The sequence below is a fragment of the Pseudomonas sp. 2hn genome, assembly GCF_019646095.1.
In the GTDB taxonomy this organism is placed as follows: domain Bacteria; phylum Pseudomonadota; class Gammaproteobacteria; order Pseudomonadales; family Pseudomonadaceae; genus Aquipseudomonas; species Aquipseudomonas peradeniyensis.
Genome location: NZ_CP081016.1, coordinates 2,952,776 through 3,861,337, shown reverse-complemented (window position 1 = coordinate 3,861,337; position 908,562 = coordinate 2,952,776). Strand labels below are relative to the sequence as shown.

The window sequence follows — 908,562 nt, the reverse complement described above, 5'->3', positions numbered from 1 at the left end:
TTGCACGGTGGCAGGGCCGCGTGGCCGCCCAGTTCGCCGACGAGATGGATGGGGTTGTCGCTTTCCATCACCTGGCGGTAACCGGGGATCAGCACCCGCACGTCGTGCAGGTGCGCCAGGGCGCGGGGCAGGGCGGAGGACACGTCACCCAGGCCGCCGGTCTTGACCAGGTCGGCGATCTCCGAGGTGACGAACAGGATCTTGCGCTTGTTCGGATTGTGCTGGCGCTGGGCGCCGGGTGCCTTGACTGTCGGGGCGAGCGCCGATGGCAGCGGCTCGCGGCTATCCGGGTTGAATGACTCTACGTGAGGTTCGACAGCGGCACTGATCATACTTCTCTCCGTCCCTTGTTCTGGTGTGTGCTTAACGTTGGCTCGTGGGTGTGCTCTCTGATCGTTGTTGCATCTTCGTAGTGCGGTCCTTGCCCCAGATTCGTGCGCGCAGGCACGGCACGTTCGGCATTCCGGCCGAAAGACGTATGGACTGGTTGGGGTGGGCGGGCCTGACGTGAGGAAGTCCTTTTGCGTCGGCCCACTTAAGTCCTGACCTGCCCGTGTTCTGCAAAGTTCGACTTTTTTACGTCACTTTTTTATGAGCAAAACGCGGGCCGAAACTGGAGTGTAGGAGACGAAATGCGAGAAAAGTGACCCGTTGGTCATTTTTCTCGAGGGCGTTTGTCCGCGCAAACGTTGGCTAGTTGTTGCAAAATATGAGGGTCGCAGCGCAACGCAACGGGTTCGACCCGCGACGGGCGTGATACGGCAACAGGAAAGGTCGTCAGCGAGAGGGTGGGAGCCAGGGCGCTCCCACACGGGATGGGTGGATCAGAGACCGGCGGCCTTGCCTTGCACGCGGGCCTGCTCCAGCAGCAGGTTCAGCTGGGCGACCTGCTGGCGCAGCTGGTCACGTTCGTCCTTCAACTGGCGCAGCTCGTCGCGGCGCACGGTGACGTAGAGGGTCTGGGTGGGAGTGGCTGGCATCAGGGTACCCATGGCACACCTCGCATGGCTGGTGACAATTTGAAGCGTAGTCGCTTCGCGCGGCGCGCATTCTGAATTCTTCGCAGGCCCTTGGGAACTTTTTTGTTTATCGTTGTCGCCCCGTTCGTCGGTGAACCCTACGCCAGAACGCTGGACTAATCTGAAATCGTCAATTGTTGTAAAGCAAAACCAACGGGAGCGTCGTCACATGCAACTGGGAATCATCGGGCTTGGCCGCATGGGCGGCAATATCGCAAGGCGCCTGATGCGCGCAGGTCACAGCACTGTGGTCCACGATCGCAACCGCGAAGCCATCACCACCCTGGAAGGCGAAGGTGCCGTGGGCGCCCACGACCTCGGTGCGCTGGTGCAGAAACTCAAGGCGCCGCGGGCAGTGTGGGTCATGCTGCCGGCGGGTGAAATCACCGAGCAGACCATCGCCCAGCTGGCCGACCTGCTCGAGCCGGGCGACGCCATCATCGATGGCGGCAACACCTTCTACAAGGACGACGTGCGTCGTGCCGCCGAGCTGGGCAAGCGTGGCCTGCACTACCTCGACGTCGGCACCTCCGGCGGCGTGTGGGGCCTGGACCGTGGCTACTGCATGATGATCGGCGGCGAGAAGGCGGTGTTCGAACGCCTGGAGCCGCTGTTCAAGGCCCTCGCCCCGGGCGTTGGTGACATTCCGCGCACCCAGGGCCGCAGCGGCGAGCACGAGCGCGCCGAGCACGGCTACATCCACGCCGGCCCGCCCGGTGCCGGCCACTACGTGAAGATGGTGCACAACGGCATCGAGTACGGCCTGATGCAGGCCTACGCCGAAGGCTTCGACCTGCTGCGCAGCAAGGGCGGCCCGGAACTGCCGGAGGACCAGCGCTTCGACCTGAATGTGGCCGAGATCGCCGAAGTGTGGCGCCGTGGCAGCGTGGTCACCTCCTGGCTGCTGGACCTGACCGCCGACGCGCTGGTCGCCGACCCGCAACTGACCGAATTCAGCGGTTCGGTGTCCGACAGCGGCGAAGGCCGCTGGACCATCGACGCCGCCGTCGAGCAGGCGGTGCCGGTGCCGGTGCTGTCCAGCGCGCTGTTCGCCCGCTTCCGCTCGCGCCAGCAGCAGGGCACCTACGGTGACAAGATCCTTTCCGCCATGCGCCTGGGCTTTGGCGGCCACGTCGAGAAGAAGAAGGACTGAATGAACAAATCGACCATCCCCGCTGCGCCGCCGTGCACCCTGTTCCTGTTCGGCGCCAGCGGCGACCTGGTCAAGCGCCTGCTGATGCCAGCGCTGTACAACCTCAGCCGTGACGGCCTGCTCGATCGCAACATGCGTATCGTCGGGGTCGATCACAACGCCGCCACGGCCGAGGCGTTCGCCGAGCGCCTGCATGCCTTCATGGCCGAGCGTGACGCCGGCAAGTGCCTGGACGAAAAACTCTGGGCACGCCTGGCCAAGCGCCTGGACTACCAGACCGGCGATTTCCTCGATCCGCAGACCTACCAGGCCCTGGCCCGGCGCATCGACAAGACGCGCCACGGCAACGCCATCTTCTACCTGGCCACCTCGCCACGCTTCTTCCCCGAGGTGGCCCAGCGCCTGGGCGATGCCGGCCTGCTCGACGAGTCGGGCGGGGGCTTTCGCCGGGTGGTGGTGGAAAAGCCCTTCGGCACTGACCTGGCCAGCGCCGAGGCGCTCAACGCCCGCCTGCTCAAGGTGATGAACGAGCGGCAGATCTACCGCATCGACCATTACCTGGGCAAGGAGACCGTCCAGAACATCCTGGTCAGCCGTTTCTCCAACGGCCTGTTCGAATCGTTCTGGAACAATCATTACATCGACCACGTGCAGATCACCGCCGCCGAGACCGTCGGCGTCGAGACGCGCGGGGCGTTCTACGACAACACCGGCGCCCTGCGCGACATGGTGCCCAACCACCTGTTCCAGCTGCTGGCCATGGTCGCCATGGAGCCGCCGGCGGCCTTCGGCGCCGACGCCGTGCGCGGTGAAAAGGCCAAGGTGATCGGCGCCATCCGCCCCTGGTCGCAGAAGATGGCCCTGCGCAATTCCGTACGTGGCCAGTACAGTGCCGGCAAGCAGGGCCGCAAGCAGCTGCCCGGCTACCGCGAGGAGGCCAACGTCGCCCCGCACAGCCAGACCGAGACCTACGTCGCCCTCAAGGTGATGATCGACAACTGGCGCTGGGCCGGGGTGCCGTTCTACCTGCGCACCGGCAAGCGCATGAGCGTGCGCGACACCGAGATCGCCATCTGCTTCAAGCCGGCGCCCTACGCGCAGTTTCGCGAAAGCGAGCTGGAGCGGCCCAAGCCGAACTACCTGAAGATCCAGATCCAGCCCAACGAGGGCATGTGGTTCGACCTGCAGGCCAAGCGCCCGGGGCCGGAGCTGGTGATGGAGAATGTCGAGATGGGCTTCGCCTACAAGGACTTCTTCAAGATGACCCCGGCGACCGGTTACGAGACGCTGATCTACGACTGCCTCACCGGTGACCAGACCCTGTTCCAGCGTGCCGACAACATCGAGAACGGCTGGCGCGCGGTGCAACCGTTCCTCGATGCCTGGGCGGCCGAGGGCGGCGAGGTGCACGGGTATGCGGCGGGGGAGGATGGCCCCGAGGCCGGCGACGAGCTGCTGGCGCGGGACAAGCGCGAGTGGCATACGCTGGGGTGACGCCAGCGGAGATAGCGACCTGCCGCCGTTGCAGCACGGCGGCAGGATTTCAGAGCAGCCCTACAAGGTAAACGACAGCGCCGAGAACACCATCCCGCCACTGCCCGCCCAGCCCATGCAGAACTGGCCTGGCTCGGCTTCGCCGCGGCTCATGGCATCAAAGATGCCGAAGGGAATCGACGCGGTAATGATGTTGCCGGTCTTGTGCCCGACGTGATGCAACTTGTGATCGACGCCGATCATCTGGCCAATGTGTTCCCACATCTTTGGCGAGCCGGTATGGATGAACACCTTGTGCACGTCGTCCGCGCTGAGTTTCTGCAGGTTGAAGACTTTGATCGCTTCGTTGCGCCCGTCTTCATGCAAGGCGGCGGCATAGGAGTTGAACTGGTACTGGCCACCGGTCGGTTCGATCTTGGCGATATCGGCCTCGTTGCAGAACAGCTTCCAGTCCGGCAAGGAGATCGTCGACAAGTCACTCAGGTCGGGCCTATTGATATAGGAGAACTTGAAGTTCCCCGGTGCCTCGTTACTCAGGATGGTGACGACGGCGGCCTCGCCAATGGTAAAGCTCGGGAACTTGTAGGCCAGTTCGGCCGACGACTGCAACGAGAAGTTCTTGGGCATCACCGGCCCGCCTTCCGACATGCCGAACTCCATGTTGACGATGGCGGCGTAGCGGATTTCACCGGCTTGCATCTTGCTGTTGATGACGTCCATGGCCGTCACCCAGCCGTTGCAGGCATCGACCACATCGAAGTTGCGGCAGTTCAGGCCCAGCGCCTTGGCGATGAAGGTACTGTTGGCCGGCTCGATGAAGCCGCGGGTGACATTGGGATAGATCAACAGGTCCAGGTCGGCCTTGCTGATATTGGCCTGGGCCAGCGCCGCGTCGAACGCCGTTTCCATGAGTGCCATCGGCGTCTCGTCAGCCGCCAGCCAATGGCGGGTGTCGCTGCCGCTTTTTTCCAGCAACTTGCCGATGGTCTTCAAGGTTTTCGGCAAGTCCTCCTGGAAGGTGTCCCTGGAGTGTTGTTCGACCAGGTCGATGACGTCCTGGTTGGTGACTTGGCGTGACGGCAGTATTGCGGAAAGTCCGACGATCTTCATATAACGTCCTTGTTGAGGGGGTTGATCCTGCGCGGTATATGCGCATGAGTGGAGGCGTGCTCATCCGTGTAAGCAGCCAATGGCCTGATGCCAGTCGGTTAAACGAAAGGGGCTGCGTAGCAGCCCCGGTGACGCCAACTGACCGGCATATTTCTAGCACAGGGCAATGTCCCACCCATGCCGTGGATCAATGTTCTTGCGTCTCGCCAGCGGCATGCGATTGAGCGTGTAGATCAAATCCTATGCGGCTGGGGGCGTGGTATTGCACATCACTTGGGGCATTCACTTAACGCTCTCGGTCGGACATGCAAGTGCAACTGTATGGTTAACCAAAGAAGTACCGCCGTCTAGGAGCAGGCTACTGAAAACTGGTGGAAAGCTTTATTGCGATGGTCATACTGGCTGGCGACGGTGCCTGTGGTTATTGCTTTTACTGCAGCACCAATAGGCGGTAGTGAGATTTCAATGGTTTTCAGACAGATGCTAGTGCTCTGCCTCGGAAATGCGTTCTGTTTTGGTGAGCGGCAACGCCGGCCGCGCGCCCAAGACCCTGCAAAAAGTGAACAGCTTATTTTCGAGGTAGGACACTAGAGTGGTAATGGTATGATGGGGTGAGTTATTTTCTGGAGGCTAATGTAAAGTATTTTAGGCCTCAATTTAGTCTATTTTCCAACAGTTGTCTTCGTTCTCTAATACTCCTCCATGGTTGGTTAAGTCCCCTGCGCGCGCAACGGGGGATCCCGCTATCATCATTAATGATGAACCGCTTACTATCACTGCTCCACAGTCAAGGTGATCACCCACGCAAGCAACGGGCCGGTTATTGATGGTAACTGACTTCGCTCCACTGGTAACGGTCGTGAGGCCACAGCGTGGGCAATTGTGCGAGTGGCCGACTAAAATTATGGCAGGCATATTGAATGGCTCAAGGTTTATAGTGAGAGGGAGTGCCGTTGAGAAAGGAGTCGAATAATAAACGATCCTCTTCCATCTTCTTCATTTCTGCGGTTGAATAGCGGTAGTATTTTCTTGGTGTCGCAGGTGTGCTGTGTCCTGGAGGGAGGTCAAAGCGGCGCATCCACAAATTACTTGTGCGGACGTTGAGACGAATTTCGCCTGAGGTGGAACCATAATGTAAAGAGCCGATGTTGGTGACCCTGAGAGGTTTAATAACTTCGTTCACTTTTACGTATAGCTCTGGTAGAGGATTTGTGTCCGACTTTCCTAAGGCTGGCCAGTTGCCAGCTTTGATGATTGTGGTGGGGGCGTCCTCTGTAATTATTATACGTGTGTCTTTGAGTAGCTCTGTGAGTGGTTTCTGGATAGTCAGTGAGCTGATCCAGTCATTGTTAATGTAAGTGTACCAATTCAATCCTACGTAGCCGGTGCGCCAGCTTTCATTTGTAATGAGTAAGCTTAAGTCTACGCCTCTATATGCGCTCAATATTTCGCGTTCGGTGTGCTGGTAGTTTTGATGTTCATGGCAGTTCTGTATGCCAAAGCCTGCGCTGCCGTGTAGCGGCTCCAGCAGACGGCATAGGGATTTTATCAGTGTGTCGAAGACGCTTGCATTTTCTCGCAGTGCGTCGATAGGTAAGTAAACTCTAACAACGCTCAGTGCATGATGAATCTGTTCAAACCAGTCGGCTGGTGAGAATGCTTGAAATAAAAAATCACCCGTAGTGTTAAAGCCTTTCGCGGAAGACCACATGAATGATACTGGTTCTGAAGGGCTTTCAGAACAAGTATAGGTTATGCATTTTTGCTTAATTGTGGCGCTGAATTCATGTGTTGTAATAGTTTCACCGCCCATGTAACCCCAGTTAAGTTTCTCCTCGTAAAGCTGGCAGTAGATCTTGAATGCTTCGGCGATCGCCATCCGCTTTAAGGGGGTGTATGCACCTTTCATGTAGAAGGCGGCAACAATTCCTACCTGGACAACAGGTTGGTCGTCGTGTGCTTCATCTGCATATACAAGATCCCAGTGGTGTTTGTCGAAATTTTCAAAAAAATCAATTTCAGTCATGTAGTTTCTCCGGAAGATTTTCCCAAATTACGTAGTTTTGAAGAGTGGTGGACTGATGGCGTTGGTAAGTATTCCATTGCTCTATTTGAATAGTTGATGTTTGATTGCCTGTAGTGGAGGCTGGAAGGTCATTGGCGGTTGCGAAAGCGGGTGAAGCTGCACCCGCTCCTAATATTCCAGTAATTAATTCTTTGGGCGAAATATTTAGCAATGGGGCGATGCGGACCGCCTGGCCGCCAGCATGCGCAACTAACGCACTCCCCTCAGAGGCCGCTGCCACAGGAGTTGCTGCGATCGCCATCATTGCAGCACCTACCGCAACAAATGGGGCGGCGAGGGTAAGTTCAATCCCGGCCATAGCTCGTCGATTTTCAATCGAAGAAACGTTTTTAGGCGTGGCGCTCAACTGTGGTCCGGAAGCTGATGGCTGCGAAGTTAGTAGCCTTATGGCTAGCGCATGCTCCGCATCGATCTGGCCGATTAGCAGCTTGTGTTTTTCAGCGGACGCCCTCGATGCCAGGCTCATGACCTGGCCAACCGGTCGGTATACGGGTTCGCTAACATTGGCTCTTACCCATTCACGCCATTTCTTCTTATCCCCAATTTCGCACTGCTTTGTTTCGAGCAGTCTCAGGTTTCCGGGGTCTCCTGCAATCCGTTGGTAAGCCAGTTGTTGAGCGGGTGACAAGGTATCGCCTGGAAATTTCATCTCTATCACAGATAATAGATTTTTTTGGCTGTATTGAAGTTTTCCTGGTTGTTGGAATGACTTCAGTCTTACGACGTCTGGTATTCTTACGAGCCCTGTGAGTCTTTTTTTTGAGTCTGGCTGAAAAATCTCCGTTTTAGTCGGAAAAATGCTAGATAGGATGGACTCTAGCTCAGGCTTGCTTAGGAGGTCTGTTTCGATCTTTAATGTTGGGAAATTTCCAAGTAATTTGTTTGTTATTTGTTGGTACTGTGAGATGGGGAATGTGCTAGGGCGGAACGGTTCTCGTTCGCTCATTATGGGTTGTGGTGGGCTTACAGTCATGTTGTACCCTACCTCTCCGCAGTAAGGGAATTTATAACGGAAGGAGATATTGTCAGCTCTTATGAGTTGCGATACGGTACGTTGGTACATGGGCCGACTGTCTTTCGCACGTCTGAATGGCGTGTTTTTTGCGTAGGCCGCTTTCTCGCATAGATACCAGAGGTCGAAAGGGTTTGTTACAGGAAGTGGGGTTCCGGTCGCTGTAAGCTTGGTGGTCGTACGCCTTTCTCCAGTGGGGGTGGAGGTTGTTTTTAGGGGTGGTGTGCTGGAGTTCATTTAGGAACCTGATTTTTTCTTAGGTTTTGGCAAAGTCGAGATCTGCAACTGAGAAACTGTCCCAATAGGAGGCTTCGATGATCAGCGTGTCATCGGGGTTGTGAAGTGCTTGGGCATTGATGATCTCTGTCTCGGCTGAGATGACTGTTTGTGTTCTACCATTTCCATCTGTAATGCCTCGGAAAATATGCCCGCTCTCTCTACGTATTTCGTAAGGGTGACCAATCAGCGGCTCTCCAGATTCGGCGCTTTCCAAAAAGAAAAAAGCCTCAAGACTGCCTGTTGCTGGCTTGCCATCACCTATCCAGGAAATATCGCCGCGGCCATCGCATGGAACACTTATTTCTCCTTTTATTGTGATTGATAATCCCTCGATGCTTACACCAGAGTCATCTAGTGTGATGCGCCCTCCCGGGCTTTGTAATGTGATGCTCTGGCCCGCGCTGACTTTTAGATGCTGAGTGAGCTGCTCGATTTCGTGGTCTGCTTTAAGTGTGAGTTTTCCTAGCGTGTGGTGAATTGTGTTGCCTTCAGTTAAAGTGTGGTGATTGTTTTTTGTTTTTTCGTGGCGATCATTGCCAACCGTGTCAGTTTTATTTTTCTGGGTGATGGATTCGTAGTTTCTGCCAGTTTGACGGATGTAGTCTTGGTTGGTGCGCTGGATTTTGTCGTTTCCAACGTTATTTTCATCGTTTCTTTCAATGTGACAGTATCTGTTGTTGCCAATTTTTAAGGTTTCATTATTTACAACCTCCTCATTGCGGTCATTGCCGACAACGGTGCTTTCGTTGTTCTTGACGACGTTGTTCTGGTCCTTTTCGGCATGGATGAATACCTCCTGCTTGCCCAGTTCATCCTCAAAACGTAGTTCGTTGAAGCCTTTGCCCTTGTGGGTCTGGCTCTTGATGGTCATGCGGGTCTTATGATCGGGCAGGTCGTAGGGTGGCAACTGGTCGCCGCAATAGGTGCGCCCGGTGATCATGGGTTGGTCAGGGTCGCCGTTGACGTACTGGATGATCACATCCTGGCCAATGCGCGGAATGGCCATCGAGCCCCAGCTTCCCCCGGCCCATCCTTGGGACACGCGGACCCAGCACGAACTGAACTCATTGTTCTGGCTCTCCCTATCCCAGGGAAAACTGACTTTGACCCGGCCCCATTCGTCGCAGTAGATCTCCTCGCCGGGTGGGCCGACCACGGTGGCCATGTGCGGGCCATCGACGCGGGGCTTTTCCTGTGGAGCAGGGCGCCACTCGACCCGGCCGGGAACCAGTACGGCGGTTTGCGCGTAGCGCGTGCCCTGATCGGTGCCGGCGACTTCTTCCTGCAGGCTGGTGAACTGGCTGCCCTCGTGGGTGATGGTGCTCACCCGCCAATGCACGTTCAGGTCTTCGCGTGGGTGGCCTGTGAGGGTGAAGCTCAGGCCTGGCTGCAGGCGCACATCGTCGCCCGTGACCTCGGCAATACGGACATCGTGGCGCAGACCAGTGATGCGGTTTTCGGTGAAGGGTTTGCCGACGGCATCGCGCTTGTAGCGGCCGGGATAGTCGAAGCGTTCGTAGTCGGTGGACTGATGTTCAAGGTGGCGGCCGAATGCTCTGTGCTCCTGGCGGTAAGCCGGGTTGGTGAAGGTGTAGTCGCGCTGCACCTGGCGGGCAGTACGGACCTGCTCGCTATAGCACAGGCGATGCAGGCATGGCTTAGCCTGGTCGCCACCGCTGTTGGCCTGGTACAGCACGGTGTAGGGCTTGGCGGGGGCATCGTCATCGACGAAGCCTTCCTCGTCGTCATCTGCATTGCACGTGATGTGGCCTAACGTCAGCAGCCGGTCAGTGATGATCAGCGTGTGGTGTTTTTCCGTGTGCTCGAATCGGTAGATAAGGCCTTCTTCGGCAGCGATGCGGGCGAAGAAATCGAGGTCGCTTTCACCGGCCTGAACACAGAACTCCCGGGTGTGATAATCGAAGCCTTTACCGAACCGGTACTGGACGATGCCTTGGCGCTGGAGGATCAGGTCAAGAATCTGCGGGGCGGTCTTGTGCTGGAAGATGCGCCAGTTCGAGCGCAATCGGGCGCGGGCCAGCTGTGGCTCGACCAGGGCGTGGTAGTAGGTGCGGTGAAAGCCGCTCTCTCCCTGGCTGAAACGGCTGACCAGGCCATGGACATGCCGCACGGGGAGTTCGCCGCGCCAGATGGTGAACAGCACGGGCTTGTCGAGCAGGTGGCCAAAGTCGACATCATCTTCGAAGCTGATCAGCTTCAAGGCCAACTCGAAGGGTTGGCTGATCCCTTCCTTGAGCTCGAACGACACCACTTCGAACTCGGCTTCACCAACCAAGGGTTGGAAGCTGTAACGCAGATCGGATTGGCTGGGCATGTGCACTCCTTTCCCGGTCCGACGGTTGCCCAGGAGGGCACCGATAGTGAAGTAAGAAGACCGTAAAGAGAGCTAAAGAGAATGTATTGCCGGCAAATTCCGTATGGTGCGTGGGAAATTTCCTAAGTTGGCGATATGAGAACCGGGCAAGAGGTCATCTCGCGATGAGTGGCAGCCCAAAACCAAAGCTAACTCCTACCCTGACGGGGTGTGACAGTTGGCGCATAGGCGCACAGTTGAGCAGGGCCGGCTTGCCGGAAGCGGGGTGTCACTCGTCGGAACAAGCACACCTAACTTGGCATCCAACCTCAGACCCACCCACCAGAGGATGCCCGATGTCCGCACCGATCGAAGGCTACGCCCTCATCGGCAACTGCCGTAGCTCCGCCCTGATCAACCGCGACGGCGCCCTCGACTGGCTGTGCCTGCCACGCTTCGATGCCCCCGCGGTGTTTGCCGCGCTGCTGGGCAACGAGGAAAACGGCCGCTGGCGCATCGCCCCCAGCGACCCGGTCGAGCACAGCACCCGCCGCTACCTCGACGACACCCTGGTACTGGAAACCACCTGGACCACCGCCAGTGGCCGCGCCCGGCTGCTCGACTGCATGCCCCTGGGCGAGCGCAACGCCGTGCTGCGCATCGTCGAGGGCCTGGCCGGCGAGACGGCCTTCGAGATGGACCTGGTGCTGCGCTTCGACTACGGCCGCAGCGTGCCCTGGGTGGAAAAGATCGACCCGCTGACCCTGAGCGCCGTCGCCGGCCCTGATCGGCTGATCCTGCGCAGCAGCACCGAAACCCATGGCCGCGACCACCACAGCGTCGCCCGTTTTCGCGTGCGCGCGGGGCAGCGCCAGGTGTTCAGCCTCTGCCACCAGGCCTCGCACCTGCCCGTGCAGCCCGATTGCGACATCGACCACGACTTCGAACAGACCCTCGAGCAGTGGCGGGCCTTCGCCGCCCGCTGCCCTGATGTCGGGCCTTACACCGACCGTGTGCGTCGTTCGCTGTTGACCCTCAAGGCCATGACCTACGCACCCACCGGCGGCATGGTCGCCGCCGTCACCACCTCGCTGCCCGAGCGCGTCGGTGGCGAGCGCAACTGGGACTACCGCTACTGCTGGCTGCGCGACGCCACCATGACCCTGCTGGCGCTGATGAACCTGGGCTATTTCGACGAGGCCCAGGCCTGGCGCGAATGGCTGCTGCGCTCGGTGGCCGGCAACCCCGAGCAGATGCAGATCATGTACGGCCTGGCGGGGGAACGTGACCTGCCCGAATTCACCTTGCCCTGGCTGCCGGGTTACGAAGGCTCGCAGCCGGTGCGGGTCGGCAATGCCGCCGCCGGCCAGTTGCAGCTGGACATCTACGGCGAACTGGCCGACGCCATGACCCAGGCGATCAAGGGCGGCCTGCCGCGCCACCCGCGTAGCGCGGCCATCGCCCGTGCGATCCTGCCGTACCTGGAAGGCATCTGGCGCGAGCCGGACGAGGGGCTGTGGGAGGTGCGGGGCGGTCGCCAGCACTTCGTGCACTCCAAGGTCATGGCCTGGGTCGCCTTCGACCGGGCGGCGGGCCTGGCCGACACCACCGAGGAGGGGCGTGAGCGCAGCCGGCATTACCGCCAGGTGGCGGACGAGATCCGTGACGAGGTCTGCCGGCGCGGGCTGGACGCTGGCGGCCGGCACTTCGTCCAGGCCTACGGCTCGACGGAGCTGGACGCGAGCCTGCTGCAGATTGCCCTGACCGGCTTTCTGCCGGCCGACGATCCACGCTTTCTGCGCACCCTGGAACAGATCGAAAGGCGCCTGCTGCGCAACGGCCTGCTGCTGCGCTACGACAGCGACAGTTGCAGCGACGGCCTAACGCCGGGGGAGGGGACGTTCCTGGTGTGTTCGTTCTGGCTGGCGGATGTGTATGTGCTGCTGGGGCGGCAGGACGAGGCGCAGGTGCTGTATGAGCGACTGACGGGGTTGTGCAATGACGTGGGGCTGCTGGCCGAGCAGTACGACCCGGCGGGGAAGCGCATGCTGGGGAATTTTCCGCAGGCGTTCAGCCATATCGGGATCATCAATACGGCGTTGAACCTGCACCGGGCGCAGTGTCCGGTGCGGGATCGGGCGGGGAGCAGTTGATGGAGAGAAAATAGGGTTGCCTTTGCCCTGGTTGCACTCCAGTGGTGAGGGCGTCTTTTCTTTACTCGTAGTAGCCCACGGTGTCCCTTAACTGATCAGCGAATTCATAGATGTCGTCTAATGAGTTAATGGGGTGGCGTGTCTCATTTTTATCTTTGTCGAAAATACCGATGTATTTTTGTGAACGGTTGAAGTGAAGCCGGGTGATCGGTTTCCGGTTGTTGTCGTCTAGTAAAATCCCAAAATAACTCTGCGTATCTCGGTGGATGACACGTTTGGAGTCCACAGTGGTACGGACAATAGCTTTGACTATGTGGAAACCTTCCAACTCATCCATTGTGGTTTGAATGCGATCTTCTGCGCTATCCGCGGACTCACTCTGCGTTTCGGTAACAACCTTTTCAGCAGGGGTTGGGTAAGAAACACCACTCATGGCTGACTTCAGGCGATCGTTGATCTGGTCATTCAAAAATTGAGAGGCTGCCTTGCGAGTCAGCAAACTGAACTGCTCTCTTACTTTTTGAGTTATGACACCATCGTAGACGCGTGAGGCGAAGAATTTTATGAAGTCATCGTCAGGTTGGCTGAATTGTGACGCGATGACCCGTTTGATCTGCCCGACGTACTTGAGCTCTCCTGCCGCATTGATTATTGAGTCAACGTCGAAGGCTGATTTTGTAAGTTTCTGCAGCTCCGGGATAACGTGCTCATCAATATCAAGAAGGTCGATTTCCAAAAATGGCTTTTCATCCATTTTGTTCGGTGCGTCAAGGTCTGTGAAGAAGCGGTAATGCCGCCCATTCGTCAGTATTGAAATTCTGGCCGTTGTGACGTGGAAGTAACGGAATAATTGGCTCGCATGGTTGATGTTGAGGGGCTCGCCTATTTTCTTCGTTTCGATGAGGATCTGTATTTCACCATCTTTCAAGATGGCGTAATCAATTTTCTCACCCTTCTTTGTGCCCACGTCACAGACGTATTCTGGAACAACCTCGGACGGATCGAAAACGTCGTAGCCCAGGACGGAGTGGATAAAGGGCATGATGAATGCCGTTTTAGTAGCTTCTTCAGTTTGAATGCTCGAAGCCAGTTGGTTGACCTTGGCGGCCATCGCGTTGAGACGTTCTACAAATTCCATTTGCGCTCCAGTGCGTGCTCGCCCATCCGGGCGGTAGAGGCAAGACGCTACTATGGTGGATCAGCTTGCCGCTACTGTCGTTTCATCCATGCTGGATACCCGAACAGGCAGGTGAAAGCACAATTTAGCTGCCTGAAAGTTAATCCTAAATCCGCAGAACGATCAGATTTTCCTCATTGCTTGTAGTCCATTTCCGAATCATCCTTTTGCCCCTCCTCAGCCATTGCTACGGTTTTCTCAGCAATCTAGGCTCCTTCGGTCGTTGCCAATTCAACGACCAGGTCTGCAAGCCTGTGTGTGATAGGAAGCCTAGCGCTAACCGCTATGCCGCCGGCGTATGTCTGTGGCTGATTTATGGCGGTTGTGTGTGGGTGGCCCTCGGGCCAGCCGGGTTTTCTCCTATTGCCCCGGTCTTGCAGCCCTGCACACGACCGCCACCATTACTTGCAAGGTAGTGAATGGCGGCATCTTCCAAGCAAAGGGAGCAGTGCCATGTTGAAGATCGTCCCCGATCCACCGCCATCCAATCCTTCCCCTCATCACCTTGAAGACACCCTGATCCAGGCCACGGAATATGTGCGTTGCGCCCTGATCGTGGCCCATCAGTCGGTGCTGGCCTCACATCCGCATTCGCTCGGTGCAACGCTGGCGCTGACGGCGGTGCACGAGATGGAAACCGTGCGCGCGCTGCTGGACTCCGCGTTAACGCAGGTGCAGGTGCCAGTTCAGGTGCAGACACACCATTGAGTTTGCGCATCTCGCGTGGAATGTAGTGGTTGAAGTGGGCATGTCTGGCGATGATTGACGTTGGCTGCGTGGGTGGCCGCGCTGGCGCTATCGCGGGGCAAGCCCGCTCCCACAGAGGTGCAGTTCCCAGAGCGACAGCGCAGCTCTAAGGTCCGTGCGATCTTCTACAGATGCCGTGCAGTTTTTGGGTCGCTGGTCAGGCCAGGGCCGACGGCTATGGCACGGACTGAGTGGAAGCAGGTATATGCAGATGCTTTGGACAAAGGGTGGCGTGGGGGGGCGGCTTGAACTGCGTTGGTACGTCATCCAGGCTTTCCAGGCGCCAGGCCATGGAGGGAGACAGGTCGTAGTGCATATCGACGACCCAGAGCCAGTTCTGCTTGAGCAGGTCATGTACAGATTTGTACCCAGCCTTCAATTGCTGGATCTGTGAGGGGCTTGCCGGGGTGACCAGGTAGCGAATCAGCTGCTCTTCCCGGTCTTCCTCGCTTTCGTACCAGAAATATAGGAGGACACCGCTGCCAAGCGTGGTGAATATCTTGGGGCCGTCGAAGTCGTAGAGGACCTCCACAATGTGCCAGCCCCTCAAACGACTGTGTGCAGATAGGGGGCGAGGCAATGGGCCACATCATGCTCAAGTCTCCGTCATAAAGAATGGAAGGCTGTACTTGACGTTCTTCAGCGGTCACCAGGTATGCGGGGGGGGGGGCTGATATTGTCGGCGTCTGGAGAGACGTTCTGTGGCTTGGATCGTGTCTGGCATTCTAGGTCCATGGGCGTAGTGCGTCCTTGTAGCATCTTTGCCGAAGTCTGTTCGCATGCCTGATGCATCGGACATGACTGTAGATTCAAATGGATGAGACTGGGGCTGATCTGAGCGTCAGAATCTCTCTCTTCGTTGTAGGGCATTTCCGTGCCGCTGCTGGCGCCATCGTTATCCCGCAATGACGCTGCATGGTTCCGATACTCACCAATGGATTGCGCAGGCCTCACCTAGGCGAATGAAGTGGCAGCTATGGCATGATGTCCGGCCCCGCACGCGATAGACGCCTGCCATGAAAGGAATACTCAGATGCCCTCGACCCCACCCAACGGCCTGCCGGTCTATCGCCTGATCACCGGCAAGGACGATGCCAGTTTCTGCCAGCGCATTTCCGAGATCCTGGCCTTGGGCTATCAGCTTTATGGTTCGCCCAGCCTGACCTTCGATAGCAGCAAGGGATATGTAGTGGCTGCGCAGGCGGTGCTGTGGCCGGTAGCCAGGGACTGAGACGGATGGATGCCGCAATCCGCCTGCGCCGGGCCATGCCCGACGACGCTGATGAAGTTGCCGTCCTGGTCGCAGAGGCCTACAGCCCCTACATCGCGAGGATCGGTCGGGTACCTGCGCCGATGCTTGATGACTATCGGCAAGTCGTGCAGGACGACGAGGTGTTCGTTGCCATTCAAGACACGCGAATCGTCGGGGTGCTGGTGTTGCGCCAGGAGGGCAGTGTGATGCTGCTGGTCAACGTCGCGGTGCTGCCGGACTGTAAAGGGCAGGGGATTGGCAGGCGGTTGATGGCGTTTTGCGAGGAGCATGCCCGTGCAACAGGTTGCATGGCCGTTCGGCTCTACACCCATGAGCGGATGGTGGAGAACATCGAGATTTACAGGAAGGCGGGCTATCGCGAGACGCATCGGGCGACAGAGGATGGGTTTGCCCGGTTATTTATGAAAAAGACTATTTTGTTGCCCTGAGGGGTAGGCCTTTTAGGGAAAATGGGCGCTATGGCTATAGACCGAGTGAGGGCCGCAAGGTGTCCGCCGCAAGCCTTGCAGCGCCTATCAGATCGAGCGCCGCCCGCGCGGCGCATCGCGGCGCAAGGCCGCTCCTACATCTGTTTCGGGCCAGTCAATCCTGTGCCATTACCTGGGCCGCCTTGTTGGCACGACGCGGTTTCAGTGTAGGCATCGTTGCCTTCTCACCTGTCTCAAGGCATGCGCCAAGGCGGGCAACCATGGCCTGACAAGTTCGGTACGTTGCAACAAATGTAGGAGCGGCCTTGCGTCGCGATGCGCCGCGCGGGCGGCGCTCGATCTGATAGGCGCTGCAAGGGTTGCGGCGGACACCAGGCAGCCTGAAGCCCCCGCAAGGAGCAGCTACGCTTGCGTGCTATAGGTCACGCAAGGCCAGGGAGCTGCCTGATGAAACGCCTGTACTACCTGCTGTTGTCGCTGCTGTTGCTGATACCCGCCGCCATGGCCGACGACGCCGATGGCACAGCACCTGTCGCGGCGCAGTTGACGGTAGCCAATCGCACGGTCTTCACCTTCCACGCCAGCGTGCTCGGCGAACCCCCGGCGGTGCGTGCGCAGCGCGCCCGGGCGGTGGTCGACGAGGCCCTGCGCGGTGCCGAGGGGCTGCAGGTGAGGGTCGATCCGATGATGGACAGCCAACTGGTCCTGATCGGTGACCGGCGCGCCTTCATCGTTGCCCCGCAGGACCTGCCGGGCGGCTCGGGCGATACCCGGGCGGCGGCCGAACAGGCCGCCGTGGTGCTGCGCCAGGTGGTGGACGAAACCGGCGAGGCGCGCAGCCTGCATTTCCTGTTCGTGGCCCTGGGCTACTCGCTGCTGGCCACGCTGATCTACGTCGCGCTGCTCAAGGGCGCCCATGTTGCCCGGCGCAAGCTCACTGGCCTCTTGCCCAGGCTGATGCGCAACCGCGCCTACCAGCTCAAGGTGGGGCAACTGCCGTTGTTCGACATGCAGTACGTCTATGCCCTGGTCGACCGCTTGCTGCGGCTGTTCTACTGGCTGCTGGTGGCGCTGTTCAGCTACCAGTGGCTGAGCTTCGTGCTGTCGCGATTCCCCTACACCCGTCCTTGGGGCGAGAGCCTCAACCTGCACCTGCTCGACCTGCTGCGCTACCTGCTCGACGGGATCGTGCATGCCATCCCGGGCATCGCCGTGGCGATCACCATCTTCTTCATCGCCCGTGGTATCAGCAGCTTCAGTCGCCGCCTGCTGGAGCGCCTGGCGCGCCCCGGCAGCGTGCCCTGGCTGACCGGCGAGACCCTGCAACCGACCACGCGCCTGACCTCCCTGGCCATCTGGCTGTTCGCCCTGGTGATGGCCTACCCGTACCTGCCGGGCTCGGGCACCGATGCGTTCAAGGGCTTGTCGGTGTTGCTGGGCCTGATGATTTCCCTGGGCGCCTCCAGCGTGGTCGGCCAGGCGGCGGCGGGGTTGATCCTCACCTATTCGCGCACGCTCAAGGCCGGCGAGTACGTGCGGGTCGGCGAGCACGAGGGGACGGTGACCGAGGTGGGGATGTTCAACACCACCATCCGCACCGGGCTGGGCGAAGTGCTGACCTTGCCCAACTCGATGATCACCGGTTCCGTGACCCGCAACTATTCACGGGCGGTGCAGGGGCCGGGGTATATCGTCGATACCGTGGTCACCATCGGCTACGACACGCCCTGGCGCCAGGTGGAGGCGATGCTGACCGAGGCGGCACGGCGCACCGACGGCATCCTCGCCAGCCCCAGGCCGCAGGTGTTCCAGACCGGGCTGTCGGACTTCTACCCGGAATACCGCCTGGTCGCCCAGGCGGTGCCGAGCGAGCCGAGGCCGCGGGCGGAGCTGCTGAGCCTGCTGCACGCCAATATCCAGGATGTGTTCAACGAATACGGCGTGCAGATCATGTCGCCGCATTACCTGGGCGACCCGGCACAGGAGAAGTGGGTGCCGCCCGAGCGCTGGTACAGCGCGCCGGCGCAGGCGCCGGATGCGCCCGGGGAGTGAGACCAGCGGCGCCGTTACAAAGGGCGCCGCCGATTCAGGGTTTGGCTATCAGGCCACCGCCTCGCGACTGGCACTTGCCGCCTTGGTGTGCCAAAGGGTCGGCACCATGAATGCGATTGCCAGCACGCACGCACTCACCAGCAGCACGAAGCCGCCGTCCCAGCCGAAGTGGTCGACGGTGTAGCCCATCGCCGCGCTGGCTGCGACCGAACCGCCCAGGTAGCCGAACAGGCCGGTGAAGCCGGCCGCGGTGCCGGCGGCTTTCTTCGGCGCCAGTTCCAGTGCCTGCAGGCCGATCAGCATCACCGGCCCGTAGATCAGGAAGCCGATGGCGAACAGCGCGATCATGTCGACGGTCGGGTTGCCCGGTGGGTTGAGCCAGTACACCAGGGTGGCGACGGTCACCAGGGCCATGAACACGATGCCGGTCAGGCCGCGGTTGCCGCGGAAGATCTTGTCGGACATCCAGCCGCACAGCAGGGTGCCGGGGATGCCGGCCCACTCGTAGAAGAAGTAGGCCCACGAGGTGGTGTCGACGCTGAAGTGCTTGGCTTCCTTCAGGTAGGTTGGCGCCCAGTCGAGCACGCCGTAGCGCAGCAGGTAGACGAACACGTTGGCCAGGGCGATGTACCACAGCAGTTTGTTGCGCAGCACGTACTCGACGAAGATCTGCTTGGCGCTGAATTCCTGCTCGTGGCTCTCGTCGTAGCCTTCCGGGTAGTCGTTCTTGTACTGCTCGACCGGCGGCAGGCCGACCGATTGCGGGGTGTCGCGCATGGTGGCGAAGGCGAACACGGCCACCAGCACCGCCACGGCGGCGGGCACGTAGAAGGCGGCGTGCCAGTCGTTGGTCCAGCCCAGGCCCAGCAGGAACAGCGGGCCGATCAGGCCGCCACCGACGTTGTGGGCGACGTTCCACACCGAAACCACGCCACCGCGCTCCTTCTGCGACCACCAGTGCACCATGGTCCGGCCGCTCGGCGGCCAGCCCATGCCCTGGGCCCAGCCGTTGATGAACAGCAGCACGAACATGATCGTCACGCTGGACGTGGCCCAATGCGCGAAACCGAAAATGAACATCACCCCGGCCGAGATCAGCAGGCCGAAGGGCAGGAAATAGCGCGGGTTGGAGCGGTCCGAGACCAGGCCCATGAGGAACTTGGACAGGCCGTAGGCGATGGCGATGGCGGAAATCGCCACGCCCAGCTGGCCGCGGGTGTAGCCCTCTTCCTCGATCAGGTAGGGCATGGCCAGGGAGAAGTTCTTGCGCAGCAGGTAGTAGCCGGCATAGCCGAAGAAGATCCCGGCGAAGATTTGCCAGCGCAGGCGGCGATAGGTGCTGTCGACGCGCTCGTCGGGCAGCGGCGCCTGGTGCGCGGCAGGGCGGAAGAAGGCAAACATGTGAAGCTCCCAACTTGTTATAGGTATGCGAAAACGAATTTTACATTTTCGTTACAGAAAAAATATCTGTTTCGCGGGGAGCAGGTGTTGTTTTGTGAAAATTGCCGTGTTTCTCGACGACAGGTTGATGGCAGATACCTGACACGAATAATGGCAAATGGCTACAGGCTGATCGGAAGTGAACCACTTTTCCGGCTCGACTATGGATAGAAGAGCCGAAACACATGGATATTCACGTAACGCAAGCCGAGCCCACCAGCACCGCCCCCCGCGACACGCAACTGCCCATCCTGCACATCACTACGGACCACTTCCGTGCCTGGCGCCTGGCGGCCGATGTGCTGTTCAGCACGGCGGCCAGCACAGGCGATGCCTTCGCTGTCTCGCTCGAGGTCTTTCATTTCCAGCGTTTTTTGTTGTGCCGTGGTTACCTGGAGGGCGCCCGCTATGATCGTGACGCGCACCGTCTGGGCGGCTGCGACCTCGATCACTATGTGCTGCACCTGCCGCTGCAGCGTGGCCTGGCAGCTGGCAATGGCATACGCGTACGGGCGCGGGATGTGGTAGTGCTGGACCTGACACAGCCGGCGGCTTTTGCCATGGCCGGCGGCGAAGGCCTGAGCCTGGTGATACCCCGTACCGCGCTGGGGCACCCCACATGGCAGTTGCATGGCCTGCGCCTGGGGCGGGAGAGCACGATGGGGCGCCTGCTCGCCAGCCTGCTTTTGTCGCTCGCCACGGCCGCGCCACAATTGACCCAGGAGCAATTGGTACATCTTGGCCAGCCGCTGGTGGGGGTGATCGGTGCCTGCCTGATCAGCGCGGCAGCCTGCAGCCAGGTCAAGGCCATGCCCACACAGGGCGACCTCGGTCGCCGGGCACGCAGTTACATCGAGCGCAATTTGCAGCGCAACGACCTTACCCCGACGCTGCTGGCCAAGGCCATGGGAACCTCGCGCAGTCAGTTGTATCGGGCATTCGAGCGATTCGGCGGGGTGCGCCACTACCTGCTGCAACGGCGCCTGCGCCGCTACCTGCAGGCGTTGGGCGAGCCCGGCAATGCCGGGCGGCGCATCGGCGATCTGGCCTATGACCATGGTTTCACCGACGAGGCGCACTTGCGCAAGGTGTTCCGCAAGGCCTTCGGCCTGTCTCCCCGCGCGGCGCGTACCGCCTTGCAGCGGGGCGAGCTGGCCTGCGCGGATGCGCGGGTTGGCGAGCCGCCCTCGATGGCGCGTTGGCTACGCGAGTTGGCCAGTCATTGATTCGGGACGGCTGACCCTGTTTTCGGGACGCACGCCCCCGGACACCCCCCGGGCCCATCCGTAATCTGGGCTCACCTGGTAACCCAACCATCCATCCAACCCGGTGCCGTCGTCAGGGCCTGAACCCTGCAACGCGTGGGGCATACCGAAGCCACCCGGACGGCATCGGCACCGCATGAGACAAGGAGCGTCGGTCGTGGCGAATCAATCCCTCCATCACCTCATCCAGAGCATCGCCGGCGCGGTCGCCGAGGCGCAGGACAAGATCCAGCGCTTCCAGGTATCGACGGTGCGCCAGTACTTCGACGAGGACAACCGGCCGGTCAGCATCGATGTGCGCCTGCCGTCCCATTCGCCCGAGGCGAGGGACGGCGAGGAGCGCGTGGTACGGGTCCCGCTGCTGTCGCTGGTGGGGGCGCGGCTGATGGCCGTGAAGGACATGGAAATCTCGTTCGAGGTAGGGCTGAACGCCGATGACGGCTCGGCCGCGAACGTCGGCCCGGCGACTGCCGGTGATGACGACTCGGGCTGGCCGAGCGAGACCCACAAGGCTCTGAACGTCGACCTGGGCGTTCGCCGCAATGGTGAAGGCGGGCCGCTGGCGCGCGTCACCCTCAAAGTCGAAACCCAGCCCCCTTCGGAGGGGATGGCTCGGCTGCTGCAAAACCTCGATAAATTGATCTAGGAGAAACACAAATGGCTAACTTCTCGATGGGTGACCAGTTCCGCGGCCTGCCTATGGGCGACCTGATCGGCGGTCCTCTCACAGCCGCTTGCGACGCCCAGGTCCGCCTGGCCAATGCCACCGCCGACTTCATCAAGGTGATCGGCTTCCTGCCTGACCCCAACAACCCGACTGACCCCAACGCGGTGGGGGATGTGCGCACGGTCAGCTTCCGCTTCGACCGTCCGTCCACCAGCAAGCCCGATGACGGCACCATCCCGATGGAACGGGTGGAGCTCGAAGTCCCGTTGCTGGCGGTGGTCAAGGTGCCGAACCTGTCGATCAACAAGGTCGACATCACCTTCGACATGGAGGTGAAGAACTCCGAGCAATCGCGCGAAGCCACCGACGCCCAGGCGGCGATGTCGGCGGAGGCCAGCGTGGGCTGGGGGCCGTTCAGCGCCAAGGTCAACATCTCCGGCTCGGTGTCCTCGCACAAGGAGAACACCCGCTCGACCGACCAGTCGGCCAAGTATCACGTCGAGGTCCACGCGGCCGACGACGGTATGCCGGAAGGGCTGGCCCGGGTGCTGGACATGATCTCGCAGTCGGTCGCGCCCAAAGCCATCACCCAGCAGTAAGCGGTGATCGGCCCAACGCCAGCCCTGTGGGCGTGTGAGCGCTAGCCAGGGGTTGGCCGTCAGACTTTTCCGGAAAGGAGTTCCGTGATGTTCGATCTAACGGACGTGGGATATGTGAAACGCATCGTCGTCGGCAGCACCGATCCGGAGAAGCTGACGTCGCACGAGCTGATCCAGGCGCAGACCGCGTTGCTCAACCGCTGCCTCAGCGAGCCGCCCAAGGGGCGCATCGTCGGCATCGAGAAAACCTTCAACCTGCTCAACATCGGCGAGCACCAGGTGGTGCTGCAGTCACTCATCTACCACGTGGGCTTCGCCCGTCGGCCGTTCTGGCTGGCCGACGAACAGGAGGCCTCGTGATGAACCACTTCGCAGAGTTCGTCCACGCGCTGGGCGGCGCCGTGCAGTGCGCGCGGCAGGCCACCGGGCAACGCTGGCCGGGGATCCGGATCGCAGAGATGCAGGTGGTGCTGGCCGCCACCCTCGAGCCCGGCGATGCGCCGGGGAGGCTGGCACTGCGTGTCGGTCGCGCGCCACGGCGCAATGAAACCTTGCATGAGCTGAGTATCAAGGTGCCCGGCGATGCCGGTGAGGCGATTGTCGTTCGCCTCGATGGCGAGCTGTTCGGCCACTACGGGAGGCCCGGTGATGGCCAGGCCGACTGAGCGCTCGATGCGTTTGCTGCTTTCAACCCAGGAGACCCGAACCATGCGCACGATTCTCAAGAACAAACCAGGCCAACCGGCTCGGATGTCCATCGGCAAGCGCGTGCTGTGCGCCATTGGCGCAGCCGCATTGTCGGCGCTGGTGGCGTTGGGGGCGATCCAGCCCGACCTGGCCCTGGCCATCGCCAAGTGGGCGGGGCTGGTGCTGGCGTTCTGAACCCATGAATCACCCAACAAGGAGAGTCACCATGAGACATCTGGCAACCGCACTGGCCGGTGCCCTTGCACTGGCCGGCCTGGGATCGGCGTGGGCCGACGAGTACCAGGGCACGCTCAAGGACAACGGCACCAACGTGCCGGTGCTGCTGAACATCGATCCTGGCGCAGGCTTGGGCAAGAACGCCGGCAAGGTGCGCTTCGGCGCCGGATGGGCGTGCGATTTCGCCCTGGAGTTCAACGGCGCGGATGGGCCGGAGCGCAGCTACAGCCTCAAAGGCGGTGGGGCGGGCCGTTGCGGACCGCTGACCCTGGGCTACCTGCAGAGTCGCCAGGGCAGTGATGGCCTGCAGATCCAGTTGTTCACCCAGGCCAACAAGCTCGCCTACAGCGCCACCCTGGTGCCGCCCGCCAGGTAGCCGCCACAACCAACCGTCATCCATTCGCTTCGCCTTCAAGGCACGGCCTGGCCGCTGCCCCACGGGGAGCGGCTTGCCTGAAAAAAGGAGCTGACCATGTGCATCACCAACACCGTAGGGGCGGGCGGCAACAACGCCCCAGCCGATGTGCGCAGCCTGCAGCTGCTGCTCAACCTCAACAGCGGTCAACGCGGCTTCAGCTGCGCGCTTGGCATCGATGGCCTGTGGGGGGGCGGCACGCGCAGTGCGCTGGACACCTTCCAGCAGATCATCGGCAGCCCGCAGGGCAAGCCGGTGGCGCCGGGCGATGCGACCCTGGCCGCCTTGCGCGTGGGCCTGCCCGGTGGGCTGGTCGCGCCCAAGTTGTGGCTGGCGCTGATCAATGCCAGCGGCGCACGTATCGATGCCTTCCACCAACCGGTGCTCGACGTGCTGACCCGCTACCGCATCGACACGCCGCTGCGCATCGCCCACTTCCTTGCCCAGATCGCCCATGAGAGCGGCTGCCTGCGATACACCGAGGAGCTGGCCTCCGGGAGTGCCTACGAGGGCCGCAAGGACCTGGGCAACCTGCAACCGGGCGACGGGCCGCGCTTCAAGGGACGCGGGCTGATCCAGCTGACCGGTCGCGCCAACTACCGCCAGTACGGCCAGTACTGCAAGCGCGATTTCGAGAGCAAGGACGATCCCTCCCTGGTCAGCAGCGACCCGGCCCTGGCGGTGGACGTCGCCGGTTGGTTCTGGGCGAACCGCAAGCTCAACGACTGGGCCGACAAGGATGACCTGCGTGAGGTCACCCGCCGCGTCAATGGCGGTTTCAACGGTCTCGACGACCGCGCCGCGTACCTCGCCCGGGCCAGGTGGCTGCTGATCGGCTGAACTCCATTCCCCCTTTTCGCCGGCAGCGGCGGAACCCGAGGACAACAACGTCCTGTCACCGTAAAAAAGGAGCTTCATGATGAAAAAGACTTTCGTATTCCCACATGCACGCGCCGCGCTGGCTGGGTTGGCGGTCATCGGCAGCCTGGCGTTCAGCCTGGTGCCGGTGGCGTCCGCCCAGGCCGCCGTGGCATGCCCACAGCCCAACTCGGGCGGCGTGCCGGCGGTCAATCAACAGCATGTGTTCTGCGGCGAGGTGGCCAACAACCGGGCCAAGGGCTTCCACAGCAGGCCTGGCGGACAGTTGCCCGCCACCGTGGCCTTCACGGCGGCGACCACCAATACACCGGTCGGGCCGGCCGGGATCTATGTCCTGCGCAGCTTCAACATCACCCAGAACGGCGTGACCGCGAGCAAGTCCATCTCCACCATGTTCCCGGACAGCTGCTCGCAAGCCAATGTGGTGGCGGCCATCCAGAATGCCTACAACAACCGCACCTCGCTGAACGGCAACGAGTTCCGCGGACCGTCGGGGGCTCATTGCGTGGCCGGCAACCCTGGCGCATCGTTCAACATCGTCGGTTATCTGAATGGGGCTGGCACGGTGGTGACCACCGCCTATCCTGACTACTGATCCTGCGTCACCCTCACCAGGGCCGGGCATCATGCCCGGCTCTTCCGTATCCCTGGCAAAGGAGCATGCTCATGTCCAACCCCCGCCCCCCAGGCCTGCAGCAGTTCCTCGACGACGAGGTGACGGCCGTGGCACTCGAGCACTTGCTCGAGAAGGCCCTGGCCGCACGTCGCAACCGGATGGTGGAGGCCTACAGCGGCAACGCCTACCACGTTGCCTTCGAAGAGGACGCCGTGCTGATCGAACACCATTACAGGGAGGACTGGCCTGCGGTGCGCCTGCCTTTGGACAGTTTCATCGAGACCCTGCAGGGTTGGCAGCCGAAGGCGCGCTACTGAAACCCTGCGTCGGGCCGGCACGCCGGTGGTGCTTGCCACGTTTTTGCGGGCCTGTGAAGGTCAATCGAGCACTGGCCGCAGGAAGTTGCGTTCGTAGCTGAGGATGAAACGTTGCTCGTTGGCCAGGGCGAAGGCGGCGATGCATTGCGGGTCGGTTTCCGAGGCTTTGCGGTACTGCTCGTAGGCCGCCAGGCTGGGGAAGCTGAACAGGGCGTAGGCGACATTGTTGGCGCCTTCGCTGGGCAGGAAGTAGCCGTGGTGGGTACCGCCCATGCGGTTGACCAGGCCGATCCACAGCTTGCCATAGGCCTCGAAGGCCGGGATCTGGTAGGGGTCGATGATGTACTTGAGGTGGCAGGTGATCATTGCACGCAATCCTTTGGGTGAGCCGGGTGGCTCACCTTACAGGGGCGGATGGCGGCCGTCACTGGGGGGCTGGTTGTCGCCAGATCAGTTGGTCGGTGGGATAGCCTTGCCGGCGTGCCAGCTCCAGCAGCTGTTCTCGGGTCTGGGCGCTGACGGTCGGTGAGCGCGACAGCAGCCACAGGTACTCGCGGTTCGGATGGCCGACCAGCGCCACACGATAGTCCGGGTCGTGGTAGAGCACCCAGTACTCGCCTTTGGTCAGGCCGGGGGCCAGGCGGCTGAACCAGTTGTCAAAGCGCACCCAGAGCTTGTCGGTGCTTCCGGCCACCTGCGGCTCGGCGACGCCTCGGGCTTCGTTCCACTGGCCGTCCTGCTCCAGGCAGCGATTGGTCACGTCGATACGGCCGTCCTTGCGCAGGCCATAATGGGCCTCGGATTGCACGCAGTGACGCTGGAAGAACATCGGCAGGCGCGCCAGTTCGTACCAGGTGCCCTGGTAGCGCTGCAGTTCGACCTGCTGCGTGGTGGGCGGCGGTTCATCGCGGGCGCTGGTGCAGCCCGTGAGCGCGAGGGTGAGGCAGCAGCAAAACGGCACGGCCAGGCGCATCGCCATGGGAAACCTCCTGAAGGGGGGAAAGGGTCACATGGCTTTCGATGCGCGGGCCGGCCAAAGGTTTTACTGGGCTGGGCGTGAGGTCTCCACGCTCAGCACTTCGGTATAGATGGCTTCGACGGTCTGGTCGAGCTTGAGATTCTTCATGCGTGCCTGCAGTTCGGGGTCCTCGACCTTGACCACCTGCAGCTTGCCTTCCGGTGGCAGCAGGGTGACTTCGTGGGTGTTGAGGTCGATTTTCTTGATCTGCGAGGTGACCTTGACCTGGCGGAAAGCCTCGCCACCTGGGTTGGGGTTGGCCGCGGTGGCGCGGATGGTGCCCGATTCCTCGGAGGCCTTGGGCGCGCCGCCGACATCGGTGTTCAGTACATAGGCGATGGCACGGGTGACTTTGATGTCGACCTGGTCACCGACCTTGAGGTTGGGCAGGGCCTTGGCCTGTTCGGTGAGCTGGAAGGTCACGTCCTTGTCGTGGGGGCCCTTGACCGTGACCTGGCGGTTGGGCAGGTCGATCTTGGTCACTTCGGTGGTGACATGGCTTTCCAGCGCTTCGCTGGCGATGGGCAGTTCGGCGGCGTGGGCGGTGAGGCTGGCGGCAAAGATGAGCGAGGCGAGAGCGATGGCGCGGGTTGGGTTCATTGGCCTGTCTTCCTTGTGGTCGATACCGGTGGGTGTATGCGAGAAGAAGCATAGACACTGGTTGGCAGATGTGTGGCCAATGCTTGCCCCGCGATGAGGCCGGTTCAGGCACTACAAAGGTTGATGATCACGCTCGCGCTTGGCCCCGGACACACTCACCGCCCCCGGCAAGCTCACGGCGTTCTTCGCCGCCAGCACTTCGGCCATCACGCTCACCGCGATTTCCGCCGGGGTCTTGCTGCCGATGTAGATGCCGATGGGCCCATGCAGGCGTTCGAGGGACTGTTCGGTTTCGCCGAAGTGATCGATCAGCCGCTCGCGGCGCAGCTGGCTGTTGCGCCGCGAGCCGATGGCGCCGATGTAGAACGCCGGGCCGTGCAGGGCTTCGAGCAGCGCCAGGTCGTCGAGCTTGGGGTCGTGGCTGACGGCGATGATGCAGGTGCGCAGGTCGGCCTTGAAGTCGCGCACCACATCGTCCGGCATGCCCTTCAGGTATTCGACGCCGGCGACCGACCAGGTGGCCATGTGCTCGGGCCGGGGGTCGCACACCGCCACCCGGAAGCCGTTGAACAGGGCCATGGTCGCCAGGTACTCGGCCAGCGCGCCGGCGCCGATCAGCAGCATGCGGTAGCCGGGGCCGAGGGTGTTGGTCATCTGCCGGCCATCGAAGCAGAACTGTTCCGGGGTGGCGGTGGGTTCGAGCTCGACCGCGCCGTCGGCCAGGGTCAGCTGGCGACGCATCAGCTGGCCGTTGTCGAGCTGCTCCAGCAGGTGTCGCAACGAGGCGATGGCGGGCATGAACTCGAGAATCAGTTCCAACGTACCGCCGCATGGCAGGCCAAAACGGTGGGCGTCATCGGCGCTGATGCCGTAGCGGATCACCTCGGGCGCCCCCTCGGGCAGGCCGGGGCCGCCGTAGGCGGTGGTGTAGCGGTGGATCAGGTCGTCCTCGATGCAACCGCCGGACACGCTGCCGACCACCCGGCCGTCGTTGCGCAGGGCCATCATCGAGCCGACCGGGCGCGGCGACGAACCCCAGGTGCGGGCGACGGTGGCGAGCAGCACGCGATGGCCGGCCTGGAGCCAGTCATGGGTGGTGCGCAGGACCAGCAGGTCGATGCTTTCCATGGTGTGTGAAACCTCGTTTTGCCGAGTGCCTATGGAGCAACTGTCTTGCTCAATTTCTGAAAGCTGACCCGATCCCTGTGGGAGCGGGTTTACCCGCGAACACGGGCGAAGCCCGTGCCATCCACCGCAGTGCCTGCTTCGCGGGTGAACCCGCTCCCACAGCACTGCTCAGCGCATATGCAGGATGATCGGGCTGCTGCTGGCCGGGTCGGTATGCCCGCGCAACGTGCCCACCGCCTTGGCCTCTACCGCGCCGCCGTGATTGCCCCACGCACTGCGGGCGAAACTCAGCACCTGGGCGATCTCCTGGTCCGACAACTGCTCGCGGAACGCCGGCATGCGGTAGGCATCCGGCACCCCGGCGGCGACGATGCGCTGCGAGCCGTTGAGGGTGATGTTGATCGCCGAGGCATTCTCCGTGGCCAGCATCGAGGTGGCGCCCGCCAGTGGCGGCATCCACTCGGCCTGGCCCTTGCCGTCCAGGCCATGGCAGCTGGCGCAGCGGGTCGCGTAGGTATGCGCCCCCGGCGTGTCGAGCCCCGTGGCAGTGGTTTGATACTGCCAGGGTGCGCCGTCACGCCCCGGGTCGCCGGGCAGCGACTTGAGGTAGCGGGCGATCGCGTTCAGGTCGTCGTCGCTCATGAACTGTGTGGAGTTGTTGAACGCCTCGGTCATCGAGCCGTACACCACCGCGTGCTTGTTCCGCCCGGTCTTGAGGAACTGCACGATCTGCGGCTCGCTCCAGCGCCCGAGCCCGGTGTTGTGGTCCTGGCGCAGGCTCGGCGCGTACCAGCCATCGAGCAGGGCGCCGGCGAGGAACGGCGCGCCGCTTTCGTCCAGGGCCTTCTCGTTGAAGGCCAGGCCCCGAGGCGTGTGGCAACTGCCGCAGTGACCGGGGCCCTGGACGATGTAGGCGCCGCGATTCCACAGCGGGTCCTGGTCGGCCTTCTGCGCATAGGCGCTGGTCGGCGCGAACAGGCCGTTCCACAGGGCAATGGGCCAGCGCAGGTTAAGCGGCCAGGGAATGTCGCTGGGGACATTGGCCTCGGCGGCCGGCTGCACGCCCTTCATGAAGAACGCATAGAGCGCCCGCACATCGTCGTCGCTGAGCTTGACGTAGGACGGGTAGGGCATGGCCGGGTACAGCCGTCGCCCACCCGGCGCGACGCCCTGGCGCACGGCGCGGTCGAAGTCGGCCAGGCTGTAGGTGCCGATGCCGTGCTCGCGGTCGGGAGTGATGTTGGTGGCATGAATGGCGCCCAGCGGCGTGTCCATTTCCAGGCCGCCGGCAAACGGCGCCTTGCCCGGCAGGCTGTGGCAGGCCACGCAGTCGCTGAGCCGGGCGACGTATTCGCCGCGGCTGACCAGGGCGGCGTCGGCGCTGTCCGTGGCGCTGAAGGGCGAGGCGGGCTCGCGGGTGACGTACCAGGCCAGCAGGCCTGCCGCGACCAGGCACGGCAAGGCCAGCCAGCCTGCGGTTCTTGCGAATCGGCTGTTGTTCATGGGCTGTCCTTGTCGTGTCAGCTGAAGGTATGGCGGCTCAGGGGCATGCTGCGCACGCGCTGGCCGGTGAGCCGTGCCACGGCGTTGGCCACCGCGGGCGCCACCGCCGGCAGCGGTGGCTCACCGATGCCGCCCATCTTCGCCCCGCTTTCGACGATGCGCACATGCACCCGGGCCATGCGCGACGGCGGCAGCACCGGGTACAGGTCGTAGTTGCGCGCCCGTGGCATGCCGTTGAGCCACACCGATTCCTCCAGCAGCACCTGGGACAGGCCCAGGGACACCGCGCCGTTGACCTGGGCCTCGATGATCGCCGGGTTGACGATGCTGCCCGGGTCGATGGCCTGCCAGATGTCGTGCACCTTGACCTGGCCGGCCTCCAGTGACACCTCGGCGATCACCGCCGCCTCCGAGCCGAACGGCGAGGCCATGGCCACGCCACGGGCGCGCTTGCTGCCGTCCTCGGCGGTGAACGGGCCGCGTTTCCAGCCACCGGACAATTCCGCCACCGCCTGCAGCAGGGTGGTCAGGCGCGGGTTGCCCTGCAGCAGTTGCAGACGCAGCTCGAAGGGGTCATGGCCGCCCTTGTCGGCCAGCTCGTCGAGGAACGACTCGTAGAAGAAGTCGTTCAGCGAGTTGCCCACCGAGCGCCAGTAGCCGAGCATGGCCGGGCCTTTGACATAGATCTGCGCGGTGCGCTTGTTGGCGATGGCGTAGGCCTTGCCCGACAGACCTTCGAGGGCGGTGGGGTCGACCTTGTCGCCCTGCTTGCCGGCGAGCGCCTCGGTCGGACCTTCGGTGGCACTGATTGCCTCGATGGCCACCGGCAGGCCTTTGTCGTCCAGGCCGGCGCGGAACTTGACCACGGCCATTGGCCGCATGGCATCGCGCAGGAACTCCTCCTCGCGGCTCCAGATCAGTTTCACCGGCCGGCCCACGGCCTTGGCCAGGGCGATGGCCTGCGGGTAGGGGTTGGCCGAGTCGTACAGGAAGTGGCGGCCGAAGAAGCCGCCGAGCAGCGGCGAGTGCAGGGTGATCCGCGCCGGGTCCAGGCCGGTGCGCTTGGCGATGTCGTCGCGGAACATGTCCTGGGCCTGGTTCGGCAGCCACACCTCCAGGCTGCCATCGGGGTTGAAACGGGCGGTGGCGGAGGGCGGTTCGAGCTGCGCGTGATTGAGGTACTGGTTGTGGTAGGTGGCCTCGACGGTGGTCTTGGCGCTGGCCAGGGCGCCCGCCACGTCGCCCTGGTTTTCCTCGTCACGGCTCGGCCCGGTCTGGGCGGCCAGGTGGTCGCGCCAGCCGTCAGTGGAAAAATCGGCGGGCATTGGCCGCACCTGGCTGTCGGCTGCCGCCTCCTTCCAGTCTACTTGCAGGGCCTCCACCGCGCGCTTGGCGTTGAACCAACGCTCAGCGACCACCGCCACGGCACCGGGCAACTGGTGCACCGAGTGCACCCCCTTCATGGTCTTGACCTGCTCTTCGTTGCGCAGGCTGCCGACGGTCATGCCCAGGCGCGGCGCATGCTGCACGGCGGCGTGGAGCATGCCGTCGACCTTGATGTCGATGCTGTAGATGGCCTTGCCGGTGGACTTGTCGTAGGCGTCGAGGCGCTTTACCGGCTTGCCGATCCAGCGGAACTGGCTGGGGTCGCGCAAGGTGACGCTGGCGGGGTCCGGCACCGGCAGGTCCATGGCCGTTTCGGCCAGTTCACCGTAGCCGAGCGAACGGCCCGAAGCGGCATGCACTACCTTGCCCGGCTCGGTGGTCAGCTCGCTCACCGGCACGCCCAACTGCTGGGCACCGGCCTGCAGCAGCATGGCCCGGGCCAGGGCGCCGAGGCGGCGCATGGTCGGGTAGCTCATGCGTACTGACATGCTGCCGCCGGTGATGCGCAGGCCGTTTTCCATCACCACGTAGGCTTCGCCGGCGGGCGCGCTTTCGACCAGGAAGCGGGCAGGATCGAGGTCCAGTTCCTCGCCGACGATCTGCGCCATGGCGGTATTGACGCCTTGCCCGCCCTCCATGAATGGGCTGAGCAGGCGCACGCTGCCGTCCGGGCGCAGCTCCAGGAAGGCCGGTACCTGGGTACCGCGCTCCGCGGTGCTGGCGGCCTGTACGCGTGGTGCGCCCACTGGCAGACCGAAGCCGAGCACCAGCGCGCCCACGGTGGTGCCGACCAGGAAGCGCCGGCGCGACAGGTTGACGGTTTCGCCTGCTGGCAGTTTCAGCAAGTCTTCGGGGGTATCGATGCGTGTGCTCATCAGGCTTTACCCCCTTCGGCCAGTTCCTGCACGGCGGCATGGATCGCGTTGTAGGTGCCGCAGCGGCACAGGTTGACCATGGCCGCGTCGATCTGCGCAGTGCTGGGCTTGGGCGTGTGCTTGAGCAGCGCGGTGGCCGCCATCACCTGGCCGGACTGGCAGTAGCCGCACTGGGCCACCTGGTGCTCGACCCAGGCGGCGACCACGCGCTTGCCCACGGCATCGTGCTCGATGGCCTCGATGGTGGTGACCTCGCGGCCGACCACGCCGGCCACCGGGGTGACGCAGGCGCGCACCACGTTGCCGTCCACCAGCACCGAGCAGGCGCCGCACTGGGCCAGGCCGCAACCATACTTGGTGCCGGTCAGGCCCAGGTCGTCGCGGATCACCCAGAGCAAGGGCGTGTCGGCGTCAGCCTCGACCTGGTAGGTCTGCTGGTTGATTCGTAGTTCCATGGGCTCACCTGCTGATCATCGGTTGTGGAAGTGGGGAATACGCTGTTCCCCAATCCAGAAACGCTAGCACAGCGGCCCATTGCGCAACCGATACACCCCGCAGATTCAGAGGATCAGGCAAGCAATCCGGCGGAATGCGCAAGTAGCCCTCAATCGATGCGCGGATGCTGCTCTGCGAGGGTCTTGCGCCTGGCCTCGAGCTCGGCGATCTGCGCGTCGATGTCCTCGATCTTCTGCTCGATGTTGTCGTGGTGCTCCTGCAGCAGTTCGCGGGCTTCCTCGATATCCGAGGCGGCCGGTGCGGCGCCGCGCAGCGGGCGGTTGGCGGTCTCCTTCATGGTCAGGCCGGTGAGCAGGCCGATCACGGCGATGACCATCAGGTAGTAGGCCGGCATGTACAGGTTGTCGCTGGTTTCCACCAGCCAGGCGGCCAGGGTCGGGGTGAGGCCGGCGATCAGCACCGAGATATTGAAGGCGCTGGCCAGGGCGCTGTAGCGGATATGGGTGGGGAACATCGCCGGCAGGGTCGAGGCCATCACGCCGATGAAGAAGTTCAGCAGCACGGCGAGGATCAACAGGCCTGCGAAGATCACCGCCAGCTTGCCGCTGGTGATCAGCATGAACGCCGGGATCGCCAGCAGGAACAGGCCGACGCTGCCGATGATGATGAACGGCTTGCGCCCCCACTTGTCGCTGAGCAGGCCGATGATCGGCTGCACGAAGAGCATGCCGACCATGATCGCGATGATGATCAGCACGCCGTGGTCCTCGCTGTAGTGCAGGTTGTGCGAGAGGTAGCTGGGCATGTAGGTGAGCAGCATGTAGTAGGTGACGTTGGTGGCGATCACCACGCCGATGCAGGTCAAGAGGCTGCGCCAGTGCTGGGTGGCGACTTCCTTGAACGACACTTTCGGGCCACTGGCCAGGCCTTCGCGGTCACCTTGCTCGAGCTTGTCGACGTGTTGCTGGAACGCCGGGGTTTCTTCCAGGGCGTGGCGCAGGTACAGGCCGATCAGGCCCAGCGGCAGGGCCAGGAAGAACGGCAGGCGCCAGCCCCATTCGAGGAACTGCTCCTCGCCGAGCACCGTCGAGATCAGCACCACCACCCCGGCGCCGAGGACGAAGCCGGCGATCGAGCCGAAGTCCAGCCAGCTGCCGAGAAAGCCGCGCTTGCGATCCGGGGCGTACTCGGCGACGAAGATCGATGCCCCGGTGTATTCGCCGCCCACCGAGAAGCCCTGGGCCATCTTCGCCAGCAACAGCAGGATCGGCGCCCAGATGCCGATGCTGGCGTAGGAGGGGATCAGGCCGATGGCGAAGGTGCTCAGCGACATGATCACGATGGTCGCGGCCAGCACCTTCTGCCGTCCGTAGCGGTCGCCCAGGGCGCCGAAGAACAGCCCGCCCAGCGGGCGGATCAGGAACGGCACGGAGAAGGTGGCCAGGGCGGCGATCATCTGCACGCCGGGGCTGGCGTTGGGGAAGAACACCTTGCCCAGGGCATAGGCGACGAAGCCGTAGACACCGAAGTCGAACCACTCCATGGCATTGCCCAGGGCGGCGGCGGTGATGGCCTTGCGCATCTTGGCGTCGTCGACGATGGTGATGTCCTTCAAGCCGATGGGCTTGACGGGTTTCCTGCGTGATTTCATGGGCCGTTGTCCTTAGAAGGCTTGGGGCGTGGCCATGGTTTGGCCAGCCTTGTACCTAGGGTCAGATACAACGGCGCGCTAAATAATTCCCTGCGGGGTCATTTGCGTGGGGTAAACCATGCACGATTCGTGTAGGAGATTGCCCAGCCCTCCGGGCTACGCTGTCGCGCAGGGAACAGAATTCCAGCGTGGGAGCGGGCTTGCCCCGCGATGCGGTGTTTGGCACCGGCTACGCCGGTGATCGCGGGGCAAGCCCGCTCCCACGCTGCCCCAATCAGATCAAAGAATTATGTTTTGTTCCATGTGAGCAGCGCTGGTCAGAGCGTGCGAGACATCAACCAATGGCTATGCCCCCAGGCCTCGAACGGCGCCATGCGCGTCCAGCCGCGCTTGGCGTAGTACGTATCCTGGTCGTGGGTATGCAGGTAGAGCGTGGCAACTCCGTTGCTGCGTGCATGCTCGCAGACACCTTCGATGAGCTGCTCCGCCAGGCCTTGGCCACGCGCCTCTGGGGCGACGAACACGCAGGCCAGCCAGGGACCGAGGTCGCTGCGCCCGGGCAGGTCGTCGCTGGCCAGGGCCGCACTGCCCAGCAGGCGGTCGCCGTCCAGGGCGACCAGGCATTGCCATTGCCCGTTGTGCTGGCCTTCGGCGAATTCACGTTGCCAGTCGGCCAGCGGCACGTCCGCGTACTCATAGTGAAACTGTTGGTGCAGCCACTGGGCGAGGGTGTCGCTGTGGGCCATGTGGTGTTTCAGCCAGTCCAGGCGGAGCATGACGATGTCCTTTTCAGGGGCAGGAGGGGCGGAGCTTTGCGCGAAGCATACACCGCGATGCGTGCTCGCCGAGGGTGATGGCGTTTTGATTTTAAGCGCACGCAGCCGCTATCCTTGCGCCTGCATTCATCAAGGAAGAACCATGCGTCTGTCGTCCTGCCTCAAATCGCTTATCGCCCTGTCACTTGCCAGCCTGCTCGGTGCCTGCTCCAACTACCACTACAAGGAGTACCAGGGTGACTGGGCGCCTGAGACGATGACGCCCTATGATCTGTCCGGCAACCAGGCCGACGCACCGGTCGTGTACTTCGCTACCGTCCGTTACCGCGCCCTGGGCGTGCCGTTCCATCGCCTGCTGCTGGCCACCCATGTCGATGACCAGTTGCTCGAAGGCGCCGGGCGGCGCTCGATCCTCGATATCGCGGGCAAGCAGGCGCTGCGGCTGACGCCGGGCAAGCACTCGCTGAGCTGGTGCTGGGCCTCGATGAACGCGTTGGGCACTGGTGGCGGCAAATGCGGTTTCACCGCGCGCGACGTCGAGTTCCGCGCAGGCAAGCGCTACATCGTCGACTTCGACACCGTCGATGCCATCAATGGCCCGCCCGGTCGAGAGACGATGACCATCACCATCACCTCCGAGATTCGCGACCTCGATACCCGAGAGGTGGTCTACCCGCCCAAGGGCAGCGAAGCGTTGACCAAGAGCATGGACGGTTGAGGATGTGCTCTGATGCAGACTTACTGGCCACTGTTCTGGCCCAATGACAGCAAAGTCGATCACAGCGCCCCGCAGGTGCGTCTCGATGCGCTGTTGCCGGTTGTCGGGGCGGTCACGCTCGCTTATTTCGAGCGCAATGAGCGCATTCAGGTTGATGAAACCGTTCGGCTCATCTGGTGCCCAAGTGTTTCCGACCTCAATGGCTGGAGTGAGCAACCTTCTGAAATCGCCTTTAGCCATGTGCTGCACGCCAGGGTGGTTGCACTCGATGCTGCCCCTGAATCGACGATCGACTCTGTGCATTTCGGTCTGCGCGGGCACATGCTGCAGGTTCTGTCCCTGGAGCGATTGCTACCGGCCTTGTGTGGATGGGCAAACGGTACCGGGGCTTGGGCGTTGCCTCAAGCAGCGACCGAGAATGGCAGCCTGCAGTTATGGGCGGAACTGAGCTGGTGCGGTTGGGCAGAGGTGGCGGGGTACATTTATCTTGTCGGTAGTACGCGAGCCGAGTCGCATCTGGAACTGATCTTCGAACGTGATGGCGATAACCTTGTCGGCTTGTTCCATGTACAGCGAAATCCAGCCGGGACCTTTTTCGACTTCGGGGCGACGTATTTCACCGAATTAGAACGTTGCTTGCTGGAGCGGGTGCTGAATAGCGCTCACCCCTTGTGTGATACTCACCCCCTTTATCTGGTGGAGTAGTCCGGTGTACAGAAAATTTGATCAGTGATACGACGTTGAGCTTTCTATTGATGTTCGCCAGACTTTCCTTCTGCTCGCAAGCCGGAAAGTTTAACCAGCAGGTCACGTACGACTAAAGTCCGGTGTCTCTCACTCGTTTCTACAAGTACCGTGGGGCCTGACAGTCATCAAGTTGGATTGTTGGACAATTCGATCTCGTCAACCCATATACCCGCTTTACTACAGGCTATCCAGTGACCCTGCGGTCATGCCCAGAGCCATGTAGTAATTAGCAGTCGTTAACTTTTCCGCGAGCGTTTCAACAAACAACGCTCAACTTTCTAAAGTTATTGCGCGTGTGCCGATAACCCTCGGTGACCGTGCTGGGAAGTTCCAAGTACTGCGATTCTCGCTGTGCCTTTGCCTGCGAATGGGTGTTGTATGTCGTACCTGTCTGCTGTTGATCGTCGTCAATTAACGCTGTCTGTCGTACTGGCGTGCCTGTGCGCCGGCAACCTGCATGCCGAGACATTTACCCCCGGCCAGGAAGTGCTGCGCCAACAGCAACAGCAGCAACACGACCTGCAGCAACTGCAACTGGAACAACGTCGCCGGCAACTGCAACGCGGCGCGTTCACCGCGCCCGACACCACCCCACAGGCTCCCAAGGCCGCGGCCCCGGATGCGCGCTGCTGGCCGCTGGCCGGGGTGCGCATCGGCGGTGTCACGTTGATCGACCGCGCCACCCTCGATGCCCGCATCGACCCCCTGGTGGCCGCGTGCATGGGCGTGGGGCAGATCAATCAGCTGCTGGCGGGCATCACCGCGCTGTACCTGGAAAAGGGCTATATCGCCAGCCGCCCCTACCTGAGCAGCGCTCCGGCGGCCGGGCAGTCGCTGGACATCCTGGTGGACGAAGGCTACCTGGAAGCCATCGAACTGGCCGACCAACGCCTGCCGGTATCCCTGGCCGGGGCCTTCCCCGGCATGCTCGGCGAGCCGTTGAACCTGCGCGACCTGGAGCAGGGCCTGGACCAGCTCAACCGCCTGCGCTCGGTCGACCTCACCGCCGACATCGCCCCCGGCAGCCAGCCGGGCGCCTCGCGGATCATCCTGCGCCCGCGCAGCGCCGGCCAGCCACGGGTTTCCGTGGGCCTGGGCCTGGACAATCTCGGCAGCGCCAGCACTGGCCGTGACCGCAGCGTGTACAGCCTGAGCCTGGACAATCCGCTGGCGCTCAACGACCTGCTCAGCCTGTCGGCCAGCGACACCCTCAACCAGGGCGATCGCTACAGCCGCAATGCCAGCCTGTACTACGCGATTCCCTACGGCTACTGGACGTTCAGCCTGTTCGCCAGCCATGCCGAGTACCGCTCGCCGATCAAGCTCAGCACCCTGACCCTGCACAGCACCGGCATCACCGACCAGCTCAGCCTGCGCGGCGAGCGCGTGCTGTGGCGCGACCAGCGCCATCAACTGAGCGCCAGCCTGCAACTGGCGCACAAGGACGTCGACAGCGAATTCGCCAAGGTCCGCCTGGACGTGCAGAGCCCGACGCTGACGGTGGCCGAGGCCGGGCTCAACCTGTTCTGGCTCGACAGTGCGGTGTGGAACCTGGACCTCAACTACGCCCAGGGACTGCACTGGTTTGGCGCCGACGACGATGCCGATCGGCCAGTGCCCGACCTGCCCATGGCGCAGTTTCGCAAGTACCGCGCCGGCCTCGGCCAATGGCGCAACGGCCAGCTGCTGGGCCAGGCCTGGCAGTGGCAGAGCCAGCTCAACCTGCAGTACAGCCCCGACCCGCTGCCGGCCATCGAGCAGTTGCTCGGCACCGACGATTCCGCCGTGCGCGGCTACCGCCTCAGCAGCCTGTCCGGGGCCAGCGGCGCGGTGTGGCGCAACACCCTGCGCCTGCCGCTGCAGCCCCAGGGGCCGCTGACCGTCACCCCGCGGCTGGGGCTGGACCACGGCTGGATCAAGGCCGACCACGGCGCTGCCAGCCAGCGCCTGAGCGGCGCGAGCCTGGGCCTGAACCTGAGCTGGAAGGCGCTGCAGCTGGACGTTGACTACCAGCGCAGCCTGACCACCCCCAGCGGTTACCACCGCGAGCCAGAGGTCTGGCTGTTCAGGGCCGCCGTGCAGATGTGAGCGCACCGAATTAGCAGTACCGACATGGAGAGTGACCTATGCCCAAGACCCCCTTTACCTTCAACCTGTCCCCGCAAGGCAAGCTGCGCTGGGCGATAGCCAGCCTGTTCCTGGCCGCGAGCCTGCCCCAGGCGCTGGCCGGCGGCGTCGTGGTCGCCCCCGGCCCCGGGGGCACGGCACAGTTGCAGACCCAGGGCGGCGTGCCCATCGTCAATATCGTCGCCCCCAACGGCGCGGGCCTGTCGCACAACCAGTTCCTTGACTACAACGTCGACCGCCAGGGCCTGGTGCTGAACAACGCCCTGCAGGCCGGCCACTCGCAGCTGGCCGGTGAGCTGGCGGCCAACCCGCAGTTCCAGGGCCAGGCGGCGAGCGTGATCCTCAACGAAGTGGTCAGCCGCAACGCATCCGCCATCAATGGCGCCCAGGAAATCTTCGGCCGCGCCGCCGACTACGTGCTGGCCAACCCCAACGGGATTTCGGTCAACGGCGCCAGCTTCATCAACGCACCCAATGCCAGCCTGGTGGTGGGCCGCCCTGAACTGGACGCGGGCCGACTCAAGGCCCTGGGCACCCAGGACGCCAACGGCCAGTTGCAGGTGCAGGGCGCCGGCCTGCGTAACGACGGCGGTTCGGTCAACCTGATCGCCCCGCACATCGACAGCCAGGGCCGTCTGGATGCCCGTGACCAGCTCAACCTCACCGTGGGCCGCAACCAGGTGGACTATGCCAGCGGCCAGGTCAAGGTCGTCGACCGCGGCGCGGCCAGTGGCGAGCAGCGTATCGATGCCAGCCTGTTCGGCGCGATGCAGGCCGGACGCATCAATATCGTCAGCACCGCGCAGGGTGCCGGGGTACGGGTCGGGTCGGGGCAGATCGACGGCCGCGACGGCGTGCGCATCGACTCGGCGGGAGACCTGAACGTCAGCGGCGCTGCCGTGGCCGACTCGCTGGAAGCGACCCGTGCCGGCGTGCGCAGCAGCCAGGGTGATGTCGAACTGCGTGGCGCCCAGGACCTGACCCTGGCCGCCGCCGACGTGGCCGGGCGTGACGTCAAGCTCGACGCCGGACGCAACCTCACCCTGAGCACCGTGCAAAGCCGCAAGCTCCAGGAAAAACGCGAGAACTGGCGCAGCGGCGCACTGGGCATCGACTGGGAGACCTACCAGCGCACCCAGACCGACAGCGACACCCGCGAGCACGCCACCCGGGTCGTGGCACAGCGTGATGCCGGGTTGCACGCCGGCCAGGATCTCACCCTCAGCGCCGCCAGCCTCGAGGCGCCCGGCAAGCTGAGCCTGGACAGCGGCGCCGACCTGCGTCTGACCGCCGCCACCGAGCGCCAGGTGCAGACCGACCAGGGCAAGCACACCAAGGGCTTCTGGAAGGCCGACTGGGACAACCGCAATGAAACCCAGCGCAGCGTCACCAGCCAGCTCAAGGGTGGCGACATCGCACTGCACGCCAAGGCCTCGGTGCTGGCCGAAGGTGCCCAGCTGACCAGTGGCCAGGACATCCGCATCGCCGGCAAGCAGGTGCAGATCAGCAACGCCTCGCGCACCGACCAGCGCGACAGCCAGAACCAGCAGAGCAAGTTCTTCGGCGTCAGCCACAACGAAGCCAAGCAGAACAGCCGGGAAAGCACCGCGGTGCGCAGCGAGCTGGTGGCCGGTGGCAACGTCGGCCTGAGCAGCGCCGAGGGCATCGACGTGGTCGGCTCGACGGTCAAGGCCACCGGTGCGCTGAACGCTGAGGCGGCGGGCGATCTGAAGGTCGCCTCGGCCCAGGACACCCGCGAACACAACAGCGCCAGCAGCAGCCGTGGCTTCGTTGCGTCGGCCAAGGAGACCGCGCCGGGCTCCGGGCAGTATCGTGCTGGCGTCGGCTATGCGAGCGATCGTCAGAGCACCAGTGGCAGCCAGGTCAGCCAGCAGGGTTCCAGCCTCAGCGGCAGCGAAGTTCAGTTGACCGCCGGCGGTGACCTGAGCGTCAAGGGTGCAGCGGTGAAGTCCACCGCGGGCGATACCACCCTGGCCGGCAAGCAGGTGTCGCTGCTGGCCGAGCAGGACAGCCGCAGCGAGTCCCGCGACAGCAGCCACACCGGCGGTGGCGTCTACCTTACCGCCGGCCTGGACCGTGCCGGCGCCGGGGTCGACTTCGCCCATGGCACCCAGCAGGACACTTCCAGCAGCACCACGGCGAAGACCACCGGCCTCGACAGCGCCGGCAGCGTGAAAATCAAGGCCGACACCCTGGCCAGCGAAGGCGCGCAGGTGAACAGCGCCGGCACCCTGAGCATCAGCGCAGGCCAGGTGGACAACCGTGCGGCCCGCGACACCACCAGCAGCAGCCACCAGCAGAGCAGCTGGACGGCGGATGTCGGTGTCAACGTCGAGTACAAGGACATCGCCCGGCCGATCGCCGGGGCGGTCAAGGACGTGGTGGACGGCAAGGTATCGGTCAAGGATGCGCTCGACGGCAAGCTGCCGCTCAACGACGTCAAGGACGTGCTGGACGGCAAGACTTCGCTGACCGCCGCGCTGGGCAAGCTCGGCACGCCGAACCTGGGCGTCGACCTGGCCGTGGGCCATGCCAGCCAGCAACAGGGCGAGCAGACCGGCACTGCGGTGGTCAGCCAGTTCAATGGCCAGGGCGTGCAGCTGGACGTGGCCGGCGCGCTGAAGGACCAGGGCTCCCGCTACAACGCCAACGGCGGCGCGCTGGACATCAAGGCCGGTTCGTTGCAGGCCGACGCGGCCAGCAACACCCACAGCCGCAACGAGCAGCAGGTGAACGCTGATGTGTCCGCCCGGATCTACACCAAGACCGGCGAGGACCTCAACGTGACCGCCAATGGTTCCGGTGGCAGCAAGCACCTGAGCGAAGATACATCCACTGCCGTGGTCGGTACGTTCAGTGGCAACCAGGGCCTGAACATCCAGGTCGGTGGCGATGCCCGCTTCGAAGGCAGCCGTCTCGACGGTGGCCAGGGCGCGGTGGCGGTCAACACCGGCGGCAAGCTGGCCCTGGACCAGGCCAGCAACCAGGCGCGTCGCGACACCGGCAGCCTCGGTGGCAGCGGCTCGCTGACCGTGGGTACCTTGCCGGTGGGCGACAAGGTCGACCTGGGCGCTGGGTTCCAGCTGGACCATGCCGGCGAGCACAGTGTCGACAGCAAGGCCCAGGTGGCGAGCATCAGCGGCAACGGCCCGGTGCGCCTGGGCAGTGCTGGCGACCAGACCTTGCAGGGCACGCGCATCGACGCGAACGGCCCGGTCGAACTCAAGGCCGGTGGCGCCCTCGACCTGCAGGCCGCCAGCGACACCCGGACCGTCAGCGGCAGTCATCTGGGCGGTGGCCTCAACCTCGGTGGCAAGGCTGCCACCGGTGAGCAGGGCCGTGACCTGAGCGGCAAGCTGGGCGGCAACTTCAATGTGGGCCAGACCAACGAACGCTCGCAGACCCTGGCCGGCGGTCAGCTGAACAGCCGTGGCAACGTGGACCTGGCCGGCCAGTCGGTGCATCTGCAGGGCACCCAGGTCGGTGCCACGGCCGTCAACGTCGGCGCAGGCGAGGGTGGCCTGGCGCTGGAGTCGGCGCAGTCCACCCAGGGTCGTACCAACTGGGGCGTCGAGGTGAAGGCCGGGAGCAACCTGAGCCGAAATACACCGGCGGACGCCGGGCAAAAGGTCAGCTCGTCCCATGACTTCGACCTGGGCGGCAAGGTGCAGGTGGACCATCTGCAGGCCACCACCCAGCAGAACAGCCATATCACCGCTGGCGATGTGACCCTGAACAGTGCCGGTGCGGCGCAACTCAGCGGCGCCCGGGTCGACGGCCAGCAGGTCGGCGGCAAGCTGGCGGGCGGGTTGACGGTAGCGGAACGCCAGGACACCACCACCTCGGTGCGGGTCGACCTGGGCGCGGGCCTGGCCGGCAAGCCGGGCGAGGCGAAGGAGGGCCAGGAGAAGCCAGGCTTCGACTACACGCCATCGTTCAATGCCCAGGGCGAGTTCGTGCGCAAGGCCGGGGTCACGCAGGCTTCGGGCATCGCGGCGCAGCGTGGGCTGGAGCTGCAGGTCAAGGGCGTGGAGCAGGGCGGTACCACGCTCGGGGCCGAGGTCAAGCCGCTCGGCTACCAGGTCAAGGCCACCCTTGACCTGCCCAAGCTGCCGGAGGCCGGCCTGCCCAGCGTGTCGCTGGAAGGCGGCAAGCTGAAGGTCGGGCCGGTGACGGTCGAAGGCCAGGTTGATGGCCTGACCAACAAGGGCTGACAGGGCGCGCCTCGTGCCCCCAACCTGAAGAGAGACTACGTGGGAGCGGGCTAGCCCCGCGATCACCGGCAACGCCGGTGCCATGCACCGCACCGCCTGAATCGCGGGGCAAGCCCGCTCCCACGCAGCGCTCGTCATCTTCTGCCCCCTGCAAGCGGGCTAGTCCCGCTTTGCAGGCTTGTCCGATCCCACCCCCCTCGCTGTCCGCCATTGCCCTGAACCGCCTGCCCGTCCCCGCCGTACTGTTGCCCCCTACCCACCACAAGAAAACACCGTGCCCGATCACGGTAGAAGAGGGGAGCACCATGCCGTTTTTCCCACCGCTGCCGTGCGCAGCCGCCCTGACCACCCTGGCCCTGCTGCTCGGCGGTTGCCGCGACGACAGCAAACCCGCCGCCAGCCTGGCCGCCCCTGCGGACCCTGCGTTGGCCGCGCTGTACGCCAGCACCTGCCAGACCTGTCACGCCAACCCCGCGTCCGGCGCGCCCTTGGCAGGCGACGCTGCGGCCTGGGCGCCGCGCCTGGCCCAGGGCGTCGACCGCCTGCTGGAGCACAGCATCAACGGCTACCAGGGCATGCCGCCCATGGGCCTGTGCATGCAGTGCAGCGAGGCGCAGTTCCTTGCCCTGATCGGCTACATGTCCGGCCAGCCCCTCCACTGAGCGCAAGGTACTCCCATGACGATTCACCTGTCCCGTCGTCGCTGGCTGCAACACACCAGCGCGGCCTGCGCGTTGCTCGCGCTTTCCGCCAATCCGGCACTGGCACAACTGTTGCGCGCGCCACGGCTGATCCCATGGCGCAACTGGTCCGGCGCGCAAAGCTGCCTGCCCGAGGCGCGGCTGGCGCCGCAGAGCCTCGACGAACTGGCCCAGGCCATCCGCCAGGCCCCCGGCAGGGTGCGTCCGGTCGGTTCGGGGCACTCCTTCAGCGCCCTGGTGCCCAGCGACGGCACCTTGCTGTCGCTGGGCTACTTCAACGGCTTGCTCGACCACGACCCCACCACCCTGCAGGCCGAGTTCGCCGCTGGCACGCCGATGTCGGCGATGGGCGCGGCGCTCAAGGCGGTCGGCCAGGCGCTGCCGAACATGGCCGACATCGACTACCAGACCCTGGCCGGCGCGATCGCCACCTCGACCCATGGCACCGGCGTCGGCTTTGGCTCGTATTCCTCGAAGGTCACCGGCCTGCAACTGGTCACCGCCAGCGGCGAGGTCCTCGACTGTGACAGCCATCGGCACCCCGAAGTGTTCGCCGCGGCGCGGGTGTCCCTCGGCGCGCTGGGCGTGGCCACGCGGATCCGCCTGCAGAACCGCGAGGCCTTCCGCTTGCGCGAACGGCAATGGATCGCCCGCACCGACGAATTGCTGGAGGACGTGGAGAAGAACACCCGGGAAAACCAGCATTGGGAAATGCTGGTGATCACCCATTCCGACTATGCGCTGTCCATCGCCCTCAACGAGACCAATGATGCCGCCACCGCTGACCAGGATACGGCCGGCGGCAGTGGCAACGAATTCGTCAGCCTGATCGAGAAGCTCGACAAGTACGGCAGCGACTTTCCCGAAGCCCGGCGCCTACTGCTCAACAGCCTGCGGCATGTCGCCAGCTTCGACGAGCGGGTCGGTGACTCGTACGAGATCTTCGCCAATGTGCGCAACGTGCGCTTCAACGAGATGGAGTACTCGGTGCCCGCCGAGCACGGCCCGGCCTGCCTGCGGGAGATCCTCGCGCTGATCCGCGAGCGCGACCTGCAAACCTGGTTTCCCATCGAGTACCGCTACGTCAAGGCCGATGATATCCCGCTGAGCATGTTCGAAGGGCGCGACAGTTGCTCGATCTCGGTGCACCAGCACTACAGCATGGACCACCACAATTTCTTCGCCGCCATCGAGCCGATCTTCTGGAAATACGCCGGGCGCCCGCACTGGGGCAAGCTGCACACCCTCAATGCGCGCACCCTGCAGCCGCTGTACCCGCGCTGGAAGGCGTTCACCGAGGTGCGCCAGGCGCTGGACCCGACAGGCAAGTTCCTCAATGGCCACCTGGCCTCGATCCTCGGCGTGGCCTGAGCACAAGGAGATGTGATGAACAGACGCAAATTCCTGGTCGGCGCGGCCGGTGCCGGCGTGCTGCTGGCCGCTGCCGGCGCCTGGCTGCGCCCTGGCGCCCAAGGGGCGCCGCACGACGACTATTTCGCCAGGTTGCAGCGCGAGCTGCGCGAGCACGGGCCGATGCGCCCGGTGATGCTGATCGACCTCGACCGCCTGGACCACAATATCGATGTGGTGACCCAGTCGGTGCGCCGTGCCGGCAAGCAGCTGCGCCTGGTGGAGAAGTCGCTGCCCTCGCCGCAGTTGCTCGACTACATCGCCCGGCGTGCCGATACCCGCCGGCTGATGTCGTTTCACCAGCCGTTTCTCAACCACGATGCGCTGCGCTTCCCCGAGGCCGACATCCTGCTTGGCAAGCCGCTGCCGGTGCGTTCGGCGCAGCTGTTCTATGAAGCGCATCGCGGCGCATTCGACCCGGCCAGGCAACTGCAGTGGTTGCTCGACACCCCCGAGCGCCTGCAACAGTACCTGGCGCTGGCCCAGGGACTGGGCACCCGGCTGCGGATCAATATCGAGCTGGATGTCGGCCTGCACCGTGGCGGGGTCAAGGACTCGGCGCAGCTGGAGCGGATGCTGGCCATCATCGCCGCCAATCCCCGGCACCTGGCCTTCGCCGGCTTCATGGGCTACGACCCCTTCGTCGGCATGGGCGTGCCGGGTATCCTCGGATCACCACAGGCGCTGTTCGCCAAGGTCATGGGCTTGTACGACGGCTTCGTCGACCATGCCCGCAGCCGCTACCCCGGGTTGTGGCACTCGGACCTGACGCTCAACACCGCCGGCAGCCCGAGCTACCGCATGCACGAGCACGAACGCACCAGCAGCGAGGTATCGGTGGGCTCGGCATTGCTCAAGCCCACTCACTACGACCTGCCGTCGCTGCAGGACCACCAGCCGGCGGCCTATATCGCCACGCCGGTGATCAAGCGCACGGGTGCGGTGCAGATTCCGGCGCTGGACGGCAAGTCGGCGTTGTTCGCCTGGTGGGACCCGAATCAGCGCGAGACCTTCTTCATCTATGGCGGCAACTGGCTGGCCGAGCCCGAGTCGCCCAAGGGGCTGCGCTTCAACGGCCTGTACGGGCGCAGCTCCAACCAGGAAATGCTCAATGGCTCGGCGGCGGTGGGCCTGCAGGTCGACGACCAGGTGTTCCTGCGCCCGACCCAGTCCGAGGCGATCCTGCTGCAGTTCGGTGACTTGCTGGCGGTACGCGGCGGGCGGATTGTCGAGCGCTGGCCGGTGTATGCGTAGTGGGTTGCTGCGCAGTCAATAACTCATGCATTCCCCTGAATGGGCCATCCCTTTCAAGTTCAAGATTGCCGGGGTCGCTTTGCGACCCTTTCGCGGCACAAGGCCGCTCCTACAGGCGACCGCACTCCCTGTAGGAGCGGCCTTGCCGAGGCGTCGGACCGGCCGGAAAGGGCTGCAAGGCAGTCCCGGCGATCAAGGCGTAAACGCTGAAAATAGCAACGGATCGGCCCTCACAAACTAAACGGCAAACTCAGCTTGACCCACAGCATCTCCCCCTCCGGCCTGTTGCGCACCGCGAACTCCTTGGCCCAGCGCGCCTCGATGCTGGCGTACTCGAGGAAGGTGTAATGCAGCGCCGGGCCGATGGCGAACACCTGCCCGCGCACCCCATCATCGACATCCTCACCCATGAAGCTCACGGTCCTGCCGAACTGCTTGTCGTCGGTAGTCTGCTTCACGTAGTAGCCATTGATCCCCAAGCGCAGGTTGTCGGTCACTCGGTAGCTGGCCGAATAGTCGAAATGGAACAGCTGCCCCGAGCGGTAGTCAGTGTCGTGGTTCTCTTCGTTGAAGCTGTAGGTGGCCTTGACCGATACCTCACTGCGTTCACTGGGCAGCCAGGTCGCCGACAGCAGCGGCTTGTAGGTATAGAAGTTGTTGCTGGTGTTGGCCATGCGCGTGGCTTCGTAGTCGCCGGTGGGCAGGGTGATCTCCAGCGCCGCGCCGAGGGTGAGGTCCGCGCCCATGTCCCACAGGATGATCGGTGCGATGGTGACATCGCCCTGGCTCTCGCGGCGGCTGCGCTGGCCGAACATCGCTACCTGCTGGCGGATGTAGGGCTGTGCCACGTAGCCGCCAACCCGCCCGCCGAACAGGCGCAGCGGGCTGAGGTAGTCCAGCCGCGGGATGATCGCATCGGAGGTGATCTTCACCTGCTCGACCTTGCCGCCGAGCGAGCTGATATCCAGCTTTCGCGCCTGGTAGTGGTTGTAGTAGAGGTTGAAGGCGAACATGTGCGCCGGCAACTGGTCGACGTTCAGCGGCAGGACGAAGAAACCGTCGGTGCCGGGGCCGATGTTGTCCACGCCGTTCTCGGTGGCATGGGCGGGGAGAGTGAGGCTGGCGCTGAGCATGCAGGCGGCTGCCGGGGGCAGCCAGGCGTGGCGGGTCGGGTTCATGGTCGGGCTCGTTCTTATTGTTGTGGGCGAGCGGCGTTGTGCCGCCCTATACAAATAAGCGCTGGCCGCCGGGGGGCGCAGGGCCCTGCCGGACAGGCAGGGGGGCTTTGCCGGACACTCTGCAATATTTTGTTACTCTCGCCGTCGGGGCACGCCCCTGCGCGATATGATGACGGCGCCGAGCGCAGTGCCCCCGACAACTAGAACCTCAGGCGCCTCGGCCCGGGAGTAGCCTTTCATGCCCAGTACCCCCCTCGACCCGCAACTCGACCTGGCGCTGGCGTCGCCGTTCATGTTGCAGACCCTGATCCAGCTCGCCAGCGACCGTGGCCTGGACGGCGAGCGGTTGTGCCGCGGCCTGGGTTTCACCCCGGCCGAGTTGCAGGATCCGGCCCAGCGCATCGCCTGCCGCCAGGCGGTTGCGTTGATCCAGCGCGCCCTGCAGGCCTTGCCCGGGCAGGGCCTGGGGCTGTGGGTCGGGCATCGCAACGTGCTGGGCACCCTGGGCCTGCTCGGCCACGTGCTGTCGTTGTGCAGGACCCTGCGCGACGCCTTCGAGGTAGGCGTGCGCTACCAGCACGCCAGCGGCGGCATCGCGGTCTACAGCCTGCACGAAGGCGCGCAGGAGACCTTTATCGAAGTCGACTGCCGGCTGCCCTACGCCGAGATCCAGGTGTTCGCGGTGGAGGAGTTCTTCGCCAGCATGCTGGTCTACGGCCGGGCGCTGATCGGTGCCGAGTTCCAGCCGTTGCGCTTCGAGTTCACCCATGCCGCGCCGGCCTATCGGGACAGCTACGTGCAACTGTTAGGGCCGGCGGTGACGTTCGGCTGCCTGCACAACCGCATGGTGATCGCCAGCGGCTGGCTCGACCAGCCGTTGCCCGGCCATCAGCCGGTCGCCCTGCGCCAGGCGCTCAAGCTGCTGGAGCTGGAGTGCGCGCCGTTGCAGCACAAGGCCAGCCTGCTGCAGAGCGTGGAGCGCGCCATCGCCCGCGATCTGCCTGAGGGCTGCCGGATCGACAGTGTCGCCGCCGACCTCAACATGAGCAGCCGTACCCTGCGTCGGCACCTGACCGAGCACGGCGTGACCTTCGAAGGTTTGCAGGAGCAGGTGCGCCAGTCGCGGGCGATGAGCCTGCTGGGTAACCCGAACATGCCCATCGAACGCATCGCCGAGGCACTGGGCTACAGCGATGTGCGCGGCTTTCGCCGGGCGTTCAAGCGCTGGACCGGGCAGAGCCCCTCGGGTTGGCGCGACAGCCCGGCCCTGTAGGGTGTTCGCTCAGACTGCCGAGAACACCGACCCGGTCATCCGCTCGCTCAACAGCTCCAGCGCCCGCAGCCCTGCCAGCGAGTTGCCCGAGGCGTTCAGCGCCGGCGACCACACGCAGATGCTGTAGCGCCCCGGCACCACCGCGACGATGCCGCCGCCCACGCCGCTCTTGCCTGGCAGGCCGACCCGGTAGGCGAAGTTGCCGGCCTCGTCATACAGCCCGCTGGTGGCCATGATCGCGTTCACCTGTTGCGCCTGACGCGGGCTGAGTACCTGCTCGCCGCTGTGCGGGCAGTAGCCGCTGTTGGCCAGGAAGGCAAAGCCGCGGGCCACGTCGGCGCAGCTCATCGACAGCGCGCAATGGTGGAAGTAACTGCGCAGCACCGCATCGACATCGTTGTGGAAGTTGCCGAAGGCCTGCATGAGGTAGGCCATGGCTGCGTTGCGCGCGCGGTGCTGGTATTCCGACTCGGCCACCACGGTGTCGCTGACGATGCGCGGGTTGGCCGCCAGGCGACGGACGAAGTCGCGCATCGACAGGGTGGGGGTGGCATAGCGCGACTGGTTGATGTCGCAGATCACCAGTGCCCCGGCATTGATGAACGGGTTGCGTGGCCGGCCTTTCTCCACCTCCAGCTGCACCAGCGAGTTGAATGCCTGGCCCGAGGGCTCGTAGCCCAGCCGCGACCAGATGTCCTCACCGCTGTGGTTGATCGCCTGCACCAGGCTGAACACCTTGGAGATGCTCTGGATCGAGAACGGCGTGTGCGCATCGCCCGCGCAGTGCAGCTGGCCGTCCAGGCTCTGCACGGCGATGCCCAGCTGGTTCGGGTCGACCTGGGCGAGGGCGGGGATGTATTGCGCCACCTGACCCTGGGCAAGCAGGGGGCGGACGTGGTCGAGGATCTCTTGCAGGAGTGCTTGCATCGGGAAACCTGGTGCGAAGGAAAGGCGCGATCGAAACGTTCAGGTAGACGATGGCTGCTGGCTGCGGAGCACATCTGTTCGCGTTGGCTCGCGCGATGATGCGCAACCTGTAGGAGATCACACAGCCCGTCGGGCTACGCTGTCGTGCGGGGCACAGGGTTCCAGCGTGGGAGCGGGCTTGCCCCGCGATGGCGTCGGCGTGACAAGATTGTGGCTGCCGACGCCGTCGCGGGGCAAGCCCGCTCCCACAGGGGATGGTTCCCTGTGGGATAGAGCAGCCCGGAAGGGCTGGGTGATCGCCTATAGTGACCGTGTTTACGCGTTGGAGGTTGCCTCGAACGCCGTGGAGTATTGCACGCTGCCCTGCGGTACATCACCGCTGAAGGCCAGGGCCTGGAAGTACTCGGCCGGTACGCCCGGCAAGCTCAGGCCCGGCTGGGCCTTGAAACCGAAGCGGCCATAGTACCCCGGGTCGCCCAGCACCACGCAGCCCTGGCCACCCAGCCCGTGCAGGCGGGCCAGCGCGGCGTTGATCAGCGCCGAGCCGATGCCCTGACCCTGACGCTGCGGTAGCACCGAGACCGGTCCCAGCCCATACCAGCCCTCGGCACCGGACGACAGGGTCACCGGGGAGATCGCCACATGGCCGACGATGACACCAGCCTCCACGGCCACCAGCGATACCGTGAGCGCTCCGGCCCGGCGCAGGGCGGTGACGATGAACTGCTCGGTGTGGCTGCTGTGTTCGGCGTTGGCGAAGGCGGCCTCGGTCAGTTGGCCGATGGTGTCGGCGTCCTCGGGGCGCTCGTCACGCAGGGTGATGCCATTGTCGAGATGCCGGCGCGTATCGGCGTCGATCAGGCCGCGCAGGGCCTCGAACAGCGGCGTGGCGGCGGTGTAGCGCTTGCCGTAATCGAGGTTGAAGGCATAGTCGAAGCCCGGCGGGTTGCGGCCCTGGTTGTGCTGCAGCAGGGTCTCCAGCTTGTCGAGGGCCTTGACTGCCTGCGCCTCGGATGAGGTCGCGGCCTCGTATTCCTCCCACAACGCCATGATCTCGTCGCGCAGGACGGTGTCCAGACTCGACATCAGGTGCAGCAGGTCTTCGCGCTCTTGCCGGCTCTTGTCGGGGAAGCCCTGTTTGCTGACGGCCGGGACATCGCCGCTGATGGCCTCGCCCAGGTCGTGGACCAGGCACATCTTCAGCACCTTGAGCAGGTCGAGGTCGCCCAGTTCGTCGGCGAAGGTGATGGCCATCAGGCACAACCGCCAGGTGTGCTCGGCGGTGCTTTCGGCGCGGCCGCTGGAGGTGTGGGCGCTGCGGATGACGCTCTTGAGTTGTTCGGCCTGGCGCAGGAAGGCGAGGCGGTTCTGCAGTTTTTCGATATTCATGGTGACTCCATGTCCTGGGGCGGGTTCAGCGCGTCTGCATGACGAACAGATGATACCCGTACTCGCCCAGGTGGTTTTCGTGGATCTCGAGTTCGCGGCGGATGTCGGCCAGGGCCTGGGAGGCGAAGTCCTCGTCCGCCAGGCTGGCCACGCGTTCGCGCAGCGGCTCCAGATAGTTGGCCCAGGCCTGCGCGCTCAAGGGAAAGTGCGACAGGGTGCGATAGCCCAGGCGGGTGATGGCGGCCAGGCGCGTGTCGACGCTGTGCAGGTCGGGGTAGGCGGCCTGCCAGAACGCCTCGGCCGACGGGGCGAGCTTTTCGGCCACCCGCACCAGGTCGCTGACCACCAGGTAACCCTGGGGTTTGAGAAAGGCGCGCCAGTACGCCAGGGCGTTGTCGAAGCCCATGATGTAGGCGCAACCCTCCGCCCAGATCGCGTCGAAGTGCCGAGGCGCGAACGGCAGCTGGGTCATGCTCGCGCAAATCGGCGTGACCTGCGCCTGCAAGCCCTTGGCGACCAGGGTCGCGCGCAGGCAACCCAGGCTGTGCTCGTCGTTGTCCAGCGCAGTGATGTGCGCCTGGCTGTGTTCGGCCAGCAGCACGCAGGAGGCGCCACGGCCGCAGCCGATGTCCAGCAGCGTCGCGGGGGCGTGGGGCAGGGCGTGCAGTGCTTTGAGTGAGTCCTGTGCCGAGCCCGGGCCGAGGTACTCGAGGCCATCGAAGATGCGTTCGAAGTCGGCCATGTAGCGGTCGTGTTCGTTCATGTCGCGGGACAGCCATTTCAGGCGCAGGGCCTGTTTCTCATTGAATCCCTGCCGGCGCAGCCACGCCAGGTGGGCGCCGGGTGCCTGCTGCTCGAGGGCCTGGTGCCAGGGGCGCATGGACGACAAGCCGAGCATCGCCGCCAGCAGGTCACGCGAGCGTTGCCGGGCAGCGATCTCTTCGTCCAGGGTGTGCAGGCGTTCGAGCAGGGCTGCGCGGTCCAGGCGCGCTTCCAGGCAGGCCTGGCATTCCTTGAGGCTCAGGCCGCCGGCCTGCAGTTGCTGCAACAGGCGCAGCTGCTGCAGGTCCTGCTCGCCGTAGGTGCGATAACCGTTGGCCTGGCGCCGCGAGGACACCAGCCTGAGTTTTTCGTAGTAGAGCAGCGTGGAGCGGCTCAGGCCCACCTTCGCCGCCAGTTCGGAAATGCGATACACCAGTCTTCCCCTCATGCAGTGGGGCGATGATGAACTATGAAGTTATAGACAGGTAAAGCGGGTTCTCGCAGATACGGGTGTTTTTTTCAGGTGTTCTCCCAATCTTTGGGATTGCGCCATTACGCAGGCAACGGCGTTGTCGGCATCACCTGCGTGGGAGCGGGCTTGCCCCGCGATGAGGCCAGGCCGGCGCACTCAACCCCAGGCCTGCTGTCGTGCCAGCACCGACGCTGCCGTCTCGCCCACCAGCTCTGCGTACAGGCTTGGTGCCGTGGCCCCTTCGGTGCTGATCAACAGCACCCGCGAGTCGCGACCGAGTCCCACCTGGGTTGCCAGACCAGGCTGTGCCATCAAACGGGTCAACCCCGCCAGTCCGGCCACCGCCGACTCACCGGCGAGCAACGGGATGTCTCGGGCGCTGCCCTGTGCCAGGCGGCGCATTGCGGCAACCGCATCGACGTCTTCCAGGGTCATGAAGAAATCGACGCTCGGTTGCAGGAATCGCCACGCCTGCGGCGATGCCTGTCCGCAGGCCAGTCCGGCCATCAGCGAGTCCACCGAGCCGCTGGCGGCACGCGCTTGCCCGGCCATGGCGCTTTGCAGGAGGCAGTCGGCTTGCTCGGGCTCAACCACGATGAAGGTCGGGCGTCCCTCGCCATGAAGCTCCCAGAGGTAGCTGACGACGCCCGCCGCCAACCCTCCCACGCCCCCTTGCAGGAACACATGGGTGAAGGTCGGAGCCCGCTCGCCAAGCTCGGCCAGTTCGGCGACCAGGGTACCGTAGCCTTGCATCACGTCCCCAGGGATCTGTTCGTAACCATCGTAGGATGTGTCCGAGACCACCTGCCAGCCATTGGCCTGGGCCAGTGCCGCGGCATGCGCCACCGAGGCGTCGTAGTTGCCCTCGATCCGCACGATCTGCGCGCCATGGGCGGCGATGGCCTGTTCCCGTTCGACGCTGACCTGGGCGTGCAGAACGATGATGCAACGGCAGCCGATGCTCTGAGCGGCGGCTGCCAGGGCGCGCCCATGGTTGCCGTCGGTAGCGCTGATCACGCTGAAATCGCCCAACTGAGTGGCGTGCCGACCAGCGAACAGGCCGGCGGCGCTGAAGCCAAGCGCGGGGAAGGTGCGCAGGATCAGGCGTACCAGGGCGATGGGCGCCCCCAGTGCCTTGAAGCTGCCCAGCGCCGAGCGCACCGACTCGTCCTTGAGCAGAACCTGCCCGACACGCAGCTCGGCGGCAAGGTCTGGCAGGTTATGGAGCGGTGTGCCGGTGGCGCGCAACTGCGGCCAGTGCGACAGCCACTGACGGCTTTCGTTGGCCCGGCGAATGCTCATCAGGGCTTGCAGGGAGGCGGGGTAGGGCGTGCGTGTGGCGTTGGGGTTGGTGAACAGCATGGGAAATTTCCTTTCGACAGACAGCGATGGGGCAGGCTTCAGCGCCTGGCCCCCAGGCGTTGGGTGACCACGTCCAGCAACACCCGCGCGCCATTGAGCAACTGGTCGTCGTCGGTGTGCTCACGCGGGTTGTGGCTGATACCGCCACGGCTGGGCACGAAGATCATCGCCGCTGGAGCGATACGCGCGATCATCTGCGCATCGTGGCCGGCGCCGGACGTCATGCGCCGGTGGCTCAGGCCCAGGCGCCCGGCGCTGGCCTCGATGGCATTTGCCAGCGTGGCATCGAAAATCACCGGCTCCAGACGTACTTTTTGCTCGGTTTCGATGACCACGCCTTCGGCTTCGGCAAGTTGCCGCAGAAGATCTGCCAGGTGTGTCTCGGCCTGTTGCAGGCGCTGTTCGTCCGGATCGCGCAGGTCGACGGTAAAGGTGGCGCGACGCGGGATCACATTGATCACATCGGGCTCGAAGCGCATGCAACCGGTGGTGGCCAACGTCGTGCCGCTGTCGCGCGCCAGGCGCCGCATTTCGGTGACCACGGCGCAGGCTGCGTAACCTGCGTCATGCCGTAGCCGGGTCGGGGTGGTGCCGGCATGGTTGGCATTGCCTGTCACCGTCACTTGCTGCCAGGAAATCCCTTGCAGGTTCTCCACCACTCCGATCAACGTATCCTCGGCTTCGAGAATCGGCCCCTGTTCGATGTGCAGCTCGAGGTACTCGTGGGGCATGATTGCACCGGGTTCCAGATCGCCGGCATAGCCAATGCGTCGCAGCTCATCACCCAGGCGCGTGCCATCGCTGCTGAGCGTGTCCAGCGCCGCTTGCAGCGCCAGTCCACCGGCATGGACCAGCGAGCCCATCATGTCCGGCTGGTAGCGCACGCCTTCCTCGTTGCTGAAGGCTGCCACGGTGATCGATCGTGCCGGAAGCGCACCGGCTTCGCGGTAGGCGCGTTGCACCGCCAGTCCGGCCAGCACCCCGTAGCAACCGTCCAGCGCCCCGGCATGGGTGACACTGTCGATATGCGAGCCAATCATCAGAGGCGCGGTGTCGTCGCAGGCGCGCAGGGTGCCGAAGATGTTGCCGATGCGATCGACGTCGATCTCCAGTTCAAGCTCGTGCATCCAGGCCACCAGCTGGTCGCGACCGGCCTTGTCGGCGTCGGTGAAGGCGATGCGGGTCCTACCGCCGCCGAGTGCATCGGCGCCGATCTTGCCCAAGGCGTGGATTTGCTCCAGCAGTTTCGGGCCATTGAGGTAAAGCTCGCTCATGGGGTTCTCCGGAAAGCGTTTCATGCGGTGTTGCTGAAATGGTATTCAGTGGTTGTGAACTGAAATATTGATTTTTCGACATGAGGCGTAATTTCATTGCGTTTTCATGCGCCTCTCAGGACCTATGCCATGAGCCTCGATTCCTTCGACCGCGCACTGCTCGACGCCGTGCAGCGTGACGCCAGCACTTCGCAGATCGAGCTGGGTGCGCAGGTGAACCTGTCGTCAGCTGCGGTCAATCGCCGGCTGAAGAAACTCACCCACGACGGCGTGATCCAGCGAACCGTGGCCCAGGTGGACGCAGGCGCATTGGGCTACAGCCTGACCGTGATCACCGAAGTGGAGGTGGAGAACGAGCGACTCGACCTGCTCGACGCCATGAAGCGCACCTTCATGGCCTGCCCACAGGTGCAACAGTGCTATTACGTGGCGGGGGAATGCGACTTCGTGCTGATCATGCTTGTGCGGGACATGGAACAGTACACCCAGCTGACGCGAGCGCTGTTCTTCGAGAGCAACAATGTCAAGCGGTTCAAGACACTGGTGTCGATGAGCAATGTGAAGACAGGCATGCAGGTGCCTGCGGCCTGAGTCAATGCTGACGTGATCGATTCAGCCGCTTTGCAACAGGTGCGCGAAGCGCTCCGCAGGCCATTCCTTGCGGTCGTGCTCCTGGCCGTTGCCAAGTTCCACGAACGGTAGACTGGGACGGGTATCAGTCCACCCCGATTTCTTCCATGAATTCGGCCAGGAACGACGCCAGCCGCTGATGCCTGAGCGCGGCCAGGCGCGCGCCTTCGCCGGTCTGCAAGCCCGAGGCGAGCTTGAGCAGCTTGGTGTGGAAATGTTCGATGGTGAAGCGGTTGTCGCGATAGTCCCGGCCTGCGGCGGTAGGGTTCTCGACGTCGTAGAGCGCCGATCCCATGCGCCCGGACACATAGAAGCAGCGGGCGATGCCGACGGCGCCCATGGAGTCCAGGCGATCGCTGTCCTGGAGGATCTTCGCTTCCAGGCTCTGCGGTGAAAGGCCCGCCGAGTAGCTGTGGGTCATCACCGCATGGGTCACCTGCTCGATGCGCGGTTGCGGCCAGCCCATGTCGGCAAGGATCGCGGCGGCGCGTTCGGCCGACAGCGTCGAGGCCTGCGCACGCAGGGGCGAGTTCTTTTCCACCGCCACGCAATCGTGCAGCACGGTGGCGGCGAGCAGCACTTCAAGGTCGCCGCCTTCCCTGGCCTGGATACGCCGGACATTGCTCCAGACCCGTTGCAGATGGGCAAGGTCGTGGGAGCCGTCGTTACTGTCGGCGGGCAGGTGGGGCAGCAACTCGGCCGCGAGGGTCTGCAAGGGGAAGAAGGGCGTGTTGGTCAATGAAGGGCTCCAGCGGATCAGGGGAAAGGCGCAACGTCGAATTGCCCCAGCAACAGCATCAGTAGCAGCAAGAGTACGACAAGGCCGATGGCCGCTGTCCACTCGGCCTCGGCGCGCTCGGTGTACCAGGCGCCCCTGGACGGGTACCTGCCCAGCGTGGCCAGCTTCACCAGTGGCCAACCGAGCGGATAGCACAGGCTGCGGAACAGGACATGAACGGACAGTTCGCTGATCATCGGATGCTCCTGCGGCCAGGGTAAGGACGGTGCCAGGCTGCCCACTGCCGTCAACTGGCGTACTGGGCGATACCGTTGCCGAACGACCAGTTCTCCTTGCGCACCTCGACCAGGTTGATGAACACATCCTCCGGTCGCACCCCGGCCTCGCGCTCGAAACCTTCGGCGATGGCCTGGTACAGCGCCTTCTTCTGCTCCAGGGTGCGGCCTTCGTTGAGGGTGATCTGGATGAACACCTGGCCGTCGGAGCGTTGGATGCCCAGGTACTGCGGGTCGTTCACCAGGCGGTCGCCGTCGTGTTCGGTCAGGATCTGGAAATTGTCGTGCTCGGGCACATTGATCGTGCGCCGCATGCAGGCGTAGACGATCTGGCCGAGTGTGCGCAGATGAGCCGGGTCGGGGTGGCGCTTGATATCGATGCGTACCAGTGGCATGTGGACTCCTTGGACGATGGCCAGGCGAGACGCAGAAGCTGGTAGGGCAGGATCAGGCATGAGCCCGGACAGGCGCCGGGCTCGGGAAAGCAACTACCGTTACTGTGGCAGCAGCTTGAGGGCACGCTCGCTGGCGTTATTGAAGACCTCGATCAGCCTTTTCGCCAGGGCGTCTTCGATGGCCGCGGCGGTGAGCAGGCCCTGGGTGAAACCGATGCCCTGGTCCTTGGCGACAGCCAGCTGCTGGCTGTTCTCTGCCTCGGCCATGTCGCCCAGGTAGTGGGCTGCACGATAGGCGTAGCGCTCGGGGAGTGTCAGCTGTTCGAGGTCCTTCAGCGAGAGGGCGAACTGGCTGGCGGCGGCGGGCTTCAGGCTGAGTTGCTCGAACTGGAGCAGGCTCAGGCGATCGGTAGTCAAGGCGAATCTCCGTTTCATTGCGGGAACACCCGGTTACTGTCCTGCCTTTTGCCGGTCAACGCAAGGGTGGCCAGGGCAGTGGCGCGAAAAGAATCCGCTTTCCCACGGCATGGGTGGTCCTGCTGGAGGGAAAAGGCGCTGCTTGGCTCAGGTGCTAAAACGTTCTAGCCTTCGCGTTTTGCTCATTTTCTCAAGGAATGCCTGCATGATCACCACCCTCAGCCGTCGCCGCGTGCTCCAGGGCGCGCTCGGCTGCTCGGCCCTGCTGACCCTGCCCACCTGGGCGGACAATTCGCTGCGCCAGGCGATGCAACAGCTCGAGGCAGCCAGCGGCAGCAGCATCGGCCTGTGGGCCCTGGACACCGGCAGCGGTCGGCAGCTGGCCTGGCGCGGCGAAGAGCGCTTTGCCTTCTGCAGCACGTTCAAGGCCGTCCTCGCCGGCGCCGTTCTGCACCGCAATGAGGTCGAGCCGGGCTTGCTGGCGCGGCGTATCGCCTATGGCACCGAGCAGCTGGTGGTCTATTCGCCGGTCACCGAAAAGCATGTCGGGCCTGGCATGACCGTCGCCGAACTGTGCGCCGCCGCCGTCCAGTACAGCGACAACACCGCTGGCAACCTGCTGCTCGAGCTGGTCGGCGGTCCGCCCGGGCTGACGGCGTTCGTCCGTGGCCTGGGCGATCCGACCTTCCGCCTCGATCGCAACGAGCCGACGCTGAACACCGCCTTGCCGGGGGATCCGCGTGATACCACCACGCCCCTGGCCATGGGCATGACCCTGCAGCGCCTGCTGCTCACCGATGGCCTGCCCGCCGCCGCGCAACAACAGCTGCAGGCCTGGCTCAAGGGCAACACCACGGGCGATGCCCGTATTCGTGCCGGGCTGCCGAAGGACTGGGTGGTGGGCGACAAGACCGGTTCGGGCGACTATGGCGTGGCCAACGATGTCGCGGTCATCTGGCCCAAGGGCCGGGCGCCGTGGATCCTGGTGGTGTTCAGCCGCAGCACGAAACAGGATGCGCCGTGGAACAGCGAGACGATCGCGGCGGCCACGCGGGTGGTGGTGGAGGCCTGGAAGGGCTGAGCAAGTGTGCGGGCCACATCGCGGGGCAAGCCCGCTCCCACGAGTGGTTGCGCGCGCTCATTTGCGTGGGAGCGGGCTTGCCCCGCGATGTGGCCACAACAGGCCATCACCCCACCCGCACCCGCCGCCGCTTCTTGCGGTACATCTCGCCATCGGCATGGCTGAGCAAGGTGTCGGCATCCTCGCCATCGGTGGGATAGCAGGCCACGCCGATGCTGCAGGACGGCATCCTGACATCGCCGAACTCGGCCCCGAGCGGCTCCTCCATGACCATGGCGATCTGCTCGACCACCTCGAACACGGCGTCCTCCGACGGCACGTCGGTCAGCAGCACGATGAACTCGTCGCCACCGATCCGCGCCACGGTGTCCGCTTCCTGCACGCTGTCCTGCAGGCGCTGGGCGATGGTGCACAGCACGCGGTCGCCGGCCGCATGGCCGTGCACATCGTTGATGCCCTTGAAGTCGTTGACGTCGAGAAACAGCAAGGCCAGTTGGCGCTGCTGATGGCGGGCGGCGCGCAGGGCGGTGGCCAGGCGGTCGTTGAACAGCGAGCGGTTGGTCAGCTTGGTCAGCGGGTCGTGATGGGCGAGAAAGCGCAGCTCCTGCTCGGCCTGGGTGAGGGCGGTGATGTTGCGTGCGACGCCGATCCGCGCCCCTACCTCGTCGGACCAGAAGGCCGCCCAGAGGATATGCACGATCTCGCCATCCTTGCGCACATAGCGGTTGCGAAAGTCGAAGTGCGGGGTGCCGTCCATGACCCGGACGATCGAGGCGCGGGTGGCCTCCAGGTCGTCCGGGTGCATGTAGCGGGTGATCGGGGTGCCGGTCAGTTCGTCGGCGCGGTAGCCGAGCAAGGCTTCGCAGGCGTTGCTCACGAACACGATGGTGTCCTCCCGGTCGACCACGAACACGGTGTCCAGCATCAGGTGGATCAGCCTGGGGTAGAGCGCTTGCAGGTCGACGGGCATAGGGCAGGGGTGTCCGATACGGGTAGCCCGGTCATGGTCCGATCACGCAGGGCGGCCGCGCGAGGTCCTGCAAGCCGCCGGGGGGGCGCTCGCCGCGCCCGTGCAGCATACACAGGACCTGGGGCGGGGCACTACCTGGGCGGGCGCAAAACCCTCGGCGTTTGTCGCCTGAGGACATGCGCACTGTAACGCACCGCGAACGCGAGCCGGTGCACCATGTGCTTGCAGGATCGCCTTGAAAAAAAGCGGCGAACATTGGCAAACCCTTGCAAATCAAGGGCTGCGGCAATATGGCCCGAAGGTTGCTCATGTCGCATCCATCCTTGGATACAAGATGGAGCCCTGTATGCAAACCCACACCACCCCCTTCACCGGCTGGACGCTTCACGACTGGCAACGCGCGTACCGCGACGAAGCCCTGAGCCCCGATGTGCTGTTCGAGGTGTTGCAGCAGGCGCGAGCTGACGACCCGGCCTGGCTCAGCCTGGCCTCGGCCGAGCAACTGGCCCGGCGCCTGGCACTGTTGGCCGAACAGCTGGCGGCGGTACAGGGCGACCTGGGCAAGCTGCCGCTGTATGGCGTGCCGTTCGCGGTCAAGGACAACATCGACGTCGCCGGCTGGAGCACCAGCGCCGCCTGTCCGGCGTTCGCCTACCAGGCCGAGCGTGACGCCACCGTGGTCGCTCGCTTGCAGGCCGCAGGTGCGGTGCTGATCGGCAAGACCAACCTTGATCAATTCGCCACCGGACTGGTCGGTACCCGCTCGCCGTTCGGCGCGGTGCCCAATGCCTTCAACCCCGACTATGTCAGCGGTGGTTCCAGTTCCGGCTCGGCGTCGGTCGTCGCCCGCGGGCTGGTGGCGTTTGCCCTGGGTACCGACACCGCCGGGTCCGGGCGGGTGCCGGCCGGCTTCAACAATATCGTCGGCCTCAAGCCGACCAAGGGTTGGTTGTCCACCCACGGGCTGGTGCCGGCCTGCCGCACCCTGGACTGCGTGTCGGTGTTCGCCTTGAGCGTGGCCGACGCCGAATCCGTCGCCGAACTGGCCGGTGGCTACGATGGCGCCGATGCCTATTCACGTCGCAACCCGGGCACAGCTCCGGTGGCCATTGGCACCGCGCCACGCCTGGCGATTCCCGATACCCTGGAATTCTTCGGCGACCAGCGTAACCAGGCGGTGTTCGAGCAGACGCTGCAACGCCTGGGCGAGATGGGCATTGAATTGGTGCCTGTCGACTTCACGCCGTTCCGTGCTCTGGCCGAGCAGCTCTATCAGGGGCCTTGGGTGGCCGAGCGGACCGTCGCGCTGACCGCCATGCTGGAGTCGTCGCCGCAGGCTATCGACCCCGTCGTGCGTAGTGTCGTCGAGCAGGGCTATCGCTACGACGCCCGTGATGTCTATCGCGCCGAGTACCTGCGCGCGGAGCTGAGCAGAACCATCAACCAGGTGTTGGAAGGTTTTGACGCACTGCTGGTACCGACCTCGCCAACCCTGCGCACGCTCGAGGAGATGAAGGTTGAGCCGGTTCTGTTCAATTCGCAGTTCGGCACCTACACCAACTTCACCAACCTCGCCGACCTGAGCGCCCTGGCCCTGCCAGCGGGCATGCGCGATGACGGGCTGCCGGCGGGCATCACCCTGCTGGCACCGGCCTGGCACGACCATGCGCTGGCGTCGCTGGGCAAGCGCTTGCAGGCGGCCTTCGACCTGCCCCTGGGCAACACCGGACGCTCGCTGCCACCTATGGCCAAGCCGCAGCCGGCTCCCGAAAGCGTTCGTGTCGCCGTCGTCGGTGCGCACCTGAGCGGGATGCCCTTGAATTTCCAGCTGCGCAATCGCAACGCGGTGCTGGTCGAGCAGACCCTGACCGCTCCCGACTATCGGCTCTACGCCTTGCCGGGCTCCGTGCCGCCCAAGCCGGGGCTGGCCAGGGCCGTCGAAGGCGCGTCGATCATCGTCGAACTGTGGGACATCCCGCTTGCGCGCTTTGGCGAATTTGTCGCCGAGATCCCGCCACCGCTGGGCATCGGCAACCTGCAACTGGCCGACGGCCGCTGGGTCAAGGGGTTCATCTGCGAGCCCCTGGCACTGGCAAGCGCCGAAGACATTACCGCCTTTGGCGGATGGCGCGCCTTCATCGCCAGCCGCAAACCTGCTTGAGGAGCGTGCCATGTTCGATACCGTACTGATTGCCAACCGCGGCGAGATCGCCGTGCGCGCCATCCGCACCCTCAAGCGCCTCGGCGTGAGAAGCGTTGCCGTGTATGCCGACCCGGATCGCAACGCACAGCACGTGCGCGATGCCGACATCGCCATCGCCCTGGGTGGCGACAAACCCGCCGACAGCTACCTGCGTGTCGACAAGATCCTGGAGGCTGCCCGCCAGAGCGGCGCCCAGGCCATCTACCCAGGTTATGGCTTTCTCTCCGAAAGCGCCGAGTTCGCCGACGCCTGCGAAGCCGCCGGCATCGCCTTCATCGGCCCGACCGGCCAGCAGATCCGCGAGTTCGGCCTCAAGCACCGGGCGCGTGAGCTGGCGGCGGATGCACGGGTGCCGATGGCGCCGGGTACCGGCTTGTTGCACAGCCTCGACGAGGCGCTCGCCGCCGCCGAGCGGATCGGTTACCCGGTGATGCTCAAGACCACCGCCGGTGGCGGCGGTATCGGCCTCACCCGCTGCGCGGATGCGGCCGCGCTGGGCAGCGCCTATGACAGCGTCAAGCGCCTGGGCGAGCAGTTCTTCAGTGATGCCGGCGTGTTCCTCGAGCGTTTCGTTGATCACGCCCGGCACGTCGAAGTGCAGATCTTCGGTGATGGCCGTGGCCGCGTGGCGGCCCTTGGCGAGCGTGACTGCTCGCTGCAACGGCGCAACCAGAAAGTCGTCGAGGAAACCCCGGCGCCCAACCTGCCGCAAGCGACGCGCGAACGCCTGCATGGCGCGGCCATCGAGCTTGGCCAGTCGGTCAACTACCGCAGCGCCGGTACGGTCGAATTCATCTATGACGCGGCGCGTGATGATTTCTACTTCCTTGAAGTCAACACACGCCTGCAGGTCGAGCACCCGGTCACCGAAATGGTCACCGGGCTCGACCTGATCGAATGCATGCTGCGGGTCGCGGCGGGCGACCCTGTCGATTGGCCGGCGCTGATGCGCGCACCCGAGGGCGCGGCCATCGAGGTGCGTATCTACGCCGAGGATCCGCTGAAGAATTTCCAGCCAAGCCCAGGCTTGCTCACCGACGTACATTTCCCCGAAGGGGTGCGGATCGACGGTTGGGTCAGCACTGGCAGCGAGGTGTCTCCCTTCTACGATCCGATGATTGCCAAGTTGATCGTGCATGCCCCCGATCGCGGGCAGGCCATCGCGAAGATGCAGGACGCCCTGGCAGCCACGCGGCTGCATGGCATCGCCACCAACCTCGACTACCTGCGCCAGGTGGTCGCCGACCCGCGACTGCACAGCGGGCAGGTGTGGACGCGGCTGCTCGACACCTTCGAGTACCGCCCCCAGGTGATCGAAGTGTTGGAGCCCGGGACCTATTCGAGCGTTCAGGATTACCCCGGCCGCCTGGGTTACTGGGACATCGGCGTACCGCCATCCGGTCCGATGGATGACTTCGCCTTCCGCCTGGCCAATCGCATCGTCGGCAACCACGAAAGTGCCGCAGGGCTCGAGTTCACCCTGCAAGGGCCGACATTGCGTTTCCACAGTGACTGCCTGATTGCCCTGGCCGGTGCCGATTGCCCGGCGCAACTGGATGGCGAGCACATGCCGTACTGGGCGCCCATCAGCGTCAAGGCCGGGCAGGTGCTGAAACTCGGGCGGGCGCAGTCGGGCTGTCGCAGCTACCTGGCGGTGCGCAACGGCCTGGATGTGCCGGTCTATCTTGGCAGCCGCTCGACGTTCGCCCTCGGCCAGTTCGGCGGCCATGCCGGGCGCACACTGCGCCCCGCCGATATGCTCGCCATCTCCCAGCCGCATTTGCCCGCCTGCACCACGCCGGCGCCGGTCAACCCACCGCAGGCCCTGGACGACAGCCTGGTCCCGCAATATGGCCAGACCTGGAACATTGGCGTGCTCTATGGCCCCCACGGTGCGCCGGATTTCTTCACCGAGGAGGCGATCGAGGCGTTCTTCGCCAGCCAGTGGCAGGTGCACTACAACTCCAACCGTCTCGGCGTGCGCCTGTCGGGCCCGAAACCCGCCTGGGCCCGCGCCGATGGCGGCGAGGCCGGGCTGCATCCGTCCAACGTCCATGACTGCGAGTACGCCATCGGCGCGATCAACTTCACTGGCGACTTCCCGGTGATCCTCGGCAAGGACGGCCCCAGCCTGGGCGGCTTCGTCTGCCCGGTGACCATCGCCAAGGCCGAACTGTGGAAGGTCGGCCAGTTGAAGCCCGGCGACACGGTGCGCTTCCAGCCGATCAGCTTCCAGCAGGCGCGCAGCCTCGAGCAGGCGCAGCTGGGCTGCATCGCTTCGCTGGCGGCGATCTCGGCGGTGACCCTGGCCGCGCCGAGCTTGCTACCGGGTGACACCCCATCGGCCACGGTGCTGGCGCAACTGCCTGCCAGCGGCAAACGGCCTCAGGTCAGTTATCGCCAGGCCGGGGACGCCTATGTGCTCCTCGAGTATGGTGACAATGTGCTCGACCTGGCCCTGCGTCTGCGCGTTCATCTGCTTATGGAGGCACTCAAGGCCGAGCCGTTGCTCGGGCTGGAAGAGCTGGCACCGGGGGTGCGTTCGCTGCAACTGCGCTACGACAGCCGGGTCCTGCACCAGCGTGCGCTGGTCGAGCACCTGCTGGCGCTGGAGGCGCGCCTGCCGGACGTCGACCAGGTCAAGGTGCCGACGCGGATCGTCCACCTGCCGATGGCCTTCGAGGACAGCGCCACGCTGAATGCCGTGCAGCGCTACCGCGAAACCGTGCGCAACGAAGCCCCCTGGCTGCCCAACAACGTCGACTTCATCCAGCGCGCCAATGGCCTGGCCAGCCGCGAGCAGGTGCGCGACATCCTGTTCGACGCCAGCTACCTGATCCTCGGACTGGGCGACGTCTACCTCGATGCGCCCTGTGCCGTGCCGCTCGATCCGCGCCACCGCCTGCTCAGTTCCAAGTACAGCCCGGCGCGCACCTTCACCGCCGAAGGCACCGTGGGAATCGGCGGCATGTACATGTGCATCTATGGCATGGACTCGCCCGGCGGCTACCAGCTGGTGGGGCGGACCCTGCCGATCTGGAACCGCTTCGGCAAGAACCCCCAGTTCAAGGATGGCCAGCCTTGGCTGCTGCACTTCTTCGACCAGATCCGCTTCTATCCGGTCAGCGAAGCCGAGCTGGAGGTCTTCCGTGAGGCGTTCCGTGAGGGCCGTGCCGAAATCCGCATTGAGCAGGCCGAGTTCGACTTCGCCGAGTACCAGCGCTTCCTTGCGGACAACGCGGTCGATATCGACACCTTCAAAGCCCGGCAGCAGTGCGCGTTCGAGGCCGAGGTCGCGCGTTGGCAGGAGGATGACGAGCCACAGTGCCTCCAGGCGCTCGCCCAGGACTACGCTGAAGACGGTCACGACTCGCACGTGGTCAGCGCGCAGATGTGCGGCAGTGTCTGGAAGGTGTTGGTCGAGCCCGGCCAGGCCGTGCAGGCCGGCGCGCCGCTGCTGGTGGTGGAGGCGATGAAGATGGAACTGGCGGTCACCGCGCCGGTCAGCGGCACGGTTCGCGCCGTGCGCTGCCAGCCCGGCAACGCCGTGTCACCCGGCGATACCTTGATGCTGCTGGATCCCGTGGCCTGAGGAGGCACCATGCAATTTTCCATCGACTCGAACCAGGCCGCCAGGGGGCGGCCTGACAACCTCGCCGATCGCCTTTACCAGCAGATCAAGGAGGACATCTTCGAGTTCCGCCTGCTGCCCGGCGATCGCTTCAGCGAAGGCGAGGTGGCCACGCGCATGTCCGTCAGCCGCACCCCGGTGCGCCAGGCGCTGTACAGGCTCGAGCGTGAAGGCTATCTGGAGGTGCATTTTCGCAGCGGTTGGCAGGTGGTGCCCTTCGACTTCGAGCGATTCGAGGCGCTCTACGACCTGCGCATCGTGCTGGAACAGGCGGCGGTCAGGTGCCTGTGCGATCTGGACGTCGAGCTCAGCCAGCGGCTGCAGGCGCTGGTGGGCGTTTGGCTGGTGGAGGAGGACCAGCGCCAGCAGGACGGGCGCCTGGTCAGTGAGCTGGACGAGGCGTTCCACTGCGCGCTGGTGGCGGCAACGGGCAATCGTGAGATGGCCCAGGTGCATCGCGAGGTCACCGAGAAGATCCGTATCATTCGCCGCCTGGATTTCACCCAGCGGCCACGGGTCGCGATCACCTACGAGGAGCATGGCGATATCCTCAGGGCCATCCTGCAGCGTCGCGCGGAGCTGGCCTGCCAGTTGTTGCGCTCGCACATCGAGATCAGCAAGGCCGAGGTGCGCAAGATCACCCTGCACATGCTGCACAGCGCGCGGCAGCGCTTGCAGATTAGACGTGTCACACCTTGAAGCTATGCACGTTCTCAGGTCGGCTGGATGGGAAACGGCAACCGCCCCAGCAACTCGACGATTGTCGTCGCGCAGCGCCCATCGGGGTCCAGGTCGGGGTCGAAGACCGTGACCGTCATGCCCCGGCAGCGTCGATCCGCCACGAACGGGGTGAGGATCCTCACCAGGTCGTCGGGGGCGATGCCTGGTGACCCCGGGCTGTCGACTGCGGGCATGGACACGTTCTCGCCAGTCAGGAACCATCGGCCTGGCTGGCCATCAGTGCGTTGAGTTCACCATAGCTGTGGGCCTTCAAGCCGTGGGTGTCGAGCTGGCCGCTTTCCAGGAAACGCTGGGCCAGGCCGCTCATGGCGCCATAGAGAAACTCGGCGATGCTCGAGCCGGCACTCAGGCGGCGAACGCCAAGTCGTTGCAGTTCGGCGGGGGCGGGCAGGCCTGCGCGCCAGAGCAGGTTGACCGGCAACGTCACCTCCCGGCACAGCGTGGCGATCTCGCCGGGCTCGACCACGCCGGCGGCAAACAGCCCGTTCGCGCCGCCAGCGGCATAGCGCGCGGCGCGCCGCAGGAGCTCCTCGAGGCGCTGCTCGGCGGGCAGCAGGTTCTTCAGGTAGACATCGCTGCGCACGTTGATGAACAGGTCGACCCCGCGCCGGCTCGCGGCGTTTCTGGCGGCGTCGAGCTTGCGCAGGAGCTGTTCGGGAGGCTGCGTGCCGTCCTCGATGTTGATCCCCACCGCGCCGGCGGCGATGACCGTGTCGACGACCTTGGCGACCTGTTCGGGGGCGTGCGAATAGCCGCCTTCGATATCCACCGTCAGCGGCACGCTGAGCACCCTTGCCATCGACTCGACGGTGCCGGCCAGCAGTGACAGGGGCAGCTTGTCGCCGTCCTGGTAACCGTGCGACCAGGCCACGGCGGCGCTGCTGGTGGCGACCGCCTGGCTGCCCTGGCGCTCGACCAGGCGCGCGCCGCCGGCGTCCGCCACGTTGGCCAGAAGTAACAACCCTTGCTGGTGAAGACCATGAAATACGCGATCCAGTGCTGCCATGACGACATGACTCCCTTGAACATCCTGTTGATGGTTCACTGCGGGGCCTAGATTGCCATTTTCCCTGGGGTTCGACGAGCGTGTTGCAACGCCTCGAAAGGACCAGCCCTCAGAGCCTGCCGATCTTCTCCAGTTCAACCCCAAGCTGATCGCGCCCGAGGCGGTCCAGGGGCAGGGCGAGGAACGCCCGGCAGCGCCGTTCGATATGCGCCAGGGTGGCGCGGAAGGCGGCGTCGATGGCCTGCTCGTCGCCCACCACCTCGGACGGGTCCGCCAGCCCCCAGTGGCATTTCAGGGCCGGGCCGAAGTATACCGGGCAGGTTTCTCCGGCGGCCTTGTCGCACACGGTGATGACGATGTCCGGCGGGTTGTGCGCGAAGGCGTCGTTGCCTTTGCTGCTCAGCCCCTCGATGGCGATGCCGGCCTGCTGCAGGGTGCTCAGGCTGCGCGGCAGCACCTGGCCCCTTGGAAAGCTGCCGGCGCTCACGGCCTGCAAGCCCGGCGGCGCCAGGTGGTTGAACAGGGCTTCGCTGAGGATGCTGCGGCAACTGTTGGCCGTGCACATGAACAGGACTCGCATGGGGCGCTCCGGGTATCAAAGGCTCAGGCGCAAGGCCAGGGCCGAGAGGGTGATCAACAGGACCGGCAGGGTCAGCAGGATGCCGACCTTGAAGTAGTAGCCCCAGGTGATGCGCATGCCCTTGCGCTCGAGCACGTGCAGCCAGAGCAGGGTGGCGAGGCTGCCGATGGGGGTGATCTTGGGGCCCAGGTCGCAGCCGATGACGTTGGCGTAGATCATCGCCTCGCGCACCAGGCCCTGGGCATCGCTGGCCTGGATCGACAGCGCGCCGATGAGCACGCTGGGCATGTTGTTCATCACCGACGACAGCAAGGCGGCGAGCAGGCCGGTGCCGAGGGTGGCGCTCCACAGGCCGTGCGCGGCCAGGCGGTCGAGCAGTTGCGTGAGCAGGTCGGTGAGGCCGGCGTTCTTCAGGCCGTACACCACCAGGTACATGCCCAGCGAGAAGATCACCACCTGCCAGGGCGCCTCGTGCAGCACGCGGCGGGTGGAGATGCGATGTCCGCGGGCGGCGACGGCGAACAGCATCGCCGCGCACACCGCCGCCACCGCGCTGACCGGCACGCCCAGCGGCTCAAGGGCGAACAGCCCGACCAGCAGCACCACCAGCATCCAGCCGCCGACCACGAAGGTGGCGCGGTCATGGATCGCCGCCTCAGGTGCCTTGAGCGCATCGAGGGCGTAGTGACGGGGCAGGTCGCGGCGGAAGAACAGCCAAAGCACGCCGAGGGTGGCGGCGACGCTGACCAGGTTCACCGGGACCATCACCGCGGCGTACTCGCCGAAGCCCAGGCCGAAATAGTCCGCCGAGACGATATTGACCAGGTTCGACACCACCAGCGGCAGGCTCGCGGTGTCGGCGATGAAGCCGGCGGCCATGACGAACGCCAGGGTCGTGGCCGCCGAGAAGCGCAGGGCCAGCAGCATCGACATGACGATGGGGGTTAGGATCAACGCGGCGCCGTCGTTGGCGAACAGTGCCGACACCGCCGCGCCCAGCAGCACGCAGAAGGCGAACAGCCGGTAGCCGCTGCCATTGGCCCAGCGCGCCACATGCAGGGCGGCCCATTCGAAGAAGCCGGCTTCGTCGAGCAGCAGGCTGATGATAATGATGGCGATGAAGGTGGCCGTGGCGTTCCAGACGATGGCCCAGACCGCCGGGATATCCTGCAGCGAGACCGCGCCAACGGCCAGGGCGATCAGCGCGCCGAGTGCCGCGCTCCAGCCCACGCCCAGGCCACGGGGTTGCCAGATCACCAGCACCAGGGTGAAGACGAATACCGCGATCGCGATCAGCATGGGTGTTTTCCGGGGGCAGGTTCAGCAGCAGGCGGCGCGTTGCGGGCGGCCGTCCATGAGCTGCAGGCGGGTGGTGTTGTCGTGCAGCCAGGTTTCGTTGGCCCGCAGGGTCAGTTGCAGCAGGTCATGCACCCAGGCGGGGAGCTGCGGGGCGAGGCGGTAGTACACCCACTGGCCCTGGCGGCGGTCCTGCAACAGGCCGCAGTTGCGCAGTTGAGCCAGGTGGCGGCTGATCTTCGGCTGGCTGTCACCGAGGGCGCACATCAACTCGCAGACGCACAGCTCGCCCGACTGGGCGATCAGCAAGGTGGCACGGGCGCGGGTCTCGTCGGCGAGGCATTTGAATACCTCGGGGGGCGTGAGCATGGTGATGGCCTGTACATATGGAAAATCGAATATACGAATTTCCATATGTAAAGCGCAACCCCATCGCGGGGCAAGCCCGCTCCCACGCTGTGCAAGCTAAATCAGCAAGTTATGTTTTGTTCCAGAGGGAAGCAGGCAGCGCATGGACTGTTCAGCGGCGATAGTAGCGGTGGTCGTCGTCATAGCGATGTCGCAGGGCGCGTTCGTGATGGCGCTCCCAGTAGCGTTGCCGTTCCATTTCGCGGCGGTGCTGTTCCCGGCGCCATTGTTCGCGGCGCCACTGCTCCCGACGCCAGTCGTCGCGGTGATCGTGCCAGCGCTCGTCGTGCCGGTAGCGGTCGTCATGGGCCAGCAGCGGCGCCGAGGGCGTGCTGGCCAGGCTTGGCCAAGGGTTTTCGCTGGCCTGGCGGTCCGCCAGTTCGAAGGTGTGAGGTGTCGAGGTCTTCATCGGTGCGGCGGATGCCGAGCCTGCGGCCGCGAGTGCGAACAGGCCAACGAGCAGCATGCATGGGGCAGGGAATTTCATGAGTGAAGACAACCTCTGAATGGCAGGAGAGCGTGCGTTCGGTGGCTGTTGGAGCAACCGAGGAAAGCACTCACCCAATAGACCGGGAAAATGGAAAAAGTTCTGGAGGGGGGGTTGCTTCGGGAGGTGTTCGCCACAGCCCTTGCAGCGCCTATGAGATCGAGCGCCGCCCGCGCGGCGCATCGCGACGCAAGGCCGCTCCTACATTTGTTGCAACGTGCCGAACCTGTCAGGCCATGGTTGCCAGTCTTGGTGCACGTCTTGAGACAGGCGAGGCGGCAGTGGTGCACACGCTGAAACCGCGGCGTACCCACAAGGCGTACCAGGTAATGGCACAGGATTGACTGGCCCGAAACAGATGTAGGAGCAACTGTCTTGCTCAACTGCTAAAGCATCCGCGACCCTGGTGCAGATGCTCGATGGCGTGGCATCGATCGCATCTGGTCCGGCAGCTCCGGTGACACTGGGCGCCGGTTGGCAGCAACTGTTCGGCGACACGGAACGCACTCCGAGGGTCGCATTGCCAGCCGGTGCCGGAGCCTGGACCCACGGACACCTGGTGGTCGAGCGCATGCCCCTGGCCGAGGTGCTCGAGGAACTCGACAACTATCGTCCCGGCGTGCTCAGGTGCGACCCGCGGGTCGCGCGATTGCAGGTCAGCAGGTCATTGTCCCTCGACCAGCCGGATGCCAGCCTGATGCTGCTGACCGAGATCCTGCCGGTCCGGGTCCAGCGGGTGCTGGGGTTCTGGGTCAACGTGGTGCCGGCCTGAGCCCACTCATTTCACCTGGCCGTTGTACACCACGGTCGCGGCGCCATCCTTCTTGATGGTCAGCTTGTTGCCCTCGGCCATGCTTTCGACCATTTCCGAACAGCCATCCACTTCGGCCTTTCCATCCACGTACTCGCCGCTGGTGTCGAAACTGAAGACATAGGTGGACGCCGGGCAGGCATTGCCGCCTTCGCCCGTGGACACCACCAGCACATAACGGTTGGGGCCGAAGGCGTAGGCCTTCTCGATGGCGACGTAGCCGGTGGCTTCGGCGTCGGCGACGATGGACTCCATGACATTCATCACGCCTGCCCGGGACTGGTAGTTCAACGCGGTGCCCAGTTCCATGCTCTGGACGCTGAACGGACCGGCGCCTTCGTCGCTGATCGGCAGCGGTGCATAGGCGATGCTTGGCGCCAGCGGCGCGGTGACGGCGGGCTTGGCCAGCAGCGCGGCCTGGGGCTGCGGGTTGACGCACTGGCCGCTTTCACAGATGCGCTCACCCTTGCAGTCGGTGTCCTTGGCGCATTGGCCGGACACCGCGGAGGTCTGTTCGGCCTTGTCGCAGCCGGCGATGGCCAGGGTGAGGAGGGTGAGGGCAAGCAGTCGCTTCATCAGCGAAGTCCTTTTCATGGATGAGGGCTGCGTAGTATCGCCAATCCGCGGGCGGATGTCGTGGGGCTAGTTGTTCACCAACAACTCCGGCCCCAGGTACCGGTTGATCTGGTCGATGTCATCATCCCCCAGGCTGCCCACCGCCGAGGCCAGGCGCAGGCGCGACATCAGGTAGCGCAGCTTGGCCTCGAACAGGTCATGCCGTGCCACGAACAGCAGCTCCTCGGCGTCGAGCACATCGGCGTTGGTGCTGGTGCCGCCGGCACTGAAGCCCTTGCGTGCCGACAGCAGCGAGCGTTCGTTGGAGGCCACCGCCTTTTCCAGCGCGTGCACGCGCAGGGCGCCGCTTTGCACGCCACGAAACTCGCGGGTGGTGCCGGTGATGACTTCCTGTCGCGTGGCATCCAGTTCGTCCAGGGCCTTGGCGCTGTTGGCGCTGGCCTGGCGGCTCAGCGCACTGACGCCGCCGCCACTGTAAAGCGGAATGTTCAGCTCCAGGCCGATCGAGCTGTAGTGGTTGCGCTGGTTCAGCTCGGAGATCGACTGGCTCTTGCCGGCGGTGTAGCCGGCGACGAAGTCCAGGGTCGGCCAGTGGCCGGCCTTGGCGCGTTTGACCTCTTCTTCGGCCAGCGCGTAGCTGTGCCGGCGCGCCTGGATCACCGGGCTGTCGGCCTGGGCCCTGGCCAGCCAGTCGCGCAAGTTGTCCGGCAGCAGCGGCGGGGTGGCGAAGTCCGCCTGCAGGGTGGTCAGCGACACGGGTGTCTCGCCGATGTACTCGGCCAGCTTGCGGCTGGCGTTGGCCAGGTTGTCCTGGGCCTCGATCAGTTCGGCCTCGGCGAGGTCACGGCGGGCCAGGGACTCGTCGATATCGGTGATGGTGCCGGCCCCCAGCTGCATGCGTCGCCTGGCCGAGCCGAGCTGCTCCTCGAAGGCGCCGAGCTTGGCCCGGGCCAGGTTGATGGTCTCGCTGGCCAGGAGCACGTCGAAGTAGCTGTCGGCCAGGCGCACGGCGGCGTCCTGGCTCTTGGCGTCGAACACCGCCACGCTGTAGTCGGCGCGTTGCTGGCCCTGGCGGTATTCGGCCATCTTCTGCTTGTTGAACAGCGGCTGGCGCAGGCGCAGGTTGGCGCCGGTGGCGTCATAGTCGAGGTCGTTGTCGATGCCGTGCTGGCGCTGGCTGCCGTCGATGCGGTTGGCGTAGGCCGAGGCGTTGACCTGCGGCAGCAGGCCGGCCTGGCCGATGGCGCGGTTTTCCAGACCGGCCTGCTGTTCATGCACCGCGGCGCGGTAGATCGGCCCCTGGTACTGCAGCAGATCCCAGGCTTGCTTGAGGTCCATGGCGCCTGCTGGCGACGCCAGCGCCAGCAGGCACAGGCCAAGGCAGTGGCGGTTCATCTCATTGCTCCTTGAACGCGGCGTCGACGCGTTCGAGCAGGGGTTTGAGCAGGTAGCTCAGCAGGTTGCGCTCGCCGGTCTTGATGGTGACGGTGGCGGGCATGCCGGGGCGAATATGGTTGCTGCCGAGCAAAGCCATGCCCTCGGCTGTGACCTCCACCTGGGCCAGGTAGAACGGCTGCTTGCTCTCCTCGTCGAGTAGACGGTCGGCGGAGACGGTCAGCACGCGCCCGGGAATGTTCGGTGTGCTGGCGTGGTTGAAGGCCGGGAAGGCGATGTCCACGGCCAGGCCCGGGGTCATGCGGTCGATGGCCTGCACTGGGATCATCGCGTCGACCTGCAGCGGCTCGTCGAGCGGGACGACCTCCATGATCCGGCTGCCGGGTTGGACCACCCCGCCGACGGTGGCGATGCTCAAGGCCTGGACCATGCCGTCGATGGGCGCGCGGATGATCGTATGGGTCACTTCGTAGTCCAGGGCGCGCAGGCGATCGGCCAGGGTGGTGCTTTCCTTGGCGGTGTCGGTCAGCTGCGACTGCACTTCCTTGAGGTAGTCGTGGCGGCGCTGCAGGACGCGCAGCCTGAGCTCGTTGATCTGGCTGCGAACCCGGGCGATGTTGTTGAGGTTCTCGGCCTGGCCGGCGGAGAGGTCGGCGTTGCTGCGCTCAAGCTCCAGCAGGCGGTTGCGCGGCACGTAGCCTTCGGCCGCGAGCATGCGCGTGCCTTGCAGCTCCTGGCCGAGGAAGCCGATCTGCGAGGCGCGGGCGCCATACACCTGCTGCAGGCCCTTGAGCTGCACCGCCGAGGCGGCGAGGTTCTCCTCGAGGATGCCGATCTCGCCGGCCAGGCCCGCGCGGCGGGTCGCCAGCAGGTGCTGTTGCAGGTCCATGGCCGCCAACAGGCGCGGATCGTCTTCGAACTGGCGCAGCAGGGCAGGGGCGAAGGTCACCGTGTCGTGGCCGTCGCGCTCGGCCTCCAGACGGTTCTCCACGGTCTTGCTGACAATGTACTGGGCGCTGACCGCGCCTTGCTCGGCCACCGCATGCAGGGCGTCGAGGCGTACCAGCGCCTGGCCTTTGTTCACCCGCTCGCCCTCGTGCACCAGGATCGCCTCGACGGTGCCGCCGGTCAGGTGCTGCACGGCCTTGCGGTTGCTGGTGACCTTGACCGTGCCGGTGGCGACCACGCCAGCGTCCAGGGGCGCCAGCCATGACCACAGGAGGAAGCCGCCGAAGCCGGCGAGCGCCAGCCACAGGCCCCAGCGCACGGGTTTGCCGACGTCGAGGTCGATCGGATTGGCGTCGCTGGGCAGCAGTTCGGTTTGCGTGGAATGGATCATGATCGGTCACTCCCGTACCTTGACGGCGGCCAGCGGGGTCGCGGCGCCAGCGGGGATCACGCTGGCCGTGCGCAGGGCGGCGAACACTTCTTCACGGCTGCCGAGCATCTGCACGGCGCCGTCGCGCAGCATCAGCACCTTGTCGACGGCGCAGAGCACGTTGGGGCGGTGCGAGATCAGCACCACCGTGGCGCCGCGGCCCTTGAGCTCGGCGAGGGCGTCGACCAGGGCCTTCTCGCCGAGGTCGTCGAGGTTGGCGTTCGGTTCGTCCAGCACGATCAGGTTGGGTTCGCCGTACAGCGCGCGGGCCAGGGCGATGCGCTGCTTCTGGCCACCGGACAACGGGCCGCCGTCGCTGTCCAGGCGGGTGTCGTAGCCCTGGGCAAAGCGCAGGATCATGTCGTGCACGCCGGCGCTCCGGGCGGCGCGAATCACTGCCTCGCTGTCCACTTCGGCGAAGCGGGCGATGTTGTCGGCGATGCTGCCTTCGAACAGCTCGACATCCTGGGGCAGGTAGCCGAGCCAGGGGCCCAGTTCGCGCTTGTTCCAGGTGAAGATGTCGGCGCCGTCCAGGCGCACCTTGCCGGCCTGGGCTGGCCACACCCCGACCAGCAACCGCGCCAGGGTCGACTTGCCAGAGGCGGACGGGCCGATCACCCCGAGGCTTTCACCCGGCGTCAGGCTCAGGCTGACGCCGCGCAGGATGGTGCTGCTGGTGCCGGGCGCGCCGGCATAGACGTTCTCTACCGCCAGCATGCCCAGCGGCCGTTGCAGCGACATGCTCGGCGGGCGCTGCGGGTAGTCCTGCAGCAAACCGTTGAGCCGCCCCCAGGCCAGGCGGCAGCCGAGCAGCGGCTTCCACGCGGCGATCACCTGTTCCACCGGACCCAAGGCTCGGCCGGTCAGAATCGAGCAGGCGATCATCATGCCCGGGGTGATCTTGCCCTCGATCGCCAGCAGGGCCCCGGTGCCGAGGATCAGCGACTGCAGGGTGATGCGCACGAAGCGCCCGATGCTGCCGATGACGGCGGCGCGGTCGGAGGCCAGGGTCTGCATCTGCAGGATGCGCAGGTGGCTCTGGAACCAGCGCTGGCTGATCGACGGCAGCATGCCCATGGCCTCGATCACCTCGGCGTTGCGCAGGTTGTTGTTGGCGTAATGGGCGCAGGCGAGGGCGGCGTGGTTGGCCTCGCCCAGGGGCTGCTTGGTGGCCTTTTCGGTGAGCCAGGCCAGGGCCGCGAGGATCAGCGAGCCGACCAGGGTGACCAGGCCGAGCAGCGGGTGGATCAGGTAGGCGACGAGCAGGTAGATCGGTGTCCAGGGCGCGTCGAAAAAGGCGAACAGGCCGTTGCCGGTGAGGAACTGACGCACCTGCGCCAGGTCCTGCAGCGCTTGGCCGGGGCTGCCGCCGGCACGACTGAGGTTGCGCTCGAAGGCGGCGCTGAACAGGCGTCGGTTGAGTGCCATGTCCAGGCGGTTGCCGACCCGCACCAGCACCCGGCTGCGCAGCAGCTCCAGGGTGGTCATCAGCAGGAACAGCCCTACCACCAGCACCGTCAGCATGCCCAGGGTCGTGAGGTTGCGGCTGACCAGCGCGCGGTCGTACACCTGCAGCATGTACACGGCGGGCGTCAACATCATGACGTTTATCACCCCGCTGAACACCGCCAGGGCATAGAAACTGCGTCGCAGTTGAAACAGTGCCTCGGCCAGCTCGGAGCGGGTACCTGTCTGCCTGGTCATCGGGGGAGCCTCCCTCTGCGCAAAATGCCGGCCGCCGTTGCGGTGGTCGGGCTAAAAGCCTTGTGGTTGCTGGCCTGCAGAAGGTCTGTCGCTCTTGTGGCGGGTTATTCCGAATACGCTGCAGGGAGCCCACAAACAGCAGAGTAGGTTGCGTAGAAATATCTTGTAATATCTTTTTGCTCTATATGTTCCTTCAAGTTCCTATTAAAAACAGTGGCTTGAGAAGCATTATCGATGCGAGATATTTTTTGCTGACGAAATATTGACAAGATTTTGCCGCGCAACTTTAGTCTTAATCAGTTCGTGGGAACTTTCGCCGCAGGCCTGCTGTCGCCCCGACCCCTCGCGAATCCTTGTCGACATTCCTGTGGGAGCAGAACATGACTCGTCTCCTGTTCTTGTACCGAGTGAATGGGCTCTACAGGACGTTCCCCTGCCATTCGAGAAACCATGGCCCGCCCCGGGCCCGGGAGCGCCGCGCCTGAGCGACGGCGAGCCCTGAACCTTCGCGAATCCGAGGCACGTAGCCCGCACGACGGGTAACGCTGTCGCGCACCCGTATTCGCCATAAAAAAACCAACCGCATGACCGTGCACGCCACCGACCGGGCGCGACGGGCGCCTGCGCCTCGCTCCCGACAGACAGAGGTCAACCATCATGGCCAATTTCAGCAAGTCCGACCTGCAATTCATCCTCCAGCAGATTTTCATCGCCGAGGCCCACGCCCAGGGCGCCAGCCTCATCGACCTGCTGCCCAACAGCCAGGTGCCGTTCGGCCTGCGTACCGTCGATGGCAGCTACAACAACCTGGTGACCGGGCAAAGCGAGTTCGGCGCCTCGGACAACGCCTTCCTGCGCTTGATGGATGCCCAGTACCGCGCGGCGTATTCCGGCACCGGCACGGTGAGCGACAGCCAGCCGCGCACCATCAGCAACCTGATCGTCGACCAGACCGCCAACAACCCGGCCGCGGTCGATGCCAACGGCGGCGCCGCCCCGGTGCTCAGCCCCGGCATCGACGGGGTGTTTGGCACCGCCGATGACAAAGAGGTGTTCTTCATTCCCAACCAGTCGCCGGATGCCGGCCTGACCGCCGGCTTCAACGCCTGGATGACCTTCTTTGGTCAGTTCTTCGACCACGGCCTGGACCTGGTCACCAAGAGCAGCAGCCAGATGGTGTTCATCCCGCTGCAACCGGACGACCCGCTGTACGTGGCCAACAGCCCGACCAACTTCATGGTGCTGCCGCGTGCCGTGCGCACGGCCGGCGCCGATGGCGTGGTCGGAACCGCCGACGATGGCCAGCCCAACACCACCTCGCCCTTCGTCGACCAGAGCCAGACCTACAGCTCGCACCCCTCGCACCAGGTATTCCTGCGCGAGTACGCCCTCGATGCGGCCGGTCACCCGGTGGCCACCGGGCGCTTGATCACCAACCGTGACCTGGGCGCCGATGGCAAGTTCGGCACCAGCGACGATGGCAACGGCGAGAACGGCGGCATGGCCACGTGGGCCGTGGTCAAGGCCCAGGCCCGCGACATCCTCGGCATCAACCTGACCGACGCCGACGTGCACCGGGTGCCACTGCTGGCCACCGACGCCTATGGCAACTTCCTGCGTGGACCCAACGGCATGCCGCAGGTGGTGATCCGCGTGGGCAATGGCGCCGACGGCATTGCCGGCACCGCCGACGACGTCACCCAGCTGGTCGAAGGCAACCGCGCCGCGCCCATCAGCCTGGCCAATGCCGTGAGCAGCGGCCATGGTTTTCTCGACGACATCGCCCACAACGCCGAGCCGGTGTTGGTCGGCGGGGTGCTGCAGGCCGATGCCGACAGTGCCGTGGGCAATGCCCAGCCCATGGGCCCGGGCGGCAACAACCTGACCTACGACAACGAACTGCTCGACGCCCACTACATCGCAGGTGACGGCCGGGTCAACGAGAACATCGGCCTGACCGCCGTGCATCACGTGTTCCACTCCGAGCACAATCGCCTGGTCCAGCAGACCAAGGACACCATCCTCGCCTCGGGCGACCTGGCGTTCCTCAACGAGTGGCTGATCGACGATGTGGCCGCCTTGCCCGCCACGCCCGCCGAGGTGGCGGCGCTGGTGTGGAATGGCGAACGCCTGTTCCAGGCGGCCAGGTTCGGTACCGAGATGCAGTACCAGCACCTGGTGTTCGAGGAGTTCGCCCGCACGATCCAGCCACAGATCGACGAGTTCCTCGCCCCCAGTGGCTACGACACCTCGATCAACCCGGCGATCCTCGCCGAATTCGCCCATGTGGTGTACCGCTTCGGCCACTCGATGCTGACCGAGACCGTCGACCGCTTCGACCCGGCGTTCAACCCGATCCTCAGCGATCCGGACAACCCGGACCAGCAACTGGGCCTGATCGCCGCCTTCCTCAACCCGCTGGCCTTCGCCGGCAGCGGCGCCACCGCCGATGAAGCGGCCGGGGCGATCATCCGTGGCGTGACCCGCCAGCTTGGCAACGAGATCGACGAGTTCGTCACCGAGGCGCTGCGCAACAACCTGCTCGGCCTGCCCCTGGACCTGCCGGCGCTGAACCTGGCCCGTGGCCGCGACACCGGCATCCCCTCGCTCAACGAGGCGCGGCGCGAGTTCTACACCATGACCGGCGACAGCCAGCTCAAGCCCTACATCAGCTGGGTCGACTTTGCCGACCACCTCAAGCACCCCGCGTCGCTGGTCAACTTCATCGCCGCCTACGGCACTCACGCTTCGATCACCTCGGCGACCACCCTGGTCGACAAGCGCGCCGCCGCCCTGGCCCTGGTGCTCGGCGGCAGCGGCGCGCCGTCCGACCGCCTGGACTTCCTCAACGGCACCGGCGCCTGGGCCAACGTGACCAAGGCCGGCAAGGACGGCGTGCTGGGCACCGCGGACGACCTGAGCGGGGTGACGGTGACCGGGGTCGACGCCATCGACTTCTGGGTCGGCGGCCTGGCCGAGCAGAAGATGCCCTTCGGCGGCATGCTCGGCTCGTCCTTCAACTTCGTCTTCGAGACCCAGCTGGAGGCCCTGCAGAACGGCGACCGCTTCTATTACCTGTCGCGTACCGCGGGCCTTAACTTCGGCGCGGAGCTGGAGAACAACTCGTTCGCCAAGCTGATCATGGCCAACTCGGATGTCACCCACCTGTCCAACACCGTGTTCCTCACCCCGACCTTCACCCTCGAGGTCAACCAGGCCAACCAGTTCACCGGCCTTGGCGGCGACGGCCGCGCCGACCCCACCGGAGGGATCGAGATCAACGGCGTGGAGATCGTGCCGCTGGTCATTCGCGACAACCCCGACACCGTGGGGCCGGACGGCAACTACCTGCACTACACCGGCGAGGACCATATGGTGCTCGGCGGTACCTCGGGCGATGACATCATCCTTTCCGGCGAAGGCGACGACACGCTCTATGGCGATGGCGGCAACGACTACCTCGAGGGCGGCGCCGGCAACGATGCCGTGCTCGGTGGCGCAGGCGACGACATCATCACTGACGCGTTCGGCGACAACCGCCTGGAAGGCAACGCCGGCAACGACGTGATCGTCGCCGGCAGCATGCTCGCCGCCGGCAACCTGATCCTCGGCGGCGACGGCCAGGACTTCATCATCACCACCGAGGACATCAGCACCACCTTCGGCGGCCAGGGCGACGACTTCATCCTCGGCGCCAAGACCAACCTGCCGCCCACCGGCAACGAAGGTGACGACTGGATCGAGAAGGGCACCCAGGACGGCGCGCCGGGCGACAACTTCGCGCCGCTGCTCACCGATGAAGTGGTGGGCAACGACATCTTCGTCGGCGGCGGCGGCTTCGACGAAATGATCGGCGAGGGCGGCGACGACATCTTTGTCGGCAGCGATGCCCAGGACAAGATGGACGGCATGTCCGGCTTCGACTGGATCACCTACAAGAACGACCAGGTCGGCGTCACCGCCGACCTGAGCCTGGCCGCGCTGGCGCAGCCCCATGGCAACGCGCCGAACCAGAACGCCGGGGTGTTCAACCCGGTCGGCGCCTCGCCGGCGTCGATCCTCGATCGCTTCGCCGAGGTCGAGGGGCTGTCCGGTTCGCGCTTTGCCGACGTGCTCAAGGGCGACGACGTCGATGCGGTCACCATCCTCAACCATGGCGGCACCACCGGCAGCGCCCTGAGCAATGTCGCGCTGATCCGCGGCTTGGCGCAGTTCCTCGCCGACGCCGGGCTGCCGACCACGGGCTTTGCCACCGGCAACATCCTGCTGGGCGGCAATGGCAGCGACCTGATCGAGGGTCGCGGCGGCGACGATCTGATCGACGGCGACAAGTGGCTCAACGTGCGTATCGCGGTCTACGCCGCCGATGACGTCGACCACACGGGGCCAGAAATCGCCAGTTTCGACAGCATGGTCGAGATGATCCCGTTCATGCTCGACCGCACCTACAACCCCGGCCAGCTCAAGGCCATCCGGGAAATCCTGCCCGGCACCTCGACTGGCGGCGCGGCCTTCGACACCGCGGTGTTCTCCGGGGTGCAGGCCGAGTATGTGGTGACCCAGGACACCCGCGGCACCGCCGATCTGGCGGACGATGTATGGACCGTGGCCGATACCGTGGCCGGGCGTGACGGCACCGATACCCTGCTGCACATCGAGCGCCTGCAGTTCGCCGATGCCCAGCGCGTGCTGGTGCCGGGCCTGAACGCGCAGCCGACTGGCAGCCCGAGCCTCAGTGACGGCAACGGTGGCGCGATCACCGTGGGCGATATCCTCAGCGTGAGCATGGCCGGGGTGCGCGACGGCGACAACGTCACGGCGGGCAACCCGCTGGGCACCCTGGCCAATGCCTCGGTGTCCTACTACTGGCAGTTCGAGGCCGACCCCGGCAGCGGCGTGTTCCAGGACATCATCCTGCTGCCGGCCGGCGACCTGGCGTTCCAGAGCGCCGATGGCACCGCGTTCAAGGTGTCGCCGGACCTGGTCGGCCTTTCGCTGCGGGTCAAGGCGATCTACCAGGACGCCCACGGCACCACCGAGGTGCTGTTCTCCGCGCCCACCAGCGTGGTCGAGGCCGGCGCGCCGGTGGTGCCGACCGCGCCCACGCCGGTGGTCGATGCCAGCGCGGGGGGCGAGGGCCTGCACATGGTCCGTTCCGACCTCAACTTCATCCTTGCCCAGATCAAGATCGCCGAAGCGGATGCCGCCGGGCAGGACATCCTCTCGCTGATCCCCAACATCCGCGCACCCTTGGGCCTGCGCGCGGTCGACGGCTCGAACAACAACCTGATGAACCTCAATGGCCATGACCACACCGAGTATGGCGCCGCCGACAATGTCTTCCCGCGCCTGACCGACCCGGTGTTCAATGCCGCCGAGGGCGCGCCTGCCGGGTTCTTCGGCCCCGGCTCACCGGCCATTCCCGGCTCGTCGTACCAGCAGACCAGCGGCTACGTGTTCGACTCGCAGCCGCGCACCATCAGCAACCTGATCGTCGACCAGACCTCGAACAACCCGGCGGCCTACGCCAGCGCCTACGACCCCGGCGCCAACGGCGTGCTGGACTTCGGCACGCCGGGCAACGACGACCAGCTCAAGGACGGTGTGCGGGTGGTCGCCAGCCCAGGCATGGACGGCCAGTTCGGCACCGGCGACGACCATGATGTCTTCCTGTTCGAGAACACCTCGGCGGATGCCGGGCTGTCGGCGCCGTTCAACGCCTGGATGACCTTCTTCGGCCAGTTCTTCGACCACGGCCTGGACCTGGTCACCAAGGGCGGTTCGGGGACCATCTTCATACCCCTGCAGCCGGACGACCCGCTGTACGTGCCGGGCGGTGCCGCCAACTTCATGGTGCTGACCCGGGCCACCAACCTGCCGGGGCCGGACGGCATCCTCGGCAACGCCGACGATATCCACGAGCACACCAACACCACCACGCCGTTCGTCGACCAGAACCAGACCTACAGCTCGCACCCCTCGCACCAGGTCTTCCTGCGTGGCTACCAGCTCACCGCCAGTGGCCCCATCGCCACCGGCCGGCTGATCACCAACCGTGACCTGGGCGCCGACGGCAAGTTCGGCACCGCTGACGACAGCGAGATCGGTGGCATGGCCACCTGGAAGGTGGTCAAGGCCCAGGCCAACGACATCCTCGGCATCCACCTGACCGACGCCGACGTCGACAACGTGCCGCTGCTGGCCACCGATGCCTATGGCAACTTCATCAAGGGGCCGCATGGCTATCCGATGGTGGTGATGAAGGGCGCCGACGGCCTGGGTGGCACCGCCGACGATGTGCTGGTCGAAGGCAACCCGCTGGCGCCGATCGACCTGACCCACGCCGTGCGCACCGGCCACCAGTTCCTCGCCGACATCGCCCACAATGCCGTGCCGGTGTCCATCGGCGGCGTGCTGGCGCCGGATGCCGACAGCGCCACCGGCAACGCCGTGCCGGTCAACCCGCACACCGGCGCCAACCTGGCCTACGACAATGAACTGCTGGACGCCCACTACATCGCCGGCGATGGCCGGGTCAACGAGAACATCGGCCTGACCGCGGTGCATGCGATTTTCCATTCCGAGCACAACCGGCTGGTGGCGCAGACCCAGGACACCGTGCTCGACTCGGGCGACCTGGCCTTCCTCAACGAGTGGCTGCTGACCCCGGTCAGCGCCTTGCCCGCCAGCCAGGCCGAGATCGACGCCCTGGTGTGGAACGGCGAGCGGTTGTTCCAGGCAGCCAAGTTCGGCACCGAGATGCAGTACCAGCACCTGGTGTTCGAGGAATTCGCCCGGACCATCCAGCCGCGCGTCGACCTGTTCTTCGCCCCGACTCAGGTCTACGACGTCGACCTCGATGCCTCGATCGTCGCCGAGTTCGCGCACACCGTGTACCGCTTCGGCCACTCGATGCTGACCGAAACCGTCGACCGCTTCGACATCGACTTCAAGGTGATCGGCGACCCGGCCAGCGCCAACCCCGAGCAGCAGATGGGCCTGATCGCGGCGTTCCTCAACCCGCTGGCCTACGCCGCCAGCGGCGTGACCCCCGAGGAGGCGACCAGCGCCATCGTGCGCGGGGTGACCCGCCAGGCCGGCAACGAGATCGACGAGTTCGTCACCGAGGCGCTGCGCAACAACCTGCTCGGCCTGCCGCTGGACCTGCCGGCGATCAACATCGCCCGTGGCCGCGATGTCGGCATCCCCTCGCTGAACGCCGTGCGCCGCGACATCTTCGGGCAGACCGGCGATACCCAGCTCAAGCCCTACACCAGCTGGGTCGACCTGGTGCAGCACCTCAAGCACCCGGAATCGCTGATCAACTTCATCGCCGCCTACGGCACCCACGGCTCCATCACCTCGGCCACCACCCTCGACGGCAAGCGTGCCGCGGCCCTGGCCCTGGTGTTCGGTGGCGCGGACGCGCCGTCCGACCGCCTGGACTTCCTCAACGGCAGCGGCAGCTGGGCCAACGTGACGCTGGCGGGCAAGGACGGGGTGCTGGGCAGCGTCGATGACCTCAAGGGCGTGACGGTGACCGGCGTCGATGCCATCGACCTGTGGATTGGCGGCCTGGCCGAGGCCAAGACCCCGTTCGGCGGCATGCTCGGCAGCACCTTCAACTTCGTGTTCGAGAACCAGCTGGAGAAACTGCAGGACGGCGACCGCTTCTATTACCTGGAGCGCACCGCCGGCCTGTCGATGAACGCCGAGCTGGAAAGCAACTCGTTCGCCAAGCTGATCATGGCCAACACCTTGGCCACGCACCTGCCGGGCCTGGTGTTCTCCGACCCCGGGTTCTACCTGGAGCTGGATCGCAGCAAGCAGTACAACGACGGCCTGGGCAACGCCGACCCGCTCGGCGACAACGGCCAGCAGGTGGTGTTTCGCGACAGCCCGCTGACCGAAGGGCCCGACAGCAACTACATCCGTTATGCCGGTGACCAGCACATCGTGCTGGGCGGCACCCAGGGCGACGACATCCTGGTTTCCAGCGAAGGCGACGACACGGTCTGGGGCGACGGCGGCAACGACCGCATCGAAGGCGGCTACGGCAACGACCAGCTGCGCGGCGGTGCCGGCGACGACATCATCAGCGACATGGGCGGCGACGATAACATCCAGGGCGGCGACGGCAACGATGTGCTGCATGGCGGCAATGGCGTCAACCTGATCATCGGCGGCTTCGGCAACGACTTCATCGTCACCGGCGAGGATGCTTCCGAGGCCATCGGCGGCCAGGGCAACGACTTCATCCTCGGCAGCAAGGCCAACGAGCAGGACATGGGCAACGAAGGCGACGACTGGATCGAGAAGGGCACCTCGGACGGCGCCCCCGGCGACAACTTCGACCCCCTCGGCAACGACCCGGTGATCGGCAACGATGTGTTCGTCGGCGGCAACGAGAACGACAAGTTCAACGGTGAAGGCGGCGACGACATCATGGTCGGCAGCCTCGGCTTCGGCGATCGCTACATCGGCGGTTCCGGCTATGACTGGGCGACCTTCAAGGGCCTGGCCCAGGGCGTGACCGTCGACTACAGCGACCGCTTCTTCGATGTGCCGCCGGTACCGGGCTCGGGGGCTTCGGCGCTGGTGCGCTTCGACATCATGGAAGGGCTGTCGGGTTCGGCGCACGGTGACTTCCTGCGCGGCGACAACGAGGACGCCACCTCGCTGCCGACCGCCGGGGCCACCGGCAGCGTGCTCACCAACATCAGCCTGATCAACGGCCTGGCCGGGCTGCTGCCCGTCGGTGCGACCTTCTACGACGGCGGCAACATCATCCTCGGCGGCAGTGGCAGCGACCTGATCGAAGGGCGTGGCGGCGACGATATCCTCGACGGTGACAAGTGGCTGAACGTGCGCATCAGCGTGCGTGCCAACAATGACGGCAGCGGGCCGGAGATCGCCTCGTTCGACAGCATGGAGCCGATGGTGCCGCTGATGCTCAAGGGCACCTACAACCCCGGCCAGCTGGTGATCGTGCGGGAAATCCTCAGCGGTACCGACCAGTACGACACCGCGCTGTTCTCCGGCATCGCCACGGACTACCGCATCGTCGTCGAAGGCAACACGGTGATCGTCACCGACACGGTGGTCGGCCGCGACGGCGTCGATCGCCTGACCGGCATCGAGCGCCTGCAGTTCGCCGACGGTGCCCAGGCTTCCGGCGTGGGCAGCGCGGTGAACAACGGCCCCAGCGGCCACCTGGCGATCGTCGACGATGCCACCGGCCTGCGCGACGACACGCCCGTGGCCGGGCAGTTGCTGCGGGTCAGCGACCTGGCGGTGCACGATGCCGACAACCAGGGCGCGAGCAACCCCAGCGGCGCGCTGAGCGGGCCGGTGGCCTATTACTGGCAGGTGGAGAACATCCCCGGCACGGGCGTCTACGAGGACATCACCTTCGTCGCCGCCGGCGAGGTCTCGCGGGCGATTGGCAGCACCTACCGGGTGGCGGATGATGTCGCCGGCCTGAACATTCGCGTGCGGGCGGTGTACCAGGATGCCAAGGGCACCCTGGAGATCGTCGACTCCTCGGCCAACAGCGCGCCCAGCAGCGGGCCCGCCGTGGCCGGGCTGCTGGTGCAGAACCAGGTGCTGAGCGCCAACCCGGCGACCATCGTCGACGCCGACGGCATCGGCAGCGCGCCGTTCACCTTCCAATGGCAGATGAACAACGGCGCGGGCTGGGTCGATATCGCCGGTGCCACCGCCAGTACCTTCACCCTTGGCCAGCCCCAGGTCGGCCAGCATGTCCGGGTGCAGGTGGGCTACGTGGACACCTTCGGCGTGGCCGAGCGCGCCGCCTCCGACATCCTCGGACCGGTGGCCAACGTCAACGATGCGCCGACTGGCACGGTGCTGATCAGCGACACCACGCCGGACCAGGGGCAGCTGCTGACCGCCTCGACCGCCGGCATCGCCGATCTCGACGGGCTGGGCGCCTTCAGCTTCCAGTGGCAGCAGGGCGTGGGCGGCAACTTCGTCGATATCGCCGGCGCCACCACGGCGAGCTACACCCCGGGCTTCGCCCAGGGCAACCAGCAACTGCGGGTGATCGTGCGCTACACCGACGGCTTCGGCGCCCAGGAAACCGTCACCTCTGCCGCGACCACGGCGGTGCGCCTGCTGACCGGCGTCACCCTGGTGGGCACCAGCGCGGCGAACATACTCACCGGCGGCGCGGGCAACGATGTGCTACGGGGCCTGGGTGGCAACGACACGCTCAATGGGCTGGGCGCGGTGGACCAGCTGTTTGGTGGGGCGGGCAACGACATCCTCAACGGCGGTGACGACGGTGACTTCCTGTTCGGCGAGGACGGCAACGACACCCTCAACGGTGGCGTTGGCGCGGATGCCATGGACGGCGGCCTCGGCAACGACACCTTCGTGGTCGACAATGCCGGCGACAGTGTCGTCGAGGCGGTCGGTGGCGGTACCGACCTGGTGCAGACCAGCCTGCTCAGCTACCAGCTCGGCGCCAACGTCGAGAACCTCACCTACACCGGCAGCGGCAATTTCACCGGCACCGGCAACGCGCTGGCCAACACCCTCACCGGCGCGGCCGGCAACGACCAGCTCGATGGCGGTGCCGGTGGTGACCGGATGGTGGGCGGTGCCGGCAACGACACCTATATCGTCGACTCCACGTCGGATGTGGTGGTCGAGGCGGGTGGCGGCGGCATCGACACCGTGTTGACCGCGCTGGCCAGCTACAGCCTGGCTGCCAACGTCGAGAACCTGACCTACACCGGCGTCGGCAACTTCGTCGGCACCGGCAACGGGCTGAACAACGTCATCACCGGCGGTGCCGGCAACGACACCCTCAGTGGCGACGGCGGCAACGATACCCTGGTCGGCAACGCCGGCAACGACACGCTCAACGGCGATGCCGGCAACGACCAGCTGATCGGTGGCCTCGGCGCCGACAGCCTGAACGGGGGCGGCGGCGATGACAGTCTTGACGGCGGGGAGGGCGATGATTCGCTCAATGGCGGTGTCGGCAACGACACGCTGCAGGCCGGGGCGGGCAACGACAACCTCGACGGTGGCGTCGGCATCGATGTGCTGGTCGGTGGCGACGGCAATGACACGGTGCTGGGCGGTGGCGGCAACGATGTCGTGCAGGGCGGCAACGGCAACGACTTCGTCGATGGCGGGGCCGGTGACGACATCGTCAGCGGTGGCGCCGGCAATGACTCGCTGGTGGCCAGCGACGGCAACGATATCTTCCAGTTCGCGGCGGGCTTCGGCACCGACCAGGTGTTCGGCTTCGACGCCGCCCCGGCAGGCGGCCAGGACCGGCTGGATATCACGGCGCTGAGCATTACCGCGGCGAGCTTTGCCGTCAGTGTCAGCATTGCCGATGTGGGCGCCGATACGCTGGTCAGTTTCGGAGGGCCTGACTCCATACGCCTGGTCGGGGTGGGGGATGCGACCAGCGTGACGGCGGCGGACTTTATCCTCGCGTCTTGAGGGCAAGTGTGTCGATGTCTCGGGCAAGCCCGCTCCTGCAGGAGCGGGCTTGCCCGCGATGGGCCATCAGAAATCGTAGCTCAGGCTGGTGTAGTAGAACGCCCCCTGCGCTCCTTCGGGGCTGGTGATCGAATACTTCGGCACGCCGTACAGCTGCGCGCCTTCGAGCTTGTCGGGGTGGCTGTCGAACAGGTTGATCGCCCCCACCGACAAGGTCAGCCCCAGCCCGAAACGGTAGGCCACGTCCAGGTCGGTCACCCACTGCGCGCCGAAGGTCTGGTCCAGTGCCGGATTGGCGGCGTTGCGGTTCTGCCACTGGCCGTAGCGGCGCTGGGCCACGGTCACGTTCCAGCCCTGGTACTGCCAGTTGGCGCTCAGGGTCAGCTTGTCCTTGGGCGTGCCGTCCTCGATCAGCCCCTGGGTGTTGCGGCCGATGATCTGGGTGCCGGCAATGCCGCCGACATCGTCCAGCCCGGTGATGCGGGTGTTGGTGCGCGCATAGCCGCCGTTGAGGTCCAGCCGGCCCCAGGCGCCGAGGTCGAGCTGGTAATGCCCGGCCAGTTCGATGCCGTCGGTGCGGGTGTCGGCGATATTGCTGTAGAACGCCGCGCTCTGGATGTTGGCGTACGGCGTGCCGGCGAAGATCGGCCCGACCACCGAGGCCGGCAGCTGGTCGGACAGGGTGATGCGGTTGTCGATGTCGATGCGATAGGCATCGATGGTCAGCGACGCGTTGGCCAGCGGACGCCATACCAGGCCGACCGAGAAGTTGGTCGACTCCTCGGGCTTGAGCGCCTTGCCGCCCAGCAGCCGCGCCTCGGGGCTGTCGGCGCGCAGGGTGCGCTGTTGCACCTCGACCCAGTTGCCGCTGCCTGGCGGCTGCTCGACCACCTGCACGCTGAACGACGACAGCCCCGACTGCACCAGCGACGGCGCGCGGTAGCCGGTGCTGGCGCTGGCCCGGGCGGCGATCTCGGGGGTGAAGTCGTAGCGCAGCGACAGCTTGCCGTTGGTGGTGTCGCCGAAGTCGGAGTAATGCTCGCTGCGCAGGGCAAAGCCGGCCTGGAACTGCTCGGTGATCTGCCCTTCGAGGTCGAAGTAGGCGCCGATCACCCGGCGGTCGAGGGAGGCGGCGTCGACCTGGGTGATGCCCGAATAATAGCCGGGGATGCGCCGCCCGGTCAGCGGGTCGACGGTGTTGAACAGCGGCCCGTTCTGCCAGCCCTGGGCGTCGCCGGCGCTGAGCTGGTAGTTTTCCTCGCGCCAGGCCAGGCCGGCGGACACCGTCAGTGGCTTGAACAGCAGGTCGGTGGCGAAGTCGCGGGTCCAGTCCAGGGTCAGGTTGGTCTGGTCGGCCTCGCGCCGGCCGGTGTAGAGGGTCGAGGCGCTGGCCGTGCCCCAGCTGGGGTTGATGGCATCGCGGTCGGTGGAGTCGACGCGGTTGTTGCCATGGTTCAGGGCCAGGTCGAAGTGCCCGAGGGTTTCGTCCTCGTAGCGCAGGCCGCCGGTGACGGCATGGTCCTCCAGGCCGTAGCGGGTGATCGGCAAGCGGCCTTCCGGGTAGCGCGCCAGGGCCACGCTACCGTAGTTGTTGCGCAGGGTGGTGGGCGGGTCGAAGAAGTTCTCGGCGTCAGTGTTCTTGTGCGCGTAGGTGGCCAGGCCGTAGGCGCTCAGGCCATCACCCAGGCCCATTTCGGCGTTGGCAGTGAAGTTGTACTGGTCCGAGACATTGCCCGAGCCCCAGCGCCAGTTGCGGTAGCGGTTGTTCTGCTCGCGCGGGGTCGCGGTGCTGGTGGAGCCGGGGTAGAAGATCCGGTTGTCGTCGCGGGTGTCGCTGGCCGGGTCCTGGCTGCCGGCATCGAAGGCCAGGGTGAGGAAACCGTCATTGGGCAGGGCGAAGCCTTTCCAGCCGCTGAGCTTGCGCTGCAGGCCGTCGCCCTTGTCGTAGCCGCCGAAGCGGTAGCCGAGGTTGCCGCCTTCGTCGCGCTCCTTGAGCACGATGTTGATCACCCCGGCGATGGCGTCCGAACCGTACTGGGCGGCGGCGCCGTCGCGCAGGATCTCCACCCGCTCGACTGCCACCAGCGGAATCAGGCTCAGGTCCACCGCCGCCGCGCCACGGCCGTTGGCCAGGCCCTGGCGGGTGACGTTGGCGCTGGTGTGGCGGCGCTTGCCGTTGACCAGCACCAGCACCTGGTCGGAGGCCAGGCCGCGCAGCGAGGCGCCCTGGGCGATGGAACCGGCGAAGGCGCCTTGTGGTGATTGCGGGTAGTTGAACGAGGGTGACAGGGCGGTGAGGGCGCCGGACAGGTCGCGGGCGCCGGTTTCCTGGAGCTTTTCGCCGCTGAGCACGTCCACCGGGGCGGCGCTTTGCAGGGCGGTGAGGTCGCTGCGGTGGGTGCCGACCACGACCACGGTGTCGAGGCGGTCGGTGGATTCGGCGGCCAGCGCGGGCACGGCGAGGCTGCCGATGGCCAGGCTCAGGGCCAAGGGGGTGTGGTGGGGCATGGGGATTCCTGCTGAAAAGAAGTGTGGACTGTGCCGGCCCTGTCGCGGGGCAAGCCCGCTCCCACGCCAGACCTGCAACGGCAGCATTGGCGTGGGAGCGGGCTTGCCCCGCGATAGGGCCGCAAACGGCGACCTAGAACCGGCTGGTAACGCTCATCCCCACGGTGCGCGGATCGCCGTAGGTGATCACGTACTGCCCGGCACCGCCGTTGGGCCGGCCATGCACCTGGTAGCGGCGGTCGGTGAGGTTGTTGACGAAGCCGGTGACGCTGAGCTTGTCGTCGGCGCTGAACCAGCTCAGGCGCGCATTGGCCAGGGTGTAGTGCGGCTGGCTGAGGGTCTCGTCGGCACTGCTCTGGCGGTCGGCGAGGAAGTACTCCTTGTCGCGAAAACTCACGTCGCCACCGGCCACCACGCGCCCGGGCACGTCCAGTGGCAGGGTGTAGTCGGCGCCCAGCGACACCACGTTGCGCGGGGAGCGCACGAAGCTGTTGCCGCTGTAGTCGCCGGTCACCGCGCCGGTGGTGGGGTTGGTGTTCTTGAAATCGGTGTACTCGGTGTCGAGGAACGACACCGCCGCGCGCAGGTGCAGGCGCTCGGTGGGCTGGCCCTCGATCTCAAGCTCGGCGCCCTTGACCTTGCCCTTGGCACCGTTGGTCAGGGCGGTGGTGAGCACGCCGCTGTTGACCGTCAGCAGGTTCACCTGGATGTCCGAGTAGTCGTAGTAGAAAACGTTGGCGTTGACCGTCAGGCGCCGGTCGAACCACTCGGACTTGAGTCCCAGTTCGTAGGCGTCCAGTTCTTCCGGATCGACCGTGGTCAGCTGCGCCAGGCTGGTGGAAAGCCCGGTATTGAAACCGCCGGAACGGAAGCCATGGGCATAGCGGAAGAACACCCGCAGGTTGTCGTTGATGCGGTATTCCGGGGTCAGGTCGTAGGTCCAGGCTTCCCAGGTCTTGTCCTGCTGGCGGTTGCCGTTGCTGCCGGCGCCGGCGATGGGGATCAGCGGGCCGTTGGCGCTGGCGCGGGTCAGCTGCACCAGGTCCAGGTCGATGTCCTTTTTCTCCTGGGTCCAGCGCAGGCCGCCGGTCACGCTGAAGTCGTCGGTGAAGTCATAGGTGACGTTGCCGAACAGCGCGTAGCTGTCGGTGCGGTGGTCGAAGCCCAGGTCGCGAAACGCCGTGCTGCCGACCTGGTTGGAACCACTGCCGTTGGGTGTCGGGCCCGGGGTGACGATGCGCTGCGAGGCGCTGTCGAGGTCTTCGTGGAAGTAATGGGCGCCGAGCAGCCAGTGCAGCGGACGGTCTTCCGGCGAGGCCAGGCGCAGTTCCTGGGACCACTGGCGGTAGCTGTTGTCGGTGATCGCGGCGCCATTGACCTCGTAGGGGGTGTAGTCGGCGTCGGTGGTGGAGCGGTTGCGGATGTAGTCGTAGGCGCTGATCGAGGTCAGGGTGTAGTCGCCCAGGTACCAGTTGAAGGTTAATGACGCGCCGTCGTGGTCGAGGCGGTAGTCCTCGTTGACATTGAGCGAGATGTCGCGGCCATTGGGGCGCTGGTAGCCGACGTTATAGTAGCGGCCCACCGGCAGCGAGCCGTTGCTGCCGTCGCCCTTGAACTGGCGGCTGTGGATCTTCAGCAGGGCGTCCAGGTCCGGGTTGAGCTGGGCGAGGAACTGCAGGCGCACGGCTTTCTTGTTGACGTCGCCGTAGCTGTTGCCATCGAAGTCGTTGTGCTGGAAGCCGTCGCGTTCCTCGGAATACAGCGACACCCGGCCAGCCAGTTTCTCGTCCACCAGGGTGCCGCCGAGGGCGCCGTTGAGGATGCGCTCGTTCTTGCTGCCGAAGCCGACCGTGCCATATCCGTCGGTGTCGAAGGTCGGTTTCTTCGAGATCACGTTGACCGCGCCGGCGGTGGTGTTCTTGCCGTACAGGGTGCCTTGCGGGCCGCGCAGGATCTCGATGCGTTCCAGGTCGAACAGCGGCCCGCCGCCGGCGATGGGCGCGTTGAGGTAGACGTCGTCGGCGTAGATGCCCACCGGGTAGACCGTCGCCGCGCCGGTGTCGCCGGTGCCCAGGCCACGGATGTACCAGCGCGGGCGGCCGTCGCCGTCGGGGTTCTTGGCCGAGGCATTGGGCACGAAGGTGGTGATGTCGCCCATCGAGCGCACGCCGTCGGCGACCAGTTGCGTGCCCTTGATCGCCGACACGGCCACCGGCACTTCCTGCAGGGTCTGTTCGCGGTGCTGGGCAGTGACGGTGACGGTCTCCAGGGCCGGCTCGGTCTTGGTGTCGTCGGCGGCGAAGGTGTGGCTGGCGGTGCTGCCCAGCAGCAGCGCGAGGCTGATCTGGCGGGCTAGTGGATGGCGCTGGTACATGTGGAATCTCCCCAAGTGAAAGCGTTGTTGGGGAGGACAGAGCAGGGACTGTGCCAGGCTCATAACACACTGTTTTTATTAGTATTTATTGGTTGTTGAAGCGATCGATGTGGATGACGCAGCAGCGGGGTGTTTGGCGGGTGTTGCTGGGGCAGCAGGGCTGCCCCAATGCCCTTGCAGGTTCAGACAGCCAATCGCGATGTGGAGCCGATCACCTGCTCCAGCACGCTCGAATCGATCCACTCGCGCACATCGATGCGCCGCGGGATGAACCCCCAGCGATGAAGGAACTCGCTGAAGTCCTGCAACGCCGCGATGGAGCGGCCATCCAGCGCCGTGCGCAGGCGCCGGTGGGCATCCTCGCCATAGGCCGCCGCCACCCAGTACTCGCTGGTGTTCAGCTCGCGGGCGAGAAAGCGCCGGGTGTCCTCGGGGTTGGCCCAGGCCCATTGCTCGGTGCGCAGCACGGTGTCGACCAGGGTGCGGCTGCCCTCGAAATGCTCGTGCAGCAGGTGGGTGTCCACCGTCAGCGTGCGCGGCGTGCCGTTGTTGCTGCGAATCAGCGGGTCGGGGTGGCTGCCGGTGTCGACCACCACCCGCAGGCCGAACTCGTGGGCCAGCTGCACCGCGTGGGCGCCCTTGAGGAAAATCGCGTCGATGTCGCCGCGCAGCAGGCCGATCAACTCGTTGTTGCGCCGGCTCACGCGGCGGGTGTCCAGTGCCACCTCCGAGCCGTACAAATGCTGCTTGGGTTCATCGCTGTAGGTGCCGCCGTAGGGGTAGTCGACCAGCTCGACGTCGGCCACGTTCAGGCCTTCGAGCTTGAGCGCGTTCTCCAGGCCGCGCAGGGCCTGGGCGCGGGTGAAATCGATCTGCACGTTGGCCCACTTGGGCAGGCCGAAGCGGCGGTTCTTCAGGTCGCGGATGCCACGCACGCCGCTCTCTTCGGTGGTGAGGATCAGCTGTACCTCGTCGATCCAGCTCAGCCCCAGCACCCGGGTCTCGACGCCGCTGGCGTAGGCCCAGATCGCCGGGATGCTGCCGCCATGGCGCACCGAGTTCTGCAGGTGGTGGTCGTAGTGGGCCTCGCGCACCTCGCGCTCGCTGGACTCGCGCAACGACTGGATGCGCGTGCCGAACGGCGCGAAGGCCTGGGCCAGGCGCCCGGACTGCACGGCGATGCCAAGGCCGGTGGGTACCGGGCTGTGGGTGTACCAGAGGGTTTCCAGGGGCTTGCTCATAGGGCGACGGGTTTCCTGTCCATGGCTGAAGGGGCGGCGAGCAGCGCGTCCAGCGGCTGCCGGTCGATCCAGTCGCGCACCGCGAAGCTGGCCGGGATGAAGCGCCAGCGCGCGAGGAACTGCACGAAGTCCTGCAGCGCGTCGATGGCCTGCCCGTCCAGGGCGGTGCGCAGGCGCAGGTGAGCGTCGTTGCCATAGGCCACGCCGACCCAGTATTCGCTGCTGTTGGTTTCGCGGGCGAGGTAGCGATGGGTCTCGTCCGGGTGCTGCTGCGCCCAGTGCTCGGCGCGCAGCACGCTGGCCAGCAGCGTGCGGGCCACGTCGGGGTGCCATTTGAGCAGATGGCTGTCCACGGCCAGCGTGCGCGGGGTGCCGTTGTTGCTGCGGATCAGCGGGTCGGGGTGGCTGCCGGTGTCGATCACGGTGCGCAGGCCGAAAGCGTGGGCCAGCTGCACGGCGCTGGTGCCCTTGAGGAAGATCGCATCCACCTCGCCGCGCAGCAGGCCGGCCAGCTCCAGGTTGCGGCCCTCGCCCTGGCCGATGGACACCGGCGTGCCGGCGACATTGCGCACCGGGCGGTCGCTGAAGGTGCCGTGGTAGCGGTAGTTGACCAGGTGCAGGTCACCCACCTGCAGGCCGTGCAGCTTCAGGGCGTTTTCCAGGCCGCGCAGGGCCTGGGCACGGGTGAAGTCGATCTGCGCCGCGCTCCAGTCGGGCAGGCCGAAGCGCCGGCCCTTGAGGTCCTGCACGCTGTGGATGGCGCTGTCCGGTCGGGTCAGGATCAGCTGCGCCTCGTCGGCCCAGGACAGGCCGATCACGCGGGTCTCGCGGCCCTGGGCGCGGGCCCAGATCGCCGGGATGCTGCCACCGTGGCGCACCGAATTGCGCAGCGTGTGGTCGAAGTGCGATTCGCGCACGGCCTGGTCGTCGGCTTCGCGCAGCGACTGCACGCGGGTGCCCAGGGCCGCCAGGTCCTGCTGCAGCCAGCCTTGCTGCACGGCGATGCCCAGGCCGGTGGGCACCGGACAGCGGGTGTACCAGAGGGTGTCGAGGGGTTGGCTCATGGTCGTTCTCCTCAGGCGCTGGCCTTCAGCGGCGTGGCGGCAGCCTGCTGCACCAGCGGCAGGACTTCCTGGCCGATGCGCAGGGCCTCTTCCAGGTGCGGGTTGGCCGCCAGGATGAAGGTCGAGAAGCCGGCGTCGCGGTATTCGGCCAGGCGCTCGGCGATGTTCTGGTGGCTGCCCACCAGCCCCACGGTCGGGCCGGGCTTGGCCTTGGCGAAACCGGCCCAGAGATTGCGCGCCAGCTTCAGTTCGTCGAAGTCCTGCAGGTGCTGGTGATAGGCCGCCTGGCGCGCACCGCCGACCGAGTCGGAGCCCGTGACGAAGCCCTTGGCGATGGCGCTGCTCCTGCCTTCGAGGCGTTCGAACTGCTGGCGCAGCTCGCGCCAGGCCTGCTCTTCGGTTTCGCGGGCGAACAGGTCCACGCGCAGGCCGAAGCGCACCGTGCGGCCCTGCTTGTCGGCCAGTTCGCGCACCCGCTCGATGTGCGGCTTGAGCTTGTCGATCGGCTCGGCCCAGTTCAGGTAGACGTCGGCGTGGCGGGCGGCGACCTCCAGCGCGGCGTCGGAGAAGCCGGAGAAGTACACCCCGGGCTTGCGCTCGTGGGCCAGCCCCGGCGGCAGGCTGCCGTGCTCCAGGCGGTAGATGTCGCCTTCGTAGGAGAAGCTGTCATTGGCCCACAGGCCCTGGATCACGTCGAGGAATTCGCCGGTGCGCTTGTAGCGCAGGTCGTGTTCGAGGAAGTCGCCGTTGGCGCGCTGGCTGGCCGGGTTGCCGCCGGTGATGATGTTCCAGTCCAGCCGCCCGCCGCTGAGGTTCTGCAGGATCGCTGCCTGCTGCGCGGCGTAGGCGGGCAGGGTCCAGGTGGCCTGGAAGGCGATCAGGAAGCGGATACGCCGGGTCTCGCGCGCCAGCGCTGCGGCGGCGATCCACGGCTCGGGGCCGGTGGGCAGCAGGGCGCCTTCGAAACCGGCCAGCTCGGCGGCCTTGGCCACCTGGGCGATGTAGTCGATGTAGGTGAAGCCGTCGGCTTCGCCGCTGGGCAGGCGACCCGGAGCGATGTGGCCCGGGCGGTGCTGCGGGTTGCCACGGGTGTGGCGGTCGGTGGACAGCTGCGGCCCGTCGGTGCCCAGGGGCAGGCGCCAGAAGAATTCGGTGGTCATGGGAGCTCCTGAAGGGGAGGTTGTCGATGGGCAGGGTGGTGCAACGGCTGTGCCATGGCCCTGCAAGGCCGCAACGGCGTGGGGTGGCGAGGCTGGGGTGCTGCTGTGGCAGCAGTCGGGCAGCAGTGATTGCATGAGCAGCAGCAGGGCCCTATCGCGGGGCAAGCCCGCTCCCACGCCAGACCCGCAACGGCACAGTTGGCGTGGGAGCGGGCTTGCCCCGCGAAAGGGCCCTAGTTCTCGATGGCGACCTCCCCGGCACTGCGCAGATACGCCGCGTACAACCCGGCATACACCCCGCCGGCCTCCACCAGCGCCGCATGTCGTCCCAGCTCGACCACCTGCCCATGGCGCACCACGGCGATCCGGTCGGCGTCGCGGATGGTCGCCAGGCGGTGGGCGATGATGATCGCCGTGCGCCCTTGGCACAGCCGGCGCAATGCCTGCTGGATACGCCGCTCGGTGTGCACGTCGACCGCCGAGGTCGCTTCGTCGAGCACCAGCACCGCAGGGTCGGCCAGGTAGGCGCGCACCAGGCACACCAGCTGGCGCTGGCCGTGGCTCAGGTGGCTGCCCAGCGGGCCGACCTCGGTGTGGTAGCCCAGCGGCAGGCGCTCCAGCACCTCGTCGGCACCCAGCTCGCGGGCGGCGGCGATCAGCTGGGCATCATCGGCGCCGGGCCGGGCCAGGCGCAGGTTGTCGAGGAGGCTGCCGCTGAACAGCACGTTGTCCTGCAGCACCACGCCGATGTTGCGCCGCAGGTCGTGCTGGGCCAGCTCGCGCAGGTCGATGCCGTCGAGCTTCACCGCGCCGTGGCGCACGTCGTAGAAGCGCGTGAGCAATTGCACCAGGGTGCTCTTGCCATGTCCCGAGGGGCCGACGATGGCCAGCACTTCGCCCGCCGGGATATGCAAGTCGAGCCCGTCGATCACAGGGCGGGCGTTGGCATTGTAGGCGAAGCCGACCTGCGCGAAGTCCACCTGGCCCCGGGCTCGGCCCAGTGCCCTTGGCTGCGCGGGGTCGAGCACCTGGGCGCCGGTGTCGAGCAGCAGGAAGATGCGCTGCGCCGAGGCGCTGCCGGTGGCGTAGCGCTCGAACAGGTCCGACAGCTCCTGCAACGGGCCGAGGAACAGGAACACGTAGAACAGGCTTTCGGCCACCTGGCCGACGCTCACCCGGCCTTCGACCAGGCCGAAGGCGCCCACCAGCAACAGCACGGCCATGCCCGCCGTGCCCAGCAGCGCGGTGAACGGCGCGAACCAGCCGGTGCGCAGGCTGCCGTGGATCAGCGCCTGGTTGAAGGCCTCCAGCAGGTGCCGGTAGCGCCGCTGGTTGCTGGCCTCGCGCCCGCACTGCTGGATCAGGCGCACGCCGCTGACGCTCTCGACCAGATGCGCGGTGAAGCGGCTGCGCTGCTCGGCGACCTTGGCCCAGTTGCGCTGCGACACCCGCTTGAAACGCCAGGTCGCCAGCGCCAGCAGCGGCACGGTGGCCGCCAGGCTGTAGAAGAAGCTCGGCTCGATGCGCCACAGCATCACCCCGGCCAGGCCGCAGCGCAGCAGGGCGCCCAGCAGCTCCGGCGGGCCTTGCACCAGCAACGGCTCCAGCGCGTCGACGTCGCGGTCGGCGCGGGCGATGATGCGCCCGGCGCGGGTCTGGTCGAAGTAGCTCACCGACAGCGCCTGGACATGGGCGAACACCTGCACGCGCAGGGCGTTGAGCACGCCGATGGCGGCGCCGCCGGCAATCAACTGCGAGACGCCCGCCAGCAGGAAGCGGCCCAGCCAGCTGGCGGCCAGGCCCAGGCCAAGCCACAGCACCAGGCGCTCGTCCAGCAGCCAGTGGCCGGCGTCCTGGATCAGCCCGCGGTCGAGCAGTTCGCGGACGAACCACGGCCGCAGGAACACGGTGAACACCAGCAGCAGTTCCAGGCCGATCACGCTCAGGATCGCCCCACGGATCGGCCGCAGCAGCGGTAGCAGACGGCCCAACATGCCGCGGTCGAGGGCCTGGCGGGCCAGGCGCTGTTCGATGTCGATTTCGCTTTCAGCCATGCTCGATCCCCAGCAGGTCGCGGTAGTGGGCGTTATTTGCCGTCAGCTCGGCGTGGCTGCCGCTGGCGCTGATGCGCCCGCCGTCGAGCAGCAGCACGCGATCGGCCAGCAGCAGGGTGGACAGGCGGCTGGTGATCAGCAGCAGGGTCGGCGCACGACCGGTCTGGCTGCGTTGACGGCGCAGGTTGTCGAGCACGCGGCGCTCGCTCTGGGCGTCCAGGGCGCTGGTGGCGTCGTCCAGGCACAGGATGTCGGGCGCGCCGAGCAGGGCGCGGGCCAGGCACAGGCGCTGGCGCTGGCCGCCGGACAGGGTCACGCCACGGTCGCCCAGCGGTGTGTCCAGGCCGTGGGGCAGGCGCTCCAGCACATCCTCGGCGGCGGCCTGGCGCAGGGCCTCGCGCAGCTCGCTGTCGGTGGCGTCGGGCGCGGCCAGGCGCAGGTTGGCGGCGAGCGAGTCGGAAAACAGGAAGCTTTCCTGGGGCAGCACCTGCACCCGGTGGCGCAAGGCCGCCAGGTCGAAATCGCGTACATCGTGCCAGCCATGGGTGTCGCTGCCGACCCGCACGCTGCCGCCATCCACTTCGGCCAGGCGCGGCAGCAGGCTGGCCAGCAGGCTCTTGCCGCTGCCGGTGGCGCCGACCAGCGCCACCACCTCGCCGGGGCGCAGCTGCAGCGAGCAGCCATGCAGCAGGTCGCGGCCGGCCTGCGGCGCGGCCACGCGCACCTGCTCCAGCTTCAGGCCCAGCGGCCCTTCTGGCAGCGCGCCCTGGCCGCTGCGAATGGCGGGGCGCTCGTCGAGCAGTTGCCAGATGCGTTCGGCGCTGGCGCGGGCGTCGGCGAAGGTCTGCATGACCCGGCCGATGCCTTCGATGCGAAACACCAGGGTGGTGCCCACCAGCAGCGAGGTCACCAGCTCGCCGATGCCCAGGCGCCCGGCGGCCACCTGGTGGGCGCCGTACACCAGGATCCACACATGACCGAGGGCGACTACCGCCTGCGGCAGGGGAATGCGCGAGCTGGCATAGGCCAGCGCCGTGCGGGCATGGCCGCTGAACAGCGTCACCTGCTCGGCGAAGCGGGCGATGCGCCGGCCCTCGAGGCCGAACGCCTTGATCACCCGCACGCCGCCGATACCTTCGGCCAGGTCCTGGCTGACCTGGTCGTAGGCCGTGGCCACGGCCCGGTCGAGGCCGACCAGGCGTTCGGTCTGGCGCACGAACAGCCACAGCCCGGCACCGGTCAGCAGCAGTGGCACCAGGCCCAGCAGCGGGTCGTACCAGGCCAGCAGGCCGACCGCCGCCAGCAGCACCAGCGGGGTTTCGACGATCTGCCGCCAGAAGGTGATCAGCGCATCGCGCACCTTGTCGGCATCGCGGGTGGTACGGGTCAGCAACTCGCCCATGCCATGGCGCCAGTGATAGCCCAGGTGCAGGGCCTGGACCTGTTCGAGAATGCGTTCGCGCAGGCGCGTCAGCAAGGCCTGGCTGAGCACCAGCGATAGCACCGCGGCGGCGTACTGCAGCAGGCCCCGGGCCAGGGCGATGGCCAGCAGGGTCCACAGCCAGTGCCAGCCCAGGCTGGCGTCGAGGCTGCCGTCGGCCAGGCGGGTGACGGCGCGGCCGGCGCCGACATCGTCGACCGCGTGACCGATCAGCCATTGCTGCCAGGCCAGGCCCAGGTTGCCGGCGATGTACAGGGTGGCGACCAGGATGAAGCGCCAGGGCATCTCGCGGTAGATGGCCAGGGCGCGCAGGAGGGGGTGTCTGGAGGTCATGCAGGGCTCGGGTCTGATGGTGGGGCGGGCCTCATCGCGGGGCAAGCCCGCTCCCACGCCAATGGTGTCGTTGCAGGTCTGGCGTGGGAGCGGGCTTGCCCCGCGATGGCGTCAGCGACGTGTAGCGCCTTGCGCTTCCTTGGCATTGAGCACCGCCGTGTACTCCCCCGGATCCACCCCGTTGAGGTAGTAGTTGCCGACGTTGTGCAGGCGCCAGCGGATCGGGTCGTGGGTGGTGTGCACGCGGGCATCGCGCCAGAAGCGGTCCAGGTTCCACTTGCTCAGCGAAGCACTGGCCCCCAGCAGTGAAAACAGGTCGCTGGCGATCTTCAGCGCCGCGCCGTCGGCATGCGCCCGGGCGGTGGCCACCGAGAGGATCAGTTCGTCCTCCAGCGCCTTGTCCGCCGGGTCGCGTTCATGGGCGTCGAACACCCGCGCCGCCTCGCGCAGCACCGACTCGGCGCCGCGCAGGGCCACGGCGTACTCGCCGACCTGGCGGATGATGTGCGGCTCGTCGCTGGCCCGCTCAACCCCGCTCTCGACCCAGGCCCGGGCGTGCTCGCGCAGGTAGTCCAGCGCCGCCTGCAGGGCGCCGGCGGCGATGCCGCTGTCGATGGCGGCGTGAAGGATCTGCGGGAAGGTCAGGCCGGTGCGTTTCATCGGCCCACTACGGAAGGTGACGAAGCGCTCGTCGAGGACGATCTCGTCGAACTTCACCGTGCCGCTCACCGAATGTTGCTGGCCGAAGGCGTCCCAGTCATCGACCAGGGTCAGGCCGGGGGTGTCGCGGTGCAGCAGCACGCCGGCGCCACCGTCCTCGCTGGCGGCGGTCAGCGAGATCCACTCGGCCAGGTAGGCGCCGGTCGAGTAGAACTTGCTGCCATTGAGTACCAGCTTGCCGTCGGCGCGGCGTTCGACGCGGGTCTTTAGGGCGAACTTGTTCTTGCCGCCGACCTCGGCCAGGGCATTGCCCAGGCGCTTGCCGGCCAGTACATCGGCCAGCACACGGTCGCGGACCTCGTCGGGGTAGCCGCCGAGCACACCGCGCAGCATCACGTTGTGGATCTGCAACAACTGGCCGACGCCGCCGTCGGCGGTGGAGACCAGGCGCACGGTCTCGACGATGGTCGCGACCGAGGCGCCGAGGCCGCCGAACTGTGTGGGCACGCCGATGGCGGTGAGGCCGCTGCTCGACAGCAGCTCGGCCTGGCGGCGGGGCAGTTGCCGGTTGTTTTCTGGGTCGGCGGCGAGGGCGGCGATTTCGCCGGCGACCTGGCGGGCGATGTCGATGGCTTCGGCTTCATGGGTGATCCGCCGGGCTGGCGGGTGTTCGATGGTGGTCATGGGTTACCTCGGTGGCGGTGTATGGCCCATCGCGGGTCGGTGTGGGAGCGGGCTTGCCCCGCGATGCCTGCGAACACCAGAGCAACTTCTTTGCCACAGCCCTGAAGTCCATGGAGTAGAGGGCTTTCAGCGCATCCTTGCTGCTCCAGCAACACCCCTGGTCGCGGTTTCTGCTGATCTGGCAACACCCGCGCCGCAATCCTGCATCCTGGTCAGCAATCACCACCCTGGCCATCATCGAAAATCCCATTGTTCCGGGCATTCCAGCCCTTGGCACGGCCGCTGCAATGGTCCTCGCACGACGTCCAAGGAGCCCCCCATGACCCTCCCTCAAGCCACCCCCAAACCCGAAACCCTGGAGCGCCTCTGGTTCACCCGCTGCCCGGTGCCCACCGCCTCGGGCATCGCCTACAAGCTCGGCTGGCTGCAAGACGAATTCGCCGCCGACGGCCTGCCCATCGATACCCTGCAGGAGGCCCGCCAGCTCGGCCATCACCACTACGATCACCAGCTCCCCGGCCTGTTCCGCGAGGGCGGCAACCTGCCGGCCCTGGCCGCCCGCGCCGCCGGTGCGCCAACGCGGCTGATCGGCCTGACCTGGATCGAGGAATGGCAGACCATCCTGGTCCGCCCCGACAGCAACATCCGCCGCCCTGAGGACCTGCGCGGCAAGCGTCTGGCCCTGCCGGCCTGGGGCGCCGACCGCCCCGGCAGCATCGCCCGGGCCATGAGCCTGCACGGCTACAAAGGCGCGCTGGCCTCGGCCCGCCTGGGCTTCGATGACGTGCACCTGGTGGAGGTGGCGCTGCACGACCCACTCGACGCCGGCTCCCCGCAACTGGGCCTGCAACGATTGTGGTCGGGCCTGGATCCGCTGGCGCGCGGCGAGGTCGACGCGGTGTACGTCAAAGGCGCCGCCGCCGCCGATGCCGCCCGCCGCCTGGGCCTGGTGGTGGGCATCGACCTCGATGCCCTGCCTGAACCGCGCCACCGCATCAACAACGGCACGCCACGGCCGATCACCGTGCACCAGCGCCTGCTCGACGAGCACTTCGACCTGGTGACGCGCTTCCTCGCCCAGACCCTGCGCGCCGCCGACTGGGCCGCCGGCAACCGCGACGCGCTCAACGCCATCCTCGAGGACGAGACCCGCGCCGGCAGCCAGGGCGTGGCCGACGCCTATCGCGGCGACTTCCACACCACCCTGGCACCGGACCTGTCGCCCCAACGCCTGGCCTTCCTCGACATCCAGAAGACCTTCCTCAACCTGCATGGCTTCCTGGAACGCGACTTCGACCTCGCCGACTGGGTCGACCACCGCCCCCTGCAAGCCGCCCACGACCTGCTGGCCCAGCGCCGCGCCTGATACCGGAGACCGAGCATGACCGTACTGATCAACGAACGCCCTCTCACCGCCGAGCTGCAAGCCTTCACCGACCAGGTGCTGGCCGAGGCCGAAGCGGCCTTCAGCGTGTTTCGCGAAACCCGCACCATCACCGCCAACGGCACCGTCGGCTTCATCGAGCGGGTGCCCGGCGAGGAGCTGCTGGTATCGGTGAACTACGGCGGCCCGTGGAACCACCGCAAGCCGCTGGAGGCGACGGTCAGCGACTTCGCCGGCAATGTCATCCTCGGCAAGGGCAAGGGCAAGGGAGGGCTGGGCCGCTACACCAAGCTGTTCCAGACCCACGCCGACATCACCACCGTGTCCCACGTGCACAGCCCGTATCTAGGCGCCTGGGCCCAGACCCACCGCAGCCTGCCGTTCCACTACGTGCCGGTGCAGCGCTACCAGCTGGCCCGCGAGCTGCCGGTGTACATCGACCGCCGCCAGGCCGAGGTGGATTTCATCCTCGAGCAGATCGTCGCCAACCCGTTCAACCTGGCCATTCTCGAGGCCAACGGCGGCGCCACTGTGTGGGGCAAGCATGGCCTGCGCGCCACCGCCGAGTTCATCCTGCTGCTGGAGGAGGGCGCGCAGATCCAGCTGCTCGCCGACGCCCTCGGCGGCTCGCGTCCCTATGGCCCGGGCGTGCTCACCCAGCAGTGGAAAATGAGCGGCCTGTACGAGCGGGCCAGCGAACTGGGCCTGGTGCCCGGCATCGACCGCCGCAACTGATCCCCCACCTTTCGTGCATGGAGCACGCTCATGGAGGTCAAGATCCTCTGGGGCGTGCGACTCGTCCTGCCGTGTCATTCTTTATCAGCCTGCCCCAGGCTCCCCAGGTACTCATCCAGATTGTCCAGGTCGACCTCATCGAACTGACCGGCGTTCAGTTGCATGATGCCGATGCTGGCAGCGGTACGCAGGGCCTCGAGGCGTGCCTGCTCCTGAGCTTCGTGATCGATGAGCATGCGCAGGCCCGCACGCACCACCTCGCTGAGGTTCTGGTAGCGACCCGTTTGCACAAGCTCTTCGATGGTCTGCTCCATGGGGCCTGGGACAAACACATTGTGAGTGGCCATGCTGTGCTCCAGGTAATGAAGGGATATGGCGATCTATGCCATATCCCTACCTCAAACGCCAAAGGTGACGGCAGAGCAACCGACCTATGGCACCCTGCAGGCCGCCTGCGCCTGCGGTTGGCTGCTCTCCTGGAACAAAACACAACTCTTTGATTTGACTGGGACAGCGTGGGAGCGGGCTTGCCCCGCGATGCGGCGTTTGGCACCGGCTACGCCGGTGATCGCGGGGCAAGCCCGCTCCCACGCTGGAATTCTGTTCCCTGCGCGACAGCGTAGCCCGGAGGGCTGGGCGATCTCCTACAGGGGGCAGTGCTCAGCCTTTTAGCCAGAGATTCTCGAAGCGCCATGCACTGAACAGCGAGCGCTCTGGCTGCGCGCCGCCGAGGTCAGGCCAGGCCCGGACGAGTGAGCGGGGCGCGTTGGTCACGGAAATGCGGCAGGATGTATTCGCCGAGGCGGTAGGCCTCTTCCAGGTGCGGGTAGCCGGCGAGGAAGAACAGGTCGATGCCTATGGCATGGTATTCGCGGATCCGCGCCACCACGTTGGCGTGGCTACCGACCAAGGCGCAGCCCGGCGGGATGCCGATGTAGCCGAAACCGGTCCACACGTTGGGGTGGATGAAGAAGTCGTCGAAGGCCCGCGCTTCGTCCTGGTCGGCGTATTCGTGCTCGTAGCTCAGCTTGCGCGCGGTGCGCAGCCCGGCATGGGCAGCGCGGGCCTTGACCGTGCCCTTGGCCACGCCCTCGTCGAAGAAGCGCTTGGCCTCGGCCAGCGCGGCCTCCTCGGTGTCGCGGGTGATGACATCGATCGACAGACCGAAACGGATATCGCTGCGTCCGTGCTTCAAGGCGCGAGCGCGGATGTCGGCGATCAGCGCGGCGATTTCGTCGGGGTGCTCGGCGCGCATCAGGTAGAAGTCGGCGTGCCGGGCGGCGAACTCCCGCGCCGCCTCGGACGAACCCGCGGTGCAGATCAGCGGCAGCTCGGCCTTCTTCAATGGCCCGCGCAGGCCACCGCCTTCGGCGCTGTAGTAGCGGCCCTGGTAGTGGAAGTCGGGGTTGTGCCAGTAACCGCGCACCACGTCCATGAACTCGGTGGCGCGGGCGTAGCGCTCATCGTGTCCTTCGAAGTCGCCGACCTGGCGCTGGATCGCGTCCGAGCCGCCGTTGATGATGTTCCACACCAGCCGGTTGCCGGTGGCGCGCTGGTAGGTGGCGGCCTGCTGCACCGCCACCCAGGGCGTGTAGTGGTAGGGCTGGAAGGCGGTGACGAACTTCAGCGTGCGGGTCTCGCGGGCCAGCAGCGAGCACACCGTCCACGGCTCCTCGCCACTCGGCGCGTTGACCATCAGCGCGCCGCCGAAGCCGTTGATCTCGGCGGCGCGAGCCACCTGGCCGAGGTAGTCGATATAGCTGAAGTGATCGCCCACGGCGAAGCCCGAGACGGCCCCGGTGCTGGGGCCGCCGGCATGCCAGTCGCCGCGGTTGCGCGGGTCGCCCGGGAGGAACTGGGTCTCGCCGTGCAGTGGCAGGCGGGTGAAGAATTCGAGGCTCATGGTCGCGCTCCTGGCTTACTGGACACTGGGGTTGCAGATCGGGGTGACAGGCTGGCCGCTGATGACCTGGCGGGCGAACGGGATCGAGTCCCGGAGCGAGGCGTTGACTGTCTCGCTGTGGCCCAGGCCCTTGTACAGGTGGCCCTGGACCACGGAACCGGCCTTGCAGGCATCCTGCATCAGCGCCACCTGGGTGCTGGCGGCGGGGGTCTTGTCCTCGGCACCGGTGCCGATGAAGATCGGTTGCGCCAGCTTGAGGGTCGGGTACGACACCTGGGCCAGCCAGGCCTTGAGCTGATCGCCCTGATAGTCTTTTTTGGCATTGGCCGGGGTCAGCCCGCTGCCGACCACATCGCTGACCAGGGCGGACAGGCAACTGCTGCGCGCCTGCTCGAACAGCGGCAGGGCCTTGTCGGTGTAGAAGTCGCGCGGGTCGATGCTCGGGTCGTACTGCTGCGCCGCCAGCAGGGTGTAGAAACCGTAGGCCAGCGCCGGGTCGACCTTGTTCTCATCCTGTTCGCCGACGTTCTTCGCGCCGATGGTGTAGATCACCCCGGTGCCGATGCTGCCCTTCACCCCGAGGTCCGGCGCGTAGGTGGCGGCATAGGCACCGGCGGCGAAGGCCCCGGCGCCGCCTTGCGACTGGCCGACGATGAGCACCTTGTTGGCCAGGCCCGGCACGCCGGCGACTACGGCCTTTGCCGCGTCGAGGATGCCGTAGGCGGCCATGCGGTTGTTCAGCAGCGGGTGGCCGCCGGGCACGCCCAGGCCCTGGTAGTCGGTGGCGACGATGGCATAACCCTCGTCGAGCCAGCGGTTGAGGTACTGCACGTCACGGTACGAGCGGCCGGCCCAGGACGGCGCGCAGATATCGGCGACGCCCACGGTGCCATGGCCCCAACTGGCCACCGGCCAGCCGCCGGCGGGCGCCTTGCCCTTGGGGGTGAACAGCGCGCCGGAGACCACGATCGGTGTCTTGCCGTCGATGCCGTCCAGCGAGGTGTAGAGGATGCGTTGCGCGCTGGCGGCGCTGGGCAGGCTCAGGGCGCTGTCCAGCGGCTCGCTGCGCAGCAGTTTGCCGGGGGTGGCCGGGATGGCCTTGCTCCAGGTGTAGAAGGCCGATACCCGGCCGTCGCCCTGTTGCGGGTCGGGCCTGGGGGCGAAGGTATCGGCGGCCACGGCGGCGATGGACAAGGCCAGGGCAGACAGGCCCAGGGCGAATGAGACGGGCAGTTTCATGGGCGGATCTCTTGATCAGTGTTGGCTGAGCTGGGCGTCGAGGGACGGCCAGTAGTGGGTGAGCTGCAGGTCGCTCAGGGCCTGGCGGGTGAAGCCGGTGGCCAGGTCCGGGCCGATGTCGTAGGGCGTGCGGATCAGGCGGTTGTCCAGGGCGTAGCGGGCCAGCGCCTGGTAATGGGCCTTGAGCTGGGCATCGCTCTTCGGCGCCCAGCGCGCCTGCCAGGCCACCGGATCGTCCTGGTCGTCGCGGCGCAGCACGCTCTCGGCCACGCCCGCGCGGGACGAGAGCTTGTAATAGGCGTCGCGGTTCTGCTCCTGGGAGATCCACCAGGCAGCCTTGACCCAGGCGGTGGCCACCAGCTGGGTGAGGTCGGCGTGCTGCTCGACGAAACGGTCGGTGGCCCACAGGTCCGAGACCAGCCGCCAGTCGTCGGCGCCTTGCTTGGTCGACCAGAGGATGCGCGCCACGCCCTTGTCTTCCAGGGCATAGGCCTCGTTGAGCAGTACCGCTGCATCCACCTTGCCCGCCGACACCGCCGCCGCGCCGACCTGCGGGTTGAGGTTGGCGATCTTGAAGTCGCTCAGTTGCAGCTCTTGGCTGACGAGGAAGTTGCTGAAGGCGAATTCCCACGGCCGGCCACGGTGCAGGGCCAGGCGCTTGCCCTTGAGGTCCTGGATGCTGCGGGCGCTGGAGTTGGCCGGCACCACCAGGTACACGTTGTTGCCGCTGCCACCGGGCACCACCAGCTTGCCCGGCACGTTGCCGGCGCCGGCGATCACCGAGGGCAGGTCGCCGCGCACGGCGAAGTCCAGGCTGTCGTTGCTGAAACCTTCGTTGATCTGCGGACCGGCGCCGGCGTGGGGCAGGGCGACCCAGTCCAGGCTGATGCCGCGCTGGGCCAGTTGCTGGGCGAGCCAGCCATCCTCGATCACCCGCCCGGGGATGCCGCCGAACACCGGCACGCCCCCCTGGGTGAAGGCGACGATGGCGATGCGCACGGATTTGGGCGGCTCGCCGGCCCAGGTGGTGAGGCTCAACAGCAGGCCGAGCAGGGCGAGGCCATGGCGCCAGAGGTTTTTCATGATGTTGCGCTCCCGACAGTGTGCGGGCCGCGTGCTTGAGCGGCCCAGGCGTTTGTCAGGGAGGAGCGAAATGCATGCCAGGGCGCTGCGGGCAGGGCTGCAGGCCTTGTGCGGCAAGGGTTACGCGCTACAGCGAAGGCATTGTCGCGCGGTTCGGGGTGCTGATCGGCAGGCAGGCCGTTGCTGGCCGGTTGCTGCTCCAGCAGCAGTGCAACGGTTGGTTTCTTGTTTATTCAATAATCGAATATATAAATATTTATTAATAATTTTTCGGTCTAAATTGTTTCATGCACTATGAGGGCGCGCACACACTGCCAGGAATGCCCCCATGTCGCTGATTACCCATCCCAATGCCCGCGAGCTGACCAAATCCGTGCGCGCCACCGTGCTGGTGTTCAAGGACCCGCGCTCCCAGGAGCTGCTCAGCCGCATCGAGCGCCTGGCCCCCAGCGAAGCCAACACCCTCATTATCGGTGAGACCGGCACCGGCAAGGAGCTGGTGGCCCGCCATATCCACAAGCTCAGCCGCCGCCATCGCGAGCCTTTCGTTGCGGTGAACTGCGGCGCCTTCGCCGAGACCCTGGTGGAGAGCGAGCTGTTCGGCCACGAGAAGGGCGCCTTCACCGGCGCCACCTCGAACAAGGCCGGCTGGTTCGAGGCCGCCAATGGCGGGACGCTGTTTCTCGACGAGATCGGCGACCTGCCGCTGAACATGCAGGTGAAGCTGCTGCGGGTACTGCAGGAGCGGGAAGTGGTGCGCCTCGGCTCGCGCACCCCGGTGCCGATCAACGTGCGCCTGGTGGCGGCGACCAACGTCAACCTGGCCGACGCCGTGGTGGCCGGGCATTTTCGCGAAGACCTGTTCTACCGCCTGCACGTGGCGACCATCCGCCTGCCGCCACTGCGCGAGCGGCCGGGGGACATCCTGCCGCTGGCCGAGTTCTTCATCGAGGAGCATTGCCGGCGCCTGGGCTACGAGCGCGCCCGCCTGAGCATCGAGGCCGAGCGCAAGCTGCTGGCACACAGCTGGCCGGGCAACATCCGCGAGCTGGAGAACGCGATTCACCATGCGCTGCTGGTGTGCCGGCAGCAGCAGGTGGCGCCGGGGGACCTGCACCTGGTGGACATGCGCCCGCAGGCGTTGGGGCAGCCGGAGGTGACCGGGTTGCCGGCGCCGGGCGCGGTGGCGCCAGTGACTCTGGAAAGCGCCTTGCTGGCATTGTTCGAGCAGAACATCCCGGACCTGTACGAGCACATCGAGGAGACCGTGTTCCGTGCCGCGTATCGGTATTGCCATGGCAATCAGTTGCAGACCGGACGGTTGCTGAACATCAGCCGCAATATCGTGCGGGCACGGTTGGAGAAGATCGGGGAATTGGGGGGCCGTTGAGCGAGAGATAGCGAATGACGGCCATGCGCGTTCCCCTGTAGGAGCGGCCTTGCCGGTCCGACGCCTCGGCAAGGCCGCTCCTACAGGCGTCTTGAATGGCCTGGAGCCGCTACACGCCTGCGGGCTTTCGTGCCATCGACCCTGCTTACGCTGAGCATTTCACCAACCCTGACCTTGCGTCGGGGGCTGGCCTTGCCCAGTACTGTCCGGGCACCATCAGCCTCGATACGTACCAGTTCACCCTCGTCGACACACATAATGCCGCATGGGCTGTCTTGCAAGGCGCGTAGGTAGGCCGAGTGCGTGGCCAGGGTGGCGAACAGAGGGATCTGTTGCTCAAGGGCATCAAGAGGTCTCATCGGGCTGTCCTGGAGTGGAGTCGCCCTGCAGTCTGGCACAACGCTGCGCTCACCGTTTCCCAGGCTCACGTAGTCCATTTCCCAAACCTGAAACGGGGCCGTCGAACGGCCCCGCAGATCCGGCGTCGCTCCTCAGAAGCCGAAGTCGCTCAGCCCAGGATGATCGTCCGGGCGGCGTCCCAGCGGCCAGCGGAACTTGCGCTCGGCTTCACTGATGGGTTGTTCGTTGATGCTGGCGTGGCGGTTGCGCATCAGCCCGTCCTCGGCGAACTCCCAGTTCTCGTTGCCGTAGGCGCGGTACCACTGGCCGCTGTCGTCGCGGTATTCGTAGGCGTAGCGCACGGCGATGCGGTTGTCGGTGAAGGCCCAGAGTTCCTTGATCAGGCGGTACTCCAGTTCGCGGTTCCACTTGCGGGTGAGGAAGGCCTGGGCCTCTTCGCGGCTGCTGCAGAACTCGGCGCGGTTGCGCCAGTGGGTGTCGAGGGTATAGGCCAGGGCCACCTTGGCGGCGTCGCGGCTGTTCCAGCCGTCTTCGGCCAGGCGCACCTTCTCGATGGCGGTTTCACGGGTAAAGGGGGGCAATGGTGGGCGGGACATCGTGGTCGATCCTTGCGGGAAGTGGGTTTGCAGGACCGAGATTAGACCCGTCGCAGGGCAGGGAGAATCGGTGCGCCAGGCACTTCATAATTGTCCTCGGAGGAACAATCCGCGCGGGAGTGCCAGGCCTGGCTGTCTATAGTTACCGCACAAGCCAGCCCCACTGGAGCCCACTCATGACCCTGATCAGCCGCGAACCCTGGTGGCTCGTCCCGCCCAAGCCCGGGCAGACCGAGCAGGACCTGCACTGGGGCTACCTGGAAATCTACGCCGACGGCCGCACCTTGTTCGTCGACCAGCGCCCCAGTGAGCGGGAGCTGGCCGAACGCAAGAGCTGCCGCCACTTCCCCGATGCCGAAAAGCCCTGAGTCAACCTTCGAGCTGGGCCAGGCGCGCCTCCAGCGCCGCCACCCGGGCTTCCAGCGCCTCGATGCGCTCGTCCGCCGCGCCGCCGGGGCGGCCGCCGCCGTCCTGCTGGCGGGCGGCGAGAATCGCCTCGATCTCGGCCGGGTCGCCCAGGGCGTGGGTGTAGCGGTCCTCGCGCTGGCCGGCCTGGCGCGGCAGATGCAGGGCCAGTTCGCGCGAGACCAGGCGCTCGAGCTGGTGCTGGACCTGATCGACGTCCTCGAAGGCGTACAGGCGGTTGCTGCGGGTCAGCAGCTCGCTGAGGGTCTGCGGGCCGCGCAGGAACATCAGCCCCATCAGCACCAGCTGCGCCGGCACCAGCTCCAGTGCCTTGTCCACCCGCTGTTCCCAGCGGTCGGCGCGGCTGCCCATCTGCAGGCGTGCCATTTCCTGGTTCTCCAGGGCGCGCAGGGCCTGGCCGACCTGGCCGGGGGAGAGGTTCATGACGGGTTCGCGGCTGGTCTTCTGGTTGCAGGCCAGGACCAGGGCATTGAGGGTCAGGGGGTAGGTTTCCGGGCTGGTGGCCTGCTTCTCGATCAGCGAGCCGAGCACGCGGATCTCGATGCTGCTGAAACGGCCTTCGCCGGTGGTTTGGTGTTCTGACATGGCCCTGTCTCATTGCGAGGAAAAGGCCACTAGCCTAGGTAAAGCGCCGGGCTTAAGCAATCACCGGGGCATTGCCGGTCAAGCCCGCTTCCAACGCAAGCGGCTTGACCGGTAACGAGGGCTTCAGGCGCTGCGTCGTTCCATGGCCTGGCACGCCGCTGCGGTGAACAGCACGTCGGTGGAGGAGTTCAGCGCGGTTTCCGCCGAATCCTGCAGCACGCCGATGATGAAGCCGACCGCCACCACCTGCATGGCGATCTCGCTGGGGATGCCGAACAGGCTGCAGGCCAGCGGGATCAGCAGCAGCGAGCCGCCGGCCACGCCCGAGGCGCCACAGGCGCAGACTGCTGCCACCACGCTGAGCAGCACCGCGGTCGGCAGGTCCACCGGGATGCCCAGGGTGTGCACGGCGGCCAGGGTCAGCACGGTGATGGTGATCGCCGCGCCGGCCATGTTGATGGTCGCGCCCAGCGGGATCGACACCGAATAGGTGTCCTCATGCAGGCCGAGCTTTTCCGACAGCGCCAGGTTGACCGGGATGTTGGCCGCCGAGCTGCGGGTGAAGAACGCGGTGATGCCGCTCTCGCGCAGGCACAGCAGGGTCAGCGGGTAGGGGTTGCGGCGGATCTTCCAGAACACGATCAGCGGGTTCATCACCAGCGCCACGAACAGCATGCAGCCGATCAGCACGCCGAGCAGGTGCAGGTAGCCGAGCAACGCGTCCAGGCCCGATTGCGCCAGGGTGGCGCTGACCAGTCCGAAGATGCCCAGCGGGGCGAAGCGGATCACCACGCGCACGATCAGGGTCACGCCGTTGGACAGGTCCTCGACCACGGTGCGGGTGGTGTCGTTGGCATGGCGCAGGGCCACGCCCAGGCCGATGGCCCAGGTCAGCACGCCGATGAAGTTGGCGTTGAGCAGCGCGTTGACCGGGTTGTCCACGGCGCTGAGCAGCAGGTTCTGCAGCACCTCGGCGATACCGCCGGGGGCGCTCAGCGCAGCGTCGCTGGTGCTCAGCGCCAGGTTGGACGGGAACAGCATGCTCGCCGCCACGGCCACCACCGCCGCGGCGAAGGTGCCCAGCAGGTACAGCCAGAGGATCGGGCGGATGTGGGTTTCCTGGCCATGGCGGTGGTTGGCGATCGAGGCCATCACCAGGATGAACACCAGCACCGGCGCCACGGCCTTCAGGGCGCTGACGAAGACCTTGCCGAGGAACGCCAGGTCGCGGGCCACGGCAGGGGCGAGCAGGGCGAGGAGAATGCCGGCCACCAGGCCGATGCAGATCTGCGTCACCAGGCCGGTGCGGTTGATGAGGCGGAGGATGGGGGTCATGTGCAGCGCAATCCAGTTACGTGAAAGCGCGCGACTTTATCACAGACCTGCAGGGCATAGCGTGGGAGCGGGCTTGCCCCGCGATCACTGGCCGAAGCGGTTTCGCCTGAATCGCGGGGCAAGCCCGCTCCCACGCACCCTGTGTACCCGACGGGTTACCAGTGAAACAACTCCCGCCGCGCGCCCTCGGTGATCGCCAGGATCCCCGGGTGCTTGACCTTGCGCTCCACCGAAATGGCGTAGAACGACTCGTTCACCGCCTCGGTCTGGCCGATCAGCCGCACCCCGTACTGGCGGCAGACTTCCTCGGCGATCACGCTGGGGGCGACGAAGATGCCGCTGCCCGACTGGCCGAAGGCCTGCATCAGCGCGCTGTCGTCGAACTCGCCGACGATACGCGGCTGCACCTGCTGTTCGGCCAGCCAGCGCAGCAGCCGGCTGCGCACCACGGTTTCCTGGCCGGGGATCAGCAACGGTGCGTCGTCCAGGCAGGCGGGGAAGGGCCGGTCGAGGCGTTCGGCCAGCGTGGGCGTGGCGAAGAAGCTCAGGCCGCACTCACCGAGTTTCTGGCTGTAGCCCTTGATGTCCAGGTGGCTGGGCATGGGGCTGTCGGAGATCACCAGGTCCAGACGCTGGATCGCCAGGTCCGCCAGCAGCCGCTCGAGCTTGTCCTCGCGGCAGCTGATGCGCAGCACCTCGTCCAGCTCCATGGTCGGCGCCAGCAGGCGGTAGACGATGGACTTGGGCACCACGTCGGCCACCCCCACGCGAAACAGGATCTGCTCCTGCGGCCCGGCCCGCAGCATGGCCTCCAGCTCGCCGCCGATCTGGAACATCTGCTCGGCGTAGACCAGCGCCTGGCGCCCGGTCTCGGTCAGCTCCAGCTGGCGGCCGACGCGTTGGAACAGCTCCAGGTTCCAGGTCTGCTCGAACAGGCTGATCTGGCCGCTGATGGTCTGCGGGGTGAGGTTCAGCTGCTCGCTGGCGCGGGCGATGCTGCCGGTCTTGGCCACGGCCCAGAAATAGTGGAGCTGGCGGTAGTTGAGCATGGCTTGCCTCAGTTCGGAAAAACCGAAGTATACACGCCGAAAAAACGAATTTTCCGGATGTTTCAGCCTCTTTAGAATGCCTCCCCATCAGGCGCATGACGCGCCGCCCGGAATTCGACAAGCGAGGACCTCATGCTACAACTCAAATCCATTGGTACACCGCTGGTGCTGGCCCTGGCCCTGTTCGCCATGTCCGGTTGCGACCAGGCCGAGAAATCCGCCCAGCAGATGCTCGACCAGGCCGCCGAAACCGCCAAGCAGGCCATCGACAAGACCAACGACGCCGCCCAGCAGGCCCTGAGCGACGCCATCGGCAGCGATGCCGAGAAGGCCAAGGCCGAAGACGACAAGAAAGACACCCAGGACATCTGAGAGCAGGACTGACCAATGGAATATTTGCTGGAACTCGCCGCAAGCCCCACCGCCTGGGTTGCCCTCGCCACCCTGGTGGCCATGGAGGTCGTGCTTGGTATCGACAACCTGATCTTCATCTCCATCCTCACCAACAAGCTGCCTGAGCAGTACCGCTCCAAGGCCCGCCGTATCGGTATCAGCATGGCCCTGGTCATGCGCCTGGCGCTGCTCAGCACCGTGGCCTGGATCGTCCAGCTGACCGAACCGGTCATCGAGGTGTTCGGCCACACGTTCTCGTGGAAGGACATGATCCTCATCGCCGGTGGCCTGTTCCTGCTGTGGAAGGCGACCAAGGAGATCCATGAAAGCGTCGACCCGCATGGCGCCAAGGAAGAGTCCAAGGCCGGCAACGCCGTGACCATCGGCTTCACCGCGGCGATCTTCCAGATCCTGCTGCTGGACATCGTTTTCTCGATCGACAGCATCATCACCGCCGTGGGCATGACCGAGCACCTGCCGATCATGATCATCGCCGTGATCAGCGCCGTGATCGTTATGCTGGTGGCCGCCGACCCGCTGGCCAAGTTCATCAACGACAACCCGACCGTGGTGATGCTGGCCCTGGGCTTCCTGATCATGATCGGCATGACCCTGATCGCCGAAGGCTTTGGCGCCCATGTACCGAAAGGTTATGTGTATGCGGCCATGGCGTTCTCGACGGCGATCGAGATCCTCAACATCCTGGCGCGCCGGGCGCGCTTGAAGCGTGAGGCGGCCGAGGGCTGATCTCGCCTGAAGCCATCGCGGGGCAAGCCCGCTCCCACGCCAAGAATTATTCCTGGCGTGGGAGCGGGCTTGCCCCGCGATGCTTTTCAGGAAGGTTTCAGGTCAATGCGCCCCGGCATGGCGTCGTGCACGACGCACCGGCTGGGCCTTGGCCACGGCCTGTGGGGGCAGATGGTGAGGGTGGGAATGCCGGCGCACGATGCGCAGCACCCCCCAGAGCATGGCCGCCGCGACGCTGAGCCACATGCCGACCAACACGAGAATTGCCATTGTCAGGCTCATGTGTGCCTCCTTCTCTCTGGCGAGCCGTGCTCGCCATCCAGACACAGCTTCAGTCTAGCCTGTCGCCTGTGACGTTCCATTGACTGAAGGTCTAGTCCTTGGGCCGTTTCGTTCCAAGCTCGTGCCGGGCTATACCCGCAGGCGTCGGCGTCCTATGATCGGCTTCTTGGCCGGGCGCTGCCTGCCTGGCCGCGGAACAAGCGAGTGTCCACGTTGCAAAAGCTCTCCAAGTTTCGGGCCCTGGGCCCACGTCGCCTGCTGGCCGCCTGCCTGGTGGCGGCGACCCTGTCCGGCTGCGCCGGCACGCCACCGGCCGCGCTCAAGGGCCTGCCGCAGCGGGTCGAGATCAGCAGCGTGCCGTTCTATCGCGGCAACGCCAACCACAGCGGCTCGATGGCCCTGGCCGCGGTGCTGTCGCAACAGGGCGCGCCGATCACCCCGGGCCTGCTCGACAAGGCGCTGGGCCTGCCCAAGGCCGCCGAATCGCTGGACACCGGCATCCCCCGGGTAGCCCGCGAGTACGGGCGGGTGGTCTACCCGCTGGACAAGCACCTGGACGCGCTGCTCGCGCAGGTGGCCGCCGGCTATCCGGTGCTGCTGCGTTATCAGGAAGGTTCGGCCTGGTGGAGCGAGCCGCGCTATGCAGTGCTGATCGGCTACGACCGCTACAAGCAGCGGGTGCTGCTGCGTTCGGGCATGCATCGGCGCCAGTTGATGGCCTTCGATGATTTCGAGTCGGCGTGGGCCAAGGAGGGCAACTGGGCGGTGCTGCTGCAGTCGCCACGGCAACTGCCGGCCCAGGTGGATCGCCAGCGCTGGTTGCAGGCGGCGGACGAGCTGGCCCGTGCGGGGCAGGAGATCGCGGCGAAGCAGGCGGTCACCAGCCTCGGGCATTGAGGGTTGGGACCGCTTTGCGGCCGGAAAGGGCCGCAAAGCGGCCCCGAACTGTCTTAGAAGCCCAGACGATCGCGCAGGCTGTAGTACCAGGCACCAATGGCGCTGAACGGCACGCGCAGCATCTGCCCACCCGGGAACGGGTAGTGCGGCAGGCCGGCGAACGCGTCGAAGCGCTCGGCCTGGCCGCGCAGGGCCTCGGCCAGCACCTTGCCCGCCAGGTGGGTGTAGGTTACGCCGTGACCCGAGCAACCCTGGGAGTAATAGATGTTGTCGCCGATACGACCGACCTGCGGCAGACGCGACAGGGTCAGCAGGAAGTTGCCGGTCCAGGCGTAGTCGATCTTGACGTTCTTCAGCTGCGGGAAGGCCTTGAGCATCTTCGGACGGATGATCGCCTCGATGTTCGCCGGGTCGCGCGCGCCGTACACCACGCCGCCACCGAAGATCAGGCGCTTGTCGCTGGTCAGGCGGTAGTAGTCGAGCAGGTAGTTGCAGTCCTCGACGCAGTAGTCCTGCGGCAGCAGGGTGCGCGCCAGCTCGTCGCCCAGTGGCTCGGTGGTGATCACCTGGGTGCCGCATGGCATCGACTTGGCCGCCAGTTCCGGCACCAGGTTGCCCAGGTAGGCGTTGCCGGCGACGATGATGAACTTGGCGCGGACCTTGCCCTGCGGGGTATGCACGACGGGGTTGGCGCCACGCTCGATGCGCACGGCCGGGGTCTGCTCATAGATGATGCCGCCCAGCGACTCGACCGCGGCGGCTTCACCCAGGGCCAGGTTCAGCGGGTGGATGTGGCCGCCGCTCATGTCGAGCATGCCGCCCAGGTAATTGTCGCAGGCCACCACTTCACGGATGCGCTTCTGGTCCATCAGCTCCAGCTGGGTGTGGCCGAAGCGTTCCCACAGGCGCTTCTGCGATTCCAGGTGGCCCATCTGCTTGCTGGTCAGCGCGGCGAACACGCCGCCGTCCTTCAGGTCGCACTGGATGTCGTACTTGGCCACGCGCTCACGGATGATGCGCCCGCCTTCGAAGGCCATCTGGCCCAGCAGTTGAGCCTGCTTGGGGCCGACGGTGCGTTCGATGACGTCGATGTCGCGGCTGTAGCTGTTGACGATCTGGCCGCCGTTGCGGCCCGAAGCACCGAAGCCGACCTTGGCGGCCTCGACGATGCTCACCTTGAAGCCGTTCTCCAGCAGGAACAGGGCGCTGGACAGGCCGGTGTAGCCGGCACCGATGATGCACACATCGGTTTCCACCTCACCCTGCAGCGCCGGACGTGGCGGCACCGGGTTGGCCGAGGCGGCGTAGTAGGACTGGGGGTAGGGGGTGTTAGCCATGCTCGAGGAACCTCGTGTTTTATATTTTTAACGAATGTACCGATGCTATCAATAATAATAAACACCCGCTAGTCGTCCGGTGAAAATCCTTTACGCCCCCCTGAAACCTGGCCTTTCTATAAATAGTTTAAGTTTCAGTAGCTTAGCGTGAAAAAAAGTGTTGACAGGGTATCTGGATCGCGTAGAATGCGCCCCACACGACAGGCACATAGCTCAGTTGGTTAGAGCACCACCTTGACATGGTGGGGGTCGTTGGTTCGAGTCCAATTGTGCCTACCAAATCAGAAGAGGGCGATCCGCAAGGATCGCCCTTTTTGCATTCTGGCGCTCTACAGCCATACGCGGTCCCTGTAGGAGCGGCCTTGCGCCGCGAAAGGGCTGCAAAGCAGCCCCGCGATCCTTGCTCCTGGCACAAATTGCCGGGCCCGCTGCGCGGCCCTTTCGCGGCACAAGGCCGCTCCTACAGGGGGTTGCATCTACTGGCAGAGCTCGCATTAAGCAGTTTCGCAAAGTTTTTGATTTTTTTGAAAAAAACGCTTTACAGGTACGCATTCGATCACTAATATGCGCACCACACTACAGGCACATAGCTCAGTTGGTTAGAGCACCACCTTGACATGGTGGGGGTCGTTGGTTCGAGTCCAATTGTGCCTACCAAATCAGAAGAGGGCGATCCGCAAGGATCGCCCTTTTTGTTTTGCGCAGGAAAAGATGCCCCGGTGCGGCCTCAGCGCTTGCTGCTGTGGCGTCGCACCAGTGCACCGTCATCGCACGCATGTGCCAACGGCAGCAACCAGTCCAGCATCTGCTGGCGTTCATTGGCCAGCAAAGGGCTGTCCGGTCCCTCGAACTGAGCGCCCAGGGCCTTCAGCGCATATTCGACCACTGTATTGTTGACGACGGTTTGTGACGTCTCGATGTGCTGGTGGATCGATGTCACCAACGCTGCGTGATCGTCTGTCGGTTCGAGGCTCAGCGACCGGGCAAGGTACCTGGGCAGCCCTCGCTTGTAGCCTGCCATCATGGCGACTGCGCGGTACAGGTTGACGACATCCTGCTTGTCGATGTGCCCTGCCGAGCGGCTTGCATAGTAGCGCTCGAGTCGGTTGATGGCGTGCGGCAGGTCCGTCTGCCAGCTGCCTTGTTCTACCAGTGCCTGTTCGCGCACATCCTCGATCGTCAGCAGATAATCCAGATAGCCTGCGAAGTTCCGAGCCTCCCTGGCGTAGCGCAATCGGCGCCAGCGTGAGCCGAATTCGCGCTCCCAGGTCCAGCGCCTGACCTCGGGCAGCAGTTCCTGGTCGAGCCAGTCCAGGGTGTCCTGGCAGGGCCACCAGCCTCTGGCCGACGGTTCGCGTTCGCTGAGGTCGTGGGGCGTCCACAGCAGGTCCAGCCAATCGCTGGAAAACGCGTCGGTCGACGTGCGGGTGGTGATCAGCGCGTGGTATCCGCTGTCGTGACGGTCGGTTGCCTGTGGGTGGAAGGGCTTGAGCATGCTCGGGTGGGCGTCGAACATGTGCCAGGGGCTTGTGCCTGAGGCATAGTCATGCGCCTCGCAGAAGCGGGCGATGTAGCTCCAGGCGCGCTTGCGCAGCGAGCCGATCTTCACCCGGTGCGAGCCGCCGTAGGCAACAAACGGAAATCCGCTGGCGGACAGGCTGCGCTCCAGTGTCTGCAAGGTGTCGCGCATCACCACCGTGAGCGCGTCGGCGACATCGGCGAGTGCCTGGACCACGGGTTCTTCGAGTATCAGGCGGCTGTTGGGCAGGTCGATCAGGTAACGGTCCTTGTCGCCTGGCATCAGCCCGACGATGAACGGGCGCGACTGGCTGTCCAGTGGCGCGCCGCTGGCAAACAGAAATCGCTCGAGCAGCCATTCGTGGCTGACGGTGATGGTCACCCCGCGCAGGTCGTGCTGGTGGAAGTCGAAGGCGGCGGTAGCGCGGGACGAGGTCAGGTCCGGCAGGAACACGCTTAGCGAAAACCAGGGCCCGCGGTAGTACCAATGGCGGCCGTGATGGCCGATGCGGGTAAAGGCGTCGGGGCTGCAGGCGCTATCGGGCGCATGCCTGGCGTCGGCCAGGTGGTCGCTCAGCCTGCCGGGGCGTTCGATGAATGCCCTGGCTTTGCGTGCCACGTAGGGGCGTGGGTCGAAGATGGATTTGGCAACCAGCTCGGAGAACCCCACGCGTTCCATCCACAGGTTGCCGAACGTCTCGATATGCGCGCCCGGGAAGAACTTCGACAGCACGTCGGGGTGAAGCTGCAGTTTCTGCGTCAGGTCATGGGCGGTCCACAGCTGCCCCTCTATGCCTGCCGCTTTCAGTCGCTGTTTCTCATCGATCCAGCGATTGGCCAGTGTGCCGATCTCGCGCTGCGCGAGGATCAGGGTGAACGAGCGCGTGAGCGAAGGCCAGGGGCCATTCAGGAAAGTATCGATGGCGCCTGTCAGCTCGGTGCCGGTGAAGTCCTTCCAGGCCTTGCATTCGAAGACGTTGAGCCGCTCGGGGCTTTCTTCGTCATGGGCGAACAGGTCGATGCCGCCTTGCCGGGTGCCGCTTTTACCGAGGCGTTGGCAGCCGCCAAGCGGTTGTTCCTTGCTCAGCAGCCACCAGCACAGCTGTTCGAAGGATTCCGCCGGCATCGCGAAATCAAGCACGAAGGTCGTGCGCGGGTAGATACGCGTGTCGGGGGTGATGCTGGCTTCGGCCTGCAGGTGCGTGGGCCACTCCTGCGGCAGTTCGGGTGTGCTGGCAGGGGTGGCTGTGGCGTTTGAAGGTTCCAACCTGAGGTCCTTGTGTCGCTGTCTGTCCATTGTGGCGCGGCGACATCTTCGGCCAGGTCGATGGCCGCAGGCAACAGACAAAGCCTGCGACAGATGTGCCATGAGTGGATGTTCCCGGCCATGCTAGAATTCGCCCCTTCGAATCTGGAGGTAAAGGCGTGCGCAAACTGGCGGTGGTAATGGCGGTGTTGGCCCTGGCGGGCTGTAACAACGAGGTCGAAGGCGTGCACAAGCAGGTGGCCGAACACCTGAACAACCCCAAGACGGCCAAGTTCGCCAACGTGCGCTTCGACACCCAGGGCTCTATCTGCGGCCAGGTGCGCGGCAAGGACGACGCCGGGCAGTACGAGGCCTATCGCAGTTACGTGGCGATCAAGCATGACGGCCAGTACGAGATCCTCATCGACGAGACCGGCAACAATCTGCGCATCCGCGAAGTCTGCGGTGGTGCCGACCTGCAGCGCCGCGCCGAGGCGCTGGCCGAGCAGCCGGCACCGGAGGGTTGGGACGTCGAGGTTATCCAGGGGCCGAATATGGGCGCCCTGACCGACATGACTGCCCGCCTGATCGAGAAGGGCATTCCTTCGTGGGTCGAATACCGCGACGGCAAGCCGGTGGTGCTGATGGGCCCGTTCCCGGCCAAGGCCGAGGCCGATGCGCGCAAGGCCGAGGTGATGGCCAAGCTGGGCACCGACTCGATCGTCATCCAGCACGGCGTCAAGCGCTGATCGCTGAAGGGGATCAAGCTCGCTGGGCTGTAACCTTGTGGGAGCGGGCTTGGCCCGCGATCACCGGCGAAGCCGGTGCCATACAGCCTATCGCGGGGCAAGCCCGCTCCCACGCTATTCCAGCTAGATCGGAGTGCTTGTCCCGCGATGGCGTCAGTACAGGCGCAGTTGCTTCCCGGCCAGTCCGTGCAGCAGCTATGCTGTCTACTGCGGGGGTTGAGTGGGGAGGCGGCTCATGGCGACGCTGGAGCGGGCCATTGCGATGGCCATCAAGGCGCATGAAGGGCAGTTCGACAAAGGCGGTGCGGCGTACATCCTCCACCCGTTGCGGGTGATGGAGCGGGTGATCACCCCGGAGCAGCGCATCGTCGCGGTACTGCACGACGTGCTGGAAGACACCCCGCTCACCCTGTCCGACCTCGCCCGCGAAGGTTTCCCGCTGAAGATCCTCGCCGCACTGCTGGCGCTGAGCCGTCGCGAAGGCGAGAGCTACGAGGCCTTCGTCATCCGCCTGGGTGTCGACCCCCTGGCGCGCCAGGTCAAGCTCGCCGACCTGGCCGACAACAGCGATCTTTCACGCATCCCTTGCCCGGGCCCTGCCGACCTGGCCCGGCTGTGCCGTTACCAGCAGGCCAGCGCCTACCTGCAGGCGCTGGTCTGACCCTGTTCAGCCACAAGCCTTGAGGTTGACCGGCCCGACGAACTCGTTGCCGCGCCCCATCACGCACGCCACCTGCTGGTTGCGCTGCAGCTCCCAGGCCTGCGGCGGGTAGGTCTTGTTCCAGGCCTCGAACAGCTGGCGGTCCTGCCTGGACAGCCTCAGGTCATACTGCTTGCTCATATAGAAGTAGGTGCGCGCGATCATCCCGCGGATCGACGGGCGCGGCATGACCTTCTTGGCCTTGAAGTCGACCTGGGTCAGGCAGCTGCCGTACTGGCCGTGCTGCTCGGGCAGCCAGCCGAAGCTGAAGTTGCTGCGGTCGCCGTTGACCTCGCCGATGCTCGGCACCAGGTTGTGCAGGTCGGCCTCGGCGCGCTGGTAGACCTTGTCGTGGCGCGTGCAGTTCTTGCGCCCGCCGTCTTGCCAGCACTGGCGCTGGTGGCCGATCTGCCAGGCCGGGACGATGTGCTCCCATTCGATGCGCGAGGCGCGGTTGAGGTTCTTGCGCGGCGCGTAGCCGCAGGAGGCCAGGTCGACCTTGTTGCCCTTGTACTTGCAGCCGCAATAAAACTCCGTGGACTGCGGCGCGTACAGCTTCCAGGCGACCTTCTTGGCCTCCTGGAAGGTGCGCGGGGCGTCGGCGTGGGCGAGGGGGGCAAGCAGCAGCAGGCAGGCAGCGAAAAGCGAAACTCTCATGCGCGGTCAGTCTTCCTTCGGCACGGTCCAGAAAATCTGCACGCCGCCATCGTCGCGGTGGGCGAGGGTGACGTTGTCGTTCTCGGCGATTTCCTCGAGCAGGGTTGCCCAGTCGTCGGGCGACTCGTGCTCCAGGCGGAAGATCAAGGCGGCGCGGCTGCGCTGGGCGGTGGGGCTGTTGATGATTTTCTGGATGCGCTGACCCAGGAGTTCATAAGGGCTTGGCGACGCGGAGGCGGGTTTGGCCACGGGGCTGTTCCTTGTTTTGCTGTATGCGCATACAGTATTTCACTGTAAGCCGTTTCGCAACAGCAGGTAGGATGAAAGCCGTATAAGACCGTGGTAGAGGGATTGGTTCCTTGATTATTGGCCCTTTCGCGGGTAAACCCGCTCCCACAGGATTTGTGCTGGACCTGTGGGAGCGGGTTTACCCGCGAAGAGGCCGGTGCAGGCAGCACACCGGCTGGTTTCAGGCGCCGATCAATATTCCCAGAAGATCCGCTGCAGCTCCTTGCTGTCCTGGGTCTTGGTCATCGCGACCATGGCCAGGATCCGCGCCTTCTGCGGGTTCAGGTCGTGGGCCACGACCCAGTCGTTCTTGTCGTCAGGCTGTTCGGCGTTGCGCAGCACGAAGCCGCCCTGGTTGACGTGGGACGAACGGATGATCTGCACGCCTTCCTTGCGCAGCTCCTGCAGCGCCGGCACCACCCGCGACGACACCGAACCGTTGCCGGTGCCGGCGTGGATGATCGCCTTGGCGCCACCCTGGGCCAGCGCCTTGTAGGCGGTGTCGGTCACGTTGCCGTAGCCGTAGGCGATGTCCACGGCCGGCAGCTTGCTGATGGTCTTGATGTCGAACTCGGAGTTGACGGTGTGACGCTTGGCCGGCAGGCGGAAGAAGTACGACTTGCCTTCCACGACCATGCCCAGCGGGCCCCACTGGCTCTTGAAGGCTTCGGTCTTGATGTTGACCGCCTTGCTCACGTCGCGACCGGACTGGATCTCGTCGTTCATGGTCACCAGCACGCCCTTGCCGCGGGCATCCTTGCTGCTGGCCACGGCCACGGCGTTGTACAGGTTGAGCATGCCGTCGGCGGACATCGCGGTGCCCGGACGCATCGAACCGACCACGATGATCGGCTTGTCGGTCTTCTCCACCAGGTTGAGGAAGTAGGCGGTTTCTTCCAGGGTGTCGGTGCCGTGGGTGATGACGATGCCATCGACGTCCTTGCTGTCGGCCAGTTCGGCGACGCGCTTGCCCAGCTTGAGCAGGTCGTCGTTGCCGATGCTTTCCGAGGCGACCTGCATCACCTGCTCGCCGCGCACGTTGGCCAGGTCCTTCAGCTCCGGCACGCCGGCGATCAGCTTGTCGATGCCTACCTTGGCCGCCTGGTAGGTGGCGCTGTTGGCGGCACTGGCGCCGGCGCCGGCGATGGTGCCGCCGGTGGCGAGGATCACCACGTTGGCGAGTTTCTGTTGTTGCGCGGCTTCCTTGGCGGAAACGGTGGTTGGCAGTACCAGCAGCAGCGCCAGGGCGCTCGGTGCGAAGGTCTTGATAGCGGTTTTCATCATTTCTGCTTCTCTCTTCCTGGAGGAGATGTGCGTTATGTCGCACTGGGGTAAAGGCAGATTTCGTACCAGCAACTACCGTTCGTCGTATTTCATCTTGAAACCCCTGTTTTGACTGGGGGTACTCGAAGCGACCAGAAGGTCAGAGGTGGGTGCGCGTGTTCGGCTGACCGAATTTTTGCTGGAAAGGTGTTCGGTTTTTCGGACGAATTGCGGATAATCCGACGCGCGTAGTCCTAGCTCCCTACGCAATGGATTTGACAAAACCGGCGCCTGTTTCCATAGTTGGTTACCGCAAACGTTTGCGATCCGATAAAAACCACAAGATTCGGAGTCATTTCCATGAAACTGCCGTTCCCCGGCCGTCCGCTGGCCCTCGCCGTTTTCTCGTCGCTGCTGTTCTCCCTGTCCACTGCCCACGCCGAGGAAGCGCCCAAGGTCGCCCTGGTGATGAAATCCCTCGCCAACGAGTTCTTCCGCACCATGGAAGACGGCGCCAAGGCCTACCAGAAAGGCCACCCCGACGATTTCACCCTGGTGGCCAACGGCATCAAGGACGAGACCGACACCGGCAACCAGATCCGCATCGTCGAGCAGATGATCGCCACCGGCGCCAAGGCCCTGGTCATCGCCCCGGCCGACTCCAAGGCGCTGGTACCGGTGATCAAGAAGGCCATGGACGCCGGCATCACCGTGATCAACATCGACAACCGCCTCGACCCCGCCGTACTCAAGAGCAAGGGCATCAGCGTGCCGTTCGTGGGCCCGGACAACCGCAAGGGCGCGCGCCTGGTCGGCGACTACCTGGCCCAGCAGAAGCTCAAGGCCGGTGATCAGGTCGGCATCATCGAAGGCGTGCCGACCACCACCAACGCCCAGCAGCGCACCGCTGGCTTCAAGGACGCCATGGAAGCCGCGCAGATGAAGATCGTCTCGGTGCAGTCGGGTAATTGGGAAATCGACAAGGGCAACGCCGTGGCCGCCTCGATGCTCAACGAATACCCCGACCTGAAGGCGCTGCTGGCCGGCAACGACAGCATGGCCCTGGGTGCCGTCTCGGCCGTGCGCGCCGCCGGCAAGACCGGCCAGGTGCAGGTGGTCGGCTACGACAACATCAATGCCATCAAGCCGATGCTCAAGGATGGTCGCGTGCTCGCCACCCTCGACCAGGCGGCCAGCCAGCAGGCGGTGTTCGGCATCCAGGCGGCATTGAAGATGCTCAAGGGCGAGAAGCCAGGCGTGGATGCCGACAATGTCATCCAGACGCCGGTCGAGCTGATTACCCAGTGAAGTGATATCGCGGGGGCGTGGGAGCGGGCTTGCCCCGCGATGGCGTCGGAAGATGCAACAAGGGTATCTGCCCTGACGCTATCGCGGGGCAAGCCCGCTCCCACGAAAGCCCGCCTTATAAACGCGTCATGCTTCGTCCTAGGAGAGAATGGCCATGTCAGTATCGGCCAATGAAACCGTGCTAGCCGTCAGCGGCCTGGGCAAGACCTACGCCCAGCCCGTGCTCGGCGACGTCACCCTCGAGCTGCGCGGCGGTGAGGTGCTGGCCCTGACCGGCGAGAACGGCGCGGGCAAGTCGACCCTGTCCAAGCTGATCAGCGGCCTGGAGATCCCCACCACCGGACAGATGCGCTTTCGCGGCCAGCCCTACAGCCCCGGCAACCGCGCCGAGGCCGAGCGTCTTGGCGTGCGCATGGTTATGCAGGAGCTCAACCTGCTGCCCACCCTGACCGTGGCCGAAAACCTGTTCCTCGACAACCTGCCCAGCCGCCTCGGCTGGGTCAACCAGAAGCGCCTGCGCCAGCTGGCCAGCGCGGCCATGGCCCAGGTCGGCCTGGATGCCATCGACCCGGACACTCCCGTGGGCGAGCTCGGCATCGGCCACCAGCAGATGGTCGAGATCGCCCGCAACCTGATCGGCGACTGCCATGTGCTGATCTTCGACGAACCCACGGCCATGCTCACCGCCCGCGAGGTGGAGCTGCTGTTCACCCAGATCGAGCGCCTGCGCCAGCGCGGCGTGGCCATCGTCTATATTTCCCACCGCCTCGAAGAGCTGCAGCGCGTGGCCCAGCGCATCGCCGTGCTGCGCGACGGCAAGCTGGTGTGCGCCGAGCCGATCCAGCGCTATAACAGCGAGCAACTGGTCAACCTGATGGTCGGCCGCGAGCTGGGCGAGCATATCGACCTCGGCCAGCGCAGCATTGGCGCGCCGCTGCTCAGGGTCGACAAGCTCAGCCGTGGCGACAAGGTGCGCGAAGTGTCGTTCGAGGTCAGGGCAGGGGAGATCTTCGGCATCTCCGGACTGATCGGCGCCGGACGCACCGAGCTGCTGCGCCTGATCTACGGCGCCGACCGCGCCGACAGCGGCCAGGTCGCCCTCGGCCAGCCGCCGCTGCCGGTGACCATCGATTCGCCCAAGGCCGCGGTCAAGGCCGGCATTGCCCTGATCACCGAGGACCGCAAGGGCGAAGGCCTGCTGCTGACCCAGTCGATCAGCGCCAACATTGCCCTGGGCAACCTCGGCGCCGTGTCTAGCGCCGGCGTGCTCGACCGCGACGCTGAGCGCGAACTGGCCGAGCGCCAGATCGGCGCCATGCGCATCCGCAGCGCCAGCCCCGCCCAAGCCGTGGGCGAGCTGTCCGGCGGCAACCAGCAGAAGGTGGTGATTGGCCGATGGCTGGAGCGCGACTGCCAGGTGCTGCTGTTCGACGAGCCCACCCGTGGCATCGATGTCGGCGCCAAGTTCGACATCTATGGCCTGCTCGCCGAGCTTGCCCGTCAGGGCAAGGCCATCGTCGTGGTGTCCAGCGACCTGCGCGAGCTGATGCTGATCTGCGACCGCATCGCCGTGCTCAGCGCCGGGCGCCTGATCGACACCTTCGACCGCGATCATTGGACCCAGGACCAACTGCTTGCCGCCGCCTTCGCCGGCTACCAGAAACGTGATGCCCTGCTGCACGACGCAGCCCCCAGGATGGACGCATGAAAACCACAACAAACACCTCGGGCGCCGCGCCCGTGCGCCGCAGCGGCACCTATTTCGGCCTGGCCACCTACCTGGGCCTGGCCGGCGCCTTGCTAGCGATGATCGTGCTGTTCTCGATGCTGAGCAGCCACTTCCTGTCCTACGCCACCTTCAGCACCCTGGCCAACCAGATCCCCGACCTGATGGTGCTGGCGGTGGGCATGACCTTCATCCTGATCATCGGTGGCATCGACCTGTCGGTGGGCTCGGTGCTGGCCCTGGCTGCCTCGACGGTCAGCGTGGCGATCCTCGGCTGGGGCTGGGGCGTGCTGCCCGCCGCGCTGCTGGGCATGGCCGTGGCGGCGCTGGCCGGCACCGTCACCGGCAGCATCACCGTGGCCTGGCGCATCCCTTCGTTCATCGTCTCGCTGGGCGTGCTGGAGATGGCCCGGGGCCTGGCCTACCAGTTCACCGACTCGCGCACCGCCTACATCGGCGACGCCTTCGCCTGGTTCTCCAACCCCATCGCCTTCGGCATCTCGCCGGCCTTCATCATCGCCTTGCTGGTGATCGTCGCCGCCCAGCTGGTGCTGACCCGAACCGTGTTCGGCCGCTACCTGATCGGCATCGGCACCAACGAAGAGGCCGTGCGCCTGGCCGGCATCGACCCGCGCCCTTACAAGATCCTGGTGTTCGCCCTGATGGGCGTGCTCGCCGGCCTCGCCGCGCTGTTCCAGATCTCGCGCCTGGAGGCTGCCGACCCCAACGCCGGCTCCGGCCTCGAGCTGCAGGTGATCGCCGCCGTGGTGATTGGCGGCACCAGCCTGATGGGCGGGCGTGGCTCGGTCATCAGCACCTTCTTCGGCGTGCTGATCATCTCGGTGCTGGCCGCCGGCCTGGCCCAGATCGGCGCCTCCGAGCCGACCAAACGCATCATCACCGGGGCGGTGATCGTCATCGCCGTGGTACTCGACACTTACCGCAGCCGGCGTGCGAACCGGCGGAACTGAAACCATGGCAACCATCAAAGACGTCGCGGCACTGGCGGGGATTTCCTACACCACCGTGTCCCATGTACTGAACAAGACCCGCCCGGTCAGCGAGCACGTGCGCCTGAAGGTCGAGGCGGCGATCGCCGAGCTCGACTACGTGCCCAGCGCCGTGGCGCGCTCGCTCAAGGCCCGCAGCACCGCCACCATCGGCCTGCTGGTGCCCAACAGCGTCAACCCGTACTTCGCCGAGCTGGCCCGGGGCATCGAGGACGCTTGCGAGCGCAACGGCTACTGCGTGATCCTGTGCAATTCCGACGACAACCCGCAGAAGCAGCGCAGCTACCTGCGCGTGCTGCTGGAGAAACGCATCGACGGGCTGATCGTCGCCTCGGTGGGCGAGGACCAGGACCTGCTCGACAGCCTCAGCGGCGTGCGCACGCCGATGGTCATCGTCGACCGCGCCCTGGACGGCGTCGAGGCCGACCTGGTGCGCATCGACCACGAGCAGGGCGCCTACCTGGCCACCCGCCACCTGCTGGAGCTGGGCCACCGCGAGATTGCCACCATCGGCGGCCCGGTGGACACCGGTGTCAGCCAGCTGCGCCTGGCCGGTTTCCGTCGGGCGATGGCCGAGGCCGATGTGCGCATCGCCCCTGGCCATGTGCTGCACAGCGACTTCACCAGCCCCGGTGGGCATGCCGCTGCGGCGCGCCTGCTCGACGGGGAGCGGCCCACGGCGATCTTCGCCGGCAACGACATGATCGGTTTCGGTGTGTTGCGCGCCGCCGCCGAGCGCAATATCGACGTGCCCGGCGAGCTGTCGGTGATCGGCTTTGACGATATCGAGCTGAGCCGCTACGTGTACCCGGCGCTGACCACGGTTGGCCAGTCGATCCGCGAGCTGGGCGAGAGCGCCGCCGGCCTGTTGCTTTCGCGCATCGTCACGCCGCGGCGCGACGGCGCCGCCGAGCAGCGCATCGTCGCCCCGCGCATCGTCTTGCGTGAATCCACCGGGCCGCGCCCGGACCTGTTCAACGATTACCGTTAAGGAATACCCATGGATGCCAAGGTGGTGGTGGTCGGCAGCCTCAACATGGACCTGGTGGCCCGCGCCCAGCGCCTGCCCCGGGGCGGCGAGACGCTGACCGGTGACAGTTTCTTCACCGCGCCCGGCGGCAAGGGCGCCAACCAGGCCGTGGCCGTGGCCCGGCTGGGTGCCAGCGTGGCGATGGTCGGCAACGTCGGTGACGATGCCTATGGCCAGCAGCTGCGCCAGGCGCTAAAGCGCGAGGGCGTCGATTGCCAGGGCGTGAGCCTGTGCGAGGGCGTGTCCAGCGGCGTGGCGCTGATCGTGGTGGATGCCGCCAGCCAGAACGCCATTGTCGTCATTCCCGGCGGCAACGGCCTGCTCGGGCCCGAGTCGGTGAGCCGCTTCGACCACCTGTTGCAGGGCGCCGAGGTGATCATCTGCCAGCTTGAGGTGCCCACGGCCACGGTGGCCTGGACCCTGGCCCGTGGCCGCGAACTGGGCAAGACCGTGATCCTCAACCCGGCGCCGGCCAGCGGGCCGCTGCCGGCGGAGTGGTATGCCTATATCGACTACCTGATCCCCAACGAGAGCGAGGCCGAGGCCCTGGCCGGGGTCCAGGTCGACGACCAGGACAGCGCCCGCCGGGCGGCCGAACGCCTGCGCCAGCTCGGCGCGGGCAAGGTAATCGTCACCCTGGGCGGTGATGGCGCGCTGTTGGTCGATGCCGCTGGCAGCCGGCACTTCCCGGCGCCACGGGTGCAGCCGGTGGACACCACGGCGGCTGGCGACACCTTCGTCGGCGGCTTTGCCGCGGGCCTGGCACGCGGCCTGCCCGAGGACGAGGCGATCGGCTTCGGCCAGCGCGCCGCCGCGTTGTCGGTGACCCGTGTCGGCGCGCAACCGTCGATCCCTTACCTGAAGGAGCTGGCGCCATGAAGAAGACGCCACTGTTGAATATCGCCCTGTCGCGCACCATCGCCGGGCTGGGCCATGGCGACATCCTGGTGATCGGTGATGCGGGTTTGCCGGTGCCGCCGGGTGTGGAGCTGATCGACCTGGCGCTGACGCCGGGCATCCCGGATTTTGCCAGTGTGCTGCGCGTGGTGCTGAGCGAGATGCAGGTCGAGCGGCATGTGCTGGCCGAGGAGGTGTTCCAGGCTTTGCCGCCAGGGTTGGCCGAGGTCGAGCGGCTGCATGCCGGCGGCGAACTGGGCCAGCGCCAGGTGCTCAGTCATGCTGATTTCAAGACCCTGTGTCGCCAGGCCCGGGCCGTGGTGCGTACGGGGGAGTGCAAGCCCTATAGCAATATTGCCCTGGTGGCTGGCGTTACCTTTTAGACCGAATGCGAGGGCCTTGCCCTCGATCGCGGCGCAAGGCCGCTCCTACAGAGGGGCAACCCGGTTCGTGTAGGAGCGGCCTTGTGCCGCGAAAGGGCCGCAAAGCGGCCCCCTTGAATCCATCCCCTAGCAACAAGGAGTGCTGAATGTCCCTCAAATCCCTGCTCCAAGGAGCCGTCCTCATGTCCGCGCTAGCCGCCACCGCCGTCATGGCCGCGCCCCGCGACCTGATCATCGACACCGACCCCGGGGCCGACGACGTGGTGGCCCTGCTGCTGGCCATGGCCTCGCCCGAGGAGCTGAAGATCCGCGCCATCACCACCGTGGCCGGCAACGTGCGCCTGGAAAAGACCTCGCGCAACGCCCGCCTGGCCCGTGAATGGGCAGGCCGCGAAGAAATCCCGGTATATGCCGGGGCAGGGCGGCCGATGGTGCGCACGCCGATCTACGCCGCCAACGTCCACGGCGAGGAAGGCCTGACCGGCGTCAAGGTCCACGAGCCGAAAAAGCCCCTGGCCAATGGCAACGCCGTGCAATACCTGATCGATACCCTGGGCGCCGCCGAGCCCCACAGCATCACCGTGGCCATGCTCGGCCCGCAGACCAACCTGGCCCTGGCACTGATCCAGAAGCCCGAGATCGTCAACGGCATCAAGGAAGTGGTGGTGATGGGCGGCGCCCACTTCAACGGCGGCAACATCACCCCGGCCGCCGAGTTCAACCTGTTCGCCGACCCGCACGCCGCCGAAGTGGTGCTGGCCAGCGGCGTCAAGCTGACCTACCTGCCGCTGGACGTGACCCACAAGGTGCTCACCAGCGACGCCCGCCTCAAGCAGCTGGCGGCGGTGAACAACATTGCCAGCAAGCTGGTGGTGGACATCCTCAACGCCTACATCAAGTTCGACATGGACAACTACGGCATGCCCGGCGGCCCGGTGCACGACGCCAGCGTCATCGCCTACCTGCTCAAGCCCGAGCTGTTCAAGGGCCGCCAGGTACACATGGTAGTCGACAGCCGTGAAGGCCCGACCTTCGGCCAGACCATCGCCGACTGGTACGGCGTGCTCAAGCAACCGGCCAACGTGATGTGGATCGAGGAGGGTGACGCCCAGGGCTTCTTCGACCTGCTCAGCGCCCGCCTGGCTCGATTGAAATAGCCTCGTGCGGCGCGTGGCGCTCGAGCACCTGCTCGATGAAGCTGCGTGCCGCTTCTCCGCCGCGGTCGCGCACCAGCAGGTCGACGGCGATCAGCATCAGCTCTTCGGGCGTGCTCGGACTGTAGGCGCTCTGGCCTTCGTCCCACTTGACCTTGATATCGGCGTCGATGCTGTGGCTGCTCATGGGGCGGTTCTCGCTGGGGCCTGGGTGATAGGTCGAATACCGCGTCCTGGCGTTCGAAGGGGAGGCGTTTCGCGCTCCGCTTCTTGCAGTAAATCATGCCTTTGCGTGAGGGGACCTGCGACTTAAGCATAAGGGGCGCGGTTGGCCGAACCGACGGTTCGGTGCAAAATCCGGTCACGATTGCCTTTCGCGTCAAGTGGCCGAGTCAGGCAGAATCGTGCGGCTGTGCAACAAATGCCTGGAGGAATTGTCGCATCAGGCAGTTCCCGGATTTATTTAGGAGGATTCATGTTCCGTACCCGCGCTTTCCTGGCGACCTTGCTGGTGGCTTCCGTTCTGGCAGGTTGCAGCACTGGTGGCTCCTCGGGCGGCAGCAGTGCCCAGGCCACCCCGGCCGGCAATGACGGCCGCTGCGAAGCCAGTGGCGCCGACTTCACCATTGGCAAGCTGGCCTCGCCAGAGCTGATGGAGCAGGCGAAGAAGGCCAGTGGCTCGCAGATGGCGCGCATCCTCAAGCCTCACGACATGATCACCCTGGAATACCGTTCCGAGCGGTTGAACCTGAATGTCGACGACAAGGGTGTGGTTACCCGCGTCAACTGCGGCTGATCCAGGCCGCTCCTACAGTGGTGCCGGGGGATCCTGGCAGCCAATAAAAAAACGCCACAAGTGGCGGTTTTTTTGCAGCTATCCGAAAGTTAGTCCGGACGAACCTGTCGATGACAAGGGTAGGGTTGCCTATGCCAACTGCGGCTGATCCTGCGCCTCTCCCTGTAGGAACGGCTACAGCCAGTAGGTCACCGCCCACCAGCCCAGGCCACCCATGACCACGGTGTAGGGCAAGGCCATCCACACCATCCGTCCATAGGACAGTCGCACCAGTGGCGCGATTGCCGAGGTCAGCAGGAACAGGAAGGCCGCCTGGCCATTGGGTGTGGCCACGCTGGGCAGGTTGGTGCCGGTGTTGATCGCCACCGCCAGGGTCTCGAAGTGCTCGCGGCTCATCGCGCCATTGACGAACGCCTGCTTGACCTCGGTGATGTAGATGGTGGCGACGAACACGTTGTCGCTGATCGCCGACAGCAGGCCGTTGGCCAGGTACAGCATGCCCGGCTGCTGCTCGCTGGGCAGGGCCAGTACCCAGGCGATCAGCGGGCTGAACAGCTGCTGCTGGTGGATCACCGCGACCACGGCGAAGAACACCACCAGCAACGCGGTGAACGGCATGGCATCCTGGAACGCGCGGCCCAGGCGGTGCTCGTCGGTGATGCCGGTGAAGGCGGTGATCAGCACGATGACCATCAGGCCGATCAGGCCGACCTCGGCAATGTGCAGACCCAGGCAGACGATCAGGATCAGGGCGGCCAGGCCTTGCACCACCAGGGCGATGCGTTGGGCCGGAGTGCGCGCGGCGTCGTCCTCGGCGGCGTAGGCGGCCAGTACCTGGCGCACGCGTTCGGGCATCAGCGTGCCGTAGCCGAACAGGCGCAGCTTCTCCAGCAGCACACAGGTCACCAGGCCCGCCGCCAGCACCGGCATCGACACCGGCGCGACCTTGAGGAAGAAGTCGGCGAAGTGCCAACCCATTTCATGGCCGATCAGCAGGTTCTGCGGCTCGCCCACCAGGGTGCACACGCCGCCCAGCGCCGTGCCCACCGCGCCGTGCATCAGCAGGCTGCGCAGGAAGGCACGGAACTGGTCGAGGTCGTCGCGGTGCAACTGTTCGACCTGGTGGTCGCTGTCCAGCGCCGACTCCTCCCGTGGGTTGGTGCCCGAGGCGACCCGGTGGTACACCGCATAGAAGCCCACCGCGGCGCTGATGATCACCGCGGTCACGGTCAGGGCGTCGAGGAACGCCGAGAGAAACGCCGAGAGCACGCAGAACAGCAGGCTCAGTATCGCCTTGGAGCGCACCCCCAGCAGGATCCGCGAGAATAAATACAGCAGCAGCTCCTTCATGAAGTGAATGCCGGCGACCATGAACATCAGCAGCAGGATTACCGGGAAGTTGTGCTGCAGCTCTTCGTACAGGGCCTCGGGCGTGGTCATGCGTAGCAGCAGTGCCTCGACCAGCAGCAGGCCGCCGGGCATCAGCGGGTAGCACTTGAGTGCCATCCCCAAGGTAAAGATGAACTGGATCACCAGCACCCAGCCGGTGACCACCGGGCCAAGGGTTGCCAGCAGCAACGGGTTGAGGACCAGGAACAGGCAGATGACGGCCTTGTACCAACGCGGCGACTGGCCCAGGAAGCCGTGGGCGAGGGCGCCGGTCAGGGAACGGGACATGAATTTGTATCCTTTTGATTCAGCAGTGGCGCAAGGTGCCGCATCGCGCCTCGGGGTGCAAGTCATCCAGTCCGGCTTTTGGCACATGTGCAGCCTTGCGGGTGCGCTAAGATCCGGCGTTGTGAATCCTTTTCCCACAGGAGTGCCGCTCGTGACCGAATACACCGCGTTCAAGGTCGAACTGACCGACAACATCGCCCACGTGCAGATCAACCGCCCGGACAAGATCAACGCGATGAACGCCGCCTTCTGGGAAGAGCTGGTCGAGATCTTCCAGTGGATCGACGACACCGACGCGGTGCGCGTGGTGGTCATCAGCGGCGCCGGCAAGCACTTCTCCTCCGGCATCGACCTGACGATGCTGGCCACCCTGGCGCAGCAACTGGGCAAGGACGTCGGCCGCAACGCCCGGGTGATGCGCCGCACCATCCTGCGCCTGCAAGGCTCTTTCAACGCCGTGGACAACTGCCGCAAGCCGGTGCTGGCGGCGATCCAGGGCTACTGCATCGGCGGCGCCATCGATATGGTCTCGGCCTGCGACATGCGCTACTGCGCCGCTGACGCGCAGTTCTCGATCAAGGAGATCGACATGGGCATGGCCGCCGATGTCGGCACCCTGCAACGTTTGCCGCGTATCATCGGCGACGGCATCATGCGTGAGCTGGCCTACACTGGCCGCCGGGTCGACGCCCAGGAGGCGCTGCGCATCGGCCTGGTCAACCGCGTCTATGATGACCAGGCGGCACTGCTCGACGGGGTCTTTGCCATCGCCCGCGAGATTGCCGCAAAATCGCCGATCGCCGTGGCCGGCACCAAGGAGATGATCAGCTACATGCGCGACCATCGCATCGACGATGGCCTGGAGTACATCGCCACCTGGAACGCCGCCATGCTGCAGTCCGAGGACCTGCGCGTGGCCATGGCCGCGCACATGAGCAAACAGCAACCGACGTTCGCCGACTGACAGGACAGTGGCGGGCGCCATCAAGGGACCCGAACCATGTCAGCACGCTGGACAACCGCAGTACTCGACCCGCAGATCACCGGGGGGCTGGCTGTCGCCCGCAGCCCGGAGGGGTTCCTGGTGGACGCCAACGGCGCGCTGTTCCCCCGCGACTGGCTCAAGCGCCAGGAGCTGGACGTGTTGTGCGAGCATGGCATCGGCCATTTTGACGGCCAGCCGGTGTTCCTGCTGGAGCTGCGCGGGGCCGGCGAGGTGCCGGGTTGCCACTGGCAGGGGCTGCGCCGGTTCATGCTCGAGGGCGACTTCGATACCTACAAAGTGCTTGGTTACGCTGCGCAGATCGGCACCTGGGCTCGGGAGCACCGTTTCTGTGGCAGTTGCGGGCAGGCCATGACGCAGATTCGCTGGGAGCGGGCGATGTACTGCCAGCCTTGCGACTTGCGCAGCTATCCGCGGATTTCACCGAGCATGATCGTGCTGATTACTCGCGGTGACGAGGTGCTTTTGGCCCGTTCGCCGCGTTTCGTTACCGGGGTCTACAGCACCCTGGCGGGCTTTGCGGAACCGGGGGAGTCGGCCGAGGACTGCCTGGTGCGCGAGGTGCGTGAAGAGGTGGCGGTGGAGGTCAGGAACATCCAGTACGTTGGCAGCCAGTGCTGGCCGTTTCCGCATTCGATGATGCTGGGGTTTCATGCCGAGTATGCTGGGGGGGAGATTGTCATGCAGGCGGATGAGATCGAGGATGCGCGGTGGTTCAATGTGCATGAGTTGCCGCCTTTGCCGGCGGGGCGGTCGATTGCTCGGTATTTGATTGATCTGTATGTTGCTCGGCGGTTGGGTCTTCCTGAGCCGGTTTTGTCTGCCTGAGTTGGGTTGGTTGGTTGGTTGGTTGGTTGGTTTTGGAAGTTGTATGCGCATTCATTTGTGATGTCGACGCTTATTCACCTTTCCGCCCTTACGGCGGGTTACTTTGGTCTTGGCCAAAGTAACCAAAGCCGTTGCGCTCCATTCATCCGGCCCTGCGCTTCGCTCCGGGTTCCCTCACTCCGGCCTTGCTCCCGGGAGGACCGCGCTGCAGGGCCCATCCTGGGCCCCAGCGCTTGACGGGCATCCATGCCCGTCACCTCCCTCCGCAAGACCTCCGTTCGGCCTCCTGAAGTCGCGAAGTTACGGGCGGCGCCTGGGCTGGCGCAGCTGTCGCTAGTTGGAGATTAATTAATCTCTCGATCGCATCGCGGGACAAGCCCGCTCCCACGCAGTAGTCGCCGTTATATAAAACCCTGTAGGAGCGGGCTTGCCCCGCGAAAGGGCCGGAACAGCAAATATATAAATAACTGTCAAACAACTAACTTCGCATCTCTTGCTCTTGCTCTTGCTTCTAAGTGCGCAATAGTCCAGGCGCCGCCAATTGCGACTTCAGGAGGCCGAGCGGAGTTCTTGCGGAGGGAGGTGACGGCCATGGATGGCCGTCAAGCGCTGCGCCCCAGGATGGGGCGTTCAGCGCGGTCCTCCCGGGAGCAAGAACGTAGCGAGGGGACCCCGGAGCGCAGCGTAGGGGCCGGATGAACGGAGCGGAACGGTTTTGCCTACTTTTCCCAAGAGAAAAGTAGGCCGCCGTAAAGGCGGAAAGGTGCCTAAATGTCGTTATCTTCTACGAATGCGCATACAAAAATCAAAACAATCGCCCCCAAGCCCAAGCCCAAGCCCAAGCCCGAACCCTACCCAAACCAATGCTGCCAAGCCAACCGCACAGTCAACGCCAACACTACAGCTATAAACACCGGCCGAATAAACCTGCTCCCCCCACTGATCGCCGTACGCGCCCCGAAGAACGCCCCGACCATCACCGACACCCCCATGCACAGCCCAACGATGTAATCCACCTGCCCGGAAATGATGAACACCGTCAACGCCGCAATGTTGCTGACGAAGTTCATGCTCCGCGCCACGCCACTGGCGCGAACCAGGTCAATGGGATAGAGCAGTAACGTGCTAACGGTCCAGAAGGCACCAGTGCCGGGCCCGGCGACGCCGTCATAGAAGCCCAGGGTGAAACCCTGCGGGAACTGCCACTTTTTCCTGATCGGCGCCTCGGCGTCCAAAGGCGCCTTGGGCGTGCCGCCGAACAGCAGGTAGACGCCACAGGCGAAGACGATCACCGGCAACATCTTGTTCAGCCATTCGGCGGGCATGTAGTGGGCCACCACTGCGCCGATCAGCGCGCCCACCAGCGTGCCGACGATCGCCAGGCGCCACTGCGCCGGATGGAACAGCTTGCGCCGGTAGTAGGTGATGCTGGCGGTGGCGGCGCCGAAGGTCGAGCTGAGCTTGTTGGTGCCCAGCACCAGGTGCGGCGGCATGCCGGCGGTGAGCAGCGCCGGAGTGGTCAGCAGGCCGCCGCCGCCGGCAATGGCGTCGATGAAGCCGGCGACGAAGGCGACCAAGGCGAGGATCAGCAGGGTGAGCGGTTCTACGGTGAGTTCGAAGGGCATGGGTGGCGTGCGCAGGCTGGAAGGCGGGGTGCGGCAAAAGGCCGCGCTAGAGGTTGTGCATGGTAATACCAGGCGATAGCGGGTGCCAGTGCCGACCTCATCGCGGGGCAAGCCCGCTCCCACGCCAGTGCCGGCCTCATCGCGGGGCAAGCCCGCTCCCACGCCAGTGCCGGCCTCATCGCGGGGCAAGCCCGCTCCCACGCCAGTGCCGGCCTCATCGCGGGGCAAGCCCGCTCCCACGCCAGTGCCGGCCTCGTTGCGGGGCAAGCGCACTCCCACGCCAGTTCGGGATCGTTGCGTGGGAGCGGGCTTGCCCCGCGATGGATGTCACAGGAACCAGCGATATTCCCGCGCACTGACCTCCTGCAGAAACGCCAGGTGGTCCTGGCGCTTGTTCTCGCAATAGACCATCACGAACTCCGCGCCCAGCCCTTCGTTGACGGCCGGATGCCCGCGCATGGCCGCCACCGCGCCGAGCATGTCCTTGGGGAAGTCGATCCCGCTGCCACGATCCTCGTTCAGCGGCGCGATCGGCTCCTGCGCGGCATCCAGCCCATGCTCCATACCGCAAAGTATCGCCGCCAGCACCAGGTATGGATTGGCATCCGCCCCGGCCAGCCGGTGCTCGATCCGCAGGTTGCGCGGATCCGACTCGGGAATGCGGATGCACGCGTCGCGGTCCTCGAAGCCCCAGCTCGCGCGGCTGGCGGCATTGACCATGGCGCCGTAGCGACGAAACGCGTTGTGGTTGGCGGCGAACACTGGCATGCAGTGCGGCAGCAGCGCCAGGCAGCCGGCCACGGCATGGCGCAGCGGGCGCTGGGCGTCGGCGGCGAGCAGGTTGTTGCCGGCCGGGTCGTAGAGGCTGACGTGCACATGCATGCCGCTACCCGGCGCATGCAGGTAGGGCTTGCTCATGAACGAGGCACGTAGCCCATGCTTGAGCGCCACGCCACGGGTGCTGCGACAGAACAGCGCCGCCCAGTCGGCGGCGCGCAGGCCGTCGTCGCAGTGAGCGAAATTGATCTCGAACTGGCCAGGGCCCAGCTCGGCGGTGATGACATTGGCGTCCACTCCTTGGGCGTTGGCGGTCTCGACCATCTCGCGCAACACATCGGAAAACCGCGACAGGCGCTCGATATGCATGTTCGGCTGGTCGTCGGCATCGCCACTGGCCGGGTCGCGGGGGAACTGCGGCAGGCCCTCTTTCAGCGCCCGATCGAACAGGTAGAACTCCAGTTCGAACGCCACCACCGGGCGGATGCCGCGACGCTCGAGACGCTGCAGGACGCGGGCCAGCACCTCGCGAGGCTCGAATTCGATGGGCGCCGCGGTGCCGTCCGAAGTGATCAGCATCTGCCCCAGCGGCTCGCGCTCCCAGGTCACCGGCTTCAGCGTACCGGGTACCAGGCGGCGCGGGGCATCCGGGTCGCCATCGTTGAAGCAGTAGTCGCCGATGGGGAACAGCCCACCCTGCACGCCGAGCAGCACGCAGTTCTGCGGCAACTTGAGCGGGCTGCCGGCGGCCACCTTTTCCAGCATGTCGATGGGGTAGCGCTTGCCGTAGAAGTGCCCGGGGATGTCCAGGCTGATCAGGTCGACGTAACGCACCTCGGGGTGTCGGGCGCGGAAGGCGCGTACTTCGCTGAGCAGATCGGGGAAGCCTGTTGTACTTGTCATTGGCATGCTCTCAACGGAAGACCCAGAGAACCCGGGTCGTTCGGGCGGTCAGGTTGGCGTAGCGGAACTGGCTGTGGGGCGGCAGCTGGAAGCTGTCGTTGGGGTACAGGGTGATGGCGTCCTCCTGGCCTTCGCGCCATAGGGTCAGTTCGCCCTCAAGGACGAAGCCACCCTGTTCCGAGCTGTCGTCCAGGTGCCCTTCGCCGCTGCTGGCGCCGGGCGCCAGGTGGCTTTCGAGCATGGCGAAGCGGCCGGTGAGGGTCGGCGAGACCAGCACGTCGGTGACGCCAGCGGCGTAGTACAGGGTGCGCCGCTCGCCGGGGCGGGTGACCCAGTCGAGCGCTCGGGGCGGCACGGCCTGGTAGAAGTAGGTGGTGGGAACCTGCAGCGCCTCGCTGATGGCGGTGAGGTCGGCCACCGTGGGACGCGAGAGACCGCGCTCGACCTGGGAGAGAAAGCCCAGCGAGCGCTTGACCCGCCCGGCCAGCTCGTCCAGGGTCAGCCCGCGGTGCTTGCGCAGGTCGCGCACCAGTCGCGCCAGGCCCTGGTTGTCGTCGATCGGCTCAGACATGGTCGCGCATCCTGTACCAGGCCTTGGCGGCCGCTTCCAACGGCGCGGCCAGCAGGTCGCCGCCAGGGAAGCGGCCATTGTCGATAGCCTGGTAAAGCGTGAGCAGGTCGTCGTCACCCAGAATCGCGTCACTGACGGCGCGTGCGCCAGCCAGGGTCGGCAGCACGCCGTGGCCAGAGAATCCTTGCAGCCAGTAGCGTTGGCCCTGACGGCCGATATCCGGGGTGCGCTGGATGCTGCAATCGATATGACCGCCCCAGGCATGTTCGATGGCCACGCCTCGCAACTGCGGGAACACCCGTTCCAGGTAGGGCCGGGTGGCGCTGGCGACGTTCTTGGGGATGCCACCCAGGTAGGTGCAGCCGCCACCGAACAGCAGGCGATGGTCGGGCGTCAGGCGGAAGTAGTCGGGAACGAACTGGTTGTCGATCACGCAGCTGTTGCGTGGCAGCAGTGAGGCGGCGAACTCGGCGTCCAGCGGCGCCGTGGCCACCTGGTAGGAGCCCACCGGCAGCAGGCGGCGCGACAGGGTGCGGTCGAGGCGGTCGATATAGGCATTGCAGGCCAGCACCAGTACGCGACTGCGCACTTCGCCCTGATCGGTGCGGGCGACGAAGCCGTTGGCGTGTTCGTGGTAGTCGAGCACCTGGCTTTGCTCGAAGATCCGCCCGCCGTTCGCCTCGATCACGCCGGCCAGGCCCTGGGCCAGCTTCAGTGGGTTGAGGTGGGCGCCATTGGGGTCGTACAGCGCGGCCTGGTAACGGGGGCTGTCGACCCACTCGGGCAGTTCGTCGCGGCCGATCAGGCGCAGGCAGTCGTAGTCGAACTTCTCCTGTGCTTCGCGTCGGGCCTCCTCCAGCAGTTTTACCCGGCGTGGCAACACGGCGGTCCACAGGCTGCCCAGGCGATAGTCGACGTCGAAACCATGGCGCTGAGGCAGTTCGCGCAGCTCGCGGGCGGCCCAGCACATGCTGTCCCACAGGCGTCGGCTGCGCTCCAGGCCCAGGGCTCGCTCCAGTGGGGGCATGTCACACGACCAGCCCAGCAGTGCCTGGCCACCGTTGCGGCCCGAGGCGGCCCAGGCCACCCGGCTGGCTTCCAGCAGGGTCACGCGCTGGCCGGCCAGGGCCAGGCGCAGGGCGGTGTGCAGTCCGCTGAAACCGGCACCGACGATCAGGATGTCGGTGTCGTGGGCGCCCTGCAGGGTGGGGCGCAGGGTGATGGTGGCGGGGTAGGTGCGGGCGTAGTAGCTGGCGACGTGCTGGGCGGATTGCTTGAACATGCCGGGGCCTCGTGAAATTTCTTCTGATTATTTTCATGAAAAAATAGCAGAGGATTTTCATATCGCCAGTAGATGGCGCCATCGCGGGGCAAGCCCGCTCCCACGCGCCGAATACGAACGGGCGTGGGAGCGGGCTTGCCCCGCGATTGGAACGCTAGTTCGCTGCCTTGCGCCGCGGCTGTCGGGGCTTGCCGGCTGCTGTCTTGCCCTTGGCAGCCCCCTTGCGCTTCTTCTTCCACGGCGCCGCCGCCTTGCCCGCTGCCGGCCCGCTGATGGTCAGGCGTAGGCCGCTGCAGCGTTGCACCAGCTTGCCCATCCAGGCCGACTGGCGGGTGACGAACTCGTCCAGGCTCATCTCGCCGCTCTGCACCATGTCCAGCGCCTGTTCCCAGATCGCCGTGGTGCCGGGGTCGGCAATGGCCCGCGGCACGGCATCGATCAGGCTGAAGGCGGCGGGCGTGGCCGACAGGGCCTTGCCGTGCTTGACCAGGTAGCCACGGTCGAGCAGGCCCTGGATGATGCTGGCGCGGGTGGCTTCGGTGCCGATGCCGGTGGTTTCCTTGAGCTTCTGTTTCAGCCGAGGGTCGTCGACCAGCTTGGCGACGTTCTTCATCGCCTTGATCAGGTCGCCTTCGGTGAACGGCTTGGGTGGCTGGGTCCACAGGTCCTTCAGCTGCAGGTCCCGCACTGCGCAGTCCTGGCCTTCGCGCAGCGTCGGCAGCACCTGGGCCGGTGGCGCTTCGCGGCCCTTGGCTGGGGTCAATGCCTCGGGCAGCGCCCGGCGCCAGCCCGGCTCGACGATCTGCTTGCCCACCGCCCGCAGTGCATGGCCGGCGCAATCGAACTCGGCCTGGGTGCGGTCGTACTCGTGGTTGGGCAGGAACTGCGCCAGGTAGCGGGCGCGAATCAGGGTGTACACGGCCTTGTACTTGGGCGGCAGGCGCGACGGGTCGCTGGCGGCCGCGGTGGGAATGATGCCGTGGTGGGCGCTGACCTTCTGGTCGTTCCATGCGCGCGAGCGGCGGCCTGGGTCCAGGTGCGGCCGCAGCGGCGCGAGGCTGTCGTCGGCGCGCTGCAGGGCGGCGAGGATGCCAGCGGCCTCGCCGTGCTGGCTGAGAGGCAGGTAGCCGCTGTCGCTGCGCGGGTAGGTGATGAGCTTGTGGGTTTCGTACAGGGCCTGGGCGATGTCCAGGGTCTCCTGGGCGCCGAGGCCGAGCTTCTTCGAGCATACCTCCTGCAGGGTGCCGAGATCGAAGGGCAGGGGAGCCGCCTCGCGCACGCGTTCGGTGACGATCTTGCGCACCCGGGCGCTGGCGGCCGCCTGCATGTCGGCGGCGGCCTGCTGGGCCAGTTCCTGCCTCAGGCAGCGGCCCTGGTTGTCGCAGGCGTCCTCCGGCGCACGCCACTGGGCGTTGAACACGCTGCCGGCACTTTCCAGCTGTACCTCGATGGCCCAGAAGGGCACCGGCACGAAGTCGGCGATACTGCGGTCGCGGTCCACCACCAGGCGCAGCGTTGGTGTCTGCACCCGTCCCACCGGCAGCACGCCCTGGTAGCCGGACTGGCGGCCGAGCAGGGTGAACAGGCGGCTCATGTTCATGCCGATCAGCCAGTCGGCCCGTGAGCGGCCGAGGGCCGAATGGTACAGGCTGAAGGTCTCCTGGCCCGGCAGCAGGCGGCCGAGCGCCTTGCGGATCGAGGCATCGTCCAGCGCCGACAGCCACAGGCGCTGGATCGGCCCCCGGTAACGGCAGTGCTCGACCAGCTCCCGGGCGATCATCTCGCCCTCGCGGTCGGCGTCGGTGGCGATCACCAGTTCGCGGGCCTCGCCGAGCAGACGCTTGACTGCCTTGTACTGGCTGGCGGTCTTGGGCTTGACCGTCATCTTCCACTTCTCCGGGATGATCGGCAGGTCTTCGAGGGTCCAGCGCTTGTAGCGCTCGTCGTAGCTGTCGGGTGGGGCGGTCTCGAGCAGGTGGCCGATGCACCAGGTCACGCAGACATCGGTGCCTTGCCAGCAGCCGTCGCCACGACGCTGGGCGCCGAGGACCTTGGCGATGTCTTTTGCCTGGGAGGGTTTTTCGCAGAGGAAGAGGCGCATGGCCGAAACGCTTGATCACGGAAGATGGGCACTAGGATGCGCAAGCCAGGGCGTGCAGGCAAGCTTTATCTGTATGCATGTACAGGTTTTTCGCCCGCATGTTTGGCAGGGTAGTCACCCCTTGGGGTTGGACGATTCGGCAATTGCGTGCCAGCTTTGCCTTTCGCCCGCCAGTCGTGTCACTGGACGATGTCGCTGGGGTGTCCTTCCAACAAGAACAACAGGGATGTAAACCAATGCCCGTTTTCGATTACCGACAGCTCGACAGCACTGCCTCCTCCTCGCTTTATAAAGATGCCATGGCCCTGGCCACCTATGCCTACCATGGCATCGACGATGGCTTCAGCGCCGGCTACCAGAAGTACGGTTTCGGCCTGGGCCTGCCGGCCACCCTGGTCAAGGCGCTGATCGGTGGCACCGACAGCCAGGGTGTGATCCCCGGCATTCCCTGGAACCCCGACTCCGAAGCCCGCGCCCTGGCCCAGGTCAAGGCCGCCGGCTGGACGCCGATCAGCGCGGCGCAACTGGGCTACCAGGGCAAGACCGATGGCCGCGGCACCTTCCACGGCGAAGCGCCGGGCTACACCTCGGCGCAGGTGGAAATCCTCGGCCGCTACGATGCCGCCGGCCAGCTCAGCGGCATCGGCATCGCCTTCCGCGGCACCAGCGGGCCGCGCGAGAACCTGCTGGGCGACACCATCGGTGACGCCATCAACGACCTGCTGGCGGCGATCGGCCCGGCCGGCTATGCCCGTGACTACGCCGGCAACGCATTCGGGCAACTGCTCGCCGATGTGGCGGCCTTTGCCAAGACCAACGGCCTGAGCGGCGCCGATGTCACCGTCAGTGGTCACAGCCTCGGCGGCCTGGCGGTCAACAGCCTGGCCGACCTCAGCGGTTCGCGCTGGGGCGGTTTCTACCAGGATGCGCGCTACGTCGCCTTCGCCTCGCCGACCCAGGCCGCCGATGCCAGCAAGGTGCTCAATATCGGCTACGAAAACGACCCGGTGTTCCGCGTGCTCGACGGCACCTCGGCGACCTGGGGCACCCTGGGCGTGCACGACGGCGCCAAGGCCTCGGCCACCAACAACATTGTCAACTTCAACGACCACTACGCCTCCGACGCCTGGAACCTGCTGCCGTTCTCCATCGGCAATATCGCCACCTGGCTGTCGCACCTGCCGACGGCCTACGCCGATGGCCTTGGCCGGGTGCTGGGGTCGTCGTTCTATCAATGGACCAGCCGCGACTCGACCATCGTGGTCAGCAACCTGTCCGATGTCACCCGTGGCTCCACCTGGGTCGAGGACCTCAACCGCAATGCCGAGCCGCACAAGGGCAGCACCTTCATCATCGGCTCCGAGCAGGACGACCTGATCCACGGCGGGCGCGGCAACGACTACCTTGAAGGCCGGGCCGGCAACGACACCTTCCGCGACGACGGCGGCTTCAACCTGATCGACGGCGGCGCCGGCCATGACACCCTGAAGCTGCAGGACGCCCTGGCCAACCTGAGCATCGCCCGGGACGGCGATGGCGTGCTGTACGTGCGTGACGCCCAGGGTGGCATCAGCCTGGTGCGCAATGTCGAGAACCTGGTGAGCAAGGAGTCGAGCCTGCTGATCTTCAGCAAGGAGGTCAGCCACGGGGTCGCGGCGCAGGGTCTGTTCGAGAGCGGCAAGGTCACGCCCTACGCATCCTCGCTCAATGGCACCCAGGCCGGCGACCAGCTGGTGGCGGGCAACCAGGGCCAGTGGTTGTTCGGCCTGGGCGGTGACGATCGGCTGCAGGGCGGCGCTGGCAATGACGTGCTGGTGGGTGGCGCGGGCAACGATGTGCTCATTGGCGGCGCGGGGCGCGACACCTTCCTGTTCAGTGAGCATTTCGGCCAGGACCGGGTGCTGGATTTCACCGGGCAGGACCGGTTGGTGTTCATTGGCGTGGATGGCGGCACGGCGGCGCCGGACTGGCGTGCCCATGCCAGCCAGGTCGGCGATGACCTGGTACTGAAGTTCGGCGGGGACAGCGTGACGCTGGTGGGGATCTCGGCGCAGGGGGTGGGGGATGGGCAGATTGTGATTGCCTGAGGGGGCGGGCGAACTCTGTAGGAGCGGCCTCGTGCCGTGAAAGGGCCGCATAGCGGCCCCGGCGATCTTTGCGTCAATGCTGAAATCGTGGGGCTGCTACGCAGCCCTTTCCGGCCGGTCCGACGCCTCGGCAAGGCCGCTCCTACAAAGAGCAGGCCAACTTGAGGGCTCAGGCCATCTCGCGCGAGTCGCGAACCATGTCCACGTGCGGGATGCCGGCCTCGAGGAACTCCTCGCTGACCACGCGGAACCCCAGGCGTTCGTAGAACGGCGTGGCGTGCACCTGGGCGCTGAGCATCTGCTGCTTGAGGTCGCGGTTCTGCGCCTCGACGATCACCGCGCGCATCAGCGCGTCGCCCACGTTCAGGCCGCGCCAGTCCTTGAGCACCGAGACCCGGCCGATGGTGCCGTCGGGCAGCAGGCGGGCGGTACCGATCGGGTAGTCGCCCTCCATGGCCAGGAAGTGCACGGCGGTCGGGTCCTCAGCGTCGAATTCCAGCTCCGGCGGCACGTGCTGCTCGGCGACGAACACGGCGCTGCGGATGCGGTGGATGTCGGCGTTGTCCTTGTGCCAGTCGGCCAGTCGAACACTGATCTTATTCATCGGCGAATCCCAGGCTGCCTTGCATGACCAGCTGTTGTACCAGCATCAGGCCGTCTTCGTCCTCCAGCCACTGCCCAAGGTTCTCGCTGTGCAGGGCGTCGGCGGAGCAGATCAGCTTCAGCAGTTCACGCAGTTTGCCCGGCAGCGGGCAGCTGCGACCGCTGGCGAACAGCAGCAGGTCGTCGCCGAACTCCGACCAGGCCAGGCGCGCGCTCGGGTTGCGGATCAGGATGGCGCCCTGGCCGAGGTAGTCGAGCAGCTCCTGCTCGCTCAGCTCCTCGCCGACAACCTGCTCGGGATAGCGCGGCTCGGTCATGAACTGGCCGAACCAGGTCAGCAGCAGGTCCTTGTCGGCCATGTGCTTGTCGATCAGCGCCTTGAGGCGGTCGAGGGCATCGTGCTGGATCTGGTGCGGGTCGCTGACCGGCTGGGCGTCGGCGTCGCTGTAGCGCTCTTCATCGGGCAGGAACTGGCCGAGGAAGTCGGTGAAGTGGGTCAGCACTTCGGCGGCGCTCGGGGCGCGGAAACCTACGGAGTAGGTCAGGCACTCGCTCTCGGCAACGCCGTAGTGGGCCAGGCGCGGCGGCAGGTAGAGCATGTCGCCCGGCTCCAGGGTCCACTCCTCGCTCTGCTCGAAGTCGGCCAGGATGCGCAGGTCGGCGTGGTCGATCAGCGCGCTGTCGCTGTTGCACATCTGCCCGACTTTCCAGTTGCGCGTGCCGTCGCCCTGCAGCAGGAACACGTCGTAGTTGTCGAAGTGCGGGCCGACGCTGCCGCCGGGCGCCGCGTAGCTGATCATCACATCGTCGATGCGCCAGCTCGGCAGGAAGCGGAACTCTTCGAGCAGCTCGGCGACTTCCGGCACGAACTGGTCAACCGCCTGCACCAGCAGGGTCCAGTCGCGCTCGGGCAGGTCGGCGAAGGCGTCCTCGGCGAACGGGCCGCGACGCAGCTCCCACGGGCGCTCGCCGTGCTCGAGCACCAGGCGCGACTCGACTTCTTCTTCCAGGGCCAGGCCGGCCAGCTCGTCGGCGTCGATGGGGCTGACGAAGTCGGGGAAGGCCTGGCGCACCAGCAGCGGCTTCTTCTGCCAGTAGTCGCGCAGGAATTCACGGGCCGTGAGGCCGCCCAACAGTTGCAGTGGAGTATCAGAATTCATGTTCAACCTATTGAAAAAACTTAGTTTTCGTACGGGAATAAAAACGCCCGGCCAGGCCGGGCGTTAAGCGCGGGGCGCAGGTCAGATGCGTTTGGCCTGGGCTACCGCGTTGCCGATGTAGGTGGCAGGAGTCAGTTGCTTGAGCTCGGCCTTGGCTTCGGCCGGCATGTCCAGGCCGTCGATGAAGGTCAGCAGCGCTTCAGGGGTGATGCCCTTGCCACGGGTCAGCTCCTTGAGCTTCTCGTAGGGGTTCTCGATGTTGAAGCGGCGCATCACGGTCTGGATCGGCTCGGCCAGGACTTCCCAGCAGGCGTCCAGGTCGGCGGCGATGCGGGCGGTGTTGACTTCCAGCTTGCCGATGCCCTTGAGGCTGGCTTCGTAGGCGATGACGCTGTGGGCGAAGCCCACGCCCAGGTTGCGCAGCACGGTGGAGTCGGTCAGGTCGCGCTGCCAGCGCGAGATCGGCAGCTTGCTGGCCAGGTGCTGGAACAGCGCGTTGGCGATCCCCAGGTTGCCTTCGGAGTTCTCGAAGTCGATCGGGTTGACCTTGTGCGGCATGGTCGAGGAGCCGATTTCGCCGGCGACGGTCTTCTGCTTGAAGTAGCCCAGCGAGATGTAGCCCCAGACGTCACGGTCGAAGTCGATGAGGATGGTGTTGAAGCGGGCGATGGCGTCGAACAGCTCGGCGATGTAGTCGTGCGGTTCGATCTGGGTGGTGTAGGGGTTGAACACCAGGCCCAGCTCGTCTTCGATGAAGGCGCGGGCATTGGCTTCCCAGTCGATCTGCGAGTAGGCCGACAGGTGGGCGTTGTAGTTGCCCACGGCGCCGTTGATCTTGCCCAGCAGCGGCACGGCGGCCACCTGGGCTATCTGGCGCTCCAGACGGTAGACGACGTTGGCCAGCTCTTTGCCCAGGGTGGTCGGCGAGGCCGGCTGGCCGTGGGTGCGCGACAGCATCGGCACGTCGGCGTGGGCGTGGGCCAGGGCGCGGATGGATTCGGCGATCTGGCGCATCAGCGGCAGCAGCACTTCATCACGGCCGGCGCGCAGCATCAGGGCGTGGGACAGGTTGTTGATGTCCTCGCTGGTGCAGGCGAAGTGGATGAACTCGCTGACCTTGGCCAGCTCAGGCAGTTGAGCAGCCTGCTCTTTGAGCAGGTACTCGATGGCCTTGACGTCGTGGTTGGTGGTGCGCTCGATCTCTTTGACGCGTTCGGCGTGCTCGAGCTTGAAATCGGTGGCCAGGCTGTCCAGCACGGCGTTGGCTTCGGCGGAGAACGCCGGTACTTCGCCGATCTGCGGGTGGGCGGCCAGGCGCTGCAGCCAGCGTACTTCGACCAGGGCGCGGAAACGGATCAGGCCGAATTCGCTGAAGATGGGGCGCAGGGCCTGGGTTTTGCCGGCATAACGGCCGTCTACAGGGGAAACCGCAGTGAGCGAGGAGAGCTGCATGGGGTGTTCTCGGACAGTCAGGCTTTTGGAAGGGCGCATATCATACATGAAAATCGCGCCCGAGTCGGGTGGCTGACCAAAGGTCGGGCCTGTTTGAAACGGGTGGTACCGGGCGTGGGAGCGGGCTTGCCCCGCGATGGCGGCGTTGCGTCCGGCATCGCAATCGCGGGGCAAGCCCGCTCCCACGAGGATCAATACAGACGTTCAGGAATCAGTACGCATCATCCCGTACAGTTCATTGAGCAACTTGCGCCGGCTGAACACCAGCTGCCAGCGGTGTCCGCCCAGCTGGCGCCACAGGCGCGCGGCGCGGATGCCGGCCAGCAGCAGGGCGCGGATCTTCGAGGCATTGCTGGCCTGCTGCAGGAAACGCATGTCGCCGTGTACCTGGATGCGTTGGCGCAGGGTGCTCAGGGTGTCCTGGTACAAGGCTCCGCTGGAAGCGATGACATTTTCGTGAACCAGGCCGAAATGCTCGGCCTGGGACTGGATCTGCGGCAGGCGGTTGCCGATGGTGTCGAGCATGTCGCCACGCTTGTTCAGCTGGCGCTCCAGGCCCAGCATCGACAGGGCGTAGCGCAGCGGTTCGCGCTGCAGGCTGCTGGGGTCGCGCTCCAGGGCGCCGACCAGCGCGCGGTAGCCGTCGCGCAGGTTGAGGTCGTCGCCGCCGAACACCTCCAGGGTGTCCTTCGGGTCGCGCACCAGCAGGCTGCCGAGCATGCAACCGATGTTGGCTTCGCTGGCCTGGCCGGTGCGGGCGATGCGGTCGACCAGCACCGCGGCCTGGAACACGCCGCCGAGGGCGACCAACTGCTCCTGAAGGTTGTTCATCGACGCGGGCTCCACGGCTCGGCGATCTCGATCACACCGCCGCCCAGGCATACCTCGCCATCATAGAACACCACCGACTGGCCCGGGGTCACGGCGCGCTGCGGCTCGTCGAACACGGCGCGGTAGCCGCTCTCGGTGCGTTCCAGGGTGCACTGCTGGTCGCCCTGGCGGTAGCGCACCTTGGCGGTCAGCCGGCGCGGGCTGGACAGGTCGATCGGATTGACCCAGAAGATCTCCGAGGCCAACAGGGCGCGGGAGAACAGCCACGGGTGTTCGTTGCCCTGGCCGACCACCAGCACGTTGCGCGAGAGGTCTTTTTCCAGCACGTACCACGGCTCGTCGCCGGCGTCCTTCAGGCCGCCGATGCCCAGGCCCTGGCGCTGGCCGATGGTGTGGTACATCAGGCCATGGTGCTGGCCGATCACTTCACCCTCGGTGGTCTGGATCTCGCCGGGCTGGGCTGGCAGGTACTGCTTGAGAAAATCGCTGAAGCGGCGCTCGCCGATGAAGCAGATACCGGTGGAGTCCTTCTTCTTGGCGGTGGCCAGGCCGTGTTTCTCGGCGATGGCCCGTACCTCGGGCTTTTCCAGTTCGCCGACCGGGAACAGGGTGCGGGCGATTTCCTTGCCGCCGACGGCGTGCAGGAAGTAGCTCTGGTCCTTGTTCGGGTCCAGGCCCTTGAGCAGCTCGGTCAGCTCGCCTGTGTCGCGGCGGCGCACGTAGTGGCCGGTGGCGATCAGGTCGGCGCCCAGGGACAGGGCGTAGTCGAGGAACGCCTTGAACTTGATCTCGCGGTTGCAGAGGATGTCCGGGTTGGGTGTACGGCCGGCCTTGTACTCTTCGAGGAAGTGCTCGAACACGTTGTCCCAGTATTCGGCGGCGAAGTTGGCGGTGTGCAGCTTGATACCGATGCGGTCGCACACGGCCTGGGCGTCGGCCAGGTCTTCGCGGGCGGTGCAGTATTCGGTGCCGTCGTCCTCTTCCCAGTTCTTCATGAACAGACCTTCCACCTGGTAGCCCTGCTCGATGAGCAGAAGGGCGGAGACGGAAGAGTCCACGCCGCCGGACATGCCGACGATGACGCGGGTCTTGGCGGGGTCTTTGAGTGCTGGGCTGGTCATGGCTACCGGTGTGTATCAGAGGGGAAAAACGCCGATTCTATCAAACCCGCGGGCTGGCGTCAGTCGCGCAGCAGCTCGAGGCTGTGCAGCGGGCCTGCCAGGTAGTCGTCGAGGCAGCGCGGTACCAGCTCGCTACGCCAGCGCGACGGCTCGGCCAGCAATTCGTCGCGGGTCAGCCACACGGCGCGGACGATGTCGCTGTCCAATGCCAGGTCGGCATGATGGCGTACGGGGCGGGCGGCGAAGCAGATGCGCTGGTAGGTGACTCCGTTGCTGGGTGCGGTGTACAGGTAGATGCCGACCACGCCGGTGAGCTCGACTTCCCAGGCGGTTTCCTCGAGGGTTTCGCGCAGGGCGGCCTGGGCGATGGTTTCGTTGGCTTCGAGGTGGCCGGCGGGCTGGTTGAATACGTGCTGGCCGGCCTTGAACTCCTCGACGAAGAGGAACTTGCCGTCGTGCTCGACGATGGTGGCGACGGTGATGTGGGGTTGCCAGGTCATGCAGTGGGCTCCATGGCGGGGGGCGTGGGAGCGGGCTTGCCCCGCGATTGCGCCCATACAGGTTCAGCGCAATCGCGGGGCAAGCCCGCTCCCACGGGAGATTTCACAAACTTCAAAAAGCACAAACCCCGGTGCGTGGCCGGGGTCTGTGCTGTTACGTCAAGCGAACCTTACAGTGCGGCAATGGCGTTGTTCAGGGTCTGGCTCGGGCGCATCACCTTGGCGGTCAGCTCGGCATCCGGGGCGTAGTAGCCACCGATGTCGGCCGGCTTGCCCTGGACGGCGTTGAGCTCGGCGACGATGGTCGCTTCGTTCTCGCTCAGGGTCTTGGCCAGCGGGGCGAAGCGCGCCTGCAGGGCGGCGTCGTCGGTCTGGGCGGCCAGGGCTTCTGCCCAGTACAGGGTCAGGTAGAAGTGGCTGCCACGGTTGTCGATACCGCCGACCTTGCGCGAAGGCGACTTGTTGGTGTCGAGGAACTTGCCGGTGGCCTGGTCCAGGGTGTTGGCCAGGACCTTGGCGCGCGGGTTATCGTAGGTGTTGCCCAGGTGCTCCAGGGAAGCGGCCAGGGCCAGGAACTCACCCAGCGAGTCCCAGCGCAGGAAGTTCTCTTCGACCAGCTGCTGCACGTGCTTCGGTGCCGAACCGCCGGCGCCGGTCTCGAACAGGCCACCGCCGTTCATCAGCGGGACGATCGACAGCATCTTGGCGCTGGTGCCCAGCTCCATGATCGGGAACAGGTCGGTCAGGTAGTCGCGCAGCACGTTGCCGGTCACCGAGATGGTGTCCTTGCCTTCGCGGATGCGGGCCAGGGAGAACTTGATGGCGTCGACCGGGGCCAGGATGCGGATGTCCAGGCCGGAGGTGTCGTGATCCTTCAGGTACTGTTGCACCTTCTCGATCATCACGCCGTCGTGGGCGCGGGCCGGATCCAGCCAGAACACCGCCGGGGTGTTGCTCAGGCGGGCGCGGTTGACGGCCAGCTTGACCCAGTCCTGGATCGGCGCGTCCTTGGTCTGGCACATGCGGAAGATGTCACCGGCTTCGACGTTCTGCTCCAGCACGACCTTGCCCTTGCCATCGACCACGCGCACGACGCCGTCGGCCTTGATCTGGAAGGTCTTGTCGTGGGAACCGTACTCTTCGGCTTTTTGCGCCATCAGGCCGACGTTCGGCACGCTGCCCATGGTGGTCGGATCGAAGGCGCCGTTGGCCTTGCAGTCTTCGATGGTGGCCTGGTAGATGCCGGCGTAGCAGCGGTCCGGGATGATCGCCTTGGCGTCCTGCAGTTCACCGGCGGTGTTCCACATCTTGCCCGAGTCGCGGATCATCGCAGGCATCGAGGCGTCGACGATGACGTCGCTCGGTACGTGCAGGTTGGTGATGCCTTTGTCCGAGTTGACCATGGCCAGGGCCGGGCGAACGGCGTACAGGGCCTGGATGTCGGCTTCGATCTCGGCTTGCTTTTCAGCTGGCAGATCCTTGATGCGGGCGTACAGGTCGCCGATGCCGTTGTTGGCGTTGAAGCCGACTTCAGCCAGGGCTGCGGCGTGCTTGGCCAGCACGTCGTTGTAGAACTCTTCGACGATCACGCCGAACATGATCGGGTCGGAGACCTTCATCATGGTGGCTTTCAGGTGCACCGACAGCAGTACGCCGGAGGCCTTGGCATCGGCGATCTGCTCGGCGATGAAGGCTTTCAGGGCCTTGCGGCTCAGGGTGGCGCAGTCGATGACTTCGGCGGCCTTGACGGCGGTTTTTTCTTTCAGGACGGTGGTGGAGCCGTCTTTACCGACCAGCTCGATGCGCAGGCTGTCGTCAGCCTCGATCAGCGCGGCTTTTTCGCTGCCGTAGAAGTCGCCCTGGGTCATGTGGGCAACGTGCGACTTGGAGTCGGCGGCCCAGGCGCCCATCTTGTGCGGGTGCTTGCGTGCGTAGTTCTTGACCGACAGCGGTGCGCGACGGTCGGAGTTGCCTTCGCGCAGGACCGGGTTCACGGCGCTGCCCTTGATGCGGTCGTAGCGGGCCCGGGATTCTTTTTCCTCGGCGCTGGCCGGCTCGTCGGCGTAGTCAGGGATGTTGAAGCCCTTGGCTTGCAGCTCCTTGATCGCGGCCTTCAGCTGTGGAACCGAGGCGGAGATGTTCGGCAGCTTGATGATGTTGGCTTCCGGAGTGGTCGCCAGTTGGCCCAGTTCCGCCAGGTGATCGCCTACCTGCTTCTCGGCGCCCAGTTGCTCCGGGAAGGCGGCGAGGATACGGCCGGCCAGGGAGATGTCGCGGGTTTCGACGGCGATATCGGCCGAAGCGGTGAAGGCCTCGACGATCGGCAGCAGCGAGTAGGTGGCGAGGGCGGGGGCTTCGTCGGTGAAGGTGTAGATGATCTTGGAACGGGTGGGCATGCGGGTTAACTCTCTATGTGCTGAGCGTACTCGAGTCTCGAGGTGCGCAGGGTAGGCGCTTCGCCCTGGCGACGCCATGAGCGGAAAGTCGAGAGGCTGCGAGCGGTGATGGTGGATGCATCAGTCGAGCGTCAAGTGCTGGGCCGCGGTAACAACCCAGGCTTTGCGGTCATTCATGACCAAGGGCGAGCCGCATTTTCCTAGGGTTCGCCCCGATGACCCCATGGTCGCGCCGGAGTATATCAAACCCTTTGGGCTATTCAGCAAGGCGAAGTGGTATCAGCGCATTTATAAGACCAAAGACGTAGGAGCAATGTGGCGTGTTGCCGCAGGTTGCCAGGGGGATTTTCCAGTCCTTTTTCGGCTGTCGTGGCAGCGAGCTTGCAGGTCGGCAGATGTGGTTTAGGCTCAGTGGATCGCACGATTTCCAATCACACCAGGAAAAGCGGAGTAGTGCAGCATGGGATACCAGAAAATCAAGGTTCCGTCTGATGGTGCCAAGATCACCGTCAATGCAGACCATTCGCTCAATGTTCCCGATAACCCCATCATTCCCTACATCGAAGGCGACGGTATCGGCGTGGACGTCTCGCCGGTGATGATCAAGGTAGTCGACGCCGCCGTGCAGAAAGCCTATGGCGGCAAGCGCAAGATCGCCTGGATGGAGGTGTATGCTGGCGAGAAGGCCACCCAGGTCTACGACCAGGACACCTGGCTGCCCCAGGAAACCCTGGATGCGGTGCGCGACTACGTGGTGTCGATCAAGGGGCCGCTGACCACCCCGGTCGGCGGCGGCATCCGCTCGCTCAACGTGGCCCTGCGCCAGCAGCTCGACCTTTATGTGTGCCTGCGGCCGGTGGTCTGGTTCCAGGGCGTGCCAAGCCCGGTGAAAAAGCCGGGTGACGTCGACATGGTGATCTTCCGCGAGAACTCCGAGGACATCTATGCCGGCATCGAGTGGAAGGCCGGTTCGCCCGAGGCGAACAAGGTGATCAAGTTCCTCAAGGAGGAAATGGGCGTCACCAAGATCCGCTTCGACCAGGACTGTGGCATCGGCGTCAAGCCGGTCTCGAAGGAGGGCACCAAGCGCCTGGTGCGCAAGGCCCTGCAGTATGTGGTGGACAACGACCGCAAGTCGCTGACCCTGGTGCACAAGGGCAACATCATGAAGTTCACCGAAGGGGCCTTCAAGGACTGGGGCTACGAGGTGGCGCGCGACGAGTTCGGCGCCGAACTGCTCGATGGCGGCCCGTGGATGAAGTTCAAGAACCCGAGAACCGGCCGCGAGGTGATCGTAAAAGATGCCATCGCCGACGCCATGCTCCAGCAGATCCTGCTGCGTCCGGCCGAGTACGATGTGATCGCCACCCTCAACCTCAACGGCGACTACCTGTCCGACGCGCTGGCCGCGGAAGTGGGCGGAATCGGCATCGCGCCGGGGGCCAACCTGTCGGACACCGTGGCCATGTTCGAGGCCACCCACGGCACCGCGCCGAAGTACGCCGGCAAGGACCAGGTCAACCCGGGCTCGGTGATCCTCTCGGCCGAGATGATGCTGCGGCACATGGGCTGGACCGAGGCGGCCGATCTGATCATCAAGGGCACCAATGGCGCCATCGCGGCCAAGACCGTGACCTACGACTTCGAGCGCCTGATGGAGGGCGCGACCCTGGTCGGCAGCTCGGGCTTTGGCGAGGCGCTGATCAAGCACATGTAAGCGGGGCAAAAAAACCGGTCGCCTCTTTATTAAAGGGGCGACCGGTTTTTTCGTTTACCGGCAGACGGGTCGGGGATCAGACTTCGATGGTGTTGCCCGGGTTCGTCGCGCTGGCCTGGACGCTGCTGGTGGCGCTTCTGATGTCGGTCGCGTGCAGCCCTTTGGGGCCCTGGATGATCTCGAAGTTCACGGCCTGGCCGGCTTTCAGCGTCTTGTAACCGTCCATCTGGATCGCTGAATAGTGGGCGAACAGATCATCGGTCTTGCCGTCCTCGTTGATGAATCCGTAGCCCTTGGCATTGTTGAACCACTTGACTTTACCGCTTGCCATCCCTATGTCCCTCTGCAAAGGACTCCATCACTGGAGTATCATCCACTTCATCCGCATACGAACCTTGCGAGAAAATCTGGTTGACTGCGCGGATCTTTATCGACCACGGTGGGTTCTTATTGGTTGTAACACCGTTTTGCCGATAGTCAAGGTCAGCCGGCGCCCGCGCCGGGACAGGCCTGCGCGGTCAACCCACAACCTTAACCTGTCGCTCATGATGAAATTCTTTCCATGCATGTACTCAGTGAGATTCGACTAACATTCAATCAGGATCGCCCGCAGTCGAACGAGGACGGGCATGAGGACGATGGCGCCGGCCTTGCCGTCCAGGAGGCCAAGCCGATCCTGCAGGCGCCGCCGATGTACAAGGTGGTTTTGTTCAACGATGACTACACGCCGATGGATTTCGTCGTCGAAGTGCTCGAGACGTTCTTCAATCTGAACCGCGAGCTGGCAACGAAGATCATGCTGACCGTCCATACCGAAGGGCGGGCAGTATGCGGATTGTTTACCCGTGACATCGCCGAGACAAAGGCCATGCAGGTCAACCAATACGCCAGGGAAAGCCAGCATCCGCTACTCTGTGAAATCGAGAAGGACGGTTAATCGCCGACCACTTGGGTATGAGGTGAAGCTATGTTAAACCGCGAGCTCGAAGTCACCCTCAATCTGGCCTTCAAGGAGGCTCGTTCGAAGCGTCATGAGTTCATGACCGTCGAACATCTGCTGCTGGCACTCCTTGACAATGAGGCTGCCGCGACCGTTCTGCGCGCCTGTGGCGCCAATCTCGACAAACTCAAGCACGACCTGCAGGAGTTCATCGATTCGACCACCCCGCTGATCCCCGTGCATGACGAGGACCGCGAGACGCAACCGACCCTGGGCTTCCAGCGTGTGCTGCAGCGTGCCGTGTTCCATGTGCAGAGCTCCGGCAAGCGCGAAGTGACCGGCGCCAACGTGCTGGTGGCGATCTTCAGCGAACAGGAAAGCCAGGCGGTGTTTCTGCTCAAGCAGCAGAGCGTGGCGCGCATCGACGTCGTCAACTACATCGCCCACGGCATCAGCAAGGTGCCGGGCCATGGTTCGCACAACGAAAGCGAGCAGGACATGCAGGACGAGGAGGGCGGCGAAGCGTCGTCTTCCAGCAACCCGCTGGACGCCTATGCCAGCAACCTGAACGAACTGGCCCGGGCCGGGCGCATCGACCCGCTGGTCGGGCGCGAGCAGGAGGTCGAGCGCGTGGCGCAGATCCTCGCCCGCCGGCGCAAGAACAACCCGCTGCTGGTCGGCGAGGCCGGCGTGGGCAAGACCGCCATCGCCGAAGGCCTGGCCAAGCGCATCGTCGACGGCCAGGTCCCCGACCTGCTGGCGCAGAGCGTGGTCTACTCCCTTGACCTTGGCGCGCTGCTGGCCGGTACCAAGTACCGCGGCGACTTCGAGAAGCGCTTCAAGGCGCTGCTCGGCGAGCTGCGCAAGCGGCCGCAGGCGATCCTGTTCATCGACGAGATCCACACCATCATCGGCGCCGGCGCGGCTTCCGGTGGCGTGATGGATGCGTCCAACCTGCTCAAGCCACTGTTGTCGTCCGGTGAGATCCGTTGCATCGGCTCCACCACCTTCCAGGAATTCCGCGGCATCTTCGAGAAGGACCGCGCCCTGGCGCGGCGCTTCCAGAAGGTCGATGTCACCGAGCCATCGGTGGAGGACACCGTGGGCATCCTGCGCGGGCTGAAGGGCCGCTTCGAGAGCCACCACAACATCGAGTACAGCGACGAGGCCCTGCGCGCCGCCGCCGAACTGGCCTCGCGCTACATCAATGACCGGCATATGCCGGACAAGGCCATCGATGTGATTGACGAGGCCGGCGCCTACCAGCGCCTGCAGCCGGAAGCCAATCGGGTCAAGCGCATCGACGTGCCGCAGGTCGAGGACATCGTCGCCAAGATCGCGCGGATTCCGCCGAAGCACGTCACCAGCTCCGACAAGGAACTGCTGCGCAACCTCGAGCGTGACCTGAAACTGACCGTGTTCGGCCAGGATGCGGCGATCGACTCGCTGGCCACCGCCATCAAGCTGTCCCGTGCCGGCCTCAAGGCGCCGGACAAACCGGTCGGCTCGTTCCTGTTCGCCGGCCCCACCGGCGTGGGCAAGACCGAGGCCGCCCGCCAGCTGGCCAAGGCCCTGGGCGTGGAACTGGTGCGCTTCGACATGTCCGAGTACATGGAGCGGCACACCGTGTCGCGCCTGATCGGTGCGCCGCCCGGCTATGTCGGGTTCGACCAGGGCGGTCTGCTGACCGAGGCCATCACCAAGCAACCGCACTGCGTGCTGCTGCTCGACGAGATCGAGAAGGCCCACCCGGAAGTCTTCAACCTGCTGCTGCAGGTGATGGACCACGGGACCCTGACCGACAACAACGGGCGCAAGGCGGACTTCCGCAACGTGATCCTGATCATGACCACCAACGCCGGCGCCGAAACCGCCGCGCGGGCCTCGATCGGCTTCACCCACCAGGACCACTCGTCCGACGCGATGGAGGTCATCCGCAAGAGCTTCACGCCGGAGTTCCGCAACCGCCTGGACACCATCATCCAGTTCGGCCGCCTGTCCCACGAGACGATCAAGAGCATCGTCGACAAGTTCCTCATCGAACTGCAGGCGCAGCTGGAAGACAAGCGTGTGCTGCTGGAGGTCACCGACGCCGCCCGTGGCTGGCTGGCGGCCTCGGGCTACGACGTGCAGATGGGCGCGCGGCCGATGGCACGGCTGATCCAGGACAAGATCAAGCGGCCGCTGGCCGAGGAGATCCTGTTCGGCGAGCTGGCCGAGCACGGTGGCGTGGTACACGTCGACCTGCGCGATGGCGAGCTGGTGTTCGATTACGAGACCACGGCTGAAGTCGCGTAATGCCATCGCGGGGCAAGCCCGCTCCCCCGCCATCTCTACTGGCGTGGGAGCGGCGGTGCGCCGATGCGACTTGCTCCGCGATGCTTTTCAGCGCCCACAAAAAAAGCCCGGCACATTGGCCGGGCTTTTTCATGGCTGGAGCTTAGCGCGCACGGTAGGTGATGCGGCCCTTGCTCAGGTCATACGGCGTCAGTTCGACGCGGACCTTGTCGCCAGTGAGAATACGGATGTAGTTCTTGCGCATCTTGCCAGAGATGTGCGCGGTAACGACGTGCCCGTTTTCCAACTCCACGCGGAACATGGTGTTGGGCAGGGTGTCGACGACAGTGCCTTCCATTTCGAAGCTGTCTTCTTTCGACATGCAGTAAAGCCCTCGGTATCCAGTGATGGCCCGACGCACGACTGCACCGGGCAAAAAAAGTGGCGTGGATTATGCCCGAAATTTGTGTTTCAAGCCAATGCCTTTCAGTTGAGGGTGACCCAGCGCTGGTTGATCAGCAGTTCGATGGGGCGATACTGGGTCTTGTAGTTCATCTTCTTGCAGTTCTTGATCCAGTAGCCGAGGTACACCGCCTCGAGGTCCTGGCGCAGGGCTTCGGTGATCTGCCAGAGGATGGCATAGCGCCCCAGGCTGCGGCGCTCCTCGTCGGGCTCGTAGAAGGTGTACACCGCCGACAGCCCGTTGGGCAGCAGGTCGCACACCGCCACGGCCAGCAGCCGGCCCTCCAGGCGGAACTCGTAGAACCAGCAGAACGGCAGGTCACGGACCAGAAAGGTGGAGAACTGGTCGCGGCTGGGCGGGTACATGTCGCCGTCGGCGTGGCGCTGCTCGATATAGCGCCGGTACAGGTCGAAGTATTCTTCCTTGAAGGACGGGCGGGCGGCAGTGACGGTCAGGTCGGCGTTGCGCTTGAGGATTCGGCGCTGCTGGCGGTTGGGAATGAAGCGCGCCGCCGGAATGCGCGCCGGCACGCAGGCGTTGCATTGCTGGCAATGCGGGCGATAGAGGTGATCGCCGCTGCGGCGAAAGCCCATTTCCGACAGGTCGGCATAGACGTGCACGTCCATCGGCTGGCTCGGGTCGAGAAACAGCGTGGTCGCCTGCTCATCCGGCAGGTAGCTGCAGGAGTGGGGTTGAGTGGCATAGAACTTCAACCGCGCCAGCTCTGTCATGATCAACCCCTTAGGTGAGACGTTGTCTCTAAGTGTAAGCCAGCTCCGGGAACTCGCCTAGGCAACCCAGCGGGCGCCGCTGGGCTGGTCCAGGTACCGCGCCAGATGGCTGGCGAAGTCGGCCCGGCTGATGGCGCGGGCGCCCAGGCTGTGCAGGTGGTCGGTAGGCATCTGGCAGTCGATCAGCACGAAGCCGGCCTGCCTGAGGTGCTCGACCAGCGTCACGAAGCCCACCTTGGAGGCGTTGTCGGCGCGGCTGAACATCGACTCGCCGAAGAACAGTCGGCCCATGGCCAGGCCGTACAGGCCGCCGACCAGCTCGCCATCGCGGCGCACCTCCACCGAATGGGCGATGCCGCGGCGGTGCAGCTCGCAGTAGGCGGCGCGCATGTTGTCGGTGATCCAGGTGCCGTCGGCATAGTCCCGTGGCGCGGCGCAGGCCTCGATCACCGCCGCGAAGTCGCTGTCGAAGCTCACCTGGTAGCGGCCCTGGCGGATCAGCTTGGCCAGCGAGCGCGAAACGTGCAGTTCGTCCGGGAACAACACGGTGCGTGGGTCGGGCGACCACCAGAGGATCGGCTGGCCGTCCTGGTACCAGGGGAAGCAGCCATGGCGATAAGCCGCGACCAGGCGGTCCGGGGTCAGGTCGCCGCCGGCGGCGAGCAGGCCGTTGGGATCGTGCAGGGCCTTTTCCAGGGGCGGGAAGGTCAGCGAGTCGCGGGTCAGCCAGGTGAGCATGGGGTTCTTGAGCGGCGGGGGAGGGGAGAGGGCAGCATGGCGTGCGTGCCTGGCAGGGTCAACTGCTGTGGCGCCTTCGCGGGTAAACCCGCTCCCACAGGCGTGCCGATAACCCTGTGGGAGCGGGTTTACCCGCGAAGGCGTCGGATCAGGCGAAACCCTTGGTCATTGCCCAGCCATTGCCAGGTCACTTGGCACCATCTGGCGCTTTTGCTGTCACACCTGTGCAAAAACACAGCATAAGCCTTTGTCACAAAAGAAAATGCATGCTCAAATTGCAGCTATATGAAAGTAGCCCCCGTTCACGCCCCACACGGCGTGCCGCCATGGCGGCTGGCGGGCAGTAATGTTAAAAGTAGTGGTTCATTGGCCAGTGACCGGCCAATCACTATTGGACGCGCAGCACGCGCAGGAATAGACGCGTTTTGAAGAAATCCACCGCAACTCCAGCCCCCTTGCCAGTGCCCCTGTGGCGGCAACAGCTGCACTACCGCCTGAAGGAAGGTGCGCTGATCGCCGTCGGCGCGCTGTGCCTGTACCTGTGGATGGCACTGGTCACCTACGACACCGCCGACCCGGGCTTCAGCCACACCAGCAACGCCGAGCAGGTGCAGAACGCCGCCGGTCGCGCCGGGGCCTATTTCGCCGACATCCTGTTCATGGTGCTCGGCTATTTTGCCTATATCTTCCCGCTGCTGCTGGCGATCAAGACCTGGCAGATCTTCCGCGAGCGCCACCAGCCCTGGCAGTGGAGCGGCTGGCTGTTCTCCTGGCGCCTGATCGGCCTGGTGTTCCTGGTGTTGTCGGGCGCGGCGCTGGCGCATATCCACTTCCACCCGCCGGCGAGCATGCCGTTTTCCGCCGGTGGCGCCCTGGGCGAGAGCCTCGGCGACCTGGCACGCAACCTGCTGAACGTGCAGGGCAGCACGCTGATGTTCATCGCCCTGTTCCTGTTCGGCCTGACCGTGTTCACCGACCTGTCGTGGTTCAAGGTGATGGACCTCACCGGCAAGATCACCCTCGACCTGTTCGAACTGGTGCAGGGCGCCGCCAACCGCTGGTGGGAGGCGCGCAACGAACGCAAGCGCCTGGAAGCCCAACTGCGTGAAGTCGACGATCCGGTCTTCGACCTGGGCGGCAAAGGCGACAAGCGCGAGCCGGCCAAGCCGCAGCCGCGTGAACGCGCCGAGCCCGTGGTGATGCGCGAAGAGCCGCCGGCCCGCCCGGTCGCGCCACGCGAAACCGTGGTGGCTCGCCCGCAGCCCGCCGCCCCGGTGATCATCCCGCCGACCGCGGACAAGGCGCCGGAACCGAGCAAGCGGGTCATGAAGGAAAAACAAGCACCGCTGTTCATCGACAGCGCCGTGGAAGGCACCTTGCCGTCGATTTCCATCCTCGACCCGGCCGAGCAGAAAAAGATCGAGTACTCGCCGGAGTCCCTGGCCGGCGTCGGCCAGTTGCTGGAGATCAAGCTCAAGGAATTCGGCGTGGAAGTCGCGGTCGACTCGATCCACCCGGGCCCTGTGATCACCCGCTACGAGATCCAGCCGGCCGCGGGCGTCAAGGTCAGCCGTATCGCCAACCTGGCCAAGGACCTGGCGCGCTCGCTGGCGGTGACCAGCGTGCGCGTGGTCGAGGTCATTCCCGGCAAGACCACCGTGGGTATCGAGATCCCCAACGAGAACCGCCAGATGGTGCGCTTCTCCGAGGTGCTGTCGTCGCCGCAGTTCGACGAGAACAAGTCGCCGGTCACCCTGGCCCTGGGCCATGACATCGGCGGCAAGCCGGTGATCACCGACCTTGCCAAGATGCCGCACCTGCTGGTGGCCGGTACCACCGGTTCCGGTAAGTCGGTGGGTGTGAACGCGATGATCCTGTCGATCCTGTTCAAGTCGGGCCCGGAAGACGCGCGGCTGATCATGATCGACCCGAAGATGCTCGAACTGTCGATCTACGAAGGCATCCCGCACCTGCTGTGCCCGGTGGTCACCGACATGAAGGACGCCGCCAACGCCCTGCGCTGGAGCGTCGCCGAGATGGAGCGCCGCTACAAGCTGATGGCGGCCATGGGCGTGCGCAACCTGGCGGGCTTCAACCGCAAGATCAAGGACGCCCAGGAAGCCGGCGAGATCATCCACGACCCGCTGTACCGTCGCGAGAGCATGGACGACGATCCGCCAGCGCTGAACACCCTGCCGACCATCGTGGTGGTGGTCGACGAATTCGCCGACATGATGATGATCGTCGGCAAGAAGGTCGAAGAGCTGATCGCCCGTATCGCCCAGAAGGCCCGTGCCGCCGGTATCCACCTGATCCTGGCCACCCAGCGCCCGTCGGTGGACGTGATCACCGGCCTGATCAAGGCCAACATCCCGACCCGCATGGCGTTCCAGGTGTCGAGCAAGATCGACTCGCGGACCATCATCGACCAGGGTGGCGCCGAACAGCTGCTCGGCCACGGTGACATGCTCTACATGCCGCCGGGCACCAGCCTGCCGATTCGCGTGCATGGCGCGTTCGTTTCCGACGACGAGGTGCATCGCACGGTCGAGGCCTGGAAGCTGCGCGGCGCGCCGGACTACAACGATGACATCCTCAACGGCGTCGAGGAGGCCGGCAGCGGCTTCGACGGTGGCGGTGGTGGCGGCGGCGATGGCGACGACCCGGAAGCCGACGCGCTCTACGACGAAGCCGTGCAGTTCGTGCTGGAAAGCCGCCGGGCGTCGATCTCGGCGGTGCAGCGCAAGCTCAAGATCGGCTACAACCGCGCCGCGCGGATGATCGAGTCGATGGAAATGGCCGGCGTGGTCACGCCGATGAACAGCAACGGTTCTCGGGAAGTGATTGCCCCGGGCGGCCCGCGCGACTGATGAACAACCTGCCGGGTGCCATTGACGGCGTCCGGCCCCTTCACTGTGCAATGAGGATTTCCATGCGCGCCATTCGCATGCTGTTGGTTTCTGCCCTGGCTACGGCCAGCCTGTCGGCCCAGGCCGGTGAACAGGACGTCCAGCGCCTGACGCAATTGCTGGAAAAGTCGCAGACCATCGAAGCCAATTTCTCCCAGCTGACCCTGGATGCCGGCGGCACCAGCTTGCAGGAGACCAACGGCAAGATGACCGTCAAGCGCCCGGGCCTGTTCTACTGGCACACCGATGCGCCGCAGGAGCAGGTCGTGGTGTCCGACGGCAAGAACGTCACCCTGTGGGACCCGGACCTCGAGCAGGCGACCATCAAGAAGCTCGACGTGCGCCTGAACCAGACCCCGGCGCTGCTGCTGTCCGGCGATGTGTCGAAGATCAGCCAGAGCTTCGACATCACCTCCAAGGAACAGGGCGAAGTGATGGACTTCACCTTGAAGCCCAAGACCAAGGACACCCTGTTCGACTCGCTGCGCGTGTCGTTCCGCCGGGGCCTGATCAATGACATGCAGCTGATCGACAGCGTCGGCCAGCGCACCAACATCCTGTTCAATGGCGTCAAGGCCAACCAGGCGGTGCCGGACAGCAAGTTCCAGTTCGACATCCCCAAGGGCGCTGACGTCATCAAGGAGTAAGCGGAGCCTGTGATGGACCTGTTTCGAAGCGAACCCGTCGCCCAGCCCCTGGCCGCCCGCCTGCGTCCGTCCAACCTGGACGAGTACGTCGGCCAGGAGCACCTGCTGGCGCGTGGCAAGCCGCTGCGCGAGGCACTGGAGCAGGGTGCGCTGCACTCGATGATCTTCTGGGGGCCGCCTGGGGTGGGCAAGACCACCCTGGCGCGGCTGCTGGCGCAGTTCTGCGACGCCCACTTCGAAACGGTGTCGGCGGTGCTGGCCGGGGTCAAGGAGATCCGCCAGGCGGTCGAGGTGGCGAAACAGCAGGCCGGCCAGTATGGCCGGCGCACCATCCTGTTCGTCGACGAGGTGCACCGCTTCAACAAGTCGCAACAGGACGCCTTCCTGCCCTACGTGGAGGACGGCACGCTGATCTTCATCGGCGCCACCACCGAGAATCCGTCGTTCGAGCTGAACAACGCGCTGCTGTCGCGGGCGCGGGTCTACGTGCTCAAGAGCCTGGACGAGGCCGCGCTGCGCAAGCTGGTCGATCGCGCCCTGAGCGAGGAGCGCGGCCTGGGCAAGCGTAACCTGCGGGTGGGCGATGAGGCGTTCAAGATGCTCATGGCCGCCGCCGACGGCGATGGCCGGCGCATGCTCAACTTCCTCGAGAATGCCTCGGACCTGGCCGAAGACGGCGGCGAAATCGGCGTCGAGCTGCTGCAGAGCCTGCTCGGCGACAGCCGCCGGCGTTTCGACAAGGGCGGCGAGGCCTTCTACGACCAGATTTCCGCGCTGCACAAATCGGTGCGCGGCTCCAATCCGGACGGTGCGCTGTATTGGTACGCGCGCATGCTCGACGGTGGCTGCGACCCGCTGTACATCGCCCGCCGGGTGGTGCGCATGGCCAGCGAGGACATCGGCAATGCCGACCCCCGCGCCCTGAGCCTGTGCCTGGCGGCGTGGGACGTGCAGGAGCGCCTGGGCAGCCCCGAAGGCGAGCTGGCGGTGGCCCAGGCCATCACCTACATTGCCTGCGCGCCGAAGAGCAACGCGGTGTACATGGGCTTCAAGGCGGCCCTGCGCGAGGCCGCCGAGCACGGTTCGCTGGAAGTGCCGCTGCACCTGCGCAACGCGCCGACCAAACTGATGAAGCAACTGGGCTATGGCGAGGAGTACCGCTATGCCCACGACGAGCCGGACGCCTACGCCGCCGGCGAGGACTATTTCCCCGAACAGCTCGAGCCGCGCCAGTACTATCAGCCGGTGCCGAGGGGGCTTGAGCTGAAGATCGGCGAGAAGCTCAAGCACCTGGCCGAGCTGGACCGCAACAGCCCCCGTCAGCGGAGAAAACCGTGATCGCACTTATCGCTGCCGTCAGCGCCGGCGGGATTGCCGGTACGCTGCTGCGCTTCGCCACCGCCAACTGGGTCGCGGCCCACTGGCCACGGCACTTCTATGCCGGTACGCTGGCGGTCAACCTGGTCGGCTGCCTGCTGATTGGTCTGCTCTACGGGTTGTTCCTGCACAAGCCGCTGGCGCCGGTCGAGCTGCGCGCCGGGCTGATCGTCGGCTTTCTCGGCGGTTTGACCACTTTTTCCTCCTTCTCGCTCGATACCGTGCGCCTGATGGAAAGCGGGCAGGTCCCGTTGGCCTTGGGCTATACCATTATCAGCGTGGTAGGCGGCCTGCTCGCGACCTGGGCCGGCCTGTCCCTGACCCGATTCTGAACCAACATCTACACATAACGAGAGAACGACATGCTCGATTCCAAACAGTTACGCACTGAACTTCAGGCAGTGGCGGACCGCCTGGCCACCCGTGGCTTCAGCCTGGATGTCGCGCGCATCGAATCGCTGGAAGAGCGCCGCAAATCGGTGCAGACCCGCACCGAGCAACTGCAGGCCGAGCGTAACGCCCGTTCCAAATCGATCGGCCAGGCCAAGGCCAAGGGCGAGGACATCGCGCCGCTGATGGCCGACGTCGAGCGCATGGCCAATGAACTGGCCGCCGGCAAGACCGAGCTGGACGGTATCCAGGCCGAGCTGGACGCGATCCTGCTGACCATCCCCAACCTGCCGGACGCCAGCGTGCCGGTCGGCGCCAGCGAAGACGATAACGTCGAAGTGCGCCGCTGGGGCACCCCGGCCACCTTCGACTTCGAGATCAAGGACCACGTCGCCCTGGGCGAAGTCAGCGGTGGCCTGGACTTCGAGGCCGCGGCCAAGCTGTCCGGCGCCCGCTTCGCCGTGCTGCGCGGCCCGATTGCCCGCCTGCACCGCGCCCTGGCGCAGTTCATGATCAACCTGCACACCGGCGAACACGGCTACGAGGAACACTACACCCCGTACCTGGTGCAGGCCCCGGCCCTGCAGGGCACCGGTCAGCTGCCGAAGTTCGAGGAAGACCTGTTCAAGATCAGCCGTGAAGGCGAAGCCGACTTCTACCTGATCCCGACCGCCGAAGTGTCGCTGACCAACCTGGTGGCTGGCGAGATCCTCGACGCCAAGCAGCTGCCGCTGAAGCTGGTCGCCCACACCCCGTGCTTCCGCAGCGAAGCCGGCGCCTCGGGCCGCGACACCCGCGGCATGATCCGCCAGCACCAGTTCGACAAGGTCGAGATGGTGCAGGTCGTCGAGCCGGCGAAATCCATGGAAGCCCTCGAAGGCCTGACCGCCAACGCCGAGCGCGTGCTGCAGCTGCTGGAGCTGCCGTACCGCGTGCTGGCGCTGTGCACTGGCGACATGGGCTTCGGCGCGGTGAAGACCTACGACCTGGAAGTGTGGGTCCCAAGCCAGGACAAGTACCGCGAGATCAGCTCCTGCTCCAACTGCGGTGATTTCCAGGCGCGCCGCATGCAGGCGCGCTGGCGCAACCCGGAAACCGGCAAGCCGGAGCTGGTGCACACCCTCAACGGTTCGGGCCTGGCGGTCGGCCGTACCCTGGTGGCGGTGCTGGAGAACTACCAGCAGGCCGACGGTTCGATCCGCGTGCCGGAGGTGCTCAAGCCGTACATGGGTGGCGTCGAGGTCATTCGCTGAATGGACTACCTGCCGCTTTTCCATAAGCTGCAGGGCGGCCGTGTGCTGGTCGTCGGCGGCGGCGAGATCGCCTTGCGCAAGGCGCGCCTGCTGGCCGATGCCGGCGCCGCGCTGCGGGTGGTGGCGCCGGAGGTCGACGGCCAGCTGGCCGCGCTGGCCCGCGAGGGCGGTGGCGAGGTGCTGGTGCGTGGCTACCAGGCGAGCGACCTGGAGGGCTGCCGCCTGGTGATCGCGGCCACCGACGACTCCGCGCTCAACGCCCAGGTCTCGGCCGAGGCCCAGGCGCGCAGCCTGCCGGTCAACGTGGTGGATGCCCCGGCCCTGTGCACGGTGATCTTCCCCGCCATCGTCGACCGCTCACCCCTGGTGGTGGCGGTCTCCAGCGGTGGCGACGCGCCGGTGCTGGCGCGCTTGATCCGCGCCAAGCTGGAAGCCTGGATCCCGTCCGCCTACGGTGAGCTGGCCGGGCTGGCGGCGCGTTTCCGGCACAAGGTCAAGGCCTTGTACCCGGACGTCAATCAGCGCCGTGGCTTCTGGGAGAGCGTGTTCCAGGGCCCGGTTGCCGAGCGCCAGCTGGCCGGGCAGGGCGCCGAGGCCGAGCGCCTGTTGCAGGCGCTGGTAGATGGCGCGCCGGTGCAGCAGGGCGGCGAGGTGTACCTGGTGGGCGCGGGGCCGGGCGATCCGGACCTGCTGACCTTCCGTGCCCTGCGCCTGATGCAGCAGGCCGATGTGGTGCTGTACGACCGCCTGGTGGCCCCGGCCATCATCGAGATGTGCCGGCGTGACGCCGAGCGCATCTATGTCGGCAAGCGCCGCGCCGACCACGCCGTGCCACAGGACAAGATCAACCGCCTGCTGGTCGACCTGGCCCGCCAGGGCAAGCGTGTGCTGCGGCTCAAGGGTGGCGATCCGTTCATCTTCGGCCGTGGCGGCGAGGAGATCGAGGAGCTGGCGGACGAGGGTATCCCGTTCCAGGTGGTGCCGGGCATCACCGCGGCCAGTGGTTGTTCCGCCTATGGCGGGATTCCGCTGACTCATCGCGATTATGCCCAGTCGGTGCGTTTCGTTACCGGTCACCTGAAGGACGGCACCAGCAACCTGCCCTGGGATGACCTGGTGGCGCCGGCCCAGACCCTGGTGTTCTACATGGGGCTGGTCGGGTTGCCGACCATCTGTGCCGAGTTGATCCGCCATGGGCGCGCGGCGAGCACGCCGGCAGCCTTGGTGCAGCAGGGGACCACGCGTAATCAGCGGGTGTTCACCGGTACCTTGGCTGACCTGCCGGAGCTGGTGGCGCGGCATGAAGTGCATGCGCCGACCTTGGTGATCGTTGGGGAAGTGGTGCAACTGCGCGAGAAGCTGGCGTGGTTTGAAGGGTCGCAGGACGCCTGAGCACGTTGTAGATCCACGTGGGAGCGGGCTTGCCCCGCGATAGCGTCAGAGGCGGCAACATTGTTGCCTGATCCGGCGCCATCGCGGGGCAAGCCCGCTCCCACGTGGGGTCTTCATCCTCTCTGCCAGATCCCCTTGCCCGACAACCGCTCCCGGTCATGCGGCAAGCCAAAGTCCTGCAACGGCCCCTTGGGCACGATCCCGTTCGGGTTGATGGTCTTGTGGCTCATGTAATAGTGCTTCTGGATATGCTCCATGTTCACCGTACCCGCCACCCCCGGCCACTGGTACAGCTCGCGCAGCCAGTTGGACAGGTTCGGGTAGTCGCTCAGGCGGCGCAGGTTGCACTTGAAGTGCCCGTGGTACACCGCATCGAAACGCACCAGCGTGGTGAACAGGCGCACATCGGCCTCGGTCAGGTACTCGCCGGCCAGGTAGCGCTGGCGACCCAGCAGCCCTTCCAGATGATCCAGCTCATTGAACACCTCGTCGAAGGCGGTCTCGTAGGCGTCCTGCGAAGTGGCGAAGCCGGCGCGGTACACGCCGTTGTTCACCGCCGGATAGATACGCTCGTTGAGCCCATCGATGGTCGCCCGCAGCGGCTCGGGATAGAGATCCAGGGTATTGCCGGTCAGCCCGTCGAAGGCGCTGTTGAAGATGCGGATGATCTCGGCCGACTCGTTGTTGACGATACGCTTCTCCTGCTTGTCCCACAGCACCGGCACGGTCACGCGCCCGGTATAGTGCGGATCGTCCTGGGTGTAGCGCTGGTGCAGGTACTGCAGCGCATCCAGCTGATCGCCACTGGAGCCTTGCTGCTGGTCGAAGGTCCAGCCGTGCTCGCCCATCAGCCAACTGACCACCGAGACATCGATCAACGGCTCCAGGCCCTTGAGGGCGCGAAAAATCAGGGTGCGGTGCGCCCACGGGCAGGCCAGCGACACATACAGGTGATAGCGGCCGGCTTCGGCGGCAGGCAGCGGGTTGCGCCGCTGCGCATTCTCGCGCTGGAAGGCGCCATCCTTGCTGCTCTGGTACCACTGGTCATGCCAGCGGCCATCGATCAAAAGGCCCATCTCGGAGCTCCTCGAAACACAATCGTTTGTCGTTGGAGCTCAGTCTAGGGCAAAGCGTTCGAATAAATAGCGAAAAGACTGCCCTATTCCTATCGGTTTATTCGATATCTTTGCGGGCGGCCCAGTAGGCGCGGGCCTTGCTGAACGCCTGCTCGCGCTCCTGGCCGAGCCCACGCAGGGCCAGGGCCATGGTCGCGACCACGGCCAGTTCGCCGTAGCTGTCCTGCGCCTCGCCGCGCCACACCGCCAGCAGGTGCTCGGGCTGCAGGCTGGCCGGCTTCACATGGCGCTGGGCGCTGAGCGCCGGCCATTCCTCGTCCCAGGCTTCGCCGGCCGAGGTGCCGTACAGGTGGCTGATGACGTCCGGGTTAACCTCGATCTCGCCACCGTCGCCCTTGATGACCACGGCATGATCGCCGAGCAGGCGGCTGGCTTCGCGGTGCACCGCCTGGTAACCGGGGTGGAAGATGCTCTGCAGGCCGCAGCGGGCGGCAAGCGGGTTGAGCACCCGGGCCAGCGAGTGGATGGGCGAGCGCAGGCCCAGGGTGTTGCGCAGGTCGATCATGCGTTGCAGTTGCGGTGCCCAGTCCTGCAGCGGGAAGAAGGCCAGTCGGCGACTGTCCAGGGCCTGCTCCACAGCCGTCCAGTCACGGCAGAGCGGGATGTCCAGCAGGTCGAGCAGTTGTTCGGTGTACAGCCGCCCGGCGGTATGGGCGCCACCACCGTGCATCAGGATGCGCACGCCATTGCCTGCCAGGCATTTGGCCGCCAGCAGGTACCAGGGCAGGTGGCGCTTCTTGCCGGCGTAGCTCGGCCAGTCGAGGTCGACGGCGATGCGCGGCGCCTGCAGGTTGGCGCGCAGGGCCTCGGTGAAGCCGGCCAGCTCCTCGGCGCTTTCTTCCTTGTGCCGCAGCAGCATCAGGAAGGCGCCCAGCTGGGTGTCCTCGACCTTGCCTTCGAGCAGCAGGGTCATGGCGGCGCGGGCCTCCTCGCGGGTCAGGCCGCGGGCACCGCGCTTGCCCTTGCCGAGGATGCGCACGAATTCGGCGAACGGGTGTTCGGCCGGGGTTTCCAGGGTCAGCGGGCGTACGTCGTTCAGCTGTGGCTCGGTCATATGCAGTTGGTCGGCTTGGGCAGGCCCGCCAGCTTGGCGGCGAGTTTGGCGGGGGTGCCATTGAACAGGCGGTTCAGGTGCGGGCTGTTGCCTTTTTCCGCACCGAGCTTGAGCGCGGTGTACTTGATCAGCGGGCGGGTGGCCGGCGACAGCTGGTATTCCTGGTAGAACTGGCGCAGCAGTTCGAGGATTTCCCAGTGGTCCGCGGTCAGGGCGATGCTTTCGCGCGTGGCGAGGGCCTCGGCGACTTCGTGGGACCAGTCCTGCAGCTCGACCAGGAAGCCGTCCTTGTCCAGGGCGATGTGGCGATCGCCGACAGTCAGGGTACTCATAGCCAGCTGTTGACCTTGTCGTGGTGCAGGGAGAGCTCGACGAAGGCGGCGTAGTCCACGGCCTTGGCCAGCGGGTTGTCGAGGGCGCGGGCCTGCAGGTCTTCGGCGAGGGCGAACAGGCGCCCGCCGAGGTTGGCGGCCTGCAGGGCGGCGAACGGCTCGCTGCCGGCCTTGAGCGCGTAGGTGGCGTCGCCGCACAGCAGCAGCGCGTCTTGCGGGCCCAGCAGGCGCAGGCAGCTGGCCAGGCGCTCGTCACCGAAGGGCGAGTGGGCGATTACATGCAGGGTCGTCATCAGAGCGTCACCACCTGGTCGAAACGGGCAATCAGCGCGGTCAGCGCACTATCGTCGAGCACCTCGACCGGCAGAGCCAGGGCGTCGCCGTCCAGCCCCCGGCGGGCCAGGCTGTGACCGCAGGCGAACAGCTCCTCGACCCCGAACATCGGCAGGGCCTGGAGGTTGGCGGTCAGGTTCTTCTGCTGCAGGGCATCGGGTTGCTGCGCGGCGGCGAGCTGGAACACGCCGTCATCGAGGAACAGCATGCCCAGCGGCAGGTCGAAGGCACCACCGGCCAGGGCGATGTCCAGCGCCTCGCGGGCGGACGGGCCGCTCCATGGCGCCTGGCGGCTGATGATCAGCAAGGACTTGGCCATCTCAATCACCTCCGAAGCAGACCAGGCGGTCGGCCAGTTGCGCGGCTTCGTGCAGCTGGCCCAGGCCGGACAGCTCCCACGGCATCGGCAGGTTCACCGCCGGGCGCTGGTAGCGGTTGGCCTCGGTGTCGTCGAGCACGCCCCGGCGCAGGGCCGCGGCGATGCACACCACGGCGTCCAGGCGGTGGTCGCTGACGAAGGCGCGCCACTGCGCGGCCACATCCAGTTCGTCCTGGGGCGTGACGATATTGGCCGAGGCGCTGTGCACCCCATCCTGGTAGAAGAACAATCGGGCGATTTCATGCCCGCCGGCCAGCACCGCCTCGGCAAAGCGCAAGGCGCGGCGCGAGGAGGGCGCATGGGCCGGGGAAAAGACCGCGATGGCGAATTTCATGGAAGGCTCGTGCAAATGAATGCGGCCATGATAAAGCAAAAAGCCCGCGCTGGTGGGCGCGGGCTTTTTGCTCAGGCGGGTGCGGCTCAGGCCTGTTCCTTGCCCTCGGGCAGGAACCAGTTGAGCAGCAGGGCGCAGATGCCGCCGGTGGCGACGCCCGACTCCAGCACGTTGCGCAGCGCTGCCGGCATGTGCGCGAGGAACTCCGGCACCTGGGCCACGCCCAGGCCCAGCGACAGCGACACGGCGATGATCAGCAGGGCGCGGCGGTCGAGGCGGGTGCTGGCGAGGATATTGATGCCCGAGGCCGCCACGGCGCCGAACATCACCATGGCCGCGCCACCGAGCACCGGCTCCGGCACCGCCTGGATCACCCCGGCGACGCTGGGGAACAGGCCCAGCAGGATCAGCATGGCGGCGATCCAGATGCCGATATGGCGGCTGGCGATGCCGGTCAGCTGAATCACGCCGTTGTTCTGGGCGAAGATCGAGCTGGGGAAGGTGTTGAACAGGCCGGCCAGCAGCGAGTTGGCGCCGTTGACCAGCACCCCGCCCTTGATCCGTTGCATCCACACCGGGCCTTCCACCGGCTGGCGCGAGACCTTGCTGGTGGCGGTCACGTCACCGATGGCTTCCAGCGAGGTGACCAGGTAGATCACCAGCATCGGGATGAACAGCGACCAGGAGAAACCCAGGCCGAATTGCAGTGGTGTCGGCACCTGGAACAATGCGGCCTGGTGCATGCCGGTGAAGTCCAGGCGGCCCAGGTAGCCGGCCAGGGCATAGCCCACGGCCAGGGCGATGACGATGGCGCAGCTGCGCATCCACACCACCGGAATGCGGTTGAGAATGACGATGATCGCCAGCACCACGCCCGACAGCAGCAGGTTCTCGCCATCGGCGAAGGTGCCGTTGGCCATGGCGCCGAAGCCGCCGCCCATGCTGATCAGGCCGACCTTGATCAGGGTCAGGCCGATCATCAGCACGACGATGCCGGTCACCAGCGGGGTGATCAGGCGCTTGACGAAGGGCAGGATGCGCGACACGCCCATTTCCACGAACGAGCCGGCGATGACCACGCCGAAGATCGCCGCCATCACGCTCTCGACCGGCGTGCCCTGCTTGACCATCAGCGCGCCGCCGGCGATCAGCGGGCCGACGAAGTTGAAGCTGGTGCCCTGGACGATCAGCAGCCCGGCGCCGAACGGCCCGAAGCGCTTGCACTGGACGAAGGTGGCGATACCCGAGATCACCAGCGACATCGACACGATCAGGTTGGTGTCACGCGCCGACACGCCCAGCGCCTGGCAGATCAGCAGGCCCGGCGTGACGATCGGCACGATGATCGCCAGCAGGTGCTGCAATGCCGCCAGCAGGCCGATCAGCAGGCGAGGCTTGTCCTCGAGGCCAAGGACCAGTTCATTGGCAGGCGCCGCCGCGCCTGGGCCGTGTTCGTGTGAACTCATGGGAAAATGCCGCCCCGGAAGAAAAAAGGAGCGCATTCTACGGGCAGAAAGGCCATAGGGGTAGAGGCAAGCACGATGGCCGCACAATCGCGGAGAAATGGGGGTAATAAGCTGACTTTTAAGTCAATCTTCGTCGGCTTTGCTACCGCTGTTCAGCAGGCACGAAAAAGCCCGCCGAAGCGGGCTTTTTGTGAGGCGCTGTCGACCGGCTCGATCAGTCGTCGCGGCCCATGATGCCGAACAGCTGCAGCAGGCTGACGAACAGGTTGTAGATCGACACGTACAGGCTGATGGTGGCCATGATGTAGTTGCGCTCGCCGCCATGGATGATGGCGCTGGTCTGGAACAGGATGCAGACCGACGAGAACAGTACGAAGCCAGCGCTGATCGCCAGTTGCAGGCCGCTGATCTGGAAGAAGAAGCTGGCCACCACGGCACCCAGCAGGACGAAGAAGCCAGCGGTGATGAAGCCGCTGAGGAAGCTCATGTCCTTGCGGGTGATCAGCACGTAGGCCGACAGGCCGCCGAACACCAGGGCGGTCATGGCGAAGGCCGAGCTGACCACTTCGGCGCCACCGGCCATGCCCAGGTAGCGGTTGAGGATCGGGCCGAGGATGAAGCCCATGAAGCCGGTGAGGGCGAAGGTGGACACCAGGCCCCAGGCCGAATCACGCAGCTTGTTGGTGAGGAAGAACAGGCCGTAGAAGCCGATCAGCACCACGAAGATGTTCGGGTAGCCGACACGCATCTGCTGGGCGACGAAGGCCATGATGCCGCTGAAGGCGAGGGTAAGGGCCAGCAGGCTGTACGTGTTGCGCAGGACCTTGCTGACCTCCTGCTGCTCGACCTGCTGGCCGTGTTGGACGGCGTAATCCTGTTCGCGCATGGCGCACTCCTTTGGGGTGAGACCGCGGTCCGGGACCGGCGGTAGTGGAACGTATGAGGCAGAGCATATCAGAGCTGTCGCAGGGCGCGACACAGAGAGTTTGACAGCTTGTTACATTACGGTATGATTGCCGCCGCAAAACAAGCTGGAAGCGTGGCCGAGTGGTTTAAGGCAACGGTCTTGAAAACCGTCGATGGGCAACTATCCTAGAGTTCGAATCTCTACGCTTCCGCCACATTCAAAGCCCTGATTTTTCAGGGCTTTTTGCGTTTTTGGGGCATAGTAAAACCACCCATGGGAATACTCTTGGGAATGGTTTGTTGTGGAAGCGCTTCCGAAACTTTCGCTATTTGGTGGGTTTCGCCAGGGCTCCAACTCGGCGATATACCCGCTCTGTGATGTCGCCCTTGGTATGGCCGAGCAGCAGACTAGCGTGGTCAACATCGGTGATTTCTGAGGCTGCTTTCGGGCGAATGTCACGAAACTGGAATTGGCTGATACGGCCGGCCAGCACCTGGTCACCAGCGGCAACTGCTTCCCTCACGGCTTCCTCCCGGGCATCGTCCCATCGGTGGCGAAGCATCGGCGCCGTAACGCGTTTCCCGTTATCAGTCAGCAGTAGGTATGGCGAGCTGTGCGGTGCGTTGCGCTCCAGGATCTTTCTGATCAGCGCGCCCAAGCTGCTCTCTACTCCGTCCACCTCAAGCATGATCCGCAGTTTCTTCTGGGTCTTCTTCTGCTTTACGCCGAGGGCCTTGTCCTCGATGTCGTCCCTCCTCATCACCAGCACGTCCGCCGGACGCTGGCCCGTCAAATACGCCAAATCCATGGCATCCTTCAATTCGCCCACCGCTTTCGCGTAAACCGCGTTCCAGATCGCGTCGTTGGCGTAGAAGTCTCTCGGCACTTCCTTGTTCTTGCGCACGCCCTGGCACGGATTCTCGTTGGTTGTGAGTCCCCATTCCCGGGCGATGTTGAAGATGTGTGATAGGGTGGCGATCTCGCGATTCGCCCTGACTGGGGCGGTCCTGGCATCGCGATACTTCGCCACATGCGCAGGGGTGATGCCGTCGATTGGGGCCTTCTCGAAGTAGTTTCGTAACTGGCGTATCTCGGCCAGGTTGTCCTTCTGTGTGCGTGGTGCCTTCTTCGGGATGATGTCGCGCTCGTAGCGTTCGAAGATGGCGCCCATGGTGACCAAGTCCTTGGGTTTCTCCTTCGCCTCTAGCTCTGCCCACTTCAGTCGGGCCAGGCTCAGATCGGTGCCCAACGTTATCTCTTTGCCCGACTTGTCCCGGTAGTAGTAGCTAATCCATTCCTTGTCGGGATTTTTCTTGCTCTTACTGGTCCGCTTTCTTCGGTACACACCCGGAGGCAAATCCCTGTTTTCGGTTTTCCTTGGACGCATTTCATCTCACCTTCGAGATATCAGGTGTCCACGTAGGGACCGCAGGTGGTGGCAACGCCGTTGGCATTACTCCGTGGCTCACGCCTAGTTTCATACGGACGTAGTGGCGGCCAACCAGTGGGCGCCCGCTGCGGGTTTCAACAAATATCCAGCCTCGCTTTTCTAGCCATCGACGTTGGTATCCTCTGGCTTTGTAGCCGGTTAGTTCGGCTAGTTCTTTGTCTGAAAGAATCTCGGGTTCCATTTGTTAATCTCGGAATAGCCTAAGCCTCCCAATAAGATAATTAGGAGCTTAAAATGAAATGACGGAGTTCAAGAATGTTAATGGCTAACCGCATGCGTTTGCTTCATGCGATTAGCCATAGGCGTGATGGGGGAGACTGCGAGGTTGTGGGTTGGCTCGCGCTGACCGAGGCAGCGCAACAATTGCCGACTTACTTAAATCTGCTCTTAAGTTTTTCCCATAGCCAATCTATAAAATTAGAAATTGGCATGTCGTCCCAAGTGGAGTGCTGTTTTTTCTCCTCTTGACTTGTTGGGCTGTTGTTCATCACGCTGCGCAATGTCACCATGATGATGGTGGTAATTGAAAGTATTAAAGCTCCGCCTAGAACGAGGATGTGCCAGTCAATGGTTTTAGCTATAAGTACTGGTGCGCTCTTGTAGTAAACTGCTTGAGTAAAAAGCTCTGTGATGCTTTTTATAAAGCCAGTTAAAGCGCTTACCAGGCTAACTACTACCCACACGGCGGCGGCTATTACGAAGTACTCTTTAAGGAGTCGATTGGTAAAAGAGTACGCAAGCCAGTTAAATTTCTTGACTTCGTCCGTTTGAGTTGTGACCTGTCCCGTTTGGCCGGGAAGTTCATCTAGGTCTTTGAGGGTGTTCGACGGCGGGTCGAAGCGTGTCTCATTTTTTTTAAAGTGCGTATCCGAGTTAGCGCTGCCATGGTTCTGGCTGTTTTCGCTTGTTACGTCCCTGTATTCTTTGGTCATTCTAGGTGCGCTTTTAGTAAATGTTGAGGTTTTGTAGTCTAAAGCCCATTGCTGCTTCTGAGACGAAGAATTGCTGCGCTAGAATTTCTTTTTTGTGCGCAGGAGGTACTTGGTTCACCATTTGCCGGACAACATGTTCTGGCATTAGGAGTTGTGCGGCAAATCGATTGGCCTCTATCTCGCGAGGATCTAAAACTGCATATGGGTCAGTCGGGTCTCTGTGCGCAAGTTCACCTGGCTGGACGTGTCCTAGAAGCCAGTGAGCTATTTCGTGCGCGATTGTATATCGCTGCCTAACTTGGGGGTCAAACGGATTGACCTTTATCAGTGGGCCAAAATTATCATATTCGAAAGAGCCGCTCATCCCGTCTCTAGCAAGGGCTTGATCATAGACAATCCGTGCCCCCATTCGTTGAGCGAACTGCGCAGGATCGATGGGTAGGTAGCCCTCCCAAAGCTGTTGGAGCACTTGGGAGGCTTTGGCGAAAGCCATGTCAGACACGTTGCACCCTCCTTAAGTGTTAAATCACTGTAATCTTTCTCATGCTCTATATGATCCCATATCAACGATTTTCAAGCTATAGGAAGCGCTTGCAGCCCTTTCCCTTCGCGGTTGGAGCATTGGGGCGTCCATCGGGGTGCCAAGGGGGGCGGCAAAACGTATGGCCTTTCAGAGCGGGGCGTAGGCGGCGTTTTTCCAAGAGGCAAACGGCCTTGGGCACGCCGCGCATGCCTCGAACGTTTATGGGGAGCAAAGCCGCTTCACGCACTTGATTGTGAGGGCGCCGTAAGGATTGTTCAGGCCTTCCTGCATGTCGGCCACGCTGAAAGCCTGGCAGGGGGCCGCCGACCAGGGCATCGGGTGCCTTAATCTTGCCGGAAAGCACCAGGGCTGCAGGCGGGTCGCCGTGGTTAGGTGTGTCAGGGTAATGATGAGCCAGCACCGCGCTAGCGAATGGCTCGATCTCGGCGTACTACGCGGCAAGCCAGCCCTGTGGGTGCCAGGCTACGGTCGTAGCTTCAATGCCGCTGCAGACGCTTCCGTAGGTAATTGGCATAATGGCCTCTCGCCGGTATCAGTATCGGGTTTTCCAAGGTGCTTAAATATGGGCTTAAGATCCAAGATTGCTGTATGTGTTACCGCTATCTATCTTTGTGGTTTCGTAGCAATAGTGGCATGTCGCTGGGAGGAGTTCATAAACCTATCTCTGAATTCTCTTGGGGACTTTTTAGCCGGATCTTTTGGGCCGCTCGCTCTGGCATGGCTGGTATTCGGGTACTTTCAGCAAGGAGACGAACTCAGACAAGGGACAGAGGCTTTGAATTTACAAGCGGCGGAATTGAATGCTTCGGTTCAAGCTCAACATCAAGCGCTAGAAAATCATGAGCGGTCGATAGAGCCGATTTTGATAATCGACTACAAAAATAGTGTTGAAGTTGAAGGTGAGGATTTTGATAATTTTTCAATTGTAAATATGGGTGAGTACTGTGATGGTCTCGTGCTCTCATTTACGAGTAAGACCGGAGAGTTGTTTGAGTTAGATTTGCAACCATTGCATAAAGGTGCAGATAGTGCCTTTTCTTTGGCGGAGTCGTTCGCTCGTTCGACATTGGTTTCTGTAAAATACAGAAGAGCAAGTGGGAAGCCTGGGCAGCAAGACTTCCATTTTTCTACGCTTTATGATGGAAGAAGTGATTTCGTAAGTGTGCGCAAGGTCTCGTCATAGCGCTTGTTAGCAGGGCATGGTTTCACTTTTTCGAATCGGTAAGTAATCGGATAGTTTAATGCCGGAAGAGGTTTGCGGGCAGCGCTGGAGGGTCAGTATTCTTCTGCTTCTGCGTAGCGGATGCTGCTTACGCACATCTGCTCGTAATCGACTTTGGTGCCCCCCGTGTACAGGTTCAGTACAAGGGCCTCAGCACAATACGCGCTGCCAAGAATTAGTGATTTCTTCATGTCGGTCTCACCTACACGCAGCGAGTAGCATTCACCCTCACCAGTGAACGCCATCTGCACCTGGCAGGAATACTTGTCCACCCCCTCGTTGGCATCAGCATAGAGGTGCCAGTAATCGGAGGTGGACGAGTAGCCCGTGCCTTTCTCGACAATGAATGTCGGCGCCTCGCTGTCGTGCTTATCGCGGAGGTGGCTGTCCTCGAAGGCCCTGGTCAGTTGGCCGATCAGTTCCGAGAGCTTGATGCGAGCCGGCAGTGGCTCAAGCACCTTGGCGAGCTTTTCCGTGATGGTCTGGCGTAGCGCCTGTTCCTGGTAGTCATTGATCATCGCGGAGACGGTCTTGAGCACCAGATCCCCGTAGCGGCCCAGGCCCGCAATCTTGGTAGGCATGGCGCCCGCCAGGCTCTCTTCCAGCAGCTGCTTGAATGGCGAGTTGTAGCTGAACTGCTCCTTGATCGCGCTCGTGACCGCGCTTTCAACGTTCTTGTCGATGATCGGCTGCAGCTTTTCCGGGCTCAGCGCGGCGGCTACCGAGTCGGCTACGATTCCTTCGATGTTGATGTCGAGTTGCATGGTGTATCTCCTGGAGATGCGCCGGCCTACCTGCTGGTGGCAGCATGGTGGCAATTTGGTATGGAATGGCGTATTAGTGTCTGTTCGAACAACTTTTCATACGAGGCAAGGATGAGCAATTGCGTAGAGGAGTCGGAGCTGTCCGGTTTGGATTTGAAATGCTTCCACGAGATTCGTCTGGTCAGTCACCCAGAAGATAGTGTCGGAATTTTGGCGCTTTCGTGGCCAGCCCCCAATAAGCACCAGCCTTGGCTACTTCGTGTACTTGTGCGTGAGCCCAACGATCCAGACACTCTCTCCCGTGTTACGGGATTGATTGTGTCCCTTAGAAAATAAAAAATACTAGCTACTGGCTTGGAGCTACTGAGGAGAAACAGATGACTGACTTTTGGGGCCGAGTTTCAGAACTGGCCGAGGACTTTTCGATAAAGCACAATGCAGCGAAGGATTTTTTGAGCGAACACCCGAAGCTAAGCGACGAAAGTGAGCGCAAAAAATATTGGGAGCTACAAAGTGCAGCACGTACCGCTGCGGTGCGGTGGACTGAGTACTGCAGCATAAATAAGCCATCAGGCTTTTAGTCTTATAAATTAGTTCGAAAGTAAGCGATACATGGCTTTGGCGTGCCTGCTTGATTGATTGAGCTGGCATGCCAGGCTTGGTAATATGTAATGGCCTGAGCTCTTATTTTTTTGTTGAGCCGTGGAACTCGAATTCTGCGATTGTGGCTGCTTTAAGCATGAGTTTGGATGATTGTATTGAGAGCTATGAAAACCTGCGGATATTTACTTTTTAGGTGAATGCATATGCGGCTGTCAGAGAAGTACGAGCGTGCAGGGGTATTTTGGTTGCCAGCAAATCCGGAGCGTAAAGTCCCGGGGGTTTTGACTGTTGCTAATGGCGGAATCGTTGAGCTCAGCTTGCATGGAGATCTTGATGGTGGCGGCTTGATTAACTCGCTAAAGTCTCCGGGAGCTAACCATATAGGTAGAATCGTTGGGGAGGTTGTTAAGGATGGCTACGTTACTATAGAAAGTTGCCAGTACACAAACCGAAGCTTTTCGTTAGGGAAGCGGCTTTCGCAAAATAGAATAAGAGCCACTCAAGCATTTATTGGGTTTCGAAGTAGTGATGAGGCTCCTATCGAAATAACTCATTTCAGCTTTAGGGTCGATGGGGCTGACGCATGGTTTGCTAAAACTGGCTTGGAGATTGACTTTGACGAAGATAGCAAGTTTCATGCTACCTATACTCCGCTTAAATCTATAGTTGCACAGGTCGAAGACTTTAAGCTAGTGATAAGCTTTAGTCATTCTATTACCCCCTCTCAGTTTTCGCTTAACCTAAATCAGAGTGTGAAGTTTGAACTAAGCTCGGATCGTGATCGGCCAGTTTCAGACTTCATGTTTGCGGCATTTAAGCTCACAAATTTCATCTCGTTTGGATTGGATGTAACCGTGGGCATCCATGATGTAAGAGTCGGGAGTCGATCCTTAACAGAGGAAGTCCTTGGTGTGGAGCGCTTGCTGGAATTTAAGCTGTACTACTCCAGCTTGCCGGAAGTTTTGGAAGAACCAGAGGTGGGGAGGGGGTTTTTCCTGTTTTTGTATCCTGATGTCCAAGGTAAATTCGATAATGTGTTAAAGGAGTGGTTCTCTGCCTATGAGAAAATCAATTCTGCACTTGATTTATATTTTTCTGTGGCGACTGGTGTTCATCGTTATACCGATGGTCGGTTTCTCGCCTTGGTCCAAGGTTTGGAGACCTTCCATAGAACCATTAGTGACGAGACTTTAAAGGATGAAGTCGTTTTTCGCAGAGATTTGGCAAGAGTGATTAAGAGTGTGCCTAAAGATTTGCGTAAGTGGGTCTACGGCAGAACTCGCTATGGGAATGAATTGACGCTTGGTACTCGGCTTAGCCGAATCATGAAGCCCTTCGCATCAAGTTTTGGGAATGCCAAGGCGAGAAGCAAATTTGTAAACAGTGTTACCGATACCAGAAACTATTTTACTCATTACAATCCTGATCTGAAGTCGCGTGCTTTAAGTGGGGCGGACCTCCTCAGGGCATCCTACAAGCTAGAGGCATTGTTCCAACTGTGCCTTCTTCAAACCACAGGATTCACGGACGCAGAAATTACGAAGCTGCTAAAGCGCTCGCCAAAGATTAACAGAAAGATGAACATGTAAATTCACCGTCTTTTTGTCCCAGATGTCGCGGGGTTATTTTAGGCTTATTGAGCCGTGTTCGGTCACGCGTGGTACTCGAAGGCTTCGGCCTTGCGAACGATTCGAATCTGGGCTGTACGCCGCTCTGGCGCCCTGCGGTCGCGGCGCAGTGGATCGCTATCATCAATGACCGCATGCATGGCTATCAGGCCGGCGAGGGCGATACACAGCGGGCTGATGATCTGCCGTCGCATGGCTTCGGCCACGGCGGCGGCTCGACGCGCTGCGCCGAGCTTGAACATGGCGTTCTCGATGCGGTTGGCCACCGTGCCGGGGGTGATCTGCATCTGTTGAGCAATCTGTTTGGCTGTCATGCCCTGTGCGACGCCGAGCAGCGCCTCTAGCTCGCGTGGAGCCAGCCCTTTGCCAAGGTGGCCTGTCCATGTGCCGCAGGTGATCGTTCCCATGAGTTATCTCGGTAGAGCGCCTTCCAGGGCTTTGCGCAGCTCAAGAACCAGCGCGGTCGGCAGAGTGAGGTGTCCGCTGTCTTCGTCGATGGAATCCAGCGTTGCAATCAAATTGCGTGAGGCGGTGTGCACGGCCATCAGCCTGGGCTTCGGAATCGTCGGGCCTTTCATCGTGCCGGCCGTGACCTTCTTCTTCCCTTTGGCCTGAGCTTTTTCCAGCTCGGCGCCCAGCACCTTGCCGGCACCGTCTCCGTGCTCGCGGACAACCTGGGCAGCTGTCGTCGCCGATACATGTCCGGCTGCTACGAGGTTCTGCACGTCGGTGTTTGCATTGCCCACGGTGAGCACCTGCTCGACATGCTGTCGTGTCTTACCGACTTTCTTGGCGATCTGATCGGGCGTCCACCCGAAGGCTCGCAATCGCTTGTAGCCCTCGGCCAGCTCAAGAGGGGAAAGCTTTTCGTTTTCTTGGCTGGTGATGATTCGTGCGACTCGATCTGCATCGCTGCCTTCGAAGGCGGTGACCGCAATCCAAGCCTCAGGAGGTTGCGTAGGATCTTTGCTCGGCGTGCGGGGCAGTCGCCCTGCGTTGTCGAGCTTGAGGAGTGAGCGACGGCGCCGGTGGCCATCGACTACCCATACGCCACCTTCTGCGCGAGGTCGCACCTCAAGTGGAGGGATCTGGCCGCCCCCGGCGATGAACTCTGCAAGGGCGTCGATACTTGCTTCGAGCGCATCGCCCTCAGTGCGCAAGTTAAAGCCGGGTTCCTCATGGAGGTCTTCCAGCTTCACCTTCATGGCGTCTGCGCGGCGCACATCGCCATCCTTGATCATTTGCTTGAATGACTTTGTCATTGCAATTCACTTCCGTTGGGCTGCATTGGAGAGCCAGTCCCGCCTGTCTCCCTGAACATGTTGATGTAGGGTCGGGAAGGGCTCTCCGATGCAGCCCGGTGCTGGGGAAGACCAGGTGATCGGGCAGTTAACGTCAGGCTGACATGGTGCTAGCGATCTAAATGATTGCTGTCAGAGTCTTGCTGCCATCAGGCTTGATCGTTGTCATTTGCATGACTGCGGCAACGCCTCCTAGGGAAGTAGTGCCATTGCGGATGGTGTTTGCAGATCTGCGGAAGCGTTCATCAAACTTCTCGTCACCATCTGGCAGGTGGGTGGTCACGGTAAGCTCGGTCGCATCTTCGCCATTCGGCCCGCCATCTCCGTGGCCAATCGCAAAGCTAGCGATCATGGCGATGCCGTTATCCCTGGCAATCTGAATCACCTGCTGCATCAGCGGGCTGACCTGGCTGTCATAGATCTGTTCTTTGTTCATCGACACTGCTCCGGTTGATTTCCCGTCTGGCCCTCAAACTCGAAGGCCAGCCAGTGAAATCCTGTATCCAGCCGCGGCACTCGCCCGCTGGAAAACTGCATTGGCGCTTTACGCTGCACGCCCAGGGCAGTTGCCACCCCTCTGAACAGTTGAGGCCTGTCCATCGCTGCCTTCGTTGCTGGCCGGTGTCGATCCGGCGATGAAGCAAAGTTACCTTTGGGTAACATATTTGGTCAATACCTATAGGTAATCTTTTTTGAGGCGGGCGAAAAAAAGCCCGCGATGGCGGGCTTCGATTGGGGTAGGGGCGGGCTAAAGAAGCACTGAGTACCAGAACACTCGGCCAATCACTAGGATCTGCTTGGAGACAAGCTCTTCCGCCGAATACTCCTCATCCGGGTGTTCGTCGCGGTTATAGCTACGTAGGCGTACCCCACCACCTGGCAGGCGGTATAGCGTTTTCACGCGCAATTGGCCGCCGTGATTTATGGCGTACATCTTGCCGTCTACCACTGCCGTTCTGCCTTGATCTACTCCTACGGTGCTCCCATCTGGAAGGACTGGCTCCATGCTGTTCCCGCTTACGGTCACGCATACGGCATCGCTCGGCTGAACGCCTTGCCGGCGGAGGGTTAGCTTGCCGAAGCGAAGCTTACGGCCGCTAGCCTGTTCCACTGCAGTGCGACCCCGGCCTGCGGAAAGCTCTACTTCCTTGAGAAACGGCACATAGACCTCGTCGTCAGCCAGAGGCGTGTTGTCATCCCAGACGTCAAATGAGCCGACGACCTCGGCATTCGCCTGAATTTCTGTCACGCCTTTAGCAGATAGCCCTGGTTGATCCATCGCATAGCGAGGGAGGCCGAGGGTTTCCTCGATCTCGCGGGCAAGGTCTTCCCCGATCTTCTTTGCGCCTGCGCTATCAGGGCGTGCGAGGCACCGGGAAATGTAGTTCGCACTTTTCCCTAGGGCGTCAGCGATACGGGCCTGCTTGCCTTCGAAGCGCGAGTTCATGAGGAGCCGCAAATTGTCGCGGCGGGTATCTGAGATTTCCATTGAGCAATGATCTGAAAACGTTACCAAAAGGTAAATTCCCTGCAGGTATTGTTTAATTATTACCTGTCGGTAATAATTTGGCGGACCATGATGGAGGCCCGGACATGCGGACCAGAAACAACGGGCTGCTGGAGTGGCTCAAAACGGCGACTGATGACCAGATCGCACAAACAGGAACGTCTCGGGCATACCTGAGGCTGGTTGCTTATGGACATAAGTCCGCTTCAGCAGAGATGTCTGCTAAGACCGAGCTAGCTAGTGCTGGAGCGGTGACTAGGCGGCAGCTCCGCCCCAGTGATTGGCATGTGATTTGGCCTGAGCTGATGGCCTGACAGGGGAATTTTGCATTGTCGGGTCATGAGTCACTAGATGACCAACACACCTGCTGATTCATCCAGTACTCGAATCGCAGGCATAAAAAAACCGGGTGGCAGCCCGGCTTTCTCTACTACTTCAAACGGGGCTAATTATGCATCTCTCCCATGATGCGCGCAATGCTGCGCCTGTCGCTCTATGTCTATCGCAATGGTGGCGAGCGTGAGCGTACAAGCTATGACCTGGGCACTCGCCATTCCCAAAGCTGCACTTGAGAATCCTGCAGCCCGTCATGTCTTGCTCTGCCTCGCCAACTATGCAGGCAGCGATGGAAGAGGGGCTTTCCCTTCTGCCGGGACTCTCTCTGACGACACCGGCCTTTCTGAGCGAACAGTGCGGTTGAAGCTAGATGAGCTCGCCCAGGCCGGTTGGATCGCTGAGGGCAACCAGGCAATTGCTGCCGCCCATATCGATCGCCGCGACCGTCGCCCCGTCGTTTACGACCTACTGATTAAGCGGGGTGCATCTGCTGCACCTCGTCCTGAACGGGGTGCAGGAAACCGCACGGGGTGCAGCTCGCAGCAGAACGGGGTGCAGCAAAACGCAGAACGGGGTGCAGCAGCTGCACCCAATCCGTCATTGAACCAATCTACTCTCTCTCAGCGCGAGCCATTCGCAATGTCCCTCGACTGGGAACCGAATCCGGCATTGCTGAAGGCCTACGCCCGTCGAGCAGGTCTGACCCTGGATCAGTTCAACGCGGTTGCCATATCCGGCTTCGTGCTCCACCACGATGCCAAGGGCCTGGCCCAAACCGAAAAGCAGTGGCTGGCCGCTCTGGTCAGCTGGGTGAAATCCGATCTCGCTCGCGCTGCGCGCTCTCCCGTTGCTCGCAGCAGCGGATCGCAGCGCTCCAGCTTCGATGACGATGACACGTCGTGGATCGGGGAAGGGGGCGGCCAATGAATCAGGTTGCAACCGTAGCCCATGGCCTGTGGGCAAAGGTCCAGACTGGCCAATACGTCCCCTCGGATTACTCGCTGCCTGCCGACGTGAAGGCCGAGCTCAATCGCAGAACTGCGTCGGTGATCAACGACCTGTTCCGTGATCTGCGCACGATCTGCAGCGCCTGGAAGCAGGCATGGCCGGATGAGGCGACGTACAAGGCGGCCAAGCAGCAGTGGCTAACCGCGTTTCTCGAGGCCGGCATCAACACCCCGGAGCAACTGCAGTTCGGTTTGATGCGCTGCCGGCAATCCGGCCGCGAGTTCATCCCGGCGCCCGGGAAGTTCATCGAGTGGTGCCAGCCTTCGCCGGAAATGCTGGGCCTTCCCCCGCTGGCTGCTGCCTTTCGTGAGGCTTGCCGTAACGCGCATCCCGCCATGGCAGGGAAGGGCAAGTGGACCCATGACGCTGTCTGGCACGCCGCTAAGGAAAGTGGTTTCGAGAACCTGAACAAGCTGGCTACCGACGTGAGCGCCAAGCTGTTCGAGCGCAACTACACGATTGCCGTTCGGCGCCTGGTTGCAGGTGAGCCGCTGCAGCGGATGCCGTTGGCACTTCCTGCAGAGGTGCCAGGCCAGCGCACGCCGAAAGTGGGGAATGAAGCTCTGGCGGCGATCCGGTCGAGGATGCTCGGCCGATGATCGAGCTTCCCGCACCTGACCTCACCGAATACCGATACGCGCTGTACTGCCGCTCCGACCTGTTCGGGCTCTCCTGTACCTCGCATCCACCCATTGCGCTCTATCGCGACAAAGCTTCGGCCGTCGCGCATGGCCAGCTCATGTGGCCGAGCGCTTACACCGTCATCGACCTTCATGGAGAAGACAGCCCATGCGGCAATCGAAACTGACCAAGGCCGCACGCGGCCGGGAGTGCCAAGTGCGCATTCCCGGGGTGTGCAATGGCAACCCAGAAACCACCGTGCTTGCGCATTACCGCATGGCGGGCACTTGCGGTGTCGGCATGAAACCACACGACATGCAGGGCGGTTGGGCGTGCAGCGCCTGCCATGACGCCTGTGACAGCCGTAGTCGAGTGGTCGACCGTGACATTGCGCGGCAGTACCACGCCGAGGGCGTCATGCGCACCCAGGCCGCGTTGCTCAACGAAGGGGTGCTGATTGCATGACGTCGGTTATCGCATTTTCCGACGCTGAGCTGCGCCGCCGGGGCGACGACCTGTCTGCCGTGCTGCTACGCGACCCACGCTATCCAGGCTTGCGCTTTCGTTTCACCGAGGCCCGCCCGCGTGGCACTTGGTACTTGGTGATGCGCAAACGCTGGCACCGGATCGGCGCGTATCCCGACCAGTCCGTCAAGGTGGTGCTGGCCGCGCTGCCGGAGATCCGCCAGCGGCTGGCCGCCGATAACGTCGCCACGGTGTCGGGCTGGGAGCAGGTGGGAGAGCTGCTGGCCTGGTTCGCTGATCGCTTGGAGCGCAATCGCAGCCTGTCGGCCAAGCGCAAGGCCACGGCCAAGTCGGCCATTGCTCGCCACCTGATCCCGCGCCTGGGCGGCATGGGCCTGGCTGATGTCAGCCGCAGCGCCCTGGACCGCGACCTGGTGTGGCCGCTGCAGGAGCAGCTGTCGCTCGAGTACGTGCGCCTGGTGTTCGGCCTGCTGGCCGACGCGTTCAAGAAGGCCCAGGACCTGGGGATGATCGCCACCAACCCCATGGCGGGGATGCGCTTCGGCGATTTCACCAAGGCGCGGATCAAGCCCAAGGCGGCCCGCCTGCGTGCGGAGCAGATCGAAGACCTGCTGAGCCTGCTGGTCGAGGTCAACGCCCAGGCACCCACCGACGCCATGTTGGCCCTGCTGATGCTGTGTCACGGCAACCGTGTCGGCGAGACCCGCATGGCGCAGTGGCCGCACATCAGCTTGGCCACCCGCCGCTGGTACCTGCCGGCCGAGCACACCAAGACCCGGGTAGAGCACTCGCTGCCGCTGACCGATCAGGTGTGCGCGCTGCTGAATGCGTACCGCGAGTGGCAGCAGGCCCAGGGCTATACCGGGCGCTTCCTGTTCCCGGGGCGGTCAGGGCGCTGCCTGAGCGAGAAGCAGGCCGCCGAGGTTTTCACCCGCCTGGGGCAAGGCGAGTGGACCAGTCACGACCTGCGCAAGCTGGCCAGGGGCTGCTGGGCGGACCTGGGCATCGACTTCCTAATCGGTGAGCTGCTGATCAACCACACCATGGGCCACAACGTTCAGGTGTACATCCAGACCACCGCCGAGGAGCGCAAGCGCGACGCCCTGGAACAGTGGCATGCGTTTCTCGACAGCAAGGGTTTCGAGCGCATCCACGGGAAGAAGGAGGGTAGAAACGCAGATTCGGGTAATGGCCCACAAGCCGCGCAGCGCGAGGGCTGCAACGGGATTCAGGAAACAACCATAGGCGAGGATTCGAAAGCATGAAAAAGAGCCACGGACCGGCCCTCAAGAAGCCGGTAATCGAACTGGCTCAATGCCCGGAGTGCTTCGGGAAAGCGCTTATCAAGGGCTTGTTTTATGAGCTGTCGTGCGAACGCTGCAATGCCTCGGGCTGGGTAGCAGCAGTAACTGGGGAGGCCTTGGCCCAGGAGGATCTGGTGACTCAGCTCAGCATGATGCTCCAGGCCGCGACACGGCAGATCGAGCAATTGAAGACCCTCCGGGCGACCGGCCCGGAGGCGCTGTATCAGGAAGGCAACCGGCTGGGCGCCGGCGGCACCAACTACACCGGGGACTGAATGATGAACACAAGAAAGCCGCTGCACCGCCCATTAGGCGATACCGAATACATGTTGGAACAGTGGGGATGGTGGCGGATGGATGGAATGGGAGTTCCGGGCTATACGTCGCCTGCTTTCGCGCTGATGCGCGATCATCTCCCATCGGCCTCTAAGCCGTATGCACTTATCGATGAGATTGCCATGGCTGTAGATGGAGCCGTGGCAAGGCTCTGCCGGCGTGACCAGATGATGGGCGACATGGTTTGGTTGTATTACGGGGCGAAATGGCCTGCGGTGCGGGTAGGGCGCCACTACGGTGTCAGTGAAATGAAGGCGCGAGAGCTGATCAAGGCAGGTGCGGCCTGGGTGGACTGCGTGCTTGAGGACTTGAGGGGTGCTGCTTGAAAAAAGGGGTTGTCCATATGGAATAGCTCTGTTTTCATAGCAGCGTGTCCAGCTTGCAAGCAACGCGACACCGAAACCCTGGCCATTGCGTCAGGGTTTTTTGTTGGTATCGTCAGCATGGAGCATGGCGCTTTGCCATAGCCCAGCATGGAGCGTGTGATGACGATTTATCAAGAGCTGCAAGATGAGTTCCGCAAGTGGGATGAAGCGATAGACGAGCAGAGCGAACAACTGGTTTTTGCGGCAAATCTCATGGCTAGCCGGCTGCCTAAATTCTTAGGGGTTGCCGACCCGGCTGCAGTTCGCATTGGAGTCGGATGCGGCGATGCGTTTGAGGCCAGAAATTTGGACATCGAAGACTGTGAGCCGGATGGAATCGGCCAGTTGAACTTCACCCTTCGGCTCAGGATCCTTCCTACGGGAGATCCGAGTTACGAATGGAATTATGATGTTCAGATGCGGATCTCAATTGACGCGGACAATTTCGTTTTCAGCACCATTTCTTTGCTTGGAAACTCCAAGTCTTCCGAGTCTTTTGGTCGCGACGCTGTTCAAAACGGGGCCTTCGCACCTATCTATGAGGCGATTGTTAAAACTGTCAAAGATGACTTTGATTCTAAAAAAGTCAAACGAATCAGCTGAGTGAGAGCTCTCAGAGCCCCGCCTGGGTGCGGGGTTTCTCGCCTCTGGATATCACCGTCCAGCGTTGATGGTCGGCGTGCTCTGAAGGCAAGTCACAACAGCGAACCAGCAGGGTTGCCAGCTTTATCCATTCCAAAGGCTCGCCATTTCGGTGAGCCTTTTTTCATTTGTGCTCCCAGTGATGGGAGTAGTCGAGACGGCCCGTATGCCTGAGAAAGATCCCGGCCTTTGGGCCGCAGCGCTCGCTTGGCTGATAGCGCACCAACCCCAGCTTTCCACTGGCGGCATTGCCGCCGCAGTGGCGATGTTTCGAGTCATTTATGGAGGCGGCCGAGGTCGCAAGGTCCTACTTGAAGGGGCCATTTGCGGGCTGATTGCAGTGAGCCTGCTCCCTGTACTGGAGTACTTCGCGCTCCCTGCCAATCTATCCGTCTTCGCAGGCTGCATGGTTGGTTTCATGGGAGTGGACAAGCTTCGTGAGTATTCCGACCGTTTCATGGGCAAAAGGGTGGAGAGCTGAACATGCCGCCCAAGGCCAAGCGTCCCTGTCGAGTGCCAATGTGCCCTGGCAAAACCAGTGATAGCCATGGCTACTGTAGTGCGCATGCCTCGCTCGCAATTGGTTGGAACAACCCTCGCCGTGGCACTGCTGAGCAGCGGGGTTATGACTGGACATGGCGCAAGCTTGCCAAGGCAGTACTCAAGCGTGATCGCTATCTGTGCCGGTGCCAAGACTGTAATGGTCGACGACTGCCGGCAACAGAGGTTGACCATCGCATACCGAAGTTTGAAGGGGGAACAAATGACCCATCCAACCTGTTTGCCATCAATGAAAACTGCCACAAGTTCAAAACGGCGGCAGAGTCGGCACGGTCGCGGTCAGGCCGTCCGCCTGGCGCGTGAGGCTATGCGTTTGCGCGAAAAAGCGATCAAGCGCAATCGAAGTGCCGAGCTGATCCGCCATGGTGATTGGCATCTGGATCGAGCGCTGTACTCTTGGAAAAACGTTCATAAGCTTGGACTTCCAGAGCTGATTTCGCGTGTTCAGCATGAGTTAGTGGCAGCAATTGACGCATACATGCATGCCGCGGACGGAGTTCCAGAGCGTCCGTTCATACATCTGGCTGCCTTAATCGATGGCGAAAATCTGCGGACAAAATTAGCGAAAAGTGCTCGAAATTCGGCCAAGTAAGGGGGGCGGGGCAAAATCTCTACAGCTTTCGTCTCTCTCCACCGATCGCCCAGCCTTTTTCACACACCCGCGAAATTAAAAAAAATCGCATTCCAGAAAATCGGGAGGCCTGAACGATGGGGCGACCCGCGAAACCTACCGCCCTCAAGCTGCTGCAGGGCAACCCCGGCAAGCGAAAACTCAAGAAGGACGGCCCCGCGCCGGCGCTGCTGGCGGAAACCCCAGACGCCCCGGAGTGGCTGGGGGAATGGGCCATTGAAATGTGGGACACCATTGCGCCCTGGTTGACCCAGACCGGGATCATGACCCGCACCGACACGCACAACCTGGCGGTCTTCTGCGCCGCCTATGAGCGGTGGCGGTTGGCCGAGGAAGAAGTGGCCAGCAATGGCATCACCGTCGTGGACGCCAAGGGCGTGCTCAAGAAAAACCCCGCCTGCACCGTGATCAACGAGGCGCTGCGTCAGCTGGCCAGCTTCGGGGCAGCCCTCGGGCTGGACCCGGCCAGCCGTGCGCGCCTGATGGGCAGCGGCGGGCCGGAGAAACCAGAAAACCCGTTCATTGTGCTCAAAGGAGGGCGGGCCTCGAAGTGAGTTAGGACATGGCCAGCTACCCGAACGTAAACGCGGCGAACAAGTACGCCCGCGACGTGGTGGCCGGCAAGATCTCGGCATGCAAGTACGTGCGTCGGGCCTGTCAGCTGCACCTGGATGACCTGGCCAAGTCGAAGAAGCGCAATTTTCGCTGGACCTTCGACCGCGACACCGCCGAGCAGGTGGCGGTGTTCATCCAGCTGCTGCCGCACGCCAAGGGCAAATGGGCGGCGCTGCGCGAGCTGATCAAGCTTGAGCCGTGGCAGCTGTTCATCTTCTGCAGCATCTTCGGTTGGGTCGATAAGAAGACCCGCCGCCGACGGTACCGCGAGGTTTACATCGAGGTGCCGCGCAAGAACGGCAAGAGTGTGCTAGCCGCCGGCGTCGGCCTGTACATGCTGGTGATGGATGATGAATTCGGCGCCGAGGTGTATTGCGGTGCGACCACCGAGCGGCAGGCCTGGGAGGTGTTCAAGCCGGCGCGGCAGATGGTGCGACGCACCCCCGAGCTGGTCGAGGCCTTCGGCATCCAGGTCGCGGCGAAAAACCTGTCGGTGATCGGCGACGAAAGCAAGTTCGAACCCCTGATCGGCGACCCCGGCGACGGCCAGTCACCGAGCTGCGCCATCGTGGACGAGTTCCACGAACACACCTCGGCCGCGCTCTACGAAACCATGCTGACCGGCATGGGCGCCCGTGATCAGCCGATGATGTTCGCGATCACCACGGCGGGCTACAACATCGCCGGGCCGTGCTACCTACAGCGCGCCCAGGTGATCGACAAGCTGGAAGGGACGGTGCCGAACGATGAGTTGTTCGGGATCATCTACACGATTGACGAAGACGACGACTGGAAAGACCCGACGGTCCTGCGCAAGGCCAACCCCAACTACGGCGTCTCGGTCGGGGCTGAGTACCTGCTGAAACGCCAGGCCGACGCGACGCGTTACCCGTCACGGCAAAACGCGTTCAAGACCAAGCACCTCAACATCTGGGTAAGCGCCAAGGAAGCCTGGCTGAACATGGCCGACTGGGAGGCGTGCGGCGACCCCACGCTGACCCTGGATCAGTTCTTGGGGCAACGCTGCTGGATCGGCATTGACCTGGCCAGCAAATCGGATATCTGCGCGGTGTCGCTGGTGTTCCTGGACAAGGTGGAGCTGGTCCCGGGGAGCGGCAAGTGGGTCAACCGCTGGACCATCTTCTGCAAGTCGTTCTTGCCCGAAGGCGCGATAGAGCGGGGCGGGCCGAACAAGGCCGCTTACGAGGCCTGGGCCAACGCCGGGTTGCTGGAGGTCTGCGACGGCGAGGAAATGGACTTCGACCTGGTGCGCGACATGGTGGGCGAATTCGCCGGCATGTTTGACGTGCAGGAGGTGGCCTACGACAAATGGCGCGCCACCCAGCTGGCCCACCAGCTGCAAAAGGACGGCGCCGAGGTAGTCGAAATGGGCGGCGGCGTGGCCAGCATGAACCTGCCCATGCGCGAGCTGGAAGCAGCGCTGCTGTCTGGCCGTGTGCGCCACTGCAGTGACCCGGTATTGGCCTGGCAGGCCGGCAACGTCGTGGTGCGTCCGTTCAAGGGCTGCATCACGCCGATGAAGGCCGACGAAGGCAAGACCGACATGCGCAAAATCGACGGCATTGTCGCCGCGCTGATGGCGATGAACCGCGCCATGGTCAGCGAATTTGAGCCGGAAGGGCTGTTGGCCAGCCTGACCGAAGACGACCTATTAGCTATGTGAGCCCCTACGATGAAATGGCTTCCTGAATCTATCGGGACGGCAGGCTTTTGCCTGTTTGTCGCGGGCCTCTACGTCCAGTTCGGGGCGGGTGTGGCCCTGATGGTCGGTGGCGGCCTGTTGTTGGCCGGCGCCGCCAAGGCGGTGTGGCGATGATCTTGGGCGCGATGTTCGAGCAGCGCAGCAGTCTGGAAGTACCCAGCACGCCGATGAACAGCAAGGAGCTGACCGAATACCTGTTCGAAGGGCAAGGCATCAGCGTCAGCCCGGCTTCGGCCATGCGTCTGACGGCGGTGTATGCATGCATCTACGTGCTGTCCAGCTCCATGGCCCAGTTGCCGCTGAGCGTGTTGCGCAAGGTCAACGGGCGGATCGAGGTGGCCACCGACCACCCGGCCCATTACCTGCTGCACGATGAGCCGAACACCTGGCAGACCTCTTACCGTTGGCGGGAAACCAAGCAGGCCCATGTGCTCGGCTGGGGCAACGGCTACACCCGAGCAGTGCGCAGTCGTCGCGGTGAATTGCTGTCGCTGGAAATGCACGAGCCGCAACACACCGAGCTGGTGAAGAACGGCAATCGCTGGGTGTACTCGACCCAGGATGAAGACGGCGCGCCGCTGGCGGTGTCGCCCGAGGACATGATCCACCTGCGTGCCATCGGCTCGCACCGGCGCATGGGCATCAGCCCCATCCGGCAGAACGCCGACACCATCGGCCTGGGTATGGCCACGGTGCGCTACGGCAAGGAGTTTTTCGAGGGTGGCGGCCGGCCTACGGGCCTTGTCACCGTCAAGGACGGGAAGCTGGATAACACCAGCTGGGAGCGCCTGAAAACGGTCTGGCGCGCCGCCGTGGAACGGCTCAAGCGTTCGGACAACAAGACGCTGCTGTTGCCCGCCGACCTCGATTACAAGGCGCTGACCATCGCGCCCGAGGATGCGCAGTTTCTCGAGACTCGCAAGCTGACCCGCAGCGAGATTGCCAGCATCTTCAACGTGCCGGCGCACATGATCAACGACCTGGAAAAGGCCACGTTTTCCAACATCAGCGAACAGGCCATCCAGTTCGTGCGCCACACGGTCATGCCGTGGGTGAAGAACTGGGAGGAAGAAGTTAACCGCCGCGTCTTCACCCGCGCCGAGCGCATGGCCGGCTACTACGTCAAGTTCAACCTGGCCGGCCTGTTGCGCGGCACCCCGAAAGAGCGCGCCGAGTTCTACCGCATCGCCATTCAAGACGGTTGGATGAGCCGCAACGAAGTGCGCGTGCTGGAAGACCTCAACCAGCTGGAAGGCCTCGACTCGATGCTGCTCAACGTCAACACGCAGCTGCTCGGCGCCGACGGCAAGCCGTTACCCGTAACGAAGCAGGAATAACCCATGAGTGAATTCGAACAACGCATGCTGCAGGCGCAGCACTGCGAGCTTCGTGCTGTCCAGCCGGATGACCAGGGCAGCGCGCCGAAGATCGCCGGCTATGCCGCTGTCTTCAACCAGCGTAGCGACCTGTTGGGCGGCACCTTTGTGGAGATCATCGCCCCGGGCGCGTTTGACGACGTGCTGAACCAGGACACTCGGGCGCTGTTCAACCATGACCCGACCTATCTGCTGGGCCGCACGGCCAGCGGCACGTTGCGCCTGACCGTGGATGAGCGCGGCCTGGCGTACGAAATCGACACGCCCAACACGCAGACCATCCGCGACCTGGTGGTCGAGCCGTTGCGCCGTGGCGACATGAGCGGCAGCAGCTTCGCCATGCGCGTGGCCAGGGGTGGCGACACCTGGCACGAAGAGAAAGACGGCCTGATCGTGCGCACGATCTTCAAGATCGCCGAGCTACGCGACGTAGGGCCGGTGGCGTTCCCGGCTTACCCCGACTCCAGCGCTGCCCAGCGCTCCCTGACTGCCTGGAAGCAGGCGCAAACCGAAGGCGACGAAGCCCGCGCAAATTTCGAGCGCGATGCCCGCGAGCGCCTGCTTGACCTCAACGAACTGTGATCCCAAGGGGGAGCTATGACCCTGCAACAACTGAAAGAAGCCTATAACAAGCTGTCGGCCGAAATGCGCTCGCTGCACGAAACCACCCCGGACGATGGTTGGACCGGTGAAGTCCGTAGCAAGTGGGAAGGCATGAAAGCCGACCTCAAGGGGCTGCGCGAGAAGATCGAGCGTGAAGAAGAACTGCGCGCCCAGGATCAGAGCTTTGTCGAGAACCTCGACCGCGACCGTCCGAACAACGCGCCGCAGAACGAGGCCGACACCGAGCAGCGCAGCGCCTGGGATAACTGGGTGCGTCGCGGCCTGGAGTACCTGACCCCTGAGCAGCGCTCCGTGGTTCTGGAAATGCGGGCTCAAGGCACCAACCCGAACGAGGCGGGCGGCTTCACCGTGCCGACCACCCTGCAGGCCAAGGTGATCGAATCGCTGGTGACCTACGGCGGTATCGCTTCGGTGTGCCAGTTGTTGCAGACCGACAATGGCGCGCCGATTGCCTGGGCCACCAGCAACGGCGGCGAGGAAGAAGGCGAACTGATCGGCGAGAACAAGGCCGCTGGCGAAAAGGACGTCGAGTTCGGTATGGGCACCCTCGGGTCGCACACCATCAGCTCGCGAATTATCCGCGTTTCTGAACAGCTGCTGCAGGACTCGGGCATTGACATGGAAGGCTACCTGGCCGGCCGCATCGGCAAGCGCGTGTCGCGTACCCGTAACCGCCTGATCGTCCAAGGCACCGGCGCCGGTGAAACCGCCGATACGCCGGCGCAGCCGAAGGGCTTGGAATACTCGACCCCTCAAGGTGCCATGACGGCCAAGGCCACCGCCTTCACCTGGCAGGAGGTCAACAGCCTGATTCACTCCATTGACCCGGCGTATCGTGCGGCGGCCAAGTTCCGCTTGGCGTTCAACGACAAGACGCTGCAGGCGATGGAAGAAATGGTGGACGCCAACAATCGCCCGCTGTGGCTGCCCGGCATCGACAGCGACCGTCCGGCCACCATCCTCAAGCATCAGTACGTGATCGATCAGGCCATCGCCGATATCGGCGCCGGCAAGAAATTCATGTATGCCGGTGACTTCAACGAACTGGTGCTGCGCGCGGTCCGTAGCCTGACCCTCAAGCGCCTGGTGGAGCGTTACGCCGAGTACGGCCAGGTCGGCTTCCTGGCGTTCGTGCGCTTCGGCCTGGTGCTGCAGGACACGGCCGCCATCAAGCACCTGGTGGGCAAGACCGCCTGACGGGAGGGTTGCCCATGCTGACGCTTGAGCAGATCAAGAGCCATTGCAAGCTGGAGCTGGATGAAACCGAGGAAGACACGCTGCTGCAGGCCTACGCCCGCGCAGCGCGTCGCCAGGTCGAGAAGGACAGTGGCCGGCGGTTGTACTGGGTCACGCTGCCGGCCGACGCGCCGGCAGACGCGACCGGCGATGAAGTCTACCTGCGTGGGCTGCTGCCGATCGATGCGCCAGAAAACGCGTTACCTGTAACGGACGACGTGGAGCTGGCCATGCTGCTGTTGGTCGCCCACTGGCACCGCAACCGCGAGCCGGTCACCGAGTCGACCAGCAACGGCACCAAGACGCTGCCGCTGGCCTATGACGCCCTGGTGCAGCCTTACCGCTGGTTCACTCTGTGAGGGAGCCGGAAGCGGGCGAACTGCGCACCCGGGCGGTGGTGCGCATCCGCAACGACACGCCCAGCGGTTCCGGCCTGGACTCGCATTTCGAGGTAGTGGCCAAGCGGTGGTGCAAGATCGAGCCGTTAGGCACGGCCACCTACACCGGGTCGGTGCAGACCGGTACGACCATCACGCATCGAATCTACTGCCGGTTCGTGCGTGACCTGGACACGCGGCATGAACTGGTCGCCGGCGGCCGGGTGTTCCGCGTCAAGCGGGCTACCGGTATGCGCGGGCGGCAGGTGTGGTTGGTGATCGAAGTCGAGGAGTTGCAGGCGGCGAATGCGCCGGCGGGAGGTGGCCGTGGCCAACTCCGTTTCGATTGACGGCTATCTGCATGTCGAGGGCTTCGACAAGTTCGACCAAGAGGCCTTCAACAAGCGAAAGATCCGCGCCGGCATGCGCAAGGTTGGCCAACTGATTACCGGCCGGGCGCAGATGAATCTGGCGCTCGGCGGTGGCCAGGACGGCTACCCAGTCAACCGCAGCGGGGCCACTACCGACTCCATCGGCTACAAGGTGTCGCGCTCGGGATTTCTGGTGCGTGTCGCACCCAGCAAGACCACGAGCATGAAGGAGTATTACCCGGCTTACCTGCACTACGGCGTGCGCCGCAAGAGTGGGGGCGGGTGGCGGATCAGGCCCCGCGACAACTACATGACCGACGCTCTGGTCGACAGCCGAGACGAGGTGCGGCGCATCCTGCAGCAGGCCTTTGCCGCCGCGCTGCTCAACTGAGTACCTGACATGAAAATCACGCCTGTGATCGAGCAGCTGCGCTCCTATGCGCCTGGCTTCGAAGGGCGCGTGGCCGGCGGTCTGGATTGGGACCCGACCGCCGACAGCGCCAAGATGCCCCCGCCGGCGGCCTATGTGATCGCCGTTGGCGACTCGGCCGAAGAGCCGCAAGCGCAGAACGTTTATACCCAGGCCGTGCGCGACGTCATCGACGTGTGTGTCGTGCTGCCTACCGACGATGAGCGCGGGCAGTCGGTGGTCGACGTGCTGCACGACGTGCGCGCCCAGGTGTGGCGCGCCTTGGTGGGCTTCGAGCCCGACGACGAATCGGGGCCTTTGCTGTACGACGGCGGCCAGCTACTGCTGCTCGACCGCGACCGCATGGTCTACCGCTACCGCTTCTATGCCGATTTCCAGCTCGGCCGCTGGGATCAGACCGGCGAAGGCAAGCCGCAGACCTGGCAGGAATGGCAGCTGGCCGGCCTGCCGGCATTGGAGGGTTTCAACCTACATGTCGACAGCCACCCACCCATCGGCCCTGATGGCCGAATCGATTTCGAGATTCACGAGGACTTCCCCCAATGAAACAGATCAAGGTCAAGCCGGCCCCGGGCCGTGCGTGCCCTATGCCGGAAAAGGGTGGCGTGTTGCTGCCTGAAGCGGGGGATTCGGTCCCGCATAACGCGTACTGGCAACGTCGCCTCGATGCAGGCGATGCAGTGCCGGTCGAAACCAAGAAGGCCGCGAAGGAGCCCCAGGCATGAGTGTCCCGTTCAGCTTCATCCCCAGCGACCTGAAGGTGCCGCTGTTCTATGCCGAGGTCGACAACAGCATGGCCAATAGCGGGGCTGCCGGCGCCCTGCGGCGGCTGATCGTCGGCCAGGTCAACGACGATGCCGACAGCAGCGAGATCGGCGGCCTGGTGCTGGTGTCCCGGCAGGCCGAGGCCGTCGAAATTGGCGGACCTGGCTCGATGCTGGCGACGATGTTCGCGGCCCACCGCGCTCTCGACGTGGCCGGGGAGGTCTGGTGCCTGCCGGTGAAGGTCAGCGAAGGCGCCACCGCCAAGGCTACCGTTACGGTAACGGGCACGGCGTCTGCCGCCGGCCTGGTCAATCTGTACATCGGCGGCACCCGGGTGCGCACCACGGCTACTGCGACCATGAGCGCGGCAGCGGTGGCCACGGCAGTTGCTGCCAGCGTGAATGCCATGCTCGACCTGCCGGTGACCGCGACGGCTGCCGGTGGGGTGGTCACCCTGGAAGCAAAGTTCAAGGGCGAGCTGGGCAATGATGTGCGCGTCGAGCTGAACCGCCTGGGGCGGGCGAATGGCGAGGAAACCCCGCAGGGGCTGACCTTGGCCGTCGCCGTGATGACTGGCGGCGTGGGCAGCCCTGATATGGCGCCGTTGCTGGCAGCCTTGGGTGACGAGCCGTTCGAGTTCTGCGCGCAACCCTGGACTGACGCCGACACCCTGGACGCCTGGAAAGACGCCATGGACGAAAACAGCGGTCGCTGGTCCTGGTCGAAACAGCTGTGGGGGCATGTCTACAGCGCCAAGCGCGGCACCCTCGGTCAGTTGGTCGCGCTGGGCAGCCAGCGTAATGACCCGCACATGACCGTCATCGGCTTCGAAACCGGTGTACCGCAGCCGGTGTGGGTGGTTGCGGCGCAGGTCGCGGCGCGCACTGCGGTATTCATCAGCGCCGACCCAGCTCGGCCAACCCAGACCGGTACGCTGCCGGGGCTGGATCCAGCCAAGTCCAGCGAGCGCTTCATGCTGACCGAGCGCCAATCTCTGCTGAGCAACGGCATCGGCACGGCGTACTACGAAGGCGGCTACATGCGCCTGCAGCGCGCCGTGACCACCTACCAGAAGAACGCCTACGGACAGGTCGATGATTCGTATCTGGACAGCGAACCGCTGCACCAGACGGCCTACGTGCTGCGTTACCTGGCCAGCATCATCACCAGCAAGTACGGCCGCCACAAGCTGGCCAACGACGGCACGGTCTTCGGGCCTGGCCAGGCCATCGTCACGCCATTGGTGATCCGTGGCGAGCTGATTGCCGGTTATCGCTACCTCGAAAGCCTGGGCATCGTGGAGAACACCGAGGCGTTCAAGGCCAACCTGATCGTTGAGCGGGACGCCACCAATCCCAACCGCCTGAACGTGCTGTATCCGCCGGATCTGGTCAACCAGCTGCGCGTGTTCGCGCTGCTGTACCAGTTCCGCCTGCAATACCCCGCCGACGCGGCCTGATCCGCGTCCCATCTATTCCAAGCCCGCCGCGTGCGGGCTTTTTCATGAGGGCCTTTTATGGGTCAGAAAGTCGCGGGCACCTGTTACATCAAGGTCGACGGTGCCCAGCTGGTGATTACCGGCGGCGTCGAAGCGCCGCTGTCCAAGGTCAAGCGCGAAACCATCACGCCTGGCTTTTTCAAGGAAGAAGATCGCGCCCCGTTCCTCAAGGTCGACGCGGTTAAAACCCCTGGCTTCCCGTTCGCCAAGATCGCCGAGGCCACCAACATGACCATTACCGCCGAGTTCAAGGACGGCAGTAGCTACGTGCTATCCGGCGCCTACACGGTCGATGACGTCAACGTGACCGGCGATGACGGCAAGGTTTCACTCAACTTCGAAGGCGTTTCGGGAGACTGGCAGTAATGACCACCACCATCAAACTTGGTACCCCCATCCAGGCTCATGGCGAGCCGCTCACCGAACTGACTCTGCGCCGTCCGACGACTCGCGAGTGCCGCCAGATCGGCCAGCTGCCGTATCGCATCGAAAAGGACGAGTCGGTCGGTCTCAACCTCGACATTGCCGCCAAGTACATCGTCGTGTGCGGCGAGATCCCCAGCAGCTCGGTTGATCAGCTGGACGTGACCGACCTCAACGCGGCGGCCTGGGCATTGGCTGGTTTTTTCATGGCATCCCCGGAGAAGAAGGCCGCGAAGGCGGAAGCCTCGACGGCCTGATGCAGCTGGTCTACGACCTCGCCTGGTATTGGAAGCTCAGTCCCGAGCATGTCAAGGACTGGGCGCTGGACGACCTGCTGGAGGGCTACGCCAACGCGAGCCGGATCCAATCACTAGTGGGGGCAGGGGATGGCGGATAAATTCCAGCTCAAGGCGCTGATCACCGGCGTCGACAAGCTTTCGCCGGTGATCACCGGCGTGCGCAAGAACGTGGCCACGCTGCGCAAGCAGATCAACGCCTCGGGCCTGGGCAAGATCACCTTCGCCGATGCGGTCCAGGGCGGGGCTATCGCAGCCCCGTTCGTGATGGGGGTCAAGGCGGCGATCAACTTCGAAAGCGCCATGGCCGACGTCAAGAAGGTCGTCGACTTCGAAACGCCCGAGCAGTTCCAGGCCATGAGCACCGATGTGCTCGACCTGTCCGAGCGTTTGCCGATGGCGGCCGATGGCATCGCTGCGATTGTCGCGGCTGGTGGTCAGTCGGGTATCGCTCGGGCAGAGCTGAACCAGTTCGCCGAGGACGCGGTGAAGATGGGGGTTGCCTTCGACCAGACCGCCGAGCAATCGGGCGAGATGATGGCGAAGTGGCGGACTGCCTTTCACCTGAACCAGGCCGAGGTTGTCACCCTCGCCGACAAGATCAACTACCTGGGCAACACGGGCGCGGCCAGCACCGCGCAGATCTCGGCCATTGTCACGGCCATCGGCCCACTGGGCGAAGTGGCCGGGGTCAACGCCGGGCAGCTGGCGGCGATGGGCTCGGCCCTGGCCGGGGTGGGTATTGCTCAGGACGTGGCCGCCACGGGCATCAAGAACTTCATGCTGACCCTGACCGCTGGCAATGCAGCGACGAAGTCTCAGCGGGAGGCCTACAAGTCGTTGCGCCTGGATGCCAATGAGATCGCGGAGGGTATGCAGAAGGACAGCGAAGGCACGATCAACAAGGTGCTCAAGACGCTGGCCAAGGTCGAGAAGAGCAAACAGGCGGCGGTGCTGACCAATCTGTTCGGCAAGGAGTCGGTGGGGGCCATTGCGCCATTGCTGACCAGCCTCGACACGCTGCAGAAGAACTTCAAGAACGTCGGTGCCGAAGGCAAGTTCGCCGGTTCCATGGAGGCGGAGTACTCGGCGCGGGCGGCGACCACGGCCAATGCCCTGCAGCTGCTGCAGAACCGGGTGACCCGGTTGGGTATCTCGGTCGGCTCGATCTTGCTGCCGCCGCTCAACGACTTCCTTGCATTCGTTGGCCCGCTGGTGAGTCAGGTTGCCGGTCTGGCGGCTGCTCACCCGGGGCTGATCAAGGGGATCCTTGGCGCAGCCGTGGGCTTCACGGTGTTGCGCCTGGCGGCCGCCAGTGCGACGGCGGTGCTGACTGTAATGAACGGGGTCGCAAGCATGAGCCCTATCGGCATGATCGTGCGCGGCATTGCGCTCGCCGCCGGTTTCCTGATTGCCAACTGGGGCACTGTGGGGCCGTTCTTCGAGGCGCTGTGGGAGCTGATCAAGGCATACACCGTGCCGGCCTGGGAGCTGTTCAAGCAGTTTGCGGCCTGGACGCCGCTGGGCCTGATCATCAAGAACTGGGAGCCCATCGTCGGGTTCTTCAAGGGCATCTGGGACAGGGTACGTAAGTTCATCGAGCCGATGATGAAGTTCATGGGCATGGATGACGAAGGCGAAGGCGAAGGCATCACCGCCACCATGCAGCGCGCCGCGTATGCGCAGAACGTGAGGAACGGGGAGGCTGTAGGGCAGGGCGATGGTGCGTTGCTGGCTGCCAATGCGGGTCAGCAGGCGGCGGCCCAGCAGCAGGCCATGAGCGCACGGCTCGGTATACCTGCCACCACCGACCTGCTCAAGGCTCCGGCCGTGGGCACGGCCAGCCTGTTGCGTGCTCCGGGCGGGCCCGCACCGGGCTCCCTCGTGCAGCAGGCAGCCCAAGGTCAGAAGCAAGGCCTGGAAGGCTCCATTGCGGTGCGCTTCGAGAACGCCCCACCCGGCATGCGGGTGGAGGAAGCCAAGACCAACCAGCCCGGCGTGTCTGTTTCGCAGAACGTCGGCTATCGATCGCTCGCGAGGTAATGCATGGCTGAGCAAACGTGGCGCGATCAGTTGCACCCCGCGTCCTTCCGTGGGGTGGGTTTCTTTGTCGACGCTGACTCAACGCCGGTAGGGCGCCGTGTCCAGCTGCACGAGTACCCGCAGCGGGACAAGCCGCTGGTGGAAGACATGGGCGCGCAGACGCGGCGGGTCAAGCTGACCGCCTTCGTCATCGGAGACGATTGCTTCTTCCAGCGCGACAACCTCCTGCACGCGCTGAACCAGCCTGGCCCCGGGGAGTTGATACACCCTTGGTTCGGACGCATGCAGGTCACCGCCGGCGATGGCTGCGACGTATCGCACGACCGCAAAGCCGGTGGCATGGTGCGCTTCGAGCTTGACTTTATCGAGTCCGGGGAGAAGGGCTATCCGGTGGGTGTACCCAACACCTCGCGACAGCTGGAAGACCAGTCCGAGAGTTGGCTCGACTCGGCGATTGCGCGCTACCGGGCCGCCATGGCCGTGGTCAACCGAGTGCGGATCGCCGCGGTGCAGCTGCAGAACGGTATCGCCGGTGTGCAGATGGCTATTCAGGGTGAGCTCGGGCAGATCGCCAGCGCGATCACATCGGTCAAGGTGCTGGCCGACCTGCTGGCCAACTTCCCCGACAACCTGGCCACGATGGTCGACGCGCAGTTTTCCGGTTTCGGGGATGGTAGCCGGTGGACGGGCGACGAGGATCAGGCGCCCGCGTTTACCGTGTTGGCCGGCCAGGCCAGCAACGCAACAACGGCGGCGGCAGGTCTGACTGCGGCATCGCCGCCTGCTGGTGGCCAAGCCACCGTGGCTGCCGTGGAGGCCGCCCGCGACCTGGTACGTGACGCGCTGTTGGTCAAGGCCGTGCAGATCGCCGCGCAGATGCCGGTGGTGCAGGCACCGGTGACGCTGCCCGGGGTGCCCACGCTTGAGCAGCAGGTGGGGACGCCGATCACGCGGCCCGAGGTGCCCACCACCGACGCCGTGCTGGCCTTGCGTGACGCGCTTAGCGATGCGATCTGGCAAGCCGGGATGACCGCGCCGCCGGCGCATTTCGCCGTGCTGCAGAGCACCCAGAAGAAACTGCGCGCTCATCTGACGAAGGTGGCCATGGCGGGTGTACGCCTGGTCGATGTCACCCCGAAAGAAAGCTTGCCGGCGGTGGTGCTGGCGTACCGGCTGTATGGCGATGCCACACGCGCCGACGAGATCGTTTCGCGCAACAGGGTGAGACACCCCGGTTTCCTGCCGGCGGACACCCTGCGCGTTGCACAGGAGTAACGAATGAACCCATTGAACGCTGTCACGCTGCGCGTGAACGGCATGGATTATGGCGGCTGGAAGAAAGTCCGCATCGGCGCCGGCATCGAGCGCCAAGCCCGGGATTTCAGCCTCGATGTGACGTGGCAGTGGCCCGGCCAGGCCCAAGAAATCCCGATTCGCCAGGGTGACCGCTGCGAAGTGCTGATCGGCGAAGATCTGGTGCTGACCGGCTGGGTCTTCGCCACGCCGGTACGCTACGACGCCCGGCAGGTGACGCGCTCGATCAGCGGCCGCTCACTGACCGCTGACCTGGTGGACTGCTCTGCAGTGAACAAGCCAGGGCAGTGGAAAGGACAGAGTGTGCAGCGAATCGTTACGGCGCTGGCCAGCGACTACAACATCGCGGTGCGCAGCCAGGTGCCGGACACCGGCAAGCTGGCCGACCACACCATCGAGCCTGGGGAAACCACGTTCGAATCCATCGACCGCCTGCTGACGCTCTCGCGCCTGCTGTCCACCGATGACCCACGCGGTCGGCTGGTGATCATCAAGCCGGGCAGCGCCGGTCATGCTGTCGACAGTCTGGTACTGGGCGAAAACCTGCTGAGCGGTGAAGCGGATCTGGATTTCTCGGGGGTGTTCTCCGAGTACCGGGTTACCGGGCAGCGCTCTGGCGCCGATGGCGAGCGCGCCGAGCAGGCCAGCGAGGTGAAGGCCGCCGTCACCGATCCCCGAGCGGCGCGCAGGCGGGTGTTGCTGATCCATGAAAGCGGGCAGATGACGCCGGAACTGGCCAGTGCACGGGCGAACTGGGAGCGCGGCAACCGAATGGGGAAGGCGCTGACCCTCAAGTACCAGGTGCAAGGCTGGCGGCAGTCCAACGGTGCGCTGTGGTTGCCGAACATGTTGGTGCGGATTGTTGACCCTGTGCTTGGGATCGACCGCGACATGTTGATCAGTGAGATCGAGTACAGCTTGGACGCCGGCACGATCTGCAACATCACCGTCGGCCCGCCCGATGGCTTCGACCCCGAGCCGAAAGACCCGCACAAGGCACGCAAGATCAAGAAAGGCGGCAAGGCCGACAACTTCGAGTACCTGATCCCCGCTGACTGGAAGCCCGCGCCATGAACCCTTTGAGACAGATCCGCAACCTGGTGACCCGTGGCGTCGTCTCGTTGGTCAACGCCGGCAGCCAACTGCAGACCCTGCAGATGCGCCTGCACGCCGATGAAGTGAAAGACGGCATGGAGCACTTCGAACCCTATGGGTTTACCGCGCACCCGCACCCTGGCGCCGAAGGCCTGTCGCTGTTCTTCAACGGCGACCGCTCCCACGGCGTGGTCATCTGCGTCGCCGACCGTCAGTTCCGGATTGCCGAGCTGCAGGCTGGGGAGGTGGCGATCTACACCGACGAAAAGGACACGTTGATCTTCAAGCGCGGCAACGTCGTGGAGCTGACAACCCGGACCTTCAAGATCAATGCGGAAACGGCGGTCGAGATCGACAGCCCCGAGATCCGTACCACCGGCCGCATCGTGTCGGTCGGCGACCAGATCGCCGGTCCAATCAGCCAGATCAACCACCTGCACGGCGGTGTGGTCGTGGGCGACAAGCTGACGGCCAAGCCCGAGGGGGCAGCATGACGCTGCTCGATGACGCCTCCGAAAGCGCCTGGCGGCGGGCTGCGGTGATCAGCCTGCTGACCTGGCGCCGCGCCGAGGCTGACGACGTGCTCGATGACAACGAGCGCCAGGGCTGGTGGGGCGACAGCTTCCCCAGCGTGGCAAATGATCGCATTGGTTCGCGGCTGTGGCAGCTGCGCCGGCGCACGTTGACCGACGCCACGCTGCGAGACGCGGAAACCTTCGCCCGCGAGTCACTGGCCTGGATGCTGGACGATGGCCGCGTCTCCGATGTGGCTGTGGCCGTCACCCGGGGCATCGACCGACTCGACCTTGCCGTCGTCATCAGCCTGCGCGATGGCGGGCAGGTGGACCTGAAACTCGACAATCTATGGCAGGTGATACATGCCGTTTGATATTCCAACCCTGCCCGAGCTGATCAGCCGTGAGCAAGCGGCGCTGGCGGGCTCCACGGCGCTGCAGCGTAGCGATGCCGAGGTGCTGGCTCGGGTGTTGGCGGCTGCGTCCTACGGGCGATATGGCCAACAGAAATACATTGCTAACCAGATCCTGCCGGACACGGCTGACGAAGACACCCTGCGCCGGATGGCGGCGGCCCGTCTCAAGCGTGATCGCTTGCCGGCGGTATCCGCCACCGGCACTGCAGTCTTCACGGGCGCGCCCGGAGCCGTGATCGATGCCGGGGTGCTACTGCAGCGCGACGATGGCCTGCTATTTCGAGTAGTTATCGGCGGCACCCTGGCCGCTGCAGGCGTCGCGTTGGAAGTCGCAGCGGTCGATCCAGGCCAACTCGGTAACACCCCGCCGGGCGTCACGCTGAGGCTGGTTTCGCCGGTGCTCGGCGTCAACGACGTGGCCAAGGTTGCAGCCCCTGGCTTGGGTGGTGGTACCGAGCAGGAGAGCATCGAGGCGCTGCGCGCTCGGGTGATTCGCTCGTACCGCGTCATCCCGCACGGTGGCAGCCAGAGCGATTACGAGACCTGGGCGCTGGAAGTGCCGGGCGTGACGCGGGCCTGGATTGTTCGGCGCTGGATGGGGCCGGGCACGGTGGGTGTGTTCTTTGTGCGCGACAACGACATCGACCCGATCCCCACGCCCGAAGCCTGCGCGGTGGTGCAGGAGTACATCGAGCAGGAACGCCCGGTGACGGCAGAGGTATACGTGCTGGCTCCGGTTGAGAAGCCGGTGCAGTACGAAATCAAGGTGAGCCCCGACAGTTCTGCAGTGCGCCGGGCCGTGGAAGCCGAGCTTGTGGAGCTGCATCAGCGCGAATCCGGTTTGGGAATCGAGCTGCTGCTGTCACATATCCGGGAGGCGATCAGTGGGGCGGTGGGTGAGCGCGACCACCAGGTACTGAGCCCGGCGGGCAACGTCCAGGCGGCACCGAATGAGCTGCTCACCTATGGGGGTGTGTTATGGCGTTGAGAACCACCGCCGACTACCACGCGCAGCTGCGCAGCCTGCTGCCACCAGGTCCTGCCTGGGATCTGGAGTTCAATCGCGGGATTGACCAGCTGCTGCTGGCCGGTGCCGATCTGCTCGCGGTCGAAGACGGGCGCGCCCAGGACCTGCTGGCCGAATCGAATCCCGACACCGTGCGCGAACTGGTGCCCGACTGGGAGCGGGTGATGTTCCTGCCGGACCCATGCATGGGCGAGTCACCGAAGTTCGAGGATCGTCAGCTTGCCGTGCGCCGTCGCCTGACAGAGGTGGGGGGCCAGTCGCGGGCCTACTTCGTAGAGCTGGCCATCACCCAGGGGTATCCGAATGCCCAGGTAATCGAACACCGGGCGCCGCGTTTTGGTCGCTCGCGCTTCGGCTCGGCCCGCTTTGGCACCTGGTCAGCTCAATTCATGTGGACGCTGGACACAGGGCCGCGTCGCCGCCTCGGGCGTCGCTTCGGCGCTGCCTACTTCGGCGAAACGTTCGGCGGCAATCCCAGCGGCGCCTTGGAATGCGCATTAAGACGCAGCGCCCCGGCGCATGCGATTGAATTTATCAAGTACGGGGAATGACATGGATTATCCAAAGAGCACACCAGGCGCCGGCCTGGTGGACGGGCGCTTTGTGGACGAAAACACTACCACCGGCCAGCCTGGATCGTTGATCCCGGCATCCTGGGGAAACGGCGTCACTGACGAGCTGGTGAACGTCATCAAGGCTGCAGGCCTCGAACCCGACGAAGCGGCACATGACCAGCTGTTGCGGTCGATTCGCAGCATGCTGTCGGGGGATTTCAAGCGAGCGGTGCGCGTGGCGACGACGGCCGCCATCGGCCTGGATGGCCTGCAGGTGATCGACGGTGTGCAGCTCGCCGCCGGTGATCGCGTTCTGGTGAAGGATCAGCCCAGCAAGGCCTTGAACGGCATCTGGCTCGCGCAAGCCAATGCGTGGCGACGTGCCGATGACTTCAGCGGTGGTGGCGATGTCGGCGGCGGTCTGGTCGTGGCGGTGGCCGCAGGCACCACCTACGGCCCTTCGGTTTGGCAGTTGGCCACGCCTGGTCCTATCACGGTGGGAGTCACTGAGCTGACGTTTACCCTGGCCTTCGGTCGCGTGGTCGCCGCTGGTTCGTATGCCAAGGTGACTGTTGATTCGGCAGGCCGCGTGGTGGGAGGGAGTTCCGACCTGGGCGGGGTAACCGGTGTTCCGGGGGTTGTGGCCGGAGCGATGGCAGATATCGCGGATACCCGCTTCCTGGCGGCAGCGGATGCCACGACGGATAAGCCGGTTGGTATCAGCTACGCCGGTGGCATGTCCATTAAGTACCCGGACGGGAAGATGGCCATCCAGTTCCTGGGGGCCGTCACGCATGATCACTTTTGCGTTCGCCGGGTAGAGACCAACGGAACCGGGCAATGGCGAACGCTGTTCCATAGCGGGAACTTCGACCCCTCCAGCAAGGCCGACGTGGCCAATGTCTACACCAGGGCCGACACCAACTACCTGATTAACCAGGCCGTCGAAGCGTTGTTACCCCGACGTAACTTTGGTGCACCGGACTTCATTCGCATTCCTGACCGCACTGGCGGCTTGCTCTTGGTGATGGGGACGACGCTGGTAGCGCCGGAGTCGTCGGTCGATGTCACGTTGCCCATCACCTTCAACGGGGGCAGAGGTGCCATCGCTACTGTGGCGGCCGGTACGGCCAATAACCAGGGCAACTACAGCGCCTATGCACAGCTGACGTCAAACTCAACGTTGCGCCTCACGCAAGATGTGTCGACCACCAGCGGGGCAGCAAACCAATACATCAGCTGGATGGCTTGGGGATACTGATGACTGAGCATGAAGAAGATTTGACCTCGGGGCCGGTGGAGCCGGTGTGGTTCTACAGTTTCGAGCTCGCGGGGTGGTTCTCTCCGTCCTACAACCTGGCCATGCCCGCCGATGCCCTGGAGGTGAGCGCCGAGCATCGAGCGACGTTGTGCGCCGGCACCGAGGAAGGGCAAGTGATCGTGCCCGGCGCTGATGGCGAGCCGGTGCTAGCGGACCCGCCGCCGCCTTCCAATGAAGTGCTGGCCGAGCGTGAGCGCCGTTGGCGTGATCAACAGTTGCTGCAGACCGACTCAATCGTGACGCGCCATCGCGACGAGCTGGAGTTTGAATCGAGCACCACGCTGACTGCCGAGCAGTACCGCGAACTTCAGCTGTTCCGCAGCGCGCTACGCAAGTGGCCGGAATCCTCGACATTTCCAGACTTGCCGGGGCGCCCGACGTCACCGGGATGGCTAGCTGCACTCACTCAATAAGGCCCCGCATCGACGGGGCTTTCTTCATCAGAAGGAATGACTTCAATGCCGATCAATGAAAAGCAGTTGCTGCAAATTCTTCCCAACGCCGGCCGCCAAGCCGGCGTTTTTGTTCCTGCCCTGAACGCGGCAATGGGTAAGTACGCGATCATCGCCCGCTTGCGCATGGCCGCATTCATCGCCCAGATCGGCCACGAGTCGGGCCAGCTGCGTTACGTGCGCGAGTTGGGCAGCGATGCATACCTCTCCAGGTACGACACCGGGCGCCTTGCACAGCGCCTTGGGAACACGCCTGAGGCGGATGGTGACGGGCAGAAGTATCGCGGTCGAGGGCTGATCCAGGTGACTGGCCGCGACAACTACTTGGCTTGCAGCGAGGCACTGTTCGGTGACGCTCGGCTGCTTGCTACCCCCGAACTGCTTGAGCACCCGGTCTATGCCGCGATGTCGGCGGGTTGGTTCTGGCAGCGAGCAGGGCTCAACGGTCTCGCGGACAAAGGGGACTTCCTGGCGATCACGAAACGCATCAACGGCGGCACAAATGGTCTTGAGGATCGCGAAGCCCTCTACAAGCGGGCGCTTGAGGTGCTGCAGTGAGTGCGATTGCCTGGCGTATTGCCGGTTGCGCATTGCTGCTTGGCGTGGTGCTGGGTGGTTATGGGCAGGCATGGCGCTACGGGCGTTTACTGGCTGAGCAGGAACAGGAGCTGCTGCAGCAGCGCCTGGATCAGGCTGAGGCGCTGCATGGCCTGCTGCTGACCGAGCGCGAGCAGCGCCAGGGCTTGGAACAGCGTCTGAAAGACACCACACAACTACATTGGAAGGAATTGACTGATGCCCAACAAGCTCAGGCTCGTCTGCGCGACCGGCTGGCTACTGCTGATCTGCGGTTGTCAGTCCTACTCGACACCACCGACCAATGTGGTGGCTGTGGGGTGTCAGCCACCGCCGGCGCCGGAAGCGTGGTTCATGGAGCCATACGCGCCTACCTTGACTCAGAGCATGCTCAACGAATTATCAAGATAACCAGCGAAGGTGACCGCGCCATCATCGCCCTGAGGGCGTGTCAAAAATATATAAAGAATTTATCTAACTAGTTTTATAGATATTCATTCACGAGGCCAGGGTGCACTGCATCCGAGATAGAAGGCCTCGTGTTTTCTTGCGTGAGTCTAGAATGCTACAAGAAGTTGTAGTCTTTAGCGATCTTTGATAGGACGGAGTCTCTCTTGATGCAAGTTTTCCAAAGTGCTGAAAAAGGATGCTTGGGAGATATCATAGCCTTGAGTTTATCAGCTGCTGCAATTATGTCTCTCTCGCCTGAAGATCTGTTTTTCAAGGTTTTACGCAAGAGGAGAAGGTCTAGGTGATAATCCGAGATGTTTTCCATAAGTGCCTTGCGACTAATTCTTCGCAGCGGGGTGCCTGCGTCGTTATAGCAACGCCTAAGGAGGTCAATCGTATTAAGAGTCTGATCTGAAGGGCTGTTTTTCAGTGGGGCTACTAATATGTCTTCATCGTAGTACGGTGTTATAGATAGCTCTATAAGGTCGTCAATATTAATTTCCGGATTGCAGCAGTCTAGCAGGTTTGTGTGTTTTGTTCCTTTGATGCTGTTGCATCTGCTGCAAGCATAATATAGGTTTGTCCATTCGTATTTTTTAGCTTCGTCTAAGCTGTGGGGGTGAAAATGCTCAATTTCAGGGTCTGGTAAGGGGAACTGCTCGCACAAGTAACATTTGCCATAGAAGATATCCTCTAATATGTTAACTATTTCTTCGGTATTATATCCCGATTGTTTTGTGCAGTCTGGCGCCACGTCTGGTCGCGTCACCTTAAACATCTTTTTGTTCTCTATCTTGGAGGATGTTAAGTGCGTGCTCGTAAACGACCTTGGACCGGTTGTCAAGGTGGTCGTAAGAGCTTTCAAGCTTTGTAAGTAGCGGCTTGATTTGGCTGCTGGTGCTGTATTCACTCTTGAGCACTTCTATAAGCTTTTTGGTGAGGCTTTCAAGGGAGATAGACTTCGTATTCGTATCCAATAGCCCTTCGACGATGGCTGAGTATGAATAAAGTGTTATGTCTTCCTCGATTATTGAGTTGCTGGATATGTCATAAATAACTACTTGGGATGAAGACGTTAGTACAAATGGGGAGTGCGTCGTCAGAATAAATTGGATTTTGGGGAAGCTGTCTATGAGGAAGGGTAGGATAAGCCTTTGCAGTGAGACGTGCAGATGTATTTCAATTTCATCTATTATAACAATGCCATGCAGGTCTTCAGGGGTTAGATTTCTTGCTTCAGCTTGTAAAAGGATTTCGCTGTAATAACAGAAGAATGCGGAGTACCCAGATGATAGTGTTTGGAAACTGGTGTCAGGCTTGCCATCTCTACGAATGGTTATACTGGTTTCATCTAAATTAAAAACTAATTCCGCTGATTCGTCCTCCATTAGTAGTTTGAGGTTTCGGCGCAAGCGTGAAAGGAAGGAGTCAATTTTTTTGGCGAGTTCTACGTCTGGGTGTCCCCCCATCATAGCGCGTCTAGCTTCAAGGTTTACTATATGTTGTTCTAATTTATCTGCTAATCCCCCGGGAGATCTAAGCTTCTGAAGGCCATTAGCAAGTCCATCGATATGGTCGGTTGAATTGATAGAGGATCTGCGAGTGGCCGAGAAAGAAAATATTCCTATGTTTCCTTTTGCCTCTGCTTCGGTTTGGTTGGAACGGTCGAATACGGGGGCAATAGTCTCCTCTAATTTTTGCTTGATTGCCATTAGTCTCGCTATTTCGCTAGCGGCCCGTACTGATTGAGCTGCGATGGGGGGCGTGTTGTTGAGCCTCTCAATTTCTTGAAGTATTTCGCCGTAGTCATTTTGTAGGTAAAGTTTCTGGGCGGCACATGTTTCATGAAGTTTCGTCAGGAAATAGGTCTTTCCGGAACCATTTCGCCCGGTTATTATTAATGACTTCCCTTTTAGCGGTATGTCTAATTCGGTTGTTGAGTTGGGGATTCTTCCCGTGATGTGAACGATTTTTCTCATCGCTGTCCTTGTGTGTCTTTTAAGTGGGCCTAGGGTGATATGGATTTTTGATTTTTATTATTTTTGACTTTGCGATTTTTTATGTGGTGTGGGCAGTTACTAACGCATCTTAGAGTCTTTCATAGGTTGGTGTAGGCGACGGCAGTAAAGCATCATTAACACCGTTGAGGCACTGCTGCCTTTGTCGTCGTTGCAACACTGTACCTCCTGGGTGGCTGGTCACCGACGTTGCCCCACCATTTTTCCTAATCCAACAGAGAGGATAGCCCGCCGGGCGGTACTGGCCAGGAATCCGTTTGGATGGTTAGATGCTGTATGTACATACAGTATTGGTCCTCCATGTATTTTCTCTTAACCCGTCGCCGAGAGCGCGGCGTCGCCATCCCCAACGACAAGCTCGCCAAGATCAAGCCGTTGCGCGCAGACGTGCATATCGAGTACGGCCACAGCAAGGTGCTTGGCCGTCCATGCATAGAGGCCTGGGTGTTCAACCCAGCGCCCAGCGGAGACATCATCCCGCGCCTGCATGACGCCTGCGTCAACGGCATGGCCCAGCTGGGCATGAACATCACCGGCTTCGAAGAAATCGACGGCGTGCTGTACTCGCAATCGTGGTGGTGCCGTGTTGAGTAGCCTGGCGGGCATCCCGCGCCCGTGGCTCGACGAGCTGTACGACGGCCCCGCCCTGGTCACCGACCCGGACGGGCGCGCCGCAGTGCTGGCCGAAATGGCCTATGCGGCCAGCCGGCGCTACGAGATCGACTCCGGTGTACTCTCTGACATGCTTGAGCTAGTCGAAGCGGCCAGGGTGTGGGCGTTACTTGAGTGGGAATAAGCCCTTCATATTGATTGGACAAGGTAGTCGTGGAAGGTAAACGAGCCAGAACGGATCGTGGTCAGCAGAGCGCTGTGGTGGGGAAAATCGATTCCAAAATCGAAAGTGTGACCCTTATGCTATGCGGGTTGTAGCCGAGTCTTCTTGTGTTCGTTTTGGAATCGATTTTTACGTTGACGCCTTGATAAATGGGCGCTTATGGTACGGTCTTGAAAACCGTCGATGGGCAACTATCCTAGAGTTCGAATCTCTACGCTTCCGCCATCTAAGTGCCTGATTTCATTGGTGTTTACCTTAGGCGACCCCTCAAAAGGGAACGTTTTGGGAACATTTTGGGAATCGAAGGCAAAAGGAAGGGGCCGTCATGGCCCCTTTTTTTATGCGCTTCAGCTCAACTTGAGCGCCTGGTTCAACAACCCCACCACATCCGGCCCGTCCTGGCTGATCCACTTCGCGTAGTGCCTGAAGATCATGGCCGTCGAGGTGTGCCCCATCTGATCCGCAATCCACTCTGGCGTGGCCAGTCCGCTGCTCAGCATCTGGCTGGCGAAGGTGTGCCGGCAGGTGTTCGGACCACGTTGGCGAACGCCGGCCTTCTCCAGGTGGCCGATCCACCACCCGTGCCGCAACACGTCGGAGGACCGGTACGGTTCACCTGTGGCGGTGTTGTGGAAGACAAAGCGCACGCGCTGCTCCCGAATCGTCCGGTTGTCGCGCTCGACGACCTGGATCAGCTCCGCCGGCAGTTGCCTGGTGAACCTCTCCTGCGCCTCCAGCGCACGAAGGGCAGGTGCGAGCAGCTTTACCTTGCGCGTCGACCGCCGTGTCTTGGTCACCTTGTATTGCCCGGCGACCCGCGCGCGGCGGATCTCCACGGTGCCGGCGGCCAGGTCGACGTCCTCCCAGGCCAAGGCAATCGCCTCGCTGACCCGCGGGCCGGACCAGATCATGTACTGCGACAGGTTGATCTCCTGTTGCCGCTCGGTCGGGTACCCTAGGATCGCGTCGATCTCTTCCCGGGTGAACGGATCGGGGTCGTCAGCATCCGGCAGAGAGATGGTGATGCCGTCGGTGGGATCGAACGCCGAACGGTTCCGAGTGCGGTACAGCCGGAAGATCTGCCGCAGGTGGCTGACGATTTCCCGCACGGTCTTGTTGTGCAGCTCGGGCATCAGCACGGACTGCACCCAGTGCTGAATGTCCAGGTGATCGATTCGGTCAGCCTGCATCGCCCCCCAGCGCGGCCGGATGTGCTTCTCGGTACGGCTGCGGTACATGGCGAAGCCGCTGGCCGCCATCTGGTTGCGTTTGATCTCGAGCCAGAGATCGATGTAGTGGCCCAGCGAGTTGGTCTTGATCCGGGGAGAGTTCGGGAAGTGACGGGCGTAGTCGAACGTTCCGGCCTCGATCTCGTAGTTGATGATCCCGACCAGGCGCTCGGCGTTGGCCAGGTTGGCGGGTGAGGCACTGCCGGGGATTGTCTCCCGGCACAGCTCGCCCTGGTAACGGAAATACACGCGGATGTGATTGCCGCGTACTTCGACTCCATCTGCCATTGAATTTCACTCGAAAACAGAGAAACGGCCCAGAGTATGGGCCGTTCCAAGAGGATGGCCCGTTTTCAGGGCCTAGAAGATTGGGGCGTCAGTTCTTGGCGTCGGCTCGTGCGAGCATCGCAATGGCGTTGTGAACTGTGCGCCAGTCGCTGGGTGTCCTGCTGGTGTGGACAACCGGTTTGCCTGGCTTGTGCAGGCGCAGGTGACCACCGCGGGTGAAACTGATGCTCCACCCATGGTTGTGGGCATACCAGACCAGAAGGGCAAGACGTTTGCCCAAGCGGCGTGCTCTCGGGAGCATTACCAGGCTCATGCTGCAATCTCCCTTTGCGCAACGCTCAGGCCCACCGCTACGGGGCGAACCCAGATAGGCATAGCGTTCAACATGAACGTCTCGCCCTGGGCAGCCAGCAATAAGGTGGTACCCATGACATGGGCGATAGCCTCCGCTGCGGCTGGTGGGACAGCGTTACCGATCCGCTCGCGCCATGCCTGATCGCTCAGCCCGTCGAGCTCCAGCTGCTCTTCGGGCTCGACCAGGCTCTGCAGGGCTGCCAGCTCCAGGGTGGTAAAGGGACGGTGCCAGGTACCGTCGAGCGACTCGATCACACAAGTAAGCCTGTCGTCCGCCTCGGGGAGGCGGGGATCTGCGACGCTCCAGCGGCCATTGTCGTGCATGGCGCTTGCGGACACGGCGCCGGCCGGACCAGCCCAAGGCACCACGCCATAGTGGCCGCCAGTCAGGTAGGCATCGCCTTTGGTACGGCGCATGCCCGGGCGAGGGTCCTGAACAGCGAAGGCGCCTTGGCCAGTGGTGCTGCCAGCGATCACGGTGCCGGCCGAGCTGGCGTATGGCGTGACCAAATACTTGCCGAAGCCGTTGCCTACCCGGCGAGGGTCAGCAACGCTGAATGTCCCTTGGCCTGGGCTCTTGACCCCGATCACCGCGCCGCTGGTGTCCTGCCAGCGGCGCACGCCGTATTGCTGGTACTGCAGGGCTCCGGCTTTGGCGCGAGGGTCCGCTACCGAGAACTTGCCATTGGTTGGCCCGCTGCGTGCCGCCACGGTACCGGCCGGCTCGGCCCAATCGTTCACGCCGAGGAAACCGTCGCGGAACTGCGGCACGATGATCAAGTCGCGCAGGTAGCCATCCTCGATCGACAGGTCATTCAGGCTGCGCCAGTCCTTGCCTGCTTCGACCAGGGCCAGACGAACCCAAGTCTTCCACTGCAGGGCCGGTACCCGGTGCATCGGGCCGGCCTGCTCGATATCGCCGGCCAGCGGCATGCGTCCGAGCACATCGCCCACCGCGCGCAGATTTTTCTTCTCCGGCTCGTACAGGAACGGTGGCACTTTCTCGACGTGGCGAGCTACCAGCAGGAAGCGCTTGCGGCTCTGGGCCAGGCCGCCGATGACGCCACAGTCGTGGGTAGTCTCGGCAACCGCATAGCCGAAGTGGCTGAGCAGGGCGCCGATCTGGTCCAGCAGGTGCCGGCCGCGGCTGGCCAGGCGCGGGACGTTCTCGAACACCAGCAGCGGTACCGGGTCATCCTTCCAGGCCTCGCCGAACAGCCAGATGCAGCGAAGCGTCAGTTCGTTCAGGGCCTGGTACTTCGGGGTCAGGCTCATGGTTTCCGACAGCAGTCCACTGGCGCCCTTGCAAGGGGAGCTGATGAAGACGGCGTCCGGCCGACGGCCACCAGCTGCGCGCCGGATATCCTCCGGCGTAGCCTCCCGCCAACCCGGCGGCGGCTCTTTGCCGTGAAAGCGGATGTACTGGTCGCGGGTGAACAGATCGATCAAGGTGCCCTTGACGCCCGACAGGCGCTCGAAGTCGGCCAGGCCGGCTGGGTCAACGTCCACCCCGCCGATGCACTCCCACTCTGCCTGCATGTTGCCGACGATGGGCTTGGCCCGGTTGAAACCCTTGGCGCCGCCCCCCAGGCCGCAACAAAGGTGGAAGTGATAGAGCTTGCGCTTAGCGAGCATTGCGACGGCCCCCTTGTGCCCGTTTGGCTTCAATGTTGGCCATGTAGGCGCTCCAGTACGCGGACTGACGCGTCTGGCGGATCCTGCTGCAGCGCTGGTGGTTGCCGTGGGAGCGGGCTTTCTTGCAGATGTCGCAGTGGTTCGGTAGGTCGAGGGAATGGCTGGCCAGCCGTGGGCGAGTTTGTGGGGTTGTACCGAGGCCTGCACGGTCCTGGGGTGTGGTAGCCTTGGCGCCGCCAGCTTCGGGGGTTTGTGATTGCATGTTGCTTCTCCTTGGGGTTGGTTCGGCGCCGGGGAGTTGCCGCTCCCTGGCGCCTTCCTTCACTGCTTCACACGCCGGCCGCGACGGCCTGCATGTCCTTCTCGATCTCCCTCACCACCGCATCCCGGTCACTCGCATAGGCGAACGGCTGCGCCGCGCCTGGTCGCGTGATGGGGAAACGGGTGTGGGGCAATCGGCACTCGGCCACGGTGTAGCCGCTGTCGGTCACCCAGCACCGCGGGATGACCTGGCCGTCCGCATTGCGCTTGGCCTGCCACTTCATCCCCAGTACTCGCGCAACTGGTTGAAGATCATTTGCCCGCGCGGCAGGTACTCGTGCACCTCCTGCTCCGGTGAGTTGTCCAGACGCAGCACTGCCATGCAGTCATCGAACAGTCCGGCGTCCAGGCTGCGCAGGTCGGTCAGTTGAAAGGGATACGCCTGGGCGTTGTACAGGCCGAGCAGGAAGCGGCCGATCACCCGGCTCTGGCCGGAGTCGCGCAGTGCCACGGGCACCAGACGGGCGAGGGCCTTGGTGCCGGCGTCACGGATCGCTGGCCGCTCCTCCTGGTAGCGCACCAGGGCATCGAACAACTCGTCGCGGTTAGCAGCTTTGGTGTTTTGCATGTTGCTTCTCCTTGGGGTTGTACCCGGCGTTGCCGCGCCGGGCTGAATCAGCTGGCCTTGAAGGTCCAGCACTTGACGGTGGTGGGGCGCAGGTTCACGGCCGTGGTGCGGTTGTTGAATGCCGCACGCACGGCGCTGTCGACGGCGTGGTTGTTGCTGATGAAGGGGCGCGATTTGCTGTTGCGCAGCAGGTTGCGCAGGGTGGTGGCGTCGGCCACCTTCTGCTTGTGCTCGGCCGCGCGCTCGCAGAACTCGTTGAGGTGGATGGCGATCAGCTCGGCGTTCTTGCTGTGATCCACCACCGGCTCGTCGCTGAGCGACTCCAGGTAGTCGAACACCTCCCAGAACTCGGCCACTTCCTTCGGGTCGGCGTTCACCGCGTGCTGGCGGCCGACGGCCATGGCGCGCAGCTCGCGTTGGGTGGCTTCGTGCTGGCGGTCACTCATGGGCACTACGACCCGCAGCGCGTCGACCAGGGCCATCATCTGGGCGTGGTTCTTGATGATCCGCTCAATGCGGATCTCGCGTTGTTCGCGCAGGGCTTGTTCGTGCAGCTTCACCTGGGCACGGAAGGTCTCCATGACTTGCAGCTCAGCCTTGGCGGCCATCAGCAGGAAGTGGCTCACTTCGCTGGCCTGCAGGTGGTTGAGGTTGTCAGCGGCCGAACGGCTGTCGTTGGTAACCTCGGGGCGCATGAAGTGCAGCTTCACGATCCGGGTGAGGATCGCCTCGGACGCGACCACGGGGGCGTTCTGGCTGAACACCAGGGTGGCGCGGAAGGGCGGGGCGTTGGTGTCGTTGCCGCCGTTCTTCACACCGGTCAGGCCCAGGCCGCGACCGTTGAACAGCGGCTTGAACTGGTCGAAGTCGAAGGACTTGGTAGCCCCTGTCTCGGCATCGCTGCGGTCGGCCTCCAGCATTACCACGGGCATGCCTGAGGTCTGGCTCAACCAGCGGCGCAGGCCGGCCTTGGTCATCTTGATCGGGTCGTCGCCTTCCTCGTCCTGCCGCCCGAGCAGTTTCCACAGGAACATCAGCAGCGTGGACTTGCCGGCGCCGGCCTCGCCAGTCACCTCCAGGAACGGGAACGATTGGAACTCGGCACGGATCTGCTCGGCGAACAGCGAGCCGAACCAGAAGGCGAGGGCGACCACCCCTTGGGTGTTAAAGCAGGTCCATAGCCACTTGAACCATTCTGGCCGGTAGGCCGACGCATCCTGGTTGATCTCCAGCTTGATCGACTTCTGCAGTGTCTTGAGGCGCAGGCCCTTGAATTCGAAATAGTCCTCGGCGTTCGCCTTCTCCAGTACGCCCCCGCGCACCGCCAGGTCACCGAACACGTAGCAGCCGTGCTCCTTGCTGTAGCCGACGTAGTCGATGGTCTTGACGGTTTTCAGCCCGAACAACTGCTGCTGCATGATCCGGTCGAGCTGGGAGCCGCTGCCGGTGAACACTGCGCCGGCCGCCATACCCAGCAGCCGCTTCTTGAACTCGCTGGCCGCTGCGACCTGGCCGCCGGTAAAGGTGTTCAGCACGCTCGGTTCGTCGTGCGGAAAGTCCACGCGGAAGTAGTACCAGGACTCGTCTGTCACCTCGTTGCGCTGGAAGTACAGAGCCTGGGGATTGCAGTTGGCGATTTCGATCACCGCGCCACACTGCCGCAATGCCTTGTCCCGGCGCTGACGGTCGGTGAGCACCTGGTCTTCCTGGCGCTCTGATTCCTCCAGCTGCTGCTGTGCCTTTGTGAATTTCTCCACGTCCATCTTGAACCAGTACAAGCGGTTCTCGAATGAGAAGTGAAATTCGTGGCGCTCGCGCCAGTCATACATCAGCACGCCTTTCTCTGCGGCGCTGTCGGCCAGCAGCAGGCTGCCGTGGTACCGCGCTTCGCGCAGGTCTTTATCGATCTGCTCTTGACGCTTGTCGGCGTCGATGAAGTGCCAGCGCTGGTGCAAGTCGTTCCAGTCGACCTTACGCCCTTGCTGTGGGATCTGTGCTGCCTGGCAGCTGTAGCCCAGCTCCCGCGCCATCGCGGCATGCTTGCGTGTGTACCGGTGAGCGCCTGGTTCATTGTCTAGCGCCCACACCAGGCGAGGCAGCTTCTGACCGGCCTCGGTGCGTTGCTTGGCCAGCGCCTTGAGCGACTCGAACGGGAAGGCGCCTGAACTCATGGCGGACACCGCATCGACCTTGTTATGCACCAGTGCGGTGGCGTCGAAGATGCCCTCGACGATCCACAGTTCGTCCACTGTGGTCAGGTCGACACAGGGTGGGCACCACCAGTACCCGCGCGGTGACTGACCCGGCGCGAATCGCGCCTTCTTCTTGCCAAAACGGTGCGGCTGATCGATCAGGCGCTCCCAGAATCCGCCGTGCTCCAGGGGGAAACGCACGGTGGCGCTGCCAATGCCAAGAAGGCGATCCCAGTAGTTGTCTTGCGTGTACGAACCCTTCAACAGCTCCAGGTCGAAACCGCGCGCATTCTTCAGGTACGCGTCAGCAGACGCATGCGGCGTCTCTACAGAGGTTGGATAGCGCTTGCTGTAGTCGTCGAACAGATCGTCGTACAGCTCTTTCACATGCCACTGCTCGCCGCATTTGCTTTCCCGCCCGCACTTGATGAACCAGGGTTCGTCCTGGCGGGAGTACAGCTCCTTCTTGCCACAGCTCGGGCACGTGCCCTTGCGCAGGTACTTGGTGCCGTTGATTGGCTTCAGCCCGTAGTCATCCTGCAGGCGCCGCAGGACATCGGCGCGCAGTCTTTCTTCCATCGGCTTGCGGTTCACTGCACACGCTCCCCATGGCCCGCCAGCTGCTTCTGCAGCTCACGGCGCGTGCGGCTGATGCCAAGCAGGTGCGGGATGTCCCGCACCACGTGGGGCGCGCGCATGCCGGCAGGCACGTTGCGGTAGCGGTCCGAGTACCAGACCTCCGCCATGGTGGTGTCGAACTGGGCGTTGAGCCACAGCAGGTACTGCTTGGCCAGCTGCTCGTCGAACATCAGTTGAATGGTGATTTTGCTCATTTCTGCCACCAGTTGAGTGCAGTTCACCCTTACCCACGCAGTGCGGGCATACGGTAGGGGTGGTTACAGGGTTACTTCGAGGTGTCGCGGGGTTTCAGCAGGCGGGCGGGCAGGTAGCGCGCCGGTACCGGGTGGCGTTGTTGGGTTCGGGTGTCCAGCACCCAGAGCACCGGCCGGAAGAGGCCACTGCCCGGGTACACGCCAAGGATGGTCAAACGCTTGGTGGTAAGCCCCTCGAATTCCGCGACCGCCAGTTCGGCGATCCGCGGCACCAGGTGCTGGGGCACCTCCAGCGAATGAGCCAAGTAACGAGCGCAGTTCTCCAGCACCTGGTCGTCGCCGGTCAGGTGCTCGCCGCGATGGCGGAACAGGAAGGCCACCGCCGCCTGCTGCATGGCGGCGCGGTAGTCGGTTGCGGGGTTGCTGTGCAGGGCTATGGCGTTCATGCGGTTACGACCTCATCCAGTTGGTCAAGCAGATCGGGGTGATCGGTGGCGGTCTTCATGGCCTGGCGGCGCATGGCCACAGGCGCGGCGGGTAGCTGCACCGCCGGGTTCGGCATGCCGCTGGGGCTCATTTCGTGGGTCATTTCAAACTGCGCACGGACCGACCAGCCGCAGGCCTCGTTGACGCACTGCAGGTAGGCGACCCGGAGGAAAATGTGCGTGCCCTCACTGGTGCGGATGCGCATCTTGCTTGCGCAGTGCGGGCATACGAGCTTGTAGGTGCTCATGCTCAGATTGGCTCGGCAACTTCGAAGGCAATTTTCAGCGGGGTGATGACATCGTCGATCCCCATGCGAATGTCTGAGCCAGCCATCCCATCGTTGGCGGTCTTGACCGTTTTCTTTAGGGTGTCCAGTCGCTGTTGTGCTTTCTCAAGCATCTCGAGCAGCAGCTTTCGGTTTTTTTCAAGGAGATCATTCATGGCTTTTCACACCCGCAAAAATGAAGTTGAACGATTAGCCCGCCGCTTGACCGAGCGATACGAAGCGCTGATCAAGGTCAGGGAGGGACGAGAAGGGACAAACCTGGTGGCCAATGGCAATGAGCACCATGAGGTACAGGGGCTTTGGGTGCGTGGCGAGGACATCCGTTTTGCCGTAGACGATGTGACTACAGCCCTGAAAGAGATCAAATCTCGCCTAGGCAAGGACTGAACCTTTTGCTTCAACATGCCCATCAGTGCGTCACTGCTCGGCTGTGTAGCTGGATGGTGGCCAGCACCTCGGATTGCCGAGCCGCCAGGTAGCGGTTATGCGCCGCCAGGATGGCCTTGGCTTCCTCATGCTCGATCACGCCATCTTCCAGGGCCTTGTGGATGATCTGGTCGACGATCCCGCGCTTGGCTGCGCTGTTCACCGCGCGGCTGTACAGGTCGACGTTGTCCAGTGTGTCCGGGTGGGCCAGAGGTACGAACATGCCGCCGTACAGGTGAGCGATGAACTCCGGCAGCAGGGTCGTACCGGTATCCGTCTCCAGCTGGTGGATCTGGTCATAGGTAAGGGGCCGGCTGCCGGCGTTTTCGTAGACGTGGTTGTCGAACCGCTTCAACTCGTAGCCGAGCCGTGCCGCCGCACTCTCGCGACCGCCAGGGAAGGCACAGATCACTGCGCTGACCACCTGGCGAAGGGTTTCTAGAACTGGACGTTTCATGTTCTGGTTTCCTCCTTGAGCCACGCGGCCTAGCTTGTGGCTTCGGCGTTCTTGATACCGAGCAGCACAGCGGCGCGGTGTGCTTCGCCGCGCGAGCATTTCTTCTGCCCGTTCAACACGGCGTACACGGTGGAGGGATGAAGGCCGTTCTGGATGGCGAAATCCTTGGCAGTGATTCCTTGCATCTCCAGGCGTTGTCTAGCGGCCTGGCACGCTTGCTCGGGTGCGTAGGTGGCGTGCATAGTTCAAATTCGTGTGATTTCGTGTGATGACGTAGTGATATTGGTTCAAGTATTTGGACCTGTCAATGATTGAGGTTCAAAAAATATGACCATCGGCGATCGGCTGAAGGAAGAAAGGTCGCGCCTGGGCCTCAGTCAGACTGACTTGGCGGCAGTAGGTGGTGTGGGGAAAACCACACAGATCAACTATGAGAAGGGCTCGGGAAGCCCTGATGCGCGCTACCTGGCAGCTGCTGCTGATCGAGGGGTAGATGTCCTGTACGTCGTTACGGGAGTGCGGTTGCCTGCTCATGCTGACCAACTCAGCCCGGAGGGGGCTGAATTGTTGCACTTGGCTCAGAAGATCAATGGCTCTGACCTGGCCATCTTGGTGCGTATGGCTTCGGCGTTTGCGGTGGCGAACGAGCGGGCTTGAAGTTGGATTAACCTCTTGCCGCTGTTGGCAAGGGCACGCACGGACGCGGTGAGCTGGCCATGGTGGCCAGTGTTTGTCGAGGATGATGGAAATGGATGGAATAATTGGGTTGGTTTCGCTGGCTGTGTTCGTCGGGATCTGGTGGTGGCTGGTGAAGCTGCTGCGTAAGAGCGGACGCGGATTCATAGCCCGTCACTTACTTGGTTGCACGGCCGGTTGGATGGCATCACTGCTGGTGGCTGGCATTGCAGTGTCTACCGGAATCGTTGAGCCCAAAACGGCAGAAGTGGCGGGTACTACTCAGGCGATAAAGCCTGGGTACGAATACGAGATTGTGAAAGATGAGTCGCGTGAAGGGCGGCCGCGGAAAGTCGAAGTACTGCTATCGCGACGGCTGACTGACACGGAGTTGGCTGAGGTCTCGAAAAAGATTCGTGATGACTCTGATGTAGGTGCTGATAAGACGTACATCGGATTTCGCGTCCGTGGGCAGACGTTTGGTAGCTATTGGGCGAATGCCAGCTTTGAGCCTCAGTACCAAGGTAATGTTATTGCGCTGAGTGCGGCGGATTATGAAACGCTCACGAATCGGGATCTTTCCGACTATCAAACCGCCCAAGGTGTCTGGCTGCGAGATGGGGCCTTGGGCCATCTGATGGTGCTCTACACCATGAACGGCAAGTACTATATCGATTCGGTTTTTGCCGGCGCCGGAAAAAATCGTGAGGAATATCTAGCCAAGCGACTGCCGGATGGAACGCTCCGACTGGAGACGCCAGATAATGATTTCGGTGAGTACTACGTCATGAGTGCTGACGGTACCTTGCAGGGCTGGGGTGAGAATGGTCTCTACATGACACTGCAGCCCAAAATTCCCACAGGAAACAGCGAGCGATCACACAAGGACGGTTAAAGGATAACCTGTGTAGGAGCTGGTGACATGCGTATGCATGCAGACAATGCGGAACTCCCGGTTGTCTTATTTGGTACCGCCGGTGCCAGACGACCATTACGAAATCGGAGTACGCAACATGGAAGATATTACGCAGCTGGAGCGCACCTTCATTGAATTGATACGCCAACTGAATCAAACACAACAGCAAGATATTCTGCGTATATTGGAGGCGTTAATTAGCAGCCAGTGCAAGGGATAGAATAACGTCGGAGCCGCAGACGCGGGATCGATAGATTTGTTGACCTGGGGGCCATGAGCAACGAGGTTAGCGCCAATTAGAGACCCCGGAGCAATCCGGGGCTGACCGTAGATGACGGAGTGGGAGGGTTATGGGCGGAGTACCAAAGCCAAGGCCGTGTTACTTGGATAGGTTTGCTAAATCCCATGTGGATGGCGACAGGCAAGTATATTTCGATTCTCTGGAGAAGATTTACTATACTTGGGATTCTCTACATGGTGAAATTGAAGTATTTAACAGCAGGGGGCGGCATCTCGGTGCGATTGATGCTGTAAATGGTGAGTATATTAAAGACGCCAAGCCAGGGCGAAAAATCAAGGTTTGATGAGGTGTATATGTCTTTTATAGATGATTGCTTGGCAGGTTATGCTTTTCTTGATGAGATCGATGATTTCGTTGATGAATGGCACGATGGGACGGCCGGAGTTGGACAGGAACTTTATCAGTATCTTGGTATGACCCGTGATGAGTATGGTTTCTGGATGACGACTCCCTCTGTTCTGCCTTACATAATTTCGGCGCGAAGAAATAGGCGCTCTCTACAAGAAGAAATTGATTGCGACTCAACAAGGCTCGCAGCTAGGGCTTCGAGTAAAGAAGAGGTAAAAAAATTAGAGGCTTGGTTAAGAAAAATTGGTAAGCTTTAAGGGGGTTGTATGCGTCCTGAAGAAGTGATGGCTGCGCGGATATTGAAACGTCATAGGTTGAAGCCGCCATATGATCTTGATGAGCTGGTTTCCAATTATGGTGATCTTCAGTACTGTGAGTTTCCATTCAGTGCTGACGGCGTAACTGTCGGGATTGATGGGAAGCATAAGCCATCGGTTATGATAAATGAGTCGATATCTAGAGCGCGTCAGCGTTTCACTCTGGCTCATGAGTTGGGGCATATTATAATACCCTGGCATATTGGGACTTTTGTTTCTCATCTTGACGCAGATGATGAGTACGAGTATGGCATAATGGAGGGAGAGGCAAATCGGTTTGCTGCTGAATTGCTTCTTCCATCGGATTGGTTGGCTGAGAAGTTTTCCGAATATGAAGTGGAGGACTTTGATGAGTTTCTGGCAGACGTGATAGCTGACTCTAAGGCTTCGCGCGATGCCGCATTTATCAAGATTTTCAAGACCTTGGATGCTCCGATAATTTGTGCTCAAGTCGAAAATTCTGAGGTGGTGCGCTACTACAAGACATCAACGGCACCTTATCCACCATTTGCCGTTGGGGAAAAAATATATCAGCATGATTATTTTTCTTCGCCGCACAAGGCAGTCGAATTCTCCCATCGTGGTAATGATTACTGGATTTGGATTTTTGAAACGGTAAGCGTTCAGGAAGTTGATCCGCGTACATGGAGAGAAGTCTTGGTTCAGATTCTCGCGGAAGTGGGTGATAGCAGACTGCTTTTAAGTACAAATGCGACCATGGCTGCGGCGTATCAGAAGTTTAAAGGTTTGGATGAAGATGGGGTTTGCTCTGGGGTATTTCGTGCTTTCGAAAGTAAGGACGCGCTGAGAGGTGTAGCTTCCCATCCTCTGTTTGGTCAATACGTGATTAAGCGTGTTAGAGAACTAAGGGAAAGAGGCTGACCCTGTTTTAATAGCGGCTGATGATGAGTTTTTGTGATGCGGTTTTTAGTCGAAAGCTAATAATTTCAGCGCTCGCTCAGCTGCTCGTCGAGCATTTTTTTCATTTACATATACATGTCGCAGGTGCTTTGGCCTGGTCTGATCACCTGCAGTAACTAATCTTTCTTTCCCTGTGTCCTTGTCGCGATAGAACGCAATGACCCCCGTGTACTTTATCTTACCGCGTACACCGTACTCGAGCAGGCCGTCGACCGTGTCCTCTGGCAGCTTGCTTTCTAACTCCAGATTCATCGTGTAGCCGGCCTCAGCCGTCAGGCTGTGCTGGACGTTCCCGCCGTACCAAATGATCTCATCGATCTCCGACTTCACCCCCTGGAGCGTATACGTCAGCTCCGGGATCAGGTCCGGCCGCCCCTTGGCCAGCGCATAGCTGAGCGTGGCCGCGCCGCGCTGCAGCCGGTTCAGCTCTGCCCGGGCGGCGCGCAGGGCAGATTGCCGGTCGCTGTAGGTATGGCGCAGGTCCTTGAGATTTTCGCCGCCGCCGGCAATGGCCTCCTGTTTCTTGGCGCTGTTCACGTCGTAGTAGTAGGCCCGCACACCGTCATAGCTGTCGCGGTCGGCCTGCAGGAACCGGTGCTGGTCGCCGTCGGCGCGGGTGAGCGTGATGTGGGGCAGGTCAAGTCCGCTGGCGGTCTTGCCGCCGCCGGCCGGCATGCACACCAGGCAGCCGGCTTTCACGGTGGCCACCGCGTCGAAGTCCTCGCCCAGGCGCGTCAGTAGGTTCGCATCGGACTCGTTGGCCTGGTCGAGCTGGGGGATGGCCAACCCATCCAGGGCACCGGAGATCGTCGCGGTGAGCCCATTGCCCTGGGCGATGTCGCCCAGGACTTCGCCCAGCGTGGTCGCGCTCCAGCTGCGTTCGCGCTTGGTCTTCAGGCCTTTGCGCAGATCCGCCGACCTGGCCCGGATACTGAGCACGTCCGGCGCGCCGCTGTGTTCTGTCTCGTCGACGATGTAACTGCCCTTGTCCACCAGGCCGGTGTCGCTCCAACCCAGCCACAGGCGCACCACGGCGCCGCGCGGGGGAATCACCAGCAGCCCGTCGTGGTCGCTGAGGGTCAGGTCCAGCTGGTCCGCTTCGAGGCCGCGGTTGTCGGTGAGCTGCAGGCTCATCAGGCGCGGGCTGATCAGTTGCGCGATATCGCTGCCGTTGACGGTGATGCGAAACGCCGGCACCGGATACGCGGCATCGCGCTGCAGCCCGTCGTAGGTGTTCCGCAGGAAGCCGGTGACCTTGGCGATGGCGGCTTCGATCACAGCAGCTGCCTCAAGATGTTCACACCGCCCGCGATGCCGGCGCCGAGCATATCGATGCGGCCGTCATCGATGCGCTTGAGGTTGAGGGTGAAGTCGATGCGCCGCGCGGCGCCGTCCCGGAAGAACAGCGTTCGGTTGTCGCTGAGGCTCTCGATCACCCACAGTCCCAGCAGGCGGCCGGTTCCCTCGACCAGGGGCCAGGCTTTGCCAGTGTCCGCCATGTGCCGCAGGGCATCGAGCGCCGACGGGGTGCCGGCCAGCTCCGGTAGCAGAAGGCCGGGGAGGGTGATGGAGTCCTCGCCACGGCCGAGGAACTGCCGTGACGGCTGGGCGCCGATACGGTTGCTGGCGGCATGGCGCCACTCGGTTTGCCGTTGCATCTCCTGGTAAGCCAGGGTGTGCAGGCTGAAGACGAACATGCCCAGGGCGAGCATCATGGCGGGTTACTCCTGGTCGGTAAGGCGGCTGCGCTGGCGGGCGGCCTTCTCGCTGTTGATGCGGGCCAGCTCGGCGCGGACCGCCCGGCCGATAGCCTGCGGGTCCATGCCTGGAGAGGGATGGATGTTGATCTCGTAGATGTCGTGGCTGTAGTAGCTCGCGGACGGTGCTGCGCCCAGGGGGGCACGGTCATCCATGGTGATGGGCGTGCCACCAGCGGCAAGCGGGCCACCGCCGTTGAACTCCCGTAGTGTGCCCTTGAACGCGAATGTACCGGCGTTCGTCAGCTGCTGGCCCATGCGGTTGACCGCCTCCAGCGGCGCCTTGACGCCGTCGTCCAGGCCCATGGCAAGGCCTTCGGTGGTAAACCCGCCCAGTTCGGCGAACACGCGGGAGGGGCTGTGAATCCCGAGCTTCTCCTTGAACCAGCCGATGGTGGAGTCGCCCAGGGCGGACACGGCGTCCTTGATCTGCCCCAGGCCAGACATCAGGCCGTTGACCAGGCCGTTGACGATCATGTTGCCGAACTCGGTGAAGCGCGTCGGCAGTTCGAAGCCCAAGTAGTTCATCACCGCTGCGAAAGCCTGGTACACCAGGCCGACAGGGTTGAAGTTGCCGAGGATATTGAGAATGCCGCCGACCCCTCTGTCGAAGTCGGAACGGATCTCCGCCCATGCATTGGTGAAATACGCTTTGACCTGGTCCCAGTTTTGGTAGATCAGGTAAGCCGCACCTGCCAGCGCAGCCACAACAGCGGTGATGGCAAATGCCACCGGGTTCATGGCCAGCCCCCAAAGGGCAATGCTCACGGTACGAATTGCGGTCAGCAGGCCGCCACTGAGAACGGAGATCAACTTCCCGACAACAGCGAACATGCCGGCGCTTTTCACGGTGAAAAGTGCCATGCCGAAACGCACCATCGCGAACGGCCCCAGGATGCTCGCGAGCGCCAAGGTCAGGCCGCCCATTGCCGCCACCAGTACAGCGATGCCGGCAGCGGCCTTCACGATGCCGGATGAAAGCGCCGGGTTCTCCACGATCCAGCCTTTGATCGAGCCGACAACCTGGGCCAGGGTCTGGACGATGCTGCGCAGCGGGCCGTCCTGCTGCTCCTCCAGTTGAATGCCAAGGTCTTCCCAGGCGCTGGAAAGCTCATCCAGGTCGCCGGTCAGGTTGTCGCCCATGATCTTGGCTGTGCGCTGTGCTTCACCCTGCGTCTTTTTCAGGGTCTGGATAAAGCTCTGCAGCTGTCCCGTTCCAGCTTGCGCAACCAGCACCTGCATCCCGGCGACCGCTTCATCCCCCGCGATGTCTTTCAGGATCCCGGCGCGGTCGGCGCTGCCCATCTTGCGGGTTTTCTCGTAGATCTCCTTGAGAATGCTCGGCATGTCGCGCAGGTTGCCTTGGGCGTCCTTGCCCTTCACGCCCAGTTGTTCCAGGGCTTTGGCCGCCGACTTCGGCGGGGCGCTCAAGCGACCGAGAATCGCGCGCAGCGCTGTGCCGCCCATGCTGCCCTGGATGCCGGCATCGCCGAGCTTGCCCGCCATGGCTGCAACGGTCTCGATGTCCTGGCCAACGCTGGACGCTACCGGGGCGACGTACTTCATGGTTTCGCCGAGCATGGCCAAGTTGGTGTTCGAGCGGGTGAAGGTCCCGACGAGCACGTCGCCGAGCCTGCCCATGTCGGCGGCCTTGAGGTTCATGCCGGTGAGGATGTTCGAGGCGATATCGGAGGTCTCTGCCAAACCCGTGTCGCCGGCCTTGGCCAGGTCGAGCATTCCGGGCATGGCCTCGCGGATGGATTTTGGGTCGAAGCCCGCCATCGCTAAGTAGCCTTGACCTTGTGCGGCATCCGTGGCGCTGAACATGGTTTCGGCGCCCAGTTGCCTGGCCTGGGCACGCAGCGCCGCCAGCTCGGGGCTCTGCTTGTCCAGGCGGGTCAGCGCCTGAACCTTGCTCATGTCGCTGTCGAACTGGACGCCGGCGCCGATCATTCTCGCGCCCGCGTAGAGGGCTCCGCTGCCTCCGGCAATGCCCGCCACGCCCATGCCGGCCAGCTTGGCGCTCTGGCTCTGGGCTTTTTCGAGGTGTGCACGGGCTTTGGCCAGCTTCGCCTGTCGGCTGGCCAGTTCGTCCATACGCCGGCTCTGGGTACTGATGGCCTTGTTCGTAGCGCCAATCTGTTCGCGCAACGTGCGCTCATGGTTACCCAGGTCGCGGGTACTGATACCGGCGCCGTGAAGTTTGGTGCGCAGTAGCTGGAGCTTCTCGGCCTGTTGCTGATGTTCCGTCTTGAGCCGCTGCGCCTCACGGACGGCGGTGCGCATGCTGCTGGCCATGGACTTGGTCGGCGCGCCCGTGGCGGCCATCTCTTGGGTGATGGCGCGGACCTTCGCACGCGCGGCATCCAGGGCCTGCCCAGTCTGTCGGGACTGCGTGATCTGGGTACGCCAGGCGCTGACGTCCTTTTGCTGGGCGTTCAGCTCCTTGAGGCGGTCGCGGGCAGCCTTGAGTTCGCGCGCTGTCTTGAGGCTGCCCTTGCTGATCTGCTTGAGCGGGGCGCTGGCCTTGTCGATTGCATCCAGCAACACCCGCAGACGCAGGTCATTTGCCATTGCTACTACTCCTGATCCGCGCTCGCTCGCGCCAGTCCATCAGCTCGCAAACGCTGAGCCTGTCCATGTCACCGGGCGACCAGTGAAAGACGATGGCCACGTCGGCCATGGCGTCTTCTACGCAACGAGGGATGCGTCCGTCTTCATCCGCTTCTGCAGCAAAAAACCGGCGACCTTCGTGCCGATGGCGAACAGGTCGGCCGGGTCCAGGCGGCTGACCTCGTACTCGTTCAGCTCGCTGATGCGCGGGACCAGCTTGATCAGGCTGGCCACGTCGACCTGCAGCAACTCGGACAGGTGCAGGCCGCGCAGCTCGCCGGAGGTGGGCTTGCGCAGGGTAACGAGCGCGATCTCGGTGTCGCCGCGCTTGATCGGGGTGTCCAGCTCGACCTGGTTGTCGTTCAGTGGGGTGGCGTCGATGGTCTTCATGGTGGCTCCAGTGGGGAAGAGGGGTTAGATGCCTATGGCTTTACGCTGCTCGGAGAGCATGTCTTTGCCGTCGATAATCTCGATGAAGTTGAGCAGGTCGATCTCGACCAGGACCTCACCGTCCACCGCCAGCTTGTAGTAGCTGCAGGTGGTGGTGATGCTGTGCTCGGTGTCCTCGCCGGGCGTGGCTTCGCCCATCTCGATGGTTTCGTGGCGGCCGCGGACGACGACCTCCACGGCGGATACGGTACCGGTGTCGTCCTGCTGGAAGCTGCCGGCGAAGCGCAGCATCACGCCGTCGGCCTTCACCGCGCCGAATTGGCGCAGGCCCAGCAGATCCAGGCCGCCGGTCTTCCATTCGAACTGGATGCCGTCGTCGGAGAAGCCCAGGTCGGCCTTCACCGGGCCGTTCATGCCGCCCCCGCGATAGCCTTCCATCTTGCGGCTCAGGGGCGGCAGGGTGCAGGTCTTGCACACGCCCAGGTAGCTGGTGCCCTCGTTGAAGAGGTTCATGTTCTTGAGTTTGCGCGGCATGGCCATGGTGGCGGTCTCCGTCAGCTGTTGATGCGGCTGGCGAAGTCAGCCAGGTATCGATCGGTGATGCGCTGGCGGAGGGTCAGGTCCTCCAGCGGCGGTACCGGCGTGTAGTCGTAGTCGATGTAGAGCTTGCCGGCCTTGAGGGTGGTGGCGCTGTTGACCTCCTCGTCGTACCAGGCACTGCCGCCGATCAGGTAGCCGCCGGCCACCAGCTCGCGGAACTTGGCGTTGATGCCTTCGATGATGTCGCGCACCAGGGAAGGGTGCATGGGCTTGTCCATCGCCCACATGTGCGCTTCAGCCATGGTGTCGGCCAGCACCTGGGCGGTGCGGGTGTAGTTCTCGAAGGCGAACAGCGGGTCTTCAGTGCAGGTGCGGCTGCCCCAGAAGCGGAAGCCGTCGGCGTTGATCAGCGTGGTGACTTCGTTGCTGTTGAGGTAGTTGGCGTCGGTCGCCGGGTTCTGCAGGTCCCAGAACACGTCGGCGCTGATGCCGGTCACGCCGTTGACCGGGATGTTCGACAGGGTTTTGTGCCAGCCGGTGTCCTTGTCGATCTTGGCGCGCAGGCCCAGGGCGCGGGCCACGGCCGGCGCGGTGACGGTGGCGTTGCTGGCGGTGCTCCACTGTTCGAAGTCCGGCCAGATCACCATGGTTTCACGGGCGCCGAAGTTCTCACGGTAGGCGACGGCCTCTTCCTTGGTCTTGCAGCCGCTCGCGCTGACGTAGGCGAAGCCGCGCAGTTGCTGGGCAATCGCGGTCAGGGCGGTGGCCACCGGCAGGGTGTCGAGGCCTGGCACGCCGAGGATGCGTGGGGTGACCTTGAGGCGGGTCTTGGCGGCCAGCAGGGCTTTCATGCCGGTGTACTTGCCGGTTTCGGTGGTGGTGCCGATCAGGTTGCTGGTGGTCTCGGCGTCGGTCGCGCCCTTGGCCACGCGCACTACGACGGTCGCAGGTTGGGTCTGTTCGGCGATGGCCTGCAGGCTGGTGGCCAGCGTGCCGGTGTCGCCGGCCTTGCCGATGGCGCCTTGTACGCTGGTCAGCAGGACGGGCGTATCGAGGGGAAACATCGCCGGATCGGCGTCGTCTGCGGTGCAGACCAGGCCGACCACGGCGGTGGAGACGGTGCGGATTGGGCGGGTGCCCTCGTTGATTTCGAGGACCCGGACGCCGTGATGGTATTCGTCGGCCATGGTAGGTGCCTGTGCAGTGGGGTGACACTGCACAGGCTGCCGCGCGCGCGATGGCGGGGCGAGTGGGAGGGCCTGTAAGCGCGGGGCCTACAGTTCAGCCAGCCAGTTTGGCGGTTGCGGGCGATCAACCTGGGTGGGGAAGTCCGCGCTTTCGGGCCAAAAGCGCAGAGCTACGCGGTACTGCTGAAGTTGCTGGTACTGTTCTGCGTTGAGCGTGGTCGGCAGCTCAAGTTCCAGCTCGTCGCGGTGGCGCGTTACCAGCGGGTCGGTGGCCGACAGCTGGAAGTCACGCCAACGCCGCTCAATCGTACCCAGTACCTCGGGCGACGGTGGCGGGGGTTCTCCCAAAACGGGTTCGCCATCTTCGCCTGGAACAATGACTTGCCTGGCGGTGACGCCCGCTTTCAAGGCGATCATGTTCTCCAGCTCAACAGGTACAGCATCGTCGGGAATTTCGATGTTGTAGCTCGGCGAGAACCAGCCGGTTTTGCTGAAGCTGTAGAGCCAGGTTTCGGGTTGGGTAGTGCGTTCTTCGGCCATCAGTAACCCCAGGCTAACCAGTTGATGTATTGATTCACGCCCGCCGCTGTCATGTTGATGTCTTGCGTCACGCGGATGACTGAGTTTGAAACGAGAGTGGCATATGCAGAGATATTGCCCTGAGTCGTAGCTGAGCTGGCTGTGACGCCCGCGATGGCGCCACGCCCGGCGTTGAATGTCAGGGGCAGGATGACGTCCACGGTCGCTTCAGGCCCGACTAGCGTTGTTCCCATCTGAATGACCAGGCCGCCGATGACATCTGGGATCCGAATAAAGTCATTGGCAGCGAAGCTCCGCTTGGGTAGCAGGGCTGCGAGAAGCGCTTCGGTTTCGGTCTTGCTGTAGGCGTCAGTAATTCCATAGCCGCCCAGGGTTGTGGCTTTTGTGGCCTTGCCCGCAATAAGCGTTGTGATGGTGGTTGCAAAGTTCGGATCGTTGCCCAGGGCAGCCGCAAGCTTCTGCAGCGTATCCATCGTCGCAGGGGCTGATCCCACAACAGCGGCGATCGCCGTGGTAATGGCTGTCATGACGAACTTGGAGTTGGCCCCTAGGTCGCTGCTGTTGCCTACAGCGATGTCCGGGAAGCGCACCGGGCCTGTGAATGTCGCGCCCGCCAGGTTCGCTTTGTTCGCTGGAGTGAAGTTGCCTTCATGCCAGAGCTGGCGCCATTCCCCAGCCGCGTCTTTGTTGATGTAGCGAATGCCAAACCACTCGGTGTTGATGCTCGAAAGCAGGTCGAACCCGTATTTGTCGCCTGGGTACTTGATGTGTAATCCGGTGGCATAGGAGACAGCAGCGGGCTTGTCGGTGGTGAGGTCCGTTGATGCAAAAAACTGGGTTTCGGCGAGGTCCGACAATTTGCCGGTCACGACTGGGGCTGTTGTCATCAGGCCACCCGCGCCTTTTGCCATGGCGTCGGTGATGTTGTAGCCGGCCAGTGTGGTTGGGTTGAAGCCCTCCTGAACCACGCCGCGATCGTTGGTCCTGACTTTGGTGTAGGTGCCGGGCGTTTTGTTCGGTGGCAAAACCGACAGGATCGAAGTATCGACATACGCGCGGGTTGCCAGCACAACGGACGGGTCGATCTTTAGCTCGACATTTGCAGTGCTGCTGACGATCAGGTTAAGGCGCACAATTTGGGTTTTGCCTGTGCCTTGGCTGAGCAGCGGTTTGAAGCTCGGCGCGCAGTTGGCAACCGCGACCAGGTCTCCGGCCGCGTCGTAAAGCCCGATCTCCCGGATCCACCAACCGCCAACGTCAGGCGGAATCACCTGCTCGGCAATGATGATGTTGGCGTTGGTCGGGTCGACTTTCACGGTGTTGAGCGGCGCTCGCCGGCGCTCGTTGATCAGCTTGGTCTGCGTCCTCGATGGCGTCGGTTCAGCGTCGTTGGCATCGCCCACGCCCATCTGGGCGAATGTCCAGGGCACGCCCAGGGCGTCAGCGTTGGCCTGCTTGGCCTCGCCGATCGCGGTCAGGATCGCGAAGAACTGGCTGTTCTGGTCAGTCATGGGTACACGTCCAGGGTTTCGATGTGATGGGTACGCCCGGCGTGACCGAACGTGCCGTTGACGACGATGTCCCGCGCGAGCGGCGGGTACACGTCGATTTCTTCGCCATCGGTCAGCGCGGCCGCGAGCCGCAGGTAACCGGTGGTTGCAAGGGTGATGGCAAGGCCAGTCAGGTGGCGGGTGAGTGGTTTGGCGTCGTCGATCAGCCATGCCAGCTCGTTGTACATCTCCTCAGTGATGCCGGTGTCGAGCACGCCGAGCTTGAGCGCAAACGTGCCGGGCATACCCTGGGGCACGGTGTTGAACCATTCGACGACCTCCATCAGGTAGCCCAGCGGTTCAACAACGCGGCGCAGAGCGCCGATGGTCCCCTTCCTGGTGTGGATCAGAAACGCCGACCGGATGGCTCGACGCTTCGCCCGCTCTGGCCAGCGGCTGTCCCAGCGATCGACGGAAAAGGCCCAGGCAAGGTACGGCAGCAATTCAATTGGGCAGCGGTCCGGGTTGACCAGGTCGCGCATCGGCACTGGCACGCGCTGGATCTGCGTCAGGGCTTCGGCCGCCAGGCGTTCAAGCTGGGTCGCATTGCCCGGTAAGAGCTGCGTCACTATGCAGCCTCCTCGGGGACAAGGTTGATCGCTGTGCAGTAAGGCGCCTGGGCCAGTGTTGCGTTGATGTCGTGCCAGCCCTGCAACTCGACCTTGCGCACCCCTTCAACGTGGAGAGCGGCGTGGATAGCCGACTGTGAGACTTGCATGCCTAGACGGCGTCGCTGATGGACGTAGGCCGCCAGTTTCACGCGAGCGGCGGCGAGGATCGGCTCTGACTCAGGTCCTGTTGTACTCAGGAAGAGCTTGGCATTGACCTGGTACCGAACAATGACCGCACCCTGCACGGTGAGCCTGTCGGCAACCGGGCGGCGGTCTTCGTCGTTGAGGTAGGCGAACACGGTGTTCTGCAGTGCTTGGCTCGCGCTGCCGTCGCCGGCCGAAGCTTGCACAGTCACCACCGCCACGGCCGGCGACGGGCTTTCGGCTGAGGCATCGGCCACCTGACCGTCTGCGGCACGTGCGTGGAATATGTAGGCGTTGCGCGGGCCCGCAGTGCTCAGGCCCTCGAAGGCCATTTGCGCACGCTCGCGCAAGCTGTCGTCACTCTCCAGTTCCTCTGCGATCGGCGGAATGGCCTTTGGCGCTGCAGCACGAATCACCAGGCGCTGGACGTTCACGTTGGCGGCGAGCTGGTCCAGGTCCGCACCTTTCGCGGCGCTGAGCATCGTAGCCAGCGCGGCTTCGTTGCAGCGCTGCCGGAGGATGGTCTCTCGGTAGGCGTTCTCCTGCAGAAGCTTGGTCAGCGGCTCCGACTCAAGCTCCAGCCGGCCGGCGATCTCCGCCTGCTCGTCTTCTGGCCAGAGGCTGATCATGTATGCCTTCCGCTCGGCGAGGATCTGCTCGAAGTCGACTTGTTCGACAACATCGGGCGGAGGCAACTGACTGAGATCGATGGGCAAGAAGGTGTTCATGCGCTGCCCCCAAGTTGCAACGGTGTGCGGATGTTGAATGGTTCGTTGGTGTCGACCAGGACGCCGGTCAGGCTCAGTTCAGCGCGGCCGCTGAGGTCGCCGACCACCAGCTCGACCTGCGCCAGGCTGATCCGCGGCTCCCAGCGCATCAGCGCCATGGCGGTTGCGGCGTACAGGCGCAGGCGGGTGGCGGGGTTGAGCGGCTGGTCGACCAGCTCGGGCAGCAGGCTGCCGTACTCGCGGCGCTGCAGGCGGGTGCCCTGGCGTGTGGTGAGGATGTCCTCGATGGACTGGGCGATGTGTTCGAGTTTGCCCTGGGCGGCCCCGGTGCGACGGTTCATTGTGGTACTCCCGTCTGCCCAGGCCCTGGCATGACGCCGCCATGAACGTGCTTGACCAGGCTGATTTCAGCCGCAACGACGTCGACGGAAACCGTGACGGTGCCGGTGACGTTCTGGTTGCCGGTCTGGGTGTAGTCGCCCTCATGGGTGATTGGGCCGACGATGTGGATGCCGCCCGGGCTGGTCAGGCTGGTGGTACCGCCGTCGGGCAGGGTCGCGCTGAGGTGGTGGGCAACACTGTCGTACTCGATCACTGCGCCGTCGCGGTAGGTGCGGCGGTGCAGCCCTGGGCGGTCGCCGTTGGCAGGAATGGCGTCGCTGAACAGGCCGGTGAAGACGACGCCGTTGGCCATCTGCCCGCTGGGGGAGAGCAGCAGCACCTGTTCGTTCACGGTGGGAGGGTCCCATTCCTGGTCTGCGCCGGCACGCCAGGCCATCCACGGCAACCAGGTCGTCAGGTTGCCGCCGGTTTGCACCTTCACCCGGGGCGGCTTGTACTGCACCTCGGCGATGGTGCCAAAGCGGATCAGGTTTTCCAGCAGGCGGTTCAGATAGGCGGTCATGAGGTTTAGGGTCGCTTGAAGAGTGTTCACACGCAGCAACTTATTCTTGTATGCTCAAGCCTTACACATGGATGAAGGAGATGGATTTTGAAAGAGTTTTTGGAAGAACTACGCTTTAGCACTGCGAAGGAGTTCGTTCATGCATTGCTGCCATCGTCGGGGCTGTTCGAGGAGAAAAAGAATTACATTTTCCGAGGTCATGAAGACTCCACGTTTAAACTGATTCCACAAGTTCTTAGACCCGATGGTCGTGAGAGAATGGAGAAGATGTCGCGTGCATACGCTAAAGGTAGCGATGGCCTAGCTAACGCCTCTGTGTTCTCCGCGTTTTATGAGTTTCAATTGATTCGCGATTTCTATAAGGTTTCTGATGAATGTGGGCTTTACGTCCCTCTCTCCGACCGCTTGAGGAAAAAAATACATCACCTTGTAGATGTGCACTCGTTGGGTTTATGGGTCGATGGTAACACTTGGCTACCAGATGATATGTTAGAAGCAACAGGCCTCGCCCAGCACTATGGGGTACCTACGAGGCTTTTGGACTGGACTTATGATCCTTTGATCGCTGCATTTTTTGCGTCGAGTTCAATAGATAATGGCGAGGGAGATTTGTGTGTTTGGGTACTATGTCAAACTGAGCTGGTTTTGCTTGAACTTAATGACCCAGGTTGGCCTCTAGTATTTTCACAACCTCACTATGACGGCAACCCAAATCTTGCTGCTCAAAAGGGACTGTTCACGCATTGGAAAACAAAGTTGGACTCATTTAATACTCTTGTGGAAAAGGAAGAGTTACGAAGCTTTCAAGTTCTGGATCGTCGGTCATTGGATGAGCAGATACGAAGTTACTGTGTTGAAACCCATAAGGGCTGTCCTTCAGGGGTATTTAAAAAGTTAGTTCTGCCAAGGAGTGAGGTGGTGGAGCTTGCTCGATTGCTGCGCGCAATGAGATATGGGCCGGCACGAATATTCCCTGGCTATGGTGGCGTTGCAAAAGAGCTGGGTGAGCGATACAAATTCAGACGTTCCACATCAGAGCTGGATAATTAAATTTCTGATTTTGTATAATTAATTTGTCAGGTGGGACAGAAGGATATCTTTAAGATTTTCAGTTTCCGCTGCGGTAAACCCCAAAAGCTCGCGCCGTTCGTATAATACGAACGGCGCGGCAACAGCAGCACGATCCCTTAAACCTTCCTGATGGATCCTCGCAATTCTTGCTATTCGGCCGGTAAAACCAATTGTTGCAACCGCCGCATCGCCACCTGCTCTCAGATAGGCAACAGTGCGTAGCTTCTGAAACATTTTCACTTTCCGACGTACACGGCCGTTCTTACCCCTCAACTGCCGCGGTTTGCGTGGGGCGTAGGGCGAACCGTCGGGGTTACGTTGGGCAATCACGCGCTGTTGCTGGCTGCGACGCAAGTCTTTGGCTATGGTCCGGGCCAGCTTGGTTCGAGCGGCTGGCTCTATGCACTGTATGAGCGGGCTGACCCAGTGCTCCAGGGCCTCCAGATCAGCCATGGCGTGAGGACTTCAGCGGAGGCGTGGCCAAGGCCATGCTGTCCGGGGCGGCGGGCGGTTGCCAGGAGGCAAGCGGCTCGCCGTTTGTATAGAGGGTGACCTCGCCCTGATCCTCGTAGGGTTCGTACTGCGGCTCGCCGGGGTGGGTTACGTCGAAGCCGCCGTCGTCCAGGCGCTTTACCACTACCCGTTCTGTCAGCGGCAGGGTGAGGCTGAGATCGACCTTGCTGCGGTCGAGAAGATCAGCTTCGAAGACCAGGCCATCGGCCGACTTGTCCAGGTTGGTCAGCAGCTCGGACTGGTTGACCCGCAGCCAGCCGAGGATCGGCAGCATCACGCTGTCCGGGTGGCCGGCGAAGTCGGTCAGGATGATCTGCAGAGTATAGGCGTACTCGAACGACAGGCTCGCGGCCGCAGTGCAGCGGACCTTGCCGCTGTCGATGAACATCAGCAGCCGTTCGGGGTTGCGAGCGAGGCCGGGGACGGCGGCGAGCAGGTGCTCGCGCAGGCTATCGGGCTTGTTCATCGGTCACCTGGTGCTGGTAGACACGGTCGACCTGGGCGGCGCACTCGGCCCAAGCCAGTTCGGTGCGCTCCTGGTCAGTGAGCAACTGGCCGTTGCGCGTCGGTGCCGTCTCCGGCAGCTGGCACGGGACGACTACCGGACAGCCACTGACGATAAGCGTCGGCGCCGGTGAGGGCGGGGCGCTCGCGCAGCCGGCGAGCAGCGTCAGGCAGAGGCTGGTCAGCCCATTCGCGAAGTTGCTGGTTTTCATGCTTGAGGGCCTCGATCACGCGCTCGCGCTGGGCCAGGCCTTGGCGCAGTTCGCCTTGTAGGGCAAGCAGCTTGGCCTGGCTGGCGCGCTCGTTCGCCAGTTCGGATTTCAGTTGGTTGGCCGTGGCCAGGTTCTGGTCGCGGTCTTGCTGCGTGCGTACGAGCTGGTCTTCCAGCCGCTTGCCGGCATCCTTGACGGTGGTCACTTGGTGCTGCTGGTCCCAGCCCCACAGCGCGGCGGCGCCGGCCGCAAGTAGGGCAAGAGCAAGCAAGCCGCTGCGCAGATCCATCAGGCTACTGCCAGCGCGCGATCCTGGTGCCGCTCGAATGCGCGCTCCAGCTTCACGTCGTACAGGTTGCGCTTGTAGTCGGCGCCGTTGTACAGCTCAGCGACCTTGGCCCATTTCAGGGCCTTCAGGGCCTTGTGGAGGGTCGGGTCAGTCTCGATAAAGCGGACAAAGGCCTCAAGGTGTTCGGGCTCGCTGCGCGCCATGTGATTAACGAAGTCCTGCACGTTGGCATAGCCGAGCCGCTCCCAGTGAAACCCCATGATCTGGAAGGCGCCCCAGCTGGCCGACTCCAGAGCGGCAGTGTCATCAAGCTGGCGAGCCTGGGCCAGGCGCTGATGCTCGGCGGTACCGCCGATGTATCCGCCGGGCTTCGGGTTGACCAGGGCAGGGTTCAGACGCGCGAGTTCGACGGCGCGAGGCCCCTTCAGGCGCTTGTACATGACATGGCGCTCGAACAGGATCACCGGCTTGCCGTTGTCCAGGAAACCGCGCCCCTTCGACTCGACCTCGTTCAGCGCGTAGATGGCCGCCACCGGTACACCCAGGCGTTCGGAGGCCTTCACCAGGTCGGCGTGTTTCAGCAGTTTCTGGGTGTCGGCTCCCTGCAGGCTGACCAGCGTCTTGGGACCCGCCACGCCGTCGGAGACCAGGCCCGTCTTGAGTTGGTAGGCGCGGACGGCGGCCTCGGTGGCGTCACCGTAGATCCCGTCGGCCGACAGCTTTGCGCCGTGGTCGTTGAGCTTGCGTTGCAGGTCGCGGACCGCCTGGGAGCGGTCGCCGTGGCGAAGGGTCATAGGGTCCTCTCCTTACGGGTGAAGGTTTTCTTCGCGGCTGCCCGGACAAACTCGATGCCCAGCAGGCCGATCAGGCCGCCGAAGAAAGGCGCGGCGGTAAGTGGGATGCCGATCAGCGACAGCCCGTGGCTGGCCGAGAGGGCAACGAACCCGCACAGCGGCGCTTCGATGACCAATTGGCGGATCTTCCCGCCGCCGTAGATCACCCGCAGCGCGGCTATGAGGGCCGCCAGCAGCCCGGCGTACAGGCCGGGCCAGTTGTGTTCGAGCCAGGAGGCCAGGAAGGCCCAGGTTTCGGGACGGTCAGGCATGTCGGTCCTTCCATGGTTGGGTGATCGCGCAGGTCAGTCCCATAGGTTCACCATCGGTCGTTCAGGGGCTGCCGTCTGGAGTTCGGGCAGGGTGACGAGCAGGCCGGCAGGTAGCACGGCGCCGTGATCGGCCAGGCCGGGGTTGGCATCGAGCACGGCCTCGACCACGCCGGCTGTGCGGCCGTAGTGCCGCCAGCACATGGCGTCGACGGTGTCGTGCTGCTGGGTACGGCGCTGCTCGGCCATCAGAGCAACTCCACGGTGGTGCGCGGGGTGCCCAGGAAGTCCCGGACGGCCCAGCGCTGGTCGCGGCGGTAGTCGTCGATGGTCGGTAGGGTTTCGTCGGCGTTCTTGTTGCCGCTGCCGCTACTATCGTAGCCGCGGTACCGCTCGCACACTTCGGCGCCGGCCGCACACTCGACGGCGCGCAGGTACAGGTACACCTGTTGAGACTGGCCATTGATCTGCGCACTGGGCACGTCAGCCAGCCTCTCGGCGCCATTGGTCTGGGCCTGGGTGCGCCAGTCGACTAGGTCGCGGTTCACGGCGATCACGGCGGCGATCACGGCAGTCTCGAGCCGGGCAGGGGTGACACTGGAGTCGATGCGCAGGGTCTCGCGGATCTGGTCCAGGTCAATCGACGGCCAGAAGGCATCGCTGTTGATGTGACCGCCGGGTACGGTACCGCCGGGGATGAATCCGCTCATGGTCGCCTGCTCTGGAATAGGTCGGCGGTGGTCGGGGCTTCACAGCTTGGCCAAGGAGAAAGCCGCTGATCCGTCCCGAGCCGCCGGGTTGCGTGGGACGCTCGGTTAGCCGGCAGTGCCGGCGTGTTTCTTGAGGAGGCGCTCGGCGCGCTCCAGGTCTTTCTTGCCGCCGCAGCTGCTATGCAGCTCGATGGCGCGGCGCAGCAGATCAACACCCGCCTGGACCTGGCCTGGCTGGCCAGGGTTGGCTTCGTCCAGGTCGGTGAGGGTGGCCTTGCCGAGGGCCAGCATCAACTTGGCGCGTGCCTCGTCGGGCATGTCCTCTTCGGCGGTCAGCTCGGCGGTGCAGGTCAAGACCTCGATGGGGAAGGTCTCGCCGGTCTTCTGCGCCTTGAGCGCAGCTTCGGCGATCTCTTCGGCCACGATGCAGCCGGTGGAGCGCTCGAAGCGGTCTGGCATCTTCAGCCCGTGCTGCAGCACGTAGGCCGCAACGTCGAGACCACCCACCCAGTCGCCCGCATCGAAGCGCCAGATCATCACGGTGGTCAGCACGTCGTCCTGGGCGCCATGGCCGGCCTCGATCACGCCCGCCACATAGGGCTCGTAGGCGGGCAGCAGCTCGACCTTGAGCTTGCCTTTGCCTTCCCGCGACTGGATAGCGGACAGGCGCTGGCGGTCTTGGTGGAGTTGGGCGAGGTGCAGCTCGTACTGGGTAGCCCCTTCCATGGTCTGTTCAGGTGCGGTAGCCGCGGCGGCCTGGGCCGCGGTGACACGCTGGAAGTGGCGCCGGCAAGGATTGGTCATGGTGGTATCCCTCACGCGATCTCGATGTTTTCGGCGAACGCGGCGCAGCCCAGGTCCTCAATGACGTAGGCCTCGTTGACCGACTCGAAGTTTTCGATGCGGTCGCGGGCGGCGTTGTCGACGACGGTCTTGCGGCGGCTGCCTTCCTGCCAGTAGTACGACAGGTTGTCCAGGCGGGTTACGAACAGGCCGTTGGGCGGGAAGTGCGGCACACGAACGGCCGGCAAGTTGCCGATGCGTTTCTGGCTCGTGACGATGTCGGCCGCCAGCATTTCGGTCGGGGCATTGGCCTTGTTGATGATCGGGAAGTATTTGTCGGCCAGGATCTTGCGACCACAGACCACCACCAGCTCGGTGTCCTCCTGGTACCAGGGCTCGATCAGCTCGTTGACCATGGCGAACACCAGGGCGTCGATGTTCTCGAAGTCCTTGCCGGCGCCGATGGCGATCTTGCCGCTGCCGTCGACTACTTCCTTCATCACGCGCGCGGCGTTTTCCAGGCGCATTTTCTGCAGCCAGCCGATGTTTACGTCCTGCAGCAGCGGGTTGGTTGCTGGGTTGGAGGTGGCTGCGCGGCTGATGCCGTTCCAGCCGACGCAGATGCGGTTAAGCGCCATCAGCTTGATGATCGTGTCACGAATGCGGGCTTGGAAGTCCGGGAATTTGGCCCAGGCGTCGAGCTTCTGGTACTTGAGGTGGGTGTCGTAGTTGGTCTGGGTGCAGACGTAGCCGCGGTCGTCGAGGCCGGTCGGGTCACGGGTTTCACGGGCTTTGAGGTCGGTGTCGGTGGTGCCGGCGATGTTGCCGGTCACGCCCAGGCCGATCTTTTCGCCCATCTGCTCGTTGACGCCGTAGCTGTTGATCATGCCCAGGAACTCGCTGGACTCCTGGATGCGACTCTCGAGCTTCTGGGCCACGGCCGGGTTGGCGGCAAACTTGGTGGTGACGTCAGGCACGCCGTGGAGCTTGGCGAGCTGGGCCAGGTATTCGTTGAAAAGCAGGCGGGTATCGTTACGCATGGTGGTCTCCGGTGTTCTTTGATCCGTTGTCGATCAGCAGTCGGTGAGGTCGCGACCGCTGCCACCGGGAACCGATGGGCGATCCTTCTGGGTGTGGTCCTGGGTGTTGCTCAGGCGCTTGACCAGGGCTTCGTGGTCAGCGCTGAGCTTGGCGAACTTGGCCTCCAGCTCGGTGAACGCTGCCTGGCCTTTGGTCACCGCCTCGGCCTGTTCGGCGCCGTGGGTAGCGAGCTGCTCGATCAGTTCGCCCAGGGCGGCGAAGTTGGCGGCGTCCTTGCCTTCCTTTTCCTTGCTCTTGCTGAGGAGGCCACCGACCTTGTCCCGCAGGGCTGCGAACATGCTGGGGCCGTCGGTCACCTCCTCGAATTCGAGTTGCACCTCTTCAGCCGCGGTGAACAGGTTGTCCTTGTTCTGCTTGCGGCCGGTCAGGGTGCCGTGCTGGGCACTGAACTGCAGGGCTTCGGTGCCCAGGCTGGCCGGGGTGTCGGTGATCGCCAGGCCAACCAGATAGGCCTTGCCCGTCTTGGCGAACTTGGGGTCGATCTCGACCGACGTGTAGATTTTCTGATTCTTGGCGTTCAGGGCGAGCAGGGCATCGTTGGGTTGCAACTGGGCGAACAGCGCGAGCCGCTGCTCGCCATTGATCTCGACCTCTTCAGCCTTACAGGCCAGCACATCGCCGTAGGCACCGAACTCGCCACCCGGCCAGGCCCACTTGATGTGCTCGCAGTTGATGCGGGCGCCGTAGGTGTTGGGGCTGTACTGCGCGGCCATCTGCTCGATCCAGGAGCGTTCGATGGTGCGGCCGTCAGTGGTGCCACCTTCCACGGCAACCCGGAACCACTTGGAGCGGAGTTTTTTTGCGGGGGTGTCGGTCTTGTCGGCCATGCCGGGAATCCTCGTTGCGGTGGCGGTGTGCCTTGCGTTGAGGGCATGGTCCGCAGCGCGCCGGTCGGCAGCAATGCGCGGGGTTTGTAGGGCAGGGGGCTACAGGCAGCGCCAGTAGGGGATCGCGCGCGCGAACGGCAGCATCGGCGCCATGAACGCTATCGCCCAACCCACCACCGACGCACGCCGCCAGGCCAAGTTCCTCTACTGGACCGGGTGGCGTATCACCGATATCGCCGATTTCCTGGGCGAGAAGGAGAAGACCGTCCACAGCTGGAAGGCCCGCGACGAGTGGGACCGGGCGGACAACGTCGAGCGAATCGGCGGTGCCCTGGAAGCGCGCCTGGTGCAGTTGATCCTCAAGGAGGGCAAGACCGGCGGGGACTTCAAGGAAATCGACCTGCTGCATCGGCAGTTGGAACGCCAGGCGCGGATTCAGCGATACCAGGGCGGCGGTACCGACGCCGACCTCAACCCCAACATCGCCAAGCGCAACGAGGGGCCGAAAAAACAGGCGGTGCGCAACGAGTTGGACGAGCAGCAGATCGAGACGCTGGTCGAGGCGTTCCGCGACAGCTGTTTCGAGTACCAGATGGATTGGTACCGCGCCGGCAACCAGCGCACCCGCATGGTGCTCAAGAGCCGGCAGATCGGCGCGACCTTCTACTTTGCCCGGGAAGCACTGATCGATGCGATCACCACGGGCCGCAACCAGATCTTCCTGTCAGCGAGCAAGGCCCAGGCCCACCAGTTCAAGACCTACATGCAGGCCTTCCTCAACGAAGTCCTGGGCGTGAAGCTGACCGGCGACCCCATCGTGCTGTGGAACAACGCCGAGCTGCACTTCCTGGGGACCAATTTCCGCACGGCGCAGGGCCGGTCTGGCAACTTCTACTTCGACGAATTCTTCTGGGTGCATGGCTTCAAGGAGATCAACAAGGTCGCCTCGGGCATGGCCCTGCACAAGAAGTGGCGCAAGACCTACTTTTCGACTCCCAGCAGCATGGCCCACCCGGCGTACACCTGGTGGACGGGCGAACGCCTGAACAAGGGCAAGCCGACCGCCCAGCACATCAAGCTGGACGTGAGCCATGAGGCGTTGCAGCAAGGGCGACTGTGCGAGGACAAGATCTGGCGCCAGATCGTGACCATCCACGATGCCGAGGCGCGTGGATGCGACCTGTTCGACCTGGACGACCTGCGCATCGAGTACGACGCTGCGTCGTTCCAGAACCTGCTGATGTGTGAGTTCGTCGACGACGGTGCGAGCATCTTCCCGCTGACGATGCTGCAACCGTGCATGGTGGACAGCTGGACGGTGTGGGACGACTACAAGCCCTTCGCGGCCAGGCCTTTCGCCGACCGTCAGGTCTGGATCGGTTATGACCCGGCTGAGACCACCGACAGCGCGGGCCTGGTGGTGGTGGCGCCACCGCTGGTACCGGGCGGCAAGTTCCGCATTCTCGAACGGCACCAGTTCCGCGGGATGGACTTCGACGCCCAGGCCGAGACCATTCGCAAGGTGACCCAGCGCTATTGGGTGACCTATATCGGCATCGATACCACGGGCATGGGCGCGGCCGTGGCTCAGCTGGTGCGCCAGTTCTTCCCCGGCCTGCGGACGTTCTCCTACAGCCCTGAGGTCAAGACGCGCCTGGTGATGAAGGCCGTGGACGTGATCAGCAAGGGCCGGCTGGAGTTCGACGCCGGCTGGACGGACGTCGCCCAGTCGCTCATGGCCATCCGCAAGACTATCACCGCTGGCGGGCGGCAGTTCACCTACACCGCCGGCCGCAACGAGACCACCGGCCACGCCGACCTGGCGTGGGCGCTCTTTCACGCACTGCAAAACGAGCCGCTGGAGGGCCAGACCACGGCCAACACCGGCTTCATGGAGATTTACTCATGAGCAAACCGAGCAAGCGCCGCCCGCGCGGCGGCGAAGTGGCGCCGCCGGCCGGCGAGGGCGAGCTGCTGGTCAAAGGGGCCGGCGGGGAGTCGATGGCGTTCACATTCGGCGAGCCGGTACCGGTGCTGGATGGCCGCGAGATCCTGGATTACCTGGAGTGCTGGTCGAACGGGCGGTGGTATGAGCCGCCGGTCAATCTGGACGGGCTGGCCCGGTCGACCAAGGCCAGTGTCTACTTGCAGTCGGGACTGACGTTCAAGCGCAACATGCTGGTGCGCAGCTTCATCCCGCATCGGCTGCTGAGCCGACAGGCGTTCGAGCAGATCGTCATGGACTGGGGATGGTGCGGGAACCTGTACCTGGAGAAGCGCGACAACATGCTGGGCCAGGCCATGGGCCTGCAGCCGTGTCTGGCCAAGTACATGCGCCGCGGGCTCGACCTGGAGACCTACTACCAAGTGCGAGGCTGGAAGGATGAGCACGCCTTCAAGACCGGCAGCATCTGCCACCTGCGTGAGGCCGACATCAACCAGGAGATCTACGGGCTGCCCGAGTGGCTGCCTGCGCTGCAGAGCGCGCTGTTGAATGAGAGCGCCACGCTGTTTCGGCGTAAGTACTACCAGAACGGCAGTCACGCCGGCTTTATCCTCTACATGACCGATCCGGCTCACAGCGAGAAGTTTGTCGACGACCTGCGGGACGCGATGAAGAACAGCAAAGGGCCGGGCAACTTCCGCAACCTGTTCATGTACGCGCCCAATGGGAAGAAGGACGGCATCCAGCTACTGCCGATCAGCGAGGTGGCGGCCAAGGATGACTTCGGGGCGATTAAGAACATTAGCCGGGATGACCTGCTCGCTGCTCTGCGCATTCCGCCGCAACTGATGGGTATCGTGCCTCAGAACGCAGGAGGGTTTGGTTCGATAAGAGAAGCAACGGAAGTCTGGTCAATGAATGAGTTGGAACCGGTTCAGGCACGCTTGGCTCAAATTAATATTTGGGTAGGTGAAGAGGTCGTACGCTTTAGCAAAACCGTAGGGGGCGACTCTGAATGATTGTTCATCCCCCTATGGGTAGGGTTTATTTTTGGTTGGCATTCATTTTTTTTTGAGCTAAGGCTCCTGCTGCTCTCAACTTCGTAAGAATAGAAGTTGGATTAGTTTCTGGGTCGTACTTGTCGTCGATAATCATGCTGATAGGCACCCCAAATGCCGCAGCAATCGGTAGGAAAGACCATGTGGTCTGAGCAAGGGTTTGAATATCCTCGTCTGGTAGTTCTTGATTATTTTCAACTTCCCAGAATGTATTTGGGCTGTACCCGGAAGGATATATACATTCCTTGTTTAAACAGATGGGTGGCCCGAACTCAGTGATGTGGTCTAGATAGCTGTCGATATCAAGAAAAGAAGTGTTTCTCCAGTTGTTTAGAAGTTGTACTTTAATGTGGAATTTTTGCGGCCAGTTTACCTGCTTTAGAAGGGCGCGTTGAGCTGCAACAATGCCTTGTAGTACATTGAATATTATGTTGAGGTCGACAACTCCAACGTTTGTGAGTCCGGATTTTTTGAGTGACTTTATGAATTGATTTGTATGTTTGTAGTGTGATAATGACCCTTCAATCGTATTAAGGTTTCCTTTGTTTAGAGGGAGGGGTATGGTTATTTCGCTTCTGAGATCTCTGTGAATGGTCCATGTGATAGCGGAGTAAATGGAGTTCCCGCCGGTGCATTGTCTAGCGACAATTCCTCTTGAGCTTGAGTAGAAGTTGTCGAAGGGTAGTGTGATTTTTCTGTTTTCAGTGTTGTTTAATATGTCGCGGGTGATTTTTGGTGTCAGCAGGAAGCCGGGTCGTGGCATACTCCACAAGTTTGGAGTTATTAGAAGCCTTATGATTGGTAGGCTGTGTTCCTCATCGGATAGCTCAAGGGGGGTGTGAACCCACTCCTTAAAACTCTCATCAGTTTTTTTGCCTCGGGAGAACATCTTTTCGATCATGTGTCGATCAGTTTCATGCGCGGGTTCTGAAGCATCGGCTATACGCCTATAGATAACACCTTTATTGTGTATATGCGGCGCTTCAGAGCTTTGTGGTACTGCTATACAAATGACAGCTCTTTCTGCAGGTAGGCAGATAATATCGCAAGGGCCATAGATCGCGATTACCTCGAAGTGACACGCAGGATTCATTCCATTAGCGACAGCCAGTCTAATTCGCTGTAACGCTGCGTCAACCTCTGAGGTTGGAATACCCAAAAATCTGCCGGCTACAGAATTTTGCTTTGACTCCTCTTCAATTCCATAAAATAGCCAGCCTCCGTAGCTATTCGCCAGTGCTGAAATAGATTTTGCTATTGAATCAGACTTTGGAATTTCCCTCTTGTATTCTACATACCATCCTTCAGTAACGCTTTTGAGTTTCAGGAGGTCAGGGCTTGAAAGTGCGTTGATGTCTTTTTCGAACGGGTTGAAGTGTTTCATGTTTTATGGTTGTCCGTTTTGCCTATGTTTTTTGTTCGAGGTGGTCGATGAATTTTTTTAGAGCGTTATCTACATTTGTATTCTGAGTGCTTATTTGCTCATTGAATTCGCTGCCGGCTTCGCTCAATCCGAGGTCTTTTCTTATTTCGAACGTGGCCTGGCTTTGCAAGGAGAGAACCGTCTGCATTTCAGTATAAAGTGATCGTGAAAAAGCTATGTGTAGCTTGTTGAACTCTTCCCAAGCGCTATTTCTTTTCTCGGAAAATTCATTTGCCTGTTGGGAATAGAAGTTTAACGAGTTGGAGAGTGCTGCCATGTTTTGCTCTGTCGCGTTGGAGCTTTCTATTAATCTGGATATCTCTAGGCTAATCCTTTTCGTTTCTTGCATTGTGCCATTATAGAGGTTGTCGTTTATATTTATTTCAATGCGTAGGTCTTGCATTGGTGTAATTTTTTCAAGTAGTTTGAAATGAAGCTCAGTGTACGCGCCTGCTAGTTTGCTAACTGCAGCAGCTGTTGTAGGCTCTGCGATGAGCTGAAGTTTGGCAGTTGAACCCATAAGGTCGTTAAAGGCAGTTGGTGTAGCGCTTTGGCTGAAGTCGTGTTGTGGGAGCCCTCCTAGGTGGCCGATGGCTTTGGTCATATCCTCGGCGACACGGAGATACGTCTCTCGTCGCAATGATGAAATTCGCTCCTTCTGTCTCTCTTCTGAGTCGTGCTTCAGTTGCAGTTTGAGTCGACTGGTGTTGCTTTTATTGGAGAGAAGTACACCAGTCAGAGTCAACACTGACGCCACTATTCCTGACCAGACAACATTTGGTATGGCTAAAATTAAATCCGTGAACCACATGGTAACCTCTTTAGAGTAAGTGACACGTATTTGTTTCTGCTGTGGTGATGGCGGTTATGGTCGCCAATCGTTTGGCTGATATTGCTATAGCCGATGACAGTAGAAATGTCCTTCGCGCAGAACCAGTGTTCACCACCAGCCGCAGTCGCCACGCGCACCAGTAGACCTTCAAACTCGAACGGTACTCGCATGTGCATGGACTCTCTCCTCATTCCGTGGCAGGGATACTACGCCAGAGCTTATGCCTTGCAGTGGACAACTCCTGAGCAGCTGATAGTACTGCAGCGGAGCTTGTTATGGAGATGAAGGCAGGACTGTTCGACGCTGGCAAGCAGGGGCTGCTTGCACCTGGCGCGCGCAATCGTCCCCCCGCCACGCCTGCGGGCTAAACGTGTCGGATTTTCTGCACCCCTGCTCACATGTCACGTCGAGCGCAGGCGTGGGCCGGGAGAGGCGGGCAGAAGGGAGCGCGGTTCTGCGGATCCCTGCACAACGACCTCATTCCTGGGCCTGTCGCCGTCAGGAAGGCTTGCCGGCCCATTTCTGGGGAGACCCGTCGGAAAAGGGTAATTTCGGTTAGGAGGGGTGTCGGGCAGTGCTGTAGGCCTTGCGGCACAAGACTTTGAGCGATTACCTCAAAAGGTAATCAGGGGTAAGGGTAAAGGTAATTTTTTCTTAAGTAGCTGATTTTAAAGGGTTTGATAATTTTGGCTTACAACCCTTCTTTGAGGTAATCCAATTACCTTTCAATTACCAAAAAATTACCTTTTTCGAAATCGCTGTAACCCTTTATTCACGTGGCCTCCAGAGCTTTTTCGAGACCCAATTACCAAAATTACCATTTTTTGATGGGTCAACCTGAAACGGGATTTCCCCTACCGGGGAGGTCTTGGCGAGGTGACGTACACATCCACTCTGGGAACACTCTGGGAACAAAACCACTCGCAAACGCGCTCTGCACCCCACGGAAATCAAGGCCTCCAGCCCGGCCGACTCAGTTTTGTTGAGTTCGAATCTCTACGCTTCCGCCATATTTGAAGCCCTGACATTGTCAGGGCTTTTTGCGTTTTGGGGGGCAGGAATTGTCCGGGAGGGCGTTCTTGGAGGGGTGGGCGAGGGGCTTTTGATCGCATGTGGGCCGGCAGGGGCCTGGCGATAGCCTTGCAGTGTTCTCGAGATCGAGCGCCGCCCGCGCGGCGCATCGCGGGACAAGTCGCATCGGCGCACCGTCCCCACATTCATTTCGGACCAGTTATGCCTGTGCCGCCGCAGCTGCCCGCCTTGGCGCATGCCTCAAGTCAGGCGATAAGGCTGCAGCGACCACGCAGAAATCGCGTCGTCAAACAGGGCGGACCAGATAATGGCGCAGGAGTGATTGGCCCGAAACAGATGTGGGAGCGGGCTTGTCCCGCGATGCGCCGCGCGGGCGGCGCTCGATCTCATAGGCGCTGCATCTCTCTCGGCGAACACCTCGAAGGCTAACTGCTGGCTTAGCTGAGTCGCCCCCGTGTACCCAGGCGGCGGTGCTCCTTCAACCAACCAAATAGCCGTTCGATAGCGTTCCGCTGCCGATACTTGGGCTTGTCAAACAGGCGCGGTAAGCCCGGCTTCGGCTTGCGCTTCATGTCACGCAGCGGAATCACCGGCTGCATCCGATAGCGGTCGCAGTATTGCCGCAAGGATTCTGCGTCATAGCCTTTGTCGGCCAGGAGCCAGCGGCAGCGCTTGCGTGGCCTACCTCGATTCGAGGGGATGTGGACGCCGTCCAGCAGTCGCTGAGCATGGGAGATGTCGCTGGCGTTACCACCTGAGAGCGTGAAGTGGAGCGGGATGCCACGGGCGTCACTGACCATGTGAATTTTCGTCGTCAACCCACCCCGGCTTCGTCCAAGTGCGTGGTCCGTTGGTTCTTCAGCCCCCCTTTTTTGCCTGCTCCGGCAGAGGCACGGGTGGCCCTCACGGCGGTTGAGTCGATGCACCAGGTGGTCAAGTCAATCTGGCCCTGTGCATTGAGTTTGAGGTGTAACCGCTTGAGCATCTTGTTGAAGGTTCCTTGGTTTCGCCAGTCTCGAAATCGTTGATAGACCGTCGACCAAGGCCCGAATCGTTCAGGCATGTCCCGCCAGGTTGCACCGGAGCACAGCACCCACAACACGCCGTTGAGCATCAAGCGATCATCGACTCTTGGGCGTCCTGTACGTCGATGTGCGGTGAAGAGGTTCGCGACTATTTCCCATTCTGCGTCGGAAAGTTCGTATCGCTTGGACATGGCAGAATCCTTCGCCTGAAAAGCGAGAACTCTACGGAAAATCAGGCCTCCAGAGGCTCCGGTGAGGTTTCAAAGGTTTTCATACAGAACCTAGAACGGAAGCTTTGGCTAATAGAGTTTTTTCATTTGAATCAGGGTCTTGAGCTGGATTGGCGCGAGGGCGGTAGCTATTGTCGAATAAATGGCACGAGCGCGTTCGTAGGATGGATTTTAAATCGTACGAGTTTATGGTAGATATGATTGCTAATCGGGCGTGATCTCGCTTGAGGTTTAATTGTATGCGCGATTAATTCGATGAGCTGGAAGCGCTATTTTAATTAAAGTAAGTTTCTGCTTTATTAAGTTATTTAAGGATAAGTAATTGGAAACTATAATCTGGGATGGCGGCTTAAAGGCTCAAGAAGTTGATGCGATCAACAAGATGAGTCAGAGATTTTCCCCCGCAGTAAAAAGCAAAAAAAACTCTAATCGTGAAAAGTCTTTACAAGACCAGATGAAGGGGATAAAAGACAACGATATCTTTCCTTGGAAAGGTTATGCCGGGTTCCGTTTTGTTAATGCAAAGGGAAAAGAGGGGGAGTTCGATTTAATAATTGTGACAAATTGCAATGTTTTAATTGTTGAGCTTAAGGATTGGCATGGTGGCTCTATTACCTGCGCCGGTGATATCTGGTTCAAGGGGGGGCAAAATATGGGGCGCTCTCCTGTTAGCGTTACGCGAGAAAAGAAATTTACATTAGAGAATAAGCTGAAAAGGCTTGCTAAAAAGTTTACGAACAAAGGATATGTTCCGGTAGTAGATTTTTTCATTGTTATGACTGGCACCTCAGACTTCAGTAAGTTGCCTGAGGATCAGTTGTTGCACACGATAACGCTCGAAGACTTCTTAAAGCTATCCGAACGTGAAGTATTTCTTAAGCGGTTTAGGCCTCATCCTAATGCTCAAACATTGAATCAGGATTTCAAGTTGTTTGATGATCTTTTGGTTGGTAACCAAACTAAACCAAAGCCATTCAATTTTAGTGGTTACGAAGCTAAAGAAAAAATATTCGAGCATCCTAAAAAAGCCTATGTCGAGTATCTGGCAGCGTCGGAGATTTCTAAGAGCTCCGAGGCACTGATGCGGGTATGGCAGTTTAACAAGATCGCGGGCGAGAAAGCATTCACGGCGGAAGGGCGTGCAGAAATTGTCTCTCGTGAGCGCGAAGTCCTTGCAAGCATACATAACTATAATCGTGATTTGTATAATCACTGTTTGCGATCGCTTACGAGCTTTCAGAAAAGCGAAGTAACAGCCGAATACTGTGAAGTTTATGAGCTTCCCCCTGGACACGTTCGGTTCAACCAATTTATCGGAAAGTATGGCGTATCATTTGATTGGAGAGATCGATTTACAGTAGTGAAATTATTGGTCGCTAAATTCAGCGATCTGCACCAACTCAAGATTGCACACCGTGATATAGCCGAGCATAGCCTGTGGATATCACCGTCAAAGCAGGTGGCACTATCAAGTTTCATCTCTGCGTATCATAGCCCAATCGGTACTGTGGGGGATTATCGCGAAAGGCTTTCCGTGGGTGCTGCACAGTTACCTGATATGAAAGTGGATAGTTCGCTAACTGTATTTCAGCAGGATGTACATGCGTTGGGCATTATTGTTTGGCATATTATCAGCGGGCAAAGAATGTCGCCCAATAGCCTCGATGGATTGTTTGGAAAGCTATCTTCAAGTGAAGATTGGTTGTCTCCGATTATCAAAAAAGCTATTTCAGGGGGGTTTGAGGACGCATCAGAGTTCTTTGATGAAATCAAATGTGCCGAACCTTTAAGCGAAGCTATACCGACATTCGATGACAGTGAACTGGATGGCTACAGACGACCAATTAACCACTCACGACAATTTCGTGAAGATGATGTTGGTTTCATAGTGGAAAACTCAGAAAAGGAAGTTTATCTATCTAACGGCTTAATTGTAAAAGCATGGTTGAATGTCGGCTCCCCAAGTAGCGGTCTGAAAGAGAAATTTGAAACTCTCAGTTTTCTGAAAAAAATTGATAAGCTTGTTTCATTAAAGCCTATATATTTGCCTGTGATTCGCGAGTATGGCTTAGCTTCCAAATCAAATAGTCTTTATCTTGTCCCTGATAAAGTTGAAGGGGTTTTGTGGAGCCAAGTAGTTGTGGGCGAGGAAAGTAAAATACCTTTAATTGTAAAGCTTGTTGATGCAGTTGAACATCTACATGGTTTAGGGGTGTCTCATGGAGATCTGCATCCGGAAAACGTGATGATTGACTTGCAGGATGAGCTTTATCTTATAGATCTTCCTGACTTTTCATTTTCTGACACAGAGCAAAAAAATCACCGTTATAGTCCTGAAAATATAGATGGTTGCACAGCTTTTGAGCGTGACACCTTTGCAGTTATGAAAATGAGTTGTGAGCTTTTAGGAGTAGCATGGGGAGAGGCTTCAGAGAAATATCAAGAGATCACATTGTCTATAAAAGAGGAATTAGAGGATCGGCAGTTTGGATTTAAAGACCTAGGTCGCTTTAGGAAGGGCCTGAACAGAATCGCATTGGGTAAAGAAGCTCAAGTGATTGAAATCGAAGTTAATGATAATTTTAATGATTTCTCTATATATCCTGACAATGGCAGCTTGTATGTAAAGGTAGAGGAAAGTAGTAAAAGTCCGCTGGAAGTCAAGGTGACGTTTACAGGGTTGGGAGGAATGCTGGTAGCTATATATAATAAATCTAAGAGGTCTTTTGAGTATTGCCTTAAGCCGCGTGAGCGGTCGTTCTTGAATAAGCGGGATGTCGACGAAAGTAGCTTGGAAGTAGACGTCACGATTAAAGTTGTTTCTGCTCGCTGGAATGAGCATTCGAAGCTTTCCGAACTGCTTAATGCGAATGAAAGTTTCTTGCGTGCCGTGGCCTTAATTGAAGAAAGTGGTTGTCCTGATGATGAGGCGGACGTACCTACGGAAATCCAAGAGGCTTTTGGGGAAATTGAAGGTGAATCGGAAAGCTCTTTGCGTGCAACCTCCTTAGAGATACCTACACGGAAGTTATGGCAAGCAATCCTAGAAACTGAAGCCGAGTCGTACCCGTATATCGAGGTAAATGGGCCTGTCCTGCCTGTTCCCGAACACAATTCAGAGCTGATAATTACATACGCATCTGAAGTAGATCCTTTGGAGACATTTCGTAGAGATGACGAAGTTGAAGCATTAATAGTTGATGCCGAAGGTGTTGAGAGATTTATTGGAGAAGTATCTCTCAAGCAATCAGCTCTGAAAGAGGTTTGGTTAACCCGTGCACGCCCAGGCGCGTATAACTTGAAAGAAGGCGATAATATCTTTTTTCGGACTAAGCAGGATCGTGCTTCGTACCGAAAACGCAAGGCCGCTTTGGGTAAACTTTTAGATCGTGGGGGGGTTCTTCCTGAACTAGTGGATTTATTCGATCCGCTATGTGAAGTAAAGGCGGTTGATTATCGCGTAGATGTCAAGGATGAGCATTTTTCTCGATATGATCGTGAAGATGAACAGGGTAATACAATAAGCTTAAATTTACAGCAGCGTGAAGCTTTCGTAAAACTTGTTAATCAAGGCCCGTTATGTTTGCTTCAAGGGCCACCAGGAACTGGAAAGACTGAATTCATTGCTGCGTTCGTTCATTACTTAATAGAGAAGCTGGATGTCAAAAGAATACTATTGGTAAGTCAGTCTCACGAAGCTGTGAACACTGCAGCAGGAAGAATAAGGAAGCACTGTAAACGGCTAGGTACGGATCTAGAAGTTGTTCGTTTCAGCAATCGTGAGGGCGCAGTTTCAGATGCTCTTAAGGATGTTTACTCGCATGCAATTACCACGGAAAAGCGTGGGCTTTTCGAAGCAGAATATAAGTATCGAGTAGAGGCGATGAGCGAGGCTTTGGGCTTGGATGCCGGCTTCCTCTCAAGTGTCACAGACGCGGAGTTTAATCTGTTTCGCCAAATCGATAATTTGCAGTCGCTCTTGGCATCAAGTCATGGTGATGTGGCACAAGATGATTTGGTAGATTTCAAAAAAATATCTCTCGAGCTACATGATGTTATAAGGCAAAAGTTAGAGCGAGACTATGATATAGAGTTCTCTACGCATACGAAGCTTTCTGATTTAAAGCAAAAAGTAATTGCAAAGCTGTGTAGGGCCTATGGAGTTCAGCCAGACGAAATTAGAAGGGGGAGAGCTCTTGCCAAAATATCGAGGGAGATGTTGGATGCATGGAGTGGTGAAAGAGTCAATTGTGATGAGTTCTATGCTCGTTCTAGACAACTTGTAGCCGGTACATGCGTTGGCATGGGGCAAGGACATATAGGTTTGCATAATAACGTTTATGACTGGGTAATTATTGATGAGGCAGCACGCTCGATAGCCAGCGAGCTAGCTATCGCAATGCAATGCGCTAAGAGAGTCCTGCTTGTTGGGGATCACCTACAACTTCCGCCGCTTTACTCCGACGCACATAAGAAAGCCTTGGCCAGACGTCTAGGCATTACTGGCGCAAAAGAAGAGATCGACGAGATTTTACAAAGCGATTTCGCTCGTGCATTCAATTCGAATTATGGAGCCCAAGTAAGTTCTGCTTTGCTCACTCAGTATCGGATGTCACCAGAAATTGGGGATTTAGTATCGGAAACATTTTATGGCGGGAAGCTAAAGAATGGAAATAGACCGATACCGGATTTTTATAAAAATGCTCCCGATTTCTTAGTCTCACCTGTCACGTGGCTGGACACCGCTGCACACGGTAAAAAAGCAGACCACAGCGAAGATAGGGGGGTCAGCATTTACAATCGCTGCGAGGCAGATTTGGTTATCGATCTTCTAAAGAAAATTTCTAAAAATCATGATTTTATTAGAAGTTTGTCTGCTTTGATTAAAGACGATGATGCCGCGGTGGGAGTTATCTGCATGTATTCGGAGCAGAAAAAGCTGATACGTCAAAAATTTAATCAAGAGCAGTGGAGTGACGAGTTCAAACGCCTTGTAAAAATCGATACTGTTGATAGTTATCAGGGGAAGGAAAATCGGGTAATTATAGTGTCGCTGACAAGGTCAGATAGGCCGAGGTCTCCGGGATTTTTAAAAGCTCCGAACAGGATAAACGTGGCGATGTCGCGTGCTATGGATCGGCTAGTGATAATCGGAAATACCGATATGTGGGTTGGTCGTAATCAGAGCATGCCTTTAGGTAAAGTAATTGCTTATATGTCGGAATTTAAAGATGCGGGCTATAAAATACTGAAAGCTAGCCTGGGTGGGAGGTGATGTATGAGTGCTCAGATTACGTATAATGAAGTGGATTTTCTGCTGCCAGCACAAAAATTTGTAATTGGATACTCTTTTGTATCTCAGCGCGGATTGCCATTTTATCGAGAATTTGTACTTAGGCTAATTCAGCTCGCACCTGTTAGCAAAAACCAAGTGGCAATTTTTTTTGGCTTCAGTCGCGCGGAGTGCGATGAGGCTATTTTGGATTTGGTAGATCGCGGAGAGGTTACGATCTCCAATGATAATCGGCTTACACTTACAGATAAGTCGCGGGATTATTTTTCTGATATCGGAGAAAGTCCGCGGCTCGCAGCAGTGCAGGATGGTAATGCCGTACTTTACTTTGATTTGGCTACATTTACTTGCTTGGGCAAGAACCATGAAGGATCTAAATGGAAGGCGGGTATTAGCTTAAGCGTCAGCAATGAACTCGCGTCGCAAAGTGAAACTATGGTTGAAAAAAAATTCCAGCGTAATTTTAATGAAATATTTGATTCTGGGTATCTTCCTGAAATTACAGTTCCGCGAGAAAGTAAAGAGGCTCCAAGTATTTATACCGTGAACCGAGTTAATCGTTTGCGCCAAGTCCCAGTACGGCTCATCACGCAGTTTAAAATGGATGCTTCAGGGCTTCCTGTTGAACGAGAGGATTTTGGAGGCTTTAAAAATTCGGATGTTATTCATGAGTTAATGACTGACGAATTGGCCTCCGTTTCTAATGGCGGGAATTTGCTCGACTGTATAAGGTGCATGTTGGAGCTTTCTGATAACGATACTCCTAAGTTGTTTGGTTCAGGGGGTGGGGCTATAAAGCTACAGTTTCTTGAGGATTTAAATAGATTAGAGGCTAATGCAGGTGATGTCAGGCGGACTTTTGTTGGGCAAGTGTATTCAAAGGATAATTGGGGTGGCATTCAGAAAGTGTTTGCTCATGGCCTAAAGTCATTTATTGATAATAAAGGTGTCTCTAAGCCTGGTAAGGCAGTCTGGTTGGCTCCGTCCGATTATTTTTGGGGTAAGAGTCTTCGATTTGCTGCTGCGATGAGCGATTTTTTCAGAAGATCCAATATTGGCAAGAAAAAGGGTAAGGATGGAAAGGTTCTGTATGAGCCGAGTTTATATGTGCCTATTTCTTCTGCCTCTGATATAGGTTCTGCCCGAAGGTGGGTAGGGCAGCTAGAGTCGCTTGATAAAGTTTTCGGGCTGCAGGAGGGTTTTTTGGGGGGGGCAGTGGAGGTGTTATATCTTGAGAATTGTTTTGTTGCAGTTGTTTATCATGTTTCTCAATCTGATATCCTTCCAGTAACTATGCCTGTAGGATTTGTCTCTAGGGATCATAGTACTGTTTCTCATGTTGGGGGGCTAATTAGTAACTATATAAATGGTATTGGCAGTTGTGGGGAGCCAAATAATTTTGGAAGGTTAAGTGAGTTGGTTGCACGTAACAATAGTTAGCTCATGAGATAGCTTAAAGTAGCGGAAATTATGAGGGGTGGGTGACTTAGTGGGAAATTGCGCTGGCCCTTCTTAATTTTCGTTGCAGGCTGAAGCAAAATCTTAGCAGTTAGCTCAGACAGATCATTTTGTAGTGAGTGTTGAAGCGAGAGGCCAGGTACCGTCTCGCTTCGCATCTGGCTGCGCCTGACTCCAGTGGATAGTTGCTGGTCGACGATTGCTTTGCATTAAATTACGCGAGTACCGTGACGGGCAGCTGTGTGGCCTATCTGGCGAGCGAGGTTTTGCCATGTGACCGCAGGTGCTTCGCTTTTCAATTGATCCAAGGAGATTGAAGGCCGCCCCTTGAGCGCTCCGTTTGACAACACGTAAAAGCTCCAATTTTCAATCGCAATGACAGATTTGGCTAATGTGTATTGATCTTGTTTGTGCAGAGATTTTTCACTAGGCTTCCAGTTGTGATTTTTGTTCCAGTTGTCATGGCGCTCCTCTACTCTTTTGCAGATCACTTCATCCAGCTTTAGATAGGCAAAAATATAGATATCTGACCAGTGATTTCTCGGGGTGTTTTTTCCTGTCTGAGGGTCGAAGCCTTTTGCAAAAGAGGTTTTGAATTTTTTGTCTGACGTGTAAGAGTCTTTAGACTTCACTTGAACGGTGTACTTTTTGTTTCCGATAAAAAATACTAGGTCGTGGATGTCTTGCTCGATCTTAGTCTTGAAGTGATCAACTGGTACTGAAAGGAGAGATTGAGGATCCTGCAGAGCTTTCAGAACAAGGTACTCAGCAATGTATCCGCGCAAATAGGTGTTGTGGAGGGTGGAAAAGCTCCAGGCCCAGAAGTCTTGTAGGAGACCTTGCCCGCTGGGGGCGCCGTTCAGGGTGAATGGAAGCATTCCATCAAGGGGGTCGTGCATGTGCATTAAAAATTTGCCTAACAAAATGATGCTGAATAGCCATTATTGCAGGCTTGCGACTGTGCCAGTAGCTCTTCGGCCTGGCGGGCAGCATAGAGTCTAAGCCCAGATCGTTCAGGGTCAGTCCACAATAAGGAGCTTGGCTCCAGTAGCCGTCGATGACCGATGCGCCTCCGCATCGTCTCCCACTTGATAGCTCATACCCGGCTGCAAGGTGAAAGTCCGACCATCCTCCAGCTCGGTGTCCAGCCGACCTTCCAGGCAGAACAGGATATGACCCTTCCGGCACCAATGATCGGCCACATATCCTGGGGTGTACTCAACCCATCGAACCCGAACATCCCCAAACAGACAGGTACGCCAATACGCCGTACCGTTCTCGCCTGGATAGGCGACAGGATCGATTTTTCACCAGTCCGTGGTGCCAAACGGGATTGCTGTCAGTTCCATGACAACCTCGTAGAAACAGTGAGGCCTGAACCGTACCGATGAAGTCGCTCTGCCGATAGGTACAGACCGCTGGGAATTCGGACACCTGCCTCAGGGGCCAAGCTGCTTCAACACCGCCGCCACAATCGCTTCCGGCCTGTCTTCCTGCATCAGGTGGCCTGAGTTCTCTACTCGGACGCAGGGCTGTCGGGAGATAAGCTCAGCAAGACGCTCCCCTTGGGAATAGGGAATCCAGGTGTCCTCCGAGCCCCAAAGTACCGATACGGGGCAATCCAGCTTCCCGTAGAGCGGTTCGATTTCGTCGGTGTAGCGCTGATTCATCTGTGCGATCTGCCTGTAGAAGGCCGTCTGGCCAATCGGCCCCAGCCATGGAGCGCTGTACGCTTGCAGGGCTTCGTCACTGAGGGGATTGGCCGCAGCGGTTTGCAGATAGGCTGCCAGCAGCGCCCGGTGCATGTACTCGGGCATCCCGGAAAAGGCGGCCTCATGTTGACGGACATGCTGAACGAAAGAAGAGCCCCAGGGTGCCAGGGCTACGGCATCGAAAATGGTGAGGGATGCATAGCGCAGACCATTCAGGTAGTAAGCGCGCAGTGCTGTCGCGCCTCCAAAGTCATGGGCCAGGACGTCAGGGCGCTCGATGCCCCATTCCTCGAAAAGCGCAGCCAAGACGTTGTTCTGCATCGCCAGTGAAACGTCCTGGCCTTCCCTCATTTCAGACAGGCCATAGCCAACCAGGTCGAAGTAATACACGGTCCTGCGGTCAGCGAGATGAGGTATGACGCGCCTCCATACCTGCGAAGAGAAAGGGGTACCATGGATGGCGACCAGCGGCGCGCCTGTTCCCATTTTTCCCCATCTGACGGTGTTGCCTTCGATGCTCGATGCGTAGGGTAGATCCAACATGGGCTCACCTCACATTGTCATTTAGCTAAATGACTATATGATTCAGGCATGGACAGATCAATACAGATGAAAGCGATGAGCAGTGAGGTTCGCATGGCGATCCTTCGCCTGCTCGCAGCGCCCCGTAACCACTTCGCTGAACAATGGTCGGCAGACCCCGTCGAGTTCGGCGTCTGCATGACCCTTATCGCAAGTGCGCTGGGTATCGCCCAGCCAACAGCGAGCCGGCACCTTGAAATTCTCAAGCAGGCGAGGTTCATCTCGGTTTCAAAGCAGCAAAAATGGTCGTACTGCAAGCGTAACGATGCCGAGATTCTCGAGTACCTGGAGTGGCTCAGGCTTGAGTTGGCGCCGGGTGGATGTGTCTAGCAATTTTGGTTCGCTGGTGCCGCGCAGCACCGCAGGCGATCCGCTTCACCGCAGAGCAAACAAGGAGAGTGAGTGCCAATGGGCAAAAGCTTGGAAAAGGTCCGAGAGTGGCTCACGCCACGCAGGCGCATCTGGGCAGGATTAAGCCTGTTAGCCGCGTACTATTTGATTCCGGCAGTCTGCTCGGGAACGAGGGTGGATTGGCTGATAGGGCCAGCAGCCGTTTTCCTCATAGGCGGCCTCATGCCCGAGTCGACCAGAAAACAATGAGGCGCTGATGGGCAGCGCCAGCGGGTCGAAGGAGGGCAGCAGGCATTTTTCGCCGCTGCCCTGTCTGGCGTTACTTACCGCGAGGCTTGCCAGCGTCACCGCGCCTATCACGGACTTGGCCGTCCTTGTTGCGAGAGCGTGGTTGTTCACCACCGCCAGGTGTGGAGTCTCTTGGCCTTTCCCGAATCCAGGAAGCGACAGCGGCAGATGCAAAAGAGGGAAGGGTTGGGCGACCAGCATTTGGGCTTGAGGACCAGCTCTTTCAAGTGTTGAGAATGGCGTTCGACTTGGACTTGCCGGGGTCGCTTTGCGACCCTTTCGCGGCACAAGGCCGCTCCTACAGGTGACCGCACCCTCCTGTAGGAGCGGCCTTGTGCCGCGAAAGGGCTGCAAAGCAGCCCCGGCAATCTTGAATTGAGGCGGCCATATCCGAAAAAAAGCGCAAAGACCTTTTGGGGACGGTAGGTTGGGGCAAGCTATTGAGTCGAGCCCCAGAGCGTCCTTCTAGCCGGCCTGGGGTGATGCTCAAGCCTCCGGAACCCCTTTCTCCCAAACCGCCCAATTCTTCAGAATCTCCTGCACCAGCGGATTCCCAGTCCGATAGAGATTCTCCAACGCCGGAACAAAACCGCCCTGGTCGGCATACTCGAGCAGATTCTCAACCTCGCTTCCCCCTGGCTCAGGCCGATCAAAATCAGATCCCGCCCGCACCACCGCCACCCGCTGCACATCCACCAACCCTTCGCGACTGGCCCGCAGCAGCGCTTCATAGGTGGAGTTATCTTCCTGCTGAGTCGTGCAGTACTCCCCCTTGTTATCCGTCAGCAACCGAGTCCAGACCTCGGCCCGCTCACTCAGGCGCGTCCCGGAAAACCAGGTGTTGCCCGCCACGGTGTCACACCGGGTCACCACCGGCGGCTGGTTGGCCGGTGTCATCGGGTACTTGAGCCGCCAGGCCGCCGATTCCTTGCTCTCGCTCAGGCTAACCCCGTGTGACAGGGCATAGGCCTTGGCCTGCAGCTTCGGATTGAGCTCGAAGACCTCGGTCTTGTAGTCCAGCGGCGGCTTCTCGTTCGGGCCCTTGGTGTTGATCCCCAGGTAGCCCGTCGGCCAGTCCTTGGGCGCATCCCGTGAGTCCAGCTCCCACTGGGTGCCGAATTCCACCAGGTAATGGGCCCAGGCGGTGGTGCCGAGGGTCCCGTGCTTCGGGTTGATCCCGGCAATCCCCGCGACCAGGAAGTAGCTCTTGCGCAGGTCGAACTTCGGCGACAGCGCCAGTGCCAGGGTCGAGGCCGCGGCGTTGGTCTGGCCCATGCCGGTCACCAGCAGGCAGACGTCCCGACTGTTGCAACGTATCACCGGATATTCCGCCGACAGGCCCGGTACACGCACCTCCTGCTTCAGCTCCAGGCGCTCGATCCAGTGCTGGGCCTCGGGGGCGAACATGGCGATCAGCATCACCTTGGGCCTGATTGGCGGCGCAGCCGTCTCGCCGGCCTGGGCCGTCGAGGTGAGCAGGATGCCGCAGGCCAGGCCCGCGGCGAGGGAAAGACGGTGCATCGGGTGCATGCGAGCCTCCATGGCGCAAGTGATCAGAACTGGTAGCCGACCCCGGCGTAATACCCCCAGCCATCGGACCGACCGCGGAAATCGCCGTCGCCGAAGTTCAGCTGGCTGCCATCCTGCCAGTTGCCGCCATTGTGGAAATGGCGGCCCACCAGGGTGAAGCGCAGGTGGGTGAAGGCGTACAGCAACACGTTGGTGGATACCGTGGCATTGGCCGTGCGGTTGGGGTTGTCCTTGTGCAGGTCCGAGCCGAAATCGAAGTTGGTGAAGCCGATATAGGTCAGCGAGGCGCCGTTGTCGAACTTGCCGAGGGGCACGATGTACTTGAGCTGGGCCCGGTAGCCGTCCCACGAGTACTCGTTGCTGGCGCCATAGTTTTCCCACTGGTAACGGCCGTAGAAGTTGGCCGACAGGTTGACCCGTGAATGGGTGTCGATGTCGGTGCCCAGGCCGCTGTACAGGGTGTTGGCGCGGTTGGCGCTGTTGCTGCCGTGGTCGTAGATCCAGTCGAAGGCTACGTACCACTCCTTGAACGGGCCGACGGCCAGGCTGCGGCCGGCCAGGTAGTCGATGGAGATCCGCGGTTCGTGCTCCATGAACAGCGGCGAGCCGTGGTCCCACGCGCCTTTGTCATGGCTGTTGCCGATGTCGAGGATCTTCGGGATGTCGATGTAGCCGTACAGCTCGAACGGCCCCTTGCGGCCGAAGTACTCGTATTCGAGGTAGATATCGTCGACAGGGCGGGGGCCGAAACTGATGTCCTTGGTGCCGATCAGGGTGAAGTTCTGGTTGTACCAGTCCGACAGATAGGGCCCCGATTTGGCCGGTGCGGCGGCCGGGCTCAGGGTCTCGCCCTGGGCTGACTCGCTGGGGGGATTGTCCTGGGCCTGGGTGGTGACGCTGAGTAGTCCCGTAACAGCGCCCAGTAGCAAGGAGACAGCCAGGGGGGAGCGAGCCGCTGGGTGGAGGGAAGCAGGTTGACGCATTGAAAGTCCTTGTTCATGCGGTGGTAGCCCCAAGAGGCTGAGGTGAGCGAAAGCTTCGGCGATTGTTCGCATAATTGTTTTGAGCAAACGTTTGCATACTCTGTACCAACCTGCCAGAGGTCTTTCAAATAAAGCTGAATTCGGGGTATTAGCTGACCTTCCGGTTAGGACGCTGCACGGAAAATGGGCGAGGGATGGGGGCAGGCACACGCATGGGGCGGTCTTGCTGCGCAGGTAATGGGGAGTTGATTGAACGCGGGTGGTTTAAGCGATGGGCTTGCGGCGCCTCATCAGAGGGGCGAGCCGCAAATCCATCGCCATCTTGCTGGCATCACTTCACTGCAGGGTTTCGGGCTTCCTCCCTTTGGAGGCCTCCTTCAATCCCTGTTCCATCCGCCCGATTATCTGCGCCAGTATCGCCGCTCTTTCCTGCTCTCCCGACGCTTTCATCCGTGCATGATCCCGCCGCAGGTTCAGCAGGCATTTCTGTAGTCCAAGCGCCGAGCTGTCGTAGTTGTCCATGTCGTTCTCGCTGGCCGTGGGCATCCGTGCCGTTGTAGGAAAGGCTCGACGGTATCAGGTCAATTCCCCAGCCAATACTGATTATTCATACACCGGATCACAAACACGTAGAAACGTCCTACAGCGACAAAAGAGCCGTCTTACAGGATCGCCGGGGTGAATGTTTCGGCATACGTCCGCTCATTTTTCGGCAGGCCCCGGAGTACAAGGCCTGCCACGGAACAGACGGGGCGCGGAGGCAATCCGCGCATCCCGGCACCCGACACGCGCCGCCGAAACGATATGTTGCAATTGCCCTTACAGATGGTCCGCATCCACCACGGCCTTGACGAATGCCTCGGGCGCTTCCTGCGGCAGGTTGTGGCCGACGCCGCCGCTCACCAGGCGGTAGGCGTACTTGCCGGTGAAGCGCTTGGCGTAGGCCTCGGCCGGTGGATGCGGCGCGCCGTTGGCATCGCCTTCGAGGGCGATGGTGGGCACGCCGATGGCGGGGAAGGTGGCCAGCTTCGCCTCCAGCGGGTCGTAGCGGGTCTCGCCCTGGGCCAGGCCGAGCCGCCAGCGGTAGTTGTGCACGGTGATGGCGACCTGGTCGGGGTTGTCCAGGGCCTTGGCGCTGCGCTCGAAGGTGGCGTCGTCGAAGGCCCACTGCGGCGAGGCGGTCTGCCAGATCAGCCGGGCGAAGGCGTGACGGTTGCTGTCGTAGCCGGCGCGGCCGTGCTCGGTGGCGAAGTAGTACTGGTACCACCACTGCAGCTCGGCGCTGGGCGGCAGCGGGGTCTTGGCGGCTTCCTGGCTGCTGATCAGGTAGCCGCTGACCGACACCAGCGCCTTGACCCGCTCGGGCCACAGGGCCGAGACGATATCGGCGGTGCGCGCGCCCCAGTCAAAGCCGCCGAGCACGGCGCGCTTGATCCCCAGGGCGTCCATGAAGGCGATGACATCGCTGGCCAGGGCGGCGGGTTGGGCATTGCGCGGAGTGTTCGCGGAGAGGAAGCGGGTGTCGCCGTAGCCGCGGGCGTAGGGCACCAGCACCCGGTAGCCCTGGGCGGCCAGTTGCGGCGCCACCTGCTCGTAGCTGTGGATGTCGTAGGGCCAGCCGTGCAGGAGGATCACCACCGGGCCGTCGGCGGGGCCTTGTTCCACGTAGGCGACGTCCAGTACGCCTGCCTGGACATGCTTGAGCGGGCCGAAGGGGGTGGACTGGCGGGCTGCGGCAGGCGAGCAGGTTTCCTCGGCTTGACTGGGGGTGGCAGCCAGCAGGGCCAGGGGCAGCAGGGCGCAGGCGAGCAGGGCTGAGCGGTTGAGGCGGTTGGCGGTGGCGAACATGGTGCATCTCCTTGGCGGGCCATCGGTGTGGGCTGGATGGCGTGTAGTTAAGGAGGTGGCTGTGTCCGGGGTGTGTCGGGTGGTGGTGGGGTGGACATTTGTGTGTATCGGGAGGCGGTTGGTACACAGAAAGCTACAAAAGGGCAGGGCTTCGTGAGCAGTTTCAGCTATCGGCGTGGGAGCGGGCTTGGCCCGGGATGCAGTGGATGGCACCGGCCAGGCCGGTGATCGCGGGGCAAGCCCGCTCCCACGCAGACCTCGCTAGTTTGCTACATCAGAGTGTTGAGATTTGGGCGTCCGTGGGTTTCATCGTTCGCCTGGGCCTGCAGCCAGCGCACCACCTGCTCGGCGGCTGAGCCTGCCTGCGGAGCATGCCCGGCGAGCAGATGGAAGCCTGCATCGCTGTGCAGTTCATGGCCTTCCAGGGCCAGTATCAGGGTGCCGGCCTTGAGGGCATTTTCCACCAGCAGGCGGGGCACCAGGGCGATGCCCATGCCTTGCTCGGCGGCCTCGATGGCGAGGATGGTCTGGGAGAACACCGGGCCGCTGAAGCGCGTGCCGGGCAGCGCGTAGTGATCGAACCAGCGCTTCCAGTTGTTGTGGCTGTCGGAGATCAGCGGCTGCTGCGCCAGATCCGCGGCTTGCCGCCAAGGGCGCTCGCCGCGCAATGCCGGCGCGCACACCGGCACCGCCACGCCGGGCAGCAGGGGCAGGGCGTAGGCGTCGGCGAAGGGCGGCGCTCCCCAGCGCACCGCAAGGTCCACGGCGCCCTTGCCGCTCAACGGGCGGGTACTGTCGGAGGCATCGATCATCAGCGCCACCTGCGGGTGGGTCTGGGCCAACAGGCCCAGGCGCGGGATCAGCCAGCGGCTGGCGAAGGCGGGGGTGGTGCTGAGCAGGATCTGCCGGGGATCACGCTGGCTGTCGCGCTCCAGCAGTTCGCCGGTGGCGTCCTCGATGATGTCCAGCGCCAGGCGCACGCGGGTCAGGTAGTCGGCGCCGTCCCGGTTGGGCCGCAGGCCCCGGGGCAGGCGCTCGAACAGTGGACGGCCGAGCTTGTCCTCGAGGGTGCGTACCTGCTGGGCGACGGCGCCGGGGGTGACGTGCAGCTCGTCGGCGGCAGCGCGGAAGCTGCCCAGGCGGGCGGCGGCCTCGAAGGCCACCAGGTGGTTGACGATGGCGGGGGCGTTGCGTCGTTTGGGCGCGCTCATCCAGTAGATTTCCTGCAGGCTGCTGCCAGTATTTGTGATTGGTGCGGTCAGCCGGATTCTGGCTTCATGGGCCTACTTGATCAACTCCCCGAAGGAGCAGCATATGTCTTCGCAGAAAGTCGCAATCATTACCGCAGGAGGCAGTGGCATGGGTGCCGAGGCCGCGCGGCGGCTGGCCGCCGATGGCTTCAGGGTGGCAATCCTGTCGTCGTCCGGCAAGGGCGAGGCGCTGGCGGCCGAGCTGGGCGGGATCGGCGTGACCGGCTCCAACCAGTCGGTAGAAGACCTGCAGCGTCTGGTGGATACCGTGATGCAGCAATGGGGGCGGGTCGATGTGCTGGTCAACAGCGCAGGCCACGGCCCGCGTGCGCCGGTTCTCGAGCTGAGCGACGACGACTGGCACCGTGGCATGGAGGTGTACTTCCTCAACGTGGTGCGCCCGACCCGCCTGGTGACGCCGATCATGCAGCGCCAGGGCGGCGGCGCCATCATCAACATCTCGACCTTCGCCGCCTTCGAGCCGGATCCGGCGTTCCCCACCTCCGGGGTGTTCCGCGCCGGGCTCGCGGCCTTCACCAAGCTGTTCGCCGACCGTTACGCGGCCGAGAACATCCGCATGAACAACGTGCTGCCGGGCTTTATCGACAGCCTGCCGGAGAAAGAAGAATTCCGTAGCCGAATTCCCATGGAGCGGTACGGCAAGGCCGAGGAAATAGCGGCCACCGTCGCCTTCCTGGCCTCCGAGGGCGCGGGCTACATCACCGGGCAGAACCTGCGGGTCGATGGCGGCATCACCCGTTCGGTGTAACTGGCGTGGCGGGCATACAGCTGGGCGGCGACTTCCGTTAGCATGTCGTCCCTGTTTCCCGCTATCCGGATCCGCCCCATGAGCACCCCGATGTTCCGCCAGGCCACGGCAACCGACGTGGACCGTTGCTACCAGATCGAAACCAGCGCCTACGAAGGCGACGAAGCCGCCACCCGCGAGAAGATCGCCACGCGCATCGCCCAGTACCCGGAGGGCTTCCTGGTGCTGGAGGCCGATGGCCAGGTGATCGGCTTCATCAACAGCGGCTGCGCCGACCAGGTGGTGATGTCGGACGAGGCCTTCAAGGAGCTGGTCGGGCATGATCCGCTGGCGCCCAACGTGGTCATTATGTCGGTGGTGCTCGACCCTGCGTTCCAGGGCCTGGGCCATGCCAGTCGGCTGATGGCGCGTTTCGTCGAACAGATGCGCGAGCGCGGCAAGGCGACCATTCACCTGATGTGCAAGGAGCGGCATGTCGGGCTGTACGAGAAGATGGGCTACGCCTATGTACGCCCGTCGGCCTCCGATCATGGTGGCATGGCCTGGCACGAAATGATCATGGTGCTCTGAAGGGCCTTCGACTAGCATCGACGCTTTTCGCAGCCAGGGAGAGGCCTGTGAACTACGTCGTGATTGCCGCACACCGCAGTGAGTATCCTGCGCCCATCACCTTCGCCCGAGGCACGCTGCTGGACATCGGCCAGCGTTACGAAGGCGACGAGCACTGGGAGGACTGGTACCTGTGCCGTTGCCAGGGCCAGGAGCCGGGATGGGTGCCCGGCCAGCTCATCGAGCGGCTTGGCGTTGGCCGGGGCAGGGCGGTGGAGGCTTATTCAGCCCATGAGCTGGACGTCGACCCCGGCCAGTCGCTGGAGGGCCTGCGCCCCCTGAACGGCTGGCTCTGGTGTCGTCGGGCTGGCAACGGGGAGCTGGGCTGGGTGCCGCTGGCGAAGCTGCGCCTGCAGGACTGAGCTCAGGCCATGGCCAGTACAGCCGCGCTGTCGAGAATCCGCGCGTAGTCCATGGCCAGGTTGCCCAGGGCCAGGGCATGGACGTCCTCCGCCGGCCACAACCGGCCCTGCAGGTCGTGCTGGTCGAAGGTGTAGCAGGCGTCGGCCACCACCACCGTATCGAACCCCAGGTTGCCCGCCGAGCGCGCGGTCGATTCCACCGAGTTGTTGGTGATCACGCCGACGATGACCAGTTGGCTGATGCCGCGCTGGTGCAGCCAGCGTTCAAGGCCACTGTTGCAGAAGGCATCGGGCACGTGTTTTTCGAACACGGTCTCGCTGGCCTGCGGGGTGAAGGCGGGTTGGAACTCGCAACCGGGTTGGCCAGGCCAGAACACTGAATCCGGATCGCGGGAGATGTGCCGCACGTGTATCACCGGACGGGTGCTTGCGCGCCAGGCGGCGAGCAGTTCGCTGATGCGCTGTTCGGCTTCGGGGTTGTTGCGACGGCCCAGGCGTGGGTGGTTGATGCCGTTCTGCATGTCGATGATCAGCAGGGCGGCGTTGCTGGCGGGCGCGGTCATCTCCGGGAGTTCTCCTTGTCTGGGCTTTGGACCGTAGCACAGGTGTGCTGCCTGCGCAGATGTCATCGCGGGGCAAGCCCGCTCCCACGAGCGTACGACGCGAGGCTAACGCGATCGGCGTGGGAGCGGGCTTGACCCGCGATGGGAGAAATCACCATCTGATCCGCTTTTTTTCCACGAACCTGAATCTGTAACCGTATCAGCCGCTGCCGGACAATACGTCCAGGCCCAGCCTTCCAACCCGGTGTGCGCTGGGCAGGCTGCCCCGCTGCACTGCCGCAGCGGCCAGCCCCGCCGTTACGTCATCACACTGTAGAGGTTCCGATGGGCAAGCTCGCGCTGTTTCTGGGTGGTTTTCTGCTGCTGACTATCATGATTGGCCTGCTGGGTACCATTCCGCCAAGCTGAGCCGTAAAATTTTCCTGTCCCGGCCCGCCTGGCGCAATGGCGGGCCAGACCCTTCCCCCCAGGTTTTCCCGCCCCCTGGCCGCAGTCGTCTAGACAAGCGGTAGCTGCAAGTCGTTCTCAAGTACAAGTCGCTCGTGTAATCTCCCGCCCCCAATCCCAGGGCCCGGGTACACGGGCCGTTTACTTGCCTTGGAGACAATACACACTATGGAATGCAAGAAAGGCACTGCAGCGATGCTGGAGTGGCGCGGTCGTTTTCTCGGTGAGGGCATCCTTCACGAAGCGGACTACGATCAGGCACTGCGCCGTGCCGAAGAGTTGGAGCGTTCCGGTGTGATCAGCGCTAGCGAATGGATCGAGTTGGTCAAGCTGGCCAATGCGGCCTTGCTGCGCTTGTAAAAATTCCTTCAAGGCTTGCAGAAACTGTCCACAAAAATCGTGGGTAGGTCTGTGGATAAAGCGCTACAGGCCATGGTTTTCAGGGCCTCTGTTAGATTGAGCAGAAATTGAGCAGCCCTGTTCAGGGCTGTTCAACACTCCGCGCGCCTGCCTCGCGCAGGGTCTGCAGCAGCTCACGGACCTTCGCCGGCAGGTCGCCGGCCGGGTACACGGCGTGCATCTGCGGGTCCTGCCCGGTGCTGGATGTCAGGTGGTAGTCGGGGCAGACCCGCACCAGGCGCCCGGCACGTACCTCCGGCTCCCCCAGCCAATCCGCCAGCCGGGCGATACCGGCCCCCGCCAGGGTACTTTGCAGCACCGCCACCCCCGAGCCCAGGCGCAGCCGTGGTCGCGGGCGCAGGCTGACGATGTGTCCGTCCTTGCTGAAATGCCAGGCCTTCAGGATGCGCGGCGCGGTGTGCAGGATCAGCGTATGCCGCTCGAGGTCTTCCAGCACCTGCGGTGTGCCGGCCAATGCCAGGTACTGAGGGCTGGCGTAGAGATGGCGGCGGTAACGCCATAGGGGATAGCCGATCAGCTCGCTGGACTGCGGGAAGGCCCCGCGGATCACGAAGTCCAGCTTGCCTTGCAGCGGGTCGAAGGCTTGGTCGCCGTACTGTACGTCGAGGGTGACGTGGGGGTGGCGTCGGGCAAACTCGGCCAGCACCGCCGGCAGCACTTGCTGGGCCAGCACCTCGGGCGCAGCCAGGCGGATCCAGCCCTGGGCGTCGCCGGTCAGCGCCGCCAGTTCGTCGGCGGCATCCCGTTGCACATCCAGCAAGCGTTCGGCGTGGGGCAGTAGCCGCTCGCCGGCTTCGGTCAGGGATACCGAGCTGGTGCTGCGATTGAACAGCTTGGCGCCGCTGTTATCCTCCAGGGCCTGCACGGCCCGCGTTACCGCGCTGGGTGAGCGACCCAAGGCACGGGCGGCGCTGACGAAGCTGCGCTTGTGCGCGACGCTGACGAACGCCTGTATTTCACGCAGCATGTCCAGTGCCATCGCGAGGATCCTTATTGCAGTTTTCGCAATATGGCATTTCAACACAAGCGCGCCGCTTTGATTAGTCTGGCAGCCTGTTTTATGCCGCCCGGACCCCCGAGATGATGGATATCGCCCTGCTTTCACTGTTTGCCTTCGCCGCTGGCCTGATCGACGCCGCCGTGGGAGGCGGCGGCTTGATCCAGATCCCGGCGCTGTTCAACGTGCTGCCCAACGCCCAGCCAGCGGCGTTGCTGGGCAGCAACAAACTGGCCTCGGTGTGCGGCACCAGCTTTGCGGCGCGTTCGTTCATTCGCAAGGTCAAGCTGGACTGGGGGCTGATCGTGCCGGCGGCGCTGAGCGCCTTCGTGATGTCGTTCTGCGGGGCGGCCACCGTGTCGCTGGTGCCGGCCAGCGTGATGCGGCCGATGGTGCTGGTGCTGATCGTGCTGATGGCCATCTACACCTTCTGCAAGAAGGACTTCGGCACCTTGCACAAACCCAGGGTGATCGGCGGCAAGGAACAGTGCCTGGCGGTGCTGATCGGTGGCGCCATCGGCTTCTATGACGGATTGTTCGGCCCGGGCACCGGCAGCTTCCTGATCTTCCTGTTCATCCGCTTCTTCGCCCTGGATTTCCTGCATGCCTCGGCCTCGGCCAAGCTGGTCAACATCGCCACCAACCTGGCCGCGCTGGTGTTCTTCATTCCGTCGGGCAATGTGCTGTGGGCCATCGCGCTGCCGATGGCGCTGTTCAACATCCTTGGCGCGCTGACCGGCACCTGGCTGGCGGTGCGCAAGGGGGCTGGGTTCGTGCGCGGTCTGTTCCTGGTGTTGCTGTGCGTGTTGATCGCCAAGCTGAGCTGGGACCTGCTGGCCGGCTGAGTCACACCACCTGGCGCTGCCCTTCGGCCTGCTCGACCCGGTTGCGGCCCTGGGCCTTGGCCCGGTAGAGCGCCTGGTCGGCGCTGGCCAGCAGTTCGTCCAGGCTGGGCGCGGGGGTGTCGGCGGCGCAGCCGCTTACGCCGATGCTCACGGTGATCCGCAGCGCCTGCCCGGGCTGCGCGATGTGCTGGTCCTGTACCGCCCGGCGCAGGCGCTCGGCGGTGAACCTGGCCAGCTCCGGCGCCAGCCCCGGGACGACGATGACGAACTCCTCGCCTCCCAGGCGGGCGAACAGCTCGCCGTCGTGCAACTGGTCCTGCAGGGTCGTGGCGAACTGGCGCAGCACCTGGTCGCCGACTGCGTGGCCATGCTGGTCGTTGATGGTCTTGAAGTGATCGATGTCGAGCATCATCAAGGTCAGCGGCGCTTGCTGGCGGTTGTCGAGCAGGGCGTGGGCGCGGCGGATGAAGGCGCTGCGGCTGAGGGTCCCGGTCAGGTGGTCGATGGTCGCCTGATGCGCCAGGCGCGCCATCAGGCTGCGGTTGGCGCTGCTGACGCAGGCCAGCACCAGCGGGCCGAGCACCAGCATGGCGATGCCCAGGCGCGCCGACATCAGGGTGGTGACCCCCGATTCGCTCTGCGGGATGCTGAAGTGCATGAGGTTCTGCGCCACGGCGACGATCAGCGTGCTGCCGGCGGTGAGCGCCAGCAGCGCCACCAGGAATGGTGAGTAGCTTAGCGCGCACCACAACAGCGCGGCGATCGGGAAGGCGATCGCCCCGGGGCCGCCGAAGAGGATGCTGACCGCCAGTGAGGCCAGCAGCACCAGCAGCGGTGCCAGGCGGATCGGCTGGCTGGCGCTGCTGTGGCCGCTCAGGGCGCGTGGCGAGGGGGCGGTGAGCAGCACGGGCAGGACCAGCACGCTGGTGGAGAACTGTTCGCTGAACCAGGCAAGCCAGGTAGCGCTCAGCGATTGTTCGAACCAGGGCGTGGCCATCACGCAGGCCAGGCTGGCGGCGACAATGGCACCGACCGCGCAGGCGCCGAACAGGCACAGGGTGCCGTGGGGCGTGCGCAGGCGTCGATGCACGCGTGCCAGGCGGGCCATCAGGTACCAGATGCTGATGATGGCGCCGAGGTTGCACAGGTTGAACCACAGGGCCGGTTTCCAGGTACTGCCGCAGGCCAGGTCGGCGACCACCATGGCCAGGTAGATCAGGGCGAAGCCGAAGGGAGTGGCCTGGCGCGGATTGCGCAGCAGCACCCCGGCGAGCACCGCGTTCACCGGCCAGAACAGCGACAGCGACTCGATGGGGCGGGCGAGGATGCCGGCCAGGGTCAAGGCCAGGGTCAGGCCGAACAGACTCAGCAGGGGCAGCAGGCGCGACGGGGCTGGTGACACCATGGGCTCGACCGGCAAGCGAAGACAGAATCCAGGAAAACGGCTGTAGGCACCTGGGACGATAGTCTGTGAGTGTCTTTCAAGTCGCCAATTGATGTCAATTCGCCGCAAATCGCCTGGATCGTGCCGCCGACTACAGGCCGAACACCCACGGTACCATCAGCACGGTGACCAGCATCACCAGTAGGGTGAAGGGCACCCCGATTTTGACGAAGTCGGCGAAACGATACTGGCCGGGGCCCAACACCAGGGTGTTGACCGGCGACGACACCGGCGTCATGAACGCCGCCGACGCCGCCAGGGCCACGGTCATGGCGAACGGGTAGGGCGACATGCCCAGTTGGTGAGCGGTGCTGACCGCCACCGGGGCCATCAGCACGGCCGTCGCGGTGTTGGAGATGAACAGGCCGATCAGCGCGGTGAGGGCGAACAGGCAGGCAAGGATCACGCTCGGCCCGGCGCCGCCGAGGGCACCGACCAGCGCGCCGACGGCCAGGTCGATGCCGCCGGTCTTCTGCAGGGCCAGGGCGAAGGGCAGCATGCCGACGATCAGCACCAGGCTCTGCCAGTGGATGGCGCGGTAGGCGCTGTTCATGTCGATGCAACGGCCGGCGCCCATCAGCAGGCAGCCGATCAAGGCGGCGATGACGTTGGGCACCAGGCCGCTGACCATCAACCCGACCATCACCGCCAGGCTGATCAGCGCGTAGGGCGCGCGGGCGCGGGCCGGGGCGACCTGGTCGATTTCCGCCGGCAGGCTCAGCACCAGGAAGTCGCGGGGCTTGCCCTGCAGCTGGCGCACTGCCTTCCACGGACCAACCACCAGCAGGGTGTCGCCCAGGCGCAGCTTTTCTTCCACCAGCTGCCCTTCGATCGCCTGCTGGTCGCGGCGCAGGCCGACCACGTTGAGGTCATAGTGGGTGCGGAAGGTCAGCTCGAGAAGGGTCTTGCCGATCAGTTGCGAGCCCGGAGGCAGCGAGATCTCGGCCATGCCCACTTCCTGGGACTGGTCGATGAAATAGGCCGCCTTGAAGTGCAGGGGCTCGAGCAACATCGACTGGCACAGGCTGCGCAGGTCGTCGCGGTTGGCGAACAGGTCCAGCAGGAGCACGTCGTCCTGTTGCAACAGGGTACCGGAGTCGGCGGTGATCACCCGGGTGGTGAACTTGTGCTGGCGCTCGATGCCGATCACGTTGGCGCCGTGGCGGGTGCGCAGTTCCAGCTCGCCCAGGGTGTGGCCGATCAGCGGCGAATGGGGGCGGATGCGCAGGCGCCGCTCGCGGCCGCTGAGCTTGTAGTCCAGCACCAGATCGAGCAGGGTGCGGCGGCTCTCGACGCGGCCGTCCTTGCGTACCTCGCCGTTGAGCCAGTGGCGGGTCAGCAGCATGTAGCCGATGCCCAGCACCAGCACCACCAGGCCGAAGGGCGTGAAACTGAAGAAGCCGAAGCCGCTTTCGCCGTGGCGCACCAGCTCGCTGTGCACCACCACGTTCGGCGGGGTCGCCACCAGGCTGAGCATGCCGCTGATCAGGCCGGCGAAGCTCAGCGGCATCATCAGCCGGCTGGGCGAGAGTTGCAGGCGCGCGGCGATGCTCAGCACCACCGGGATGAAGATCGCCACCACGCCGGTGGAGCTCATCACCGAGCCCAGGCCGGCCACTGCCACCATCAGCAGCACCAGCAGGCGCGCCTCGCTGTTGCCGGCGCGCTCGCTCATCCATTCGCCGATGCGGTAGGCGATGCCGGTGCGCACCAGCCCTTCGCCGATCACGAACAGCGCGGCGATCAGCACCACGTTGGGGTCGCTGAAACCAGCCAGGGCCTGCTCGACGGTGAGAATGCCGGACAGCGGCAACGCGAGGATCACCAGCAGCGCGACCACGTCCATGCGCGGACGGTTGATGATGAACAGGACGACGACGACGGCCAGCAGGCCTAGGACCCAGAGCAGCTCATGGTTCATGGGGAGGGGATGTTCCTTCACACAGGGGCACGAAAGGCGATGGCCCTAGTGTGGCAGCTTGACGCGAATGCGTCGTTGACGTGCTGCAGTGTTTTTCCGGGTGGTGACCAGGTGCGCGATGAGAGAGTGCTTGGGGGCGGATGTGTTGAAGCCAACTTTGTGGGAGCCAATTTTGTGGGAGCGGGCTTGCCCCGCGATGGCGGCTGACCTGGAGGCGATGTTGTCCAGGCTGACCTCATCGCGGGGCAAGCCCGCTCCCACAAGGCCCGCAGGCCCGTCCGTATTACTTGTCAGTGGCGATGCTTGTGCTTGCGGTTGTTGTCGCCCATGTGGTTGCCGATCGCACCGCCCGCCGCGCCGCCCAGGCCTGCGCCGATGGTCGAGCCGTTGGAGCCGCCGAGCTTGCCGCCGATCAGCGAGCCGCCGGCCGAACCCAGGCCACCGCCGATGGCGGCTTCGGTGCGGTTGCCCTTGCGTGCGCCCACCGCGCTGCCGGCCGCGCCGCCCAGGCCTGCGCCGATGGCCGCGCCGGTGCTGCCGCCGATCTGTTTGCCGACGACGTTGCCCAGGGCGCCGCCCAGGCCGCCGCCGATGGCCGCTGTGCCGTCACCGGCGAAAGCGCCCTGGCAGAGCAGCAGGCCGAGGGCGAGGGAAGGCAGAGTCAGACGCATGTTGTGAACCTCAGGGGAATCATCAGGGGTAGGGTGCCGCGTGGTCGGCGGCGAGTCAGGGTGTGAAAGACGCTTCAGCGGTAGTAGCGGTCACGGTACTGGCGGTCGTCATCGTCACGGTCGTGGCGATGGTGATGACGGTGGCCGCGGTCACGGTCGCGCCAGCCGTCGTCATCGTCGTGGTAGTGGTTGCTGTAGCAGCCACCGAGCAGCAGCAGGGTGGCGACCATCGAAAGGCTTGCAAGGCGTTTCATCACGTTATAGGTCCTTGATCCGCAACGGTTTACGCGGTACTTCCTGTGACCTGTGGCGATCGATTTGGTTCTTTGCCGCGCAAACTTTTATCGCGGCGGCGATGAGCGGCAGCGGCGATTCCCCGGCCGGCCCTGCAATGTTAGAGTCAGCTTCTTTTTTTGTCCCGAGGATGGAACATGCGAGCAATTCTGCCGATCACCGTGGCGCTGCTGCTGGCGGGCTGTGCATCGTCGACCATGGAAGCGGCGCGCAACGGCTCGCCTACCGCACGCCTGGATTCGCACAAGACGCCGGACCTGGTCGCCCAGTGCATCCAGTTCAGCTGGCAGGAAGAGAACACCTTCGGGGTCGATGCCAGCGGCTACCTGGAGGCGCGCAAGCAGGGCGGGTTCACCGTGTATACCCGGGAGGCGGAGTCGTTCGTCGATGTCTACGCCCAGGCGGGGGGCACGCGGGTCGACTATTACGCGCAGAACAATGACGGCGTGGCGTTGCAGCGCCGGGCTGCCGCGGCCACCTGCCTGTAATGCCTGGGAGCGGCCGACTACTTAGCTTGGCTGCGCCTCGCGCTCGGCAGTGATGTCCTCGAACACGCTGATCAGGTGCTCCGGCTGCCCGTCGGCGCGCCGTTCCAGCGAGGTGCGAGCCCGCACCCAGATATAGTGCCCGTCCTTGTGGCGCACGCGTTTCTGCACCTCGTAACGCTCGATCTCGCCGGCCAGCATGCGCTGCAGCAACGCCAGGTTGCCTGGCAGGTCGTCGGGGTGGGTGAGCTGCTGGAAGGTCGTGCCGTACAGTTCGTCCTCGCGGTAGCCCAGCAGCTCGCAGAAGCTGCCGTTGACCCGCTGCCAGCTGCCATCCGGGTCGATGTAGGCCAGCGCGCCCCAGGCCAGTTCGAAGATGGTGCGAAAACGCGCCTCGCTCTGGCGCAGCTCTTCTTCGGCCACCTTGCGCTCGGTGTTGTCCATGCTGATGCCGACCATCTTCACCGGGCGCCCGACGCTGTCACGCAGCACTGTGGCGCGCGAGGCGATCCAGCGCTGGCCGCCATCGGGGCGGGTGATGCGAAAATCGCATTCGCAGCCGGTGCCATCGGCCACCGCCTGGGCATACATGCCCTGCATGTGGCGGGCGTCATCGGCGTGAATGTGTTCCCAGAAGTCCTCGTTGCGGCGCAGCGGCCAGCCATAGACCGCCTCGACGTTGGGCGAGTAGGTCACTTCGTCGGTGACCAGGTTCCATTCCCAGGTGACGATGCGCGCGCCTTCCTGGGCCAGCTTCATGCGCGTCTCGCTTTCCATGATCTCGGCGGTGTAGCGGCGGCGCACGTCGGTCATCGGCAGCTCGACCACCTCGGCCTGCTGCACGCTGTGCAGGGCCTCCTCGCCGTAGCGCAGCCAGATCCAGTTGACCTTGAGCAGGTCGGCCAGGCGGCGCAGGTTGTCGTAGTCGATCTCGCCGCCGCGGGTCCACTTGTGCACCGCCGTGCGCGAGATCCCCAGCGCCGTGCCCACGGCCTGCAGGGTCAGCTTGTGGTGTTCGAGCAGTTCCTTGAGGCGAAAGGCGAAGCTGTTTTCGGTCATGGGCGCTGGATCCTTGGGCGGGCACGAAGCGGGCAGTATACCCGAGCCGTCAACTTCTGGTTGACGGGGTGGTTGCCGGGTTTGTCGGGGCCGGTTAACGTGGCGCCTGACTCACTCAGGACAGGGAAGCACCGTAATGAGCCGATCACTGGAACTCAACCGCGCCAGCTGGGACGAGCGCGCACCCCTGCACGCCGCCTCCGGGGACTACGAGGTCGAGCGCTTCATCGCCGAGCCCGGGCACCTGTCCGAGGTGGTGCGCTTCGACCTGCCGCGCCTGGGCGATATCCACGGCCTGCGCGCGGTGCACCTGCAATGCCATATCGGCACCGACACCCTGTCGCTGGCGCGACTGGGCGCCGAGGTCTGCGGCCTGGATTTCTCCGCGGCGTCCCTGGCCCAGGCACGCCAGCTGGCCGAGCGCTGTGGCGCGGGCATCGCCTATGTCGAATCGGACGTCTATCAGGCCGCGCAGGTATTGCCTGTGGGGGCTTTCGACCTGGTCTACACCGGCATCGGCGCGCTGTGCTGGCTGCCGAGCATCGAGCGCTGGGCGCAGACCGTGGCGGCGTTGCTCAAGCCGGGCGGGCGGCTGTTCCTGCGCGACGGCCACCCGATGCTGATGGCCGTGAACGAGGACCATCAGGACCGCCTGCAACTGGAGTACCCGTATTTCGAGCGCGAGGCACCGACGGTGTGGCACAGCGACGAGACGTATGTCGAAACCGACCGGGCACTGACCCAGACCGAAACCCATGAGTGGAACCATGGCCTGGGTGAGGTGATCACCGCGCTGCTGAACAACGGCCTGCGCATCACCGGCCTGGAGGAGCACCAGAGCATCCCCTGGGAAGCGCTGCCGGGGCAGATGACGCTGGGCGATGACGGCGAGTGGCGCCTGAACGAGGCGCCGTGGCGGTTGCCGCTGAGCTATACACTGCAGGCGGTCAAGGGGTAGAGGTCGAGAATTGCGTGTACGCGAGTCGTGGGAGCGGGCTTGCCCCGCGATAAGGGCCGCCATTGCAATCGCGGGGCAAGCCCGCTCCCACGAACCCCGCACCATTTCAGCCAGGGGCCAGCGTCCTCAGGACAGGAACCCACCATCGACATTGAGTGCGGTGCCGGTGGTATAGCTGGAGGCATCGCTGGCCAGGTACAGCACCGCGCCGGCCATCTCGCTCGGGTCGGCCACGCGCTTGAGCGGGATCTGCTGCAGCGCGGCGTTGCGGATGCTGTCGTTCTTCACCAGCGCCGAGGCGAACTTGGTGTCGGTCAGCCCCGGCAGCAGGGCGTTGCAGCGGATGCCGAACTGCGCGCACTCCTTGGCGAAGACCTTGGTCATGTTGATCACCGCCGCCTTGGTCACCGAGTAGATGCCCTGGAACAGCCCGGGCGAGACGCCATTGATCGAGGCCACGTTGATGATGCTGCCGCCGCCGTGCTCGCGCATCAGCTTGCCGGCTTCCACCGACATGAAGAAGTAGCCGCGGATATTGACGTCGACGGTCTTCTGGAATGCGCCCAGGTCGGTGTCCAGGACGTTGCAGAACTGCGGGTTGGTGGCGGCGTTGTTGACCAGGATGTCGAGGCGGCCGAACTGCTCGCGGATGCCGGCGAACACCTGCTGGATCTGCTCCATCTCGCCGATGTGGCAGGCCACCGCGGTGGCCTTGCCGCCGGCGGCGACGATCGCCTCGGCCACCTGCTGGCAACCGTCGAGCTTGCGGCTGGAGACGATCACATGGGCACCCTGCTGGGCCAGCAGGTGGGCGATGGCTTCGCCGATGCCGCGGCTGGCGCCGGAAACGAAGGCGATCTTGCCGTCGAGGTCGAACAGGTGGGTCTTGGACATGCGCGTATTCCTTGTTGTCTGCCGGGATTACAGGCTGGATTTGCCGATCAGTTGCAGGCTCATCTGCTCCAGCAGCCGGTTCATGTGGATGAACTGGGCGAAGCGCTTGTCCTGGGTCTGGCCGTGGAAGAAGCGGTAGTAGATCTGCTGGACGATGCCGGCCAGGCGGAACAGGCCGTAGCAATAGTAGAAGTCGAAGTTGTCGATGCGGATGCCGGCGCGCTCGGCGTAGTAGTCGACGAACTGCTGGCGAGTGAGCATGCCCGGGGCATTGCTCGGCTGGCGGCGCATCAGTTGCACCGGCGCCGGGTCGCCGGCCTCGATCCAGTAGGCCAGGCTGTTGCCCAGGTCCATCAGCGGGTCGCCGATGGTGGCCATCTCCCAGTCCAGCACGCCGATGATGCGCATCGGGTTGGCGCTGTCGAGGATGACGTTGTCGAAGCGGTAGTCGTTGTGCACGATGCCCGGGCGCGGGTGGTCGGCGGGCATCTTCTCGCGCAGCCAGGCGATCACCTGCTCCCAGCGCGGCGCGTCGGGCGTCAGGGCTTCTTCGTAGCGGCTGGCCCAGCCTTCGATCTGGCGCTGCACATAGCCTTCCGGCTTGCCCAGGTCGGCCAGGCCACAGGCGTGGTAGTCCACCTGGTGCAGCTCGACCAGGCGGTCGATGAAGCTCTTGCACAGGGCTTCGGTGCGGCCGGCGTCCAGGTCCAGTTCGGCGGGGATGTCCGAGCGCAGGATGATGCCGTTGACCCGTTCCATCACATAGAACTCGCCGCCGATCAGCGACTCGTCGGTGCAGTGCACGTAGGCCTTGGGGCAATAGGGGAAGCCGGCGTTGAGCTGGTTGAGGATGCGGAACTCACGGCCCATGTCGTGGGCCGACTTGGCCTTGTGGCCGAACGGCGGGCGGCGCAGCACGAACTCCCGGTCCGGGTAGCTGACCAGGTAGGTCAGGTTGGAGGCGCCGCCGGGGAACTGGCTGATGCTCGGTGTGCCCGCGAGACCGGGAATGTGATCCTTGAGGTACGGATCGATGACGGCCGCGTCGAGTTCTTCGCCGGGGCGTACCTGGGTGGACTGGTCGGTGAGCGTCATGCGATTTCCTTATGATCGGTAGCAAGGACTATTGGCTAATCTAATTTCCTGTCAAAGCTGGTACAAGCGTGCCAGACGTTTATTGGCCTGGGTGTTGCCGGGCGATCAATGGCCCTGATGGGCGGGCCTTGCGGCAGGCGAAAAAAAACCGAAGCACATGCGGCTTCGGTTTTTTCATTGGCGATTCGCCGCGCCGATCAGGCCGGGAACAGCTCGCTGAGCTTCATCGACAGCATCATGTCGCCTTCGACGCGCAGCTTGCCGCTCATGAAGGCCTGCATGCCGTCGGTGTCACCGCTGACGATGCCCTTGAGGGTGTCGCTGTCCAGTACCAGGGTGCAGTTGGCGTCGGCGTTCTCGCCTTCCTGGATCTCGCAGGTGCCATCCTTGACCAGCAGGGCGTAGTGCTTGTCTTCGTCGGTGATGTTGAAGCCGAACACCAGGTCCAGGCCGGCGGCAGCGGATGGGTTGAATTTTGCCTTCATCGCCTCGACGGCTTTAGCTACATCGCTCATGGTGTATTCCTTGTTAAGTGATTTTCGCGTCCGCAAGGACACAACAGACCGGGCTCATCGGTAGGTGACGAGCTCCGGCAACCGCAACAGCCGCACATGGGCTTGGCTGTTGAAGGAAGCCAGGGTGACGTCGCGGCCACGGAACTTCAGGTGGCTGAGCGACGTGTTGATGATCTGCCAGTTCAGGGTGAACGCCTGAGCCGGCGTGATTCCGCTTACCAGGTGGAGCAGGGCGGCGATGGTGCCGCCGGAGGTGAACAGGGCGATGTTGTCGCCACTGGCCGCGCTGTCGAGCAGGCGCCGCAGGCCATCGCCGACCCGGCCGGTGAAGGCCTGCCAGGTTTCCAGGTGTTCGTCGTGGGCATGTTCGCCGTCGTGCCAGCGCTGCACCATCAGGGCGAACAGGCGCTGGAACTCGCCGCGGTGCTGGGCGCCGTTGCGCAGCACATGCAGGGCCTCGGGCTCTTCGGGCAGCAGGGCCGGGAGCAGGGCGCGGATCACGCCGTCGGCGTCGAACTCGTTGAAGGCCGCGTCGGTCTCTATGGTCGGGACTGCCTCGCCATGGGCCTGCAGCGCGTCCAGGGCCAGGCGGGCGGTGTCCTGCTGGCGACGCAGGGTGCCGGCCACGCAACGGTCCAGGCGCAGGCCCAGCTGGGCGAGGTGCTCGCCCAGTGCCTGGCTCTGACGCTCGCCCACCGGCGAGAGGACGTCGTAGTCAGCGGCACCGAAGGAGGCTTGGCCATGTCGGATCAGGTAGAGATTGCCCACGTTGAAGTCCGGCCCGGTTGGAGGTTGCTGCGAGGTTAGGTTGCCCCAGGCGGGCTGTCAACGAAAAAACATACAAGCGTTTGAAAAGGTCGTTTGAACTGTGTTGCCAGCATTTTCACCGGCTGGCAGCGGCTCTGGCGCCCCGGTATGCTTGCATCCAGTTCGCGCCCTTGCGGCGCTGGTTTATCAAGGAGTCAATGTGGAGTTTCTTGCCAACTGTCCTTGACGCGGGTGAGCCCCAATGAATCCAGGGCTTTGACCGATGATGACCAGCACCACCAACACCCCTCTGTCACAAAGATGTCCCAACGTGTCACAACTGGCTGTTCCCTATGTCTATCGGCGGGGGTCTGGCCGGTACTATCTCCGGGTCCGCCTCAAGGGCACTCACAGCTCCCACACCGTATCGCTGAAGACCAGCACCAGGGCAACCGCAATGAGCAATACCAAGCGCCTCCTTTCGACCCTCAAGGCCTTCCACTTGGATCGCCCCGACGCGACCTGGGAGGAACTTAGGGCCCGGCTACGCGATATCGCTGAGGAAGCTCTCGGGAACCCTCAAGGCGACCTTTATGGCCTTGTACTCTCCGATATCGCTGAGGATCTTGCTGGGATCGCTGAGACCATGCCCATGGGGCTGGGTCAGGCAAAGGCGTTGATGATGGCCCAGCGGGTCGTGAGGGCTTCACAGGGACGACATAGCGGGGACCTGCGGGGGATCGTTGAGTTGCTTGAAGGGGACCTTAAGGGTGCGATAGTTCCGAGCTATCAAATAGGTCGTTCTGATAGTGCGCCTGTCCCTGAGTCTATCTGTATGTCGCAAGGAGTCCCTAAGGAACCCCTTCAGAAAGCCCAGGCCATGACCTTTATGGATCTTCACGATGCCTACATGGCCGAGCGTGGCGAAGGGATGGCCCCAGCGACCATCAAGAACATGACCAGCACAGCGAAGACCGTGGCGGGCATCCTTGGGGATCTCGATATGCGCTCCCATACACGGGCCAATATGGTGGCCTTGAAGGCTGCCTTGATGGAGACCCGAAAGGCCTCAACGGTCAATAAGCTGCTGACCAATGTGGGCGCCTTGACTGCCTGGGGTGTGGCCACTGGGCTGATGACCCATGACTATGCTCGCAAGCTGACCATCACCAAAGGGGCTAACAGTGAGCGGCAAGCGTTCGCATCTGGGCAGATCATGGAGTTGACCAAGGTGGCGACCACTGGATACCTCAAAGGCGACTGGAAGGGTCACGCCCTGGCCCTGGGGCTGTCCACTGGGGCACGCATTGGGGAGATCCATCAGGTGCATGGCTGTGACTTCATCAAAGATGAGGATGGCCAATGGTTCCTGTCGATCAATGATGACAACGGCAAGACCCTAAAGAACTCCCACAGTCGCCGTGTCGTCCCTCTGGTGGGCATCCCTGAGGAGATCATTGAGACCCTGGCCGCTACCCCTGGGCGAGTCTTCAAGCAATCCATGAGTGGCTTCGCTGCGCAGCTTAATGCGGCCATTAGGGACACCCTGGGTATCGCTGCCGGTGGAGGCCTGTCGTTCCATTCCCTGCGCCACTCGCTGGCGTCTGACCTCAAGACTCAAGCCGTGGCGGTGGGGGTCGTTCAGGCTATCTTGGGGCATAGCTCCGGGTCGCTTGCGTTCGATCTCTACGGTAGCAATGCGGCTGCTTCAAAGAGGCTCATGGTGGAAGCTTTAATGTTGGTCCGCTTGAGCTGTTAGTAGTAATTGATTTGATTTCAGTTATACCAAGGTTTAACTACACAGGAAGGCTTGTATGTTTAGGGGCATTGCAGCTGTGTTTAGAGGGAACTTTCAAATCGAGAGGTCATATTCGCTCGCTCGTGAAGCTTTCGCTATGAATCCTAAAGCTCTTGTAAGTCAGATGCCCGTGGATATGGCGCGAGAGTGGAGGCAAAACCTTCGTTATATGGCGCGTACTATGAATCTCAATGACCATGAGTGCGCGGCTATGATGGTTATAGGGCTTGTAGGGTTGATCGAAGATGAGGCTCATCGAGCGAAAGTTGAGACTGCTATCTCGGCGTGGTACAGGCAGCGGTTGATAAGAACAGATATTTATTTGAGCTACATAAAGGAAAAGGATAGTAAGCCGAACTTGATTTGATCCTGCATCGAGCAGGATGTCCTTGTGGGTCATCATGAGCGTGACGTGCTCTCCGTGGCGACTCAGGTGGCCAGGGTGCGGTTTCTCCCATATAGGCTCTGGCACTGGTCGCAATGACTGGTCGCCGGGGCTCTTTGCGTTAGGGGTATCTAAAACCCCGCGTAAGGGGGCTCAGATTACTTTGGCTTCAGGAAGTGCCGTTTAAAAACCCTCACTTGCGGAGTAACGACAACCGCAAGGAGGACCACATGGACACCCAAGACATCTACGTTGATCACTACAGCGCTGAGCATCACAGCGAGGTCCGTGATGAGGCATTGCGATACCTACAGGCGACCAAGCGTGGCCGAGGGCGACCTCTCAAGATCATTCTGAACCCCTTTGTGGGCCACATACGGCACGAGCTGGACGCCCATAGAGGAGGCCCGTGGGTCACCTACCCGGCATTTGCTATGGACATTGTAGAGGGAGTCGCACGGCTCGACTGGCATGACCGCGCAGCATCCAAGGGGGCTTTAGGGCTCAGCGGGACCATCGATCCGACCCACAAGGAGCCTGCCGGGTCCTCTAAGCCTCTGTCGGTGAAGAAGCTGATGCGGATCATCTCAGGGGTCCACCCTGTATCCGCTGCGACCGTGCAAGAGCACCTCCGTATGGGCCTGAGGCAGGCACAGCGCTACGTTAAGGCTATTGAGCTGGCTATGCCCCTGCTCATGGAGAATCGACCGCTATGGCTCCGTGAGCGCATGGAGGAGGGCCCACGGGCCAAGGAGCTGAAGCCTTGGGTGACCTGGGAGGACCACGCCGACACCCCACCGAATCCTGAGGACCTCGCAAAGCTGCATGAAGACCTCAAGCCCCTGGGCACTGCCGCTAAGGAGGAGTGGTGGCCGATCACCTGAATAAATGCCCCAGCGATTGATTAAATGCCGCATAGATATAGAACCCTTAAAGATCCCACAGCGACCATCTCTAAGACCCTGAGATGACCCAGAGATCACCAAGGAGGAGGGTGGTTTTCAACCATCATCCCTCCATCTCTAAGACAACCTAAAGGAGAACCCAATGACCTCTATCGCCAGCCCAGTGAACCACACCGAGACCTCAGAGGGTCCTAACGAGACCCAAGAGACCATTGAGGTGGTCTGCCCACGGTCCTCACGATTGACCCCTGAGGATCTCGCCTTGATCGGTGAGGTCTTCCCTAAGCACGCCCGCATCGCCTTCATTGAGATCAAAGGGATGCTCAACGACCAAGAGGCACCCTATCGTCGCTGTGGTAACGGCATGATGTACATCGACTGGGAGGGTCTCAAGGACGCCGTGCGATATCGCTTAGGCTCAAGGAACGTTGAGCGCCTCCAGGCCCTGCATGACGCCATGGTGTGCCTTGGGGCCATCGCTAAGACCCCTCTGAGCATCCCGATGCGGGGTGGTCCTATCGTCCTCGCCAGATGATCTATCGTCCTCGGGGCTCGCAATGAGGTCCTTGGGCTCTGACGTTTAAAAACCCTCACTATCGGAGAGACAGCAACACGACCTCTCCCGGACCGTCGCCATGGTCCGTCCTATCGACCACCTGAAGCCTCCGCCATTGGCTCAGAGCTGGTCACCATCACACCAAAACCAGAACCTTTTGATCAGTCTTGAAGATGCCTCGCGGCCCCTCTCCTGGCCATCTGGTCGAGCGCATCTATGGCGCAAGGCTGATCAAAGGGTCAACAGAAGGAGACCCATTCATGGAACTCAATATCAAGAAACTCCCAAGCGGTGAATTCGAGGTGCAGGGTCAGACCGTCACTCGCGCCTTCGCTGAGGGCATCATGCTGGCCACTCTAATGGCCACCTGTGAGGGCCGTGTGGCTCGTATGGTCGCCATTGCGGACCAGTACGAGGCTGTGGGTCTGTCGATCCAGGGGGCGCGTAAGGAGGCCTCTAAGGTCGCTGAGCATCGCTATGCCCAGGCTGAGGCCCAGCGCAAGAGGGACCAAGAGGCCCAGTGGTACGCCCAGCGCGCCCGAGAGATGGCCAGCATGCACGACCCATTAGAGATCGCACGGGCCAAAGCCAAGCGCGAAGCCCGAGACGCTGAGATCCGCGCTTACGCACAGTCGATCAGGGCTGCCCGTGGTGGCCGCCAAGTCTTCAGCGATTCCGACTGGGCCTGATTCGGCCTGATCTCACCTCATTAATTACCGCAAGGAGACCCATATGAACCCTGTTAAGACCATCAACACCCGCACCACTGTACGCCCACAGGACACCGACCACCGCCACAACACCGACCGCTACAAGCTGCCCACCGATATGAGCATTGAGTCCGTCGTCCCAGGGGCCACCATAGCTCAATGGGGAGGCCCTGAGGTCGCCAAGAACACCCCGAGCGCCGCCGACTATGTGGCTGCCCTGGTGAACTCCGTGAACACCTTCATGAACTCTGATAACTGGCGCGAGGATGCCGATGAGGCAATCTCCTGTGAGTTCCGCCCGGCCCATACCGAACCGACCGTGCAGCAGATCGTCCTATTGGAAGACCGAACCGTCGAGTTCGACCCACGTACCTCGCTGTATGACCGCACTAAGAAGGTCTCCGAGGGCAAGGCGATTGCCGGTGACTTCCTGTTCTCTGAGCCCTGCTCGCATGCGGCCCTGTTCTCGGGTCGCTTCACTGTGCTGGATCACAACGTCATCGGCGGCTTCACGGCTGCCGGTGTTGCTCAGACCGCCTCCAAGTTCCTGACAGACTTCCAAGTCAGCTGCAACACCATGGTCGCCAAGATCCTCGCCAAGACCGCTAACCTCCGCAAGGTTGACGTAGCGATGCCTAAAGGCGCCCCACGGGAAATCGCTGAGGACCTTCTCGATATCCTGGCGATGAACGTAGACACGGCCTTCGGCTCGGGTGTCTCAGACTTCACCTTGATGGTCCCAATCAAGCTGGCGGCCATTCTGGACCGTGCAGCCCAGCGAGCGGGCTTTGAGGAGGCTGATGAATTGATCGGCACCGGTATCCAGTACCACCAGGGTCCCGATGTGATCTTCATGGTCCCCAAAGAGCTTCGCGATGCTGTCATTCCGTGAGGACTCAGACGGTGACATTTGGAAGCTGACCACCAGTCGCAATCCGAATGCCCAAGGCTATGACGTAGAGATCACCGGTGTGGCCGATGTGGTCGCAGACTCCATGGTCAAGCTCAAGCTGGCTAACCCTGAGGATCCCTCGGAGCGCCTCCAGACCGTTACCGTGCCGTTCCCTGTGGTCACCATGATCACCCTGACCCCGTAAGACCAGTAAGACCCAAGATCCTGAGGTCCCGTAAAGGGGCCTTGGGGTCGGCCAAATGTGCATAAATTGCATATCTCCAACCTGGGGCGGCTCCAAAAGATGCCGTAAATCTTTCCGCCATCTCTGAGGTCCCGTAAAGGGGGCCTTGGCTTGGCCTGGGCTTCCCTTAAAAACCCTCACAAAGCCAGGGTGCCCGTAAGCTGGTCGCCGGGGTTAACGGACTCAAATCTGAGTCGGTTGACTCTTCGGACCTCAACGCCCTCAAATCTCGGGAGTGTTCAAAAAATGATCATTCCTCAAATCTGAGGAGTGTTCGAGCCTTCACCATCTAATGCCCGTCGCTGGGCTATCTATCAGAGTCTTTCTGTTTGCTCCCTGTGCCACTGCTGGAACCCTTGTCGTGGGTCTCTGAGCCAGCCTGTGGGAGCGAACTCAGGGAGCAAACAAAAGGAGTCACGACTATGACCACCAACATCAAACACAAACACGCTGACCACGTCATCATCATCGAAGGGCACGCCTTTAAGGCTGACTCTGCGGGCCGCTGGGACCTCACAGATATCTGGCGCACGCTGGGTCTCCCTAAGGGCAAGGCCCCCGGCTCCTGGCGAACCAGGCAGGCCAAGCAGATGGAAGAGTTACATTTTCTGCAACTCTCGCACGGCTCGGGCGCATGGGCGGCCAAGAGGGCGGCCATCGCGTATGCTGCCTGGGTCTCCCTGGAATTCGAGACGCTGGTCTATGACGCCTTTGAGGCCATCCTTGAGCTACCCGAGGTGGCACCTATCGTCGCTGAGCACATGGCCAAGCTGGGTCACTCCCATAGCGCTGATATCCTCAAGCGCATGACCTTCAGCGACAAGTGCGACTGGAAGTCCATGGGACGCCGCCGCGACACAAGGACTACTGAGGAGAAACGCCTTGATGCCTTGATGCGCCGCAATAGGGCTCGCAACGGGGGGATGTGACCCGCTAAGCCCCTCAAGGACACCTAAGGACGGTGTTCGTTATCACTCACCACCATTACCAAGGAGACCCGTATGGACGCCCTTTACGTCGCCTCTATGGCGCTTCATGGTCTCCACGTCTCCTTGTACCTCCTCGCGGTTGCGTGGGGCGTGGAGGGTCTGAATGAGCCCCTGTGGCTCTCCAGGATCCTCAAGGGATCGCTGCGAACCCTGCGATGAGCCTTGGGGCCTTTGAGAATCTGGGAGAAATTTCCGAGACCTCATGTCAATAAGGACTCACGCGCAAATACCCCCATGGGCGCCCGTGTGTGCCCCAGCACGCAGGCGCGATAAGGACCCCTTGAGAGACATTGTGAGCAGCCCTTGAGGCCGTCTACGGGATGCGCTGGGCCCTGGCCTTGAGGTGTCACAAGGATGTTCCAATGTGTCACAAGCTCGGGTACAGTAGGCCACCTCACCCAAGGATAACAGGACATTATGGAGTTTCTTGCCGAATACGCAAGCTTTCTCGCCAAAACCGCCACCCTGGTGATCGCCATCCTGGTGGTGCTGTCGGCCATCGCCGGCCTGCGTGGCAAAGGGCGGCGCAAGCCGGGTGGGCAGTTGCAGGTTACCCGTCTCAACGAGTTCTACAAGGAACTGCGCGAGCGCCTGGAATCGGGCCTGCTCGACAAGGCCCAGCTCAAGGCCCTGCGCAAGCAGCAGGCCAAGGCGGAAAAACAGCAGAAGAAAAAGCCCGAGGACAAGCGCCGGGTGTTCGTCCTCGACTTCGACGGCGACATCAAGGCCTCGGCCACCGAGAGCCTGCGCAACGAGATCACCGCGCTGCTGACCCTGGCCACCCCGCGTGACGAGGTGGTGTTGCGCCTGGAGAGCGGCGGTGGCCTGGTGCACAGCTATGGCCTGGCGGCTTCGCAGCTGGCGCGCATCCGCGAGGCCGGCATCCCGCTGACCATCTGCATCGACAAGGTTGCCGCCAGCGGCGGCTACATGATGGCCTGCATCGGCGAGAAAATCGTCAGTGCGCCGTTCGCGGTGCTGGGCTCGATCGGCGTGGTGGCGCAGATGCCCAACGTCAACCGCCTGCTGAAAAAGCACGACATCGATTTCGAAGTGCTGACTGCCGGCGAATACAAACGCACCCTGACCGTGTTCGGCGAGAACACCGACAAGGGCCGGGAGAAGTTCCAGGAAGACCTGGACATCACTCACCAGCTGTTCAAGGACTTCGTCGCCCGCTATCGCCCGCAGCTTCATATAGACGAGGTGGCGACCGGCGAAGTCTGGCTGGGCATCGCCGCGCTCAATCGCCAGCTGGTCGACGAACTGGGCACCAGCGACGAGTACCTGAGCCGCAGTGCCCGCGAGGCCAATGTGTTCCACCTGCGATTCGCCGAGCGCAAGAGCCTGCAGGAGCGTATCGGCGTTGCCGCCAGCGGGGCGGTGGAGAACACCCTGGTCGGCTTGTGGAGCAAACTCGGGCGTCTGCGCTAACACCTTGAACCCCTTGAAGATTTTTTTCTTCAAGGGGGTTGCAAGGTGCATCGAATGCCGACATAATGGCGTCCATCGAAACGCAGCTGACTTGAAAAAGCCCAGCGGTTTCAAGGAGATAGCGAAAGCTGACTCCGACTTTGAGGCCGAGTAGCAAAGTGGTTATGCTCCGGATTGCAAATCCGTCTACGCCGGTTCGATTCCGACCTCGGCCTCCACCATTCGAAAGCCCCGCAATCATTTTGGTTGCGGGGCTTTTTTCATGTCTGCGGATTGTCCCGGGACGTCCTATTTGGGACAAATCTGGGACATCGAAGGAAATTTCGCGTCCCACAAGCCGGGCATCACCGGAGCATGTCGATCAGCGAGTCCACTCAAGTGCGGTGGATGCGCCGAAGTTCGCTGAACAAAAACCCAGAATACTGGTTGAATATACAGTACTTATGTGGCATAGTTACCTACATCAGCGACAAGTCTGAGGTTGGTGAAACCTCATCACCCCTGATCTTCGCCAGAGGACCTCGAGTCTCGAACCATCGCCCATGAGCGCCATACGCCCAATACAGAGGCCTGAACTTAAATCAGCTCAGTAACGGAGTTTAAAATGGATAACGCAAACTCGGCGTCTCAAACCTTGCAAGATCTTTGGACTCAAGTAGACCCGGTGGAGAACACCGGCATGCTTAGGCGCGTGGTTTTTGCGCAAGGCAAGTTTTATGCGGCTGGTGGCAACGGTCTTCCCACAACCACTCAGGTTGTCACTGGAGACGCAACTGGTACAGCGTGGACCAAGCTTAAGGGCGCCGTCACCTCTGATAGCGGAAAGGTCCTCAACGAGCTGTACTGGAACGGTCTTGGGACAACGCTTCAAGGCCTTTCTCAATCCGGCAATGTGGTCCACGGCAGCATTGCACGCCCTTTAAATGCTTGGACAGACCTTACGGCAGCTGCTCGCGCGTATGTAGACTTGCATGGCATTGTGTATTATCAGCCAATTTACGGCGACATCGCGACCTGGATACTGGTTGGGTCTAACGGTAAAGTCTTTTCCCGTTATGAGGATTGGTCAGGCACGGTGGAGCGCACTACGACCTTCACTTCTAGCGAGACTGTGCACTGCGTCAACGTCATTGGCGTTTTTGTGTTGATTGCGGGATCGAATGGGAAGCTGCTTAGCGCTGTGAAGATGCCAACGGGTAATCCGCAATCATTCGCGACCAGAACCAGCACCTTCGGCACTAGCACCATCCTTTCCATGAAGCTTTGCAACGGGAAAATGTTTATCGTTGGTGCGGATGGCAAGATGGCATATTCATCCGATGGGCTTACCTGGACTGCTGTTGAAGATACCAGTTTCGGTGGAACCATCATCCGCGACATTGCTTACGGTAATGGCAAGTATGTAGCTGTCGGCGACGGCGGCAAAACAGCCGTTTCCGAGGATGGGATCGGCTGGGTTCAGCAAGCCAACACTTTCGCAGGAACCGATATCCGGAGCGTCGCCTACGGCAACGGCAATTTTGTAGCTGTTGGTGCAGCCGGCAAGATTGCTTACTGGACTCCATGATCTTCTATCTCCTTGCGTAATAGAGCCCAGCCGTCGCGCTGGGCTTTTTCATTTCTGATTCAGGCTCGCCACAGCCAGGGTGGCCCTTCGGGGGATGCTTGGACGCGCGGCGAGACTGGTTCAGTTGGGTGCCAGCGCTGCAAGCCCATTGGCGGACAGGCTGGAAGATTGGCAAAACCCCGCAGATCTGGGGCTGCGGTTTTTTAATGCCTGCGAATTGTTCGTCGCCCCGCCATCTGGGGCAATCTTGGGCCACGAAGGAAAGTGTGTGACCACCGGTAAATTCGCTGTGATCCTCTACGGGTTATTCAAGGATGAAACGCAATGAAAAAGCTCAAAGAACTGGACGCAGCCGCCACCCGTTACCTGAGCAGGTACTCCCGCAAGCAGTTTTTCTCGATTTTCGTTGTGATTACGGCGATCAACTATTGCTGCGCCTACAACGTGGAGGGATACAAATCGATCTGGCTGGCAATGATCGGCGGCTGGTTCTTCGGTATGACCTTCGCACCGTTCCACGCTAAAAAAGGCCAATCCTGAAGGCGGCTACCGGGTAGCATCCAGGGTGGGAGCAAGGGCGGCCAGCGTGGGACAGCAAGCGGCCTGGATCAGCCGCGTCTGCGTAGCCACTCATCCGCAACTTCCCCCATGGTGGCAGGCGCTGCGCTCTTGATCCAGGCCATGAAAGCGCGGTCGAACTTGAAGGTCTCGCCACATTCACCGACCAGGAACCGCCGGACCTTCTGCGTGTTCCGGTAGTGCCGGTCCAGCGGGGTGGCGCGGGTGATCGGTCCAGCATGCCAGTCGAAGCTCATCTCCATTCCCTTGGATGGCTGTGATCCCAGGAGCGTAGCATTGTCGGCGGCTGCGTGGGCGTGCCCTGACCTGACGGTCTGTGCCATCTAATCAAGCCAGGTGGCTTGCCAGAAGCTCGATGAATGCCCGCACCTTGACCGGTCGAAAGCGAGCCGTCGGGAAGACCGCATGGATCTCGCCTCGAGGCAGCGACCACTGCGGCAGCACCTCGATCAGCCGGCCTGCCTGCAGGTCAGGTTCCGCCACATAGTCCGGAAGGACCGATAGCCCGGCCCCGAGCAGCGTGGCTTCGCGTACCGCCAAGGTGGCGTTGAGCGACAGGCTGGCTCTCATCTCCACTGTTTCGCGTTGCGAGGCACCCTTGGCAAATAGCCAACGGGTCGGTTCTCGCAGCGCCAGGTTCGCCACGATCGGTAGCTCGGCCAGATCCGCCGGGGCCTGCAGTTTGTCCACTCGCGCTTGCCACTGAGGGCCGGCCACCAACCGTTGCGCAAACTCGCCGATTCGCCGGGCCTGCAGATGTTGCTCGGTAATCCAGCCAACGCGAATGGAAAGGTCCAGATCGTTGGCGCCCAGATCCAGGGTCTGGTCGCTGAAGTGTGCCTCGACCTTGCACTGCGGATATCGCTGCGAGAATGCGGTGATGGCCGGTACCACGACACCGATGCCGTAATCGAAGGGGGCGGTCAGGCGTAGGGTGCCCGTCGGCTCGCTGGCGGCTTCGGACAGTTCCTCGAAAGCCTCTTCAGCCTCTTTGAGGATCAGGGCGCAGCGGTGGTAGAACTGTTGGCCCGCCTCGGTGGTGCGGACTTTTCGCGTGCTTCGTACCAGCAGTGTGGTGCGACAGTCGCTTTCCAGTCGCGCCACCTGTTGGCTGACCACGGCCTTGGTGATGCCGAGGCGCTCTGCTGCTGCGGTGAAGGAGCCGGTTTCGACCACCGCGGTGAAGTACGCAAGCCTGTTCAGGCTGGAAGCGCCGGTCATTGATACACTCTTTAATGTCTGTATTTAACATACAGTGTGTTTATTTTGTATGCGTTTAAATGTCAATACATGCACTATAAGATTCGAGGCATTCCATTCAAGGCGTTTCACCATGAACAAGACCCTGGTTTACCTCTACGATCCACTGTGCGGCTGGTGCTACGGTGCAGGGGGACCTTTGCCCCAGGTTCTCGAATCCACGGGCCTTGTGTTGCGCCTGATACCGACGGGGCTGTTTTCCGGCAGCGGTGCTCGCGCCATGGATGATGACTTTGCGGCGTACGCCTGGAGCAACGACCAGCGTATCGAGCGCCTGACCGGGCAAACCTTCACTGAACGCTACCGCGACCAGGTACTCGCCGACCGTGTTCAGGCGTTCGACAGTGGTCCGTCTACCCTGGCGCTCAGCGCAGTGAACCTGACTTCGCCTGAGCACGAGTTCGAAGCGCTCAAGGCGATTCAGGCGGCGCGCTATGTTGATGGCCTGGATGTAACCCGGTTGGAGACGTTGACAGCAGTGCTGGCGAACCTGGGCTTGAATGCCGCCGCCGAGCGGCTGACGCGCCCGGATTCGGCCTTGCTGCAGGCCAACGACGATCGTGTGGGGCAGGGGCGTGCCTTGCTGGGTCGCGTGGGCGGCCGAGGCGTGCCGACATTCGTTCTGCAACAAGCGGACGACGCCATGCAGTTGTTACCTGCCAGCGCTATCTTTTCAGATCCTCAGGCCTTCATTCGCGAGCTGAAGGTGGGGGTAAAACCATGAGCAAGAGCAACCTGGACATCATCCGAGCCTCGTACGAAGGCTCAGCCGAACAGAATGGCCGGAATCTGCTGGCGGCGCTGGCTGCGGACGTGATCTGGACCGAGGCGGCCGGCTTCCCTTATGCCGGTACCTATGTCGGCCCGCAGGCGATCATGGAGGGTGTGTTCCATCGCCTGGCCAGCGAATGGGATGGCTACCAGGCCAAGGTGCATACCTATGTGGCCGAGGACGACAGGGTTGCCGCCTTTGGCGTCTACTCGGGCACCTATCGCAAGACCGGGAAGGCGATGACCGCAACCTTTGCCCACCTGTACCGGCTGGACAGCGGCAAGATCGTCAGCATGGAGCAATACGTCGACAGTGCGCAGGTCAACGCGGCGCTTACCTGAGCCGCCGTCGGTTCCAGGCACAGGCCGCTGCAGGGCGGCCTGTGCCGACTGGCAATTACTTGCCCGAAGCGTCCTGCTCGACCACCAAGTCCAGCACATAGACCTGCGACGGGGCGTCGGCCGGCGGGTTCTTCCATTCGTATTGCTTCACGCGCAGCACGGTGCGCACGCCGTCACGGTGCTCGAAGCCCTCGATGGACTGGTACAGCGGGTGCCAGCTGTCCTGGGTCGCCAGCTGCAGGCCGGCGTCGTCATAGCGACGCTCGCGCACTTGCAGGCACTGGTAGTTGGGGATCAGCGGGTGGCTGCACTTGACGGTCTTGGCGGCCACTTCCAGGAACTTGATCTCGCCCTTGCTGCCATAGCGGGTTTCCGGGGTGGCTTCACCCTGGAACTTCAGCACCGAGCCGTCCTGGGTGGTCAGTTGCAGCACTGGCTCCCCGGCATCGTCGGAGAGGGTGGTGCGCAGGTCGCCCTTGAACAGGCGCCCGACCTGGGCGTCCAGTTCCATCAGGGGCTTGTCGCAGGCCTTCATGGTCGAGGCCAGTGATTGCACCTTCAGTACGCCGTCCTGGTAGGAATAGCCGCCGAACTGGTTGTTGCAGCCGCCGCTGATGTTCAGGTTGCGTTCGGCGAAGTTCAACCGCAGTTTGCCTTCGATGCCTGGGGCCATGGCGGTGATGGGCTTGCCCGACGCGTCGTTGGCCGCTACCAGGTTCCAGTAGTAGGCCGAGAGTTTGGGCTGGGTTGCGCTGGATGCGGCAGTGGCAGGCATGGAAGGCGTCCCTTCATGGGAGGTGGAAGCCGGGGCACATGCCTGGAGCAGGGCGGCGCAGACGGCAACGAGGAGAATGTTCTGTTTCATGGTTCGCTCTTTCAGCCTTGAAAAATGGGGGCGGCATCCTCGACAGTCGGGATGCGCGCGCCGGTAGACCGGGATATCGAGGCCGTTTCAGGATCGCTTCGCGACGTGGACCTTGCCACGTCTGTGAGCGTTATCGGATGGCCTCGGCAGTAACCGATGGCAATGGGACAGCATCGATCCCATTGAGTTTCATCGACGGGGTGGCCGGCAAGTGTTGCCAGATTTTGCAGGGCAGCCCGCGCCTCCAGACCTGCGGACCTTTGCAGGGATATCCACTCATTATCGCGGCCTGTGGTGCCGATAGGCCTGATTGCTCAAGCAGGGTCATGGCGAAGCCCATGTCATTGTCATGGGCTAGGATTGCACAGACCCCAATCCTCAGAGGCAAGCAGCAATGAGCAAACGCCGCACAGTCATTGCCACACTGACATCCATCGCACTGGCACTGGCGCCCTGCATATCTTTCGCCGACCCGGGTAATGGCAAGGGGCACGGCAAGGGGCAATCCCAGCAGAACCATGGCAACCAAGGGGCGGGCAAGCACGATGGCGGTCACGGTGGTCCCGTGATCGACCGTGGCGATGTGCTCGGTATCCTGGGTGGGCACCGCGATTACTGGAGCCCGGGGCCTGCATTGCCTCCCGGCATCCAGAAGAACCTGGCGCGTGGCAAGCCATTGCCCCCAGGCATCGCCAAGAAGCTCGATGGCCGGTTGCTGGGCCAGCTGCCGCGTTATGACGGTTATGAATGGATGCAGGCGGGTGTCGACCTGATTCTGGTGGCAGTCGCCACGGGGGTGATATACGAAGTACTCAACGGCGCTTTCGACTAGCGCGCAGGCAAAGAAAAGGCCCGCTGGGGAGGGCGGGCCAAGTGTTTCACGGATGAGTCATTACCTTGGCACGGCTGAGGTGAAAAAGTTGTCAATTGGCACGCTCTGATTTGTACGGAAAACACAAAAAAGAAAACCCGCCAAAAAGGCGGGTTGAACAGAACGTATCGAAGCCAGGTCAGTCTGCCTGGGTGTTTGTCAGAATTTCGTGAAGGCCACCCGGGTAATCGTGCAGTAAACGTTACTGAGTTTTTCATAAGTCCGGCGAACGTTTCCCGGCAACGGCTCCCGAACCTCTAACGGTGCAGCAGTTCCAGCTGGCTGATCACGCAGACAGACGCATCCGTGGACGGGGTGTCATCGCTGAAGTCCACCTGGTTGTACACGCCGCCATGGAAGTTGAAGGTGTGGTCCTTCCAGCCCGAGGTCATTTGCAGCAGGCCGGAGTCGCCGCTGCGGCCGTTGCAGGCAGTGGTTACCGTCGCGACCCTGGCCGCAGTGACTTCGAGGGTGATGTCGAAGGGCGTGCCCAGGGGCACATCGACGAGGAGGGTGCTGTTGGCCGGCGTCGCCTGGTTGAAGTCCTGGCGAAAGCCGAGGGTGATCTTGCCCTTGTTCCAGAACACCTTGATCGCCGGGCTGTCGTCGCCCTTCACATGCAGCTGCGCGATCACCACCTTCTGTGCCGAGTTGACCTGCTCCAGCAGCATGCGCTGGTGGCAGAAATGTCGGCTGGCGCTGCTCATGGCCCAATAAGTGGCCTCCTTCCACTCGCAGCGGGTTCGGTGGGTACTCTTGCTCGATGCACCCTTGGTGGGCGCGGTCATGCGCACTGCGCCACTGCTCAGGCGGCTCACAACCTGGGGCAGGCTGGCGAGGGCCTGGGCGCCGGTGACCTCAAGGGCAACAGGGTCGGTAGCGGATTTGGGGACCGGGGTAGTAATGATCAGCTGGTCGATGTTCACGGGCATGGGAAAGCTCCTTGATGAAAAAGATCCTGCAACCATGCGAGCGCTGAAATGGCGGGCGGTTCAGTTGTGCGGGATGGCCGGGCGAAAAAAGCCCGCCAGGGCGGCGGGCAAAGTGCGTTTTTGAAGGGAGAGCCTGCACCCTGCGCCTTGTCGGTTAAGGCGGGGTTAAGCGCCGCGAGGATTGACCGCCCGCGCCGATGCGCCTATACAGGCGTGCCGTTGTTACCGGAGCCTGCGATGCACGACGAAGACGATCTGCCCGAACCCGAGCACGACCACCTGCTCGACCCCGAATTCCACGAAGACTTCGACCCCGAGGCGGACGCCTACGGGGCGCTGGATGAAGTCGAGGAGGACGAAGAGTCGCTCGACGACTTCGATGATGAGGACGACCATCCAGCCTGGCACGACGACTGCGACGATTGAAATCGCCGCAGTCGCGTTCAGCGACGGTCGAGGGAGAAGCGCCCGGCGCCGGTGATGGCCAATAGCAGCAAGCCGCCGACAATGGCGAGGTTTTTCAGGAACTGGGTCATGTTGGCGCTGCGCTCGGGCTCGACCATGTTCCAGAACGGGTGCCCGAGCAGCGCGGTGCCCAGCACGAACAGGGCAAACAGCAGGGCCAGCGGGCGGGTGTAGAAGCCCAGGATCAGCAGGATGCCGACCAGCAGCTCCATGATCACGGCGACGGCCGCCGCCAGCATGGGCGCCGGCGCGCCGAGGGAGGTCATGTAGCCGACCGTGCCTTCGAAACCGCTCAGCTTGCTCCAGCCGGAGAGCACGAACAGGATCATCAGCAGGATGCGGGCGAGCAGCAGGATGACGTCGCGTTGACCGTCGAGCAGGCTATAGCGCATGGCGGCGCTCCAGTGGACAGTGACAGGTTCCACTCTAGCAGCTGCGCGGCGGTTTTCCGGCGGGCATGAAAAAGGCGCCGCAAGGGCGCCTTGATCGACAGAGGATGGTGCGAGTGGCGGGACTCGAACCCGCAAGGCTCACGCCGACAGATTTTAAGTCTGCTGTGTATACCAATTCCACCACACTCGCACGATTGACCGGCATGCTACATAGCAGCAGGGCCAAGGCAATCAGGCGCGCTTTATAACCCATTGTTATAGAAGCGTCAACCGGCCCCAGGGTTCAGGGTTCGATGCTGCGGGCGATGTCGCGCATCTCGCAGGCCGAGTGGCGCAGGTCATCGACATGCCCGTCCATGGCCTGTGCATCAGCCTGGTGGATCGAGTGGCGCAGGAACCGGGCATGGCCATCCAGGGCCTGGCACAGTTCGTCGAGTTCGCCGGCACTGCGCACCAGGTCGTCCTGCAACCCTTGCATGCGAAGGTTCGAAGTCATGGCGCGTCCTTATGGGGTCGGGGCGGGGCCACTATAGGTCAATTGACAGGATGCCGCCATTACGCCACTGTTCAGACATTGGATCCAACTGGTCGTGTCGCCATGTCATCGCGTTCCCCCGACCCAGAGGCAGTCCGGCGTGTACGGCCGAAGTTGTTCTGGCGTCTGCTGTTCCTGCTTGTCTGCCTGCTGGCGGCATTCCTGTACGCCGGTTTCATGAGCCTGGGCGGCTACCTGCTGATGCTCGGGCTCGATCAGGAACACCCGGAACCACAGCGCTTGCTGGCATTGGGCGGCGGGGCGTCGATCTTGTTGCTGGGGCTGTGGTTGCTGAAGGTGGCGATGCCGCGCCGGCTGGTGCCGACGGTGGTGGAGCGCGAGCACTGACGATCGTCGCCTGAAGGACGGTGTAGGCGGGACTTTTGACTACGCTCAATATGTCCTTTCGCGGTGCTTGTGGAGCTTGCATGGTGTCGACAGACCGCCCCACCCATTCGGTGATGCCCGAGGCGCGCTACGAGCAGTTGGTCCAGGCAGTGGTGGACTATGCCATCTACATGCTCGATCCGACCGGCCATGTGGTGTCGTGGAACGCGGGTGCGCAGCGGATCAAGGGTTATCGCGCCGACGAGGTGATCGGTCGGCATTTCTCGTTGTTTTTTACTGACCAGGACCGTGCCGAAGGCCGTCCGCAACAGTTGCTGAACCAGGCCTTGGAAGAGGGCAAGGTGCAGGACGAGGGCTGGCGCGTGCGCAAGAACGGTACGCAGTTCTGGGCGCTGGCGGCGCTGGATGTCATTCGTGACGAACATGGCGAGGTCATCGGCCTGGCCAAGGTCACCCGCGACATCACCGACCGCCGCGAATCCGCCCTGCAACTGGACGCCATGCGCGCGCAGCTGTTCCAGGCGCAGAAGCTCGAGGCCCTGGGGCAACTGACCGGTGGCCTGGCCCATGACTTCAACAACCTGCTGACGATCATCCTCAGTTCCGCCCGGCTGGCCTGTGGTAGCCACGATCCGGCACGGGTGCGGCGCCTGCTCGAGCATATTCTCGACGCCGGCCAGCGCGGCACCCAACTGACCCAGCAACTGCTCAGTTTTGCCCGGCATCGGCAACTGAACGTCACCCGCATCGCCCCGGCCCAGGTGATCGACACCACCCGCGGGCTGGCGGAGCACGCGCTGCCCAGGGACATCGAACTGCTGCCGCAGGTGCAGCCGGACCTGCCATTGATCGAGGTGGATGCCGGTCAGTTGCAGATGGTCCTGCTCAACCTGGTGTTCAACGCCCGCGACGCCATCGCGGCGACCGGGCAGATCCACCTGGCGGTCGAAAGCGTTCGCCTGGCCGGCGAGGTGGAGGGGCTGCACGGGCACTTCGTGCGCTTCGATGTGCGTGATGACGGGCAGGGCATCGACCCCCAGGTGCTGCCGCGCATCTTCGAGCCGTTCTTCACCACCAAGGCTTTCGGCAAGGGCACGGGCCTTGGGCTGAGTCAGGCCTATGGTTTCGCCCGCCAGAGTGAGGGCGCGATCAGCGTGTCCAGCCGCCCTGGCGAAGGCACCTGCATGAGCCTGTACCTACCTGCCCGAACGGGCACCGATACCCTAGCGAGCGACGGATAGACGACCATGGTAGAGCAACTCAAGCGGCTGGCCACCGGCATCGAAGGGCTCGATGCGCTGCTCAAGGGCGGCCTGGTGGTCGGTGCCTCCTACATCGTCCAGGGGCATCCGGGCTCGGGCAAGACCATCCTCGCCAACCAGCTGGCCTGCAACCATGTGCGCGACGGTGGCCGGGTGCTGGTGGCGACCCTGCTCAGCGAGTCCCATGAGCGTCTGTTCCAGTACCTGTCGACGCTGACCTTCTTCGACCCGGCGCTGGTCGGCGACAGCATCCAGTTCGTCAGCGCCTTTGACACCCTCGAGCAGGACGGCCTGGACGCGGTGGTCAGGCTGTTACGCCAGGAGATCGCCCGGCAGCAGGCCACCTTGCTGGTCGTCGATGGCCTGCTCAACGCCCGCTCGCGGGCGGAAACCAGCCTGGACACCAAGAAGTTCGTCTCCGAGCTGCAGGGGCATGCGGCGTTCGCCGGTTGCACGGTGTTGCTGCTGACCAGTGCCCGGCTGGAGGAGGGCAGCCCCGAGCACACCATGGTCGATGGCGTGATCGAACTGGGCGAGCACCTGGTCGGCAGTACCGCAGTACGGCATGTCCAGCTGCGCAAGACTCGCGGCAGCAGCGCGCTGTCCGGGCGCCACGAATGCCAGATCGACGAGTCGGGGTTGCAGGTCTATCCACGCCTCGAAGCGCTCTACAGTCGGCCCAGCCAGCAGGATGGACAAACCCTGGCGCGGGTCGTCACCGGGGTCGCCGACCTGGACGGTATGCTCGGTGGCGGGCTGGCCGAGGCTTCAATGAGCCTGTTGATGGGGCCATCCGGCGTGGGCAAGACGGCCTTGGGCATCGCCTTTCTCGCCGCTTCGACGAAGGCCGCGCCAGGCCTGCATTTCGGTTTCTACGAGACGCCGGCACGGTTGCGCTTGAAGGCGGCCGCGCTGGGCTACGATCTGTCGGCATTGGAGCGCGAGGGGGCGGTGCAACTGAGCTGGCAGCCGACCACCGAGGGCCTGTTGGACCAGCTCGGCGCCCGTCTGCTGGCGCAGGTCGAGGCATTGGGCGCGCGGCGCGTGGTGATCGACAGCCTGGGCGCTTTTGGCCGCCTGGCGCTGGAGCCCGCCCGCCTGAACGCGTTCTTCCGCGCGCTGACCGGCGAATTGCGCGCCCGCGGCGTCACGGTGCTGCTGACCTGGGAGATGCGCGATATCTTCGGCTCGGAAATCACCGCACCGGCGCCGGACCTGTCGAGCATCGTCGACAACCTGATCCTCATGCGCTTCGCCGAGCTCGATGCACAACTGCACCGTGCCCTGTCGATCATCAAGGTACGCGACAGCGACCATGATCCGGCCCTGCAGGCGTTGAACCTGGGGCCCAAGGGCATCAGCCTGGCGCGGGCGTTCGATGGCGCCAGCGGCGTGCTCAGCGGCTCGGCGACAACGCCAGGAGACCGCTGATGGGATGAACAGCATCCTGATCGTCGACGACGAGTACCTGATCGCCGATATCCTCGGCTTTGCCCTGGAGGATGAGGGCTACCTGGTGGAAAAGGCCAGCAATGGGCGCAAGGCCCTGGAGGCCTTGAGAGAAAAGCGCGTGGACCTGGTGATCACCGACTACATGATGCCGGTACTCAATGGCGAGGAATTGCTGAACGCGATTCGTGACGAACTGCAGCTGGCGGATTTGCCGGTGATTCTCATGAGCGGCGCCCAGGCCAACGATTTTCGGGCCTGCCCAAAAAAGTTTGCGGCGGTGTTCGACAAACCCTTCGACATGGACCGGATGATCGCCACGGTGCGCGAACTGCTCGGCACCTGAGGTTCGGAAGAGGCTCCCCGCATGGGCGGGCAATCGATCAGGCGCATCCGTGCGGCATGATGCGGTTGGCTTGGGGTTACTCGTCGTTGCTCTTCTCCGGTGCCGGGCTGCCGGCCTGGATCCGTTTGTAGATCTCTTCACGGTGCACCTGGACATCCTTCGGCGCATCGATACCAATCCTCACCTGCATCCCCTTGACGCCCAGAATGGTGACTTTGATGTCGTCGTCGATGACGATGCTTTCGCCAACCTTGCGTGTGAGTATCAGCATGTAGTTCTCCTTGGTGATGTAGAAAACCGCCGAGCCTGATGGTCTGCGGTGGGAGCCTGTCCCTCTTCCTTCTCATTAAAGACGCTTTCGGCGGATAGTAATTCCCCGACAGACAAATTCTGTTATCGATCTTTAGTTGCAGGTGCCAGTGGGGGTGCTACGCATTCCACTGGCCAAGGTGCTCGGTGGCAAGGATAGGGTGCTTGGCGCCATATGGGAAATTTCTCTGCTCGATGAACTAAATAGTGGGGCTCAATGATCGTTTTGGCGCTCAATGGCCTGGAGGAAGCGCAGCAGTGACACTTCCTCGAGTTCCAGGCCCTTGCGCGCCCGTGCGCGGGGCAGGTCCGCCAGGCGTCCGAGCTGGAAGTGTTCGAGGACTGCCGGATGGATGTAGCAGCGCCGGCACACCGCCGGCGTGTTGCCCAGGCGCGCGGCCACCTGGCGGACGGTCTCGGCGACCTGGCGCCGGGCTTCGCTGTCGGGTTCCCAGGCCAGTGGCCGCAGCAGGCTCAGGGCCAGGCTGCTGCCGGCCCAGGTGCGGTAGTCCTTGGCGGTGAAATCGGCGCCGGTCAGTTGTTGGAGGAACTGGTTGACCTCGGTCGAGCCGATGCCATGGCGCTGGCCCTGGTCGTCCAGATACTGGAACAAGGCCTGGCCGGGCAGCTCCATGCAGCGCTTGACCAGCCCGGCCAGGCGCCGATCGGTCAGGGTGACGTTGTGCTCGACACCGCGCTTGCCACGGAACTGGAAGCGGATTTGGCTGCCCTTGACCTGGACATGGCGGGTATTGAGCGTGGTCAGCCCATAAGAGCGATTGTCGCGCAGGTACTGGCGGTTGCCGATGCGGATCAGCGTGCTGTCGAGCAGGCTGATCACCAGCGCCATGACCTTCTCCCTGCCCAGCCCCGGGCAGGCCAGGTGCGCATCCAGTTGCTTGCGCAGCTTCGGCAGCGCTTCGGCGAAGGCCAGCATGCGCCCGTACTTGTGCTGGTCGCGCAGCTCGCGCCATTGCGCGTGGTAGCGGTACTGCTTGCGCCCCCGGGCATCCCGCCCGGTGGCCTGCAGGTGTCCCTGCGGGTCGGCGCAGATCCATACATCGGTGTATGCCGGCGGGATCACCAGGGCGGCGATGCGCGCTAGGGTGTCGGCATCGCGGACCCGCTGGTTGCCGGCGTCGAAATACTGAAAACCATCGCGCCAGCGCCGCCGGGTCAGGCCGGGCTGGCTGTCATCGACGTAGTGCAGGGCGGCAGGCAGCGGGCAGTCGGGCATGGGTGCGGTCCATGGAGGGCACTGTTGCTGCAATGGACCGCGCCCGTTGCAGCATTGCTCAACCCAGCAGCGCCACCGACTTGATCTGCGCCCACAGCATCTGGCCCGGCTGCACCGCGAGCTGGTCCGCCGAATAGCGGGTGATGCGCGCCAGCAGGGCGCTGCCGGCGGCATCCAGGCTGACCAGCACATGGGCCGGATTGTCCGCCGGGCGGCACTCGCGGACCCGCACCGGCAGGCGGTTGAGGATGCTCGAGGCGCCGTCTGCGGTCAGTGCCAGGCTGACATCCCGGGCCTGTACCTTGAGCCGCAGGGTGCTGCCCATGTGCAGCCCGGGGTGGGCGATGCGCAAGCGCTGGCCGTCACCGCCGGGCAGGCGTAGCTCGAACAGCTGGTAATGCGGATCGTGGCTTACCACCACGCCTTCGAGCACCACGCCGGCATCCTCGCCCTGGGCCAGCGGCAGGTCGAGGCGCGCCAGGGTCTGGCCGATCGGACCGCTGGCCACGGCCTTGCCCTGTTCGAGCAGGACCAGGTGGTCGGCCAGGCGCGCCACTTCGTCCTGGGCATGGCTGACGTAGATCAGCGGGATGTCCAGCTCGTCGTGCAGGCGCTCCAGGTACGGCAGGATCTCGCGCTTGCGCGCGCTGTCGAGCGCGGCCAGCGGCTCGTCCATCAGCAGCAGCCGTGGGCTGCTGAGCAGGGCCCGGGCGATGCCGACCCGCTGCGCCTCGCCGCCGGACAGGGTCGCCGGCTTGCGCGCCAGCAGGTGGCCGATGCCCAGCAGTTGGCAGGCCTGTTCCTGGCTGATCTTGCGCGCCTCGGGGGCGATGCGGCGCCAGCCGAACTCGAGGTTGCCGCGCACCGACAGGTGCGGGAACAGGCTGGGCTCCTGGAACACGTAGCCGACCGGGCGCTGGTGCGGCGGGATGAAATGCCCGCGCGCGCTGTCTTCCCAGACCTGGCCATTGACTTCGATGTAGGCGCTGGCGGCCCGTTCCAGGCCGGCCAGGCAGCGCAGGCACGAGGTCTTGCCCGAGCCGGAATGGCCGAACAGGGCGCTGATGCCGCGTCCGGGCAGGTCGAGGTCGACGTCCAGGGTGAAATCGTCGCGCGCCAGTTTCAGGCGTGCCTGTATCGATGCGCTCATGTCAGCTCCAGCCAGCCTTGCCGCGACGGCCTGCATAGAGCATCAGCAGCACCAGGAACGAGAATACCAGCATGGCACCGGCCAGCCAGTGGGCCTGGCTGTATTCCATGGCCTCGACGTGATCGAAGATCTGCACCGAGACCACGCGGGTCTTGTCGGGAATGTTGCCGCCGATCATCAGCACCACGCCGAACTCGCCCACGGTGTGGGCGAAGCCGAGGATACTGGCGGTGACGAAGCCGGGGCGCGCCAGCGGCAGCACCACGTGAATGAAGGTATCCCAGGGGCTGGCGCGCAGGGTGGCGGCCACCTCCAGCGGGCGCTGGCCGATGGCGCCGAAGGCGTTCTGCAACGGCTGCACCACGAAGGGCATGGAGTACACCACCGAGCCGATGACCAGCCCGGTGAAGCTGAACACCACACTGCCCAGGCCCAGGACCTGGGTGGCCTGGCCGATCCAGCCATGAGGGCCGAGGGCCAACAGCAGGTAGAAGCCGATTACCGTCGGTGGCAGCACCAGCGGCAGGGCCACCACCGCGCCGATCGGCCCGCGCAGCCAGGAACGGGTGCGCGCCAACCACCAGGCGATGGGCGTGCCCAGCACCAGGAGGATGGCGGTGGTCAGGCTGGCCAGCTTGATGGTCAGCCAGATTGCGCCCAGGTCATTGGCGTCGAGCGGCATCAGAGCTCATAGCCGTAGGACTTGATCACCGCGGCGGCCTTCGGGCCCTTGAGGTATTCGACCAGGGCCTTGGCGGCCGGGTTGTCCTTGCCTTTGTTGAGGATCACCGCGTCCTGGCGGATCGGGTCATGCAACTCGGCGGGCACGATCCAGGCGGAGCCTTCGCTGACCTTGCCGTCCTTGTAGATCTGCGACAGGGCGACGAAGCCCAGCTCGGCATTGCCGGTAGACACGAACTGGAAGGCCTGGGTGATGTTCTGGCCTTCGACGATCTTCGCCTTGGTGGCTTCGGTCAGCTTCAGCTTGTCCAGCACCTGGGTGGCGGCCAGGCCGTAGGGCGCGGCCTTGGGGTTGGCGATGGACAGGTGCTTGTATTCGTTCTTTTTCAGTACTTCGCCCTTGGCGTCGACGTAGCCCGGCTTGGCCGACCACAGCGCCAGGGTGCCGATGGCGTAGGTGAAGCGCGAGCCCGCGACGGTCTCTTTCTCCTGCTCGAGCTTGGCCGGGGTGCTGTCGTCGGCGGCGAGGAACACTTCGAACGGGGCGCCGTTCTTGATCTGCGCGTAGAACTGGCCGGTGGCGCCGTAGGCGGCGACCAGCTTGTGGCCGGTGTCCTTCTCGAAGTCCTTGGCGATGGCCTGGATGGGCGCTGTGAAGTTGGCCGCCACGGCGACCTGGACTTCGTCGGCCTGGGCGGCATTGACGGCGATCAGGGTGGCCAGGGCACTGAAGGCCAGGTGGGACAGGCGAATACGCATGCAAACGGCTCCTAGGGGCGGCGGGTTATCGTTATGTCTTGGACTATATAGCGATACGCCATCCGTCGGGAAGAGGGGGGCTGAAAATTTCCTGATCTAAGAGTCAGCTTTTTGTTGTCTGCCCGGCAATCAGGCGGGTCAGGTCACCCGCTGGCATATGCCGCCCGAGGCGCAGCGCCTGTCCCGACCACAGGTTGCTGAAGTCGGCGTTGCCCTGTGGATCGGTGATCGCCCGCAGCGGCATCAGCGCGCCGCCGGCCAGCGGGAAGCGTGGGGCGAGGGCGCTCATCGGCCCCAGTTCGCGCATCAGGCGGTTGTTGATGCCGCGGGCCGGGCGGCCGGTGAACAGGTTGGTCAGCGCGGTATCGCTGGCGGACGCGCTGTCCAGGGCGCGGCGGTGCGCCGCAGACACCTTGGCCTCGGGGCAGAACAGGTACGCGGTGCCCACCTGTACCGCCGAAGCGCCCAGGGCCAGGGCGGCGACCAGGCCGCGGTGATCGCCGACACCGCCCGCCGCGATTACCGGCACCTGCACCGCATCTGCCACCTGCGGCACCAGGGCGAAGGTGCCGATCTGGCTGGTGATGTCGCTGCCGAGGAACATGCCGCGATGGCCGCCGGCCTCGTAACCCATGGCGATGATCGCGTCGCAGCCGTGCTGTTCCAGCCACAGCGCTTCCTCCACCGTGGTGGCGCTGGACAGAACCTTGGCCCCGCTCGCCTTGACCCTTTGCAGCAACTCGGGCACCGGCAGGCCGAAGTGGAAACTGACCACTTCCGGGCGCAGTTCCTCCACCAGCTGGCAGCTCAGTTCGTCAAAGGGGGCACGATTGGACACCGGCGTCGGCGCCTCGAAGTCCGCGCCGACTTCCTCGTAGTAGGGCTTGAGCGCCTGCTTCCAGCGGGCGTCGTGCTCGGGGTCGGGCGCCGGCGGCTGGTGGCAGAAGAAATTCAGGTTGAGCGGGCCCCGGCAGGCGGTGCGAAAGGCCTCGATCTCGCCGCGTACCTGCTCGGCGCTGAGCATGGCGCAGGGCAGGGCGCCCAGGCCGCCGGCGTTACCGACGGCAATGGCCATGGCCGAACCGCTGGCGCCGGCCATGGGGGCCTGGAGAATGGGCAACTCGATACCCAGCAGGTCGAGGATGCGGCGGTCTTGCCAGGGGCTCATGGGCGACTCCTTGAGTGCGGGGCGTGCTGCGTGGTTACAGGGCCTTGCTGACCTGGATGTCGCTGATCTTGTCGGCGTCGTCGCCGTGGATCTTGCGCAGGGCCTGCTGCGCCTGCTCGAGGGAGGCGTCGGGCATCTGGGCGAAGTCCCAGCGGCGTTCGCCGTCGAGCTTGTACTTGATCACGTACTTGATGGTCTGGGTCATGCGGCTATCCGAGTGTTATCCAAGTTTCGACGACGAGCGACGGATGATCTTGATCTTGTGGCTGAGGGCCGGCTTGCGCGTCACCGAGATCGGGCGGGTGGTCACGGTGTCGATGGTGATGTTCCAGAAACCGGTGCTGGGCACGGTGATCTTCGCCGGGAAGCGCTCGAAGTGGCCGCCGTGGTAGGTGTGGCGCCCGCCATTCTTGAAACTGCGGAAGTTCGCGTCGTTCATCAGGCGGATGTTGCAGCGCTGGGAGCACTCGATGACGACGATGTCGTCCTCGTTCAGGTGCTCGCGCTGGTGTACGAATTTCATGGGGTGCTCCGCAAGGATTGGTTCAGCAAACGCGAAAGATACCACGATGTGAGGTTACACTTGCGCCCGGGCTGGCCAAGCCAAGGAGATTTCTGCCAGACGTGGGAGCAAAACCGCCTGGATGTGGTCAGAGGATGACTTTGAAGAAGCTGGAGACGATGTAGATGAAATGGGTAGCAGCAGCGGTGGCGCTGACGTTGGGTGGCTGTGTCAGCGTGACGGAGCTCGAGCAGTCCCACGCGACGCTGGATGTGATCTCCGGCAAGACGCCGCGCGAGTATGCCGACTGCGTCAAGCGCAAGCTGGCCGATACGCGTGATCCCTTGCAGGAAGAGGTGCGCGGCGATGGCTTGCGCCTGACCGTGCCGCAGAAGGTGTCGGCCGGCGTCGGCCCGGCGGCGCTGCTCGATATCGACAAGCGCGGCAGCGGCAGCGCGATCAAGGTGTACGAGCGGTTGAACAACTTCCCGCTGCGCCTGGGGGATGTGCGCACCTCGGCGACCCAGTGCATCTCCGGTTCTTGATCCAGCTCAGTTAATCGGCAATTAGCTGGCGGTTTGCCACTTTCCTTCCCGGTGACGCGTTGTCGCACGTCGGGGAATAGGCCTAGTATTTCTGGGCTTATATCGTTTAAGCCTAAGCTTATAACAAGGAAATGGAGCCTCCGTGATGAAACCCCTGAGCCATGTCGTGATCGGCAGCCTGCTGATCTTGGCCTGGCCCTCGGCGCACGCTGCCGATGGCCAGAAAATCTTCAACCAGGGCGGGCAGAACCCCGCCGCCATGGCCTGCCTGGGCTGCCATGGGCCGGATGGCAAGGGTATTGCCGCCGCCGGTTTTCCCCGTCTTGCCGGCCTGCCTGCCGGCTATCTCAGCAAGCAATTGCATGACTTTCGCAACGGCAGCCGCAAGCAGGCGGTGATGGAACCGTTGGCCAAGGCCCTGGACGATGCCGAGATCGAGGCGGTCAGCGCCTACCTGGCCAAGCTGCCGGCCGATGCCGCGGCGGACACGCGCCGTCAGCAGATCGCCAACGATCCGGTGACCCGCCTGGCCATCTATGGCGACTGGAGCCGGTTGATCCCCGGTTGCGTACAGTGCCACGGCCCGGGCGGCAGTGGCGTCGGCGAACACTTCCCGCCGCTGGCCGGGCAGCCTGCCGGTTACCTGGTGGCGCAACTCAATGCCTGGCGCGATGGCAGCCGCAGCAACGATCCCAACCAGCTGATGGTCAACGTGGCCAAGGCGATGACCGATGCCGAGGTCAAGGCGGTCGCCGACTACTTCGCCCAACCGACCAGCCAGGAGGTCAAGCCATGAGAGTCCTGATGCCAACCCTCCTGCTGCTGGCCATGGGCACTGCCCAGGCCGCGCCCATCGCCATGGAAGACCAGTCCCAGCTCAAGGTCCCGGGCGTGCAGGCCGCCCCGCAGTTCGTGCCGCCGGCGGAAAGCGCGATCCCGGATAACGCTTTCGGCAAGATGATCCGTGAAGGCCACGCGCTGTTCGTCGATACCCGCCGGCTGATGCCCGACGCGGTCGGCAACGGCATGAACTGCAGCAACTGCCACCTCGACCAGGGGCGCCTGGCGCATTCCGCGCCGTTGTGGGGTGCCTACCCGATGTATCCGGCGTATCGCAAGAAGAACGACAAGGTCAACACCTTTGCCGAGCGTATCCAGGGCTGCTTTACCTTCAGCATGAACGGCAAGCCGCCGGCGGCCGACAGCCCGCAGATGACCGCCTTGAGCGTTTACGCCTACTGGCTGTCGACCCAGGCGCCGACCGGCGTCGAGATTGCCGGTCGCGGCTACCCGGAGGTGCCCAAGCCCGAAGGCGGTTACGACTTCAAGCGCGGCAAGCAGGTGTACGACGAGCAATGCGCGATCTGCCACGGCGGTAATGGCGAAGGGCAGAAGGTGGCCGGGGAATACGTGATGCCGCCGCTGTGGGGCAAGGATTCCTATAACTGGGGCGCCGGCATGCACCGGATCAATACCGCGGCGTCGTTCATCAAGTACAACATGCCACTGGGCAAGCCCGGCAGCCTGAGCGACCAGCAGGCCTGGGACGTGGCGGCGTGGATCAACCGCCATGAGCGGCCGCAGGATCCGCGGCTGGTCGAAGGCTCGATCGAGAAGACCCGACTGAAGTTCCATGCCAACGACGGGGTCAATCTGTATGGGCAGAAAGTCGATGGCGTGTTGATCGGGCAGGGGATCGGCGGTTGAGCTGAAACCCTCGCGGGACAAGCCTGCTCCCACGCCCTGCAAGGGATGATCGTGGGGCGGGCCCGTCCCGCGATGATGCTGCCGGTCGCCTGAAATTCACGCCCCGGCGGAACTATCTACACTGGAATGTCTCTATGATGGCATCGGCCAGCGCGGGGGGCATTGTAAGGTGACCGCCGCCTGATTAGACTGCGCCGAATTTCGTACGCAAAGCCCTTGTTAAGGACGTATATGATCAAGAAATGCTTGTTCCCGGCAGCCGGTTACGGCACCCGCTTCCTGCCCGCTACCAAAGCCATGCCCAAGGAAATGCTGCCGGTGGTCAACAAGCCACTGATCCAGTATGGCGTTGAAGAAGCACTGGACGCCGGCCTCAACGAGATCTCCATCGTCACCGGTCGTGGCAAGCGCGCCCTGGAAGACCACTTCGACATCAGCTACGAGCTGGAAAACCAGATCAAGGGCACCGACAAGGAGAAATACCTGGTCGGCATCCGTCGTCTGCTCGACGAGTGCTCCTTCGCCTATACCCGCCAGACCGAAATGAAAGGCCTGGGCCACGCCATCCTGACCGGCCGCCCGCTGATCGGCGACGAGCCGTTCGCCGTGGTGCTGGCGGACGACCTGTGCGTCAACCTCGACGGTGACGGCGTGCTCGCGCAGATGGTCGCGCTGTACAAGAAGTACCGCTGCTCGATCGTCGCCATCCAGGAAGTCGATCCGCAGGAAACCAACAAGTACGGCGTCATCGCCGGTGAAGAGATCAAGGACGGCATCTTCCGTGTCGACGCCATGGTCGAGAAGCCCAAGCCAGAGGACGCACCGTCCAACCTGGCGATCATCGGTCGCTACATCCTGACCCCGGACATCTTCGAGAAGATCGAGCAGACCGAGCCGGGCAAAGGTGGCGAGATCCAGATCACCGACGCGCTGATGAAGCAGGCCGCCGAAGGTAACGTGATCGCCTACAAGTTCAAGGGCAAGCGTTTCGACTGCGGTGGCGCCGAAGGCTATATCGAGGCGACCAACTTCTGCTTCGAGAACTTCTACAAGACCGGCAAGGCTTACTGAGTCCCCGGCGTTGTCTGGAAAAGCCACCTTCGGGTGGCTTTTTTGTTTGCGGCGGCCAACGGCGCTATGCTGGGCGCCTGCCTAGGAGACTCAATGCATGGCTTACGATTTTGATCTGTTCGTGATTGGCGCCGGTTCTGGCGGTGTACGCGCGGCGCGTTTCGCCGCAGGCTTCGGCGCCAAGGTGGCGGTGGCCGAGAGCCGCTACCTCGGCGGCACCTGCGTCAACGTCGGTTGCGTACCGAAGAAACTGCTGGTGTACGGCGCCCATGTCGCCGACGAACTGGAACAGGCTGCAGGCTTCGGCTGGACCCTGGAAGAGGGCCACTTCGACTGGGGCACGCTGATCGCCAACAAGAACCGCGAGATCGAGCGCCTCAACGGCATCTACCGCAACTTGCTGGTCAACAGCGGCGTCACCCTGTTGCAGGGCCACGCACGCATCACCGGCGCCAATGAGGTGGAGGTCGAGGGCCAGCGCTACAGTGCCGCCAACATCCTCATCGCTACCGGCGGCTGGCCGCAGGTGCCGGACATTCCGGGCAAGGAACTGGCCATCACGTCCAACGAGGCGTTCTACCTCAAGCAACTGCCGCGACGCGTGCTGGTGGTGGGCGGTGGTTACATTGCCGTGGAGTTCGCCGGGATCTTCCAGGGCCTGGGCGCCGACACCACGCTGCTGTATCGGGGCGACCTGTTCCTGCGTGGTTTCGACGGCTCGGTGCGCACGCACCTGAAGGAAGAGCTGGAAAAACGCGGCCTGAACCTGCAATTCAACGCCGACATCCAGCGTATCGACAAGCTTGAGGACGGCAGCCTCAAGGCCACCCTCAAGGATGGTCGCGAGCTGGTCGCCGATTGCGTGTTCTACGCCACCGGCCGCCGGCCGATGCTGGACAACCTGGGCCTGGAGAACACCGGCGTGGAACTGGACGAGCGCGGGTACATCCGCGTGGACGAGCAGTACCAGACCACCGCCCCGTCGATCCTGGCCATCGGCGACGTGATCGGCCGCGTGCAACTGACCCCGGTGGCGCTGGCCGAAGGCATGGCCGTGGCCCGCCGCCTGTTCAAACCCGAGCAGTACCGCACGGTCGACTACCAGAACATCCCGACCGCGGTGTTCAGCCAACCGCCAATCGGCACCGTGGGCCTGACCGAGGAGCAGGCGCTGGCCGCCGGGCACAAGGTGCAGATCTTCGAGAGCCGCTTCCGGGCGATGAAGCTGACCCTGACCGATATCCAGGAAAAGACCCTGATGAAGCTGGTGGTCGACGCTGAAACCGACAAGGTGCTGGGCTGTCACATGGTCGGGCCGGACGCCGGCGAGATCATCCAGGGCCTGGGGATCGCCCTGAAGGCAGGGGCGACCAAGCAGCAGTTCGACGAGACCATCGGCGTGCACCCGACCGCCGCCGAAGAGTTCGTGACCATGCGCACCGTCACCCGCTGATACGCGTTACCCCTGATCGCGGGGCAAGCCCGCCCCCACGCCTGAAAACCTCCTGGCGTGGGAGCGGCTTGCCCCGCGATGCATTTTGCCCCCGCAATCCTTTGCTCAGCCCAATCCCTTCTATTAATAATCTCGCCTTATAGCCAAAACCAATCACCAGCATGAGCTTTGCCAATGAGCCTTCATCGGGACCAGCGGTTAGGATTCTCTCCGTCAACCGAATTCAACCCATGAAGGAGCGTCTCTCATGCCAATCATCAACAGCCAGGTCAAACCGTTCAACGCCACTGCTTTCCACAATGGCGAATTCGTCCAGGTCAGCGAAGCCGACCTGAAAGGCAAGTGGTCCGTCGTGTTCTTCTACCCGGCCGACTTCACCTTCGTCTGCCCGACCGAACTGGGTGACCTTGCTGACAACTACGCCGAGTTCCAGAAGCTGGGCGTGGAAATCTACGGCGTGTCCACCGACACCCACTTCACCCACAAAGCCTGGCACGACACCTCGGACACCATCGGCAAGATCAAGTACCCGCTGATCGGTGACCCGACCCACGTCATCTCGCGCAACTTCGACGTGCTGATCGAGGAAGCCGGCCTGGCCGATCGCGGTACCTTCGTGATCAACCCGGAAGGTCAGATCAAGATCGTTGAAATCAACGACGGCGGTGTAGGCCGTGACGCCAGCGAACTGCTGCGCAAGGTCAAGGCTGCCCAGTACGTTGCCGCCCACCCAGGCGAAGTCTGCCCGGCCAAGTGGAAAGAAGGCGAAGCCACCCTCGCTCCGTCGCTCGACCTGGTCGGCAAGATCTAAGGCCATGCGTCAGATGCGGGCGGTGAGCAACCGCCACTTCTAAGTTGTCACCGCCCCGTAAAAACGCCCGGGCGATCTCGCCTGGGCGTTTTTGTATCCGAGTTTTGAAAAAGGAATCGCCCGTATGTTGGACGCCACGCTTAAATCGCAACTGAAAACCTACCTGGAGCGGGTCACCCAGCCGATCGAGATCGTTGCCTCCCTCGACGACGGCGCGAAGTCCCGCGAACTGCACGACCTGCTGGTGGAAATCGCCGGCCTGTCGAACCTCATTACCTTCAGCGCGGATGGCAATGACGCCCGTCGTCCTTCGTTTTCGCTGAACCGCCCGGGGGGCGATATCAGCCTGCGTTTCGCCGGCATCCCCATGGGCCACGAATTCACCTCCCTGGTGCTGGCGCTGCTGCAGGTCGGCGGCCACCCCTCCAAGGCCAGTGCCGAAGTGATCGAGCAGATCCAGGCGCTGGAAGGCGAGTTCAGCTTCGAAACCTACTTCTCGCTGTCGTGCCAGAACTGCCCGGACGTGGTCCAGGCGCTGAACCTGATGGCGGTGCTCAACCCCAATGTGCGCCACGTCGCCATCGACGGCGCGCTGTTCCAGGATGAAGTCGAAGCCCGCAAGGTCATGGCGGTGCCGAGCATCTACCTGAACGGCGAAGTGTTCGGCCAGGGCCGCATGGGCTTGGAAGAGATCCTCGGCAAGATCGACACCAATGCCGGCGCTCGCCAGGCCGAGAAGATCAACGCCAAGGACGCCTTCGACGTGCTGGTGGTCGGGGGTGGCCCGGCTGGCGCCGCCGCCGCGATCTACGCCGCCCGTAAAGGCATTCGCACCGGTGTCGCCGCCGAGCGCTTCGGTGGCCAGGTGCTCGACACCCTGGCGATCGAGAACTTCATCTCGGTGCAGGAGACCGAAGGGCCTAAGCTGGCCACGGCCCTGGAAGAGCACGTCAAGCAGTACGACGTCGACATCATGAACCTGCAGCGCGGCGAAGCGCTGATCCCGGCCACCGATGGCGGCCTGCACGAAGTACGACTGGCCGGCGGCGCCTCGCTCAAGGCCAAGACCGTGATCCTCGCCACCGGCGCCCGCTGGCGGGAAATGAACGTGCCGGGCGAGCAGCAATACCGTGCCCGTGGCGTGGCCTACTGCCCGCACTGCGACGGCCCGCTGTTCAAGGGCAAGCGCGTGGCGGTGATCGGTGGCGGCAACTCCGGCGTGGAAGCGGCCATCGACCTGGCCGGCGTGGTCGCCCAGGTGACCCTGATCGAGTTCGACAGCCAGCTGCGCGCCGATGCCGTGCTGCAGCGCAAGCTGCACAGCCTGCCGAACGTCAAGGTGATCACCAGCGCGCTGACCACCGAAGTGGTCGGCGATGGCGAGAAGGTCACCGGCCTGCGCTACAAGGACCGCACCAGCGACACGCTGCATGACCTGGCGCTGGAAGGCATCTTCGTGCAGATCGGCCTGCTGCCGAACACCGACTGGCTCAAGGGCACGGTCGAGCTGTCGCCGCGTGGTGAGATCATCGTCGATGCCAAGGGCCAGACCAGCATCCCCGGCGTGTTCGCCGCCGGTGACGTGACCACGGTGCCGTACAAGCAGATCGTCATCGCCGTGGGCGAGGGCGCCAAGGCGTCGCTGGCAGCCTTCGATCATCTGATTCGCACTTCGGCGCCGGCCTGACCCCAGCGGGGTGTAAACGTGAAAACGCCGCCATTCCTTCGGGGATGGCGGCGTTTTTGTGTTGCGGCTATCGCGGGCAAGCTCGCCCTATGTGGGTGATCCTGGTCAGGCGGGATTACTCAGCGCCTTGTCGGCGGCCTTGCCGCGCCCGCCCAGCCATACCAGCAGCAATCCGGTCGCCGCCAGCAGGCCACCGGCCATCGGCACCGCCGCGTAGCCCAAGTCCAGGCTGATCACCGCGCCACCCAGGGCGGCGCCGACGGCATTGCCCAGGTTGAAGGCGCCCACGTTGATCGACGACGCCAGCCCCGGTGCCTCGGCTGCGGCGATCATCACCCGCATCTGCAGCGGCGGCACCACGGCGAAGGTGAACATCCCCCACACCAGCAAGGCCAGCGCGGCGCCGACATGGCTACCCAGCACCAGTGGCATCAGCAGCATGATCGCCGCCAGCGCACCGAGGAAGATCCGCGCGGCACCGTCCAGCGACCAGTCGGCCAGCTTGCCGCCCAGGCTGTTGCCAAGGGTGAAGCCGACGCCGATCAGCACCAGGCCGAGGGTGACGAAACTGTCCGAGGCACCGGTCAGTTCGGCGAGCACCGGGGCGACATAGGTGTACAGGGTGAACATGGCGCCTGCGCCCAGGACCGTGGTGGCCATGGCCAGCAGCACGTTGGGGCGGGCGATCACCGCCAGCTCCTTGCGTACATGGGGCACGCTGCCACGCTCGCCCTTGGGCAGGGCGTACCACAGCGCCGCGATGGCCAGCACGCCGAGCACCGCGGTGCCGGCGAAGGCCATGCGCCAGCCGACCTGCTGGCCGAGCCAGGTGGCGGCTGGCACGCCGCCGATGTTGGCGATGGTCAGGCCCATGAACATGGTGGCCACGGCGCTGGCCTGCTTGTCCCGGGGCACCACGCTGGCGGCCACCACCGCGCCCAGGCCGAAGAAGGCGCCGTGGTTGAGGCTGGTGATCAGGCGCGAGAGCAGCAGGGTGTAGTAGTCCGGCGACAGGGCCGAGAGCAGGTTGCCGACGGTGAAGATGCCCATCAGCATCATCAGCGCGGCGCGCTTGCCGAAGCGGCTGAACAGCAAGGTCATGATCGGCGCGCCGACCATCACGCCGATGGCATAGGCGGTGATCAGCATGCCCGCGCTGGGGATGCTGGCCCCGACGCCATCGGCGATCACCGGCAGCAGGCCCATGGGGGTGAACTCGGTGGTGCCGATGCCGAAGGCGCCGATGGCCAGGGCGAACAGCACCCGTTTGGGGGAAAGCGTGCTCATTGGGAGCTCCGAAAAAGCGGTTGAGAGCGGGGCGCTGGGCCTCCATGCCCGAAGGATATCAGTCCCAGGCCGGCGCCAGGCCGTCCGGGCTGACTTCGCGGCCGTTGCGTTCCAGGGTGGCGATGCGCGCCATGTCGTCGGCGTCCAGGCGCAGGCTGCGGGCAAGCAGGTTGCTGGCCAGGTTCTCGCGCTTGGTGGACGACGGGATAACCGCATAGCCCAGCTGCAAGGCCCAGGCCAGGGCCACCTGGGCCACCGTGGCCTTGTGCTTGGCGGCGATCTCGGCCAGCAGCGGATCCTTCAGCACCTTGCCGTAGGCCAGGGTCATGTAGGAGGTGGTGGTGATGCCCTGTTCCTGGAGGAATGCGGTCAGCTTGCGGTTCTGCAGGTACGGGCTGAGTTCGATCTGGTTGGTGGCGATCTCGCCCTGGCCGACCACGGCGATGGCCTGGCGGGTCAGCTCGATATTGAAGTTGGAGATGCCGATCTGGCCGGTCAGGCCCTGGCGCTTGGCTTCGGCCAGCGCCTGCATGTATTCGGGCAGCTCGACGCCGTTGCCCGGCGCCGGCCAGTGGATCAGCAGCAGGTCGACATGGTCGGTGCGCAACTTGGCCAGGCTGTCGCGCAGGCTGGGGATCAGCTTGTCGGCGGCGTAGTGGTCGACCCAGATCTTGGTGGTGATGAACAGCTCGTCGCGCGGCACGCCGCTTTCGGCGATGGCCTGGCCGACCTCGGCCTCGTTCTTGTAGATCTGCGCGGTGTCGATGGCGCGGTAGCCCAGCTCCAGCGCCGACTTGACCGAATCGATGACGGCCTGGCCGGTGAGGCGGAAGGTACCCAGGCCAAAGGATGGAATGCTCATGCAACTGCTCCTGTCGTGTGAGGGGATCGAGACCCGGGCAGTGGGGCACGGGTTCGAACGGGTAGGCGCAGTGTGCGGTGTTCGGCGGGATTGATTAAGGCGTCGACGCGCCAAGGTCCTTTGACCTGGAGTCATGAATACCTGGTTGGATTGTGAGCGGGGCGAGGCAATAGCGGATATTGCCGCCATCGCGGGGCAAGCCGGCAGGGGCTGCGCTGACGGCTCTCAGCGACAGCGCAGCCCCGGAGCTCAGCAGTGCCGTCAGGCGACCGGAATCAGCGGGTCGGCTGCTGCCAGTGCGGTGGCCCGGTCCGGTGCCGGCGGGTAGATCCACACCGAGTTGATCTGCTGCTTGAGCTGCTTGGCCTCGAACTTGTCGGTCGGTGGCGAGACGGTGCGTTCCCAGCCCTCGGTGTACACCGCGCCCCAGGCGCCGAGGTCCAGGCAGGTGACGTACTTGGGCTGGCTGTAGGTCATCGGTGCCACGCCGATCAGCTCGGCGGCGGCGTTGTTGCCGGCGTAGCGGCCCAGGGGGATGGCGTGCTGGCAGGACATCACGGCAAAGTTGCCGACCTCGTCGCAGGCCGCATAGGCCACGTCGCCCGCGGCATACACATCCGGGTTGCCGATGACCTTGAGCTGGCCGTCCACATGCAGGCGGCCCTGGCGGTCGCGCTCGCCGGTGATCTGCTCGGTCAGCGGGTTGGCCTTGAAACCGACGGTCCAGACCACCGTGTTGGCGGCGATGCGTTCGCCGTTGTCGAGCAGCACGCCGCCGGCATCCACCGAGGCCACCGTGGCGCCGCAGACCCACTCGATGCCCAGCGCCGCCGAGGCCTGCTCGATGGCCGGGCTGATACCTGCGCCCAGGGCGGCGCCGATCTTCGCCCCGCGGTCGACCACGACGATGCGTGGCGTGACCTTGTCGCCGAGGATCGCCCGCAGCCGGCTGGGCAGCTCGGTGGCGGTCTCGATGCCGGTGAAGCCGCCCCCGGCCACCACCACGGTGTTGCGTGCGGGGCTGTCGGGGCGGGCGGCCAGGGACTTGAGGTGTTCTTCAAGGCGGGTGGCCGACTCGATCTTGTCGACGTCGAAGGCGTGGCGGTCGAAGCCTTCCAGCGCCGGGCGGTTGAGCAGGCTGCCGCAGGCCATGATCAGGCGGTCGTAGCCAAGCCTGGCCTCGATGCCGCCGGGCTGGCGGTACGCCACTTCACGGCTGGCCTGGTCGATGTGGTAGGCGCTGCCTTTGACGAAGCGCACGTTGACCGCGTCGAACAGCGCCTGCAACGGCGCGGCCATGGTGTGCACGTCGGGTTCGTAGAAGCGAGGGCGGATGTGCAGCTCGGCCTGGGGCGCGAGCACGGTGATCAGCACGTCGTCGCGTTTGTGCTGGTCGAGCAGGCGGGCGGCGCCGAGGGCGCTCCACAGCCCGGCGAAGCCTGCGCCAATGATCAGGATCTGTTTCATGGGGTGCTCCTGGATGCCGCGATTGTCGATGTTGTCGCTGCGGCAGTGGGAAAAGGGTACGCCTTGCGGGAGGACATGGACCGTGGCCCGACAGGCGTGCTGCAGATGCTAAGCGCGCCCCCGGTTTGCCCCTAGGCCAAAGAACCCTGGATTTCGGCCAGCGGCACGCTGCGGGCGAAGCGCGCCCGGTAGTCCCGCGGGGTCACCGCCAGGTGGCGCTGGAATGCCAGGCGCATGCGCTCCTCGCTGCCGAAACCGCAGTGGCGGGCGACCTGCTCGATATGCTGGTCGGAGTTCTCCAGCAAGCGCCGCGCCGCCTCCAGGCGGAACACCTCGATGGCCTTGGCCGGGGTGCGGCCGGTCTTGTGCTTGTACACCCGGGTGAAGTTGCGCAGGCTCATGCGTGCCTGCTCGGCCAGCCGCTCGACCGTCAGGCGCGGGTCGCCCAGGTGCTCGTTGAGCCACAGGTGCAGGGCCTCGAAGGCGGCGCTGTCCTCGCCCTGGGCCTTGAGCAGTTCGCTGAACTGCGCCTGGCCGCCGGGGCGCTTGAGGAACACCACCAGCTCGCGGGCCACCTGCATGGCCACCTCGCGGCCACAGTCGGCCTCGACCAGGGCCAGCGCCAGGTCGATGCCGGCGCTGACCCCGGCCGAGGTCCATACCTGGTCCTGTTGCACGAAGATCGACTCGGCGTCCACTTCGATGGCCGGGAAGCGCCGGTGTAGCGCATCGCACATCGCCCAGTGGGTGGCGGCTCGGCGGCCGTCGAGCAGTCCGGCGGCGGCCAGCAGGAAGGTCCCGCTGCACACCGAGGCGGTGCGTCGGGCGCGTTGGGCGGCCTGGGCCAGCCAGGCAACCAGCTCGGCATGATCGGGGAGGGTGCGGACGATCTCCGGCGCGCCGGGCACCACCAGGGTGTCGAAGGGTTCGCCCAGCCAGGGCGCCAGTGGCTCGGTACCTACCGCCAGGCCCTCGGCGGTCGGCACCAGGCCGCCCTCGAGGCTCGCGGTGACCAGGCGGTAACCCGGCAGGCCGCGGGCGGCGCGGGCCTTGGTCGCGGCCCAGAACACCGTCTGCGCGCCGGTGAGGTCGAGCAGGCCCATCTGCGGGTAGGCGAGGAACAGCAGGGTACGCGGCTGATCCAGGGCGTGCACGGGCGGGGTGGGGATCTGCGGAATGTCGGTCATGGCAAGCTGCTTGTGGCGTGGGCATGAACCTAAGTCGAGCACTTGGCGCTGTGCCGATCAAGCGCGGCACGACAGGCGCATGTGGCGCTTGCCGGCGATGGGTTGCGTTGCCGTCCCAGTGCAGCGAACGGCGATGCACCGGGGTCTAAACCGACAACATCTGCGGAGAATATTGCAGGTCCTACAGCCTTTCTTCCGTTGTTTATGTAGTCCTTTTCCTAAAGGTGCCTTTTCCCCCGGTAGCCCGTTGTAGCGGATTGACGCTCGCTTTAGTCTCGGGCTGCTCGTCGCGCTTCACTTCACCGGAGCAGGCCGGACCACTGGGCAGCTTACCGCGCAGGGATCGCGCGGTTTGGTCTGGCGGCTGCGGAGGATGAACCGCGACGGGCTCTTTCTTTTTTCCTGGGGGCAAGGTTATGGACAAGGACGAACACGCAAAGGGCACTGGGGGCCTGAAGATCGTCAGCCTGGTCGGTCGTAGCAAGCGGTACGCGGTGCGTGACTGGGTGCAGGCGATCCCGGGGTTGCCGACCGAAGACGTACTGCAGGAAACAACGATCATCCTCGGCTGCATCACCAGCTTGACCTACCAGGCGTTGAGCCAGCCGAAAGAGGCACAGACGCTGATGCGGGCTACGTATTACCTCAGCGGCATGGCCAAGGCGATGATCGATGGACAGTTGCCGGTGATGCAGGAGCAAGGTGACAGTTGAAGTCCGGTGCACCGAGAAGGGCCGCTTTCGAGCAATCGAAAGCGGCTTTTTTGTCTGGGTTGCAAGGAGTACAGGGTATGGCACCGGCTTTGCCGGTGATCGCGGGGCAAGCCCGCTCCCACGATGTAGCTGATCTACAGCTCAGTCTTTTCGCAGGCGTCGCAGGATCGCCGCCAATGCGACAGTCAACGTTACCGCCAAGACCATCGCCAGGCTGATGGTCACGGCAACCCCCAGCCGCTCCAGCAACCCCGCCATCGCCAGGTAGAACGCAATCACCCCCACCGCACCGATGGCATTGCCCCGCACCATCGCCGCCATCCCGGCCCGCCCGCCTTGCACATGGGCGAACACCACCAGTGGCCAGGCAATCACCGGAATCGGCGCGAGCATGCCGCTGGTGGCCGGCCCCAGCCAGCTGGCCAGGCTGGTGGTGACCATCAGCAGCGAGGTGGCGGACACCATGCGCAGGGGTATTTCCCAATAGCGGTGTCGGGGGCGGGCGAGGGTGTCGGGCCTGGGTTCGCGGCCACTGGCGCGGATCAGCACGCCGATCAGCAGCAGCGCCACGGCCACCGACAGGTACAGCCCTCCCCAATGGGTGAAGGCATAGGCCGCCAGGCCATAGAACAGGATCGACAGCGCGACTGCCACGCCGATGCCAACCTTGCGCGTGGCGAACAGGTAGAAGGTGTAGGTGGCCTGCACCGCCGCCAACCCACCCAGCGCGCCGGGCACCGCGCCTAGGGCGAAGCCCGTGCCTTGCTCCAGGCACAGGAAGGTCATCACCAGGGCCGAGGTGATCGGCAGACCGGACAGCAGCCCGCCGAGCAGGCCGCCCCAGCGCCGCGAGGCGAGGGAGATGGCCCACATCAGCAGCGGGGTGACGAGGAGTTTCAGGTAGAAAAGGGTCATTGCGTGGGGTTCCGGTTCTGCAGGGTACGCGCCCGCCGTCGGCATTGGGTGGGGCGCGGGTCGATCAGCCGCGGCTGGCCTCAAGGGCCTGGGCGAGGTCGGCGATGATGTCGTCGCTGTGCTCGATGCCGATCGACAGGCGCACCATGTCCCGCGGCACGCCGGCTTTTTCCAGCTCTTCGTCGTTGAGCTGGCGGTGGGTGGTGGAGGCGGGATGGCAGGCCAGCGACTTGGCGTCGCCGATGTTGACCAGGCGCACCACCAGTTGCAACGCATCGATGAAGCGCGCCCCGGCGGCCTGGCCGCCCTTGATGCCGAACGACAGGATCGCCGCCGGCTTGCCGCCGGTGTAGCGCCGGGCCAGTTGGTGCTCGGGATGGTCGGGCAGGCCGGCATATTTCACCCAGGCCACCTGGTCGTGTTCCTGCAGGTAGCGGGCGACCTTGAGCGCATTCTCGGTATGGCGCTCCATGCGCAGGGCCAGGGTCTCCAGGCCTTGCAGGATCAGGAAGGCATTGAACGGCGACAGCGCGGCACCGGTGTTGCGCAGCGGCACCACGCGGCAGCGGCCGATGAAGGCGGCAGGTCCGAAGGCCTCGGTGTAGGTGACGCCGTGGTAGGACGGGTCGGGGGTGTTGAGCAGGGCGAAACGTTCCTTGTGATCAGCCCAGGGAAATTTGCCCGAGTCGATGACGATGCCGCCGATGCTGGTGCCGTGGCCGCCGATGTACTTGGTCAGCGAGTGCACGACGATATCGGCGCCGTGCTCGAACGGGCGGCAGAGAATCGGCGTGGCCACGGTGTTGTCGACGATCAGCGGCACGCCATGGCGGTGGGCCGCCTCGGCCAGCGCGGCGATATCGACGATGTTGCCAGCGGGGTTGCCGATCGACTCGCAGAACACTGCCTTGGTGCGCGCGTCGATCAGCGCCTCGAGGGCGGCGATGTCGTCGTGGGCGGCGAAGCGGGTGGTGATGCCCATGCGCGGCAGGGTGTGGGCCAGCAGGTTGTAGGTGCCGCCGTACAGCTTGGCCACCGAGACGATGTTGTCGCCGGCTTCGGCGACGGTCTGGATGGCGTAGGTGATGGCGGCCATGCCCGAGGCCACGGCCAGCGCGCCGACCCCGCCCTCGAGGGCGGCCATGCGTTGCTCGAGCACGTCGTTGGTGGGGTTCATGATGCGCGAGTAGATGTTGCCCGCGACCTTGAGGTCGAACAGGTCGGCGCCGTGCTGGGTGTCGTCGAAGGCGAACGAGGTGGTCTGGTAGATCGGCACGGCCACCGCCCTGGTGGTCGGGTCGGGGCTGAAGCCCGCGTGGATGGCGAGAGTTTCCAGCTTCATGCGGTCGTTCCTTGAGCGTGGTGTGGAAGCGGCTGAGCATGGGCCGGGGCGGCGGTGGTGGTCAAGGGTCGAGGTTCAACGTTGCGCCGAGGGTGTCTGGCGCCGTTGTGTTTCTTCTTCGAGGTAGCCGATCAGCGCGGCCACTTCGGTTTCGCCCAGGCGCATGTTGGGCATCGCCAACTGGTTGTACTGCGCGTACAGCAGCATCGCCAGCGGGTCTTTTTCCGCCAGCATCCGGTCCGGCTCCATCAGCCAGCGTTTCAACCACTGTTCCTCGCGCTGGCGGGTCACCCCCAGCAGGTCCGGGCCGATGCCATGGGTGGCGCCAGGCTCGGCGTCGCCCAAGGTATGGCACGACGAGCAACGGGTACGGAACAGTTGTTCGCCGGCGCTCGGTGGGCGGATGTCGGGGGCCTGGGTGTAGTCGCGGCGCTGAGAGCTGGCGGTCTTCCAGTTGTGCAGGCTGTTGGCCAGGCGGTCGGCGAGGATGTACGGGCTTTCGAAGGGCGAGGCCTTCATCCAGCGGCCGGTGGCCTGGTTGCCGATGATCAGGCTGAGGTTGTGGTCCTTGCTGCGGCCGTTCTCCAGGCCCTCGATGTACAACCCGAGGCTGCGGCGCAGTTGTTCGATGTCGGCGGCTTCGCCGGTGAGCAGGGTCCAGCCGGGGCCGATGGCGAACTTCTCGGCGTAGCGCTTGAGGGTGGCGGGGGTGTCGTTGTAGGGGTCGATGCTGATCGAGTAGATGAAGATGTCCTGGCCAACGCGCTCGCCCAGCAGCTTCTGCACCTGGCGCAGGCGCGCGGTTTCCACCGGGCAGGAGTCGCCGCAGCCGGTGAAGATGAAGTTGATGGCCACCACTTTGTCTTTGATCAGGTCGTCGAAAAATCGCACCTGTTGGCCGTCCTGGGTGAGCAGGGGGATGTTGGGGAAGTAGTCGGCGCCCCAAGGTGTGGAGGGCGTTGCGCGGGTACTGGGGGGCAGCGACCAGGAAAGGCTGAGGGTGAGCAACAGCAGGAGCAGCAGGCGGCAGAGGCGGGGCATGGTTCTACCCTCTGGACAGGGAACAGGGCAAGGACGGCGTGGGAGCGGGCTTGCCCCGCGAACACCGGCAGAGCCGGTGCCACGCGGTGCGTCTATCGCGGGGTAGGCCCGCTCCCACGCCAATCCTCATGGGCTCTTGGCGAAATCAACGGATACTCAGCGGCACCGTCACGCTCTGCCCCAGCGCCGACTTGACCGTCACCGTCGGTGGCGAGGCCGGGCCGCTGCCGGTTGTGGTCACCGACAGCTTCCAGCGCGCGCCACTGCCGCTGGCGGTCAGGGTCGCCAGGCCCAGGTCGAGCGGCCCGCTGGTGGTGTTGGTGGAGACCCGGATACTGTTGCCGGCGGCCACCGAGGTGGTCCCGGCGATTTCCCAGGTCCAGCGGCTGTTGCTGCGCAACTGCACCGTGGCGCTGCTGACCTGGATCTGGTCCATCGGTACCGCCGGCGAGACCGCGATGCTCACCGTGGCCGGCGCCAGCGACTCGAGGCCCTTGGCGTCGCGCGCGGCGTAGGTGAAGCTGGCGGTGAACGCCGTGGCGACCGTGGCCGGCGGGGTATAGGTCAGCTGGGTGCCATTGCTGCTCACCGTGCCCTGGCCGAAGTCGGGCTGGGCCAGGCTGCTGATGCTCAGCGGCAGGTTGCCGTCGGGGTCGGTGTCGTTTGCCAGCACGTTGAGCACGATCGGCTTGCCGGCCATGGTCGCGGCGCTGTCGTTCACCGCCACCGGCGGCTTGTTGCCATCGTCGCCGGGGCCACTGCTGGCGGTACGGAAGGTCGGCAGGGCGGCGGAGTTGACGTACTCCACGCCATCCCAGCCGGGCAGCGGCGTCGGCATCATCTGGAACTGGCCGGGGTGTTCCAGGTCCCAGCGCAGCAGCATCGAGGTGTCCTCGTGCTGGGTGTTGTGGCAGTGCTCCATGTAGGTGCCGGCGAACTCGCGGAAGCGAATGGCCATTTCCACTTCTTCCGACGAATCAGCATCCGGGCCGATGCGGTAGACGTCCTTGCGCGCCCATTTTTCCCATTCCGGCGGCGCCTTGCCGTCGCGGCTGAGGATCACCCCTTCCTCGAAGTGCACGTGCACCGGGTGGCTCCAGCCGTTGCCGCCGTTCTTGATCTTCCACACTTCCAGGGTGCCGTCGCCGCTGAAGCCGCCGTCGGTGGCTTCGTTGGCCAGTTGCGGGGCGGCGCTGATGCGCCGTGGGTCCATGCTGTAACCGAAGCCGCCATCGGTCTTGATGGTCCAGGGTACGCTGTCGGTGCCGTCGGAGCGGCCGAAGATGAACTCGCGGTGGCGGGCGGCCTTGATCTTGACCTGATCGCTGGCGCTGTTGCGGTCGATGGGCAGGGGGATCATCACCAGGCCCGCGGCCTTGCCGGGCTTGGCCGGTTCGTACAGGCTCGGGTCCATGCTGACGTCCTGGCCGGTGTAGGGCTGCACGATCAGTTGCATGAACTTGCCGACCACCGGGTCGCCGCCATCCCATTCCGGCCCGTTGCTGGTCTGCTTGATCACGGGCTTGTACTTGCCCGACAGCACGTCGGCCAGGGCGATGGGTTGTTTCGGGCCCTTTCCGGTCTCGTGTTCCATGAGGTTGACGAAGTACAGCTTGTCGCCGACCTTGATCCCGTTCTTGGCGAAATTGATGATGATGTCGTAGCGCTCGGCAATGCCCTGCAGCGGCATGATGGCGTTGTTGTCCTGCAGGTTGCCGTCGCCGTTGAGGTCCAGGGTGCCGTCGAATGGCACGGCGTGTTCCATGATGTTGCCGTCGTTGGCAATCATGTGGAACGGCACCCGGGCGTAGGAAAGGTTGGAGCCGGTCGGGCCCTTGAACTCGCCGCTGGTGCCGGCGATTTCACGCACCACGGCAAACTTGAAGTAACGCGACACCGAGCCGTTGAGGATGCGGAAGCGGTAGCTGCGCGCGCGCACCTTGAGCTTGGGCTGGTACTGCCAGTTGACCAGGATCTGGTCGCCGAGGAAACCGTCGGTGTTGAACGGGTTGAACCACAGCTGGCCGTTGGCGTCCCAGGCCTTGTCGGCGATCAACAGGTTGACGTCGTAGTCGCGGTTGCCCCAGGGCATCGCCGCGCCACTGGGGAAACGCAGGTTGACGCCATCCTGCAGAGCTTCGTTGCCGCGGTCGATGGCCGAGTAGTAGTTCATCATCACCGCGTTGCCCTTGTAGACGTTCTGTGCGGTGAAATCGAGCATGTGGTCGTGGAACCAGTGGGTGCTCATGGTCTCGCGCCAGTCGCCGCGGATCTTGATGCTGCCGTTCTCGCAGGTCTTCAGGCCCGGGGAGGCGTCGTTGACGAACAGGGTTTCACCCGGTGCGCAGGGGAAGGCCGCGCGCGGGTCCTGGGCGCGGGTGTTGATGGTGTCGTAGCCGGCCAGCTGGATCGGCCAGCGATAGTCGTAGTACTGGCCTGGGAAGAAGTAGGCGTTGGCGAAGCCGTCGCTCTCGGCCGGCGAGTGGCCGTTGTGTTCGTGGGTGGAGATGGTATGCAGGCCAAAGCCGTTGTTGGCCGAAGGGTCGATTGGCAGGGCGTTGTAGTGGCGCATCAGCACTGGCTGGCCGTAGCGCACCATCAGCAGCTTGACCGGGAAGGTCCCGTCGAAGGTCCACAGCGCCTTGTGGCCCTGCAGGGGCATTTTCGGATGGAAGCGGGTGTCGATGCCCTTGGTGGTGCCCAGGGTGGTGGGGATGTCGGAGGTCTGGTAGTACAGCCCGCCCGGGGCGAACTCACCCTTGGCGTAGTTGTGCAGCTGCTTGCGGTCGCGCAGGCCCTGGTTGATGCGCGCTCCGGCCTGGGCGGTCTTGAACGCGGCCTGGGGGTAGAACTCGTTCCAGCGCTGGTGTGACCAGCCTTTTCCCGGCGGACGGCCTTCGGCGGGCGAGCCGATCCCGCTGCGGTTGAGGAACATCTCGATCTGCGCCTTCCATGGGTTGCGGTCGAGCACGTTAGCGTACTGCGACGGGAACGGCGTCAGCCCCGGTTGGGTCAGGAACGCCTCCAGGGCGTTGCCGTTGGGGCTGCTGCGGGCGGCGTAGTCGGGGTCCTGGGCCGGGGCCGCGCCGATCACGGGCGGCGGGAAGGTCATCGAGTAGGGCGGGGTGGCCGGGTCGAGTTTCTCCGGGCCGAATTCTTCGAACAACAGCAGTTGCTGAGTGAACGGCTCGGCGCCGAACAGCGGGCTGGGCTTGCCGTTGGTGGGGTACTTGCGCGAAGTCTGCAATGCGGGGGGCAGCACGTTGTTGCTGGTCACCGTGGCGCGGGTGCCGTAGACGCCATTGGTCAGCTCCAGCGAACCCTCATTGGCCTCGGGCATTGATTTCAAGGCCTCCAGCGCCGCCGCCTGGTCCTCTGGCGTGGCGGGCGGGTCGCTGTAGGCGGAGGGATCGGTGGGTGGTGGCTGGCTCACGTCGTCGAGCGACCCGGCGACCGCGCTGGCCAGCCCCAGGCTGAGCAGCAGTGCCGTGAGGGAGGACAACCTGAACACCTGGGTCGATGTTGCAGCTGGTTTCTTCATTGCCGTGTGCCCCGTGTTGTACAGACTGGCATCTGTTGCCGCTGAATAAGCGGCGATGTGCCTTGAACAGGGGTCAGCAACGGCTGTGCCAAGCGGTAAATGGCCAAACGCCAGTTGTTTCAAGATGTTGCAGTGTTGCGAACGAGAAACGCTCAAGGTGTTGCCGCAAACATGGGGCTGGACACCCATTGCTGGGTGGGGAATGCTCCCCAGCCGATGTCATCGATCGTCGCAGGGAGCCCACATGGATCCGCTCTATCTCATCGCCCTTGGCGCCATCGTCGCCGGTTTTGTCCAGGGCCTGTCGGGCTTTGCCTTCGGCATGGTGGCCATGTCGTTCTGGGCCTGGGGGCTGGAGCCGCGGGTGGCGGCTGTGCTGACCGTGTTCGGCAGCCTGACCGGGCAGTTGATCGCGGTGTTCAGCGTGCGTCGGGGCTTCAGCTGGACGCTGCTGTGGCCGTTCGTGCTGGGGGGGCTGGCGGGGATTCCGCTGGGGGTGTGGGTGCTGCCTTACCTGGACATGCTGTGGTTCAAGGCGGTGTTCGGCACGCTGCTGGTGGTGTGGTGCCCGCTGATGCTGCTGGCGCCGCGCCTGCCGCGTCTGCAGGGTGGGCGCCTGGCCGATGGCGCGGTGGGCATGGTTGGCGGAGTGCTGGGCGGCATCGGCGGTTTTACCGGCACCGTGCCGACGCTCTGGTGCACCCTGCGCGGGTTCGAGCGCGACACCCAGCGGGCAGTGATCCAGAACTTCAACCTGTCGATGCTGGCGGTGACCATGCTCACCTACCTGGGCAGCGGGCTGGTGACCCCGACGCTGCTGCCGGCGTTCGCGGTGGTGGCGCTGGCGATGGTTGTGCCGACGCTGCTGGGCACGCGGTTGTACCTGGGGATCAGTGAACTGGCGTTTCGCCGGATCGTGCTGGGGCTGCTGACGCTGTCCGGGGTGGCGATGCTGGTGGTCGCGGTGCCGGGGTTGCTGGCGCGGGGCTGATCAAGCTGATCACCCCCTCTGTAGGAGCGCCCTTGTGCCGCGAAAGGGGCGCGTAGCGGCCCACGATCTCTACATCATGCAAAATCGTCGGGGCTGCTGCGCAGCCCTTTCGCGGCACAAGGCCGCTCCTACAGGGGAGCGCGTACATTTCGGTCATCGTGCAAGGCAGCCTCATCACACGCAGCCAACCCTTGCCCGAACCCGGTGTTCTTGGCACCCTTGCCTGCCTTGCCTCTCGTCACGCCCGTAAAACAAGGAACCCTCAAGGTGAATTGGGAAAAAGTCGGTAAATCCCTGGTGGGCCTGCTGGCCCTGGCCATCGTCGCTGCCACGCTCTACGCGGTGCTGCGCGACGACGACCGCCTGCAGGCGCGCCTGACCTATGCCCATCTCACCTACCCAGGCCAGTTCAACGAGCGCATCAGCCAGGCCAACGACCTGCTCAAGTACGAGCGGCTGCACTCGCAGATCAGCGAGATCGGCGCCGGCGCCCTCAGTCATCCGCAGATCGACAAGCTGGTCGACCTGGCGCAGGCCCCTTACCTGCAACTGTTTGCCCGGCCGTTCGAGGCCGGGTTGGTGGATCACCGCACCGGCCTGCTCATCGAGCTGTACAACCCCGCCCAGGCGCCGCTCAAGGCCGTGCACATCCGCTTGCCGGCCAAGGGCCTGGTGCAGGTGCGCGACGCCGCCGGCAACGACACGCTGGTGCCGACGCCCACCAGCAGCATCGACCTGCCGGCCATCGACGGGGTGAGCGAGAGCAAGGTCTGGGTGTACTTCGACGCCGACTATTCGCAGATCCGCCAGGGCGGGATCAGCATCCGCGATGCCGATGGCAGCGCCGATATCCAGGTGACCCGCGAGGTGGTGGGGTTCCCGGCGCTGCTGGCGCGCTACAGCCAAGTGGTGGTGGCGGTGTTTGCCGGGTTGGTGCTGGGAGTGCTGGCGTTGGCCTATGCGTGGCTGGGGCGGGCGAGGGCAGCGAGTAATTCGCTTCCCCTGTAGGCAGGTCTGCTTGAAAAGGACCTGAATCATGACCAAAATATAGCGCTTGAATGAGGGCTATTATCATGCAGAACATCTTTGCCGACGTCACCGTCAGTGTCTCGGAATTAAAGAAGAATCCTACGGCAGTCATGGCCGATGCACAGGGGAAACCAGTGGCAGTCCTCAACCATAATCGCGTCATGGGCTACATGGTGCCCGCTGAACTCTACGAGGCGATGATGGAACGACTGGAAGACATCGAACTGGTGGCATTGGTCAAGGCGCGTGCAGGAGAGAAAGGCATCCCGGTCGAGCTGGATGACCTATAGGCTCGAGTTCCTGCCTTCGGCCCTGAAGGAGTGGGAGAAGCTGGGGCACACCGTCCGTGAGCAGGCCAGAAAGAAGCTCCGGCAACGCTTGCTCTCACCCAAGGTCGGGGTGGATGCGCTGCGTGATTTGCCCAACCACTACAAGATCAAGCTCAGGGCCAGCGGCTATCGACTGGTCTACCGCGTCGAGGATGATCGGGTGGTGGTTGTGGTAGTGGCGATAGGCAAGCGCGAGCGCGGGCAGGCTTATCGCTCGGCTTACATTCGCTGAGCTCCTGCAACATCCCAGCTAGGTCGTTGGCGTACAGGCTGACAGTAAGGCCTCGATGGCGAACCCCCGCGTACGCTTTGTGCCGCCCGCCAGGGCATCATGCCCGTTACGATGCCGCCGGTGGTTTCTGCTACCTCAACAATGCCGCCTTAGCCGCCCAGGTACTGCGAAGTCGCTACAGCCGCGTGGCTATCCTGGACACCGACATGCAGTGGATGCAGGAGATCTTCTACGAGCACGACGATATGCTGTATGTCTTGGTGCACGGCGCCCGACCAACTTCTATCCCGGCGTGGCGGGCTTTGCGGACGAGCGTGGTCAAGGCGCGGGGGAGGGTTGCAATCTTAATCTGCCGATGGCTCATGGAGCCAGCGAGGCGGACTTCATGGCGCAGCTGGAGATCGCGCTCGAGGCGGTGAAGGCATTTGGTGCCCAAGTGCTGGTGTTGTCGCTAGGCTTCGATATCTACGAGCTGGATCCGCAGAGCAAGGTGGCGGTGACGACCAACGGTTTTGCGCGGTTGGGGGAGCGGATTCGAGCGCTGCGGTTGCCCTGCCTGATCGTGCAGGAAGGGGGCTATCACCTTGAAACGCTTCAAATCAACGCAGAAGCTTTTTTCGGCGAACTCATTGCTCGTTAGGAGGTGATCAATGTTGGTGAGGGCTGAGCGTTGTTTTCAGAGTAAGGCACCTGAATATATGGGGGAGGCCTAGTAATTTTACTAGTTGTTCCTTTTTTGACCTGGTGAGACCCTAGCGTAGCGGGATAAATGGAATCTCTTCTTTTGGAGTGATGATTATGGAAGATAAAATGTACAAAGGTACACCGATGAAAACTACGCTTGATGCTCAGGTGGTGGAGAAAAGCAGGCCTGTAGTCCAGATCCAAACATCGGTCGTTATGGGTTTAGGAGACTTCTATCTTTGGGAATATGTATTCAAGCCTCTTGATCGCAATCGTGATGGTGTGGTTGCAGTTAGTGAGATTCGAAGATACTTCCATGAGAAAGTCCAAGAATTTCAGAATCTTGAATCTGAATTTCGAAAGGTGCTGGATGAAAATGGCGATGGAGTGGTGACGCTTGAAGAGTTTTTGGAGTGCGCCAGGACAGCCGAGATGGAAATTACCACAACTACAGTGCGCAAGTAGTGCTGTCTCTTATCTGATTTTGGATTTGGTGAGCACTTGAAGGTGACAGTTCAGTGCTGCTTGCTACCGCTGCGGGTCTCTTTTATTGCGCTTGACTCAGACGCGCAGCGTATTTTCAAACGCTGCCTCTACGCACATGCTTCACCAACACCTTCTCCAGCAACTCCCACATCGCTGGATCGGTACTGAACGCCACATTGAAGCGCATCCACCCGGTGGCCTTGGCATCGACCATGAATAGCTGCCCGGGGCCGAGCATGATGCCTTTCTCCAGGGCATCGTCCAGCAGCGCGGCGCTGTCGGGGATCGCCGGATGGCGGGTCCAGATATACATCCCCTCGTCCGATTCGATGAACAGCTCGAAGCCCAACCGGTGCAGGTGCCGGCCCACTTCCTGATGCGCCTCGGCCAGGCGCTGGCGCAGGCGCTTGAGGTGCTTGCGCCAGCGACCATCGATGATCGCGGCGTAGACCACCCGCTCCATCACCTGCGAGGTAGTCAGGCCCGAGCGCATCTTCAGGTGCAGCAGTTGCTGGGTCAGCTCGGGGTTGGCCAGCAGGTAGCCGACCCGCACATTGGGCGAGATGCTTTTCGAGTAGCTGCCCACGTATACCACCTGCTGCAGGTGGTCGAGGCTGGCCAGGCAGGGCAGTGGGTCGGCGATCATGTCGGCGTAGAGGTTGTTCTCCACCAGGCGGAAACCATGCTGGCTGGCCAGTTGCAGCAAACGGTGCAACTGCGCCAGCGGGGTGCGCGAGCAGGTCGGGCTGTGCAGGTGCGGCTGGGTGAAGAACGCCGTGGGGCGGTGGTGGGCCAACAGGCGCTCGAGCTGGTCGAGGTCGTAACCCGCCGGGGTGCGCGGCACGCCCACCAGGGTGGCACCCTGGGTGCGCAGGATGCTCATCAGGTTGGGGTAGCCGGGGTCGTCCACCAGCACCACGTCGCCGGGGCTTACCAGGGTGCGCACGGCCAGGTCCAGGGCCTGGCTGGCGCCGTGGGTGAGCATCAGCTGCGCCGGGTTGGCGACGATCGACAGTTCCTGCTGCAGGTTCTGCGCGGTCAGCGCGCGCAGCTCCGGCAGGCCCAGGGGGTCGCCGTAGCCGGACAGCTCCAGCGGGCTGCCTGCCACCTGGCGCAGGCCGCGACGCAGGCCTTCCTCGTACATCCAGTCGTTGGGCAGCCAGCCGCAACCCGGCTTGAACGGCAACTGGCGGATCTCGAAGATCTGCTGCAGGTACCACTCGGAATTGAAGGTGGGGCGGCTGGTGTCGACCTCGACGTTGTGCTTGTCCAGCAGCTCGTTCGCCGCACGATTGACGAAGAACCCCGCATTGCCCTTGCTCACCAGCAAGCCCTGGGCCACCAGCCGGTCGTAGGCCTCGACCACGGTGAAGGTGCTCACCGAGTAGGTCGAGGCAAACGCCCGGATCGACGGGACCTTCGCCCCCGGCTTGAGCGTCTGGTCGTCGATCAGCGCGCGCAGCCCGTCGATGATCTGGTTGACCAGCGGGGTGGAGGAGTCCGGATGGAGCTGGAGCATTCGGGGGCCTTCAGGTGTGCGCGGCGACAGGCGCCTGCAGGGGTATCGCGGGTGTATTGCATCGGCGGCCTGTACAGTGCAGTGCGTTTTTCATGCCGCTGTGCATGGCTCAATGTGTTCGACATTTTTACATTACGTGTCAGATATAGCCAACACAGCACGTACCAGCGCCATGAATAATCACAACATCGCTGCTTTGTCCTCGGGGTTTGCCCCGCACCTTCCTTTCGCCTGGCCGGGCGCTTCTCGCCCGTCTCCAGCATGGTTCAGTTCGTCCAGAGGATTGCCTCTGGCCGCGTAAGCAGGCCGCCACGGATGGCCTGCGTGTGCTCCGCACACCTCCCTGCCCGCAGTAGCACTGATGTACAGGTGAGACCGATAACCATCGGGGTTTCACAGTTTTTCCTTGGATAAAAAGAAGCACGGGGTAAATAACTGATGGACGCAACATCCACATCCACCACCGCGAAGGATGGGCACGAGAGCAAGCTCAGTGCCTCGCTCAAGTCGCGCCACCTGACGATGATGTCGATCGCCGGGGTGATCGGCGGCGCCTTGTTCGTCGGTTCCGGCAGCGTGATCCACAGTGCCGGCCCGGCGGCCGTCCTGGCCTATCTCGCCGGCGGCATCCTGGTGGTGCTGATCATGCGCATGCTCGGCGAAATGGCGACCTCGTCGCCGGACACCGGCTCGTTCTCCACCTACGCCGACCGCGCCATCGGCCGCTGGGCCGGTTTCACCATCGGCTGGCTGTACTGGTGGTACTGGGTGATCCTCATGGCCTGGGAGGCCTATGTCGCGGGCAAGATCCTGCACGGTTTCTTCCCTGATGTGAGCGTCAACGTGTTCGTGCTGGCCACCACGCTGCTGCTGATCACCGTCAACTTCTTCAACGTCAAGCACTACGGCGAGTTCGAGTTCTGGTTCGCGCTGATCAAGGTGGTGGCGATCGTCTGCTTCCTGGTGGTGTGCACCGCCGCGGTGATGAACATCTGGCAGTTCGGTGAAGTGCGCGGCATCACCCACCTGACCGCCGAAGGCTTCATGCCCAACGGCATCACCACGGTGATCGGGGCCTTGCTGGGGGTGATGTTCGCCTTCCTCGGCGCCGAGATCGTCACCATTGCCGCCTCCGAGGCGAAGGACCCGGCCACCCAGATCGTCAAGGCGACCAACTCGGTGGTATGGCGGGTGTGCCTGTTCTATGTCGGCTCGATCTTCCTGATCGTCTGCCTGGTGCCGTGGAACGACCCGCAGCTGGGAGTCTCCGGCTATGGCGCCTACCGTCGTACCCTGGAACTGCTGGGCGTGCCGTATGCCGAGCTGCTGATGAACTTCGTGGTGCTGACCTCGGTGAGCAGCTGCCTGATCTCCGGCCACTACACCGCCTCGCGCATGCTGTTCTCGCTGGCCCAGCGCGGCGACGCGCCGCGCCTGTTCAAGTTCACCCGCACCGGTACCGGTGTGCCGGTTAACGCGATCATCGGCTCGTGCCTGGTGGCGGTATTCTGTGCACTGATCAACTTCAGTGACACCCTGCGACCGAAGGACGTGCTGGAAACGCTGATGAACACCACCGGCATGATCGCCCTGCTGGTGTACCTGGTGATCGCCTTCTCGCAGCTGCGCATGCGCCGCAAGCTGATCGCCGAGGGCAAGGAAGTGCGCCTGAAGATGTGGCTGTTCCCGTGGCTGACCTACCTGGTGATCCTGTTCATCGTGGCGGCCCTGGTGACCATGGCCTTCATGCCTGACTACCAGATCCTGGTGATCTCCACCGGCATCGCCGCGGCCATCGTGGTGGCCATGGGCGTGGTGCACCAGATCCGTAGCGCCAAGCGTCACTGATTGCGCTAGTGCCTCTTGCGACGGCCGGTCCCTTTCGAGGGTCCGGCCGTTTTCGTTTGTGGGCAAAGCCTTGTTCGCCAGTCAGATCATCCTTACGTTGCAGCATGCCGACATGGCTTATGCTGCACACAATTGCCCTACGAGGAGTTGCCCATGGCCTGGTCCGCCACCCAGTATTCGTTGTTCGAAGACGAACGCACCCGCGCCGTGCGCGATCTGCTGGCCGCCGTGCCGGCGCGTCCGGCGCGACATGCCACGGACCTGGGCTGCGGTCCGGGCAATTCCACCGAGGTGTTGTTGCAGCGCTGCCCGGATGCCCAGGTCCTGGCCCTGGACAGCGATCCGGACATGATCGACAAGGCCCGGCAGCGGCCACGGCTGAGCATTCCGCGGGTACGCTGCGAGATTGGCGAGATCGCCAGCTGGACGGCCCATGAGCCCCAGGACCTGATTCTTGCCAACGCGTCGCTGCAGTGGGTGCCGGACCACGCCAGCCTCTATCCGCACCTGGTGCGGCAACTGGGCGAGGGCGCCAGCCTGGCCGTGCAGACCCCCGACAACCTCGACGAGCCGGCGCACCGCCAATTGCGGGAGATTGCCTGCCAGGGACCCTGGGCCGGCAAGTTCGCCGATTTCAGCCTGCCGCCGCGGCACAATGCCGGTTTCTACTACGACCTGCTCAGCCCGCTGTGCGCGCGGGTGGATGTGTGGCGCACCACCTACCACCACCCGCTGGTCGGTGGTGCCGAGGCGGTGGTGGAGTGGTTCAAGGGCTCGGCGTTGCGGCCTTACCTGGCGCGGCTGGACGAGCAGGACCAGGCGAGTTTCCTGCAGCTTTATTTGCAGGCCATGCAGCGTGACTACCCACCGGCCAGCGATGGCAGGGTGTTGCTGCCGTTCCCGCGGTTATTCGTGGTGGCGACGCGCTAGGCGCCAGATTACGTAGGCGTAGACGCCGAGGTTGAGTAGCAGTACGACGGTGCCCAGCCACAGCTGGATCTGTGGGGTCAGGCCGGCGGGGTAGATCACTGGCCAGATGTAGTGTTCGACGAAACCGCCGTGGTAGCCGGCGTCGCCGGCGGCATTGCGCAGGTGGTTTTCCCAGTCGGTCAGGGGGCATTCCAGGTGCAGGCCTTCCACGGCAAGGCCCCAGGTGAGGGCGGGGAGATGGAGGAGCAGGGCGCGGCGGCGCCAGAGCACCAACAGGCCGCCGAACAGGACCAGCAGGATGAACGAGAGGTGGAACAGGACCAGGGTGTCGGCGGCCAGGCGGTAGAGCATGGTGGGTGGGGCCTTGCTGTTGGAGAGGGGTTAGTTTGTCATGGTTTTTTGGTTCTGAGTTTCTGGGGCTGGGTGGTAGTTGTTTTGATAGTTGTATGCGCATTCATTTGCGATGTCGACGCTTATTCACCTTTCCGCCCTTACGGCCATCCCTTTCAAGGTCTTTTGGTTTTAGCGGCCTTGATGACCCGATCCGTCGAAACGTGGGCATGCACAGCCGTACCTTGCACCCAGGCCTTCGCTTTGGGCACCTTGGGGCCTCGTGGACTTTTCACGACCTGTTTGGGCTGGATGTTTCTGGCTAGCTCCAGCAGGCGCTGGGCCAGTTTGTCTATCGGTACAACTGGCATGTACTCGGATGGCAGGGCAATCTGCATGCCTTCGTAACCCCCTCTGATCTGCACCGCCAAGTGATAGATCGAGGCTTCCCAATTATCGGGCAAGGCATCCCGATGGGCCTGCTCAACACTACGTTTGAGCAAGGCCAGAACGTTGTATGCCAGAACGGCAGTGGTGAAGCCAAGCAAGGCAGCTCGCGGGCTGCCAAGGGTTTCAATTTCACTTTCCAGAATCGCTTCCAGTCGCTGAAACATCCCTTCGATGCTCCAGCGACGGCGATAGAAGTCTGCGATTTGTTGTGCACTGATGCTCTCGGGCAGATTGCTCCAGAACATCAAGCTGTTATCACCTGAGTCGTTTGGCGAATGAAGTGTCAACTCGACACGTCGCCAGCAGTGCCCGCCTTTTACTTCGATGGATTGCTCGCGCACTGTGCCTGTTGCTACCGGCATCGGTGCTTGCCACTCACCTTCTTGGATCAAGCGGGGATGTTTGGCTTGCTGGCGAATGACAAATGATGTGCTCACCTGTTCGCACGCCTCCATGACAGGCAGCGTGCAGTAGAGGCGATCAGCGACCCAGACCTGATTGGCCTTTGCTTGAGCCAGTAACGGCAAGACACAGACGCGCTCACTTGCGTAGGCGTCTTCACACGGTTGGAGGTCGATCACCTGATCCAGATCGGGATCGTAGACCACTACCGAGAACCCGGGGCGAGCCGCCCCACGCTCTTGGCGCAACGCACCAAGACGCTTTTCGGTGGAGGCCAGGTGGCTTCCATCGACTATCCGAACTTGCCAATCAGGAAGCATGGCTGAATAGCCCAACTCATGGATTGTCGGCGTCAAGCGCTGCGCACAGCCTGTCACCAGAGCACGCAACAGGGCAGGTTCGGTTCGACTGATCTTGTCGTAAAGGGCCGCCAGACTGACGGGAAGGTCGTCTAGTTGTCTCGCGGCAGCATGTAAGGATGGCTTCAAGCCCAGAGAAACAAGCGACATCAGCTTGACGATGGTCGAGAACAGCAATTCGCGAGAATACTGCCGTTGCCGGTGCTCCTCGAAAACCTGATCGACCCACTCCGGCGCAATGGCCTGCTCCAAGGCAAGTTTGGCCATTACGCTGGCGGGTGCTTTTTTCTCGAATTGCGCTAGTACATCAGCCCACATCGCTCGGGTCTTCCTGACTGGATTTCAGTGGATTCTACCGAAGACCTTGAAAGGGATGGCCCTTACGGCGGGTTACTTTGGTCTTGGCCAAAGTAACCAAAGCCGTTGCGCTCCATTCATCCGGCCCTCCGCTTCGCTCCGGGTCCCCTCACTCCGGCCTTGCTCCCGGGAGGACCGCGCTGCAGGGCCCATCCTGGGCCCCAGCGCTTGACGGCCATCCATGGCCGTCACCTCCCTCCGCAAGACCTCCGTTCGGCCTCCTGAAGTCGCGAAGTTACGAGCGGCGCCTGGACTGGCGCAGCTATCGCTAGTTGAAGGTTTAGTTGATCTCTCGATCGTATCGCGGGGCAAGCCCGCTCCTACACGACAGTCGCCGTTATATAAATCCCTGTAGGAGCGGGCTTGCCCCGCGAAAGGGCCGAAACAACCAATACATAACTAATGGTCAAACAACTAACTTCGCGCTTCTTGCTCTTGCTTCTAAGCGCGCGACAGTCCAGGCAACACCAATTGCGACTTCAGGAGGCCGAGCGGAGGTCTTGCGAAGGGAGGTGACGGGCATGGATGCCCGTCAAGCGCTGCGCCCCAGGATGGGGCGTTCAGCGCGGTCCTCCCGGGAGCAAACAAAGGCGTGAGGGAATCCCGCCACGAGCGGGACGGATGAACGGAGCGGAACGGTTTTGCCTACTTTTCCCTAGAGAAAAGTAGGTCGCCGTAATGGCGAAAAGGTGACTAAATGTCGACATCACCTACGAATGCACATACAACTATCAAAACAACCGGCCTCAGCTACACGCCCAACGCATAGTCCACCTGCAAAACCAGCAGCCCCCAATTGACGCCACCCTCCGCCTGGGTAAGGCTACCCCCTCCCCCAAACCATGAGACCACCAATGCTGATCGATCCCCGCAAGGCCACGCTGCTGGTCGTCGATATCCAGGAAAAACTCATCGCTGCCATGAGCGACCCCGAAGGCACCGCAGCCCGTGCCCGCTGGCTCCTCGCGGCAACCGCCGAACTAAAACTCCCAACGGTGATCTCCGAGCAATACCCCAAGGGCCTGGGCCACACCCTGGCCGCCCTCAAGGCCGCGGCGCCAGCCGCCGAAATCGTCGAGAAACTGCACTTCTCCTGCGTCGCCGCCGAATGCCTGCCCTCCAGCCTGCTCGACCGCGAACAGGTAATCGTCTGCGGCATGGAGACCCACGTCTGCGTGCTGCAGACCGTGCTCGGCCTGCGCGCCCTGGGCAAGCAGGTGTTCGTGGTCGAGGACGCCTGCGACAGCCGCACCCCACAGAGCAAGGCAGCGGGCCTGACGCGCATGCGCGATGCCGGGGCGCAGGTGGTCACCCGCGAGATGGTTCTGTTCGAGTTGCTGGGCAGCTCCAGCCACCCGCAGTTCCGCCAGATCAGCAAGACCTACCTGGTCGGTGAACAGCCCTGAACGCCCGCCTGCTGACCACCGCGCTGCTGGCCCTGGGCCTGCTCCAGGGTTGCGCCGGGCGACGTGAGGAAGCCGCCGAGGCCGACCCGGCCAAGGTCCGCACACAGCTCTTGCGCCTGCTCCCAGCCCAGGTCAAGGACCGCCAGGGCTGGGCAGAGGATATCCAGGTGGCGTTCCAGGCCCAGGGCATCAGCCCGAGCAAGAGCAACCTGTGCGCGGTGCTGGCGGTGACCGAGCAGGAATCCACCTTCAACGCCGACCCGCAGGTGCCGAACCTGGGGCGCATCGCCCGCGAGGAGATCGACCGTCGGGCGGCGCGCCTGCATGTGCCCAGGCTGCTGGTCGACGGCGCCCTGGACACGCCCTCGGCCAACGGTAAGACCTACCAGCAACGGCTGCTCGCCGTGCGCAGCGAAAAACAGCTCAGCGCCCTGTACGACGAGGTGATCGGCGGCCTGCCGCTGGGACGCTCGCTGCTGGGCGGGTTGAACCCGGTGCGCACTGGCGGGCCGATGCAGGTCAGCGTGGACTTCGCCGAGCGGCACGCCAAGGGCTATCCCTACGACCACACGGGCAGCATCCGCCAGGAGGTGTTCAGCCGCCGCGGCGGAATGTACTTCGGCATCGCCCACCTGCTCGGCTACCCCACCCACTATGAGCGCCAGCTATACCGCTTCGCCGATTTCAACGCGGGTTGGTACGCCAGCCGCAACGCGGCGTTCCAGGCGGCATTGAGCCGGGCGAGCGGGGTGTCGCTGGCGCTCGATGGCGACCTGATCGCCCCCGGCGCCATCCTGCCCGGCACCACCGAGCAGGCGGCGCGCAAGTTGGGTGCGAAGCTGGGGCTGCGCAATCCGCAGATCAGGGCTCAGCTGGAGAAGGAGAATGGCCTGGAACTGGAGGACACCGCGTTGTATCGCGGGGTGTTCGCCCTGGCCGAAGCGAAGGCGGGCAAGGCACTGCCACGGGCAGTTTTGCCGGGGATCGAGCTGAAGAGCCCGAAGATCACCCGCAAGCTGACCACCGCATGGTTTGCCGGCAGGGTGGATGAGCGGTATCAGCGGTGCATGAAGCGTTGAGGTGGTCCCTGTAGGAGCGGGCTTGTCCCGCGATGGCGCCAGTCGAGCCAACATCGTCGCCTGCTCTGACGCCATCGCGGGGCAAGCCCGCTCCTACAGCGGCATTCAACTGTCGCCGAGGGCCTTGACCACCTGCTCGACACTGGCCTTGAGCCCCGCCACGGTGTCGTCCGGATCGCTGTCCACCACCAGCAACTTCGCCCCGGAAGCGGCGATCATCTCGGCCACCTTTGCATCCGGCTGACGATGATGCAGCACCAGCGCCACATCCTGTGCCTTGAGGTTCTCACCCAGCGCCTTGAGCATCGCCTCGTCCCACTTGTCGTCGGCCGGCAGCGGCTGTTCAGCCACATCCAGGTTCAACCCGCTGGCCAGGTAGCCCAGGCGCTCGGACAGGCTGACCACGGTCAGGTTGTCGACCTCGGCCAGGCGTGTCTGGCTGTTGGCGGTCAGCTCCAGCATCTGCCGCTTGAGGCCGGCCAGGTTGCCCTGGATCTTCGCCTTGTCGGCTGGCGAGAGGCGTTCGAGATCGTTGGCCACTACATCGGCCATGCGCCCCAGGTTGGTCGGGTTCAGCCAGGGATAGGCGGCGAAGGCCTCGTCACCCTTGACCGCGATACCGGGCAGGGCGCCGTCCACCGGGCGCGCGGCGTCGATCTCGACGATGCGGATGTTGCTGCGTCGAGCCATGGGGTAGAGCGGGTCGTCGCGCCAGATCGAACGCACCCCGATGACCGCGTCGGCTTTCGATGCCGCTTTCTGCAGGCTGACGCCACCACGACCGCTGAAGTACGAGGGCTGGCGGCTGGCCGGCAGGTTGGCAGGCGCGGCGCGTTGAAGCTGCACCGAGGTACCGTCGAGCAAGGCGCTGGCCAGGCTGTGGGTCACCGGCAGGGTGGTCAGCACTTCAGTGGCATTGGCCAGCAGCGGCAGGCCGCTCAGGGCCAGGGCCAGGGTGAGTTTCTTCAGGATCATGCCGGGTTTCCTTGCAGGCGGGGGACGAGGGCGCGGGCCAGGGCGGCGAGGGCGAAGCAGACCCCGGCGACCAGGATGATTGCCGCGCCCGAGGGCACCGGCAGGTCGAAGACGATCGGCAGCAGGATGCCGAGCAGGGTGCTCAGGGTGGCGATGATCACCGAGACGAAGAAGAAGCCCTTGAGCGACTGGCTGACCAGCCGCGCCGCCGCCGCCGGGATCACCAGCAGGGCGCCGACCAGGATCGCGCCGATCACCTTGACCGAGGCCACGGTGACCAGGGTCACCAGTACCACGAACAGGTAGTCCAGGGTCTTCACCGCCACCCCGCGTACCGCCGCCAGCTGCGGGTTGAAACTGGCCAGCATGATGCGGTTGTACAGCGGCAGGGCCAGGGCCAGCACCAGCACGGCGACGATGGCCAGCACCAGCAGGTCGTGGGCGCTGACGGTGAGCACCGAACCGAACAGCACGTTCTCGAGGATGTGCACGTTGATCTTGCCGGCCAGCATCAGCAGCAGGCTCGCCCCCAGGGCCAGCGACACCGACAGGAACACGCCGATCAGCGTGTCCGGGGACAGTCCGGTGCGGTTGCGCAGGAAGTTGAGCAGGATGCCGAACAGCAGGCAGTAGCCGAACAGGCTGCCGTACGGGCCGGTGTAGGGCTCGCCGAGCAGGATGCCGATGGCCACGCCGGTCAGCGCGGCGTGGCCCACCGCCTCGGAGAAGAAGGCGAAGCGCTTGACCACCACCAGGGTGCCCAGGCCGCCCAGCACCGGGCCGATCATCAGGCCTGCCAGCAGGGCGTTGACCACGAAACCGTAGGCCAGCGCCTCCGGCAGGTAACCAGCGGTGGCCCAGTCCTGGACCAGCTGGCGGAACGATTCGAAACTCATCAGGCAAGGCTCTCGCTGCGCGGGTGGACGGAGAACAGCCCGAGCAGGCGCTCGGGGGTCAGGGCCTGGGCCGGCGGGGCGTCGAACAGGACCTGGCGGCTCAGCCCGGTGACCCGGTCGGCCAGGCGCAGTACCGCTTCCAGGTCGTGCTCGATCCACAGCACGGTGGTGCCGGCCTGGCGCCAGCCGTGCAGCAGTTGCTCGAACACCTGGATACCGGCCTCGTCGAGGGCCGACATCGGCTCGTCCAGCACCAGCAGCTGTGGCTCGGGGATCAGCCCCTGGGCCAGCAGCACGCGCTGGCGCTCGCCGCCGGACAGCGCGCCCATGCGCCGCTTGCGCTTGTCGAGCATGCCCACCCGCGCCAGCGCCGCGTCGATCGCCGGGCGCACGCGCCGGGACAGGCCGAGGAACGCCGGGCGGCGCTGGCACATGGCGGCCATGAAATCGTCCACGGTCATTGGCAGGCCGCGGTCGAATTCCAGGGCCTGTGGCACGTAGCCGATCACTTCACGCTCACCGGGCCAGTGCAGGGTCAGCTGGCCCTGGTGCGGCATCTGCCCGAGCAGGGTCTTGATCAGCGAGCTCTTGCCGCCGCCGTTGGGGCCGACGATGGCGTGCACGCTGCCGGGGGCGACGCTGAAGCGTACGTTCTCGAGAATGCGCGTGCGGCCAAGGGTGAGGTCGATGCCGTCGAACTCGATGCGTGGCCCGCAGGCGCTGGTGAGGTTGGCGGCGGCGGTCACGTGCGGTTCTCCTGGATGGCCTGGACCACCGTGTCGAGGTTGCGCTTCATCTCCACCTCGTACTTCTCGGTGGTGTATTCGCCGTAGGAGATGTGCGTGAGCGGGTAGATGCGCACGCCGGACTCGCGGTGGATGGTGTCGACATAGGCCGAGGGGAAGTCCATCTCCGAGAAGATCACCTTCACATCCAGGGCCTTGAGCTGGTCGATGGTCTTCTTCAGCTGTGCCGGGCTCGGTTCGATGCCGTGGGCTGGTTCCACCACGGCGGTGACTTCCAGGCCGAAGTCGCGCACCAGGTAGTCGTAGGCGGCATGGATGGTGGCGACGCGGAAGGTCGCGTCAGGCGCCTGGGTGACCTTGGCCAGGGCCTCGGCGCGCAGGGCGCGCAGGCGCTTGGCGTAGGCCCGGGCGTTCTGCGTATAGAACTTGGCGTTGTCCGGGTCGAGCTTGCCCAGCTCGCGGGCGATGTTGTTGACCTGGGCGATGGTGGCGCTGATCGACAGGAAGGTGTGCGGGTTGACCACCTTGCCGGCGCCGCGGGCGGCAATGCCGGTGGCCGCCAGCAGCGGCACGTTGGCGTTGGACTCGATGGTCTTGATATCGGGCTTCTCGCTGGCGGCGATCATGCGGTCGGCGAAGTCGTCGTGGCCGACGCCGTTGAGCACGATCACGTCGAGGCTGCCGATGCGCTTGATGTCCTCGGCGCGGGGCTCGTAGGCGTGGGGATTGAAGCCGGCCGGGATCAGCGGCACCACCTCGGCCTTGTCGCCGACGATGTTGCTCACGTAGCTGTAGTAGGGGTGCAGGGTGATGCCGATGCGCAGCGGCTTGCCGTTGTCGGCGAGGGCCACGGCGGGCAGGGTGCAGGCCAGGAGCAGCGCCAGGGTGCGGCGGGCGAAGCGAAGCATGGGCAGGTCCTTAGTGACGGTGTTGGCGGGTGACCCCGGCGTCGTAGTGGGTGACGATCTGCTGCCAGCCGGCGGCGATCAGCGCATCGCTGTCCAGCGCGTCGGGGGGCAGGGCGGTGCTGTCGCGGCGCAGCCAGACATCCGGCTGGGCATCGCTGGCGGTGGGCAGGATCATCAGGAAGCTGCCGGCCACCTGGGCGTCCTGGCTGCGGCCCAGGTAGGCGCCGTTGGCCAGCAGCGACCACTGGTGGCTGCCGCGGCTCTGGCTGCTGGCGTCGCTGACGAACGGCGGCAGCCCCTCGTCGGCCAGGGCCTGGGCGTCCGGGGCGACGCCGTTGTCCTCGCGTAGGGCGCGGATCTCCTCGACGGCCACCCACAGGTCGGTGTGGATGCCCTGTTCGGCGGCATTGAGGTCGCGACGGGCGTCGAGCTGGTGGGCGGCGATGGCCTGTTCATCCTCGCGCTCGCCGCGCACGGCCACCACACTGGCGGCCAGCACCACGATCAGCAGCGCAACCAACAGCACATAGAGGGTCTCGTGCCCGGCGCCGGCCGGGCGCACCACCTGGGCGCGGCTCATGGCGCACCGATGTCGGCGTGGTCCACTTCCACCACGTGGCCGGGGCCGGCATCGAACAGCACGTAGAACTCACCCTCGGGGCGCTTGAAGGTCAAGGTCGAGTCGTCGCCGAGCTTGCTCGCCACCAGCACCTGTTCGTCGTAGCCGATCACGTCCAGGGTCACGCCGGGGGCGCCGCTGCCGTCGGAGAAGCCACCCTTGCAGGTGATCTGCTCGCCGTGCTCGGTGCACTCGCACATCGGGTTGTGCGCCAGCGCCGGGGTGGCGGCCAGGGCCAAGAGGGGCAGGGCGAGCCTGCGCATCAGCTGTTTCATTTGTTGCCTCCTTGTTTCTCGAGCCAGGCCGCGGTGGCGGGGGATGCCTTGGCCAGCGGCACCGAGGCCTGGTACATCTTGCCGTCCCAGCCTTCGATGGTGATCCAGATGTCGGCGTCGGGCCGGGTGCGTGGCGGGATCGGCAGCGAGGTGCCCATGCGCGCCGGGGCGCCGAAGAAGATCGTGCCGGCGGCGCGCAGGCTGCGCGGCTTGCCCACCCGCAGGTAGGTGGCCTTGACGCCTTCGTCGCAGCTTGTACAGGCGGCGTTGAAGGCCTTGAAGTAGCCGGCCGGGCCTTCGGCGCGCGGGGCCTCGTCGCGCAGTTCGGCCAGGTCCAGGGTCCAGCGCCCGACCTGGATACCCTCGACGATGTTGGCGCCCAGTCCGCTGTCACCGCGGAACAGGCTGGCGTCGGCGAAGTACTTGGGCATGAAACCCAGGGGAATGAGGATCAGCAGGATGTTCAGGTGGAAGCGCCATTTCAGCCACAGCTGCTTCAGGCCGCTGGGCGGCAGGGTATCGGTCTGGCTCAAGGTTGGGCCTCCAGGGTGGTTGGGCTGGCCGCGGCGCGCTTGCGTGCCGGACGCTCGCCGCGCTTGAAGGCGGCGAGGGTGGCCTGGGTGGTGCGTTTGGTCCAGATCAGCAGGCCACTGAACACCATCAGGGTCAGCACCAGGCCGAAGAAGAACCAGATCAGCTTGATCGCCAGGCCACCGAAATCACCGGTGTGCAGCGGGCGCATGGATTCGGTGACGAACTCGAGGGCCGAACGGTCGCCAAGCAGGAACTGGCTGTCGACGTTGGACGTGTAAGGGTTGACCTCGGCGGTCTGGAACATCAGCGGGTACCAGCCGCGCCCGCCCATGCTGTAGTGGCTGTAGGCGGTGGCCGGCAGCGAGATGAAGCTGATGTCCAGGCCGGGGATCTTCTGGCTGGCAATGCGTGCCGCCTGGTCCAGGTCGATGCGCGGCGCGGGGCTGCCGTCGGCGCTCTGCGGCACCTGTTCGCGGGCGATCACCGGCACGATCGGCTCGCTGGAGATCGTCACATGGTTGTCGGCGAGAATCGCCTGGATCAGGAACCAGGTGCCGGTGATGGCGATCACCGCGATGAACCAGATCGACCACACGCCGGCCAACCGATGCACGTCGCCCCAGAAGATCCGTGGGCCGTGGCCGGTGCGCAGCGGCTTGAAGAAACCGCGCCAGAACTTCTTGTACACCACCAGCCCCGTGACCAGCGAGGCGAGCATCGGCAGCCCGAGCAGCGACACCAGGTACCAGCCCCAGCTGTAGCCGTTGGTGAAGGGCACCAGCCACCAGCCGTGCAGGGCGCGGGTGAAGGCCTCGAAGTCGAAGTCCGGGCGCTGGCCCTGGATGGCCCCGGTGTAGGGGTTGACGTAGAGCAGCGCGTTGGTGCCGTCGGCACGGGTCACCGAGGCCTGCAGGGCGAAGTGCGAACCGTCCGGCTGGCTGAAGAAACGGACCGCCAGCTCAGGTTCGGCCTTGTGCATGGCGTCGAGCACCTGCTGGTAGCTCAGGCGCTGGCTATCGTCGTCGGGCTTGCTGGCGCGCACGTCGGCGTTGGCCAGCCAGACGATCTCCTGGCTGACCACCGCGAGCATGCCGGTGAAGCAGACGATCAGGACGAAGAACCAGATCGGCAGGGCAAGCCAGCTGTGGACCAGGAACCACAGCTTGGAATTGGATTTCTTTCTCGATTGTCGGGCCATCGCTCGGTCTTCTGCATATGAAAATACGGTCGAGTCTGTGCTCAACCTGGAAGGCTGCATAAGTAAGGACGAATGAGAATCAGAAAGCTGCCAAGGCAAATGAAAGAAAATGTTTCAAGAACTGGACGTGACCTCCGTCGAAAACGCTGCCTTGGCCGTGCGCGCCTGCTTCTGGCTGCGCTTGATCGCGTTGGCGGTGGCCAGGGCGGTGCGTTTGCTCCAGATCAGCAGGCCGCTGAGCACCATCATGCTCAGCAGCAGGCCGAAGAAGAACCAGATCAGCTTGCTCGTCAGGCCGGCGAACTCGCCGGTGTGCAGGGGGCGCATCGACTCGGTGAAGATCTCCACGGCCTTGCGATCGCCCAGCAGGCGGCTGGCCTCCATCGCCCCGGTGTAGGGGTTGATCTCGGCCTTCTGGTACACCAGCGGATACCAGCTCATGCCGCCGATGCTCAGGTGGGCGTAGGCGTTGCTGGGAAAACCGACATAGTCGACGGTGAAGCCGGGGATCTCGCGCTGGGTGATCCTCACCGCTTCGTCCGGGCTGATCATCGGCGCGGGGCTGCCGTCGGCGGTCAGTGGCACCGTTTCGCGGGCTACCACCGGAATGATGGGCTGGCTGGAGATGGCGATATGGTTGTCGGCGAGCAGCGCCTTGACCAGGAACCAGGTGCCGGTGATGGAGATCACCGCGATGAACCAGATCGACCAGATGCCGCTCAGGCGGTGGAAATCGCCCCAGAAGATCCGCGCGCCCTGGTTGAAGCGCAGGGTCGGCTTGAAGAAGCCTTTCCAGAAGCGCTTGTAGATCACCAGGCCGGTGACCAGCGACGCCAGCATCGGCAGGCCGAGCAGCGACACCAGGTACCAGCCCCAGCTGTAGCCGTTGGTGTGGGGCACCAGCCACCAGCCGTGCAGGGCGCGGGTGAACTCTTCGAAGTTGAACGATGGCGGGACGCCCTGGATGTGCCCGGTGTAGGGGTTGACGTAGACCCTCAGGGTGCGGCCGTCGGGGTAGGTGACGTCCGACAGCATGGCGAAGTGCGATTCGCTCAGGGTCATCAGGCTGGCCACGGCGATGCCGGGCTGGTCGCGTTGCATGGCTACCAGCAGTTCGTCGTAGGACAACCGTCGGGCCTCGTCCGACGGCGGGTTGGCGCGGGTTTCCGGGTTGGCCAGCCAGACGATCTCGCGGCTGATCACCGCCAGGGTGCCGGTGACGCAGACGATCAACACGAAGAACCAGATGGGCAGGGCCAGCCAGCTGTGCACGAGGAACCAGATTTTCGAGCGTGACTTTTTCGACATGGGGTACGCAGTGTCAATGGCGAAGTTCAGGGGCAAAAGCCCGGCCGTATCAGAAAGAGACGCATGAGCAGGGCAAAACCTGATGGATCAATTGCAAGCAAGTGTTTCCAGGGCGTCCCGCACTGGCGATGCAAGCGCTCGTGGGAGCGGGCTTGCCCCGCGATCACCGGCAAGGCCGGTGCCAGGCGCTGCAGTGCCGGTCTTGTTCCTGTATGGGGACTAATTTGCCTGCCCCTCGAAACGTCCTCCTATCACCGGACACGAGCGTGCCCCTGGGTCGCCGGTCCCTTTATCGAATGTGTACAGGAGGCCCGTCATGGGTGTTGCTGTGGGATTTACAGTGCGTCCGCTGTTGCCGGAGCAGGGACGTTTGCCGTTGCTGGTGGAGGCGGGTGACGACGACACCAGCCTGTTGGAGGTGTTCGACGAGCTCAAGGCGCTGGTGGATGAGCACCTGCCGCGCGACGGCGGCATCCTGTTCCGCGGGTTCCGCCTGGAGGGCGCCGAGCAGTTCCGCCAGTTCGCCGCCAGCTTCGGTCACCCCCTGCTCAACTACGAGTTCGGCTCGACGCCGCGCACCAACGTTACCCAGGGGGTCTACACCTCCACCGAGTACCCGGCGCACCAGCATATTCCGCTGCACAATGAACAGGCCTATTCCCGCGACTGGCCGATGAAGATCTGGTTCTACAGCATGATCGCCGCGCGCAGTGGCGGCGAGACGCCGATCGCCGACAGCCGCGAGGTCTATCGCCGCGTGCCGGCGCATATTCGCGAGCGTTTCGTCAGCAAGGGGCTGATGTACGTGCGCAACTTCGGCAACGGGCTGGATGTGTCGTGGGAGGATGTATTCAATACCGATGACCCGCAGGAGGTCGAAGCCTACTGCAAGGATCATGGCATCACCTGCGAATGGAAAGATGACGGCGAGCTGCGTACCCGTCAGGTGTGCCAGGCGGTGGCTCGGCACCCGGTGACCGGCGACATGGTCTGGTTCAACCAGGCGCACCTGTTCCATATTTCCAACCTGCCGCCCGAGGTGCGGGAAAGTCTGCTGGATATCGTCGATGAGGAAGACCTGCCGCGTAACGTCTACTACGGCGACGGTTCGCCCATCGAGGACGAGGTGCTCGAAGAGATCCGCCAGGTGCTGGAAGACTGCAAGATCAGCTTCCCCTGGCAGGAGGGCGACGTGATGATGCTCGACAATATGCTCGCCGCCCATGCCCGCGCGCCGTTCGAAGGCCCGCGCAAGGTGATCGTGGCGATGGCCGAGGGGCACTCGCTGGATCAGGCCTGACCTGTCGATCGTTCCTGCGGGCCGGCGCGACCTCCTGTAGGAGCGGCCTTGTGCCGCGAAAGGGGCGCACAGCGCCCCATCGCTCCCGCGCCGAGCGCCTGCCGCTAAATCATCCCCCCGCCCATTCGTTCTTGTTGATGCGCCCGGACCTTCCGGTCGCGCCGCCGATCAGCAAGGACCTCACACATGAATGCCGCAGACGCCCAGAAACTTTCCCGTCGTTTCATCGAGTTGCCCCTGGACAAGCGCCGCTTGTTCCTCGAAGGGATGCGACGCGAGGGCATCGATTTCGCGCAGCTGCCCATGTCGTCCTGTGTTGGCCTGAGCGAGCGCGACGGCCTGTCCTACGCCCAGCAGCGCATGTGGTTCCTCTGGCAGCTGGAGCCCCACAGCGCCGCCTACAACCTGCCGATGGCCGTGCGCCTCGACGGCGAGCTGCAGGTCGAGGCCCTGGAGCGGGCGTTCAGCCTGCTGGTCGCTCGTCACGAATGCCTGCGCACCACCTTCGCCCAGGACGGCGAGCGGGCGTTGCAGCGGGTGGCGGAGCCTGCGCCGGTGAGCATCCAGCTGTTCGACCTGGCCGACCTGTCCGAAAACACGCGCTGGGAACGCGCGCACCAGCAGATGGCGGCCCAGGCCACCCAGGCCTTCGATCTCGAGGGCGGGCCGCTGTTCGGCATTGCCCTGTTGCGCCTGGCGCCCCAGGAGCACGTGCTGCTGCTGACCCTGCACCACATCATCGCCGACGGCTGGTCGATGAACATCCTGATCGACGAGTTCATGCGCAGCTACGATGCCCTGGTGGCGGGGCGCGAGCCGCAGCTGGCGGAGCTCAAGGTGCACTACCGCGACTATGCGCTGTGGCAGCGCAGCTGGCTGGAGGCCGGCGAGCGCGACCGCCAGTTGGACTACTGGCGCGAGCAGCTGGGTGACGAGCACCCGTTGCTGGAGCTGCCGACCGACCGGCCGTACCCGGCCCAGCCCAGCCACCTCGGCGAGCGCCTGGAGCTGACGCTCGACGCGGGCCTGCGCGAGGACCTGAAGCAACTGGCCCAGCAGCACGGCGTGACCCTGTCCACGGTGCTGCTGGCCGTGTTCAAGACCCTGCTGTACCGCTACAGCGGCCAGACCGACATCCGTGTCGGCGGCCTGATCGCCAACCGCAACCGCAGCGAGACCGAAGGGCTGGTCGGCTTCTTCGTCAATACCCAGGTGCTGCGCAGCCAGTTCACCGCGCAGACACCGTTCAGCGACCTGCTGCGCAGCCTGCACCAGGCTTCGGTCGGCGCCCAGGCGCACCAGGACCTGCCGTTCGACGCGCTGATCGAGGCCCTGCAGCCCCAGCGCAGCCAGAGCCATACGCCGCTGTTCCAGGTGATGTTCAACCACCAGCCGCTGGTCACCGACCTCAATGATGTGCGTCTGGACTGCGGCCTGCGCGTGGGCTACCTGAGCGCCGAGCAGCTGGCCGGCAGCCGTCGCCAGCATGCCGCCACCAGCGACCTGATGCTCGACACCCGGGAGGAGGGCGAGCAGTTGTTCGCCGCCTTCACCTATGCCACCGACCTCTTCGACGAAACCACCATCGCCGCCCTGGCCGGGCACTGGCGCAACCTGCTGCGCGCGGTCTGCCAGGCGCCGCGTCAGCGCCTGGGCGAATTGCCGCTGCTGGCCGAGGCCGAGCGTCAGGCGCTGCTGTGCCCGGTGGCCGAGGTGCCGCCGCTGGTGCCGGTGCAGCGCCTGTTCGAAGCCCAGGCCGCCCGCAGCGGCGAGGCACTGGCGCTGATCCTGGCCGACGGCGCCGCGGCGCCGTCGATGAGCTACGTCGAACTCAGCGCCCGCAGCAATCGCCTGGCCCATCACCTGCGCCGCCAGGGCGTCGGCCCCGATGTGCTGGTGGGCGTGGCCCTGGACCGCTCGCTGGACCTGGCCGTGGCCCTGCTGGCCGTGCTCAAGGCCGGCGGCGCCTATGTGCCGCTGGACCTGCAGGCCCCGGCCGAACGCCTGGGCCATGTCTTCGAGGACAGCGGCCTGCAATGGCTGCTGACCACCACCGCCCAGTTGCCCGGCCTGCCAGCGCAGGATGGGCTGCGTTGCCTGTGCCTGGACCAGCTGGCGCTGGACGATGAGTCGGCGGGCGACCTGGCGCTGACCGTCACGCGCGACAACCTGGCTTATGTGATCTACACCTCCGGCTCCACCGGCCGGCCCAAGGGCGTGGCCATCAGCCACGGCGCCCTGAGTGAGTTCATCGCCCGCGCCATCGACTACAGCGACCTGCGCGAAGGCGACCGCGTCCTGCAGTTCGCCACCAGCAGCTTCGACGGCTTCGTCGAGCAGTTTTTCCCGCCGCTGTGTCACGGCGCCTGCGTGGTGCTGCGCGATACCCGCCTGTGGGACAGCGCCGCCCTGCACGAGGTGCTGATCAGCCACGGCGTGACCCTGGCCGACCTGCCGGCCGCCTACTGGTACTGGCTGGTGCAGGACTTCGCGGCGCGTCCACCGGCCAACTACGGTGCGCTGCGCCAGATCCATGTCGGCGGCGAGGCGATGGCGGTGGACGGCCTGCGCTTGTGGCAACTGGCTGGGCTGGGCCATGTACGGCTGCTCAACACCTATGGCCCGACCGAGGCCACGGTGGTCTCGACCATTCACGACTGCACCGGGCTCGGCCACGAGGCGGTGTCCTGGCGCGGTATCCCCATCGGCCAGGGCCTGGCGCAGCGCCGGCTGTACATCCTCGACGATGACCTCGAACTGCTGCCGCAGGGCGCCGTGGGCGAGCTGTACATCGGCGGCCCGGGCCTGGCCCGCGGCTACCACGGTCAACCAGCGCTGAGCGCCCAGCGCTTCGTCGCCGATCCATTCGCCCATGGCGAGCGCCTGTACCGCACCGGCGACCGTGCGCGCCTGGGCGCCGACGGCGCCATCGAATACATCGGCCGTGTTGATCACCAGGTCAAGGTGCGGGGCTTCCGCATCGAACTCGGCGAGATCGAGGCGCGCCTGCAGCAGTGCCCGGGCGTGCGTGAGGCGGTGGTGCTGGCCTTGCCGATGACCGGCGGCCTGCAACTGGTCGCCTACGTGGTGCCCGACGCCGCCGAACAGGATGCCGCTGAACAGGCGCGGCTCCGCCAGCAGGTGCGCAGCCTGCTCAAGGCGCGCCTGCCCGAATACATGGTGCCGGGCCACCTGTTGCTGTTGCCGCGCCTGCCCCTGACGCCCAGCGGCAAGCTGGACCGCAAGGCCCTGCCGGCACCGGACCCCAGCGCGTTGCAGGCTGAGTATCGGGCGCCGCAGAGCGCCATCGAGCAGCAGCTGGCGCAGATCTGGATGCAGGTGCTGGGCGTGGCCAAGGTCGGCCTGGACGATCACTTCTTCGAGCTGGGCGGGCACTCGTTGCTGGCCGCCCAGGTGCTGGCACGGATCAAGGACCAGCTGGGCCTGGTGCTGCCGTTGCGCAGCCTGTTCGAACACCCGGCGCTGGGCGACCTGGCCGCCGAGCTGGGCCGCCTGGAGGGCGGCGATAAGGATGACGACTGGTCGGATATGGATGCGTTCATGAGTTCGTTGGAAGGGGTTGAGGCATGAGTGGCAACATGGCGGTACGCATTGCGAAACGGTTCGTCAGCCTGCCCCTGGAGCAGCGCCGGCAGTTCCTCGCCAAGCTGCGCGAGGACGGCAAGGACTTCAGCCTGTTGCCGGTGGTCGAGTCGCGTCACGACTTCGCCAGCATCCCCCTGTCCTTCGCCCAGCAGCGCCTGCTGTTCCTCTGGCAGCTGGAGCCGCACAGCGCGGCCTACAACATGGCGGCCGGCCTGCGCCTGAGCGGCCGGCTCGACGTGGCGGCCCTGCAGCGTTCGTTCGAGCACCTGGTGGCGCGCCACGAGGCGCTGCGCACGGTGTTCCAGGTCGATGGCGAACAGCCGCGCCAGGTGATCCTCGAGACCCAGGCCGTGCCGTTGGAACAGGTCGATCTCACCGCTGTCGCCAGCGAGCGGCGCGAGGCCGAGCTGGCCGCGCAGGTGCGCGAGGCCAGCCACCAACCCTTCGACCTGCTGCACGGGCCGCTGCTGCGCGCCAGCCTGTACCGGCTGGCGGCCGAAGACTACGTGCTGCTGGTGAGCATGCACCACATCGTCTCCGACGGCTGGTCGATGGACGTGATGGTCAAGGAATTCGTGCACAGCTACCAGGCCTTCAGCCAGGGCCAGGCGCCGCAGTTGCCGGCGCTTGAGGTGCAGTACGCCGACTATGCGATCTGGCAGCGCAGCTGGCTGGAGGCCGGGGAGGGCGAGCGCCAGCTCGACTACTGGCGCCAGCAGCTGGGCCAGGAGCAGCCGCTGCTGGAGGTGGCCGCTGACTTTGCCCGCCCGCTGACCCAGAGCTTCGACGGCCAGACCCTGAGCTTCGACTTCGGCGCCGAGCTGTCCCGACGCCTGGGCGGCTACGCCCGCGCCCAGGGCATGACCCTGTTCATGCTGGTGCTGGCGGGCTTCTCGCTGTTCCTCTCGCGCCAGGCCGGGCAGCGCGATATCCGCATCGGCGTGCCCAACGCCAACCGCGGCCGCGCCGAGGTCGAGGGGCTGATCGGTTTCTTCGTCAACACCCAGGTGCTGCGCTGCCAGGTGGACGAGCGCCTGAGTTTCGACGACCTGCTGGCCCAGGTGCGCGAGGCGGTGCTTGGTGCCCAGGCGCACCAGGAACTGCCGTTCGAGCAACTGGTGGACGCACTGGTGCCAGAGCGCAACCTGGGCCACAACCCGCTGTTCCAGGTCAAGTTCAACCAGAACGTCGGCATGCAGCGCCAGCGCTCGCTGGCCCTGCCGGGCCTGAGCGTCGCCGAGTACCCGCTGGACAAGGTCGGCACCCACTTCGACCTGGCGCTGGACATCACCGACGACGGCCAACTGATCCATGGCGAGATGACCTTCGCCAGCGACCTCTACCAGCGCGCCACGGTGGAGGCGTTCATTCCGGCGTTCATCGAGCTGCTGGGCCAGTTGCTCGACGCGCCGCAACTGCCGCTGCATCGCCTGGCCGCGCCGCTGCGTGTCGGGCAGGAGTCGGAGCGCGAGGCGCCGGCACTGGTGCTGGAGCAGTGGCAGCAGCAGGTGCAACGCCAGCCCGAGGCGCTCGCCGCCCGCAGCCTGGAGCACAGCCTGAGCTTCGACGCCCTCGATCAGGCCGCCAACCGCCTGGCCCATCACCTGCAACACCAGGGCGTGACCCGTGGTCAGCCGGTGGCGGTGCTGATGGAGCGTTCGCTGGACTGGTTGACCTGCATGCTCGGCATTCTCAAGGCTGGCGCCGTGTACATGCCGCTGGACACCAAGGCGCCTGAAGCGCGTCTGCGGCAGATGCTCGACGCGGCGCAGGCCAAGGTGCTGTTGTGCGCCGCCGGCGATGCGCGCCTGACCAGCCTGGCCAGCGCCGAGCGTCAGGCGCTGGCCTACGTACCAGCGCAGTGGCAGGACCTGCCGGCCAGCGCACCGGCCATCACCCTGTGGGCCGAATCGCCGGCCTATGTGATCCACACCTCCGGCTCCACCGGCCAGCCCAAAGGGGTGCTGGTCAGCCATGGCGCCCTGGCCAGCTACGTCGCCGGCCTGCTTGAGCGTCTGGCGCCAGCGCCGGAGGCGAGCATGGCGCTGGTCTCGACCATCGCCGCCGACCTGGGCCACACCGTGCTGTTCGGCGCCCTGTGCGGCGGGCACCTGCTGCACGTGCTGCCCGAGGCGCTGGGCTTCGACCCGGATGCCTTCGCCCGCTACATGGCCGAACACCGGGTCGGTGTGCTGAAGATCGTCCCCGGGCACCTCGCGGCGCTGCTGCAGGCCGGCAACCCCGCCGATGTGCTGCCCGAGCAGGCGCTGATCGTCGGTGGCGAGGCCTGTACGCCCGCCCTGGTGGAGCAGGTGCGTCGGCTCAAGCCGGGTTGCCGCCTGATCAACCACTATGGTCCGAGCGAGACCACGGTGGGCGTGCTGACCCACGAGGTCTCGACCCTGGCCGCCGAGGCCCGCGCCGTGCCGGTGGGCACGGCCCTGCCGGGCGCCCATGTGCTGCTGCTCGACGATGTGCTCAATCCGGTGGCCGACCAGGTCGCGGGCGAGCTGTATATCGGCGGTGCCAGCGTCGCTCAGGGTTACCTCGGTCAACCGGGCCTGACCGCCGAACGCTTCGTGCCGGACCCGACAAGGCCGGGCCAGCGCCTGTACCGCAGCGGCGACCGCGTGCGACGCAACCGCGCGGGCCAGGTAGAGTTCATCGGTCGCGCCGACGACCAAGTCAAGGTGCGCGGTTATCGTGTCGAACCAGCCGAAGTGGCGCGGGTGCTGCTGGGGCTGGACGGGGTCGCCGAAGCGGTGGTCCTGGCCCAGCCGGTGGACGGTGACGAGAGCCGCCTGCAACTGGTGGGCTGGTGCGTGGGGCCGGGTCTGCAGGGTGAAGCCTTGCGCCAGCAACTGCAGGACCGCCTGCCGGACTACATGGTGCCGGCACAGATCCTGGTCCTGGAGCGCCTGCCGCTGACCGCCAACGGCAAGCTCGACAAGCGCGCCCTGCCGGCACCGGGTGTCGCCCGGCGCCAGTACACCGCGCCGGTCGGCGAGATCGAGCAGGCCCTGGCGGCGATCTGGGCCGAGGTGCTCAAGCTCGACCAGGTCGGCAGCACCGACAACTTCTTCGAACTGGGCGGCGACTCGATCCTCAGCTTGCAGATCATCGCCCGGGCCAAGCGCCAGGGCATCAAGCTCAGCCCCAAGCAATTGTTCGAGAAACAGACCATCGGCCAGCTGGCGGCAGTGGCCAAGCGCATCGAGAAAAAGGCCGTGGCGGTCGAGCAGGTCAGTGGCACGCTGGCGTTGCTGCCGATCCAGGCGCGTTTCTTCGAAACCGACATTCCCGAGCGTCAGCACTGGAACCAGGCGCTGCTGCTCAAGCCGACCCAGGCGCTGCGCGTCGACTGCCTGACGGGCGCGCTGCAGGCTTTGGTCGACCAGCACGACGCCCTGCGCCTGCGCTTCACCCAGCGCGATACCTGGCAGGCCGAGTTCCAGGCCGGCAAGGCCGAGGACATTCTTTGGGTTCGCGCGTTGAGCGATGTGGCCGAGCTGCCGGCCCTGGCCGAGCAGGCCCAGCGCAGCCTTGACCTGGCCAAGGGGCCGCTGCTGCGGGCGCTGCTGGTCGACCTGCCCGAAGGCCAGCAGCGTTTGCTGCTGGTGATCCACCACTTGGTGGTCGACGGGGTGTCCTGGCGGGTGCTGCTCGAGGACCTGCAACTGGCCTACACGGCCCTGGCCGCGGGCAAGCCGCTGGCGCTGGCGGCCAAGAGCAGTTCGCTCAAGGCCTGGGCCGAGCGCCTTGGTGCCTATGCCCGCAGCCCTGAACTGCTGTCTGAGGCCGACTATTGGCTGGACGGCCTCGCAGCTGCCGGCGATGAGTTGCCACGGGACAATCCGTCGGGCGCCCAGACCAACCGTCACGTCGCCCATGCCTCGTCGCGCCTGGACATCGCGCTGACCCGCAAGCTGCTGCAGGTGGCGCCCGCCGCCTACCGCACTCAGGTTAACGACCTGCTGCTGGCGGCCCTGGCGCGGGTGCTGTGCGACTGGACCGAAGAGGAATCGGTGCTGATCCAGCTCGAAGGCCATGGCCGCGAGGACCTGTTCCCGGAGCTGGACCTCAGCCGCACCCTGGGTTGGTTCAGCAGCCTGTTCCCGGTGCGTCTGACGCCGGCTCATGGGCTGGGCGCGGGTCTGTGCGCGATCAAGGAGCAACTGCGGGCGGTGCCGAACAAAGGCATCGGCTACGGCGTGCTGCGCTATCTCGGCGAGCCCGACCTGCGTGAGCGCCTGGCGGTATTGCCACAGCCACGGGTGACCTTCAACTACCTGGGGCAGTTCGACGGCAGCTTCGCCGAGGCCGAGGGCGCCCTGTTCACCCCGGCCAGCGAGGGCAGCGGCGCCACCCAGGACCTGGACAGCCCGCTGGGCAACTGGCTCGGCATCACCGGGCAGGTCTACCAGGGCGAGCTGGAACTGCACTGGAGCTTCAGCCGCGAGGTGTTCCGTCCCGAGACCATCGAGGCTCTGGCGCGCCGCTACGAGCAGGTGCTGGCCGAGCTGGTCGAGCACTGCGCCCAGGCGCCGCATCAGGGCGTCACGCCATCGGACTTCCCGCTGACCGAGCTGACCCAGGCGCAACTGGATGGCCTGCCGCTGGCAGCCGGGGAGATCGAGGACCTCTACCCGCTGTCGCCGATGCAGCAGGGCATGCTGTTCCACAGCCTCTACGAGCAGGCGGCGGGCAACTACATCAACCAGCTGCGCGTGGATGTGCGCGGGCTGGACCTGGCGCGCTTCCGTGCGGCCTGGCAGGCGGTGGTGGACAACCACGAAGTGCTGCGCAGCTGCTTCCCGCAGGATCTGCCGGCACCGGTGCAGGTGGTGCGCCGTCAGGTACAGGTGCCTTTCGTCGAGCTTGACCAGGTGCAGGACCCGGATGCCGTGGCCCAGGCCGAGCGCCAGGCCGGTTTCGACCTGGCCAGCGGCCCGCTGCTGCGTCTGACGCTGATCCGCACGGGTGATGACAGTCATCATCTGATCTACACCAGCCATCACATTCTGATGGACGGCTGGAGCAGCTCGCGCCTGCTGGGCGAGGTGCTGCAGCGCTATAGCGGCGTGACGCCGGGCGGCAAGACCAGCCGTTACCGTGACTATATCCAGTGGCTGCAAGGCCAGGACCAGCAGGCCAGCGAAACCTTCTGGCGCGGGCAGGTGGCCGAGCTGCAAGAGCCGACCCGTCTGGTCCAGGCGTTCAAGTCCTCGGTCCAGGGGCAGGGCCATGGCGCCCTGGCGCTGCGCTTCGAGGCGCAGCAGACCCGGCAGTTGGCGGACTTCGCCCGGGACCAGCGCGTCACCCTCAACACCCTGGTCCAGGCCGCCTGGCTGCTGCTGTTGCAGCGTTACACCGGCCAGGCCAGCGTGACCTTCGGTGCCACCGTGGCCGGTCGTCCGGCCGAATTGCCGGGCGTCGAGGAGCAGCTGGGGTTGTTCATCAACACCTTGCCGGTGGTCGCCAGCCCGCGCCCGGAACAGACCGTGGGCGACTGGGTGCAGCAGGTCCAGGCGCTGAACCTGGCCTTGCGAGAGCATGAGCACACGCCGCTGTACGAGATCCAGCGCTGGGCCGGCTGGAGCGGCGAGGCGCTGTTCGACAACATTCTGGTGTTCGAGAACTACCCGGTCGCCGAGGCGCTGCAACAGGGCGCGCCGCAGGGGCTGCAGTTCGGCGAGGTGCTCAACCAGGAGCAGACCAACTACCCGCTGACCCTGGTGGTGCAAGTGGGTGAGCGGCTGGAGGCGAGCTTCAGTTTCGATCGCCAGTGTTTCAGCGAGCAGGCCATCGACCAGTTGGCGGGGCACTTCCAGCACCTGCTTGCGCAGTTGGCGGCTGACGGTCAGCGTGCACTGGGTGCGCTTAGCCTGCCGGTGGAAGACCAGCAGGTGGTGGCCAGCTATCCGACCACGGCGTGTGCCCAGGAACTGATCGAAGAGCAGGCCGCGCGTACGCCTGAGGCGATCGCTGTGACCTTCGCCGGGCAGTCGCTGAGCTACGACCAGCTCAACCGCCGTGCCAACCGCCTGGCGCACAAGCTGCGCGAGCAGGGCGTGGGGCCGGATGTGCTGGTGGGCATCGCCGTAGAGCGCGGGTTCGAGATGATCGTCGGGCTGCTGGCGATCCTCAAGGCGGGTGGCGCCTATGTGCCGCTGGATCCGGAATATCCGCAGGATCGCCTGAGCTACATGATGGAAGACAGCGGCATTCAACTGCTCCTGACGCAAGGCCACCTGCTGGCCGATTTGCCCGTACCGGCGCAGGTTCGCAGCCTGAAGTTGGAAGACGATCTGGCCGGTTACAGCGACGAAAACCCCGAGCACCTGACTCAGCCGGACAACCTGGCCTATGTGATCTACACCTCGGGCTCGACCGGCAAGCCGAAAGGCACTTTGCTGCCGCACCACAACCTGCTGCGCCTGTTCAAGGCCACCTATGCCTGGTTCGGCTTCGGCCCGCAGGATGTATGGACGCTGTTCCACTCGTACGCCTTCGACTTCTCGGTGTGGGAGATCTTCGGCGCGCTGCTGCACGGCGGTCGCCTGGTGATCGTGCCGCGTGAAACCACCCGTTCGCCGGAAGACTTCCACCAGCTGCTGGTGGAGCAGGGCGTGACCGTGCTGAACCAGACCCCGTCGGCGTTCAAGCCGCTGATGCGAGAGGCTTGTGACAGTGCTGATGATCTGGCACTGCGCTACGTGATCTTCGGTGGCGAAGCGTTGGATGTGGCCGCGCTGCAACCGTGGTTCGAGCGTTTCGGCGAGGACTGCGACAACCTGATCAACATGTACGGCATCACCGAGACCACGGTCCATGTGACCTACCGACCGATCCGCTTTGCCGATACGCAACAGCCGGGCAGCCCGATCGGTGCGGCGATCCCGGACCTGTCGATGTACGTGCTGGATGCCGATTTCAATCCGGTGGCCAAGGGTTGCACGGGTGAACTGCATGTCGGCCACGCCGGCCTGGCACGCGGTTACCACAACCGTGCCTCGCTGACCGCCGAACGCTTCGTGCCGGATCCCTTCTCCAGCGAAGGCGGGCGCCTGTACCGTACTGGCGACCTGGCGCGTTATCGCGGCCAGGACGTGATCGAATACGTGGGCCGGATCGACCATCAGGTGAAGATCCGTGGCTTCCGTATCGAACTGGGTGAGATCGAGGCACGCCTGCAAGAGCATGCATCGGTGCGCGAAGTGCTGGTGCTGGATATCGACGGGGCAGGGGGCAAGCAACTGGCGGCCTACCTGATCGCCCAAGACGAACATGCAGACCATGCAGCGCTGCGTGACACGCTGAGACAGCACCTGAAAGCCAACCTGCCGGACTACATGGTCCCCACGCACTTCCTGGTGTTGGAGCAGTGGCCACTGACGGCCAACGGCAAGCTGGACCGCAAGGCCCTGCCCAAGCCGGACGCCAGCCAACTGCAACAAGGCTACGTGGCCCCGCGTACGGAGCTGGAGCAACAACTGGCGGCGATCTGGAGTGAAGTGCTGAAAGTCGAGCAGGTTGGCCTGCACGACAACTTCTTCGAACTCGGCGGTCATTCGCTGCTGGCCACCCAGGTGACCTCGCGCATCCGCCAGCGCCTGGACCTGGAAGTCCCGCTGCGCAGCCTGTTCGAGTCCGCTGACCTGCTGGCCTTCGCCCAGGCCGCAGGCCAAGGCTCGGCCAGCCAGGCACCGGCGTTCACCATCGTGGACCGCAACCAGCCGCTGCCGCTGTCCTACGCCCAGCAACGCCAGTGGTTCCTCTGGCAGCTGGAGCCTGAAAGTGCCGCCTACAACATCCCTTCGGCCCTGCGTCTGAAGGGCGAGCTGAATATCGAGGCACTGCGCAGCAGCTTCGCCGCGCTGATCGCCCGTCACGAAACCCTGCGCACCACCTTCAGGCAGCAGGGCGACAGTGCCGAACAGGTGGTGCACCCGACGCTCGAAGTACCGCTGCAGGTCGTGTCCGCTGCCCTGGATGAACCGGCGCTGCAGGCCTGGGTCGAGGCCCAGGTGCGCGAGCCGTTCAACCTCGAGCACGGCCCGCTGCTGCGCGCCCGCCTGCTGCGCCTGGCCGCCGCCGACCACGTGCTGGTGCTGACCCTGCACCATATCGTCGCCGACGGCTGGTCGATGCCGATCATGGTCGACGAACTGGTGCGCGGCTATGAAAGCCATCTGCAGGGTAAGGCCCCGCAGCTGCCGGCCCTGGCGTTCCAGTACGCCGACTACGCCGCCTGGCAGCGCCAGTGGATGGAGGCCGGCGAGCAACAGCGCCAGCTGGACTACTGGAAAGCGCGCCTGGGCAGCACTCAGCCGATCCTCGAACTGGCCACTGACCGTCCGCGTCCGGCCGTGCAGCAATACGACGGTGCCCGCCTTCAAGTGAGCCTGGAGCCGGGCCTGGTCGCCCAGCTCAAGGCGCTGGCCGGGCAACAGGACGTGACCCTGTTCATGCTCCTGCTGGCTTCGTTCCAGGCCTTGCTGCATCGCCATTCCGGACAGGCGGACATTCGCGTCGGCGTGCCGGTGGCCAACCGCACCCGGGCCGAGACCGAAGGGCTGATCGGCTTCTTCGTCAACACCCAGGTACTGGATGCCCGCTTCCAGCCGCAACTGCGCTTCGACGAACTGCTGCAACAGGTCAAGCACACCGCCCTGGGCGCCCAGGCGCACCAGGAGCTGCCCTTCGAGCAACTGGTCGAGGCCCTGCAGCCGGAGCGCAGCCTGAGCCACAGCCCGCTGTTCCAGGTGATGTTCAACCACCAGACCCAGGTGCTGGGCGAGTCCCGCGAGCTGACGGGCCTCAGCTTGCAGGGGCTGGTCTCGGACAAGCAGACCGCGCAGTTCGACCTGGCCCTGGACACCGCCGAGCATGAAGGTGGCCTGAGCGCGACCCTGACCTACGCCACCAGCCTGTTCGAGGCTGCCAGCGTGGCGCGCATGGCCGAGCACTGGCGCAACCTGTTGCAGGGCATCTGCCAGGACGCGGCTCAGCGGGTTGCCGATTTGCCGCTGCTGAGCCGCGAGGAGCGCGAGCGCACCCTGCATGCCTGGAATGACAGCGTCGCCGACTACCCACGCGGGCAGACCGTCCAGCAGTTGATCGAGGCGCAGGCCGCGCGCAGGCCGCAGGCCATCGCCGCAGTGCTGGGCGAGCGGTCGCTGAGCTATGAGCAACTGAACCGTCGCGCCAACGCACTGGCCCATCACCTGCGCAGCCTGGGCGTCGGCCCCGATGTGCTGGTGGGGATCGCCGTGGAGCGCAGCCTGGACATGCTGGTCGGCCTGCTGGCGGTGCTCAAGGCCGGCGGCGCCTATGTGCCGCTGGACCCGCAGTTCCCCGAGGACCGCCTGGCCTACATGATGGAGGACAGCGGCATCGCGCTGCTGCTGACCCAGTCCGGCCTGCTGCAGCGCCTGCCGATTCCGCCGCAGGTGCACAGCCTGTGCCTGGACCAGCCGCTGCCGGCCGAGCATGGCGACGACAACCCGCGCCAGCTGGCACTGCCGGAAAACCTCGCCTACGTGATCTACACCTCCGGCTCCACCGGCAAGCCCAAGGGCGTGACCATCCGCCACGACGCGCTGGTCAACTTCCTGTGCAGCATGGCCCGCCAGCCGGGCATCGACGCTTCGGACAAGGTGCTGTCGCTGACCTCGCTGTCGTTCGATATCGCCGGCCTTGAGCTGTACCTGCCGTTGCTGTGCGGCGCTAGCGTAGTGCTGCTGGGCGAGCAGGTGAACAAGGACCCGCAGGCCTTGCTGGCGGTGATCCAGGCCCAGGCGGTCAGTGTCGTCCAGGCCACGCCATCGACCTGGCGCATGCTGCTGGATGCCGCCACGCCCGGGGCTTTCGTCGGCAAGAAGGTGCTGTGCGGCGGCGAGGCGCTGAGCGCCGAGCTGGCCCAGCGCCTGATCGCCCAGGCCGGGCATGTGTGGAACGTCTATGGCCCGACCGAGACCACCATCTGGTCGGCCTGCCACTACCTGACCGCCAGCGATGACGTGTGGCTGGGCCGTCCGCTGGCCAACACCCGCCTGCATGTGCTCGGTGCCGAGCTGGACCTGTTGCCGCAAGGCGCGCGCGGTGAGCTGCTGATCGGCGGCGATGGCCTGGCGCGGGGCTACCACAACCGTCCGGGCCTCACCGCCGAGCGCTTCGTGCCGGATCCGTTCGCCAGCGAGCCGGGCGCGCGCCTGTACCGCACCGGCGACCTGACCCGCTACCGCGACGACGGTGTGATCGAGTATGTCGGGCGCCTGGACCATCAGGTGAAGATCCGAGGCTTCCGTATCGAGCTGGGCGAAATCGAGGAGCGCCTGCTGCTACACCCGGCGATCCGCGAGGCCGCGGTGATCGATATCGACGGCCCGGCCGGCAAGCAGCTGGCCGCCTACCTGGTGCTGCACGACGCGCAGCAAGGCGTGGAAGCGCTGCGCGGCGAGCTGCGCGCGCACCTGAAGGCCGGGCTGCCGGACTACATGGTGCCGAGTCACCTGGTGGGCCTGGCGCGCATGCCGCAGACCCCCAACGGCAAGCTGGACCGCAAGGCCCTGCCGCTGCCGGATGCCAGCCAGCTGCAGCCGGCCCATGTGGCGCCGGTCACGGAGCTGGAGCGCAAGCTGGCGGCGATCTGGGCCGAGGTGCTGCACGTCGAGCGGGTGGGCCTACAGGACAACTTCTTCGACCTGGGTGGGCACTCGCTGCTGATTGTCCAGGTGATCGGTCGGGTGCGCGAGCAACTGGGCGTCGACCTGAGCCTGAACGAGCTGTTCGAGCAGGCCACCCTGGCCGATTTCAGCCAGGTGGTCGAGCGCAAGTCGGGGCAGGTCGCCAATGCCCATGACGAACTGACTAAATCCCTGGAGGCCTTGAAACGTCTTACTGCACAGGAAATAGATAATCTGATCGCTTAGCGGGAGACATTCAAAGTGCAAGAGCTGCTCGACTCCGTAAAGTCGCTGTCCACCAGGGAGCGCAAGGCATTGGCAGCCTTGCTCAAGCGCCAGGGTGTCAACCTCTACGGGGTCACCCCGATCTTCAGAAGGGAATCTGCGGACGGGGCAGCGCTTTCATACGCACAGCAGCGCCAGTGGTTCCTCTGGCAGCTCGATCCGCACAGCGCCGCCTACAACATTCCGGCGGCGCTGCGACTCAAGGGCGCGCTGGATATCGAGGCGTTGCAGCGCAGCTTCGACAGCCTGGTGGCGCGCCACGAGACCCTGCGCACCACCTTCCGCCAGGAGGGTGACGGCGCGGTGCAGATCGTCCATCCGCCGATGCCGTTGGCATTGACGTTGGAGCCGTTCGCGGTTGCCGATCCGGCGAATCTGGAAGCGGCCATCCGCGCGCGGGTGGAAGCCGAGGTGCAGCAACCCTTCGACCTGCAACAGGGCCCGCTGCTGCGGGTCAGGCTGCTGGTGCTGGGGCCTGATGAGCATGTGCTGATCCTCACTGTGCACCATATCGTCTCCGATGGCTGGTCCACGCCGATCCTGGTGGACGAGCTGATCCGTCTTTACCAAGGCTTGCGCCAGGGCTCGCCGGTTACCCTGGCCGAGCTGCCGATCCAGTACGCCGACTACGCGTTGTGGCAGCGCGACTGGATGGAAGCGGGCGAGCAGGAGCGCCAGCTCGGCTACTGGCGCCAGCAGCTGGCCGGCGAGCAGCCGTTGCTGGAACTGCCTGTCGACCGTCCGCGGCCGTCGGTGCAGAACTTCCACGGCGCGCGCCTGGCCATCGACATCGATGCCTCCCTGGCCCAGGCGCTCAAGGCCTTGGCGCGCCAGCAGGGGGTGACCCTGTTCATGCTGTTGCTGGCGTCGTTCCAGACGCTGTTGCACCGCTACAGCGGTCAGGCCGATATCCGTGTCGGCGTGCCGGTGGCCAACCGTGCCCGGGCCGAAACCCAGGGGCTGATCGGTTTCTTCGTCAATACCCAGGTGCTCAAGGCCGAGTTCGCGCCGCAGACCACCTTCACCGCGTTGCTGCAGCAGGTCCGCGAGGCCGCGCTGCAGGCCCAGGCGCACCAGGACCTGCCGTTCGAGCAACTGGTCGAGGCGCTGCAGCCTGAGCGCAGCATGAGCCACAACCCGTTGTTCCAGGTGCTGTTCAACCACCAGGCCGAAAGCCCGGGCATGGCCCGTCAGCTGGGCGAGCTGCAGGTCGAGGGCTTGAGCTGGGAAGGGCAGACCACCCAGTTCGACCTGATCCTCAATACCGCCGAGCATGACGGCGGGCTGATCGCGGCACTGACCTACGCCACCTCGCTGTTCGACCCGGCCACGGTCGAGCGCATCGGCCGGCATTGGCGCAACCTGTTGCAGGGCATCTGCCAGGACCACGCGCAGCGTGTGGCGCAGTTGCCGTTGCTCGATGTGGCAGAGCAGGGCGAGTGGAAAGTCGATGTGCAGCGCTATCCAAGCACGGCTTGTGCCCAGGAGTTGATCGAAGCGCAGGCGGCGCGTACGCCTGAGGCGGTCGCCGTGACTTTTGCCGGGCAAGCGCTGAGCTACGACCAGCTCAACCGCCGTGCCAACCGCCTGGCGCACAAACTGCGCGAGCAGGGCGTGGGGCCGGATGTGCTGGTCGGTATTGTGGTGGAGCGCGGCTTCGAGATGATCGTTGGCCTGCTGGCGATCCTCAAGGCGGGTGGCGCCTATGTGCCACTGGATCCGGAGTACCCGCAGGACCGCCTGAGCTACATGATGGAAGACAGCGGCATTCAACTGCTGCTGACTCAGGGGCATCTGCTGGGCGATCTACCCGTGCCGGCGCAGGTTCGCAGCCTGAAGCTGGAAGACGACCTGGCCGGCTACAGCGAGGAAAACCCCGCGCACCTGACTCAGCCGGACAACCTGGCCTATGTGATCTACACCTCGGGTTCGACTGGCAAGCCGAAAGGTACGCTGCTGCCGCACCACAACCTGCTGCGCCTGTTCAAGGCCACCTATGCCTGGTTCGGCTTCGGCCCGCAGGATGTATGGACGCTGTTCCACTCGTACGCCTTCGACTTCTCGGTGTGGGAGATCTTCGGCGCGCTGCTGCACGGCGGTCGCCTGGTGATCGTGCCGCGTGAAACCACCCGTTCGCCGGAAGACTTCCACCAGCTGCTGGTGGAGCAGGGCGTGACCGTGCTGAACCAGACCCCGTCGGCGTTCAAGCCGCTGATGCGGGTGGCCTGTGACAGTGCGTCCGACCTGTCGCTGCGCTATGTGATCTTCGGTGGCGAAGCCCTGGATGTGGCCGCGCTGCAACCGTGGTTCGAGCGCTTCGGTGAAGACTGCGACAACCTGATCAACATGTACGGCATCACCGAGACCACGGTCCATGTGACCTACCGACCGATCCGCTTTGCCGATACGCAACAGCCGGGCAGCCCGATCGGTGCGGCGATCCCGGATCTGTCGATGTATGTGCTGGATGCCGATTTCAATCCGGTGGCCAAGGGTTGCACGGGTGAACTGCATGTCGGCCACGCCGGCCTGGCACGCGGTTACCACAACCGTGCCTCGCTGACCGCCGAACGCTTCGTGCCGGATCCGTTCTCCAGCGAAGGCGGGCGCCTGTACCGCACTGGCGACCTGGCGCGTTATCGCGGCCAGGAAGTGATCGAATACGTGGGCCGGATCGACCATCAGGTGAAGATCCGTGGCTTCCGTATCGAACTGGGTGAGATCGAGGCACGCCTGCAAGAGCACTCTGCCGTGCGCGAAGTGCTGGTGCTGGATATCGACGGAGCAGGGGGCAAGCAACTGGCGGCCTACCTGATCGCCCAAGACGAACATGCAGACCACGCAGCGCTGCGTGACACGCTGAGACAGCACCTGAAAGCCAACTTGCCGGACTACATGGTCCCGACCCACTTCCTGGTATTGGACCAGTGGCCGCTGACGGCCAACGGCAAGCTGGACCGCAAGGCCCTGCCCAAGCCCGACGCCAGCCAACTGCAACAAGGCTACGTGGCCCCGCGTACGGAGCTGGAGCAGCAACTGGCGGCGATCTGGAGCGAAGTGCTGAAGGTCGAGCAAGTCGGTCTGCACGACAACTTCTTCGAACTCGGCGGTCACTCGCTGCTGGCCACCCAGGTGACCTCGCGCATCCGCCAGCGCCTGGAGCTGGAAGTCTCGCTGCGCAGCCTGTTCGAGTCCGCCGACCTGCAGACCTTCGCCCAGGCCGCAGGCCAAGGTTCGGCCAGCCAGGCGCCGGCGTTCACTGTCGTGGACCGCAGCCAGCCGCTGCCGCTGTCCTACGCCCAGCAACGCCAGTGGTTCCTCTGGCTGCTGGAGCCGGACAGCGCCGCCTACAACATCCCTTCGGCCCTGCGCCTGAAGGGCGAGCTGAACATCGAGGCCCTGCGCAGCAGCTTCGCCGCGCTGATCGCCCGTCATGAAACCCTGCGCACCACCTTCCATCAGGAAGGTGACCAAGCCTGGCAGCGCATCCACCCGGCCAGCGACTTCGACCTGGCCGTCGAAACGGTCAACGCCGAAGCCCTGCAGGCACGTATTGTCGAGGAAACCGCCCAGCCATTCGACCTGGAGCACGGCCCGCTGCTGCGCGCCCGCCTGCTGCGCCTGTCCGCCGATGATCATGTGCTGGTGCTGACCCTGCACCATATCGTCGCCGATGGCTGGTCGATGCCGGTCATGGTCGATGAAGTGGTGCGCCTGTATGCCGCACATTGCCAGGGCATCGCCCCGCAACTGCCGGCCCTGGCGTTCCAGTACGCCGACTATGCGGCCTGGCAGCGCCAGTGGATGGAGGCCGGCGAGCAGTCTCGCCAGCTCGACTACTGGCGCCGGCGGCTGGGTGACGAGCAACCGCTGCTGGAGCTGCCGACCGACCGTCCGCGGCCCTTGCAGCAGAGCCACGCCGGCGCCCGCCTGGACATCGGTCTGGAGCGCGAGCTGGTCGAGGCCCTCAAGGCTACCGCGCGGCAGCAGGGCGTGACCCTGTTCATGCTGCTGCTGGCCTCGTTCCAGACACTGTTGCACCGCCTCAGCGGTCAAGCGCAGGTGCGCGTCGGCGTGCCGGTCGCCAACCGCAACCGGGCCGAGACCGAGGGCCTGATCGGCTTCTTCGTCAACACCCAGGTGCTCGACGCCCGCTTTGACCTGCGCACCACTTTCGCCGAGCTGCTGCAACAGGTCAGGCAGACCGCCGTGCAGGCCCAGGCGCACCAGGACCTGCCGTTCGAGCAATTGGTCGAGGCGCTGCAGCCCGAGCGCAGCATGAGCCACAGCCCGCTGTTCCAGGTGCTGTTCAACCACAAGACGGAAAACCCCGGCATGGCCCAGGAGTTGCCCGGGCTGCGGATTGAGGGGCTGGACTGGGAAGAGCGCACCGCCCAGTTCGACCTGGTGCTCAACACGGTCGAGCACGGCGCCGGGCTGAGCGCCATCCTGACCTATGCCACCGCGCTGTTCGACCCGGCCACGGCCGAGCGTCTGGGCGGGTACTGGCGCAATCTGCTGCAGGGCATCTGCCAGGACAGTGGCCAGCGCGTGGCGCAACTGCCGTTGCTCGATGCGGCCGAGTTGGTCGAGCTGCAAGCGGATGTGCAGCGTTATCCTAGTGCCGAGTGCGCTCATGTGTTGATCGAGGCGCAGGTGGCACGTACGCCTGAGGCGATTGCCGTAGCCTTCGCCGGGCAGGCGCTGAGCTACGACCAGCTCAACCGCCGCGCCAACCGCCTGGCGCACAAGCTGCGCGAGCAGGGCGTGGGGCCGGATGTGCTGGTGGGCATCGCGGTGGAGCGCGGGTTCGAGATGATCGTCGGGCTGCTGGCGATCCTCAAGGCGGGTGGCGCCTATGTGCCGCTGGATCCGGAATATCCGCAGGACCGCCTGAGCTACATGATGGAAGACAGCGGCATTCAACTGCTGCTGGCGCAAGGGCATCTGCTGGCCGATCTGCCCGTACCGGCGCAGGTCCGCAGCCTGAAGCTGGAAGACGACCTGGCTGGCTACAGCGAGGAAAACCCCGCGCACCTGACTCAGCCGGACAACCTGGCCTATGTGATCTACACCTCGGGTTCCACCGGCAAGCCGAAAGGCACGCTGCTGCCGCACCACAACCTGCTGCGTCTGTTCAAGGCGACCGACTCTTGGTTCGGCTTCGGTCCGCAGGATGTATGGACGCTGTTCCACTCGTACGCGTTCGACTTCTCCGTCTGGGAGATTTTCGGTGCGCTGCTGCACGGTGGCCGTTTGGTGATCGTGCCGCGTGAAACCACGCGTTCGCCGGAAGACTTCCACCAGTTGCTGGTGGAGCAGGGCGTGACCGTGCTCAACCAGACCCCGTCGGCGTTCAAGCCGCTGATGCGAGTGGCCTGTGACAGTGCGTCCGACCTGTCGCTGCGCTATGTGATCTTCGGCGGCGAAGCCCTGGATGTGGCCGCGCTACAACCGTGGTTCGAGCGCTTCGGTGAAGACTGCGACAACCTGATCAACATGTACGGCATCACCGAGACCACGGTCCACGTGACCTATCGGCCGATCCGCTTTGCCGATACGCAGCAGTCGGGCAGCCCGATCGGTGCGGCGATCCCGGACCTGTCGATGTACGTGCTGGATGCCGACTTCAATCCGGTGGCCAAGGGCTGCACGGGTGAACTGCACGTCGGCCACGCCGGCCTGGCACGCGGTTACCACAACCGTGCCTCGCTGACTGCAGAACGTTTCGTACCGGACCCGTTCTCCAGCGAAGGCGGGCGCCTGTACCGCACCGGCGACCTGGCCCGTTATCGCGGCCAGGAGGTGATCGAATACGTGGGCCGGGTCGACCATCAGGTGAAGATCCGTGGCTTCCGTATCGAACTGGGCGAGATCGAGGCACGCCTGCAAGAGCATGCGTCGGTGCGCGAAGTGCTGGTGCTGGATATCGACGGGGCAGGGGGCAAGCAACTGGCCGCTTACCTGATCGCTCAAGACGAACATGCAGACCACGCAGCGCTGCGCGACACGCTGAAACAACACCTGAAAGCCAACCTGCCGGACTACATGGTCCCGACGCATTTCCTGGTGCTGGAGCAGTGGCCGCTGACCGCCAACGGAAAGCTGGACCGCAAGGCCCTGCCGAAACCGGATGCCAGCCAGCTGCAACAGGGCTACGTGGCCCCGCGTACGGAGCTGGAACAGCAACTGGCGGCGATCTGGAGCGAAGTGCTGAAGGTCGAGCAAGTCGGTCTGCACGACAACTTCTTCGAACTCGGCGGTCATTCGCTGCTGGCCACCCAGGTGACCTCCCGCATCCGCCAGCGCCTGGAGCTGGAGGTCCCGCTACGCAGCCTGTTCGAGTCCGCCGATCTGCAAGCTTTTGCCCAGGCTGCCGGCCAGGGTTCGGCCAGCCAGGCGCCGGCATTCACGATTGTGGATCGCAACCAGCCGTTGCCGCTGTCCTACGCCCAGCAACGCCAGTGGTTCCTCTGGCAGCTGGAGCCGGAAAGCGCCGCCTACCATATCCCCGCAGCCCTGCAACTGAAGGGCCGGATCAACCTGGAGGCGCTGCGCCAGGCCTTCGAGGCGCTGGTCACGCGGCATGAGAGCCTGCGTACCACCTTCGAGCAACAGGAGGGCGAGGCACTACAGCGCATCCAGGCACCCGCGACCTTCACCCTGGTCATGGAGTCGCTGCAGGACACCTCCACCGAGGCCGTCCGCGAGCGCGTGGCCCGCGAGATCCAGCGCCCGTTCGACCTGACCCAGGGGCCGCTGCTGCGGGTACGTCTGCTGCGCCTGGCCGAAGACGAGCATGTGCTGGTGCTGACCCTGCATCATATCGTCGCCGACGGCTGGTCGATGCCGATCATGGTCGATGAGGTGGTGAACGCCTACCTGGCCTTGAGCCAGGGCCGCCAGCCCGAGCTGCCGGCCCTGGCCGTGCAGTACGCCGACTATGCCGCCTGGCAGCGCCAGTGGATGGCGGCCGGCGAGCAGGCCCGCCAGCTCGATTACTGGCTGGCCCAGCTGGGCGGCGAGCACTATGTGCTGCAACTGCCCACCGACCACCCACGGCCCACCGTGCAGAGCCACGCCGGACGCAGCCTCGCCATCGAGGTGCCGGCGCCGCTGGTCCAGGCCCTGAAGGCCCAGGCGCGCCAGCAAGGGGTGACGCTGTTCATGCTGCTGCTGGCCTCGTTCCAGAGCCTGCTGCACCGCCAGACCGGGCAGGCCGACATCCGCGTCGGCGTACCGATCGCCAACCGCACCCGCGCCGAGACCGAGGGGCTGATCGGCTTCTTCGTCAACACCCAGGTGCTCAAGGCGCAGTTCGAGCTGCACACGACCTTCAGCGAGCTGCTGCAGCAGGTCAAGCACACCGCGTTGCAGGCCCAGGCCCATCAGGACCTGCCGTTCGAGCAACTGGTCGAGGCGCTGCAGCCTGAGCGCAGCCTGAGCCACAACCCGCTGTTCCAGGTGATGTTCAACCACCAGGCCCAGCGCTCGGATCAGGCCCGCGAGTTGCCGGGCTTGAGCATCGAAGGCCTGAGCTGGGGCAATCCAACGGCACACCTGGACCTGGCCCTGGACACCTTCGAAAGCGAGGATGGCCTGGGTGCGACCCTGACCTACGTCTGCGACCTGTTCGAGCACGCCACCATCGAGCGCATGGCCGCGCACTGGCTCAACCTGTTGCAGGCGGTCAGCACCCAGCCGGCCCAGCGCATTGTCGAGCTGCCGCTGCTGGACGCGGCGCAGCGCCAGACCATCCTTGGGCAGTGGAGCCGACACGAGGCGGTCTACCCCGACCAGCGCACCGTGCAGCAGCTGATCGCCGACCAGGCCGCGCGCACGCCGCAGGCCACGGCGCTGATCTGCGAAGGGCAGCAGCTCACCTATCAGGCCCTGGACCAGCGCGCCAACCAGCTGGCCCACCGCCTGCGCCAGGAAGGCATCGGCCCGGACGTGCGCGTTGGCATCGCCCTGCCGCGCAGCCTGGACATGGTGGTCGGCCTGCTGGCGGTGCTCAAGGCCGGTGGCGCCTATGTACCGCTGGACCCCGACTACCCGCACGAGCGCCTGGCGTACATGATGGAGGACAGCGGCATCGTCCTGCTGCTCGGCCACAGCGCACAGCTGCAAGGCCTGGCGGTGGCGCCGCAGGTACGCTGCCTGTGCCTGGACAGCGAACCCCTCGACGCCTGGCCGAACCATGCGCTGCCTGAACTGGGCAACCCCGACAACCTGGCGTACATCATGTACACCTCCGGCTCCACTGGCCGCCCCAAGGGCGTGGGCATCAGCGCCGCGGCCCTGAGCCGGCACGCCCATGTCGCCAAGGGTTTCTGCGGGCTGTCGGCGGCCGACCGGGTGTTGCAGTTCTCCACCTTCAACTTCGACGCTTTCGTCGAGCAGCTGTACCCGGCGCTGATCTGCGGCGCCAGCGTGGTGGTGCGCGGCCCGACGCTGTGGGACAGCGAGACCTTCTATCGCGAAGTGGTGACCCAAGGCATCACCTTCGCCGACCTGCCGACCGCCTACTGGCACCTGCTGGCCAAGGACTTCGCGGCCAAGGGCCCGCGCGACTACGGCCAGCTGCGGCGCATCCACATGGGCGGCGAGGCCATGGCCGCCGACGCCGTGCTGGCCTGGCAACAGGCCGGGCTCGGCCATGTGCGCCTGCTCAACACCTATGGGCCGACCGAGGCCACCGTCAGTGTCATGAGCCATGACTGCAGCGCCTATGTCACTGGCGAGCAGCCCCTGCCGGTGCAGATCCCGATCGGCAAGGCCCTGGCCGGCCGCTCGATCCACCTGGTGGATGCCGACGGCGACCTGGCCCTGCCGGGGGCCATCGGCGAACTGCTGGTGGGTGGCGAGCTGCTCGCTCGCGGTTATCACAACCGCCCGGGGCTGACTGCCGAACGTTTCATCCCCGATCCGTTCGCCACCACGCCGGGTGCCCGCCTGTATCGCACCGGCGACCTGGCGCGTTACCGCGAGCAGGGTGTGGTCGAGTACGCCGGGCGTATCGACCACCAGGTGAAGATCCGGGGCTTTCGCATCGAACTGGGCGAGATCGAGGCGCGCCTGCGCGAGCACCCGGCGGTGCGCGAAGTGCTGGTGGTCGATATCGACGGCCCGGGCGGCAAGCAGCTGGCCGCCTACCTGGTGCCCGACGCGATGCCCGAGGAGGACGCTGGCCTGCGCGCCGAACTGAAGGCGCACCTGGGCGCCAGCCTGCCGGACTACATGGTGCCGATGTACCTGGTGCTGCTCGAGCGCATGCCGCTGCTGCCCAACGGCAAGCTCGACCGCAAGGCGCTGCCGGCCCCCGATACCCGCCAGGCGCAGTCGGCCTACGTGGCCCCGGTCAGCGAGCTGGAACAGCAGCTGGCGGCGCTCTGGGCCGAGGTGCTGGAGGTCGAGCGGGTGGGCCTGATGGATGACTTCTTCGAGCTGGGCGGGCATTCGCTGCTGGCGGCCCAGCTGATTTCCAAGATCAACTCGGGCCTGGGGATCGACATCCCGCTGCGCCTGCTATTCGAGAAACCGCAATTGAATGATTTTGCCCAGGCCTGTGCCTCCACCGGCCTGTCGTTGAGTGACGACGGCTTGTCCGATATCGAAAGAATGATGAATGAAATGGCGGGCGTCTGAGATGGACAAGAGCACAGCAGAACGTATCGCCAAGCGCTTTGTCGGCCTTGCCCTGGAGCAGCGTCGGCAGATCCTCGACAAGATGCGCGAGACCGGGCAGAGCTTCCGCCTGCTGCCGATCGCCGTCACTCGCCACGACAGCCCGCGCATCCCGCTGTCCTATGCCCAGCAGCGCATGCTGTTCCTCTGGCAGCTGGAGCCGCAGAGCAGTTTCTACAACGTGCCGATGGCGGTGCGCCTGAGTGGCTCGCTGAACCAGCAGGCCCTGGCCGAGGCCCTGGACGCGCTGGTGCGGCGCCACGAAAGCCTGCGCACGCGTTTCGTCTCAGAAGAGGGTGAGTTCCACCAGCAGGTCCTTGAGCAGTCGGGCGTTAGCCTGGAAGTGCGCGAGGTGCAGGCCGGTCCGGGCGAAGATCTCGAACAGTGCCTGCGCGGCGCGGTTCGCGAGGCGCTGGATGCGCCCTTCGACCTGCTCGAAGGGCCGCCGCTGCGGGTCCGCTTGCTGCGCCTGGCGCCCAGCGAACATGTGCTGACGGTGTGCATGCACCATATCGTCTCCGACGGCTGGTCGGGCGAGCTGATGGTGCAGGAGTTCGTGCACCTGTACGAAGCGCTGTCCCAGGGCCGTGCCGCCGACCTGCCGCCGCTCGAGGTGCAGTACGCCGACTATGCGATCTGGCAGCGCGCCTGGCTCGAGGCCGGCGAGGGCGAGCGCCAGTTGCAGTACTGGAAACAGCAACTGGGCGACGAGCACCCGGTGCTGGAGCTGCCTTTGGATCATGAGCGCCCGGCGCACCCCAGCTACCGCGGCGCGACCCTGCGCAGCGATGTGCCGGCGGCGTTGTCGGCCAAGCTCAAGGCCCAGGCGCGCAGCCAGGGGCAGACCGTGTTCATGCTGACCCTCGCGGCCCTGGCCGTGACCCTGGCGCGCTACAGCGGCCAGGCCGACATCCGCATCGGTGCGCCCAACGCCGGGCGTAACCGCAAGGAAGTCGAAGGCCTGATCGGCTTCTTCATCAATACCCAGGTGCTGCGGGTACAGGTGGACGAGCGCCAGAGCGGCGCGGCCCTGCTGGAGCAGGTGAAACAGGTGGTCAGCGGCGCGCAGTCGCACCAGGAACTGCCGTTCGAGCACCTGGTGGACGCCCTGGCGCCGGAGCGCACGCTGGGCCACAACCCATTGTTCCAAGTGAAGATCAACCAGAACCTGGCCGACAGCGAAGCCGCCGCCCAGGCCCGGCAAACCCTGGGCGGCCTGAGCGTCAGCGGTTTTTCGGTCGAAGGCCGCGATGCCCGCTTCGACCTGGCCTTCGACTTCTCCGAAACCCCCGACGGCCTGCAAGGCTACTTCACCTACAGCACCGACCTGTTCGAAGCCGCGACCATCGAACGCATCGCTGCTTCATTCCAGGCGGTGCTGCGCACCCTCGTGGAGTATCCTGAGGCGGCGCTGTTCGAGCATCCCGATGCCCAGGCCGCGCAGGTCGAGGCCAACCATCGGGACTGGTCGCGGCCGGACTTCCTCGCCCTGTGGCGCCAAGGCCTGCAGGCCGGTGCCGGGCAGACAGCGCTGCGCGCGGGTGATCGCATGGTCAGCTACGCGGAGCTGGAGCAGCAGGCCAACCGCTTCGCCCACTATCTGAAGGCGCAGGGCATCGCCCCGGGCATGACCGTGGCGCTGTGCCAGGAGCGCTCCATCGAGTGGGTGACCAGCCTGCTGGCCGTGCTCAAACTGGGCGCGGTGTACCTGCCGCTGGACAGCCGCCAGCCCGCCGAACGCCTGCAGCAACTGCTGCAGGCCAGTGGTGCGCGGCTGCTGGTGCATGCCTTGGGCGATGCCCAGGCGGCGGGGCTGGGCGTGTGCCCGATGCTGGCCTTTGACGCGGCGCAGCACGCTGACTGCAGCGACCAGCCGCCGGCGGTACGCATTGAACCGCAGCAAGCGGCTTACATCATCTACACCTCGGGTTCCACCGGGCAGCCCAAGGGCGTGGTGATCAGCCACGGTGCACTGGCCAACTACCTGCAGGGCGTGCTGCAACGCCTCGACCTGCAACCCGGCGCCAGCCTGGCGATGGTCTCCACCGTGGCCGCGGACCTGGGCCACACCGTGCTGTTCGGCGCGCTGGCCTCGGGCCGGTTGCTGCACCTGCTGGGCCACGACCAGGGCTTCGACCCGGACGGCTTTGCCAGCTACATGGCCGAGCACCGGGTCGATGTGCTGAAGATCGTGCCCAGCCACCTGCAGGGTCTGCTGCAGGCCGCGCAGCCTGAGCGGGTGTTGCCCGAACAGCTGCTGATCCTCGGCGGCGAGGCCAGCTCATGGGCACTGATCGAACAGGTCCGGCGCCTGAAGCCCGGCTGCCGGATCATCAACCACTACGGCCCGACCGAGACCACCGTGGGCATCCTCACCCACGAAGTCGGCGAACGCCTGCCCGGCTGGCGCAGCGTGCCGGTGGGGCGGCCGCTGGACAACGGCCAGGCGCGGGTGCTGGATGCCTACCTCAACCCGCTGCCCGAGCGGGTGGCTGGCGAGCTGTACCTGGGTGGCCAGGGCCTGGCCCAGGGCTATGTCGGCCAGCCGGGCCTGACCGCCGAGCGTTTCATCCCCGATCCCTTTGGCCAGGACGGTGAGCGGCTGTACCGTGCCGGTGACCGCGCACGCCTGGACCAGGGCGTGCTGGAATACCTGGGCCGTGGCGACGACCAGGTGAAGATCCGCGGCTACCGGGTCGAGCCGGGCGAGGTCGGCCAGGTGCTGCAAGGCCTGCCCGGGGTCGGCGAGGCCGTGGTGCTGGCGCTGCCTCTGGACAGCGATCCGTCGCGCCTGCACCTGGTGGCCTGGGCCGTGCCGGCGGCGGGCGTCGAACTGCAGGCCGAGACATTGCGCCAGGCCTTGCAGGCGCGCCTGCCGGAGTACCTGGTGCCGGCGCAGGTGCTGCTGCTCGAGCGCCTGCCGCTGACCGCCAACGGCAAGCTGGACAAAAAGGCGCTGCCCAAACCAGGCGTGGCCAAGCAGCGCTACATCGCGCCGGTGGGCGAAATCGAGGAGAAACTTGCCGCGATCTGGTGCGAAGTGCTCAAGCGCGAGCAAGTGGGCAGCACCGACAACTTCTTCGAGCTGGGCGGCGATTCGATCCTCAGCCTGCAGATCATCGCCCGGGCCAAGCGCCAGGGCATCAAGCTCAGCCCCAAGCAACTGTTCGAGAAACAGACCATCGGCCAACTGGCGGCGGTGGCCAAGCTGATCGAGAAGAAACCGGCGGCCGAGGTGGTCGAGCAGGTCAGCGGCAGTCTGCCGTTGCTGCCGATCCAGGCGCGTTTCTTCGACACCGCGATTCCCCAGCGTCACCACTGGAACCAGGCGGTGCTGCTGAGCCCGCGCCAGCCGTTGACGGTGGCGTTGCTGCAGGCGGCGCTCAAGCTGCTGGTGGCACAGCACGACGCCCTGCGCCTGCGTTTCAGCGAAGAGCAGGGGCAGTGGCAGGGGCAGTTCGCGCCGGTCGATGCGCAGCAGTTGCTGTGGGTGCATCAACTGGACGATGCCGCGCGCCTGCCGGAACTGGCCGACGAAGCCCAGCGCAGCCTGGACCTGAAGCATGGCCCGCTGCTGCGGGTGGTGCTGATCGACCTGCCCGAAGGCCAGCAGCGCCTGCTGGTGGTGATCCACCACCTGGTGGTCGACGGCGTGTCCTGGCGCGTCCTGCTCGAAGATCTGCAGGCGGCCTGCCAGGCCCTGGCGGCCGGCAAGACCCCGGTGCTGCCGGCCAAGAGCAGCTCGCTCAAGGCCTGGGCCGAGCACCTGCGCGAGCATGCCCGCAGCCCTGCGCTGGTGGCCGAGCTGGCCTACTGGCAGGCGCAGTTGCAGGACGTCAGCGACGCCCTGCCAGGGGCCAACCCGCAGGGTGGCCAGCAACGCAAGCATGAGATCTCGGTGCGCACCCAGCTGAACGCCGAGCTGACCCGGCAACTGCTGCAAGAGGCGCCGGCCGCCTACCGCACCCAGGTCAACGACCTGCTGCTGACGGCGCTGGCGCGGGTCATCCGCCGCTGGACCGGCGAGGCGCACGCGCTGATCCGCCTGGAAGGCCATGGCCGTGAAGACCTGTTCGACGACCTCGACATCACCCGCACGGTGGGTTGGTTCAGCAGCCTGTATCCATTGAAACTGATCCCGGCGAGCGACCTGGGTGCGTCGATCATGGCGGTCAAGGAACAGCTGCGCGCCGTGCCGGCCAAGGGCATCGGCTACGGTGTACTGCGTTACCTGGGCGACGCACAGGCCCGCGAAACCCTCGGCGCCCTGGCCCAGGGCAGCATCGTGTTCAACTACCTGGGGCAGTTCGACGGCAGCTTCGACAGCGAGCAAGGCCTGTTCGTCCCGGCGCCGGAAGGCGCGGGGCAGAGGCAGAGCCCGGAGGCGCCGCTGGGCAGCCTGCTCAGCATCGACGGCCAGGTCTACGCCGGCGAGCTGGCCCTGGACTGGAGCTTCAGCAGCGCGGTGTTCGAGCGTGGGCAGATCCAGCGCCTGGCTGATGAATACGCCGAGGAACTGCGCCTGCTGATCGCCCACTGCACCACCCCGGGCGTGGCGGGCGTGACGCCGTCGGACTTCCCGCTGGCCCGTCTTGACCAGCGCCAGCTGGCGATGTTGCCGGTGGCGGCGGGCAATATCGAGGACATCTACCCGTTGTCGCCGATGCAGCAGGGCATGCTGTTCCACAGCCTCTACGAGCAGGCGGCGGGCAACTACATCAACCAGCTGCGGGTCGAGGTGCAGGGCCTGGATGTGCCGCGTTTCGTCGCGGCCTGGCAGGCTACCCTGGATAGCCACGAGGTGCTGCGCAGCAGCTTTGTCAGCGGCTACGACCAGTCGCTGCAAGTGGTCCTGCGCGAGGCGCGCCTGCCGCTGGTGGAGCTGGACTGGCGTGACCAGGCCAACTTGCCGACGGCGTTGCAAGCCTGGGCCGAGGCCGACCTGCGCGCCGGCTTCGACCTGGCCTGTGGCCCGCTGCTGCGCCTGGCGGTGATCCGTACCGGCGAGCAGGAGTACCAGCTGGTGCTGACCAACCACCATATCCTGCTGGATGGCTGGAGCAGCTCGCGGCTGTTCGGCGAGGTGCTGCAGCGTTACGCCGGTGTCGTGCCGGCGGCCAAGACCAGCCGTTACCGCGACTATATCCAGTGGCTGCAACGTCAGGACCAGGCTGCCAGCGAGCGCTTCTGGCGCGAGCGCACCGCCGGCTTGAACGAACCCACCCGGCTGGCCCAGGCGTTCCGCTCCGAAGCTGATGGGCAGGGACAAGGTGAATACCCGGTGCTGCTCGACCCGCAACGCACCCAGCGCCTGGGCGAGTTTGCCCGGGAACAGCGGGTCACCCTCAACACCCTGGTCCAGGCGGCCTGGCTGCTGCTGTTGCAGCGCTATACCGGGCAGTCCAGCGTGACCTTCGGCGCCACCGTGGCCGGTCGTCCGGCCGAGTTGCCGGGTGTCGAGGAGCAGTTGGGGCTGTTCATCAACACCCTGCCGGTGATCGCCAGCCCGCGTCCGGAACAGACCGTGGGCGATTGGGTGCAGCAGGTCCAGGCGCTGAACCTGGCCTTGCGCGAGCACGAGCATACGCCGCTGTACGAGATCCAGCGCTGGGCCGACTGGAGCGGCGAGGCGCTGTTCGACAATATTCTGGTGTTCGAGAACTATCCGGTGTCCGAGGCGCTTCAAGCCGGTGCGCCCCAGGAACTGGCGTTTGGCGAGGTGGTCAGCCAGGAGCAGACCAACTATCCGCTGACCCTGGTGGCACAGGTGGGTGACAAGCTGCTGGCCAGCTTCAAGTTTGATCGCGCCAGTTATGCCGAATCGGCCGTTGAACAGTTGGCAGCGCACTTCGTCGAGCTGCTGGAAGGATTGGCGGATTCGCCGCAACAGGCGCTGGGTGACTTGGCCTTGAGCGTGGCGGCGGAGCAGGACATTGCCAGCTTCCCTAGCGAAGCTTGCGCCCATGAGCTGATCGAGGCGCAGGCGGCGCGTACGCCTGAGGCGATCGCCGTGACCTTCGCCGGGCAGTCGCTGAGCTACGACCAGCTCAATCGTCGCGCCAACCGTCTGGCCCACAAGATGCGCGAGCAGGGCGTGGGGCCGGATGTGTTGGTGGGCATCGCGGTGGAGCGCGGGTTCGAGATGATCGTCGGGCTGCTGGCGATCCTCAAGGCGGGTGGCGCCTATGTGCCGCTGGATCCGGAGTACCCGCAGGACCGCCTGAGCTACATGATGGAAGACAGCGGCATTCAACTGCTGCTGACCCGAGGGCATCTGCTGGCCGATCTGCCCGTACCGGCGCAGGTTCGCAGCCTGAAGCTGGAAGACGACCTGGCTGGCTACAGCGAGGAAAACCCGGAGCACCTGACCCAGCCGGACAACCTGGCCTATGTGATCTACACCTCGGGCTCGACCGGCAAGCCGAAAGGTACGCTGCTGCCGCACCACAACCTGCTGCGCCTGTTCAAGGCCACCGATGCCTGGTTCGGCTTCGGCACGCAGGATGTGTGGACGCTGTTCCACTCGTACGCGTTTGACTTCTCGGTCTGGGAGATCTTCGGTGCGCTGTTGCACGGCGGTCGCCTGGTGATCGTGCCGCGTGAAACCACCCGTTCGCCGGAAGACTTCCACCAGCTGCTGGTGGAGCAGGGCGTTACCGTGCTGAACCAGACCCCATCGGCGTTCAAGCCGCTGATGCGAGTGGCCTGTGACAGTGCTGATGATCTGGCACTGCGCTACGTGATCTTCGGTGGCGAAGCGTTGGATGTGGCCGCGCTGCAACCGTGGTTCGAGCGTTTCGGTGAAGACTGCGACAACCTCATCAACATGTACGGCATCACCGAGACCACGGTTCACGTGACCTACCGGCCGATCCGCTTTGCCGATACCCAGCAGCCGGGCAGCCCGATCGGTGCGGCGATCCCGGACCTGTCGATGTACGTGCTGGATGCCGATTTCAATCCGGTGGCCAAGGGTTGCACGGGTGAGCTGCATGTCGGCCACGCCGGCCTGGCACGCGGTTACCACAACCGTGCCTCGCTGACCGCCGAACGCTTTGTGCCGGATCCGTTCTCCAGCGAAGGCGGACGCCTGTACCGCACTGGCGACCTGGCGCGTTATCGCGGCCAGGAAGTGATCGAATACGTGGGCCGGATCGACCACCAGGTGAAGATCCGTGGCTTCCGTATCGAACTGGGTGAGATCGAGGCACGCCTGCAAGAGCACTCTGCCGTGCGCGAAGTGCTGGTGCTGGATATCGACGGAGCAGGGGGCAAGCAACTGGCGGCCTACCTGATCGCCCAAGACGAACATGCAGACCACGCAGCGCTGCGTGACACGCTGAGACAGCACCTGAAAGCCAACTTGCCGGACTACATGGTCCCGACCCACTTCCTGGTATTGGACCAGTGGCCGCTGACGGCCAACGGCAAGCTGGACCGCAAGGCCCTGCCCAAGCCCGACGCCAGCCAACTGCAACAAGGCTACGTGGCCCCGCGTACGGAGCTGGAGCAACAACTGGCCGCGATCTGGAGCGAAGTGCTGAAGGTCGAGCAGGTTGGCCTGCACGACAACTTCTTCGAACTTGGTGGCCACTCGTTGTTGGTGATCACGCTGGTGAACAGGGTGCGTGAAGCCTTTGCCATCAACATCAGCCTGCATGAGTTCATGCTGATGGCGAGCTTCGAGGAACTGGCGAATTTCATTGGCGGCGGCAAGGATCGCCTGAAATCGTCGGTGATCAACCTCAACGGTTGCCAACTGCAGCGTCCGGCGCTGTTCTGCCTGCCGCCGGGCGGTGGCGGTGCCTACGCCTACTACCCGCTGGCCAGCCGCCTGGCCGACGAGCGTCCGGTGTATGGCCTGGTCAACAAGTGCTACGCCGAGCCGGGCTGGGTGGACGAGTCCTGGGCGGCGATGGTCGGCTATTACGTCGAGCAGATTCGTCGTACCCAGGCCAGCGGCCCTTACCATCTGCTGGGCTGGTCGCTGGGTGGCGCCCTGGCGCTGGAGGTGGCTCACGCCCTGGAGCAGGCAGGCCAGGAAGTGGGCTTCGTCGGCCTGGTCGATACCCTGCTGCCGAAGGACGTGTCCGGCCTTGAGGCCGAGCCCGTCGAGGTGGTGCAGGTGGCGCGGGCGGACGAGAGCCTGTTGCGTGGTCTGCTGGCCTTCGCTCCGGGTGTAGGTGAAGCCCGTATCGTCGGCTTCATCGACGAGGCCGGGCGTCTGCCGGCCGGGGTCGACAGGACCGAGTGGGTCATCGAGCAGGTGGCCGCTGCCGGCGGTGTCAGCGCAGAGCGGCTGCGGGCCATTCACGAGGATGTGCATCTGCAGCGGGAGATCGTCGATGGCTTCGCTGTCCTCGATCGCAACGTCGAACTGAGCCAGGCGTTTCGCCTGCGGCCGCTGGCGGTCCGGGTGGATTGCTGGTGGGCCAGCGAGAGTCGTAGCCTGGAGCGGGTGCGGATGGGGGAGGCGGGGTTGCTGGCGCAGGCTTCGGTCAATGGGTTGGCCAGTTCTACGGTGATCGCTGATGGGCATGAGGGGGTTATCAATGCCTTGGCGTTTGTCGATGGGCTGGTGGGGAGGTTGGCTGATAAGGCTTGATGGGTGATTGGGGGCGGGTGGGGCGTTAGGTTCTACCCGTTTTTTATTGCGTGCCTGATGATTTTCATGGTGTCTTAGTTGTCAGTGCTTTGAGAACTATTGTTGTTGGGTGGTTTTGAAAGTTGTATGTGCATTCATTTAGGATGTCGACGCTTATTCACCTTTCCGCCCTTACGGCGGGTTACTTTGGTCTTGGCCAAAGTAACCAAAGCCGCCTCGCTCCATTCATCCGGCCCTACGCTTCGCTCCGGGTCCCCTCACTCCGGCCTTGCTCCCGGGAGGACCGCGCTGCAGGGCCCATCCTGGGCCCCAGCGCTTGACGGGCATCCATGCCCGTCACCTCCCTCCGCAAGACCTGCGTTCGGCCTCCTGAAGTCGCGAAGTTACGGGCGGCGCCTGGATTGGCGCAGCTGTCGCTAGTTTAAATATAATTAATCTTTCGTTCGCATCGCGGGGCAAGCCCGCTCCTACACGACAGTCGCCGTTATATATAACCCTGTAGGAGCGGGCTTGCCCCGCGAAAGGGCCGGAAGAATCAATGCATAACTAACTGTTAAACAACTAACTTCGCATCTCTTGCTCTTGCTCTTGCTCTTGCTCTTGCTCTTGCTTCTAAGCGCGCAATAGTCCAGGCGCCGCCAATTGCGACTTCAGGAGGCCGAGCGGAGTTCTTGCGGAGGGAGGTGACGGCCATGGATGGCCGTCAAGCGCTGCGCCCCAGGATGGGGCGTTCAGCGCGGTCCTCCCGGGAGCAAGAACGGAGCGAGGGAACCCCGGAGCGAAGCGCAGGGGCCGTATGAACGGAGCGGAACGGTTTTGCCTACTTTTCCCTAGAGAAAAGTAGGTCGCCGTTGAACTGACCCCCGAAAGTTGGACGCCTGACTCCAACCGGAGGGTGTTCCATGACGAAATACAATCTAGCGCTCAAGCAAGCACTCATCGAAGAGTGCCTTTCTGCACGGAGTGTTCATGAGGTAGCACTGAAGCATAGCCTGAGTCCATCGTTGCTACGCCGTTGGATAAAGGGCTATGAGCAACACGGCGCAGCAGGTCTGACTACCAAGTACAGCCACTACGACGCCCAGTTCAAGTTGAAGGTTTTGCAGTGCATCGAGCAAGGCGGACTGTCAGCCCAGCAAGCCTGCATACAGTTTGATATCCGAGGTCCGAGTAGCATCAGGCAGTGGAAAAGGCTGTACGATGAAGGCGGAGTAGAAGCACTTCACCCGCATCGTGCCCGAGAATCCCGAATGCCCCGCAAAGCATCAAAACAACCCAGCATAAGCCCGGCTCCCCCTGCAGATACCGAGCTGACACCTGAGCAGATGCTCGAAGAGCTGGAGTATCTGCGTGCGGAGAATGCCTATCTAAAAAAGCTCGATGCCTTGATCCAAGCGGACCCCAGCACTGCGCAATCAAGAAAGCGCAGACCGTCCAAGGATTGAGGCATGAGCATCGGCTAGCTCTGCTTTTACGCGCGGCAGGGCTGGCACGCAGCACCTTCTATTACCAAAGCAAAGCGTTGGTGACCGACAAGCATGCGGTTCTCAAAGAGCGCATCAATAGCCTCTATCACAAGCACAAGGGGCGGTACGGCTATCGCCGCATCACCGCAGTGCTTGAGCGGCACGGCGAAGTGATCAATCACAAGAAGGTGCAGCGGTTGATGCAGTTGATGAATCTGAAATCCCTGGTAAAAGTGAAGAAATATCGCTCCTACCGAGGTTCCGAAGGGCTTGTTGCATCTGATCTGCTCAAGCGTGAATTCAAGGCGGAAGCCCCTAATCAGAAATGGGTAACCGATGTGACTGAGTTCAAGGTGAAAGGGCAGAAGCTGTATCTTTCACCTGTGATGGACCTGTACAACGGCGAAATTCTTGCCTATCAGATCAATCCGCGCCCTGAGTTCAAGATGGTATCGACGATGTTGGAGCAAGCTTTCGAGCGGCTGAGCCCAGATGACAAACCGATATTGCACTCCGATCAAGGTTGGCAATATCGACAGCCTGCTTATCGACATATGCTGGGCGGAAAGGAAATCCAGCAGAGCATGTCGCGTAAGGGCAACTGCCTGGACAATGCCGCGATGGAAAGCTTTTTCGGTACACTCAAGAGCGAGTTTTTCTATCTGGAATCGTTTGACAGTGTTGAGCAACTGGCATCAGGGCTAGAGGACTACATCGCCTACTACAATCAAGAACGTATAAGTCTAAGACTGAATGGCTTGAGCCCGGTACAATTTCGGACTCAAGCGCTGAACCCATAGCGTACCCCGTCCAACTTTCGGGGGTCAGTTCACGTAAAGGCGAAAAGGTGACTAAATGTCGATATATTCTACGAATGCGCATACAAAAACCAAAACAATCATCAAAGCCCCAGCCCCAGCCCCAGCCCCAGCCCTAAAGCCCTAAACCCCCTCCAAAACCATCTCCAAAAACGTACCCACCACCCGCCGCGTCCTCTGCTCACTCAAACAAACCAGCGTCTCAGTCAAATGCCGCCGACAATCCACAATCGGCAAAGCACAAACCCTCGCATCAGCCCCGAACTCCGCCGCCGAAACAACCCCAACGCCAATCCCCACCACAACCGCCTCCCGCGCCGCCTCCCGCCCCTCGACCTGGATCGCCGGCCGAATCCGCAACCCGGCCCGCTGCATCTCCTCCTCCAGCGTCTGCCGCGTCACCGACCCCGGCTCACGCAGCACCAACGGCGTGTCGTCCAGGTCCGCCAGGCTGATCTGGCCCCGGCTGGCCCACGGATGGTTGTGCGAGACAAACGCCACCATCGGGTCACGCCGCATCGGCACGCAGAACAACCGCTCATCATCGACATCGCGCCCGAGCAGGGCCAGGTCCGCCTGGTAGCTGAACAGCCGGGCCAGCGACTCGTCGGTGTTGCCGGTCTCGATCTTCACCTGGATCCCCGGATAGCGCTGGCAGAACCGGGCGATCTGCGGCAGCACGTGCACCGGGGCGTCCACCGCCAGGGTCAGGCTGCCCGTGTGCAGGGCGCGGGAGTCCTGCAGCAGCTCCACGGCCTCGGCCTCGCAGGCGAACAGGCGCTGGGTCACGCCCAGCAGGCGCTCGCCCAGGTCGGTGAGCTGTACCGAGCGCTTGTTGCGCTGGAACAGCAGCACGCCGAAGCGCTCCTCGAGCTTGCGTACCTGGTCGGAGACCGCCGGCTGGGTCAAAAACAGCTTTTGCGCCGCACGGGTGAAGCTGCCCTGTTCGGCGACTGCATGAAAGGCCTTGAGTTGAGCATGGGAGACCGACATCGAACACTCCGCTTACAAGCTGGGCTTATGTGTGAAATACGATAAATCGATTTTATTTATCAGTCAGCAGCTGTTTCCATGTGTTTCAACCCGACCACGCTGCCACGAGCGGCGCCATGTCGGCCATGGCGACACCACCGCCATCTGACCAGGTGACGTCCCTCCGTCACGCAGTGCGCAACACAACAACAAGACAGGCGTTTCTTCACATTCTGCCGGCACACTCAAGCAAGAGGTCAGAGTCAATGAACCAATCCCTGGGCGCCATCAAGCGCTGGCGCGTGCAGATCTTCGCGATCACCTGGCTGGCCTACGCCGCCTTCTACTTCACCCGCAAGGCCTTCTCGGTGGCCAAGCTCGGCATCGGCGAGGATCCGAATTTCATGCTCGACAAGGCCGCCATGGCCAACCTCGATGCGATCTACCTGGCCGCCTACGCCGTGGGCCAGTTCACCTGGGGCATGCTCGCCGACCGCTTCGGCCCCCGCGTGGTGGTGCTGGGCGGGCTGTTGATCTCGGCGGCGGCCGCGGTGGTGATGGGTAGCTACGCGACCTTCCCGATCTTTGCTACCTGCATGCTGATTCAGGGGCTGGCGCAGTCCACCGGCTGGGCGGGGCTGTGCAAGAACATCGGCAGTTTCTTCCCGGCCTCCCAGCGCGGACGGGTGCTGGGACTGTGGAGTTCGTGCTACGCCTTCGGCGGCCTGGTGGCCTCGCCGTTCGCCGGCTGGTGGGCCTACACCCTGGTCGGCACCTGGCATGCGGCGTTCTTTTCCAGCGCCGTGGTGGTGGCCGCAGTAGCGGTGCTGTTCTTCATCTTCCAGCGCAACAAGCCCGAGGACGTCGGCTTGCCGGCGGTGGAGCCCGAGCCGCAGAGCATGGCGCCGGGGGCGAACCTGTGCAGTGTCTGGGCGCCGTTGCGCGAGATCCTGCGCAACCGCACGGTGCTGACCCTGGGCCTGGCCTATTTCATGTTGAAACCGGCGCGCTACGCCATCCTGCTGTGGGGCCCGGTGATCGTCTTCGAGCAGATGCCCTCGGTGGGCAAGGTCGGCGCGGCGATCATCCCCACGGCCTTCGAACTGGCCGGGCTGCTCGGGCCGATCCTCATCGGCCTGGCCTCGGACAAGCTGTTCGGCGCCCGGCGCATGCCGGCCTGCGTGATCAGCCTGGTGCTGCTGACCCTGACCCTGGCCGGCTTCATGGCGGCGATGCACAGCGGCAGCGTGCTGCTGGTGGTGGCCCTGCTGTTCGTGATGGGCCTGACCCTGTACGGCCCGGACTCGATGATCAGCGGCGCCGCGGCCATCGACTTCGGCACGGCCAAGGCCGGCGCCACCGCGGCCGGTTTCGTCAACGGCTGCGGCTCGGTGGGTGCGGTGCTCGGCGGCCTGCTGCCCGGCTACTTCGACAGCGTCACGGTGTTCATCGTCTTCGCCGGCACCGCGCTGTTCTCCGCCCTGGTGCTGCTGCCGCACTGGAACAGCCGACCAGCGACCGCCGTGCAGGCCAATGACGTGGCACCCAACTCCAGCATGGCGATCAAGCCACTGCGTACTTAAAGGAAAGCGAGTAGATGAGACCCTTCTGGCTGCAACAGGCCCTGGACCAGGAAGACGAGGCGCTGTGCCCGCCGCTTGCCGGCGATGTGCGCTGCGACGTGTGCATCGTCGGTGGTGGCTACACCGGCCTGTGGACCGCGCTGATGATCAAGGAACAGGCGCCGCAGCTGGAAGTGCTGCTGCTCGAGGCGGATATCTGCGGCGCCGGGGCCAGCGGGCGCAACGGAGGTTGCGCGCTGTCCTGGTCGGCCAAGTACTTCACCCTCGAGCGCTTGTTCGGGGTGGCCGAGGCGGTGCGCCTGGTGCGTGAGTCCGAACGCAGCATCGGCGCCATCGGCGAGTTCTGCGTGGCCAACGGCATCCGCTGCGACTACCGCATGGACGGCACGCTCTACACCGCCACCAACCAGGCCCAGCTCGGTGGCACCGATGCGGTGATCGCCGCGCTGGAGCAGCAGGGCATCAATTCGTTCCAGCGCCTGGCGCTGGAGCAGGTGCAGCGCCTGGCCGGCTCCGAGCGGCACCTGGAGGGCTGGTACTCGCCGGCCGCGGCCACGGTGCAGCCGGGACGGCTGGTGCGCGGCCTGCGCCGGGTGGCCTTGCAGCGCGGCGTGCGCATCCACGAGGGCACGGCGATGACCGGCCTGGAACACGGCGCGCCGGTGCAGGTGCGCACCCGCGCCGGCACCGTTCGCGCCGACCGCGTGGTGCTGGGCCTCAATGCCTGGATGGCGCGGGCCTTCCCGCAGTTCGAACGCAGCGTGGCGATCGTTTCCAGCGACATGGTGATCACCGAGCCGTGCCCCGAACTGTTGCGCCGGATCGGACTGGACAGCGGCGTCAGTGTGCTCGACTCGCGGATCTTCGTGCACTACTACCACAATACCTCCGATGGCCGGCTGATGCTCGGCAAGGGCGGCAATACCTTCGCCTACGGCGGGCGCATGCTGCCGGTGTTCGACCAGCCGTCGCCGTACCAGCCGTTGCTGCGCGAAAGCCTGGGCGAGTTCTTCCCGGCGCTGGCCGAGGTGCCGCTGGCGGCGAGCTGGAACGGGCCGTCGGACCGTTCGGTGACCGGGCTGCCGTTCTTCGGTCGGCTCGATGGGCAGGGCAATGTGTTCTATGGCTTCGGTTACTCCGGCAGTGGTGTGGGTCCGTGCCACATGGGCGGGCAGATCCTGTCGTCGCTGGCACTGGGGCAGGACAACGCCTGGACCCGCTCGCCGCTGGTCAAGGGGCCGCTGGGGCAGTTTCCGCCGGAGCCGGTGCGCTACCTGGGGTCGTTGCTGGTACGCAATGCCATCCGCCGCAAGGAGCGCGCCGAGGACCGTGGCGTGCGACCGCGGCGGCTGGATGTGCGCCTGGCGAAGTTCGCGGCGGCAGCGGGGAAGGCGGACAAGGGCTGAAGCCGACGCGATTTCTTGTCGAACCCGGTGCGCAGGGCGTATAAACTCTCCCCACTTTAAGGCCGGTCGCTTCCTGAACCGGCCGCGGAAACAAAGAGAGTCGTTATGGGCGCACAGTGGAAAGCCAAACATAGAGAAACAGCGGCCAATGCCAAAGGCAAGATCATGGGCAAGCTGGCCAAGGAGATCCAGATCGCTGCCAAGTCGGGCGCCGACCCGGACATGAACCCGCGCCTGCGCCTGGCCATCGTCCAGGCCAAGAAAGCCTCGATGACCCGTGAGACCCTGGAGCGCGCGATCAAGAAAGGCGCGGGCCTGGACGGCGAGGCCGTGCAGTACCATGCCGTCAGCTACGAAGGCTTCGCCCCGCACCAGGTGCCGCTGATCGTCGAGTGTCTGACCGACAACATCAACCGCACCGTGGCCCAGATCCGCGTGCTGTTCCGCAAGGGCCAGCTGGGTGCCAGCGGTTCGGTGGCCTGGGACTTCAACCATGTCGGCCTGATCGAGGCCACCCCGGAAGGCGACGCCGACCCGGAAATGGCGGCCATCGAAGCCGGTGCCCAGGACTTCGAGGACGGCGAGGAAGAGGGATCGACCCTGTTCATCACCGACACCACCGACCTGGACGCCGTGCAGAAGGCCCTGCCGGAGCATGGCTTCACCGTCACCTCGGCCAAGATCGGCTACACCCCGAAGAACCCGGTGAGCGCCGCCGGCCTGAGCGCCGAAGCGCTGGCCGAGGTCGAGGCCTTCCTCGAAGCGATCGACGAGAACGAAGACGTGCAGAACGTCTATGTCGGCCTGACCGACTGATCCGCGCGTCATCCTCGCGGGGCAAGCCAACTCCCAGAGCATCTGTGGGAGCGGGCTTGCCCCGCGATCATTTCCGGACCCGTGCCATGCACCCCACCTTCGCCTCCCTCAGCCTCGCCCACCTGCGCACCCTCGACTGCCTCCTGCAGTTGAAGAACCTCAGCCACGCCGCCGAGCGCCTGGGCTGTAGCCAATCGGCCCTGAGCCGCCAGCTGGCCAGCCTGCGCGAGGCCTTCGACGACCCGCTGCTGGTGCGCCAGGGCCGTGGCTATGTGCTCAGCGAGCACGCCGAGGCGCTGGTCGAACCGTTGCGCCAGGTGCTGGAGGAACTCAACGCCCTGCGCCAGCCCGCGGCGTTCGACCCGGCGCGCTGCGAGCGGCGCTTTTGCCTGGCCGCCTCCGACTACGTGGCCGAACACATGCTGCCGCAGTTGGTGAAGGTGCTGGAGCAGGAGGCGCCGGGGGTGTCGCTGGAGTACCGCACCTGGCAGGCCGGGCAGTACGCCTTGCTCGCCAGCGGCGAGATCGACCTGGCCACCACGCTGTTCGACGAGTCGCCGCCCAACCTGCATGGCCGGTTGCTGGGCGAGGACCGGGCGGTGTGCCTGATGCGCCATGATCATCCGCTGAGCGCCCGCGCCGAGTTGAGCCAGGACGACTACCTGGCTTTCAAGCATGTGCGGGTGTCAGGGGGCGGTGACAAGGACAGCTTCATCGACCGTCATCTGCGCGCCCAGGGGCTGCAGCGGCGCATCAGCCTGGAGGTGCCGTTCTTCAGCGCCATGGTCCAGGTGCTTGGTAATGGCCAGGCCCTGGCCACGGTGCCCGAGCACATCGCCCGGCAACTGGCCCGGCTGCACGGCCTCAGTTGGCGGCCGATGGGCTTCATCGACCACACCCAGCGCTACTGGGTGGTGTGGCACCAGCGCCTGCAGGCCTCGGCCGAGCACCGCTGGTTGCGCAACCGGGTGTTCGAGGTGTGGCGCCAGTCGCAGTTCGGCGTGCAGGGTGGGCATGCGCCTTCGCCATAGCAGCTATGCGCGAAGCGGGGTTATTCGCAGGCCGGCAGGCGCCTAGACTGCGGGCATTGTGTTGCCTGTGCCGGCCCTTTCGCGGGGCAAGCCCGCTCCCACAGGATTGCGCGGTCCCTGTAGGAGCGGGCTTGCCCCGCGAAAGGGCCGGAACAGGCAGCGGACACCTCTCAGGAGAACGCGCATGACCCCAGAAGAGTTTCGCCAGTACGGTCACCAACTGATCGACCTGATCGCCGACTACCGCCAGACCGTCGGCGAGCGTCCGGTCATGGCCCAGGTCCAGCCGGGCTACCTCAAGGCCGCCTTGCCTCAGGGCGCGCCGCAGCAGGGCGAGCCGTTCGAAGCCATCCTCGCCGACGTCGACAAGCTGGTGATGCCGGGCCTGTCCCACTGGCAGCACCCGGACTTCTACGGCTACTTCCCCTCCAACGGCACCCTGTCATCGGTGCTCGGCGACTTCCTCAGCACCGGCCTGGGCGTGCTCGGCCTGTCCTGGCAGTCCAGCCCGGCCCTGAGCGAGCTGGAGGAAACCACCCTCGACTGGCTGCGTCAGCTGCTGGGCCTGAGCGGGCAGTGGAGCGGGGTGATCCAGGACACCGCCTCGACCAGCACCCTGGTTGCGCTGATCAGCGCCCGCGAGCGCGCCACTGACCACGCCCAGGTGCACGGCGGCCTGCAGGCCCAGGCCAAACCGTTGATCGTCTATGTCAGCGCCCACGCCCACAGCTCGGTGGACAAGGCCGCGCTGCTGGCCGGTTTCGGCCGCGACAACATCCGCCTGATCCCCACCGACGCGCGCTACGCCATGCGTCCTGAGGCACTGCGCGAAGCCATCGAACAGGACCTGGCCGCCGGCAACCAGCCCTGCGCCGTGGTCGCCACCACCGGCACCACCACCACCACCGCGCTGGACCCGCTGCGCCCGATCGGCGAGATCGCCCAGGCCAACCAGCTGTGGCTGCACGTGGACTCGGCCATGGCCGGCTCGGCGATGATCCTCCCGGAATGCCGCTGGATGTGGGACGGCATCGAGCTGGCCGACTCGGTGGTGGTCAACGCCCACAAATGGCTGGGCGTGGCCTTCGACTGCTCGATCTACTACGTGCGCGATCCGCAGCACCTGATCCGGGTGATGAGCACCAACCCCAGCTACCTGCAGTCTGCGGTCGATGGCGAGGTGAAGAACCTGCGCGACTGGGGCATCCCCCTGGGCCGCCGGTTCCGGGCGCTGAAACTGTGGTTCATGCTGCGCAGCGAAGGGGTCGAAGCCCTGCAGCAACGCCTGCGCCGCGACCTGGAAAACGCCCGCTGGCTGGCCGCCCAAATCGAGTCGGCACCACAGTGGGAAGTACTGGCGCCGGTGCAGTTGCAGACCCTGTGCATCCGTCATCGCCAGGCGGGCCTCGAAGGCGAGGCGCTGGATGCCCACACCCGCGCCTGGGCCGAGCGCCTCAACGCCTCGGGCGATGCCTACGTGACCCCGGCGACCCTCGACGGGCGCTGGATGGTGCGGGTGTCGGTGGGGGCGCTGCCGACCGAGCGCGAACATGTCGAGCGACTGTGGACCCGGTTGCAGGCGGTGGTGGCCGAGTAACGCGGCAAACGCAAGCGCTGGACCCTGTCGCGGGGCATGCCCGCTCCCACGTGTTTGTGGGGGCGGGCTTGCCCCGCGATACGTTCAGCAAGGCTGACAGAGCGAGGCTATTACCCCCCAATAGCGCCTCTATTAGACCTCTGCCCAGGCTCGACTAGTCTTTCTGCTGGTTCCGCAAAAAGCCGGTGCACAGGCGTGCCCGGTCACAACTGATGAGGAGTGGCGCGCTTTCGGGCGCGTCTGTTCCAACACCTGGCAGCGAAAATACAAGAACGCCCGGAAATCTGAATTGAACCGACCCAAAAGGTAGAAGCAGATGGCGAACGAATCGAAATGCCCGTTCCATCAGACCGCCGGTGGCGGCACCAGCAACCGTGACTGGTGGCCTGACCAGCTCAACCTGAAGATCCTCCACCAGCACTCCAGCAAGTCCGACCCAATGGACCCGGACTTCGACTACGCCAAGGCGTTCAAGAGCCTCGACTTCCAGGCCCTGAAAAAAGACCTGACCGCCTTGATGACCGACTCCCAGGACTGGTGGCCGGCCGACTTCGGCCACTATGGCCCGTTGTTCATTCGCATGGCCTGGCACAGCGCCGGCACCTACCGTATCGGCGACGGCCGTGGCGGCGCAGGCTCCGGCCAGCAGCGCTTCGCCCCGCTCAACAGCTGGCCGGACAACGTCAGCCTGGACAAGGCCCGGCGCCTGCTGTGGCCGATCAAGCAGAAGTACGGCAACAAGATCTCCTGGGCCGACCTGATCGTGCTCACCGGCAACGTCGCCCTCGAATCCATGGGCTTCAAGACCTTCGGCTTCTCCGGTGGCCGCGCCGATGTGTGGGAGCCGGACGAAGACGTGTACTGGGGGGCGGAGAAGGTCTGGCTCGGCGGTGACACCCGCTACGGCAAGGACCAGGCCAAGGCCCAGCCACCCGGCCAGGGTGACCTGGTGGCCGAGCCCGCCAAGCATGGCGAAGAACAGAACCGCGACCTGTCGGCCGAGCGCAACCTGGAGAACCCGCTGGCCGCCGTGCAGATGGGCCTGATCTATGTGAACCCGGAAGGCCCGGAGGGCAACCCCGATCCGGTCGCCTCGGGCAAGGACATCCGCGAGACCTTCGGCCGCATGGCCATGAACGATGAAGAGACCGTGGCGCTGATCGCCGGTGGCCACGCCTTCGGCAAGACCCACGGTGCCGGCCCCGCCGACAATGTCGGCGCCGAGCCGGAAGCGGCGGGCCTGGAGCAGCAGGGCTTTGGCTGGCACAACAAATTCGGTACCGGCAAGGGCGGCGACACCATCACCAGCGGCCTGGAAGTGATCTGGACCTCGACCCCGACGAAGTGGAGCAATGAGTACCTCAACAACCTGTTCAACTTCGAGTGGGAGCTGACCAAGAGCCCGGCCGGTGCCCACCAGTGGCGGCCGAAGGATGGCAAGGGAGCAGGGACCGTGCCCGATGCCCATGACCCCGGCAAGAAGCACGCGCCATCGATGCTCACCTCCGACCTGGCGCTGCGTTTCGACCCCATCTACGAACCCATCGCCCGGCGCTTCAAGGACAACCCCGACCAGCTCGCCGACGCTTTCGCCCGCGCCTGGTACAAGCTGATCCACCGTGACATGGGCCCGCTGGCCCGCTACCTCGGGCCGGAAATGCCCAACGAGGAACTGCTGTGGCAGGACCCGCTGCCCAAGGCCGGCCCTCAGCCGAGCGATGCCGATATCACCGCGCTCAAGGCCAAGGTGCTGGCTTCGGGGCTGAGTGTTTCGGAACTGGTTTCCGCCGCCTGGGCCTCGGCCTCGACCTTCCGCGGTTCCGACAAGCGCGGTGGCGCCAACGGCGCGCGGTTGCGCCTGGCTCCGCAGAACGGCTGGACGGCGAACCAGGGCCTGGACAAGGTGCTGACGGCACTGGAGAAGATTCGCAGCGAGGGCGGTAACAAGATCTCCCTGGCCGACCTGATCGTGCTGGCCGGCAGCGCGGCGGTGGAGAAGGCGGCCAAGGATGCCGGGCACAACATCAGCGTGCCGTTCCATCCGGGGCGCGTGGATGCCTCGCAGGAGCAGACCGATGTCGAGTCATTCGCCGTGCTCGAGCCGCTGACCGACGGTTTCCGTAACTTCAGCAAGGCCCGCTACAGCGTCAAGGCCGAGAAGCTGCTGCTGGACAAGGCCCAGTTGCTGACCCTCACCGCACCGGAGCTGACTGTGCTGATCGGCGGCCTGCGGGTGCTCGGCGCCAACCATGGCGGCAGCAAGGACGGCGTGTTCACCGACAAGGTCGGCGTGCTCAGCAACGACTTCTTCCGCAACCTGCTGGACATGGGCGTGGAGTGGAAGCCGACCTCGGCGGACAACGAGGCGTTCGAAGGCCGTGACCGCAAGACCGGCCAGCCGAAATGGACCGCCAGCCGGGTCGACCTGGTGTTCGGCTCCCATGCGCAGCTGCGTGCCCTGAGCGAGGTGTATGGCAGCAGCGATGCCAAGGACAAGTTCGTCAAGGACTTCGTGGCGGCGTGGGTGAAGGTCATGGAACTGGACAGGTTCGACCTGACCTGAGGAAAGGCGTGGGAGATGTTCGTGGGAGATGTTCGTGGGAGCGGGCTTGCCCCGCGATGAGGCCATCAATCGTTCAGGCCATCATCGCGGGGCAAGCCCGCTCCCACGAGAAGCCGCAGGACAATCCGCTACAGGTCCTGCGACACCCCAGGCTGATCGTTGCCTGGAGTGCCCTCATGCAATGAAGCCTGCGAGGTCTCCGGCAAGGCCAACCCGCCCACCAACGCCAGCAACGCAATAACCACCAGGTAGAACGCCGGCGCCAGGCGGCTGCCGCTCTGTTCGATCAGCCAGGTCGCCACCAGCGGCGCGGTGCCGCCGAACAGGGTGTAGGCGACGTTGTAGGTGATCGCCGAGGCGGTGTAGCGGCTGCGGGTGGGGAAACATTCCGACAGCAGCGCGGCGGTGACCACGCCGCTCATCAGTGCGCCGATGGCCAGCAGGATCACCCCCAGCAAGGCTCCCGACAGCGAACCGGAACTGGCCAGCCAGTAGGCGGGGAACACCGCGAGCATCACCCACAGGCAGGTGAAGCCGATGGTCCGGCGCCGGCCGACGCGGTCGCTGAAGGCACCCGCCAGCGGGCAGCCGGCGGCGGCGAACAGCAGGGCCACGGTCGAGACCAGCAGCGCCTGGGCGCGGCTGAGGTGGCCGACCGTCTGCAGGTAGGTGGCGAAGTAGGTGGTGAACATGTAGAACGACAGCGCCGTCAGCGAGATGAACGCGCCGAGGTTGCGGATGGTGCGGCCGTGGTGCCGCAGGGTGTCGCCCAGCGGTGAGTGCGCGTGGGCCTTGCCTTCGGCCAGCGCCTGGCGAAACGCCGGGGTCTCCTCCATGCGCCAGCGCAGGTACAGGCCCACCAGGCCCAGGGGCGCGGCCACCAGGAACGGCACGCGCCAGCCCCAGGCATTCATCGCCTCGGGCGTGAGGCTGGCCTCCAGGCCGTAGGCGATGACCGCCGCGCAGGCGAAGGCGCTGAATGTCGAGACCGGCACGAAGCTGCCGTAGAAAGCCCGCCGGCCCCGTGGCGCGTGCTCCATCAGGTAGGCGCAGGCGCCGGCATATTCGCCGCCCGCGGAAAACCCCTGCAGGCAGCGGGCGAGGGTGAGCAGCACCGGGGCCAGCACGCCGATGCTGGCGTAGGTCGGCAGCAGGCCGATCAGGGTGGTGGAACCGGCCATCAGCAGGATGGTCAGCGACAGGATGCGCTTGCGTCCGAGTCGGTCGCCCAGTGCGCCGAACACGATGCCACCCAGCGGGCGCAGGGCGAAGGCCACGGCGAACACGGCGAAGGTCTTGAGCAGGGCCACGCCTGCGTCTTCGCTGGCGAAGAACTGGCTGGCGATCAGGGTGGCGAGAAAACCGTAGACGGCGAAGTCGAACCATTCGACGAAGTTGCCGATGGCCGAGGCGGCGATCACCCGCCGCAAGGTGGCGGGCGGGACCTCATGGGGGATGGACATGGATGCTCTCCGTTGCTCTGGCAGCCTGGGCGGATGCGGCGCGCTCGGGGCGCGCCGTCGTTGTTCTGCGGCCAGTAGACAAGCGGCAGGGCGAGGAGGCTTTGTCGGGGGCGACCTCCGGTTATCCGTTAGCACCGCCCCCTCGACCTCATGGCCGCACAAACGATCTCGGCACGTGAGGCATCAGTACCAGGGGGGCGATCACCTCGACCTGGTCATTCTCGAACAAGCCTTCGGGCACGGGTGGATAGGTGGTCTGCCAGCATTGGCGCTCGACCAGTTGCGCCAGCTGTTTGAAGTCGGAGGTCACCGTCAGCGGGGGCAGCCGGCTTTGCAAGGCGGGGGAGCTGCGCATGGCCTTGCAGGCGGTGGTTCTGTGACACGGGAACGTCCTTGGTCGAGAGCTTCGGTACCTTCGTGTACCGGGTTGGAAAAACGCTAGTGTCCTGTCTCGGAAATACGTTCTCTTTTGGCAACGCCGGCCGGGCGCCCAAGACGCCGCCAAAAGAGAACGTATTTCCGAGACAGGACACTAGGCCCGCTGGATGAACGAGACCGGGGCGATGATCTTCAAGGAACAGGTTGCGGTCATTCCCGATCGCAACGTGCAGGTAGCGGCCAGGTGTGCGATGCGCGCAGGTCCTTGAGTGACTCGGGAACATCGATCGGCAGTTCGTCAGGACCGAGCAACGCCTCGATTTCACCAACGCTGCGCAGGTACGGGTCGAGGTCGGTGCCCAGCCCGGCCTGGTGCGGGATCCACCAGGCGATGACCTGGGGCTGGCCCTGGTCATTCTCGGTCAGCAGGACCTTCCAGAACACCTCGGGCGTGGCGATGCCGTGGGACGTGACGAAGGCGTCGTTATCCAGCGCAGCGCCGGCATGACCGAACACCACGCCACCGATCACCGTCACCGGGTGCAGGTCGCGGTAGCACTCGGTGAGCAGCTCGGTCTGGTACCACGTGCGGCTGTTGTGCGAAGCCAGTTGCGGGACGATGTTGCTCATCAGGTTGGAGGCATCCATCGCCGCGCGGTCGTCGTCGAAATGATTGTTGGCCGCCAGGTGGCCGCGATGGTAGCCCTTGGGGATCGAATAGGCCTTGGCCGAGCGCTGGCCCTTGCAGCCTTCAGGCAGGCCGTGGTCGACACGGAAGTTGTCGATGCGCTGCAGGTGCCCCTGGTCTTGGCCGAGGGTGAACTGGAAACGATGCGGCTCGCCGCGCAGGCAGTCGTACCAGAGCTGGAAGCGGCCGTGGTCGAGCAGGGTGAGCGGCGTGGTGGCGGGTTCGGGCGCTGGCGGCGAGGGCAGGCGCGGGGCGCAGGAGGTCAGGCTGAGGGCCAGCAGCAGGAACAGCAAACGGCGCATGGCGCGTCTTCCTTGAGCAAAAGCGCGGGATCTTACAGCACTCTGCGAGGGCAGGCTTGCCTTGTGGGAACGGGCCTGTGTGGCGCTTGGGCTTGCCATGCGATGGCGCTGGGAGTGCCGCTCACGATCTTATCGCGGGGCAAGCCCGCTCCCACGAGTCGTTTATTGTTTCGGGAGGGTGCGGTGCGAACGGCCAACGCCATCTGGCTGTCAGGCCGGGCTGTCGATGCAGACGCGGTTGCGCCCCTTCTGTTTGGCCCGATACAACGCCCTGTCGGCATTGCTCAGTGCGTCGCTGGGCTCGCTGCCGTCGCCGGGGCTCCAGCTGGCTACGCCCAGTGAGATGGTGACGCCGCCAACAGGCGCGACAGGTGCGTGCTCGACGCTCAGGCGCAGGTGACCGGCGATGGCGGTTGCCACCTCCAGGCTCGCTCCCGGTAGCATCATCAGGAACTCTTCGCCGCCGGTGCGGCATAGCAGGTCACCCTCGCGACAGGTCCCACGCATCAGGCCTGCCAACTGTTGCAGGACCTGGTCGCCGATATCGTGGCCGTGGCTGTCGTTGATCCGCTTGAAGTGGTCAATGTCCAGCATCACCACGGCAAAACCGCGCTTTTCGGCCTGCAGCAGGCGCAGTGCCTGTTGCAGGCCACGACGATTGACCAGCCCGGTCAGCGGGTCGGTCTGGGCATCACGATTGAGTCGGCCGATACGTTCCTGCAGCAGGTTGACGCCGAACAGCAGTGCGCGCTTGAGCTCGGCGGCCTCGGCATACCAGGCGCGGACCTGGTGGATACGTTCGCTGGTCTGCTGCTGGCCCATGCCCCGGGCGACGCTGGTCAGCTGTCGCAGCGGGTGGGCGATGACCTGTGTCAGCCAGTACAACAGCAGGCAGCCGAGCAGGGCCAACGGCGCGGAAATCGCCACCACATTGAGGACCAGCTGGCGCAGCGGAGCTACGGTCTGGCGCAATGGTTGCTGGGCGACGATGGTCCAGCCGGCGCTCGGCACCGTGGCGAAACCGGCGAGCATCTCGACGCCCTGGCTGTTGACCAGGCGCCGGGTGCCATGGTCGAGGTTCGGCAGGTCGTCCAGCAGTGCGTTGTCGCCGACCAGGGTGCCGACGCGTTTGCTGTCTGGGTGAAACAGCAGTCGGCGGTTGCGATCGACCACATAGAGGTAAGAGCCGTTCTGGTAGAAGTGCGTGCCCAGCAGGCTGTTGAGTAGGTTGCGCTCGCGCAGGTAGAGGCTGCCGCCGATGTAGCCGTGGTAGTTGCCGTTGGCGTCGAAGATCGGTTGCGAGAGCACCACCAGCAGGTTGTCGGCCGCCGACAGGAAAGGCGTGGAGATCAGCGTGTGGCGTGTGCGCAGTGCTTCCAGGGCGCCGGGTGAGGACGCCTGGGTCCCGGCCAGGTGCTGCAGCGGGGCGGGCGAGAGTGCGCGCAAGGTCCCCTTGGCGTCGATCCGCAAGGTGGAGTTGAACAGGTTGCCCTGCTGCTGCAAGCGGTCGATCTCAGCTTGCACCAGGCTGTCGTCGTCCGGGTGCAGGCCAGATTGCCTGGCGCTGTAGGCCAGTTGCTGCAGGGCGTTGCCCAGGGTGGTTTCGGTCACGGCGGCCAGCTTGGCGGCATAGGCCCGGTTGGCTTCCAGGGCGCTGTCTATCAGCAGTTGCCGTTGTACCCGGTAACTGGCGAAGTAGCTGGCCAGCAGCATGACCAGGGCCGTGGTGGCGCAAAGGGCGAGTATGAGGGTGCGCAGGTCGGGGCGCGGTCCGTGCGGGGTGAAATATCGCAAACCTTGGCCTCGTCGGATACAGCGGAAAACGCACCTTACGCGCTTGGCGCAAGGTGGACCATGCTTGAGCGCAATTGCAGGGTTGGAGCACAAAGGGGGCTCCGGTTTCCCACGGAGCTCGCGGAATTATCCGCCCTTGTTATCCAGGCTCAGGGCGCAGTCTGCTCCAGCGCCCGCAGGTCATCCTCGACCTGTTGCATGCGCTCCTGCACCAGTGCCTGGACCTTGGCGTCACTGGCGCTTTCGCGCATCAGCGTGGTGAGCTTCTCGCTCAGGCGCTTGCCTTCCTGACTCTGGCCCAGTTCCCTGGCCTTGGCCGGATCGCGGGTGGCCTGAGTGATGAGGTCGAACTCGGCATCGCTGAAGTGCTCCTCGCTATACAACCTGAACAGGTCCTGGCGCTGGTCGTCGACGGTCAGGTGCTTGCGCAGCACGTCCTTGATCTTGTCCTCGGGCACCTGCGCATGGGTCATGGCCAAGAGCCCTGCCATGCGCTCGATGTTGTGGTCGTAGGCTTCCTGCAGGGGCAGGTTGGCGAGGATCTTTTCCTCGCGGCTGGGTTTCTGGTCGCAGGCGGCGAGGGCGCCGAGCAGCAACACGGGGAGCAGTAGACGAGGCAGGCGGGGCATGGCGGGGCCTTGGGCACGGTAAGGCCTGGAAGTGTACTGCAAACCCGTGGCGGAGGAATCAGCGTTGCAGTGGATTGCGCAGGCGCACCCATAGGATCGCCGGCAGGGCCATCAGCAGCCATTTCAGGTAGCGGTTCACTTCGTAGTGTTCGCAGGCGACGCCGATGAGGGTGCAGACCACCACCACGGCCACGAACTGGATCATTCTTTCCATCAGCAGGTTTCCATCATTGCAGGGGCCGGAAGGGCCGCGGGGCGCACTGTAGCAGGTGGCGCAGGCAGTGCAGGTCGGTGCCACACGGCGTAACACTTTTGCGCCGCCGTTGGGCGCCAGGTTGGCTATTGTGCGGCAATCCCGGCAGCCAAGGAAGGTAACCCCATGACCCTCTACAAAGGTGGCTGCCTGTGCGGCCGTATCCGTTTCGCCGCCAGCGGCGAGCCGCGTTTTCCGCATACCTGCTCGTGCGGGCAGTGCCAGCGACATTCCGGCAGCCTGACCCTGTGCTGGGTGGAGTTCGACAAGGCGGCGGTCGCCTGGACCGGGGAGGGTGGCTTGCCTGCGCTGTATCGCTCGTCCGAGGGCTCCTGCCGTGCGTTCTGTGCCACCTGCGGCAGTTCCCTCGGGGCCATTGACGATGCGCCGACGGTGGCCTTGCTGCTGGGCTGCTTCGATGCCAAGGGTGACCAGGCCCTGCGGCCGAGCTCGCATTCGTTTCGGGCTTGTCGGCCGCGTTGGTGGAAGGTGGGGTGATGGTTGGGGATTGGGGGGAGGCTGACAGGTGTTCGGCGAAGGCCTTGCAGCGCCTGTGAGATCGAGCGCCGCCCGCGCGGCGCATCGCGGGACAAGCCCGCTCCCACATCTGTTTTGGGCCAGTCTGTCCTGTGAGGTTATCACTGTCCGCCTTGGCGCATGCCTCAAGTCGTGCGGGGCGGCAGTGATGCCCACGCTGAAACCGCGTCGTACCAACAGGGCGGACCAGGTAATGGCACAGGAGAAATTGGCCCGAAACAGATGTGGGAGCGGGCTTGTCCCGCGATGCGCCGCGCGGGCGGCGCTCGATCTAATAGGCGCTGCAAGGGGCGTGGCGAGCACCTGGTGGCCTTGATGCGGTCAATAACCCTCGCGTCCAAGACCTGGAAAGGGCCACGAAGCCCCCCCAGCCATTTCAGGCACGAAACCGCAGCACCCGCGCCCCATCATACGGATCGACCAGGTAATGAGACTGAACTCCAAACGTCCCCAATAACCGCTCCGGCGTCAGCACCACTTCAGGCTTCCCCAAGGCAACCAACCGCCCTTGGTCCAGGACAGCCAACCGGTCACAGGTCAATGCCTGATTCAAATCATGCAAGGCCACCAGGGTCGTCACCGGCAGCGCTTGTACCTGCCGCAACAGGCTCAGCTGATGCTGGATATCAAGATGATTGGTCGGCTCGTCCAGCAGCAGCACCTGCGGCCGCTGGGCCAGGGCCCGGGCGATGTGCACGCGCTGGCGTTCGCCGCCGGACAGCTCGCCCCACAAGCGCCGACGCAGGTGGCCGGCATCGGCGTCGGCCAGCGCCTGTTCGACGATGGCACGGTCGTCCGCGCCGAACGGCGCCAGGGCCGACAGCCACGGCGTGCGGCCGAGGGCCACGGCGTCATACACACTGATGGCGTCCAGGGTGTCGGCCTGCTGTTCCACCAGCGCCAGGCTTTGCGCAACGCGCCGACGCGGCATGCGCTCCAGCGCCTCGCCCAGCAAACGCACGCTGCCACTGCTGGGCGTGCGCAGGCCGGCGAGCAGCTTGAGCAGGGTGGACTTGCCCGAGCCGTTGGGGCCGACCACGCCGAGGGTTTCGCCGGGCATCACGCTCAGGTCGATCCCCTGCAGCACTTCGCGGCCGCCCAGGCGCAGGCCCAGGCCCTCGCAAGCGAGTGGGGCGTCGGCGAGGGTGGCCATCACGTTCATGGACGCCCCCGGCGGCTGACCAGGATCAACGCGAACACCGGCGCGCCGATCAAGGCGGTGACCACGCCCACGGGAATTACCTGGCCGGCGATCAGGGTGCGCGAGAGGATGTCGGCGACGATCAGGAACAACGCGCCGCCCAGGGCGCTGGCCGGCAGCAGGCGGCTGTGCCCGGGGCCGAGCAGCAGGCGCAGGGCGTGGGGGATGACCAGGCCGACGAAGCCGATGGCACCGACGATCGAGACCATCACCGCGGTCACCAGCGCCGTGCAGCTGATCAGTAACAGTTGCGTGCGCCGCACCGGCACGCCCAGCGAGGCCGCCGAGTCGGCGCCGAAGGTGAACGCGTCCAGCGCCCGGCGGTGCCACAGGCACACCGCCAGCCCGACCAGGGCCACCGGCAGCGCCAGCCACACCGCTGGCCAGCGCACGCCGCTGAGGTTGCCCAGCAGCCAGAACAGGATGCCCCGGGCCTGTTCGGCGGTGGCAGACTTGGTGATCAGAAAGGCCGTCAGCGCGTTGAACAGCTGCGAGCCGGCGATGCCGGCGAGGATCACCTGCGCATTGTCGTGGCGACTGCCGCTGGCCCGCGACAGCACCAGCACCAGGGCGAACGCGGCCAGCGCGCCGATGAAGGCACCGGCCGACAGCGACAGCACCGCGCCACCGAGGCCGAACAGCCCCACCGCCACGGCGCCGGTCGAGGCGCCCGCCGACAGGCCCAGCAGGTACGGCTCGGCCAGCGGGTTGCGCAGCAGCGCCTGGAGGATCACCCCGCAGGTCGCCAGCCCCGCGCCGCAGGCGGCGGCCACCAGGGTGCGCGGCAGGCGGTAGTTCCAGACGATGCCGGCGTCGATCGGGTCGAGCGCATGAGCGGCCTGCCACAACTGGTTGGCCAGCACCTGCCAGACCACCTCGGTGCTGATCCGCGTCTCGCCGATGGCGATCCCGCCGAGCATGGCCAGGCACAGGGCGAACAGCGCGAAGGCGCCGATGGGCAGCAAACGGTTCATGGTTGTGGCGCTTTACCGCTGGCAAAGGCGCTGGACAGCACCTCCAGGCCACGGAACAGGCGGATGCCGGCCTGCATGGCGTCGGCGTCGAGGACGATGATCCGGCCTTGCCTGACCGCGTCCATGTTGCGGGTCACCGGGTCGCTGCGCAGGAACTCGAGCTTTTTCCGGTAGTCGTCGGCGGGGTAGCGGCGGCGGTCCATGCGCGCGACGATCAGCCAGGTGGGGTTGGCCCTGGCCAGGGTCTCCCAGCCCACCGCCGGCCATTCTTCGCTGGACTCGACCACGTTGCGCACGTCGAGGGTCTGCAGCATGAAGTCGGCCACGCCCTGGCGGCCGGCGACGTAAGGGTCGACCTTGAGGTCGGCGCTGGAGAACCAGAACAGCGCGCTGGTGTGGCTCAGGTCCTGGCCGGCCAGGCGCTGCCGGGCCTGGTCCAGCTGGCCCTTGAGCTCGGCATTGAGGCGTTCGCCGCGATCCTGCACGTCGAAGATCTCGGCCAGCTGGCTGACGCTCTTGTAGATGGTGTCGATCCTGAACGGCTGCAGGCGGGTACCGTCGGCGCCCACCAGGTTGTCCTTGCCTTCGCAGTCCGAGGGTAGCAGGTAGGTGGGGATGCCCAGCTCCGCGAACTGTTCGCGGGTGCCGACCGCGCCCTGGGGGCCGACCATCCATTCGAACTGCGCCGTCACCAGCTGCGGGCGCTTGCCGACCACCGCCTCGAAGCCCGGTTCGTTGTCCGCCAGGCGCTCGACCTTGTCGTTCTGCGCCTTGAACTCGGGCAGCACGTTGTTGAACCACAGCGAAGTGCCCGCCAGCCGCTCCCCCAGGCCCAGGGCATAGAGCAGCTCGGTGCCGGCCTGGCCGATGGTCACCGCGCGCTGCGGGGCCTGGGCGAAGGTCTGCGGCAGGCCGCAGTTGTCGACGGTCAGCGGGTAGCGGGTGGCGTCGGCGTGGGCCAGGCCCGCCAGTGACAGGCCGGCGAGCAGGGTGGCGAAGCGGTGCGGCATGGTGGGGCGATCTCCTGTCGGGTGGTGCACGGAATGGCCCACGGACAGGCATCGCCAGGCGTCGTGCGGCAAGCACGCGGCCAGGGGCGGATGACCATCCCGGACACCCCGCCGGTTGGTGAATGCGTGCCGGCAGGTCTCCTGACTGGTGCGTCCTGGCCGGCGCCGGCCTTCCCGGGTTGGCAGACCCAGTGGCATCGATGGCGCAGGCTCGGCACCTACAGTTGCGGGGGCAGTTCCCTTTGGCCCGCCCTCGGCGCGCCCGGGATTCCCTTTTGATTCCGTGTGGAAACCGGCGGGCGGCATGGTAGACCATCGGGCCATCGGCTGAAAACGCTTTTACAGGTACTTGAGCCAGGCGATGTCGCGCCGCCGCGCCTTGAGCCGGGCGAAGCCGCGCACCGGCAGGTACAGGGCGATCGCCAGCAGCACCGCGACCAGCCACACCGCGCCGATGCCGTCGAAGCCGAAATGACTGCCCTGGTTCAGGCCGAACAGCGCCACGCAGGCCACATACAGCAGCTTGAGCACATACAGGTGCAGCAGGTAGAAGAACATCGGCGCGGAGCCGAACACTGCCAGCGGGCCGATCCAGCGAGCCTCGCCGGCCCGCTCGAAACCGCGCAGCAGCAACAGGCCGACGCCCAGGGTAATGGCCAGGAACAGCAGCGACGGCGGGTACTTGGTGATGTTGAAGAAGCTCATCAGCGTTTGGCCGACGCTGGGGTAGAAGGCCCACGGCGCCTCGCCGTAGCCGTTGAGCAGACGCAACACGACAAAGCCGAGCAGCAGCATCACGCCGCCCAGCAGCAGGCGCTGCTGGCGCTCGCCGGCATCGCTGCCGCGGCTGAACCAGGGGCCGAGCCCATAGCCCAGGGCGATCACGCCGACCCACGGCAGCACCGGGTAGGAGGTGCGCAGGCGCAGGTTGTCGGACAGCTCCAGCCAGCTGCGCTCGTGCAGGATCGCCCAGGGCACATGCAGCGCCGAGTGCGGCGCGAAGTGCAGGCCATCGAGCAGGTTGTGGCCAGCGACGATCAGCGCGCCCAGGGCCAGCAGCAGCGGGCGTGGCAGCCACACCAGCAGCGACAGGGCGATCATGCTCAGGCCGATGGCCCAGATCACCTGCAGGTAGATCACACCCGGCGGCAACTGGAAGGTCCAGGCGAAGTTGACCAGGGTGAGCTCCAGCAGCACCAGGAACAGGCCGCGCTTGAACAGGAACGCCGCTACATCGCCCCGGCCCTGGTGCTTTTCCCCGTATAGCCAGGCCGACAACCCGGTGAGCAGCACGAACACCGGCGCGCACAGGTGCGCCAGGGTGCGGCTGACGAACAGGCTGGGGTCGGTGGCGTCGATCGCGTCGATGGTCATCGGGTCGCTGACCTGGCGGTGCAGGAAGAAGGTTTCGCGCACGTGGTCCAGCAGCATGAACAGGATCACCAGGCCGCGCAGGGCGTCGATGCTGTGCAGGCGTTGGCTGGGGAGGGCGGTCGGGAGGCTGGTCATCGAGGCGGGTCGCAGGCAGGAATAACATTCAAATGAAATGTTATTTTATTTCATTTGTTTGTGCCTGGATACAGGCATGCGCTGGCACTCCACTTGAATCAGCCCTGAATCAGCGGCCCCAGCCGCTCGGCCAGGGCCTGGACCGTCGCGCTTACCTTGGGCAGATGCCCGCGGTTGCGGCGCCAGGCCAGGTTGATCGGCAATCCCTCCATCGCGTACTCCGGCAACACCTGCTGCAAGGTCCCGGCGTCGAGCTGGCGCTGCACCAGCCAGGTCGGCAGTTGGGCGATGCCGTGCCCGGCGCTGATGGCCAGGGCCTGCCCCTCGGCATCGCCGATGGCCAGGCGGCCCGGTATCGGCCGCAGCTGCGCCAGGCCCGGGCGAGCACCGGCGAAGTGCAGGGCCGGCGTGCTGCCGTCGGCGCAGGCGTAGAGCACGCAGCCCTGGGCCTGCAACTGTTGCAGGTCGCGGGGCGTGCCGTGTCGGGCGAGGTAGGCGGGGGCGGCGCAGAACACCAGGCGCTGGCTGCCCAGGTAGCGGTGCTCGATGCCCGGCTGCCAGGTCTGTGGTCCACCGATGCGCACGACGATGTCGATGCCGTCCTCGGCCAGGTCGACGAAGCGGTCGGAGAGGGTGATGTGCGGTTGCAATCGCGGATGCAAGGCGGCGAAGTCGAGCACGGCGGGCAGCCCGTGCAGGCGGCCGAAAGTGGCCGGCAGGTCGATGCGCAGCTTGCCGCAGGGGGTCTTGTGCTCGTCGTTGAGGGCCAGTTCGGCCTCTTCGATTTCCGCCAGCACGCGGGTGCAGGTGCGGTAGTAGTCGGCGCCGCTGTCGGTCAGGGCCAAGCGTCGGGTGGTGCGCTCGAACAGGCGCACCTGCAGGCGTTTCTCCAGGCGGGCCACGCCCTTGCTCACGGCGGAGCTGGTGAGGCTCATGCGCTCGGCGGCGGCGATGAAACTGCCGGCGTTGGCCACGCTGACGAAGAAGTCGATGTCTTTCAGGCGTTCCGAGGCGGACATGGCGGGGGTTCGCGATTACTGAATATGGTTCACTTGATAAGGGAATATCTACCAGTAATCGGAACAAGATTCCAGATTAAGCTGGCCTGCCATTCATCGAGGATTGCAGTAGATGTCCACCTCCAGCTTGACCCATGCCACCTTGACGCGGCCGGCACCGCGCGTGGGGCTGTCGATCGGCCTGTTCGCCGTCGGCGGCTTCGCGGTGCTGACCACCGAGTTCCTGATTCTTGGCCTGCTGCCTGCGCTGGCCCGCGACCTTGGACTGTCGGTCGCGGGCGCGGGCCAGTTGGTCACCCTGTTCGCGGTGACCGTGATGCTGTTCGGGCCACCGCTCACCGCCTGGCTGTCGGCCCTGCCACGCAAGGGGCTGTTCATCGCCATCCTGCTGCTGTTCGCCGCTTCCAATGCGCTGTCGGCGCTGGCGCCGAACGTCTGGGTACTGGCCCTGGCGCGGTTCCTCGCCGCACTTGCCCTGCCGGTGTACTGGGGCACCGCCAGCGAAAGCGCCGGGCAACTGGCCGGCCAGGGGCGCGAGGGCTGGGCGGTGGCGCGGGTCTACCTGGGGATCACCGCGGCATTCGTCTTCGGTATCCCGCTGGGCACCCTGGCCGCCGGGCTGGTCGGCTGGCGCGGCAGCTTCTGGTTGCTCGCCGGGCTGTGCCTGTTGGTGGCGCTGCTGATGTGGGCCTGGCTGCCGCCTCTGCCGAAGGTTCCGGCCCGCGTCGCAGGGGAGCGGCAGACGGTGATTCTCAAGGACCGTCGTTTTATCGCCCATGTGCTGCTTTCGGCGCTGGTGTTCACCGCCATGTTCACTGCCTACACCTACCTGGCCGAGATCCTCGAGCAGCTCGCCGCCGTGCCGGCCAACGCGGTCGGTTGGTGGCTGATGGGCTTTGGCCTGGTGGGCATGCTCGGCAACGCCCTGGCCGGACGGATCGTCGATCGCAGCCCGCTGCGGGCCACGCTGCTGCTGTTGGCGATGCTGGCCTTGGGCATGGGCCTGGTCACCCCGGTGATCGGCAACCCGCTGCTGCTGGTGGGCGCCCTGGCCCTGTGGGGCATCGCCTACACGGCGCTGTTCCCGGTGTGCCAGGTGCGGGTGATGCGCGCCGGCGCCAAGGCCCAGGCCCTGGCCGGGACCCTCAACGTGTCGGCGGCCAACGCGGGTATCGCCGCCGGTGCCGCGCTGGGGGGCGCGGCGATCCAGGGGCTTGGTCTGGCTGCGTTGGGGTATGTGGCCTGTGGGTTTGCGGTGCTGGCGTGGGTGGCCACGTTGGTACTGCAACGGAGCGAGTGAGGCTTGTTCCACTCTCCAGCCAATGCGCGTTTATGCCTTGGCTGGGACGGCTGCCGGGTTTGGGATGCCAGCAGGGCGACTTGTTGCAATCCTGCCGTTCCTTATTCGATCAGCCAGGCAGGATCGCCTTCAATCAGGACTCCGCCATGGCTGGTCTTGTCTCCCTGGCGCGCCGCAGGGCTGCCCTCAATGAGCGTATACGCGGCACCGATCTCGATGATTGCACCGTAACTGAGCTCATCCCCTATGCGTACGATTGCACGACCATTCACTACGGCACTGCCCGCGCCGCTGATGACGGTGCCTTCCCCGTGAAAAGGGCAAAGGTGGCGATGGTCGACTCGGGCGGTGACCAACGAGTCAGTTCACCCTCATTTGCGCTTCCTTTTACTTGGCTGGACAGGGGCTTGCTCGAAGGCCTCCGGTGGATGAGGTGCTGCCCGGACATTGAAGAGTCGGCAGACGCCATACCAGCAGAGGGCGAGGCCGAAGTTGTAAGGGAACAACACGGCCCAGAACGGCAGTTGCCAGTTTTTCTTGCCCTGCATTTCTCCGGGCTCGCCGGTTCGCCAGGGGGCGTAGTGGCGCCAGGCTTCTGCCGGGGTCAGGCAGATGGCATGAAGCGGTCGGTGCCACCAGTTGGGTTCGCCGGGAGGAGGGAGTTTGGCTGGGCCGTGGTTCATGAAGTGGCGAAGGTATTCCCAGACTTCGGCGACGTGTTTGATGCCGGGTTCGGTGGGTTCGTTGCTGTCGACCCATAAGCAATCTTTTTGGTGCAGGCTGCCATCCTCCCGAGGTGGGGCGAAGGCGAGTGCATAACTGGTGCTGAAGGATGAGCCGCCGAATTCAGTGCGTTGGAATACGCCTCCGTATAAGTTTTTCCAATTAAAGGTTATAAGTTTTTTGCCGCGCTGATAGTAAATTACCTTGGTTGAGCAGTTGAAGTAAAATCCAGAGAGGTTTCTTATAAAATAGATTCGGTAAAGCAGGAAGGGGAGAAAAATTAAGGGTGCAAGTGTCATCATGGCTATGAAAGCAAGATCGAGGGTGTCGAAGTTTAATATTTTGATTGATAGAAAATTTGGGTAAATACCAGTCATTACCCCGATGATTAATGCGGTATACAGTTTTCCCATAAATACGGAGTCTGTTACCCAGGGGTTTCGTAGGCATAATGTATCTCCAGAGAGACTTGCTAATTGTCCAGTAATGGCGGGTTTGTATCCGGAGCTCGAATTTATATTGAGTGCCCAAATAACTGGCATGGTTAGCGCTCGAGACGAAAAATTGAATTAACCTCATTTCCTTCATTCAAGCCTTGATTTGAGCTATAGGCTAAATGCAGTGAGGCATGGGTTTGGTTGTTGATCGTGTTTTTAAAGTTAAGAATTAAGCCGGCGCCTATAACGTAGCAAACAGCAGCAAGTGGAAAGACGACCATTTCACCGTCTTCACGAAGGCTGCTCAAGCTACCTGACCATTCGCTTGTGCCTACGATGAAACCCGGTAGGAATACTGTGAATTCCACGGTGGGTTGTGGGGTGGTGACTTCGTTATGGGTGATAGCAGCCCAGTTTGCTGGCGCCCAATAATTATTTTCATGCCAACCACTGTCGACCCCGGTTATACCAAAGGATTGCGCCTCTTCTGCAGATATTAACCTTGGTCCGTAATGCACATCGTGCCAAGCTTTGAGTTCTTCTTGGATTGAAGGAAATGTTGGGAGTCTTTTTTCATGATCCAGAACGATTTCGGCATGCACCTCGCCATCGTTTTTACGATTGCCGAAAATGCTCCGTGCTGCCCAGAACTCAATAGGGGAGTGCAGGTGCGCATGTGCCTGGGCGTGAAGGTATAAGCCTCCGGCAATAATCGCTATTCCTAGAAGCACTAGCCCAGCTGCGGCCCACCCGGCAAAGGGCACTACTGATGTAGCTCCCGCAACTGCGAGTCCCGCCTCAAGGGCGACCACAGAACCAGCGGCCATGGTCAGTCCACCGCTAGCTGTATAGACAGTGGCAGTTAAATTACCGTTGTTGTACTGACGAAACGCTTTTAAGCCGTCTGATACTAACCCAAAGCCAATTGCAGGGTAGCCTGCTAAACGAGCAAACAGATTACTCCCCAAAAACTTGATCACGCCGTTACCAAACGCCATCCCCGGCGCCGTCGAACTCAATCTCAGCATCACCGCCTTCTGCGTTGCGCGTACGCTAACCAATGTCGCCGCGGCTGCACCAATTACACCGAAAATAGATGCCGCAAACCCCAAGGTGTATTCCGGCGCATTGCTTTTCTGCAGGCTGTTGTAAGCCGTCTTCAGCGAGATCACGTTGAACCACAGCATTCCGGCGTTCAGACCACCGCCTCCGCCCGACGTAAGCAACCCGAGCAAGTTGGGTTTAACCCGCGCAGTGGTGGTCAGCTCAACCGCCACCGTCCGATTGCCCGAAATACGCAGCTGCTTCATTTCCTCAACCTGCGCCATGCCGCTCTTCAAGTACCGCTCCACCTCCTGGCTGAACGGGTTTCCACGGATGGTCTGGTCGGTGATCTGGTAACGCGCCGCCAACAGCCCCAGCGCTTTCTCGGCATTGGCCTCACGCGCCGCCAGCAGTACTTGCTGACGCAGGGTATGGCTGGCATCCCAGCGGGTCTGGCCACGCAGGCGTTTGAGCACCACGGCGTTGACGGACTGGGCCGTGAGATCGGTGATGTCGGCAATGGCCGGGAAACGCCCGGCCAGCCCTTCGATGACATTGTCGCTGCCCCCCAGCACACTGCCGGCCGCATCGGCTTTGTCCTTGAAGGGGTTGAACGGCGCCAGGGCGGTGTAGAGCGGGCTGTCGTGCTGGTCCAGCCACTGTTCCAGGCGTTTGAAGCGCCGGTCTCGGTCTTCGGTACCGGGTGTCGGCTGGCCCATCGGGTAGATCAGCAGGGCCAGGGCGATTTCCAGGCCACGGGCCGAGATGCGTTCGTTGCGGTCATAGCACGCCAGTGCGGCGGCCAGGCTGTAGGGGTCATCGATATGCGCAGCTTCGGCCGTGGCCAGCCACGCGTCGTGATCATGACTGGCTTGCAGGGCAAGGTTGCGCAGGCCTGCAATGCGCTGTTCCAGCTCATCACGTTCGGCGAGGAACTGCAGGTATTTGTCGGTATCGATGCGCAGCGCCAAGCGCGCACCGTTCGGGGAATAGTCCTCGTGAGTGAGGGCTCGGTAACGTGCCTCGGCCGGAGAGAGAGGGCGCCCTGTGCGGGTGGACTGCAGCCTTGTCTCGACCACTTCGGTAGTGGGCATATCCGCCGGGTACATCGTCTCCAGGGTTTTGTTCAGCAACAGGGCGACCAGGTTGCGATGGTGAAAATCACGGCTCTGCTGGCTGAGGCGTTCTGCATCCAGCTGGTAGCACGCCGGTACGCCTGCCTGCTCTGAGCCTTGCGCGGGCTTGGTGTGTTCCAGTTGCTCGGCGGGCATCAGGTCGTGCAGTTGGTGCTGGTAGGCCGAGACCGACAGGCTCAGGTCCAGGGCCACGCCTTCAGCATCCGCCAGCGCCACCACCACCGGTATTTTCGGCTGGGTGCTGGGATAGTCCCGGGCAATGGCGTTGAGCCTGCCGACGGACAAGGTGGTTGTGGACGCGTGGCTGCTCCAGGTCAGGGACATACGCCGGCTTGCCGGTTTGTAGTCTTCGACCCAGTTTTGCAACGCACTGAGCGGCAGTACATGGGGCTGGGTGGAGGGGGCCTGGTTGCCGGCAATCAGCTTGGCCATGTCCAGTTGGCGCATATGCCGTTTGCGCAGGGCTGCTGAAGCGGTGATGCGGGCAGTCGTGGCGTTGGTCCACAGGTGCGGGCTGTAGCCGATCCACACTTCCTTGGCGGTGTCCGGGCGGGTGTCGGCCCATACCCAGCCCATGCTCTGGTTGGCCAGATAGCGTTCGCGCAAGTGGTAGTCTTCCAGCCCTTGATAGCGCAGCTCCTGGTAATGTCCTTCGCCGTCGTACTCATGAATGACCAGCTTTTCGCCCTGGGGGCCTTTCATGAACACGTAGATGTAGCCTGGGCGCAGCGCGCGCAGGGTGTAGGACGAGTGCTGCAGCGGGGCGAAGCCTTGTTCCAGATTGAAGCCTGCGCCTGCGTAGCGGTACGCCGGGGCATCGCCCGTACGCGGCACGATGGCATAGCGCACCGGCAGGATGGGCACGCGTGGGCTGCAGGCGGGGCCGGAGGTGGCGCTGTTGGCAGAAACGTCGGTCATTTACGCTGCCTTTTGGTTGAGCGTACTGGGGCTTCGTCGAAGGCCTCAGGCGGAGGCGGTGCTGCCCGGACATTGAAGAGTCGGCAGACGCCATACCAGCAGAGGGCGAGGCCGAGGTTGTAGGGGAACAACACGGCCCAGAACGGCAGTTGCCAGTTCTTCTTACCCTGCATTTCTCCGGGCTCGCCGGTTCGCCAGGGGGCGTAGTGGCGCCAGGCTTCTGCCGGGGTCAGGCAGATGGCATGAAGCGGCCGGTGCCACCAGTTGGGTTCGCCGGGAGGAGGGAGTTTGGCTGGGCCGTGGTTCATGAAGTGGCGAAGGTATTCCCAGACTTCGGCGACGTGCTTGATGCCGGGTTCGGCGGGTTCGTTGCTGTCGGTCCAGAGGCAATCTTTTTGATGGAGACTTCCGTCTTTTCGACGGGGTGCGAATGCAAGTGCATAGGAGGTGGTGAAAGATGAACCACCAAACTCTGTGCGCCTGAAAAGACCACCTCCAGTATTGCTCCACTCGAAGACGAATACCTTCTTAAAACGTTGGTAGTAGATTTTTTTTGTTGAGCGGTTGAAGCAAACGCTTGATAAGCCTTTGATGAACCATATTCGGTAAAATAGAAATGGAAGGAAGGTGAAAGGCATAAGCACCATTCCGGTCATTAGTATGGGCTCAAGTAAAAAATCCTTCCAGCTGACGCTAGAAAATAGAAATGGGTAGAAGCCGATCATTAATCCAATAATCATTGCGCAGTAAAGTTTTCCCATGAATACAGAGTCTGTTACCCATGGGTTGCGTAGGCATAAAGAGTTTTTGGATATGTTTAATAGCTGTCCACCAATGGCGGGTTCGTACCCTGAGCATGAGGTTGAGTTAAATAGCCATATGGTTGCCATGATCAGCGCTCGAGACGGAAGTTCGAATGAATCTCAGTGCCTTCGTCCAGCCCTTGACTGGCGCTGTAGGCGAGATGCAGTGAGACGTGGTTTTGGTGGGTCAGCGTGTGCTTGAAATGCAGAATCAAGCCGGCGCCCACAACGTAGGCGGCGGGAGTGATCGGAAATACGTCCATTCCTCCATCGTTACGAAGGCTGCTCGAAATTCCTGACCACTCGCTTGTTCCTATTGCGAAGCCCGGTAAAAGAACTGTGAACTCAGCGCTTGGTTGAGGCGTGACTACTTCGTTATGCGTGATAGCGGTCCAGTTTGGCGGTGCCCAATGGTTGTTATGATGCCACTTGGTGTCCACATTGGTTACACCAAATGATAGGGCCTGCTCGGCTGATATGAGCTTTGGTCCGTAGTGCTCGTTGTGCCAAGCTTTGATTTCTGCGTGCAGTGAGGAGAATCTCGGAAGTTTCTTTTCAAGGTCCAGGATAATTTCAGAACGGGCCTCTCCATCGTTGATGCGATTGCCAAAGATGCTGCGTGCTGCCCAAAGCTCAATCGGCCTGTGAACGCGTTCATGTGCTTTGGCGTGAAGATACAGGCCTCCAGCAATGATTGCTGCTCCCGCGAGCAACAATGCAACTGCGGCCCATCCGGCGAAGGGCACAAACACCGTGGGCCCTGCTATTGCAAGCCCGGCCTCAAGGACGATGACAGAGCCAACAGCCATGCTTACTCCACCGGCTGACGTATAGCTGGCTGCAGTTGAATCACCATTATCGAGTTGGCGTTTCGTCTTGAGTCCATCAGAGAGCAAGCCAAAGCCAATTGCGGGATATCCCGCTAAGCGCGCAAATAGATTACTACTTAGGAACTTGATCACGCTGTTACCAAACGCCATCCCCGGCGCCGTCGAGCTCAATCTCAACATCACCGCCTTCTGCGTTGCGCGTACGCTAACCAATGTCGCCGCGGCCGCACCGATCACCCCAAAAATAGATGCCGCAAACCCCAGGGTGTATTCCGGCGCATTGCTTTTCTGCAGGCTGTTGTAAGCCGTCTTCAGCGAGATCACGTTGAACCACAGCATTCCAGCGTTCAGACCACCGCCTCCGCCCGACGTAAGCAACCCGAGCAAGTTGGGTTTAACCCGCGCAGTGGTGGTCAACTCAACCGCCACCGTCCGGTTGCCCGAAATACGCAGCTGCTTCATTTCCTCAACCTGCGCCATGCCGCTCTTCAAATACCGCTCCACCTCCTGGCTGAACGGGTTTTCCCGGATGGCCTGGTCGGTGATCTGGTAACGCGCCGCCAACAGCCCCAGCGCTTTCTCGGCATTGGCCTCACGCGCCGCCAGCAGTACTTGCTGACGCAGGGTATGGCTGGCATCCCAGCGGGTGTGACCACGCAGGCGTTTGAGCACCACGGCGTTGACGGACTGGGCCGTGAGATCGGTGATGTCGGCAATGGCCGGAAAACGCCCGGCCAGCCCTTCGATGACATTGTCGCTGCCACCCAGCACACTGCCGGCCGCATCGGCTTTGTCCTTGAAGGGGTTGAACGGCGCCAGGGCGGTGTAGAGCGGGCTGTCGTGCTGGTCCAGCCACTGTTCCAGGCGTTTGAAGCGCCGATCTTGGTCTTCGGTACCGGGTGCCGGCTGGCCCATCGGGTAAATCAGCAGGGCCAGGGCGATTTCGAGGCCACGGGCCGAGATGCGTTCGTTGCGGTCATAGCACGCCAGTGCGGCGGCCAGGCTGTAGGGGTCATCGATATGCGCAGCTTCGGCCGTGGCCAGCCACGTGTCGTGATCATGACTGGCTTGCAGGGCAAGTTTGCGCAGGCCTGCAATGCGCTGCTCCAGCTCATCGCGTTCGGCGAGGAACTGCAGGTATTTGTCGGTATCGATGCGCAGCGCCAAACGCGCACCGTTCGGGGAATAGTCCTTGTGAGTGAGGGCCCGGTAACGTGCCTCGGCCGGGGGGAGAGGACGTCCGGTGCGGGTGGACTGCAGTCTTATTTCGACCACTTCGGTAGCGGGCATATCCGCCGGGTACATCGTCTCCAGGGTTTTGTTCAGCAACAGGGCGACCAGGTTGCGATGGTGAAAATCGCGGCTCTGCTGACTGAGCCGTTCGGCATCCAGCTGATAGCACGCCGGTACGCCTTCCTGCTCGGTGCCTTGCGCGGGCTTGGTGTGTTCCAGCTGTTCGGCGGGCATCAGGTCATGCAGTTGGTGCTGGTAGGCCGAGACCGACAGGCTCAGGTCCAGGGCCACGCCTTCAGCATCAGCCAGCGCCACCACCACCGGTATTTTCGGCTGGGTGCTGGGATAGTCCCGGGCAATAGCGTTGAGCCTGCCGACGGACAAGGTGGTTGTGGACGCGTGGCTGCTCCAGGTCAGGGACATACGCCGGCTTGCCGGTTTGTAGTCTTCGACCCAGTTTTGCAGCGCACTGAGCGGCAGCACATGGGGCTGGGTGGAGGGGGCTTGGTTGCCGGCAATCAGCTCGGCCATGTCCAGCTGGCGCATATGCCGTTTGCGCAGGGTTGCTGAAGCGGTGATGCGGGCAGTCGTGGCGTTGGTCCACAGGTGCGGGCTGTAGCCGATCCACACTTCCTTGGCGGTGTCCGGGCGGGTGTCGGCCCATACCCAGCCCATGCTCTGGCTGGACAGGTAGCGTTCGCGCAAGTGGTAGCCTTCCAGGCCCTGGTAGCGCAACTCCTGGTAGCGTCCTTCGCCGTCGTACTCATGAATGACCAGTTTTTCGCCCTGGGGGCCTTTCATAAACACGTAGATGTAGCCTGGGCGCAGCGCGCGCAGGGTGTAGGACGAGTGCTGCAGCGGGGCGAAGCCTTGTTCCAGGTTGAAGCCTGCGCCTGCGTAGCGACAGGCAGGGGCATCGCCCGTACGCGGCACGATGGCATAGCGCACCGGCAGGATGGGCACGCGTGGGCTGCAGGCAGGGCCGGAGGTGGCACTGCCGACGGCGGCGTCAGTCATGGTTTAGCTCCTTGCGTGGGGCCAGTGTTTGATTGGCTGGACATGAGAGGTCCTTCGGATACGGCTGTCCTTGAACTAGACGGTGCTCGTCGTTGCCTGGCATCTTGGGAGTGGCCTGTCAGCTATCGCAGCATGACGGCGTTGAGCGCCTCGATTGGGGGCGGGGTTTTGGTGCTGACGTGTTCCGGGGAACGTTCGCATAAGGTCCTCGCTGGCTGGTAATGGCCGTACCGTCGTGCAGGCCCGTGGATGGCTGTTGCAGCCAGCCACGGGCGACGGTGACGCAGACCTGAAACACTAGCGAGGAACGGATTGTGGGTGGTCGACAGTGCTTCCCAAATCCGCGTAGGACGTTTCTCTGATTTTCCCTTTAAGGGCTATTTGGCAGCATTCGCTTACAGTTCTTGGGAGAACCTGCCTGAGGATGCCCCCATGCCCGAAGCCCGCGAGCAGATCGACGCCCGCATCGCCAGCCTTGCCGACTGGCGTGGTCCGCGAATGGCCCGACTCAGGGCGCTGATCCACCAGGCCGGGCTGCTCAATGCCAGTCTCCAGGGCGACTCCTGCCGGGCCATCGACCTGCATGAGGACGAGTGGCTCGACGAGCAGGCGTTCATCGCGCTGGTGCTCAACCTGGGGCAGTCCTGAATCACCACCCAGGCCTTGCGAGGGAGCAGGTGAGCGTCACACTGCCCGGGCGTTGAGCAGGCGCACGCCCAGGCCGATGAACAGCGCGCCGGTGGCGCGCTTGAACCAGGCGGCCAGGGGCGAAGCCTTCAGGCGCAGGCCGAAGCGCCAGGCGGTGAAACAGTAGAAGGAATGCACCAGGCAGACGATCAGTGCGCCGCTCAGGTACATTGCCGCGAACTGGCCGAAGATCGGCCGCCCGGGCTCGAGGAACTGCGGCAGGAAGGCGCAGAAGAACACCAGGGTCTTGGGATTGCTCACCGAGACCAGGAAGGCCTCCACGGCGATCCGCCATTGCGTCTGGGGTGGCGTCGCGACCACCTGGGCCGCCGGGGCGGCGGGGCCGCTATTACCCAGCAACTGGCGCAGGCCGAGGTAGATCAGGTAGCCGGCGCCGGCCAACTTCAGCACCAGGAACGCCGTGGGCAGCGAGATCAGCAGGGCGCCCACGCCCATGGCCACGGCGGTGATGGTCAGCAGTTGTGCGGTGAGGTTGCCGAACAGGGTCATGCCCATGCCCGAGGGGCCGTAGCGCAAAGCGTTGCGCACGGTCAGCAGGACGTTGGGGCCGGGGATCAGCGAGGTGAGCAGGTAGGCGAAGGAGAAGGTCAACCAGAGGTGCAGGGCCATGGAAGCGCGTCCTTTGCGCGGGGAAAGTCGAACAATGCCAGCAATCGGGGCGGACCGCCATGGGGGCTTGCGGACACATGAGCTGTGGATCTGCTGGGGACGGCGTGGGAGCGGCAGTGCGCCGATGCGACGCGCCCCGCGAACACCCGCGAAGCGGGTGCCAGGCATTGCGTAACTTTCATCGCGGGGCAAGCCCGCTCCCACGTTCTAGGCTCTACGCCCTAGACCCAGACCCAGACCCAGACCTAGACCTGAGCGTCAGCGTGGCAGGCGCCCGCTGACGAAGTGCGCCGCATCGTTGAACCCGGGCGTCGAGGCATGGCCGGGTGTCACCAGCGAGTCGATGAACGCTTCGTCCTCCGCCGTGATCTTCACCTCCAGCGCGCCGGCATAGGTGTCCCACTGCGCCTCGGTGCGCGGTCCGACGATGGCCGAGCTGACCAGGCGGTTGTTCAGCACCCAGGCGATGGCGAACTCGACGATGCCCACGCCCTTGGCCTCGGTGTAGGCATGGATCTTCTGGGCGATGGCCAGCGACTCCTGGCGCCATTCCACCTCCATGATGCGCTTGTCCTGGCGGCCGGCGCGGCTGCCCTGGTCCGGGGTCGAGCCGGGCGCGTACTTGCCGCTGAGCACGCCGCGGGCCAGCGGGCTGAACGGCACCACGCCCAGGCCATGGTAGGCGGCGGCGGTCAGTTGCTCGGGTTCGGCCTGGCGGTTGACGATGTTGTACAGCGGCTGGCTGACCACAGGCTTGGCCACGCCGAGTTTCTCCGCCAGGTTGCAGATCTCGGCGATGCGCCAGCCGCGGAAGTTGGACACGCCCCAGTAGCGGATCTTGCCCTGGGCCAGCAGGTCGCCGATGGCGCGCACGGTCTCCTCCAGCGGCACCGTGTGGTCCTCGCGGTGCAGGTAGTAGATGTCCAGGTAGTCGGTGCCCAGGCGCGTGAGGCTGGCCTCGATGGCATTGAACAGGTGCTTGCGCGACAGGCCGCTGCGGTTGGGCACGCCATCGGCCGGGCCGTAGCCGGCCTTGGAGGCGATGATCCAGTCGTGGCGGTTGCGCGCCACCGCCTCGCCGACGATCTCCTCGGAACGGCCGCCGTTGTAGACGTCGGCGGTGTCGACGAAATTGATGCCCTGGTCCCAGGCCTTGTCGATGATGCGCAGCGAGTCTTCGGTGCCGGTCTGCTCACCGAACATCATGCTGCCCAGGGTGAGGGCCGAGACGTGCAGGCCGGAGCGGCCGAGGGGGCGGTAGATCATTGCGAGTCATCCTTTCCTTACAGTGTGGGTGAACTTGTTTTACACAGTTCACCCCGGTAATGAAAGCTCGCGGTGGCAAAGGCAGGGCATGTGCTCAGCGTGTCGGCGGGCCGAGCAGTTCGCGTCTTATCTCCAGGGCAATGGTTGCATAACCCTTGCCGGTACCCCGGTTGCGCAACCCGTGGTCATGCTGGGCCGTCACGTCTTCCCAGCATTCGACCGACAGCAGCTGGCAGTAGCTGCTGTCGGTCTCGAGCTCGAAGTCTATGAAGCGTTCGGTATCGGTCAACAGGCTGCCCGTCAGGCTGGCCATGCCGGGGAAGTCGAACTCAAGGTCCAGCAGCAGGGAGCGTGTCCAGTCGATCCCGTGGCTTTCGGCGACGCGCAGCAGGGCAGGCGGTACCTCACGGGTGAGCCAGGGGCGTGCCGACTCTCTGATGCGATGGGCAGTGAGCAGGTTCTGTTCCTGCACATTGAGTTGTCGCTTCCTGAGCAGCCGCTGGATATCCAGGGAGCGCGAGTTCATCCGTCGGCTCCGCCGCGGCCCAGGGCCTGCAGAAAGTCCTGTTCGCCGTCTGCCTGCCACCAAGGGATGCGAACCTGGCCGCCTTGTTGCCGAAGTTGGCGCAGCAGCGACAGCAGGGCGTCGATTCGAGGCGCATCCCAGTCAGGCCCCATGCGATAGTCCAGTGTCAGGCCGTGCTCGCAGACCATCACGCCCAGGTCAGGGAGGGGCTGGCCATCGATGTCGATGCCCTTGGCCAGTACATGAAACGGATCGACAACACCGTCACTGACGCGTGAGGCATCCTGTGGGCCGGTAAAGGGCGTTTCACGCCCGCTTGCCTTGTCCCACAAGCTGCCGCAGTCCACCCTCGCACCGAGGGTGAACAGGCGTGCGAATGCGCTCGGCATATCCGCGCTCCGGGCAAAGTGGAGCTCGATTTCCGGCAGTGACCCGTCGTCATGGCTGAAGTAGCCTGCCAAGGGGTGTGCTTGTGGCGTCTCTGCAAGCGCCTGGGTACTGGCAAAGAGGTGGGCCTGGTGTTCGTGCCAGTCGAAGTGCACTGGGTCAATCTCCATGCGCTGGGGCGAGTCTGCGGCGTACTGTACGGCGACGAGCGCGCGGTTGCCACTGCCCGGGCAACGTCAGGTCTCAATCTGGCCAGGCATCGATCAGATCACGCGCCTCGCGGCTCGACAGTGGCCGTTTCAGCCGCTGCGACAGCACCGCCATGGCCCGTGCGTGGCCCTTGGCGATCACCGCCTCGACCTGGTCGTCCAGGCACTGCAGGGCGATGAAGTCGCCCTGTTCCGGGGTGCCGACGTACTCGATGCGGTTCCAGCCGCTGGCATGTCCGAGCACTTCGTAGGTGCGCCCGTGCTGGTAGGTCCAGAAGAACGGCACGTCGTCGTAGCGGCGGCGCTCGCCGAGCATGTTGGCGGCGGCGATCACCCCATGCTGTTGGGCCAGGCGCCAGTGCTCGATGCGCACCGGGCGTCCGGCCAGGGGAAAGGTGGCGATATCACCGGCCGCCCACAGGCCGTCGGCGGCCTGCAGATGGGCATCCACCGTCAGCGAACGGTCCTCGGCCAGGGGCAGGTCGTGCAGGTAGCCGGTGGCCGGGCTGACGCCGGTGCCGAGCAGCACCAGCGGGGTTGCCAGGCGCTCGCCAGTGGCCAGCAACACGGCCTCGACCCGCTCCCGGCCTTCGAAGCCGCTCACCTCGGTCGGCCCGTGGAATACCACGCCCTTGCGCTCGTGCAGCTCGCGCAGGGTCTGGCCGATGCGCTCGCCCAGCTGCCGGGCCAGCGGGATGGCGTGGCGCGTGACCACATGCACCTGCAGGCCGTATTTGCGCAGGGCGCTGGCGGCCTCCAGGCCGATGAAACCATCGCCGACGATCACCACCGGCTGGCCTGGTTCGGCCAGGTCGAGCAGTTGCGCGGCATCCGTGCGCGAGCGCAGCACGCAGATGCCGGGCAACTGCACGCCGGGGAGTTCGGGGCGCCTGGGCTTGCCGCCGGTGGCCAGCAGGGCGGCGTCGTACTTCAGCTGCTGGCCGTCGGCCAGGGTGATCACGCGCTTGCCGGCATCCAGGGCGCGCACCTTGCCGTGCAGGCGCTGCAGCTGGCCACGGCGCAAGGCGTCCGGGGCCAGCAGGGTCGGTACTTCGTCCACCGGCATCTGCCCGGCGATGACGAACTTGCTCAGGGCGGTGCGATCGTAGGCGTTCGGCTGTTCCTGGTCGATCCACAGCAGGCGCCCGGCAAAGCCATGCTCGAGCAAGGTGGCGATGGCGGCCGAGCCGGCGGCGCCGGCGCCCACCACGACGAAGGTGCGGGCGTCGCTGTGGCGCGGTGGCGCTGTCGCGGACAGCGGCTGGTCGTCGACCCAGACCTGGCCGTCCTTGAGCTGCACGGCATGGCGGCGCAGGCCGGTCAGGGCTGGCGGTTCGCACACCGCGCCCTCGTCCACGGCGAAGGCGGCCTTGTGCCAGGGGCAGACCAGCAGCCCGCCACACACCGCGCCTTCTTCCAGGGGGGCGCCCTCATGCGGGCAGTTGGCTTGGTAGGCCTTCACCAACTCGCCCTGGCGCACCAGGACGATGTCCTCGGTGCCGGCCTGGACGCGCAGGGGGCGGTGTTCCTCGAGCTGGTCGAGGCTGGCCACGGCGTGCAGGGTCATGGCGGATCTCCTCAGGCGTTGTGTTTCATTTGACGCCTGCCATGGGCCCGGGCTGCGACGAGCCGACGATCGGAGATGGCCATTACAACTTTTCACAAAAACTTCAAATGAGACTAAATTGACTCAAAACAAATGTGTAAGTACCATTCGCGCCAATTTTAGTTAACGGCTCGGGTGAGTTCATGAGCAATTTGCGTGCAATAGGCGTGGCCAGCTGGCTGGCAGTGGCAGTAGCCCTGGCTGGCTGCGGGGCGGCCGACGAACAGCAGGTCGGCGCTGAAACGGCGTTTCCGGTGGAAATCGTGACCGTGGCCGCCGAGCCACTGGCCCTGGCCTCGACCTTGCCAGGTCGGGTCGAGCCGATGCGGGTGGCCGAGGTGCGTGCCCGGGTGGCCGGTATCGTCCTGCACAAGCGTTTCGAGGAAGGTGCCGACGTCAAGGCCGGCGATGTGCTGTTCCAGATCGACCCGGCGCCGTTCAAGGCGGCCCTGGCCCGCGTCGAGGCCGACCTGGCCCGGGCCCAGGCCGTGCAGCAGGAAGCCCAGGCGCGGGTAAAACGCTATGAGCCGCTGGTGAAGATCGAGGCGGTGAGCCAGCAGGACTTCGACAGCGCCACCGCCGAGCTGCGCAGCGCCCAGGCTGCCGTGCGTTCGGCCCAGGCCGACGTGCAGACCGCGCGCCTGAACCTGGGCTACGCCACGGTCACCGCGCCGATTTCCGGGCGCATCGGTCGCGCCCTGGCCACCGAAGGCGCGCTGGTCGGGCAGGGCGACGCCACGCTGATGGCGCGCATCCAGCAGCTCGACCCAATCTATGTCGACTTCACCCAGTCCGCGGCCGACGCCCTGCGCCTGCGCCAGGCCCTCAAGGACGGCGCTCTGGGTGGCGGCGACGACAAGGCGCTGACCGCCCAGGTGGAAGGCACCGACTACCAGCGCCAGGGCGCGCTGATGTTCACCGACGTGGCGGTCGACCGCGGCACCGGCCAGGTCACCCTGCGCGGGCGCTTCGACAATGCCGACGGCATTCTCCTGCCGGGCATGTACGTGCGCGTGCGCACCCCCCAGGGCACCGACCAGCAGGCCACCCTGGTGCCGCAACGCGCCGTGCAGCGCGGCAGCGACGGCGAGGCACGGGTGATGGTGGTCGGCACCGGCAACCTGGCCGAGGCGCGCAGCGTGCGCACCGGCGTGATGCACGGTTCGCGCTGGCAGGTCGTCGAAGGCCTGCGCGGCGGTGACCAGGTCATCGTCGGCAGCCCGGCCGGCCTGGCCCCGGGCATGCCCGTGGTGCCAGCGCAGGCGCAGCCGGTCGCGGCGAAATAAGGCGAGGGTAGCGAGATGTCCAAGTTCTTCATCAATCGGCCGAACTTCGCCTGGGTCGTGGCGCTGTTCATTTCCCTGGCCGGCCTGCTGGTGATCCCGGCGTTGCCGGTGGCCCAGTACCCCAGCGTGGCACCGCCACAGATTTCCATCACCGCCAGCTACCCGGGCGCTTCGGCCAAGGTGCTGGTGGAGTCGGTGACCAGCATCATCGAGGAGTCGCTCAACGGCGCCAAGGGCCTGCTGTACTACGAGTCCACCAACAACTCCAACGGCGTCGCCGAGGTGCTGGTGACCTTCGAGCCCGGCACCGAACCGGACATGGCCCAGGTCGATGTGCAGAACCGCCTGAAGAAGGCCGAGGCGCGCATGCCCCAGGCGGTGCTGACCCAGGGCCTGAAGGTGGAGCAGGCCAGTTCCGGCTTCCTGCTGATCTACGCCCTGACCAGCAAGGCCGGCGACCGCGGCGACACCACGGCCCTGGCCGACTACGCCGCGCGCAACATCAACAACGAACTGCTGCGCGTGCCGGGCGTGGGCAAGCTGCAGTTCTTCTCTTCGGAGGCGGCCATGCGGGTCTGGGTCGATCCGCAGAAACTGGTGGGCTATGGCCTGTCCATCGATGACGTCAACAACGCCATCCGCGGCCAGAACGTCCAGGTGCCGGCCGGCAGCTTCGGCAGCACGCCGGGCGCCAGCGAACAGGAGCTGACCGCGACCCTGGCGGTGCAGGGTACCCTCGATACTCCCGAGGCCTTCGCCGGTATCGTCCTGCGCGCCAACCCGGACGGCTCCAGCGTGCGCCTGGGCGATGTCGCGCGCCTGGCCATCGGTAGCGAGAACTACAACCTGTCCTCGCGCCTGAACGGCCACCCGGCCGTGGCCGGCGCGGTGCAGCTGGCGCCCGGCGCGAACGCCATCCAGACCGCGACGCTGGTCAAGGAGCGCCTGGCGGAGCTTGCGCAGTTCTTCCCCGAGGGCGTCGAGTATTCGGTGCCCTACGACACCTCGCGCTTCGTCGACGTGGCCATCGAGAAGGTGATCCATACCCTGATCGAAGCCATGGTGCTGGTGTTCCTGGTGATGTTCCTGTTCCTGCAGAACGTGCGCTACACCCTGATCCCGTCGATCGTGGTGCCGGTGTGCCTGCTGGGCACGCTGATGATCATGAAGCTGCTCGGCTTCTCGGTGAACATGATGACCATGTTCGGCATGGTGCTGGCCATCGGCATCCTGGTGGACGACGCCATCGTGGTGGTGGAGAACGTCGAGCGGCTGATGGCCGAGGAGGGCCTGTCGCCGGTGGACGCGACCATCAAGGCGATGGCGCAGGTGTCCGGGGCAATCATCGGTATCACCATGGTCTTGGCGGCGGTGTTCCTGCCGCTGGCGTTCATGTCCGGTTCCGTGGGGGTGATCTACCAGCAGTTCTCGGTGTCGCTGGCGGTGTCGATCCTGTTCTCCGGCTTCCTCGCCCTGACCTTCACCCCGGCGCTGTGCGCCACGCTGCTCAAGCCGGTGCCCCATGGTCACCATGAGAAGGGCGGTTTCTTCGGTGCCTTCAACCGCGCCTTCGCCCGCGTGACCGAGCGTTACTCGGTGATGAACAGCGCCCTGGTGGCCCGCGCCGGCCGCTGGATGCTGGCCTATGTCGGCATCCTGGTGGTGCTCGGTTATTCCTATCTGCGTCTGCCGGAAGCCTTCGTGCCTTCGGAGGACCTGGGCTACAGCATTGTCGACGTGCAACTGCCGCCGGGCGCCAGCCGGGTGCGTACCGACCACACCGCCGAGGCGCTGGAGCAATTCCTGATGTCCCGCGAGGCGACGGCCAGCTCGTTCATCGTCAGCGGTTTCAGCTTCTCGGGCCAGGGCGACAACGCCGCGCTGGCGTTCCCCACCTTCAAGGACTGGTCCCTGCGCGGCCCCGAGCAATCGGCCGAGGCGGAAACTGCCGCCATCAACGCTCAGTTCGCCGCCAACGGCGACGGCGCTATCACCGCGGTCATGCCGCCGCCGATCGACGGCCTGGGCAACTCCGGCGGTTTCGCCCTGCGCCTGATGGACCGTGGCGGCCTGGGCCGCGAAGCGCTGCTGGCGGCCCGCGACCAGCTGCTGGCCCGCGCCAACGGCAACCCGGTGATCCTCTACGCGATGATGGAAGGCCTGGCCGAGGCGCCGCAGCTGCGCGTGCAGATCGACCGCGAGAAGGCTCGCGCCCTGGGTGTGAGCTTCGAAACCATCAACAGCACTCTGGCCACCGCTTTCGGTTCGGCGGTGATCAACGACTTCACCAACGCCGGGCGCCAGCAGCGCGTGGTGGTGCAGGCCGAGCAGGGCGAGCGCATGACCCCGGAAAGCGTGCTGCGCCTGTATGCGCCCAACGCCAGTGGCGAGCAGGTGCCGTTCAGCGCCTTCGTCACCACGAAATGGGAAGAGGGCCCGGTGCAGCTGGTGCGCTACAACGGCTATCCGTCGATCCGCATCGCCGGTGACGCCGCGCCCGGCCACAGCACCGGCCAGGCAATGGCCGAGATGGAGCGTCTGGTCAGCGAGCTGCCGCCCGGCATCGGCTACGCCTGGACGGGCCTGTCGTACCAGGAGAAGGTCTCCAGCGGCCAGGCCACGGCCTTGTTCGCCCTGGCCATCCTGGTGGTGTTCCTGCTGCTGGTGGCGCTGTACGAAAGCTGGGCGATCCCGCTGACGGTGATGCTGATCGTGCCGATCGGCGCCTTGGGCGCGGTGTGGGCGGTGATGCTTACCGGGCTGCCTAATGACGTGTACTTCAAGGTCGGCCTGATCACCATCATTGGCCTGGCGGCGAAGAACGCCATCCTGATCGTCGAGTTCGCCAAGGAACTGTGGGAGAAGGGCTACAGCCTGAGCGACGCCGCCATCGAGGCCGCGCGCCTGCGTTTCCGCCCGATCGTGATGACCTCCATGGCCTTCATCCTCGGCGTGGTGCCGCTGGCCATCGCCACCGGCGCCGGTGCGGCCAGTCAGCGCGCCATCGGTACCGGGGTGATCGGCGGCATGCTCAGCGCCACCTTGCTGGGCGTGGTGTTCGTGCCGATCTGTTTCGTATTCGTGCTCAAGCTGCTCAAGCGCAAGCCGGCCCCCGTGCAACACGCTGTCGAGGTAACCCAGTGATGCTCATGCGCAATCTTGCAATTCCGTTCGCGCTGGCCGTCACCTTGGCCGGCTGCTCCCTGGCACCGACCTACCAGCGCCCCGAGGCGCCGGTGGCGACCGCGTGGGGCGATGCCGCCGGCCATCACGGCCAGGCGGTGGAGCAACTGGACTGGCAGGCGTTCATCGTCGACCCGTCCCTGCGCCAGCTGGTGGGGACCGCGCTGGACAACAACCGCTCGCTGCGCCAGACCCTGCTGGATATCGAGCAGGCCCGCGCGCAGTACCGTATCCAGCGTGCTGACCGGGTGCCGGGCTTGAATGCCGGGGCTTCCGGCAACCGCCAGCACTTGCCGGCGGACCTGTCGAGCAACGGTCGCGAGGGTGTCAGCAGTACTTACCAGGTGGGCCTGTCGCTGCCCGAATACGAAGTTGACCTGTTTGGCCGGGTGAAAAGCCTGAGTGACGCGGCCCTGGAACAGTACCTGGCCACCGAGGAAGTTGGCCGTGCCGCGCGCATTGCCCTGATCGCCGAAGTGAGTCAGGCCTACCTGACCCTGGACGGCGCCGAGCGGCGCCTGGCGCTGACCCGCCAGACCCTGGCCAGCCGCGAGGATTCGCTGGCCCTGGTGGGGCAGCGCCGCGCAGCTGGCACGGCCACCGCGCTGGATCACCAGGAAGCGTTGGGGCTGGTCGAGCAGTCTCGCGCCGAGCTGGAAGGCATCGTGCGCGAGCAGCGCCAGGCTTACAACGCCCTGGTGCTGCTGCTGGGCAGTGCGGACGCGGCGAAGGCGATCCCGGCCGAGCGCAGCGAGGCGCCGCTGGTCCTGCAGGACATCGCCCCGGGCGCGCCGTCGGCGCTGATCGAGCGCCGCCCGGACATTCTCGCCGCCGAACATCGGCTGCGGGCACGTAACGCCGATATCGGCGCGGCGCGGGCGGCGTTCTTCCCGCGGATCAGCCTGACCGGCAGCTTCGGCACTTCCAGCGCGCAGATGTCCGGGCTGTTCGACGGTGGTTCGCGCACTTGGAGCTTCATGCCGCAGCTGTCGCTGCCGCTGTTCGACGCCGGGCGCAACAAGGCCGGCCTGAGCCTGGCCGAGGCGCGCAAGGATTCGGCGGTGGCGGCGTATGAAGGCACGATCCAGACCGCCTTCCGCGAAGTGGCCGACGCCCTGGCCGCCACCGACACCCTGCGCCGCGAGGAAGCGGCGCGGCGGGCCCTGGCTGACACCAGCCGGGCGACCGTGGCGCTGGCCAGGGCGCGCTACGAGGGCGGCGTGGACAGCCACCTGCGTTACCTGGATGCGCAGCGCAGCGGTTATGTCAACGAAGCGGCCTTCATCCAGGCCAGCACCCAGCGCCAGCTGGCGTTGGTCGATCTGTTCCGTGCCCTGGGCGGTGGCTGGCCGGACAAGGGCTGAAAGACTCCTTTGGTTGGGGATTCCAACCGCTCGGCCCCGGGGGATCTTTGCCCCGGGGCTTTTTTGCCTCTAAGAATGGGGTAGGCAGGGCCGACGTAATCGCGGGGCAAGCCCGCTCCCACGGAGCACGCGTATTTCTGCGAGAGTGGGCTTTCGTGGGAGCGGGCTTGCCCCGCGATCGAGGTGTCAATCCTGCAACAGATCCGGGCTGTTGAAGTTGCTCAATCGCGGATCGTCCTCGCCACACTCCAGCCCCTGGACGCTCGCCTTCAGCAAGGCCTTCTGCAAACTCCGCTCACCCGCCTGCCAGGCCTGCTCCAGCAGTGGCAGCAACCGCCGCGGCAACACACTGAACATCGGCTGCCAATACCCACCTTGGCGCACCATGGCCGCGCTGTCGTGGGCCACTGCCAGGGCCAGCAGGTCCTCGATCAAGGCCCGGTCGATCCGTGGTGCATCGCAGGCCAGCAGCACTACCCACTCATGTCGCGCCACCTTGAGCCCGCTGATTACTCCGGCCAGCGGACCGGGAAAGTCCGCTTCGGCATCGCCGACAAGCTGGTCTGCATAAATCGCATAGGCCGCCTGGTTGCGGTTGCAGGAAATCACCAGGTCATCGCTGAGCGGCCGCACGGCACGTTGCACATGGGCCACCAACGGCTCGCCGCGCCAGGCCACCAGGCCCTTGTCGCGGCCGCCCATGCGCTGGCCACGGCCTCCGGCGAGGATGAGGATGGAGCAGGGGGGGAGGGCGTCAGGCATGAAAAAGGGTTCCGGGCAGTCAATGTCGGGAACCCTCCCATTTACCGCGGGGCTTGTCCAGTCAGGCCTCGTGGGTGGCTGCTTCGGCCGTCCTTGTCCGGCCACGCCCGGCCAGGCGCATCACCACGACGAAGAACACCGGCACGAACACCACGGCGAAGGTGGCGCTGAGCATGCCGCCGATCACCCCGGTACCGATCGCCTGCTGGCTGGCCGAGCTGGCGCCGCTGGCGATGGCCAGGGGCACCACGCCGAGGATGAACGCCAGCGAGGTCATCACGATCGGGCGCAGGCGCAGGCGCGCGGCCTGGATCGCCGCGTCCACCGCGTCGTGCCCCTGGTCCACCAGGTCCTTGGCGAACTCGATGATCAGGATGGCGTTCTTTGCCGACAGGCCGATCAAGGTGATCAGGCCGACCTTGAAGAACACGTCGTTGGGCATCCCGTGCAGGGTCACGGCGAGTACCGCGCCGAGCACGCCCAGGGGTACCACCAGCAGCACCGCGGTGGGGATCGACCAGCTTTCGTACAGTGCCGCCAGGCACAGGAACACCACCAGCAGCGACAACGCCATCAGCAGCGGCGCCTGGCTGCCGGACAGCCGCTCCTGCAGCGACAGGCCGGTCCATTCCAGGCCGGAGCCGGCCGGCAGTTGGGCGACCAGGCGCTCGACCTCGGCCATTGCCTCACCGGAGCTGAAGCCGGCCGCCGGCTCGCCGGAGATCGACACCGCCGGGTAGCCGTTGTAGCGGGTCAGTTGCACCGGGCCGGACTGCCAGTGGGCCGTGACGAAGGCGCCCAGGGGCACCATCTTGCCGCTGTTGTTGCGCACGTGGATTTTCAGCAGGTCCTCGACCTGGCTGCGTCGGTCGCCTTCGGCCTGCACCACCACCCGCTGCATGCGGCCCTGGTTGGGGAAGTCGTTGACGTAGTTGGAACCCACCGCGGTGTCGAGCACCGCGCCGATATCGGCGAACGACACGCCCAGGGCGTTGGCCTGGCGTCGATCGATTTCCAGTTCCACCTGGGGGCTTTCCGCCAACGAGGCTTCGCGCACGTTGACCAGCACCTTGCTCTTGCGCGCCGCCTCCAGCAGTTGGTCGCGGGCCTCCATGAGCACGGTGTGGCCCATGCCGCCACGGTCCTGCAGGCGGAACTCGAAACCGGTCGACTCGCCCAGTCCATCCACCGGCGGCGGCAGCACCGCATAGGCGATGGCGTCCTTGAGCTGGGTGAAGGCCATGGTCGCGCGGTCGGCGATGGACTGCGCGCTGTCGTCGCCCCCGCGCTCGGACCAGTCCTTCAGGGTGGTAAAGGCCAGCGCCGCGTTCTGCCCGCTGCCGGAGAAGCTGAAACCGAGGATCAGCGTGGTGTTGGCCACCCCCGGTTCTTCGGCGTTGTGCGCCTCGATCTGCTGCGCCACCTCGATGGTACGGGCCTGGCTGGCACCCGGCGGCAGCTGGATGTCGGTGATGGTGTAGCCCTGGTCTTCGGTGGGCAGGAAGGCGGTGGGCAGCTGGCTGAAGCCGTAGCCGAGCACCGCCAGCAGCGCGGCATACACCAGCAGGTAGCGGCCGCTGCGGGCCAGGGCGTGGGTCACCCAGCGCTGGTAGCCGTTGCTCATGCCCTCGAAGCGGCGGTTGAACCAGCCGAAGAAACCCTTGCGCTCATGGTGCTCGCCCTTTTCCAGCGGCTTGAGCAGGGTGGCGCACAGGGCCGGGGTCAGGCTCAGGGCGAGGAACGCCGAGAACAGGATCGACACCGCCATCGACACCGAGAACTGCTGGTAGATCACGCCCACCGAGCCTTTCATGAAGGCCATCGGCAGGAACACCGCCACCAGCACCAGGGTGATGCCGACGATGGCGCCGCTGATCTGGCCCATGGCCTTGCGCGTGGCTTCCTTCGGCGGCAGGCCTTCCTCGGCCATGATCCGCTCGACGTTCTCCACCACGACGATGGCATCGTCGACCAGGATTCCGATGGCCAACACCATGCCGAACAGGGTCAGCACGTTGATCGAGAAGCCCAGCGCGTTCATCACCGCGAAGGTGCCCATCAGTGCCACCGGCACCACCAGGGTCGGGATCAGGGTGTAACGGAAGTTCTGCAGGAACAGGAACATCACCGCGAACACCAGCACCATGGCCTCGACCAGGGTGTTGATCACCTGCTTGATCGAGACCTTGACGAACGGCGAGGTGTCATAGGGGATGTCGTACTTCACCCCGGCCGGGAAGTAGCGCGCCAGCTCGTCGAGCTTCTGCTTGACCAGGCCCGCGGTTTCCATGGCGTTGGCGCCGGGCGACAGCTTGACGCTGAAGGCGCTGGTGGCCTTGCCGTTCAGGCGCGTGCCGTACTGGTACTCCTGGGCGCCGATCTCGACCCGGGCGACATCACCGACGGTGACGGTCGAGCCGTCGGTGTTGGCGCGCAGGACGATGGCGGCGAATTCCTCGGGGGTGCTCAGCTGGCCCTTGACCACCACGTTGGCGGTGATCTCCTGGGTCGGCCGGCTGGGCAGGTCGCCGATGCTGCCGGGGGCGACCTGGGCGTTCTGCGCGGCGATGGCCTCGGCCACGTCGTTGGGCGTGAGATTGAAGCCGACCAGCTTGGCCGGGTCGATCCAGATGCGCATGGCCCGCTCCGAGCCGTACAGCTGTGCCTTGCCGACGCCCTTGATGCGGCGGATCTCGTTCATCACGTTGCGCGCGAGGATGTCCGACAGGGCGATCTCGTCGAGGCTGCCGTCCTCGGAGGTGAGGGTGGCCAGCAGCAGGAAGCCGGTGGACACCTTTTCCACCTGCAGGCCTTGCTGGGTCACCGGGCGCGGCAGGCGCGACTCGATCACCTTGAGGCGGTTCTGCACGTCGACCTGGGCCATGTCCGGGTTGGTGCCGGGCTGGAAGCTGGCGGTGATGGTGGCGCTGCCCAGGCTGCTCTGCGACTCGAAGTAGAGCAGGTTGTCGGCACCATTGAGCTCCTGCTCGATGATGCTGACCACGCTCTCGTCCATGGTCGCCGCCGAGGCGCCCGGGTAGACGGCGTAGATTTCCACCTGCGGCGGCGCCACGTCGGGGTACTGGGCTACCGGCAGCTGCGGGATGGCCAGGGCGCCGACCAGGAGGATGAACAGGGCGACCACCCAGGCGAATACCGGGCGGTCGATGAAGAACTGCGGCATGGATCAGGCCCTCATTGGCCGTTGTGTTGGGCGACCGCGGAGGCGCCCGGTTGCTCGTCGACCTGGACCTGGTCGCCAGCCTTGACGTGTTGCAGGCCCTCGACCACCACCCGATCGCCGGGGACCAGGCCCTCGCTGACGATCCAGCGATCACCCTGGGCGCTGCCCAGCACCACCTGGCGTTCGCTGATGCGCGCCTGCGGGTCGACCAGCAGCACCTTGGGCACGCCGGCGCTGTCGCGCAGGATCGCCCGTTGCGGCACGCTGATGCCCTGGGGCTGCACCGCCTGGTCCAGGCGCACGCGCACATAGCTGCCCGGCAGCAGGTCGAGGTCGGGATTGGGGAACTCGCTGCGCAGGGTGATCTGGTTGGTGCTCGGGTCGACGCTGATGTCCGAGAACAGCAGCTTGCCGGCCAGCGGGTAGGCGCTGCCGTCGTCCTGGATCAGCGTGGCCTTGACCTGGTCCTGGCCGACCTGGCGCAGTTCGCCGGCGCGCAAGGCACGGCGCAGGGCATTGAGCTCGCGGGTCGACTGGGTGACGTCGGCATGGATCGGGTTAAGCTGCTGGATGGTGGCCAGCGGCGTGGTCTCGCTCTGCCCGACCAGCGCGCCCTCGGTCACCAGGGCGCGGCCGATGCGCCCGGAAATCGGCGCGGTGACGGTGGCGTAGCCCAGGTTCAGGCGTGCCCGTTCCAGCGCCGCCTTGGCTTCGCCGACCGCGGCGTCGGCCTGGAGGAAGGCGGCGCGGGCGTTGTCGTACTCCTGGCGGCTGACCGCCTTGTCGTCGACCAGCTCGCGGTAGCGCTGTTCCTGCAGGCGGGCCTGGTACAGGGTTGCCTCGGCCTTGGCCAGGGTGGCGCGGGCGCTGTCGAAGTCGGCCTTGAATGGCGCCGGGTCGATCAGGAACAAGACGTCGCCCTGTTTCACGTCGCTGCCTTCGCGGTACACCCGCTTGAGCACCACGCCGGCTACCCGGGCGCGCACCTCGGCGGTACGTGGCGCGAGGATGCGGCCGCTCAGTTCAGTGCTGATCGCCAATGGCTGCACGGCCAGGGTCTCGACCCGGACCTGGGAAGGCGGGGCCTGTTCTTCCTGTTCGGCGGCGTCGTTGCAACCGGCCAGGGAAAGGGTCATCAGCGCCAGCAGCGCCAGGGGGCGCAGGCGCGAAGGGCAGGGAATGGACATACGGATCTTCCAGGTTTGATCCAGCGTATGCTAAAGCAGCCGTTCGGGTGGCGGCTGTTAAGCTGTGTTGGGCGTATGTGAAAAAGTGTGAACAATCGGCGGTGGCCCGCCCGGGATTCTATATCCTGCCTTACTTCAATCTTTCGTCAAATCCCCTTATGCCGAACATTCTCCTGGTCGAAGACGACAGCGCGTTGTCCGAACTGATCGCCAGCTACCTGCAACGCAACGATTTCCATGTCCGGGTGATTGCCCGCGGCGACCATGTGCTGGACGAATTCCGCCGGCAGAAACCGGACCTGGTGATCCTCGACCTGATGCTGCCGGGCCTCGACGGCCTGCAGGTGTGCCGCCTGCTGCGCCAGGAAACCCAGGGCCTGCCGATCCTCATGCTGACCGCCCGTGACGACAGCCACGACCAGGTGCTGGGGCTGGAAATGGGCGCCGACGACTACGTCACCAAGCCGTGCGAACCCCGGGTGCTGCTGGCCAGGGTGCGCACCCTGCTGCGCCGCAGCAGCGTCAACGAGCCGCGCCTGGACAGCGACCTGATCCAGGTCGGCGGCCTGCGCATCGACCTGGCCGAGCGCACGGTCAGCTGGCGCGGCGAGGAGGTGGAGCTGTCCAGCGGCGAGTACAACCTGCTGGTGGTGCTGGCGCGCAACGCCGGCGAGGTGATGAGCCGCGACCGCATCCTCCAGCAGTTGCGCGGCATCGAGTTCAACGGCACCGACCGTTCGGTGGATGTGGCCATCTCCAAGCTGCGCCGGCGCTTCGACGATAGCGCCGGCGAGGCGCGCAAGATCAAGACCGTGTGGGGCAAGGGGTATCTGTTCAGCCGGGTCGAGTGGGAGTACTGACAGGCCATGCTCAAGATCCTGGTGCGGTTGTACCTGGTGATCATCGTCGCCTATGCCGGGGCGATCGCGCTGATCCCCGACACCATCGTCGGGTTGTTCCATGAGCGCTTCATGGCCTACAACCTCGAGCAGGCCAAGGGTGTGCAGACCCTGATCGTGCGCCAGTTCCAGCAGGCGCCGAGGGAGCAGTGGCCGGCGGTGGAAAAGGACCTGGCCGGGGTGTTCAAACCGCTGCAAGTGCGCCTGCTGCGCATGGACGAGGCCGACCTGAGCGGCGAGGAGAAAGCCCGGCTCGAGCATGGCCTGTATGCGGTGCGCATGGCCGACTGGGGCTACTACGAAACGGTGCTGGCACCGCTGGATTCGCAATGGCTGGTGCGCCTGCACTCGCCGGACGACCCGCTGGACATCAACGTGCTGTCCTGGGGCGTGACCGTGCTGATCGGTGCGGCCATGCTCGGCTGCCTGCTGCTATGGGTATGGCCGCACTGGCGCGACCTTGAACGGCTCAAGGAAACCGCCCGGCGCCTGGGGCGCGGCGAGATGTCCGAGCGCACGCATATCTCGCCTCGCTCGAACATCGGTGAACTGGCCGGGGTGTTCGACACCATGGCCAGCGATCTGGAACGCCACGTCAACCAGCAGCGCGAACTGCTCAACGCGGTTTCCCACGAGCTGCGCACGCCGTTGACCCGCCTGGACTTCGGCCTGGTGTTGCTGTTCGACGAGGTGCCGCCGGCCAGTCGCAAGCGTCTGCTGGGATTGGTGGGGCATGTGCGCGAGCTGGACGAGCTGGTGCTCGAGTTGCTGTCCTACAGCCGCCTGGACAGCGTCGACCAGGCCCGCGAGCGGGTCGAGGTGTCGTTGCTGGAGCTGGTGGACAGCGTGCTCGGCAGCTTCGCCGAGGAGCTCGACAACCGTGGCATTCGCTGGGAGGTGCGCTGCGAAACCGACCTGCCGCGTTTCGTCCTCGACCCGCGGCTGACCGCCCGCGCCGTGCAGAACCTGGTGCGCAACGCCATGCGCTATTGCGATGAATGCCTGCTGCTGCGCCTGCGCCGGGAAGAAGACGGCGCCTGCCTGGTGACCGTGGAGGACGATGGCATCGGTATTCCGACCGAGGAGCGTGAGCGGATCTTCCAGCCGTTCTATCGCCTGGACCGCAGCCGTGATCGCAATACCGGCGGGTTCGGGTTGGGGTTGGCGATCAGCCGGCGGGCCATCGAAGGGCAGGGCGGCACGTTGACCGTGGCGCAGTCGGCGCTGGGCGGCGCGCAGTTCAGGATTCGCTTGCCCGCCGGTTGATGCAGCGCCTGGGCCGGCCTCATCGCGGGGCAAGCCCGCTCCCACGCTGGTGATGATGGTAGGTGTTGGAGGCTGGTGCGGGAGCGGGCTTGCCCCGCGATGGTCATCGTCCTGACAGCCTTGCCGACCAAGTCACGAAGCGGTCCTTGCCCGTGTGCTTGGCCTCGTACAACGCCTGGTCCGCCCTGATCAGCGCCAGGCTCAGGGTATCGCCGCTGTCGATCCGGGCCAGGCCGATGCTGATGGTCACCGGGTGCGCGCCGAGGTCTTCGCGTACGCGCCGGCACAGTGCTGCGACCTGCTGCTCGGCGCTGGCTTCATCCAGCCCCTGGAAGAAGATCGCGAATTCCTCGCCGCCCAACCGCGCGATCTCGTAGCCGGTCATTGCCGCCTTGATATGTGCAGCCACGCGCTTGAGCACCTCGTCGCCGATGTCATGGCCGAAGCGGTCGTTGACCTGCTTGAAATTGTCGATGTCGATCATCGCCAGGAACTGCCCGGCATCCATCTGGCGCAGCTGCTTCTCGGCCTTGGCCATGAACGAGCGACGGTTGGGGATTTCGGTCAGGGCGTCGATGTAGGCCTGCTCCAGCAGCACCTTGGTCAGGTAGAAGTTGTGCAGCTTGGCCTGGCGGATGCGCAGGTAGCTGTAGACCACCAGGCCGCTGAGGAACACCGCGTAGCTGATCAGCATCGCGCCTTCGAGCTTCAGGGCCTCGATGCGGGTGTGGTAGAAGGGGTTGAGCATGACCCAGGTGATGCCCAGGGCGCAGAAGAACGACCAGCGCCGCACCGGCAGCACCGACACGGTGTACAGCACCGTCGAGACGCCGAGCACCAGCCATACCGGGCGCAGAACGATCGGAATGCCCTCGATCACCAAGCGCATGGCCAGGGTGATCACCGCCACGAACAACAGGTTGAGCACGTCGAAATGCTGGCTCTTGCGGGTGAAGCCCAGGACCACGCAGAGGCTGCACAGCAGGGCGATGAACATCCCTGACAGCCAGGTGAAACCCTGGCCGCCGAGGTAGCTGACGATCAGGTCGAAGATCAGCCAGATGGCGATGCCGATGCAGAAGATCAGCAGGCAGAAGCGGCGCATGGCCTCGAATTCGTGCTGGCGGAACTCGGCGCGCAGGGCGGCGGGGGCGACCTGTTGGCGGATGTGGGCTTCGAGGGTTTTGTACATGGGGATGGTGTCTGTGGCCGTGTAGGAGCGGCCTTGTGCCGCGAAAGGGCCGCGCAGCGGCCCCAGGATTTCAGCGTTCATGCAGATATTGTCGGGGCCGCTTCGCGGCCCTTTCGCGGCACAAGGCCGCTCCTACAGCGAGTCCGGTTTCAGCACATCCTTGGCCCAGGGCCGATAGCGCAGGGCGAACACGGCTTCGGCGTGGCATCCCCCAATCAACCCCGGCTGCGCCGGTTCCGCGCGGAACGGTTGCCCAGGCTGGCTGACCTGGCGAAACGCCTCGCGCACGATACCCACCCGACAGGGTAGGGCCTGTTCATAACCCTGGCGCACCAGCGGCGCCAGGCGACCGGTGCCGGCGCCGTCCTGCCACCACACGTTCAGGCCAAGGCTCGCCAGCTGGTCCAGCCACGCACCATTGACCCGTGGCGACAGCTGGCCGGCGCTGAAGGCGCTGATATGCAGGGGCTTGTCCAGCTGCCGGTTGAACGCCTGCAACTGCATGTAGAGCGCATCGCGCCTGGCCGCATCGCGAAAGTGCAGGTCGTCCAGCTCCAGCGGCAGGTACCAGCCGGACACCGGCAACGCCCAGTCGGCCTTGAGCTGCTGGTACTGGGTAAGGGAGCGGCCCAGCTGCGCCTTGAAGTAGCTGTTCAAGCCTTCGCCATCGAGCTGTTCGAGCCGCTGGTAGTAAGCCGGATCCATGTACAGCCCCAGCACCAGCTCCAGCCCCTGGGCCTGCGCCTCGCGCAGGCTGCCGGCAAGCCAGCCGTTGGCGCCGCCGAAGTCGCTGTCGCCGTAGGCGCTCCACTGCACGATCAGGGTCTTGCCGCCCTGGGCCTTGGTGGCGCGCCACAGTTGTTGCCACTGGGCGGGGGTGACGTTGGCGTCACGGTTGAGCGGCTGGTAGAACAGGCGCTGGTCGGCCTGGGCGGGCAGGCACAGGGCGAGCAGGCAGATCGCCAGTAAGGTACGCATCAGAAGTTCATCTCCACACCCAGCAGCAAGCCATTGGCGCGCTCGTAGAGGTTGCCGCCCAGTGCCTGCTGGTACTCGGCGCGTACTTTCAGCGAGCCACGGTAGGCGTTGTAACGGTCATCGTCGAACCACCACTGCCAGCGCACGCCGACCCCGGCGCGGGCGTCCTGGCGCCAGTCGTTGCTCGGGTCCTGGCTTGAGAACTCGAGAAAGCCGTAGGGCATGATCGTCTGCGGCGACTGGCCGGGCAGTTTCCAGGCATGGCCCTGCTGGAAGCGCGACAGCCAGGCATGATCGCCGGCGCGGGTCCACCAGGCGGCGTCCAGATAAAGGAAACGCTCGTCCCAGTCGTCCTCGTCGATGCGCCAGTCATTGCGGTACCGGCCCTGGTCGAGGAAGGACGCGGTGGCGCGCAGCAGCAGGTCGTTGCTCGACTCGGCGTTGTGCCGCAGGTCGCCCCAGTTGCCGCCGACCTTGGCCGGGCTGAGCAGCTCGCCCAGGCTCAGGCCGCTGTAGTGCGTGCTGTCGATCTGGCGCTGGTGGTACAGCTCGGCGTAGAGGTTGAGGTTGGCCTGGCCGAGCGGCTTGTAGCGCAGGCCGACGCCGGTGCCCATGCTCTGGGCGTAGTCGGTGCGGCTCTGGCCACCGAACAGCACGCGTCCATACACCGACAGGGTGCTGCCGTTGCGGCTGGGCTCCTCGCCCAGGGCGTGGTCCCACATCGCCAGTTGCACGTTCTGCGATTGCGCCCGGCGCGAACTGCCGGCGCGCGCGCCGTCGTCGAGGAACTTGTCGTTGGTCGAGGTGCCGGCTGGCGACCAGGTGCTGGCCAGGGTGATGCTGTCGCGGCGCGACAAGGTTTCATGGGCGCGGCGCTGGCGGTACTTGCGCGCCTCCAGGCTGCCGTACTCGTCGTCGCCGTCGACCAGGTTGCGCTCCACGTCCAGCACCCGGCGCAGTTCGCGGCGGGCCGAGGCGCTGTCCTCGGCTTCGTCGTAGCGCAGGGCCAGGGTCTCGCCCAGGCGGTAGTCCTCGGGGAAGTCGCGGGTGGCGCGTTCCAGGTAGGGAATGGACTGTCGCCGTTGCTGCTTGTCCGCCGAGCCGGCCAGGCGCATGCCGTAGTCGGCGCGGTAGCGCGGCTGGTCCGGCGCCAGGCGCACGGCCTCGGCCAGCCAGGCCGTGCTCTGGGCGCTGTCGCCGGCCTGCTGGGCGGTGCCGGCGGCGGCGTAGTAATGATCGGCGCGCGGGGTATGGCGCAGGGCTTCGCGTTGGAAGGCGAGGGCCTGCTGGGCGTCGCCCTGGTGCTGGGCGATGGCGGCGCCCAGCGCCCAGTCGTCGGCGTTGCGGTGCGCGGCCGCGTCCCAGTGGCGGCGGGCGGCGTTGGCGTCGCCGGCGTTCAAGGCGCCACGCGCAGCGGTCAGGCGAGCATTGTCGGTCCAGGCGTCGGCCGGCAGGTTGTTCCAGATTGGCAGCGCCGATTCGGAGTCGCCCGAGGCCTCCAGTGCGTAGGCCAGGGGCAGGCGGCTTGCGGTGTCGCCGAGGCGTTCGGCGGCCTGGTAGTAGACCACGGCTTCGCCAGGCTGGTCGGGCATGGCGCAGCGGCCCAGGGCGCGATACTGCCCGACTTCGCTCGGGTTGGCCGGGATGGCCTTGCGCACCGCGTCGCACTGGCCGGCCTCGGCCAGGCGGGCGAGCAGTTGGCCACGGGTGGCGGCATCCACGCGTGGTACCAAGGCGAGCATGCGCGGGGTGTCCAATGGGCCGTCATTGCGCGCATAGAGGTTGCCCAGGCGTTGCAGCAGCGAGGGCGTCAAACGCCCCTGGCGGCGGTCGTAGGCGTTTTCCAGCAACTGCCGGGCATGCTCGGTCTGGCCACGCTCGAGCAGCATGAACGTGGCTTGCTCCAGCGCCGCGAGGTCGCCGGTCTGGCGGTAGCGTTGTTCCCACTGCGCCGCCGTGCGCGGTTGTGGCGGTTGAGCGGGCTCGCCATACAGGCGCTGCTTGAGGATGGCGTAGCTGCGCGGATTATCACTTGCCTGGCACTGGCCGAGCTGCTCGCGGGCCAGCTTCAGGTCCTTGTGCGACAGCCAGTCGACGGTTTCCAGGCATGGACGCTGCAGCTCGTTGCTCAGCTGGCGCACCAGCGCCGCGTCGTCGCCCTCGCGGGCGAGCTCCCAGAGTTGCCGGCGTTGTTCGGGATGTTGCAGTTGATCGGCCGGCAGGCTCTGCAGCCAACGCTCGGCCTGCTGGTTGTGGCCCATGGCGATGGCGCGGTTGGCCATGGCCAGGCGGGCGTGGGTCGCCGCTTCCTGGGAGGGCGCGCTGGCCAGCAGCTTGTTCAGGCCTTTTTCATCGACCTGCTGGATGTAGGCGTTGGCCAGCCGCTGCCAGTCCTGCGCCGGCAGTTCGCCCTTGTCGGCCAGCGGTTGCAGCTGGTCGATGGTCTCGCCCCAGTTGCGCAGTTGCTCGGCAAAGTTGGCCCGGGTCATGCGCAGCACCATGCCGTCGTCGCGCACCGGCAACTGGTTGAGCCACTCGAGCGCCTTGCCCGCGCCACCGAACTTGGCCAGGCTGACGCTGTAGGCCTGCCACAGGCGTACCCGTTGCTGGCCCTGGCTGTCGGCCAGCCAGGCCTCCACCTGGCTCGCCGCGGGCGGGTCCTGCTCGATCCAGGTCAGGCGCAGTTCGAGCAGGGCGTCGGCGTGCTCGGGGTTGTCGTCGAGGTCCTCGGCGATGGCCTCGGCCTCCTTGTAGCGGCGCTGATGAGCCAAGGCCTCGGCCAGCAGGGCTCGGGCCTCGTTGTTATTGGGCACGCGCCCCAGTACATGACGGGTCAGGCGCTCGACTTCCGTCCAGTTGTCCTTCTGCGCCTCCCGGTAGCCACGCTCCATGAAGGGGTAGCTGGTGAAGCGCTGGAAGTCGGTCATCGGCTTGGTCGGCGCCGCCAGGGTGGTAGAGCACAGCAGCAGGCTGGCGAGGGTCAGGGAAAGACGGGGCGTCATGCCACCTCCCGGGTCAGTTCATAGGCGGCCTGCTGTTCGCTGGCCTGCTCGGCGAGGGCTTGCTGGAGGACCTCTTCGGTGATGATGCCGCGGGCGATCAGGTGCTCGCCCAGGCTCTGCTGCTCGGGGTTGAAGTCGATCAGTGCCTGGTTGAACAAGGTCGCCGGCACCATGCCGCGCACCTGCAGCAGCGTGCCGAGCATCACCTGGTGGATGCCGACCTGCTCCAGCAGGGTAGCGTCGTCCTGATGGCGTTCGAGCACTGCAAGCATTTCGCGGGTCTCGGGCTTCTGCCAGGGGCTCGGGTAGTGGTAGCGCAGGCCGAGGGTGACCCGCCCCTGCGGCGCCAGGCGGGCGCGTACCGGGCGCTTGAGCTGTCGGCTGATCACGCCGAGCGAAACCTGGCTGACCGGACTCTCGCTGGCCAGCACCAGGGTGTCGCCGTCTTCTTCCACCGGCAGTACGCCGTAGTGGGTGGCGAGCTTGCGCGGCAGCTTGGCGATCAACGCAGGTTCAATCTTGAATGGATTCAGCGGCGCCCAGGGCAGGTCCAGCTGCTCGGCCAGGGTCTCGACCAGTTGCTCGCTGCTCAGCCAGCCGCGCAGCAGCAACTCGCGACCCAGGCGCCGGCGCACCGGGCTGGTGATGGCCTGCTCAAGCTGAGTCTCGGTTATCAAGCCTTTCTCAACCAGGCGCTGGCCCAGCGGTGTGCGGGCCGGCGCGGCGAGGGCGGGGAACTCGTGGGTGGTCTTGTCCCAGGCCACCCGCCGCGAATCGCCCATTTCCATCACCTGGCGCAGGGCGCGCAGGTTGGCGAAGAAGTTGACGAAGTTGCTCCACATCATCCGCGGCGCCGACAGCAGTCCCTCGAAAATGCCGTAGTAGCGGGTCACGAACCAGAAACGCTGGAACAGGCGGTTGAACAACAGCAGGCCGTTGAGCCACAGCAATGTGGTCAGCAGCTTGCTGTCGCTGAGGATCGACATGAAGCGCCAGGACTCCGGCGCGATCACCGTCACCAGCCACATCGCTAGCAGCACCAGCAACAGCAGGTTGACCAGGAAGCTCAGCAGGTAGGCGAACAGCCCACGGCGGTCGCGCCAGAGGAAGTAGTTGAGCGCGCCCTTGCGGCTCCAGCCGAGGTTGCTGGTGCCCTGGAACACGATGCCGACGATCCACCGCGACTTCTGCCGGATGGCGTGCTGCCAGTCCCTGGGGAAGTGCTCGCGCACGCAGATCACCTGGGCGAATTCGCGGCTCATGCCGGGGCGCCAGTCCTGCTTGAGGGCCAGCGCCGGGTCGGTGATGGAATAGCGGGCGAAGATGCACTTCATGCCTTTTTGCTTGAGACGAAAACCGATGTCGTAGTCCTCGGTCAGGCTCTGCACATCGAAGGCGATGCCGTCGCCGTCCTCGAGCAGGGCGCTGATCGCCCGGCGGCTGAAGCAGGTGCCGACGCCGGCGCTGGGCACCTGGCCGGTGAGCGCTTCGCGCACGATCACGTCCTTGCCGTGGTTCTCGGCGAACTCGTCGACATAGTGGCCGGCGGTGAAGCCTTTCCATTCCGGTGCATAGGGGTACACCGGGATCTGGATCATGTCCTTGTTCGGCAGCAGGTAGTTGAACAGGCGCAGTTCCATCGGCGAGATGACGTCTTCGGCGTCATGCAGGATGAACCCGGCGAACTCGATGCGCGCGTCCTGCTGGAAGCGCAGGATGGCGTCGATGATGTTGTTCAGGCAGTCGGCCTTGCTGGTCGGACCGGGGCGGGCGCAGACCACCTTGTGCACGTTGGGGTAGTGCAGGCACACGGCATCGACGTCGGCCTGGGTCTGCGGGTCGTTGGGGTAGGTGCCGACGAAGATCTGGTAGTTCTCGTAGTCGATGGTCGAGGCCGCCAGGCGCGCCATTTCACCGACCACGCCGACCTCGTTCCAGGCCGGCACCATGATCGCCAGGGGCTTTTCCGGCACCTCGAACAGGCGCTTCTCGTCGGCCTTCTCGAACTTGTCGTAGATCCGGAAGCGCCGGATCAGCTTGCGGCCCCAGTAGCACAGGTCGATGAACAGGTCGTCCAGGCCGAGCACGAACATCAGTGTCGCCAGGATGATGGCAAGGATCTTCAGGCCGAACAGGACATAGGTGAGGAAATCGATGAAGGCCAGGCTCATGCGTTGTCCCGTGCGGCGGATTGCTCGGCGAACCAGCGGCTCAGGCGTTCGGCGATGCGTTCGCTGGCGTGGCCGTCACCGAAGGGGGTGAACACCTGCGCCATGCGCGCGTAGGCGACCGGGTCGTCGAGCAGTTGGCTGGTCTCGTGGACGATGCGCTCGGTCAGGGTGCCGACCAGCTTGACCGTGCCGCCCTTGAGCACGGCGGGACGCTCGGTGACCTTGCGCAGCACCAGCACCGGCTTGCCCAGGGCGGGCGCCTCTTCCTGCACGCCGCCGGAGTCGGTGAGGATGATATGGGCGCGGTTCATCAGCCAGACGAAATGCGGGTAGTCCTGGGGCGCGACCAGGTGGATGTTGTCGCGCCCGGACAGCACGCTGTACACCGCGTGCTGCACCTGCGGGTTGAGGTGCACGGGGTAGAGGAACTGCACGTCAGGGTAACGCAGGGCCAGCTCGGCCAGGGCCAGGCAGATGCGTTCGAAGCCGCTGCCGAAGTTCTCCCGGCGGTGGCCGGTGATCAGCACCATGCGCTGGTCGTCGCGCAGCACCTTGAGCGGGGACTCGGGCGCGGGACGCCAGTTGTCACGGTGCAGCTTGTCGCGCATCCACAGCAGGGCGTCGATCACCGTGTTGCCAGTGACCTCGATGTGTTCGGGCGGCACGCCTTCGCGGATCAGGTTGGCGTCGGAGTCGCGGGTAGGGGTGAAGTGCAGGTTGGCGAGCACGCCGGTCAAGCGCCGGTTGGCTTCCTCGGGCCAGGGCTGCTGCAGGTTGCCGGTGCGCAGGCCAGCCTCGACATGGCCGATGGGGATATGCCGGTGGAAGGCCGCCAGCGAGGCGATGAAGCTGGTGGTGGTGTCGCCGTGTACCAGGACGATATCGGGCTTGACCTGCTCGTAGGCGCGGTCGAGCTTGTCCAGCAGGTCGCGGGACAGGCCATTGAGGGTCTGGTTCTGGGTCATCACCTGCAGGTCCTGGTCGACCGTGAGGCCGAAGGCGGTGAGGACCTGTTCGAGCATTTCGCGGTGCTGGCCGGTGGAGCAGATATGCAAGTCGACCTCGGGCCAGTCGCGCAGAACGCGGGCCAGTGGGGCCATCTTGATCGCTTCAGGGCGGGTACCGAATACCATCATCACGGTGAAAGCCATCGTGTAGTTCCTCGTTCGATTCCCTGGACGAAGTTGTACGACGTGTCGCCGCTTGCCAGTCATAGATACAAGCAGTCGATCACGGGGTTGTCCAATGCGTGGGCTGCGCCAGACGGTGCGCTGCAGGCGCTTGCGCAAGTGCCACGGAGGCGGGGGTCGTGTCGGCACTGTCGAGGCCGAACGCCAGGGAGGGGTGGTGCGGAAACGTTTATGCTAGCTTTTCTTGATTGAACGGTCAGTCAATAAAGTATTTCCGGCTTTTTCTTACAGTCTTCTTCTTGTAGCTTTGTAGGTCTTTTCTTCAGGGAGCTGAACATGCAAGGCAAGGCGCGCAAGGTTGTCCAGGCCATCCTTTACGAGGCCATCGCCGTGGCCTGCGTGGCGCCGGCGCTGGAGCTGGCGTTCGGCGCCGGCATGGCCCAGTCGACGGTGCTGTCGATCCTCATGTCGGGCATCGCCATGAGCTGGAACATGGCCTACAACTGGGCGTTCGAGCGCTGGGAGGCGCGTCAGCACCAGCGCAGCCGCACCTTCCTGCGACGCCTGCTGCATGCCCTGGGCTTCGAGGGCGGGCTGGTGCTGATCCTGCTGCCGCTGGTGGCCTACTGGCTGGATATCGGGCTGTGGGCGGCGCTGGTGACCAACCTGGCGCTGTTCGTGTTCTTCTTCGTCTATGCGTTCGTGTTCCAGTGGGGGTTCGACAAGGTCTTCGATGTACCGGTGTCGGCGCAGGAGGTGGCCAAGGGGTGCTGACACCGGTGGCTTTCTCCCACAAGCCACCGGGATTCCCTTCAGCCCTGCGCATCGCCAATAATCCCTGTTCACCCTAGCCAGACCCGCACCGATGCCGCGCCCGATCATCCTGCCGCTCGCCGAGAACTATCGCCATGGCGAGCACATCGCCCCGCACTGCCATGACCGTGCCCAACTGATCCACGCCATCAGCGGCGTGGTCACGGTCAGTGCCCGCGAAGGCAGCTGGGTGGTCCCCCCGGGGCGCGGGGTGTGGGTGCCGGCGGCGGTCGAGCACGAGCTGCGCATGGCCGGCGTGGTGCGCATGCGCACCTTGTTCGTCGAACCCGGCGCGCGCCCGGACCTGCCGCGCCAGTGCCAGGTGATCGAGATCTCGCCGCTGTTGCGCGAGCTGATCATCCGCGCCATGGACATCGCCCCCGACCACCCGGCCCAGGGGCGTGAGGCGCGGATCATGCAGCTGATCCTCGACGAGCTGCGCGTGCTGCCGGTGTTCGCCTTGCATGTGCCCAGCCCGCACTCGACGCATCTGCAAGGCCTGTGCGACGCCCTGCGCCAGGCACCGTCCGAGGACTGGAGCCTGGCCCGCGCCGCCGCCCACAGCGGCCTCAACCCGCGCACCCTGACCCGCGCCTTCCAGCGCGAGACCGGCCTGAGCCTGGTGCAGTGGTTGCGGCGCATGCGCCTGCTGGCAAGCCTGGATGCCCTGGCCGCCGGACAGTCGGTGCTGGAGGTGGCGTTGGACCTGGGTTACGACAGCCCCAGTGCCTTCAGTGCCATGTTCCGTCGCACCCTCGGGGTGTCGCCGTCGGTCTACTTCGGCAGGGCCGCGGAGCGCTGGTAGGCCAGCCCCGGCGACGACTCCCAGCCGCCGCCCAGCGCGGTGAACAGGTTCACCTCGGCCAGCAACTGCGCCAGGCGGTCGCTGATCAGGCCCTGCTGGGCGCTGAACAGCGAGCGCTGGGCGTCGAGGAAGGTCAGGCTGCTGTCGATGCCGGTGCGGTAGCGGTTCTCGGCCAGGTCGTGGTAACGCTGGCTGGCCTCCACCAGGTCGCGTTGGGCCCGCAACTGCTGCTGATAGGTGCTGCGCGCCGCCAGGCCGTCGGCCACTTCCTGGAAGGCGGTCTGGATCGACTTCTCGTAGCGCGCCACTTGCATGTCCTTCTGCAGTTTCGCGTAGTCGAGGCTGGCTCGCAGGCTGCCGGCGTTGAACAGCGGCAGGTTGATCTGCGGCTGGAACAGCCAGGTGCCGCTGCCGGCGTCGAACAGGTCGGCCAGTTCGCGGCTGCTGCTGCCGGCGTTGGCGGTCAGGCTGATGCTCGGGAAGAACGCCGCCCGCGCCGCGCCGATATTGGCGTTGGCGGCCTGCAGCTGGTACTCGGCCTGGCGGATGTCCGGGCGGCGTTGCAGCAGGTCGGCGGGCAGGCCGGCGGGCACCCGGGCGATCTGCTCGTCGGCCAGCGGCAGCGCCGGCAGGTGTTCGTCGACCTGCGCGCCGACCAGGCGCTGCAACTGGTTGAGGTCCTGGGCGGCCAGGCGGGTGTAGCGCGCCACGGCAGCGCGGGTGCTGTCGACGCGGGTGGTGGCCTGGATCTGGTCGAGCGCCGACAGGGTGCCGGTGCGGCGCTGGCGCTGGGTCAGGCGCAGGCTCTTCTCGTCGGCCAGCAGGGTCTGGCGCGACAGGGCCAGCAGCTCCTGGTCGGCGCGCCAGGTCAGGTAGGCGCCGGCGACACTGCTGAGCAGGCTGAGCTCGGCGCCACGTCGGGCCTCGTCGGTGGCCAGGTAGTTGAGCAGGGCCTGGTCGCTGAGGCTGCGCAATCGACCGAACAGGTCCAGTTCGTAGGCGCTGATGCCGACGGTCGCTGATTGCTGGCTGCTGATCATGCCTTCGCCGCCAGTGCGCCGCCGTGGCAGGTACTGGCGCGTGCCCTGGGCGTTGGCGGCGATCTTCGGCAGCAGTTCGGCGCGCTGGATGCGGTACTGGGCGCGGTAGGCCTCGGCGTTGAGCACGGCCACGCGCAGGTCGCGGTTGTTGACCAGCGCGGTGTCGAGCAACTGGCGCAGCACCGGGTCGCGGAACACCCCGCGCCAGTCGCCGGTCACGTCCGTGGCGGGTGGCCCGCCACGGTAGGCGGCGCCCGTGGGGTACTGCTCGGCGCTGGGCGAGGGCGGGCGCTGGTAGTCGGGGGCGAGGCTGCAACCGGTCAAAACGAGAGCAAGCAAGGGCAGGGTGATTCGCGGCATGACAGGGTCTCTGGAATCAAGTGCCGGCCATCCAGCGGGCCAGGCCATGGCGTCCGCTGACGCCGAGCTTGGCGGTGGCGCGTTTCAGGTAGGTCTCGATCGAGCTGTTCTTCACATTCAGGCGCTGGGCCATCTGCGGCACGGTGCCTCCGGTGAGCAGGCCGATGCACACTTCCTGCTCGCGGCTGGACAGGCGGATCGCCTCCTGCTCCAGACGCTCGGTGAAGACCTGGCGCAGTGAGCCGGCCTCATCCGCCTGCAGGCTTCCCGGTCGGCGCTGGGCCGCCTGCAGGAACAGCTGGGCGTGGTGCTCGACCAGGGGCAACAGGGTGTCGGACAGGCGCTTGAGCAGCGACAGTTCGGCCAGGGAGAACATTCGCTCGCTGCGCTGGCGATGACAGCAGATGACCCAGCGCCGGTCGCCGCTGCGCGACACCAGGTTGCACTGGTGCACGGGGGCGTTTATCTGGATCAGCAAGGGGTCTTCCATGCGCATGATGCTTTGCAGCAGGGGATGGCGCAGCTGCGCCTGCGCGGGCGTCGCTTCGGGCAGGCCGGCGCTGCCCAGCATCTTGACCTGGCGGATGCTGGCCTGGTCGCTGTCGAGGGTCCACTCGCTGAGGTCGAGTCGATGGATCGGCACCTGGTCGTCGATCAGCTGGAACATCTGTTCGGCGAAGGTGGCATCGCCGGTGCTGGCAACCAGTGCGCCCAACTGCAGGTACAGGTGCGGGTCGTGGCGGTGTTCGAGGCTGTCGATCAGCTTCATGTCGTTGTCTTCCTTGATCCGGTAACGCGGTGGGTCTCGCGGTCGAGTCCTCTCTGTGCTGGGGCTTGGCGCTATTGAATAGCAGGCTCCGAGCCTGCGTCTGTAGCGGAAAGCGGGGACAGGAAATGCCAAATTATCCGACAAGAAAAGTTGGTATTTCCCCGGGCTCATACAGCCTGAATCGATGGATTGTCGGACAATTGGCGCCAGAAACCGGCCAGATCGCCGGCGATTGCCACGCCGGCTGAGAGGGGTAGGCAGGTACCGGCTGCCGACTATCGTCAATTTCCTACAAAAGATTCAGCAGACTCAGGCGGAGCGAAAAGGTACTGGCTAATGTCCGGGTTTGGGGGGCCATACAGGGCGTGGGGTGGGTGCTTGAATCCGCGGACGATCCCGTTTCAAGGAAGACCCGCCCATGTCCGTCGCCGATAGCTTCCCCCTGACCTGCGCCCAGCGCGACATCTGGCTGGACCAGATCAGCCACGGCGATTCGCCGCTCTACAACGTCGGCGGCTATCTCGAGTTCGACGGCGCCGTGGACAGTGGCCTGCTGCGGCGCGCGCTGACGCATCTGGTCGCGCTTCACGACGGGTTGCGCACGGTGCTGGTGCGCGAGGCGGGGGATGATGGCGTGGCCCGCCAGCGCTTTGTGGCCGGTTTGCAGGTACCGCTGGACGAGCACGACCTGCGCGGGCAGGCTGAACCGTTCGCCGCTGCGCAGCGTCTGGCCAAGACCTTGCTGCAACAGCCCTTCGCCCTTGAAACCGGCCCGTTGCTGCGCATGGCATTGCTGCATGTGGATGCCGGGCGCAGCCTGCTGATGTTGCAGGCCCATCACCTGATCCTCGACGGCTGGGGCCTGGAGCAGTTGCTCCACCAGCTGGGCCAGTTCTACGGTCTGCTCGAGCAGGGTCTGGCACTGCCGGACACGGCTCCGTCCTACCGGACATTCATCGAGGATGACCTGGCCTACCAGGGATCGGCCCGCCAGCAGCGCGATCTTGCCTATTGGCAAGGCCGTTACCCGCAACTGCCCGATGCGCTGCTGCGGCCCAGGGAACAGGGCCTGCCGCCAGGTGCCACGCCCAGCCATGCGCTGGAGCGCAGTTTCGACGGTGACCTGCTGGCGCGCATGCGGCAACTGGCCGACGAGCTGCAGGGATCGGTCGCCCATGTGCTGCTGGCGGCCTTGCACGTGTGCTGTGCCCGGGCCTGGCAGCGGGACGACTGGGTGGTCGGGCTGCCGGTGCGTAACCGTGGCAATGCGCGAGCCAAGGCGACCCTGGGCATGTTCGTCCAGGTCAATGCCTTGCGCATGGACTTCGGCCGGCATTTGAGCTTCGCCGAGCTGGTGCGCGGCATCGGCGATGCCCTGCGGCGCGACCTGCGCCACCAGCGCCTGCCGCTGAGCGATCTCAACCGGGCGTTGGGGGTGTCTCGGGAGGCCCGGAGGCAATTGTTCGAGATAACCGTGTCCTACGAGGAAGAAGGCCACGACCTGCGCTATGGCAGCCTTGGCGCCCACAGCGTCAAGGTATGCAACGATCACGAGCCGACGCCGCTGTCGATCTACCTGCGCAGCAACCCGCACAATGGCAAGGCCTGGCTGCACTTGGTGTACAACCAGGCCTGGCTGGCCCCCGAAGAGGTCGAGGTGTTCACTGCGCGCCTGCTGCATGTGCTGGCCCAGGGGCTGGAGCGGCCGCAGGCGGCCATCGACGACTACGACCTGCTCTTGCCCGACGAGCACCAGCGCCTGCGGCTGTGGAATGCCACGGCCAGCGCCGCCCAAGGCCCGGCCCTGATCCATCGGCGCATCGAGGCCCAGGCCGCGCTGCGCGCCGAGGCGACGGCCGCCGTGCACGAGGGGCGCCACCTGAGTTATGCCGAGCTGAACAATCGTGCCAACCAGCTGGCCGCGCAACTGCAGGCCCTGGGCGTGGTGCCGGAGCAGCGGGTGGCCGTGGTCGCCCGGCGTGGCCTGGACACCCTGGTCGGCCTGCTGGCGGTGCTCAAGGCCGGCGCCGCCTATGTGCCGATCGATCCGGCGCACCCGGGCGAGCGCTTGCGCTACCTGCTGGATGATTGCGCGCCGAAGGCGGTGCTGACCCAGTCCAGCCTGCGCGAGCGCCTGCCGGCCATCGATGTGCCGGTGATCGAGTTGGACCGCCTGCCTCTGCCCGCGACGGCGTTCGCCGACCTCGAGGTGCCGGGGCTTTCGGGTTCGAGCCTGGTCTATGTGATCTACACCTCCGGCTCCACCGGCCAGCCCAAGGGGGTGATGATCGAACACCGCATGCTCGCCAACCTGGTCGACTGGCACTGCGAAGCCTTTGAGCTTCACCCGGGCAGCGCCACCTCCAGCCTGGCTGGTTTCGGCTTCGATGCCATGGCCTGGGAGATCTGGCCGACCCTGTGCGCCGGCGCCACCCTGCACCTGGCGCCGGTGGGCGAGGGCGGCGAGGATATCGAGGCGCTGCTGCGCTGGTGGCGCGCCCAGCCACTGCAGGTCAGCTTCCTGCCCACGCCGGTGGCCGAGCACGCCTTTGCCCAGGGCGAGCCGCATCCCACCCTGCGCACCTTGCTGGTCGGCGGCGATCGCCTGCGTCGGCTGGCCCGCGAGCGGGGCTGGCGGATCATCAACAACTACGGGCCGACCGAGGCCACGGTGGTGGCCAGCGCGGGCGAGGTGCGTCCGGGCCAGGTGCTGCATATCGGCGCGCCGGTGGCCAATACCCGCCTGCATGTGCTCGATGCCCAGGGCCGGCAACTGCCGATAGGTGCCGTCGGTGAGCTGTACATCGGCGGTGCGGGTGTCGCCCGCGGCTACCTGAATCGGCCCGACCTGACCGCCGAGCGCTTCCTCGACGACCCGTTCACCCCGCAGCACGGCGCCCGGATGTACCGCACGGGGGACCTGGTGCGCTGGTTGTCCGACGGTACCCTGGAGTACCTGGGGCGCGGCGACGACCAGGTCAAGATCCGCGGCGTGCGGGTCGAGCTGGGCGAGATCGAGAGCGCGCTGGCCAGCCACCCAGCCGTGCGCGAGGCGCTGGTGCTGCTGCGCGACGGCCAGCTGGTGGCCTGGTACCTCGGTGAACAGGCATCGACCCCGTTGCAGTTGCACGAGCACCTGCGCAGCCGCCTGCCTGCCGTGTTGCTGCCGAGCGCCTATGTGGCGATGGCGGCCTGGCCGTTGACCACCAATGGCAAGCTCGACCGCCGCGCCTTGCCCGCGCCGGGCAGCGAAGCCACGGTACGGCGCGCCCACGAGCCGCCCCAGGGCGAGCTTGAGCAGCGCCTGGCCGCGCTGTGGGCCGAGTTGCTGGAGGTGGAGCAGGTCGGGCGGCATGATCATTTCTTCGAGCTGGGCGGCCATTCGCTGCTGGCGGTACGCCTGATCGAACGCATGCGTCAGGCGGGGTTGCAGGTCGATGCCCAGGTCCTGTTCGGTCAGCCGACCTTGGCGAGCCTGGCCGCATCGCTTGGCGACGCCCCGGTGCAGACGGTGCCGGCCAGCCGCGTGATCCCGGGTAGCCAGCGGATCACCCCCGAGATGCTGACCCTGACCCGCCTCGACCAGGCCAGCATCGACCGCATCGTCGACAGGGTTCCGGGCGGGGCGGCCAATGTGCAGGAAATCTACCCGCTGGCACCGTTGCAGGAGGGGATGCTGTATCACCACCTCACCGAAGACCGTGACCCGTACCAGCAACAGGCGCTGTTCGCCTTCGCCAGCCAGGCTGTGCTGGAGGCGTTCAACCGCGCCTTGGCCGGGGTCATCGAGCGTCACGACATCCTGCGTACCAGCCTGGCCTGGGAAGGCCTGGCGCAGCCGCAGCAAGTGGTGTGGCGCCAGGCCTGGTTGCCGCTGAGGGTGCTTGCGCCCGCTCCGGGCGACGCGGCCACCCGGTTACGCGAAGAGGGACTGCGGCTGGACCTGCGCCAGGCGCCGATGATGGCCCTGGCCTGCGTCGAGGACAGCGCGCGGCAGCGCTGGCTGGGGCTGCTGCACTTCCACCACCTGGTCAACGACGCGGTCTCGGTGCAGGTGCTGCTGGCCGAGCTGGCGACGCTGATGGCGGGCGAGGGACACACGCTGCCAGCGCCCGTGCCGTATCGCAACTACGTCGCCCTGAGCCGCGACGAGGCCAGGCAGGCGGGGCATGAAGCCTTCCTGCGCGAAGCCCTGGCCGGGGTGGAAGCGCCACCCAGGCTGGCCGGCATGGGCGAGGAGGGCCAGGCCACAGTCGAAACCTGCGCCCTGACCGTCCCTGAGGGCTTGGCCACGACCTTGCGCCAGCGCGTGCGTCAGCACGACGTCGGCCTGGGCAGCCTGATGCACCTGGCCTGGGCACAGGTGCTGGGAGCCTTGGGCGGTCGCGACGAGGTGCTGTTCGGCACCGTGCTGCTGGGCCGGGTAATGGCGGGTGAGGGCGCCGAGCGGGCGCTGGGCATGTTCATCAACAGCCTACCGCTGCGGGTGTCGCTGGCCGGTCGTGATGTGGGCCAGGCGCTGAGCGCAATCCACGGCCAGCTGGCGGCACTGCTCGGGCACGAGGATGCGCCGCTGGTGCTGGCCCAGCGCTGCAGCGGCTTGCCCGCCGGGGTGGCACTGTTCGACAGCCTGCTCAACTACCGGCATGGCGCCGCGCACGACGCTGTGGCGCTGCCTGGCGTGACGTTGCTCGATGCCAGCGAGGTGCACAGTCACGCCCTGGTGCTGACCGTGGACGAGCAGGGCGACAGCCTGCGGCTGAGTGTGCGGGCACCTCGCGAACTGGGCGCCGAACGGGTGCTCGGGCATGTTTGCTGCGCCCTGCAGGCGCTGGCCAACGCCCTGGTCAGCGAGCAGCCAGTGGCGCTTCAGTCGCTGTCGACCTTGCCGGAGACGGAGCGCGTCTATCTGCTGGAGACCCTCAATGCCACCGAGGTGGCGCTGGATCCCGCCTATGCGCACCTGCCGGCGCTGTTCGCCGCTCAGGTGCGACGCACGCCGGATGCCGTGGCGCTGCAGAGCGAAGAGACGCAGCTCACCTACCGCGAGCTCGACGCCCAGGCCAATCGCCTGGCCCATCACCTGATAGGCCTGGGCGTGCGGCCCGACAGCCGGGTCGCCGTGTGCCTGGAACGCGGCGCCTCGCTGATTGTCGGCCTGCTCGGCGTGCTCAAGGCCGGTGGCGCCTATGTGCCGCTGGACCCCGGCTACCCCGACGAACGCCTGCACTACATGCTTGCCGACAGCACGCCCCTGGCACTGCTGGTGCACGGAGCCACTCGCGGCCTGTTCGAGGGCCTGGCGACACCGCTGGTGGATCTGGATCACGGTGACTGGCAGGCGCACGACGACCATGCGCCCGAGCTGCCGGAACTGGCCGGTGGGCACCTGGCCTATGTCATGTACACCTCGGGCTCGACCGGTACGCCGAAAGGGGTGATGGTCGAGCATCGTGGGTTGTGCAACCTGATGCGCTGGGGCAGCGACCTGTGTCCGCCGCAGGCCGACGACGCGCTGCTGCAACGGGCGCCGTTCAGCTTCGACGGCTCGGTGTGGGAGTTGTTCTGGCCGCTGTGCGCCGGCTTGCGCCTGGTGCTGGCACGCCCCGACGGGCACCGCGATCCGGCTTATCTGGTGCAGCTGATCCAGGCGCGTCGGGTGACCACCGTCAAGTTTGTCCCGGCCCTGCTGCAGGCGTTTCTCGACACCCCGGGCGTCGAGCGTTGCAGCAGCCTGCGCGATGTCTTCTGTGGCGGCGGCGAGCTGACCCTGGCGCTGGCGCAACAGGTGCGCCAAGCCTTGCCCCAGGTGCGCCTGCACAATGTCTATGGCCCCACCGAGGCCACCGTGGACAGCACCGCCTGGACCCTGGAGCCGCAGCAGCCGTTGCCCGTCGTCGCCCCGCCGATCGGGCGGGCGATCGGCAATACCCGGCTGTATGTGCTCGATGCCCATGACCGTCCGGTGCCCGTGGGGTGTGCCGGCGAACTGCATATCGGCGGTATCGGCGTGGCCCGCGGCTACCTGGGCTTGCCGGCGTTGCAGGCCGAGCGCTTCATCGCCAGCCCGTTCGTGGCCGGCGACCGCCTGTACCGCACCGGCGACCTGGTGCGCTATCGCGCCGATGGCGAGCTGGAGTTCCTCGGGCGCAACGACTTCCAGGTCAAGCTCAACGGCCTGCGCATCGAGCCGGGCGAGATCGAGGCGCTGCTGGCGGCCCATCCGGCCCTGGGCCAGGCCGTGGTGCTGGTGCGCGAGGAGCGCCTGGTGGCCTATGCCAGCTGTCGCGACGGCCATGCCGCGCCGACGCCGGAAGCACTGCGTGCCTACCTGTCGGCGCGCCTGCCGGCCTACATGGTGCCCTCGGCCTACGTGCTCCTGGCCGAGCTGCCGCTGAGCCCCAACGGCAAGGTCGATCGCCGCGCCTTGCCGGCGCCGGGCGCGGAGGCGGTGATCAGCCGGGCTTATGAGGCGCCCCGTGACGAGCTGGAGCAGGCGCTGGCACAGATCTGGACCGAAGTGCTTAAGATCGAGCAGGTCGGCCGCGACGACAACTTCTTCGAGTTGGGCGGGCATTCACTGCTGGCGGTCAGCCTGGTGGCGCGCATGCGCCAGGCCGGGCTGCATGCCGATGCGCGCCTGCTGTTCAGCCAGCCGACCCTGGCGGGCCTGGCGGCCAACACCCGGCGTGAGCAGGAGCAGGTGGCGATTGCGCAGACCACCATTCCGGCGCTGAAGGGCAGGCGGCGGATCTGATGAGTGACGTTGAGCTGGCGAGGGGGCGTGGGAGCGGGCTTACTATGGCACCGGCTTCGCCGGTGATCGCGGGGCTAGCCCGCTCCCACGCTGGTAGATAGGCGGATTATTTCGGCGAAATGCGATAGACGCAGCGCCGATCCCCCGAGATCAGGTGCTCGCAGCGCTCCACCAGCCCCTGCTCGCCGATCGCCGCCTGGAACACCTGCAGCTCGCTGCGGCAGAACCCCTGGCAGCGGGTGGCGGCAATGCAGATCGGGCAGTGGTTCTCGACGATCAGCCAGTCATTGCCGTCAGCCTGCATCTCGGCCATGTAGCCAGCGCGCTCGCGCAGTTGCACGAGAATACGCACCTTGTCTTCCAGGCTTTGCCCATCGGCGCAGGCCTGCTGGTATTCACGGCTGTTGCTGTCTTCCATGCGGCTGATCAGGCGGTCGACCCCGTCGCTGCCAAACACCTGCTCGACGCTCTCGATCAGTTGCAGGGTCAGCACGCTGTGGGAATCGGGGAAGCGGCGCTGGGCAGCGGCGGTCAGTGCCCATTTCTGCGAAGGGCGCCCGGCGCCCTTGGCCGGCACGCTGATGCCGCTGATCAGGTCGGCCGCCTGCAGCTTCTGCACCTGCTGGCGGGTGGCTTCGAAAGTAATGGCGAGCAGTTGGGCCAGGTCGGCGGTCTTGAGCGGCCCGCGGGTCTTGAGCAGGAACAGGATGCGGTCGGCGGTGCAGTTGGTATCAACGGTGGTCGAGGTCATGGAGCGCTGGAAACCGGGCGTGAATGAACGGATCGGGCACTCTCCTGGGCCATCCTTTGCGCAGGCAAGTGGGCGAAGGATAGCCCGGATTCGCGGTGAATGGTGCAAGAGTAACGATTATCGATAATAAAATTTATATGCGATAAAAATATAAAAGGTATTAGTTGTATTTATTGAGTCCGCGTCTAGGCTGAATTGCGGAGCCTGTGCTTGCCGGTCCCAGGGAGGGGTGCGTGCAAGTCAATCGACACCTTGCTGGCAAATGCCGGGCATGGGCTCACCCACAATAACTCGACAGGGATGTGAGTGCATGAATGCCCAGAAACCCGTGACCATCTATGAACACGCCGACGAGCTGAACAGTCTGCAAGGCGTGGTCGACCTGGTGAAGCTCTCTGATCAGTACCGCCAGTCCGCCATCCTGCATTCGGCGCTGGCCCAGCGTGTGTTCGACCACACCCGCCAGCCGGTCAGCGCCCAGGCCCTGAGCGATGCGCTGGGTTGGGTGCCGAACAAGGGCCGCATCTTCCTCAACGCGCTGGTGGCCATGGGCCTGTTGAAGCGCACCGCCCAAGGTTTCGAGAACCTGCCGCTGAGCCAGCGTTTCCTGGTCAGCGACAGCGCCGAGTTCATCGGCCCGATCATCGATCACCAGCGCCTGCAGTGGCACAACTGGCCGCGCCTGGACGAGGTGCTGCGCAGCCGCACCTCGCTGGACTTCCAGCAGGAAAACCGCTTCAAGCACGACCTGGCGGCCCGCGACGCCTTCAACGATGCCATGGTCCGCTTCAGCCAGCCCATGGTCGATGTGCTGCGTGACCTGCCGCTGTTCGACAAGGCCCGGCGGGTGATCGACCTGGCCGGTGGCCACGGCACCTACCTGGCCGAGATCGCCAGCCGCAATCCGCAGGTCAAGGGTGAGGTCTGGGACCTGGAACCCACCCGCGAGGCGGCCGCGGCCACCTTCGCCAAGTACCGCCTCGACAGCCGCCTGGGCTTCCATGCCCGCAACCTGCTGGACCTGGCGCAGTACCAGGGCGAGCGGGCCGACGTGGTGATGCTCAACGACTGCCTGCACTATTTCACCCGCGAGCAGGTGCGCACCCTGATCGCCGGCGCCGCCGGCATGGTCGAGGGCGACGGCGCGCTGCTGGTGCTGAGCATGGCCCTGGAGGATGACGAGATCCATCCGGCGCTGTCGGCCGACTTCTCCCTGCACATGATGCTCAACACGGTCAACGGCGAGCTGCACCCGACCCGCTACCTGATCGACAGCATGGCGTCGGCGGGGCTCACCGTGGAGCAGGAGCCGATCGGCCGCTACACCCTGCTGATCGGACGGAGGGCTGCCTGATGCTGCGCTTGTTGGCATTGCATGCCGCGCCGCTCGGCGACGCGGCGGCCCAGGCCCTGGACAGCCTGGGCAGCGCCGCGGCGGCGGCGGGTTTCAGCCTGCAGGTCAGCCAGAAGCCGGCCGGCCAGGGGCCGGTGGACGCGGTCTGCCTGCTGCTCGACAGCGCCACGCCACCGGCGGCGCTGAACACGCTGCTCAACGAGGCCAGCGGGTTGTGCCGCAACACCGCGCTGGTGCTGGTCCGCGTGCAGGGCGCATTGGCGCAGTTGCCGTCTGCCAGCGGCGTGATCGCCCAGTGGCAGCAGGCCAGCCAGGGCTTCCTCTATCCCTACTCGCTGGATATCGGTGCCGGACAGGCGCCGGAGCAGGCAATCAAGGACTGGCTGGCGGGCTTTGCCAAGTTCGCGGCCGCGACCAAGCTGTGGCGCTCGCTCGACGGTCTGGGGCTGGACGAAGCGGCGCGGGCCGCACAGCGCCCCGAGATGAACCACGTCAATATCCTCACCCGCGACCTTGAAGCCTCCAAGGCGTTCTACAGCGACATCCTCGGCGCCAACTACTGCTACAACCTCGGTCCGCGCAAGGCCGTGATGGAGCTCAACGGCTTCGACTTCTTCATCGAGCAGAGCGAGTCGTTCAGCTACCCGACCGGCTACCACATCGGTGTGCGGGCGTTGCCCGAGGATGTGCGGCGCATCGCCGAGCAGGTCACCGCCACCGGCACCATCAAGCTGGTCAAGGGCAACGGCCCGGCACCGGGCTATCACCATGGGCCGGACAACGTGCGCAGCGCCGTCTACTTCGAGGACCCGGATGGCCTGGTGATCGAAGTCTACAGCGCCGAAGTGGAGATGATCGAAAGCAACCCTCGGTTGCTCCTCGACCGCCTCTGATCCCACGTCGTCGCAGGCCTGCCGTTTGGCAGGCCTGTGCCCAGGCAGGTATTTGCATGAACAGCTACAAACAGTGGCATTGGCCACGGCTGCCCAGCCCGCTGCCCAAGGATGTCAGCGACCGGGCATTGATGGGTTACCCAGCGCACTACCAGGAGCATCCGTTGCAGGCGCAAGTCGCCACGGCGCTCGACGATCTGCTCCAGGCGCCGCTGGATGTCTTGCTGACGCTGCTCGAGCAGCCACGCCAACCCCTGGCCCGGCGCATTGCCGCCGGCGAGGTGCTGGCATTGCGCGGCGATCCGCGCATCGACACCTTCGCCCCGCAGATGATCGACATCCCTGCGGCGCGGGTGCACATCGGCCTCGACCCGCGCGCGGTCGAGCAGGTGATGGACCAGTTCGACGGGCTCGGCCTGGACCGCAGCTGGATCGACAAGGAGACCCCGCGCCACGCCGTGGAGCTGGCGGCGTTCCGTATCGCCCGCTTCCCGGTGACGCACCAGGAGTACCGCCAGTTCCTGCTCGACAGCGGGCATGCCGGCATCCCCGACGGCTGGGCGTTCGGCCGCTACCCGCGGCACCACGCCAATCACCCGGTGTACAGCGTCTCGGCCAGTGACGCCGACGCCTACGCCCGGTGGCTCAGCGAACGCACCGGCCGACGCTTCGCCCTGCCCAGCGAAGCGCAGTGGGAGTACGCCGCCGCCGGCCCCGAAGGGCGCCAGTTCCCCTGGGGCGACGCCTACCAGGTCGAGCAGGCCAACACCGCCGAGCTGGGCTACCTGGACAGCACGCCGGTCGGCGTATTCGTCGACGCTGCCTCGCCCTTCGGGGTGCTGGACATGGCCGGCAACGTCGAGGAGTACGTGGCCGAGGACTACCGGCCATACCCCGGCGGCCCGCAGATCGAGGACGACCTGGTGCTCGATGTCGGCACCCACCGCGTGGCCCGCGGTGGCAGCTTCACCCGTTTCCGCGACCTGGCGCGCACCGCGCGCCGCCACGGGCGTTACCCGCGACCGATCTACGTCATGGGCTTTCGCCTGGTTGAAAACCACAACTGAGCTGTTCCGTCTTCCGTGCAAGAGGTCTGATTCCATGAACAAGGATGTTTCGCTTCACACCATCGTGCCGATTTCCATCCTCGGCGGCGACGTCGACGCCCATTTCTTCGGCTTCCACGGCTTCGAGCGTGACCAGGAGCACTTCGCCGTCGGCATCGGCCGCGAGCAGTGCGACGTGCCGTTGGTGCGGGTGCACTCCGAATGCATCACCGGCGATGTGTTCGGCTCGCAGCGCTGCGATTGCGGTCCGCAGCTGCAGGAGGCGCTGCGCACCCTCAAGGAGGTGGGCGGCTACCTGATCTACCTGCGCCAGGAAGGGCGCGGCATCGGCCTGTACTCCAAGTTCGAGGCCTACCTGCTGCAGGACAAGGGCCTGGACACCTATGAAGCCAACCTGCGCCTGAACCACCTGGCCGACTCGCGCTCGTTCGATCCGGCCGTGCAGATCCTGCGGGCCCTGGGCGTGGACCAGTGCCGGTTGCTGACCAACAACCCGGAGAAGGTCGCCCAGTTGCGCGCCGGCGGCATCGATGTGATCGAACAGGTACCCACCGGGGTGTTCCTGACCAATCACAACCGCAACTACCTGCAGGCGAAGGCCGTCAAGTCCAGCCATTCGATCAAGCTCTGACTCCAGCGAAAAAGGATCTTTCGATGAAACACATTGGCCCTATCAGCGGTATCGCCGCCCATGCCGCGCGCTTTGTCGCCACCGCCGGCTACGACAACCAGGTAATCCTGTGGAACGCCGCCACCGGCGAGCCGATCCACCGCGTGCACCACGACCACCTGGCCAACCAGTGCGCGTTCAGCAGTGACGGCAAGCATCTGGTCAGCGCCAGCAGCGACTACACCGCGCGCATCTGGGAAGTGCCGAGCATGCGCCTGAAAGCCGTGCTGCAGGGGCACAACGACGACGTCGAGATGGCGGTGTTCTCGCCCGACAGCCAACGCGTGGCGACCTGCTCGCGTGACCACGTGCTGCGCATCTTCGACCTCGACGGCGTGCAGCTGCAGGCGTTCCATGGCCACCAGGCCGACGTCATCTCGGTGGTCTGGTCGCCGGACGGCCAGCGCCTGATCTCCAGCAGCGACGACGGTACCGTGCGCCAGTGGGACACCCGCAGCGGCCAGCAATGCGACGAGGTGGACATCGGCGGCGTGGAAACCGACACCATCGCCATCACCCGCGAAGGCGTGGTGTTCGCCGGGGACGACGAGGGGCGCATCTCGATCATCGCCCAGGGCCAGGTGCAGACCGTGCCGGCCCATGCCGCCGGGATCAAGCGCATCGTCTGGAACGACGACAAGCGCCTGCTGGTGAGCCTGAGCTACGACCGCTCGGCGATCCTCTGGACCTTCGACGCCGGGCGCAATCTGGTCAAGCGCCGCAGCACCGCGCTGCCGAGCATTGTCTGGCCGCGCAGCTGCGCCTTCGTCGGCGACGAACAACTGGTGTTCGCCACCTTCGGTTCGCGCTACGCCACCTGGAACTACGAGCAGGACCAGTGGCAGGTGTCGGGCATCGAGCCGGCGGTGAGCATCAACGCCGTGGTGCGCAGCGACGAGCGCCAGTACAGCATCGGCGACGCCGGCATCCTGCACCGTGACGACCAGCCGGTGACCAGTGTCGGCAGCCTGTGCAACTTCCTCCTGCCGTTCGGTCCGCTGCTGCTGACCGGCGGCCAGATGGGCCAGGTGTTCGACGGCCTGTCCGGGCGCATGCTCTACCAGCACCGTTCGCCGCTCAACTGCGGCGCCACCTTCGTCAGGAACGGCGAGGACCTGGCGCTGATCGGCACCTATACCGGCGAAGGCCTGGTGTTCGGCCATGACGGCCAGGGCGGACTGCGCCTGGTGGCATCGATCCCCATGCACGACAACGCGATCAAGGGCGTGGCCGCCGACGAGCGCCACCTGTTCAGCGTCTGCGCTTCGGCCGATGCGGCGCTGCACAGCATCGAGGATTTCAGCAGCGTGCGGCATATCGAGGGGGCGCATACGCGCATTTCCAATGGCTGCTGCCCGATCACCGGCGGCTTCGCCAGCATCGGTCGCGACCTCAAGCTGCGCCTGTGGCTGGAGACCGGCGACGAGGTGTTCGATTCGCCGCACCAGCACTCGATCAAGTGCATCGCCGCCTCCGGCGATGGCCGGGTGATCGCCACCGCGGCCTACAACGGTACCGTGGCACTGTTCGACCTGGCCTCGCGGCGCTGGCTGCCCATGCAGCGGCCGACCGCCAGCGGCATTTCCTGCCTGACCCACGACGCCGTCAGCGATGCCTTCCTGGCCAGTTCCTATGACGGGCGCATCTACGGTATCGACGCCCGCCTGGCGTCCTGAAGGAGCAGTACGATGAGCAAGCAAGCAAGCGACTTCATGGCCCAGGGCGACTACCGCAAGGCCCTCGACACTTCGTTCGTGCACCGCTACAGCCATGGCGAGGACGAGTGGTCATGGGACATCGGCATGATCCAGGCGGCCCAGGCCTTCCTGGAACGGCTCGACCCGCGTGCCGACCAGCATGTGCTGGACATCGGCGTGGGCCGTGGCCGTGACGCCTCCACCTTCATCCTCGCCGGGCACCGGGTCACCGGGCTGGATATCGTCGAGAACTCCAGCTGGCCGTTGCTGCGCAAGCGCTGGGGCGATCGCCTGGACCTGGTGAACAAGGCCATGCAGGACTGGCAGCCGGCGCCGGGCACGGTGTTCGACGCGGCCCTGGACAATGGCTGCTTCCACCACCAGCACCCGGATGAGTGGGCTGCGTACCTGGGCCATGTGCGCCGCCTGCTGCGCCCCGGCGCGCTGGTGGGGCTGAACGTGTTCGGGGTCGATGCGGCCCATCCGCAGCCGGGCTGGCGCGAGATGGACAACCAGCGCCAGGGCTACTTCTTCACCGACGACGGCATCCGCCAGACCCTCGAGGCCCATGGCTTCACCTGGCAGGGACTGGAGGTGATCGAGCGCCAGCATGGTGAGGCCCGCTACCTGCTGGCGCTGGTCCGCACGTGAGTGCGATCGATCGCCATTACCTGGACATGGCCCTGGCGCTCGCCAGCCAGGGCCTGTACAGCACCATGCCCAACCCGCGGGTCGGCTGTGTGATCGTCAACGCCGGGCAGGTGGTGGGGCGCGGGTGGCATCAGCGCGCCGGCCAGGCCCACGCCGAAGTGCACGCCCTGCGCGAGGCGGGCACGGCGGCACGGGGGGCGACCGCCTACGTGACCCTGGAACCCTGCGGCCACCATGGGCGCACGCCGCCATGCGCCGATGCCCTGGTGGCGGCGGGGGTGCGTCGGGTGGTCACGGCCAGCGGCGACGTCTCGCAGAGTATCGGTGCGGATCGTCTGCGCGAGGCCGGTATCGTGGTCGAGGCCTTGCCTTGCCCACGGGCACGGGCGCTCAATCGCGGGTTCTTCTCGCGCATCGAGCGCGAGCGCCCGTGGGTGCGGGTGTTGCGTCCGGCGGCGCTGGAGATCGGCGCGCTGGGCGAGGGTGTGATGCTCAGCCATTGCGACGAGCAGACGCCCCTGGCGCACTGGCGGGGCAGGGCTTCGGCGTTGTTGACCACTTGTGACTGGGTGAAGGCCTGCGACACCTCGCTGGTGGCGCAGGTCGCCGGGCAACGAGCCGAACCGGTGGTGCCCTTGCGGGTACTGCTCGACCCGGGGCTGGACTGCCCGGCGTCGGCCAAGGTGCTCGACGGGCGTGCGCCGACGCTGGTGTTGCATGGGGCGCAGGCGAGGCGGGACGGTCGGTATGCCCGTGCGCGTTGCAAGATGCTGGAGGATCCCGGTGCCCTGCAGGTGTTACAGGCGCTGCATGAGCTCGACTGCAACGAAGTCCAGGTCGAGGCTGAGCCGGCGTGGTGCGAGGCCCTGGCGCGCCAGGGGCTGGTGGATGAGTGGTTGGTGCAGGTCTAGCGCCCTCAGGACTTGCGCTGTAATCACGATCACCGGGGCTGCTTTGCAGCCCTTACTCATTGACTTAGCAGGGACCTGTGGGAGCGGCTTTAGCCGCGAACACCGGCGAAGCCGGTGCCATCCACCGCGTTGCTTGCTTCGCGGCTAAAGCCGCTCCCACAGGGTACGCGCTTGCCACTTAATCGTAGTTTTTCTGCGCGTAAGCTTCGATGATCCTAGCGACTGCAGATCAGCCCGACCTGCAGGCTGTTCTGCTCGAACAAGTCCCAATACCCAGGCGGATGCGCCTTCTTGCGGATCCCGCTGATCAGTGGGGCAATCCAGCGCACGTTGCGCAGGCCGACATCGTGGGCGGCCTGTTCGTAGATCGACCTGTCCCAGCGGTAATAGGTGAAGTCCGCAGGCGGTGTACTCATGAACTGCCCCTGGCAGCGCAGGCCGCCTTCCACCGGCTGTTCGTCCAGCACGCGAATGCCGTACTCGGTGAAATTGCCCCGGGCCAGGTCGAAGGCGGGGTTCGCCGTGTAGGCGATCAGCTGTCCGTTCGGCTTGAGGTTGAGGGCGACGCTTTCAAACATGCGGCGTAATTCTTCGACACTGCCGGCGTAGTTGAACAGCCAGGCGGCGGTGACCTTGTCGAACTGGCCGATGCGGCCCATCTGCGCCACGTCGCGCACTTCGTAGGCGATGCCGTCGTTGGCCTGGCGCGCCTGGTAGATCATGCTCGGCGAGATGTCCACGCCGTGCACCCGCGCCGCGCCCCAGTCTTTCAGGCGGCGGCTGAAGAAGCCATGGCCGCAGGCCAGGTCGAGAATCTCGTCGCCGGATACGTCGCCGGCCATGTAGCGAAACGTGTCGACCTCGACCCCGCGCTGGCTGGCGTGGCTGGTGAAGTCTTCGAACTGCTCGCTGATCCGCTCGTAGACTTCCTTGGATTCCTTCATGGGCGCTCCTTGTTTTCAGAGGTGAGGCGCAGCGCCAACGGCAGCGCCAGCAGCGGCGCGCAGGCGAACACGGCGAACAGCCACAGCGCCGCCTGGCGCGCGCCTTGCTCGCCGCCGGGCTCGACCAGTCCGGCGCCGTTGGCGACCAGCCCGGCCAGGGCCGCGGCCAGGGCGGTGGCGTAGAGTTGCACGGTGGTGATCGAGGCCGAGGCGAGGTTTTCCTCGCCGGGGCGCGCGGCCTGCAGCACTCGGGTGAGCAGGTGCGGCCAGCCCAGGCCGATGCCCAGGCCCACGCCGGCCAGGGCCAGGGCGAACAGGGCCAGGCCCGGCGCGCTGGCGATCCAGGCCGGGGTCGGGGTCAGCAGGGCCAGGGCCAGCAGCGCCACGGCCACCACCAGCGGCCCGCCGCGGATCTGCCAGGCGCCGCCATCGCGGTCGCGCCCGGCGCTGGCCAGGGCGCCGACCGTCCAGCCCGCGGCCATCACCGCGGTCAGGTAGCCGGCGGCCAGCGGGCCAAAGCCATGGATGCGCTGCAGGAAGTAGGGCACATAGATTTCAGTGGTGATGGCCGCCACCAGCAGGCACATCATGGCGAACAGCGCGCCCATCGGTTGCTTGAGGCTGTAGGCGCCCGTGGGCAGCAGGTGGTGGCGCGCCCGCGGATCGAGGCGGGCGATCAGCGCGGCGATGGCCAGGCCCGCGACGATGCCGGCCAGGTTGATCCACAAGGTATCGGCCAGGCTGGCCGCGCAGATCGCCAGTACCGAGGCCACCAGGCAGGCGATCAGCCCATAGGCCGGGCGCGCGCCATTGTCGTCCAGGGCCTGGCGCGTCGGCAGGCGCAGGCAGACGATCAGCGCCAGGGCGCCAGCCACCGGCAACAGTGACCAGAACGCCCAGCGCCAGTGCCCGCCTTCGGCGAACACCCCGCCCACGGCCGGGCCGCACAGCGTGGCCACGCCCCACATCGCCGAGACCAGGGCCATGGCGCGGGGCCACAGGCGGCTGTCGAACACCAGGTGGATCAGTGCATAGCTCAGGGCGAACAGGATGCCGCCCCCCAGGCCCTGCACGCTGCGCCCGAGCAGCAGCATCGGCATGCTACCGGCCTGGGCGCAGAGCATCGAGCCAAGGGCGAACACCAGCAGTGCCAGCAGGTAGGCGACCCGTGGTCCGCCACGGGCCAGCAGGCGGGTGGAGAGGGTGGAGCCGATGATCGAGGCGACCACGAACAGGGTGGTGTTCCAGGCATAGAAGGCCAATCCGCCGATCTCGTCGATCACCGTCGGCAGCAGGGTGGTGACGATATAGACATTGATGGCGTGCAGGGCGACGCCGCCGGCCAGGGCGATCGAGCGCAGCGCGTTGCCGCCGCTGAGCAGTTCGCTCCAGCGCGCCGGTGGCTGTTCGGGAATGGCGGTCATGTACGCTCCTTGCGTGGTCCTGCGCTGGGAGTCTAGGAGCCGGAAAAACATTATTCAAGGATTTGCTTGTGTAATTTGGCCGCAGTGGATTTGTTAGGATCATGCTCTTTTGTCTTGTTCCAGGAGCGTCACCCATGATCATCAGCACCACCAGCCAGCTCGACGGCCGTCCGATTGCCGAGTACCTCGGTGTGGTCAGCGCCGAATCGGTGCAGGGGATCAACTTCGTGCGCGATTTCTTCGCACGCTTTCGCGACTTCTTCGGCGGCCGCTCACAAACCCTGGAGGGCGCGCTGAAGCTGGCCCGCGAGCAGGCCACCGAGGAACTCATGGCGCGGGCACGGCAGTTGCAAGCCGATGCCCTGGTAGGCGTGGACTTCGAGATCAGCATGCCGTCGGTACAGGGTGGCATGGTCGTGGTGTTCGCCACCGGCACGGCGGTGCGTCTGAAGTAAGGCCAGTTGCCACTGGTCGGGCCAGGAAATTTTGTCCGGCTGGTCTGCAAATGACCGACTAGTCTCACTTCAACGGACCGCGCTTCACTAGGCAGGCTCATTGCCTGCCGGCACGGTCGCCATTGGAGGGAGACAGGGCATGAGCGAATCCTATTTCGAAGACCTGAACGATGCGTTTCCGATCAACAGCCAGGTGCGCTGCGGCCAGGCGGCCGTGCGCCTGGGCTTTGCCAACATGACCCTGGACGAGTCGGAGCAACTGCAACCGGCGCACCTGCAGCGGGCCAAGAAGGGGCGTTTCACGCCGCGTGTCCCGTCGAAGAAGTAAATCCGCGCTGAATCCCCATCGTGGCGCCCACAGGTCCTGTGGGCGCCGTCGCATTCAATGGGCCCCGGCGCCCTTGCTCAGGTCGCTCTCGGCCCACTCGGTATAGATGCAGGCATCCGCCACCGCCCAGCGCACCCTGACCGGCTGGCCCGGCTGCATGGGTATGCCCGCGGCCGACAGCGCCTTGACTGTCAGTGGGGTGCCGCCCTGGGTGGCGACATGGCAGGTCTGGCTCTCGCCGAGGAACAGCAGCTCGGTCACCGTGGCGCCGACTTCGTTCCAGCCTGCCGGCAGGGGTTCGCGCGTCGCCTGCTCCACGGTCAAGGCCAGGGCCTTTTCCGGGCGCACCATGATCAGCGCCTCCTGCCCGGCGGCCAGCCCCGGTGTCGGGCGCACCGCTACCGGCTGCCCCTCGAAACGTCCCGCATCGTTGCCGTCGGCCGTGAAACGCAGGAAGTTGGAGTTGCCCAGGAACGAGGCGACGAATGCGTTCGGCGGGTTCTGGTAGAGGTCGTAGCCGCTGCCCAGGCCGACAATGCGGCCATGGCTGAAGATGGCGATACGCTGCGACAGGCGCATCGCCTCCTCCTGGTCGTGGGTCACGTAGACGATGGTGATGCCCAGGCGTCGATGCAGCTGGCGCAGCTCGTCCTGCAGGTCTTCACGCAGCTTCTTGTCGAGCGCGCCGAGCGGCTCGTCCATCAACAGGATGCGCGGTTCGTAGACCAGCGCCCGGGCGATCGCCACGCGTTGCTGCTGGCCGCCGGAAAGTTGGGCCGGGTGCCGGTGGGCGAAGGCCTCGAGCCGCACCAGCTTGAGCATGGCATCCACCCGCCGGGCGGTTTCGGCCGCGCCCTGCTTGCGGATCGCCAGGGGGAAGGCAATGTTGTCGCGCACGCTCAGGTGCGGGAACAGCGAGTAGCGCTGGAACACCATGCCGATGTCGCGCTTGTGCGGCGGCACGTTCACCAGCGACTGGCCGTCGACCAGGATCTCGCCGCTGCTCGGCGTCTCGAACCCGGCCAGCATCGACAGGGTGGTGGACTTGCCCGAGCCGCTGGAGCCGAGGAAGGTGAGGAACTCGCCGTCCTGGATCTCGAGGTCGATGTTGTCCACCGCGGCGAAGTCGCCGTAGTGCTTGTTCAGGTTGCGCAGGCTGACCAGGGGCCTGGCGCGTGCGTCGTCTTTCATCACTGCACTCATCGTATTCGTCTCCGGGCGCTCAGGTGTTGCTTGCGTTGCGCCGACGCAGGGCGGCGGCAATGATCATGATCAACAGCGACAGGCCGATCAGCAGCGTCGAGGCGACGGCGATGACCGGGGTCAGGTCCTGGCGCAGGGTGGTCCACATCTTCACCGGCAGGGTCTGCAGTTCGGGGCTGGCCATCATCACGCTGAGCACCACCTCGTCCCACGACACCAGGAAGGCGAACAGGCCGCCGGCGATCATCCCCGGGCGAATCGCCGGAAAGGTCACCTTGACGATCGCCTGCAGGCGCGAGGCGCCGCAGATCACCGCGGCGTCCTCGATCGAGTGGTCGAACAGCTTCAGCGAGTTGATGATCGAGATGATGGTGAAGGGCAGGGCGACGATCACATGACTGACCACGAAGGCCAGCAAGGTGCCGGTGTAGCCGAGCTTGAGGAACAGCGCGTACACCGCCACGGCGATGATCACCAGCGGCACGATCATCGGCAGGGTGAACAGCCCGTAGAGCAGATCCCGCCCCGGGAAGCGCCCGCGCACCAGGGCGAAGGCGCTGGGCAGGCCCAGGGCCACGGCGGTGAAGGTGGTCAGAACGGCGACCTTGAGGCTGGCCAGGGCCGCGTCCATCCACTCGGGGTTGGAAAGGAACTGGCCGTACCATTTGAGCGTCCAGCCCGGTGGTGGGAATACCAGCCACTGCGAAGAGCCGAACGACAGCAGCACGATGAACAGGATCGGCAGCAGCAGGAAAGCCGCGATCGCCCCGGTGGTGAGGTACAGGCCCAGGCGCAGCGGGCGGCCCATGGCGTTGGGGGTCAGAAGCATGGCGGCTTACCTCGCATTGCCGACCGGGGATTCCGGTTGCAGCTTCAGGTAGAAGTAGAAGAGCACCAGGGTGATCGCCACCAGCAACGCGGCGGCGGCGCTGGCCAGGCCCCAGTTGAGGAACGACTGCACCTGCTGGACGATGAACTCGGGCAGCATCATGTTCTGCGCGCCGCCGAGCAGGGCCGGAGTCACGTAGTAGCCGAGCGACATGACGAACACCATCAGCGCGCCGGAGAACAGGCCCGAACGGCACAGCGGGAGGAACACCTTGCAGAAGTTGGTCCACGGGCTGGCGCCGCAGATGGAACCGGCCTGCAGCACCATCGGGTCGATGGCCTGCATGGTCGCCTGCAGCGGCAGGACGATGAACGGGATCATGATGTAGCTCATGCCGATCACCACGCCGGTGAGGTTGTGCACCATTTCCAGTGGCGCGTCGATCACCCCGATCGCCATCAGCGCCTTGTTGATCACCCCCGAGGCCTGCAGCAGCACCAGCCACGAATAGGTGCGCGCCAGCAGGCTGGTCCACATCGACAGCAGCACGATGTTCAGCAGCCAGCGGCCCCAGCCCTTGGGCATCAGGGTGATCGCCCAGGCCAGCGGGAAGCCCAGCAGCACGCTGATCAAGGTGACCAGGCCGGCCACCGAGAAGGTGTTGAACAGCACCCGGGCGTAGGCCGAGTTGGCGAACAGTTGCGCGTAGTTGCCCAGGCCCGGCACCGGTTCGAGCACGCCGCGCAGGAGCAGGCCGATCAGCGGGGCGAAGAAGAACAGGCCAAGGAACAGCAAGGCTGGCAGCAGGTTGCGGCTGCCGCGCCAGCGTTGGCGCAGGGGCGGGCGGCGGATGGTCGCTCCCGGCACGCCGCTGCCGGCGGCGGCACCTTGCGCAGTGTGCAGGGCGTTGATGGCGACTTTCATTTGACCAGCCACTCGTTCCAGCGGGCCGCGATGGCCTGGCCATTCTTCGCCCAGTAGGCGAAGTCCAGGGTCACCTGGTCCTGGGCATGGGCGGTGGGCAGGTTGGGGGCCAGTTCAGGCTTGAGCAGACCGACGCTGTCGAGGTTGACCGGGGCATAGGCGGTGAGGTTGGCGAAGTCGGCCTGGCCTCTGGCGCTGCTGGCGTCGGCCAAAAACTTCATGGCCGCGTCCTTGTTCTTCGCGCCCTTGGGAATGACCAGGAAGTCGGCCATAACCAGGTTCTGCTTCCAGCTTACCCCGACCGGCGCGCCGTCCTGCTGCAGGGCATGCACGCGGCCGTTCCAGAACTGCCCCAGCGCCGCTTCGCCCGAGGCCAGCAGTTGCTGCGACTGGGCGCCACCGCCCCACCAGACGATGTCCTTCTTGATGGTGTCGAGTTTCTTGAAGGCGCGCTCCAGGTCGAGCGGGTAGAGCTGGTCGGCGGGCACGCCGTCGGCCAGCAGGGCCAGTTCGAGCACGCCGGGGCTCGGCCATTTGTACAGGGCGCGCTTGCCGGGGTAGGCCTTGGTATCGAACAGCGCGGTCCAGTCCACCGGCTTGTTCGCGCCGAGCTTGCCTTCGTTGTAGCCAAGCACGAAGGAGAAGAAGAACGAGCCGACGCCGTGGTCGGAGACGAAACGCGGGTCGATCCGCTCGCGCTGGATAGCGCTGAAATCGAGGGGTTCGAGCAGGCCCTCGCTGGCGGCGCGCAGGGCGAAGTCGGCTTCGACGTCGACCACGTCCCACTGCACGTTGCCGCTTTCGACCATGGCCTTGAGCTTGCCGTAGTCGGTGGGGCCGTCCTGCACGACCTTGATGTTGGCGGACTTGGAGAAGGGCTCGGCCCATGCCTGTTTCTGCGCGTCCTGGGTGCTGCCGCCCCAGCTGACGAAGTTCAGGCTGTCGGCCGCCTGGGTGGCCTGGCAGGCCAGGGTCAGCAGGCTGGCGGACAGCACTGCGGTTACTCGTTTGCTCAACAGCATGGTTACGCCCTCGTTGCTTTTTGTTATTCGAGGCGGGCTTCTGTCGCCCGCCAATCGTGTTCGGGGAGCAGCGTCAAACGGGTGGAGCGTGGCCGTATTGTGATTGTAGGTAGGGCCGGCAGAATCAAGGTCTATGGGATGTCATATTATGGTATTCCAAAATTTTGGCAAGAGCTCGGCGTCGACCGGCCATCACCCCGTGGCTACTGCGGATGCGGGGTCAGGTAACCAACCCCGGCTCGAATGGAATGCTCTGCACCACCTCCAGTTCATACCCGGCAAGCCCCGCGTACTTCAGTGGCGGCCCCAGGTGCCGCAGCTTGCCCACGCCCAGGTCCTGGAGAATCTGCGCGCCGGTCCCGACTTGCGAGTACACCTTCGACTGCCCACGCTGGTAGGGGCGTGTCGGCCGGGTCAGTTGCGGCACCCGCTCCAGCAGGGCCTGGGAGGATTCGTGGTTGGCCAGGATCACCACCACCCCGTTGCCTTCGACGGCGACCTTCTGCAGCGCCGCCCACAGCGTCCAGTTGGCGGGGCCGGCGTACTCGGCGCCGACCAGGTCGCGCAACGGATCGATCACGTGCACGCGCACCAGGGTCGGCTGGTCGCGGCGTATATCGCCCATGACCATGGCCATGTGTACGCCGCCTTCGATGTGGTCCTCGTAGGTGACCAGGCGGAAGGTGCCGTGCACGGTGGGCAGCTCGCGCTCGCCGATGCGCTTGATGGTCTGCTCGGTGCTCAGACGGTAGTGGATCAGGTCGGCAATGGTGCCGATCTTGATGCCGTGGCGGGCGGCGAATACCTCCAGGTCCGGGCGGCGGGCCATGCTGCCGTCATCGTTGAGCACCTCGACGATCACCGATGCCGGGGTGAACCCGGCCAGGCGCGCCAGGTCGCAGCCGGCCTCGGTGTGGCCGGCGCGGCTCAGCACGCCGCCTTCACGGGCGCGAAGGGGGAAGATGTGGCCGGGTTGCACCAGGTCCTCGGGGCGGGCATCCGCGGCCATGGCGGCGGCCACGGTGCGCGCCCGGTCGGCGGCGGAAATGCCGGTGGTGACGCCGCTGGCGGCCTCGATGGAAACGGTGAAGGCGGTGCCGAACACGCTGGCATTGCCTGGCACCATCTGTTCCAGGCCCAGTCGCTGGCAGTGTTCGTCGGTGAGGGTCAGGCAGATCAGGCCGCGCGCCTCCCGGGCCATGAAATTGATCGCCTGGGCGTCGCAGCGCTCGGCGGCAATCAGCAGGTCGCCTTCGTTTTCCCGGTCTTCGTCATCCACCAGCAGGACCATCCTGCCCTGGCGGTAGTCCTCGAGGAGTTCTTCGATGCTGTTGAAAGCCATGCTGCACGCTCATGCTGGTCAGGTGGGTTTTATGGTATACCATAATACACAAATGACCGTGCAACAGGAGCGCGACGAATGAAGGCCTACTGGATCGCCCATGTGGATGTCACCGACCCCGAACAGTACCAGCAGTACACCCAGCGCGCCCCGGCGGCCTTTGCCGCCTTTGGCGGGCGCTTCCTGGCCCGGGGCGGACGCAGCGAGGCGATGGAAGGGCGCGCGACGCCACAGCGCAGCGTGGTGATCGAGTTCGACTCCTACGAGCAGGCGGTGGCCTGCTACCGGTCGGACCTGTACCAGGATGCCTGCCGCCATCGCCAGGGCGTGGCGCTGGCCCAGGTGATCATCGTCGAAGGACTCGCCCCTTGATCAGACCCGCAGGTGCGGGTCTTTCTTCTCCGGGTTTTCGCCGGCAGGGCGTGGTGTCGCCGGCTTGTCCGCGGCGGGCGGCGGCGTGTCCTGCACGGCGTCGGTATCGGCGGGTGGCGACTGGTCACGGGTGCGCAGCAGTGACAACAGCACCCCGCCCAGCAGCAATCCGAACGTCACCCCCAGCGATATCCCGGCCGGCACCTTGCCCACCAGCCCGTGCCAGAAGATCTTGCAGCCGATGAAGATCAGCACCAGCGCCAGCGCGTACTTGAGGTAGACGAAGCGGTGCATCAGCGCCGCCAGGGCGAAGTACAGCGAGCGCAGGCCAAGGATGGCGAAGATGTTCGAGGTGTAGACGATGAACGGGTCCTGGGTGATGGCGAAGATCGCCGGCACACTGTCGACGGCGAACACCAGGTCGGCCAGCTCGATCAAGACCAGGGCCAGGAACAGCGGCGTGGCATAGCGGATCGCCCGCGTCGCCCCGGGCGGCGTGAGCTGGACGAAGAAGTGCCGGCCATGCAGCTGGTCGGTGACGCGCATGTGCCGGCGCACGAAGCGCAACACCGGGTTGTTGGCCAGGTCCGGATGGGCGTCGTCCTTCGACAGCGCCATCTTCACCCCGGTGAACAACAGGAAGGCGCCGAACAGGTACAGCACCCAGGCGAAGTGCTGCACCAGCGCAGCGCCCACACCGATCATGATCGCCCGCAGCACCACCACTCCGAGGATGCCCCAGAACAGCACGCGATGCTGGTAGCGGCGGGGGATGGCGAAGAAGCTGAAGATCATCGCCATGACGAACACGTTGTCCATCGACAGCGACTGCTCGACCAGAAAACCCGTGTAGAACTCCAGCGCCGGCTGCGCGCCCAGCTCAAACCAGACCCACAGGCCGAACAGCACGCCGACGCTGAAGTAGCCCGAGTACAGCAGCAGGCTTTCGCGCATCTCGATCTCGCGGTCCTGGCGGTGCAACACACCCAGGTCGAGGACCAGCAAGGCGATGACGATGGTGATGAAGACCAGCCACAACCAGGCGCTGGTGCCGAGAAAAGGCGTGAAGAGGAAATGCTGCAGAGCCGTCATGAGCCCCTCCTTGATTGTCGACGTTGCAAGGCAACAGTGATTCCGACATGGCGGCGCAAACCGTCAGAGGGGCCCGGCATCACATGATCTTGAGCCTAGTCGCGATCGCCGGGCTTGCCGAATGGCAGGCTGTTACATTTCTTTGCCTGGGTCCAATTAATGCGAAATATTCGCATCGTAAAGATTCTGGGATGCGCCACCGCCATCACCAATAGCGCGTACGGCGAGACCATTCGCTACACCCAGTCCGACTACCTGACCCTGGACGCCATGGCCAGGTACCAGGTGACCGAGCAGTTGTCGGTGACCCTCAACGGCAACAACCTGACCGACAGGAAATACTTCAACAACCTGGGCTTCTACAGCGGGGGCTACTACGGGATCCGCGCAATTTCATGCTGACTACGCGTTACGCGTTCTGACGGGTGCGCTCGTCCTCATGGGAAAACATGATTCATTGATGTGACTACTGCGTGGGAGCGGGCTTGACCCGCGATTCGGTGTAAGGCACCGGCTTCGCCGGTGATCGCGGGTCAAGCCCGCTCCCACGCAGGTCATGCTTTCAGCTCCATTCCCGGCGCCGCCGACCTACCAGGCCAGCGGCTGCTCGAACCCCTTCCAGCACACCCAGCGCCGTACCTCGCCATGCGCCCCGGTGCCGATCTGCCATTGCGGCCGGCCGCTGTCCAGGGCAATCAGTGAAATGAAGCCGGCATGGCTGGCCACCGCCAGGGTGCGGCCATCGGCGCTGATGTCCATGGCACTGATGGTCGAGCCGAGGTAGTGCTGCCAGTGCTCGCTGCCGTCCTCGCCGAAGGCACGCAGGTAGCCATGGGCGTCGCCGACGATGTACTCGCCGTCGCGGGTGACGCCTGCGTAGATTCGCGCGCCATCCTGCAACAGCGGCGTGCGCGGGTCCTCGCTGTAGAAGCCGGTATCCAGTCCCTGCAGGTCGGCCACCCGCACGCCGACGGTGCCGCCCCGGTAGAAGTGGCAGGCATTGAGGATCAGTTGGTCGCCACGCCGGTTGAACAGGGCGAAGTGCGGGTATTCGCTGGCCGGGCCGACTTCGGCGATGGGTTTGAACTGCTCGTCCAGCACCAGGTGTCGGCCGCATTGTTCGCCCAGGGCGATCAACCGGCCATCCGGTGACAGCGCGGCATGCTCCATGGCCAGGCCCAGGACGATATCGTCCGGGTCGGTGCCCCGGCGCAGGTCGTCGAGAATCTCGTCCTCTCGTGGCAGCAGGCGCGTGGCGCCGTCGGCGGCGAGCACGAAGATGCCGTCGCTGCTGACCAGCAGGACCCGCTGGCCATCGGGGAAGGGCAGCAGCGCGGTGGGTATCGGCGGCAGGTCGAGGGGGTCGAACGGGTAGCCGGCGGGCAACCCTTCCAGGCCATGGGGCCAGGCCAGCCTGGCCACCTGCGGGCCGCCCCAGCCATCGGTCACGCGCACCCCTTCGGCATTGGCCAGGGCGTAGTAGCGCCGTTGCGGGCAGCGGCCGAAATGCTCGACGCCGATCACCGGGGTGACGCCCTGGTCGTCGATGCGCAGCACCTGCCCCCGGTCGAACGGCATGCCGATGCGTGCCAGCAGGCTGCCGTCGTCGAGCAGCAGCAGGTTGCCGATGCCCTGGGCCTGTTCCTCGAACAAGGGCACCAGCGGCAAGTGCGCCGGCGGCCAGGCCTCGCGGAACAGCTGGCGCTGTGCCGGGTCGACGCCGGGCCGGTTGATGGCCCGCAGCGCCGCCAGCCAGGCGTCGAGCAGGTGTTCGGTGGTCGGTGCCTGCGGCTCCTCCAGATTGTCCCAGCCTTGCGCACGGCCCTGCGCGACATAGCGGTTGATGGCCTCGGCGTGGGCGATGACCGCCTCGCGCCACTGCTGCTGGGGGTGCTGCTTGTCCATGGGCGGATCGAACTCCTTGTTCCGCGGGGTGGGTGGCCATGCAACAAAATGGTGCATGGAAGCGCGCATGGTACTCCGTCCGCGCCCGTGGTTGTGAGGCCCGGGCTTGATGCGTACCATGCTGGGCATCCTTCCAATAATCAAACGTGCGTCACCGGCCTGGCACCTGGGCAGGCGATGCGCGTCCTGTTGCCTTGCCCGCGGAGAAAAACCTCTTCACATGAATGGACCCGTACCCACCTCAATGCCCCCCACAGCCGGCAACGGCAGCTGGCTGAGCGTCATCGCCCTGGCCCTGGCGGCGTTCATCTTCAATACCACCGAGTTCGTCCCGGTGGCGCTGCTCAGCGATATCGGCCGCAGCTTCGAGATGACCACCGCGCAGGTCGGCCTGATGCTGACCATCTATGCCTGGGTGGTGGCGCTGGCATCGCTGCCGATGATGCTGATGACCCGCAACATCGAGCGCCGGCGCCTGCTGCTGCTGGTGTTCCTGGTGTTCATCGCCAGCCACCTGCTGTCGTGGTTGTCGCAGAGTTTCGCCATGCTGCTGGTCAGCCGCATCGGCATCGCCCTGGCCCACGCCGTGTTCTGGGCCATCACCGCGTCGCTGGCGGTGCGCGTGGCGCCGCCCGGCCAGCAGGCCAAGGCGCTGGGCCTTTTGGCCACCGGCACCACCCTGGCGATGGTCATGGGCATCCCGCTGGGGCGGGTGGTGGGCGAGGCGCTGGGCTGGCGCATCACCTTCCTGTGCATTGCCGGGGTGGCGCTGGCGACCATGCTGTGCCTGATGAAGTCGCTGCCGCTGCTGCCGAGCCAGAACTCCGGCTCGCTGCGCAGCCTGCCGGTCCTGTTCAAGCGCCCGGCGCTGGTGATCACCTACCTGCTGGTGACGCTGGTGATCACGGCGCAGTTCACCGCCTACAGCTACATCGAACCGTTCGCCCTGCACGTGGCGCAGATCGGCGGCGAGCGCACCACGCTGCTGCTGCTGATGTTCGGTGGCGCCGGGGTGTTCGGGTCAGTGCTGTTCAGCCGCTACAGCGAGCGCTTCCCCCATGGCTTCCTGGTGGGTGCCATCGGTGCGCTGGCCGTCTGCCTGTTGCTGCTGTTGCCGCTGTCGGGCAACTTCCCGGTATTCGCCGGGCTGAGCATGGTCTGGGGCGTGGCGATCCTCAGCTTCAGCCTGGCCTTGCAGTCCAAGACCCTCAAGCTCGCCTCGGATGCCACTGACGTAGCCATGGCGCTGTTCTCGGGGATCTACAACATCGGCATCGGCGGCGGCGCGCTGCTGGGCAGCATCGTCAGCAGCCAGCTGGGCGTGGCGCATATCGGCCTGGTCGGTGGCGGCGTGGCGGTGGTCGGCCTGCTGCTGGCGGTGGCCAGTACCCGACGCTTTCGCGAAGCACTGACAGGGGCTCCCGGCCAAGCGTGAGCCGGGCCGCTGTGCAGCCCTTTTGCGACACGAGCCCGCGCAGACGATGTTCAACCTTTTAGCTCTGCGCGACGGCGTAGCCAAAAGGGCTGGGTAATGTCCTGCTGAAGCTGAACAACACGTTGGCAAAAGTGGTCGATCAGCGAACAGAATGTACCAGTTGGACCACAAGGCTTTGTCGCGCTCGCGGGTTCTCTTCTAGAATCCGCCCATGCCCCGACACCATGCCGGGGCCATCGCCCGAGAGCCTCATGAGTTCCAGTTCGCCGCTGTCCGGAGTCAACCAGCCGTTGCGCGGCATCGCCCTGGTGGTGGTGGCCACCTTCCTGTTCGCCAGCCACGACGCACTGTCGAAATTCCTCGGTGGGATCTACCCGATCATCATGGTGGTCTGGGTGCGTTACCTGGTGCACACCCTGCTGATGGCCGGGATCTTCCTGCCCAAGGCGGGCCTCGCGGTGCTGCGTACCCGCCGGCCGTTGCTGCAGACCCTGCGCGCGCTGAGCCTGCTCAGCACCAGCCTGCTGTTCACCGCCGGGCTGCAGTACCTGCCGCTGGCGGAGGCGACCTCGGTCAACTTCCTCGCGCCGGTGCTGGTCACCGCACTGTCGGTGCCGCTGCTCAAGGAGCGAGTGACGCCAGGGCAGTGGGCGGCGGTGGTGCTGGGCTTCATCGGCGTGCTGGTGGTGGTGCACCCGGGCGGGGCGATGTTCACCCCGGCCATCCTGTTCCCCTTCGGCTCGGCGCTGGGGTTCTGCTTCTACCAGTTGCTGACGCGCAAGCTGGCGGCCCACGACAGCCCGACCACCAGCAACTTCTACGCAGGGTTGTGCAACACCCTGATCATGACGGCGCTGGTACCGTTCTTCTGGCAGGTGCCGCAATGGCCCCATGTGCCGCTGATGCTGGCGCTGGGCGGCTGCGGGATGACCGCGCACCTGTTGCTGACCCAGGCGTTCCGCCATGCCGCGCCGGCGTTGCTGGCGCCGTTCAGCTATTGCCAGATCGTGTTCGCCGGGTTGCTGGGGCTGGTGGTGTTCGGCCAGGTGCCGGACGGCACCAGCCTGGTCGGCATCGCGGTGATCTGCCTCAGCGGGCTGGGGGCGGCCTGGATGCAGCGGCGAGCCTGAGGGGCATGCCCCTCAGCCCGCACCCTGCTGTTTGCGATAGGCCCCCGGCTGCACGCCGACCGCCTTGGCGAACGCCCGGGTAAAGGCCGCCACTGACTGATAGCCCGCCTGCGCGCCCACCTGTTCGACGGTATTGCCCGCCTTGAGCAACTGGCAGGCATGGCGCATGCGCAGCGCCAGCAACACCTGCCCGGGCGACTGTCCGGCCAGTTCATTGAAGCGCTTGAAAAACGCCGATCGCGACAGTCCCGTGCAGGCGGCCATGCTTTCCAGCGTCCAGGGCTGGCCCGGATCCTCGATCAAGCGCTCCAGCAAGCCGGCGAAGGCCGGCTGGCGGGCGAGGGCGACCAGGCCTCCGAGTGACAGGCCGGCATGCACCTGCTGGCGCAGCACATACAGGAACAACAGGTGCGTAAGGCGTTCGAGCAGCGCCTGCGAAGGTTGCGGGCGTCGGCATTCCTCGAGGATCAGCCCGAACAGTGCCCGCGCCGCGCCGGCGGCTGGGTCGTTGGCGCGCAGCAGGATCCAGTCCGCCAGCCCGTCGACGATCAGCGACGACAACCCCGACTGGAAGTGGAAGAACCCGCACACCAGCCCCACGCCGTCCCCGGCTTCCAGATCCAGCGCCTGCATGCTCCGGCGCGGCTGGGCGCAGGCATCGGTGGCATCCTGGTCGCCGGACAGCCGATAGGCCAGGTCACGCAAAAGGAACACCGCATCGCCGCTCTCCAGGCGCAGTGGCTGCGCCTGGCCATCGATATGCAGCCAGCAATGGCCCTGCACCACCAGGTGGAAACTGGCCCGGCCCATGCCCTGGGTGCTGGCGTGCCAGCCCCCGCAGTAGCGGCCGACATGGAACAGGCTGGCGTCGAGCTCCAGGCTCTCTAATAACCAATCGACGAGGGGGCTGGAAGAAATCATCTAATGCAAGGACTCTGGAGCAAGGAAAGGCGACTGATGAATATGGATGCTACTTCTTATAACCAACAGACTGTAGCGACCTACATCAAAGGAGACCACTCCATGTCCGCACGCATCACTCTACACAGCCTGCAGACCGCCCCGGAAGCCGCCCGCCCGTTCCTCGAGAACGCACAGAAGAACTCCGGCTTCATCCCCAACCTGCTGGGCATCCTGGCCAACGCTCCGGCGGCGCTGGAAACCTACGTCACCGTCTCGGCGCTCAACGGCAAGTCAGAGCTGACCCTGGCCGAGCGTGAAGTGGTGCAACTGATCGCCGCCACCCAGCATGGCTGCGATTTCTGCGTCGCCGGCCATACCGCCGTGGCCCTGAACAAGGCCAAGCTGCCCCAGGAGGTGGTCGATGCCCTGCGTGCCCGTGGCGAGCTGCCCGATGCCCGCTACGAGACCCTGGCCGCCTTCGCCCGTGAGGTGATCGCCACCCGTGGCAACGTCTCTGACGTCACCTATCAGGCATTCCGTGATGCCGGTTTCAGCGAAGGCAACGCCCTGGAAGTGATTCTCGGCGTGAGCCTCGCAACCCTGTGCAACTTTGCTAATGTGTTCGCCCAGACGCCGCTCAACGACGAGCTCGGCAAGTACCGCTGGCAGCCTTCGGCCTGATCGGGGCCTGATGCCGGCGTGCCCGGCGTTTCAACAGGAGTAGGGACATGCTTGATCATGCATTTCGACATTGGCTGGATGCCAATGCCGAGGCCATCGACCAGGGCCAGTGCGATCCACACCTGGTGCTGGCGCATATCGCCGAATCGCAACTGCTGCGCATTGGCGTCGACCCGGCCCTGGGGGGCTCGGGTGGCGACGTCAGCGCGGCGGTCGAGGCCATCGCCGCCATCGCCAGCCGTTCGCTGGCCGCGGCCTTTGTCTGCTGGGGCCAGCGCGCCTTCATCGAATACCTGCTGCAAAGCCCCAACCGGGCGTTGTGTGAACGGCTGCTGCCCGACCTGCTGAAGGGTGAGCTGGCCGGGGCCACCGGCCTGTCCAACGCCATGAAATTCCTTTCCGGTATCGAGGCCTTGCAGGTGCGTGGCCGCGCCGCGAGCGACGGCTGGAACCTGGAGGGGCGCCTGCACTGGGTGACCAACCTGCGCAAGCGCGGCTTCGTGGTGGCCGCGGCCATCGAGGACGACGCCGGCGGCGCGCCGTTCGTGGTCGCCATCCCGTCGAACGCGCCGGGCCTGGAGCGCTCCGACGACTTGCAACTGATGGGCCTGCAATCGAGCAACACGGCGGCGCTGGCCTTCCACCAGGTACCCCTGGCCCGCGACTGGCTGCTGCACGACAACGCCCGCGAGTTCCTGCCCAGGGTGCGCCCGGCGTTCCTGGCGCTGCAGTGCGGCATGGCCATTGGCCTGGCTCGCCGCGCCCTGGATGAGGCACAGGCACACCTGCAGCAGCGTGGCGCGTTCCTCGAGGAGGCTCGCCAGGTGCTCGCCGAGCGCCTGGAGAACACCGTCGCCGAGCTCAAGCAGGGGCTGCTCGACGGCCGCTTCCAGAGCCAGCCGGCCGCCTTGTTCAAACTGCGCATCACCCTCGCCGAATGCGCCGCCGACGCCGTGCAGCTGGAGTTGCAGGCCAGTGGTGGCAAGGCCTACCTGAGCGCCTACGGCGAGGGCTTCGCCCGCCGCTGGCGTGAGTCGGCGTTCGTGCCGATCGTCACCCCGAGCCTGGTGCAGCTGCGCGCCGAGCTGCAACGCCAGGCGGCCTCTGCATGACCGACGTGCTACTCGAAGCCCGCGACATCAGCCTGGGCTACCCGCGCGAGGGTGGCTGGCAGGCGGTGCTGGAGCAGTTCGACCTGGCGCTGGCGCCGGGGGAGGTGGTCAGCATCCTTGGCCCCAGCGGGGTCGGCAAGTCCAGCCTGCTGCGCGTGCTGGCCGGCCTGCAGCAGGCCCGTGGCGGCAGCGTGCAGTTGCGTGGCGAGCCGTTGCAGGGGCCGCATCCGCGCCTGGCAGTGGCCTTCCAGGACCCCAGCCTGCTGCCCTGGCTGAGCCTTGAGAAGAACGTCGCCTTCGGCCTCGACTTCGCCCGCCAGCCCAAGCTGCCGGCGGCCGAGCGGCGCGCACGGATCGACCACGCCATCGACGCGGTGGGCCTGGCTCACGCCCGTGGCCAGTACCCGGCGCAGCTGTCCGGCGGCATGGCCCAGCGCACCGCGCTGGCCCGCTGCCTGGCGCGCCAGCCCGAGGTGCTGTTGCTGGACGAACCCTTCGGCGCGCTGGACGAGGTGACCCGGGCCGACATGCAGCAACTGCTGCTGCAACTGATCGCCACCCACAACACCGCCGCCGTGCTGATCACCCACGACATCGACGAAGCCCTGCTGCTGTCCGATCGTGTGCTGCTACTGGGCAACCACCCGGCGCGCACCCTCGGCCAGTGGCACATCGATCTGCCGCAGCCGCGCGCGCAGCGGGTCGAGGAACTGGGCGCGCTGCGCATCGAGATCCTGAAAACCCTTCGGCGGGCAAGCCGCACAGCCGAACCCACTCCATCCCCCTTGCCCTCGGAGGCTGTCCATGTGCATGGATGACTGCTGTTCCACGACGTCCCGTCGCGATTTTCTCAAGCTGAGCGCCATGCTCACCGCCGCCGGCGCCGTGCCGCTGCTGTCGAGCCTGCAGGCCCGGGCCGCCGCCGAGCCGGACGCGCCGGTGCGCATCGGCTACCTGCCGATCACCGACGCCACGCCCTTGCTGGTGGCGCACAACAACGGCCTGTTCGAGGCCGAGGGCATCAAGGCCGAGCGCCCGGTACTGCTGCGCAGCTGGGCGCAGGTGATCGAGGCGTTCATCTCCGGCCAGGTCAATGTCATCCACCTGCTGTCGCCGATGACCGTGTGGGCACGCTATGGCAGCAAGGTGCCGGCCAAGGTCGTGGCCTGGAACCACGTCGGCGGCTCGGGCCTGACCGTGGCCCTGGACATCACCGAGATGAAGCAGCTCGGCGGCAAGACCGTGGCCATTCCGTTCTGGTACTCGATCCACAACGTGGTGCTGCAGCAGATGCTCGGCGATAACGGCCTCAAGCCCGTGTCCAAGCCGGCCGACGCGCAACTGGCGGACAACGAGGTCAACCTGCTGGTGCTGCCACCGTCGGACATGCCGCCGGCCCTGGCCAGCAAGCGCATCGCCGGCTATATCGTCGCCGAGCCGTTCAACGCCCTGGCCGAGAACTTAAAGGTCGGCCGCGTGCAGCGTTTCACCGGCGATGTCTGGCGCAACCATGCCTGCTGCGTGGTGTTCATGCACGAGCACGACCTGAACAATCGCCCGGAGTGGTCGCAGAAGGTGGTCAACGCCATCGTCAAGGCCCAGCAGTGGACCCGCGAGCACCGTGCCGAGGCCGCCGCGCTGCTGTCCAAGGCCGGCCCCAACAAGTACACCCCGCACGAGCCGGCGGTGCTGACCAAGGTGCTGGCGCCTTCCGCCGAAGACCGCGCCGGCTACATCGCCAGCGGTGCGATCCAGCACCAGCAATGGGACGAGAAGCGCATCGACTTCCAGCCTTACCCGTTCCCCAGTTATACCGAGGAACTGGTCAAGCGCCTGAAGAACACCCTGATCGTCGGCGAGAGCGATTTCCTCGCCGGCCTGGACCCGGCGCAGACTGCCCGCGACCTGGTGGACGAGCGCTTCGTGCGCAACGCCATCGCCGCCGTGGGCGGCCCGGCCGCGTTCGGCATCGCCGAGAACTTCCAGCGTAGCGAGGAGTTCGCGGTCTGATGCGCAGGCATGTCGTGCATGGCGCCCTGGGCCTGGCGGGTCTGGCGGCGCTGTTGTTGCTGTGGTGGGCGGGCGTGCGCCTGTTCGGCACCGCCGATGGCCTGTCGGCGCGCTTCGCGCCCCAGGCCACGCTGCAGAGTTTGGTGGAGCTGCTGGGGCAGGGCGAGGTCTACGGGCATATCTGGGTGAGCTTGAAGCGCATCCTCGTCGGCCTGCTGCTGGCGCTGCTGATCGGCGTGCCGCTGGGCCTGCTGGTGGGCAGCTACCGGCATCTGGAGGCGGCGACCACGCCGGCGTTCCAGTTCCTGCGCATGATCTCGCCGCTGTCGTGGATGCCGGTGGTGGTGATGCTGATGGGGGTGGGCGACCAGCCGATCTACTTCCTGCTGGCCTTCGCCGCGCTGTGGCCGATCTTGCTGAACACCGCCGCCGGGGTGCGCCAGCTCGACCCGCGCTGGCTGCAGTTGAGCCGCAGCCTCAGCGCCACGCGTTGGGAGACCTTGTGCAAGGTGATCATCCCCGGGGTGATCGGCCATGTGCTGACCGGCGTGCGCCTGGCCATCGGCATCCTGTGGATCGTGCTGGTGCCGTGCGAAATGCTTGGGGTCAGTGCCGGGCTGGGCTATTTCATCCTTGATACCCGTGATCGGCTGGCCTACTCGGAGTTGATGGCGATGGTGCTGCTGATCGGGGTGTTGGGGTTCATGCTCGATGCCTTGGCGCGCGGGCTGCATCGGCGATGGGTGCATGCGTGAAGCCTGTAGGAGCGGCCTTGTGCCGCGAAAGGGCCGCAAAGCGGCCCCAGCGATCCTTGTATCAACGCTGAAATCCTGGGGCCGCTACGCAGCCCTTTCGCGGCACAAGGCCGCTCCTACAGGGGGAGCGCGTGAGGCCTAGAGGCGCGTCCCTGTGCCCTGGGACTCAGAAACTGTACTTGGCCGTCAGCATCAGGTTGCGCGGATCGCCGAAGGTATCGCCGCCATAGTTCACCGACTTGGAGATCGACGAGTAGTACTTGCGGTCGAACACGTTGTTGGCGTTGAGCTGCAGGTCCAGGTGCTGGTTGACCGCGTAGCCGGCCATCAGGTCGGTGACGGCGTAGGCGCCCTGCTCGAGGCGGTAGCTGCTGCCGTCGGCCACGGTGAAGTCGTTGTACATGCGGCTCTGCCAGGTGACGCCGCCACCGATCCGCAGTTTCTCCAGTGGGCCCTGGAAGCGGTAGGTGGTGAACAGCTTCAACTGGTGCTGCGGCGTGTCGGATTCGAACGGCTTGTTGACCTTTTCCGGGTTCTTCGCGTCCTTGACCGTGTGCACGCGGGCATAGGTATAGCCGGCGCCGATCTGCCACTGTTCGGTCAACGCGCCCTGCAGCTCGAAGTCGATACCCTGGCTGCGCACTTCGCCTGACGCTTCGTAGCAGGCGAACTGGCCGGCCCGGCACAGGCTCTTGTCCACTTCGACCGCGCGGTTCTGCTGGTCGATGCGGAACACCGCGAGGCTGGCGTTGAGTGCACCGTCGAAGTACTCGCCCTTGATGCCCACTTCGTAGTTCTTGCCCTCGATCGGCCGCACCGGCGTGCCGCTGGGGTCCTTGTTGTCCTGGGGCTGGAAGATGTCGGTGTAGCTGGTGTACAGCGAGTGGTGCTCGTCCAGCTCGTAGATCAGGCCGGCATAGCGGGTGACGTTGCGGGTCACCTTGTAGTCGCCCTCGTTGCTGCCGCGCTGGTCGTAGTCGTACCAGTCAAGGCGCCCGCCGAGGATCAGCTTGAGCGGGTCGGCCAGGCTCAGGCGGGTGGTGGTGTAGACGCCTTCCTGGTTGATCAGGTAGCGGCTGCTGCCAGTGTGCAGGAAGTCCGGCTTGCCGCCATCGATGGGGTAGTCCAGGTCGTAGGGGCTGTAGTTGCGCTCGGTCATGTCGTAGATGCGCTTGCTGGCACCGACCACCAGCTCGTGGCTGCGACCGAAGGCCTCGAACGGGCCGCTGGCAAAGGTGTCCAGGCCCAGCTGGTTCTCGTCGTGGGCCGATTGGTAGACCGTGCGGCTCAGCGGCTTGGCCAGGTCCCAGCGCGACTGGTAGGAGCCGCGGAACAGCGCGTTCTGCTCGCTGTAGATGGCGTTGACCTGCAGCTTCCAGTCGTTGGCCAGGCGCTGGCGCAGCTCGGCGAACAGGGTGTTGATCTCCTGGTCCTTGACCTCCCAGTCGGTAGCCGGGTTGTACGAACGCGGCAGGTCCTGATGGTGGCCATTGAGGTCGGTGGGGATCGCGCCCCAGAACACGTTGGTCTTGTCCTTCTGGTGGGACAGGCCAAGCGTCAGGGTGGTGTCCTCGCCCAGGTCGGCCTCGGTGATCGCGTAGAACAGCCCGTGATCCTCCTGTTGCCCATCACGGAAACCGTTGGCGTCGCGGTACGAGGCCACCACGCGGCCGCGCAGGGTGCCGCTGTCGTTGAGCGGGCTGGAGGCGTCGAGTTCGCCGCGGTAGTTGTCCCAGCTGCCGGCGGCGCCGGTGAGGGTGACCTTCTGTTCCGCCAGCGGACGCTTGCGCACCAGGTTGATGGCCGCCGACGGCGTGCCGGAGCCGGTGACCAGCCCGGTGGCGCCCCGCACCACCTCGACCCGGTCGAACATCGCCAGGTTGGGCTGGGCGCCGACCACCCAGCCGGTGTAGGCGCTGGGGATGCCGTCGTACATGATGTTGTCGACATCGAAGCCGCGGGCCTTGTAGGTCTGCCGACCCGGGCCATTGGACTGGTTGAGGAACAGCCCCGGCGTGTACCGGGCCACGTCGTTGATGCTGGTCATGCCCTGGTCGTCCATGCGCTGGCGGGTGATCACGGTCACCGCCTGGGGCGTTTCGCGCATGGTCAGCGGCAGCTTGGTGGCGGTGGCCATGGAGCCGGTGGTGTACGACTTCGACCCCTCGGTGGTGCTGCCCAGGCTGCTGTCGTTGATGGCCGTGGCGCCCAGCTCGATCACCGCCGGCGCTTGCTCCTCGGCCAGCGCGGGAGTGAGGGTTGCCATGCAGATGGCCATGGCCAGCAGGTTGCGGGTGGGCGTAAAGCGGTGAGGGGAGACGTGCAGTGACATGCCGGGCTTTATCCTTATTGCTAGTGCTTATGAGAATAATTAGCAATAAGTGTGTCGGATTGTCAGCCCCGCAACAATGCATTCGAAGCTGAAAATGATGAATTTTTCACAAATTCAATTCATTTGGATTGGTTGAGTGGCTCCCTGCGGCAATCCGTTTGCCCCGCTGGCGCCCGACCTCCAGCGCCTGTCCGTCACGCTGCTTGCCATGGCGCGCCTGGCCGACCAGCTCGGGGATCAGCGGGCCCTCCGGCAGATGACGCCAGAAGCGCCCGGGCAGGTGCTGGCGCAAGGCGCCGGGGTTGAGCCGGGCGGGGTTGAAGGTGTGCCGGTAGTAGGCCAGCCACAGCTCGGCACCGGGGTCCTCGGCGTTGCGCGCCCACTGCCGCCATTGCTCCGGGCATTGGCGTCGGTAGTCCAAATGCTGGCCGTCGAAGCGCACGCCGTCGAGGGGGGTGGCGATCAACCAGCGCTGGCGCCCCAGGCGATCGGCGAAATGCCCGCAGGCGCTGTCGAGGATGTCGTGGGCCGGTTCGTGGTAGGCCACCAGGTCCAGTTGCAACTGTTCGGCCAGTGCCTCGGGCAGCGGCACGAAGCGCACGAAGGCATGCAGGTGATGGGCTTCGCGGCCGACCTGGCGAATGCGCCGCTGCATCTCGCTGCCCAGGCGGTCGCCGGCGAGCATGGCGGTGCGGTCGCCATGGGCGACGCGCCACAGCACTTCGTACAACAGGTTCCAGCGTTGCTCGCCGCGGTAGCGACCGGCCTGTTCCAACTGGGCCAGCAGCGCCGCCGGCACGCGGGCGCGGAACGGGCCGGGGCCGGCGGGCAGGGGCGTGGGCTCGGCCAGCAGGTCGTCCATTCGCGCCTGGCCCCAGGTCACCGTGGCCGGGTCGATGCCATGGCCGAGTAGTTGCCGCGCCTGGTCGCGCCAGGTGGCGAAGTCGTCACCGCAATCCAGCGCAATCATCCCCACAGGCCCATCTGCACCGGTGCCTGGGGTTCGCGCAGGCGGGCGCGCAGCAGGCCGCTGCGCAGCTCGGCCTGGGCCGGGCGGTAGTCGCTGGTGACGATGAACGGGCGGGCCTTGTCCAGCACGCAGCGCAACTGGATCAGGTCGTCGTAGCGGATGCGCCGCTCGCGGCGCAGGGCCACCAGGCGCTGCACACTGCGCAGGCCGATACCGGGGATGCGCGCCAGCAGGGCCGGCTCGGCGCGGTTGACGTCGAGCGGGAACACCTCGCGGTTGGCCAGCGCCCAGGCCAGCTTGGGGTCGATGTCCAGGGCCAGGTTGCCGGTTTCGCCCAGCAGTTCGCCGGCCTTGTAGCCGTAGCCGCGCAGGAGGAAGTCGGCCTGGTACAGGCGGTGTTCGCGCAGCAGCGGCGGGGCGGCCAGGGGCACGCTGGACGGGCTGTCGGGGATCGGGCTGAAGGCGGAGTAGTAGACGCGTCTGAGGCCATAGCCCTGGTACAGCGACTCGGCGTTGCGCAGCAGGGAGCTGTCATCGGTGGCGTCGGCACCGACGATGACCTGGGTGCTCTGTCCGGCGGGGGTGAAGCGTGGCGCCCGTGGTTCGCCGGCGACGGCCCGCTGGCCGTGGTGGATCACGCCCATGGCCTGGCGGATGGTGCTGGCGCGTTTTTCCGGGGCCAGGCGTTCGAGGCTGGCGTCGGTGGGCAGTTCGATGTTCACGCTCAGGCGGTCGGCCAGGCGCCCGGCTTCCTCGATCAGCATGGGGTCGGCGTCAGGGATGGTCTTGAGGTGGATGTAGCCGCGAAAACCATGCTCCTCGCGCAGCAGGCGGGCCACCCGGATCAACTGCTCCATGGTGTAGTCGGCCGAGCGGATGATGCCGGAGCTGAGAAACAGGCCGCTGATGCAATTGCGCCGGTAGAAGTCCAGGGTCAGGCGCACCACCTCCTCGGGGCTGAAGCGCGCCCGCGGCACATTGCTGGAACGGCGGTTGACGCAATACTGGCAGTCGTACAGGCAGAAGTTGGTCAGCAGCACCTTGAGCAGCGACACGCAGCGCCCGTCGGGGGTGTAGCTGTGGCAGATGCCCATGCCGTCGGTGGCGCCGAGGCCGTCGCGACCACGGGAGCTGCGCTTGGGGGCGCCGCTGCTGGCGCAGGACGCGTCGTACTTGGCGGCGTCGGCGAGGATGCCGAGCTTGGCGATGAGCTGCATGGAATGGTCCGAAATGACTGGTTATTCATACAGTATTTCGGGATTTGTCTGAAGGCAAGTACCTGTGATGAGTGCGACGGCATAAAAAAGCCCCGATAGCCAAGGCCATCGGGGCAAACGGTTGGGGGAGGAACCAACCAAAGGAGTCTTCACATCAGAGTGCGGTCAGCGCGAGCTGGCCACCACGTCGGGTTGCCAGCCGCCGCCGAGCGCCTTGTAGATCGCGACGATGCCGCTGTACAGCTCGACCTCGCCCTGGGCCTGGGCATCCTCGGCGCTCAGGCGTTCGCGCTCGGCGTCGAGCAGCACCAGGTAGTCCACAGTGCCCTCGCGGTAGCGCACCGAGGCCAGTTCCGCGGCCTTGCGGCTGGCGTCGCTCTGGCGCATCAGCGCCAGCAGGCGCTGCTGGCGCTTGCCGTAGTCGCTGAAGGCATTGGAGGATTCCTCCAGGGCCAGCAGCACCTGCTGTTCGTAGTTGGCCAGGGCGCCTTCGGCATCGGCCTTGGCCCCGCGCAGGCGGGCGCGCACGCTGCCCAGGTCGAAGGCTGCCCAGGTGATGCTCGGGCCCAACGCCCAGGCGTTGGCCGCCGAGGAGCCGATCTGCGAGCCGCGCGCGGCGGTGAAACCGAGGAAGCCGCTGAGGCTGACCCGCGGGAACAGGTCGGCGGTGGCCACGCCGACGTTGGCCGTGGCTGCCGCCAGCTGGCGCTCGGCGCTGCGGATGTCCGGGCGGCGGCGCAGCAGCTCGCCGGGGTCGCCCACCGGCAAGGCCTTGGCGATGGCCGGCAGGGCCTTGGGCGAGAGGTCCACGGTCATCCCGTCCGGCCGCTGGCCGAGCAGGGTGGCGATGCGGTTCTTGGCCCGCACCTGTTCGGCCTGCAGCTGCGGCACGGTGGCTTCGACACCCGCCAGGCGGGCGTCGGCGCGGACCACGTCGAGCTCGTTGCCGACCCCGGTGTCGCGCAGGGTCACGGTGATGTCCCGCGACTGCTGCTGGGTCTTCAGGTTGGCCACGGCGATCTGCTCGCGCAGCTGGGCGCCGCGCAACTGGCCGTAGGCGTCGACCAGCTCGGCGATCAGGCTGACCTGCAACTGCTGCAGGTCGGCTTCGGCGGCGGCTTCCTGCGCTTCGCTGGCTTCGATCTGGCGCTGGATGCGGCCGAACAGGTCGAGCTCCCAGGCCATGTCCAGGCCCAGGTCGTAGCGCTCGCTGTTGACCCGGCGCTCGGTCTGGCCGGGCACCTGGCCCTTGCCCAGGTCGCTGCTGGCGCGGCTGGTGACCACGGGGATCTGGTCGTTGGACACGTCCTCGCGAATCGACCGCGCCGCTTTCAGGCGGGCGAACGCCACGCGCAGGTCGCGGTTGCCGTCCAGCGATGCCTGCACCAACTGGTTCAGCACCGGGTCGTCGAACTGTTTCCACCACACGCTCTCGAAGCGGCTGCGGTCATAGGCTTTGGCCTCAAGGCCGGCGTCCAGCTTGGCCGGTTCGGTCAGCGGGGCCTTGTAGTCCGGACCTACCGCGCAGGCCGCCAGGGCCAGCGCCAGCAGGCTCGGGGTCAGGGGTTTGAGCAACTTCATGCGTGGTTCTCCAGCGCCACTGCGTGCTCGGCCTTGCGGGCCTGGCGACGCTCGACGAAACGGCGGATCAGGAAGAAGAACACCGGGGTCAGGAACAGGCCGAACACGGTCACCCCGATCATCCCCGAGAACACCGCCACACCCATGGCGTGACGCATCTCGGAACCGGCGCCGGAGCTGAACACCAGCGGTACCACGCCCATGATGAAGGCGATCGAGGTCATCAGGATCGGCCGCAGGCGCAGGCGGCAGGCTTCCAGCACGGCGGCCAGCGGGTCGAGGCCCTTGGCCTGTTCATCCTTGGCGAACTCGACGATCAGGATGGCGTTCTTGCACGCCAGGCCCACCAGTACGATCAAGCCGATCTGGGTGAAGATGTTGTTGTCGCCACCGGAGACGATCACCCCGGTGATGGCCGACAGCAGGGTCATCGGCACGATCAGGATCACCGCCAGCGGCAGGCTCCAGCTCTCGTACTGGGCGGCCAGCACCAGGAAGGCCAGCAGCACGCAGAGCGGGAACACGAACAGCGCGGTGTTGCCCGAGAGGATCTGCTGGTAGGTCAGGTCGGTCCACTCGAAGGTCATGCCGTTGGGCAGTTCCTCCTTGAGCAGCTTCTCGATCGCAGCCTCCGCTTGGCCGGAGCTGTAGCCGGGGGCCGCGGCACCGTTGATCTCGGCGGTGATGAAGCCGTTGTAGTGCATGACCCGGTCAGGCCCGGAGGTGTCGCTGACCTTGAGGAAGGTCGCCAGCGGGATCATCTCGCCCAGGTTGTTGCGCACCTTCAGCTGGCCGATCTGCTCGGCATCGAGGCGGAACTGCTGCTCGGCCTGGACGTTGACCTGGTAGGTGCGGCCGAAGCGGTTGAAGTCGTTGGTGTACAGCGAGCCCAGGTAGACCTGCAGGGTGTCGAAGATGTCATTGATCGCCACGCCGTGGGTCTTGGCCTTTTCCCGGTCGATGGCGGCATCGACCTGCGGCACGTTGACCTGGTAGCTGGTGAACAGGCCCGCCAGTTCCGGCACGTTGTGGCTCTTGGCGATGATGTTCTGGGTCTCTTTGTACAGCGCTTCGTAGCCCAGGTTGCCGCGGTCCTCGATCTGCAGGCGGAAGCCGCCGATGGTGCCCAGGCCTTGGACCGGCGGAGGCGGGAAGATCGCGATGTAGGCGTCCTGGATATCGGCGAACTGGGCGTTCAGGGCTGCCGCGATGGCCGCCGCCGACTGGCTCGGGTCCTTGCGCTCGTCGAACGGCTTGAGCGGGGTGAACACGATGCCGCTGTTCGGGCTGTTGGTGAAGCCGTTGATCGACAGGCCTGGGAAGGCCACCGAATCGGCCACGCCGGGTTGCTTGAGGGCGATCTCGCTCATCTTCTTGATCACAGCCTCGGTACGGTCGAGGCTGGCGGCGTCAGGCAGCTGGGCGAAGGCCACCAGGTACTGCTTGTCCTGGGCCGGGACGAAGCCGGTCGGGGTGGACGAGAAGCCCAGGTAGGTCAGGCCCATCAAACCGGCATAGACGAACAGGGCAATGCCGCTGGAGCGGATGACCCGGCGCACGCCGCCGACATAGCCATGGCTGGCGCGGTCGAAGAAGCGGTTGAATGGGGCGAACAGCCAGCTGCCCAGCAGCTTTTCCAGGAACCGCGAGAAACGGTCCTTGGGCGCATGGTGGTCCTTCAGCAGCACGGCGGCCAGGGCCGGCGACAGGGTCAGCGAGTTGAACGCCGAGATCACGGTGGAGATGGCGATGGTCAGGGCGAACTGCTTGTAGAATTGCCCGGTTAGGCCGGAAATGAACGCGGCAGGCACGAACACGGCGCACAGCACCAGGGCGGTGGCGATGATCGGGCCGGTCACTTCGCTCATGGCCTTCTGCGTGGCTTCCAGCGGTTTCAGGCCAAGGCCGATGTTACGCTCGACGTTCTCCACCACGACGATGGCGTCGTCCACCACGATACCGATGGCCAGCACCAGGCCAAACAGCGACAGCGCGTTGAGCGAGAAGCCGAACAGGTGCATCACCGCGAAGGTGCCGATCAGCGAGACCGGCACGGCCATCAGCGGGATGATCGAGGCGCGCCAGGTCTGCAGGAACAGGATCACCACCAGCACGACCAGGATCAGCGCTTCGAAAAGGGTGTGCACCACCGCTTCGATGGAGCCACGGACGAACACGGTCGGGTCATAGACGATGCTGTAGTCCATGCCTTCCGGGAACTCTTTCTTCAGCTCGGCCATTTTCGCCCGCACTTCGTCGGAGATTTCGATGGCGTTGGAGCCCGGGCGCTGGAAGATCGGAATGGCCACCGCCGGCTGGTTGTTCAGCAGCGAGCGCAGGGCATACTGGCTGGAGCCGAGCTCGACCCGGGCGATGTCCTTCAGGCGCGTGATCTCGCCGTTGGCGCCGGCGCGGATGATGATGTTCTCGAACTCTTCCTCGTTGACCAGGCGGCCTTGAGTGTTGATCGACAGCTGGAAGCTGGTCGAACCCGGGGCAGGCGGGGCGCCCAGCTGGCCGGCGGCGACCTGGCGGTTCTGCTCGCGAATGGCGGCCACCACGTCGCTGGCGGTCAGGTTGCGCGAAGCGGTCTTGTTCGGGTCGAGCCACACCCGCAGCGAGTAGTCGCCCATGCCGAACAGCTGCACGTCACCCACGCCACCCAGGCGTGCCAGTTCATCCTTGATGTTGAGGATGGCGTAGTTGGACAGGTACAGCATGTCGTAGCGGTTGTCCGGCGAGGTCAGGTGCACGACCATGGTCAGGTCGGGCGAGGCCTTGTCGACGGTGATACCAATGCGCGTCACCTCTTCCGGCAGCTTGGGCTGGGTGCGGGTCACGCGGTTCTGCACCTGCACCTGGGCGTTGTCCAGGTCGGTACCGAGGGCGAAGGTGATGGTCAGGGTCAGCTTGCCGTCGGCGGTGGATTGCGAGGACATGTACAGCATGTTCTCGACACCGGTGATGGCCTGCTCCAGGGGCGCGGCGACGGTCTCGCCGATCACCTTGGGGTTGGCGCCGGGGAAGTTGGCGCGCACCACCACGGTAGGCGGCACCACTTCGGGGTATTCGCTGATCGGCAGCTGGAACAGCGAGATGGAACCCGCGATCAGCAGCACCAGCGACAGCACCGCGGCGAAGATCGGCCGGGTAATGAAGAATTTCGAAAAGTTCATCGGTGTTGTCCCTTAACCGCGCGGCGCTTGGGCGCTGGCGACTTTGACATTGGCGCCGGCAACCTTCGGCGCCGGGTTGCTGGCTTCGAGGGCCTGGCGCTGCTGGGCGAGGGCGGCGAGGGTCTGTTCGCTGGCCATCTGGGTTTCCTCAGGCGTGACCGGCGAGCCTGGGCGCACACGCTGCAGGCCCTTGACCACGATGCGGTCGTCCTTGCCCAGGCCGCTGCGCACGATGCGCAGGCCTTCGAGCTTGGGTCCCAGTTCCACGGCGCGGTAGGCAGCCTTGTTGTCCTTGTCCATGACCAGCACGAACTTCTTGCCAAGGTCGGTGCCGACCGCTTCGTCGTTGATCAGCACGGCGTCGTACTGGGCGCTGCCGACCAGCTTCAGGCGTGCATACAGGCCGGGGGTGAACTGGCCGTCGCGGTTGTCGAACACGGCGCGGCCACGGATGGTGCCGGTGCGCGGGTTGACCTGGTTGTCGACGAAGTTCATCTGGCCCAGGTGCGGGTTGCCGGTCTCGTTGGTCAGGCCCAGGTACACCGGGGTGCTCTGGCCGCGCTGGCCGTCGCGGGCGAGCTGGCTGTACTTGAGGTACACGCGCTCGTCGGCGTCGAAGTAGGCGTAGACCTTGTCGGTGGAGACCACGCTGGTCAGCGGGGTGACATCGGCGCTGACGATGTTGCCGGCGGTGAACTGGGCGCGGCTGACGCGGCCGCTGATCGGCGCGGTGACGCGGGTGAAGCTCAGGTTCAGGCGGGCCAGGTCGAGCTGGGCCTGGATCGCGTCGACCCCGGCGCGGGCCTCGGCGGCGGCGCTGGTGCGCGACTCCGCCAGTTCCGCGGAGATGGCGTTGCTGTCGCGCAGGCGTTCGCCACGGCGGGCTTCGTTGGCGCTGCGGATGGCGGTGGCCTTGGCTTGTTGCAACTGGGCTTCGAGGCGGCGCACTTCAGCCTGGAACGGGCGCGGGTCGATCTGGAACAGCAGGTCGCCTTTCTTGACCTGGGCGCCTTCGGTGAAGGCCACCTGGTCGATCTGGCCAGACACCCGTGGACGCACTTCGACGGTTTCCGGCGCTTCGAGGCGGCCGGTGAACTCGTCCCATTCGTTGATCGGCTGTTCGATCACCTTGGCTACGCTGACCTTGGGCGCGGCGGGAGCCTGCACGGCGTCGGGGGTGCGACCGCAAGCGCTGAGCACCACCACTGCCAGGGCAGCGAGGGGAAAGCGCAAGGGTTTGAGTGAGTGATCCATGGAGAACTCCGCCAATGTATTAGTAGTGGGCGGAGTGTGAGTGTCTTGCGCGTGGCGCACGAATCAAACGGAGCGAAGGTTATTATCACGCGCAATGATAGGACGGGTGCGGTCATCGATCCGGACGCATGATTTCAAGGCAGTATCATTCCCTGTAGGAGCGGCCTTGCCGAGGCGTCGGACCGGTCGGAAAGGGCTGCGCAGCAGCCCCAGGATTTCAGCGTTGACGCATAAATCGCCGGGGCTGCTCTGCAGCCCTTTCGCGGCACAAGGCCGCTCCTACAGGGGGGCGATGTAATCAGCGTGGGCCGCCGGATGCCTTTTCGCGCAACGCCTTGGCCACCTGCGCCTCGATCTCGTAGGCCGGCCCCTCCAGCGCCTGGTAATCCCGGGTATAGCGCCGGGCGAATTCCTCCACCCCCAGTTCCTGGTACTGCTGCACATGCTTGAGCTCATGGGCCCACAGCGCCACGTTGTCCTCGGCATCGGCGCTGCGGCGGAAGATGATGGTGTCGATCAGGGTCACCGCGTTGACATCCGGGTTCTGCAGCAATGCATTGGCGGCGCTGATCTGCTGTTCATCGCCCACCCGGTAGCGCGCCGCGTCGAGCACGGCGAAGTCGTACCAGGGCTCGAGCTGGGCGCGGATATGCAAGGGGATCGGCTGGCTGCCGTTGGCAGTGGCCTCGTCGCGAGCCTGGCGCAGGGCGAACACCAGGCTGCCGGTGGCCATGCGCTCGACATCCTGCAGCACCTGGCCACCCTGGTTGGGGTCGATGGGCGCGCAGAAACACACCACCAGACACACTTGGTATTGCCCGGTCGGACAACGTTCCTGGGCGAAGGCGGGCAGGGCCAGCAGCAGTCCGAGCAGGGTACTAGCGAGCCTCATCGAAGACCCGTCCGACCATTTTACGGCTGGCGTCCAGCACCTGCGCCTGCACTGGCTCGCTGGCCAGCATACGGCCCACCACCAGCGCGCCGACGCACTGGCTGAGCAGGGCCCAGGCCAGCTCGGGGTCGTCGAGGGTCTCGCTCCAGGCCTGGTGCAGCTCCACCAGCCAGTGCTCGGCCTGTTCGCGCACCGGTCGCTCGGCGCGGGCGATCTCCACGCCCAATGGCGGCAGCGGGCAGCCGCCTTCGGCATTGTGCAGATGGGCCAGGCTCAGGTACTGCTCGAGCAGGCGCCTGAGCCGGGGGCGATCGGCGCCACGCTCGACCAGGCGCGCCAACGGGCTGTTGGCCAGTTCGCGGCGGACGATCTCGCTGAACAGGTCGTCCTTGGACGGGAAATGGTTGTAGAAGGCGCCGCCGGTCAGGCCGATGGCCTTCATCAATCCGGCTACGCCAGTGGCGGCGAAACCCCCGCGCTTGGCCAGGGCGCCGCTGCTGGCCAGCAGCTTCTCGCGGGTCTGCTGCTTGTGGTCGGTGCTGTAGCGCATGCGCGGAACCTCTTGGCGCGGGCTTGACGATCAGCTGATCGTAGCATAGCGTTCGTTTACTAAGCGATCATTCATCAATGGAGCGATCCATGGCAGAACAACAAAAGGTCGTGCTGGTGATCGGCGCGGGCGACGCCACCGGTGGCGAGATCGCCAAGCGTTTCGCCCGCGAGGGGTATGTCGCCTGTGTCACCCGGCGCCAGGCGGACAAGCTGCAGCCGTTGCTCGACGAGATACGCGCCGCGGGCGGTCAGGCTCATGGCTTCGGGTCGGATGCGCGCAAGGAAGAGGAGGTGGCCGAGCTGGTCGAGACCATCGAGCGCGATATCGGCCCGATCGACGCCTTTGTCTTCAATATCGGCGCCAATGTCCCGTGCAGCATCCTCGAGGAAACCCCGCGCAAGTACTTCAAGATCTGGGAAATGGCCTGCTTCGCCGGCTTTCTCACCGCCCAGGCGGTCGCCCGGCGCATGGTGACCCGCGAGCGCGGCACCATTCTCTTTACCGGCGCCACTGCCGGCACCCGCGGCGCGGCCGGTTTCGCCGCCTTCGCCGGGGCCAAGCACGGCCTGCGCGCCCTGGCCCAGAGCATGGCGCGCGAGCTTGGGCCACAGAACATCCATGTCGGCCATGTGGTGGTCGACGGCGCCATCGACACCGCGTTCATCCGCGACAGCTTCCCCGAACGCTATGCGCTCAAGGACCAGGACGGCATCCTCGATCCTGCGCACATCGCCGACAGCTACTGGTTCCTGCACGCCCAGCCACGGGATGCCTGGACCTTCGAACTTGACCTGCGCCCGTGGATGGAGCGCTGGTAAGTCCCACCCTCATACAAGGAACGAATCATGAGCAAGACCGTCGAGTTCTTCCTGGACCTGGGCAGCCCGGCCACTTACCTGGCCTCGACCCAGCTGCCCGCCCTGTGCGCGCGTCACGGGGCGCGGTTGGTGTACAAGCCGATCCTGTTGGGCGGGGTGTTCCAGGCCACCGGCAACGCCTCGCCGGTCATGGTGCCGGCCAAGGGGCGCTATATGCGCATCGACCTCAAGCGCTATGCCGATCGCTATGGGGTGCCCCTGACCCTGCCGCCAGGGTTTCCAATCAATACCCTGAACCTGATGCGCGGGCTGATCGGCGTTCAGTTGTTTGCCGAAGCGCGGTTCGAGGCGCTGTTGAAGGTGCTGTTCGAAGGGCTGTTCGTGCACGGGCGCAATCTGGGAGACCCTGCGGTATTGGGTGAGACCCTGGCCGCGGGTGGTTTCGAGGCCGAGATGTTCCAAGAGCTGGCCACGCGGCCCGAGGTCAAGGACGCCTTGCGCCAAGCCACCGAGGAGGCGGTCGAGCGCGGTGTGTTCGGCGCGCCGACGTTCTTCGTCGACGGGCAGATGTTCTTCGGTCAGGACCGGCTGGATTTCGTCGAGCAGGCCTTAGTCAGGCAGGCTTGACGACCTGGCCATGCCACCCCCTGTAGGAGCGGCCTCGTGCCGCGAAAGGGCCGCGAAGCGGCCCCGGGATTTCAGCGTTAACGCAAAGATCGCCGGGTCCGCTTCGCGGCCCTTTCGCGGCACGAGGCCGCTCCTACAGGGGATTGCACATGGGGCAGGCCAGCAGTCGTTCTATTTGACTGCGTTCCCAGATGCTCAGGTGATCCACCGGATTGGTGCCGTAGCGGTGCCAGTCGTCCAGCGCGCCCCGGCGTCCATCCGGGCTCTGGCAATGGCTGCAGTGGGCCAGGCCTTCGCCGTCCAGCACCAGGGTCAGGCGCCAGCCGTCGATCAGCACCTCGACCTGCCCGCCGGCCAGGCGGGCGATCGTCACCAGCGGCCGCACGCCAAGGGCGGCATCGCGCAGGCACTGGTACGCCTCGCGGCTGGCGACGGTGGTCATGGGCGAATCAGAAGTTCGCCGGGGTGTTGGCGCTGATGATCTCGGCCTCGTCGGGGCCGATATTCTTGAAGGTGTGGGGCAGGGTGGTGGGGATGTAGTAACCATCGCCTGCGTTAAGCACGCTGACCTGGCCATCGACCCACAGCTCCATGGTGCCTCGGGTGACCAGGCCGCATTCCTCGCCTTCGGCGTGGACGATCGGCTCGCCGGAGTCGGCGCCCGGCGCATACAGCTCGCGCAGCATGCGCATCTGTCGGCCTTCGACGCTGGCACCAACCAACAGCATGCGCAGGCCGTTACGGCCCAGGTCGGGCTGCTCGCCGCCACGGAAAACGTAACGTTCCTCGCGTACCGGCTCGTCGAAACTGAAGAACTCCGCCAGGGACATGGGGATCCCTTCGAGCAGTTTCTTGAGGGAACTGACCGAAGGGCTGACCCGGTTCTGCTCGATCTGCGAGATGGTCGAGTTGGTCAGGCCGCTGCGGCGGGCCAGTTCCCGTTGGGAGAGGTTGTTGCGTTCACGCACCAGTTTGAGTCGTGTCCCCGTGTCCATAGCCGCCTTGTTTGCAGAGGTGTCAAAAATAATGGGCGAGGCATTAAAACACACTCTGCAGGCTTGCGCGCTGTGCGTCTCAGTGACGCTGGTCGGCGGCTACCGGCCACAGCCCCACCAGCAACAGCAGGGCACCGACGGCGAGGAACGGCAGGCGCGGGTCGAGGGCATAGACAAGGGTGCCGGCCAGTGGCCCGATCACCGCGCCCATGCCTTGGGCGGCGCCGATCGAGCCGGCCGTGGCGCCCTGTTCGCTGGCGTGCATGGCGTTGGCCGCCAGGGCGGAGAATGCCGGAAAGACAAAGCCCATGCCGAACGCGGCGACGAAGAATGCGCTCCACAGCCAGGGTGCGTGGGTTGCCAGCGCTGCGGCGGCGAAGCCCAGGCCGGAGATGCTGGCGCCGACACGGATCATTTTCGCCGGTGGCCACTCGAGCCTGCGCAGGAACACCTGTGCCAGCATCAGGGCCACGCCCACGCAGGTCAAGGCGATGCCCGCGGCCTGGGCGGCGTCACCGGCCTCCAGGCGCAGGCGGTCGAGGGCGAAGAAGCCGACGGCGATCTGCGACACGGTGATGCTCAGCATGGCGCTGAAGGCCACCAGCAGCGGGCGACGCAGGCGTGGGTCGGACAGGCGCACCGGATTGGGCGCATGGCTTTGCGCCAATGGCTGGGGCTTGAGCTTGAGCAGCAGCACCACGAACGCCGTCGCCGGTAGCAGCGACATCGCATAGAACGGCAGGCTCAGGCTGTAGCGCGACAGCAGCGCGGCCAGTGCCGGGCCGACCACCAGGCCGACGGCATTGGCCGCGCCCAGCGAAGCCATGGCCCGGGCCCGGCGCTGGGGCTCGACATGGTCGGCGATCAGCGCGTTGCCGCCCACCGGCAGCGCGGCGTAGAAGGCGCCGATCAGGCCGCGGGCCAGCATCAGCCCGAAGAACGCCACGCTCGCGCCCGGCAGCCAGCGCAACGCACCGTCGATGAACAGGCACAGCACCCAATAGGCCAGGGTGAAACCGCCACTGCCCAGCAGCAGCACGCGACGCCGGCCATAACGGTCGGCCAGGCGCCCCCAGGGCCGCGCCAACAGCACCCAGACCACGCCGGCCACCGTCACCGCCGCCCCGGCCTGCCAGGTGGCCATCCCCAGCAGGCGGGCGATGGGGCCGATCAGGGCGACGAAGGCCATCATCGCCATGGTGCAGGCCATGTTCACCAGCATCAGTGGACGCAGGTCCAGGGTGCTGGCCGGGGTCAAGGCGGCAGTGTCCTTTGCAACGTTCATGGGGCAGTCCGGGGCAGTTCGACGAAATGAGCGCCAATGTTAGTAATAATTATTTACATGTGTCGACCCCGGCAATGCTCATTCACTGCGGTGCAGCGGGCCTGGCCACATGCTACGCAAGACGCCGTCACGGCGCACCAGGGCATGCACCAACGCCGCGCCCAGGTGCAGCAGCACGGTGGCGAACAGCAGGTAACCCGCCCAGCCGTGGGCCTGGCGCAGCACGGCGTACAGCTGCAGGTCGTGGGGCGCGATGGCGGGCAGTTGCAGGGGGCGTGGATAGCCACCGGCCGAGAGCATGGCCCAGCCGAGCAGCGGCATGGCCAGCATCAGGCCGTACAGCAGCAGGTGCGAGGCGCCGGCGGCCAGCCGTTGCAGGCGCGGCAGGTCGCCGGGCAGCGCCGGGTGTGGCAGGCCCAGGCGCAGGGCGATGCGCAGGATCACCAGCACCAGCAGGGCCAGGCCGGTGGCCTTGTGCAGCTCGACCAGCAGCGGGTGCCGTGGCGACAGGTCGCCGACCATGTTCACGCCGATGAACAGCATGGCCAGGATCAGCGTGGCCATCAGCCAGTGCAGCAGGCGGGCCAGGGGGTGGAAGGCGGCGGGGGTCATGGGCGGGCTCCTTCGCTCAGCGCTTCGTGGCTGCGGCGGTTGAATGACACCGAGTAGGCCGCCGAGCGGGCGGCGAGAATCGGGTCGGCGGACGGTTCGATGCCGTGGGGCAGGATCAGCGGGTCGAAGTTCAGGTCGCGGCAGGCGCCCTGCTCGGGGGCATCGACCTGCTCCAGCACCAAGGTGCCGGCGTCGATGCTGCGGCGTTCGGCGGGCCAGGGACGGGCAGGGTCGTCCACCGGGTCGCCGTGCTCGGCCAGGGTCAGGCGCAGGGTCCAGCGCAGCGGGCCTCGGGCCAGGCGTTGCTGGAGGTCGTGCTGGAGGAACTGCTTGTCATCGACCTGGGCAGGCAGGGCGGCGAACGGTGTCTGCGGCTCCAGGGCCCAGCGCACCGGGTGGGCGTTGCCTTGGGCATCGATCAGGCGAAAAGCATTGATGCTGTTGTAGGCGGTGCTGGCAAAGCTGTTGCTGGGCTTGTAGCTGGCCGCCCACTGGCGAAACGCCGTGCTTTCCGGGTGGCTGGCGAAGAACGCCTGCAGTTTTGCCGGGTCCGGCTTGCCGGTGGCCGGGTCGGGTGCCCCGGCCAGCACCTGCTGGTAGAACCCCTCGGGCGTGCTCACCGCCAGCACCGGCGGGTTGTTCATGCCGGTGCGCCAGACCTGGCCGTCATCGCTGCTCAACTGGATCGCCAGGCTGCGTACCGGTATGGCGGTGTCCGGGGCGAACGGGTTGGCGCCGCCGATGGCGAAGCGACCGATCACCGGCACCCGGGCCTGGCTGAACACGCGGGCGCTGGAGAGCGCCGCAGCCTGCCCGCTCGCCTGGAAGTAACCGCTGACGCACAAGCCCTTGGCATGGTTTTTCCGATAGCCGGGATAATGGCCGGCCTGGGCCTCGAAGGTGTCGATGATGCGCTGCGGGGTCAGCCCTGGCGCGCCGATCCAGCCGGCGGCATAGGCGAAGCCCGCACCGAGGGCGGCGAGGGTGGCGCCGATGGCGGCCAGGCGCAGGGCCTTGGCGGGGCCATGCAGGGGAGTGGTCATGGGGACGCTCCGGTCAGTTGGGTTGAGCCGGTACGACGCAAGGGCGAACGATTTATTCCCGCCGGGGGAATAGATTTCGTGCCGGGCCGTCTGCCCATTACACTGACTGCCCATTGGGGCCCGGAACCCGACCATGCACGATCTGGACGACCAACAATGGCGCGAGCTGCTGCAACGCCTGCGCCGCTTCGCCCTGTGGCTGACCCGCGAGCCCGGCGGTGCCGACGATCTGGTCCAGGCCACGGTCGAACGCGCCCTGAGCCGCCGTGGCCAGCAGCGCCACGCCGAGGGCCTGCGACCCTGGCTGTTCACCATCCTTTACCGGCTGTTCCTCGACGGCAAGCGTCGCGAGCGCCTGCACGCGCGCTGGCTGGCCTGGTTCGGTCGGGGCCAGGCCGAGGAACCGGCCGGCGGCGAGATCGAGAGCATCGTCCTGGCCCAGGCTGACCTGCGTGCCTTTGCCCGGCTGTCGGCCGAGCAGCGCGCCCTGTTGCTGCTGGTCAGCGTCGAAGGCCTGAGCTACAGGGAGGCGGCCGACACCCTCGGCATTCCCATCGGCACGGTGATGTCGCGCCTGTCGCGTGCCCGCGCCGCCCTGCGTGAACTGACCGAGGGCCATCCCACGCCCCCGGCCCTGCGGAGACTCAAATGACACGCCTGATCCCAACCGAGCACGAGTTGCACGCCTACGTCGACGAGCGCCTGGAGCCGGCGCGGCGGGCCGAGGTCGAGGCGTGGCTGGCGGCCAACCCGCAGGAGGCGGCGCGCATCGAGGCCTGGCGCGGCGATGCCCGGCGCCTGCGCGCGGCCCTGGCGGGCTTCGGCGAGCAGCCGAGCGATCCGGCGCTGGACCTGGCGCCCTTGCGCCGTCGCCTGCGCCAGCGCCGGCAATGGCGCCTGGCACAGGCGGCGGTATTGCTGCTGGCCGTGGGCCTGGGCGGCCTGGGCGGCTGGCAGGCGCGCGAGGCAACGCTGTTCGCCGGCATGCTGCCGATGGCCGACGCCGTGGCGGCCCACCGACTGTTCGCCGAGGCGACCTCGCTGGATATCCAGGCCAGCGATCCGGCGCGGCTGCAAGCCTGGCTGGGGCGTCACTTCAACCGTGTCGGCCAGTTGCCGGACCTGTCTGGCTATGGCCTGCAGCCGGTGGGCGCACGCCTGTTGAGCAACGAGGCGGGGCCGGCGGCGCTGCTGGTGTTCCAGGATCGCCAGGGGCAGCGCATCAGCCTGTTCCTGCGTTCGCCCGGCGAGCACTTCGAGCGGATGCCCAGCGGGCAGCGCGTCGATGGGCAGTTGCAGGCGCGTTACTGGTCCCATGGGGACTACAACTTTGCCCTGGTCAGTGCGGTGGATGATGCGCGTGGCGAGTCGGTGCGGCGGGCCTTGGGGGTTAGCTTGTGAGAGGTGTGGCAGGCCCAGCGCGATCCTGATCGCTTGATGTTTGCTGCGTGTTGTGAAAGGTGGCAAGCCCTTGACTTCCCCCTCGCTCCCACGCTAGCTTCCCACCCCATGAACCTATTCCCGCAGCGTCGCGCCCTCAGCATTATTACCGCCATTATCAGCTTGGCGGGCTAGCGCACACATGCACTGAACCCGCCCTGGAGGCGGGTTTCTTCTCTCTGACTCCTGGGCACTACAAAAAAACCAGGAGTCATCGATGACCAGCCTCAGCGCCACCCTGCGTACCCCGGCAACGCCCCAGCAACTGCTGTCCGAACAAGTGCGCCGGATTCTCTCGGCCCCGGTGTACGACCTGGCCATCGAAACCCCTTTGCAAGTGGCGCCGGCCCTGTCGGCCAGCCTGGGCAACCAGGTCCTGCTCAAGCGCGAAGACCTGCAACCGACGTTCTCCTTCAAGATCCGCGGCGCCTACACCCGGCTGTCGCGCCTGACCCCCGCCCAGCGCGAGCGCGGCGTCATCACCGCGTCGGCCGGCAACCATGCCCAGGGCGTGGCCCTGGCCGGCTCGCACCTGGGCATCAAGACCACCATCGTCATGCCCACCACCACCCCCTCGCTCAAGGTCGAAGGCGTGCGTTCACGGGGTGGCCATGTGGTGCTGCACGGCGAAAGCTTCCCCCACGCTTTGGCCCATGCCCTGCAACTGGCCGATCGCGACGGCGCGACCTTCGTGCCGCCGTTCGACGACCCCGACGTCATCGCCGGGCAGGGCACCGTGGCCATGGAGATCCTTCGCCAGCACCCCGGCCCGCTGCATGCGATCTTCGTCCCGGTCGGCGGCGGCGGCCTGATCGCCGGCATCGCCGCCTACGTCAAGTACCTGCGCCCCGAGGTCAAGGTGATCGGCGTCGAGCCGGAGGACTCCAACTGCCTGCAGGCCGCCATGGCCGCTGGCGAGCGGGTGATCCTGCCGCAGGTCGGCACCTTCGCCGACGGCGTGGCGGTGGCGCAGATCGGCGCGCACTGCTTCGAGTTGTGCCGCCACTTTGTCGACGAGGTGGTGACGGTCAGCAGTGACGAGCTGTGCGCGGCGATCAAGGACATCTACGACGACACCCGCTCGATCACCGAGCCCTCCGGCGCCCTGGCCGTGGCCGGCATCAAACGCTACGTGGCACGCGAGGGCCTGCAGGGCCAGGCCCTGGTGGCCATCGACTCCGGTGCCAACGTCAACTTCGACCGCCTGCGCCACGTGGCCGAGCGCGCCGAGCTGGGCGAGCAGCGCGAGGCGATCATCGCCGTGACCATCCCCGAGCGCCCTGGCAGCTTCCGCGCCTTCTGCCTGGCCCTGGGCAAGCGCCAGATCACCGAATTCAACTACCGCTACTACCCGGGCAAGGAGGCGCGCCTGTTCGTCGGCGTGCAGACCCACCCCCAGCACGACCCACGGGAGCAACTGCTAACCAGCCTGCACGAGCAGGGCTACCAGGTGCTCGACCTGACCGACAACGAACTGGCCAAGCTGCACGTGCGCCACACCGTCGGCGGCCACGCGGCGCCGGGGGCCGGCGAGCGGGTGCTGCGCTTCGAGTTCCCCGAGCGTCCTGGGGCGCTGCTGGGCTTCCTCGAGCGTCTGGGCAAGCGCTGGAACATCAGCCTGTTCCACTACCGCAACCACGGCGCGGCACAGGCGCGGGTGTTCGCCGGGCTGGAGGTGCCGGACGACGAACTGGCCGGGTTGCCACAGGCGCTGGACGAAATGGGCTATCAGTACTGGGACGAGACGGAGAATCCGGCGTACCGTCTGTTCATGGGGTAAACATGCCGCCACTGGCGGTGCCGGCGCTCTACAGCTCCCAGCGCTGCACACACCAGCGTGGGAGCGGGCTTGCCCCGCGATGTCGACGGCACTGCCAGCCAACCTCCCCAGGTTGGCTTACGCTCTGGCATTGCCCGGCCTACAGGAAGACAAAACGCTGCAGCCACACGCCAGCTGTGCAGGTTCGAACACCAAGGGGATATCTCGGCGAGCCAGGCATCGTCGTAGGTGCTACCGGCCTGCTCCAGGACCTGTTGCAGAAAGGTGTCGCGGTGGTTGCGGGTCTTGTCGCGGATCCACGGGTTGTCGCGAAACCTCCAGTGAAACAGGCGCTGACTGGTCCCTTTAGTCGAGAAACCACCCAGAGTCCCCCTCGACAAGCGTGCCGCCATGACTGGTGCGATCGCCCTGGCGTGCAACACGCTTGCCATCGATGAGAAAGTGCGCGGCCCCTGTCTCGATCAGCGCCCCACAGCTGATACGGTCTCCGACCCGGGCAACGGGTTTGCCATTGAAGTGATAGGTTTCACTGCCGGTTTCCACCACACCCGCGCCATGCAGCGGGCATTCGTGCAGGTGGCCTACAAGGACGACTGGTTTCATGTGGGTTCTCCTGCTGTAGGGCCAGTACGGGACTCACGGTCTATCGCTTCCGGCCATTGCACCCTGGGGGCTAATCGGCGAATGGGGGTTAGTTCGAAGTCATTGTCCCAATCGCGGGGCGGGCGATCGAAGGTGGGAAGGGCGTCGGGGCCCTGTTGCATGAACAGTCTGATGATCTCCCAGTATCGCTTGCCATCCTCGATGTTATGGGTGAAGAAAAGACGGTCGATGATTTCATCGGTACCTGGCTTGCGGACTGCGATAAGGACTTTCTCGACGACTCCACCATTGCCCATGGGGGCGTAGACACTACAGGCTTCGGCGATGAGGTCTTTCCAGTCGTAGGCTACGGGGCGCACCCCCCATTTCTTTCGGCTGAATATATGGATGCGATCAAATCGAAATTCATAAAAATAGACTTTTTGCCTGAGTCGGTTGAAGCGGATTGGTTCGTCGCGTGGAAGTTCGATATCCATGCGGACAAAGAATATAGTTGCCCAATATATGCCTGCTAGTGTGACAATTGCTATTGTGATTATGTCTGCTGCGGCTTTTACGCTTCCGGCTATTATCGTTGCTGCAAGAACTGCGATTGGTAATAGCGTAATTAGGAGGCATAGTGCGCCTCCAATGATAAATACTCCTCTTATTTTGTGAGTGGATCTAGGGATTTCTATGTAGGTGTCATTTATTTTGTTTGGTGTGGGTGGTAGTAAGGCTGCGTTAGTCTTTTGTATGGGCTTTTCATTGGGGAGAGGCAGGTCGCATTTCCAGCCCAGAGGATGGCGAGATAGGTATTCATTGGTTTTAGTCATTCGTTGATCGCCTTGATTTCTAAGTGTGCATAGGCCTCAGGGGAGTTTCGGTCTGGCCAGTAAGTCATGTTTAAAGTTGCAGCCTGTATGCTGTGCCTGCCAAGGCTTGGGGTGAGTTCTATATGTCCGGTTATGAACTCGGTGGTAGTGGAGCCCCCGGAGTGCAACACTGCAGAATTTTTGCTGGTTTTTTGGCTGAGGGTATTTGCTCTGTAGTCTTTAACTTTGTGAGAGGGGCGCGACGACGGCTTTTTCTGCGAGGTTGGCAATGGATGTAAAACTGCATGGGATCCTGTGGCGATGATCTCGCCGCTCGTGTAGTTGGACGGAACCCCATCGCCATGTCGATGAACGGTTAGAGACCAGTGATAGCTGTAGCTGGAGGCATCAATGTTGGGGAGGAGGATCTTGAATGTCAGCTTTTGCTCGGTGGCCGCTTGGGCAATCCATCCGATTTTAGCCGTGAGCGTGGGGTCGGCTCTTTGGGATTCGAATTTCAGGCCTGCCTCGATGCCTAATGTAGCGGCGTTTAACGCTGCAAAGGCGATGTCCGCATGTTCGGGATATTCCCAGTGAATGGCAGGGCTTTCATTGGCTTTGCCGAAATGGCAACGTATCGCCCAACGCTCTATAGAACTTGACTCCTTGCTTTTCGCCAGTTTGACCATGCCATAAGAGGCTATGGCGAGGATAATCGCTATCCCTAAAGGGCCCATTAATGAAGCATTGAAAACTGCTATTGTTGAATAAATTACTTCTACGCCTGATGTTGCTGCTGCAAAGGTGTAAGCTGATGCGGCTGTTTTATCCCCGCCTTTCCATGTTCGCTTTAAGGCAAAGACAGCTTGTGCCGTATCGTAAATCCCGGCCACGGCCCCCATGACGGCACCTACCCTGACCGTTGCCCGCCCCATTTCTATGACCGTGGCCATCCGTGCCGTCCCCGCAGGCGTCATGGGGATCCTGGTGTTGATCTGCGTGGCGCCGGTCCTGATGATCAGGCCCAGTGCCTCGATCCCGCCGCCAAGGATCGCCAGCTTGGACCCATGCAACGCCATCACCGCTTCCCTGGATTTCTCGCCGATCTCGATTTCCGCCTTTTCCAGATTCTTCGCCAGGCTGTCGTGGGTCAGGTACAAGCCGCCCAGGGCCAGCAGGAGCTCCCAGCTGCCCGCCACGCCGCGCACGCCGGTGAAGCTGGTGCGCACCAGCTGCGCCGCCTGCTTCGCGGTGATGCGCATGCCGTGGAGCAGTTGCCGGGCGTTGGCGTCGAGGGTGCCCGCGGCGACCGAGAGGTTGACCAAGCTGATCTGCGCGGCGTCGCTGAGCTGGTTGACGCGCAGGCCGGCTTCCTGGGCCAGGCGCTGCTGCAGCACGTCGGCGGTGCCCTCGACCCAGACGCTGACGGTGATGACGCTGTGCGCCAGCTTCGGGTCGAGCACCGCCAGGCTCAGTAGCCCGTGCTGGATGACCGGCCGCACCCAGCGCCTGGACGCGCTCACCTCGGCATCGAATTCGCGCAGGCCCAGGAGCATGCGCTCGCGGGCCTTGGCGGTCTGCGCGCTGGCCTTGTGCTGCAGCTCGCGCAGGTGGGCGCTCTGCAGGGCGTAGTACTCGCTGAGCTTCATCTGCACCTGCAGCTCGATCAGTTGCACGCCGTTGTACAGCCACTGGCTGGCGCTGTTCAGGCGCATCACGGCGCGCTGCACGCCGGGCGGCAGCAGGGGCTTCAGGCGCAGGCTGGCGCCATTGATCGCGCCTTGCGTCTCTGCGATGGCCTGGCGCAGGGTGTCACGCAGGTTCAAGCCGGCATCGTCACTGGCGATGACCTTGCTCAGCGCCCCATAGAGCTTCTCGCTGTCGCCCCAGTCGGTGGGGTCGGTGGTGGAGAAACTGGGTAGCAGCGCGGCGAGCACGGCCCGGTCGCGCAGGAGCACGGCGCGGTAGGGCGGGCTGTTGGGATCCTGCAGCCAGCGCTGCCACAGCGCCGCGCTGCTGCCCGGGGCAGGGGTGCGGGCTTCGCCGTCCGCGTCGGGGGCCTCGGTGACGCCGCCGGCCAGGCACAGGGCCATGGTCTTGCTGTAGGCGATGCCGGACTCGCGGTCGTCGCCGTCGTAGTCGTGTTCCTCGATGGCGTGGAACAGGCTGCTGTCGCAGAGCTGGGTGTAGGCCTGGGTATTCAGGTCGATGTAGCGCTGGTACTCGGCTTCCTGGCGCTCGTACTCGGCTTGAAAACCCGCGCGCAGGGGCTCGTGGTAGCGCTCCTCGAGCCGGGCGACGCCGTCCCGGGCGCGCCGTTCGACCTCGCGCTGGCGCTCCACCTGCGGGTCGACGAACACCGGCGGGCCATCGCCGCTGTGGGGCTCGAAGGACGGGGTCCGCTGCTCGGCCCAGGGCCATTGCATGGCGCGCAGGGTCAGCAGGATCTGCGAGGTCTGCAGCTGATAGGCGCGCAGCGGGTCCTCGCGCCATTGCTGGCGTCGGGCGATCCAGTTGAGGCGCTGGTGGTTGTACTCCTGGACCAGGCCGACGGTGTCGTCGAGCACCAGGGCGAGCACGCCGTGTTCGAGCTGGTGGCGGGCAATGGCGTTGATCAGGTAGCCGCGGGTGGCGGTCTGGCGCAGGAGGCGGCTGTGAAAGCCATGGACACTGTCGAAGGCGCCGGGCAGTTGCTGGTTGTACTCGAAGACCTGGCGGTCCACCTGCAGCTCGCTGAGGGTCATGGCCATGCCCACCTGGGCGGGGGCGCTGCGGGCGAGGGCGAGGTCCAGCACTTGGAAGCGCTCGGGCGGGGTCTTGGCGTTGCGGTAGGCATTGAGCACGCTGGGCGGCCAGGCGTCGCTGCTGAAGGCGACCCAGGCGGTGGAGAAGGCCTCGGTGTCTACGGTGAGGAAGGAGGAGGGGATGTCGTGGTTTTCGCCCAGGCACTGGCGGGCGAGCAGGCGCGGTGGCGCGGGTGGCGGCTCGATAGGGTTGAAGCGGCGCAGGTGGGCCTCGTCGGTGACTTCGTAGGCGTACCAGATGCGCTGGTCGAGCAGGACATACAGGTAGCCGGTGCGCAGGGTGCGCAGCCCCATGCGGGTGGCGACCTGATCGCCGCCGGCCAAGGGGTAGCGGTAGGCCGGGCGCAGGTCCGGGACCAGGGCGCGACGCAGGGGCAGGATGGGCAGGCCCTTGCGTTCGCAGGCCTGGCACTGGTCGTGGGGCAGGACGGATTCGGCGATGACGTGGGCGATTCGCTTGCTGAGGGTCATGGGCGTACTCCGGATTGAGGCAGGTTGGCAAGCACATAGCGCCAGTTGGCTTCGGTGTATTCGGCGAGTGTCTGGGTCAGCGGGATCTGCGCATGCACGGCTTTGTCGATCAGCGTGCGGAGCGCAGGGTAGGTATGCAATTGCGGGTGCAGGCAGCGTTGATGGAGGGCCAGGGCAATGATGTCGGCTGGCTTGCTCAAGCCCTGTCTGCGTGCCTGGACGATCTCTTCGTACGCCAGCACGGCGGCGACCGATGGCAGGGTAGGCCGGCCATCGGTCTGTGGGAGCAGGGCGCGCCAGGCGCTGAGCATGGCCTGGACCAGCGGAGCTTCGGCTTGCATTTCGCCAGCCGCGACCGGTATCGGCTTTTGGGCGTACGGCTCACCGATCATGTGTACGGCAAGCCCGCCGCTGGTTAGAAACAGCCAACGGTGGATGGGCCACCATGGCATTTGCTCTGCGTGTTCGTAGGCCGCTGCAAGCAGTTCCAGGCGTACAGGTTCGAATACCGGATAGAAGCAGGTCTGCATTCCCGTGGTCGAGACCTCGCACAGCGACATGATGTGCTCGGCCAGGGCCGCGGCAGGCGTGTCACTGAATAGCCAGCCACAGACCAGACGCCCAGGTCGCTGAACATCCCGCAGGCTTGCCCGTGCCGTCAGGGTCACCAGGGATTCCGGCAGGGGTTCTCCCGGAGACGCCAGGCAGGCCAGGACCGGATGGGCGTCGGGGGCGTGGGCGAGGTCGGTCCTGTAGATCGGCGTCAGTGCTTTCGCCCCCAGCCCTTGGCGTAAACCTTCGAGCACGGCGTGGTCACTTCGGCTGGACACCGCAGTGGGGTCGATCAGCACGTGGCAGTACTGGTCCGAGGTGTGGTGATCCATGACGAACTGGGTCAAGCCAGTGGTGTTCATCGGCCCTTTTCCTCACAGGCACTGCCGTTGTTCGCAGTGAGCTCCAGTGCCGTGACATTTCCGGCGCCTTCGGCCCCTGCTTGGGTAGGGCCATGAAAGGTGAGCGTCAACCCGTTGAGCGTAAGGCCCTGCTGGTCGAGCACGAGGCTTCCCCCTGGGCTTATGAGCTCGATACGTTCGCTGGCGGTGAGTCGAAAGACTGTTGTCTGCTGCTCCAGGCCCTGGCCGACGGTAATGCGCTGATGACCGTCCACCCGCAGTTCGCTGTTGCCACCGACGAGGGTGTGTTGATTCACCCCGATGGTTTCGCTGCGATCATTGCTCACCTGTACGGACAGGTCCTGGCCGACGTTCAGACAACAGTCCCGGCCTACGGCATGGGTGTGGTCATTGCCGGTTTCCTGGCGAAGGTCGTTGCCGACGCTGATTTGCTCATCGTTGCCCACTTGTTCGATGCGGTTGCGGCCAACGCAGGTCGTTTCGTCATGGCCTACCCGATTGTTCTGATCCCGCTGCGCATGAATGAACACCTCTTCCTGCCCCAGTTCATCCTCGAAGCGCAGCTCGTTGAAACCTTGCCCCTTGTGGGTCTTGCTCTTGATGGTCATGCGCGTGCGGTGCTTGGGCAGCTCGTAGGGCGGCCGCTGGTTGCCGCAGTAGGTGCGCCCGGTGATCATCGGTTGGTCGGGATCGGCGTTGACGTACTGGATGACCACGTCCTGGCCGATCCGCGGGATGGCCATGGCGCCCCAGCCGCCGCCGGCCCAGCCCTGGGACACCCGCACCCAGCAGGAGCTGTACTCGTTGTCGCGGCTCTCGCGGTCCCAGGGGAAGCTGACCTTGACCCGGCCCCACTCGTCGCAAAAGATCTCCTCGCCCTCGGGGCCGACCACCGTGGCCATGTGCGGGCCGTCGATGCGCGGCTTGGGCGGCGCCTCGGGGCGCCACTCGATGCGCCCGGGCACCAGCAGAGCCTCTTGCGAGTAGCGCGTGCCTTGCTCGGCGCCGGCGGCTTCCTCCTGCAGGCTGGTGAACTGCGCGCCTTCGTGGCGCACGCTGGCCACCCGCCAATGGATGTTGAGGTCTTCGCGGGGGTGTTCGACCAGGTCGAAGCTCAGGCCCGGCTGCAGGCGCACGTCATCGCCCTCGACCTCGGCGATGCGTGCATCGTGGCGCAGGGTGGCAAGGCGGGTGAAGGGGATGCCGACCTCGTCGCGCTTGTAGCGGCCGGGGTAGTCGAAGCGCTCGTAGTCGTCGGCCTGGTGCTGCAGGTCGCTGGCGTTGAATTCCTGCTGCAGGTGGTAGGCCGGGTGGGTGAAGGAGTAGTCGCGCTGCACCTGGCGAGCCGTGCGCACCTGTTCGCGGTAGTGCAGGCGGCGCAGGCAGGGGCGGGCCTGGTCGCCACCGCTGTTGGCGTGGTAGAGCACGGCGAGCGGGTCGGGGTAGTCGTCGTCGATGAAGCCTTCGTCGTCGTCATCGTCCTCGGGCTTGACCAGGCTGGAGCTGATCATGCCCAGGGTCAGCACGCGGTCGCTGACGAGCAGGCGGTGGCCCTTGGCGCTGTGGACGAAGCGGTAGATGAAACCTTCCTCGGCGGCCAGGCGGGTGATGAAGGCGAGGTCGGTTTCGCCGGCCTGGACGCAGAACTCGCGGGGCGCGTGGGGGAAGCTGTGGCCCAGCTCGAAGTCGGTGATGCGCTGGGCCTTGAACAGGGTTTCGAGGATCTGCGGCACGCTCTGCTGCTGGAAGATGCGCCAGTTCGAGCGCAGCCCGGCGCGGGCCAGCTTGGGCTCGATCACGGCCTGGTAGCGGGTGCGGCAGTTGCCGGTGTCGCCCTGGCTGAAGGCGCTGATCAGGCCGTGGACATGGCGCATCGGGCGCTGGCCGCGCAGGATGGTGAACAGCGCGGGTTTGTCGAGCAGGTGGCCGAAGTCGACGTTGTCTTCGTAGCTGACCAGTTCGAGCACCAGCCGGAACGGGGTGCTGAGGGCTTCGTCGAGGGTGAACGAGACCACTTCGAACGGGTCCTGGCTGGCCAGGGGCTCGAAGCGGTAGCTCAGGTCGGATTGGTGGGTCATGGCACTCCAGTGTTTATATGTAACTAGTTGTTATCTGGAATTGTCAGGGCTGCCGTAGAGTCCGTAGGCCCCTGTAAATGGCGAGCAAGAAAATGTCCCTGGCAAAGACGAAGGCCTAGGCTAGAACGCTATTTCAAATAATTAAATAAACTTTGCGTTCTTATTTTGGTGGGTTTGTAGGATGTTTCTTAGTTGGTGTTTTATTAGTTGTTGCTACTTGGTGAAAGAATCCAGTCAGACACAACTAGATTCGTTTTTTCGAACCCCGGCCCGCATCAGTCTTGCCCTGGATCAACGCCTCCACGCCCATTCCGGCGGATGCTGAAAACCTACCGTCAGCTTGAGAGGATCCGGCCATGAGCAGCACGTTCTTCATCCCCGCCGTGAACATCATGGGTATCGACTGCCTGGACGAGGCGATGACCGCGATCGCCGGCTATGGCCTGCGCAAGGCATTGATCGTCACCGATGCCGGGTTGGCCAAGGCCGGCGTCGCCGAGCGCATCGCCGGGATGCTGGCCATGCGCGACATCGATTCGCGGGTGTTCGACGGCGCCAAGCCCAACCCGAGCATCGCCAACGTCGAGGCGGGCCTGGCGATGCTGCGTCGCGAGGGCTGCGACTGCGTGGTCTCGCTGGGGGGCGGCTCGCCCCATGACTGCGCCAAGGGCATCGCCCTGTGCGCCACCAACGGCGGGCATATCAGCGACTACGAAGGCGTGGATCGCTCGACCAGGCCACAGCTGCCGCTGATTGCGATCAACACCACGGCGGGCACGGCCAGCGAGATGACCCGCTTCTGCATCATCACCGACGAGGCGCGCCACGTGAAAATGGCCATCGTCGACCGCAACGTCACGCCGATCCTGTCGGTCAACGATCCGGCGCTGATGGTCGGCATGCCCAAGGGCCTCACCGCCGCCACCGGCATGGACGCGCTGACCCATGCCATCGAGGCCTATGTCTCCACCGCCGCCACGCCGATCACCGACGCCTGCGCGCTCAAGGCCGTGAGCCTGATCAGCGACAACCTGCGCCAGGCGGTCGCCGATGGCGGCGACCTGGTGGCGCGGGAGAACATGGCCTATGCCCAGTTCCTGGCGGGCATGGCGTTCAACAACGCTTCGCTGGGCTACGTGCACGCCATGGCGCACCAGCTGGGTGGCTTCTACGACCTGCCCCATGGTGTGTGCAACGCGGTGCTGCTGCCCCATGTGCAGCGCTTCAACGCCAAGGTCAGCGCCGCGCGGCTGCGTGATGTGGCCAAGGCCATGGGGGTGAAGGTCTGCGGACTGGACGCGGAGCAGGGCGCCGGGGCGGCGATCTCGGCCATCGAGCACCTTGCGGCGGCCATCGGCATTCCGGCCGGGCTGGCGGAGCTGGGGGCCAAGGTCGAGGATGTGCCGGTGCTGGCGGCCAATGCCTTGAAGGATGCCTGTGGGTTGACCAATCCGCGGGTGGCCAGCCAGGTGGAGATCGAGGCGATCTTCAAGGCGGCGTTCTAGCCTGGTCGAGTCATCGCGGGGCAAGCCCGCTCCCACACAAGCCAGCTCCCACAAGGGCCGTGAAAATCGGCCCTTGTGGGGCTTGCTCAGCGTTCGCGCATGAAGAACCCGGCCACGTACTTGCGGAAGGTCTCCAGGCTCTTGAAGTCGGCGTAGCGCTTGAAGTTCTCGGCATCCGGCTCCGGCCCGATCGGCTGCTCCAGCAACGACACCGACAGCACCCGGTCCTGGTCCGAGGTCAGAACCAGTTCGTCCATCACCTGGCCGCCGATCACCGGGCGGCGCATCAAAACTTTCACCCCCTTGCTCGCCATCCAGTCGATCAGCGACACCAGCGCCTTGAGCGGCTCGCGCTCTTCGTCGCGGTACACCGGGAACAGGTGCCCGCGCGACAGCACCGGCACGCTGGCGACATGGATCAGTTCGTAGAAATGGCTGCCGGCGGTGGCCGGCGAGTACAACGCCAGGGCCAGCAAGGGGCCTGAAGCGCGGTTGCCGCCCCAGTAGTGGTGATGGCCCTGGAAGTCGAAGCCGTCCTCGCTACGATTGTTGAACAGCTTGCGGCCCTTGACCTGGTCGACGCAGTCGAGCAGCAGGCCATGCCGGCGATGGTTGCCGAACACCGTGGCCTCGCGCAGGCGCGCCTTGAGCATCATCATGTGCTTCATGTCCAGGCGCGTTTCCAGGTAGTTGCTGGCCGGCACCCGTTCCAGCAGCGGGTAGCGCCCGGCGACACCGCGCAGCTCGGCGAACTGGGCGGTGAGGTCCTTCTTCAGGTGGGTGGCGTAGACGTTCAGGCCGCTGGCCTCGATCCAGGTCAGCAGCAGCGACAGCAGGCGTTGCTGTTCGCGGCGCTCGCCGGGATCGCGTGCTCCGGCGGCCGTTTCGCCATCACTGGCACGGCGGTAGTCACCAAGCAGCCGCAACGGCGCATCCGGCGCCAGCCAGGCCGCGGGAGGCGTGTTGTCCTCGGCGCTTGCGCCGGTCTCGCGCTCATCCTTGCTGAACGGGCAGCCCGGGGTGTGTTCGGGGGTGTCGGGATTGTTGCGCAGGAACAGGGTGCCGGTGTTGCCGTTCAGCGACACGTTGAGCACCGGCAGGGCATCCTGGCGGCAATCGCAGGCCAGCCACTGGTTGGCGCTGCGCACTTTCATCAGCCACTGGTTGGCCTGCAGCAGGCGGGGGCCGGCCAGGGCGCCGGTGGCGAAGCTGGCCAACAGTTCCTCTTCGGCCAGGGTCAGGCTGCGCACCTGCGCGCCGGATTTTTCGATGATACGCATTGAGAGGCAGCTCCAAGCTACAAGCCTCAAGCTTCCAGCAAAGCGTGGCGGCTTTCAACTTGAAGCTTGCGGCCTGGAGCCTGCCGCTCACTGGCCGCTGAACAGCTTGGCGGCGCGGGCGCGGATTTCCTCGGGGGTGAGGTCTTCCTTGTGGGTGGAGACGAACCACAGGTTGTTGAACGGATCCATCAGGGTGCCGCTGCGGTCGCCGTAGAACTGGTCCTGCACTTCGCGCACTTGTGTCGCGCCAGCACGCAGGGCCTGGGCATAGACTTTGTCGCAGTCCTCGACATACAAGTGCAGGCCGACCCCCGGGGCCTTGATATCCTCGCTGGGCTTGAGGCCGCCCTCCATGTCACAGGGTGAGCCGAGCATCAGCGACGAGTCACCGATTTTCAGTTCGGCATGGCCGACGCTGCCGTCAGGGCCTTCGAGGCGGAACATCTCGATGGCGCCGAAGGCCTGCTTGTAGAACTCGATGGCCTTGGCGGCCTCCCTGATGCCGAGGTAGGGGGTGATGCTGCGCTGGCCTTCGGGTATGGGTTTGACTGGCATTTTCGTAAACTCCTTTCACGTGGGTTGTTGTTTGCAACAGCCTGGTGATTAGAGTCGTCTGGGCGGATGGAAAATCGACGGCCGCGTTATATCGATTGTCTATAAAAAATGATGGTTTTGGGCTGGTGCGGTTCGTGTAGGAGCGGTCTTGTGCCGCGAAAGGGCTGCGCAGCAGCCCCGGCAATTGACGCGTCAACGCTGAAAACCTGGGGCCGCTGTGCGCCCCTTTCGCGGCACAAGGCCGCTCCTACAAGGGGCGTGCGTGGTGATCAGAAAATGTAATCGGTCGTCAGGAAACTCGACTGCCGATTACGGATGATCTCGCTGATCAGTTCCTTGTTCGCCTCCTGGAACTTGGTCGCCACCAACGTACGAATGGAGAACACCCGCAATGCATCATGCACCGACAAGGTCCCCTCGGCGCTGTTCTTGCGGCCGTTGAACGGGTAGGTGTCCGGCCCGCGTTGGCACTGGGCGTTGAGGTTGATCCGGCCGACCTGGTTGGCGAAGGTGTCGACCAGCGCGCCGACGGTCTCGGGGTCGTTGCCGAACAGGCTCAGCTGCTGGCCGTAGTCGGAGTCAAGCACGTAGTCGATCACCGTCTGCAGGTCGCGGTAGGGCACCACCGGCACCAGCGGGCCGAACTGTTCCTCGTGATAGACACGCATGTCCTGGCTGACCGGGTAGAGCAGGGCGGGGTAGAAGAACGAGCCACGGCTCTGCCCGCCGCCTTCGTTGAGTACCCGCGCACCCTTGGCGGTGGCGTCGGCCACCAGGCCGTCGAGGTAATCGACCTTGCCCGGCTCCGGCAGCGGCGTCAGCGCCACGCCCGGTTCCCAGGGCATGCCCGGCTTGAGCGCGGCGAGCTTGCGCTGGAACTTGTCGAGGAAGGCATCGACCACGTCCTCGTGCACGAACAGGATCTTCAGCGCCGTGCAGCGCTGGCCGTTGAACGAGAGGGCGCCGGTGACGGCCTCTTCGACGGCGTTGTCCAGGTCGACCTGGGGCAGGACGATGCCGGGGTTCTTGGCGTCCAGGCCCAGGGCCGCGCGCAGGCGGTGCGGGCGCGGGTGCAGCTTTTTCAGGTCGCTGGCGGCCTTGTGGGTGCCGATGAAGGCGAACACGTCGACCTTGCCGCTGGCCATCAGCGCGCTGACGGTCTCGCGACCACGCCCGTAGATGACGTTGATCACCCCCGGCGGGAAGCTGTCGCGGAAGGCCTCGAGCAGCGGGCGGATCAGCAGCACGCCGAACTTGGCCGGCTTGAACACCACCGTGTTACCCATGATCAGCGCCGGGATCAGCGTGGTGAAGGTCTCGTTGAGCGGGTAGTTGTAGGGGCCCATGCACAGCGCCACGCCCAGCGGCGCGCGGCGGATCTGGCCGAGGGTGCCCTGTTCGAGCTCGAAGCGGCTGGAGCGGCGGTCGAGGTCCTTGAGCGCGTCGATGGTGTCGACGATGTAATCGCAGGTGCGGTCGAACTCTTTTTCCGAGTCCTTGAGGTTCTTGCCGATCTCCCACATCAGTAGCTTGACCACCGCTGTGCGCTGCTCGCGCATGCGCGCCAGGAAGGCCTCGACATGCTGGATGCGCTCGGCCACGCGCATGTTCGGCCAGGCGCCGCGACCCTTGTCGTAGGCGGCCACGGCCGCGTCGAGGGCGGTCAGCGCGGTGTCGGCGTCCAGCAGCGGCGCGCTGCCGAGGATCACCTGGCGTTCGCTGTCGCCCTCCTTGAGCCATACCGGGCTGCGCACGGTGGCCAGCGGCCCGTCCCAGCGGCGCAGCTCGCCGCCGACCAGATAGTCGCGTTGCTCCAGCGGCGCACCCAGGCGCCAGGCTTCGGGGATGTCCTCGGGGGCGGGAAACAGCGAATCGAGCAGACGGTCCATGGGTACTGCACCTCTCAAATCCGGATGGTGAAACGCTTCAGCCTGCGAGCATGCGCCGACCGGCTGAAAATTGCCAGCCTGGCGCGGCCGCACGCGGTCATTCCTCGAAGGGCGGCGGGAACACCTCGGCGTCCATCAGCCGCATCGCGCCGATCGACAGGCCATAGTCCATGGCCCGTGGGTCGGCGAACGTGCGCAGGCGCTGCCACAGCTGCGGCTGAGTGTAGTCCGGCAGGTCCTGCAGTCCACGCAGGTCGCGGCGATACTGCAGCGGCAGGGTGTTCCAGATGCTCCAGTCGTCGACACCGGTGTCCTCCAGGATCTCTTCGTATTCGGCGTCGGCCACCAGCAGGTCGACGCCATTGTGCTCGTAGTAGGCCTGGATCTGTTGGCTGACGCGCTCGCTGAGTTCGGCGCTCTCCAGCCACAGGGCCTGGCCTGCCACCCGCGACAAGCGCAGGTCGTCCGGCAAATGGGTGAAGCGGTTATCGCGCAGGTCGAAAACGATGGGTCGCCAGTCGTCATCGTTGCGGATGCCGGCTGGCCAGTCAGCCAGTTCGCAGGTGTTGAGGTTGAGCATGTCCAGCACGGCCAGGCGGCTCAGGTCCGGGCTGCGGGCCAGCGGGTTGTGCGACAGGTCGAGCAGGCGAAGATTGTCGAGGCGATCCAGGGCAACCTGGTTGGCATCGTTCCAGAGGATGCTGTTGCCTTGCATATCCAGCCATTCCAGTGAGCGCGGCACGGCGACCGCAGGTATTTGCTCGAAGCCGCAGTTCATCAGGTGCAGGCGTTGCAAGTGGGGAAACCGCTCGAGGAACTCCGCGGGCAGTTCGCTCAGGGCGGGGTTGGCGGCCAAGTCGATGCGCTGGATATGGGTGAAGCGATCAGGCAGCGCCAGCGAGGCCAGGTCCTGGTTGGTCAGGTTCAAGTCGGTCAGGCTGATCAGGTGGATGACCTGGCCCTCTTCCTCTGAGTACTCCGAGATCCGTTGCCAGTTGCTCACCAGCCGTCGTGCGGCGGCCTGGCGTAGCGGGTTGTTGCCTGCCCAGGCACGCATCTGGTCGCGGAATGCAAGCAGTTGCCGTTCCAGTTCGGCGAGCTGCTGCGCCGGATCCAGGCCGGCCTCGAACCATTGGGTCAGTTGCTCGTTGACCTGGAAATCGGCTGTTTCGGGGAAGAGCGCGCGGTAGCGGCGAAAGAACGCGCCGACGTTGATGTGCTGCGCGGGCGGTGCAGGCTCGTCCATGCCGCCGCGCAGTTGGCCGTGGCTGCCCCAGCCCGACGTCGAGTCCCTCAGTAGACGTCCGGCCATTGCAGGGTTCGACAGGGCCAGCGCGTGGATCTTGCGGCGCAGTTGATCGGCGTCGGCGGCGGTCAGGCCAAGGGCCGCACGGTCGTCGGAGGACAGGGCCTGCACGATGGCACGGCAGAGGTCGTGGTCCTGCTGCAGAGGGACCGGTCGTTCTCCGAGGTAGGCTTCGTAGCCCTTGGCTGACTTGAGCACGGTACAGACACGGCTGGCGTCCTGGGTGCCGGCGACCAGCAGCAGCGGGCCTTGGGGGGATGCGGCCCGCAGTTCCAGGCGCAGTTGCTCCGGCCAGCCAGGCAGTTGCGGCATTGCGTTGATGATCAGGCGCTCGCTCAGCAGGCTGGCTTGCTCGGGGAGATACAGCCCCTTCAGGGCGTTCTTCAAAGCACTCTCGTCACGCTGATCGACGCGCCGCAGGCGCTGGCTGCCGTCTTCGAGGGTCACGGGTTCGAGGCTCTCCATCAACGGGCTGCTGGCGAGGCGTGATGCGGCCTTGCCGGCCAGATGCAGCCCGCCGATCAGCGCCAGGTTCAGGCCCACCGACTTGAGGTGGGCCATGGCCTGCGCGCGGTCACCGACCTGCCAGGACTCATAACCTTCGTAGGCTTCATCCAGCAGTTGGTAGGCAATCACCGCGGTCATGACCGTGCCCAAGGCGGGGACGAACAGGCCGGTGATCATCAGCACGTCGAGGCCGGCACTGTCCCAGAGAGCCTTGCGTGCCTTGAGCGCCTGTTCGTCGGCCTGCGCGGTGGGCACGGCCAGTTGTCGGGCTTCGTGCTTCAGGCGTGCCACGTGATCGTCGTGGAGGAAGTCGAACAGGTCTGCGGCGATGGGCAGGGTGCGCAAGCGCAGGTCGCCACCGGCATTCTGACGCAGGCGGCTGGCGAACCGGCCCTGTTGCTCGCTTGGCACGTAAGCCATGAAACCCTGGCGAAATGGCTCCTGTTGCAAGTCGCTGCGTAACTGGTCATGCAGGGTTTCGAGGTTGTCGAAGGCACGTAGGTGGTCTGTCTGTCCCGGCAGGTACAGCACAATGCCCGGAGTGCCGGTGTTGATCAGGACGGCCTCGTGCAGGGTGATGCCGAACAGGCTCAGTTGGCTACTGGGCAATGCTTTGCCATTTTCCAGCAAGGTCTGCAGCGCATCCCATCCCGCACCACTGAGGCGGTTGCGGACTCGGGCGAGGTCAGCCGCCAGACGCAGGCTGTCCTGGTACACGCGCAGCGCCGCCGGGCGCACGCCGGACGCGGCGAAGGCAGTATCGAGGTGATCCTGGTAAGCCTGGCCGAGGTCCAGCTCGCGACAGGTTCTGGCGAACGCTTCGGGTGTCAGCGCCAGGGGCTTGATCCGGATCTGCTCCGAAGGCAGGTCGATATCGACTTCGGTCTCGCTGTCGCCCAGGGTCGTCTTGCCGGTGACCACGGTCTGGCTGACCTGCCAGTCGCTGTCCAGGGCTAGGGCGCTGTCGGGGCTGAAGGTCACGGTGTCGCTGAAGTTGTGCAAGGCGGCTTCGAGCAGGCTGCGGTGTTCGTGGTGGGTGAGGTAGACCTGGAAGCTGTAGAGGTGCTTCACCCAGATCAGCGACGTGCTACGCAGCGGCGCGCTGAATCCGTGTTGCGTGCGCAAGCGTTCGGTCAGCATGGGCTCGGCGAATTCGTTGATGTTCTTAAGGCCGCGTAGGCGCCGTGCCAGCGCGCGTTGCGCCTGCATCAGGCGTGTCTGGCTGGCCTCGACCGCTTCGCGCAGGTGCGGCGCGGCATTGGCGAACCAGGCCGCCTCGGCGCCGGGCAGGCCCTGCGCCGGCAGGATGGCGTCGCTCAGTTGCTGCCAGTGTTCGGCACTGGCTTCCCTTGCCCAGGTGGGCAGTCGGCGTTGCAGAAGGGCGTGGTGTGGGTGAACGGTATCCGCTGTCATCTGTGGCTCCTTGCAAAGCGCACATCAGAGCAGCCGTGACGGGGCTGCCGGTGGTACATGTTTGTACCGGCAAAACAAACCTCAATATTGGCCGCGCAGCGCCGATAACTGCGTAATTGCCTGCCATCGCCTGCCTATGATCACGCCTCAGCACCCTCCAGAACCCACGCCGACTCCAATCGGAACGTTGCGTCAATCGCTCAATCGCCTGCTGCCGGTCGGTCTGGCCCTGGTGGGCATCGGCCTGTCGGTGGCCCTGGGGCACCTGGATGCGCAGCGCGAGCGCAGTGAGCAACTTGGCAACCTTGCGGCCCGCCTGGCAGGGATGCGCGGCGCCCTGGAAGCCCAGTTGGGCGCGGCATTTGGCGAGGCCGAAGGCATCGCCCAGTTGATCAGCGCCGACGGTGGCATCAGCCCGGCGCACTTTCACGGCATGGCCCGCGATGCCGTGCAGTCGGTCCCCTACATGCGTCATATCGCACTGGCGCCGGGGGATGTGATCAGCGATGTCTACCCGATGGCGGGCAACGAGCGGCTGATCGGGCTGGACTATCGCCAACTGCCGGATCAGTTCCCGCTGGTGCGCTCGGCCCGCGACCAGGCCCAGCCGGTGCTGGCCGGTCCCCTGCAGCTGTACCAGGGTGGCCGGGCGCTGGTCTACCGGCGCCCGGTGTTCGTCACTGGCAAGCGCGGCGTGCGCCTCTACTGGGGCAATGTGTCGATCGTCGCCGATATCGACTGCTTGCTGCTGACGGCGGGATTGCGCCCGGATACCGAGTTCGAGGTTGCCGTGCGGGGCGTCGACGGCAAGGGCGCCGAGGGTGCGTTGATCTGGGGCGATCCAAAGCTGTTTGACACGTCGCAGGTGAAGATGAACGTGGAAGTACCGGGTGGCGTCTGGCAACTGGTGGCGGCGCCACGGGGCGGCTGGTCGGGGCTGGACCTGTTCGGTTCGCCGCTGTTCCTGTTCGCCCTGAGCTGCACGGGGCTGTTCAGCCTGTTCGTCGCCCAGCTCAACCGCAAGCAGCGCCTGCTCGAACAGCGCAACCGCGAGTTGCAGCGCTACCAGGCCCAGCTCGAACGCCTGGCTCACTACGACACCATCACCGGGCTGCCCAACCGGATCCTGTTCCAGCAGCAGCTGGGCACGGCGATCCTGCAAGGGCATGGCCTGGCGGTGCTGATGCTCGATATCGACGGCTTCAAACAGGTCAACGACAGCCTCGGGCATCCGATGGGCGACCTGCTGCTGCAACAGGCGACCGCGCGCTTCTTGCAGGAACTGGACAGCCAGGACCGCCTGTGCCGCCTGGGTGGCGACGAATTCGTGTTCATGCTGCAAGGCGCCCAGGGCCAGGTGAACCACCAGGTCCGTGCCTTGTTGCGTTGCCTGCAGCGGCCATTCGACCTCAATGGCAACGCCGCCCTGGTAACCGGCAGCATCGGCCTGGCCTGGTGCCCGCAGCATGGCGAGGACGCCGACAGCCTGCTGCGCCACGCCGACACCGCCATGTACGCGGCCAAGGAAGCCGGGCGCGACGCCTGGCGACCCTATCACCCGGACATGACCGAGCGCCTGCAGCAGCGCCTGGAGCTGGAACGCAACCTACGCCGGGCGCTGGAGCACAACGAATTCGAGCTGTGGTACCAGCCTAAAGTCGATCTGTTCAGCGGGCAGCTGGAGGGCGTCGAGGCCCTGCTGCGCTGGCGCGACCCCGAGCATGGCCTGGTCTCGCCGGGGGAGTTCATTCCCCTGGCCGAGCGCACCGGGCTGATCATCCCGCTGGGCGAGCGGGTGCTGGAGCTGGCCTGCGCGCAACTGGCCGAGTGGCGCGCCGGCGATGGCCTGCCCGGACCGCTGGCGATCAACGTCGCGGCCTTGCAGATCGAGCGCAGCGACTACGTCACCAGCCTGGCCTCGGCGTTGGAGCGCCATGGCCTGCCGGCCAACCTGCTGGAAGTGGAGATCACCGAGAGCCTGCTGATGGAAAGCCAGCAGCAGGCCTGCGCGGTGCTGGCGCAGCTGCAGGCCATGGGCGTGGCGACGGCGGTGGACGACTTCGGCACCGGCTATTCGTCGCTGGCCTACCTGCGCGCGTTGCCGATCGATCACCTGAAGATCGACCGCGCCTTCATCAAGGACCTGCCCGGCGACGATGACGCGGTGGCCATCGCCAGGGCGATCATCGACCTGGGCCACGCCTTGGGTTTTCGCATCACCGCCGAAGGCATCGAAACCCAGGAGCAATACGACTTTCTGCGCCATGCCGGCTGCGACCAGGGCCAGGGCTTCCTGCTCGGACGACCGATGCCGGCCGAGGCGCTGCGTCGCTGGCTGGCCGAGAACCATGAACGGCGACATCGGCCGCCGGGGCGTTAGCTCGCCTGCTCGATGCTCAGGCTCGCATACCCCACCCGCGGCACCTGTCCCAGGCGCTGCTCGACCAGCGCCAGCAGCGATTCGCCGCTGCCCAGGTAGGCGTCGCCGAAATCATGCCCACCCAGCGCGCTGGGGTGGGCCACCAGCTCCAGCACGCCATGCTCGGGGGCCAAGCCGGCCTTGAGGTCGGCCGGGGTGCAGACGAAGTCGGCGGTGCTCCCGGCGAGCTGGCGCAGGCGCCAGTTGAGCAGGGTCTTGAACGCGCGCTTGGCCGGCCCGATGTTGTGCCCGAGGTTGCGCGCCAGGCGCACCGGCACGCCCTGGTCGCGGGCGAAGCGGGCGACGACGGTGCCCACCGGCCAGATGTTGTGCACGTGCTGGTGCGAGTCCAGGTGGCTGGGCATCAGGCCATGATCCAGGCAGTGTTTCCATTGGGCCTCGAGCTCCGCTTCCACGGCGGCCCGCTCGCGGCGCGACAGGCGCAGGGTGCGTTGCTTCAGGCGCAGGTCGAACTCGCCGTGGGGCGTGCAGAAGCGCGGCTCGGCAAGAATCGCCTGGCTCAGCGGGCGACCGTAGGTGAGATTGAAGTGCAGCCCGATGCGTCCCCTGAGCGCCGGCTGCTGGGCCAACGCGCAGGCGGCGGCAAAGGCCGGCATGTTGGCCATGGCCGTGGCCGAGCTGATCAGCCCGGCCTGGAAGGCGTGCAGGATGACCGCGTTGGTGTGGGCACTGAGGCCGAAATCGTCAGCGTTGACTATGACCTGGGATGGCATCCGGGCGCTCCTGTGGCGGGGTGGGGGCGACAACATCGGCTTCGTTGCGCGGCGAGCGTCTGCGCAGGCGTGGTTTCAGCCAGTGCCAGCAGCGCTGCGCCAGGCCCAGCAGTACGCCGTCGGGGCGCCAGCTGTAGCTGCTCAGTCGCCACTGTTCGAGCTGGCCGGTCATGCGTTCATGCAGCTGGTGACTGGAGTTGTCCAGGCTGACCCGCGAGGCGTCGATCCATTTCCAGTCGGCGTCCAGGCCCCAGTGGATCCATTCCTCCAGCAGCACGCGACCGCTGCCCAGGTCGCGGTGTTCCGGGACGAAGGCGAGGTTGTAGTCGTAGACCCGGCCGCGCTCCACCAGGCCCAGGCGGTAGCTGATGCAGCGCCCGTCCAGCTCCAGCAGCACCAGGCACACCAGGCCTTCGCCGGCCAGCGCGGTGAAGGCCTGCTCCATCCACTGGCGACGCTGGGGGCCGGAGAAGATGCCGACCTCGTCGTCGCCTTTCCAGCTCACGGCCTCGACGGCACTGATGGCGTCGAGCAGTTCAGCCATGTTCTCGGCGCTCGCCATGACCCGGCGCACGCTGGCGCCGCAGGCATTGATTCGTTTGCGCGCGCGGCGCAGCTTGTAGCGCGGATCGCCGCTGACCTCCTGGCGATCTTGTTCGTTGATGCGGTGCACCGGCACGCGGCAGGTCAGGCGCTGCTGCCAGGTGGAACTGGCGCCGGCCCACTGGCGCAGCCAGCCTTCGTGCTCGGCGTTGTCCGGCACCTCGTTCAGTTGCAGCAGGGCATGGGGCAGGTGTTTGCGGATGGCCTGCAGGACCTGGTCGGCGTACAGCGCCGGCAGGTCGATGAGCAGCGCGATGCGGTCGCTCAGCGGATAGCCCAGGTGGCGTACCACCGGCGCGAACAGCGGGCCGAAGGGCTCCCGGGCGCGAACCAGGGGCAGGCACAGGCACAGGCGTTCGTCCTGGTAGCCGAGCAGCACGCCAAGCTGCTGGCTGGGCAGCAGGGCGGCCTCGGCGGCGCGCAGCCAGCCGAGGTGGTTGAACGGCGTGCTGCCGGGCAGGCGCCGGCGCAGCGCCTCGTAGTCGACGGCGGGGAAGTCGTCGCTGCGCAGCGAGGCGCACCATCTGAGCTGCAGGGCCATGGCTTCAGCCCGCCGTGGCCGAGGAGGCCGGGGCCTGCGGTTTGCGCAGTGGCTCCAGGCGCGAGGTGGTGTAGCGGCTCTCGCGGTAGAACCTCCAGCGGCCGAACAGGCAGTAAACGTTCATGATTCGTCCTTGCTCCTGATAGCCCATGCGCAGGTGCAGCTTGAGCGCCGGGATGTTGTGCTGCTCGCACACGTCCACCACCTTGGTGCAGCCCTGGGCGGCCATGGCTTTCCACAGCGCCAGTTGCAGATCCACCGACAGCTCGGTGCCCCAGTACTTGCGGATCAGCTCGCCGCCGAACTCAAAGAATTCCCCCGGCCCGACCGGGAACCAGCAGCCGTAGTAGTGACGGTCGTGGTAGTGGCGGCTGCTGCCCCAGATGAAGGCCACGGCGTCGTTGTCGTCGTCGAGGAACATCAACCCGGTGTGGCCCTCGGCGGCCAGCTCGCGCATGGTCTCGACGCGGTCGCCGAAGTGGCGGGCGAAGGCCTGCACGTTGTGCACGGTGATGCTTTCGATGCGCAGGCTGCCGTAAGGCTTGAGCCGGTGCGGCGGCACCGGGCTGACCAGGTCGCGCTCCATCCACAGCAGTTCCCAATGATAGAAGACGTAGTGCCGGAAGGCGCTACCGAGGGTGTCGCGCAGTCCCTTGCGCTTGATGCGGTCCTGGATCTTGGTGAATGCAGTCATGGTGCCTCCTGGGCATGGCTGATCGAGGTGCGTCTCATGACGCGCTCCAGGTCAGGGCGAATACGGTCTGCCCTGGTAGTTGAAAACGGACCTGGCCATTGGCGCAGCTGAAGCTGGCGCGACGGCTCTGGTTGTCGGGGCCGAACAGTTCGAGCTGGCCGGCGGGGCAGTCGCCCAGGGCCAGCGCCACCTGTTGCAGGCGCTCGGCCTTGTTCACCCCCAGCAGGCTGCGCTGGTGCTGGCGGGCCATGGCCAGGGCGTCGACCTCGAAGGCGTCGTTGTCCAGGGCCAGCACCTGGTCCAGCCAGTGGCGCTGGATGAACTGCTGGGCCAGGCCCACCGGCTTGAGTTCGTAGCGCTGCTCGCCGGTATCGCGCAGCATGCCCTTGGGCCATTCGGGCTCGTCGGCGACATGGAACCAGTTGAGCATGTCGAGCAGGCCGTCACCGGCGGCGTTGATCACCACCGAGGTCCACCACAGGCCGGCGTAGTGGGTGTTCTGTTCGTAGGGGCTGAGGCTCGAGCCACTGGACAGGTTGGTCTGGTCCAGCAACAGTGCCTTGCGCGGCCGGCCCTTGCCGTCCAGACCCACCAGCTCGGCGGCCTGGCGCACGCTGTCGCGGTAGCTGCGGGTGGCGAGCAGGTCGCGGACCATCCATTCGTGCCAGGCCAGGGCGTCGATCTGTGCGCCCTGTTCGGCGAGCAGGCGCCGCGCCCAGTCGATGCCGCGGCGTTGCTTGCCGTCGTCGGTGAAGGGCCCGCCGAGCAGGCGCGAGGAGGCCGGCATGGCGATGCGCACGCCAGCCTCGTGGGCGCCGGGGTACTCGCGCACGCGCCGGGCCATGACCTGGAAGAAGTCGCGGTAGCTGGCGTAGTCACGATAGTTGAGGTTGGGCTCGTCGGCAAAGGCCAGGTAGTGGGTGCCTTTGCCGCCCAGGGCCTTGGTCGCCTCGAGCCAGGCGTCAAGGCCATCGCTGCTGGTACGGTCGCTGCGCAGGTCGGCGACCCGCGCGCTGCCGGCCAGCAGGGTGATGTCCTGGAGGATGCCGAAACGTTCCTGGTAGAGCTTGCGCCAGGCGTTCTCGAAGTCGGGTTGGCGTTGCAGCACGTCGACGAAGCTGTAGAAACCGGCGGCCTGGGGGCGCAGGGCGTCCAGGGCGGCAAAGCTCGAGGCCGGCGGCAGCACATAGGGCAGGGCCACCCCTAGCCTTGGCGTGGGGCCGAGTACTTTGCTGCCCAGGGCCAGGCGCACCTGGCCTGGTTGCTGGGGCAGGTCGCCCAGGTCGTCGGCACGCTGGGCGAACAGGTTGGCGCTGCCGTCGAGCCAGAACGCCGCCTTGCCGCTGCCCTGCAGGCCAAGGCGCCAGGTCTCGTCGCGGCTGCTGACCGGCAGCGGCAGCTGGTCGAAGCGCCAGTAGGCGCGGTAGGGCTTGAGCGGCAACTGCACGCGGCGACCGTCACCGAGGCGTTCGGCGAACAGCCCGTGGACACCGCCGTGGTGCTTGCCGGCCAACACCGCCCGTTCGCCGGCCTTGACCCGGAAGTACAGCTCGACACCCGGCCCGACCTCGGTGCTGAAGTGCACCTTGGCCGGCGCGAACAGCGCACGGGTGCTGGCATCATGTTGGATACGGTAGTCGCGGAAGCTGTAGCCGGGCACTTCCAGGCGATAAGTGCCGCCACCCGATGCCAGGGGCCAGCGCTGCTCGCCGCGCACCTGCGCGGCCTCGATGCGCCGTTCGCCGGCCAGGCGGCCCTGGCCGTCCAGCAGGTACAGGCGCTCCGGGTTGGCGTCGGCCTGCCAGGCCGGGCGCCACTGGATGCGCAGCTCGTCGGCGCGCGCCGGCAACAGGTACAGGCTGCCATCGCGGATCTCGCCCCATTGCACGGGCGCGGCGAGCGCCGGCTGTGCCAGCAGCGCGGCGCACAGCAGCAGGGCTTTCATGCCGCCCTCCGTTGCAGCATCTGGCGCAGCGGCGCCAGGTCGGCGGGCAGGATGACCAGGGTTTGGCCCAGCGGCACGCCGCTGAGGCGGCAGTACAGCACCAGCATGGCCAGGGTGACCGCCAGGTAGGCGATGGACGAGGCCGCCGCCGCGCCGACGATGCCCCAGGCCGGGATCAGCAAGACGTTGAGCACCAGGTTCAGGGCGGCGCCCGCGCCCATCAGCAGCGACACCGTGCCGGGGCGGTTCTTGCCCAGCAGGTCCAGGCGCAGGATGCTGGCGTAGCACAGGCCGAGCAGGCCCGGCAGCAAGGCCAGCAGCGCCGGATAGGCCGGCGCGTAGTCGGCGCCGAACAGGGTGACGATCAGCCACTGGCCGATCAGCGCCATGCTCAGGCAGGCGCCGAGCATCACCGTGGCGGTCAGGCGCAGGGCCAGGGGTGTCAGCCGCTCCATGCCGGCGTCCTGCTGCAGCAGGCGTTTCATCAGCGGCGTGGTCACCGCCTCGGGGACGATCAGCAGCAGTTCGGCGGCGGCGCTGGCCATGGCGTAATGGCCCAGGGCGGTGCTGCCGAGCATGGCGCCGATGAACAGGTAGTCCGAGCGCAGGATCACCTGCTGGAACAATAGGTCGGGGTGGCTCTTGGCGCTGTAGCTCAGCAGCTCGCGCTGGCCGCCACGGTCCCAGCGCAGGGTGAGTGGGTGCTGGCGGCGCAGCCACCACAGGCCCAGCAGCAGCACCAGGGCGATGCCGCACAGCCAGCTGATCAGCGCGGCCTCCAGGGCCTCGTCGCGCCACATCCAGAACAGTCCAAGAAACAGCAGCAACGGCGCCAGTGACTCGGTCAGGCGCAGGGCGTTGAAGGCGCCGACGCCGCCGCTGGCGTTGTGCAGGGTCAGCAGGCCGCTCTTGAGCACGGTCATCGGCACCGCCAGTAGCAACAGCCAGGCCAGCAGGCCCAGCTGCACGGTAATTTCCAGGTCGGTGCCGAACTCGCGCACCAGGAACACGCAGACCAGGGTCAGCAACCCGGCCAGCAGGCAGCCATAGACCAGCACCTGGGTCAGCAGCAGGCCCATGTCGCGCTGCTTGGCCGCCTGGTAGCCGACCGCGCTGTTCAGGCCGCCGCTGGTGGCGGCGCTGATCAGGTCGGGCAAGGTGCTGAGCAGGGCGAACAGGCCGCGCTCGCTGGGCCCGAGGATGCGCGCCAGCAGCACGTTGCGCAGCAGGCGCAGGGCGATCATCGCAAGCTTGGTGCCCATGCTCAGCGCCAGGTGGCGCAGGTAGCTGTTGCGGTTCATCAGCGTTCTCCGCGGCTGATGCGCCAGGCCAGCAACGAAGGCCGGCTGGCATTGCGCTGGCTGACGCCGATGCGCGGCAGCGCCAGCGGGTCGTCCTGGCCCTGGCAGATCCCCGGGCGGGTGCTCAGGGCGTAGGGGTAGCGGTGCGCGGCGACCCGCGCGCGTACGCGCTCGTCGTGGTCGCCGTTGGGGTAGCAGTACACCGGCAGCGGTTCGCGGCAGCCTTCGTTGAGCGCGGCGTGGCTGCGTTGCAGCTCGTCGTTGAGGCGGTGGTCGTCCAGGTACGGCAGCAGGGCATGGCTGGCGCCGTGGGGGCCGAAGCGCACCAGGCCGGAGTCCTCGAGGGCGCGCACCTGCTGCCAGTCCATGGCCTGGGGCAGCGACTCCGGCGGGCAGGCGTCGGTCAGCACATGCAGGGCCTGGGGGCTGAGGCTCTTGAGGGTCTGCAGGTAGCGCGCCAGCACCAGGCTGCGGGCCTTGCTGTGGTCGTGCATGAAGTAGGCCGCAGGCAGTGGCCGGCCGAGCTTGCGCAGGCGCTCGATCAGTTGCCGACGAGCCTCCTCGCCATGGGTGCCCCACAGGGTTTCGCCGACGCTTTCCCACCAGAAGCGCTGGCGGCTGCCGATGTAGTCGGTGGACAGGAAGATGCTCGCCGGCACCTGGTGGCGTTGCAGCAGCGGGAAGGCGTTGACGGCATTGTCGCGCCAGCCGTCGTCGAAGGTCAGGGCCACCTTGGGGCGGGTATCGCTGCGGGGCTCCTCGTGACTCTTGAGCAGGTCCATGAGGCTGACGCAGTCGAAATGCCGGGGCAGCCAGCGCAGCAGCCCTTCGAAGGCCCGGGGGCCGACGCACAGCTCGTTGCGATGGGGCAGGGCGGCGCTGGCGTCATCGGCCAGCACCCGGTGCAGCATGAGGATCACCCCGGCGCCGCGCAGTTCGGCGCGGCCACGCGGCGACTTGAAATAGAACCAGCCACTGGCCTGCTTGATGTGGGTCTTGATCGGCATGTCCGTCGCTCATCGATTCTGGTCGGGGTTCCATTGGCTGTAGCTGTGCCCGCGCAGGAACTGCCACAGGCCCACGCTCATGCCGGCGAGGGTGACCAGCACGAAGGCGGCCAGGCGGAACGGGCGCGGCAGGCGGCGGCGGGCGTCGAGCAGGCCGGCGATGGCGGCGGCGTAACCGAGCAGCTGCAGGGCCAGGGTCAGGCGGTAGAACCCGGGCTCGATGGCCAGCCACAGGTTGGCCAGCAGCAGTGGCAGCAGCAGCACCGGGGCCAGGCGGCGGATCAGCTTGTGGCTGATCAGGGCGATGGCGTACAGGCCGTGACGCGCCGGGTTGAGCAGCTCGCGGCGGGCGGCCAGGCTCAGCAGGCCACCGACGGTGACCCGCTGGCGGCGGCGGAACTGCTTGTCGGCCTCGTCCACGCCCTGGTCCAGCACCACCGCCTCGGGCACGTAGACGATCCGCAGCCCTGCAGCCGGGGCGCAGGTGCTGATGAAGAAGTCGTCGTTGACCTGCTTGGGAATCGGTTGGTACAGCGCCCGGCGCAGGGCCAGCAGGGCACCGTCGGCCGAGACCATGCAGCCGGTGCGGTTCTCCACCTTGCGCACCCAGGCTTCGTAGTGCCGGTACAGGCTGTCGCCGATGCTCAGGCCCTTGCCCGGGTCGGGGATGATCATGTGCCCGGCGGTGCCGCCGACCTGCGCGTCTGCGAACGGGGCCAGCAGCAGCCCGAGGGTGTCGGCCGACCACTGGTTGTCGGCGTCGGTGAACACCAGCAGGTCGCCCGTGCACACCTGCACGGCACTGTTCAGCGCCCCGGCCTTGCCCAGCCGCGGCAGGTCCAGCACCTGCACCCGCGGGTCACCCAGGGCGCGGGACAGCGCCACGGTGCGGTCGCTGGAGCCGTCGCTGGCCACCACCACCTGCAGCTCGGCGGCGGGGTAGTCCTGGCCGAGCACGCTGGCGAGCTTGGCTTCGATATGCCGCTCTTCGTTATGCGCGGCGATCACCACGCTCACCCGCTGCGCCGGCAGCGGCGAATGCGTGCGACGGGCAAAGAACGGCGCGGCCAGGGTCAGCAGCAGGGGATAGCCGACCCAGGCGTACAACGGCAGCAACAGGCATAGCCAGAAGATGAACTCAGCCACGGGCGGGCCTCCTTGCGGTGCGGTTGAACAGGCTGAGGATGAACGCCGCGCCGGCCAGGTGCAGGCGCAGCCAGTGCAGGCCCCAGAGTTGCAGGGTGAGCAGCGGGTCTCGGTGGCGGCGGCTCTGGCGCAGGCTCAGGAACAGCGCGGGCAGGGCGCTGACCAGCAGGAAGAACAGGGCCACATGGGGGAAACCGTCGAGCAGGGCCGACAGGGCTATGGCATCCAGAACCCAGGCCCCCACCGAAAGCAGCGGGAAGCGCAGCAGGCGCAGGCTGACGCCATGGCTGCGCAGCAGTTGCAGGTGGCTGCCCTGGCGCCACATTTCCTTGCCCAGCCATTCGCGCCAGTTAGCCTCGTAGCCCCAGTGCAGCACCGCGGGCTGGCGCAGCACCCGCAGGCGGGCGCCGGACTCATGCAGGCGCAGGGTGAAGTCCTTGTCCTCGCCGGTACGCAGGCGCTCGTCGAAACCGCCGACCTGGTCGAACCAGCTGCGGCGCATCAGCAGGTTGGGGGTGGGCAGCCAGGTGCAGTCCTGCACCGTCTGTCCAGTGCGCAGGGTGCGTCGTTGCCAGGCCTGGGCGAACCACGGGGCGTGGCGCGGGGTGTCGCAGTCGAGGGCGAAGACATCGCCTTCGCCGCGGCGCTGCAGGTCCAGCAGCAGGTCCAGCCAGTGCTCGGGCACCTCGATGTCGGCGTCGAGGAAGGCCAGCCATTCGCCGTGGCTGGCGGCCACGCCGGCGTTGCGCAGGGCGCCGATGGCCACCCCGGGTAGCGTCAACACCTGGGCGCCGTGCTCGCGGGCGATACGTGGGCCGTCGTCGCTGGAGCCGTTGTCGACCACGATCAGCTCGCAGGCCAGGCCCGCCGCGCTGGCCGAGCGCCGGGCGGCGTCCAGGGTGCGGCCGATATGGCGGGCCTCGTTGAACATCGGGATGACGATGCTCACCCGGCTCATCGGGCCACCTCCGCTGGCTGTTGTTCACGGGCCTGGCCCAGCAGCACGCTGGACAGCGCCAGCATCAGCCACAGGTACTTGTGACTGGGGGCGCTGAGGAACATCAGGAACAGGCCGATGGCCAGCATGCTCATGGTCAGGTGGGTCATCAGGTCGGCGCGGTCCGCATCGCCGGCCGCGCGGAAGATGGCGCGGGCTCGCCAGAAGTTGCGCAGGGCGAGAAAGATCATGCCGACGAACAGCAGGCCCGCCGGCAGGCCGACCTCGCTGAACAGCTCCAGGTAAGTGTTGTGGGCACGGCGGTAGAGGTCGGTGGTCTTGCTGTTGACCGGGGCGAAGGCCTTGGAGAAGCCGGTGTCGGCGTAATGCAGCGGGAAGGTGCCGGGCCCGGTGCCGAGCAGCGGGCTGTGGCTGATCATTTCCTTGCCCACCACCAGGTAGGAGGCGCGTCGGCCCAGCGATTCGTCCTGGTGCGCGTTGACCCCGGACTTGAGCAGCATCAGCGACTGGATGCGCTCGGCGTAGCCCGCCGGCATCAGCGCCACGCCCAGGGGCAGGACGATGGCCAGGCCAAGTATGGCGAAGCCCAGGTGGCGCGGGCGGATGTAGGTCAGCTGTTCGCGGTAGTTGTACAGCACGATGCCCAGGCTGATCATCAGCACCACCAGCCCCGAGCGCGACTCGGTCTTGGTCATGCCCACCAGCAGCAACAGGCAGCAGCCGGCCCAGAACAGCTTGACCGGGATCTGCCGGGCCTTGATCGCCAGCCACAGCCCCAGCGGCATGGCGATGGTGATCAGCAGGGCGAAGGCGTTGGGGTCGAGCATGGCCGAGGCGCGGCCCTGTTCCTGGTACTTGGTGGAGAAGATCGCGAACAGGCAGGTGACGCACACGCTGACGGTGATCAGCCGGGCCAGCATCGGCAGGTTGAGGTCGCGGCCGACCAGCAGGGTGATGACGAACACCACCAGGCCCACCAGCAACTCGCGCAGGTGCCCACCCGACAGGGCCAGGTCGTCGCTGGTCCACAGGCTCAGCAGGTACAGGGCCATGAACGCCAGCAGCAGGCGCCATTGGTTGCTGCGCAGGCGTTCGCCGGGCAACTGGCGCACCGCCAGCTGCAGGCTGAGGATCAGCACCAGGCCGACGCCCACCAGCTTGGCGCCGGACACCAGGCCGTCCTTGAGCAGCCCCTCCAGCGGCACCAGGGTGGCGATCGCCAGCAGGCCCCAGGCCGGCTTGCGGTACAGCACCAGCACGCCGGCCAGGCCGATCACGCCGCCGGGGGCCAGGAACGGGTAGGGGCTGGCCAGCAGCCCCAGGCTCAGCAGGGCCACCAGGGCCACCAGCGACAGGGGAATGATCATGCGACAACCTCCTCGGCCGTGCCCCGATAGACCAGGGCCCAGCGTTGTGCCAGGGTCGGCAGGTGGTAGCGTTCGCGTTGCGTGCGGCGGGCGCCGGCGACCAGCTCGGCGGCCTGCGCGGGATCCACGAGCAGGGCCTCGAGGTGTTCGCCCAGTTCGGCGCTGGCCAGCGGGGCGGCCAACAGACCGTTGCGCCCGTGTTCGATGACGTCGGGAATGCCGCCGACACCGAAGGCCACTACTGGCACGCCGTCCTGCATGGCCTCGAGCAGGATCATCGGCGTGCCTTCGGTGCGCGAGCTGATGACCAGGGCGTCCAGGCGCTTCATCCAGGCGCGCATGTCGCGCTGGAAGCCCGGCAGGGTGATGCGCGCGGTGAGACCGGCGGCGTCGATGCGGGCCTGCAGGGTGTCGCGTTCGGGGCCTTCGCCGAGCATCACGGCGTGGACCTGTGGGTGGCGCTGGCACACCGGGATCAGGGTGTCGAGGAACAGGTCGGGGCCTTTTTCGCTGGACAGTCGGCCGACGTAGGCGGCGAGCCAGGGGTTTTTATCGCAGTGGTGAGGTCCTGGCGTGGGAGCGGGCTTGCCCCGCGATGGCGATGTCAAATCTGACAGCGTATCGCGGGGCAAGCCCGCTCCCACGAAACCCGCTCCTACGCCACCTGGCAGGTCATCCTTGGTGTGCTCGGGCAGCCCGTTGGGTATCACCCGCAACTTGGCCTCGGGCACGCCGGCATCGCGATGGATGCGGGCGATGCTCTCGGCCACGCACACCACCGTGTCCACGGTCGGCGTGCGGCACAGTTGCAGGCTCAGCCAGGTGTAGAAACGCTGCTTGCGGCTGCGCGGGGTGAAGCCATGCTGGGTGCTGACCATCGGCAGGCGCCACAGGGTGGCGCCGATCCAGCCGAACAGCTGGCCTTTGAAGTTGTGGCTGTTGACCAACGGACGTTGGCCGCGCTGCGCGCCGAGTACCTTGAGCACCGCCCCCAGCCCATGGCAGGTGTCGCATTCGACGCCGGCCTCGCGAAAGCGTGTCACCAGTTCCGCCGGGGCATCGAGGAACAGCACCCGATGCTGGCCGGGGGTGGCCTGGCAGTGGTCCAGGAGCATGCGCTCGGCGCCGTAGAACCCGCCACTGCCGAGCAGGTGCAGGATCGGCCGGCCGGCGTGCAGCGCGGCGTTCAATTGCGCACCCAGTGCCACAGGCGTGGCAGCGACCAGCTCTTGTGCGGGTTGGGCAGCGCCGGGGCCTGGTCGTTGATCACCAGCAGCACCGGCAGGCCCAGCTCGTGGCTGATCTGCGCCGGATGCTTGAAGCGGTGGTCGAAGAACTCCCTGACGTAGACCACGGCGATCGCCAGCAGCAGGCCGGTGACCAGGCCGAACGGAATGATCAGGCCAGGTTTCGGGAAGCTTGCCGCAGTGGGCTCGTAGGGCGCGCTGAGGATCCGCGCGTTGGACTGGCTGCCGTCGAGCAGGCCCTGGCCGCGGCTTTCCTCGTAACGCTGGGCGTAGGTGGAGAAGGCCTTGTGCAGGGCATCGATCTCGGTGTCCAGCTGGCGGGTCTTGCTCTGGGTCTCGCGCAGCTGGAGGATGCGCTTGCTGTAGTCGGCGATGCGCTGGGTCTTCTGCTCGATCACCTGCTGGGTTACCGCCAGGTCCTGCTGGCGCTCACGGATGCGGTTCTCGACGATCTTGAGGAACTGCGCGCGCAACTGGGCGATCTGCTGGCGGGCCATGACCATCTGGTCGGAGCCCGGCTGGAACACCGTGGCGTCGCCGTTGTAGCGGGCCAGCTGGGTGGTCAGCTGCTCGCCGAGCTGCTTGATCTCGCGGTCTTCGAAGGCAACGTTGTCGACCGTGGTGGTGAAGGTGTAGGGGAACGCGTAGTCGGCCATCCTCGCCTTGCTGGCCGCTGCCAGGCTGCTCTGCAGGTAGTCGAGCCACTTCTGGTTCTGCAACTGGCGGTCACGCTGCAGGTTGAGCGCCTGTTCCTCTGTGTTGATGGCGTTCAGCCGGAAGGTGATCTCTTCCTTGGGGTCCGACGAGCCGATGGCGGTCAGCAGCCCCAAGCGCTGGCTTTCCAGGTCGCCCAGGCGCGCCTGGTAGTGCAGTTTCTTCTGCTCGTAGAACGCCTCGGGCAGCTCGTTGGACTGCAGGTCCTGGCGGTTGGCCAGGAAGTTCTCCAGCAGGCGGCTGACGAACAGCGTGCCCAGCTTCGGATCGTCGGCGCTGTAGGTGATGGAGATCACGTTGGAGCCGGGCAGGGTCTCGACCTTGAGATCCTTGACCGCCTGGTCGGTGAGGGTGTCGAGCTGGGTGTCGCGGTCATCGGCCACGCTGTTGCCGAACAGCCGGTGCAGCGGGTCGAACACCGCGTGGCGTACCGGGTCGAGCACGGTACGGCGCAGCAGGCCGGGCTCATCCGGGTAGTGGCCTTCCTTGCGCAGCTCGCCGATGGTCTGGCGGATCAGGGTCGGCGAGCGCAGGATGTTGCTCTCGGTCTCCATGTCGGCCAGCGACGGCGGGATGAACTGGTCGGCCTGCTGGCTGAGCGCCGAGGTGGTGTCGCTCTGCGAGAGTTTCTTGGACTGCACGATGACTTCGGCGGTGATGTCGAAGCTCTGCTTGAGCACCAGCGGCAACAGCACGGCGATCACCGCGAACACCAGGAACACCCGTTTCACCAACTGGCGGTTGGCGAAGAAGATGCGGAAGAACTCATGCACATAGTTTTCTTTGGGTTGCGTGGTCATGGTCCGTCCCCCGGTCAGTCGTTGCTTTCTTTGTTGTCGACGCGGTAGCTGAAGCTGAAGCCGAAGCCCTGGAACAGCACCACGTCGGCCAGTTGACGGGACAGCTCGGCGGCGCTGGCCAGCTTGGTCTTGGGCACGTAGAGCATGTCTTCGGGCTGCAGGTAGGCGAGTTTCTGGGTACCGCCGGACAGCGCCTGGTCGACGTCGTAGTTGACCGCGTGCACGGTGTTGCCCTCACGGCGCATGATCACTACCGAGCCGAGCTTGGCCTTCAGGGTCGGGCCGCGGGCCAGGGTCAGGGCCTCGAGCACCGACACCGGACGGCGGATCTGGAAGGCGCCGGGCTGGCCGACTTCGCCGAGCACGTAGATCTCGTTGGCGGCGGTGGACTTGAGCAGCACGTCCACGCTCATGCGCCCGGGCAGGGTGGCGTAGCGCTCGTTGAGGTAGTCGCGCAGCTGGTTGACGGTCATGCCCTGCAGCGGCACCGAGCCGATTTCCGGAAAGGTGGCGCGGCCGTCGTTGCCCACGGTGATGTCGCGGCTCATGCCGGTGCCGGGGTGGTTGAGGGCGTTCTTCAGGTTGACCTCGTCGGTCATCGGGCTGATCACCCGCACGGTGACCTGGTCGCGATTGGGCTTGAACACCCGCTTGTCCTGGTAGGCCTGGCGGATGGCGCTCTCGGCCTCGCCGGGGGTCATGCCCTCGACGCGCACCGCGGCGTTGGTGCTGGGCAGGGTGATGCTGCCGTCGGGCTGCACCAGCTGGTTGCCGTTCAGGCCGCTGGCGGCCATGAAGTTCAGGTCCAGGGTGTCGCCGGACTGGATGCGGTAGACCCCGGCCGACCGGTTGCTGACGTGGAAGATCACCTCCAGCACGTCCTGCGGGCGCAGCACCTGCTCGCGGCGGGCGACTTCGGTGGCCTGGCTCTCGGCCGGTGGCGCGGTGAGGATCTGCACCGGCATCTGGCGGTCTTCCTGGCTGGCGCAGCCGGCCAGGGCCAGCACGCACAAGGCAATCGATGGATATCTCATGGCGTTCATCCTGTGCGGCCTCTCAGAGATTTTCGTACAGCCACTTGGGCATGTAGTACTTGCGCTTGTTGAACACGCTGCCGATCAATCGCGCGCCTGCCTGGGTCAGGCGCTGGCTGGCGGCCTGGGCGACTTCCCAGCGGGTCTCCTCGGCGCAGACCACCAGGATCACGCCGTCGACCAGGGTGCCGATCACCAGGCTGTCGGCGCTGGCATAGATGGCTTCGCCGTCGATCACCACGAAGCGGTACTGGTTGCTCAGCTGGTGCAGCAGCACGCGCAACTGCTCGTGGTCGAGGCGGTCGCGGCCGCGCTTCCAGGTGCCCACCGGCAGCACGTCGAAGGGCTGGTCGGACAGGCGCACGATGCAGTCCTGGGCCAGCGGCGGTGTGTCCTGGTTGAACAGCAGGTCGCTGTAGCCGCGCAGCTTGCCCAGGCCCAGCTGCTGGCTGAGGCCGCCGGGGCTGAGGCTGGCGTCGATCAGCAGCACGTTGCCCGCGCTCATCAGCGCCAGCTGGCTGGCGAAGGCCAGGGCGCTGGTACTGGTGCCGCTGCCGGTGTTGGCCGCGGTCAGCAGCAGGGTGCGCTGGTCGAGGTCGAGCACGGTGGAGGTCAGGTTGGTCTCGCTTGGGGTAGCGATCGTCAGGCTTCTCGAGGATGAACCGTCCATCTCAGCTTGCTCCGTGGCCAGTGAAGACTTTGAACGGGGTCTTGAGCAGGATCTTCAGGTCCAGCATCAGGCTCTGTTCGTTGATGTAGCTCAGGTCCAGCTCTACGCGTTGGTCAAAGTCGATATTGCTGCGCCCGGAGATCTGCCACAGGCCGGTCATGCCCGGGTAGATCGACAGCCGCGCCAGGTGGTTGTCGTGGTAGCGGTAGGCGTTGAACGAGGTGGGGCGCGGGCCGACCAGACGCATGTCGCCAGTGACCACGTTGATCAGGTTGGGCAGCTCGTCCAGGCTGCTGCGGCGCAGCCAGCCGCCTATCGAGGTGATGCGCGGGTCCTTGTCGATCTTGAAATCGATGGATTCGGCGCCGTGCTTGTTCAGGTGACGCAGCGAGTCCTTCAGCGCCTCGGCGTTGGCCACCATGGTGCGGAACTTGTACATGCCGAAGGCGCGGCCCCGGTAGCCGGTGCGCTTCTGCACGAAGAACACCGGGCCCTTGCTGGACAGCTTGATCAGCAGCGCCAGCACCAGGAACACCGGCGACAGCAGCAGCAGCAGGGTCAGCGCGGCCAGGCACGACAGCACGCGGTTGGTGCGCGACAGCGTCCACGGGCGGCCCCCGGCGCGGCCGGTCATCCAACCGCGGCCCTGCATGTGGATGGCGGCATCGATGCGTTGCCGGTGCGCCGGGTCCATGCGTTTGTCCTGGTACAGCGCCTGCAGTTGCGCGCTCTTGGGTTGTCCTGTCATACCGCCCTCCGCTGATCTGGCTGCTCGCCCGTGGGCGCCGCTTCGCTGGCGGCGGGCGAGTGGTAGCTCTTGAACCAGGCGACGAAGCGCCCGAGCCCTTCATCAAGGCCTATCTGTGGGGTGAAACCGGTGATCCTGGCCAGGGCGCTGGCGTCGGCGCAGGTGGCCAGCACATCGCCCGGCTGCAGCGGCAGCAGTTCGATCACCGCGTTGCGCTGCAGGTGTTTTTCCAGCAGGGCCAGGTAGTCGAGCAGCTCCACCGGGCGCTGCCCGCCGATGTTGTACAGGCGCCAGGGTGCGTGGCTGCTGGCCGGGTCCGGGTCGAGCGCATCCCACTGCGGGTCGGCGACCGGGGGCAGGGGGATCAGCCGCACCAGGCTTTCGACGATGTCGTCGATGTAGGTGAAGTCGCGCTGGTGGCGGCCATGGTTGAACAGCTGGATCGGCCGGCCTTCGCTGATCGCCTTGGCGAACTGCATCGGCGACATGTCCGGGCGACCCCAGGGGCCGTACACGGTAAAGAAGCGCAGGCCGCTGCAGGGAATGCCATAAAGGTGGCTGTAGCTGTGGGCCATGGCCTCGTTGGCTTTCTTGGTGGCGGCATACAGCGAGAGCGGGTGGTCCACCGGATCCTGCACCCGATAGGGCGTCTGCTGGTTGGCGCCATACACCGAGCTGGACGAGGCGTACAGCAGGTGCTTGACCGGATGGCGGCGGCAACCTTCGAGAATGTTGAGAAAGCCGGCGAGGTTGCTGTCCAGGTAGGCCTGCGGGTTCTGCAGCGAGTAGCGCACGCCGGCCTGGGCCGCCAGGTGCACGACGACCTCGGGGCGCTCGCTGGCGAACAGCCGGGCCATGCCGTCGCGGTCGCCCAGGTCCAGGCAGTGCAGCGGGAAGTCACCGACTGTCTGGCGCACCCAGTGCACGCGGGCATGCTTGAGTGCCGGCTCGTAGTAGTCGTTGAAGTTGTCCAGCCCCACCACCTGGTGCCCCTCGAGCAATAGCTGGCGGCAGGTGTGGGCGCCGATGAAGCCGGCCGCGCCGGTGACCAGCACTTTCATGGCGCATCCACCTGCGGGGCGACCTGGCGTAGGCCGATGCCGCTGTAGTGCAGGCCGTGGGCGGCGACCTGTTCGGGGTTGTACAGGTTGCGTCCGTCGACGATCACCCGCTCGCGCAGTTTGCTGGCCAGCATCGAGAAGTCGACCACGCGGAAGTTCTTCCACTCGGTGCAGATCACCAGGGCATCGGCGTCCTGCAGGGTGTCGTCGCGGGTGGCGCACAGGTGCAGGTCGTCACGGTAGCCGTACAGGCGCCGGCACTCGTCCATGGCTTCGGGATCGTAGGCGCGCACGGTGGCGCCTTCGGCCCACAGGGCCTCCATCAGGTAGCGGCTGGGGGCCTCGCGCATGTCGTCGGTGTTGGGCTTGAAGGCCAGGCCCCACAGGGCGATGGACTTGCCGGCCAGGCCCGCCAGGCGCTGCTTGAGCTTGGCGAAGAGGATGCGCCGCTGCTGGTCGTTGACCTCATTGACGCTCTGCAGCAGGCGCAGCGGCATGCCGCTGTGGGCGGCGGTGTGCAGCAGGGCCTTGATGTCCTTGGGGAAGCACGAGCCGCCGAAGCCGCAGCCTGGATAGATGAAGTGGTAGCCGATGCGCGGGTCGGAGCCGATGCCCCGGCGCACCGCTTCGATATCGGCGCCCAGGTGTTCGCTGAGGTTGGCCAGCTCGTTCATGAAGCTGATGCGGGTGGCGAGCATGGCGTTGGCGGCGTACTTGGTCAGCTCGGCGCTGCGGTTGTCCATGAACATCAGCTTTTCGTGGTTGCGGCAGAACGGCGCGTACAGTTCGGCCAGCTGGTCATGGGCGACTTCGTCGAGGGTGCCGACGATGATCCGGTCCGGACGCATGCAGTCGGCCAGGGCGCTGCCTTCCTTGAGAAACTCGGGGTTGGACACCACGCGCACCTGTAACTGGCCCTTGCCCAGGCGCTGCAGTTCGTCGCGGGCCAGGGCCATGACCTGGTCGGCGGTGCCCACCGGCACGGTGGACTTGATGATCAGGGTATGGTCGGTCTCCATCAGCGCGGCGATCTGCCGGGTGACGTTGAGCACATGGCTGAGGTCGGCCGAGCCGTCCTCGTCGGGCGGCGTGCCGACGGCGATGAAGATCAGCTCGGCGTGGCTGACCGCATCGCTGGCCTGGGTGCTGAACAGCAGGCGACCTTCCTTGATGTTGTCCTCGAGCAGGTCCGACAGGCCCGGCTCGCTGATCGGCGGTACGCCCTGGCGTAACTGGTTGATCTTGTGGGTATCGACATCCACGCACAGGACCCTGTGACCGACGTCCGCCAGGGCTGCTGCCTGTACCAGTCCGACATAACCGGTGCCAAAAACGCTCACGTCCATGCGCGGTGCCTCGTATGGATGAGTAAGGGAGATGAAACAGTGGTGTGAATTGGGTATAGCTCAGCCCGGTGGATTTGCGTCAAAGCAATGGCATGTTTCGTCGAATTTACAGACCCTGGCGAAACGGGCGATCTGCCACCAACCCTTTTCCAATCCGTGTGTTAGCGCGCATAGCTAGTGGCAATTGGCCGTTCGACGAACCGATGAACGGTTGGACGCGCCGGAATAAGCGGGTTCCAGACGATAGAGAGAATCAACAACAACTTGCGGCAGGTGCCAGATTACGGTGTCGGCATGTCGTCGGAATTTTGACTTTTTTGCGTTGTGGTTTGTTTCACAGCTGCTACGGTTTGAGGAGATTTCCATGACCAGAGTGGCCGAAACATGCGCGGATGGATCAAGCTTTTGCTGTTGCTCGTCTATCTGGCCAGCTTTCATGCCTATTACCGCGAGCGCATAGAAGCACTGGGTATTGGCTTGCCATTGGTGCTGTACCTGGGGGTGTTTGTAGTATTGGCGCTGGCGCTGCTGCTGGCAGCGTTCAGCCGCCCCGGCTGGCTGCGCTGGTCGCTGGCGCTTGTATTCACGGTCAGCGCGATCTTTCTCGATGCTTATAACCGCATCACCGACTCCTACCTGACCTATAGCGCATTCGTGTCCATGGTCTATGCCGGTGGCTTCGTCCAGGAGGCCCTGCAGCAATATCACTACGCCATTACCTTGGCCGCGGCACGGGCGCTGTTGCTGCTGGTTGGTCTTGGTTTGCGTCCGGGGCCGACCCCTCGGCTACCGTGGCTGTTGCCACCCGTGGCGCCGGTGCTGGGCCTGCTGGTGCTGATTGCCATCCTGTTCGTGCGCGCCGGCGAGGGCGCCCGCGGGCTGCCAGTGATGTACACGCCGCTGGCCTACCTCAGCCTGTTCGGCTACGAGACCCTGCACGACCATGTCGGGCCGCGCCAGCCAGTGAGTCTGGCCCAGTCGGGGCCAGCGATGGCGCGGGATATCGTGCTGTTGATCGACGAGAGCATCTCGGGCAACTACCTGGACCTGAACACCCCGGCCGGGGTCACCAGTCACCTGGCCCAGGCCCAGCCCGGCGTGTCCATCGTCAACTTCGGCTACGCCGCGTCCATCGCCAACTGCAGCGCCGACACCAATGTCACCCTGCGTTATGGCGGCACCCGCGGTGATTACCTGCGGATCAATTCGACCCAGCCGTCGATCTGGCAGTACGCCAAGCGCGCGGGCCTGGGTACGGTATACATCGATGGCCAGCGCACCGGCGGTAACCTGCAGAACCTGATGACCGAGACCGAGAAGCGCGATATCGACCAGTTCATCCAGTTCGACGACACGCCTGTGGTACAGCGCGACATGGCGGCGCTGGAGCGGCTGGTGGCGCTGCTCAAGGACGGCAGGCCGCAGTTGATCGTGGTGAACAAGGTCGGCGCCCACTTCCCGGTGCACGACAAGTACCCGGACGAATTCCTCAAGTACCAGCCCGCCTTGCCGCGGGGGCGCTATGTCGATATCGCCGACACCGGCACCCGCGACGGCTTCGATGGCCGGCCCCAGGACTGGGTGCTGTACCGCAACGCCTACCAGAACACCGTGCTGTGGAATGTCGGCGAGTTCTTCCGCCGGCTGTTCGCCGAGGGCGACCTCAGCCAGGCCGTGGTGCTCTACACCTCAGACCATGGCCAGGACCTGCATGAACGCGGCAACCCCGGGCTGAACACCCACTGCGACAGCGATCCGGTGCCCGAAGAAGGCCTGGTGCCGCTGGTGGTGATCCAGGGCGAGGGCCTGCGCACGCTGGACTGGCAGGCCCATCTGCAGGCCAACCGCAACGCCTCCAGCCATTACAACCTGTTCCCCACGCTGCTCAAGCTGATGGGCTATGACGGCACGGCCGTGAGCGCGCTCTACGGCCGTTCGCTGGACATGCCGACGGACGATCCGTTCACCTTCAACGTGCGCTTCAATGCGCGGCTTGGGGCCAAGCCGGACTTCCGCCACATAGACCTGGGCCAGGTGGTCACGCCCGCCAGTGTCCTGGCGGGGCAACCGATGCCGGTGGGCAAGGCGGACTGACGTCAGAAGTCGATGCTGGCGGATACCTGCATGGTACGCGGCGCACCCAGCCCCAGGCTGGTGAGCAGCGGCATGCCCCAGTAGGCCTTGTTGGTCACGTTCTCCACCGTGCCGCGCAAGGTCACCGGGTGGTCCGCCACCTGCAGCCGGTAGCGGGCGCCGACGTCATATATCGTGTAGCCAGGGATCGACTGGCTGTTGTCGTCGCTGATGTACTGCTTCGACACGGCGGTGGCGTTGGCGGTCAGGGTCAGGCCATCGAGCAGCGGGGTGTCCCATTCCACGCCCAGCTTGCCCTGCAGTTTCGGCTGACCGGTGGCGGTCTTGCCTTCCTCGGCGGGGTTCTCGGCCTTGGTCACCTTGGGGTCCAGGCGCGCCACGCCGCCCATCAGGCGTACGTCGCTCAGCGGGGTGCCGAAGAAGCTCCACTCGAGCCCGCGGTTACGCTGTTCGCCACCGAAGGAGAACACCTTGGTCACCGGATCGGTGAAGCTGCTGGGGCGTTCGATCTGGTACAGGCTCAGGGTGTGGGCGAAGTCGCCAAGGTCGAGCTTGATGCCGACTTCCTTCTGCTTGGACTTGTAGGGCGCGAACACTTGGCCGGCGTTGGGCGCGGTAATCGGGGCGATGGCACCCTTGCTCAGGCCTTCGATGTAGTTGGCGTACAGCGACACTTCGTCGGTGACCTTGACCAGCACCGCTGCCGCTGGCGTCGTGGCGCTTTCGTTGTAGCGCGTGGTGTGCGCGCCGGTGCTGACGTTGAAGCTGTCGGTCAGCACCTGCTGGCGGCGCACGCCGAGGGTGAGTTGCAGGCGCTCGTCGAGCAACGACAGGGTGTCGGCCAGGCCGTAGCTGCTCAGGCGCGACTCGGTGTGGGCGATGGCCGGGTAGCTCCTGGCGGCCTCCGGCCCCCAGACCGGGTGGTAGATATTGTTGATCCACTCGGCCCCCGGGACGTTGCGCCGGCCATAGTCGCGCTGCTTGTCCGAGTAGTGCGTGGCGTTGAGCGACCATTGGTGACCGACGCCGAACGTGTCGAAATGGCCGCGCAGGCCGGCCTCGCCCGAAGTCTTCTTCAGGTCGATCTTCAACTGGCCCATGTTCGTCTGCAGATCCCCGGCGGTGTTGAGCACCTCGGCGAGCATGGTGCCACTGTAGGCGTAGTCGGTCTTGCTGGTGCCGGCTGCGGCATAGGCCATGAGGTTGTCGTTGAGGTCGTACTCGCCGCGCACGATCACGCCCTTGTCGCGGGTCTGGACGAAGCCCCAGTCCGGGTTGAGCAAGGTCTCGGACTTCGGCGGCCTGGGCACGGGCACGCCCGCGGCCAGGCCGATGCCGCGGTTCTGGCCCCTGACCCTGTCCTCGCTTTCGTACAGGTCGGCGGACAGGCGCGCCCGCTCGCCACGCCAGTCGAGGCCCAGGGCGTTGAGCTCGGCCTTCATGCGCTGATGGTCGGTCGCGGTGTCGCCGTCGCGATAGACGCTGTTGAAGCGCACGCCGAACTGCTGCTCTTCGCCGAAGCGGCGGCCGACGTCGAGGTGCCCGCCGAACTGCGCGTCGGACATGTAGGTGGTGGTGATCCGCGTCAGCGGTTCGGCGCCCGCGCGTTTGGGCACCAGGTTGATGCTGCCGGCCACCGAGCCGGCCGGTGGCATGCCGTTGAGCAGGGCAGACGGGCCCTTGAGCACTTCGATGCGCTCGTACATCTCGGGCGAGATCCGGTAGTAGGGCGCCATGCCGTACAGGCCACCGATGCTCACATCGTTGATGTTGGAGTTGAAGCCGCGGATCGAGTAGTTCTCGCTGTAGGTGCCCTTCAGGCCATTGCTGAACACTGCGGGGTCGGTCGCGGCGATCACGTCGGTGACGGTTTGCGCCTGGGTGTCCTGGATGTACTGGTCGGTGTAGCTGATGGTGCTGAACGGCGTCTCCATGAAGTCCTTGTTGCCCAGCAAGCCGACCCGGCCGCCCGAGGCCACCTGGCCGCCGGCGTAAGCGGGGGGCAAGGCACTCGGGGCGTCGAGGTTGCCTTCGACCCGGGTCTCGGTCAGCTCGAGGCTGCCGTTGGCCTGGCCTTGGCGGGTTTTTTCCACTTCCTCGGCGCGTTCCACGGTCTGCGCCGCGGTCACGCTCATGGACGCGCCGCCCAGGCCGAGCAGCAAGGCCATGTGCACGGCGGCGAAGGTGCGATTGAGGTCGAAGTGGGGCACAGCCGGCTGCTGCGCCGGGCTGACACGCTGTTGCGACATGCTGGATTCCTTTCGATTCGCAAGTGAGTGAAGGCATTCACTAGGCTTTCCGACCCAGCACGGGAAAACCTCAATGCAAATCATTAACATCCAGTGGTGCGGTTGGCGCTCAGCCAGGCAGGGTCAACGGGCGATGAGGATATCCTCGAAGAACGCCCCGACCGGTTCGCTGGGATGGCACAGCTGGATCTCCAGCACCCAGACCATCTCCCCCGGCACGATCTGCAGGTCGGCCAGTTTCTCCTGCCCGTACAGGACATGGGGGAAGTCGGCGATGCGATGCCCGGCCAGGTTGCGCTCCAGGCGCCAGCCCCTGGCCTGGGCGCTGCGCTCGGCAACGTTGTACAGCTCGCGCCCGGTCAGCCCTCCGCGCCAGGCCTGGCGCGTTTCGGCGAACACCGCGTGCAGCGCTTCGACACAGGCGTGGTGCAGGGGATGTTCGCCGAACACGAAAGTGTCGCCATAGTCGCCCTCGTAGCCGTCCCAGACCGGGCCGAGGTCGACCACGGCGATATCGCTGGCGCGCAGCCTGCGCTGCGGGTCGATGCCCTGGCGCGGGGTGCGCACGGTGTCGTCGCCGAAGCGGATATAGGTCGGGTGCCAGGTGTGCGAGGCGCCCATGGCCCGCAAGGTGCGCTCGGCCATGGCCAAGGCCTGGGCGGTGGTCATGCCGACTTCCAGCTGGCCGGCGATGGCGGCCAGGGCCCGTACCGTCTGTTCGCGGGCGGCGAGCATGCCGTCCAGCGAGTAGCGCGGGCCGACTTTCTCCAGTTGTGGGTCCAGTGCCGTCGACGGCAGCGCTGCGCCGCTGGGCACGAAGGCCTCGGCGATGAAGCGATGGGCCTGCACGCCTGCGCCAAGGCATTGTTCGCGGACCTGCTGGATCATCGTGCCGTTGCCACAGGCATAGACCTGAGTATCGGCCCAGTAATGTGCCTGGGCCAGTGCCACTTGCTGCACGCGGGCCTGTGCCGCCAGGACCGGGTACCAGCGAAAGCGAGGGTGCGCCTGGCTGCTCTGGTCGAGGAACGCACGGTCGTAGAAGTCGGCCGGCGAGGCGCCGCCCCAATACAGCGTGACCTCGGTATTGCGCGCCAGGGCCGTCAGCAGCAGCGGCTTGATGCCGGCATAACCGGTCCCTGTGGCGAACAGCACCACGGGGCGTTCATCTTCATGTTGCCAGGTGCAGGCCCCCACCGGGCCTTCGAGCATCAGCACATCGCCGATGTCGAGTGACGGCAGCAGGCGTTCGGAGAACAGGCCGCCAGCGACACTGCGTATCTGAAACACCATCCGTCCCTGATCCAGGGCCGGCAGGTTGGCGATGGAGAAGCAGCGGCTGTCACCGTTATCAAGGCGGAACCTGACGTACTGGCCTGCACGTACCTCGATGGGTCGTTCGGGTTGCAGCACCAACTCGGTGATATCAGCGCTCAGGGGGCGTTTGCCCAGCACCCGCGCGCTGAAGGTCAGTGTCGGCGTGTCCAGTGACCAGCCGGGAATCGCCAGGCGCATGTCGCCGCAGGCGTGGCTCTGGCATAGCAGCAGTTCGTCGGCGGCCAAGGGGTAGGAGGGCGCGGGCGTGTCTGTGTCGCGCTGCTTGTCGCGATATTGACCGGCGACCACCTTGACCTTGCACGAGCCGCAGGCGCCACGACGGCACGAGAAGGGCACGGCCAGGCCGCTGGCGAGCATGGCGTCGAGCAGCAGCTCGTCGCCGGCCTCGAAGGTTCTGCCCGAGGGCGACAATTCAATGACATGGTGGCTGGGCATGGCGACCTCGCGGCAGTGGGAGCGGTGATTGTTGCGGTAGACTTGGACCAGGAGAACCTCCAGTTTTGGATAATTCACATGGTCCAGTTACGCAAATGGCGGCCGTTGCTCAACCTGGAAGGGGGCGAGCTGCAGGCCTCCTATCGAAAGATCGTCGAGGGACTGGTCAGCGCGATCAGCGATGGCCGCCTGCTTCCCGGAACCCCCTTGCCGGGTACTCGGGACATGGCGCAACTGCTCGACGTCAATCGCAAGACGGTGATCCTTGCCTACGAAGAAGCGGCGACCAAGGGCTGGCTGTACAGCGTGCCGCGTCGTGGCACCTTCGTCAGCCAGCAGCTCGCCGCGCAGGCGACGCCGGCGCGCGAGGTGGCGCAGCCATTCGCTCCGAAATTGCGCGATGCGCCTGCCACTGCGTATTTCGCGGCGAGCGAACAGGCGACGGCGTGGCATCAGCGCCCCGGGGCGCTGTTCTTCGACAACGGCGCCTGTGACCATCGCCTGTTGCCCCAGGCGGTCCTGCACCGTTACTACCGCAAGGCCCTGCGTCAAAGCTTCGCCACCAATACCGTGCGCCATGGCAGCGACGGCAGCGGCCATCACCTGCGCCGCGTGTTGGCGGACATGCTGCGCCAGGAGCGTGGGTTGAACGTGGGGGCCGAGCATATCTGCCTCACCCAGGGCACGCAGATGTCGCTGTACCTGGCCGCCAGCGTGTTGCTCAGGCCTGGTGACGTGGTGCTGGTGGAGCGGCTGAGCTATCCGCCGGCCTGGGAAATCTTCCGCCAGCTGGGCGCCCGGCTGGAGACCGTGGACCTGGACGAGGAGGGTTGTCGGGTCGAGCAGATCGAGGCGCTGTGCCGGCTGCATCCTGTGCGCTTTCTGTATGTCACGCCCCACCACCAGTTTCCCACCACCGTCAGTCTGCGCGCCGGTCGCCGGCGGCAGTTGCTGGAATTGGCGCGGCGCCATGACTTCTGCGTGATCGAGGAGGACTACGACCACGAATACCACTTTGCCGGGCGGCCCTACCTGCCGCTGGCCAGTGATCCCCTGCAGCGCCATGTGATCTATGTCGGCTCGCTGTCCAAGTCATTGGGCAGCACCTTCCGTTGCAGCTTTATCGTTGCGCCGCCGGCGGTGACCGAGACGCTGAGCCGCACTGCGGCGCTGATCCTGGGGCAGGGCGATGCGGTGATGCAGCGGATGCTCGCCGACCTGATCGAGGCCGGTGAGCTCAGGAAGCACCTGCGGCGGGTATCCAGGGAGTACCGGCGGCGCCGGGATTTGCTCCTGGGCTGCCTGCGCGAAGCCTTTGGCGAGGGCATCGCGGTGCAGGTGCCGGAGGGTGGGTTGGCGCTGTGGGTGAGGTTCGCCCCGTCGATCGACGTGGATCGGCTGGTGGTCGAGGCGTTGCGACTGGACCTGGTGGTGCGTGCCGGCCGGCAGTTTTCACCCGCCGGCCAACCCGAGAATGCCCTGCGCCTGGGGTTCGCCTCGCTGGATCCGGACGAGATTCGCCAGGCCGTGCAGCGTCTGGCCCAGGCCGCGAGGGCCGTGGCTGACTGAAGCCTGCTACTGCAGCGCGACCTGTTCCTGCGCCGGGGCGCCGAACGAGACGTAGTAGGCCAGGCCGACGAAGATCGCTCCGCCCACGGCATTGCCCAGGAACACCGCCGCCAGGTTTTCCAGCAACTGCCCCCAGCTCAGGTAGCCGGCAAAGATCGCCGCCGGGATCAGGAACATGTTGGCCACCACGTGCTGGAAGCCGATGGCGACGAAGGCCATGATCGGAAACCAGATGCCGAGGATCTTGCCGCTCATCTCACGGCTGGCGTAGGACAGCCACACGGCCAGGCACACCAGCCAGTTGCAGCCGATGCCGGAGACGAAGGCATGCAGGAAATCGGCGCTGACCTTGCTGGTGGCGCCCGCCAGGGTCTTGCCCAGGTACGGTCCCTCGGTCAGTCCGAGCAGATGGCCGAAGCAGTAGGCGACGAACAGCGCGCCCAGCAGGTTGGCCAGGGTCACCAGGGCCCAGTTGCGCGCCACTGCCCACAGGCGGATACGCCCGGCGAACATCGCCAGGGGCAGGCTCATCATGTTGCCGGTGAGCAGTTCGCCTCCGGCCAGGATCACCAGGATCAGGCCGATGGGAAATACCGCGGCGCCCAGCAGGGTGCCGAACGAAGCCCATGGCGTGGGGATCATGGCGCTGACGTGGATCGCCAACAGGAAACCCAGGGAGATGAACGCCCCGGCCAGGAAGCCGAGGATCAGGGTGGCGCGGGTGGGCAGGTGGGCTTTGCGGGTGCCGGCTTCTATGACCAGCTCGGTGATCCGGGAGGGGGTATTCACAGACATTTCAACAACTCGAACGCAAGGACGACGGCTTGGACCGTGGATTGGGGTTTGACAGCGGCGGGGCGGCTTCGAAGCGGGCGGCACGTTAGCTGAGGCAATTTGACGCGGTCAAATCGATAGACTGGATGAGGTGATAGATCTCATCTATGAGGGGCGGGTATCAAAGCGGTTGTGCTATATGAAAGCGACTGTAATGGATGAGCTGCAACCGACGCGCTTGAAAAGGCGGCGCGGGACGTGCAGTATTCACCAAATTACATGGTACATGCCATGGTATGTAATGGTGGAGTGAGCAATGGCCCGCATAGGCATCGACAAGGCAGCTGTTCAGCAGGCGCGGCAGGCACTGATGGCCCGTGGTGAGAATCCCAGTATCGACGCGATACGTATCGAGTTGGGCAATACCGGGTCCAAGACCACCATCCACCGCTACCTGAAGGAACTCGATCGTCAGCCTGCGTCGCTGCTGGGCAACAGCACGGCGCTGAGCGAACCGCTGGGTCGGATGGTCGGGCGACTGGCCGCGCAACTGCAGGAGGAAGGGCAGGCGCGCATCGACGCTGCCGAGGCCGCGGCCGAAGCACGCTGCGCGGCGATGCAGGCTGAATTGCAACTGGCTCAGCGCGAGCTGGCCGGCGCGCTGCGCCAGGTCGAGACCTTGAGTGGTGCGCTGCGAGTCGAGTCCGAACGCCTGGCCGCCAGCCAGGCCAGTCTGCAGGCCGAACAGCTGCGCAGTGCCGGTCTCAGCCAGTCCCAGGGCGAATTGCAGGCACGTCTTGTCGACAAGGACGAGCAACTGCGCGTCAGCCTCGAACAGCGCCAGCAGGAGCAACGCCGCAGCGAGACCCAGGTGCGCCAGTTGCAGGGCCAGTTGCAGACCCTGCAGCAGGGCGCCGTCGCCCGTCAGGATGAGCTGACCCGCCTGCACCGAGACAACGAACGCCTGCTGGCCGAGCAGCGCCAGGCAACGGCACAGAGCCGGTTGCTGGACGAGCAATTGCAGCAGCGCGACGCCCAGGTGCAAGGGTTGCGGGCGATACTGGCCCAGGCCCAGGGCGCCAATGACGAGATGCGCCGCCAGTTGGCGGTGCGAATCTAAAGAGTCTCGTATTCATCGACAACCCCTGTAGGAGCGGCCTTGTGCCGCGAAAGGGCCGCAAAGCGGCCCCGGCGATCTTTTCATCGACGCTGAAATCCTGGGGCCGCTTCGCAGCCCTTTCGCGGCACAAGGCCGCTCCTACAGGGGACGTGTGCAGGCCTGGGGCAGGAAATGCGCCGTTCGTTCAAGCGTCACGCTCAGGCACCCGGCAACACTGGCGGCTCCATCCATGACCGGAGCCCTCCATGCGCATCCTCTATGCCCCATGCTTCTTCCTCGGTTTCATCGGTACAGCCGTCTACCTGATCAACCTCGGCGCCGACATTCTCTGGCTGTTGCCCCTGCTCGGCGTGGCCATCCTGCTGTCGTTCACCTGCGAAGCGCTGTACCCGTACAAGCCCGCCTGGAGCGAGGCTGACGGGGAGGGCGGGCGCGATGGCCTGCATGCGCTGGTCAACGAAACCCTGAATGTCGCCAGTATCGCCACGATTCCACTGCTCGCCGGCTGGCTGCCGGCCAGCGGGCTGTGGCCCAGCCATTGGCCAGTGCTGTGGCAATTGCTGCTTGCCATACCCCTGGCCGACCTGGGCATCACCCTGGTGCACTACGCCAGCCACCGCAGCGCGTTGCTCTGGCGCCTGCACGCGGTGCATCACAGCGTGACCCGGCTGTACGGCTTCAATGGCCTGATGAAGCACCCGCTGCACCAGCTCGCCGAGGCCCTCGGCGGTGTGCTGCCGCTGCTGTTGCTGGGCTTGCCGCAGGATATCGCGGCGCTGCTGGCTTTCAGTATCTCGGTGCAGTTGCTGCTGCAGCACAGCAATGTCGACATGCGCATCGGCGGCCTGCGCCATTTGTTTGCCTGGGCACCCGTGCACCGGCTGCACCACCTGAAGTACGGCACGCTGGGTGACGTCAATTTCTCCCTGTTTTTCCCGCTGTGGGATCGCCTGCTGGGAACCGCGCTGCACCTGCCGGGCTATGGACTGGCCGATGACGACGTGGGCATCGGTGATCGCCCGGACTACCCGCAAGCGTACCTGGCACAGCTGCGTGAGCCGTTTCGCCCGACAGCCACGGCGCAGCCGCCGGCACCACTGCCGCGCGGCCTGCGCCAGGCCCTAGGCCAGCGAATCTGAGCGCAGGTGGCGCAGGGCCTCGCTGGCGCGGATACCGAACTGTTGACGGAGGCTGCGGGACAGGTGTGCCGAGTCGGCAAAGCCCGCAGCCATGGCCGCCTCGGTCAGGGACATGCCGTCAAGGGCCTGGCGCAGGGCCATGCGCAGGCGTTGCCAAAGCACCAGGCGTCGTACCGACAGGCCTAGGCTGCCGCTGAACAAGCGCTCCAGCTGACTGATCGACAGCGCGGCGTCCTGCGCCAGTGTCGTGGCTGGCAGGCGCTGCTCGTCCAGCGCCCGGATCCGCGCCAGGGCTCGGGTCAGGCGCGGGTCCAACGAGCGGCGCGGTGCCAGGCGCAACGCCTGGGCCAGACCCGGGATATCACGGGGCGCCTGCTGGCAGGCGTCAAGCAAGGTCTGCAGGGAAAACGCCAGGGGTTCGGCGAACAAGGTGATGCAGGGTGTCTGATGCCCGGGCATGGCGTGGGGCTGCAACGACTCGATGGCCAGCAACCTGCCGCTGCACGGTTCGCCAGCGATCTCAGCACATACCTCGCCCTCGAGTGGCAGCAGCACCTGGTGGGCATAGTGGGCGTGGACACTGGTGCACCCTGGCGTGCCGAGCAGCAGGCAATGGTCATCGGCCAGCCAGAGTCGACCCCGCCAAGCGCTGTCCTGTCGTTCGTTCATCCCGGGCTTCCTATCCGTATTGGTCAATAAACACTCATGCGAGTGGATATCGTTCAAAGGCCGATTATGCTTGAGGTGACTTGCCGCGATCCGAGGTCGATGCCTCGTGGTGCTTCGCGCAGCCTGCAATGCCCTTGGGCCTGGGTGCGTGCTTTGGGATCTGATGGAGCACTCCGGTCTACCACAACCAGACGGAGGCGACCCATGGCGGTCCTTGACAGCGCATCCACGGGCAGTAGCGCGCCCCAACGTGGCATTACCCGGGAGGAGCGCAAAGTCATCTTCGCCTCGTCCTTGGGCACCGTGTTCGAATGGTACGACTTCTACCTCTACGGATCACTGGCGGCGATCATCGCCAAGCACTTCTTCGCCGGGGTCAACGAGACCACCTCGTTCATCTTCGCCTTGCTCGCCTTCGCCGCCGGCTTTGCCGTACGGCCATTCGGCGCCATCGTGTTCGGCCGCCTGGGTGACATGATCGGGCGCAAGTATACCTTCCTCATCACCATCGTGATCATGGGCATATCCACGGCGGTGGTGGGGCTGCTGCCCAGCTACGCGACCATCGGCGTGGCCGCGCCGGTGATCCTCATCAGCCTGCGCCTGCTGCAGGGGCTGGCGCTGGGCGGCGAGTACGGCGGCGCCGCCACCTATGTGGCGGAACATGCGCCCAAGGGCAAGCGCGGCTTCTTCACCGCATGGATCCAGACCACCGCCACCCTTGGCCTGTTCCTGTCGCTGCTGGTGATCCTGGCCTGCCGCACAGCCCTGGGCACCGAGGCGTTCGAGGCCTGGGGCTGGCGCATCCCGTTCCTGCTGTCGATCCTGCTGCTGGCGATCTCGGTGTACATCCGCCTGCAGCTCAACGAGTCGCCGGTGTTCATGAAGATGAAGGCCGAAGGCAAGGCGTCGAAGGCGCCGCTGACCGAGTCGTTCGCCCGCTGGGAAAACCTCAAGGTGGTGATCATGGCGTTGCTCGGCGGCACCGCCGGGCAGGCGGTGGTGTGGTACACCGGGCAGTTCTACGCGCTGTTCTTCCTGTTGCAGACGTTGAAGATCGACCCGCAGACCGCCAACCTGCTGATCGCCGGCTCGCTGCTGATCGGTACGCCGTTCTTCATCGTCTTCGGCAGCCTGTCCGACCGCATCGGGCGCAAGAAGATCATCATGGCCGGCTGCATCATCGCCGCGCTGACCTATTTCCCGATCTTCAAGGCGCTGACCGAGTACGGCAACCCGGACGTGTTCGTCGCCCAGGAGCAGAACCCGGTGGTGGTGGTGGCCGACCCCGGGCAGTGCGCGTTCCAGTTCGATCCGGTGGGCAAGGCCCGGTTCACCAGCTCCTGCGACATTGCCAAGAGCCTGCTGGCCAAGCGGGCGATCCCGTATGAAAACGAAAAGGCCGAGCCCGGCAGCGTGGCGCAGATCCGTATCGGTGAACGGGTGATCCCGAGCTTCGAGGGCAGCAGCCTGGCCGCGGCGGACCTGAAGACCCAAAGTGATGCCTTCACCGCCACCCTGACGGCGGCCCTGAAGGAAGCCGGCTACCCCGAGAAGGCCGACCCGGCGAAGATTCACTACCCGATGGTGTTGCTGCTGCTTAGCATCCTGGTGATCTACGTGACCATGGTCTACGGGCCGATCGCCGCCTGGCTGGTGGAGCTGTTCCCGGCGCGGATCCGCTATACCTCCATGTCGTTGCCATACCACATCGGCAACGGCTGGTTCGGCGGCTTCCTGCCGACGGTGGCCTTCGCCATGGTCGCGGCGACCGGGGACATCTACTACGGGCTGTGGTACCCGATCGTGATCGCGGTAATGACCGCGGTGCTGGGAATCTTGTTCCTGCCGGAAACGAAAGATCGCGACATCAACCACACCTGACCGGCCGCAAGCCCGCTCCACCCGCTCGTGGGAGCGGGCTTGCCCCGCGATGACGGTTGATCAGTCGAAGTATCCACGCAAGGTAAATCGGTACCCGACATCCACCGCAGAGGTCTGCGGTTTGGCATACGCCTTCTTGAGCACGAACTCGATCGCCGGCTCGTACAGCCCGTCACGCACCACGGCGCCCGCCAGTACCTCCACCGTGTACCAGCCGTTGTCCAGCTCGATGATCGGCCGCCCCGGCTCCTGGTAGCGTGCCAGCAGGTCGCCCAGGGCCTTGTTGGTGAAGTGCTGCAGGACGCGCCAGGTGAACAGCATCAGCGCACGGTTCTCGACTCGCAGCCCATACCCCGCACGACGATGCTTGAGACGGCTGCCGGGCTCCAGCAGCGCCGGCGTGCGCTCGTCGAGGGTGAACAGGATGCGGTAGGGCAGGTTGTCGATCCCGGCCAGCGGCAGGATCACCCCTTGCGCCACCGCCAGGTCGCCGCTGTCGCCGCTGGTGAAGGCGCGGGCCAGGTCGTCAGGCAGGTCGTGGTCTTCCTTGAACTGTTCGAGCAGTTGAACATCGCCAAGCAGGAAATAGTCGATCAGGTCGTTGAGCACTTCACTGAATTCGTAGCGCATGGGTTGTCCTTGTTCTGGCTGCGCCGGGGGAAGTCAGCAATGTAGCAGTCCGCGGGGAAAACCACGCGGGTATCAGGCAGGGGTGTCGGCTAATGCCGTTGGGCGATCTGGATCAGGTTGCCGCAGGTATCGTCGAACACGGCCACGGTAACAGGGCCCATGGCCGTGGGCGGCTGGGTGAACTGCACGCCGGCCTTGCGCAGCCGTTCATACTCGGCCTGGATATCGCGCACGCCGAACGAAGTGGCGGGAATGCCGTCCTGCTTGAGCGCGGCCTTGTAGGTCTTGGCTGCGGGATGGGCGTCGGGTTCGAGCAGCAGCTCGACGCCGTTGGGATCGTTGGGGGAGGTGAGGGTGAGCCAGCGGTGCTTGCCCATGGGGATGTCGTGCTTGGGTTCAAAGCCCAGGACATGGTGGTAGAAGGCCTGGGCCTTGGCCTGATCGTCGACGAGGATGCTGGTGACCACGATCTTCATGTGTATCCCTCTGGAGGGGCAGCATCGCGCTGCGGGTACCTGGGGATTATAGAAGGGTCGCCTGCATCGGGTGGACTGGCTCGCAGACTTTCAACCGGAGATCGCTGCGCCTTGTCGCGCGTCAGCATTTCACCAGGTCGAACAGCGAGCGCATCGCCCGGGTCGCCATGCGTCGCATTACCGGCGCCTGCAGGCGTTGCGCCGGCCCGCCGGCACCAAGTGCGGCGACCACCTGGCCGCGCAGGCGCAGGGGCAGGGCGAAGCAGTGCAGGTCTTCACGAGAGGCGGCCAGGTCGAGGGCAAACCCCTGGCTGGCGACCTGGTGCAGCTCCTGCTCGAGCGTCTGCGGGACCGGTTGGGTACGCAGCAGTTGCCTGGCCAGCTGAGGGTCATGGGCCAACAGTACCTTGCCGATCGCCGAGGTGGCCAGGCCGTCGCGACGGGTGTCCGCGGGCAGTTGCAACGCCTGACCCCGGCCATCCAGTGCTGCCAGCGTGAGGTAGGCACGCGTGCCGCCGGGCACCGCCAGGAAGCAGTGTTCCCCACACAGGTCGGCAAAGGCGCGCAGCGCCGGGGTGAAGGCCTGGCGCAGGCGCTGCTCGGTCTCGCTCAGTGGTTGTGCCAGCTGGCGCAGGCGCAGACCGAGGGCATAGTGACGCTGCTCGCGGGTGACGTATCCCAGCGACATCAAGGTATCCAGCAGCCCATGGACCGTGCTCTTGCCCAGGCCACTGCGTTCGGCGAGGTCGTTCAGGCGCGCCCGGCCGCCTCCGGCGCGGATGAGTTCGAGCAGGTGCATGGCTCGCTCCAGGGACTGGATCTGGCGACTGTTGGCGGACATAAAGCGATCCCGGCATTCGATGGCTGCCCATTGTGCCTGCAATCGCAAGGTGGCGCAGGCGCTCGAGTTCGGCAATGTCGAACCTTGAGGCTTTTCTGCGCCCGCTTCCACTGTTGACGGGGGGCTGTGCCTACACTCGCCGGCAATTCAACCAGCCAGAGGAATCAGTACATGGATCTGCAACTGCAAGGTGCCCGGGTCGTGGTCAGCGGCGGCACACGGGGTATCGGTCGGGCCATCGTCGAGTGCTTTCTCGCCGAAGGCGCCCAGGTGGCGTTTTGCGCGCGGGACGAGGCTGGGGTGCGCCAGGCCGAGGCCGAGTTTGGCGACCAGGCCCGCGGCAGGGCGGTGGACATCACCGATGCCGTGCAGGTCGACGGGTGGATCGCCGCTGCCGCCGAGCGCATGGGCGGCATCGATATCGTCGTGCCCAACGTCAGCGCCCTGGCCCACGGCAGCGAGGCCAGGATATGGCGCCAGGCCTTCGAAACCGACCTGCTGGGCACGGTCGGCATGGTGACGGCGGCGCTTCCCTGGCTCAGGGCCTCGGCGCAGGCGGCGGTGGTCTTGATCTCCAGCGTGTCCGGACGTGAACTGAGCAGCTTCGACGAGCCGTACGGGGTGCTCAAGGCCGCGCTGAATCACTACGGCAAGACACTATCGGCGCGCCATGCCGGCGAGGGTATCCGGGTCAATTGCGTATCGCCCGGCAACGTCTATTTCGCCGATGGCGTCTGGGGGCGGATCGAACGCGAGCAGCCCGAGGCGTTTGCCCGCAGCCTGGCGGCCAACCCGCTCGGACGCATGGCGCGGCCGGAAGAGGTCGCCCGGGCCACGGTGTTCCTGGCCAGTCCGGCGGCAAGCTTCATCAGTGGCACCAACCTGCTGGTCGATGGCGGCCTGACCCGCGGCGTGCAGTTCTGACGACAGCCCGGGCCTGGACTGGCGGGAGTTGTGGCCACGGGCAGACAGACGGTACAAATGCCTAATCCAAAAGTGATATCAGATCGCTTGCATGGCGCTTGGGCCGATCTATGCTCAGGGCATCCCGTGGATACAGGAGCCCCGGCCCATGTTCGAATACCATCGCAAGTCCGATCTGGTCGAAATTCAGCGCGCCCGGCAGGCCCTGGCGGGCATGGAGGCGAAACTGGCCGCGATCAGCCGTTCCATGGCGATGATCGAGTTCGCGCCGGATGGCACGATCCTCGAGGCGAACGAGCACTTCTGCAAGACCATGGGCTGCAGTGCCGACGAGATCCGCGGCAAGCACCATCGGATTTTCTGCGACCCGACCTACGCCAAGAGCGCCGAGTACCAACAGCTCTGGCGCGAACTGGGTGAGGGCAAGGCCATCAGCGGCACCTTCGAGCGCCTGGACAAGGCCGGTCGCGAGGTGTGGCTGGAGGCCAGCTACATGCCGGTGATCGACGAGCGCCAGCAGGTCACCAGCGTGATCAAGGTGGCCTCTGACATCACCCGGCATGTGATCGAGGAGCATGAAAGCGAAAGCCTGCTCAAGGCCATCGGCCGCTCCATGGCGGTGATCGAGTTCACCCCGGCCGGGCGGGTGATCAAGGCCAACCAGAACTTCCTCGATACCATGGGCTATCGCCTGGAGGAAGTGGTCGGGCGCCACCATGGGCTGTTCTGCCTGCCCCATGAGCGCGAGTCGGCCGAGTACCGCGACTTCTGGGCCTCGCTTAATCGCGGCGAGTACCATTCGCACCGCTTCGAGCGCGTCAACAAACAAGGCCAGACCGTGTACCTGGAGGCGTCCTACAACCCGATCTTCGACAACAAGGGCCGGTTGTACAAGGTGGTGAAATTCGCCAGCGACATCACCCGTCAGATCAGCACCCAGCAGACCGCCGCCGACGCCGCCCATGCCAGTTCGATGCAGACCGACGCCTGCGCGCGCAAGGGCACCCAGGTGGTGCAGCAGGCGGTCGAGGTGATCGAGCAGATTTCAACCGAGCTGAACGATGCCGCGCGCACCATCGATGCGGTGAGCAAGCAGTCCGAGGTGATCGGGCAGATTGTCCTGACCATCCGCGGCATCGCCGACCAGACCAACCTGCTGGCGCTCAACGCTGCCATCGAGGCGGCCCGCGCCGGCGAGCATGGCCGGGGCTTCGCCGTAGTCGCCGACGAGGTGCGCAACCTGGCGGCGCGCACCAGCAAGGCGACCCTGGAGATTGTCGAGGTGGTGCGACAGAATCATGATCTGTCACTGACCGCGGTGGCCAGCATGCAATCAAGCCTGACCCGTACGGGGCTTGGCGTGGAGCTGGCCAACGAGGCCGGCACGGTGATCATGGAGATCCAGCAGGGGTCGCGGCACGTGGTGGACGCGATCAGCCAGATCAGTTCGACCCTTCAATTGCACTGAGGCTCTGGCGCAGCTCCAGCTCCAGTCCGTGCAGACTGGCCTGGAGCCGGGCGAGCAGCCGGTCCACCGGCTCGCCTTGGGCGATGGCCTGCTCCAGGGCCTCGCAGTCCTGCTTCACGCCCCTGACCTTGAGCATCTTGGCGCCCCCCTTGACCCGGTGGACCACCGGTACCAGGGCCTCGGGTAACGGATTGGCGCCGAGCGCCTGCAGTGCCTGCAGGTCCTCGGCGCTGCTTCGTGCCAGCTGCTCCAGCAGGCGCCTGATCAGCTGGTTGTCGTCCTGGGTGAGGTGGCGCAGTTCGGCCAGGTCGAAGCCGCTGGGGCGCGGTGCTTCCCCAGCCAGGTCAGGCTGGGGCGCGGCAGCCAGTGGCAGGCAGGCCCTGAGTGCCTGCAGGCCGATCGGCTTGAACAGGCATTCATCCATGCCGTTGTCCAGGCAGCGTTGACGCTCCTCGGCCTGGGCGTTGGCGGTGACGCCGATGATGCGACAGGCCGATGCGCCAGTCTTGCGCTCCTGCGCCCGAATGGCGCGGGCCAGCTCATGACCATCCATGACCGGCATGCTGCAGTCGGTGATCACCACGTCGAAGTGACCTGCCTGCCACAGTGCCAACGCCGCCTTGCCCTGGTCGGCGAGGCTCACCTGGTGGCCCAGCGAGCGCAGCTGTTTGTCCAGTAGCAGCAGGTTGGCCGGATAGTCGTCCACCACCAGGACCTGCAGCGGCCCGCTGAGGACTTCGACCACCGGGTTGACGAGCGTCGCGTCGGTGTTGGGCTCGGCGCCGGGCAGGGTGAGGCGGACATCGACCTGGGTCCCCAGGCCCTCGATGCTGTGCAGGGTCAGCTCGCCCCCCATGAGTTCGCACAGCTCGCGGCTGATCACCAGCCCCAGGCCGGCGCCCTGGCGGGCCTGGCGACCATCGACCTGGGAGAAGGTGGTGAACAGCCGCGCCTGGTCGCTGGCGCCAATGCCCACGCCGCTGTCCTTGATCTGCAAGCTGGCCTGGTGCAGGCCGGCATCGAGCGAGGTCATCAGCAGTGACACGTCGACCTGGCCGTGGTCGGTGAACTTGATCGCGTTGCTCAACAGGTTCGACAGCACCTGCTTGAGGCGCAACGGATCGGCCAGCACCCAGGCCGGGGCGCCAGGCAGCACTGCACGCAGGGCCAACCCCTTGAGGCGGGCGCTGCCCTCGAAGATTCGCAGGGTGGAGCGGATCAGGTCGACCAGGTCGACGGCCACCGGTTGCAGGGTCATGTGGCCGGACTCGATGCGTGAGATGTCCAGCACATCGCCGATCAGCTCGAGCAGGCCGATCGCCGAGTCGTGGGCCGCCTCCAGGGCCTGGCGATCGCTATGACCGTGCCGGCTGTCCTCAAGGGCCATTTCCAGCAGGCCGATGACGGCGTTCATCGGCGTGCGGATCTCATGGCTCATGACCGCCAGGAAGGTGCTCTTCGCCCGGCTGGCCTGTTCGGCATCGTCCTTGGCCTGGCGCAACTGTTCGAGCAGGCCGCGGCTGAGTGCCAGCTGCTCCTGCAGCGCACGCTGGGCCTCGCTGCGCTGGTGGATCAACTTGCGCAGGTAGGTGTTCCAGAACACCACGCCCGTCAGCAGCAGGGCGGCCAGAACCAGGACCTGCAGGGCCAGGGTGCGGTAGTTGCGCCAGGGGCTGTCGCTGACCACGGTGTTGGTGCGCCAGCGATTGACCAGTTGCTCCAGCTCGTCGGGTGGAATGCTCAGCAACGCCTTGTCGAGGATCGCCTGCAACTGGTGTTCCGTCGGGCTTACCGCGAAGGTCGCCAGCGCCGGTTCGTCGCCCAGCAAGCCGGCAATCCTGAGCCGGCCGTTGAACACCTGGTTGATGAAGTAGGTGGCATTGATCTGCGAGCTGAGGGCGACATCAGCGTCGCCGTTGGCCACGGCCTCCATCAGTTGCAGGGGGTTTTCCCGTTCGACGGTGTGCAGGCCGGGGTACTGGCGTTCGAGCCCTTCGAGCGAAGGCGAGCCGCGCAGCAATGCCACCCGTTGGCCTTGCAGAGGTTGCGCGGCGTCCAGCGCTGGCGCGTCCTGGCGGGTGACCAGGACCCGTGGGCTGATCATGTAGGGGCGGCTGTAGCGCACGCGCTGGGCGCGAAGCACACCGTAACCGATGGCACCGATCATGTCGGCCTTGCCCTGGGCAACCTGCTCGACCATGTCCTCGAACGATTCCGACTCGACGACCTGGAAGCGCAGGCCGGTGCGCAGGCCGATACGCTCCAGCAAGTCCAGGGCGATGCCCCGAGGTTGCTGTTGGGCATCGGTGAAGCTCAGCGGCGCGAGAGAGGTGTTGATCATCACCTTGATCTGCCGGTGTCGGGCGATCCAGTCGCGCTCCTCGGCCGTCAGGGCGTCCAGGCGACGGTCGAGCAGGACGCTGGTGCTGCCACCGGTCCAGCGGCGCAGGATGTTCAGCCGCTCACTGTCGGCGATGCGCGCCAGGGCGAGGTCGACCAGTTGCAGCAGGCGTTGGTCGTCGCGGGCCAGGGCAAAGGCGAACGTGCTGGGTGGCGCCTTGACGAAGTGATCGACCTTGACCCGTTCCTGGAAACCCTTGGCAATCGCGTAGTCGGCGCTGATCGCATCGCCCAGGTAGACATCGGCCTGGCCCAGTGCCACCGCGGCGACACCCGCGAGGGTGGAGCGGTAGAGGTTCAACTGCGCGCGTGGGTAGAGCTGCTGCACCGTATGGATGGGCAGGTAATGGTCGACCATGGCCAGGCGCAGGCCTTCAAGGTTGTCACCCTCGGGCAGGCTCTGGTTCTGTCGCGACACGATCACCGGCAGGTCGTCGGCATAGGGCGTACTCAGTACCAGGTCGGCATCACTGGCTTCGAAGGCATTGGAGCTGCCCAGCAGGTCGATTTCGCCCGCGCGCAGCGCATCCAGGGCCTGGGCGCGGCTGGCATAGCGACGCACTTCGATCGGCACGCCCAACTGCTCGGCGATCAGGCCGGCGTAGTCGGCGGTCAGGCCCTCGTAGTCGGCCTGGCTGATGTTGATGTCGAAGGGCGGGTAGTCCGGGTGCGAGCTGCCCAGTACCAGGCGCCTGCGTTCATTGAGCCACTGCCGGTCGGAAGCGGCCACCGCCAGCGGTGGCGCCGCGCTCAGGGCTCGGGCCAGCAGGTGGCGGGGCTCGCTGTGCACTTCGGCGTTGGCGGGCAGCGACAGCAGCGCGACCAGCAGCAGGCAAAGCGATGTCCCCTTGTGCATGGCTCAGGCCACGTTGTTGCGTTTGGCCAGGTCGACCATTTCCACCAGCGACTCGACCTTGAGTTTCTCCATGATCCGGCCGCGGTAGGTGCTGATGGTCTTGGCGCTGAGGTTCATCTGCTCGCCGATCAGTTTGTTGCTCTGGCCGGCGCTGAGCCGGCGCAGCACCTCCATTTCCCGGTTGGACAGCAGTGCCAGGCGCTCGGTCTCGCTTTCCAGGGTATTGCTGTTGACCGCCATCTGCGGGAAGGTCGAGTAACCCTTGACCAGTGCCTTGAGGGCGAAGACCAGGGCGTCGAGGTCTTCGTCCTTGTTGACGAAGGCCGAGATGCCGGCGTCCATGCAGCGGCGCACGTAGAGGTCGGCGGGTTGGCCGGTCAGGGCCATGATCCGCGGCGGCGGGTCGATCAGCTTGAGGCGCTTGATCACCTCCATGCCGTCGAGGTCCGGCAGGCCGATATCGAGGATGACCACATCCGCCTTGGTCTGCTCGGCCATGCGGGCAGCTTCCTTGCCTTTACCGGTTTCCCCCACGACGGTGAAGCGTTCGCGTTCGCGTTCGAGCAGCATGCGTACGGCAAGTCGAACAATGTGATGGTCATCGACCAACAGCACGGATGTCATTCAGGTAACTCCTGTCAAAGTGCAGCGCGCTTCCAGCCTACGATTACAGGCGCTGGGCAGCGGACTTGCTGGGCAGCGCGCACCTTACGGATATTCAGGAGCCTTGGTAATAGGCGAGTATAGGTGTGTTGAAATACCTGCACCAACCTGTAGAAAAGTCCTACAAGAAAGGTTCAGGCACAGGGTGCGTGCGGCTTGTGCACGCGCTGTGTCGAGGCGCGATTGTTGTCCAGGACCTTGCCGACACGGGTGGGGCGGGCCACCAGCTGGCCGCCGCAGTTCGGGCAACGGTTGTGGAAGTGCCGGTCGTTGCAGGCGCGGCAGAAGGTACATTCGAACGAACAGATCAGCGCATCCGGGCTTTCGGCGGGCAGGTCGGTGTCGCAGCATTCGCAGTTGGGGCGCAGTTCGAGCATGGGCTTGGTTTCCATCCAGTTGGAAAATCCAGTGTGCTACGCCGCGCCCCTGGTCGGCAATCGTTTCACGAGCCTGGGCGATAGAGGTGGGCGTGACCGGCACGGTACAGGGCCGAGTCGGCGAACGGCGCGTCCCCCAGCACATGGCCGACCAGGATCAGCGCCGTGCGCCGGAAGCCTTTGGCGGCCACGCGCTCGCCGATGTCCGCCAGGGTGCCCTTGACCCAGTCCTGGTCCGGCCAAGTGGCACGATGGACCACCGCGATCGGGCAGTCGAGGCCATAGTGTGGCAGCAGCTCCTCGACGATGCGGGCCAGGTGGCGCACGCCCAGGTGGATGGCCAGGGTGCTGCCGTGGCGGGCCAGGTCGGCCAGTTGCTCACCGGCCGGCATCGGCGAACTGTCGCCAAAGCGGGTGAGAATCACGGTCTGTGCCACGTCGGGCAGGGTCAGCTCGCAACCGAGCAGCGCGGCACTGGCGGCGGTGGCGGTGACGCCGGGGACGATCTGGTAGTCGATGTCCAGTTCGCGCAAGTGGCGGATCTGTTCGCCGATGGCGCCGTACAGGCTGGGGTCGCCGCTGTGCACCCGGGCCACATCCTCGTTTTTGGCATGGGCCTGGCGCATCACCTCGACGATCTGTTCAAGGTGCAGTTCGGCGCTGTTGATCACGGTGTGCGCCTGATGACCTTCCAGTACAGCGGCGGGGACCAGGGAGCCTGCGTAGATGATCACCGGGCACTGGCGGATCAGGCGCTGGCCCTTGACCGTGATCAGCTCCGGATCGCCGGGGCCGGCACCAATGAAATAGACCGTCATGGGGGTTCCTTGCAGAAATTTGCAGCGGATTATCCGCCGATCGCCAGGGCCAGGGTAGCGCCGCCGAGTACCTGCCTGGGCACGTGCAGGCGGCCGTTGTCGCCAGCCAGGGCGAGGGCGGTGCTTTCGGCGACGCCCCAGCAGCCGGTCTGGGCGTACACCGTGGCCGAGCGATGGCTGAGCAGCGGTTCGAAGACCGTCAGATGCGTGGCGTCGAAGCAGATGTAAGGCAGCCCCAGGCGCTCGGCCAATGCCAGCAGGCCGGGCTCGCGGGCCTTGGGCTCGATGCTGGCAATGGCGCGCAGGGCCGAGAGGGGCAGGGCGTGGCGGTTGAGCGTCTGGCGCAGCAGCACCGCCAGCGTCTCGACCGGGCAGCCACGGCGACAGCCAAAGCCGGCGTACAGCGCCGGCTGGGCAGGAAACTCGTGCATCAGGCCTGGCTGGAGCGACGGTACAGCCACGCGCTGAGCAGGCCCAAAGCCAACCAGAACGCGGCGTTGGTCAGCCACGAAGCGATCTTGAACTGGGTCTCGAGGGCTTCCGGCGCCAGGCTTTCATGCACCGCCGGCTGCGGCGCGCCGATCAGGTGCGGGATCACCAGCAGGGCGACGCCAAGGGACTTGAACAACCAGTGCCGGGCGAACACCAGCAACGCCAGGCCAGCGGCGGTGGCCGCTGCGGTGCCGATCCACCAGGTCTGGCGCTGGCCGAGGTCGGCGGCGGCGGTGCCGGGCAGTTCCGGTGGCAGGCCCAGGGTCGGCGCCAGGCAGAACACGGCAAAGCCAGCCAGGCCCCACAGCGCGCCGGTGGCCACGCGGTTCGGTTCGCGCAGGCTATAGAGGGCGACCAGGATCAGGGCGAAACCGACGGCGACCACCAGGTTGCCGCCAGTGGTGGACAGCACGCGCTGCCAGCCGTCTTCCGGCGCCCAGGCCTCGGCGCTGTGTTCATGCTCGTGGGGCGCGACGGCGTCGCCGTGCTCATGGTGTTCGGCGACCGGGGCGGCGGATTCGTAGGTTTCCGCCTGGAGAATCAGTGGGGCGACCCATAAGCTTTGCAGCAAGGTCAGCAGCAGGGCCGCGAGCAGGCCGCTGAAACCCGCGGTACGGGCGATGCGCGTAATCATGCGGGTTTACTCAGTGGCAAGGGAAGGCGGCGCTGTGGCGGGTGTCGTGGGCGGCGTTGTGCACCGCCTCGATGTGCGAGAAACCGGCGAAGTACACCAGGCACAGGCCCAGCAGGCTGGCGCCGACCGCGACGATCAGTCGCTGGCTGAGGCTGACGGGGGTGGCGATACTGTGTTTGGCGCTGGTGATGGGCATGACGCGTTCCTCTGCTGCTTTTGTTGTGGCAACGGGCATGCGCGACGACCCCGGGCACGGCCGGCCCAGGTGATACGACGACGCCCGCCCACCGCGGGGTGTACTGTGAGCACGTCAGGCCGGTCTCCGGGCTGGCGAGGTGGAGCAAGGCTCCTTCGATGGCGTCACCTTCCCATGCCATACGTTTAGCACAGTGGTCTGGACGCTTCTCTCGCTTACCGTTGCGGGGGCAGCACCGGCCTTGTCGGCTCCTTTGAATGGAGGCACGACGCACCGGTTTCCCGTTTCACCCCCGTCGGGGGCACCTGAACGCAATGCGCTAGCAAATCACGGGGCCGGGCCCGCGTCAATCGCCGCAGCGGTTGACCGCCAGGCAGGCACTGCGTAGCCTTGCCGTTTCGAGGTTCTCGGGCGTTGGCCCGGGCTAAGACGGGAACGCGGTACAAGCCGCGGCTGCCCCCGCAACTGTAAGCACTGAAGGGTTCGGCACAGCCACTGCGCAGGCGCGCGGGAAGGCGCCGGCCCGCCGGCCAGCGTGCCGCAGCGGTGCAAGCCAGGAGACCTGCCTCGTGACGTTTTCGACTTTCAACCGGGCGGGGTGATCCGGTGGCGAACGCGCCAGGCCGGCATGGTCGTGGCTGTCGTCCTGCATGCCCGCGCCACTGCTGCCAAGGGCACCGCGACATGAAAACACTGGCCAAGCTTCCCGTCACCATCGTCACCGGCTTCCTCGGCTCGGGCAAGACCACCTTGCTGCGCCATATGCTCGACAACGCCCAGGGCCGCCGCATCGCGGTAATCGTCAACGAATTCGGCGAGCTGGGCATCGACGGCGAGATCCTCAAGCAGTGCAGCATCGGCTGCACCGAGGAGGAGGCCAACGGCCGCGTCTACGAGCTGGCCAACGGTTGCCTGTGCTGCACCGTGCAGGAAGAGTTCTTCCCGGTGATGCGCGAGCTGGTGGCCCGGCGCGGCGATCTCGATCACATTCTTATCGAGACCAGTGGCCTGGCCTTGCCCAAACCGCTGGTACAGGCCTTCCAGTGGCCGGAAATCCGCAATGCCTGCACTGTCGATGCGGTGATCACCGTGGTCGACAGCCCGGCCGTGGCCGCCGGCACCTTCGCCGCCTACCCGGACCAGGTCGACGCCCAGCGCAAGCTCGACCCCAACCTCGACCACGAGTCGCCGCTGCACGAACTGTTCGCCGACCAGCTGGCCAGCGCCGACCTGGTGGTGCTGAACAAGGCCGACCTGATTGATGCCGAGGGCCTGGCCAAGGTCCGCGCCGAGGTGGCCGAGGAGCTGCCGCCGGCGGTCAAGGTGATCGAGGCCAGCAGCGGTCGCTTGCCGCTGGAAGTATTGCTGGGCGTGGGCGCCGAGTCCGAGGCGCATATCGATGGTCGTCGTACCCATCACGACTCGCATCACGACGGCGATGACCATGACGACCATGACCACGACGCCTTCGACTCGATCTCCATTGATCTGCCCGAGGCCGACGAGAGCCTGCTGCTCGACGCCCTGACCCAGCTGGTCACCGAGTTCGGCATCCTGCGTGCCAAGGGCTTCGCCGCCATCCCCGGCAAGCCGATGCGCCTGCTGATCCAGGGCGTGGGCACCCGCTTCGACAAGCATTTCGACCGCGCCTGGCGCAGCGATGAAACACGCATCACCCGCCTGGTGCTGATCGGCCAGGCGCTGGACGCCGCACAGCTGGAAGCGCGCCTGCGCCAGGTTCTGGGCGCCTGATCCATGCACCTGCTGCGGACCCAACCCGGCGGCTTCGTGCCGGACGACAGCATCGCCGACCTCGGCCAGACCCCCGCCGACCTGGTGATCCTCTGCAGCGGTGATTCACACCTGGCGCTGCTCGCCGAAACCGCCGAGCAACTGCCGGCGGACTTCCCCAGCGTGCGCCTGGCCAACCCGATGCAGGTGCAGAACCATGCCTCGGTCGACCTGTATGTCGACCAGGTGCTGCGCCATGCCAAGGTGATCCTGGTATCGCTGCATGGCGGCGTTGGCTACTGGCGCTACGGTGTCGAGCAACTGGTCGAACTGGCGGGGCGTGGGGTCGAGCTGATCCTGGTGCCTGGTGACGACCGTCCCGATCCAGAGCTCACTGACCTCGGCACGGTGCGCGGCGAACAGGCCGAGCGCCTCTGGCACTTCCTGCGCCAGGGCGGCAAGGCCAACGCGGTGAACCTGTTCAACTGCCTGGCCAGCCGGTGGCTGGGGCGCGATTACCCGTGGGATGAGCCGCAGCCCTTGCCGCGCACGGCGGTTTACCATCCGATCAAGGCCACGGCGCGTCTTGAGGACTGGTACGCCGAGTGGCACCCGGAGCATCCGGTGGCGCCGTTGCTGTTCTACCGTTCGCACCTGCAGGCGGCCAACACGGCGTTCATCGATGTGTTCTGCCAGCGCCTGCGGGCCTGCGGGCTGAACCCACTGCCCATCGCAGTGGCCAGCCTGAAGGAGCGCGCCTGCCTGGACCAGGTCGAGGCCTGGCTCGACGAGGTGCAGGCCGAAGTGGTGATCAACACCACCGGTTTCGCCCTGTCCAGCCCCGAACAACCCAACCTGCGTCCGCTGCGCCGTGATGTACCGGTGCTGCAGGCCATCTGCGCGCAGGACAACCAGTCTGGCTGGGAGCAGAGCGAGCAGGGCCTGGGCGCCCGCGACCTGGCGATGCACATCGCCCTGCCGGAACTGGACGGGCGCATCATCACCCGGCCGGTGAGTTTCAAGGACCTGGCCTGGCGCAGCGAGCGCAGCCAGTCCGATGTAGTCTTCTACCGGGCCCATCCCGAGCGCATGGACTTCGTCGCCGAGCTGGCACGGCGCTGGGTGACCCTGGCGCGCCTGGACAACCAGGAAAAGCGCGTGGCCCTGGTGCTGGCCAACTACCCGACCCGCGACGGGCGCATCGGCAATGGCGTCGGCCTGGACACGCCGGGCGCGGCGCTCAATATACTCGAGGCCCTGCAAGCGCAGGGTTATCCGGTGGCCGGCCTGCCCGACAGCGGCACCGAGCTCATTCACCAACTGCTCGGCGGGGTCACCAACGACCTCGATCACCTCGACCAGCGCCCCTGCGCCCAGAGCCTGGCCCTGGCCGACTACCAGCGCGCCTTTGCCGCGTTGCCCGAGGCCAACCAACGCGCGGTGCTGGAGCGCTGGGGGCCGCCCGAGCAGGATCCAATGTTCCGCGGTGGACGCATGATGGTCGCCGGCCTGCGCTACGGCCTGACCTTCGTCGGTATACAGCCGGCGCGGGGCTATCAGGTGGATCACAGCGCGGTGTACCACGACCCGGACCTGGTACCGCCCCATGGCTACCTGGCGTTCCACTTCTGGCTGCGCAACGGCTATGCCGCCGACGCAGTGATCCATGTGGGCAAGCATGGCAACCTGGAATGGCTGCCGGGCAAGGGCGTGGGCCTGTCCGCCGAGTGCTGGCCGGATGCCTTGCTCGGCCCGTTGCCCAACATCTACCCGTTCATCGTCAATGACCCGGGGGAGGGCGCCCAGGCCAAGCGCCGCACCCAGGCGGTGATCATCGACCACCTGATGCCGCCGCTGACCCGTGCCGAGACCTATGGCCCGCTGCGCCACCTGGAGCAACTGGCCGACGAATACTACGAGGCGCAGTTACTTGACCCGCGTCGTGCCCGCGAGCTGCAACGGGACATTCTCGAACTGGTCAAGACCCACCATATCGACCGTGAGTTGCAGCTCGAAGGCCAGATGGAAGATGCGGCGGTGTGGTTGCCGCGGCTGGACACCTACCTGTGCGATCTGAAGGAATCGCAGATCCGCGACGGCCTGCACGTGTTCGGCCAATCGCCGCAGGGACGTTTGCGCAGCGATACGCTGCTGGCGTTGCTGCGGGTGGCACGGGGCGATGGCAAGGGCGGCAACGCCAGCCTGATCCGTGTGCTGGCCAAGGCGTTGGCGCTGGGTTTCGACCCGCTGGACTGTGACCTGGGGCAGGCGTGGGACGGGCCGCGCCCGGACCTGCTGGTGCAACTCGACGCCAGCCTCTGGCGAACCTGTGGCGATACCCGCGAGCGCCTGGAGTTGCTGGCGTTGTCACTGATAGAGCAGACCCTGCTGGGCACTCTCGCGCTATCGGACGGGCTCGAATGGGAGGCGGTGCGCGCGGTGCTGCACACGCTGGTCGAGCAGGTCGCCCCCGACCTCGACGCCTGCGGCGCTGCCGAGATCGATGGCCTGCTGGCGGCCCTGGCCGGTCGTTTCGTCCCGGCCGGGCCCAGTGGCGCGCCCAGCCGCGGCCGGCTGGACGTGCTGCCCACCGGGCGCAACTTCTATACCGTCGATGTGCGCAACCTGCCCACCGCCACGGCCTGGCGCCTGGGGTTCGCCTCGGCCAACCTGATCCTCGAGCGCCACCTGCAGGATCACGGCGACCACCTGCGCCAGCTGGGCCTGTCGGTGTGGGGCACGGCGACCATGCGCACCGGCGGCGACGATATCGCCCAGGCCATGGCGTTGATGGGCGTGCGCCCGGTGTGGGCAACTGGCAGCCAACGGGTCGATGACTTCGAGATCCTGCCGCTGAGCCTGCTCGACCGGCCACGGGTGGACGTGACGCTGCGGGTGTCGGGCTTTTTCCGTGACGCCTTCGGCAACCTGATCCGCCTGTTCGATGCCGCCGTGCAGGCGGTGGCGGCGCTAGACGAGCCGGACGACCTCAACCCCCTGGCCGCGCGGGTGCGCGCCGAGCGCGAAGCGCTGCTCGGGGCCGGCGTCGAGCCCGAGCAGGCGACGCGGCAGGCCGGCTGGCGAGTGTTCGGCGCCAAGCCCGGCGCCTATGGGGCCGGTGTGCAGAACGCCATCGACGGACGCCTGTGGCACAACCGCGACGATCTGGCCGAGGTCTACCTCAACCATGGCGGCTACGCCTATGGCACAGCCGACGAGGGCACGCCGGCCCGCGCCGTGTTCGCCCAGCGCTTGGCGCAGGTGCAGGCGGTGCTGCAGAACCAGGACAACCACGAGCACGACCTGCTCGACTCCAACGATTACTACCAGTTCCAGGGCGGCATGCTGGCAGCCGCCGAAACCCTGGCCGGCACGTCGCGGGCCAGCTACCACGGCGACCACAGCCAGGCCGACCGGCCGCGGGTGCGCACCCTCAAGGAAGAACTCAACCGGGTGATCCGTGCCCGGGCGCTCAACCCCAAGTGGATCGACGGCGCCAAGCGCCATGGCTATAAAGGTGCCTTCGAACTGGCTGCCACGGTCGACAACCTGTTCGCCTTCGATGCCACTACCCACCTGATCGACGACCATCATTACCAGGGCTTGGCCGATGCCTATGTGCTCGACCCGGCCACCCGTGATTTCATGCGCGAGCACAACCCCGAAGCCCTGCGCGACCTTACCGAGCGCCTGCTGGAAGCCCAGCAGCGCGGGTTGTGGCAGGAACCGGGCGACTATCGTGAAAGCCTCGAGCAGCAGTTGCTCGCCGGCGAGGAAGACAGCTGAACATGAGTGAACCCTTACAATTCCCCCTGGCCGCCGTGGTCGGCGCCGACGACCTCAAGCTGGCCCTGTGCCTGACGGCGATCGATCCGAAGATCGGCGGCGTGCTGATCGAAGGGCCGCGGGGCATGGCCAAGAGCACCCTGGCCCGGGGCTTGGCCGACCTGCTGGGCGACGGCCCGTTCGTGACCCTGCCGTTGGGTGCGACCGAGGAGCGCCTGGTCGGCACCCTCGACCTGGATGCCGCCCTGGGCCAGGGCCAGGCGCGGTTTTCGCCGGGCGTCCTGGCCCATGCCGATGGTGGGGTGTTGTACGTCGATGAAGTCAACCTGTTGCCCGACCCCTTGGTGGACCTGCTGCTGGACGTGGCCGCCAGCGGCACCAACCGCATCGAGCGCGATGGCATTTCCCACCGGCACGCCGCTCGTTTCGTGCTGATCGGCACCATGAACCCGGAGGAGGGCGAGCTGCGCCCGCAGTTGCTCGACCGTTTTGGCCTAAACGTGGCCTTGGAGGGTTTGCCGGCGCCGGAGGCGCGTCAGCAGATCATTCGTCGCCGGCTGGCTTTCGACAGCGATCCTCAGGCGTTCTGCGATCAGTGGGCCGAACAGCAGGCGGCGTTGCGCGAGCGCTGCCGCTCGGCCCGTGAGCGCCTGGCATCGATCGCCCTGGACGACCAGGCCCTGGCCTGGATCACCGAGCGCTGCTTCGCCGCCGGGGTGGACGGCTTGCGTGCAGACCTGGTCTGGCTGCGCGCGGCGCGGGCCCATGCCGCCTGGCGGGGTAATTCGGTGATCGAGGAGGCGGATGTGCAGGCGGTTGCCGAGTTTGCCTTGCGCCATCGGCGCCGCACCGAGGCACTGCCACCCCAGGCCACTTCGGCAGGCGGGCAGGCGAGTGCGCAGGAGGCGCCTGGCGGTCAGGGCGATTGGGGAGCATTGCCTGCGCAGCCAGTGGCCACAGGTGCTCGGCGCGAGGTGCCGAACTGGGCAAAAAAGCCCTGAGCATCCGCTCGCGCCATGATCGGGTGGCGGATGCCAGGCCTCGCGTCGGTCATTTGACGGGGACTTCCCGGGGCCGCCCGCGCACCAGCGATAGTGGGCGTATCGCCTGGTTGGCGACCTTGCTCAAAGGGCGGCCACGCCAGCGCCGCGACCTGTGCTGGCAACAGCGCCAGGCCCAGGCGCCGGAACTGTGGCTGGTGATCGTCGATGCGTCGGCGTCGACCCGACGCAACCAGGCGCTGGCCCAGGCCAAGGGACTGCTGGCCGGGTTGTTCGATGAGGCCTATCGGCAACGTGCGCGTCTGGCCTTGCTCACGGCCAGCGGCAACCGGCCGCAGTGGCAGCGCCATGGCCTGAAAGCCTCGGCGGCGTTGCAGCCCTGGTTGCAAGCGCTGGGGGCGGGCGGCGGTACACCGTTGCCGGCGGCGCTGGAAGAGGCGCGTCAGTGGTTATTGGCCCGGGGCAAGCGCTTGCCCTATGAGGTACAGCGCTGCCTGGTGTTGACCGATGGCCGTCTGCAACAGGGCCCGGCGTTACAGCCGCTTCCTTGCGTGACGTTGCTGGTGGATATGGAAACAGCGGCAGTGCGCGTGGGCCGGGCACGCCAACTTGCCGAACAACTGCAGGCCGACTATCGGCATATCGAGCAGTTCGCGGTGATCAAGTAAACATGTAACTGCGACAGGATGTCGCAATTAAAAAGCTTCCCCGACAGTGGGGAAACTTGCACAAGTGCGTGGCAATCACGCACTTGTGGCCCAGTGCTCTTTTACTTCGGCATCGACCAGGGTTGCAGGTCGTAACCCTTGCCGGACAGTTCGGCGCGCACTTCCTCGATCAGGCTGGCCCATTGCGCGGGGTCGGAATAGACGCGCGAGGACACTTGCTTGCTGCCGATACGGGTGCTGGTCCGGTCGATCACTGCCAGGCTCAGCTCACCAGTACCGTTGGGTGCATCCCAGGCTACGCACTGGAAGGGTTCGAAGGCGTGGTCGGCGATCAGCAGTGCTTCGTTGACACGGAGCGGGGCGTTCATGGTTCGGTCTCTCTCATGGTCCCAAACAGCGAAATAAGGTGCCGCGGTGTTACTCCATAAAAGTGTACAGCGCGGGGTTATTCGTACTGATGCTCCAGATCAGGGTTGAAGTCACATGGCCGTTGAAATTTTTTATATCGGCGATGTTTTCCTGACTGCCCATCGCGCCTAAGACGGTAATTGAGTCGGAAAATTCCCAGCGCGGCATGCGGCTTTCTTACCGGGCTGACCAACGGTAGTGGGGAGCGTCAACTTCATTGCTACTGTTAATTCGGGCGTCGCAACTGTCTGTTTACAGTTAAAAAACCATAATCTGGCGCCAAGGAAAGGTCATGCTCGATACCGCATCCCTCCGCCGCTTGCTGATCGTCGACCCCTGCGACGATTGCCACCGCCTTTTGCCGGGACTGCGCAGCGTTGGCTGGGATGTACGAAGTTGCACACTCGAGGCGGCCATGGAGCAGCCCTGCGATGTCGGCCTGGTGCGCCTGCAGGCCTCGCACCTGCTGCATCCCGAGGCGGTCAAGGACCTGATCAAGCGCAGCAATACAGAATGGATCGCCGTGCTCAGCGCCGAAGAGTTGCGCCTGCAGAATGTCGGTGATTTTGTCTGCGAGTGGTTTTTCGACTTCCACACCTTGCCGTTCGACGTCTCGCGGGTGCAGGTCACCCTGGGTCGCGCCTTCGGCATGGCGCGGTTGCGTGGCAAGGGCCCGGTGCGGGTGGACGAGCCCGAACACGAACTGCTGGGCGAGAGCCGGCCGATCCGTGAGCTGCGCAAGTTGCTGGGCAAGCTGGCACCGACCGAGTCGCCGGTGCTGATCCGTGGCGAAAGCGGCACGGGCAAGGAGCTGGTGGCGCGTACACTGCACCGGCAATCGCAACGGCGCGACAAACCCTTCATCGCCATCAACTGCGGTGCCATCCCCGAGCACCTGATCCAGTCCGAGCTGTTCGGCCACGAAAAAGGCGCGTTCACCGGGGCGCACCAGCGCAAGGTGGGGCGTATCGAGGCGGCCAATGGCGGCACCCTGTTCCTCGACGAGATCGGTGACCTGCCGTTGGAGTTGCAGGCCAACCTGCTGCGTTTTCTCCAGGAGAAGCACATCGAGCGGGTAGGGGGTAATCAGCCGATCGCCGTGGACGTCAGGGTTTTGGCGGCGACCCATGTGGACCTGGAGAAGGCCATCGCGCTGGCGCGCTTTCGCGAGGACCTGTACTACCGGCTCAATGTCCTGCAGGTGGTGACCGCGCCGCTACGTGACCGGCATGGCGACCTGTCGATGCTGGCCAGTCATTTCTCCCAGTTCTACAGCGCCGAGACCGGGCGGCGCCCGCGTTCGTTCAGCGACGGCGCCCTGGCGGCCATGGGGCGCCACGATTGGCCGGGCAATGTCCGCGAGCTGGCCAACCGGGTGCGGCGCGGCCTGGTATTGGCCGAGGGCCGCCAGATCGAAGCGCAGGACCTGGGCCTGCAGGAGCTGCAGGAGCAGGACCAGCCATTGGGCACGCTGGAGGACTACAAGCACCGGGCCGAGCGCCAGGCGCTGTGCGATGTGCTGAACCGGCACAGCGACAACCTGAGCATAGCGGCCAAGGTGCTGGGCGTTTCCAGACCGACATTCTATCGTTTGTTGCACAAGCATCAGATTCGCTGACGCCAGGGGCTGCTTTGCAGCCCTCTTCGCGGCACAAGGCCGCTCCTACAGGGGGCGCGGTCCTCTGTAGGAGCGGCCTTGTGCCGCGAAAGGGTCGCAAAGCGACCCCGGCAATCTTTAATTGATGCGGTCATACCCCAACAAATGCAAAACTCTTGAAGGGATGACCGTTACAACCAAACTTCAACTCGACTGCGCAAGATGCCCATCCGCCAGTTCCTCCACCGTCTCCGGCTCATCCGGCAGCGCGGTAATCACGCTGAAATCGCTCACTTCCACCTCGCCGCCGCCATACCCCAGCAGATGGAAGGAAAATGCCTTGCGCACGGTGGGGTTGTCGAAGTCGAACTCCATTTCCAACGGCTCGTCGGCCGTCACCCGCATCTCTTCGGGCAACCCGAGCTGTACGTCCTGCTCCAGCTCCTTGGCCTTGAGGCGGATGTACGCCGCATGCCGGGGATCCAGCGCCCGCACCTTCAGACGCACACGGGTGCGCGACCCTTCGGGCATTTCCAGGTACTGCGCGCCGATCAGGTTGTCCGCCCAGTCATCCTTGATGCGTTCCGCCAGGGCGATGGGTGAGGGGCCACCGAACTGGTAGCGCAGGTTGAGCGGGGTCTGCAGCAGCGACTGGTCGAGGCTGGCGGCCAGCAGATTGAGCTGCGGACCGAGGCTGTCGTCGCCACGACCGAGGAATTTGGCCTGCTCGGCAATGAACCCACTGCTGGCATAGCGTCGGCAGCGTTGCTGGAAGTCGCACTCGCTGAAGGTGCCTTGCCCGTCGTGGTAGCGCAGCATGCCATTGGTGTAGGAGATCATCTCACGGCCGCTGTCGTAATCGCGGTACAGCGAGCGTCCGCCCAGGGCCGCCGGGATCGGCAGGGCGAAGTAGTCGAGCAGGGAGGTGCTCAGGTCGATGTGGCCGTAGGTGCCCTGCTTGAGCCTGGGCAGATGGGCCTGCTCCGGCGCCAGTGTGAGGTTGAAGCCCCAGGCCGAGGCCAGGCGCACGCCGTCGATGCCATGGGATTCGTCCGAAGTGACGATCACCAGGGTGTCCTCCAGCACGCCCTGTTTCTCGAGGTTGTCGAGGAAGCCGCCCAGGGCATCATCAAGGTAGGCAACCGCGGCCTGCTTGGGCGTGTCGAAGCGTTGCAGATAGGCGTCGGGCGCCGAATAGGGCTGGTGGGTGCCGACCGTGAGCAGGGTGAGCATCCACGGCTGGGGGCGCTTGCGCAGCTCGCCGACGTAGTCGAGCGCACCTTCGAAGAAAGCGCGGTCATCCTTGCCCCAGGGGAATTCCAGGTAGTTGTCGTTGGCGAACCACTCCAGGCCGTGCACCGCGTCGAAGCCGATGTGCGGCATGATCCGGTCCTTGGCCATGAAGCGCAGCCCGGCGCCTTGCAGGTAATGGGTGGCGAAACCGGCTTCGCGCAACTGGGCCGGCAGGCACGCCTGGTTGCGTTGCTGCTGGGTCAGCAGCTCGACGCCCTTGGGCGTGCCGTTGGCCAGCTTGTCGTAGTCGCCGCAGAGCATCGCGTAGAGACCGCGAATGGTCTGGTGGGTGTGCAACACATAGTCAGGGGTGTTCATGCCGCGCTCGGCCCACTGGCTGAGCCGCGGCATCAGGTCCTGCTCGAAGCGGCTGCCCAGTGCTTCGCGGTTGGGGCGCAGGTAGGCACCGGGGATGCCCTCGACGGTGATGATCAGCAGGTTGCGCGCTTTGCCTGGGGCGTCGAGCAGCTTGGCGCCATTGAGGTCGGATTGGGTCAGGCCGGCGCTGGACAGCGCCGTGACCGCCGGCACATGGCCCATGCCACGCAGGGCCTGATGCTGTAACTTGCCCACTGCTGCCGACAGCGCCTGGTGGGTGAGGCCGTACTGTCGCCACTGGTCGGCGTCCGAGGGCGCCAGTTGCTGGCCGCCCCAGTGCAGGCCGAACAGCGCCACGGGCACGGCCCAGAGACGCCGTGGCAAGGGTGCGCCGGCAGGCGACCGCCATACGCTCGTCAGCCATATGCCAAGGCCTGCGACCAGCAGGGCGGGCAGCCAGGCATGGGCGAGGGCGCCGGCGGTGGAGTTCTCCATGAACTGCGGGTCGACCAGATAGGCCAGGTCGTCGACCGTGGGCAATCGGCCGACGGCACTGACCAGCTCGGCGGATGCCACCCACAGGCCACCCCAGGCCAACAGCAGCGGCAAGGCCAGCCACCAGGAGCGACGATGGGCGAGCAGCAACAGCAGGCTGCCGATGGCGAGGTCCGATAGGTAGCCGAAGGGGTTGGACCAGCCCAGCAGGGCGCGCGCGGTCAGCGGAATCACCAGCACCAGGATTGCCAGCGTGGCAAGGCGGGCGCGAGGGTGACCGAGCAGGTTGTTCACGAAACTTTCCTTATTGCCATTAAATCGTCACAAAACTGTGCGCGATGATAGCAGGCCGATGCCAGGAAAGTCGGTCGCTACAAAACCGGTAACCAAATCCCGGGCCCTGGATCGGGCCCGGCTGGAGGGTCAGAAGTAGTACGGGAATTTCAGGCTGAACGAGAAGTCCGGCGAGTCCTCGGTAAGGCCGATGGACAGGTTGGGGACGATGGTCAGGTTGTCGGTGGCGGCGAAGGTCAGGCCGATGTTGAAGTTGGCGGCGTTGTAGTCGCTGTTGGTGATCGACTGCCAGTCGCCGCCGTCCGGCTTGATCTTGCTCTTGCTGGCGAACTGGTCGGTGACCGAGAACGACATGCTCATGCGTTCGTTGAGGGCAAAGGCGATACCGCCGCCGATCTGCCAGGAGTCGCCCAGTTTCACATCACCCTTGACCTTGCTGTTGACCTGGGGGCTGATGTCGCTGAACGAATCCTGCATGTTGTAGGTGTAGGACAGGCTGGCGAACAGCACGGCGGGGTCGAAGGTCTTGACCAGCGAGATGCCCGGCGTGATCGCCCAGACACCGTTGCCGGTCGGCAGGCTCTCGGGCACCGACAGGTTGTTGTTGGTCGGGTCCTCGACCAGCTTGATGCCATAGGGGTCCTTGCCGGTAGGCGCCTTGACCCGCAGGGTGAGCACCGCGTCGGGCCAGTTCTCCGATTCGTCGAGAAACTTGTAGGCCACGCCGACGTTGACGTCGCCGATGGTCGGATCGCGGGTGACCGACGCATCGGAGGTGACCGGTCCGGCACCACCGGCGCCACCGGAGGAATAGGTCGATTCGCGATAAACGATGGGTACGTTTATATCGAACTGCCAGCGTTGATCCATGTTGTAGCGGGCGGTCAGGTCCAGGGTCCAGTTGTCCGCCTTGATCCGGTCGAGGTTGATGTTGCCGAGGAAGATCGAGTCGAGGGCGAGGAAGCCGTTGAGGGTCAGGGCGCGGGTATCGTAGTGCGTGTAGGTGATGCCGGTCTCGACGCTGAACTTGCCGCCGCCGAAGAAGCCGCTGGCCTCGTCATACAGGTTGGAAACGCTTTGCGCGGGCTCCGAATCGTCCTTGAGCGACTGGCCGTAGGAGCTGCCAGTGCTGCCCGGGGCGCCGGATGCCACGGTCTGCGCGCCTTTGGCCGGTGTCGAGGGGGACTTGGTCAGGCGCTTGGGCGGTGGGGCTGCCGGGGTTTCCTCGACCTGGCGCACGCGCTGCTCAAGCACCATCAGGGCATTCTGCTGGGCTTCGTAGCGTTGTTTCAGTTCGCGCAATTCCTGCTTCAGTGCCTCGACCTGAGGGTCCGGAGCCGCATACAGCATTGTCGCAGGGGCCAATGTACTCAAGCAGACTACAGCTCTGAACGTCAACGATCGTTGCATGGGTTAGCCGTCCCTTCTGACTACATACGATGAGACTGAGCGTAGATCAGTATCCGAGGGCGCGAAGACCTTTGAGCTGGTCAAGATTGCCGTTCAGCGCGGCGGCGGGTACGTTGTCGCGCAGCACGACGTTGAGCGAGGTCAGGTTGCTTACCTGGTTGCCGCTGCCGAGCAGGGTGGCGTTCTGCATCAGCCCGCCCTGGGCGATCTGCTGCAGGGTACTGCCCTGGTTGTTGCTCGCCACGACGTTCATTTGCACGCCGGTACCGCTCGCGGAGACGCTCAGGGACCCTGCGGCGTTGCTGCCGACCAATGTCGAGCCCGCAGCCAGCACCTGGCCTTGCTGCGGCGCCTCAGGGGCCTGGTTGGCCTTGGTGACGTTGATGTCGACGTTGTTGTTGGCCAGGTTGTTGTCACCGGCCGCGCGCACCACCTGGGTGACGCCGACGGTGGTGTCCAGGCCGCCGCCACCGGTGACGCTGCCGGTGCCCCTGGCGCTGGACGAACCGCTGCCTTTCTCGTCGATCATGGACACATAGAACTGTGGCTTGATGGTCGACTGCTGCACCTGCATCGAGGTCTTGGCGCCGATGACATCGCCATTGGCGTTCTGCCAGGTGCTGCTCATGACCACGCCGAAGCTGATGATGCGCCCCGGCAGTACATAGCGTCCGCGCAGATTGGCCAACTCCTGATCCTTCAGTTCAATGGGTTTGAACGTCTCTGCCTGGATGGGCAGGGCGGTGGCCAGGCAGATCAGGGTGAGCCAGGCTGGAGTCTTCATGGGATGCTCCCGACGCGTCGCGCTCGATTATCGTTAGAAGAAGTCGCTGCGGATGAAGCCGAAGTCCATCAGTTCGGCATCCTTGACCGGAGTGAAGTTATTGATGCGATCTTTTGCGCTCAACGGCAGGGGCGGGTCGAGCAAGGCATTGGTCTTGTCGTAGCCCTGGCCGATCACGGCGAAGATGATGCCGTTCCAGCCCTTGAGGAAGTCTTCGACCTTGTAGCGTTTGTGGCCGAGTACCGGGTCACCGATGTAGACCCAGCCCTTGTCGACCCGTTGCAGGACCACGAAGTGCTTGTAGCCACGGATGTCCATCAGCACCACCACGGGGATGCGCACGCTGGTCAAGGTGTCAGCGGCGACCCGGTAGCCGCGGGCACGCATGCCGAGGCTTTCCACGTAGCGTTTCATGTCGAGCATCGAGAAACCCTGGACCTTGACCAGTTCCTGGTCGGCGTGGGCCAGCATGCCCTCGATGATCGTGTGTTCGTCCACGTCCAGCCAGTAGGCCTGGCGCAGGATGGTTGCCAGCGCCGCGGCGCCGCAACTGAAATCGGTCTTCTGTTGCACCAGGTCGGCGAACTTGCGTTCGCGGATGCTCTGGATGGGCTTGTAGATCACCGCGCCCCCCGGCAAAACCGAAAGCGGCATCTGCGCCGCTTCGCTGTAACTGGCCATGCACAGCAAAAACGCCAAGGCGATCATACGCATGGTCCTGCCCCCCGATCCTGTTGAGGAAAAGGCCCCCCGAAGGGGGCCTCAAGGTCACAGCTGTCAGAACGAGGTGTTGGAGATGGCCAGCGAGTTGCTCTGTTGGTTGCCCACACCGGCTGCCACGTTGACACCGAGGTTGCCGCTGCCGCCATTCACCGAGCCACTCAGGGTGGCGGTGTTGGTCACAGCGTTAGCCCAGCCGGTAGGAGTCAGCACCTGGAACGACACGGTGTTGCTCAGGTCGAACGAGCTGGATTCCTCGAAGCTGCTCGAACCGGACTTCGAGGACTCGGAGGCTTTGCTGCCCGATTTTTCATACGAAGAGTCGTAGGCTTTCTCGAACGAAGAGTCGTAGGACTTCTCGAACGAGGAGCTGGAAGACTTCTCGCGCGATTTGTCATACGAGGCGTCGAGCGAGGCGGTCAGCGACGCATCGAACGAGTCGGTGCGGCTGCGCTCGTGGCGGCCGTAGTCGGTGGAGTGGGTCACGCTGCCGTTTGCGGCGGCATCCAGCGAGGCGGTCAGAGAACCACTTGCCGAGGAGGCCGACTCGTGGCTACGCGAACCGCTGGCGTCGGAGCTCTTCGAGCCACTGGCGTTCCAGCTCTTGGCGCCGGCTGCTTCCCAGCTCGACGAGGAGCTGCGGTCCTTGCTGTAGCTGGAGTCCCTGTTGTACGAGGCGCTGCCGCTGGTGCTGGTGGTCAGGGTGATGGTGTCGACGCGGTACTCGCGGTCACCGTTGTTGTTCACCACCAGGCCAGGACCATTCTGGTCGGCGGAGGCGGTGGCCGTGGCGTTACCCAGCGGCGCATTGGAGTTGGCAATGGCCATGGTGTTTTTCTGTTGGTTCAGGTCGCCACCGGCAATGTTGATGCCCATGTTGCCGCTGCCGTTGTTGCCCGAGCCGCTCATGATGCCGGAGTTGGTGGTGCCGTAGTTGGTGACCTTGTTGTTGTTGCTGTACTGGCGCACGTCGGCGGTGGCCGATGCCGAGCCGAACACGAAGGTGTTGTCCAGGCTCGAGTCGGCGCCGGCATTGGCGATGGCGGCGGCGTTGTCCTGCTGGTTGCCGGCGCCGGCTGCCACGTTGACACCGACGTTGCCGCTGGTGCCGGAGGCCGAGCTGCTCATCTCGGCTTCGTTGACGGTGCCTTCGTTGCGGATGCGGTTATTGGTGCTGCTTTGCTTGTCCCAGGCATTGGCGGTTGCATACACCGGGATCTTGGTAGGAGGAGGGGTGTGATGACCGTTGTTGTGGCCGTGGCCATTGTTGTGTCCATGGCCACGCGGATCATTCTGCCCAGCTTGTACAGCCACAGCCATGATCGCAGCAATTGCGAAAACCAGAGGCTTGAGTGCCATCGAGGGTTTCATGGTGGTTCTCCGTACTTTATTTTAGGTTAAGTGTTGTTGTTACCTGATTGGGTCAATCTGCGACCCGGATGCTCAGGGTGTTGGCCGTTCGGTTTCCCACCCCGGCACTCTGATTCAACTGCACCACGCCACGGCTACCGGTGAATGCCTGGTCGCTGGTGCTGACCTGGCGGTGGCCGGGTGTCTGGGCAGTTGGATCCGAGCTGTTGACCAGCGCCACGTTCTGTTGCAGAAGGACGCTGTCGTCGATGCTTTGCGGTTGGGCACTGACGCTGATGCGCAGTGCGTTGGCTTGCTGGTTGCTGGCGCCGGCACTCTGGTTGACACCGAGGATGCCGTTGCCGTGACTGAAGGCCGTGCCCTGGATGCTGGACTGCGCGTCCATCGAAGGATCGACCTGGGTGCGCAGGCGCTGGCGGATCTGCGTGCTGGCGTTGGCGTCGCGGCCGATGGCGATGGCCCGGGCGTTGACCTGTTGCTGTTGGTCGCCGGCCGCCTGGTTGACGCCAAGGTTGCCTTGGTATTGCGCGCCGGAGCTGTCGATGGTGGCGTTGTTGATCACGGGGGGTTGGGCGAAGGCCGAAGCACTGCACAGCGTGGCCAGGATCAGCAGCGAATGCCTCATGTCATTGGCCTCCGCCGAGCACTTTCAACGCGCCCAGGCCTTGCTGGACGTTGGAGTTGACCATGTTGGCGATGCCGTTGCCGCCCGAGCCCGAACCACGTCCGCCGGCGATGTTGGGCAACTGGGTCTGGTTGCCGATGTTGGCGCCGATGGTGTTGGTCTGCTGGGTGATCAGCGAGTTGATCCCGGCGCCGCTGGTGATGCCGGCGAAGTCGCCATCGCTCAGCTCGCTGGTCTGCTTGAGGATGTGCGCGGAGGGATTGGTGTTGACGGTGACCGGGTTGGGGTCGGGCATTACCGGAGCGCGTATAGCGCTGCGGGTCTGCACTTCGCGGGTGATCACGACGATGCCGTTGTCTGCCTGGGCGGGCAGGCTGAAGCTGGATCCCAAAGCGCAACCAAGCAGCAGGAGGTGACAGATCTTGCCTTTTTCTGGTTTCCCCACGATGGCAATTCCTTCTTCGGCGTCTGGGCCTGGGGCCGCGTTGCCAGAAGGAGAGCAGAAGCTGTGCCGGTTTTTGTTATTGCTTGAGAATCAGGATCTTGGGTGGGAAGCACTGTTGCGTCAGAGAATTGTTGTATCAGTGCTGAGACAGGCCCCCGGTGAGTTGAGGGTCAAACCCTGCAATACCGGGCTTCGAGGGGAGGTCGGCGCAGGTGTATCACCGCTGTGACATTGCCCCCGAAACTGCGGGATTACGCGCAAATCCGGGGGCTATGGCCAGTCGGTGTGTATCAGTGATTTAACATTCAGTGGGGAAAATCGGGGCTTTTCCGTCAAGCAAGCGTTGCACCGCCTTCAGTACCTTGGCGCTGCGTTGTGGCCAGTCACCGTCGATGATCTGCAGATTCTGTCGATGACGCTGCAACCAGGCCAGGCTGTCGTCGAAGAACGCCTGGCGTTCCTCCAGCCGGGGCTGGCAGCGTTGTCCGTCACCGACCCATTCGACGCCCTCGGGACGCAGCAGCAGGTGCAGGTCGTAATGGCGCGCCTTCAGCGCTTCTTCGATCCAGGCAGGGCAGTCGTTGAACAGTGCGCGGCTCCAGAGGATGTTGCTGAGCAGGTGAGTATCGAGGATCAGCAGCTCCGGCGCCTGCGTTCGGCCATGATCTTCCCAGTCCAGTTGGCCACGGGCGATGGTGGGAATGTCGGCGTAGCAGGTATCGCGCTGTTCGCATTCCATGAAGTGGCGGACATATTCACCGACCAGCACGCCGCCGAAATGCGCCTGGATCTCGCCGCTCAGCCAGCTCTTGCCGCTGGACTCCGGGCCGCACAGCACCAGGACCTTCATGCCGCCGCCAGCGCCGGATCGCGGCGCCACTCCAGCCAGCCGCGCACGGCGATCAGGGTGAACAGGGCGTAGAGCGCGGCGGTGAGGTACAGGCCCTTGTACAGGAACAGGCCGACGAAGATCACGTCCACCACTACCCACAACGCCCAGCACTGCAGGCGCTTCTGTGCCATCCACAGCTGCGCCACCAGGCTGAAGCCGGTGAGGGCGGCATCCAGCCAGGGCTGGGCGGCGTCGGTCCAGTGCGCCATGCCCGCGCCCAGCAACAAGCTGGCCAGCAGGCCGGCCACCAGGCCCTTGAGCATCGGCGCAGGGGCCAGGCGGGTGACCTGGCGGGCGTCCTCGGTACGGTCAGGTCGGGTCCACTGCCACCAGCCGTACAGTTGCAGCACCGCGTAGACCAGTTGCAGGAGCATGTCCGAGTACAGCTTCACCTCGTAGAAGATCCAGCTGTACAGCACCACCATCACCAGGCCGATCGGCCAGCACCAGGGGTTCTGCTTGACGGTGAGCCAGACGGCGATGACGCCGAGCGCGGCGGCGAAGAGTTCGAGGCCGGACATCGGCGATCCTTGGGCGGGGAAAGGGCGGGATGCTAACCGCTTCGAGCGGCACGCTTCAAGCTGCGGGCGGAATCGGATCGGCCCGCAGCTTTCCGGCGCTAGACCCTGAACTGGCGCAGCAGTTGCTCCAGCTCCTCGCTCAGCCGCGCCAGGGCCGCCCCGGCGTCGCTGGACTGACGCGCGGCCTCGGCGGTCTGTTGCGACAGGTCGGCGGTTTCGGTGACGTTGCGGTTGATCTCCTCGACCACATGGGACTGCTGCAGGGTGGCACTGGCGATCGAGGCGTTGAGCGCGCCCAGGTTGCCCAGTGCCTGGCTGATGGCATCCAGGCTGCTACCGGCCTCGCGGGCCTGCTCGACGGTCTGGCGCGAGGCTTCGCTGCTGGTGTCGATGGCCCGTACCGCGGCCTCGGACTGGCCCTGCAGGTGTTCGATCATGGTCTGGATCTCGGCGGTCGACTGGGCGGTGCGCTGGGCCAGCAGGCGCACTTCATCGGCGACCACGGCGAAACCACGGCCCTGCTCGCCGGCGCGGGCGGCCTCGATGGCGGCGTTGAGGGCGAGCAGGTTGGTCTGCTCGGCGATCGAGCGGATCACCTCGAGCACACCGCCGATCTTGGTGCTGTGGCTGGCCAGCTCACGGATCACCTGCACCGCCTGCTCGATGGTCGCCGAGAGCCGGTCGATCTGCTGCAGGCTGCCGTGGATCGCCTGCTGGCCATGGCCGACCTGGGTCTGAGCGTTGCGCATCTCGCTGGAGGCCTGCTCGGCGTGCTTGGCCACATCGTGCACGGCGTAGGAAACCTCGTTGATCGCGGTGGCCACCTGGTCCATCTGCAGCGATTGCTGGGTACTGCGGGCCTGGGCTGCACCCGCGTTGTCGCCGACATGGCCGGCCGACTCGGCCAGGTGATGGGCAGCGCCCTGCAACTGGCCGACCACGCCCTGCAGCTTGCCGTTGAAACGGTTGAAGTATTCGCCCAGAAGGGTGATTTCATCGCGGCCATGGGTATCCAGGCGCCGGGTCAGGTCGCTTTCGCCACTGGCGATGGTGCCCATGGCTTGTACCGCCTCTTGCAGCGGGCGGGCGATGCTGCGGGCGATCAGCATCACCAGCAGGGCCATCAGCATGGCAATGCCCAGGCCGACCAGCGAGGCGTCGCGCAGTTGGCGGGCGAACTCGGCCTGCACGTCGTCGACGTAAACGCCCGAGCCGATGATCCAGCCCCAGGGTTTGAACAGCTGGATGTAGGAGGTTTTCTCCACCGGTTCGCTGGCGCCGGGCTTGGGCCAGCGATAGTCGACCGGCCCCGCGCCCTGGCTGCGGGCCAGGGCGACCATCTCGTTGAACACGGCAAAGCCATCCGGGTCGCGGATGGCCGAGAGGTCCTGGCCATCGAGCTTGGGGTTGGCCGGGTGCATGACCATCTTTGGTTGCAGGTCATTGATCCAGAAATAGTCGTTCTGGTCGTAGCGCAGCCCGCGCACCACTTGCAGGGCTTGCTGTTGCGCGGCCTCGCGGGTGAGCGTGCCGGCGGCCTCCAGGCCCTGGTAATACGTCAGGATGCCGGCGGCGGTCTGCACCACGTGGCGGGTCTTTTCGGCCTTGGCCTGGTACAGGTCGCCGTGGAGCTGGCGCAGCATCAGCAGGCCCAGCACCAGCAGCATGGCCACGGCGACCAGCAGGATCAGCCACAGGCGGCGGCTGATCGACATCGACCTCAGGGTCTTCATGATGCGTTACTCCAGTCTTTGTTCTTTTTATCCAGGGCATCCAAGCATGCTTTGCCGCCGGTCCCCACTCGACCAACGGCTAATGAGTCTTTCTTGACATCCTGTGTAGCAGGTAACGCAAGCCTTGAAACACAGGCTCTGCTAGGATTTCGGCCGCGCCAGATGAAACCTTTAGGCTGCTGGGCTTTTCAGCTGGCCTTGGGGGCCACTGTCGCTGTAAAAAGCACGCGCCGCGTGCGGCATCATTGAGTCAATCAAAACAAGCGGCCTGCCACGCGCAGCGTCGCACTTGGGGGAAAGATGGATTTTTGGAGTGCCTTGCAGGCAATCATCTTGGGCGTGGTCGAGGGGCTGACGGAGTTCCTGCCCATTTCGAGCACCGGGCACCAGATCATCGTCGCCGACCTGATCAACTTCGGCGGCGAACGCGCCATGGCGTTCAACATCATCATCCAGCTGGGCGCAATACTGGCGGTGGTGTGGGAGTTTCGACGCAAGATCTTCGACGTCGTGCTGGGCCTGCCCACGCAGGTACCGGCGCGACGCTTTACCGCCAACCTGCTGATCGCCTTCTTCCCGGCGGTGATCCTGGGCGTGCTGTTCGCCGACCTGATCCACGAGTATCTGTTCAACCCCATTACCGTGGCCGCCGCACTGGTGGTGGGCGGGGTGATCATGCTGTGGGCCGAGCGTCGCCAGCATCGGGTGGAAGTCGATCATGTCGATGACATGCGCTGGAGCCATGCGCTGAAGATCGGTTTCGTCCAGTGCCTGGCGATGATTCCGGGGACTTCGCGATCGGGTTCGACCATTATTGGCGGCCTGCTGTTCGGCCTGTCGCGCAAGGCGGCCACCGAGTTCTCGTTCTTCCTGGCCATGCCGACCATGGTCGGTGCGGCGGTGTATTCGGGGTACAAGTACCGTGAGCTGTTCCAGCCGGGCGACCTGCCGGTGTTCGCCCTCGGTTTCGTGGTGTCGTTCATCTTCGCGATGATCGCCGTGCGTGGGTTGCTCAAGTTCATTGCCAATCACAGCTATGCGGTGTTTGCCTGGTACCGGATTGCCTTTGGCCTGCTGATCCTGGCGACCTGGGAGTTCGGTTGGGTCGACTGGTCGACGGCGCACGGTTGACATGGCCCGTATGCGGCATGCGTCTCGGGGCGAAGAGGGCGTGCGCCATGCACGCCTGAAATGGCTGGTACTGGTGTTGCTTTGCCTGTTGCCCGTGGTGGGTGGCCTGAGAATGGGGCTGGGTGATGGGACCTGGCTGCCGCTGGCGATGTATCCGCTAGTGAGCCTGGTCAGCCTGATGTTGTACTGGCAGGACAAGCAGCAGGCGCGGAGCCAGGCTTGGCGCACGCCGGAGAAGGTGCTGCATGCCAGCGAGCTGCTGGGGGGATGGCCGGGGGCGTTGCTGGCGCAGCAGGTGTTTCGGCACAAGACGCGCAAGGTTGCCTACCAGGTGGTGTTCTGGGGGATTGTTTTTGTGCACCAGGTGTTTTGGGTTGATTATCTGTTCTTGGCGGGGCGTTGGGGGTTTGTGATCTGAGGGTTGTTGTTGTTGTTGTTGTTGTTGTTGTTGTTGTTGTTGTTGTTGTTGGGTGGTTTAGTAAGTTGTAGGCGCATTCATTTGCGATGTCGACGCTTATTCACCTTTCGGCCCTTACGGTGGGTTACTTTGGTCTTAACTCGCCGTCCGCGGCCAAAGTAACCAAAGCCGTTGCGCTCCATTCATCCGGCCCTACGCTCCGGGTTCCCTCACTCCGACCTCCTGAAGTCGCGAAGTTACGGGCGGCGCCTGGACTGGCGCAGCTGTCGCTAGTTGGAACTTAATTGATCTCTCGATCGTATCGCGGGGCAAGCCCGCTCCCACGCAATAGTCGTCGTTATATAGATCTCTGTAGGGGCGGGCTTGTCCCGCGAAAGGTCCGGAACAGTCAATACATAACTAATGGTCAAACAACTAACTTCGCATTTCTTGCCCTTGCTCTTGCTTCTAAACGCGCGGTAGTCCAGGCAACACCAATTGCGACTTCAGGAGGCCGAACGGAGCGAGGGAACCCCGGAGCGAAGCGCAGGGGCCGTATGAATGGAGCCAGCGGTTTTTGCCTACTTTTGCCCAAGAAGAGCAAAAGTAGGTCGCCGTTTGAACTGACCCCCGAAAGTTGGACGGGGTACGCTATGGGTTCAGCGCTTGAGTCCGAAATTGTACCGGGCTCAAGCCATTCAGTCTTAGAGTTATACGTTCTTGATTGTAGTAGGCGATGTAGTCCTCTAGCCCTGATGCCAGTTGCTCAACACTGTCAAACGATTCCAGATAGAAAAACTCGCTCTTGAGTGTACCGAAAAAGCTTTCCATCGCGGCATTGTCTAGGCAGTTGCCCTTACGCGACATGCTCTGCTGGATTTCCTTTCCGCCCAGCATATGTCGATAAGCAGGCTGTCGGTATTGCCAACCTTGATCGGAGTGCAATATCGGTTTGTCATCTGGGTTCAGCCGCTCGAAAGCTTGCTCCAACATCGTCGATACCATCTTGAACTCAGGGCGCGGATTGATCTGATAGGCAAGAATTTCGCCGTTGTACAGGTCCATCACAGGTGAAAGATACAGCTTCTGCCCTTTCACCTTAAACTCAGTCACATCGGTCACCCATTTCTGATTAGGGGCTTCCGCCTTGAATTCACGCTTGAGCAGATCAGATGCAACAAGCCCTTCGGAACCTCGGTAGGAGCGATATTTCTTCACTTTTACCAGGGATTTCAGATTCATCAACTGCATCAACCGCTGCACCTTCTTGTGATTGATCACTTCGCCGTGCCGCTCAAGCACTGCGGTGATGCGGCGATAGCCGTACCGCCCCTTGTGCTTGTGATAGAGGCTATTGATGCGCTCTTTGAGAACCGCATGCTTGTCGGTCACCAACGCTTTGCTTTGGTAATAGAAGGTGCTGCGTGCCAGCCCTGCCGCGCGTAAAAGCAGAGCTAGCCGATGCTCATGCCTCAATCCTTGGACGGTCTGCGCTTTCTTGATTGCGCAGTGCTGGGGTCCGCTTGGATCAAGGCATCGAGCTTTTTTAGATAGGCATTCTCCGCACGCAGATACTCCAGCTCTTCGAGCATCTGCTCAGGTGTCAGCTCGGTATCTGCAGGGGTAGCCGGGCTTATGCTGGGTTGTTTTGATGCTTTGCGGGGCATTCGGGATTCTCGGGCACGATGCGGGTGAAGTGCTTCTACTCCGCCTTCATCGTACAGCCTTTTCCACTGCCTGATGCTACTCGGACCTCGGATATCAAACTGTATGCAGGCTTGCTGGGCTGACAGTCCGCCTTGCTCGATGCACTGCAAAACCTTCAACTTGAACTGGGCGTCGTAGTGGCTGTACTTGGTAGTCAGACCTGCTGCGCCGTGTTGCTCATAGCCCTTTATCCAACGGCGTAGCAACGATGGACTCAGGCTATGCTTCAGTGCTACCTCATGAACACTCCGTGCAGAAAGGCACTCTTCGATGAGTGCTTGCTTGAGCGCTAGATTGTATTTCGTCATGGAACACCCTCCGGTTGGAGTCAGGCGTCCAACTTTCGGGGGTCAGTTCACGTTTGAAGGCGAAAAGGTGACTATGCGTCACCATCGCCAATGAATGCGCATAAAAAAACCAAAACAATCATCCCCGAACCCGAACCCGAACCCGAACCCGAACCCGAACCCGAACCCGAACCCGAACCAAATCAACTGGAAGGCTTATCGTCACTCCCAATCCCCTGCTGCCCAACCCGCGACTGACCTGACAAAGGCACGCCCCCCTTGGCAACCTGCTCAGCCTGCTGCCGCTGCAGCGCCCACTGATCACTACGCTCCTTGAGACGATCAGCACCACCTTCCGCAAAAGCCGAACCCGCCGAGATCATTACTAAAAGTGCAAGCACAGACGCTAAGGATTTCTTCACCGGGGAAACCTCCATCAATTGACCTGAAAGCCGACCGCCTGGCAGCCGGATCGAGGCAAGAATGGAGGCCACGGATTTTTCCAGGATTAACACACCCCGTTCAGTTGGCCAGCAGCTGCTCGTGCACCCAGCCCTGAGCCGTGAGCACCATGGACCGGGTTTCCTCCAGCGGTTTGGCCGAGCTGGCCGCCACCTGCCCAAGCCCGGCGATATCTGCCTGGACCGCCGCATCGCCGGCCCACCCCGGCAGCTCGGTGACCTGATAGCTGTAGGTCACCTCGGACTGCCGCCGCCCATTGTGCTCGACAGGCGCGCTGAACCCCTTGATGGCGGTGACCCGGGCCTTGCCGAAGCACAGCCCGCCGGTACTCGCGCCGTTCGCCTTGGGCCGGGCGTCGGCCTTGTAGTAACGCCGGCCTTCGTCGGTGAGGTCGTAGGCGTAGTAGATATCGGTGCGCGCCGGCTGCCAGAGGCGCTCCGGCACTTCGGTGCGGGCGACTTCCCGCTCGCTGACCACGCCGACCCGAGCCAGGGCGTGCAAGGCCTTGTTGGTGCCCTCCACATCGAAGTCCCGGGTGCGGGTGGGAAAAGCGCTGATCACGAAACAGTGCGGGAACTGGGTGTCGAGATAGGCCTGGGCGGCCTGGCGCAGGTCGGCTTCGCGGGGCTGTTGGCCGTCCGAGCAGCCGACCAGGGTCGCCAGCAGGGCCAGCGGTATGATCTTCCTGTCCATCGTAAGGCTTCCTTGAGTTGCCAATTGCAGGGTTGCGCGCCGGCCGGGCCGGCTGGTGCGGGATTAGAACCCGCGGGCCAGAGCCCCCGCAATCGTGGCAAGACGACATATCCCCGAGGTTGTGCACTGCTTGGCAAAGCCCGCGCGGCGCCACGCCCGGCAAAACGCCGGTGCTCATCCATACTCCTCAGGGCCGCCCCGGCGCCGTCGGGCAGCCGGCAACGGACAGACCTGCAACGAACACAGAGGAGCCACCGATGGCCAAGGGCGAGGGCAAGAAACGCAAGGGAGACGCCACGGAGAAACTCGGGCGCAAGACCTATGAGACGGAACTGCGGCGGCTGCACGTCGAGCTGGTCAAGCTGCAGCAGTGGGTGGTGGAGCAGGGCCTGAAGGTGTGCATCGTCTTCGAGGGGCGCGATGGCGCCGGCAAGGGCGGCACCATCAAGGCCATCACCGAGCGCGTGAGCCCGCGGGTGTTTCGCGTGGTGGCGTTGCCGGCGCCCACCGAGCGCGAAAAGACCCAGATGTACGCCCAGCGTTACCTGATCCACCTGCCGGCGGCGGGCGAGGTGGTGATCTTCGACCGCAGTTGGTACAACCGCGCAGGGGTGGAGCGGGTGATGGGCTTTTGCAGCGACGAGCAGGCCCACAAGTTCCTCACTGTGGTGCCGATGTTCGAGCGGATGATGGTCGAGTCGGGGATCATCCTCATCAAGTACTGGCTCGAAGTCAGTGCCGAGGAGCAGACCCGCCGCCTGCAGGACCGCATCAGCGACGGGCGCAAGCTGTGGAAGCTGTCGCCGATGGACGTCAAGTCCTACACCCGCTGGGACGACTACACCCGCGCCCGCGATGACATGTTCGCCGCCTCCGACTCTTCCTGGGCACCGTGGTACATGGCGCGCTCGGAGGACAAGCGCAAGGCGCGGCTGAACATCATCAGCCACCTGTTGCAGCAGATCCCGTACAAGGACCTCGGCAAGGCGCACAAGGTGGAGCTGCCCAAGCGCGGCAAGATCGGCAAGTACAAGGCGCAGCCGTATCCGTTCAAGATGGTGGCGGAGCGGTTCTGATGCCGCCAGTCACTGCGTCTCGCGGGTATCGATGCTCACCACCACCGACATCCCCGGCCGCAGTTGCCTGGCCTCGGGTTGGTCGCCATCGACGGTGATCCGCACCGGGATGCGCTGGGCGATCTTGACGAAGTTGCCGGTGGCGTTGTCGGCCTGCAACAGGGCGAATTCGGAACCGGTGGCCGGTGAGATCTGCTGCACATGGCCGCGCAGCTTCAGGTGGTTGAGCGCATCGACGGTGAAGGTGGCGGGTTGGCCGATGCGCACGTTGGCCATCTGCGTTTCCTTCAGGTTGGCGATCACCCACAGGGTGTCCGGCACCAGCGCCATCAACTGCGCGCCGGGGTTGACGTAGGCACCCAGGCGGGTGCCGATCTGCCCCAGCTGGCCGTCGCGCGGCGCCTTGACCCGGGTGTTGTCCAGGTCGATGCGGGCCAGCTCCACGGCGGCCCTGGCATTCTCCACCGAGGCTTGCAGCGCGGCGCGATTGACGATCACCGTCTCGCGGTCCTGGCGGGCGATTTCCAGCGCGGCGCGGGCCTGGGCCAGGCTGGCGACGGCGGCGGCATGGCTGGCGCGGCTCAGGTCCAGTTCGCGGCGTGACACCGAGCCGTCGCTGACCAGCGCCTGGTTGCGTTGCAGGTCGGCCTTGGCCTTGTCGGCCTGGGCGGCGGCGTCGCTGATCGCGGCCTGGCGCTGGGCGATGCCGGCCTCGGCGCTGTTGCGCTGCTGCAGGTTGTTGGCCAGCGCCGCCTCCTGCTGTTTGAGCTGGGCGATGGACTGGGCCAGGCGCTGGGTGTAGATGCGATCGTCCAGGCGCACCAGCAGGTCGCCCTGTTTGACGAACTGGAAATCGTGCACCGGCACCTCGACGATGTAGCCGCCCAGCTGTGGCCCGATGATCGTCACCTGGCCGCGCACCAGGGCGTTCTCGGTGCTCTCGATGGCGCTGCTGAACGGCGGCAGGCGCCAGGCGTACAGCACCAGCAGGATGCCGGCCAGGGCCACGGCGGCGAAGCTCAGCGACGAGAGCAGGCGCACCCGCCGGCTGCGCGCCGGGCTGGTCGGTTCGCTGGGTGGTTGCGCGCCTTCCGGGGTTTCGGCGATGGCGGTGGTGGTGGTCGTTGGCGTCTCTTGGGTCATCGGCTCGAAGCACCGCTGGTGGAGTGGTTGTATCGCAGGTACAGGCTGCGGATGAAGATCCAGATCATGGTCAGGATAGCGATGGCGCCGATCAGCATGAACACATCGTTGTAGGCCAGCACGTTGGCCTCGCGGGTCGCGGCGTTGGCCAGCAGGCGCATGCCGGCCTCGTTGCGCAGCGCCGGGTCGGCGAACACCCCGGCGTAACCGGCGCCACCGCCCTGCACGCGGGCGCTGACCAAGGGTTCCAGGGCGCTCAGGCGGTCCATCAGCTGGCTGGAATGGAATTTTTCGCGCACGGTCTGGAAGGTGCCCAGCAACGCCGAGCCGATCAGCCCGCCGAGGTTATTGCAGATACCGAACAGCACTGAAAAGCTCACCAGGTTGCGCGGGTTGGCGCGCACATGGCTGATGCCCAGCGCCATCGACGGGCCGACGAAGAAGGTGCTGCCGAAGGCCAGCAGGAACTGGCTGAGGTACATCTGCGCCGGCCGGGTCAGGTTGCTCGAGGTGCTGTCCATGAAGGCGCCGGTGGCCATGGCGGCCAGGGAGATGAACAGCGGCAGCACCAGGTGCTGGGGGTTGATGGTCAGGGCGCTGGTGGTCAGCCCCGTGACCGCGCCCAGCAGCATCACCGCGTACAGCGCGCGCATCTGCTCGTTACCCATGTTCAGCGCCTGGAGAAAACCCACGGCGCCGGTGGACTGCTCGGAGATCACCATGCGGATCAGGATCACGCACAGGGCCAGGCGGATGATCGCGCCGCTGCCCAGCCAGCGGGTCATCAGCAGCGGGTTGCTGCGGTTGTGCTCGATGGCCAGGCCCGAGAGGATCAGGGCGATGGAGGCGGCCAGGGCGACGCCGATCCACGGCGCATCCAGCCACCAGTCGATGCGCCCCAGCGACAGCGCCGCGCAGAGCAGGGCGGTGCCGCTGGCCATCAGGCTGAAAGTAAGGAAATCCAGGGGCTCGAAGGTCTTGAAGCGATCGCCCGGAGGCAGCTTGAGCAGCAACACACAGCCCAGCGCGGCCAGGGCCAGGCCCAGCTCGAACAGGTACAGCCCGCGCCATTCGGCAATCTGCAGCAGGTCCTCGGAGAACACCCGGGCCAGCGGCACCGCCAGCTGCGAGGCGCCAAGGCCCAGGACCATGGCCTTGAGCCGCCACTGCGCGGGGAAGGCCTGGATCATGTAGTACAGGCCCAGCGAACTCAGCGCGGCGCCGACCATGCCATGGGCGGCGCGCACGGCGATGGCCGAGTTGAGGTCGTTGACGAACAGGTGGGCGAGGGTGACCAGGGCATAGAGCACCAGGAACACCTCGGTGAAGGCGCGCAGCCCGAATTCCTGGCGGAACTTCACCAGCAGCAGGTTCATCGACACGTTGGTCATCACGAAGGCTGCCGGCAGCCAGGCCATTTCGGCGCTGGTGGCACCCAGCGCGCCCTGCAGGAACGGCAGGTTGGCAACCACCAGGGCGTTGCCCAGGCCACCGGTAATGGCCACCAGCAGGCCAACCAGGCCGTAGGCCAGGCGCTTGGCCGGGGCATGCAACGGCGTCGAGGGAGAGCCGGGCAGGCTGGGCTTCTCGTGGGGGAGCCACTGGCGGGGGGCGTACTTGTCCATCGGGTTGTCCGTTACCGCGGGTGATTCGACTCTACGTGAATGGCCGGCTGGATGAAAACCTCGCTCAAACGCCGAGCGACAGGCGCATGGCGCAGCGGTTGCCCAGGCCATGGGCCAGTTCGCCGGCGAGAATGCCCTGCAGCCGTGCATCGAGCTGCGGCGCCGGGATGCGCTCGAAGCCATAGCGGGCGTAGAACGGGGCATTCCAGGGGACATCGTCGAAGGTGGTCAGGGTCAGCCAGGGCAAACCACCCAGGCGCGCGGCCGCCCGCGCCTGGTCCAGGAGTCCACGCCCCAGGCCCTGGCCCTGGGCTTCCTGGCGGACCGACAACTCGTGGATGTGCAAGGCGTCGCCTGTGGTGCTGGCGCAGAGAAAACCCAGCGGCTGGTCCCGGTCATCCACGGCAACCCAGCTGCCGCCCTCGGTGACGAACGCCAGGTGCTCGGCTTCGCCCATCACCTCGCTGTCGGCCAGCCAGGCCAGGTGCGGCAACTGCCGGAAAGCCTGGGCTGCGGAGCGTTCCAGGGCGGGGAGCAGGGGGATGTCGCTGACGAGGGTCGGGCGGATGCGCATGGTGGATCAGAACCTGTAGATGCGGTGGTGCGGCCACGCGTTATCGCGCAGGAAGGTGGAGTTTGCCAGATCGGCGCACGGAGGTGTTGCATTGCTATTGTTATAACGTAACATTTGCGCTCTTCCTTCCTTGCAGGGCCCTTACCGTGATCCGCAGAAACCCCTCCGGCCATCTCCCGCAAATCGCCGAATCGGCCTATATCGACCACACCGCCATCATCTGCGGCAAGGTGATCATCCACGACAACGTATTCGTCGGCCCCTATGCGGTGATCCGCGCCGACGAGGTGGATGGCAGCGGCGACATGCAGCCGATCGTCATCGGCGCCAACTCCAATATCCAGGATGGCGTGGTGATCCACTCCAAGTCCGGCGCGGCGGTGCGCATCGGCGAGTACAGCTCGATCGCCCACCGTTCCATCGTCCATGGGCCCTGCGAGGTCGGTGACCGGGTGTTCATCGGCTTCAACAGCGTGCTGTTCAACTGCAAGGTCGGCGACGGCAGCGTGGTGCGCCACAACTCGGTGGTCGACGGCCGCGACCTGCCGCCGCGCTTCTATGTGCCGCCCACCGAGCACATCGGCCCGCACACCGACCTGGAGCGCTACCCGCCGGTCAGCGTGTCGGCTTCGGAGTTCTCCGAGGACGTGGCGCGCACCAACATCGACCTGGTCCAGGGCTACAAGGCCCTGCAGAACGAGTTCTGAACATGGACTCATTGCTCGTGCGCAACGCACGGCTGGTCAATGAAGGGCGCGAGTTCGAAGGCGACCTGCTGGTGCGCCACGGGCGCATCGAGCGGATTGCCGGCAGCCTCGACAATGCCCGTGCGGCGCTGGAGATCGATGCCCGGGGCGCCTGGCTGCTGCCGGGGATGATCGACGACCAGGTGCATTTCCGCGAGCCGGGAGCGCCGCACAAGGGCAGCATCGCCAGCGAGTCGCGGGCGGCGGTGGCCGGGGGCATCACCAGCTACATGGACATGCCCAACACCAACCCGCCAACCCTGACCCTGGAGGCGCTGGCCGACAAGAAGCGGCGGGCGGCGGCGAGTTCGCGGGCCAACTATGGCTTCCACTTCGGCGTGAGCCGCGACAACCTCGACACCATCGCCGCCCTCGACCCGCGCGAAGTGGCCGGGATCAAGGTGTTCATGGGCGCCTCCACTGGCGACATGCTGGTGGACGACCCGCAGGTGCTGGAAAAGCTCTTTGTCTATGCGCCGACCATCGTCCTGGCCCACTGCGAGCACACCCCGAGCATCCTCGAGAACGAGGGCTGGTGGCGGGCCCGCCACGGTGAGTTCATTCCCCCGGCGGCGCACCCGCTGATCCGCGACGCCGATGCCTGCTACCGCTCCTCGAGCCTGGCCGTGGAACTGGCCCGGCGTTTCGGCACGCGCCTGCACGTGCTGCACCTGACCACGGTGCGGGAGCTGGCGCTGTTCACGCCGGGCCCGGTGAGCGGCAAGCACATCACCGCCGAGGTGTGCCTGCACCATCTGCTGTTCGACGACAGCGACTACGCCAGCCTCGGCCACTTGATCAAGTGCAACCCGGCGATCAAGACCGGCACCGACCGTGACGCTTTGCGCAAGGCCCTGGCCCGCGACCGCATCGATGTGATCGGCACCGACCATGCGCCGCACACCCTGGAGGAGAAGCGTCGGGTGTATACCCGCGCGCCGTCCGGCCTGCCGCTGGTGCAGCATGCCTTGCCGGCGGCGCTGGAGCTGGTCAGCGAAGGGGTGTTGAGCATGGCCCAGGTGGTGAACAAGACCAGCCACGCGGTGGCCGAACTGTTCGACATCCGCGAGCGCGGTTTCCTGCGCGAGGGGTATTGGGCGGACTTCGCCATCGTCGAGCGCCTGGCCAGCCCACGGGCGGTGGCGGACGACCCGGTCCTGGCGCATTGCGGCTGGACGCCGTTCCAGCAGCGCGCCTTCCACCATGTGGTGCGCAGCACGGTGGTGTCCGGACAACTGGCCTGGCACCAGGGCCGGGTACGCGATCAATGCCAGGGCTTGCCCTTGATGTTCGATCGCTGAATCCCCCCAGATCGCCCAACCCTTCGGGATGCTCCGTCGCGCACGGAATAGAAGAGGCACACATCACCAACGTGGGAGCGGGCTAGCCCCGCGATCACCGGCAAAGCCGGTGCCATACACCGCATCGCGGGGCAAGCCCGCTCCCACGCTGTTCAAGTCAGCAAGTTACGTTTTGTTCCATGAGGGTGGTCTCGCGCCCCTAGCATTCCGGAGTTACATCCATGACTGAAGAGCAACTGTTGCTACAACCCACCAGCGCCTACATGAACGAGCCTCAGCGCCAGTTCTTCCGCAACCTGCTGCTGACCCAGCGCGGCGAGCTGCAGACGCGCATCGAGCAGGAGTTCCGCGCCCTGCGCGAACAGGAAGTGCACAGCGACCCCGCCGACATCGGCAGCGCCGAGGAGGAACGCCACTGGCAACTGCGCTCGCTGGAGCGGGAAAAGAAGCTGCTGGACAAGATCGACCAGGCGTTGGAGCGCCTGGCCCGGGGCGATTACGGCTGGTGCGAGGAAACCGGCGAGCCGATCGGCCTGCGCCGCCTGCTGCTGCGGCCCACCGCCACCCTGTGCGTCGAGGCCAAGCAGCGCCAGGAGCTGCGCGAGCGGCACGTGCGTGATGGTGCCTTGGACTGATACGTAAAGTCGGCGAGCGACGATCAGGCAAGGAAGCAAGTTTGACGTGGCGTCAATTGAGCATACCGAGCGTGTTTTCAACGCAGCATGATCGTCGCGCAGGCATTTCCCCTAAAAACTTAATGATTATAAGGGTTGTCCGGTGAGTTATATCTGATGGTTTGAACAGTGTAGCCCATATTTTCCAGGTGGCTTTTAACAGGATCTAATCTTTTTAGTTTCGGTTTGTAGTGGCCTGACCAGTTTGAGAGGGATATGGATGTGCCGTTTCTCCATATATATCCGGCAGCCATTACCTGTGTGTTCGTGCCAAGGCGTTCTGCTGCCACAGCAGCAATGCTTGCATGTGTTGGAAAAATGTAGGATTGGTCATAACTGCCGATTACTAATTCGCCAGACATTGTATACGCAAACTTGTGCTCCCAACTTGAATTTTTGGTTGCTCTCACGGCGGCCTCTCCCGTGGCAATAGTGAGCATCCGATCTCCGCTGTTTGTTCGTTTATCAAGGTAGCTGCTAGTCTGTGCCACCTCAGCTTCATAATCATCAGGTTTTAAATCGGCAAGAGGGCCGGGGTTTTTAGTGGCTTGGGATTTGCCAGTTATCCAATTGAAAAATTTTCGTATGGCGGAACGTATGGAGAAATATCCTGATGGATCGATATGGTTTATTGGGTCGGCAAGGCAGTAAGCGTAACTATTCAGTCCTCCTATGTTGAATGGGCTCATCGGGTCTGCATTGATGAAGCGCATTAACGTCGGGCTGTAGATACGGCGGCCGTTGCCGAACGTGTAGTGCTCCGTGACAGGATCAATGAGTGCGCCTGTATAGGCGAGCACAGCAACCGGACCGGACCCTGATTTACAGAGGCCATAGGGCGTATATGTGCATACTGGGCGTTCAGCGGCAATCTGTAAGATAGAGCTTTGTGTGTCGATTGCGAGAAGCGCACAGCGGGTATCTTGCCGGGTCTTTCTGATGCTTGCTGAAGAATATGATTTCATGCTGGCGGCACCATTAAATATGGCAAATTTTAAGTGCTTGCACCATTTTCGTTGAAAATGGGCTCCTGTGTAACTAGCAGAAATGCCAGGAGCCGCATGAACGGTAAGTGGGGTGTCACGATGAGCGGGCAGTTTTTTGCGAACTTTTACAGCGGTTTGGTAGGCAGCCACTTCCTGCTGGCTTGGAACACTAATCGGCGCTCAGGCCCTGTGTCTGCAACTGCCAGCGCACCGAGCTGACGCCTTTTTCCAGGCTCACCCGGCCGACCAGGCGCTCCAGCTGGGTCGGCGCCTGCGGCGTGCCGAGCAGCTCGGCGCGCACTTCCAGGCGTGCCGGATCGGCCAGGTCCTCGCTGTGCAGCGATTGCAGGCGCAGGCCCGGATCGCTGAGGCTGTGCAGCATCAGGCTGCGCACCTGGATCTCGTCCTCGGCGCGGCAGACGATGCGCACCTCGTAGCGCTGCTCGACCTCGCTGGCCGGCACCACGTCCTGACGGTCCAGGCGCTGGGCGAGGTCGCGCAGCAGGATGTTGGCGCACAGCACCACCAGGCTGCCCAGGGAGGCCTCCAACAGCAAGCCGAGGCTACATAGCACGCCGACCGCGGCGGTGCACCAGAGGGTGGCGGCGGTGTTCAGGCCGCGTACGTTGAAACCGTCGCGCATGATTACGCCACCGCCGAGAAAGCCGATGCCCGACACCACATAGGCGGCGATGCGCGAGGCATCGGTGGGCGCCATGCCCGGCACGGCCTGGGTCATCAGCACGAACAGGCAGGCGCCGGTGCTGACCAGGGCGTTGGTGCGCAGGCCCGTCAGGCGCTGGCGCAGTTGACGCTCGGCACCGATCAGGGCGCCGAGCAGCAGGGCCACGCTGACGCGCAGCAGAAAGATTTTCCAATCCATAGCGAACTCCGTTCCGCGGGCGATGGCCCGCACGAGCACCGACCGCAGGCGGCGCGAATGAAAGCGAGGAATGCGCAGGACCACGCGCCATGCCAGGTGGCAGGGCAGGAAAGGAAGGAGGAATGTTCAACCCCGCAGGGCCGAAGGGAACCACCGTCTACCGTGTGCGGCGAGACAGTGGCAGGAACGCTGCCGGACTAGCTCGCCGTGTGGGCCTGTCGCAATCGACTGGGGCTACTGTCCAATGCAGGGGACTCCTGTGTGGGGGATGCTTGAATGCGCGGCGGACCATACGCCTTGACCCGCACAGGGTCAAGGCATGAATCATGACAATTGCGTTACGCCAGGCGCTGGCAGACGTAGGCCTGGGTCCGGTACGGGAAGGCGACACGCTCGCGGCCCTTGAGCGCCGGGTGGTTGTCGATCAGGTCTTGCAACCGGGCCATGACCCTGTCCTGCTCGGCCTGGGGCAGAGCGGCGATGAAGCTCACCGAGCGCAGGCGTTCGAGGATCACCGTCTGCGGGCTGCCTTCATGGACGTGGGGCAGGGTGCTCAGTTGCGGCGCGCCGAAGCGGCTTCCCTCGAAGGCGTCGCGCCAGCGACCGGTGTGAAAGCGCGGGGTGTCGCCTTCGTAGGGAGTGATGATCTCGGTGATCCGTGCCACCCAGTCCACGGTTTCATCGCGCACGTTCCAGATCAGCCCAAGGCGGCCGCCCGGCGCCAGCACCCGGTGCATCTCGCGCAGGGCTGCGGCATCGGCGAACCAGTGGAAGGCCTGGGCGCAGACCACCACTTGCTGACTGGCGTCGGCCAGCGGGATGTGCTGGGCAGTGCCTTCGAGCACGGGAACCTCGGGAAGTCGCTCGCTGAATCGCTCGCGCATGGCGGCCACCGGTTCCACCGCCGTCAGGCGTGGCGCCAGCGCAGCGAGCAGGCGGGTGAACTTGCCGGTGCCAGCGCCCAGGTCGAGCACCGGGGTGCCGGCGCCGATGCCCAGGGTGTCGCGCAGCCAGCCCTGCAAGGCGATGGGATAGTCGGGCCGGCCCTGCTCATAGTTGCTCGACTGGCGGGTGTAGCCGGTGCTGGCCGCGGTGTGCACATCCTTCATGGAAAATCCCTCCGAATGACCTGGCGGCAATGGTACCCTTGCGCCTTTCGTTGCCAAACCCCCGGACCGATCCATGTTGTTCAATCTCGCCGTGCTGTTCGGCACCCTGGTGGCCATGGAGGGCGTCGGCACGCTGGCCCACAAGTACGTCATGCACGGCTGGGGCTGGTGGCTGCACCGCTCGCACCACGAGCCGCAGTTGGGCATGCTGGAGACCAACGACCTCTACCTGCTGGCCCTGGGCTTGATCGCCACGGCGCTGGTGGCCCTGGGCAAGGCCGGGCATGCGCCGTTGCAGTGGGTCGGCGCCGGGGTGGCGGGGTATGGCGTGGCCTATGTGCTCGCCCACGATGGTTTCTTCCACCGCCACTGGCCGCACGCGCCAAAGCCGGTCAACCGCTACCTCAAGCGCCTGTACCGGGCGCACCGCCTGCACCATGCGGTGAAGGGGCGCCAGGGCAGCGTGTCGTTCGGGTTCTTCTACGCACCGCCGTTGCGGGTGCTGAAGCGACAGTTGAAGCGGCGGCAGGGCTAAGCTTCACGCGCACTTTGTAGGAGCGGCCTTGTGCCGCGAAAGGGCTGCAAAGCAGCCCCGGCGATTTCGGCTTTGGCGCACAGATCCTGGGGCCGCTATGCGGCCCTTTCGCGGCACAAGGCCGCTCCTACAAGGGACGGTGTTCTAGGCGCAATCGCTGACGGTGCTGGCGGCCTTGTGCCCCCGGCTCACCCACCAGCCAAACCCCGCCGCCGTGAAGAACATGATCAGGCTGTAGATCGCCGCCGGCACCGCCATGGTCGCGTTGTTGAGCAGCGTCGGGCTCAGGGCCAGGGCGATGGCCAGGGTGCCGTTGTGGATGCCGATCTCCATGCCGATGGCGATCGCCTGGCGCTTGGGGATGCTCAGCAGGCGCGGCACCCAGTAGCCCACCGCGAGGCTGAGCAGGTTGAACAGCAGGGCGGCGCCACCAACGATCGGCGCGTACTCGACCACGGTCTGCCAGTCCTTGGCCAGGGCCAGGACGATGGTGAAGGCCAGGAACAGCGCCGCGACGATCTTCATCGGTTTTTCCATGCGCGTGGCAAAGTGTGGCGTCCAGTGGCGGATCAGCATGCCCAGCGCCACCGGCAGCAGGACGATGGCGAACACCTGCATGACCTTGGCGAACTGCAGCGGGATGGCCTGGTCCGACTCCATGAACCAGATCAGCGACAGGTTCACCAGCAGCGGCATGGTGAGGATGGCGATCAGCGAGTTGACCGCGGTCAGGGTGATGTTCAGCGCCACGTCGCCATGGGCCAGGTGGCTGAACAGGTTGGCGGTGGTACCGCCCGGAGAGGCGGCCAGCAGCATCAGACCTACCGCCAGTGCCGATTCGAGGCCGAAGCCGTTGGCGATCAGGAAGCACACCAGCGGCAGCAGCAGGATCTGGCAGACCAGGCCGATCACCACCGGCTTGGGGTACTTCACCACCCGGGCGAAGTCGGCCAGGGTCAGCGACAGGCCCAGACCGAGCATGATGATGCCCAGGGCCAGCGGCAGAAGGGCGGTGAGCAGCGGGGAGGCGGTCATGGGCGGTCTCTCGGGCGAAGGATTCCGAGGAGTGTAGGTGGTGGCGCAACGATAGCTAATCGCAACTGGCCTGCCTTGGTAACCGATTGTTACGGAGGCGAGCGGCCCTGTGTCGCGTTGCGATGCATCGTCCGGCGCAGTAGCATTCGCCCTTTTGCCGAGGATTCGCCTGTCATGCCGTTCCAGCCAGGTCTGCTTGCCACTCCGGTGCCGGCCCATGCCCGCCACCTGTTCTTCGCCCTTGACTCGCTCGAGGCCTTGCCCGCCGTCCTCGACCAGCTGTTGCCGCAGGTCGATGGGCAGAGTTTGATCCTGGGCGTCGGCGCGCCTCTGGCCAAGGCCCTGGGCCGCGAAGTGCCGGGCCTGCGCAGCTTCCCGCAACTGGATGCGGTGGTGGAGAACCCGGCGACCCAGCACGCCCTGTGGCTGTGGCTGCGCGGCGCCGAACGCGGCGAGCTGTTCCTGCGCGCCCAGGCCCTGCAGCAGGCGCTGGCGCCGGCGCTGCGCCTGGTCGACAGCGTCGACGGTTTCCTGCACCGTGGCGGCCATGACCTGACTGGCTACCAAGACGGCACCGAGAACCCGGTGGACGAAGACGCCGTCGCCGCCGCTATCGTGCCGGGCGACGCGCCTGGGCTGGCGGGCTCCAGCTTCGCCGCGTTCCAGCTGTGGAAGCACGACCTGGAGTATTTCAAATCGCTGCCCCAGGTCGAACAGGACAACATCATCGGTCGCCGCCTGAGCGACAACGAAGAGCTCGACGATGCGCCCGAGTCGGCCCACGTCAAGCGCACCGCCCAGGAAAGCTTCGCGCCGGAGGCGTTCGTGGTGCGTCGTTCGGTGGCCTGGACCGACGAGCGTGGCGCGGGCCTGGCGTTTGTCGCCCTGGGCTTCTCGCTGGATGCCTTCGAGGTGCAGCTGCGGCGCATGAGCGGGCTCGAGGATGGCGTGATCGATGGGCTGTACCGCTTCAGCCGGCCGTTGACGGGGGGCTACTACTGGTGCCCGCCGTTGGCTGAAGTCGGTGCCGACCTGCGCCTTCTGCTGGGCTGATAGGCCCTCATCGCGGGGCAAGCCCGCTCCCACGCCTTGAGCCTGATGCCCAGCTTGGCGTGGGAGCAGGCTTGCCCCGCCTTGAACCAGATGTCCAGCTCGGCGTGGGAGCGGGCTTGCCCCGCGATGACTCAGAACGGCACCGCCACCGTCAGCTGGCTGTAAACGTTGGTCCCGCTGCCCACTTGGTTGCCGCCATTGCTTTGATCCTTGCGCGGCTTGAACAGTCCCAGCAGCGGGGTGACGATCAGGTGCTCGTTGATCGCCCACTCCACATACAGGTCCAGCTCCCGGGCATCCAGGTTCAGGGTGTCGCGGGTGCGCACGGTGTCGAAGTCGAAGAACAGCGCGCCGACCGTGAGGTCGTCCCGTGGCGTGGCCTTCAGGCCCACATGGTGGATGCCGCTGTTGGTGTTGAACGGCCCGGCATAGTTGCCGGCGACCTCGCCCTGGATCCAGGTGCCGTAGCCGCTGGACAGACCGTTGAACAGCAGGTCCCAGCCTGCCGAATAGCGGGTGTAGCGGTAGGTCAGCTGCGGCGCCCAGGGGGCTTCGACAAAGGTGTAACCGGCCTCGGCGTACCAGGCGGTCTCGCGGCCGCCGCGCTTGTCCTGCCAGGCATATTCGAAGGCGAAGCGGGTGTTTTCCAGCCCGACGCCACCTTCGCCATGCAGGCTGTAGACATCCATGCCTTCGCGGGCCTTCTGGAACTCGCTGGCCCACTGGTCGGTCACGTCGATGCCGTGGATATAGGTCAGGCCCAGGGTGCCCAGGTCATGGGTGTAGTCCAGGGTGCCGGCCGCCAGCTCGGTTTCGGCCTGGGCGCGGTTGTCGGACTTGAGCCACATCACGCTGCCATGCAGCCCCTGATTGCCGCCCAGGCGCAGCACCGCGGTGCGGTCGAAGGCGTGGCGCGCGCCCAGGTAGAAACCGCCGCCGCGATTGAGCTGGCCGTCGGCCGGGCCCTTGCCCAGGTTAGGGCCGTCGTCGTTGATCAGGAAACCGCTGCCCAGGCGGATCACCTGGCGGCCGCCGGACAGGTCCACGCCATCCTTGCCCAGCAGCGGGAACAGGTCGCCCGAGCGCCAGCCCAGGTAAGCATCCTCGATCTTGGTGGTGCGTTCGGAGCCGTCCTGGTTGCCGCCAGCGTCGCCGTCGCCCCAGGCACCGGAGCTGACCCAGTTGAGGGCGCCATACAGGGTGCCGTTGCCGCCCAGGCCCTGGTCGCCGCTGAGGCCGTACTTGATGAAGCCCTCGCGCCAGGTCGAGCCACCGGGAGTGCCGTCGTAGTTGTGGCGGCTGTTGAACATGCCCCAGACCGCGAGCAGGTCGGCGTTCAGGTGGCTGTCGTCGTCGGCGTACAGCTCGTAGGCCGGGCTGGCCTGACCATGGACCAGCAGGGCCAGGGCCGTGGCCATTGCGGTGCGACGTGGGGTGAGACGCATGGATCGATCCTCGTTTGTTGTTTGCGGTCTTGAGTGCCGCGTCGTTGTGGAGGCAGTGTCGAAAGGTGACGGGCTATTAGCGCGTGGAACGCTGGCGGTGGTCTTGCCCGTGGCTGCCAGCGGCCTTGCCTGTCGCGGCCATCACAGGCTCGCGGCGCTCTCCGGCAAGGTGGCGCCGCCGTCGACCACCAGGGTCTGGCCGGTGATGTAGCGGGCGGTGTCAGAGGCCAGGAACAGCATCGCCGCAGCGATATCGGCCGGCTCGCCCAGTCGGCCCAGGGGCACGCCGGCGGCGATCCGGGCGTTCAGGGCGGTATCGCCGAGGTTGTCCATGGCCGGTGTGCGCACCATCCCCGGTTCCACGCCGTTGACCCGCACGTTGAACGCCGCCAGTTCCAGCGCGGCATTGCGGATGAAGCCATTGACCCCGGCCTTGGACGCCGCGTAATGGCTCAGGCCCGGATAAGCCACCCGGGGCCCGGTCACCGACGAGGTGGCCAGCACGCACCCGCCACCCTGGCGGCGGAACAGTGGCAGGGCGCCCTGGGTGAGCCAGAACAATGCCCCCAGGTTCACCGCCAGGGTGCGCTGCAACAGGGCCGGGTCGATCTCGGTGAATGGGGTGAGCGGGAAGTAGGCGGCGTTGTGCACCAGCACGTCCAGCCGCTGCAACCCGGCCAGCAAGGCGCGGATCGCGCCGGGGTCGGCCAGGTCGAGGACCTCCCCGCGAACCTCGTGCCCCAACGCCAACTGCTCCTCGACCAGGCGCTGCAACGCCTGCGGATCGAGGTCCACAGCCAGCACCCGGGCGCCGCCACGGGCGAAACCCTCGACGATGGCCTGGCCGATGCCGCCCGCCGCGCCGGTGACCAGCACCGTGCGGCCTTCGAAGTCGTAGCGCGCGTTCATGCCGACGGTTCCAGGCGGGTGTAGGCCAAAGTCGGCACGTCGACCACGGTCGAACCGCCATCGGCGGTGATCACCGCGCCGGTGACGATGCTGGCCTCGGCGCCGACCAGGAACTGGCACACGGCGGCAATCTCGTCACTGCTGGCCGGGCGGCGCAGCGGCACGTCGGCGGTGACCCGGCGGTAGGCGGCGTCGAGGTCTTCCTGGTAGTGATCCATCAATGGCTGCATCTCCTGGTCGGCCATGGGCGTGCGCACCCAGCCCGGGCAGACGCAGTTGACCCGCACGCCGAACGGCCCGTAGTCGCGGGCCAGCGAGCGGGTCAGGCCGACCAGGGCGTGCTTGGCGGTGGTGTAGCCGCAAACCTCGGGCCCGGCCGCCAGCGAGGCGATGGAGCCCAGCAGCACCAGGCTGCCGCGCCGCTCGCGCAGCAACGGCAGGCAGGCCCGGGCAGTGTGGAAGGCACTGTCGAGGTTGCTGCGCAGGGCCTCGCGCCAGGCGCCGTCGCTGGTCTGCTCGGCCGCTCCCAAGCCGTGGCCGCCGGCGCAGGCGATCACCGCGTCGAGGCCGCCGAAACGGGCGCGCACCTGCTCGATGAAACCGGCCCAGGTGGCGCTGTCGGCGGCGTCGCCGGCCAGCACCAGGCCATCGCACCGCTGCGCGACGCGCTGCAGCGCTTCACGGCGGCGGCCCACCAGCGCCACCTGCCAGCCCTGGCGGGCCAGGCGCAGGGCGCAGGCTTCACCGATGCCGCTGCCGGCCCCGGTGATCAGCACGCTGCGGCTCACTGCGCAGGCTCCGTGCGGTTGAGCACCCGGCAGTGGGACGACACCGGGAAGTTGGCCAGCGCATCGAAGCCGCCGCCCTGGTAGCCGAAGATCTTGCCGTCGCTGCGGTGCCGCGCCAGGTCGATCATCACCAGGCCCAGGGTGGGCACGATCTTCTCGCACCAGACGAACAGGTACAGTTGCTCGGCGATCTTGTAGTAGTAGGCCCGGTCGGTGTCGCACAACCCCTGTTCGACGCCCTTGAGGCACTGCCAGCTGTAGTAGTTGGCGTTGAGGTAGATGTGCTCGTACTCCTCGGTGGGGCTGTAGCGATAGTGATTGCGCAGGCCGACCAGCTCGGTGGTCGGAGCGTGGGGGCAGGCGCCGGCCTGCCAGGGGCGGTCGAGGCTGCCGTGCAGGAAGCTGGCCTCGACGCCGGTCAGCGCTTCGCCAGCCAGGGCCAGGGCGTAAAGGCCGCGCTGGGTACGGGCCTGGTCGGGCAGGCGGCCGAGCACGGCGGTGAAGGCGTGCTCGAGGGTGTCGAGCACCAGCGACACCGACCAGGCCTGGCCGGCCTCGTGCTTGATGAAATCGACCAGGTAGATGCCGGGGCGCACCGAGGTGGCCCGGTAGCCGGCGCTGCCGCTGCTGTGGCCGTCCGCGGCGCACCAGTGCAGGCGTTCGCTGTCGAAGCGGTGTTCGATGACCCAGCCATTGGCGAAGTGCAGGGTGAGCGTGCGTCCGGACAAGTCGGCCAGTTGCGGCAGGATGAAGGCCTCGGGCGCGAAGCCGTCGGCGAGGGCGCCCACGGTGATCCAGTCGGCGGTGTTGGGCATGGCGGTGATTCCTGTGGTTGGGTAATGGCCCAGTTGGTGGTTGGCGCGGGCCAGGGTCAGTAGCGGATCATTACCGACTTCAGCTCGGTGAAGTCGTCGATGAAGGCCGAGCCGAACTCGCGGCCGATACCCGAGGCCTTGATGCCGCCAAACGGCACCGCCGGGTCGAGCAGGGTGTGCATGTTGACCCACAGCGTCCCGGCCTGGATTTCCGGGATCAGGCGCATGGCCTTGCCCAGGTCGTTGGTCCACAGGCTCGCGCTCAGGCCGTAGGGCGAGGCGTTCATCAGGTGGATCAGTTCGTCCTCGTGGTCATAGGGCAGGAAGGTCGCCACCGGGCCGAAGGTTTCCTGGTTGAGCAGGGTGTCGCCCGCGTTGTTGGCGAGGATGACGGTGGGCTCGACGAAGCAGCCCGGGCCGTCGCCGAGGCGACCGCCATGGACGATGCGGTTGCCCTCGGCACGGGCGGTGGCGAACAGCTCGCCGAGCTTCTGCTGGTGCGGCTTGTTGGCCACCGGGCCGAACTGGGTGGTTTCGTCCAGCGGCGAGCCGACCTTCAGCTGGCCCAGGCGCTGGGACAGGGCCTCGAGCAGCGGATCGAGGCGCGAGCGATGGACGTAGAAGCGCTCGCCGGCGGCGCAGATCTGCCCGGAGTGCAGGAAGCCGGCCTCGATGATGCCATCCACCGCCTTTTCAACGGCGACGTCGGGCAGGAACGCTACCGCGTTCTTGCCGCCCAGCTCCAGGGTCGCGCGGGTCAGCTTGGCGCCCATGGCCGCCTGGCCGACGGCTAGGCCGGTGGGCACGGAGCCGGTGAACGACACCTTGTCGGTGCCGGGGTGTTCGACCAGCGCCTTGCCCACCAGGCCGCCGCCGGTCAGCACGTTGAGCGCGCCCGGCGGCAGGCCGGCCTGGCTGGCCAGCTCGGCGATGCGCAGCAGGGTCAGCGGGGTGAACTCGCTGGGCTTGAGCACGATGCTGCAGCCGGTGGTCAGGGCCGAGGCCAGTTTCCACAGGGCGATCATGGTGGCGAAGTTCCACGGCACGATGCCCACCACCACGCCCACCGGCTCGCGCAGGGTGAAGGCGCTGTAGCGTTCGCCGGCGAAGGAGGGCAGGGATGGAGTGATGGTCTGCCCGGTGATCTTGGTGGCCCAGCCGGCGTAATAGCGCAGGAAGTGCGCGGCCTGTTCCACCTCGAAGGCGCGGGCGATGCCGATCAGCTTGCCCGACTGCAGGGTTTCCAGCTGGGCCAGTTCCTCGCGGTTGGCCTCGAGCAGGTCGGCCAGGCGGAACAACACCGCGGCGCGGGCGGCGGGGCTGGTGCGCGACCAACTGGCAAAACCATGGCGGGAGGATTCGACGGCGCGCTCGACGTCGGCCAGGTTGGCATCGGCGACCTGGGCGATGGCTTCGCCGTTGGCCGGGTTGTGCACGGTGATGCGGGCGCTGGATTGGCTGGCGACCAAAGCGCCATGGATGTACAGACCGTGGTCGCGGGCCAGGAAGGCGCTGACGCTGGGGAGGAGGGTGATGTCGCTCATGGCAGGGCTCCGGGTGGGTTGCCGAGGGCTTCGTGGGAGCGGGCTTGCCCCGCGATGGGCCGCGTCACGGCCCGATTTCCCCCAGCTTAAAGCGCGACACACTGGTGATCTTGTCTGCCCATGCCGCCCCCATGACCCTGCCTGCCAGGCGCCACGAAAAGTGCAATCCGAGGTGCGGAAGTTGCATTTTCCGTCTTGGCCACGGCTCCCATACTGACCCGGCATTCATCAGCGAGCGGTCCCTTCCAGGCAGCGTTCGCCAGGGTCCAATAACAATGAGCCAGACCATGAAAAAGCCAAACTCCCTGCTCGAAGACCTCAAGCCCCTGTTGCCGGCCATCGCCGCCCGCGCCGACCAGGCCGAGCGCGAGCGCAGCGTGCCCGCCGAGAACATCGCCGCGCTCAAGGCTATCGGCCTGCACAAGGCCTTCCTGCCCAGGCATTACGGCGGCCTGGAAATCAGCCTGCCGCAGTTCGCCGAATGCATCGCCGCGCTGGCCGGTGCCTGCGCCAGCACTGCCTGGGCGATAAGCCTGCTGTGCACCCACAGCCATCAGCTGGCGATGTTCCCGGCACGCTTGCAGGACGAGATCTGGGGCCGTGACCCGGACGCCACCGCCAGCAGCAGCATTGCGCCGTTCGGCCGTACCGAAGAGGTCGAGGGCGGTGTGCTGTTCAGCGGCGAGATGGGCTGGAGCAGCGGCTGCGACCACGCCGAGTGGGCGATCATGGGCTTTCGCCGGGCCAACCCTGAAGGCGGCCAGGACTACTGCTTCGCCGTGCTGCCGCGCAGCGACTACCAGATCCGCGACGACTGGTTCGCCGCCGGCATGCGTGCCAGTGGCAGCCGCACGCTGATCGTCGAGCGCGCCTTCGTGCCCGAGCACCGTATCCAGAAGGCCAGGGACATGATGGAGGGCCAGTCGGCGGGCTTCGGGCTGTACCCGGACAGCGCGATCTACTTCAACCCGTACCGGCCGTACTTCGCCAGTGGGTTCTCCACGGTCAGCCTGGGCATCGCCGAGCGCATGCTCGAGGTCTTCAGGGACAAGACCCGCAACCGCGTGCGCGCCTACACCGGCGCCGCCGTCGGCGCGGCAACCCCGGCGCTGATGCGCCTGGCCGAGTCCACCCACCAGGTCGCCGCGGCGCGGGCGCTGCTGGAGAAGAGCTGGGAGCAGATCGCCGAGTACAGCGCCCGTCACCAATACCCGACCCGCACCGAGCTTACCTACTGGCGCACCAACCAGGGCTATGCGGTCAAGTTGTGCATCCAGGCCGTGGATCGGCTGATGGAGGCGGCCGGTGGCGGCGCCTGGTTCGATGGTAACGAACTGCAGCGGCTGTTCCGCGATGCGCACATGACCGGCGCGCATGCCTACACCGACTACGACGTCTGCGCGCAGATCCTCGGGCGCGAGCTGATGGGGCTGGAGCCGGACCCGGCAATGACCTGAGCGCCAACCGACGAATAGGGCAGGAACAACGTGGGAACGGGCTTGCCCCGCGATAGCACTCGACCAGGCAAGCCCGCGCCCACAACCCGTCCTGGCCCAGTCCAACAACAATGATGGAGCCTTGCATGTCCACTCCCTTCGATAGCCGCGCCTTCCGCCGCGCCCTGGGCAACTTCGCCACTGGCGTCACCGTGATCACCGCCGCCGACGCCTCGGGGCGCAAGGTCGGTGTCACCGCCAACAGCTTCAACTCGGTATCCCTCGACCCGCCACTGGTGCTCTGGAGCATCGACAAGCGCTCTGGCAGCCATGCGGTGTTCGAGGCCGCCGGGCACTTCGCCGTGAACGTGCTGGCCGCCGATCAGATCGACCTGTCCAACACCTTCGCCCGCCCCAGCGAAGACCGCTTCGCCGGTATCGAGCATGAGACCGGCGAGGGCGGCGCGCCCCTGTTGCCGGGCTGCTCGGCGCGTTTTCGCTGCGAGAAGTTCCAGCAGATCGATGGCGGTGATCACTGGATTCTCATTGGCCGGGTGCTGGCGTTCGACGATCTGGGGCATGCACCGCTGCTTTATCACCAGGGGGGGTATTCCAGGGTTCTGCCCCATGGGGTGATGGATCGTTGCGTGCAGGGGTAGCGGTTTTGGAGTGTTCGACGCAAGCGTTGCAGCGCCTGTGAGACTTTCGTCAGGCACCTGGCACCTGGCAACACGGATCAAGCCCCGCGGCAGGCAGTGGCAAGACCCGCCCGGGTGCAGGCCGCAAAGTGACAGGGAAGAATCTTTCCCTCGTCCACCCAGGGCCCACCCATGACAATCAACAATAAGCTCACCGAGCACCTCAACAGTGGCAGCGTCGGCTTCCCCACCGCGCTGGCCAGCACCGTCGGCCTGATCATGGCCAGCCCCGTGATCCTCACCGCGACCATGGGCTTCGGCATCGGCGGCAGCGCCTTCGCCGTGGCCATGGTGATCGCCGCAGTGATGATGCTGGCGCAGTCGACCACCTTCGCCGAGGCGGCGGCGATCCTGCCGACCACCGGCTCCGTCTACGACTACATCAACTGCGGCCTGGGCCGTTTCTTCGCCATCACCGGCACCTTGTCGGCGTACCTGATCGTGCATGTGTTCGCCGGCACCGCCGAGACCATCCTCTCCGGGGTCATGGCCCTGGTGAACTTCGAGCACCTCAACACCCTGGCCGAGTCGGCCGGTGGTTCGTGGTTGCTGGGAGTGGGCTTCGTGCTGGTGTTCGGCGTGCTCAACGCTTTCGGCGTGAGCGCTTTCGGCCGCGCCGAAGTGGTGCTGACCTTCGGCATGTGGACCACGCTGATGGTGTTCGGCGTGCTTGGCCTGATCGCCGCGCCAGCGGTGGAGCTGGACGGGCCGTTCGGCGTGTCGCTGGTCGGCACCGACCTGATGACCATCCTGTCGCTGGTGGGCATGGCCATGTTCATGTTCGTCGGCTGCGAATTCGTCACCCCGCTGGCCCCGGAACTGCGCCGCTCGGCCTGGGTGATGCCCAAGGCCATGGCCCTGGGGCTGTTCGGCGTGGCCAGCTGCATGTTCATCTACGGCGCGGCGATGAAGCGCCAGGTGGAGAACGTCGTGCTCGATGCCGCCAGCGGCGTGCACCTGCTGGACACGCCCATGGCCATCCCGCGTTTCGCCGAGCAGGTGATGGGCGATATCGGCCCGGTGTGGCTGGGCATCGGCTTCCTGTTCGCCGGCGCCGCCACCATCAACACGCTGATGGCCGGGGTGCCGCGGATTCTCTACGGCATGGCGGTGGACGGGGCGCTGCCCAAGGTGTTCACCTACCTGCACCCGCGCTTCAAGACGCCGTTGCTGTGCATCCTGGTGGTGGCGCTGATCCCGTGCCTGCACGCCTGGTACCTGGGCGGCAACACCGACAACATCCTGCACCTGGTGCTGGCGGCGGTGTGCGCCTGGAGCACCGCGTACCTGCTGGTGACCCTGTCGGTGGTGATCCTGCGCATCCGCCGGCCGGACCTGCCGCGGGCCTACCGTTCGCCGCTGTTCCCGCTGCCGCAGATCGTCTCCAGCATCGGCATCCTGCTGGGCATGTGGTTCATTACCCCGCCGGGCATGAACCCGGCCGATGTCTATGTGCCGTTCGCCGTGATGCTCGGCGCCACCGCGGCCTACGCGCTGTTCTGGACGCTGTGCGTGCAGAAGGTCAACCCGTTCCGGCCAGCGCGGGTCGAGGATGTGCTGGAGAAAGAGTTCGCCGCCGAGCCCGGCCAACCTCACGATGAGCAGGTGCAGCATGTCGGCAAGTTGGCTTGAGCGCCTGACCGGCCCGCGCGCGCCGGCCGGTTATCGGCCTGGGGCGACCCTGGCGCGGCTGCGGCACAATCTCGGATTGGCGGATTGGCAATCCGCGGCATCCTTTACCTACCGCGAACAAGGTCCGTGTATCGAGGTGCGTGAGCGTACCGAAAGCCACCTGTTGATGCACCTGGTGATGTGCGAGCTCACGCTGCGGGTGCCCGCGTTGGGGCAGGGCAAGCTTGAGTTCGACGTTCATCACAGCGGATTGGTGCGCCGTACTGGACTGGTGTTTCGCCTGCGCGATGGCGAGAAGCCGGTGTTCGAGGATGTCCAGCTGAGACTGTCAAGCGACAGTGCCTTGCGCAAAGCCCTGATGCCGCTGGATTTCAAGCGTTTGACCTGCTGCTTCGACAATGGCCAGTGGCAAGTGTGCCTGGAACACATGGGTGCCAGCGAGGTGGTCAATCGCATGCCCGCGTTTCGCCGCTACATTCCTTTGCTTGCGCAGCAACGCGAATTGATCTGGCAGAGCTTCGATGCGCTGGAGCGAATCTTGCGCGAACAATGAGAGGTCGAGGCCGCCGTGCAGCCCCGCAAGGGGCTGTATTCAATCGACCATGGCCGACCTCGAACCCGGGCCCAAGGTCTTTTCCACAGCGCCAGCCACGAGGCTTTCCATCAAACCAACCCCTTCAGCCTCTCCCAGCCCCTTCCCCCGCAACATCCCAGGCAGCTGGTTCAACAGCGTCGCCAGCACATGCCCGGTAGCCGCCAACGCACTCCCGGGCAGGCGCGCCTGTGGTGCAATCAAACGCAACAGGCCGGTTTCGTAGCGCGCCCGCAGGGTCATCAAACGGGCCTGCTGTTCGTCGGTCAGGCAGCAGAGATCCCGTTCGGCCAGGCGAAACTGCAACGGGCGCTCCCCATGCAGGTGCCAGTGCGTGGCAATCAGGCAGGCCAGCACCGGCTTGCCCTGGGCCTGCGCCCGGCGTCCCTGGTCCAGGGTCGCTTGCAGTTCCTCGTACAGCTCTTCGATCAGGTCGTACAAGAGGTCCTGCTTGCTGGGGAAATGGTGGTACAGCGAGCCCGCAGTCAATCCCACGTGCGCCGCCAGCTCACGCATGCTGACCTGGCCGAAGCCTTTCTCGGCGAACAGGGCCATGGCCCGGTCACGCCGTTCCTCGAAGTTGGCGCAGCGCAGCGCCGCGTTGACCGGGGGCATGGCGCGGCTCCGTCAGTAGGTGAAGAAGCCGCGACCGCTCTTGCGACCGAGGTAGCCGGCGGCAACCATCTCCTTGAGCAGCGGGGCGGGGCGGTACTTGCTGTCGTTGAAGCCCTCGAGGAAGGCCTCCATGATCGCCAGCAAGGTGTCCAGGCCTACCAGGTCGGCCAGTGCCAGCGGGCCGATCGGCTGGTTGCAGCCCAGGCGCATGCCGGTGTCGATGTCCTCGGCGCTGGCCAGGCCTTCCTGGAGCACGAAGATCGCCTCGTTGATCATCGGCACCAGGATCCGGTTGACCACGAAGCCCGGGCGGTTGCCGGCGGTGATCGGGGTCTTGCCGAGCTTCTCGGTGACCAGCAGCGCCTGGGCGTAGGTCGCGTCGCTGGTCTGCAGGCCCCGGATGATCTCGACCAGCGCCATCATCGGCACCGGATTGAAGAAGTGCACGCCGATGAAGCGCTGCGGCTGCTCGATGCTGGCCGCCAGCTGGGTGACCGACAGCGACGAGGTGTTGGTGGCGATCAGGCACTCGGCGCCGACATTGGCGGCCACCTGCTGCAGGATGCGCTGCTTGAGGGCGAGGTTTTCGGTGGCCGCCTCGATCACCAGCTGCGCGTCTGCCAACTGGGCGTAGTCGGTGCTGGTGCGGATCCGTGCCTTGGCCGCGCTGGCCTTGTCGGCGTCGATGGTGCCCTTGCCGACCTGGCGCTCGAGGTTCTTGCCCAGCGTCGCCACGCCGCGCTCCAGCGCGGCGTCGGAGACGTCCACCAGCAGGACCTGGTAGCCGGCCAGCGCGCACACCTGGGCGATACCGTTGCCCATGGTGCCGGCGCCGATCACGGCGATACGTTCGATGTTCATGTTGCTGACTCCTTTCAGACGCGTTCGAAGATGACGGCGATGCCTTGGCCGCCGCCGATGCACATGGTGGCCAGGGCGTAGCGGCCCTGGACGCGGTGCAGTTCATGGATGGCTTTGGTGGCGATGATCGCGCCGGTGGCGCCGACCGGGTGGCCGAGGGAAATGCCCGAGCCGTTGGGGTTGACCTTCTCCGGGTCGAAGCCCAGGGCGCGGGCCACGGCGCAGGCCTGGGAGGCGAAGGCTTCGTTGGATTCGATCACGTCCAGGTCGGCGACCTTCAGGCCGGCCTTCTCCAGCACCTTCTGCGTGGCCGGGATCGGGCCCAGGCCCATCAGTGCCGGCTCCACGCCGGCGTGGGCGTAGGCGACGATGCGCGCCAGCGGTTTGAGGCCCTCGCGACGCACGGCGTCACCGGTGGCCAGGACCAGGCCGGCGGCGCCGTCGTTGATGCTGCTGGCGTTGCCGGCGGTGACGGTGCCGTCCTTCTTGAACACCGCCTTCATGGCTGCCAGCTGTTCGGCGCTGGCGTCGCCGCGCACGTTCTCGTCCACGGCAAATTGCACGGGGCCTTTGCGGGTCTTGATCTCGATCGGCACGATCTGGCCGTCGAAGCGACCCTCGGCGATGGCGCGGGCGGCGCGGCGCTGGCTGGTCAGGGCGACCTCGTCCTGCATCTCGCGGCTGATGCCGTGGGCCGCCGCGACGTTCTCGGCGGTGATGCCCATGTGGAAGTGCTCGAAGGGGTCCTGGAGGATGCCGACCATGTAGTCGATGCCCTGCAGGTCGCCCATGCGCGCACCCCAGCGGGCCTGTGGCAGCAGGTAGGGGCCACGGCTCATGGATTCGGCGCCGGCGGCCAGGGCGATGTCGCTGTCGCCCAGCAGCAGGCCCTGGGTGGCCGAGACGATGGCCTGCAGACCCGAGCCGCACAGGCGGTTGACGCTGAAGGCCGGGGTTTCCTTGGGAATGCCGGCGTTCATCGCCGCGACCCGGCCCAGGTAGGCGTCGCGCGGCTCGGTGGGGATCACGTTGCCCATCACCACATGGCCGATCTGCTCGGCGGCGACGCCCGAACGCTCGATGGCGGCGCGGGTCACCTGGGTGGCGAGGTCGGCCAGGGGCAGGTCCTTGAGCGAACCGCCGAAGCTGCCGATGGCCGAACGTACCGCGCTGACGACGAAGATTTCTGTGCTGCTCATGGGGGCTCCGTTTGCGAAGGCGTGGCGGGGTGGGGGTGGCTCTGCGAGAATGGCGGCCTCCCCCTCCCGGGGTGGATCGAGTCTAGGCAAAGGCCTTCGGGCGGCCTATGCCGGATCTGTTCAATCAACCTGGCATTTTTTGCCACTCAGCATAGACAGCGGACTTCTGCCATGCGCGATAGCGATACGGTCGCGGTGTATTTTCTCAATGCCATGGTCCACGCCCTGCGTGAGCGACCACAGGCGCGCGATGCCCATCTGCGGGCGGTGGGCATCGATCCGCAGGTGCTGACCGAGCCCCAGGCGCGGGTGCCGGCCAAGGCCTTCGCCCAGCTGTGGCTGGCGCTGATCGACGAGCTGCACGACGAATTCTTCCACCTCGACAGCCACGGCATGCCGCTGGGCAGCTTCGCCCTGATCTGCCGCGGCCTCATTCAGGAGCCCTCCCTGGGCAAGGCCTTGCGCCAGTGCCTGGGCAGTTTCGCCCTGTTCTTGCGCGACCTGAACGGCAGCGTCACGGTGCGTGGTGCGCGCACGGTGATCAGCGTCCAGTCGAACATCGCCGACCCGCTGACCCGGGTCTACGCCGAGGAAACCTACCTGGTCCTGGTGATCGGCCTGCTGTGCTGGCTGGCCGGTCGGCGCATCGCCATCGACCGTACCGAGCTGGCCCTGGCGCGCCCGGCGCAGGAGGATGACACGCTGCTCTGGGGGCCGGACCTGCGTCTGGGCAGCGGACGTACCGAGGTGGAGTTCGACAGCGCCTGGCTGCGCCTGCCGGTGGTGCAGGACCTGACGGCACTGAAGGGCTTCCTGCGCAGCGCGCCGCAAGGGCTGGTGATCCGCTTTCGCAACCAGAATGGCCTGGTGGCCGAGGTCTATCGCCACCTGCGTGCCCGCCATTACGGGCAGTGGCCGACGCTCAACGCCATGGCCGAACGGCAGCGGCTCAGCGCCAGCAGCTTTCGTCGCCAGCTGGAGCGGGAAGGGCGCTCGTACCAGCAGATCAAGGACGAGGTGCGCCGGGCGATGGCCTTCGAACTGCTGCGCGAAGGCCGCCTGAGCATTGCCGAGATCGCCGAACACACCGGGTTCCAGGAACCCAGTGCGTTTCATCGTGCGTTCAAGAAGTGGACCGGGCAGAGTCCGGGCAGTTACCGGGCCAAGCGCGCATCGTCGGTATGAACGGCCCCTGCCAGGGTTACGCCGGCACCATCGCAAAACCCACGCCGAAGCGGTTCCAGGCGTTGATGGTGGCGATGGCCAGGGTCAGGTTGGCAATCTCCTTTGCGCTGAAGTGTTCCAGCAGTGCCTGGTACTCGTCCTGCGGCGCGCCGCGCTCGGCCAGGCGGGTCAGGCTTTCCACCCAGGCCAGGGCGGCCCGCTCGCGTTCACTGAAGTAGCGGGTCTCGCGCCAGACGCTCAAGGTCTGCAGGCGCGCCTCGGTTTCACCGGCCTTGCGCGCATCGTTGGCGTGCATGTTGACGCAGTAAGCGCAGCCATTGATCTGCGAGGCGCGCAGGCGGATCAGTTCGAGCAGCGAATGCTCAAGGCCCGAGGCGACCAGCGCCTGCTCGAGGCCGATCATGGCCTTGTAGGCTTCCGGCGAGTGTTTGGCCCATTCGATACGGTCATGCATGGTGAGGCTCCAGGTCGACAAGAGGAAAGTGGCACTACCTTAGCGCCAGGCCGCGCCGCGCCGAATAGCCAATCCCGCGCTTTGCCAGGAGGCCAATCCACCATTCGGATGCGCACTGACAGGCATCCAATCTCTTCATTTCTGCCAGGGCGGCCGAGGCGGGATAATGGGCAGGTCTTCACCTGAGAACCGTTTCATGTCCGCAGATCGATTCATGCGCGAGGCCCTGGAGCTTGCCCGCGCCAATATCCAGGCCGGTGGCCGCCCCTTCGGCGCCGTGCTGGTCCACCAGGGGCAGGTGATCGCCCGTGCCGTCAACCAGATCCACAGCACCCAGGACCCCACCAGCCACGCCGAGATGCAGGCCATCCGCCAGGCCGCCCAGGTGCTCGGCCGGGCGCGCCTGGACGGCGCCGAGATCTATGCCAGTGGCCATCCGTGCCCGATGTGCCTGGCCGCCATGCACCTGTGCGGCATCGAGCGCGCCTGGTTTGCCTACGACAACGACGAGGGCGAGCCCTATGGTTTGTCCACCGCCGGGGTGTATGCGCAGATGGCCCGCCCGCCGCAGCAGCAAAGCCTGCCCCTGCGCCCGCTGAAACCGGTGGGTGAAAGCGGCCTGTACCGTGAATGGCAGCAGGCCGGCGAAGCATGAGGGGCGCGTTGAACCTGTTGCTGGTGGTGCTGCTGGCGTTGAACCTGCGGCCGATTCTCACCAGCATTGGCCCGCTGCTCGAGCCCATGCGCCAGAGCACCGGCTTGGGCTACCAGCAGGCGGCGCTGCTGACCGCGTTGCCGGTGCTGTGCATGGGCCTGGTGCCGCTGCTGCAACCCTGGCTGCGGCGCTGGTTGAGCGAGCATGGCGGCATGCTGGCGGGGCTGGCGGCCATCGCCCTGGCGTGCCTGTGGCGCCTGCAGCTGGACAGCGCCTGGGCGCTGATCGTAAGCGCGGTGGTCGCAGGCCTCGGTGTCGCCGTGGTGCAGGGCATGATGCCGGGGCTGGTCAACCGCTGGTTCCCCGGCCGCCTGGCGGCGACCATGGGGCTGTATTCGGCGGCGTTGATGAGCGGCGGTGGCCTGGCGGCGGTGCTGGGCCCATCGATCACCGCGTATTTTGGCCATTGGCAGTTCGGCCTTGGCCTGTGGGCGTTGCCGGCGCTGCTGGCGATCGTGGCGTGGACTGTCCTGCGTCCGCGCCAGGACACACCGGCCCTGGCCGGTGGCGGCGGCGGGCACTGGTTCGGTAACCGCCGGGCCTGGCTGCTGGCGCTTTACTTTGGCCTGATCAACGGTGGCTACACGAGCATGGTCGCCTGGTTGCCAGCCTATCACCTCGAGCACGGCGGCACGGCCCAGGGTGGCGGCGAGCTGGTTGGCCTGATGACCATCTTCCAGGTCTGCGGCGCTCTGGGCCTGCCGTTGCTGCTGCGGCGCCTGGTCGATCGGCGGCCGGGCCTGTGGCTGGCCTTGCTGATCCAGCTGGCGGGCTTCCTTGGCCTGCTGCTGGCGCCGGCCAGCGCCATGGGCCTGTGGGTGGCGCTGATCGGCCTGGGCCTGGGCGCGTGCTTCAGCCTGAGCCTGACGCTGACCCTGGAGCACCTGCGCACGCCCGGCGAAGCCGGCAGCCTGGCGGCTTTCGTCCAGGGTGTGGGCTTCATCGTCACCGGTATCGTGCCGTACATCACCGGCTGGTTGCGTGATGCCAGCGGCGACTTCCAGGCCTCCTGGACCCTGCTGACCTGCACCGTGCTGGCGATGCTGCTGGTCACCGTGCGCTTTGCCCCGAAGGGCTACGCCCGCGCCATCGCCCGTGAGGGTCGAGTCGCTGAGGCCGTGCTCAACTGAGGCGCTGCAAGGTGTCGCCGACCCGGTCCAGCGCGGGGTCGATATCCAGCAGCTCGATGGCCCCGAAGCCGAACAGCAACCCCGGCCTGACCGGCGCCTCGCTGAAGAACGGCGCAAGGGAGTAGAGGCCAACCTCGACTTTGCGCGCCAGGTTGATCAGCAGCTCGACATCCACCCCGGGCTTGGCCAGCGCGCTCAGGTGAAAGCCGGCGCTGGCCGGCACCGCGTCGAACCACGGCGCCAGGTCGCCGCCCAGGCGCGCGAGGATCCGCTCGCGACGGGCGCTGTACACCTCGTGGCAACGGCGAATGTGCTTGTTCAGGTGACCTTCGCTGATGAACCGCGCCAGGGCCCATTGCTGCAGGCTCGGGCTGTGCCAGTCGCTCAGGTGCTTGGCCACGCAGGCGGCCTGCAGCACGGCCGGCGGCAGCACCGCATAGCCCATGCGCAGCTCCGGCAGCAGGGTCTTGGAGAAGGTCCCGACATAGGCCACCAGGCCATGTCGGTCCAGGCGCAGCAGGGCTTCGGCGGCCGGCCCCTGGTAGCGGAACTCGCAGTCGTAGTCGTCCTCGATGATCAGCGCGCCGAGCTCGGCAGCCCGCGCCAGCAGCGCCTGGCGCCGCGGCTCGGTCATGGGCATGCCGAGCGGGAACTGGTGCGAGGGGGTCACGTAGATCAGCCGGGTGCCGTCCTCGATCTGCTCGACGCACAGTCCCTGGTCGTCCACCGGCACCGACTGCAGGCGCGCGCCCAGGGCCAGGAACAACTGGCGCGCCGGTGGGTAGCCCGGGTCCTCCATGGCCACCTTGCAGCCGGGTTCGACCAGTACCCGGGCGATCAGGTCGAGGGCCTGCTGGGCGCCGTTGCACACCAGCACATCACTTGCAGTGCACTGGATGCCGCGGGTGAAGGCGATCTGGTGGGCGATGGCCTCGCGCAGCTCGGGCAGGCCCTGGGCGGAAAACTGTCGGTCGGGGTGGCGCTGGCTGCGGCGCAGGGCGTAGTTCATGCAGCTGCGCCAGTGGTCGTAGGGGAACTGCGCCTTGCTCGAGGCGCCGCCGATGAAGTCGTAGCGTGACGGTGCGTCCAGCGCCCGCCGACCCAGCACCGTGGCGCGCTGACGCCAGCGTTCGAGGGTCTCGGCGGCGGCCAGGGGGATGTTGTCGCTGTCGCTCTGGCGCGGTGTGTGGCGCGGGGTGATGAAGGTACCGCGGCCGACCACGCCGCTGAGCAGGTTGTCATAGGTCAGGCGCGAGTAGGCCTCGGCCACGGTCTTGCGCGAAACGCCCAACTGCTCGGCCAACAGGCGTGTGGGTGGCAGTTGGGTGCCGGCCGCCAAGTGGCCGCTGTCGATGCCGGCGCGCAGTTGCTGGTAGAGCTGGTCGGCCAGGCCTTTGCGGCCTTCGAGGCGGATGTGCAGTTCCATCGGAGGGAGGGTGTCCGAAGCGCAGGGGGGTAAAAGCTTCGGGTTTTATCGACAAAGCTGCAAGGGGCCCTGGAGGCGATCGCTCAGGGAACAATACCCGAGAGCGAGTTGCATACCCTGTGGGAGCAGGTTTACCCGCGAAGCAAGCAACGCGGTGGATGGCACCGGCTTTGCCGGTGTTCGCGGCTAAAGCCGCTCCCACAGGTTCCTGCTAAATCAAAAAGTCATGTGCAGTTCCATGAGAGGGGCGGCGTGTTCACAGGCGAGCGGTACTGATGGTGATATAGCCTTTTTCCGGCAATGCGATGCGGATCACCGTTTCATCCTCGCAGGCCTTGCGTTTCTGTCGGATGCATACGCCATCCACCGCCGCTTCGCGCATGCGCGCGTGGATGGCGCGGCCCTTGGCATCGAAGAAGGCTTCGCTGGCGAGCAGCTCGACACGCTCGATCAGCTGGCGGGTGTGTTCGTCGGTGGCGCAGAAGAAGCGCACCCCGGACAGGTGCGGGTTGTCGTCGGGGTTGCTGACCTCGTGGGCCAGCAGTTGACGCAGGGTGTGGCGCAGTTCGCGGGTAGGGCGATGAGCATTGGTGGGCATGGCATGGCCTCGTCTGGATGGGGTTGGCCGCGCCGGGGCGGCGGTCACGTCTCCAGTCCTGATGATGTTTTGCCGAGGGTGGGGCAACAATCTAGAAGCTTCCGTACTTTCGGTAGGAGGGTTCCGAAATTACAGGCACCAGGTTAAACATCGCCTTGATCCGCGTCAGGTGCGGGGCACAATTCCCGTCGCCGCGACAGCGCCGGGCTCAAGCGCCGCCTCGACGATTTCGATCCAGTGCCGCACCGGCGTGCGACCGGCGCCGCCGAGGTGCAGCTGGCAGCCGATGTTGGCGGTGGCGATGACCTGTGGGTTGTCGCTTTCCAGGGCATTGAGGCGATTGTCGCGCAGCTGGCGCGCCAGCGTTGGTTGGGTCAGCGAATAGGTGCCGGCCGAGCCACAGCACAGGTGTCCATCGGGCACCTGGGTGAGGTGGAAGCCCAGGCGCTGCAGCAGGCCTTCCACCGCACCGCCGAGCTTGAGGGCATGCTGTAGGGTGCAGGGGCAGTGGAACGCCAGGCGCTGCTCGGTGCAGACACCCAGTCGCTCCAGTGACTCGGCCTGCAGCACCTGCACCAGGTCGCAGGACAGGGCACTGACCGTGGCGGCCTTGGCGGCGTAGCGTGGGTCGTGTTGCAGCAGGTGGCCATAGTCGCGGACAAAGGCGCCGCAGCCGCTGGCGGTCTGCACGATGGCCTCGGCGCCGGCCTCGATGGCCGGCCACCAGGCGTCGATGTTGCGTCGGGCGCGGTCGAGGCCTCGTGCCTGGGCATCCAGGTGATAGTCCAGCGCACCGCAGCAAGCGGCTTCGCGGGCCGGCTCGACGCTGATGCCTAGCCGGTCGAGCAGGCGCGTGGCGGCGGCGTTGGTGTTGGGTGAAAGGGCCAGCTGCACGCAGCCTTCGAGCAGCAGCACGCGGCGGGCATGGCGCGGCGCCGGGCGTTGACCCGGGGCGACGACCTGCGCCGGCAGCTTGTCCTTGAAACTGGCCGGGAGCAGGGGGCGCAGTACCAGGCCGGTGCGGATCAGCGCCTTGAAGGCGCCAGGCCGAGGTATTACGGCGCGCAGGCCCGCGCGCAGCAGGCGTTGCCCCGGTGGTCGGGGGACTTGCCGGTCGACCACGGCGCGGCCGATGTCGAGCAGGCTGTGGTACTCCACCCCCGACGGGCAGGTGGTCTCGCAGTTGCGGCAGCTCAGGCAGCGGTCCAGATGCGCCTGGGTGCTGGTGCCCGCCGGTTCGCCTTCGAGCACCTGCTTGATCAGGTAGATGCGCCCGCGAGGCCCGTCCAGTTCATCGCCGAGCAGCTGGTAGGTGGGGCAGGTGGCGGTGCAGAACCCGCAGTGCACGCAGGAACGCAGGATGCGTTCGGCCTCGTCGGCGCGGGGCAGCTGGCGGGCGGATTCGCTCAGGTGGGTTTGCATGCCGTGGCCTCACAAGTGCGCGTACAGGCGGCCAGGGTTGAACACACCCTGGGGATCGAGTTGGTTTTTCAGTGCCCGGTGATAGCGCAGCGTCAGCGGATCGAGTGGGGCGCTGCTGTCGTCGCCGGGCGCGTAGGCGGTGGCATGACCGCCGGCCTCGGCCGCCAATGCCCGGATGACCGACGCCGGGGCGTCTGACTTGAGCCAGCGTTGGGCGCCACCCCAGTCGATCAACTGCTGTCCCGGCAGTTCGAGTGCGCCGCAGGCAATGGGCAGGGACAGCCGCCACAGTGTTGCGGGTGCGGCGAAGAACGCCAGGCGCTGCTCGCGCAGGTCTTGCCAGAAGCTCGTGTCGAAGGCTTCGCCACCCAGGCGCTCACGGGCCGATCGCACCGAACCTTCGCCGCCCTCCAGGCGCAGATGCAGCGCCTCGCCGTCATGGCAGGCGGCGCTGACCGGCAGCGCTTGCCGGCCCCATTCGGCGAGTGCGGCGAGTGCCTGCTGCGTGTTCATCTCCAGGCGCAGGCCCAGGCACTGGCGTGGCCGCGGCAGTACCTTGAGCGACACTTCGGTGAGCAGCCCCAGGCAGCCGAAGCTGCCCGTCATCAGCCGCGACACGTCGTAGCCGGCAACATTCTTCATCACCTCGCCACCAAAGCGCAGGTGCTTGCCGTGGCCGGTGATCAGCCGGGTGCCGAGGACATAGTCACGCACCGACCCGGCCCAGGGCCGGCGTGGTCCCGACAGCCCGGCCGCGACCATGCCGCCCAGCGTCGCCTCGGGGCCCAGGTGTGGTGGCTCGCAGGCCAGCATCTGCCCGGCTTCGTGCAGCGTCGCCTCGATCTCCCGCAGGGGCGTGCCGGCGCGGGCGGTGAGCACCAGCTCGGTGGGGTCGTAGCCGACGATGCCCCGGTGGCCGCGGGTGTCGATGACCTGCCCGGTCACCGGGCGACCGAGCATGGCCTTGCTGTTGCCGCCCTGGATGCGCAGCGGGGTGCGCTGGTCCAGCGCCTGGTTGACCTGCTCCAGCAGGTCCTGGCCGAGGTCCCTGTCCATCAGAAGCGCTCCAGGTCGGGGAAGGGCAGTTGCCCGTGGTGCACATGCAGCGCGCCGAACTCGGCGCAGCGCTGCAGGGTGGGGATGTTCTTGCCCGGGTTGAGCAGGCCCCGTGGGTCGAAGGCGGCCTTGACCGCGTGGAACAGGGTGATCTCGTCGCTGTTGAACTGCGCGCACATCTGGTTGATCTTCTCCCGGCCCACGCCGTGCTCGCCGGTGATGCTGCCGCCGACGGCCACGCACAGTTCGAGGATCTGGCCGCCGATGGCCTCGGCGCGCTCCAGTTCGCCGGGCAGGTTGGCATCGAACAGGATCAGCGGGTGCAGGTTGCCGTCGCCGGCATGGAACACGTTGGCCACCCGCAGGCCGTACTGCCCGGAAAGCTCGCTGATGCCCTTGAGCACCCGCGCCAACTCGCGGCGCGGTATGGTGCCGTCCATGCAGTAGTAGTCCGGGGAAATGCGCCCCACTGCCGGGAAGGCATTCTTGCGCCCGGCCCAGAAGCGTGCGCGCTCGGCTTCGTCGCAGGCCAGGCGCACTTCGTGGGCACCGGCCTTGCGCAGCACGGCATCGACCCGGGTGCAGTCGTCGTGCACGTCAGCCTCGACGCCGTCGAGCTCGCACAGCAGGATCGCCGCAGCGTCCAGCGGGTAGCCGGCATGGATGAAATCCTCGGCGGCACGAATCGCCAGGTTGTCCATCATTTCCAGCCCTGCGGGGATGATCCCGGCGCCGATGATCTCGGCCACCGCGCCTCCGGCATCCTCGACGCTGTCGAAGCTGGCCAGCAGCACCCGCGCCACCTGCGGCCTGGGCAGCAGCTTGACGGTGACTTCAGTGACGATGCCGAGCATGCCCTCGGAGCCGGTGAACAACGCCAGCAGGTCGAAACCGGGGCTGTCCAGAGAATCACTGCCCAGTACCAGGCGTTCGCCTTCGACGGTGAGGATCTCCACCTTGAGCAGGTTGTGCACGGTCAGGCCGTATTTCAGGCAATGCACGCCACCGGCATTCTCGGCGACATTGCCGCCGATCGAGCAGGCGATCTGCGAGGACGGATCGGGCGCGTAGTACAGCCCATGGGGCGCCGCCGCCTGGGAGATCGCCAGGTTGCGCACACCGGGCTGGACCCGGGCGAAGCGGCCCTGCGGGTTGACTTCAAGGATGCGATTGAAGCGCGCCATCACCAGCAGGATGCCCTGGCTCAACGGCAGGGCGCCGCCGGACAGGCCGGTGCCGGCGCCGCGCGCCACCACTGGTACGCCGCGCTGGTGGCAGAGCCGCAGCAGTGTTTGTACCTGTTCCATGCGTTCGGGCAACACCACCAGCAGCGGCAGCGTGCGGTAGGCCGAGAGGCCGTCGCACTCGTAGGGCTTGAGGTCTTCGCTGCGGTGCAGGATCTGCAGATCGGGCAGGGCCTCGCGCAGGGCGGCCAGCAGTGTTGGCTTGTCCACGGCCGGCAACGGTCCATCGACACGTTCGTCGTAGAGGATATTCATGCAGGCTTACTGCGCCAGGTGCCGGATCATCGCCACCGTCAGGTACAAGCGTGGCGCCACGCTGGCGATCTCCATGTACTCGTCGTCGCCATGCAGGCCGGCGCCGACCACACCCAGTGTTTCCAGCACCGCCGGCTTGTCGCTGTCGGGCACGTAGGCGTAGCCGGCGTCGGTGCCGAAGCGCATGGCGATCGGCTGCAACTGCCGGTCGATCTTGCTGTAGAGCTGCCGTGCGGTTTGCGCAAGCTCCGTGGAGGCGTCGTTCTTGGCCAGCGGCGGGCGGCCTTTCTCCACGACCAGCTCGACCTGGGTATCGGCCACAAGCTGTTTCTTGATGATCCGCAGGGCATCTTCCTGCACCCGCTCGGTCTCGCTCAGGTCGGAGTAGCGCATGTCGGCCTCGGCGCTGGCCTGGGCGGGAATGATATTGGCCTTTTCCCCGGCCTTGGCCAGGGTCCAGTTGACGGTAGTGCCTTTGCTCTTGTCGCCGAGGTCGTTCAACTGCAGCAACTGGTGCGCCAGTTCCATCAGCGCGTTGCGCCCGGCTTCCGGAGCGGAGCCGGCGTGGGAAGCGCGACCCTTGACCTCGAGCTTGAGGCGGTTGATGCCGTTGGTGGCAACGGTGACCGCGTCATTGTCCGGTGGCTCGTAGGAGAAGACGAAATCGTGCTTGCGCGCCAGTTCGGCGATCAGCTGTCGCGAGCCGGTCGAGCCCATTTCCTCGTCCGGGTTGAACAGCACGGTGAGGGTGCGGTAGCCCTTGTACTGCTGGTCCTGCAGCAGTTTCAGCGCATGCAGGATCATCGCCACCCCGCCCTTGGCGTCGGCCACGCCGGGGCCGTAGGCGCGGTCGCCGTCTATCCGGAACGGGCGTTTGGCCACGGTGCCGGGGCCGAACACCGTGTCGTAGTGGACCATCAGCAGGAAGTCCTTGTCGCCGCTGCCCTTGAGGGTGCCGACGATATTGTCGCCCACCGAGGGCGTGGCCGGCTGGGTGCTGACCTTGGCGCCGAGGGCCTCGAGGCGTTTCACCAGTTCGCTGGCGACCTGTTTCAGGCCGGGTTCGGTACCGGTGCCAGTATCCACTGCAACCAGGGTCTTGAGGGTCTCCAGGTAATGGGGTTGTTCGGCCTGGGCCTGGCTGAACAGTTCCTGGGGCGTCGGGTCGGCGGCCTGGGCGGTGGCGCAGGCCAGGGCAAGGGCCAATGAGCAGAATCGCAAGGGCATGGGCAGGGATCTCGTTGTCGTGAACCCTTCAGCGTAGACCCTGCCACCCGATTACCGAGTCATTTGCTCCCGGCGATAACGCTATTGCACAGCCCAGGGGGGCTGGCAAGCACGATACGTAACGGTGATATTCAACATTCGATAGTGTTAGTAAACTATTGAATTATAAGAATTTATCTTTTCGCTACTGCATGCTGTACGCACTGCTCGTAATACGTCTGCTTGATCGCCGTCGGCTTCAGCCGAGACCGGCTGTTATAGGTCTGCTCGGTGATGCCGAAAGCCGTCATGCGCATCCACGGCTTGGCGAACTTGCGCGCCTGCAGCTTCTTGCGCGTGGCGTACAGGGTGACGCCGGAAAGCTTGGCCTGCTGCGCCTCGGCGGCGATCTGCGCGCCCCAGCCGCACACCTGGCGATCGTTCTGGCTCAGTGCCCGGGCCTGGGCGCCGAAGGCGGCGCTGGCCAGCAGGCAGCCGGCCACGGTTGCTAGAATCACTCGCATGTTGCTGTCCTAAGCATCTGAAGGAAAACAAAGTCTGCCTTCGCTTTCGACGCCTGGGGGCCAGCAGTTTGCCGTCAGGCGATGGCCATTTTCAGGCCACCGTACTGGCGCGTGCGCAGCGACTGCAGGGCCAGGGCCGCGATCCACAGCACGCCGACGCCGTAGTTCAGGCGCTGGTAGAGACCGAACAGTTCACCGCTGTGCACGGCCTTGGCCATCAACACCACGGTGACCACCGCCAGCAGCACGCTCAGCAGCGACCCCCAGGCCAGCCCCGGGGATCGGGCCAGGCGCGTGCCCAGGCCGATCCACAGCACACTGGCGAGGGTCAGCGAGAGGAACATCAGCAGGCCGCCGAGGTTGTGCATCTGTTGCGAGAACGATGGCTCCAGCGGCGCACAGCCCTGGTCACAGGCAAACCCGCCGGTCGCCAGGCTGCCCAGGCCATGCAACAGCACCAGCAGGGCGCTCAACCGCGCCAGCTTCGAGCGCCGCCAGCGCCGCGCCAAGCCCCAGGCGAACAGTGCGAACAGCAGGGCCAGCGGGAAATTGTTGATCCAGGGCGACAGCCCGTGGGTGGGGGCGCCGACCGCGCCGAGCTGGCTCATGGCTTGTTGCAGGTGGTCGTAGCCGGGGTAGGCCAGCGCCGTCAGGGTGACGCCCAGCAGCAGCCAGAGGGGAATGAGCAGGCCGCTGGCGAGCAGCAGGCGATCGAACGTCTTCATGCAGTGCCTTCCTTGGTGAGTGCAGGGCGCAGCCTACCGCGTCGCCGTGGCCATTCGCCAGTCTCAGCGGCCGTTGACCAGCATCACCAGCAGCACGCAGGCCAGCAACGCCAGGTAGGCCCGGGCATGCACGCTGTCGGGGATGCGCCCGAGCAGGGGCGCGGCCAGGTGCATGCCGAGCCAGGCGCCGACGGTCATCACCAGTCCCGCGCGCAGGTCGATGAAACCCAGCAGGCCCGGGCCAAGGTCGAACTGGCCGGCCGGCAGCAGCGCATAGACCAGCGTGGCCGCCAGGGCCATGGGCAGCGACAGCGGGTTGGCCATGGCCGTGGCGGTGCGCATGCTGGCGCCGCGTCGGCGCATCAGCGGCACGGTCATCACACTGCCGCCCACCCCGAGCAGCGCCGCCAGTGCGCCGATGGGCACGCCGACCAGGCTGGCGCCGGCGCTGCCCAGGGGCGCCAGGCGATGTTCGCCTGCGCGTACGAAGCCTGGGCGCAGCCAAGCGTCCAGCAGACTCAGCGCCAGGTAGGCGATGAACAGCCAGCGCAACCAGGCGCTGGCCAGGTACAGCGCCGCCCATGCCCCGAGCAGCGCGCCCAGGGCGATGGCCGGCGCCAGTGGGCGCACCAGGTCCCAGCGCAGGCTGCCCGCGCGGTGATGGCGCCAGGTGGCCAGGGCGCTGCTGAAGATCATCACCGTGGCCGAGGTGGCCACGGCGATCTGCATGGCGTGCTGGGCCACGGCCGTCCCCGCGCCATGACTGGCCAGCAGCAGGGCATAGAACAGCGGCACGGCGAAGAAGCCGCCGCCGAAGCCGAACAGCAGGGTGGTGACGCCGGCACACAGGCCGAACAGGCCAAGCAGGGGATAGAGCATGGGGTGGGTCTCGGGTCAGGGGGGAGGCGGTCAGGGTAGGGTGCCTGCCTCTTGGCTGACTTGCGCAACCTGGCCAATAATCATCGTGTTTCGGCCAGAACCTTCCTTCATGCGCAATGTTCCCTTGTCCGAGGTCGATGCCAGCCCCCGTGCGGTGCTGGCCATCGCCACCGACTATCCGCCCGGTACCCTGCTGCCCAGGCATGTCCATCGCCGGGCGCAGTTCCTGTATGGCATGAGCGGGCTGATGGAGGTGCTGACCGATGACGGCGCCTGGGTCATCCCGCCTGGCAGCGGGGTATGGATTCCGCCCGGCAAGCCGCACCAAGTGCGCATGCGTGGCGTGAGCACCCGCAGCCTGTACATCGAACCGACCGCGCTGCCCAGATCGGGCAGCGTGTGCGAGGCACTGCGGGTCGGGCCGCTGCTGCACCAGCTGTTGCTGGCCAGCGCCGAGGTGCCGGCCTTGCATGACGAGGCGGGGCGCGACGGCCTGCTGCTGCGGCTGGTGCTGCATGAGCTGGGCCAGGCCGAGCGTCTGCCGCTGTTCGCGCCGCTGCCGGCCGAGCCGCGTCTGGCGGCCCTGTGCCAGGCGTTCCTGGCGCAGCCATCAATCCACACCCGTGGCGAAACATGGGCAGGCCAGCTCAACTGGAGCCTGCGTACCTTCAGCCGGCGCTTTCGCGAGCAGACCGGGCTGTCGTTCGGCCAGTGGCGCCAGCAGGCCTGCCTGATGGCCGCGGTGACACGACTGGCGACCGGCGAGCCGGTGACCACCGTCGCCCTGGACCTGGGCTATGAAAGCCCCAGCGCGTTTTCCAGCCTGTACCGGCGAGTCATGGGCCAGCCGCCGTCGGCGGCACGCCAGGGCAGATGAAAACCCCGTTGGACGTATGTGATCGTACAACCGCTTGCGCTATCATCACGCCTGTCTTTCACAACCAGACATACAGGGCATGACAGAGCAGCAGGTACAGGCACGGACCCGGCGCAAGCCGCGCAGTCTGGCCCAGGAACTGGTCACGGTGCTGACCGAACGCATCCGCAGCGGCCAGCTCAAACGCGGCGACAAGCTGCCCACCGAATCGCAGATCATGGTCGAGGAAGGGGTCAGCCGCACCGTGGTGCGCGAGGCCATCTCGCGGTTGCAGGCCGCCGGCCAGGTCGAGACCCGTCATGGCATCGGCACCTTCGTGCTGGACGCGCCGAGCACCGGGGGCTTTCGGATCGACCCGGCGACCATCGTCACCCTGCGCGAGGTGCTGGCGGTGCTGGAGCTGCGCATCGCCCTGGAAATCGAAGCCGCCGGCTTGGCCGCCCAGCGTCGCAGCGACGAGGAACTGGCCGGCATGCGTGCCGCGCTGGACGAGCTCAACGAGGGCGCAGCCCACGCCTCGGATGCGGTGTCGGCGGACTTCCAGTTTCATCTGCGAATCGCCCAGGCCAGCGGCAATCACTATTTCGCCGACATCATCAATCACCTGGGCACCAGCATCATCCCGCGCACCCGGCTGAACTCGGCGCGCCTGGCCCATGACGACCAGGCGCACTACATGAGCCGGCTGATGCATGAGCACGAGGCGATCTACGAGGCCATCGCCCGGCGCGACAGCGAAGGCGCGAAGATGGCCATGCGCATGCACCTGAGCAACAGCCGCGAGCGCCTGCGCCAGGCCCATGAAGAGGCCGAGGCGCAAGGCATCTGATCGTAAACCCGCCCCCACAGGTTTTTCGCAGTTCGCTGGCAAAGGCTGATCCCTGTGGGAGCGGGTTTACCCGCGAAGAGGCCGACGCAGGCACCATAAAAAAGCCCTGCATGCGCAGGGCTCTTGCATCCCAGGGCTCTCAAATCACCCCTTCACTCCACTGCCCATTCACCAACCGCCGCAGCCCCAGTGGGTTGCCATCGCGCAACGCCTCCGGCAGCAGCGCCTGCGGGTAGTTCTGGTAGCACACCGGGCGCAGGAAACGATCGATGGCCAGGGTGCCGACCGACGTGCCACGGGCATCCGAGGTCGCCGGGTAAGGCCCGCCATGGACCATGGCGTCGCACACCTCGACGCCAGTCGGGTAGCCATTGACCAGGATCCGCCCGACCTTCTCCTCCAGCAGCGGCACCAGCCAGGCAAAGGCCTCGAAGTCCTCCGGCTCGCCGATCAGCGTGGCGGTCAGCTGGCCGCGCAGGCCGAGCAGGGCGGCGCGAAGTTGCTCAAGGTCGCTGACTTCGACGGCCACCGTGGCCGGGCCGAACACTTCTTCCTGCAGCAGCGGGTCGGACTCCAGCAGCAGGCGGACGTCGGCCTTGAACAGCTGGGCACGGGCCTGGTCGCCCTGTTGTGCCTGACCGGCCAGGTGCTGGATGCCGGCATGGGCGTGCAAGTGTTCCAGGCCGGCGACATAGCTGCGCAGGCCGCCGGTGTTGAGCAGGGTCTGGCCAGCCTGTTGGTCCAGATGCTGGCCCAGGCCATTCAGCAACTGGTTGAAGCCAGGCGACCGCAGGCCGATCAGCATCCCCGGGTTGGTGCAGAACTGCCCGGCGCCCAGGCACACGGAGCCGGCCAGTTCGCGGGCGATGTTCTCGCCACGCTTGGCCAGCGCGGCCGGCAGGATGATCACCGGGTTGATGCTGGACATCTCGGCGAACACCGGGATCGGTTGCGCCCGCTCGGCAGCCATGCGGCACAGGGCGTCGCCGCCCTTGAGCGAGCCGGTGAAGCCGACCGCCTGGATGGCAGGATGCTTGACCAGCCATTCACCGACACCGCCACCGAATACCATGTTGAACACACCCTTGGGCATGCCGGTGCGTTCGGAGGCGCGCAGGATGGCACAGGCCACCAGGTCGGCGGTGGCCATGTGGCCACTGTGGGCCTTGAACACCACCGGGCAACCGGCGGCCAGGGCTGCGGCGGTGTCGCCGCCGGCGGTAGAGAAGGCCAGCGGGAAATTGCTGGCGCCAAATACCGCTACCGGGCCGACGCCGATACGCATCTGGCGGATGTCCACCCGTGGCAGCGGCTGGCGTTCGGGCAGCGCCAGGTCGATGCGCGCCCCGAGGAAGTCGCCGCGGCGCAGTACCTGGGCGAACAGGCGCATCTGCCCGCTGGTGCGGCCGCGTTCGCCCTGGATACGGGCGGCGGGCAGGGCGGTTTCGCGGCAGACGATGGCCACGAAGCTGTCATCGAGTTCGTCCAGTTCGGCGGCGATCGCCTCGAGGAATTCGGCGCGGCGTGCCGGGGGCAGCTGGCGGAACTCGCTGAAGGCGGCGGCGGCGGCGCGGGCGGCGCGGTCTACCTCACCTTCGGTGGCCTGGGCGAAGTTATAGGGCAGTGCCTCGCCGGTGGTGGCGTCCAGGCTTTGCAGGCGTTGCGGGCCGACGGCACTGCGTTGGCCGGCGATGAAGTTGTGGCCGAGGATATTGGGCATGGAAACTCCTGGATGAGTGATGAGCCAGGGCGTGGGAGCGGGCTAGTCCCGCGATTGCATCATCGCGGGGCAAGCCCGCTCCCACGCCACCTGTGTCGTTCAGGTGATCGGTGCGGGATTGAACAGGGTGATGTCGTTGTGCAGGCCATGCTGCTCGGCCCAGGTGCGCTTGCGACCGCTGGCGACATCGAGGTAGTAGTGGAACAGCTCCCAGCCCAGCTCCTCGATGCTCGCCCGGCCACTGGCGATGCGCCCGGCGTCGATGTCGATCAGGTCCGGCCAGCGTTGGGCCAGTTCGCTGCGGGTGCACACCTTGACCACCGGCGCCATGGCCAGGCCGTAGGGCGTGCCGCGGCCGGTGGTGAACACGTGCAGGTTCATCCCGGCAGCCAGCTGCAGGGTGCCGCAGACGAAGTCGCTGGCCGGGGTGGCGCAGAAGATCAGGCCCTTGCGCGTGATCCGCTCGCCCGGGCCAAGCACGCCCTGGATGGCGCCGCTGCCGGACTTGACGATCGAGCCCAGGGATTTCTCGACGATATTGGACAAGCCGCCTTTCTTGTTGCCCGGCGTGGTGTTGGCGCTGCGATCCGCCGCGCCCTGCTGCAGGTAGCGGTCGTACCAGTCCATCTCGCGCACCAGCGCCTCGGCGACTTCCGGCGTTTCGGCGCGGGAGGTGAGCATGTAGATGGCGTCGCGCACCTCGGTGACTTCCGAGAACAGCACCGTGGCGCCGGCGCGTACCAGCAGGTCGGCGGCATGTCCCAGGGCGGGGTTGGCGGTGATGCCGGAAAAGGCGTCGCTGCCACCGCACTGCATGCCCAGGATCAGCTCGCTGGCCGGCACGGTTTCGCGGCGGCGCTGGTCGAGCTTCTTCAGGCGGGTTTCGGCCAGGGCCATGATCTGCTCGATCATCTCGACGAAGCCCAGCGAGGCATCCTGCAGGCGGTACAGCCAGGGCTCGCTGAGGTCCACGGACGGGTCGTCCTCGTGCATCACCTGGCCGGCCTGGAGTTTTTCGCAGCCCAGGCTGATGACCAGCGCCTCGCCGCCCAGGTTGGGGTTGCGCGCCAGGTTGCGCACGGTGCGAATCGGGATGTAGGCATCGCGGGCGTTGATCGCCACGCCGCAGCCGTAGCTGTGGGTGAGGGCGACCACATCATCCACGTTGGGGTATTTGGGCAGCAGTTCGCTGCGGATGCGCTTGACCGCGTGGTCGAGTACGCCGGTCACGCACTGCACGGTGGTGGTGATGCCGAGGATGTTGCGGGTACCGACGGTGCCGTCGGCATTGCGATAGCCTTCGAAGGTGAAGCCTTCGAGGGACGCCTGGGCGGCGGGCACGGCGTCGCAGCGCGGCAGGCTGTCGAGCGCGGGGGCGGCCGGCATCGCCAGTTGATCCTCCTTGACCCAACTGCCCTGGCGCAGGTCTTCCAGGGCGTGGCCGATGACCTGGCCATAGCGGCGCACCGCCTCGCCCCGGCGGATATCCACGGTGGCGACCTTGTGGCTCTGCGGCACGCCCTCGACCAGGGTCAGGCCGTCGGCGAAGCGAGCGCCTTCGCCCAGGCCGCCGTCGTTGACCACCACCACGACATTGTCGTCGGGGTGCAGGCGCACGTAGCGGGGCGACTCGGAATGTTCGATCAACTGCATGGTCAGGCCCTTCTTGTCGTTTCTTTCAGGCTTCTTGTAAGCCAGCCGGCACCCGGACAGGGCGCCGGCGTGTTTCACTCAATGCCGCGAAGTGGCAAGCTCAGCGGTGGGTGCCGCTTCTTGCTTCGGGTCGTCCTTGAGCTCGATACGCTTGATCGGACCGACGATCACCAGGTAGCTGAACACTGCCACCAGGGCGTTGGCGCCCACATACACCAGCGCCCACTTGAACGAGCCGGTGGCGCTGATGATGTAGCCGATGACGATCGGCGTGGTGATCGAGGCGATATTGCCGAAGGTGTTGAACAACCCGCCCGACAGCCCGGCGATCTGCTTGGGCGAGGTGTCGGCGACCACTGCCCAGCCCAGCGCGCCGATGCCCTTGCCGAAGAACGCCAGGGTCATGAAGCCGACCACCATCCATTCGGCCTCGACGTAGTTGCAGAAGACCATGGTGGTCGACAGCAGCAGGCCGCAGACGATCGGCAGCTTGCGCGAGAAGGTCAGCGAGTTGCCGCGGCGCAGCAACCAGTCCGACAGCACGCCGCCGAGTACGCCGCCGATGAAGCCGCATACCGCCGGCAGCGAGGCGATGAAGCCGGCCTTGAGGATGGTCATGCCGCGCTCCTGCACCAGGTACACCGGGAACCAGGTGAGGAAGAAGTAGGTGATGGCGTTGATGCAGTACTGGCCCAGGTAGACGCCCAGCAGCATGCGGCTGGTCAGCAGCTGCTTGATATAGCCCCATTTCGGGCCATCGTTGCCGCGCTTCTGGTCCATGTCCACCAGGCCGCCGTTCTGTTCGATGTGCTCGAGCTCGGCGGCACCGATGCGCGGGTGCTGGCGCGGGTTGTAGATGGTCTTCAGCCAGACCGCCGAGAACACGATGCCCAGCGCGCCCATCACCACGAACACATGTTCCCAGCCGAAGGTGAAGACGATCCAGCCCATGATTGGCGCGAACAGCGCGGTGGCGAAGTACTGCGCCGAGTTGAAGATCGCCGAGGCGGTGCCGCGCTCTTGCGTCGGGAACCAGGCCGCGACGATCCGGGCGTTACCGGGGAACGACGGCGCTTCGGCGAAGCCGACCAGAAAGCGCAGGGTGAACAGGGTGACCACTGCCCAGGCCACCGGCAGGCCGCCGACGAAGCCTTGCAGCAGGGTGAACAGCGACCAGGTGAAGATGCTGAAGGCGTAGACGTTCTTCGAGCCGAAGCGGTCGAGCAGCCAGCCGCCGGGGATCTGCCCGGCCACGTAGGCCCAGCCGAAGGCGGAGAAGATGTAGCCGAGGGTGACCGCGTCGATGCCCAGGTCCTTCTGCAGGCTGGAGCCGGCGATGGCGATGGTGGCGCGGTCGGCGTAGTTGATGGTGGTCACCAGGAACAGCATCAACAGGATCAGGTAGCGCACATGCGTCTTTTTCGTCGCTTGCATGCTGGTTACTCCCACTCATTATTTTTATACGGGGATCGGTTGTGGGCCGGAGCAGGGTGGCCCTGCTCCGGCGGCGGCATCGGCAGGCCGCAGGGCGTTCGCTTATTGCGGGCCCATCTTGTCCATCAGCGCGGCGAGCATCTCGTACTCCTGCGCGGTCAGGTCGGTCAGCGGCGTGCGCACGGGGCCGGCGTCGTAGCCGGCGAGCTTCGCCCCGGCCTTGACGATGCTCACGGCGTAACCGGCCTTGCGGTTGCGGATGTCCAGATACGGCAGGAAGAAGTCGTCGATCAGCTTGGCCACGGTGGCGTGATCGTCGCGGGCGATGGCGTGGTAGAAGTCCATCGCCGTCTTCGGCACGAAGTTGAACACCGCCGAGGAGTACACCGGCACGCCCAGGGCCTTGTACGCCGCAGCATACACCTCGGCGGTGGGCAGGCCACCCAGGTAGCTGAAGCGATCACCCAGGCGGCGACGAATCGACACCATCAGCTCGATGTCGCCCAGGCCGTCCTTGTAGCCGATCAGGTTCGGGCAGCGCTCGGCCAGGCGTTCCAGCAAGTCGGCGTTCAGCCGGCAGACGTTGCGGTTGTATACCACCACGCCGATGTTCACCGCCTTGCACACTGCCTCGACATGGGCGGCGACGCCGTCCTGGCTGGCTTCGGTGAGGTAGTGGGGCAGCAGCAGCAGGCCCTTGGCGCCGAGGCGTTCAGCCTCCTTGGCGTATTCGATGGCCTGGCGGGTCGAGCCGCCGACGCCGGCGAGGATCGGCACCGACGTGGCGCAGGTGTCGACGGCGGTCTTGATCACCTGGCCGTACTCGCTGGCGGCCAGGGAGAAGAACTCGCCGGTGCCGCCGGCGGCGAACAGCGCGCTGGCGCCGTAGGGGGCGAGCCATTCCAGGCGCTTGACGTAGCCGGCCGGGTTGAAGTCGCCGTGGGCGTCGAAGTCGGTGACGGGGAACGACAGCAGGCCGTGGGAGAGGATGGATTGCAGTTCTTGTGGGGTCATTGTTGTAGGCATCCTGTGGCGCTTGGAGGAGGGGGAACCAAGGTGAGAGGTAAGTTATCGTACAACTTGAATCGTGACTAGTCCCTCGCGACAGAAAATTTGAATCCACCCACCATGACAGTGCCAACCCCTGTAGGAGCGGCCTTGTGCCGCGAAAGGGCCGCGCAGCGGCCCCGGGATTTCGGCGTTGACCCACGATCGCCGGGGCCGCTTTGCGACCCTTTCGCGGCACAAGGCCGCTCCTACAGGGGGCGCGTAAACCCGACAATTCGGCAGAGGAGGGTTGTCGTATGACTTTCGGGGGAAGAAAAAAAGATCGCGGAGACAGGCACAAGCCCGCCGCCCGCTTCCACGGGAAGTGTTCTGGGACCAGCAGAGGGTGACCGGGGAAACGGGGGCGGTATTGCACCGCCCCGCGATCAAAGCTAACGAAGCTTCAGTGGATCAGGCAGCCTGGTGGTGCTTGACCTGGGACTTGCGGACCTGGGCGCGGCAGGCGTCGCCGAAGGCCTGGAACATCTTGATCGAGTCGGGGTTCTTCGCCGCTTGCCACTCCGGGTGCCACTGCACCGCGAACAGGAAGGGCGAGAGGCTCGGGGCGTGGATTGCCTCGACCAGGCCGTCTTCGGCATGGGCGATCGGCTCGATGCCGGCACCCAGGTTACGCAGGCCCTGGCCGTGCAGCGAGTTGACGCGGATCTCGTCGGTGCCCAGGGTATCGCGCAGCCAGCTGCCTGGCTTGATCTTCACGCTGTGCACCGGGGCGTACTGGACTTCGACCGGATCTTCCGGGTTTTCCCGGTGGTCGTTGAAGCCGGGCTCGGCGTAGACCTTCTGGTAGATGTCACCGCCCAGGGCCACGTTGATTTCCTGCATGCCGCGGCAGATGCCGAAGATCGGCAGGCCGCGCTTGATCGCAGCCTTGACCAGCGGCATGTCGAACAGGTCGCGGTCCTTGTCCTGGCCCTTGCCGGGGGTCTGGTTTTCCTGGCCGTAGAGGGTCGGGTCGATGTTGCTGCCGGCACCGGTCAGGTAGACGCCGTCGGCCATGTCCAGGTAGGTCTCGAGGTCTTCGACGCCACAGCAGGTGGGCACCAGGACCGGGACGCAACCGGCGAAATCGACCAGCGGGGTGATGTATTTGTGGGTCATGACCTGATAGTCATGGCCTTTGCGCTCTTGGCTGCCCATGGTCATCAGGACGACGGGTTTGCGCAGGGAGGCTTGCTTGTTGCCAATGTTGCTGTTGGACATATGTCACCTTGAGACAGGTCATGCCTGTCGTTGTTGTGCAGGCGCACGGCCGGGGCCTTGAGTGCTGCCTGGAGCCCCGAGCACTGCCGGCTCGCCTTGCAGGCGATGTCGGTCGGGGCCTGACTCATAGCTTGCCAGAGCCGTTCGATATGTCAAACGAGTGGCGGGGTGTCCAGGCGCCTGTTTTCGGGGGGTCTGGGTCGTCAAGGCCTTTGGTGACAAGGGTTTGGCGAGGCTTTGGTCAATAATATTTAACGACGCAGTCGGGTCTTTGCATCGGTGCAATGATCGTGATGCCCTGGAGGCAAAGACCAGGATTTTTATTTAGCCCCCTAATCAAAGCTTTGACATTCACTGCCTAAGCAGTAATATTTTCACACAATTCCTCGAGCAGACCCCGATGTCCCATTTCACCCCGGAAAACTTCCAGACCTGCGCCATCGGCATGCTGCTTGGCCGCGCCGCGCTGCTCAAGGACCGCATCCTTGACTGGCACCTCGAGGCCGATGGCGTCACCGCCGCCCAGTTCAAGGTGCTGATCATCGTCACCCAGTACCAGGTCGACACCCCGGCCGAACTGTGCCGCTACCTGGGCCTGGACAGCGGCTCGATGACCCGCATGCTCGATCGCCTCGAGCAGAAGGGCCTGATCCTGCGCAATCGCTGCCCCGACGACCGCCGCCAGGTGCGCCTGGCCCTGACCGCCGATGGCCAGCGCCTGGCCGACCGCTTGCCGCAGGTCGGCGCGGCGGCGATGAACGAACTGGTCGGCGTGCTGCAGCCCGAGGAACTCAAGACCCTCGAGCAACTGCTCGCCAAGGTCCTGATCAACGCCGGCGACCCCCTGACGATCCGCCGCTTCGGCGATCGTTGAACCCTGTCACGCATCTTCCAAGGTATTGTCATGGCCACTCCCGCTGACACCTCCACCCCGGCCGCCGCGCCCGACAACACGCGCAAGCGCAAGGTCTGGCTGCTCGCCCTGTTGCTTATCCTGATCCTCGCCGGTGCGGGCACCTGGGCCTGGTACAGCCTGGTCGGGCGCTGGCACGAAAGCACCGACGATGCCTACGTCAACGGCAACGTCGTGGAGATCACCCCGCTGGTGACCGGCACCGTCACCAGCATCGGCGCCGATGACGGCGACCTGGTCCATGCCGGCCAGGTGCTGCTGCAATTCGACCCCGCCGACAGCGAAGTCGCCCTGCAGTCCGCCGAGGCCAAGCTGGCGCGTACCGTACGCCAGGTACGCGGGCTGTACAGCAATGTCGACTCGCTCAAGGCGCAACTGCAGACCCGCCAGGCCGAGCTGCAGAAGGCCCAGCAGGACTACAACCGACGCAAGGTGCTGGCCGACAGCGGCGCCATCGCCGCCGAGGAAGTGGCCCACTCCCGCGATGACCTGACCGTGGCCCAGGCTGCCGTCAACAGCGCCCGCCAGCAACTCAACACTAGCACCGCGCTGGTCGACGACACCGTGGTGTCCTCGCATCCGGAGGTGATGGCCGCCGCAGCAGACCTGCGCCAGGCCTACCTCGACCATGCCCGGACCACGCTGGTGGCACCGGTGACCGGCTATGTCGCCAAACGCACCGTGCAACTGGGCCAGCGCCTGCAACCGGGCACGACGACCATGGCGGTGATCCCGCTGGACGAGGTGTGGATCGACGCCAACTTCAAGGAAACCCAGCTGCGTGACATGCGCATCGGCCAGCCGGTCGAGATTACCGCCGACCTGTACGGCAGCGAAGTCAGGTACACCGGCACCGTCGACAGCCTCGGCGCGGGCACCGGTAGCGCCTTCGCCCTGTTGCCGGCACAGAACGCCACCGGCAACTGGATCAAGATCGTCCAGCGCGTGCCGGTACGCATCCACCTGGATCCCGAGCAACTGAAGAAACACCCGCTGCGCATCGGCCTGTCCACGGTCACCGAGGTCGACCTGCACGACCAGAGCGGCCCGGCCCTGGCCCAGCAGCCACCGCAGCAGGCCAGCTACACCACCCAGGTGTATGACCGTCAGCTGGTCGAGGCCGATGACCTGATCGCCCGGCTGATCCACGAGAACAGCGCCACCGGCAAGACGGCTCAGCGATGAGCCAGCAGGCCCCCGCGCAGTTCACCCCGCCAAGCCTGCTGCTGACCACCATCGGCCTGTCCCTGGCGACCTTCATGCAGGTGCTCGACACCACCATCGCCAACGTGGCGTTGCCGACCATTTCCGGCAACCTCGGCGTGAGTTCGGAGCAGGGCACCTGGGTGATCACCTCGTTCGCGGTGAGCAACGCCATCGCCCTGCCGTTGACCGGCTGGCTCAGCCGGCGCTTCGGCGAGGTGAAGCTGTTCATCTGGGCCACGCTGCTGTTCGTGCTGGCCTCGTTCCTGTGCGGCATCGCCCAGTCGATGCCCGAGCTGGTGCTGTTCCGGGTGATCCAGGGCGTGGTGGCCGGCCCGCTGTACCCGATGACCCAGACCCTGCTGATCGCCGTGTACCCGCCGGCGAAAAGGGGGATGGCCCTGGCGCTGCTGGCGATGGTCACGGTGGTGGCGCCGATTGCCGGGCCGATCCTCGGCGGCTGGATCACCGACAGCTACAGCTGGCCATGGATCTTCTTCATCAACGTACCGATCGGCCTGTTCGCCGCCGCCGTGGTGCGCCAGCAGATGCGCACGCGACCGGTGGTCACCAGCCGCCAGCCGATGGACTACATCGGCCTGCTGACCCTGATCGTCGGGGTCGGCGCGTTGCAGGTGGTGCTGGACAAGGGCAATGACCTGGACTGGTTCGAGTCATCGTTCATCGTCATCGGCACCTTGATCTCGGTGGTGTTCCTGGCGGTGTTCGTCATCTGGGAGCTCACCGACCGCCATCCGGTGGTCAACCTGCGATTGTTCGTGCACCGCAACTTCCGCATCGGCACCCTGGTGCTGGTGGGGGGCTACGCGGGATTCTTCGGCATCAACCTGATCCTGCCGCAATGGCTGCAGACCCAGATGGGCTACACCGCAACCTGGGCGGGCCTTGCGGTGGCGCCGATCGGCCTGCTGCCGGTGCTCATGTCGCCCTTCATCGGCCAGTACGCCCATCGCTTCGACCTGCGCTTGCTGGCCGGCATCGCCTTCCTGGCGATCGGTACCAGTTGCTACATGCGTGCCGGCTTCACCAACGAGGTGGACTTCCTGCACATCGCCCTGGTGCAGTTGTTCATGGGCATCGGCGTGGCGCTGTTCTTCATGCCGACCCTGGGCATCCTGCTGTCGGACCTGCCGCCGCACCAGATCGCCGACGGCTCGGGGCTGGCCACCTTCCTGCGGACCCTGGGCGGCAGTTTCGCCGCGTCGCTGACCACCTGGATCTGGATTCGTCGTGCCGACCAGCACCACGCCTACCTGAGCGAGCACATCAGCAACTTCGATCCGGCCACCCGGCAGACCCTGGAGCAGTTGGGCGGGGCCAGCCCGCAGGGTTACGCGAAGCTGGAGCAGATCCTCAACAGCCAGGCGTACATGATGTCGACGGTGGACTACTTTACCTTGCTCACCTGGGTGTTCGCCGGGCTGATCCTGCTGGTGTGGCTGGCCAAGCCGCCCTTTACCGCCAAGGCCGGGCCGGCTTCGGCGGGGCATTGAAGCAATGATCCTGTCCATGCAGCACCTGCCCCGTTTTCAAATGATGGCATTTCCCCTAATCTTGTAGGCCTTTACCTGGCTACTTGGCAGACTCATGGACAAGGTCATCGTCATCACCGGCGCCAGCCGGGGCATCGGCGCCGCCACGGCATTGCTGGCGGCGCAACAGGGTTACCGCATCTGCATCAATTACCACGCTGACGACCAGGCCGCCGAGGCGATGCTGGCGCAGGTTCGTGCACTGGGTGCCGAGGCCATCGCCGTGCGCGCCGACGCCAGCGTCGAGGACGAGGTGATGCGGCTGTTCCGCTGCGTCGACCAGGAACTCGGGCCAGTCACCGCGCTGGTCAACAATGCCGGCACCATCGGCCAGCAGAGCCGTGTCGAGGACATGTCCGAGTTCCGCCTGCTCAAGGTGATGAAGACCAATGTGGTCGGCCCGATCCTCTGCGCCAAGCACGCCTTGCTGCGCATGGCCCGCCGCCATGGCGGCCAGGGCGGGGCGATCGTCAACGTGTCGTCGATGGCCGCGCGACTGGGTTCGCCCAACGAGTACGTCGACTATGCCGCCTCCAAGGGTGCCCTGGACACCTTCACGGTGGGGCTGGCCAGGGAGGTAGCAGGCGAGGGCGTGCGGGTCAATGGCGTGCGGCCGGGCTACATACATACTGGCTTCCATGCCCTGAGTGGCGATCCGCACCGCGTCAGCAAGCTCGAGCCAGGCTTGCCGATGGGGCGCGGTGGGCAGCCTGAGGAAGTGGCCGAGGCGATCCTGTGGTTGCTGTCGGAAAAGGCGTCCTATGCGACCGGAACCTTTATCGACCTGAGTGGCGGACGTTAGATCCGCTCGTCAGTCGCGCAGCAACAGATCGACCTGATCCACCAGCTTTTCGAGGTCAAAGGGCTTGGTCAGTACACGCATGCCTTGCGGCAGGGGCCCATCCTCAAGCACCGCGTTGGCATCGTAGCCGGTGATGAACAGCACTGGGATCGAAGGCAGTCGCCCGCGCATGGCCTGGGCGACCTGGCGGCCGTTCATGCCGCCGGGCAGGCCGATGTCGGTGATCAGCAGGTCGAACTCCAGGTCTGCCTCGAGTGCCGCAGGTCCGGTGGCGTAGCCATCGACCTGGTGGCCGAGCTCCTCGAGCACTTCAGCGATCACCAGGCGCAACGCGGCCTGGTCTTCGACCAGCAATACCCGCTTTCCGGGGCCGTGCGCGGCCTGTAACGACATGCCCTTTGCAGGTGCGGGCAGGGGAGCGGCGTCATGCCTGGGCAGGTAGAGGTGGATGCAGGTCCCTTCGCCCGGCAGGGAGCAGATCTGCAGCTGCCCACCTGACTGACGGACGAAGCCATAGACCATGGACAGTCCAAGCCCGGTACTTTGCCCCATGGGCTTGGTGGTAAAGAAGGGTTCGACCGCGCGGTCGAGCACCTCGGCTGGCATTCCACGCCCAGTGTCGCTGACGCTCAAGCGCAGATAGGGGCCGGGAGGGAGATCAAGCGACTGGGCGGTATCCTGCATCACCTCCAGCGCGACGCAGTGGAGGTCGATGCGACCGCCGGCAGGCATGGCGTCGCGGGCATTGATGCACAGGTTGAGCAGGGCGCTTTCCAGTTGCGGTGGATCGATGAAGACCGTGCCGGTCTCCAGTTCGAAATGGCTGTTCACCTCGATGGCCGGGCCAACGCTGCGGCTGATCAGGTCTTCCATGCCCTGTACCAGTGTGCTCAGCCGGGTGGCCTGGGGCAGCAGGGTCTGGCGGCGAGAGAATGCCAGCAGGCGCTGCACCAGTGTGGCGGCCCGGTGCGCGGACTCACAGGCGCTGTTCAGCAAGGGCGGAACATCGGCGTAGCGGGCCTTTTGCAGGCGTTGTCGTATCAACTCCTGGGCGCCGAGTATGCCGCCGAGCAGGTTGTTGAAGTCATGGGCGATGCCGCCGGTGAGCTGGCCCACGGCTTCCATCTTCTGTATCTGGCGCAGTGCTTCCTCGGTCTCGAGCAGTCGCTTCTGTTCACCGACCTGGCGGGTGATGTCGTAGACGAACAGGTAGGCACCGACAATTCCGCCCGCGCTGTCACGCAGGGGGGTGAAGCGCAGTTCGAAATGACGTTTGTCGCTGCCGCGACCATACTCGATCACTTCGGTGTAGCTTTCACCGGACAATGCCCTGCGCCAATATGCCACCGATCGTTCGCGTTCCTCGGGGAACCCGTCCAGGCACTCATGCAGGTTGTCACCGGCCTTTATCTTGCGGCCAAACAGGTACTCGAAATCCTTGACCGCTCGCGCGTTGACCGCGAGAAAGCGCAGCGAGGTGTCTACCACCTGCACCCGGGCGACACTGTTCTCGACCAGCTCGGCGAGCAGGCTGCGTTCGGCCAGGGCGGCGGCGACCCGTTGCTCGAGGTGGTCGTTGAGTTCCTGCAGGGCGTTTTCGGCGCGGCGTCGTTCGGTGACATCCTTGAACAGCACCGCCACCTGGTTTTTCTCGGCGGGTTCGATCCGGAAGGTGGTGACCGACAGCACACGACCGGTAGCCACGAGTTCCTGCTCGAACTGCAAGGGCTCGCCCGTGCGCAGCACCTGTCCGTAGCGGGCGATCCAGTCGTCGGCTTCGTCGGGCACCATCTCGCGCAACTTCTGCCCGACCACGTTGGGAATCCCTGCATGGCGGGCATAGGCGGCGTTGGCGAGAATATGGAGGTAGTCGCTCAACGGCCCGTGCGGTCCGTCGAAGAACTCGATGACGCAGAAACCTTCGTCCATCGTGTCGAAGAGAAAGCGGAACAGGTCAGGATCCTGCCGGGTACGGTCGGTCAGTTCGGCCTCCAGCAAGGCATTGCGCTGGCGTAGGCGTTCAACTTCCAGGCGCAGGGACTGCAGTTCGCGCGAGGGCATGCTGGCATCCGTCGAGGTAGGGTCAGCTACGCTAATCGTCTGCTGGTGTGCCTGTCCAGTCATGCGGCTCAAGGTCTTGCATGGGGGTTGCCTGGCTTGACGTTCAGCAGTTCCTCCACCCTGGTGGTCAGCAGTTTCAGTTCGAAGGGCTTGTGCAGCAGGAGCATGGGCGGCGAGCCCGTGATCCGGCGGGTATCGATGGCACCATCGTAGCCAGTGATGAACAGGGTAGGCAGATGCTCGTCGGTAGCCCAGCAGGCATTGGCCACCTGGTATCCGTCGATATCCCCCGGGAGTCCGATATCCACCACCAGCAAGTCTGGTCGAACACCTTCGTCCAAGGCGCACAGGGCGGTGCGGCCATCCTCGAAATCCTGAACCTGCAAGCCATGTTCCTCGAGGATTTCCCGTATCACCAGGCGCAGCGTCGCTTGATCTTCCACCAGCAGGATCAGCGGTTGCCTGGACCTTGCCGGTGTGATCGCCTGCTGCACATCGTCTGCTTGTCTTGCGCTGCCTGCTTGAGCACGTGGTAAAAACAAGTGGATGCAGGTGCCGCGTCCTGGTGAGCTGTCGATGCTCAGTTGGCCGGCTGACTGGCGCACGAAGCCATAAGCCATGGACAGGCCCAACCCGGTGCCTTGCCCCAGTGGCTTGGTTGTGAAGAACGGTTCGGCGGCACGCTCGCTGATTTCCTGGGCCATGCCGCAGCCGGTATCCTCGACCTGAATGTGCAGATACTGTCCGGTTTCGAGCTGAAGGGCTGCCGCCTGAGCGGCATCCAGCTGGCAGTTGTCGGCGCTGATGCCCAGGGTGCCGCCGCTCGTCATGGCGTCCCGGGCGTTGATGCACAGGTTGAGCAGGGTACTTTCCAGCTGCGATGGATCGACGCAGACCAGCCATTGGCCGGCGCGGGTGGCATCGACGAACTTTATATGGGTGTCCAGGGAGCTGTGGATCAGCTCGTGCATGCCGGCTACCAGGTGATGTACATCCACCGGTTGCGGTGTCAGCGCCTGCTGGCGGGCGAAAGCCAGCAGGCGCTGGACCAGAGAAGCTGCGCGTGAGGAATTCTGCCGGGCAATGTCGAGTAGATGCCTGCTGTCCTGCTGACGCCCCTGCGTCAGGCGTTTGTCGGCCAGTTCCAGCGCGCCGAGAATGCCGCCGAGCAGGTTGTTGAAGTCGTGGGCGATGCCGCCGGTCAGTTGGCCGATGGCTTCCATCTTCTGTGACTGGCGCAAGGCCTCCTCGGCCTGGCTCAGGCGCTCCTGTTCCTGGACGCGGGCGCTGATGTCGTAGGCGAACAGATAGCCGCCACGGATTTGGCCTTGGGCGTCGCGCAGTGGGTTGTAGCGCATTTCATAATGGCGGGGCTGGTCAGGCGTGCCCAGGCTGACCATCTCGACGAAAGACTCCCCGGTGATAAGTCGTGGCCAGATCGGTTGGAGCTTTTCCATGATCTGTGGCAGACCTGCCAGGATGTCATGGACATGGTCGCCAACCTTGGGCGAAATGCCATGCAGTCGCTCGAAGGTTTCGCGCGCCGTGCGGTTGATGGCCACCAGGCGCAAGCTACAGTCCGCAGCGAACACATTGGCCAGGCTGTGGTCCACCAACTCGCCGAGCAGCCTGTTGTTGGTTTCGGCCCTGTCCATGCGTTTTTCTGTTTGCTCTTGCAGCAGCTGGCGTGCCTGTTCGCTGGCCGGGACGCCGGTAAACAGCACGGCCACTCGTCTGTCACTGGCTGGACCCAAGCGATAGGCGGTGACGTTGAGCAAACGGTCGGTGACGTTCAGGCGCTGTTCGAAGCGTACCGGCTGGCCGCTGCGCAATACCTCGGCAAAGCGCGGCACCCAGGCATCGGCTTCGTTCGGGATCAGCTCGCGTACGGTCTGCCCTATCCGCTTGTCATGTCCTGTATGGCGTAGGCAGGCGTCGTTGCTGAGGACATAGCGGTAGTCGCTCAATGGCCCTAGCGGGCCATCAAGCAGTTCCAGGACACAGAAGCCTTCGGCCATGCAGGAGCGTAACAACTCGAAACAAACTAGCTCCAGATCATGCCTGGCCACCTGCGTCTCGAGGGTCTCGATACGGGCCTGCAACTGCTCGGAAGATGGCGACGGGGCTGGCATAGGCTGGATCCATCCGGTGGACCGTAACACTATAGTTGTGGTCCATGCTCCCAGCCATCAAGTCATCAAAACGACCGCACGATCCGCCCCAGGGTCTCCATGGCCTGCTCGGCGGCATCGCCCCAGGGGCTGCCGTAGTTCAGGCGGATGCAGTTGCAGAAGCGCCGGGTCGGCGAGAAGATCGGCCCCGGCGCGATGCTGATGCCCTGGGCCAACGCCATGTGGAACAGCTTCAGGGCGTCCATCTGCTCGGGCAGCTCCAGCCACAGGAAGTAGCCCCCGGAGGGTTGGCTGACCCGGGTCTGCGCCGGGAAGTGGCGGGCGATGGCGGCCAGCATGTTGGCCTGCTGGCCCTCGAGGGCGTAGCGCAGCTTGCGCAGGTGGCGATCATAGCCACCATGCTGCAGGTAATCGGCGATCGCCGCCTGGGCCGGCATCGAGGCGCACAGCGAGGTCATCAGTTTGAGTCGCTCGATTTTCTGCGCGAAGCGACCGGCCGCCACCCAACCGATCCGGTAGCCGGGGGCCAGGCTCTTGGCGAACGAGCCGCAGTGCATCACCAGGCCTTCGGTGTCGAAGGCCTTGGCCGGTTTCGGTGCCTGCTGCGAGTAGTACAGCTCGGCGTAGACGTCGTCCTCGATCAGCGGCACCTGGTGGCGACGCAGCAGCTCGACCAGTTCCTGCTTCTTGGCCTCCGGCATGCTGGCGCCCACCGGGTTCTGGAAGTTGGTCATGCACCACACGGCCTTGACCGGGTGTTTCTCCAGGGTCTGGGCCAGCACGCCTAGGTCCATGCCTTCACGCGGGTGGACAGGGATCTCCACCGCCTTGAGCTTGAGCCGTTCGAGCACCTGCAGGCAGGCGTAGAAGGCCGGTGCCTCGATGGCCACCAGGTCGCCGGGCTGGGTCACGGCTTGCAGGCACAGGTTCAGTGCCTCCAGCGCACCGTTGGTGATCAGCAGCTCCTCCATCGGCAGCATCAGCCCGGCGACCATGTAGCGCAGGGCGATCTGCCGACGCAGTTGCGGGTTGCCCGGCGACAGGTCGGTGACCACCATGCGCGGGTCCATGGCCCGGCTGGCACTGGCCAGCGAGCGTGACAGGCGCTGCAGGGGGAACAGGGTCGGGCTGGGGAAGGCCGAGCCGAACGGCACGGTGTGCGGATCCTTGATCGAATCGAGGATCGAGAACACCAGGCCGCTGACATCGACATCGGTGGATTCGCTGGCTGGCGCCTGGGGCTGCGGCTCGCTGAACGGGCGCGGCGCATGGGCGTTGACGAAGTAGCCCGAGCGCGGCCGGGCGCGGATCAGCCCGCGCCGCTCCAGCAGGTAGTAGGCCTGGAACACGGTGGACGGGCTGACCCCGTGGGTCTGGCTGGCGTAGCGTACCGAAGGCACCCGCTGACCGGGGCCGAGCACCCCGGAGCGGATCAGTTCGGCAATGTCGTCGGCAAATCGTTCGTAGCGTTTCATTATCGTCTGGGCAGGCAAGGTGGTGTTCAGTGTAGGGGATCAGCGATTCATCGGCGCGACGAAACGGCTGTGCGCGGTGCTGCGGATGCCCGGCTGGTCGCTGTCCTGGATCTCGAACGTCAGCTCCTGGGAACTGCTGCTCGGGCGGTCGGCGAGCATCGCCACCGACACCGGCAGCTCACTCATCTCGCCGGCGGCGATGGTGAACTCGGTGCGCCCGTGCAGCTCGAAGCCGTCGGCATCCACCAGGCGCAGGCGATAGTGCTGCGCTTCCTGGGTCTTGTTGATGATCTTGAGCAGGTAGATGTTCTCGATCTGGCCCAGGGCGTTCTCGCGGAACAGGCCACGGTCCTTGATCACATCCATCGACACCATCGGGCGCATCTGCAGGGCGACCACCAGGGCGCCGATCATCACCGTCAGCGCGGCGGCGTAGCCCAGCAGGCGAGGGCGCAGCCAGTGGGTCTTGCCGCCTTGCAGGTTATGCTCGGACTTGTAGCCGATCAGGCCGCGGGCATAGCCCATCTTGTCCATCACCCCGTCGCAGGCGTCGATACAGGCGGCGCAGCCGATGCAGGCCATCTGCAGACCCTCGCGGATATCGATGCCGGTGGGGCAGACCTGCACGCACAGGGTGCAGTCGATGCAGTCGCCCAGGCCCTGGCTGCGCGGGTCGCTGCCTTTCTTGCGCGGGCCACGGGCTTCGCCGCGGCTAGGGTCGTAGGCCACCGCCAGGGTGTCCTTGTCGAACATCACGCTCTGGAACCGCGCATAGGGGCACATGTGCATGCACACCGCTTCGCGCAGCCAGCCGGCGTTGAGGTAAGTGGCACCGGTGAAGAACAGGATCCAGAACAGCGCCACGCCACCCAGCTCGAAGCTGAACAGCTCGGCGGCCAGTGGACGGATCGGGGTGAAGTAGCCGACGAAGGTCAGGCCGGTGAGCAGGCCGATGGCCAGCCACAGGCCGTGCTTGAGGCCGCGCCGGGCGATCTTCTCGACGCCCCAGGGTGCGGCGGCCAGCTTGATGCGCTGGTTGCGGTCGCCTTCGGTGATCTTCTCGCACCACATGAACAGCCAGGTCCAGGTGCTCTGCGGGCAGCTGTAGCCGCACCAGACACGCCCGGCGAACACCGTGATGGCGAACAGGCCGAAGGCGCAGATGATAAGCAGCGCCGACAGCAGGATGAAGTCCTGCGGCCAGAAGGTCGCGCCGAAGATGTGGAATTTGCTTTCGGCCAGGTCCCAGAGCACGGCCTGGCGGTCGCCCCACTGCAACCAGGCGGTGCCGAAGAACAGTACGAACAGCAAGCCGGCAAAGGCGATCCGCAGGTTGCGGTAGAAGCCGGTGAAGCTGCGGGTGTGAATGTCGCCGGTCACCTGGCTTTTGCTCTTGTGGGTGGCGGGGGCAATCTCGATGACTCGGAAGGGGATTCTATCGCTCATGGTTCATCGCTCATCAGGCCTCGATCAGGCCAGGGCACTATGGCCCTCGATCTGTTTTCAGCACAGGCCCAGATATTGAGAGAAAAACCATATCAGATGCTTTTGATCTTTTCTCAGGCCCTGTATTACGCAGCATTGAGCGCCTAGTCGCAGATGCCTGCGGCTATCCACCGCACCTCGGCCTCAGGCTGCGTGGTTCCGTTTGGCAGGGTGCAAGGCACGCGGTGCGCGTGCCGTGGTCATCTGTAGAACAAATCGGGAGGCAACCGATGGAAACATTCTGGCACTCGATGCTCGAGGCCTTGCAGGCCGAGTTCGCCGATGTCACCGACGAGCGCGAGGTCGCCCGTATCTTGATCCGCCTGCTGATGGCTGCCCTGCTGGGAGCGGTGCTGGGCTTCGAGCGCGAGAGCAAGGGCAAGGCCGCGGGGGTGCGCACGCACATGCTGGTGTCGATGGGGGCGGCGTTGTTCGTGCTGGCGCCGAGCATGGCCGGCGCCGACGAGCAGGCGTTGAGCCGGGTGATCCAGGGTATCGTCGCCGGCATCGGCTTTCTCGGAGCGGGCACGATTCTCAAGGGCAGCGGCCAGGACACCAGCCACGTCAAGGGCCTGACCACGGCCGCCGGGCTGTGGATGACCGCAGCCATCGGCACCGCCGCAGGCATGGGGCGCGAGGCCACGGCGTTGGTCAGCACCGTGCTGGCGCTGCTGGTACTGGCCAGCATGCCGCTGCTGGTGGACAAGATCGAGGGCGAGGCGCGGGAGAGGAAGGATGGGGAGGACGAGGAGGGCAGGAAGCACTGAGGGGAGCCGAAGCTCCCCTCATAAGCGTTGTTGCCTGCTCTTTTCTTATTATTGGAGACGGGCCTGTTGTTGTTTTTGTCGGCGATTGTCTCTGCATTGCGGGGCCCCCAACCGGGGCCAAGAGCAAACGTATTTTTTTGAGCGCTGACCTGCGTTCATCCAACGTGATCCAACCTTGACTGCCGCTACCTTGGAGGTAGTTTTATTGTTCTGTGTCAGGCTGCGGGGTCGGGACCCCTGGAAAGCACGTCGACTCCAAAAAAATCTGCTTGCTACGCCTCTGCCGTGTTGTTCTTGTTATGTCAGAGCCGTTTACTGTTGTTTTTATTGGGTATCGCGTTTTTTGTTCTTGTTATGCCAAAAGATATAGCAGGTGGCGTGCCAACTTTTTAAAAGCCTTTAAAATCAACGACTTGATGATTTTTAGGAAAAACTGACACGTGAGAATCTGTCGATTTGTTTCCCTGTTACCCGATTTTTTTCTGCAATGCGTGTAGGCGGTAACACTCCGCCCACACCTGTGTGACACGCGTATGACTCAGCGCACGCCACGTGCCCGCGCCACCCGCGAACCGGTGGCGCGCCCCAGCACTTCGCTGATGCGCAGGCCGGCGGCGATCAGCTTGTCCAGGTCGATCCCGGTCTCGATGCCCAGCCCCTGCATCAGGTACACCACGTCCTCGCTGGCGACGTTACCGGTGGCACCCTTGGCGTACGGGCAACCGCCCAGGCCCGCCACCGAGCTGTCGAACACGCTGATGCCCTCCAGCAGGCCGGCATAGACGTTGGCCAGGGCCTGGCCGTAGGTGTCGTGGAAGTGCCCGGCCAGCTGCTCGCGGGGTACCTGGGCCGCGACCACCTCGAACAGGCGGCGGGTGTCACCGGCGGTGCCGGTACCGATGGTGTCACCCAACGACACCTCGTAGCAGCCCATGTCGTGCAGGGCGCGGGCCACCGGCGCGACCTGCTCGGCGCTGATACGCCCCTCGTAGGGGCAGCCGAGCACGCAGGACACATAGCCGCGCACCCGCACACCCTGGCTGCGGGCGGCGTCCATGATCGGCTCGAAGCGCTTGAGGCTGTCATTGATCGAGCAGTTGATGTTGCGCTGCGAGAAGGCTTCCGAGGCCGCCGCGAACACCGCCACTTCCTTCACCCCGGCGGCCAGGGCATCCTCGAAACCGCGCAGGTTGGGTGCCAGGGCCGCATAGGTGACGCCTTCGCGCTGGCGGATACCGGCGAACACCTCGGCGGAACCGGCCATCTGCGGCACCCACTTGGGCGAGACGAAACTGCCCACCTCGATGTAACCGAGACCGGCATCGGTGAGGTCGTCCACCAGTCGCACCTTGTCGGCGACGCTGATGGGCTGGGCTTCGTTCTGCAGGCCGTCGCGCGGGCCGACTTCGACCAGGCGGACATTCTTGGGCAATGACATGGCGGGCTTCCTGTGGCGGATCAACGGTGGGGGTGCGACGGGTTCAGGGTGGCGGCCAGGGCCTGCTCGCAGCGCTCCTGGGCGGTGTCCAGCTCCAGGTGCATCTGCTGGATGTCGAGCATCTGCTGTTCGAGCTGGGCGCGGCGTTCGGCGATCTTGGCCAGCATGCTGGTGAGCTGCTTCTGGTTGCCGCTGGTGGGGTCGTAGAGTTCGATCAGCTCCCGGCATTCGGCCAGCGAGAAGCCGATGCGTTTGCCGCGCAGGATCAGCTTGAGGGTGACCTTGTCGCGTGCCGAATAGATGCGCTCCAGGCCACGGCGCTCGGGGCTGAGCAGGCCCTGTTCCTCATAGAAGCGGATGGCGCGGGTGGTGATGTCCAGTTCGCGGGACAAATCGGAGATGCTGTAGGTCTGGCTGCTCATGCTTGGGCTCGGGGGAGGGAATGCGAGTAACCTAATGCCAGGTTGACGTATACGTCAAGCAAGCTGTGGGGTTTGCCGGAGCCTCATCGCGGGGCAAGCCCGCTCCCACGTATCATCTCCCGTGGGAGCGGGCTTGCCCCGCGATGAGGCCCGTTCAGGCATTGACCAACCTGCGGTACTCCTTGGGCGTCTGGCCGTCGAGCCGCTTGAAAAACCGCGCAAAGTAGGTCGGATCGCTGAACCCCAGGCTGTCGGAAAGCTGGCCGATGCTCATCCGGGTATACGCCAGGTTGCGCCGCGCCTCGAGCAGCAGGCGCTGGTGGATCACCTGCAGCGCGGATTGTCCGGCCAGCGCACGGCACAGCTGGTTCAACTGCAGGCTGGTGATGCCCAACCGGCTGGCGAACACGTCCACGGCCAAGTGTTCGCGGTAATGCGCCTCGACCAGGCGCAGGTAACGCCCCAGCAACTGCTGGTCCCGTTCGTCCTGGTTGCGCGCGGGCAAGGCCTGCTGCTGGCGGTGGATCCAGACCATCAGCGCGGTGACCAGGGCCTGCAGCATGGGCGCTCGCGCCGGCGCGCTGCCCTGATACTCCTGCTGCAGCGTGTCGATCAGACCGTGCAGGCGCATACGGTCCTGGCCCAGCGGGTAACAGCGGGGGGCCGCCAGTACGCTCAAGGGCGCGCCGAGGCGCTGTTCCAGGTCGACCACCAGGGCCGTGCCGAAGGTCAGCACATGCCCCTGGATGTCTGCGCTGAAGCGAAAGCCATGCACGGTGAGCGGCGGCACCACCTGGATCGCCGCCTCGCGAATCACCCGGCGCTCGCCCTCGATCTCCACTTGGGCCTCGCCCCGTTGCACATAAAGAAGCTGGAACAGTTCGGCATGCCGGTGTGGCTTGATTTCCCAATGGTGCAGGCGGCTGCGCGCCGGGATCGACTCGCAGTGCAGCAGGTCGGTGTCCGGCCAGGCGTGGTGTTCGCCGTACAGCTGGAACAGCGGGATGCCGGGGAGAGGGCTGTGCATGAGGGGATGTCCGTTAATCGAACGAATTTTGCAAAAGTGCAGTTTTTGCCACGGATATCACACGTTTCATGCCAGCTTCGCCAGTAAAAATACAGGTGCAAACCCTAACAGCAGATGTGCGGCCATTGCCAGTACCGGCCGGCATCGTCATCGCGAGACAACAACAATGAAGACTCAGGTTGCAATCATCGGCGCCGGCCCCTCCGGCCTGCTGCTGGGCCAGCTGCTGCACCGTGCGGGCATCGACACGCTGATCGTCGAACGTCAGACCCCTGACTATGTATCGGCGCGCATCCGCGCCGGCGTGCTCGAGCAAGGCACGGTCGACCTGCTGCGCGAGGCCGGGGTGGCCGAGCGCATGGACCGTGAAGGGCTGGTGCATGAAGGCGTCGAATTGCTGGTCAATGGCCGTCGCCAGCGCCTGGACCTGAAGGCGCTGACCGGTGGCAAGACGGTGATGGTGTACGGCCAGACCGAGGTCACCCGCGACCTGATGCAGGCGCGCCAGGCCAGCGGGGCGCCGATCATCTATTCGGCGGACAATGTCCGCCCCCATGCCATCGACGGCGAGCGGCCTTATCTCACCTTCGACAAGGACGGTCGCCAGCACCGGGTCGACTGCGACTACATCGCCGGCTGCGACGGCTTCCATGGCGTGGCCCGGCAGAGCATTCCGGCCGATGTGCTGAAGGTGTACGAGCGGGTCTATCCGTTCGGCTGGCTGGGGCTGCTGGCCGACACCCCACCGGTCAACCATGAGCTGATCTACGCCCACCATGAACGTGGTTTCGTGCTGTGCAGCCAGCGCTCGCAGACCCGCAGCCGCTACTACCTGCAGGTGCCCTTGCAGGAGCGGGTCGAGGACTGGTCCGACACGCGCTTCTGGGATGAACTCAAGGCGCGCCTGCCGGCGGAGGTGGCCGCGCAACTGATCACGGGGCCGGCGCTGGAGAAGAGCATCGCGCCGCTGCGCAGTCATGTGCTCGAGCCCATGCAGCATGGCCGTTTGTTCCTGGTGGGCGACGCCGCCCATATCGTCCCGCCGACCGGCGCCAAGGGGCTGAACCTGGCGGCGTCGGACGTCAACTATCTGTACCGGATCCTGGTCAAGGTTTACCGCGAGGGCCGCACCGACCTGCTGGCTCAATACTCGCCCATGGCCCTGCGACGGGTGTGGAAGGGTGAGCGTTTCAGCTGGTTCATGACTTGTCTGCTGCACGATTTTGGCGAGCATCAGGACGACTGGGACCGCAAGATGCAGGAGGCCGACCGCGAGTATTACCTTGGCTCACTGGCTGGCCTTGCCAATATTGCCGAGAACTATGTGGGGCTGCCGTTCGAGGCCGTGGAATAGAACAGTGGAGGACCGCTTTGCGGTCCAATCGCCGGCAGCGGCGCCGGTTTCTACTGTTCAAGCAGCGTCACCATCTCCCGATACCCGCGCTGGCGGGCATGCTCCAGCGCGGTCACACCCTCCTTGTCGGCGATCCGTGGATCCGCGCCGGCCGCCAGCAGCCGGCGCACGATCTCCACATGCCGCGGGCCGCCATCGCCGAGGATCACCGCCTCGAGCAGCGCGGTCCAGTGCAGGCGGTTGAGATGGTTCACGTCGACGCCGGCATCGATCAACAGTTGCACGGTCTCGACATGGCCGCGCTCGGCGGCCGGAATCAGCGCGGTGCCGCCGTAGCGGTTGGTGCTCCCCAGGTCGGCGCCATGGGCCAGGGTCAGGCGCAGGATGTCGTTCAACCCGCGCGCGCCGGCATACAGGTAGGGGCTGTCGTTGATGTTGTCCTTGGCGTTGACGTCGGCCCCGGCCTCGATCAGCACCTTGGCCACGTCCACCAGGTTGGCGTGGGTGGCGACCAGCAGCGCGGTCTGGCCCTGGTCGTTGCGGGTATCAGGCCGGGCGCCGCGGTCGAGCAACTGACGCACGGCAGGGACGTCGCCGCGGCGGGCGGCATCGAGCAAGGGGGTATTCATGGCTGAGGCCTCGGCATGGGTGGCAAGGCTCAGGCTCAACAGCAAGGCGGCGAACGGCAGGCGCATGGGCATCGGTTCCTTGTGCGACGAAGCTTAAATTTAGGGCCCCAGGCTTTGTAGCAGAAGTGAATTATCTGGATGCAACCCAGTGTATTTGCGCATGTTGCCGGGTATCGGCACCCATGGTAGAAGTCAGGCTTGTCATTCAGAAGCCGAATACCGAGATGTCTTCCAGCGTAAAACCGAATAGGGCCCTGTTCGACCTCGACCTGCTGCGCGCCATCGTCGTGGTGGCCGATTGCGGCAGTTTCACCACCGCCGCCGCGCGTCTGCACTCCACCCAGTCGACCATCAGCCAGAAGGTTCGCCGCCTCGAAGACATGGTCGGCCATCGCCTGCTGGTGCGCGGCAACCGCGACGTGCTGCCCACCGATGCCGGACAGACCTTGCTCGGCTATGCCCGGCACATGCTGGCCTTGAACGACCAGATGCTCGAAGCCCTGGCCGGGGCCATGGTCGGCGTCACCGTGCGCCTGGGGGTGCCGGAGGATTTCGTCGGCGGACGCACCACCAACGCGCTGTCCGCGTTCAGCCGGCGCCACCCGCAGGTCAAGCTGGAGGTTACCAGCGGCCTGTGCCGCGACCTCAGCCAGGCCTACGACAACGGCGAGCTCGACCTGGTGCTGCTCAAGCAGCGGCGCAACAGCCGCGAGGGCGTGGCCTGCTGGCCGGAGCGGTTGCAGTGGATCGACAGCGTACGCACGCCGTCCTTCGAACTCGACCCGATTCCGCTGGTGACCTTTCCGCCACGCGGCCTCTACCGCGACGACATGATCAGTGCCATCGAAGGCATGGGCCGGCGCTGGCGCATCAGCTTCACCAGTTCCAGCCTCAGCGGGATCCAGGCAGCGGTGGCCGACGGCATGGGCATCAGCCTGCTTCCTCCACGCGCGGCGCTGGGCGAGCACCGGGTGCTGGGTGCCGAGCAAGGGCTGCCTGACGTGGACAGCTACGAGATCGTGATCGTGCATCGGCCGACGGCGGACGTGATGGTCAAGGCGCTGGCCGAGGTGCTGACGGAGTTGCTGGCGCAGCGGGCGATCTGATGCCGCCCTCGCGGGGCCTTGATGCGGCGTGCCCCGCGAGGGCGTCTTTTCATTCCCCGCAGCAGTGGGATTTTTCCGGGGCACCGTCATAGCGATCATGATGCCGTACCCAGTCCATCGTCCCTTCCTCGTTGCGCCCCAGTGGCGCCAGGTCGAGGAAGTTGTAGGCGTTGACCAGGATGTCCAGGCCACGGGCATAGGTGGAATAGGTGTGGTACAGGCTGCCGTCGGCCTCCCGGTAGAACGCGCTCAGCCCGGGCAGCTCCGCCTCGTTGCCGGTATAGGGTTCATAGTTGTACTGGGCGCTGCCGTCGGTGGCGACACTGACCCCGAAGTCCTGGTTGAAGCGGCTGCCATGCGAGGAGAACCACGGGAAGCACCAGCCCATGCGCTGGCGGAACGCCTGGAACTCGGCATAGGGCGCCCGCGACACCGCCACCAGGGACACGTCATGGTGGGCCAGGTGCAGGTTGGCGCCGTCGAAGTGGTCGGCGAGGAACGAACAGCCCGGACAGCCTTCGTCCCAGCCTTCGGCGAACATGAAGTGATAGACCAGCAACTGGCTGCGTCCGGCGAACAGCTCGGTCAGGCCCAGCTCGCCGTGCGGGCCGTGGAATCGATAGTCCTGTTCCACCCGCACCCAGGGCAGGGCGCGGCGGGCGGCGGCGAGTTCATCGCGTTGATGGGTGAAGGCTTTCTCGTGCAGCCAGAGCTGCTGGCGGGCGGCAAGCCACTGGCTGCGCGTGACCACGGCATGCTTGGGGATGGGATGGCTCATGGGCGTGACTCCACGCTGGGGGTTCACCAGGTGGTCGAACAGCTAGCGAATGTTTCGACAGGCCTTGTGCCGTTACCGACAAATGGTCACGCAAACCGGGGAAAAAGGAACCGCGGCGCCAGGGAGAGCAAACACCGCGGTCCAAGGGGGGAGCCCGTCACTGCTGGGTTACAGTCGCCGAGTTGGCATTGCCATATTGGGTGATGGTTGCAGTCTGGCTTGCGCCGCTCTGGTCGACGAACGCCTGGTTGCCGTTGCCACCCTGGGTCACGTAGGCAAGGTTGGCCACGTCGGTCTGCTTGATGGTGGCCTCGTTGCCATTGCCGTACAGCTGGTAGGTGTAGCTTTGGTTGCCACTGCCCGACTGGTCGAGGGTGATGCTGCCGCCATTGCCGGCGGCCAGGCCTTCGGCGTAGTTGGCGGTGCCGCGCTGGTCGGCGATGAGCAGGTTGTCGCTGCCGTTCTGCTCGAAGTACAGCTCGTTGTTGCTGTCGGCCTGGCGGGTTTCCATCTGGTTGCGGTTGCCGTTCTGGTCCAGCCGCGCGACCTGGGCGTTGCCTTCCTGGGTGATGTTGACCCCGTTGCCATTGCCGCTCTGGTTGATCTGCGCCTGCTGCCCGACGCCGAACTGCCCACCGGATTTTTCGCCCTTCCAGTTGCTGGCCATGATCTTGTTGGCATTGCCCGCCGTGCTGATGGTCAGGCTGTGGTTGTCACCGGTCTGGTAGGTGAAATGCAGGTTGTTGTTGCCTACCTGCGAAATACTGGTCACCGCCTGGTTGGTCTCGTACTGGTCCGACCAGCTGGCGTTGCCGCGGCCGGTCTGGCTGAGGCCGGCGCTGTTGCCCTGGCCGAAGCTCTGGTCGATGTAGCCTTCGTTGGCCTGGCCATTCTGGTACACGCTGGCCTGGCTGGCGGCCTGGTTGTCCTGCCACACCTCCACCGAGTTGCCGGTGCCGTACTGGTCGATGCCGATGGTGCCGCCCAGGCCGTCGCGCTGGTCGCCATAGGCCCAGTTCTGCTTGCCCTCCTGATAGATCGCGATATCGCCGTCCTGGTGAGTCATGTGCTCGGCGGCCGCCTGGTTGCCGGTGCCGCCCTGCATGATCACGCTCTTGTTGTTGCTGCCACCGAACAGCTGCTCGACCGTGGCCTCGTTGCCATGGCCCGATTGCAGGGTGGTGGCCTGGCTGCCCAGCTGGGTGTCCTGCCAGATGACCGAGCGGTTGCCGCTGCCCAGCTGGATCTGCAGGGACTCGTTGTTCTCGCCCACCGACTGGCTGGCGAAGGCGTCGTTGAGGCTGCCGCCGGACTGCTGGGTGATCTGGCTGCCGTTCTCGTACAGCTGCTCGGCGTAGCCGGCGTTGAACGAGCCGGTGGCGCTCTGCTGGATATGGCTGGTGCTGCTGTCCTGCAGCGCCATGTGGTTGTGGTCGTGGCCGGCCTGGTCCTGCGTGGCCGAGGCGAACGGCGCCTGGCTCTGCTTGACCTCGGCAATGTTCTGGTTGCCCTGCTGGGACTGGGTCGAGATGCTGTCGTCGGCCATGGCCTGGCCGGCAAGGGCCAGGACGATGGCAGCGCTCAGGGGGGCGAGCTTGTGCATGGTGTTGCCTCCAGATCTGTCGTGTTGGGCCTAGCGGTATTGGCTGACATGGACCTGCTGGCCGTTGCCGGCCTGGGTCACGGTGCTGTTCAGCCCCGTGCCGCGCTGGTCGATGGTGGCGCTGTTGTGGTTGCCGATCTGCTCGATGGCGGCGCTGTTGTCGCTGCCGTTCTGGCGGATCGTGGCGTTGTTGCCCTGGCCCTGCTGGCTGATCGCGGCGGTCAGGTCGCTGCCTTCCTGCAGGATGTACGCTTCCTGCGCGCTCCCGGCCTGGACGATCCGGCCCAGCAGGGCCTGGCCGTTCTGGTCGAGGGCGGCGCGGTTGCCCGTGCCCAGCTGCTCGATCACCGCGACCTGGCCGGCAGCGGCCGGCAGCAGGCGCAGCATCAGCGGCTCGCCGAGGTCGCTGCCGGCGGCGAGGTCGGCGTTGTCCATCAGGTCGTCGGCCAGGGCCTGGCCTGTGAGGGCCAGGCTCAGCAGCAGTGGGTACAGGGCGTTCATGGCATCCCTCCGGGGTTTACTGCACCACCACGTTGACCGTGCGCGTGGTGCCCTGGCTGCTGGTCACCGTGGCGGTCGGCGCGGCGGTGGGCACCAGGGTCGTGCTGTTGCTCACCGTCAAGCGCCAGCGGCCGGTGACCGGCACGGTGGTGGTACCGAGGGTCTGCACGCCGGTGGTGGTGGTCACGCGCACGGTGATGGTGTTGCCGGTGGTCACCGAGGATGTGCCGCTGATATCCCAGTTGAAGCGGTTGTTCGAGCGCGCCGTGACCGTCGCCGCGGTGACCGCGAAGGTTTCCTGGGCCGGCCGTGGCGACACCTGCACGGTGACCGTGCCGGGCGTCGAGGTGGCGCCGATCGAGTCACGGGCGATGTAGCTGAAGCTGGTGGTGAAGGCTGCGCTCACCGTGGCCGGTGGCGTATAGGTGATCACGTTGCCGTCGGTGCTGACCGTGCCGCGTCCGGCCGGGGTCGGCTGGGTGACGCTGGCGATGGTCAGCGGCAGGTTGCCTTCCGGGTCGGTGTCGTTGGCCAGGGCGTTGATGGTCACGGGCACGCCGAGGGTGGCGGCGCTGTCGGCCACCGCGCTTGGTGGACGGTTCGGCGCGACGTTGACGGTCACCGTGGCCGGGGTCGACTTCAGTCCCTTGGCGTCCTGGGCGCGGTAGCTGAAGGTCGCCACCACGGGCGCGGTGGCGCCGGCGGGTGGGGTGTAGGTCACCGCGGTGGTACCGTTGAGCACCACGCCGCCCAGGCCGGTACCCGGCTGGGTAAGGTCGGTAATGCTCAGTGGCACGTTGCCGTCCGGGTCGCTGTCGTTGGCCAGCAGGTTGAGGGTGATCGGCACCCCGACACTGGTGCTGCCGCTGTCGGCCTGGGCCACCGGAGCCTGGTTCTCGGCTGGCACCGGGGCATTGCCGACCACCACCACTGGCTCCACGTCGATACCGCCGTGGGCCGACTTGACGGTGATGCTGGCGGGTGGCTGGGCCAGGTCGTTGACCGTCAGGCTCTGCTGCACGCCGGACTTGGACATGCGCCCGAAGCCCTGTACGAGCAGGTCGGGCACCACCACTTCATCGCTGGAACGGGCCTCGACCAGCAGGCGCTTGGCGCTCCAGTCGTAGCGTGCGGTGGCGACCTTGACCACATCGCTGAGCTTGCTCGACAGCGCCGTCGGCCGCGTGGTGCCGGCCGGGCTGCTGGCGGTGACCACCACCACCGACGGTGGCACGGCCTGGCTCAGTTGCTGACTGAAGAACAGCCCGTTGTTGTCGGCGAGCATGCTGAACTGGCATGGCGACGGCGGCGAGCCGATCAGCGCCAGGCCGTTGCGCAGGCACAGGCTGGCGCTGTTCGGCGCCTTGGCGAAGACCTCGACGCGGGTGCCGGCGGCGTTGCGCTGGTAGGTGGCGCGCTCCAGCGTCACCGGGGTCTGCTGGCGCTGGTCGAGGACCTTGCCGGAGACGGTGAAGACGTTGGTCTGGATGGTGCCCGCCGGGCCCTGGATGCGCACGAAGTTGGTGTTGTTCGGGCTGCCGGTCACCGCCTCGGTGATGTTCGGGTCGCCGACGAAGGTTTCGGTGGCGCCGGTGTCCGGGTTGACCTCGGTGTACGGGCCGCCGACACCGCGCAGGAACGGGCCGAGGTTGCCGTTCAGGGCACCGCTGAAGTTGCCCGGCGCGCCGATGCCGATGTCGCGGGTGATGTTGATCGCCCGCCGGCCGGCGGTGGTCACGTTGACCGTCTCGACCCCGAACGGGTGGGTGATGGTGTAGGTGCCGGTGCGCGGCACCGAGGCGCGGATGCGGATGCGGGCGAAGCTCTGCTGGTCGCCGTTGACCGGGTTCTCGGCGGCGAAGGCCGCCTCGAGGCCGGCGACATAGACTTCCAGCTCGTAGCCGCTGTTGCCCACCTGCGGGATCTCGGTCTCGGCCAGGAACCAGAACATCTCCGGCGGCCAGTTGTCCGGGAACACCAGCGGCAGGGCGTCGTCGTAGACCCCGGGCTCGGGCAGCAGCGTGCACATGTAGGCTGGCGCGCCCGGCGCGCCCGGTGCCCGCGAGCTGGTGGCGCGTGACTGGCACAGCTCCAGGGCGAGGTTGTTGGCATCCTTGTACCACATCGGGTAGCCCCCGGTGGCGAAGGTGTAGGGGCCGGGATCGACCTCGCTCAGCGCGGCCCAGGCCACGCTGCTGACGCTAAGGGTGAAACCGGCGGCGCACAGCGCCCGACGCGACCAAGTATTCATGCGGCCTCCTTGAAGGCGGTGTCTGTTCATGGCACCAGCACCACGTCTTCGTTGTCGCTGCCGCCGTGGCTGCTGGTGACTTGCACCTGCGCCGGCGGGATGGGTGACAGCCCGGTGGTCAGGGACTTGACCGCGCCGTTGCCGCTCAGGTTGCCGATCAGCGCGCCGTTGCCGGTGCGGGCGGTGAGGGCGGGCGGGCTGGTCTCGTCGCTGCTGCTGGCAACCAGGGTCAGCTGGCCGCTGGCCAGGCTGTATTCGGCGCGGCTGATGGTCACCAGGTCGGTCAGCGGCATGGCGGCGCTGGTCGGCGTGCTGGTGGCGATGGCCAGGCTGTTGTCGGCGGTCACCTGCAGGGTCAGCGGCAGGGTCGGGTTGAGCGCCGACTGGGCGTACCAGGCACCGGTGCCATTGGCCTCGCCCAGGGGCAGGGGTGGCGTCTGGCTGGTCAGGGTGACCGTGGCCGGCGCCGGCGGCGCCATCACGAACACATCCTGCTGGGCCCGCAGGTCGCCGTTGACGGTGTGCCGCGAGTAGGTGCTGCGCTGCGGGATCAACGGCGTCGGCCGGTTGACCGTGGACAGCTTGCCGGAGATGGCGAACAGCTCGGTGCGCAGGTCGAGGCCGTTGGGGCCCTCGATGCGCACGAAGTTGGTGTTGAACGGGCTGCCGGTGACCGGCTCTTCCAGGTTCGGGTCGCCGATGTAGCGTTCGCTGGCGCCGGTGCCCGGGTTGGTTTCGGTGTAGGGGCCGTTGACGCTGCGCAGGAACGGTCCGACGTCGCCTTTGAGCGCGCCGCTGTAGTCGCCGGGAGAGCCGATGCCGATGTCGCGGGTCATGTTGATCGCCCGGCGCCCGCCCGCCGCCACGTCGAACACGTCGACGCCGTAGGGATGGGTGATGGTGTAGGTACCGGCCACCGGCACATCGACGCGGATGCGCACCCGGGCGAAGCTGACCTGGTCGCCATCCACCGGTTCCTCGGCGGCGAAGGCAGCCTCGATGGCCGAGCCGAAGCTCAGGTCGATACCGCGGGCGGCATCGACGATGGCGGCATCGGCGGTGAACCAGAAAGCCTCGTCGGGGAAGTTGCTGGGGAAGACGATCGGCTGGGTATCGTCGAACACGCCGGGTGTGGGCAGCAGCGTGCACATGTACGACGGCGCGCCGGGGGCACCGGCGACCCGTGAGCTCACCGCCTTGGACAGGCACAGGTCGAGCACTCGGCCATGGCTGTCCTGGTACCAGGCGGGGAACTTGCCGGTGGGCAGGGTATACGGGCCGCTGTCGACCGCATACAGCGCAGCCTGGGCCGGTAGCTGGAGCAGGCCGGCGAAGATCGCCACGGCCAGCGGGTGGGGAGTCGGTCGGTGCATGAGTTGCTTCCTCCTGCAAACGGGCCCATGGGTTGGGGCGTCTGCAGAGGCATCGGCAACTGTTGTGCCAGGTTTGCTGGATTGCAGGGCAGGGGCTTTGAAACGAGGGTTTCAGCGCTTCTGGAAAATATCCGTCGAGGTCTGGCGGGTGGGCGGGAGGACCCAGCATTGGGGAATGGGGTAGGGCTTTCAGGTGTTCGCCGATAGCCTTGCAGCGCTTATGAGATCGAGCGCCGCCCGCGCGGCGCATCGCGACGCAAGGCCGCTCCTACATCTGTTTCGGGCCAGTCAATCCTGTGCCATCACCTGGTACGCCTTGTTGGTACGACGCGGTTTCAGTGTGGGCACCAATGGCGCTCCACCTGTCTCAAGACATGTGCCAAGGCGGGCAACCATGGCCTGACAGGTTTGGCACGTTGCAACAAATGTAGGAGCGGCCTTGCGTCGCGATGCGCCGCGCGGGCGGCGCTCGATCTGATAGGCGCTGAAAATTCCCCGGCATACATCACCCGGCATACCCCTCCCAGCGCATACCTGATGACTGCCAACGATTTCTGACGCACACTGCCGAAAAATCCGATGCCCATTGCCCCGCCTTAGCGGGGCACCCCTGGAGCACGCAATGGCGCGACAACTTCCAACAACAAACGCCAACGACCCGCTGCAGCAATCCCGCCTGGTCCGCCTGAAACTGGCCAATGAAGGCGAGCTGCCCTCCGGCATGCTGCGTGATGAGATCGACGCCTCCTGGCGCCGCAGCCTCGGCCACGGCCTGGACTGCCTGCAGGGCGAGCAGGTGGGCCTGGGCATCCGCCATGGCCTGGACCTGCGCGCGCTGCTGGAGCACAACCGGCTGCTGATCGACGCGGTCACCCCCGAACTGGATTACCTGGTCAAGCGCCAGGGCAAGAGCGGCATCGTCATCCTCGGTGATGCCCAGGCCAACGTACTGGCCATCGAGGGCCAGAAGCAGACACTCGAGCGCGAGGGCCTGCGCGACCTGCACCCGGGCAGTTGCTGGAGCGAGGCCCTGCGCGGCACCAACGCCATCGGCACGGCGGTGGTCGAGGGGCAGCCGACCCTGATCAACTGCGGCGAGCACTATCTCGACCGGCTCAGCCCGTTCTCCTGCACTTCGGTGCCCCTGCGCGATCCGCGTGGCGAGGTGATCGGCGTGCTTGATGTGACCCGTGAAGGCGTCATGGCCCAGCCCCAGGACAGCCTCACCACGCTGCTGCTGGCCGCCGGCAATATCGAAAGCCGGTTGTTCGGGCTGTATCACCCCGAGCACCTGGTGTTGGCCTTCCACAGTCGGCCGCAGTACCTGGCCAGCGCCTGGCAGGGCCTGCTGGCGCTGAGCCTGGAAGGCGAGGTGCTGGCGGCCAACGACAATGCCTGCCAGTTGCTGCAGATGCCGCGCCAGACACTGCTTGGGCGGCGCAGCAGCGACCTGCTGGGCGAGCGTTCGCCGGCATTCATCGCCCGCCTGTGGCAGGGCGGTGTCAGCAGCGTGCAGACCGCCAAGGGCGAATTCTTCTTCCGCGCCTTGCAGCTGCCACGGCATGGCCGTATCAGTGGTCCGACGCCCGCCGCCAGGCCGGCCGAACCGGCCAAGACCCAGGCCCTGGAGGCCCTGGCCGGCGGCGATGCACGCCTGGCCCGTGCCCTGCGCATGGCCCGCCAGGGCCTGGCCAATGGCTTGCCGGTGCTGCTGTTGGGCGAAACCGGTACCGGCAAGGAAGTTGCCGCCCGTGCCCTGCACCAGTCCGGCCCGCGGGCCGACAAGCCGTTCGTGGCGGTCAACTGCGCGGCGATTCCCGAGGGCCTGATCGAGTCCGAGCTGTTCGGCTACCGTGAGGGCGCCTTCACCGGCTCGCGCCGTGGCGGCATGGTCGGGCGGCTGATGCAGGCCCATGGCGGCACGCTGTTCCTCGACGAGATCGGCGACATGCCACTGGCCTTGCAGGCGCGCCTGTTGCGTGTCCTGCAGGAGCGTCGGGTGGCGCCGCTGGGCGCCGGCGACGAGCAGGACATCGACGTGGCGCTGATCTGCGCCACCCACCGTGACCTCAAGCGACTGGTCGCCGACAAGCAGTTCCGCGAAGACCTCTACTACCGGGTCAACGGCGTATCCCTGCGCCTGCCGGCACTGCGCGAGCGCGACGACCTGGCGACGCTCATCCAGGGCCTGCTGGACAAGTCCGGGGCCAGGGGCGTGCGCCTCGATGCGCCATTGGTGGCGCTGCTGGAGAACTTCGACTGGCCGGGCAACATCCGCCAGCTGGAGATGGTGGTGCGCACCGCCCTGGCGATGCGCGAGGAGGGCGAGCAGGTGCTGACCCTCGACCACCTCACCGACTGCCTGCTCGACGAGCTGGCCAGCGGCGCCGCGCCGTCCGGCAGCCTGCGCGACAACGAACTGGAGCTGATCCGCGCCGCCCTGGCCCGGCATCAGGGCAACGTCTCGGCAGCGGCCGAGGCCCTGGGCATCAGCCGCGCGACGCTGTACCGCAAGCTCAAGCAGTTGCGTGGTTGAGCCATGGGCGGACTGTTTTCCCGGCTGATCGAATCCCGCGACCCGGCGCTGATGCGTCAGGCGCTGGCCTGGCTGTATGGCTTCGTGCGTCCACACCGTGGCGCCATCGGCGTGCTGCTGGCGCTGTCCCTGGGCGCCTCGCTGCTGGCCCTGGCGCAACCCTGGCTGGTCAAGACGCTGATCGACGAGGGGCTGCTGGCCAAGGACTACCAGACCCTCTGGCACATGGCGGCGATCATGATCGTCGCTGGCCTGCTCGGCACCGTGCTGGCCGGGGTCAACCGCTACCTGCACACGCGGCTGTCCGGGCGCATCCTTTTCGCCCTGCGCGACGACTTGTACCGCCACTTGCAACGGCTGTCGCCGACCTTCTATGGGCGGCGGCGCACCGGTGACATCCTGTCGCGGCTGGACGGCGATGTCGCCGAGATCCAGCGCTTTGCCGTGGACTCGCTGTTCTCGGCAGTGTCGGCGCTGATCGGCCTGGTCGGCGCGGTGGCCCTGATGCTGATGCTGTCCTGGCAGCTGTCGCTGCTGCTGGCGCTGCTGATTCCGCTCGAGGTGCTGTGGCTGCGCTGGATGCGGCGCAAGGTCGAGCGCGAGGTGCGCAGCCTGCGCGAGCGCTCGGCGGACGTGTCGTCGTTCCTGGTCGAGACGCTGCCGGCGATGAAGTTCATCCAGGCCGCCGGCCAGCAGCAGCGCGAGGCCGAACGCCTCGACCGGCTGGGCCAGGGCTACATGGGGCAGTTGCTCAAGGTACAGGTCACCGAGTTCTTCACCCAGGCGGTGCCCGGCACTCTGACCTCCTGGTGCCGGGCATGTGCGTTCCTGGTCGGCGGCTGGTGGGTGATCCAGGGGACCTGGCAGCTGGGCGCGCTGATCGCGTTTTCCACCTACATGGGCATGGCCGTCGGCCCGGTGCAGAGCCTGCTGGGCCTGTACGTGGCGGTGCAGCGGATGGCCGTGAGCCTGGGGCGGGTGATGGAACTCAAGCGGGAGGCGGTCGCGGTGCGCGAGGCGGATGATCCCAAACCCATGCCGCAGGGGCCCGGCGAGCTGCGCCTGGACGCGGTGAGCTTCGCCCACGACGGGCGCCAGGGGAGGGTGCTGGACAAGGTCGATGCCTGCCTGCCGGCCGGGGCCAAGGTCGCCATCAGTGGCGCCTCCGGCGTCGGCAAGTCGACGCTGATCGACCTGTTGCAACGCTTCTACGACCCCGATGGCGGACGCATCCTGCTCGATGGCGTCGACCTGCGCGAGCTGGACCTGCAGGCCCTGCGGCGACGCATCGCCGTGGTCAGCCAGGACATCGTGCTGTTTCGCGGCACCCTGGCGCAGAACCTGGCCTACAGCACGCCCCAGGCCAGCCGTGACGACCTCGAGCGGGTGGTGCGCCTGACCCGCCTGGAGAGCCTGGTACAGAGCCTGCCGCTGGGGCTCGACGGCTTGCTGGGCGAGCGTGGCCAGCAGCTGTCCGGTGGGCAGAAGCAACGCATCGCCATCGCCCGGGCGCTGCTGCAGCAACCGGCGATCCTGGTACTGGACGAAGCCACCTCGGCGGTGGATGAAGCCACCGAGCGCGAGGTGATCGCCGCCATCGACCAGCTGTTCGCCGGGCGCACGCGGATTCTCATCAGCCACCGCGCCTCGACCCTCGCCGATGCCAACCTGCACCTTGAGCTGCACGGCGGGCAGTTGCGCAGCAAGGAGCCCGCCGACCATGGCCGCTGAACCGTGGATTGGCGTGATCGACAGCGGCTGCTCGCCGGAGCAGGAAACCGGCCTGCTGGATGCGCGTCGCTTCTGGCTCGAAGAGGGCATGTTGCGCGAGGGTGACTTGCTACCGGACGCCTTGGGCCATGGCAGCGCCGTGCTGGCGCGGCTGCGCGCCGAGTCCGGCGCCCAGCCCGTGCTGCTGGCCCAGGTGTTCGCCGGGCAGGGCAGCACCAGTGCCTTGCAGGTGGCGGCTGGTCTGTTGTGGCTGGTGGAAGCCGGCGCGAGCGTGGTCAACCTGAGCCTGGGCCTGCGCCAGGACCGCCCGGTGCTGCGCCAGGCCTGCGCCGAGGCCGTGGCCGCCGGGGTGCTGCTGTGCGCCTCCAGCCCGGCGCGGGGCGAGCCGGTGTACCCGGCCAGCTACCCTGGGGTCATCCGCGTGACCGGCGATGCCCGCTGCGCTGCCGGGCAGTGGTCGTGGCTGGACACGGCCCAGGCCGACTTCGGCGCGGCGGTCGGTAGCGATGGCGGGGCAGGCGCCAGTCTGGCCTGCGCCGCATTCAGCGGCCGGGTGGCGGCCCTGCTGCGCGATGAGCCCGGCATGACCCGGGAGGCGCTGTTGCGGTGGCTGAAAACCCACGCGGCGTTCGCCGGCCCTGAGCGCAAGGGGCCGATCAATGCCTGAAGCAAGCATCCTGGTACTCGGCGCCGGACCTGCCGGCGCGGCCACGGCCCTGGGGCTGCGACGGATGGGCTACCCCGTCACGGTGGTGTCCGACTGGCGCCGCTTTGCCGCGGTGGAAGGCGTGTCGCAGCGGGTGCTGGAGGGCCTGCGTCATGCGGGCCTGGGCGCCGCCCTGGCCGAGGCCACCACGCCGGCCACGCGCCAGGTGCACTGGAACGGCGAGCGGCTGCAACCGAACCAGGAATGCCTGCTCGATCGTCAGCGTTTCGACCAGGCCCTGCGCGATGACCTGCGCCGCGCCGGTGTCGAGCTGATCGAAGGGCGTGTGCGCGAGGTGGAGCGGGGGCAGGAGTACCGGATACACCTGGACGACGGTCGCACCCTGCACGGCGAGTTCCTGGTCGAGGCCCGTGGTCGCCAGGCCCCGTTGAGCGAAGGTCGCCTGCGCGGGCCGGAGACCGTCAGCCTGCTCAACCTCTGGCAGGCCGCGCCCGGCACGCCGGCCTCGGCGGTGGAGAGCCTGGACGACGGCTGGGCCTGGATGGCGCGACTGGCCGATGGCCGCTGCTACTGGCAGGTGACGCTGGACGCGACGGCGGCGCAGCTGCCGGGCAAGGCGGCCTTGCCCGAATACTGTGCCGAGCGTCGGTGTGGTTCGGTGCTGGTGGCGCAGCTGTTCGATGAGCGGGCCTTCGCTCCCGCCCAGGTGCATGCCCGTAGCAGCACGGCGATCCTCGCCGGCAACTGCGCGGGCCCGGACTGGCTGCGGGTTGGCGATGCCGCGATGGCGGTCGACCCGCTGTCGGGAAATGGCATCTTCCAGTCGTTGTCCTCGGCGCTGCAGGCGCCCGTGGTGATCAATACCCTGTTGCAACGACCCGGACAGGCGGACTTGGCGCAGCGCTTCCATCAGACGCGGGTCGAGCAGCTGTTCCTGCGTTTTGCCCGGATCGGCCGGGATTTTTACGCGCAGGAAGCGCAGCGCGGCGCACAGCCGTTCTGGGCTCGGCGCCGAGGGTGGCCGGATGCGCAGCCGCTGCACGCGGCTGCGGACTGGCAGGCGGTGCGGGTGGAGCGACGCCCGGTGCTGCGTGATGGTTGGGTGGAAGAGGCCGAGGTGGTGGTGACGGCGGACCAGCCGCTGGGGGTGTGGCACCTGCAGGGTGTCGAGCTGGCGCCGGTGGTGCGTGGCGTACAGGCTGGCATCGGCCTGGAGCGCCTGGTGACACAGGCGCACCAGCCGATGGTTGCGCGCTGGTTGCGCGTACAAGGTTTCTGCTGAGGATTCATCGCGGGGCAAGCCCGCTCCCACCGGTGCTGCATCAGTCAGCAAACCTTGCGTGGGAGCGGGCTTGCCCCGCGATAGGGCCTTTGGTCTAGAAGAACGTCCCGACCACCAATTGCAGGTATGTCCCGCTCTCCCGCCCACCCAGCTGCACGCCGCCATCCTGCGCACTGCGCTGTGGGGTATAGAACCCCACCAGCGGGCTGATCAGCCAGTGTTCGTTGACCATCCACTCCACATACAGGTCCACCTCGCGCCCACCCAGGTTGCCCTGGTCGGTCTCGAGCGTGTCGAAGTCAAAGTACAGCGCCCCCACGGTCAGGCCCTCTCGCGGCGTGGCCTTGAGTGCCACATGGTGCACCTGGGTGTTGCTGTTGAAGGGCCCGGCGTAGTTGGCGGCCACCTCGCCCTGGAACCAGGTGCCGTAGCCACGGCTCAGGCCATAGAACAGCGGGTCGAAATGCTCCGAGAAGCGGCTGTAGCGGTAGGTGGCGGTGGGCGACCAGGGCAGTGCGGAGAAGGTCCAGTTGCCCTCCAGGTACCAGGCGTTCTCGCGTCCGCCAGTGCGGTCCTGGGTGACGTACTCGGCGGCCAGCTCCAGGTCCTTCACCCCCAGGTTGCCGCGCCCGCGCAGGCTCAACGTGTCCATGCCGTCGCGGTGTTCCAGGCCGAGGATCTCGGCGTAGCGGCGGTCGACATCCAGGCCGTGGATCCAGCTCAGGCCCACGGTGCCTGCGTCGGCGACATGTTCGAGGTTGGCCACCGCCATGGCGGTGTCGGCCTGGAACGGGTTGTCGGACTTGAGCCACATCAGGTCGCCACGCCAGCCTTGCTTGCCGCCCAGGCGCAGCACGGCGGTGCGGTCGAAGGCCTTGCGCGCCGCCAGGTAGTAGGCGCCGCCACGGTCGAAATCGGCGCCCAGGTCGACATTGCCGGCATTGACCGGGTCGCCCTGGATCAGGAAGCCGTCGCCGAGGGTGATGACCTGGCGACCGCCGGAGAGGTCGATGCCATCTTCGCCGAGGGCCGGGAACAGGTTGCCCGAGCGCCAGCCGAGGTAGGCGTCCTCGACGCCGGTGCGACGCTCGTTGCCGAGGGTGAAACCGGCGGCGTCGCCATCGCCCCAGGTGGCCGAGCTGAGCAGGCTGAAGGCACCGTACAGCGTGCCGCTGTCGGCCAGGGCCTGGCTGGCGCTCAGGCCGTATTTGACGTAGCCCTCGCGCCAGTTGCTGCTGCCGGGCTGGCGGTTGCCGAACTGGTCGAAGCTCTCGTCGCTGTGGAAGACGCCGAACAGGGCTTCGAGGTTGGCGTCCAGGGTGGTGCCGGCGTTGTTGTAGAGTTCATGCGCCTGGGTGAGGGGCGAGGCCAGCAGCAGGGCCAATGTGCAGGCGAGTTTGTGCGTCATGGTGTGCTCCATGTTTTTATTGTGGTCTTGGTGTTTCTATCGCGGGGCAAGCCCGCTCCCACGACTTGAAGGCCATCTGTTGTGGGAGCGGGCTTTCAGGCTAGAGCTTGATCAACACCGACTTCAGCTCGGTGTAGTGCTCGATCGCCGCCGCGCCCATCTCGCGACCGACGCCGGAGAGCTTGTAGCCGCCGAACGGCAGCGCCGGGTCCAGCGCGCTGTGGCAGTTCACCCACACCGACCCGGACTTGATCCGCGGGATCATCCGGTGCACCGCGGCGAGGTCGTTGGACCAGATGCTCGCGCCCAGCCCGTAGGGGTTGTCGTTGGCCATGCGCACCACCTCGTCGAGGTCGTCGAATGGCATGGCCACCAACACCGGGCCGAAGATTTCCTCCTGTACCAGGCGGTGGCGCTGGTCCACGTCGACGATCACCGTCGGCTTGACGAAGTAGCCTGGGCCGAAGCCTTCGCCGCCGCAGGCGACGGTCGCGCCCAGCTCGCGACCCAGGTCGATGTAGCCGGTAACCCGGTCCTGCTGCTTGGCCGAGATCAGCGGCCCCATCTGCACGGTGGGGTCCAGGCCGTTGCCCAGTTTCATGGCGTTGGCGATGCCGGCGATATCGGCCACCACGTTGTCGAAGTGCTTGCGGTGCACGTACAGCCGGGAGCCGGCGCAGCATACCTGGCCCTGGTTGAAGAAGATCGCCGTGGCGGCGCCGGCGGCGGCTTGCTGCAGGTTGGCGTCGGGCAGGACGATGGTCGGCGACTTGCCGCCCAGCTCCAGGGTGACGCGGGTCATGTTGTCCATGGCGGCCTTGCCGATCAGCTTGCCGACCTCGGTGGAGCCGGTGAAGGTCAGCTTGTCCACGCCCGGGTGACGGCTCAGGGCGGCGCCGGCGTTCAGCCCGGTGCCGGTGATCACGTTGAACACGCCGTCCGGGTAACCGGCCTCGCTCACCAGCTCGGCGAGCTTCAGCGCGGTCAGCGGGGTTTCGTCGGCCGGCTTGAGGACCACGGTGCAGCCGGTGGCCAGGGCCGGACCGAGCTTCCAGCAGGCCAGCAGCAGCGGGAAGTTCCAGGCGACGATGGCGCCGACCACGCCGACCGCTTCGCGGCGGATGAAGCCGTGGAACTGATCGTCGGGCATCAGCGGCAGCGAGGGCTCGACCGTGCTGCCTTCGAGCTTGGTGGCCCAGCCGGCCATGTAGCGCAAGAAATCGATGGCCAACTGCACGTCCATCGCCTGGGCCACGGCGGCGCTCTTGCCGTTGTTCAGGCATTCCAGCTCGGCCAGCTCCCGGGCATCGCGCTGCATCAGGTCGGCCAGGCGCCACAGCAGGTTCTGCCGTTCACGCGGGCGTGTGCGGCTCCAGGCCGAATTGTCGAAGGTCTGGCGCGCGGCCTGCACGGCACGGTCCACGTCCTGGGCCTCGGCCGCGGGCACTTCGCCGAGGACCTCGCCGGTGGCCGGGTTGCGCAAGGTCATGGTGCGGCCGCTGGCGGCGTCCTGCCAGTCGGCGCCGATGCGCATCCTGAGCTTGCGTGCGAGGAAGTCGCGTGTGGCGGGGAGGATCGGCAGTTCGGAATGCATGGGGCGGTGCCTCTTGTCAGGGTTGTGACCAGGGCAGGGGCAATGGGCGTGCCAAAGGACTCGGATGCCGGGTAGGCCCAGCTAGTGGTGGCTTTTGCCGGATTGGGAGTAGAAAGAACAAGGGTTGATCTGTTGCATATTGAGATCGGGTGAGACGTCATGTGATACAGGTTCGCGGGCGCTGGGGCCGCTGTGCGGCCCTTTCGCGGCACAAGGCCGCTCCTACAGAGGATCACGGTTTCCTGTAGGAGCGGCCTTGTGCCGCGAAAGGGTTGCGAAGCAGCCCCGGCATTGCCAGCCCCGGCAAATGTCTCAAGGTGAAACACCCAGTCGCGAAATGGGACGTTCACCTACAACCCCAGACGCTGGCCCATACCCGCAAAACCAAGGCAACTCACTGATCCATAACATTTTTGCTGCAACTGGCACACTTCCTGTATCGCAACTGTCACATGCACACCGCTGTATCCAAGCGTGCGAATAACGATAAGAACAACACCGTGGAGGTCTGACCTTGAAGACGACTCGACTCCGGCGGCAAGCGGGCACCCTGGCGCTGGTCGCCACCGCACTGCTGTCCGCCCAGGCCATGGCGGCCGAGCAGGGCCCGAGCCTGTTGCAGAACAAGTGCATGGGTTGCCATGTCCCCGAAGGCAACGACAGCTACAGCCGCATCAGCCACCAGCGCAAGACCCCGGAAGGCTGGCTGATGAGCATCGCCCGCATGCAGGTGATGCATGGCCTTTCGATCAGCGACGACGAGCGCCGCACCCTGGTCAAGTACCTGGCCGACAAGCAGGGCCTGGCGCCCAGCGAGACCGAGGGCGTGCGCTACGCCATGGAGCGCCGGCTGAACACCGTCGAGCACTTCGACGATCAGCTCAGCCAGATGTGCGGCCGTTGCCACTCCGGCGCCCGGGTCGCCCTGCAGCGGCGTCCGGCCAGAGAATGGGAACACCTGGTCAACTTCCACCTCGGCCAGTGGCCGTCCCTGGAGTACCAGGCCCAGGCCCGTGACCGCGACTGGCTGGACATCGCCCTCAAGCAGATGGTGCCGGACCTGGCCAAGCGCTTCCCCCTCGACAATCCGGCCTGGGCCGAGTGGCTCAAGGCGCGGCCCGAGTCCAAGGTCCTGGCTGGGCATTGGGCGTTCAGCGGCCACATGCTGGCCAAGGGCGACGTGCGCGGGGTGATGACGGTCAGCGCCGAGCAGGGCGACACCTTCAAGGTCGAGCTCAAGGGCGCCTATGCCGACGGCACGCCGTTCAACGGCAGCGGCTCGGCGATCCTCTACAACGGCTACGAATGGCGTGGCAACGTCAAGGTCGGCGAAGCCAACCTGCGCCAGGTGTTCGCCGCCATCGACGGCCAGATGAAGGGCCGCATGTTCGAGGCCGAGCACGACGAGCGCGGCCTGGACTTCAGTGCCGCCAAGGCCGGCCAGGGCCGCCTGCTGGCGGTGCAGCCAGCGTTCATCAAGGCCGGTGGCGACAGCGAGATCAGCCTGGTGGGCAGCGACCTGTCCGGCAAGCCCGACCTGGGCGCGGGCGTTGAGGTGACCGAGGTGCTGGAGTCGACGCCGACGCTGATCCGGGTCAGGGCGCGTGCCGCCCAGAACGCCGCGAGCGGCCAGCGTGAAGTGGCGGTCGGCGCGCTCAAGGGGGGGACGCTGGCGGTGTACGACAAGGTCGAGGAGGTCAAGGTGGTGCCGGCATTCTCCATTGCCCGCATCGGCGAGAACGGCGCCTCGGTGCCCAAGGTCCAGGGCCGCTTCGAGGCCGAGGCCTGGGGCAGGGACGCCAGCGGCCAGCCGCTGCGCATCGGCTACCTGCCGGCCAGCTGGAAGGTCGAGCCGTTCAACGAACGCGCGGTCGAGGACGAGGACGTCAGGTTCGCCGGGCAGATGCAGGCCGATGGCGTGTTCGTGCCGGGCGGGGCAGGGCCCAACCCCGCGCGCAAGATGATGACCAACAACGCCGGCAACCTGAAGGTGATCGCCACCCTCGCCGACGGCGGCCAGCAGGGCGAGGGTCACATGATCGTCACCGTGCAACGCTGGAACAATCCGCCACTGCCATAGGCATCAACTGACGCATCGAATCCCGGGAGGTCGCCATGGGCGCACTACTGAACCTGGTCGAACGCAACCTGCACGAAGTGCAGGTGGATGCCGACCGCATGCTGTTCCATATCCCCAGCAGTTCGCTGTTCGCCGCCGACGCGGTGACCGGCGGCATCATCGACACCTTGCGCCGCCAGGGCTGCTCCGCCGAGGAGCTGATGCAACGCCTCGGCCAGCAGTTTTCCGGGCAGGACATCGAGGAAACCCTGCGCGAGCTGATCGCACTTGAGGTGGTCAGCGACGGCTCGCCGCTGACCCCGGAGATCGCCCTGAAACAGGTCGAGCGCACGGCGCTGAACACCGTGGTGCTCAACGTCAACACCGGCTGCAACCTGAGCTGCACCTACTGCTACAAGGAAGACCTCGACAAGCCCTCGGCCGGGCGCAAGATGAACACGGCCACCGCCGAGGCCTCGGTGGAGATGCTGCTCAAGGAGTCGCCCGACGAGCAGCGCTACAGCGTGGTGTTTTTCGGTGGCGAGCCGCTGTCCAACCGGGCGCTGATCGAGCACATGGTGGCCTACTGCGAGCGGCGTTTCGCCGAAGCGGGCAAGCAGGTCGAGTTCATCATGACCACCAACGCCACCTTGCTGACCGAGGAGATCGTCGACTGGCTCGACGCCCACCGTTTCGGTTTGTCGGTCAGCATCGACGGGCCCAAGACCGTGCACGACCGCAATCGCATCACCGTGGGCGGGCAAGGCACCTACGATGTGGTGCGGCGCAAGGCCGACATGCTGCTGTCACGCTACCGCAGCCGGCCGGTGGGGGCGCGGGTCACCCTGACCCGAGGCATCACCGACATCGAGACCATCTGGAACCACCTGTTCAACGAACTGGGGTTCGCCGAGGTCGGTTTCGCCCCGGTGACCTCCGGCGACATGGCCGACTACAACCTCACAGGCGACGAGCTGGTGCAGGTGTTCGCCAACATGAAGGCCCTGGGCCGGCGCTACCTGGAGGCGGCGCTGGAGCACCGAAACATCGGTTTCTCCAACCTGCACCAGCTGATCACCGATATCCACGAGGGCCACAAGAAGGCCCTGCCATGCGGGGCCGGGTTGAAGATGCTGGCGGTCGACCACGAGGGCGAGCTGAACCTGTGCCACCGTTTCACCGGCTCCAGCCTGCCGACCTTTGGCAGCGTGCACCAGGGCGTGAAGCAGGCGCAGCTCAACGACTTTCTCTCGCAACGTCTGGACCGCAGCGGCACCGGCTGCGACAGCTGCCGCATCCGCAACCTGTGTTCCGGCGGCTGCTACCACGAGAGCTATGCCCGCTACGGCGATCCGCAGCACCCGACCTACCACTACTGCGAGCTGATGCGCGACTGGGTCGACTTCGGCATTGAGGTCTACAGCCGCATCATGGCCGCCAACCCGGCCTTCATCGATCGCTACATCACTCCCAGGAAGGCGCACTGACATGAAGCACCTCAAACCGCTGAACAACAAGGCGCGCATCCTTGAACAGGCCGCCGCCGAAGACCGCGTCGACGAAGTGCTGGCCATGAGCGCCGTGGCCGGCTGCACCGCCACCACCGACCCGGGCTGGGAAGTGGATGCCTTCGGCGGCGTCAGCTCGTTGTGCCAGCCGATGGAGGCAGACCTGTACGGCTGCTCCGACCCTTGCTGGTGGCCGGCCCAGGTGCCGGACATGATGAGCACCTACCAGGACTGGAACGCCCAGGCGACCAACTCCGCCGAAGACTGGCGCAACCTCGGCACCGTATTCCCGAAAGACAAATAGAACGACAAGGGGAAACCGCATGAAAGCTGGATTCTGCGCGCAGCTCGCGCTCACCGTTGCCGCCACGGCCTGTGCCTGGGCGGCCCAGGCAGATGATGCAGGCCCGGCCTTGAAGGCCGGCCATGAATACCTGATCGCCACCAACTACCCGAACAACCTGCACGTGGTCGAGGTGGCCAGCGACACCCTGTACAAGACCTGCCGCATGCCCGATTCGTTCGGCCCCGGCACGGCGATGATGGCGCCGGACAACCGCACGGCCTACGTGCTGAACAACCATTTCGCCGATATCTACGGCATCGACCTGGACAGCTGCAAGACCACTTTCCACGCCAACCTCTCCAGCGTGCCGGGCGAGGTCGGCAAGGCCATGTACTCCTTCGCCATCAGCCCCGACGGCAAGGAGGTCTACGCCACGGTCAACCCGAGCCAGCGCCTGAACGACCACTACGTGGTCAAGCCACCGCGCCTGGAGGTGTTTCGCACCAGCGACGGCCTCAACGCCAAGCCCGTGCGCAGCTTCCCGATGCCGCGCCAGGTCTACCTGATGCGCGCCGCCGACGACGGCAGCCTGTACGTGGCCGGGCCGGACATCTACAAGCTCGACGTCAAGACCGGCAAGTACAGCGTCGCGCTGCCACTGCGCAGCTGGAACCGCCCGGGCTACAGCGCGCCGGACGTGCTGTACTTCTGGCCGCACCAGAGTTCGTTGCATGAGTTCTCGATGCTCTACACCATTGCGAAGTTCAAGGATGCCAAGCAGGACCCGGCCACCGCCGAGCCGCTGTACGGCTACCTGAGCATCGACCTGAAGACCGGCAAGGCCCACACCCAGGAGTTTGCCGAGCTGACCGAACTGTACTTCACCGGCCTGCGCTCGCCCAAGGATCCGAACCAGATGTACGGCGTGCTCAACCGCCTGGCCCGCTACGACATCCAGCAGAAGAAACTGGTCAAGGCCGCCAACCTCGACCATACCTACTACTGCGTGACCTTCGACAAGGCCGGCGACAAGCTCTACCTGGGCGGTACCTTCAACGACCTGGCGGTGTTCGACCCGAATACGCTGGAGAAGGTGAAGAACATCAAGCTGCCTGGTGGCGACATGTCGACCACCACGCCGCAGGTGTTCGTTCGCTAGAGGACCGGGATTACACATCCCCGTGTAGGAGCGGCCTTGCGCCGCGAAAGGGGCGCGCAGCGCCCCCGGCGATTTCAGCGTCACAGCGAGATTGGGGCTGCTTTGCAGCCCTTTCGCGGCACAAGGCCGCTCCTACAGGGATCGCACAACAAGAGAGCCCCTATGCCCCAGCCCAGCCATACCCAAGGCTCAAAAGCCATTCCATTGCTCACCCACTGCATCGGCGACGCCTTCGACGCCACCGTCGCCCGCTTCCCCGACCGCGAAGCCCTGGTGGTTCGCCACCAGCACCTGCGCTACACCTGGCGGCAGCTGGCAGACGCCGTCGACCAGCAAGCCCGCGCCCTGATCGCCCTGGGCCTGCAGGCCGGCGATCGCCTGGGCATCTGGGCACCCAACTGCGCCGAGTGGTGCATCACCCAGTTCGCCAGCGCCAAGGTCGGCGCGATCCTGGTCAACATCAACCCGGGCTACCGCACCAGCGAGCTGGAGTACGCCCTGGGCCAGTCAGCCTGCCAATGGGTGATCTGCGCCGACGCCTTCAAGACCTCCGACTACCACGCCATGCTGCTGGACCTGGTACCCGAGCTCGGCGCCTGCCGGCCGGGCGAGCTGCACAGCGCGCGGTTGCCCGAGCTGCGCGGGGTCGTCAGCCTGGCCGCCACGCCCCCGAATGGCTTCCTGGCCTGGCCGGCGTTGCAGGCTCGCGCCAGTGAAACCGACGCCGGGCAACTGGCCGCACGCCAGGCCAGCCTGCACCGGCACGAGCCGATCAACATCCAGTACACCTCCGGCACCACGGGATTCCCCAAGGGCGCGACCCTCAGCCACCACAACATCCTCAACAACGGCTACATGGTCGGCGAAAGCCTCGGGCTGACCGAGCACGACCGGCTGGTGGTGCCGGTGCCGCTGTACCACTGCTTCGGCATGGTCATGGCCAACCTCGGTTGCATGACCCACGGCAGCACCCTGATCTACCCCAACGACGCCTTCGATCCGCTGCTGACCCTGCAGGCCGTTGCCGAGGAGCGCGCCACCGCGCTGTACGGCGTGCCGACCATGTTCATCGCCGAGCTCGACCATCCGCGACGCCACGAGTTCGACCTGGGCAGCCTGCGCACCGGCATCATGGCCGGCGCCACCTGTCCGATCGAGGTGATGCGCCGGGTGATCGACGAGATGCACATGTGCGAGGTGCAGATCGCCTACGGCATGACCGAGACCAGCCCGGTGTCGTTGCAGACCGGCGCCGCCGACGACCTGGAGCGCCGGGTGACCAGCGTCGGCCGCACCCAGCCGTGGCTGGAGAGCAAGGTGATCGACAGCGCAGACGCTACCCTGGCACGCGGCGAGATCGGCGAGCTGTGCACCCGCGGCTACAGCGTGATGCTCGGCTACTGGAACAACCCCAAGGCCACCGCCGAGAGCATCGATGCCGATGGCTGGATGCACACCGGCGACCTGGCGGTGATGGACGACGAAGGCTATGTACGCATCGTCGGCCGCAGCAAGGACATGATCATCCGTGGCGGCGAGAACATCTATCCGCGAGAGCTGGAGGAGTTCTTCTTCACCCACCCGGCGGTGGCCGACGTGCAGGTGATCGGCATCCCCTGCAGCCGCTATGGCGAGGAGATCGTCGCCTGGATCCGCCTGCACCCGGGGCAGGCACTGGGCGCGGACGAGCTGCGTGACTGGGCGCGGGCGCGCATCGCCCATTTCAAGGTGCCGCGGCATATCCGTTTCGTCGACGCGTTCCCGATGACGGTGACCGGCAAGGTGCAGAAGTTCAGGATGCGCGAGATCAGCATCGAGGAACTGGCCGGCGGCACAGATCGCTAGTCATCAGCCCTGTGGCCGGGCACCGTTGAGGAACAGCTGCTCGACCGTCTGCGCGGTGTTGGCGCTGGCGGCGCGGCCACGGTGCTCGGCATCGACCATGCCGTAGATCAGGGTCATGAATATCTCGGTGAACACTGCCGCGCTGATGTCGATGCGCAGCACGCCCAGCTGCTGGGCACGCAGGAAGAACGCGTCCATGGCCTGGATATAGGCCTGCCAGCGCAGGTCCTCGGCGTCGTTGAGCAAGGTGTCGGGGCGGTACTGGAACATCAGGAACATCAGCAGTTCGCGGTGCTTGAGGTGTTCGGCGATCAGGTGGCGAATACCGGCCAGCGGTTCGATGCGCTCGAGGTCGGCTTCGAGGATGACCTGGTTGAGCACCTGCTCGCCGTGGTCTTCCAGCAGCTTCACCAGGTTATCGCGGGTGCCGCAGAAACGGTGCAGGGTGGCCTTGCTGACCCCGGCGGTTTCCGCCAGCTCCTTGAGGGTGGCGCGGGGGTGGACGACAATGGCCTGGGCCAGGGCTTTGAGCAGGCGCTCTTCCTGGAGGGGTCTACGCATGTGGGACCTCGAGTCGGGGTTCGGCGACGAAATATCCACAATTGTATCATATGAGACGAATAAATCTCATAAAGGGCCGCGCGTTCCCTGTAGGAGCGGCCTTGTGCCGCGAAAGGGCCGCGCAGCGGCCCCGGCAATTTCAGCGTCATGCCTGGATTGGGGCTGCTGCGCAGCCCTTTCGCGGCACAAGGCCGCTCCTACAGAACCTTATGCCTCGCCTCACACCGTGTAATGCTTCAACTCACGCGCAATCAGCATGCGCTGGATCTCGCTGGAACCCTCGTAGATCTGGGTAATGCGCGCATCGCGATAGTACTTCTCCACCGGGTAGTCTTCCAGGTAGCCGTACCCGCCATGCACCTGGATCGCCATCGAGCAGACCCGCTCGGCCATCTCCGAGGCGAACAGCTTGGCCTGGGAGGCCTCCGACAGGCAAGGCTTGCCGGCGCTGCGCAGGCGCGCGGCATGCAGGATCAGCAGGCGAGCAGCGTTGACCTGCACCTGCATGTCGGCCAGCAGGTTGGCGATGCTCTGGTGCTCGTTGATCGGCTTGCCGAACTGGATGCGCTCGCGGGAGTAGGTCAGCGCCGCCTCGAACGCCGCGCGGGCGATGCCCAGGGCCTGGGCGGCGATGCCGATGCGCCCGCCTTCGAGGTTGGACAGGGCGATGGCCAGGCCCTTGCCGCGCTCGCCCAGCAGGTTGGCGGCCGGGATGCGGCAGTCGTCCAGGGTCACCGCGCAGGTGTCGGAGGCGCGGATACCCATCTTGTGCTCGCTGCGGTCGACCTTGAAGCCTGGGTTGTCGGTCGGCACCAGGAAGGCCGAGAGGCCTTTCTTGCCCAGTTCCGGGTCGGTCACGGCAAAGACGATGGCCAGCTTGGCGCGGCGGGCGTTGCTGACGAACTGCTTGGCGCCGTTGATTACCCACTGGCCATCGACCAGCTCGGCGCGGGTACGCAGGTTGTGGGCCTCGGAGCCGGCCTGGGGCTCGGTCAGGCAGAAGCAGCCGATCGCCTCGCCGCTGGCCAGCCGCGGCAGCCAGGCCTGCTGCTGCTCGGGGGTGCCGTAGGCCAGCAGCGGGCCGCAGCCCACCGAGTTGTGAATGCTCATCATCGCCCCGGTGGCGCCATCGGCGGCGGAAATTTCCTCCACCGCCAGGGCGTAGGCGACGTAGTCGGTGTAGCTGCCGCCGAACTGCTCCGGGGCGACCATGCCGAGCAGGCCCAGTTCGCCCATCTTGCGTACCACGTCATCGTCGATCCAGCCGGCCTTTTCCCAGGCCTGGGCATGGGGCGCGATCTCGCCGCGGGCGAAATCGCGGGCCATGTCGCGGATCATGATCTGCTCTTCGCTCAGTTCCAGGTCTTGCATCTGTGTACTCCCGGGCTCACAGGCCTTCGAAGAATTGGTCGACCCGCTGGGCAGTGAGGCCGGCGAGGGTCGGCGGGTTCCAGCGGGGTTGCTTGTCCTTGTCGACGATCAGGGCGCGCACGCCTTCGATGATGTCGCCGTGGGCGAACCACTGGCGGTCGATGTGCAGTTCCATGGCGAAGCAGTCTTCCAGGGCCAGGTGGCGGCCGCGGCGCAGCAGCTCCAGGGTGACGGCCATGGCCAACGGCGAGCGGGTTTCCAGCAGGTCGGCGGTGTCCAGCGCCCATTGACGGCTGTCGCCGATGGTCACGGCGCGCAGTTGCTCGATGATGCTTTGCAAGTCGGGCAGGGCGAAGAAGTGGTCGATCACCGGGCGCAGTGTCGCCAGCGGCGCGTCCGCCAAGGTCTGGGTGCCGAGCTTGGCGAGCAAGCCTTGCAGGTCCTTGAGCGGGTTGGCGCCGAAGGTCAGGCGGTCGAGCCCGTCATCCAGGGCCGCGAGCTTTTCACTGTCGACGTACCAGTCGGCCAGGCCGCAGTAGAGGGCATCGGCCGCCTTGACCTGGCTGCCGCTGACGCCCAGGTAGATACCCAGCTCGCCCGGTACCCGGGGCAGGAAGTAGCTGCCGCCGACATCCGGGAAGTAACCGATGCCTACCTCGGGCATGCCCAGGCGGCTGCGTTCGGTGACGATGCGCAGGTCGCAGCCCTGGGCCAGGCCCATGCCGCCGCCGAGGGTGAAGCCATCCATCAGCACCAGCACCGGCTTGCGGTAGCGGTGGATGCACAGGTCCAGGGCGTATTCCTCGACGAAGAAGTCCTCGTGGAGTTTCTCGCCGGCCTTGTAGCTGTCGTGCAGCGAGCGGATATCGCCACCGGCGCAGAAGCCCTTGGGGCCCTCGCCACGCAGCATCACGGCGTGCACCTGCGGATTCTGGGCCCACAGGTCGAGGTGGTGCTGCAGGCTGCGCACCATGTCCAGGGTCAGGGCGTTGAGGCCGGCGGGGCGGTTGAGGGTGAGGTGGCCAATGTGGTTGCGGACCTCGGCCAGTACTTTATCCGTTGCCGAGGGTTGAGCGTGCGCGGTCATCGCGGTCTCCCTGCTTTGTTATTGATTTTCCAAGTGAAGTCCTGGAATGCGCGGGCGGATCGATTGATCCTGTCATGCAAAATTACCCTGCACAATTGGCAAATCTGCAGGGCTACCCTGCATTTTTGTCGCCATGCGCATTCCAAGTCTGATGCAGCACTGTAGCAATTCCACGCCCCCTGTAGGAGCGGCCTTGTGCCGCGAAAGGGCCGCGCAGCGGCCCCGGCGATCTACGCATCAGTATTGAAATCCTGGGGCCGCTGCGCGGCCCTTTCGCGGCACAAGGCCGCTCCTACAGGGGGCGTGCAGCAATTGAGACTGGCTGCTCACCCCGAAGGGTGATAGCCGCCCCGTCCCCCCCATGAAACAATCCCGTCCAGCACTCACCCTGGCGGGGACAATACCAATGAGCAACGCCCAGCTGAATTCGCCCGACTGGTACGCGCAGATGGCCCGCGTGGTCGACGCCATCGGCACGCCCGGCTTCGTCGAGGCGTTGTTCGCCGCCCTCAACCAGCTGGCGCCATGCCAGGCCATCACGGTGTTCCTGTACCCACGCAAGGGCCTGCCTTCGGCACTGTTCGCAAAGGACGACGAGGGGCCCTGGCTGCCCGAAGGCAACGTGCAGAAGTACCTCGAAGGCTACTACCTGCTGTGCCCGTTCTACCGCGCCTGCATGGACGGCATGCCCGCCGGCTGCTACCGCCTGAGCGATGTCGCGCCCGACCATTTCAAGCGCAGCGAGTACTACACCTCGTTCTACCAGCATGCCCACCTGGAGGACGAGCTCAACTACCTGGTGCCGCTGGACGCCCAGCTGTCCATCGCCGTGGCCCTGGGTAGTACCCGGCGCCTGGGCAGCCGCCAGGTGGCCGAGCTCAAGTGCGTCGCCGCCTGGGTGGTGGCGGTGGTGCGCCGGCACTGGGGGCAGTTGCATGCCGAGGCCCTGGGCGGGCGCTTCGAGAGCGCGCTGGGGCGGCAGATCAACGCCGCGCTGAACAATTTCGGCTCCTCCTTGCTCACCGAGCGTGAATGCCATATCGCCCAGTACCTGCTGCGCGGCCATTCCACGCGCTCGCTGGCCGAGCGCCTGGGGATCAGCGAAGACACCGTCAAGACCCATCGCAAGAACCTCTACGCCAAGCTCGACATCGCCACCCAGGCCGAGCTGTTCTCGCTGTTCATCGCCTCGCTGGCCCAGGCCCAGGAAGGCCTGAGCAAGGACCCGCTGGAAAGCTATCTGCGACGGCGCTGAACCACCGTTTCACCTCATCCAGACAACGACAATCACCGGCCCCGCGTGTGGCCGGAGGGGAGACCTGCGTGCATACGAAAAGCGATTGGCAGCAGCGCGCTGCACGGCAAAGCTTCATCACCACCGCGTTGATCGACGGCCGCCCGGTGGCGGCCCGTGATGGCGCCACCTTCGCCGCCGTCAACCCGGCAACCGACCGCTGCCTGGCCCAGGTCGCCGCCTGCGCCGACGACGAGATCGACCAGGCGGTGCGCGCTGCCCGCCGGGCCTTCGAGCACGGCCCTTGGGCACGTATGGCGCCGGCCGAGCGCAAGCGTGTGCTGCTGCGCCTGGCCGAACTGATGCTGGCCCACCGCGAGGAACTGGCGTTGCTCGACTCGCTGAACATGGGCAAGCCGGTGATGGACGCCTACAACATCGACGTGCCGGGCGCCGCTCATGTGTTCGCCTGGTACGGCGAGGCACTGGACAAACTCTACGACCAGGTCGCGCCGACCGCCGCCAGCGCCGTGGCAATGATCAGCCGCGAGGCGTTGGGCGTCATCGGCGCGGTGGTGCCGTGGAACTTCCCGCTGGACATGGCCGCCTGGAAGGTCGCCCCGGCGCTGGCCGCAGGCAACAGCGTGGTGCTCAAGCCTGCCGAGCAGTCGCCGTTCTCGGCCCTGCGCCTGGCGGAGCTGGCATTGCAGGCCGGGCTGCCGGAAGGCGTGCTCAACGTGGTGCCTGGCCTGGGTGAAACCGCGGGCCGCGCCCTGGGGCTGCACCCGGACGTGGACTGCCTGGTGTTCACCGGCTCCACCCAGGTGGGCAAGTACTTCATGCAGTACTCGGCGCAGTCCAACCTCAAGCAGGTCTGGCTCGAATGCGGCGGCAAGAGCCCGAACCTGGTGTTCGACGACTGCCGCGACCTCGACCTGGCGGCGCAGAAGGCGGCGTTCGGCATCTTCTTCAACCAGGGCGAGGTGTGCTCGGCCAACTCGCGGCTGTATGTGCAGCGCTCGGTCCATGACGAGTTCGTCGAGCGCCTGCTGCGCCAGGCCCGTGAATGGCTGCCGGGCGACCCGCTGGATCCGGCCAGCCGCGCCGGTGCCATCGTCGATGCCGGGCAGACCACGCGCATCGAGGCGGCCATCGCCCAGGGCCGGGCCGACGGCGCGCGCCTGCTGTGCGGCGGTGAGCGGCTGAGCGTCAACGGCTCGCAGAACTTCATCACGCCGACGATCTTCACCGATGTGCGCCAGGACATGGCCCTGGCCCGCGAGGAGATCTTCGGCCCGGTACTGGCGGTCAGCGCCTTCGATGACGAGGAGCAAGCCATCGCCCTGGCCAACGACAGCGTCTACGGCCTGGCCGCCTCGGTCTGGAGCGACGACCTCAACCGCGCCCACCGCGTAGCCCGGCGGCTGAAGGCCGGCACGGTGTCGGTCAACACCGTCGACGCCCTGGACGTCACCGTGCCGTTCGGCGGCGGGCGCCAGTCGGGCTTTGGCCGCGACCTCTCGCTGCATTCGTTCGACAAGTACACCCAGCTCAAGACCACCTGGATCCAGCTGCGCTGACATTCACCCGAGGAGAACAATAATGAACGCACCTTTCTCGCCCAAACGCGACACCCACGACTACCAGGCCAGCGACGCCGCCCACCACATCCACGCCTTCCTCGACCAGAAGGCGCTCAACGCCGAGGGGCCACGGGTCATCACCCGGGGTGAGGGCCTGTACCTGTGGGATAACGACGGCCGCCGCTACCTGGACGGCATGTCCGGCCTGTGGTGCACCCAGCTCGGCTATGGCCGCAAGGACCTGACTGCCGCCGCCGCCGCGCAGATGGACCAGCTGGCCTACTACAACATGTTCTTCCACACCACCCACCCGGCGGTGATCGAACTGTCCGAGCTGCTGTTCAGCCTGTTGCCGGGTCACTACAGCCACGCCATCTACACCAACTCCGGCTCCGAGGCCAACGAGGTGCTGATCCGCACCGTGCGCCGCTACTGGCAGGTGGTCGGCCAGCCGCGCAAGAAGATCATGATCGGCCGCTGGAACGGCTACCACGGCTCGACCCTGGCGGCCACGGCGCTGGGCGGGATGAAGTTCATGCACGAGATGGGCGGGCTGATCCCGGACGTGGCGCATATCGACGAACCGTATTGGTTCGCCGCAGGTGGCGAGCTGACCCCGGCCGAGTTCGGCCGCCGCTGCGCCCTGCAACTGGAGGAGAAGATCCTCGAGCTGGGCGCCGAAAACGTCGCCGGCTTCATCGCCGAGCCGTTCCAGGGCGCCGGCGGCATGATCTTCCCGCCCGAGAGCTACTGGCCGGAAATCCAGCGCATCTGCCGCCAGTACGATGTGCTGCTGTGCGCCGACGAGGTGATCGGTGGCTTCGGCCGCACCGGCGAATGGTTCGCCCACCAGCACTTCGGTTTCGAGCCCGACACCCTGTCCATCGCCAAGGGCCTGACCAGCGGCTACGTGCCCATGGGCGGCCTGGTGCTGAGCAAGCGCATCGCCGAGGCGCTGGTGGAGCGGGGCGGGGTGTTCGCCCACGGCCTGACCTATTCCGGCCATCCGGTGGCGGCGGCGGTGGCGGTGGCCAACCTCAAGGCCCTGCGCGACGAAGGCATCGTGCGCCAGGTCAAGGACGACACCGGGCCGTACCTGCAGCGCATCCTGCGCGAGGTGTTCGCTGATCATCCACTGATCGGCGAGGTGCAGGGCGCCGGGCTGGTGGCGGCGCTGCAGTTCGTCGAGGACAAGGCCACGCGCAAGCGTTTCGCCAACGAGAACGACCTGGCCTGGCAGTGCCGCACGTTCGGCTTTGAAGAGGGGGTGATCATTCGCTCCACCCTGGGTCGGATGATCATGGCGCCGGCGCTGGTGGCCAGTCGTGGCGAGCTGGATGAGCTGGTGGAGAAGACCCGGATCGCGGTGGATCGGGTGGCGGGGATGGTGGCAAAGCGTTGAGGCCCCATCGCGGGGCAAGCCCGCTCCCACGAATCGCGTGGGAGCGGGCTTGCCCCGCGATATATTCTTAACCCTGGATGAACAGCCGCGCGGTGAACCTGACTTATGGGTTTCCAGCGTTGTCTGACAGCGCCTTCAACACCGCCATGGCGCTCTGGGCATCGTCCACGCCGACAAAGATGTGGTCATGGTAATACGCCGCCACCACATTGCAGCTGATGCCTGCCTTGCCCAGCGCGGTGGCGAACGCTGCAGTCAGGCCCACGGCCTCGAGTGAAGAGTGGACGGTCAGGGTGATCCAGGCGCACACGTAGGTGTAGGGTAGCTGCATCGCGTCCGCGACCTTTCGCTCCAGGATGACCGTCCAGCCTTCGCGCTCCCTGAAACTGCCGACAATGTTCAGGTCCTGCAGCTGTGAGGTGTCGGTGACTGTGGCAAAGACATACTCGCCCTCATTGAGCAGGGGGCTCATGGACTGGAGGAGTTTTTCAATCGAGGTTTCGCCATGCATCGTGTGGGCTCCTGGAGTGGTGAGCCGGCAGTCTAGAGCGTTCACCGGGGACGATTGAAATTAGCATTGCACGCAGGGCATTAGGACAATCGATGGCTTCGCTCAGCGCCACGCGGCCAGGCGCACCAGCGAGGGCAGCAGCAGCGCCCAGATCGGCGCCAGCAGCAGGGCGGTGGTGACCGCTCCCAGCGGCAGGTCGACTTGCGCCAACCGGGCACCGGCCAGATAGGCCAGCGGTCCGCCCAAAGCCCCCAGCACCGCCCCACGCGAGAACGGCTGGCCGGCCCAGGCCAGGCTATGGCGCAGGCCGCTGGCCAGCACCAGCCAAAGCATCGCCAGCCACAGGGGTAGCGGATGGCTGTCGAAAGTAAACAAGCCAATCGCGCCCAACAGGCTGTCCACCAGGCAGCCGGCCAGCGTCACGCGCAGTAGCGCCCAAGCCTCGCCAGGGCGATCCCGGCACAGGTATACATGCACCGCCATGACCGGCGGCACCACCAGCAGCAACCCGGGCCATCGCGCGCCGAGCACGCACAGCCACCAGCCGGCCTGCAGCCACAGGACATTGGCGATCAGCCAGCCACGGCGCATGGGTCAGTGCCCGGGCAATGGAGCGCGGCGTGCCAGGGGAGCTGCCCATAGCAACTGGGCGACGCCGATGGCGCGTTCCTCGAAGCCGCCCTGGCAGTAGCACAGGTAGTACTCCCACAGGCGCTGGAACATTTCGTCGTAACCCAGCGCCGCCAGCACACCACGTGCCTGGCGCAGGTTGTCGCGCCAATGGCGCAGGGTGCGGGCGTAGTCCAGGCCGAAGTCCTCCAGGTGCACGAGGTTCAGCCCTGTCTGGCGGCTGGCGGTGTCGAGCAGCACGCTCAGCGACGGCAGGGCGCCGCCGGGGAAGATGTAGCGCTGGATGAAGTCCACCGAGCGACGGGCCTGGGCATAGCGCTGGTCGCGGATGGTGATGGCCTGCAGGAGCATCAGCCCGTCAGGCTTGAGCAGTGTGGCGCACTGGCGAAAGTACACGGGCAGGTAGCGGTGGCCGACGGCTTCGATCATCTCGATAGACACCAGCTTGTCGAAGCGGCCCTGCAGGTCGCGATAGTCCTGGCGCAACACCGTCACACGGTGTTCCAACCCCAATGCCTGGACGCGCTGGAGGGTGAAGGCGTACTGGGCCTCGGAGAGCGTCGTGGTGGTGACCCGGCAGCCGTGTCGGGTCGCGGCGTGGATCGCCAGGCTGCCCCAGCCGCTGCCGATCTCCAGCAGGTGATCCTGCGCACCCAGTTCGAGCTTGTGGCAGATCTGCTCCAGCTTGTTCAGCTGGGCGTGCTCCAGGGGTTGCTCGGGGTGCTCGAACCGGGCCGCCGAGTACATCATGGTCGGGTCGAGCAGGTGTTCGAACAGGACGTTGCCCAGGTCGTAGTGGGCCAGGATATTGCGTTTGGCGCCGCGCCGGTTGTTGCGGTTCAGGCGATGCAGCAGGCGCAGCAAGGGGCGGCCCAGGCGCGCCAGACCACCTTCCAGAGCGTCCAGTACCTCCAGGTTGGCCACGAACAGCCGGGTCACGGCCGCCAGGTCCGGGCTGTGCCAGTAGCCGTGGATGTAGGCTTCGCCGGCACCGATCGAGCCATTGCCGGCCACCAGGTTCCAGGCGGCACCCTCAAGAATTTCCACTTCGGCCTGCAACGGGCTGTCGGTGTCGCCGAAGTTCCATTGCCGTCCCCGCTCGCACAGCCGCAGGTGGCCGTGGCGCAGCTTGCCCAGTTGCGCCAGCACCGCGCTGCGGGCCAGCCCACCCAACAGCGGTGTGAGGCCTGCGGATTTGCTAACGCTCAGGGTGGGGTTCGACATGGTCGGGCTCCTCTTGGCGATGGCCGAGCACCAGGGTGCCCTGGCTGGCGGTGTGGTCGTGGACGGGAGTGCGCTTGAGCAACAGGCGCAGGGCTTGCCAGTAGATGGCTGAAACGGTGCGCAGGCTCATCCAGGGGAAGGACAGCAGGTAGCGATACAGCGCGGCGCTGTCCAGGGGCTTGCGGCGCAAGGCGAGGTCGGCTTCGAAGACCTTCTGGTCGTCTCGCCAGTTCTCCATGTGCACGTGAATCCGCTGCGCATCCAGATGGAAACGCAGGTGGTAGTCCATGGCCATTGGCAGGAACGGCGACACGTGGAAGGCCTTGGCCATGATGAATGGCTGGCCAAGACCGTCCCGCACCGGGAGCACATAGTGAAAACGCTCGCGCCACGGCGTGTTGCGCACTTCCAGCAGAATCGCCGTCAGTTGCTCGTCGCGGTCATGGCAGAAGTACAGGCTCACCGGGTTGAACGACAGCCCCCAGCTGCGCAGCTGGGTCAGCAGGCGCACCGGGCCTTCGGGAACCTGGCCGGTGGCCTGGGCGACCAGCCGGCGGGCGGCCTGGGCCAGCGGCTCGCCCTTGCCGGTCAGCGCCGGCAGGTAGTCGGTCTCGCGCCAGCTCAGGGGCGCCAGCCGCCAGCGCCCCACCCAGCGCGACAGGCCCAGCAGCCGGGCCTGCTCGTCGAGGTCCAGGTAGAACATGCCGATTCGGTAGCGGAAGGCATGCGGCCGGGGCCCCAGGCGCCGATGGCTGACCCAGCCCGGGCACAGGCTGCTGTTCACAATTGCTCTCCGAAGTGCTCGGCGACCTTGAGCGCACTGACCACGCCGTCCTCGTGAAAGCCGTTGCCCCAGTAGGCACCGCAGTAGTAGCTGTGGCGCTGGCCCTGCAGCTCGGCCTGGCGGGCCTGCGCGGCGCAGGCGCCGAGGCTGTACTGGGGGTGGGCGTACTGGTAGCGGGCGATGATCTGCGCCGGGTCCACCTGCGCGGTCTGGTTGAGGCTGACGCAGAAGGTCACCGGGGCCTGGATGCCCTGCAGGATGTTCATGTTGTAGGTCAACGCGGCCGGGGCCTGTTCGGGACCGCCCAGGCGGTAGTTCCAGCTGGCCCAGGCCTTGCGCCGGCGCGGCAGCAGGCGGGTGTCGGTGTGCAGCAGCACATCGTTGCTGGCGTAGGTGATGGCCCCGAGCACCGCGCGCTCCTGGGCGCTGGGTGCTTCCAGCAGGGATAGGGCCTGGTCGCTGTGGCAGGCGAACACCACGTTGTCGAAGCGCTCGCTACCGGCTTTGCCGTACAGGGTGACGCCGCCGTCGTCGCGGCTCACCCGGTCGACCTTGCACGCCAGGCGAATGCGCTCGGCGAACGGCCGGCACAGCGGTGCGACATAGCTGCGCGAACCACCCTCGACGACCCGCCACTGCGGCCGCCGGTTCACCGACAGCAGCCCATGGTTGCGACAGAAACGCACGAAGAACTGCAGGGGAAAACCGAGCATGTCCGTCCGTGACATCGACCAGATCGCCGAGCCCATCGGCACGATGTAGTGCTCGACGAAGCGCCGGCCATAGCCCTGTGCCTGGAGGTAGCCGCCCAGGGTGGTGGACGGATCGATGCGCCCGTCGTCCAGGTCGGCCAGGGCCTGGCGGTTGAAACGCAGGATGTCGCGCAGCATGCCCCAGAACCCCGGCGACACGAGGTTGCGCCGTTGCGCGAACAGGGTGTCGAGGTTGTGGCCGTTGTATTCGAGGCCACTGTCCGGGTCATGCACCGAGAAGCTCATCTGGGTCGGACGCGAGGCGACCCCGAGCTGGTCGAGCAGGCGGATGAAGTTCGGGTAGGTCCAGTCGTTGAACACGATGAAGCCGGTATCCACCGCGTGGCGTTCGCCGTGCCAGGGCACTTCGACGGTATGGGTGTGGCCGCCGATCCAGTCGTCGGCCTCGAACACCGTGACTTCGTGGCGGCGCGACAGCAGGTGGGCGCAGGTCAGGCCGGCGATGCCGCTGCCTATGATCGCGATACGCATGGCGGGCTATTCCTGTGGCCGTCTAGCCAGGCGTCGACCCAGCGCCAGGCGCCAACGCGGCGGCAGCGCGCCGAGCAGGCGCAGGGCCAGGGTGAACGCGGCGGGGAAGTTGATTTCCAGTGGCCGCCCGGGCAGGCGTCGGGCGATATGGCGGGCGGCGCGTTGCGCTGTCCAGCGCTGGGGCATGGGGAAATCGTTGCGCCGGGTCAGGGGCGTGTCGACGAAGCCGGGGCTGACCAGGGTGACATCGATGCCTTCATTGGCCAGGTCGATGCGCAGCGATTCGACCAGGTAGCGCACGGCGGACTTGGACGCGCCATAGGCGCCAGCCCGGGGCAGGGCGAGCCAGGCCACCGAACTGCCCATCACCACGACATGCGGGCGTTCGCCACGGCGCAGCAAGGGCAGGGCGACGGCCAGGCAATGACACAGGCCCAGCAGGTTGGTGCGCACCACGCGCTCGACCAAGTCAGGGTCGAACCGACCCGGCTCCAGGTATTCGCAGGTCCCGGCGTTGAGGATGACCCCGTCCAGCGCGCCCCAGGCCTGCTGCAGTTCCCCGGCGATCAACGCCAACCGCTCGCGGTCGTCGATATCGCCAAGGGCCGCCAGCGCCTGCCCGGGAAAGCGTTCGAGCAGGGGCTCCAGGCGCTCGGCACAGCGGCCTCCCAAGGCCACCTGGTGCCCCTGTTCCAGCAGCTGCCCGGCCAGTGCGGCGCCGATGCCGCTGCTGGCACCGGTCAGCCAGTAGCGGCTCATGCCAGTCTACCCTTGAGCCAGCGGATGGCGCCGCCCATGACCGGGATATGTTCATAGAGCAGGGCACCGGCGTCGAAATAATCCTGGTGAACCTGCACCCGCTGCTGCCATTGCAGATGGCTGCAGCCCTGCAGGCTGATGGGCCGGCCACCGGACAGGCGTGGATGGCGAAAGTGCAGGGTCCAGCGCAGGTAACCCTGCCCGGGCCGGACCTCGTCGGCGCCGGTGAAGGCATAGCGGATGTCGTGGGCGTTGGCGTAGAGCTGGGCGAAGTACGCCTTCAGGGCCGGCAGGCCCTCGATCCGGTGCAGCGGGTCGCGAAAGCTGACATCTTCGCTGTACAGGTTTTCCAGCGAGTCCAGATTGCCCCGGTGCAGGCGGGCGAAGTATTCGGCAAACTGCTGCAGGTAGTCTGACATGCGCGGCTCCGGGCAATCCTGTACAACGATGGCGAGTTGTACAGTTATGACTGAAGCCTAGGACTAAAATTGTACAAACACAATCTTCTTGTACAGCTTTTGTCGTCAGCGTCCGGCTGCCGCCAGCGCCTCGCGCAAGCGCGCGACCTCCGCTTCCAGTTCGCGCACTTTCTCCTCGGCGGCCACCTGGGCCGTGACATCGCGCTGGATACCGATGTAATAGGTCAGCTGGTCGGCTTCGTTGCGTACCGGCGTGATCGACAGCTCGTTCCAGAACGGGCTGCCATCCTTGCGGTAGTTGCGCAGCACCTGGCGGCAGGGATGGCCTGCGCGGATCGCCTGGCCGATGGCGGCGACGCCCGGCTGATCATGGTCGGTGCCCTGGAGAAAGCGGCAGTCCTGGTAGAGGATGTCGTCCGTGGCGTAGCCGGTGAGCCGTTCGAAAGCGGGGTTTACGTAGATGAGAATGCTGTCGTTGCCCTCCTGCTCGGCGACGACGATGCCATCGTTGGACTGTTCGACCATCAGTTGCAGGAGTTTCGCGTTGATCATGGAGCTCACCTGTCGGAACGTGGATGCAAATGCGCAGCGTAGCTACCGTGCGAGAGCCTCGGGCGCGTTTGCCGACCATGATGACCCAAGCAGGCTCGCCGCAACAGGTGCCCATGGGTTTAGAATGTGCTCACATCCATTCGAACCCTGGCCATGACCGACACCCCTTCCTTCGACTTGCTGCCCATGCGCGACGTGGTCAGCCTGACCGGCATCAACCCCGTGACATTGCGGGCCTGGGAGCGCCGCCATGGCCTGATCAGCCCACAGCGCACCGAAGGCGGGCACCGGCTGTACACGGCCAGGGATGTCCAGCGCATTCGCGACATTCTGCGTTGGACCGGCAACGGCGTGCCCATCAGCAAGGTCGGCGGGTTGCTCGCCGGCCAGCCCGAAGCGCCCCCCGCGCAGGACGATGCCTTCCACGACTGGCGCCAGGCCGTTGTCCGGGCCACCAAGGCGTTCGACGCGCAGGCGCTGGAAGGTATTCATGGACAGCTGTTCACGCTGCTACCCAAGGCCGCGGTGATGCATGAGGTGTTCATGCCGGTGTGGCGTGAACTGGCCGAGGGCGAGGCTTTCGGCGAGCGCAGCCAGTGGCTGTTCCTGGATACCTTCCTGCGCGCCCGTCTGCTACTGCGCCTGCACATGAACCAGGCCGATGCGCCACGGGTGCTGCTGGCCGGCGCCGAGGGCCTGGCCGACCTGCAGTTGCTGTGTGCCGGCCTGCTGCTGAGCGATCGACGGCAACGCGTTGAAGTGCTGGGCTGTGGCCAGCCGCTTGAGGAGCTGGCGCTGGTGTGCGGAGCAATCCAACCCGCGGTGCTGGTGGTCGCGGTGCAGGGGCCGGTAAGCGCGGCCTTGGCGAAACGGCTGCGTTCGTTGCAGATGGAGATTCCTTGTCCGCTGGCCTTGGTGGGGGAGGGGTTGGGCGCTTCGCAGGAGGTGTTGCAGGGGATTCCGATGTGTCTGCTGGATGAGCTTGACCCGCAGGCGCCCGGCATGCTCGATGCTCTGCTCAGGGGCGCCCTGGACCTGTGACGGCTACCTACAGCGCTTTCATCTCCGCAATATCCCGCGCCACCTGATCTGCGGAGCGGTCGAACATCGCCTGTTCCTGCGCATCCAGCGGCAGTTCGATCACCTTCGTGATGCCTTCGTCGGAAAGCACGCAGGGAACACCCATGGCGATATCCGTGCGTCCGTACTCGCCCTCGAGTATCGCGACCGCCGGCAGGATGCGGTTGCGGCCGTTGGCAATCGCATCCACCATCTGCGCGATCGCCACGCCCGGTGCATCGCAGGCGCTGCCGACCTTCTTCAGGGCAAGGATCTCGCCGCCACCTTTACGGGTACGCTCAACGATCTGCTCGATCTGCTCACTGGACAGCAAGTGCGCCAGCGGCACCGCACCGACCGTGCAATAACGCATCAACGGCACCATGCTGTCGCCGTGCCCGCCCAGGACCAGCGCCGTGATATCCCGTGCCGAAAACCCGGTCTGCTCGGCGATGAAACACTTCATGCGCGCGGTATCCAGCACCCCCGCCTGGCCGAATACCTTGTCGCGGCCCAGGCCACTGAGGCTCCAGGCCCGGTAGGTGAGCACATCGACCGGGTTCGACACCACCAGCACCGTCGCGCTCGGCGCATGCTGTTTCACATCGCGCATGATGCCGTCGAGTATCGGCAGGTTGGTGGCCAGGACATCCTGGCGCGACTGGCCAGGCTTGCGCGGCACGCCCGCGGTGATCACCACCAGGTCGGAACCCCGCAGCAATTGGGCATCCGACCCGCCGTGCACCTTGGTATCAGAGCCTGACTCCACCGCCGCCTGCCAGACATCCAGTGCCTTGCCCTGCGCCAGCTCGCCCTGGACGTCGATCAGCGCCAGTTCACGGCAGAGGGCCTCCCGGGCGATGACCTGGGCCGCTGCCTCACCGACGATACCGGCACCCACGATTGATAGTTTGTTCATCTCGCACCTCCTCGCGGCTTGCGTCATCAGTGACACGCTCGCCTGTACAGGGAAGTATTGACCGCCCGGGCGAAAAGGCTACCCGCAGGTGGAACTCAAGATTGGCCGGGGTCGCTTTGCGACCCTTTCGCGGCACAAGGCCGCTCCTACAGGCGACCGCGTGCCCCTGTAGGAGCGGCCTCGTGCCGCGAAAGGGCTGCAAAGCAGCCCTGGCAATTCTCAACACCTTGGCCTGGTCCTCAGAGCACTTTGACCGCCCGCCCGATGAACTGCACAGGCCCGGTCGGAAGTCCGCTGGCAGAGCCACCCACATTCTCCAGGGTCAGCTCGAACAACTGGTTGGGCTCAACCGCAGGCAGGCGCTCCAGCGGCACGGTGACCTGCTCCCCGGGCTTGATCAGCCCGAGCGAGATGGGTGCTGGCCATTGTTCACCCTTGGTCCAGAACTGCAGGACCTTATCTCCCGGGACCTCGGATTTGCCCAAGGGAATCAGCTGGACGTTGTCAGGGCCACGGGCCTGGACTACCCAGCCAGGTGCCTGGGTGGCGGGTGCCACCAGCACGACCATATAGGTGGTGGCAGGCGACTGAACCGTCAGCAGTGCAAGACCCAGCAACAGGCTGGCCGCCATGCCGGCACCAGCCAACCCTTGCCTTCACGGCGGGTATCGCGCACGAAGTTCAACGCCAGGTGTCGGGTCAGGCTGTACACCCAGCCACGCGCCGAACCACGTGCCGGATCGAAGCTGTCCGCGCGGGTCCAGATGCGGATGAAGGCGTCATGGACGATGTCCTCGGCGGTGGCGTGGTCGCGGGCTATGCGCCGGGCCACGCCGAGCAGCCGGGCACCCTCCTGGTCGTAAAGCGCCTGCAGGGCGCCGCGATCGCCCCTGGCACAGGCCTGGAGGCAGCGCTCGTAGTCGAATGGTGTCGTGGGCAGGTTCAAGGTCGGGCCGATCCTCATGCTATCGGGAGCCCCGGCCGGTCGGCCGGGGACTGTCGATGAGCGTAGTTCAAGGGTGCTGGCGCGCCTTGCGCACAGGCCCTCAGTTGGCGGCCCAGAAGATGTAGTCGGCCTGGTACTTGACGATCTGCTTCTCGCCCTTGTTCTGCGCCGTGCAGGCGGTCTGCGGGGCGACACCGCCACGGGTGGCCAGGCGCTGGACGAAGCTGACGCCGCTCATGGCGCCGTTGCCCTCGGCGGGATTGGCCTTGACCAGCTGGTACGGCAGGTCACCCTTGGCCGCCGGGGCAATGGCCAGCTGCGTGCCGGTGATCTTCGAGCCGTCCTTGGCCTGCCAGGTGGCGGGCGGGCCGAAGTAGTCGCCCACGGCCTTGCCGGTCCGGTCCTTGAGCACGGCCTTCGGGCCGACGAAGGTCCATTCGGTTTGGCCAGGGGCATCGGGCTTGTCGCGGCATTCGTAGGTGATCTCGCCGACACCGACGGTTTCCAGCGCTACCTTGTGGCCGTCCGGCACCTTGACGGCATCGGGGACCCCGGTCTGGGCGTGGGCGGTCGGCAGCAGCATGGCCAGGGCGAGGCCGCAGGCGGGCAGGAACGAAACGTGTGCGATGTTCATCGAGCGATCTCCTGGTGGGGACTTGGCAGGGCATTCAGGTGTTGCCCTGAGGTGAGTACCCACAAGGACGCGATCTGGATGCACCCAGACGAAAAAAGAGAGCCTTGGCCGACAGCGCGCAAGGTGGCCAGCGCTCTTCCTCCGATGTCGAGCGCTCATCGGGCAATGGCGTTTTTTTACGCTTTCTTTATGCCGGCCTTTGCAGGTTGAGAAGATACTGGCGCGGCTTTTTCTGTCCCCCGCCTGCCTGCCCGCATTCAGTGTTTACGCAATACTGACGAGACGTTACCTGTGAGCCAATCCGCAATCGTTGAAAACCCGTCCCACGCCAACAAGAGCGCGGGCGTCGGCCTGCTGGTCGCCGCCGTCGGGGTCGTCTATGGCGACATCGGCACCAGCCCCTTATATACGCTCAAGGAGGTGTTCTCCGGCCATTTCGGCGTGCAGGCCAACCTCGAAGGGGTGCTGGGCATCCTGTCTTTGGTGTTCTGGTCGTTGATCTGGGTGGTTTCGGTGAAGTACGTCCTGTTCATCCTGCGCGCCAGCAACCAGGGGGAGGGCGGGATCATGGCCCTTACCGCCCTGGCCAGGCGGGCGGCACGTCCTTATCCGCAGCTGAGCAAGGTGCTGGTGCTGCTGGGGCTGTTCGGCGCGGCGCTGTTCTACGGTGACAGCATGATCACCCCGGCCATCTCCGTGCTGTCGGCGGTGGAGGGTCTGCAGTTGGGCATCGACGGCATCGAGCATTGGGTCGTGCCGTTGGCAGTGGTGGTGCTGGTCGGGCTGTTCATCATCCAGAAGCACGGCACCGCGCGCATCGGCATCCTGTTCGGGCCGGTGATGGTGCTGTGGTTCGTGGTGCTGGGAGCGCTCGGCATCCATGGCATCATGCAGCGGCCCGAGGTGCTGCAGGCGCTGAACCCGTCCTGGGCGGCGCACTTCTTCGTCGCCCATCCGGGCATCGGCGTGGCGATTTTGGGCGCCGTGGTACTGGCCTTGACCGGTGCCGAGGCGCTCTACGCCGACATGGGACACTTCGGTCGCAAGCCGATTTCCCGCGCGTGGTTCATCCTGGTGTTGCCGGGTCTGGTGTTGAACTATTTCGGCCAGGGCGCGCTGATCCTCAACAACCCGGCGGCGGTGCGCAACCCGTTCTACCTACTGGCTCCGGAGTGGGCGCTGCTGCCCATGGTCGCGCTGGCCACCCTGGCCACCATCATTGCCTCGCAGGCGGTGATCTCCGGCGCCTTCTCGCTGACCCGCCAGGCCATCCAGCTGGGCTATGTGCCGCGCATGTTCATCCAGCACACCTCCAGCGAAGAGCAGGGGCAGATCTACATCGGCATGGTCAACTGGGCGCTGATGGTCGGCGTGGTGCTGCTGGTGGTCGGCTTCGAGTCGTCCAGCGCCCTGGCGGCGGCCTACGGCGTCGCGGTAACCGGCACCATGCTGATCACCACGCTGCTCGCCTCGGCGGTGGTGCTGTTGCTATGGAAGACCCCGCGCTGGCTGGCCATCCCCTTGCTGCTGGGCTTTTTGCTGGTGGACGGCCTGTACTTCGCCGCCAACGCGCCGAAGATCCTGCAGGGCGGCGCCTTCCCGGTGATCGCCGGCCTGGCGCTGTTCGTGCTGATGACCACCTGGAAGCGCGGGCGCAGCATCATCGTCGAGCGCCTGGATGAAACCGCCTTGCCGCTGCCCTTGTTCATCGCCAGCGTGCAGGCGCAGCCGCCCCATCGCGTGCAGGGCACGGCGGTGTTCCTCACCGCCCGCTCCGATGCGGTGCCCCACGCGCTGTTGCACAACCTGCTGCATAACCAGGTGCTGCACGAGCAGGTGGTGCTGCTGACGGTGGTGTCGGAGGATTCGCCGCGGGTGACGGAGGACAAGCGCTTCGAGGTCGAGGCATTTGGCCAGGGCTTCTTCAGGGTCAACCTGCACTTCGGCTTCATGGAGGAGCCTGACGTGCCCCTGGCGCTCAGCCACAGCAGCACGGCGGAGCTGGACTTCAGCCCCATGCGCACCACCTTCTTCCTGAGCCGGGAAACCGTGGTACCGACCAAACGGATCGGCATGGCCAAGTGGCGCGAGCACCTGTTCGCCTTCTTGCTGAAGAACGCCAACAGCAACTTGCGATACTTCAAGCTGCCACTGAACCGGGTGATCGAGCTGGGGACCCAGGTCGAGATGTGAGGGGGCTCAGGGGGGGCGGTGGTCCACGATGACTGTGAGGGGGCGAGCGCCTCCTCCCGAGCGATAGCAGGAATCAAGCCCGCAGCAGATGGACAGCCAGCCCGGCCACGGCGCAGGCAAACAGCACCTGAATCACGCCTCGCTTGAAGCGGAACAAGGCGACTGCCGCAGCAAACGCGATCACCGCTGAGGGCCAGTCGAATGCCCCGCTGAAGCCCTTTGGCCACAGCACGTGGTAGCCAAAGAACAGGGCCAGGTTGAGGATCACTCCCACGACCGCTGCTGTGATGCCGGTCAGCGGTGCGGTGAACTTCATCTCGTTGTGCGTCGACTCCACCAACGGGCCACCGGCGAGGATGAAGAGGAACGATGGCAGGAACGTGAACCAGGTGACCAGGCTCGCCGCGACCGCACCGGCAAGAAACGGGTGCTCGGTACCGAACATGGGATGCACGTAGCCCCCCACGAAACCGACAAAGGCGACCACCATGATCAGTGGTCCCGGCGTGGTTTCCCCCAAGGCGAGGCCATCGATCATCTGGGTCGGCGTCAGCCAGCCGTAGTGCCCGACAGCGCCCTGGTAGACATAGGGCAGCACCGCATAAGCACCACCAAAGGTCAGCAGTGCGGCCTTGGTGAAGAACCAGCCCATCTGCGTCAGGGTTGCACTCCAACCAAACGACAGCGTCAGCAGCCCCATGGGCAGGACCCAGAGCGCGGCACCGACCAGCAACAGGCGCAACAGCTGGCCCCAACTGAATTGTGCATGCTCGGGAGCCGGCGTGTCGTCATCTATCAGTGCCGGGCCATGGCTGCTCTTTGCGGCGTCGTGCCCGCGCCCGATCACGAACTGGCCTGGGGCAAAGCGGCCTCCCACATAACCGATGATCGCGGCCATCAGCACGATCAGCGGGAACGGCATGTTGAGGGCGAAGATGGCAACGAACGAGGCGCCGGCCATGGCCCACAACCAGCCATTCTTCAACGCGCGCGAACCGATCCGGTGGGCTGCATGGACGACGATCGCCGTGACTGCCGGCTTGATGCCGTAGAAGATCCCTGCGACTACCGGGACCTCACCGAAGGCGATATAGACCCAGGACAAACCGATCAGGATGAACAGTGAGGGCAACACGAACAACACGCCGGCAATCACCCCGCCCCAGGAGCGGTGCATGAGCCAGCCGATGTAGGTGGCGAGCTGCTGAGCCTCAGGGCCGGGCAGCAACATGCAGTAATTCAGCGCATGCAAGAACCGCTTCTCGCTGATCCAGCGCCGGCGCTCGACCAGCTCCTGATGCATGATCGAAATCTGCCCGGCGGGCCCGCCGAAGCTGATGAATCCCAACTTGAGCCAGAACAGGAAGGCTTCAAACAAACTGACCGGCTGCCGGGTGGCTGGCGAAGGTGGCTGTGTGTTCACAGCGGAGGGAGTATCAACCATTTTGAGCTTCCTCACTTGCGAAAGCCGTCAGCAGGCCATCGCAAATGCCCTCGGCTACCGTTTTCAGTTGATCGTCATTCTCTCAAGCCCGCGAGCATACGCGTTTTCCGAGGCCGCGTTCCAGCGCAGGCAGCGGCGTCGTGCGGGCTATCGGTATCGCGCAGGGCGTGGATCGTGCGCACGTGCCTTAGATCGATCATGAGGAATATTAAAGATCGACTCAAAAAAAATGAGTTTGTCTCATTATGGTCGTTTACTGACAATCCCCCCATTGAATTTTTCCTTCGAAGCCGGGCAAGCAGGAAGACTTTTCAGGATCTACTTCGGGAATCAGGGTGCCGGGTCACAATGAATAAAACCTTTACGTTCGCCATTAAAAGTATTCGTTTCGACGAAGACTATCTGCCTGCGGACAACACGCGCATCACCACCAACTTTGCCAACCTGGCCAGGGGCGCGAGCCGCCAGCAGAACCTGCGCAACACGCTGGCGATGATCGACAATCGTTTCAATGCCCTGGCGCATTGGGACAACCCCAAGGGTGACCGTTATTCGGTAGAGCTCGATATCGTTTCCGTCGAGATGAAGATCGCGGGTGAGCAAGCAGGCGATGCCTTGCCGCTGATCGAGATCCTGAAAACCAGCATTGTCGATCACCAGACCAACGAGCGCATCGAAGGCATTGTCGGGAACAATTTCTCCTCTTACGTACGGGACTATGACTTCAGCGTGCTGTTGCTGGACCACAACAAAGGGCAATCCGGCTTCAGCACGCCGGAAGCGTTTGGCGAGCTGCACGGGAAACTGTTCAAGTGCTTCGTGAACTCGAGCGTTTTCAAGGAGCACTTCAACAAACTGCCGGTCATCTGCCTGAGCGTTTCGAGCAGCAAGACCTACCAGCGTACTGAAAATCAGCACCCGGTCCTGGGGTATGAGTACCAGCAGGATGAGTACTCATTGACCGATGAGTACTTCGCCAAGATGGGCCTGAAGGTGCGCTACTTCATGCCGCCGAACAGTGTCGCGCCGTTGGCGTTCTACTTTGCCGGCGACCTGTTGGGCGATTACACCAATCTGGAACTCATCAGCACCATCAGCACGATGGACACCTTCCAGAAGATCTACCGCCCCGAGATCTACAACGCGAACTCCGCAGCAGGTAAATCCTATCAGCCAAGCCTGAAGCACCAGGACTACTCGTTGACTCGAATTGTCTACGACCGCGAAGAGCGCAGCCGTCTGGCCATTGAGCAAGGCAAGTATGCAGAAGAACAATTCATCAAGCCGTACCACGCTGTGCTGCAGCAGTGGTCCGCTCATTACGCTGTTTGATCGATCGAATACACAAGGCCTTGCGTCATGAAAAAACTACTCCCCACTTCGACTGCCGGCAGCCTGCCCAAACCTTCCTGGCTGGCGCAGCCGGAAACCCTCTGGTCGCCCTGGAGGCTGCAAGACGAGGCGCTGACCGAGGGCATGCAGGACGCGCTGCGTCTGTCGTTGCACGAACAACAAGTCGCCGGTATCGACATCGTCAGCGACGGTGAGCAGACCCGTCAGCATTTCGTCACCACGTTCATCGAGCACCTCGACGGCGTCGACTTCGAGAAGCGTGAAACCGTCCGCATTCGTGACCGCTACGACGCGAGCGTTCCGACGGTCGTGGGCGCCGTGGCTCGTCAGAAGCCGGTGTTCGTGGAGGACGCCAAGTTCCTGCGTCAGCAAACCTCGCAGCCGATCAAATGGGCGCTGCCAGGCCCCATGACGATGATCGATACGCTGTATGACGCGCACTACAAAAGCCGCGAAAAGCTGGCCTGGGAATTCGCCAAGATCCTCAACGAGGAAGCCCGCGAGCTCGAGGCTGCCGGCGTTGACATCATCCAATTCGACGAACCCGCCTTCAACGTGTTCTTCGACGAGGTGAACGACTGGGGCGTTGCCACCCTGGAGCGGGCCATCGAAGGGCTCAAGTGCGAAACGGCCGTGCACATCTGCTATGGCTATGGCATCAAGGCCAATACCGACTGGAAGAAGACCCTGGGTTCGGAGTGGCGCCAGTATGAGGAGGCGTTCCCCAAACTGCAGAAATCCAAGATCGATATCGTCTCGCTGGAGTGCCACAACTCCCACGTTCCGATGGACCTGATCGATCTGATCCGCGGCAAGAAGGTGATGGTTGGGGCCATCGACGTGGCCAACCACGCCATCGAAACCCCGGAGGAAGTGGCCAATACCCTGCGTAAAGCGCTTCAGTTCGTGGATGCCGACAAGCTCTACCCGTGCACCAACTGCGGCATGGCGCCGTTGCCGCGTGCCGTGGCACGCGGCAAGTTGAATGCGTTGAGCGCAGGTGCAGAGATCGTGCGACGAGAGCTCGCGAAGTAAGGCTGAGCGCGAGGTGGAAGGGCGGGGCGCGCAGCTTCGGCCCTTTCCTATTGCTGACGGGTCGCACCCCATATCCAGGATCTACTATGTCGCTCTTCAGTACTGCCATCGAGCCACTGCGCTTTCGCGAAGCGCTCGGGCACTACGCCTCCGGCATCACGGTGATCACCTCGCACTGTGATGGCGAGCCGCTCGGCTTTACCTGCCAGTCGTTCTACAGCGTGTCGATGAACCCGCCGCTGGTGTCATTCAGCGTCATGTCCAATTCGGCCAGCTACCCCGGGATTCGCAAGGCCGGCCGCTTCGCGGTCAATATCCTGTCGGGTGAGCAGGTCGGGATTTCCAACCAGTTCGCACGGCGCGGCACGGATAAGTGGCAGGGCGTCGACTGGCAGGCTTCGCCGCTGGGCAACCCAATCATCGCAGGCAGCTTGCATTGGCTCGATTGCGAGATTCACGCCGAATACGCCGCCGGTGACCATCTGATCGTGATTGGCGAGGTGAAAGCGCTGAACTTGCAGGAAGCTGCGGCTGCCCAGCCATTGCTGTACTTCAAGGGGCAGTATTGCAACCTCGCCGAGATCAGCCCGGCCTGAGCCTTGGCAATGGCCAGCACGGCCGAGGTCCAGCCCCGCTCTGGGATTTACCGGCATGCCCACGCCACCCACTTCATGGATGGCACCGACGATGCGCTGGTCAGCGCCCTGGGCAGACAGTTGCTTGGCGCATATCAGGGGGCGGCGGGGTGAATTTTGCCGCGCCTTCTTCGTCACCCGTGGATTGGACAGGTTCATCGGACGAGGAGGGCCCGTGCAGACTGATCACGTATTGAGCAGGCAGCCTTCCACCTGGCTGTTGCGCAGCTTGCTGGGCGCATCACTTGGACATGTAGTCGATCACTGCCTGGTAGTCCTCGGCGGTGCAGTCCATGCACAGGCCTCGCGCCGGCATGGCGGTGAAGCCGGTCTTCAGAGCAGGATGTAGTCACTGAACTGGCGGATACCTCCATGCTCGCCCTTGACCAGATGCACATAGCGTCCCGCCACCAGATCGACTGGCAGGCAATCGTCGACGTCGAGCACAGCGTCGGTATGCGGCTTGAGCCAATCTGCCGCCATGCGTTGCTTGCCCAGGCGCTTGGCCTCGGCCTTGTCGGTGGCCGCCACTAGAAGGTAGCGATGCGCTTCACCGAATACCTGCCGTTCATAGCCGCCCAGGTTCAGGAAGAACAGGCGCATGGTGTCGGGGCCCGGAGCCACCTGGCTCAGTTCGACGCGATAACCATCGACACCGGCAACTTCCAGCCAGGAGTCGATGTGCAGGCCTTTGGCGCTGCCGAACCAGGCTTCGCGCAATTGCGGATAGAGCTGTTCCAGCGTATCGGCCTGGGCGAAGACCACATCGTGGACTTCGATGTGGGCTCGAGGGTGACGACCGCCGAGCATGACGATGTAGAGCATGATCGATCCTTCAGGGCAGCAAAAAGCGCTGTGGCGTGAACACTACAACGCTGTTCGCCAAGCACGCAATCTGCGTAACGGTTGCCTGAACACCCTGTGCAGACGTCGCCAGGCCAGTAAGGCCTATGCGTTGCTGACCTTGGCATTCGTGCCTGGCGATATTGCTAGTGACCTGATCGAGGTCTGGCGCTGTCCATAAAAATCTATACGGTTGCAACGAATAATTGTACAAGATGCTATTGTTGTACAGTATTTGCGTGCGATCGAGGTCATTATGGCGCACCGTACTCGTTGGACTTGCCTTTGTCTGTTACTGGTTATCTTCTCGGCGGGCGCGAGCTGGAGGGCCGAGCTGCCTGGTGCGCAACGGCTCTGGAGTGGTGAGTTTCTTCTCCATCTGGCTAGACCCACGCTCCAGGGGCCCGCAACTGCGCCTGCTTGGGCTGGCTAGCAACGACTGAGGAACATGAACATGTACAAAGTACTGTTGCTCGTTTCCTGCGTGCTTCTGGGCAGCTGCAGCAATGTCGTTGTCGAGCACTATGCCCAGGAGCAACCGAAACTGGACCTGGCTGCATTCTTCTCGCGACCAGTGCAGGCCTGGGGGATGTTCCAGAAGCGTTCCGGGGAAGTGGTCAAGCGCTTCCACGTGCGTATCGACAGCCGCCGCGATGGTGAGCGGCTGATTCTCGACGAACATTTTCTCTATAGCGATGGCACTCGCCAGCAGCGTACCTGGACACTGGTGCCAGACGGTCCTGGTCGCTGGCGCGGAACGGCAGGAGATGTGATCGGCGAGGCGCGCGGTGAAGTGGCGGGTAACGCGTTGCGATGGCGTTACCAGCTGGACCTGCCAGTTGACGGGCGGCACTGGCAGGTAGACCTGGACGACTGGATGTATCTGATGGATGACGACACCCTGATCAACCGTTCAAGCATGAGCAAGCTGGGCATCGAAATCGGCCAGATCACCCTGTTTTTCCGCCGCCAGCCAGAGGGCACACAATGAACCTGATAGCGCTTACCCAGCTGGTCTCGACTGGCGAAGCAAAGGAGCTTGAACTGCTGTCGCTGGAGGGTGGCTTCTACCTTCTGCGCGCCTTGACCGACGCCGGCCCCGTGACATTGAGCGACGCCCATGGGCAGCCCGTTCGCGTGCGTTCCACTACCGAGCTGCGGCAGCTGTTGGCCGACCTGCCACCCGTGCCTTGCGTGCTGGTACAGCAGGTGGTGCATGATGAGATGTGCGGGCAACGTGACGGCCCCATTGCGCCGCTTCGCGTACCGGTCACGCTCACCAGCCAATGGTAGCCTGAACGATGCGCCTGGGCCTTGTGCTGGGTGACCAGCTGTCGTTCGACCTGGCGAGCCTGGCTGCCCTTGACCCCGCCCGCGATGCTGTTCTGATGGCGGAAGTGGAGGGTGAGGCTCGCTATGTGCCGCATCATCCGCTCAAGATCGTGCTCATCTTCAGTGCCATGCGGCACTTTGCCCAGACCCTGCGTGAGCGGGGTTGGCAGGTGCATTATGTCGAGCTCGATGCTGACGGCAACAGCGGCAGCATCGTTGGCGAGTTGCATCGCTGGCAAGAAGCCCTGGGCGCCACGCAAATTCACCTGACCGAGTGCGGGGAATGGCGCCTGGAGCAGGCTCTGCGTGATGCCGGTTTGCCCCTCGTGTGGCATCGCGACACGCGTTTTCTGTGCTCTCGCGAAGCCTTTGCGCGCTGGGCCCACGAGCGTCGTCAGCTGCGTATGGAGCACTTCTACCGTGGCATGCGCAAACGAACCGGCCTGCTTATGCAGCCCGACGGCAGCCCGGCAGGTGGGGCCTGGAATTTTGATGGTGACAACCGCAAGCCCCTGCCTCGCCAGTTGCGTGGGCCGTTCGCTGCGCATTTCGCGCAGGACGGGATCACAGCAGCGGTGGTCGCCTTGGTACGACGGCGCTTCAGCGACCACTACGGGGACATCGACGGCTTTGACTACCCCGTGACCCATGCCGAGGCAAAGCAGCTGTGGCAGCACTTTCTGGATTTTGGCCTGGCGGCTTTCGGCGACTACCAGGACGCGATGGCCGAGGGCGAGCCGTACCTGTTCCATGCGCGCATCAGTGCGGCGCTCAACATCGGGCTTCTGGATGTGCGATGTGTGTGTGAGGAGGTCGACAAGGCCTGGCGCGAGGGGCGGGTGCCGCTCAATGCAGCTGAAGGCTTCATTCGCCAGTTGATCGGCTGGCGCGAGTATGTGCGCGGTATCTATTGGCTGCGCATGCCTGAATATGCCGGGCTCAATCACCTGGGCAACGACCGAGCGCTACCTGAATTCTATTGGACCGGGCGCACCCGCATGCGCTGCATGGAGCAAGCCATCGGGCAGACCCTGCGGTTGGGCTACGCGCACCATATCCAGCGGTTGATGGTGACCGGCAACTTCGCCTTGCTGGCGGGTATCGTGCCTACCGCGATTTGCGAGTGGTACCTGGCGGTGTATATGGATGCCTTCGACTGGGTCGAGCTGCCCAACACGCTTGGCATGGTGATGCACGCCGACGGCGGCTACCTGGGGTCCAAGCCATACTGCGCCAGTGGTCGTTACATCCAGCGCATGTCCGATCATTGCAAGGCGTGCAGTTACAAGGTGAATCATGTGATCGAGGACGATGGCTGCCCGTTCAATGCCCTGTACTGGCATTTTCTCATCCGCCATCGCCCCCTGCTGTCAACGAACCCGCGTTTGGCTCTGGTCTATCGCAGCCTTGATGGCATGACTGTTAGTCGGCGCGATGCCGTGTGGCAGCGTGGCCAAGCACTGTTGGCGCGGCTTGATGCGCAGCAGCCGTTATGAAAAAGAGTCTTTTGCCCAGCAAGGTCTGCGTGGTATGTGATCGGCCGTTCAACTGGCGCAAGCGCTGGGCTCGCTGTTGGGACCAAGTGCGCTACTGTTCAGAGCGATGCCGCAGGTCAGCGCCGCGCCGCGAGGCGCGCGAGCAGTGGCATGGCCAAGGTCCATATCGGCCTCAGTAGCTGGCCGGTTTGCAGCGTGCCAAGCGTCAGTGCGACATCTGCAAACCTTGCGCCGCCTACGTAGGCCAACGGGCCACCCAGTGCACCCGTCCCTACAAACCCAGTTGGAGCGCGCAACGCGCCCAAGCCTTCACCTGGAGCAGTCCGGGCAGCATTTTGATCCGCATTTGGTCCAGGTCATCCAAGGATGCTTCGAGCAAATCGAGCAGTATTTCGAATCATCCAAAACGGCACAGGGCCTTCGCATACAACGTGGGTGTTTGCAGCATTTAGCCGTCAGGCCGAATTCACCTAAAGTCGAAAACGTCACTTCAGATTCTATTCAGATTCGACCCCGATAATCCCTCCGTCGAACCCAATCGGGGGGAGTTTCATGACCGAATCTCAATGGAGCAGTCTGCTCCCGCTACCCATCGGTAGCCATGCCAACCACCGCGCGCAGCTTTCGCTTTGTCTGGAGGGAGATGCTTCACGTGCGGATCTTGAGCAATTCATCCACACGTGCTTTGCCGCCGTGCATCAAGCGAATGTGCAGCATTACCTACCAGAACTCTTGGCATTGCATGACAGCCACGGCCGCCTGATCGCCGCGGCCGGCATGCGCCCGGCCAGCCAGGGTCCAGTATTTCTCGAACGGTACCTGGACGTGCCTTTGGAAACCGCCGTTTCTCAAGTTGCGGGTATTTCATTGGATCGCCCCTGCATAGTCGAAGTAGGAAACTTGGCCTCCCTCAGCGCTGGCAGTGCTCGCATCATGATCATCGCTGTCACGTGGTTGTTGGCCAACCGCGGCCTTGAGTGGGTCACGTTCACTGGGGCGGCGACACTGATAAACAGTTTTCAACGGCTTGGGCTTACGCCCTGCGTGTTGGCCGCCGCCGATCCTGATCGCCTACAGGGGCAGATGGATCAGTGGGGGACCTACTATGACCAACATCCGCAGGTGTTTGCCGGAAACATCGGCTATGGCTTCGACGCCCTGACCCGAGCCGGCGTGTTCCAAAGGCTGGGTTTTCCAGTGCTCGCCGAGGAGACTGGCCATGCCGCGTGAACTGGAGCGGTTTCAAGAGCTGCTGATGTCGTTCGCCCGCGATCATGCCGGTGCCGTGGCGGTGAAAGGTGATGCTCACAGCTACACATACCGGCAGTTACTCGGTGAAGTGGGACTGCGAGCCCATGTGCTGCACCGGCAACCTGCTGGGGCATTGGTGCTGGCCCTGGATAACGGCCCTGATCTGCTGTTCTGGGACCTGGCCGCCTTGTTCGCGGCGCGCCCCTGCGTGATCGTGCCGTCGTTCTTCAGCGCGACGCAGTTTGATCACTGCATTGCCCAGAGTGGTGCTTCAACCGTGCTTTGCACGACGCAGTGGGAGCCGCGACTGGTCAGTGAGGGGTTTGTTCAGGAAGGTGAGTTCTGGGTGCGCGAGCGGTTGGCCAGCGCCCGATTGCCTGATGGTACCGCCAAGATTACCTACACCTCTGGCAGCACCGGGCACCCTAAAGGTGTCTGCCTGAGCGCTGACGCCATGCTGCGGGTAGCACGGGAATTGGAGGCGGCAAGCCGGCCCACTGAACCGCAGCAGTACCTGGCCGTGCTGCCTTTGGGCGTATTGCTGGAGAACCTCGGCGTCTATGCAGCACTGATGGCGGGTGCCTGCGTACAGCTCTATCCGCAGCATCAGTTGGGCATGGGCGGGGCAAGTCAGGTGGATTTCAAGCGACTGCTGGGCGCCATTGCCCTCAGTGGTGCGCAGAGCCTGATCCTCGTGCCGCAGTTGCTGATGGGGCTGGTCACGGCCATTGAGCGCGGGTTGATGCGCGTTGGCCCACTGCGTTTCGTGGCGGTGGGCGGTGCCCGGGTATCGCCAAGCCTGCTAGCCCGGGCCGAGGCGGTCGGGTTGCCGGTGTTCGAAGGCTACGGCCTGTCGGAGTGTGCCTCCGTGGTCGCATTGAATCGCCCTGGTGCCCTACGCCACGGCAGCGTCGGCCAGCCATTGCCCCATGTGCAAGTGCGTATTGCCGAGGACGGCGAGGTGCTGGTGGCCGGCTCGACACTGCTTGGCTACCTGGAGGACGCCCCGGTGACCCAGTCCTGGTGGGCAACGGGCGACCTGGGCCACCTCGACGAAGAAGGCTATCTGTTCCTCGATGGACGCAAGAAACACCAGTTCATCACCAGCTTCGGGCGCAACGTCAACCCGGAGTGGGTAGAAGCCGAACTCACCCAGAGCGGCGTCATCGCCCAGGCATTCGTGCATGGCGAAGCCTTGCCGCACAACCTGGCTCTGCTTTGGCCTCTTGACCCTGCCGCCAGCAACGATGCCATCGAACAGGCCGTGCAGCAGTGCAACGCGCAGCTGCCCGACTACGCCCGGGTACATACCTGGCGGCGCTTGCCGGCCCCCTTCAGCACCCATGACGAAACCCTGACTGCCAACGGCCGCCCGCGACGCGAGGCGATCCTGCAGCACTACCAAACCCTGTTATCCGACATCTCGTGGTGAGGCTCCCCATGTCCTTTTTCGACACCCTGCAACTACAAACAACCCAAGAGCGTCAGGCGTTGTTCGCCGTACCGGTGATCCGTGACGCCCTGGCCGGCCAGGTCAGCCTGGACAGTTACATTGCCTTCCTGACCCAGGCCTACCACCATGTCCGCCACACGGTTCCGCTGATGATGGCCTGTGGCGCGCGCTTGCCGTCGCGCCTGGAGTGGCTGCGCGGCGCGGTGTGCGAGTACATCGACGAGGAATACGGCCACGAGCAGTGGATCCTCAACGATATCAACGCCTGTGGTGGTGATTGGGAGGCGGTGCGTGATGGTCGGCCGGCGCGGTCGATCGAGCTGATGGTCGCCTACCTCTACGACCTGATCGCCCGCGGCAACCCGGTCGGGCTCTTCGGCATGGTCAACGTGCTCGAAGGCACCAGCATCGCCCTGGCCACCCAAGCGGCGGGCACGATCAAAACCACACTGAACCTGCCTGACAAGGCGTTCAGCTACCTGAGCTCCCATGGGGCGCTGGACCAGGACCACATGGTGACCTACAAGCAACTGATGGATCGCCTCGATGATGCCGCAGACCAACAGGCCGTCATCCATGCGGCGAAGGTCGTCTACCACTTGTACACCGAAATGTTCCAAGGCTTGCCGCGCGCGGGGCAGCTAGAGGTGCATCATGCGCTTGCCTGAGTCCGTGGTGATCCTCACCGGTGCCAGTGGCGGCATCGGCCTGGAGCTGGCCGAACAGTTGTGCGCTGCCGGCGCCCAGGTACTGGCTGTCAGTCGGCACATGGGCAAGCTGGCAGGCTTGATGAATCGCTACCCGGATCGCCTGCGTTGGCAGGAGGCCGACTTGCGCAGCCAGGCGGGGCGCGAACAGGTCGTGAGCCGAGCCCGCGAGATGGGCACTGTCAACGTGCTGATCAATGCGGCCGGCGTGAATCGCTTCGCCCTGCTCGACCAATTGGACGAGCACGAGCTCGACGAGCTGCTGGACATCAACCTCAAGGCACCGCTGCAGCTGACGCGCGCCTGTCTGCCGCTGCTGCGTGCTCAGCCCAAGGCACTGGTGGTCAATGTCGGGTCCACCTATGGCTCGATCGGCTATCCCGGCTACGCCACCTACTGCGCCAGCAAGTTCGCCCTGCGCGGTTTCTCCGAGGCACTGCGACGCGAGCTGGCCGACACCACGGTCAACGTCTTGTATGCCGCCCCCCGGGCGACCCGTACCGGCATGAACAGCAGTGCTGCGACTGCGCTCAATCAAGCGCTTAAAGTCGGCATGGACGACCCGGCGGATGTTGCTCGGGCCGTGCTCGAGGCGGTGCAGTCCGAGCGCAGCGAACTTTACCTGGGGTGGCCGGAAAAGCTTTTCGTGCGCATCAACAGCATGTTGCCGGGCGTGGTCGACCGCGCACTGCGCAAGCAACTGCCCCTCATTCGGCGCTATATCGCTAGCCACTCCAAGGAGTCGATCAAATGAAGCGTCTGTTCGTCGCCAGCTTGTTGGCATTCGCACCCTTGACCTGGGCATTGGACCAGGCAGGCACACAGCACCTGAGCGATCTGCAGCAGCACTGGGCGCAGATCCAGTACCAGGTACCCAAGGACAAACGTGCCGACGCCTTTGAAAAGCTCTCCGCTGACGCGGCGGCATTCGTTCATCAGTACCCCGGATCACCTGAGCCGTTGATCTGGCAAGGCATCATCGACAGCAGCTGGGCGGGCGCCACCGGTGGCCTCGGCGCACTGGGCAAGGTCAAGGCGGCGAAGGCCAGTCTTGAGCAGGCCATGAAACTGGACCCCAATGCCCTGCAGGGTTCGGCCTATACCAGCCTGGGCACTTTGTACGACCAGGTGCCCGGCTGGCCAATTGGTTTCGGCGACACCGACAAGGCTGACGCCCTGCTGCGCAAGGCGCTGCAAATCAACCCCAATGGTATCGACAGCAACTATTTCTGGGCCGATCATCTGTATCGGCAAAAGCGCTACCCTGAGGCTACTGCTGCTCTGCAGAAAGCCTTGCAGGCCCCGGCCCGGCCAGGACGTGAGTTGGCTGACCAGGGCCGGCGTGCCGATATCGATGTTTTAATGAAAGCGATCAAGGACAAACAGGACTGAACATGCGGCTGCTGCTGGTTGAGGACGACATCGCACTGGGAGAGGGCATCTGCGACGGCTTGCGCCAGGAAGGCTATACGCTCGACTGGTTGCGTGACGGCGTCAGTGGCTTGCATGCGCTGCAGCATGAAGCCTTCGACCTGGTGATCCTGGACCTTGGCCTGCCGCGCATGGATGGCCTGGAACTGCTGCGGCGGGTGCGCGCCGGCGGCGACAGCCTGCCGGTGCTGATCCTCACCGCGCGGGATGCGCTGGACGACCGCATTACCGGGCTTGATGCCGGTGCCGACGATTACCTGGTGAAACCTTTCGACCTCAACGAACTGAAGGCACGCTTGCGCGCCTTGCTGCGGCGCAGTGCGGGGCGGGCGAAGGTAGTGGTCGAACATGCCGGGGTCAGCCTCGACCCCGCCACCCAGCAAGTGCACTACAACGGTGTCGAAGTGGTGCTGACCCCGAAGGAGTATGTGCTGTTACATGAACTGTTGGCGCAACCCGGCAAGGTATTCACCCGCGAGCGCCTGACCCAGCTGCTGTATGGCTGGGACGAAGAGCCCGAGAGCAATACGCTGGAGGTGAACATCTACCACCTGCGCAAGAAGCTGTTCAACGGGTTGATCCGAACGGTACGCGGCATCGGCTACCTGGTCGAGGCCAAGGCATGAGCTCGCTGCGCCAGCGCACACTGTGGCGGGTGATGTTGTTGCTGCTGCTCGGCACCGGTCTGCTGGCGCTCTACAACTACCACGACAGCCGCCGCGAAATTAACGAGGTGTATGACGCCCATCTCGCCCAGAACGCCCGCCTGCTGCAGGGTGTCATGAGCCTGCCGGTGCAGGACGGCTCGCGTGAGGCGCTGTACCGGGCCTTCAACGAAGCGTTGGGCAGGGCAGGGCGACATCAGGTGGGGCACCCTTACGAAAGCAAGCTGGCTTTTCAGGTCTGGCAGGTCGGCGGAGCCCTTCTGGTGCATACACCCAGCGCGCCAGCGTTCGATTCGCCACCGACGGCACCAGGCTTCTACGACTTCACCAGCGGCGGCGAACAATGGCGCGGTTTCGTCTTGCCGGTGCCGGAAAAACGCTGGGTGATCTGGGTCGGCGAGCGTGATGACGTACGCTACGACCTGATCGACCGTATTGTCCGCCATACCCTGTTCCCGTTCCTCCTGGGCAGCCTGGCATTGGCGCTGTTGGTGTGGGCGGCGATCGGCTGGGGGCTGCGGCCGTTGCAGAACATGGCCAATGTCATCCGCGCGCGCCACGCCGACTCTCTTGAGCCGTTGCAACTGGTGCCGCTTCCCTCGGAGCTTGAGCCGATGCAGGCCGCCATCAATCGCCTGTTGGCGCAGATCGAGGACCTTTTGCGGCGTGAGCATCGGTTCATTGCCGATGCCGCTCACGAAATGCGCACGCCGCTGGCCGTCCTGCGCCTGCATGCACAGAACGCGCTGGCCGCCAGCAACGACATGGAGCGGCAAAAAGCGCTGGGGTTCCTGATGGGCGGGGTTGACCGGCTGACCCGGGTGGTCAATCAGTTGCTGACACTCGCCCGCGTCGAGCCGAAACTAGGGCAGCGTGCCAGTACCTGGGTCGACCTGGCCGAGGTAGTTACCGAGACCTTGGCTGAGCTGACCCCGTGGATACTTGATCGCGGCCTGGAGCCCTCGCTGGAGATCGGTGAAGGCGACCATCACCTGGCGATCGATGCTGGCGCGTTGGGCATTGCGCTACAGAACCTGGTGTCCAACGCGGTTGAACATTCACCCCCGGCAGGCCGCATAACCGTATCACTCAGGCGTCTGGATGGCGCCTTGGAGCTGGTGGTCGAGGACGAGGGGCCAGGTATCGATGAAGCAAGCCTTTCTCGTGTATTCGAGCGCTTCTATAGCCGCAACAGCCCGAATGGCGCCGGCCTTGGTCTGTCGATCGTTGCGACCATCATCGATCGCCTGGGCGGGCAGGTCCGGTTGGAGAATCGAGCGGGCGGGGGACTGGCCGCCACCTTGCTGCTGCCAAGGGATTGAGTCCATCGGCACATGCGCTGGGCAAGTCCTGCCAATGACCTGCGGCGCAACGCAACGTTGATAGCTTCAGACTGCGCCGCCCGGGGTTGAACTGGCGCTGAGCCTCGCCGCCGGTTCGGCGAGGCCAGGAGGGCAGCAGTTGTGCGACTGCCTGGCCATCCTTCTGGCGGCGTTGGTCTTGTGCACGATCAGGTACATCGGTGGGGACGGCATCGGGTAAACGCCCAGCTGGCCGAGATGGGCCAAAATGCGACCCGCCGTCACAGTACCTGAGACTGAACGAAGGGTTGCGGCAGCGCCGTAACTTTGATGGCACGCACTGGCACGGCAAATTTGGCGCCGATTCGGGTGAAGCGTTCGAGCAGGTGAAAGTTGATGGCCTGTTGAATATCCATGTAGAGGTTATAGCCGGGGTCTCTCACGATATAGACGCATTCGAACTCCAGCGCCTCTTTGCCAAAGCCGCGCAAGTGAGCGCGGTCGAAACGCACCTGCTGCTGGGCCTTGATCGCCTCTTCGACGATGGCGGGCGCCTGTTTCACCGCCTCGGTGGGCGTGTCGTACGACAAGCCGAACTCGAACACGATGCGTCGCTCCTGCAAGCGCTTGTAGTTCTGGATGGTGCTGCTGATCATGCTGGCATTGGCCATGACGATCTGCTCACCGCCCAGGCTGCGGATGCGGGTAGTCTTCAGCCCAACATGTTCCACCGTGCCGGCCAGTGGGCCGATGACGATGAAATCACCGACTTCAAAGGGTTTGTCGACGGCAATCGACAATGAGGCGAACAGGTCACCCAGGATGTTCTGCACGGCCAGGGCCACGGCAATGCCGCCTACACCCAGGCTGGCCACGAAGGCGGTGATATTGACGCCGAGATTGGACAGCATGGCCAGCAACACCACCGACCACAGCAGCACCCGTGCCCCCCAGGCCGAAAGCGTGGCCAACGCACTGCCTTGATACAGGCCGTCGGCGCTGTGCCGGCTGAAGTAGCGGGTCAGGCCCAGCGCGATGGCGCGATTGACCCAGAGGCCGATCTGCAAGGCGGCGACCACGAACCACAAGCTACTGACCCGGCCCAACCAGCGCTCGGGCAGGTCCAGCATGCTCAAACCGACCAGCAGCGAAGCGAGCAGCAGCAGGCTGTTGCTGGTACCAGCCAGTACCTTGGCCAGCACCTGACTCATTGCCCCGTCATGTTCGGACCAGCGCTGCACCCGGCGCATCAACAGGCCGATGACAGCTCTGGCAATCACGAACGTCAGCACGGCGACGCACAGCGCTACCAACAGGTTGAGGATGGAAATGCCGAAGAATGTGGAGTCGGTTAACAGTTCGATGATTCGATCATTCATGGGGAGCCCACCTCCAGATGGCTCAAGGCAGGGCCGCAAGGCGGCCCCTGGGATTGCGCGGTGACGTGTGGGTTACTTGCCGTGGGTGGCTTGCAGCGCCTTGGCCTGTTCCAGATGGTGTTGCAGCGTTGGCAGCTTGTCGCTGGCAAAGGCCTTCAGCTCAGGCTTGTCGGAGGAGGCGGCCTCTTTCTTGAACAGCTCCACGGCCTTTTCGTGCGCGTCGACCTGGTTATTGACGAAGGACCGGTCGAACGACTCCTCGCGCCATTCGAGGATCATCTTCTTGACCTTGTCGGTCAGCGCCGCCTCGTCGGGCACGCTGATGTCCAGCTTGCGGGCGATATCACCGAGTTCCTGGTTGGCTTTGGTATGGTCTGTGACCATTTGCTGGGCGAATTGCTTGATGTCTGCGCTTTGGCTCTTTTCCTGCGCCAGGTTGCCGGTGACCACTTCGGCGATACCGGCTTCAGTGGCCGCATCGACGAAATCGTCCGAAGACGCTGCCTGTACCTGCAGCGAAGCCAGGCCCATCAACAGGGTTACCCCGGCGATTTTCAATAATGGTTTGTTCATCTGTCACTCCTTCGCTTGGTGGCTGCGACCTCTATGCCGCAATCGGTTGAGCCGTAGGAGCAGGTGAAGGTTTAGTTTTTCTCGAATAACCGGCCACTGTGAGGGCGCAACCGGCGTTTTGGGCACCGCTCATCCACTATGTCGCAATCAGAACGAACTCACGGGTACCGTTCAGACTTGTCCAGCAGATGGCATGTAGAAGGAACTTTACCGATCTTGCGATCCTCCACCGGATGCCAGTGCTTCACCGAAATATTTCATGAACAGCCCGTTCAGAAAGGGGCAAGACCCTCACGGTGAATACATCACACTCCGGAGACCGCAAAATGAACAAATCCGACGATCAGCAGCAGAAAGGCCCCTATTCTTCCGATCATGCAACGACTGATCAGGACCTGGGATTCGATCCGGACTCTCCAGACCTGGACGACCCTCAAGTGGACCCCCAAGGCCCAGCGAAAGCGCCCAGGGATGTGGAAAAGAAACCGTGAGCTTGCCTACCCTGATTGAAGGCGGGTATATCATCCGGCATGCGGCGGGTGATCAGATTCCCGTCCACCACCTCTTCATCTACTTTCGCCAGGTGTGGACGTGGGACGTCTCGGACGGAGTGAGAAGTTCCATCGCACTACTTCAGCGGTAGGGTTGCTAACCGTCTGACCGTTGCGGTTGAACATTGCGCGGCGCTTGGGCTCTCACTTGCAGGGATATAACGAGGCGGCCGTCATGAGCATCGAACGCAGCATTCCTGAACTTGAAGCCTGGTACGCGCAGTACGACGACATCAGCTACCGGCGCGAATCGCCGGACGCCTACCACCATGAACTGGTTCGCACCGCCGAGGCGCTACGGGACGATGGCGCCATTGACTGGGATGACTGGTTGGCGCTGAAGGCACTGGCCGACGAGGCACATATCCGGGCTCTGGAAGATGCCGTGCAGGCTCATGTGAGCGACCCTGACGCATGAGAGCGCTGAAGATCGCCACCTTCAATATCAATGGCATCCGCAGCCGCCTGCCCGCGCTGTTGGCCTGGCTGGAGCGAGAGCAGCCGGACATTGCCTGCTTGCAGGAGCTAAAGGCGGCCGACCAGCAGTTTCCTCGCCAGGCCATCGAAGCGGCAGGTTATGGCTGCCTTTACCAGGGGCAACCCTCCTGGAACGGCGTGGCGATCCTGGCGCGCGATAGCGAGCCGCTGGAGGTACGTCGCGGGCTGCCCGGCATGCAGGACGATCAGCAGAGCCGCTATCTCGAAGCTGCGGCGCACGGTGTACTGGTGGGCTGCCTTTACCTGCCCAACGGCAACCCGCAACCCGGCCCGAAGTTCGATTACAAACTGCGCTGGTTCGAGTGCTTGATCAAGCATGCCCAAACACTGCATGTCAGCAGCCATCCTGCGGTATTAGCGGGGGACTTCAACGTTGTGCCCACCGATCTGGACATCTATAACCCGCGCTCATGGCTCAAGGACGCGCTGCTGCAACCTGAATCGCGGGCGTTATTCCAAGAATTGTTGGCCCAGGGCTGGGTCGATGCTGTTCGTCACCTTTATCCCGAGCAGCGCATTTACACGTTCTGGGACTATTTTCGCAATCACTGGGCGCGTAATGCCGGGCTTCGTATCGACCACCTGCTGCTCAACTCGGGTCTGAGCCCCTATTTGAAGCGGGCGGGCGTGGATGCCTGGGTGCGCAACGAAGCCAAGGCCAGTGATCATGCGCCGGTCTGGATCCAGTTGGGCGGGCGCCGCCAGCAACGCTAGGCTGTTCCCTGCAACGTGTGGGCAGCTTGCAGTTGTGTGTTTTTTCGCCACCCTCGAAGATTCATGGCACACAGGCACAATTGCAGGATGATCAATGCCCAGGCTTCTGCTTGCCAGCCCCAGACGGCCCACAGAACGTTGCTTGCAAGAAAACAACAGAAACCTGCCTTCCTGCGCCCCGGACGGCGTGAACCGATGCACCAGGCTGCCAGCACGGTCATTACCATGGCGGGCCATTCAAGTAAGCCAATCCAATATTCCATGAAACCTTCCGACTGATGATGGGTAACCGAAACTGATCACCTGCCAGCGTACTGAGCGCTGGCAGGTGATCGCGTGACTAAGCTGCTCGCTGCTCGCCCTTGAGCATCTTTTTCTGCATTTCCATGGTTTGCCCAAGCTCCTCGAGGGTGTCCTTGCTGAGCAGCTTCTTCGCGGTGGGGAAGAGCTCGCCTTCCTCTTCCTCGATGTGATGCTCCAACAACTCTTTCATGACCTTGACCCGCCCGGCGAATTCGACGGTGCCGGTTTCGGTATGCAGGAGGTCGGGTAGGACGAGGGAGTCGACAGTCCGGTGTTCTTCCTTGGCCTCGTAGTACATCTTCGCTTCTTCCTTACCACCCGCTTGCTTGATGGCCGGGTAGAGGATTTCTTCCTCGAGCGTGGTGTGGATCTGCAACTCCTGCTCGATCCTGTGGAGCAACTCGGCCCGTTTCTTCACTGCGCGCTCGGTGGTGGTCGACAGTTCTTCGAGCAGTTTTTTCACCAGCTTGTGGTCTTGAATCAGTAAGTCGATGGCGTTCATTGGCGTTACCTCATCACGGATTGAGTCAAGAACTTGCTCGTGGTTGAGTACGCGCAGAGTGACAGGGTTCAATGCTTACGATGGCTGGCATCATCGCGTGTGCTCGCGAAGCGGTAGTCGTAGCTTTACTGTTGCCAAAAGGCCTCACTTGGCAGGAATGATCGAAATCTTTCCATTGCGTTCGACGATGGCGAACTTGACCTGCTCAATGTTCTCGATGCCTTGGCTGTCCCGCGCTGACTCAAGGATGTCGTCCTCCGTAAGGCGTGCCCGACGCATGCGGTGATGCAGAAAGCGCCCATTCTCGACAACCAGGGTAGCGTGCCCATCCAGAAACCTGGCCAAGGGCTTGGAGTTGAGCTTTGCGAGCGAAAGGCCGACGTCCAGAACGATCAGCGTGGCAATCACCAGCATGGCATTGGTGAACGAAAAGTCCTCGCCCAGAAGCGCCTGTTGGGTGGCTTCCCCGATGATCAGCAGCAAGACGAAGTCAAAGGTCGTCAGGTCGGCCAGCGAGCGCCGCCCGGCTACGCGAAACAGCAGCATGAGGGCGACGTACATCCCGGCTGCGCGGAGGATCGAATCCATGACGCACTCCTAGGGGTAAAGGAATGTGGAGAAACGAACGGCGCTTTTGGGGCCAGCCCTGACGCTGCCCTCCAGAGTGCCTACGTGCTCGCTTCGAAGGGTCAGGTACAAGGTGGCCACGCCATCTTGCCTTGTACCCAATTGGAACAGCATGGCCTGGCCATGCGACATCGACCGTTGTGGCTCCGGCTGTAACGTCTCGATACTGGCGTCACGAAGCAATGATCCTGCGAGTTGCACCTCTACCGGCTGACCAGGGGTGCCCTGAACGGTGATGAAAAGGCTATCTGTCGTGCCGCTTCGGCTGAGGCGCTGATACTCAACCCGTACCCTGCCATCCTGGCTCACCACCTCGGCATCGCTCAACGGGCCGTTACCGAACAGACCTGCCAAGGCAAGCAGTACCATGGTCACGAGTACATACCACCCCACGCGCTCGAAGCGCCAGACGCGCTGCTGCATCGGTATGTCTTCTTGAACAGGGTGACGCCGGGATACCAGTTCATCTTCCGACATGATCACAGCCCTCAAGCGCGCTCACCGTGTAACCAGCGCTGGTGATAGTGGGAAACCTGGGTCAGACCGAACAGGGCGCCTTCGCGCATGACTTCAGATCGCTCGCCGAAGAACCGTCGAGTGCGTGTGAAAACGGCAATTGGATCGCCGGCGAAAGCCCACGCAAAGCACATCGTCCCCGGCGGTATTCCGGATTCGGGCGCCGGGCCGGCAACCCCGGTGCTGGCGATAACCACATTGGCATCGCTGTCTCGCAAGGCGCCCAAGGCCATTTCCCAGGCCACTGCTTCGCTGGTCAAGCCGTATCGTTCGATGGTTTCGGCGCTGACGCCCAACAGGCGTTTCTTGGCGCTGGGTGAGTAGACGACGTAGCCGCTTTCCAGCACCTCTCCGGTACCCGGTACCGCCGCCAGCAAAGCCACCATGCAGCCCGCAGTGCACGATTCTGCTGTGGTCAAAATCAGTTTGTTGTTCTTGAGATAGCCGAGGGCGGCCAGTACAGGGTCGTTTGCCATTCCAGTGTCGACTCGCTTGTTTTGCGGTGGACGCGATCCTGGGGTATTTGGTTCATCGCATCTATTGCCCGGCTATCTCGAGAAGTGAATGTGACGTGAACTTTGCCCGTGCTTCGGCTTCCCTAGTTCAAAGGCAATGGCAGGAGAGCAACATGAAGAAAGTGAGCGATAGGCAAAAGGAGTCTGCGCAGACCAGGCCGCATGGGGAAGAAGAGCGAGACAACGATGCTCATCGTCCGGATGGATCCACCGGTACATCACATGACTCGACAGCGCAAAAAACGGCCCGTGATCACGATCGGGACAAACACTGAAACTGCCACGCAAAAAGGAGGCCCGCCAGCACGGCGAGCCTCTTTGCGCTAAAGGATCGGTTTGCCGCCAGTCACCGCGTAACGTGAGCCACTGATGTAACTGGCCTCGTCGGAGCCCAGCAGCACGTAGATCGGCGCGACTTCGACCGGCTGCCCCGGCCGCCCCATCGGGTAGCTGGAACCAAAGTTCTTGACGGCCTCGTCCGGCATGGTTGCCGGAATCAAAGGCGTCCAGATAGGGCCTGGCGCGACACTGTTGACCCTGATGCCTTTCTTGCCCAGCAACTGAGCCAAGCCAGCAGTGAAATTGGCAATGGCCCCCTTGGTCGTGGCATAGGCCAGCAGGCTGGGGGATGGATCGTCGGAGTTGACCGAGCTCGTATTGATGATCGAACTGCCCTTGGGCATGGAAGGCAGTGCCGCCTGGCAAATACGGAAGATGGCGGTGATATTGGTATCGAACGTTTTCACCCATTCATCATCGTCGATTTCCTCCAGGGTCTCGTGGGACATCTGGAATGCCGCGTTGTTGACCAGGATGTCGATACGCCCGAACTGGCGGACGGTCTTTTCGACGATGTCGTAGCAGTGCTGTTTCTGCGCCAAGTCTCCGGGCAACAGCAGGCATTGACGGCCCGCGGCCTCGACCCAGCGCGCGGTTTCTTGCGCGTCTTCATGCTCATTCAGATAAGCGATGGCGACGTCGGCACCTTCCCGGGCATAGGCAATCGCGACTGCCCGCCCGATGCCGCTGTCTGCTCCGGTGATGAGTGCAATTTTGCCTTCCAGTCGATTGTGGCCGGCATACGACTGCTCACCACAATCCGGGTAGGGTTCCATCTTGCGCTGTGAGCCGGGGACATTTTGAGGCTGTGAAGGGAAGGGCGGGGTAGGGAAGTCTCGCATGGTCAAAGCTCCTGCAGTTGAGAACGTTCATACCGGTTCGAGAGGCCGGGCCCCGGCGTGTTGGTTTCAATCTACGGTTGATACGACGAGCGGTGCGGGATACCAATCCAATTGAATTTCACGCCCCATCGCCGTTCTACCGAGCTCAGCTCCAGGCGCATCTCGTCGTTCGGAGCCCAACTCCCGGAGTAGCAAGTGCCTCGAATCATTACCCCAACGACCCCTGAACACGAGATCAGCGAGCACAATGCCAGGATGTTTGGCTCTCCCAAGGAGCGTCTGGACTTTTACCGGCGTGAGATCCAGTACGAAACCAGCATCCTGGCCAACCGCACCGACGCCTACCTGGCGGCGCAGTCATTCCTGGTCATCGCCTTCGTCTCCTCCATGGGCAACCTAAATCAAGGATGGGGCGAGATGTTCACCCTGATCGTGCCTGCGTTCCTCGCCCTGCTCGGGGTATTGAGCTCGCTCAATGCCTGGCCTGGCATCCGTGCGGCCTACAACATCATCGATCATTGGCAGCTCAAGCAAAGCCATCTGCTGCGCAGCGAGCCGTTGATGGGGTTGGCTTACGACGAATCGCCGCTGTTCTGCGAGGCGGAAACCTCGCGTGCAGGCCATCGGAAATCACTGCTGTTCTCGCTGCGCACACCGTGGATCTTTCTGGTGTTCTGGGTGCTGCTGGGTAGCTACTCGGTGTACATCCAACTCGCCTGACAGTCCGCTGCATGGATTGGCTGCGCGTCGTCCTGCGAATCCGATGGAATTATCTCTTCCAGGAGTCGCTCAATAGCGTATGAACCAGGGAGCGGATCTTGTGCCAGCACTTCAATTGTACGTAATCGAGTATGACCTTCACGGTGACCATCGGACGTTCATCATCCGCCTGGAGAAAATGGACAACGCCGTGGCTTGGCACTGGGCCAGTTGCGATGCCGGCGTTGGCATCATCCCGAGATTCAGTCAGCAGAAAATCAAGTTGGTCAGTCGACCGATGGCCGAGCGCTACGGCATCGCCAAGGTGAAGTGGCGGCTCGCTGGCGATGGCCCTGAATTCGTGGCGCCACCTATCGACGTCAAAAAGTTTTCGGGCGTTGCTGGAGGTAGTTGAAGTCCAACGCCCGATCCATCTGCCCAGGGCCCAGGGTGCCCGCTGCAGCGCCTGGCACGAGGATGACCTTGCGACAGTCATCCTGCTTCTGATCGAACAACTTGTAGCCCATGGCTGCTTCTTCGAGGGCCAGGCGGTGAGTGACGATCAATTCCGGTTGTAGACGTCCTGCTTCGATGTGTTCCAGCAGTTCGGGCAGGTATTTCTGGACATGGGTCTGGCCCATCTTGAAGGTAAGGCCCTTGTCGAACGCGTCGCCGAACATGAATGCATGAATGAAGCCCGCGTACACTCCAGGGACACTCACGACGCCGCCACGCCGCACGGCTGCAATGCTCTGGCGCAATGCTTTGCCACTGCTGCCTTCAATCTTCAGGGCCGTCATCACCGTTTCGGCAGTGCTGCCCTTGGCCTCGAAACCGACCGCGTCGATCACCGCATCGACCCCGCGCATGCCGGGTGTCTGACGAATGATGCTGTCGGCTGGATCGTCGTCCTGCTCGAAATTGATCGGTATGACGCCGTAAGCCTCGCGGGCGTAGGCCAAGCGGTAATCATTGTCATCGACCATGAAGATGGTCTGCGCGCCGAGCATTCGCGCGCAGGCGGCGCTCAGCAAGCCCACTGGCCCGGCGCCGTAGACTGCCAACGTTGAACCCGGGCCAATCTCGGCGTTGATGACTGCCTGCCAAGCGGTGGGCAGAATGTCCGAGAGGAACAGCACCTTGTCATCGGCCAGCTCGGTGGGCACTTTGAACGGGCCGACGTTGGCCTTGGGTACCCTCACGTAATCCGCCTGACCGCCAGGGATACCGCCATAGAGATGGCTATATCCAAACAGCGCGGCGCCTGGGGGAATCCCCTTCTTGTTGATGATCGCACCACGACCTGTGTTGGTGGTTTCACAGGCTGCGAACAGGTCGTGCTGGCAGAAGAAACTGCTGCCGCAAGCGATCACGAAGGGAATCACTACGCGGTCGCCGATCTGCAGATTGGTGACGGCCTTGCCGGTATCTTCGACGATGCCCATGAATTCATGGCCGAAGATATCGCCCGCTTCGGTTTCTGGAATTTTTCCTCGGTAGAGGTGCAGGTCGGAACCGCAAATGGCCGTAGCGGTGACCCTGAGGATGATGTCGTCTTCTTGCTCGATGATGGGATCAGGGACGTTATCGACCCTGACGTCGTTTGCTCCGTGGTAGGTCAGTGCTCTCATGAAAATCAGCTCCTGCAGCCGCGTGTTTGCGTTATCGGTATGCAGGGGAAGCCATGACGGACAGTAAAGTTCAGACCAACAAGTCTGGCGGTACTGATTTGTTGCAGCCCCGAAAATTGGCTGAACCATTCAGATCATCTTGATATCTGAGCAATCATCGTCGTGCCGAGGAGCGCGAGGTGCTGGTGCGGACGATCCTGCCGATCGGGCTGCTGCTGACCGCAAAGCAGGTGGGGGGACTTGGCCCCCGCCCGCTCAGAGCACTTTGTCGAGCGTGATCGGAAACTCCCTCACACGTTTGCCTGTGGCGTGGTAGACCGCGTTGGCCACCGCAGCGGCTACCCCAACGACACCGATTTCGCCCACGCCCTTGGAACCCAGTTCGTTGACAATGTCATCGTGCTCTTCAACGAAGATCACTTCGATATCCCCGCAGTCTGCATTGACCGGGATGTGGTACTCCGCCAGGTTGTGATTGACGATGCGACCCAACCGATGGTCGGTCAACGCCGCTTCGTGCAGGGCCATGCCAACCCCCCATATCACGCCCCCCAGGATCTGGCTGCGCGCGGTTTTTGGGTTGACCACCCGTCCTGCCGCCACAGCGCTGACCACTCGGGCTACCTTGATCGTGCCAAGGTCCTCATCGACGTGGACTTCCACGAATACCGCCGAATGGGTGGCGGTGGAGAACGGTTGGCGCCTGGCGCCGGGCTCGGCGTCGATCTGCACTTCGAACGCACCGGCGGGTGCGCTGGCGACGATGTCCGCCAATGCCAGGCGATGGCTGCCCGCGTGCAGATAGCCGTCGGCGATAACGATCTGCTGCCGGGCAGTGCTGGCCACCTGGGGGTACATGTTGCGCGCATGTTCCAGCACCTTGGCGCGCAGTACCTGGCAGGCCTGGCGCACCGCCGAGCCCACCGACGACACCGTGAATGATCCACCCTGAAGCGGTGCGGTGGGGAGTGAAGAGTCGCCCAGCACGAAGGTGACATCCTGCACCCTGACGCCAGCAGCATCGGCTGCGATCTGGGTCATGACGGTATAAGTGCCGGTCCCGATATCGGTGGTGGCACTGCTGACGATGAGGTGGCCCTGGGCATCGATGCGCGCCCTGGCGCTGGCCTTCATCTGCATGGCTTCCCAGACGCCGCCGGCCATCCCCCAGCCGAGCAACTGGTTGCCCTTGCGCATGCTGCGCGGTTGGGGCGTGCGGTTATGCCAGCCAAAACGGTCGGCACCTTGCTGGTAGCACGCCAGCAACTCCTTGCTGGAGTAGGGCTTGCCTTCGTTGGCATTGTTGTTGGTGAAATTGCGCCGGCGCAGGTCAAGCGGGTCAATCTGGGCCGCACAGGCGAGTTCATCCATGGCGCACTCCAGCGCAATCATCCCGGACGCAGCCCCAGGTGCCCGCATGTCCAGCGGGGTGTACACATCGAGCGAGGCCAGGCGATAGCTGAGCGCAACGTTGTCGCACTGGTACAGCATGCCGCTCCATTCGACCAGGTGTTCGGTGAAGTCCTCGAAGCGGGAGGTCTGGCCAAGCGCATCATGAGCGATCGCCAGCAAGCGCCCGTTTGCGTCTGCACCCAGGCGCATGCGTTGCTCGGTGCGGGGCCGGTAGCCAAAGGTGAACATCTGCTGGCGGGTCAGGGTCACGCGCACCGAGCGCTTCAGGTGCAACGCCGCCATCACTGCCAGCGGCAACTGGTACTGCGGGCGCAAACCCGAGCCGAAGGCGCCGCCGACGAATGCCGCACGCACGCGGATGTCTGCCTTGGACAACCCGAACACCTTGTGCAGGTAGTCCTGGCAGTTCTGCGTACCTTGGGTCTTGTCGTGGATTTCCAGAGTGCCGTCGGCCTTATAGTGCACGGTCGACGCATGGGGCTCCATCGGGTTGTGGTACTCGTTGGCTGTCAGGTAGGTGACATCCACCTGCACCGGCGCCCCGGCAAACTGCCCGGCGAAGTCGCCACGTGGCGCCGGTGTTTCGGCGGGTGCCGCATGCGACTGTTGGCATGCGTCCAGGTCTGTCTGGTGAGCCTCCTCGGCATAGTCGATTTTGATCAGCGAGCCTGCATACCGGGCCAGTTCGAGGGTTTCGGCGATCACCAGCGCCAGCGGTTGCCCACTGTACAGCACTCGATCGTTGAACAAGGGCCGAAACGGCGAACCCTTGGCAGAGTCCGCATCGCTGTAGTCGTCGTCATAACTGGATATATGCGGGCGATGGCCATGGTCGAGCACGGCGATTACCCCGGGCACGCGCATGGCTTGGGTAATGTCGATGTCGAGTATCCGGCCGCGGGCGATGGTACTGGACACGACGCTGCCGTGCAGCAGGCCCGCCTCGGGGTATTCGCCCGCATAGCGGGCCTGCCCGGTGACCTTCGTCACACCGTCCACGCGGTCCAGGGGTGTGCCGACTACGGGTGTGCTTTTGATCATGAGCGTGCCTCCCCGCCAGCGGTGCCGCGCGCCGCGTCATCCAATGCCCGCACGATTGCTCGCTGAGCGAGCGTTACCTTGAAACCGTTGTGGCTCAGGGGTTGTGCACCTTGCAGCAACGTTTGCGCGGCGCGGGTGAAGAGTGCTTCAGATGGCACCTGGCCGGCCAGCATGCGTTCGACAACCGGGTCCCGCCAGGGCTTGTGGGCAACGCCGCCCAGCGCCAGGCGCGCCTGCTGGATCACTTCGCCATCGAAGTTCAAGGCTGCAGCGACTGACACCAGCGCGAACGCGTAGGAGGCGCGGTCGCGTATTTTCAGATAACGGTAATGGTGTTCGAACAGCGGGGGCGGCAGCTCGATGCCTGTCACAAGCTCATCGGATGCCAGGTGATTGTCGCGCTCGGGCGTGTCCCCGGGCAGGCGATGGAAATCCGCGAAGGGGATCTGCCGTTCACCGGACGGCCCCTGTACGTGCACCACGGCTTCGAGCGCTGCCAATGCCACGCACATGTCCGAGGGATGAGTCGCGACACAGGCATCGCTGGCACCGAGAATGGCATGGATACGGTTCGACCCTGTACGCGCGGGGCATCCGCTGCCGGGTTCACGTTTGTTGCAGGGGGTGCCGGTGTCGTAGAAGTAATAGCACCGGGTACGTTGCAGCAAGTTGCCACCGGTGCTGGCCATGTTCCTCAACTGCGGTGAAGCCCCAGCCAGGATAGCGTCCGACAGCAGTGGATAATGCTGCTCGATCATGGGGTGCCAGGCCAGCTCGGCATTGCTCACCAGAGCACCGATCTGTACGCCGCCGTTCAAGGTGGGATGGATACCGTTCAGCTCAAGGCCGGTGATATCGATGAGCCGCTCGGGACGAACGACGTTTTCCTTCATCAGGTCGACAAGGTTGGTGCCCCCGGCAATGAAATGCGAGCGGGTGTCAGCCAAGCTCACCGCTTCGCGGACTGATGCGGGCTTGTAGTAGTTGAAGGGCATCATGAATTTGGCCCCCGTTGCGGCTGGGCTGCGCCTCTCATCAACGGCAGCGCTTCTTCCACCGCTGCGACGATGTTGCCGTAGGCACCACAACGGCAAAGGTTGCCGCTCATCTGCTCGCGGATGGCCTCGCGGGTGTCTGCACGCCCTTCGTGAGCAAGCCCGACCGCAGAGCAGATCTGCCCCGGGGTACAGTAGCCGCACTGGAACGCATCGTGGGTGATGAAGGCGCGCTGCATCGGGTGCAGGGCGTCACCGCTGGCCAGCCCTTCGATGGTCACCAACTCGGCCCCGTCGCACATGATGGCCAAGGTCAGGCAGGCATTCACGCGTTTGCCGTCGCGCAGCACCGTGCAGGCGCCGCACTGACCATGGTCGCAACCTTTCTTGGTGCCGATCAGGTCCAATTGCTCACGCAGCAGGTCGAGCAAGGTGACCCAGGGATGCACCTGCAGTGTTCGGGGCTGACCATTGAGGGTCAGACAGATGGGGTGCTCTGCAACTCCGTTGGAAGCGATCGCGCTCATGGTAGGTCCTCACGGTCAGGGTTCGCGCAGTCGGCTGCGTCTCAGTTGTGCGACCGGGCCGGCCGAATAAACGTTCAGCCGGCTCGCCGAGGTGTCGCTCATTTCTTGCCAGGCAGCACCGAGCCGAGCACCTGCTTGGCTGTCTGCACGATGATGCCCGCCTGGTCGGGGTCTCCCTTGAGCAAGGTACCGGCAAACTTCTTCGCCTGTTCCAGCGTGATGTGAGGAGGCAGGGGCGGCACGTTCGGGTCGGTCTTGAACTCGATCAGTACTGGTCGATCAGCCGCCAGGGCGCGCTCCCACGCAGCGGCAACGTCCCCTTCGCGATCTACGTAGATACCTTGCAGGCCAATGGACATGGCGAACACATGGTAGGGCACGTCAGGAATTGTCTGCGACGCTTCGAACTTGGGGTCCCCCTCCATGACCCGTTGCTCCCAAGTCACCTGGTTGAGGTCCTCATTGTTGAACACGGCACAGATCCATCGAGGGTTGTCCCATTGCTGCCAGTATTTGGCCACGGTGATCAGTTCGGCGAGGTTGTTCATCTGCATCGCCCCATCGCCCACCAGGGCAATCACAGCCCGTTGCGGGTGGGCGAACTTGGCTGCAATCGCATAGGGCACGGCTGCGCCCATGCAAGCCAGGCCGCCGGACAGCGAGCATTGCATACCCTGGCGAATCTGCAGGTCGCGGGCAAACCAGTTGGCGCAGGAGCCGGAATCGCTGGTGACGATGGCATGGTCGGGCAGGCGAGGGGACAGCTCATGGACCACGCGTTGCGGGTTGATCGGGTCAGCCTTGACCCGGGCGCGCTTGGCCACGGTCTTGTCCCACTGCGCCCGCCAGGTCTCTACCTTGTCGCGCCAGCGCCGGTCGGTCTTGTGCTCGAGCAACGGCAACAGTGCGCGTAATGTTTCGCTGGCGTCGCCGACCAGGTTGACCTCCATCGGATAGCGCAGGCTGAGCATGTCGGGTTGCAGGTCGATCTGCACGCCACGCGCCTGGCCTTCCCTGGGCAAAAATTCGGAATAGGGAAAGCCGGAGCCGATCATCAGCAAGGTGTCGCATTCGGTCATCAGCTGATAGCTGGGTTCGGTGCCGAGCAGGCCTATCGATCCGGTGACCCACGGCAGCTCATCCGGCAGCACAGCCTTGCCCAACAGCGCTTTGGCAACCCCGGCACCCAGTCTTTCGGCGATTGAAATGACCTGGTCTGTCGCCTGCAGTGCGCCAGCCCCCACCAGTATCGCCACCTTGTGCCCAGCGTTTAATACATCGGCGGCGCGCTGCAGGTCTTCTTCGAATGGCAAGACCCGGGGCTTGCTGTAGCCGACTCCGGAATGCACGGTACCGTGGGCCCTCGGTGGTTCGTTGTAGGGTAGATCTTGCAGGTCGTTGGGCAAGATGATGGCGGTAACGCGGCGCTCACCGATGGCTGTGCGCACCGCACGGTCGAGCAGGTGGCGCACCTGCCCAGGTGTCGATGCCTGCTGGACGAACGCACCGGCGACGTCCTTGAACATCGACAGCAGATCCAGCTCCTGCTGATAGTGCCCACCCAGTGCCGCACGGGCTTGTTGACCGACGATGGCCAGTACCGGCTGGTGGTCCATGCGTGCATCGTACAGGCCGGTGAGCAGGTGCGAGGCGCCCGGGCCGGAGGTGGCGATGCACACGCCGAGCTCGCCGGTGAACTTGGCATGGGCGCTGGCCATGAAGGCGGCCATTTCCTCGTGGCGGGCCTGGATGAATTGAATCTTGCCGTTGGCACGGCTCAGCGCGCCGAATACACCATTGATGCCGTCGCCGGGGTAACCGAAGATGCGCCGCACGCCCCATTGATACAATCGCTCCACCAGAAAGTCGCCTACCGTGCCGGTCATTGCCTGCTCCCGTTCTGTTATCGATAGGCGTCTGGAGTTGGCACGTGGCAGGAAAGTTTCATCGGTCTGTGCAGCGGTCTGCCGGCTGGAACCTGGCAACAGCCGACGGGCTCGAAGGTGAACCAATCACTCGATCAGGGAGCGCATCATGACGCTCATGAATACGCAAGATGCCAGCGTGCAGGCCTTGTTTTTCGAAGACGACGGCGCGACGCCGAACAGCCGTTTTCCGGTACTGCTCTACCGGCTGAAACTCGATCGGGCAGGGGATACTGCCAGCGCCTTCGAGGCCCTGTTTGCGGCTCACGAATGGACCCCGCTCTGGCGCGACGGGATCTTCGATTATCACCACTTTCATCCTAACGCCCACGAGGCACTCGGGATTGCCCGTGGGCGGGCCCGATTGACGCTTGGCGGGGAATGCGGGCAAAGCGTGAGCGTGGAGCGGGGGGATGTGCTGGTGCTGCCAGCAGGCACGGGCCATCGCTGCATCGAGTGCAGCGATGATTTCCTGGTGGTCGGCGCCTATCCCCACGGGCAGGAAGATTACGACATTCAACGGCCCGATAGTGCGGCGCACCAGCGTGCCTTGGAGCGCATCGCCAAGGTGCCGCAGCCTGAGCAGGATCCGGTCAGTGGCTTGCATGGCGCGTTGATGACACGCTGGCGATGAGGCTGCACACAAGTTGTATGTGTTTGAGTGTTTTTGGCGCTTGGCTGGGGCTCGGTCAAAGGCTGTCGGGGTCGCCAAAGAACATCTGAATCCGCGAGCGTAACCACCGTTCCGCCGGATCATTGTCCTGCGCTCCACGCCAGGCCATGTGCAGTTCGAAGCTGCGCACCTCCAGCGGCAGGTCCTCCGCCCGCAACCCGCCCGCCGCGGTCAGCGCATCGGCGGTGTAGTCCGGCACCGTGGCGACGATATCGGTCCCTGCCAGCAAACTCCCCAATCCGTTGAACTGCGGCACTGCCAGCACCACGTGGCGCTTGCGGCCTATCTCGTCCAGTGCCTCGTCGATGAACCCCGAGAGGTCGCCGGCGAACGACACCAGGGCATGGGGGCGGGCGCAGAAGTCATCCAGGGTGATGCTGCCGGGCATGCTGTCGGCGCGCAGCAGCTTGGGCATGCTGCGGCGCAGCACCTTGCGCTTGGCGTTGGCGGGGAGTTCGTTGGTGTAGCTCACGCCCACCGAGATCTCGCCCGAGGCCAGCAGGGTGGGCATCAGCAGGTAGTTGACCCGACGCACCACCAGGACGATGCCGGGCGCTTCGGCGCGGATGCGCTTGAGCAGCTGCGGCAGCAGGGCGAACTCGGCGTCGTCGGACAGGCCGATACGGAACACCGCGTTGCTGGTGGCCGGGTCGAAATCGGCGGCGCGGCTGACGGCGGTGGAGATCGAATCCAGCGCCGGCGACAGCAGGGCGAAGATCTCGTGGGCCCGCGCCGAGGGTTCCATGCTGCGGCCGGTGCGCACGAACAGCGGGTCGTCGAACAGGTTGCGCAGGCGCGACAGCGCGGCGCTGATCGCCGGCTGGCCGAGGAACAGTTTCTCGGCGGCGCGGGTCACGCTGCGTTCGTGCATGAGCGTTTCGAACACGATCAGCAGGTTGAGGTCTACGCGACGCAAGTCGTTACGATTCATTCGATGCGGCTCGCCAGAAATGGGGCAGGGGTGAATCTTAAGGCCAAAGGCTGGTACCCTGCACCGATTTCCGGGTGCCAATGCACAGATTTGTCAGGGGCCCAATCAATGACAGGCATGTCGACTATTAACAGCCACTGATGGTCCAACCGTGAAAGCCCGGATAAAGTCCGTGGTAATACGAGATTCACACAGGCGAGGTATGCGATGTCCCGCATGATCCGTTTCCACAAGTTCGGCCAGGCCGATGTGCTCCGTTGCGAGGAGCAGGCCGAACCGTCCCCGGCTACCGGCGAGGTGCAGATCCGCGTCGAGGCGATCGGCGTCAGCTGGTACGACGTGCTCTGGCGGCAGAACCTGGCGCCGTCCCAGGCACGCCTGCCGGCCGGTATCGGCCACGAAATGGCCGGTGTGGTCACCGCCGTGGGCGAGGGTGTGGACGATATCGCGGTGGGCGACCGGGTCGCCAGCTTCCCGGCCACCAGCGCCAACGACCACCCGGTGTACGGCGACGTGATCGTCCTGCCGCGCAGTGCCATCACCCGTTACCCGGATGTACTGACCCCGATCGAGGCCAGCGTGCACTACACGCCGCTGCTGATCGCCTATTTTGCCTTCGTCGACCTGGCGCGGGCCAAGGCTGGGCAGACCGCGCTGGTCACCGACGCCAGCCACTGCGCGGGGCCGGCCTTCGTGCAACTGGGCAAGGCCCTGGGGCTGAAGGTGTTCGCCGCCACCAAGGAACCCGAGCAGCGTGAGTACCTGCTGGGCCTTGGCGCCGACAAGGTGATCGTCACCGAGGAGCAGGACCTGCTGATGCAGATCGGCAAGTACACCGATGGCCGTGGCGTGGACATGGTCCTCGACGGCATGGGCGGCCCGCAGATGTCGCTGCTCGGCGATGTCCTGGCACCGCGTGGCAGCCTGGTGCTGTACGGCCTGCAGGGCGGCAACCAGACGCCGTTCCCGGCTTGCGCGGCGTTCCAGAAGAACATCCAGTTCCATGTGCACTGCATCGGCAACTTCACCGGCAAGCCGGAGCTGGGCATCGCCCAGGACCAGGTGGCCCTGCAGCGGGCATTGCGCGACATCAACCAGTTCACCGCCGACCAGCTGCTGACACCGCAGATCATCAAGGTGTACCCGTTCGAGCAGGTGGTCGAGGCGCATCGGCACATGGACGAGTGTCCGTGTGGCGGGCGGGTGGTGCTGGATATGGGGGCTCACTGACGCCTCAGGTCGTACGCGGTCCCTGTAGGAGCGGCCTTGTGCCGCGAAAGGGGTGCGAAGCACCCCCACGATTTGTGCATCAAGCAGATATCGCCGGGGCCGCTACGCGGCCCTTTCGCGACACAAGGCCGCTCCCACAGGGGACGTGTAGCCTGCAGGGCTGAGACATCAGCCAAATTTAGCTAAATGTCCTACTAGGCTTTAGGAAGTTTCCTTCAAGCTCGGTTTGCTATTCATCTGCCAGAATCGGACTTCATTTCGAAGCCGTCAGGGAGATGGAGCGATAGCATGACCGAGACCCACGACCAAGCCATGCACTATGTCTACCAGCAAGTCCTGCAGCGCCTGCTGGAGCACATGACCCAGGCCCAGCGCGCCTCGGTGCAGCTGCTGGTCCAGCGATTGCTGGTCATCGCCGGCGGCCAGGAATACGTCGGCAACGTCCGGGTGCTGGTGCTGCACGGCGTCGACCGGCGCAGCGCGCATCTGCTGGCCTGCCTGCGCGCCGCGCAGTTGAGCATCGCCCTGCGCCATGGCGCCACCTGCCGCCTGCGCGTGCTGGCGGCCCGTCTGCCGACCCTCGACGATACCGCCCTGGCCCTTCACGACCGCTGCTTCAGCGCGCTGTTCCTGCACGACGATCCGCGGGTGGAGCTGCTGCGAGCCGATGGTGGGCAGCTCGGCCCGTTCGGTGCCCGCCAGGCCTGCTCGGGCGAGCAACTGGCCGATGCCGGCAACGCCTGGTTGCTGTTCGGCCATCTGGTCGGCGGGCAGCCGGACGCGATGCTCGGTGCCAGGGGTTACCTGGAGCTGGCCAACAGCCTGGGCCAGGCGCTGGCGGGGGAGGTCGGCGAACAGATCCTGATCAGCGCCGTGCCGTTCGCCCAGCGCCATCGCCTGCTGGCTTGGGGACGCCGTTGCCTGCGCCATACCGTGGAGGTGGCCCACGCCTTGACGCCTCACAATGTGCTGGTGGCGGGTCTGGAGCAGTTGGGCGCGGTGCTGGCCGATCCTTGGCAACCGCCGACTTCGCCCGTGCTGCGCCACCCCGGCGGCGAGCCGCGCCTGGTCATGGTCGAGGACCTGTTGCACCACCCGGACGACGGAGGAGCGTTGGACCGCATGCTCGGCCGGCAGGACGTCAAGGGCAGTCAGGCCCAGGGGCCGTCAGGGCTGTTCGATCCCTTGCCGCTGGCCCACCTGCATGGGCTCAAGGCGCAGTACCTCGACCAGCGCAGCTATCGCGAAGGCACCCATATGTTCTTCCAGCGCTTGCGCCAGCCTTCGACCGCCTGGCCCCAGGGGCGGGCCTTGCGCAGCGAGGCACAGGCGCGCCTGGCCGGCGCCTATGGCGTGAGCGAAGCACAACTGGTCTGCCAGCTGTTCACCCCGTTCGAGGCGCAAGGGCACAACCTCGAGACCTTCGTGCTGCGCTGTCATCCGGGCATGCGCGTCGCGCTGCCGTACCTGCACCGTGCCTTGCAGGGTCGTCCTTGCCCGGAGCCGGTCAGCCAGTGGCTGGTTGAAACCAGCGGCCTGCAGCTCGCGCAACTGCGCGGGTTGTATGCCGGTACGCTCAGCCACCAGGCCCGCCGCCTGTTCCAACTGCTGGGCCGACGCGACCTGTGGTTGCGGCCTTTGCCGGCCAGCCCGTGCGGCGGCTATACGCCGTTGCGCGCCGTCGAGTAGGGTTTGTACGAAAAGTAGCCGAGCGGCGATCAGGCAAGGCGAAAACAGGCGAGGAACGGCCGGGGTCGCGCCCGACTTGACTGGTTGTCAATGAGCATTCCGAGCCTGTTTTCAACGCAGCATGATCGTCGCGCAGGCACTTTTCGTACAAAGCCTAGGCCTGCTGCCTGGGTGACGCCCGTAACGATCGTGTGACCGTCGATCCAGCGCGCTTGCCCAGGCATGTGGTCTGTATGTATAACCAGTGCTTGTTCCTCAACACCCGACTTGCACCGTGATCGCCCATTCCGTCGATGATCCCCTGTACTACCTGCACAACTTTCGCCAGGTCCTGAGCTGGGTCGGGCAGCGCTATGCCGACCTGCTGGACCGCGACGAGCACGGTTTCATCCAGACCTTCAGCGAACTGCCGGTGCCCAGTCAGGCCCTGCTGGTGCGCATGGTCATGCGCAAGGGCGAGCTGTTTCGCAGTGACAAGCTCGACTATGCCGAGATTGGTGAGACCGAGGCGGCCCTGGCGCCACTGCTGGTATTGGGTTGGGTGGCCGACGATGCGCCGTTGACCATCGAGCAGCTAGGGGCTTTGCTGCGCAAGGACGAGCTGGCGACGTGCTTCGCCGGGCGACTTCCCAGGCCGCGCGCCGGCAAGGCCGAGCTGCTGGAGCAGTTGCAGGCCCTGGGCTTGCCGCCTGGCCCGCTGGCCCAGTGGTGCCCCGGTTTCCCGCTGCGGATCCTGCACTGGTGCCAGCAGCCGTTGTGCGACCGCTTGCGCCTGCTGTTCTTCGGCAATTTGTACCAGAGCTGGTCGGACTTCGTGCTGGCCGACCTCGGGGTGTTTCGCTACGAACAGGTGGCATTCAGCAACGACTCACGGGCCTTGCGTCAGCGCGCCGAAGTCGACCTGGCCATGGCCCTGCACCAGTGCGCCGAGCGCCTGGAGCAGGGGGGCGCGCCCGCCGAGCTGCTGGCGGCGCTGGACGGTTTTGACGACAGCAACCCCTGGCTGGCCCGGCGCCGGGCGCGCCTGCTGTTCAGCCTCGGCCAACAGTGCGAGCGTCTGGGGGACTGGAACCTGGCACTGCGGATCTATGCTGGCTGCGCGCACCCCGAGGCGCGTATTCGCCAGGTCCGGGTCCACGAGCGCAGCGAGCAATGGCCAGAGGCGCATGCCCTGGCCCAGCACATGGCCCAGGCGCCTGCCAACGCCCTGGAACGCCAGGCCCTGGAACGCCTGCTGCCACGCCTGGCGCGCAAGCTTGGCGGTCCGGCACAGCCGCGCCGGCGCAGCGAGGCGGTGACACTTGTCGAACTGGAACTGCCGGCCGAAATGGCAGCGCTGGGGGTGGAAGAGGCGGTGCGCCAGCATTTGGAGCAGGAAGGCGGCAGCGTTCACTACGTCGAGAACACCCTGTTCAACAGCCTGTTCGGCCTGCTGTGCTGGGAGGCGATCTTCGCCCCGGTGCCGGGGGCGTTCTTCCACCCGTTCCAGAGCGGGCCGCAGGACCTGCACGACGTCGACTTCCAGCAGCGTCGCGCGGCACTGTTTGACGCCTGCCTCGAACGCCTGGACGATGGCAGCCATCGCCAGGCCATCCGCCACTGCTTCCAGGCCAAGCAAGGCCTGCAGTCGCCTTTCGTGTTCTGGCAAATGCTCGACGAGCCGTTGCTCGAACAGGCACTCGAGTACCTGCCGCCCGCGCACCTGAAGGCCTGCTTCCTGCGCCTGCTGCAGGATATCCGTGCCAACCGCGCCGGCATGCCCGACCTGATCCAGTTCTGGCCTGGGCTGGGCGGCTACCGCATGATCGAGGTCAAGGGGCCGGGCGACCGGCTACAGGACAACCAGCTGCGCTGGCTCGAGTTCTGCCATGCCCACGGGCTGCCGGTCGCGGTCTGCCATGTGCGCTGGAGCGATGTGCCGGCATGAGTTACACCGTGGCCGTGCGCGCCCTGTGCGAGTTCAGTGCCAAGGTAGGCGACCTCGACCTGCGCTTCACCCCGTCGCCCACCGCCCAGGAGGGCATTGCCGGGCACCGCCGGGTGGTGGCGCGGCGCGGCGCCGGCTATGAAGCGGAGGTGGCGCTGGAGGGCGAGTACCAGGGGCTGCGGGTCCGCGGTCGCGCCGATGGCTACGATCCGGCGTGCAATCGCCTGGAGGAGATCAAGACCCACCGCGGCGATCTGGTCAGGCAGCCCGACAATCACCGCCAACTGCACTGGGCCCAGGCCAAGGTCTATGCCTGGTTGCTGTGCCAGGCACGGCAGCTCTCGGTGATCGATGTGGCGCTGGTCTATCTCGAGGTCGACAGTGACGCCCAGACAGTGATCAGCGAGCGTTACCAAGCCGATGAGCTCAAGCGCTTCTTCGAGACTCAGTGCCAGCGCTTCCTGGCTTGGGCGCAGGCGCAGGAGCGGCGGCTGAGCGAGCGGGACCGGGATCTTGGCGCGCTGACATTCCCCTATCCCGCATTCAGGCAGGGCCAGCGCCAACTGGCCGAAACGTTGTACAAGGCCGTGAGTACCGGCCGCTGCCTGATGGCCCAGGCCAGCACCGGCATCGGCAAGACCCTCGGTACGCTGTTCCCGCTGCTCAAGGCCGTGGTCCCGCAGCAGTTGGACAAGCTCTACTTCCTTACCGCCAAGACCCCAGGCCGGGCCCTGGCCCTCGATGCGCTGCGCCAGATCACCCGGGCGTCGCCGCAACCAGCCTTGCGCAGCCTCGAACTGATCGCCCGCGACAAGGCCTGCGAGTACCCCGAGAACGCCTGCCATGGCGAGTCCTGCCCCTTGGCGCGGGGCTTCTACGACCGCCTGCCTGCCGCCCGCGAAGCCGCCGCGCAGGTGTCGCTGCTCGACCGCGCCAGCCTGCGCGAGGTGGCCCTGGCGCACCAGGTCTGCCCCTACTACCTGGGCCAGGAGATGGCGCGCTGGGCCGACCTGCTGGTGGCTGACTACAACTACTACTTCGACGCCCACGCCTTGCTGTTCGGCCTGGCCCAGGCCAACCAGTGGCGCACGGCGGTACTGGTGGACGAGGCGCACAACCTGGTCGAACGGGGGCGGCAGATGTACAGCGCCAGCCTCGACCAGGGGCAGTTGTTGGCGCTGCGCCAGAGCAAGCCGGCCGGGCTGGGCAGTGCCCTCGACCGGCTGAACCGGCAGTGGAACGCGCTGTACAAGGCCCAGGTGGCGCCGTACCAGGCCAGCGAACAGCTGCCGGACGCCTTCCTGCGAGCCCTGCAGCAATGCATCGGGCTGATCCAGGAGCGCATGAACCAGGCGCCCGCCGAGGTCGAGCCCAAGGTGCTGGAGTTCTTCTTCCAGGCCCTGCAGTTCTGCCGCATCGCCGAGCTGTTCGACGAGAACTTCCTGTTCGATATCAGCCCGCGCAACGGTCCACGGGGGCGGCGGCTGGCCACGCTGTGCCTGCGCAACGTGGTGCCGGCGCGGCTGCTGGGGCCGCGGATGAGTGCGGCGCGCAGCGTCACGCTGTTTTCCGCCACGCTCAATCCGCGGCACTTCTACAGCGACTTGCTGGGCATGCCCGCCGACACGGCCTGGCTGGAGGTCGCCGCGCCGTTCCGGGCCGAGCAGCTGCAGGTGCGCATCGTCAGCGAGGTGTCCACTCGCTACCAGCAGCGCCAGGCGTCGCTGGCGCCGATCGTCGAGCTGATCGCTGGCCAGTTTGCCGGCCAGCCGGGCAACTACCTGGCTTTCTTCAGCAGCTTCGAATACCTCGAACAGGTGGCGCGGTTGCTGGCCGAGCGCTATGCGGCACTGCCCATCTGGTGCCAGGCGCCTGGCATGGACGAGGCCGGGCGCGAGGCCTTCCTGGCGCGTTTCGTGGAGCACGGGCAGGGGGTGGGCTTCGCCGTGCTCGGTGGCGCCTTCGGCGAGGGCGTGGACCTGCCGGGCACGCGCCTGATCGGCGCCTTCGTCGCCACCCTCGGGCTGCCCCAGGTCAACCCGGTCAACGAGCAGTACAAGCAGCGCCTGGGCCGCCAGTTCGGCGCCGGTTTCGACTACGCGTACCTGTACCCGGGCGTGCGCAAGGTGATCCAGGCCGCCGGCCGGGTGATCCGCGGCGACCAGGACCGTGGCGTGCTGATGCTGATCGATGAGCGCTTCGCCGAGCCCCGGGTGCGGCAGATGTTCCCCGGCTGGTGGCAACTGGGCTGAACGCGGCCATCGCCTGGCGCTGAAACTCCCAGTACACTGCGCGTTCCAACACCTACTTCTGTTGATTTCGAGGTTCCGCATGACGCTCAGTCCTTTGGCAGGCAAGCCGGCTCCGGCCAGCGTGCTGGTCGATATTCCCCGCCTGTTGACCGCCTACTACACCGGCCGTCCCGACGCCGCGGTGGCGGCCCAGCGCGTGGCCTTCGGCACCTCGGGGCACCGCGGCACTTCGTTCGAGCTGAGCTTCAACGAATACCACGTGCTGGCGATCACCCAGGCCATCTGCCTGTACCGCCAGGAAAAGGGCATCGACGGTCCGCTGTTCATCGGCGCCGATACCCACGCGTTGTCCGCCCCGGCCGCCGCCAGCGCCCTGGAAGTGCTGGCCGCCAACGGCGTGCAGGTGATGCTGAGCCAGGATGACGAGTACACCCCGACCCCGGCGGTGTCCCACGCCATCCTCTGCTACAACCGTGGCCGCCAGCAGGGCCTGGCCGACGGCATCGTCATCACCCCGTCGCACAACCCGCCGCAGAGCGGCGGTTTCAAGTACAACCCGCCCAACGGCGGCCCGGCCGACAGCGACGTGACCAAGTGGATCGAGGCCAAGGCCAACGAGCTGCTGGCGGCGAACCTGGCCGGCGTCAAGCGCATGGATTACAAGCAGGCGCTGGCGGCACCGACCACCCAGCGTCACGACTACGTCAGCAACTACGTCGCCGACCTGGAAAACGTCATCGACTTCGAGGTGATCCGCAGCGCCAATCTGCGCCTGGGCGTCGACCCGCTGGGCGGCGCTGGAGTGCGCTACTGGTCGGCCATCGCCGAGCGCTACCAGCTGAACCTGGAAGTGGTCAACACCGAGGTCGATCCGACCTTCCGCTTCATGACCGTCGACTGGGACGGCCAGATTCGCATGGACCCGTCCTCGCCGTATGCCATGCAGGGCCTGATCGGCCTGCGCGAGCGCTTCGACGTGGCCTTCGCCTGCGACCCCGACCACGACCGCCACGGCATCGTCACCGCCGACGGCCTGCTGCAGCCGAACAACTACCTGGCCGTGGCCATCGACTACCTGTACCGCAACCGCCCGCAATGGCGCAGCGACGCGGCGGTGGGCAAGACCGTGGTCTCCAGTGGCCTGATCGACCGGGTCACCGCCGCGCTGGGCCGTGAGCTGTACGAAGTGCCGGTGGGCTTCAAGTTCTTCGCCCAGGGCCTGTTCGACGGCTCGCTGGGCTTTGGCGGCGAAGAGAGCGCCGGTGCCTCGTTCCTGCGCAAGGACGGCAGCGTCTGGGCCACCGACAAGGACGGCCTGATCCCGGCGCTGCTGGCGGCCGAAATGACCGCCCGCACCGGGCGCAACCCGAGCCAGATCTACGCCGACCTGACCGCCAAGCTGGGCAAACCCTACGCCACCCGCGTCGAGGCCAAGGCCGATGCGCGGCAGAAGGCGCTGCTGAGCAAGCTGGCACCGGAGCAGGTCAAGTCCACCGAGCTGGCCGGCGAGCCGATCCAGCAGATCCTCAGCCACGCCCCGGGCAACAACCAGGCCATTGGCGGGCTGAAGGTGATGACCGAGAACGGCTGGTTCGCCGCCCGTCCTTCGGGCACCGAGGACATCTACAAGATCTACGCCGAGAGCTTCATCGACGAGGCGCACCTGGCGCGCCTGGTGGCTGAAGCCCAGGTGCTGGTAGACGCGGCGATCGCCTGATCGACGCTGATACCAATCGCGGGGCAAGCCCGCTCCCACTGCCTGTTTCATTCTGGCGTGGGAGCGGGCTTGCCCCGCGATACGTTTGATTGTTCCATCGGTGGAACGATCCAGGCCATTTAAGCTATCTACCGATCAATTGGCCTCATCTGTAAGGTGGTTCCCATCCACGAGAGGAGGCTTCTCATGAAAAAGATCCAAGGTATCCACCGCAGCCCCCACGCCCATTGGGTGGGCGACGGCTTCCCGGTGCGCAGCCTGTTCACCTACGATCACCTGGCCCGGCACATCAGCCCGTTCCTGCTGCTGGACTACGCCGGCCCCCACGACTTCACCCCGACCACGGCCCGTCGCGGCGTCGGCCAGCATCCGCATCGCGGTTTCGAGACGGTGACCATCGTCTACCAGGGCGAACTGGAGCACCGTGACTCCACCGGCGCCGGCGGCCTGATCGGCCCGGGCGATGTGCAATGGATGACCGCCGCGGGAGGCATCATCCACGAGGAGTTCCATTCCCCGGCCTTTGCCCGTAGCGGCGGCACCCTGGAGATGGTGCAACTGTGGGTCAACCTGCCGGCCAAGGACAAGCGTGCCGCGGCGGGCTACCAGACGCTGCTGGCCAACGACATTCCCGTGGTGGCGCTGGCAGGTGAGGCGGGCAGTTTGCGGGTGATTGCCGGACGTTACCTGGATCATCAGGGGCCGGCGCGTACCTTCACCGAGATGGATGTCTGGGACCTGCGGCTGAGGGCCGGCGCCACGTTGCAACTGCCCTTGGCCGCCGGGCGCAATGCCGCGCTGGTGGTGCTGCGGGGTAACCTGCGGGTCAACGACGAGCGTGAGGCCGGCCCTGCCAGCCTGGTGCTGCTGGAGCGCGATGGCAGCGATGTGCGCCTTGAGGCGCTGGAGGAGGTGAGCGTGCTGCTGCTCAGCGGCGAGCCGATCGACGAGCCGATTGTTGGCTACGGGCCGTTCGTGATGAACAGCCAGGCGGAAATCGCCGAGTCGTTCGATGATTTCCAGGCCGGGCGGTTTGGGCAGATGGGCGGCGTCGAGCGCGGCGCCCGGCATTGACGCCGATCGCGGGGCAAGCCCGCTCCCACGCTTTGAGTCATTGTGGACTCAAGGCGTGGGAGCGGGCTTGCCCCGCGATTTTTTTAGCGGTCACACCTGATCCGGCACCACCGCGATCACATCGATCTCCATCAGCCATTCAGCCTGGGCCAACCCCGCCACCACCAGCCCGGTGGAAATCGGGAACACCCCCTTGAGCCACTTGCCCACCTCCTTGTATACCGGCTCGCGAAAGCGCGGGTCGGTAATGTAGGTAGTGGTCTTGACGATGTGCGACAGGTCCGAGCCGGCTTCTTCGAGCAGCTGCTTGACGTTCTTCATCGCCTGCTCGGCCTGGGCCTGCGGATCGCCCAGGCCCACCAGCCGGCCTTCGAAGTCGGTGCCGACCTGCCCGCGCACGTAGATGGTGTTGCCGGCCCGCACCGCCTGGCACAGGTCGTTGTCCAGGGTCTGGTTGGGGTAGGTGGCTTTGGTGTTGAACATGCGGATGCGAGTGTGGGTAGGCATCAGAGGGCTCCGAAGGTGCTGACGTTGCTGATCGAGGGTTGCTGCTCATCCGCCGCGCGCTGCTCGCGGTCGCGGTAGGCCAGGTAGGTGCGCTGGGTGGCGATGTGGCCGGCGACGTGCTTGGCGTCGTGCCATACGCCCCAGATGAACGACGAGCCACGGCGCGACAGCCAGGGCAGGCCGAGGAAGTACACGCCCGGCTCCTTCGACACGCCGCGCTGGTGTTGCGGCTTGCCGTTGGCGTCGAAGGCGTCCACCTGTAGCCAGCTGAAATCCACGCCGTAGCCGGTGGCCCAGATGATGGTCCTGACGTTGGCCTGGGCGAGGTTCAATTCCAGCAATGGCTGGCTGACGCAGGCCGGGTCGGGCAGGCGCTTGCGTGCCTCGGGTTCTTCCGGCAGGTCCAGGCCGTTGCGCTCGATATAGGCGTCGGCGGCGTCCAGCAGGGCCAGGTAGTTCTCGTCGCCGCGGTTGATGTTCTCGGCCAGGTTGTCCTGGAAGCGGGCCACACCGCCCTCGAACGACTGGGTCAGGCCGACCAGGGTCATGCCCTGATGGGCGAGGGCGCGAAAGTCCACGGTATGGCCACCACGGGCGCCGGACACGGCGATGGTCACGTGCTCACGGCCAGGCTTGGCGATCTCCGCGTCCCACTCGCCGAGCACGCCCAGCCACCAGCAGAAATCGCGGTTGCGGTAGCTGCGCGGCGGACGGTCATGGGCGCCGACCGAGAGGTACACCTGGCGCCCGGCGCGCATCAGTTCCTCGGCGATCTGCACCCCGGAGGAGCCGGCGCCGACCACCAGCACCGCGCCCTCGGGCAACTGCTCGGGGTTGAAGTAGGCGGCGGAGTGGATCTGGTGCAGGCCCTCGTCCTTCGGCGCGATGGCCGGGATCACCGGGCGCTGGAACGGACCGGTGGCGGCCACCACGCGGTTGGCGCGGATCACGCCCTGGTTGGTGTCGATGGTGAAGCCCGGGCGGTCGGCGTTGCGCACCACCTTCCTCACCTCGACGCCGGTGCGTACCGGCAGGTTGTACTTGCGCACGTATTGCTCGAAGTAGTCGGCGACCTGGTCCTTGCCGGCGAAGGCGTCGGCGTCGAGGTCGAATTCCAGGCCCGGGAAGCGGTCGTGCCAGACTGGCCCGTTGGCCACCAGCGAATCCCAGCGCCCGGTACGCCAGGCCTCGGCGATGCGCTTGCGCTCCAGCACCAGGTGCGGCACGCCGAGCTTGCTCAGGTGTTCGCTCATGGCCACGCCGGCCTGGCCGGCGCCGACCACGAGGGTGTCGATTTCGATGTTGTTCAGTGTCATGTCCCAGCCCTTCTTCAGCGGCGTTCTTGTTCAGGTCGGTGGGGACCGCCTTTGCCTGGGGCCAGACTAGGGATGGGCGGGAAATCGCGAAAATAGTATTTAGCTGGGGGTTGCCGATAAATTGGCGAAGGCCTGCGTTGTGACGCGGATGTTCAGGGTTGCATGGGGCCTTGTAGGAGCGGCCTTGTGCCGCGAAAGGGCTGCAGAGCAGCCCCGGCAATCTTGAGGTGGGCACAAATCCCGGGGCTGCTACGCAACCCTTTCGCGGCGCAAGGCCGCTCCTACACAGGATGCATTTGCGCCGCCTTAGTTTTTTCCTGCCCAGTACCGAGGAAAATGTTGGTTTCGCAGCTCCCGGGGCCCACCGAGAATGCCGGTAACCTCAACACAGGAGCTGCACCATGACCTTCTCCATCATCGGCCGCTGCCAGGAAACCGGCCAGGTCGGCATCGCCATCAGTTCATCGAGCATCGCCGTCGGCGCCCGCTGCCCGTGGGTGCGCGCCGGGGTTGGTGCCGTGGCCACCCAGAACATCACCTTGCCGGCCCTCGGCCCACAGATCCTCGACGCCCTCGAACAGGGCCAGCTGCCGCCCGCCGCGGCGCTGGACCGGGTGCTGAGCGCCAATGGCTGGAGCGAATATCGCCAGGTCACGGTGATCGACAGCCAGGGCCAGGTGGCGCTGTTCACCGGCAAGGAGGCCCTGGGCGTGCACAACGCCGTGGCCGGCGAGCAATGCGCGGCGGCCGGCAATCTGCTGTCGTCGCGGGCGGTGATCGAGGCCATGGTGACGGCGTTCGAACACGCCGGCGGCCACCTGGCCGACCGTCTGCTGGCGGCGATGCACGCGGCCATGGCCGCAGGCGGTGAGGCGGGGCCGGTGCACTCGGCGGCGTTGAAGATCGCCGGCGAGCTGACCTGGCCCTTGGTGGACCTGCGCGTGGACTGGGTCGAGCACGATCCCATCGGCGAGCTGGACAGCCTCTGGCAGGCCTACCGCCCGCAGATGCAGGACTATGTGACCCGCGCCCTGAACCCGACCGCAGCACCGAGCTATGGAGTGCCGGGCGATGAATGAGGTTTCCAGCCGTGCGCTGTTGGAGCGCTTGGTCGGGTTCGCCACGGTCAGTCGCGATTCCAACCTCGAACTGATCGCCTTCATCCGCGATTACCTGGCCGGACTTGACGTTGCCAGCGAGCTGTTCCACAACGAGGAGGGTACCAAGGCCAATCTGTTCGCCACCATCGGCCCCGCCGACCGTGGCGGCGTGGTGCTCTCCGGGCACACCGACGTAGTGCCGGTGGAGGGCCAGACCTGGACCGTCGAACCGTTCCGGCTGACTGAACGCGAAGGGCGCCTGTACGGCCGCGGCACAGCGGACATGAAAGGCTTTATCGCCTCGGTGCTGGCGGCGGTGCCGGCGTTTCTCGCCCAGCCGCTGAAGCTGCCGGTGCACCTGGCGTTTTCCTATGACGAGGAAGTGGGCTGCCTGGGCGTGCGCTCGATGCTCGCCGCCCTGGCGCAGCGCCCGCACAAGCCGCGCCTGTGCCTGATCGGCGAGCCCACTGAACTCAAGCCTGTGCTCGGCCACAAGGGCAAGCTGGCCATGCGCTGCCAGGTGCATGGCGCGGCCTGCCACTCGGCCTATGCCCCCTACGGCGTCAATGCCATCGAGTACGCGGCGCGGCTGATCGGCAAGCTGGGCGAGATCGGTGACGACCTGGCGCGCCCCGAGCATCACGACGAGCGCTTCGATCCGCCGTTCTCCACGGTGCAGACCGGGATAATCAAGGGCGGCCGGGCGCTGAATATCGTCCCCGAGGAGTGCGAGTTCGATTTCGAAGTGCGCGCCTTGCCCGGCTTCGAGGCCCAGGCCGTGGCCGACCGCTTGCAAAGCTACGCCGAGGCCGAGCTGCTGCCGCGCATGCGTGCCGTCAATGCGACCAGTGATATTCGCTTGCGCGCGTTGAGTGCTTATCCGGGTCTGGCCACGTCAGCCGAGAGCGAGGCCGCACAGTGGGTGGCGTTGCTTAGCGGTTCGGACGATTTCGGTACCGTGGCGTTCGGCACCGAGGGCGGACTGTTCGACCAGGCGGGTATCCCCACGGTGGTCTGTGGACCAGGCAGCATGGACCAGGGGCACAAGCCCGACGAGTTCGTCAGTGTCGAGCAGTTGCAGGGGTGTGATGCGATGTTGCGTCGCTTGGTGGTCCATCTCAAGCAGGACTGACTGACGGACAAGCCCAGTCGCCGCAAGGCGACCAGGCATGTTTTTTACCTCAGACCACGACACCCTGGCTGCGCAGGTAGTCGTCGTAGGTCCCGCTGAAGTCCACCACGCCATCGGCCGTCAGCTCGATGATGCGGGTGGCCAGCGACGACACGAACTCACGGTCGTGGCTGACGAACAGCAGGGTGCCCGGGTAGTTCTCCAGCGCCAGGTTCAGCGCCTCGATCGACTCCATGTCCAGGTGGTTGGTCGGTTCGTCCATCACCAGCACGTTGGGTTTCTGCAGGATCAGCTTGCCGAACAGCATGCGGCCCTGTTCACCACCGGAAATCACCTTTACCGACTTGAGGATCTCGTCGTTGGAGAACAGCATGCGTCCCAGGGTGCCACGGATCACTTGCTCGCCGCTGGTCCACTGACCCATCCAGTCGAACAAGGTGACGTCGTCCTCGAAGTCGTGGGCGTGGTCCTGGGCGTAGTAGCCCACCTCGGCGCTGTCGGTCCACTTCACTTCGCCCTTGTCCGGGGTCATCTCGCCGACCAGGGTGCGCAGCAGGGTGGTCTTGCCGATGCCGTTGGGGCCGATGATGGCCACGCGTTCGCCGGCTTCGATGGTGAAGCTGAAGTCCTTGAACAGCACCTTGTCGTCGAAGGCCTTGGCCATCTTCTCGACGGTGACCGCCTGGCGGTGCAGCTTCTTGGTCTGCTCGAAGCGGATGAACGGGCTTACCCGGCTCGACGGCTTGACCTCGGCCAACTGGATCTTGTCGATCTGCTTGGCGCGCGAGGTGGCCTGCTTGGCTTTCGAGGCGTTGGCCGAGAAGCGGCTGACGAAGGTCTGCAGTTCGGCGATCTGGGCTTTCTTCTTGGCGTTGTCCGACAGCAGTTGCTCGCGGGCCTGGGTGGCCGCGGTCATGTACTCGTCGTAGTTGCCCGGGAACAGACGCAGCTCACCGTAGTCCAGGTCGGCCATGTGGGTGCAGACGCTGTTGAGGAAGTGGCGGTCGTGGGAAATGATCACCATGGTGCTGTTGCGCGCGGTGAGGATGGTTTCCAGCCAGCGGATGGTGTTGATGTCCAGGTGGTTGGTCGGCTCGTCGAGCAGCAGCACGTCCGGGTCGGAGAACAGCGCCTGGGCCAGCAGCACACGCAGCTTCCAGCCGGGAGCGACTTCGCTCATCGGGCCGAAGTGCTGTTCCAGGGGAATGCCCAGGCCCAGCAGCAGTTCGCCGGCGCGGGATTCGGCGGTATAGCCGTCCATCTCGGCGAATTCGGTTTCCAGCTCGGCGACGGCCATGCCGTCTTCCTCGGTCATCTCCGGCAGCGAGTAGATGCGGTCGCGTTCGGCCTTGACCTTCCACAGCTGCTCGTGGCCCATGATCACCGTGTCGATCACGGTGAATTCTTCATAGGCGAACTGATCCTGGCGCAGCTTGCCCAGGCGGGTGTTGGGCTCGAGCATCACCTGGCCGCCGGACGGCTCCAGGTCGCCGCCGAGGATCTTCATGAAGGTCGACTTGCCGCAACCGTTGGCGCCGATCAGGCCGTAGCGGTTGCCGTTGTTGAATTTGACCGAGACGTTTTCGAACAGGGGCTTGGAGCCGAACTGCATGGTGATATTGGCGGTGGAGATCAAAGCGCTTACCTATCAGTAGCTTACGTGGCTGGATTTTCAGCTGATACCGATCTGATACCAATCCTGAGCGTGTCCAGCTCGCTCCAGTCGGAGCTTGAGTTGAGCCAACGCGCATGCGTCGACAGCAGCATGCGCACGCTGTGACCCAGCTGTTGGGTGATAAATGCGGGAGTTGAGGCCAGACATTGCGGCTATTGTCGCATAGGTGTGACGACAGTTGTATGGGGGCTCTCCTGATCCCCAGTTCACTCAGCCTCTTGACCATCGGCGCCAGTGGGTGACCCACGCCACGCAACGGCGTCTATAGGGGGCTGTGCAAGGAAGCAAAAAGGAGTTTACGTGATTTGCATGGCGATTTTACTGGTGCCAGCTTGAACGGATGCATGGCCACCGCCATGCGCATGGATTATGACAAGCACCGTTGTCCTTACATCGGCCTCAGGTTCGATTGGTGGCTGGTAGGCACATCCAAAGGAAAGCTGATCCCTTTTCTACTGCTAGACGCGCCGTTTTCTCTGGTGGTCGACACCGTCTTCTTTCCCTTCGAGTATCAATACACCTGCAATCTTTAACGTAGCGGACTCGTCCAAATCGAGGTGTGATCCAGCCTGGCTTTTTCATCCGCCCAGCGCCAGCATGACTGGCAAAAGTTGTAGCAGGTCTTGCCCAGGCGATTCTGTATCTGGTTCTACGCGGGCATTGAAGGCGGCTGTAGCCGGGCTATGGTAGATTCCTGCCTCCAACAGGGAGGTGCCAATGAGCAATCGAGGGAAGGATAGTCAGATCGACAACATCGAGTTCAACGTCAGCGACATCAAGCGCAGCAAGGATTTTTACGGCGCGGTGTTCGGTTGGACCTTCATGGACTACGGTCCGACATACACCGAGTTCAGTGACGGTCGGCTTACCGGTGGCTTCACCACGGGCGAGCCGGTCAGGCCAGGAGGGCCTTTGGTCATCCTGTACGCAGGCGATCTTGCCAAGGCCGAGAACAGTGTCGTGGCGGCGGGCGGCAAGATCAGCCGGGAAGTGTTTTCGTTCCCAGGTGGAAAACGGTTCCACTTCATCGACCCAGATGGCTATGAGCTGGCTGTCTGGACAGCTGCTGATTGAAGTGGACGGAGCTAACCTGAAGCCCCTTGCCAGTCGCTAGTCCTTCACTGAACTGGTTCGATCAGATCCTGTCCTTGATTGCGTACGTTACCCACTGCAGCGCCCACCCGGTACCACTCAAAAGTCTCCGACGGCTCGCCCAGGTTGAGCAGCAACTGCTCGGCGTGTTCACTGGGCATAGGGGCCGACATCCATTCTTTAGCCAGGCCAGATGGCAGCACAACCGGTCGCCGGTCGTGCACGTCGACCAGGCCGCCCTGGGCATCGGCGGTGATGATCACGAACCCGTCATGATCGTTGCCGGCGAACTGGCCGATGGCGGCGCACAGGGCAGGGCGACCGTCGCGTCGGCGGATGTAGTAGGGCTGCTTCTTCGGCCCGCCTTCATCCACCCATTCATACCAGCCGTCCACCGGGGTGATGGCACGGTATGGCCATATCGCCCGAAAGAAGGCACCGTGCGCCACCTTTTCGACGCGGGCATTGATCGGCGCAGCACGGTCGGTCGCCCAGTGCGGGCGCCATCCCCACCTGACCATGTCTGCACGCGGGCCTGTGCCATCTACTCGAAGCACTGCAACCTGCGTGCTCGGTGCAACGTTGTAATGACCGAGCGGCTGCTCACCGACATTGTTCCGCCAGGCCCGCGGCATGCTCAGGGTTTCAACGAAGTCATGGAGCCCGCGGTACTGGCTCAGCCGTCCGCACATTTCCCATCCCTCCTGCTTGAACTTGAAGGATAGGTCGTCGAGCGGTGTCCGCGATCCTCAGTTGTTGAATGACTGCGCCAGGAACCCGCTGATCAGCGAGGCGATCTGCTGTTGGATCAATGCCCGTGGCCGAGCATTGTCCAGATGCCCGTCAATCTCTGCGAGCGTGATGAAGGTATCTGGTCTGGCAATCACCTTCGACAGGTTGTCTGGCGAGAAGGCGTCCAGGGCTTCCTGGGCGATCGCGTCGCGTATGCCTTCGGTGGCATAGGTGTCGAGAAATACCTGGATACCCAGTGCGGCAAGGCACAGGGCATCCTGAGGCAGCGCTTTGCGCAAAGTGATCGGCTGCATTGATTGCCTCCTGGCATCGCCTGTCTGGGCCGGGCAGGAGTCTATCGCCAACCTGGTAAACAGGCCTCATTGGATCTGGCTCCTGGCTCACTCTAACAGCTTGGGCAGGGCCTGTTCAGTCAGTGGTCGATCCCTCAAGCGCGGCTCTTCTCATTCCTACCTGGCGAACCTCTAGCGGCGGCAGCGGTTTCGCCGTGCCGGCCCCATCGCCACACTGCATTCCCTTCAATTCGCTGGGCGGAATGTGGACATGCAGCTGCCGACGACGCTGCTGGATGATCTTCTGGATGCGTCTCATGGGGGCACACCTTGATGGGCATCCTTGCGAGAGCCGGAGGGCATGACCATCAGTAAACGCCTGTTTGCCTGAAACACCCGTCTCGCCTGACCAATGGACGTTGTCCTGGCGCTGGCGGGCTGGAATGGGAGTTGCTTGAACCCAGGAAACCGATCATGCGGGAGAGCAGACATGTTCCAGGATGACTTCTATTTCATGAGCTTCGTCGTGGCTGCCGTGCTGGCTGTGGATGTGGTGGCGATCTTCGTGTTTCTGCAGGCCAGTGCCTGATCCCCATTCCTGGGGATCAGGCCCCTGAACCGGGGCTTGTACCTGAAATTCTTTTTGAGTGGCTATTGATTCGAATTGATATTCAGATGAGTGTTCCGCTTGTCTGCTGGACAAACCGACCCACGGGACGCTAGTACACTCACCCGTGCGGTAAGCAAGTCCCACTCATAAGGAGCATGAGTCATGGCACAGCAACAAAAGGCTTTTGATGAAGAACTGGCCGCCGATGTTCAGGTGCCTCCAGGGTATACCTACCTGAGCAGCGGTCGTTGCGATGTGAAGGGCAAGGAGGGAGAGCGGGCCGGCGCGAACTTCGTCGAAGCGCAGATCCAGCAGTACAAATCCTTCATCCTCAGGACCACCGCCGGTGCGGGCACGTTCATGGTGCGCCTGGACTACTCTGGCGGCAGCGACAAGAACCTGCAGTACGTCAGTATCGATGCGAACTACTCCGCCCAGGAGACCTTCAATATTCGCAGCGTTTCGATGAGCAACCTGCGTGGCTTGTTCGCCGCCGGCAAGAGTTCGGCCAACCTGAGTTTCTACGTGTTCGGAAAACCTTGATCGGGTTCGCTTGACCTGCATGGACTCCGGTTGTTCGATGACCGGAGTCTTGCGTCTGCAATCCTGTGACTGTGCTAGATTCCTTCGCCTTGCAGGCATCGAACGGGTGGTTTTTGCCCGGGGCGATGCGAGGAGTGCCTGGTAGAAGGGAGTTGCAGTTTACCCATGTTCATCGAAACACCACGTCTTGCCCTGCGTCCCTGGGCCGAGCGGGACATCGAAACCTTTGCCCTGATCAATGCCGACCCCGAAGTCAGGCGCTACTACTACCCATCGATACTGTCGCCCGATGAAACCAGGTCGATGCTCGCGGATTGCGATCAACATCTGCAGGTCCATGGGTTCGGTTTCGTCGCTGTCGAACGCAAGGTCGATGGCGTATTGGTCGGCGGGCTTGGACTGTCCTTGACCGGGGATGAGATACCGGGCGGCCCGCACGTCGAAATCGGCTGGATCTTCGGACGCCACCACTGGCGACAGGGGTATGCATTCGAGGCGGCCAGCGCATGCCTGGAGCACGCCTGGTCGACGCTTGGGCTAAGGCAGGTCATCGGTTACACCTCCAGTATCAACACCCCGTCGCGGGCTTTGATGGAGCGGTTGGGTATGCGCTCGGATCCGGCGGAGGACTTCCCCGACCCGACGGTGCCTGAAGGCAATGCATTGCGGCCGCATGTGCTCTACCGAATCGACAGGCCGGCCTGAAAGCCAGGCGATATAGCGAACCGGCCTACCGCCCTCGTCACCTGGGGCTAGTCTTGTAGATCGTAAGCAGACTATTAAAAAGGGTGGTGGGTGTCTGACCCTGTCCAGGGCTTGCTGCTGGGGTGGTTGGAGTCTGTATGAGCCGTTTGATGATGGCAGTGGCCACCAGCCTGTTGCTGGTGGGCTGCGCACACGATCCCGATATCCGTGCGGGCCGCGACAACACCTTCGGCATGACTGCGAAAAGCCCGCCGGAGTACCTGAATTGCGTCAAGGCCGAGCTTCCCGATACGGCCAAGACCTATGTCGTGCAGAACCAGGGCGCCCTGGAGCTGTTTGTCGCCAGCACCGATCCGAACAAGGCCGAGGGCCTGGTCAAGGTTCAAGGCTCCGCCGGGCGGCAGCAGTTCTCGGCGTACCAGCGGGATGCCTGGTATGACAAGGGGCGCCTGCTCGATGCGGCGCTGATGTGTTCGCGGGTATGATAGCAGCGTGAGCATGCCGTACGGCTGTGGAAACAGGACAGCAGCGAGGGCGACTCGCTGTACTTTCTCGACCCGGACGGCCACCAGCTCGAAGCCCATGTCGGCGATCTGCAGTCGCGGCTGGCGGCCTGTCGGGTCAAACCCTACGCGGGCATGGCGTTCTACGACTGACGCATCCGCGCCATGCACAGCGCATCGACGTACACCCCGTCGCGCACGCCATAATCGCGCAGCCGGCCTTCGGTTTCGAAGCCGAACTTGCGATACAGCGCCAGCGCCGGCTCATTGTCGGCGTAGACGGTGAGCTGGACCCGCCGCAGGTTCATCCAGTTGTCGGCGATGTCGAGGATGGCCGTCATCAGCCGCGAGCCGACGCCCTTGCCTTGCCAGGCCTGGGCAACGCCCATGAGCAGTTCGCCCAGGTGCGCCTGGCGGATGCGTGTGCTCTGGTCGAGGCCGATATTGCCGATCACCTGGCCTTGGTGCACCGCCACCAGGCGGACCTGGCGTTCGTGATAGGCGGCCAGGCGTTCACGCCAGACCTCGACGGACTGATAGGGCATCTGCAGCACCTGGCGGCACACGGCTGGTTCGTTGTAGAGCGCGGCGATGCCCTGCAAGTGCTGCTCGGCAAAACGTTCGATGACGATGTCGGGCGATGCGTCGTTCACTGTGTTTCCATCCTTTGAAAAACGAGTGGCGCCCCAGTGTACGGGGCGCAGGCCCGGGCTGGCCAGGGGCGATGCCCTGGCAAGAAAGCGGATGCGCCGGCACGCCGCGATGGGTACAGTGCAGTGATCGTCGTCCTGCCGGAGCCTGCCATGTCCTGTGCCTTCACCCTCATGCAATCGCCCGTCGGCACCCTGACCCTGGTGGCGCGAGGCGAGCGGCTGGGCGCCGTGCTGTGGGAGCACGAGCGGGAAAACCGGGTGCGCCTGGGCGAACTGCACCGTGATGACCAGCACGGCGTGCTGCGCGAGACCGCCCGCCAGCTGGGCGAGTACTTTGCAGGACAACGCCAGCGCTTCGAGCTGGAACTGGACTTCGTCGGCACCGAGTTCCAGCGTGAGGTCTGGGCGGCACTGTTGACCATTCCCTTTGGCCAGACCCGCAGCTACGGCGAGATCGCCCGGCAGATCGGCAAGCCCGACGCGGTCCGCGCGGTGGGCGCGGCCAACGGACGCAATCCGATCTCGATCATCGCGCCATGCCACCGGGTGATCGGGGCCTCGGGTAGCCTGACCGGTTTCGCTGGTGGATTGCCGGCCAAGCAGTTCCTGCTGGCGCTGGAGGGGCGGCAGAGCCTGGCGCTGGCGTTCTAGGCTGCGAGGCTTGAGGTGTCTCGGTTCTGTAAGATTTTTGTAAAATTGTTCATTTGAATTGTGAAGAACTGTAAGGTAGCTGTGTGTATCTTCAAGGACTTCACTCGCCAATGTCTTCTTCTCCCTCGCAGCCGTATGCTGCTTGTGGGGCGCTCTCCAGCTTCGAGGCGTGTCGCAATACCCAGCGGGGGCCAGTCGTGATTCTAGGATCCGGCGTATCGGCCAAGGATTTTCCCATTGCTGAATTTTCCAGCGTGCCCGTGATCGCCATGAACGGTTCCATCGCCATGCTCGACGCCGCCGGCCTGGGGCCCTTCTTCTACTTGTGCACTGACCGGGACTTTCCTCGCCAGCAACCCGAGTTGTTTGCCACGGCCGTGCGCACCAGTGCGCACCTGGCCTTGTGGCCGGAGCAACTGGAGTCGCTCGAGGTGCCGCCGGGCACCGTCTGCTACCCGCTGAGCAAGGCGAAGGATCCTGGCCTTGCAGACTGGCTGGGCGCGCGTGATGGGGTCTATGTGCGCAACCGCGCGTTGTGGAGCAAGCGCTCCCGCTCGATCGGCTTCAGCAAGGACCTCTCCCACGGCTTCTTCGATGCGCGCACGGTGGCTTATGTGGCGTTGCAGCTGGCCTATCACCTGGGCTTCGATGACGTGCTGCTGGTGGGGCTGGACATGAACCAGTCCACCGGGCGGTTCTACGAGCGTGAGGGGCAGGCGCGCTCGCCTTGTGGGCTTGACCAGCATTGGGAACGCCGCATCCTGCCGTCGCTGTCGCTGATGGCGGACCAGGTGCTAAACCGCGATTTCCGCGCCTACAACCTGTCGGCCTCGTCACGCATTCCGGACACTGTCATACCCAAGATCAGTTTGTCCGAAGCACGCCGGCTGGCTTGCCTGAACCCAGCATTTCAAGCGAGCCAGATACAGGCCAGCAATGACAACAATGCCAGAACGGTTCCGACGACCAGGCTGTAATGCCGGTGGGCGCGTCGTGCGTGGGATTCGACTTCACGCAAGTAAAGGCCTGGTGATGGTGCATCGGGGCGATGACGCAAGCCTTCGGCGAGGTCGGCCAGGCGACCACGGATCAACAGCCCCACCAGGTAATAGCTGCCGGCGTAGCTGCCCAGTGTCAACAACAGGTATTTCATCTGGCCTGATCCCTGGCATGAGTGCGAACGCCGAGGATACTATCGGGCATGCAGCCTCCACCAGTCGTGAGGCAGCACTTTCATGGATGAGGATTCGATGAGCCGCGCCGCCATACCTGTTGATTCATTGATTATCCCGCATGCAGAAGTTGCGGGCTTCCGCCATTGCCGGGCCATCGACCTGGCGGACGACGAGCAACCGGCCATGGCGTATTTCCTGCGCCTGATGACGAGCATGCCCGGCTGGATCGACGAAATGATGGTGTTGCGCAACCGCGTGGTCGGGCTGTTCGGGTTGAAGAACCTGGGCCGGCTGACCGCCATCGATCAGACCCGCGCACCGGGCAGTTACCGGCCTGGAGAGCGGGTGGGCATCTTTACTTTGGTCAGCAACAGCGAGCATGAGGTGCTGCTGGCCGATTGCGATCACCACCTGGACGTGCACATTGCCCTGATGCGTCGCCCGACGGCCCCCGGGCGGTGCGAGGTGCTGGTCAGCACCGTGGTGCGCACGCACAACTGGCTGGGCCGCCTGTACATGTTGCCGGTGGCGCCATTCCATCGGCTGATCGCGCCCATCGCCCTGCGCCGGCTGGCGCGGTGACGATCAGGACGGCGGTGCGAAGCGTTGACGGAACCAATCGCCAAGCATGGCCTTTTCCGCATACAGCCGGTCGTTGCTGCCAAGGCGGCCGGGGCGGCTGAGGTACATCTTGTCGCTCAGGTGTTCCTGGGCCTTGAGCGCGGGTTGCCCGGGCTGCTGGAGGGTGTAGTAGAGGTCGATGCTGGGCCAGGTGACCTCGCGCATGAAACGCACATCGTAGGCCTGGCTGTGCCAGGGCTCGAAACGTCCGGCCAGGTCGATGTCGCGGATGTCGATGACCAGTTGCTGGCCGGGTCGCAGGTAGCGCTGGCCGAGCTTCTGCAGGTGTTGGGTGAGGGCTTTCATCACCTGCGGGTCGGCGCCTTGGGGGTAGCCGCGGTTGTCGAGGCTGGCATCGCGGAATTTTTCCGGGTGGTCGAAACGCACCTCGACCTGCGCGGTCGGAACGCCCTGTGCCATGCTGTCGAATGCCAGCACCAGCAACAGGGCGCTGGCCAGGGTGGTACGCATGATGCACCTCCGGATTTGGGCGGCTTGCCTGCCTATTTTACGCCGGTGCGGGGCATAAGCAGAGGACTGATGCAATGAGCGCTTTTCGGCGGATGACCGCCAATACCCGCGGGCGTGACCTGGCCGTGGGCGATATTCATGGGCACTTCGAGCGCCTTCAGGAATGCCTCGAGGCCGTCGAGTTCGATCCGTTGGTCGACCGCCTGTTCAGCGTCGGCGACCTGGTCGACCGTGGGCCGGCCAGCCCGCAGGCGCTGGAATGGCTGGCCAAGCCCTGGTTTCACGCGGTGCAGGGCAACCACGAGTCGCTGGCGGTCAATCATCTGCGCGGCGGGCGGGTCGACCTGGACATGTACCGGGCGGCCGGCGGCGGCTGGTTCCTCGACCTGCCGAAAACACAGCAGGCGCGTTTCGTCGAGGTGTTCGAGCGGTTGCCGATCGCGCTGCAGGTCGACACACCCGACGGGCCGGTCGGGCTGCTGCACGCCGACAGCCCGTTCGACGACTGGGAGCGTTTGTGCGAGAACCTGCAGGCCGGAGGTGACCCGCAGGTGCGCGAGGTGTGCCAGTGGTCGCGACGGCGCCTGAAGGAGGGCGACAGTCGACCGGTGAAGGGCTTGCGGGCCTTGCTGGTCGGGCACACACCTGTGCTGGAGATGAAGGTGCTGGGCAATGTCTGGCATCTGGACACCGGCGGCTGGAGCCGTGGCTACTTCAGCCTGCTCGAGCTGCGGCGGCTGACGCTGCTCAGTCCAAGGCCAGGTGCATGAGCACGCCACTGGCGAGCAGGATCAGCATCACCCCCGAGGCCCGCTCCAGCCAGGGCAGGGCATGGGCGAAGCGGCGCAGCACCTGCTGGTTACCGATGGCCACCGCCACCAGCAGGTCCCAGGCCAGGACGATGCCGCACATCCAGGTGCCATAGGCCAGCTTGGCCAGGGCGCCGCTGCTGGCGATCATGCTCGCCAGGCTGGCGTAGAACAAGGCGTTCTTCGGATTGAGGATGCCCGAGGCGAAGCCCATGCCCAGGCGGTTCAGCCAACCACCGATGTGCAATGCCGTGCGGGGCTCGGCACCGATTACGCTGCTCTGCCCGGCATGGCGCAGGAACAGCTGCCCGAGGTAAAGCAGGTAGCCACAGCCGGCCAGTTGCAGGGCGACGAACAAAAGGCTGTCGGCTTGCAGAAACGATACCCCGGCGAAGGCCGCGCCGATGAACACGCCATTGGCCAGGGCGATCCCCACACAGGCGCCGCTGGCCACCCGCCAGCCGGCGCTGGCCGAAGTGCGGGCGACCAGGAAAAAGTCCGGGCCGGGGGAGAGCAGGGCGAGAAAGTGAGCGCTGGCGATAAGCAGGAACAGTTGCATGGTGCAGGCTTCCAGGGAGAGGAAGCTGCACTCTAGGGCCACTGCTTGAGCCGGTATTGAAGAATATTGCAGGGGTGTGGCTGCGGATTTACCGTGACCAAGCGCCGTGACGAAAGGGCTGCATGGCTCAGAAAGTCGCCTTGACCTGCAACCCGAACACCAGCGCGTCCTTGATGTCGTTGCCGGAAAACGCCCCCGGCTCGACGATGTACTGCACATCAGGCCGCAGGTTCAACCACGCGGTGGCCTGGTAGCCATAGCTCAGCTCGACCAGTTGCTCGGCGCTGTCGAGGTTCGGGAAGGGCTGCCCGGCGTCCAGGGCGGCGTCTTCCAGCACCTCGCGGCTACGTGGGTTCGCTACCGCGCGGCCATATCCCAATGCGACGGTATCCCGTGGCCGGTTTGTGAACGGCTTGTAGAGCACCAGCCCCGCACCATACCACTTGGTAAACGGCGAGGCGGCCTTGCTCGACGCCGAGTACTGGCCGAAGGCATGCAGGCTGCGCCCGGGCGATGCCGGGTCGTTCCACATGGCCTGGTCGACCAGCAGGTAATGGCCGCCACGGCCGGCGACTTCCGCGCTGCTGCCGATGCGCTTGGCGTTCGAGCTGTCGTAGTAGTAACCGAGCTTGTACTCGCCTGGCAGTTCGCCGCGCAGCTTGTACACCAGCTCCACCGGGACCACGGTGCCGGTGGTGTGCTTGGGCCCCAGGTGCCAGGCACGGCTGGAATTGCCGTTGCTCTCGGGGTCGACGTTGAATGCCGCCAGCCGCAGTTGCCAGTCAGGCGTCAGGTCGTACTTCACCCGTACGCCTAGGTGGGCGTTGGGATAGTTGGTCCAGCCGCTGCCGCCGGACATGTTCAGCGGGTGACCGCAGAAGCCGGCGTTCATGAAGTTGCACAAAATGCCGCTGTCCAGCCCGCCGAGATCATTGCCCATGGCCATGTAGCCGAGCTTGAGGTTCAGCGCCGGCGACAGGTTGCGCTCGTAGCTGAGCTCGGTCAGGCGGGTGTAGAGGCCGCCGTAGTTTTCCTGGATCGGCAGGCGGTTGCCCACCAGGTCCTCCGAGGCGCTGTTGCCGCGGCGGTCGTTGACGGCCAGCTGGACCTTGCCGCCGTTGTCCAGGCCGTACAGCTTCGACAGGTCGAACTGCACGCCGAGCTTGAGGTTCTGCGAGTAGCGGGCCGAGCGGTGCAGGCCGCCATGGGCGTTGTAGGCGGTCTCGCCGCTGTAGTCGCCGGTGAAGGTGATGCCGTCTGCCGCGAGCTGGTGGCGCAGGCCGCCCCAGTCGCCGGTCAGGGTGTTGTCGTCGGCGAGAGACGCGGTGCTGGTCAGCACAAGAAAGAAGGGAGTGAAACGAAGAACACCGGGCATTGCGTAATCTCGGGTTGTGTGTAGGGCCCCTTCGCGGGTAAACCCGCTCCCACAGGGACCGCACAAGTTGCAGTCCAGTGAAAGTCCTGTAGGAGCGGGTTTACCCGCGAAGGGAGCGACGCGGATCAGGGCAGGGCGTACGCCATCACGTAGTCGCCACGATCAGTCGACTGGCGTGCGCCACCGGCGGTGACCACTACGTACTGCTTGCCGGTTTTCGGCGACACATAGGTCATCGGGCCGCCCTGGCTGCCGACCGGCAGGCGGGCCTTCCAGATTTCGTTGCCGTTGCCGCTGTCGTAGGCGCGCAGGTAGAAGTCCTGGGTGCCGGCGATGAACACCAGGCCGCCTTGGGTGGACAGGGTGCCGCCCAGGGTCGGCAGGCCAATCTTGATCGGCAGGTGCATGCGGATGCCCAGGGGGCCTGTGTCCTCGACGGTGCCGACCGGCACTTGCCAGGCGACCTGTCGGGTCTTCATGTCGATGGCGGTGAGGGTGCCGAACGGCGGCGCCTGGCACGGAATACCGGCCACCGACAGGAAGCGGTTCTTGTTCACCGCGTACGGTGTGCCCTTGAGCGGCACCGCGCCCATGCCAGTGTTCAGTGCTTCGCCACCGCCTGCGGCGGCACCTTTGTTCTGCGACGGGATCATCTGGATCCACAGGCCCAGGCGCATGTCGTTGACGAAGATGAAACCATGCACCGGATCGGTGGAGAGGCTGCCCCAGTTCATGCCGCCCAGCGAGCCCGGAAAACTCAGCGACAAGTCGGTGCCGGGCGCGGTGTACAGGCCGTCGTAGCGCATCTTCTTGAAGTCGATGCGGCACAGCAACTGGTCGTACGGAGTGGCGCCCCACATGTCCGACTCGGTCAGGGTCTGCGCGCCGATCTGCGGCATGCCCACCGACTTCGGCTGGGTCGGCGAGTACGGCTCGTTGGGGATGTTGCCCGGCTTGACCGGTACTTCGTCGACCTGGGTCAGCGGCTTGCCGGTGGCGCGGTCGAGCACGTAGATCTGCCCGGCCTTGGTGCCGATCACCAGTGCGGGCACGGTGTTGCCGTCATCCTTGGTGAAGTCGATCAGGCTTGGCTGCATCGGCAGGTCGAAGTCCCAGAGGTCGTTGTGCACGGTCTGGTACACCCACTTTTCGTTGCCGGTGGTTGCGTCCAGGGCAAGCACCGAGGCGCCGTAGGTGTGGTCAAGCTTGTTGCGTTCGACGCCGTAGATGTCGGTGGACGAGGAGCCCATCGGCAGGAACAGGGTGTTCATCGCCGGGTCGTACGACATCGGCGCCCAGCTGTTGGGGGTGCTGCGCACGTAGGTCTGGTCGCCTTGCGGGGCGTCGCGGTCCTGCGGGTTGCCCGGGTCGAAGGCCCAGCGCTGGGCACCGGTGATCACATCGAAGCCACGGATCACGCCGCCGGGCATGTCGGTCTGCACATTGTCGGCGACGCGGCCGCCGACCACCACGGTGGTGCCGGCCATCAGCGGCGCCGAGGACAGCTGGTAGTAAGAGTCCGGCACGTTACCCAGGCCAGCCTTGAGGTCGACCTGGCCGTTGTCGCCGAAGCCTTCGCAGAACGCGCCGGTGTCGGCATCGACCGCGATCAGGCGGGCATCGATGGTGTTGGTCAGCAGGCGGCGCTGGCAGTTGGCGCCGGCTGGCACGCTGGCCACGCTGACGGGTGTGCTGTCGGGTTGGGATGGCTGGGCGATCGGCGCGCTGGCGTCGAAATAGGCCATGCCACGGCAGCGCTGCCAGACCTTGGACTGGGCGTTGATAGCGTTCCTCCACAGTTCCTTGCCGGTGTCGGCGTCGAGGGCGATCAGGTTGTTGTGCGGGGTACAGATGAACACCTTGTCGCCTACTTGCAGCGGGGTGAGCTGGTCTTCGGCGCCGTTGCCGTCGCTGAGGGCGACGTCACCGGTGTGGTAGGTCCAGGCCACCTTGAGCTGGTCGACGTTGCCTCGGTTGATCTGGTCCAGCGCGGCGAAGCGGCTGCCGCCCTCGGTGTTGCCGTAGTGGGCCCAGTCTTTCTGTTGCTGGCCCGGCTCCACCGGGGTCAGGTCCGGGCCCTTGCCGGTGGGGGCGACGCTGGGATGGGCGACGAACATGTTGCCGGCGGCGATCACCAGCGCCACGCCCAGCAGGCCGGCGACGCCATAGGCGCCACGCGCAGGGCGTTGGACCAGTTGCGGATACACCAGCGCCACCGCGAAGCCGATGGCGGCGAACATGAACAACCGCGAGAACAGCGGCCAGAACACCAGCCCGGCGTCGGCCACGGCCCAGACGGCGGTGCCGGTGAGAAACACCGCGTACAGCCAGGCGCCGACCGGCTTGCGACGGGCGATGAGGATACCGGCAATGGCCATGGCCAGGCCGCCGACCAGGAAGTACCAGGAACCGCCCAGGCCGGCCAGCTTGACGCCGCCGGCAGCCAGGAGCAGGCCGAGCAGGGCGATGACGACGCCCAGTCCGACCAGGATGAAGGTTGAGGCGCCGCAGGCGCGGGGTGAGTCTTTCATGCCAGGGATCTCGCAGGTGGAATGCGGGAAGTTTAAGCCCTTAGCAAGCTAATTAACAAGTTAGTACATTTTGCGTCGAGCAAAAATCTGCAGATTACACGCCCCCCTGTAGGAGCGGCCTCGTGCCGCGAAAGGGCCGCAAAGCGGCCCCGGCGATCTTTGCTCAGTACTGAACTCTTGGGGCCGCTGCGCAGCCCTTTCGCGGCACGAGGCCGCTCCTACAGGGGGGCGTAGCCATTCAGGCCTGCAACCCCTCCATCAAACAGCGCAACGCCCCCTTCACCCGCTCCGCCGCCGCCTGCGGATCGTCCTGGGCAATCACCCACATGCCACTGTCGCCCATCGCGCCGTTGATCAGGTGCGCCATGGCCACGGCGTCGAAGGCGCGCAGCCTGCCGGCCTGCTGCAACTCCACCAGCCCCTGGACCATGGGCCCGATATAGCTGGCTTCCTCCAGCTCGCGCAGGCGCGGGCCGAGTACCCCGGGGGCGTCCTGCAGCAGGATGCGCCGCAGGGCCGGCTCGTGCAGCAGGTCGTAGTAGTACAGGCAGGTGTCGATATAGCCCTCCCACGGGTCGTCGTGGGTGGCGTAGCGGGCGTCGATCGCCTGGTTGATCTCCTCGAGCAGGTGCTCCACCACCGCGGTGAACAATCCGGCCTTGCCGCCGAAATGATGGTGCAGGGCCCCTCGGGTGAGGTCGGCTTCGGCACACAGTTCGTCCATCACCACGGCGGCAAAGCCCTTTTCGGCGAACTGACGGCGGGCGACGGCGATCAGCCGTTCGGTGGTGTCCGCGCTCATGGCGGCGCGGCTGCGGCGAGGGTTGGGCATGGGAGGCTCCGGGTAAAAAAGCAATGCCTGCAAATTAGCATACGTTGCGTATGTCAATAAATAGCATTAGCATACGCGGCGTATGTGAATTGGAGGTTACTACCGTGACTGCCCTCGTTTCATCCAAGAATGTTGCCTGGTTGGGCGAGCTGCCCGGCCTATTGCGCCTGTCGCTGCCGCTGGTGCTGGGCCTGTCGGCGGCCGAGCTGATCAGCCTGACCGATACCGTGCTGTTGGCCTCGCTGGGCACCGTGGTGCTGGCCTGTGTCGCGCTGACCAGCAGCGCCGGGCTGATCTTCCATGCCGGGCTGTACGGCATGCTCGCCACCCTCAGCGTGCGCGTCGGCCATGCCTATGGCGCCGACGACCCTGGCACCGTGGCGCGCACGCTACGCGCCGGACTGGGCTATGGCCTGCTGGTGGGCATCCTCGGCTGCCTGGCGATGCTGGCCTGCCTGCCCTTGGTGCAATGGCTGGGCGTGCCACTGCCCGACGTGGCGCTGCTGACGCCGTACTGGCAGGCGATGGCGGTGTTCCTGATCCCGTACTGCCTGGCGGTGGTGTTCAAGGACGTGCTGGAAGCCATCGGCCGGCCCTGGGTGGGCGTGCTGCTGGTGATGAGCGCGGTGCTGTTCAACATTCCGCTGAGCTACGGGCTGATCCACGGCCATTTCGGCCTGCCGGCGCTAGGCCTGCTGGGCGCCGGCGTCGCCGGGGTAATTGCCGAATCGCTGGCAGTGCTGCTGGCCCTGGCCTACTGGCGCCTGGCGCCTTCGCTGGCGCGTTACCGGCAGGCGCCACAGGGGCCGCGACTAAGCTGGCGCACGCTGCTGGGCGAGGGCTGGCCGCTGGGCCTGGGGTATCTCGCCGAGGCCGGCGCGGTGGTGATCGCCGCCTGGATGCTCGGCTGGCTGGGCAATGCGGCCCTGGCGGCCAACCAGGTGGTGCAGTCGATCGGCGCGCTGCTGTACATGCTGCCGCTGGGCATGGCCGCGGCGGTGAGCATCCGCATCAGCCAGGCCCAGGGCCGCGGCGAGAGGGCGCGCATCCGCGCCATCGGCAGCGCCACCTTTGCCAGCGTTACCGCCTGGATGCTGGTGGCCACCGTGCTGCTTGCGTTGTTCGGCCGTTCCATCGCCGAGGCCATGAGCGATGACCCGCAGGTGATCGCCATCGCCGTGCCGATGTTCGTGGTGGTCGCGGCCATGCAGGTGGCCGACGGTCTGCAGTCCACCGCGCTGGGTGCCTTGCGTGGCCTGCAGGACTACCGCTGGCCGGTGGGGGTGACCATGATCAGCTACTGGCTGCTGGCGCTTCCGCTGAGCTACTGGCTGGCCTTCCACTCCTCGCTGGGCGCGGTGGGTGTCTGGGTCGGCTTCGCCTGTGGCCTGGCCGTGGCGGCGGTGCTGCTGCCGTGGCGGTTCTATCGCCTGCAGGCAACGCCCGCCACGGCGGTACTGGCTCAGCCCTGATAGAACACCGCCAGCCATACCGTCGCCACGCCGGGCTCGGTCCATTCCACCCGGTGGCGGCAACCGGGCGGGATGTCCAGGTGGTCGCCGGGGCGCAGCACGCGGGTGTGCGGCTCGTGCTCCAGGCGCAGCCCGGCGCTGCCGCTGAGCACGACCACCCATTCGCCCTCGGCCTGGTCGTACCAGAACCCCGGCGGGCTGGCCTGGCCGCTGGAGACGATACGCTCGATGCGCAGGCCCGGGCGCCGGAGCAGGTCGGTGAACTGCTCCTCGGCGTCGGGCGCAAGCGCGGGCAGGGCGGTGAACAGGTTGTCGGGCATGGGCGTCTCGCGCGTGGTTGATTCCAGCCGGTGATTGTAGGAAGGTTTCGGCCTTTGCCCCATGGAAGATTGACGATGGACAAGCTGCTGGCGCTCAAGGTGTTCATGGCCACCGCCGAGGCCGGTGGCTTTTCCGCCGCCGCGCGCAGGCTCGGAGTGGCGACCTCCTCGGTGACCCGCCAGGTCGACGCCCTGGAACTGGAGCTGGGGGCCAGCCTGCTCAATCGCTCCACCCGCCAGGTCAGCCTGACCGAAGCCGGCGCCAGCTACTACCAGCGGGCCCGCGAGATCCTCGAGGCCCTGGCCGATGCCGATGCCAGCGTCGCCGACCGCGGCGAGGAGCCGGTCGGGGTGTTGCGCCTGTGCCTGCCGGTGGAGTTCGGTCGCCGGGTCATCGCCCCGCACCTGGGCGCGTTCCTTGCCCGCCACCCGGCACTGGAGCTGGACATCGACCTGAGCGACCGCTTCGACGACCTGCTCGATGGCCGCTACGACCTGAGCATCCGCCTTGGCGAGCCGGCGCCCAGCGATGAACTGGTGTGTCGCCCGCTGGGGCGTTTCGAGCGCTGGCTGGTGGCCAGCCCGGCGTACCTGAGCCAGCAGCCGGTGCTGACCGAACCGCAGCAACTGGCCGCGTGCGCCTGCCTGCGCTTTCGCTACGGCCAGTCGGCGCGGCCGTGGCGGCTAAGCCTGGGCGAGCAGCGCCTGGAACTGGATGTCAGCGGCCCGTTGCGCAGCGCCAACGCCGACCTGTTGCGCGAGGCGGCCATTGCCGGCAGCGGCGTGGCGCTGCTGGCCGACTGGCTGGTGCGCGAGGATGTCGAGGCCGGGCGCCTGCAACGGTTGTTTGCCGACTGGACGGTGAGTCCGGGGGCGGCCAGCGCCAGCATCAACGCCCTGTACCTGCCCAACCACCGCGGCTCGCGCCGGGTCATGGCGTTCGTTGCCTTCTGCGAGGAACTGCTGGTCGGCTGAGGCGTTGCGCGCCACGCAAAGGCCCGTTGCGCGGGCGATGGATTCTCGCCGGGGCGGTTGTCCGTCACCCTTCGCGCACATCCTTTCGCAAGCCGAGGTACCCTCGTATGAATCCCTCCCTCGCCGTCGCCCAGGCATCGGCCCCGGGCCTGAGCCGCGCCCTGGTGACGCTGCTGGCGTTCTGCTGCGGCGCCATCGTCGCCAACATCTACTACGCCCAGCCCATCGTCGGCCTGATCGCGCCGGACCTGGGGCTGCCCGCCGAGCGGGCCAGCCTGATCGTGTCCCTGACCCAGATCGGCTACGCCCTGGGCCTGTTGTTCCTGGTGCCGCTGGCCGACCTGCTGGAGAACCGCCGGCTGATGATCGCCACGGCGGTGCTGGCCACCGGCAGCCTGTTGCTGGCCGGCACCAGCGGCCACGGGCAGGGCGAGATGTTCCTGCTGTACGCGTTGCTGATCGGCTTCAGCTCGGTGGCGGTGCAGATGCTGATACCACTGGCGGCGCACCTGGCGCCGGAGCGTGAGCGTGGCCGGGTGGTCGGCAACATCATGGGTGGGTTGCTGCTGGGTATCCTGCTGGCGCGGCCGCTGGCGAGCCTGGTGGCGGATCACTTCGGCTGGCGCGCGGTGTTTGTCGGCGCCGCCGGAGTGATGGTGGCGATCATCCTGCTGCTGGCGTTGACCTTGCCGCGCCGGGTGCCGGAGCACAAGGCCAGCTATGCCGGGCTGATGGCCTCGTTGCTGGTGCTGTTGCGTCGCCATCCGGCGTTGCGCCAGCGGGCGTTGTACCAGGCGCTGATGTTTGCCGCATTCAGCCTGTACTGGACGGCGGTGCCGCTGGCGCTGGCCAGCGAGCACGGCCTGTCGCAGAGCCAGATCGCGCTGTTCGCCCTGGTGGGGGCGGTGGGCGCGGTGGCGGCGCCGCTGGCCGGGCGCCTGGCCGATGCCGGGCATGCGCGACGTGCTTCGCTGCTGGCGATGGCCCTGGCGCCGCTGGCGTTGCTGCTGGGTCTGAGCGCGCCGGGCGCCAGCGTGATCGGCCTGGGGTTGAGCGGGGTGCTGCTGGATTTCGCCGTGCAGATGAACATGGTCATCGGCCAGCGTGAGGTGTACGCGCTGGATCCGGCCAGTCGCGGCCGGCTGAATGCCTTGTACATGACCAGTATCTTCCTCGGCGGGGCATTGGGCTCGGCGCTGGCCAGCGGGGTGTATGCGCAGTACGGCTGGAGCGGCGTGGCGTTGCTGGGCGCGGGATTGCCGGCGCTGGCGCTGATGGTGTTCCTGAGCGTTTCCCGGCGTTGATCTCCGGGGCTTCTATCGCCCCAGCGGCAGGGCCACGCCGATCAGCGCGAACAGGCTCCCGCAGCAGCGGTTGAACTTACGGCCGCCCTTGGCCAGCCACGGGCGGATGCGAAACGCCAGGCGTGCCAGCAGGTACTCCACCAGGCATTCGACACTGGCGAAGGTCGCCGCCATCACCACGAACTGCACCAGCAAACCGCGCTGCGGATCGATGAACTGGGGCAGGAACGCGCCATAGAACAGCAGCACCTTGGGGTTGGCCAGTGCCGCCAGGCAGCCCTGGCGGAACAGCCCGGCATTGCTCAGCGCCACGCCGCCGCGAGGTTGCTCCAGGTGCAGCGCCGGGCTGCGCCACAGCTGGATCCCCAGCCAGAGCAGGTAGGCCCCACCGACCCATTTGAGCACCGTCAGCACCGAGGCCGAGGCCTGCAGCAGTGCGCTCAGGCCGAACATGGTCAGGGCGATCAGGAGACTGAAGCCCAGCACCCCACCGAGGATAGTGAACAGCGTACGGCTGGCGCCATATAGCGCGCCATGGGTCAGGGCCAGCAAGCTGTTCGGACCTGGGGTCAGCGACAGGCCGATGCTGGCGAGCAGGTAGATGAGCCAAGTGTCGAGTGCCATGGGGGAGCCTTGTGGGTGTGCAGGGCGCCAGTGTAGGGCAGGGCAGTGGAAATACAGGGTAGTATCTGGTCATTGAACGGTTATATCTGGACATTCCTGAATGACACCTGACCTGCGACTGCTGATCCTGCCGTTACCGGAGTTCGCCCTGCTGCCGTTCGGCGCGTTCCTCGACAAGCTGCGCTTTTCCGCCGACGACGAGGACTACAGCCGCCAGCGCTATTGCCGCTGGACCGTGCTCGGGCTGGACCGGGAGCCGGTGGTTTCCAGCAGCGCAGTGATGGTCCAGGTCGAGGCAACCCCTGCGGACATCCGCTGGGGCGACTACGATCACCTGGTGCTGTTCGGCGGGCGCAACGCCAGTGCCACGGCGGCCTTGGCACCGCGTTACCAGGCCCTGCTCAAGCAGGCGAGCAAGGCCGGGGTGAAGCTGGTGTGCGTCGACAACGCAGCCTTCCTGCTGGCCGCCTGTGGCCTGCTGGACGGTCATCAGGTGGTCGTGCACTGGCGCCATGAGGCGGAGTTTCGCCTGGCCTTTCCCCGCGTGCGCCTGCTGACCGGGCAGCTGTTCTGCTTCGATGGTGAGCGGATCACCTGCGCCGGCGGCACGGCGGCCATCGACCTGGCGGTGGAGCTGATCGCCCGCGCCAGTGGCCGCGCCCGGGCGCTCAAGGGCCTGGCCGACATGCTGGTGGACGAGAGCCGGGATAGCCTTCACGCCCTGCGTTCGCTGGACGCTGGTGTCGGGCAGGGACGCCAGGTGCAGCGTGCCACGGCGCTGATGCGCCATCACCTGGCGGCGCAGTTGCCGGTGGAGGCGCTGGCGGCCGAGCTGGGCATCAGCCGGCGCCAGCTCGACCGCCAGTTCCAGGCGTGTCATGGCATGAGCGCCAAGGCCTGGTGGCAGGAGCTGCGCCTGCAGCAGGCGCGCTGGCGTTTGCTCAATTCCAGCCACAGCCTGGCGCAGATCGCCGATGAAGTGGGGATGGGCGATGCCAGCTACCTGGGCAAGTGGGTTCGGCGGCGCTTCGGCTGCACGGCGCAGGCGTTGCGCAGGTCGTGAAACCGTGAGGTCGGGTTTCTGCGAGGCAAAAAAAGCCCGCCATCAAGGCGGGCACAAGGGGCGTAGGGAGCAACGCACAACAAATTCGGGGTCAGGCAGCGAACACCTGGCCGAGCAGGCGGTCGGCCAGGGTTTCGGCCGAGCGGCGGCTGGTCAACGGGCCGCTGATGGTTTCACCATTGCGCAGCAGGTACCAGCAGGCCAGCAGGCCTTGTTGGCGCAGGTTGCTGGGTACCGCGCTGCCGACTACGGACATGATCTGGATCGGGGCCATGATGGATCTCCTCTCGAACATGGCCCCACCTTACGCAGATGGCTTCAGGGTTTGAAATCAATGTCCTCGATAGTGGTCATTGCTTTTATCAACTATGGCGCTTACCAGCGCGGCGGACCGTAGTACACCGGTGGCGGGCCGTAGTAGCGCCGGTACACCGGTGGCGGCGGGGCGGGCACATAGCGCTCGACCACGTAAGGCTGGTAGTAGACCGGCGGCGGTGGCGCCTGCACATAGACCGGGGGTGGCGGGTAGTAGGCCGGCTCGCGCTCGACGTAGACGGTACGGTCGTGGCCGCCCGATACTGCCGCCCCGACCACCGCACCCACCACCGCCGCGCCGATCACTGGCCCCGGGCCATACCAGCCGCCACCATGGGCCGATGCCTGCCCGCTGATGGCCAACGCGCCGACCAGCAGGGCGATTCCGGGAATCAAACGCTTCATGGCGACACCTCGCAAGACAGCCCCACGCACGGGGCCTGACAACTATGACCGCGGCTACGGTAAAGTGCGCGCCGGCAAAGGGTAAAGGTTGTGTAAGGGGCGACCGGCGGCAGGGTCTGGTACGCTGGCGCAATCGATTCAGCCATGACAGAGGAACCGCGATGAGCCATTCACCGAGCAGGGAAACGGTGCTGTGCATCTCCTTGGCAGGGCGCCCCGGTACGTTCGGCGTGCGCTTTCACAACCATCTCTACCGCCAGCTGGGGCTGGATTACTACTACAAGGCCATGACCACACAGGACCTGCCTGGCGCCGTAGCCGGTATTCGCGCACTGGGGATCCGTGGTTGCGGCGTGTCGATGCCGTACAAGGAGGCCTGTCTGGCGCTGGTGGACGAGGTCGATCCGTCCGCCGCGGCCATCGCCTCGGTGAACACCCTGGTCAACACCAATGGTCATCTCAAGGCCTACAACACCGACTACCTGGCGGTGCGCCAGCTGCTGGCCCGGCACCAGGTCGATCCAGCGACCGCGTTCGCCCTGCGCGGCAGCGGCGGCATGGCCAAGGCGGTGGCCAGTGCCCTGCGTGACGCAGGATTTCGTGAGGGCACTATCGTCGCTCGCAACGAGCAAGCCGGGCGACAGTTGGCGGATGTCTGCGGGTACCGCTGGCTGCCGGACCTGGGCGATCGGTGTCCGCCCATGCTGGTCAATGTCACGCCGATCGGCATGGCCGGAGGGCCGGAGGCTGAGCAGTTGGCATTCAGTGAAGCCGCCATCGCGGCGGCGCAGCAAGTGTTCGACGTGGTGGCCATGCCCGCGCGGACACCACTGATCCGCGCCGCCGAGGCGCTGGGCAAACCGGTGATCACCGGGCTCGATGTCATCGCGTTGCAGGCGCTGGAGCAGTTCGTGCTGTACACCGGGGTGCGGCCGACGGCCGAGCAGGTAGACGCGGCAGTGGCGTTTGCCCGGGATATCTGACCGCATCGTGGCGACCTGCAGGAGATCGCCAAGTCTTTCGGGCTTTACTGTCGCGCAGGGCGCAAAGCTGCAAGCATCATCAGCGTGGGAGCGGGCTTGCCCCGCGATGTGATATGGCACCGGCCTTGCCGGTGATCGCGGGGCAAGCCCGCTCCCACGCTGTCCCGGTGAAATCAAAAAGTTTCGATTTTTTCTGGGAGTGCGAGAACGCCTCCGTTCAGAACACCCGCCGGTCAGCCTCGTCCAGCTGCTGGTCAACCAGCGCCCGGCCATGGGCCAGGGATACATGCTGGGCATTGTCCAGGTCGGCGAAGAACTTCATCGGCATCGAGATCCGCCGGCTGCTGTGGCCCGCGGGATCGGTGATCACGCAGCCGGCCGCATAGGGCAGGGGCGAGTCGGGGTGGGGCATCACGCTGGCGGTGATGGTGTGGTCGCGGTATTCACAGTGAAGGGTTTGCATCGTCCTTACCTCGCTGTGGCTGGGAACAGGCGTTCCTTCTTGATACCACAGCGAGGGGCCGGGAGTTCCCGGCCCGACGAGCGCGACCGACGATCAGGCCTTGAGTTCGGTCGGCTGGATGATCTCGACCCAGTAGCCGTCCGGGTCCTTGACGAAGGCCAGGTGCTTCATGCGGCCATCGCTCAGGCGCTTCTGGAACGGCACGCCCAGGGCTTCGAAGCGGGTGCAGGCGGTGACCACGTCCGGTACCGAGATGCAGATGTGACCGAAGCCGCGCGGGTCTGTGTTGCCATTGTGGTAGGCGAACTCAGTGTCGTTCTCGGTGCCGTGGTTGTGGGTCAGCTCGAGCACGCCGGGGATCGACTTCATCCACTGGTGGCGCTCGGCGTCGTCCACCGGGATGGCCTTCTGGTCGACCAAGGCCAGGAAGTACAGGCTGAAGGCCGCTTCCGGGAAGTCGCGCTTGTCCACCAGGCTGAAGCCCAGCACGCGGGTGTAGAAATCCAGGGACTTTTCGATGTCCTTTACCCGCAGCATGGTGTGGTTGAACACGAAGTTGGCGGTGGCGGTGTCCGGCTGGGCGGTGACGCCGGGCAGGGTTTGCAGATCGTGCAGGCTCATGGGTACTCCTGAATCAGGGCCTAAAACAGGCGGACCATGATACGGGAGTCCCTCGCCAGCGCAAATGAAAGCGCCCCGCACGAGTGCGGGGCGCCGGAATTAGAGGCCCGCATGTGCGGGCGCGTGATGGGGTCGCTAGTCCTTTAGCTGGTTCGATAGTGGGCCTGCGCATGTGAAAAAAGTGTGAAGCAGGTGTCGAGGTTTCATCAGCGCACCCAACTTTCCACCGTCTGCGCTCCGTACTGTTCCTTCCAGGCTTTCAGCCCCCGGTGGTTGCCGCCCTTGGTTTCGATCCGCTCGCCGGTATGCGGGTTCTGGTAGACCTTCACCACTCGGGGGCGACGCTGCTGCTTGATCGGCGCCGGGGCGCGGCTCACGGCCTTCGGATCGAGGATGGCGATGATGTCGCGCAGGTTCTTGTCATAGCTTTTCATCAGGCCGACTAGTTTCTGCTCGAATTCGATTTCGCGTTTAAGGCCGGCATCCTTTTTCAGCGCTTCCAGTTGTGCCATCTGTTCCTTGAGCGCTTTTTCGGCAGCACGAAACTCTGCAAGTCTGGACACTGTCATCACTCCTGTAAGTCTGTCGTGGCGGGACGTGACGAACATGAAACCAGACTGAACGCCGGCCACGTGGATGGGTAAAGCTGTTCGCTAAGCGAGAGTGTAGTAGTCGCTTGCGAGTGGGTAAACAGCAAACTTTCAATCAATTAGTGGGGAACTTTGCCGGTTTTTCACGCGTTATTCGAACCGACCCGGCCAGAGGCTTTAGACCATGGTCCCATGGCTCATGCTAGAGCCCTTGGCGCAAAATTATGGATGATGGTCGAAATGTATTCGTTCATCGCGTAGTGCCGGTGCAGATGACTGCCCGGATGGTTTTTCGCCTTTCTTTTGGATGTTCCCTCGCATGTTTGCCCCTTTTCCCATCGCCCCTGGGCGCCGAGTTGCCGGCCTGTTCTTCCTGTGTGCCGGTGTCAACGCCCAGGCCGCCGGTTTTCTTGAAGACAGCAGTGCCAAGGTCGAAGCACGCAATGTCTATTTCAACCGGGACTTTCGTGACGGCCACAGCAGTTCCAAACAGGGCGCGTCGAAACGCGAAGAGTGGGCGCAGGGCTTTATTCTCAATGTCCAGTCCGGTTATACCCAGGGGCCGGTCGGCTTTGGTGTGGATGCCTTGGGCATGGTCGGTTTCAAACTCGACTCCAGCCCCGCCGACAGCAATAGCGGTCTGTTGCCGTCTTCCGGCCACGACCCGCGCCACTCCGCCGACCAGTACGCCAAGATGGGCGTCGCCGGCAAGGTGAAAGTGTCCAACACCGTGCTCAAGTACGGGTCGATGATGCCGGATGTGCCGCTGCTCAAGTACAACGACGGCCGCCTGCTGCCGACCATGTTCCACGGTGCCTGGCTGACCTCCGAGGAAGTGCGCGACCTCAAGTTCACCCTGGCGCGCCTGAACCAGTACACCGCGCGGGATTCCACCGACCGCCAGGACATCCGCGTGCATTGCAAGAACAAGCGCTACGCCTGCGACATCGAGGCCGACCACTTCGACCTGGCCGGTGTCGACTACCGCTTCAACGAGCGGGTCAGTGCCCAGTACCAGGTCTCCAAGCTCGAGAACATCTATCGCCAGCACTTCCTCGGCCTGGTCGCCAGCCAGCCCCTGGAGGTCGGCACGCTGTCGGCCGACCTGCGGCTGATCAAGAGCGACGATATCGGCAACGCCCGCGCCGGGCACATCGACCACCGCGCCTTCAGCGGCATGCTCGGCTACAGCCTCGGGGGCCACAAGCTCAGCGCCGGCTGGCAGCGCATGTACGGCGACAGCGCCATGCCGTACCTCGATGGCAGCAACCCGTACCTGGTCAACTACGCCCAGGTCAACGACTTCGCCGCCGCCCAGGAGCGCTCCTGGCAGGTGCGCTACGACTATGACTTCAAGGCCCTGGGCGTGCCCGGCCTGACCTTCTTCACCCGCTACATCAACGGCGACAACGTCAAGGTCCCGGGCAGCAATGCCGAGGGCAAGGAATGGGAACGCGACAGCGAGCTGAAGTACCAGGTGCAGTCCGGCACCTTCAAGGACGTCAGCGTGCGCCTGCGCAACTCCACCTACCGCAGCAACTACGAGAAGTGGGCGCGTGACATGGACGAGACCCGGGTCATCGTCAGCTACAACTTCTCGATCTTCTGAGCCGCTTTGCGAAAGGGCCGGTGGTCGGTCGACAATGACCACTGGCAACCAGGCAGGGCAGGCGATGAAACAGCTTCTACTGATCGGCATCGGGCCGGGCGATCCACGTCAGGTCACCTATGAGGCGGTGGAGGCCCTGCGCCGCGCCACGGTGTTCTTTGTCCTCGACAAGGGCAGCGACAAGGATGAACTGGTGCGCCTGCGCCGGGCCATCCTCGAGCGCTATCGGCCCGAGGGCGGCTACCGCCTGGTGCAGGTCGCGGACCCGCGCCGGGATGGCCAGGCGCCGGATTATGTCGGCGCGGTGCAGGACTGGCACGTCCAGCGCGCCGCGTTGTACGTCCGCCTGATCGAGGACGAACTGGGGGCCGACGACGTCGGCGCCTTCCTGCTCTGGGGCGAGCCCGGGCTGTACGACAGCACTTTGCGCATTCTCGACCTGGTACGCGAACGAGGCGTGGCGCTGGCCTTGCAGGTGATCCCCGGCATCAGCAGCATCCAGGCCCTGTCCGCCCGCCACCAGATTCCCCTCAACCGCATCGGCGAGCCGCTGACCGTGCTGCCGGGCCGACGCCTGGGCGAACAGGCGCGGATCGACAATGTGCTGGTGATGCTCGACGGCCAGTGCGCCTTTGCCGCCCTGGACGACCCGCAACTGGTGATCTATTGGGGGGCCTACCTGGGCACGCCGGACGAGCTGCTGGTCAGCGGGCCGTTGTTGGCGGTGAAGGCGCGTATCGTGCAGCTGCGCGAGGAGGTGCGGCGGCGCAAGGGGTGGATCATGGATACCTATTTGTTGCGCAGGGAGGGGTAGTGGTGCCCATGCTGTAATTTCGTCGGGCCAACAAGGCAGACCAGGCATTGGTACAGGATTGATTGGCCCGAAACAGATGTAGGAGCGGCCTTGTGCCGCGATGCGCCGCGCGGGCGGCGCTCGATCTCAAGAGCGCTGCCGATCCATCGCCAACCCCATCAAGGCCGCTGCGGCACCACCGAGCTGCCAAAACTGTTACCCATGCGTGTCGAAGTCGCCGCCGGCGTCGCCAGCCCCATCTGGTTCGGCGCCCTGCGCTGCATCTGCCGCGCCGGATCCAGCTGTTCGCGCAGCCCCTTGGCCGCGCGCGGATCACTGCCTTGCAACTGCTGGGTCAGGCAGTCATAGGCCAGCGCACGCGACTGCCCGACCTGCACGTCGATGCAACCCTGGCCGTCCTTGGGCGGTTCGGCGAACGCCGGCAGGCCGCAGGCCAGCAGCAGGGGCAGGGCGGTCAGGGGCAGGCGGGCCATGGCGAGTCTCCGGGCAGTCGTTCTTCGCCGCAGTCTAGCGCCTGCAGGTCGCAATCGGGGTGAAGCTTTGGTTGCCGCAGGCTGTCACCACAGCGTCATACACAGGCCCCAGGATGACGTTTCCCCGGCGACGGCGGCCAGCAAGGAGGCCCGGACAGCTGTGCGTGCATTGCTTGTGGTCGGCGCGCTGATGCTGGCCTGGTTGGTGACGGCCCCCGGGCTGCGTGGCCAGCCATTGCTGACGCTGGATATCCCGGCCCAGGCGCTGGACCGGGCGCTGGACAGCTTCGGTCGGCAGAGCGGCCTGGCGGTGCTGGTCGACCAGGCGTTGCTCGCCGGCCAGCGCTCCAGCCAGGTCCTGGGTCGTTACCCTGCACGTGAAGGCCTGCAGCGACTGTTGCAGGGCACCGGCTTGCAGGCGCACTACAGTGGCGGCGGCTTCACCCTGCAACCGCTGCGCCTGCGCGCAGCGGCCGAGCGTGGGCGCAACGGCGGCCCGTCATCGGGCAGTTATGCGCTGGCGTTGCAACACGCGGTCGAGCGCGCGCTGTGCGCTTCGCCATTGACCCGCCCAGGCGCTTACCGGGCGGCCTTGCAGGTATGGATCGACGCCGGTGGTCAGCTGGTGCAGAGCCGCCTGTTGGCCTCGACCGGCGATTTCGCCCGCGACGCCGCGCTGGTCGAGCGCCTGCGCACGGTGCGTCTGGAACAGGCGCCGCCGACATCCCTGGCGCAGCCGCTGACCCTGCTGCTGCGTCCGGAACCTATGGATTGCCCACTTTCGCAAGGAGCTGCGGCGGCATGAACAAACCTCGGGACAGTGCGCTGGTCAAGCTGTTTCTGACCTCCTACGACGCCTTCAGGGTACGCCTGAGGCGTCGGCTCGGTTCTGACGACCTGGCCAATGACGTGCTGCAGGAAACCTACCTACGGGTCGACCGCATGGACGCGACGCACGACCTGCAGCGCCCCGGCGCCTACCTGTACCGCATGGCCCTGAACGTCGCCGCCGACCGCCGCGAGGCCGACGCCCGGCTGCTCACTGGCGCCGAGGTCGAGGCGCTGCTGCAGGTGGCCGAAGACCAGGACCCGGCGCGCATCGTCGGCGGCCAGCGCGAGATCCAGAACCTGTTGGGTGCCCTCTACGAGCTGCCGGCCCGGCGTCGGCGGATCTTTATTGCCGCCCGCCTGGAGGAGGCCTCGCACCTGGAAATCTCCCAGCGCTTCGGCATCTCCACGCGCACGGTGGAGAAGGAACTCAAGGCGGCGCTGGGGCATTGCGCGATGCGCCTGGACCGAAAAGTGTTTCAGCGGTTCGGTCCCGGCGCGGGAAAACCGTCTTGAACGATAGTCGACCTCTTCATGTGAGCCCCATGTCCCAGATTCCGCCCGATTCCGACTTGCAGCGCCAGGCCCAGGACTGGCTGCTACGGCTGACGTCCGGCCAGGCCACCCAGGCCGATGCCCGGGCCCTGCGCCAGTGGTGCGCGCGCAGCCCGGCGCATGCCGAGGCGTTTGCCCAGGCACGCCAGCTCTGGCACCTGCTCGGGCCCGCGGCACGACAGGCCGGGCAGGGCGCGCCGCTGCTCGGTCGCCGGGCGTTGCTGGGCGGCGCGCTGGCGGCATCGGTGGCGCTGCTGGCCTGGCGTGGCGGACTGCTCGAAGAGGCCATGGCGCCGGCACCGGCGTTTGCCACCGATATCGGCGAGCAGCAACGGGTAGCGCTGGCGCCCGGGATCGAGCTTGAGCTGAACGTGCGCACCCGGGTCAGCCGCGAGCCCGAGGGGATCGCCCTGCTGGCCGGCGAGATCGAGGTGCAGGCCGGCCAGCCCTTGCAGGTGCGAGCGCAGGATGGGGTGATCAGCACCGAGCAGGCCCGGTTCAACGTGCGCGAGGACGATGAGGGGGTCTGCGTCACCTGCCTGGGCGGTGAGTTGCGCGTGGCCGTCCAGGGCCGGGTCGAGGTGCTCCCGGCGGGGCGCCAACTGCGCTATGGCGCGCAAGGCATCGGGATGCCGGAGTCGTTCGACCCGGGCCAGGTGATGGCCTGGCGTGAGCGCATGCTGGTGTTCCGCGACGCGCCGTTGGCCCGGGTGATCGACGAGATCAACCGCTACCGCCCCGGCCGGTTGGTGCTGCTCAACCCCACGCTGGGGCGCCGGCGGGTGCAGGCGCGGTTCAGTTTCGACCAGTTGCGCCAGGCCGCCGAACTGATCCGTGTCGCCTATGGCGCACGCTGCCTGGAGCTGCCGGGCGGCGTGGTGCTGGTCAGTTGAACGGGCCCAGCACCTGGCGGTAACGCTCCTCGCCCTGGGGGCCACGGCGGTTCAGGCGTACTTCGAGACCGGCTGGGTTGTCGTCGGCTTCGCTGGCCGGTGAGCGCCAGCCGCCCTTGGCCTGCCAGCTGCGCAGCTCGAAGGCACTGACGTTGTCCAGCACGGCCACCGCAGCCTTGGGCGCGGGCAGCGGAAAGCGCTCGCGCAGCGGCGCGGCGGTGCGGTACAGGGTGCCGCCACGCACGTACCAACGCACCCGTTGCAGGCCGCTGCCGGCGACGGCGCCGGAGCGCACCAGCTCAAGGCGATCGGCACGCGCGCGCACTGCAGGCAGCAATGGCTTGCCCGGCGGTTCGCGGCCGGGCAGGGGTGGTTCGACCAGTTCGACGGTGGCGCGCAGGGCCAGGTCGCGTTCCAGCTGCTGGAACACCCGCAGGATCGCCTGTTGGTCCTCGCTGGCCTCACGCACATGCCGGCCGGCGCGGCTGACGCTGTCCAGCCCGCGCCAGGCGATCAGGCTGACCACCGCCATCAGCAGGATGGCGATCATCACTTCGATCAGGGTGAAGCCTGTTTGCCGATTCATGGCTGGCTCACCCGCACCTGGCCGGCGGCGTTGCGCGCCAGTTCCACCCGCAGCGCGCCGCTGCGCAGGCGCAGGGTCAGCGGCGCGCTGATCCATTCGCCATCGAGCCACACCGCGCCTCGGGGTTCGCGCTGAACCTTGACCGCCTCGGCCTGCCAGCGGCGCGGCTTGAGCGGGCCCTCGGCGAGTAGCTGGCCATCGGCGCGCACGAATCGGTAACCGTCGCGATCGTTTTGCCAGCGCAGCGGCTGGCCGTCGGCCTGGGCCTCGCTCTGCGCCAATTCCAGCAGGCGCGCCAGGCGTTCGGCGTCGGCACGCAGGTGCTTGCCTGGGTCGGGGCGGATGTTCAGGCTGATAGCGGCGCTGGCGATACCGACGATCACCAGCACCACCATCAGTTCGATCAGGGTGAAACCACGTTGTCCGTTCACGGGGTGCTCCTTGTCCTGCCCGACAGCTTGCCCGCGCAAGATGATCGCCGTGTGAAACAAAACCGTGAGATTAGGTCGGTATGCTCGGACGCAGGCACACAAGGAGCGCGTGACCATGCGTATTGCCCGTCTCAACCTGTCCCTCGGCCCGTTGTTGCAGGGGCTGGGGTTGCTGGCCCTGATCGCCGGCCTGGTGACCTGGACCAGCCTGTTGCTGCAGCCCTCGCTGGACGTGGTATCGCAGCAGCCCGCCGAAGCCCTGGCGCCCAGCGAAGCGCCGGCCGGGCGTTGGTTCGCCGACCTGCCGTTGCAGGTGCAGATCCAGGTCAGCGGGGTGATGGCCGGCAGCCAGGGCGCGGTGGCCATCGTCAGCATCGACGGTGGCCCGGCGCGTGCCGTGCGCAGCGGCGAGGAACTGGCCCGTGGCGTGCACCTGGTGGCCATCGAAGGCCGCGGCCTGGTGATCGAGCGCGGCGGCCAGCGCAGCCGCGTCGAGGTACCGGTATTGGCGCAGGCGTCGTTCTGGGGCGAGGCGCCTCGCAATTAATAGAACTGGTGGTTTGTCGGAAGATTTGCAGCGCCTATGAGATCGAGCGCCGCCCGCGCGGCGCATCGCGGGTCAAGTCGCATCGGCGCACCGCCGCTCCCACATTTGTTGCAACGTGCCGAACCTGTTACGCCATGGTTGCCCGCCTTGGTGCATGTCTTCAGTCATGTGGAGCGGCGGTAGCGACCACGCTGAAACCGCGTCGTACCAACAGGGCGGACCAGGTAATGGCACAGGAAAAATTGGCCCGAAACAGATGTGGGAGCGGCCTTGTGCCGCGATGCGCCGCGCGGGCGGCGCTCGATCTCAAGGACGATGCAAGCCTGAAGGCATGCACCCGGAGGCCATACAACCAGCTCAGAAATGTGTATCCACTCAATTTCACCTAACTGTACCGGTCATTCCATTCAACCCTCCGCTACTGTGGCCTTTCGATAATCAGAAAAGCCGGAAACCGCCGCCATGCTTGCCTCGCTCGATCTGCTCAGTGCGTTCGTCCTGTTCGCCTTCGTTTCTTCCATCACCCCCGGTCCGAACAACACCATGCTGCTGGCCTCGGGGGTCAACTTCGGCGTGCGTCGCAGCATTCCCCACGCCCTGGGCATCAGTGTCGGCTTCATGGTGATGGTGCTGGCGGTGGGCCTCGGGCTGGGCGAGGTGTTCAAGGCCTGGCCACCGCTGTACAGCATCCTGCGCTACGCGGGCGCGGCGTACCTGCTGTACCTGGCCTGGAAGATCGCCACCTCCGGACCGATGTCTGGCGATACCGTCGGCAGTCGCAAGCCGCTCGGGTTCTGGGGCGCCGCGGCATTCCAGTGGGTCAACCCGAAGGCCTGGGTAATGGCGATCGGGGCGATCACCACCTATACGCCGGCCCAGGGCTACGTGTTCAACGTGATTGTCATCGCCACCGTTTTTGCCCTGGTGAACCTGCCCAGCGTCGGTATCTGGGTGATGTTCGGCAGCGCCTTGCGCAACTTGCTGCGCAACCCGCGCGCGGTGGTGCTGTTCAATGTCCTGATGGCCGTGCTGCTGGTGATTTCACTGTATCCGCTGCTGTTTGTAGAATCGGCGTTTTCCTAGAGCCGATGAGTGCCGTCGATGGAGTTGATTCCCTGGTCCCATGAATGCGCGGAAGGCTTTACCCTGCGCGGATGGCGAACCCCCGCCAGTGGCAGGCCGCTGCTGCACTTTCTGCATGGCAACGGCTTCTGCAGCCTGGTCTACCAACCGATGCTCATGCGCCTGGGCGAACACTTCGACCTGTGGCTGAGCGATGTGCAAGGCCATGGCGACAGTGACCACGGCGGCGCCTTTTGCGGTTGGAACCGCAGCGCGGCGCTGGCGGTGGAGGCGTTCGAGGCCGGGCGTGGCGAGTATGGCGATGTCCCGCGTTACGCCTTGGGCCACAGTTTCGGCGGCGTGCTCACCGGCCTGATCCTGGCCAGCGAGCCGCAGTTGTTCCAACGCGCCGTGCTGCTCGACCCGGTACTGTTCAGCCGGCGCATGATCGGGGTAATGGGCGCCGCCGCCATGGTCGGCCTGCACCGTCGCCACGCCCTGGCGCGCAAGGCCGCCACCCGCCGCAGTCACTGGCCTGATCGCGAGGCGGCGCAGGCCTCGCTGCAAGGGCGGGGGATCTTCAAGGGCTGGACCGACGCCGCCTTGCAGGCCTATGTGGAGCACGCCATCGGCGATTGCGGCGAAGGCGTGGTACTCAAGTGCCGGCCCAGCCGTGAGGTGGAGATCTTCAGTTCGTTCCCCGAGCGTATGTGGCAGCAGCTGGGCCGTATCCAGACGCCGACGCGGATCCTGTACGGCGAGCAGACCTATCCGTTCGTGCCGCACTCGGTACAGCGCCTGGCGGGGCTCAACGCCCAGGTGAGTGCGCGGCAGGTGGCGGGTGGGCACTGCTTCATGCAGGAAGATCCGCAGGTGGCCGCGGAGCAGGTGCTGGCGTTCCTACAGGATTGAAAGTCTCCCACAGCGGACGCAACCCCCTGTAGGAGCGGCCTTGTGCCGCGAAAGGGCCGCATAGCGGCCCCCGGATTTCAGCGTAAGCGCAAAGATCGCCGGGGCTGCTTTGCAGCCCTTTCGCGGCACAAGGCCGCTCCTACAGGTTCTCTACTCACTGATTTGCTGTCCATTTCGCGACGATTGCTTGCCGATTCGCGAGCGAACGACAATCTCAGATTCCGTACCCTGGCGCTCCCCCCATCGGATGGAGCCCAGCATGAACCAGGCGGTCAGCCCAGATCCCCAGCACACCTTCGAGCAAACCCGCGCCCGGCGCCGCCAGCGCCTGCTGCGCTTCGGCCTGGCCGGGGGACTGGGGCTGCTGGCGGCGGCCTATGGCGGCTACTGGTGGCTGGATGGTCGTTTCCTGGAGCAAACCGACGACGCCTACGTGCGCGCTGACTGGGCACCGATCAGTGCCCGGGTCAGTGGCTACGTGGCCGAGGTGGCGGTGGCGGACAACGCCACGGTCAAGGCCGGCGACCTGCTGGTGCGCCTGGACGAACGCGACTTTCGCGACCGCCTGCGCAAGGCCGAGGCGCAACTGGCGGTGAGCGAGGCGGCGCTGCAGGTGCAACGCATGCGTCTGCGCGCCTTCGCCGCCGAGCAGGACGAGCAGGCCCACGCCATCGCCCGCGCCGACGCCGAACGCGGTGGCAGCCGCGGCGAGGCGCAGCGGGCCGAGGCCGACTGGCAGCGCTACCAGCACCTGGCACAATGGCAGGCGGCCAGCGTGCAGCGCATGGAGCAGGCCCGCGCCACCCGTATCCAGGCCCAGGCCATGCAGCGCGCCGCCGACGCCGAACTGGCCCGCCAGCATGCGCGCAAGGCGATGCTGGAGCAGCAGGGCAAGCAACTGGAAGCCGAGCTGCTGCAGCGCCAGGCTGACCTCGACCAGGCCCGCGCCGAGGCCGACCTGGCCCGCAGCGCCCTGGCCGACACCGAGATCCGCGCGCCGTTCGACGGCGTGATCGGCCAGCGCAAGGTGCGCCAGCAGCAGTACGTCACCCCCGGCCTGCCGCTGCTGGCGCTGGTACCGGTGGCGCAGGCGTACGTGGTGGCCAACTTCAAGGAAACCCAGCTGGCGCAGATGCGCCCCGGCCAGCCGGTGACCCTTGAGGTCGACACCTTCGGCCAGCACTGGCGCGGCACGGTAGACAGCGTCTCCCCAGGCTCCGGCGCGGTGTTCGCGCTGCTGCCGCCGGACAACGCCACTGGCAACTTCACCAAGATCGTCCAGCGCTTTCCGGTACGCATCCACCTCGACCCGGAGGGCGACGACAGCCCACGGCTGCTGCCCGGCATGTCGGTGATCGCCACCGTCGACACCCGGCAGGCCCGCCATGAGCGCTGAGGACAAAGTCTCGCTGCGCGCCTGGGTGGCGGTGATCGGCGGCCTGTTCGGCTGCTTCATGGCCGGCATGAACGTGCATGTCACCAGCGCCGCCCTGCCCGAGATCGAGGGCGCGCTGGGGGCCAGCTTCGAGGAGGGCTCGTGGATCTCCACCGCCTACCTGGTGGCCGAGATCAGCATGATCCCGCTGACGGCCTGGCTGGTGCAGGTGTTCTCCCTGCGCCGGGTGATGCTGGTGGGCTCGGCGGTGTTCCTGGTCAGCTCGGTGAGCTGCGCCATGGCCGGCAGCCTGGAGGCGATGATCAGTCTGCGGGTGATCCAGGGCGCCTCCGGCGCGGTGCTGATCCCGCTGTCGATGCAGCTGATCATCACCGAGCTGCCGGCCAGCCGCCTGGCGCTGGGCATGGCATTGTTCAGCCTGTCCAACAGCGTGGCCCAGGCCGCCGGGCCGTCGATCGGCGGCTGGCTCACCGACATGTACTCCTGGCGCTGGATCTTCCTGCTGCAGCTGCCGCCGGGCGTGGCCCTGCTGGCGGCGGTGGCCTGGTCGATCAAGGGCCAGGCCGGTGATCGCAGTGCCCTGCGCCAGGCTGACTGGCTGGGCATCGTCGCCATGGCGCTGGGGCTGGGGGCGTTGCAGGTGGTGCTGGAGGAGGGCGGGCGCAAGGACTGGTTCGAGTCGCGCTTCATCGTCGGTTTCAGCCTCGTCGCGGTGATCGCCCTGGCGCTGTTCATCCAGCGCCAGCTGTGGGGCACGCGGCCGTTCATCAACCTGCGGCTGCTGGGCAGCTACAACTTCGGCGTGTCGAGCCTGGCCATGGCGGTGTTCGGCGCGGCCACTTTCGGCCTGGTGTTCCTGGTTCCCAACTACCTGTCGCTGGTGCAGGGCTACAGCGCCAGCGAGATCGGCAAGAGCCTGATCGCCTACGGCCTGGTCCAGTTGCTGCTGGCGCCGTTGCTGCCCCGGCTGATGCGCTGGCTCAACGCCAAGCTGCTGGTGGCCAGCGGCTTCGCCATCATGGCCCTGGGCTGCTGGCTGGGCTCGACGCTGACGGTGGACGCGGGCAGCAACGTGATCATCCCCTCGACCGTGGTGCGCGGCATTGGCCAGCCGCTGATCATGGTGGCGCTGTCGGTGCTGGCGGTGAAGGGCCTGGACAAGGCCCAGGCCGGCTCGGCCTCGGCGCTGATCTCGATGCTGCGCAACCTAGGCGGCGCGCTGGGCACGGCGCTGCTCACGCAACTGGTGTCGCAGCGCGAGCGCTTTCATTCGGTGCGGGTCGGCGAAGGGCTGACGCTGTTCGACGGCGGGCTGCAGCAGCGCCTGCCTGGCGGCATGGTCGACCCGCAGTCGCCGCAGGTGATGCAGACCTTGGCGTTGATCGACCAGAGCGTGCGCGAGCAGGCTTACCTGATGGCTTATTCGGATGCGTTCTACCTGTCGTGCGTGGCGTTGCTCGGTTGTGCGCTGGCGTCCCTGCTGCTGCGCAGTCGCTAGCGATTACGGTTGACGCTCGGCCACCGCCCGCAAGGTCTTCAGGGTGACCATCGGCGCATCGACGACGAAGCGATTGGCCAGCCAGCCCGGCACATCGCCGGCCGGGTCGGCGCGTAGCTGGTAGGTGACCTCGGTCTCGCGCTCGCCCAGCGGGCGCATGATCCACTCGCCGCTGAGCCGGCGCACGCGGATCAGCCCGGGTGTTGCCGGTACCCGCCCGGGCTCGGCGCTCAGGTGGCGGACCAGGGTGTCGTCGTCGAGGCGCTCGGTGCGTACCTTGAGCACCATGTCGCGGGGCTTGGCCGGCCAGGGCAGGGCGGTGGTGAGGTAGACCCAGGTGGTGTCGCCGTCCACCTCCAGCAGGCGCATGTCGGCGCAGGCGTACAGCCATTTGCAGGCCACCCGCAGGTTCTCCTGCAGGTCGGTGAGGGTGCGCAGGCTGGCCTTGATCCGGGTGATGCCGCGGAACTGCTGGTAGGGCGAACCGCTGACACTGCTCAGGTAGACATCGATGCCGTCTTCCTGGTGGGCGAGTTGCCAGTCGTCCGCCCACGGCAAGGTGCCCGGCAGCAGGAGCAGCAGGACGAACAGAGGGCGCAGGAGGGTCATGGCGGGGATGCCGTAGGGGGAAGGTCCGATCAGTATGGATCAAGACCTGCAGGAGGTCGTCCAGCCCGTTTGGCTGCACCGTCGCGCAGGGGCACTGGACAGCGTGGGAGCGGGCTTGCCCCGCGATGGGGTGTAGAGCACCGGCTTCGCCGGTGATCCGGGCGGTGCGGCGTTCCGACAAGCCCGCTCCCACGCTGGTGATGCTTACGACTAACGCTGCGGATTGAGCGTCAGGTGCACGTGACGGTTGACGTCCTTGTACAGCAGGTAGCTGAACGGGCCCGGGCCGCCGGAGTAGCAGGCCTGCGGGCAGAAGGCGCGCAGCCACATGAAGTCGCCGGCCTCGACCTCGACCCAGTCCTGGTTCAGGCGGTACACCGCCTTGCCTTCCAGCACGTACAGGCCGTGTTCCATGACGTGGGTCTCGGCGAACGGAATCACGCCGCCCGGCTGGAAGGTCACGATGTTCACGTGCATGTCGTGGCGCATGTCGGCCATGTCGACGAAGCGGGTGGTGACCCAACGGCCTTCGGTGCCCGGCATCTCGATGACGGTGGCGTTGTCGCGGTGGGTGACGAACGACTCGGGAACCGGCAGGCCTTCGACCTTCTGGTAGTGCTTGCGCAGCCAGTGGAAGGTGACGTTGGCCTTGCTGTTGTTGCGCAGGCTCCAGTCGGCGCCCGGGGCCAGGAACGCGTAGCCGCCGGGAACCAGGGTGTGGTGCTTGCCTTCGACGGTGATGTCGATCTCGCCCTCGACCACGAACAGCACGGCTTCGGCGTTCGGGTCCAGTTCTGGACGCTCGCTGCCGCCTTCGGGGGCGACTTCGACGATGTACTGGGAGAAGGTCTCGGCGAAACCGGTCAGCGGACGGGCGATGACCCACATGCGCATCTTGTCCCAGAACGGCAGGTGGCTGGTGACGATGTCACGCATCACGCCCTTGGGGATGACGGCATAGGCTTCGGTGAACATGGCACGGTCAGTCAGCAGCTCGGTCTGAGCCGGGTGCCCACCGTGGGGGGCGAAGTAGGAAGGTTTCGACATGAACGGTCTCGACTTGTTGTTCTCTCCCCATGCCTTGGACCACACCGGCCGGTGCGTGCAGGGGATGCACCGCCAGCATAGGGGCGTGGCTGCATCATCTACAAATTAAATGTTGGAATACCCGGTATCCAAATACTGAATGTGATGACAGCGTTTCCATGGCGCAGTTGTAGGAAGTTTCCCAGGGTTTATGGCAACGACATTTTTTTCACATCACCTTGCTAGCATCGCCAGCACTTTCACGGAGCTGAATCGATGATGCCTGTCCTGCGCAAACGTGCTGTCCGTCTTACCCTGGCCACCACCGTGGGCCTGGCGGCCTGTACCCTGGGCTTCTTCGGCTGGCAGTCCTTCTATCCGGTGCAGGCCGCCGAGGGCTGGAACGTGCAGGTGCTGCACAACTCGGTGACCCGGGCCGCTTCGCTGCTGCCCCAGGCCGACGGCAGCCTGCTGGTCAGCCGCGAGCTGAACGGCGGCAAGGGCAGCATCATGCGCATCACCGCCGAGGGGGATCGGGTGGTGGTGCTTGATCGTTTGTCCAAGCCCGACGGCATGGTTGCCGTCGAGGGTGGCTGGGCGTTCAGCCAGGAGGTAGGCGGGGCACCGGTCAGCGTTTCGCGCGATGGGCAAGTCAGCCAGCTGTTCGAGGGTAACAACGTGCAGGGCCTGTATAACGATGGCCAGCATCTTTATGCCATCGAAGACCGCAAGGGTGATGGCCGGTTGATGCGCTACGACTGGCGCAGCGGTGAACTCGATGTGCTGCGTGCGGGGCTGACCGAAACGGAAGGTCTGACCCGTTGTACCGATGGGCGGCTGTTATATACCGAGAAGGCCGCCGGCAAGGTTCGTGCGCTCAATGCCGAAGGTGCTGATCCAGTGGTGGTGGAGGGGCTGCGTAATCCAACGTTCCTGCTTTGTGACCAGCGTGGGCTTTGGATCAGCGAGGACTCGACTCATCGAGCGCGGTTGCTGCGTATTGATGGTGATGGTACTCGCCATACGGTGCTCAGCTATCTGAAGGCGCCTCAGGCTATTGTTCCGGATGGAAAGGGTGGGTATCTGCTTGCTGAGGGGGGGCGGGATCGGGTGTTGCGGTTGACTCCGCCGGTCGCGGCGAGAACGGCTCAGGCCGAAGCGTTACCTCGGGGACCTGGGGCCTGACCTGGGGCTTGTTGTTGTTGTTGTTGTTGTTGTTGTTGTTGTTGTTGTTGTTGTTGGGTAGTTTTGTAAGTTTTATGCGCATTCATTTGCGGTGGCGACGAGAAGTCACCTTTCCGTCCTTACGTGAACTGACCCCCGAAAGTTGGACGGGGTACGCTATGGGTTCAGCGCTTGAGTCCGAAATTGTACCGGGCTCAAGCCATTCAGTCTTAGACTTATACGTTCTTGATTGTAGTAGGCGATGTAGTCCTCTAGCCCTGATGCCAGTTGCTCAACACTGTCAAACGATTCCAGATAGAAAAACTCGCTCTTGAGTGTACCGAAAAAGCTTTCCATCGCGGCATTGTCCAGGCAGTTGCCCTTACGCGACATGCTCTGCTGGATTTCCTTTCCGCCCAGCATATGTCGATAAGCAGGCTGTCGATATTGCCAACCTTGATCGGAGTGCAATATCGGTTTGTCATCTGGGCTCAGCCGCTCGAAAGCTTGCTCCAACATCGTCGATACCATCTTGAACTCAGGGCGCGGATTGATCTGATAGGCAAGAATTTCGCCGTTGTACAGGTCCATCACAGGTGAAAGATACAGCTTCTGCCCTTTCACCTTGAACTCAGTCACATCGGTTACCCATTTCTGATTAGGGGCTTCCGCCTTGAATTCACGCTTGAGCAGATCAGATGCAACAAGCCCTTCGGAACCTCGGTAGGAGCGATATTTCTTCACTTTTACCAGGGATTTCAGATTCATCAACTGCATCAACCGCTGCACCTTCTTGTGATTGATCACTTCGCCGTGCCGCTCAAGCACTGCGGTGATGCGGCGATAGCCGTACCGCCCCTTGTGCTTGTGATAGAGGCTATTGATGCGCTCTTTGAGAACCGCATGCTTGTCGGTCACCAACGCTTTGCTTTGGTAATAGAAGGTGCTGCGTGCCAGCCCTGCCGCGCGTAAAAGCAGAGCTAGCCGATGCTCATGCCTCAATCCTTGGACGGTCTGCGCTTTCTTGATTGCGCAGTGCTGGGGTCCGCTTGGATCAAGGCATCGAGCTTTTTTAGATAGGCATTCTCCGCACGCAGATACTCCAGCTCTTCGAGCATCTGCTCAGGTGTCAGCTCGGTATCTGCAGGGGGAGCCGGGCTTATGCTGGGTTGTTTTGATGCTTTGCGGGGCATTCGGGATTCTCGGGCACGATGCGGGTGAAGTGCTTCTACTCCGCCTTCATCGTACAGCCTTTTCCACTGCCTGATGCTACTCGGACCTCGGATATCAAACTGTATGCAGGCTTGCTGGGCTGACAGTCCGCCTTGCTCGATGCACTGCAAAACCTTCAACTTGAACTGGGCGTCGTAGTGGCTGTACTTGGTAGTCAGACCTGCTGCGCCGTGTTGCTCATAGCCCTTTATCCAACGGCGTAGCAACGATGGACTCAGGCTATGCTTCAGTGCTACCTCATGAACACTCCGTGCAGAAAGGCACTCTTCGATGAGTGCTTGCTTGAGCGCTAGATTGTATTTCGTCATGGAACACCCTCCGGTTGGAGTCAGGCGTCCAACTTTCGGGGGTCAGTTCAACGGCGGGTAACTTTTTGAAGGATCAAAAAGTCACCAAAAAAACCTCGCTCCATTCATCCGTCCCGCTCGTGGCGGGATTCCCTCACTCCGGCCTTGCTCCCGGGAGGACCGCGCTGCAGGGCCCATCCTGGGCCCCAGCGCTTGACGGGCATCCATGCCCGTCACCTCCCTCCGCAAGGCCTGCGTTCGGCCTCCTGAAGTCGCGAAGTTACGGGCGGCGCCTGGACTGGTGCAGCTGTCGCTAGTTGGAACTTAATTAATCTCTCGATCGTATCGCGGGGCAAGCCCGCTCCCACGCGATAGTTGCCGTTATATATATAACCCTGTAGGAGCGGGCTTGCCCCGCGAAGGGGCCGGAACAGCAAATATATAAATAACGGTCAAACAACTAACTTCGCATCTCTTGCTCTTGCTCTTGCTTCTAAGCGCGCAATAGTCCAGGCGCCACCAATTGCGACTTCAGGAGGCCGAGCGGAGTTCTTGCGTAGTGGGGCGACGGCCATGGATGGCCGTCGAGCGCTGCGCCCCAGGATGGGGCGTACAGCGCGGTACCCACGGGAGCAAGAACGGAGCGAGGGAACCCCGGAGCGCAGCGTAGGGGCCGGATGAACGGAGCGGAACGGTTTTGCCTACTTTTCCCTAGAGAAAAGTAGGTCGCCGTAAAGGCGAAAAGGTGACTAAATGTCGACATCAACTACGAATGCGCATACAAAAACCAAAACAATCACCAAGGAACCAGAGCCCCCTAACCATACATCCACCTCATCAACGAATGCCGCCCACTGATCCCCAACTTGATCGCCGCCCTGCGCAGGTAGCTCTCCACCGTATTGACCTTGAGCCGCAATTGCTCGGCCTGCTGCGGCGCCGTAAGCCCGGCCAGCAACCCCTCGCACACCTGCATCTCCCGGTGCGACAGGCTGATCCCCGTCTGTCGCAGCCGTTCCATAAACCGCTGCTCGACGCTGTCGAGGTCCACCGGTCCAGAAGCGGCCGGCTGCAAGGCATTGATGTGCTTCTCCAGCATAGGCAGCAGCAACGGCGAAATGTCTTCGAGCCGGCTGCGTTCGGTCGCCGAGAAGCCAACCCGCGGGTCAGCCCGCAACACCGTGATCTCGTAGCGGTAACCATCCTTGCGCCGCGCCAGGTGCAGGCGCGCAGGGTCGTCGAAGTCTTCGCCCGAATCGCCGGCACTGAACACCGTCTCGCTGATCAGCGTCGCGTCCGGGCGGGTGGCGCAAACCGGGTCGCGCAACTGGCGAATATGCGTGGCGTCGATGGTCAGGTGGGTCTGGATCAGGTCGTGCAGATGCCGCGGAAAATGGCGGCTGCCGGTACTGGCTATGACTTTGCCGATCTGCGGAAAGAGCAAGTGCGAATTCATCGTGTCATCCATGATAAGCGGTGGAACGAAGGCCTGCGCGCGCCAGTGACCAGCGTCCTTGACTGCCGGCGGGGCCGTTGAAGCTGCTTGCTATCCTAGTACAACGAGTGAGTGACGGTTAAATGAAGCAGGAATAATGGCATAACAATATCATTGATGCCGCCGGAATCCGCCTCATCGTGTAGTCGGGTATGATGCCGATCCTTTCCAATCACGAGGCCCGCCCCATGTCCCTGAGCGCTGACCAGATCGTCGAATTCCGCCATTTCGCCGAACAGCTGGCCGATGCCGCCGCCACCGCGATCCAGCCGTATTTTCGCGCCAGCCTGGATGTCGAGGACAAGGGCGGACGCCTGTACGACCCGGTGACCGTCGCTGACAAGGCCGCCGAAGAGGCCATGCGCCAGCTGATCCAGGCCCGTTATCCGGCCCATGGCATCCTCGGCGAGGAGCAGGGCACCGCACAGGGCAGCAGCCCGTTGACCTGGGTGCTCGACCCGATCGACGGCACACGTGCCTTCATCACTGGCCTGCCGCTGTGGGGCACGCTGATCGCCCTCAACGATGGCGAGCACCCGGTGGTCGGTGTGATGAACCAGCCGTTCACCGGCGAGCGCTTCATCGGCACCCCACAAGGCGCATGGCGCGGTGACACGCCGCTCAAGACCCGCGCCTGCGCCGACCTGGCTTCAGCCACGCTGATGTGCACCACCCCCGACATGTTCGATACCCCGGCGCGCAAGGCGGCCTTCGAGTCGGTCGCCGGCAAGGCGCGGCTGATGCGCTACGGCGGTGACTGCTACGCCTACTGCATGCTGGCATCGGGGTTCGTCGATGTGATCGTCGAGGCGAGCCTGCAGCCGTACGACGTACAGGCGCTGATGCCGATCATCGAAGGGGCGGGCGGCGTCATCACCGCCTGGGACGGCAGCTCGGCCCAGGACGGTGGCTGCGTGGTGGCCTGTGGCGATCCGGCGCTGCATGCGCAGGTGCTGGAGATGTTGCGTCACGCCCTGTAAGGCCGCGCACCGGCAATCGGCCTGGCCATCGCACTTTTTCGCATTTGTGCGTTCTATGCATGGCCAGGCCCCGCCGATCCCCGGCAGGGCCGACGACCCCCACCGGTGCCGATGGCCGTACGACGACTCATCCAGTTTCCCCGCTGTCTACTACTGGCCGGCAGTCTGGCGTGCCTGGCCGCCTGCACCCAGCAACAGGGGCGTGACATGCTGACCCAGTTCGGCAACGGCAAGCCGGACGAGCTGTTCCAGACCAGTGTCGATCGCATGGCGACCCTGGCCATGCGCGACAACCTGCAAAGCCTCTACCTGCTGATGAACAAGCTGTACCTGCGCAACCCCAGCCAGTGGAAGCAGTCCGGCTACCTTGACGCCACCACGGCGGCGCGGCAGATTCGTATCGCCATCGAGCAACGCCAACCCTTGCCGCAACTGGGCGAGCGCCGTGACCTGACCGCCCTGAGCTACGCCCTGAGCCCTGAATTTCGTGGTGATCGGGTAGGCGCGTTCATCTACGCCATCGGCAGCATGCTGGTCACCGCCCATGGCGGACGCACCGAGTTCTACATGACCGACACCCTCGATCCGTTGTTCATCAACAACGCCGCCCGCAACATCGAGAAGGCCACCTGGATGCTCAGCCAGCGCCAGGATGCCAACGGCGTGCTGCTGCTGTTCTCCAACGAGATCACCGAGCAGGGCAGCAACCTGAGTTTTGCGGTGGAGTTCGGCAAGGTCGTCGCCCGCCTGGACCTGCTGGCGCAAATGCTCGATGAGCGCTACCGGAGGATCGGCCTGAACTACGCGCAGAGCCTGCTGCTGATGAATTTCCTGCCGGTGCAATGAGCCGTGTTCGCTGATCGAACAAGCTGATCCGCGCACTGTCCGCTGTCCGCCCGGCGTTTGTCGCCTGCGCATTGCCCAGACCCCGGGTTTTTGCTTAGTGTGGGCCTTGCCAGCCGACCGTCACCTGCCCCGACACACCCTGGGCTGCTGGATAGAATGACCGTGAACGACCACCTGCGCACCTCCCGGGTAGCAGCGGGCGGCGCCCATAACAATAACGATGGCGAGTGCCTTGTCCATGGAAAGCCGCCTGCTGAGCGAGCAAAGCTGCGTGTTCCACCATGCCGACCCTTATGCCGTGTCCGACTACGTGAACCGGCATGTGGGCCAGCACCATATCGGCCTGTCCCGCACCACCCACCCCCAGGCCAGCCTCAGCCACCGCAAGTTCGCCGAACTGGACCTGTGCCGGATCAGCTACGGCGGCAGTGTGCGGGTCACCTCGCCGGCGCTGGAAACCATCTACCACCTGCAGGTGCTGCTCAACGGCAACTGCCTGTGGCGCGGGCATCAGCGCGAACACCACCTGGTGCCGGGCGAGCTGTTGCTGATCAACCCGGACGACCCGGTGGACCTGACCTATTCCGAGGATTGCGAGAAGTTCATTCTCAAGGTGCCGGTGCGCCTGCTCGACAGCATTTGCGACGAGCAGCGCTGGCAAAGGCCCAGCGGCGGCGTGCGCTTCCTGCGCAACCACTACCGGCTGGAGGAACTGGGCGGCTTTCTCAATCTTTTGGGCATGATCTGCAACGAAGCCGAAGTGAGCGGCTCGTTGCCGCGAGTACAGGGACATTACAGCCAGATCATCGCCAGCAAGCTGCTGACGCTGATGAGCACCAACGTGCGCATGGAGACGCTGAGCGGGGCGGGCGCAGGCCTGGAGCGGATCCTGGACTACGTGGAGCGCAACCTCAAGCTGGAAGTGAGCGCCGAAGCGCTGGCCGAGCAGGCGAACATGAGTGTGCGCTCGTTGTATGCGCTGTTCGATCGCCATCTGAATACCACGCCTCGGCAGTACATCCGCCAACGCAAGCTGGAGCGCGTGCAGGCCTGCCTGAGCGATCCCAGCTGCGCGGTGCGCAGCGTGACCGAACTGGCGTTGGACTACGGCTTCCTGCACTTGGGGCGGTTTTCCGAGAGCTATCGCCAGCGTTTCGGTGAGTTGCCGTCGGCAACGCTCAGGCGGCGAGGCTAGCGAAGCAACACGGGACAAACCCAAGCGGGCTTGTCCCGTGTTCGAGATGGATCAGGCTACATCCACCAGCACGATCTCGCTGTCCTGCAGCGCGGTCACCTTCACCACCGTCTCCTGCTCGATCGCCACGCCGTCGCGCGCCTTGGCCTGCAGCCCGTTCACTTCGACCAGGCCTTTGGCTGGGACCAGGTAGCCACGGCGACCTTCATCGAGCCGGTACTCGGCGCTTTCCCCGGCGCGCAGGGTGGCGGCCACCAGGCGGGCGTCGGTGCGGATGCGCAGGCTGTCCTCATCGCCCTCGCGGCCGCTGGCCAGGGTCACGAAGCCCTCGCCGCGTTCGCCTTTGGGGAACGGTCGGGTACCCCAGGACGGCGCGTCGCCGACCTTCTCGGGAATGATCCAGATCTGGAAGATCCGCGTGTCGACCTTCTCCAGGTTGTATTCGCTGTGGACAATACCGCTGCCGGCACTCATCACCTGCACGTCGCCGGCCTCGGTACGGCCCTTGTTCCCCAGGCTGTCCTGGTGGGTGATGGCACCTTCGCGTACGTAGGTGATGATTTCCATGTCGCGGTGTGGATGGGGCGGGAAGCCGGCGCCGGCGGCGATCAGGTCGTCGTTCCAGACCCGCAGGTTGCCCCAGTGCACACGCGCCGGATCATGGTACTCGGCGAACGAGAAGTGATGGTGGGCGTCCAGCCAGCCGTGGTTGGCGTGGCCAAGGCTCTCGAAGGGTCGCAGTTGCAGCATGGTGATGCTCCTCTGATTCGGTGGAATGGGGCCATGATGCGACTTTGATAGATCGATAAAAAGCGTAAATATCGGCTTTATATAATTTGATTATTCGATATATGTTTATGCGAAACAGCATGCGTTTCATCGCCTAATTCCCTGATCCATAAGCATTCGCTGGCACTTTTGCGCGGATGAGGCGAACATGCCCGCTGTTTCGATTTTCAATGGAGTGACCGTGCCTCACGAGCTTCCCCAGGCCCCGGCCGACCTGACCCCGCCCGCACAGCTGCCCTGGCTGCGCCGCCTGGCGGCCCGCCTGCTAGGGCGTGGCCTGTCGCGACTGCAGGCACAACACCGCGACTCCTGGTTCCTGGGCCACGCTACCGGGCAACGCAACGGCCATGCCGATGGCCTGCGCGAAGGCTATGAGCGGGGCCGGGTGGATGGCTATGAGGCCGGGCGCCAGGTCCTGGTGATCCGTGATACCCGTCCCGAGCACGTTGCCGTGCCGGGCCAGGACGACAACCTGTTCGACGACTGGCGCCTGCCGCTGACCACCGAGCTGAAGAAGCGCTTCAAGGCCGACGTCGCCCAGCGACTGCCCGCCGAGGCGCAACCTAGTGCGGCGCAATGGAAGCTGGTCTTCAGCGACACGCCATCCACCTGCGTGGTGGCCGGTGCCGGGGCGGGCAAGTCGACCTCGCTGGTGCTGCGCATCCTGTTGCTGCGCCACTACCTGGGCTTTGAACTCGATGCCCTGACCGTGGTGACCTTCACCCGCGAGTCGCGAAAGGACTTCATCCAGCGCCTGCTGCAGGTGTTCGCCCTGTGGCAGGTCGAGCTGTCGCCAGCCCAGGGTCGCGAGCTGGTGCGCACCTTTCACTCGCGTATCCTGCCACTGGTGCGCAGCTTGCCGGGCTTTGCCCAGGTGCGGGCGTTCGAGACCCTGGGCAGCGAGATGCCTATCGGGGGCGAGGCCAGCGCCGACAGCAACCCGTTCGACCTGCGCCTGAACGACGGCCAGCGCCAGCAACTCAACCTGTGCTACCGCGACCTGATGGGCCAGAGCCCGCGTTTTGCCCAGTTGATCGGTGCCCTGCGCCAGGAAGCCCTGCTGCTCAAGCCGCTGGATCCGGATCACCCGGACGTGCAGAAGCGCGTCCAGGTGACCCAGTTGGCGGCCCAGCGCGACGAGGAACTGTGCGATGTGATCGAGGACCTGTGGTTCGCCGCCGGCGCCTGGCCGATCAAGGGTATCGAGCCGTGCCGGGAAACGGTGCAGATCCGCGGCAGCCGCTTTCATGTGCACGGCCGCCTGGAAGGGCTGGATGCCTGGGTGGTGCTGGGCTTCGACCCGGCCGAGAGCGGCCAGTACCAGCGCCCTGGCGCCAAGCTGGCGGTGCGTGCGGAATGGGCGGTTAAGCGCACCTTGCTTCAAGCTTTCTGCGGTAAGCCATTGATATGGCTTGATAACTACTCATCGGCAAAGCGCCTGGCGGCGTCCTTGGCGGGTGATGCCGTGGCGGGCCCGGGCTTCGAGTACAAGGTCAAGGGTGAGCTGGCCCCGGCACCGTTGCTCGACGCCTTCGTCACCGCGGCAAGTTTCATCGAGAACCTGGGCCTGGACGTCAATGCGGCGGTGGCGGCCATGAGTTTCCCGTCCGGCGACACCGACGCGGCCTTCTTCGAAGCCCTGGCCCTGTACTGGAAGGCGCTGGAGGCGCACCTGCTGGCCCAGTCGCCGCCGGTGATGACCTACAACCGCATGTTCGCCCTGTTCGGCGAGAACAACCCGGAGAACCTCGGGCTGTTGCCTGATCCGTTGCTGCGCCCCCTCGCGCATCTGATGATCGACGAGTTCCAGGACGTCTCCCCGCAGATCGTCAGCTGGCTGCGGGCAAGTCTGGCCGAGATCCGCCGCCGTGGCTCGGCCCTGCATGTCGGGCGGGTGGCGCAGCATTCGTCGCTGATGTGTGTGGGTGATGACTGGCAGTCGATCTACGGCTGGCGCGGCAGCTCGCCGAAGTACTTCATGGAGTTCACCAAGACGTTCCCGTCACCCGCCAACACGCGGGTGATGCTGGTGGAGAACTACCGCAGTCACCAGCACATCATCGATGCCGCCGAGCACCTGGTCAAAGGCGCGCCGGCCATCACCGGCAAGAAGGCCAGGGCAGCGGGGCTTGCCGCCGAGCTCCCGCTCGCGCCGGTAAGGGTCTTCGATCGGGACGAGGCGGCATTGGCCGAGACCGTCATCGAACACTATGATCGAGGCGAAACAATCATGATGCTGTTTCGAAAAACAAGCGATAAGTTACTGATAGAACAGTATTTGTCTTCGATTATTAAAGTCGATTCTAGCTTGCCGCCCGACCAGCGCCGCCTGCGCCAGCTGACCTATCACAGTGCCAAGGGGCTGCAGGCCGACGCGGTGTTCATGTTGGGCGATTGCCAGTATCTGACCAGCTCGCCGTACAAGAACCAAGTCTATCGCCAGGCCGGCCTGGGCAAGCCGGGCGACGCCCAGGCGTTCGACACGGCGCAGAAGGAAGAGGTGCAGCGCCTGGCCTATGTGGCGGTGACGCGAGCCGTCCGGCATTGCTACTGGCATGTGGAAAAGGCCAGCAGCGAGGCCGCCGCCCAATCGCGCGCGTCGAGTCAGGTGCAGGGCCGGCAGGCCTTCTTCGAAGACCTGCGCGGCCAGTAGGTTCAGTCGTTGGGGTCGCGGCGCGTGGTCAGGCGCAGGTAAAGGGCGTCTTCGTCCGCTTCCAGGCCCAGGGCCATGCGGTTCATGCCGGCGATATAATGCTCGCTGGTGATGGCCTGGCGCAGGGGTTGGCCATCTTCGCCCAGAGGACTACGGTCCAGCGCCTGGGTCAGGGCCTCGACTACCGTGGGGTCCAACGTGCCGTCCAGTTCATTGCCTTCGAGGTAATCCACGCCGACGTCCCAGCGGCGCCTGAGCGAACCGAAGCGGGAACTGAACTCCCGGCGCAGCAGACGGCGCCAGGTCGGGTGACGGGAAATCCATTGGCGACGCGAGTCTGCGCTGGCGTCTCGTGTCTCGACCTCGTCATGTACCGCGTCCTCGGTCCACGCAGAGACTTCGGCGGTTTGGCGGTAAAGCATCTCTTGCTGGGGTTCGGGGAAATCGAGACGCCTCGACAAGCGCGTACGCAGGGCCAGGCGGATCTCGATCAGATCCAGGCCTTCGCCCAGGCCGTTGTGCAACACGTCGTCCGGCAGCGTATCGAAGCGATGCAGGGCCGGCAGCGCAGGCCTGGTGCCGCGTTCGCCCAGCGGCCGGGCTTGCCAGGCGTCCAAGACTCGCAGTGCGTCGCGCCGCGCCAGCCGCGCGTTGTACAGGTCCTGTGCCAGGGCATTTACCTGATCACGCCGGAACAGGCGTCGGAAGAACTGGAACAGCCGTGGCGTCGCAGTCTCCATGCCTTCGGCTTCATCGTAGACCATGACTTCGGTCTGGAGCGTACCGAAGCCATCGGCACCGGCATCGCCGCAGCTGACCGGGAATGCGGCGGCCACCTCGTTAAGTCGCTTGCGCAGGCGGCTGCTGGCAGCTGCCCGGTCAAGCAGCATCCAGACCTGACGGGCAAACGCCCTGGGCTGACGCAGCGCACTGGCCGACATGCCGACCTGTTCGACCACATCACGCAGGCAGGCATTGCGGTCTCTTTCAAATAGTGCGTTCCAGGTGGCTTGCTGCCTCTCGCTGGCGTTGCTCAGCCAGTTGAAGCGCGGCGATGGAGCGGGCTGGGGGGCCGCGATCGCTTCCTCTTCGACGGAGGCGCCAATGACTCTCAGGCTTTCACGGGTGTTTTCATCTAAAGAGTTGTAATTGAAGCGCCAGCGATAGTTGGGACGTCTTGCCAGCAGATGTCCGAAATAGGGTGAGTTCAAGAGATTTTCGAAATCGGGGACCTGCCCGATGCGATTCATGCTCAGGTCCACTTCGCGCAGCATGCAGGGGGTGCGCTGCATCAAGGTGCTGAGTCCGGTGGGCCACTGCTGAAGCTGGCCGCTGTCCAGGCGCAGGGTGGCCAGGTTTTCCAGGCCGCTCAGGTCTGGGCTGAGGCCCAGCGGATTCGAGGTCAGGTGCAAGTGCCGCAGTTCGCGCATTGAGCGGAACGCGCCCGCCATGTCCGCATCCAGCGCAATGCGGTTGGCCCGCAAGTCCAGGTTCTCCAGGCGCAGGCCTGCGATCATCTGCAGGTCCGCCAGGGTGAGGGTCAGACGGTTACGAGGTATTTCCAGGCTACGAAGATTGGTCAGTGCCGGCAATACTTCGTGGGCGATGGCTGGCAACTCACCCAGGCGCGCACCGCTCAGACGCAGTTCCCGCAGCTGCGGGGCATTGCGCAGCGCTTGCAGGACAGATATGCCGCTTAGTTGCGGGCTGCTACGTACATCGACGCGCCGCAATGACGGGAAAGCCTGCAGGAAATCGGCAGGCATCTCGATCACGTTCAGGTTCTCCAGCTCCAGCGTGGTGATATGGTCGAAGCGTGTCGAAAGCGGCGGCAGCGCATCGAGGGCAATGTTGGACAGGTAGAGTGTCTCGCCATCCAGACGCTGCCAGGCCCGGATCAGCCGGTCGGCGGTCGTGCTGTAGTACGCGCCGACTTCCTCGCCCCAGTCGTTGGCGCCTGCGCTAGCCCAGGTGCCGAGCTGTTCGCGCAGTACCGCCAGTTGAGCGCGCAACACCTGAATCTGCTCGGTCGCGCTACCTCTGGCGCGCAGGGTACCCAGCAGCTGTCGGATCTCGCGCCCCGTGAGCCCGGGGTACAAGGCATGCAGCTCGCGCTCGGCGCGAGAGGCGAATATCCCGGGACTCAGAGGGTAGCCATACCTACCATCACCCAGCCGCATTGGCGAGCGAAAGCCGGTGGACATGGGTTGCTGGCCAATCAGCCGGGCGGCGGCGGAGCGGTCGGCGAGTGCCGCGTGATAGCGCTGCTGCGCGGACCATTGCGGATGGCGTGCCAGCAGGTTGTCGCTGATGATCTGGCTATCGGTGTTGGCCAGGCTGTCGCGGTACAGACCGAGGATGGCCCGGTCCAGTCGCACGCGGGCTTGCAGTAGCCGAGCTTCCTCGGCAATGCGCAGCGGGACCCGGCCTGCAAGCAGGCTGTCGCGTTCGGCGGTATTAGCCTGGCCGACCAATTCGTCAAGTGCCTGCAGGGGCAAGCTAGAGAACTGCCGGCCGATGGCTGAAGTTACAGGGGAGAGTAGCTTGGACTGGGTGTTGTAGAGGCTGTTGAACAGTGACGATCGCTTTGTGCCCAAGCGGTCGGCCATCAGCGTCTGCAAGGCCTGTTGGCGGTGCTCGTTTGCTGTACCTTCGGGCAGCAGCGCCACAACCATTTCTTCCTCCAGGTTTTCCAGGACGATCCGGGCCAGGTCACCGTTCTCCAGGTCGCTTCGGGTCAGCTGGATGACCGTGTCACCGAGGCGGTTGCGCCCATAGCGGGTGGCGCTGCCCATCGGTTCGGCGCCATCGAACACTTCCAGCACCACATCCTCGGGCCAGCCGGGCAGTTCGCCGAGCACGCTGATGGCGAACTGTTTGTAGGCGGCCAGCGGACGACCCTGGCGGGTGCGGGCGATGATGTCGTCGGCGGTGCTGTCGGCTTTCAGTCGTCGCAGGGCGTCCTCCAGCAGTGGCGGAGGGCGCTTGCCATCGACGTGGACCTGCTCCAGCACGCCTCGTTCCAGTCCGCTGCTGTCGAGTGCGGCCAGCAGGTCGTCATCGCTCAACCCCTTGCAAAGTGGGCCGAGACGGCGCATCAACTTGAGCCGGGGCCATTCCTGCGGCCGCTCGTGCGCCATGCGCCAAGCTCCTTTGCCATTGCCAAGCAAACGTGGCTGGTAGGCCTTGGGGTCTTGCGGATGGCGGATTCGCCAGTCCCCCGCGGTATCTTTGCGGACCTCGTGGAGGGTGTCGTCCAGCTCCACGAAATGCCGGTCGCCATACTGCAGGATGCCTTGGTCGTCCGGCTGCAGCTCGTTCGGCAGTTCGACCTGACTGCGGTATGGCTCAAGCTGCGGATGCCATAGTCGCTCCTCACCATCAAGCCAGAGACTTTCCGTCCAGTCGACGAATCCCGAGGCCTTTGCCAGCTTGGCGACGCCGGCGATGGCGACCACGCTTCCGACGTTGATGAGCAACGACTCGACCTGGCTCACGGCCTGGGCGTTGTCACCTTCGGACCAGGCTTCGAACGCGTGGAAGATGCTGCCCATGATCTGGTACGCCCCCACGGCCAGCATGGCGACGTCCAGGCCGGGGACGAACATGGCCGCCACTCCCAGCAGGGTCAGGCCGCGCTCGCCCCACAACATCAGGCGCTCGCGCCGGGCCTTGGCGTCGATGTCCGCCGTTGGTACCGCCACGCCGCGAGCGTCGTCCTGCAGGCGTTGCACATGGTCGTTGAACAGCTTGGGCCACACCGGGAAGGCAATCGCGGTTTCATGAACCGCCAGCGCCGGGAAGCGGACGGGGCGCGGAGCCGATGGGTCATCTGTTTCGCTTGTGGCCTCTTGTCCATGCCAGGGGTGCGTGCCGGGCTCGGTCTCGGCAAAGGCGGGGGAAGGTGTCTCGAGGGGGATCACCTCGGCCCGGGGGCCTTCGAACAGCCTGGCCTTGAGTTTTCTCGCCATCTCGGGGCGATCCTTGAGGGCGACATGTTCCAGAAAGCGTTCTCGATAGTCGGGCTCAAGCAGCCGGCGGCGCAGGTACCGACCTAGGGCCAGCAGGTTGATGAACTCCTGTACCGGCCGATCATCGTCGAAGGGCAGGTAGACGATATAGGGCGGATTGGACTGGTCGTTGGCAGCCAACAGCCACAGGTCGTGCAGTTGGATGCCCAGCATGCTCAAGGTTCGTACCGAGGCCATTGCCGTCCCAAAGCGCGGCGCTTGGTCGGTTGCGCAGAGTTGGCGCAGGGCCTGGAGGCCATCATCTGTCAGGTACCCACGCATATGGGCGATCAGCGCCTGTACGGCAAGCTCATCGCGTCGGGCCTGGGCCCACAGCTGTTGCAGCACACCCTTGCGCGTACCGCCATAGATACCTTGCAGGTGCTGCTGATAGCGTTTGCCCAGGTCGAGCGCACGGCAGTGGCTGACGAAGGTGCTGGTACTCAGCCCGGGGATCGAGGTGCTGTCGTCGACGCTGGCTTGCAGGGTGCTGAAGGGGCCGACCTCGGCCATGCCTTCGAAATTGTGCAGAGCGGCTTCGAGCAGGCTGGTGAGGGTGGCGGTGCCGGACGGCAGCTCGGTCAAGATCGGAGGGTTAGGTATGTCATGGGACGCCCCCGGGTCGGGGATGCCTCCTTCCTGGACCTGCATGAAGGGTTGCTGCTTGAACTGCGCTTCAGTCATGGACACCTGGACACCCAGTCGCGCCTTCAGCAAAGGTTCACAGAACTCGGTAATGCCCTGCAGCCCCTGCAAGGCCTTGGCCAGCGCCTTGCTGCTGGTCGTTCGCTGCCTGATGGCCTCGCGCAGCTCGGTCTGGCGGACAGGGGATGCCTGGACGAACCAGTCCGCGAACTGTCCGTCCGGCTTGACATGCTCCCGGTGTGCCCGGCGCAACAGCCTTTGCGCGTGGGATGGATGCAGGTGCCTGGTCCAGCCCGGCAGGCTGCGCAGGATCTGTTGCTGGTGGTAGGGAGGATCGATGCTGTGCATGGTCGCACTCCAATAAGGGGGAGCGACTATTCAAGAGCAGGGGGCAGCGCCTCGGGTGGTACATAATTGAGTCTGCCACCAGGGCGATGACTGACACGTCCGAGGCCGTTTGGCCCACAGCACCTGCGGCGGCTCCACCGTCGGCCATTGACGGCGACGGCCTAAGGTCAGCCGGCGGGGACGCTGCTATGGTCTAGACAAAGCCTGAACGTGGAGCACTGCCATGCCAGCTTTCACCATCCTGCATATCGACCACCTGGTCCTGCGCGTCAGCGATCTGCAGCGCAGCCTGGCCTTCTACCATGAACTGCTTGGCTGCCCGGTGCGCAAGCGCCGGGATTCGCTGGGGATGATCCACCTGGGGGCCGGTGACGGTCTGATCGACCTGGTGGCGGTCGACGGCCCGCTGGGGCGCGAGGGTGGCGCGGCGCCCGGCTCGAGCGGGCACAATGTCGATCATTTCTGCCTGCGCATCGAGCCGTTTGATGAATCGGCGCTGAGTACAATGCTGCGCGAGGCTGGGGTAAGGGTCGAGGCCGCGGAGAAACGTTATGGGGCTGAAGGCGAAGGGGTCTCGCTGTATTGCTATGACCCTGATGGCAATCGGGTCGAACTCAAGGGGCCGCCGTTGGGTAGGAAGTTTTAGAGCCAGGCTTTTCAAGGTCTTTGGGCGCTGGGGCTGTTGACCGAGTGAGGGCCACCAAGTGTCCGTCGCAACCCTTGCAGCGCCTATCAGATCGAGCGCCGCCCGCGCGGCGCATCGCGACGCAAGGCCGCTCCTACATCTGTTTCGGGCCAGTGAGTCCTGTGCCATTACCTGGTACGCCTTGTTGGTCCGACGCGCTCTCAGCGTAGACACCACTGCCGCTCCACCTGTCTCAAGACATGTACCAAGGCGGGCAACCATGGCCTGACAGGTTCGGCACGTTGCAACAAATGTAGGAGCGGCCTTGTGCCGCGATGCGCCGCGCGGGCGGCGCTCGATTTGACAGGCACTGCAACTACAACGTCGAGCCCCCTAAGGAATCTCGTCCGCCCCGATCAGCAACCCAACCTGCTGACGCTTGGGCAACCGTCGCACCACCAGTTGATGCGACCGACGCAGCAGGTCGCTCAGCTCGTCGCGGCCCATGGGGTAGGGCGGCAGCATGCTGATCCACTTCGCCCGCGCCAGGTAGGGCGCCGGGCGAATGCCGGGGCGGTCGCAGTAGCCGAGGAACAGCTCGTCGGCCACCTTGAACGACAAGCCGGCGCCGCCCAGGTCCTGCACGGCGAACATCTTGTTGCCGGCCACCGAGAATACCCGGATGCCGCCCCATTTGTAGTCTTCCTGCGCCCCGGGCAGGGCCAGGCACAGCGCCGCCACCTGATCCTCGGACAGCCTTTTCTCAGACATAACGCTCTCCACAGGCCTCGAACGAGACCGCCAGATGATCGATCCACGCGCGTACCGCCGGCAGCAGGCCGCGGCGGTGTGGGTAGACCGCCTGCAGGTAGCCGCCGGGCAGCGACCAGTCTGGCAGCAGGCGCACCAGTTCGCCACGGGCCAGCTCCTCTTCGCAGAACATCGATGGCAGGGCGGTGAAGCCCAGGCCCGCGCGCACCGCGGCGTTGCGCACGACGAAGTCGTCGATGGCCAGCCGTGGCTCAAGGGCAACATCCTCCTGGCGGCCGTGGGGCCCATGCAGACGGAAGTGCACCAGGCGGTCAGCCTCGGCCGCGCCGAGTACCGGCAGACTGGCCAGCTCGGCGGGTTCGCGGATATGGTCGGCGAAGCCCGGCGCGGCCACCAGTTGCATCTGTGCCTGGCGCAGGCGCCGGGTGACCAGCGCCGGGTCTTCGTCGCCCAGGTCGCGCACCCGCAGGGCCACGTCGATGCCTTCGGAGATCAGGTCGACCCGGCGGTTGAGCAGCACCATGTCCAGCTGCACCAGGGGGTACTGGCTGAGAAAGCGGCTGACCACATCCGGTAGGAAGGCGTGAGCCAGGGCCACCGGGCAGGACACCCGCAGGCGGCCGCGGGGCTCGCTGGACATGCTGGCCACCACCTCGTCGGCCATTTCCGCCTCCAGCAGCATGGCCTGGCAATGGTTCAGGTAGCGCTCGCCCACGGCGGTGAGCTTGAGCTGGCGGGTGGTACGCTGGAGCAGGCGGGTGCCCAGGCGCTCCTCCAGCTCGGCGATGCGCCGCGACAGGCGCGACTTGGGGATGCCCAGCTGGCGCCCGGCGGCGGCAAAGCCACCGGCTTCGACCACCCGGGCGAAGTAGAAGAGGTCGTTGAGGTCTTGCATTTGACAGTCTCATTGTTCCATCAGTGGAACAAACTAACGCGTTTTTACCGACTTATCAGCTATTCGATGTGCCGATAGGATTGCTCCCATCGTGATCGCCCACCGCCGCGGTCTTCATTCACAGGAGAGTCCCATGAAACTGTTGCATATCGATTCGAGCATCCTGGGCGACAATTCCGCCTCCCGCCAGCTGAGCCGCGAAGTGGTCGAGGCCTGGAAAGCTGCCGACCCGAGCCTCGAAGTGGTCTACCGCGATTTGGCTGCTGACGCCATCAGCCACTTCTCCGCCGCCACCCTGGTCGCCGCCGGCACCCCGGAGGAGATGCGCGACGCTGCCCAGGCCCACGAGGCCAAGCTGAGCGCAGAGACCCTGGAAGAATTCCTCGCCGCCGACGCCGTGGTGATCGGCGCGCCGATGTACAACTTCACCGTGCCGACCCAGCTCAAGGCCTGGATCGACCGCGTGGCGGTGGCCGGCAAGACCTTCCGCTACACCGAGGCTGGCCCTGAAGGCCTGTGCGGCGACAAGAAGGTGATCCTGGTGTCCACCGCTGGTGGCCTGCACCATGGCCAGCCTACCGGCGTCGGCCATGAAGACTTCCTCAAGGTGTTCCTTGGCTTCATCGGCATCACCGACCTGGAAATCGTCCGTGCCCATGGCCTGGCCTACGGTCCGGAGCACCGTGCCAAGGCCATCGACGCCGCCCAGGCGCAGATCGCCGGTGAGCTGTTCGCCGCCGCCTGATCGCACTGCGTACCCAAAGCCGACTGCCGCCCAGTGCGCCAGTCGGCTTTTTTCATCCAGTTTTCATGTGCCGCCGGCGAGCCGGGTTCTATGCTGGCATCCATACCCGAGTGCCGCGCAGTGCCCTGAGACAAGGAGTGCCCTGCGATGAAACGAACCCGCATGCTGATGGCGTTGTTGCTGCTCGGCGGCCTGTTGGCCCGCGCCGACGCGGCGCCGTGGGTGGCCGGGTTGCATCGCTTGACGCTCACTGACCCGGTGGACGCCCGGCCCATGCAGGCGCTGGTGTTCTACCCCTCCAGCGGCGAAGCGCGCCCGGTGCGCATCGAGGGCTACCAGACCCGTGTCGCCGAAGAGGCGCCGGTAGCCATGGGCCAGTTCCCGCTGCTGGTGATCTCCCACGGCAACACCGGCAGCCCGATGGCCTTGCATGACCTGGCCAATGGCCTGGCCCGCCAGGGTTTCGTGGTGGTGGCGGTAGTCCACCCCGGCGACAACAATCGCGACCATAGCCGCCTGGGTAACCTGAGCAACCTCTATGGCCGGCCACTGCAGATCAGCGCCGCGATCACCGCGGCGCGCAACGACAGGCTGCTCGCGCCGTATCTGAATGACGGCAAGGTCGGAGTGATTGGTTATTCCGCCGGCGGCGAGACCGCGCTGATCCTGTCCGGCGCACGGCCCGACCTCGAACGCCTGCGCCGCTATTGCGAGCAACGCCCCACTGACGCCGACGCCTGCAAGACCCATGGAGTGCTGATTGCCGACCACAGCGAGTTGGCGCCCCGCGCCGACCCCCGGGTGGGCGCGGTAATGCTGATGGCGCCGTTGAGCCTGATGTTCGGTCGCCACGCCCTGGCCGGCGTGCAGGTGCCGGCGCTGATCTACAGCGGTGACAATGACCAGTTGCTGGCCTTGGAGCACAACGCCGATGCCCTGGCGCGCAAGCTGCCGGTCACGCCCGACTACCGCCTGTTGGCCGGTGCCGGACACTTCGTGTTCATGGCCCCCTGCGACGACGAGCAGCATCAGCGCATGCCAGTGCTGTGCAAGGACGCCGAGGGCGTCGACCGTCGGCATATCCATCGTTCGCTGCGCAGCGAGACCACCACCTTCTTCAGCCAGGCCCTGGGCGCTCCGGAGCCCGCCGAACGTTCAGCCGCGGCGGGCCAGCAGCAGGGTCAGGCCCACCCCTGACAGGGCGAGCAGTGCGGCGACGCAGAAGATCGAGGCATACCCCAGGTGCACCGCCACCGCGCCCATCACCGGTCCGGCGATGGCCAGCGCCAGGTCGAAGAACACTGCGTAGGCGCCCAGCCCGGCGCCACGGCTGCTGCTGGGCACCTGGCGGATCGCCTCGACGCCCAGGGCCGGGTACACCAGCGACAGGCCGAAGCCGGTCAGCCCGGCACCGACCATCGCCCACAACGGCGACGGCGCCAGCCACAGCAGGGTCAGCCCGAGCACCTCGGTGGCCATGCAGGCGATGGCCACGTTGTAGCCGCCGAAGCGGTTGACTGCATTGACGAACAGCAGCCGCGACAGGATGAAGCACAGGCCGAAGGCGCTCAGGCACCAGGCGGCGCCGATCCAGCCCCGTTCGAGGTAGTACAGGGTGACGAAGGTGGTCAGGGTGCCGTAGCCGATCGACGCCAGGGTCAGCCCCACGCCACAGGGCGCCACGCGGCCGAACGCCGACCAGAACGGCAACCGTTCGCCGCGCCCCACCACCACGTCCGGCCGCGTGCGCAGCACCAGCAGGGCCAGCAGCGCCAGGCCCAGCAGTGCCGGCCCGAGCACGGCGAAGCTCAGGCCATCCACCAGCAGCACGCCAGCGGGCGCGCCGATGGCGATGGCGCCATAGGAGGCGATGCCGTTCCAGGAAATGACCCGCGCGGTATGCTCCGGCCCCACCTGGCCGATGCCCCAGCTCAGCGTCGCGACACCGATCAGCCCCTGGGCGACGCCCAGCAACAGCCGGCCGCCCAGCAGCAGCGCCAGGCTCAGCCAGGGCAGGGCGAGGGCCCAGGCCGAGAGCAGGGTCAGCACGCCGCAGCCGGCGATGCCGTAAAGGCCGTAGCGGATCGCGCGCTTGCCGCCGAGGGTGTCCGCCACCCGTCCGGCGAAGGGCCGGCTGAGCAGGGTGGCCAGGTACTGCAGGCCGATGGTCAGGCCGGCGATCACCGCGCCGAACCCCAGCTGGTCGTGCACATGGCCAGGCAGCACCGCAATTGGCAGGCCGATGCAGAGGAAGGCGATGAAGGTGTAGAAGACGATCGAGAGGATCTGCCGGGTGATGCTGGAGCGGGTGCCTTGGGCAGGTTCTTGCGCTGTCATGGGCTCGTTCGCGGGTGGGCGGTTGGGCGTACGGGCATCATGGCCGTTGTCCGGCGCAAAAGGAAGCAGGCTAACGAATCTTTCGCGGGAAAGCGCCACCCCGAAAGGTGGCGTGTGGCTTCCTGCCGCCAAGGTCTACAGCGCCTCAGGCTTGAACAGCGGCTTCTTCATCACGCCCTTGATCCACGCGACGGCGATCAGCGACACCACCGCCAGCACCACCCCCGCCGTACCGAAGATCTTCAGGCTCATCTCGGGGCTCGGCGAGGCATTCCAGATCGCATACAGCATCCCGCCGATACCGAATAGCTGCGGCAGTGGATAGCACGGTGTGCGGAATGGCCGTGGCAGGTGCGGATAGCGCTGGCGCAGGGCGATCACATCCAGGTGTACGATGATGTACGCCAGCAACCAGGCCAGCGCGGCGGCCAGCAGCAACAGGTTGATCGCCGCGGCGTCCTGGCCCATCAGCAGGATCGGTAGGCCGGTGATCGCCGCGACGAACAGCACCGCCACCCAGGGCGTGCGCGCCCGCGGGCTGAGCTGCTTGAACTGGGGGAATGCCTGGCCGTTGCAGGCCATGCCGTAGAGCATGCGCGGGATGGCCGCCAACGAAGTGTTGAGGGTACTGCAGGTGGCGGTCACCGCGGCGATCACCAGGAATACTTCGCCGGTCTTGCCGAACACCGTGGTGGCGAACAGGTAATGGGGCAGGGCGTCGCTGCTCAGCGCTTCGCGGGGCACCAGGAACAGCGCACCCAGGCCATACAGGCCGATGGTGGCGAAGATCACCGTCAGGCCAATGATCATCGAGCGTGGGATGTTGCGCTCGGGCTTGCGGGTTTCCTCCACCAGCGAGCAGACGAACTCGGCGCCGACGAAGCCCCACACGGCCATGGCGGTCAGGGCCAGCACCCCGACGCCCATGGGGTTCCAGTCGCCCTGCAGCAGGGTGCTGGTGACCCCTTCGGCATGCCCTTCGCTGATTGCGGCCACGCCGAGGATCAGCAGCACGATCACCATGACCACGGCCATGGCGCTCTGCAGCTTGGCGAAGATGTCGATGCCCATCAGGTTGAGGGCGGTGAACAGCGCGAGCACGCCAAAGGCCACCGAGTACTGCGGGAACACCCCGGGGTAGACCTTGCCGACGATCAGGTCGAGCAACAGCAGCTCGGCCGACAGGGCGAACATGGCTACCACCACGTAGCCGGAAAAGGTCGCCAGGATCGCCGGGAAGTGCCCCAGCGCCACTTCGGTGTAGCTCGACAGGCTGCCGGCGCGCGGAACAAGCAGGGCCAGTTCGGAGAAGGAAAAGGCATAGCTCAGGGCCAGCAGGTAGGCCAGCCCCAACGGCACGATGAAGCCCAGACCGGCGGCGCCAACCCCTTGCAGCATCATCACCATCACCCCTTGCGACACCACCAGGCCGACGGCCACCGCCAGTAGCGACCCCAGTCCCAGGACCCGGCGAAAGCCGGCTTGATCGTGCTGCACGCTGGCAGGCACGGACGCACTTGCACTCATGACAGTTCCCCGCTCGTTGTTGTTGTAGTTGCGCCAGATACTCGGACAGGTTGCGGGGCGGGGAAATTAGTAAATATGTGGTTGGTGCAGAGGAAAAAGCTGGGGTGGCCGGGGCTACGCCGTCACGATCCTCTATGGACGCGCGGTACGGTAGGTTCCTGGGGTGATCCCGGCATGCGCCTTGAATACCCTTTGGAAATGGCTCTGGTCGGCAAAGCCCAATCGGTAGGCAACCTCCGCCAGTGCCTGGCCCTCGCGCAGCATTTGCCGTGCCTTGTTCACTCGCGCATTGACCAGGTAGGCATGGGGCGTCATGCCGGTGGCGGCGCCGAAGGCACGGATCAGCTGGTAGCGCCCCATGCCCGCCAGCCTTGCCAGAGCGTCCAGGCTCAACTCGGCCAACGTCAGCTCCCCGGCATGGGCCAGCAGGTCGCGCAGTGTCGAAGGCGGCAAGGGTGGCGCGGGTAGCAGCTGCGGATGGAGGGAGAAGTCGTTGTCGCCAAGAAAGGCCACCAGTGCTGTCTCCTTCTCGAACACCGTAGCCTGGGAAAACAGCAAGGCGTTCAGCGCGCAGAACTGCCGGTACAGCGGCGCCAAGCGACTGACCCGGGCCGCTGCGCCGGGCTGGGCGGCGGCAATGCCCGACTCCAGGCACAGGCCATGCAACCAGTCGGTGTCCAGGTGCAGCATCTGGTAGCTCCAGGCCTGCCCGGTTTCGGGGTTGCAGGCATGCACCCGCTGGGCCGGCACGAACACCAGGGTACCCGGTATCAGGCGCACCTGCCCGGCGCCGGCCCCGGTGAAGCGGCTCTGGCCGGCATCCACCGCGCCGATGGAAAAGCTCGGGTGGCTGTGGGCCTTGTAGCAGGCGCGGCTGTGGCAGGCGCGTCGGCTCTCGACATAGGGCAAGGCCGGATCGTGCCAGATTTCGCTACTCGAAAGGGGCATGTCGAGGGAGCCTGGAAATGGACGCAGGGCGCCAGTCTAGCGTCTACCTACTGTTCCGGCCATTTGCCACGCCACTGTGCTTGACGCGCCTGCTCGCCGAACGCGACGCTGCGACGGTCCCCGCTGGAGAAGAATAATGGACCTGTCGAGCCTGCTGCTGTTCATTCCCGCCTGTTTCGCCTTGAACATGGCGCCGGGCCCCAACAACCTGCTGTCCCTGCATAACGCCAGCCGCTACGGCCTGCGCACCGCCTGCGTGGCCGGGGGCGGGCGCCTGATCGCCTTCAGCGGCATGATCGCCCTGGCCGCCATGGGCCTGGCCGTGGTGCTGCATACCAGCGAATACCTGTTCCTGGCGATCAAGGTGCTGGGTGCGGGCTATCTGTTCTACATCGCCTGGCAGCTGTGGCGGGCGCCGGTCGGCGAGGCGGCGGTGGCCGGCGAGCAGCCGCGCGGCACCTGGAAACTGGCGCGCCAGGAGTTCTGGGTGGCGGCGGGCAATCCCAAGGCCATTCTGATCTTCACCGCCTTCCTGCCGCAGTTCGTCTCGGTGGGCAGCGCCACGCCGGTGAGCGAGCAGTTCCTGCAACTGGGCGTGCTGTTCCTGCTGCTGGAGTGGGCGGCCATCGCCATTTACGCCGGGCTTGGCGCCTACCTGCAGCGCTGGTTCGAGCGGCCCGGGCCACGGCGGCTGTTCAACCGAATCAGCGCGTCGCTGCTGGGCTGCGCCGGCATCGGCCTGCTGGCCGCCCGGCGCTGAGGGGGTCAGTCGCGGTAGAAGGTCTGCACCAGGTGATAGCCAAACTTGCTCTTGATCGGCCCATGCACCACGCGCAGGGGCTTTTTGAAGATTACCTGGTCGATGGCGCCTACCAGCTGGCCCGGGCGCACTTCGCCCAGGTCTCCGCCGCGCTTGCCGGATGGGCAGGTGGAGAACTTCTTCGCCAGCACGTCGAAGGCCTCGCCGTTGGCGATGCGCTGCTTGAGCTTTTCGGCTTCGTCAGCGGTCTTGACCAGGATATGGCGGGCTTGGGCTTTCATGGGCTTACCTGTGCTTCGGGGCAAAAGGTCGACATTATGCCTGATGTCACCATCAGCGTAACTCCGGCCGGTCGCGGAACTGTTCCAGCGCCTCGGGGTTGGCCAGGGCATCGGTGTTTTTCACCGGCAGGCCATGCACCACGTTGCGGATCGCCAGCTCCACCAGCTTGCCGCTGAGTGTGCGCGGGATATCGTCGACCTGGGCGATCACCGCCGGCACATGGCGCGGCGTGGTGTACTGGCGGATAACCCGGCGGATGCGCTGGCGCAGGGCATCATCCAGTTGCAGATCGTCGTGCAGGCGCACGAACAGCACCACGCGCACGTCGCCGTGCCAGTCCTGGCCGATGGCCACGCTCTCCAGCACCTCATCGACCTTTTCCACCTGTCGGTAGATCTCCGCGGTGCCGATGCGCACGCCGCCGGGGTTGAGCACGGCATCGGAACGGCCGTGGATCACCAGGCCACCCCCCGGGATCTGCTCGGCATAGTCGCCCTGGCACCAGACCCCCTCGAACTGGCTGAAATACGCGTCATGGTAGCGCCTGCCGTCGTCGTCGCCCCAGAAGCCCAGAGGCATCGAAGGGAAGGGCCGGACACAGACCAGCTCGCCTTTCTCGCCAGTGATCGGCTGCCGCTGTTCGTTCCACACCTCCACCGCCATGCCCAGGCCCTTGCCGGCGATTTCGCCCCGGCGCACCGGCAGCAGCGGGTTGCCGAGCACGAAGCAGGCAACGATATCGGTGCCACCGGACATGGATGCCAGACAGACGTCGGCCTTCACCTTGGCGTAGACATAGTCGTAGCTGTGTGGTGACAGGGGCGAGCCGGTGGAGAGGATCAGCCGCAGGCTGTCGAGGCGGTGGGACTTGGCCGGTTCGACACCGGCCTGCTCCAGCGCGGCGAGGTACTTGGCGCTGGTGCCGAAGGCGTTGATCCCTTCGGCGTCGATCAGATCGAGCAGGCGCTCGGGGCCCGGGTGGAACGGCGAGCCGTCGTACAGCACCAGGGTGGCGCCGACCGCCAGGCCGCTGACCAGCCAGTTCCACATCATCCAGCCGCAGGTGGTGTAGTAGAACAGCACGTCGTCGGCCTTGAGGTCATTGTGCAGGCCGTGTTCCTTCAGGTGTTGCAGCAGCACGCCGCCGGCACGGTGGACGATGCACTTGGGCATGCCGGTGGTGCCGCTGGAGTAGAGGATGTAGAGCGGGTGGTCGAAGGGCAGGGCGGTAAAGCCCAGCGCGCCACCCGGCGTGAAGTACTTGGCCCACAGCGCAGTGCGCTTGCCGCTGAACTCATCGGCGCGGGTCTGCGGCCGAGTATGGGGCACTACCAGCAACAGCTCGACACTGGGGAGCTGGGCCACGACCTGGTTGATCTTTTCCACCTGGTCAATGACCTTGCCGGCGTACTGGTAACCGGCGCAGGCCACCAGCAGCCTGGGCGCGATCTGCCCGAAACGGTCGATGATGCCGTGGGTGCCGAACTCCGGCGAACAGCTCGACCAGACCGCACCAAGGCTGGTGGCGGCGAGCATGGCAACCAATGTTTCCCAGGTGTTGGGCATCACCGCGGCGATACGGTCGCCCGGCTGGATGCCGGCTTGCCTGAAGGCCTGTTGCAGCCCGGCGACCTGGGCGGCCAGCTGGTTGTGGGTGAGGCTGTGGCGGCTGCCGTCCTCGCGCACCGCCACCACGGCCGGGCGGTCGTCGCGGCGTTGCAGCAGATGCTCGGCGACATTCAGGGTGGCGCCGCGGAACCAGCGGGCGTCGGTCATGTGCTTGCCTTCCTCGAGGACGCTGGCCGGTGGTGTGTGCCAGCGCACATGGAAGTACTCGGCCAGGGCCTGCCAGAACTGCGGGCGCTGCTCGATGCTCCAGCGGTGCAGGGCGGCGTAGCTGTCGAGCTGGAGGTTGAAGCGCCGGTTGACTCGGCGGCGGAAGGCTTCCATCCGGCTCGCTTCGATGCGGGTGGTGGAGGGGCGCCAAAGTACGTCGTTCATGCCGGGACCCTCGGTGATTGCTGATCCACCCGCCTCGCACCCCCTGTAGGAGCGGCCTTGTGCCGCGAAAGGGCTGCATCGCAGCCCCAGCCAATGATGTCACATCACCAATCGCCGGGGCCGCGTTGCGGCCCTTTCGCGGCACAAGGCCGCTCCTACACAAAGAGAATGCGCTACCCCGACCATCATTCTAGCCGCTTACTGAGCCAGCCAGCCGCCATCGACATTCCAGGCGGCGCCACGCACCTGGCTGCCGGCCTCGCTGCACAGGAACAACACCAGCTCGCCGAGGTGCCGGGGCGTGACGAAGGCCAGCGAGGGCTGCTTCTCGGCCAGCAGGTCGTGCTGTGCCTGCTGCGCATCGCCCCCATGGGCGGCGCGGTCGTCGATCTGCTTCTGCACCAGCGGGGTCAGCACCCAGCCCGGGCAGATGGCGTTGCAGGTGACGTTGCTGGTGGCGGTCTCCAGGCCGATGACCTTGGTCAGGCCGACCACGCCGTGCTTGGCGGCCACGTACGCGGCCTTGCCGGTGGAGCCCACCAGGCCGTGCACCGAGGCGATGTTGACGATCCGCCCCCAGCCCCGCGCGCGCATGCCCGGCAGGACCAGGCGGCTACCGTGGAACACCGCTGACAGGTTCAGCGCGATGATCTTGTCCCAAGCCTCCACCGGAAACTGCTCGATCGGCGCCACGTGCTGGATGCCGGCGTTGTTGACCAGGATATCGACCGCGCCGAACTCGCGCTCGGCCAGGGCGAACATCTGCTCGATCTGCGCCACGTCGGACAGGTCGGCGGGGTGGTGGGCCACCTTGACCCCGTGCTGCCTGATCTCGGCAATGGCGGCCGCCGGGTCGCCAAAGCCGTTGAGCAGGATATTCGCGCCGGCCTCGGCCAGCACCTGGGCTACTCCTAAGCCGATGCCGCTGGTGGAACCGGTGACCAGTGCGGTCTTGCCTTTGAGCGTCATGCCGTTCTCCTTCATACGATGCCGGTGGCGTAGAACGTGGCGATGACCACGAACACGGCCAGGGTCTTGATCAGGGTAATACCGAAGATGTCCTTGTAGGCCTCGCGGTGGGTCAGCCCGGTCACCGCCAGCAGGGTGATCACCGCGCCGTTGTGTGGCAGGGTGTCCATGCCGCCACTGGCCATGGCGGCGACCCGATGCAGTACCTCCAGCGGGATGTTCGCCGCGTTGGCGGCGGCGATGAAGCTGTCGCTCATGGCCGCCAGGGCGATGCTCATGCCGCCGGAGGCGGAGCCGGTGATGCCGGCCAGCAGGGTGACGGTGATGGCCTCGTTGACCAGCGGGTTGGGGATGCCGCGCAGGGCGTCGGCCAGGACCAGGAAGCCCGGCAGCGAGGCGATCACCGCACCGAAACCGTATTCCGAGGCAGTGTTCATCGCCGCCAGCAGGGCACCGCTCACGGCGCTCTTGGTGCCTTCGGCCAGGCGCTGGCGGATGGTGCCGAAGGCGCACACCAGTACCATCAGGATGCCCACCAGCAGGGCCGCCTGCACCGCCCAGATCGCCGTGAGCTTGGCCACGTCGCTCTGCACTGGCGTGGCCATGCCCGGCAGCTGCAGGGTGTGGCTGGCCCCGTACCACTGCGGAATCCAGTGGGTGAACAGCAGGTTCATCACCCCCACCAGCAGCAGCGGCGCCAGGGCCAGCCACGGGTTGGGCAGATTGATATCGTCGGCGGTTTCCGGCTCGTTGCGCAGGTTGCTGCCGTAGCCTTCGCCCTTGCGCTGGGCCTTGTTGCGCTGGCGTTGCAGGTAGAGCATGCCGGCGCAGAACACGAACAGCGTGCCGATCAGCCCCAGCCAGGGCGCGGCCCAGGCGGTGGTGTTGAAGAAGGTGCTGGGAATGATGTTCTGGATCTGCGGGGTGCCGGGCAGGGCGTCCATGGTGAAGGAGAACGCGCCCAGGGCGATGGTTGCCGGGATCAGCCGCTTGGGGATGTCGCTCTGGCGGAACATCTCGGCGGCGAACGGGTACACCGCGAACACCACCACGAACAGCGACACGCCGCCGTAGGTGAGCAAGGCGCAGACCAGCACGATCACCAGCATGGCCTGGCGGGTGCCGAGCAGGCGGATGGCGGCGGCGACGATCGAGCGCGAGAATCCCGACAGCTCGATCAGTTTGCCGAACACGGCGCCGAGCAGGAATACCGGGAAGTACAGCTTGATGAACCCGACCATTTTCTCCATGAACACCCCGGTGAAGGCCGGGGCCACGGCGGCGGGGTCGGTGAGCAGCACGGCGCCGAGGGCGGCGATGGGGGCGAAGAGGATCACGCTGTAGCCGCGGTAGGCGGCGAGCATCAGCAGGGCCAGGGCAGCGAGGGCGATGAGCACGGTCATCGGGGGGGATCTCCAGGGTGTTGTTTTTATGGTTGCCGGGGAGATAGCGGGAATCGTGCCATATAGTTAACTAATTGATTTTATTGAATAAATATCAATTTTCTGAATTTATTGTCTCTGTTTAGAGATGCACATTGGCTGAAGACCATCGCGGGACAAGCCCGCTCCTACAGGAGGCGGTGTATTTGCGAGTATCACCGATCCCTGTAGGAGCGGGCTTGCCCCGCGATCGAGGGCGCAGCCCTCGCCATAGTCTCTATTTTGAAACGTAAATCTCTTTATTGAGACAAAATACCCAGCGCCACCATTTTCTTGTACAGCGTCGAGCGCCCCAATCCCAATGCCTTTGCCGCCTCCGGCACATTCCCGCCACTGCGTGCCAAGGCCTGCACAATCAGCCCGCGTTCAAACTGCGCACAGGCCTCCCGGTACCCCAACTGCGGTGCCGTCTCGGCCACCGGGCTCAACGGTCCCAGCGCGTTCATCAGATCATGCACGCCCAGTCGTGGCTGGTCCGCCAGCAGGGTCGCCCGTTCCAGCACGTTACGCAGCTCCCGGATATTCCCGGGCCAGGCATGCCGCCCCAACAGCGCCTGGGCATCAGCCTCTAGCTCATATTGGCTGCCCAACTCGGCAAGGATCGCCTCGCACAGCGCCGGCAAGTCCTCCAGGCGTTCACGCAGCGGCGGCACTTGCACCGGCAGCACATTCAGCCGGTAGTACAGGTCGGCGCGGAACGCCCCCCGGGCCATGGCCGCCTGCAGGTCGATGGAGGTGGCGGCGATGACCCGCACATCGCTGCGCAGCATCTGGTTGCTGCCCACCGGCTCGTATTCCTTCTCCTGCAGCACGCGCAACAGCTTGCTCTGCAGGGCCAGGGGCATGTCGCCGATCTCGTCGAGGAACAAGGTGCCACCTTCGGCCAGTTGCAGCTTGCCGCTGCGGCCCTTGCGGTCGGCGCCGGTGAAGGCGCCGGGGGCGGTGCCGAAGAACTCGGCCTCAAGCAATGCCTCGGGGATTGCCGCGCTGTTGATGCTGACGAACGCCTTGTGCGCCCGCGCCGAGGCGGCGTGGATGGCGTGGGCCAGCAGTTCCTTGCCGGTGCCGGTCTCGCCGAGCAGCAGCACCGGCGAGTCGCTGGTCGCGCCGCGGCGGGCGCGGCGCTTGGCCTCGAGGCAGGCGGGGCTGCTGCCGACGAACTGGGCGAAGCTGTAGCGGGCCTGGCGGGCGCGCAACTGGGAGCGGGTCGAGGCCAGTTCCTGCTGCATGCTGGCGTAGCGCTTGAGCAATGGCGACAGGCTGCGCAGTTCGTCGAACAGGGCGAAGCCGATGGCACCGATCAGCGCGCCCTGGTCGTCATGGATCGGCAGGCGCATCACCACCAGCGGCTCGTTCGGCGTATCGAGCATGTCCAGCAGGATCGGCTTGCCGTTGCTCACCACCTCGCGCATCAGGCTGCCGGGGATCACCGTCTCGCAGGGCTGGCCAATGGCGCTGGCGGCATCCTGCAGGCCGAAACGCCGGGCATAGCGCTCGTTCATCCAGACGATGCGCGCCTGGCGGTCGACGATCACCGTGCCTTCGCTGGATTGCTCGATGATCTCGAACAGCGAGCGGATGGCCAGTTGGCGGACCTGGGGGTAGTCCTTGAGGTTGTCGTGCATGGAAGGGATACCCATAGTCGAAATGTATGCCGAACATGTAGGAGCGGCCTTGCGCCGCGAAAGGGCCGCACAGCGGCCCCGGCTATTCTTGCCTGCCTCCAGATCGCTGGGGCCGCTTTGCGTCCCTTTCGCGGCGCAAGGCCGCTCCTACATGCGGGGATCAAACGCCTCGCGCAGCGCATCGCCGATGAATACCAGCAACGACAGGATCAACGCCAGGGCAAAGAACGCGGTAAAGCCCAGCCACGGCGCCTCGAGGTGTTGCTTGCCCTGGGTCACCAGCTCGCCCAGCGAGGCGCTGCCGGCGGGCATGCCGAAGCCGAGAAAATCCAGCGCGGTGAGGGTAGTGATCGCCCCGGTGAGCATGAACGGTACATAGGTCAGGGTCGCGTTCAGGGCGTTGGGCAGGATATGCCGCAGCATCACCTGGGTGTCCGAAAGCCCCAGGGCCCGGGCCGCCTTGACGTACTCCAGGTTGCGCCCTCGGAGGAATTCGGCGCGCACCACATCGACCAGGGTCAGCCAGGAGAACAGCGCCATGATCCCCAGCAGCCACCAGAAGTCCGGCTCGACGAACCCCGACAGGATGATCAAGAGGTACAGCACCGGCAAGCCCGACCACACCTCCAGCAATCGCTGGCCGAGCAAATCCACCCAGCCGCCGTGGTAGCCCTGCAGAGCACCGGCCGTGACGCCGATCAGCACGCTGAGCAGGGTCAGGGCGAAGGCGAACAGCAGCGAGACACGCGCGCCGTACAACACTCGTGCCAGCACGTCGCGGCCCTGGTCGTCGGTGCCCAGCCAGTTGCTCGCGCTGGGCGGGCTGGGGGTGGGGACCTGCAGGTCGTAGTTGGGGGTATCGGCGCTGAACGGGATCGGCGCGAACAGCATCCATCCCTCCTGGCCCTCGATCAACTGGCGCACGTACTGGCTGCGGTAGTCGGGCTGGAACGGCAGCTGCCCGCCGAACTGCTGCTCGGTGTAGCGCTTGAGCGCCGGCGTGTACAGCTCGCCCTGGTAGCCCAGCAGCAAGGGCTTGTCATTGGCCACCAGCTCCGCGCCCAGGCTTAGCAGCAACAATCCAGCGAACAGCCACAGTGAGATCCAGCCGCGGCGGTTGTCGCGAAAACGCAGCAGGCGCCGCCGAGCGATGGGCGAGAACATCAGCGGCCCCTCGCGTCGAAGTCGATGCGCGGGTCGAGCACCGTGTAGCACAGGTCGCCCAGCAGGCGGATCAGCAGCCCGGCCAGGGTGAAGATGAACAACGTGCCGAACACCACCGGGTAGTCCCGCGACACCGCCGCCTCGTAGCTCATGCGCCCGAGGCCGTCGAGGGAGAAGATCACCTCGATCAGCAGGGAACCGGCGAAGAACACCGTGATCAGCGCCTGGGGCAGGCCGGCCACCACCAGCAGCATGGCGTTGCGCAGCACATGGCCGTAGAGCACCCGGCGCTCGCTCAGGCCCTTGGCCCGGGCCGTGACCACGTACTGGCGGGCGATCTCATCGAGGAAGGCGTTCTTGGTCAGCAGCGTGAGGGTGGCGAAGCCGCCGATCACCAGCGCGCCAACCGGCAGCACCAGGTGCCAGAAGTAGTCGGCGACCTTGCCCAGCAGACTGAGCTGGTCGAAGTCTTCCGAGACCAGGCCGCGAACCGGGAACCAGTTGAGCGAGGTGCCGCCGGCGAACAGCACGATCAGCAGCAGGGCGAACAGGAACGAGGGCAGGGCATAGCCGATCACGATCAGCGCGCTGGTCCAGGCGTCGAAACGGCTGCCATGGCGTACCGCCTTGCGGATGCCCAGCGGGATCGACACCAGGTAGGTGATCAGCGTGGCCCAGAAGCCCAGCGACAGGGTTACCGGCAGCTTCTGCACGATCAGCTCGGTGACCGTGGCGCCGCGAAAGAAGCTCTGGCCGAAGTCCAGCCGTGCATACTGGCCGAGCATCAGCCACAACCGTTCGGGCGCGGACTTGTCGAAACCGTACTGGCGCTTGATCTCCTCGATCAGCTTCGGGTCCAGGCCGCGGGTCGCGCGCGATTCGCCCTGTACCGCCTCGACGCGGGCGCCCGGCGCGCCGCCGCCGATGCCCTGCAGGCGCGCCACGGCCTGCTCCACCGGCCCGCCGGGCGCGGCCTGGACGATGGCGAAGTTCACCAGCAGGATGGCCAGCAAGGTGGGGATGATCAGCAGCAGGCGGCGCAGGATGTAGGTGGTCATGGCGCGCTCCGCAGGCGCTCGGCCATCTGCGTGTTGGTCAGCGCCCGGGGGCTGACTTCCCACCAGGTGTCCAGGCCTTCGTCATAGGCCGGCTGTACCTTGGGCAGGCCGAAGCGGTTCCACCACACCGTCGAGCTGCCCGGCGGGTAGTAGTTGGGAATCCAGTAGTAATTCCATTGCAGCACCCGGTCCAGGGCGCGGGCGTGGCGCAGCATGTCGGCCTGGCTGGTGGCGCGCACCAGGCCCTCGAGCAGGCGGTCCACCGCCGGGTCCTTGAGCACCATCAGGTTGTTCGAGCCCGGGTCGTTGGCTGCGGCGGAGCCGAAATAGTTGTACTGCTCGCTGCCCGGCGACAGGGTTACCGGGTAGCCGGTGACGATCATGTCGTAGTCGCGGGCCATCACGCGGTTGACGTACTGGGCTGAGTCGACGTTGCGGATGTTCAGCTCGACGCCGATCTGTGCGAGGTTGCGCTTCCACGGCAGCAGCAGGCGTTCCAGGCCCGACTGGCCATTGAGGAAGGTGAAGCTCAGCGGCTGGCCCTGGGCGTTGACCAGCCGATCACCCTGGGGATGCCAGCCGGCGTCCTGCAGCAACGCCAGCGCCTGCAGTTGCTGCTGGCGGATGATGCCGGAGCCGTCGGTGACCGGCGCGCTGAAAACCCGGCTGAACACTTCGTCCGGTACCTGGCCGCGCAGCGGCTCGAGCAGCTTGAGCTCCTCGGCGTCGGGCAGGGCGCGGGCGGCCAGAGGTGTGTTGGAGTAGAGGCTCTGCTGGCGGATGTACATATTGCGCATCATCTGCCGGTTGCTCCACTCGAAGTCCCAGAGCATGCCCAGGGCCTGGCGCACACGGCGGTCCTTGAATTGCGGCTGGTCCAGGTTGAACACGAAGCCCTGGGCGATCTGCGGTTTGGCCGGGGCGAGGTGGGCGCGCTGCAGGCGCCCGTCATCCAGCGGGGCACCGTTGTAGCCGAGGGTGTAGGCGGTAGCGGAGTACTCGCGGTTGTAATCGTAGCCTCCGCCCTTGAGTACCTGGCGGGCCACCTCGGTGTCGCCGAAGAATTCGACGCCGATGCGGGCGAAGTTGTACAGCCCGCGGACGGCCGGCAGATCCCGCGCCCACCAGCTCGCATCGCGCACGAAGGTAATGCTGCGGCCGTTGTCGATCCTGCCGATGCGGTAAGGGCCGCTACCGACCGGCTTGTCGAAGCCGGCGCCGTTGGCGAAGTCGCGTTGCTGCCAGTCGTGCTCGGGCAGCACCGGTAGGCCGGCAAGCTCCAGGGGCAGGGTACGGCCATGGGGTTGCTTGAAGTCGAAGCGCACCTGGCGAGGGCCTTCGACCGTGACCGCGGCGACATCGGCGAACTGGGTGCGAAACTTGAGGCTGCCCTGGTTCATCAGCCGCTCGTAGCTGAAGCGTACGTCTTCGGCCCGTACCGGCTTGCCGTCGGCGAAGGTGGCGCGCGGGTCGAGGTAGAAGCGCAGCCAGGCATCGTCGGGGCCACGCTCCATGCGCTGGGCGATCAGGCCATAGACGGTGTAGGGCTCATCGAGCGAGCGCACGGCCAGCGGTGCGTACAGCCAGCCATCGACCTGGCTGACGCCGATGCCTTTGTCGATGTAGGGCAGGATATGGTCGAAGTTGCCGATCTCGATGGCCGAGCGGCGCAGGCTGCCGCCCTTGGGGGCGTCGGGGTTGACGTAGTCGAAGTGGTCGAAATTCGCGGGGTAGCGCGGGGCTTCGGCGTAGACGGTGAGGGCGTGGGTGGGGGCGGCGTGGGCTAACGAGAGCGAGCAACACAGGATCATGCCACACAGCACCTGTGGGAGCGGGTTTACCCGCGAATGCGTCAGCTCAGGCAACGATGTTGCATGTGCGGGCGCATTCGCGGGTAAACCCGCTCCCACAGGGGACATCATCGCCTGCGATGACTTAGTCCTGACGACTGGTCACTTCCAGCAGGTGATAGCCGAACTGGGTCTTGACCGGGCCCTGGACGACATTCAGCGGCGCGCTGAAGACCACGGTGTCGAACTCGCGAACCATCTGGCCCGGGCCGAACGAGCCCAGGTCACCGCCCTGGCGGCTGGACGGGCAGGTGGAGTTGGCCTTGGCGACTTCGGCGAAGTCGGCGCCGGCTTCGATCTGTGCTTTGAGTTCGTTGCACTTCTCTTCGCTGGAAACCAGGATGTGACGGGCGGTGGCTCGGGCCATGGGTACTGTTCCTTGGAGGTCGAAAAGGCAAGCCTAGCGCACTTGTTCGTGCCGTGTCTCGCAAGGCTTGCCATAGAGGCCTACAGGCGAGCGGCGGCTTCGCGCAGCAGGGCCTCGGTCGCCTCCCAGCCCAGGCAGCCGTCGGTGATCGACACGCCGTACTTCAGCGCGCCCTTGCCCAGGGCCTGGCAGCCATCGAACAGGTGCCCTTCGAGCATCACCCCGACCAGCGAACGGTCGCCGGCCAGGCGCTGGGCCAGCACGTCCTCGAACACCGCCGGCTGGCGAGCCGGGTCCTTGCCGCTGTTGGCGTGGCTGCAGTCGACCATGATCCGTGGCGCCAGACCTGCCTTGGCCAGCCCCTGGCGGGCCAGGGCGACGCTCTGGGCGTCGTAGTTCGGCCCCTTGTGCCCGCCACGCAGCACCAGGTGAGTATCGGGGTTGCCCAGGGTCTCGATGATCGCCGGGTGGCCCTGGGCGTCCATGCCGAAGTGGCGGTGTGGGTGGGCGGCGCTGCGCATGGCGTCGCAGGCGATGCCGATACCGCCGTCGGTGCCGTTCTTGAAGCCGACCGGCAGTTCCAGGCCGCTGACCATCTCGCGGTGGATCTGCGACTCGGTGGTGCGCGCGCCGATGGCGGCCCAGCCCAGCAGGTCGTCGAAGTAGCCGGCGGCCATCGGCTGCAGCAGCTCGGTGGCGATCGGCAGGCCGCGTTCGAGCATGCCCAGCATCAGGCCGCGAGACAGGGCGATGCCGGCGTGCATGTCGTCGCTGCCATCGAGGTGCGGATCGTAGGTCAGGCCTTTCCAGCCCACGGTGGTGCGTGGTTTTTCCACGTAGGCGCGCATCACCAGCAGCAGCTTGTCGTCGACTTCGCGGCTGAGCGCGGCCAGGCGGTCGGCGTATTCGAGGGCCGAGCGCGGGTCATGGATCGAGCACGGGCCGACCACCACCAGCAGACGTTCGTCGCGGCCTTCGAGGATGGCGCGGATCGCCTGGCGGTGAGCATGGACTTGCTGGGTGAGTTCGTTGGACAGCGGCATCTGCTGCTTGAGCAGGTGCGGGCTGGGCAGGCGCTGGCTGACGGTGGTGTTGGCAGCGTGCGGCTGAGTCAGGGGCAGGGCGAGGTTCGAGGCTTGCATGGCGTTTTTTCCCTGGGCGGACGGCGGGTTCTGGCCCGCGTCGTCGGCCCTATCGAGGTGTTCGACTGATCGTCAAATGGGGTGTCTGTGCGGCATTGCCACCGGGAATCGACCGAACGGAGGCGGCAGGCTGGCCCGAACGGAACTGGCTAAATCGCCATGCGAAGGTGCGGTAATAGGTGGTGTAGTTCATGTCGCTGTCCTCAAGGTAATCGGTATGTTTCGTAGGTCCGGAAAAGCAAAACCCCCGGTCGGGGAGCCGACCGGGGGTTTGAGTATTCTCATGTTCGGCGGCCCCTCGAAGGTGGGCGCCGGATGGGTCATCGGCGCCTAGTGGCTAAACCAATACCCAAAATAAAAGCTGGCAACGGCGTTACGACCGGCAACGGCCAGCACGCGGTGCGCGGAGCGACCGGTGTGGTTGGCGTGGTTGCAGGTTTGTTTCGACATGTTGCTCTCCAGTGATTGAGGCCGAGCTTACTGCACCTTTGCGCGTGTGTTCAATCACTAAATGCTATCGATTCGATAGCGTGGGAGCGGCGCACAGGTACTACGCCAACCTGTAGGAGCGGCCTTGTGCCGCGAAAGGGCCGCAAAGCGGCCCCGGCAATATCTGCTTGATGCACAAATCGCGGGGGCGCTTCGCACCCCTTTCGCGGCACAAGGCCGCTCCTACAGAGATCACGCTGGTTGAGAAATCTCAGTAAGACAGTTGCTCCCAGGCTGTTCCAGCAAAGCCCCCCAGTTAAGGGTGAAAGCGCCCAGCTCATCCTTCCTATTTCTCGCAAGCATTTGATTAAAAACAACTAAATTCCTGGCACAAGCCTTGCTCACCTCCCCGCAGTATCCCTGTGTCCCCGGAGGTGCCCCATGTCGACCACTCGTAAAGGCCCGGTCCTGTCCACCGTCCTGCTGGCCCTGCTGGGCTGGCAGGTTTCCAGCGAGGCCGCGGTGCAGTGCCAGCGCACGCTGGTGGCCAACGTGGTGGCGCTGGATCAGCCACTGATGTTCAACCGCCTCGGCGCGCAGAACGCCAACGGCATGATGTACGCCCTGCGCCAGGACGTGGTGGACGAGCACCAGGTGCCCTTGAGCAAGGGCGGCGCCGCGGTACCGGGCAAGGTCACCCTGCGCCCGGACAAGCGCCCGCGGCCGATCGTGCTGCGGGTGGCCGCCGGTGACTGCCTGACGGTCAACCTGACCAACCTGCTGGCCTACCAGGCCAACCCCAACAAGCACGGCATCGACCACGACGAAACCGAAGTCGAAGGCGAGGAAGAAGAGGGCGCCGAGGTCGAGAACGAAGGCGGCGAGCACTTCGTTGCCGACGAGCAGGTCACCGACCGTCATGTCGGCTTCCAGGTCAATGGTCTGCAGGCGGTCAACAGCATCGGCGACATCGCCGCCAACACCGGGCGCAACGGCAACTTCCTGGTCGCTCCGGGCGGCACCCGCAGCTACACCCTGTACGCCGAGCGCGAAGGGGCGTTCGCCGTCACCAGCCAGGGCGCCACCTTTGGCGGCCAGGGCGGCGCCGGCAACGTCGCCAACGGCCTGTTCGGCCAGGTGGTGGTGGTGCCCAAGGCCGGGCGTACCTACCGCAACACCCTGACCGAGGAAGAGATGCGCCTGGCCACCACCGGGCGCACGGCCACCGGCCAGCCGGTGATCGACTACCACGCCCGCTACCCCAACGCCGAGCCGTGGATCGCCGAGGGCAAGGCCGGCAAGCCGATCATCGCCATGCTCGACGGCAACGAGATCCTCAGCAGCGAGACTGATGCCATCGTCATGGGCCCCAACCCCGACGGCAGCTTCCCGGCCAGCACTTATCCGCTGGAAAGCGTCGGCAAGCGCAACCCGGCGCTGCCCAACCGACTGGAAGCCTTCCGCGACTTCGCCTCGCAGTTCGCCGACGAGGTGGCCGCCACCCAGGCCTTCCCCGCCTACTGGGCGGACCCTGTCATGGGCCATGTACTCGAGCCGACCCGCGACTCGTTCATGATCAACTACGGCTCCGGTGGCATGGGCGCCGAGGTGGTGGCCAACCGCCTGGGCGTGGGGCCGATGCATGACTGCCTGTCGTGCGCCTACGAGGAGTTCTTCCTCAGCGCCCACACCGTGGGCGATATCGGCACCCTGGTGGATATCCCGGCCAACGTCGGGCTGGAGAACATCCGCCCTGGCCAGACGCCGCCGGCCAGCGCCACCGGGGTCAAGGCGACCATGGCCCTGTACCCGGCCGAGCCCGCCAACGTGCACCACAGCTACATCGGCGACTTCACCAAGTTCCGCAACACCCACAACGGCCACGAGCAGCACATTTTCCACCTGCACGGGCACCAATGGCTGTTCAACCCCAACGACGATAACTCCGACTACATCGACGCCCAGGGCATCGGCCCGGGGGTGGGCTACACCTACGAGATCGCCAACGGCGGCTCGGGCAACCGCAACCGGGTGGCGGGCGATGCCATCTACCATTGCCACTTCTATCCGCACTTCGCCCAGGGCATGTGGGCCATGTGGCGGGTGCACGACGTGTTCGAGCCAGGCACCCGATTGGAGGTCAGCGGCGAGGGCGCCAACGGCTTCCACAGCACGCCGTTCGCCCTGCGCAATGGCAAGCCGGCCCAGGGCGCCCGGGCGCTGCCGGACGGCGAGATCATCGCCGGCACGCCGATTCCGGCCATCGTGCCGCTGCCGGGCAAGGCCATGGCGCCGATGCCGGGCAAGGTGACCGTGGTGCCCAAGCTGTCCGAGACCCTGGTCGCCGGTCGTGACGATGAAGAAGAGGAGGAGGGCGACGACCATCCGAACGCGCCAGCCACCCCGCGTGCCGTCGGCTCCCTGGCCCTGGTCGACCGCAGCGAGACCAATCGCAACGCCGATGGCAGCCTGAAGAACCCCGGCTACCCGTTCTGGATCGGCGGCATGGAAAGCAGCGTCGGCCAGCGCCCACCGACCCCGCCGCTGGACATGCTCGACCCGGCCCTGGCCCGCCAGCTCAAGGACAGCGGCAAGGCGCTGTGGGCCAACCTCGACCCCAACCAGGTCGATGGCTGGGACGGCGGCCTTGGTCGCCACGCGCTGGACGGCGTATCGGCCGGCGGCGAGGCGGTGACCACCACCACCAAGCTGGATTTCTCCAAGGTGGTGCACAAGGCCAAGCCGATCTACCTGCCCGAGGAGGGCACCGAGGTCGAGCAGGCCGCCATGCAGTTCCACGCCAAGGCCGAGCACCCGAGCTTTGCCCTGATCCCCGGCAGCGCGCCGGTGGCCAAGGCCTTCCGCACCAACGGCGCCCTGCCCACGGCGGGGGCGCCGTTCTACGAGCCCTGCATGGACGACCGTGGCAAGCGCCTGACCCAGTCCTCGGGTGTCGGCGAGTTCTTCAGCGGTGAGAACCTCAGCGGCATGAGTTTCCGCGGCTCGTCCACCTTCACCGCCGACCGCCCGCGCATCTACAAGGCGGCCAACATCCAGTTCGACGCGGTGTACAACAAGGTCGGCTACCACTTCCCGCAGGCGCGCATCCTCGCCCTGTGGGAGGACGCCTGGCCGGTGATCACCAAGCAGCGCCCGCCGGAGCCGCTGGTGATGCGCATGAACACCTTCGACTGCACCCAGTACGTGCACACCAACCTGATTCCGTCGTTCTACGAGATGGATGACTACCAGGTGCGCACACCGACCGACGTGATTGGCCAGCACATCCACCTACCCAAGTGGGACCTGACCGCCGCGGACGGCTCGGCCAACGGCTGGAACTACGAAGACGGCATCCTCTCGCCCGGCAGTGTGGTCGAGCGCGTGCATGCCATCCGCAGCTTCAATAATTGCACCGAGGGCGATGCCCGCGACGGTACCGCCGCGTGCCCGAAAGCCAAACAGCATCCGTACTTCGGGCGTTTCGGCCGTGCCGACTGGCTCGGCGCGCGCACCGCCATGCAACGCTGGTTCGCCGACCCGCTGGTGAACGTGCACAACGTCGACCGTGGCCTGGGCACCATCTTCACCCATGACCACCTTGGCCCATCGACCCACCAGCAACTCGGGCTGTACGCGACCGTGCTGGCCGAGCCCGCCGGTTCCACCTGGTACCACGCCGAGACCGGCGAGCAGCTGTACAACCCGGCCACCCGCCAGGACGGCGGCCCGACCTCGTGGCAGGCGGTGATCCAGACCGGCGACCACGACGGCGACGGCAAGAACGACAGCTATCGCGAGTTCTTCCTCGAGTACAGCGACTTCCAGCACGCCTATGAGGCCGGCGTGTATGTGGGGGCCGGCCCCAACGGCATACCCGATGGCCAGGCCTATCCAGCCACCGCCGACAGCTTCCGCTACGCCATCAACCCGCCGGTGCGGCAGAAAGCCTCGACGCTGCTCGAGTCGGTGGTCGAGTCCCGAGGCGGGCTGAGCCCGGGCTGTCCGACGCGGCCGTGCCCGCAGGCGATCTCGGTGGATGATCCGGGCATGTTCGTCGTCAACTACCGCAACGAGCCGTTGGCCCTGCGCGTGTTCGACCCGAACAAGGTCGGCCCGGACGGCAAGCGCGGCATGCAGGCCGACGGCCTGGGCGGCGACCTGGCCTATGCCATGCAGAGCCGCACCGACCGCGCCATCCCGGCGATGAACCTGGCGCCTTCGGCGATCACCCAGGCCACTGGCCCCACCGGCGGCACCACGCTGTTCCCACCGCACGTCAACAAGGGCACCGAGCCGGGCGACCCGTTCACCCCGTTGCTGCGCACCTATTCCGGCGACAACGTGCGCCTGCGCATGCACGCCGGCGGCCATGAGGAGGAGCACAACGTCACCCTGCACGGCGTGAAGTGGCTGCAGAACGGCTCGGGCTTCGGCAACAGCTCCAACTCGGGGTGGAAGTCGTCGCAGATGGTGGGCATTTCCGAGCAGCTCGGGTTCATGGCCCCGGTGTCCATGATCTCCAGCTCCGCCGCCACCAACGGCGACTACCTGTACTCGCTGGACGCCGCGCTGGAAGGCTATTGGAACGGCATCTGGGGCATCATGCGCAACTACACCGCCCAGCGCGCCGACCTGTTCGCCCTGCCGAACAACCCGCAGCCGGTGGCCATGCGCAACACCGTAAACTTCGACGGCATCTGCCCGAAAACCACGGCCAACGCCAATGGCATCGGCACCCGGCCGACGGTCAAACGCAGTTACGAGATCGTCGCGGCCCTGGCCAACGACATCCTCGAGAATCGTCACGGGGTCAGCATCAGTGACCCGGCCGGTATTGGCCAGCACGTCGGCGGCGCGCTCAAGGCCAATGGCGGCACCCTGGTGTTCAACAGCCGCAAGGTCGATATCCCCATGGCCACGGTCACCGACGAAGAGGACGGCGCGACCTTCACCGTCGGCGGCCACAGCTCGCCATTGCACGACCCGACCGCGGTGCTCTACGTGCGCAAGGCCGACCTCGATACCAGCACCGGCAAGCTCAAGGCCGGCGTGCCGGTCGAGCCCCTGGTGCTGCGCGCCAATGCCGGTGACTGCATCAGCATCACCCTGGAGAACCGCCTGCCGCTGATGATGCCGGATCTGCCCAGCAGCGCGGTGATGCAGAACGTGGTCAAGCGCGACCGGGCCGGCGGCGAGGGCTCCACGGCGTTCAACAACAACCTGATGCGCCCGTCCAGCCATGTCGGCCTGCATGCGCAACTGCTGGCTTACGACATCACCAAGTCGGACGGCGTCAACGTCGGCCTCAACCCGGTGCAGACCGTGCCGCCGCGCGCCGGCGCCAGCGGCGCCTACCCGAGCCGGGTGTACCAGTACTACGCCGGGCACCTGGAGCGTGAAGGCAAGCCGGTGCTGCAACTGGGCCGCACGGTGGACAACATCAACACCACGGCCATCGAGTTCGGCGGCCTCAACCTGACCCCGGCGGATGTCATCAAGCAGCCGCAAAAGGGCCTGGTGGGCGCCATGAGCGTATTGCCGCAGAGCGCGACCTGGACTGAGGACAACGCCAGCCGCGCCCAGGCCACGGTGAAGGTCAGCGGCCAGCCCGACTACCGCGACTTCGTCACCGTGTGGCAGCGCTCGCTGAACATGCGCTGGGCCGATGGCCGGCCGGTGGAGGGTATCGCCACCGAGGGCAATGGCGTGCCCGGTGATCCGAAGGACAACGGCAACATGGCGATGAACTACAAGACCGAGCCGCTGTGGCTACGCTTCGGCCTGGCGCCGGACGCGCCGTTCGGCCATGCCGACGGCTTCGGCTTCGCCGATGTGCCGAACGCCCACATGGCCTACAGCAACGCCCTGGTCGGTGGCGACCCGCAGACTCCGGTGCTCTGGGCCAGGCCGGGCCAGCCTGCGCGTAGCCATGTGCTGATGCCCAGCGGCGGCAGCCGCGGCATCACCTACCAGCTCGACGGGCACCTGTGGCCGCTGCACAACTACCAGGCCGAGAAGAGCGATGTGCACGGCTACCCCATGGGCCTGCCGGGCATCGGCTCGGTGCGTTACGGCTATAACCCGATGGCGATGTACGTGGGGGCGCAGGAGAGCGTGCTGCCGGCGGCGCACTTCAGCTTCATGCTGCCCAGCGCCGGGGGGGCCAACGCGGTGCCGGGGGATTATCTGTTCCGCGACTATGCCGCCTATGGCAATGCCTCGGGGCTGTGGGGGATCCTGCGGGTGACCAACGAAGCGCCGCCGGCCACCGCACCGGCGCAGTGACGGGGGCCGGGCTTGGTGCAGGGCGTTCAGCAGGTGTTTGCCGGCGGGATTGCAGCGCTCTCGATCTCGAGAGTGCTGCAGGCTATCGCCACTAGCGCTTGAGCACCAATGTCAGGATGTCATAGCTGGCCACCAGCTCACCGAGCTGGTTGGTCACCTCCACATCCCAGGCCACCACCCCTTGCGCCTGTCCCTGCGGGCTGGTCTTGCCCTGGTCGATCTTGCGCTTGCAGGTCAAGCGCGCCTGGATGGTGTCGCCGATCCCCACCGGGGTGATGAAGCGCAGCGTGTCCAGGCCATAGTTGGCCAGCACGGGCCCTTCGCCAGGAGAAACAAACAACCCGGCCGCCGCCGACAGCACGAAATAGCCATGGGCGATGCGCTTGCCGAACTGTGACTGCTTCGCCGCGATTTCGTCGAAGTGCATGTAGAAATGATCGCCCGACAGGCAGCCGAAATTGACCAGGTCGGCTTCGGTCACGGTGCGGCGGTGGGTCAGCAGCGATTCGCCGATGCGCAGGTCGTCGAAATGGCGGCGGAACGGGTGCACCTCGGTCTCGATCACCTCGGCGCCGCGCACGTATTCACCGGTCACCGCCATCAGCATGCTTGGCGAGCCTTGCACGGCGGCACGTTGCAGGTAGTGCTTGACCGCACGCAGGCCGCCCAGCTCCTCGCCGCCGCCCGCACGGCCGGGGCCACCATGCTTGAGCTGCGGCAATGGCGAGCCATGGCCGGTGGATTCCTTGGCCGCCTCGCTGTCGAGCACCAGCAGCCGCCCGTGCCAGGCCGCCGCCACCGGGATGGCCTTGGCCGCCACCGCGCGGTCGGCAGTCACCAGCGATGCCACCAGGCTGCCCTTGCCGCGGGCGGCCAGGGCCAGGGCCTCGTCAAGGTCGTCGTAGGCCATCAGCGTGCTGACCGGGCCGAACGCCTCGATGTCATGGGCGCCGCCCTCGGCATGTGGGTCGCGGGCCAACAGCAGGGTCGGGGCGAAGAACGCGCCCTCGGCCACGCCATCCCCGACTGGTGTGAAACCGTCACTGGCGCCCAGCAGCTGGTCGCAGCTGTCCAGCAACTGGCGCACGCGCTCGCCGACATCGCGCTGCTGATCGTGGGAGGCCAGCGCGCCCATGCGCACGCCTTCGACCGCAGGATCGCCCACCACCACCTTGCGCAGGCGTTCGCGCAGGCGGGTGGCCACCGCGTCGAGGTGCCTGGCCGGGACGATGGCGCGGCGGATCGCCGTGCATTTCTGCCCGGCCTTGGTGGTCATCTCCCGCGCCACTTCCTTGATGTACAGCTCGAACTCCTCGCTGTCGGGGCTGACGTCCGGGCCGAGAATGGCGCAGTTAAGCGAGTCGGCCTCGGCGGTGAAGGGCACCGAATGGCGGATCAGGTTCGGGGTCACGCGCAGCTTGGCCGCCGTGTCGGCGGAGCCGGTGAAGGTCACCACGTCCTGACCCTGCAGGCGGTCGAGCAGATCGCCGGTGCTGCCGATCACCAGTTGCAGGCTGCCGGCCGGCAGCAGGCCCGATTCATTCATCAGGCGCACCACGGCTTCGGTCAGGTAGCTGGTGGCGGTAGCGGGCTTGACGATGCACGGCATGCCGGCGAGGAAGGTCGGGGCGAACTTCTCCAGCATGCCCCAGATCGGGAAGTTGAAGGCGTTGATATGCACGGCCACGCCCTTGCGCGGCACCAGGATATGGCTGCCGGCGAAATGGCCTTGCTTGCCCAACGGGATCGCCGGCCCTTCATGCACCAGGTTGCCCGACGGCAGTTCGCGCCGGCCCATGCTGGAATAGGCGAACAGCGTGGCGTTGCCGCCCTCGATGTCGATCCAGCTGTCGGCGCGGGTGGCGCCGGAGTGGTGGGACAGGGCGTAGAGCTGCTCCTTGCGCTCGGCCAGGTACAGCGCCAGGGCCTTGAGCCGGGCGGCGCGCTGCTGGAAATCCATGGCCAGCAGTTGCTTGAGGCCCTGGGCCCTGGCGAAATCCACGGCCTCGGCGAAGTCCGGGCGCTCTTCGTGGCTGTAGGCCAGGACGTGGCCGTCGAGGGCGCTGCGCAGGGCCTGGGCGCCGTGCTGGCCGATCCAGCGGCCGGCGATGAAGCTCTGCAGGGTAGGGGCGGCGGACATGCTGTTCTCCTTTGAAGGGGCGCGGTTACCAGAGCGCCACGGTGTAGCCGATGATCAGGCGGTTCTCGTCCACGGCGTTGGTCAGGCCATTGCCGGAACGGAAGGTGACATTGCGCCAGCGCAGGCTGACGTCCTTGAACGGGCCGCTCTGGATGACGTAGGTGATGTCGGTGTCGCGCTCGCGCTCGCGGCCATTGCTGAGCGTGGCGGTTTCGGCGTGGCGGCCGTCGGTGTAGCGGGTCATGAAACTCAACCCGGGAATGCCCATCGAGACGAAGTCGTAGTCGTAGCGCAGTTGCCAGGAGTCGAGCCCGGCGCGGGTGAAGGTGTTGTAGGTGACCAGGTTGACGGTGTACGGATCGCCGCCATTGAGGAACGGGAAGGCGCTGTCGCCGGACATCTGCTGCCAGGTGGCGGTGAACTTGTGGGCCTTCACGCCCAGGGTGAACATGGCGTTGAAGTTGCGGTTGTCGATGCGCCCGGCACGCTCGGCGCCGTCGCCGCGGCTGTCGAAGTAGCGCAGGTCGCTGCGCAGGCTGACGCCTTCGGCCAGGGGCTGGGTGTGCAGCAAGCCCACGTACTGCTGGCGGTAGATGTCTTCGAGCTTGGCGTAGTAGTAGCTGACGCTGGTCTGCGGGGTGATGGCGTAGCTGCCGCCGCCGAAGTCGAAGTGGTCGCTGCTGGCGGCGCCGTAGCCGATGTCGTCGCGCCCGGAGGAGTCGCGCAGGTTGGCCTTGGTCAGGCGGCCGCCGTTGAAGGTGAGGCCGTCCAGCTCCTGGCTGGTCAGCAGGCCGCCCTGGAAGGTCGAGGCCAGCAGGCGGGTGTCGTTGTACACCACCACCGGCAAAATCGGCTGCAAGGTGCCCAGGCGCAGGGTGCTCTTGGACACCCTCAGTTTGCCGGTCAGGCCCAGTTCGCTGTAGTCGTCCACCGGCTCCAGGCTGCGTGGCCCGTAGGGCAGCAGGCCGGTGTTGCGCCGGTCGCGGCTGGAATCGAGCTTGATGCCCAGTTGGCCCATGGCGTCCACCCCGACACCGACCGGCCCGTCGGTGAAACCCGACTCGAAGCGCGCGGTGAAGCCCTGGCCCCATTCCTCGGCCTTGCTCTGCGGGGCGTTGCCCTGGCGGAAGTCTCGGTTGATGTAGTGGTTGCGCAGTTCGAGGCGTGCGTGGCTGTCAGCAATAAAGTCCGCCATGGCCGGCAAGGGCAGGGCGAGGGTGGCCAGCCAGGCGGCTGACGTGAGGTGCGTGCGGTTCATTGTTGTTGTACCCGACATTGTTATTGTTCTTGAAGTCAGTGCTTGCTGGCGCCAGCGGCGCCGATACCGGTCATCGAGCGGATGAACTGGGCCAGATAGCGACCACGTTCATCGCGCGCCCGTTCCGAGCCGTCGGTGACCGAGAAGGCCCAGGCGGCGAGGAAGGCCAGCGACATGGAGAACAGCGCCGGGTTGCTGTAGGGGAACAGCGCCCGCTCGTTGTGCAGCACGTTGACCCACACCGCCGGGCCCAGCACCACCAGGACGATCGCCGAGACCAACCCGGCCAGGCTGCCGCCCACCGCGCCGCGGGTGGTCAGGCCTTTCCAGAACATCGAGAGCAGCAGCACCGGGAAGTTGACCGAGGCGGCCACCGCCAGCACCAGGCCGGAAAGGAAGGCGATGTTCTGCGACTCGAACAGCAACCCCAGCAGTACCGCGAACAGGCCGATCCCCAGGGTGGCCAGGCGCGAGACGCGCATCTCTTGCTGCTCGCTGGCCTGGCCCTTGCGCACCACGCAGGCGTACAGGTCGTGGGACACCGCCGAGGCGCCGGACAGCGCCAGGCCCGCGACAACGGCGAGGATGGTGGCGAAGGCCACCGCCGAGATGAAGCCGAGGAACAGGTTGCCGCCCACGGCCTGGGCCAGGTGCACCGCGACCATGTTACCGCCGCCGATGATCGCCCCGCTGGCGTCGCGGTAGGACGGCTCGGTGCCGACCATGACGATGGCGCCGAAGCCGATGACGATCAGCAGCAGGTAGAAGTAGCCGATGAAACCGGTGGCGTAGAACACGCTCTTGCGCGCTTCCTTGGCGTCGCTGACGGTGAAGAAACGCATGAGGATATGCGGCAGGCCGGCCGTGCCGAACATCATGCCCAGGCCCAGGGAGATGGCGTCCACCGGGTTGGACAGCAGCGCCCCCGGCGCCATGATCGCCTGACCCTTGGCATGCACGGCCACGGCACTGGCGAACATCGCCTCGGTGCTGAAATCGAAGTGCCTGAGCACCATGAAGGCCATGAAGGTGGTGCCCGACAGCAGCATCACCGCCTTGATGATCTGCACCCAGGTGGTGGCGAGCATGCCGCCGAAGGTGACGTACAGCACCATCAGCACGCCCACCAGCATAACCGCGTACAGGTAGCTGATGCCGAACAGCAGTTCGATCAGCTTGCCGGCGCCGACCATCTGCGCCACCAGGTACATCAATGCCACGGCCAGGGTGCCGAAGGCCGAGGTCAGGCGCACCGGGGCCTGGGCCAGGCGGTAGGAAACCACGTCGGCGAAGGTGTACTTGCCCAGGTTGCGCAGGCGCTCGGCGATCAGGAACAGGATGATCGGCCAGCCGGCCAGCACGCCCAGGGCGTAGAGCAGGCCGTCGTAGCCGTTCATGAACATCATCGCCGAGATGCCGAGGAAGGACGCGGCGCTGATCATGTCACCGGCGATCGCCAGGCCGTTCTGCATGCCGGTCAGGCCGCCGCCGGCGGTGTAGAAGTCGCTGGCCGAACGGGTGCGCAGGGCGGCCCAGCGGGTCACCAGCAGGGTGAAACAGACGAACACCAGGAACATCGAGATGGCGGTCCAGTTCATCGCGCGCACTCCTGCTTGACCACTTCGTTGAGCGGGTCGATGACGCGGTTGGCGCGGTGCATGTAGACGCCGGTGAGGGCGAAGGACAGCAGCACCATCAGCACGCCCACCAGCATGCCGACGCTGGTCACCCCGCCGCTGAGGGACTGGCCGAGCACGCCGGGGGCGAAGGCCACCAGCAGGACGAAGCCGTAGTAGGCGACGAGCATGGTCAGGGTCAGCGAGCCGTTGAGACGGCGCTTGCGCTGGATCAGTTGCACGAAGGCGGGGTGCTTGCTGATGGATTCGAGGTGTTCGGGTGTCATGGGGGCGTTCTCTCTGGCTGTTGTAATTGTTTTTTCAGGTCACGCGGGTGTTGCTTTGGGAGATCGCGGGGCAAGCCCGCTCCCACGGGTTTCAGCTGCCTTCGTGGGAGCGGGCTTGCCCCGCGATGGGGTTCAAAGCTGATCGAAATCGAGCACCACCTTGTCGCTCAGCGGGTAGGTCTGGCACGACAGCACATACCCGGCCGCCACTTCGTAGTCCTCCAGGGCATGGTTGCTGTCCATCTCCACCTCGCCCTCGATCACCTTGCACTTGCAGGTCGAGCACACCCCGGCCTTGCACGACCAGGGCAGCTCTGCGCCGATGGCGTTGCCGGCCTCGAGCACGCTGCGGGTGTTGCGCGGCAGGTCGAAGGCCAGGGCGCGGCCGTCGCTGATCACGGTCACGTGGCTGACCGCCGAATCCACCTGGCGCGCCGCCTCGCGGGCTTCGCGACGGGCCTCGCCACCGGCGGCGGCGAACAGCTCGAAGTGGATGCGCTCCCTGGCCAGGCCGTTGGCCTGCAGGCTGTCGCGTACGGTCTCGGTCATCGCCTGCGGGCCGCAGATGAACGCCGCATCGAGTGACTGCACGTCGAGCCAGCGGGCGAACAGCTGGCCGCACTTGTCGGCGTCGATGCGGCCGTTGTACAGGTCGACGTCCTGCTGCTCGCGGCTGAACACGAAGATCAGGTTGAGGCGGTCGAGGTACTGGTTCTTCAGGTCTTCCAGACGATCGCGGAACAGCGCGCTGTTGCTGGCGCGGTTGCCGTACAGCAAGGTGAAGCGGCTGTGGGGCTCGCAGGCCAAGGTCGTGGCGACCAGCGACAGGATCGGGGTGATGCCGCTGCCGGCGGCCACGCCCAGGTAATGACCCCGGCGCGCCGGGTCCAGCGGCACGAAGAAGCTGCCCGACGGCGGCATCACCTCCAACTGCTGGCCGGCCTTGAGCACTTCGTTGGCGAAGGCCGAGAAACGACCGCCCGGCACGCGTTTGACCGCCACGCGCAATTCGCCGTCCTGCACCGCGCTGCAGATCGAGTAGGAGCGGCGCACCTCTTCGTCATCCAGTCGGGTGCGCATGACCAGGTACTGGCCCTGGGTGAAACGGAACTCATCGCGCAGGTGCGCGGGCACGTCGAAGGCGATGGACACCGCGTCGCGGGTCTCCTGGCGCACTTGCCGGACGGTCAGGCTGTGAAACTGGCTCATGGCGTTCTCCACGGCTCAAAGGCATTTGAAATAGTCGAACGGTTCCAGGCACGCACGGCAGCGGTACAGGGCCTTGCAGGCGGTGGAGCCGAACTGGCTGAGCAGTTCGGTATCGCGGCTTGCGCATTGCGGGCAGCACACCGTGGGCGGGGCCCCGCGCATGCTGGCACTGCCGGCGGGCGGTGCGATGCCGTAGGCGCGCAGGCGCTCGCGGCCCTGGTCGCTGATCCAGTCGGTGCTCCAGGCCGGAGTAAGCCTGCGCTCCAGCGCGGGCTCGGCGAACCCGGCCTGTTCCAGGGCCTGGCGGATATCGCCCTCGATCACCTCGGTGGCCGGACAACCGGAGTAGGTCGGGGTGACCACCAGATGCAGGTGGCCGGCGCGCCAGTCGAGGTCGCGGACGACACCCAAGTCGACCACGCTGACCACCGGCACCTCCGGGTCCATCACCTCGGCCAGCACCGCCCAGGCCTGGGCCAGGTCGCCGTCGCGCAGGGCGCGGGCGCCGCGGTCACCCGCGATCAGCTCACCAGGTCGCATCGGGGTAGGCTCGCGGCAAGAACTGCATCTCGGCCAGCAGCAGGCCCAGGTGCTCGGTGTGCAGGCCCTTGCGTCCGTCCAGGTAGAAGTGGCTGGCGGCGTTGGGCAGCGGCAGCTCGACCGAGGCGAAGATTACCTCCACAGCGGCGTGCCAGCGCTGGGCGACCTGCGTCGGGTCGGCGGCAATGCCAGCCCGGGCCAGCTGTACTTCGCTGTCGCTGGCGACCGTCAGCTCGACGGTGAAGCGCCACAGCATCGCAATGGCCTCGAGCATGCGTCGGCGGCTTTCCTCGGTGCCGCCACCCAGGCGCTGCACCCACTCGCCGGAGCGGCGCAGGTGGTAGGTCACCTCCTTCAGGGCCTTGGCGGCGATGCCGGCGATACGCTCATCGTCCGAGGCACTCAAGCCATCGAGCATGGCGTGGTGCCAGGCGTCGTAGAGGAACTGCTTGAGCATCGTCACGGCATAGTCGCCGTTGGGCTGCTCGACCAGTAGCAGGTTGCGGTAGGCGCGCTCGTCGCGACGGAAGGCCAGGGCGTCGGCATCGCGGCCGTCGTCCTGCAATTCGGCGGCATAGTCCAGCCAGTTGCGGGCCTGGCCGACCAGGTCGAGGCCGACGTTCATCAGCGCCAGTTCTTCCTCCAGCGCCGGGGCCTTGCCGCACCACTCACACAGGCGCTGGCCCTGGACCAGGGCGCTGTCGCCGAGCAGCAGCAGGTATTGAATCAGTGCTTGCTTGTGCATGGCGCGCCTCACATGTGTCCGACTTCGGCCGGCAGCTCGTAGAAGCTGGCGTGGCGGTAGACCTTGTCATCGGCCGGGGCGAACAGCGGGTCCTTCTCGTCGGGGGAGGAGGCGGTGATCAGCGCCGAGGGCACCACCCACAGGCTTACTCCCTCGCTGCGGCGGGTGTAAAGCTCGCGGGCGTTCTCGATGGCCATGGCGGCGTCGGCGGCGTGCACGCTGCCAACGTGCTTGTGGTTCAGGCCGTGCTTGCTGCGCACGAAGACTTCGAACAGGGTCCAGACAGACATTGGGGGTATCTCCGCATCATTCGCCGCTTCAGGCGGCGTTCTTGTTCTGTTGCTTGCGGGCATAGGCCACGGCGGCCTCGCGCACCCAGGCACCGCTTTCGATGGCGTTGCGCCGGGTGGCCAGGCGTTCCTGGTTGCACGGGCCGTTGCCCTTGAGCACTTCGTAGAACTCGTCCCACTGGATCTCGCCGAAGTCGTAGTGGCCGCGGGCCTCGTTCCACTTGAGCGCCGGATCCGGCGCGGTGCAGCCGAGCAGTTCGAGCTGGGGCACGGTCTGGTCGATGAAGCGCTGGCGCAGTTCGTCGTTGGTCTGGCGCTTGATCTTCCAGGCCATGGACTGGGCGCTGTTGGGCGAGTGCTCGTCGCTGGGGCCGAACATCATCAGCGCCGGCCACCACAGGCGGTCGATGGCATCCTGGACCATGTCCTTCTGCGCCTGGGTGCCGTGGCGCATCATGGTCAGCAGCAGTTCGTAGCCCTGGCGCTGGTGGAAGCTCTCTTCCTTGCAGATGCGGATCATGGCGCGGGAGTAGGGGCCGTAGGAGGTGCGCTGCAGCACCACCTGGTTGACGATCGCCGCGCCGTCCACCAGCCAGCCCACCGCACCCATGTCGGCCCAGCTCAGGGTCGGGTAGTTGAAGATGCTCGAGTACTTGGCCTTGCCACTGTGCAGCTTGGCGATCTCTTCGTCGCGGTCGGCGCCGAGAGTTTCCATGGCGCTGTACAGGTACAGGCCATGACCGGCTTCGTCCTGGATCTTGGCCATCAGTTGCAGCTTGCGCTTGAGCGACGGGGCGCGGGTAACCCAGTTGCCTTCCGGGAGCATGCCGACGATTTCCGAGTGGGCGTGCTGGGAGATCTGGCGGATCAGGGTCTGGCGGTAGGCCTCGGGCATCCAGTTCTTGGCTTCGATCTTGATTTCGGCGTCGATCTTCTCCTGGAAGGCGCGCTCTTCGGGCGACATCTCCTCCAGGGACTTGAGGCGCTTGACGCCGGTTTCTACGAGCTGTGCGTACATGTTCGGGCTCCCGGTTGTGGGCTGCTTGGGGCGTGGTTCATTTATAAGCGATACAAAACACAACATCAAACAGTATTTGATGTATCGGATATGAATTGTGTATCACATTGGGCTGCTGCGCAGCCCTTTCGCGGCGCAAGGCCGCTCCTACAGGGATTCGTGTTCCCCTGTAGGAGCGGCCTTGTGCCGCGAAAGGGGCGCAGAGCGCCCCCGGCTTTCTAAAGGCCAAAAAAAGCCCCGGACTATGCCGAGGCTCCCTTCTAAGCGCTTGCCGTCAGCCAGCCAGCCGCTTGTCATACACATGACAAGCCTTGCCCTCCGAACGCTTCAACGTGCCGCAAGGCTGCAACTGGATCTGCGTACTGATACCGATATAGGTCTTGATCTGCCGCGCCAGTTCGCCCACCACCTGCTTGCGCTGCCCCTCGTCGAGGTACTGGCTGTCGCTGCGCAGTTCCACATGCACCTCGACGCTGTCGAGGTTGCCATTGCGATACAGATGAATCTCATACAGCTCTGAAAGCTGTTTAATCTTCAGCACCTGTTCCTCGATCTGCGTCGGGAACACATTGACCCCGCGGATGATCAGCATGTCGTCGCTGCGCCCGGTAATCTTGCCAATGCGCCGCATTGGCCGCGCCGTGCCGGGCAGCAGGCGGGTCAGGTCACGGGTGCGGTAGCGCACCATCGGCAATGCCTCCTTGCTCAACGAGGTGAACACCAGCTCGCCAAGCTGGCCGTCCGGCAGCACGTCGCCGCTGACCGGGTCGATGATCTCGGGATAGAAGTGGTCCTCCCAGATGGTCGGGCCGTCCTTGGTCTCGAGGCATTCCATGGCCACGCCTGGGCCCATGATTTCCGACAGCCCGTAGATGTCCAGCGCATCGATGCCCAGGCGCTGCTCGATGGAGCGGCGCAGTTCGTCGGTCCAGGGTTCGGCGCCGAAGATGCCCAGGCGCAGCTTGAGGTCGTGCGGGTCGATGCCCTGGCGCTCGATCTCGTCGGCCAGGTTGAGCATGTACGAGGGCGTGACCATGATGATGTCTGGCTGGAAGTCGCGGATCAGTTGCACCTGCTTCTCGGTCTGGCCGCCGGACATGGGAATCACCGTGCAGCCCAGGCGCTCGGCGCCGTAATGCGCGCCCAGGCCGCCGGTGAACAGGCCGTAGCCGTAGGACACGTGCACCTTGTCGCCACGGCGCCCGCCGGCGGCGCGGATCGAGCGCGCCACCACGTTGGCCCAGGTGTCGATGTCGTTCTGGGTGTAGCCGACCACCGTCGGCTTGCCGGTGGTGCCGCTGGAGGCGTGCAGGCGCACCACCTGGTCCTGGGGCACGGCGAACATGCCGTAGGGGTAGTTGTCGCGCAGGTCGTTCTTGCCGGTGAAGGGGAACTTCGCCAGGTCGTCCAGCGACTTCAGGTCATCGGGGTGGGCGCCGCACGCATCGAAGCGCTGGCGATAGAGCGGCACGTTGGCGTAGGCGTGGTTCAGGCTCCAGCGCAGGCGTTCCAGCTGGTGCTGGCGCAGCGCGTCGAGGCTGGCGGTTTCCATCGGGTCGAGCAGGGCGCGGTCGGCATCGTGGTAGAGATTCATGGTTTCACTCGAGTTGTTCTTGTCGTGGGCCGAAGCCCTGAGTGTCATGGCAGGCAGCATACTGCCCGCGTCGCGTGGCGTCGCGTGGCGTCTCTGGCGGCTGATCAGAGGCGTTCGAGCACCAGGGCGATGCCCTGACCGACGCCGATGCACATGGTGCACAGGGCGTAGCGGCCGCCGGTCTGCTCCAACTGGTACAGGGCGGTGGTGACCAGCCGTGCGCCGCTCATGCCCAGCGGGTGACCCAGGGCAATGGCGCCGCCGTTGGGGTTGACCCGGGGATCGTCGTCGGCCAGGCCCAGCTCGCGCAGCACGGCCAGGCCCTGGGCGGCGAAGGCTTCGTTGAGTTCGATCACGTCCATATCGGCCAGGGACAGGCCGGTCAGTTCCAGCACCTTGCGGGTGGCCGGTACTGGGCCGATGCCCATCAGTCGCGGCTCGACGCCCGCCACGGCGAGGCCAAGGACCCGGCCACGAGCCTTGAGGCCATGTAGCCGGGCTGCCGCGGGGCTGGCCAGGAGCAGGGCGCAGGCGCCGTCGTTGACCCCCGAGGCATTGCCGGCGGTGACGCTGCCGCCGTCGCGGAACGGCGTGCCGAGGCGCGCCAGTTGCTCAAGGGTGGTGTCGCCCCGTGGATGTTCGTCGTGCTCGACGCGCTTGGCCGTGCCTTTGCGCTGGGGGATCTCCACCGCGACGATCTCCCGGGCCAGGCGGCCATTGGCCTGGGCGGCGGCGGCCTTGAGCTGGCTGCGCAGGGCGAAGGCGTCCTGGTCCTCGCGGGAGATGGCGAAGCGCTCGGCGACGTTCTCGGCGGTCTCGGGCATCGAGTCGATGCCGTATTGCGCCTGCATCAGCGGGTTGACGAAGCGCCAGCCTATGGTGGTGTCGAACAGCTGCGCGCTGCGACCGAAGGCCTGTTCCGACTTGCCCATGACGAAGGGCGCCCGCGACATCGATTCGACGCCGCCGGCCAACATCAGCCCGGCCTCGCCGCAGCGCAGGGCGCGGGCGGCGTTGCCGATGGCGTCCAGGCCCGAGCCGCACAGGCGGTTGATCGTGGTGCCGGGCACCTCGATCGGCAACCCGGCCAGCAGGCCGGCCATGCGCGCGACGTTGCGGTTGTCTTCGCCGGCCTGGTTGGCGCAGCCGAGGATCACATCGTCCACGGCCGCCCAGTCCAGCTCCGGGTGGCGCGCCATCAGTGCCTTGATCGGCACTGCGGCGAGGTCGTCGGGGCGTATGCTCGACAGTGCGCCGCCATAGCGGCCGATGGGCGTGCGCACGGCATCGATGATCAGCGCGTGGGGCAGGGTGGCATCAGTCATGGGAGGTCTCCGGCGACAGCACGGTGCCGCGCACTTTGTAGGATTTGCCGTGGAACAGGGCGATCAGCTCGCCCTGCTGGTTCTCGATGCGCACGTCGTAGTTGCCGGTGCGGCCCTTGCGGCTCTGCTCGCCGGCGGTGGCCAGCAACTGATCGCCCAGGCGTGCCGGCGCCACATAGTCGATGCTGCAACCCAGGGCCACGGCCGCTTCATCGTAGCTGTTGCAGGCGAAGGCGAAGGCCGAATCGGCCAGGGCGAACAGGTAGCCGCCGTGGCAGGTGCCGTGGCCCTGGAGCATGTCGGCGCGCACGCGCATGCTCAGTCGGGCGCAGCCGGGGCCGGCGTCGAGCAGCTCGATGCCCAGGCCCTGGCTGGCGGCGTCGCGGGCGAACATGGCCTGGGCACAGGCGCGGGCCAGGGTGTGTGCGGATTGTTCAGCCATGCAGGCGGCCTCCTTCTGCGTGGGTACGGCGTAGCAGCAGGGACGGGCGGTAACGCTCCTCACCGTAGCTGCGTTGCAGGTTGTCGAGTACGCTCAGGGTGAAGCCGACCCCCAGGCCGTCGGCCCAGGCCAGCGGGCCGCGCGGGTAATTGACCCCGGCGCGCATCGCCAGGTCGATGTCGCCAGGCGTGCCGACGCCTTGCAGCACCGCGTCGGCGGCCTCGTTGGCGAGCATCGCCACGGTGCGCAGCACCACCAGGCCGGGCAGGTCGGCCACCGGGCAGACGCTCAGCCCGGCCTGGGCGAGCAGGGCGACGGCCTGGTCAAGGGCCTCGTCACTGCACTCGGCGTCGTGGCTGATGGCCAGGCGCGTGGCGCTGGCGTAGTCCAGGGCCAGGTCCAGCAGCACCAGGTTGCGCAAACCGTCCTCGCGGGCGCGCTGGCTGGCCAGGCGGCCATCAGACAGCGCCAGGGTGGCGTCCCCCACCCGCAGCAGACCGCTGCCAGCGCGTTCGGTGATGCCCATCCCCTTGGCGCGCAGGCGCTCGACCAGGGGCTGCAGGACGCCGAGGTCACCTTCCACCGTGCAGTGCTCGACAGGCGCCTGGCTGGTGAGTGCCGCAGGCTCTGGTCGCTCGGCACCGTCGGCGTAGCTATAGAAGCCCTGGCCGGTCTTGCGCCCGAGGCGCCCGGCGTCGACCAGCTCTTTTTGCACCAGCGATGGCTGGAAGCGGAAATCGCCATAGAACGCCTCGAACACCGAGCAGGTCACCGCGTAGTTGACGTCATGGCCGATCAGGTCGGTCAGCTCGAAGGCGCCCATGCGAAAGCCTCCGGCGTCGCGCAGCAGGGCATCGAGGGTGGCGCAGTCGGCGGCGCCCTCCTGCAGCAGGCGCAGGCTTTCGGCGTAGAAGGGCCGAGCCACGCGGTTGACGATAAAGCCCGGCGTCGAACGGGCATGCACCGGTTGCTTGCCCCAGTTGCGGGCGGTGTCGTGCAGGGTGGTCGCCAGTGTCGGCGCCGTGGCCAGCCCGGACACGACCTCCACCAGCGCCATCAGCGGTGCCGGGTTGAAGAAGTGCATGCCGATCACCCGTTGCGGGTGGCGGAGCCCGGCGGCAAGGCTGGTGATCGACAGCGAAGAGGTGTTGCTGGCCAGGATGCAGTCGTCGGCGCACCGGGCTTCAAGTTGGCGCAGCAGTTCTTGCTTGATCGGCAGGCTTTCGACGATGGCCTCGATCACCAGGCGGGCATCGGCCAGGTCGTCGAGGCTGTCGATCGGTTGCAGGCGAGCGCGGATGGCACTGCGGTTGTCAGGGGTGAGCCTGCCTTTTTCCACCAGCCGGCCGAGCTGCCGGTCGATACCCTCGATGGCCTGCGCAGCGGCGCCGGGGCGGTTGTCATAAAGGCATACCGGGTGGCCGGCCTGGGCCGCCACCTGGGCGATACCGGCCCCCATGGCGCCGGCGCCGATCACCGCCACCAGGGCATGATTGTCGAGTGCGGCCATGGTCAGCGCCCCTTGAACGCAGGTGTGCGTTTGTTCATGAAGGCGCCGACGCCCTCGCGGTAGTCCTCGCTGCGCCCGGCCAGGCGTTGCAGGTCGCGCTCCAGTTCCAGCTGTTCGTCGAAGCGGTTGTCGAAGCTCTGGTTGAGGGCGCGCTTGATCAAGGCCAGGCCATAGGTGGGCTGGGTCGCCAGGTGGCGGGCGAGCTTGAGCGCCTCGTCGCGCAACGCGGCATCGTCCACCACCCGGTGGATCAGCCCCCATTGCTCGGCCTGCTCGGCGCTCAGGCGCTCGCCCAGCAGGGCCAGTGCCTTGGCTCGGGCCATGCCGACCAGGCGCGGCAGCAGCCAGGTACCGCCGGAGTCCGGTACCAGGCCGATCTTGCAGAACGCCTGGATGAAGCTTGCCGAGCGCGCCGCCAGCACCAGGTCGCAGGCCAGCGGCAGGTTGGCCCCGGCGCCGGCGGCCACGCCGTTGACCGCGCAGATCACCGGCAGCGGCAGGTCGCGCAGGCTGCGCACCAGCGGGTTGTAGAACTGTTCGATGGACTGACCGAGGTCAGGCAACTCTGCGCCGGGCGCGACGTTGCGGTCGGCCAGGTCCTGGCCTGCGCAGAAGCCACGGCCTTCGCCGGTCAGCAGCAGCACCCGGGCGGTTTCGCTCTGGCGCACCTGCTTCAGCGCCTCGCGCACTTCCAGGTGCATGGCGCTGTTGAAGCTGTTGAGCTGCTCGGGCCGGTTCAGCGAAAGCAGGGCGACGCCGTCGTCGCCAATGGAAAACAGGATGTGCTGGAAGGACATGACTGGCTCGCTCCGTCAGTCGGTGGAAGGCTTACAGCCCTTGGAATCGGGCCGGGCGTTTGGCCTGGAAGGCGCGGATACCCTCGTCGCGGTCGGCGGTGCCGGCCAGCAGGGTGAAGGCGTGGCGTTCGAAGCGCAGGCCGCAGGCCAGGTCCATGTCCTGGGCCTTGAGCAGCGCCTCCTTGGCCAGGCGCACCGCCAGCGGTGCCTTGGCGGCGATGGCGGCGGCCACCTGCAGGGCGCGCTCTACGGTGAGTTCGGGCTGGGTGACTTCGCCGACCAGGCCTGCCTGCAGGGCATGACGGGCATCAATGGCTTCGCCGCCGAGGACCATCTGCATGGCCAGCGGCTTGCCCACGGCGCGCAGCAGGCGCTGGGTGCCGCCGGCGCCGGGGATGATGCCGAGGTTGATTTCCGGCTGGCCAAAACGGGCGTCGCTGCCGGCGATGACGATGTCGGCGCACATCACCAGTTCGCAGCCGCCACCCAGGGCAAAGCCGTTGACGGCGGCGATCAGGGGTTTGCCAAAGCCGGCGATGCGCTGCCAGTGGGCCACGCGCGGATCGTTGAGGATGCCGACCAGGTCGCGCTGGGCCATTTCGTTGATGTCGGCGCCGGCGGCGAAGGCCTTGCGGCTGCCGGTGATGACCACGGCGCGGATCTCTGGATCCTGGTCGGCGGCGTCCAGTTCTGCGGCCAGCTCTTCCAGCAGCGCCGTGTTCAGGGCGTTGAGGGCTTGCGGGCGGTGCAGGGTGATCAGGCGGACGCCGTCCGCCGGGGCCTGCACGATGAGGTTGCTTGGCATGGGGGTACCTCAGGCTGCACGTTCGGCGCCGGCTGGGGCCGGCTTTTCTTGGAATTGTTCGTGGTGCTGGGGCAAGTATATGTACAAAGCGATACGCAAAATCAACATTGAAATTGTAATTACGTATCTGTATTTGAGGCGAGTGACGCTATCGCGGGGCAAGCCCGCTCCCACGCTGCCTCGCTTATTAGGGCTTTCGTGGCAGCGAGATTGCCCAGCGATAGGGTGGTTAATGCGCGTAAGTCGTGTGAAGAAAGCGATACATCAGCAAGGCATTGACTAAGTGATTTGATCTGATACAGGATCGCCATATCTTCTGAATCATATCGAGCACACAACCCATGCCCTGCTACCGCCTCGACGGCCTGACCCCGGTCATCCATCCCACCGCCTACGTACACCCCAGCGCCGTGCTGATCGGCGACGTACTGGTCGGCCCCAACTGCTACATCGGTCCCCTGGCCTCGTTGCGCGGCGATTTCGGGCGAATCATCCTGGAAGAGGGCGCCAACCTGCAGGACACCTGCGTGATGCACGGTTTCCCCGGCGGCGATACGCTGGTCGAGCGCAACGGCCATATCGGCCATGGCGCGGTGCTGCACGGCTGTCGGATAGGCGAGGACGCCCTGGTCGGCATGAACGCGGTGGTCATGGACGGCGCGCATATCGCCCCACGCTGCATCGTCGCCGCCACGGCCTTCGTCAAGGCGGGGTTCACCTGCTCGGAGCAAAGCCTGGTGGTTGGCGCGCCGGCCGAGGTCAAGCGCCCGCTCAGCGACCAGGAGCTGGCCTGGAAACAGCGCGGCACCGCCGAATACCACAGCCTGGCCCGGCGCTGCATGACCGCGCTGGTGGAGTGCCCGCCGCTGACCGCGCCCGAAGCGGACCGCCCACGCATGGGCGACACTGGCTTCAGGCCCAAGGCCGAGGGTAGCGCATGAGCCTTGCGCGGTCGCGGCAGGCAGGTATAGTCGAGGCTTTAGCCGCGCCTCGTTCCCCCATGAGCAGCCTTGCCCCCCTGAACCACCTGATCACCCGTTTCCAGCAGCAGACGCCGATCCGCGCCAGCTCCCTGATCATCACCCTCTATGGCGATGCCATCGAACCCCATGGCGGCACGGTCTGGCTGGGCAGCCTGATCAACCTGCTGGAGCCGATGGGCATCAATGAACGGCTGATCCGTACCTCGATCTTCCGCCTGACCAAGGAAGGCTGGCTGACCGCCGAGAAAGTCGGTCGGCGCAGCTACTACAGCCTGACCGGCACCGGCCGGCGGCGTTTCGAGAAAGCCTTCAAGCGCGTCTACAGCGCCAGCCTGCCGGCCTGGAACGGCGCCTGGACCCTGGTGCTGCTGTCACAGCTCGACGCCGGCAAGCGCAAGGCCGTGCGCGAAGAACTGGAATGGCAGGGCTTCGGCGCCATGGGCGCGAACCTGCTGGGCTGCCCGCGCACCGACCGTGCGGACCTCGCCGCGACCCTGCGCGAGCAGGACGCCGAGGACGATTGCATCGTCTTCGAAACCCACGCCCAGGAAGTGCTGGCCTCCAAGGCCCTGCGCGCCCAGGTGCGGGAAAGCTGGAACATCGAGGACCTGGGCCAGCACTACAGCGAGTTCATCCGCCTGTTCCGCCCGCTGTGGCAGGCCATGAAGGACCTCGAGGCGCCGAGCCCGCAGGACTGCTTCCTGGCGCGCACGCTGCTGATCCACGAATACCGCCGCCTGTTGTTGCGTGATCCGCAACTGCCGGACGAGTTGTTGCCGGGGGATTGGGAAGGGCGCGCGGCGCGGCAGCTGTGCCGCAACCTGTACCGGCTGGTGCAGGGCAGGGCGGAGGAGTACCTGGCCAGCGCGCTGGAAACGGCGGATGGGCCGTTGCCGGATGCCAACGAGAGTTACTATCGGCGGTTTGGTGGGCTTGGCTGAGATGGGTATAGCCGCTCCTACAGGGTGCGCGCCAGCCGCGCAATCATGGCTTTCTGCGCGACAGCGCTGGGCCGATTGTCGGGTGTTCTTTCTTCAGATCACAAAGAACCCATGGGTCCCATCCCGCCCCAACTGGTCCACCAACCCGAACTCCCAATCCAGATACCCCTGCATCGCCTCCCGAGGATTGTCGGTGCCTTCATAGGGACGACGATAGCGATCGATGCGTGGCGCGCCGAGACGCCGCTCGCCTTGCTCGATCGGCAGCCCGGCGGCGTGCCAGGCGCTGTTGCCGCCTTCGAGCACGAACACCGGCTTGCCGCTCAGGGCCGCTACCTCCGGCGCGGCATAGCGCGCCAGCTGGCTCGAGCCGCAAGTGAGGACAATGCGTCGTGCTCCGGACAACGACGCCAGCACATCCTTCAGCTGGCTGCGCAGCGCCCACACCGCGCCAGGAATATGCTGCCTGACATGGTTGGCGCTGGTGGTGAAGTCCAGCACCTGGGTACCCGGCTCCGATAGCCAGTCGGCGAGGCGGGCGGGGCTGATGGTATCGGCCTGGGGCGGCGACGGCACGGGTGCGACCCAGGCACCGGTTTGCGTGAAGTCGTCCGAGGACACCCCCTCGAGCACCGCCACCTCCCAGCCCATCTGGGCCAGCCATGACGCGCTCATGTTGGCGCGCACGCCGTCATCGTCCACCAGCACCAGGCGCGCGCCGCGCACACTGGCGACATGGTCGGTTTCCTGCACCAACTGGCCGCCGGGCGTGGAGCGGGCGCCGGGCAGGTGGCCCAGGGCAAACTCCTCGGGCGTGCGCACATCGAACAGGTAGGTGGTGCGCTGCGCTTCGGCCTGCCATTGGCGCAGGCCCGCCAGATCGATGCGTGCCACACCCGCGCGGTCGGCCACCTGGCGGGCGCGCTGCGCGGCGCTGTCGCGGGTGGCGGCGGTCACGGCGCGGAAACGGCGCGACTGGCCTTGCTCCAGCGTCTGCCCGGCGAGGGTCCAGCCGATGGTGCCGTTACGCAGGGCCGCCACCGGGTTGGGGACGCCGGCATTGACCAGCGACTGGGTGCCGATGATGCTGCGGGTGCGCCCTGCGCAGTTGACGATCACCCGGGTGGCCGGGTCGGGGGCCAGCTCCGCCACACGCAGCACCAGTTCGGCGCCGGGCACGCTGATGCCGCCGGGGATGCTCATGGTCTGGTACTCGTCGAAGCGACGGGCATCCAGCACCACCACGTCGGCGTTGGCGTCGAGCAGCGCCTTGACCTCTTCGGCAGCTAGCGAGGGCGTATGACGCTCGGCCTCGACCAGTTCGCCGAAGGCCTTGCTCGGCACGTTGACATCGCGGAACAACTCGCCCCCTGCTTCGCGCCAACCGGCCAGGCCGCCTTCGAGCAGCGCCACGTCGGTGTAGCCGAGGGCGAGCAGGCGCTGCGCGGCGGCCGACGCCAGGCCTTCGCCGTCGTCGTAGACGGTGATGGGCGTGTCGCGGCGCGGCACTCGGGCGTAGATCTCCAGCTCCAGGCGCGACAGCGGCACATTGGCGGCGAACAGCGGATGGGCCTGGGCGAACGGGTCTTCCTCGCGGACATCGAGCAAGGCCAGCTCCTGGCCGGCAAGGAGGGCGGTGCGGATAGCGTGATAGCTGCGACGGGTGACCTGGCTCATGCGCGGTTCTCTTTCGACAGATCCCAGAGGTTGGGCAGATGGTTGTTGGAATAGCCGGAAATGAAGGGCTTCTCTGCGCCCTCGGCGCTGTACACCGCACGCCGCACCGCGCCGATATTGGCGCCGTAGACATGGATGCTGATGGAGGTGCGGTCGGCATGGGCGTTGCGCACCTGGTGCAGGTCACCGATGCGCGGTGACACCGCGATCACCTGGCCGGGTTCCAGCCGCTCGGCCAGTCCTTCCGGTTGCAGGGCACCGTGTGACAGGGCGTAGCCCTGGCTGATCTCGCTGCCGCGCAGCATGCCGATCAGGCCCCAGGTGCGATGGTCGTGCACGGGCGTTTCCTGGCCCGGCCCCCAGACGAAACTGACGATGGAAAACCGCTGGCTGGAATCGGCGTGCAGCAGGTACTGCTGGTAGCGCTCCGGGTTGGGCCGGGCGTAGTCGTTCGGCAGCCAGTCGTCGACACTGACCAGCTCGCGCAGCAGCCGCGCGCCTTGGTCGAGCAGGCGTGGCTCGTCCGGTGCCTGGGCGAGGAGGTCGGCCAGCTCGCCGATGAAGCCGCGTAGCCGTCCGAGGTTGGGCGTTTGAGACATGGGTTCCCTCGATGTCCGTCAGGTGAGGCAGCGCCGGGCGCTACCGTGGCGAGGGAAAAGGTATTATTCTTGTTACGTATTTTTCCAGATATTTATTATGCGAATTAAGAATGAAGATAGATGATATCGATGCATTCGTGGCCGTCATCCGCAGCCAGTCCATCAGCCAGGCGGCCGAGTCGCTGCGCCTGACTCAGCCGGCCATCACCCGTCGGGTGCAGAACTTCGAGGAGGCCCTGGGCGTCAGCCTGCTGGACCGCAATACCAAACCGCTGAAACCCACGCCCATGGGCATGCGCGTCTACGAGCAGTGCCGGGCGGTGCTGCGCGAGATGGACGCGCTGCGCGAGCTGGTGCTCAGCGACTCCTCGCCCAGCGGCGCCCTGCGCCTGGGGGTGCCGCAGACCGTCGGCGACGTGGTGCTGCTCGACGCCCTGAGCCAGCTCAAGGCGCTGTACCCCGACCTGCAGACCCAGGTCGCCACCGGTTGGGGCAGCCACCTGCTGGGCAAGATGGAAAATGGCGAGCTGGACGCCGTGGCGGCGCTGTTCCCGGCCGGCAAGGTATTCCCCGAGGGCATCGTCGGCCGCTCGTTGGCGAGCATGGACCTGGTGGTGGTGGCTGCCCGTGGCGAGGTGGGCAAGCGCAGTTGCAAGCTCGCCGACTGCTACCAGCGTGGCTGGGTGCTCAACCCCGACGGCTGCGGCTTCCGTGCCGGCCTGCAGCGGGCGCTGAACGACGAAGGGCTGTCGTTGCGGATCAACCTGGAGACCTTCGGTACAGAGCTGCAGCTGGGCTTGATAGCCAATGGACTGGGCTATGGCCTGGTGCCACGGCCGTTGCTGGACAACAGCCGTCACCGCGAGCGCCTGGAGGTTGTGCAGGTGAGCGATTTCAAGCCGGTGATCGACCTGTGGCTGATCCATCCGCGTTTTCTCGGCAACCTGCAGGCGCCGGTGGCGTTGTTCGGTGAGACCGTGGCGCAACGGGTGGCGAATCAGCTGTAAAGCCAATCGCCGCCCATATCCGAAGGTTAAAATTGTTGCATGTAAGAAGTCGTTATAAATGCATTATTTGTATATTAGGTTAGAAGCAGATCGAATTTCACGACACTTTTTAAGATCGATAGCATAAGGACCAAGCCAGGCACCGGCGGGCTTGATCGACACTTCCGCCGCGGCCAGCAATCAAAGGAACGGCCTTGAGCGAGGAGATGGAATGTCCCGGCACAGCAACACCCTGGTACCCATCACGGCCCTGTTCCACTGGCAGGGCTTTCGCAACCTTGGCCTGCGCCTGGTCAGCCCGTTGCTGCTGCTGGCGGCCTGGGAGCTGGCCTCGCGCAGCGGCCTGCTGCCGCCGCGAATCATCGCCGCGCCCAGCGCCATCGGCGACACCCTCTGGCAGATGATCGTCAGCGGCGAGCTGGCCGGCCATTTGTGGGTGTCCCTCAAGCGCGCCTTGAGCGGCCTGGCCATCGGTGTCAGCGTGGGCACTCTGCTGGCACTGCTCGCAGGTCTGTCGCGACGCGGCGAACTGGCCATCGACTCGCCGGTGCAGATGCTGCGCACCTTGCCGTTCCTGGCCATCGTGCCGCTGTTCATCCTGTGGTTCGGGGTGGGCGAAACGCCCAAGATCGCCCTGATTGCCCTGGGCACCACCTTCCCGGTGTACCTCGCCCTGTTCTCCGGCATCCGTGGCGTCGACCCCAAGCTGGTGGAGGCCGGGCGGCTGTTCGGCCTGGGCCGCCTGGGGCTGGTCTGGCATGTGATCCTGCCCGGCGCGCTGCCGGCGTTCTTCGTCGGCCTGCGCTACGCCTTCGGCATCAGCTGGTTGGGCCTGGTGGTGGTCGAGCAGATCAACGCCAGTGCCGGCCTGGGCTATCTGGTCAACGATGCCCGCGACTTCATGCGCACCGATGTCATCGTCATCTGCCTGATCGTCTACAGCGTGCTGGGCCTGTCCATCGACGCCCTGGTGCGCCTGCTCGAACGCCTGGCCTTGGCCTGGCGCCCCACCTTCATAAGGAATTGACCATGGAAGTCGCACTGCAACGCCTGCGCCCCCCGGTGCGGGTGCGCGGGCTCACGCGCAGGTTCCAGGGCCACACGGTGCTCGACGGCCTGGACCTGGACCTGGCGCCCGGCGAATTCGTTGCCTTGCTCGGGCGCAGCGGCTCGGGCAAGACCACGCTGCTGCGGGCGCTGGCCGGGCTCGACCGGGTGGAGGCCGGCAGCCTGGAGGTGCCTGGCGCCCATGCGGCGGTGTTCCAGGAGCCACGGCTGATGCCCTGGAAGCGGGCCTGGCGCAATGTCGTCCTGGGCCTGAGGGGCGCCGAGCCGAAAGCGCGTGCCCTGGCGGCGCTGCGTGAGGTGGGCCTGGCGCACCGCACCGAGGCCTGGCCGGGCACGCTGTCCGGTGGCGAGGCCCAGCGCGTGGCCCTGGCCCGGGCATTGGTGCGCGAGCCGCAATTGCTGCTGCTCGACGAGCCGTTCGCCGCGCTAGATGCCTTGACCCGCATTCGCATGCACCAGTTGATCCTCGAACTGTGGCGTACCCATCAGCCGTCGGTGCTGCTGGTCACCCATGACGTCGACGAGGCCCTGCTGCTGGCCGACCGCGTGGTGGTGCTGGACGCCGGGCGCATCGCCGAGCAGATCCCGATCCGCCTGCCGCGCCATCGCGAGGTGGCCAGCCGTGGCTTCCAGGAACTGCGCCAACACCTGCTGGCCCTGCTCGGCGTCGAAGCGCCCGCGGCCAGCCATGCCCACACCCTCGCACGGACCGCCCAACGATGAGCCTCGACCTGTACAGCGCCACCCAGGCGCCCGACCTCGACTCACCGGCCTTCGCCGACCTGCTGGCCCGCCTGAGCGACGAATTTGCCGCCAGCGCCGCCGAGCACGATCGCCAAGGCAGCTTCCCCCACGCCAACCTGCGCCGCCTGCATGAACACGGCCTGCTGGCCCTGACCGTGCCGCGCCGCCTGGGTGGTGGCGAAGCAACGCTGGCCCAGGCCCGACGGGTGATCGCCGCCGTGGCCCGGGGCGAGCCGTCCACCGCCCTGGTGCTGGTGATGCAGTACCTGCAGCACGCCCGATTGCAGCAGAACCAGGCCTGGCCCGAGCACCTGCGCCTGCGCCTGGCCCGCGAGGCGGTGACCGACGGCGCGCTGGTCAACGCCCTGCGCGTCGAGCCGGAGCTGGGCACCCCGGCCCGGGGCGGCCTGCCGGGCACCGTCGCCCGGCGCGTGGCCGAGGGGTGGCGGATCAGCGGGCGCAAGATCTACTCCACCGGCATCCCCGGGCTGACTTGGCTGGCGGTGTGGGCGCGCAGCGACGAGGCCGAGCCGCGGGTCGGCACCTGGCTGGTGCACCGCGACACGCCGGGCATTCGCATCGAGGAAACCTGGGACCACCTGGGCATGCGTGCCACCTGCAGCCACGATGTGATTTTCGATGATGTACTGGTGCCCGTCGAACAGGCTGTGGATGTCCTGCCGGCGCACCAGCCACGCCCATCCGAGCTCGACCACAACGGCGTGCTGTGGCTGGCCGTGCTGCTGTCGAGCATCTACGACGGCGTTGCCCGCGCCGCCCGCGACTGGCTGGTAGGCTGGCTGGCCGGGCGCACGCCGGCCAACCTCGGCGCGCCGCTGTCGAGCCTGCCGCGCTTTCAGGAGCTGGTGGGGCGTATCGATGCCTTGCTGCTGTCCAATCGGGTGTTGCTCGACGCCGCCGCCGAAGGGCGCATCCCGGCAAGCGAGGCCACCCAGGTCAAGTACCTGGTCACCACCCAGGCCATCAGCGCAGTCGAATTGGGCATCGAGGCCATCGGCAATCCGGCGCTGGCCCGGGGCAACCCGCTCGAGCGGCATTACCGCGACGTGCTGTGCAGCCGTATCCACACGCCGCAGAACGACGCGGTGCTCGGCGCCGCCGGCCGCGCGGCATTCGCCTTGCCCAGCCGTGGCGGCCAGGCATGAGCGGCGTGCGTATCGCCAGCCAGCTGGATGCGCGGTTCAACGCGTTGCTGGCTGCCGTCGTGCCGGGCGTGGAGATCCTGGCGCTGCCCAGGGGCGTGCCCCATGGGCTGCCGGAGGATATTCGGGTCTTGCTGGCCGCGCCCGACCCTGGCCTGCGTGACGCCGCCGCGCCGCCCTCGGGCTGGCCGTTCGGGCTCGGCTTCGTGCAACTGGTCAGTTCCGGCACCGACTACTTTCCCGACTGGTTGCTCGAGCCGCTGCCCGTGGCCAGTGCTCGCGGGGTAACGGCGGACAGCCTGGCCGAATTCGCCCTGGCGGCGATGTTCGCCGCCGCCAAGCAACTGCCTCACCTGTGGATCGACGAGCCCGGGCAATGGCAACCACGTCCGCTGGCCTCGCTGGCCGGCAGCACCTTGGGGATCTACGGTTTCGGGCGGATCGGCCAGGCCCTGGCGCGCAAGGCCCTGGCGCTGGATATCGAAGTGATCGCCCTGCGCCGCTCGGCCAGGCCGTTCGAGGTGGCCGGTGTGCGGGGCGTGGCCAGCGTCGAGGAACTGTTCGCCCGCGCCGATCACCTGGTGCTGGCGGCACCGGCCGACCCGTCGACCCGGCATGTGGTCGATCGGCGCAGCCTCGCCCAAGCCAAGCCTGGCCTGCACCTGATCAATATCGCCCGTGGCGCCCTGGTCGACCAGGACGCCTTGCTCGAGGCCCTGGACAGCGGCCAAGTAGCCCTGGCCAGCCTCGATGTCACCGAGCCCGAGCCGTTGCCGGCCGGGCACTGGCTGTACAGCCACCCCAAGGTCCGGCTGAGCCCCCACACCTCGGCCAACACGCCGCAGGTGTACCGCAACCTCGCCGCGCTGCTGGCGCGCAACCTCGATCATTTCCGTAGCGGACGACCGCTGGAGAACTTGCTGGCCCAAGGAGAGACCGCATGAGCGCCAGGCTGAGCCGCCTACCCACCGCCTATTCATTGCCCCGCGACGGCCACACCGTGCATCGCTGGCAGGACCCGCCCCAGCAACCGACCCACGAGGCCGAGCGACGCTTGCGCAAGCAGCGCCTGGCCGGCTCGTTCCGCCTGTTCGCCCGGCACGGCTTCGATATGGGCGGCGCCGGCCATATCACCGTGCGCGACCCGCAGTACCCCGATCACTTCTGGGTCAATCCGGTGGGCGTGTACTTCGGCCATATCCGCGTCAGCGACCTGCTGCTGGTGAATCCTCGGGGTGAGATCGTCGAAGGGCAGGGCGCGTTGAACCTGGCCGCCTTCGCCATCCATGCGGCGCTGCACGAGGCGCGCCCGGATGTGGTGGCCGCCGCCCATGCCCATTCGTTGTACGGCAAGGCGTGGTCGAGCCTGGGGCGCCTGCTCGACCCGCTGACCCAGGACGCCTGCGCCTTTCATGGCAAGCACGCGCTGTTCGACAACTTCACCGGGGTGGTGCTGGAGGCCAGCGAGGGGGCGCGCATCGCCGCCACCCTGGGGCCGGACAAGGTCGCGCTGATCCTGCAGAACCATGGGCTGCTCACCGTCGGGCGCACGGTGGAAGCGGCAGTATGGCGCTTCATCGCCCTGGACAACGCCGCCCATGCGCAACTGCTGGCCGAGGCCGCCGGCACGCCGCGGCCGATCCCGGCGGCGGTGGCCGAGCACACTGCGCGCCAGGTCGGTACCGAGTTCGGCGGCTGGTTCAGCTTCCAGCCGTACTGGGACCGCCTGCTGCGTGATGAACCCGACTTTCTCGACTGAGTGCAAGGAACTGCCATGAATCGCCGTCGTTTTCTGCAGTACAGCGCCCTGGGCGGGCTCGCCTGCGCGCTGCCCGGCGCCTTTGCCCGCGACTGGCAGGGGTTGACCCTGGGCGTGGCCACCTACAAGGGCGCCGCGCCGACCTTCTTCGAGGAGGCCGGCATCGAGCGCCCTGCGTACGAGGTGAAATATGCCGAGTTCAATGGCGGCAACCTCGGCTTCGAAGCGTTGATCAGCGGCACCCTGGACCTGGCGCCGATGAGCGAGATCCCGCCGATCTTCGGTATCCGCAACCAGGCGCCGGTCAAGCTCATCGCCGTGCTGACCGGTGACGTCAACAACCAGGCCTTCGTCGTGCCCAAGGGCTCTACCATGCAGTCGCTGGCCGAGCTGCCGGGCAAGCGCGTGGGTTATATCCGGTCGACGTCCTCGCACTACATGCTGCTGCGCGCCCTCAAGGACCAGGGCTTGACCCTGGCGGACATCCAGCCCCTGGCGCTGACACCCCAGGATGGTTTCGCGGCGTTCCAGAACGGCAACCTGGATGTCTGGGTGACCTTCGGCTATTTCATCCAGCTGGCCGAGCTGCGCAGCGGGGCGCGGGTGCTGCGCACCGGGCAGGGCTACCTGTCGGGCAACTATGTGATTGCCGCCAACCAGCGAGCGATCGAGGACCCGCGCAAGCGCGCGGCGATCGAGGACTACGTGCGCCGCGAGTACCGCAGCTGGCAATGGGTGCAGCACCATCCGGAGGCCTGGGCTGCGCGTTGCGAGCAGGTGCTGGGCATTCCCCGGGAAGTGTTCATCGCCCAGTACAAGGCCCAGAGCGGGCCGCGGGTGCTGCAGGCGGTGGACGATGCCGCGGTGCGTTCGCAGCAGGACGTGGCCGACACCTTCTACGCCGCCGGCGTGCTGCCCCAGCGCCTGGATGTGGCGCCGTTGTGGGATCGGAGTTTCAGCTGGACTTCGTGATTAACGCGGCCCCCCTGTAGGAGCGGCCTTGTGCCGCGAAAGGGCTGCAGAGCAGCCCCGTCGATCTTTAAATCCTGGGGCCGCTTTGCGGCCCTTTCGCGGCACAAGGCCGCTCCTACAGGGACCGCGCCTGGCAATAAGGAATTCTATGCCTCGCTCAACTCGATATGTCTGGGTGGCGTTGATGCTCGCCTGCGGCTGCGCGCTGGCCGATGTCCGCGCCCTCCACGAACGCCTGATCGTCCTCGACAGCCACCTGGACACGCCCATGCAACTGGCCCGGCCCGGCTGGGACATCGGCCAGCGTCACAGCTATGCCGACGACCTGTCCCAGGTCGACCTGCCGCGCATGCGCGACGGCGGCCTGGACGGCGGCTTCTTCGCCATCTTCACCCCCCAGGGGCCGCTCACGCCCGAGGGCCGCACCCTGGCCAGCGAGCATGGCCTGGCGGTGATCACCCGGATCCGCGACATGGTCGCCGCCCGGCCGGACGCATTCGCCTTGGCCACGCGGGCGCAGGAGGTGCCGGCGATCGTCGCCTCCGGCCGCCGGGTGGTGCTGATCAGCATGGAAAATGCCGAACCGCTGGCGGCCGACCCCGGCCGGCTGGCCACCTACCACCGCCTGGGCCTGCGCATGCTCGGCCTGGTACATGCGCAGAACAACGACTTCGCCGACTCGGCCACTGCGTTGCCACACTGGTATGGCTTGAGCCCGGCTGGCCGCGAACTGGTGCAGGCGGCCAACCGCCTGGGAATCCTCATTGATGTGTCCCATGCCTCCGATGCGGTGTTCGACCAGGTGCTGGCGTTGTCCAGCGCCCCGGTGATCGCCTCGCATTCCGGCGCCCGGGCCGTCGGCCCGCATCCGCGTAATCTCGATGACGAACGATTGCGCCGGCTTGCCGCCAGGGGCGGGGTGGTGCAGGTCAACACCTACGCCAGCGATCTGGTGCCGCGTGCGCTGAACCCGGAACGGGACAAGGCCCTGGCGCCGCTGTACCGGGAGTTCCGTCTGGCGGCCAGCCTGCCGCCGGCGCAGGTCGCGGACCTGGCCCGGCGCATACGCGAGGCCGAGGCCCGGTATCCATTGCCGGCGACCAGCCTGGACGACTTCATGCGGCATCTGCTGCACATCCTTGATGTGGTAGGGCCACGGCATGTCGGCATCGGCGCGGACTGGGATGGCGGTGGTGGGGTGGAGGGGCTGCGTGATGTCAGCCAGTTGTCGCAGATCACTGCGCGGTTGCTGGCGGCGGGGTACAGCGAGCAGGACCTGGCGGATATCTGGGGTGGGAACCTGTTGCGGTTGATGGGGGAAGCGCAGGCTGCTCATTGAGTAACGCGCTCACATGGACCAAAACCACGTTGTTTGATTTATCTGGGGCAGCGTGGGAGCGGGCTTGCCCCGCGATTCGGTGGCACCGGCTTCGCCAGTGAGCCCGCTCCCACGATAGAGTCCCCCAGAAATAGAGCAGGTGTTTCAAGATAATTATGCATTCTGTGCAGCATGCAAATCTTAAGACATTACATATTTTAATATTTGCATATGCTCAAAATGTATTTCTCTTAGCTCATCCCGCTCTCTAGGATGGCTCCACATAGAGCGTTTTCGTAGCTTGAAATCATCAAGCCATAACCGAAAGCGATAACCGTGGACCAGGGAGAGTGCCCGCGATGCCATTGACCAGACGCCAACTCATTGCCCGTATCGGTATGGTCGGTGGCCTGCAGGCCGCCACGGCGGCCCTGGGGCTGTTCGGGTCGCTGGGCCCGGCGCGGGCCAGCCAGGAGAACTACGCCCAGTTGCCGCTGGCCCGTGTGGGGCAGGGCGCCAGTGTCACCGTGGTCGGCGCCGGCATCGGCGGCCTGGTGGCGGCCTACGAGCTGCGCAAGGCCGGCTTTGCCGTCACCCTGCTGGAGGCCCGCGAGCGGGTCGGCGGGCGCAACTGGACCGTGCGCCGGGGTGACCGGGTCACGTTCACCGATGGCAGCGTGCAGACCGTCGAATTCGACGACGGCTTCTACCTCAACGCCGGCCCCGGCCGGCTGCCCAGCCATCACCAGTTGATGCTCGGCTACTGCCGCGAACTGGGGGTGGAGCTGGAGGTGCTGGTCAACACCAGCCGCAACGCCCTGGTGCGCCCCGACCTCGACCAGCCACCGATGCAGATCCGCCAGGCGGTCAACGACAGCCGCGGGCACTTGGCCGAACTGCTGGCCAAGGCCGTCGACCGCCAGGCCCTGGACCAAGAGCTGAGCCTGGACGACCGACGTAACCTGCTGGGCTTCCTGCGTACCTGGGGCGATCTGTCGGACAAGCTCGAGTACCTGGGCTCGGCGCGCTCGGGCTACAAGGTCTGGCCCGGCGCCGGCGACCAGCAAGCCCTGCGCAACGACCCGCTGCCCCTGCGCACCTTGCTCAATCCGGCGTTGGGCACGGCGCTGATGATCGACGAGTACCCGGAGTTCTCGCCGACCATGTTCCAGCCGGTGGGCGGCATGGACCGCATTCCCCTGGCGTTCCAGCGTCACCTGCAGGATGTCCTGCGCCTGGGGGCCGAGGTGCGCTCGATTCGCAACTTCGAAGACCGGGTGGAGATCGGCTACCAGCAGCATGGCCAGCCACGGCGCATCACCAGCGACTATGCGGTGATCGCCTTGCCGCTGCCGCTGCTGGCCAGGCTCGACAGCAACTTCAGCGCCCCGGTGCGCCAGGCCATCGGCGCCGTGCAGTTCGGCCATGCCAACAAGGTGGCCTGGCAGTCCCGCCGCTTCTGGGAGACCGACTACCAGATCTACGGCGGCCTGTCGTTCATCAACCAGGCATCTTCCGGGCTGTGGTACCCCAGCGGCGGTTTCAACCAGGCCGAGGGCATTCTCGTCGCCGCCTACAACAACGGCGAGACCGCCCGCCAGTTTGCCGACAAGTCCGTCGCCGAGCAGATCGCCCTGTCGCGCCAGGCCGTGGAACTGTTGCACCCCGGGCACGACCACGAACTGCGCAAGCCACTGGTGGTGGACTGGGGGCGCATACCTCACAGCCTCGGGCCGTGGATCAGCCACCCGCTGGCCGACGCCGACTACGACCTGCTCAACCAGGCCCAGGGCCGGGTGCACCTGACCAGCGACGCCCTGGCCCACAGCGGCATCGGTATCTGGCAGGAAACCGCCGCCGGCGCCGCCCGACGAGTGGTGCGCAACTTGTGCAAGCGTGCCCAAGGCACCTCGCAGAGCCGGCAGACAGCCTAATTACTACACAACTAAAACCACCTGCCAGGTAGCGGACCTCCGAGGCTGGCGCCTACACATCAGTGGAGCTTCGCCATGCCTTTCAAGCACGCCCTTCTGGGGTTGGGGGTCCTGTTCGCCGCGGCCAGCCAGGCCGCCGATATCGAGCGCGTCCCCTCGACCTATCCCAACTCGCCGATCCTGCAGTCGGCGACCCTGCCGCCGGGCACGGCGCTGACCTTTGTCTCGGGCATCCTGCCCGACCCGGCCGACCCCAAGGCGGCCAAGGACGAGCTGCGCGCCAGCGGCGACACCGAGGCGCAGACCGTGGCGGTGCTGCGCAAGGTAGAGGCCGCCCTGGCCCCGCGCGGACTGGGCCTGGGCGACGTGGTGCAACTGCGGGTGTACCTGGTGGGCGACCCGAGTTTGCAGGGGCGCATGGATTTCGACGGCCTGCAACGCGGCTTCCGCCAGTTCTTCGGCAGCGAGCACCAGCCGTTGAAGCCGACCCGCACCACGGTGCAGGTGGCCGGGCTGGTGTTGCCCGGCGCCCTGATCGAAGTCGAGGCGGTCGCTGCCAAGGCCCGTTGAGCCCCCGAACCCGAGCGCGGCGGCCGGGCCATGGCCGCCACAAGGAATATCCGCAGATGCCCAAGACCTTCAAGCTTTCCCCCGTGGCCACCGCCCTGGCCCTGAGCCTGGCCGGCGAGGCCATCGCCGCCGAAGACCCGGCGCTGTCCACCGTGGTGGTGACCGGCGTACGCGGCAGTCAGCAACGCACCGTGACCGACAGCCCGGTGCCGGTGGACGTGATCTCCGGCGAGCAGTTGCGCACCAGTGGCCAGAACGGCCTCAAGGACATGCTCACGCGCCTGCTGCCCTCGTTCAACGCGCCGACCATCAACGGCGGCGGCACCGCCTTCCTGGTGCGCGGCATCAGCATGCGCGGGCTGGGCGGCGACCAGGTGCTGATCCTGGTCAACGGCAAGCGCCGGCACAACACGGCGATGATCAACAACAATGCGCGGGTCGGCACCGCTGCGGTGCCGGTGGACCTGGACCTGATTCCCACCGCGGCGATCGAGCGCATCGAGGTGCTGCGCGACGGCGCGGCGGCGCAGTATGGCTCCGACGCCATCGCCGGGGTGATCAACATCATCCTCAAGCAGGACGCCGAGGGCATCACCTCCGACAGTTCGGTCGGCCAGTACTACGCCGGCGACGGCACCAGCGGCCATGAGGCGGCCAACGCCGGCTTCGGCCTGGGCGACGGCGGCTTCCTCAACCTGTCGTTCGACGCCAAGGTGCAGGAGCCCTACGACCGCGCCGGCGCCGTGCGCGGCAACTTCACCACCTTGGCCAACGGCCAGCCCGACCCGCGCCTGACTGAGCGCCACGGCTGGGGCGAGGAATACGGCCTGGGCCGCGACCGCACCTACAGCGGCGCCTACAACCTGGAGCTGCCCCTGGGCGAGGAACTGAAGCTGTATTCGTTCTCCACCCTCAGCTACCGCGACGGCAAGAAGGTCCTCGGCCACCGCGCGCCCACCGACATCACCGCGACCAACTGGCTGGCCAACACGCCGTATCCGAAAGGCGGCCAGGCCACCCGCGAAGTGGAGGAGACCGACTACCAGTTGCTCGCCGGCCTCAAGGGCCTGGCCGCCAATTGGGATTGGGACCTGTCGACCACCTATGGCCGGGACAAGGCCAAGCTGTATACCGACAACAACCTCAACCTGTCCAACGACCCGTTGCTGAGCCAGCGGCGCTTTCACCTGACCGACGAGATCTTCGACCAGTGGACCACCAACCTGGATTTCAGCCGGGCCCTGGACATCGGCTGGAGCAGCCCGCTGGAGACCTCGTTCGGCGTCGAGTACCGTTGGGAGAAGTACGAGCTTACCGAGGGCGAGCCCAATTCCTACAACTACGGTGACTATGTGATCCCCAGCGGCCCGCTGGCCGGGCGGCGCCCGGACCCGGGGCTGTTCTCGGTCAACGGCACCACCCCGGAGGACGCCGGGCAGATGATCCGCCACAGCGGCGCGGCCTATGTCGATTTCGGCCTCAACCTCACGCCGCAGTGGTACAGCGCCTTCGCCCTGCGCTACGAGCGCTACAACCAGGAGGTCGGCGAGACCGTCAGCGGCAAATTCACCACCCGCTACGAGTTCGCCCCCGGCTATGCGGTCAGGGCCGCGGTGAGCAATGGCTTCCGCGCGCCGTCCCTGGCGCAGAACGTGTTTTCCTCGACCAGCTCGGTGACCATTTTCGGCGCCGGCGGCAGCACCAGCACGGCGCGCACCAAGCAGATGCGCCCTGGCTCGCCCGAGGCCATCGCCCTCGGCGCCCAGACCCTGGAGCCGGAAAAGTCGCGCAACTACAGCCTGGGCTTCACCGCCGAACCCACCGACCGCCTGCGCCTGACCGCCGACTTCTACCTGATCGACATCGACGATCGCATCCTGCAGACCGGCGTGCTCACCGGCCCCGCGGTGTCGCGCATCCTGGTGGCCAACGGCCTGTCGCCGGACCTGTCGGGGCAGTACTTCGCCAACGCCGCCGATACCCGCACCAAGGGCGTCGACCTGGTGGCCGAGTACCGCCAGCCGCTGGCCGAGTACGGCACCGTGCGCTGGAGCCTGGCCTACAACCACAACAAGACCACCATCCGCGACCTGGCCGACACCCCGGCGAGCCTGTCGAGCCTGGGGGCGGGCTACGTGCTGTTCGACCGCCAGCAGCAGATCGACCTGACCAAGGCCACGCCCAAGGACAAGTGGATCCTCAACAGCAACTACAAGGTCGACGATTGGACGGTGAACCTGACCCTGACCCGCTACGGCGAGTACACCGAAGGCTCGAACATCCCAGCCAACGACCGGACCTACGGCGCCAAGTGGATCACCGATATCGACGTGGCCTATGACCTGACCCAGAACATCACGGTGGCCCTGGGCGCCAACAACCTGTTCGACAAGTACCCGGACAAGATCGGCATCGTGCCCTGGGCCGGGACCTACGAGTACGGGATGTTCTCGCCGTATGGACTGGGTGGGGGGTACTACTACGGCCGTGTGAGTCTGGCGTTCTGATGAGTCATCCAGCCATGGGAGCTTCCTGCATGATTGAGCGTGGGAGCGGGCTTGCCCCGCGATCACCGGCAGGGCCGGTGCCATCCAACGCGCTGCCTGCATCGCGGGGCAAGCCCGCTCCCACGGGATTCAGGGGGCGTTACATCCTGGCGGGGTTGCTGTGCCTGATGCTGGGCGTGTCACACGCCGACGAAACCCTGCGCGTCTCCAGCCAGAAGAACTCGCTGCAGGTGCTGCTGCAGGCCGCCGGCGAGCTCGACGATGTGCCATACCCCCTGGAGTTCGCCGCCTTCGGCGCCGCCGCGCCCACCGCCGAGGCCCTGGCGGCCGGCGCGGTGGATATCGGCACCCTGGGCACCGCGCCGTTCGTGTTCGCCACGGCGGCCGGCACCGGGCTCAAGACCGTCGGGGTGGTGCGCCTGCAGGTGACGCCCACGGCGGTGGCGATCGTCGTGCCCGAAGCATCACCCCTGACCGACGCGGCGTCGCTGGTGGGCCGGCGCATCACCACCACCCGCGGCTCCATCGGTCACTACCTGGCGCTGGCCGCATTGCGCGCCAGCGGCCACAACGGCGGCGACGCCACGTTCGTGTTCCTCCAGCCAGGCGAGTCGCGCAGCCTGCTGGCCAACGGCGGCGCCGACGCCTGGGCCACCTGGGATCCGTACACCAGCATGGTCCAGCTCGAAGGCGGCACGCGGGTGCTGGTCAGCGGCGAAGGTTTATTCGCCGGCAACATGCTGCTGGTGGCCAACCCTGCGGCGATCCGCGACAAGCCGGCGCAACTGCGGGATTTCCTGCATCGGGTCGGCCGCGCCTGGGACTGGGCCAATGCTCATGTCGAGCAGTTCTCGGCGATCCAGGCCCGCCAGAGCGGGCTGCCACTGGAAGTGCACCTGCGTTCGAACCACTACTCAAAACCTCGCCGGGTCGCGGTGGACGACGCCCTGGTCAGGGACCTTGCCGACACCGCCCGGCTGTACCGGGACGAGGGGGTGATCGGCCCAGGCTTCGTTGCCGAACAACAGGTGGACAGGCAGTTCAATGAGGCGCCGGAAGTTCAGTGAAAGTTGCCCGATGTGTGTGACGTAAGTTGTCATTTTTATAATGTTCATGCGCATTGCTGATAATGACTGAAGTTGCTCTGTAATATTTTGAAAAAAGTTTTGACGCTAGAGAAAAACGATATTTCACAAGTGCTTGCCGCTTGTTGAAGATGGCTTGGCGACCATCGGATGTCGCCGGTTATTTGCCCATCACAGGTGCAGTCAAACCGTTCAGGAATACGCGAGGGAGTGTTCATGCTGACGATTACCACGGTCGAGGAGTTGACCGCCGCACAGTTAGACGATGTGATTCACGCCCGTACACTGGGCATCCTGATCAAAGGTTTTGCACCCGCCGATACCGTGGCCCTGGCCCTGGAGCGCCTGAGCCATCACGAATTGCGCGGCGCGTTCAGTGAACAGACCGAGTTCGTGCGCCTGGGCAAGGCCTATATCGAGATCAAGGACGAGGCCAGCCGCGCCGAATACCACGGCCAGGCCATCGGCAACATCCGCAAGATCCGCAGCGCCTTCGGCCCGCTGGCTTCGCCCATCGATCACCTGCGCCTGCTGCTCGACGAGGTCTGGCCCAAGGGGGCGCGGCTGCTGGACGTGAACGGGCAAAAGTGCTTCGTCGGCATCGCCCGCTTCCAGGGCAACAATGTCGACCTCACGCCGCATACCGACGACCTGGCGCGCAACGCCCCGGCCGATCACCAGCCGCGGCTGCTCACCCAGCTGTCGACCAACATCTACCTGCAGATCCCCGAGGACGGCGGCGAACTGGAGATCTGGAACCTGCACCCCGACGAGGCCGAATACCAGCGCCTGCGTGGCCAGCGCGCCTACGGCATCGAGCGTCACCTGCTGCCGCCGCCGGACCTGGTGGTCAAGCCCGAGCCGGGCGACCTGATCTTCCTCAACCCGCGGCTGATCCACGCGGTGCGCCCATCGGCCACCAGCACCCGGGTCACCCTCGGCGTATTCATCGGTTATTTCGGCGACGACCAGCCTTTGGCCTACTGGAGCTAAGCGACATGAGCAATGTGGAAGCGATCAACCTCAAAGCCTATTTCAACAAGGGTGGCGAAGAACTGGACTTCACCGGCAAGCGTTGCGTGCTGGCGGTCAGCGTGGGCCAGGAATACCACGAGGAGCACAAGCTCAGCTCCACCGTGCACCTGATCAACAAGTCCGGCTTCAGCCAGGTGAAGGTGGTGGTGGCCGACACCTTGCAGCGCCACAACAAGCACGGCAAGTCGCCGGGCGAGGCGCTGTCGGCGTCGATCCGCGACGGCGACGCGTGGCTGGCGCGCAACCGCAAGTACCTGGCCGGGCTCGAAGCGCCGGTGCGCATCAGCCGCTGGAACCAGGAGCTGGCCTCGGACCGCTACGCCGAGCTGCGCCAGCAGGTGAACCAGCTGTACCGCGACAGCGAGGACCTGCGCGGTGCCATCGAGGCGACCATCGGCGTGTTCATCGAGCGTTTGCGATTGCGCGACCCCGAGGCGGATCTGGAGCGCGCCGCCGCCCAGTGCCGCGAGTACATCCTCGAGGAGGTGCCGATCATCCTGCCCCAATGGGCCGAGGAGGGGTACGACTACGTGATCTATCCGCAACAGATGACCGATGCCATGGCCACCGCCCGGCGCCTGCTGGTCGAGCCGCACGCGCCGGAGCGGGTGCACTGGCTGCCGCTGAAGTTCAAGAAGCGCGGCATCCCGATTCCCTTCACCCTGCCAGGGGCGGTGCACCCGGCCTGGGCCGCCAGCGCCATCGCCATCTGAATCGCTGCAACCCCGGCCCCACGCCACACGGACGACGGCCTTCATACTGAAATCCGGAACAGGAGTTTCCATGGGCGTTTTTGCGCAACAGCAACGCAAATGGTGGGCTTTGCTCGGCGTGAGCATCGCCAGTTTTCTCGGCTGCGTCGACTTCACCATCGTCAACACCGCGCTGCCGGCGCTGCAGGCCGACCTTGGCGCCTCGGTGGACAGCCTGCAGTGGGTGATCAACGGTTTCATCCTGGCGCTGTCCAGCGCCATGGTGCTGGTTGGCCGGCTGGCCGACCTGAAAGGCCGTCGGCGGGTACTGGGCATCGGGCTGGGCGTGTTCGGGCTGGCCTCGCTGGCGGCGGGGCTGGCCAGCGGCATTGATACCCTGGTGGCCGCCCGGGTCGCCCAGGGCCTGGCCTGCGCGGTGCTGTACACCGCGTCGGGGGCGATCGTCGCGGCCACCTTCGCCAGCGAGGAACAGGGCAAGGCGTTCGGTGTGCTGTTCGGCGTCAACGGCATCGGTCTTGCCGCGGGGCCGGTGCTGGGCGGGCTGATCACCAGCGCCTTCGGCTGGCAGTGGATTTTCCTGGTCAACGTGCCGTTCGTGCTGCTGAGCTTGGCGATCATCGCAGTGGCGGCGGACGAGTCGCGGGCCGGCGAGGAGGGCGCGCGGCTCGACTGGCTGGGTGCGGTGCTGTTGCTGGTGGGCTTGCCAAGCCTGGTGCTGGTGATCGTCCAAGGTGCTGCCTGGGGTTGGACTTCGGCCACTACCCTGGGCCTGCTGACGCTGGCGTTGTTCGCCTTGCTGGCCTTCGTCGCGGTCGAGTTGCGGGTCGAGGCGCCGATCATCGACCTGCGCCTGTTCGCCAACCGCCGCTTCGTCGCGGCGGTGACCGCCAGCTTCGGCCTGGCGGTGTTCTACTGCGTGGCGTTCTTCGTGATGCCGCTGTACCTGGCGTTGATCCGTGGCGAGAGCGTGCAGGCCAGCGGCCTGCTGTTGCTGCCGACGACGCTCGGGGTGGCGCTGCTGTCGCCGTTGGTGGGGCGTCTGGTGGATCGCAAGGGCCCGGCGCTGCTGGTGCAGGCCGGGTTGCTGCTGTTCGTGCTGTCCGCCGTGCTGCAGGCGGCATTTGGCGAGCACACCTCACTGTTGCATCTGTTGGGCGCATTCGCCGTGATGGGGCTGGGTTGGGCCTGCATCCTCGGGCCTTCGACGGTACTGGGGATCTCCTCGGTGCCGCAGCAGGTGAGCTCGGTGGCCATGGGCTCGCTGATGACCCTGCACAACGTCGGCGGTGGGCTCGGGCTGGCGGTGGGAGTCGGGTTGTACCGGGCGGTGGCCACCGATACGTTGTCCGCCGCCAGCGGCGTGCCCGCGCAGACCGACTGGCTGGCCCGGGCGGCAGCGGCGCCGGAGCAGGGGGCGGTTTTGTTGGGCGAGCACCTGGGGCAGGGCGGCGATGTGCTGCAGGGCTGGGTGCATGCCGCGTTCCTCGACGGTTACCAGGCGCTGATGGTGTTTCTCGCCGTCAGCCTGTTGCTGGTCTGGGGTGGCGTGACCTTGCTGCTGCGAGCGAAGAAGGCAAGCGTACCCGCCCAGGAGCCCAGCCATGGCAAGGCGTGACGGCCGCCTGCGGCTGGGCGCCTTTCTCTCCGGCTCCGGTGCTCACGCCGGCAGCTGGCGACACCCGCAGGCCGACGCCGACGCCTCGATCAACTTCGAGCGCTACCGGCAGTACGCCCAGACCCTGGAACGCGGGCGTTTCGACGCGCTGTTTCTCAACGACAACGTCGCCGTCGGCGAACTGGACCCACGGGTGCTGCGCAGCAGCGCCTACAGCCTGCGCTGGGACCCGCTGACCCTGCTGCCGGCGCTGGCGGTGGTGACTCGCCACATCGGCCTGATCGCCACCGCCAACACCAGTTTCAACGAGCCCTACAACATCGCCCGCAGCTTCGCCTCCCTCGATCACCTGTCCGCTGGTCGCGCCGGCTGGAACCTGGTTACCGCGCTGATCGGTGGCGAGAATTTCAACCAGGCGGCGCACCTGCCCCATGCCGATCGTTACGCCCGCGCCGAGGAGTTCTTCGATGTGGTCACCGGGCTCTGGGACAGCTGGGCGGACGATGCCTTCCCGCTGGACAAGGCCTCCGGTACCTGGCTGGAGACCGCGCGCATGCGGGTGCTCGACCACCAGGGCGAGCATTTCCGCGTGCGTGGCCCGTTGAATGCTCCACGACCCGTGCAAGGCTGGCCGGTGATCGCCCAGGCCGGTTCCTCGCAGGCCGGCCGGGCGCTGGCGGCACACAGCGCCGAGCTGGTGTTCACCGCCCAGCAGACCTTGAGCGAGGGTCGGGCGTTCTACGCCGACATGCACCAGCGCCTGGCCCTGGCCGGGCGGACGCCGGAGTCGTTGCTGGTGTTTCCGGGCCTGGCGCCGGTGGTGGGGCGCACGACCAGCGAAGCCCAGGAGAAGCACGAGCAACTGCAGGCGCTGGTGGATCCGGAGGCGGCGCTCAAGGCGTTGTCCTTCCTGCTGGACATCGGCATCGACCTGGAGCGGCTGCCCGCGGAGGCCCCGGTGGTGCTGCCGGAGCCGTTGCCGCTGACCGAGCGGCACCAGAGCCGCCAGCAGCTGGTGGTGGACCTGATCCGCCGCGAACGGCCCACCGCCAGGCAGTTGCTGGCCAGGCTCGGCGCAGGCGGGCACCGGCTGCTGGTGGGTACGCCTTCGCAGATCGTCGAGGAGATGGCCTGCTGGTTCGAGGAAGGGGCGGCGGATGGCTTCAACCTGCTGTTCACCCATCTGCCGGGTGGGCTGGATGATTTTGTCGGGCAGGTGGTGCCCGAGTTGCAGCGGCTGGGGTTGTTCCGGCGCGAGTATGAGGGGCGTACGTTGCGGGAGAACCTGGGGTTGCGGTATGTGCCCAATCGACATTTTCAGGGCTGAGGATCGCTGGGGGCGCGTTGCGCCCCTTTCGCGGCACAAGGCCGCTCCTACAGGTGATCGCGTGCCTGTGTAGGAGCGGCCTTGTGCCGCGAAATCAACCCCGCTGATCGAAGAAGTGCCCCATCAGCTGCAACAACGGCCGCCGCCGGTTCTTCACCGCGAACTCCCACTCATGGGTCTGCGACGGCGCATGGCCGAGCTCATGCTCGCTCAGCAGCTTCTGCACCTGGGCCAAGCGGTACCACGGCACCGAGGGGAAGGCGTGATGAACGATATGCAGGTTGAAGTTGAGGATCACATAGCGCGACCACAGCGGCAGGCTCTTGCAGTCGTGGGATACCCCGTCCTGCTCCCAGAACTGCAGGCGGTCAGCATCTCGCGCAAGCAACGGCGCCTCGGCGTGGTGGGGCAGGTTGAGCAGCTCGACCATAAAGAACAGGAATACCGAGGTGATCCCGTAGAACAGCACCAGGTCCAGCAGGTGCCCAAAGCTCCAGGCCAGCACGGCCGCCGCCAGGTAACCGGCCAGGTACAGGCGGGCGAAGCGGATCTCCTTGAGAATCCTCGGCGAACTGTCACCCTTGGCCCGGGCAATGAACGGCGCGCGCCAGTTGAGCAGGAAATGGTTGGCGGCGATCATCGGGATCCAGTGCTTCCAGACGAACTCCAGGGTGCGCTCCTGTTTTTTCGTCATCACTGAGAAGCGCTCGATCATGCCGCGGTTCTCCGGGTCGTTCACCGGGTGCGCGGTCCAGGTGTGGTGGGCCATGTGGAAGCGCCGGCGGACCAGGAACGGCAAGGCGATCAGCCAGCCGTCGCAGTGGCCGATGAAGTCGTTGAGCCGGCGGTTGGCCGAGGCGGCGCCGTGGGTCGCCTCGTGCATGATCAGGTAGAGCTGCACGGTGGCCAGGCCGGCCAGCGCCAGACCCAGCAACTGCAAGGCGGTGGAGTCGGCGAGCCAAAGGTTCCAGGCCACCGCCAACAACAGCAGGTCAGCGACCCAGAGCATCACGGTCCAGGGTTCCCGGGCGCCGTCGGGGATCTGTTTTCTTACACTAAGCCATTGGTCCTTGGTCACTTGCAAAAACTCCGATCGGTTAGCTGGCGGCCCGGGAAGCCGGGGCTGCGGGAATGCTGCAGAGGTTGTTGGCCAGGTGTGCGTAGGCCAGGTCGAAACGGGCGATGTCGTCGTCGAAACCATGGCTGCGCGGGGCTACGGCGAAGTCCTGGAACACCAGCTGGAGGCAGTCGTAGCGGCTGCCGTTCTCCAGGTGCCAGGCCGGCAGGTAGGCGGTGATGGCAAAGCCCAGGCGGCGCAGGCTGGCCAGCAGCTCCAGCTTGTCGGCCAGGATCACCAGGCTGACGTACTCCGCCTGCGCATGTTGGCGCAGCAGCGCGCCCAGCTCCGCCAGCACAGCCTGGCTTGACAGGTAGCGACCGCACTGGCCCGACAGCATCAGCGCGCCGGCCTGGGGATCGTGGCTGTAGCTGAGCTGGCCATGACGTTCGGCGCCGGTGGGGCCGCTGAGGAAGGTGTCCGGGTAGTTGCCGGGGGTGACGGCGAGCTGCAGGGCGGGGTAGAGCAGGCGGCGGACGAAGTCGGCGGCGCGGGTGGTCACGTACCAGGGCGCGACATGCACAAAGCCAGCCTGGGGCACCGGGTGGATGGCGGTCAGGTGATACTCGCGCAGGCCGTCGACCTTGTCCGGACCGCCGTCGTGCCCCACCAGCACCGCGGGGCGAATCTTCTTCATGACGCCGTGGCTTGCGATGTTGCGGGTGATGTAGAAGCCCAGCTCCAGGGGCTCGGGCCGGTGGGTCTCGAAGCCCAGGCGCACCAGGCTGGAAATGGCGCCGGTCCTGCGCGCATCGGGGTGGATCACCCCGTGGCAGACTTCCCACGAGCGGTTCCAGGGGCGGCGGGCGATGCAGCAGCATCCGAGCAGCTGGCCTTGGGCCTCGGCGACGAACCATTGCTGTTGCCCGCTGCCCATCGAGTGGCGGATATAGTCCGGGCTCTGGCAAGGGTGGGTGGTCTGCCCATAGACCTGCTGGAACAGCGCGGCGAGGGCTTCGATATCGGTGGAGCTGGCCGGGCGATAGCGCAGTGTTTCGGTTTCCGGCAACGGCGCAACGGCCGTTTGCGGCGAACGGGTCGCAGTCATGACGCACCTTTTGTCTTTATTGAAGGCGAACGAAGGCAGTGACCGCCCAAGGCAGGTCACGGGCACGTGGCGGGGCTGGGGTCAGTGACGGGGATGTCGTCGCAGGTCGGCGCGGCGGGGCGATTCGTATAGAGGGTGAGGCGAGGGGGCGTCATCCGTGAGCATGGCCATCATGCGACTCCTGTACATGGCGGGTTCTTGTTCAAGGCCAGCGCAAATCCTTGGCGCTGGCAGGAAAGGGACTATAGAGCCACACAGGGGGCCGTCAAACGGGTATCGGCAGGAAGCGGCAACGCGTTGCCTAGGCAAGGTGCCGAGGCGGCGGGCAGGCCCGCCCCCTGTTTTTCGGCACGCCAGGTCCAGGAGCAGTGCGCTGTAGGAAAAGGCTGACATGTAAATGGTTGTAAAGACGACCAGGCGTTCAGATATCGCTGTCCTTGAGGCGGGCAAGGCCGCTGTCGCGTGTGGCTCTCGCATGGCCCGGCAGCGGCTCAGGCCGAGGTAGTCCTGCCGTGCTGTAGACCCGGGTACGACTGCCCAGGCCCTCTACCAGGGGCGCCTGCAGCGGGTATCGAGTGCGGGCCTTGAGGTCGGCGATCACCTCGTCAAGCAGCGCGTCGATCTGCGTGCTGTCCTGGTGATGAGCGGTGGTGATCAGGTGCGCGGTGTCGCCCGAGGTGGCCAGGCAATGGCGTTTCCACACGCTGGCCGAGGGGCAGGGGAACACCACGGTGATCGAGTTGGGGTTGCGCCAGGCCTCGATGCCGGCCGCCCGCAGCCGGTCCACCGCATGCTGGGCCAGGTCCAGGCAGCGCTGGATGCGTGCGCGCCAATCCTCCAGCGACCGGCTGCACAGGGCGGCCCACATCATCAGTGGCGTGTGGCCGTTGCGCGAGCCGCTGATGGTCTGGTCGCGGGCGCTGATGTAGTCGATTTCCACCGAGATGCGCTCGACGTTGCCGCGCCGGGCCACGACGATGCCGCAGGGCATCGGCGAGCCGATCATCTTGTGCCCGGAGACGCAGATCGAGTCGATGCCGTCGGCGAACGAGTAGGGCTCGGGGGCGTCGACGAAGGGCAGGATCATGCCGCTCAGGGCCGCGTCGGCGTGCAGGTAGTAGTCCTCGCGGCGGATGCCGGCTTGGGCCAGGCGCTGCTGGATGACGGTGATGTTGTCGGTGGCACCGCGCAAGGTGGTGCCGATATTGGCGAAGATGATCGGGTGGCGTTCACCGTCGACCGTGATCCGCGCGACCAGGTCGTCGTAGTCCATCTCGCCGTTGGCCTGGGATTCCACCACCTGGGCCTTGATGCGCAGCAGGCGGACGATCTTGGCCACCGAGTAGTGGGTGTCCTTGGAGTAGTAGAGGGTGGCGTCGGGAAACAGCTCGCGGGCCAGGTAGCAGCCGAACATGTTGCCTTCGGTGCCGCCGTTGGTGACGTAGCCCCAGCTGTCCTCGAACGGGATGTGGAACAGCTCGGCGAAGAAGCGCATCACCTCGCGCTCGAAGTCGAAGGAGTTGAGCAGGTAGTTGCTGGGTTCGTTCCAGTCGCCGCAGTTGTTGATGGAAAAGCGCATGAAGCGGTGCAGCAGGCTGTAGTCGAAGTCGGCCGACTCGGGGTAGCCGACGTTGAAGTACTGGTGGGTGAGGCAGTACTGCCAGAAGGCCTCGAGGCGCTTGTGGTCGGCGGGTGAGAATGTCATGTCCAGCTCCATGGTGCGCGCTCGACCGGCCAGGGCCGAGCGCGGTGCGGGTGAAAGTCCTTGTCAGTGCCGCATCAGGCTCAGGCGGCCAGGGTGGCGCCGCCGTCGACCACGATATCCTGCAGGGTCACGTGCCCGGCCTGCTCGGAGGCCAGGAACAGCACCACCTGGGCGATGTCGTCGGGCGTGGCGATCTTGCCCAGCGGCACGCCGAGCTTGAACTGCTCCGGCAAGCCGTCGACCAGCTGGCGTTCGCCCGCCGGGTCGCCGAGCATACCGGCGAGCATCGGCGTGCGCGTCGAGCCCGGCGACACCACGTTGCAGCGCACGCCGTAGGGCGCCAGCTCCAGGCCCACGCAGTGACTCAGGCTGACCAATGCGGCCTTGGAGGCGCAGTAGGCGGCCATGTTCAGGCGCGGCACGTGGGCGGCGTTGGAGGCGACGTTGACGATGGCGCCGCGGCGCTGGCGGCGGAACACCGGGGTCCACTGGCGCATCAGGTAGAACGGCGCGCTCACGTTGACATCCAGGCAGCGCTGCCAGTCCTCGCAGGACACCTCGTCACTGCGCCCCAGGCGCAGCACGCCGGCGACATTGACCAGCACGTCGAGGTACTGCGCCTGCTCCTTGAGGCGGTCGCAGACCCGCTGCACGTCGGCCGGGTCGGTCAGGTCGACATGCAGCAGCGGGAACGGCAGGTCGGCCTCCTCGCAGTCCAGGCCGATGACCTCGGCGCCTTCCTCGAGAAACTGCTGCGCCACGCAGCGGCCGATGCCGCTGGCGGCGCCGGTGACCAGCACGCGCCGGCCGGTGAAACGGGCCATGGCCATCAGGCGGCCCCCCGCGCTTGCACCAGCGACCACCAGCCGTCCAGGGTCGGCGCGTTGGCCAGCTCCTCGAAGCTGACGGCGATACCGCGCTGCTTGAGCTCGGCGGCCAGCTTCATCACCTGCAGCGAGTCCAGGCCGTAGAAGATCAGGCTTTCCTGTGGGTCGAGGTCGCTGTCGTCCTCGATCATCTGGCGCACCCGGCCATGCAGCCAATCGCGGGTGGTCTCGCCCGCGGGTTGGGTCAGCAGGGCGCCGGTGTCGGTGACATGGCCGCAGCGGGTGGCCACGTACTTCAGGGCCAGGCGGTGCTCCTCCTCGGAGAAGTCGGCCACCGCGTCACCTACCAGGAACGCCTGGATATCGTTCATGAAGGCGTCGGCGGCGGTGATCATGCAGCCGATATGGGCGTACACGCCGCCGATCAGCAACTGGTCGCGCCGCCAATCGCGCATACGCTCGAGCAGGTCGGAGCGCTGGAAGGCGCTGTAGCGCCACTTGGTCAGCACCGTGTCGCCCGGCTGCGGCGCCAGGGCGTCGATGATCGGTTGCTGCTCGGGGCTGGCCGCCGGCAGGCCCGGGCCCCACATGGCGTTGAGCAGGGCGCGGTCCTCGGGCGGCTGTTCATGGGGCTGGGCGGTGTAGACCACCGGGATGCCCTGCTCGCGGGCCCACAGGATCAGCCGCGACAGGTTGTCCACCAGGGCGGTGAGCAGGGCACCGTCGGGCTGGTAGAAACGCAGGAAGTAGCGCTGCATGTCGTGGATCAGCAGCACGGCGCGGGCCGGGTCGGGCTGCCACTGGGTCTTGTTGGCCGGGTAGCTGGCCCGCTGCGGCATGGCATAGTCGTGGATGGTTGGAATGGTCATCTCGGGTCCTTGGATGGTCAGGCGGTCGGGGCGACGGCGAGCAGCGCGCGCAGTTGCTTCTTGTCGATCTTGCCCACCGCGGTCAGCGGCATGGCGTCGATCAGCCGGATCCGGTCCGGGAGTTTGTACTCGGCGATGCCCAGACCCATCAGGTGGCGGCGCACGGCGATCGGCTTGAGTTGCGGGTTGCGCGAGACGATGAAGGCGCAGCTCTTTTCGCCGAGCAGGTCGTCGGGCAGCGCCACCAGGGCGGCGTGGGTCACGTCCGGGTGCATGACGATCAGGTTCTCGATCTCTTCCGAGGCGACTTTCTCGCCGCCGCGGTTGATCTGGTCCTTGACCCGGCCGACTACCCGCAGGTTGCCATTGGCGCTGCGCTGGACGATGTCGCCGGAGTGGTAGAAGCCGTCCTGGTCGAACACCTGGGCGTTGTGCTCGGGGCTCTTGTAGTAGCCGCAGAAGGTGTACGGGCCACGGGTGGCGAGCATGCCCGGCTCGCCGTCGGCGACCGGCTGGCCCTGCTCGTCGAGGATGCGCACCTCGTCCAGCTCGCTGATCGGCCGGCCCTGGGTGGTGAACACCTGCTCGTCGCTGTCGTCCAGGCGGGTGTAGTTGACCAGGCCCTCGGCCATGCCGAACACCTGTTGCAGGCGGCAGCCCAATACCTCGGGAACCTGACGGGCCAGGGCCTCGGCGAAGCTGGCACCGCCGACCTGCAGCAGGCGCAGGCTGCGCAGCTTGGCCGCGTGCCCGGGCGCGGCCTGCAGCCACAGGGCCACGGCGCTGGGCACCAGGGCGGCCATGGTCACGGCGTGGCGCTCGATCAGGGCGAAGCAGTTGAGCGGCTCCGGATTGGCCGCCATGACGATGCAGCCGCCGGCATGCAGCACGCCCAGGCCGCCGGGGGAGCTGAGGGTGTAGTTGTGTGCGGCGGGCAGGGCGCAGAGAAAGCGTGTGGCGCTGTCCAAGGCGCAGATCTGCGCGCTGGCCCGCACGCTGTAGGCATAGTCGTTGTGGGTGCGCGGGATCAGCTTGGGGGTGCCGGTGCTGCCGCCGGACAGCTGGAACAGCGCCACCTCGTCGGCAGCGCTGGGCGCGTAGTGGGTGCCGCGCACATCGGCGCTGGCGCTCCAGTCGTCGAGGGCATCGAGCATAAGCGTCAGTTGCGGACGCAGGCCTTCCTTGGCCAGGTCGTCGAGGAACGCGTCGTTGCGGAACACCTCATGCTCGGCCGAGGCGATCAGCAAGGCGGGGCGGATCTGCCGGGCGAAGGCGCCCAGCTCGTGCTGGCGGTGGCTGTAGAGCGCGTTGACCGGGGCGATGCCGGCCTTGAACAGGGCAAACAGCACGATGTAGAACTCGGCGACGTTGGGCAACTGCACCAGTGCCGTGTCGCCCTGGCCCAGACCGTGGGCGGCCAGGCGCGAGGCCAGGTTGGAAGCGCGCCGGTCCAGTTCGCCGTAGCTGATGCAGCGTTCGCCGCAGAGGATCGCCGGGGCCTGTGGCTGCGCGGCGGCGCGCTCGATCAGCAGTTGGCTGAGCGGCTGGTCGTTCCAGTAGCCGGCGGCGCGATAGCGCTGCGCCCGGTCCGCGGGCCAGGGGGTGAATTCGATGGTCATGGGCATCTCGGAAAGCGGGTTTGAGGTCAATGGTCCAGGCCGCAGGCACGCAGCATGGTGCCGAGCTTGGTCTGCACTTCGTTCCATTCGGTGTCGGGGCTGGAGGCCTCGACGATGCCGGCGCCGGCGAACAGGCGCACGCGCTGGCCGCTGAAGGTGCCGCAGCGGATGGTCACCACCCACTCGCCGTTGCCCTGGGCGTCGCACCAACCAACCATGCCGGTGAACAGGCCGCGCTCGAAGGGTTCGACGAAGCGGATCAGTTGCCGAGCCCGCTCGGTGGGGTAGCCGCACACGGCGGGGGTCGGGTGCAGGCGGCAGGCCAGTTGCAGGGCGTCGATATCGGCCGTGGCCAGTTCGCCCTCGATGCGGGTGGACAGGTGCCACAGCGCGGCGGTGCTGATCAGCGACGGCCGCTCGGGGACCTGCAGGCGGCTGCACAGCTCGCCGACGCGCTGGGCGATGTCCTCGGTGACCAGGCGGTGTTCGTAGTGGTCCTTCTCAGATGCCGCCAGCCATTGCGCGTTGGCGCGGTCGGCCGCAGGGTCGGCCATGCGCCGCACAGAGCCTGCCAGCGGATTGCTGACGAACGCCGTGCCTTGCTTGTGCACCAGCAGCTCCGGGCTCACCCCCAGCAGGGTGGCGCCGTCGGCCAGGGGCACGCGGAAGTGGTAGCCCTCGCGGTTCAGCGCCTTGAGGTTGGCCTGCACCTGTGCCGGGTCCACGGGCGCGGCGAAGTGCAGTTCACGCTGCACCGAAAGCACGGCCTTGCGCACATCGCTGTGCTGGAAGTTGACGATGGCATGGCACACGGCGCGCTTGAAGCCGTGTTCGTCGGGGATGTTGGTCTGGCTGTGCAGCGCCGGCAGCGCGCCGGCCTGGGCGGGCGCCGCGGTGCGCTGCTGCCAGGCATAGGCCTGGGGAACGTACAGGCTGCAAGCCTGGGTGCTGTCGAAGGGGATGGCGCCGACCACGATCGGGTTGTCCTGCCCGGCCTGGCGGGCGCGTTCGAAGGCCTGGTCGATGCTGCGCCGCAGCGCGCTACCGGCCAGGTGGCTGCCGTTGGCCGGGGTGTCGATCCGCTCGCGCAGGCCGCTGACGCTCAGCTCGCGGTCGCCGGATGTGAATGAAAAGCTCGAGTCCTCTTGGCTGAGCGGCACGGTGTCCCTGTCTTGCAAACGCAGGGTGCCTGTCTTCATGGGTAGCCTCCTTGGCCGATGGGTGAGAAAGAAAACCTTGAAATATAATCATTCTCGTTAGTAAATATGAGGACGCGAAACACATGGATTTGTCAACCACGCGGGTAAGCGATGAGAGAGTTAACTTCGATGCAGGCCGCCTGTTGGATCGGGCGGGATGCACATGCGGCACTGGGTGGCGTCAGCGCGCACCTGTATGCCGAGTTCGATGGCCAGGCCATCGATGTGGCGCGCCTTGCGGGCGCACTTGAGGGGCTGTACCGGGCACATCCGATGCTCAGGCTGCGCATCGACGGGCAGGGGCGGCAGAGCATCGACGAGACGCTGCGCGCCCATCTGGAGCTTGAGGATTTCAGCGATCTGGACGGGCCCGCCGTGGAGCGACGCCTGCTGGAGAAACGTCTCCAGTGGAGCCACCAGCGCCTGGACCTGGGTGCTGGCCAGGGTGCGCGTTTCGGCCTGAGCCTGTTGCCGGGCAATGCCGCTCGGCTGCACGTGGACACCGACATGATCGCGGTGGACCCGTCCAGCTTCCGGGTGCTGATGGAAGACCTGGCCCGGCTGTACGACACCCCTGAAACCATGCTGCCGAGCACGCCGAGCTACTTCGACTGGCTGGACCAGGCGCGTGCCGATGCCGACCTGCGCGATGCTCGCAGCCGCGACCGCGCCTGGTGGCGGACACGCCTGGCGCAGATCGCACCGGCGCCGACGTTGCCCTTGCTTGCCCCGGGCCCTGCACGCAGCGAGCGCTTTGCCACCCGGCTCGAACCCGATCAGTACCGCGCCTTGCAGCAGGCGGCGCGGGTGCAGCGGATCACCTCGTCGGCGTTGCTGCTCGGGCTGTTTGCCACCGCCCTGGGCGAGCACACCGGCGATCGGCGTCTGCGCCTGAACGTCCCGGTGTTCTGGCGCGAACCGGTGCTGGAGCCGGTGCAACGGATCGTCGGCGAGTTCGCCAACCTGGTGCTGGTCGATGTCGACTTCACCGGCGTCGCCAGCCTTGCCGCGCTGTGCCAGGACCTGCACCGGCAATTGGTCGAACGCCTGGCGCACAGCGCCTATCCAGGCGTAGACCTGATGCGCGACCTGTCTCGCCATCACGGCACGCCGCAACTGGCGCCGGTGGTGTTCACCGCAGGGCTGGACCTGCCCGGTGGCGAGCTGTTCTCCGAGCGCGTGGGCCGGGTGTTCGGGCCGATGGACTGGGTGATCTCCCAGGGTCCGCAGGTGGCGCTGGATGCGCAGGTGGCCCAGGTCGATGGCGGCTTGCTGGTCAACTGGGATGTGCGCCTGGACGCACTGCCGGCGGATTGGGTCCAGGCACTGTTCGAGCGCTTCATTGCCCTGGCCGTCGCGGTGGCTGCCGACACGGGCGCCCTGCACCAGCCTTTGACGATCGCGGCCAGCCGGGATCGCCCCTTGAATGCCCTGCAGCAGGCCTACCTGCTGGGGCGTGGCGAGCATCTGACGCTGGGCGGCGTGGCCATGCAGGAGTTCCGTGAGTACCGCGGGCGCATGGACCTGGCGCTGCTGCGCAGCCGCCTCACGGACATGGTGCGTCGCCATGACAGCCTGCGCACCCGCATCGATGCCCAGGCACTGACCCAGTCGTTGAGCGACCAGGTGCAGGTCAACCTGGAGGTGATCGACCTGCACGCATTGACGGCCGAGCAAGCCCAGGCGCAGCTCGAGGTCCGTCGCGAGGCCTATGCCCACGCGCTGTTCGACCTGGCCGGGCCGCCCTGGAATGTCACCGCCTTCCAGCTGCCGCAGGGCGAGCTGGTGGTGTTCGTGCGCTTCGATGCGCTGATCCTCGATGGACGCTCCATCGCCACCTTGATGATCGAGCTGTTCGACGGGCATTGCCAGCCGCTGACTGCCAGCGAGCCGACGGCAGTCGTCGTCGACCGGAGCGAGGTGCGCAAGGCCGATGCCGAGTATTGGAAGTCAAAGCTGGCCGAGGTCGATGGCGCGCCACGGCTGCCTTGGCGCTGCGCCCTGGACAAGGTCGGCGTGGCCCGATACGCACGCCAGCGCCAGGTGATCCCGGCCCCGACGTACAAGGCGTTGAGCCGCGCCGGTGCGCGCGAGGGGCTGTTCAAGAACTCGACGATCATGGCCGTGGTACTGGAAGTGCTCGGCCACTGGCTCGACGAGGGCAGCCTGTGCGTAGCGGTGCCGGTGGCACCGCCACAGGACGGCGCGTTCGCCAACCGTTCCAGCTTCATCGCCCTCGACTGGCAACACAAACTGCCGACGTTCGCCGAGCGCGCCAAACGCCTGCAGGCCGACGTGCTGGAGGGGCTGCAGCACCTGGCGTTCTCCGGCGTGGACCTGGCGCGCCTGCTGTACGACAGCAACGGCCCGGGCCCGGCACTGCCGGTGGTGTTGACCAATGGCCTGTCCTGGCCGGTGGGCGCGGTCGAGGGTCCGATGACCTTGAGCGCAGGCCTGACCCAGACACCCCAGGTGGCCATGGACATCCGTTTCTGCAACACCGCCGAGGGAGGCCTGGCGTTCGAGATCGACTATGCCCGCGAAGCGGTCGATGGCCGCTGGGTCGGGCAGTTGCTCGCAGCCTTTGGCCAGGCGGTGGCGCAACTGGGCGGGCAGGCCGCGTTCGAGGTCCAGGCACGGCAGTTCATCGACCTTGGCCACTACCGCCTGAACAGCAGCGAGGCGCAGGCCGAACCTGTCGATTTCCTCGGGCGCATCGCCCACAACCTGTTCGGCCCGGACAATGCACGCATCGCCTTATTGCATGGCGAGCGGCGGATCAGCTACGCCGAACTGGGCGAGGGCGTCGCCCGCATCGCCCAGGCTTTCAAGGCACGGGGCCTGCAGCCTGGCCAAGTGGTCGCGATCTGCCTGCCGCGCAGTCCCGAGCACAGCATGACGACCCTGGCCTGCGCCCTGAGCGGGCTGGTCTGGGTGCCGATCGACGCGGCGGCGCCCGAGGAGCGCCTGCGCTACCTGCTGGACAACTGCCAGCCGGCGCTGGTGGTCGACAGCGCCGCGCCACTGCTGGCCAGCCCGCCGGCCGCCCTGGACCTGACGGGCCTGGCGGCGTTGTCGGCCAGCACCGCACCGGCCTACTACCTCTATACCTCCGGCACCACCGGCAAGCCCAAGTGCGTGGTGCTGAACAACCGCGCCACGGCCAATGTCATCGGCAGCACCCTGGCGCAGTGGCAGGTCAGCCGCGACGATGTGTTTATCTCGGTGACCCCGCTGCACCACGACATGTCGGTGTTCGACGTGTTCGGCAGCCTCTGCGCCGGGGCGGCGCTGGTACTGCCCGAGCCCGGCGAGGAAAAGGACGCGCTGCGCTGGAACCAGCTGGTCAGGCAGCATGGCGTGAGTCTGTGGTGCTCGGTGCCGGCCATTCTCGAAATGCTCCTGGCCTGTCGCCAGGGCGATGGATTGCGCAGCCTGCGCCTGCTGGCCCAGGGCGGCGACTACATCAAGCCGGCGGTGATCGCCGAGCTGCGCGAGCAGTTGCCGGCGGCACGCCTGGTGTCCCTGGGCGGGCCGACCGAGACCACCATCTGGAGCATCTGGCACGAGATCGGCGACCAGGACCGCGCCAGGGTGCCCTATGGATGCCCATTGCCGGGCAACCGCTACTGGCTGCTGGACGAGCACGGCGAGCATTGCCCACAGGGCGTCGCCGGGCGTATTCACACCAGTGGCGTGGGCCTGGCCCTGGGCTACCTGCAAGAGGGTGAGCTGGTGCAGAACGACTTCGTCAGCGTGCTCGACGAGCACGGTGCGCCGGTGCGGGCTTTCCGCACCGGCGACCGTGGCCGCTACCGCGAGGACGGCGTGCTGCTGTTCGACAGCCGGGTCAATGGCTATGTGAAGGTGCGCGGCGTGCGCGTGTCGCTGCCGGACATCGAGATCGAGCTGATCCGCCATCCGGCGGTGCAGCAGGTGCTGGTGGTGGACTACGGCGACACGCAACAGGGCGAGGCCTGCATCGGCGCGCTCTATGTGCGGCGCAAAGGCGCGCCACCCGGCGCCGTGGCGTTGCGCGAGCATGCCCGGGCGTTGCTGGCGCAATCCCATGTGCCCACGCGCTTCGTCGAGGTAGCCGAGTTGCCGTTGACGGCCAATGGCAAGCCGGACCGCCGCCGCGCCCGCACGTTGCTGGAAGGCGAAACCGAGCAGCCGCCGGCAGCGACGCCCAGTGACCCGCAGCGTTGCGCCCAGGTGCTGGCGATCTATCAGCAGGTGCTCGGCGTCACGCAGCCGGCCCTGGACTTCCTCGCCATGGGCCTGCGCCCGCAGCACCTCAAACCCCTGGCCGCACGCCTGGGCGAGGCCTTCGCGGTGCGCTTGTCGCCCGCACAGCTGCTGCCGTGTCGCACGGTCGAAGACGTTGAGCGACTGCTCGCCGCCACGCCTGCCTGAATCAACCGCCCTGGGCCGCACCCAGGGCGCCATCCGTAGTTTTTGGGAAATCATCGAGCATATGGACATAGCAACCGTAGACATCGCCGGCATCGGCATCGGACCGTTCAACCTGGGCTTGGCCGCGTTGCTGTCGCGCCACCCGGACCTGCGCTGCGCGTTCCTCGAGCGCAAGGCGGAATTTCGCTGGCACGAGGGCCTGCTGCTGCCGGGCACCACCTTGCAGGTGCCGTTTCTCGCCGACCTTGTGACCCTGGCCGACCCGTGCCACCCGTTGAGCTACCTCAACTACCTGCACCAGCACGACCGCTTGTTCCAGTTCTACTACTACGACCACTTCCAGGTGCCCCGGCGCGAATACGATCACTATTGCCGCTGGGCCGCGCGCCAGCTGCCGGCCTGCCACTTCGGCGAGGAGGTCACCGGGGTGCACTACGATGGCGGCAGCGAGCGCTTCGTCATCGACAGCGTGTCGGTGTCGGGCCTGGAGCGGCGCTACAGCAGCCGAGACCTGGCCATCGGCCTCGGCACCCGGCCGTGGCTGCCGGCCTGGGCGCGCACCCGCAGCCAGGCGCCGGTGCTGCACTCGGCGGAGTTCGGCAAGCGCCAGGGCGAACTGGAGCAGTGCCGGCGCGTGGTGGTGGTCGGCTCCGGGCAGAGCGCGGCAGAGTGCGTGCTGGCCCTGTTCAATGCGCTGACGCCGGAGCAGGTGGAGGCAGGAGCGTCGATCCACTGGATCACCCGTTCAGGGGGCTTCCATCCCATGGAGTACTCCAAGCTTGGCCAGGAGTGCTTCACCCCGGCCTATATGAACTACTTCCACACCCTGGACCGGGACAAGCGCCGCGAGATCGTCGCGGAGCAGGGCCTTCTGTACAAGGGCATCAGTTTTTCCACTATCGGCGCTATCTACGACCTGATCTACGAACGCTCCATCGGCGGGCGCGAACCAGGTCTGACGCTGCTGTCCAGCTGCGAGGTGGAGACGGTTGAGGACCTGGCCTCGGCGGGCCTGCGCATGACCTTCCGCCACCGTCAGCTGGACCAGCGTGCGACCCTGGAAACCGATGCGATCGTCGCGGCGACCGGCTATGCCCATGCCTGGCCGCAGTGGTTCGAGCAGCTCAAGGGCACGGTGCTGGCCACCGACGCGCATGGCGACTGCATCGTCGGCGAGGATTTCACCGCGCAGCGCTGCGATGGCGGCAGTGGCCGGGTGTTCGTGCAGAACGCGGAGATCTTCCAGCATGGCGTCGGTTCGCCGGACCTGGGGCTGGGGCCGGTGCGCAATGCGGTGATCCTCAACCAGTTGCTGGGCCGGGCGCAGTATCGGGTGCCGCAGCGGTCGTCGTTCCAGCGCTATGGGTTGCCGCAGGACTGAACGATGGGGCTGCTGCGCAGCCCTGATTTAAATCGGACTGCGTGGGAGCGGGCTTGCCCCGCGATCACCGGCGAAGCCGGTGCTGTACCGCATCGCGGGGCAAGCCCGCTCCCACGCTGGTGATGCTTACAACACCACGTCGCCCAGCGCCCGCCGGCCGGCATCCGCCTCGGCAAATACCCCGAACGCCGCCGAAATCATCGCGCACAGGCGCTCGACCTGGGCGGCGCTGTAGCGCTCGCTGCGGTAGGTGACCACCAGGCGCAGCGAGCGCTGGCCGTCGAACACATCCTCCATGATCTCGAACTGCAGGCCGAACATCGACTCGCTCTTGTCCGGGTCGATCTGCTTGTAGCGGATCGCCTGGCCCTCGGGCGTGCGCAGGGCGCCATTGAGGGCGTTGTTGGCATGGATCTGCACGTACACATCGAACATCAGGCCCTCGGCGGGCGTCATGCCCAGCGCCTGCTGGATGGTCTCCATGGGCACGTCGGCATAGGCCATCGAGTCGTTGATCATCCGCGTCACATCGCCCAGCAGCTCGCCCAACGACTGTTCCGGGGCGAACTGCACACGGTGGGCGACCATGGTGGTGAAGTAGCCGACGGTGTCGAAGAACGCCGGGTCCGTACGCCCCGAGGCCGAGGTGCCGATCACCAGGTCCGAGAGGTTGCCGAGCTTGTGCAGCGACAGGGCGATGGCGGTGTAGATCACGCTGAACAGCGATGACTGGTGCTGCCGGGCACTGGCGCCGAGTTGCTCCAGCACGCCGGGTGCGGGACGCAGCTCCAGCCAGCGCGCACGGGTGGTCGCCTGGTCGGCGGGCAGCAGCGTGGCATCATCCCAGGCGGGCAGGGCAAGGCCGCGGGTGGCGTCGCGCAGCAGTTCGGTCCAGTACGCCAGGTGGCGCGGGTTCGGGCCCTGGGCACTCTGGGCGAGGGCGAATTCGTGGAAGGTGCGCGCCGCCGCCGGCCATTGCGGCGCACGGTCCTGGGCACGGGCCAGGTAGGCCTCGGCCAGTTCGGCCATGATCACGTTCAGCGACCACTCGTCGATGGCCATGTGATGGACCAGGAACGACAGCACCTGGTGGCCGCTGTGCGGGTCACGCAGCAGGCGTAGCCTCAGTGGCAGTTCGCGGGCCAGGTCGAAGCGGTGCTTCGCCTCGCTGGCAAGGCTCGCGCCGGTGCTCTCGGCGCTGTTCCAGAACCACTTGTAGCGGCCCAGTTCGGCCAACGGCACGATGCGCTGGCAGGCGCTGTCGCCTTCGCCATGGTAGGTGGTGCGCAGGCTGGCGTGGCGCTCCAGCAGGTCGCTGAAAGCTTGCTGCAGCAGCGCTTCGTCCACGGGGTCGTGGAAGTCCAGGGCAAAGGGCAGGTTGAAAATGGTGCCGTAGTCGAACGCCGCGCAGGCGCGCCACAACGACGCCTGGGCCAGGGCCATCGGTGCCTGCTGGATATCCCCGGCCTGATCGCTGGCCTGGCTGGCTTGCCCTTGGCTCAGCTTGGCACGGGTAGCGAGCGCCGACGCGCTGGGCGAAGCGAAGAAGTCGCTGAAGCGTAGTTCGATGCCGTGCTCGCCCTGCAGGCGCCCGATGATCCGGGTGGCCAGCAGCGAGTGGCCGCCCATGTCGAAGAAGTCATCGTCCAGGGTCATGCCAGGCTCCGCCAGGGCCTGGCGGAACGCATCGAGAATGCGTTGCGCGATGTCCGTAGAGGGCGCCTGGGACAGCGACTCGAGCTGCAGTGGCTGGTCGCCGGCCAGGGTGTCGTATTCGGCGCGGATGCGTTCGAGCAGGGCTTGCGGCGACTGGCGCAGCACCGCATGGCAGAGCAGGCCGAGCGCGGCCTGCTGGTCGCCGGCCAGCAGCAGGGCCTCGAACGGCGGCTGCGTGGTGGAATGCCAGGGCGCCGCCTGGCGCGCCCGCAACAGGGCGTCCATGCCCTCGGCCGCGCTCCGTTCGATGCGCAGGCACGGATACCAGCCGGGTTCCTGGGTCTTGTACAGGTCGCCGTCGTCGCTGAAGTGGTAGCGGCTGTTCAGGCCCGGCGTGGCTTCGACCACCGCCTGCACGGCCAGGGCCAGCAACGACAGGTCGGCCCGGGGGCCAAGACGCCAGGCGCCCAGTTGCCGGTGCAGCTGTTCGGGTTGCTGCTGCTGGGCGAACCAGGCGAGTTCCTCGTGTTCGTCCAGGGCCTGGGGCGAGGGTGGGGTGATGTTGCGTTCCAACATAGCTAGCTTCCTGCTGTTCGATCGTTCAAGGCCCGCGTCGGCCTTCACTGCCATCCATGGATCGCGGTGAGTGGCCGCGCAGAGGGGTTGCACCACCGGGGTGCATTGCGTGAATCCCGGGGATTCGTTATGGTGTGAAAGATGCAAATAATTATCATCTAGATTGGCGCACGTCAAAGCAAGCCGTCTGGAATGCACCACGCTCAGGGAGAGGTACCGTGGACAACGGAACGTTCGCGCTTCGTCAGCAGCTGCACCAGCTGTACCAGGATCATCACGGCTGGTTGTGCGACCTGCTGCGGCGCAAGCTCGGCAACTCGGTGGATGCGGCGGACCTGGCCCACGACATCTACCTGCACCTGATGAACAAGGGCCAGGTGCCCAGCGCCGAGCAATCGCGCTGCTACCTCACGCAGATCGCCAACGGCAAGGTCATCGACCTGTACCGCCGCCGCCAGCGCGAAACCCGCTACCTCGAAGACCATGGCCTGCTGCCCGAGCCACGGGTGCCGTCGGAGGAGGCGCGGGCGCTGGTAGTCGAAGCGTTGGGGGCGATCGACAGCGCCCTGCAGCGGCACTCGCCCAAGGCGCGCCAGGCCCTGTTGCTGTGCCGCCTCGACGGCATGGCCCACCGCGCCATCGCCGACGAGCTGCGGGTTTCGGTGTCCTCGGTGGAAAAGTACATCGCCGCCGGCCTGCGCACTTGCAGGCGCTACCGGCTGGGCGGCGCCTGAGGGCGCGCAGATTTTCTTGCGGGTTTGCCCGCCTCGTGCGGAATACAGGTTGAGAAGGACATGCGGGCAGGGCGCCCCTGGGACGGCCCGGTCCGCGCCTCGTGCTGAAAAGGAGCATTCATGAGTGTTGAACAAGGGGTGGCGGACCCGTCCGCCCGTGGACCGGTCGCCGCGGTGCTTGCGCCGATACGCGGCCGATTGATCGTCGCCGGGTTGCTCGCCGCCCTGGGCGCCATGTTGACCCTGGCGCCGCTGGCGGCCATCGCCGAAGTCGCCCGGCTGGCCCTGGCCGGCGGGCAGGGCCTCGACCAGGCCTGGCCGGTCATCGCCGTGGGGCTGGGCTGCCTGTTCGCCGGCATGGCGCTGATCTCGCTGGGCGACCTGGTCGCGCACCTGGCCGACAACCACATCACCGGCACGCTGCGCCTGGCGATCATCCGCCGCCTGGCGCGGGTGCCGCTGGGCTGGTTCACCAGCCGCGCCTCAGGCGAGGTCAAGCAGGCCATGCAGGACGACATCGGCATCCTGCACAGCCTCACCGCACACTTCTATACTACCCTCGGGCGCAGCGCCGGGGCGGTGCTGGCCTCGATCGTCTACCTGTTCGCCATGGACTGGCGCATGGCGATCGTGTCGATGCTGCCGTTCCCGCTGTTCTTCCTGTTCTTCGCCCGCGCCCACCAGGCCAGCGCCCGCAACATGCAGGCCTTCGGCGCCGGCATGGGGCGGATCAACCAGGCGGTGGTCGAGTTCGTCAACGGCATCCCGGTGGTCAAGGCCTTCGGTGGCCAGCGCAAGGCCCATGGCAGCTACCGCGAGGCGGTGGACGCCTTCGCCGCGGCCTTCACCGACTTCACCCGGCCGCTGGTCAGCGCCATGGCCAATGCCAACGCAATGATCGCCCCGGTGTCGGTGCTCGGCGTGGTGCTGGCGTTCGGCACGCTGTTCGTCGGCCTGGGCTGGATCACCCCGGTGCAGGTGCTGCCGTTCGCCCTGGTGGCGCCGGGCATCTGCGCGCCGCTGCTGTTGCTGGCCTATATCACCCACGACCTGAACAACGCCACTGGCGCCGCCCAGCGCGTGCAGGCGCTGCTGCGCACGCCGGTGCTGGATACCGACAGCCAGGGCGCCGGCAAGCTGCCGACCGATGCGCGGATCGAAGTGCAGGGCCTGGGCTATCACTACGACCCGCGCAATCCGGTACTGAGCGAGGTGTCGTTCACCCTTGAACCCGGCACGGTAACGGCGGTGGTCGGTGCTTCAGGGGCCGGCAAGTCGACCCTGGCGCGCCTGCTGCTGCGCTTCTTCGACCCCAGCGCCGGGCGCATCACCCTGGGCGGCGTCGACCTGCGCCAGATCGACAGCGCCCAGCTGTATCGACGCATCGGCTTCGTCCTGCAGGACGTGCGGCTGATCCATGCCAGTGTGCGCGAAAACATCGCCCTGGGCCGGCCTTCGGCGAGCCAGGAGCAGATCGAGGCGGCGGCGCGGATCGCCAATATTCACGAGCGCATCCTTGCCCAACCACGCGGCTACGACGCGGTGATCGGCGAAGACGTGCAGTTCTCCGGCGGCGAGCTGCAACGGCTGAGCATCGCCCGCGCCGTGCTGCTCGACCCGCCGGTGCTGGTGCTCGACGAAGCCACCGCGGCGGCCGACGCCGAGAACGAAGTCAAGCTGCAGCAGGCACTGTCGCGCTTCGCCCAGGGCCGCACGCTGTTGGTGATCGCTCACCGCCTGGACACGGTGATGCACGCAGACCAGATCTTGGTGCTGGACCAAGGCACGGTCGCCGAACGCGGCAATCACGACGCACTGCTGGCCCGGCGCGGCCTGTACGCCCGCTTGTGGGCTGCCGGGGGTTATGCCAAGGCGCGGGCGACCGCGCAGGTGGAGGAGCACTGATCATGTTGGGGATATTCGTTCGACTGCTCGGCGCCGATGCCGTGTTCCTGCGCCGCTACATCCGTCTGGCGCTGGTGTATGGCGTGCTGTGCGGGCTGACCATCGTCACCCTGGTGCCGATCCTGCGCCACCTGCTGGGCAACCAGCTGGAGGCCGCCGGTCAGTGGCTGGCCCTGCTGGCCCTGGGCGTGGTGGTGTGCTGGTACCTGCGCCGGCGGGTGGAGAAGGCCGGTATCGCCGTCGGCATCGCGGTGCTGCGCGGTGGCCGTCAGCGCCTGGGCGAGCATGTCGGCACGCTGCCGGTGGGCTGGTTCAGCGCCGCCAACACCGCGCGCCTGAGCCACGTCACCACCCAGGGCATGATGGAGATCGCCCAACTACCGGCCCATGTGTTCACGCCGCTGTTCACCGGGGTGGTGACGCCGCTGGTGATCCTCGTCGCGCTGATGCTGGTCGACCTGCGCCTGGGCCTGGTGGCCCTGGTCAGCCTGCCGCTGCTGGCCCTGGTGATGTTGGCGACCATGCGCCTGGGCCAGCGCGCCGACCAGCGCTACCAGCGTGACACCGCGCAGACCAGCCAGCGCATGGTCGAGTTCGCCCAGGCGCAGTCGGTGCTGCGCGCCTTCAATGGCGAGCAGGGCGGGACGCGCTTCCTGGAGCAGGCCGTGGCCCAGCAACAGCAGGCGGCGCGCAAGCTGATCCAGCTTTCGGCGCTGTCGTCGGTGCTCAATGTCTGGGCGGTGCAGGCCAGCTTCGCCGCCTTGCTGGTGACCGCCACGCTGTGGCTCGGCGAGCAGGCCGGTGCCGCCTTCGACAGTGCGGCGGTGATCGCCACCCTGGTCGCGCTGGTGCTGGCGACCCGCTTCATCGACCCGTTGCTGGATGTGGCCGGCTACAGCGAGGTGCTGCGCGGCACCCGTGGCCAGTTGCAGGCGGTGGCCGAGCTGCTGGCCGTCGAGCCGCTGCCCGAACCCAACGCGCCGCAGGCGCCGGCCGATGGTTCGGTGCAGCTGGAGCAGGTCGGTTTCCGCTACGGCGATGATCAACCTGAAGTACTGCGCGAGGTCAGCCTGGATATCGCGCCCGGCAGCATGACCGCGCTGGTCGGCGCGTCAGGGTCGGGCAAGACCACCCTGGTGCGCCTGATCGCCCGCTTCTTCGATGTCACCCAGGGCCGGGTCAAGGTCGGCGGTGCGGATGTGCGGCAGATGTCCGCCGAACAGCTGGCCGGGCAGATCAGCCAGATCTTCCAGGACGCCTACCTGTTCCAGGGCAGCATCGCCGACAACATCCGCCTCGGCAAACCCGATGCCAGCGAGGCCGAGGTGCTCGAGGCGGCGCGGCTGGCCGGGGTGCAGGAGATCCTCGAACGCCTGCCCGAAGGCTTGCACACGCCGGTGGGCGAGGGCGGTGCACGGCTGTCCGGCGGCGAACGCCAGCGCATCTCGATCGCCCGGGCGCTGATCAAGGACGCGCCGATCCTGCTGATCGACGAGGCCACCGCGGCGCTGGACGCCGAGAACCAGGCGGCCATCGCCGAGGCGCTGGCACGGCTGCGCGGCAAGCGCACGCTGATCGTCATCGCCCACCAACTGTCGACGGTGGCCATGGCCGACCAGATCGTGGTGCTGGACCAAGGGCGTATCCGCGAGCAGGGCGCCCATGCCCAGTTGGCCGCCGAGGGTGGGCTGTACGCGCACTTCCTCGAGCAGCGCCGGGCCGCCAAGGGCTGGCGCATCGGCGAGGCGGCGGGTGATGGAGTGACCGCTTGACTCGGGTGCTGCTGCCAACACTGTTGTTGCTGCTGTGTGGCGTTTCACTGATGGTCGGGGCCAGCCAGATTTCCTGGTCGGCCTTGCTGTCGGCTTCCGACGATGCCTGGCTGACCCTCACCGCCAGCCGCCTGCCACGCCTGGCGGCGCTGGTGCTGACCGGTGTCGGCCTGTCGATCTGCGGGGTGATCCTGCAGCAGATCGTGCGCAACCGCTTCGTCGAGCCGGCCACCTGCGGCGGGCTCGACGCGGCCAAGCTGGGCATCCTGGTGGCCCTGACCGTGCTGCCCGGGGCCGGCGCCAGCGGGCGCATGCTGTTCGCCCTGGTGTTCTGCCTGCTGGCGAGCCTGGTGTATGTGGCGATCATTCGCCGCATCCGCTTCACCAACCTGGTGCTGGTGCCGGTGATCGGCCTGATGTACGGCAGCCTGCTCAGCGCCATCGCCGAATTCTACGCCTACCGCCACAATATCCTGCAGAGCATGCAGGGCTGGCTGCTGGGCGACTTCTCGCGGGTGATCGAGGGCAACTACGAGATCATCTACCTGATCCTGCCGATCGTCGTGCTCACTTACCTGTACGCCCAGCGTTTCACCGTGCTCGGCATGGGCGAGGGCATGGCCACCAGCCTCGGGCTCAACTATGCGGCCACCGCCATCCTCGGCCTGGTGCTGGTGGCGGTGACCGTGTCGGCCACGGTGATCACCGTGGGCGCGATCCCCTTCGTCGGCCTGGTGGTGCCGAACCTGGTGGCGCTGCGCTACGGCGAGAACCTCAAGCGCACCCTGCCCATCGTCGCCATGTGCGGCGCGGCGCTGCTGCTGGCCTGCGACATCCTCGGCCGGCTGCTGATCCATCCCTATGAGGTACCCATTGGCCTGACCGCCGGCAGTGTCGGCGGCGTGCTGTTCCTGTTGCTGATCCTGTGGAAGTGCAAATGATGCGCCGCGCCGCCTGGTTGTTGCTGCCGGCCCTGGCGCTGGCGTTCCTGTTGCTGGGCTCGGGCCTGGACTTCAGCTACGTGATCCCCAAGCGCCTGGTGCGCCTGGGCGCGATCGTCGTGGCAGGGGTGTGCATCGCCTTGTCCTCGGTGATCTTCCAGACCCTGGCCGGCAACCGCGTGCTGACCCCGGCGATCATGGGCTACGAAGGCATCTACCTGCTGTTCCAGGCCCTGCTGGTGCTGTGGCTGGGCACCGCCAGCGTGGCGCTGCTGGGCGCCCAGGGCAACGCGCTGCTGTCGATCGCGCTGATGCTCGGCTACTCGTGGCTGCTGCAGCGCTGGCTGCTGCGCGAGGGGCGGGGTGATGTCTACCGCCTATTGCTGCTGGGCCTGGTGCTGACCATGGTGCTGGGCACCTTCACCCAGTTCATCCAGCTCAAGACCAGCCCGGGGGAGTTCTCCATCCTGCAGAGCCTGGGCTACACCAGCTTCAACCGCGCCCAGCCGACCCAGGTGCTGTACTCGGGCCTGCTGGTGGCGGCGGTTGCGCTGCTGGTGGCGCGCGGCACGCGGGTGCTCGACGTGCTGGCGCTGGGGCGCGACCAGGCCATCGCCCTGGGCCTGGACCATGGCCGCTGCCTGCGCCTGCAGATGGCGCTGATCGCCGTGCTGGTGGCGGTGTCCACCAGCCTGGTGGGGCCGACCGCGTTCATGGGCGTGTTCGTCGCCAACATCGCCTACGCCCTGGCGCGCAGCGCCCGGCACCAGGTCACCCTGCCACTGGCCTGCGCCGTGGCCATCGGCATGTTCCTGCTCGCCCAGTTGCTGGTCGAGCACCTGTTCAACTACCGGACCAGCGTCAGCATCCTCGTCAACCTGGTGTGCGGCGCGTATTTCCTCGCGCTGATGGTCCGCACCCGAGGCACCCCATGATCACCCTCGAACACCTGCACAAGGCCTACGGCGACAAGACCGTGCTCGACGACGTGAGCCTGGCGTTTCCCGCAGGCCAGGTCACCTCGCTGATCGGCCCCAACGGCGCCGGCAAGAGCACCTTGCTGATGTGCATCGCCCGGCTGCTACCGGCCAGCCGCGGGCGGATCCTGCTCGACGGCCAGGACATCGGCCGCATCGCCATCGCCGATTACGCCCGCCGCGTGGCCACCCTGCGCCAGGTGCTGGACTTCAACCTGCGCCTGACTGTCGAGGAACTGGTCGCCTTCGGCCGCTTCCCGTACAGCCGCGGCCTGCTGACCGCCGACGACCAGCAGGTGATCGACGAGTCGCTGGATTTCCTCGGGCTGCAGCCTCTGCGCGGGGCTTACCTCGACGAGCTCAGCGGCGGCCAGCGGCAAATGGCCTTCCTGGCCATGACCATCGCCCAGCGCACCGATCTGCTGCTGCTCGACGAGCCGCTGAACAACCTCGACATGAAGCACGCGGTGCAGATCATGCAGGCGATCCGCAGGCTCTGCGACGAGCAGGGGCGCACGGTGATCCTGGTGGTACACGACATCAACTTCGCCGCCAACTATTCCGACCACATCGTCGCCATGAAGGGCGGCGCCGTGCACAGCCACGGGCCGGTCGCCGAGGTGGTCACCCAGGCCAACCTGCGCGCGCTGTTCGGCCTGGCCTTCGAGATCCTGCCCAGCGCGCACGGTTTCGTCTGCAACTACTTCAACCCATCACTATCGAGAGAGCTGGTATGAACGGAATCTGCAAGATACTGCTGGCCGCCGCCGTGGCGGCCGCGCTGCCCGGCTGCGACCAGGCCCCGCCGGCCCAGGCGCGCGCCGCCAGCGCCGACTACGCCCCGGTGAAGGTCGAGCACGCCCTGGGCACCACGCTGGTCGAACACCAGCCGCAGCGCGTGGTGGCCTTCGACATGAGCGAGCTGGACACCCTCGACCAGCTCGGCGCGCCGGTGGTCGGCATCGCCAAGGACTACGTGGCGGGCTTCCTGGTCAAGTACCGCGACGACCCCAAGGTGGCCGATGTCGGCACCACCATCCAGCCCAACCTCGAGCGCCTGCATGCGCTCAAGCCCGACCTGATCCTGATCTCGCCGCTGCAGGCGCAGAGCTACCAGGAACTGAGCCAGATCGCGCCGACGGTGCACTACGACATCGACATGGACAACCGCCAGGGCAACGTCATCGAGACCGCCAAGCAGCACCTGTTGACCGTCGGGCGGATCCTCGGCAAGGAAGAGCGGGCCCGGGAAACCGCCGCGCGCATCGACGCCAAGGTGGCCCAGGTGCGTCAGGTGACCGACGGGCGCCCGGAGAAGGCGCTGGTGGTGCTGCACAACAACGGCGCGTTCACCGCCTACGGCGTGCGCTCGCGCTACGGTTTCATCTTCGACACCCTCGGGGTCAAGCCGGCCAGTGACGACATGCAGGCCGGATTGCACGGGCAGCCGATTTCCAACGAGTTCATTCACCAGGCCGACCCGGACATCCTCTACGTGATCGACCGCACCGCGGTGATGGAGCGCCGGGCCGCGCTGGACCGCGAGACCCTGGACAACCCGCTGCTTCGCCAGACCAAGGCGTGGAAGAACGGCCATGTGGTGTTCGTCGACCCGCAGACCTGGTACCTGTGCACGGCCAGCGTGACCTGTCTGGAGCGGGTGGCGGACGAGGTGGTGAAGGGGTATCAGGGCTAAGTCTGTCATTTGCCCCCCTGTAGGAGCGGCCTTGTGCCGCGAAAGGGCCGCAAAGCGGCCCCGGCGATCTTTATGTCAACGCTAAAACCCTGGGGCTGCCATGCAGCCCTTTCGCGGCACAAGGCCGCTCCTACACGGATAGTGGCCAAATGACTGTAATTTCTGTTGAGGGATTCGCCGACTCGTACGGAATGACTAATGAGAAACATTACCATTGCGTCCCGAAAGGAATCCCTCATGTCTCCACTGCAACATCCCCAGGCCCCGAACCTGCCTCGCAGGGCCTTGCGCATGGCCGTGCTGCTGGGCATGGCCGCCATCGCCGGCAACGCCTTCGCGCAACCGCCACGCCCCACTTCCTCGGCGCAGCAACAGACCCCCGATGTGAAGGAAGAGGGCCTGACCCTGCCGGAAACCCTGGTACAGGACACCCGCGACGCCCTCGGCGCTCCGCCAGCGGAATATGCCGGTGGCCAGGTCGGCTCGGGCAGCCGGCTCGGGCTGATGGGCAACAAGGACTTCAGCGAAACACCGTTCAACGCCATCAGCTACACCAAGGAATACATCGAGAACCGCCAGGCCCAGGACATCGGCTCGGTGATCGGCGCCACCGATCCGTCGGTCTATGTGCCGAGCAAGCGCGGCATCTTCGAGACCTTCTTCATCCGAGGCCTCTACAGCACCGGCAACGACATCACCTTCAATGGCCTGCCGAGCATGGCGCCGAACATGCGCGGCTCCACCGAGCTTGCCGAGCGCATCGAAGTGCTCAAGGGCCCATCGGCGCTGCTCAACGGCATGCCGCCTGACGGCAGCGTCGGCGGCAGCATCAACATCGTGCCCAAGCGTGCCGGCGACGAGCCCCTGGCCCGGCTGACCGCCTCGTACGAGTCCGATGGCCTGGCCGGCATGCATGCCGATATCGGCCGCCGCTTCGGTGACCAGAAGCAGTTCGGCGTGCGCTTCAACGGCGTCTACCGCGACGGCGACACCCCCGTGGACGACCAGCAGCACCGCATGCAGCTGTCGTCGCTGGCCCTGGACTGGCGCGGCGAGCGGGCGAGGGCGTCGCTGGACTACTACCACCAGCGCGAGCGCATGGACGGGGTCAACTATTTCGGCATCTCTTCGATCAGCCCTGGGGTGACTCACCTGCCCAAGGCCAAGAAGGGCGATCATTCGCTGGCCCCGGAGTGGGCCTATACCGTCAACGACACCGACACCGTGGTGCTGCGCGGCGAGTACGACCTCAACGACTCGCTCACCGCATTCGCCGGCTGGGGCCACAGGGAAGGGGGCTACAACGCCCTGATGACCAGCGGCATGCTGCTCAACGATGCCGGCGACATCTCCGCCACGCCGATCCGCTCGGCCCGCGACGGCGAGCAGAAGTCCGGTGAAGTCGGTCTGCGCGGGCGTTTCGCCACCGGTCCCGTGGACCACGCCTGGTCGCTGGCGGCCACCCGCTACGACTCCGAGAACAGCTTCAAGGACAAGCGCCTACCGACGCGCATCCTCACCAACTACTACGATCTGGACTACGGCCCGCGCCCGGAGATCGGCGCATACGGCAATGTCACCTCGCGCATGCGCGCCCGGCTGAGCAGCGAAGCCTTGCTCGATACTCTGTCATTCCTCGATGACAAGGTGCAGTGGACCGTCGGTGCACGCCACCAGAACGTGCGGGCGTCGAACTACGACGGTAACCACCAGCGCACCTCCAAGGCCTACGATGAAAGCCGGGTATCGCCGGCCACGGCCCTGCTGGTCAAGGTCACCGACGAGCTGTCGCTGTACGGCAACTACATCGAAGGCCTGAGCCAGGGCGGCATCGCCCCGGACAACGCGCGAAACGCGGGTGCGATCATGGCGCCGTACCAGACCAAGCAGTACGAACTGGGCGCCAAGCTCGACCTGGGCACCTTCGCGCACACGGTCAGTGTCTACCAGGTGAAGAAGCCAAGCGCCTACACCGACCCGGTCACGCAGATCTACGGCGTGTACGGCGAGCAGCGCAACCGTGGCCTGGAATGGTCGTTCTTCGGCGAGCTCGAGCCGGGGCTGCGCCTGCTGGGCGGTGCGTCCTACACCAAGGCCGAGCTGACGAAATCGATCCGCAAGGCAAACGAGGGCAACCAGGCCACCGGCGTGCCCAAGGTGCTGGCCAAGCTCGGCGTTGAGTACGACCTGCGTGAGCTTCCCGGCCTGACCCTGACCGGCAACGCCAACTATGCCGGGCGGCGCTACGCCACCGATGCCAACAACCTGTCGCTGCCGTCCTACACCATCTTCGACCTGGGTGCCCGCTACAGCCTGAAGATCTCGGACAAGCCGGTGACCTTGCGCGCCACCGTGCAGAACGTGGCCAACAAGGCCTACTGGATCGGTTCGTGGAATGGCGGCGATGGCAGTGGCCTGTCCGGTGGGCTGGGGACGCCGCGGTCGTTGTTGTTCTCTACCTCGGTGGACTTCTAGGCAAACCCGCGCTGGCTGCGTGGGAGGGGCGGTGCGACTTGCACCGCAATCACCACGCAGCCGGTGCCAGGCTCTGCAGCCCCTTGACGCAGGATAACTATTCACTATGATTAATTTTCAATCGAACCGCTGAAAGACTGCTCAGATCACCGTAAAAGGTGCTCATCCCCAGCAGGCTCGCTTTCAGCCAAGCAAGTGAGGAGCGCCCATCATGGCGACCACCATCAAAACCCGCTCTGTCACGGCTCACGTACCGGTGCAACTCGCCGAGAAAGTCGATTTGCTGGCCGAACGCCTGGAGCGCTCGAAGAACTGGATCGTCAAGCAGGCCCTGATTGCCTGGATAGACCAGGAAGAGGAGCGCAGTCGGCTGACTCGCGAGGCCTTGGCCGATGTTGATGCCAACCGTGTGATCGACCATCAGGCCGTTCAGGCCTGGGCCGATAGCCTCGGCACGGACACGCCATTACCTGTACCCCGCTGATGGACTTGAAGTGGACCAGCAAGGCGCTCTCTGATATTGCCCGACTGTATGAGTTTCTTGCGGCGGTCAATAAACCGGCTGCCGTGAGAACCGTCCAGCAGCTCACCGGCGCTGCCTCCATGCTCTTGGCCAATCCGCGTATCGGTGAACGCCTGGAAGAGTTCGAACCACGGGATGTGCGCCGGATCCAGATCGGCCACTATGAGATGCGTTACGAGATAGCGGACTCCACGCTCTTCCTGCTGCGGCTCTGGCACACCCGTGAGGATCGGTAGCCCTACGCACCCTGTGGGAGCGGGTTTACCCGCGAAGCAAGCAACGCGGTGGATGGCACCGGCTTCGCCGGTGTTTGCGGCTGAAGCCGCTCCCACAGGTCCATACTAAATCAACAAGTTATGTGTTGAACCAAGAGCAGGCAGCCCCCTCACACCCTAAACCGCGACACACTCGCCTGCATGCCCTGGGCAATCTCGCCCAGGCGCTGCGCCGCCGACGCCAGTTGCCGCGTGGTGTCGGTACTGTCCCGCGACATGCGGGCAATCAGCTCGACCTGCTGCGCCACCTCCTGGCTGGCCTTCGTCTGCTCGCCGATGGTCTGCGAGATCTCCTCGACCACTGAAGCCGCGCGCCGCGCCCCTTCACGAATCTGCTGGATCGACGCGCCAGCCTGGGTGGCCAGTTCCACCCCGGCGCGTACCCGGGTGACGCCGGTCTGCATGCTGTCCACGGCATTGCCGGTGCTGTGGCGGATGCGCTCGATCATGTCGGCGATTTCCCGGGTCGACTGCGCCGTGCGCCCGGCCAGGCCGCGCACCTCGTCGGCCACCACGGCGAAGCCGCGCCCGGCGTCGCCGGCGCGGGCCGCCTCAATGGCCGCGTTAAGGGCCAGCAGGTTGGTCTGCTCGGCGATGGTGTTGATCACCTGGATGATCGAGTAGATCTCCTCGGAACTCTGGCCCAGCACGGTGATGGTTTCGGAGGAGCGGTTGACCGCCTCGTCGATCCCCTGCATGCCGCCGACCACGCTGAGGATGACCTCGCCGCCGTCGCTGGCCAGGCGCTCGGACTGGCCGGAGATGGACTGCGCATCCCGGGCGTGCTCGGCGATCTGCGCCAGGTTGGCGATCATCTGCTCGGTGGCCGAGGCCATGCTCACGGCGCTGTCGGACTGCTGGCTGGTGCGTTCCACCAGGCTGCTGGAGGCCTGGCCCAGTTCGTCGGCCACCTCGCGCAGCAGCAGGTTTTCCTCGTGGATGGCCTTGATCATGTTGCCCAGGCTGTCGCGCATGTCGGCCAGCGAGCGCAGCAGGTGCCCGGTCTCGTCGCGGTCATGGACCTTGATCTGGGTGGTGAGGTCGCCTTGGGCGATGCGTTCGGCCACCGCCATGGTCTGGCTCAGGGGACGCAGGATCGAGCGCAGCAACAGGAAAGTGCACAGCGCCAGGACCAGGGTGGCCAGGATCATCCCGCCGACCAGCACGGCGATGCCCTGGTGCAGGGTGGCGGTGCTCTGCTCGCGGCTCTTGTCGGCATTGCCGGCGATCAGGTCGCTGAGGGTGCTGTTGCGCTGCTCCAGCTCCTTGAACGCCGCGACGAAGGCCGGCAACTGCGTCTGGGCCTGCTCGGGGGATTTCAATGCCAGCTGGATGATCGAGGTGGCGCTGGCGATGTACTGCTCCAGCAACGGCCCCAGATCGCTGATGGCCTGGTGCAGATCAGCGTCCAGGGGTAGTTCGAGATTGCTTTGCACGACACTGCGGAACCACTTGGCGTGCTCGTCGAGGTCGGCCAGCACCTGGTTGGCGGTGTCCGTATCGCCCGGCTTGACCAGCAGGGCGGCCAGCACATCGGCGCGCAGCGCGTCGTGCATCATGTCGCCTTCCATATGATTGCGCAGGGCGGCCATGCTGGCCTCGCTGCGCTTGAGTGCCTGGTTCTGGTCATGCTCGGCGAGCAGGCCGCTGCCGCCGAGCAACAGGGCGGCGAGGATGCTGACAAGACCGAACCCGATGGTTTTCTGGCGAATGTCCATTTTCGAACAGGCTCCGTGGGGTAGGTCTGCTGAGCATAGATGGCTGGAGGTATTTCGCTGGTTGGGAAAGGGCCATGGAGGAGGGTAGAGCGTAGGGTCATGACGCTGTTCCAAGAACTCATATATAACTCAACTAAATATTCATTTAGTTGAGTTATAATTATTGGTTATTGATGGTCGGGCATGGCACACAGACGTGTTGCAGGAGCCTGCCGATCATGTGAAGTTTGCCACCAGTTCACATACCCTGAAAAAACCATCAAAGGAATGAGATATATCCATGCGTGGACTCACCGTAATACCGTTGTTGTTTGCCCCCATGATCGCCTGGGGCGACTGCACGCAGCACCTGCAAACCTGGGCCCAGAACCTGCATCCAACCTTGAAGCTCGCCAGCGAGTTTGCGGTATGCAAGGTCAATCCCGCAGACGCCAATCAGGTATTGGCAGCCTTGCCCGTGATGATGAATGTCGATGAGTACGGGCAAGGCGATTACGGTCTGGAGGTACTGGTGGCCGAAGCCGCCAGCGGCAAGATCATTGCTCGCAGTTACCAGGAGGCTGCGATAGTCTCCGACGCGGTGCAGTTTTCAGGCCTGACGTTGGACACGGCGCGGTATCAGGTTGCGCCTGGGCAGCGGGCATTTGGCGTGCGTATTAGCCATACCGGCTCGTCACGGGTCAATCCGTTCAGTAGCGAGACCCTGAGTCTTTACGTGAACGACGGCTCGCAATTGCGCCAGATCATGGGAGGCCTGGTTGTAAGCAAGGGCAACGGTGAATGGGATGGTTCCTGCGCTGGTGAGTTCGGCGAGACAAAGCGGACTCTGGCGATTGGCAAACCTGGCAAGGATGGTTTCAGCAGGTTGCGGGTTACCGAGATCACGACCGGAAGTCAGAGCGTTGTGAAAGGTGTTGATGACTGTGAGGAGATCGAGAGCAGTTCGACGACGAAGACGTTCAATCTGGATTATGACGGCAGTCGGTATGAGGTGCCGAAGGAATTGACGTTCCAGTGAGCTGGATGGGGCTTTGATGGAGGCTGGAATCTGGCCTCCCTCTGGGCGTGAGGCTCAATACGAACATACGCATAATGTATATTATGTTAAATGACGTATTATGGGAGGTGACCTCCTGAGTCGATCACCTGTGTTCCAGATCACGCTCGAGCCGCCGGCGCAATCTCCACAACTGCGCAGCGCCCCTTCGTTCGCACCTTCTGCACTAATCGCGCTCTGTTGACGAACACATCGATCTGACAACTGCCTGAGTGCTGCACATCTTCCCAGTATTCCGTGTGCACAAGCTGCCCGTTCTGTGGTCCCGTGTAAGTGCCCGCGGCTTCACGCGTGACATAGCTGCTGTCACGCACATACCTGAGCACCACCAGATCTTCTTCCGGCACCACCATGATCTGCCTTGGCACCCCGAAGAAATCGATCAGCTCGCCCACCGGACGATCTTTCCAGGCACTGCTGGCTTCCAGCGATGAGCAGCCACTGAGCAATGTGGCCAACAGGCCCAATGCGAACAATCGGTTCATAAGGTCTTCTCCCTGAAGGCCGCTTTACTTGGCAGACATCTGTGCGAACCCTTCGTCGATCTTCTGCATGATCGCCGCCTTGGCGGCCTCGCGGTTCAATATTTCGAACAGCTGCGGCCCTGCCTTGGCTATTTGCGATGCAGGCATTACCCCCAGGCGCTCCATTTTCCGGGCCTGGCGGTCGGTCGGCTTGCACAGGAAGTCGCGGCTTTGCGCCAACCAGGTGTCAGGTTTGCTCTGCCATTGATTGGAATACTTCGCGTTTCGCAGCTCATTGAAAACGCTTCGAAAATCCTGTGCACCCGTGATGCGCACGCGGTTCTTCGCACAGTCGATTTCGACATCGTAGGCAGTGAATGTGGGTTTGCCAGGCTCTTCGTAGAACTGGTAGACGCCCAATGATTTCGCGCCACCTGGGCGATTGAAGATGTTATTGGGGTCGCCGTCCGCGACAAACACCTGGTTCTTGCCTAAGCCGCCTTGGTAGTGGACTACCCAAAAGTCGCCCATCTGCACATCGCTCGCCTGGGCAGCGAAGACATTAAACAGTAAGGCGACAGGCAGGAGCTGCTTCTTGAAAGCGGTCATGGGGGCCAGTCCTTTGCCTATTCTTCGAGGCGATAGTTTCTCGCCTGAACATAAGGCAAAGGGCTATCTAGTACATCCGTCCTATACACAGCTGATAACGCATGCGTGCGGTGTGGGAGCCGGCTTGCCGGCGATGGCCGCAAAGCGGCCCCGGGTCTAACAGACTGACACCAACCAAAGCGGCCACCGCATTCCTACTCAACCCTCCGGCCAACCATCAACCCATGATTCACATCCTGAGCCAACGCCTTGGCCATGCCACTGAGGTAATGCACCGCCGTCAGCAACGTCGGCAAATGATCCGTCTCCGCCATGGCGAGATCACTGATCTTGTGCACTGCACACATCAGCACGGTTGCCTGCTCAACTGCATGGTCCATCGAATGGCCGGCCACAACACGGAACAGCGGGTCTTGGCCGCCCTCCTCTCCGGCCTCGCCAAAATGCCCGACGCCAGTGGTTGCCAGCTTGCTGATGCGCGGGGTTTGCAATTCCTTATCCATACCATTCCTCCTGCGGCCCCGCGAACGGCGCGGGGCCTGATCGGTGAACATCAAGTGCGAGCCCAGGCTCGCCAGGTCAATGTCGGGATTGCACGCGACTCAGCGCTACCTCCACCAGGGTGCGGGCGCTGTCGATTTCGTGCATGGCGGCGAGGGTCAGGACTTGGCCTGGCGGTTTGGCGTGCAGCAGGACAGTCTGCTGGCTGACGGTCAGGGCGCAGACGAGGTATTCAGAGATCTGGACCAGGAGGTCTTCGAGGGTGTGGGTGGTGTATTTGTCGTGTAGCGGTGGGTCAGGAACGATCTTTAGCATGGTTACACTCCTTCATCGGGATTGAACCGCCAAGATCCTGCTGTCAAACAGAATGGTGGCAGCGGTACGTGGGTTGACAGACCGAGGATGAAGGAACCCGGCGCACACGAGGTGCCCCACGTACAGCCGCCATAAGCGACAACGTGCAATCCTTCTATCAGCTACGGCCTGTCAAAGCCGTGTCGCGGGTTTGGTAGCGACTTGGCGAGACTAGATGGCTGATAGGGCTGCTGCAATGGGCTGTAAGGCGGTGGAAGTATGTTTCGGAAACGGACTACAGAGAAGAGGGAAAATCCGATTCAGAGCCCATGTGAAGACTCAGTCCAGCCCTTTTTGACCATACACATTCCAAGTTGCGCATTCCCTGACCAACGACTCGCCCAGAAAATCGAGCATGCCCATGCCTTCGGGATGCACAACAGAGAACCAACGCCAGGCATAGGCCCGACGTTGGTAAGAGCACATAATCGTCATTATGAGACTGTATATAAATACAGTAACATTCAGTATTTGGATATATACTACCAGCACTCATCGCCGTAGCGGCCAAATGACATCATATTGATCGTAGACGTCCTCTCTCACCACCTAGAGTTACCAACGCTGCCTTGGCCAATACCCGTTGCCATCAACCTGAGCCTGCAAAACGTACCTTCCCTGGCACGTGATGGCATTGTAAGATCAGCGCTGAAGAGGCAGGTACCTCCTCTCGTTCATTCGAGGGCGGCTCTGATAATTAACAGCTTCTGCTGTTGGGCTTATACCCACCGATCCCCTCGGGGATGTTCAAAGATGACTCAAACCCGCTTGCCTCTTCTCCCAAATTCAATGGAGAAGTATCTGTGAAGGACAGTGTCTGGTTCACCTACAAAGCTCGTATTCAGGCCCATAATCGCCTGGAGTGGCTAGACTTTCACTCACAGATGCTTCTGGTCTGGTACGCAATTCTCAGCACCGTTCTGGGTGTCCTGGCTATCCGCTATGAACACATCCTCGGCCCTGACACCGACGTACTGGCCACCGTACTTTCTGTTGCGCTCCTCGGCGTATCGCTTGCCGTTACAAACCGGGATTTCCGGGTACGGGCCATGGCCATGCGCAAAAACTACCTCCAGCTGCAGGGGCTGTACCGTGAGCTTGCCCCGAACACCGAACCTACTCTCACTCAGACGCAGCAGTATGATGAGTTGCTCGCGGAGTCAGAGAATCACAGAGAGATCGATGATCGAATCGCCCGGGTATTTTCGACGGGCTTGACCAGTCGAACCCCTACTGCGTTCGAGAGCTGCTACGCTATTTCCTGGCTCGGTGCGCGCCTAGTTATTACCGTCGCCCTGTACGCCCTTCCCCTTGCAGCAGCCGCATACGCCTGGGTAGGGAAATGAGTGCCGCCCGTAGCTTCAAGAAATATTTTGCCCGCAAACAACTACTTGGCATTTACACGGATAAGATCAAGAAATCCGGTGCTATTGGGCTTGATCGCACTCGCCCGTCCAAGCTCGATTCTAGGCTGACTGATGAGCTTGAACTGATCGTCAAAAAGGTTAAGCAGGGGAAATATCGATTCACTGCCTACAAGGAAAAGCTGATTCTCAAGGGAGCGACTTCGCTTCCCCGACAGATCTCGATTCCGACTGCGCGGGATCGAATCGTGTTGCGCGCCTTGTGTGAATGCCTCGTGGAAGTTTACCCGACGGCCAAGCTTTCATTGCCTCAGGTTGTTATTGAAGATCTGAAAACTGCGCTCGCATCCCGTGCTTATGCCGAGTATGCCAAGATCGACCTGAAGAGCTTCTACCCCTCGATCCCCCACACCCTGATCGATACCGCTATTCGAAAGAAGATTCGCAAGCCTGAGCTCAAGCACCTGATAACTTCGGCAATCACCACGCCGACTGTGTCTGTATCAAGAGGCAGAAAGGACACGCCCAACTTGACCATCGGAGTGCCCCAAGGCCTTGCCATTTCAAACCTGCTCGCGGAGATCGCACTGCAGGAGATCGACTTGGCGTTCAGTGGCAGGCCAGGGATCTGGTACAAGCGCTACGTGGACGACATTCTGCTCCTGACACCAGCCGGGCATTCCGAACCAGTGGCCAAAGAGCTGATCACTGAACTGCAAAGGATGGAGCTGCACCCACACGATTTCGGCCCGGACTCGAAATCGAAGTACGCCCCCCTGACCGACCCGTTCAGTTTCTTGGGTTACCAGATCGAAGGTGGCCATGTCATCATCCGGCGAGAAAGCATCCTCCGTTTCGAATCCTCCATCGCCAATATCTTCACGGCATACCGGCACAAGGTCGCAACCGCTAAGTCGCCCAAGGATATGGAGCGCGCCCGCGCGTATTGCGAATGGAAGGTGAATCTGCGGATCACCGGATGCTTCTTCGAAGGGAAACGACGAGGCTGGGCATCCTACTTTTCCCAGATCACATCGACTGCCCAGTTACGGTCGGTCAATCACACGATACGCAATTTGACCAAACGCTCCTCGCTGGAAGGAAGAATCAAGCTCAAGTCCCTGATCAAGACCTTCTACGAGCTCAAGCGCGGAAGAGCCGGCAATCACGCCTACATTCCAAACCTGGATGATCACAGCATCGCGGATAAACGGAAGGTGTTAGCGCTTTGGATAGGTGATGACGTTGCCACTCTTCGCGATGATCAGGTGGAACGGCTGTTTGCGATCAAGGTGAGCAAGGCCGTGCGGGAGCTTGAAGAGGATATTGCCCAGCGCTCTTGATAGGCCTCATACCCAATCTGTGCATTATGCCCTCGCAAGGGCACCACACGTTTGGGAAAGTGACTTGTCCGTATGCTTACCACCTGAAGATAGGCAGGAGCTGAGTTGCGGCAACTCGAAGCACCTAATTGAAGGAAGACTACCTTGATCGAGTTCAACACCTGGGTTGTTCTTTTGACGTACTTCGGAGAGTAAACATGAACGTAGCCTATTTCCTTCGCCAACGCATGGCGTTCATCAGCAACTATTTTGATGTCGCTAGCGCACCGTTTCTGGAAACCATGCGCAAGATTGAGGAGGAAGAAGCACCCTACGTACCGCCGGAGTTCGATCCGGATACCATGGATACGTCACCTGCTTTCCTGGACGAATGGCTCCAGACGCAGGCAGGAGCCGAAATCGTTGGGCAGACTAGCGTGTCGATGCTTTCCGAGGCGTTAAAAGCATACTTCGTCACGATTGAGCGGCTGGCGGGGCTGGACTGTCAAGCATCCTACGGGGCGAAGTCGTTCAAAAACGGCTTCATTCAAGGATATCGAACTTGCTTTGCCGCGCAGGGGGTCAATTGGAACTCATGCCCCGCAGATTTCAAAATACTCGAGCAGGTCGTGCTGGCTCGCAATGCCAGCCAGCACTCCGCCGGCCTCATATCCCCTAATGCCAAGCACTCCAAGGACACACTGAGTAAGCACCCCAATCCCTTGTTCATCAGTGAGTATGAGAACGACCTGCTAGAGCGCCACGGCCGGAGCTGGCTTATGGAACCGAACGTCCACGTCACCCGCGCGAGCCTGAATGCAGCCCTTTCTGAAGTGGAGAAGCTTGCGCGCTGGTATGACGAAGACTGAATGGCCTTAGGCTGGAACGACCATTCAGCCGTACGAGTTGACCAGATCGGCTGTGATTCTAACTTCGGCCTGTGTCGTCTCTCCCGTCACCGTCACGAGTAGCATATGGTCAACACAGCAGAAACCTCTGGTTTGGTAGTCCCAATATAGTCTCCTCGAAGCGTAACTTCGTTTAGCTTTGCATGGCTGCCCACGAACTAGCGTTGGGCACCCACTCCGGCGATGCAAATGTGACGGCAGATTGCTATCTTCTCTATTGGGGCTAATGACTCAAAAGGAGTGCGTCTTGAAAAAGGACTTGCTAGTCACCTGCTTGGCTCTTTCGCTTGCGGGGTGTGGAGAGGATGGTGAGGTGTATAAGAAGCAAGCCGAAAGCCTCCGCTCGGACATCAAATCCCTGCAGGCAGAGGTTACCGCTGCCAAAGACAGGATCGCGCAGCTTGAGCAGGAAAATACGATGCTCAAAGAGACTCCGCCCGTATTGCTGGCTCAGGTAAGAAAGGCCTCCGAAAGTGGTGACGAAGCGGCAACTAGAGCCGCCTTGGCGTCGTTGACTTCCCGCTACCCTGACTCCGCTGAAGCAGTAATCGGAGACGGCTTCCTGCAGAAGATGGTCAAGGAGCGTGAGGCTAAAGAACAAGAGGCGCGTCGACTTGCGGCGCTCGGGATGAAAGCGATCTCGGTCAAAGGCTCATTCACAGCGGACGACAGCTCTGTATCACTCCAATCTGCTCAGATAACCGACCAATGGAGCTTCAACGATTACGGTGATCAGTATGAGTACCGATCTGCCGAGCGTGGCTCCAGGTACATCACTGCAAAGGTCACGTACTCATCCAAGAGCAAAGACCCTCGGCTGGCGCCTTTGGTCGTTTACGCATCAAACGGTGGCGAGCTCAAACGACTCGGCGTCATGGGTTTCGAATTCGTCAGCTGGAGCAGCTATGCAACGTTTCTGGGTAATTACCACGACGACGCGAATGACTTCGCTCACAAGGCGAGTATCAGATTCTCTATGGGGCTCCAAGTCCCCAATGAGGCGATTACCAAGCCGTTGTACATCGTTGCCTCATCTTCAGGTTGCGCGGATCGTAGCTCGGATCGATTTGGTAACCCACCTGTGAGCTACTCGACCTACAGCTGCGACCAAGCTGCCCCCGATGTACTCCGTGCCAGCGACTTTAAAGAAGGCCGGTTCGGCATTGTAAAGCGCATAGACTGAATCCGAGACAGGACTCTCAATCATGAAGAAGGCTCTAATCGTTGCGGGCATGGCCTTGCTGTGTTTGGTCATATACACCCAGATTACGATATTCGCCGTACCGCCAATTGGAGCGGTGCCCGAAGGCAGAACAGTCATCATGCTCCGCCTCAACAAGACGAATTTCATTGATAGTGCTGATGCCATGTGCGTTCGAATCCAAGGTTACGTAAGTCTGCTTTGCAGGGGGACAGCCATGGCAGCAGTAGTGAATGCTACTACCATCATTGCGCGCTTGCCGTATTCGGAAACCATTTACAAGATCAGCACTGGTGGTGAGACCTACGAACGATAGCTCAAGGAGATGTTGGGGTCAGGCAATGTCAGGTTCTCATGCAGGCCAAGAACAGGCATTACCTTTGCAGCCAGGCCGCTCTCCAGGCTGGCGCCAGCCAGAGCGGCCAGCGCATTCCTACTCAACCCTCCGGTCAACCATCAACCCATGATTCACATCCTGGGCCAGCGCCTTGGCCATGCCACTGAGGTAATGCACCGCCGTCAGCAGCGTAGGCAGATGATCCGTCTCCGCCATCGCCAGATCGCTGATCTTGTGTACCGCACACATCAGCACAGTCGCCTGCTCAACTGCATGTTCCATCGAGTGGCCCGCTACAACACGGAACAGCGGGTCTTGACCGCCCTCCTCTCCAGCCTCGCCGAAATGCCCGACGCCGGTGGTGGCGAGCTTCCTGATGCGCGGGGTTTGCAACTCCTTATCCATACCATTCCTCCTGCGGCCCCGTGAACGGCGCGGGGCCTGATCGGTGAACATCAAGTTCGAGCCCAGGCTCCCCAGGTCAATGCCGGGACTGCACTCGACTCAGCGCCACTTCCACCAGGGTGCGGGCGCTGTCGATTTCGTGCATGGCGGCGAGGGTCAGGACTTGGCCTGGCGGTTTGGCGTGGAGCAGGACAGTCTGCTGGCTGACGGTCAGAGCACAGACGAGGTATTCGGAGATCTGGACCAGGAGGTCTTCGAGGGTGTGGGTGGTGTATTTGTCGTGTAGCGGTGGATCGGGGACGATCTTTAACATGATAAAGCTCCGATATCTGACTGGAGCTACCACATCTCTGCTGTCAAACAAATGGGTGGCAGCGGTACGTGGGTTGACAGACCGAGGATATCGGAACTCGGCGCACCGAAGTGCCCCACGCACAGCCGCCATAGAGCGTTGCGCATGATCCGTATATCAGAGGACGGTCTGTCAAAACCGTGTCGTCGATTTTTGCGGCGACTTGGCGAGACTAGATGGCTGATTGGGCTGCTGCAATGGGCTGTAAGGCGCTGGGAGTATGTTTCGGAAATGGACTACAGAGAAGAGGGAATGTCCGATTCGGAGCACATATAAAGACTCAGTCCAACCCATTTCGGCCATGCGCGGGCCGCTGGTTTTTCAGTGCCCCGTTATTTGCCTGTCCGGCAAAGGCATAGACCGATAAAATACGTTATCGAACTAATTGACCCTGGACGGCCCGCATGACATTTCGCGTCGAAATTGTTCACGATACGACCTACATCTGCCCCACCGGTCACACCACCCCCGACCACCCCACCGACCTTGATGACCGCACTTGGACCTGCCGTACCTGCCAGCTATCGGTGCATGTCGACATGGACGACCACAAAGGCCACACCTACACAGTCGAGCGGGTGCCCGCCCGGGAGATCCGCCGTGGCGATTTCATCGTCTACCGAACCAGGGCCGGCCTCGAGTGCAACCAAGTCACCGGCTCGAATAAGTACCAGGGCAAGGGTCAGATGTGGTACCTGGCCGTGGCGCGGTTCGGTTATGACATGATCTCTCCTACGCAGTACGTCAGCCGGATTCCCGGATGACCGCTACCCTGCCCACCACTGTTGACCAGGAACCGGCCATGGCCCTGTTTGACCCCCTGCGCGACTTCTATCAGCGCCGCCAAGCCGCCCAGCTCGATAGGCAGGCCAGCGGCCTGCAGCTGGTGACCGAACGTCATGAGGCCGTGCCCGGTAATTTCTTTTACCCGGGGCCGACCATCACCGCCGTGCTCGTCTTCCAGGGCCAACCCGCTGGCCACGTCCGATATGGCCAGAGCCCCCTCGCGGACCGCCTCTATGTCTGCCACATCCAGATCAACCCTGCGCAGCGCCTGCAAGGCCTCGGCCAAGCCGCGCTGTGGCGATTGTGCTGCCAGTACCAGGTGCCGCTGACACCCTTGCAGGAAGTCGGTACCGCGTTCGGGTTCTGGAGCACGGTACGCCAGCGCTTCGCCGCTGCCGGCGTCGAGGTGACCCCTGATATCCGCACCGCCGAGCAGGACACCGAGCAACGGCGCTGGCAGCATTTGGTGCCCGAACCTGAGCACAAACGCCAGATCCGCGCGCTGATGGCCTCGCCGGAGTGGCCGGTGATCAAGGCGCGCTTGGAAGCGGAGTACGGCCCATGCCAGGAGAACTGATTACCCTGGACGCCGGCGGCGGCGGAGTGGTTCGCCAATATCGACAACCCGCGCGCCCGTCACGCCTACCGCGACAACCTTGATGACTTATGCGCCTTTGGCCGACGCAGCGCCGCGGCTGGGCCAAGGCCACTGGCATCGCGGTCGACGGCCTGGGCGTGCATGGGGTGCGCGCCACGGCGGCGACCACCGCGCTCGAGCACAGGGCCGATATCGCCAAGGTCCAGGCCTGGCTGGGTCACGTCAATATCAGCACGACCCGCCTGTACGATCGGCGGGGTGAACGTACGGAAGTCCGCCCGCCTACAAGGTCCAATATTGACGCGTGGCGGCGGGCTCAGCCTCACTCAGCCTGCGGCAGATAGTCACTGCGCTCCAGCCCCAAGCGCCGGTCGATTTCTTCGGAATTACCTTCGGCCAACAGCATGTCGTGGGCAAACTGGCGGGTCATGACCTTGTAACGCTCCCACAAGTACCGCTGCTTTGGGTTCAGTTCATTGATGCCCGGATCCATCAACGACAGGGCGTCTTCCAGCTCCTCGAAGGCCATCGCACACCAGGCTGTGGACATCTTGCGGGGGAATATCACAGTGGGTAGTAAGGCGGATTGTGCAGCGTCGGTCATGGATCGATCCTCGGGTTAACAGAAGTTGGGGCCACGCCATCACCAGTATGACCCGCCAGCACACTTGATATCCACGGCACATGCTCCGCTCAGTGCTTGAGGTCTACCAAGTTGGACAATTTCCTGTGCTTTAAGGCATTCACCGCAGCCAATACCGTGCGCAGCTACTGCCAGCGCTGTGTGCCCTACTGTGCATTGCCAGTCTAAGGTCAATCTTCTGCCTCGGGCGCCCGAAATGCTTTGCTGTAGTAGCCGGACGAGTCGAAACAGCAAACCTGCTTCTTGCCAGTCGCAAGCATATCGCAGGCATCACCTATTCGTTTTTCACGCGTCTTGAGTTGCTTCGCTGAAGTAATCCAGTGAATCCAGTCCACCCGCGCAAGGGTCGTCGTACTGTTCCAAACCTTTTGAGCCTCAGGTGTGCTTGCCAGGGCTTTCTCGAAATCCGCTGGGATATCAGGCTCGGGCTCCTTCTGCACAGGGACGAGTTCGAGGGTAACGATATCTCCAACAGCCACACCCGCCGCGTCGAGTAAATCGCTACTGACCTTCAGCCAATGGCTCAGCTGACCATCAGGTTCCAGGGTTGCCCGGAAAGGATGCCCATTGATCGTGCCGTCAACGGACGTCCTTCCCCGCCGCGGAAGCCGTTCACTCGCGTCCCTTGGAAGAACTGCAAACGCCCACGACCTGTCGTCACCGGGCTTTAACGGACGAAGAAGCTTGGCTTCGAATCGGGACCTCGCATCGTCTGTTGTCATTGCAAGTTCTCCCACCGAGCGCCTAGTTAACCATCACCTCGTCCAGCGCCTGCTCAAGGGTGCTGACCGTACGCTCGATATTGTGCAGCTTTTCAAGCCCGAACAGGCCGATGCGGAAGGTCTGGAAGTCGGCCGGCTCGTCGCATTGCAACGGCACGCCGGCAGCAATCTGCAGGCCGTGGCTGACAAACTTCTTACCACTCTTGATATCGGCATCATCGGTGTAGATCACCACCACTCCTGGTGCCTGAAAGCCTGCCGCAGCCACGCTCTTGATACCTTTGCGGGTCATCATTGCGCGCACCCGGTCACCCAGGGCCTGTTGTTCGTCGCAGACCTTGTCGAAACCGTAGGCCTGTGTCTCTTTCATCACTTCGTTGAACCGCGCGAGGGCATCGCTGGGCATGGTCGCATGGTAGGCGTGGCCGCCCTGCTCATAGGCCTGCATGATCTGAAGCCACTTCTTCAAGTCGCAGGCGAAGCTGGTGCTTTGCGTTGATTCGATGCGCTCCAGGGCCAAAGCACTCAGCATCACCAGGGCGCAGCAAGGTGAGGCACTCCAGCCTTTCTGCGGTGCGCTGATCAGCAGGTCGACCGCGCATTTATGCATATCAACCCAGATCGCGCCTGAGGCGATGCAGTCCAGCACGAACAGGCCACCCACCGCATGCACGGCGTCGCCCACGGCCCGCAGGTACTCATCAGGCAGGATGATCCCTGATGAGGTTTCAACGTGGGGGGCGAAGACAATCTGCGGTTTCTGCGACGCAATGGCCACCAACACTTCGTCCAGAGGGGCCGGGGCGTAGGCAGCCTGGCGCCCCGCTTCGACCGGCCGGGCTTTCAGCACCGTTGTCGCCGCCGGGATGTTGCCCATCTCGAGGATCTGGCTCCAGCGATAACTGAACCAGCCGTTGCGTATCACCAGGCATTGCTGGCCGGTGGCAAACTGCCGAGCTACCGCTTCCATGCCGAACGTGCCACTGCCCGGAACTACCGCAACCGCCTGGGCGTTGTAGACCTGTTTCAGAGTGGTTGAGATGTTCTTCATCACACCTTGGAACGACTGGGACATGTGGTTGAGCGAGCGATCCGTGTAGACCACCGAATACTCGACCAGCCCTTCGGGATCGATACCGGGATAGATCTTCGACATGGTGCGGTTCCTTTGGCAGAGAGGTCCATGGCATCGACCCTGCCCTAAGCTATTGCAAATGACAAGATGCATCGGGCACACCGCATCGTCAGCCTGGCCCTCTGCCTGACTCAAATCAGGGAAACGCCCACTGGTTGAAGTCCCAACAGCTTCCCCTGCATGAACATCAGAGATGTCTACTTCCTTGCCCTACACGCAAAACTCCTTGTCCCACCCACCACTTTTTCCCATCCCCACCGCCACCCAGAATCCGCCCCTGACATCACTTCCCGTTCAGGAGCCCAAGAATTGCGCCATTTCAAACCCCTACTACTCAGCCTAGCCCTGGCCACCACAGCCCAATCCACCCTGGCCGCCACCTGGCAATCCTCCCCCTACGGCCCCAACGACGAAATCGGTGCCGCCAACCTCCTCACTCCCGAGGTGGTCAAGCAAGCCATCACCCTGGTCAAGACCGGCAAGACCTACCCCCTCGCCGTCCCCGTCGGCAAGGACCTGCCCGCCTTCCGCCACCGCAGCTTCCACCTCTACAACATTCAGCCCGGCGAACAGGCCGGCCAGACCCTGGGCAAGAACAAGTTCAGCTTCAACGACGAGCTGGTCAACGGCTGGACCGGCGTCGGCACCCAGCTCAACGGTATCGGCCATATCGGCATCGACAACGTCTACTACAACGGCAACAAGGCCGCCGACTTCGTCACCGTCGAGGGTGTGACCAAGCTCGGCGTGGAAAAAGTGCCGCCGATGGTCACCCGCGGCGTGGTGCTGGACATGACCGCGCACTACGGCAAGGCCATCGTGCCGGGCGGTACGTCGTTCACCGTCAACGACATCAAGGCGGTGCTAAAGCGGCAAGGCATCACCCTGCGCAAGGGCGACGTGGTGCTGTTCAACACCGGCTGGCTGGAGCTGATTGGCAAGGACAATGCGCAGTTCCTCGCCACCGAGCCAGGCATCGACTTGCCGGCGGCCGAGTGGCTGGCCGACCAGGGCATCGTCGCCTTCGGCGGCGACACCTGGGCCTCGGAGGTCTACCCGAACCCTACCGGTGAGGAGTTCCCGGTCAACCAGTTCATGCTGGCCAAGCGCGGCATCTACAACCTGGAGCTGATCGACACCCGCGCCCTGGTGCGCGACAAGGCCTTCGAGTTCCTGTTCGTGCTGGGCCAGCCGCTGTACAAGGGTTCGACCCAGGTCAACATCAACCCGGTGGCGATCCACTGATCATCAGGCCTTGAGTACCCTGCCCGCTGCTTGCAGCGGGCATTTGCGTTGATGCAGGCTAGCCAACGGAGGGCTGCGCTAGTAAAACTCAGGGCTGTCCCCTGGAGGTCTCATGCAGGATCTACGTCAGTTGCGCTACTTCGTCGCCGTCGCCGAATGCGAAAACGTCGGCCGCGCGGCGGAGCAGCTTCATATCTCTCAATCCCCCTTGAGCAGGCAGATCGCCCAGCTCGAGGACCACCTCGGCTTGGCCTTGTTCGAGCGGCGCAACCAGCGCCTGTTCCTGACCGCCGATGGCCGCACCTTCCTGTCCGAGGCCCGTGGCCTGCTCAAGCACGCCGAGCGCCTGGAGTCGCTGGGCAAGCGCCTGGGCCGTGGCGAGGAAGGCGGGCTGTGCATCGGCTACGTCAACCATGCCATCCATGCCGGCGTGCTGCCCGGCGCGGTGCGGGCCATACGCAGCGAACGGCCGAATATTCATATCGCCCTGTACAACATGACCCCGAGCGAGCAGTTCGAGGGCCTGCGTCAGCGCAGCCTGGATATCGCCCTGGTTTGCGAGCCACCGCCCGACAATGACCCCGACCTGCGGGCGCATCCGGTGCTGGATGACCCGATGCTACTGGCCATCCCCGCCGAGCACCCGCTGGCCGGCAAGACCGACCTCTGTCCCGCCGACCTGCATGAGCAGGAGTGGATCATCACCGGCGGGCAGCCCGACCAGCTCAACAAGCGCGATGATTTCATCGCCCGCTGCGCCGACGCAGGCTTCACCCCGCGTCTGTCGCTGGAGGCCACCGACCCGCTGAGCGTGCTTGGCCTGGTGTCCGCCGGGCTCGGCCTGGCCATGGTCCAGGGCAGCCTGAGTGCCAGCGCCGGCCCCACGGTGGTGCTGCGCAAGCTAGAGTGGTTCAGCCCCTGCGTGCAATTGTGGGCGGCCTGGCACCAGGTCGACCTGCGGCCGATCGTGGGGGTATTCCGCGAGCGCGTGCTGGCCCTGGCCGATCAGACTTCCTAGGTCTTAATTCAGTCGAATCTAGTCTTTTACAGTCTGATCGCGTGTCACTAGCATGGCTCCCATCGATGCAACTCATCCACAGGAGCCATTCCATGAACATCGACCTCGGCGGGCGTACCGCCATCATCAGCGGCTCGACCGGCGGTATCGGCCTGGCCATCGCTCGCGGCCTGGCCCGCGCCCATGCCGACGTGGTCATCGCCGGCCGCAGCCAGAAGTCGCTCGACGCCGCCCTGGCCGAACTGCGCGCCCAGGGTGGCCGCGGCCAGGTGCACGGGGTGATCGCCGACCTGGGCACGGCCGAAGGCGCCCAGGCGCTGATCGCCGCTCACCCCCGCGCCGACATCCTGGTCAACAACCTGGGTATCTACGATGACGTCGATTTCTTTGACGTCGACGACAGCGAGTGGAACCGCTTCTACGACACCAACGTGCTGTCCGGCGTGCGCCTGGCGCGCCACTACGCACCGGGCATGGTCGAGAAAGGCTGGGGGCGGATCCTGTTCATTTCCTCGGAATCCGGCATCGCCATCCCAGCCGACATGATCAACTACGGCGTGACCAAGGCGGCCAACCTCGCCGTTTCCCATGGCCTGGCCAAGCGCCTGGCCGGCACCGGGGTCACCGTCAACGCGGTACTGCCCGGCCCGACCCTGACCGATGGCGTCGCCAACCTGGTGGCCGACGCAGCCAAGGCCTCCGGGCGCAGCATTCGCGAAGAGGCCGACCACTTCGTGCGCAGCGCCCGCCCGAGCTCGATCATCCAGCGCGCCGCCGACGTCGACGAAGTCGCCCACCTGGTGGTGTACCTCGCCTCTCCTTACTCCTCCGCCACCACCGGCGCGGCCCTGCGGGTCGACGGCGGCGTGGTCGACAGCCTCGCAATCTGAATTCAATTCTGGAGATTTTCCCATGGCCAACGCCCAAGCATCCCTGAACACCCCCCACAGCCCCGAGCACGTCTGGGCCCTGATCGGCGGCTTCGACAGCCTGCCCGACTGGCTGCCGTTCATCCCTGAAAGCCTGTCCAGCGAAGGCGGCCGCGTGCGCTCGCTGAAAGACCCGGACGGCAACAGCATCGTCGAGCGCCTGATGGCTTTCGATGAGCAGCAACGCAGCTACAGCTACTCGATCCTCACCAGCCCGTTCCCGGTGACCGGCTACCTGTCGACCCTGCGGGTCAAGGCCGACGGCCAGGGTAGCCGGGTGGAGTGGTTCGGCGAGTTCACCCCGGTTGGCGTCAGCGACGAAGAAGCCACTGCGTTGTTCACCGGCATCTATGAAGGTGGCCTGCAGGCCCTGGCCAAGAGCCTGGGTTGATGTAACCCCCGAGATGCACAGCAGGGCCGCCTTCGAGCGGCCCTTTTGCATTGCTGATTCCAGCTCAATACACCTTTGCCCGAACCCCGCTGTATCCCTGCCCCGCGCCTCGCTACCCTGCCCCGTTTCTGCCCCTACGAGAACCGCTCATGTCCATCACTCATCGCGCCTGGGGTTGGACCCCGGGCGCAGGCCTGGACGGCCTGCACCTCATCGACAAACCCCTGCCTGAAGTCGGCCCCGGCCAAGTGCTGGTGGCCAACCGCGCCATCGCCCTGAACCCGGTGGACTGGAAGATCTGCGAATGGGGCCATGCCGCCTGGCACCCGGGCACCGTGCCCGGCGTCGATGGCGCGGGTACCGTGGTCGCGGTCGGTGCCGGGGTCGAGCTGGCGCTGGGTTCACGCGTCGCCTATCACCAGTCGCTGTCCCGCGATGGCAGCTTCGCCGAGCACTGCCTGCTCGATGCGAACCTGGTCATGCACATTCCAGACAACCTCGACATTGCGGCGGCGGCCGCCGTCCCCTGCCCCGCGCTGACGGCCTGGCAGGCCCTGGCCAAGGTCGCCGACGGCGCGTCGCGCGATGTGCTGGTGGTCGGTGCGGGCGGCGCGGTGGGCTTCTACCTTGTCCAGCTGGCGCTGCAGCGTGGCCTGCGCGTGTGGGCCACGGCGGGCCGGCAGCACCATGATCGGCTCAGGCAACTGGGCGTGGTCGGGGTGTTCGACTACCGTGCTGGCGACTGGCAGGCCGATGTGCAGGCGGCCCTCGGCGAGCGTCCGCTGTATGCGCTGTTCGACACGGTCAGCGGCAGCCATGCCGCGAGCCTGGCCCATCTGCTGGGTTACAACGGCCACCTGGTGTGCATTCAGGACCGCCAGGAAAACGCCCCGCTGCCGGCCTTCAGCACGGCGATCTCGCTGCACGAGGTAGCGCTCAACAGTGTCCATGCCCATGGCCGCCTACTCGATCGGCAAGCGTTGAAGGTCGAAGGGGAGCGTTTGCTGAGGATGGTCGCCGATGGCCGGCTGCTGGCGCCGCAGCGCCTGGACTTTCGCTTCGAGGCGCTGCCGCAGGCATTGCGCCAACTCAAGGACGGCAGCGCGTCGGGCAAGTGGGTGACGCGCTTGGCGTGATCCGGTTGCACAAATGAAAACGCCGCGCTAAGCGCGGCGTTGATTCAAGCAGGGCTGCACTGCAGCCCTGTCCTGTTCAAGCTCAGGCTGCCGGAACAGGCGCCAGTGCGTTGATCAGGCCTTGTTGACGCAATTCGTTCCAGAACGCCGCCGGAATGACCGCGCCCAGGGCTGCATGGTCTTCGTTGGCGTGAGCCACACGGGTCGAACCCGGGATCGCCGCTACCACCGCCGGGTGGGCCAGGGCGAACTGCAGGGCGGCCGCCTTGACGTCGACACCGTGGGCTCGGGCCACTGCGCGGATGCGTTCGAGCTTGGCCAGCACCGACGGGGTCGCCTTCTGGTACTCGAAGTGCTCGCCACCGGCGGTCACCCCAGAGCTGTAGGGGCCACCCACGACGATGCCGACACCCTGCTCCGCCGCCTGCGGCATGACACGCTGCAGTGCGCGGTCGTGATCGAGCAGCGAGTAGCGCCCGGCGAGCAGGAAACCATCGGGTTGCGGCTCGTCCAGGTCGAGGGTCAGCTCGATCGGCTCGACCCGGTTCACCCCCAGGCCCCAGGCCTTGATCACGCCCTCTTCACGCAGGCGGGTGAGCACGCGGAAGGCGCCCTTGCGCGCGGTCTCGAAGCGCTCCAGCCACTCGTCACCGTAGAAGTCCTGGGCGATGTCATGGATCCAGACGATGTCCAGGCGGTCGGTCTTCAGCCGGCGCAGGCTGTCTTCGATGGAGCGCAGGGTCGCATCGGCGCTGTAGTCGTTGACAATACGGTTGCGGTTGCCGTGTTCGAACAGGCCGCTCTTTTCGCCCAGCTCCCGGCTGGTGGGGTCTTCCAGTTCGTCGAGGATGATCCGGCCGACCTTGCTGCTGAGCACGTATTCGTCACGTGGCCGACCGGCCAGGGCATTGCCCAGGCGCGATTCGGACAGTCCGGCACCGTAGAACGGCGCGCTGTCGAAGTAGCGCACACCGTTGTCCCAGGCGGCATCGACGGTGGCCTGGACCTCGGCCTCCGGTACGTTGCGGAACATGTTGCCCAGTGGCGCGGTGCCGAAGCCCAGCGGGTTGGCGATAAGGGATTTGAGGCTCATGGGTGTACTTCCTGATTAGGGGAGTTGCTGTGTGAACTCCAGTGGCGGCAATCCTATGCCGCCCCTATCAAGACCGTCCAAGTCATAATTCGACAGACTTGAGACCTTTAGTGCATAGCCTTTGTACGGTGCCCGATACGCGTCCGGCTAGCTCGGAACCGACATCAAGCCCCTGCCCAGTGGGGGCAATGTGATAGCATCTGCGCGCCCCTGGAGGGGCAATCTTTTGAAATCCCGCAAGGAATAGGCTTCGTGAAAGACTTCGTCATCAGCGTCAACAACATCGTCCTCTACATCTCCCTGGCCGTTATCTGGCTCTTCGCGCTCATCACCCTGTTCACCGGTGGATTCCTGCCAGCCCTGGGTGTGTTCGTGGCCGGTAGCCTCGGCTGGTGCATCGTTTCCGGCTTCTGGTTCGTCCAGTCCGCCACCTACGAAGAGCTGCGCAAGCTCAACGCCAGCAAAGACTGACGCTCTGCTCGGTACGCGCGCTCATGGCGCGCCTTCCGGCGAGCGTCGGAAGAACAGTGTGATCTGACCAACCTCCACGCCCAGCTTGCTCATGCGCGAGCGGTTGATCAGGGTGTCCTCGTCCATCAGGTACATCCAGTCGTCCAGGTCCACCTGCCAGTGCCGCCCGTCCACGGGCAGATCCAGCGTGTAGCGCCAGCGCAGTGCGTTACCGGCCACTTCGCCACGAGCCTCGCCGATCACATCCCCCGCCGTGCCGCGCCAGTGGCCGGGGCCGTCCGGCACCAGCGTCCAGGTGCGCTGCTGCCGTGTGCCATCGCTGTAGAGAAACTGCTCGTCGAGGATCAGTCGTTCGCCCTCCCGGCGGCTGTCGATGCGAACGTGAAAGCGCTTCACTACTTCCCCGGAGCGCTTCTGGAACATGCCCCAGGCCTGCACGGGGCGCGAGAAGAAGGCCGCCAGGTCGAAACGGGGTTGCTCCGCGGCGTAGCGCTCGACTTCGACATTGCCACAGCTGCCCAGCACCAGGCATGCCGCCAGCAACAGCGTTCTGTACATGTTCACGATCCTCCTCGGGGCTTGCCGGCGAGGCCGAGCAGTTCCAGGCGCAACTGGGCGTCCCGAGCCCGCGGGTCCAGCCAGATGGCGAAGAACGCCCGGGCAAAGGCCGGGTCGGCAAGGGTGCGGGTCGGCTGGTCATCGACATAGAAGCGACCGCCCTGCCCCGGCAAATACAAGCCGGTGATGCGCATGCCGGGGCGTACATCCACGAATGCCTCCTGCAGTACCTTGGCCCAGGCTTCGAGCTGTTGCGGCGTCACCCGACCGGCGCCGAGGCGACGCATCTCTTCAAGGCTGGCTTGCACCAGCGTGTCCCGGGACAATGAGCGGTGGTAGGTCAGTTCCAGGGCGAAAGGCTGGTTCCAGTCATGGCGCGGCCCCTCGGTCCACAGGCGTGCGCTGTACAGCCGCAGGCCGAACCAGGTGAAGTCGCCACCACCCAGTTGCTGGGCCGCCGGCAGTGCTGCACGCCAGTCCGCAATGGCCACAGGCATCGACGTCAGCAGCAGGCAGAGACAGGCCCAGCGAGCAAGGAGTGCCATGACGAATCTGCAGAAAGACTTAACTTATACAAGACTAGTTTTCTGTACAGATAAATCAAATCATGTATAGATTTAAGGGCCGATTGCACCTATCAGGTAGATCATCCAATGAGCCTGATCACCCATCTCCATACACCCGCCAACGCGCTGGTCTGCGGCGCCAGCCAGGGCATCGGTCTTGCCCTGTGCTCGCAGCTGTTGGCACGTGATGACGTCGGGCTGCTGCTCGCTGTTTCGCGACAGGCAAGCAGCAGCCCTGAGCTGGATGTGCTGGCCCAGACCCATGGCCGCCGTTTGCTTCGCCTCGACTGCGACGCCCGTGACGAACAGGCGCTGCAAGCACTGGCAGATCAGGTTCGTGGCTGCTGCGATCAGCTGAACCTGGTCATCAGCACCCTCGGTGTGCTGCAAGCACCGCCGGCGCGGGCCGAGAAGTCGCTGGCGCAACTGGATCTGGCGGGGTTGCAGGCCAGTTTCGCCACCAACTGCTTCGCCCCTGTCCTGCTGCTCAAGCACCTGTTGCCGTTGCTGCGCCGGCAGCCCGTCACCTTTGCCGCCTTATCAGCACGAGTCGGGTCGATTGGCGACAACCAGCTGGGCGGCTGGTACAGCTATCGCGCCAGCAAGGCCGCGCTCAACCAGTTGTTGCGCACGGCCAGCATCGAGCTCAAGCGGCTCAACCCTGCCTCGACAGTGCTTGCGCTGCACCCTGGGACCACCGATACCCCGCTTTCACGCCCTTTCCAGGGCAATGTTCCGCGCGACAAGCTGTTCGCGCCCGCGTTTGCCGCCAGTTGCATCCTCGATCTTGTCAGCCAGCGCGGGCCGTCAGAGACCGGTACGTTCTGGGCCTGGGATGGCAGCCCCGTCCCCTGGTGATCCGCAGGCATTCCTCAAGGGTGAGGTGCGACGGCAGTGGACACCGGATCGAGGAAGATCAGTTGCAGCGGTTCCGCCAACAGCTGGTCGGCCTGCTCGGCAAAGCGCTGGAAGTGGTCGGTGGCCAGGTGCGTGTCCAGGGCCTGCTGGTGGTCGAACGCCTCGCGCATGTAGAACGTGCCGGGCTCATCGCTGCGCTCGAACAGCATGTAGTCGCGGTTGCCGGGTTCCGCCCGGGTCGGCTCGATCAAGGTCAGCAAGGCGGTTTTTAGCGACGCTGCCTGACCCGGCTTGGCCTTGAGGATGGCAAGGGAAACGAGGGGATGGTTTTGTTGGTTCATATATGGCTCCTGGTCAGTTGCGGATCGACTGGACTGTGGTTGTTTGTGGGTGGGCTGTTGAGCGTGTGTGGGCCGTTGGGTGTCCGCCGTGATTCTTGCAGCGCCTATGAGATCGAGCGCCGCCCGCGCGGCGCATCGCGGGACAAGCCCGCTCCTACATCTGTTTCGTGCCAATTTTTCCTGTGAATGAGGCGACGCCCGCCTTGGTGCATGCCTCAAATCGTGCGGGGCGGCAGTGGTTCCCATGCAGAAATTTCGTCGGTCCAACAACGCGGACCCGGTAATGGCACAGGATTGACTGGCCCGAAACAGATGTAGGAGCGGGCTTGTCCCGCGATGGGCCGCGCGGGCGGCGCTCGATCTTAAGAGCGCTGCAAATCTAACGTTGAACACCTTGGCTTCAGAACCCTTCCAGAACGATCTTGCCCCGCGACTTGCCACTCTCGACCAGCGCATGGGCACGGCGCATGTTGGCGGCATTGATGGCACCGAAATGCTCGCCCAGGGTGGTGCGCAGGATGCCCTGGTCGATCAGCCCGGCCACCCGCTCGAGCAGCTGGTGCTGGCGCACCATGTCGTCGGTCTGGTACAGCGAGCGGGTGAACATCAGCTCCCAGTGCAGCGACAGCGACTTGCGCTTGAGCGGCATGACATCCAGGGTCTGCGGGTCGTCGATCACCCCCAGGCGACCTTGTGGCCGCAGCACCTCGACCAGTTGCGCGAAGTGCTGCTCGGTATGGGTGAGGCTGGCGACATGGCTGACCGACTCGATCCCCAGGGCCTGCAGTTGCCCATGCAGCGGCGCGCTGTGGTCGATGACATGATGGGCGCCCAGTTCGCGTACCCAGTCGGCGGTCTCGGCGCGGGAGGCGGTGCCGATGACCGTCAGGCGGGTCAGTTGCCGGGCCAGTTGCACCAGCATCGAGCCGACACCGCCGGCGGCGCCGACGATCAGCAGGGCATCGCCCTCCCCGCCGCCTTCGACCAGACCTAAGCGGTCGAACAGCAGCTCCCAGGCGGTGATGGCCGTCAGCGGCAGCGCTGCAGCCTGCGCCGCACCCAGGCTGCGCGGTTGGTGCCCGACGATGCGTTCATCGACCAGGTGATATTCGCTGTAGCTGCCGGGCCTGGCGATGGAGCCCGCGTAGTACACCTGGTCACCTGGCTTGAACAGGGTCACCTGAGGGCCGACTTCACGGACGATACCGGCCGCGTCCCAGCCGAGTATTTTCGGCTCAGACGTGAAAGTGCCGGCACGCACCTTGGTATCGACGGGGTTGACCGACACGGCCTTGACCTCCACCAGGATGTCCCTGGGCCCTGGATTTGGCCTGGGCATGTCGATGTCCTGAAGGGACGCAGGGTCTTCGATGGGCAGGCCGTTCTGGGTGTAACCGA

At 64.9% G+C, this 908,562-nt stretch carries 816 protein-coding genes, 5 tRNA genes, 19 pseudogenes and 3 riboswitches (2 of these 843 only partly in view); of the genes and pseudogenes, 370 read left to right on the top strand and 470 right to left on the bottom strand.

The window, feature by feature from the left end; translation table 11 throughout:
• Together glgA and K2O50_RS17395 are read right to left on the bottom strand one after the other, a co-directional pair.
• Positions 1-332: the beginning of a glycogen synthase GlgA gene (glgA, locus tag K2O50_RS17400; protein WP_050706464.1), read on the bottom strand. It extends 1,228 nt beyond the left edge of the window; 332 of the gene's 1,560 nt are visible here — the first part of the coding sequence; its start codon is at positions 330-332; its stop codon lies beyond the left edge, outside the window.
• Positions 333-824: 492 nt separating this feature from the next.
• The gene (locus K2O50_RS17395; protein ID WP_220037411.1) at positions 825-992 is read right to left on the bottom strand and encodes a DUF6026 family protein; all 168 of its coding nucleotides are present in this window, start codon (positions 990-992) and stop codon (positions 825-827) included.
• Between the two features lie 196 nt (positions 993-1,188).
• Between K2O50_RS17395 and gnd the strand changes: the two genes are divergently transcribed.
• Both gnd and zwf read left to right on the top strand, forming a co-directional pair.
• A complete protein-coding gene (gene gnd, locus K2O50_RS17390) occupies positions 1,189-2,172 on the top strand; it encodes a phosphogluconate dehydrogenase (NAD(+)-dependent, decarboxylating) (RefSeq protein ID WP_050706463.1) in 984 nt (327 codons plus the stop codon).
• Positions 2,173-3,666, top strand: a complete 1,494-nt coding sequence (zwf, locus tag K2O50_RS17385) for a glucose-6-phosphate dehydrogenase (RefSeq protein ID WP_050706462.1) — start codon at positions 2,173-2,175, stop codon at positions 3,664-3,666. It abuts the gene before it with no gap.
• Positions 3,667-3,726: 60 nt separating this feature from the next.
• Here zwf and K2O50_RS17380 read toward each other — a convergent pair whose 3' ends face one another.
• From K2O50_RS17380 to K2O50_RS17360, 5 genes are all read right to left on the bottom strand, one after another.
• Positions 3,727-4,776 carry a 3-oxoacyl-[acyl-carrier-protein] synthase III C-terminal domain-containing protein gene (locus K2O50_RS17380; protein WP_050706461.1) on the bottom strand — a complete coding sequence of 350 codons (1,050 nt, stop codon included), beginning with the start codon at positions 4,774-4,776 and terminating at the stop codon, positions 3,727-3,729.
• Between the two features lie 657 nt (positions 4,777-5,433).
• Entirely contained in the window at positions 5,434-5,691 is a 258-nt protein-coding gene (locus K2O50_RS17375) for a PAAR domain-containing protein (RefSeq protein ID WP_082337802.1), read from the bottom strand.
• Between the two features lie 10 nt (positions 5,692-5,701).
• Positions 5,702-6,802 carry a type VI immunity family protein gene (locus K2O50_RS17370; RefSeq protein ID WP_082337801.1) on the bottom strand — a complete coding sequence of 367 codons (1,101 nt, stop codon included), beginning with the start codon at positions 6,800-6,802 and terminating at the stop codon, positions 5,702-5,704.
• Complete coding sequence (locus K2O50_RS17365) at positions 6,795-7,925, bottom strand: VRR-NUC domain-containing protein (protein WP_162232976.1); 1,131 nt, start codon at positions 7,923-7,925, stop codon at positions 6,795-6,797. The genes K2O50_RS17370 and K2O50_RS17365 overlap by 8 nt, the downstream gene beginning before the upstream one ends.
• A 205-nt stretch (positions 7,926-8,130) precedes the next feature.
• Complete coding sequence (locus tag K2O50_RS17360) at positions 8,131-10,488, bottom strand: type VI secretion system Vgr family protein (RefSeq protein WP_220689919.1); 2,358 nt, start codon at positions 10,486-10,488, stop codon at positions 8,131-8,133.
• A gap of 335 nt (positions 10,489-10,823) precedes the next feature.
• Here K2O50_RS17360 and K2O50_RS17355 point away from each other — a divergent pair, with 335 nt between their 5' ends.
• Positions 10,824-12,620, top strand: a complete 1,797-nt coding sequence (locus tag K2O50_RS17355) for a glycoside hydrolase family 15 protein (RefSeq protein WP_050706459.1) — start codon at positions 10,824-10,826, stop codon at positions 12,618-12,620.
• 61 nt (positions 12,621-12,681) lie between these two features.
• Here the strand turns inward: K2O50_RS17355 and K2O50_RS17350 are convergent, their stop codons facing one another.
• Positions 12,682-13,758 (bottom strand): type I restriction endonuclease, encoded by a 1,077-nt coding sequence (locus K2O50_RS17350; RefSeq protein WP_050706458.1) that lies wholly within the window; start codon positions 13,756-13,758, stop codon positions 12,682-12,684.
• Between the two features lie 492 nt (positions 13,759-14,250).
• Between K2O50_RS17350 and K2O50_RS17345 the strand changes: the two genes are divergently transcribed.
• A complete protein-coding gene (locus tag K2O50_RS17345) occupies positions 14,251-14,505 on the top strand; it encodes a hypothetical protein (protein ID WP_050706457.1) in 255 nt (84 codons plus the stop codon).
• Positions 14,506-14,719: 214 nt separating this feature from the next.
• Here K2O50_RS17345 and K2O50_RS17340 read toward each other — a convergent pair whose 3' ends face one another.
• Positions 14,720-15,076 (bottom strand): hypothetical protein, encoded by a 357-nt coding sequence (locus tag K2O50_RS17340; protein WP_050706456.1) that lies wholly within the window; start codon positions 15,074-15,076, stop codon positions 14,720-14,722.
• A 501-nt stretch (positions 15,077-15,577) separates the two neighbouring features.
• Here K2O50_RS17340 and K2O50_RS17335 point away from each other — a divergent pair.
• The 3 genes from K2O50_RS17335 to K2O50_RS17325 all read left to right on the top strand — a co-directional run bounded on the left by K2O50_RS17335 (position 15,578) and on the right by K2O50_RS17325 (position 18,297).
• Positions 15,578-15,775, top strand: coding sequence for a DUF1737 domain-containing protein (locus K2O50_RS17335; protein WP_050706455.1), 198 nt, complete (start codon positions 15,578-15,580; stop codon positions 15,773-15,775).
• A 5-nt stretch (positions 15,776-15,780) separates the two neighbouring features.
• On the top strand, positions 15,781-16,245 hold the full coding sequence (locus K2O50_RS17330; protein WP_050706454.1) for a GNAT family N-acetyltransferase: 465 nt from the start codon (positions 15,781-15,783) through the stop codon (positions 16,243-16,245).
• A gap of 447 nt (positions 16,246-16,692) precedes the next feature.
• Entirely contained in the window at positions 16,693-18,297 is a 1,605-nt protein-coding gene (locus tag K2O50_RS17325; RefSeq protein ID WP_050706453.1) for a mechanosensitive ion channel domain-containing protein, read from the top strand.
• A 48-nt stretch (positions 18,298-18,345) separates the two neighbouring features.
• Here the strand turns inward: K2O50_RS17325 and glpT are convergent, their stop codons facing one another.
• Positions 18,346-19,698: a glycerol-3-phosphate transporter gene (gene glpT, locus K2O50_RS17320; protein ID WP_050706452.1), complete on the bottom strand. Its 1,353-nt coding sequence runs from the start codon at positions 19,696-19,698 to the stop codon at positions 18,346-18,348.
• 224 nt (positions 19,699-19,922) lie between these two features.
• Between glpT and K2O50_RS17315 the strand changes: the two genes are divergently transcribed.
• The 10 genes from K2O50_RS17315 to K2O50_RS17270 all read left to right on the top strand — a co-directional run bounded on the left by K2O50_RS17315 (position 19,923) and on the right by K2O50_RS17270 (position 25,419).
• Entirely contained in the window at positions 19,923-20,963 is a 1,041-nt protein-coding gene (locus K2O50_RS17315; RefSeq protein WP_052896032.1) for a helix-turn-helix domain-containing protein, read from the top strand.
• 196 nt (positions 20,964-21,159) lie between these two features.
• Positions 21,160-21,648 carry a DUF2589 domain-containing protein gene (locus tag K2O50_RS17310; RefSeq protein WP_050706451.1) on the top strand — a complete coding sequence of 163 codons (489 nt, stop codon included), beginning with the start codon at positions 21,160-21,162 and terminating at the stop codon, positions 21,646-21,648.
• Between the two features lie 11 nt (positions 21,649-21,659).
• Positions 21,660-22,268, top strand: coding sequence for a DUF2589 domain-containing protein (locus K2O50_RS17305; protein WP_050706450.1), 609 nt, complete (start codon positions 21,660-21,662; stop codon positions 22,266-22,268).
• A gap of 87 nt (positions 22,269-22,355) precedes the next feature.
• On the top strand, positions 22,356-22,628 hold the full coding sequence (locus K2O50_RS17300) for a hypothetical protein (protein ID WP_050706449.1): 273 nt from the start codon (positions 22,356-22,358) through the stop codon (positions 22,626-22,628).
• A complete protein-coding gene (locus K2O50_RS17295) occupies positions 22,628-22,933 on the top strand; it encodes a hypothetical protein (protein ID WP_050706448.1) in 306 nt (101 codons plus the stop codon). Before K2O50_RS17300 ends, K2O50_RS17295 begins: the two co-directional genes overlap by 1 nt.
• Before the next feature lie 43 nt (positions 22,934-22,976).
• On the top strand, positions 22,977-23,150 hold the full coding sequence (locus K2O50_RS17290) for a hypothetical protein (protein WP_256206015.1): 174 nt from the start codon (positions 22,977-22,979) through the stop codon (positions 23,148-23,150).
• Positions 23,151-23,181: 31 nt separating this feature from the next.
• Positions 23,182-23,568: a hypothetical protein gene (locus K2O50_RS17285; protein WP_050706446.1), complete on the top strand. Its 387-nt coding sequence runs from the start codon at positions 23,182-23,184 to the stop codon at positions 23,566-23,568.
• 96 nt (positions 23,569-23,664) lie between these two features.
• On the top strand, positions 23,665-24,447 hold the full coding sequence (locus K2O50_RS17280; RefSeq protein WP_050706445.1) for a glycoside hydrolase family 19 protein: 783 nt from the start codon (positions 23,665-23,667) through the stop codon (positions 24,445-24,447).
• A 79-nt stretch (positions 24,448-24,526) separates the two neighbouring features.
• Complete coding sequence (locus tag K2O50_RS17275; RefSeq protein WP_050706444.1) at positions 24,527-25,081, top strand: EndoU domain-containing protein; 555 nt, start codon at positions 24,527-24,529, stop codon at positions 25,079-25,081.
• A 71-nt stretch (positions 25,082-25,152) separates the two neighbouring features.
• Positions 25,153-25,419: a hypothetical protein gene (locus tag K2O50_RS17270; protein WP_050706443.1), complete on the top strand. Its 267-nt coding sequence runs from the start codon at positions 25,153-25,155 to the stop codon at positions 25,417-25,419.
• 60 nt (positions 25,420-25,479) lie between these two features.
• Here the strand turns inward: K2O50_RS17270 and K2O50_RS17265 are convergent, their stop codons facing one another.
• The 9 genes from K2O50_RS17265 to K2O50_RS17225 all read right to left on the bottom strand — a co-directional run bounded on the left by K2O50_RS17265 (position 25,480) and on the right by K2O50_RS17225 (position 34,812).
• Entirely contained in the window at positions 25,480-25,785 is a 306-nt protein-coding gene (locus K2O50_RS17265) for an NIPSNAP family protein (protein ID WP_050706442.1), read from the bottom strand.
• A gap of 58 nt (positions 25,786-25,843) precedes the next feature.
• Entirely contained in the window at positions 25,844-26,398 is a 555-nt protein-coding gene (locus K2O50_RS17260) for a lipocalin family protein (RefSeq protein WP_050706441.1), read from the bottom strand.
• Between the two features lie 63 nt (positions 26,399-26,461).
• Complete coding sequence (locus K2O50_RS17255) at positions 26,462-27,037, bottom strand: hypothetical protein (protein ID WP_050706440.1); 576 nt, start codon at positions 27,035-27,037, stop codon at positions 26,462-26,464.
• A gap of 111 nt (positions 27,038-27,148) precedes the next feature.
• Positions 27,149-28,165, bottom strand: a complete 1,017-nt coding sequence (locus K2O50_RS17250) for an XdhC family protein (RefSeq protein WP_050706439.1) — start codon at positions 28,163-28,165, stop codon at positions 27,149-27,151.
• 168 nt (positions 28,166-28,333) lie between these two features.
• Positions 28,334-29,668, bottom strand: a complete 1,335-nt coding sequence (locus K2O50_RS17245; RefSeq protein ID WP_050706438.1) for a cytochrome c — start codon at positions 29,666-29,668, stop codon at positions 28,334-28,336.
• A gap of 17 nt (positions 29,669-29,685) precedes the next feature.
• Entirely contained in the window at positions 29,686-31,929 is a 2,244-nt protein-coding gene (locus tag K2O50_RS17240) for a molybdopterin cofactor-binding domain-containing protein (RefSeq protein ID WP_050706437.1), read from the bottom strand.
• Complete coding sequence (locus K2O50_RS17235) at positions 31,929-32,384, bottom strand: (2Fe-2S)-binding protein (protein WP_050706436.1); 456 nt, start codon at positions 32,382-32,384, stop codon at positions 31,929-31,931. Before K2O50_RS17235 ends, K2O50_RS17240 begins: the two co-directional genes overlap by 1 nt.
• 149 nt (positions 32,385-32,533) lie before the next feature.
• Positions 32,534-34,036, bottom strand: coding sequence for a glycine betaine/L-proline transporter ProP (gene proP, locus K2O50_RS17230; RefSeq protein ID WP_050706435.1), 1,503 nt, complete (start codon positions 34,034-34,036; stop codon positions 32,534-32,536).
• Positions 34,037-34,353: 317 nt separating this feature from the next.
• On the bottom strand, positions 34,354-34,812 hold the full coding sequence (locus tag K2O50_RS17225; RefSeq protein ID WP_050706434.1) for a GNAT family N-acetyltransferase: 459 nt from the start codon (positions 34,810-34,812) through the stop codon (positions 34,354-34,356).
• A 142-nt stretch (positions 34,813-34,954) separates the two neighbouring features.
• Between K2O50_RS17225 and K2O50_RS17220 the strand changes: the two genes are divergently transcribed.
• From K2O50_RS17220 to K2O50_RS17190, 7 genes are all read left to right on the top strand, one after another.
• Positions 34,955-35,530 (top strand): hypothetical protein, encoded by a 576-nt coding sequence (locus K2O50_RS17220; RefSeq protein ID WP_050706433.1) that lies wholly within the window; start codon positions 34,955-34,957, stop codon positions 35,528-35,530.
• Positions 35,531-35,542: 12 nt separating this feature from the next.
• Positions 35,543-36,235 (top strand): hypothetical protein, encoded by a 693-nt coding sequence (locus K2O50_RS17215; RefSeq protein WP_050706432.1) that lies wholly within the window; start codon positions 35,543-35,545, stop codon positions 36,233-36,235.
• A gap of 420 nt (positions 36,236-36,655) precedes the next feature.
• The gene (locus K2O50_RS17210; RefSeq protein WP_050706431.1) at positions 36,656-38,365 is read left to right on the top strand and encodes a ShlB/FhaC/HecB family hemolysin secretion/activation protein; all 1,710 of its coding nucleotides are present in this window, start codon (positions 36,656-36,658) and stop codon (positions 38,363-38,365) included.
• Between the two features lie 38 nt (positions 38,366-38,403).
• On the top strand, positions 38,404-42,639 hold the full coding sequence (locus K2O50_RS17205; protein WP_050706430.1) for a hemagglutinin repeat-containing protein: 4,236 nt from the start codon (positions 38,404-38,406) through the stop codon (positions 42,637-42,639).
• 305 nt (positions 42,640-42,944) lie between these two features.
• Positions 42,945-43,301 (top strand): cytochrome c5 family protein, encoded by a 357-nt coding sequence (locus tag K2O50_RS17200; protein WP_050705158.1) that lies wholly within the window; start codon positions 42,945-42,947, stop codon positions 43,299-43,301.
• A 15-nt stretch (positions 43,302-43,316) separates the two neighbouring features.
• On the top strand, positions 43,317-44,711 hold the full coding sequence (locus K2O50_RS17195) for a D-arabinono-1,4-lactone oxidase (protein ID WP_050705159.1): 1,395 nt from the start codon (positions 43,317-43,319) through the stop codon (positions 44,709-44,711).
• 15 nt (positions 44,712-44,726) lie between these two features.
• Positions 44,727-46,004: a DSD1 family PLP-dependent enzyme gene (locus K2O50_RS17190; protein ID WP_050705160.1), complete on the top strand. Its 1,278-nt coding sequence runs from the start codon at positions 44,727-44,729 to the stop codon at positions 46,002-46,004.
• Between the two features lie 230 nt (positions 46,005-46,234).
• On the opposite strand, the gene K2O50_RS17185 is transcribed toward K2O50_RS17190, so the two are convergent.
• Positions 46,235-47,182, bottom strand: a complete 948-nt coding sequence (locus K2O50_RS17185; protein ID WP_050705161.1) for a transporter — start codon at positions 47,180-47,182, stop codon at positions 46,235-46,237.
• Between the two features lie 238 nt (positions 47,183-47,420).
• On the opposite strand from K2O50_RS17185, the gene K2O50_RS17180 reads away from it, so the two are divergent.
• Positions 47,421-48,455, top strand: a complete 1,035-nt coding sequence (locus tag K2O50_RS17180) for an AraC family transcriptional regulator (RefSeq protein WP_050705162.1) — start codon at positions 47,421-47,423, stop codon at positions 48,453-48,455.
• Between the two features lie 9 nt (positions 48,456-48,464).
• Here the strand turns inward: K2O50_RS17180 and glsB are convergent, their stop codons facing one another.
• From glsB to K2O50_RS17155, 6 genes and pseudogenes are all read right to left on the bottom strand, one after another.
• Entirely contained in the window at positions 48,465-49,382 is a 918-nt protein-coding gene (glsB, locus tag K2O50_RS17175) for a glutaminase B (protein WP_050705163.1), read from the bottom strand.
• Positions 49,383-49,697: 315 nt separating this feature from the next.
• Positions 49,698-50,204 (bottom strand): GNAT family N-acetyltransferase, encoded by a 507-nt coding sequence (locus K2O50_RS26705; RefSeq protein WP_256205983.1) that lies wholly within the window; start codon positions 50,202-50,204, stop codon positions 49,698-49,700.
• Positions 50,205-50,213: 9 nt separating this feature from the next.
• Positions 50,214-50,771, bottom strand: a pseudogene (locus tag K2O50_RS26700) (HD domain-containing protein); the annotation flags it as partial.
• Positions 50,772-50,796: 25 nt separating this feature from the next.
• A complete protein-coding gene (locus K2O50_RS17165; protein ID WP_050705164.1) occupies positions 50,797-51,966 on the bottom strand; it encodes a MerR family transcriptional regulator in 1,170 nt (389 codons plus the stop codon).
• A gap of 195 nt (positions 51,967-52,161) precedes the next feature.
• Positions 52,162-53,367, bottom strand: coding sequence for a diaminopropionate ammonia-lyase (locus K2O50_RS17160; RefSeq protein ID WP_050705165.1), 1,206 nt, complete (start codon positions 53,365-53,367; stop codon positions 52,162-52,164).
• Between the two features lie 38 nt (positions 53,368-53,405).
• Positions 53,406-54,641 (bottom strand): Zn-dependent hydrolase, encoded by a 1,236-nt coding sequence (locus tag K2O50_RS17155; RefSeq protein ID WP_050705166.1) that lies wholly within the window; start codon positions 54,639-54,641, stop codon positions 53,406-53,408.
• Between the two features lie 129 nt (positions 54,642-54,770).
• Between K2O50_RS17155 and K2O50_RS17150 the strand changes: the two genes are divergently transcribed.
• The gene (locus tag K2O50_RS17150) at positions 54,771-55,232 is read left to right on the top strand and encodes an Lrp/AsnC family transcriptional regulator (RefSeq protein WP_050705167.1); all 462 of its coding nucleotides are present in this window, start codon (positions 54,771-54,773) and stop codon (positions 55,230-55,232) included.
• 124 nt (positions 55,233-55,356) lie between these two features.
• On the opposite strand, the gene K2O50_RS17145 is transcribed toward K2O50_RS17150, so the two are convergent.
• The 4 genes from K2O50_RS17145 to K2O50_RS17130 all read right to left on the bottom strand — a co-directional run bounded on the left by K2O50_RS17145 (position 55,357) and on the right by K2O50_RS17130 (position 57,097).
• Positions 55,357-56,010 (bottom strand): HD domain-containing protein, encoded by a 654-nt coding sequence (locus K2O50_RS17145; RefSeq protein WP_050705168.1) that lies wholly within the window; start codon positions 56,008-56,010, stop codon positions 55,357-55,359.
• A 17-nt stretch (positions 56,011-56,027) separates the two neighbouring features.
• Positions 56,028-56,246, bottom strand: coding sequence for a hypothetical protein (locus tag K2O50_RS17140; RefSeq protein ID WP_189657284.1), 219 nt, complete (start codon positions 56,244-56,246; stop codon positions 56,028-56,030).
• A 50-nt stretch (positions 56,247-56,296) separates the two neighbouring features.
• Positions 56,297-56,680 (bottom strand): tautomerase family protein, encoded by a 384-nt coding sequence (locus K2O50_RS17135; RefSeq protein WP_050705169.1) that lies wholly within the window; start codon positions 56,678-56,680, stop codon positions 56,297-56,299.
• A 99-nt stretch (positions 56,681-56,779) separates the two neighbouring features.
• Positions 56,780-57,097, bottom strand: coding sequence for a hypothetical protein (locus tag K2O50_RS17130; protein ID WP_050705170.1), 318 nt, complete (start codon positions 57,095-57,097; stop codon positions 56,780-56,782).
• Positions 57,098-57,302: 205 nt separating this feature from the next.
• Between K2O50_RS17130 and bla the strand changes: the two genes are divergently transcribed.
• Positions 57,303-58,178: a class A beta-lactamase gene (gene bla, locus K2O50_RS17125; RefSeq protein WP_052896438.1), complete on the top strand. Its 876-nt coding sequence runs from the start codon at positions 57,303-57,305 to the stop codon at positions 58,176-58,178.
• A gap of 106 nt (positions 58,179-58,284) precedes the next feature.
• On the opposite strand, the gene K2O50_RS17120 is transcribed toward bla, so the two are convergent.
• Entirely contained in the window at positions 58,285-59,148 is an 864-nt protein-coding gene (locus K2O50_RS17120; protein WP_050705171.1) for a sensor domain-containing diguanylate cyclase, read from the bottom strand.
• A gap of 346 nt (positions 59,149-59,494) precedes the next feature.
• On the opposite strand from K2O50_RS17120, the gene atzF reads away from it, so the two are divergent.
• The 3 genes from atzF to K2O50_RS17105 are packed head-to-tail and all read left to right on the top strand — an operon-like array spanning position 59,495 to position 65,681.
• Positions 59,495-61,309, top strand: coding sequence for an allophanate hydrolase (gene atzF, locus K2O50_RS17115; RefSeq protein ID WP_256205981.1), 1,815 nt, complete (start codon positions 59,495-59,497; stop codon positions 61,307-61,309).
• 10 nt (positions 61,310-61,319) lie between these two features.
• Positions 61,320-64,943: an urea carboxylase gene (uca, locus tag K2O50_RS17110; protein WP_050705173.1), complete on the top strand. Its 3,624-nt coding sequence runs from the start codon at positions 61,320-61,322 to the stop codon at positions 64,941-64,943.
• A gap of 9 nt (positions 64,944-64,952) precedes the next feature.
• The gene (locus tag K2O50_RS17105) at positions 64,953-65,681 is read left to right on the top strand and encodes a GntR family transcriptional regulator (protein ID WP_050705174.1); all 729 of its coding nucleotides are present in this window, start codon (positions 64,953-64,955) and stop codon (positions 65,679-65,681) included.
• A gap of 14 nt (positions 65,682-65,695) precedes the next feature.
• On the opposite strand, the gene K2O50_RS17100 is transcribed toward K2O50_RS17105, so the two are convergent.
• From K2O50_RS17100 to K2O50_RS17075, 6 genes are all read right to left on the bottom strand, one after another.
• Positions 65,696-65,902, bottom strand: a complete 207-nt coding sequence (locus K2O50_RS17100) for a hypothetical protein (RefSeq protein WP_177330838.1) — start codon at positions 65,900-65,902, stop codon at positions 65,696-65,698.
• Between the two features lie 11 nt (positions 65,903-65,913).
• Positions 65,914-66,729 (bottom strand): isocitrate lyase/phosphoenolpyruvate mutase family protein, encoded by an 816-nt coding sequence (locus K2O50_RS17095; RefSeq protein WP_050705176.1) that lies wholly within the window; start codon positions 66,727-66,729, stop codon positions 65,914-65,916.
• A gap of 109 nt (positions 66,730-66,838) precedes the next feature.
• A complete protein-coding gene (locus tag K2O50_RS17090; RefSeq protein WP_050705177.1) occupies positions 66,839-67,309 on the bottom strand; it encodes an arsenate reductase ArsC in 471 nt (156 codons plus the stop codon).
• 15 nt (positions 67,310-67,324) lie between these two features.
• Positions 67,325-68,608, bottom strand: coding sequence for an arsenic transporter (locus tag K2O50_RS17085; protein ID WP_050705178.1), 1,284 nt, complete (start codon positions 68,606-68,608; stop codon positions 67,325-67,327).
• 21 nt (positions 68,609-68,629) lie between these two features.
• Positions 68,630-68,974: a metalloregulator ArsR/SmtB family transcription factor gene (locus K2O50_RS17080; protein ID WP_050705179.1), complete on the bottom strand. Its 345-nt coding sequence runs from the start codon at positions 68,972-68,974 to the stop codon at positions 68,630-68,632.
• 151 nt (positions 68,975-69,125) lie between these two features.
• On the bottom strand, positions 69,126-69,500 hold the full coding sequence (locus tag K2O50_RS17075; RefSeq protein WP_050705180.1) for a hypothetical protein: 375 nt from the start codon (positions 69,498-69,500) through the stop codon (positions 69,126-69,128).
• A 424-nt stretch (positions 69,501-69,924) separates the two neighbouring features.
• Between K2O50_RS17075 and K2O50_RS17070 the strand changes: the two genes are divergently transcribed.
• Positions 69,925-70,272 (top strand): hypothetical protein, encoded by a 348-nt coding sequence (locus tag K2O50_RS17070; protein ID WP_156329615.1) that lies wholly within the window; start codon positions 69,925-69,927, stop codon positions 70,270-70,272.
• Between the two features lie 6 nt (positions 70,273-70,278).
• Here the strand turns inward: K2O50_RS17070 and K2O50_RS17065 are convergent, their stop codons facing one another.
• From K2O50_RS17065 to K2O50_RS17050, 4 genes are all read right to left on the bottom strand, one after another.
• Positions 70,279-70,887, bottom strand: coding sequence for a hypothetical protein (locus tag K2O50_RS17065; RefSeq protein ID WP_050705182.1), 609 nt, complete (start codon positions 70,885-70,887; stop codon positions 70,279-70,281).
• Positions 70,888-70,953: 66 nt separating this feature from the next.
• Positions 70,954-72,282 (bottom strand): TolC family outer membrane protein, encoded by a 1,329-nt coding sequence (locus K2O50_RS17060; RefSeq protein WP_050705183.1) that lies wholly within the window; start codon positions 72,280-72,282, stop codon positions 70,954-70,956.
• Position 72,283: 1 nt separating this feature from the next.
• On the bottom strand, positions 72,284-73,621 hold the full coding sequence (locus K2O50_RS17055) for an HlyD family type I secretion periplasmic adaptor subunit (protein ID WP_050705184.1): 1,338 nt from the start codon (positions 73,619-73,621) through the stop codon (positions 72,284-72,286).
• Between the two features lie 6 nt (positions 73,622-73,627).
• Complete coding sequence (locus K2O50_RS17050) at positions 73,628-75,364, bottom strand: type I secretion system permease/ATPase (protein WP_050705185.1); 1,737 nt, start codon at positions 75,362-75,364, stop codon at positions 73,628-73,630.
• Positions 75,365-76,021: 657 nt separating this feature from the next.
• On the opposite strand from K2O50_RS17050, the gene K2O50_RS17045 reads away from it, so the two are divergent.
• Positions 76,022-86,848, top strand: coding sequence for a peroxidase family protein (locus K2O50_RS17045; RefSeq protein WP_050705186.1), 10,827 nt, complete (start codon positions 76,022-76,024; stop codon positions 86,846-86,848).
• Between the two features lie 66 nt (positions 86,849-86,914).
• On the opposite strand, the gene K2O50_RS17040 is transcribed toward K2O50_RS17045, so the two are convergent.
• From K2O50_RS17040 to K2O50_RS17005, 8 genes are all read right to left on the bottom strand, one after another.
• Positions 86,915-89,356: a TonB-dependent siderophore receptor gene (locus K2O50_RS17040; RefSeq protein ID WP_050705187.1), complete on the bottom strand. Its 2,442-nt coding sequence runs from the start codon at positions 89,354-89,356 to the stop codon at positions 86,915-86,917.
• A gap of 133 nt (positions 89,357-89,489) precedes the next feature.
• Positions 89,490-91,730, bottom strand: coding sequence for a TonB-dependent receptor (locus K2O50_RS17035; protein WP_050705188.1), 2,241 nt, complete (start codon positions 91,728-91,730; stop codon positions 89,490-89,492).
• A gap of 182 nt (positions 91,731-91,912) precedes the next feature.
• Positions 91,913-92,971, bottom strand: a complete 1,059-nt coding sequence (locus K2O50_RS17030) for an ABC transporter substrate-binding protein (RefSeq protein ID WP_050705189.1) — start codon at positions 92,969-92,971, stop codon at positions 91,913-91,915.
• Complete coding sequence (locus tag K2O50_RS17025) at positions 92,968-94,035, bottom strand: ABC transporter substrate-binding protein (protein WP_050705190.1); 1,068 nt, start codon at positions 94,033-94,035, stop codon at positions 92,968-92,970. The genes K2O50_RS17030 and K2O50_RS17025 overlap by 4 nt, the downstream gene beginning before the upstream one ends.
• Positions 94,036-94,046: 11 nt before the next feature.
• Positions 94,047-95,195: an LLM class flavin-dependent oxidoreductase gene (locus K2O50_RS17020; RefSeq protein WP_050705191.1), complete on the bottom strand. Its 1,149-nt coding sequence runs from the start codon at positions 95,193-95,195 to the stop codon at positions 94,047-94,049.
• A gap of 233 nt (positions 95,196-95,428) precedes the next feature.
• Positions 95,429-97,249, bottom strand: coding sequence for an ABC transporter ATP-binding protein (locus K2O50_RS17015; protein WP_050705192.1), 1,821 nt, complete (start codon positions 97,247-97,249; stop codon positions 95,429-95,431).
• Positions 97,242-99,023, bottom strand: a complete 1,782-nt coding sequence (locus K2O50_RS17010; protein ID WP_050705193.1) for an ABC transporter ATP-binding protein — start codon at positions 99,021-99,023, stop codon at positions 97,242-97,244. Before K2O50_RS17010 ends, K2O50_RS17015 begins: the two co-directional genes overlap by 8 nt.
• Before the next feature lie 111 nt (positions 99,024-99,134).
• Positions 99,135-100,367, bottom strand: coding sequence for an acyl-CoA dehydrogenase family protein (locus K2O50_RS17005; RefSeq protein ID WP_050705194.1), 1,233 nt, complete (start codon positions 100,365-100,367; stop codon positions 99,135-99,137).
• A gap of 319 nt (positions 100,368-100,686) precedes the next feature.
• Here K2O50_RS17005 and K2O50_RS17000 point away from each other — a divergent pair, with 319 nt between their 5' ends.
• Together K2O50_RS17000 and K2O50_RS16995 are read left to right on the top strand one after the other, a co-directional pair.
• On the top strand, positions 100,687-101,733 hold the full coding sequence (locus K2O50_RS17000; RefSeq protein WP_050705195.1) for an ABC transporter substrate-binding protein: 1,047 nt from the start codon (positions 100,687-100,689) through the stop codon (positions 101,731-101,733).
• A gap of 15 nt (positions 101,734-101,748) precedes the next feature.
• Positions 101,749-102,486: a class II aldolase/adducin family protein gene (locus K2O50_RS16995; RefSeq protein WP_050705196.1), complete on the top strand. Its 738-nt coding sequence runs from the start codon at positions 101,749-101,751 to the stop codon at positions 102,484-102,486.
• 74 nt (positions 102,487-102,560) lie between these two features.
• Here K2O50_RS16995 and K2O50_RS16990 read toward each other — a convergent pair whose 3' ends face one another.
• The 4 genes from K2O50_RS16990 to K2O50_RS16975 form a co-directional block, all read right to left on the bottom strand.
• A complete protein-coding gene (locus K2O50_RS16990; protein WP_050705197.1) occupies positions 102,561-102,833 on the bottom strand; it encodes a type II toxin-antitoxin system ParD family antitoxin in 273 nt (90 codons plus the stop codon).
• A gap of 386 nt (positions 102,834-103,219) precedes the next feature.
• A complete protein-coding gene (locus K2O50_RS16985) occupies positions 103,220-104,389 on the bottom strand; it encodes an LLM class flavin-dependent oxidoreductase (RefSeq protein WP_050705198.1) in 1,170 nt (389 codons plus the stop codon).
• Between the two features lie 15 nt (positions 104,390-104,404).
• The gene (locus tag K2O50_RS16980; RefSeq protein ID WP_050705199.1) at positions 104,405-105,628 is read right to left on the bottom strand and encodes a lipase family protein; all 1,224 of its coding nucleotides are present in this window, start codon (positions 105,626-105,628) and stop codon (positions 104,405-104,407) included.
• 15 nt (positions 105,629-105,643) lie between these two features.
• Complete coding sequence (locus tag K2O50_RS16975; RefSeq protein ID WP_050705200.1) at positions 105,644-106,711, bottom strand: PhnD/SsuA/transferrin family substrate-binding protein; 1,068 nt, start codon at positions 106,709-106,711, stop codon at positions 105,644-105,646.
• A gap of 328 nt (positions 106,712-107,039) precedes the next feature.
• Between K2O50_RS16975 and K2O50_RS16970 the strand changes: the two genes are divergently transcribed.
• Entirely contained in the window at positions 107,040-108,101 is a 1,062-nt protein-coding gene (locus tag K2O50_RS16970) for a sigma-54-dependent Fis family transcriptional regulator (RefSeq protein WP_050705202.1), read from the top strand.
• Between the two features lie 491 nt (positions 108,102-108,592).
• Here the strand turns inward: K2O50_RS16970 and K2O50_RS16965 are convergent, their stop codons facing one another.
• Positions 108,593-109,057 (bottom strand): DUF1348 family protein, encoded by a 465-nt coding sequence (locus tag K2O50_RS16965; RefSeq protein ID WP_050705204.1) that lies wholly within the window; start codon positions 109,055-109,057, stop codon positions 108,593-108,595.
• 176 nt (positions 109,058-109,233) lie between these two features.
• Here K2O50_RS16965 and K2O50_RS16960 point away from each other — a divergent pair, with 176 nt between their 5' ends.
• Positions 109,234-109,425 (top strand): hypothetical protein, encoded by a 192-nt coding sequence (locus K2O50_RS16960; RefSeq protein WP_050705205.1) that lies wholly within the window; start codon positions 109,234-109,236, stop codon positions 109,423-109,425.
• A 1-nt stretch (position 109,426) separates the two neighbouring features.
• Here K2O50_RS16960 and K2O50_RS16955 read toward each other — a convergent pair whose 3' ends face one another.
• From K2O50_RS16955 to nhaR, 3 genes are all read right to left on the bottom strand, one after another.
• Positions 109,427-110,068: a YceH family protein gene (locus tag K2O50_RS16955; RefSeq protein WP_050705206.1), complete on the bottom strand. Its 642-nt coding sequence runs from the start codon at positions 110,066-110,068 to the stop codon at positions 109,427-109,429.
• Between the two features lie 123 nt (positions 110,069-110,191).
• Complete coding sequence (sstT, locus tag K2O50_RS16950) at positions 110,192-111,403, bottom strand: serine/threonine transporter SstT (RefSeq protein ID WP_050705207.1); 1,212 nt, start codon at positions 111,401-111,403, stop codon at positions 110,192-110,194.
• Positions 111,404-111,558: 155 nt separating this feature from the next.
• Entirely contained in the window at positions 111,559-112,452 is an 894-nt protein-coding gene (gene nhaR, locus K2O50_RS16945) for a transcriptional activator NhaR (protein WP_050705208.1), read from the bottom strand.
• A gap of 132 nt (positions 112,453-112,584) precedes the next feature.
• On the opposite strand from nhaR, the gene K2O50_RS16940 reads away from it, so the two are divergent.
• Together K2O50_RS16940 and K2O50_RS16935 are read left to right on the top strand one after the other, a co-directional pair.
• A complete protein-coding gene (locus K2O50_RS16940) occupies positions 112,585-112,824 on the top strand; it encodes a hypothetical protein (protein WP_050705209.1) in 240 nt (79 codons plus the stop codon).
• 15 nt (positions 112,825-112,839) lie between these two features.
• Positions 112,840-113,592, top strand: a complete 753-nt coding sequence (locus K2O50_RS16935; protein ID WP_050705210.1) for a TerC family protein — start codon at positions 112,840-112,842, stop codon at positions 113,590-113,592.
• A gap of 102 nt (positions 113,593-113,694) precedes the next feature.
• Here the strand turns inward: K2O50_RS16935 and K2O50_RS16930 are convergent, their stop codons facing one another.
• Positions 113,695-113,874 carry a hypothetical protein gene (locus K2O50_RS16930; RefSeq protein WP_050705211.1) on the bottom strand — a complete coding sequence of 60 codons (180 nt, stop codon included), beginning with the start codon at positions 113,872-113,874 and terminating at the stop codon, positions 113,695-113,697.
• Between the two features lie 204 nt (positions 113,875-114,078).
• Between K2O50_RS16930 and K2O50_RS16925 the strand changes: the two genes are divergently transcribed.
• The gene (locus K2O50_RS16925) at positions 114,079-114,771 is read left to right on the top strand and encodes a peptidase C39 family protein (protein WP_052896440.1); all 693 of its coding nucleotides are present in this window, start codon (positions 114,079-114,081) and stop codon (positions 114,769-114,771) included.
• A 53-nt stretch (positions 114,772-114,824) separates the two neighbouring features.
• On the opposite strand, the gene K2O50_RS16920 is transcribed toward K2O50_RS16925, so the two are convergent.
• Positions 114,825-116,108, bottom strand: a complete 1,284-nt coding sequence (locus tag K2O50_RS16920) for an FAD-binding oxidoreductase (RefSeq protein ID WP_050705213.1) — start codon at positions 116,106-116,108, stop codon at positions 114,825-114,827.
• Between the two features lie 202 nt (positions 116,109-116,310).
• Between K2O50_RS16920 and K2O50_RS16915 the strand changes: the two genes are divergently transcribed.
• Both K2O50_RS16915 and K2O50_RS16910 read left to right on the top strand, forming a co-directional pair.
• Positions 116,311-116,387: transfer RNA gene (locus K2O50_RS16915), tRNA-Val, on the top strand.
• A gap of 301 nt (positions 116,388-116,688) precedes the next feature.
• Positions 116,689-116,765, top strand: a tRNA-Val gene (locus K2O50_RS16910).
• Between the two features lie 70 nt (positions 116,766-116,835).
• Here the strand turns inward: K2O50_RS16910 and K2O50_RS16905 are convergent.
• On the bottom strand, positions 116,836-118,893 hold the full coding sequence (locus K2O50_RS16905; protein ID WP_050705214.1) for a hypothetical protein: 2,058 nt from the start codon (positions 118,891-118,893) through the stop codon (positions 116,836-116,838).
• A 158-nt stretch (positions 118,894-119,051) separates the two neighbouring features.
• Here K2O50_RS16905 and K2O50_RS16900 point away from each other — a divergent pair, with 158 nt between their 5' ends.
• Together K2O50_RS16900 and K2O50_RS16895 are read left to right on the top strand one after the other, a co-directional pair.
• Positions 119,052-119,621 carry an SPOR domain-containing protein gene (locus K2O50_RS16900; protein ID WP_050705215.1) on the top strand — a complete coding sequence of 190 codons (570 nt, stop codon included), beginning with the start codon at positions 119,052-119,054 and terminating at the stop codon, positions 119,619-119,621.
• Positions 119,622-119,856: 235 nt separating this feature from the next.
• On the top strand, positions 119,857-120,282 hold the full coding sequence (locus K2O50_RS16895) for a bifunctional (p)ppGpp synthetase/guanosine-3',5'-bis(diphosphate) 3'-pyrophosphohydrolase (protein ID WP_050705216.1): 426 nt from the start codon (positions 119,857-119,859) through the stop codon (positions 120,280-120,282).
• Positions 120,283-120,288: 6 nt separating this feature from the next.
• Here the strand turns inward: K2O50_RS16895 and K2O50_RS16890 are convergent, their stop codons facing one another.
• The 3 genes from K2O50_RS16890 to K2O50_RS16880 form a co-directional block, all read right to left on the bottom strand.
• Complete coding sequence (locus tag K2O50_RS16890; RefSeq protein ID WP_050705217.1) at positions 120,289-120,978, bottom strand: endonuclease; 690 nt, start codon at positions 120,976-120,978, stop codon at positions 120,289-120,291.
• Between the two features lie 6 nt (positions 120,979-120,984).
• A complete protein-coding gene (locus K2O50_RS16885; protein WP_050705218.1) occupies positions 120,985-121,227 on the bottom strand; it encodes a DUF1654 domain-containing protein in 243 nt (80 codons plus the stop codon).
• Positions 121,228-121,458: 231 nt separating this feature from the next.
• Positions 121,459-122,547 carry an asparaginase gene (locus K2O50_RS16880; RefSeq protein ID WP_050705237.1) on the bottom strand — a complete coding sequence of 363 codons (1,089 nt, stop codon included), beginning with the start codon at positions 122,545-122,547 and terminating at the stop codon, positions 121,459-121,461.
• A gap of 342 nt (positions 122,548-122,889) precedes the next feature.
• On the opposite strand from K2O50_RS16880, the gene K2O50_RS16875 reads away from it, so the two are divergent.
• The 7 genes from K2O50_RS16875 (at position 122,890) to K2O50_RS16845 (ending at position 130,040) form a co-directional block, all read left to right on the top strand.
• Entirely contained in the window at positions 122,890-123,837 is a 948-nt protein-coding gene (locus tag K2O50_RS16875; RefSeq protein ID WP_050705219.1) for a sugar ABC transporter substrate-binding protein, read from the top strand.
• Positions 123,838-123,991: 154 nt separating this feature from the next.
• Complete coding sequence (locus K2O50_RS16870) at positions 123,992-125,545, top strand: sugar ABC transporter ATP-binding protein (protein WP_050705220.1); 1,554 nt, start codon at positions 123,992-123,994, stop codon at positions 125,543-125,545.
• The gene (locus tag K2O50_RS16865; RefSeq protein ID WP_050705221.1) at positions 125,542-126,534 is read left to right on the top strand and encodes an ABC transporter permease; all 993 of its coding nucleotides are present in this window, start codon (positions 125,542-125,544) and stop codon (positions 126,532-126,534) included. The genes K2O50_RS16870 and K2O50_RS16865 overlap by 4 nt, the downstream gene beginning before the upstream one ends.
• A 4-nt stretch (positions 126,535-126,538) precedes the next feature.
• Positions 126,539-127,564, top strand: coding sequence for a LacI family DNA-binding transcriptional regulator (locus K2O50_RS16860; RefSeq protein ID WP_050705222.1), 1,026 nt, complete (start codon positions 126,539-126,541; stop codon positions 127,562-127,564).
• Positions 127,565-127,573: 9 nt separating this feature from the next.
• Positions 127,574-128,482 carry a ribokinase gene (gene rbsK, locus K2O50_RS16855; protein ID WP_050705223.1) on the top strand — a complete coding sequence of 303 codons (909 nt, stop codon included), beginning with the start codon at positions 127,574-127,576 and terminating at the stop codon, positions 128,480-128,482.
• Positions 128,479-128,883 carry a D-ribose pyranase gene (gene rbsD / locus K2O50_RS16850; RefSeq protein WP_050705224.1) on the top strand — a complete coding sequence of 135 codons (405 nt, stop codon included), beginning with the start codon at positions 128,479-128,481 and terminating at the stop codon, positions 128,881-128,883. Before rbsK ends, rbsD begins: the two co-directional genes overlap by 4 nt.
• A gap of 146 nt (positions 128,884-129,029) precedes the next feature.
• Positions 129,030-130,040, top strand: a complete 1,011-nt coding sequence (locus tag K2O50_RS16845) for a nucleoside hydrolase (RefSeq protein ID WP_050705225.1) — start codon at positions 129,030-129,032, stop codon at positions 130,038-130,040.
• Here K2O50_RS16845 and K2O50_RS16840 read toward each other — a convergent pair.
• On the bottom strand, positions 130,012-130,224 hold the full coding sequence (locus tag K2O50_RS16840) for a hypothetical protein (protein ID WP_050705226.1): 213 nt from the start codon (positions 130,222-130,224) through the stop codon (positions 130,012-130,014). The genes K2O50_RS16845 and K2O50_RS16840 overlap by 29 nt on opposite strands.
• Positions 130,225-130,512: 288 nt before the next feature.
• Here K2O50_RS16840 and K2O50_RS16835 point away from each other — a divergent pair, with 288 nt between their 5' ends.
• Positions 130,513-130,833 carry an I78 family peptidase inhibitor gene (locus K2O50_RS16835; RefSeq protein WP_050705227.1) on the top strand — a complete coding sequence of 107 codons (321 nt, stop codon included), beginning with the start codon at positions 130,513-130,515 and terminating at the stop codon, positions 130,831-130,833.
• 174 nt (positions 130,834-131,007) lie between these two features.
• Here K2O50_RS16835 and nhaB read toward each other — a convergent pair whose 3' ends face one another.
• A complete protein-coding gene (nhaB, locus tag K2O50_RS16830) occupies positions 131,008-132,510 on the bottom strand; it encodes a sodium/proton antiporter NhaB (protein ID WP_050705228.1) in 1,503 nt (500 codons plus the stop codon).
• Positions 132,511-132,661: 151 nt separating this feature from the next.
• On the opposite strand from nhaB, the gene K2O50_RS16825 reads away from it, so the two are divergent.
• Positions 132,662-133,474 carry a crotonase/enoyl-CoA hydratase family protein gene (locus tag K2O50_RS16825; RefSeq protein ID WP_028692407.1) on the top strand — a complete coding sequence of 271 codons (813 nt, stop codon included), beginning with the start codon at positions 132,662-132,664 and terminating at the stop codon, positions 133,472-133,474.
• 36 nt (positions 133,475-133,510) lie between these two features.
• Positions 133,511-134,341, top strand: coding sequence for an NAD(+) diphosphatase (gene nudC / locus K2O50_RS16820; RefSeq protein ID WP_050705229.1), 831 nt, complete (start codon positions 133,511-133,513; stop codon positions 134,339-134,341).
• Positions 134,342-135,192: 851 nt separating this feature from the next.
• Here the strand turns inward: nudC and K2O50_RS16815 are convergent.
• The 5 genes from K2O50_RS16815 to K2O50_RS16795 form a co-directional block, all read right to left on the bottom strand.
• Positions 135,193-135,966 (bottom strand): TSUP family transporter, encoded by a 774-nt coding sequence (locus K2O50_RS16815; protein ID WP_050705230.1) that lies wholly within the window; start codon positions 135,964-135,966, stop codon positions 135,193-135,195.
• Positions 135,967-136,293: 327 nt separating this feature from the next.
• On the bottom strand, positions 136,294-137,646 hold the full coding sequence (locus tag K2O50_RS16810) for a glutamine synthetase family protein (protein WP_050705231.1): 1,353 nt from the start codon (positions 137,644-137,646) through the stop codon (positions 136,294-136,296).
• 10 nt (positions 137,647-137,656) lie between these two features.
• Complete coding sequence (locus K2O50_RS16805; RefSeq protein WP_050705232.1) at positions 137,657-138,217, bottom strand: helix-turn-helix domain-containing protein; 561 nt, start codon at positions 138,215-138,217, stop codon at positions 137,657-137,659.
• On the bottom strand, positions 138,210-139,499 hold the full coding sequence (locus K2O50_RS16800; protein WP_050705233.1) for an FAD-binding oxidoreductase: 1,290 nt from the start codon (positions 139,497-139,499) through the stop codon (positions 138,210-138,212). Before K2O50_RS16800 ends, K2O50_RS16805 begins: the two co-directional genes overlap by 8 nt.
• Before the next feature lie 154 nt (positions 139,500-139,653).
• Entirely contained in the window at positions 139,654-141,600 is a 1,947-nt protein-coding gene (locus K2O50_RS16795) for a DNA topoisomerase III (protein WP_050705234.1), read from the bottom strand.
• A 236-nt stretch (positions 141,601-141,836) separates the two neighbouring features.
• Here K2O50_RS16795 and K2O50_RS16790 point away from each other — a divergent pair, with 236 nt between their 5' ends.
• The gene (locus K2O50_RS16790) at positions 141,837-143,687 is read left to right on the top strand and encodes a polyurethanase (RefSeq protein ID WP_220689918.1); all 1,851 of its coding nucleotides are present in this window, start codon (positions 141,837-141,839) and stop codon (positions 143,685-143,687) included.
• A gap of 169 nt (positions 143,688-143,856) precedes the next feature.
• Here the strand turns inward: K2O50_RS16790 and K2O50_RS16785 are convergent, their stop codons facing one another.
• The 7 genes from K2O50_RS16785 to K2O50_RS16755 all read right to left on the bottom strand — a co-directional run bounded on the left by K2O50_RS16785 (position 143,857) and on the right by K2O50_RS16755 (position 151,750).
• Complete coding sequence (locus K2O50_RS16785) at positions 143,857-144,291, bottom strand: GNAT family N-acetyltransferase (RefSeq protein ID WP_050706370.1); 435 nt, start codon at positions 144,289-144,291, stop codon at positions 143,857-143,859.
• Entirely contained in the window at positions 144,284-145,450 is a 1,167-nt protein-coding gene (locus tag K2O50_RS16780) for a cupin domain-containing protein (protein WP_050706369.1), read from the bottom strand. The genes K2O50_RS16785 and K2O50_RS16780 overlap by 8 nt, the downstream gene beginning before the upstream one ends.
• An 81-nt stretch (positions 145,451-145,531) precedes the next feature.
• Complete coding sequence (purB, locus tag K2O50_RS16775) at positions 145,532-146,902, bottom strand: adenylosuccinate lyase (protein ID WP_050706368.1); 1,371 nt, start codon at positions 146,900-146,902, stop codon at positions 145,532-145,534.
• A gap of 204 nt (positions 146,903-147,106) precedes the next feature.
• Positions 147,107-147,733, bottom strand: coding sequence for a high frequency lysogenization protein HflD (hflD, locus tag K2O50_RS16770; RefSeq protein WP_050706367.1), 627 nt, complete (start codon positions 147,731-147,733; stop codon positions 147,107-147,109).
• Complete coding sequence (mnmA, locus tag K2O50_RS16765; RefSeq protein WP_050706366.1) at positions 147,730-148,854, bottom strand: tRNA 2-thiouridine(34) synthase MnmA; 1,125 nt, start codon at positions 148,852-148,854, stop codon at positions 147,730-147,732. Before mnmA ends, hflD begins: the two co-directional genes overlap by 4 nt.
• A 59-nt stretch (positions 148,855-148,913) precedes the next feature.
• Positions 148,914-149,354, bottom strand: a complete 441-nt coding sequence (locus K2O50_RS16760; RefSeq protein ID WP_050706365.1) for an NUDIX hydrolase — start codon at positions 149,352-149,354, stop codon at positions 148,914-148,916.
• Between the two features lie 170 nt (positions 149,355-149,524).
• Positions 149,525-151,750 carry an NADP-dependent isocitrate dehydrogenase gene (locus K2O50_RS16755; RefSeq protein ID WP_050706364.1) on the bottom strand — a complete coding sequence of 742 codons (2,226 nt, stop codon included), beginning with the start codon at positions 151,748-151,750 and terminating at the stop codon, positions 149,525-149,527.
• Between the two features lie 460 nt (positions 151,751-152,210).
• On the opposite strand from K2O50_RS16755, the gene icd reads away from it, so the two are divergent.
• Positions 152,211-153,467 (top strand): NADP-dependent isocitrate dehydrogenase, encoded by a 1,257-nt coding sequence (gene icd, locus K2O50_RS16750; protein ID WP_050706363.1) that lies wholly within the window; start codon positions 152,211-152,213, stop codon positions 153,465-153,467.
• Positions 153,468-153,543: 76 nt separating this feature from the next.
• On the opposite strand, the gene cspD is transcribed toward icd, so the two are convergent.
• Positions 153,544-153,798 (bottom strand): cold shock domain-containing protein CspD, encoded by a 255-nt coding sequence (cspD, locus tag K2O50_RS16745; protein WP_050706362.1) that lies wholly within the window; start codon positions 153,796-153,798, stop codon positions 153,544-153,546.
• Between the two features lie 231 nt (positions 153,799-154,029).
• Here cspD and clpS point away from each other — a divergent pair, with 231 nt between their 5' ends.
• On the top strand, positions 154,030-154,404 hold the full coding sequence (gene clpS, locus K2O50_RS16740; protein ID WP_050706361.1) for an ATP-dependent Clp protease adapter ClpS: 375 nt from the start codon (positions 154,030-154,032) through the stop codon (positions 154,402-154,404).
• Between the two features lie 30 nt (positions 154,405-154,434).
• Entirely contained in the window at positions 154,435-156,705 is a 2,271-nt protein-coding gene (gene clpA, locus K2O50_RS16735; RefSeq protein ID WP_050706360.1) for an ATP-dependent Clp protease ATP-binding subunit ClpA, read from the top strand.
• A gap of 142 nt (positions 156,706-156,847) precedes the next feature.
• Here clpA and infA read toward each other — a convergent pair whose 3' ends face one another.
• The 3 genes from infA to aat form a co-directional block, all read right to left on the bottom strand.
• The gene (infA, locus tag K2O50_RS16730) at positions 156,848-157,066 is read right to left on the bottom strand and encodes a translation initiation factor IF-1 (RefSeq protein WP_002553999.1); all 219 of its coding nucleotides are present in this window, start codon (positions 157,064-157,066) and stop codon (positions 156,848-156,850) included.
• A 104-nt stretch (positions 157,067-157,170) separates the two neighbouring features.
• On the bottom strand, positions 157,171-157,878 hold the full coding sequence (locus tag K2O50_RS16725) for an arginyltransferase (RefSeq protein ID WP_028692388.1): 708 nt from the start codon (positions 157,876-157,878) through the stop codon (positions 157,171-157,173).
• A 57-nt stretch (positions 157,879-157,935) separates the two neighbouring features.
• The gene (aat, locus tag K2O50_RS16720; RefSeq protein ID WP_050706359.1) at positions 157,936-158,616 is read right to left on the bottom strand and encodes a leucyl/phenylalanyl-tRNA--protein transferase; all 681 of its coding nucleotides are present in this window, start codon (positions 158,614-158,616) and stop codon (positions 157,936-157,938) included.
• A gap of 425 nt (positions 158,617-159,041) precedes the next feature.
• Here aat and K2O50_RS16715 point away from each other — a divergent pair, with 425 nt between their 5' ends.
• The 6 genes from K2O50_RS16715 (at position 159,042) to cysG (ending at position 166,584) form a co-directional block, all read left to right on the top strand.
• A complete protein-coding gene (locus tag K2O50_RS16715) occupies positions 159,042-161,486 on the top strand; it encodes a DNA translocase FtsK (RefSeq protein WP_162232972.1) in 2,445 nt (814 codons plus the stop codon).
• A 62-nt stretch (positions 161,487-161,548) separates the two neighbouring features.
• Entirely contained in the window at positions 161,549-162,172 is a 624-nt protein-coding gene (gene lolA, locus K2O50_RS16710) for an outer membrane lipoprotein chaperone LolA (protein WP_028692385.1), read from the top strand.
• Between the two features lie 12 nt (positions 162,173-162,184).
• Positions 162,185-163,510: a replication-associated recombination protein A gene (locus tag K2O50_RS16705; protein WP_050706350.1), complete on the top strand. Its 1,326-nt coding sequence runs from the start codon at positions 162,185-162,187 to the stop codon at positions 163,508-163,510.
• Positions 163,507-163,881 carry a fluoride efflux transporter CrcB gene (crcB, locus tag K2O50_RS16700; RefSeq protein WP_028692383.1) on the top strand — a complete coding sequence of 125 codons (375 nt, stop codon included), beginning with the start codon at positions 163,507-163,509 and terminating at the stop codon, positions 163,879-163,881. Before K2O50_RS16705 ends, crcB begins: the two co-directional genes overlap by 4 nt.
• A 30-nt stretch (positions 163,882-163,911) precedes the next feature.
• Positions 163,912-165,192 carry a serine--tRNA ligase gene (gene serS / locus K2O50_RS16695; RefSeq protein ID WP_050706349.1) on the top strand — a complete coding sequence of 427 codons (1,281 nt, stop codon included), beginning with the start codon at positions 163,912-163,914 and terminating at the stop codon, positions 165,190-165,192.
• Complete coding sequence (gene cysG, locus K2O50_RS16690) at positions 165,193-166,584, top strand: siroheme synthase CysG (protein WP_050706348.1); 1,392 nt, start codon at positions 165,193-165,195, stop codon at positions 166,582-166,584.
• A gap of 113 nt (positions 166,585-166,697) precedes the next feature.
• On the opposite strand, the gene K2O50_RS16685 is transcribed toward cysG, so the two are convergent.
• From K2O50_RS16685 to K2O50_RS16650, 8 genes are all read right to left on the bottom strand, one after another.
• On the bottom strand, positions 166,698-167,660 hold the full coding sequence (locus K2O50_RS16685) for a glutathione S-transferase family protein (RefSeq protein WP_050706347.1): 963 nt from the start codon (positions 167,658-167,660) through the stop codon (positions 166,698-166,700).
• Positions 167,661-167,757: 97 nt separating this feature from the next.
• Complete coding sequence (locus K2O50_RS16680) at positions 167,758-168,741, bottom strand: glycosyl transferase family protein (protein ID WP_162232973.1); 984 nt, start codon at positions 168,739-168,741, stop codon at positions 167,758-167,760.
• A gap of 29 nt (positions 168,742-168,770) precedes the next feature.
• Complete coding sequence (locus K2O50_RS16675) at positions 168,771-169,106, bottom strand: TusE/DsrC/DsvC family sulfur relay protein (protein ID WP_028692378.1); 336 nt, start codon at positions 169,104-169,106, stop codon at positions 168,771-168,773.
• Positions 169,103-169,399, bottom strand: coding sequence for a sulfurtransferase complex subunit TusB (tusB, locus tag K2O50_RS16670; RefSeq protein ID WP_050706345.1), 297 nt, complete (start codon positions 169,397-169,399; stop codon positions 169,103-169,105). The genes K2O50_RS16675 and tusB overlap by 4 nt, the downstream gene beginning before the upstream one ends.
• Positions 169,399-169,758, bottom strand: coding sequence for a sulfurtransferase complex subunit TusC (gene tusC / locus K2O50_RS16665; RefSeq protein WP_050706344.1), 360 nt, complete (start codon positions 169,756-169,758; stop codon positions 169,399-169,401). Before tusC ends, tusB begins: the two co-directional genes overlap by 1 nt.
• 1 nt (position 169,759) lies before the next feature.
• On the bottom strand, positions 169,760-170,152 hold the full coding sequence (gene tusD / locus K2O50_RS16660) for a sulfurtransferase complex subunit TusD (protein WP_028692375.1): 393 nt from the start codon (positions 170,150-170,152) through the stop codon (positions 169,760-169,762).
• An 86-nt stretch (positions 170,153-170,238) separates the two neighbouring features.
• Complete coding sequence (locus K2O50_RS16655; protein WP_050706343.1) at positions 170,239-171,618, bottom strand: nucleobase:cation symporter-2 family protein; 1,380 nt, start codon at positions 171,616-171,618, stop codon at positions 170,239-170,241.
• A 214-nt stretch (positions 171,619-171,832) separates the two neighbouring features.
• Positions 171,833-172,504, bottom strand: a complete 672-nt coding sequence (locus K2O50_RS16650; RefSeq protein WP_028692373.1) for a Bax inhibitor-1/YccA family protein — start codon at positions 172,502-172,504, stop codon at positions 171,833-171,835.
• A 147-nt stretch (positions 172,505-172,651) separates the two neighbouring features.
• On the opposite strand from K2O50_RS16650, the gene K2O50_RS16645 reads away from it, so the two are divergent.
• Positions 172,652-172,739: transfer RNA gene (locus K2O50_RS16645), tRNA-Ser, on the top strand.
• A gap of 111 nt (positions 172,740-172,850) precedes the next feature.
• Here K2O50_RS16645 and K2O50_RS16640 read toward each other — a convergent pair.
• The 5 genes and pseudogenes from K2O50_RS16640 to K2O50_RS26695 all read right to left on the bottom strand — a co-directional run.
• Positions 172,851-173,912: a tyrosine-type recombinase/integrase gene (locus K2O50_RS16640; RefSeq protein WP_099431058.1), complete on the bottom strand. Its 1,062-nt coding sequence runs from the start codon at positions 173,910-173,912 to the stop codon at positions 172,851-172,853.
• A 1-nt stretch (position 173,913) separates the two neighbouring features.
• Positions 173,914-174,156 (bottom strand): DUF4224 domain-containing protein, encoded by a 243-nt coding sequence (locus K2O50_RS16635; RefSeq protein ID WP_220689917.1) that lies wholly within the window; start codon positions 174,154-174,156, stop codon positions 173,914-173,916.
• A gap of 190 nt (positions 174,157-174,346) precedes the next feature.
• A complete protein-coding gene (locus K2O50_RS16630) occupies positions 174,347-174,907 on the bottom strand; it encodes a hypothetical protein (RefSeq protein WP_220689916.1) in 561 nt (186 codons plus the stop codon).
• Between the two features lie 13 nt (positions 174,908-174,920).
• The gene (locus K2O50_RS16625) at positions 174,921-175,400 is read right to left on the bottom strand and encodes an ImmA/IrrE family metallo-endopeptidase (RefSeq protein WP_259470175.1); all 480 of its coding nucleotides are present in this window, start codon (positions 175,398-175,400) and stop codon (positions 174,921-174,923) included.
• A gap of 267 nt (positions 175,401-175,667) precedes the next feature.
• Positions 175,668-175,965, bottom strand: a pseudogene (locus tag K2O50_RS26695) (DNA cytosine methyltransferase); the annotation flags it as partial.
• Between the two features lie 48 nt (positions 175,966-176,013).
• On the opposite strand from K2O50_RS26695, the gene K2O50_RS16620 reads away from it, so the two are divergent.
• The gene (locus tag K2O50_RS16620; protein WP_259470160.1) at positions 176,014-176,634 is read left to right on the top strand and encodes a hypothetical protein; all 621 of its coding nucleotides are present in this window, start codon (positions 176,014-176,016) and stop codon (positions 176,632-176,634) included.
• 92 nt (positions 176,635-176,726) lie between these two features.
• On the opposite strand, the gene K2O50_RS16615 is transcribed toward K2O50_RS16620, so the two are convergent.
• Positions 176,727-177,437, bottom strand: coding sequence for a hypothetical protein (locus K2O50_RS16615; RefSeq protein WP_220689913.1), 711 nt, complete (start codon positions 177,435-177,437; stop codon positions 176,727-176,729).
• A gap of 377 nt (positions 177,438-177,814) precedes the next feature.
• On the opposite strand from K2O50_RS16615, the gene K2O50_RS16610 reads away from it, so the two are divergent.
• Complete coding sequence (locus K2O50_RS16610; protein WP_220689912.1) at positions 177,815-178,018, top strand: hypothetical protein; 204 nt, start codon at positions 177,815-177,817, stop codon at positions 178,016-178,018.
• 225 nt (positions 178,019-178,243) lie between these two features.
• Complete coding sequence (locus K2O50_RS16605; protein ID WP_220689911.1) at positions 178,244-179,629, top strand: HEPN domain-containing protein; 1,386 nt, start codon at positions 178,244-178,246, stop codon at positions 179,627-179,629.
• Between the two features lie 62 nt (positions 179,630-179,691).
• On the opposite strand, the gene K2O50_RS16600 is transcribed toward K2O50_RS16605, so the two are convergent.
• From K2O50_RS16600 to K2O50_RS16585, 4 genes are all read right to left on the bottom strand, one after another.
• A complete protein-coding gene (locus K2O50_RS16600) occupies positions 179,692-180,075 on the bottom strand; it encodes a helix-turn-helix transcriptional regulator (protein WP_220689910.1) in 384 nt (127 codons plus the stop codon).
• Positions 180,076-180,078: 3 nt separating this feature from the next.
• Entirely contained in the window at positions 180,079-180,930 is an 852-nt protein-coding gene (locus K2O50_RS16595; RefSeq protein WP_220689909.1) for a ParB N-terminal domain-containing protein, read from the bottom strand.
• 157 nt (positions 180,931-181,087) lie between these two features.
• Positions 181,088-181,405 (bottom strand): hypothetical protein, encoded by a 318-nt coding sequence (locus tag K2O50_RS16590; RefSeq protein WP_220689908.1) that lies wholly within the window; start codon positions 181,403-181,405, stop codon positions 181,088-181,090.
• 312 nt (positions 181,406-181,717) lie between these two features.
• Positions 181,718-182,416, bottom strand: a complete 699-nt coding sequence (locus tag K2O50_RS16585; RefSeq protein WP_104445283.1) for a helix-turn-helix transcriptional regulator — start codon at positions 182,414-182,416, stop codon at positions 181,718-181,720.
• A gap of 579 nt (positions 182,417-182,995) precedes the next feature.
• On the opposite strand from K2O50_RS16585, the gene K2O50_RS16580 reads away from it, so the two are divergent.
• From K2O50_RS16580 to K2O50_RS16405, 36 genes are all read left to right on the top strand, one after another.
• On the top strand, positions 182,996-183,739 hold the full coding sequence (locus K2O50_RS16580) for a helix-turn-helix domain-containing protein (protein WP_409077779.1): 744 nt from the start codon (positions 182,996-182,998) through the stop codon (positions 183,737-183,739).
• Positions 183,736-184,419: a replication protein P gene (locus K2O50_RS16575; RefSeq protein WP_220689907.1), complete on the top strand. Its 684-nt coding sequence runs from the start codon at positions 183,736-183,738 to the stop codon at positions 184,417-184,419. Before K2O50_RS16580 ends, K2O50_RS16575 begins: the two co-directional genes overlap by 4 nt.
• Positions 184,416-184,628 (top strand): hypothetical protein, encoded by a 213-nt coding sequence (locus tag K2O50_RS16570; RefSeq protein WP_220689906.1) that lies wholly within the window; start codon positions 184,416-184,418, stop codon positions 184,626-184,628. Before K2O50_RS16575 ends, K2O50_RS16570 begins: the two co-directional genes overlap by 4 nt.
• Positions 184,610-184,906, top strand: a complete 297-nt coding sequence (locus K2O50_RS16565; protein ID WP_220689905.1) for a DUF1364 domain-containing protein — start codon at positions 184,610-184,612, stop codon at positions 184,904-184,906. The genes K2O50_RS16570 and K2O50_RS16565 overlap by 19 nt, the downstream gene beginning before the upstream one ends.
• Positions 184,903-186,192, top strand: a complete 1,290-nt coding sequence (locus tag K2O50_RS16560) for a site-specific integrase (protein WP_220689904.1) — start codon at positions 184,903-184,905, stop codon at positions 186,190-186,192. The genes K2O50_RS16565 and K2O50_RS16560 overlap by 4 nt, the downstream gene beginning before the upstream one ends.
• Positions 186,189-186,506, top strand: a complete 318-nt coding sequence (locus K2O50_RS16555; protein WP_220689903.1) for a hypothetical protein — start codon at positions 186,189-186,191, stop codon at positions 186,504-186,506. Before K2O50_RS16560 ends, K2O50_RS16555 begins: the two co-directional genes overlap by 4 nt.
• 3 nt (positions 186,507-186,509) lie before the next feature.
• The gene (locus tag K2O50_RS16550; protein WP_220689902.1) at positions 186,510-186,893 is read left to right on the top strand and encodes an antiterminator Q family protein; all 384 of its coding nucleotides are present in this window, start codon (positions 186,510-186,512) and stop codon (positions 186,891-186,893) included.
• A gap of 159 nt (positions 186,894-187,052) precedes the next feature.
• On the top strand, positions 187,053-187,535 hold the full coding sequence (locus K2O50_RS16545) for a hypothetical protein (RefSeq protein WP_220689901.1): 483 nt from the start codon (positions 187,053-187,055) through the stop codon (positions 187,533-187,535).
• A gap of 205 nt (positions 187,536-187,740) precedes the next feature.
• Positions 187,741-188,055: a phage holin, lambda family gene (locus K2O50_RS16540; protein ID WP_220689900.1), complete on the top strand. Its 315-nt coding sequence runs from the start codon at positions 187,741-187,743 to the stop codon at positions 188,053-188,055.
• A 2-nt stretch (positions 188,056-188,057) separates the two neighbouring features.
• Positions 188,058-188,438 (top strand): HNH endonuclease, encoded by a 381-nt coding sequence (locus K2O50_RS26935; protein ID WP_220689899.1) that lies wholly within the window; start codon positions 188,058-188,060, stop codon positions 188,436-188,438.
• Positions 188,338-188,727 (top strand): hypothetical protein, encoded by a 390-nt coding sequence (locus K2O50_RS16530; protein ID WP_220690040.1) that lies wholly within the window; start codon positions 188,338-188,340, stop codon positions 188,725-188,727. Before K2O50_RS26935 ends, K2O50_RS16530 begins: the two co-directional genes overlap by 101 nt.
• Positions 188,728-188,843: 116 nt before the next feature.
• On the top strand, positions 188,844-189,320 hold the full coding sequence (locus K2O50_RS16525) for a phage terminase small subunit P27 family (RefSeq protein WP_220689898.1): 477 nt from the start codon (positions 188,844-188,846) through the stop codon (positions 189,318-189,320).
• Between the two features lie 8 nt (positions 189,321-189,328).
• Entirely contained in the window at positions 189,329-191,065 is a 1,737-nt protein-coding gene (locus K2O50_RS16520) for a terminase large subunit (protein ID WP_220689897.1), read from the top strand.
• Positions 191,066-191,214: 149 nt separating this feature from the next.
• Entirely contained in the window at positions 191,215-192,441 is a 1,227-nt protein-coding gene (locus tag K2O50_RS16515; RefSeq protein ID WP_220689896.1) for a phage portal protein, read from the top strand.
• Positions 192,442-192,444: 3 nt separating this feature from the next.
• A complete protein-coding gene (locus K2O50_RS16510) occupies positions 192,445-193,062 on the top strand; it encodes an HK97 family phage prohead protease (protein ID WP_220689895.1) in 618 nt (205 codons plus the stop codon).
• A gap of 15 nt (positions 193,063-193,077) precedes the next feature.
• Positions 193,078-194,301 carry a phage major capsid protein gene (locus tag K2O50_RS16505; RefSeq protein ID WP_220689894.1) on the top strand — a complete coding sequence of 408 codons (1,224 nt, stop codon included), beginning with the start codon at positions 193,078-193,080 and terminating at the stop codon, positions 194,299-194,301.
• Positions 194,302-194,315: 14 nt separating this feature from the next.
• Positions 194,316-194,699, top strand: coding sequence for a head-tail connector protein (locus tag K2O50_RS16500; RefSeq protein ID WP_220689893.1), 384 nt, complete (start codon positions 194,316-194,318; stop codon positions 194,697-194,699).
• Positions 194,696-195,067: a head-tail adaptor protein gene (locus tag K2O50_RS16495; RefSeq protein ID WP_220689892.1), complete on the top strand. Its 372-nt coding sequence runs from the start codon at positions 194,696-194,698 to the stop codon at positions 195,065-195,067. Before K2O50_RS16500 ends, K2O50_RS16495 begins: the two co-directional genes overlap by 4 nt.
• On the top strand, positions 195,045-195,479 hold the full coding sequence (locus K2O50_RS16490; protein ID WP_220689891.1) for a hypothetical protein: 435 nt from the start codon (positions 195,045-195,047) through the stop codon (positions 195,477-195,479). The genes K2O50_RS16495 and K2O50_RS16490 overlap by 23 nt, the downstream gene beginning before the upstream one ends.
• Before the next feature lie 9 nt (positions 195,480-195,488).
• Positions 195,489-196,064, top strand: coding sequence for a hypothetical protein (locus K2O50_RS16485; protein ID WP_220689890.1), 576 nt, complete (start codon positions 195,489-195,491; stop codon positions 196,062-196,064).
• A complete protein-coding gene (locus K2O50_RS16480; RefSeq protein WP_220689889.1) occupies positions 196,061-196,243 on the top strand; it encodes a DUF2635 domain-containing protein in 183 nt (60 codons plus the stop codon). Before K2O50_RS16485 ends, K2O50_RS16480 begins: the two co-directional genes overlap by 4 nt.
• Positions 196,240-197,742 carry a phage tail sheath subtilisin-like domain-containing protein gene (locus K2O50_RS16475; RefSeq protein ID WP_220689888.1) on the top strand — a complete coding sequence of 501 codons (1,503 nt, stop codon included), beginning with the start codon at positions 196,240-196,242 and terminating at the stop codon, positions 197,740-197,742. The genes K2O50_RS16480 and K2O50_RS16475 overlap by 4 nt, the downstream gene beginning before the upstream one ends.
• A gap of 57 nt (positions 197,743-197,799) precedes the next feature.
• A complete protein-coding gene (locus K2O50_RS16470) occupies positions 197,800-198,147 on the top strand; it encodes a phage tail tube protein (protein ID WP_182323074.1) in 348 nt (115 codons plus the stop codon).
• Positions 198,147-198,461 carry a phage tail assembly protein gene (locus tag K2O50_RS16465; RefSeq protein ID WP_220689887.1) on the top strand — a complete coding sequence of 105 codons (315 nt, stop codon included), beginning with the start codon at positions 198,147-198,149 and terminating at the stop codon, positions 198,459-198,461. The genes K2O50_RS16470 and K2O50_RS16465 overlap by 1 nt, the downstream gene beginning before the upstream one ends.
• Positions 198,461-198,601, top strand: a complete 141-nt coding sequence (locus tag K2O50_RS16460) for a hypothetical protein (RefSeq protein ID WP_182323076.1) — start codon at positions 198,461-198,463, stop codon at positions 198,599-198,601. The genes K2O50_RS16465 and K2O50_RS16460 overlap by 1 nt, the downstream gene beginning before the upstream one ends.
• Positions 198,591-200,543: a phage tail tape measure protein gene (locus K2O50_RS16455; RefSeq protein WP_220689886.1), complete on the top strand. Its 1,953-nt coding sequence runs from the start codon at positions 198,591-198,593 to the stop codon at positions 200,541-200,543. Before K2O50_RS16460 ends, K2O50_RS16455 begins: the two co-directional genes overlap by 11 nt.
• A gap of 3 nt (positions 200,544-200,546) precedes the next feature.
• Positions 200,547-201,818: a DNA circularization protein gene (locus K2O50_RS16450; RefSeq protein ID WP_220689885.1), complete on the top strand. Its 1,272-nt coding sequence runs from the start codon at positions 200,547-200,549 to the stop codon at positions 201,816-201,818.
• A 3-nt stretch (positions 201,819-201,821) separates the two neighbouring features.
• Positions 201,822-202,931, top strand: a complete 1,110-nt coding sequence (locus K2O50_RS16445; protein WP_220689884.1) for a phage baseplate assembly protein — start codon at positions 201,822-201,824, stop codon at positions 202,929-202,931.
• A complete protein-coding gene (locus K2O50_RS16440; RefSeq protein WP_220689883.1) occupies positions 202,928-203,446 on the top strand; it encodes a phage baseplate assembly protein V in 519 nt (172 codons plus the stop codon). The genes K2O50_RS16445 and K2O50_RS16440 overlap by 4 nt, the downstream gene beginning before the upstream one ends.
• Positions 203,443-203,841, top strand: a complete 399-nt coding sequence (locus K2O50_RS16435) for a phage GP46 family protein (RefSeq protein WP_220689882.1) — start codon at positions 203,443-203,445, stop codon at positions 203,839-203,841. Before K2O50_RS16440 ends, K2O50_RS16435 begins: the two co-directional genes overlap by 4 nt.
• Positions 203,831-204,871 carry a baseplate J/gp47 family protein gene (locus tag K2O50_RS16430; protein ID WP_220689881.1) on the top strand — a complete coding sequence of 347 codons (1,041 nt, stop codon included), beginning with the start codon at positions 203,831-203,833 and terminating at the stop codon, positions 204,869-204,871. Before K2O50_RS16435 ends, K2O50_RS16430 begins: the two co-directional genes overlap by 11 nt.
• Positions 204,862-205,461, top strand: a complete 600-nt coding sequence (locus K2O50_RS16425) for a YmfQ family protein (RefSeq protein WP_220689880.1) — start codon at positions 204,862-204,864, stop codon at positions 205,459-205,461. The genes K2O50_RS16430 and K2O50_RS16425 overlap by 10 nt, the downstream gene beginning before the upstream one ends.
• Position 205,462: 1 nt before the next feature.
• Positions 205,463-206,725 (top strand): hypothetical protein, encoded by a 1,263-nt coding sequence (locus tag K2O50_RS16420; protein WP_220689879.1) that lies wholly within the window; start codon positions 205,463-205,465, stop codon positions 206,723-206,725.
• Positions 206,725-207,198, top strand: a complete 474-nt coding sequence (locus tag K2O50_RS16415; protein ID WP_259470159.1) for a phage tail assembly chaperone — start codon at positions 206,725-206,727, stop codon at positions 207,196-207,198. The genes K2O50_RS16420 and K2O50_RS16415 overlap by 1 nt, the downstream gene beginning before the upstream one ends.
• 45 nt (positions 207,199-207,243) lie before the next feature.
• Positions 207,244-207,795, top strand: a complete 552-nt coding sequence (locus K2O50_RS16410) for a glycoside hydrolase family 19 protein (protein WP_220689878.1) — start codon at positions 207,244-207,246, stop codon at positions 207,793-207,795.
• Complete coding sequence (locus K2O50_RS16405) at positions 207,792-208,295, top strand: lysis system i-spanin subunit Rz (protein ID WP_220689877.1); 504 nt, start codon at positions 207,792-207,794, stop codon at positions 208,293-208,295. Before K2O50_RS16410 ends, K2O50_RS16405 begins: the two co-directional genes overlap by 4 nt.
• An 83-nt stretch (positions 208,296-208,378) precedes the next feature.
• Here the strand turns inward: K2O50_RS16405 and K2O50_RS16400 are convergent, their stop codons facing one another.
• On the bottom strand, positions 208,379-209,032 hold the full coding sequence (locus tag K2O50_RS16400) for an HNH endonuclease (RefSeq protein ID WP_220689876.1): 654 nt from the start codon (positions 209,030-209,032) through the stop codon (positions 208,379-208,381).
• Between the two features lies 1 nt (position 209,033).
• Complete coding sequence (locus K2O50_RS16395) at positions 209,034-210,242, bottom strand: AAA family ATPase (RefSeq protein WP_220689875.1); 1,209 nt, start codon at positions 210,240-210,242, stop codon at positions 209,034-209,036.
• 339 nt (positions 210,243-210,581) lie between these two features.
• Here K2O50_RS16395 and K2O50_RS16390 point away from each other — a divergent pair, with 339 nt between their 5' ends.
• Both K2O50_RS16390 and K2O50_RS16385 read left to right on the top strand, forming a co-directional pair.
• The gene (locus K2O50_RS16390) at positions 210,582-210,875 is read left to right on the top strand and encodes a hypothetical protein (RefSeq protein ID WP_220689874.1); all 294 of its coding nucleotides are present in this window, start codon (positions 210,582-210,584) and stop codon (positions 210,873-210,875) included.
• A 1-nt stretch (position 210,876) separates the two neighbouring features.
• Positions 210,877-211,074: pseudogene (locus K2O50_RS16385) on the top strand (hypothetical protein); the annotation flags it as partial.
• 389 nt (positions 211,075-211,463) lie between these two features.
• Here K2O50_RS16385 and K2O50_RS16380 read toward each other — a convergent pair.
• The 11 genes from K2O50_RS16380 to K2O50_RS16330 form a co-directional block, all read right to left on the bottom strand.
• Positions 211,464-212,633: an Arm DNA-binding domain-containing protein gene (locus K2O50_RS16380; protein ID WP_220689873.1), complete on the bottom strand. Its 1,170-nt coding sequence runs from the start codon at positions 212,631-212,633 to the stop codon at positions 211,464-211,466.
• A gap of 88 nt (positions 212,634-212,721) precedes the next feature.
• On the bottom strand, positions 212,722-212,946 hold the full coding sequence (locus K2O50_RS16375; RefSeq protein ID WP_259470158.1) for a type II toxin-antitoxin system HicA family toxin: 225 nt from the start codon (positions 212,944-212,946) through the stop codon (positions 212,722-212,724).
• The gene (locus tag K2O50_RS16370; protein WP_220689872.1) at positions 212,943-214,622 is read right to left on the bottom strand and encodes a DNA cytosine methyltransferase; all 1,680 of its coding nucleotides are present in this window, start codon (positions 214,620-214,622) and stop codon (positions 212,943-212,945) included. The genes K2O50_RS16375 and K2O50_RS16370 overlap by 4 nt, the downstream gene beginning before the upstream one ends.
• Positions 214,612-214,884, bottom strand: a complete 273-nt coding sequence (locus tag K2O50_RS16365) for a hypothetical protein (protein WP_310889553.1) — start codon at positions 214,882-214,884, stop codon at positions 214,612-214,614. The genes K2O50_RS16370 and K2O50_RS16365 overlap by 11 nt, the downstream gene beginning before the upstream one ends.
• A 67-nt stretch (positions 214,885-214,951) precedes the next feature.
• Positions 214,952-215,167: a hypothetical protein gene (locus K2O50_RS16360; protein ID WP_220689871.1), complete on the bottom strand. Its 216-nt coding sequence runs from the start codon at positions 215,165-215,167 to the stop codon at positions 214,952-214,954.
• Positions 215,164-215,511 carry a hypothetical protein gene (locus tag K2O50_RS16355; RefSeq protein WP_220689870.1) on the bottom strand — a complete coding sequence of 116 codons (348 nt, stop codon included), beginning with the start codon at positions 215,509-215,511 and terminating at the stop codon, positions 215,164-215,166. The genes K2O50_RS16360 and K2O50_RS16355 overlap by 4 nt, the downstream gene beginning before the upstream one ends.
• Positions 215,512-215,558: 47 nt before the next feature.
• A complete protein-coding gene (locus K2O50_RS16350; RefSeq protein ID WP_220690032.1) occupies positions 215,559-218,282 on the bottom strand; it encodes a toprim domain-containing protein in 2,724 nt (907 codons plus the stop codon).
• Positions 218,283-218,293: 11 nt separating this feature from the next.
• Complete coding sequence (locus tag K2O50_RS16345) at positions 218,294-218,536, bottom strand: hypothetical protein (protein WP_197866085.1); 243 nt, start codon at positions 218,534-218,536, stop codon at positions 218,294-218,296.
• Positions 218,537-218,607: 71 nt separating this feature from the next.
• Positions 218,608-218,982 carry a hypothetical protein gene (locus K2O50_RS16340; protein WP_220689869.1) on the bottom strand — a complete coding sequence of 125 codons (375 nt, stop codon included), beginning with the start codon at positions 218,980-218,982 and terminating at the stop codon, positions 218,608-218,610.
• Entirely contained in the window at positions 218,979-219,269 is a 291-nt protein-coding gene (locus tag K2O50_RS16335) for an ogr/Delta-like zinc finger family protein (RefSeq protein ID WP_197866087.1), read from the bottom strand. The genes K2O50_RS16340 and K2O50_RS16335 overlap by 4 nt, the downstream gene beginning before the upstream one ends.
• Before the next feature lie 2 nt (positions 219,270-219,271).
• Positions 219,272-219,463, bottom strand: a complete 192-nt coding sequence (locus K2O50_RS16330) for a hypothetical protein (RefSeq protein WP_220689868.1) — start codon at positions 219,461-219,463, stop codon at positions 219,272-219,274.
• Between K2O50_RS16330 and K2O50_RS16325 the strand changes: the two genes are divergently transcribed.
• Positions 219,462-219,695, top strand: a complete 234-nt coding sequence (locus K2O50_RS16325; protein WP_220689867.1) for a hypothetical protein — start codon at positions 219,462-219,464, stop codon at positions 219,693-219,695. The two genes, K2O50_RS16330 and K2O50_RS16325, sit on opposite strands and share 2 nt — an antisense overlap.
• Positions 219,696-219,717: 22 nt before the next feature.
• Here K2O50_RS16325 and K2O50_RS16320 read toward each other — a convergent pair whose 3' ends face one another.
• Both K2O50_RS16320 and K2O50_RS16315 read right to left on the bottom strand, forming a co-directional pair.
• On the bottom strand, positions 219,718-220,191 hold the full coding sequence (locus tag K2O50_RS16320; RefSeq protein ID WP_220689866.1) for a YmfL family putative regulatory protein: 474 nt from the start codon (positions 220,189-220,191) through the stop codon (positions 219,718-219,720).
• Positions 220,192-220,220: 29 nt separating this feature from the next.
• The gene (locus K2O50_RS16315; protein WP_125930269.1) at positions 220,221-220,433 is read right to left on the bottom strand and encodes a DNA-binding protein; all 213 of its coding nucleotides are present in this window, start codon (positions 220,431-220,433) and stop codon (positions 220,221-220,223) included.
• Between the two features lie 85 nt (positions 220,434-220,518).
• On the opposite strand from K2O50_RS16315, the gene K2O50_RS16310 reads away from it, so the two are divergent.
• The 5 genes from K2O50_RS16310 (at position 220,519) to K2O50_RS16290 (ending at position 223,630) form a co-directional block, all read left to right on the top strand.
• Positions 220,519-220,848, top strand: a complete 330-nt coding sequence (locus tag K2O50_RS16310; protein ID WP_220689865.1) for a helix-turn-helix domain-containing protein — start codon at positions 220,519-220,521, stop codon at positions 220,846-220,848.
• Between the two features lie 91 nt (positions 220,849-220,939).
• Positions 220,940-221,761, top strand: a complete 822-nt coding sequence (locus K2O50_RS16305; protein ID WP_220689864.1) for a zinc ribbon domain-containing protein — start codon at positions 220,940-220,942, stop codon at positions 221,759-221,761.
• A gap of 371 nt (positions 221,762-222,132) precedes the next feature.
• Positions 222,133-222,366: a colicin E3/pyocin S6 family cytotoxin gene (locus K2O50_RS16300; RefSeq protein ID WP_220689863.1), complete on the top strand. Its 234-nt coding sequence runs from the start codon at positions 222,133-222,135 to the stop codon at positions 222,364-222,366.
• Positions 222,317-222,688: a hypothetical protein gene (locus tag K2O50_RS16295; RefSeq protein WP_220690039.1), complete on the top strand. Its 372-nt coding sequence runs from the start codon at positions 222,317-222,319 to the stop codon at positions 222,686-222,688. The genes K2O50_RS16300 and K2O50_RS16295 overlap by 50 nt, the downstream gene beginning before the upstream one ends.
• Before the next feature lie 9 nt (positions 222,689-222,697).
• Positions 222,698-223,630: an ImmA/IrrE family metallo-endopeptidase gene (locus K2O50_RS16290; RefSeq protein ID WP_220689862.1), complete on the top strand. Its 933-nt coding sequence runs from the start codon at positions 222,698-222,700 to the stop codon at positions 223,628-223,630.
• A 45-nt stretch (positions 223,631-223,675) separates the two neighbouring features.
• Here the strand turns inward: K2O50_RS16290 and K2O50_RS16285 are convergent, their stop codons facing one another.
• From K2O50_RS16285 to K2O50_RS16225, 13 genes are all read right to left on the bottom strand, one after another.
• The gene (locus tag K2O50_RS16285; protein WP_220689861.1) at positions 223,676-224,947 is read right to left on the bottom strand and encodes a phage late control D family protein; all 1,272 of its coding nucleotides are present in this window, start codon (positions 224,945-224,947) and stop codon (positions 223,676-223,678) included.
• A complete protein-coding gene (locus tag K2O50_RS16280; RefSeq protein WP_220689860.1) occupies positions 224,944-225,384 on the bottom strand; it encodes a phage tail protein in 441 nt (146 codons plus the stop codon). The genes K2O50_RS16285 and K2O50_RS16280 overlap by 4 nt, the downstream gene beginning before the upstream one ends.
• A gap of 6 nt (positions 225,385-225,390) precedes the next feature.
• On the bottom strand, positions 225,391-228,000 hold the full coding sequence (locus K2O50_RS16275) for a phage tail tape measure protein (RefSeq protein ID WP_220689859.1): 2,610 nt from the start codon (positions 227,998-228,000) through the stop codon (positions 225,391-225,393).
• Entirely contained in the window at positions 227,990-228,109 is a 120-nt protein-coding gene (locus K2O50_RS16270) for a GpE family phage tail protein (protein WP_220689858.1), read from the bottom strand. Before K2O50_RS16270 ends, K2O50_RS16275 begins: the two co-directional genes overlap by 11 nt.
• Before the next feature lie 8 nt (positions 228,110-228,117).
• Entirely contained in the window at positions 228,118-228,429 is a 312-nt protein-coding gene (locus K2O50_RS16265) for a phage tail assembly protein (RefSeq protein WP_220689857.1), read from the bottom strand.
• A gap of 24 nt (positions 228,430-228,453) precedes the next feature.
• Positions 228,454-228,969 (bottom strand): phage major tail tube protein, encoded by a 516-nt coding sequence (locus K2O50_RS16260; RefSeq protein WP_220689856.1) that lies wholly within the window; start codon positions 228,967-228,969, stop codon positions 228,454-228,456.
• Positions 228,970-228,983: 14 nt separating this feature from the next.
• Entirely contained in the window at positions 228,984-230,156 is a 1,173-nt protein-coding gene (locus K2O50_RS16255; protein ID WP_220689855.1) for a phage tail sheath protein, read from the bottom strand.
• A gap of 87 nt (positions 230,157-230,243) precedes the next feature.
• Entirely contained in the window at positions 230,244-230,696 is a 453-nt protein-coding gene (locus K2O50_RS16250) for a phage tail assembly chaperone (RefSeq protein ID WP_220689854.1), read from the bottom strand.
• Positions 230,696-232,207, bottom strand: a complete 1,512-nt coding sequence (locus K2O50_RS26690) for a phage tail protein (RefSeq protein ID WP_259470157.1) — start codon at positions 232,205-232,207, stop codon at positions 230,696-230,698. Before K2O50_RS26690 ends, K2O50_RS16250 begins: the two co-directional genes overlap by 1 nt.
• On the bottom strand, positions 232,204-232,818 hold the full coding sequence (locus tag K2O50_RS16240) for a phage tail protein I (RefSeq protein WP_220690031.1): 615 nt from the start codon (positions 232,816-232,818) through the stop codon (positions 232,204-232,206). The genes K2O50_RS26690 and K2O50_RS16240 overlap by 4 nt, the downstream gene beginning before the upstream one ends.
• Entirely contained in the window at positions 232,815-233,729 is a 915-nt protein-coding gene (locus K2O50_RS16235) for a baseplate J/gp47 family protein (RefSeq protein ID WP_220689853.1), read from the bottom strand. Before K2O50_RS16235 ends, K2O50_RS16240 begins: the two co-directional genes overlap by 4 nt.
• Positions 233,726-234,070: a GPW/gp25 family protein gene (locus K2O50_RS16230; RefSeq protein ID WP_220689852.1), complete on the bottom strand. Its 345-nt coding sequence runs from the start codon at positions 234,068-234,070 to the stop codon at positions 233,726-233,728. Before K2O50_RS16230 ends, K2O50_RS16235 begins: the two co-directional genes overlap by 4 nt.
• Positions 234,067-234,633, bottom strand: a complete 567-nt coding sequence (locus K2O50_RS16225) for a phage baseplate assembly protein V (protein ID WP_220689851.1) — start codon at positions 234,631-234,633, stop codon at positions 234,067-234,069. Before K2O50_RS16225 ends, K2O50_RS16230 begins: the two co-directional genes overlap by 4 nt.
• Positions 234,634-234,720: 87 nt before the next feature.
• Here K2O50_RS16225 and K2O50_RS16220 point away from each other — a divergent pair, with 87 nt between their 5' ends.
• Positions 234,721-235,683: an FRG domain-containing protein gene (locus K2O50_RS16220; RefSeq protein ID WP_220689850.1), complete on the top strand. Its 963-nt coding sequence runs from the start codon at positions 234,721-234,723 to the stop codon at positions 235,681-235,683.
• An 18-nt stretch (positions 235,684-235,701) separates the two neighbouring features.
• On the opposite strand, the gene K2O50_RS16215 is transcribed toward K2O50_RS16220, so the two are convergent.
• The 11 genes and pseudogenes from K2O50_RS16215 to K2O50_RS16170 all read right to left on the bottom strand — a co-directional run bounded on the left by K2O50_RS16215 (position 235,702) and on the right by K2O50_RS16170 (position 241,745).
• Complete coding sequence (locus K2O50_RS16215) at positions 235,702-236,157, bottom strand: phage virion morphogenesis protein (RefSeq protein ID WP_220689849.1); 456 nt, start codon at positions 236,155-236,157, stop codon at positions 235,702-235,704.
• On the bottom strand, positions 236,150-236,683 hold the full coding sequence (locus K2O50_RS16210) for a phage tail protein (protein ID WP_220689848.1): 534 nt from the start codon (positions 236,681-236,683) through the stop codon (positions 236,150-236,152). The genes K2O50_RS16215 and K2O50_RS16210 overlap by 8 nt, the downstream gene beginning before the upstream one ends.
• On the bottom strand, positions 236,667-236,933 hold the full coding sequence (gene lysC, locus K2O50_RS16205; protein ID WP_220689847.1) for an Rz1-like lysis system protein LysC: 267 nt from the start codon (positions 236,931-236,933) through the stop codon (positions 236,667-236,669). The genes K2O50_RS16210 and lysC overlap by 17 nt, the downstream gene beginning before the upstream one ends.
• Positions 236,854-237,222, bottom strand: a pseudogene (locus tag K2O50_RS26685) (LysB family phage lysis regulatory protein); the annotation flags it as partial. The gene lysC and the pseudogene K2O50_RS26685, both read right to left, overlap by 80 nt.
• On the bottom strand, positions 237,222-238,016 hold the full coding sequence (locus tag K2O50_RS16200; RefSeq protein WP_220689846.1) for an N-acetylmuramidase family protein: 795 nt from the start codon (positions 238,014-238,016) through the stop codon (positions 237,222-237,224). The pseudogene K2O50_RS26685 and the gene K2O50_RS16200, both read right to left, overlap by 1 nt.
• Positions 238,013-238,327, bottom strand: coding sequence for a phage holin, lambda family (locus K2O50_RS16195; RefSeq protein ID WP_054895525.1), 315 nt, complete (start codon positions 238,325-238,327; stop codon positions 238,013-238,015). The genes K2O50_RS16200 and K2O50_RS16195 overlap by 4 nt, the downstream gene beginning before the upstream one ends.
• A 33-nt stretch (positions 238,328-238,360) precedes the next feature.
• Positions 238,361-238,573 (bottom strand): tail protein X, encoded by a 213-nt coding sequence (locus K2O50_RS16190; protein ID WP_220689845.1) that lies wholly within the window; start codon positions 238,571-238,573, stop codon positions 238,361-238,363.
• Positions 238,573-239,034 (bottom strand): head completion/stabilization protein, encoded by a 462-nt coding sequence (locus tag K2O50_RS16185; protein WP_220689844.1) that lies wholly within the window; start codon positions 239,032-239,034, stop codon positions 238,573-238,575. The genes K2O50_RS16190 and K2O50_RS16185 overlap by 1 nt, the downstream gene beginning before the upstream one ends.
• A gap of 105 nt (positions 239,035-239,139) precedes the next feature.
• On the bottom strand, positions 239,140-239,838 hold the full coding sequence (locus tag K2O50_RS16180) for a terminase endonuclease subunit (protein ID WP_220689843.1): 699 nt from the start codon (positions 239,836-239,838) through the stop codon (positions 239,140-239,142).
• A gap of 11 nt (positions 239,839-239,849) precedes the next feature.
• Positions 239,850-240,857, bottom strand: a complete 1,008-nt coding sequence (locus K2O50_RS16175; protein ID WP_220689842.1) for a phage major capsid protein, P2 family — start codon at positions 240,855-240,857, stop codon at positions 239,850-239,852.
• Positions 240,858-240,890: 33 nt separating this feature from the next.
• A complete protein-coding gene (locus tag K2O50_RS16170; RefSeq protein ID WP_220689841.1) occupies positions 240,891-241,745 on the bottom strand; it encodes a GPO family capsid scaffolding protein in 855 nt (284 codons plus the stop codon).
• 151 nt (positions 241,746-241,896) lie between these two features.
• Here K2O50_RS16170 and K2O50_RS16165 point away from each other — a divergent pair, with 151 nt between their 5' ends.
• A complete protein-coding gene (locus K2O50_RS16165) occupies positions 241,897-243,654 on the top strand; it encodes a terminase ATPase subunit family protein (protein ID WP_220689840.1) in 1,758 nt (585 codons plus the stop codon).
• Positions 243,651-244,709, top strand: a complete 1,059-nt coding sequence (locus tag K2O50_RS16160) for a phage portal protein (RefSeq protein WP_220689839.1) — start codon at positions 243,651-243,653, stop codon at positions 244,707-244,709. The genes K2O50_RS16165 and K2O50_RS16160 overlap by 4 nt, the downstream gene beginning before the upstream one ends.
• A gap of 25 nt (positions 244,710-244,734) precedes the next feature.
• On the opposite strand, the gene K2O50_RS16155 is transcribed toward K2O50_RS16160, so the two are convergent.
• The 4 genes and pseudogenes from K2O50_RS16155 to K2O50_RS16140 form a co-directional block, all read right to left on the bottom strand.
• Positions 244,735-246,132, bottom strand: a complete 1,398-nt coding sequence (locus K2O50_RS16155) for a helix-turn-helix domain-containing protein (protein ID WP_220689838.1) — start codon at positions 246,130-246,132, stop codon at positions 244,735-244,737.
• Between the two features lie 22 nt (positions 246,133-246,154).
• Positions 246,155-246,982, bottom strand: coding sequence for a hypothetical protein (locus K2O50_RS16150; protein WP_220689837.1), 828 nt, complete (start codon positions 246,980-246,982; stop codon positions 246,155-246,157).
• Positions 246,964-247,173 carry a BRO family protein gene (locus K2O50_RS16145; protein WP_259470174.1) on the bottom strand — a complete coding sequence of 70 codons (210 nt, stop codon included), beginning with the start codon at positions 247,171-247,173 and terminating at the stop codon, positions 246,964-246,966. Before K2O50_RS16145 ends, K2O50_RS16150 begins: the two co-directional genes overlap by 19 nt.
• Before the next feature lie 1,314 nt (positions 247,174-248,487).
• Positions 248,488-249,251 (bottom strand): annotated as a pseudogene (locus K2O50_RS16140) (IS5-like element ISPsp10 family transposase); the annotation flags it as partial.
• A gap of 361 nt (positions 249,252-249,612) precedes the next feature.
• Here K2O50_RS16140 and K2O50_RS16135 point away from each other — a divergent pair.
• The gene (locus K2O50_RS16135) at positions 249,613-254,565 is read left to right on the top strand and encodes an AAA domain-containing protein (RefSeq protein ID WP_220689835.1); all 4,953 of its coding nucleotides are present in this window, start codon (positions 249,613-249,615) and stop codon (positions 254,563-254,565) included.
• Positions 254,566-254,568: 3 nt separating this feature from the next.
• Positions 254,569-256,023: a hypothetical protein gene (locus K2O50_RS16130; protein WP_156329646.1), complete on the top strand. Its 1,455-nt coding sequence runs from the start codon at positions 254,569-254,571 to the stop codon at positions 256,021-256,023.
• 227 nt (positions 256,024-256,250) lie between these two features.
• Here the strand turns inward: K2O50_RS16130 and K2O50_RS16125 are convergent, their stop codons facing one another.
• The 3 genes from K2O50_RS16125 to K2O50_RS16115 form a co-directional block, all read right to left on the bottom strand.
• On the bottom strand, positions 256,251-256,946 hold the full coding sequence (locus K2O50_RS16125; RefSeq protein WP_156329645.1) for a hypothetical protein: 696 nt from the start codon (positions 256,944-256,946) through the stop codon (positions 256,251-256,253).
• A 114-nt stretch (positions 256,947-257,060) separates the two neighbouring features.
• The gene (locus K2O50_RS16120; protein WP_256206008.1) at positions 257,061-257,345 is read right to left on the bottom strand and encodes a DHCW motif cupin fold protein; all 285 of its coding nucleotides are present in this window, start codon (positions 257,343-257,345) and stop codon (positions 257,061-257,063) included.
• A gap of 135 nt (positions 257,346-257,480) precedes the next feature.
• Complete coding sequence (locus K2O50_RS16115) at positions 257,481-258,296, bottom strand: alpha/beta fold hydrolase (protein WP_050706298.1); 816 nt, start codon at positions 258,294-258,296, stop codon at positions 257,481-257,483.
• 66 nt (positions 258,297-258,362) lie between these two features.
• Between K2O50_RS16115 and K2O50_RS16110 the strand changes: the two genes are divergently transcribed.
• A complete protein-coding gene (locus tag K2O50_RS16110) occupies positions 258,363-258,665 on the top strand; it encodes a helix-turn-helix transcriptional regulator (protein ID WP_218188898.1) in 303 nt (100 codons plus the stop codon).
• Between the two features lie 795 nt (positions 258,666-259,460).
• Here the strand turns inward: K2O50_RS16110 and K2O50_RS16105 are convergent.
• From K2O50_RS16105 to K2O50_RS16085, 5 genes are all read right to left on the bottom strand, one after another.
• Complete coding sequence (locus K2O50_RS16105; RefSeq protein WP_050706296.1) at positions 259,461-260,504, bottom strand: purine nucleoside permease; 1,044 nt, start codon at positions 260,502-260,504, stop codon at positions 259,461-259,463.
• 23 nt (positions 260,505-260,527) lie between these two features.
• Entirely contained in the window at positions 260,528-261,487 is a 960-nt protein-coding gene (locus tag K2O50_RS16100; RefSeq protein ID WP_050706295.1) for a nucleoside-specific channel-forming protein Tsx, read from the bottom strand.
• A gap of 336 nt (positions 261,488-261,823) precedes the next feature.
• Positions 261,824-262,009: a hypothetical protein gene (locus tag K2O50_RS16095; protein ID WP_052895982.1), complete on the bottom strand. Its 186-nt coding sequence runs from the start codon at positions 262,007-262,009 to the stop codon at positions 261,824-261,826.
• A 297-nt stretch (positions 262,010-262,306) separates the two neighbouring features.
• Complete coding sequence (locus K2O50_RS16090; RefSeq protein ID WP_050706293.1) at positions 262,307-263,335, bottom strand: alpha/beta fold hydrolase; 1,029 nt, start codon at positions 263,333-263,335, stop codon at positions 262,307-262,309.
• A gap of 269 nt (positions 263,336-263,604) precedes the next feature.
• Entirely contained in the window at positions 263,605-264,546 is a 942-nt protein-coding gene (locus K2O50_RS16085) for a LysR substrate-binding domain-containing protein (protein WP_050706292.1), read from the bottom strand.
• Positions 264,547-264,649: 103 nt separating this feature from the next.
• On the opposite strand from K2O50_RS16085, the gene K2O50_RS16080 reads away from it, so the two are divergent.
• From K2O50_RS16080 to K2O50_RS16070, 3 genes are all read left to right on the top strand, one after another.
• Positions 264,650-265,354 carry an SDR family oxidoreductase gene (locus K2O50_RS16080; protein ID WP_050706291.1) on the top strand — a complete coding sequence of 235 codons (705 nt, stop codon included), beginning with the start codon at positions 264,650-264,652 and terminating at the stop codon, positions 265,352-265,354.
• 78 nt (positions 265,355-265,432) lie between these two features.
• Positions 265,433-265,924, top strand: coding sequence for a GNAT family N-acetyltransferase (locus K2O50_RS16075; protein ID WP_050706290.1), 492 nt, complete (start codon positions 265,433-265,435; stop codon positions 265,922-265,924).
• Between the two features lie 47 nt (positions 265,925-265,971).
• Positions 265,972-266,325: an SH3 domain-containing protein gene (locus tag K2O50_RS16070; protein WP_220689834.1), complete on the top strand. Its 354-nt coding sequence runs from the start codon at positions 265,972-265,974 to the stop codon at positions 266,323-266,325.
• A gap of 2 nt (positions 266,326-266,327) precedes the next feature.
• Here the strand turns inward: K2O50_RS16070 and K2O50_RS16065 are convergent, their stop codons facing one another.
• Positions 266,328-266,888 carry a cysteine hydrolase family protein gene (locus tag K2O50_RS16065; RefSeq protein WP_050706289.1) on the bottom strand — a complete coding sequence of 187 codons (561 nt, stop codon included), beginning with the start codon at positions 266,886-266,888 and terminating at the stop codon, positions 266,328-266,330.
• Between the two features lie 615 nt (positions 266,889-267,503).
• Between K2O50_RS16065 and K2O50_RS16060 the strand changes: the two genes are divergently transcribed.
• Complete coding sequence (locus K2O50_RS16060) at positions 267,504-267,695, top strand: hypothetical protein (protein ID WP_028691846.1); 192 nt, start codon at positions 267,504-267,506, stop codon at positions 267,693-267,695.
• 121 nt (positions 267,696-267,816) lie between these two features.
• Here the strand turns inward: K2O50_RS16060 and K2O50_RS16055 are convergent, their stop codons facing one another.
• A complete protein-coding gene (locus K2O50_RS16055; RefSeq protein WP_050706288.1) occupies positions 267,817-268,734 on the bottom strand; it encodes a LysR family transcriptional regulator in 918 nt (305 codons plus the stop codon).
• Positions 268,735-268,835: 101 nt separating this feature from the next.
• Here K2O50_RS16055 and K2O50_RS16050 point away from each other — a divergent pair, with 101 nt between their 5' ends.
• Positions 268,836-269,597 (top strand): TSUP family transporter, encoded by a 762-nt coding sequence (locus K2O50_RS16050; RefSeq protein WP_050706287.1) that lies wholly within the window; start codon positions 268,836-268,838, stop codon positions 269,595-269,597.
• Between the two features lies 1 nt (position 269,598).
• Here K2O50_RS16050 and K2O50_RS16045 read toward each other — a convergent pair whose 3' ends face one another.
• The 4 genes from K2O50_RS16045 to K2O50_RS16030 form a co-directional block, all read right to left on the bottom strand.
• Positions 269,599-271,017 (bottom strand): GGDEF domain-containing protein, encoded by a 1,419-nt coding sequence (locus K2O50_RS16045; protein ID WP_050706286.1) that lies wholly within the window; start codon positions 271,015-271,017, stop codon positions 269,599-269,601.
• A 115-nt stretch (positions 271,018-271,132) separates the two neighbouring features.
• Positions 271,133-272,962, bottom strand: coding sequence for an SLC13 family permease (locus K2O50_RS16040; RefSeq protein WP_050706285.1), 1,830 nt, complete (start codon positions 272,960-272,962; stop codon positions 271,133-271,135).
• Between the two features lie 290 nt (positions 272,963-273,252).
• On the bottom strand, positions 273,253-273,633 hold the full coding sequence (locus K2O50_RS16035; RefSeq protein WP_050706284.1) for a glycine zipper domain-containing protein: 381 nt from the start codon (positions 273,631-273,633) through the stop codon (positions 273,253-273,255).
• 74 nt (positions 273,634-273,707) lie between these two features.
• Positions 273,708-273,887, bottom strand: coding sequence for a hypothetical protein (locus tag K2O50_RS16030; RefSeq protein ID WP_046855050.1), 180 nt, complete (start codon positions 273,885-273,887; stop codon positions 273,708-273,710).
• Positions 273,888-274,064: 177 nt separating this feature from the next.
• Here K2O50_RS16030 and K2O50_RS16025 point away from each other — a divergent pair, with 177 nt between their 5' ends.
• A complete protein-coding gene (locus tag K2O50_RS16025) occupies positions 274,065-274,415 on the top strand; it encodes a hypothetical protein (protein WP_050706283.1) in 351 nt (116 codons plus the stop codon).
• A gap of 21 nt (positions 274,416-274,436) precedes the next feature.
• On the opposite strand, the gene K2O50_RS16020 is transcribed toward K2O50_RS16025, so the two are convergent.
• Positions 274,437-275,471, bottom strand: a complete 1,035-nt coding sequence (locus tag K2O50_RS16020) for a helix-turn-helix transcriptional regulator (RefSeq protein ID WP_050706282.1) — start codon at positions 275,469-275,471, stop codon at positions 274,437-274,439.
• 136 nt (positions 275,472-275,607) lie between these two features.
• On the opposite strand from K2O50_RS16020, the gene K2O50_RS16015 reads away from it, so the two are divergent.
• The gene (locus K2O50_RS16015) at positions 275,608-276,429 is read left to right on the top strand and encodes a bifunctional 2-polyprenyl-6-hydroxyphenol methylase/3-demethylubiquinol 3-O-methyltransferase UbiG (RefSeq protein ID WP_050706281.1); all 822 of its coding nucleotides are present in this window, start codon (positions 275,608-275,610) and stop codon (positions 276,427-276,429) included.
• Positions 276,430-276,555: 126 nt separating this feature from the next.
• Here the strand turns inward: K2O50_RS16015 and K2O50_RS16010 are convergent, their stop codons facing one another.
• The 4 genes from K2O50_RS16010 to K2O50_RS15995 all read right to left on the bottom strand — a co-directional run bounded on the left by K2O50_RS16010 (position 276,556) and on the right by K2O50_RS15995 (position 279,701).
• A complete protein-coding gene (locus tag K2O50_RS16010) occupies positions 276,556-277,323 on the bottom strand; it encodes an SDR family oxidoreductase (RefSeq protein WP_046856224.1) in 768 nt (255 codons plus the stop codon).
• Positions 277,324-277,350: 27 nt separating this feature from the next.
• Positions 277,351-278,418: a phosphotransferase family protein gene (locus tag K2O50_RS16005; RefSeq protein ID WP_050706280.1), complete on the bottom strand. Its 1,068-nt coding sequence runs from the start codon at positions 278,416-278,418 to the stop codon at positions 277,351-277,353.
• A gap of 197 nt (positions 278,419-278,615) precedes the next feature.
• Positions 278,616-278,933 (bottom strand): SCP2 sterol-binding domain-containing protein, encoded by a 318-nt coding sequence (locus K2O50_RS16000; RefSeq protein WP_050706279.1) that lies wholly within the window; start codon positions 278,931-278,933, stop codon positions 278,616-278,618.
• A 54-nt stretch (positions 278,934-278,987) separates the two neighbouring features.
• On the bottom strand, positions 278,988-279,701 hold the full coding sequence (locus tag K2O50_RS15995) for a histidine phosphatase family protein (RefSeq protein ID WP_050706278.1): 714 nt from the start codon (positions 279,699-279,701) through the stop codon (positions 278,988-278,990).
• 436 nt (positions 279,702-280,137) lie between these two features.
• Between K2O50_RS15995 and K2O50_RS15990 the strand changes: the two genes are divergently transcribed.
• The 11 genes from K2O50_RS15990 to K2O50_RS15940 all read left to right on the top strand — a co-directional run bounded on the left by K2O50_RS15990 (position 280,138) and on the right by K2O50_RS15940 (position 289,700).
• The gene (locus tag K2O50_RS15990) at positions 280,138-281,439 is read left to right on the top strand and encodes a tyrosine-type recombinase/integrase (protein WP_050706301.1); all 1,302 of its coding nucleotides are present in this window, start codon (positions 280,138-280,140) and stop codon (positions 281,437-281,439) included.
• Positions 281,440-282,093: 654 nt separating this feature from the next.
• Positions 282,094-282,747 carry a hypothetical protein gene (locus tag K2O50_RS15985; protein WP_050706276.1) on the top strand — a complete coding sequence of 218 codons (654 nt, stop codon included), beginning with the start codon at positions 282,094-282,096 and terminating at the stop codon, positions 282,745-282,747.
• A gap of 163 nt (positions 282,748-282,910) precedes the next feature.
• Positions 282,911-283,303 carry a hypothetical protein gene (locus K2O50_RS15980; RefSeq protein ID WP_050706275.1) on the top strand — a complete coding sequence of 131 codons (393 nt, stop codon included), beginning with the start codon at positions 282,911-282,913 and terminating at the stop codon, positions 283,301-283,303.
• A gap of 281 nt (positions 283,304-283,584) precedes the next feature.
• The gene (locus tag K2O50_RS15975) at positions 283,585-284,013 is read left to right on the top strand and encodes a hypothetical protein (protein ID WP_050706274.1); all 429 of its coding nucleotides are present in this window, start codon (positions 283,585-283,587) and stop codon (positions 284,011-284,013) included.
• A gap of 43 nt (positions 284,014-284,056) precedes the next feature.
• Positions 284,057-284,926 carry a hypothetical protein gene (locus K2O50_RS15970; RefSeq protein WP_220689833.1) on the top strand — a complete coding sequence of 290 codons (870 nt, stop codon included), beginning with the start codon at positions 284,057-284,059 and terminating at the stop codon, positions 284,924-284,926.
• On the top strand, positions 284,910-285,131 hold the full coding sequence (locus K2O50_RS15965; protein WP_220689832.1) for a hypothetical protein: 222 nt from the start codon (positions 284,910-284,912) through the stop codon (positions 285,129-285,131). The genes K2O50_RS15970 and K2O50_RS15965 overlap by 17 nt, the downstream gene beginning before the upstream one ends.
• 461 nt (positions 285,132-285,592) lie before the next feature.
• Entirely contained in the window at positions 285,593-286,099 is a 507-nt protein-coding gene (locus K2O50_RS15960) for a hypothetical protein (RefSeq protein ID WP_050706272.1), read from the top strand.
• A 477-nt stretch (positions 286,100-286,576) separates the two neighbouring features.
• Positions 286,577-287,593: a protease SohB gene (sohB, locus tag K2O50_RS15955; protein WP_050706271.1), complete on the top strand. Its 1,017-nt coding sequence runs from the start codon at positions 286,577-286,579 to the stop codon at positions 287,591-287,593.
• A 144-nt stretch (positions 287,594-287,737) separates the two neighbouring features.
• A tRNA-Cys gene (locus K2O50_RS15950) sits at positions 287,738-287,811 on the top strand.
• Positions 287,812-288,197: 386 nt separating this feature from the next.
• On the top strand, positions 288,198-289,160 hold the full coding sequence (locus tag K2O50_RS15945) for a hypothetical protein (protein ID WP_050706270.1): 963 nt from the start codon (positions 288,198-288,200) through the stop codon (positions 289,158-289,160).
• Positions 289,161-289,484: 324 nt separating this feature from the next.
• Complete coding sequence (locus K2O50_RS15940) at positions 289,485-289,700, top strand: hypothetical protein (RefSeq protein WP_050706269.1); 216 nt, start codon at positions 289,485-289,487, stop codon at positions 289,698-289,700.
• A gap of 68 nt (positions 289,701-289,768) precedes the next feature.
• Here K2O50_RS15940 and K2O50_RS15935 read toward each other — a convergent pair whose 3' ends face one another.
• Entirely contained in the window at positions 289,769-289,975 is a 207-nt protein-coding gene (locus tag K2O50_RS15935; protein WP_050706268.1) for a DUF6434 domain-containing protein, read from the bottom strand.
• 91 nt (positions 289,976-290,066) lie between these two features.
• The gene (locus K2O50_RS15930; protein WP_050706267.1) at positions 290,067-290,960 is read right to left on the bottom strand and encodes a LysR family transcriptional regulator; all 894 of its coding nucleotides are present in this window, start codon (positions 290,958-290,960) and stop codon (positions 290,067-290,069) included.
• 112 nt (positions 290,961-291,072) lie between these two features.
• On the opposite strand from K2O50_RS15930, the gene K2O50_RS15925 reads away from it, so the two are divergent.
• Both K2O50_RS15925 and K2O50_RS15920 read left to right on the top strand, forming a co-directional pair.
• On the top strand, positions 291,073-291,723 hold the full coding sequence (locus K2O50_RS15925; protein ID WP_050706266.1) for a DsbA family protein: 651 nt from the start codon (positions 291,073-291,075) through the stop codon (positions 291,721-291,723).
• Positions 291,720-292,112, top strand: a complete 393-nt coding sequence (locus tag K2O50_RS15920) for a nuclear transport factor 2 family protein (RefSeq protein WP_050706265.1) — start codon at positions 291,720-291,722, stop codon at positions 292,110-292,112. The genes K2O50_RS15925 and K2O50_RS15920 overlap by 4 nt, the downstream gene beginning before the upstream one ends.
• A gap of 55 nt (positions 292,113-292,167) precedes the next feature.
• Here the strand turns inward: K2O50_RS15920 and K2O50_RS15915 are convergent, their stop codons facing one another.
• On the bottom strand, positions 292,168-292,887 hold the full coding sequence (locus tag K2O50_RS15915; protein WP_256206007.1) for an META and DUF4377 domain-containing protein: 720 nt from the start codon (positions 292,885-292,887) through the stop codon (positions 292,168-292,170).
• Positions 292,888-293,371: 484 nt separating this feature from the next.
• Between K2O50_RS15915 and K2O50_RS15910 the strand changes: the two genes are divergently transcribed.
• The gene (locus K2O50_RS15910) at positions 293,372-293,809 is read left to right on the top strand and encodes an anti-virulence regulator CigR family protein (RefSeq protein WP_050706263.1); all 438 of its coding nucleotides are present in this window, start codon (positions 293,372-293,374) and stop codon (positions 293,807-293,809) included.
• A 296-nt stretch (positions 293,810-294,105) separates the two neighbouring features.
• Here the strand turns inward: K2O50_RS15910 and K2O50_RS15905 are convergent, their stop codons facing one another.
• The gene (locus K2O50_RS15905; RefSeq protein ID WP_050706262.1) at positions 294,106-294,780 is read right to left on the bottom strand and encodes a polysaccharide lyase family 7 protein; all 675 of its coding nucleotides are present in this window, start codon (positions 294,778-294,780) and stop codon (positions 294,106-294,108) included.
• Positions 294,781-295,017: 237 nt separating this feature from the next.
• On the opposite strand from K2O50_RS15905, the gene K2O50_RS15900 reads away from it, so the two are divergent.
• The gene (locus K2O50_RS15900) at positions 295,018-295,206 is read left to right on the top strand and encodes a hypothetical protein (protein ID WP_050706261.1); all 189 of its coding nucleotides are present in this window, start codon (positions 295,018-295,020) and stop codon (positions 295,204-295,206) included.
• Between the two features lie 17 nt (positions 295,207-295,223).
• On the opposite strand, the gene K2O50_RS15895 is transcribed toward K2O50_RS15900, so the two are convergent.
• The 3 genes from K2O50_RS15895 to K2O50_RS15885 form a co-directional block, all read right to left on the bottom strand.
• On the bottom strand, positions 295,224-295,637 hold the full coding sequence (locus K2O50_RS15895; RefSeq protein WP_050706260.1) for a DoxX family protein: 414 nt from the start codon (positions 295,635-295,637) through the stop codon (positions 295,224-295,226).
• Positions 295,638-295,742: 105 nt separating this feature from the next.
• Positions 295,743-295,827, bottom strand: a tRNA-Leu gene (locus K2O50_RS15890).
• A gap of 93 nt (positions 295,828-295,920) precedes the next feature.
• Positions 295,921-296,133, bottom strand: coding sequence for a hypothetical protein (locus K2O50_RS15885; RefSeq protein ID WP_050706259.1), 213 nt, complete (start codon positions 296,131-296,133; stop codon positions 295,921-295,923).
• Between the two features lie 102 nt (positions 296,134-296,235).
• Between K2O50_RS15885 and K2O50_RS15880 the strand changes: the two genes are divergently transcribed.
• The 4 genes from K2O50_RS15880 (at position 296,236) to K2O50_RS15865 (ending at position 299,577) form a co-directional block, all read left to right on the top strand.
• Positions 296,236-296,520, top strand: coding sequence for a hypothetical protein (locus K2O50_RS15880; RefSeq protein ID WP_050706258.1), 285 nt, complete (start codon positions 296,236-296,238; stop codon positions 296,518-296,520).
• An 80-nt stretch (positions 296,521-296,600) separates the two neighbouring features.
• Positions 296,601-297,761 (top strand): nitrogen regulation protein NR(II), encoded by a 1,161-nt coding sequence (locus K2O50_RS15875; protein WP_050706257.1) that lies wholly within the window; start codon positions 296,601-296,603, stop codon positions 297,759-297,761.
• Between the two features lie 6 nt (positions 297,762-297,767).
• Positions 297,768-299,213: an ATPase domain-containing protein gene (locus tag K2O50_RS15870; protein WP_050706256.1), complete on the top strand. Its 1,446-nt coding sequence runs from the start codon at positions 297,768-297,770 to the stop codon at positions 299,211-299,213.
• A gap of 4 nt (positions 299,214-299,217) precedes the next feature.
• Positions 299,218-299,577 carry a response regulator gene (locus K2O50_RS15865; RefSeq protein ID WP_050706255.1) on the top strand — a complete coding sequence of 120 codons (360 nt, stop codon included), beginning with the start codon at positions 299,218-299,220 and terminating at the stop codon, positions 299,575-299,577.
• A gap of 76 nt (positions 299,578-299,653) precedes the next feature.
• Here the strand turns inward: K2O50_RS15865 and csrA are convergent, their stop codons facing one another.
• The 8 genes from csrA to K2O50_RS15825 form a co-directional block, all read right to left on the bottom strand.
• Positions 299,654-299,848: a carbon storage regulator CsrA gene (csrA, locus tag K2O50_RS15860; protein ID WP_023628788.1), complete on the bottom strand. Its 195-nt coding sequence runs from the start codon at positions 299,846-299,848 to the stop codon at positions 299,654-299,656.
• A 252-nt stretch (positions 299,849-300,100) separates the two neighbouring features.
• A complete protein-coding gene (locus K2O50_RS15855) occupies positions 300,101-301,123 on the bottom strand; it encodes a DNA topoisomerase IB (RefSeq protein WP_050706254.1) in 1,023 nt (340 codons plus the stop codon).
• A gap of 58 nt (positions 301,124-301,181) precedes the next feature.
• The gene (gene modC, locus K2O50_RS15850; RefSeq protein WP_050706253.1) at positions 301,182-302,273 is read right to left on the bottom strand and encodes a molybdenum ABC transporter ATP-binding protein; all 1,092 of its coding nucleotides are present in this window, start codon (positions 302,271-302,273) and stop codon (positions 301,182-301,184) included.
• Between the two features lies 1 nt (position 302,274).
• The gene (gene modB, locus K2O50_RS15845) at positions 302,275-302,955 is read right to left on the bottom strand and encodes a molybdate ABC transporter permease subunit (RefSeq protein WP_050706252.1); all 681 of its coding nucleotides are present in this window, start codon (positions 302,953-302,955) and stop codon (positions 302,275-302,277) included.
• On the bottom strand, positions 302,955-303,713 hold the full coding sequence (gene modA, locus K2O50_RS15840) for a molybdate ABC transporter substrate-binding protein (RefSeq protein ID WP_050706251.1): 759 nt from the start codon (positions 303,711-303,713) through the stop codon (positions 302,955-302,957). Before modA ends, modB begins: the two co-directional genes overlap by 1 nt.
• 103 nt (positions 303,714-303,816) lie before the next feature.
• Entirely contained in the window at positions 303,817-304,881 is a 1,065-nt protein-coding gene (locus K2O50_RS15835) for a nitronate monooxygenase family protein (RefSeq protein ID WP_050706250.1), read from the bottom strand.
• 34 nt (positions 304,882-304,915) lie between these two features.
• A complete protein-coding gene (locus K2O50_RS15830) occupies positions 304,916-305,086 on the bottom strand; it encodes a hypothetical protein (protein WP_177330847.1) in 171 nt (56 codons plus the stop codon).
• 15 nt (positions 305,087-305,101) lie between these two features.
• Positions 305,102-305,404: a DUF1883 domain-containing protein gene (locus K2O50_RS15825; RefSeq protein WP_050706249.1), complete on the bottom strand. Its 303-nt coding sequence runs from the start codon at positions 305,402-305,404 to the stop codon at positions 305,102-305,104.
• A gap of 164 nt (positions 305,405-305,568) precedes the next feature.
• Here K2O50_RS15825 and K2O50_RS15820 point away from each other — a divergent pair, with 164 nt between their 5' ends.
• From K2O50_RS15820 to ahpF, 7 genes are all read left to right on the top strand, one after another.
• Positions 305,569-305,928, top strand: coding sequence for a hypothetical protein (locus K2O50_RS15820; protein ID WP_050706248.1), 360 nt, complete (start codon positions 305,569-305,571; stop codon positions 305,926-305,928).
• A 145-nt stretch (positions 305,929-306,073) separates the two neighbouring features.
• On the top strand, positions 306,074-306,724 hold the full coding sequence (locus tag K2O50_RS15815; protein ID WP_050706247.1) for a cytochrome c: 651 nt from the start codon (positions 306,074-306,076) through the stop codon (positions 306,722-306,724).
• Entirely contained in the window at positions 306,721-307,635 is a 915-nt protein-coding gene (locus K2O50_RS15810; RefSeq protein WP_050706246.1) for a c-type cytochrome, read from the top strand. The genes K2O50_RS15815 and K2O50_RS15810 overlap by 4 nt, the downstream gene beginning before the upstream one ends.
• Before the next feature lie 231 nt (positions 307,636-307,866).
• Positions 307,867-308,706, top strand: coding sequence for a UTP--glucose-1-phosphate uridylyltransferase GalU (gene galU, locus K2O50_RS15805; protein WP_050706245.1), 840 nt, complete (start codon positions 307,867-307,869; stop codon positions 308,704-308,706).
• Between the two features lie 97 nt (positions 308,707-308,803).
• Positions 308,804-310,159: a glutathione-disulfide reductase gene (gene gorA / locus K2O50_RS15800; RefSeq protein ID WP_050706244.1), complete on the top strand. Its 1,356-nt coding sequence runs from the start codon at positions 308,804-308,806 to the stop codon at positions 310,157-310,159.
• 247 nt (positions 310,160-310,406) lie between these two features.
• Positions 310,407-310,970, top strand: coding sequence for an alkyl hydroperoxide reductase subunit C (gene ahpC, locus K2O50_RS15795; protein WP_008090543.1), 564 nt, complete (start codon positions 310,407-310,409; stop codon positions 310,968-310,970).
• Positions 310,971-311,094: 124 nt separating this feature from the next.
• Positions 311,095-312,657 (top strand): alkyl hydroperoxide reductase subunit F, encoded by a 1,563-nt coding sequence (gene ahpF, locus K2O50_RS15790; protein WP_050706243.1) that lies wholly within the window; start codon positions 311,095-311,097, stop codon positions 312,655-312,657.
• 105 nt (positions 312,658-312,762) lie between these two features.
• On the opposite strand, the gene K2O50_RS15785 is transcribed toward ahpF, so the two are convergent.
• The 4 genes from K2O50_RS15785 to K2O50_RS15770 all read right to left on the bottom strand — a co-directional run bounded on the left by K2O50_RS15785 (position 312,763) and on the right by K2O50_RS15770 (position 317,460).
• Positions 312,763-313,944 (bottom strand): MFS transporter, encoded by a 1,182-nt coding sequence (locus K2O50_RS15785; protein ID WP_050706242.1) that lies wholly within the window; start codon positions 313,942-313,944, stop codon positions 312,763-312,765.
• Positions 313,945-314,002: 58 nt separating this feature from the next.
• The gene (dkgB, locus tag K2O50_RS15780) at positions 314,003-314,806 is read right to left on the bottom strand and encodes a 2,5-didehydrogluconate reductase DkgB (RefSeq protein ID WP_050706241.1); all 804 of its coding nucleotides are present in this window, start codon (positions 314,804-314,806) and stop codon (positions 314,003-314,005) included.
• A gap of 261 nt (positions 314,807-315,067) precedes the next feature.
• A complete protein-coding gene (locus K2O50_RS15775) occupies positions 315,068-316,273 on the bottom strand; it encodes an NAD(P)/FAD-dependent oxidoreductase (RefSeq protein ID WP_050706240.1) in 1,206 nt (401 codons plus the stop codon).
• A gap of 131 nt (positions 316,274-316,404) precedes the next feature.
• Positions 316,405-317,460, bottom strand: a complete 1,056-nt coding sequence (locus K2O50_RS15770; RefSeq protein WP_050706239.1) for a GlxA family transcriptional regulator — start codon at positions 317,458-317,460, stop codon at positions 316,405-316,407.
• A gap of 416 nt (positions 317,461-317,876) precedes the next feature.
• Between K2O50_RS15770 and K2O50_RS15765 the strand changes: the two genes are divergently transcribed.
• Positions 317,877-318,173, top strand: coding sequence for a DUF3077 domain-containing protein (locus K2O50_RS15765; protein WP_050706238.1), 297 nt, complete (start codon positions 317,877-317,879; stop codon positions 318,171-318,173).
• A gap of 141 nt (positions 318,174-318,314) precedes the next feature.
• On the opposite strand, the gene K2O50_RS15760 is transcribed toward K2O50_RS15765, so the two are convergent.
• The 4 genes from K2O50_RS15760 to K2O50_RS15745 form a co-directional block, all read right to left on the bottom strand.
• Positions 318,315-319,088 carry a hypothetical protein gene (locus K2O50_RS15760; protein WP_050706237.1) on the bottom strand — a complete coding sequence of 258 codons (774 nt, stop codon included), beginning with the start codon at positions 319,086-319,088 and terminating at the stop codon, positions 318,315-318,317.
• Positions 319,089-319,152: 64 nt separating this feature from the next.
• Entirely contained in the window at positions 319,153-320,430 is a 1,278-nt protein-coding gene (locus K2O50_RS15755) for a bifunctional O-acetylhomoserine aminocarboxypropyltransferase/cysteine synthase (RefSeq protein ID WP_050706236.1), read from the bottom strand.
• 75 nt (positions 320,431-320,505) lie between these two features.
• Positions 320,506-321,471 (bottom strand): SCO family protein, encoded by a 966-nt coding sequence (locus K2O50_RS15750; protein WP_050706235.1) that lies wholly within the window; start codon positions 321,469-321,471, stop codon positions 320,506-320,508.
• Positions 321,472-321,616: 145 nt separating this feature from the next.
• Positions 321,617-325,012 (bottom strand): Ig-like domain-containing protein, encoded by a 3,396-nt coding sequence (locus K2O50_RS15745; protein ID WP_050706234.1) that lies wholly within the window; start codon positions 325,010-325,012, stop codon positions 321,617-321,619.
• Positions 325,013-325,256: 244 nt separating this feature from the next.
• Here K2O50_RS15745 and K2O50_RS15740 point away from each other — a divergent pair, with 244 nt between their 5' ends.
• From K2O50_RS15740 to K2O50_RS15715, 6 genes and pseudogenes are all read left to right on the top strand, one after another.
• Complete coding sequence (locus K2O50_RS15740) at positions 325,257-326,003, top strand: sulfite exporter TauE/SafE family protein (protein ID WP_220689831.1); 747 nt, start codon at positions 325,257-325,259, stop codon at positions 326,001-326,003.
• A gap of 267 nt (positions 326,004-326,270) precedes the next feature.
• Complete coding sequence (locus K2O50_RS15735) at positions 326,271-327,011, top strand: hypothetical protein (RefSeq protein ID WP_050705240.1); 741 nt, start codon at positions 326,271-326,273, stop codon at positions 327,009-327,011.
• A 65-nt stretch (positions 327,012-327,076) separates the two neighbouring features.
• A complete protein-coding gene (locus tag K2O50_RS15730; protein ID WP_050705246.1) occupies positions 327,077-327,322 on the top strand; it encodes a type II toxin-antitoxin system Phd/YefM family antitoxin in 246 nt (81 codons plus the stop codon).
• Positions 327,312-327,593, top strand: coding sequence for a type II toxin-antitoxin system RelE/ParE family toxin (locus K2O50_RS15725; RefSeq protein ID WP_050705241.1), 282 nt, complete (start codon positions 327,312-327,314; stop codon positions 327,591-327,593). Before K2O50_RS15730 ends, K2O50_RS15725 begins: the two co-directional genes overlap by 11 nt.
• A 26-nt stretch (positions 327,594-327,619) precedes the next feature.
• A pseudogene (locus tag K2O50_RS15720) lies at positions 327,620-328,233 on the top strand (hypothetical protein).
• Between the two features lie 158 nt (positions 328,234-328,391).
• A complete protein-coding gene (locus K2O50_RS15715; RefSeq protein ID WP_162232962.1) occupies positions 328,392-328,742 on the top strand; it encodes an EF-hand domain-containing protein in 351 nt (116 codons plus the stop codon).
• A gap of 115 nt (positions 328,743-328,857) precedes the next feature.
• Here the strand turns inward: K2O50_RS15715 and K2O50_RS15710 are convergent, their stop codons facing one another.
• The gene (locus K2O50_RS15710; RefSeq protein ID WP_050705242.1) at positions 328,858-330,282 is read right to left on the bottom strand and encodes a PLP-dependent aminotransferase family protein; all 1,425 of its coding nucleotides are present in this window, start codon (positions 330,280-330,282) and stop codon (positions 328,858-328,860) included.
• Between the two features lie 438 nt (positions 330,283-330,720).
• Here K2O50_RS15710 and K2O50_RS15705 point away from each other — a divergent pair, with 438 nt between their 5' ends.
• Complete coding sequence (locus tag K2O50_RS15705) at positions 330,721-332,130, top strand: amino acid permease (RefSeq protein ID WP_050705243.1); 1,410 nt, start codon at positions 330,721-330,723, stop codon at positions 332,128-332,130.
• Positions 332,131-332,283: 153 nt separating this feature from the next.
• Positions 332,284-333,060, top strand: coding sequence for a trans-aconitate 2-methyltransferase (gene tam, locus K2O50_RS15700; RefSeq protein WP_050705244.1), 777 nt, complete (start codon positions 332,284-332,286; stop codon positions 333,058-333,060).
• Here the strand turns inward: tam and K2O50_RS15695 are convergent.
• Positions 333,037-333,411, bottom strand: a complete 375-nt coding sequence (locus tag K2O50_RS15695; RefSeq protein WP_050705245.1) for a DUF2784 domain-containing protein — start codon at positions 333,409-333,411, stop codon at positions 333,037-333,039. The genes tam and K2O50_RS15695 overlap by 24 nt on opposite strands.
• Before the next feature lie 155 nt (positions 333,412-333,566).
• Positions 333,567-334,868 (bottom strand): IS4 family transposase, encoded by a 1,302-nt coding sequence (locus K2O50_RS15690; RefSeq protein WP_220690030.1) that lies wholly within the window; start codon positions 334,866-334,868, stop codon positions 333,567-333,569.
• A gap of 944 nt (positions 334,869-335,812) precedes the next feature.
• Between K2O50_RS15690 and K2O50_RS15685 the strand changes: the two genes are divergently transcribed.
• Positions 335,813-336,364, top strand: coding sequence for an isochorismatase family protein (locus K2O50_RS15685; RefSeq protein ID WP_050706541.1), 552 nt, complete (start codon positions 335,813-335,815; stop codon positions 336,362-336,364).
• Positions 336,361-337,443, top strand: a complete 1,083-nt coding sequence (locus K2O50_RS15680) for a DUF1615 domain-containing protein (RefSeq protein WP_305728808.1) — start codon at positions 336,361-336,363, stop codon at positions 337,441-337,443. The genes K2O50_RS15685 and K2O50_RS15680 overlap by 4 nt, the downstream gene beginning before the upstream one ends.
• A gap of 105 nt (positions 337,444-337,548) precedes the next feature.
• On the opposite strand, the gene K2O50_RS15675 is transcribed toward K2O50_RS15680, so the two are convergent.
• The 9 genes from K2O50_RS15675 to K2O50_RS15635 all read right to left on the bottom strand — a co-directional run bounded on the left by K2O50_RS15675 (position 337,549) and on the right by K2O50_RS15635 (position 344,902).
• Complete coding sequence (locus K2O50_RS15675) at positions 337,549-338,418, bottom strand: metal ABC transporter solute-binding protein, Zn/Mn family (RefSeq protein WP_050706539.1); 870 nt, start codon at positions 338,416-338,418, stop codon at positions 337,549-337,551.
• Complete coding sequence (locus tag K2O50_RS15670) at positions 338,415-339,314, bottom strand: metal ABC transporter permease (RefSeq protein WP_050706538.1); 900 nt, start codon at positions 339,312-339,314, stop codon at positions 338,415-338,417. The genes K2O50_RS15675 and K2O50_RS15670 overlap by 4 nt, the downstream gene beginning before the upstream one ends.
• Positions 339,314-340,060, bottom strand: coding sequence for a metal ABC transporter ATP-binding protein (locus K2O50_RS15665; protein ID WP_050706537.1), 747 nt, complete (start codon positions 340,058-340,060; stop codon positions 339,314-339,316). The genes K2O50_RS15670 and K2O50_RS15665 overlap by 1 nt, the downstream gene beginning before the upstream one ends.
• On the bottom strand, positions 340,057-340,968 hold the full coding sequence (locus K2O50_RS15660) for a metal ABC transporter substrate-binding protein (protein WP_050706536.1): 912 nt from the start codon (positions 340,966-340,968) through the stop codon (positions 340,057-340,059). The genes K2O50_RS15665 and K2O50_RS15660 overlap by 4 nt, the downstream gene beginning before the upstream one ends.
• A gap of 10 nt (positions 340,969-340,978) precedes the next feature.
• Positions 340,979-341,548 carry a DUF6162 family protein gene (locus K2O50_RS15655; protein ID WP_220689830.1) on the bottom strand — a complete coding sequence of 190 codons (570 nt, stop codon included), beginning with the start codon at positions 341,546-341,548 and terminating at the stop codon, positions 340,979-340,981.
• Complete coding sequence (locus tag K2O50_RS15650) at positions 341,545-341,862, bottom strand: hypothetical protein (RefSeq protein ID WP_050706534.1); 318 nt, start codon at positions 341,860-341,862, stop codon at positions 341,545-341,547. Before K2O50_RS15650 ends, K2O50_RS15655 begins: the two co-directional genes overlap by 4 nt.
• Positions 341,859-342,395 carry a hypothetical protein gene (locus K2O50_RS15645; RefSeq protein ID WP_050706533.1) on the bottom strand — a complete coding sequence of 179 codons (537 nt, stop codon included), beginning with the start codon at positions 342,393-342,395 and terminating at the stop codon, positions 341,859-341,861. Before K2O50_RS15645 ends, K2O50_RS15650 begins: the two co-directional genes overlap by 4 nt.
• On the bottom strand, positions 342,392-343,594 hold the full coding sequence (locus tag K2O50_RS15640) for a PepSY domain-containing protein (RefSeq protein ID WP_050706532.1): 1,203 nt from the start codon (positions 343,592-343,594) through the stop codon (positions 342,392-342,394). Before K2O50_RS15640 ends, K2O50_RS15645 begins: the two co-directional genes overlap by 4 nt.
• Positions 343,595-343,708: 114 nt before the next feature.
• Positions 343,709-344,902 (bottom strand): PepSY domain-containing protein, encoded by a 1,194-nt coding sequence (locus K2O50_RS15635; RefSeq protein WP_050706531.1) that lies wholly within the window; start codon positions 344,900-344,902, stop codon positions 343,709-343,711.
• A gap of 316 nt (positions 344,903-345,218) precedes the next feature.
• Here K2O50_RS15635 and K2O50_RS15630 point away from each other — a divergent pair, with 316 nt between their 5' ends.
• The 6 genes from K2O50_RS15630 to K2O50_RS15605 all read left to right on the top strand — a co-directional run bounded on the left by K2O50_RS15630 (position 345,219) and on the right by K2O50_RS15605 (position 381,339).
• Complete coding sequence (locus K2O50_RS15630) at positions 345,219-346,202, top strand: TauD/TfdA family dioxygenase (protein ID WP_050706530.1); 984 nt, start codon at positions 345,219-345,221, stop codon at positions 346,200-346,202.
• Between the two features lie 186 nt (positions 346,203-346,388).
• A complete protein-coding gene (locus tag K2O50_RS15625; protein ID WP_050706529.1) occupies positions 346,389-349,793 on the top strand; it encodes a non-ribosomal peptide synthetase in 3,405 nt (1,134 codons plus the stop codon).
• Positions 349,790-360,742, top strand: coding sequence for a non-ribosomal peptide synthetase (locus K2O50_RS15620; protein ID WP_050706528.1), 10,953 nt, complete (start codon positions 349,790-349,792; stop codon positions 360,740-360,742). The genes K2O50_RS15625 and K2O50_RS15620 overlap by 4 nt, the downstream gene beginning before the upstream one ends.
• A gap of 15 nt (positions 360,743-360,757) precedes the next feature.
• Positions 360,758-370,429: a non-ribosomal peptide synthetase gene (locus K2O50_RS15615; protein ID WP_220689829.1), complete on the top strand. Its 9,672-nt coding sequence runs from the start codon at positions 360,758-360,760 to the stop codon at positions 370,427-370,429.
• Between the two features lies 1 nt (position 370,430).
• On the top strand, positions 370,431-379,073 hold the full coding sequence (locus K2O50_RS15610) for an amino acid adenylation domain-containing protein (RefSeq protein ID WP_050706527.1): 8,643 nt from the start codon (positions 370,431-370,433) through the stop codon (positions 379,071-379,073).
• Positions 379,074-379,975: 902 nt separating this feature from the next.
• A protein-coding gene (locus K2O50_RS15605; protein ID WP_220689812.1) for an IS3 family transposase occupies positions 379,976-381,339 on the top strand; the annotation gives its coding sequence in 2 pieces (ribosomal slippage) (positions 379,976-380,441 and positions 380,441-381,339; 1,365 coding nt in all).
• 141 nt (positions 381,340-381,480) lie between these two features.
• On the opposite strand, the gene K2O50_RS15600 is transcribed toward K2O50_RS15605, so the two are convergent.
• The gene (locus K2O50_RS15600; RefSeq protein WP_050705914.1) at positions 381,481-382,350 is read right to left on the bottom strand and encodes a LysR substrate-binding domain-containing protein; all 870 of its coding nucleotides are present in this window, start codon (positions 382,348-382,350) and stop codon (positions 381,481-381,483) included.
• A gap of 245 nt (positions 382,351-382,595) precedes the next feature.
• Here K2O50_RS15600 and K2O50_RS15595 point away from each other — a divergent pair, with 245 nt between their 5' ends.
• The 6 genes from K2O50_RS15595 (at position 382,596) to katG (ending at position 391,325) form a co-directional block, all read left to right on the top strand.
• Positions 382,596-383,912, top strand: a complete 1,317-nt coding sequence (locus K2O50_RS15595; protein ID WP_050705913.1) for an MFS transporter — start codon at positions 382,596-382,598, stop codon at positions 383,910-383,912.
• Positions 383,913-383,926: 14 nt separating this feature from the next.
• Positions 383,927-385,318 (top strand): FAD-dependent oxidoreductase, encoded by a 1,392-nt coding sequence (locus tag K2O50_RS15590; RefSeq protein WP_050705912.1) that lies wholly within the window; start codon positions 383,927-383,929, stop codon positions 385,316-385,318.
• Between the two features lie 105 nt (positions 385,319-385,423).
• Positions 385,424-386,134 carry a YebC/PmpR family DNA-binding transcriptional regulator gene (locus K2O50_RS15585; protein ID WP_028688730.1) on the top strand — a complete coding sequence of 237 codons (711 nt, stop codon included), beginning with the start codon at positions 385,424-385,426 and terminating at the stop codon, positions 386,132-386,134.
• An 86-nt stretch (positions 386,135-386,220) separates the two neighbouring features.
• The gene (locus K2O50_RS15580; protein WP_050705911.1) at positions 386,221-387,165 is read left to right on the top strand and encodes a LysR family transcriptional regulator; all 945 of its coding nucleotides are present in this window, start codon (positions 386,221-386,223) and stop codon (positions 387,163-387,165) included.
• Between the two features lie 184 nt (positions 387,166-387,349).
• Complete coding sequence (locus K2O50_RS15575) at positions 387,350-388,762, top strand: DOPA decarboxylase (protein WP_050705910.1); 1,413 nt, start codon at positions 387,350-387,352, stop codon at positions 388,760-388,762.
• A 316-nt stretch (positions 388,763-389,078) separates the two neighbouring features.
• On the top strand, positions 389,079-391,325 hold the full coding sequence (katG, locus tag K2O50_RS15570; RefSeq protein WP_050705909.1) for a catalase/peroxidase HPI: 2,247 nt from the start codon (positions 389,079-389,081) through the stop codon (positions 391,323-391,325).
• Between the two features lie 128 nt (positions 391,326-391,453).
• Here the strand turns inward: katG and K2O50_RS15565 are convergent, their stop codons facing one another.
• From K2O50_RS15565 to K2O50_RS15540, 6 genes are all read right to left on the bottom strand, one after another.
• On the bottom strand, positions 391,454-392,788 hold the full coding sequence (locus tag K2O50_RS15565) for an MFS transporter (protein WP_050705908.1): 1,335 nt from the start codon (positions 392,786-392,788) through the stop codon (positions 391,454-391,456).
• A gap of 148 nt (positions 392,789-392,936) precedes the next feature.
• Positions 392,937-393,143, bottom strand: a complete 207-nt coding sequence (locus K2O50_RS15560; RefSeq protein ID WP_050705907.1) for a hypothetical protein — start codon at positions 393,141-393,143, stop codon at positions 392,937-392,939.
• A 233-nt stretch (positions 393,144-393,376) separates the two neighbouring features.
• Positions 393,377-394,156: a DNA/RNA non-specific endonuclease gene (locus K2O50_RS15555; RefSeq protein WP_050705906.1), complete on the bottom strand. Its 780-nt coding sequence runs from the start codon at positions 394,154-394,156 to the stop codon at positions 393,377-393,379.
• A gap of 210 nt (positions 394,157-394,366) precedes the next feature.
• Complete coding sequence (locus K2O50_RS15550; protein ID WP_082337760.1) at positions 394,367-395,869, bottom strand: sensor domain-containing diguanylate cyclase; 1,503 nt, start codon at positions 395,867-395,869, stop codon at positions 394,367-394,369.
• 230 nt (positions 395,870-396,099) lie between these two features.
• A complete protein-coding gene (locus tag K2O50_RS15545; RefSeq protein WP_050705905.1) occupies positions 396,100-396,579 on the bottom strand; it encodes a hypothetical protein in 480 nt (159 codons plus the stop codon).
• A 58-nt stretch (positions 396,580-396,637) separates the two neighbouring features.
• Positions 396,638-396,793: a hypothetical protein gene (locus K2O50_RS15540; protein ID WP_155952705.1), complete on the bottom strand. Its 156-nt coding sequence runs from the start codon at positions 396,791-396,793 to the stop codon at positions 396,638-396,640.
• 165 nt (positions 396,794-396,958) lie between these two features.
• On the opposite strand from K2O50_RS15540, the gene K2O50_RS15535 reads away from it, so the two are divergent.
• The gene (locus K2O50_RS15535; protein WP_050705904.1) at positions 396,959-397,330 is read left to right on the top strand and encodes a GFA family protein; all 372 of its coding nucleotides are present in this window, start codon (positions 396,959-396,961) and stop codon (positions 397,328-397,330) included.
• A gap of 415 nt (positions 397,331-397,745) precedes the next feature.
• Here the strand turns inward: K2O50_RS15535 and K2O50_RS15530 are convergent, their stop codons facing one another.
• From K2O50_RS15530 to K2O50_RS15510, 5 genes are all read right to left on the bottom strand, one after another.
• Positions 397,746-398,531: an ABC transporter ATP-binding protein gene (locus tag K2O50_RS15530; RefSeq protein WP_050705903.1), complete on the bottom strand. Its 786-nt coding sequence runs from the start codon at positions 398,529-398,531 to the stop codon at positions 397,746-397,748.
• Complete coding sequence (locus tag K2O50_RS15525) at positions 398,528-399,544, bottom strand: iron ABC transporter permease (protein ID WP_050705902.1); 1,017 nt, start codon at positions 399,542-399,544, stop codon at positions 398,528-398,530. Before K2O50_RS15525 ends, K2O50_RS15530 begins: the two co-directional genes overlap by 4 nt.
• Positions 399,541-400,554 (bottom strand): ABC transporter substrate-binding protein, encoded by a 1,014-nt coding sequence (locus K2O50_RS15520; RefSeq protein WP_220689828.1) that lies wholly within the window; start codon positions 400,552-400,554, stop codon positions 399,541-399,543. Before K2O50_RS15520 ends, K2O50_RS15525 begins: the two co-directional genes overlap by 4 nt.
• A gap of 113 nt (positions 400,555-400,667) precedes the next feature.
• A riboswitch (cobalamin riboswitch) is annotated at positions 400,668-400,866 on the bottom strand.
• Positions 400,867-400,893: 27 nt separating this feature from the next.
• Positions 400,894-402,063: a DUF1624 domain-containing protein gene (locus K2O50_RS15515; RefSeq protein ID WP_050705900.1), complete on the bottom strand. Its 1,170-nt coding sequence runs from the start codon at positions 402,061-402,063 to the stop codon at positions 400,894-400,896.
• Positions 402,064-402,161: 98 nt separating this feature from the next.
• A complete protein-coding gene (locus K2O50_RS15510) occupies positions 402,162-403,082 on the bottom strand; it encodes a LysR family transcriptional regulator (RefSeq protein ID WP_050705899.1) in 921 nt (306 codons plus the stop codon).
• Positions 403,083-403,194: 112 nt separating this feature from the next.
• On the opposite strand from K2O50_RS15510, the gene K2O50_RS15505 reads away from it, so the two are divergent.
• On the top strand, positions 403,195-404,382 hold the full coding sequence (locus tag K2O50_RS15505) for an MFS transporter (protein WP_050705898.1): 1,188 nt from the start codon (positions 403,195-403,197) through the stop codon (positions 404,380-404,382).
• Positions 404,383-404,483: 101 nt separating this feature from the next.
• Here K2O50_RS15505 and K2O50_RS15500 read toward each other — a convergent pair whose 3' ends face one another.
• Genes K2O50_RS15500 through K2O50_RS15480 form a run of 5 tightly spaced genes read right to left on the bottom strand, consistent with a single transcriptional unit; the run spans position 404,484 to position 412,523 of the window.
• Positions 404,484-404,738, bottom strand: coding sequence for a PAAR domain-containing protein (locus K2O50_RS15500; protein WP_082337758.1), 255 nt, complete (start codon positions 404,736-404,738; stop codon positions 404,484-404,486).
• Positions 404,739-404,753: 15 nt separating this feature from the next.
• Complete coding sequence (locus K2O50_RS15495; protein WP_220689827.1) at positions 404,754-405,647, bottom strand: hypothetical protein; 894 nt, start codon at positions 405,645-405,647, stop codon at positions 404,754-404,756.
• Between the two features lie 2 nt (positions 405,648-405,649).
• Entirely contained in the window at positions 405,650-408,640 is a 2,991-nt protein-coding gene (locus tag K2O50_RS15490) for a T6SS effector BTH_I2691 family protein (protein ID WP_220689826.1), read from the bottom strand.
• Positions 408,637-409,530, bottom strand: a complete 894-nt coding sequence (locus K2O50_RS15485; RefSeq protein ID WP_082337755.1) for a DUF6708 domain-containing protein — start codon at positions 409,528-409,530, stop codon at positions 408,637-408,639. The genes K2O50_RS15490 and K2O50_RS15485 overlap by 4 nt, the downstream gene beginning before the upstream one ends.
• Positions 409,531-409,532: 2 nt before the next feature.
• The gene (locus K2O50_RS15480) at positions 409,533-412,523 is read right to left on the bottom strand and encodes a T6SS effector BTH_I2691 family protein (protein WP_220689825.1); all 2,991 of its coding nucleotides are present in this window, start codon (positions 412,521-412,523) and stop codon (positions 409,533-409,535) included.
• 432 nt (positions 412,524-412,955) lie between these two features.
• Between K2O50_RS15480 and K2O50_RS15475 the strand changes: the two genes are divergently transcribed.
• On the top strand, positions 412,956-413,171 hold the full coding sequence (locus K2O50_RS15475) for a hypothetical protein (RefSeq protein ID WP_050705895.1): 216 nt from the start codon (positions 412,956-412,958) through the stop codon (positions 413,169-413,171).
• Between the two features lie 36 nt (positions 413,172-413,207).
• On the opposite strand, the gene K2O50_RS15470 is transcribed toward K2O50_RS15475, so the two are convergent.
• The 5 genes from K2O50_RS15470 to K2O50_RS15450 all read right to left on the bottom strand — a co-directional run bounded on the left by K2O50_RS15470 (position 413,208) and on the right by K2O50_RS15450 (position 417,795).
• Complete coding sequence (locus K2O50_RS15470) at positions 413,208-413,840, bottom strand: LysE family translocator (protein WP_050705894.1); 633 nt, start codon at positions 413,838-413,840, stop codon at positions 413,208-413,210.
• Between the two features lie 258 nt (positions 413,841-414,098).
• Positions 414,099-415,106: an aldo/keto reductase gene (locus tag K2O50_RS15465; RefSeq protein ID WP_220689824.1), complete on the bottom strand. Its 1,008-nt coding sequence runs from the start codon at positions 415,104-415,106 to the stop codon at positions 414,099-414,101.
• Between the two features lie 94 nt (positions 415,107-415,200).
• On the bottom strand, positions 415,201-415,632 hold the full coding sequence (locus tag K2O50_RS15460) for a hypothetical protein (RefSeq protein ID WP_256206000.1): 432 nt from the start codon (positions 415,630-415,632) through the stop codon (positions 415,201-415,203).
• The gene (locus K2O50_RS15455) at positions 415,629-416,174 is read right to left on the bottom strand and encodes a hypothetical protein (RefSeq protein WP_052895925.1); all 546 of its coding nucleotides are present in this window, start codon (positions 416,172-416,174) and stop codon (positions 415,629-415,631) included. The genes K2O50_RS15460 and K2O50_RS15455 overlap by 4 nt, the downstream gene beginning before the upstream one ends.
• A gap of 88 nt (positions 416,175-416,262) precedes the next feature.
• Entirely contained in the window at positions 416,263-417,795 is a 1,533-nt protein-coding gene (locus tag K2O50_RS15450; RefSeq protein ID WP_050705888.1) for an FAD-dependent oxidoreductase, read from the bottom strand.
• 182 nt (positions 417,796-417,977) lie between these two features.
• Here K2O50_RS15450 and K2O50_RS15445 point away from each other — a divergent pair, with 182 nt between their 5' ends.
• From K2O50_RS15445 to K2O50_RS15435, 3 genes are read left to right on the top strand one after another with little or no spacing between them, the layout of a single operon-like run.
• On the top strand, positions 417,978-419,120 hold the full coding sequence (locus tag K2O50_RS15445) for a MexC family multidrug efflux RND transporter periplasmic adaptor subunit (protein WP_050705887.1): 1,143 nt from the start codon (positions 417,978-417,980) through the stop codon (positions 419,118-419,120).
• Positions 419,121-419,135: 15 nt separating this feature from the next.
• Positions 419,136-422,264, top strand: coding sequence for an efflux RND transporter permease subunit (locus K2O50_RS15440; protein ID WP_050705886.1), 3,129 nt, complete (start codon positions 419,136-419,138; stop codon positions 422,262-422,264).
• Positions 422,264-423,667: an efflux transporter outer membrane subunit gene (locus K2O50_RS15435; protein ID WP_052792719.1), complete on the top strand. Its 1,404-nt coding sequence runs from the start codon at positions 422,264-422,266 to the stop codon at positions 423,665-423,667. Before K2O50_RS15440 ends, K2O50_RS15435 begins: the two co-directional genes overlap by 1 nt.
• 186 nt (positions 423,668-423,853) lie before the next feature.
• Here K2O50_RS15435 and mobA read toward each other — a convergent pair whose 3' ends face one another.
• The 3 genes from mobA to K2O50_RS15420 form a co-directional block, all read right to left on the bottom strand.
• Positions 423,854-424,429: a molybdenum cofactor guanylyltransferase MobA gene (gene mobA, locus K2O50_RS15430; protein ID WP_050705885.1), complete on the bottom strand. Its 576-nt coding sequence runs from the start codon at positions 424,427-424,429 to the stop codon at positions 423,854-423,856.
• A 61-nt stretch (positions 424,430-424,490) separates the two neighbouring features.
• Positions 424,491-427,613, bottom strand: coding sequence for an efflux RND transporter permease subunit (locus K2O50_RS15425; RefSeq protein ID WP_050705884.1), 3,123 nt, complete (start codon positions 427,611-427,613; stop codon positions 424,491-424,493).
• Between the two features lie 11 nt (positions 427,614-427,624).
• Positions 427,625-428,800, bottom strand: a complete 1,176-nt coding sequence (locus K2O50_RS15420) for an efflux RND transporter periplasmic adaptor subunit (protein ID WP_050705883.1) — start codon at positions 428,798-428,800, stop codon at positions 427,625-427,627.
• Between the two features lie 158 nt (positions 428,801-428,958).
• On the opposite strand from K2O50_RS15420, the gene K2O50_RS15415 reads away from it, so the two are divergent.
• On the top strand, positions 428,959-429,660 hold the full coding sequence (locus tag K2O50_RS15415; protein ID WP_050705882.1) for a response regulator transcription factor: 702 nt from the start codon (positions 428,959-428,961) through the stop codon (positions 429,658-429,660).
• Between the two features lie 6 nt (positions 429,661-429,666).
• Complete coding sequence (locus K2O50_RS15410) at positions 429,667-430,965, top strand: ATP-binding protein (protein WP_050705881.1); 1,299 nt, start codon at positions 429,667-429,669, stop codon at positions 430,963-430,965.
• Between the two features lie 103 nt (positions 430,966-431,068).
• On the opposite strand, the gene K2O50_RS15405 is transcribed toward K2O50_RS15410, so the two are convergent.
• The 5 genes from K2O50_RS15405 to wecB form a co-directional block, all read right to left on the bottom strand.
• A complete protein-coding gene (locus K2O50_RS15405) occupies positions 431,069-432,157 on the bottom strand; it encodes a diguanylate cyclase (RefSeq protein ID WP_050705889.1) in 1,089 nt (362 codons plus the stop codon).
• A 132-nt stretch (positions 432,158-432,289) separates the two neighbouring features.
• Positions 432,290-433,135, bottom strand: coding sequence for a DUF4434 family protein (locus K2O50_RS15400; RefSeq protein WP_050705880.1), 846 nt, complete (start codon positions 433,133-433,135; stop codon positions 432,290-432,292).
• On the bottom strand, positions 433,135-436,137 hold the full coding sequence (locus tag K2O50_RS15395) for a phage receptor (protein WP_050705879.1): 3,003 nt from the start codon (positions 436,135-436,137) through the stop codon (positions 433,135-433,137). The genes K2O50_RS15400 and K2O50_RS15395 overlap by 1 nt, the downstream gene beginning before the upstream one ends.
• The gene (gene nrfB, locus K2O50_RS15390; protein ID WP_050705878.1) at positions 436,134-438,308 is read right to left on the bottom strand and encodes a cyclic di-3',5'-guanylate-activated glycosyltransferase NrfB; all 2,175 of its coding nucleotides are present in this window, start codon (positions 438,306-438,308) and stop codon (positions 436,134-436,136) included. The genes K2O50_RS15395 and nrfB overlap by 4 nt, the downstream gene beginning before the upstream one ends.
• The gene (gene wecB, locus K2O50_RS15385) at positions 438,305-439,459 is read right to left on the bottom strand and encodes a non-hydrolyzing UDP-N-acetylglucosamine 2-epimerase (protein WP_050705877.1); all 1,155 of its coding nucleotides are present in this window, start codon (positions 439,457-439,459) and stop codon (positions 438,305-438,307) included. Before wecB ends, nrfB begins: the two co-directional genes overlap by 4 nt.
• Before the next feature lie 315 nt (positions 439,460-439,774).
• Here wecB and K2O50_RS15380 point away from each other — a divergent pair, with 315 nt between their 5' ends.
• Both K2O50_RS15380 and K2O50_RS15375 read left to right on the top strand, forming a co-directional pair.
• On the top strand, positions 439,775-440,212 hold the full coding sequence (locus tag K2O50_RS15380) for a PACE efflux transporter (RefSeq protein ID WP_050705876.1): 438 nt from the start codon (positions 439,775-439,777) through the stop codon (positions 440,210-440,212).
• A 91-nt stretch (positions 440,213-440,303) separates the two neighbouring features.
• The gene (locus K2O50_RS15375; protein ID WP_050705875.1) at positions 440,304-441,056 is read left to right on the top strand and encodes a helix-turn-helix transcriptional regulator; all 753 of its coding nucleotides are present in this window, start codon (positions 440,304-440,306) and stop codon (positions 441,054-441,056) included.
• Here K2O50_RS15375 and K2O50_RS15370 read toward each other — a convergent pair.
• Together K2O50_RS15370 and K2O50_RS15365 are read right to left on the bottom strand one after the other, a co-directional pair.
• Complete coding sequence (locus K2O50_RS15370) at positions 441,026-442,456, bottom strand: efflux transporter outer membrane subunit (RefSeq protein WP_050705874.1); 1,431 nt, start codon at positions 442,454-442,456, stop codon at positions 441,026-441,028. The two genes, K2O50_RS15375 and K2O50_RS15370, sit on opposite strands and share 31 nt — an antisense overlap.
• 16 nt (positions 442,457-442,472) lie before the next feature.
• Positions 442,473-443,225 (bottom strand): helix-turn-helix transcriptional regulator, encoded by a 753-nt coding sequence (locus K2O50_RS15365; RefSeq protein ID WP_050705873.1) that lies wholly within the window; start codon positions 443,223-443,225, stop codon positions 442,473-442,475.
• Positions 443,226-443,643: 418 nt separating this feature from the next.
• Between K2O50_RS15365 and K2O50_RS15360 the strand changes: the two genes are divergently transcribed.
• Positions 443,644-449,982: a non-ribosomal peptide synthetase gene (locus tag K2O50_RS15360; RefSeq protein WP_220689823.1), complete on the top strand. Its 6,339-nt coding sequence runs from the start codon at positions 443,644-443,646 to the stop codon at positions 449,980-449,982.
• Positions 449,983-450,088: 106 nt separating this feature from the next.
• Here the strand turns inward: K2O50_RS15360 and K2O50_RS15355 are convergent, their stop codons facing one another.
• The gene (locus K2O50_RS15355; RefSeq protein ID WP_050705870.1) at positions 450,089-450,733 is read right to left on the bottom strand and encodes a metalloregulator ArsR/SmtB family transcription factor; all 645 of its coding nucleotides are present in this window, start codon (positions 450,731-450,733) and stop codon (positions 450,089-450,091) included.
• Between the two features lie 310 nt (positions 450,734-451,043).
• On the opposite strand from K2O50_RS15355, the gene K2O50_RS15350 reads away from it, so the two are divergent.
• The 7 genes from K2O50_RS15350 to ribD are packed head-to-tail and all read left to right on the top strand — an operon-like array spanning position 451,044 to position 457,976.
• Positions 451,044-452,087 (top strand): methyltransferase, encoded by a 1,044-nt coding sequence (locus K2O50_RS15350; protein WP_050705869.1) that lies wholly within the window; start codon positions 451,044-451,046, stop codon positions 452,085-452,087.
• The gene (locus K2O50_RS15345; protein ID WP_050705868.1) at positions 452,087-452,980 is read left to right on the top strand and encodes a VOC family protein; all 894 of its coding nucleotides are present in this window, start codon (positions 452,087-452,089) and stop codon (positions 452,978-452,980) included. Before K2O50_RS15350 ends, K2O50_RS15345 begins: the two co-directional genes overlap by 1 nt.
• A 56-nt stretch (positions 452,981-453,036) precedes the next feature.
• Complete coding sequence (locus K2O50_RS15340; protein WP_050705867.1) at positions 453,037-454,047, top strand: SUMF1/EgtB/PvdO family nonheme iron enzyme; 1,011 nt, start codon at positions 453,037-453,039, stop codon at positions 454,045-454,047.
• Positions 454,048-454,081: 34 nt separating this feature from the next.
• The gene (gene ribA, locus K2O50_RS15335; protein WP_028691687.1) at positions 454,082-454,678 is read left to right on the top strand and encodes a GTP cyclohydrolase II RibA; all 597 of its coding nucleotides are present in this window, start codon (positions 454,082-454,084) and stop codon (positions 454,676-454,678) included.
• Positions 454,679-454,701: 23 nt separating this feature from the next.
• Positions 454,702-456,393 carry a WD40 repeat domain-containing protein gene (locus tag K2O50_RS15330; RefSeq protein WP_050705866.1) on the top strand — a complete coding sequence of 564 codons (1,692 nt, stop codon included), beginning with the start codon at positions 454,702-454,704 and terminating at the stop codon, positions 456,391-456,393.
• A 12-nt stretch (positions 456,394-456,405) separates the two neighbouring features.
• Positions 456,406-457,065, top strand: coding sequence for a cyclopropane-fatty-acyl-phospholipid synthase family protein (locus K2O50_RS15325; RefSeq protein WP_050705865.1), 660 nt, complete (start codon positions 456,406-456,408; stop codon positions 457,063-457,065).
• A complete protein-coding gene (gene ribD / locus K2O50_RS15320; RefSeq protein ID WP_050705864.1) occupies positions 457,062-457,976 on the top strand; it encodes a bifunctional diaminohydroxyphosphoribosylaminopyrimidine deaminase/5-amino-6-(5-phosphoribosylamino)uracil reductase RibD in 915 nt (304 codons plus the stop codon). Before K2O50_RS15325 ends, ribD begins: the two co-directional genes overlap by 4 nt.
• A gap of 215 nt (positions 457,977-458,191) precedes the next feature.
• Here ribD and K2O50_RS15315 read toward each other — a convergent pair whose 3' ends face one another.
• Positions 458,192-458,920, bottom strand: coding sequence for a trans-aconitate 2-methyltransferase (locus K2O50_RS15315; protein ID WP_050705863.1), 729 nt, complete (start codon positions 458,918-458,920; stop codon positions 458,192-458,194).
• Positions 458,917-460,344 (bottom strand): MFS transporter, encoded by a 1,428-nt coding sequence (locus K2O50_RS15310; RefSeq protein ID WP_050705862.1) that lies wholly within the window; start codon positions 460,342-460,344, stop codon positions 458,917-458,919. The genes K2O50_RS15315 and K2O50_RS15310 overlap by 4 nt, the downstream gene beginning before the upstream one ends.
• Before the next feature lie 134 nt (positions 460,345-460,478).
• Here K2O50_RS15310 and K2O50_RS15305 point away from each other — a divergent pair, with 134 nt between their 5' ends.
• Together K2O50_RS15305 and K2O50_RS15300 are read left to right on the top strand one after the other, a co-directional pair.
• The gene (locus K2O50_RS15305) at positions 460,479-460,799 is read left to right on the top strand and encodes a heavy metal-binding domain-containing protein (protein WP_050705861.1); all 321 of its coding nucleotides are present in this window, start codon (positions 460,479-460,481) and stop codon (positions 460,797-460,799) included.
• A 139-nt stretch (positions 460,800-460,938) separates the two neighbouring features.
• A complete protein-coding gene (locus tag K2O50_RS15300; protein WP_028691681.1) occupies positions 460,939-461,127 on the top strand; it encodes a hypothetical protein in 189 nt (62 codons plus the stop codon).
• Positions 461,128-461,181: 54 nt separating this feature from the next.
• Here K2O50_RS15300 and K2O50_RS15295 read toward each other — a convergent pair whose 3' ends face one another.
• The 5 genes from K2O50_RS15295 to ribBA form a co-directional block, all read right to left on the bottom strand.
• Positions 461,182-462,330 (bottom strand): ABC transporter ATP-binding protein, encoded by a 1,149-nt coding sequence (locus K2O50_RS15295; RefSeq protein WP_050705860.1) that lies wholly within the window; start codon positions 462,328-462,330, stop codon positions 461,182-461,184.
• Between the two features lie 19 nt (positions 462,331-462,349).
• Positions 462,350-463,159, bottom strand: coding sequence for an ABC transporter permease (locus K2O50_RS15290; RefSeq protein ID WP_050705859.1), 810 nt, complete (start codon positions 463,157-463,159; stop codon positions 462,350-462,352).
• Positions 463,160-463,165: 6 nt separating this feature from the next.
• Positions 463,166-464,083, bottom strand: a complete 918-nt coding sequence (locus tag K2O50_RS15285) for an ABC transporter permease (RefSeq protein WP_050705858.1) — start codon at positions 464,081-464,083, stop codon at positions 463,166-463,168.
• Positions 464,080-465,105 (bottom strand): ABC transporter substrate-binding protein, encoded by a 1,026-nt coding sequence (locus K2O50_RS15280; protein ID WP_050705857.1) that lies wholly within the window; start codon positions 465,103-465,105, stop codon positions 464,080-464,082. Before K2O50_RS15280 ends, K2O50_RS15285 begins: the two co-directional genes overlap by 4 nt.
• A gap of 220 nt (positions 465,106-465,325) precedes the next feature.
• Positions 465,326-466,447, bottom strand: coding sequence for a bifunctional 3,4-dihydroxy-2-butanone-4-phosphate synthase/GTP cyclohydrolase II (gene ribBA / locus K2O50_RS15275; protein ID WP_050705856.1), 1,122 nt, complete (start codon positions 466,445-466,447; stop codon positions 465,326-465,328).
• A gap of 78 nt (positions 466,448-466,525) precedes the next feature.
• On the opposite strand from ribBA, the gene K2O50_RS15270 reads away from it, so the two are divergent.
• Positions 466,526-466,819: a DUF1330 domain-containing protein gene (locus tag K2O50_RS15270; protein WP_050705855.1), complete on the top strand. Its 294-nt coding sequence runs from the start codon at positions 466,526-466,528 to the stop codon at positions 466,817-466,819.
• Here K2O50_RS15270 and K2O50_RS15265 read toward each other — a convergent pair whose 3' ends face one another.
• Complete coding sequence (locus K2O50_RS15265) at positions 466,820-467,911, bottom strand: TerC family protein (protein WP_050705854.1); 1,092 nt, start codon at positions 467,909-467,911, stop codon at positions 466,820-466,822. It abuts the gene before it with no gap.
• Between the two features lie 159 nt (positions 467,912-468,070).
• On the opposite strand from K2O50_RS15265, the gene K2O50_RS26670 reads away from it, so the two are divergent.
• The gene (locus K2O50_RS26670) at positions 468,071-468,313 is read left to right on the top strand and encodes a TonB-dependent receptor (RefSeq protein WP_050705853.1); all 243 of its coding nucleotides are present in this window, start codon (positions 468,071-468,073) and stop codon (positions 468,311-468,313) included.
• Between the two features lie 186 nt (positions 468,314-468,499).
• On the opposite strand, the gene K2O50_RS15255 is transcribed toward K2O50_RS26670, so the two are convergent.
• On the bottom strand, positions 468,500-469,816 hold the full coding sequence (locus K2O50_RS15255; protein ID WP_050705852.1) for a hypothetical protein: 1,317 nt from the start codon (positions 469,814-469,816) through the stop codon (positions 468,500-468,502).
• Positions 469,817-470,036: 220 nt separating this feature from the next.
• Between K2O50_RS15255 and K2O50_RS15250 the strand changes: the two genes are divergently transcribed.
• Both K2O50_RS15250 and K2O50_RS15245 read left to right on the top strand, forming a co-directional pair.
• Positions 470,037-471,251 (top strand): sugar transporter, encoded by a 1,215-nt coding sequence (locus K2O50_RS15250; protein ID WP_050705851.1) that lies wholly within the window; start codon positions 470,037-470,039, stop codon positions 471,249-471,251.
• A gap of 251 nt (positions 471,252-471,502) precedes the next feature.
• Entirely contained in the window at positions 471,503-472,381 is an 879-nt protein-coding gene (locus tag K2O50_RS15245; protein ID WP_050705850.1) for a DMT family transporter, read from the top strand.
• 12 nt (positions 472,382-472,393) lie between these two features.
• Here K2O50_RS15245 and K2O50_RS15240 read toward each other — a convergent pair whose 3' ends face one another.
• On the bottom strand, positions 472,394-473,302 hold the full coding sequence (locus K2O50_RS15240) for an AraC family transcriptional regulator (RefSeq protein ID WP_050705849.1): 909 nt from the start codon (positions 473,300-473,302) through the stop codon (positions 472,394-472,396).
• Positions 473,303-473,404: 102 nt separating this feature from the next.
• Here K2O50_RS15240 and K2O50_RS15235 point away from each other — a divergent pair, with 102 nt between their 5' ends.
• The 5 genes from K2O50_RS15235 to K2O50_RS15215 are packed head-to-tail and all read left to right on the top strand — an operon-like array spanning position 473,405 to position 477,842.
• The gene (locus K2O50_RS15235) at positions 473,405-473,965 is read left to right on the top strand and encodes a carboxymuconolactone decarboxylase family protein (protein ID WP_050705848.1); all 561 of its coding nucleotides are present in this window, start codon (positions 473,405-473,407) and stop codon (positions 473,963-473,965) included.
• Positions 473,966-474,012: 47 nt separating this feature from the next.
• Positions 474,013-475,077, top strand: a complete 1,065-nt coding sequence (locus tag K2O50_RS15230) for an acyl-CoA dehydrogenase family protein (RefSeq protein ID WP_050705847.1) — start codon at positions 474,013-474,015, stop codon at positions 475,075-475,077.
• A complete protein-coding gene (locus K2O50_RS15225; RefSeq protein ID WP_050705846.1) occupies positions 475,074-475,895 on the top strand; it encodes an ABC transporter ATP-binding protein in 822 nt (273 codons plus the stop codon). Before K2O50_RS15230 ends, K2O50_RS15225 begins: the two co-directional genes overlap by 4 nt.
• Positions 475,882-477,087 (top strand): ABC transporter substrate-binding protein, encoded by a 1,206-nt coding sequence (locus K2O50_RS15220; RefSeq protein WP_050705845.1) that lies wholly within the window; start codon positions 475,882-475,884, stop codon positions 477,085-477,087. Before K2O50_RS15225 ends, K2O50_RS15220 begins: the two co-directional genes overlap by 14 nt.
• Positions 477,087-477,842: an ABC transporter permease gene (locus K2O50_RS15215; protein ID WP_050705844.1), complete on the top strand. Its 756-nt coding sequence runs from the start codon at positions 477,087-477,089 to the stop codon at positions 477,840-477,842. Before K2O50_RS15220 ends, K2O50_RS15215 begins: the two co-directional genes overlap by 1 nt.
• A 166-nt stretch (positions 477,843-478,008) precedes the next feature.
• On the opposite strand, the gene K2O50_RS15210 is transcribed toward K2O50_RS15215, so the two are convergent.
• The 8 genes from K2O50_RS15210 to K2O50_RS15175 form a co-directional block, all read right to left on the bottom strand.
• Entirely contained in the window at positions 478,009-480,174 is a 2,166-nt protein-coding gene (locus K2O50_RS15210) for a TonB-dependent siderophore receptor (protein WP_050705843.1), read from the bottom strand.
• Positions 480,175-480,280: 106 nt separating this feature from the next.
• Complete coding sequence (locus K2O50_RS15205; RefSeq protein WP_050705842.1) at positions 480,281-481,144, bottom strand: TIGR03915 family putative DNA repair protein; 864 nt, start codon at positions 481,142-481,144, stop codon at positions 480,281-480,283.
• Positions 481,141-482,361, bottom strand: a complete 1,221-nt coding sequence (locus K2O50_RS15200; RefSeq protein WP_050705841.1) for a putative DNA modification/repair radical SAM protein — start codon at positions 482,359-482,361, stop codon at positions 481,141-481,143. Before K2O50_RS15200 ends, K2O50_RS15205 begins: the two co-directional genes overlap by 4 nt.
• A gap of 165 nt (positions 482,362-482,526) precedes the next feature.
• Positions 482,527-483,942, bottom strand: a complete 1,416-nt coding sequence (locus K2O50_RS15195) for an efflux transporter outer membrane subunit (protein WP_050705840.1) — start codon at positions 483,940-483,942, stop codon at positions 482,527-482,529.
• Positions 483,939-487,118: an efflux RND transporter permease subunit gene (locus K2O50_RS15190; protein ID WP_050705839.1), complete on the bottom strand. Its 3,180-nt coding sequence runs from the start codon at positions 487,116-487,118 to the stop codon at positions 483,939-483,941. The genes K2O50_RS15195 and K2O50_RS15190 overlap by 4 nt, the downstream gene beginning before the upstream one ends.
• A 12-nt stretch (positions 487,119-487,130) precedes the next feature.
• Positions 487,131-488,372, bottom strand: coding sequence for a multidrug efflux RND transporter periplasmic adaptor subunit MexE (mexE, locus tag K2O50_RS15185; RefSeq protein WP_050705838.1), 1,242 nt, complete (start codon positions 488,370-488,372; stop codon positions 487,131-487,133).
• A gap of 298 nt (positions 488,373-488,670) precedes the next feature.
• Positions 488,671-489,264 carry a DUF4157 domain-containing protein gene (locus tag K2O50_RS15180; RefSeq protein ID WP_050705837.1) on the bottom strand — a complete coding sequence of 198 codons (594 nt, stop codon included), beginning with the start codon at positions 489,262-489,264 and terminating at the stop codon, positions 488,671-488,673.
• Positions 489,251-489,814 (bottom strand): TetR/AcrR family transcriptional regulator, encoded by a 564-nt coding sequence (locus tag K2O50_RS15175; RefSeq protein WP_050705836.1) that lies wholly within the window; start codon positions 489,812-489,814, stop codon positions 489,251-489,253. The genes K2O50_RS15180 and K2O50_RS15175 overlap by 14 nt, the downstream gene beginning before the upstream one ends.
• Positions 489,815-489,903: 89 nt before the next feature.
• On the opposite strand from K2O50_RS15175, the gene K2O50_RS15170 reads away from it, so the two are divergent.
• The gene (locus tag K2O50_RS15170) at positions 489,904-490,635 is read left to right on the top strand and encodes an SDR family oxidoreductase (protein WP_050705835.1); all 732 of its coding nucleotides are present in this window, start codon (positions 489,904-489,906) and stop codon (positions 490,633-490,635) included.
• Positions 490,636-490,662: 27 nt separating this feature from the next.
• Positions 490,663-491,262: a 2-hydroxychromene-2-carboxylate isomerase gene (locus K2O50_RS15165; RefSeq protein WP_050705834.1), complete on the top strand. Its 600-nt coding sequence runs from the start codon at positions 490,663-490,665 to the stop codon at positions 491,260-491,262.
• Between the two features lie 133 nt (positions 491,263-491,395).
• On the opposite strand, the gene K2O50_RS15160 is transcribed toward K2O50_RS15165, so the two are convergent.
• The 5 genes from K2O50_RS15160 to K2O50_RS15140 all read right to left on the bottom strand — a co-directional run bounded on the left by K2O50_RS15160 (position 491,396) and on the right by K2O50_RS15140 (position 495,197).
• Positions 491,396-491,704, bottom strand: coding sequence for a hypothetical protein (locus tag K2O50_RS15160; protein WP_050705833.1), 309 nt, complete (start codon positions 491,702-491,704; stop codon positions 491,396-491,398).
• Positions 491,705-491,711: 7 nt separating this feature from the next.
• Positions 491,712-492,257, bottom strand: coding sequence for a cupin domain-containing protein (locus tag K2O50_RS15155; protein WP_050705832.1), 546 nt, complete (start codon positions 492,255-492,257; stop codon positions 491,712-491,714).
• Positions 492,258-492,336: 79 nt separating this feature from the next.
• Positions 492,337-493,542, bottom strand: a complete 1,206-nt coding sequence (locus K2O50_RS15150) for an MFS transporter (protein ID WP_050705831.1) — start codon at positions 493,540-493,542, stop codon at positions 492,337-492,339.
• Positions 493,543-493,620: 78 nt separating this feature from the next.
• Positions 493,621-494,154 carry a cytochrome b gene (locus tag K2O50_RS15145; RefSeq protein WP_050705871.1) on the bottom strand — a complete coding sequence of 178 codons (534 nt, stop codon included), beginning with the start codon at positions 494,152-494,154 and terminating at the stop codon, positions 493,621-493,623.
• Complete coding sequence (locus K2O50_RS15140) at positions 494,151-495,197, bottom strand: catalase family peroxidase (RefSeq protein ID WP_220689822.1); 1,047 nt, start codon at positions 495,195-495,197, stop codon at positions 494,151-494,153. The genes K2O50_RS15145 and K2O50_RS15140 overlap by 4 nt, the downstream gene beginning before the upstream one ends.
• 133 nt (positions 495,198-495,330) lie before the next feature.
• Between K2O50_RS15140 and K2O50_RS15135 the strand changes: the two genes are divergently transcribed.
• The 3 genes from K2O50_RS15135 (at position 495,331) to ilvA (ending at position 498,417) form a co-directional block, all read left to right on the top strand.
• Complete coding sequence (locus K2O50_RS15135; protein ID WP_050705505.1) at positions 495,331-495,849, top strand: sigma-70 family RNA polymerase sigma factor; 519 nt, start codon at positions 495,331-495,333, stop codon at positions 495,847-495,849.
• The gene (locus K2O50_RS15130; protein ID WP_050705506.1) at positions 495,846-496,598 is read left to right on the top strand and encodes an anti-sigma factor; all 753 of its coding nucleotides are present in this window, start codon (positions 495,846-495,848) and stop codon (positions 496,596-496,598) included. The genes K2O50_RS15135 and K2O50_RS15130 overlap by 4 nt, the downstream gene beginning before the upstream one ends.
• 256 nt (positions 496,599-496,854) lie before the next feature.
• Positions 496,855-498,417: a threonine ammonia-lyase, biosynthetic gene (ilvA, locus tag K2O50_RS15125; protein ID WP_050705507.1), complete on the top strand. Its 1,563-nt coding sequence runs from the start codon at positions 496,855-496,857 to the stop codon at positions 498,415-498,417.
• A 345-nt stretch (positions 498,418-498,762) separates the two neighbouring features.
• On the opposite strand, the gene K2O50_RS15120 is transcribed toward ilvA, so the two are convergent.
• The 5 genes from K2O50_RS15120 to K2O50_RS15100 are packed head-to-tail and all read right to left on the bottom strand — an operon-like array spanning position 498,763 to position 506,081.
• On the bottom strand, positions 498,763-499,020 hold the full coding sequence (locus K2O50_RS15120; RefSeq protein WP_050705508.1) for a PAAR domain-containing protein: 258 nt from the start codon (positions 499,018-499,020) through the stop codon (positions 498,763-498,765).
• The gene (locus K2O50_RS26785; protein ID WP_310889552.1) at positions 499,017-499,835 is read right to left on the bottom strand and encodes a DUF6708 domain-containing protein; all 819 of its coding nucleotides are present in this window, start codon (positions 499,833-499,835) and stop codon (positions 499,017-499,019) included. Before K2O50_RS26785 ends, K2O50_RS15120 begins: the two co-directional genes overlap by 4 nt.
• The gene (locus tag K2O50_RS15110) at positions 499,832-503,089 is read right to left on the bottom strand and encodes a T6SS effector BTH_I2691 family protein (RefSeq protein ID WP_220689821.1); all 3,258 of its coding nucleotides are present in this window, start codon (positions 503,087-503,089) and stop codon (positions 499,832-499,834) included. Before K2O50_RS15110 ends, K2O50_RS26785 begins: the two co-directional genes overlap by 4 nt.
• On the bottom strand, positions 503,086-504,003 hold the full coding sequence (locus K2O50_RS15105) for a hypothetical protein (RefSeq protein ID WP_050705443.1): 918 nt from the start codon (positions 504,001-504,003) through the stop codon (positions 503,086-503,088). Before K2O50_RS15105 ends, K2O50_RS15110 begins: the two co-directional genes overlap by 4 nt.
• Positions 504,000-506,081: a type VI secretion system Vgr family protein gene (locus tag K2O50_RS15100; protein WP_050705444.1), complete on the bottom strand. Its 2,082-nt coding sequence runs from the start codon at positions 506,079-506,081 to the stop codon at positions 504,000-504,002. Before K2O50_RS15100 ends, K2O50_RS15105 begins: the two co-directional genes overlap by 4 nt.
• Before the next feature lie 356 nt (positions 506,082-506,437).
• Here K2O50_RS15100 and yiaY point away from each other — a divergent pair, with 356 nt between their 5' ends.
• Positions 506,438-507,586: an L-threonine dehydrogenase gene (yiaY, locus tag K2O50_RS15095; RefSeq protein WP_050705445.1), complete on the top strand. Its 1,149-nt coding sequence runs from the start codon at positions 506,438-506,440 to the stop codon at positions 507,584-507,586.
• An 86-nt stretch (positions 507,587-507,672) separates the two neighbouring features.
• Here the strand turns inward: yiaY and K2O50_RS15090 are convergent, their stop codons facing one another.
• From K2O50_RS15090 to K2O50_RS15075, 4 genes are all read right to left on the bottom strand, one after another.
• Complete coding sequence (locus tag K2O50_RS15090; protein WP_050705446.1) at positions 507,673-508,866, bottom strand: hypothetical protein; 1,194 nt, start codon at positions 508,864-508,866, stop codon at positions 507,673-507,675.
• Positions 508,867-508,953: 87 nt separating this feature from the next.
• Complete coding sequence (locus tag K2O50_RS15085; RefSeq protein ID WP_050705447.1) at positions 508,954-509,421, bottom strand: VOC family protein; 468 nt, start codon at positions 509,419-509,421, stop codon at positions 508,954-508,956.
• Between the two features lie 269 nt (positions 509,422-509,690).
• A complete protein-coding gene (locus tag K2O50_RS15080) occupies positions 509,691-511,310 on the bottom strand; it encodes an NADP-dependent glyceraldehyde-3-phosphate dehydrogenase (protein ID WP_050705448.1) in 1,620 nt (539 codons plus the stop codon).
• Positions 511,311-511,407: 97 nt separating this feature from the next.
• Positions 511,408-514,536: a dermonecrotic toxin domain-containing protein gene (locus tag K2O50_RS15075; protein WP_050705449.1), complete on the bottom strand. Its 3,129-nt coding sequence runs from the start codon at positions 514,534-514,536 to the stop codon at positions 511,408-511,410.
• A 136-nt stretch (positions 514,537-514,672) separates the two neighbouring features.
• On the opposite strand from K2O50_RS15075, the gene K2O50_RS15070 reads away from it, so the two are divergent.
• Positions 514,673-516,916: a bifunctional diguanylate cyclase/phosphodiesterase gene (locus K2O50_RS15070; protein ID WP_220689820.1), complete on the top strand. Its 2,244-nt coding sequence runs from the start codon at positions 514,673-514,675 to the stop codon at positions 516,914-516,916.
• On the opposite strand, the gene K2O50_RS15065 is transcribed toward K2O50_RS15070, so the two are convergent.
• The 16 genes from K2O50_RS15065 to K2O50_RS14990 are packed head-to-tail and all read right to left on the bottom strand — an operon-like array spanning position 516,913 to position 534,871.
• Entirely contained in the window at positions 516,913-517,689 is a 777-nt protein-coding gene (locus K2O50_RS15065; protein ID WP_050705451.1) for a ChbG/HpnK family deacetylase, read from the bottom strand. The two genes, K2O50_RS15070 and K2O50_RS15065, sit on opposite strands and share 4 nt — an antisense overlap.
• Entirely contained in the window at positions 517,661-518,833 is a 1,173-nt protein-coding gene (locus K2O50_RS15060; RefSeq protein WP_050705452.1) for a GNAT family N-acetyltransferase, read from the bottom strand. The genes K2O50_RS15065 and K2O50_RS15060 overlap by 29 nt, the downstream gene beginning before the upstream one ends.
• 4 nt (positions 518,834-518,837) lie before the next feature.
• On the bottom strand, positions 518,838-519,527 hold the full coding sequence (locus tag K2O50_RS15055) for a GNAT family N-acetyltransferase (RefSeq protein WP_050705453.1): 690 nt from the start codon (positions 519,525-519,527) through the stop codon (positions 518,838-518,840).
• Between the two features lie 34 nt (positions 519,528-519,561).
• Complete coding sequence (locus tag K2O50_RS15050) at positions 519,562-521,472, bottom strand: hypothetical protein (RefSeq protein WP_050705454.1); 1,911 nt, start codon at positions 521,470-521,472, stop codon at positions 519,562-519,564.
• On the bottom strand, positions 521,469-522,773 hold the full coding sequence (locus tag K2O50_RS15045; protein ID WP_050705455.1) for a lipopolysaccharide biosynthesis protein: 1,305 nt from the start codon (positions 522,771-522,773) through the stop codon (positions 521,469-521,471). Before K2O50_RS15045 ends, K2O50_RS15050 begins: the two co-directional genes overlap by 4 nt.
• A complete protein-coding gene (locus K2O50_RS15040) occupies positions 522,773-523,780 on the bottom strand; it encodes a polysaccharide deacetylase family protein (protein ID WP_050705456.1) in 1,008 nt (335 codons plus the stop codon). The genes K2O50_RS15045 and K2O50_RS15040 overlap by 1 nt, the downstream gene beginning before the upstream one ends.
• Before the next feature lie 9 nt (positions 523,781-523,789).
• Positions 523,790-524,926: a glycosyltransferase family 2 protein gene (locus K2O50_RS15035; RefSeq protein ID WP_050705457.1), complete on the bottom strand. Its 1,137-nt coding sequence runs from the start codon at positions 524,924-524,926 to the stop codon at positions 523,790-523,792.
• Positions 524,919-525,884 (bottom strand): glycosyltransferase family 2 protein, encoded by a 966-nt coding sequence (locus K2O50_RS15030; protein WP_050705458.1) that lies wholly within the window; start codon positions 525,882-525,884, stop codon positions 524,919-524,921. The genes K2O50_RS15035 and K2O50_RS15030 overlap by 8 nt, the downstream gene beginning before the upstream one ends.
• Positions 525,881-527,251, bottom strand: a complete 1,371-nt coding sequence (locus K2O50_RS15025) for an O-antigen ligase (RefSeq protein ID WP_050705459.1) — start codon at positions 527,249-527,251, stop codon at positions 525,881-525,883. Before K2O50_RS15025 ends, K2O50_RS15030 begins: the two co-directional genes overlap by 4 nt.
• Complete coding sequence (locus tag K2O50_RS15020) at positions 527,248-528,441, bottom strand: glycosyltransferase family 4 protein (RefSeq protein WP_050705500.1); 1,194 nt, start codon at positions 528,439-528,441, stop codon at positions 527,248-527,250. Before K2O50_RS15020 ends, K2O50_RS15025 begins: the two co-directional genes overlap by 4 nt.
• Positions 528,438-530,012: a lipopolysaccharide biosynthesis protein gene (locus K2O50_RS15015; protein ID WP_050705460.1), complete on the bottom strand. Its 1,575-nt coding sequence runs from the start codon at positions 530,010-530,012 to the stop codon at positions 528,438-528,440. Before K2O50_RS15015 ends, K2O50_RS15020 begins: the two co-directional genes overlap by 4 nt.
• A gap of 14 nt (positions 530,013-530,026) precedes the next feature.
• On the bottom strand, positions 530,027-531,046 hold the full coding sequence (locus K2O50_RS15010; protein ID WP_050705461.1) for a polysaccharide biosynthesis/export family protein: 1,020 nt from the start codon (positions 531,044-531,046) through the stop codon (positions 530,027-530,029).
• A 22-nt stretch (positions 531,047-531,068) separates the two neighbouring features.
• On the bottom strand, positions 531,069-531,716 hold the full coding sequence (locus K2O50_RS15005; RefSeq protein WP_050705462.1) for a CpsD/CapB family tyrosine-protein kinase: 648 nt from the start codon (positions 531,714-531,716) through the stop codon (positions 531,069-531,071).
• A gap of 1 nt (position 531,717) precedes the next feature.
• Entirely contained in the window at positions 531,718-532,464 is a 747-nt protein-coding gene (locus tag K2O50_RS15000) for a sugar transferase (RefSeq protein WP_050705463.1), read from the bottom strand.
• Positions 532,461-533,525: an NAD-dependent epimerase gene (locus K2O50_RS14995; RefSeq protein WP_050705464.1), complete on the bottom strand. Its 1,065-nt coding sequence runs from the start codon at positions 533,523-533,525 to the stop codon at positions 532,461-532,463. Before K2O50_RS14995 ends, K2O50_RS15000 begins: the two co-directional genes overlap by 4 nt.
• Positions 533,522-534,871 carry a UDP-glucose/GDP-mannose dehydrogenase family protein gene (locus tag K2O50_RS14990; RefSeq protein WP_050705465.1) on the bottom strand — a complete coding sequence of 450 codons (1,350 nt, stop codon included), beginning with the start codon at positions 534,869-534,871 and terminating at the stop codon, positions 533,522-533,524. The genes K2O50_RS14995 and K2O50_RS14990 overlap by 4 nt, the downstream gene beginning before the upstream one ends.
• A 384-nt stretch (positions 534,872-535,255) precedes the next feature.
• Here K2O50_RS14990 and K2O50_RS14985 point away from each other — a divergent pair, with 384 nt between their 5' ends.
• Positions 535,256-536,965: a sulfatase-like hydrolase/transferase gene (locus K2O50_RS14985; RefSeq protein ID WP_050705466.1), complete on the top strand. Its 1,710-nt coding sequence runs from the start codon at positions 535,256-535,258 to the stop codon at positions 536,963-536,965.
• A gap of 2 nt (positions 536,966-536,967) precedes the next feature.
• Here the strand turns inward: K2O50_RS14985 and K2O50_RS14980 are convergent, their stop codons facing one another.
• The gene (locus K2O50_RS14980; RefSeq protein ID WP_050705467.1) at positions 536,968-539,214 is read right to left on the bottom strand and encodes a TonB-dependent siderophore receptor; all 2,247 of its coding nucleotides are present in this window, start codon (positions 539,212-539,214) and stop codon (positions 536,968-536,970) included.
• A gap of 123 nt (positions 539,215-539,337) precedes the next feature.
• Positions 539,338-541,065, bottom strand: coding sequence for an NAD(P)H dependent flavin oxidoreductase family protein (locus tag K2O50_RS14975; RefSeq protein ID WP_050705468.1), 1,728 nt, complete (start codon positions 541,063-541,065; stop codon positions 539,338-539,340).
• Between K2O50_RS14975 and K2O50_RS14970 the strand changes: the two genes are divergently transcribed.
• On the top strand, positions 541,066-542,556 hold the full coding sequence (locus K2O50_RS14970; protein WP_050705469.1) for a PLP-dependent aminotransferase family protein: 1,491 nt from the start codon (positions 541,066-541,068) through the stop codon (positions 542,554-542,556).
• A gap of 6 nt (positions 542,557-542,562) precedes the next feature.
• Here K2O50_RS14970 and K2O50_RS14965 read toward each other — a convergent pair whose 3' ends face one another.
• Positions 542,563-543,351: a formate/nitrite transporter family protein gene (locus K2O50_RS14965; RefSeq protein ID WP_050705470.1), complete on the bottom strand. Its 789-nt coding sequence runs from the start codon at positions 543,349-543,351 to the stop codon at positions 542,563-542,565.
• 295 nt (positions 543,352-543,646) lie between these two features.
• Here K2O50_RS14965 and K2O50_RS14960 point away from each other — a divergent pair, with 295 nt between their 5' ends.
• Both K2O50_RS14960 and K2O50_RS14955 read left to right on the top strand, forming a co-directional pair.
• Complete coding sequence (locus K2O50_RS14960; RefSeq protein WP_050705471.1) at positions 543,647-544,450, top strand: DNA-binding protein; 804 nt, start codon at positions 543,647-543,649, stop codon at positions 544,448-544,450.
• 245 nt (positions 544,451-544,695) lie between these two features.
• Complete coding sequence (locus tag K2O50_RS14955; protein WP_050705472.1) at positions 544,696-545,589, top strand: sterol desaturase family protein; 894 nt, start codon at positions 544,696-544,698, stop codon at positions 545,587-545,589.
• On the opposite strand, the gene K2O50_RS14950 is transcribed toward K2O50_RS14955, so the two are convergent.
• Complete coding sequence (locus K2O50_RS14950; protein WP_050705473.1) at positions 545,572-546,258, bottom strand: helix-turn-helix domain-containing protein; 687 nt, start codon at positions 546,256-546,258, stop codon at positions 545,572-545,574. The genes K2O50_RS14955 and K2O50_RS14950 overlap by 18 nt on opposite strands.
• Before the next feature lie 204 nt (positions 546,259-546,462).
• On the opposite strand from K2O50_RS14950, the gene K2O50_RS14945 reads away from it, so the two are divergent.
• On the top strand, positions 546,463-548,142 hold the full coding sequence (locus K2O50_RS14945; protein WP_050705474.1) for an MFS transporter: 1,680 nt from the start codon (positions 546,463-546,465) through the stop codon (positions 548,140-548,142).
• 60 nt (positions 548,143-548,202) lie between these two features.
• Here K2O50_RS14945 and K2O50_RS14940 read toward each other — a convergent pair whose 3' ends face one another.
• From K2O50_RS14940 to K2O50_RS14930, 3 genes are all read right to left on the bottom strand, one after another.
• Complete coding sequence (locus K2O50_RS14940) at positions 548,203-548,772, bottom strand: hypothetical protein (RefSeq protein WP_050705475.1); 570 nt, start codon at positions 548,770-548,772, stop codon at positions 548,203-548,205.
• 89 nt (positions 548,773-548,861) lie between these two features.
• A complete protein-coding gene (locus K2O50_RS14935) occupies positions 548,862-549,248 on the bottom strand; it encodes a VOC family protein (RefSeq protein WP_050705476.1) in 387 nt (128 codons plus the stop codon).
• A gap of 121 nt (positions 549,249-549,369) precedes the next feature.
• Positions 549,370-550,089: an IclR family transcriptional regulator gene (locus K2O50_RS14930; RefSeq protein ID WP_050705477.1), complete on the bottom strand. Its 720-nt coding sequence runs from the start codon at positions 550,087-550,089 to the stop codon at positions 549,370-549,372.
• 171 nt (positions 550,090-550,260) lie between these two features.
• On the opposite strand from K2O50_RS14930, the gene K2O50_RS14925 reads away from it, so the two are divergent.
• The 3 genes and pseudogenes from K2O50_RS14925 to K2O50_RS26925 all read left to right on the top strand — a co-directional run bounded on the left by K2O50_RS14925 (position 550,261) and on the right by K2O50_RS26925 (position 552,481).
• Positions 550,261-551,013 (top strand): SDR family NAD(P)-dependent oxidoreductase, encoded by a 753-nt coding sequence (locus tag K2O50_RS14925; protein WP_050705478.1) that lies wholly within the window; start codon positions 550,261-550,263, stop codon positions 551,011-551,013.
• A 91-nt stretch (positions 551,014-551,104) separates the two neighbouring features.
• A pseudogene (locus K2O50_RS26930) lies at positions 551,105-551,896 on the top strand (PAS domain-containing protein); the annotation flags it as partial.
• Between the two features lie 90 nt (positions 551,897-551,986).
• On the top strand, positions 551,987-552,481 hold the full coding sequence (locus tag K2O50_RS26925) for a methyl-accepting chemotaxis protein (RefSeq protein WP_409077828.1): 495 nt from the start codon (positions 551,987-551,989) through the stop codon (positions 552,479-552,481).
• Here the strand turns inward: K2O50_RS26925 and K2O50_RS14915 are convergent.
• The 7 genes from K2O50_RS14915 to K2O50_RS14885 form a co-directional block, all read right to left on the bottom strand.
• Positions 552,456-555,737 carry a transporter substrate-binding domain-containing protein gene (locus K2O50_RS14915; protein WP_050705480.1) on the bottom strand — a complete coding sequence of 1,094 codons (3,282 nt, stop codon included), beginning with the start codon at positions 555,735-555,737 and terminating at the stop codon, positions 552,456-552,458. The two genes, K2O50_RS26925 and K2O50_RS14915, sit on opposite strands and share 26 nt — an antisense overlap.
• 3 nt (positions 555,738-555,740) lie before the next feature.
• Positions 555,741-556,361, bottom strand: coding sequence for a response regulator transcription factor (locus tag K2O50_RS14910; protein WP_050705481.1), 621 nt, complete (start codon positions 556,359-556,361; stop codon positions 555,741-555,743).
• 173 nt (positions 556,362-556,534) lie between these two features.
• Positions 556,535-556,777 carry a DUF1272 domain-containing protein gene (locus tag K2O50_RS14905; protein ID WP_050705501.1) on the bottom strand — a complete coding sequence of 81 codons (243 nt, stop codon included), beginning with the start codon at positions 556,775-556,777 and terminating at the stop codon, positions 556,535-556,537.
• Between the two features lie 65 nt (positions 556,778-556,842).
• Entirely contained in the window at positions 556,843-557,595 is a 753-nt protein-coding gene (cobM, locus tag K2O50_RS14900) for a precorrin-4 C(11)-methyltransferase (RefSeq protein ID WP_050705482.1), read from the bottom strand.
• Between the two features lie 29 nt (positions 557,596-557,624).
• Complete coding sequence (locus K2O50_RS14895) at positions 557,625-558,026, bottom strand: cobalamin biosynthesis protein (protein WP_050705483.1); 402 nt, start codon at positions 558,024-558,026, stop codon at positions 557,625-557,627.
• A complete protein-coding gene (locus tag K2O50_RS14890; RefSeq protein ID WP_050705484.1) occupies positions 558,026-558,721 on the bottom strand; it encodes a CbtA family protein in 696 nt (231 codons plus the stop codon). Before K2O50_RS14890 ends, K2O50_RS14895 begins: the two co-directional genes overlap by 1 nt.
• Before the next feature lie 10 nt (positions 558,722-558,731).
• Complete coding sequence (locus tag K2O50_RS14885) at positions 558,732-558,917, bottom strand: CbtB domain-containing protein (protein WP_028690797.1); 186 nt, start codon at positions 558,915-558,917, stop codon at positions 558,732-558,734.
• A 99-nt stretch (positions 558,918-559,016) separates the two neighbouring features.
• Positions 559,017-559,241: riboswitch (cobalamin riboswitch) on the bottom strand.
• Positions 559,242-559,301: 60 nt separating this feature from the next.
• Positions 559,302-559,502, top strand: a riboswitch (cobalamin riboswitch).
• 99 nt (positions 559,503-559,601) lie between these two features.
• On the opposite strand from K2O50_RS14885, the gene cobW reads away from it, so the two are divergent.
• The 4 genes from cobW to K2O50_RS14865 are packed head-to-tail and all read left to right on the top strand — an operon-like array spanning position 559,602 to position 566,103.
• Entirely contained in the window at positions 559,602-560,669 is a 1,068-nt protein-coding gene (gene cobW, locus K2O50_RS14880; protein ID WP_050705485.1) for a cobalamin biosynthesis protein CobW, read from the top strand.
• Between the two features lie 3 nt (positions 560,670-560,672).
• A complete protein-coding gene (gene cobN, locus K2O50_RS14875) occupies positions 560,673-564,434 on the top strand; it encodes a cobaltochelatase subunit CobN (protein WP_050705486.1) in 3,762 nt (1,253 codons plus the stop codon).
• Between the two features lie 2 nt (positions 564,435-564,436).
• Positions 564,437-565,435 carry an ATP-binding protein gene (locus tag K2O50_RS14870; protein WP_050705487.1) on the top strand — a complete coding sequence of 333 codons (999 nt, stop codon included), beginning with the start codon at positions 564,437-564,439 and terminating at the stop codon, positions 565,433-565,435.
• 53 nt (positions 565,436-565,488) lie between these two features.
• Positions 565,489-566,103 (top strand): VWA domain-containing protein, encoded by a 615-nt coding sequence (locus K2O50_RS14865; RefSeq protein ID WP_256205986.1) that lies wholly within the window; start codon positions 565,489-565,491, stop codon positions 566,101-566,103.
• Between the two features lie 101 nt (positions 566,104-566,204).
• On the opposite strand, the gene K2O50_RS14860 is transcribed toward K2O50_RS14865, so the two are convergent.
• Together K2O50_RS14860 and K2O50_RS14855 are read right to left on the bottom strand one after the other, a co-directional pair.
• On the bottom strand, positions 566,205-566,471 hold the full coding sequence (locus K2O50_RS14860) for a hypothetical protein (protein WP_028690802.1): 267 nt from the start codon (positions 566,469-566,471) through the stop codon (positions 566,205-566,207).
• Positions 566,472-566,520: 49 nt separating this feature from the next.
• On the bottom strand, positions 566,521-566,679 hold the full coding sequence (locus tag K2O50_RS14855) for a hypothetical protein (protein WP_156329628.1): 159 nt from the start codon (positions 566,677-566,679) through the stop codon (positions 566,521-566,523).
• 124 nt (positions 566,680-566,803) lie between these two features.
• Between K2O50_RS14855 and K2O50_RS14850 the strand changes: the two genes are divergently transcribed.
• On the top strand, positions 566,804-568,129 hold the full coding sequence (locus tag K2O50_RS14850) for a sigma-54 dependent transcriptional regulator (RefSeq protein WP_050705488.1): 1,326 nt from the start codon (positions 566,804-566,806) through the stop codon (positions 568,127-568,129).
• A gap of 183 nt (positions 568,130-568,312) precedes the next feature.
• Here K2O50_RS14850 and K2O50_RS14845 read toward each other — a convergent pair whose 3' ends face one another.
• The 11 genes and pseudogenes from K2O50_RS14845 to K2O50_RS26915 form a co-directional block, all read right to left on the bottom strand.
• Positions 568,313-570,508, bottom strand: a complete 2,196-nt coding sequence (locus K2O50_RS14845) for an LTA synthase family protein (RefSeq protein WP_050705489.1) — start codon at positions 570,506-570,508, stop codon at positions 568,313-568,315.
• A gap of 129 nt (positions 570,509-570,637) precedes the next feature.
• On the bottom strand, positions 570,638-571,918 hold the full coding sequence (locus K2O50_RS14840) for a hypothetical protein (RefSeq protein ID WP_050705490.1): 1,281 nt from the start codon (positions 571,916-571,918) through the stop codon (positions 570,638-570,640).
• 46 nt (positions 571,919-571,964) lie between these two features.
• Complete coding sequence (locus K2O50_RS14835) at positions 571,965-572,702, bottom strand: hypothetical protein (RefSeq protein ID WP_050705491.1); 738 nt, start codon at positions 572,700-572,702, stop codon at positions 571,965-571,967.
• A 33-nt stretch (positions 572,703-572,735) separates the two neighbouring features.
• A complete protein-coding gene (locus K2O50_RS14830) occupies positions 572,736-573,416 on the bottom strand; it encodes a C39 family peptidase (RefSeq protein WP_050705492.1) in 681 nt (226 codons plus the stop codon).
• Positions 573,417-573,479: 63 nt separating this feature from the next.
• Positions 573,480-574,793: a hypothetical protein gene (locus K2O50_RS14825; RefSeq protein WP_050705493.1), complete on the bottom strand. Its 1,314-nt coding sequence runs from the start codon at positions 574,791-574,793 to the stop codon at positions 573,480-573,482.
• Positions 574,794-574,845: 52 nt separating this feature from the next.
• Complete coding sequence (locus K2O50_RS14820) at positions 574,846-575,418, bottom strand: hypothetical protein (protein ID WP_050705494.1); 573 nt, start codon at positions 575,416-575,418, stop codon at positions 574,846-574,848.
• A 1-nt stretch (position 575,419) separates the two neighbouring features.
• Complete coding sequence (locus K2O50_RS14815; RefSeq protein WP_050705495.1) at positions 575,420-575,863, bottom strand: hypothetical protein; 444 nt, start codon at positions 575,861-575,863, stop codon at positions 575,420-575,422.
• A 298-nt stretch (positions 575,864-576,161) separates the two neighbouring features.
• Positions 576,162-576,713 (bottom strand): AAA family ATPase, encoded by a 552-nt coding sequence (locus K2O50_RS14810; RefSeq protein WP_050705496.1) that lies wholly within the window; start codon positions 576,711-576,713, stop codon positions 576,162-576,164.
• A complete protein-coding gene (gene pnuC / locus K2O50_RS14805) occupies positions 576,710-577,276 on the bottom strand; it encodes a nicotinamide riboside transporter PnuC (protein WP_050705497.1) in 567 nt (188 codons plus the stop codon). Before pnuC ends, K2O50_RS14810 begins: the two co-directional genes overlap by 4 nt.
• Before the next feature lie 98 nt (positions 577,277-577,374).
• Positions 577,375-577,890: pseudogene (locus tag K2O50_RS26920) on the bottom strand (methyl-accepting chemotaxis protein); the annotation flags it as partial.
• Between the two features lie 405 nt (positions 577,891-578,295).
• A pseudogene (locus K2O50_RS26915) lies at positions 578,296-578,919 on the bottom strand (cache domain-containing protein); the annotation flags it as partial.
• Between the two features lie 390 nt (positions 578,920-579,309).
• Here K2O50_RS26915 and K2O50_RS14795 point away from each other — a divergent pair.
• Complete coding sequence (locus tag K2O50_RS14795; RefSeq protein WP_050705499.1) at positions 579,310-580,140, top strand: undecaprenyl-diphosphate phosphatase; 831 nt, start codon at positions 579,310-579,312, stop codon at positions 580,138-580,140.
• 10 nt (positions 580,141-580,150) lie between these two features.
• Complete coding sequence (locus K2O50_RS14790) at positions 580,151-580,558, top strand: DUF1294 domain-containing protein (RefSeq protein WP_050705503.1); 408 nt, start codon at positions 580,151-580,153, stop codon at positions 580,556-580,558.
• A 630-nt stretch (positions 580,559-581,188) separates the two neighbouring features.
• On the opposite strand, the gene K2O50_RS14785 is transcribed toward K2O50_RS14790, so the two are convergent.
• From K2O50_RS14785 to K2O50_RS14775, 3 genes are all read right to left on the bottom strand, one after another.
• Positions 581,189-582,552 (bottom strand): IS3 family transposase gene (locus K2O50_RS14785; protein WP_409077773.1). Its coding sequence is split into 2 segments (ribosomal slippage): positions 581,189-582,064 and positions 582,067-582,552, totalling 1,362 coding nucleotides; the frame shifts between segments, so codons are not numbered across the junction.
• Positions 582,553-582,734: 182 nt separating this feature from the next.
• The gene (locus K2O50_RS14780) at positions 582,735-583,025 is read right to left on the bottom strand and encodes a hypothetical protein (RefSeq protein WP_220689817.1); all 291 of its coding nucleotides are present in this window, start codon (positions 583,023-583,025) and stop codon (positions 582,735-582,737) included.
• A 28-nt stretch (positions 583,026-583,053) separates the two neighbouring features.
• Positions 583,054-583,686: a hypothetical protein gene (locus tag K2O50_RS14775; protein WP_050706233.1), complete on the bottom strand. Its 633-nt coding sequence runs from the start codon at positions 583,684-583,686 to the stop codon at positions 583,054-583,056.
• A 257-nt stretch (positions 583,687-583,943) separates the two neighbouring features.
• Between K2O50_RS14775 and ppk2 the strand changes: the two genes are divergently transcribed.
• Positions 583,944-584,762 (top strand): polyphosphate kinase 2, encoded by an 819-nt coding sequence (ppk2, locus tag K2O50_RS14770; protein WP_050706232.1) that lies wholly within the window; start codon positions 583,944-583,946, stop codon positions 584,760-584,762.
• A gap of 9 nt (positions 584,763-584,771) precedes the next feature.
• Here ppk2 and K2O50_RS14765 read toward each other — a convergent pair whose 3' ends face one another.
• The 3 genes from K2O50_RS14765 to K2O50_RS14755 all read right to left on the bottom strand — a co-directional run bounded on the left by K2O50_RS14765 (position 584,772) and on the right by K2O50_RS14755 (position 588,104).
• Positions 584,772-585,905, bottom strand: coding sequence for an HlyD family secretion protein (locus K2O50_RS14765; protein ID WP_050706231.1), 1,134 nt, complete (start codon positions 585,903-585,905; stop codon positions 584,772-584,774).
• Entirely contained in the window at positions 585,902-587,530 is a 1,629-nt protein-coding gene (locus K2O50_RS14760; RefSeq protein WP_050706230.1) for an MFS transporter, read from the bottom strand. The genes K2O50_RS14765 and K2O50_RS14760 overlap by 4 nt, the downstream gene beginning before the upstream one ends.
• Before the next feature lie 64 nt (positions 587,531-587,594).
• Positions 587,595-588,104 carry a GNAT family N-acetyltransferase gene (locus tag K2O50_RS14755; protein WP_050706229.1) on the bottom strand — a complete coding sequence of 170 codons (510 nt, stop codon included), beginning with the start codon at positions 588,102-588,104 and terminating at the stop codon, positions 587,595-587,597.
• Between the two features lie 146 nt (positions 588,105-588,250).
• Here K2O50_RS14755 and K2O50_RS14750 point away from each other — a divergent pair, with 146 nt between their 5' ends.
• The 3 genes from K2O50_RS14750 to dksA all read left to right on the top strand — a co-directional run bounded on the left by K2O50_RS14750 (position 588,251) and on the right by dksA (position 590,786).
• Positions 588,251-588,811, top strand: a complete 561-nt coding sequence (locus tag K2O50_RS14750; protein WP_050706228.1) for a carbonate dehydratase — start codon at positions 588,251-588,253, stop codon at positions 588,809-588,811.
• Positions 588,812-588,813: 2 nt separating this feature from the next.
• A complete protein-coding gene (locus K2O50_RS14745; protein WP_050706227.1) occupies positions 588,814-590,151 on the top strand; it encodes a dihydroorotase in 1,338 nt (445 codons plus the stop codon).
• Between the two features lie 221 nt (positions 590,152-590,372).
• Positions 590,373-590,786, top strand: coding sequence for an RNA polymerase-binding protein DksA (gene dksA / locus K2O50_RS14740; RefSeq protein ID WP_050706226.1), 414 nt, complete (start codon positions 590,373-590,375; stop codon positions 590,784-590,786).
• 119 nt (positions 590,787-590,905) lie between these two features.
• On the opposite strand, the gene K2O50_RS14735 is transcribed toward dksA, so the two are convergent.
• From K2O50_RS14735 to K2O50_RS14725, 3 genes are all read right to left on the bottom strand, one after another.
• A complete protein-coding gene (locus K2O50_RS14735) occupies positions 590,906-591,961 on the bottom strand; it encodes an RHS repeat-associated core domain-containing protein (RefSeq protein WP_156329643.1) in 1,056 nt (351 codons plus the stop codon).
• Positions 591,962-591,980: 19 nt separating this feature from the next.
• Positions 591,981-592,694 carry an MgtC/SapB family protein gene (locus tag K2O50_RS14730; protein ID WP_050706225.1) on the bottom strand — a complete coding sequence of 238 codons (714 nt, stop codon included), beginning with the start codon at positions 592,692-592,694 and terminating at the stop codon, positions 591,981-591,983.
• A gap of 338 nt (positions 592,695-593,032) precedes the next feature.
• The gene (locus K2O50_RS14725; protein WP_050706224.1) at positions 593,033-593,803 is read right to left on the bottom strand and encodes a class I SAM-dependent methyltransferase; all 771 of its coding nucleotides are present in this window, start codon (positions 593,801-593,803) and stop codon (positions 593,033-593,035) included.
• Positions 593,804-593,876: 73 nt separating this feature from the next.
• Between K2O50_RS14725 and K2O50_RS14720 the strand changes: the two genes are divergently transcribed.
• Positions 593,877-594,338, top strand: coding sequence for a sterol desaturase family protein (locus tag K2O50_RS14720; protein WP_050706223.1), 462 nt, complete (start codon positions 593,877-593,879; stop codon positions 594,336-594,338).
• Positions 594,339-594,482: 144 nt separating this feature from the next.
• Here K2O50_RS14720 and K2O50_RS14715 read toward each other — a convergent pair whose 3' ends face one another.
• A complete protein-coding gene (locus tag K2O50_RS14715) occupies positions 594,483-595,373 on the bottom strand; it encodes a bile acid:sodium symporter family protein (protein ID WP_050706222.1) in 891 nt (296 codons plus the stop codon).
• Between the two features lie 174 nt (positions 595,374-595,547).
• Between K2O50_RS14715 and K2O50_RS14710 the strand changes: the two genes are divergently transcribed.
• Positions 595,548-596,426, top strand: a complete 879-nt coding sequence (locus K2O50_RS14710) for a Dyp-type peroxidase (RefSeq protein ID WP_050706221.1) — start codon at positions 595,548-595,550, stop codon at positions 596,424-596,426.
• A gap of 131 nt (positions 596,427-596,557) precedes the next feature.
• Here K2O50_RS14710 and K2O50_RS14705 read toward each other — a convergent pair whose 3' ends face one another.
• The 5 genes from K2O50_RS14705 to K2O50_RS14685 all read right to left on the bottom strand — a co-directional run bounded on the left by K2O50_RS14705 (position 596,558) and on the right by K2O50_RS14685 (position 601,927).
• Positions 596,558-597,844 carry an alginate export family protein gene (locus K2O50_RS14705; RefSeq protein WP_256206006.1) on the bottom strand — a complete coding sequence of 429 codons (1,287 nt, stop codon included), beginning with the start codon at positions 597,842-597,844 and terminating at the stop codon, positions 596,558-596,560.
• 168 nt (positions 597,845-598,012) lie between these two features.
• Positions 598,013-598,780 carry an SDR family oxidoreductase gene (locus K2O50_RS14700; RefSeq protein ID WP_050706219.1) on the bottom strand — a complete coding sequence of 256 codons (768 nt, stop codon included), beginning with the start codon at positions 598,778-598,780 and terminating at the stop codon, positions 598,013-598,015.
• A complete protein-coding gene (locus K2O50_RS14695; protein WP_050706218.1) occupies positions 598,777-599,568 on the bottom strand; it encodes an SDR family NAD(P)-dependent oxidoreductase in 792 nt (263 codons plus the stop codon). The genes K2O50_RS14700 and K2O50_RS14695 overlap by 4 nt, the downstream gene beginning before the upstream one ends.
• Positions 599,565-600,383 (bottom strand): molybdenum cofactor biosynthesis F family protein, encoded by an 819-nt coding sequence (locus K2O50_RS14690; RefSeq protein ID WP_050706217.1) that lies wholly within the window; start codon positions 600,381-600,383, stop codon positions 599,565-599,567. The genes K2O50_RS14695 and K2O50_RS14690 overlap by 4 nt, the downstream gene beginning before the upstream one ends.
• 56 nt (positions 600,384-600,439) lie before the next feature.
• Entirely contained in the window at positions 600,440-601,927 is a 1,488-nt protein-coding gene (locus K2O50_RS14685) for an aldehyde dehydrogenase family protein (RefSeq protein ID WP_050706216.1), read from the bottom strand.
• A 287-nt stretch (positions 601,928-602,214) separates the two neighbouring features.
• Between K2O50_RS14685 and K2O50_RS14680 the strand changes: the two genes are divergently transcribed.
• From K2O50_RS14680 to K2O50_RS14665, 4 genes and pseudogenes are all read left to right on the top strand, one after another.
• On the top strand, positions 602,215-603,384 hold the full coding sequence (locus K2O50_RS14680) for a p-hydroxyphenylacetate 3-hydroxylase oxygenase component (protein WP_050706215.1): 1,170 nt from the start codon (positions 602,215-602,217) through the stop codon (positions 603,382-603,384).
• A gap of 125 nt (positions 603,385-603,509) precedes the next feature.
• Positions 603,510-604,019, top strand: a pseudogene (locus K2O50_RS14675) (flavin reductase family protein); the annotation flags it as partial.
• Between the two features lie 174 nt (positions 604,020-604,193).
• On the top strand, positions 604,194-605,693 hold the full coding sequence (locus tag K2O50_RS14670) for an APC family permease (RefSeq protein WP_050706213.1): 1,500 nt from the start codon (positions 604,194-604,196) through the stop codon (positions 605,691-605,693).
• Positions 605,674-606,246 carry a DUF3156 family protein gene (locus K2O50_RS14665; RefSeq protein WP_050706212.1) on the top strand — a complete coding sequence of 191 codons (573 nt, stop codon included), beginning with the start codon at positions 605,674-605,676 and terminating at the stop codon, positions 606,244-606,246. Before K2O50_RS14670 ends, K2O50_RS14665 begins: the two co-directional genes overlap by 20 nt.
• A 39-nt stretch (positions 606,247-606,285) precedes the next feature.
• On the opposite strand, the gene K2O50_RS14660 is transcribed toward K2O50_RS14665, so the two are convergent.
• From K2O50_RS14660 to K2O50_RS14650, 3 genes are read right to left on the bottom strand one after another with little or no spacing between them, the layout of a single operon-like run.
• Positions 606,286-606,900, bottom strand: coding sequence for a TetR/AcrR family transcriptional regulator (locus K2O50_RS14660; RefSeq protein ID WP_050706211.1), 615 nt, complete (start codon positions 606,898-606,900; stop codon positions 606,286-606,288).
• 12 nt (positions 606,901-606,912) lie between these two features.
• The gene (locus K2O50_RS14655; RefSeq protein WP_050706210.1) at positions 606,913-607,761 is read right to left on the bottom strand and encodes a 3-hydroxybutyryl-CoA dehydrogenase; all 849 of its coding nucleotides are present in this window, start codon (positions 607,759-607,761) and stop codon (positions 606,913-606,915) included.
• Positions 607,762-607,775: 14 nt separating this feature from the next.
• Positions 607,776-608,960 (bottom strand): acetyl-CoA C-acyltransferase family protein, encoded by a 1,185-nt coding sequence (locus K2O50_RS14650; RefSeq protein WP_050706209.1) that lies wholly within the window; start codon positions 608,958-608,960, stop codon positions 607,776-607,778.
• A gap of 171 nt (positions 608,961-609,131) precedes the next feature.
• Here K2O50_RS14650 and K2O50_RS14645 point away from each other — a divergent pair, with 171 nt between their 5' ends.
• Positions 609,132-610,145 carry an AraC family transcriptional regulator gene (locus tag K2O50_RS14645; RefSeq protein ID WP_050706208.1) on the top strand — a complete coding sequence of 338 codons (1,014 nt, stop codon included), beginning with the start codon at positions 609,132-609,134 and terminating at the stop codon, positions 610,143-610,145.
• Positions 610,146-610,161: 16 nt separating this feature from the next.
• Here the strand turns inward: K2O50_RS14645 and K2O50_RS14640 are convergent, their stop codons facing one another.
• The gene (locus tag K2O50_RS14640; RefSeq protein ID WP_050706207.1) at positions 610,162-610,599 is read right to left on the bottom strand and encodes a carboxymuconolactone decarboxylase family protein; all 438 of its coding nucleotides are present in this window, start codon (positions 610,597-610,599) and stop codon (positions 610,162-610,164) included.
• Positions 610,600-610,795: 196 nt separating this feature from the next.
• On the opposite strand from K2O50_RS14640, the gene K2O50_RS14635 reads away from it, so the two are divergent.
• Together K2O50_RS14635 and K2O50_RS14630 are read left to right on the top strand one after the other, a co-directional pair.
• On the top strand, positions 610,796-611,254 hold the full coding sequence (locus K2O50_RS14635; RefSeq protein ID WP_050706206.1) for a nucleoside deaminase: 459 nt from the start codon (positions 610,796-610,798) through the stop codon (positions 611,252-611,254).
• On the top strand, positions 611,251-612,444 hold the full coding sequence (locus tag K2O50_RS14630) for a cyanate transporter (RefSeq protein WP_050706205.1): 1,194 nt from the start codon (positions 611,251-611,253) through the stop codon (positions 612,442-612,444). The genes K2O50_RS14635 and K2O50_RS14630 overlap by 4 nt, the downstream gene beginning before the upstream one ends.
• Here the strand turns inward: K2O50_RS14630 and K2O50_RS14625 are convergent.
• The 9 genes from K2O50_RS14625 to K2O50_RS14585 form a co-directional block, all read right to left on the bottom strand.
• Positions 612,437-613,870 (bottom strand): PLP-dependent aminotransferase family protein, encoded by a 1,434-nt coding sequence (locus K2O50_RS14625; protein WP_050706204.1) that lies wholly within the window; start codon positions 613,868-613,870, stop codon positions 612,437-612,439. The genes K2O50_RS14630 and K2O50_RS14625 overlap by 8 nt on opposite strands.
• A 256-nt stretch (positions 613,871-614,126) precedes the next feature.
• Positions 614,127-614,468, bottom strand: coding sequence for a hypothetical protein (locus K2O50_RS14620; RefSeq protein WP_050706203.1), 342 nt, complete (start codon positions 614,466-614,468; stop codon positions 614,127-614,129).
• Between the two features lie 165 nt (positions 614,469-614,633).
• On the bottom strand, positions 614,634-615,890 hold the full coding sequence (glcF, locus tag K2O50_RS14615; RefSeq protein WP_050706202.1) for a glycolate oxidase subunit GlcF: 1,257 nt from the start codon (positions 615,888-615,890) through the stop codon (positions 614,634-614,636).
• 9 nt (positions 615,891-615,899) lie between these two features.
• Complete coding sequence (gene glcE, locus K2O50_RS14610; RefSeq protein WP_050706201.1) at positions 615,900-616,946, bottom strand: glycolate oxidase subunit GlcE; 1,047 nt, start codon at positions 616,944-616,946, stop codon at positions 615,900-615,902.
• Positions 616,946-618,445, bottom strand: a complete 1,500-nt coding sequence (glcD, locus tag K2O50_RS14605) for a glycolate oxidase subunit GlcD (RefSeq protein WP_050706200.1) — start codon at positions 618,443-618,445, stop codon at positions 616,946-616,948. Before glcD ends, glcE begins: the two co-directional genes overlap by 1 nt.
• Before the next feature lie 6 nt (positions 618,446-618,451).
• Positions 618,452-619,672, bottom strand: a complete 1,221-nt coding sequence (locus K2O50_RS14600; RefSeq protein ID WP_050706199.1) for a M20/M25/M40 family metallo-hydrolase — start codon at positions 619,670-619,672, stop codon at positions 618,452-618,454.
• Between the two features lie 173 nt (positions 619,673-619,845).
• A complete protein-coding gene (locus K2O50_RS14595; RefSeq protein WP_050706198.1) occupies positions 619,846-620,175 on the bottom strand; it encodes a hypothetical protein in 330 nt (109 codons plus the stop codon).
• A 74-nt stretch (positions 620,176-620,249) separates the two neighbouring features.
• The gene (locus K2O50_RS14590) at positions 620,250-620,900 is read right to left on the bottom strand and encodes a DUF998 domain-containing protein (protein WP_050706197.1); all 651 of its coding nucleotides are present in this window, start codon (positions 620,898-620,900) and stop codon (positions 620,250-620,252) included.
• Positions 620,901-620,963: 63 nt separating this feature from the next.
• Positions 620,964-621,779: a sulfite exporter TauE/SafE family protein gene (locus K2O50_RS14585; RefSeq protein WP_050706196.1), complete on the bottom strand. Its 816-nt coding sequence runs from the start codon at positions 621,777-621,779 to the stop codon at positions 620,964-620,966.
• 109 nt (positions 621,780-621,888) lie between these two features.
• On the opposite strand from K2O50_RS14585, the gene K2O50_RS14580 reads away from it, so the two are divergent.
• Both K2O50_RS14580 and K2O50_RS14575 read left to right on the top strand, forming a co-directional pair.
• Positions 621,889-622,656: a helix-turn-helix domain-containing protein gene (locus K2O50_RS14580; RefSeq protein WP_050705305.1), complete on the top strand. Its 768-nt coding sequence runs from the start codon at positions 621,889-621,891 to the stop codon at positions 622,654-622,656.
• Positions 622,657-622,735: 79 nt separating this feature from the next.
• Positions 622,736-623,485, top strand: coding sequence for a FadR/GntR family transcriptional regulator (locus K2O50_RS14575; protein ID WP_050705306.1), 750 nt, complete (start codon positions 622,736-622,738; stop codon positions 623,483-623,485).
• A gap of 139 nt (positions 623,486-623,624) precedes the next feature.
• On the opposite strand, the gene K2O50_RS14570 is transcribed toward K2O50_RS14575, so the two are convergent.
• The 5 genes from K2O50_RS14570 to K2O50_RS14550 form a co-directional block, all read right to left on the bottom strand.
• Positions 623,625-625,205: an aldehyde dehydrogenase (NADP(+)) gene (locus tag K2O50_RS14570; RefSeq protein WP_050705307.1), complete on the bottom strand. Its 1,581-nt coding sequence runs from the start codon at positions 625,203-625,205 to the stop codon at positions 623,625-623,627.
• Between the two features lie 99 nt (positions 625,206-625,304).
• A complete protein-coding gene (gene garD / locus K2O50_RS14565; RefSeq protein WP_050705308.1) occupies positions 625,305-626,858 on the bottom strand; it encodes a galactarate dehydratase in 1,554 nt (517 codons plus the stop codon).
• A 78-nt stretch (positions 626,859-626,936) separates the two neighbouring features.
• Positions 626,937-628,292, bottom strand: coding sequence for an MFS transporter (locus K2O50_RS14560; RefSeq protein WP_050705309.1), 1,356 nt, complete (start codon positions 628,290-628,292; stop codon positions 626,937-626,939).
• 102 nt (positions 628,293-628,394) lie between these two features.
• Positions 628,395-629,306: a 5-dehydro-4-deoxyglucarate dehydratase gene (kdgD, locus tag K2O50_RS14555; protein WP_050705310.1), complete on the bottom strand. Its 912-nt coding sequence runs from the start codon at positions 629,304-629,306 to the stop codon at positions 628,395-628,397.
• Positions 629,307-629,750: 444 nt separating this feature from the next.
• A complete protein-coding gene (locus K2O50_RS14550; protein ID WP_050705311.1) occupies positions 629,751-630,560 on the bottom strand; it encodes a gamma-glutamyl-gamma-aminobutyrate hydrolase family protein in 810 nt (269 codons plus the stop codon).
• A 400-nt stretch (positions 630,561-630,960) separates the two neighbouring features.
• Between K2O50_RS14550 and K2O50_RS14545 the strand changes: the two genes are divergently transcribed.
• The 4 genes from K2O50_RS14545 (at position 630,961) to K2O50_RS14530 (ending at position 635,031) form a co-directional block, all read left to right on the top strand.
• Complete coding sequence (locus K2O50_RS14545) at positions 630,961-631,434, top strand: MarR family winged helix-turn-helix transcriptional regulator (protein WP_050705312.1); 474 nt, start codon at positions 630,961-630,963, stop codon at positions 631,432-631,434.
• 30 nt (positions 631,435-631,464) lie between these two features.
• Positions 631,465-632,658, top strand: a complete 1,194-nt coding sequence (locus tag K2O50_RS14540; protein ID WP_050705313.1) for an HlyD family efflux transporter periplasmic adaptor subunit — start codon at positions 631,465-631,467, stop codon at positions 632,656-632,658.
• On the top strand, positions 632,655-634,190 hold the full coding sequence (locus K2O50_RS14535) for a DHA2 family efflux MFS transporter permease subunit (RefSeq protein ID WP_050705314.1): 1,536 nt from the start codon (positions 632,655-632,657) through the stop codon (positions 634,188-634,190). Before K2O50_RS14540 ends, K2O50_RS14535 begins: the two co-directional genes overlap by 4 nt.
• A 94-nt stretch (positions 634,191-634,284) precedes the next feature.
• Positions 634,285-635,031, top strand: a complete 747-nt coding sequence (locus tag K2O50_RS14530) for an SDR family oxidoreductase (RefSeq protein ID WP_050705315.1) — start codon at positions 634,285-634,287, stop codon at positions 635,029-635,031.
• A 9-nt stretch (positions 635,032-635,040) separates the two neighbouring features.
• On the opposite strand, the gene K2O50_RS14525 is transcribed toward K2O50_RS14530, so the two are convergent.
• From K2O50_RS14525 to ccoG, 4 genes are all read right to left on the bottom strand, one after another.
• Entirely contained in the window at positions 635,041-637,092 is a 2,052-nt protein-coding gene (locus tag K2O50_RS14525) for a PAS domain-containing sensor histidine kinase (RefSeq protein WP_050705316.1), read from the bottom strand.
• Positions 637,093-637,160: 68 nt separating this feature from the next.
• Entirely contained in the window at positions 637,161-639,224 is a 2,064-nt protein-coding gene (locus K2O50_RS14520) for a PAS domain-containing sensor histidine kinase (protein ID WP_052896467.1), read from the bottom strand.
• 65 nt (positions 639,225-639,289) lie between these two features.
• Entirely contained in the window at positions 639,290-640,699 is a 1,410-nt protein-coding gene (mapR, locus tag K2O50_RS14515; protein ID WP_050705317.1) for a GntR family transcriptional regulator MpaR, read from the bottom strand.
• Positions 640,700-640,738: 39 nt separating this feature from the next.
• A complete protein-coding gene (gene ccoG / locus K2O50_RS14510) occupies positions 640,739-642,145 on the bottom strand; it encodes a cytochrome c oxidase accessory protein CcoG (RefSeq protein ID WP_050705318.1) in 1,407 nt (468 codons plus the stop codon).
• A 269-nt stretch (positions 642,146-642,414) separates the two neighbouring features.
• Between ccoG and K2O50_RS14505 the strand changes: the two genes are divergently transcribed.
• The gene (locus K2O50_RS14505; protein ID WP_050705319.1) at positions 642,415-642,951 is read left to right on the top strand and encodes an MgtC/SapB family protein; all 537 of its coding nucleotides are present in this window, start codon (positions 642,415-642,417) and stop codon (positions 642,949-642,951) included.
• A 538-nt stretch (positions 642,952-643,489) separates the two neighbouring features.
• Here K2O50_RS14505 and K2O50_RS14500 read toward each other — a convergent pair.
• The 3 genes from K2O50_RS14500 to K2O50_RS14490 form a co-directional block, all read right to left on the bottom strand.
• On the bottom strand, positions 643,490-644,389 hold the full coding sequence (locus tag K2O50_RS14500) for a hydroxymethylglutaryl-CoA lyase (protein WP_050705320.1): 900 nt from the start codon (positions 644,387-644,389) through the stop codon (positions 643,490-643,492).
• Positions 644,390-644,409: 20 nt separating this feature from the next.
• Positions 644,410-644,811, bottom strand: a complete 402-nt coding sequence (locus K2O50_RS14495) for a MerR family DNA-binding transcriptional regulator (RefSeq protein ID WP_028692177.1) — start codon at positions 644,809-644,811, stop codon at positions 644,410-644,412.
• A gap of 154 nt (positions 644,812-644,965) precedes the next feature.
• Positions 644,966-645,838, bottom strand: a complete 873-nt coding sequence (locus tag K2O50_RS14490; RefSeq protein WP_050705321.1) for a helix-turn-helix domain-containing protein — start codon at positions 645,836-645,838, stop codon at positions 644,966-644,968.
• A gap of 166 nt (positions 645,839-646,004) precedes the next feature.
• Here K2O50_RS14490 and pobA point away from each other — a divergent pair, with 166 nt between their 5' ends.
• Entirely contained in the window at positions 646,005-647,192 is a 1,188-nt protein-coding gene (gene pobA / locus K2O50_RS14485) for a 4-hydroxybenzoate 3-monooxygenase (protein WP_050705322.1), read from the top strand.
• Positions 647,193-647,242: 50 nt separating this feature from the next.
• Here the strand turns inward: pobA and K2O50_RS14480 are convergent, their stop codons facing one another.
• Positions 647,243-647,887 carry an ankyrin repeat domain-containing protein gene (locus K2O50_RS14480; RefSeq protein WP_050705323.1) on the bottom strand — a complete coding sequence of 215 codons (645 nt, stop codon included), beginning with the start codon at positions 647,885-647,887 and terminating at the stop codon, positions 647,243-647,245.
• A gap of 158 nt (positions 647,888-648,045) precedes the next feature.
• Between K2O50_RS14480 and K2O50_RS14475 the strand changes: the two genes are divergently transcribed.
• Positions 648,046-648,927 carry a LysR substrate-binding domain-containing protein gene (locus tag K2O50_RS14475; RefSeq protein ID WP_050705324.1) on the top strand — a complete coding sequence of 294 codons (882 nt, stop codon included), beginning with the start codon at positions 648,046-648,048 and terminating at the stop codon, positions 648,925-648,927.
• A gap of 49 nt (positions 648,928-648,976) precedes the next feature.
• On the opposite strand, the gene K2O50_RS14470 is transcribed toward K2O50_RS14475, so the two are convergent.
• The 5 genes from K2O50_RS14470 to K2O50_RS14450 form a co-directional block, all read right to left on the bottom strand.
• Positions 648,977-649,705, bottom strand: coding sequence for a thioredoxin family protein (locus tag K2O50_RS14470; protein WP_050705325.1), 729 nt, complete (start codon positions 649,703-649,705; stop codon positions 648,977-648,979).
• A gap of 157 nt (positions 649,706-649,862) precedes the next feature.
• Entirely contained in the window at positions 649,863-651,308 is a 1,446-nt protein-coding gene (locus K2O50_RS14465; protein WP_050705326.1) for a curlin, read from the bottom strand.
• A 30-nt stretch (positions 651,309-651,338) separates the two neighbouring features.
• Positions 651,339-651,809, bottom strand: coding sequence for a curlin (locus K2O50_RS14460; RefSeq protein ID WP_050705327.1), 471 nt, complete (start codon positions 651,807-651,809; stop codon positions 651,339-651,341).
• Between the two features lie 16 nt (positions 651,810-651,825).
• Entirely contained in the window at positions 651,826-654,060 is a 2,235-nt protein-coding gene (locus K2O50_RS14455) for an Ig-like domain-containing protein (protein WP_050705328.1), read from the bottom strand.
• A gap of 26 nt (positions 654,061-654,086) precedes the next feature.
• Entirely contained in the window at positions 654,087-655,433 is a 1,347-nt protein-coding gene (locus K2O50_RS14450; protein WP_050705329.1) for a hypothetical protein, read from the bottom strand.
• A gap of 622 nt (positions 655,434-656,055) precedes the next feature.
• On the opposite strand from K2O50_RS14450, the gene K2O50_RS14445 reads away from it, so the two are divergent.
• Genes K2O50_RS14445 through K2O50_RS14430 form a run of 4 tightly spaced genes read left to right on the top strand, consistent with a single transcriptional unit; the run spans position 656,056 to position 661,649 of the window.
• Entirely contained in the window at positions 656,056-657,969 is a 1,914-nt protein-coding gene (locus tag K2O50_RS14445; protein WP_050705330.1) for a sigma-54-dependent Fis family transcriptional regulator, read from the top strand.
• 3 nt (positions 657,970-657,972) lie between these two features.
• Positions 657,973-659,700, top strand: a complete 1,728-nt coding sequence (locus tag K2O50_RS14440; protein WP_050705331.1) for an ABC transporter ATP-binding protein — start codon at positions 657,973-657,975, stop codon at positions 659,698-659,700.
• Positions 659,690-660,367 (top strand): S8 family serine peptidase, encoded by a 678-nt coding sequence (locus K2O50_RS14435; protein ID WP_050705332.1) that lies wholly within the window; start codon positions 659,690-659,692, stop codon positions 660,365-660,367. Before K2O50_RS14440 ends, K2O50_RS14435 begins: the two co-directional genes overlap by 11 nt.
• Entirely contained in the window at positions 660,360-661,649 is a 1,290-nt protein-coding gene (locus K2O50_RS14430; protein ID WP_050705333.1) for an NAD(P)/FAD-dependent oxidoreductase, read from the top strand. Before K2O50_RS14435 ends, K2O50_RS14430 begins: the two co-directional genes overlap by 8 nt.
• 94 nt (positions 661,650-661,743) lie before the next feature.
• Here the strand turns inward: K2O50_RS14430 and K2O50_RS14425 are convergent, their stop codons facing one another.
• Both K2O50_RS14425 and K2O50_RS14420 read right to left on the bottom strand, forming a co-directional pair.
• Positions 661,744-663,057, bottom strand: coding sequence for a hypothetical protein (locus tag K2O50_RS14425; RefSeq protein WP_050705334.1), 1,314 nt, complete (start codon positions 663,055-663,057; stop codon positions 661,744-661,746).
• A 100-nt stretch (positions 663,058-663,157) separates the two neighbouring features.
• Positions 663,158-664,651, bottom strand: coding sequence for an aldehyde dehydrogenase (locus tag K2O50_RS14420; protein ID WP_050705335.1), 1,494 nt, complete (start codon positions 664,649-664,651; stop codon positions 663,158-663,160).
• A gap of 514 nt (positions 664,652-665,165) precedes the next feature.
• Between K2O50_RS14420 and peaA the strand changes: the two genes are divergently transcribed.
• From peaA to K2O50_RS14395, 5 genes are all read left to right on the top strand, one after another.
• The gene (peaA, locus tag K2O50_RS14415; protein WP_050705336.1) at positions 665,166-666,731 is read left to right on the top strand and encodes a quinohemoprotein amine dehydrogenase subunit alpha; all 1,566 of its coding nucleotides are present in this window, start codon (positions 665,166-665,168) and stop codon (positions 666,729-666,731) included.
• 35 nt (positions 666,732-666,766) lie between these two features.
• The gene (gene peaB, locus K2O50_RS14410) at positions 666,767-668,197 is read left to right on the top strand and encodes a quinohemoprotein amine dehydrogenase maturation protein (protein WP_050705337.1); all 1,431 of its coding nucleotides are present in this window, start codon (positions 666,767-666,769) and stop codon (positions 668,195-668,197) included.
• 1 nt (position 668,198) lies between these two features.
• Positions 668,199-668,522: a quinohemoprotein amine dehydrogenase subunit gamma gene (gene qhpC / locus K2O50_RS14405; RefSeq protein WP_050705338.1), complete on the top strand. Its 324-nt coding sequence runs from the start codon at positions 668,199-668,201 to the stop codon at positions 668,520-668,522.
• Positions 668,523-668,541: 19 nt separating this feature from the next.
• Entirely contained in the window at positions 668,542-669,663 is a 1,122-nt protein-coding gene (gene peaD, locus K2O50_RS14400) for a quinohemoprotein amine dehydrogenase subunit beta (protein WP_050705339.1), read from the top strand.
• A 162-nt stretch (positions 669,664-669,825) separates the two neighbouring features.
• Complete coding sequence (locus K2O50_RS14395; RefSeq protein WP_050705340.1) at positions 669,826-671,508, top strand: AMP-binding protein; 1,683 nt, start codon at positions 669,826-669,828, stop codon at positions 671,506-671,508.
• Between the two features lie 3 nt (positions 671,509-671,511).
• On the opposite strand, the gene K2O50_RS14390 is transcribed toward K2O50_RS14395, so the two are convergent.
• The 3 genes from K2O50_RS14390 to K2O50_RS14380 all read right to left on the bottom strand — a co-directional run bounded on the left by K2O50_RS14390 (position 671,512) and on the right by K2O50_RS14380 (position 674,527).
• Positions 671,512-672,069, bottom strand: a complete 558-nt coding sequence (locus tag K2O50_RS14390; protein WP_050705341.1) for a TetR/AcrR family transcriptional regulator — start codon at positions 672,067-672,069, stop codon at positions 671,512-671,514.
• A 219-nt stretch (positions 672,070-672,288) separates the two neighbouring features.
• Entirely contained in the window at positions 672,289-673,440 is a 1,152-nt protein-coding gene (locus K2O50_RS14385; RefSeq protein ID WP_050705342.1) for an acyl-CoA dehydrogenase family protein, read from the bottom strand.
• Positions 673,441-673,456: 16 nt separating this feature from the next.
• A complete protein-coding gene (locus tag K2O50_RS14380; RefSeq protein ID WP_050705343.1) occupies positions 673,457-674,527 on the bottom strand; it encodes an enoyl-CoA hydratase/isomerase family protein in 1,071 nt (356 codons plus the stop codon).
• Between the two features lie 406 nt (positions 674,528-674,933).
• On the opposite strand from K2O50_RS14380, the gene K2O50_RS14375 reads away from it, so the two are divergent.
• The 3 genes from K2O50_RS14375 (at position 674,934) to K2O50_RS14365 (ending at position 678,746) form a co-directional block, all read left to right on the top strand.
• The gene (locus K2O50_RS14375) at positions 674,934-675,782 is read left to right on the top strand and encodes a helix-turn-helix transcriptional regulator (RefSeq protein ID WP_050705344.1); all 849 of its coding nucleotides are present in this window, start codon (positions 674,934-674,936) and stop codon (positions 675,780-675,782) included.
• Positions 675,783-675,850: 68 nt separating this feature from the next.
• Complete coding sequence (locus K2O50_RS14370) at positions 675,851-677,341, top strand: aldehyde dehydrogenase (RefSeq protein WP_050705345.1); 1,491 nt, start codon at positions 675,851-675,853, stop codon at positions 677,339-677,341.
• A 22-nt stretch (positions 677,342-677,363) separates the two neighbouring features.
• Entirely contained in the window at positions 677,364-678,746 is a 1,383-nt protein-coding gene (locus tag K2O50_RS14365; RefSeq protein WP_050705346.1) for an aspartate aminotransferase family protein, read from the top strand.
• A 103-nt stretch (positions 678,747-678,849) separates the two neighbouring features.
• On the opposite strand, the gene K2O50_RS14360 is transcribed toward K2O50_RS14365, so the two are convergent.
• The 8 genes from K2O50_RS14360 to K2O50_RS14325 form a co-directional block, all read right to left on the bottom strand.
• Positions 678,850-679,257 carry an ACT domain-containing protein gene (locus tag K2O50_RS14360; RefSeq protein WP_050705347.1) on the bottom strand — a complete coding sequence of 136 codons (408 nt, stop codon included), beginning with the start codon at positions 679,255-679,257 and terminating at the stop codon, positions 678,850-678,852.
• Between the two features lie 102 nt (positions 679,258-679,359).
• On the bottom strand, positions 679,360-679,848 hold the full coding sequence (locus K2O50_RS14355) for a DUF2878 domain-containing protein (RefSeq protein WP_050705348.1): 489 nt from the start codon (positions 679,846-679,848) through the stop codon (positions 679,360-679,362).
• A 3-nt stretch (positions 679,849-679,851) separates the two neighbouring features.
• Positions 679,852-681,111 carry a cyclopropane-fatty-acyl-phospholipid synthase family protein gene (locus K2O50_RS14350; protein WP_050705349.1) on the bottom strand — a complete coding sequence of 420 codons (1,260 nt, stop codon included), beginning with the start codon at positions 681,109-681,111 and terminating at the stop codon, positions 679,852-679,854.
• The gene (locus K2O50_RS14345; protein ID WP_050705350.1) at positions 681,086-681,895 is read right to left on the bottom strand and encodes a DUF1365 domain-containing protein; all 810 of its coding nucleotides are present in this window, start codon (positions 681,893-681,895) and stop codon (positions 681,086-681,088) included. The genes K2O50_RS14350 and K2O50_RS14345 overlap by 26 nt, the downstream gene beginning before the upstream one ends.
• The gene (locus K2O50_RS14340; RefSeq protein WP_050705351.1) at positions 681,892-683,139 is read right to left on the bottom strand and encodes an NAD(P)/FAD-dependent oxidoreductase; all 1,248 of its coding nucleotides are present in this window, start codon (positions 683,137-683,139) and stop codon (positions 681,892-681,894) included. The genes K2O50_RS14345 and K2O50_RS14340 overlap by 4 nt, the downstream gene beginning before the upstream one ends.
• Before the next feature lie 6 nt (positions 683,140-683,145).
• Positions 683,146-683,898: an SDR family oxidoreductase gene (locus K2O50_RS14335; protein ID WP_050705352.1), complete on the bottom strand. Its 753-nt coding sequence runs from the start codon at positions 683,896-683,898 to the stop codon at positions 683,146-683,148.
• A complete protein-coding gene (locus K2O50_RS14330) occupies positions 683,895-684,317 on the bottom strand; it encodes a nuclear transport factor 2 family protein (protein WP_050705353.1) in 423 nt (140 codons plus the stop codon). The genes K2O50_RS14335 and K2O50_RS14330 overlap by 4 nt, the downstream gene beginning before the upstream one ends.
• 105 nt (positions 684,318-684,422) lie before the next feature.
• Positions 684,423-684,869 (bottom strand): PAS domain-containing protein, encoded by a 447-nt coding sequence (locus K2O50_RS14325; protein ID WP_050705354.1) that lies wholly within the window; start codon positions 684,867-684,869, stop codon positions 684,423-684,425.
• Positions 684,870-685,022: 153 nt separating this feature from the next.
• Between K2O50_RS14325 and K2O50_RS14320 the strand changes: the two genes are divergently transcribed.
• Positions 685,023-685,910, top strand: coding sequence for a MerR family transcriptional regulator (locus tag K2O50_RS14320; RefSeq protein WP_050705355.1), 888 nt, complete (start codon positions 685,023-685,025; stop codon positions 685,908-685,910).
• Positions 685,911-685,917: 7 nt separating this feature from the next.
• On the opposite strand, the gene K2O50_RS14315 is transcribed toward K2O50_RS14320, so the two are convergent.
• From K2O50_RS14315 to K2O50_RS14300, 4 genes and pseudogenes are all read right to left on the bottom strand, one after another.
• The gene (locus K2O50_RS14315) at positions 685,918-686,847 is read right to left on the bottom strand and encodes a malate dehydrogenase (protein ID WP_050705356.1); all 930 of its coding nucleotides are present in this window, start codon (positions 686,845-686,847) and stop codon (positions 685,918-685,920) included.
• 239 nt (positions 686,848-687,086) lie between these two features.
• A pseudogene (locus K2O50_RS14310) lies at positions 687,087-687,500 on the bottom strand (anti-sigma factor domain-containing protein); the annotation flags it as partial.
• Between the two features lie 2 nt (positions 687,501-687,502).
• Positions 687,503-687,793: pseudogene (locus K2O50_RS14305) on the bottom strand (sigma-70 family RNA polymerase sigma factor); the annotation flags it as partial.
• Positions 687,794-687,893: 100 nt separating this feature from the next.
• A complete protein-coding gene (locus tag K2O50_RS14300) occupies positions 687,894-688,427 on the bottom strand; it encodes a DUF3455 domain-containing protein (protein ID WP_050705357.1) in 534 nt (177 codons plus the stop codon).
• Between the two features lie 291 nt (positions 688,428-688,718).
• Here K2O50_RS14300 and K2O50_RS14295 point away from each other — a divergent pair, with 291 nt between their 5' ends.
• Positions 688,719-690,620, top strand: a complete 1,902-nt coding sequence (locus tag K2O50_RS14295; protein WP_050705358.1) for a potassium transporter Kup — start codon at positions 688,719-688,721, stop codon at positions 690,618-690,620.
• A 73-nt stretch (positions 690,621-690,693) separates the two neighbouring features.
• Here K2O50_RS14295 and chrA read toward each other — a convergent pair whose 3' ends face one another.
• Positions 690,694-692,064: a chromate efflux transporter gene (gene chrA / locus K2O50_RS14290; RefSeq protein ID WP_050705359.1), complete on the bottom strand. Its 1,371-nt coding sequence runs from the start codon at positions 692,062-692,064 to the stop codon at positions 690,694-690,696.
• A 348-nt stretch (positions 692,065-692,412) separates the two neighbouring features.
• Here chrA and K2O50_RS14285 point away from each other — a divergent pair, with 348 nt between their 5' ends.
• The 3 genes from K2O50_RS14285 (at position 692,413) to K2O50_RS14275 (ending at position 695,048) form a co-directional block, all read left to right on the top strand.
• Positions 692,413-693,396: a DUF1852 domain-containing protein gene (locus tag K2O50_RS14285; protein ID WP_050705360.1), complete on the top strand. Its 984-nt coding sequence runs from the start codon at positions 692,413-692,415 to the stop codon at positions 693,394-693,396.
• Between the two features lie 27 nt (positions 693,397-693,423).
• Positions 693,424-694,452, top strand: coding sequence for a methionine synthase (locus K2O50_RS14280; RefSeq protein ID WP_050705361.1), 1,029 nt, complete (start codon positions 693,424-693,426; stop codon positions 694,450-694,452).
• Between the two features lie 86 nt (positions 694,453-694,538).
• Positions 694,539-695,048, top strand: coding sequence for a flavin reductase family protein (locus K2O50_RS14275; RefSeq protein ID WP_050705362.1), 510 nt, complete (start codon positions 694,539-694,541; stop codon positions 695,046-695,048).
• A gap of 280 nt (positions 695,049-695,328) precedes the next feature.
• On the opposite strand, the pseudogene K2O50_RS26665 reads toward K2O50_RS14275, so the two are convergent.
• Both K2O50_RS26665 and K2O50_RS14270 read right to left on the bottom strand, forming a co-directional pair.
• Positions 695,329-695,415 (bottom strand): annotated as a pseudogene (locus K2O50_RS26665) (cytochrome c5 family protein); the annotation flags it as partial.
• A gap of 5 nt (positions 695,416-695,420) precedes the next feature.
• A complete protein-coding gene (locus tag K2O50_RS14270) occupies positions 695,421-695,912 on the bottom strand; it encodes a DUF1543 domain-containing protein (protein ID WP_050705363.1) in 492 nt (163 codons plus the stop codon).
• Here K2O50_RS14270 and K2O50_RS14265 point away from each other — a divergent pair.
• From K2O50_RS14265 to K2O50_RS14245, 5 genes are all read left to right on the top strand, one after another.
• The gene (locus K2O50_RS14265) at positions 695,911-696,111 is read left to right on the top strand and encodes a hypothetical protein (RefSeq protein WP_156329622.1); all 201 of its coding nucleotides are present in this window, start codon (positions 695,911-695,913) and stop codon (positions 696,109-696,111) included. The genes K2O50_RS14270 and K2O50_RS14265 overlap by 2 nt on opposite strands.
• 273 nt (positions 696,112-696,384) lie before the next feature.
• The gene (locus K2O50_RS14260; protein ID WP_050705364.1) at positions 696,385-696,921 is read left to right on the top strand and encodes a DUF3833 domain-containing protein; all 537 of its coding nucleotides are present in this window, start codon (positions 696,385-696,387) and stop codon (positions 696,919-696,921) included.
• A complete protein-coding gene (locus K2O50_RS14255; protein ID WP_050705365.1) occupies positions 696,918-697,223 on the top strand; it encodes a DUF6482 family protein in 306 nt (101 codons plus the stop codon). The genes K2O50_RS14260 and K2O50_RS14255 overlap by 4 nt, the downstream gene beginning before the upstream one ends.
• Positions 697,224-697,273: 50 nt before the next feature.
• Positions 697,274-698,758: a cryptochrome/photolyase family protein gene (locus K2O50_RS14250; RefSeq protein ID WP_409077826.1), complete on the top strand. Its 1,485-nt coding sequence runs from the start codon at positions 697,274-697,276 to the stop codon at positions 698,756-698,758.
• Complete coding sequence (locus tag K2O50_RS14245) at positions 698,755-698,937, top strand: DUF2256 domain-containing protein (RefSeq protein ID WP_082337716.1); 183 nt, start codon at positions 698,755-698,757, stop codon at positions 698,935-698,937. Before K2O50_RS14250 ends, K2O50_RS14245 begins: the two co-directional genes overlap by 4 nt.
• Here the strand turns inward: K2O50_RS14245 and K2O50_RS14240 are convergent.
• Positions 698,875-699,024, bottom strand: a pseudogene (locus tag K2O50_RS14240) (DUF2878 family protein); the annotation flags it as partial. The gene K2O50_RS14245 and the pseudogene K2O50_RS14240 sit on opposite strands and share 63 nt — an antisense overlap.
• A 286-nt stretch (positions 699,025-699,310) precedes the next feature.
• Between K2O50_RS14240 and K2O50_RS14235 the strand changes: the two are divergent.
• From K2O50_RS14235 to K2O50_RS14205, 7 genes are read left to right on the top strand one after another with little or no spacing between them, the layout of a single operon-like run.
• The gene (locus tag K2O50_RS14235) at positions 699,311-699,988 is read left to right on the top strand and encodes a thermostable hemolysin (protein ID WP_050705367.1); all 678 of its coding nucleotides are present in this window, start codon (positions 699,311-699,313) and stop codon (positions 699,986-699,988) included.
• Positions 699,978-701,441, top strand: a complete 1,464-nt coding sequence (locus K2O50_RS14230) for an AMP-binding protein (protein WP_050705368.1) — start codon at positions 699,978-699,980, stop codon at positions 701,439-701,441. The genes K2O50_RS14235 and K2O50_RS14230 overlap by 11 nt, the downstream gene beginning before the upstream one ends.
• Positions 701,442-701,449: 8 nt before the next feature.
• On the top strand, positions 701,450-702,130 hold the full coding sequence (locus tag K2O50_RS14225) for a TenA family transcriptional regulator (protein ID WP_028689319.1): 681 nt from the start codon (positions 701,450-701,452) through the stop codon (positions 702,128-702,130).
• Entirely contained in the window at positions 702,117-702,923 is an 807-nt protein-coding gene (locus K2O50_RS14220) for an SDR family oxidoreductase (RefSeq protein ID WP_050705369.1), read from the top strand. The genes K2O50_RS14225 and K2O50_RS14220 overlap by 14 nt, the downstream gene beginning before the upstream one ends.
• Positions 702,920-703,561: a tetratricopeptide repeat protein gene (locus K2O50_RS14215; protein WP_028689321.1), complete on the top strand. Its 642-nt coding sequence runs from the start codon at positions 702,920-702,922 to the stop codon at positions 703,559-703,561. The genes K2O50_RS14220 and K2O50_RS14215 overlap by 4 nt, the downstream gene beginning before the upstream one ends.
• Before the next feature lie 2 nt (positions 703,562-703,563).
• Complete coding sequence (locus K2O50_RS14210; RefSeq protein WP_050705370.1) at positions 703,564-704,226, top strand: response regulator; 663 nt, start codon at positions 703,564-703,566, stop codon at positions 704,224-704,226.
• Complete coding sequence (locus K2O50_RS14205; RefSeq protein WP_050705371.1) at positions 704,223-705,587, top strand: sensor histidine kinase; 1,365 nt, start codon at positions 704,223-704,225, stop codon at positions 705,585-705,587. Before K2O50_RS14210 ends, K2O50_RS14205 begins: the two co-directional genes overlap by 4 nt.
• A 260-nt stretch (positions 705,588-705,847) precedes the next feature.
• Here the strand turns inward: K2O50_RS14205 and K2O50_RS14200 are convergent, their stop codons facing one another.
• Together K2O50_RS14200 and K2O50_RS14195 are read right to left on the bottom strand one after the other, a co-directional pair.
• Positions 705,848-706,945, bottom strand: a complete 1,098-nt coding sequence (locus tag K2O50_RS14200; RefSeq protein WP_050705372.1) for a mechanosensitive ion channel family protein — start codon at positions 706,943-706,945, stop codon at positions 705,848-705,850.
• Positions 706,946-707,017: 72 nt separating this feature from the next.
• Positions 707,018-707,518 (bottom strand): DUF4142 domain-containing protein, encoded by a 501-nt coding sequence (locus tag K2O50_RS14195; RefSeq protein WP_050705373.1) that lies wholly within the window; start codon positions 707,516-707,518, stop codon positions 707,018-707,020.
• 326 nt (positions 707,519-707,844) lie between these two features.
• On the opposite strand from K2O50_RS14195, the gene K2O50_RS14190 reads away from it, so the two are divergent.
• From K2O50_RS14190 to xth, 3 genes are all read left to right on the top strand, one after another.
• The gene (locus K2O50_RS14190; RefSeq protein ID WP_177330839.1) at positions 707,845-708,009 is read left to right on the top strand and encodes a DUF6021 family protein; all 165 of its coding nucleotides are present in this window, start codon (positions 707,845-707,847) and stop codon (positions 708,007-708,009) included.
• 235 nt (positions 708,010-708,244) lie between these two features.
• Positions 708,245-708,487: a hypothetical protein gene (locus K2O50_RS14185; RefSeq protein ID WP_016486338.1), complete on the top strand. Its 243-nt coding sequence runs from the start codon at positions 708,245-708,247 to the stop codon at positions 708,485-708,487.
• On the top strand, positions 708,484-709,281 hold the full coding sequence (gene xth, locus K2O50_RS14180; RefSeq protein WP_050705374.1) for an exodeoxyribonuclease III: 798 nt from the start codon (positions 708,484-708,486) through the stop codon (positions 709,279-709,281). The genes K2O50_RS14185 and xth overlap by 4 nt, the downstream gene beginning before the upstream one ends.
• Here the strand turns inward: xth and K2O50_RS14175 are convergent.
• The 6 genes from K2O50_RS14175 to K2O50_RS14150 all read right to left on the bottom strand — a co-directional run bounded on the left by K2O50_RS14175 (position 709,278) and on the right by K2O50_RS14150 (position 712,925).
• Positions 709,278-709,544: a hypothetical protein gene (locus K2O50_RS14175; RefSeq protein WP_082337718.1), complete on the bottom strand. Its 267-nt coding sequence runs from the start codon at positions 709,542-709,544 to the stop codon at positions 709,278-709,280. The two genes, xth and K2O50_RS14175, sit on opposite strands and share 4 nt — an antisense overlap.
• A 77-nt stretch (positions 709,545-709,621) precedes the next feature.
• The gene (locus tag K2O50_RS14170) at positions 709,622-710,086 is read right to left on the bottom strand and encodes a hemerythrin domain-containing protein (protein ID WP_050705375.1); all 465 of its coding nucleotides are present in this window, start codon (positions 710,084-710,086) and stop codon (positions 709,622-709,624) included.
• A 144-nt stretch (positions 710,087-710,230) separates the two neighbouring features.
• Entirely contained in the window at positions 710,231-710,674 is a 444-nt protein-coding gene (locus tag K2O50_RS14165) for a DUF421 domain-containing protein (RefSeq protein ID WP_050705376.1), read from the bottom strand.
• Positions 710,675-710,683: 9 nt separating this feature from the next.
• Positions 710,684-711,190, bottom strand: coding sequence for a hypothetical protein (locus K2O50_RS14160; protein WP_220689816.1), 507 nt, complete (start codon positions 711,188-711,190; stop codon positions 710,684-710,686).
• A gap of 11 nt (positions 711,191-711,201) precedes the next feature.
• A complete protein-coding gene (locus tag K2O50_RS14155) occupies positions 711,202-711,705 on the bottom strand; it encodes a CinA family protein (RefSeq protein ID WP_050705378.1) in 504 nt (167 codons plus the stop codon).
• 362 nt (positions 711,706-712,067) lie between these two features.
• The gene (locus K2O50_RS14150; RefSeq protein WP_050705379.1) at positions 712,068-712,925 is read right to left on the bottom strand and encodes a glucose 1-dehydrogenase; all 858 of its coding nucleotides are present in this window, start codon (positions 712,923-712,925) and stop codon (positions 712,068-712,070) included.
• Between the two features lie 195 nt (positions 712,926-713,120).
• Between K2O50_RS14150 and K2O50_RS14145 the strand changes: the two genes are divergently transcribed.
• Together K2O50_RS14145 and K2O50_RS14140 are read left to right on the top strand one after the other, a co-directional pair.
• Positions 713,121-713,645 (top strand): hypothetical protein, encoded by a 525-nt coding sequence (locus K2O50_RS14145; RefSeq protein ID WP_016486361.1) that lies wholly within the window; start codon positions 713,121-713,123, stop codon positions 713,643-713,645.
• A 79-nt stretch (positions 713,646-713,724) separates the two neighbouring features.
• Positions 713,725-714,039: a DUF6555 family protein gene (locus tag K2O50_RS14140; RefSeq protein ID WP_028689333.1), complete on the top strand. Its 315-nt coding sequence runs from the start codon at positions 713,725-713,727 to the stop codon at positions 714,037-714,039.
• Here K2O50_RS14140 and K2O50_RS14135 read toward each other — a convergent pair.
• The 5 genes from K2O50_RS14135 to K2O50_RS14115 all read right to left on the bottom strand — a co-directional run bounded on the left by K2O50_RS14135 (position 714,005) and on the right by K2O50_RS14115 (position 721,117).
• Positions 714,005-715,255 (bottom strand): zinc-dependent alcohol dehydrogenase, encoded by a 1,251-nt coding sequence (locus K2O50_RS14135; RefSeq protein WP_050705380.1) that lies wholly within the window; start codon positions 715,253-715,255, stop codon positions 714,005-714,007. The genes K2O50_RS14140 and K2O50_RS14135 overlap by 35 nt on opposite strands.
• Before the next feature lie 255 nt (positions 715,256-715,510).
• A complete protein-coding gene (locus K2O50_RS14130) occupies positions 715,511-717,709 on the bottom strand; it encodes a xanthine dehydrogenase family protein molybdopterin-binding subunit (protein WP_050705381.1) in 2,199 nt (732 codons plus the stop codon).
• On the bottom strand, positions 717,706-718,707 hold the full coding sequence (locus K2O50_RS14125) for a xanthine dehydrogenase family protein subunit M (RefSeq protein WP_050705382.1): 1,002 nt from the start codon (positions 718,705-718,707) through the stop codon (positions 717,706-717,708). The genes K2O50_RS14130 and K2O50_RS14125 overlap by 4 nt, the downstream gene beginning before the upstream one ends.
• Positions 718,704-719,231 (bottom strand): (2Fe-2S)-binding protein, encoded by a 528-nt coding sequence (locus tag K2O50_RS14120; protein WP_050705383.1) that lies wholly within the window; start codon positions 719,229-719,231, stop codon positions 718,704-718,706. The genes K2O50_RS14125 and K2O50_RS14120 overlap by 4 nt, the downstream gene beginning before the upstream one ends.
• A gap of 98 nt (positions 719,232-719,329) precedes the next feature.
• A complete protein-coding gene (locus tag K2O50_RS14115; protein ID WP_050705384.1) occupies positions 719,330-721,117 on the bottom strand; it encodes a thiamine pyrophosphate-requiring protein in 1,788 nt (595 codons plus the stop codon).
• A gap of 148 nt (positions 721,118-721,265) precedes the next feature.
• Here K2O50_RS14115 and K2O50_RS14110 point away from each other — a divergent pair, with 148 nt between their 5' ends.
• A complete protein-coding gene (locus K2O50_RS14110; RefSeq protein WP_050705385.1) occupies positions 721,266-721,790 on the top strand; it encodes a cupin domain-containing protein in 525 nt (174 codons plus the stop codon).
• 55 nt (positions 721,791-721,845) lie between these two features.
• Here the strand turns inward: K2O50_RS14110 and K2O50_RS14105 are convergent, their stop codons facing one another.
• Complete coding sequence (locus K2O50_RS14105) at positions 721,846-722,760, bottom strand: LysR family transcriptional regulator (RefSeq protein WP_050705386.1); 915 nt, start codon at positions 722,758-722,760, stop codon at positions 721,846-721,848.
• A gap of 207 nt (positions 722,761-722,967) precedes the next feature.
• Between K2O50_RS14105 and K2O50_RS14100 the strand changes: the two genes are divergently transcribed.
• From K2O50_RS14100 to K2O50_RS14075, 6 genes are all read left to right on the top strand, one after another.
• Complete coding sequence (locus K2O50_RS14100; protein ID WP_050705387.1) at positions 722,968-723,990, top strand: zinc-dependent alcohol dehydrogenase family protein; 1,023 nt, start codon at positions 722,968-722,970, stop codon at positions 723,988-723,990.
• A 288-nt stretch (positions 723,991-724,278) separates the two neighbouring features.
• Positions 724,279-725,679: a hypothetical protein gene (locus K2O50_RS14095; RefSeq protein WP_050705388.1), complete on the top strand. Its 1,401-nt coding sequence runs from the start codon at positions 724,279-724,281 to the stop codon at positions 725,677-725,679.
• 274 nt (positions 725,680-725,953) lie between these two features.
• Positions 725,954-727,606 carry a VRR-NUC domain-containing protein gene (locus K2O50_RS14090; protein ID WP_050705389.1) on the top strand — a complete coding sequence of 551 codons (1,653 nt, stop codon included), beginning with the start codon at positions 725,954-725,956 and terminating at the stop codon, positions 727,604-727,606.
• Positions 727,603-729,858 carry an ATP-dependent DNA helicase gene (locus K2O50_RS14085; RefSeq protein ID WP_220689815.1) on the top strand — a complete coding sequence of 752 codons (2,256 nt, stop codon included), beginning with the start codon at positions 727,603-727,605 and terminating at the stop codon, positions 729,856-729,858. Before K2O50_RS14090 ends, K2O50_RS14085 begins: the two co-directional genes overlap by 4 nt.
• 79 nt (positions 729,859-729,937) lie before the next feature.
• Positions 729,938-731,575: a phosphoglucomutase (alpha-D-glucose-1,6-bisphosphate-dependent) gene (gene pgm / locus K2O50_RS14080; protein ID WP_050705391.1), complete on the top strand. Its 1,638-nt coding sequence runs from the start codon at positions 729,938-729,940 to the stop codon at positions 731,573-731,575.
• Between the two features lie 186 nt (positions 731,576-731,761).
• Entirely contained in the window at positions 731,762-732,649 is an 888-nt protein-coding gene (locus K2O50_RS14075) for a pirin family protein (RefSeq protein WP_050705392.1), read from the top strand.
• A gap of 90 nt (positions 732,650-732,739) precedes the next feature.
• On the opposite strand, the gene K2O50_RS14070 is transcribed toward K2O50_RS14075, so the two are convergent.
• Entirely contained in the window at positions 732,740-733,156 is a 417-nt protein-coding gene (locus K2O50_RS14070) for a RidA family protein (protein ID WP_050705393.1), read from the bottom strand.
• Positions 733,156-734,472, bottom strand: a complete 1,317-nt coding sequence (locus K2O50_RS14065) for an NAD(P)/FAD-dependent oxidoreductase (protein ID WP_050705394.1) — start codon at positions 734,470-734,472, stop codon at positions 733,156-733,158. The genes K2O50_RS14070 and K2O50_RS14065 overlap by 1 nt, the downstream gene beginning before the upstream one ends.
• A gap of 401 nt (positions 734,473-734,873) precedes the next feature.
• On the opposite strand from K2O50_RS14065, the gene K2O50_RS14060 reads away from it, so the two are divergent.
• Positions 734,874-735,551 carry a DUF1028 domain-containing protein gene (locus tag K2O50_RS14060; RefSeq protein WP_050705395.1) on the top strand — a complete coding sequence of 226 codons (678 nt, stop codon included), beginning with the start codon at positions 734,874-734,876 and terminating at the stop codon, positions 735,549-735,551.
• Positions 735,544-736,704, top strand: a complete 1,161-nt coding sequence (gene argE, locus K2O50_RS14055; protein WP_050705396.1) for an acetylornithine deacetylase — start codon at positions 735,544-735,546, stop codon at positions 736,702-736,704. Before K2O50_RS14060 ends, argE begins: the two co-directional genes overlap by 8 nt.
• 49 nt (positions 736,705-736,753) lie before the next feature.
• On the opposite strand, the gene K2O50_RS14050 is transcribed toward argE, so the two are convergent.
• A complete protein-coding gene (locus K2O50_RS14050; RefSeq protein ID WP_050705397.1) occupies positions 736,754-738,340 on the bottom strand; it encodes an ABC-F family ATPase in 1,587 nt (528 codons plus the stop codon).
• Between the two features lie 20 nt (positions 738,341-738,360).
• Positions 738,361-738,568 (bottom strand): annotated as a pseudogene (locus K2O50_RS26660) (site-specific integrase); the annotation flags it as partial.
• A gap of 155 nt (positions 738,569-738,723) precedes the next feature.
• Here K2O50_RS26660 and K2O50_RS14045 point away from each other — a divergent pair.
• Together K2O50_RS14045 and K2O50_RS14040 are read left to right on the top strand one after the other, a co-directional pair.
• Positions 738,724-738,912: a YceK/YidQ family lipoprotein gene (locus K2O50_RS14045; protein WP_050705398.1), complete on the top strand. Its 189-nt coding sequence runs from the start codon at positions 738,724-738,726 to the stop codon at positions 738,910-738,912.
• 184 nt (positions 738,913-739,096) lie between these two features.
• Entirely contained in the window at positions 739,097-739,453 is a 357-nt protein-coding gene (locus K2O50_RS14040; RefSeq protein ID WP_050705399.1) for a VOC family protein, read from the top strand.
• A gap of 44 nt (positions 739,454-739,497) precedes the next feature.
• Here the strand turns inward: K2O50_RS14040 and K2O50_RS14035 are convergent, their stop codons facing one another.
• The 3 genes and pseudogenes from K2O50_RS14035 to K2O50_RS14025 all read right to left on the bottom strand — a co-directional run bounded on the left by K2O50_RS14035 (position 739,498) and on the right by K2O50_RS14025 (position 740,815).
• Complete coding sequence (locus K2O50_RS14035; protein WP_050705400.1) at positions 739,498-740,163, bottom strand: SOS response-associated peptidase; 666 nt, start codon at positions 740,161-740,163, stop codon at positions 739,498-739,500.
• A 141-nt stretch (positions 740,164-740,304) separates the two neighbouring features.
• Positions 740,305-740,517: pseudogene (locus K2O50_RS14030) on the bottom strand (GNAT family N-acetyltransferase); the annotation flags it as partial.
• A 115-nt stretch (positions 740,518-740,632) separates the two neighbouring features.
• Complete coding sequence (locus tag K2O50_RS14025) at positions 740,633-740,815, bottom strand: hypothetical protein (protein ID WP_050705402.1); 183 nt, start codon at positions 740,813-740,815, stop codon at positions 740,633-740,635.
• A 453-nt stretch (positions 740,816-741,268) separates the two neighbouring features.
• On the opposite strand from K2O50_RS14025, the gene K2O50_RS14020 reads away from it, so the two are divergent.
• The 4 genes and pseudogenes from K2O50_RS14020 to K2O50_RS26655 form a co-directional block, all read left to right on the top strand.
• A complete protein-coding gene (locus tag K2O50_RS14020; protein ID WP_050705403.1) occupies positions 741,269-741,649 on the top strand; it encodes a hypothetical protein in 381 nt (126 codons plus the stop codon).
• 165 nt (positions 741,650-741,814) lie between these two features.
• Entirely contained in the window at positions 741,815-742,354 is a 540-nt protein-coding gene (locus K2O50_RS14015; RefSeq protein WP_050705404.1) for a GNAT family N-acetyltransferase, read from the top strand.
• Positions 742,355-742,491: 137 nt separating this feature from the next.
• Complete coding sequence (locus K2O50_RS14010) at positions 742,492-742,839, top strand: hypothetical protein (RefSeq protein ID WP_371263140.1); 348 nt, start codon at positions 742,492-742,494, stop codon at positions 742,837-742,839.
• A gap of 6 nt (positions 742,840-742,845) precedes the next feature.
• Positions 742,846-743,010 (top strand): annotated as a pseudogene (locus K2O50_RS26655) (hypothetical protein); the annotation flags it as partial.
• Here the strand turns inward: K2O50_RS26655 and K2O50_RS14005 are convergent.
• On the bottom strand, positions 743,001-743,510 hold the full coding sequence (locus K2O50_RS14005) for a GNAT family N-acetyltransferase (RefSeq protein ID WP_050705405.1): 510 nt from the start codon (positions 743,508-743,510) through the stop codon (positions 743,001-743,003). The pseudogene K2O50_RS26655 and the gene K2O50_RS14005 sit on opposite strands and share 10 nt — an antisense overlap.
• A 150-nt stretch (positions 743,511-743,660) precedes the next feature.
• Between K2O50_RS14005 and K2O50_RS14000 the strand changes: the two genes are divergently transcribed.
• A complete protein-coding gene (locus K2O50_RS14000; protein WP_050705406.1) occupies positions 743,661-744,161 on the top strand; it encodes a methylated-DNA--[protein]-cysteine S-methyltransferase in 501 nt (166 codons plus the stop codon).
• 110 nt (positions 744,162-744,271) lie between these two features.
• Positions 744,272-745,138: a lipopolysaccharide biosynthesis protein gene (locus K2O50_RS13995; RefSeq protein WP_052896472.1), complete on the top strand. Its 867-nt coding sequence runs from the start codon at positions 744,272-744,274 to the stop codon at positions 745,136-745,138.
• Here K2O50_RS13995 and K2O50_RS13990 read toward each other — a convergent pair.
• Positions 745,072-745,314: a hypothetical protein gene (locus K2O50_RS13990; RefSeq protein WP_082337720.1), complete on the bottom strand. Its 243-nt coding sequence runs from the start codon at positions 745,312-745,314 to the stop codon at positions 745,072-745,074. The two genes, K2O50_RS13995 and K2O50_RS13990, sit on opposite strands and share 67 nt — an antisense overlap.
• Before the next feature lie 82 nt (positions 745,315-745,396).
• Here K2O50_RS13990 and K2O50_RS13985 point away from each other — a divergent pair, with 82 nt between their 5' ends.
• Complete coding sequence (locus tag K2O50_RS13985; RefSeq protein ID WP_052896473.1) at positions 745,397-745,918, top strand: DUF2867 domain-containing protein; 522 nt, start codon at positions 745,397-745,399, stop codon at positions 745,916-745,918.
• Between the two features lie 3 nt (positions 745,919-745,921).
• Here K2O50_RS13985 and K2O50_RS13980 read toward each other — a convergent pair whose 3' ends face one another.
• Positions 745,922-746,428, bottom strand: a complete 507-nt coding sequence (locus tag K2O50_RS13980; RefSeq protein ID WP_050705408.1) for a DUF3016 domain-containing protein — start codon at positions 746,426-746,428, stop codon at positions 745,922-745,924.
• Positions 746,429-746,502: 74 nt separating this feature from the next.
• On the opposite strand from K2O50_RS13980, the gene K2O50_RS13975 reads away from it, so the two are divergent.
• Positions 746,503-747,198, top strand: coding sequence for a metallophosphoesterase (locus K2O50_RS13975; protein WP_050705409.1), 696 nt, complete (start codon positions 746,503-746,505; stop codon positions 747,196-747,198).
• Here the strand turns inward: K2O50_RS13975 and K2O50_RS13970 are convergent.
• The 4 genes from K2O50_RS13970 to K2O50_RS13955 all read right to left on the bottom strand — a co-directional run bounded on the left by K2O50_RS13970 (position 747,176) and on the right by K2O50_RS13955 (position 752,534).
• Positions 747,176-747,796 (bottom strand): LysE family translocator, encoded by a 621-nt coding sequence (locus tag K2O50_RS13970; RefSeq protein WP_050705410.1) that lies wholly within the window; start codon positions 747,794-747,796, stop codon positions 747,176-747,178. The genes K2O50_RS13975 and K2O50_RS13970 overlap by 23 nt on opposite strands.
• A 127-nt stretch (positions 747,797-747,923) precedes the next feature.
• Complete coding sequence (locus tag K2O50_RS13965) at positions 747,924-749,171, bottom strand: carbohydrate porin (protein WP_050705411.1); 1,248 nt, start codon at positions 749,169-749,171, stop codon at positions 747,924-747,926.
• Positions 749,172-749,296: 125 nt separating this feature from the next.
• Entirely contained in the window at positions 749,297-751,702 is a 2,406-nt protein-coding gene (locus K2O50_RS13960; protein ID WP_050705412.1) for a glucose/quinate/shikimate family membrane-bound PQQ-dependent dehydrogenase, read from the bottom strand.
• A gap of 238 nt (positions 751,703-751,940) precedes the next feature.
• Entirely contained in the window at positions 751,941-752,534 is a 594-nt protein-coding gene (locus K2O50_RS13955; RefSeq protein ID WP_050705413.1) for a TetR/AcrR family transcriptional regulator, read from the bottom strand.
• Between the two features lie 104 nt (positions 752,535-752,638).
• Between K2O50_RS13955 and K2O50_RS13950 the strand changes: the two genes are divergently transcribed.
• Positions 752,639-754,006, top strand: coding sequence for an MATE family efflux transporter (locus tag K2O50_RS13950; RefSeq protein WP_220689814.1), 1,368 nt, complete (start codon positions 752,639-752,641; stop codon positions 754,004-754,006).
• Here K2O50_RS13950 and K2O50_RS13945 read toward each other — a convergent pair.
• Positions 753,997-754,326, bottom strand: coding sequence for a cupin domain-containing protein (locus K2O50_RS13945; RefSeq protein ID WP_050705417.1), 330 nt, complete (start codon positions 754,324-754,326; stop codon positions 753,997-753,999). The two genes, K2O50_RS13950 and K2O50_RS13945, sit on opposite strands and share 10 nt — an antisense overlap.
• Before the next feature lie 75 nt (positions 754,327-754,401).
• On the opposite strand from K2O50_RS13945, the gene K2O50_RS13940 reads away from it, so the two are divergent.
• Complete coding sequence (locus tag K2O50_RS13940) at positions 754,402-755,301, top strand: LysR family transcriptional regulator (protein WP_050705418.1); 900 nt, start codon at positions 754,402-754,404, stop codon at positions 755,299-755,301.
• Between the two features lie 107 nt (positions 755,302-755,408).
• A complete protein-coding gene (locus tag K2O50_RS13935) occupies positions 755,409-756,605 on the top strand; it encodes an MFS transporter (protein ID WP_050705419.1) in 1,197 nt (398 codons plus the stop codon).
• Positions 756,606-756,617: 12 nt separating this feature from the next.
• On the opposite strand, the gene K2O50_RS13930 is transcribed toward K2O50_RS13935, so the two are convergent.
• Positions 756,618-757,229, bottom strand: coding sequence for a LysE family translocator (locus tag K2O50_RS13930; RefSeq protein ID WP_050705420.1), 612 nt, complete (start codon positions 757,227-757,229; stop codon positions 756,618-756,620).
• Between the two features lie 100 nt (positions 757,230-757,329).
• Here K2O50_RS13930 and K2O50_RS13925 point away from each other — a divergent pair, with 100 nt between their 5' ends.
• Positions 757,330-758,292 (top strand): GlxA family transcriptional regulator, encoded by a 963-nt coding sequence (locus K2O50_RS13925; protein WP_050705421.1) that lies wholly within the window; start codon positions 757,330-757,332, stop codon positions 758,290-758,292.
• 91 nt (positions 758,293-758,383) lie between these two features.
• Here the strand turns inward: K2O50_RS13925 and K2O50_RS13920 are convergent, their stop codons facing one another.
• On the bottom strand, positions 758,384-758,566 hold the full coding sequence (locus K2O50_RS13920; RefSeq protein ID WP_050705422.1) for a hypothetical protein: 183 nt from the start codon (positions 758,564-758,566) through the stop codon (positions 758,384-758,386).
• Positions 758,567-758,667: 101 nt separating this feature from the next.
• Positions 758,668-759,012: a hypothetical protein gene (locus K2O50_RS13915; protein WP_050705423.1), complete on the bottom strand. Its 345-nt coding sequence runs from the start codon at positions 759,010-759,012 to the stop codon at positions 758,668-758,670.
• A gap of 161 nt (positions 759,013-759,173) precedes the next feature.
• Between K2O50_RS13915 and K2O50_RS13910 the strand changes: the two genes are divergently transcribed.
• Positions 759,174-759,995, top strand: coding sequence for a shikimate 5-dehydrogenase (locus tag K2O50_RS13910; RefSeq protein ID WP_050705424.1), 822 nt, complete (start codon positions 759,174-759,176; stop codon positions 759,993-759,995).
• A gap of 217 nt (positions 759,996-760,212) precedes the next feature.
• Here K2O50_RS13910 and K2O50_RS13905 read toward each other — a convergent pair whose 3' ends face one another.
• From K2O50_RS13905 to K2O50_RS13895, 3 genes are all read right to left on the bottom strand, one after another.
• Positions 760,213-760,458: a hypothetical protein gene (locus tag K2O50_RS13905; protein ID WP_050705425.1), complete on the bottom strand. Its 246-nt coding sequence runs from the start codon at positions 760,456-760,458 to the stop codon at positions 760,213-760,215.
• A gap of 93 nt (positions 760,459-760,551) precedes the next feature.
• Complete coding sequence (gene gloA, locus K2O50_RS13900; RefSeq protein WP_050705426.1) at positions 760,552-761,079, bottom strand: lactoylglutathione lyase; 528 nt, start codon at positions 761,077-761,079, stop codon at positions 760,552-760,554.
• Positions 761,080-761,285: 206 nt separating this feature from the next.
• Positions 761,286-761,642, bottom strand: coding sequence for a histone-like nucleoid-structuring protein, MvaT/MvaU family (locus tag K2O50_RS13895; RefSeq protein ID WP_050705427.1), 357 nt, complete (start codon positions 761,640-761,642; stop codon positions 761,286-761,288).
• Positions 761,643-761,988: 346 nt separating this feature from the next.
• On the opposite strand from K2O50_RS13895, the gene K2O50_RS13890 reads away from it, so the two are divergent.
• Positions 761,989-763,278 (top strand): OprD family porin, encoded by a 1,290-nt coding sequence (locus K2O50_RS13890; RefSeq protein ID WP_050705428.1) that lies wholly within the window; start codon positions 761,989-761,991, stop codon positions 763,276-763,278.
• Between the two features lie 64 nt (positions 763,279-763,342).
• Positions 763,343-764,092: a precorrin-6A synthase (deacetylating) gene (cobF, locus tag K2O50_RS13885; RefSeq protein WP_050705429.1), complete on the top strand. Its 750-nt coding sequence runs from the start codon at positions 763,343-763,345 to the stop codon at positions 764,090-764,092.
• Between the two features lie 158 nt (positions 764,093-764,250).
• On the opposite strand, the gene K2O50_RS13880 is transcribed toward cobF, so the two are convergent.
• Positions 764,251-764,565 (bottom strand): hypothetical protein, encoded by a 315-nt coding sequence (locus K2O50_RS13880; protein ID WP_050705430.1) that lies wholly within the window; start codon positions 764,563-764,565, stop codon positions 764,251-764,253.
• 160 nt (positions 764,566-764,725) lie between these two features.
• On the opposite strand from K2O50_RS13880, the gene K2O50_RS13875 reads away from it, so the two are divergent.
• From K2O50_RS13875 to K2O50_RS13865, 3 genes are read left to right on the top strand one after another with little or no spacing between them, the layout of a single operon-like run.
• Complete coding sequence (locus K2O50_RS13875) at positions 764,726-765,370, top strand: STN domain-containing protein (RefSeq protein ID WP_256205984.1); 645 nt, start codon at positions 764,726-764,728, stop codon at positions 765,368-765,370.
• Positions 765,367-765,909, top strand: coding sequence for an RNA polymerase sigma factor (locus K2O50_RS13870; RefSeq protein WP_050705431.1), 543 nt, complete (start codon positions 765,367-765,369; stop codon positions 765,907-765,909). The genes K2O50_RS13875 and K2O50_RS13870 overlap by 4 nt, the downstream gene beginning before the upstream one ends.
• A 29-nt stretch (positions 765,910-765,938) precedes the next feature.
• The gene (locus K2O50_RS13865; protein ID WP_050705432.1) at positions 765,939-766,841 is read left to right on the top strand and encodes a FecR family protein; all 903 of its coding nucleotides are present in this window, start codon (positions 765,939-765,941) and stop codon (positions 766,839-766,841) included.
• Here the strand turns inward: K2O50_RS13865 and K2O50_RS13860 are convergent.
• Positions 766,834-767,427 (bottom strand): type II secretion system protein J, encoded by a 594-nt coding sequence (locus K2O50_RS13860; RefSeq protein ID WP_050705433.1) that lies wholly within the window; start codon positions 767,425-767,427, stop codon positions 766,834-766,836. The two genes, K2O50_RS13865 and K2O50_RS13860, sit on opposite strands and share 8 nt — an antisense overlap.
• Positions 767,424-767,858 carry a type II secretion system minor pseudopilin GspH gene (gene gspH / locus K2O50_RS13855; protein ID WP_050705434.1) on the bottom strand — a complete coding sequence of 145 codons (435 nt, stop codon included), beginning with the start codon at positions 767,856-767,858 and terminating at the stop codon, positions 767,424-767,426. The genes K2O50_RS13860 and gspH overlap by 4 nt, the downstream gene beginning before the upstream one ends.
• A 115-nt stretch (positions 767,859-767,973) precedes the next feature.
• Between gspH and K2O50_RS13850 the strand changes: the two genes are divergently transcribed.
• The 5 genes from K2O50_RS13850 (at position 767,974) to K2O50_RS13830 (ending at position 773,273) form a co-directional block, all read left to right on the top strand.
• A complete protein-coding gene (locus K2O50_RS13850) occupies positions 767,974-768,405 on the top strand; it encodes a general secretion pathway protein GspC (RefSeq protein ID WP_050705435.1) in 432 nt (143 codons plus the stop codon).
• Positions 768,406-768,867: 462 nt separating this feature from the next.
• Positions 768,868-769,488, top strand: coding sequence for a LysE family translocator (locus K2O50_RS13845; RefSeq protein ID WP_050705436.1), 621 nt, complete (start codon positions 768,868-768,870; stop codon positions 769,486-769,488).
• An 18-nt stretch (positions 769,489-769,506) separates the two neighbouring features.
• Entirely contained in the window at positions 769,507-770,379 is an 873-nt protein-coding gene (locus K2O50_RS13840; RefSeq protein WP_050705437.1) for an alpha/beta fold hydrolase, read from the top strand.
• 259 nt (positions 770,380-770,638) lie between these two features.
• Positions 770,639-771,775, top strand: coding sequence for an HlyD family secretion protein (locus K2O50_RS13835; protein ID WP_050705438.1), 1,137 nt, complete (start codon positions 770,639-770,641; stop codon positions 771,773-771,775).
• Complete coding sequence (locus K2O50_RS13830) at positions 771,765-773,273, top strand: MDR family MFS transporter (RefSeq protein ID WP_050705439.1); 1,509 nt, start codon at positions 771,765-771,767, stop codon at positions 773,271-773,273. Before K2O50_RS13835 ends, K2O50_RS13830 begins: the two co-directional genes overlap by 11 nt.
• A 3-nt stretch (positions 773,274-773,276) precedes the next feature.
• Here K2O50_RS13830 and K2O50_RS13825 read toward each other — a convergent pair whose 3' ends face one another.
• Positions 773,277-773,882, bottom strand: a complete 606-nt coding sequence (locus K2O50_RS13825; protein ID WP_050705440.1) for an START domain-containing protein — start codon at positions 773,880-773,882, stop codon at positions 773,277-773,279.
• 210 nt (positions 773,883-774,092) lie between these two features.
• A complete protein-coding gene (locus K2O50_RS13820) occupies positions 774,093-774,929 on the bottom strand; it encodes a bifunctional allantoicase/(S)-ureidoglycine aminohydrolase (RefSeq protein WP_028692239.1) in 837 nt (278 codons plus the stop codon).
• Between the two features lie 255 nt (positions 774,930-775,184).
• Here K2O50_RS13820 and K2O50_RS13815 point away from each other — a divergent pair, with 255 nt between their 5' ends.
• A complete protein-coding gene (locus tag K2O50_RS13815) occupies positions 775,185-776,093 on the top strand; it encodes a hypothetical protein (protein WP_220689813.1) in 909 nt (302 codons plus the stop codon).
• 156 nt (positions 776,094-776,249) lie between these two features.
• Here K2O50_RS13815 and K2O50_RS13810 read toward each other — a convergent pair.
• Together K2O50_RS13810 and K2O50_RS13805 are read right to left on the bottom strand one after the other, a co-directional pair.
• A protein-coding gene (locus K2O50_RS13810; protein ID WP_220689812.1) for an IS3 family transposase occupies positions 776,250-777,613 on the bottom strand; the annotation gives its coding sequence in 2 pieces (ribosomal slippage) (positions 776,250-777,148 and positions 777,148-777,613; 1,365 coding nt in all).
• Positions 777,614-778,409: 796 nt separating this feature from the next.
• The gene (locus K2O50_RS13805) at positions 778,410-779,048 is read right to left on the bottom strand and encodes a helix-turn-helix transcriptional regulator (protein WP_050705701.1); all 639 of its coding nucleotides are present in this window, start codon (positions 779,046-779,048) and stop codon (positions 778,410-778,412) included.
• A 227-nt stretch (positions 779,049-779,275) separates the two neighbouring features.
• On the opposite strand from K2O50_RS13805, the gene hisN reads away from it, so the two are divergent.
• The 3 genes from hisN (at position 779,276) to K2O50_RS13790 (ending at position 782,108) form a co-directional block, all read left to right on the top strand.
• Entirely contained in the window at positions 779,276-780,067 is a 792-nt protein-coding gene (gene hisN / locus K2O50_RS13800; protein ID WP_050705702.1) for a histidinol-phosphatase, read from the top strand.
• Between the two features lie 111 nt (positions 780,068-780,178).
• Positions 780,179-780,913 carry a hypothetical protein gene (locus tag K2O50_RS13795; RefSeq protein ID WP_050705703.1) on the top strand — a complete coding sequence of 245 codons (735 nt, stop codon included), beginning with the start codon at positions 780,179-780,181 and terminating at the stop codon, positions 780,911-780,913.
• 238 nt (positions 780,914-781,151) lie between these two features.
• Entirely contained in the window at positions 781,152-782,108 is a 957-nt protein-coding gene (locus K2O50_RS13790; protein WP_220689811.1) for an AraC family transcriptional regulator, read from the top strand.
• A 51-nt stretch (positions 782,109-782,159) separates the two neighbouring features.
• Here K2O50_RS13790 and K2O50_RS13785 read toward each other — a convergent pair whose 3' ends face one another.
• Positions 782,160-782,858 (bottom strand): pirin family protein, encoded by a 699-nt coding sequence (locus K2O50_RS13785; RefSeq protein ID WP_050705705.1) that lies wholly within the window; start codon positions 782,856-782,858, stop codon positions 782,160-782,162.
• Between the two features lie 187 nt (positions 782,859-783,045).
• Between K2O50_RS13785 and K2O50_RS13780 the strand changes: the two genes are divergently transcribed.
• A complete protein-coding gene (locus K2O50_RS13780) occupies positions 783,046-785,550 on the top strand; it encodes a UvrD-helicase domain-containing protein (RefSeq protein ID WP_050705706.1) in 2,505 nt (834 codons plus the stop codon).
• Positions 785,551-785,552: 2 nt separating this feature from the next.
• Here the strand turns inward: K2O50_RS13780 and K2O50_RS13775 are convergent, their stop codons facing one another.
• Positions 785,553-790,553: an NEL-type E3 ubiquitin ligase domain-containing protein gene (locus tag K2O50_RS13775; protein ID WP_050705707.1), complete on the bottom strand. Its 5,001-nt coding sequence runs from the start codon at positions 790,551-790,553 to the stop codon at positions 785,553-785,555.
• A 223-nt stretch (positions 790,554-790,776) separates the two neighbouring features.
• Between K2O50_RS13775 and K2O50_RS13770 the strand changes: the two genes are divergently transcribed.
• Positions 790,777-791,199: a VOC family protein gene (locus K2O50_RS13770; protein ID WP_050705708.1), complete on the top strand. Its 423-nt coding sequence runs from the start codon at positions 790,777-790,779 to the stop codon at positions 791,197-791,199.
• Positions 791,200-791,571: 372 nt separating this feature from the next.
• Here the strand turns inward: K2O50_RS13770 and K2O50_RS13765 are convergent, their stop codons facing one another.
• Together K2O50_RS13765 and K2O50_RS13760 are read right to left on the bottom strand one after the other, a co-directional pair.
• A complete protein-coding gene (locus K2O50_RS13765; RefSeq protein WP_050705709.1) occupies positions 791,572-791,949 on the bottom strand; it encodes an MmcQ/YjbR family DNA-binding protein in 378 nt (125 codons plus the stop codon).
• Positions 791,942-792,844 (bottom strand): LysR substrate-binding domain-containing protein, encoded by a 903-nt coding sequence (locus K2O50_RS13760; RefSeq protein ID WP_050705710.1) that lies wholly within the window; start codon positions 792,842-792,844, stop codon positions 791,942-791,944. Before K2O50_RS13760 ends, K2O50_RS13765 begins: the two co-directional genes overlap by 8 nt.
• Before the next feature lie 133 nt (positions 792,845-792,977).
• Here K2O50_RS13760 and K2O50_RS13755 point away from each other — a divergent pair, with 133 nt between their 5' ends.
• Positions 792,978-793,589, top strand: coding sequence for an FMN-dependent NADH-azoreductase (locus K2O50_RS13755; protein ID WP_050705711.1), 612 nt, complete (start codon positions 792,978-792,980; stop codon positions 793,587-793,589).
• Positions 793,590-793,736: 147 nt separating this feature from the next.
• Positions 793,737-794,786 carry a dienelactone hydrolase gene (locus K2O50_RS13750; RefSeq protein WP_050705712.1) on the top strand — a complete coding sequence of 350 codons (1,050 nt, stop codon included), beginning with the start codon at positions 793,737-793,739 and terminating at the stop codon, positions 794,784-794,786.
• On the opposite strand, the gene K2O50_RS13745 is transcribed toward K2O50_RS13750, so the two are convergent.
• From K2O50_RS13745 to K2O50_RS13735, 3 genes are all read right to left on the bottom strand, one after another.
• On the bottom strand, positions 794,745-795,926 hold the full coding sequence (locus K2O50_RS13745; RefSeq protein WP_050705713.1) for an MFS transporter: 1,182 nt from the start codon (positions 795,924-795,926) through the stop codon (positions 794,745-794,747). The genes K2O50_RS13750 and K2O50_RS13745 overlap by 42 nt on opposite strands.
• A 135-nt stretch (positions 795,927-796,061) precedes the next feature.
• A complete protein-coding gene (locus K2O50_RS13740) occupies positions 796,062-797,453 on the bottom strand; it encodes an APC family permease (RefSeq protein ID WP_050705714.1) in 1,392 nt (463 codons plus the stop codon).
• Positions 797,454-797,585: 132 nt separating this feature from the next.
• Positions 797,586-798,401, bottom strand: a complete 816-nt coding sequence (locus K2O50_RS13735) for an AraC family transcriptional regulator (RefSeq protein WP_050705715.1) — start codon at positions 798,399-798,401, stop codon at positions 797,586-797,588.
• Between the two features lie 136 nt (positions 798,402-798,537).
• On the opposite strand from K2O50_RS13735, the gene K2O50_RS13730 reads away from it, so the two are divergent.
• On the top strand, positions 798,538-799,161 hold the full coding sequence (locus tag K2O50_RS13730) for a LysE family translocator (RefSeq protein ID WP_050705716.1): 624 nt from the start codon (positions 798,538-798,540) through the stop codon (positions 799,159-799,161).
• A gap of 5 nt (positions 799,162-799,166) precedes the next feature.
• Here K2O50_RS13730 and K2O50_RS13725 read toward each other — a convergent pair whose 3' ends face one another.
• From K2O50_RS13725 to K2O50_RS13680, 10 genes are all read right to left on the bottom strand, one after another.
• Positions 799,167-799,442 carry a peptidylprolyl isomerase gene (locus K2O50_RS13725; protein ID WP_008095636.1) on the bottom strand — a complete coding sequence of 92 codons (276 nt, stop codon included), beginning with the start codon at positions 799,440-799,442 and terminating at the stop codon, positions 799,167-799,169.
• Positions 799,443-799,494: 52 nt separating this feature from the next.
• Positions 799,495-801,444 (bottom strand): acetoacetate--CoA ligase, encoded by a 1,950-nt coding sequence (locus K2O50_RS13720; protein ID WP_050705717.1) that lies wholly within the window; start codon positions 801,442-801,444, stop codon positions 799,495-799,497.
• Between the two features lie 198 nt (positions 801,445-801,642).
• Positions 801,643-802,413: a 3-hydroxybutyrate dehydrogenase gene (gene hbdH, locus K2O50_RS13715; protein ID WP_050705718.1), complete on the bottom strand. Its 771-nt coding sequence runs from the start codon at positions 802,411-802,413 to the stop codon at positions 801,643-801,645.
• An 11-nt stretch (positions 802,414-802,424) separates the two neighbouring features.
• Complete coding sequence (locus K2O50_RS13710) at positions 802,425-803,816, bottom strand: GntP family permease (protein WP_050705719.1); 1,392 nt, start codon at positions 803,814-803,816, stop codon at positions 802,425-802,427.
• A 278-nt stretch (positions 803,817-804,094) separates the two neighbouring features.
• Entirely contained in the window at positions 804,095-805,480 is a 1,386-nt protein-coding gene (locus K2O50_RS13705; RefSeq protein ID WP_050705720.1) for a sigma-54-dependent Fis family transcriptional regulator, read from the bottom strand.
• 147 nt (positions 805,481-805,627) lie between these two features.
• Complete coding sequence (locus tag K2O50_RS13700) at positions 805,628-806,644, bottom strand: ABC transporter permease (RefSeq protein WP_050705721.1); 1,017 nt, start codon at positions 806,642-806,644, stop codon at positions 805,628-805,630.
• The gene (locus K2O50_RS13695; RefSeq protein WP_050705722.1) at positions 806,644-807,702 is read right to left on the bottom strand and encodes a microcin C ABC transporter permease YejB; all 1,059 of its coding nucleotides are present in this window, start codon (positions 807,700-807,702) and stop codon (positions 806,644-806,646) included. The genes K2O50_RS13700 and K2O50_RS13695 overlap by 1 nt, the downstream gene beginning before the upstream one ends.
• The gene (locus K2O50_RS13690; protein ID WP_052896501.1) at positions 807,699-809,621 is read right to left on the bottom strand and encodes an extracellular solute-binding protein; all 1,923 of its coding nucleotides are present in this window, start codon (positions 809,619-809,621) and stop codon (positions 807,699-807,701) included. Before K2O50_RS13690 ends, K2O50_RS13695 begins: the two co-directional genes overlap by 4 nt.
• A 16-nt stretch (positions 809,622-809,637) precedes the next feature.
• Positions 809,638-809,919: a peptidylprolyl isomerase gene (locus tag K2O50_RS13685; RefSeq protein ID WP_023380733.1), complete on the bottom strand. Its 282-nt coding sequence runs from the start codon at positions 809,917-809,919 to the stop codon at positions 809,638-809,640.
• A gap of 80 nt (positions 809,920-809,999) precedes the next feature.
• The gene (locus tag K2O50_RS13680; protein WP_050705724.1) at positions 810,000-811,061 is read right to left on the bottom strand and encodes a 3-deoxy-7-phosphoheptulonate synthase; all 1,062 of its coding nucleotides are present in this window, start codon (positions 811,059-811,061) and stop codon (positions 810,000-810,002) included.
• An 870-nt stretch (positions 811,062-811,931) separates the two neighbouring features.
• Between K2O50_RS13680 and mnxG the strand changes: the two genes are divergently transcribed.
• Positions 811,932-817,778: a manganese-oxidizing multicopper oxidase MnxG gene (mnxG, locus tag K2O50_RS13675; protein ID WP_050705725.1), complete on the top strand. Its 5,847-nt coding sequence runs from the start codon at positions 811,932-811,934 to the stop codon at positions 817,776-817,778.
• Positions 817,779-817,869: 91 nt separating this feature from the next.
• On the opposite strand, the gene paaZ is transcribed toward mnxG, so the two are convergent.
• The 15 genes and pseudogenes from paaZ to paaF form a co-directional block, all read right to left on the bottom strand.
• A complete protein-coding gene (gene paaZ / locus K2O50_RS13670; RefSeq protein WP_050705726.1) occupies positions 817,870-819,918 on the bottom strand; it encodes a phenylacetic acid degradation bifunctional protein PaaZ in 2,049 nt (682 codons plus the stop codon).
• A gap of 25 nt (positions 819,919-819,943) precedes the next feature.
• Positions 819,944-821,176: an OprD family porin gene (locus K2O50_RS13665; RefSeq protein ID WP_050705727.1), complete on the bottom strand. Its 1,233-nt coding sequence runs from the start codon at positions 821,174-821,176 to the stop codon at positions 819,944-819,946.
• A 35-nt stretch (positions 821,177-821,211) separates the two neighbouring features.
• Positions 821,212-822,780: pseudogene (locus K2O50_RS13660) on the bottom strand (cation acetate symporter); the annotation flags it as partial.
• Positions 822,771-823,079 (bottom strand): DUF485 domain-containing protein, encoded by a 309-nt coding sequence (locus K2O50_RS13655; protein WP_028688889.1) that lies wholly within the window; start codon positions 823,077-823,079, stop codon positions 822,771-822,773. The gene K2O50_RS13655 and the pseudogene K2O50_RS13660, both read right to left, overlap by 10 nt.
• A 132-nt stretch (positions 823,080-823,211) precedes the next feature.
• On the bottom strand, positions 823,212-824,288 hold the full coding sequence (gene paaE / locus K2O50_RS13650) for a 1,2-phenylacetyl-CoA epoxidase subunit PaaE (RefSeq protein ID WP_050705729.1): 1,077 nt from the start codon (positions 824,286-824,288) through the stop codon (positions 823,212-823,214).
• 15 nt (positions 824,289-824,303) lie between these two features.
• A complete protein-coding gene (paaD, locus tag K2O50_RS13645; protein ID WP_050705730.1) occupies positions 824,304-824,828 on the bottom strand; it encodes a 1,2-phenylacetyl-CoA epoxidase subunit PaaD in 525 nt (174 codons plus the stop codon).
• On the bottom strand, positions 824,815-825,573 hold the full coding sequence (gene paaC / locus K2O50_RS13640; RefSeq protein WP_050705731.1) for a 1,2-phenylacetyl-CoA epoxidase subunit PaaC: 759 nt from the start codon (positions 825,571-825,573) through the stop codon (positions 824,815-824,817). Before paaC ends, paaD begins: the two co-directional genes overlap by 14 nt.
• An 8-nt stretch (positions 825,574-825,581) precedes the next feature.
• Positions 825,582-825,863 carry a 1,2-phenylacetyl-CoA epoxidase subunit PaaB gene (paaB, locus tag K2O50_RS13635; protein ID WP_011533969.1) on the bottom strand — a complete coding sequence of 94 codons (282 nt, stop codon included), beginning with the start codon at positions 825,861-825,863 and terminating at the stop codon, positions 825,582-825,584.
• Between the two features lie 28 nt (positions 825,864-825,891).
• Positions 825,892-826,881: a 1,2-phenylacetyl-CoA epoxidase subunit PaaA gene (gene paaA, locus K2O50_RS13630; RefSeq protein WP_050705732.1), complete on the bottom strand. Its 990-nt coding sequence runs from the start codon at positions 826,879-826,881 to the stop codon at positions 825,892-825,894.
• Positions 826,882-827,155: 274 nt separating this feature from the next.
• Positions 827,156-828,475: a phenylacetate--CoA ligase PaaK gene (gene paaK, locus K2O50_RS13625; RefSeq protein WP_050705733.1), complete on the bottom strand. Its 1,320-nt coding sequence runs from the start codon at positions 828,473-828,475 to the stop codon at positions 827,156-827,158.
• A gap of 104 nt (positions 828,476-828,579) precedes the next feature.
• Positions 828,580-829,800 (bottom strand): 3-oxoadipyl-CoA thiolase, encoded by a 1,221-nt coding sequence (gene pcaF / locus K2O50_RS13620; protein WP_050705734.1) that lies wholly within the window; start codon positions 829,798-829,800, stop codon positions 828,580-828,582.
• Positions 829,793-830,242 carry a hydroxyphenylacetyl-CoA thioesterase PaaI gene (paaI, locus tag K2O50_RS13615; protein WP_050705735.1) on the bottom strand — a complete coding sequence of 150 codons (450 nt, stop codon included), beginning with the start codon at positions 830,240-830,242 and terminating at the stop codon, positions 829,793-829,795. Before paaI ends, pcaF begins: the two co-directional genes overlap by 8 nt.
• Positions 830,235-831,752 (bottom strand): 3-hydroxyacyl-CoA dehydrogenase PaaH, encoded by a 1,518-nt coding sequence (gene paaH / locus K2O50_RS13610; RefSeq protein WP_050705736.1) that lies wholly within the window; start codon positions 831,750-831,752, stop codon positions 830,235-830,237. Before paaH ends, paaI begins: the two co-directional genes overlap by 8 nt.
• A gap of 2 nt (positions 831,753-831,754) precedes the next feature.
• Complete coding sequence (gene paaG, locus K2O50_RS13605) at positions 831,755-832,549, bottom strand: 2-(1,2-epoxy-1,2-dihydrophenyl)acetyl-CoA isomerase PaaG (protein ID WP_050705737.1); 795 nt, start codon at positions 832,547-832,549, stop codon at positions 831,755-831,757.
• A gap of 31 nt (positions 832,550-832,580) precedes the next feature.
• The gene (gene paaF / locus K2O50_RS13600) at positions 832,581-833,354 is read right to left on the bottom strand and encodes a 2,3-dehydroadipyl-CoA hydratase PaaF (protein WP_050705738.1); all 774 of its coding nucleotides are present in this window, start codon (positions 833,352-833,354) and stop codon (positions 832,581-832,583) included.
• 341 nt (positions 833,355-833,695) lie between these two features.
• Here paaF and paaY point away from each other — a divergent pair, with 341 nt between their 5' ends.
• Together paaY and paaX are read left to right on the top strand one after the other, a co-directional pair.
• Positions 833,696-834,295, top strand: coding sequence for a phenylacetic acid degradation protein PaaY (paaY, locus tag K2O50_RS13595; protein WP_050705739.1), 600 nt, complete (start codon positions 833,696-833,698; stop codon positions 834,293-834,295).
• A 59-nt stretch (positions 834,296-834,354) separates the two neighbouring features.
• Positions 834,355-835,278, top strand: coding sequence for a phenylacetic acid degradation operon negative regulatory protein PaaX (paaX, locus tag K2O50_RS13590; protein WP_156329635.1), 924 nt, complete (start codon positions 834,355-834,357; stop codon positions 835,276-835,278).
• 93 nt (positions 835,279-835,371) lie between these two features.
• Here paaX and K2O50_RS13585 read toward each other — a convergent pair whose 3' ends face one another.
• Positions 835,372-836,955, bottom strand: coding sequence for a rhodanese-related sulfurtransferase (locus K2O50_RS13585; protein WP_050705741.1), 1,584 nt, complete (start codon positions 836,953-836,955; stop codon positions 835,372-835,374).
• Positions 836,952-837,554 carry a cysteine dioxygenase gene (locus tag K2O50_RS13580; RefSeq protein WP_050705742.1) on the bottom strand — a complete coding sequence of 201 codons (603 nt, stop codon included), beginning with the start codon at positions 837,552-837,554 and terminating at the stop codon, positions 836,952-836,954. Before K2O50_RS13580 ends, K2O50_RS13585 begins: the two co-directional genes overlap by 4 nt.
• A gap of 110 nt (positions 837,555-837,664) precedes the next feature.
• Here K2O50_RS13580 and K2O50_RS13575 point away from each other — a divergent pair, with 110 nt between their 5' ends.
• From K2O50_RS13575 to K2O50_RS13500, 16 genes are all read left to right on the top strand, one after another.
• Positions 837,665-838,561, top strand: coding sequence for a LysR family transcriptional regulator (locus K2O50_RS13575; RefSeq protein ID WP_050705743.1), 897 nt, complete (start codon positions 837,665-837,667; stop codon positions 838,559-838,561).
• A 211-nt stretch (positions 838,562-838,772) separates the two neighbouring features.
• Positions 838,773-839,588 carry an ABC transporter permease gene (locus K2O50_RS13570; RefSeq protein ID WP_052896502.1) on the top strand — a complete coding sequence of 272 codons (816 nt, stop codon included), beginning with the start codon at positions 838,773-838,775 and terminating at the stop codon, positions 839,586-839,588.
• A 2-nt stretch (positions 839,589-839,590) separates the two neighbouring features.
• Positions 839,591-840,352 carry an ABC transporter ATP-binding protein gene (locus K2O50_RS13565; protein ID WP_050705744.1) on the top strand — a complete coding sequence of 254 codons (762 nt, stop codon included), beginning with the start codon at positions 839,591-839,593 and terminating at the stop codon, positions 840,350-840,352.
• Positions 840,349-841,539: an acyl-CoA dehydrogenase family protein gene (locus K2O50_RS13560; RefSeq protein ID WP_050705745.1), complete on the top strand. Its 1,191-nt coding sequence runs from the start codon at positions 840,349-840,351 to the stop codon at positions 841,537-841,539. Before K2O50_RS13565 ends, K2O50_RS13560 begins: the two co-directional genes overlap by 4 nt.
• Positions 841,536-842,480 (top strand): NAD(P)-dependent oxidoreductase, encoded by a 945-nt coding sequence (locus tag K2O50_RS13555; protein WP_050705746.1) that lies wholly within the window; start codon positions 841,536-841,538, stop codon positions 842,478-842,480. Before K2O50_RS13560 ends, K2O50_RS13555 begins: the two co-directional genes overlap by 4 nt.
• Positions 842,477-843,295 carry a class II aldolase/adducin family protein gene (locus K2O50_RS13550; protein WP_050705747.1) on the top strand — a complete coding sequence of 273 codons (819 nt, stop codon included), beginning with the start codon at positions 842,477-842,479 and terminating at the stop codon, positions 843,293-843,295. The genes K2O50_RS13555 and K2O50_RS13550 overlap by 4 nt, the downstream gene beginning before the upstream one ends.
• 15 nt (positions 843,296-843,310) lie before the next feature.
• Positions 843,311-844,267, top strand: coding sequence for an ABC transporter substrate-binding protein (locus K2O50_RS13545; protein WP_050705748.1), 957 nt, complete (start codon positions 843,311-843,313; stop codon positions 844,265-844,267).
• 148 nt (positions 844,268-844,415) lie between these two features.
• On the top strand, positions 844,416-845,606 hold the full coding sequence (locus K2O50_RS13540; protein ID WP_050705749.1) for a dipeptidase: 1,191 nt from the start codon (positions 844,416-844,418) through the stop codon (positions 845,604-845,606).
• Between the two features lie 338 nt (positions 845,607-845,944).
• The gene (locus tag K2O50_RS13535; RefSeq protein WP_050705750.1) at positions 845,945-847,519 is read left to right on the top strand and encodes an FAD-dependent oxidoreductase; all 1,575 of its coding nucleotides are present in this window, start codon (positions 845,945-845,947) and stop codon (positions 847,517-847,519) included.
• Positions 847,520-847,594: 75 nt separating this feature from the next.
• Positions 847,595-848,089: a RidA family protein gene (locus K2O50_RS13530; protein WP_050705751.1), complete on the top strand. Its 495-nt coding sequence runs from the start codon at positions 847,595-847,597 to the stop codon at positions 848,087-848,089.
• A 56-nt stretch (positions 848,090-848,145) separates the two neighbouring features.
• On the top strand, positions 848,146-850,596 hold the full coding sequence (locus K2O50_RS13525) for a TonB-dependent siderophore receptor (protein WP_050705752.1): 2,451 nt from the start codon (positions 848,146-848,148) through the stop codon (positions 850,594-850,596).
• Positions 850,597-850,763: 167 nt separating this feature from the next.
• A complete protein-coding gene (locus K2O50_RS13520; protein WP_177330845.1) occupies positions 850,764-851,663 on the top strand; it encodes an aliphatic sulfonate ABC transporter substrate-binding protein in 900 nt (299 codons plus the stop codon).
• Positions 851,664-851,897: 234 nt separating this feature from the next.
• Positions 851,898-852,674: a 2OG-Fe(II) oxygenase gene (locus K2O50_RS13515; protein ID WP_050705786.1), complete on the top strand. Its 777-nt coding sequence runs from the start codon at positions 851,898-851,900 to the stop codon at positions 852,672-852,674.
• Positions 852,675-852,679: 5 nt separating this feature from the next.
• A complete protein-coding gene (locus K2O50_RS13510) occupies positions 852,680-853,429 on the top strand; it encodes a tRNA-dependent cyclodipeptide synthase (RefSeq protein ID WP_050705754.1) in 750 nt (249 codons plus the stop codon).
• Positions 853,430-853,499: 70 nt separating this feature from the next.
• Entirely contained in the window at positions 853,500-855,044 is a 1,545-nt protein-coding gene (locus K2O50_RS13505) for a DHA2 family efflux MFS transporter permease subunit (protein ID WP_050705755.1), read from the top strand.
• On the top strand, positions 855,031-856,371 hold the full coding sequence (locus K2O50_RS13500; protein ID WP_050705756.1) for an LLM class flavin-dependent oxidoreductase: 1,341 nt from the start codon (positions 855,031-855,033) through the stop codon (positions 856,369-856,371). The genes K2O50_RS13505 and K2O50_RS13500 overlap by 14 nt, the downstream gene beginning before the upstream one ends.
• 94 nt (positions 856,372-856,465) lie before the next feature.
• Here K2O50_RS13500 and K2O50_RS13495 read toward each other — a convergent pair whose 3' ends face one another.
• The 7 genes from K2O50_RS13495 to K2O50_RS13465 form a co-directional block, all read right to left on the bottom strand.
• Positions 856,466-857,380, bottom strand: coding sequence for a fatty acid desaturase (locus K2O50_RS13495; RefSeq protein WP_259470155.1), 915 nt, complete (start codon positions 857,378-857,380; stop codon positions 856,466-856,468).
• Between the two features lie 88 nt (positions 857,381-857,468).
• Positions 857,469-858,536, bottom strand: a complete 1,068-nt coding sequence (locus K2O50_RS13490; protein WP_050705758.1) for a GNAT family N-acetyltransferase — start codon at positions 858,534-858,536, stop codon at positions 857,469-857,471.
• 421 nt (positions 858,537-858,957) lie between these two features.
• The gene (locus K2O50_RS13485; protein WP_052896505.1) at positions 858,958-860,241 is read right to left on the bottom strand and encodes a histidine decarboxylase; all 1,284 of its coding nucleotides are present in this window, start codon (positions 860,239-860,241) and stop codon (positions 858,958-858,960) included.
• 80 nt (positions 860,242-860,321) lie between these two features.
• Entirely contained in the window at positions 860,322-861,071 is a 750-nt protein-coding gene (dhbA, locus tag K2O50_RS13480; protein ID WP_050705787.1) for a 2,3-dihydro-2,3-dihydroxybenzoate dehydrogenase, read from the bottom strand.
• Positions 861,071-861,937 (bottom strand): isochorismatase, encoded by an 867-nt coding sequence (locus K2O50_RS13475; protein WP_050705759.1) that lies wholly within the window; start codon positions 861,935-861,937, stop codon positions 861,071-861,073. Before K2O50_RS13475 ends, dhbA begins: the two co-directional genes overlap by 1 nt.
• 17 nt (positions 861,938-861,954) lie before the next feature.
• The gene (locus tag K2O50_RS13470) at positions 861,955-863,556 is read right to left on the bottom strand and encodes a (2,3-dihydroxybenzoyl)adenylate synthase (protein WP_050705760.1); all 1,602 of its coding nucleotides are present in this window, start codon (positions 863,554-863,556) and stop codon (positions 861,955-861,957) included.
• 26 nt (positions 863,557-863,582) lie between these two features.
• Positions 863,583-864,755 carry an isochorismate synthase MenF gene (locus K2O50_RS13465; RefSeq protein ID WP_050705761.1) on the bottom strand — a complete coding sequence of 391 codons (1,173 nt, stop codon included), beginning with the start codon at positions 864,753-864,755 and terminating at the stop codon, positions 863,583-863,585.
• Between the two features lie 129 nt (positions 864,756-864,884).
• Between K2O50_RS13465 and K2O50_RS13460 the strand changes: the two genes are divergently transcribed.
• Both K2O50_RS13460 and basC read left to right on the top strand, forming a co-directional pair.
• Positions 864,885-869,171, top strand: a complete 4,287-nt coding sequence (locus K2O50_RS13460) for an amino acid adenylation domain-containing protein (RefSeq protein WP_259470154.1) — start codon at positions 864,885-864,887, stop codon at positions 869,169-869,171.
• A 61-nt stretch (positions 869,172-869,232) separates the two neighbouring features.
• The gene (basC, locus tag K2O50_RS13455) at positions 869,233-870,552 is read left to right on the top strand and encodes a putative histamine N-monooxygenase (protein WP_050705763.1); all 1,320 of its coding nucleotides are present in this window, start codon (positions 869,233-869,235) and stop codon (positions 870,550-870,552) included.
• A gap of 126 nt (positions 870,553-870,678) precedes the next feature.
• Here the strand turns inward: basC and K2O50_RS13450 are convergent, their stop codons facing one another.
• Entirely contained in the window at positions 870,679-872,784 is a 2,106-nt protein-coding gene (locus K2O50_RS13450) for a condensation domain-containing protein (RefSeq protein ID WP_050705764.1), read from the bottom strand.
• A 218-nt stretch (positions 872,785-873,002) separates the two neighbouring features.
• Between K2O50_RS13450 and K2O50_RS13445 the strand changes: the two genes are divergently transcribed.
• The 10 genes from K2O50_RS13445 (at position 873,003) to K2O50_RS13400 (ending at position 884,043) form a co-directional block, all read left to right on the top strand.
• Complete coding sequence (locus K2O50_RS13445) at positions 873,003-873,518, top strand: sigma-70 family RNA polymerase sigma factor (RefSeq protein WP_050705765.1); 516 nt, start codon at positions 873,003-873,005, stop codon at positions 873,516-873,518.
• 120 nt (positions 873,519-873,638) lie between these two features.
• A complete protein-coding gene (locus K2O50_RS13440) occupies positions 873,639-875,423 on the top strand; it encodes an ABC transporter ATP-binding protein (protein ID WP_050705766.1) in 1,785 nt (594 codons plus the stop codon).
• Positions 875,424-875,425: 2 nt separating this feature from the next.
• On the top strand, positions 875,426-877,195 hold the full coding sequence (locus tag K2O50_RS13435; RefSeq protein WP_050705767.1) for an ABC transporter ATP-binding protein: 1,770 nt from the start codon (positions 875,426-875,428) through the stop codon (positions 877,193-877,195).
• 50 nt (positions 877,196-877,245) lie between these two features.
• Positions 877,246-878,136: an ABC transporter permease gene (locus K2O50_RS13430; protein ID WP_256205996.1), complete on the top strand. Its 891-nt coding sequence runs from the start codon at positions 877,246-877,248 to the stop codon at positions 878,134-878,136.
• Complete coding sequence (locus K2O50_RS13425; protein ID WP_050705788.1) at positions 878,136-879,071, top strand: iron chelate uptake ABC transporter family permease subunit; 936 nt, start codon at positions 878,136-878,138, stop codon at positions 879,069-879,071. Before K2O50_RS13430 ends, K2O50_RS13425 begins: the two co-directional genes overlap by 1 nt.
• Positions 879,068-879,850, top strand: coding sequence for an ABC transporter ATP-binding protein (locus tag K2O50_RS13420; RefSeq protein WP_050705769.1), 783 nt, complete (start codon positions 879,068-879,070; stop codon positions 879,848-879,850). Before K2O50_RS13425 ends, K2O50_RS13420 begins: the two co-directional genes overlap by 4 nt.
• Positions 879,847-880,809 carry a siderophore ABC transporter substrate-binding protein gene (locus K2O50_RS13415; RefSeq protein WP_050705770.1) on the top strand — a complete coding sequence of 321 codons (963 nt, stop codon included), beginning with the start codon at positions 879,847-879,849 and terminating at the stop codon, positions 880,807-880,809. The genes K2O50_RS13420 and K2O50_RS13415 overlap by 4 nt, the downstream gene beginning before the upstream one ends.
• A 237-nt stretch (positions 880,810-881,046) precedes the next feature.
• The gene (locus K2O50_RS13410; protein ID WP_050705771.1) at positions 881,047-883,284 is read left to right on the top strand and encodes a TonB-dependent siderophore receptor; all 2,238 of its coding nucleotides are present in this window, start codon (positions 881,047-881,049) and stop codon (positions 883,282-883,284) included.
• Between the two features lie 211 nt (positions 883,285-883,495).
• Complete coding sequence (locus tag K2O50_RS13405; protein ID WP_050705772.1) at positions 883,496-883,768, top strand: CopG family ribbon-helix-helix protein; 273 nt, start codon at positions 883,496-883,498, stop codon at positions 883,766-883,768.
• The gene (locus K2O50_RS13400) at positions 883,768-884,043 is read left to right on the top strand and encodes a type II toxin-antitoxin system RelE/ParE family toxin (protein ID WP_050705773.1); all 276 of its coding nucleotides are present in this window, start codon (positions 883,768-883,770) and stop codon (positions 884,041-884,043) included. The genes K2O50_RS13405 and K2O50_RS13400 overlap by 1 nt, the downstream gene beginning before the upstream one ends.
• Before the next feature lie 149 nt (positions 884,044-884,192).
• Here the strand turns inward: K2O50_RS13400 and K2O50_RS13395 are convergent, their stop codons facing one another.
• On the bottom strand, positions 884,193-885,800 hold the full coding sequence (locus tag K2O50_RS13395; RefSeq protein WP_050705774.1) for a methyl-accepting chemotaxis protein: 1,608 nt from the start codon (positions 885,798-885,800) through the stop codon (positions 884,193-884,195).
• Between the two features lie 280 nt (positions 885,801-886,080).
• Here K2O50_RS13395 and K2O50_RS13390 point away from each other — a divergent pair, with 280 nt between their 5' ends.
• Entirely contained in the window at positions 886,081-886,818 is a 738-nt protein-coding gene (locus K2O50_RS13390) for a hypothetical protein (protein WP_050705775.1), read from the top strand.
• Positions 886,819-886,958: 140 nt separating this feature from the next.
• Here the strand turns inward: K2O50_RS13390 and K2O50_RS13385 are convergent, their stop codons facing one another.
• From K2O50_RS13385 to K2O50_RS13370, 4 genes are all read right to left on the bottom strand, one after another.
• The gene (locus K2O50_RS13385) at positions 886,959-887,342 is read right to left on the bottom strand and encodes a hypothetical protein (RefSeq protein WP_050705776.1); all 384 of its coding nucleotides are present in this window, start codon (positions 887,340-887,342) and stop codon (positions 886,959-886,961) included.
• Positions 887,343-887,366: 24 nt separating this feature from the next.
• Entirely contained in the window at positions 887,367-887,930 is a 564-nt protein-coding gene (locus tag K2O50_RS13380) for a hypothetical protein (RefSeq protein ID WP_050705777.1), read from the bottom strand.
• 194 nt (positions 887,931-888,124) lie between these two features.
• Positions 888,125-888,433, bottom strand: coding sequence for a DUF3077 domain-containing protein (locus K2O50_RS13375; RefSeq protein WP_050705778.1), 309 nt, complete (start codon positions 888,431-888,433; stop codon positions 888,125-888,127).
• A gap of 76 nt (positions 888,434-888,509) precedes the next feature.
• Positions 888,510-888,746 (bottom strand): hypothetical protein, encoded by a 237-nt coding sequence (locus K2O50_RS13370; RefSeq protein WP_028688843.1) that lies wholly within the window; start codon positions 888,744-888,746, stop codon positions 888,510-888,512.
• A 782-nt stretch (positions 888,747-889,528) separates the two neighbouring features.
• Between K2O50_RS13370 and K2O50_RS13365 the strand changes: the two genes are divergently transcribed.
• The 5 genes from K2O50_RS13365 to K2O50_RS13345 all read left to right on the top strand — a co-directional run bounded on the left by K2O50_RS13365 (position 889,529) and on the right by K2O50_RS13345 (position 893,896).
• Positions 889,529-890,131 carry an SLATT domain-containing protein gene (locus K2O50_RS13365; protein WP_256205994.1) on the top strand — a complete coding sequence of 201 codons (603 nt, stop codon included), beginning with the start codon at positions 889,529-889,531 and terminating at the stop codon, positions 890,129-890,131.
• The gene (locus K2O50_RS13360; protein ID WP_050705780.1) at positions 890,128-891,492 is read left to right on the top strand and encodes an RNA-directed DNA polymerase; all 1,365 of its coding nucleotides are present in this window, start codon (positions 890,128-890,130) and stop codon (positions 891,490-891,492) included. Before K2O50_RS13365 ends, K2O50_RS13360 begins: the two co-directional genes overlap by 4 nt.
• A gap of 197 nt (positions 891,493-891,689) precedes the next feature.
• A complete protein-coding gene (locus K2O50_RS13355) occupies positions 891,690-892,340 on the top strand; it encodes a hypothetical protein (protein WP_050705781.1) in 651 nt (216 codons plus the stop codon).
• A 286-nt stretch (positions 892,341-892,626) separates the two neighbouring features.
• Positions 892,627-893,562 carry a hypothetical protein gene (locus tag K2O50_RS13350; protein ID WP_050705782.1) on the top strand — a complete coding sequence of 312 codons (936 nt, stop codon included), beginning with the start codon at positions 892,627-892,629 and terminating at the stop codon, positions 893,560-893,562.
• A 22-nt stretch (positions 893,563-893,584) separates the two neighbouring features.
• A complete protein-coding gene (locus K2O50_RS13345) occupies positions 893,585-893,896 on the top strand; it encodes a hypothetical protein (RefSeq protein WP_050705783.1) in 312 nt (103 codons plus the stop codon).
• Between the two features lie 117 nt (positions 893,897-894,013).
• On the opposite strand, the gene K2O50_RS13340 is transcribed toward K2O50_RS13345, so the two are convergent.
• Both K2O50_RS13340 and K2O50_RS13335 read right to left on the bottom strand, forming a co-directional pair.
• Positions 894,014-894,322: a DUF3077 domain-containing protein gene (locus tag K2O50_RS13340; protein WP_050705784.1), complete on the bottom strand. Its 309-nt coding sequence runs from the start codon at positions 894,320-894,322 to the stop codon at positions 894,014-894,016.
• 76 nt (positions 894,323-894,398) lie between these two features.
• Positions 894,399-894,635 carry a hypothetical protein gene (locus K2O50_RS13335; RefSeq protein WP_028688843.1) on the bottom strand — a complete coding sequence of 79 codons (237 nt, stop codon included), beginning with the start codon at positions 894,633-894,635 and terminating at the stop codon, positions 894,399-894,401.
• Positions 894,636-895,078: 443 nt separating this feature from the next.
• On the opposite strand from K2O50_RS13335, the gene K2O50_RS13330 reads away from it, so the two are divergent.
• From K2O50_RS13330 to K2O50_RS13320, 3 genes and pseudogenes are all read left to right on the top strand, one after another.
• Positions 895,079-895,438 (top strand): hypothetical protein, encoded by a 360-nt coding sequence (locus K2O50_RS13330; RefSeq protein ID WP_050705571.1) that lies wholly within the window; start codon positions 895,079-895,081, stop codon positions 895,436-895,438.
• Positions 895,439-895,476: 38 nt separating this feature from the next.
• Positions 895,477-896,037, top strand: coding sequence for a hypothetical protein (locus K2O50_RS13325; RefSeq protein WP_050705570.1), 561 nt, complete (start codon positions 895,477-895,479; stop codon positions 896,035-896,037).
• Positions 896,038-896,156: 119 nt separating this feature from the next.
• Positions 896,157-896,359, top strand: a pseudogene (locus tag K2O50_RS13320) (tyrosine-type recombinase/integrase); the annotation flags it as partial.
• A 21-nt stretch (positions 896,360-896,380) separates the two neighbouring features.
• On the opposite strand, the gene K2O50_RS13315 reads toward K2O50_RS13320, so the two are convergent.
• The 3 genes from K2O50_RS13315 to K2O50_RS13305 form a co-directional block, all read right to left on the bottom strand.
• Complete coding sequence (locus tag K2O50_RS13315) at positions 896,381-896,662, bottom strand: hypothetical protein (protein WP_052896486.1); 282 nt, start codon at positions 896,660-896,662, stop codon at positions 896,381-896,383.
• Positions 896,663-896,871: 209 nt separating this feature from the next.
• The gene (locus tag K2O50_RS13310; protein ID WP_050705567.1) at positions 896,872-897,423 is read right to left on the bottom strand and encodes a YdeI/OmpD-associated family protein; all 552 of its coding nucleotides are present in this window, start codon (positions 897,421-897,423) and stop codon (positions 896,872-896,874) included.
• 22 nt (positions 897,424-897,445) lie between these two features.
• Positions 897,446-898,579 carry an aminotransferase class V-fold PLP-dependent enzyme gene (locus K2O50_RS13305; protein ID WP_220689808.1) on the bottom strand — a complete coding sequence of 378 codons (1,134 nt, stop codon included), beginning with the start codon at positions 898,577-898,579 and terminating at the stop codon, positions 897,446-897,448.
• 288 nt (positions 898,580-898,867) lie between these two features.
• Between K2O50_RS13305 and K2O50_RS13300 the strand changes: the two genes are divergently transcribed.
• The 5 genes from K2O50_RS13300 to K2O50_RS13280 all read left to right on the top strand — a co-directional run bounded on the left by K2O50_RS13300 (position 898,868) and on the right by K2O50_RS13280 (position 903,277).
• Positions 898,868-899,803, top strand: a complete 936-nt coding sequence (locus K2O50_RS13300; protein WP_050705565.1) for a cyclase family protein — start codon at positions 898,868-898,870, stop codon at positions 899,801-899,803.
• 112 nt (positions 899,804-899,915) lie between these two features.
• A complete protein-coding gene (locus K2O50_RS13295; protein WP_050705564.1) occupies positions 899,916-900,821 on the top strand; it encodes a LysR family transcriptional regulator in 906 nt (301 codons plus the stop codon).
• Between the two features lie 92 nt (positions 900,822-900,913).
• Complete coding sequence (locus K2O50_RS13290; RefSeq protein WP_050705563.1) at positions 900,914-901,711, top strand: SDR family NAD(P)-dependent oxidoreductase; 798 nt, start codon at positions 900,914-900,916, stop codon at positions 901,709-901,711.
• A gap of 22 nt (positions 901,712-901,733) precedes the next feature.
• Positions 901,734-902,141: an SRPBCC family protein gene (locus K2O50_RS13285; RefSeq protein ID WP_050705562.1), complete on the top strand. Its 408-nt coding sequence runs from the start codon at positions 901,734-901,736 to the stop codon at positions 902,139-902,141.
• A gap of 149 nt (positions 902,142-902,290) precedes the next feature.
• Entirely contained in the window at positions 902,291-903,277 is a 987-nt protein-coding gene (locus tag K2O50_RS13280; protein WP_050705561.1) for a zinc-binding dehydrogenase, read from the top strand.
• Between the two features lie 82 nt (positions 903,278-903,359).
• On the opposite strand, the gene K2O50_RS13275 is transcribed toward K2O50_RS13280, so the two are convergent.
• Positions 903,360-904,370, bottom strand: coding sequence for an aldo/keto reductase (locus K2O50_RS13275; protein WP_050705560.1), 1,011 nt, complete (start codon positions 904,368-904,370; stop codon positions 903,360-903,362).
• A 252-nt stretch (positions 904,371-904,622) separates the two neighbouring features.
• Here K2O50_RS13275 and K2O50_RS13270 point away from each other — a divergent pair, with 252 nt between their 5' ends.
• Positions 904,623-904,841 (top strand): hypothetical protein, encoded by a 219-nt coding sequence (locus tag K2O50_RS13270; protein ID WP_050705559.1) that lies wholly within the window; start codon positions 904,623-904,625, stop codon positions 904,839-904,841.
• A 21-nt stretch (positions 904,842-904,862) separates the two neighbouring features.
• Here K2O50_RS13270 and K2O50_RS13265 read toward each other — a convergent pair whose 3' ends face one another.
• Positions 904,863-905,399 carry a DUF3833 domain-containing protein gene (locus K2O50_RS13265; RefSeq protein WP_050705558.1) on the bottom strand — a complete coding sequence of 179 codons (537 nt, stop codon included), beginning with the start codon at positions 905,397-905,399 and terminating at the stop codon, positions 904,863-904,865.
• A gap of 2 nt (positions 905,400-905,401) precedes the next feature.
• Positions 905,402-905,944 (bottom strand): chalcone isomerase family protein, encoded by a 543-nt coding sequence (locus K2O50_RS13260; protein WP_050705557.1) that lies wholly within the window; start codon positions 905,942-905,944, stop codon positions 905,402-905,404.
• Between the two features lie 108 nt (positions 905,945-906,052).
• On the opposite strand from K2O50_RS13260, the gene K2O50_RS13255 reads away from it, so the two are divergent.
• Positions 906,053-906,823: an SDR family NAD(P)-dependent oxidoreductase gene (locus K2O50_RS13255; RefSeq protein ID WP_050705556.1), complete on the top strand. Its 771-nt coding sequence runs from the start codon at positions 906,053-906,055 to the stop codon at positions 906,821-906,823.
• A 14-nt stretch (positions 906,824-906,837) separates the two neighbouring features.
• On the opposite strand, the gene K2O50_RS13250 is transcribed toward K2O50_RS13255, so the two are convergent.
• Both K2O50_RS13250 and K2O50_RS13245 read right to left on the bottom strand, forming a co-directional pair.
• Positions 906,838-907,164 (bottom strand): putative quinol monooxygenase, encoded by a 327-nt coding sequence (locus K2O50_RS13250; protein WP_050705555.1) that lies wholly within the window; start codon positions 907,162-907,164, stop codon positions 906,838-906,840.
• 400 nt (positions 907,165-907,564) lie between these two features.
• Positions 907,565-908,562: the 3' portion of a zinc-binding alcohol dehydrogenase family protein gene (locus tag K2O50_RS13245; protein WP_050705554.1), read on the bottom strand. 10 nt of this gene lie beyond the right edge of the window; the window shows 998 of its 1,008 coding nt (coding positions 11-1,008); its start codon lies off the right edge, out of view — the gene reads right to left on this strand; it ends in the stop codon at positions 907,565-907,567.

Bases quoted from the DNA above. Each gene is read 5' to 3' on its own strand.
- K2O50_RS14475 (WP_050705324.1), top strand. From the start codon at position 648,046: ATGTCTTCCAGCGTAAAACCGAATAGGGCCCTGTTCGACCTCGACCTG.
- K2O50_RS16795 (WP_050705234.1), bottom strand. From the start codon at position 141,600: ATGCGCCTCTTCCTCTGCGAAAAACCCTCCCAGGCAAAAGACATCGCC.
- K2O50_RS16080 (WP_050706291.1), top strand. From the start codon at position 264,650: ATGTCTTCGCAGAAAGTCGCAATCATTACCGCAGGAGGCAGTGGCATG.
- K2O50_RS14760 (WP_050706230.1), bottom strand. From the start codon at position 587,530: ATGGACAAGTACGCCCCCCGCCAGTGGCTCCCCCACGAGAAGCCCAGC.
- K2O50_RS15675 (WP_050706539.1), bottom strand. From the start codon at position 338,418: ATGATCCTGAAGAAACTCACCCTGGCCCTGGCCCTGAGCGGCCTGCCG.
- K2O50_RS16475 (WP_220689888.1), top strand. From the start codon at position 196,240: ATGAGTGTCCCGTTCAGCTTCATCCCCAGCGACCTGAAGGTGCCGCTG.
- K2O50_RS17380 (WP_050706461.1), bottom strand. From the start codon at position 4,776: ATGAAGATCGTCGGACTTTCCGCAATACTGCCGTCACGCCAAGTCACC.
- K2O50_RS15775 (WP_050706240.1), bottom strand. From the start codon at position 316,273: ATGAAACAGATCCTGATCATTGGCGCAGGCTTCGCCGGGCTGTGGAGC.
- proP (WP_050706435.1), bottom strand. From the start codon at position 34,036: ATGAAATCACGCAGGAAACCCGTCAAGCCCATCGGCTTGAAGGACATC.
- K2O50_RS26670 (WP_050705853.1), top strand. From the start codon at position 468,071: ATGCGAAATATTCGCATCGTAAAGATTCTGGGATGCGCCACCGCCATC.
- K2O50_RS15145 (WP_050705871.1), bottom strand. From the start codon at position 494,154: ATGACCCCCGCCGCCTTCCACCCCCTGGCCCGCCTGCTGCACTGGCTG.
- K2O50_RS15215 (WP_050705844.1), top strand. From the start codon at position 477,087: ATGCGCAGGCATGTCGTGCATGGCGCCCTGGGCCTGGCGGGTCTGGCG.
- K2O50_RS14275 (WP_050705362.1), top strand. From the start codon at position 694,539: ATGTCGCTCTTCAGTACTGCCATCGAGCCACTGCGCTTTCGCGAAGCG.
- K2O50_RS13420 (WP_050705769.1), top strand. From the start codon at position 879,068: ATGATCACCCTCGAACACCTGCACAAGGCCTACGGCGACAAGACCGTG.
- K2O50_RS15915 (WP_256206007.1), bottom strand. From the start codon at position 292,887: ATGCCTGCCACTGCCGCATCCAGCGCAACCCAGCCCAAACTCTCGGCC.
- K2O50_RS16610 (WP_220689912.1), top strand. From the start codon at position 177,815: ATGACTGACTTTTGGGGCCGAGTTTCAGAACTGGCCGAGGACTTTTCG.
- K2O50_RS15930 (WP_050706267.1), bottom strand. From the start codon at position 290,960: ATGACCGGCGCTTCCAGCCTGAACAGGCTTGCGTACTTCACCGCGGTG.
- K2O50_RS14015 (WP_050705404.1), top strand. From the start codon at position 741,815: ATGTTCATCGAAACACCACGTCTTGCCCTGCGTCCCTGGGCCGAGCGG.
- K2O50_RS13805 (WP_050705701.1), bottom strand. From the start codon at position 779,048: ATGAATTCGCACTTGCTCTTTCCGCAGATCGGCAAAGTCATAGCCAGT.
- K2O50_RS14655 (WP_050706210.1), bottom strand. From the start codon at position 607,761: ATGAACATCGAACGTATCGCCGTGATCGGCGCCGGCACCATGGGCAAC.
- K2O50_RS17265 (WP_050706442.1), bottom strand. From the start codon at position 25,785: ATGATCACCTGCCACCTCAAGTACATCATCGACCCCTACCAGATCCCG.
- K2O50_RS14500 (WP_050705320.1), bottom strand. From the start codon at position 644,389: ATGTCATTGCCCAAGAATGTCCGCCTGGTCGAAGTCGGCCCGCGCGAC.
- K2O50_RS15725 (WP_050705241.1), top strand. From the start codon at position 327,312: ATGACCTATAGGCTCGAGTTCCTGCCTTCGGCCCTGAAGGAGTGGGAG.
- peaD (WP_050705339.1), top strand. From the start codon at position 668,542: ATGAAAGCTGGATTCTGCGCGCAGCTCGCGCTCACCGTTGCCGCCACG.
- K2O50_RS14925 (WP_050705478.1), top strand. From the start codon at position 550,261: ATGGATCTGCAACTGCAAGGTGCCCGGGTCGTGGTCAGCGGCGGCACA.
- K2O50_RS15255 (WP_050705852.1), bottom strand. From the start codon at position 469,816: ATGGACAAGCAGCACCCCCAGCAGCAGTGGCGCGAGGCGGTCATCGCC.
- K2O50_RS16305 (WP_220689864.1), top strand. From the start codon at position 220,940: ATGGATGGAATAATTGGGTTGGTTTCGCTGGCTGTGTTCGTCGGGATC.
- K2O50_RS15620 (WP_050706528.1), top strand. From the start codon at position 349,790: ATGAGTGGCAACATGGCGGTACGCATTGCGAAACGGTTCGTCAGCCTG.
- K2O50_RS16470 (WP_182323074.1), top strand. From the start codon at position 197,800: ATGGGTCAGAAAGTCGCGGGCACCTGTTACATCAAGGTCGACGGTGCC.
- K2O50_RS15105 (WP_050705443.1), bottom strand. From the start codon at position 504,003: ATGAACACCACTGGCTTGACCCAGTTCGTCATGGATCACCACACCTCG.
- paaI (WP_050705735.1), bottom strand. From the start codon at position 830,242: ATGGCTGAACAATCCGCACACACCCTGGCCCGCGCCTGTGCCCAGGCC.
- K2O50_RS16615 (WP_220689913.1), bottom strand. From the start codon at position 177,437: ATGCAACTCGACATCAACATCGAAGGAATCGTAGCCGACTCGGTAGCC.
- chrA (WP_050705359.1), bottom strand. From the start codon at position 692,064: ATGGTTGATACTCCCTCCGCTGTGAACACACAGCCACCTTCGCCAGCC.
- K2O50_RS16485 (WP_220689890.1), top strand. From the start codon at position 195,489: ATGAAAATCACGCCTGTGATCGAGCAGCTGCGCTCCTATGCGCCTGGC.
- K2O50_RS13655 (WP_028688889.1), bottom strand. From the start codon at position 823,079: ATGACACCCGAACACCTCGAATCCATCAGCAAGCACCCCGCCTTCGTG.
- cobN (WP_050705486.1), top strand. From the start codon at position 560,673: ATGCACCTGCTGCGGACCCAACCCGGCGGCTTCGTGCCGGACGACAGC.
- K2O50_RS16985 (WP_050705198.1), bottom strand. From the start codon at position 104,389: ATGAGCCTCGAATTCTTCACCCGCCTGCCACTGCACGGCGAGACCCAG.
- ribBA (WP_050705856.1), bottom strand. From the start codon at position 466,447: ATGGCTTTCAACAGCATCGAAGAACTCCTCGAGGACTACCGCCAGGGC.
- K2O50_RS13910 (WP_050705424.1), top strand. From the start codon at position 759,174: ATGAGCCATTCACCGAGCAGGGAAACGGTGCTGTGCATCTCCTTGGCA.
- K2O50_RS15975 (WP_050706274.1), top strand. From the start codon at position 283,585: ATGGAACTCAATATCAAGAAACTCCCAAGCGGTGAATTCGAGGTGCAG.
- K2O50_RS16160 (WP_220689839.1), top strand. From the start codon at position 243,651: ATGAGCAAACCGAGCAAGCGCCGCCCGCGCGGCGGCGAAGTGGCGCCG.
- K2O50_RS15415 (WP_050705882.1), top strand. From the start codon at position 428,959: ATGCCGAACATTCTCCTGGTCGAAGACGACAGCGCGTTGTCCGAACTG.
- wecB (WP_050705877.1), bottom strand. From the start codon at position 439,459: ATGGCTTTCACCGTGATGATGGTATTCGGTACCCGCCCTGAAGCGATC.
- K2O50_RS13310 (WP_050705567.1), bottom strand. From the start codon at position 897,423: ATGACAACAGACGATGCGAGGTCCCGATTCGAAGCCAAGCTTCTTCGT.
- ribA (WP_028691687.1), top strand. From the start codon at position 454,082: ATGAACAAGGATGTTTCGCTTCACACCATCGTGCCGATTTCCATCCTC.
- K2O50_RS14115 (WP_050705384.1), bottom strand. From the start codon at position 721,117: ATGACCGGCACGGTAGGCGACTTTCTGGTGGAGCGATTGTATCAATGG.
- K2O50_RS15205 (WP_050705842.1), bottom strand. From the start codon at position 481,144: ATGATTGCGCTGGATTGCGGTGACGACTTCGCCACCTGGCGCGACCAG.
- K2O50_RS14340 (WP_050705351.1), bottom strand. From the start codon at position 683,139: ATGCGTATCGCGATCATAGGCAGCGGCATCGCCGGCCTGACCTGCGCC.
- K2O50_RS15770 (WP_050706239.1), bottom strand. From the start codon at position 317,460: ATGACCGACATTCCGCAGATCCCCACCCCGCCCGTGCACGCCCTGGAT.
- ahpF (WP_050706243.1), top strand. From the start codon at position 311,095: ATGTTGGACGCCACGCTTAAATCGCAACTGAAAACCTACCTGGAGCGG.
- K2O50_RS15655 (WP_220689830.1), bottom strand. From the start codon at position 341,548: ATGAGCCGCGCCCAGGTGGTGCGCCCGGCCGGCGCCGGGCACGAGACC.
- K2O50_RS14075 (WP_050705392.1), top strand. From the start codon at position 731,762: ATGAAAAAGATCCAAGGTATCCACCGCAGCCCCCACGCCCATTGGGTG.
- K2O50_RS17050 (WP_050705185.1), bottom strand. From the start codon at position 75,364: ATGACCAGGCAGACAGGTACCCGCTCCGAGCTGGCCGAGGCACTGTTT.
- K2O50_RS17300 (WP_050706449.1), top strand. From the start codon at position 22,356: ATGTTCGATCTAACGGACGTGGGATATGTGAAACGCATCGTCGTCGGC.
- K2O50_RS15660 (WP_050706536.1), bottom strand. From the start codon at position 340,968: ATGCTTCGCTTCGCCCGCCGCACCCTGGCGCTGCTCCTGGCCTGCACC.
- K2O50_RS17075 (WP_050705180.1), bottom strand. From the start codon at position 69,500: ATGAAATTCCCTGCCCCATGCATGCTGCTCGTTGGCCTGTTCGCACTC.
- K2O50_RS16365 (WP_310889553.1), bottom strand. From the start codon at position 214,884: ATGCAATCACAAACCCCCGAAGCTGGCGGCGCCAAGGCTACCACACCC.
- K2O50_RS15005 (WP_050705462.1), bottom strand. From the start codon at position 531,716: ATGGACGGTTCATCCTCGAGAAGCCTGACGATCGCTACCCCAAGCGAG.
- K2O50_RS15350 (WP_050705869.1), top strand. From the start codon at position 451,044: ATGAATGCCCAGAAACCCGTGACCATCTATGAACACGCCGACGAGCTG.
- K2O50_RS16640 (WP_099431058.1), bottom strand. From the start codon at position 173,912: ATGCGTCCAAGGAAAACCGAAAACAGGGATTTGCCTCCGGGTGTGTAC.
- K2O50_RS14725 (WP_050706224.1), bottom strand. From the start codon at position 593,803: ATGAAGGATGTGCACACCGCGGCCAGCACCGGCTACACCCGCCAGTCG.
- K2O50_RS13730 (WP_050705716.1), top strand. From the start codon at position 798,538: ATGGACCTGTCGAGCCTGCTGCTGTTCATTCCCGCCTGTTTCGCCTTG.
- K2O50_RS15055 (WP_050705453.1), bottom strand. From the start codon at position 519,527: ATGACTGCATTCACCAAGATCCAGGACCGCATCAAGCGCAAGGGACTG.
- K2O50_RS17335 (WP_050706455.1), top strand. From the start codon at position 15,578: ATGCCCTCGACCCCACCCAACGGCCTGCCGGTCTATCGCCTGATCACC.
- K2O50_RS13575 (WP_050705743.1), top strand. From the start codon at position 837,665: ATGAAGATAGATGATATCGATGCATTCGTGGCCGTCATCCGCAGCCAG.
- K2O50_RS13960 (WP_050705412.1), bottom strand. From the start codon at position 751,702: ATGAAAGACTCACCCCGCGCCTGCGGCGCCTCAACCTTCATCCTGGTC.
- K2O50_RS14840 (WP_050705490.1), bottom strand. From the start codon at position 571,918: ATGCAACGATCGTTGACGTTCAGAGCTGTAGTCTGCTTGAGTACATTG.
- paaE (WP_050705729.1), bottom strand. From the start codon at position 824,288: ATGAGCCAGTTTCACAGCCTGACCGTCCGGCAAGTGCGCCAGGAGACC.
- K2O50_RS16635 (WP_220689917.1), bottom strand. From the start codon at position 174,156: ATGGAACCCGAGATTCTTTCAGACAAAGAACTAGCCGAACTAACCGGC.
- K2O50_RS16800 (WP_050705233.1), bottom strand. From the start codon at position 139,499: ATGTTCAAGCAATCCGCCCAGCACGTCGCCAGCTACTACGCCCGCACC.
- K2O50_RS16030 (WP_046855050.1), bottom strand. From the start codon at position 273,887: ATGAAACGCCTTGCAAGCCTTTCGATGGTCGCCACCCTGCTGCTGCTC.
- paaD (WP_050705730.1), bottom strand. From the start codon at position 824,828: ATGCGACCTGGTGAGCTGATCGCGGGTGACCGCGGCGCCCGCGCCCTG.
- K2O50_RS13530 (WP_050705751.1), top strand. From the start codon at position 847,595: ATGCCTTTCAAGCACGCCCTTCTGGGGTTGGGGGTCCTGTTCGCCGCG.
- K2O50_RS17090 (WP_050705177.1), bottom strand. From the start codon at position 67,309: ATGCGAGTCCTGTTCATGTGCACGGCCAACAGTTGCCGCAGCATCCTC.
- infA (WP_002553999.1), bottom strand. From the start codon at position 157,066: ATGTCGAAAGAAGACAGCTTCGAAATGGAAGGCACTGTCGTCGACACC.
- K2O50_RS14280 (WP_050705361.1), top strand. From the start codon at position 693,424: ATGAAAAAACTACTCCCCACTTCGACTGCCGGCAGCCTGCCCAAACCT.
- K2O50_RS17005 (WP_050705194.1), bottom strand. From the start codon at position 100,367: ATGACCACCATCGAACACCCGCCAGCCCGGCGGATCACCCATGAAGCC.
- K2O50_RS14665 (WP_050706212.1), top strand. From the start codon at position 605,674: ATGTCGGCAAGTTGGCTTGAGCGCCTGACCGGCCCGCGCGCGCCGGCC.
- basC (WP_050705763.1), top strand. From the start codon at position 869,233: ATGGACATAGCAACCGTAGACATCGCCGGCATCGGCATCGGACCGTTC.
- K2O50_RS14335 (WP_050705352.1), bottom strand. From the start codon at position 683,898: ATGAGCCGCTACTGGCTGACCGGTGCCAGCAGCGGCATCGGCGCCGCA.
- K2O50_RS14660 (WP_050706211.1), bottom strand. From the start codon at position 606,900: ATGCCCCCGGTCAACGCGGCGCTGCGCTGCGCCAACTTCGAGGAACGG.
- K2O50_RS17205 (WP_050706430.1), top strand. From the start codon at position 38,404: ATGCCCAAGACCCCCTTTACCTTCAACCTGTCCCCGCAAGGCAAGCTG.
- K2O50_RS13370 (WP_028688843.1), bottom strand. From the start codon at position 888,746: ATGCTAAAGATCGTTCCTGACCCACCGCTACACGACAAATACACCACC.
- K2O50_RS13770 (WP_050705708.1), top strand. From the start codon at position 790,777: ATGCCAGCTTTCACCATCCTGCATATCGACCACCTGGTCCTGCGCGTC.
- K2O50_RS15610 (WP_050706527.1), top strand. From the start codon at position 370,431: ATGGACAAGAGCACAGCAGAACGTATCGCCAAGCGCTTTGTCGGCCTT.
- K2O50_RS13925 (WP_050705421.1), top strand. From the start codon at position 757,330: ATGACACCTGACCTGCGACTGCTGATCCTGCCGTTACCGGAGTTCGCC.
- K2O50_RS17255 (WP_050706440.1), bottom strand. From the start codon at position 27,037: ATGAACCCAACCCGCGCCATCGCTCTCGCCTCGCTCATCTTTGCCGCC.
- K2O50_RS16565 (WP_220689905.1), top strand. From the start codon at position 184,610: ATGCGGCAATCGAAACTGACCAAGGCCGCACGCGGCCGGGAGTGCCAA.
- K2O50_RS14905 (WP_050705501.1), bottom strand. From the start codon at position 556,777: ATGCTCGAACTGCGCCCCAACTGCGAATGCTGCGACACCGACCTGCCC.
- K2O50_RS16555 (WP_220689903.1), top strand. From the start codon at position 186,189: ATGAAAAAGAGCCACGGACCGGCCCTCAAGAAGCCGGTAATCGAACTG.
- K2O50_RS16550 (WP_220689902.1), top strand. From the start codon at position 186,510: ATGAACACAAGAAAGCCGCTGCACCGCCCATTAGGCGATACCGAATAC.
- K2O50_RS16785 (WP_050706370.1), bottom strand. From the start codon at position 144,291: ATGAATAAGATCAGTGTTCGACTGGCCGACTGGCACAAGGACAACGCC.
- K2O50_RS16175 (WP_220689842.1), bottom strand. From the start codon at position 240,857: ATGCGTAACGATACCCGCCTGCTTTTCAACGAATACCTGGCCCAGCTC.
- K2O50_RS15505 (WP_050705898.1), top strand. From the start codon at position 403,195: ATGTCCACCTCCAGCTTGACCCATGCCACCTTGACGCGGCCGGCACCG.
- K2O50_RS13325 (WP_050705570.1), top strand. From the start codon at position 895,477: ATGGCCCTGTTTGACCCCCTGCGCGACTTCTATCAGCGCCGCCAAGCC.
- K2O50_RS17140 (WP_189657284.1), bottom strand. From the start codon at position 56,246: ATGATCAGCGAACTGTCCGTTCATGTCCTGTTCCGCAGCCTGTGCTAT.
- K2O50_RS16085 (WP_050706292.1), bottom strand. From the start codon at position 264,546: ATGAGCGCGCCCAAACGACGCAACGCCCCCGCCATCGTCAACCACCTG.
- K2O50_RS14190 (WP_177330839.1), top strand. From the start codon at position 707,845: ATGAACAAATCCGACGATCAGCAGCAGAAAGGCCCCTATTCTTCCGAT.
- K2O50_RS16360 (WP_220689871.1), bottom strand. From the start codon at position 215,167: ATGAAGTGGCAGGCCAAGCGCAATGCGGACGGCCAGGTCATCCCGCGG.
- K2O50_RS16845 (WP_050705225.1), top strand. From the start codon at position 129,030: ATGTCCCTCAAATCCCTGCTCCAAGGAGCCGTCCTCATGTCCGCGCTA.
- K2O50_RS15240 (WP_050705849.1), bottom strand. From the start codon at position 473,302: ATGATTTCTTCCAGCCCCCTCGTCGATTGGTTATTAGAGAGCCTGGAG.
- K2O50_RS15195 (WP_050705840.1), bottom strand. From the start codon at position 483,942: ATGAAGTTGCTCAAACCCCTGACCCCGAGCCTGCTGGCGCTGGCCCTG.
- K2O50_RS14315 (WP_050705356.1), bottom strand. From the start codon at position 686,847: ATGAACAAACTATCAATCGTGGGTGCCGGTATCGTCGGTGAGGCAGCG.
- K2O50_RS17195 (WP_050705159.1), top strand. From the start codon at position 43,317: ATGACGATTCACCTGTCCCGTCGTCGCTGGCTGCAACACACCAGCGCG.
- K2O50_RS15925 (WP_050706266.1), top strand. From the start codon at position 291,073: ATGAACAAGACCCTGGTTTACCTCTACGATCCACTGTGCGGCTGGTGC.
- nhaR (WP_050705208.1), bottom strand. From the start codon at position 112,452: ATGCTCAACTACCGCCAGCTCCACTATTTCTGGGCCGTGGCCAAGACC.
- cobM (WP_050705482.1), bottom strand. From the start codon at position 557,595: ATGACGGTCTATTTCATTGGTGCCGGCCCCGGCGATCCGGAGCTGATC.
- K2O50_RS15120 (WP_050705508.1), bottom strand. From the start codon at position 499,020: ATGAAACCAGTCGTCCTTGTAGGCCACCTGCACGAATGCCCGCTGCAT.
- K2O50_RS13980 (WP_050705408.1), bottom strand. From the start codon at position 746,428: ATGCGTACCACCCTGGCCAGCGCCCTGTTGCTGGTGCTGGCATTCGAC.
- paaC (WP_050705731.1), bottom strand. From the start codon at position 825,573: ATGCACAAGCAAGCACTGATTCAATACCTGCTGCTGCTCGGCGACAGC.
- K2O50_RS15310 (WP_050705862.1), bottom strand. From the start codon at position 460,344: ATGACCGCCATTCCCGAACAGCCACCGGCGCGCTGGAGCGAACTGCTC.
- K2O50_RS15370 (WP_050705874.1), bottom strand. From the start codon at position 442,456: ATGCCGCGAATCACCCTGCCCTTGCTTGCTCTCGTTTTGACCGGTTGC.
- K2O50_RS15960 (WP_050706272.1), top strand. From the start codon at position 285,593: ATGACCACCAACATCAAACACAAACACGCTGACCACGTCATCATCATC.
- K2O50_RS14705 (WP_256206006.1), bottom strand. From the start codon at position 597,844: ATGGCCACGGCCCTGGCCCTGCTGGTCCATGGTCAGGCCAGCCCGGCC.
- K2O50_RS17155 (WP_050705166.1), bottom strand. From the start codon at position 54,641: ATGAGCGAGCTTTACCTCAATGGCCCGAAACTGCTGGAGCAAATCCAC.
- icd (WP_050706363.1), top strand. From the start codon at position 152,211: ATGGGATACCAGAAAATCAAGGTTCCGTCTGATGGTGCCAAGATCACC.
- K2O50_RS16380 (WP_220689873.1), bottom strand. From the start codon at position 212,633: ATGGCAGATGGAGTCGAAGTACGCGGCAATCACATCCGCGTGTATTTC.
- K2O50_RS13295 (WP_050705564.1), top strand. From the start codon at position 899,916: ATGCAGGATCTACGTCAGTTGCGCTACTTCGTCGCCGTCGCCGAATGC.
- K2O50_RS15895 (WP_050706260.1), bottom strand. From the start codon at position 295,637: ATGCGCTATAGCCTGCTCGACGGTCAACGCGACGTCATCCTGCTGCTC.
- K2O50_RS14320 (WP_050705355.1), top strand. From the start codon at position 685,023: ATGACCGACACCCCTTCCTTCGACTTGCTGCCCATGCGCGACGTGGTC.
- K2O50_RS16010 (WP_046856224.1), bottom strand. From the start codon at position 277,323: ATGTCCAAGACCCACCTGTTCGACCTCGACGGCAAGATCGCCTTCGTT.
- K2O50_RS17260 (WP_050706441.1), bottom strand. From the start codon at position 26,398: ATGGCGATGCGCCTGGCCGTGCCGTTTTGCTGCTGCCTCACCCTCGCG.
- K2O50_RS14995 (WP_050705464.1), bottom strand. From the start codon at position 533,525: ATGAAAGTGCTGGTCACCGGCGCGGCCGGCTTCATCGGCGCCCACACC.
- K2O50_RS15965 (WP_220689832.1), top strand. From the start codon at position 284,910: ATGCTGTCATTCCGTGAGGACTCAGACGGTGACATTTGGAAGCTGACC.
- K2O50_RS14200 (WP_050705372.1), bottom strand. From the start codon at position 706,945: ATGAATGATCGAATCATCGAACTGTTAACCGACTCCACATTCTTCGGC.
- garD (WP_050705308.1), bottom strand. From the start codon at position 626,858: ATGCAGTTGATCGAACATTCCGAGTCGCCCCGCTACGTGCGCCTGCAC.
- K2O50_RS13565 (WP_050705744.1), top strand. From the start codon at position 839,591: ATGGAAGTCGCACTGCAACGCCTGCGCCCCCCGGTGCGGGTGCGCGGG.
- K2O50_RS13745 (WP_050705713.1), bottom strand. From the start codon at position 795,926: ATGACAGCGCAAGAACCTGCCCAAGGCACCCGCTCCAGCATCACCCGG.
- K2O50_RS13760 (WP_050705710.1), bottom strand. From the start codon at position 792,844: ATGCAAGACCTCAACGACCTCTTCTACTTCGCCCGGGTGGTCGAAGCC.
- K2O50_RS15695 (WP_050705245.1), bottom strand. From the start codon at position 333,411: ATGCTCTACCGCCTGGCCGCCGACACCCTGGTCCTGTTCCACCTCTCG.
- K2O50_RS13265 (WP_050705558.1), bottom strand. From the start codon at position 905,399: ATGTACAGAACGCTGTTGCTGGCGGCATGCCTGGTGCTGGGCAGCTGT.
- K2O50_RS16095 (WP_052895982.1), bottom strand. From the start codon at position 262,009: ATGGACAACTACGACAGCTCGGCGCTTGGACTACAGAAATGCCTGCTG.
- K2O50_RS16870 (WP_050705220.1), top strand. From the start codon at position 123,992: ATGTCAGTATCGGCCAATGAAACCGTGCTAGCCGTCAGCGGCCTGGGC.
- K2O50_RS15190 (WP_050705839.1), bottom strand. From the start codon at position 487,118: ATGAACTTTTCGAAATTCTTCATTACCCGGCCGATCTTCGCCGCGGTG.
- K2O50_RS17360 (WP_220689919.1), bottom strand. From the start codon at position 10,488: ATGCCCAGCCAATCCGATCTGCGTTACAGCTTCCAACCCTTGGTTGGT.
- K2O50_RS15070 (WP_220689820.1), top strand. From the start codon at position 514,673: ATGATCACGCCTCAGCACCCTCCAGAACCCACGCCGACTCCAATCGGA.
- paaG (WP_050705737.1), bottom strand. From the start codon at position 832,549: ATGTCCTTCCAGCACATCCTGTTTTCCATTGGCGACGACGGCGTCGCC.
- K2O50_RS16040 (WP_050706285.1), bottom strand. From the start codon at position 272,962: ATGAACCATGAGCTGCTCTGGGTCCTAGGCCTGCTGGCCGTCGTCGTC.
- K2O50_RS15270 (WP_050705855.1), top strand. From the start codon at position 466,526: ATGAAGGCCTACTGGATCGCCCATGTGGATGTCACCGACCCCGAACAG.
- K2O50_RS14445 (WP_050705330.1), top strand. From the start codon at position 656,056: ATGGCGCGACAACTTCCAACAACAAACGCCAACGACCCGCTGCAGCAA.
- K2O50_RS15495 (WP_220689827.1), bottom strand. From the start codon at position 405,647: ATGCCAGTTATTTGGGCACTCAATATAAATTCGAGCTCCGGATACAAA.
- K2O50_RS16420 (WP_220689879.1), top strand. From the start codon at position 205,463: ATGGATTATCCAAAGAGCACACCAGGCGCCGGCCTGGTGGACGGGCGC.
- K2O50_RS17025 (WP_050705190.1), bottom strand. From the start codon at position 94,035: ATGAGCCAACCCCTCGACACCCTCTGGTACACCCGCTGTCCGGTGCCC.
- K2O50_RS13250 (WP_050705555.1), bottom strand. From the start codon at position 907,164: ATGAACCAACAAAACCATCCCCTCGTTTCCCTTGCCATCCTCAAGGCC.
- K2O50_RS14425 (WP_050705334.1), bottom strand. From the start codon at position 663,057: ATGACGCACAAACTCGCCTGCACATTGGCCCTGCTGCTGGCCTCGCCC.
- K2O50_RS14590 (WP_050706197.1), bottom strand. From the start codon at position 620,900: ATGAAGACGTTCGATCGCCTGCTGCTCGCCAGCGGCCTGCTCATTCCC.
- glsB (WP_050705163.1), bottom strand. From the start codon at position 49,382: ATGCAAGCACTCCTGCAAGAGATCCTCGACCACGTCCGCCCCCTGCTT.
- K2O50_RS16545 (WP_220689901.1), top strand. From the start codon at position 187,053: ATGACGATTTATCAAGAGCTGCAAGATGAGTTCCGCAAGTGGGATGAA.
- K2O50_RS16430 (WP_220689881.1), top strand. From the start codon at position 203,831: ATGCCGTTTGATATTCCAACCCTGCCCGAGCTGATCAGCCGTGAGCAA.
- xth (WP_050705374.1), top strand. From the start codon at position 708,484: ATGAGAGCGCTGAAGATCGCCACCTTCAATATCAATGGCATCCGCAGC.
- K2O50_RS16875 (WP_050705219.1), top strand. From the start codon at position 122,890: ATGAAACTGCCGTTCCCCGGCCGTCCGCTGGCCCTCGCCGTTTTCTCG.
- K2O50_RS15080 (WP_050705448.1), bottom strand. From the start codon at position 511,310: ATGGACCGTCTGCTCGATTCGCTGTTTCCCGCCCCCGAGGACATCCCC.
- K2O50_RS14490 (WP_050705321.1), bottom strand. From the start codon at position 645,838: ATGCACAGCCCTCTCCCCGGCATCCCGCTGTTCCAGCTGTACGGCGAA.
- K2O50_RS16510 (WP_220689895.1), top strand. From the start codon at position 192,445: ATGAGTGAATTCGAACAACGCATGCTGCAGGCGCAGCACTGCGAGCTT.
- galU (WP_050706245.1), top strand. From the start codon at position 307,867: ATGATCAAGAAATGCTTGTTCCCGGCAGCCGGTTACGGCACCCGCTTC.
- K2O50_RS16270 (WP_220689858.1), bottom strand. From the start codon at position 228,109: ATGGCCGACGTGGCCATCGTCTTTCACTGGTCGCCCGGTGACATGGAC.
- K2O50_RS16725 (WP_028692388.1), bottom strand. From the start codon at position 157,878: ATGACAGAGCTGGCGCGGTTGAAGTTCTATGCCACTCAACCCCACTCC.
- K2O50_RS14530 (WP_050705315.1), top strand. From the start codon at position 634,285: ATGGACAAGGTCATCGTCATCACCGGCGCCAGCCGGGGCATCGGCGCC.
- K2O50_RS26935 (WP_220689899.1), top strand. From the start codon at position 188,058: ATGCCGCCCAAGGCCAAGCGTCCCTGTCGAGTGCCAATGTGCCCTGGC.
- K2O50_RS15355 (WP_050705870.1), bottom strand. From the start codon at position 450,733: ATGACCTCGACCACCGTTGATACCAACTGCACCGCCGACCGCATCCTG.
- K2O50_RS17085 (WP_050705178.1), bottom strand. From the start codon at position 68,608: ATGCTGATCGCGATCGCGGTATTCGTCTTCACCCTGGTGCTGGTGATC.
- gloA (WP_050705426.1), bottom strand. From the start codon at position 761,079: ATGAGCCTGCACGATCTGCAAACCCTGCCCGGCGTCACCGCCCAGCCG.
- K2O50_RS16960 (WP_050705205.1), top strand. From the start codon at position 109,234: ATGACCCTGATCAGCCGCGAACCCTGGTGGCTCGTCCCGCCCAAGCCC.
- K2O50_RS16020 (WP_050706282.1), bottom strand. From the start codon at position 275,471: ATGACCGAAAACAGCTTCGCCTTTCGCCTCAAGGAACTGCTCGAACAC.
- K2O50_RS14630 (WP_050706205.1), top strand. From the start codon at position 611,251: ATGAGGGGCGCGTTGAACCTGTTGCTGGTGGTGCTGCTGGCGTTGAAC.
- K2O50_RS15380 (WP_050705876.1), top strand. From the start codon at position 439,775: ATGCAAGGCAAGGCGCGCAAGGTTGTCCAGGCCATCCTTTACGAGGCC.
- K2O50_RS14745 (WP_050706227.1), top strand. From the start codon at position 588,814: ATGGACTCATTGCTCGTGCGCAACGCACGGCTGGTCAATGAAGGGCGC.
- K2O50_RS14850 (WP_050705488.1), top strand. From the start codon at position 566,804: ATGCTCGATACCGCATCCCTCCGCCGCTTGCTGATCGTCGACCCCTGC.
- K2O50_RS15990 (WP_050706301.1), top strand. From the start codon at position 280,138: ATGAGCAATACCAAGCGCCTCCTTTCGACCCTCAAGGCCTTCCACTTG.
- K2O50_RS16250 (WP_220689854.1), bottom strand. From the start codon at position 230,696: ATGGCCGAAGAACGCACTACCCAACCCGAAACCTGGCTCTACAGCTTC.
- K2O50_RS15485 (WP_082337755.1), bottom strand. From the start codon at position 409,530: ATGGCAACCATATGGCTATTTAACTCAACCTCATGCTCAGGGTACGAA.
- K2O50_RS16335 (WP_197866087.1), bottom strand. From the start codon at position 219,269: ATGAGCACCTACAAGCTCGTATGCCCGCACTGCGCAAGCAAGATGCGC.
- K2O50_RS15715 (WP_162232962.1), top strand. From the start codon at position 328,392: ATGGAAGATAAAATGTACAAAGGTACACCGATGAAAACTACGCTTGAT.
- ahpC (WP_008090543.1), top strand. From the start codon at position 310,407: ATGCCAATCATCAACAGCCAGGTCAAACCGTTCAACGCCACTGCTTTC.
- K2O50_RS17285 (WP_050706446.1), top strand. From the start codon at position 23,182: ATGAGACATCTGGCAACCGCACTGGCCGGTGCCCTTGCACTGGCCGGC.
- K2O50_RS14385 (WP_050705342.1), bottom strand. From the start codon at position 673,440: ATGCAAGACCTGGAACTGAGCGAAGAGCAGATCATGATCCGCGACATG.
- K2O50_RS13570 (WP_052896502.1), top strand. From the start codon at position 838,773: ATGTCCCGGCACAGCAACACCCTGGTACCCATCACGGCCCTGTTCCAC.
- K2O50_RS17035 (WP_050705188.1), bottom strand. From the start codon at position 91,730: ATGTACCAGCGCCATCCACTAGCCCGCCAGATCAGCCTCGCGCTGCTG.
- K2O50_RS14885 (WP_028690797.1), bottom strand. From the start codon at position 558,917: ATGCCCATCACCAGCGCCAAACACAGTATCGCCACCCCCGTCAGCCTC.
- K2O50_RS13465 (WP_050705761.1), bottom strand. From the start codon at position 864,755: ATGAAGACAGGCACCCTGCGTTTGCAAGACAGGGACACCGTGCCGCTC.
- lolA (WP_028692385.1), top strand. From the start codon at position 161,549: ATGCGCGCCATTCGCATGCTGTTGGTTTCTGCCCTGGCTACGGCCAGC.
- cobF (WP_050705429.1), top strand. From the start codon at position 763,343: ATGAAACAGCTTCTACTGATCGGCATCGGGCCGGGCGATCCACGTCAG.
- rbsK (WP_050705223.1), top strand. From the start codon at position 127,574: ATGGATGCCAAGGTGGTGGTGGTCGGCAGCCTCAACATGGACCTGGTG.
- K2O50_RS16165 (WP_220689840.1), top strand. From the start codon at position 241,897: ATGAACGCTATCGCCCAACCCACCACCGACGCACGCCGCCAGGCCAAG.
- K2O50_RS16880 (WP_050705237.1), bottom strand. From the start codon at position 122,547: ATGAAAACCGCTATCAAGACCTTCGCACCGAGCGCCCTGGCGCTGCTG.
- K2O50_RS14040 (WP_050705399.1), top strand. From the start codon at position 739,097: ATGAGCAATCGAGGGAAGGATAGTCAGATCGACAACATCGAGTTCAAC.
- K2O50_RS16370 (WP_220689872.1), bottom strand. From the start codon at position 214,622: ATGCTCGCTAAGCGCAAGCTCTATCACTTCCACCTTTGTTGCGGCCTG.
- K2O50_RS15300 (WP_028691681.1), top strand. From the start codon at position 460,939: ATGAGCGAATCCTATTTCGAAGACCTGAACGATGCGTTTCCGATCAAC.
- K2O50_RS16260 (WP_220689856.1), bottom strand. From the start codon at position 228,969: ATGGCCATGCCGCGCAAACTCAAGAACATGAACCTCTTCAACGAGGGC.
- K2O50_RS15855 (WP_050706254.1), bottom strand. From the start codon at position 301,123: ATGCCCGACTGCCCGCTGCCTGCCGCCCTGCACTACGTCGATGACAGC.
- bla (WP_052896438.1), top strand. From the start codon at position 57,303: ATGATCACCACCCTCAGCCGTCGCCGCGTGCTCCAGGGCGCGCTCGGC.
- K2O50_RS13815 (WP_220689813.1), top strand. From the start codon at position 775,185: ATGATGCCTGTCCTGCGCAAACGTGCTGTCCGTCTTACCCTGGCCACC.
- K2O50_RS16650 (WP_028692373.1), bottom strand. From the start codon at position 172,504: ATGCGCGAACAGGATTACGCCGTCCAACACGGCCAGCAGGTCGAGCAG.
- K2O50_RS16810 (WP_050705231.1), bottom strand. From the start codon at position 137,646: ATGACAAGTACAACAGGCTTCCCCGATCTGCTCAGCGAAGTACGCGCC.
- K2O50_RS17080 (WP_050705179.1), bottom strand. From the start codon at position 68,974: ATGCTCACGCCCCCCGAGGTATTCAAATGCCTCGCCGACGAGACCCGC.
- K2O50_RS14135 (WP_050705380.1), bottom strand. From the start codon at position 715,255: ATGAGAGCACTGACCTACCACGGAGCAAACGACGTCAGGGTCGATAAC.
- K2O50_RS13890 (WP_050705428.1), top strand. From the start codon at position 761,989: ATGTTTGCCCCTTTTCCCATCGCCCCTGGGCGCCGAGTTGCCGGCCTG.
- K2O50_RS17010 (WP_050705193.1), bottom strand. From the start codon at position 99,023: ATGACCTCCAGACACCCCCTCCTGCGCGCCCTGGCCATCTACCGCGAG.
- paaF (WP_050705738.1), bottom strand. From the start codon at position 833,354: ATGCCAAGCAACCTCATCGTGCAGGCCCCGGCGGACGGCGTCCGCCTG.
- K2O50_RS17095 (WP_050705176.1), bottom strand. From the start codon at position 66,729: ATGGCAGCACTGGATCGCGTATTTCATGGTCTTCACCAGCAAGGGTTG.
- K2O50_RS14070 (WP_050705393.1), bottom strand. From the start codon at position 733,156: ATGCCTACCCACACTCGCATCCGCATGTTCAACACCAAAGCCACCTAC.
- clpA (WP_050706360.1), top strand. From the start codon at position 154,435: ATGTTAAACCGCGAGCTCGAAGTCACCCTCAATCTGGCCTTCAAGGAG.
- K2O50_RS13735 (WP_050705715.1), bottom strand. From the start codon at position 798,401: ATGCCCCTTTCGAGTAGCGAAATCTGGCACGATCCGGCCTTGCCCTAT.
- K2O50_RS17185 (WP_050705161.1), bottom strand. From the start codon at position 47,182: ATGAACCCGACCCGCCACGCCTGGCTGCCCCCGGCAGCCGCCTGCATG.
- K2O50_RS14855 (WP_156329628.1), bottom strand. From the start codon at position 566,679: ATGCCGCGCTGGGAATTTTCCGACTCAATTACCGTCTTAGGCGCGATG.
- K2O50_RS15325 (WP_050705865.1), top strand. From the start codon at position 456,406: ATGAGCAAGCAAGCAAGCGACTTCATGGCCCAGGGCGACTACCGCAAG.
- K2O50_RS15705 (WP_050705243.1), top strand. From the start codon at position 330,721: ATGGACGCAACATCCACATCCACCACCGCGAAGGATGGGCACGAGAGC.
- K2O50_RS13425 (WP_050705788.1), top strand. From the start codon at position 878,136: ATGCGCCGCGCCGCCTGGTTGTTGCTGCCGGCCCTGGCGCTGGCGTTC.
- K2O50_RS16605 (WP_220689911.1), top strand. From the start codon at position 178,244: ATGCGGCTGTCAGAGAAGTACGAGCGTGCAGGGGTATTTTGGTTGCCA.
- K2O50_RS15155 (WP_050705832.1), bottom strand. From the start codon at position 492,257: ATGGACACGGGGACACGACTCAAACTGGTGCGTGAACGCAACAACCTC.
- K2O50_RS16815 (WP_050705230.1), bottom strand. From the start codon at position 135,966: ATGCCCTTCGAACTCACCGTAGAACCGCTCACCCTGCTGATCCTCGCC.
- K2O50_RS17160 (WP_050705165.1), bottom strand. From the start codon at position 53,367: ATGCTGTTCACCAACCCCAACGCCACACGCACGCCCTACCCCGCCTCC.
- K2O50_RS13340 (WP_050705784.1), bottom strand. From the start codon at position 894,322: ATGGATAAGGAGTTGCAAACCCCGCGCATCAGGAAGCTCGCCACCACC.
- K2O50_RS16050 (WP_050706287.1), top strand. From the start codon at position 268,836: ATGATGGATATCGCCCTGCTTTCACTGTTTGCCTTCGCCGCTGGCCTG.
- K2O50_RS15785 (WP_050706242.1), bottom strand. From the start codon at position 313,944: ATGAGCACGCTTTCCCCCAAACGGGTGCTGTTCGCCCTGGCCATCGGC.
- K2O50_RS14225 (WP_028689319.1), top strand. From the start codon at position 701,450: ATGTCCTTTTTCGACACCCTGCAACTACAAACAACCCAAGAGCGTCAG.
- tusD (WP_028692375.1), bottom strand. From the start codon at position 170,152: ATGAAATTCGCCATCGCGGTCTTTTCCCCGGCCCATGCGCCCTCCTCG.
- K2O50_RS15490 (WP_220689826.1), bottom strand. From the start codon at position 408,640: ATGACCGACGTTTCTGCCAACAGCGCCACCTCCGGCCCCGCCTGCAGC.
- K2O50_RS14680 (WP_050706215.1), top strand. From the start codon at position 602,215: ATGAAAAAGCCAAACTCCCTGCTCGAAGACCTCAAGCCCCTGTTGCCG.
- K2O50_RS15410 (WP_050705881.1), top strand. From the start codon at position 429,667: ATGCTCAAGATCCTGGTGCGGTTGTACCTGGTGATCATCGTCGCCTAT.
- K2O50_RS15560 (WP_050705907.1), bottom strand. From the start codon at position 393,143: ATGCGCAGCTCCCCCGCCTTGCAAAGCCGGCTGCCCCCGCTGACGGTG.
- dksA (WP_050706226.1), top strand. From the start codon at position 590,373: ATGACTGAAGAGCAACTGTTGCTACAACCCACCAGCGCCTACATGAAC.
- K2O50_RS15130 (WP_050705506.1), top strand. From the start codon at position 495,846: ATGACACGCCTGATCCCAACCGAGCACGAGTTGCACGCCTACGTCGAC.
- K2O50_RS15230 (WP_050705847.1), top strand. From the start codon at position 474,013: ATGCTTGATCATGCATTTCGACATTGGCTGGATGCCAATGCCGAGGCC.
- nudC (WP_050705229.1), top strand. From the start codon at position 133,511: ATGTCAGCACGCTGGACAACCGCAGTACTCGACCCGCAGATCACCGGG.
- K2O50_RS15110 (WP_220689821.1), bottom strand. From the start codon at position 503,089: ATGACCCTCAGCAAGCGAATCGCCCACGTCATCGCCGAATCCGTCCTG.
- K2O50_RS14125 (WP_050705382.1), bottom strand. From the start codon at position 718,707: ATGATGCCCTTCAACTACTACAAGCCCGCATCAGTCCGCGAAGCGGTG.
- K2O50_RS14715 (WP_050706222.1), bottom strand. From the start codon at position 595,373: ATGACCGCCTCCCCGCTGCTCACCGCCCTTCTGCCGCTGGCCCTGGGC.
- K2O50_RS14635 (WP_050706206.1), top strand. From the start codon at position 610,796: ATGTCCGCAGATCGATTCATGCGCGAGGCCCTGGAGCTTGCCCGCGCC.
- pnuC (WP_050705497.1), bottom strand. From the start codon at position 577,276: ATGTCCGGCCTCGAACTCTTCGCCGCCGCGCTCGGCGTCATCGCCGTC.
- K2O50_RS13410 (WP_050705771.1), top strand. From the start codon at position 881,047: ATGTCTCCACTGCAACATCCCCAGGCCCCGAACCTGCCTCGCAGGGCC.
- K2O50_RS14245 (WP_082337716.1), top strand. From the start codon at position 698,755: ATGAAAAAGAGTCTTTTGCCCAGCAAGGTCTGCGTGGTATGTGATCGG.
- K2O50_RS15765 (WP_050706238.1), top strand. From the start codon at position 317,877: ATGGACAAGGACGAACACGCAAAGGGCACTGGGGGCCTGAAGATCGTC.
- K2O50_RS16500 (WP_220689893.1), top strand. From the start codon at position 194,316: ATGCTGACGCTTGAGCAGATCAAGAGCCATTGCAAGCTGGAGCTGGAT.
- K2O50_RS17020 (WP_050705191.1), bottom strand. From the start codon at position 95,195: ATGACCACCGAATTCTTCTGGCGCCTGCCCCTGGGCACCGACGGGCCG.
- K2O50_RS13540 (WP_050705749.1), top strand. From the start codon at position 844,416: ATGCCTCGCTCAACTCGATATGTCTGGGTGGCGTTGATGCTCGCCTGC.
- K2O50_RS16330 (WP_220689868.1), bottom strand. From the start codon at position 219,463: ATGAATGATCTCCTTGAAAAAAACCGAAAGCTGCTGCTCGAGATGCTT.
- K2O50_RS16310 (WP_220689865.1), top strand. From the start codon at position 220,519: ATGACCATCGGCGATCGGCTGAAGGAAGAAAGGTCGCGCCTGGGCCTC.
- K2O50_RS17105 (WP_050705174.1), top strand. From the start codon at position 64,953: ATGCAATTTTCCATCGACTCGAACCAGGCCGCCAGGGGGCGGCCTGAC.
- K2O50_RS15810 (WP_050706246.1), top strand. From the start codon at position 306,721: ATGAGAGTCCTGATGCCAACCCTCCTGCTGCTGGCCATGGGCACTGCC.
- K2O50_RS14390 (WP_050705341.1), bottom strand. From the start codon at position 672,069: ATGCGTAGACCCCTCCAGGAAGAGCGCCTGCTCAAAGCCCTGGCCCAG.
- K2O50_RS13915 (WP_050705423.1), bottom strand. From the start codon at position 759,012: ATGAAGCGTTTGATTCCCGGAATCGCCCTGCTGGTCGGCGCGTTGGCC.
- K2O50_RS14065 (WP_050705394.1), bottom strand. From the start codon at position 734,472: ATGACACTGAACAACATCGAAATCGACACCCTCGTGGTCGGCGCCGGC.
- K2O50_RS13725 (WP_008095636.1), bottom strand. From the start codon at position 799,442: ATGAAAGCCCAAGCCCGCCATATCCTGGTCAAGACCGCTGACGAAGCC.
- K2O50_RS14755 (WP_050706229.1), bottom strand. From the start codon at position 588,104: ATGCGCATCCGCCCGACCCTCGTCAGCGACATCCCCCTGCTCCCCGCC.
- kdgD (WP_050705310.1), bottom strand. From the start codon at position 629,306: ATGACCCCACAAGAACTGCAATCCATCCTCTCCCACGGCCTGCTGTCG.
- K2O50_RS16620 (WP_259470160.1), top strand. From the start codon at position 176,014: ATGGGCTTAAGATCCAAGATTGCTGTATGTGTTACCGCTATCTATCTT.
- K2O50_RS15360 (WP_220689823.1), top strand. From the start codon at position 443,644: ATGTCCGTCGCCGATAGCTTCCCCCTGACCTGCGCCCAGCGCGACATC.
- mapR (WP_050705317.1), bottom strand. From the start codon at position 640,699: ATGAAACGCTACGAACGATTTGCCGACGACATTGCCGAACTGATCCGC.
- K2O50_RS13785 (WP_050705705.1), bottom strand. From the start codon at position 782,858: ATGCTGCAACTGCGACCCTTCGAGAGCCTTGGCCACGCCAACCACGGC.
- K2O50_RS16055 (WP_050706288.1), bottom strand. From the start codon at position 268,734: ATGGCACTGGACATGCTGCGTGAAATACAGGCGTTCGTCAGCGTCGCG.
- K2O50_RS13585 (WP_050705741.1), bottom strand. From the start codon at position 836,955: ATGAGCCAGGTCACCCGTCGCAGCTATCACGCTATCCGCACCGCCCTC.
- K2O50_RS14165 (WP_050705376.1), bottom strand. From the start codon at position 710,674: ATGGATTCGATCCTCCGCGCAGCCGGGATGTACGTCGCCCTCATGCTG.
- K2O50_RS16410 (WP_220689878.1), top strand. From the start codon at position 207,244: ATGCCGATCAATGAAAAGCAGTTGCTGCAAATTCTTCCCAACGCCGGC.
- K2O50_RS14690 (WP_050706217.1), bottom strand. From the start codon at position 600,383: ATGCCCAACACCGCCGACTGGATCACCGTGGGCGCCCTCGCCGACGGC.
- K2O50_RS13765 (WP_050705709.1), bottom strand. From the start codon at position 791,949: ATGTCTGAGAAAAGGCTGTCCGAGGATCAGGTGGCGGCGCTGTGCCTG.
- K2O50_RS15865 (WP_050706255.1), top strand. From the start codon at position 299,218: ATGAACAGCATCCTGATCGTCGACGACGAGTACCTGATCGCCGATATC.
- K2O50_RS14155 (WP_050705378.1), bottom strand. From the start codon at position 711,705: ATGGCAAACGACCCTGTACTGGCCGCCCTCGGCTATCTCAAGAACAAC.
- K2O50_RS16065 (WP_050706289.1), bottom strand. From the start codon at position 266,888: ATGACCGCGCCCGCCAGCAACGCCGCCCTGCTGATCATCGACATGCAG.
- K2O50_RS16595 (WP_220689909.1), bottom strand. From the start codon at position 180,930: ATGACAAAGTCATTCAAGCAAATGATCAAGGATGGCGATGTGCGCCGC.
- dkgB (WP_050706241.1), bottom strand. From the start codon at position 314,806: ATGAGCATTCCATCCTTTGGCCTGGGTACCTTCCGCCTCACCGGCCAG.
- K2O50_RS14540 (WP_050705313.1), top strand. From the start codon at position 631,465: ATGGCCACTCCCGCTGACACCTCCACCCCGGCCGCCGCGCCCGACAAC.
- K2O50_RS14270 (WP_050705363.1), bottom strand. From the start codon at position 695,912: ATGCTCTACATCGTCATGCTCGGCGGTCGTCACCCTCGAGCCCACATC.
- K2O50_RS13495 (WP_259470155.1), bottom strand. From the start codon at position 857,380: ATGCTCTGGGTCGCTGACCTGCTGTTGTTGGCGGTGGCCTGGAACCTT.
- K2O50_RS14450 (WP_050705329.1), bottom strand. From the start codon at position 655,433: ATGCACCGACCGACTCCCCACCCGCTGGCCGTGGCGATCTTCGCCGGC.
- K2O50_RS16280 (WP_220689860.1), bottom strand. From the start codon at position 225,384: ATGATGCTCGCCCTGGGCATGTTCGTCTTCAGCCTGCACACCCTGGCT.
- K2O50_RS13740 (WP_050705714.1), bottom strand. From the start codon at position 797,453: ATGAGTGCAAGTGCGTCCGTGCCTGCCAGCGTGCAGCACGATCAAGCC.
- K2O50_RS13435 (WP_050705767.1), top strand. From the start codon at position 875,426: ATGTTGGGGATATTCGTTCGACTGCTCGGCGCCGATGCCGTGTTCCTG.
- K2O50_RS13905 (WP_050705425.1), bottom strand. From the start codon at position 760,458: ATGCAAACCCTTCACTGTGAATACCGCGACCACACCATCACCGCCAGC.
- K2O50_RS13835 (WP_050705438.1), top strand. From the start codon at position 770,639: ATGAACCAGGCGGTCAGCCCAGATCCCCAGCACACCTTCGAGCAAACC.
- K2O50_RS15985 (WP_050706276.1), top strand. From the start codon at position 282,094: ATGGACACCCAAGACATCTACGTTGATCACTACAGCGCTGAGCATCAC.
- K2O50_RS16625 (WP_259470175.1), bottom strand. From the start codon at position 175,400: ATGGCTTTCGCCAAAGCCTCCCAAGTGCTCCAACAGCTTTGGGAGGGC.
- K2O50_RS15420 (WP_050705883.1), bottom strand. From the start codon at position 428,800: ATGTCCATTCCCTGCCCTTCGCGCCTGCGCCCCCTGGCGCTGCTGGCG.
- K2O50_RS14035 (WP_050705400.1), bottom strand. From the start codon at position 740,163: ATGTGCGGACGGCTGAGCCAGTACCGCGGGCTCCATGACTTCGTTGAA.
- K2O50_RS16145 (WP_259470174.1), bottom strand. From the start codon at position 247,173: ATGCGAGTACCGTTCGAGTTTGAAGGTCTACTGGTGCGCGTGGCGACT.
- K2O50_RS13750 (WP_050705712.1), top strand. From the start codon at position 793,737: ATGAAACGAACCCGCATGCTGATGGCGTTGTTGCTGCTCGGCGGCCTG.
- K2O50_RS17330 (WP_050706454.1), top strand. From the start codon at position 15,781: ATGGATGCCGCAATCCGCCTGCGCCGGGCCATGCCCGACGACGCTGAT.
- K2O50_RS17270 (WP_050706443.1), top strand. From the start codon at position 25,153: ATGTCCAACCCCCGCCCCCCAGGCCTGCAGCAGTTCCTCGACGACGAG.
- K2O50_RS15820 (WP_050706248.1), top strand. From the start codon at position 305,569: ATGAAATGGGTAGCAGCAGCGGTGGCGCTGACGTTGGGTGGCTGTGTC.
- K2O50_RS16300 (WP_220689863.1), top strand. From the start codon at position 222,133: ATGGGCGGAGTACCAAAGCCAAGGCCGTGTTACTTGGATAGGTTTGCT.
- K2O50_RS16105 (WP_050706296.1), bottom strand. From the start codon at position 260,504: ATGCACCCGATGCACCGTCTTTCCCTCGCCGCGGGCCTGGCCTGCGGC.
- yiaY (WP_050705445.1), top strand. From the start codon at position 506,438: ATGAGCAGCACGTTCTTCATCCCCGCCGTGAACATCATGGGTATCGAC.
- pgm (WP_050705391.1), top strand. From the start codon at position 729,938: ATGACGCTCAGTCCTTTGGCAGGCAAGCCGGCTCCGGCCAGCGTGCTG.
- K2O50_RS15935 (WP_050706268.1), bottom strand. From the start codon at position 289,975: ATGAGCTTCGACTGGCATGCTGGACCGATCACCCGCGCCACCCCGCTG.
- K2O50_RS16235 (WP_220689853.1), bottom strand. From the start codon at position 233,729: ATGAACACCTTCTTGCCCATCGATCTCAGTCAGTTGCCTCCGCCCGAT.
- glcF (WP_050706202.1), bottom strand. From the start codon at position 615,890: ATGCAAACCCACCTGAGCGAATCCGCCCGCCAGCTGCCCCGCGCCGAC.
- K2O50_RS16530 (WP_220690040.1), top strand. From the start codon at position 188,338: ATGACCCATCCAACCTGTTTGCCATCAATGAAAACTGCCACAAGTTCA.
- sstT (WP_050705207.1), bottom strand. From the start codon at position 111,403: ATGACCCCCATCCTCCGCCTCATCAACCGCACCGGCCTGGTGACGCAG.
- K2O50_RS14460 (WP_050705327.1), bottom strand. From the start codon at position 651,809: ATGAACGCCCTGTACCCACTGCTGCTGAGCCTGGCCCTCACAGGCCAG.
- K2O50_RS17245 (WP_050706438.1), bottom strand. From the start codon at position 29,668: ATGAACAACAGCCGATTCGCAAGAACCGCAGGCTGGCTGGCCTTGCCG.
- cobW (WP_050705485.1), top strand. From the start codon at position 559,602: ATGAAAACACTGGCCAAGCTTCCCGTCACCATCGTCACCGGCTTCCTC.
- K2O50_RS15475 (WP_050705895.1), top strand. From the start codon at position 412,956: ATGCCCGAAGCCCGCGAGCAGATCGACGCCCGCATCGCCAGCCTTGCC.
- K2O50_RS15685 (WP_050706541.1), top strand. From the start codon at position 335,813: ATGCTGATCGATCCCCGCAAGGCCACGCTGCTGGTCGTCGATATCCAG.
- K2O50_RS15040 (WP_050705456.1), bottom strand. From the start codon at position 523,780: ATGCCGATCAAGACCCACATCAAGCAGGCCAGTGGCTGGTTCTATTTC.
- K2O50_RS16255 (WP_220689855.1), bottom strand. From the start codon at position 230,156: ATGGCCGACGAATACCATCACGGCGTCCGGGTCCTCGAAATCAACGAG.
- K2O50_RS14915 (WP_050705480.1), bottom strand. From the start codon at position 555,737: ATGCACAAGGGGACATCGCTTTGCCTGCTGCTGGTCGCGCTGCTGTCG.
- K2O50_RS16000 (WP_050706279.1), bottom strand. From the start codon at position 278,933: ATGAGCGATGTAGCTAAAGCCGTCGAGGCGATGAAGGCAAAATTCAAC.
- K2O50_RS13820 (WP_028692239.1), bottom strand. From the start codon at position 774,929: ATGTCGAAACCTTCCTACTTCGCCCCCCACGGTGGGCACCCGGCTCAG.
- K2O50_RS17345 (WP_050706457.1), top strand. From the start codon at position 14,251: ATGTTGAAGATCGTCCCCGATCCACCGCCATCCAATCCTTCCCCTCAT.
- K2O50_RS16320 (WP_220689866.1), bottom strand. From the start codon at position 220,191: ATGAAACGTCCAGTTCTAGAAACCCTTCGCCAGGTGGTCAGCGCAGTG.
- K2O50_RS13545 (WP_050705748.1), top strand. From the start codon at position 843,311: ATGAATCGCCGTCGTTTTCTGCAGTACAGCGCCCTGGGCGGGCTCGCC.
- K2O50_RS15515 (WP_050705900.1), bottom strand. From the start codon at position 402,063: ATGACCAGCCTCCCGACCGCCCTCCCCAGCCAACGCCTGCACAGCATC.
- K2O50_RS15170 (WP_050705835.1), top strand. From the start codon at position 489,904: ATGGCAGAACAACAAAAGGTCGTGCTGGTGATCGGCGCGGGCGACGCC.
- K2O50_RS17030 (WP_050705189.1), bottom strand. From the start codon at position 92,971: ATGAGCAAGCCCCTGGAAACCCTCTGGTACACCCACAGCCCGGTACCC.
- K2O50_RS15100 (WP_050705444.1), bottom strand. From the start codon at position 506,081: ATGACCCACCAATCCGACCTGAGCTACCGCTTCGAGCCCCTGGCCAGC.
- K2O50_RS16415 (WP_259470159.1), top strand. From the start codon at position 206,725: ATGACTGAGCATGAAGAAGATTTGACCTCGGGGCCGGTGGAGCCGGTG.
- K2O50_RS15480 (WP_220689825.1), bottom strand. From the start codon at position 412,523: ATGACTGACGCCGCCGTCGGCAGTGCCACCTCCGGCCCTGCCTGCAGC.
- K2O50_RS16780 (WP_050706369.1), bottom strand. From the start codon at position 145,450: ATGAATTCTGATACTCCACTGCAACTGTTGGGCGGCCTCACGGCCCGT.
- K2O50_RS15010 (WP_050705461.1), bottom strand. From the start codon at position 531,046: ATGAGATATCCATCGATTGCCTTGTGCGTGCTGGCCCTGGCCGGCTGC.
- K2O50_RS13840 (WP_050705437.1), top strand. From the start codon at position 769,507: ATGGAGTTGATTCCCTGGTCCCATGAATGCGCGGAAGGCTTTACCCTG.
- K2O50_RS14810 (WP_050705496.1), bottom strand. From the start codon at position 576,713: ATGAAGGTCCTGGTGCTGTGCGGCCCGGAGTCCAGCGGCAAGAGCTGG.
- K2O50_RS15600 (WP_050705914.1), bottom strand. From the start codon at position 382,350: ATGTCGGTCTCCCATGCTCAACTCAAGGCCTTTCATGCAGTCGCCGAA.
- glpT (WP_050706452.1), bottom strand. From the start codon at position 19,698: ATGTTTGCCTTCTTCCGCCCTGCCGCGCACCAGGCGCCGCTGCCCGAC.
- ppk2 (WP_050706232.1), top strand. From the start codon at position 583,944: ATGGCCAAGGGCGAGGGCAAGAAACGCAAGGGAGACGCCACGGAGAAA.
- K2O50_RS14960 (WP_050705471.1), top strand. From the start codon at position 543,647: ATGGCCCGCATAGGCATCGACAAGGCAGCTGTTCAGCAGGCGCGGCAG.
- K2O50_RS13390 (WP_050705775.1), top strand. From the start codon at position 886,081: ATGCGTGGACTCACCGTAATACCGTTGTTGTTTGCCCCCATGATCGCC.
- K2O50_RS15225 (WP_050705846.1), top strand. From the start codon at position 475,074: ATGACCGACGTGCTACTCGAAGCCCGCGACATCAGCCTGGGCTACCCG.
- K2O50_RS15250 (WP_050705851.1), top strand. From the start codon at position 470,037: ATGAATGGACCCGTACCCACCTCAATGCCCCCCACAGCCGGCAACGGC.
- K2O50_RS14220 (WP_050705369.1), top strand. From the start codon at position 702,117: ATGCGCTTGCCTGAGTCCGTGGTGATCCTCACCGGTGCCAGTGGCGGC.
- K2O50_RS13490 (WP_050705758.1), bottom strand. From the start codon at position 858,536: ATGACTGCGACCCGTTCGCCGCAAACGGCCGTTGCGCCGTTGCCGGAA.
- K2O50_RS13945 (WP_050705417.1), bottom strand. From the start codon at position 754,326: ATGCCCGACAACCTGTTCACCGCCCTGCCCGCGCTTGCGCCCGACGCC.
- K2O50_RS14380 (WP_050705343.1), bottom strand. From the start codon at position 674,527: ATGACCGCGCACGCTCAACCCTCGGCAACGGATAAAGTACTGGCCGAG.
- K2O50_RS13755 (WP_050705711.1), top strand. From the start codon at position 792,978: ATGAAACTGTTGCATATCGATTCGAGCATCCTGGGCGACAATTCCGCC.
- paaX (WP_156329635.1), top strand. From the start codon at position 834,355: ATGAGCAGCCTTGCCCCCCTGAACCACCTGATCACCCGTTTCCAGCAG.
- K2O50_RS14895 (WP_050705483.1), bottom strand. From the start codon at position 558,026: ATGCACGAGTTTCCTGCCCAGCCGGCGCTGTACGCCGGCTTTGGCTGT.
- K2O50_RS13955 (WP_050705413.1), bottom strand. From the start codon at position 752,534: ATGCCCAACCCTCGCCGCAGCCGCGCCGCCATGAGCGCGGACACCACC.
- lysC (WP_220689847.1), bottom strand. From the start codon at position 236,933: ATGAAAACCAGCAACTTCGCGAATGGGCTGACCAGCCTCTGCCTGACG.
- mnxG (WP_050705725.1), top strand. From the start codon at position 811,932: ATGTCGACCACTCGTAAAGGCCCGGTCCTGTCCACCGTCCTGCTGGCC.
- K2O50_RS13995 (WP_052896472.1), top strand. From the start codon at position 744,272: ATGTCTTCTTCTCCCTCGCAGCCGTATGCTGCTTGTGGGGCGCTCTCC.
- K2O50_RS15590 (WP_050705912.1), top strand. From the start codon at position 383,927: ATGAGACCCTTCTGGCTGCAACAGGCCCTGGACCAGGAAGACGAGGCG.
- K2O50_RS13985 (WP_052896473.1), top strand. From the start codon at position 745,397: ATGGATGAGGATTCGATGAGCCGCGCCGCCATACCTGTTGATTCATTG.
- K2O50_RS15280 (WP_050705857.1), bottom strand. From the start codon at position 465,105: ATGCTGTTGAGCAAACGAGTAACCGCAGTGCTGTCCGCCAGCCTGCTG.
- K2O50_RS15920 (WP_050706265.1), top strand. From the start codon at position 291,720: ATGAGCAAGAGCAACCTGGACATCATCCGAGCCTCGTACGAAGGCTCA.
- K2O50_RS14625 (WP_050706204.1), bottom strand. From the start codon at position 613,870: ATGGAACTGCACATCCGCCTCGAAGGCCGCAAAGGCCTGGCCGACCAG.
- K2O50_RS16705 (WP_050706350.1), top strand. From the start codon at position 162,185: ATGGACCTGTTTCGAAGCGAACCCGTCGCCCAGCCCCTGGCCGCCCGC.
- K2O50_RS13535 (WP_050705750.1), top strand. From the start codon at position 845,945: ATGCCATTGACCAGACGCCAACTCATTGCCCGTATCGGTATGGTCGGT.
- pcaF (WP_050705734.1), bottom strand. From the start codon at position 829,800: ATGACTGATGCCACCCTGCCCCACGCGCTGATCATCGATGCCGTGCGC.
- K2O50_RS16215 (WP_220689849.1), bottom strand. From the start codon at position 236,157: ATGGCTGATCTGGAGGCCCTGGAGCACTGGGTCAGCCCGCTCATACAG.
- K2O50_RS16125 (WP_156329645.1), bottom strand. From the start codon at position 256,946: ATGCACATGCACGACCCCCTTGATGGAATGCTTCCATTCACCCTGAAC.
- K2O50_RS13830 (WP_050705439.1), top strand. From the start codon at position 771,765: ATGAGCGCTGAGGACAAAGTCTCGCTGCGCGCCTGGGTGGCGGTGATC.
- K2O50_RS14730 (WP_050706225.1), bottom strand. From the start codon at position 592,694: ATGGATTGGAAAATCTTTCTGCTGCGCGTCAGCGTGGCCCTGCTGCTC.
- nrfB (WP_050705878.1), bottom strand. From the start codon at position 438,308: ATGAGCCTGGCCTTCATCGATTTCCTCACCTATGTCCTGTTCGGCCTG.
- K2O50_RS15075 (WP_050705449.1), bottom strand. From the start codon at position 514,536: ATGACAGCGGATACCGTTCACCCACACCACGCCCTTCTGCAACGCCGA.
- mexE (WP_050705838.1), bottom strand. From the start codon at position 488,372: ATGGATCACTCACTCAAACCCTTGCGCTTTCCCCTCGCTGCCCTGGCA.
- cspD (WP_050706362.1), bottom strand. From the start codon at position 153,798: ATGGCAAGCGGTAAAGTCAAGTGGTTCAACAATGCCAAGGGCTACGGA.
- tusB (WP_050706345.1), bottom strand. From the start codon at position 169,399: ATGACGACCCTGCATGTAATCGCCCACTCGCCCTTCGGTGACGAGCGC.
- K2O50_RS14835 (WP_050705491.1), bottom strand. From the start codon at position 572,702: ATGAAGACTCCAGCCTGGCTCACCCTGATCTGCCTGGCCACCGCCCTG.
- K2O50_RS16975 (WP_050705200.1), bottom strand. From the start codon at position 106,711: ATGAAAAACCTCTGGCGCCATGGCCTCGCCCTGCTCGGCCTGCTGTTG.
- K2O50_RS16350 (WP_220690032.1), bottom strand. From the start codon at position 218,282: ATGGAAGAAAGACTGCGCGCCGATGTCCTGCGGCGCCTGCAGGATGAC.
- K2O50_RS14505 (WP_050705319.1), top strand. From the start codon at position 642,415: ATGGAAACATTCTGGCACTCGATGCTCGAGGCCTTGCAGGCCGAGTTC.
- K2O50_RS14420 (WP_050705335.1), bottom strand. From the start codon at position 664,651: ATGCATTCCGAACTGCCGATCCTCCCCGCCACACGCGACTTCCTCGCA.
- argE (WP_050705396.1), top strand. From the start codon at position 735,544: ATGAATGAGGTTTCCAGCCGTGCGCTGTTGGAGCGCTTGGTCGGGTTC.
- K2O50_RS17235 (WP_050706436.1), bottom strand. From the start codon at position 32,384: ATGGAACTACGAATCAACCAGCAGACCTACCAGGTCGAGGCTGACGCC.
- K2O50_RS13395 (WP_050705774.1), bottom strand. From the start codon at position 885,800: ATGGACATTCGCCAGAAAACCATCGGGTTCGGTCTTGTCAGCATCCTC.
- K2O50_RS15535 (WP_050705904.1), top strand. From the start codon at position 396,959: ATGACCCTCTACAAAGGTGGCTGCCTGTGCGGCCGTATCCGTTTCGCC.
- K2O50_RS16540 (WP_220689900.1), top strand. From the start codon at position 187,741: ATGCCTGAGAAAGATCCCGGCCTTTGGGCCGCAGCGCTCGCTTGGCTG.
- K2O50_RS15235 (WP_050705848.1), top strand. From the start codon at position 473,405: ATGTCCGCACGCATCACTCTACACAGCCTGCAGACCGCCCCGGAAGCC.
- K2O50_RS15545 (WP_050705905.1), bottom strand. From the start codon at position 396,579: ATGCCCCGCCTGCCTCGTCTACTGCTCCCCGTGTTGCTGCTCGGCGCC.
- K2O50_RS16290 (WP_220689862.1), top strand. From the start codon at position 222,698: ATGCGTCCTGAAGAAGTGATGGCTGCGCGGATATTGAAACGTCATAGG.
- K2O50_RS13315 (WP_052896486.1), bottom strand. From the start codon at position 896,662: ATGACCGACGCTGCACAATCCGCCTTACTACCCACTGTGATATTCCCC.
- K2O50_RS17000 (WP_050705195.1), top strand. From the start codon at position 100,687: ATGACCCTCCCTCAAGCCACCCCCAAACCCGAAACCCTGGAGCGCCTC.
- K2O50_RS17120 (WP_050705171.1), bottom strand. From the start codon at position 59,148: ATGCCCGTCGACCTGCAAGCGCTCTACCCCAGGCTGATCCACCTGATG.
- K2O50_RS13400 (WP_050705773.1), top strand. From the start codon at position 883,768: ATGGACTTGAAGTGGACCAGCAAGGCGCTCTCTGATATTGCCCGACTG.
- K2O50_RS16150 (WP_220689837.1), bottom strand. From the start codon at position 246,982: ATGTGGTTCACGGATTTAATTTTAGCCATACCAAATGTTGTCTGGTCA.
- K2O50_RS16965 (WP_050705204.1), bottom strand. From the start codon at position 109,057: ATGTCCCGCCCACCATTGCCCCCCTTTACCCGTGAAACCGCCATCGAG.
- K2O50_RS17365 (WP_162232976.1), bottom strand. From the start codon at position 7,925: ATGTACCAACGTACCGTATCGCAACTCATAAGAGCTGACAATATCTCC.
- K2O50_RS14300 (WP_050705357.1), bottom strand. From the start codon at position 688,427: ATGAACATCGCACACGTTTCGTTCCTGCCCGCCTGCGGCCTCGCCCTG.
- K2O50_RS13970 (WP_050705410.1), bottom strand. From the start codon at position 747,796: ATGCAACTGTTCCTGCTTATCGCCAGCGCTCACTTTCTCGCCCTGCTC.
- K2O50_RS15470 (WP_050705894.1), bottom strand. From the start codon at position 413,840: ATGGCCCTGCACCTCTGGTTGACCTTCTCCTTCGCCTACCTGCTCACC.
- K2O50_RS16655 (WP_050706343.1), bottom strand. From the start codon at position 171,618: ATGAGTTCACACGAACACGGCCCAGGCGCGGCGGCGCCTGCCAATGAA.
- K2O50_RS15025 (WP_050705459.1), bottom strand. From the start codon at position 527,251: ATGATCATTCCCCTGTCGCTGGTGGCCCTGGTGGCCCTGCTGAGCCTG.
- K2O50_RS13525 (WP_050705752.1), top strand. From the start codon at position 848,146: ATGCCCAAGACCTTCAAGCTTTCCCCCGTGGCCACCGCCCTGGCCCTG.
- K2O50_RS15135 (WP_050705505.1), top strand. From the start codon at position 495,331: ATGCACGATCTGGACGACCAACAATGGCGCGAGCTGCTGCAACGCCTG.
- K2O50_RS14795 (WP_050705499.1), top strand. From the start codon at position 579,310: ATGGATTTTTGGAGTGCCTTGCAGGCAATCATCTTGGGCGTGGTCGAG.
- K2O50_RS13500 (WP_050705756.1), top strand. From the start codon at position 855,031: ATGGCAAGGCGTGACGGCCGCCTGCGGCTGGGCGCCTTTCTCTCCGGC.
- K2O50_RS14990 (WP_050705465.1), bottom strand. From the start codon at position 534,871: ATGGACGTGAGCGTTTTTGGCACCGGTTATGTCGGACTGGTACAGGCA.
- K2O50_RS16515 (WP_220689896.1), top strand. From the start codon at position 191,215: ATGATCTTGGGCGCGATGTTCGAGCAGCGCAGCAGTCTGGAAGTACCC.
- K2O50_RS16760 (WP_050706365.1), bottom strand. From the start codon at position 149,354: ATGACCTGGCAACCCCACATCACCGTCGCCACCATCGTCGAGCACGAC.
- K2O50_RS15395 (WP_050705879.1), bottom strand. From the start codon at position 436,137: ATGACGCCCCGTCTTTCCCTGACCCTCGCCAGCCTGCTGCTGTGCTCT.
- K2O50_RS16575 (WP_220689907.1), top strand. From the start codon at position 183,736: ATGAATCAGGTTGCAACCGTAGCCCATGGCCTGTGGGCAAAGGTCCAG.
- K2O50_RS14110 (WP_050705385.1), top strand. From the start codon at position 721,266: ATGACGCTCATGAATACGCAAGATGCCAGCGTGCAGGCCTTGTTTTTC.
- K2O50_RS15760 (WP_050706237.1), bottom strand. From the start codon at position 319,088: ATGACCCTTTTCTACCTGAAACTCCTCGTCACCCCGCTGCTGATGTGG.
- K2O50_RS16060 (WP_028691846.1), top strand. From the start codon at position 267,504: ATGGAATGCAAGAAAGGCACTGCAGCGATGCTGGAGTGGCGCGGTCGT.
- K2O50_RS14375 (WP_050705344.1), top strand. From the start codon at position 674,934: ATGAGCAACGCCCAGCTGAATTCGCCCGACTGGTACGCGCAGATGGCC.
- K2O50_RS14160 (WP_220689816.1), bottom strand. From the start codon at position 711,190: ATGTCGGAAGATGAACTGGTATCCCGGCGTCACCCTGTTCAAGAAGAC.
- K2O50_RS13510 (WP_050705754.1), top strand. From the start codon at position 852,680: ATGAGCAATGTGGAAGCGATCAACCTCAAAGCCTATTTCAACAAGGGT.
- K2O50_RS14980 (WP_050705467.1), bottom strand. From the start codon at position 539,214: ATGTCGCAACAGCGTGTCAGCCCGGCGCAGCAGCCGGCTGTGCCCCAC.
- K2O50_RS16230 (WP_220689852.1), bottom strand. From the start codon at position 234,070: ATGAACCGTCGCACCGGGGCCGCCCAGGGCAAACTCGAACACATCGCC.
- K2O50_RS15030 (WP_050705458.1), bottom strand. From the start codon at position 525,884: ATGAGCCGGGTGAGCATCGTCATCCCGATGTTCAACGAGGCCCGCCAT.
- mnmA (WP_050706366.1), bottom strand. From the start codon at position 148,854: ATGACCAGCCCAGCACTCAAAGACCCCGCCAAGACCCGCGTCATCGTC.
- K2O50_RS15220 (WP_050705845.1), top strand. From the start codon at position 475,882: ATGTGCATGGATGACTGCTGTTCCACGACGTCCCGTCGCGATTTTCTC.
- K2O50_RS14620 (WP_050706203.1), bottom strand. From the start codon at position 614,468: ATGCCCACCAATGCTCATCGCCCTACCCGCGAACTGCGCCACACCCTG.
- K2O50_RS14545 (WP_050705312.1), top strand. From the start codon at position 630,961: ATGTCCCATTTCACCCCGGAAAACTTCCAGACCTGCGCCATCGGCATG.
- K2O50_RS16155 (WP_220689838.1), bottom strand. From the start codon at position 246,132: ATGAAACACTTCAACCCGTTCGAAAAAGACATCAACGCACTTTCAAGC.
- K2O50_RS13935 (WP_050705419.1), top strand. From the start codon at position 755,409: ATGAATCCCTCCCTCGCCGTCGCCCAGGCATCGGCCCCGGGCCTGAGC.
- K2O50_RS13470 (WP_050705760.1), bottom strand. From the start codon at position 863,556: ATGACCATCGAATTCACCCCCTGGCCCGCGGACCGGGCGCAGCGCTAT.
- K2O50_RS16090 (WP_050706293.1), bottom strand. From the start codon at position 263,335: ATGTTCGCCACCGCCAACCGCCTCAACCGCTCAGCCCTGCTCGCCTGC.
- K2O50_RS17280 (WP_050706445.1), top strand. From the start codon at position 23,665: ATGTGCATCACCAACACCGTAGGGGCGGGCGGCAACAACGCCCCAGCC.
- K2O50_RS15465 (WP_220689824.1), bottom strand. From the start codon at position 415,106: ATGATCTACCGCCCCCTCGGCCGCTCCGGCCTGCACGTCTCGGCCCTC.
- K2O50_RS16130 (WP_156329646.1), top strand. From the start codon at position 254,569: ATGAGTGCTCAGATTACGTATAATGAAGTGGATTTTCTGCTGCCAGCA.
- K2O50_RS15745 (WP_050706234.1), bottom strand. From the start codon at position 325,012: ATGAAGAAACCAGCTGCAACATCGACCCAGGTGTTCAGGTTGTCCTCC.
- K2O50_RS16295 (WP_220690039.1), top strand. From the start codon at position 222,317: ATGGTGAGTATATTAAAGACGCCAAGCCAGGGCGAAAAATCAAGGTTT.
- K2O50_RS14950 (WP_050705473.1), bottom strand. From the start codon at position 546,258: ATGAACGAACGACAGGACAGCGCTTGGCGGGGTCGACTCTGGCTGGCC.
- K2O50_RS16210 (WP_220689848.1), bottom strand. From the start codon at position 236,683: ATGAACAAGCCCGATAGCCTGCGCGAGCACCTGCTCGCCGCCGTCCCC.
- qhpC (WP_050705338.1), top strand. From the start codon at position 668,199: ATGAAGCACCTCAAACCGCTGAACAACAAGGCGCGCATCCTTGAACAG.
- K2O50_RS26785 (WP_310889552.1), bottom strand. From the start codon at position 499,835: ATGACTAAAACCAATGAATACCTATCTCGCCATCCTCTGGGCTGGAAA.
- K2O50_RS16840 (WP_050705226.1), bottom strand. From the start codon at position 130,224: ATGAGCAGCCACAGCATCGACGCCGATATCAAGGTCAAGTGGGACGAA.
- K2O50_RS13700 (WP_050705721.1), bottom strand. From the start codon at position 806,644: ATGTTCTCGCCCATCGCTCGGCGGCGCCTGCTGCGTTTTCGCGACAAC.
- K2O50_RS15510 (WP_050705899.1), bottom strand. From the start codon at position 403,082: ATGTCCGCCTCGGAACGCCTGAAAGACATCGACTTCTTCGTCAGCGTG.
- K2O50_RS16990 (WP_050705197.1), bottom strand. From the start codon at position 102,833: ATGGCCACTCACAATGTGTTTGTCCCAGGCCCCATGGAGCAGACCATC.
- K2O50_RS14650 (WP_050706209.1), bottom strand. From the start codon at position 608,960: ATGAGCAGCACAGAAATCTTCGTCGTCAGCGCGGTACGTTCGGCCATC.
- K2O50_RS15530 (WP_050705903.1), bottom strand. From the start codon at position 398,531: ATGAACGTGATGGCCACCCTCGCCGACGCCCCACTCGCTTGCGAGGGC.
- K2O50_RS15445 (WP_050705887.1), top strand. From the start codon at position 417,978: ATGAGCAATTTGCGTGCAATAGGCGTGGCCAGCTGGCTGGCAGTGGCA.
- K2O50_RS14185 (WP_016486338.1), top strand. From the start codon at position 708,245: ATGAGCATCGAACGCAGCATTCCTGAACTTGAAGCCTGGTACGCGCAG.
- K2O50_RS13355 (WP_050705781.1), top strand. From the start codon at position 891,690: ATGAACGTAGCCTATTTCCTTCGCCAACGCATGGCGTTCATCAGCAAC.
- K2O50_RS13685 (WP_023380733.1), bottom strand. From the start codon at position 809,919: ATGGCCCGAGCCACCGCCCGTCACATCCTGGTTTCCAGCGAAGAGAAG.
- K2O50_RS15440 (WP_050705886.1), top strand. From the start codon at position 419,136: ATGTCCAAGTTCTTCATCAATCGGCCGAACTTCGCCTGGGTCGTGGCG.
- K2O50_RS13990 (WP_082337720.1), bottom strand. From the start codon at position 745,314: ATGAAATACCTGTTGTTGACACTGGGCAGCTACGCCGGCAGCTATTAC.
- K2O50_RS14670 (WP_050706213.1), top strand. From the start codon at position 604,194: ATGACAATCAACAATAAGCTCACCGAGCACCTCAACAGTGGCAGCGTC.
- K2O50_RS14355 (WP_050705348.1), bottom strand. From the start codon at position 679,848: ATGCGCCGTGGCTGGCTGATCGCCAATGTCCTGTGGCTGCAGGCCGGC.
- K2O50_RS15330 (WP_050705866.1), top strand. From the start codon at position 454,702: ATGAAACACATTGGCCCTATCAGCGGTATCGCCGCCCATGCCGCGCGC.
- rbsD (WP_050705224.1), top strand. From the start codon at position 128,479: ATGAAGAAGACGCCACTGTTGAATATCGCCCTGTCGCGCACCATCGCC.
- K2O50_RS13860 (WP_050705433.1), bottom strand. From the start codon at position 767,427: ATGAATCGGCAAACAGGCTTCACCCTGATCGAAGTGATGATCGCCATC.
- paaA (WP_050705732.1), bottom strand. From the start codon at position 826,881: ATGTACGCACAGCTCGTAGAAACCGGCGTCAAGCGCCTCAAGTCCCTG.
- K2O50_RS13850 (WP_050705435.1), top strand. From the start codon at position 767,974: ATGCGTATTGCCCGTCTCAACCTGTCCCTCGGCCCGTTGTTGCAGGGG.
- K2O50_RS16115 (WP_050706298.1), bottom strand. From the start codon at position 258,296: ATGTTGGATCTACCCTACGCATCGAGCATCGAAGGCAACACCGTCAGA.
- modC (WP_050706253.1), bottom strand. From the start codon at position 302,273: ATGAGCGCATCGATACAGGCACGCCTGAAACTGGCGCGCGACGATTTC.
- K2O50_RS16520 (WP_220689897.1), top strand. From the start codon at position 189,329: ATGGCCAGCTACCCGAACGTAAACGCGGCGAACAAGTACGCCCGCGAC.
- K2O50_RS14085 (WP_220689815.1), top strand. From the start codon at position 727,603: ATGAGTTACACCGTGGCCGTGCGCGCCCTGTGCGAGTTCAGTGCCAAG.
- K2O50_RS15405 (WP_050705889.1), bottom strand. From the start codon at position 432,157: ATGTACAAAACCCTCGAAGCCCACATCCGCCAACAGGTCGCCCCCGCC.
- K2O50_RS16325 (WP_220689867.1), top strand. From the start codon at position 219,462: ATGGCTTTTCACACCCGCAAAAATGAAGTTGAACGATTAGCCCGCCGC.
- K2O50_RS15740 (WP_220689831.1), top strand. From the start codon at position 325,257: ATGGATCCGCTCTATCTCATCGCCCTTGGCGCCATCGTCGCCGGTTTT.
- K2O50_RS15315 (WP_050705863.1), bottom strand. From the start codon at position 458,920: ATGAAGGAATCCAAGGAAGTCTACGAGCGGATCAGCGAGCAGTTCGAA.
- zwf (WP_050706462.1), top strand. From the start codon at position 2,173: ATGAACAAATCGACCATCCCCGCTGCGCCGCCGTGCACCCTGTTCCTG.
- K2O50_RS14830 (WP_050705492.1), bottom strand. From the start codon at position 573,416: ATGCGTATGATCGCCTTGGCGTTTTTGCTGTGCATGGCCAGTTACAGC.
- K2O50_RS16935 (WP_050705210.1), top strand. From the start codon at position 112,840: ATGGAATATTTGCTGGAACTCGCCGCAAGCCCCACCGCCTGGGTTGCC.
- K2O50_RS16180 (WP_220689843.1), bottom strand. From the start codon at position 239,838: ATGACCAATCCTTGCCGGCGCCACTTCCAGCGTGTCACCGCGGCCCAG.
- K2O50_RS13440 (WP_050705766.1), top strand. From the start codon at position 873,639: ATGAGTGTTGAACAAGGGGTGGCGGACCCGTCCGCCCGTGGACCGGTC.
- K2O50_RS14525 (WP_050705316.1), bottom strand. From the start codon at position 637,092: ATGCCCTCGCGCGAACTGCAGTCCCTGCGCCTGGAAGTTGAACGCCTA.
- K2O50_RS17065 (WP_050705182.1), bottom strand. From the start codon at position 70,887: ATGAAGCGACTGCTTGCCCTCACCCTCCTCACCCTGGCCATCGCCGGC.
- K2O50_RS16395 (WP_220689875.1), bottom strand. From the start codon at position 210,242: ATGAGAAAAATCGTTCACATCACGGGAAGAATCCCCAACTCAACAACC.
- K2O50_RS16375 (WP_259470158.1), bottom strand. From the start codon at position 212,946: ATGAGCCTGGTAATGCTCCCGAGAGCACGCCGCTTGGGCAAACGTCTT.
- K2O50_RS15815 (WP_050706247.1), top strand. From the start codon at position 306,074: ATGAAACCCCTGAGCCATGTCGTGATCGGCAGCCTGCTGATCTTGGCC.
- K2O50_RS16185 (WP_220689844.1), bottom strand. From the start codon at position 239,034: ATGAGCGGATTCATCCCCGGCGGTACCGTACCCGGCGGTCACATCAAC.
- K2O50_RS15880 (WP_050706258.1), top strand. From the start codon at position 296,236: ATGTCATCGCGTTCCCCCGACCCAGAGGCAGTCCGGCGTGTACGGCCG.
- K2O50_RS16345 (WP_197866085.1), bottom strand. From the start codon at position 218,536: ATGAGCAAAATCACCATTCAACTGATGTTCGACGAGCAGCTGGCCAAG.
- K2O50_RS13450 (WP_050705764.1), bottom strand. From the start codon at position 872,784: ATGTTGGAACGCAACATCACCCCACCCTCGCCCCAGGCCCTGGACGAA.
- K2O50_RS14710 (WP_050706221.1), top strand. From the start codon at position 595,548: ATGCCGTTCCAGCCAGGTCTGCTTGCCACTCCGGTGCCGGCCCATGCC.
- K2O50_RS17225 (WP_050706434.1), bottom strand. From the start codon at position 34,812: ATGCTCCGCCTGGACTGGCTGAAACACCACATGGCCCACAGCGACACC.
- K2O50_RS13305 (WP_220689808.1), bottom strand. From the start codon at position 898,579: ATGTCGAAGATCTATCCCGGTATCGATCCCGAAGGGCTGGTCGAGTAT.
- pobA (WP_050705322.1), top strand. From the start codon at position 646,005: ATGAAGACTCAGGTTGCAATCATCGGCGCCGGCCCCTCCGGCCTGCTG.
- K2O50_RS15090 (WP_050705446.1), bottom strand. From the start codon at position 508,866: ATGCGTATCATCGAAAAATCCGGCGCGCAGGTGCGCAGCCTGACCCTG.
- K2O50_RS14285 (WP_050705360.1), top strand. From the start codon at position 692,413: ATGAATAAAACCTTTACGTTCGCCATTAAAAGTATTCGTTTCGACGAA.
- K2O50_RS17325 (WP_050706453.1), top strand. From the start codon at position 16,693: ATGAAACGCCTGTACTACCTGCTGTTGTCGCTGCTGTTGCTGATACCC.
- K2O50_RS14570 (WP_050705307.1), bottom strand. From the start codon at position 625,205: ATGCCCAATATCCTCGGCCACAACTTCATCGCCGGCCAACGCAGTGCC.
- ilvA (WP_050705507.1), top strand. From the start codon at position 496,855: ATGACCAGCCTCAGCGCCACCCTGCGTACCCCGGCAACGCCCCAGCAA.
- purB (WP_050706368.1), bottom strand. From the start codon at position 146,902: ATGCAGCTCTCCTCGCTCACTGCGGTTTCCCCTGTAGACGGCCGTTAT.
- K2O50_RS16940 (WP_050705209.1), top strand. From the start codon at position 112,585: ATGCTACAACTCAAATCCATTGGTACACCGCTGGTGCTGGCCCTGGCC.
- K2O50_RS14940 (WP_050705475.1), bottom strand. From the start codon at position 548,772: ATGCGCTACGAATTCAGTGAAGTGCTCAACGACCTGATCGACTATTTC.
- K2O50_RS14790 (WP_050705503.1), top strand. From the start codon at position 580,151: ATGCGGCATGCGTCTCGGGGCGAAGAGGGCGTGCGCCATGCACGCCTG.
- K2O50_RS16630 (WP_220689916.1), bottom strand. From the start codon at position 174,907: ATGACCAAAGAATACAGGGACGTAACAAGCGAAAACAGCCAGAACCAT.
- K2O50_RS15650 (WP_050706534.1), bottom strand. From the start codon at position 341,862: ATGAAACAGCTGATGCGCAGGCTCGCCCTGCCCCTCTTGGCCCTGGCC.
- K2O50_RS14215 (WP_028689321.1), top strand. From the start codon at position 702,920: ATGAAGCGTCTGTTCGTCGCCAGCTTGTTGGCATTCGCACCCTTGACC.
- K2O50_RS15825 (WP_050706249.1), bottom strand. From the start codon at position 305,404: ATGAAATTCGTACACCAGCGCGAGCACCTGAACGAGGACGACATCGTC.
- K2O50_RS16100 (WP_050706295.1), bottom strand. From the start codon at position 261,487: ATGCGTCAACCTGCTTCCCTCCACCCAGCGGCTCGCTCCCCCCTGGCT.
- K2O50_RS16315 (WP_125930269.1), bottom strand. From the start codon at position 220,433: ATGCACGCCACCTACGCACCCGAGCAAGCGTGCCAGGCCGCTAGACAA.
- K2O50_RS15085 (WP_050705447.1), bottom strand. From the start codon at position 509,421: ATGCCAGTCAAACCCATACCCGAAGGCCAGCGCAGCATCACCCCCTAC.
- K2O50_RS13940 (WP_050705418.1), top strand. From the start codon at position 754,402: ATGGACAAGCTGCTGGCGCTCAAGGTGTTCATGGCCACCGCCGAGGCC.
- paaY (WP_050705739.1), top strand. From the start codon at position 833,696: ATGCCCTGCTACCGCCTCGACGGCCTGACCCCGGTCATCCATCCCACC.
- K2O50_RS17210 (WP_050706431.1), top strand. From the start codon at position 36,656: ATGTCGTACCTGTCTGCTGTTGATCGTCGTCAATTAACGCTGTCTGTC.
- K2O50_RS17250 (WP_050706439.1), bottom strand. From the start codon at position 28,165: ATGGAAAGCATCGACCTGCTGGTCCTGCGCACCACCCATGACTGGCTC.
- K2O50_RS13710 (WP_050705719.1), bottom strand. From the start codon at position 803,816: ATGACCGTGCTCATCGCCCTCGCTGCCCTGGCCCTGCTGATGCTCGCC.
- hflD (WP_050706367.1), bottom strand. From the start codon at position 147,733: ATGAACAACCTTCAGGAGCAGTTGGTCGCCCTCGGCGGCGTGTTCCAG.
- K2O50_RS17370 (WP_082337801.1), bottom strand. From the start codon at position 6,802: ATGACTGAAATTGATTTTTTTGAAAATTTCGACAAACACCACTGGGAT.
- K2O50_RS14720 (WP_050706223.1), top strand. From the start codon at position 593,877: ATGTTGTTCAATCTCGCCGTGCTGTTCGGCACCCTGGTGGCCATGGAG.
- K2O50_RS15365 (WP_050705873.1), bottom strand. From the start codon at position 443,225: ATGAAGCTGATCGACAGCCTCGAACACCGCCACGACCCGCACCTGTAC.
- K2O50_RS15690 (WP_220690030.1), bottom strand. From the start codon at position 334,868: ATGGCCAAACTTGCCTTGGAGCAGGCCATTGCGCCGGAGTGGGTCGAT.
- K2O50_RS15970 (WP_220689833.1), top strand. From the start codon at position 284,057: ATGAACCCTGTTAAGACCATCAACACCCGCACCACTGTACGCCCACAG.
- K2O50_RS13930 (WP_050705420.1), bottom strand. From the start codon at position 757,229: ATGGCACTCGACACTTGGCTCATCTACCTGCTCGCCAGCATCGGCCTG.
- K2O50_RS17215 (WP_050706432.1), top strand. From the start codon at position 35,543: ATGCAGACTTACTGGCCACTGTTCTGGCCCAATGACAGCAAAGTCGAT.
- K2O50_RS16895 (WP_050705216.1), top strand. From the start codon at position 119,857: ATGGCGACGCTGGAGCGGGCCATTGCGATGGCCATCAAGGCGCATGAA.
- K2O50_RS13380 (WP_050705777.1), bottom strand. From the start codon at position 887,930: ATGACCGCTTTCAAGAAGCAGCTCCTGCCTGTCGCCTTACTGTTTAAT.
- K2O50_RS13720 (WP_050705717.1), bottom strand. From the start codon at position 801,444: ATGAACGACGTACTTTGGCGCCCCTCCACCACCCGCATCGAAGCGAGC.
- K2O50_RS14575 (WP_050705306.1), top strand. From the start codon at position 622,736: ATGACAGAGCAGCAGGTACAGGCACGGACCCGGCGCAAGCCGCGCAGT.
- K2O50_RS15550 (WP_082337760.1), bottom strand. From the start codon at position 395,869: ATGCTGCTGGCCAGCTACTTCGCCAGTTACCGGGTACAACGGCAACTG.
- K2O50_RS14535 (WP_050705314.1), top strand. From the start codon at position 632,655: ATGAGCCAGCAGGCCCCCGCGCAGTTCACCCCGCCAAGCCTGCTGCTG.
- K2O50_RS14765 (WP_050706231.1), bottom strand. From the start codon at position 585,905: ATGACCCAAGAGACGCCAACGACCACCACCACCGCCATCGCCGAAACC.
- K2O50_RS13665 (WP_050705727.1), bottom strand. From the start codon at position 821,176: ATGAACCGCACGCACCTCACGTCAGCCGCCTGGCTGGCCACCCTCGCC.
- serS (WP_050706349.1), top strand. From the start codon at position 163,912: ATGCTCGATTCCAAACAGTTACGCACTGAACTTCAGGCAGTGGCGGAC.
- K2O50_RS17305 (WP_050706450.1), top strand. From the start codon at position 21,660: ATGGCTAACTTCTCGATGGGTGACCAGTTCCGCGGCCTGCCTATGGGC.
- K2O50_RS17220 (WP_050706433.1), top strand. From the start codon at position 34,955: ATGCGTCTGTCGTCCTGCCTCAAATCGCTTATCGCCCTGTCACTTGCC.
- K2O50_RS14495 (WP_028692177.1), bottom strand. From the start codon at position 644,811: ATGAGCAGCCAGACCTACAGCATCTCCGATTTGTCCCGCGAACTGGAC.
- ccoG (WP_050705318.1), bottom strand. From the start codon at position 642,145: ATGAGCGATAGAATCCCCTTCCGAGTCATCGAGATTGCCCCCGCCACC.
- K2O50_RS26690 (WP_259470157.1), bottom strand. From the start codon at position 232,207: ATGACTGACCAGAACAGCCAGTTCTTCGCGATCCTGACCGCGATCGGC.
- K2O50_RS16930 (WP_050705211.1), bottom strand. From the start codon at position 113,874: ATGAGCCTGACAATGGCAATTCTCGTGTTGGTCGGCATGTGGCTCAGC.
- K2O50_RS15460 (WP_256206000.1), bottom strand. From the start codon at position 415,632: ATGAACTCGCGCTCCCTGGATATCCAGCGGCTGCTCAGGAAGCGACAA.
- K2O50_RS14060 (WP_050705395.1), top strand. From the start codon at position 734,874: ATGACCTTCTCCATCATCGGCCGCTGCCAGGAAACCGGCCAGGTCGGC.
- K2O50_RS14120 (WP_050705383.1), bottom strand. From the start codon at position 719,231: ATGAGCGCGATCGCTTCCAACGGAGTTGCAGAGCACCCCATCTGTCTG.
- K2O50_RS15945 (WP_050706270.1), top strand. From the start codon at position 288,198: ATGGATAACGCAAACTCGGCGTCTCAAACCTTGCAAGATCTTTGGACT.
- K2O50_RS17060 (WP_050705183.1), bottom strand. From the start codon at position 72,282: ATGAACCGCCACTGCCTTGGCCTGTGCCTGCTGGCGCTGGCGTCGCCA.
- K2O50_RS13475 (WP_050705759.1), bottom strand. From the start codon at position 861,937: ATGACCATTCCAACCATCCACGACTATGCCATGCCGCAGCGGGCCAGC.
- K2O50_RS13405 (WP_050705772.1), top strand. From the start codon at position 883,496: ATGGCGACCACCATCAAAACCCGCTCTGTCACGGCTCACGTACCGGTG.
- K2O50_RS15905 (WP_050706262.1), bottom strand. From the start codon at position 294,780: ATGCCCGTGAACATCGACCAGCTGATCATTACTACCCCGGTCCCCAAA.
- K2O50_RS14330 (WP_050705353.1), bottom strand. From the start codon at position 684,317: ATGTCAGACTACCTGCAGCAGTTTGCCGAATACTTCGCCCGCCTGCAC.
- K2O50_RS14600 (WP_050706199.1), bottom strand. From the start codon at position 619,672: ATGCCCTTGCGATTCTGCTCATTGGCCCTTGCCCTGGCCTGCGCCACC.
- K2O50_RS15425 (WP_050705884.1), bottom strand. From the start codon at position 427,613: ATGCCGCAGTTCTTCATCGACCGCCCGGTATTCGCCTGGGTGGTCGCC.
- K2O50_RS14520 (WP_052896467.1), bottom strand. From the start codon at position 639,224: ATGCCAGCCCCGTCGCCATCTTCCGAGCAGTTGCAGGCCCGTATCGAG.
- K2O50_RS16835 (WP_050705227.1), top strand. From the start codon at position 130,513: ATGTTCCGTACCCGCGCTTTCCTGGCGACCTTGCTGGTGGCTTCCGTT.
- K2O50_RS15400 (WP_050705880.1), bottom strand. From the start codon at position 433,135: ATGCGTACCTTACTGGCGATCTGCCTGCTCGCCCTGTGCCTGCCCGCC.
- K2O50_RS14045 (WP_050705398.1), top strand. From the start codon at position 738,724: ATGGCCACCGCCATGCGCATGGATTATGACAAGCACCGTTGTCCTTAC.
- K2O50_RS14395 (WP_050705340.1), top strand. From the start codon at position 669,826: ATGCCCCAGCCCAGCCATACCCAAGGCTCAAAAGCCATTCCATTGCTC.
- K2O50_RS15730 (WP_050705246.1), top strand. From the start codon at position 327,077: ATGCAGAACATCTTTGCCGACGTCACCGTCAGTGTCTCGGAATTAAAG.
- katG (WP_050705909.1), top strand. From the start codon at position 389,079: ATGGCGAACGAATCGAAATGCCCGTTCCATCAGACCGCCGGTGGCGGC.
- K2O50_RS16440 (WP_220689883.1), top strand. From the start codon at position 202,928: ATGAACCCTTTGAGACAGATCCGCAACCTGGTGACCCGTGGCGTCGTC.
- K2O50_RS16265 (WP_220689857.1), bottom strand. From the start codon at position 228,429: ATGAAGACCATCGACGCCACCCCACTGAACGACAACCAGGTCGAGCTG.
- K2O50_RS13965 (WP_050705411.1), bottom strand. From the start codon at position 749,171: ATGCCCGGTGTTCTTCGTTTCACTCCCTTCTTTCTTGTGCTGACCAGC.
- K2O50_RS14210 (WP_050705370.1), top strand. From the start codon at position 703,564: ATGCGGCTGCTGCTGGTTGAGGACGACATCGCACTGGGAGAGGGCATC.
- K2O50_RS16195 (WP_054895525.1), bottom strand. From the start codon at position 238,327: ATGCCTGACCGTCCCGAAACCTGGGCCTTCCTGGCCTCCTGGCTCGAA.
- K2O50_RS14595 (WP_050706198.1), bottom strand. From the start codon at position 620,175: ATGCGAGTGATTCTAGCAACCGTGGCCGGCTGCCTGCTGGCCAGCGCC.
- K2O50_RS16585 (WP_104445283.1), bottom strand. From the start codon at position 182,416: ATGAACTCGCGCTTCGAAGGCAAGCAGGCCCGTATCGCTGACGCCCTA.
- K2O50_RS14585 (WP_050706196.1), bottom strand. From the start codon at position 621,779: ATGCTCTATCCCCTGCTTGGCCTGTTCGGCCTGTGTGCCGGCGTCACC.
- K2O50_RS15585 (WP_028688730.1), top strand. From the start codon at position 385,424: ATGGGCGCACAGTGGAAAGCCAAACATAGAGAAACAGCGGCCAATGCC.
- K2O50_RS14235 (WP_050705367.1), top strand. From the start codon at position 699,311: ATGACCGAATCTCAATGGAGCAGTCTGCTCCCGCTACCCATCGGTAGC.
- K2O50_RS16570 (WP_220689906.1), top strand. From the start codon at position 184,416: ATGATCGAGCTTCCCGCACCTGACCTCACCGAATACCGATACGCGCTG.
- K2O50_RS14230 (WP_050705368.1), top strand. From the start codon at position 699,978: ATGCCGCGTGAACTGGAGCGGTTTCAAGAGCTGCTGATGTCGTTCGCC.
- sohB (WP_050706271.1), top strand. From the start codon at position 286,577: ATGGAGTTTCTTGCCGAATACGCAAGCTTTCTCGCCAAAACCGCCACC.
- K2O50_RS13360 (WP_050705780.1), top strand. From the start codon at position 890,128: ATGAGTGCCGCCCGTAGCTTCAAGAAATATTTTGCCCGCAAACAACTA.
- K2O50_RS15345 (WP_050705868.1), top strand. From the start codon at position 452,087: ATGCTGCGCTTGTTGGCATTGCATGCCGCGCCGCTCGGCGACGCGGCG.
- K2O50_RS14870 (WP_050705487.1), top strand. From the start codon at position 564,437: ATGAGTGAACCCTTACAATTCCCCCTGGCCGCCGTGGTCGGCGCCGAC.
- K2O50_RS16505 (WP_220689894.1), top strand. From the start codon at position 193,078: ATGACCCTGCAACAACTGAAAGAAGCCTATAACAAGCTGTCGGCCGAA.
- K2O50_RS17295 (WP_050706448.1), top strand. From the start codon at position 22,628: ATGAACCACTTCGCAGAGTTCGTCCACGCGCTGGGCGGCGCCGTGCAG.
- K2O50_RS14150 (WP_050705379.1), bottom strand. From the start codon at position 712,925: ATGCGAGACTTCCCTACCCCGCCCTTCCCTTCACAGCCTCAAAATGTC.
- K2O50_RS16525 (WP_220689898.1), top strand. From the start codon at position 188,844: ATGGGGCGACCCGCGAAACCTACCGCCCTCAAGCTGCTGCAGGGCAAC.
- K2O50_RS14435 (WP_050705332.1), top strand. From the start codon at position 659,690: ATGGCCGCTGAACCGTGGATTGGCGTGATCGACAGCGGCTGCTCGCCG.
- K2O50_RS13345 (WP_050705783.1), top strand. From the start codon at position 893,585: ATGAAGAAGGCTCTAATCGTTGCGGGCATGGCCTTGCTGTGTTTGGTC.
- K2O50_RS14955 (WP_050705472.1), top strand. From the start codon at position 544,696: ATGCGCATCCTCTATGCCCCATGCTTCTTCCTCGGTTTCATCGGTACA.
- K2O50_RS17055 (WP_050705184.1), bottom strand. From the start codon at position 73,621: ATGATCCATTCCACGCAAACCGAACTGCTGCCCAGCGACGCCAATCCG.
- K2O50_RS17180 (WP_050705162.1), top strand. From the start codon at position 47,421: ATGCCCAGTACCCCCCTCGACCCGCAACTCGACCTGGCGCTGGCGTCG.
- peaB (WP_050705337.1), top strand. From the start codon at position 666,767: ATGGGCGCACTACTGAACCTGGTCGAACGCAACCTGCACGAAGTGCAG.
- K2O50_RS13415 (WP_050705770.1), top strand. From the start codon at position 879,847: ATGAACGGAATCTGCAAGATACTGCTGGCCGCCGCCGTGGCGGCCGCG.
- K2O50_RS17150 (WP_050705167.1), top strand. From the start codon at position 54,771: ATGAGCCTCGATTCCTTCGACCGCGCACTGCTCGACGCCGTGCAGCGT.
- K2O50_RS13550 (WP_050705747.1), top strand. From the start codon at position 842,477: ATGAGCGCCAGGCTGAGCCGCCTACCCACCGCCTATTCATTGCCCCGC.
- K2O50_RS15525 (WP_050705902.1), bottom strand. From the start codon at position 399,544: ATGAACCGTTTGCTGCCCATCGGCGCCTTCGCGCTGTTCGCCCTGTGC.
- K2O50_RS16865 (WP_050705221.1), top strand. From the start codon at position 125,542: ATGAAAACCACAACAAACACCTCGGGCGCCGCGCCCGTGCGCCGCAGC.
- cysG (WP_050706348.1), top strand. From the start codon at position 165,193: ATGGACTACCTGCCGCTTTTCCATAAGCTGCAGGGCGGCCGTGTGCTG.
- gorA (WP_050706244.1), top strand. From the start codon at position 308,804: ATGGCTTACGATTTTGATCTGTTCGTGATTGGCGCCGGTTCTGGCGGT.
- K2O50_RS16685 (WP_050706347.1), bottom strand. From the start codon at position 167,660: ATGGGCCTTTTGATCGATGGCCGCTGGCATGACCAGTGGTACCAGAGC.
- glcE (WP_050706201.1), bottom strand. From the start codon at position 616,946: ATGGACAGGGACCTCGGCCAGGACCTGCTGGAGCAGGTCAACCAGGCG.
- K2O50_RS14560 (WP_050705309.1), bottom strand. From the start codon at position 628,292: ATGCAAGCGACGAAAAAGACGCATGTGCGCTACCTGATCCTGTTGATG.
- K2O50_RS13920 (WP_050705422.1), bottom strand. From the start codon at position 758,566: ATGGCCCCGATCCAGATCATGTCCGTAGTCGGCAGCGCGGTACCCAGC.
- K2O50_RS16860 (WP_050705222.1), top strand. From the start codon at position 126,539: ATGGCAACCATCAAAGACGTCGCGGCACTGGCGGGGATTTCCTACACC.
- K2O50_RS14025 (WP_050705402.1), bottom strand. From the start codon at position 740,815: ATGAGACGCATCCAGAAGATCATCCAGCAGCGTCGTCGGCAGCTGCAT.
- K2O50_RS15435 (WP_052792719.1), top strand. From the start codon at position 422,264: ATGCTCATGCGCAATCTTGCAATTCCGTTCGCGCTGGCCGTCACCTTG.
- K2O50_RS14455 (WP_050705328.1), bottom strand. From the start codon at position 654,060: ATGAATACTTGGTCGCGTCGGGCGCTGTGCGCCGCCGGTTTCACCCTT.
- K2O50_RS15140 (WP_220689822.1), bottom strand. From the start codon at position 495,197: ATGACCACTCCCCTGCATGGCCCCGCCAAGGCCCTGCGCCTGGCCGCC.
- K2O50_RS15910 (WP_050706263.1), top strand. From the start codon at position 293,372: ATGAGCAAACGCCGCACAGTCATTGCCACACTGACATCCATCGCACTG.
- K2O50_RS13430 (WP_256205996.1), top strand. From the start codon at position 877,246: ATGGTCGGGGCCAGCCAGATTTCCTGGTCGGCCTTGCTGTCGGCTTCC.
- K2O50_RS13285 (WP_050705562.1), top strand. From the start codon at position 901,734: ATGGCCAACGCCCAAGCATCCCTGAACACCCCCCACAGCCCCGAGCAC.
- K2O50_RS16075 (WP_050706290.1), top strand. From the start codon at position 265,433: ATGAGCACCCCGATGTTCCGCCAGGCCACGGCAACCGACGTGGACCGT.
- K2O50_RS15285 (WP_050705858.1), bottom strand. From the start codon at position 464,083: ATGAAAGTCGCCATCAACGCCCTGCACACTGCGCAAGGTGCCGCCGCC.
- K2O50_RS17190 (WP_050705160.1), top strand. From the start codon at position 44,727: ATGAACAGACGCAAATTCCTGGTCGGCGCGGCCGGTGCCGGCGTGCTG.
- K2O50_RS16590 (WP_220689908.1), bottom strand. From the start codon at position 181,405: ATGAACAAAGAACAGATCTATGACAGCCAGGTCAGCCCGCTGATGCAG.
- K2O50_RS14260 (WP_050705364.1), top strand. From the start codon at position 696,385: ATGTACAAAGTACTGTTGCTCGTTTCCTGCGTGCTTCTGGGCAGCTGC.
- hbdH (WP_050705718.1), bottom strand. From the start codon at position 802,413: ATGACGCTCAAAGGCAAGACCGCACTGGTCACCGGTTCCACCAGCGGC.
- K2O50_RS16225 (WP_220689851.1), bottom strand. From the start codon at position 234,633: ATGACCGCCTATCTGAACCGCCTGCTGGAAAACCTGATCCGCTTTGGC.
- csrA (WP_023628788.1), bottom strand. From the start codon at position 299,848: ATGCTGATACTCACACGCAAGGTTGGCGAAAGCATCGTCATCGACGAC.
- hisN (WP_050705702.1), top strand. From the start codon at position 779,276: ATGTCCCTGAGCGCTGACCAGATCGTCGAATTCCGCCATTTCGCCGAA.
- K2O50_RS16600 (WP_220689910.1), bottom strand. From the start codon at position 180,075: ATGGGAACGATCACCTGCGGCACATGGACAGGCCACCTTGGCAAAGGG.
- K2O50_RS14935 (WP_050705476.1), bottom strand. From the start codon at position 549,248: ATGAAGATCGTGGTCACCAGCATCCTCGTCGACGATCAGGCCAAGGCC.
- K2O50_RS16560 (WP_220689904.1), top strand. From the start codon at position 184,903: ATGACGTCGGTTATCGCATTTTCCGACGCTGAGCTGCGCCGCCGGGGC.
- K2O50_RS13975 (WP_050705409.1), top strand. From the start codon at position 746,503: ATGAGCGCTTTTCGGCGGATGACCGCCAATACCCGCGGGCGTGACCTG.
- atzF (WP_256205981.1), top strand. From the start codon at position 59,495: ATGCAAACCCACACCACCCCCTTCACCGGCTGGACGCTTCACGACTGG.
- K2O50_RS14700 (WP_050706219.1), bottom strand. From the start codon at position 598,780: ATGAACGCGCGCTACGACTTCGAAGGCCGCACGGTGCTGGTCACCGGC.
- K2O50_RS14985 (WP_050705466.1), top strand. From the start codon at position 535,256: ATGCGCGGATGGATCAAGCTTTTGCTGTTGCTCGTCTATCTGGCCAGC.
- K2O50_RS13255 (WP_050705556.1), top strand. From the start codon at position 906,053: ATGAGCCTGATCACCCATCTCCATACACCCGCCAACGCGCTGGTCTGC.
- K2O50_RS14360 (WP_050705347.1), bottom strand. From the start codon at position 679,257: ATGCATGGCGAAACCTCGATTGAAAAACTCCTCCAGTCCATGAGCCCC.
- K2O50_RS15830 (WP_177330847.1), bottom strand. From the start codon at position 305,086: ATGACCCAGACCATCAAGTACGTGATCAAGTACAAGCTCGACGGCGAA.
- K2O50_RS15630 (WP_050706530.1), top strand. From the start codon at position 345,219: ATGGGTGTTGCTGTGGGATTTACAGTGCGTCCGCTGTTGCCGGAGCAG.
- K2O50_RS13680 (WP_050705724.1), bottom strand. From the start codon at position 811,061: ATGCAAGCCTCGAACCTCGCCCTGCCCCTGACTCAGCCGCACGCTGCC.
- K2O50_RS17015 (WP_050705192.1), bottom strand. From the start codon at position 97,249: ATGGCTGAAAGCGAAATCGACATCGAACAGCGCCTGGCCCGCCAGGCC.
- K2O50_RS15670 (WP_050706538.1), bottom strand. From the start codon at position 339,314: ATGAGTTTCGAATCGTTCCGCCAGCTGGTCCAGGACTGGGCCACCGCT.
- K2O50_RS14685 (WP_050706216.1), bottom strand. From the start codon at position 601,927: ATGAGCGACATCACCCTCCTCCCCAGCGTCAGCGCCTTCCTGGCCCGC.
- K2O50_RS13365 (WP_256205994.1), top strand. From the start codon at position 889,529: ATGTTCAAAGATGACTCAAACCCGCTTGCCTCTTCTCCCAAATTCAAT.
- K2O50_RS13520 (WP_177330845.1), top strand. From the start codon at position 850,764: ATGCTGGGCGTGTCACACGCCGACGAAACCCTGCGCGTCTCCAGCCAG.
- K2O50_RS16790 (WP_220689918.1), top strand. From the start codon at position 141,837: ATGCCCGTTTTCGATTACCGACAGCTCGACAGCACTGCCTCCTCCTCG.
- K2O50_RS13560 (WP_050705745.1), top strand. From the start codon at position 840,349: ATGAGCCTCGACCTGTACAGCGCCACCCAGGCGCCCGACCTCGACTCA.
- K2O50_RS15150 (WP_050705831.1), bottom strand. From the start codon at position 493,542: ATGAACGTTGCAAAGGACACTGCCGCCTTGACCCCGGCCAGCACCCTG.
- K2O50_RS16425 (WP_220689880.1), top strand. From the start codon at position 204,862: ATGGCGTTGAGAACCACCGCCGACTACCACGCGCAGCTGCGCAGCCTG.
- clpS (WP_050706361.1), top strand. From the start codon at position 154,030: ATGCATGTACTCAGTGAGATTCGACTAACATTCAATCAGGATCGCCCG.
- K2O50_RS13505 (WP_050705755.1), top strand. From the start codon at position 853,500: ATGGGCGTTTTTGCGCAACAGCAACGCAAATGGTGGGCTTTGCTCGGC.
- K2O50_RS16955 (WP_050705206.1), bottom strand. From the start codon at position 110,068: ATGTCAGAACACCAAACCACCGGCGAAGGCCGTTTCAGCAGCATCGAG.
- K2O50_RS14095 (WP_050705388.1), top strand. From the start codon at position 724,279: ATGACCGAGACCCACGACCAAGCCATGCACTATGTCTACCAGCAAGTC.
- K2O50_RS13375 (WP_050705778.1), bottom strand. From the start codon at position 888,433: ATGGATAAGGAATTGCAAACCCCGCGCATCAGCAAGCTGGCAACCACT.
- paaH (WP_050705736.1), bottom strand. From the start codon at position 831,752: ATGGCCGCACTCGACAATCATGCCCTGGTGGCGGTGATCGGCGCCGGC.
- K2O50_RS17240 (WP_050706437.1), bottom strand. From the start codon at position 31,929: ATGAGCACACGCATCGATACCCCCGAAGACTTGCTGAAACTGCCAGCA.
- K2O50_RS14105 (WP_050705386.1), bottom strand. From the start codon at position 722,760: ATGAATCGTAACGACTTGCGTCGCGTAGACCTCAACCTGCTGATCGTG.
- K2O50_RS13790 (WP_220689811.1), top strand. From the start codon at position 781,152: ATGGAAAGCCGCCTGCTGAGCGAGCAAAGCTGCGTGTTCCACCATGCC.
- K2O50_RS14820 (WP_050705494.1), bottom strand. From the start codon at position 575,418: ATGAGGCATTCGCTGCTGATCCTGGCCACGCTGTGCAGTGCTTCGGCC.
- K2O50_RS16455 (WP_220689886.1), top strand. From the start codon at position 198,591: ATGGCGGATAAATTCCAGCTCAAGGCGCTGATCACCGGCGTCGACAAG.
- K2O50_RS16460 (WP_182323076.1), top strand. From the start codon at position 198,461: ATGCAGCTGGTCTACGACCTCGCCTGGTATTGGAAGCTCAGTCCCGAG.
- K2O50_RS13865 (WP_050705432.1), top strand. From the start codon at position 765,939: ATGTCCCAGATTCCGCCCGATTCCGACTTGCAGCGCCAGGCCCAGGAC.
- K2O50_RS16980 (WP_050705199.1), bottom strand. From the start codon at position 105,628: ATGAAACTGCCCGTCTCATTCGCCCTGGGCCTGTCTGCCCTGGCCTTG.
- paaK (WP_050705733.1), bottom strand. From the start codon at position 828,475: ATGAATCTCTACCACGATGCCGACCGCGCCCTGCTCGACCCGATGGAA.
- glcD (WP_050706200.1), bottom strand. From the start codon at position 618,445: ATGAATATCCTCTACGACGAACGTGTCGATGGACCGTTGCCGGCCGTG.
- K2O50_RS14825 (WP_050705493.1), bottom strand. From the start codon at position 574,793: ATGAAACCCTCGATGGCACTCAAGCCTCTGGTTTTCGCAATTGCTGCG.
- K2O50_RS14100 (WP_050705387.1), top strand. From the start codon at position 722,968: ATGTCCCGCATGATCCGTTTCCACAAGTTCGGCCAGGCCGATGTGCTC.
- K2O50_RS15450 (WP_050705888.1), bottom strand. From the start codon at position 417,795: ATGACCCTGCACGCCGTGGCCAGCCTCGACCAGCTCGAGGAACACCGC.
- K2O50_RS15755 (WP_050706236.1), bottom strand. From the start codon at position 320,430: ATGAAGCTGGAAACTCTCGCCATCCACGCGGGCTTCAGCCCCGACCCG.
- K2O50_RS16005 (WP_050706280.1), bottom strand. From the start codon at position 278,418: ATGACGCTCACCGACCAGTCCACCCAGGTACGCCCCGGCGAAGAACTC.
- K2O50_RS14000 (WP_050705406.1), top strand. From the start codon at position 743,661: ATGTCCTGTGCCTTCACCCTCATGCAATCGCCCGTCGGCACCCTGACC.
- K2O50_RS15940 (WP_050706269.1), top strand. From the start codon at position 289,485: ATGAAAAAGCTCAAAGAACTGGACGCAGCCGCCACCCGTTACCTGAGC.
- K2O50_RS14130 (WP_050705381.1), bottom strand. From the start codon at position 717,709: ATGATCAAAAGCACACCCGTAGTCGGCACACCCCTGGACCGCGTGGAC.
- K2O50_RS16890 (WP_050705217.1), bottom strand. From the start codon at position 120,978: ATGAGAGTTTCGCTTTTCGCTGCCTGCCTGCTGCTGCTTGCCCCCCTC.
- K2O50_RS13795 (WP_050705703.1), top strand. From the start codon at position 780,179: ATGGCCGTACGACGACTCATCCAGTTTCCCCGCTGTCTACTACTGGCC.
- K2O50_RS15375 (WP_050705875.1), top strand. From the start codon at position 440,304: ATGCCGCGCCCGATCATCCTGCCGCTCGCCGAGAACTATCGCCATGGC.
- K2O50_RS13335 (WP_028688843.1), bottom strand. From the start codon at position 894,635: ATGTTAAAGATCGTCCCCGATCCACCGCTACACGACAAATACACCACC.
- tam (WP_050705244.1), top strand. From the start codon at position 332,284: ATGGCCTGGTCCGCCACCCAGTATTCGTTGTTCGAAGACGAACGCACC.
- K2O50_RS16200 (WP_220689846.1), bottom strand. From the start codon at position 238,016: ATGACCCTTCGCCACGGCGACCGCTCCCAGGCGGTCCGCGACCTGCAA.
- K2O50_RS14910 (WP_050705481.1), bottom strand. From the start codon at position 556,361: ATGACATCCGTGCTGTTGGTCGATGACCATCACATTGTTCGACTTGCC.
- K2O50_RS14440 (WP_050705331.1), top strand. From the start codon at position 657,973: ATGGGCGGACTGTTTTCCCGGCTGATCGAATCCCGCGACCCGGCGCTG.
- K2O50_RS17375 (WP_082337802.1), bottom strand. From the start codon at position 5,691: ATGCCTGCCATAATTTTAGTCGGCCACTCGCACAATTGCCCACGCTGT.
- K2O50_RS15640 (WP_050706532.1), bottom strand. From the start codon at position 343,594: ATGGCCCGACAATCGAGAAAGAAATCCAATTCCAAGCTGTGGTTCCTG.
- K2O50_RS15520 (WP_220689828.1), bottom strand. From the start codon at position 400,554: ATGCCGCACCGCTTCGCCACCCTGCTCGCCGGCCTGTCACTGGCGGGC.
- K2O50_RS16445 (WP_220689884.1), top strand. From the start codon at position 201,822: ATGAACCCATTGAACGCTGTCACGCTGCGCGTGAACGGCATGGATTAT.
- K2O50_RS26925 (WP_409077828.1), top strand. From the start codon at position 551,987: ATGCAGACCGACGCCTGCGCGCGCAAGGGCACCCAGGTGGTGCAGCAG.
- K2O50_RS16435 (WP_220689882.1), top strand. From the start codon at position 203,443: ATGACGCTGCTCGATGACGCCTCCGAAAGCGCCTGGCGGCGGGCTGCG.
- K2O50_RS16480 (WP_220689889.1), top strand. From the start codon at position 196,061: ATGAAACAGATCAAGGTCAAGCCGGCCCCGGGCCGTGCGTGCCCTATG.
- K2O50_RS14365 (WP_050705346.1), top strand. From the start codon at position 677,364: ATGAACGCACCTTTCTCGCCCAAACGCGACACCCACGACTACCAGGCC.
- K2O50_RS15885 (WP_050706259.1), bottom strand. From the start codon at position 296,133: ATGACTTCGAACCTTCGCATGCAAGGGTTGCAGGACGACCTGGTGCGC.
- K2O50_RS15595 (WP_050705913.1), top strand. From the start codon at position 382,596: ATGAACCAATCCCTGGGCGCCATCAAGCGCTGGCGCGTGCAGATCTTC.
- K2O50_RS13485 (WP_052896505.1), bottom strand. From the start codon at position 860,241: ATGACATTCTCACCCGCCGACCACAAGCGCCTCGAGGCCTTCTGGCAG.
- K2O50_RS15635 (WP_050706531.1), bottom strand. From the start codon at position 344,902: ATGTCGAAAAAGTCACGCTCGAAAATCTGGTTCCTCGTGCACAGCTGG.
- K2O50_RS13555 (WP_050705746.1), top strand. From the start codon at position 841,536: ATGAGCGGCGTGCGTATCGCCAGCCAGCTGGATGCGCGGTTCAACGCG.
- K2O50_RS14020 (WP_050705403.1), top strand. From the start codon at position 741,269: ATGGCACAGCAACAAAAGGCTTTTGATGAAGAACTGGCCGCCGATGTT.
- K2O50_RS14580 (WP_050705305.1), top strand. From the start codon at position 621,889: ATGCGCAATGTTCCCTTGTCCGAGGTCGATGCCAGCCCCCGTGCGGTG.
- K2O50_RS15565 (WP_050705908.1), bottom strand. From the start codon at position 392,788: ATGTCCATCCCCCATGAGGTCCCGCCCGCCACCTTGCGGCGGGTGATC.
- K2O50_RS13515 (WP_050705786.1), top strand. From the start codon at position 851,898: ATGCTGACGATTACCACGGTCGAGGAGTTGACCGCCGCACAGTTAGAC.
- K2O50_RS14205 (WP_050705371.1), top strand. From the start codon at position 704,223: ATGAGCTCGCTGCGCCAGCGCACACTGTGGCGGGTGATGTTGTTGCTG.
- K2O50_RS15340 (WP_050705867.1), top strand. From the start codon at position 453,037: ATGAACAGCTACAAACAGTGGCATTGGCCACGGCTGCCCAGCCCGCTG.
- K2O50_RS13460 (WP_259470154.1), top strand. From the start codon at position 864,885: ATGCAGGCCGCCTGTTGGATCGGGCGGGATGCACATGCGGCACTGGGT.
- K2O50_RS13880 (WP_050705430.1), bottom strand. From the start codon at position 764,565: ATGGCCCGCCTGCCCCTGACCGCCCTGCCCCTGCTGCTGGCCTGCGGC.
- K2O50_RS15980 (WP_050706275.1), top strand. From the start codon at position 282,911: ATGACCTCTATCGCCAGCCCAGTGAACCACACCGAGACCTCAGAGGGT.
- K2O50_RS15540 (WP_155952705.1), bottom strand. From the start codon at position 396,793: ATGGAAAGAATGATCCAGTTCGTGGCCGTGGTGGTGGTCTGCACCCTC.
- K2O50_RS17040 (WP_050705187.1), bottom strand. From the start codon at position 89,356: ATGCCCCACCACACCCCCTTGGCCCTGAGCCTGGCCATCGGCAGCCTC.
- K2O50_RS16390 (WP_220689874.1), top strand. From the start codon at position 210,582: ATGTATTTTCTCTTAACCCGTCGCCGAGAGCGCGGCGTCGCCATCCCC.
- K2O50_RS15625 (WP_050706529.1), top strand. From the start codon at position 346,389: ATGAATGCCGCAGACGCCCAGAAACTTTCCCGTCGTTTCATCGAGTTG.
- K2O50_RS17395 (WP_220037411.1), bottom strand. From the start codon at position 992: ATGGGTACCCTGATGCCAGCCACTCCCACCCAGACCCTCTACGTCACC.
- K2O50_RS15750 (WP_050706235.1), bottom strand. From the start codon at position 321,471: ATGCCCCGCCTCTGCCGCCTGCTGCTCCTGCTGTTGCTCACCCTCAGC.
- K2O50_RS15210 (WP_050705843.1), bottom strand. From the start codon at position 480,174: ATGTCACTGCACGTCTCCCCTCACCGCTTTACGCCCACCCGCAACCTG.
- K2O50_RS16035 (WP_050706284.1), bottom strand. From the start codon at position 273,633: ATGCGTCTGACTCTGCCTTCCCTCGCCCTCGGCCTGCTGCTCTGCCAG.
- K2O50_RS14970 (WP_050705469.1), top strand. From the start codon at position 541,066: ATGGTCCAGTTACGCAAATGGCGGCCGTTGCTCAACCTGGAAGGGGGC.
- K2O50_RS16110 (WP_218188898.1), top strand. From the start codon at position 258,363: ATGAAAGCGATGAGCAGTGAGGTTCGCATGGCGATCCTTCGCCTGCTC.
- K2O50_RS16755 (WP_050706364.1), bottom strand. From the start codon at position 151,750: ATGCCCACCCGTTCCAAGATCATCTACACCTTCACCGACGAAGCCCCC.
- K2O50_RS17350 (WP_050706458.1), bottom strand. From the start codon at position 13,758: ATGGAATTTGTAGAACGTCTCAACGCGATGGCCGCCAAGGTCAACCAA.
- K2O50_RS13705 (WP_050705720.1), bottom strand. From the start codon at position 805,480: ATGCACGACAACCTCAAGGACTACCCCCAGGTCCGCCAACTGGCCATC.
- aat (WP_050706359.1), bottom strand. From the start codon at position 158,616: ATGCTCACCTGGCTGACCCGCGACTCGCTGACCTTCCCGCCCCTGGAA.
- K2O50_RS14465 (WP_050705326.1), bottom strand. From the start codon at position 651,308: ATGCACAAGCTCGCCCCCCTGAGCGCTGCCATCGTCCTGGCCCTTGCC.
- K2O50_RS16025 (WP_050706283.1), top strand. From the start codon at position 274,065: ATGCGAGCAATTCTGCCGATCACCGTGGCGCTGCTGCTGGCGGGCTGT.
- K2O50_RS15555 (WP_050705906.1), bottom strand. From the start codon at position 394,156: ATGCGCCGTTTGCTGTTCCTGCTGCTGGCCCTCAGCCTGACCTCCTGC.
- K2O50_RS15870 (WP_050706256.1), top strand. From the start codon at position 297,768: ATGGTAGAGCAACTCAAGCGGCTGGCCACCGGCATCGAAGGGCTCGAT.
- K2O50_RS17275 (WP_050706444.1), top strand. From the start codon at position 24,527: ATGAAAAAGACTTTCGTATTCCCACATGCACGCGCCGCGCTGGCTGGG.
- K2O50_RS16920 (WP_050705213.1), bottom strand. From the start codon at position 116,108: ATGGCTAACACCCCCTACCCCCAGTCCTACTACGCCGCCTCGGCCAAC.
- K2O50_RS15200 (WP_050705841.1), bottom strand. From the start codon at position 482,361: ATGCAGCTCATCGCCAAGCTCGGCATCCTCGCCGACGCCGCCAAGTAC.
- uca (WP_050705173.1), top strand. From the start codon at position 61,320: ATGTTCGATACCGTACTGATTGCCAACCGCGGCGAGATCGCCGTGCGC.
- K2O50_RS13825 (WP_050705440.1), bottom strand. From the start codon at position 773,882: ATGACCCTCCTGCGCCCTCTGTTCGTCCTGCTGCTCCTGCTGCCGGGC.
- K2O50_RS15575 (WP_050705910.1), top strand. From the start codon at position 387,350: ATGACCCCAGAAGAGTTTCGCCAGTACGGTCACCAACTGATCGACCTG.
- paaZ (WP_050705726.1), bottom strand. From the start codon at position 819,918: ATGTCCGCCGCCCCTACCCTGCAGAGCTTCATCGCCGGCCGCTGGATC.
- tusC (WP_050706344.1), bottom strand. From the start codon at position 169,758: ATGGCCAAGTCCTTGCTGATCATCAGCCGCCAGGCGCCATGGAGCGGC.
- K2O50_RS15875 (WP_050706257.1), top strand. From the start codon at position 296,601: ATGGTGTCGACAGACCGCCCCACCCATTCGGTGATGCCCGAGGCGCGC.
- K2O50_RS15045 (WP_050705455.1), bottom strand. From the start codon at position 522,773: ATGAACCGCAACAGCTACCTGCGCCACCTGGCGCTGAGCATGGGCACC.
- K2O50_RS15265 (WP_050705854.1), bottom strand. From the start codon at position 467,911: ATGACGGCTCTGCAGCATTTCCTCTTCACGCCTTTTCTCGGCACCAGC.
- K2O50_RS17045 (WP_050705186.1), top strand. From the start codon at position 76,022: ATGGCCAATTTCAGCAAGTCCGACCTGCAATTCATCCTCCAGCAGATT.
- modB (WP_050706252.1), bottom strand. From the start codon at position 302,955: ATGCCGCTCGACGCCAATGACCTGGGCGCAATCTGGCTGACCATCAAG.
- K2O50_RS14775 (WP_050706233.1), bottom strand. From the start codon at position 583,686: ATGGACAGGAAGATCATACCGCTGGCCCTGCTGGCGACCCTGGTCGGC.
- K2O50_RS16340 (WP_220689869.1), bottom strand. From the start codon at position 218,982: ATGAACGCCATAGCCCTGCACAGCAACCCCGCAACCGACTACCGCGCC.
- K2O50_RS14175 (WP_082337718.1), bottom strand. From the start codon at position 709,544: ATGGAATATTGGATTGGCTTACTTGAATGGCCCGCCATGGTAATGACC.
- K2O50_RS14480 (WP_050705323.1), bottom strand. From the start codon at position 647,887: ATGCGCCTGCCGTTCGCCGCCTTGCTGTTGAGCCTGAGCCTTGCCACC.
- K2O50_RS16355 (WP_220689870.1), bottom strand. From the start codon at position 215,511: ATGCAAAACACCAAAGCTGCTAACCGCGACGAGTTGTTCGATGCCCTG.
- K2O50_RS14255 (WP_050705365.1), top strand. From the start codon at position 696,918: ATGAACCTGATAGCGCTTACCCAGCTGGTCTCGACTGGCGAAGCAAAG.
- K2O50_RS16805 (WP_050705232.1), bottom strand. From the start codon at position 138,217: ATGTCTGAGCCGATCGACGACAACCAGGGCCTGGCGCGACTGGTGCGC.
- K2O50_RS15165 (WP_050705834.1), top strand. From the start codon at position 490,663: ATGAGCAAGACCGTCGAGTTCTTCCTGGACCTGGGCAGCCCGGCCACT.
- K2O50_RS15305 (WP_050705861.1), top strand. From the start codon at position 460,479: ATGATCATCAGCACCACCAGCCAGCTCGACGGCCGTCCGATTGCCGAG.
- K2O50_RS14350 (WP_050705349.1), bottom strand. From the start codon at position 681,111: ATGTCGAACCCCACCCTGAGCGTTAGCAAATCCGCAGGCCTCACACCG.
- K2O50_RS17200 (WP_050705158.1), top strand. From the start codon at position 42,945: ATGCCGTTTTTCCCACCGCTGCCGTGCGCAGCCGCCCTGACCACCCTG.
- K2O50_RS15710 (WP_050705242.1), bottom strand. From the start codon at position 330,282: ATGCTCCAGCTCCATCCGGACTCCTCCACCCCGCTGGTCAACCAGATC.
- K2O50_RS15580 (WP_050705911.1), top strand. From the start codon at position 386,221: ATGCACCCCACCTTCGCCTCCCTCAGCCTCGCCCACCTGCGCACCCTC.
- K2O50_RS13695 (WP_050705722.1), bottom strand. From the start codon at position 807,702: ATGACCACCTACATCCTGCGCCGCCTGCTGCTGATCATCCCCACCTTG.
- K2O50_RS14325 (WP_050705354.1), bottom strand. From the start codon at position 684,869: ATGATCAACGCGAAACTCCTGCAACTGATGGTCGAACAGTCCAACGAT.
- K2O50_RS15000 (WP_050705463.1), bottom strand. From the start codon at position 532,464: ATGACAGGACAACCCAAGAGCGCGCAACTGCAGGCGCTGTACCAGGAC.
- K2O50_RS15050 (WP_050705454.1), bottom strand. From the start codon at position 521,472: ATGAAAGCCCTGCTGCTGTGCGCCGCGCTGCTGGCACAGCCGGCGCTC.
- K2O50_RS16015 (WP_050706281.1), top strand. From the start codon at position 275,608: ATGAGCCGATCACTGGAACTCAACCGCGCCAGCTGGGACGAGCGCGCA.
- K2O50_RS14860 (WP_028690802.1), bottom strand. From the start codon at position 566,471: ATGAACGCCCCGCTCCGTGTCAACGAAGCACTGCTGATCGCCGACCAC.
- K2O50_RS13260 (WP_050705557.1), bottom strand. From the start codon at position 905,944: ATGGCACTCCTTGCTCGCTGGGCCTGTCTCTGCCTGCTGCTGACGTCG.
- K2O50_RS17290 (WP_256206015.1), top strand. From the start codon at position 22,977: ATGCGCACGATTCTCAAGAACAAACCAGGCCAACCGGCTCGGATGTCC.
- K2O50_RS14640 (WP_050706207.1), bottom strand. From the start codon at position 610,599: ATGCATGACCGTATCGAATGGGCCAAACACTCGCCGGAAGCCTACAAG.
- K2O50_RS16450 (WP_220689885.1), top strand. From the start codon at position 200,547: ATGGCTGAGCAAACGTGGCGCGATCAGTTGCACCCCGCGTCCTTCCGT.
- K2O50_RS16275 (WP_220689859.1), bottom strand. From the start codon at position 228,000: ATGGCAAATGACCTGCGTCTGCGGGTGTTGCTGGATGCAATCGACAAG.
- K2O50_RS17315 (WP_052896032.1), top strand. From the start codon at position 19,923: ATGGATATTCACGTAACGCAAGCCGAGCCCACCAGCACCGCCCCCCGC.
- K2O50_RS15245 (WP_050705850.1), top strand. From the start codon at position 471,503: ATGAGTTCCAGTTCGCCGCTGTCCGGAGTCAACCAGCCGTTGCGCGGC.
- dhbA (WP_050705787.1), bottom strand. From the start codon at position 861,071: ATGGCCATGGCCCGTTTCACCGGCCGGCGCGTGCTGGTCACCGGCGCC.
- K2O50_RS15015 (WP_050705460.1), bottom strand. From the start codon at position 530,012: ATGACCACGCAACCCAAAGAAAACTATGTGCATGAGTTCTTCCGCATC.
- K2O50_RS15295 (WP_050705860.1), bottom strand. From the start codon at position 462,330: ATGAGTGCAGTGATGAAAGACGACGCACGCGCCAGGCCCCTGGTCAGC.
- K2O50_RS13580 (WP_050705742.1), bottom strand. From the start codon at position 837,554: ATGTCTCAAACGCCCAACCTCGGACGGCTACGCGGCTTCATCGGCGAG.
- K2O50_RS16170 (WP_220689841.1), bottom strand. From the start codon at position 241,745: ATGGCCGACAAGACCGACACCCCCGCAAAAAAACTCCGCTCCAAGTGG.
- K2O50_RS14140 (WP_028689333.1), top strand. From the start codon at position 713,725: ATGAACCAGGGAGCGGATCTTGTGCCAGCACTTCAATTGTACGTAATC.
- K2O50_RS13870 (WP_050705431.1), top strand. From the start codon at position 765,367: ATGAACAAACCTCGGGACAGTGCGCTGGTCAAGCTGTTTCTGACCTCC.
- K2O50_RS14170 (WP_050705375.1), bottom strand. From the start codon at position 710,086: ATGAACGCCATCGACTTACTGATTCAAGACCACAAGCTGGTGAAAAAA.
- K2O50_RS17355 (WP_050706459.1), top strand. From the start codon at position 10,824: ATGTCCGCACCGATCGAAGGCTACGCCCTCATCGGCAACTGCCGTAGC.
- K2O50_RS15065 (WP_050705451.1), bottom strand. From the start codon at position 517,689: ATGCCATCCCAGGTCATAGTCAACGCTGACGATTTCGGCCTCAGTGCC.
- K2O50_RS13780 (WP_050705706.1), top strand. From the start codon at position 783,046: ATGCCCGCTGTTTCGATTTTCAATGGAGTGACCGTGCCTCACGAGCTT.
- mobA (WP_050705885.1), bottom strand. From the start codon at position 424,429: ATGCCTGACGCCCTCCCCCCCTGCTCCATCCTCATCCTCGCCGGAGGC.
- nhaB (WP_050705228.1), bottom strand. From the start codon at position 132,510: ATGTCCCGTTCCCTGACCGGCGCCCTCGCCCACGGCTTCCTGGGCCAG.
- K2O50_RS14195 (WP_050705373.1), bottom strand. From the start codon at position 707,518: ATGAACAAACCATTATTGAAAATCGCCGGGGTAACCCTGTTGATGGGC.
- K2O50_RS15160 (WP_050705833.1), bottom strand. From the start codon at position 491,704: ATGACCACCGTCGCCAGCCGCGAGGCGTACCAGTGCCTGCGCGATGCC.
- paaB (WP_011533969.1), bottom strand. From the start codon at position 825,863: ATGTCTGTCTGGACCCTGTTCGAAGTCTTCGTGCGCAGCAAGCACGGC.
- K2O50_RS14965 (WP_050705470.1), bottom strand. From the start codon at position 543,351: ATGTCTGTGAATACCCCCTCCCGGATCACCGAGCTGGTCATAGAAGCC.
- modA (WP_050706251.1), bottom strand. From the start codon at position 303,713: ATGCGTATTCGCCTGTCCCACCTGGCCTTCAGTGCCCTGGCCACCCTG.
- K2O50_RS15175 (WP_050705836.1), bottom strand. From the start codon at position 489,814: ATGCGCTACAGCACCGACCACAAGCAGCAGACCCGCGAGAAGCTGCTG.
- K2O50_RS15180 (WP_050705837.1), bottom strand. From the start codon at position 489,264: ATGAGGCTCGCTAGTACCCTGCTCGGACTGCTGCTGGCCCTGCCCGCC.
- K2O50_RS13690 (WP_052896501.1), bottom strand. From the start codon at position 809,621: ATGTCCCCTGTGGGAGCGGGTTTACCCGCGAATGCGCCCGCACATGCA.
- K2O50_RS15290 (WP_050705859.1), bottom strand. From the start codon at position 463,159: ATGCTTCTGACCCCCAACGCCATGGGCCGCCCGCTGCGCCTGGGCCTG.
- K2O50_RS13275 (WP_050705560.1), bottom strand. From the start codon at position 904,370: ATGAGCCTCAAATCCCTTATCGCCAACCCGCTGGGCTTCGGCACCGCG.
- K2O50_RS14430 (WP_050705333.1), top strand. From the start codon at position 660,360: ATGCCTGAAGCAAGCATCCTGGTACTCGGCGCCGGACCTGCCGGCGCG.
- K2O50_RS14265 (WP_156329622.1), top strand. From the start codon at position 695,911: ATGATCGATCCTTCAGGGCAGCAAAAAGCGCTGTGGCGTGAACACTAC.
- K2O50_RS14645 (WP_050706208.1), top strand. From the start codon at position 609,132: ATGCGCGATAGCGATACGGTCGCGGTGTATTTTCTCAATGCCATGGTC.
- K2O50_RS13290 (WP_050705563.1), top strand. From the start codon at position 900,914: ATGAACATCGACCTCGGCGGGCGTACCGCCATCATCAGCGGCTCGACC.
- K2O50_RS14550 (WP_050705311.1), bottom strand. From the start codon at position 630,560: ATGTCCAACAGCAACATTGGCAACAAGCAAGCCTCCCTGCGCAAACCC.
- K2O50_RS16675 (WP_028692378.1), bottom strand. From the start codon at position 169,106: ATGAGTACCCTGACTGTCGGCGATCGCCACATCGCCCTGGACAAGGAC.
- K2O50_RS14930 (WP_050705477.1), bottom strand. From the start codon at position 550,089: ATGTCCGCCAACAGTCGCCAGATCCAGTCCCTGGAGCGAGCCATGCAC.
- K2O50_RS15060 (WP_050705452.1), bottom strand. From the start codon at position 518,833: ATGGCCCTGCAGCTCAGATGGTGCGCCTCGCTGCGCAGCGACGACTTC.
- K2O50_RS15900 (WP_050706261.1), top strand. From the start codon at position 295,018: ATGCACGACGAAGACGATCTGCCCGAACCCGAGCACGACCACCTGCTC.
- K2O50_RS17135 (WP_050705169.1), bottom strand. From the start codon at position 56,680: ATGCCACTGGTACGCATCGATATCAAGCGCCACCCCGACCCGGCTCAT.
- K2O50_RS13385 (WP_050705776.1), bottom strand. From the start codon at position 887,342: ATGAACCGATTGTTCGCATTGGGCCTGTTGGCCACATTGCTCAGTGGC.
- K2O50_RS13330 (WP_050705571.1), top strand. From the start codon at position 895,079: ATGACATTTCGCGTCGAAATTGTTCACGATACGACCTACATCTGCCCC.
- K2O50_RS13775 (WP_050705707.1), bottom strand. From the start codon at position 790,553: ATGCACAGCATCGATCCTCCCTACCACCAGCAACAGATCCTGCGCAGC.
- K2O50_RS16995 (WP_050705196.1), top strand. From the start codon at position 101,749: ATGACCGTACTGATCAACGAACGCCCTCTCACCGCCGAGCTGCAAGCC.
- K2O50_RS16190 (WP_220689845.1), bottom strand. From the start codon at position 238,573: ATGGCCGAGCAGCGCCGTACCCAGCAGCACGACACCGTCGACGCCATG.
- gnd (WP_050706463.1), top strand. From the start codon at position 1,189: ATGCAACTGGGAATCATCGGGCTTGGCCGCATGGGCGGCAATATCGCA.
- K2O50_RS14945 (WP_050705474.1), top strand. From the start codon at position 546,463: ATGGCGGTCCTTGACAGCGCATCCACGGGCAGTAGCGCGCCCCAACGT.
- K2O50_RS16970 (WP_050705202.1), top strand. From the start codon at position 107,040: ATGTCGCTGATTACCCATCCCAATGCCCGCGAGCTGACCAAATCCGTG.
- K2O50_RS14470 (WP_050705325.1), bottom strand. From the start codon at position 649,705: ATGAGCCATCCCATCCCCAAGCATGCCGTGGTCACGCGCAGCCAGTGG.
- K2O50_RS16465 (WP_220689887.1), top strand. From the start codon at position 198,147: ATGACCACCACCATCAAACTTGGTACCCCCATCCAGGCTCATGGCGAG.
- K2O50_RS13845 (WP_050705436.1), top strand. From the start codon at position 768,868: ATGCTTGCCTCGCTCGATCTGCTCAGTGCGTTCGTCCTGTTCGCCTTC.
- K2O50_RS15835 (WP_050706250.1), bottom strand. From the start codon at position 304,881: ATGAGCCCCTGGCAAGACCGCCGCATCCTCGACCTGCTGGGTATCGAG.
- K2O50_RS14010 (WP_371263140.1), top strand. From the start codon at position 742,492: ATGAGCCGTTTGATGATGGCAGTGGCCACCAGCCTGTTGCTGGTGGGC.
- K2O50_RS13280 (WP_050705561.1), top strand. From the start codon at position 902,291: ATGTCCATCACTCATCGCGCCTGGGGTTGGACCCCGGGCGCAGGCCTG.
- K2O50_RS14890 (WP_050705484.1), bottom strand. From the start codon at position 558,721: ATGATTACGCGCATCGCCCGTACCGCGGGTTTCAGCGGCCTGCTCGCG.